Raw genomic sequence first — 915890 nt, forward strand, 5'->3', positions numbered from 1 at the left:
CATGCACTGGCTTTTAACACACTGTTGAGTTCTCAAGAAACGCACGCTCCTCCACTCACCGCACCCGGCCACCCGGACCGGCCCGCAGAGGGCGCCTCCCAATCTTACCGGTTCGTCCGCTTCCTGTCAACCTGGCCGGTTCGGACTCACCAGCAACCCCTTTCGGGGCAACCCCTCAAACTTACCTCTTCCTCCGCTTCGCACCAAATCAGGTGATTTGCGGCGTGAAGAGATGCCACCCTTCGGGTGACCGCAAGGTCATCCTCGGGGGGTGAGTCATCGGGGTTCCCCGGAGCTCGGCTGCCTTTCGGCCTCCCGCTCGCTCCCGGGGCGAAGAGAACATTAGGCGGCCTCCGCGCTCCCGTCAAACCACGGGATCGATCCACGTTTTCGCACGTCAAGCCCTAGATATCGGCCCATGTCCCGCACCGGTCGCCGCTGATGTTTCCGGAATGTGATCCAACAGGACGCGGCCCCCGGCGTACGAGACGCCGGGGGCCGGTCGGGGAACGCGTGAGGCGGTCAGGCCACCTCGACGCCGCCCACGGAACGCTTGCCGCGCCGGAGCACGAGGTAGCGCCCGTGCAGCAGGTCATCGGCCGACGGGACGAACGCCTCGTCGGTGATCTTCATGTTGTTGAGGTACGCCCCGCCCTCCTTGACGGCGCGGCGGGCCGCGGACTTGCTCTCGACCAGGCCGGAGGCGGCGAGGAGGTCCACGAACGCCGGCAGCTCGCCGGCCGGGACGGTCGCCCTGGGCACCTCGGCCAGCGCCGAGCCCAGCGTGCGCTCGTCCAGCTCCTCCAGGGAGCCCTGCCCGAACAGCGCCGCCGAGGCGGCCACCACCCGGTCGAGCTCCTCCTGCCCGTGCACGAGCGCGGTCAGCTCGGCCGCGAGCGCCCGCTGCGCGGCGCGGGCCGCCGGGCGCTCCGCCGTGAGCTTCTCCAGCTCGGCGATCTCCTCCTGCGACTTGAACGTGAACACCTTGAGGAAGCGCACCACGTCACGGTCGTCGGCGTTGAGCCAGTACTGGTAGAAGGCGTACGGCGAGGTGAGCGCCGGGTCGAGCCAGATCGCGCCGCCGGCGGTCTTGCCGAACTTGGTCCCGTCGGCCTTGGTGATCAGCGGGACGGTCATCGCGTGCGCGGAGGCGCCGGTCACCCGGCGGATGAGGTCCACGCCCGCGGTGATGTTGCCCCACTGGTCGCTGCCGCCGAGCTGGAGCACGCACCCGTGCCGCCGGTGCAGCTCCAGGTAGTCGTTGGCCTGGAGGATCTGGTAGCTGAACTCGGTGTAGCTGAGGCCCTCCCCCGACAGGCGGGCCGACACGGCCTCGCGCGCCAGCATGCGGTTGACCGGGAAGTGCTTGCCCACGTCGCGCAGGAAGCCGATCGCGGTCATCTCCGCCGTCCAGTCCAGGTTGGACACGAGCCGCGCCGACAGGTCGCCGGCGTCGAAGTCCAGGAACTTCTCGACCTGGACGCGGATCCGGCTCACCCACTCCTCGACCACCTCGGCGGCGTTCAGCGACCGCTCGGTGGAGCGTCCGCTCGGGTCGCCGATGAGCCCGGTGGCGCCGCCGACCAGCCCGATCGGCCGATGCCCCGCCCGCTGGAACCGCGTCAGGGTCAGCAGCGGCACCAGGTTGCCGACGTGGAGCGAGGGCGCGGTCGGGTCGAAGCCGCAATAGAGCGTGATCGGACCCTCGGCCAGCGCCGACCGCAGGGCGTCGACGTCGGTGGACTGCGCGATCAGGCCGCGCCAGGCAAGCTCATCGAGGATCTCGGTCACAGTTCTGTGCTCTCCGTCGTGATCGGACATGAACGATTGCACCCTATCGGCACCGGCGGCCCGGACCCCGGCCGCTCGGCCGCGGGCTCACCCGCCGGCCGGGCCGCGGCCACGGCCGGGACGCGGGCTCCCGCCAGCCGGGGCCGGCCCGAGGGCGCTCTGACCAGGAAACCGCACCCTCCCGGCGCCGTCCAAGCGCTTTTCCGGCCGTACGGCGGGCCGGCGCGGCCGGAACCCCGGCCGCGCCGCAGCCGTACGCCCCGCGAGATCGGGAACCGGGCGCGGGTCAGGAGCCGGCGGGCGAGGCGGGCGCACGCCTGCGGCGGGGCGCGTGGGACCGGTACGGGGACACCGTGGGGTCCCCGTCGATCCAGAACCGCCAGGGCGTGTCGGCCCCGGCGGACACGCCCGTGCGGGGGCCGCTGAGGATGGCGGAGGGGTCCGCCGGGTCCCCTTCCAGGACCTGGATCGGGGCCCCGGGGGCGCAGCAGTCGAGGCCGTCGTGCTCGCGGGACAGGCCCAGGGCCTTGCAGAGGCGGGCCGGGCCGCGGGCGAGGTCGCGGAAGGGGGCGATCTCGCCGCGGCGGGAGCGGGCCGCGGCCTCGCCCTCCACCACCTCGCCCGCTCTCAGCAGGACGGCCGAGGCCGTGCCGGGGCCGAGGCAGACGAGGTTGGCGCAGAAGTGCATGCCGTACGTGAAGTACACGTAGACGTGGCCGGGCGGGCCGAACATGACCGCGTTGCGGGCCGTCCTGCCCCGGTAGGCGTGCGAGGCCGGGTCGAGGGCGCCGTTGTAGGCCTCGACCTCGGTGAGGCGGATCGCCACGCCGCCGTGGGAGACGACGCGCCCGAGCAGGTCCGGCGCCACCTCGGGCGCCGGACGGTCGAAGAACGCCCGGTCTAGGAGCCGGTCGCCCACGCGGCGTGCCCGTCGACGAGGTCGCGGAGGGCGGCGAGCTGCTCGCGCACCCGGGAGGGCGCGGTGCCGCCGGGCGCGGACCGGGAGGCCAGCGCGCCGGGGACGGACAGGACGTCCCGCACGTCGGGGGTGAAGTGCGGGGAGACCTTGGCCAGCTCGTCGTCGGTGAGGTCCTCGAACTCCTTGTCGTTCACCTGGCACCACACCACCAGGTGGCCGACGGCCTCGTGGGCGTCCCGGAACGCCACGCCCTTGCGGACGAGCAGCTCGGCCAGGTCGGTGGCCAGCGCGAACCCGTCGGGGGCGGACGCCTCCAGGCGCGTGGTGTTGACCCGCATGGTGGCGACCAGCCCGGCCATCGCGGGCAGGACGAGCAGGAGGGTGTCCACCGCGTCGAAGACGGGCTCCTTGTCCTCCTGCAGGTCGCGGTTGTAGGTCAGGGGCAGGCCCTTGAGCGTGGTCAGCAGCGTCATCAGGTTGCCGATGAGGCGGCCGGACTTGCCGCGCGCGAGCTCGGCGACGTCGGGGTTCTTCTTCTGCGGCATGATCGACGAGCCGGTGGAGTAGGCGTCGTCCATCTCGATCCAGCGGAACTCCTGGGACGCCCAGAGCACGATCTCCTCGCCCAGGCGCGACAGGTGCACGCCGATCATGGCGGCGTCGAAGAGGAACTCGGCGGCGAAGTCGCGGTCGGCGACGGCGTCCATCGAGTTGGGCGCGGCCGAGTCGAAGCCCAGCTCGCGGGCCACGGTCTCGGGGTCCAGCGGCAGCGAGGACCCGGCCAGCGCGCCCGAGCCCAGGGGCGACACGGCGGCGCGGCGGTCCCAGTCGCGCAGGCGGTCCACGTCGCGGGCGAAGGCGTGCACGTGGGCCAGGAGCTGGTGCCCGAAGGACACCGGCTGGGCGTGCTGGAGGTGGGTCATGCCCGGCGCGGCCGTGTCGACGTGCTGCTCGGCCTGCGACATCAGCGCGGTCTCCAGCTCGGCGAGCCGGGACACGATGTGCCGCACGTGGTCGCGGAGGTACAGCCGCAGGTCGGTGGCGACCTGGTCGTTGCGGCTGCGCCCGGCGCGGAGCTTGCCGCCGAGCGAGCCGAGCCGCTCCAGCAGGCCGCGCTCCAGGGCGGTGTGCACGTCCTCGTCGGCGACCGTGGGCCGGAACTCGCCGGCCTTGCAGGCGTCCTCCAGGTCGTCGAGGGCGCCGAGCATGCGGGCCAGCTCGTCGTCGGTCAGCAGCCCGGCCCGCCCCAGCACGCGGGCGTGGGCGCGGGAGGCGAGCAGGTCGTAGGGCGCCAGGCGCCAGTCGAACTGCACGCTCACCGAGAGCCTGGTCAGCGCGTCGGCGGGGCCTCCCTCGAACCGGCCTCCCCACAGACGCAGCGACCGGCTCCCGCCGTCCGACGGTGTGTTGTCCGGCACCGTGTGCTCCTCCCCCTTCGTTCCGCTCATGTCGTCATGTTCCCTGTTCGGTGTGGCCCGCGTCCGCGTCGCGCCGTACGGCCGCGCGGGGCGGGCGTGACGCCGTACGCGCCGGCCCCGCCGCGCGCGGGGCGGGGACGGGGCCCGCGGGGACGTCGGGGTCCCCGCGGGCGGTGCTCGCGCCGCAAACGCTACCCGAGGCGGGCGTCCCGGGCAGCGGTGATCTTGGATGGAGGCTCGGCCGGGGTCAGGACCCGGCGCTTCGTCTCTCGGTGAGCTTGAGCAGCGCCGCGGCGACGTCCGCGCCCCCGGCGGGGTCGCGGCTGATCACCAGGATCGTGTCGTCGCCGGCGACCGTGCCCAGGATGGAGTGCCAGTCGGCGTGGTCGATGGCCGAGGCCAGGAACTGCGCCGCCCCGGGGGGCGTGCGCACGATCACCAGGTTGGCCGAGGCCTCGGCCGAGACCAGCAGTTCCTCGGCGACGCGCCGCAGCCGCGCGCCGGGGGTCTCGCCGGTGCCGGTGCGGGCGAGCGGGATGCGCCCCCCGCCCTCACCGGGCATCGCGTAGATGAGGCTGCCGTCGTCGGCGCGCAGCTTCATCGCGCCGAGCTCGTCCAGGTCGCGCGACAGGGTGGCCTGGGTGACCTCGACGCCGCTCTCGGACAGCAACCGCGCCAGGTCGGGCTGCGACCGCACGGCGTGCCGGCTCAGCAGCTCCTTGATCTTGGCGTGCCTGGCGGCCTTCGTCAGCGGAATCGTCATCGATCGTCCCCAGTGCCTTCCCGTGGTGCTACCCGGCCGCGCCCAGCAGGTGCGCGAGCAGCGCCTTCTGCGCGTGCAAGCGGTTCTCCGCCTGGTCCCAGGCCGCGCTGCGCGGCCCGTCGATCACCTCGGCGGTGATCTCCAGGCCACGATAGGCGGGCAGGCAGTGCAGCACGAACGCGGTGCCCGCCGCGCGGGCGAGCAGGTCGGCGTTCACCTGGTACGGCATGAGCGCCGCGACCCGGGCGTCCTTCTCCGCCGGGTCCTGGCCCATGGATACCCACGTGTCGGTGGCCAGCACGTCGGCGCCCTCGGCGGCCTTCTCCGCGCTGGTGGTGACCTGGACGGACCCGCCGGTCCCGGCGGCGGCGCGCTCGGCGGCGGCCACGATCGCCGGGTCGGGCAGGTATCCCTCGGGCGCGGCGACCCGCACGTGCAGGCCGGCGACCGCCCCGCCGAGCAGGTAGGAGTGCGCCATGTTGTTGGCGCCGTCCCCGACGTACGCCAGGGTCAGGCCCGCCAGGCGGCCCGTGCGCTCGCGGATCGTCTGCAGGTCGGCCAGGATCTGGCAGGGGTGGTACTCGTCGGTGAGGGCGTTGACCACCGGCACGCGGCTGGCCGCGGCCATCGCCTCGACCCGCTCCTGGCCGTGCGTGCGCCACACGATCGCGGCCACCTGGCGCGAGAGCACCCGCGCGGTGTCCTCGATCGGCTCGCCGCGGCCCATCTGGCTGCCGGCCGCGTCGATCACCAGCGGCTGGCCGCCCAGCTCGGCGACGCCGACGGCGAAGGAGATCCGGGTGCGGGTGGAGGGCTTGTCGAACAGCACGGCCACGGTCCTGGGCCCGGCCAGCGGGCGGTGGGCGAACCGGTCGGCCTTCATCTCGGCGGCCAGGTCCAGCACCGCGAGCTGGGCCTCGGGCGTCAGGTCGTCGTCCTTCAGGAAGTGCATGCCTTCTCCAGGATCGCGGGCAGGGCGCCGGTGAACGACGCGATCTGGGCGGGGGTGATGACCAGCGGCGGCGCGAGCCGTACCGCGTCGGGCTGGACCGCGTTGACCAGGAACCCGGCCTCGCGGGCGGCGGCCTCCACAGCGGCGGCGACGGGGCGGGTGAGCACGATCGCCCGCCACAGGCCGCGGCCGCGCAGGCCCTCGACCAGGTCGTGGCCGATCGCCGCGATCCCGGCTTCGAGCTGGTCGCCGACGGACCGGACGTGGGCGAGCAGGCCGTCGTTCTCGATGGTGCCGAGCACGGCCAGCGCGGCGGCGGCCGCGACCGGGTTGCCGCCGAAGGTGCTGCCGTGGTCGCCCCGGGCGAAGGCGTCGCCCAGGCCGCCCAGGCCGACGCACGCGCCGATCGGGATGCCGCCGCCCAGGCCCTTGGCCAGGGTGAGCACGTCGGGCAGGATCCCCTCGTGCTGGTGGGCGAACCAGGCCCCGGTACGGCCGATGGCCGACTGGATCTCGTCGAGCACCAGCAGCGCGCCGGTGGCGTCGCAGATCTCGCGGGCCTGCCGGAGGTACCCCGGCGGGGGCGGGACCACGCCGGCCTCGCCCTGCGTGGGCTCGAGGAACACCGCGCGGCAGTCCCCGGTCACCGCCTCGCGCAGCGCCGCGGCGTCGCCGTACGGGACGAACCGGACGTCCAGCGGGAACGGGCCGTACTGGTCGCGGATGGACCGCTTGCCGGTGAGGGACAGGGCGCCCAGGGTGCGGCCGTGGAAGCCGTTCTCGGTCGCCACGACGTGGCCCGCGGGCCGGGCGCGCATGACGAGCTTGAGGGCGCACTCGTTGGCCTCGGCGCCGCTGTTGGCCAGGAACACCTTGCCGGGGGCGCCGAGCAGGCCCAGCAGGCGCTCGGCGAGCAGGATCTCCGGCTCGTTCAGCAGCGTGTTGCTGGAGTGGGCGAGCGTGGCCACCTGGTCGGAGACGGCCTTGACCAGGGCCGGGTGGCCGTGGCCGAGGGAGCTGACCGCGATGCCGCCGAACATGTCGAGGTATTCGCGGCCGTCCACGTCCCAGACCGTCGCGCCCTCGCCGCGGGCCAGCACCACGGGCGGCACCCCGTAGTTGGGCATGAACGCCTTCTCGAAGCGTTCGCGCAGCTCCTGGTTGCGGCTCACGCGTCCTCGCTCTCCGGCAGCACCATCGTGCCGATCCCCTCGTCGGTGAACACCTCCAGCAGGACCGCGTGCGGGACGCGGCCGTCCAGCACGTGGGCCTGCGCCACTCCCCCGCGCACGGCGGTCAGGCAGGCGCCCATCTTGGGCACCATGCCCGCCGACAGGCCGGGCAGCAGCTCCTCCAGTTCCCCGGCGGTGAGCCGGGAGATCAGCCCGTCGCGGGCCGGGTAGTCGGCGTACAGGCCCTCGACGTCGGTGAGCACGATCAGCTTCGCCGCGTCCAGCGCCACCGCCAGCGCGGCGGCGGCGGTGTCGGCGTTGACGTTGTAGACCGTGCCGTCCTCGCCGCGGGCGATGCTCGACACGACCGGCACGCGCCCGTCGGCCAGCAGGGCCTCGACCGCGCCCGGCTCCACCTTCACGATCTCGCCGACCTGGCCGATGTCCACCGGCTCGCCGTCCACCTCGACGATCTTGCGCTCGGCGGTGAACAGGTGCGCGTCCTCGCCCGACAGGCCCACGGCGTACGGCCCGTGCCGGTTGATCAGGCCGACCACCTCGCGGTTGACCTGGCCGACCAGGACCATGCGGACGATCTCCATGGTCTCGGGCGTGGTCACCCGCAGCCCGTTGGTGAAGGTGCTCTCCACCCCGAGCCGGTCCAGGTGGGCGTTGATCTGCGGCCCGCCGCCGTGCACCACGACCGGCCTGATGCCCGCGTAGCGCAGGAACATGACGTCGTCGGCGAAGCTCCGGCGCAGGGCCTCGTCGGTCATCGCGTGCCCGCCGTACTTGATCACGACGGTCCTGCCGTGGAACCGCTCCAGGTACGGCAGCGCCTCGATCAGCGTGGCGGCCTTGGCGGCGGGGGCGGTGTCCGCGGTCATGAGGAGTACGCCGAGTTCTCGTGGACGTAGTCCGCGGTCAGGTCGGTGGTGTGGATGGTGGCGGCGTGGGTGCCCGCCGACAGGTCCACGGTGATCGTGACGTCGCGGGGGCGCAGGTCCACCTTGGACCGGTCGTCGCCCGCGGCCCCGGCGCGGCAGACCCACACGCCGTTGACGGCGACGTTGAGCCGGTCGGGCTCGAAGGCGGCGTCGGTGGTGCCGACGGCCGACAGCACCCGGCCCCAGTTGGGGTCCTCGCCGTGGATGGCGCACTTGAGCAGGTTGCTGCGGGCGACCGCGCGGCCGACCGTCAGCGCGTCGGCCTCGCTGGCCGCGCCGACGACCTCGACGGCGATGGCCTTGGTCGCGCCCTCGGCGTCCACGAGGAGCTGGCGCGCCAGGTCGGCGCAGACCTCGGTGACCAGGCGCTGGAACTCGGCCTCGTCCGGCGTGACCCCGGCGGCGCCGCTGGACAGCAGCAGGACGGTGTCGTTGGTGGACATGCAGCCGTCGGTGTCGAGCCGGTCGAAGGTCAGCCGGGTCGCCTCGCGGAGCACCGCGTCCAGCCGTTCGGCGGGCACGTCCGCGTCGGTGGTGATCACGCAGAGCATGGTGGCCAGGCCCGGCGCGAGCATGCCCGCGCCCTTGGCCATGCCGCCGACCATGTACCCGCCGGAGCCGCGCCGGAAGGCGATCTTGGAGACGGTGTCGGTGGTGCGGATGGCGTCGGCCGCGGCCAGCCCGCCGTCGCGCGACAGTTCCCCGGCGGCGGTGGTGACGCCGCCGAGCAGGGCGTCCATGGGCAGCCGCTCGCCGATCAGCCCGGTGGAGCAGACCGCGATCTCGGCGGCGGAGTCGCCCAGCGCCTCGGCGACGGCCTCGGCGGTGGCGTGGGTGTCCTGGAAGCCGGCCGGGCCGGTGCAGGCGTTGGCCCCGCCGGAGTTGAGCACGACGGCCCGGACCCGCCCGCCGGCCAGGACCTGCTGGGACCACAGCACCGGGGCGGCCTTGACGCGGTTTCCGGTGAACACCCCGGCGGCGGCGCGGGAGGGCCCGTCGTTGACGACGAGCGCCAGGTCGCGCGCTCCTCCCTGCTTGATGCCGGCGGCGACTCCGGCCGCGCGGAAGCCGAGTGGGGCGGTCACGCTCATGGGGCTACTCCTGTCAGGGGAAGGCCGAGGGTTTCTGGGAGGCCGAGGGCGAGGTTGGCGCTCTGGACCGCGCCGCCCGCGGTGCCCTTGGTGAGGTTGTCGATGGCGGCGACCACGACGACGCGGCCGGCGCGCTCGTCGAGGGCGACCTGGACGACCGCGGTGTTGGCGCCCAGGGTCATGGCGGTCGCGGGCCACACTCCCTCGGGCAGCAGGCGCACGAAGGGTTCCTCGGCGTAGGCCGCCGTGTAGGCCTCGCGCAGGGCGGCGGCGGTGACGCCGGGCCGCGGGGTGAGGACGGAGGTGGCCAGGATGCCCCGGCTCATCGGCGCCAGGGTGGGGGTGAAGGAGACGTTCACCCGCTCCCCGGCGACCGCCGACAGGCCCTGGGCCATCTCGGGGGTGTGCCGGTGGACGCCGCCCGCGCCGTACGCGCTCATCGAGCCCATGACCTCGCTGCCGAGGAGGTTCACCTTGGCGGCCCGGCCGGCGCCGGAGGTGCCGGAGGCGGCGACCACGGTCACGTCGGGCTCGGCCAGCCCGGCCTGGAACACCGGGAACAGCGACAGCAGCACGGTGGTCGGGTAGCAGCCGGGCACCGCGATCTTGCGCGCGCCGCGCAGCGCCTCCCGCCCGCCGGGCAGTTCCGGGAGCCCGTACGGCCAGGTGCCGGCGTGCTCCCCGCCGTAGTAGTGCGCCCAGTCGGCCGGGTCGGCGAGCCGGTGGTCGGCCCCGCAGTCCACGACGAGGGTGTCCTCGCCGAGCTGGGCGGCGATCGCGGCGGACATGCCGTGGGGCAGCGCCAGGAACACCACGTCGTGGCCGCGGAGCGCCTCGGCGGTGGTGTCCCGCAGCACGCGGTCGGCCAGCGCCGGAAGGTGCGGCTGCAACGGCCCCAGGGGCGCTCCGGCGTTCCCCCCGGCCGTCACGGCCCCGATCTCCATGCCCGGATGCCCGAGCAGCAGCCGGAGGATCTCGCCCCCGGCGTACCCGCTCGCGCCCGCGACCGCGGCCCGCATTCCCATGCACCCCTCCTCAAGTCCTTGCAAGCCACAATTATGCAGTCCACTGCATGGTCATGCAAGCGGGGGATCGATCATGCATCCCGGCGGCCTGCGGCTCAGCCGGCGGACCCAGGAGGCGGGCTCAGACGCGGGGCCGGGCGGCGGGCCCCGGCCGCCCGGGGTCAGGGGGCGAGGGCCTTGCGCAGGGTGCGTCGGCACAGTCCGAGGGCGTCGTGCTTGGAGGCGCCGTGCTCGCGGATGTGCTGCCAGGCGGAGTACAGCAGGCTCCACAGGACCGCCTGGGCCCAGCGCGGGTCGACCTCGGGGTCGAGCGTGCCCTCGGCCTGCCCGCGGCGGACGAGCGCGAGCAGCGCCCGGTCGGCGTCGGTCTCGGCCTCCCACTCCTGCCCGGACGCGACCTGCGGCTCGTCGAAGACGAGCTGGAGGCCGTCGCCGAGCTCGAAGTACTCCTGGCAGAGCCGGTCCAGCACCTCGTCGGCGGGCCCCTCCCCCGGACGGGCCCGCTCCGTGGCCGCCCCGATCTTGTCCAGCATGTCGGCCGCGATGGCGCTCAGCAGGTCCGAGCGCTCCGGGAAGTACCGGTGCACGGTGGTGCGGCCCATGCCCGCCGCCGCGGCCACGTCCCCCAGCGACGCGGCCGGGTTCCTGGAGAGGACCGAGATGGCGGCGTCGAGGATGGCCCGCCGGGTGCGCGCCCGCGCCCCGGTCTCCGCAGCAGTCTTGCCCATGCCGATACGGTAGCGGGTCCCCCTTCATGGAACTCAGTTGACCTGAATGGAACATCGCTGTTCTACTATGGACATGACTGTTCCGAATCCTCGTTTCCCCCGGCTCGCCGTGCTGTGGTCGTTCGCGCGACCGCACCGGGGCACGCTCGCCCTCGGCCTGGTCCTCGCGCTGTTCGGGTCGGCGATGGGCCTGGCCACGCCGATGGTGACCAAGTGGATCCTGGACGCGCTCGGCTCGGGCGGCTCCATGACCGGGCCCGTCGGGGCCCTGCTCGCGCTGCTCGTCCTGGGCGTCGCGGTCGCCTACTGGCAGTGGACCCTGCTCGGGTCGCTGGGCGAGCGCGTCGTGCTGGAGGCGCGCGAGTCGATGGTGCGGCGCTTCCTGCGGGCGACGGTGCCCGCGATCACCGGCCGGCCCGCGGGCGAGCTCGTCACCCGCGTCACCTCCGACACCGTCCTCCTGCGCGAGGCCGCCACCTCCAGCGTGGTCGGGCTGGTCAACGGCGCCGTCATGCTGGTGGGCACGCTGGCCCTGATGGCCGTGCTGGACCTGGCGCTCCTCGGGACCACGGTGGCCGCGGTGATCGTCGTCATCGTCCTGTTCGCCACGCTCATGCCCTCGATCGCCAAGGCCCAGGAGCGGGCGCAGGAGCACGTCGGCCGGCTCGGCGGCGTGCTGGAGGGCGCGCTGCGCGCGATCCGGACCGTGAAGGTCAGCCGCGCCGAGGACCGCCAGGCCGAGCGGATCCTCGCCGAGGCCCGCTCCTCCGCCGCGCACAGCGTCCGCGCCGTCCGCCGCGAGGCCATGGCCTGGAGCGTCGCCTGGACCGGCATCCAGCTCGCGATCATCGCGATCCTGGCGCTCGGGGCCTGGCGCGTGAGCACGGGATCGATGCAGGTCTCCACCCTGATCGCGTTCCTGCTGTACGCCTTCGGCCTGATGGAGCCCATCAACGAGCTCAGCCAGAACTTCACCGCGATGCAGGCGGGCGTCGCCGCCGCCGAGCGCATCCGCGAGGTGGGCGCCCTGGAGACCGAGCCCCCCGCCGCCCCCGGCCGGTCCGGCCCGCCCGCGCCCGGGGCGTACGACGGGCCGGTGCTGGAGCTGCGGAACGTCACCGCCGCCTACGGGCCCGGCGCCGAGCCCGCTGTGCGCGGGATCGACCTGGCCGTCCCCCGCACCGGCCACCTCGCGATCGTCGGCCCGTCCGGCGCGGGCAAGACCTCGCTGTTCTCGCTCATCCTGCGGTTCCTGGAGCCGCGCGAGGGCGAGCTGCTGCTCAACGGGCGGCCGTACCGGGAGTACGGCCACGCCGAGACGCGGGCACATCTGGCATACGTGGAGCAGGACACCCCGGTCGTGCCCGGGACGATCCGCGACAACCTGCTCTTCTCCCACCCGGAGGCGACCGAGGAGGAGGTGCGGCGGGTGCTCGCCGAGGTGCGCCTGGACAGCAAGATCGACGCGCTGGAGGACGGGCTGGACACCCCGCTGTCGTCGGCGTCGGTCTCCGGCGGCGAACGCCAGCGGATCGCGCTCGCCCGCGCCCTGCTGCGCACCCCGGACGTGCTGCTCCTGGACGAGGCCACCGCCCAGCTCGACGGGCTGACCGAGGCCGCGGTCCACGACTGCGTCCGGACCCGCTCGGCCGCCGGCGCGGTGGTCACGATCGCCCACCGCCTGTCCACGGTGATCGACGCCGACCTGATCCTGGTCATGGAGGACGGCCGGATCCGCGCCCGGGGCACGCACGAGGACCTGCTGTCCCGCGACGCCCTCTACCGCGAGCTCGTCGAGGCCCTCCGCATCGCCGAGGCCGCCCCGGCGCCGGCCGCCCGCTGACCCGCCGGCCGTACGGCGGACGCCCCCGGGCGCACGCCGTACGCCTGAGGGGGCGCGGGTGATCGGTCCGGGGCGGGGGCGGTCCGGCCGGGGGCGGGGGCGGTCAGCCCCCGGCGGGCGGCCGGTCGCGCAGCCAGCGCTCGAAGCCGGCGGGGGTGCGCACGCCGTGGTCGAGGACCGCGGTGTAGACGTCCACGCTCCGCACGGCCTGGCCGTACTCGGGCCGCCGCGCCCACTCGTCCTTGATCAGCAGGATGGCCGCGCGAGCCTCCGGGGTGAGCCTCGGGGGCAGCTCGCGCACGTGGGCGAGGTCGGGCTGGCGCTCCGGCTCGTCCACGAACCAGATGTCGAGCCGCCACTCCTCCCCCGCCGGCCCCCGGCAGCCCACGCCGAGATAGATCCCGTCGGGGTAGGCGGGGTCGGTGTTCCACTCCCCGGTGTCGTTGCGGAAGTCCACGCGCCGGGTCCACGGGTGCGCCGCGATCGCCGCCCCGGCCCGGGCGACGGCGGCGACGTCCAGCTCCGGGCAGACCACGGTCAGGTCCAGGTCGCGCCACACCATCAGGCCCAGCGCCGCGCTGCCGACCCGCACCACCTCGCCGAACGGCGCCAGCCGCTCCGCCAGCCCCAGCCCCTCGAAGACGGCCTCCGCCTCGGCCCGCAGCTCCTCCTGCCGTCGCAGCAGCTCCTCGATCCCCATGATCCGATCCTCCCGCATCCCGCCACCGCGCACGCCCGCGCGCCCGCCGTGGGGCGCGGCACGCCGGATCCCCGGGACCGCGCCGCCGCGCGGAGGAGCGGTCAGGCGAAGCCGAGGCGGGACAGCTCCTCGGCGAGGGCGGCCAGGAAGGCGTCCACCTCGGGCCCGGCGTAGGCCACCTCGAACGTGCCGCGCGGCAGGGCGGCGGCGGCCAGCCCGTCGCCGTTCACCGGGGCCGGGGACACGCCGCGCAGCGTCTCGATGACCCGGCGGCGCAGGTCGTCCACGGCGTCGGCGCGGTACCCCCGCCCGCCGTACACGACCGGGAACTGGGCGATCTCGACGCGGCGGATGAGCACGCGGACCAGCCGCGAGACGCCGGGGCTCTCGCGCGGGGCCGGCTCGGGGCGGGGCGGGCGGCCGCCCGCGCGCAGCAGCGCGTCGCGGAACCCGGCGGCGTCGCGCGGCCGGTCCTCCACGTCGCTCGCCAGGGCCCCGCGCAGCACCCGCATCAGCGGCTCGGGCACTCCGGGCAGATCGGGCACCGGCAGCCGGAACAGCCGCGTCATCTCGGTCACCCAGCCGTACGGCCCCTGGCCCCGGTCCCTGGGGACGCGCGGGGGCTCCCCCGACAGCAGCGCGTACAGCGAGGCGGCCAGCGAGTAGACGTCGCTGGCGGCGGTCGGCTCGCGGCCGAAGAACACCTCCGGCGCGGCGAACTCCGGGGTCATGACGTTGAGCGTCGCGGTGATCTCACGCCCCGGGCCGTACGGCGTGGCGATGCCGAAGTCGGCCAGGGCGACCCCGCCGTACTCGGTGCGCAGCAGGTTGTCGGGCTTGACGTCACGGTGCAGCACCCCGCGCTCGTGCGCGGCGGTCAGCGCCCCGGCGATCTGCACGCCGACGTCGCGCACCTCCCCGGCGCGCAGCGGACCGGCCGCGCGCAGCCGCTCCCCCAGCGACCCGCCCGGGCAGAGCTGCATCACGAGGTACGGCCGGCCGCCCTCGATCCAGCCCGCGTCGTAGACCCCGACCACGGCCGGGTGCCCGGCGAGCAGCCCGGCGGCGGCCACCTCGCGCTCGAACCGCCGCCGGTCGCGCTCGTCGCGCATGGGGAAATGCCCGACCTTGACCGCGACCTCGCGCCCCACCGACTGCTGCCAGGCCCGGTATACGACCGCGTTTCCGCCGCGCCCCAGCACTTCGAGGACGTCATATCCGGCCAGGGAGAAATCCGCCATCCCACCCCCGCCCCCAGGACTCCTGACGTGCAGTGATTTTTTGTACCACAGCGACCCGCCGCCTCGACCAAGGAAAGGGACATCTCCCGTTTCCGGCCCCGCCGCGGCCACCCGAAATCCCCGCCCGCGAAATCCGAAATCCCCGCCTTCCCAATTCCCCCACCGAAATACCCCCGCTCCCCCTCCACCCCGCCTCTCCCCCTCATCCTGATCATGCGGTTTCACTCACACCCGTGCGCAAAACCGCAAGATCACCCCGAGACCCGGACGCCCCCGCCCCCGCGCCACGGCCCACCACTCTCTCGCCCGGGGCCGCCTCCCTCGCCGTGATCATGCAGTTTCAAGCACACCCTGTGCGCGAAACCGCAAGATCACCGCGAGGTCCGGACCCGAGGGAGACTCGCGCCCGCCAGAGTGCGCCCGCCAGAGTGCGCCCGCCAGAGTGCGCCCGGCGGGGAGTGCACGCGCCGGGGGACGGCGACGGGCGGGAGTGCGCATGCCGAGGGACGGGCGCGAGGGCGATTCGGTCACTGATGCACGCCGCACGACCGCCGCTCACGTTCCAACCCGCCCCCGTCCCCGCACCCCACCACTCTCGCCCGGGCCCCCGCCCTCGCGGTGATCATGCAGTTTTAAGCACACCCTGTGCGCAAAACTGCAAGATCACGGCGGGGGTGGCGCCGTGCCGGGATCGCGCCCGCGAGGAATGCGCCCTGGGGACGCCCTCCCAGTAGGTGTCCTGGGGCTGTCCGAGGGGGATGTGCGCTGCCGGCCGTGTCCTGCGTGTGTGCCTTGCCGACGTTTCCTGCGTGTGTGCCTTGCCGACGTTTCCTGCGCGTGTGCCTTGCCGGCGTGTCCTGGACGTGTGCGCTGCTGGTGGTGTCCTGCTCGTGGGTACCACTGGTCGTCTTCTGGACGTGTGCGCTGGGGTTCGCTCACTCGGGTGCGCTGCGGGGGTGTGCGCGGGGTGTGTTCCGGCGTGAGGTGTTGGCGTGGGGTTGGCGATTGGATGCCGGGGTGGCGAGGTGTTGGCGGGTTATGTGGGGCGGTGCGGGCGGGAGGTCTGGGGAATGGGACGGCCCCTTCCCTGGGCCTGGTGGCTGGGGAAGGGGCCGGGTTGTGGGTGGGCCGGGGTCAGGTGCGCAGGTGGGCGCCTACGCGGCGGGTGGCCTCGGCCACGGCGGCGTCGCGGGATGCGGAGGCCTCCTCGGCGGTCAGGGTGCGGTCCGGGGCGCGGAAGCGCAGCGTGTAGGCCAGGGACTTGTTGCCCTCGCCGACCTGGGCGCCGGTGTAGACGTCGAACAGGCGGATGTCCTCCAGCAGGTCGCCCGCCCCCTCGCGCAGCGCGGCCTCGACCTCGGCGACCGGGGTGCCGGCCGGGACGATCAGGGCCACGTCCTGGGTGGCGATCGGGTACGGCGAGACCGCGGGGGTCTGCGCCGGGCCCGCCAGCAGGGCCTCCAGCCGCGTCAGCTCCAGCTCCAGCGCGCAGGTGCGCGGCGGCAGGCCGTACGCCTCGACGACGCGCGGGTGCAGCTCGCCGGCGTGGCCGAGCAGCACGTCGCCGGCGTACAGCGCGGCGCAGCGGCCCGGGTGCCAGGGGGCGTGCTCGTCGGCGCGCACCTCGGGCGTGACCCCGGCCTCGAACGCCACCAGGCGCGCGGCCTCGATCGCGTCGGCCCAGCCGGCCCGGCGGCCCTGGCCCCACCAGCCGGGGCGCTCGGCGTCCCCGGCGAGCACGGCGGCCACGCGCAGCGGCTGGTCGGGCAGGGCGGCCTCGATCGAGGCGACCTCCTCGGGCGTGGGCCCGCGGTCCACCCGCAGCACCGGCGCGGTGGCCGGGGCGTCCGGGCGGGGCCGGTAGACGGCGCCGGTCTCGAAGAGGGCGACGTCGGTGAAGCCGCGGCCGGTGTTGCGGACCAGGATCTTCAGCAGGCCCGGCAGCAGCGTGGTGCGCATCAGCGGCTCGTCCTCGCTGAGCGGGTTGGCCAGGCGTACGGCGCGGCGCCGGGCGTCGCCCTCGGGGAGCTGCAGGTCGTCCCAGTCGCGCGGGGACACGAACGGGTAGGCCAGCACCTCGGTGAACCCGGCGGAGGCGAGCGCGCGGCCGACGCGGCGGCGGTAGCGCTGGGCCTCGGTCAGCCCGGCCCCGGCGGGGGCGGCGGGCAGCACCGACTCGATCCGGTCGTAGCCTTCGAGGCGGATGACCTCCTCGGCCAGATCGTTCGGGTCGGTCAGGTCCGGCCGCCACGACGGCGCGGTGACCTTGAGCCACTCGCCCTCGGCGCCCTCGCCCGGCTCGACCACGCAGCCGACCTCGCGCAGGCGGCGCACGACGACCTCGGGCCCGTAGGTCAGGCCGGCCACCCGGTCGGGGTGTCCGGTGCGCATGGCGATGACCGTGGGCGCGGTCTCGACCGTCACGAAGGTCAGGCCCGGGTGGATCCGGCCGCCGCCCAGCTCGGCGAGCAGCGCCACGGCCCGCGCGGAGGCCTGGAGCTGGATCTCGGTGTCCACGCCGCGCTCGAACTTGCGCGAGGCGTCGCTGACGAGCTGGTGGCGGCGCGACATGCGCGCGACCCCGGAGGGGGTGAAGTGCGCGGCCTCGATCACCAGGTCGGTGGTGGTGCCGGAGACCTCGGTGCGCAGCCCGCCCATGGTGCCGGCCAGGCCGATGGGGCCCGAGTCGTCGGTGATGAGCACGTCCTCGGGGTGCAGGGCGCGCTCGACGTGGTCGAGCGTCTCCAGCTTCTCGCCCGGGCGCGCCCGCCGCACGACGATCTCGCCGGTGAGGGTGGCGCGGTCGAAGGCGTGCAGCGGCTGGCCCATCTCGTGCATGACGTAGTTGGTCACGTCCACCGCGAGCGAGACCGACCGGATGCCGACGCGCGCCAGCCGTACGCGCATCCACATCGGGGTGGGCGCGGCCGGGTCGAAGCCCTCGACCATGCGCAGCGCGAACCGGTCGCACGCGGTCGGGTCGCCGATCGAGGCCGGGTAGCCCGGGCCCTCGGCCGCGGGCAGCGGCACGTCGGCGGGGTCCCTGAACGGCACGCCGTACGCCAGGGCGGCCTCGCGGGCGACGCCGCGGATGGACAGGGCGTAGCCGCGGTCGGTGGTGACCTCCAGGTCGAGGACGTCGTCGCGGAGCCCGAGCAGCTCGACGACGTCGGCGCCGATCGGGGTGTCCCGCGGCAGGATGAGGATGCCGTCGTGGTCGTCGCCGACGCCCAGCTCGCGGGCCGAGCAGATCATGCCGTCGGAGATCTTGCCGTAGGTCTTGCGGCTGCCGACCTCGAAGCCGCCGGGCAGCACCGCCCCCGGCAGCGCGACCGGGACCACGTCGCCCGCGGCGAAGTTGGTCGCGCCGCAGATGATGCCGCGCGGCTCGGCCTCGCCGACCTCGACGGTGCACCAGCGGATGGGCTTCTTGAAGCCCTCCAGGGTCTCGAAGTCCAGCACCCGGCCGACGACGACGTTCTTGACGTCGTGGCCGACCGACTCGACGGCCTCCAGCTTCAGCCCGGCGGCGGTGAGCCGGTCGGCGACCTCCTGGGCCGTGACCGGCGGCAGCTCGGCGTACTCCCGCAGCCAGGAAAGGGGGACCTTCATCAGACCTCCATTCCGAAGGGCCGCGTGAAGCGCACGTCGCCCTCGATCATGTCGCGCATGTCCTCGGCGTTGTGGCGGAACATCAGCGTCCGCTCGATGCCCATCCCGAACGCGAAGCCGCTGTAGCGCTCGGGGTCGACGCCGCACGCCACCAGCACGCGCGGGTTGACCATGCCGCAGCCGCCCCACTCGATCCAGCCCTCGGACTTGCAGGTGCGGCAGGCCGGCGAGCCGGGGTTCGCCGAGGCGCCCCGGCACACGAAGCACAGGAGGTCCACCTCGGCGCTGGGCTCGGTGAACGGGAAGTAGTGCGGCCGGAACCGGGTGGTGATGCCCTCGCCGAACATGACCTCGGCGAACCGGTCGAGCGTGCCCTTCAGGTGGGCCATCGTCAGGCCCTCGTCCACCGCGAGCCCCTCGACCTGGTGGAACACCGGGGTGTGGGTGGCGTCCAGCTCGTCGGTGCGGAAGGTCTTGCCCGGGCCCACGACGTAGACGGGCAGGGGCCGCGACAGCAGCGCGCGGATCTGCACCGGCGAGGTCTGGGTGCGCAGCACCATCCCGGAGTCGGGGGACTCGACGTAGAAGGTGTCGTGCTCGCCGCGGGCCGGGTGGTCCGGGCCCATGTTGAGGGCGTCGAAGTTGAACCACTCGCCCTCCAGCTCCGGGCCCTCGGCGATCTCGTAGCCCATGGCCACGAAGGTGTCGCCGATGCGCTCCTGGAGGGTGGTCAGCGGGTGGCGGGCGCCGCGGGGGCGGCGGTCCCACGGCAGCGTGACGTCGACGGCCTCCTCGACGAGCACCCGCTCGTCGCGCTCGCGCTCCAGCTCGGCCTGGCGGGCGGCGAGCGCCTTGGAGATCTCGCCGCGGGCGCCGCCGACGCGCTTGCCGGCCTCGGCGCGGGCGGCCGGGGGCAGCGCGCCGATCTCGCGGTTGGCCAGCGCGAGCGGGGACCTGTCGCCCGCGTGCGCGAGCCGTACCTGCTTCAACGCGTCGAGGTCGGGCGCGGCGGCGATGGCCGCGAGCGCCTCGTCCCGCATTTTCGCCACCTCGTCGGCGTGCAGCGGGGTCACCTCGACCGGATCGTAATCATTGGACATGAGTGTGAAAGCTCCTGGGCAGCGTGATGTCGGCGAGTCTAGTGCTCTTGAGCGGAGTCGAATGCTGAGCGCCCGCCGGTCCCGGCGCCCCTCAGGCGTAGTCGGGAGCCCCGGCGGGCAGGCTAAATCGGAACTCCGCGCCGCCCTCGGGGCCGCGCTGCACCGCGATCGTGCCGCCGTGCGCCTCCACCAGGCCCTTGACGATGAACAGGCCCAGGCCGGTGCCGCCGCGCCGCTTGCCCCGCCAGAACCGGCTGAACACGCGCGGGGCCAGCTCGGGCGCGATGCCCTCGCCCTGGTCGCGCACGGTCACGACGGCTCCCCACGGTGTCGCTGCTGATTCGGCCACGTCGGCCGGGAGCCCGTCACGATAGGCGGGCTCCACGCCTATTGTCACGGTACCTCCCCCGTGGCGCACCGCGTTTTCCACGAGGTTCCCGAGCACCTGGTCGATCTTGTCGGGGTCGAGCCACATCTCCGGCAGGCCCGGGCGGACCTCCAGCCGGAACCGGTCCTCCGGCTCGCCCGCGGCGACCCGCCCCGCGATGATCTTACGGGCGCGCTCGGCCAGGTCCACCACCTGGCGGCGCATCTCCAGCCGCCCGGCCTCGATGCGCGACACGTCCAGCAGCTCGGTGATGAGCCGCGTCACGCGGTCGGCGTCGGCGTTGACGGTCTCCAGCATCACGCGCTTCTGGTCGTCGGTGAAGCGCTCCCACTTGGCCAGCAGCGTGGCGGTGAACCCTTTGACACTGGTCAGCGGGGACCGCAGCTCGTGGGCGACGGTGGAGACCAGGTCGGCCCGGTCGCGCTCGCCGCGCGTGCGGGCCGAGGCGTCGCGCAGGCTCACCACGAACCGCCGCACCGGGCCGCCGGAGCGCGGCTCGCGCACGAACCGCGCCGACACCAGCAGCTCCTGCCGGCCGGGCAGGTGCAGGGCCCGCTCGGGCACGCGGGTGCGGCTGCGCAGCCCCCCGATCGGGTCCAGGCACTTCCACCAGTCACGCCCCTCGGCGTCGCGCAGCGGCAGCGCGTCGCCGAACGGGCGGCCGAGCGCGCCGGCGGCCGGGACGCCGGTCAGGCGCTCGGCGGCGGCGTTGAAGACGACCACGCGCCCGGTGTGGTCGGCGATGACGAGCCCGTCGGGCAGGTCGTCCGGGTCGACGAGCGACCGCGGGGACGAACCGGGCGAAGGGGATGGGGCGGGCGCCTGGGCGGGCACGCGCGGGTCAGGAACCGTCACGGCGGCATCCGCCCCAATGCGGGCGCCGCCGCGGGGGTGCTCGCCGCCCACGACCGCCTCCTCGAACGTCGCGGCCGGGCGCGGTTTCCCGTTCGGCCGTGACAACCGTCACCGCCGACTGTAGCGGGTATTCGGTGCGGACGGGCAGCCTCACAAACCCCTATGGGAACGGGCAGAAGCGTACAGACAGACCGCTGCGGCCGTGGCGAGATTGAGGCTCTCGGCCTGTCCGTAAATCGGCACCCGCACGACGTCGTCGGCGAGTCGCAGAAGGTCCTCCGGCAGCCCCCACGCCTCGTTCCCGAAGATCCACGCGGTGGGCTCGGCGAGCGGCGCCTCGTCCAGGCTCGTCTTGCCGGTGCCGTCGGCCGCCAGGATCCGCAGCCCGGCGTCCTTGAGGGTCCGTACGGCGTCCGCCGCGGACAGCCCGGTGACGACGGGCAGGTGGAACAGGCTCCCGGCCGAGGCGCGCACGCACTTGCCGTTGTAGGCGTCCACGGAGGCGTCGGTGAACACGACCGCGTCGGCGCCTGCGGCGTCGGCGGTGCGCAGGACGGTGCCGGCGTTCCCGGGGTCGCGCACGTGGGCGAGGACGGCCACCAGGCGCGGGTCGCGGACCTCGTCCAGGCGGGAGGTCAGGAAGCGGCAGACGGCGAGCACGCCCTGCGGGGTGACCGTCTGGGCCAGCTCGGACATGACCTCGCCGCTGGCGCGCAGGACCGGCACGCCGGAGTCGCGGGCGGCGTCGAGCAGTTCGGCGTGCCGGACCTCGGCGTCGCCGGTCACGAACAGCTCGGTGACCACGTCGCCGCGGGCCAGCGCCTCGCGGACGGCCTGGGGGCCCTCGGCCAGGAACAGCCGGTCGCGCTCGCGGAAGGCGCGCTTGGTGAGCCGCCGCGCGGCCTTGACGCGCGGCGAGCGGAGGTTGGTCAGCTCGGAACCGGCCATCGGGTTGTCTTCTCCAGTGGGACGACGGGAACGGCGGGGATGCGGCCGAGAACGGCGGGATGCGGCCGAGAACGGCGGGGAACGGCCGGGACGCGGCGGGCCGCTCCGGGGGTCCGGGCCCGGCCGGGAAAAGCGCCGAGGCGCCCGAACTGGGGTGTTCGGACGCCTCGGGCGGTGGGAACTTCGGCCGTCAGGCGGCGGAGCCGGCGGCGTTGACGTCGGCCGGCAGCGCCTTCTTGGCGGCCTCGACCAGCGCCGTGAACGCGCCGGCGTCGTTGACCGCGAGGTCCGCGAGGATCTTGCGGTCCACCTCGATGCCGGCGGCCTTCAGGCCCTGGATGAAGCGGTTGTAGGTGATGCCGTTCGCGCGCGCCGCGGCGTTGATGCGCTGGATCCACAGACGACGGAAGGCGCCCTTGCGGTCCTTGCGGTCGCGGTAGGCGTACGTCATCGAGTGGAGCATCTGCTCCTTGGCCTTGCGGTACAGCCGCGAACGCTGGCCACGGTAGCCGCTCGCCCGCTCCAGGACGGTCCTGCGCTTCTTCTGGGCGTTGACGGCCCTCTTCACGCGTGCCATTTCTCAGATCTCCCCGGGGTGGTGGTGTTACTTGGCGAGCAGCTTCTTGATCTTCTTGGTGTCGGCGGCGGAGAGCACGGCCGTTCCGTCGAGCCGCCGGGTCCGCTTGGTCGGCTTGTGCTCGAACAGGTGCTGCCGGTTGGCGCGGAGGCGAATCACCTTGCCGGATCCGGAGATCCGGAACCGCTTCTTGGCACCGCTGTGCGTCTTGTTCTTCGGCATGGTCGCCGTGTCTCCCTCGTCCTGTCGTCCCCGGCGTCAGAAGTGACGCACGGAGGCATACTCACCTGCCGAGGCCGCTCGGGCGGCCCCGGCCTCCTCGTCGCGAGCCGCGCTCGGGCCCGTAGGCGGTCGCGCCCCGCGGCGCGACTGCGCTCAGCCCTGGTCGCCGGCCTCGGGCTCGGCCGCTTCGCGGGGACCCCGCGCCGCCGCCTTCTCGGCCTTGGCCTCGCTCTTCTTCTTGTGCGGCCCGATGACCATGATCATGTTACGGCCGTCCTGCTTGGGCGCCGATTCGACGAACCCGAGCTCCTTGACGTCCTCCGCGAGGCGCTGGAGCAGCCGGAAGCCCAGCTCGGGCCGGGACTGCTCGCGTCCGCGGAACATGATGGTCACCTTGACCTTGTCCCCGGCCTTGAGGAACCGGACGACGTGACCCTTCTTGGTCTCGTAGTCGTGCGGGTCGATCTTCGGCCGGAGCTTGATCTCCTTGATGACCGTGTGCGCCTGGTTGCGGCGCGCCTCGCGTGCCTTCATGGCCGACTCGTACTTGAACTTGCCGTAGTCCATGAGCTTGCACACCGGCGGCCGCGCAGTCGCGGCGACCTCCACCAGGTCGAGGTCGGCCTCCTGGGCCAACTTCAGAGCATCGCCGATGGGGACGATGCCGACCTGCTCGCCATTCGGGCCGACGAGGCGGACCTCGGGCACGCGAATGCGATCGTTGATGCGGGGCTCGGCGCTGATGGGACCTCCTAGGGGCCAAGCATTCGTCGCTGGGCTGATCGGGTTCGGGGTCCGGAACGCGAAAAGACCCCGCATACGCATGCGGGGCCACCTGGCCGCCGTGGCGGCCTCACGTGGAACGCGGCTGCCGATGCCGCGCGACCCCGGATGTCTTCACGCACCGGCCGGGCGGCCGATGCTTCGCATCCAGATGTCAACGCCCTGGCATCACGCCGTATTCCGGGTGATCCTTGACCCGTCGACCTCGCGGCCGATCAGGTGGGAGACGGACTCCGCTTGCGTATCGGCGGCACGCGAACGCACCGAACCGATCAGGCAGCAAGCCTACCACCACTCCGCGCCACCGCCGAACCCCCGCGCCCGCCCGTGTCCCCTCACCTCCCCGGGCCGTCCCGCCCGGCCGTCTCCCGGGCCCCCGGGGTCCCGCCCGCCCCTGCCGTACGTGCTCGCGCGGGCGGCCCCGGCGCACGGGCGGGCCGGGCTGCGCGGGCGGCTCGCGCGGGCGGACCGGGCGCGCGGGGCTCAGGCCGTACGGCGGGCGGGGGCGGGTCAGGTGGCGGCGAGGCGGGCCTGGCCGGCGCGGCGCATGGCCTCGACGGGGACGTCGGCGCGGCCGGTCATGAGCTCGACCTGGCGGACGGCCTGGTGCAGCAGCATGGGGAAGCCGCCGACGACGACGCCGCCGCGCTCGGCCACGGCCATGGCCAGGGGGGTGGGCCAGGGGGCGTAGACCACGTCGAACACGGCCTTGGCGGCGGCCGCGACCGGGACCGCGTGGGCGTCGGCGGCGCCGGCCGGGACCGTGGAGACGACCAGGTCGGCGTCGAAGGCGGTCTCGTCCAGGGTCCGGACCTCGATCCGGACCCCCAGGCGGTCGGCGGCGGCGCGGGCCTCGCCGGCGCGGGCGAGGTCGCGCACGGCGACGACGGCCCGGGACAGGCCCATCTCGCGCAGCGCGGCCAGGGCCGAGCAGGCGGTGGCGCCGCCGCCCAGGACCACCGCCGAGGAGGGCGCGGTCACGCCGGCCTCCTCCAGCGCGCGCACGATGCCGTGCACGTCGGTGTTCTCCCCGCGCCGCCGGCCGCCCTCGAAGATCACGGTGTTGGCCCCGCCGACCTGGACGGCCAGGTCGGACACGCTGTCGAGCAGCGGCAGGACCGCCCGTTTGAGGGGCATGGTCAGCGAGAGCCCGGCCCAGGACCCGTCGAGGGAGTCCAGCAGCGCGGGCAGCCGCTCCTCGTCGCACTCGATCGCCTCGTAGGACCACCCGTCCAGCCCCATCCCGGCATAGGCCGCCCGGTGGAGCACGGGCGACAGGGAGTGGGCGATGGGCGACCCGAGTACGGCGGCGCGGCGGGTGACGGTCATGCCCCCATCATCCCGCCCGCCCGGAGCCCCTCGCACATCCCCGTGGCCTCACCGCCACCCGCCCGGGGAGGCGCGGGAGCCGGGCCGGCCGGCGCGGGCCGGCGCGGGCCGTTCACTCGCGGGCGGCCGCGGGCTCGGGGTGGCGGGAGGGGACGGGCGGGCCTCGTAGGCGGACAGGCGGGGGCGGCGGGTGAGGCGGCGGTAGGCCAGGGTGGTGCGGGGCCAGTTGTTGGTGACCCTGCCCGCGGCCGTCTTGTACCAGCTCGTGCAGGGGCCCTCCCGGACGGTGCGGGCCAGGGCGGCGCGGAGCATGGCGTCGTAGCGGGCGGCCTCCCCGGGCCGCACGTCGATCCACGCCAGCCGCAGCCGAGCCAGGGCGCGCAGGCAGCGCAGGATGTGCCCGGCCTGGTGCTCCAGCATCAGCACGATCGAGTTGTGGCCGAGGTTGGTGTTGGGGCCGTACATCAGGAACAGGTTCGGGTAGCCGGGCACCATCATGCCCAGGTAGGCGTGCGCGCCGCAGGCCCAGTCCTCGGCCGGCTCGCGCCCGCCGCGGCCGGTGACGCGCAGGGGGGCCAGGAACTCGGTGGCGCGGAACCCGGTGGCGAGGATGAGGGTGTCCACGGCGCGGTGCCGCCCGTCCGCCGTCCGGATGCCGGTGGGGGTGACGCGCTCGATGGGGGCGGTGACGACCTCGACGTTGTCCCGGGTGAGCGCCGGGTAGTAGTCGCCGGCCATGACCACGCGCTTGCAGCCGATCGGGTAGTCCGGCGTCAGGGCCCGCCGCAGCGCGGGGTCGGGCACCTGCCTTCGCAGCAGGCGGCCGGCCCAGGCGCGCTCGGCGATCCGGCCGGGGAGGCCGCCGCGGATGGGCGCGAACAGCAGTTCCTGGCGCCAGAACAGCCAGGCGCGGTACGCCGCCCGCAGCGGGGGGCAGGGCGCGCAGCAGGCGGCGGGCCCAGGCCGGGTAGGGGAAGTCGGTCCTGGGCACGATCCAGGACGGTGTGCGCTGGAAGGTGTGCAGCGTCGCGGCCAGCGGCGCGACGCGCGGCACGAACTGGACGGCGGTGGACCCGTTGCCGATCACGGCGACGCGCCGCCCGGTCAGGTCGTGGTCGTGCCGCCAGCGCGCCGAGTGGAACCAGGTGCCGGCGAACGTCTCAAGGCCCGGCAGGTCGGGCGTCCTGGGCCGGTTGAGCTGCCCCTGCGCGCACACGACCACGTCGGCCTCGGTCTCGGCGAGGTCCCCGGCCGCGTCCCGCAGGGTCAGCCGCCACACGCCGCGGTCCTCCGCGAAGCGGGCCCGGGTGACCTCGGTGTTCAGCCGCAGGTGCGGGCGCAGGCCGTACGCCTGGGCGCAGCGCCGCAGGTAGGCCAGGATCTCCGGCTGCCCGGGGTAGCGGCGGGTCCAGCTCGTGGTGGGCGCGAAGGAGTAGGAGTACAGGTAGGACGGGACGTCGCAGCTCAGGCCGGGGTAGGTGGTGGCGAGCCAGGTGCCGCCGACGTCGGGGGCCTTCTCGTAGACCGTGAACGATCCGAGGCCGGCGGCCTTGAGCCGGATGGCCGTGCACAGGCCGCCGAACCCCGCCCCGATGATCGCCACGCGCGGGCCGGTCACGGCCACCGCGTGTCCAGGACGTCGAAGGCGTTGGGCAGCCCGAGCCGGTAGCGGAGGCGGTCGTCGCGCTTGGCCGCCTCGAACAGCGGCGAGCGGTGGAGCCGGTGGACCGGGCACCGCCCGGCGGTGGATCCGGCCGCGTCCAGCAGCGCGTTCACCGCCTGCCGCCCGCCCTGGCAGGCGCCCTCCATCGTGGTCACGTTGATGGGCGTGCGGACCCAGTCCCCGGCCAGGAACAGGTTCGGGATCGCGGTGCGGGACTCGGGGCGGTCCTTCCAGGAGCCGGGGTTCTGGATGAACAGCGGCTCGTCGTTGGCCACGCCGGGGGTGCCCGGGCCGGTGATGGCCGGGTCCAGGAACCACGAGTGCAGCATGGCGTCGGTGAGGACGGTCCGGCCGCCGTCGTTGAGGTGGGCCTTGATCTGCTCCCAGGCCTCCTCGGCGATCTCGGCGGGGGTGCAGTCGCGGGCCCTCTTGCGGTTGAAGTCCCCCGGCGTGAACCAGTCGGAGATGATCGTGGACAGGCAGTCGGCGACCGCGCCGTCGCCGTACGACCGAAGGTCCCGGGCCCAGAACTGGGCCTGGCTGATCGAGGTGATCGCCCAGCCGGAGTCCACGAAGTTGACGTGGCCGGGGGTGAGGGGGACCTCCTCGCGCAGGTAGAACATCAGGCCGTTCATCCAGTCCTGGCGCAGGCGGGCGATGCCGGCCAGCGCCGGGTCGGCTTCCAGGACGGCCGGGGTCATCAGCCTGGCGGCGCGCTCGCAGGGCAGGGCGGCGACGTACCAGTCGGCCTCGATCCGCTGGGCCGCCCCGCGCCCGTCGCGGGCGGTGGCGCCGGTGATCCCGCCGCCGCCGACGGTGAGGCCGTCCACGGTCCAGCCGACCTGGAAGCGGACGCCCTGCCGGCCCAGGTGGGCGATCCAGGGGTCGAGCCACATCTCGCCGGTGGAGCCGGACAGGACGCGGTCCACCGAGCCGCCGGGCTCGTTGCCGATGCCCAGGATGCTCCAGGCGGTGGCCTCGCCGACCAGGGCGATGGAGTGGGTGCTGGCGTCCTTGGACTTGGTGGCGGCCAGGTTGCGGATCTGCCCGTCGGCCAGCAGCCTGTCGTACTCGGCCGAGAACCGGTCCGAGCGGATGAAGTCGGCCCAGGTGAGGTTCTCCCACTGGCCCAGCCGCCGCTCGTCGCAGCTCGTGAAGTACACCAGGACCTTCTGGGCGAAGAACGCGGCCTCGTGGAGCGGCAGCCGCAGCAGCGTCTGCACCCCGCTGGTGATGGTGTTGACCAGCGTGCCCGGGGTGTAGATCGGCGGGTCCGGCGGCAGCGGGAACGGGAAGGGCGCCGTCAGGTCCGGGCGGCCCCGGCGGGACATCAGGTACGACGTGGCGCGGGTGAGGTTGCCCCAGCAGCCCTGCTCGTTCCCGGGGTACGGCGTGCGCCGCATCGTGTCGGTGAGGTCGAAGTAGAAGCCGGGGAAGAACCGGAACCCGTGCTCGCCCGGCAGTTCCGGGCGGCCGGCCCGGCCGCTGCCCGGGACCGGGACGCTGCGCGCCTTGCCGCCCAGCGCCTTGCGCTCGTACACCGTGACGTCGAACCCGCGCTCGGCCAGCTCGTGCGCCGCCGACAGGCCCGCGACGCCGCCGCCGAGCACGGCCACCCGCCGCCCGGCGGTCCTCGCCGCCGTCTTCCGGCCGGCCAGGGCCGGCGCCGTTCCCCCGAGGACGCCCGTGGACGCGGCCGCTCCGGCCGCCGCCATGCGCAGGACGTCCCTGCGCGTCCTCTCACCCATCTCGCCTCCCAGACGTGAGTGTCTGCCGAGATTCGTAACACGTTATTGGCGGCCCGCCAATAGCCGTTGGCGTACTGTCAGCAAGGGGTGCCCAGGCGGCGACGGGAGGAGAATCATGGGTGTGGAACGGATGGATCCCGGCGACCGCCGGCGGCAGATCCTCGCGCGGGCCCGGACGTTGTTCCGCGAGCGCCCCTACAGCGAGGTGTCCACCACCGAGATCGCCGCGGCGGCCGGGGTCAGCCGGGCCCTGCTCAACCACTATTTCGGCACCAAGCGCGATCTCTACCTCGCCGCCGTCACCGAGATGCTGGCCGTGCCCCCGGTGCCCGTGCCGGAGTACGTCCCGGGGGCGAGCGTGCGCGAGCGGGCCTGCCAGAGCATCGAGGGCTGGCTCGAACTGCTCGAACGCAACCGGGAGACGTGGCTGGCGGCGGTCGGGGCCGACGGCATGGGGCGCGACCCGGAGCTGGAGGAGGTCGTGGACGCCGCCCGCGACCGCGTGGTGGACCACATCGTGCAGGTCGTCGGCCTGGGGCCGTACGCCCGCGAGCACCCGGAGGTGCGCGCGCTGCTGCGGGGGTTCGGCGGGATGGCCGAGGCGGCCTCACGCGAATGGCTGGTCCGCGGCCGGCTCACCCGCCGCCAGGTCCACGTCTTCCTGGAGGAGACCCTGCTGCGCGTGCTGGCCGACATCCTCCCGCGCGTCATCGAGGACGACCACGAGATGGCCCCCTCCCCCGGCCTCCCCTGGCCCTCGCACACCTAGCCCCGGCCGCGCCTCCGTGGCCCCGCCCCGGCCGCCGCGCCCCCGTGGCCGCGGCCGGGGCCCCCGCGCGCCCCGGTCCCGCTCACAGGGCGGGCTGGGGCAGCTCGCCGGGGAGGGCGGGGGTGGCGTCGAGGAGGGCCCGGGTGGCCGGGTGGGCGGCCGCGGACAGGTCGGTCAGGTCCTCGGCGACCAGGCCGTCCTGGAGCACCACCACCCGGTCGGCCACGCGCCGGGCCACCCGCAGGTCGTGGGTGACGAACACCAGGCTCGCGCCCTCCTCGCGCCGCAGGTCCGCCAGCAGGCGCAGGATGCGCTCCTGCACCAGCACGTCCAGCCCGCTCGTGGGCTCGTCGGCGAGCAGCGCGCGGGGGCCGCCGGCCAGGGCCCGGGCGAGCGCGACCCGCTGGCGCTCGCCGCCGGACAGGGTCGCCGGCCTGCGCCCGGCCATCGCCGGGTCCAGCCCGACCCGGGCCAGCAGCGACGGGTCCCCGCCCGCCTCCCCGATCACGCGCCGCACGTCGTAGCGGGGGTCGAAGGAGGCCAGCGCGTCCTGGAACACCAGCCCCATCGCGCGCCGCGCCGCCCGCCGGTCCCGCTCGCGGCCGGCCCACACGTCGCGCCCGTCGAAGAGCACCCGCCCGGCCTCCGGCCGGTCCAGCGCCGCGAGCGCCCCGACCAGGGTGGACTTGCCGGACCCGCTGCGGCCCACGATCGCGACGGCCTCGCCGGGGGCCACCGCCAGGTCCACGCCGTCCAGCGCCACCGTGGTCCGGCCGCGCCCGCGCAGCACCCGCCGCACCCCCTCGGCCGCCAGCGGCGCCCCGCCGGTCCCAGCGCCCGCCGCCGTACGGCCCGGCCCCGCCGTACGGCCCGGCCCCGCCGTACGGCCCGGCTCCGCAGGAGCGGCGGGGGCTCCGAGGGCGGCGGCCTCGACGAGGGCGCGGGTCAGCGGGTCGGCGGGGGCGGCGAGGACCTCGGCCGCCGGCCCGTGCTCGGCGACGCGGCCGTCGCGCAGCACCGCCAGCTCGTCGGCCCAGCGCCCGGCCACCGCCAGGTCGTGGGTGATGAGCAGGACCGCCCGGCCGGACTCGGCGGCCTGGGCGCGCACCGCGTCCAGCACCTCGGCCTGGGTGACCGGGTCCAGCGCGGTGGTGATCTCGTCGGCCACCAGGACCCGCGGGTCGAGCACCGTGGCCAGCGCGAGCGCCACGCGCTGCGCCTGCCCGCCGGACAGCTCGAAGGGGTAGGCGTCCCACAGCCGCCCCGGGTCGGGCAGCCCGGCCCGCTCCAGCGCCGCCACCCCGAGCGCGCGCGCGTCGCCGCCCCCGTGGGCGGCCACGGTCTCGGCCAGGTGCCGCCCGATCGTCACGGTCGGGTTGAGGCTGGCGGCGGCCTCCTGGAACACGAACCCGATCTGGCGGCCGGGCCCGGGCCGGATCTCCCCCGACACGCGCACCCCGTCGCGCCGCAGCCCGGCGATCGCCCGCGCGGTCAGGCTCTTGCCGCTCCCGCTCGGGCCGGCCAGCGCCAGCACCCTCCCCGGCGCCAGCTCCAGGTCCAGCCCGTCGATCACGCGCCGCCCGCCGGCCTCGATCGCCAGCCCGCGCACCGACAGGCCGCCGCCCGCGGCCTCCCCCCTGCGGCTCATCGCCCGGCTCCCCTCGCTCCGCGCCGCCCCGCCCGCCTCACCAGGCCCGCCCGTCGGCGGGCGCCACGGCGTTGGCCAGGACGTTGACGGCGATGATGACGATCACGATCGCGGCGGCCGGGTAGGCGACGGTGTACCACTCGCCGGTGAGCAGGTGCGCCTTGGTCTCGGTGAGCAGGTTGCCCCAGCTCGGCCGGTTGGGCGGGATGCCCAGGCCCAGGAAGCTCAGCGTGGACTCGGTCAGTACGGCGTGCCCGACCTCGAACGCGGCGATCGAGGCCACCGGCGGCAGCGCCCCCGGCAGCAGATGGCGCCGGAACACCTGGGCGCCGCTGAGCCCCAGGCCGTACGCGGCGCGGATGTACAGGCGCTCGCGCTGGCTGCGCAGCTCGGCCCGGGCGATCAGGGCCACCGGCATCCAGCTCGTGACCGCCACGGCCACGATCACCGTGGCGAGCGATGGCCCGGCCACGGCGGCCAGCGCCAGCGTCACGATCAGCATCGGCAGCGACAGCAGCATGTCGGCGGCCCGCGCGATCAGCGAGTCCAGCCAGCGCGGCCCGGCGGCGGCCGCCGCGCCCAGCAGCGTGCCGAGCACCACGGTCATCGCGGCGGCGGCCAGCCCCACCAGCAGCGAGGTGCGCCCGCCGTACAGCAGCCCGGCCAGCAGGTCCCGCCCGAGCAGGTCGGTGCCCAGCGGGTGCCCGGGCGAGCCGGGCGGCAGCGCCGTGGCCGCCGTGTCGGTGGCGATCGGGTCGTACGGCGTGAGCAGCGGCGCCGCCACGGCCGCCAGCCCCATCACCGCGAGCACGAGCGCCGCGGCGGCGATGGCGGGACGGCGCGGCGCCAGCCGTACGGCCAGGAGGCCGCGCGGGCGGACGGCTTCAGCCACGGGGACTCCTGCGGATCCGGGGGTCGAGGCGGGCGACGGCCAGCTCGCCCAGGAGGTTGGCCAGCACAACGACCACGCCGGTCACGAGCACGACCGCGACCAGGACGGGGTAGTCGTGGGAGCGGGCGGCCTCGATGGCCTGCCGGCCGACGCCGGGCCAGGAGAAGATCACCTCGGTGGCGTAGGCGCCCGCGATGAGCCCGCCGACGCCCACGCCCAGGCGGGCGGTGAACGGCACCAGGCCGGGCCGCAGCAGGTGGCGCGTGGTCACGGTCCAGCGGGACAGGCCGCGCACGCGGGCGTTCTCCACGTGCGGGGCGTCCCGCAGCCGGCCCACGCCGGACTGGATCAGCCGGACGTACGTGCCGAAGTGGTGCCCGAAGGTCAGCGCCAGCGCCGGCAGCGCCAGGTACGTCAGGACGACGCCGGGCGTGAGCGGCTCGCCGGGGCGGCCCAGCCCGCCGGAGGGCAGGACCCGCCACACGGCGGCGAACAGGTAGAGCAGCAGCAGGGCGCTGACGAAGCCGGGCATGCCCCCGAGGACGAACATCGCCGTCTCGATGCCCCGCCGCAGCCAGGCCCGCCGCGTGAGCGCCGCCACCAGGCCCACCGCGACCGCCCCGAGCACGCTCAGCACGGTGGCCGCCCCGGTGAGCAGCAGCGTCCACGGCACCGTGTCGGCCAGCGTCTCGCTGACCGGGCGGCCGGTGAGGTAGGAGACGCCGAAGTCGCCGCGCAGCGCGTCCCCGGCCCAGCGGGCGTACCGCGCGGGCAGGGGGTCGTCCAGGCCCATCTCGGCGCGCAGCGCGGCGACCGCGGCGGCCGGGACCGGGCGGCCGCCGTTGCGGGCCTCCAGGATCTCGGCCGCCGGGTCGCCCGGCGCCAGGCTCACCAGGCCGAAGCACAGGACCGACAGGGCGGCGACGACCAGCAGCGACGTCGCCGCCCTGACCGCGAGGAACCTCACGACGGCCTCGCGGCGCTCAGCGGGCCGGTGGTCACGAGGCGTTCCGGCGCCACTTCTCGGCGTTCCAGAAGAAGCCGTACCCGTGGTGGCCGAGCGTGCGCCGCTGCGGGCCGGTCATGTCGGCCGGGACCACGTTGAGGGTCTGCAGGTAGGCGATCCACACGAACGGCGGGTCGTCGGCCAGCGCCTTCTGGAACCGCTCGTAGGCCGCGCGCCGCTTGCCCTCGTCCATGGTGGAGCGGGCCTCCTCCAGGGCCTTGTCCACCTCGGGGTTGGCGTACTCCCCGAAGTTGGACCCGCCCTTGCTCAGCGCCTCGGAGGAGTGGAACGGCCCGTAGACCGAGGAGTCCGGGTCGTACGGCGTGCCCCAGCCGACCACGAACGACTGCTGCCCGGCCCAGTTCTTGCGGACCTGGTCGCGCGGCCTGGGCATCGGCACCACGTCGAAGCCCTGCGCCTTGAGCTGGGTGGCGGCCACGTTGAGGATGGCCACGCGCAGCGACTCCTCGGCGAAGGTGCTCAGCTCGAACCGGACCGGCTTGCCGTCCTTGGCCCAGATCCCGTTCGCGTCCTTCGCGTAGCCGGCCTCGGTCATCAGCGAGGTCACCTTGGCCGGGTCGAAGGTGTACGGCGTGGCGGCGGCGTAGGGGCTCTCGTCGAGGGGGCCCGAGGCGGGCTTGCCGTACCCCAGGACGACGCTCTTGACGATGGCGTCGCGGTCCACGGCGTGGTTGAGCGCCTGGCGCAGCTTCTTGTCGCCGAAGACGGGGAACTTGAAGTTGAGCATGAGGGCCCGGTAGTCGGCGGTCGGGTAGACCTCGGTGCGCAGGTTCGCCAGGCCCTTGACCTTGGCGGCCTGCTGCGGGGCGATGTTGGCGCCGTCCACCTCGCCGCCGGTGAGCTGCACGAGCCGGGCGGTGTCGTCCGGGACGTACTTGATGACGATCTTGCCGAGGCCGGGCCGGCCCTCGTAGTAGCCGTCGAAGGCGGCCAGCTCGGCGTACTGCCCGTGCTTCCAGGTGACCAGCTTGAACGGGCCCGCGCCCACCGGGGCCCGGCCGTAGGCCGGGTCGGTGACCTTCTTGCCTTCCAGCAGGTGCCGGGGCAGCAGGCCGACCGACAGCGAGTGCAGCATCGGCGCGAACGGGCGGTCCAGCGTGAGCTTGACCGTCGTCTCGTCCGGGGTCTCCACGCCCGTGACGGTGCGGAAGTTGCGCGACAGCGGCGCGTCGGTGCCGGCGTCACGCACGGTCTCGATCGTGAACTTGGCGTCGGCCGAGGTCAGCGGCTTGCCGTCGTGCCAGGTCAGGCCCTTGCGCAGGGTGAAGGTGTAGGACTTGCCGTCCTCGGAGACCCGCCAGGACTCGGCCAGGCCCGGCACCACCTTGTTGTCGGCGTCGTGCCGGGTCAGGCCGCGGAAGACGAGCTCGGTCACCGGGTCGGTGTGCTCGTCCTGCAGGACCGGGTTGAGCGTCTCGGGCTCGTCCCCGATGGCGTAGGTGAACGACCCGGACGCGGCGCCTGCGCCGCCCGCCTGGGCGGGCCGCCCGCCCGGGGCCGCCTGGCCGCACCCGGCGGCCAGCAGGGCGGTGGCCACGGCGCCGATCACGAGCTTGGGTATCCGCATGCTGCTCCTTGTTGCAACTCTTTCGCAATAAGAGCGTACAGGCAGGTCCCGGACACATGTGATCGCCCCCGGCCCTGCGGGGCACGGGGGCGATCGGCGCTCCGGCGGTCAGCCGCCCGGGGTGCCCCGGGTGTTGCGGTTGAGCTCCTGGATGTTGCGCTGGTGCTGGTTCCAGTCGTGGGTGAACTTGGTGATCCCGCGCTGGGGGTCCGTCGTCACGAAGTACAGCCAGTTGCCCGCCGCCGGGTTCAGCGCCGCCTTCAGCGCGTCCTCCCCCGGATTCGTGATCGCGCCCGGCGGCAGCCCCTTGTACTTGTAGGTGTTGTACGGCGAGTCCACCTGGGTGTCGCTGTGCGACGCGCGGATGCCGTACTTGCCCGTGGCGTACATGACGGTGCTGTCCATCTCCAGCTTCTGCGGCGGCGTGGTCCGCGCGAGCCGGTTGTAGATCACCCGGGCGATCTTGCCCATGTCCTCCTTGCGGCCCGCCTCGGCCTGCACGATGCTCGCCACCACGACCACCTGCTCGGGCTTCAGCTTCACCCGCTTGGCCCCCTCGACCAGGTCGAGGTTCTCCGCCGCCTGGTCGAACCGCTTGACCATGTCCCGCAGGATGTCCTTGGGGGTCTCCTTGGGCTCGATCTCGTAGGTGTCGGGGAAGGCGTACCCCTCCAGCCGCCTGGCGTACGACGGCAGCCCCAGCCCCGCCCGCGACTGGGCGGCCCGCTTGAACTCCTCCTCGGGCTTGCCGGTCTGCTCGGCCAGGATCTTCACGACCTGGGCCAGGCGCTTGCCCTCGGGGATGGTCACCATGATGCGCTGGCGCAGCTTGGGATCGAGCGCCTTGACCGCCTCGGCCGCCGCCATGCGCTTGCGCAGCTTGTACTCACCCGGCTGCAGCGCCGAGCCCATGCTGGCCTGGTCCACCGCGCGCGTGAACGCCCGCACACTCGCCACCACGTCCTGCTTGACCAGGTTCTGCCCGATCTGGGTGGCGTTCTCCTTGGGCTTGATCGTGAACGCGACCTCACCCGTGCCCGCGCCCTCGTAGTCCGGCGGCACCACGTAGGTCGTCAGGAACTTGTACCCGCCGTACCCGGCGCCGCCGAGGATGGCCAGCAGCACCACGATCGCGATGAACGGCGCGATCCCGCCGCGTTTGCGCCGCCGCCGCCGGCCCCGCCGCCCGTTCCGGCCGCCGTTGCCGCCACCGCGGCCGTTCCCGCCGTTGCGGGGCGGGTCGTACGGCTCGCGCGCGTCGCCGCGCGGGCCGCGGCCGCGGGACCGGCCCGACCGCCCCCGCGATCTGCGCGCGGGCGGCTCGTCGTCCTCATCCCGCAGGAACCCGAGACCCATGTCGCTCATCGGGTCACCTGGACGATCTCCCCAAGCGGACGGCCGGTCGACCGTTCCGCGTCGAGTGCGGTCTGCAGCAGCACGACCGCCGCCGCTTGATCGACGACCTTACGCCGGTCCCTGCCCTTGACGCCACTGGCACGCAGTGACGCCTCGGCACTGACCGTGCTCAGGCGTTCGTCCACCAGCCGCACGGGCAGCGGGTCGAGCCGCGCCGCCACGGCGGCGGCGAACTCGCGCGCGGCCGCGGCGGCCGGGCCTTCCCTGCCCGACAGCGAGGCGGGCAAACCCACCAGCGCCTCGACCGCGTCGTACTCGGCCGCGATGGCCGCGATCCGGTCCACGTCGCCGCGCCCGCGCGGGACGGTCTCGACGGGCACCGCGAGCAACCCCGAAGGGTCGCTGCGGGCCACGCCGATCCGCACGCTGCCTACGTCGACGCCGAGCCTCGTGCCGTGTCTCACTCGCTCCTCGAGTCCTCGAACCGGTCCGGTCAGGCGCCCACGCGCTGACCGATGACCTCCTCGACGGCACGAAGCGCGTCTCCGATGGCCTCCGGGCGAGCGCCGCCGCCCTGGGCGACGTCGTCCTTGCCGCCGCCGCCGCCGCCGAGAGCCTTGGCCGCGACACCGACCAGCTCACCGGCCTTGAGCATACGGGACCTTCCGGACTCGTTCACCGCCGCGACGACCACCGGGCGGTCCTTGGGGACGCCCGCCACGACCACCACGGCCGGGCGGTCCGCCGGGAAGCGCCCACGCACGTCCAGCGCGAGCTTGCGCAGGTCGTCGGCGCCGATCCCGTCGCCGACCCGGTGCGTCACCACGGCCACGCCGTTCACGTCGGCGGCCTTGTCCGCCAGCTCGCCGGCCATCGCCAGCACCTGCGCCGAGCGCAGCCGCTCCAGCTCCTTCTCGGCCGCGCGCAGCCGGGAGACGATCCCCTCGACCCGCTCGGGCAGCTCCTCGCGCCGGACCTTCAGCGCGTCGCTGATCTGCGAGACCAGCACGCTCTCCCGCGCCAGGAAGCGGAACGCGTCCCCGCCGACCAGCGCCTCGACCCGCCGCACGCCCGCGCCGATCGAGGACTCGCCCAGCACCTTGACCAGGCCGAGCTGGCCCGACCGCGCCACGTGCGTGCCACCGCACAGCTCACGGGAGTAGTCGCCGATCTCGACGACCCGGACCTCCTCGCCGTACTTCTCGCCGAACATGGCCAGCGCGCCCATCGCCCGCGCCTCGGACTGGGACATCACCGACGCCCGCACCTCGTAGTCGCGGATCAGGACCTCGTTGACCTCCTGCTCCACGTCCCGCAGCACCGAGGCGGGCACCGCGCCCGGGGAGGTGAAGTCGAAGCGGAACCGGCCCGGGGAGTTCTCCGAGCCCGCCTGCGCGGCCGACTCGCCCAGCGCCCGCCGGAACCCCGCGTGGACCAGGTGGGTCGCCGAGTGCGAACGGGAGATCGCCCGCCGACGCTCCACGTCGATCTCGGCCAGGACCTGGTCGCCCACGTGGACCACGCCGTCGCGCACCTTGCCCCTGTGCACCACCAGCCCGGTGATCGGCGACTGGACGTCCACGACTTCGATCACCGCGCCCGAGTGCGTGCGGATCACGCCCTGGTCGGCGAGCTGGCCACCGCCCTCGGCGTAGAACGGGGTGCGGTCGAGCACGACCTCCACGTCGCCCTCGCCCACCGCCGGCTGCCCGAGACCGCCGGCCAGCAGGCCCACGATCGACGCCTCGGCCGAGACCATGTCATAGCCGAGGAACAGCGAGTTGCCGTGCGAGCCGAGGATGTCGGCGTAGGCGGTGATGTCGGCGTTGCCGCTCTTCTTCGCCGCCGCGTCGGCCTTGGCGCGCTGCCGCTGCTCGGCCATCAGCCGGCGGAAGCCCTCCTCGTCCACCGACAGGCCCTGCTCGGCCGCCATCTCCAGCGTGAGGTCGATGGGGAAGCCGTAGGTGTCGTGGAGCTGGAACGCCTGGTCGCCGCCCAGCGTCTTCGCGCCCTTGCGCTTGGTCTCCTCCGCCGCCGCGTCGAAGATCGCCGTGCCGGTGCGCAGCGTGGACAGGAACGACGCCTCCTCGGCGTCGATCACCGTGTGGATGCGGCCCGCGTCGGTCCGCAGCTCGGAGTACTGCTCGCCCAGCGCCGCGATCGCCGTGTCGGTCAGCTCGTGCATGTACCGGTCGTCGCCCGCGCCCAGCAGGCGCAGGTTGCGGATCGCCCGGCGCAGGATGCGGCGCAGCACGTAGCCGCGGCCCTCGTTGCCCGGCATCACGCCGTCGTTGACCAGCATCACGCCCGAGCGGACGTGGTCGGCCACCACCCGCAGCGACACGTCGGCGCGCGCGTCCCGGCCGTACCGGGTGTGGGTCAGCTCCGCCGCCCGGTCCAGGATCTTGTACGTCGTGTCGATCTCGTAGATGTTGTCGACGCCCTGCAGGACCGCCGCCAGGCGCTCCAGGCCCATGCCGGTGTCGATGTTCTTGGCCGGCAGCTCCCCGAGGATCGGGTAACCCTCCTTGCCCGGGCCCGGGCCCCGCTCGTACTGCATGAACACCAGGTTCCACAGCTCGATGTAGCGGTTCTCGTCGGCGTTGGGCCCGCCCTCGCGGCCGTACTCCGGACCGCGGTCGAAGTAGATCTCCGAGCACGGCCCGCACGGCCCCGGCACACCCATCGACCAGAAGTTGTCGACCATGCCGCGGCGCTGGATGCGGTCCAGCGGCACGCCCACCTTCTTGTGCCAGATGTCCCGCGCCTCGGTGTCGATGACCTTCTCGTCGTCGCCGTAGACGGTCACCCACAGCTTGCTCTCGGGGATGCCGAACCCGCCCTCGGACTCGGGCCTGGTGAGCAGCTCCCAGCCGTAGGGGATCGCCTGCTCCTTGAAGTAGTCCCCGAAGGAGAAGTTCCCCAGCATCTGGAAGAACGTCGCGTGCCGCGTGGTCTTGCCGACCTCGTCGATGTCGGGCGTGCGCACGCACTTCTGCGCGCTGGCGGCCTTGGTGTAGGGCGGCTTCTGCTGGCCGAGGAAGTAGGGCTTGAACGGCACCATGCCCGCCGGCACCAGAAGCAGGGTCGGGTCCTCGGCGATCAGGTTGGCCGAGGGCACGACCGTGTGCCCGCGCTCCTCGAAGAAGCGCAGGAAGCGGCGTACGATCTCTGCCGACTCCATCTCAGCGGCCATCCTTTACGTCAGTCTCGGTGTTTTCGGGATATCCGGAGGTTCCGGTGGGAGGCGAGGGTAGCGCCTCCCGGAGTTCGAGTTCGTGCTCGCGCATCGCGGCCCGCACGTCCCCGGCGAGCAGGCGGAGGTCTCTCGCCCGGCCCACCGCCTGGTCCGCGGCCCGCTGGGCCAGGCTCCCCGGCGTCAGGGCCTGCAGCTTGCGCATCGTCCACACGGCGATCGCCGCGCCCAGGGACATGTAGAACAGGCGCCGGATCATCGCCGGCCCCCCGATCCGCGGACCTCGCCCCGGGGGGCGCCGGTAGCTCGCCCGCCCCTGGGCCCGGCGGCGATGGCGCGCCGGCCGGCCGGGATCCTCGGCTCGGGCACCGCCCGCACGCGCACCCGCCGCACCTCCGGCACGCGGCGGCCGGCCAGGGCCTCCCGCACTCCGTGCACGAACGCGGCGAGCTTGACCAGCGGGCCGGTGGCCACCGCCGAGACCAGCCCGGTCAGCCCGGCCATCGTGGCCGTCACACCCTTGACGTTGTGCGCGATGGCGTCGACCTGCACGAGCTGCCGGTTGGTCTCGGCCACCGTCATCGTCATGTCGTCGAGCAGCGGGGCGGCGCGCTCGCCCAGGTCCGACACCATCTTGGTGGTCTCGGTCAGCAGCCGCGCGAGCTTGACCAGCACGTAGGCAAGGAAGCTGACCAGAATCGCCCAGAACACGGCGACGATCAGGCCGACTACCTCTCCAGCGGTAAGCATGCTCGGATCCGTCCCCTCATAGGTGATCCCGGATCGGGTGGGTGGATCCACCGACCCTATCGTGTCTCGCCACATTCGATCGCGGCATATAACCCGCCCCGGCCCACACCGCCGCTCCCCCGCCCGCCCTTTGCCCGCTCTTGGCCCCCGCCAGACCCGCCCCCCGGCCGCGCCGCACCGCGCCCGCCGGCTCCCGGCCCGCCCTTCCCGCCGTACGGCTCACGCGGTCACGCGCCGTACGGCTCACGCGGCCTGCCGCCCTCGCGGCGTACGGCCCTCGGGGTACGGCCTCCGCCCGGCGGCCCGCCCGCGCCCTGGACGACGCCCGCCGCCCCCGCTCACGCCGTACGGCGGGCCCGGCCACGACCGGCGCGGACGGGCGGCGGGGACAGGCGGCGCGGGCGGCGGCGGGGTCAGGAGGCCAGGGGCAGGGACGGGGCCGCGGCCTCGCGCATGAGGCGGCGCGCCTCGCGGATCTCCGGGGACGCCAGCCGGGCCGGGATGCGCAGCGTGGCCCGCCGCAGGGCGCGCAGCGCGGCGGTGGCGCCCACGTCGGTCGCGGCGCTGCCCGGCGTGCCGTACATGGCCCGCGCCCACGGCGGGAGCGTGGCGAACGCGAGCGCGCCCAGCGCCGGCAGCGGGCCCAGCTTGAGCGGCAGCAGGACGCGCGGCAGCGGCGGGTTGAACGAGCGGCGCAGCCCCTCCCTGGCCTCGGCGCAGGCGTGCAGCCGCGGCCGCATCCCGTCGAAGAACGCGGCCAGCTCGGCCACGCTCCCGGGCGCCAGCGCCGGGTCCAGGCCGACCACCTCCGCCGAGCGGCGCTGCTCGTCGACGTACGCGTCCGCCTCGGCGTCGGTCAGCGGCACCCCGGCGCGGCGGGCGACGTCCAGATAGGAGTCGATCTCACCGCAGTGCACCCACAGCAGGTTCTCCGGGTCGTCCAGGCGGTAGATCTCGCCCGTGTCCGGGTCGAGCCCCCGCAGCCGCGCGTGGATCATCCGCACGCGCCGGGCGGCCCGCTCGACCTGCGCCCGCGTGCCGAACGTCCGCACGCCCACGAACGCGACCGTGCGCTGGAACCGCGACCAGGCGTGCTCGGGATCCATGAGCAGGGAGTTCTGGGCCGTGCCGCGCATCGTGCGCGGATGCAGCGCCTGGAGGTAGAGCGCCCGCACGCCCGCCACCCACAGGATCGGCTCGGTGTGCACCCGCCAGGTGACGGAGGAGGGCCCGTAGAGCCCGTCGCGCGGCGTCACGGTCAGTTCCATCGTCGCCTCCCGCCCATAGACGTTCCCTCACCCCCCGCTCCCCACACGAACCAGAGCGATCACGGCGATCTCCTCCTCCTATGACATTTCAGACGTACGGCCGGGCGGAGCCATGACCGGATCGTGATACCTGTGGGGAATGCGCACGATCGACCTCCTCAACGGCCGCCTCAAACTCCGGCACCTGGTCCTGGTGGCCGCCATCGCCGACCACGGCAGCGTGGTCCGCGCCGCCGAACACCTCCACCTCGCCCAGCCCGCCGCCACCCGCAGCCTGCGCGAGGTCGAGCGCATCCTGGGCGTCGAACTGTTCACCCGCGGCCCCCGCGGCATGGCCCCCACGGTCTTCGGCGAGGCCTTCTCCGCCCACGCCCGCTCCGTGCTCGCCGAACTCCGCCGCGCCGGCGAACGCATCGAGGGCCTGGCCGACGCCCGCGTCGGCACCGTCACCGTCGGCACCCTGCTCGCCGGCTCGAACGTGCTCCTCCCCCGCGCCATCGCCGCCCTCAAACGCGACCGCCCCGGCGTCCGCGTGGTGATCCGCGAAGCCACCTTCGACGTCCAGGTCCCCCGCCTGCTCGAAGGCGAGATCGACCTGATCCTGGGCCGCCTCAACCCCATCGAGGACCTCCCCGGGCTGCGCCAGATCACCCTGTACGGCGAGCCCGTGCGCCTGGTCGCCCGGCGCGGTCACCCGGCGGAGACCGCGAGCACCCTCGCCGACCTCCTCGCCCACCCCTGGGTCCTCCCCCTGGAGCAGACCTCCCTGCGCCGCGAACTGGAACAGGTCTTCCACGCCGCCGGCCTGCCGCTGCCCGCCGACGTGGTCGAGTGCACCTCGATCCTCACCGTCCGCACCCTGCTCCGCGACACCGACATGATCGCCGCCCTGCCCGAGCTCGTCGCCCGCACCGACGAGAACCTGGCCCCGCTCCCCGTCCCCCTCGAACACGTGCGCCGCCAGGTCGGCGTCACACTCCCGGCCCAGCGCCCCCTCACCCCCTCCGCCCACCTCATGCTCGACCACCTCCGCCGCGCAGCCGCCGAGATCATCCCCCCGCCGGCAGCGACCGCACCAGCCCCAGCAACGCCCGCGTGATCGCCGCCTCCCCGTCCGCCAGGTCGAGCACCACGTCATAGTGATCACGCCCCGCGCACACCAGCGGCTCCGCCCCCGCCCAGCGGCGCGCGAACCACCGCGACTGCTCCAGGAACCCCGGCCCGTCGTGCTCGGCCACCGCGACCACGGCCGGGCACTCCCGCCGCGGCAGCAACCCCGGGCTGAGCGCCGCCGCCCGCTCCAGGTCCAGCCCGAGCCACTCGTTGACGTACACCCGGGTGAGCGGGCGCAGATCGAACAGGCCACTGACCGGCATCCCCGCCTTGACCACGTCCGACGGCACGCCGAACCCCGCCTGCCAGCCGTCCGCCATCGCCATGCCCGCCAGATGCCCGCCCGCGGAACTGCCGCCCACCACGATCCGCTCCGGATCCAGCCCGAACCGGCTTCCGCGCCGGTACACCCAGGCCACCGCCGCCCGCACCTGCCGCACGATCTCCTCCAGCGTCACCGCCGGCGCCAGCGTGTAGTCGGGGACGACCGTCGCCACCCCCTCCCGGTCCAGCGCCCGCGCCATGAACGCCGAGTCCTCGCGGGACAGCGCCCGCCAGTACCCCCCGTGCAGGAAGACGAACACCGGGCGCGCCTCGCCGCCCCGCGCCCCCCACACGTCCAGCCGCTCCCCGCTCACCTCGTCGTACACCACCCCGGGGAACCCGGGCAGCCCGGCCACCGCCGCCTCCGACTCCGACCGGTACCGGCGCATGTGACGCGCGAACGACTCGGCACCGGCGCGGCGCCGCACGTTGTAGGCGTCGTCCAGTTCCTCGTCCGTGCCCCCGGCGAACACCCCGTCCCACGAGGACACCCCGTCCCCGGCGAACACGCCGCCCCCGGCCACCGCGCTCACCGCTCGCCCGCCGCCACGAACGCCGTGACGCGCTCGGCCACGGCCTCCGGCGACTCCAGCGTCGGGAAGTGCGTCCGGCCGCCCAGCCGATGCGGCTCGAACCACGGATCGCGCGCGGCGAACTCCTCCTGCGCCCGCAGGTAGGACTCCTCCCCCGGCTGGGAGAACAGGTGCGCGATCGGCCGCGGCCCGATCTCCCGCATGCGCTCGAGCGGAGACCCGTGCGTGGCGTACGCGTCCGCGATCACCCGGCAGGACAGCCGCCACAACTCCGGGTCGAACCCGGCCATCTCCTCGTCCAGATGACGCTTCACCGGCGGGCAGTCGGCCATCGCGAGCCAGGTGTCGAACAGCCCCTGCCGCCCCTCCCGCCACCGCTCCGGATCGGCGCCCAGCCGCAGCCCCTCCGCGAACTCCGGGGCGGGCCGCGTCAGCAGCCAGTCGATCACCACCGCGCGCGGCACGCGGCCGGTCCCGAGCCGGCCGCAGATCTCCAGGTTGGCCCAGCCCCCGTGCGAGGTCGAGACCGGCACCACCCGCTCCACGCCCAGCTCGTCCAGCAGCGCGATGACGTCCGACGCCTGCTCGGCCACGCCGAAGTCCCCCTCCAGCGTCCGGTCCGACCCGTGCGAACGCCAGTCGGCCCGGATCACCCGGTGGTCCCGCGCCAGGAGCGGCAGCACCAGGTCGAACAGCCGGTGGTCCTGGCACCAGCCGCTGAGCAGGAGCAGGGCCGGCCCCTCGGGGGCGCCCGCGGCCGGCTCGGTGATGTCGTAGTCGATCGGGCGGCCGTCGATGACCGTGGTCTTCATGTCCACTCCTCCAGGATTCCGGCCCCCAGCCTCCCGCCACCCGGCGGCGCGCATCCAATACCGCTTGCCGCCGCCGCTATCACCGGGCCGCTATAGCCGCCCGCCCGGGCCCCGCCCTTGCCGCCTGAGGTGCCGATATACCCGCCCGGGTATCCACCGGCCGCGAAACGGTATTACCGCGCCCCCGGGCGGGGGGAGAGCATGTGCCCTACTCACCCCCTGGAGGCAACATGGGCGCCGCCCGCACCGTCGTGACCGGCGGACACGTCATCAGCATGGACAACGACCTCGGCGACCTGCCCGGCGGGGCCGTCCTGATCGAGGACGACCGCATCGCGGCCGTGGCGCGCGACGCCGCCGAGTTCGCCGGCGTGGACGCCGAGGTCGTCGACGCCACCGGCGCGTTCGTGCTCCCCGGCATGGTCGACAGCCACCGGCACACCTGGATGTCGCTCATGCGCGCGATCTCCGCCGACATGTCCCTGCCGGAGTTCCTGGCCTCAACCTTCTACGGCACCGGCTCCATCCTCCAGGCCGGCGACCTCGGCACGGCCGCCCTGGTCGGCGCCGTCGAGGCGCTCGACGCCGGGGTGACCACGATCATGGACTGCTGCGACTGCGTGAACACGCCCGACCACGCCGAGGCCGCCGTGGACGGCCTGACCGAGGCCGGGATCCGCGCCGTCTACGCGTACGGCATGCAGGCGTACGACTTCCAGCCTCCCGGCTTCGCCGGCCACGCCGACCGGCTCAAGGACGCCGAGCGGCTGCGCTCCGCCCGCCTGGCCTCCGACGACGCCCTGATCCGGATGGGCATGCTGCTCAGCGACTTCGGCACGGTGCCGTTCGCGCACACCGCCGCCGAGATCCGGCTGGCCGGCGACCTCGGCCTGGTCGTCTCCTCCCACACCGCCGCCGCCACGACGTCGATCCTGCTCAAGGGCCTGCGCGAGCTGAACGACCACGGCCTGCTGCGGCCCGGCCACGTCCACATCCACTGCCCCGCCCTCAACGACCAGGAGTGGCGTCTGCTGGCCGGCACCGGCGCGAAGGTCACCATCGCGCCCGAGACGGAGATGCAGATGGGCATGGGCTTCCCGCCGTTCCGCGCCGCCGCCGAGGCCGGGATCGCGCCCGCCGTCAGCACCGACATCGTCTGCGTGGGCTCCGGGGACCTGTTCTCGCAGATGCGGCTCGGGCTCCAGTTCCAGCGCGCCCTGGACAACGCCGAGGTGCACCGCACCGGCACCATGCCCTTCTCGATCGGCCTGACCACGCGCGACGCCCTGGCCTGGGGCACCGTCAACGGCGCCGACACCCTGGGGATGGGGTCCCTGGTCGGCTCTCTCACACCGGGCAAGAAGGCCGACCTCATCGTGGTCCGGCCGCGGCTCGGGCTGGTGCCCTCCAGCCACCCGGTCGGGTCCGTCGTGCTCCAGTCCACCGCCGCCGACGTGGACACCGTCCTGGTGGACGGCCGGTTCCGCAAGCGCGACGGGCGGCTCGTCGGCGTGGACCTGACCGCGCTGCGCGGCCGCGCCGAGGCGTCCCTGTCGCGCGTCAGGGAGGCCACCGCCCGCCTCCCGAGGCACGGCACGGCCGAGATCGCCGGCTGGTTCGCCCAGGCCGAGCGCGCCGCGACCGCCCACTTCGGGGCGGCCTACAAGGACGGCGTGCCCGCCTGACGCTGATGGGTCTCCGGGCCCGTGATTCGGGCCTGGAGAGATGTCACAACCCAGCGCCTTTACAAAGTAGATCAGGCGCGCTTCCCGCGGTTCAGGCGCGCTTCTCGCCGCGGAGGTAGGGGCGGATCTTGGACCAGCGCTCGCCGAAGTGGGACTCCGCGCCGTGGGTCGTGGGCTCGTAGTACGTGCGGGACTGGATCTCGTCCGGGGCGTACTGCTGGCGCACCAGGCCGTTCGGGGAGTCGTGGGGGTACTGGTAGCCCTCGCCGTGGCCCAGCTTCCGCGCCCCCGGGTAGTGGGCGTCGCGGAGGTGGTTCGGGACCTGCCCGATCAGGCCCCGCCGTACGTCGGAGACGGCCGCGCCGATCGCCTTCACGACCGCGTTGGACTTGGGGGCCAGCGCGCAGTGGATCACGGCCTGGGTCAGGTTGATCTGGCCCTCGGGCAGGCCGATGAACTCCACCGCCTGCGCCGCCGCGACCGCGACCTGCAGGCAGGTGGGGTCGGCCATGCCCACGTCCTCGCTCGCGAAGATCACGATGCGGCGGGCGATGAACCGGGGGTCCTCCCCCGCCTCGATCATGCGCGCCAGGTAGTGCACGGCGGCGTCCGCGTCCGAGCCGCGCATGCTCTTGATGAACGCGCTGATCACGTCGTAGTGCTGGTCGCCCTGCCGGTCGTAGCGCACGGCCGCCTTGTCCACGGCCTTCTCCAGCACCTCGACCGTGATGTCGGCGCTGAGCAGCGAGGCCGCCTCCAGGTACGTCAGGGAGCGCCGGGCGTCGCCCCCGGCCAGCCGTACGAGGTGGTCCAGGGCGTCCGGCGCGAGCCGCGCCCGCCCGGCCAGGCCGCGCTCGTCGGCCACGGCGCGCTCGACGACGGCGCGGACGTCGTCCTCGGTGAGGGAGTGGAGGGTCAGCAGCAGCGAGCGGGACAGCAGCGGCGAGATGACCGAGAAGAAGGGGTTCTCGGTGGTCGCGCCGATGAACGTGACCCAGCGGTTCTCCACGGCGGGCAGCAGGGCGTCCTGCTGGGCCTTGTTGAAACGGTGCACCTCGTCCACGAACAGCACCGTCTGGCGGCCGGTCATGCCCAGTTCGCGGCGGGCCTGGTCGATCGCCGCGCGCACGTCCTTCACGCCCGCGCTGACGGCCGAGATCTCGGTGAACCGGCGGCTGGTCTGCCGCGCGACGACGTAGGCGATCGTGGTCTTGCCGGTGCCCGGCGGCCCCCACAGGAACAGCGACATGGGCGCCTCGCCCTCGACCAGCTTGCGCAGCGGCGTCCCCGGCCCGAGCAGGTGCCCCTGCCCCACGATCTCGTCCAGGTTCCGCGGGCGCATCCGCACCGCGAGCGGCGCCTGGGCCTGCTCCGCCTCCTCGGCCGCCGTGTCGAACAGGCTGTCGGACTGTTCCGGTACTCCCTTTGCCACGCGCCGACCCTACCTCCCGCCACGAGGAGGACGATCAGGCCGCGTCCGCCCCGCGCCCGGGGCCGCCGGGTTCACCCTGGCCGCCGCGCCCGCCCTTGCCCCCGCGGTCGTCCTGGCCGCCGCGTCCGCCCCGGTCGCCGCCGTCACCGGGGCCGGAGTCCCCGTGACCGGCGTCGCCGCCGCGCCCGTCCTCGCGCCCGTCGCGGTCGTCCCAGCTCCGGCCCTTGCCGTCCTTCCAGTCCCGCGCACCCTTGTCGCCCTTGTCTCCCTTGTCCTTCCCGCCGGGCTGCCTGGGGAGGTCGGGCCCGCCGCGCCGGTCGCCGCCCGGCGGGCGGGGCTCGGCCCGGTCGCCGCGGTGGCCGCCGGAGCCGTGTTCCTTCCGGCTCTCCGTCGCCGGCCGCCCGGCGCCGCCGCGCCTGTCCGACTTCACCGGTACGGCCGCGGGCGGGGTGGCGGCGTCCGGCGGCGGGGTCCGCACGACCATCGGCAGCGGCGCGGGTCCCGGCCCCGCCACGGGTTCGGGCGCGGAGAGGAACCCCAGCGCCCCCGCCACCAGCGCGGTCGTCACCGAGGCGGCCAGCAGCCGCACCGCCCGGTCCACGGGGCTGCTCCCGCCGCGCACGACCGGCCGGTGCTCCTCCGCCGGATCCCCGCCGGTCCCCCAGGCCCCCGCGTACGCCGGGGGCTCCCCCGCCCGCCCGCGCCGGAACCACGCGCGCCGCCGGGGCTCCCCCGCCCCGCGCCGCCGTACGGCCGGGCGCCGGCCGCCCGCGCCCGCCGTTCCGCCGGAGACGGGGACCTCTCCCGCCGGGGGAACGGGCCCCGGACCGGGGACGCTCGGGTGGGCGGCGGTCGCGGCGACCGAGCCGGTGGACGGAAGGCCGCCGCCGGGTGCGGCGGAGCCGGTGACGCTCGCGTCCCGGACGGCCGCGGCGCCGGCGGTCCCGGCTCCGTCCGGGGACACGGGGTACCCCGAGAGCGGCCCGCCCTCGCGCGGCATCGCGGGACCGGACGGCCGCGGGCCCGGCGGGGCGGAGTCCGCGGCCGGGATCGGGGCCGCGGAGCCGGTGGACGGCGCATCCGGGCGGTGCCCGTCATCCGGCGGGAGGTCCACCGCGGACGTGGCGGGGCCGGTGGGCGGGAGGGCGTCCGCCGGCGCCGCGGAGCCGGTGGACGGCGGGCCCGCGGACGGGAGGGCGGGGCCGGGCGTGCGGGGCGACGGGACCGGGCCGGGGCGGCTCAGGAGGCCGGGGGCCGAGGCACGGCGGGGGCCCGCCGCCGTGGACGGGAGGACGGCGAGGAGGGCGCGGGCCCAGGCGGCGACCGTGTGCGCGTCGCCGGGACGGGCCCCCGGATGCTTGGCGGTGAGCGCGGCGACGAACCCGCGCACGGGCTCCGGGACGTCCGCGGGCAGCGGCGGCAGCGGCTGGTCGCGGTGGGCCAGGGCGACCGCCGCCGGGTTGCCGACGAAGGGCGGGGAGCCGCTGAGGCACTGGAAGGCGATGACGCCGAGGCTGTAGATGTCGCTGAGGGTGGTGGCCGCGCGCCCGGCGGCCTGTTCCGGCGACAGGTAGAGCGGCGTGCCGACGAGGGTCCCGGTGCGGGTGAGCGGGGTGGCGTCGGAGGCCCAGGCGATGCCGAAGTCGGTCACCTTGACCGTGCCGGAGCCGGTGATCAGCAGGTTCCCCGGCTTGACGTCGCGGTGCACGAGCCCGGCGGCGTGCGCGGCGGCCAGCGCCTCGGCGGTCTGCGCCACGATGTCCAGCGTGCGGTCCACCGCGAGGCGCCCCTCCCGCGCCAGGATCGCGGCCAGGGACTCCCCCCGGACGTACTCCATCACGAGCCACGGCCGGGGCGGCCCCTCCCCGTAGTCGTACACCTGGGCCACGCCGGGATGGGACAGCGCGGCCGCGTGCCGGGCCTCGCGCTGGAACCGTAAGCGGAACTCCACGTCGTCCGCGTGCTCGGGCCGGGGCACCTTCACGGCCACGGGGCGTTCCAGCAGCCCGTCCTCGGCCCGCCAGACCTCTCCCATGCCCCCGGCCGCGAGGCGCTCGACCAGCCTGTATCGGTCCTTGATCGTCGCTGCGGCACCCACGTCCCCCCGCTTACCCCGCAGAGCCCGAAGAATCCCCCCAAACCGCCACAGCTCCCGAATGTCCGGCCCGCGCGACGTGAACGCCGCAGGCCAGCGCCACCACGACGGCCCCCACGAGCACGATCCGCCGCGTCCCCGGCACCACCGATCCGGCCACCGCCACCGCCCCGCCGAGCGCCGCCACGGCGGGCCCGCCCCCGGCCCACCATCCCGTCGCCGCCACCGCGGCCGCCGCGAGCCCGGCCCCCGCGGCTCCCACCAGAACCCGCGCCACCAGCCCCCGCCGCCCGCCTCCCCGGCCCGCCCGCGGTGTTTCCGGGGCGGCCCGGGTCACCCGCTCACCTCCGGCCGCCGCCACGCTCGCCCGGCCGCCCGGCCCGGCCCCGGTCCCGGCGCTCCCGCCCGCCTCGCGCGGCGCCGCGCCGGCCCCCGCACCGGCCCCCGCACCGGCCCCCGCGCTGGCCCCCGGGCGTACCGGATCCGCGGCCGGGACGCCGGCACCGGCGAGGCGGGGGACGCCCGCGCCGCGCCCACGGCGTACGGCGGGGCGGGGCGGGGCCAGGAGCGCGAGGGACAGGAGGGCCAGGGCGAGGGCGGACCAGGCGGTGAGGGTGCCGTGGAGCTGGTGGGCGGCGATCTGGGCGGCCAGCGGCGGGGGCGCGGTGGCGAAGTCCGCCTTGAACTCCTCGCCGGTGAGCCTGGCGGCCCAGGCGGCGGCGGGGGCGGCCAGGGCCAGCGCGGCCAGCGGCCGGGCGAGGTGGGGGCGGAGGCGGGGCAGGACGGCGTACGCCAGGGCGGCCGCGGCCAGCAGGGGGACCAGGACGACGGCGGCGTGGACCACGAGGGGGTGGGCCGGCAGGCCCAGGATCTCGTCGGGCATCGGGGCTCCGTTTCCGCGGGTCTCGCCCTCCAGGGGGCTCGTCCCTCATCACGGGCCGCAGGCCCGACCGGTTCGGGGCTTGTCAGGCTAACGCTGTTAGCCTAGAGTCTGGCTAACAACGTTAGCCAACTCGCCGGGAGCCCCCGATGAAGATCACGATCAGCGTCCTCGCCGTCCTCGTCCTCGTGGTCGGCGGCCTGTACCTGTGGACCCGGCTCCGGCCGCACACGATCAGGACCGCCGTCGAGATCGACGCCTCCGCCGCCCGGGTCTGGGAGATCCTCACGGACCTTCCGGCCTATCCGGAGTGGAACCCGTTCATCGTCCGCTCCGAGGGCACCCCCGCCGAGGGCGAGCGGCTGCGCAACCGGCTGGTCAACCGCACCGGCTCGATGGACTTCAGCCCCGTCGTCCTCACCGCCGAGCCGGGCCGCGAGCTGCGCTGGATCGGCCGGTTCGGGATCCCGGGCATCGTGGACGGCGAGCACTACTTCCTCATCGAGCCCCTCGGCCCCGGCCGCGTGCGCCTGACGCAGGGCGAGACCTTCACCGGCGTCCTCGTCCCCTTCGCCGGGTCGCAGCTCGACGTCCGCGACGGCTTCACGGCGATGAACGAGGCGCTCAAGGCCCGTGCCGAGGCCCGCTGACCCGCCGCCGCCCGCCACAATTGAGCCCATGAGCCAAGGCCGGCACGCCCCCACCGCGCTCACGCCCCAGCCCGCCCGCACCCAGCTCACCCCCCGGGCCGCCGAGATCGTCCAGGCGGCCCGGGAGCTGCTGGAGGAGCAGGGCCCCGAGGCGCTGACCATGCGCGCCCTGGGCGAGCGCCTGGGCATGCGCGCCCCCTCGATCTACAAGCACCTGAAGGGCAAGGAGGCCGTGGAGGCCGCCCTGATCGAGCAGGGGCTGGCCGAGATGGGCGCCGCCCTGTACGCCGCGCTCGACGGGGCCGGCGATCCGGTCGAGGCGGTCCTGCGGGCGTACCGGCGGATGGCGCTCGCCCACCCGAACCTCTACCGCCTGTCCACCGGCGGCCCGCTGAACCGCGCGGCCCTGCCCGAGGGCCTGGAGGAGTGGGCCGGGACCCCCTTCTTCCTCGCCTGCGGGGAGCCCCAGCTCGCGCAGGCCCTCTGGTCGTTCGCCCACGGCATGGTCATCCTGGAGCTGGACGGCCGCTTCCCCGACTCCTCCGCCCTGGACCTCACCTGGCGCGAGGGGGCCCGCGCCTTCCTCGCCGCCCGCACGGCCCCCTGAGCCCCCCGAGCCCCCCCGAGCCCACCAAGCCCACCGAGCTCCCTGAGTCCCGCCGTACGCACAACGGACAGAGCGCTGCGAAGGGGTCAGGGCTGGCGAGATGGGTGGATAATCTCTATCCATGCCTCCCGTCTCGATCACCCCGGAAGAACTGCTGCGCATCACCGGCGACGACCCGTTCGTACGGCTCGGCGCCCGCCTCGGGCTGGACGGCGCCTGGCGCGGCGAGGACGCGGTGGCCTTCCTCAGCGTGGGCGGGGAGGAGTACACCGGGCGGCTGGCCGTGCTCGGTCCGCCGGAGGCGGCGGCCGCGCTGCTCGCGGCGATCGAGTTGCCGGACGGGACCGAGACGACGGTGCCGCGCGGGACGCCGCTCCCGGCCCCGCTGCGGTTCGAGCGCGCCGGTCACTGGGACTTCCGCTCCACGCTCACCCCTCCCCCGCTCCAGCCGCACGAGGAGCGCGGCGAGTGGCTGGGCGAGGAGAGTCACCCCGAGCTGATCGAGCTGCTCAAGGAGGCCAACCCCGGCACCTCGGTCTGGCCGGGCGAGGCGGCCGCGGCGCGCTGGGCGGGCGTCCGCGACGAGCACGGCCGGATCGTGGCCTGCCTGGCCGACACCAGCGGCCCCGCCGGGTCGCCCGCGCACCTGTCGGCCATCGGCGCGCACCCGGACGTGCGCGGCCTGGGATACGGCCCGTCCGTCACGGCGTGGGCGACGCGCGCGCTCCTCGCCGAGGGGCGGCCCGCCGTGACGCTCGGCCTGTGGGCGAGCAACGACGTCGCCCGCCGGATGTACGACCGGCTCGGCTTCGCCGACGACCGCCCCTTCACCAGCGGCCCCCTGGTGCGCGACGCCCGCTGACCGGGGTTTACCCGGGGGCGGCCCGGGGAGGCGGTGGAGATGGACGTTCGCGACGCGTACCGGCGGGCCATGGACGGCTTCGAGATCCGGGTGGGCCGGATCCGCGACGGCGACTGGTCCCGGCCCACGCCGGACACCGAGTGGGATGTGCGCGCCCTGGTCAACCACATGACCGCCGAGACCCTGTGGGTGCCGGAGATGTTCGCCGGGCGGACGATCTCCGAGGTCGGCGACAGGTACGACGGCGACGTGCTGGGCGACGACCCGGTCCGCCGGTTCCGGGAGGCCGCGCCCCGCGCGGTCGAGGCGGTGCGCGCTGAGGGGGCGCTCGGCCGCACGGTGCACCTGTCGGCCGGGGACACCCCCGGCACGGAGTACGCCTGGCAGCTCTTCGCCGACGCGCTCATCCACACATGGGACCTGGCGCGCGGAATCGGAGCCGACGACCGCCTGGACCCCGAGCTGGTCGAGGCGTGCGCCGAGTGGTTCGAGGGCGAGGAGGACTCCTACCGCCGCGCGGGGATCATCGCCGCCCGCGTCCCCGTCCCCGACGCCGCCGATCCCCAGACCCGCCTCCTGGCCGCCTTCGGCCGCCGCGCCTGACCCCTGACCCCGTACGGCGAGCCCCGCGCCCGTCCAGGCCGTACGGGAGGGGACGGTCCCCGGACATGGAAGAAGGGCGGCAGTGCCTGTCTCCTGCCGCCCTTCGGCTTCCGTGCGCCTCCGCTCGCCCGCGGGGCCGCCGGGTGCGCCCCGGCGTCCCGTCAGCAGACGACGAAGACGGCGTCCACCCGGTTGTTCACGCTCGCCGGGAGCGTGACGCGGGTGTTCGCGGCGACCTTGCCGACCTGGACGTACTTGGCGTCGCCGACGTAGTCGAACAGGTAGACCGGGGCCTTGGTCCGGTTGCGGACCGAGCCCAGCCGGTCGTTGCGGGCCGGCGTCATGCGGCCCAGCTCGAACAGGCCGCACGACGGCGCGACGTAGAAGCGGTTCTGCCCCTGCCGCCCGTCGTAGAAGCAGGAGTACCCGGACGCGCACGCCCAGGCGGCGGCCGCGCTCCCCGTGGTCGCGGGCACGGATCCGGGCACGGGCGCCGCCGAGGCGGGCGCCGCCGCGAGCACCCCGGCGGACAGCACCCCGGCGGCGATCAGCGCCGCGGAACGATGGATCTTCATGAATCCCCCTGTGGTCGATGGCTCATGAGGCAGCCACCAAACCACGCGGAAGGGGCATCCCACCGCGTTCCCGCCCCGTCCGGCATACCGCCCCCACGAGGAAGGTCAAGTACGGCATAATGCCTGGTCAGAGCCGTGTCAGCAGAGGCATGTGGGACGTGCCGGGTCCGTGGTTCCCCACCCGCCCCACCCCCGTGGCGTACGGCCCGGCGCGGGCCCCCGCCGCCGCCCGGCGCGCGGCCGCCCCGGACGGAGGAACGGCGGGACGCGGAGGAACGGCGAACATCGATCGCGCGAAACGCGTGAGGCCCGCGAGTCCGGGAGGGACTCGCGGGCCTCGCGGCTCCGGCCTGGCGGATCAGCCCTCGGCGGGCTTGGCCTGCTGCTTGGGGCGGGCGTCGACGCCGGCGTCCCTGCGCTGCTCGGCCGTGATCGGGGTCGGCGCGCCCGTGAGCGGGTCGAAGCCGGACGCCGTCTTCGGGAAGGCGATGACGTCGCGGATCGACTCGCCGCCGGCCAGGAGCATGCAGATGCGGTCCCAGCCGAAGGCGATGCCGCCGTGCGGCGGCGGGCCGTACTTGAACGCCTCCAGCAGGAAGCCGAACTTGTTCTCCGCGTCGTCCTTGGACAGGCCCAGCACGTCGAAGACGCGCTGCTGCATCTCGGCCTTGTGGATACGGATCGAGCCGCCGCCCAGCTCCATGCCGTTGCACACCAGGTCGTAGGCGTGCGCGAGCGCGTTCTCCGGGTCGTCCTGGAAGTTGTCGGCCCACTCGGGGGTGGGGCCGGTGAACGGGTGGTGGATCGCGGTCCAGCCGACCTCGTTCCCCTTCTCGTCCACGACCGGCTCGAACATCGGGAAGTCCACGACCCAGACGAACGCCCACGCCGACTCGTCGATCAGCCCGCAGCGCCTGCCGATCTCCAGCCGCGCCGCGCCGAGCAGGCCGCGCGCGTCCTCGGTGCGGCCGGCGGCGAAGAACACGCAGTCGCCGGGGCGGGCGCCGACCTTGGCGGCCAGCCCGGACACCTCGGCCTCGGACAGGTTCTTGGCCACCGGGCCGCCGAGCGTGCCGTCCTCCTGGACGAGCACGTAGGCCAGGCCCCGGGCGCCGCGCGCCTTGGCCCAGTCCTGCCAGCCGTCCAGCTCCTTGCGGGTCTGGGACGCGCCGCCCGGCATGACGACCGCGCCGACGTGCTCGGCCTGGAACACCCGGAAGGCGGTGTCCTTGAAGTACTCGGTCATGTCGGTCAGCTCGACGCCGAACCGCAGGTCGGGCCGATCAGTGCCGAAGCGCCGCATGGCCTCGTGGTAGCTCATGCGCGGGATGGGCCGCGGGATCTCGTAGCCGAGGATCTCGCGCCACAGCCGTACGACGGTGTCCTCGCCGACCGCCATGACGTCGTCCTGGTCGACGAACGACATCTCCAGGTCGATCTGGGTGAACTCCGGCTGCCGGTCGGCGCGCAGGTCCTCGTCGCGGAAACAGCGGGCGAGCTGGTAGTACCGCTCCATGCCGCCGACCATGAGGAGCTGCTTGAAGAGCTGCGGCGACTGCGGCAGGGCGTACCAGTTGCCGGGCTGCAGGCGCACCGGCACCAGGAAGTCCCGGGCGCCCTCGGGGGTGGACCTGGTCAGGTCCGGCGTCTCGACGTACACGAAGCCGTGCTCGCGCATGACGTCGTTGAGCAGGTAGGTCGCCTGCGAGCGCACCCGCATGGCGCGGCCCACCTCGGCCCGGCGCATGTCGAGGTAGCGGTACTTGAGGCGGACCTCCTCGCTGACCTCGACCGTGCCCTCCACGGGGAACGGCAGCGGCGCGGACTCCGAGAGCACCTCGATCTCGGAGGCGACGACCTCGATCGCGCCGGTGGGGATCTCGGGGTTCTCGTTGCCGGCGGGCCGCACCCGCACCTCGCCGGTCACCCGCACGCAGAACTCCGCGCGCAGCTCGTGGGCGTGCTCGTCCTCGCGGAACACCACCTGCGCCACGCCGGAGGCGTCCCGCAGATCGATGAACACCACCCCGCCGTGGTCGCGCCTGCGCGCCACCCAGCCGGCCAGGACCACGGTGGTCCCGGCGTGCTCGGCGCGGAGCGTACCCGCCTCATGGGTGCGCATCATCGGGACAGCCTTCCTTTCAACGTTTCCACGATCTCTTCCAGCGGCACCGCGGCCTGCTCGCCGCCCGCCATGTCCTTCACCTGGGCCGTACCCGCCTCCAGGTCCCGCTCCCCCAGGATCACCGCGTAGGCCGCCCCGGAGCGGTCCGCGCCCTTCATCGCGCCCTTGAGGCCCTTGCCGCCGTAAGCCATGTCGGCCGCGACCCCGGCCCGGCGCAGCTCGCCGACCAGCGAGAACATCCGCCGCGCGGCCACCTCGCCCAGCGGCACGCCGTACACCTCGCAGCGGGGAGGGACGGCGACCTCGGCGCCCTCGGCCTCGATGGCCAGCATGATGCGGTCCACGCCGACGGCGAAGCCGATGCCGGGCAGCGGCGGGCCGCCGATGTCCTCGCTCAGCCCGTCGTAGCGGCCGCCGCCGCCGATGCCGGACTGCGCGCCCAGCAGCGGGTGGTCGAACTCGTAGGTCGTGCGGGAGTAGTAGTCCAGGCCGCGGACCAGGCGCGGGGTGTCCTCCCACGGGATGCCCAGGTCGGCCAGCAGCTCGCGGACCCGGTCGTGGTGGGCCTTGCAGGAGGCGCACAGGTGGTCGGTGATCAGCGGGGCGTTCGCGACCCGCTCGCGGACCTCGGGGCGCTTGTCGTCGAGCACCCGCAGCGGGTTGATCTCGATGCGCTCGCGCGTGGCCTCGTCCAGGTCCAGGCCGCGCAGGAACTCCTGGAGCGCGGTGCGGTAGGCCGGGCGGCACTGGCGGCAGCCGAGGGTGTTGAGCAGCAGGCGCACCCGGGTCAGCCCGAGCGCCTGGTAGCCCTCCCACGCGATGGCGATGGTCTCGGCGTCCACCGCCGGGTCCTCGGTGCCGATCGCCTCGACGTCGAACTGCTGGAGCTGGCGGTAGCGGCCGGCCTGCGGGCGCTCGTAGCGGAACGCGGGCCCGGTGGTCCACAGCTTCACCGGGAGCTGCCCGGTGTGCAGGTTGTGCTCCAGGACCGAGCGCAGGACGCCCGCGGTGAACTCCGGCCGCAGCGTGACCGAGCGGCCGCCGCGGTCGGCGAAGGTGTACATCTCCTTGGTCACGACGTCGGTGGACTCCCCGACGCCGCGCGCGAACAGCTCGGTCTCCTCGAAGACCGGCGTCTCGATGTAGGCGTAGCCGGCCCGGCGGGCTGCCTCGGCGAAGGCCGCGCGGACGGCCAGGAAGGTGGCCGAGCGCGGCGGGTAGTACTCGGGAACCCCCTTGGGGGCCTGAAAGCTCATGTGTCTAGATTCCCCTGGTCGGCCCGCTGTCGCGGGTCGGCGCGCCCGCCGCCTTCGCGAGATACGGGTTGGCGGCGCGCTCGCGGCCGATCGTGGTCGAAGGTCCGTGGCCGGGCAGGACGGTCGTGTCGTCCGGCAGCGGCAGGCACACGCGGGCCAGGCTGCGCAGGATGGTGGCGTAGTCGCCGCCCGGGAGGTCTGTGCGGCCGATGGAGCCGGCGAAGAGCAGGTCCCCGGAGAACATCACGTTCGCGTCGGGGGCCGTGAACGTCACCGACCCCCTGGTATGGCCGGGGGCGTGGTCCACGCGCAGCCGCAGCCCGGCCAGGTCCAGCACGGCCCCGTCCGACAGCTCGCGCACGTCGTCGGGCTCGGTGAACGTCAGCCCGCCGAAGAGCTGCTGCCCGGCCTGCATCGACAGGCCCTTGGCGGGGTCGGCCAGCATCTCCCGGTCGTCCGGGTGGATCCAGGCCGGGATGTCCCGCGCCCCGCAGACCGGGGCCACCGACCAGGTGTGGTCGACGTGCCCGTGCGTCAGCAGCACGGCCACCGGCTTCAGGCGGTGCTCGCGCAGCACCTCGTCGAGCTCGGCGACGGCGTTCTGGCCGGGGTCGACGACCACGCACTCCTCGCCTGCGGCGGGAGCGACGACGTAGCAGTTGGTGGCGAAGGCGCCAGCGGGAAACCCGGCGACGAGCACGAAAGTCCTCTGCTGTGGGGCTGGAGACGAATGACGGTGTGACACCGAAGGCTACCGGTGACGGTCCCCACCTCGCGAACCGTTACATGCTCCTTATACGGCTGCCGCTACGGTTGCCCACCGTTCTGCGGATAAGCCGATATCTTTTGCGATCGGCAGAAATATCGTTTCAGGAGGGCTCAACGTGACGGACAACGACCGCCGGGACGAGCTGGCGCGCGAGCATCGCGAGAGGCAGGAGGCCAAGCGCTCGACCGCCGAGTCCGGGTCCAAGCGCGGAGTCATCGTGGCCGTGATCGTGGCCATCGCGGTGGTCGTCGGCGGTGTCGCCTGGGCCGCCACCCAGATGGGCGGCTCCGGCAAGCAGGAGACCGCGGCCCAGCCGACGAAGTCGGCCGCCGCGCCCGCGATCTCCACCCCGCCGACGGAGCCGCCGGCCCCGACGCCGACGCCGGTCGAGACGGACCCGGCCAAGATCCGCTGTGAGTACGTCGAGGACACGGCCGGCCAGGTCAAGAAGGCCGAGTTCCCCCCGGCCAAGCCGAACCTCAAGGCCAGGACGATGCGGCTGGAGACCACCCTCGGCCTGGTCGAGGTGGAGCTCTACACCAAGAAGGCGCCCTGCACCGTCAACTCGTTCGTCTCCCTGGCCAAGCAGAAGTTCTTCGACGGCAGCAAGTGCCACCGCCTGACCGAGGCCGCCGTGGTGGGCCTGGGCATCCTGCAGTGCGGCGACCCGCTGGCCAAGGCCGACGGCAGCAAGACCGACGGCGAGGGCGGCCCGGGCTACAAGTTCAAGGACGAGAACCTGGCGGGCGCGACGTACCCGGTCGGCACCCTGGCGATGGCCACGGTGGAACCGGACACCAACGGGAGCCAGTTCTTCATCGTCCACGCCGAGACGCCGCTGGACCCGCTCTTCACGCCCTTCGGAAAGATCGTCAAGGGCATGGAGATCATCCAGGAGGTGGCCGAGGCCGGGGCGGACACCAGTGTGAACAGCCCCACCGAGGCCACCCCGCCCAAGAAGCCCATCGGCATCAAGAAGGTGACCATCACGTACGAGGCCGGGGCGGACCGGGGCACGAAGTGACATCGGCACGGGCCGCGGACTGCGTGATCGGGGCCCGGTGCCGATACGATTCGCGCACCTCATGTGTATCGGCCGACGCCAGCGCCGCTGAGCGGGGCCGACCCCAGCAGTGACGCCAAGAGTGACGTACCAGCGCCGCCGCGAACGGCGGCGGCGCGATCCGAACGGCCCGGGAGGACGACCGTGAGCGGCAAGGACCGCCAAAAGAAGCTGGCACGCGAGCACTACGAGCGGCAGAAGGAGCGGCGGCTCGAGCGGGAGCGCCGGCAGAAGCGCAACACCGTCATCGGCTCCTTCGTCGCCGTCGCCGTCGTGGTCGGCGGGGTCGTCGCCGCGACCGTCGCCCTCCGCGACGACGGCAAGCCCTCGGCGCAGGCCACCGCCAGCGGCCGGCCGACCCCGGAGGCCCAGCCGACGACGTCGGCCCCGGCCGCCCCCGTGGACCCCACCAAGGTCACCTGCGACTACATCGCCGACAAGAACGGCGAGGTCAAGGACGTGGGCAAGCCCCCGGCCAAGCCCGACCTGTCGCCGAAGACGATGACGCTGAAGACCACCCAGGGCGACGTGGTGATCGAGCTGGCGACCGAGAAGGCGCCGTGCACGGTCAACTCCATGGCGTTCCTGGCGAAGAAGGACTACTTCGACGACACCAAGTGCCACCGGCTGGTCAACCAGCCCGGCCAGCTCGAGGTCCTGCAGTGCGGCGACCCGCTGGCCAAGGGCGACGGCTCGGACAAGGACGGCACCGGCGGCCCGGGCTACCGGTACGCCGAGGAGAACCTCCAGGGCGCGACGTACGGCAAGGGCACGGTCGCCATGGCCAAGACCCAGATGCCCAGCACCACCGGCAGCCAGTTCTTCATCGTCTACGCCGACTCCCAGCTCCCGCCGGAGTACACCCCCTTCGGCAAGGTCGTGAAGGGCCTGGACATCGTGGAGAAGGTCGGCAAGGCCGGCATCGCCCCGGGCAAGGAGAACAACCCCGCCACGCCCCCCAAGGTGCCGGTCGGCATCAAGGACGTGACAATCTCTGGCAAGAGCTGAAGTAATAGCATCTGAGGCGCGTTGAGCGGTCCGGGCCCGGCAGGCGGGTCCGGACCCAGTTGAGCAGGAGGGCGCGGTGACCACCGACCCGTGGGGCCGGGTAGACGACGACGGCACCGTCTACGTGCGAACGGCTGAGGGCGAAAGGGCCGTGGGGTCCTGGCAGGCGGGAGAGCCGGAGGAGGCGCTCGCCTACTTCCGGCGCAAGTACGACGTGCTGGTCACCGAGGTGGACCTCCTCGACCAGCGCATCCGTGCCACCGACCTGGCGCCCGGACAGGCCGAGGCGGCCATCGCCAAGCTGCGCGAGGCCGTGGCCGAGGCCCACGCCGTGGGCGACCTGGACGCGCTGACGGCGCGCCTGGGCAGCCTGAGCGAGTTCGTGGCCAAGCGCCGCGAGGAGGTCCGGGCGCAGCGTGAGCAGGCCCGCTCCGAGGCCCGCTCGGTCAAGGAGCGCATCGTCGCCGAGGCCGAGCGCATCGCCGAGAGCGCCACGCACTGGAAGACCGGCGGCGAGCGGCTGCGCCAGCTCGTCGAGGAGTGGCGCGCGGCCGAGCGCGTGGACCGCACGACCGAGGCGGCGCTGTGGAAGCGCCTGTCCGCGGCCCGTACGGCCTTCGCCAAGCGCCGCAAGGCCTACTTCGCCGGGCTGGACACCCAGCGCGAGGAGTCCCGCTCCCGCAAGGAGCAGATCGTGGCCGAGGCCGAGGCCCTGGCCGACTCCACCGACTGGGGCGGCACCGCCAGCGCCTACCGGGAGCTGATGCGCCAGTGGAAGGCCGCGGGGCGCGCGTCCCGCGAGGCCGAGGACGAGCTGTGGGGCCGCTTCAAGGCCGCCCAGGACCGCTTCTTCCAGGCCCGCTCGGCGGTCTTCGCCGAGCGCGACGCCGAGCTGCGCCACAACGAGGAGGCCAAGGAGCAGATCCTCGCCGAGGCCGAGCGCATCCTGCCGGTCACCGACGCCCGCGCGGCCCGCAACGCCCTGCGCGCGATCCACGAGCGCTGGGAGGCGGTGGGCCCGGTGCCCCGCGACTCCCGCGACCGCCTGGAGGGCGGCCTCCGCCGCGTCGACGAGGCGGTCCGCAAGGCCGAGGAGGCGGAGTGGAAGCGCTCCAACCCCGAGGCCCGCGCCCGCGCCGAGGCGACCGTCGCCCAGCTCCGCACCTCCATCACCCAGCTCGAGGCGCGCCTGGAGAAGGCCCGCGCCGCGGGCAAGGCCAAGGACGTCAGGGACACCGAGGAGGCCCTGACCGCCCGCCGCTCCTGGCTGGAGGAGGCCGAGCGCACCCTGGCCGAGTTCTCGTAACGAGCCCCACCCCGAGAGCGGCGCGCCCGGCGGGCACGCCGCTCTCGGCGTTTCCGGTACGGCCCCGCGCCCCCGGCCGCCCCGCGCCCCCGCCGTACGGCACGAGCGGGAAGGGCGGGCGGTCAGGCGGTGAGAAGGCGGTGGAGGGCCCGGGCGGCCTCGGCGGCCCGGGAGGATCCCCGGCGCGAGGCGAACGCGGCCAAGGCCGGAACCTCTCCGCGGGCGCCGGACAGGGCGGCCGCCGACGAGGCCAGCGCGAGGAGGTCGGCCAGCCCGGCGCGGGCCTTCTCCCCCTGGGCGGGGAGCAGGCCTGGCAGGGCGGCGGCGAGCATCGCCCACACCTGCGCGTGCGCGCCCGCGTGCACCGCGCCGCCGAGCGCGGCCGTCACCCGGTTGAGCTTGACCACGTCGGCGCGGACCAGTTCGGCGAGCGCCCACCCGGGGTCCTCTCCTGGCGCCTGGCCCCGGGCGGCCAGCGTCAGCAGGGCGTCCACGGCGTGCGCGCGCTGGGCCGGGATCCGGTGCCCGAGCCCGATGACGAGCGCGGCGCCGGTGGCGCGCCCCACGGGACCGTCACCGTGGGCGAGCGCGTGCAGCGCGGCGGTCTGGCCGTCGGTGTCCTCCATGCACGAGGGCAGGCATTCCAGCAGGTGGGCGGCGGCGACCTCCCGGTGCGAGGGCATGACGCCGGGCCACCAGGCCAGGTCGGGTGAGAAGCCAGGGTAGGGAGTCCCCTCCGGGGCCAGGGTGAAGAGGGCGGCCGGCGTCCCCGCGACCCCGCCGGGCGGGACCACGGTCGCGTGCATCTCCCGCACCTTGTGTCTCAGCAGGTGGTGGTAGCGGTCCGTCCGCTCCATCGTCTCGACGCGGCAGGTCACGACCGGGTCGGCCGGGCCGTGGCCCAGCCGGGCGGCCAGGGCCCGGCCGGCGGCCGAGGTCAGCGCCGCGGCTCGCCCGGCGGTCTCCGGGGCGACCTCGCGCGGCAGCCGCAGCAGGGCCTGCTCCAGGTCGGCGGGCAGGGGTTCGGCGTCCCCCAGGCGCTCCAGCCGGTCCACCAGCGTCTCCGCGTCCACATGGCCGGTGGGCTCGGTCGGCGCGGCCAGCAGGACGGGCCGGCTCCCGCCCTGTTCCAGCATCCGGATCACCTCGCGGTACCGCTCCTGGACGAACGCCTGGGGCCCCTCCTCTCGCCGCCGCCACGCGCCGGGCCGCTCGCCGAACCCGGCGCTGAGATCCCGGCTGTCCTCCGGCGACACGACGGCCAGCGCGCACCGCGCCAGCAGCGAGCGGATCTCCCTGTCATAGCCGCTGATGGAGTTGACGTACGTGCCCGCGTCGAACGGGTCGTTCCAGTTGCGCCGCCACCACGGCCGCAGGGCTTCCGCGAGGGCCGGCCGGTCCCGGTGCGCCAGTTCGACGAGCCCGGCGAGGATCCGCTCGAACCGCGCGGGCGGGTCGTCCCACCCCAGCGCGGTCAGCTCGGCGGCAAGCTCGGCGGGCGACGCGATGGGGGCGGGCAGGGCGGGCAGCGGCCTGACCGCGATCCCCGCCGCCGGGGCCGCGTCCTCACGCGCCCGTGCCCCGCCGTCCTCACGCGCCCGTGGCCCGCCGTCCTCACGCGCCCGTGGCCCGGCGTCCGAGCGCTGCCCGTCACCGGCGTCCTCGCGCGGCCCGCCCGTGCCGTACGCCGCCGCCAGGCGTTCCCTGGGCTCGCCGGTCAGCTCCTCCGCAGCCGCGCGGACGGCCTCCCTCGCCCGCTCGCCCGCGTGCGGCGCCAGCCTCAGCGCGAGCCGTACGGCGCGGTCGAGGTGCGCCGGGTCCGCCTGGGCGAGGACGGCGGCCACGGCGTCGAGGGCGGCGTCCACGCGGCCCCGGGCCGGGAGCGCGGCCTTGCGCGGCATCGTGTCCGAGATCCAGGTGAGAGCGGCCGCGACGAGCCTCTTCTCCAGCCTGAACACCAGGGCCCCGACCGCCTCGCCGAACAGGTCGTCGCCGAGCGCGCCGCCCGCGTCGGCCCGCCGCAACGTCTCCACGGCGAGCTGGGCGACGAAGCCGTCCGCGCGGGGCAGCAGGCGGACGAAGTCCGCCACGGGGATCTCCCCTGCCTCCGGCTCCGTCTCCCGCCAGAACCGCACGAACGGAACGAGCGACGCCTCGTCGCCCCCGGCCAGGAGCCGCCCGGCACAGTGGCCGATCAGCACCCGCCGCGCCTCCCCCGTCTCCCCGGCCTCCCGGAGCGACGCGGCCAACCGGCCCCGCTCGGCGTCCCCGACCGCCGAGAGCAGCGCGGCCAGGCCCCGCACCTCACTTCCCGTGAAGCGCGCCGCCACGTCCTCCCCATGTGTCACCCGGACCACCCGGACCACCCCTCCGACCGCAAGACCGATCACCACCGACCCCGGCGACCCTAGCCCCCGATCCCGACATCCACTCCCCGCCCGCCCCAGTACGGCTCCCGCCCCGGGCCCGGCCGGCGATGCCGGACCGTCGTGTGACGTACGCGGAGTCCGGTGCCCGGCCGCCGACGCCGAACCGCCCCGGAGCTCGGGGACCCCCACGTCCGGTACGGCGGGCGGGCCCGGCGGGCCTCGGTCTCGGGACTCCCCGATGCGCGGCGGCCTCCGCCCGGCGGCCCGCAGCGACCCCTGCCCCCGCTCGCGCGGCCCCCGTGGACCGTGCCTGACAAGATCTTCCGCGAACCCCGGCGAACATCGCCGGCACCCGTGACCTCGTCCTTCCTCCGGGGCCCGTCCTCCAACGCCCCACAGGTCGTTAGGGGGCGGATGAGGCGGGGAAGGGTCGGCGGGCTGGAGGTGCTCATGGGACTGGAATGGGAGCCCTTCCGGGTCGAGGTGGCCCAGGAGGAGCTGGACGGGCTGCGGGAACGGCTGGCGCGGACGCGGTGGCCGGAGGGCGCGACCGCGGAGGGCTGGGCGCAGGGGGCCCCGCTGGAGTGGGTGCGGGACCTGTGCCGGTACTGGGAACGCGAGTACAACTGGCGGAGGTGCGAGGCGGCGCTCAACGCGCTCCCGCAGTTCCGGGCGGTCGTCGACGGCCTGCCGATCCACGTCGTGCACGCGCGCTCGCCGTACGACGGGGCCATGCCGCTGGTGCTGACGAACGGGTGGCCGGGGTCGATCACGGAGTACCTGAAGGTGATCGGGCCGCTCACCGATCCCGTGGCGTACGGCGGGGACTTCCGCGACGCCTTCCACGTGATCTGCCCCGCGCTGCCGGGGTACGGCTTCAGCGGCAAGCCGGACCGCCCGGGCTGGGGGATCGAGCGGATCGCGGCCGCCTGGATCACGCTGGCGAGGGGGCTCGGGTACGAGCGGTTCGGGGCGGCGGGCAGCGACTGGGGCACCAGCGTGTCCACCCTGATGGCACGCCGGCGGCCCGACCTGGTCGCCGGGATCCACCTGATGCCGCCGATCGCCGCGCCCGGCCCGGACGGCCCCGGCGGCTTCACGCCCGCCGAGCGGAAGGCGCTGGAGGACCTGGCCGAACGGCAGGCCACGGGCGACGGGTACTCCGCGGTGCACGCGACGCGGCCGCAGACGGTGGGATACGCGCTGACCGACTCCCCCGCCGGGCTGTGCGCGTGGATCGCCGAGAAGTGGTGGACGTGGTCGGATCGCCGCGACGGGATCCCGTTCACGCCCGACGAGCTGCTCGACAACGTGATGATGTACTGGCTCCCCCGTGCCGCGGCCTCCTCGGCCCGCCTGTACTGGGAGAGCATCGGCCAGGTGAAGCGCTGGTTCACCGAGCCCGACGACGAGCCGGTCACCGTCCCGGCAGGCTGCACCGTCTTCCCGGCCGAGCTGCCCAGGCCCTCGCGCCGCTGGGCCGCGCGCCGCTTCGCCGACATCCGCCACTGGGGCGAACCGGAGCGCGGCGGTCACTTCCCCGCCGTGGAGCGGCCCGGGACGTTCGTGGCCGAGCTGCGCGCCTTCTTCCGCCACGTCCGCTGACCGCCCCACCGGCCCGGTCCTCGCCCGCGCCGGGGCACGGACCGCGCCCGCCCCGGCCGCGGGTACGCCTCCGCGCGGAGGGGGACGTACGCGCCGCCTCGTATCGGGGTTCCGCGCCGCGCCCGATGTGGAGACGGGGCGCGGGCCGGTTCACTGGGGTCCGTACGCGAGGTTCGGACGAGGTCAGGAGACATCCGATGAGACGAACCACCCTGGGCGCGGTCGTGGCCGCCCCGATCGCGCTGGCGCTCGCGGCCCCCGCGCAGGCCGCCCCCCTCCCCGCCAAGCCCGCCGCGGCGAGCGCCGTTCCCGTGGCCGCCGTTCCCGCGGCCGCCGCGCCCGCGGTCTCCGCGGCCTCGGCGGTGGCCGCGCGGAAGACCAACGGGTGGGACCTGTCGATCAACCCGACGGAGAACACCACCAAGAAGTACTACAAGGCCAACAGCAGCTTCATCTCCATCAGGTGGCAGAGCAGGCGCGGCCGGCCCTCGATGAAGTTCAAGATCGTGAAGTGCGGCGGCGGCAACCTCGGGCCCTGGGTCGACATCAAGCGGCGGGGCGTCAACTACGTGATGACGAACAACGTCGTCAGGAAGGGGACGTGCTTCAGGATCAAGTCGTCCCGGTCCTTCTACCTCGGCCACGTGTGGGGCCTGGTCAACCACTGACCCCGTGACGGCGCCCGTCCGCGGGGGCGCGCCGTCCCCCGGGCCCGGCCGCACCCGGGCCCCGGCCCGCGCGGGCCGTGAAGAGCGCGACAGGGCGTCCCCGGCAGGGCCGGGGGCGCCCTGTCGCCGTCCGCGCCTCCCCCGCCGCCGTGCGGTACGTCAGGACGGGCCGGGGCCGTACGGCCGTACGGCGGAACCGGCGGAGGGCAGGACCGGCAGGCCGCGCGCCGGGGACGCCAGGACGGCGGGCCGGGCGGGAGCCGTACGGTCAGGAGGCCGGCCCGCTGGTGACGCGGTAGACGTCGTAGACGCCCTGGACGTTGCGGACGGCGCGCAGGACGTGGCCCAGGTGCTTGGGGTCGCCCATCTCGAACGTGAACCGGCTGACGGCCACGCGGTCGCGGGTGGTGCTGACCGTGGCCGACAGGATGTTGACGTGCTGGTCGGACAGGGTGCGGGTGATGTCCGACAGCAGCCTCGGGCGGTCGAGGGCCTCGACCTGGATGGCCACGAGGAAGACGGACTCCTCGCTGGGGCTCCAGGTGACGTCGACCAGGCGGTCGGGCTGGGCGCGGAGCTGCTCGACGTTGGGGCAGTCCACGCGGTGCACCGAGACGCCGTGGCCGCGGGTGACGAAGCCCACGATCTCGTCGCCGGGGACCGGCGTGCAGCACTTGGACAGGCGGACCCAGACGTCCGGGTCGCCCGCGACGATCACGCCGGCGTTGGAGGGGCGGGACCGGCGGCGCATCTTGGTGGGGACCGCGGTCTCGGCGATGTCCTCCTCGGCGCTCTCGACGCCGCCCAGGGACTGCACGAGCTTCTGCACGACCGTCTGGGCGCTGACGTGCCCCTCCCCCACGGCCGCGTAGAGCGCGGACACGTCGGGGTAGCGCAGGTCGCGCGCCAGGGCGATCAGCGACTCGCCGGACATCAGCCGCTGGAGCGGGAGGTTCTGCTTGCGCATGGCGCGGCCGATGGCGTCCTTGCCCGCCTCGATCGCGGTCTCGCGGCGCTCCTTGGAGAACCACTGCCGGATCTTGTTGCGGGCCCGGCCGGACTTGACGAAGTTCAGCCAGTCGCGCGAGGGCCCGGCGTCGGCGGACTTGGAGGTGAAGATCTCCACGGTGTCGCCGTTGGACAGGGCGGACTCCAGCGGGACCAGCCGCCCGTTGACGCGCGCCCCGATGCACCGGTGCCCGACCTCGGTGTGCACGGCGTAGGCGAAGTCGACCGGGGTCGCCCCCTCGGGCAGGGCGATGACCTGTCCCTTCGGGGTGAAGACGAACACCTCGGAGACCGCCAGGTCGAACCTGAGCGACTCCAGGAACTCCCCGGGGTCGGAGGTCTCCTTCTGCCAGTCGAGGAGCTGCCGCAGCCAGGCGACCTCGCTGCCCGGCTTGCCCTTGAGGCCGCCGATGGTCTCCTCTTTGTACTTCCAGTGCGCCGCCACGCCGTACTCCGCCCGGTGGTGCATGGAGCGGGTGCGGATCTGCAGCTCGACCGGCTTGCCCTCGGGCCCGATGACCGTCGTGTGCAGCGACTGGTACATGTTGAACTTGGGCATCGCGATGTAGTCCTTGAACCGGCCCGGCACCGGCGACCACCGCGCGTGGATCGTGCCGAGCGCGGCGTAGCAGTCGCGGACCGTCTCCACGAGGACCCGGATGCCCACCAGGTCGAAGATGTCGTCGAAGCCCACGTCGCGGGCGATCATCTTCTGGTAGATCGAGTAGTAGTGCTTCGGGCGGCCCTTCACCGTCGCCTGGATCTTGGCGTCGCGCAGGTCGGCCGAGACGTTCTCGATGACCTCCTGCAGGAACAGCTCGCGGCGCGGCGTGCGCTCGGACACCATGCGGGCGATCTCGTTGTAGCGCCCGGGGTAGAGCGTCTGGAAGGCCAGGTCCTCCAGCTCCCACTTGATGGTGTTCATGCCGAGCCGGTGGGCCAGCGGCGCGAAGATCTCCAGCGTCTCGCGGGCCTTCTGCTCCTGCTTCATCCGCGGCAGGTAGCGCAGGGTGCGCATGTTGTGCAGCCGGTCGGCCAGCTTGATCACGAGCACGCGGATGTCGCGGGACATGGCCACGACCATCTTGCGCACGCTCTCGGCCTGCGCCGCCTCGCCGAACTTGACCTTGTCGAGCTTGGTCACGCCGTCCACGAGCTGGGCGATGTTGTCGCCGAAGTCGGCGCGCAGCTCCTCCAGGCTGTAGGCGGTGTCCTCGACCGTGTCGTGCAGCAGCGCCGCGCACAGGGTCTCGTCGTCGGTGCCCAGCTCGGCCAGGATCGTCGCCACGGCCAGGGGGTGCGTGATGTAGGGGTCGCCGCTCTTCCGCTTCTGGTCGCGGTGGTGGTAGGCCGCCACGTCGTAGGCGCGCTCGATGAGCCGCACGTCGGGCTTGGGATGCGTGACGCGGACCGTCTTGATCAGTTGTTCCAGGACCGGATTCATGTTGGTGCCCCACTGCCCCCCGAGCCGGCCGAGCCGGCGGCGCCGGACCGGCGTGTACGACGACGTCGCGCGCGCGGCGTCCGCGGAAGGCTCGGATCGAGTTTCGGTCGGGTTCCCTCTCGGTGCGTCCGCTCCGCGGGCGGGCGCCGGGCGGGCCCCGGCGCTCTTGTCCACGCCGTCCGGCGAGGTCACGTCGGGCGGCACCACCTCAGGGGGCACTCAGACTCCTATCGTCAACGCCTGAACCCCCAGTGTATCCGGGTGCCGGGTGCCCGGACGGCCGCCGAGGGCTCCCCGGCGGCGCGCCGCCGGTCAGACCGTCACGAGCGCCCGCGGCTCGACTCCGTCGAGCCGGTCGCGCCCGGACAGGAAGGACAGCTCCATCAGGACCGAGATCCCGGCGACCTCGGCGCCCGCCCGCCGGACGAGCTCCACGGCCGCCCGCGCCGTGCCGCCGGTGGCGAGCACGTCGTCCACGATCAGCACCCGGTCGCCCGGGGACAGGGCGTCACGGTGCATCTCGATCGTCGCGGAACCGTATTCCAGATCGTAGGTCTCCTCCAGCGTCTCCGCAGGGAGTTTGCCCTTCTTGCGCATCGGCACGAAGCCCGCGCCCGCCCGGTACGCCACGGGGGCCGCCAGGATGAAGCCGCGTGCCTCGATGCCGACGATCTTGTCAGCCCCGGCGGCGTGCACGAGCGCCAGCTCGTCCACCACCGCCTTGAACGCCTCGGCGTCCGCGAGCAGCGGCGTGATGTCCTTGAACAGGATCCCCGGCTGGGGGTAGTCGGGAATGTCACGGATCCTGCCCAGGATCAGCTCGCTCAGCTCACTCACGGTCAAACCCTCTCACCCTCGCCACTATTCCCTGAGAACTCTCACCGGAGCGGACCTCTCGCGCGAGGACCCCGCGGGCCGGTGTCGGCCGCGGGGTCCCCGGCGGAGTGGTCCGCCCGTCGCCGGCGCTCGTCGCGTCAGCGCTTCTTCTTGCCCGCGGAGCCGGGCTTCTTGCGCCCGGCGGGGCCGGGCGTGCCCTTGCGCCCCTGGCCCGGCAGGGGGCCGCCGGGACGCGTCCCGGCCGGGCCCGCGCCGACGCCCTCGGGGGTGTCCTGGATCTCCCCGGCCGGCTCGTCGGGCGTGTCCCGCGGCTCGCCCTTCCCGGTGGCACGGCCCGTGGCCCGCGTCCCGGCGCCGGGCTTGCCGGCGGCGGCGCGGCGGGCGGCGACCCGCTTGGCCAGGGCGACGTACTGCGGCTCCCGGTCCTTCATGACCACCAGCAGCGGGGTCGCGATGAAGATCGAGGAGACCGTGCCGGCGACCATGCCGACGAACAGCGCCAGCGACAGGTCCTTCAGCGTGCCGGCGCCCAGGAAGGTGGTGCCGATGAAGAGGATCGCCGCCACCGGCAGCAGCGCGATCACCGAGGTGTTGATCGAGCGCACCAGCGTCTGGTTCACCGCCAGGTTCGCGGCCTCGCTGTAGGTCATGCGGGCGCCGCCGAGCAGCGGGCGCGTGTTCTCGCGGACCTTGTCGAAGACGACGACCGTGTCGTACAGCGAGTAGCCCAGGATCGTCAGGAAGCCGATGACGCTCGCGGGCGTGACCTCGAACCCGACCCAGGCGTAGACGCCGACGGTGATGATCATGTCGTGGAGCAGCGCCACCAGGGCGGCCACCGCCATCTTCCACTCGAACGCGATCGAGAGGTAGATCACCACGAGCACGAGGAAGATGATCAGGCCCTGGAGCGCCTTGCCGGACACCTCGCCGCCCCAGCTCGGGCCGATGACCTGGGCGTCCACGTCGTTCTGGGCGAGCCCGAAGCGACTGGCGACCGACTTCTGCACGGCCGTGACCTGGTCCGGCGCGAGGCTCTGGGTCGTCACGCGCCACCGGTCGCCCGCGCGCTGCGCGATGGGCACCTGCAGGCCCGTGCCCTGGGCCTCGGCGACGGCGTCGCGGGCCTGGGTCTCGGTCACCGAGGCCGGGGCCCGGAAGGTGAACACCGACCCGCCCTGGAACTCCACGCCCAGGTGCAGCTTGGGCCCGATCAGGCCCGCGATGGACAGCAGCAGGATGATCGCGGCGATGACGAACCAGGTGCGGCGGCGGCCGACGAAGTCGTAGGACTTCTCACCGCGGTACAGGGCGCCGCCGAGTTCTCCGAGGCGGGACATCTCAGGCCTCCCTGGTGATCGCGCGGCCCAGGACCTGCTTCGGCGACTTCTGGATGCCGAGGCGGTCGGGATCGAGACCGGACAGCGGATGCCCGCCGTTGAAGAACTTCATCCTGGCCAGCAGCGTGACCACCGGCTTGGTGAACAGGAAGACCACCACCACGTCGATCAGGGTCGTCAGGCCGAGGGTGAAGGCGAAGCCCTTCACGCCGCCGACCGCGAGGAAGTACAGCACCGCGGCCGCGAGGAAGTTCACCGCGCCGGCGACGAGGATCGTGCGCTTGGCGCGTGTCCAGCCCCGCTCGACGGCGGCGCGCAGCGTCTTGCCCTCGCGCGCCTCGTCCCGCAGGCGTTCGAAGAACACCACGAAGGAGTCGGCGGTGATGCCGATCGCCACGATGAGCCCGGCGATGCCGGCGAGGGAGAGGCGGAAGTCCAGGAGCTTGCCGAGCAGCACGACCAGTTCCCAGGTCAGCACGGCGGCGACGGTCAGGGACAGGATCGAGACGATGCCCAGGCCGCGGTAGTAGAACATCGAGTAGAGGACGACCAGGCCGAGGCCGATCAGGCCGGCGATCAGGCCGCCGTGGAGCTGGTCCTGGCCGAGCGTCGCCGAGACCGTGGAGATCTCGCTCTTCTCGAACTTCAGCGGCAGCGCGCCGTACTTGAGCTGGTTGGCCAGCTCGTTGGCCGACTCGGGCGTGAACTGGCCGGAGATGCGCGCCTGGCCGCCGGGGATGGCCTCCTGGATGCGCGGCGCGGAGATGACGACACCGTCGAGCACCATGGCGACCTGGTTGCGCGGCTCGGGCAGGCTGACGACGCGGCCGGTCAGCTTGCCGAACTTGATGCCGCCCTCGCTCTTGAAGTCGACCGTCGTGACCCACTCGTTGGTCTGCTGGTCCACCCCGGCCTCGGCGCCGGACACGTCCGTGCCGAGCACCTCGGCCTTGTCCAGGACGTACTTGAACGCGCCGCCCTTGTCGCAGGCCGCGAGCTGCTTGTTCGGGTCGTCCACGGTGCCCTGGCCGCGGTCCTTCTTGGTGCAGTCGAGCTTGCGGAAGTCGGCGAGCACGGCCGGGTCGATGCCGCTGAGGTCCTGCCCGGCGAGCGGGTCCTGCGGCTGCGCCGGGGGCGGCGGGGTCGCCGCCCCGGTCGGGGTCGCCGCCGGCGTGGGGGTGGCCCCGGTGGCCCGCCCGCTGGGGGTGGGCGTGGGGGCCGCGAGCGCGGAGGAGACCGCGCGGCCGGCGGGCCTGGTGGCCGAGGGGGTGGCGGACGGCGTGGCGGAGCCGGGCCCGGCCGTCGCCGTCGGCGCGGGCACCGCGGTGGGCGTCGCGCCGGGCGTCGGGGCCGTGGTCGGCACCACCGGCGTCTGCTCGGCCGGGCCCATCGCGAGCACCTGGCGGAACCGGAGCTCCGCCGTGGTGCCCACGAGGTTCACGACCTCCGCCTGGCCCTTGCCCGGCACCGAGATGATGATGTTGTCACCGCTCCGGGCCACCTCGGCCTCGGAGATGCCGCTCCCGTTGACCCGGTCGCGGATGATCTCGACCGCGCGGTCGAGGCTCTCGTCCGGCGCTTTTCCACCCTGTGCGAGCACCGGGGACAGCGTCACCGTCGTGCCGCCCGCCAGGTCCAGCGCGTACTGAGGGCTGTACGCCTTCTGCCAGATCATGATGCCGCCGAACGCGAGCAGGATGACCAGGAGCGCGAAGAGCGATCGCCCCGGCCTGCTCGGGGTGCTGCTGGGTGGAGCCACGTGTCGTCTTTTCTCTCGTCAGGTCAACGGGTGGGGGGACGTCAGGAGGAGGACTTGCTCCCCTCGTCCTGCGGCGAGGCCGGCTTGGCCGCGGTGTCCGGCTCGGCGGCGGGCGCGTCGTCAGCCTTGGCCGGGGCGGTGTCCGAGACCTCGGGGGTCGTGTCGCCGCCGACCTCGGCGTCCTCCGGCTGGCCGGGGACCGGGGTCACGACGCGGGCGATGGCCCCCTTGACGTACCGGGACTCGACCCCGGGGGCGACCTCCAGGATGACGTCGTCGTCGTCCACCGCCACGACCGTGGCGTAGAGCCCGGCGGTCGTCATGACGCGCGTGCCCGGCGCGAGCGAGCTCTGCATGCGGAGCTGCTCCTGCTGCCGCTTGCGCTGCGGGCGGATCAGCAGGAAGTAGAACACGACGATGATGAGGATGAAGGGAAGAAGCTGTGCGAGGCCCTCCACGGGCTTTTCCTTCCGGTGAGATGAGACCGGCACAGGGACCGGCGTTATCGAGGCGCGGACGGCGGAACCCGCGTGTCACCCGGCGGTGAACACCGGATCACACAGGCAGCCAAGCCACGGAGTGTAGGCGAGCCGGTCTGAGACCGGCAACGAGCCGGCGCGCGAGCACGCCGGGAAGTTCCCGTTTCGCAACCCTACTCTTACTCAGACCGCCGATCATCCCGGCGCGGCGCGCCGGTCACTCCGGGTCGTCGAAGAGGGTGGGCGGGGACCCCGGCCTGCCCAGCGCGTCGAGCGGCACCTGCATGCCCATGTGGGCCCAGGCGGCGGCGGTGGCCACGCGGCCCCGGGGCGTGCGGGCGAGCAGCCCCTGGCGCACGAGGAACGGCTCGGCCACCACCTCGACGGTCTCGGGCTCCTCCCCCACCGCGATGGCCAGCGTGGACAGGCCCACCGGGCCGCCGCCGAACTTGCGCAGCAGCGCGTCGAGCACGGCGCGGTCGAGGCGGTCCAGGCCCTCGCCGTCCACCTCGTACAGCGACAGGGCGTCGGCGGCGGTCTCCCGGGTGATCACGCCGCCGGAGCGCACCTCGGCGTAGTCGCGGACGCGGCGCAGCAGCCGGTTGGCGATGCGGGGCGTGCCCCGGGAGCGGCGCGCGATCTCGTGCGCGCCCTCGTCCGGCAGCTCCACGCCGAGCAGCCGGGCCGAACGGCGCAGCACCTGCTCCAGCTCGGAGACGTCGTAGAACTCCATGTGGGCGACGAACCCGAAGCGGTCGCGCAGCGGCGCGGGCAGCAGGCCGGCCCGCGTGGTCGCCCCGACCAGGGTGAACGGCGCGATGTCGAGCGGGATCGCGGTCGCGCCCGGGCCCTTGCCCACGACGATGTCGACCCGGAAGTCCTCCATCGCCATGTAGAGCATCTCCTCGGCGGGGCGGGACATCCGGTGGATCTCGTCGATGAACAGCACCTCCCCCTCCGAGAGCGTGGACAGGATCGCGGCCAGGTCTCCCGCGCGCTCGATCGCGGGCCCGGCGGTGAGCCGCAGCGGCGCGCCCAGCTCCGCCGCGATGATCATGGCCAGGGTGGTCTTGCCGAGGCCCGGCGAACCGCTCATGAGCACGTGGTCGGGCGGGCGGTTGCGGCGCAGGGCGCTCTGGAGCACCAGCGAGAGCTGCTCGCGCACGCGCGCCTGCCCCACGAACTCGTCCAGGCGCTTGGGCCGCAGCGCCGCCTCGACGGCGCGCTCGTCCCCCTCGGCGTCGGGCGAGACGATCTCGTCGCGGCCGCTCATCGGACGCTGAGCTTCCGCAGGGCGGCCTTGAGCAGGCCGGACACGTCGGGAATGTCGCCCCCGGACTCCTTGAGGTCGGCGGCCACGGCGGCGATCGCCTCCTCGGCGTCCTTCGCGGACCAGCCGAGACCCACCAGGCCCGCGTGGACCTGCTCGCGCCAGGCGGGCGCGGCCGAGCCGGCGTCGAGCATGCCGGCCACGGCCGCGTCGGGAGCGCCGAGCCGGTCCTTGAGCTCCAGCACGATCTTCTGCGCGCCCTTCTTGCCGATGCCCGGCACCTGGGTCAGCGCGTTGACGTCGGCGCTCGCGACCGCCACGCGCAGCTCGTTGGGCGAGTGCACCGCCAGCATCGCCAGCGCCAGCCGCGGCCCGACCCCGTTCGCCGTCTGGAGCAGCTCGAAGACGGTGCGCTCGTCGTCCTCGGCGAAGCCGTACAGCGTCAGCGACTCCTCGCGCACGACCAGCGACGTCGCCAGCTTCGCGGGCTCGCCGACGCGCAGGCGCGCGAGCGTCGCGGGGGTGCAGATCACCGAGACGCCGACCCCGCCCATCTCGATCACGGCCGTGTCGGGGCCCACCGCGGCCACCGTCCCGGATACGAAGGCGATCACCGGCTCCTCCTGTCCCTCTGTCCGCCCGGGCGCGCTCTCCCGCGCCGTCTCGCCGCCCGCGGTCTCCCGGCGCCCGGGTCTCCGCTCCGGCGGAGTATCACCGTACGGCTCCCGCCGCCGTCCTCCGGCCGTTTCGGGGTGCGGCCCGCGGCGGCGCTCACCGGGGGCCCCCGCCCTGGCGGGGCACGCGGGCCGCGGCCCGGGCGGCGGCCTCGGCCCGGGCCCGCTCGATGCGGCCCAGCGTCTCGGCCTGCGCGCGCCGGGTGCGCTCCAGCGCCTCGGCCTGCGCCTTCTCCAGACGGGCCCGCGCCTCGCCGACGCGGCGCCCGGCCCCGCCCCGCCAGACGTGGCAGATCGCCAGCGCCAGCGCGTCGGTGGCGTCGGCGGGGCGCGGCCGCTCGTCCAGGCGGAGCACCCGCATCACCATCATGGCGATCTGGTCCTTGTCGGCGTTGCCGTGCCCGGTGATCGCGGCCTTGACCTCGCTGGGCGTGTGCAGGGCGACCGGCAGGCCGCGCCGGGCCGCGCAGGTGATCGCCACGGCCGAGGCCTGCGCGGTCCCCATGACGGTCCGCACGTTGTGCTGGCTGAACACCCGCTCCACGGCGACGGCGTCGGGGCGCACCTCGTCGAGCAGCCGCTCGATCCCCGCCTCGATCGCCACCAGCCGGGCCCCGATCTCGTCGTCGGCGGGCGTGCGCACCACCTCGACGGCGATCAGCGAGAGCGGCTTGCCGGGCACGCCGTCCACCGCCCCCACGCCGCAGCGGGTCAGTCCCGGATCGACGCCCAGCACGCGCACGCACAACTCCCAGGCCGCTAGAACACTTGTTCGCGTCAACCCTAGCGCCCCGGGCCGCCCGCGTCCCCCGACCCGCCCGGCGTTGCGCGCCGGCCGGCGCTCCCCCGCGTGGGAGGCGACCTCGCGATCGGGATCCGGGGTCCGGCGGCATCCCTGCGCGCCGGGGCGCCGGGGCGGGCTAGAAGTAGTCGATCATGTACGGCTTGGCGGCGAAGGCCGCGTCCAGGGCGTCGTCGGCGTCCCGGGGCCCGGCCAGGAGCCCGGAGCGGCGGAGCGTCGAGGTGGGCACCCCGGCGTACAGGGCGGACAGGCCGTTGACCGTCAGGGCCGGGGCCGAGGCGTCGCCGGGCAGCGGGGTGGCCAGGCCGGAGCCCCCGGCGATCTCCAGGCGCCACGTGCCGGCGTTGGCCGGGCGCTGGGGGTCGGTGACCGTGACGACGGCGTCCGCGGTCACGGCGGCGGGGAAGCCGCGGGCGGCGACGGCCGCGGGGAGGTCGATGACGCGGAGCATCCAGCTCTGCACCTTGCGGGTCTCCTCGGAGTCGCGCTCCCGCGTCAGCCACAGGGCCGGGTCGTCGGGCTCGACGCAGGCGTGCACGTGCTCGGCGACCGAGCTGGCGGAGCCGACGAGGGACCACAGGGCGCGGGCGGTGGCCTCCGAGCCCGCGACCAGGTTGTCCACGTCGATGTCCGAGCCCTTCCAGCGGTAGAGCACGAAGCCGTCCTCGGCCAGGTAGGCGTAGTCGTCCTCCTCGCCGAGCCAGACCCGCCACAGGTCCTCGCCCCAGGAGATCGGGCCGCTGGGACGGGTGGCGCGGTAGACGCGGGCGACGGTGGCGGCCACCTCGGCGGCGTCCCCGACGCCGGCGCGGCGCAGCTTGACCGGCTCGGCGGGCGCGATGGTCCGCAGGGTCTCGGCGCGCAGCCGGGCGGTGGTCAGCGTGCCTGCGTGCTCCCAGCCCAGGCTCCGGTAGATCCGGGTGGTCGCGGGGTACAGCGTGGAGAGCGCGTGCCCGAGCTCGGCGCAGCGCTCGATCGCGGCGGTCATGATCTGCCGCCCGGCGCCGCGCCCGCGGTCCTCGGGGGCGACGGTGACGCTGGCGACGCCGCCCATGGAGACCTCGCGGCCGTGCCACCACTGGTCGTACCCGTTGATCCGCGCGGTGGCCACCAGCCGGGACCCGTCGAACCCGCCCAGGTAGCGGCCCTCGTCCAGGGTGGTCTTGACCATGGCCCGCCACGTCTCGGCGTCGGACCCGGAGATCGGGCCGAACGCCCGCTTGCGGTTGTCGAGGGCGGCGTCGAGGTCGGCCTCGGTCAGTGCGCGGATTTCCACGATGGACAAACCTACGCGACCCCCCTCGGGCCCGGCGAACCATTTACCGCCCGGCGCGGCGACGCCCCCGGCCGCGCGGGGCGGGCGGAGGCGCCGGGCGGCCGGGCCGCCGGGGAGGCCGGCTAGCCGATCTTCTCCATGATCTCGTCGCTGACCTCGAAGTTGGCGTAGACGTTCTGGACGTCGTCGCTGTCCTCCAGGGCGTCGATGAGGCGGAACACCTTCTTGGCGCCCTCCTCGTCGAGCGGGACGCTCAGCGTCGGCAGGAAGCTGGCCTCGGCCGACTCGTAGTCGATCCCGGCCTCCTGGAGCGCGGTGCGGACGGCGACCAGGTCGCCGGCCTCGCAGACGACCTCGAAGTTCTCGCCCAGGTCGTTGACCTCCTCGGCGCCCGCCTCCAGGACGGCCGTGAGCACGTCGTCCTCGGTCAGCGAGCCCTTGGGCACGATCACGACGCCCTTGCGGTTGAACATGTACGACACCGAGCCCGCGTCGGCCATGGAGCCGCCGTTGCGGGTCATGGCGGTGCGGACCTCGGAGGCCGCCCGGTTGCGGTTGTCGGTGAGGCACTCGATGAGCACCGCGACGCCGCCGGGGGCGTACCCCTCGTACATGATCGTCTGCCAGTCGGCGCCGCCCGCCTCGAGACCGCCGCCCCGCTTGCGGGCGCGCTCGATGTTGTCGTTGGGGACGGAGTTCTTCTTCGCCTTCTGGATGGCGTCGAACAGCGTGGGGTTGCCCTCGGGGTCGGGACCACCGGTACGGGCGGCCACCTCGACGTTCTTGATCAGCTTGGCAAAGAGCTTGCCGCGCTTGGCGTCGATGACGGCCTTCTTGTGCTTGGTGGTAGCCCACTTGGAGTGGCCCGACATCTTTAGTGCTCCCTCACCATGTCGACGAAGTACTCATGTATGCGCGGATCCCCGGTCAGCTCGGGGTGGAAGGACGTCGCGAGCAGGTGCCCCTGCCGGACCGCCACGATCCTATCCGTGGATCCGGCCGTCTCCACCGCTCCGAGCACCTGGACGCCCTCGCCGACCGACTCGACCCAGGGCGCGCGGATGAAGACCGCCCGCATCGGGCCCCCCTCGACGCCGCGCAGCGTCACGTCGGCCTCGAAGGAGTCCACCTGCCGCCCGAAGGCGTTGCGGCGGACCAGCATGTCGATGCCGCCGATGGTCTCCTGGCCCGCGATCCCGTCGGTGATGCGGTCGGCCAGCATGATCATCCCGGCGCACGAGCCGTACGCCGGCAGGCCCTCCTTGATCCGCAGCCGCAGGGGTTCGAGCAGCTCGAACGCCGTGGCCAGCTTCCACATCGTGGTGGACTCGCCGCCGGGCACGACGATGCCGTCCACCCGCTCCAGTTCCTGGGGGCGGCGCACGGCCACGACCGACGCGCCGGCGTCGGCCAGCGCGCGCATGTGCTCGCGCACGTCGCCCTGGAGGGCGAAGACTCCGATCGTGGGGGCTGTGGTCACCTGTGGTCCTTCGTTCTCGTGCCGTCCCGGCCGGGTCCCACGCGGATCCGGGCGCCGGTCTGTCCCGGTCCCGCGCCGGGTCCGCCGCGCCGGTCCGGCGTGCGGTCCCGTGCTCGTCCCGGGCCGGGGCCCGTGCGGGCGCCCGGCGCGGAGGCCCCGGGCATGAGAACCCTAGGACCACTAGGGACAACGACTCAAACCGGCCTCCGCTTCCCGCCCGGGCCGATCCCGCCCGCGCGGGACGGGCGGGCGGCCGGGCCGGCGATCGGGCGGAGGCGGCCGCCCGGGCGCGCGCGGCGCCCGCCCGGGGCGTACGACGGGGTCAGGGGCGTCACGACGGGGTCAGGGGCGCACGGCCGGGTCAGGGGCGGTCCGTCTCGCGCGCGATGGTGTCGCGGATGACCGCGGCGTCCGAGCGCAGGGCCGGCCCGGTGTACGGGCGCAGGTACTCCAGGTGCAGGCGCGGATCGCGGTCGGCGATGACGAACCTGGCCTTGGTGTGCGCCGGGGCGCCCGGGCGGGTGACCGCCGGCACCACGCGGAACTCCGCCGAGATCGCCTCCTTGGTGATCCGGGTCAGGACGTAGCCGCGCTGGTTGTTGTGGAACCGCAGGTGCGGGTTGATCCACAGCATCGGCTGCTCCGCCGGGTCGGAGTCCGCGCCGTCGCCGCCGGAGGTGATCGAGGTCGTGACCAGCTCGGTCCCGATCGAGGGCGCGGACGGGTCGTCGTAGTCCAGCTTCAGCTCCCCGGCCCAGTGCGCGTGCACGTCGCCGGTGAGCACGACGGCGTTGCGCACCCCGCCCCGCATCCAGGAGCGGGCGACGCGGTCGCGGCACGCGGCGTACCCGTCCCAGGCGTCCATGTTCGTCACCTTGCGCACGGACTCGTCGGCGTCGCGCTGCCCGAAGAACGCCTGCTGCCCCAGCAGGTCCCAGCGCGCCTCCGAGCGGCGGAACCCCTCGGCCAGCCAGCGCTCCTGCTCCGGCCCGAGGATGGTCCGCCCGGGCAGGTACGCCTCCGGGCACTCCTTGAACCCGTCGCCGCAGGCCTGGTCGTGGCGGTACTGCCGGGTGTCGAGCATGTGGAAGGCCGCCAGCCGTCCCCACCTCACCCGCCGGTGGAGCCGCATGGCGGGGCCGCGCGGGATCGCCGAGCGGCGCAGCGGCATGTTCTCGTAGTACGCCCGGAAGGCCGCCGCGCGCCGGGCCCGCATGTCCGGCTGCGGCGCGGGCGGGTCGGGGATCTCCGGGACGTACCCGGCCCAGTTGTTGTCCAGCTCGTGGTCGTCCCACACCACGAGCCAGGGCGCGGCGGCGTGCGCGGCCCGCAGGTCCGGGTCGGTCTTGTACTGCGCGTGCCGCTGCCGGTAGTTCGCCAGCGTCACGGTCTCCGGCCCGGCGTGGTGGCGCACGTTCATGTCGCCGGCGACGTACACGTTCGGCGCGTACTCGTACAGGTAGTCGCCCAGGTGCAGCACCAGGTCCGGGTCGTCCTCGGCGAGCCTGCGGTAGGCGGTGAAGTAGCCGTGCTCGTACTGCGAGCACGACGCGAACGCCATGCGCAGCGGCCCGCCGTACGCCCCGGGGGACGGCGCGGTCCTCGTGCGCCCGGCCGGGGACACGTGCCCCTGCGCGCGGAACCGGTACCAGTACTCCCGGCCCGGGTCCAGCCCGCCCAGCTCGACGTGGACGCTGTGCGCGCTCGCCGCCCGCGCCACCACCGTGCCGCGCCGCTCGACCCGCCGGAACCGCTCGTCGCGCGCCAGCACCCACTCGACGGTGACGTCCCGGCGCGGCATGCCGCCCAGGCCGTCGTCGTTCAGCGGCCGGGGCGCCAGCCGGGTCCACAGCACGAAGCCGCGGTGCCCCGGGTCGCCCGACGCCACCCCCAGTGTGAACGGGTCGGCGGGCCGCGCGCCCGCCCCCGCGCGCGGCGCCGCCCCCAGCGCCGCCGCGCCGATCCCCGCGACGAGGAAGGACCTCCTCGTGACCTCGCGCCCCACGCCCAATCGAGCACACCCCCAGGCGGGCACGTGGCCGCCCGCTCAGCCCGGGGGGAGCCTGTCACCAGCATCACCCATGAACGCCCGCGCGTCGCGGATCTCGCCGCCCGCGACGCGCCGCGCCGCGCGGGAGCGCCGGCGCCGCCGGCCGGAAGGCCGCCGCGTCACCTGAGTGCGTGCCGTGGCCCGCGCGGCGGAGGCGTCACGCGCGCAGGCCGTACGGCGGGCACGGCGGGCACGGCGGGCACGGCGGGCACAGCGGGCGTACCGCGGGCACGGCGGGCACCGCCAGGGCGCGGCCGGGCACGCCGCGGAGGCCCCGGATCGCGGTGATCCGGGGCCGTGCGCGACGGAGCCGCGCCGGGCGCCCGGCCGGGGCGGACCCGGCGGGCGCGCGGCGGAGAGCCGTTACCAGCCGCGGGTGGCCAGGCGGTCGGCCTCGGGGAGGGTGGAGACGTTGATGCCGACCATGGCCTCGCCCAGGCCGCGGGAGACCTTGGCGATCACGTCGGGGTCGTCGTAGAAGGTGGTGGCCTTCACGATCGCCGCCGCGCGCTTGGCCGGGTCGCCGGACTTGAAGATGCCGGAGCCGACGAAGACGCCCTCGGCGCCGAGCTGCATCATCATGGCGGCGTCGGCCGGGGTGGCGATGCCGCCGGCGGTGAACAGCACGACGGGGAGCTTGCCGGTCTCGGCGATCTCCTTGACCAGTTCGTACGGCGCGCGCAGCTCCTTGGCGGCGGCGTACAGCTCGGCCTCGTCGAGCGTGCCCAGGCGCTTGACGTCGGAGCGGATCTGGCGCATGTGGCGGGTGGCCTCGACGACGTTGCCGGTGCCGGCCTCGCCCTTGGAGCGGATCATGGCCGCGCCCTCGGCGATGCGGCGCAGGGCCTCGCCCAGGTTGGTCGCGCCGCAGACGAAGGGGACGGTGAACGCCCACTTGTCGATGTGGTTCGCCTCGTCGGCCGGGGTGAGGACCTCGGACTCGTCGATGTAGTCCACGCCGATGGCCTGGAGGACCTGGGCCTCGACGAAGTGGCCGATGCGGGCCTTGGCCATCACCGGGATCGACACGGCGTCGATGATCCCGTCGATCATGTCCGGGTCGCTCATCCGGGACACGCCGCCCTCGGCGCGGATGTCGGCGGGCACACGCTCCAGCGCCATGACGGCGACGGCGCCCGCGTCCTCGGCGATCTTGGCCTGCTCGGGCGTGACGACGTCCATGATGACGCCGCCCTTGAGCATCTCCGCCATGCCGCGCTTGACGCGCGCGGTGCCGGTGCCGGTGGTCTCTTCGGGACTGCTGGACACGGGTATTACCTCACCAAGAAGGAAATGAAACGATCTTGCGAACGTCTTTTCTGACGGGTCCCTTCAATGGTATGGGCTGCCACCCGCCTCCCCGCCCGCGCCAATTGGTCCGCGCTTCCCCGCGCTTCCCCGCGCTTCCCCGCGCTTCCCCGCGCGGCCCGGCCGGCCCGTACGGCTCGCGCGGCTTCCCGCGCGGCCGGGGCGGGCGTCAGGGCTGGACGGGCTTGGGGCTGGCGAGCACGACCCAGACCTGGCCGGGGGCGAAGGGCAGAGGCCGCCCGTCGGGGGTGGTGAAGGTGGTGCCCTCGTTCTCCTTCAGGCGCTCCCACTTCGCCTGGTAGGCCATGCCGTCGCGGAGGACGGTCGCCTTGCCGGTCCCGGTCGTCTTGATCAGCGGCGTGTAGCTGCCGTTGACGTCGTGGAACTGCGAGCGGGTGGTCTTGGCCCACTGGATCACGACGGTCTGCCCGCCGAGCTGCCCGCCCTCGGCCGCCATGTCCTTCTTGCCGTCCTGGGTGACCAGCCAGCGCTTCTCCGAGTCCGACCAGGTGAAGGTGAAGCGCGCGGCGGGATACCGCACCTTGAACGACGTGGTGGGCTTGCCGCCCTCGGGCGCCTGCTCGGAGAAGGTCCAGCCGATGTCCTTGGCCACGGTGGCCTTCCTGGCCTTGGACAGCAGGACCTTGGGCCGCGCGAAGAGGTTGTACGGCGCGTGGCGGCCGGGCTGGCGGAAGTACGCCCCGGGGGCCGCGCTGTCGGAGACGTCGAACAGCGGGGCCTTGGCGACGAACGGCTTCATCCGGGTCTGGACGCCCGAGTAGGCGAACGCCGGCTTGCCGAACTGGCGCAGGATGTGCAGGTCGGAGATGCGGGCGCTGCGGACAGGGCCCACCTTCGCCGGGATCTTGGAGGAGAACATCGCCATGAGCCGGGTGAGGCCGCCCTCGACCTGCTCGATGTAGACGATGTCGGCGCTGCGCAGGCCGAGCTGCGGCTTGCCGGACGCGGTGTTCTCGATCTTCACCGCGAGGACCGGCTTGCTCTGGCCGCCCGGCTTACCCGTGAACGGGTGCGCCGCGGGCGGCGTGGGCGTGGGGGCCGGCGCGGAGCTCGCCGGCGACGGCGGGGACGCCGTGGCGGGCTTGGGCGGGTCGTCCGAGCACGCGGCGAGCGGCGCGGCGACCGCGGCCCCGGCCAGGAGAACGATGAACTTTCGCCGAGCGCGCAAGAGGGGCCCCCTCCGATACCAGTACCAAATGGGAGGAAGACTACCGCCCGTGCGGGCGCGCGACATCCCGTGAATTCTCATCCCCCGGTCGGGGGGATCTCCGGGGGGTCGTCGTCGATGTCGAAGAACGCCGGCAGCTCCGCGCTTCCGGCGAGACGCAGGGCCCGCACCAGCGGGCGGCGCCGGGCCGCGCGCGTCGTGGCCACGGCGTTGTTGTAGAAGCGGCGGGAGTAGACGACCTTGGCCAGGGACTCGTCCAGCTCGTTCAGCGTGTCGGCGCCGCCCGCGGTCTCCGCCAGCGACTCCCGGAACCTGGGCTGCTCCACGGCCGCCCGCATCGCCTTGGACAGGTCGCTCTCGGCCATCTCGCGCTCGTCCGGCCCGGCCGTGCGCGCCTCGTGGGCGGCCGCGGCCAGCAGCAGCGACGTGGCCGGGTCGAGGCGGCGCGAGGCCGCGAGCTCCAGGGCGATGGCGCTGCGCCGTACCAGCGCGGCGTCGAGGGCGGCGCGCGCGGTCTCCACGCGGGTGTGCAGCCGGTCGAGCCGCGAGGCCCGCCAGGACAGGTAGAAGGCGGCCAGGATGAGGAACGCGATCGCGACGAGGATCTCGGTCATCGGGTCCGGTCGTCCTCCACCACTCCGCCGGCCGTCACGGCGACGGTCTCGTACACGCGGACCACGTCCCGGGCGACCGTGGACCAGTCGTACCGGCGCACGGCCGTGCGCGCGGCGTCGGACAGCTTGGCGCGCCGCCTCGGGTCGTCGAGCAGGGCCCCGGCCTCGCGGGCCAGCGCGGCGGCGTCGCCCACGGGGAACAGCACCCCGGCCTCGCCCTCGCCCAGCACCCGGCTGAACGCCGGGATGTCGCTGGCGATGATCGGGGCGCCCGCCGACATCGCCTCGGTGAGCACGATGCCGAAGCTCTCGCCGCCCAGGTTGGGCGCGCAGAAGACGTCCACCGAGTGGTAGGCGCGGATCTTGTCCTCCTCGCTGACCATGCCCAGCACCACGACCCGGTCGCGGAACTCCGGCCGCACCCGGGCGTACACGTCGTCCTCGTCGCCGGGCCCGGCGATCAGCAGCCGCAGCCCGGGCCGCTCGGGGGCCAGCAGGTTGAACGCGTCCAGCAGCACCGGCAGGCCCTTGCGGGGCTCGTCCATGCGGCCGAGGAACCCGATCGAGCCGCCCTCGCCGGGCCAGCCGGGCAGCGGCTCGGCCTCGACGTAGCGGTCCACCGTCACGCCGTTGGGGATCAGCACCGCGTCGCCGCCCAGGTGCTCGACCAGGCTCTTGCGCGCGGCGTCCGACACCGCGATGCGGCCGGTGATCTTCTCCAGCGCGCTCTGCATGATCGGCGCGCCGACGGACAGCGCCCGGGAGCGTTCGTACTGGGCGTGGAAGGTGGCCACGATCGGCCCGCGCGCCGCCCAGCAGGCCAGCAGGCCCAGCGAGGGCGCCTCGGGGCAGTGCACGTGGAGCACGTCGAACCGGCCCTCGCGCACCCAGCGGCGCACGCGGGCCGCCGACAGGAACCCGAAGGACACGCGCGCGATCGACCCGTTCGCCGGCACCGGTATCGCCCGGCCCGAGGACACGACGTACGGCGGCAGCGGCGAGTCGTCGTTCGCCGGGGCGATCACCGAGACGTGGTGGCCCTGGGCGATCAGCGCCTCGGCCAGGTCGCGCACGTGCTGCTGCACTCCGCCGGGCACGTCCCAGTCGTAGGGACAGACGATCCCGATCCTCATGCCGTCCCTCACGCCGTCCGCTCGCGGGGCTCCAGGTCCGCCAGCCACAGCCGCTGGAGCATGTGCCAGTCCTCCGGGTGCTCGGCCACGCCCTTCTCGAAGACGCGCGCCAGCGCCTGCGTCATCGCGGCGGTCTTCTCCTGCCGCGTGCCCGCGCCGGGCACCGCGATCTCCTCGTGGACGTGCCCGCGCCAGCCGTTCCCCTCGAACCACAGCGTCGCGGGCAGCAGCGCGGCCCCCGTGTGCACGGCGAGCGCGGCGGGTCCCGCGGGCATGCGCGTGGTCTCCCCGAAGAACTCCACCTCGACGCCGGCGGCGGTCAGGTCCCGGTCGGCGGGCAGGCAGACCACGCCGCCGCGGCGCAGCCGCTGCGCGAGCGTGCCGAACACGTGGCCCTCCCCGCCGGTCAGCGGCAGGACCTCCATGCCCAGCGACTCGCGGAAGGACTTGTACCGCTCGTACAGGGACTCCGGGCGCAGCCGCTCGGCCACGGTCGTGAACGGCACGCCCCTGCGCACCAGCCAGGCCCCGGCGTGGTCCCAGTTGCCCATGTGGGGCAGCGCGAGCACGACCCCGCGCCCGCGCTCCAGGTTGGACGTGATCAGGTCCTCGCCGCCCAGGACCATGCCGGACATGATCCGCTCGCCGCTCATCGCGGGCAGCCGGAACATCTCGTGGAAGTACCGCATGTAGGACCGCAGGCCGCGGCGGCTCAGGGACCGGACGGCGGGGGACGCGGCGTCCGCGCCGACGACGCGGGCCAGGTTGGCCTCGAGCTGCCGCACGCTCTTGCCGCGGCGCAGCCACAGCTCGTCGGCCACCCGGTCGAACAGGGCCGCGCCGAGCCGTTCGGGCACCCGGGGAAGCACGGCCCAGCCGGCCGCGAAGCCGAGGGACACGGCGCGCTCTCGGACGCTCATCGCTCTTCCGCTCGATCGGAGATCTTGGGGGGCACGGCTTGACGGTACACAGCCGCGAACCGCTGGGCCACCGTGACGGCGCTGGCCGCCGACAGCAGCCACAGCCCCGCGGCCAGGATGTACGGCACGCCCAGCCCGGAGAAGCCGGCCGCCACCAGGATGACGACCAGCCGCTCGGCCCGCTCGGCCAGCCCCACGGTGCAGGTCATGCCCAGTCCCTCGGCCCTCGCACGCGCGTACGACACCAGCGCGCCGCCGACGAGGCAGAACAGCGACAGCCCCGCGAGCAGGTCCTCCTCGCGGGAGACGAAGTACAGCAGCAGCCCGGAGAAGATCGCGGCGTCGGCGAGCCGGTCCATCGTCGAGTCGAGGAACGCCCCGAACGGGCCGGTGCGGCCGGTCTGCCGGGCGAGCACCCCGTCGAGCAGGTCGAACAGCACGAACACGGTGATCAGCACCGAGCCCCACCAGAGCTGCCCGGCCGGGTAGAGGGCCAGCGCGGACGCGACCACGCCGAGCGTGCCCACGACGGTGATCATGTTCGGGGTGACCCCGGCACGGGCGAGCACCCGCCCCAGCGGGGTCAGGGCGCGGGTCATTGCGGGGCGCAGGACTTTGAGCATGGCGGTCCGATCGTAGGCCACCAGGCCCGTTTCTCCCGCACCCGGCACCGCGCGCCCCGGCGCGGCGGCCTCGCCGGCGGCCCCGGCAGGGCCCCGGGAGTGCCCGGCGAGGGCTCCGCGAGCGCTTCCCCGCGTCTTTCCCCGGGCCTGACGCAAAGCCGGGCGCGGTCCCCCCTTGTGATTTCGGCCACAGCGGTGAAGGGTGAAACGACCGGGGCGTCGTCCCCACGGCCGCCCCGGCGCACGCGGCGCCAGGCGGGCGCATGCGGGGCCTGCCTGAGCCGCCCGACACGGCGATTGGGAGGCGATGCTAGTGGCGGACAGGTCAGCGGGAGGCGGCTCGGGAGCCGCCGGCAGGGCACCGGCGGCCGACCGGCCCGACTCGGTGCGCAACGTGGTGCTGGTCGGCCACTCGGGCGCGGGAAAGACCACGCTGGTCGAGGCGCTCCTCGCGGAGACGGGAGTGATCCAGCGCACCGGCCGCGTGGAGGACGGCACGACCGTCAGCGACTACGACGAGGTGGAGGTGCGGCAGCAGCGGTCGGTGAACCTGACCGTCGCGCCGGTCGTCCACAACGGAATCAAGATCAACCTCCTCGACACCCCCGGCTACGCCGACTTCGTGGGCGACCTGCGCGCCGGGCTGCGCGCCGCGGACGCGGCGCTGTTCGTCGTCTCGGCGGCCGAGGGGATCGACGGCCTCACCCGGATGCTCTGGGAGGAGTGCGCGGCCGTGAGCATGCCGCGGGCCGTCGTGATCACCAAGATCGACCATCAGCGGGCCGACTTCGAGGAGGCCCTCACCGCCTGCCAGGACGCGTTCGGCGACGCGGTCGCGCCGCTGTACCTGCCGGTGGGCCGGTGCGAGGGGCTGCTGGGCCTGCTCTCCCAGCGGCTCTACGACTACTCCTCGGGCACGCGCCAGGAGCGCGAGCCCGGCCCCGACCTGCTGGCCTCGATGGAGGAGCAGCGCGGGGTGCTGATCGAGGGCATCATCCAGGAGAGCGAGGACGAGTCCCTCATGGACCGCTACCTCGCCGGGGAGGCGATCGACACCAAGGTCCTCATCGACGACCTGGAGAAGGCCGTGGCCCGCGGCGGGTTCCACCCCGTGCTCGCCGCATGCGCCGCGCCCGGCTCCGGCCCGGTCATGGGCATGGCCGAGCTGCTGGAGATCATGACCCAGGGCTTCCCCTCCCCGCTCGAGCACCCGATGCCCGAGATCACCACCCTGGACGGCAAGCCCGTCCCCGGGCTCGGGTGCGACCCCGCCGGGCCGCTGGTCGCCGAGGTGATCAAGACCACCAGCGACCCCTACGTGGGCCGGATCAGCCTCGTCCGCGTCTTCTCCGGCACGCTGCGCCCCGACATGGTCGTGCACGTGTCCGGGCACGGCCTGGCCGACCGGGGCCACGAGGACCACGACGTGGACGAGCGGGTCGGCGCCCTGTCCTCGCCGCTCGGCAAGCAGCAGCGCCCGATGGCCAAGTGCGCGGCGGGCGACATCTGCGCCATCGGCAAGCTCGCCCGCGCCGAGACCGGCGACACCCTCTCGGACAAGGACTCCCCGCTGCTCGTGACGGCCTGGACCATGCCCGAGCCGCTGCTGCCCGTGGCCGTCCGGGCCAGGTCCAAGGCCGACGAGGACAAGCTGTCGCAGGCGCTCAGCCGTACGGTCGCCGAGGACCCCACGCTCCGGCTGGACATGAACGCCGAGACCCGCCAGCTCGTGCTGTGGTGCATGGGCGAGGCGCACGCCGACGTCGTGCTGGACCGGCTGGCCAAGCGCCAGGGCGTCGAGGTCGAGAAGGTGCCGCTGCGGGTCGCCCTGCGCGAGACGTTCGGCGGCAAGGCGCGGGCCATGGGCCGCAACGTCAAGCAGACCGGCGGGCACGGCCAGTACGCCATCTGCCACATCGAGGTCGAGCCGCTGCCCTCAGGCTCCGGATTCGAGTTCGTGGACAAGATCGTCGGCGGCGTGGTGCCGCGCCAGTTCATCCCCTCGGTCGAGAAGGGCGTGCGCGCCCAGATGGAGCGGGGGGTGCTCGCCGGGTACCCCGTCGTGGACATCCGCGTCACCCTCTACGACGGCAAGGCCCACTCGGTGGACTCCTCCGACATGGCCTTCCAGATCGCCGGGCAGCTCGCGCTCAAGGAGGCCGCCGCCAAGGTGCCGCCGCTGCTGCTGGAGCCGGTGGACGAGGTGTCGGTGCTGGTGGACGACTCCTACGTCGGCGCGGTGATGTCCGACCTGTCCTCGCGCCGGGGCCGCGTGCTCGGCACCGAGCCGGTGGCCGGCGGCCGCACGCTGGTCAAGGCCGAGGTCCCCGAGCTGGAGATCACCCGCTACGCCATCGACCTGCGCTCGATGTCCCACGGCACGGGCACGTTCAGCCGGGCCTTCCTGCGCTACGAGCCCCTGCCCGCCCACCTGGCCGACAAGGTCAGGGAGAACGCCGAGGCCGAATAGCCCACGCCCCGCGCCGGTCCCCGCGCCCGGGACCGGCGTGGGCCCCCGGCGCGGCTCCCCGGCGTCCGGCCGCGGCGTGCCTCCGCGGCGGGACGCCCCGGCACGGTCCCGGGGGCCGCCCGCCGTGCCGTACGACCGGAGCGTCCCGCCGCGGGCCCGGGACACGGCCTCCGCCCGGCTCGCCCGGAGCCGGAGGCGGCCGGGCGGCGATACCCTGGGCGGGCCATGACTCCAGACGCCCCCGCGCCCGCCTCCCCCGCGCGCGCCCTGCCGGGCCGCGCGAAGGCCGTACGGCTCGCGCTGACCGCCGTGTGCGCCGGCGGGCTGGTCGCCGGCACCTTCTGGTGGGACGACCACATGTTCCCCTTCGGGCCGTTCCGGATGTACTCCACGAGCACGCCCGCCACCGGCAACATCCACATGGTCCAGCTCGACGCGCTCATGCCCGACGGCACGTGGCGGCGGGTCCCGCTGGACGCGCCGCTCGTCGGGGTGAACCGGGCCGAGGTCGAGGGCCAGATCCCCCGGTTCAAGGCGAACCCCGGGCTGGTGTCCCACCTGGTCCTGGCGCACGACCGGCTCCGGCCGCACGAGCCGCGCTGGGCCGGCGCGCGGCTGCGCATGCAGTACCTCAAGCTGCGCGACCGCCGCTTCGTCGGCACCGAGGAGCACCCGATCGCGGAGTGGAGGCGCCCGTGAGCGCGTCGAACCCGGCGAGCGCCGCCGCCCCCGGGGGGCGCGGCAACCCGGTGGTCCGCTGGTTCTTCTCCCCCGTGCCCGCCGCGCGCGTGGCGGTGTTCCGGATCGCCGCCTACCTGTTCATCCCGATCGACGTGCTGCTGCTGCACGCCCTCGGCTCCGACCACGCCAGCGCCACCGCGCTGTACAAGCCCCTGGTCGTCGCCGAGCTGCTGCACCTGCCGCGCCCGACGCCCGTGCTCATCGAGGCCGTCAAGTGGTCGCTGCTCGCGCTGGCCGTCGCGGCCGCCGCGCTGGCCGCCTCGGGCCGCTGGCAGCGCGTCCTCGGGACGGCGATCTTCGTCCTGTACTTCGAGTGGACGGTCATCGCCTTCTCGTTCGGCAAGGTGGACCACGACCGGATCGCCTTCCTCGTGGCCCTGGCCGTCCTGCCCACCGTCGCCGCGGCCCGCCTGCGCGACCGCACGCCGCTGGAGGCGGGCGGCTGGGCGCTGCGCTGCGTGCAGATCGCCGTCGTGGCGACGTATTTCCTCGCCGCCTTCGCCAAGATCAGGTTCGGCGGGATCGAGTGGGTCAACAGCGCCACCCTGGTCCGCGCCGTCATGCGCCGCCACACGATCTTCTCCGAGTGGACGCTGTCGGTCCCCTGGGTCCTCCACCTCTCGCAGTGGGGGATCATGATCATGGAGCTGGCGTCCCCGGTCGTGCTGTTCCTGCGCGGCCGCCGGCGGATCCAGGCCGTGCTGCTGCTCGCCGGCTTCCACGTCATGGTGTTCGCGACCATCACGATCATGTTCTGGCCGCACGTGCTGTGCCTGCTGCTGGCCTTCCTGCCCACCGAGCGCCTCGTCCGCCCGCGCCCCGGCGAGGACGCCGCGGACGCCGTACGGCTAGCGCCCGCGGGCCCCGGGGCGCTGGTCGGCGGGCAGGGCGCAGGCGGGGGTCCCGCCGGGTAGGCGGTGCCGGTTGTCGGCGACCAGCCGGTAGAGGCCGTGCGCGATCCACCGGAACGGCGGGATCCGCGCCACCCAGCCCAGCGGCGCCCACGGCAGGCCCGCGTCGATCAGCAGCCGCGCGACCGCCTGCGCGCCGCCGTGCACCCGGCCGCCGGGCTCGGCCCACAGCACCTCGTGCTCGGCGCGCTCGGCCGTCGTGCCCAGCGCCGCCAGGTCTGCGAACTGCCACGCCGTGATCTCGGCGCGCGTGCGCATCCGGCGCTCCACGAAGGCCACGCAGCGCGTGCAGATGCCGCAGTCGCCGTCATAGATCAGCACCGGCCTCGCGTGATCGCTCATATCCCCATCATGCCCGTTCGGCGGAGTGGAACGGGCAGGTGATCGGGTTGTGACGTCGCTCGCACTTTGCCGCCCCCTGGCATTTCGGGATGAATGGAATACCTTCCTTTGTTCCTCCTAAATCACAAGCGTGGAACCTTTTCGTTTCGGCTTGGTCACTCCTTGATTCCTGCCACACTGGGGAGCAATGCGTACTCACACACGGGTGGCCGTCCAGATCGCGATCGCCACCCTCATCGCGGTCCTGATCACCACGGTCGCGCTGTTCATCACGCGCGACGGCGACGGCGCGGGCCTGACGGCCGCGCGGATGGCCCCGCAGGGCGACACCGCCGGCCGGGCGGCCGCCCCGGAGGAGGGGTCCGAGGCGGTGCCCGAGCGCTGCAAGGCCGACCCGCGCCACGCCAAGCGGCAGTTGCGCGGCGTCTGGATCGCCAGTTACCAGAACATCGACTGGCCGTCCCGCGCGGGCCTGCCGGCCGAGCGGCAGCGCGCCGAATACGTCAAGATCCTGGACACCGCCCGCAAGCGCGGCCTCAACGCCGCCTTCGTGCACGTCCGCCCGACCGGCGACGCGCTCTACGACTCCCCCTACGAGCCGTGGTCGCAGTGGCTGACCGGCACCGCGGGCAAGAACCCCGGGTGGGACCCGCTGCCCTTCCTCATCGAGGAGGCGCACAAGCGGGGCATGGAGTTCCACGCCTGGTTCAACCCCTACCGCATCTCCGCGAAGCTGACCGACCCGGGCAAGCTGCCCGCCGGGCACCCCGCGCGCGAGCACCCGTCCTGGACGGTCAAGTACGCCGGGGGCCTGTACTACAACCCGGGCCTGCCCGAGGTCCGGGCCCACGTGACCAAGGTCATCAAGGACGTCGTGTCCCGCTACGACGTGGACGCGGTGCACTTCGACGACTACTTCTACCCCTACCCCGCCGAGGGCGTGAAGTTCGACGACGACGCCGCCTTCAAGAGGTACGGCAAGGGCATGAAGCTGGCCGACTGGCGGCGTGACAACGTCAACCGGCTGGTCGCCCAGGTGCACCGGACGATCCACGACACCAAGGAGCACGTGCGGTTCGGCATCAGCCCGTTCGGCATCTGGCGCAACAAGGGCGAGGACCGCAGCGGCTCCGACACCAAGGGTCTGTCCGGCTACGACGCCATCTACGGCGACGCCCGCACCTGGATCAAGAAGGGCACGGTCGACTACATCGTGCCGCAGCTCTACTGGCCGATCGGGCACAAGGCCGCCGACTACCGCACGCTGGTGAAGTGGTGGTCGAACGAGGTCAAGGGCTCCGGCGTGGACCTGTACATCGGGCAGGGCCTCTACCGGGTCGGCACCACCGACGACCCGAAGTGGCGCAACCCGGGTGAGCTGCCCGCCCACCTGGCGTACAACCGGAGGTTCCCGGCGGTGAAGGGCGACGTCTACTTCAGCGCCAAGCAGGTCATGAGCAACCCGTCCAAGGTCTTCGACCGGATCGGCGCGGCGCACTACGACCGTCCCGCGCTCGTCCCCGCCACCGCGGACGGCCGGGGCCCCGAGGCCGTGGGCGAGCTGTCCGCGACCGCCTCCGGCAAGGGCGCCAAGCTGACCTGGCAGGCCGCGGAGGAGGCCCGCGCCTACGCCGTCTACCGGCTGCCCGGCTCGGTCTCCGAGCCCGGTTGCAAGCTCGCGAGCGCCCGCGACCTGGTCGCGGTGGTGCCCGCGAACGGCGAGGGACGGCAGTCGTACACCGACGCGGGGCGCGACGGCAAGGCGGTGACCTACTTCGTCACCCCGGTGGACCGCCAGCACCGCGAGGGCAAGGCCCAGGCCGCCCGGGTCTCCTGACGGCCGGCGAACGCCTGAGCGCGAGGGCCGGGGTCCCGATCGGGACCCCGGCCCTCGCGTTCTCCCGTCTCCGGGTCCGCCCCCTCGCGGGGCGGCGGGTCAGCTCGCGGGCCAGGCTTCGGCGAGCATGTCCCGGGTGTCGCGCAGCAACTGCGGGAGCACGCGCGTCTGGCCCACCACCGGCATGAAGTTCGTGTCGCCGCCCCACCTCGGCACCACGTGCTGATGCAGGTGGGCGGCGATGCCCGCGCCGGCGACCGAGCCCAGGTTCATCCCCACGTTGAAGCCCTGCGCCCCGCTGGCCTTGCGCAGCGCCGTGAGCGCCCGTTTGGTGAACTCCGCCAGCCCCGCCGTCTCCGGCCCGTCCAGGTCGGCGTAGTCGGCGACGTGGCGGTAGGGCACGACCATGAGGTGCCCGGAGGTGTACGGGTAGAGGTTGAGCACCGCGTATACGGCCTCGCCCCGGGCCACGATCAGCCCGTCCTCGTCCTTCATCTTCGGGATCTGGCAGAACGGACACCCGTCGCCGGGCCCGGATCCCGAGGGCTTGTTCTCGCCCTTGATGTAGGCCATGCGGTGGGGCGTCCACAGCCGCCGGAAGTTGTCCGGCACGCCGGCGCCCGCCTGCTCCTCCAGGTCACCCGGTTCGGTCATGCCCAGCAGCATATTGTTTCCGGCCCCGCCGCCCGCGCACGGGCTCGCCCATCCCGCGCGCCCGCGCCGCGCCGCCCCCGCGCGCCTCATCCCGGACGACGGCGCCCCTCATCCCGTACAGCGGCGCGCCTCAACCCGGACGGCGGCGCGCCGTACGGCGATCTTCGCGAGGGAACGGGCAGCGCGGATGATCACGGATGAAAGCAGCAATCGCGGCTTTCGGGATAAATATCAATGTTCCCGGCGACACTTTCCCGAATTACCGGCAGAATGCGGAAGGCGGCCTTGATCCTGAACCTCAGGAAGGCGGTTCGCGCCGACAGTCCCGGCTCCAGGAGCTTCGAAGGAGGCCCAGTGACCGATGTCGCGGGCGTGTCCCTGCACCAGAACGACAACGGCGGCTCCTACTCCCCGCCCGCCGTGCCGGCACCCGCCCACGAACCCGGTCCCCCGCCCGACGGCCCGCGCCCCCACGGAGCGCACCGGGCGCCCGAGCCCGGCTCCGGCGGCCACCCCCTCGCCGCCCCCTGGATGCCCTCAGCGGCCCCCAAGACCGAGGCCCCCGGCGACCAGGACAGGTCGGCCGCGCAGTCCGCCACCGGGCCCTCCCCCGCCATGGCCCCCGACGCCGCCCGCCCCGTCACCGACGCCGACACCGCCCCGCGCTACCGTACGGCTCGCGCGGACCGCGCGTTCGACGGGCGCGAGCCGTACCCGGCCTATCCGGTGGAGGAGCCGACGCTGGTGGCGGCGGCCGACCCGCTGTCCCCGGCGGCCGAGCCCACGCCGTACATCGCCCCCTCGACCGCCGTCGTGAAGGGGAGGATCGAGGTGAAGGACGAGGTGGTCGAGAAGATCGCGGCCCTCGCGGCCCTGGAGGTCGAGGGCGTCGCGGGGCTCGGCGGCGAGCCCGAACGCCTCCCCGGACCGCCGCAGGACAAGATCGCCCCGCGCCGGGGCCTGCCCGGCGCCCGCGCCCGCATCGCCGACCGGCAGGTCTCGGTGAACGTCGTCATCGCCATCGAGTACGGCCACGTGGTCATGGACGTCGCCAAGGAGGTCAAGGCCAACGTCGCCCGCGCGGTCAACCGCATGCTCGCGCTCCGCGTGGTCGAGGTCAACGTCACGGTGGACGACGTGCGCATGCCCAAGTCGCGCGGCAGGCGCGCCGAGCCCTCCCCCGCCCCCGCCCGTTCCTGACGGACGCCGCCATCGCGCCGGGGCGGGTGTCCCGGCGCGATGGCGGCGTCCGTGGCGGGCGACGGCTCCTGCCGGGCCCGGATCGGGGCGGGCGGGCGCAGGGCCCGCCCGCACCGGCGGTTCAGGCTCCGGCCGGCACCTTGTCGAGGAAGCCGAGCACCTGGCCGATCCGCCCGTCCGCGCCGAGCACCGCGACGTCGAAGCCGATCACGACCGGCTCGCCGCCCTCGGGCCCCAGATGCCAGGTGAACCGGGCGATGTCGTGGTGGGCGTCGACCGCGCCGCCCAGGCTGAACACCAGGCCGCCGAACTGCCCCTGGACCGCCGCGATGGTGGCGTCGAGCGCGTCCAGGCCCTGGACGGAGGCCAGCGGGTCGGTGTACACCACGTCCTCGGCGAAGACCTCCGCCATGACGGCCCGCCGCGCGGTGGCGTCGGTCTCGTTCCACGCGGCCAGGTAGCGCTGGACCAGCTCGTTCATGTCGCTCATGTCGTTCTCCTCAAGGTCGTGCTCTCTTGTGACCACAACGCTACGGAGCCGGGGACGACGGGGAATCAGTCGCGCTTAGGTACTTTCCGCCCGGTCCGCAGGAGGCCGCCCGTCCCTCCGGGCGGGTCAGGCGGCGGGTCGCGGCGCGGGCGGGGAATCGGCGCGGCGGGCGTCGGCACAATGGTCGGCATGGACGAGAACGCCCGGAGCGAAGAGTGGTGGGAGCGGCAGGCCGCCCGGCAGGTGGAGTGGTGGACGAAACGGATGGAGGGGCAGGAGGAGGAGAATCTCCGGCAGTACAACCTGATGTACGGCGGGCTGATCGGCATCGGGGTCATCCTGGTCCAGCCGTTCCTGACGGTGGACGCCTCCACCCTCAGCCTGCCCGCCAAGATCTGCGTGATCGCGTTCTCACTGGCCATCCCGCTGCTGGCCGCTCTCATGGTGCTGAACCGGCAGGAAACCTACCGGCGGCGCCCCACGAGGTCGATCTTCGCGCGCGTGGCGAGGGAGTCCGGGCTCGGGCTCGGCTTCGTCGGGATGGTCGCCGGTTTCTGGCACATCATGCCGCTCGCCGGAGTGGCCGTCCTGGTCGGCGGGATCCTGGGCCTGACCGTCTACGTGGTGGGCTTCCAGCGCGTGGAGGAGGAGGACGCCCAGGCCGCCGCCGGTCCCGCCGGTCCCGCGGGCCCGCCCTCACCCTGACCCCGCCGGGCGAGGACGCCCGTACGGCCGCGCCCCGCCCTCGCCTCCCGGAGCCGGGAGAGAGGGACGGGGCGCGGCCGTACGCGGGTCAGATCTGGACGCGCTCCTCGACGGCCTTGACGATCTCGGCGACGGCCTCGTCGATCGGGACGCCGTTCTTCTGCTCGCCGCTGCGGTAGCGGAAGGAGACGGCGCCCTTGGAGACGTCCTCGTCGCCGGCGAGCAGCATGAACGGGACCTTGGCCTTCTGGGCGTTGCGGATCTTCTTCTGCATGCGGTCGTCCGCCGTGTCGATCTCGACCCGGACGCCGTGCCCGCGGAGCCTGGCCGCGACCTCCTCCAGGTGCGGGATGTGGGCGTCGCTGATCGGGATGCCCACGACCTGGACCGGGGCCAGCCACGGCGGCAGCGCGCCGGCGTAGTGCTCCAGCAGGATCGCGAAGAACCGCTCCACCGACCCGAACAGCGCCCGGTGGATCATGTACGGCCGGCGGCGGGAGCCGTCCGCGGCCTGGTACTCGATGTCGAAGCGCTGCGGGAGCTGGAGGTCCACCTGCAGCGTGGAGAGCTGCCAGCGGCGGCCGATGGCGTCCCGGATGTGCACGTCGATCTTGGGGGCGTAGAACGCGCCCTCGCCCTCGGCGACGACGTACGGGATGCCGACCTCGTCCAGCGCGTGCTTGAGCGCGGCCGTGGCCTCGTCCCACTGATCCGGCTCGCCGACGTACTTCTCCGGCCGGGTCGCCAGCTCGGCCTCGAACTCCGTCAGGCCGTAGTCGCGCAGCAGGCCGAGCACGAACGACAGGAGCGAGGTCAGCTCACCGGCGAGCTGCTCGGGCGCCACGAAGATGTGGGCGTCGTCCTGGGTGAAGCCGCGCGCCCGGGTCAGGCCGTGCAGCACGCCCGACTTCTCGAACCGGTAGACCGTGCCCAGCTCGAACATCCGCAGCGGCAGCTCGCGGTAGGACTTGCCGCGCGCCTTGAAGATCGTGATGTGGAACGGGCAGTTCATGGGCTTGGGGTAGTACGTCGCCCCCTCCATCTCCATGGGGGGGTACATGCCGTCGGCGTACCACTGCAGGTGCCCGGAGGTCTCGAACAGCGTGGACTTGGCCAGGTGCGGCGTGACCACGAACTCGTAGCCGGCCTGCTCGTGGCGCTGCCGGGAGTACTCCTCCATGACGCGGCGCACGAGCCCGCCCTTGGGGTGCCAGACCGCGAGGCCGCCGCCGATCTCGCTCGGGAAGCTGAACAGGTCCAGCTCCGCGCCGAGCTTGCGGTGGTCGCGCTTCTCGGCCTCCTCCAGCAGCTTGAGGTATTCGTCCTGCTTCTCGCGGGACTCCCACGCGGTGCCGTAGATGCGCTGGAGCTGCGGGTTCTTCTCGCTGCCGCGCCAGTAGGCGCCGCCGGAGCGCATCAGCTTGAACGCCGGGATGTCGCGGGTGGTCGGCAGGTGCGGGCCGCGGCACAGGTCCTTCCACCGCAGGTCGCCGCTCTTGGCGTCGACGTTGTCGTAGATCGTGAGCTGCCCCCCGCCGACCTCGACGCCGGCCTCGTCGTCCGCGCCGCCCTTGAGCGTGATCAGCTCCAGTTTGTACGGCTCGGCGGCCAGTTCCTCGCGCGCCTGCTCGTCGGTGACGGGGCGGCGCTCGAAGAGCTGCCCCTGCTTGACGATCTCGCGCATGCGCTTCTCGATGCGCTTGAGGTCCTCGGGCGTGAAGGGCGCGGGGACGTCGAAGTCGTAGTAGAAGCCGTTCTCCACGGGCGGGCCGATGCCCAGCTTGGCCTCGGGGAACAGCTCCTGCACGGCCTGGGCCATGACGTGGGCGGTCGAGTGGCGCAGGATGGCCCGGCCGTCGTCGCTGCCGATCTCGACCGGCTCGACGGCGTCGCCCTCGCTCAGCGGGGCGGCCAGGTCGCGCAGCTCGCCGTTGACGCGGGCGGCGATGACGGTCTTGCCGTCGGCGTCCAGCGCCTGGCCGGCCGTCGTGCCCGCCGCCACCACACGCTCGGCTCCGGCGAGGGTGATGCGCATTTCGGCAACGGCAGACACGAGCACTCCTTGGCGTAAAGGGTCGCGGGCGCGGCCGTACCACCGCGCGCGGGGGAACCGTCGGCGTTCCCCGCACGATGGTATCGAGCGTCGGCCGCGCCCGTCGCCACGTGCCTATCCGCCGGGCCCGGCGAGCTTCTCCAGATCCACCTCGACGCCGGTCTCGTCGCGGGCGAGGGCGGTGCTCAGGGCCACCTCGGCGGCGTCCGCCGCGGCCCTGGCCATGATCGTGTGCGTATGCGCGCGGTCGAACTCGCCCAGCCCGATGCAGTCGAACGCCACGCGGGCGTCGTGGACGGCGGACTGGAGCTGGCGCGCGGCTTCGTCAAGGCTCATGGGGGCCGGCCTCCTCGGGTATGGGGGACTTGTCACCGGGTCTGTACCCACCGGGAACACCCTTCTCACCGCCCCCACCCATCACTCCTGGCCGGGCGGGGGGATTTGGAGCGCTCCATACCCCTTCGCGGCGTGAACACGCGCGCGGGTCAGGTCGCCAGGCGGAACTGGCTCTCGGTGACGGTGACGGGGTAGTCGTTGGCGTTGGAGACGCGGAAGCGCACGCGGTGCCGGTCGTCGAGGTGGTCGAAGCAGTAGAGGGCGACGCTGATCGTGCCGCCGTCGCCGATCCGGTCCTCCCGGTGCACCTCGGTGCCGGCCTCGCCGGTCTCGCGGTGGTAGCGGGAGAAGTGGAGCGTGACGCGGTCCCCCTCCTTCAGCCCCTCGATCGTGGCCCGGGCCCACAGGTGGTAGTCGCGGGTGACCTTGGGGCTGATCGACGACCCTCCGTCGGCGTGGAGGTTGTCCAGGTCGATGAACTCCACGTTGTACTCGATGGCCTCGGCGCTCCCTCCGGCGACCGTCTGGCGTTCGCCGATGGACATGCCGAGGACGCACAGTCTCTTCATGATCTCCTCTTCCGCGGGGCCCCCGAGGCCGAGGCTGCGCAGCCGTACGGCGGGGCCCTTGAAGACGTTGTGGTCGACCGGGCTCGCCGCGTGCTGGTGCACCGCCCAGTCGTCCCAGGGCTGGGGTACGGCGGGCCGCCCGGGGGCGTCGCCGTGCGCGGCGAGCCAGAGCGGGTAGCCGCCCAGGCCGGCGCAGTGGCCCGCGCGGGCGAAGGCGACGTGGGTGAGCACGAGGGGGCGGACGCCGGCGTCGCCGGTGACGTGGGAGCACCACGCCCGGGCGTAGGCCGCCACCGCCTCGGGATCGCGGCCCCCGGCGTCCTGGAGTTGCAGGGCGAGCAGGTCGCCGGTCAGGAATCCCCGCGCGCGGACGGCGGCGAGGAAGTGCCCGGCCTCGGCGAGCGGGTCGCGCCCGGGCCGGGCGCGGTGGCAGGCGCCGCGCAGGAGCCCGTGGGAGCGGGTCTGCTCCCAGTTGCGGGCGAACTGGCGGTCGTGGCCGTCGTCGCCCTCGGTGGCGCGCACGAACGCGAACGAGACCCCGGCCTGGCGGTGGGCGGCCCAGTCGACCGCCCCCAGCCAGTCCGAGACGTCGATGCCGTGCAGCATGTGGGGGGCTCTCCGCGGCTGTCGGGGCGTCGCGGACAGCGGGCTCCGGCGGGTGCCGGCACGCCGGGGGCACCTCACGCCCGCCGGCGCGGCCGCCCGCGCACGGGCGGATCCGCGACGGCGACGATTTTACTCAGCCCGGCCCGCCCCCCGGGTCCGGACCGCGATAAAGCGGGCGATCAGCGCTTGAAGAGGGCGACCTTGGCGAGCGTGATCTTCTCCACGACCACGGCGTAGTCGTTGCCGTTGATGACCCGCAGCCGGCCCCGGACCTTCTCGTCGAGGTTGAACTGCCCGCCGATGCTCGCCTCGACGCGGCCGTTGGGCCCGGCGACCACGCTGAGCCGCCAGGGCTCGTCCACGACCTTGTCGGCGTCGCGCTGGAGGCGGGTCCAGGCGATGTCCACGCGGTCGCCCGGCTTGACGTCGCGGATCTTCACCAGGGCGTCGCAGATGGCCCAGCGCGACTCCCCCACGCTGATGGAGGAGCCGTCCTTGCCGTGGTCCTCGCCGGTGTCGTCGTATTCCACGTGCCACTCGACGGACTCGGTGGCCTTGGCCGCCACGGACTGGTCGCGGCCCGCGGTCAGGGACAGGATGTGCGGCATGTCGTCCTCCTCGCCGTCACCGTCGGCGGGCATCCCGGCCCGCACCCACTTGTAGAGAGCGCCGCCCGGGCACGACGTGGAGATGTGGTCCCGGTGCCCGTTGACCCGGTCCCGGGCCCCCTTGGACCAGAGGTACTCGACGGTGGACCTGATGCCCGCCAGCATCTCGGGCGTCACCTTGTCGCCGTCGCCCATGAGCGCGCACACGGCGTACCAGTCGTCGTTCCCGGCCGTCGTCCCGTTGGCGGCCGTGCGCCGTCCCAGCCACCGCCCCTCGAACGTGTAGCCGTGCCTGCACACCATCGCGGTGTTGCCGGTGAAGTAGACGGTGCCGCGCCGGCGGGCCAGCCACGTCTGGTTGGGGGTGCGGGGGCACCAGACCTCGCCGCGGTGGGCGACGCGCCGGACCGTGAACCCGGGCGCGGGGCGAGGAGCGAGGCGGCTCCGGTTCCGGACGCGGACCGTCCACTGCCCGTCCGCGTGCGCGCCGGTGGGGGCGCGCCTGGTCAGGCTCGCGTTCATGCCCGCCAGGATGGCCGCGAACTGGAAGGCCTCGGCGGCGGCCCTGCTCTCCCGCGCCAGGCGGCCGTGCCCGGCGTCGCAGGCGCGCAGCGAGGTGTCGATGAACAGCCGGAGCTGGGCGGGGGTGAGCCGCCGCAGGAAGTCGTGCCGGGGCACCAGGTCCGGGGCCTGCTCGGCGAGGACCGCGCCCGCGTCGGCGGAGAGGCGGAACACGAACTCGCGGCCGTCGATCGCCTCGCGCCAGGGGGGCTCGCCACCCGTGCCTTCGCCGCCCGCGCCCTCGCCGCCGGTCTCCTCGCGGGGCGAGCCGGGCGTCGGCGGGCCGAAGACGCCGTGCAGCGCCGCGCGGATCCGGTCGGCGTCCCCGGGGCGCCCGGCCGCCCGGCGGACGGTCACGTCCGCGCCCCGCCCGCCGCCGGGGACGAGCCGGCCCCGGGTCCAGAACCAGGCCACGAGCTCGACGAAGGAGTCCGACCACTTGGGCTCGGCGGGCAGGTCGGCGCACGGCGCGGCGATGGGGATCCGGTCCCGGTGACCGAGCGTCTCGGTCGTGGCCCACCGCCGGTCGAGCCCGCACGCCGCCTCCGGGGGCCCGCCGGCGGCGCCCGTCCCGCCCGCCGCGCGGCGCCCGGGGCGCTCGACCGGCCAGCGGTGGTCGGGGGTCGTGAGCGAGGAGTGGCCGGCGCCCTCCATCGAGATCATCTCGCGGTCGCGGGCCCCGAACACGCACACCTCAAGGACCGGCTGCCACTCCGCGAGGCCCGTCTCGTGGTTCAGGGTGAGGACCAGGTCGCCCTCGCGCAGGGCGGAGTGGGCGCGCCAGCCGTTCTCCGTGAGGATCTCGGTCTCGGCGTCGGCGCAGTAGGCGATGTCGGCCCAGCCCCGGCCCTTGATGTGGAACCGCTGGATGTTGCGGACGATCTCCGGGCAGCGGTCGTGCGAGTAGTCTCCGAGCTTCGATCCCTCGTAGTGGATGGTGACCCCGCCCTTGCCCGGGGATATGTTCCGGGAGGCGGGCGAGGTGACCGGGCGGGCTCCCCATTCCTTGCGGGTGACGAGCTTCAAGACCCCTCCTTGGCTACGCAACACGCTACGCCCGACTACTTAAAGTAGTCACCAAGCCGGCTCTGAGGCAACGGAAACGGAGACGTCTCCTTCCCCGATTCCCCCGCGGGCCCCGCCCGCTCACGCCGTACGGCGGGCGAACCGGACATCACTCGCCTCCCGGGCGGGGCGGCGCGCGGACGATCACGATCGGGCGGGGCGGGGCGGCCGGGGCCGGCCCGCACCGGGCGGGCCCGCGGGCAGGAGCGGCCCGCGGGCGGGGGCGGGGCGCGGCGGGTCAGTCCTCCTCGGCGAACCAGCTCTCGTAGGTGCGGTCCGGGCCCAGGTCGGGTTCGGAGCGGATCTCGACGGCCGGGCCGGCCGGGCCGGCGGGGTCGGCGTCGAGCTCCAGGACGACGATCTCGTTGGCGCCCTCGCGCAGCAGGGGGCCGGGGAGGTAGAGGGTGACCTGCGGGCCCTTGTCCCAGTAGCGGCCCAGGTGGAACCCGTTGACCCACACGTGCCCCTTGGTCCAGCCGGGGAGGGCGAGGAACGCGTCCAGCGGGCCCTCGGCGTGCAGGACGCCCCGGTGGAAGGCCGGTCCGGCCGCGCGGGTGGCGCGACCCCAGGGCAGCGCGGACACGTCCGAGAGAGGGAGGGGGTCGATCTCCCAGCCGAACAGGTACTGCCGCTCGTGGAGCACCCCGTCCAGGATGCCCTTGCGCTCGCCGACCAGCGGCCCGTAGTTGACTCGGCCCATCGCCTCGACGACGAGGGTCAGCCCGGCCCCGCCGGCGGGCACCTTCAGCGGGGCCTCGCAGCGGCCGTCCCGCTCCAGGATCGCCGCGGGCTCGCCGTCCACCAGCAGGTGGGCGCGGTCGTGCAGGCCCTTGACCCGCAGCGGCAGCGCCTCGTCGCGCGGCCCGGGCACGCGGGTGCGGTAGACCGCCAGGCCGTACGGCAGGCCGAGTTCCTCGAAGGTCATCGTCGCGGCGGAGCGCACGGTGCCGGTGGACAGCGCGTCCAGGCAGTCGAGCAGGGCCAGGCGCTCGGTGAGCTCGACCCGCCCGGCCGGCAGCCGGGGGGCGTCAGGCTCGGCGGGGGGCGGCGGTAGCTCGGCGCGGCGGCCGAGGACCTCCCGGTAGGCCCAGAACTTGGGGGTGAGCGCGCCGCTCTCGGAGATGGGCGCGTCGTAGTCGTAGCTGGTGACGGTGGGCTCGTAGGCGCCGTCGGCGTGCGGCCCGCCGGCGTTGGCCCCGGCCGTGAAGCCGAAGTTGGTGCCGCCGACGGCCATGTAGACGTTGACCGACCCGCCGAGGCCGAGGATCCGCTCCAGCTCCGCGGCGGCGTCGTCCGCGTCGCGGGTGGTGTGCAGGTCGCCCCAGTGGTCGAACCAGCCGTTCCAGAACTCCATGCAGAACGGCTCGTCGCCGGGCCGGTGGCGGGCCAGTTCGGCGAACTGCTCGTCGGCCCGGCGGCCGAAGTTCACCGTGGCGCGGACGCCGGGCAGGGTGCCGCCGGTGAGCATCAGGTCGCTCGCACCGTCCGAGGTGAACAGCGGCACGTCGATCCCCCGGGCGCGCAGCCCGTCCGCCAGGTGGGCGAGGTAGGCCGGGTCGTGCCCGTAGGAGCCGTACTCGTTCTCGACCTGGACCATGATCACGTTTCCGCCCCGGGTGACCTGGTGCCGGGCCAGGCGCGGGATCAGCTCGTCGAAGAACCGGTCCACGGGCTCCAGGAACCGCGGGTCGTGGCAGCGCAGGGGTCCGGGGAGCCACCAGGGCAGCCCCCCGTTCTCCCACTCCGCGCAGATGTACGGCCCGGGGCGGACGATCGCGCGGAGACCGGCGTCGGCGGCGGCGCGCAGGAACGCCTCCACGTCGGCGATGCCGTCGAAGACGAACTCGCCGGGGCGCGGCTCGTGCAGGTTCCACGGCACGTACGTCTCCACCGTGTCCAGGCCCATGGCCCGGAGCTTGGCGAGGCGGTCCGGCCACTGGGCCGGCAGCGTCCTGAAGTAGTGCATGCCGCCGCTGAGCACGGTCATCGGTGTGTGTTCCCCCGATCTGTCAGGTGGTGACGATCTCGTACAGAGCGAAGTTGCCCCATCGCAGGTGGGCGCCGCGCACCACGAGCCGCACCTTGCGGGTGGTCACGGGGCGCGGCAGCGTGATGGTGCGCTTCTCCACGGTCGCGGTGTTGCCCGACCAGGCCGGCTTCTGGCCGGCGGCCTGGGTCACCCAGGCGGAGCCGTCCCAGGTCTGCACGTCCAGCTCGGAGATCCCCTGGCCGGTCGCGAAGGCCGTGTGCAGAGTGATCGCGCCGACGCTCCGGTCCTGACCGTAGTCCACGTCGATCGTCCCGGGGAAGGTGATCCCGCTGTCGGCGCTGCTCCAGGAGGTGGCGGTGTCGCCGTCCACGAGGCGGAACGGGTGATGGCCGCCGAGCTGGGCGTAGGAGGTGGTGGCCGTGGTCACCGGCGGCGCGCCGGTGTACTGGTGGAAGCCCCGGTCGGGGGCGGTGGCCGGGACGGTCCCGCCGAAGTAGTCGGCGGCGCCGGGGGCGAGGCTGACGCCGCGGCCGCGCGCCGGGGAGTCGGCCTGGAGGCGGTGGCCCTCGGGGGTGGTGCCGGGGGCGGCGAGCCGGGGGTCCTTCTTCACGGCGTTCATGTCGCCCGCGGGCGCGACGGGGGTGGCGGTGCCCCAGTAGAGGTTGGCGTCGTAGACGGTGCCGTTGGCGGTGTCGTAGCCGGCGGTGGTCTTGTTGTAGAAGACGTTGTTGCGGACCTTGATGCCGGTCGCGTTGTTGTAGACGCGGACGATCCGGCCGAGCGGGTAGGTGCCGGCGCCGCTGAACGGGGGTTCCACCACGACGACGCGGCCCCCGGCGTACACGGTGTTGTTGTGGATGTCGGTGCCGACGGTGGCGGTGGACAGGCCGAAGACCTCGTAGCCGTCGTCCACGCTGAGGTTGTACCGGACGGTGGTGTCGCGGGTGGGGGCGGCGGCGAAGGAGACGGCGATGAAGAAGCCGCCGTCGTTGTGGTGGCTGTAGTTGTACTGGACGAGGCTGCGGTTGTTGTCGGCGTCGGCGTCGAACCCGTGGCCGTCGCTGCCGGGGCCGTTGAAGCCGGTGTGGGAGACCTCGTTGCGCTGGACCACGATGTCGTCGTTGCCCTGCCACCAGATGCCCACGTTGCCGCCGGTGGTCTTGGTACGGCCGCGCACGGCGCGCTCGACGCGGTTCCCCTCGACGACCGCGCCCGCGGTGTGCATCGGGGTGATCCCGCCGCCGGTCACGTCGTGGACGTGATTGCCGCGGATCCGCACGCCGGTGCTCGGCGTCCAGGTGACGACCTCGCTGTCGGGGACGCCGGTCTCCACGGGGTAGAGGCTGGTCATGCCGTTGCGGCGGGACCAGGTGGACCACATGATGATCCCGTACGACCCGATCTTGGAGATCTCGTTCTTCTCGATGAGGAGGTTGTGGAAGTACGTCGGGGTCGTGTTGCCCCGGATGGAGATGAGGAGCCCGGCCGCGCCGACGCTGTGGCCGCCCTGGCCGCTGACGTCGTGGATGTCGAGGTTGCGCAGGGTGACGTTCTCCAGCTTGCCCGCGTCCTTGGCGTACAGGTTGACGCCGCTGCGGTAGACCGAGGTGTCGGCGCCGAGGTTGGTCACCTCCAGGCCGTCCACCGTCAGGTCGTGGACGTTGCTGACGCGCACGGCGGCGTCCACCTGGCCCTGGCCGTCGATGACGGGCTTGGCGCCGGAGCCGTACGAGCCGACCAGGGCGGGGCTGCCCGGGGCTCCGGCGCCGGTGACCGTGAGCTGCCCGGTCCAGCGCTGCCCGGCCCGGAACAGCAGCTTGTCGCCGGGGCCCAGGGCCGTACGGCTCGCGCGGGCCAGGCTCTTCCAGGCCGCCGCCTCGCTCGTGCCGGCGGCGGCGTCGTCACCGGAGGCCGCGTCGACGTAGTAGGTGGTGCCCGCCGCGGCCGCCGTGCCCGCGTGGGCGGGTGTGGCGAGCGGGGCCGTGGCCGCGAGCAGCGCGAGGGCCGCCATCGTGATCCGTGTTCGCACCCTGCCGTCCTTTCGGGGGATCCCCCGGGGGTCTTCCGGGGGTGGGGAGAGGGGTGGGATGGGGAGAAGGATGGGATCGGGAGAGGGAAGGGGAAGGGGAAGGGGAAGGGGAAGGGTCACTTGCCGATGCCGGCGGTCATGCCCTCGACGATCCGGCGGCCGAGCCAGAGGTACAGCACGACCATGGGGTAGACGAGGATGACGATGCCGGCGAACAGCCCGCCCCAGTCGGAGCTGTACTGCATGGAGCTGTAGAGGCCGAGCAGCGCGGCGGGCAGGGTGCGCTGGTCCGGGGTGGGGGCGATCAGCAGCACCAGCAGCGTGGAGTTCCACAGGCCGATGACGTTGAGGACGAGCACGGTCACCAGGCCGGGCCGGGCCAGCGGGAGCACGACCCGCAGGAAGGTCCGCAGCGGGCCGCAGCCGTCGATCTCGGCGGCCTCCTCGACCTCGTGGGGCAGGGAGCGCATGTAGCCGGTGAGCACGAACACCGAGAACGGCAGGGAGAGCGCGACCTCGAAGATCAGCAGGGTGATCCGGTCGTCCCACCAGCCGGTGACCCAGTCCTCCATGAAGGTGTAGAGGGAGAGCTTGGCCACCACGATGGGCACGGCCAGGGTCTGCACCGGGATGCTCAGTCCCATGGCGAAGTAGCCGGTGAGCGGCCCGGCCAGGCGCCGCTCGGACCGGGACAGCGCGTAGGCGGCGGGCGCGGAGAACGCCACGATGAGGAACGCCCCGAGTCCGGTGATCACCAGGCTGTTGAGGGCGGCGCTGGAGAACTGGGCGGCCTGCCAGGCGGAGGAGTAGTTGTGCCAGGCGGGGTCGGCGGGCAGGCCGAACGGGTCGGTCCAGACCTGGCCCGAGTCCTTGAGGGACTGGAGCCCGACCCAGGCGACCAGCAGGAGGTTGAAGACGACCCAGGCCCACAGCGCGATCGCGGTCAGCCGGGGCACCAGGACGTCGCCCAGCAGCCGCGCGAGGGGCCGGGACGGGGCGGTCCCGCGGGGGCGGGCGGTGACGGCGGTCATGACAGCTCCACTCGATCGCGCCGGGTGACGCGGCGCACCAGGACGATGAGCACGGCGGTGACCAGGAGCACGACCATGCCCATGGCCGCGCCGGCCCCCAGCTCGGGCACGCCGTTCATCGAGACCGAGACGTACTGCTGCACGGCCGCGGTGCGCGCCTGGAGCGGCGGGGTGCCCGGGGTGCCGCCGGTGGTGAACGCGATCACGATCTCGAAGACCTTGAGGCTGTTGACCACCCACAGCACCGCGGCCACCGCGAACACGTCCCAGGTCAGCGGGAGCGTGATGTGGCGGAACTGCTCCCAGCGGGTGGCGCCGGCCAGCGTGGCGTCCTCGTACACGTGGGCGGGGATGGAGTCCACCGCCGACATCATCAGGGCGATGTAGAAGCCGGTGGTGGACCAGACCAGGCCGCCGATCACGCACTTGAACACCAGGTCGGGGCCGAGCCAGGGCTGGGCGTCGACGCCGAGCCAGCCGAGCGCGTCGTTGACGACGCCCTTGGGGTTGAGCAGGAACCCGACGGCGGCGCCGACCGCGATCGCCGAGACGATCATCGGCAGGAACACCACCGAGCGGATGAAGGCCCGCCCCTTGAGGTGGCGCAGCACGACCATCGACAGGAAGGTGGCGCCGAACACCAGCCCGCCGCCCGCGACGGCCAGCACGAAGGTGTTCACGAACGACCGCAGGAAGGCCTCGCTGCGCAGCAGGGCCAGGTAGTTGTCCAGCCCCCGCCAGGTCATCTCCGAGCCGGGGCCGGCCCAGGAGTGCAGGCTGACCCACAGCCCGTAGAACGAGGGCAGGACGAACAGCAGGGTGTAGACCAGGAGCGCGGGGAGCAGGAACGGCCAGAAGGCGCGTTCGCGTGCCGGCCGCAGCCGGGTGCCCCGGGCCTCGCGAGGCGGCGCCACCGGGGGCGCCTCCAGAAGGGTTCCCGCTCCCATCGGTCAGCTCTTCCTGGACGCGATGTGGTCGGCGGCCTTCTTCTTGCCCTGCGCGACGAACGCCGCGGCGTCGATCTTCCCGGAGATGAGCTGGTCGTGCAGCGGGAGGAAGACGTCGTTCCACCAGGACTTGTCGGCCGCCGCCTCGTCGTAGGTGCGGTGGGTGGCCGTGGCCGAGGCGACGTCCTTCTGCACGCCGGCCAGGTGGGCGGGCGCCGGCACGTCGGCGCGGGAGGGGATGTTGTCGGCCGCGGTGGCGATCTGGGAGACGTACTTGCTCTGCAGGAAGAAGGCCAGGAACTTCTTGGCCGTCTCCTTGTTCTTGCCCTTGGCGTTGACGCCCCAGCCGAGGGTGCCGACCTCGACCGAGTCCTTGCCGCCCACGGGGAGCTGGAAGGAGGCGACCTTGGCGCCGGAGCCGAGCTTGGGCTTGGTCTCGGAGGCGAGCCAGGTGCCGTTGAGGTTCAGGTCGTACTCGCCGGCCGCCCACGCGTCCTGGGCCGCGGGGAACTTGGTGGCCATGAAGTCCTTCTGGAAGTACCCGCCCTTGGCGAGCTGGGCGACCTTGCGGGCCGCCTCCAGCACCTCGGGCCGGTCCCAGGCGGCCGGGTCGGCGGACAGCGCCTTGAGGCTGCCGGCGCCGTTCGCGCGGACCAGGGCGCTGTAGAACCAGTAGACGTTGTAGAAGTTGACGGTGCCGTCCTGGCCGATCGGGACGCGCCCGGCCTTCTTGGCCTTGTCGAGGTAGGCGATGAACTCCTCCCAGGTCTTGGGCGGGGCGCTCGCGAGCTCGGGGTGGCGGGCGGCGTCGAACCACACGGCCGTCGAGATGATCGTGTGCGGGACCAGGCCGAGCCCCTTGTCGGTGGAGGACGCGGTCTTGACCGCCGCGGGCAGCACGTCGGCCACGGTCTTGCCCTCGCCCGGCACCTGCGCCGCGAGCACGTCGTCGAGCGGAGTGAGCAGGTTCTGCGCCTGCCAGGTGGCCAGGTTGTCCGTCGCGGCGTCGAACAGGTCGGGCCCGCGCCCCGCCGCCATCTCGGTGGGCATGCTCTCGCCGCCCTTGCGCCCGACGAAGGTGACCTCGACCTTGGCGCCCGTCCGGGCGGCGAAGTCGTCCAGCGCCGCCTTGAAGATCTTGGCCTGCGGTTCGGCCTCGCCCCACGTGGAGCGGTAGACCAGTGACTCCCGGGCCTTCTCGCCGGTCGCGGAGTCGCTGTTCTTCTTGCCGCAGCCGGTGACGCCGAGGGCGAGCGCGCCGATCGTCAGAACGGCGGCGGCCCGGGACTGCCACGTTCGCATGGTTTCGCCTTTCTCAAAGGATGCGTTGCGGGGGATGCGCAGCGGGATGTCGGGAGGTCAGGGGGCCAGGGACACCACGGAGCCGGTACGGCGGGCGTGCTCGGCGGCCCAGACCACGCGGTGGGTGGCCAGGCTCCCGGCGGCATCGGTCAGCACGTGCGCGGGGTCGCCGTACGCGACGGCCGAGACGAACGCGTCCATCAGGGACCGGTCGCCGCCGCCGTGGCCGGTGGCGGCCGAGGCGTCGGCCCCCGCCCCGGTGTCGATGACCTCGACCGTGTCGGTGACGAAGTCGTGCACGCGCAGCACCACCCCGTCGCCCTCGATGGAGCCGTGGGTGCCGAACACCCGCGTCTTGCGGTGCTCCAAAGCGGCGAACGCGGTGACGGTGCAGGTGGCCGAGGTCCCGTCGGCGAACTCCAGGGTGACCACCTGGGTGTCCACCACGTCGTTGTCGCAGGCGTAGACGCACCTGCCGTACGGCCCCTCGCGCAGCGCCGTCAGCACGCCGGCCTCGGTGTGGTCGGCGGTGACGGCCGACAGCGGCCAGAACTCCTTCTCGGGATCGCCGAGGCAGCCCAGGTACAGGCGGGTGGCCGAGTACGGGCAGGAGGGCTCGACCGGGCAGTCCAGGCACCGGTCGGCCGCGCCGGGCGGGCGGTGCTCGGGGCGGAAGTGCACCAGGTTCCCGAACGAGGAGACCCGCGCGGGCAGGCTCCCCTTGACGTGGACGATCCAGTCCAGGTCGTGGCACGCCTTCGCCAGTAGCATCGGTGCCGAATCGGCCTCGCTGCGCCAGTTGCCGCGGACGAAGGAGTGTGCCTGGTGCCACCAGCCGACCTGTTCGAGGTGCTGGATGTTCATGATCTCGCCGACGCGGCCCTTGCTCACCAGGTCCTTCAGGACCCGGGTGTACGGCGAGTAGCGCATGACGTGGCAGACCGCGAGGATCACGCCGTGGCGCTCGGCGGCCTCGGTGATCAGGGCCGCCTCCTCCTCCGCCGGCGCCATCGGCTTCTCCAGGAGGATGTGGTAGCCGAGCTCGGCCGCGCGCACGGCGGGGCCGACGTGCATGCGGTCCTGGGTGGCGATGATCACCGCGTCGGCGCGGCGTCCCCCCGCCAGGAGCTCGGTCCAGTCCGCGAAGACGTTCTCCGGCGCGACGCCGTGCTCGGCCGCCATGGCCTCCCGCCGCCCCGGGTCGGGCTCGGCGACGGCGACGACGCGAGCGCGCCCGCTCTCCAGCGCGTGCCTCGCGTACCCCTGGCCGCGCAGCCCCGCCCCCACCACGGCGAGTGTGATCATCGACGTCCTCTCGGGTTTGGTACTTTATTAATGAAAGCTGTTTTTATTTGTCGGACCGGATGCGTGTCAAGGGGGCCCAGGTGAGGATTCGCGGCGGAGACAGCTCGCGGCTGCGGCGGATCAACCTCGCCGAGACGCTCCGCGCCGTGCGCGGGCACGGGCCCATCGGGCTCACCGACCTGGCCCGGCGCGCCAGCCTGTCCCGCCCCACGGTCGAGAGCCTGGTCGAGGAACTGCTCCAGACGGGCTGGCTGCGTGAGCTGCCCCCGGAGTCGGGCCAGCTCGGCCGGCCCGCCCGGCTCGTCCGGTTCCGCGCCGACGCGGGCCACGTCCTGGGCGTGGACATCGGCTCCTACACCGTCCGGGCGACCGTGGCCGACCTGGACGGCGAGGTCGTCGCGACCCACGCCGAGCCCGCGGGCCCCTCCGCCGGGCGGGCGGAACGGCTCGCGGCGGTGCGCACGGCGGCCGGCGCGGCGCTGGCGGCGGCCGGGGTGGACCCGGGCCGCGTCAGCGCGGTGTGCCTGGGCACGACCGGGGTCGTCACGCCCGCCGGCGTGGTCAAGCTGTCCGTCGGCCTGCCCGAGTGGACGGGCCTGGACCTGGCCGGGGAGTTCGCCGCCGACTTCGGCTGCCCGGTCCTGGTGGAGAACGACTGCAACCTGGCCGCCCTGGCCGAGCGCTGGAACGGGGTGGCCAGGGGCGTGGACGACGTGGTGTTCGTGCTGTCGGGCGTCCGCACCGGGGCCGGCATCCTGATCCGCGGCGAGCTGCTGCGCGGCGGGCGCGGCGGGGCCGGCGAGATCGGCGCGCTTCCTCTCGTCGGGTGGCACCGCGCCCCCTCCCACCTGGCCGGATACCCCGGGCTGCCGGAGGAGGCCCCGCCGGAGGGGGTCGCCGCCTACGTCCTGGCCCAGGCGCGCCGGGGCGACCCGGCCGCCCGCTGGGCCGTCGAGCAGTACGCCCACGACCTGGCCGAGGGCATCGCCGCGCTGGTCCTGACCGTGGACCCCGACCTCGTCGTGCTGGGCGGCGGCGTCTCGCGCTCGGCCGACGTCCTGCTCGACCCCCTGCGCCGCCACCTCGACCCGCTCTGCCTGGAGCCGCCGGCCGTGGCCATCTCCACCCTCGGCGACCAGGCCGTCGTCCTGGGCGCGGTCCGCCACGCCCTCGACCACGTGGACGCCCGCCTCTACGACATCGACTCCCCCCTCCCCCAGCCCGCCCTCTCCCCCGCCACGACTAATCCTTAGACCTTGGATAAAGCCCCCGCCCGAGCCGGAGAGCGCGGAGCCGGCCGGTCAAGGCCGTACGGCAGCGGCGGGAGCCGGCGAAGGCCGTACGGCGAGGCGGGGGCGGCGGAGGCCGTACGGCATGGCCCGGCCACCCGGCCGGGGTCATGAGCCCGGAGACGCGGCGGAGCGCGGGCGCCGGCGGCCGGCGTGGGCCCGGGCGTCGGTGAAGACGCGGGCGGGCCGCCCTGTCGAGGCCGCCCTTGTCGCTCCTCCGGGAGCGCGCCGCGCCTCGTCCCGCCAGACGGCGCGCGCGATCCGGCGGCCAGGTCACCCGGGGGTGACCACCGGGGATCCGTAGCTGTGCGCAAGCGAAAGGGGCCAGTTCCGTGATTGGGACTGGCCCCTGACGTGGGGTGGGCGATACTGGGATCGAACCAGTGACCTCTTCGGTGTGAACGAAGCGCTCTCCCGCTGAGCTAATCGCCCCGGTGCGGTTTGTTCCGCAGGAAGAACAATACAGCACCGCCGGGGTTCTTGGCGCATCGACGAGATCGGGATGCCCGACTCCAGGGCGATCGGGGCCGCCGGGGCAGGCCGGCGGGCGGCGGGGCCCGGACCGGGGGTACACACGTGATGATCAATCCTGCGGCCGGGGCCGGTGGCGGTCCCGGGGTCCTTCGCGGCCCCGGGGACGCCCGCGGCCCGTGGCGCCGTCGCGTGGCGGGCAAGGCGGCCCCATTTTGTGCCCAGCCGCCGCGGGGCCGCGCCAAGCGGGGGCAACGGGTCACCAGGCCGGCCCGTGCTGATGCCGATGGCATGGCCAAAAACTCTGGGGGTACGCCCAAGTTAGGCCGATTTTGGCAGGTCATGCCCCGAATGTCGGGCTGTGATGTGTGTTACAGATGGGCCTCGCGGCGGAATTCTTCCTACAGGTTTTCTTGTTCCGCGTCATAGCTCACAGCGATGTCCGTTGGAGCAGCGACAGCCCCGTTGAGGGGACCCGACGACGAAAAGGTTTGGCTGACGATGAACAGCACCACCATCTCCGCCGAGCTGGGCCTTCGCCTTGTGGTCCCCGACCGAACCACCGTCCCCCTCCTGGCCGGGCTCACCTACTCCGCGGACGACCCCTACGCGATCCGCATGGCCTTCCACGTGGGCAACGATGAGCCGGTCGAGTGGATCTTCGCCCGCGAGCTGCTGACCGTCGGCATCGTCCGGCGCGTGGGCGACGGCGACGTCCAGGTCTGGCCCTCCCAGTCCGACGGCGAGCGCACGCTGCACATCTGCCTGACCTCCCCGTTCGGGCAGGCCCTGTTCGAGGTGCCGCTGCCGCCGCTGACCGAGTTCCTGCACCGCACCTACGACCTGGTGCCCGCGGGCCGCGAGTCGGAGTACATCAACCTGGACTCCGAGCTGGAGAACATGCTCTGGAGCTCCTGACCGCCCGCGGCGCCCGCGCGGCCGTACGGCCCGCGCGCCGCCGCCCCGGTCCCGCGCGCCCGCTCAGCGCAGCAGCGCCCGCATCCGGGAGATCTCGGCGGTCTGCCCCGAGAGCACGTCGCGCGCCAGCGCGCGGATCCGCCGGTCCCGCCCGTCCCTGAGCACCTCGCGCGCCATCGTGAGCGCGCCCTCGTGATGGGCGATCATCAGCCGCAGGAACGACCGGTCGAACTCCTCCCCCGACGCCCCGGCCAGCGCGTCGAGCTGCCCGGGCGTCGCCATGCCCGGCATCGGCTCCGCGCCGTGGCCGTGGCCGTCCGGCGGCCTGCGCCCCTGGTCCGCCAGCCAGGACCGCATGACGACGATCTCCGGCCCCTGCGCCGCCTCGATCCGCGCCGCCAGCGCCTTGACCGTACGGCTCGCGCCCCGGCTCGCCGCGAGCGCGGTCATGCGCAGCGCCTGGGCGTGGTGGGGGATCATGCGCTCGGCGAACAGGACGTCGGCCGCGTTGGCGGCGGGCCCGCCGAGCGGCACGCGCTCCCCCGGCGCCGCCGTGCGGGCGGCCTCTCCGGGGCCGGCGGGGGCGACGACGGGCGGGCCCGACGAGGGCACGACGCCGCCCTGGGGCGGGGCCGCCGAGCACGCGGCGGCGGACGCCAGGGCGACCCCCGCGAGAGCCCGTCTCGTTGCCAGTCGCCTCACAAAACTTCCATACTTGGGCAAATACGATCACGTCCAGCCTAAGTGAGAGGCCGTGTTGTGGCGAAAACCAGGCGCAGCGCCGTACTCGGCCTGATCGCCCTCCTCACCGCGGGCCTGACCGCCTGCACGAGCGTCCCCGCGGCGGCCCCGGAGAGCCCCTCGCCCTCCCCGCCGGCGTCCGCGCCGGCCGCGGGAGCCGCCACCCCGCCGCCGCAGCAGGCGAGCAACATCCGGCACGTCGCGCTCGGGGCGAAGCGGGCGCCGTTCGACCAGCGGGGCGCGTGGAACTCCGACCTGGCCTTCCAGGGCAACCACGCCTTCGTCGGCAACTACGGCGGCTTCACGGTCTACGACATCGCCGACCCCGCCCGCCCCCGCGTCGTGAGCCAGGTGGTCTGCCCGGCCTCGCAGAACGACATCTCCGTCAGCGGGAAACTGCTGTTCCTGTCGGTCGACGAGCCGCGCACCGGGGAGAGCTGCGAGAGCGCCGACGGCGGCCCCGGCCCGGGCGGCGCGTGGGAGGGCATCCGGATCTTCGACATCAGCGACGTCCGGCAGCCGCGCTTCGTGGCCGCCGTCCGGACCGACTGCGGCTCGCACACGCACACCCTGCTGCCCGACGGCGACGACGTCTACGTCTACGTCTCCTCGTACGGCCCGCAGGAGGGCTTCACCGGCTGCGAGCCGCCGCACGACAAGATCTCGATCATCCGGGTCCCGCGCGACGACCCGGCCGCCGCCAAGGTGGTGGCCACCCCCGTGCTGTTCAAGGACGGCGGCCAGAAGGGGAACCTGGGCCCCTTCGACGAGACCAGCGGCTGCCACGACATCACGGTCTACCCCGAGAAGCGGCTGGCCGCCGGGGCGTGCATGGGCGACGGGATCCTGCTGGACATCTCCAAGCCCGCCGCGCCGCGCGTCCTGGACCGGGTGCAGGACACCGAGAACTTCGCCTTCTGGCACTCGGCCACGTTCAACAACGAGGCGGACCGGGTCGTGTTCACCGACGAGCTCGGCGGCGGCACCTCGGCCGTGTGCACCCAGGCCATCGGCCCCAAGCGGGGCGCGGACGGGGTGTACGACATCGTCGGCGAGGGCGACGGGCGCAGGCTCAGGTTCCGCGGCTACTTCAAGATCCCGCGTCACCAGGAGCCCGGGGAGAACTGCGTCGCGCACAACGGCAACCTGGTGCCGGCCAAGGGCCGCGACATCATGGTCCAGGCGTGGTACCAGGGCGGCGTCTCGGTCTTCGACTTCACCGACCCGGAGAACGTCCAGGAGATCGGGTACTTCGACCGCGCCGCGTTCCGCGGGGACAGCCTCGCCGGGTCCTGGTCCGCGTACTACTACAACGGCCACGTCTACTCCAGCGACATCCAGCACGGCCTGGACGTCCTGAAGATCACCCACCCGTCGGCGGCCTCCGCCGAGTCGGTCCGGACGACCGAGCTCAACGCCCAGACCCAGACCTCCTACAAGGAGTGACCCGCTCCCCCCGAGCCGGTACGGCGCCGCGCCCGCCCCTCCGTGACGTACGGCGGGCGCGGCGTCTCCGGGGGCCTCAGGGGGTCACGGGTCGAGGTCGGCGGCCGAGCGCTCGGCGAAGACCTTCATGGCCTCGGCGGTGACCGGGCCGGGCGCGGCCGGGAGGAGGCGGCCGTCCACGGCGCGGATCGGCTGGACGTCCCGCGTGGTGGAGGTGAGGAAGGCCTCCTCGGCCTCGTACAACGCGGAGAGCGGGACGTCCTCCTCCACGCCGCCGGACCACTCCAGGACCAGGGCGCGGGTGACGCCGGCGAGGCAGCCGGACGACAGCGGCGGGGTGACCAGGCGGCCGTCGCGGACGAGGAAGACGTTGCTGCCCGTGCCCTCGCACAGGTTCCCGGCGAGGTTCTGGAAGATCGCCTCGCCGCCGCCGCGCTTCTTGGCGTAGGCCAGGGCGACGGCGTTGTCGCCGTACGACGTGCTCTTGACGCCCGACAGCGCGCCGCGCTCGTTGCGCGGCCACGGCACCACGACCACGTCGCCGGTGGCGGGGAACGGCTTCTGCTCGCCGGCGATGACGATCGCGTTCGCGCCCACGTCGCCGCGGTCGGAGCCGAGGGGGCCGGGGCCGCTGGTGTAGGTGACGCGGACGCGGGCGAGCGGCCAGGCCGGCGACTCGGCCAGGACCGCGTTCACGCCGTCGGCGATGGCGGCCAGGTCCGGCTCGGGCAGGCCCATGGCCTCGGCGGACCGGCGCAGGCGCTCCAGGTGGCGGGTCAGCGCGAAGGACCGCCCGGCGACGGCCTTGATCGTCTCGAACACGCCGTCGCCCACCATGAGCCCGTGGTCGAACACCGAGACCACGGCCTTCCCGGGTTCCAGCAGGATCCCGTTGACCCAGATGGGGGACTCCCTGCGGGGTTCGGCCGCGTCCGCTGTCATGTCGTCGTCTCCTCGATGGATGGTCCGCCGGTCCGGCTGGCCCGGGTGGTCTGCGTGCTCTGCGTGCTCTGCGTGGTGTGCGTGGTGTGCGTGGTGTGCGTGGTCTGCGTGGTCTGGATGGTCTGCGTGGTCTGGACGGTCAGGTTGACCGGGGTGGCCGGGAAGGCCGCGCCGGTGTCACCGTGGCCGCGCGGGCGGGGTCCCGCCGTCCGCCGCGCCCGGCCCGGAGGCCAGGGCGATCAGCCGGGACGCCTTGAGCTCGGTCTCCCGCCACTCCGCCCGCGGGTCGGAGGCCCAGGTGATCCCGGCCCCCGTGCCGAAGCGCAGCACGCCCTCCTCGATCCAGAACGTGCGGATGCCGACGGCGAGCGCGGCGCGGCGCCGGTCGGCGTCGACCCATCCCACAGCCCCACAGTATGGCCCCCTCGGGTGCCGTTCGAGGCGTTCGAGGACGCGCAGGGCGGACGATTTCGGCGCGCCGGTGACCGACCCTGGGGGAAACGTGGCCTCGAACAGCTCGGGCCAGCCCGCCCCGGCGCGCAGCCGCGCCCGGACGGTGGAGACCAGGTGCACCAGCCCGGGGTGCTCCTCCAGGGCGCACAGCGCGGGGACGCTCACCGAGCCGGTCTCGGCGACCCGCCCCAGGTCGTTGCGGACCAGATCGACGATCATGACGTTCTCGGCGTGGTCCTTCTCCAGCATCTCCCCGGCGGTGGGCGCGGTGCCCTTGATCGGCCGCGACTCGATCACGTCGCCGTCGCGCGAGAGGTACAGCTCCGGCGAGGCCGACACCACGGTCAGGCCGGGGACGTGCACGGTGGCGGCGTACGGCGCGGGGTTGCCGCGCGCCAGCCGTACGGCCAGGGCGGCGGGGTCGGCGCGGGAGGGGTCGGGCAGCGGCGCGGACAGGATCCGGCACAGGTTGGCCTGGTAGACCTCGCCGCGCTCGATGTGGCCGCGGATGCGCCCGACCCCCTCGGTGTACGCCTCGCGGTCCAGGGAGGACGTCCAGTCGCCGGGGGCGGGCCCGGCCCACTCGCCCGCGGCGGTCAGGGGCGCGCGCCTGACGTCGTCGAAGCGGGCGCAGGCGACCTTGCCCTCGTACGTCACGACGACGGCCCACCAGCCGCGTGATTCGAGCGCGCCGAGGTCCGTCGTGACGTCGCGGAGCCGGGTGGCGAGACGTCCGCCGATGTGGGCGAAAGCGGTCACGCGTCTATTCTCGGGCCATCCGCCCGGTGAAGTGCTCCTCCAGGCCCCTGCGCCCCTCGGGCGTGACGCGGAGGGCGCGCGGCTCGCGCGTGCGCTCGAACCAGCCGCGCTCGATCAGCGCGGCCGTCACCGCCGCGCCGAGCGCGCCGCCCAGGTGCGGGGTGCGCTCGGTCCAGTCGAGGCAGGGCGGCGCGAACCGGCGGCGCGCGCGCCGGGCCGCGGGCACGTCCACGCCCAGCGCCTCCAGGGTCTCCTCCCCCGCCGGGGTCAGCTCGTAGGCGTCCGCCCGCTCGTCCAGGTGGTCCCCGTCCAGGAGCGCGCCGAGCAGCCGCACCCCGGCCCGCCCGGCCAGGTGGTCGTAGCAGGTCCGCGCCTCCTCCAGCCGCCGCGCCTGCCGGGACTGCGTCAGGCCGCGCACGGCGGGGCGCGGGCTGATCCGGGCGAGCACCTCCAGCACCTCGGCGATGTCCGGCCCGGACAGCCGGTAGTACCGGTGGCGGCCCTGCCGGACGACGGTCACCAGGCCGCCGTCGAGCAGCCGGGACAGGTGCGCGCTGGCGGTCGCGGCCGAGACCCCGGCGAGCCTGGCCAGTTCCCCGGCGGCGAGCGCCCGCCCGTCCAGGAGCGCGGTCAGCATGGCGGCCCGGGTCGGGTCGGCGATCAGCGCGGCCACCGGGGCGATCTCGGCGTCGTTCGCGACGTGCTGCGGTGCGGGCATGTTTCGACGGTAGCCCAAACATCCTTCGGCCAGCATCGAAGCGTGAACGGAACGCCTGCTCAGCCCCCTGCTCAGCCCCCTGCTCAGCCCCCTGCTCAGCCCGCCGCCCCGGTCCCGGCCTGCGCCCCGGACCCCGCCGCCCGGGACCGGGCCGCCGGCCGCAACCCGGGCCTGCTCGTCGCCGCCGCCGTCGGCGAGTGCCTGTCGATCGCCGCCACCTGGCTCGCCTGGGACGGCCGGCCCGTCGTGACCGGCAGCGGGAACCTGTGGACCCCCGCGAAGGCCGCGCGCCGGATCCAGGACCACCTCATCGACCATCTGGCGGAGGCCGAGGCGCTGCTCGCGGGGGAGCCGACGATCCCCGACGAGTGGCACGGGCGCGCGGTCACCCTGGACGCGGACTGGGCGCGCTTCACCGAGCTCGACCTCGCCCGGGCGCGTTCCCGCTGGTCGCGCCTCGGACAGGCGTACGTCTGGCGCTACGCGGCGGCCGGGCCGGAGGCGTGGGACGCGCCGCGCGACCCCAACTGGACGCTGCGTGAGATCGCCGCTCACGTCGCCGGGATCACCTGGTACGCCGAGCAGGTCGGCAGGCTCGCCTGAGTTCCGGTTTTGGGCATCCCCCGGTATCCGCTAGAGTTCTTTACGCGACGCCGGAGCGGGAACGCCCCGGAGGTCACGCGGACGTGGCTCAGCTGGTAGAGCATCACCTTGCCAAGGTGAGGGTCGCGGGTTCGAATCCCGTCGTCCGCTCGGAGAGGTCTTGCGAGGCCTTCCTGGTGGAGTGGCCGAGAGGCGAGGCAACGGCCTGCAAAGCCGTGTACACGGGTTCAAATCCCGTCTCCACCTCGGAAACAAGCCCGGGCGATTAGCTCAGTGGGAGAGCGCTACCTTGACACGGTAGAGGTCACTGGTTCAATCCCAGTATCGCCCACGTGACGGGCCCCTGGAGTGACGATCGACGGTCGTCGCCCCAGGGGCCCGCTGTGTTTCCCGGCCCGCGATCCCCCGGCCCCCCTTCCCGGCCCGCGATCCCCCGGCCCCCCTTCCCGGCCCGCGTTCCCCGGCCCGCCTTTCCCGCTCGTGTTCCCAGGGGCGTCGCGCGGTGGTCACGCCCGCTTCCACTCCTCGTGCCGACCCACGCCCCCGATGCCCTTTTTGTGGTTTTCGGAGTGGAATTCGCCCTCCTGCGCCGTGAAGGATCTCCCAGGTACGTGATCTACGTCTGGCAACCCCACGACAGGAAGGATCACCGATGAGGAGACTGATCACGGGGGCGCTCGCCGCCGCCGCGACCGGGGCGGCACTGTTCACGGCCTCGGCCCCCGCCCTCGCCGCCACGGCCCCCGCCTCCGCCGCCGGGACCGTCGCGGGCGCCGCCGCCCCGTGGCGCCTGTACGCCGTCTACTCCACCGAGGCCGAGTGCGGCCGCATCGGCCACTACCTGGTCAACAGCGACCGCTACGACAACTACGAGTGCAGCCGCACCCTGCGCGGCTGGGAACTCTGGGTCCAGTGACCCCCTTGGCCCGCCCCCGCGGGAGGGCGGGCCGCGAGAGCGCGGCCTGAGGCCGTACGCGGGGCCGGAGAGGCCGCGCCGCCGTGCGCGGGCGGCCTCCCCGGCCCCGTCTCACCCGTCAGGCCCCGTCACCCCGTCAGGCCCCGTCACCCCGTCACGCCGCGGCGGCGAGGCGCGACCGCAGCACGGCCCGCTCGGCGGTCGTCCAGGCGGTGTTCAGCAGCAGGTAGAACGCCGCGGCCAGCGGCACGACGGCCGCGACCAGGAGCATGCCGTACGGCAGCAGCGGGGCCAGGCGGGCGGCGTACGCCTGCGGGGACCCCTCGGGCGCGGGGGCCGGGACGGCCGCGTGGGCGCGGGCCTGGCGGGAGCTCCACCAGGCCACCGCCGCGAGCAGGGCGAACAGGGCGGCGAACACCAGGATCGGGCCCGCGGACCCGGCGGCGACGACGGTGGTCACGTGCTGGCCCAGTGGGACGCCGAGGAACTGGTGGGCGAGCAGAGCGTTGGGGTGGCCGCCGATCACCGGGGCGATGAACAGCCGGTAGACGACCATGAACACGGGCGCCTGGACCAGGGCGGGCAGGCAGCCCGCGAACGGGGTGGCGTTCTCCTTCGCGTACAGCGCGGCCAGTTCGCGCCGCAGGCGGTCCTGGTCGGCGCGATGGCGGCGGCGGAGCCGTTCCGTCTCGGGCATGAGGCGGCGGCGCGCGGCCTCGCCCCGGGCCTGGGCGAAGCCGAGCGGCAGCAGGAGCAGCCGCAGGGCCGCGACGAACAGCACGATCGCGAGGGCCGCGGCGTGCTCCCCCGCGACGGGCGCGACGGCGCCGGTGAGCGCGGCGACGAGGTCGTGGACGAGGGTGACGGGCGCGTCGAGCAGGGCGGGGCCGGGCATGGCGAACACGAGGTACGGGCCTTCCGTGCGTCGGGGACGGCCCGGGCGCGTGCCGGGCCGGGTGACAGGACGGAGGCGGCCGCCGTACGGCCGGAAGGCGGCGTCAGGCGGCCGCGCGGCCCGCTCCCGGGGCACGGGGACGGGGGCGTCCCGGGGCGCCGGGGCGGCGCAGCCGCACGGAGACGGGCAGGTCGGCGTGGCCGGGGAGGGCGATGGGGCCGGGGGCGGGGGGCGCGGGGCGCACCAGCCCGGCGGCGCGGGCCCAGAACGCGAGCGCGACGGCCGCCACCAGGGCGAGGGCGAGCAGCGGCCCCGGCCCGGCGAGCAACTCCAGCGGCGTCACGCCCCGATCCTATGTCCCGGTCCGCCGGGGGCCGCGCAGCCCGTCGAAGAGGATGGCGGTCAGGGCGGCGGAGACGGCCGAGGCGGGCAGGGCGCCGCTGGGCCGGTACCACTCGGCCAGGGAGTTGACCGTGCCGAACAGGAGCCGGCTGATCAGGCCGGGGTCGATGTCGTCGCGGACGCCGCCCTCGGCCGCGGCCTCGGCCACCAGCGCGGCGACCCGGTGGTCGAAGTCGCGGCGGCGGTCCAGCGCGCGCTGCTCCACGTCGCTGTTGCCGCGCACGCGCAGGAGGAGCGTGACGTAGGGCAGTTCGGCGGCCAGGACGTCCACGCTCCGCCGTACGGTCCGCTCCAGGCGGGAGGTGGCGTCGCCGGGGCGGGCGCGCTCCTCGTCGAGCACGGCGAACAGGGCGTCCAGAGCGCGGTTGACGGCGAGTTCGAGGAGTTCGTCCTTGCCGGAGACGTGGTGGTAGATGGCGGACTTGCTGATGCCCAGCCGCCGGGCGAGCTCCTCCATGCCCGTGCCGTCGTAGCCGCGCTCGTTGAAGACCCCGACCGCGACCTCGAGCAGGGAGTCGCGGTCGTAGCCGGGCCTGCCGCGGCGGGCGCCGGGGCCCGGCGGGGACTTCGGCTCCGGCGCGCTCTTCGCCGGGGACGGGGACGCAGTGCTCATGGGGGCATTGTGGCAAAGCTGCGCATCGGTCCGGTTCACCGCCCGCGCAGGTCGTGGACCCGGCGCAGCTTGCCCTCGGACCGTTCGAGCGTCCCGGGGTCCGCGACCGCCGCCTCGGCGGTCAGGCCGAGCCGTTCCCTGATCTCGCGGGCGAGCATCGCGGCGGCCTCGTCGCGGGCGATCAGGCCGGGGCGGGCCTCGGCGCGGACGGTGAGGTGGTCCAGGCGGCCGCGGCGGGTGAGCTCGATCCGGAAGTGCGGGGACAGGCCGGGGACGCGGAGCACGATCTCCTCGATCTGGCCGGGGAACAGGTTCACCCCGCGCACGATGATCATGTCGTCGCTCCGGCCGGTGATCCTCTCGATGCGGCGGAACGCCGGGCGCGCGGTGCCGGGGAGGAGGCGGGTCAGGTCGCGGGTGCGGTAGCGCACGACCGGCATGGCCTCCTTGGTGAGGGAGGTGAGGACCAGCTCGCCGCGCTCCCCCTCGGGCAGGACGGCGCCGGTGAGCGGGTCCACGATCTCGGGGTAGAAGTGATCCTCCCAGACGTGCGGGCCGTCCTTGGTCTCCGCGCACTCCTGCGCGACCCCGGGCCCGATCACCTCGGTCAGGCCGTAGACGTCCACGGCGTCCAGCCCGGCGCGCTCCTCGATCTCGCGCCGCATCTCCTCGGTCCACGGCTCCGCGCCGAAGATCCCGATGCGCGGCGAGGACTCGCGCGGGTCCTCGCCCTGCCGCTCGAACTCGTCGAGCAGGGCCAGCATGTACGACGGGGTCATCATGACGACCTCGGGCCGCAGGTCGCGGATGAGCTGAACCTGCCGGGCGGTCATGCCCCCGGAGACGGGGATGACCGTGCAGCCGAGCCGCTCGGCCCCGTAGTGCGCGCCGAGGCCGCCGGTGAACAGGCCGTACCCGTAGGCGACGTGGACCTTGTGCCCGGGCCGGACGCCGGCCGCGCGCAGGGAGCGGGCCATGACGTCCGCCCACGTGGACAGGTCGCGCTCGGTGTACCCGGCGATGATCGGCGTGCCGGTGGTGCCGCTGGAGGCGTGGATCCGGCGCACCCGCTCCGGGGGGACGGCCAGCATCCCGAAGGGGTGGGCCTCGCGCAGGTCGTCCTTGGTCGTGAAGGGGAACCTGGCCAGGTCCGCCAGGTCGCGCAGGTCGCCGGGGCGGACTCCAGCCGCGTCGAACGCGCGCCGGCAGCGCTCCACGTTGCCGTAGGCGTGGGCGAGGGTGGCGCGCAGGCGGCGGAGCTGGAGGTCGCGCAGCTCGCCGGGGGTCAGGCGCTCGCCCTCGTCGAGCGCGGCGGCCCCGCCGGCGGTCCCGGTGGCGGTCATGCGGGCCCCTCCCCCTCCTCTCGCAGGGTGCGGCTGCGGCCGCGGAACTCGGCCACGGTCTCGCCGCCGCGCGTGACGGTCACGTCGTACAGCCCGCCGCGGCCGCGCCGGGCGCGCTCGCGGGCGTGGGCCAGCAGCTCGTCCCCGGCGCGCACGGGGGCCAGGAAGTCGATGGCGGCCCCGGCGGCGACGGTGACGGGGCCGCGGCTGTTGCAGGCGCAGGCGAAGGCGGTGTCGGCGAAGAGGAAGACGTAGCCGCCGTGGGCGATGCCGTGCCCGTTGACCATGGCGGGGGTGACGGTCATGCGCAGCAGGGCCTGCCCGTCGGCGGCGTCGAGCAGTTCGATGCCCAGCGCGCGGGAGGCCTCGTCGGCGGCGAACATGCGATGGGCGGGTCCCGCGTCGGCGGCCATGAGCACCTCGCGATCCTTGTTAACCGACCGAACATTCGGTTAGCTTGACGCGGGACCCAGTAATCCAGCCCGCGGAACCTTCTGTCAAGGGGTGGCAGCTCATGTCCGAACGACCCGACTTCTTCGCCCGGCACCGCGACCTCCTGGAGAGGGCCATCGAGGCGACCCGCAGCCGCGACTACTGGTCGCCGTACCCCGAGTCGCCCAGCACCTCGGTGTACGGCGAGGCCGCGCCCGCCCAGGGCGAGCAGGCGTTCCGCGCGCACCTCGGCCGGCCGTTCGACCTGCCCGGGCACCCCGGCCAGGGCCGCACCCCCGCGACCGAGGTGTCTCCGTACGGCTTCGCGCTGGAGGTCACCTATCCCAGGGTGGAGCCGGACGAGGCGGTCGCGGCGGCGCGGAAGGGCGTGCCGGCCTGGCGCGACGCGGGACCGGACACCCGGGCCGGGGTCGCGGCCGAGATCCTCGCCCGGATCAACGCGGCCTCCTTCGAGATCGCGCAAGCGGTGCAGCACACGACCGGGCAGGCGTTCGTGATGGCGTTCCAGGCGGGCGGGCCGCACGCGCAGGACCGCGGCCTGGAGGCCGTGGCCTACGCCTGGGACGCGCAGCGGCGGCACCCGGAGTCGGCGCGCTGGAGCAAGCCGCAGCGCAAGGGCGGGCCGCTGGAGCTGGACAAGAGCTTCACCCCGGTCGGGCGCGGGGTCGCCCTGGTGATCGCCTGCAACACGTTCCCGACCTGGAACGGCTACCCGGGGATCTTCGCGAGCCTGGTGACCGGCAACCCGGTGATCGTCAAGCCGCACCCGCGCGCCGTGCTGCCGCTGGCGATCACCGTGCGGATCGCGCGCGAGGCGCTGGCCGAGGCCGGGTTCGACCCGGACCTGGTGATCCTCGCGGCCGAGGGCCCGGAGGACCGGACGGCGGCGGCGCTGGCGACGCACCCGGACGTGCGGATCATCGACTTCACCGGCTCGACGGAGTTCGGCGACTGGCTGGAGCGCAACGCGCCGCAGGCCGTGGTGCACACCGAGAAGGCCGGGCTGAACACGGTCGTGCTGGACTCGACCGCCGACTACAAGGGGCTGCTGGGGAACCTGGCGTTCTCGCTGGCCCTCTACAGCGGGCAGATGTGCACGACCCCGCAGAACCTCCTGATCCCGCGCGACGGCCTGACCACGGACCAGGGGGTGCGCTCGCCCGAGGAGTTCGCCTCGGACCTGGGCGCGGCGCTGGACCGGATGCTGGGCGATCCGGCGCGGGCGGCCGGCACGCTGGGGGCGATCGTGAACGACGGCGTGCGGGCGCGGATCGCCGAGGCGGCGGGGGCCGGCCGGACGATCCGCCCGTCGGCCCGGGTCGAGCACCCCGAGCACCCGGACGCGGACGTGCGGACGCCACTGGTCGCGCTGCTGGACGCGGCCGACCGGGAGGTCTACACCCGCGAGTGGTTCGGGCCGGTGTCATTCGTGATCGCGACGGACTCCACCGACGAGAGCCTGCGGATCTTCCGGGAGACCGTGCGCCGGCACGGGGCGCTCACGGCCGCGGTGCACTCCACGCGTGAGGAGGTGCTGCGGGCGGCGGAGGAGGCCGCGCTGGACGCGGGGGTGCACCTGTCGGAGAACCTCACGGGCGGCGTCTTCGTGAACCAGTCGGCGGCGTTCAGCGACTTCCACGGCAGCGCCGCCAACCCGGCCGCCAGCGCGACGCTGTCCGATCCGGCGTTCGTGACCGGCCGCTTCACGGTGATCCAGGCGCGCCGCCCGGTCCCCGCCCCGGACAAGGACGCGGACGCGGAGCCCGCCCGTGCCTGACCCCGCCCGGCCGTACGGCGCGGGCGCGCGGCGCCGCACCGCCGCGCGGGCGCCGTACGGCGTGAGCGGGCGGGGCGCGGCGTGAGCTTCCGGACGCTGCTGGTGGAGGAGCGCGCCGACCGGGTGGCGGTGACGCTGCACCGGCCGGAGGCGCGCAACGCGATCAGCGGCGAGATGGTCGAGGAACTGCACGCCGTCTGCGCCCTGCTGGAGCGGGAGCCGAGGTTCCTGCTGCTCATGGGGCACGGCGGGGCGTTCGCGGGCGGCGCGGACATCGGCGAGCTGCTGCGGCGCGGCCGGGAGGAGGCGCTGCGGGGGATCAACAGCCGGCTGTTCGAGCGGGTGCACCGGCTGCCGATGCCGACGGTGGCGGCGGTGGACGGCTGGGCGCTCGGCGGCGGCGCGGAGCTGGCGTACGCCTGCGACCTGCGGATCGCCTCGCCGTCGGCGGTGTTCGGCAACCCCGAGCCGGGGCTGGGGATCATCGCCGGGGCGGGGGCGTGCTGGCGGCTGGCCGAACTGGTCGGGGCGTCGGTCGCCAAGCAGGTGCTGCTGGCCGGGCGCACCCTCGACGCCGCCGCGGCGCTCGCGGCCGGGCTGGTCCTGGACGTGGTCCCGGCGGAGTCGCTGGAGGCCGAGGCGCACGCGCTGATCGACCGCATGGCCCGCTCGTCGGCGGCGGCGCTGCGGCTGACCAAGCTCGTCGTGGACTCCCCCGGCGGGCATCCGGTGGCCGACGACCTGGCGCAGGCGGTGCTGTTCGAGGGGCCGGACAAGCGGGACCGGATGAGCCGGTTCCTGGAGAAGAGGAGGGCCGGGCCGTGACCGGGGTGCCCGATCAGGTCGGCGTGATCGGCGGGGGGCGCATGGGCTCCGGCATCGCGCAGAGCTTCGCCGCCGCCGGGTCGCGCGTGGTGGTCGTGGAGGCGGACGAGGAGCGGGCCGCGGGCGTGCGCGCCCGGGTCGGGGACGGGCTGCGCAAGGCCGCCGAGCGGAACGCGGCGGCCGAGCCGGCCGAGCGCGTCCTGGCGCGGCTCGTCACGACCTCGCGGGTGGAGGACCTGCCGCCGGGGGCCGCGCTGGTCGTGGAGGCGGTCCCCGAGGACGCCGCGCTCAAGGCGCGGGTGCTCGCCGCCGCCGAGCGCGCCGTGGGCGAGGACGCCGTGCTCGCCACCAACACCAGCTCGCTGCCGGTCACCGAGCTGGCGGCGGCGCTGGCCCGGCCCGGCCGGTTCCTCGGCATGCACTTCTTCAACCCGGTGCCGGCCTCGGAGCTGGTGGAGCTGGTCGTCCACCCGGGCACGTCCCGCGAGACCCTGGACGCCGCCCTCGGCTGGACCCACGCCCTGGGCAAGAAGGACGTGGTGGTCAAGGACTCCCCCGGCTTCGCCAGCAGCCGCCTGGGGCTCGCCCTGGGGCTGGAGGCGATCCGCATGGTGGAGGAGGGTGTGGCGGAGCCCGCCGCGATCGACGACGCGATGCGCCTGGGCTACCGCCACCCGATGGGCCCGCTGCGCCTGACCGACCTGGTGGGCCTGGACGTCCGGCTGGCCATCGCCGAGCACCTGCACGCCACGCTGGGCGAGCGCTTCGCCCCGCCGCGCCTGCTGCGCGACATGGTGGCCCGGGGCGACCTGGGCCGCAAGACCGGGCGGGGCTTCTACACCTGGCCCTGACCCCGGCGCCCGCCCGCTCCCTCCCCGGTACGGCGGGGCGCGGCGGGCGGGACGCCGTAGGGGGCGCGGGTGAGGCCGCGGAGAGGGACGGGCGGGACGCCGTACCGGGCCCGCGAGATCACCCGGGGGACGGGCGGGACGCCGTACGGCATATCGGGCACTTGCGGGCGGGGCGCGGCATGGGTGAGACTAATTACCGAATGAACGGTCGGTAGGGAAAGCGGCGGGGAGCGAACGGGGACGGGCGGGAGACGGAGTGCCATGACCGAGCGGGAGTTGCTGGAGCGCTTCGAGGAGACGGTCGGCAAGGACCGGCGGATCGAGCCGCGCGACTGGATGCCGGAGGGGTACCGCGCCACGCTGATCCGGCAGATCGCGCAGCACGCGCACTCGGAGATCATCGGCATGCAGCCGGAGGGCGAGTGGATCACCCGGGCGCCCTCGCTGCGGCGCAAGGCGATCCTGTTCGCCAAGGTGCAGGACGAGGCGGGCCACGGGCTGTACCTCTACTCGGCGGCCGAGACCCTGGGGGCCGACCGCGACGACCTGACCGAGCGGCTGATCAGCGGCCGGCAGAAGTACTCCTCGATCTTCAACTACCCGACGCTGAGCTTCGCCGACGTGGGCGTGATCGGGTGGCTCGTGGACGGGGCGGCCATCTGCAACCAGGTGCCGCTGTGCCGCACCTCCTACGGGCCGTACGGCCGGGCGATGGTGCGGATCTGCAAGGAGGAGTCGTTCCACCAGCGGCAGGGGTACGAACTGCTGATGACCATGATGGGCGGCACCCCCGCGCAGCGCGAGATGGTGCAGGACGCCGTGAACCGGTGGTGGTGGCCGTCGCTGATGATGTTCGGCCCGCCGGACGCCGACTCGCCGAACACCGCGCGCTCGATGGCCTGGAAGATCAAGCGGCACACCAACGACGAGCTGCGGCAGCGCTTCGTGGACATGACCGTGCCGCAGGCCGAGCGGCTGGGGGTGACCCTCCCGGACCCCGGGCTGCGGTGGAACGCCGGGCGCGGGCACTACGACTTCGGCGAGCCCGACTGGGCCGAGCTCAAGCGGGTGATCTCGGGGGACGGGCCGTGCAACGCCGAGCGGATCGCGCGGCGGCGGGCCGCCCACGAGGAGGGGGCCTGGGTGCGCGAGGCCGCCGCGGCGTACGCCGCCAAGCGCGCGGCCGGGGGGAGGGCGGCGTGAAGGCCGAGTGGCCGCTGTTCGAGATCTTCGTGCGCGGGCGGCGCGGGCTCAACCACGTGCACGTGGGCTCGCTGCGCGCCCCCGACGAGCGCATGGCGCTGCTGCACGCCCGCGACCTGTACACCCGGCGCAACGAGGGCGTGAGCATCTGGGCGGTGCGGTCGGACGCGATCGCCGCGTCGTCCCCGGACGAGAAGGACCCCTTCTTCGCGCCGAGCGGCGACAAGGTGTACCGCCACCCGACGTTCTACGACATCCCCGGCGACGTCCCCCACATCTAGCCGGCGGAGGGGAGACCGGGATGGACGACGAGAACGCCTACCAGTCGCTGGCGGCGGCCGGCGGGGACGCGAGGTGGGCCTTCGGCACCGGGTTCGAGGACCCGCTGCACGGGGTGGACGACGCGTTCCCGGCCGGGCTGGACGAGGCGGCCCGGGCGGACCTGGCGACGCGGTGCGTGACGCTGGGCGACGACGCGCTGGTCTCGGCGCAGCGCCTGGCCGAGTGGTGCACGCGCGCGCCGGAGCTGGAGGTGGAGACGGCGCTGGCCAACATCGGCCTGGACCTGCTCGGGCAGGCGCGGCTGCTGTACTCCCGCGCCGGGCGGGCCGACGGGACCGGGCGCGGCGAGGACGACTTCGCCTACCTGCGCGGGCCGGAGGAGTTCCGCAACGTCCGCCTCGCCGAGCTGCCGAACGGCGACTTCGCCTTCAGCGTCGCGCGGCTGCTGGTCCTGTCGTCGTGGCGGCTGGGCGAGCTGGCCGGGCTGACCTCCTCCCCCGACCCGGTGCTGGCCGCCGTCGCCGCCAAGGCCGTGCCGGAGCTGGCGTACCACCGGGAGTACGCCGCCGGCTGGGCCGTACGCCTCGGGGACGGCACCGAGGAGTCGCGCGCCCGCATGGGGCGGGCCCTGGGCGAGGTCGCGCCCTGGCTGCCCGAGCTGTACGCCGCCGCGCCCGCCGGGCGGGAGCCGGTGGAGGAGGCGCTGGCGCTGGTCGCGTCCGAGACCGGCCTCGCCGTGCCGGGCGCCGCCCCGGTCCCGGGGTCCGGCCGCGACGGCGACCACACCGGGCATCTGGCCCCGCTCCTCGCCGAGCTCCAGAGCGTGGCGCGCGCCCACCCGGGAGCGGTCTGGTGAGCGGGGCGGACGGGACGGCGGGCCGCACGGCCGCGGACGGGACGGCCGGGCGAACGCGCGCCGCGGAGGAGACGGCGGGCCTGGCGGGTGCGGCGGGCGCGGCCGGCGACGCCGCGGAGCGGGCCGCCGAGCGGGCGCGGGAGGTGGTCTCGCGCGTGGTGGACCCGGAGCTGCCGATGCTCACGCTGGCCGACCTCGGGGTGGTGCGGGGCGTCGAGGCGGACGCGGCCGGGGCGGTGACGGTGAGCCTCACGCCGACGTACTCCGGGTGCCCGGCCCTGGCCGAGATGCGGGCGACCGTGGACGCGCGGCTGCGCGAGGCGGGGTTCGCGGACGTGCGGGTGCGGACGGTGCTGGACCCGCCCTGGACGACGGACTGGATCACCCCGGCGGGCCGCCGCGCGCTGGCCGAGCACGGGATCGCCCCGCCGGGGCCGCGTCCCCCGGGCCGGGGCCCGGTGCCGCTGACCCTGGGACCGGTACGGCGGGCCGTGCCCTGTCCCCGGTGCGGGTCGCGGGCCACGGAGGAGGTGGCGCGGTTCTCCGGGACCGCCTGCCGGGCGCTGCGGCGGTGCGCGGAGTGCCGGGAGCCGTTCGAGCACCTCAAGGAGATCTGATGCGCGGCGGAGGGGACGGGGGTCCGATGGAGGCTGACGGGGCCGCGGTTCCGCGGGCGCGGCGCACCCGGCCCCGCTTCCACCCGCTGCGGGTGGCGGGGGTGGAGCGGCTGTGCGAGGACGCGGTGGCCGTCACCTTCGACGTGCCCGCCGAGCTCGCCCCGGCGTACTCCTTCGCGCCCGGCCAGACGCTCACGCTGCGCCGGGAGCTGGACGGGCGGGACGAGCGCCGCTCCTACTCGATCTGCGCGCCCGCCGGGGCCGCGCCGCGCATCGGCGTGCGCGAGGTGCCGGGCGGGCTGTTCTCGTCGTGGCTGGTCCGGCAGGTGCGCCCGGGCGACGAGGTGGAGGTGATGACGCCGGCCGGGTCGTTCACGCCGGAGCTGGGGACGCCGGAGCACCACGTGCTGGTCGCGGCCGGGTCCGGGGTCACGCCGATGATCTCCATCGCCGCGTCGGTCCTCGCCGCGCACGAGGCGGCGCGGGTGACGCTGTTCTACGGCAACCGCCGCACGGACACGGTCATGTTCGCCGACGAGCTGGCGGACCTGAAGGACCGGCACCCGGGGCGGTTCCAGCTCGCGCACGTGCTCTCGCGCGAGCCCCGCGACGCGGCGGTGCTGTCGGGGCGGCTGGACGGGGAGCGGTTCGCGCTGCTGGCGGGGGCCCTGCTCGACGTGGGCGGCGTGGATCACTGGTGGCTGTGCGGCCCGGAGGGCATGGTGCGCGGCGTCCGGGAGGTCCTGGACGGGCTGGGCGTCCCGCCGGAGCGGATCCACCGCGAGCTCTTCCACGCCGGCGAGGAGCCCCCCGCGCCGGTGCGCGGGCCCGAGCCGGGCGCGGAGGGCGCGTCCGCGCGGGCGACCGTCGTGCTGGACGGCCGCGCCACCGTCTGCGCCCTGCCGTACGACCGGAGCGTCCTGGAGGGGGCACAGGCCAGCCGTCCCGACCTGCCGTTCGCGTGCAAGGGCGGCGTGTGCGGCACCTGCCGGGCCCGCGTGACCTCCGGCGCCGTGGACCTGCGCCGCAACTTCGCCCTGGAGCAGCCGGAACTCGCCGCCGGCTACGTCCTCACCTGCCAGTCCTATCCCACCACCCCGGAACTCACCCTGGACTACGACGCCTGAGGGGCCTGCATGCCGGTCGCCGTGCCGCCCCCGGGATTCGAACCCGGATCCTCCGCGTCCTGAACGCGGCGCCTCTGCCTGTTGGGCCAGGGCGGCTCTGTGGTCGTGCGCCCGGCGGGATTCGAACCCGCAGCCTCCGGCTCCTCAAGCCGGCGCCTCTGCCGGTTGGGCCACGGACGCGCGGACGTCCGGCGAGGGCGGGCCGGGACGTGCCGGTATGGGGGTATTGCCGTGGGCCGGGGCGGCGTCGTCCCGTCCCACGGCGCGGTGAGCCCGGACGGCCGCGCGGGGGACGCCACCCCCGTCCGCGCAGCCACGGACTCGCGATCCGGTCGCCCTCTCCCCCGAGCGGCCTCCCGCGGGAGAGCCCGCGAGGCCTTCGCGAGAGCTCCTGCCGGTCCAACGAAAAGACCGCCCGGCGGGTTTCACCCGGGGCGGCCTCCGCGAACGGGCGGCCGCTATCCGGCGGGACCGAGCAGCGCCAGGCCGCCCGGGAGCGCCGCCCCCAGAATGCTCGCCTCGCACGTGCCCATGGTGTCCCTCCGATTCGCCGGTACGCCTCACACGCTAACCGCGCATGATCGGCGGGCGCCACCCATTTATCGGCCGCCCCTCCCGGGCCCGGGCTCGCCCGCCGACCCGCCTGGACGCGTCCCGGCCCCGCCCGCCGCGCCGCCGGCCGTCCGGCCCGTCCGCGTCGTGGTCGCGCCGCACCGCCATCCCCGGCCTGGCCCGCCCGCGCGGCGCTGCGCAGGGGCGGCTATCGTGTCGGTCCCGGGCCCCGGGGGCCCGGCTGAGGAACGGGGTGACGTGGGCGCGTTCGACGAGACGGTGATCACGACGGAGAGGCTGCTGCTGACGCCGCTCCGCGAGGAGGACGCCGCCGAGATGACGGCGGTGCTGGGCGCTGAGGAGCTGCACGAGTTCATCGGCGGCCGCCCGGCCACCGAGGAGGAACTGGTGTGGCGATACCGGCGGCTGGCGGCCGGATCGCCGGACCCGGACGTGCTGTGGCGCAACTGGATCGTGCGGCTGCGCGGGGACTCCCGCCCGGTGGGCACCGTCCAGGCGACCATCCACCGGCGCGGCGAGGGCTGGACCGCCGAGGCCGCCTGGGTGATCGGGCTCCCGCACCAGGGCCGGGGATACGCAGGAGAGGCCGCCACCGCCCTGGTCCGCTGGCTGTACGGCGAGGGCGCGGCCGAGGTCTCGGCGAACGTCCACCCGGGGAACACCGCCTCGGAGAGGGTGGCCGCGCGGGCGGGCCTCACCCTCACCGGGGAGGAGGTCGACGGGGAGCGCGTCTGGCGGGGCCGGCCGATTCCGTCGGTGGGGTGACGTAACGTCGGGGGCATGTGCCGCAGCATCAAGACCCTGCGTGAGCCGTACGCCACCGACGTCACCGACGACGACGTGCACGCGGCCGCGCTGCAGTACGTCCGCAAGATCTCGGGCTTCCGCGCCCCCGCCGCCCACAACGCCGAGGTGTTCGACCGGGCGGTCCGGGAGGTCGCCGAGGCCACCCGCCACCTGCTCGACCATCTCCAGGTGGGCGCCCCGCGCCGCACCGGCTGACCCGGCCGGCCCGGCCGGCCCGGTCACTCCACGGGCACCTCGACGTGGCCCGCCGCGCCGCGCCGGATCTCCGCGTGCCCCGCGGTGACCTCGGCCGCCCACGTCTCGAACCCGGCCAGGTCCGCCTCGGGCACGCGCACGTCGGTCTCGACCGCCCGGCCGTACCTCACCTCGCCCGGGACGTACGGCGAGGCGTGCAGGTCGTTGTGGAACCGGCCGGCCCGCGCGTGCTCCAGCGTCACGGTGACCGTCACGACGCGCCGCCGCTCGGCCACCCCGACCCGGTCGATCGCCGCCGACACGGCCTGGCCGTACGCCCGGACCAGGCCGCCCGCGCCGAGCTTGACGCCCCCGAAGTAGCGCGTGACCACGGCCGCCGTCCCGGTCAGCCCGCGCCGGGTGAGCACCTCCAGCATGGGGATCCCCGCCGTCCCCGCGGGCTCCCCGTCGTCGTTGCTCTTGGTGATCTCCCCGAACTCCCCCACGACGTACGCGGTGCAGTTGTGCGTGGCGTCCCGGTGCGCCCGCCGGTGCGCGGCGAGGAACTCCACCGCCTCCGCCTCGTCCCCGACCCGGGCGAGCGTGCAGACGAACCGGGACTTCCTGATCTCCAGCTCGGCGGAGCCGCCGCCCCTGATCACCCGCACCCCGCGCCCCTTCCCCGTTCCACGGCCCCCCAAGGTATCCCGGCCCTCGCCGCCCCGCGCGCCGGGGCTCGGCCGATTCCCGGGTGCGGGGCGGGGGGCGGTGGTTGAGTGGGCGGGGAAGGGGTCCGTTCTCCGGGAGGTGCCATGCGCTCTCTGCCTCGTGTCCTCGCCGCCCTGGCCGCCGCCGGGGCCCTGCTCGCCGGGCCCTGGGCGCCGGTCTCCGGGGAGCGGGCCGGGCCCGCGTCCCTGCGGCAGGACCTCGACCGGATCCTGGCCGACCCGCGCCTCGCGACCGCCCGGGCCGGGGTGGTCGTGCGGGCCGCGGGGAGCGGGGAGGTGCTCTACGAGCGCGACGCCTCGGCGCTGATGACGCCCGCGTCCAACGAGAAGCTGCTCACCGCGGCGGCGGCCTTCGCGATCCTGGGGCCCGGTCACCGGTTCCGCACGGCGGTGCTGGCCGCCGGGGAGCGCGACGGGAGCGCGCTGCGCGGCGACCTGGTCCTCAAGGGCACGGGCGACCCGACCGCGACCGCGCGGGCCTATGACGAGCTGGCGGCGAAGACGGCCGCGAGCGGGGTGCGCACGGTCCGGGGACGGCTCGTGGCCGACGACACCTGGTTCGACGACGTGCGCCTGGGACCGTTCTGGGCCTGGGACGACGAGCCGTACGCCTACTCGGCCCCGATCTCGGCGCTGACGGTGTCCCCCGACGAGGACTACGACGCCGGGGCGGTCATCGTGACCGTACGGCCGGGGGCGGCGGGGCGGCCGGCGCGGGTGACGCTGACGCCGGAGACGGGCGCCGTGCGGATCGTGAACCGGGCCACGACCGGCGGGACCGGCTCCTCGATCACGGTGGACCGGGCGCACGGGTCGGCCGCGATCACGGTGAGCGGGTCGATCGCGCCCGGGTCGCCCGAGGTCAAAAGGTACATGAGCGTCTGGGACCCGACGGCGTACGCCGCCGACGTGTTCCGGCGCGCGCTGGCCCGCCACGGGGTGCGGATCACCGGTCCCACGGTGCGGCGGGCCGCCCCCGCCGGCGCCTCCGAGCTGGCCGCGCGCGAGTCGGCCCCGCTGTCGGCGGTCGCCGTGCCGTACCTCAAGCTCTCCAACAACATGATCGCCGAGATCCTGGTGAAGAGCATGGGCCGGAAGGCGGAGGGCGCCGGGACCTGGGCCGCGGGGCTGCGCGCGATGGAGGGGTACCTGCGCGGGCGCGGCCTGACCGGGCTGCGCGCCACCGACGGCTCCGGCCTCTCCCGCGCCGACCTGGTCTCGCCCGCGCACCTGGCCCGGCTGCTGGAGGCGGCGCGGTCGGAGCCGTGGTTCCCCGCGTTCCTGGCCGCGCTGCCCGTGGCGGGGGACGAGGACCGGCTCACCGGCGGCACGCTGCGCTCGCGGATGCGGGGCACCCCGGCGGCGGGGAACGCGCGCGCCAAGACCGGCACGCTCACCTCGGTCAGCTCCCTGTCCGGGTACGTCCGCTCCGCCGGCGGCGAGGACCTGATCTTCTCGATCATGCTGAACCACCACCTCACCGCCGCGCCCAGGGACGTGGAGGACGCGATCGCCGTACGGCTGGCGCGCTTCCGCCGCGACGAGCCCGCCGGCGGCGCGCTCACGCCCCGCGCCCCGCTGCGGACGGCGCCCGGCACGGCCCACGTGGAGTGCGCCTGGGTGAAGTCCTGCTGACCTCGGGTGTACACCGGACTACACGCCCGGGCGCAGCCGCGGCCCTCACCGCGGCGTCCCGTCCCCCGCGCGGCGGACCCGCCGCCGCGCGCCCCGCGCCGGGGCCGGCCCCGGCGACCCGGGGCCCGCGCGCCCGCCGGGGAGATCGGAACCCCAGGTCACCGGCCCCGCCTGCGGGACGGCCCCGAGAAGGGGCCGCGGCGCCCCCCTCCACCCCCTAGGGGACGTCCCCTCCGCTGCCGGGCGTAGGGGGAGGCCGCGCCTTACCCCCGGGGAGGCAACGCGAGAGACCTCCGGCGGCGGACGACCGGGCGGGGGTCCGGCGGCGACGATCTGTGTGTCGCCGAGAGAGAGGGAAGCCCGATGACGATCACGATGAACCGCCCCGAGGCCCCGGCCGGTCCGGTCAAGCTCGACCGCCACGACCTCCGCGCCGCGCAGATCGAGACCCTGGAGACGCCGCGCATGAAGTACGGCCTGCTCTCCAGGATGATGTTCGCCCCCGTGGACCTGCTGTACGGCAAGCGCGGCTCGTTCACCAAGTTCGCGATGCTGGAGACGATCGCGCGGGTGCCGTACCAGGCGTGGGAGCGGGTGGGGTACTGGGCGGTGCACCGGTACCGCGGCCGGTCCGCCCTGGCCCGGCGGGTGTTCGAGCGCATCGTCGAGGCGCGCTCGGACCAGGACAACGAGCAGTGGCACCTGCTGATCATGCAGGACCTCGTCCAGCGGGACGGGCACCGCCAGAGCTGGCTGCTGCACCGGGCCGCGCCGTGGGCGATCTCGTTCTTCTACTACCACGTCTCGTGGATCCTGTTCCTGGTCAAGCCGGAGTGGAGCTACCGCCTCAACGCCGAGTTCGAGGACCACGCCGAGCACTCCTACATGGAGTTCGTGGCCGAGAACCCCGAGCTGGAGCACCGGCCCGACCCGGGCGCCTACGCCGCCGAGTACGGGCGCTACGACTCCGTGGCGGACCTGATGCGCCAGATCGGCCACGACGAGCGGGTGCACAAGCTCGACAGCATGGCCCACATGGCGGCGCCCCGCCTGACCGACTAGGCCCCCGGTGCAGCGGGCCCCGGCCGCCGTCCCCCTCGGGACGGCGGCCTGCCCGTGCCGCCACACTCGCGCGGGGGTAGCGCCGGAAGCCCGGATTCGTCAGACTATTTCGCGACAATGCACTCTGGCGTGTGCGTCCGCGCCAGACGTGGGCGATCCGGCGTGCCGCCGGGCGCGCACGGTCAGACGCGCCACAGCGGCCGGGGGGCACGTTCAGCACGGGGGTCACTGGTGAGCCACGCGGGTCCGCCCATGAGCCGGGAGGGAGTGGAACACGCGCTGGCCCGGCTGCGGACCGACCGGGAGCGCATCTCCACCCGGCTCCTGGAGCTCAACGACCACCTCGCCCACCGCCTGCTCAAGGGCGGCGCGCTCACCGGCGTCACCGAGCGCCGCTGGCGCGAGGCCGACGCCGCGATCACCACGCTGTGGCGGCTGTTCGACGCCTACCAGACCGTGCTCGACCGCGCCGAGGAGCTGTGCGCCGGCCGGCCCGGCCCGGAGGAGCTGGAGGAGCTGACCTTCCTGATCACCGGGCCCTCCGTGAAGACGCCCCGCGAGGACCTGCCGCTGGAGCGCGCCGGGCTGCTCGGCGACGCCGGCGAGCACGTGACGCTCGCCGGGGCGCTGACCCGCATGAGCGCCGCCTTCGACACCGCCACCGCCGTCGTCGCCGCGGCCGACGCCGCCTGGTCCGGGCTGCTCCCCCGGCTGGAGGCCGCCGAGAAGGCCTGGCAGGAGGCCCGCGCGCACCTCGCCGCCCTCGTCCCGCCCGGGGCGGGCGCCCCGCCGTACGGCGAGACGCCCGAGATCGGCCGGGCGCGGCGGCTGGAGCGCGAGCTGGACGCGGCGCGGGCGCTGGTGCGCGGGGACCCGCTGTCGCTGGTGCGGGACGGCCACGCCGACACCTCCGGCCTGGACCGGCTGACCGGCGAGATCGGCGCGCTGCGCGCGGTGCTGGCCGAGGCCGTACGGCTGCGCGAGGGCTACGGCGAGCGGCGGCGCGAGCTCGGCGGGCGCGTGGACGAGGTGGCCGTGGCCGAGGAGGAGGCGGCCGCGCTGCGCGCGCGGGTGGTCGGCCGCATCGCGAACGTGTCCCCGCCGGAGGTCCCCCGCCTGTCCGCCGCGCTGCGGGAACGGCTCGCGGCGCTCGACTCGTTGCGGGAGCGGGGGCGGTGGGCCGAGCTGGCGCGGCGCGCGGGCGAGCTCGAACGGTCCGCCGACGACGCGCTGCGGAGGGTGCGGGCCGTGCGGGACTCGGCGGGGGGACTGCTCGACCGGAGGGACGAGCTGCGCGGGCGGCTCGGGGCCTACCGGGCCAAGGCGGCGCGGCTGGGGTACGCCGAGGACCTGCGGGTCTCCGAGCTGCACCGGCGCGCCCACGACCTGCTGTGGACCGCGCCCTGCGACCTGCGGGCGGCCACGGCCGCGCTCGCGGAGTACCGGCGGGCGCTCGGCGGAGAGGGGGCCGCGCGATGACCAGGTGCACGCAACCCGGCTGCGGCGGCGCGGTCGAGGACGGATACTGCACCGTCTGCGGCCTGGCCCCCGCGCCCGCCGCCCCTTCCGCCCCCGCCGGGCAGGGCGCGCCCTCCGGGTCCGCCGGGGCTTCCGGGCCCGCCGGGGCTTCGGTCCCCTCCCCCGCGTCGGCCGGGCTCGTCGCCCAGGGCGCCGCGCGGCCCGGCACCCCGCCCGGCCCCGCCGCCGCCGGGTCCTCCGGCCCGGCGTTCTCCGGGGCCTCGTTCTCCGGGGCCTCGTTCTCGGGGGGCTCGTTCTCGGGGGGCTCGTTCTCCGGCGCCGCGGCGCCGGGCGCGAGCCGTACGGGCTCCACCGGGGGGACCCGCGGGACCGGGGCGGTGCGGCGCGGCACGCTCGGAGCCGGGCTCGTGGAGGTGCCGCCGGTCCCGTGGCGGGACCCGTCGCAGGCGGTGATGAAGGACGCCCGGGTCGCCGAGGACAAGCGCTTCTGCGGCAAGTGCGGCGGGCCGGTCGGGCGGAGCCACGGCGGGCGGCGGGGGCGGCCCGAGGGGTTCTGCCCCGCGTGCGGGGACCGGTTCTCGTTCACGCCGAAGCTGGGGCCCGGCGACCTGGTGGCGGGGCAGTACGAGGTGCTCGGCTGCCTGGCGCACGGCGGGCTGGGCTGGATCTACCTGGCCCGCGACCGCAACGTGAGCGACCGCTGGGTGGTGCTCAAGGGCCTGCTGGACAGCGGCGACGCCGACGCGCACGCCGCGGCGGCGGCCGAGCGCGCCACGCTGGCGGAGATCGAGCACCCCAACATCGTCAAGATCTACAACTTCGTGCGGCACCCGGACCCCGGCGGGGCCACCACCAGCGGGTACATCGTGATGGAGTACGTCGGCGGGCAGTCGCTCAAGGACGTGCTCAAGCGGCGGCGCGAGCAGGAGGGCCCGGACGCGGCGCTGCCGCTCGGCCAGGCCATCGCGTACGCCCTGGAGGTGCTGCGCGCCTTCGGCCACCTGCACGCTCGCGGCCTCGTGTACTGCGACCTCAAGCCGGACAACGTGATCCAGTCCGAGGAGCAGCTCAAGCTCATCGACATGGGCGCGGTGCTGCGGCTCAAGGACGTCACCCACGAGACCCCGATCTTCGGCACGGTCGGCTACCAGGCCCCGGAGATCGCCGCCGACGGCCCCTCGGTCTGCTCCGACCTCTACACCGTCGGCCGCACGCTCGCCGTGCTCAGCTTCCCGTTCAAGGGCTACAGCGGCACGTACGCCCACGACCTGCCGCCCCGCCACCAGGTGCCCGTGCTGTCGGCCCACGAGTCGTACGACCGGCTGCTGCGGCGCGCCACGCACCGGGACCCGCGGCGCCGGTTCCAGAGCGCGGGAGAGATGGCCGACCAGCTCACCGGGGTGCTGCGCGAGGTGCTGGCCGCCGAGGACGGGGCGCCCCGGCCGGCGCCGTCCACGCTGTTCGGGCCCGAGCAGCACGCGGGCGTGGCCGACGTCACCGCCGTCCTGACGCCGGTCGCGGCGGCCACCGCGCTGCCGGTCCCGCTGGTGGACCCCGGGGACCCGGTGGCGGGGTTCCTGGCCGGGGTGGCGAGCCTGCGGCACGGGGAGCTGGCGACCGCGCTCGCCGCCGCGCCCCTGCGGGCCCCGGAGATCTTCCTGTCGCTGGCGCGGGTCCGGGCCGAGCAGGGCGACGACAACCACGCGCTGGCCAACCTGCGCGAGATCACCGGCACGACGCGGGGCGACTGGCGCGACGACTGGTACCGCGCGGTGCTGGACCTGGCCGAGGGCCGCTTCGGCGACGCCCGCGCCGGGTTCGACCGGCTGTACGGCGAGCTGCCCGGCGAGGCCGCGCCCAAGCTCGCGCTCGGCTTCGCCGGGGAGTGCGAGGGGCTGAACGCGGAGGCGGCGCGGTTCTACGAGACGGTGTGGCGCACCGACCGGTCGTACGTCAGCGCGGCGTTCGGGCTGGCCCGGGTACGGCTTGGCCAGGGCGACCGCGCCGGGGCGATCGACGTGCTGGACTCGGTGCCGGCCATCTCCAGCCACCACGTGGCGGCGCAGGTCGCGGCGGTGACGGCCACCGTGCGCGAGCGGGACCCGGCGGACCTGACCGAGCGGGACCTGGGGCTGGCCGGGGACCGGGTGCAGGCGCTGAAACTCGAGCGGTCGCGGCTGGCGGCCGAGGTGCTGGAGAGCGCGCTGGCCTGGCTGCTCGCCGGAGGGACCCCCGCCCAGCCGGTGCGCCTGCTCGGCGCGCGGCTGGCCGAGCGGGACGTGCGCGCCCGCCTCGACGGGCTGTACCGCGAGCTGGCGCGCCACACCGTGGACCGCGCCGCGCGGCGGGCCCTGGTGGACCGCGCGAACGCCGTGCGCCCGAGGACCCTGCTGTGAGCCGCGCCGCGAACCACCCCGTGAGCCGCGCCGAGCACCGTGCCGCGGTCCGTGTCGCGGTCCGTGTCGCGGTCCGTGCCGCGGGCCGTGTCGCGGGCCGTGTGAACCGCGCCGCCCGAACCGTTGTCGGAACGAATGTGAGAGTTCCCGCCCGAATCCCCGCCAGAGCCGCATCCCCGAGAGCCGTTGTGACGCCGTTGTGACGAAGGAGACGATGAACACCTGCACCGACTGCGGCGGGGCCGTCGAGGACGGCTACTGCGCGGCCTGCGGCCTGCGCGCCCCCGCCGAGTCCGACCACGTCGAGATCGAGACCGACGCCGCGGCCGCCGTGAGCGACCGGGGCCACCGTCACAGCCGCAACGAGGACGCGATGGCCCTTTCGGTCCTGGATCCGGGGGTGGTGGCCGTGGTCTGCGACGGCGTGTCCTCCTCCCCGCGCCCCGAGGTCGCCTCCGGCACGGCGGCGCGCACGGGCGCCCGCGTCCTGGCCGGGGAGCTGCGGGCGGGCCGTACGCCCGAGGAGGCGACGCGGCTGGCGGCGCTGACGGCGGCCGAGGCGGTGAAGGAGCTGGCGCCGTCCGCGTCCAACGCCCCGGCCTGCACCTACGTGTCCGCCTTCGTCTCCCCCGCCGCCGTCACCGTGGGCTGGGTCGGCGACAGCCGCGCCTACTGGCTCGCGGTGCGCCAGGGGGCGGAGACCGCCGGCGAGAGCACGCTCCCCTTCCCCCCTGCCGTCAACGGCTCCGCGCCGCCGGGCTCCGATGGCCCGGCGGAGGCCGGCGATCCGCGCCCGGCGGGCTCCGCCACGGCCGAGATCCGCGTGCCGGCCCCCGAGCCGGCGGCCGGCGGCCCGGCGGACCCGGAACCGGTAGGCACGGAACCGGTGGGCACGGAACCGGTGGACACGGAACCGGTGGACAGCGGGCCCGCGGACGCCGGGGCTGACGTCCCCCTTCCGCGCCCTGCGCCCGGGGTGACCGTGCCGAGCCCCCGCTCCCCCGGCGACGACCCGGCCCGTCCCGCGGCCGCGCCTCCCGTCGGCGGCGGCCGTACGGGCGGCGACCCCGCGGAGTCCCAGCCCGCGACGCTGGAGACGGGACTGCCGGCGACGCTGGAGACGGGGCTCCCGTCGGCGCTGCTCACGGTGGACGACTCGTGGGGGACGCAGATGGCGGCGCTGGGGGTGCGGACGCGCAGCGCCAGCCGGAACGCGCACGTGCTGACCGCGTGGCTGGGCGCGGACGCCGGGGAGGTCCGGCCGCACGTCGAGACGTTCACGCCCGCCGGGCCCGGCGTGGTGCTGGTGTGCAGCGACGGGCTGTGGAACTACCTGCCCGAGCCGCACCGGCTGGCCGCCGCCGTGGCGGAGGCGCTGGGCGGGCGGGTGCCGCACGAGCGCGGCGCCGCGCTGGAGGTGGCGCGCGCGCTGGTGCGGTTCGCGCTCGACTCGGGCGGGCGGGACAACGTGACCGTGGCGGTCGTCCCGTTCCCGCCGCCGGGAGGCGGCCCGGACGCCGGGACGCGGACCGGGGACCAGGACGGACAGGACATCTCAGAGGGCGGCCCACAATGAGCGATCTCCCCGAGTTCCAGGTGCACGTGGACCAGAACCGATACCTGCCCGAGGGCGGGCAGGAGGTCCACGCGATCGTGACGGTGGAGTCCGCGGGCGTCGCCGGCGCGGCGCCCCGGGCGGCCGAAGTGATCATCATCGACACGTCCGGCTCGATGGCGATGCCGGACGTCAAGATCGTCGAGGCGCGGCGGGCGGCGATGGCGGCCGTGGACACGCTGCGCGACGGCGTGGACTTCGCGGTCGTCGCCGGGTCCCACGAGGCCCGGATGGTGTTCCCGCCCCAGCCGGGCATGGTCGCGGCCTCGGAGCGGTCCCGCGAGGACGCCAAGGCGCTGATCCGGCGGCTGACCCCGGACGGCGGCACCGCGATCGGGAGCTGGCTGTGGCTGGCCAACCACCTGTTCGAGCGGAACGGCGCCGCGCTGCGCCACGCGATCCTGCTCACCGACGGCAAGAACCAGCACGAGTCCCCCCAGCAGCTCGACACCATCCTCGGGGTGTGCGCGGGCCGCTTCGTCTGCGACTGCCGGGGCGTCGGCACCGACTGGGAGGTGGCCGAGCTGCGCAAGATCGCGACCGCGCTGCTCGGCGGCGTGGACATCGTGGCCGACCCGGCCGGGCTGGAGGCCGACTTCCGGGAGATGACCGAGGCGGCGATGGGCAAGGCCGTGGCCGACGTGATGCTGCGCGTGTGGATCCCGCAGGGGGCGCGGCTGCGGTTCGTCAAGCAGGTCGCGCCCACCGTGGTGGACCTGACGGGCAAGCGCGTGGACAGCGGCCCGCAGTCCGGGGACTATCCGACCGGGTCGTGGGGCCGGGAGAGCCGCGACTACCACATCTGCGTCGAGGTGCCCCCGGGCGAGATCGGCCGGGAGATGCGGGCCGCGTGGGTGAAGCTGGTCGTGCCCGGCGCCGAGGAGCGGGTGCTCGGCACCGGCAACGTGCTGGCCGAGTGGACCGCCGACGAGGCCAAGTCCACGCAGCTCAACCAGCGGGTGGCCCACTACACCGGGCAGGCCGAGCTGGCCTCGGCCATCCAGGAGGGGCTGCGGGCGCGGCGCGACGGCGACGAGGCGACCGCCACGGCCCGGCTGGGGCGCGCGGTGGCGCTGGCGCACGAGTCCGGCAACGAGGCGACCGCGCGGCTGCTGCGCAAGGTCGTGGACGTCATGGACCCGGCCACCGGCACCGTGCGGCTGCGCAAGGACGTCGACAAGGCCGACGAGATGTCGCTGGACACCCGGTCCACGAAGACCGTGCGGACCCGCAAGGAGGGCGCGTGACCCCGCGACCCGTCCCGCCGTCGGCCGGGCCGCGCTCCGGGCCGTCCGCCGCGCCGTCCGCCGGGCCGCGCTCCGGGCCGTCCGCCGGGCCGTCCGCCGCGCCGTCCGCCGGGCCGCCAGCCGGGTCCTCCGGCGGGGAGGGAGCGTGAGCCGTGGCGACCTGTCCTGACGGCCACGCCTCGGCCGACCCCGAGTACTGCGACGTCTGCGGCGCCCGGATCGCCCCGTCCCCAGCGCCGTCCTCCGCGCCGTCCCCCGCCGCCGGGTCCCCGGCGTTCCCGGCTCCCCCGGCGGCGGCCGGCTCCGGGGAGCCGTGCCCGGACTGCGGCGTCCCCCGCACGGGCCGGTTCTGCGAGGACTGCGGATACGACTTCGACCTGCGCACCCCGCCCGCGTCCCCCGCGCCCGCACCGCCGGGACCCGCGGGCGCGGGCGGGCCCGCCGGAGCGCCGCCCGCGCCCGGACCGGCCTCCGGTACGGCGGGCGGCCCCGCACCGGCCGCGCCCCCAGGCGCCGGGACCACCGGGACCACGGGCACCGGAACCACGGGCACCGGAACCACCGGCACCGGGACCACGGGCGGGCCCGCCGGGAGCGCCGGGAGCGCCGTCGCCCCGGGCGCGGGCGGCCCGGGCGCGGCGGGCGCCAGCCGTACGGCCGGGGGCGCGGCGGGCGGCGGGACCGGCCGGTGGGAGGCGGTGATCACGGCGGACCGGGAGTACTACGAGACGGTGATCGAGGAGGGGGAGATCGACCGGGCGGCGTTCCCCTTTCCGCCCTACTGCCCGGAGCGGCGGGTGACGCTGGCGGGGCCGTACGTCCGGATCGGGCGGCGCGGCTCGGGCCCGGGGGACGCGCCGGAGATCGACCTCGGGACGCCGCCCGCGGATCCGGGGGTCTCGCACGTGCACGCGGTCCTGATCGAGCAGCCGGACGGGTCGTGGCGGCTGGTCGACCCGGGGTCCACGAACGGGACGAAGGTGAACGGCGGCCCCGGGGTGATCGCGGTGAACACCGAGGTGCCGCTGGCCGACGGCGACCGGGTGCACCTGGGCGTGTGGACGACGATCACCCTCCGGCGGGGGTAGCGGCGTGACGACGACCGCCCCTCCCCCGGCTCACTCGCCGGCGTCCGCCCCGCCCTCACCCCCGGCCTCCGCGCCCCCGTCCTCCGCGCCCCCGGCGGCCCCGCCGGCCGGGGCGCTGCGGCGGTGGGCGCGCACGCGGGCGGGCGGCGTGAGCGTGCTCACGCTCGCGGCGCTGGCGGCGCTGCTGGCCTTCGGGGTCTCCGCGTCCGTCGGCGCGGGGGACGCGCGCGAGGCGCTGCGGGTGATCGGGCGGGACGCGGGGCCGCAGGCGGTGGCCACGGCGGACCTGTACTTCACGCTCGGCGACATGGACGCCCAGGTCGCGAACGTGCTGCTGATCGGCGGCGAGGAGGGCCTGTCACGCGAGCGGGAGGCGGCGCTGCGGACGTACGAGCGGCGGCGCGACGCGGCGAGCGCGGCGCTGCTCCAGGCGGCCGACCTGACCGGCGACGACCCGGCCGAGCAGCGCACGGTGCGCGACGTGCTGAGCGGGCTGAGCCGCTACGAACGGCTGGCGGCCGAGGCGCTCGTGCTCGACCGGCGGTCGGGGCATCGGGCCGGGCCGCCGCCGGCGGAGGTGACGGAGCTGTACCGGCGGGCGACCGACCTGATGCGGCTGGAGCTGCTGCCCAAGGCGTACAACCTGACGCTGGAGAGCGGGGCGCTGGTCCGGCGGACGTACGAGGACCGGCGGCGCGACGTGCTGGTGGCGCGGGCGGTGAGCCTGGTGGCCGGGCTCCTGCTGGCCGGCGCGCTCGTGGCGCTCCAGGTCTACCTGGCGGCGCGGTTCCGGCGGCTGCTCAACCCGGCGCTGGCGCTGGCGCTCGCGGGCGCGGCGGTGCTCACGGCGGCGGCGTCCGGGCTGCTGGGCGGGCAGGCCGAGCAGCTCCGGCGGGCCAGGGACGAAGGGTTCGACCACGTGCTGGCGCTGTCGCGGGCGCGGGCGAAGGGGATCGGCGTGCAGGCCGACCAGAGCCGGTTCCTGCTGGACCCGGCGCGGCGGGACACCTACGAGCAGGCGTACCTGGACCAGTCGCAGAGCATCGTGTACGTGCCCGCCGACAGCCTCGGCGACTACCACCGGGCGGTGGCGGGGGCGGACGGCTCGCGGCTGCTCGGGCTGGTCGGCGAGCGGGTGCGCGGCCGAACGGGCGAGCCGGCGGTGCGCGACGTCCTGACCGGCTTCCAGGGGTTCCAGCGGCGGGACCGGGAGCTGCGCCACCTGGTCCGCTCCGGCAGGACGCGCGAGGCGGTGGCGCTGCGGCTGGGCGCCTCCGGGCGCGCCTTCGACCGGTACGACGGGGCGCTGGTCTCCCTGGTCACGGCGCACCGGAACGCGTTCGAGGGGGCCGTGCGGACCGGCGAGGCGCGGATGGGCCCATGGCCGTACGCGCTGCCGGTGGGGGCCGTGCTGATCGGCCTGCTCGTGCTGGCCGGCGTGCGGCCCCGGCTCGCGGAGTACCGATGAGAGGATCGCCGATGCGGCGCGTGCTGATCGTCCCCCCGCCGGCGGCCGCCCTGGCCGTCCTGGCCGCCCTGGCCCTCCTGGCCGGGTGCGGCGGGGACCGGGAGTCCGCCGCCGGCCGGGACACCCTGGTGATCGGGGTGAACGCCGACGGGCCGGGCCTGGGCCTGCGGACCGGGAACCGGTTCGAGGGCTTCGACGTCGACGTCGCGCGGGAGATCGCCAGGCGGCTGGGCGCGCGCGACGTGCGGTTCCGGGCGCTGCGGTCGGCCGACCGCGAGAAGTTCCTCGAACGCGGCACGGTGGACCTGGTCGTGGCGACGTACTCGATCACCGCCGAGCGCAAGACCCGCGTCACCTTCGCGGGGCCGTACTACGTGGCCCACCAGGACACGCTGGTGCGGCGCGGGGAGGGCCGGATCCGGGACGTGCGCGACCTGGCCGGGCGGCGGCTGTGCCGGGTCGACGGCTCCAACTCCTGGCGGCGGGTGATCCAGCAGCGCGGGGTGCCCGCCGAGCCGGTGCCCGCCGGGAACTACGCCGAGTGCGTGCGGATGCTGAAGGCGGGACTGGTGGACGCCGTCTCCACCGACGACCTGATCCTGGCCGGGCTCGTCCGGGGCGACTCCTCGGCGCGCGTGGTCAACGCCCCCTTCAGCGACGAGCGGTACGGCGTGGGCCTGCGCAAGGGGGACGTGGCCGGATGCGAGGCGGTGAACAAGGCGATCACCGGGATGTACCAGGACGGGACGGCGGCCGGGCTGCTGCGCAGGTGGTTCGGGCCTTCGGGGCTGCGCCTGACGACGACGGTGCCCGAGTTCGAGGGCTGCGACTAGCCGCGGATGAATAGGTCGGCCGAAATCGGCTATTAGGCCAGGGCCATGACCAATGTCTTCCGGAGCGGGCCCGCCCGGCGTGTCTCGTCGGCCATCCGCGACGCGACACGCCCCATCCACAAGCCCCTGCAGCTCGTGACTAACAACGCGCAGCCCACCGCGCTGTACGTCATCCGTCTCACGCTGACCGCGATGGCGGCGTACACGATCGCGACCCTGCTGCCCGGGCAGGTCGCCAAGCCGCTGCTGGCCCCCCTGACCGCGCTGCTGGTCCTGCAGTTCTCGATGATCGAGACGATCCGGGCGGCCGGGCGGCGCATCGCCAGCGTCGTCGCCGGCGTGCTGATCGCGGTGCTGCTGTCGATGACGCTCGGCTTCAACGTCTGGACGCTGGGCGCCGCGATCGCCGCCGCCCTGGTCTTCGGGCACCTCATCCGGCTCGGCGACGCGATCCTGGAGGTGCCCATCAGCGCGATGCTGATCTTCGCGCTGGGCGCGCAGACCGAGGCCGGCGCCATCGACCGGGTCTTCGAGACGATCATCGGCGCCGCGACCGGGCTGATCTCCGGCCTGATCGCCTCCCCCATCCACGTGCGGCCGGCCGCAGCCGAGGTCGACGACCTGGCCCGGCGGATGGGCGGGCTGCTGGAACGGATGGCCAAGGGCCTGGAGGAGGGCGAGGAGGGCCGGCGCGCCGAGGCGTGGGTGAAGGAGAGCCGCGTGCTGAGCCGGGAGATCCAGGACGTGGACCAGTCGCTGGACCGGGCCGAGGAGAGCGTGCGGCTCAACCCGCGCGCGCAGGGCCAGGTGCAGAAGGCCGTGTCGCTGCGCAACGGGCTGGAGACGCTGGAGCACATCGTGCTCACCATGCGCGGACTGACGCGCTCCCTGGCCGACCGCGCGGTCCAGCCCCACCTGCAGGGCGCGGCGTACGAGCACGAGGAGCGGCAGCGGCTCGCCGCGACGCTGTGCGAGCTGAGCCAGGGCATCCAGTGCTACGGGCGGCTGGTCAGCGCCGACGTGTCCGGCGACGCCGACGAGTACGACGACTCCCTGGAGCGCCACCTGCGCCAGGGCCGGGCCCAGCGCGACCGCTTCGCCGAGGTGCTGCGGCCCGAGGTGGGGGTGCAGACCGCCGAGTGGCGGCTGCACGCGGAGATGCTCGTCCACCTGGACCGGATCATGGACCTGCTGCAGTCCGAGAGCCGCGTCCGGGCGCGGGAGCGGAACCAGCGCCGCCGCCGGACCCGCCGCCAGTTCGTCCCCACGCCGTCGCTGCGCACCCGCGCGTTCCGCCGCCGGGGCCGCGTCTCCTGACCCGTCCCGTCCCGCCCTGCCCCGTGGCGGCCGTACGGCCCCGGGCCCGCCGTACGGCCGCCACGGGGCCAGGCAGGGGGCAGGCGGGGTCAGGCGGGGGCAAGGCCGGTGACGGGGAGGCTGATCCAGCCTCGGGCGAAGGCCGAGCGCAGGCGCACGCCGTTCGCGGTGTCCACGCCGGCGTGCGGGTGGCGGCGCAGCAGTTCCTCGAAGGCGACGCGGGCCTGGAGGCGGGCCAGGTGGCTTCCGACGCAGAAGTGGGGCCCGGTGGCGAAGCCGAGGTGGCGCTTGATGTCGCGGGTGACGTCGAGTCGTTCCGCGTCCGGGCCGAACTCGCGCTCGTCGCGGTTGGCGGAGCCGTACAGCATCATGACCTTGGAGCCCGGGGGGATGGTGACGCCGTGCGCGGTGACCTCGCGGGTGGTGGTGCGGGCGAGGGCCTGCACCGGGCCCTCCAGGCGCAGGAACTCCAGGACGGCGTTCGGGATGAGGGCGGGGTCGCGGGCCAGGCGCTCGCGCTGGGCGTGGTCGCCGTCCAGCAGCATGACGCCGTTGGAGACGAGGTTGCCGGTGGTGTCGTTGCCCCCGGCGACCATGACGAAGCAGAAGCCGAGCACGTCCCAGTCGGTGAGCCGGTCGCCGTCGATCTCGGCCTGGGTCAGCGCGCTGATCAGGTCGTCGCCGGGGTCGGCGCGGCGGGCCCGGACCAGGTCGCCGAAGTAGGCGAACATCTCGGCCACCGCGTCCTTGGCGCTCGCCGCGGCGCCGAGCGCGAAGCCGTCGTTCCCGATCTCCACCAGCGCCCGCACCCAGGGGTCGAACCGGCCCCGGTCGGCCTCGGGCACGCCGAGCAGGTCGGCGAGGACGAACGTGGGCAGCGGCGAGGAGAAGTCCCGGTGCAGGTCGGGGGCCGCCCCGTCGGCGGCGGCGCGCTCCATGTCCCGGATCCGGGCGGCGGCGAACCCCCGGATCCGGTCCTCCAGCTCGCGGGTGCGGCGCGGGGTGAAGCCGTGGCCGACCAGGGCGCGCAGCCGGGTGTGCCGCGGCGGGTCCAGCATGACGATCGTGGGCGCCAGCCCCAGGCCGCCGATCTCGTCGGGGTGGAACGTCAGGCCGCTCGCCGAGGAGAAGGCGGCGGTGTCGCGCACCGCGTCCCACACGTCCTCGAACCGGGAGAACGCCCAGCAGTCCAGCCGCTCGTTCCGGGAGACGGGCGCGTGGTCCCGCATCCGGCGGTACGCGGGGAAGGGGTCGTCCAGGAACGCGTGATCCAGGGGGTCGTACACCCGGGCCTCCTTCATCACCAAGCGCTTGCTCCCATCTCACCACGGGCCCGGCCCCCGCGACATCCCGCCGGGCGGCCCGCGTGACCCCGCCGGGCGGCCCGCGGGCGCGGCGGGGCCCGCGCGGCCCCGCCGCGTCACCGGCTCAGGCCGCAGGGGTGCGGCGCAGGACGGCCGCGACCAGCAGGGCGACCCCGGCCATGAGGACGGCGCTGACCGCCGCGGTCACCTGGAAGCCCCGGACGTACGCCTCGCGGGCCACGGCGAGCAGGGCGGACGCGGCGTCCGGGGGCAGCGCCTCGGCGGCGGACACGGCCGCGGCCAGGGTGTCCCTGGCCGCCGGCGCGACGCCGGCGGGCATGCTCGCGCGGTAGACGGCGGTGATCACGCTGCCGAGGACGGCGACGCCGAGCGCTCCGCCGAGCTGGGGCGCGGTGGTGGAGACCGCCGAGGCGGCCCCGGCGCGGTCCGGCGGGGCGGCGCCGATCACGATGTCGGTGGCAAGCGTCATCATCGGGCCGAGCCCGGCGGAGACCACGACCGCGCCGGCGACCAGCGGGGCGAGGCCGCCGCCGGAGAACGCCAGCAGCGCGTACCCGGCCGCGGACACCGCCAGCCCCGCGGCGATCACCACGGCGGGGCGGATCCGGCGGGCCAGGCGCGGCGCGAGCGTGGACCCGGCGATGACCCCGGCGGCGCTCGGCGCGGTCCACAGCCCCGCCTCCAGCGGCGACAGGCCGTGGACGAGCTGGAGGCACTGCGCGATCGCGTAGTTCGACCCCCAGAGCACGAAGATCCCCAGGCCGAGCGTGACCACGCCCGCCGAGAACGCCCGGTCCCGGAACAACCCGAGGTCGAGGAAGGGGTCGGCCAGGCGCCGCTGCCGCCGCGCGAACAGCGCCCCCAGCGCCACGCTCGCGGCGACCGCGGCCAGCGGCACGGGGCCGGGGCCCTCGGCGGCGATCCGCTTGAGCCCGTACACGGCGGGCAGCACCGCGCCCAGCGACAGCAGCGCGCTGAGCGGGTCCAGCCGGGCGGTCCCGCCGCCCCGGTGCTCGGGGAGCAGCGGCGGGGCGGCGGCCAGCAGCAGCGCCATGACGGGGACGGCGATCAGGAACCCCGACCCCCACCAGAACCGGTCCAGCAGCCACCCGCCGGCCAGGGGCCCGATCGCGGTGCCCGCCGACACGCTGGCGACGAGCGCCCCGATCGCGACCGCGCGCTGGCGCGGCACGGGGAACATGGCCGCCGCCAGGGCCAGCGCGGACGGCATGAGCGTGGACCCGGCCACGCCCATCAGGGCCCGGGCCGCGATCAGCGTGCCGGGGTCGGGCGCGTACGCGGCCAGCGCGGACGCCGCGCCGTACCCGGCCGCGCCGATCAGCAGGAGCCGCCGGCGGCCGATCCGGTCGCCCCAGGCCCCCATCGTGATCAGCGATCCGGCCAGCAGGAACGCGTAGACGTCCACGATCCACAGCAGCTCGGTGCTGCTCGCGCCCAGGTCGCGCCCGATGGCGGGCAGCGCCAGGTGGGTCACGGTCAGCTCCAGCGACGCGAGCAGCGCGGGAAGCGCCAGCGCTGCCAGCCCCGCCCACTCCCGCCGGCCGGCGGGGCGCGGGGTCTCGGTGATGACGTGCGGAGATGTCGTCATGCCCCCGAGTATCAAACCTCAACAATCATTGAGGTCAATGCCTGGCGCGAACGGCTCCCGCGCCCGGCGGTGCCGGATGGGCCGGCTCCGGCGCGTGGGGGCGCGGGCGCGCGCGGCCCGGGCCGCCCGTGCCGCGCGGCCCGAGGAGGCCGGGGTCAGCGGGCGACGCCGACGGCGCCGAGGAAGCCGGGCGTGGCGGGGTCCACCTCGACGGGGGTGTCCGGGCGCCAGGCCTGGACGTGGACGAGGCCGGGCTCCTCCAGCGCCAGGTCCCCGAAGTAGCCGGCGATGGCCTGCCGGGAACGGGGCGTGAGCTGGCCCGCGGTCTGGGAGTAGGCCCGCTGGGCCTCCCCCATCTTGTCGTCGGCGAAGTCGCCCTTGAAGCCGTGGGAGATCACCAGGGCGCCGCCCGGCACGAGGCGGGAGCGGATGGCGGCGACGACGCGCTCGGCCTCGGCGTCGTCGGGCAGGAAGTGGAGGATGGCGCACAGGATCACCGCGACGGGCCGGTCGAGGTCCAGGTGATCGGCGGCGGCCTCGAAGACGGCCCCGGGGTCGCGCAGGTCGCCCTGGACGACGTGGGTGCCGGCGTTGTTCGCGAGCAGCGCGCGGGCGTGCACGAGGACGACGGGGTCGTGGTCGGCGTAGACGACGCGGGCGCCGGGGGCGTGCCGCTGGGCGACCTGGTGGACGTTCTCCTGGGTGGGCAGCCCGGCGCCGATGTCGAGGAACTGGCGGACGCCCAGGCCGGTGAGGTGCCGGACGGCGCGGCCCAGGAAGGCGCGGTTGGCGCGGGCGATCCCGGTGATCTGCGGCAGGAGGGCGATGACCTTCTCGGCGGCCTCGCGGTCGGCCGCGTAGTTGTCCTTGCCGCCCAGGTAGTAGTCGTACATACGGGCCACGTTGGGCGTCCGGGGATCGATCCCGACCGGTGCCCGCTCCGACTCCGACACGCCGCCTCCTTGATCGTCTGCCGGTGATCATAGGTGATGCGGGGAGCGCGGCCGCCCCGATTCGCGCCGGTGCCCGCGATCCCGGACAATTAGGTGCACTGTTACAACGACGTGACGGGGGAGACCATGGGCGTCCCTGGCCGTATTTCCGTGAGCGGCGAGCCGCTCGCGTTCGACGAGATCGTGGCGGTGGCGCGGGGCGGCGCCGGGGTGGAGCTCTCCCCCGCCGCGCTGGAGGCGGTCGCGGAGGGCCGTGCCCACGTGGACGCCCTCGCCGCCAGCCCCGTCCCCGCCTACGGGATCTCCACCGGGTTCGGCGCGCTCGCGACGAGGCACATCGCGCCCGCCCTGCGCGCCCAGCTCCAGCGCTCGCTGATCCGCTCGCACGCCGCGGGCTCCGGGCCGGAGGTCGAGCGCGAGGTCGTGCGCGCGATGATGCTGCTGCGGCTGCGCACCCTGGCCACCGGCCGCACCGGCGTGCGCCCGGAGACCACGCGGGCCTACGCCGCGATGCTCGACGCGGGCCTGACGCCGGTCGTGCACGAGTACGGCAGCCTGGGCTGCTCGGGCGACCTGGCGCCGCTGTCCCACGTCGCGCTGGCCCTCATGGGCGAGGGGTACGTCAGGGACGCCTCCGGGGAGCGCCTGGAGAGCGCGCACGCGCTCAAGCTCGCGGGCCTCGCGCCGGTGGAACTGGCCGAGAAGGAGGGCCTGGCGCTGATCAACGGCACCGACGGCATGCTCGGCATGCTGGTGCTGGCGATCCACGACCTGACCCGGCTGCTCCGCACCGCCGACCTGTCCGCCGCGATGAGCGTGGAGGCGCTGCTCGGCACCGACCGGGTGTTCGCCGACGACCTCCAGGCGCTGCGCCCGCACCCGGGCCAGGCCGCCGCCGCCGCGAACATGCGCGCCCTCCTGGCCGGCTCCCCGATCATGGAGTCGCACCGGGACGAGTCCTGCACCCGCGTCCAGGACGCCTACTCGCTGCGCTGCGCCCCGCAGGTCGCCGGCGCGGCCCGCGACACCGTCGCCCACGCCGCCCTCGTCGCCTCGCGCGAGCTGGCCAGCGCGGTGGACAACCCGGTGGTGCTGCCCGACGGCCGCGTGGAGTCCAACGGCAACTTCCACGGCGCCCCCGTGGCGTACGTCCTGGACTTCCTGGCGATCGCGGCCGCCGACGTGGCCTCGATCGCGGAGCGGCGCACCGACCGCATGCTCGACGTGGCCCGCTCGCACGGCCTGCCGGCGTTCCTGGCGCACGACCCGGGCGTGGACTCCGGGCACATGATCGCCCAGTACACCCAGGCCGGGATCGTCTCGGAGATGAAGCGCCTGGCCGTCCCGGCGAGCGCCGACTCCATCCCGAGCTCGGCGATGCAGGAGGACCACGTCTCCATGGGCTGGAGCGCCGCGCGCAAGCTGCGCCGCTCGGTCGAGGGCCTGCGCCAGGTCCTGGCCGTGGAGATCCTCACCGCCGCCCGCGCCCTGGACCTGCGCGCCCCCCACGCCCCGGCCCCCGCCACCGGCGCGGTCCTGGCCGAGGTGCGGCGGGCCGTCCCCGGGCCGGGCCCGGACCGCCACCTCGCCCCCGAGATCGAGGCCGTCGGCCGCCTCATCGCCGACGGCACCCTCCTGGCCGCCGCCGAGTCCGTCACCGGCCCCCTGGCCTGACCGCCCGGCGGGTACGGCCGCGCCGGCCGTACCCGCGCCCGGGACGTCTCCCGCTCCCGGCGGGACGCGAACCCCGCTCCGTCCCGCGCCGGTCACGCGCTTCGAGCACCCGGTGTGCCCGGAGCCGCGTGACCGGCGGGAGGGGGGCGGGTCCGCGCTCGGCGGGTCAGGCGAGGCCGACGTCTCCGGAGGGCGTGCGGCCGGGCCCGGGGTGATCCGGGCCGGGCGCGCGCGGGGCCGTACGGCGGCGCAGCCACGCGACGGCGGCGAGCAGCAGGGCCCAGGCCAGCGGCGGGATCACGAAGAGGATCAGCACGGCGAGCGGCAGGGGCGGCGGCCCGGCGTAGCCGAGCGGCCACGGCCACGTGGGCGGGAGGTAGCCGGGCACCACGTGGTACAGGGTCCACAGGATCGGCGCCGGCAGGGCCAGGGCGACCGCGAGGCGCAGGCCGCGCGGGGCCAGCGCGACCGCGGCGGCGGCCAGCCCCAGCAGGACCGCCGCCTCCGGCTCTTTGCGCACGGCGAGCTCGTCGCCCAGCACGAGACCGCCGTAGACGGGGAACGCGTGCGCCGCCGCGAAGAGGCAGAGCACCGTGAACCGGGCGGGCCCGAGCAGGCCGAAGGCTCGCGCCGGGCCGCCGGACACGGTGAGCGCCGCGGCGGCGGCGAACCCGTTCAGGCACATGACCGGGTCCAGTTCCGGGCCGCCCGGGAAGGGGATCCCCAGCGTCACGGGCAGCCCGGCGAGCACGGTGAGCCCCAGCGTCCCCCAGGCCACGGCGGCGGCGTGCCGCCAGCGCGCCACCACGGCGGCGACCACCGCCAGCCACACGAGCGACAGGCCGTCCCGCGCGATCACCTCGCGCAGCAGCGCCCCGGACCCCTCGGCGAGCAGGACGTCCGGGAGGAGCGCGAGCAGCCCCACCGCGTCCCCGGCCGTCATCAGCGCGGCGACCAGCCCGGCCACGGCCAGCGCGTCCCGCCACCGGGGCCCGGCGACCGCCTCGGCGCAGACCCGCCCGCGCACGGCCAGCCCGCCGCGCAGCAGGTCCGCGACGTCGCCCGGGCTCGGGCGGTCGCGCCGTACGGCTCCCGCGAGCAGGACGCCGAGCATCTCCTCCTCGTACTCCCGCCGGTGGGAGCGGGGGTAGACGCGCATGAGGCGGCGGTAACGGCGCTCCAGGTCCGGGTTCTCGCGGCCCTCCCGGCCCCGGCCCTCGCGGCCCCGGTTCGCGTGGTCCGGCCCGCCCTCGTGGCCCGGCCGGTTCGCGTGGTCCGGCCCGCCCTCGCGGCCCGGCCGGTTCACGTGGCGCCCCCGGCGAGCCCGAGGCGCGCGGCGGCCACCTCGACGTTGCGGCGCAGCCGTACGGTCTCGCCCTTGAGGCGGTCCTCGCCCTCGGGCGTGAGGCGGTAGTAGCGCCGCAGGCGGGTCTCCACGACCTCCTCGCGCTCCACCTCCACCAGGCCCTCGGTGCGGAGCCGGTCCAGGGCGGCGTACAGGGTGCCGGCGCGCAGCCGCACCGCCCCTCCGGAGATGCGCTCGACGTCCGCCATGATCCCGTAACCGTGCTGGGGGGCGGCGGCGAGCGCGGTCAGGATCAGGAACGTCGGCTCCTGCATGGTCCTCACGCTCATGCGATCAATATATATCGATCATCTGACTATCGCCAGCCCGGATTCGCGCCCCGAACCCAGCCGGAGCCGACCGACGCGGTCCGCCTGCTGCGCAGCACCTTCCACGGCTTCGCCGAACCGGAGGCCCGCCGGGGCGTTCCAGCACCCCCGCGACCTCCAGGCGTCCTGGGGCAAGATCATGGACGCCCTCGACGTCGCCCTGGGCAACCGGCCCGCAGCCGCCCCCGGAAAGAGACGGCGATGACTGACGTCCTGGACCGGGACCGGTCCGCTCCCCCGCTCCCCGCGGACGGCCGATGCTGCGGGCCGCGCTCGTGCTCTCCCTTGGCGGCTTCGCGGGCTGTTCCGCGACCGCGCCTTCGCCGCGTCCTGGGCGCCGGCCTTCCCGGCCACCGCCGTCCCGTTCGCCGCGGCGCTGCTCGTGCCGCTGTTCTTCCAGGTCACGGGCGGATCGGGAACACTCGGGGCCGGCCTGGTGTTGATGCCGAAGGACCCGGAACGCTCGCCGCGGTCCTCCTGGCCGGGCGCCTGGTCGGCACCGGCCGGAATCCGCGGCTCCTGGTCCTGGCCGGGCCGGCGCTCGCCGTCGCGGGGAGCCTCCCGTTCGGCCCGGCCGCCCGGGCGCGTCCACCCCGCTGCCGGCCGCCGCGCTGTTCGCGCGGGGCGCGGGACCCGCGTCCACCGGCGCGCCGCGCATGCTGACGCTCCACCACTCGCTGCCCGCGTCCGAGATGTCCGCCGCGACCACGGCGAACGCCCTCGGCCGGCAGACCGGCGGCGCCGCCGGGACCGCCTGCGCCGCCGCGCTCCTCCAGGTGCACGGCGGGACCGCCGGCGGCGTCATGGGCGACCACCGCGGCGCCCCGCGCGATCCCCGCGCCGCTGCTGCCCGGCGCCCGCCGTACCGAGAAACCAGACGATTGCCAGGTGCATGATGAGACCCCTCACCGAATCCGAGATCCGCTCGTCCTTCGTGAACTGTTCCAAGGGCGAGGCGCGGCGCCTGTTCGTGCCGCGTGACCTCCCCGGCCTGCCCTGGGCCGACCTGGACTTCCTGGGCTGGCGCGACCCGGGCGCCCCCGACCGCGCCTACCTCGTCGCCGAGCGCGGCGGCGAGCTCACCGGCGTGGTGCTGCGCGCGGTCCACGAGGTGCGCCGCAGCGCGGCCAAGAGCACGATGTGCTCGGTCTGCCTCACCCCCCACGCGGGGAGCGGCTCCACCCTGTTCACCGCGGCCCGCGTGGGCGCGGCGGGCCGTCAGGGCAACACCGTGGGCGTCCACATGTGCGCCGACCTGGCCTGCCCGCTCTACCTGCGCGGCCTGCGCAAGAGCGAGACGGGGCTGCGCTTCACCGAGTCCCTCTCCCTGGAGGAGCGCGTCGCCCGCGCCGGCGCCAACCTGGACGCCTTCCTCGCGAAGATCCTCCACGGCGAGGCCGCCGCCTCCTGACCACGGGAGCCTCCTCCCTGGCCGCGGGAGCCTGCCTGACCGCCGGGGCCGCGAGGGGTACCCCCTCGCGGCCCTCACGCGTCCCGTGGCCCGGCCTCGACGCCGGTCCCGACGCGACCACCCCCGGGCCACGTACCCGTCCCGCGCGCCACCGCCCGGCCGTCACCTCACGATCCCGGTTCCCTCCCCCCGCCGCGCCGCCGGGCCGTCCCGCCCTTCCCGGCGCTCGCCGTGCCGGCGCCCTCGCCGGCGGCGCGGGACTCAGCCGCGGCCTTCGGCGCGCGCTTGGCGGCCGTCCGGCGGGAGCGCCCGGACCCGCCGGTCTCCGCGCCCCCTTCTCCGGAGGCGGCGTCCTCCGCTCCGGTCTCGACGTCATCCGCGCCGACTCCGGCACCGGCCGCTCCGGCCTTGGCCCTCGCCGCGCCGGCCTTGCCCTTCGCCGCTCCGGCCTTGCCCTTCGCCGGACCTGCGCCGGGCTCCGCCGCGGCCTTCTCCGCCGTGGCCTTCTCCGCCGTGGCCTTCTCCGCCGTGGCCTTCTCCGCCGTGGCCTTCTCCGGCGCGGCCTTCTCCGGCGCGCGCTTGGTGGTCGCCCGGCGGGGGCGCGCGGCCTCGCCGGTCTCCCCGCCGGCTCCGCCTGACGGGGCCGCCTCCGGCTCACCCGCCGCGCCGCCGGCGGCCCGGGGACGGGCACCCGCCGCCTTCCTCGCGGGCTGGCCGCCTGCGTCCGCTCTCCCGGTCCCGGCCGCGTCGGACCCGCCGTCCTCCGCTCCGGTCGCGGCGTCCCGCGCGCCGGTCTCCTCGCCGCCCGCAGCGGCCTTGGCCTCCGCCCCGCCGGGCCGGGCGGTCGGCGCACCGGCCCTGGCGTCCGGCTCGCCGGGCTCGGCGCCGGGCGGTTCCGGCTCTGGGCCGGCCGGTTCCGGCCCGGCGTCCGCCGTGGCGGGGTCCTCGCCGGCGGCGCCCCCGGCCGGGTCCCTGCGGGCCCGCTCGGCGGTCGCCCGGCGGGGGCCCGCGGCCTCCTCGGACTCGGCGCCGGAGGCGGACGGCTCCGGGTCCCGCGGCCCGGTCTTCTCGGGGGAGTTCCCGGAGGGGTCGGAGGCTCGCGGGGCCGCCGGTTCGTCCCGGGGGCCTGTGGGGGGCTTCTCGGGGGTCGGCGTGCCCGTGTCCTCCTCCTGCTTCTTCTTCCCGCGGGTGGCCGTGGAGGCGGCCGTCCTCCTCGCGGAGGGCTTGCGTCCCTTCTCCCCGGCCTCGGCCGTGCGCCGGGTCGCGGGCTTCTTCGCGGCCGCCCGCTCCGGGGCCGGCGCGCGGGTCTTCGGGGTGGGCGGCTCCGGCGCCGGGGCCTGGGGCTCCCGGCCGGCCGCCCCGGCCGCGTCGCCTCCCCTCGGCTCGGGGATCTGGGGCTCCGGCGGGTCGGGCGCGGCGTCGCCGCCCTTCCGCGAAGGCTTGGCCGGTTTGGCCGGTTTGGATGGCTTGGCTGGCTCGGGCGCGGCCTGGGCGGTGGCCCTGGTGCGCGCGGCCGGGGACCTGGTGGCGGCCGCCTTGGCCCGGGAACGCCGGGGTTCCGCGTCCTCGGCGGGCTCCGCCTCCGGGGGGCCGGCGTGGTCCTTCTCGGCGGCCGCCCGGCCGCCGGACCGGGGCCCGGCGGGGGCGGACCCGCTCTTCGCGGACCGGCGGGGGGCGGGCGGGGTCGCCTTGACCTGGCGAGGCACGTTCTGCTCCTCCTTCGTCGAGGGCTTGCGGGGGGACGGTACGGCGGGGCCGGCCTCACCCGGGAGGCCGCCCAGGGCGCGCAGGGAGACCCGGTAGACGGGGTCCTCGAAATAGGACGAGTGGCCGTGGCACGGGGGCCGCCCGCCGCCGGGAAGGGGCTCGCGGGCCGGGTCCCACAGGTAGCGGTCCACGGGGTCCGTCACGGGAGTGGGGGCGAACGGGTCGCGGTCGTGCAGGACGGGGCCGCCGATCGGGTCGCTGAGCCGGTAGAGGTTGTGCCAGCGCCCGTCGACGGCGTCGCGGACGGCGGCCAGGGCGGACGGGCCGAAGTACGCCGGGAAGAACGCGGCGTACAGCCGCCGCAGCGGCGACCCGTGCGTGATCAGCGACACGCGCGAGCGCAGGGGCCGGTCGAGCTGGAGCACCAGCGAGGCCGTGATCACGCTGCCCTGGCTGTGCCCGGACAGGACCGTGCGCTCCAGCGTCTGCACCCGGTCGATCAGGCACGGGACCAGCCGCTCGTTGTAGCACGGCGGCGCCAGCGGGTGGGTCGCCCGCGGCCAGAACGTCGCCACGTCCCACAGGATGCCGACGGTGCGGCGCAGGCTCCGGTTGCGGTAGGCGAACCAGCCCAGCGCGAGCAGCCCCGCCGCGAACGCCGCCGTGATCGTCGCCCCGGTCATCGCGAGCCGGCCGAACCACCCGTCAGGCGGCGCGGACGGGTCGGAGTGGAACAGCGCCGTCACCGTCACCAGCGAGCCCACGCCCGCCAGCGCCGCGGTGAACAGCACCGGCCCGATGTGCTCGGTCAGCCCGGCCGCCGACCACACCCGCGCCACGCGCCCGGCCTGCCCGCCGTACGACGAGGTCAGGGCGGGGCGCAGGCGCCGGGCGTCCAGCCGCCAGCGCACCGCGAGCCACCCCGCGAGCAGCGCCACCAGCCCGGCCACCGCGGTCATGGCCACCACCGACCACCACTCGGGCCCGGACACCTCCAGGCCGTCCGGCCGCCGCTGCCCGGGGAAGACCGGCGTGCCCAGCGCGTCGGCGGTCCAGAAGGCCAGCCCGGTGGAGAACGCCGCGGCCAGCCCCCAGGCCAGGAACAGCGTGACCCACGTGCCCATGCCCAGCATCGCGCGCGGCCCGGACCCCCGGGAGCCCGCGGCCAGCGCCGCCGTCGTCAGCGCGATCACCCCGAGCAGCCCGGCGGCCGCCCAGAAGTCCACCCCGGCCAGCGCGGGCAGCCCCGGCAGCCGCGCCGGGCGCTCCGCCCCGGAGGCCGGCAGCCCCCATGCCGCCGCCCCGATCGCGGTCGCGCACGCGGCCACCCCGGCCCAGCGCAGCGCCCGGCAGGACGCCGTGAGCCGGCGCTCCCACCACCGCTCGTCCCCCGGCTCGGTGCGGCGGGCCGTGGCCGGCGCCAGCACCAGCGCGGCGGCGAGCGCCTGCACGGCCAGCGCCGAGATCACGGCCGCCCGGGCGGCGAGGACCGCCGGGGGCCGCGTGGCCATCTCCTCGGCCGAGAACGGCGCGGTCCCCGGCGGGACCACCGCGAACGGCGCCGCGACGGCCAGCGCGATCATCGCGAAGCCGTACGCCAGGTGCAGCGAGCGCAGGCGCCCCACCGGGGCCAGGCCGTTCCACAGCCTGCGGCGGGCGAGCAGCGGGCCGGGCTCGGGCGCGCGGTCGGCGGCCTCGGGTGTGTGCGCGGGGATCTCCGTGCCCTCCCCGGTGCGCCAGGTCCGCGCGGCCAGCGCCCACAGGGCCGCGATCACGGCGACCGGGACGAGCGCGGTGACGGCCACGCGCCGCGAGTCGGGGAGCTCGGAGAGCCAGCCGAGGAACTGGTTCGCGGCGCAGGGCCCGCCGGGGCGCGCGCACTGCCAGCCGACGAGGTCGACCGCGGCGGTGACCGCCGACGAGATCAGCATGCCCGTGACGATCAGCGCGAACAGCCGCTGCGCCGCCTCCCCCGCGCGGCGCACCCCGCGCAGCCGGCCGTCCGGGGGCCGCGGCGCCATGAAGTAGGCGAGGTTCACGAGCGTGAACGGCAGGAGCAGCAGCCACAGGGCGCGGCTCGCGCGGGCGGAGGTCAGCGCCCCCCAGGCGTACGCCTCGCGGTGCCACCGGCCGGGCCGGTCGGGGTCGTCGTCCCCGGCGGGCGGGTCCGACGGCCACCGCCTCCGGTAGAAGCCCGCGTGCCGGTCGCCGCTGACCCGGGCCGGCCGGGGGTGGCGCAGGATGTCCGCGGGGCCGGCGCCCGCCACGCCGTGGACGCGAAGCTCGGTCACCCCGTCGGGACTCGTGTCGACGAAACCGTCCATGAGTTCGGCCGGACCCCTTCCCCGTGATCCGCCGCCGCCGCGGCGGATGGAGGGCTCCCCGACCGACGACGATCCCTGGGGTCCCACGCGCCGTCGACGACGCTTTACGCCTCTTGGTATTCCCTTGACTACTCAGCGTAAACACTTGGTGCGCACCAGACCCCGCGTTTCCCCCCTCCTCAGCGGATATCCACGCCCGCGAAAGCCACACGGGTCACGAAATCCCCGGGAAACGCAGAAAGCCGCCATCCCCGGTGATCTCCGGAAATGACGGCTATCTCGCCATCAGCCCTGATGGGCCGTGGTGGGCGATACTGGGATTGAACCAGTGACCTCTACCGTGTCAAGGTAGCGCTCTCCCACTGAGCTAATCGCCCCTGCTTTCGCGAGGTGGAGACGGGATTTGAACCCGTGTACACGGCTTTGCAGGCCGTTGCCTCGCCTCTCGGCCACTCCACCAGCAAGGCCTCGCAGGACCTCTCCGAGCGGACGACGGGATTCGAACCCGCGACCCTCACCTTGGCAAGGTGATGCTCTACCAGCTGAGCCACGTCCGCGTGCTTTCCTCGGGGGCTTTCGCGTCCCTCGGTGCGACATGAACTCTAGCGGAAACTCGGAGCGGATCGTGAATCGGAGCGCTGACGCGCCGCCGCCGATCCCCCGGGCTCACGCCATACGGCCCCGGGCTCACGCCATACGGCTGCGGGGGCGCCCCCCGGACCGGCGCGGGACGCGCGCCGGTCCGGGGGCGGATCGGGGGCGGGCCGATCTCAGTGGCGGCGGGCCAGGAGATCGCGGACCTCCTTGAGCCGCGGCCAGGACTTCGGCTCGGCCATGCGCTCGGCGGTCGCCGCCACGGGGGCCGGGGCCGGCGGGGTCGCCGGGCGGCCGGCGGTGAACAGCCAGGTGGTGAACAGCGAGTCGAGCTGCTCGCCGGAGATCTTCTCCGCCAGCGAGACGAACTCGTCGGTGTCGGCGTTGCCGTGCCGCTTCGTCTGCGCCCACGTGCGCAGGATCTCGAAGAAGTCCTCGTCGCCGACCTCGCTGCGCAGCGCCTGCACCGTCATCCCGCCCCGGTCGTAGACGGCGGGGTGGAAGATGTTCGACGGACCCGGGTCACCGGGCTTGACCTGCCAGAAGGCGTCGCCCTCGGGGTAGGACGCGTAGACGAAGGCGGCCACCTCGGCGGCCGTGCCCTCGCCGATGCGCTCCGACCACATCCACTCGGCGTACGTCGCGAGGGCCTCGTTCAGCCAGATGTCCTGCCACTTCTTGAGCGCGACGCTGTCGCCGAACCACTGGTGGGCGTTCTCGTGCACCACCACGTAGGTGTTGGGGGCGTTCCTGAAGAACCTCGGGTCGTACACCGGCTGCGTCTGCGTCTCCAGCGCGAAGCCGGGGAAGACGCTGGTCACCGAGCCGCCCATGGACCTGAAGGGGTACTTCCCGACGATCCCCTCCAGCCACTCGACGATCTCCGCGGTGCGCTCCACGCTCGCCTTGGCGTTGGCCTCGTACTGGCCGAGGTCCTTGTTGTACGCCGTGATCACCGGGCGGCCCCTGGACGTGCCCTGGCGCATCTCCAGGTCCCCGACGAACAGCGTGGCCAGGTACGTCGCCATCGGCTTGTCCATGACCCAGTGGTAGCTGGTCCAGCCCCTGGACGTGCGCTGGGAGGCCAGCACGCCGTTGCTGACCGCCTCCATGCCCTCGGGGACGGAGACCTGGATGTCGTAGGTGGCCTTGTCGCGGGGGTGGTCGTTGCTCGGGAACCACCACCAGGCGATCTCCGGCTGGCCGAGCGCGAGCGCCCCGTCGGCCGTCTTCAGCCACGGCGTCGTGATCCCGGGCACGCTGACCGACGACGGCACGCCCGCGTAGGTCACCTCGATGACCATCGGCGTCCCCTTGCGGATCCCGTGCCGCGGGGTGATCTCCAGCTCGTGCGTCCCGGTGCGGGCGAACGACGCGTTCTGCAGGTTCACCCTGACCTTGCTGACGTCCAGCAGGAAGTCCAGGTTGAAGCGGCGAAGGTCCTGGGTGGCGGTGGCCAGGATGCGGGTGGTGCCCTCCAGCCTGTCGGCGCCCGGCTGGTACTTCAGGCGGAGGCTGTAGTGCCGGGTGTCGTAGCCGCCGTTGCCGTAGTCAGGGAAGTAGGCGTCCCCGATCCCCGGTGCTCCCGGACCCGTGTCGGCGGCCAGCGCCGGGCTTACGAGCAGCAGGCTCGCGATCCCCGCGCCCGCGACGGCCAGCCGCGCTCGGAATGCCCTCATAGGTGGTCCCTTCCGCTCGGATGCCCGCAACGTAAACCAAGATCTGACGAAAGGTCCACGCCCTGACGGGATCCGCTTGCGCCCGGCGCCCGTCCCGCACGCGCCCGTCGCCCGCCCCGCGCCACTCCGGTCCCCGCCCGCCGTACGGCCTGAGCCCGGCGGGCGAGGACGTGAGTGGTGGGCGAACCGGCCCCTTTACAAAGTAGATTCGCCGACGGGGGCGCGGGCCGGGACCGGGGCGGGCGGCGTGGTGTCGGCCACGGCCCCGGGGACGGCGAGCACGGCCAGGCTCGCGGCGGCGACCGCGACCGCCGAGATCGCCAGCGGCGCCGTGGCGCCCGCCCAGCCGGCGAGCGGGGCCGCGACCGCGAACCCCAGCGGGCGCGCCGCGAACGAGATCAGCGAGTCGAACGAGCGCACCCGGCCCAGCGCGGCCTCGGGGACGCGGGCCGCGATCAGCGTCTCCCACAGCGGCGTGAGCAGGCCCAGCCCGAACATGGCCGCGAAGTACGCCGCGGCCAGCGCCGGGGCGGGCACCGGGACCGCCAGCGCGGCCAGCGGCAGGCAGAACGCCGCCGCGCCGGCCGCGATCGGGACGAGCGGCCGCCGGACCGGCAGCCGCGGGGCCACGAGCACCCCGGCGAGCAGCCCCGCCGAGCCGCACTGCACGATCAGGACCCACGCCCCCTCGCCGCCGAGCCGCCGCACGGCGATGAGCGGCCCGAGGGTGAGGAACAGCCCGGCCGTGAAGTGCCACACCCCGTGGCCCAGCACGCTCGCCAGGAACCAGGGGCGCCGCCGCACCTCGCCCCACCCCTCCGCCAGCCCCCGGCCGAGCCCGGTACGGCCCGCGCCCGCCCTGGGCGCGGTGCGCACGCCGCCGAGGGTGGCGGCGGAGCAGGCGAAGACGGCCGCGGTGAGCAGGCACGCCCATCCGGGCCCGGCGGCGAGCACGACGCCGCCGGCGATCGCGGGGGCCATCACGGCGGACAGTCCCGTCGCGACGCCGATGCGGGCGTTGACGCGCAGCCGCCGCGGTCCCTCGACGGCGGCGGCGACCAGCGGGGCCACCGCCGGGGTGCCGAACGCCACCGCCAGCCCGGTGAGCGCGGCCAGCGCCGCGATCACGGGCAGGCGGGCGCCGCCGAGCAGCAGCTCCGCGCCCAGGGCGGCCTGGGCCGCGGCCCGTCCCAGGTCCGCGGCGAGGACGACGCGGGCGGGCCGGAACCGGTCGGCGACCACCCCGCCCACCGGCAGGAACACGAGCATGGGGACGAGCTCGCAGGCGAGCACCAGGCCCAGCTCGGCGTCACCGCCGGAGGAGCGCAGGACCGCCAGGGTCAGCGTGGTGGGGATGATCGCGGTGGCGAGCGCGGACAGGGAGCGCCCGGCCACCAGACGGGTGACGGGAGAGACCATGCCAGGGAAGGTACTTCGCTAGCGAATCTTTCGTCAACTAAATACTCGCTGGCGTATGATTCGCGGCATGGAGGACTCGGTGGACCGCCACCTCGCCCGCTGGCGCGGCAAGGGCCCCTACGACGAACGGGTCGAGGGCGTCGTGACGCGCATGCAACTGCTGGTCAAGCACCTGCGCCAGGCCAAGGAGGCGTCGATGGCCGAGGTGGGGCTGCAGGAGTTCGAGTTCCAGACGCTCCACCTGCTCGCCGCGCGCGACGACCGCCGCGCGACCCCGACCGAGCTGGCCTCGCAACTGCTGCTCTCCCCCGCCGGGATGACCGGCCGCCTCGACACGCTGGAGCGCGCGGGCCTGGTCCGCCGCATCCGGGGCTCGGGGGACCGCCGCCGGGTGGACGTCGAGATGACGGAGAGGGGGCACGACCTCTGGATGGAGGCCATGGTCATCCAGGCGCGCGTCGAGACGGGGCTCGTCGGGGTCCTGTCCCCCGCCGAGCGGGAGACCCTCGACGCCCTGCTCAAGCGCCTCCTCCTCAAGGCCGAGGCCGAGGCCGAAGCCGGCCGCTGACCCCCGCCGCGCACCCGGCCCCCGCCCCGGGCCGCCCCGCCGTACGGCACGCGCGGCCCCGCCACCGGCCCCGGGCCGCCCCGCCGTACGGCACGCGCGGCCTCGCGACTGGCCGCTTCGCCGTACGGCACGCGCCGCAGGCCCCGCGTCGGCGGCGGGGCCGGGTTCCGGTCGGGCCAGGGGATTCGGGGTGGTTGCGGGACTTCGGGGTGTCGGTCGCGCTTCCGCCGCTTCGGCCCGCTTACGATCCTGGTGACCCCCCGACGGCGTTCCGGCGATCTGGGGGGTTCGCGGTGCGGCACGCGAGGAGGGCGCGACGGCGGCGGCGGGCGCGGCTGCTCGCCTGCGGGATGCTGGCCGTCGCGGCCGCGGCCGGCAGTTGCCTCGGGCCCGGGCCCGGGCCGGAGACGCGCCCCGTGGCGCGGCAGGCCCTCCCAGAGCCCCCGCCCGAACCCCCGCCGGTCACGGGACCCGCCCCGGGGGACGGGTCGTTCTTCGCCCACGGCAGATGGCAGCCGCGCCCGGTGCGGGTGGCCGACGCGGCCGGCGGGCGGTACGTCACCGCGCGCGGGCGGGCCGCTCCCCCGCCGGGCGCCGGCGGGCCCCTGGTGCGGTACCTCGTGCAGGTCGAGGAGGGGCTGCCGATCACGCCCCGGCGGTTCGCGGCGGAGGTGCATCGCGTCCTCGGCGACCCGCGCGGCTGGGCGGCGCGGTTCCAGCGGGTCGACCGCCCGCCGTACGCCTTCCGGGTGGCGCTGTCCAGCCCGGACCTGACCGACCGGATGTGCCTGCCCTGGCGCACGGGGGGCCGCGCGTCCTGCTACAACCGCTTCCGGAGGCTGGCCGCGATCAACGCGCGGCTGTGGGGCCGGGGCTCCCCGACGTACCGGGGGGACATCGCGTCCTACCGGGAGTACGTGATCAACCACGAGGTCGGGCACGCGCTGGGGCACCACGGGCACGCGGCCTGCCCGCGGCCGGGGGAGCCCGCGCCGGTGATGGTCCAGCAGACCCTCACCCTCCAGGGCTGCCGCCCGAACCCGTGGCCGGCTCTCACCGGCGGTTGATCGTCCCGCTCCGGGAGGATATTTCGGGAATGCCGGTGGATCTCCGGCGTTGTCCAGGATGTGAACGAGACACTGCGGGCGACGAGGTTCTCGATCCTGGACCGCGCCCTGATCCCGCGCGGCGGCGACGCGGCCGGCACGCTGCGCGACACCGTGCGGTTCGCGCGGGAGGCCGAGGCCCTGGGCTACCACCGGTTCTGGGTGGCCGAGCACCACAGCGTGCCGGGCATCGCGGGCTCGGCCCCGACCGTGCTGGCGGCGGCCGTGGCCGGGGCGACGTCCCGGATCCGGGTGGGCACCGGCGGCGTGATGCTGCCCAACCACCGGCCGCTGGTCGTGGCCGAGCAGTTCGGCGTGCTGGAGTCGCTGCACCCGGGCCGGATCGACATGGGCCTGGGCCGCTCGGTGGGCTTCACCGGCGGCGTGCGGCGGGCCCTGGGGCACGACCGGCGCGACGCCGAGGAGTTCGGCGAGCGGATCCGGGAGCTGCTGGGGTACTTCTCCGGCGAGCAGGCGGTCCACCCCGGCGTGCACGCCGTGCCCGGCGAGGGCCTGCGCGTCCCGGCGTTCGTGCTGGCCACGGGGTCGGGCGCCGACATCGCCGCCGAGCACGGGCTGGCGCTGGTGATCGCCCTGTTCGGCGGCGAGGAGCGCACCCGCGCGGCGATCGCGCGTTACCGGGAGAACTTCCGCCCCTCCGCCCTGTGGCCCCGGCCGTACGTCGCCGTGGCGGCCAACGTGGCGGTGGCGGAGACCGCGGAGGAGGCCGAGCGGCTGCACCTGTCCGAGGCGTACTCGACGGCGTACTCCCGCACCCACGGCGACTTCCCGCCCCTGCTCCCGCCCGGGGACGTCCTCGCCCTCGACCTGTCCGAGCGCGAGCGCGCCCTCCTGGAGGAGAGCATGGCCGGCCGGATCGCCGGGACCGAGCGCGACGTGGAGAAGATCCTGACCGGGCTGGTCGAGCGCACCGCCGCCGACGAGGTGCTCGTCAACCTCAGCACCCACTCCCGCGCGGACCAGCTCGACTCCTATCGCCGCCTCGCCCGGGTCGCCGGGCTCGCGTCCTCCTGACGAATGCGAATCCCGCGATCGCCTCTCCGGCGATCGCGCCCTCCCACATTCAGCCGACTTTCAGGTAAGTGGCGGGATTCAGATATTCGGACCGCCCCAACGGACATCGGCCGCGCCCTCCCGCGCCCGCGCCGCCCGCCCCCGAAGGGGTGAGCAACCGGGCCAAATCCGTTGTCACCAGCATTTCCTACTAAGCCTGCATGTAATACATAATTTGCATTCCATCATTTACAGCAGGTCACAAATTCCATCACATTGCTATTTACACGCTTCAGTTCTCATTCTGGATACCATGCGCAAATCCGGGGTATCGACAGTTCGCTCACGCGCCGGAGAGGCGCGGCCCGGGAGTACGTATCGGCGAATGCCGCTCAGGGAGGCGAATCTTGAGATGGCCCGCACTTCGCGATGCCCCGAGTCCCGCTGAACCGCACATCGAGCGCCCCCGATTACGGGCGGTCTTCGATGAGGCCGTGACGAGGCGGATCTGCCTCGTGACCGCCGGTCCCGGCTGGGGCAAGACCACGGCGCTGGCCGCGTGGGCGCGCGCCCGTGAGCACTCCGGCAACCCCGTGATCTGGCTCGGCCGCCCGGCGGACACCCGCGAGCTGCTCGGCCCGCTGGCCGCGCGCCTGCCCGCGCCGCCGCGCCCGGGCCCCGACGCCGCCGCCGTGTGCGCGGCGCTGGACGCGGCCCTGCGCGAGGACCTGGTGGTCGTCCTGGACGACGCCGACGAGGTCCCCGGCCCCGTGGCCGACGTCCTCGCCGCGGTGTGCCGGCTGGCCCCGCCGCGCCTGCGCCTCGTGCTCGCCTGCCGCCGCGAGCCGCCGCTCCCCCTCGGCCGGCTGCGCGGGCAGGGCCGCGTCGCCGACGTGGACGCGCGGGAGCTGGCCTTCCGCCGCGGCGAGGAGACGGGCCTGATCGAGGCCCTGCTCGGGCCGGACGGGCTGGAGCTCGCCCCCGCCGTGCACTACGCCACCGGCGGGTGGCCCGCCGCCGTCCGCCTCATGGTGGACGGCCTGCGCCGGGTGCCGCGCGACCGGCTCCCGGCCGAGCTGGAGCGCCAGATCCTGCCCGGCGGGCGGCTGGCGGCGTACGTCGCGGACGAGGTGCTGGCCGCCGAGCCGCCGGGGAACGTGGAGCTGCTGCGCCACCTGACCGCGTTCCGGCAGGCCGACGACCACCTCTGCCGGGCCCTGGGGTTCTCCTCCGCCGCCGGCGCGCTGGCCGACCTGGCCCGGCGGGGCCTGGTGCGGCGGGCCGACGGCGGCGAGACGTGGGCCCCGGCCGCGCCGATCCGGGCCGTGCTGGAGCACCACGACCCGCTGCCGCCCGCCCAGCGCGTGATCCAGCACCGCCGCGCCGCCGCCTACTTCGGCTCCCGCGCCCAGCACGCCCGCGCCCTGGCCCACCTGCTGGCGGCCGACGACCACGCCGGGGTGGCCGCGCTGCTCATCGAGCACGGCACGCGCCTGGTGGACGCCGGGGAGATCGACGCCGTGCTGGCGACGGCGGCGCTGCCCCCGAGGTTCCTGGACGACCCCCGCATCCAGCAGGTGCTCGGCCACGCCCGGCAGATCCGGGGGCAGTGGGCGGACGCGCTCGACTGCTTCGCGCGGGCGGCGGGCGACCACGACGAGCTGGAGCCGGCGCTGGCCTGGCGGACGGCCCTGGTGCCGCAGTCGCGCGGGTACCTCGGCGAGGCGCTGAAGATCTACCAGCGCGCCCGCGTCCAGGAGGGCGAGCAGGACGCGGAGACGGCGCTGCTGTGGGCGTGGCGGGCGGCCGCCCACCGCGCCACCGGGGACCGGGCCGCCTGCCGGGAGCACGTCACGCAGGCCCTGGCCCTGGCCGACCGGTGCGGCGACGCGAGCGCCCGCTGCGCGGCCTACACCGCCCTGGCCTCCCTCGCCGCGGCGGAGGGCGACCGGGCCGCCGCCGACGCCTACGGGCTGGCGGCGCTGGAGGCGGGCGCGGCGGGCGGATCCGTGCTGCACCGGGCCTGGGCGCACACCGAGCGCGCCCTGAACCTGCTGGCGTACGGCATGACGCGCGCCGCCGCCGAGGAGGCCGACGTCGCGCTGGACCTGTGCGTGATGTCGGGCCACCGCGCCCTGCGGGCGTTCGCGCTGACCGTGCGCGGGTGCGCCCGCCGGGCGAGCGGCCGCCCGGACGAGGGGGTGACGGACCTGCGGGCGGCGTGCGCGATGTTCGAGGAGCTGGGGTCGCGGTACGTCGCCTGGCCGCTGTGCGGGCTCGCCGACGTGCACCGCGTCCGCGGGGAGCTGCTCGCCGCCCGGACGGCGTACGAGCACGCGCTCGCGCTGACCGAGGCGAGCGGGGAGGTGATCGGCCTGACCTGGGCCCTGGCCGGGCTGGCCCGGGTGCGGGCGGCCGACGACCACGTCGCGGCGCGCGGGCTGGCCGACCGGGCCGTGGCCGTCGGCGACGGGCTGCTGGCGGTGCAGGCGCTGCTGGCCCGCGGCTGGGTGTCGCTGGGGGGCGGGGACGTGCCGGAGGCCGTGGCGGACGCCGAGCGGGCCGCGGCCCTGGCCCGCGAGCGGCGGGATCTGCCGGGGCACGCCGAGGCGCTGCTGCTGCGGGCCATGTGCGAGCCCGCCGCCGGGACCGCCGAGCAGGCCGCCCTGCTGTGGGAGGGGATCGACGACCCGGTCGGCGCCGCCCACGCCGCGCTGGCCGCCGCGCGCGCCGCCGGGCCCCGGGGCCGCGGCCGGGCCAGGCTGGCCGAGGAGGCGCTGCGCCGGTACGGCGTCCGCCTCGACAACCGGGCCGCCGGGCCGCTGGCGTCGTCGGCCGCCCCCGTTCCCGAGCTGGCCGTCCAGGTGCTCGGCGCGTTCGCGGTGACCCTGCGCGGCCGGCCGGTGCCCACCTCCGCGTGGCGGTCGCGCAAGGCCCGCGACCTGCTCAAGATCCTCGTGGCGCGGCGGGGCCGCCCGGTGACGCGGGAGCGGCTGATGGAGCTGCTGTGGCCGTGCGAGGAGCCGGGGCGGGCCGCCCGCCGACTGTCGGTCCTGCTGTCCACGCTGCGGTCGGTGCTGGAGAGCGAGTCCGGCGCGGAGCCGGTCGCCGGGGACGGCTCGGCGGTCTGGCTCGACCTGACGCTGGCCCGCGTCGACCTGGAGGACTTCCTGTCGGCGGCGGCCGAGGCCGTGGCCGCCGACGACGCGGGGCGCGACGACGCGCTCGACGCGCTGCTGGCCGCCGCCGAGGCGTGCACCGGGCCCTTCCTGGAGGGGGACCCGGGGCAGGAGTGGGCCGACGCGATCGCCGAGGAGGTCCGCGCCGCCCACATGACCGTGCTGCGCCGGCTGGCCGTACGGCTGCGCGACCGGGGCGACGTGGACGGGTCGGTGCGGTACGCCCTGCGGCTGCTGGAGCACGACCCCTACGACGAGGAGACGCACCTGTGGCTGGTGGGCACGCTGCGTGAGGCGCTGCGCCGGGGCGAGGCCCGCCGCCGCTACGAGATCTACGCGCGCCTGATGGGCGAGATCGGGGTGGACCCGGCGCCCTGGCCGGGCCGCCGCCCGTAGGCGCGGGCCCGCCCGCCGGCGGCGGGCGGGCCTCCGGGGGCGGGGGCGGCGCCCTCAGCCGTAGGCGCGGGACTGGAGGCCGAACAGGTCGGCGTAGGCCCCGGCGGCGGAGACGAGCCGCTCGTGCGGGCCGCACTCGATGACCCGGCCCCGGTCCAGCACGACGATCAGGTCGGCGGCGCGGACGGTGGACAGGCGGTGGGAGGCGATCACCGTGATCGCGCCGGTCGCGGCGACCTCCCGCGCGCCGCGCACGACCTCGCCGAGCAGTTCCCGCTCGGCCTCGGGGTCCAGGCCCGACCCGGGCTCGTCCAGCAGGTACAGCGCGGGCCGCTCCCGCATCCGGGACCGGGCCAGGGCGATCCGCTGCCACTGGCCGTACGACGGCTCGATCCCGCCGAACGCCGGCCCGAGCCGCGTGCCGAACCCCTCGGGCAGCGCGTCGATCATCGGCTCCGCGCCGGCCGCGCGCGCGGCGCGCCGGACCCGCTCCGCGTCGTCCCCGGCGGCCGGGTCGCCGATCCCGACGGCCTCGCGCACGACGAGCTCCCAGCGGCAGAAGTCCTGGAACACCCCGGACGAGGCGGCCAGGCGGCGTTCCGCGGGGAGGTCCGCCAGGTCCCGCCCGTCCACCGTGATCCGCCCCCGGGTGGGGGCGTAGAAGCCGCACAGCAGCTTGATGAGCGTGCTCTTGCCCGCCCCGTTCTCCCCGACCAGCGCCACCACCGCGCCGGGCGGCAGCCACAGGTCCACCGGCCCCAGCACGTCGCGCGCCGTGCCCGGATACCGGAACACGACCCCCTCCAGCCGGATCCCCCGCTCCCCCTCCCCCGCGGCGTACGGCGGGGCCGGGGCGGGCGGCGGGGCCGGGGCGGGCGGCGGGGCCGGGGCGGGCGGCGGGCCGGCCGGGTACGGCGCGGGGCGGGAGCGGTCCGCCAGCCACAGGTAGTGGCCGGCGATCAGCAGGACGCCGCGCAGGGTGCGGGCGGTGCCCGCGGCCTTGACCACCTCTCCGCCGATCTGGGCGGCGAGCCGCAGGGTGAGGACCACGTCGCCGGGCGTGGCGGTCCCGGCGCGCGCCTGGGCCAGGACGAACGCGGCGGCCGTCACGTAGGCGGCGACGAACACCAGCGCCCCGGCGGACTCCCAGCCGGCCGCCGCGAGCCGGCCGCGCACCCGTCGCCGGGCCAGTTCCTCGCCCAGGTCCCGCGCGCGGCGGCGGATCTCGCCCGCCAGGCCGTACAGGCGGATCTCCTTGGCGGTGCCGGGGGCGGTGGCGAGCGCCGAGTAGTGCGCGAGCAGCCGGGCGTGGCGGGCGGTGGCGTGCTCCGCGCGGTCCGCGACGGCGGCGGAGCGGGCGCCGGCCAGCATGCGGGGCAGGCCCAGCAGCACCAGCAGGGACAGCACCGGGTGCACGGTCACGAGCAGGGCGAGCGTGACGGCGATCTGGACGGCGCCGGAGACCGCGAGCACCGCCGTGCCGATGCCCTGGCCGAGCAGGGGGCGCCCGGTCCGCAGGTGCTGGAGCCGGTCCAGGTAGTCGGGGCGCTCCAGGTGCTCGATGCCCGCCGGGGCGGTGGCCAGCTCCACCAGGCGCCGTTCCAGGAGCAGGCCCGTGCGCTCCTGGAGCCGGAACCGCAGCCGCGCCAGCGCCAGGGCGGCGGAGTTGAGCAGGGCGACGCTCGCGCCCAGGGCCCCGGCCGCCGCGGCGGCGGCCCCGGCCCTGCCGTCGGCCGCCGCGTCCACCAGGATCTTCAGCCACCAGCCCGACCCGGCGGCGGCCAGCCCGAGCAGCGGGGTCAGCGCGCAGGCGGCCAGCGCCCGGCGCGGGTCCGCCCGGAACGCGGCCCCGGCGATCAGCCCCAGCTCCCTACGCACGCCCGGCCTCCCTGAAGGGCGCGGCCTGGGCCTCGAACATCTCGGCGTAGCGGCCCCCGGCGGCGACCAGCTCGGCGTGCGAGCCCTGCTCGGACACCCGCCCGCCGGCCAGCACCACGATGTGGTCGGCGCGCCGCACGGTGGCGAAGCGGTGGGAGACGACGACGGTCGTCAGGCCCCGGGTCAGCTCCAGGAAGCGGTCGTAGAAGGCGGCCTCGGCGCGGACGTCCAGGCCGGAGGTCGGCTCGTCCAGCAGGAGCAGCCTCGCCCCGCCGTGCACGGCCAGCAGCGCCCGGGCGAGCGCGATGCGCTGCCACTGCCCGCCGGAGGGCTCGACGCCGCCCTCGAACTCCCGGGACAGCACGGCGTCCCACCCGCCGGGCAGGCCGTCCAGGACGTCCCGCAGCCCGGCCCGCTCGGCGGCGCGCGCGAGCGCCGCCTCGTCGGCGCGGTGGGCAGGCGAGCCGAAGGCGACGTTGTCGCGCAGCGGCAGCGCGTAGCGGCCGAAGTCCTGGAAGACGGCGCCGATGCCGCGCTGCCACGCCGCGGGGTCGAGGTCCCGCAGGTCCGTCCCGTCGGCGAGCACCGCGCCCTCGCCCGGGTCGTAGAAGCGGCACAGCAGCTTCAGCAGCGTGGTCTTGCCGCAGCCGTTCTCGCCGACCACGGCGAGCGAGCGCCCGGCGGGCACCCGCAGGTCCAGCCCCCGCAGGACGGGCCGGTCCGCGCCGGGGTAGCCGAAGGTCACCGCGCGCAGCTCCAGGCCGTGCCGGAGCCCGGGCGGCGGCCGGTCCGCGCCGGGCAGGGCGAACCTTCGGCCGCGCGCCGCCTCGGCCACGCGCAGGGTGTGCGGCACGGGCGCCACGCCGAGCCGTACGAGGTAGTGGGCGTCGGGGTCCCAGCCGAAGCCGGCCATGCCCATGACGGCCTGGAGGTACACCGTGACCTCGCCCAGGCCGATGTCGCCGCGCGCGGCGGCGAGCGCCACCAGCGCGCAGACGCCGACGTGCGCGGCGGCGAGGGCGGCGGCGGACACCGCGAACAGGGCCTGCTGGGCGGGGTTCCGCCGCCACGCCTGCTCGGTCCCGGCCCGCCAGTGGGCCGCGAGGCGCTCCGCGAGCCAGGGGCCCAGCCCGAACAGCCGCACCTCCTTGGCCGCCGCCCCGTCCAGCGCCATCTCGCCCAGGTAGCGGGCGCGGCGGAAGCCCGGGGTGGCGGCCTCCATCGAGGTGATCAGCCGCTCGACGCCCTGCCGGTAGGAGACGTTGGACAGCGTCCAGGCGGCGATCAGCGGCAGCGGCGCCCACCAGGCGAACACGGCCAGGGTGACGGCCGCGCCCACCGCGAGCAGCCGGGCGGCCGCGACCCCGGCCAGGGCGGCCAGCGCCCGCGGGGTCTGCACCTTCTCGGTGCCCACCGTGCCCGCCATGGCGAGTTCGTCGGCCAGCCCCGGGTCCTCCAGATGGGCGATCGTCGGCGGGGTCAGCACCGCGGTCAGCAGGCGGTCGCGCAGCAGCACGTCCACGCGGTGGGCGAGCCGCTCGACCCCCGCGTCCAGCAGCGGCACCGCCACCTGGAGGGCCAGCAGCAGGGCCCCGAGCGCGAGCAGGGCGCCGCCCGCCGCGCCGAGGAGTCCGGGGAGTCCGGGGAGGCCGCCCGGTCCGCCCGGTCCGCCCGTCCCGCCGTGGGCCGGGCCGGTCAGGTCGCGGATCACGCCGTCCACGAGCGCGCCGGTGGCCAGCATCACCCCGACGGGGAGCAGGCCGCCGGCCAGGCTCCGCGCCGCCAGCGCCGCCGTGCCCGCCGGGTCCGCGGCGGGGAGGAGCCGCGCGAAGGCGGCGACGGGCGGCAGGGCGGGCACGCTCACCTCCGGGCCACGGTTCCCCGGCGGGGGTTCCGGGAATGGTTCCGGTGTTCCGGCCGCACGGCCGGGCCGCCGCCCCCCGGTCTGGAGCGGGAGGCGGCGGCGGGGGCTGGACGCCGGGGCCGCCGCCGGAGGCCATCACGGCTCTCCGGTACGGCGCGGCCCCGGCGCACTGGGTGTGCCGGGGGCCTAGTAGGTCCCGACGCACACGGTGTTGGCGCAGCAGATCACGCTCAGGACGTGGCAGGTCGCACCACCCAGAGCGGCGTGGTCGTCACCCAGCGACGGGCCCGGGAGGGCCTGCAGCGCGAGGACGTCCACCTCGAAGTGCCGGTCGGACATGCGGTTCATGTGTTTCACCTCCTTCCCTCAAGGCGTGAGGCCGTCGTGACGGGTTCCGGCGGCGGCGCGCTCGCGGCGGCGAGCGTCCCGGCCAGGAACTCCGCGATCTCGGCGTAGAGCAGGCGGGCCGCCGCGCGGGTGCGCACGCGGTGCCCCTCCCCGGGCAGGAGGACCAGCCGGGGCGGGCGGCCCCGCGCGGCGAGCCGGCGGGCCAGTTCCTCCGACTGCGCCACGGGGATCACCGCGTCCGCCGTGCCGTGGGCGATCAGCACCGGGCAGCGGGGGCCGTCGCGGGTCTCCAGGGGGGACGGCGGGTCGCCGAGCAGGCGCAGGAGCCGCCGTACGGCGTCCGCGCCCTCCCTGCGCAGGTCGCGGGGTGAGGTGAAGGGGGCGACCGCCACCACGGCCCGGCACAGGTCGGGGCGGGCCGCCGCGGCGAGCAGCGCCAGGTACGCCCCGTAGCTGTGGCCGTAGAGGACGGCGGGCTCGCCGGCGTCGCCCAGCAGGCCGATCACCTCGGCCAGGTCCAGGGCCCCGGCGCGCCCTTCGAGGGCCCGCACGAAGGCCGCGCCGTACCCGAACGAGCCGTGCCCGTTGGGGGCGAGGACGCGCAGGCCGAGCCGGGCCAGGAGCTGGAGCTCGGGGGTGAACGCCAGGGACCACTGGCCCACGGGCCCGCCGTGCAGGGCGACCGCGACGCCGGTTTGCGGGCCCTGCGGCTCGTGCACGAGCACCTCGATCCCGCGCCGCCGCCCGGTCACCGGCGCGGCCATCCCCGGCAGGGCACGGGGCAGCTCGGGGGCGCCGCCGTCCAGCGGGTACGCCGCGGGGCCGGGGGGCGTGGCCGGGCCGCTGAACGGGAAGAGGAGGCGGTCCCGGCCGGTGACCACGGGCCCGCCGGGCACGCCCGGGGGCAGGTCCAGGGGCGGGGACACAGCGAGCGTGACGGGGTCGGCGAGCCGCAGCTCGCCGGTCGCCCCGGTCTGCCGCCGCAGCACGATCCGGCCGTCGGGGGCCAGCCCGCACACGTCCACCGGCAGGTCGCCGCCGTCCAGCGGGATGAACCGGACCCGCCCCTCCCGGCCCCGGGCCACGGCGGCCCGGCGGTAGCCGTGCGCGTCGGTCGTGAGCACCATCAGGTCGCGGGCGGGGTCGCAGGCGGCGACGCGCTCCTCGCTGGCCGGGCCGATGTGGAAGACGCGGCGGTACTCGTTCCTCGTCAGGTCCGCGATCCAGCCGCTGGGCCGTTCGCCCGCCTCGGCGAGGTCCACGGCCAGCACGCGGCCGGGGGTGACCCAGACCGCGCCGGACACCCGTCCGGGCAGCCGGGCGAGTTCCCTGAGCCCGCGCGGGCCGGGCGCCCACAGCCGGGACTCCTCGCCCCGCACGCCGACGACGAGGCCGGGCAGCAGCCGCACGAGGTCGTCCTCGCACTCGGCGTAGGTCCGCGCGCCCCTCCCGGGGGCGGCCTCGGTGATCCGGAACGCCCCGGGCTCGCCCGCGCACATGAGGACCCGCCCGTCCCCGGTCACGGCGAGCTGCGCCTCCTCGGCCGCGCCGGCGCGCAGTCCCGTGGGCGTCCCGTCGAGCTCCACGCCGAGCCCCGCGCCCCGGTCCGCGAGGCAGGCGGCCCGGCCGGCCCGGGAGAAGGCGAACGCCTCGGCGACGGGGATCTCCGCGAGCTCCGCCGCGGCCCGCGCGGCGGCCGCGGGCGTGAGGGGGCTCATCGGGACGCTCCCGCCGGGCCCCGGGCGTCCGCCGCCCGTGCCGCGACGTCCTCGCGCCCGGCCGCCGCGCCGTCCTCGTAACGGCCCTCGTGACGGCCCTCGGGCCGGCTCCCGTGACGGTCCTCGTGACGGTGCTCGCGCCCGTCCGGCGCGCCGTTCCCCGGCGCGTCGTTCCCCGGGGCGTCGTTCCTCTGGGCGCCCGCCGCCCGCGTCCCGTGCCCGGCGGGGCGGGCGGCGAGCAGGTCGTCGGCCATCAGGAGGGCCGGTCCTCCGCGCAGGGCGCGCAGGACGAACGCGGCGACCCCGGCCAGGCCCGTGTTGAGCCCCGCGGTCACCTCCAGCAGGCTCTCGTCAGGCACCACGCTCCGGCCGCCGTCGGGCACCCGCTGCTCGCAGGCGATGGCCGCCGACTCCAGCGCCCGGTCCCGGAACCGCCGCTCGCCCGTCGTCTCGAACAGGTCCAGCAGCAGGTCTCCTCCCCCGGCCAGCCCGTGGCAGCGCACCAGGCCCGATCGCCGGCGCAGGCTCACCACGGCCTCGGCCGCGCCGCGCGCCGCCCGCAGGTACCGGGGGTCGCCGGTCACGCGGTACCCCCGGTCCATGGCGATGCCCACCCCGGCCGACCCGTTGCACCAGTGGGGCATCCCGTACGGCCGCTCGGGCCCTGAGTCCCAGCTCAGCCCGGTCTCCCGGGGTACGGCGACGCGCAGCAGCGTCTCCAGTCCCTCACGCGCGGCGTGTTCGTACGCGGGCTCGCCCAGCGCGGCGGCGGCGCACAGCAGGAAGTAGGCGATGCCGGCGTTCCCGTGCGCGAAGCCGTAGAAGGCGCGGCCGGCGAACTGGGAGGGCGCGCCCCCGGCCGTCCGCCACAGCACCCCGCCGGGGCCGGGCTCGGCCGCGGCGGCCAGGGCGCGGGCGGCGAGGCCGGCGCGCTCGGCGAACCGCTGGTCCCCGGTGCGCCGCCACAGGCGGAGCTGGGTGAGGCCGATGCCCGCCGTCCCGTGCGTCAGGTCGGGGTTGAACGACACCGGCGGGACCGCGAGCGCCGTCTCCGCCGCGCGGGCGAGCAGCGCCGGGTCGCCGAGCAGGGCCGACGCCTCGGCGAGGAACCACGCCGCCCCGCAGGCGCCGAAGTACAGCCCGGGCGGCCGGGCCGTGATCGCCTCCGGCGGGCCGAGCACGGCCGAGACCCAGGACGCGGCGGCCGCGGCGGTCTCCCGCAGCCGGCTCTCCAGCGGCTCGGGCACCAGGTCCGGGCCCGCCTGGGCGAGCGCGCACACCGCGAGGCCGGTCCCGCTCGCGCCGGACTGGGCGTTGCACGGGTCCATGCTCAGGCCGTCACAGCTCACGGGCCACATCCGCGGGCGGTCCGGGCGAGCGTTCTCCACCAGCCACCACGCGGCGTCCCGGACGAGCGCGGCCGCCTCCCGCTCGCCGGCGGCGGGCGCCTCATGGGCGCAGCGGGGGCGCGGGACCGCGGCGGCGGCCTCCCGGACGCGGCGCGGCGACCAGCGCCGCGCGGGCCGGGGGTCCATGCAGCCGAGCACGATGTCGCAGACCGCGCCGCCGACCAGCCCGTCACGCTCGGCCCCCTCGATCCAGTCGCGCACCCGCGCGCCCAGGTCGCCGGACAGGATCGCGGGCGGGGACATGCCGGTGGCGGTGTAGGCGATCGTCGCCCCGAGGCCGTAGTAGTCGTCCGCGAGGACGGCGCTCCGCCCCGCCATCTGGCCGGGCGAGCCGAACCCGGGCGTCCCGTGCGGCAGGGGCCGCGCCCGCCCGGACGACCGCCGGTGCGCCAGCTCCAGGTCCACCAGCCGCAGGGAGAGGTCCGGCAGCACCATGACGTTGTTCGGGCTGAAGTCGCGCAGCAGCAGGCCCGCCCGGTGCATGGCGTCCATCAGGTCCGCCAGGCCCAGCACCAGCGCGCGCAGGTCCTCCCCGGCGGGGGCGCGGCCGGTGCGCTCGGCCACCCCGGCGACGTGCTCGCGCAGCACCTCCCCGGGGATGTGCTCGACCGTGAGGAAGAGGTGTCCCTGCTGCTCGAACAGCCCGAGCGGACGCGGGGTGAGCCCCAGGCCCGCCACCGCCTCCAGCAGGCGCGCCTCGTGCCGCAGGGTGTCGCGGACGTCGCCGCCACCCGGCCCCTCCACGTGCGGCCGGGCCTCCTTGATCACCACGGTGCGGCCGTCCGCGCGGTCCTCGGCGGCGTACACCCCGCCCTTGTTGGCGTGCTTGAGCACCCGCCGGACGAGGTACCGGCCGTCCAGCAGCACCTCCCGCGCCGCGCCCTCTCCCGTGCCCTCTCCCGCGCCCTCGCCCCGCCGTACGGCACGAGCGGCGGGGCGAGCGGCGGGAGCGGGGCGGAAGGGGTCGGGCGCCCAGGGGACGGGGGTGAACCAGGCGTTGCGGCGGTCGGGGACGGGCGCGCCCGACGGGTCGCGGACGACGGCGAGCAGTTCCCCGTCGGGGGTGAAGACGCTGTCGTCGCGGAACGCGCCGTAGCGGTAGTGCACGAGACCGCCGGGCCGCAGGGCGCGGTCGGAGAGGATGGCCGGTCCGGCGATCCCGGCGGTGGCGCGGTCGCAGGCCTCCCCCAGGCGGCGGGCCTGCTCGTCGTCCCGGGGGTAGATCGTGAGGAACTTGCCGGCGGAGCCGCGCGGGGTTCCGGGATTGTTCAGCCAGGACACCCAGTCCAGGGTGGCCGCGATCTTGAATCTGGCGCCCTCGCGGACGGCCAGGGGCAGGACCGCCGAGAGCACCGCGGGCGCGGACCGGCGGGTCGCGGAGACGTGGAGCTTCCAGCCCTGCGGCGGGCCGTCGCCGGGGTCCGGCGGGGCCAGGTGCAGCCACATGCCCGAGCGCCGTTCGGTCCAGCCGGGGGCGTGCCGGCGCAGCAGGTCGCGCGCGAGCCGGGTGAGGTCGTCCTCGGCGTCGTCGCCCCAGGTGGCGCTGGCGGCCCAGTGGCTCCCGCGCGGCGCGAAGCTCATCGTCGGCGTCCCTCCGTCCTTCCGCCCGGTGGGTGTCGCCGCAGCCTAGGAGGGACGGATTCGAAGAGGGTCAGCGTCGTGTTAGCCCCGTGTTCGGACGGTACGCCCGCACGGCTCCCGACCTGCCCGTCCGTGAGCACGCGGACGCCTCGCGATCGGCGGCGGGCGGCGGATCGCGGGGGTTCCCGGCGGCGCGGGTCAGGCGGCGGGCGGGGCGGGCGGGAGCCGTACGGCGATCTCGCCGCCCAGGGCGTAGCCCCCGGTCAGCTCCAGGTCGTCGCCGCTCCAGAACCGGCCCGGGTCGTAGGAGTGCGGGCGGCCCGGCGGCAGCAGGCCCATGTCCTGGTACGTCGCGGCGACCACCTCGGCGCAGTACGCCGTCTCCAGGGCGCGCGCCTCGGCCGACTCGCGCTCACCCCCGGCTCCGTCCCCACCCCCGGCCCCGTCCCCGGCGCTGGCCCCGGCCCCGGCGCTGGCGCGGCGGCGGCGGAGGGCGGGCAGGAGGCCGCGCGGCGCGGGCAGCCGGCCGCGCAGCCAGCGCCCGGCCAGGCGCGCGGTGGACGGGAAGGGGGTCCCGTCCAGGCGGGCGATCGCCCGCAGCAGCCGGTCCTCCATCTCCCGGGTGACGGGCCGGTCGAGCTGCCGCAGCCAGGCCCGCTGGCCGTAGCGGTTCCCCCAGACGAGCACGGCGTCGCGCATGTCGTGGAGCTGCACGCCGCGCTGGTGGGTCCCGGTCCACATGTCGGGCAGCGAGCGCCCCAGTTCCGCGTGCCACATGAGCGGGGGCAGGTCCTCGATCACCACGGCCATGCCCACGTGGTTCACCGGGCTGTTGGTGGTGACCTGGATCGCCCGGTCGGGGACGCTGCGCCCGCGGAACAGCCACAGGTCCCCGGTGCGGGTCAGGTCGAGGGCCTCGCCGAGGTCGATCGTCTTCTGCGCCACGCCTTGTAGCCTAGGCACATGCGACGACGGTGGTGGAAGATCCTCGGCCTCGCGGCCTTCGCCGGGGTCGCGGCGTCCGGCGCGCTGATCGCCCGCGCCGAGCGGCGCCGCCGCGCCTACACCCCGGAGGAGATCCGGTCCCGCCTGCACGAACGCCTCGCCGAGGCCTCGCGGGACCAGCCGGAATCTTGACCCGCGGCGCGATCGTCCGCCCCCGATGAGGGCATCACACCGAGATCATGTCCCGGCTTGATTGCCGGACGCGGTGCGTTCAGACTGAGGACGCGCCAAGATCGGGTGCTTTGTCCGCTTTGGAGGCGTCATGACCGACCGTCGTCCAGTCTCCGTCCTCCGGCTCCTCGCGCGGCGCGCGCTGACCGCCGCCGGGGCCGCCACCGCACTCTCCGTCGTCCTGGCCGGCGCGGCCTGGGCCTGCCCGCCCCACGAGGAGGGCGAGGGCGGGGAGCACGTCCACACGCAGACCGCGCGCACCGCCGCCGTGCCGGCCACCGAGGCCATCAAGGGGGTCGAGCGGGTGGGCGGCGCGCCGGACGCCAAGGGCGCGATCTCCCTGATGTTCATCGACTACGGCCACGGCCGGCACAAGCGCACGATCGTGTACGCCTCCGGGCAGTTCGGCCTGAAGGCGTACGACATCACCAAGGACCCCCGCAACCCCAAGCTGGTCGGGCAGTTCGACCTGCCGGGCATGTGGGAGACCGAGGACAGCGAGGCCGACCCCAAGCGCAAGATCGTCTACCTGGCCCGCGACCCGCGCGCGTTCGGCGGGAACACCGCCACCGGCGAGTCCGGGATCTACGTGATCGACGTGTCGGTGCCGGAGCGGCCCCGCCAGCTCGCGTACAAGAAGGTGCCGGCCGGGCACACGACGAGCTGCATCAACGACTGCCAGTACCTGTGGACGGGCGGACCGGCCAAGGCCGCGTCGATGCCCGCCGAGTGGGGCGGCCGCCCGGTCTGGGTGACCGACGTCCGCGACCCGCGCAACCCCGAGGTCTTCGAGCAGCCCATCGACCTGGGCCGCAACGACGGCAAGACCGACTACACCCACGACGTGCAGGTGGACGCGCACGGCATCGCCTGGGCGTCCGGCCGCGGCGGCGTCCGCGGCTACCACACGAGCGGCCTGCACTACGACCCGGTGCAGAAGAGGATCCGCAAGGCCACCGCCTGGGACCCCGTGCCGTACGCCGGGGGCGGGATCGCCGAGGAGGCCACCAACTCCAGCTTCATGCACAACAGCTTCCGCCCGGTCGGCCGCACCCACCGCGAGGCCGCGGACCCGCGCCGCTGGGGCAACGGGCGGCTGATCTACGTCACCGAGGAGACGTTCCACCAGACCAACTGCGAGGGCGACGGGCACCTGGTGATCGCCTCGCTCGACGGGTCGCACGGCGGGCAGGGCTGGCGGTCCACCCCGGAGCGGCCGTTCCGGCTGAAGACCGTCGGCAAGTGGCACGTCCACGGGCAGGAGGGGAGCTCGGACTCCACGGACTGCTCGGCGCACTACTTCGACGTGCGCGACGGCGTGCTCGTCCAGTCCTTCTACTCCCAGGGCACGCGCTTCCTCGACGTGCGCGACCCGTCCAGGATCAGGCAGCTCGCCTACTACCGCCCGGCCGACGCCGCGTCCTGGCAGCCGTACTGGCACGGGGACTACGTGTACGTCGCGGACAACACGCGCGGCATCGACGTGCTCAAGCCGACGTTCCGCTGACATCACCGGGCCCCGGCCGCGGTGACGCCGCCGGGCCCCGGCCGCGGTGACGCCGCCGGGGCCCGGCCGCCGCGCGCCCGGCTCCTCCGGTCCGGCGGGACCGCACGGGCCCGCCGGGTGCCCGGCCATCCCGGTCCGGTGGGTCCGGCGGGTCCGGCGGGCCCGGCGGGTCCGGCGGATTGTCGGTGGGGGTCGGCACAATGGGGCGGTGAGCGACTGGCGAGAGATCCGCGAGCGGGTGCGCGCGTTCGCCCTGGGCCTGCCCGAGGCCGGCGAGGAGTTCCCGTGGGAAGAAAGCGTGATCAAGGTCAACAAGAAGGTCTTCGTCTTCCTCGGCGTCGAGGAGCCCACGGAGAGGTGGCGGCCCGGCTTCACCGTCAAGCTCCCCGAGTCCGCCGGGCACGCGCTGGCGGTGCCCGGCGCCGAGAGGGCGGGCTACAACCTGGGCCGGGCCGGGTGGGTGTGGCTGCCGTTCACGGGCGACCTCCCCGACCCCGAGGTGCTCTTCGACTGGGTCGAGGAGAGCTACCGGGCCGTGGCCCCCAAACGCCTGGTCAAGGAGCTCGACGCCCGCGTGGGCGGGCCCGCGGCGGACTGACCGGCCGGGCCCGGCAGGCGGGTCAGGAGCCGTGCGCGGCGTGGTCGGCGAGGATCTCGTCGGCCTGGTCGAGGCGGTCGCGCCCGATGAACGCGACCCAGGGGCAGTCGCGGCAGCCGGCGATCCACTCCCCCGCCTCGAAGTCCAGGAACGCACGGTGACGGTGTACGGCGGTGCGGCGCATACCCGGACATTACGCTGGGACACCGGGCCGATCCCGTACCGCCGGAGGCAGCTCTCCGGAACGTCCGGACAGGTCCGGGCCCGCCCGGCCGGCGGGCGGCGGTGAGCGGAAGGGGTCCCCGATGATCGTCATGGCGCACTTCAGCGACGTCCACATCGACGGCGGCGAGCGCAGCGCCGAGCGTGCCCGGCGGGTGGTGGACCACATCGCCGCGCTCCCCCGCCCGGTGGACGCGGTCCTGCTGACCGGGGACATCGCCGACCACGGCACGCCGGAGGAGTACGCCGCCGCCGCCGAGATCCTGAGCGCGGTCCCCGCGCTGATGTGCCCCGGCAACCACGACGCGCGCGAGCCGTACCGCCGGGTGCTGCTGGGCGAGGAGGCGGCTCCCGGGCCGGTGAACCGGGCGCACGAGATCGGCGGCGCGACGTTCGCGATGTGCGACTCCTCGATCCCGGGCCGGGACGACGGATATCTGGACGACGAGACGCTGGCCTGGCTGGACGGCGTGCTCGCCGGCGGCGACGGGCCCGCGTTCGTGTGCTTCCACCACCCGCCCGCGTCCCTGCACGTCCCGTTCATCGACGAGATCATGCTCGGCGGGGCGGACCGGCTGGCCGCCGTGCTCGCCCGCCACCCCCGCGTCGCCGCCGTCCTGACCGGCCACGCCCACACCCCCGCCGCGACCACCTTCGCGGGCCTGCCGCTGCTCGTGGCCCCGGGCGTGGTCAGCACGCTGAAGACCCCCTGGGAGAGCGGCCCGTTCCTGAACCCGGACCTGCCCCCGATGCTCGCCTTCCACGTCCTCGACGACGACGGCCGCCTCACCACCCACTTCCGCGTCGTCCCCTGACGCGCCCCGCCCCGCCGTACGGCGTGAGCGCGGCCGGCCGCGTTCCGGGGCCCGGCGGCGGGCGGCCCGGTCAGGAGAGGGGGAAACGGGCGAGGTAGGCGCGGGCCAGGAGCTTGGTCTCGGCGATGACGCCGGGGTCGCCGTCCGGGTGCTCGCGGAAGGCGTGCCGCAGCACGGCGTCGCACGCCTCCACGGCGATCCGCAGCGCGCGCCGGAACTCCGGCCCCGCGAGGAGGGCGTCCGCGCCGAGCCGGTCGGCGAGCAGGGCGGCCAGGTGCTCGCTGAGCGCCCGGTTGCTCCCGAAGTCCACGACGGCGAACCCGGCGGAGGAGCGGCGCATCGCGACGTACTCGTCCACGACCACGTCGATGACCGGCCCCCACGCGGGCTCGGCGGCGGCCAGGCGGGCGGTGAGCCGCCCGACGTAGCGGTCCAGGTTGCGCTCGGCGAGGGCGGCGACCAGATCGCGCTTGTCCCGGAAGTACCGGTAGATCGACCCGATGGGCACCCCGGCCCGCAGCGCCACCGCGCGCGTGGTCAGGCCGTCGTACCCGACCTCCTCCAGCAGCCCCGCGCACGCGTCCACGATGCGGTCGAGCCGTTCGGCGCTGCGCCGCTGCACCGGGGCGCGCCGCAGCGGCGTCCCGGTCCCCCCGCCGCCGTGCCCGGCCGGCCCTCCCGTCATCCCGCCCCCTTCGCGCGAGCCGTACGGCGGGGCCGCCCGCCGGCGCCCGCCCAGGTCACGAGCCTATGCGGCGAGCAGCAGGGTCAGTCCTCCGAGTGTGTAGCAGACCATGAGCACGAACAGCGGGATCTGCCCGGCGACGGCCTTGGCCGCGGGGAACAGCCGCACGGACCGGTCGTGGGCGGCGACCACGCCCAGGACGTGCCCGGCCACGATCGCCACCACCTGCACGGTGGCGATCACACCGGGGCTCACCGCCGCCTCGTCCACGGTCAGGCCCGCCGTGCCGAACAGATCCAGCCCGGTGCCGAACGGGTCCGAGGCCAGGATGAACGCCCGCTGCCCCTCGATGACCAGCAGCGAGAAGTAGTGCGCGACGAGGTACCCGACCGCGATCGGCACCAGCGAGTGCGCGAACCCGGCCAGGTTGCCGCCGCGCCCGCCGATCAGCCCGGCGGCGCCGATGCACAGGCCGTACAGCAGGCTCACCCCGGCGACGGCGGCCAGCAGCCCCAGGGTGCCGGTGGCCACGGGCCCGATCGCGGCGGTCTGGAGCGTGTTCACCCAGGCGGGCGCGTCGGAGAACCCGTCGTAGGCGGTGGTGGCGAGCATCACGCAGACGGTCGCGACCAGCCCCGGCGCGGGCGCGACCGAGTCCAGCCCGTCGAAGGGGTTGCGCACCACGAGCCGCCCGTCCGACCGCCGCCCGAGCGGGGACAGCCGCCCGATCAGCGCGGAGTACACCTCGAAGGCGTCGCAGCGGTCGAACCAGCGCGGCCCGTACGCCAGGGCGCCCGCCAGGTGGAGCACGGCGTACCCGCCGAACCAGATCAGGATGGACGCCGACGCGGCGGGCTCCGGCGCGACCAGCTCCAGCCAGGTGAAGGCGAGCAGCCCGAGCGCGGCCGGCCAGTACCCCAGCCACCGGGGCGGCTCCCGGTCCGCCCGCCGCCCGGTGACACGCGCCAGGGCCAGGTGGATCGGCCGCAGCGGGTTCACCTGCCGCCACACCGGCCCGAACAGCAGCGACGCGGGCACCAGGCCGACCCAGAACAGCACGTACACGAACGTGGCGGCCGGGTTCCGGTCCGGGTCGTCGGGCCCGAACAGGGCGGCGGCCAGCGTGAACCCCCCGGCCAGGAGGCCGAGCGCGCGCAGCGTCAGCCGCGTCCCGCGCGCGTCGGCGGCCCGCTGCACGCCGTACGGCAGAGCCCGCCCGGCCTCGCGGCCGCGGAACCGGGACTCGGCCCACAGGACCGCGAGGCCCAGGAACGACACGAACAGCGCGGCGAAGGCGCCCGCGAACGCGTAGAAGGCGGGGATGGGCAGGTCGTGCCGCGCCCCGACGCCGTGCGCCAGCACCTCGCCGCCCGGGCCGTACGGCATGGCGATCACCTCACGACGAGCTGGGTCAGCACGAGGCGGGAGTCGTGGGTCTCCACCTCGAACAGGCCGGTGCGGTCGGCGGTGAACTCGACGACCGCCGGGGTCCCCGGGGTGAGGGCCCGCTCGATGTCGAAGCCGTGGACGTGCACCGTGTCCGGCTTGTCCCCGGTGACCTCGATGCGGACCCGCCGCCCCTTGGCGATCTCGACCCGGCCGGGCGGCGGGCTCACCCGGCCGCCCGCGATCCGCACGGTGATCGTCTCGTCCGCCTTCGCGGCGGCGGTGGCGCCGCCCCCGCCCTCGCCCTCGATCGGCGCGGACGCCTCCACGGGCTTGCCGCCGACCGACCAGATCGTGTGGTCGTCGGCGCTCAGCCGCACGGTCAGGGTGTGCGGGCCCGGCGGGACCGCCGCGGGGGCCAGGTGGTGCCACGGGGCGTACATCCGGGCGATCTTCTCGCCGTCCAGGTAGAGGTGGGCGTGGCCGGTGCCGGGCAGCGCCGCGCCGCCCACGCTCTCCGGCGTGAACGTGAACCGCTCGGCGATCACGTGCACGTTCCACCCGGACTCGCTGTCCCTGCGCACCTCCAGCCGCACGGCCGGGGCGCCGGCCGCGGGCACGTCGCGCGTGCGGTGGCCGCCGTGCTCGTGGGCGGGGCCCGGCGTGGAGACCGTGCCGCTGACCGGCCGGTGGTCGCTGCCGGGCCGGTGGTGCGTGGTGGGGCGCTCCCCGCAGCCGGCGACGGCCGCCAGCGCCGCGAGCGCGGCCGCGGCCACGGCTCCCCGCCGTGGGCGCGGGGTCATGCGGAGGCTCCGGCGGGGGCGGGGGACGCCGGCGCGCCGGCGGACGGGCGCGGGCGCGGCGCGAGCCGCACGACCGCCCACAGGACCCAGACGACGGCGAGCAGGCCGCGCGCCCAGGCGGGGCCGACCGGGATCCACGGGATCATGATCAGCGACTTGTCCACGGCGTCGGCCAGCGTGAGCACGCCCATGAGCACGGTCGCGCCGCCGAAGAAGCGGTACTCCCGGCGCAGGACCAGGCCCATGCCGGTCAGGCCCGCGCCGAGCAGGAGCAGGCCGATCGCCGGCAGGAGCGTGTGGTCGGCGGCGGCCCCGAACACGTCCACCACGAGCCCGGCGAGCGCGAGCAGGGCGGAGACGGCGCCCGCGCGGGAGCCGCGCAGCCGCCGCGCCCACAGCAGCAGGACCACGAGGCCCAGGAAGACCGACGTGCCCAGGGCGACCTGCACCTCGACGCGGGCCAGGCCGGTCGCGCCGAACCAGTCGCAGCCCGCGGGGATGCGGCGGTCGGCGATGCTGTACTCCGCGCAGACCAGGGAGTGCACCATCTTCGAGGGCTCCCCGATCAGCCGGTTCGTGGCCGGGCCGGCCAGGTCACCGGGCTTGGCGCCGCACTTGGGCACGACGTACGGGCTGGTCGGGCCGGCGCCGTCGAAGCAGTTGCGGCTGCCCTGGCCGTCCCAGAACACCTCGGTCGCGTTGGGCCGCGCGGAGCCGTCGGGGGCGACGCCGAGCTTGTTGCCGCCGTAGAAGTTGTCGTGGGAGGTGTCGGCCTGCTTGCCCAGGGCCTCCTCGCCGCGCAGGAACGCCGGGGCCCACAGCAGCATGAACGCGGCCCGTTCGTGCCCGTAGATCCAGTTGTCCCGGAAGATGTTGTGGTTGCCGCCGGCCGTCAGGATGCCCACGCCGCGCGCCGCGCCGATCTGCGGGCAGACCACGCCGCTCTCGTAGCCCCGCTGGCCCGGCGGCTTGGCGCAGGTGCCGTCGCGGACGTACTTGTAGTAGTCCTTGTTGTTGTCGTAGATCCGGTTGCGCTCGAACTTGGCGTGGTTCTGCGGCAGGCCGGGGTGCCCGGGGAACAGGCTGTCCATGGAGGCGCCGGCGATGTTGTCGAAGAAGTCGTTGTCGTGCGCCCAGACCGAGTCGCCCGCGGTGCCGGAGTAGCCGACCATGTTCTGGTAGCTCTTGCAGCGCCGGATCTCGATGGAGTACCGGGGCACGTCGTGGCCGCGGCCGTCGTTGATGTCGGAGGCGCTGCCCGGGTAGATGCCGCTGTCGCCGTTGCCGTGCGACTCGCAGTCGGTGTAGAGCCCGTGGTCGGAGGCGAACGTCAGGAAGCCGTACTCGTCGTTCCAGCGCGTCAGCATCCGGTCGATGACGAACCCGTCGGTGGCCAGGATGTACAGCGAGTTGAACGTGGTGCGCTGCGCGGTGAAGTTGCGGAAGTAGATCCCGTTGGCCATGTCGGCGCGGACGGCGTTCAGCTTCTTGTACTGCGCGTCGATGATCACGTCGCGGGGCGTGGCGCCGGTGCCCTCGACCTGGAGGTCCCTGATCCCGAGGATGGCGACCAGGTTCTGGTTGTGGGGGCACTGCCTCTGCTGCTCGAACGAGAGGATCTGGTAACCCCAGGAGGACCAGCGGGCGTTGAGCGAGGCGCAGGCCCCGGTGGGCGCGGGCAGGCTCGGCTCCTCCAGGTAGACCCCGGGCAGGATCTTGATCCGGTACCCCGGCCCCTTGACGGCGTTCACCGCCTCCTGGAGGTGGCGGAAGCCCTCCTTGCGGCACCGGTCGAACAGCCGCCGGTTCTCGGACCGGAGGTCCGGGGCGAACCCGGCGATCCGCCGTTCGAAGTCCGCCCGGTCGGTCTTGCAGACCAGCAGTTCGGGTCCCGTGGTCCGGTACACCGGCACGCTCCCCGACCCGTCGGGGAAATCGACCGGTCTCTCCTCATGGGCGAGCGCCGGGGCCGCCTGCGCCACGCACGCGAGCACGAGCGCGGCGGCGACGGTGAGCTTCCGCAGCAACGACATACCGCGAAAAGTAGAGCCTTGCTCACGTTCAAGTCCAGACGCGGACCGCCGCAGTCACCCAACCGTGACACCGCCCCCGCGGGCCTTACGCACGGCCCGCCCGCCTCGCGTACGGCGTCGCCTCGCGTACCGCCCTTCTCTACGGCCGCTCCTCCCGTACGGCGGCGCGCCCCATGCCGCGGGCGCCCCGCCGTACCGGGGTGGAGGGGCGGGGTTTCGCGGCGGCGCCGGGATTCAGCATGATGGGGCGATGCCCGGGGACACCGCCTACCACGACGCGCTCGGCGACCGGTTCGCGGCGCACGCCGAGACGAGCCCGTACAACGCCTTCACCGACCGGCCCGCGATGCTGGCGCTCGCCGGGGACGTCGCCGGGGCGCGGGTGCTCGACGTGGGCTGCGGGGCCGGGCACTACGCGGCCGAGCTGCTGGCACGCGGGGCGGAGGTGACCGGCGTGGACGGCAGCGCCGCGCTGCTGAGGCACGCGCGGGCCAGGGTGGGCGGCCGGGCCGCGCTGCGGCTGCACGACCTGGAGGAGCCGCTGGACTTCGCGGAGGACGCCGCGTTCGACGGCGCGGTGTGCGCGCTGGTGTACCACCACGTCACGCGGCGGGCGCGGTTGCTGGCGGAGCTGCGGCGGGTGCTGCGGCCCGGGGGCTGGCTGCTCGTCTCCACCAGCCACCCGGCCGCGGACTGGCGGCACTTCGGCGGCTCGTACTACTCCGAGGACTGGGTGGAGCTTCCGCTCGGCGGCGGGCCGCACGCGATCAGGCTGCGGCGCATGCCGCTGGAGACGTTCCTCGGCGAGTTGCTGGACGCCGGGTTCGTCCTGGAACGCCTCGTCGAGCCGCGCCCGGTGGCGGCCCTCCGCGAGGTCGACCCGGCCGCCTACGACAAGCTCACCCGCTTCCCCGCCTTCCTCGCCGTCCGCCTGCGCCGCCCGTGACCCCGGCGGCCGGGAGCGCGGCGGCCGGGAGCGCGGCCGTACGCCGGAGGTCAGGCGGGCCGGGCGGTGACGGGTCCCGGGAGCGCGGAGCGGAGGAGCGCGGCGTAGTCGCGGGCGCCCGCGCCGACGGCCGCGTGGACGGCGCGGGCGATCCGGGCGCCCCAGAGCGACCGGGGGCCGGCGAACGGCTCGGCGGGGCCGTACGGCATCGCGGCGACGCAGACGCAGTCGGTGGCGGTGCCGGTCCCCGCGAACCCGGTCTCCAGCAGCGCCTGGGTCTTGGCCTCGGTCGCGGTGGCGACGGCGTTGACCAGCGCGGCGTCACCCAGCGCCACGGGGACCGACACGAGGATGTTCACCGTCCCCGGGACGTAGGGGGGCGGGACGCGCGGCACCAGGGCCTCGTCGACCTGCGCGCCGCGGGCGAGTTCGGGGTCCGGGCGCCCCGGCGGGGCGGCGGCCCACGTCATGACCCGCAGCCCCACGGTCGCGAACACCTCCGCGCCCTCGTCCTCCGCGCGCGTGACACGGGCCACCGAGGCGGCGGTGAGCATCCCGACGCCGGGGCCGCGCAGCCCGTGCGCCCCGGCCAGCTCCCTCACGTGCCCGGCCGGGTCCATCCGGGAGTAGGCCGCCGCCACCTGCGCGTTGAGCACCCACCGGGCGTTCCCGATCCCCCCGCCCACCAGCGCCGAGGAGATGAAGCGCCGCTCCCCCGTCCGCCACACCAGCGCGCCGAGCCGCTCGCCGTCCTCCTCCCGCCACGCCAGCTCCGCCCGCACGCCGCCCCCTCCCGCCGAAAGACCGCCCGGCACCCTACCAGCCCCCACCCCCACCCAACCCCCCTCCCCCCGCCATGATCATGCGGTTTCAATCACAGAGTGTCCGCAAAACCGCATGATCACGACGAGGGGCCGGCCAGGGCACACACGCCGCTCCCCTCCCGCGCCGCTCTCCCCCGTGGGCCTCCTGCCTCGCGCCGCTTCCCTCGCGCCACCCAATCCCTCGCGGCCCCCTCGCCGTGATCATGCAGTTTTAATCACAGGGTGTGCGCGAAACTGCATGATCACGACGAGGGGCCGGCGGGGGCACACACGCCGCTTCCCCTCTCGCGCCGCTCTCCCCCTCACGCGGCGTTCTCTCCTTCGCGCCGTTTCATCCTTCGCGCCGATCCCCCTCGCGCTGCTCCCCCTCGCGACGTTCGCCTCGCGCCGCTCCCTCCCACACGCTGCTCCCTCCCGCAGCCGCTCCCCCGTGGGCCTCCTGCCTCGCGCCGCTTCCCTCGCGCCACCCAATCCCTCGCGGCCCCCCTCGCCGTGATCATGCAGTTTTAATCACAGGGTGTGCGCAAAACTGCATGATCACCGCGACGGGGTGAGCGCGGAGGGAATCCGCGCGGAGGATCGAGTGCCGGGGGGTGAGCGCTCGCGGGGGGGTGGCGGCCGGTGGGGGTGGTGCTGGTGGGGGTGGTGCTGGTGGGGCGCGGGGTGGGGTGGGATGGGGTTTGGGGTGAGTGTTGGGGCGGGGGAGGTGTGACGGGGGGTTGGCGTGGCATGAGAGGGGGGACGCGGTACGGCGGGCGGGGGGCCGGCGGCCGCGGCGGGGAGGGGGAACGATGCCGGTCACGATCGCGCTGGCGGGGAGCACGATCCTGGGACGGGGGGTGGCGGCGTACGTCGAGCGGGCGGCGGATCCGACGGGGCTGGTGGCCGGGGAACTGCTGGCGCGGCTGCTGGCGGCCGACTTCTTCGTGCTCAGCCTGGAGGGGTCCGTCGCGGACCGCGGGGAGCCGCACGGCGGGGAGTCCTCGGGGTTCCGGGCCGCGCCCCGGGCCGCCGAGCTGCTGGCCCGCATGGGCGTGGGCTGCGTCACGATGGCCAACGGCCACACGCTCGACTACGGGCCCGACGCCCTCGCCGACACGATCACCCACCTGACCGACGTGGGGATCGGCGTCGCCGGGGCCGGGCACGACGAGGCGTCGGCGCGGCAGCCCGCCCTGGCCAGCGTCGGCGGGCTGCGGGTGGGGGTGCTCGGCCTCGGCGACGACCCGCCGGAGTACGCCGCAGGGCCGGACCGGCCCGGCATCGCCTACGCCGACCTGCGCTCGGGCGCGGACGGCTGGGCCGTGGAGGCGATCCGGACCTACCGGGCGCACGTGGACACGCTCCTGGTCATGCCGCACTGGGGACCGCCGATGACGGAGAACCCCCCGGCGTACGTGCGGGCGGCGGCGCGGGACTTCGCCGGGGCCGGGGCGACGCTGGTGGCCGGGGACGGGGCGGGCGTGGTCCACGGCGTGGAGCCGCCGGTGCTGTACGACCTGGGCGGCTTCCTCAACGACACCACCGCGGAGGCGGGCACGTGCGGCGATCTGGGGCTGGTGTGGTTCGTGGACGTGTCCGAGGGCCGACCGGTACGGCTGCGCGCGCTGCCGATCGCGCTGGAGGCCGCGCACACGCGGCCGGCGGTCGGCGACGAGTGGACGGCGGTGCACCGCCGCTTCACCCAGGCCTGCCTGCGCATGGGCACCGACGTGAAGGCGGACGGCCACGAGCTCGTCGTGGACCTGGCCGCCCACCCCGCCGCCGGCTGCTGAGGAGCGCCGCGCCGGCGGCGGGCGCCGGGCCCGGCGGAGGGCGGCCGCGCGTCAGCGGAGGGCGGCCAGGGCCTCGCGGGCGAGCTGGAGCTCCTCGCGGGCCTGGACCACCAGGACGGGGACGGCCGCGCCGGGCTCGCTCACCGGGCCGTCGTCCTCGCGGTTCGCGCCGCGCGCCGGGGCCACCCCGAGGAGGCCCAGCCGCGCCGTGACCGCCTCGCGCACCTCGGGCTGGTCCCAGCCGATCTCCCCGGTGAACACGAGCGCGTCCAGCCGGTCCAGGGAGGTCGCCTCCGCGGCGATCTCCCGCGCCACCCGGTGGCAGAACACCTCCAGCGCGAGCGCGGCCCGCCGGTCGCCCCCGCGCTCGGCCTTCACCAGGTCCCGCGTGTCCAGCGACAGCCCGCCGGACAGGCCGAGCAGCCCGGAGCGGCGTTCGAGCCCGTCCTCCACCTCGTCCCGCGACAGGCGCCCGTCCAGCAGCCACAGCAGCATCCCCGGGTCCACGCTGCCGGACCGCTTGCTCATCGGCACGCCCTCCAGCGGCGTGAACCCCATCGAGGTGTCCACGCTCCGCCCGCCCCGCACGGCGCACACCGACCCGCCGCCGCCCAGGTGGGCCAGGACCAGCCGCAGGTCCTCCACCGGGCGGCCCAGCAGCGCGGCGGCCCGCCGTACGGCCCAGGCGTAGGAGATGCCGTGGAAGCCGTAGCGGCGCAGGCCGTACCGCTCCCGCCACTCGGCGGGCACGGGGTAGGTGGTCGCGTGCTCGGGCAGGCCCGCGTGGAATCCGGTGTCCGGGCAGACCACGTGCGGCACGTCCGGCAGGAGCCGCCGCGCGCTCTCGATCAGCGCGAGGGTCGGCGGGACGTGCAGCGGGGCGAGGTCGGCAACCCGCCGCACGGCCGCGAGCACCGCGTCGTCCACCACCGCGGGCCGCCGTACGGCGTCGCCACCGTGGACGAGCCGGTGCGCGGCGGCTGCGGGCGGCTCGGGCGACCCCGCCAGGAAGTCCCGGATGACCTGGTCGGAGCGGGCGGGCTCGGGCGGCCGCTCGGTGTGCACGGTGGCGATCACCCGGCCGCCGCCCGCGTCCTCCCCGGAGCGGCCGCCGGCGTCCCCGGGATCCGGGCCCGCGGGGTCCGGGTCCACGGGGTCCGGGTCCACGAGGTCCAGGCGCAGGCTCGACGAGCCGGCGTTGACGGTCAGCACGACTGCCACGGGTCATCCCTCCTCGTCGGCGACGCCGCCGGAGGTCTCGGCGGGCCAGTTCCAGCCGACGATGTCGGGGGCGTCCTCGCCGTGCTCACGGGTGTAGAGGCGTTTGCGGAGCCGTTCGTCGGCCATGCGCTGCCGCAGCGGGGCCGCGCGCACGCCCAGCGAGGGCACCCGGTCGATGACGTCCATGACCAGGTGGTAGCGGTCGATGTCGTTGAGCATGGCCATGTCGAAGGGCGTGGTGGTGGTGCCCTCCTCCTTGTAGCCCCGCACGTGGATGTTGGGGTGGCCGTGCCGCCGGTAGGTCAGCCGGTGGATCAGCCAGGGGTAGCCGTGGAAGTCGAAGATGATCGGCCGGTCGGTGGTGAAGAGCGCGTCGAACTCGGCGTCGGGCAGGCCGTGCGGGTGCTCCGAGGGCGGGCTGAGCCGCATGAGGTCCACCACGTTGACCACGCGCACGGACAGGTCCGGCAGGTGCCGGCGGAGCAGGTCGGCGGCGGCCAGGGTCTCCAGGGTGGGGACGTCCCCGGCGCAGGCGAGCACGACGTCGGGGCCGTCCGGGCCCTCGTTCCCGGCCCACGGCAGGATGCCCAGGCCACGGGCGCAGTGCGCGGCGGCCTCGTCCATCGGCATCAGGTCCAGCACCGGCTGCTTGCCCGCGACGATCACGTTGACGTAGTCGCGGGAGCGCAGGCAGTGGTCGGCCACCGACAGCAGCGTGTTCGCGTCCGGCGGCAGGTAGACCCGGACGATCTCCGGCTTCTTGTTGAGCACCACGTCCAGGAAGCCCGGGTCCTGGTGGGAGAACCCGTTGTGGTCCTGCCGCCAGACGTGCGAGGACAGCAGGTAGTTGAGCGAGGCGATCGGCCGCCGCCAGGGGATCCTCCGCGCGGACTCCAGCCACTTGGCGTGCTGGTTGAACATGCTGTCCACGATGTGGATGAACGCCTCGTAGCAGTTGAACAGCCCGTGCCGCCCGGTCAGCAGGTAGCCCTCCAGCCAGCCCTGGCACAGGTGCTCGCTCAGCACCTCCATCACCCGGCCGCCGCGCCCCATGTTCTCGTCGCCGGGCAGCAGCGCGGCGTTCCACTCCCGGTCGGTCGCCTCGAACACCGCCGACAGCCGGTTGGACGCGGTCTCGTCCGGGCCCATCAGGCGGAAGGTGGCGGGGTTGCGGGCGATCACGTCCCGCAGGTACTCCCCGAGCACCCCCGTCGGCGAGGTGGCGCCCGTGGCGGGCGACTTCACCTCCACCGCGTAATCGCGGAAGTCGGGCAGCACCAGCGGCGCGAGCAGGACGCCGCCGTTGGCGTGCGGGTTGGCGCTCATCCGGCGCGGCCCCTCGGGCACGTTCGCACGCACCGGCTCCGCCGGGCGGCCGTCCTCGAACAGCTCCTCGGGCCGGTAGGAGCGCATCCACTCCTCCAGCCGCGCCAGGTGCGCGGGGTCCTCGCGCACCCGGGACAGCGGCACCTGGTGCGAGCGCCACGTGCCCTCGACCGGCTCGCCGTCCACCTCCTCCGGGCCCGTCCAGCCCTTGGGGGTCCGCAGGATGATCATCGGCGGGCGGTCCGCGGAGTCCAGGCCGTCGAAGATCTCGTCGAGGGTCTCCGCCATCCGCTCGTGCGCCTCGGCCGGGTCGTCGCCCGCCACGACGTACGGCCGGTGGCCGTACCCCTCCATCAGCGAGATCAGCTCGCGCTCGGGGATCCGCGCGAGGACGGTCGGGTTGGCGATCTTGTAGCCGTTGAGGTGCAGGATCGGCAGGACGTGCCCGTCGCGCCCCGGCTCGCGGAACTTGTTGGCGTGCCAGCTCGCCGCCAGCGCGCCCGTCTCCGCCTCGCCGTCCCCGATCACGCAGGCCACGACCAGGCCCGGGTTGTCGAAGGCCGCGCCGTACGCGTGGGCCAGGGAGTACCCCAGCTCGCCGCCCTCGTGGATGGAGCCCGGCGTCTCCGGCGCGGCGTGGCTCGGGACGCCCCCGGGGAACGAGAACCGCCGGAACAGCCGCGCCATGCCCTCCGTGTCCTGGGAGACCTCCGGGTACAGCTCGCTGTAGGTGCCCTCCAGCCACGCGTGCGCCACGACCGCCGGCCCGCCGTGCCCCGGGCCCGCGATGTAGATCATGTCCTGGTCGCGCTCGCGGATCACCCGGTTGAGGTGCGCGAGGACGAAGTTCAGGCCGGGCGTGGTGCCCCAGTGCCCGAGCAGCCGCGGCTTGACGTGCTCGGGCCGCAGCGGCTCGCCCGGCAGCGGGTTCGCCAGGAGGTAGATCTGCCCGGCCGACAGGTAGTTGGCCGCGCGCCAGTACGCGTCCACGGCCGCGAGGTCCTTGCCCGACATGGCCACCCTTCCGGGGATCGCGGGGATTCCGGCGGATCCGTCGCCTCCGCCGCTCGTCCGGCTCTCCTCCTGCCCCGCCGCGCCCGGTGCTAACGGGCGGGACCGCCGCGGGGAGGAGGGGCGGACGGGCCCGGCGGGCCGGCGAGGCCCGTTCGAGGCCCGTTCCGGCCGGGACGGAGGGGGCCCGTCCCGGCCGGGACACGTAGGGGCGCCCGCATCTGGGTATCGGGGTGGGCATGCGGGACTGGTCGCTGACGTTCGAGGGGTTCGACCCGGGCGGCGAGCGCCTGCGCGAGGCGCTGTGCACCCTGGGCAACGGCTTCTTCGCCACGCGCGGCGCGGCCCCGGAGGCGGTGGCCGGGGAGTGCCACTATCCGGGCACGTACGTCGCCGGCGTGTACGACCGCCTCGCCTCGGAGGTGGCCGGGCACCGCGTGGTCAACGAGGACATCGTGAACGTGCCCAACTGGCTCCCGCTGACCTTCCGCGCCGCGGGCGGCCCCTGGTTCGACGCGGCCGAGCTGCCCGGGGAGGGCGTGACGGGCTACCGCCAGGAGCTGGACCTGCGCCACGGCGTGCTGGTCCGCGAGTTCACCCGGCGCGACGGCCAGGGCCGCGCGACCTCGGTGCGGCAGCGCCGCCTGGTCTCGATGGACGACCCCCACCTGGCCGCCCTGGAGACCGTGCTCACCCCCGTGAACTGGTCGGGCGTCCTGGAGGTCCGCTCCCTCCTGGACGCCTCGGTCCGCAACGAGGGCGTCGCCCGCTACCGGGACCTGCGCGGCGACCACCTCGCCCCGCTCGGCTCCGGCGTGGACGGGCCGGTCGCCTGGGTCCGGGTGGCCACCGCCGCCTCCGGCGTCCACGTCGCCGAGGCGGCCCGCACCGGCGTCCGCCTCCCAGGCTCCGGGGACGCGCCGCCCCCGGCGTACACCCCGATCGAGGACGCCGTCCGGCCGGGGGTGGCGGTCGCGGTCCCGGTGGAGCGGGGGACGGCGTGCGCGGTGGAGAAGGTGGTGGCGCTGGCGACCTCGCGGGACCACGGGATCGGGGAGTGCGCGGAACACACCAGGGAGGCGGTGCGGGCGGCGCCGGGGTTCGGGGACCTGCTGGCGCGGCACGCGGCGGCGTGGCGGCGCCTGTGGCGGCGGGCGCGGCTGGAGACCGGGACGCCGGACGACGAGACGATCCTGCGGCTGCACGCGTTCCACCTGCTCCAGACGCTCAGCCCGCACACGGCGGACCTGGACGCGGGGGTGCCCGCGCGGGGGCTGCACGGGGAGGCGTACCGCGGGCACGTGTTCTGGGACGAGCTGTTCGTGCTGCCGTGGCTGAACCTGCGGTTCCCGGAGATCGCGCGGGCGCTGATCCGGTACCGCCACCGGCGGCTGCCGAAGGCGCGGGCGGCGGCGCGCGAGGAGGGGCTGCCGGGGGCGATGTTCCCCTGGCAGAGCGGGAGCGACGGGCGCGAGGAGACCCAGCGGCTGCACCTGAACCCGCGCTCGGGGCGGTGGCTGCCGGACCACTCGCGGCTCCAGCGGCACGTCGGGCTGGCCGTGGCGTACAACGTCTGGCAGCACTACCAGGCGACGGGCGACGTGGACATGCTCGGCGAGACCGGGGCCGAGCTGATGGTGGAGGTGGCGCGGTTCTTCGCCGGGCTGGCCCGGTTCGACGAGGGCCTGGGGCGGTACGTCATCCGCGGGGTGATGGGGCCGGACGAGTACCACGACGCCTATCCCGGCGCCGACCGGCCGGGGCTGGACGAGAACGCGTACACCAACGTGATGACGGTGTGGGCGCTGGCGCGCGCGCTCGACGCGCTGGAGGCGCTGCCGCCGCCCCGCCGCGACGAGCTGGCCGAGCGGCTGGAGCTGGGCGCGGAGGAGCCCGAGCGGTGGGCGGACCTGACCCGGCGCATGCGGGTGGTGTGGCACGCCGACGGCGTGATCAGCCAGTTCGACGGCTACGAGTCGCTGGCCGAGCTGGACTGGGAGGGGTACCGGCGCAGGTACGGCGACATCCGCCGGCTGGACCGGATCCTGGAGGCCGAGGGGGACACCCCGAACCGGTACAAGCTGTCCAAGCAGGCCGACGTCCTCATGCTCTTCTACCTGCTCTCCGCCGAGGAGCTGGCCGAGATCTTCCACCGCCTGGGCTACCCGTTCGAGGGCGCCACGATCCCCCGGACGATCCGGTACTACCTGGCCCGGACCTCGCACGGCTCCACGCTCAGCGCGGTGGTGCACGCGTGGGTGCTGGCCCGCGGCGACCGCCGGGCGTCCTGGCGCTTCTTCACCGAGGCGCTGGCGGGCGACGTGCACGACGTCCAGGGCGGCACGGCCGCCGAGGGCGTCCACCTGGGCGCGATGGGCGGCACGCTGGACCTGGCCCAGCGCTGCTACCTGGGCCTGGAGACCCGGGGGAACGCGCTGCGGCTCAACCCCGCCCTGCCCGACGCCCTGCCGCGGCTGAGCCTGGACCTGCGGTACCGGGGGTGCGACCTGTCGATCGACGCCGACCACGCCGAGCTGCGCCTGCGGGTGTCGTACGGCAGGCAGCCGATCCGGGTGGTCGCCGGGGACCGGGAGGCCGCGCTCGTGCCGGGGAAGACCTATGTGTTCCCCCTGGACGGCCGCCCCTGAGAGGAGCACAATTGCCCTCTCCACCGGGAGCTGATGGTTCTTCCCTCCATGTCGTCATAAGTTGAACTATGTGGGCGTGCGGGCCCATCCGGGGCCCCCGGACCCCTCCGAGGAGACAGGCGTGGACTTCTCCGCGACGGTCGAGCATCGGGGCGGCAACATCGTCGTCGTGTCCGTGCGCGGCGAGCTGGACTTCCTGTCCAGTCCCGCGCTCAAGGACGCCTTCGCGGCCTTCGGCGAGAGCCCGGCGCGGTATCTCGTCGTGGACCTCACCGGCACGACGTTCTGCGACGTCAGCGGCGCGCACACGATCGTCGCCGCGCACGGCGCCGCCGTGCGCGGCGGGGGCCTGCTGGCCGTGTCCGGGGCGCTGCCGCTGACCCGGCGGCTGCTGGACCTGATCGGCGGCGGCCGCGTGCCGGTGTACCCGTCGCTGACGGCGGCGCTGCGGGCGCGCAGGACCCGGTCCGGGACGTCCTGCGAGGTGCTCGCCACCCGGACCCGGCATCCGGGTCCCGCGGTCTCGCGCGCCCGCCCGCCGGGCCCCCCGCGCGCCGACGTCCCGCCGCGGGCCCGCCCCCCGCTGGACGACACGATCAAGCAGTCCAAGCTGCTCCAGAACCAGACCTCGGCGAACCTGTCCCTCCTGCAGAACCGCACGCGCAAGACGTTCGAGATGCTGGCCCGCCTGCACGACAACCTCGCCGCCGCCCACCGCCAGGGCTTCACCTGCGCGCGCTACCCCTGCGACGGCACCGTCCGCTACCACCAGGACAAGGCCCTGGCCTACCGCCGCCGCTCCCTCGGCGACGGCCGCCCCGCGGCCTGACCCTCCCCCGCGCCGGCCGGCGCGCCCCGCCACGCCGTACGGCCATCGCCCCGCCGTACGGCGAGCGGGCGGGGACGGCCCGGCGGGACGCGCAGTGACGGGCCCGGCGGGACGCGCAGTGACGGGCGCGGTGGGACGCGGAGTGACGGGCGCGGCGCGGCGGCGGCGCGGCCTGGGGGGCATGCCGGGCGAACGGTGACCGAACGTCAAGAGATCGCGGCTCACCTGCCGAAAACGGTGGTGGCTCTCGTCACTCTGCGTAAGGCTTGGGTGGTGGACGAGTACATTCAGCGTGACCGGCTGCGCATGCGCCATATCGGCGTCGTGTGCGCGCTGGCGCTCGTCGGCTCGATCGCGATGACCACCACCGTCTTGGTCCTGACGCTGTGGGTGGCCGGCTTCCCCCACGTCGCCCTCCCGGGGAAGGAGGGGCTGCCGCTGGAACGCCTGATCGACATCATCAAGCTGTCCTTCGCCGCCGTGGCGGGCATCGGCGGCGTGATCGCCCTGGTCCTGGGGTACCGGCGGCAGAAGGTGTTCGAGGCGGCCGAGCGGCGGGCCGAGGGGGCGGAGCAGCGCGAGGCCACCAAGCTCTTCAACGAGCGCTTCACGATCGCCAGCGACAAGCTCGGGCACGAGTCCCCGGCCGTGGTGCTCGCGGGGGTGCACGCGCTCGCGCGGCTGGCCGACGACGCCCCTACCGGCGGGCTGCGGCAGACCGTGATCGACGTGCTCTGCGCCTACCTGCGCATGCCGTACACCCCGCCGCCCGGCAACGACGCGACCACCTACCAGCGCCTGGCCTACGCCGGGTACCGCGAGGTCAGGCACACGATCATCCGCCTGATCAGCGCGCGGCTCCGGGAGGGCGTGCCGATCTCCTGGCAGGGGCACGACTTCGACCTCACCGGGGTCGTGTTCGACGGCGGCGACTTCAGCGACGCGATCTTCTCCGGCGGCGAGGTCAGCTTCCGCGACGCGGTCTTCCGGTCCGGCCGGATCCACTTCGAGCGGTCGGCGTTCCTCGGCTGCACGGCCGACTTCAAGGGCGCCTCGTTCGAGGGGGCGCAGGTGGACTTCCGGGGGAGCCAGTTCCGCGACTGCCTGCTCGACCTGCACGGCGCGCGGTTCTCGGCCGGGGAGGTCTGCTTCGACCAGTGCGTGTTCCTGGGCGGCGAGATGCACGCCAACGAGTGCGTCTTCAGCGGCGCGGAGGTGGGCTTCAACCAGGCGATCTTCTCGGCCGACGCGATCAGCTTCTACGGCGCGGAGTTCTCCGCGGGCAAGGTCGGCTTCTGGGGCACGCTGTTCGCCGGGCGATCCGGGTTCCGCTACGCCCGCTTCACCGGGGCGCACGTGACCTTCTACAACGCGCAGTTCTCCAGCGGCGAGGTGGACTTCGAGGCGGCGCGGTTCCTGTCGGGGCTCGTCGGCTTCCGGGGGGCGGAGTTCACCGGGTCCAAGGTGGACTTCCGGTTCTCCCGGTTCCTCGGCGGGGCGCTCGACCTGGGCCAGGTCAGCGGCCACGTGCCGCCGCTGCTGCCGTCCGACACGCTCCCCGGCGTCACCATGCCCACCTCCCCCCGCGAGACGTCCGGCTGACCGGCCGACCGGCCCCCGCGCGCCGGGCGGCCCGTCCCGGGAGGGGGCGGCGCCGGGAGGGGGGTCAGCCCGCCGTACGGCGCTGCCAGGCCACGGCCAGGACGGTGCGGCTCGGGCACTCGGTCTTGGCCAGGATGTGCGTGAGGTGCTTCTTGACCGTCTCCAGCGTGATGCCGAGGCGGCGCGCGATCTGGCGGTTGGTGAGGCCGGCGGCGACGAGCTCGGCCACCTCGCGCTCCCGGGCGGTCAGCGGCCAGCGCGGCGGGGACTCCGCCTCCCCGCGCCGCAACTGCTCGCGGATCACCGGGGCGAGCACGCGCCGCAGCCGCGCCAGGATCGCGCGCTCGCGCGGGCCGACCTCGCTCTCGTCGGCGAACGCGACCCCGACGTACACCAGCCCGGCCTCGCAGGTGACCGCCAGGCCCGCCACCTCGGCCACCTGGTGGCGCCGCAGGAACCCCTCGGCGAACCCGCGCTCCCTGGGCGAGGCGCCGCACAGCAGGTCGGTCAGCACGACCTGGCCCGTGCCCGCGAGCGCGGCCAGCGCGGCCGGGGTGACGAGGGGCTCGTCGGGGAACCAGCGGTGGAGGTACTCGTCCACGAAGAGGCGGCCGAAGCTGTGCACGTCGCCGGGGCGGGCGGAGGCCGCCGCCTGCCAGTTCTCACCGTCGAGCACCATGGCGCGGCCCCAGCCCAGGTGCCGGCCGAGCGCCACGAGCAGGTCCTCGCGGAACCGGGTCAGGTCGGGGGCGTCGGCGACGTCCTCCACCACCCGGAACATGCGCCGGTAGTCGGCGGGCGCCAGCTCGGGGACGTGCGGCGCCGGCGGCCTGACGGCCGCGACCGCGAGCCCGGACGGCCCAGGACCGGGACGGGGACCGGAGCCGGGGCCGGATGGACCGGGACCGGACGAACCGGGGCCCGGCGCCGCCCGGCCGGCCGCGATGAGGCGGGCCGGCGCGGGGGCGGACGGGCCGGGGGCGGGCGTGCGGGGTCTCAGACCGCGGGGCGGGTACGCGTCCACATCGGCCAGCTTGAGCGCCGAACCCGGCTCAGGCAACGCGATATCCGCTTTAGTGCGCCCGCACTAACCGGCATTTCCCGCTATGTCGAAACCCCCGCGCCAGCGCGCCGCGCGACGCCGGCGCGGGCCGTCGGCGCGGGCCGCGCGGGCCGTCAGTGCAGGCGCTTGCGGTGCAGCCGTACGGCGAGGCCGACGTTGCCGCCGAGGGTGGCGCCCGCCAGCAGGAGCCCGGCGACCACGAGCAGGGACTCCGGGTCCGGGCCGAGGGGCCGGGGCGCGTCGGCCGAGGAGTTCGCCACCGGGCGCACCGGCACGGCCTTCTGGGCGGCCGGCAGGTTGACCTCGGGCTCGGGGGCGACCTGCGGGGCCTCCACCGAGGGGGCCGGGGCGGTGTTCTCGATCACGGGGAGCGAGACGTCGCCGGGCCGGGCCACGGTGCGGGTGTTGATCGAGGCCGGGGAGACGCCGTTGCCCGCGTATCCGCCGTAGCCGCCGTTCGAGCGCGCTGAAGAGCCGCCGGAGCCGTTCCTCGTCCCGCTCTTGGCGCCGCTCTTCGAGCCGGGCTTGGAACCGCTCTTCGAGCCGCTCTTGGGGGTGGTCTTCTTGCCGCTGATCTTCTGCTGGAGATCCTTGACGCCCTTCTCGACGTTCTTGCGCGTCTTCTCCAGGTCCTTGCAGATCTTGGTGGTCGCGTCGCCGAGGGGGGTTCCGTCGCTCTTGCAGTCGGCCGCCGCGCCCGCGCCCGCCGGGGCCGCGCCCGCGAGCAGCAGGACCAGCGCTCCGGAGGTGATGGCCGCGCCCGACAGCCCTACGTGCCGCATCGTCTTGCTTCGCGTCATGCCCGCTCCCAGGACCGGTGCAGAGATCTGTACTGTACGCCTAATCCAATAGGGGGGCGCAAGAGCCCGTCCGTGATACGCATGGGGAATTCCTCGTCAATCCAGTCGCCGGCCGTCCCATTCGTCTTCGAGCACGGAATGCACGATGGAGTCGCGCCAGCCGTCCGGCGTGCGGACGTGGTGGCGGATGCGCCCCTCCTCGACCATTCCCGCGGTGAGCATCACGAGCTGCGAGGCGATGTTGTCCGGGGACCGCGCGCCCCAGATCCGGTGCAGCCCGACCTCCTTGAACCCGAACCGCAGCAGCAGCCGCACCAGGTCCACCCCGAGCCCGCGCCCCCAGTGGTCCGGCCGCAGCCCGAAGCCGATCTCCGCGCTGTGCGGGTGATCGTGCTCGACGTGCAGCCGGGCGACGCCGATCACGTCCCCGTCCTCCGGGTCGATCACCGAGAGGACGTAGAGCCGGCGCGGGTCGGCCGCCGCCGAGGCCCGCGCCTCCTCGATGATCCGCACGACCTCCTCACGGGTCCGCGGCTCGAACGGGAGGTGGCGGGTGGCACGCGAGTCCCCGTAGAGGGCGTGGAGCGCGTCCGCGTGCGCGCACTCGACCTCCCGGAGCACCAGCCTCTCCCCGGCGTACTCCACTGGACCCATGCGGAGACGGTAGCCTGCCGCCTCCCCCGGAGACCAGTGATCAGCACCACGAGAAACAGCGCCACCTCATCCCTTTCCTTGAGCTTCCCGGACAAATCCACCCCTCTTTCCGCATCCGGAACGTCACCGCCCGCGATTCCCACCGCCCGGCCCGCCCCGCCCGGCGGGCGTTCCCGGCCCCCGGCGCCGCCCCGGCCGCGCCCCGCCGTACGGCTTTCGCGCCCCGCCGTACGGCTTTCGCGCGCCTCCCCGCCCGGCTCCGGGCGGGAGGGAAAGCGCAGGTCAGGACGGGCACGGAAGGTCAGGTGAGTACAGCGCGGAGGTTAGGTGCGAGGGCCGGGAAATGTCGGTCTTCGAACGTATGATCGAACCATGGCAAACGTCGAAACCCCACCGCTGACGGCCGCCACCATCCAGACCACCGCCTCCCGGCCCGCGCCCGAGCCGGCCGCCCTGACCGCCGCCGAGATCGCCGCGCTGGCGCTCTCCCTGGCCCACCTGGGCGCGGGGCCGCAGTCCGCCACCGCGCGGCGCGCGCTGCGGCACGCCTTCGACCACCTCGACCCCGGGGACGAGGTGGTCGCGACCACCCTGTCCACCCTGACCGCCCCGCTCGACCCCGACACCGCGCGGCGCGCCCGGACCGCCGCGATCGCGATCACCGGGCGGCTCGTGCTGCGGCTGCGCTACCGCGACGCGGCCGGCCGGCTCACCGTGCGCGAGGTCGAGCCCGTCACCTGCCTCGTCCACCGCGACCACTGGTATCTCGTGAGCTGGTGCCGGTCCGCCCGGGCCATCCGCGCGTTCCGGTTCGACCGGATGATCGCCCTGGAGCCCACCGACACCCCCGCGCGCGCCCACCTGGCCACCCGATACCTCCCCTTCCAGCGCCGCCGCCGCGTCGCGGCGTAGCGCCGCGGGCCGCCCCGCCGCGGCCCCCGCCTTCCCGGGGGCGGCGGCGGGGCCCTCCCGGCGCCGGTCCCCGCGGCGGGATTGCCCCGCCGTCACGCGGGGTAGACCCGCCCGCGGGGAGGACCACGATCTTTGGGGGGACCATGGCCGCCTGCGAGACCTGCGGCAACGACTACGACATGAGCTTCGAGGTGCACGCCCAGGGCGCGGTGCACACCTTCGACTCCTTCGAGTGCGCCATCCAGCGCATGGCGCCCATCTGCGAGCACTGCTCCTGCCGCATCATCGGGCACGGCGTCCAGGACGGCGGCCACTGGTACTGCTGCGCCCACTGCGCCCGCGAGAAGGGCGCGATGGCCCTGGTCGACCGCGCCTGACCGCCGCCCTGCCGCGCCGGGACTCCCGGCACGGCGTGACGCCCGCGTTCCCGCGGGCGTCACGCGCGGCGGCGGTCGGCGGGACGGCCCCAGACCGGCGGAGGGCCCTTCCGCGTCCGCGCCGTCAGCGGGGGGCCGGCGCGGACCGGCCCGCGGTCCCCGCGGTCGCCCCGCCCGACGAGGGGCCGGAGCCCTCCCCCGGCTTGGGCTTGGCGCTGTCCTCCGGCTTGGGTTCGGGCTTGGGCTTGGGCTTGTCCTCCGGCTTGGGGCTGTCCCCGGGCTTGGGCTTGGGGCCGTCGTCCGGCTTGGGCTTGGGACTGTCGTCGGGCTTGGGCTTGGGACTGTCGTCGGGCTTGGGCTTGTCGTCGGGCTTCGGCGCGCACTTGGGCAGCCTGACCTCGCGGGTGACCTCGCCCGTCGCGGCGGCCGGGGCCGTCGAGGCGGTCATCCGGAGCACGCCGCCGCACGGCCTGGGGAGCTGGACCGCCAGGCTCCCGCCGTACGCCGTGGAGCCCTTGAGCGGGACCGTCCGCGTCCGCCGGGCCACGACCTCGCCCGTGGGCCCGATCGCGGTGAAGCGGGCGTGCAGGGTCACCGGGCCGGGGCCGTCGGCGCTCACGCGGTAGGTCGCGCCCGCGCCGTTCCAGTGCCCGACGGCGAGCCCCAGCACCTTCGGCGGGCACGGCACGGCCTCGCGGACCACCGAGCGCGAGGGGCTGGTGCCCCCGGTCGGGGACGGGACCGTGGCCGCCATCACCGTCAGCCGGCGCGCCTGGCCGCACTCGCCCCGCCCGAAGTCGTACGACACGGTCCTGGTGTACTCCGTGCTCCCCTTCAGCGTGAGCGTGCGGCGGTGCGCCACGACGGGCCGCTCGCCCTCGGCGAAGGTGAGCGTCAGCGCGACCGGGCCCGGCGAGGACGTCCCGATCAGGACGCGGGCGTTCTCGCCGTCCCAGCGGGTGATCTTCAGCAGGTCCACCGACGGCGGGCACTCGGGGCCCTTCACCTCGGTCTCGCGGCGGGCGGTGCCGCCGTTCGACGTGGCCAGCTCGACGGTGCGGGTGACCACCTGCCCGCACGGCACGGGCGGGAACGCCTGGCGGAACGTGTGCGTGTAGGCGGTGGCCCCGCGCAGCCAGGTGGACTGCCGGACGGGCTCGGTGACCTGGCCCTCCCCGCCGCGTGCGGTGAAGGCCGCGCTGAGCCGCACCGGCGCGGCGTCGGCGGCGGTGACGCGCGCGGTGACCGCCGAGCCGTCCCAGGAGGCGATCTCCAGGCGGGCGCAGCCGGGGGCGGCCGGGGCCGGGACCTCCTTGAAGGCCGTGTCGCGGTCGTCCCCGTGGGTCACGGTGGCCTGGACGCCCAGCAGCACCCGCGCGCCGCACTTCTCGGGCGGGAACGCGTGCGTGTGCGAGCGGGTGTACCGGGTGGCGCCGGACAGCCGCTCGGTGGCGCTCTTGACCACGACCGGCTGCCCGCCCTCCTCGCGGCGGGTGAACTCCACCGACAGGCCCGCCTCGCCCTTGTCGGGGGCGGTGACGCCGATGCCCGCCGTACGGCCGTCCCAGGAGGCGACGGCGACGGAGGCGGGGTCGCCGGGGGCGGGGCGGCCGCAGCGGGGGTCCTTCTTGGCGGCGAAGACCGCGCCGCCGGGGGACGCGGGCTCGGTCCAGGCCCGGACGCCGACGTGGGTGGCGGTGCGGCAGTCGAGGCGGCCGAGGTCGTGGGTGAAGCGGCGGTCGTAGCTCTTCGCGCCGGACAGCCGCGCGCTCTCCTCGCGGGCCGTGCGGTGGGCGGCCTCCCCGGCCCCCTTGCCCGTGGTGAAGGCGATCTTGAGGGTGACGGGGCGCCCGGAGGTCCGGCGGACGAAGACGGTGACGTCCACCGGCGTGGACTTCTCCAGCCAGCCGACGGTCCCGGCGAAGTCGAGCGTCTGGGGGCCCGGCGGGTTCACCGGGGGCTTGCCGTGCGGGGCCGGGACGCCGCCGCCACCCGTGCCGCCCTTCTCGCCCGTCTCGCCCGGGTCCACGGTGGACGGGCCGACCGGGCCGGGGCCGGGCCGGAGCGGGTCCCGCGGGGGCGCCTGGCTCGCCGGGCGGGCCTGGGACATCGCGAGCGCCGGCTCGACGGGGGCGGGCGCGGGCTCCGGAGTGCGGCCGGAGGCCAGGACCGCGCCCGCGCCCAGGACGGTCGCGGCGACCACCGTGGTCACGATGAGAGGGCTCTGCGCCCCGCCCGCCTTGCCGAGGATGGTCTTGAACAGGCCGGTGCCGCCGGTCGCCTGCTGCGCGGCGGCGGGCAGCAGGACGGCGAGCACGGCGGCCAGCTCGGCGAGCCGCCGCCTCCCCCGGTCCTCCCACTCGCGGCCGTACGCGGTGACGGCGATCTCCTCCAGCTCGCGGACGAACTCGGCGGCCGAGCCGGGCCGGTCGGGCGGGTCCTTGGCGAGCCCGCGGGTGACCAGCGCCCGCAGCGGGCGCGGCACCTCGGCGACCGGGATCTCGGCCGTCTGGTGCTGGTACCGCAGCACGTCGCGGTGGGTCGCGGTGTACGGCCGGTGGCCCGTCACGCACTCGTAGAACACCGCCGTCGCGGCGTACACGTCGGTGGCCGGGGACTGGGGGGCGCCGTCCCACTGCTCGGGCGCCATGTAGGGCGGGGTCCCGGCGGGCACCCCGGGCAGGCCGGACCAGGTGGCGATGCCGAAGTCGACGAGCTTGCTGGAGCCGTCCACGCCGACCAGCACGTTCTCGGGCTTGTAGTCCCGGTGGACCACGCCGAAGGAGTGCGCGGCGGCCAGCCCGAGCAGCGACCCCTTGAGCACGACCAGGGCGGCCTCCGGCCCGGTCCGCCCCTCGCGGGCGATCAGCCGCCGGAGGGGCGCGCCGTGCACGAGCTCCATGACGATGGCCGCGCCCTGCGCCGACTCGACGTACTCGAACAGGCGGGCCACGTTGGGCTCCCCGCCCAGCTCGAACAGCAGCGCCGCCTCCTCGCGGAACCGGCGCAGGAAGACGGCGTCCCCGGTGAGCTCACGGGAGAGGTACTTGATCGCCACCTCCGCCCCGGTGGCGTCGTGGACGGCGAGCACGACCCGCCCGCCGCCGCCCATGCCCAGTTCCCGCAGCTCGGTGTACCCAGGCACCGACCACGCGTTCATGCCCGCCTCCCGTGGCCGGCTGCTCACGGGACCCCGCGCGGCCCCGTCCGGCCTCCCCCGAAGCCTCCGTCCCCGTCCTTACAACCCGCCTGCAACCGGCTTGCAGCCCCCACCCCCCTGAGTGAAACCCACCCCGGCCCGCCGTACAACCCTCCCGTCTCACCGGATACGGGGTACGGCGGGCCGTCCGCCCGTACCGCCCCGAAACAGTCCGAGCGGGGCGGCGTCCTCGGGTACGGCGGGGCGGGGCGGCGCGAGCCGTACGGGCGGGTGGACGCTCGCGGCGGCGGAGGCGGCTGCCCGGGTGCGGCGGCGCGGGCGCGGGATCAGGTGAGGGGCGGGAGCTGGGCTATCTCGGTGACGCGGGCCAGGCCCAGGTGGAACGGGTCGGGGGAGACGCGGACGGGCCCGGCGTAGGGGGTGGCGAGGTGGTGGACCAGGAGGAGGCCGGCGGCGACGGTGGCGGCCAGGGCGGCGGGGGCGGCGACGCGGACGACCAGGCGGTCGGCGGCGAACACGACCGCGGGGACGATCACGGCGGTCGCGGCGGCGGCGAGCGCGGCCCAGAGCAGCGGGGACTCTCCCCCGGCGGCGCGGGCCGCGCGGGCGCGGCGGGCGTCGAGGAGCTCGTGCATGCGGGACATGGCCTGGCCATACCTGGCGACCTCGCCGCGGGTGCGGGGCTGGACGGACTGGAGGCCCTCGCGCAGGCGGTCGGTGAGGGTCCAGCCCTCGGCGGAGACGGCGCGCGAGCGCTCCATCATCGCCCACTCCTTGTAGAGCACGACGGCGAGGTACTCCCGCAGGTGGCGCTGCATCAGGCCGCGCTGACCCGCGGGCAGGGTGCGGGAGTACCAGAAGATGTCGACGGCGCTGTCGGCCTCGGCGGCGACCTCCTCGCCGGCCCGGTCCAGGCGTTCCCAGGCGGAGACGACGGCGAGGCCGACGGTGATCGCGAACAGGGCGCCCGCCAGGCACGTGACCACGATGCCGGTCTCGCGGAAGCGCGCGCGGACGCCGGCGGGGACGTGGCGGTGGAGGAGCACGGCCGAGACCCCGGCCACCGCCGCGGCGGCGGCCACGATCAGGAGTGCCGGCATGCCACCCTCCCCGGCTCGTGACGTGACGAAAGGATTACCAAGGGTAGCGGCCGGACGGGCGCGGGGCGGTCGAATCGCGAGGCCGTCCGGATCCGGGGCGGGACGGCGACCGTCACACGGCCCGGGTCACCGTCCACCGGCCCGCCGCGACACCGGTCCCGCCGCCCCGGGCGGCGGTCACCGCATCGCCTCCAGCATCCCCGGCAGCGCCGCGCGCAGCTCGCGCTCCCAGTACCGGTGCGTGTGCCTGCCCGGGTAGAAGTGGGTCTTCACCGGGATGTCCAGCTCGTAGAGGCGTTTCACGAACTCCTGGGCGACGCCGTACGCCAGTTCCTCGACGGCGTCGCCGATGGGCAGCCCGCCGCGCTCGGGGCGGCCGGTCCCGGCGGCGACGTACAGCCTCACGTCGCGCAGCCCGGCCGCGACGTCGTAGGGGTTGTGCTCGGCCCAGATCCGGCGCTGCTCCGGGTCGCGCGGGTCGCCCCAGATCCGCTTCCAGTCGGTCCCGGGGCAGGCCAGCGAGGTGCCCCCGGCGATCACGACGGACGGGTCGAGGCCGCGCGGGTTGTCGTAGAGGATGTGCACCGCGCCGCTGAAGGAGGCCGCCGCGCGGAACATGCCGGGGCGGCGGGCGGCGTACAGCATGGCGCCCTGCCCGCCCATGGAGTACCCGGCGATGGCCCGGCCGGTGCCCGCCCGGTATCCGCGTTCGAGGATCTGGCGCACCTCGTCCAGGTGGAAGGTCTCCCAGCGGGGCGCGCCGCCCCGGCCGTGGTTCCACCAGTTCGAGTAGCTGCCGCAGCGGCCCCCGTCGGGCATGACGACGATCACGCCGGCCTTGGCCGTGATCGACTCGACGCTCGTCTTGGCGGTCCAGGAGGTGTGGTCGTCGAAGCCGCCGTGCAGCAGCCACAGCACCGGCCAGGTGCGCCGCGCGTCCTTGGCCCAGCCCCGGGGCAGCAGGAGCCGCACCTTCCCCGGGCCGCCGAGGGCCGGGGAGTCGATGGTGAGGTCCAGCGTGCGCCCGTCCACCCGGCGTTCGGCGGTGACGGCCGCCCCGTCGTCGGCGCCGGTCCGCGCCGGCGTGGGCTCCGGCTCCGGCAGGGCGCTCGCGGTGGGGGTGGCAGCCGGCTCGGGGGGCGGCGGGCGCTCCCCGGCGCACGCGGCGGCGAGCAGGGCGAGGACGACCAGGACGGCGGGCGCGGCGAGCGCCGGGACCGCGGTTCCGGCGCGGCCGGGGCCTCGGCCCCTCACGCGCCGTCGCGGGCGTCGGCGGCGGCGGCCTGAGCCTCGGTGGCGGCGGCCTGAGCCTGGGCGGCGACGGCCCGCGCCTCGGCCGGGACCTGCTCCTGAGACCGGGACCGGGACCGGGACCGCCGGGCCGGGGCCGTCCCGGCGTCGGCGAGGAACCGCTCGATGAGGCCGGTGACGGTCTCGGGGGCCTCCAGCATGGGGAGGTGCCCGGCGTCCCTGAGGTTGACGGCGGCCCGGGGCCTGAGCCGGGCGACGAGGCGTGCGCCCGCCCTGGCCGGCAGGATCCGGTTCCTCCCGCCCCAGATGACGTAGAGCGGGGGCAGGTCCTCCCCCGGGCCGATCCGGTCCAGCGCGCCGTAGCTGGACATGTCCTGGAGCGTGCCGGTGAGCGTCCGGATCTGGTGGGGGTTGGCCCAGCAGGCCAGCAGCTCGGGGTCGCGCGTGAGCTCGCCGTCCCCGCGCCCGAGCTGGAGCCGCAGCATCCGCCGCGCCGCCTTCTCGGGCACCCGCCACCGCGCCGCCGCGCGGGCGACCGGCCGCGCGATCCCGGGGGCGTACCGGCCGGCCAGGTGCAGGCCGCCGAGCACGCCGCGGGTGAACGTGGCCTCGGTCAGGGGGTTGACCAGCACGAGCGCGCTCACCGCCGCCGGCCGCCGCCTGGCGTACGTCAGGGAGATGGCGGCGCCCATGCAGTTGCCGGCCAGGGCGACCGGCCCGCGCGCCACGTGCCCGGCGAACGCGCCGAGCAGGTCCGCGTATCCGTGGAGCGTGAGCCCGCCGGGCGGGCCCGGGGAGCGGCCGTAGCCGGGCAGGTCGAGCGCGAACACCTCGCGGGAGCGCGCGAGCGCCTCGATCTGGTGCCGCCAGATGGCGTGGGACATGCCGCCGTTGTGGAGGAGGATCACGGGGTCGCCCGCGCCCCGCCGTACGTAGGCGACCGGATGACCGCCGTAGCCGAAGGTCTCCACGGATCCCTCCCGGGCAGGGGACAATCCCTCAATCGATTGCTATCGCAACCACTCCCCCGGCCACAACCCCCCGCGACGAGATCACACGGTGGGCGGGAACGCGCCGAACGGGAGATCGGGGTGCCCCTCGCCCACGAACGAGTAGTCGCGCGACTCGGTGACCAGGCCGTCCTCCCCGAAGACGACCACCGTGCAGCCGGAGATCGTCCGCGGGCCCTGCCCGTAGTCCGCCCGCGCCCAGTACTCCACGGCGGCGGTGTCCCCCGCGACGAGCGGCTCGCCGAACACGGCGCGGGTCGGGGCCTTCTCCTCGCCGAACGTCCAGGTCAGGTAGGCGCGCATCCCGTCCCGCCCGCGGTGCGGCGGGCCGAACGGGGAGGACCAGTGGACCCCGTCCTCGGCCTGGAGCGCGACCAGCGCCTCCACGTCCCGCGTCTCCCACGCCCGGCTCCAGGTCCGCGCCCAGCGGCGGGCTGCGTCGTGCACGTCCATCGCGACCTCCTCGGCTGTGCTGAACGCACCCTAAACGATCACATGAGCGAATATCGGGAATTCCGCAAATATGCCGATCTGGGGTATCGCGGCGGGGGATCTGGACCCGGCGGGGGCGGCTGTTGAACAATCGGTCGCCGGAAGGCCGTCACCCGCTGGAGGGGCCGATGTCCGTCTTCGTGCTCGCCGACCGTGTCCGCGACGTCGCCAGGGAGGCCCCCGGGCGGACCGCGGTGGTGGAGGCCGACGGCTCCCGCCGCACCTACGCCGAGCTGTCCCGCGCCGCCGAACGGCTCGCGCCGGGGCTGCGCGAGGCGGGGATCTCCGAGGGCACGCTGACGGTGTTCATGGTGCCGCCGGGCTTCGAGGGCTGCGTGATCGGGGTGGCGCTGTCGCGGGTCGGGGCGCCGGCCGTGGGCATCGAGCCGTCGCTCGGGCCGCGCGTGGTGGCCGGGTGCCTGCGCCGGGTGGAGCCCGAGGCGTTCGTCGGCATCCCGCTCGCCCACCTGGGCCGCGTGGCGTACGGCTGGGGCCGGGGCAGCGTGCGCGTCAAGCTCGTGACCGGGGGGACGTTCCCCGGGGCGCGGCGCGTGGGCACGCTCTTCCGCGGCGCCGGGCCGGCGGAGGACGAGGCGGGCGAGGCCCCGCCGCCGCCCGCCGTACGGCCGGACGACCCGGCGCTGATCGCGTTCACCACCGGCAGCACCGGGATGCCCAAGCCCGCGGTGTTCACGCACGCGGAGGCCGGCGCGATGCTGGAGGTGATGCGCGGCACCTGGGGCTGGGACGACGGCGACGTGCCCGTGGACATGCCCACGTTCCCGGCGTTCTGGCTGATCGGGCTGAGCGCGGGCGGCACGGTCGTGGTCCCGCCGATGGACTTCGCGCGCGGCGGCCCCGCCAAGGCCGACCCCGCCAGGCTGCTGGAGACGATCGACCGGCACGGCGTGAGGTCGATGTTCGCCTCCCCCGCGCTGCTGGAGAACCTGTCCCGGCACGCCGCCGCCCACGGCCGCACGGCGCCCAGCCTGGAGCGGGTGGTCTGCGGCGGCGCCCCGGTGCACGGCCCGCTCATGCGGCGGGTCCGCCGGATGCTCGGCCCGGGCGGGGAGGTGTACTCGGCGTACGGCACCACCGAGGCGCTGCCCTCCGCGCAGATCGCGGGCCGCGAGGTGCTGGAGACGACCTGGGAGCTGACCGAGCAGGGCGCGGGCGTGTGCCTGGGGCGTCCCCTGGCCGGCGTCTCGGCCGAGGTCGTGGGCTTCGTGGACGGCCCCATCGAGTCCTGGGCCGACGCCGTGCGGCTGCCGCCGGACGAGATCGGCGAGATCGTGGTGCGCGGGCCCAACATCAGCCAGACCTACTACCGGTCGGAGGAGCAGACGCGCGCCAACAAGATCCCCGACCCGGAGGGCCGCTCCTGGCACCGGACCGGCGACGCCGGCTACCGCGACGCGGAGGGCCGCCTCTGGCTGGTGGGCCGGGTGTCCCACCGCGTGGACACCAAGGACGGCACGATCTTCCCGCTGCAGGTCGAGCCCATCGTCAACACCCACCCGGCGGTGCGCCGCAGCGCCCTCGTCGGGGTGGACGGCGTCCCGATCGTCGTCATCGAGCCCGAACCGGACCTCCCCCGGCCCGACCCCGCCACGATCATGGCCGAGCTCCCCGTCCCCCTCGCCGGCATCACCACCGTCCTGGTCCACCCCGGCTTCCCGGTCGACACCCGCCACAACGCCAAGGTCGACCGGCCGGCCCTGGCCCGGTGGGCCGAGTCCCGCCTCCCCCGCTGAGCCCGCGCCTCACAGGGTGAGGAACAGGACGTGCGCCGCCGCGGCGGAGCCCGCCAGGGCGGCGCCGTAGCACAGGGGGGCGATCAGGCGGTCGAGGCGGCCCAGGCCGAGGCCGTGCTCGACGGCGAAGCGGAAGCGGTGCGCCCAGTGGAAGAACGCGAGCACGGCCAGCCCGAGCAGCGCCACCCGCGTGAGCGGGTGGGCGGCCACCGCCCGCAGATGGTCGTACGGCGGGCCGCCCGCGAGCGGGAAGACCACCCCGAACAGCAGCACCAGGACCGGGACCAGGACGGCCGCGGCCATCCCGCCCCCGCTGAACAGCAGCCACAGGAACGGCTCGACCGGCCGCCGCCGCGGCCCCGCCCGGCCCTCACGCGCCATGATCACCTCACCAGGAGCCAGACCACGAACGCCGACACCGCGATCCAGGCCGTGTAGAGCGGCCCCGCGACCATGAACGCGGGCAGCCGCACCCCGAGGACGCGGACCGCCACGGCCTTCGGGGTGACCACGAACCAGGTGATCGTGTGGAAGAGCGTGAGCGCGAGCGCGGCGACGTTGAGCGCCAGCATCCACCACGACGCGCTCAGCTCCATGAAGCCGCGGTACGCCGCCGGCCCCGCGGCCACGGCGCGCACGAGGAGCAGCAGGTAGACCACCGACCAGGCGACGAACACGCTGCTGAACTCGCGGATCATGAACAGCAGGTACGGCCGCCGCCCGGTCCACCACAGCACCGGGACGGGCCGCCGGTAGCGGGCGGCGGTGTCGTCGGGAGCGGTCACCGGGCCCCCTTCGGCAGCAGGAACCGCCTGACCGTCTCCATCGCGGCGGTCAGCTTGTACTGCTGGATCGCGCCCGCCGGGTCCACGCCCTTGGGGCACGCCGCCGAGCACTCCCCGACGTACGTGCAGTCCCAGACGCCGCCGGCCGCCGCCAGCACGTCGAACCGGGCCGCCGCGCCCATGTCGCGCGAGTCCAGGTTGTAGCGCTGGGCGAGCGCGATCGCCGCGGGCCCGAGGAAGTCCTCGTCCAGGGCGTACACCGGGCAGGCGGAGTAGCAGAGCATGCAGTTGATGCACATCGAGAACTGCTTGTAGGCGCCGAGCTGCTCGGGCGTCTGCGCGAACTCGGCGTCCGGCGGCGGCTCCGCGCCGTTCCTGACCAGCCAGGGCGTGACCGAGGCGAGCTTGCCGAGGAACGGCTCGATGTCCACCACGAGGTCGCGGATCACGGCGAACCCGCGCAGCGGCTCCACCACCACCGGCCCCGGCGCGAACTCCGACAGGAAGGTGCCGCAGGTCAGCCGGGGCTCCCCGTTGACGGTCATGCCGCAGCTCCCGCAGATCCCCATGCGGCAGGACCAGCGGTAGGCCAGGGAGCCGTCCAGGACGTCCTTGACGTGGTTCAGCCCGTCGAGCACGGACCACTCCTCGCGCAGCGGCACCTCGTAGTCGCGGGGGACCGGCTCGGCGTCGCGGCCGGGAAGGTACCGGGACACGCGCAGGACGATCGACTCGCCGGCGGTCTCCGCCGCCCTCATCGCGGGCTCGGCGCTCATGGGCTCACCTCCCGTAGACGCGTTCGGCCGGCGGCCAGCGGGTGATCCGCACCGGGAGGTACTCCACCCGGCCGGGCCCGTCGTCCTGCCGGTAGACCAGCGAGTTGGCCAGGAAGCGCCGGTCGTCCCGGCGCGGGAAGTCGGTCCGCTGGTGGGCGCCGCGCGACTCCTCGCGCAGCAGCGCGCACCGCACGATCGTCTCGGCCACGTCGAGCATGTTGCCCAGCTCCAGCAGCGCGATGAGCTCGGTGTTGAACGTGGTGCTGTGGTCCCGCACGCCGAGCCGGGCGTACCGCTCCTGGAGCTCGCGGAGCGTCTCCCCCGCCTTGAGCAGGGAGTCGGCGGAGCGGTAGATGCCCGCGCCGTCCTCCAGCGCCCGCTGCATCCCGGTGCGGACGGCCGCCAGGGAGTCGCGCCCGTTCTCGCGGCGGCGCAGGGTCTCGATCCGGCGGCGCTCGTCGGCGGCCAGCGCGGCGGGCTCGCCGGCGGGGGCCGCGCGCGCGCAGTGCTCGACGGCGGCCACGCCCGCGCGGGCGCCGAAGACCAGCAGCTCGGGCAGGGAGTTGGAGCCGAGGCGGTTGGCGCCGTTGATGCTGACGCAGGCCGTCTCCCCGGCGGCGAACAGGCCCTGGACCGGGGTCGCGCCGTCGATGTCGGTGTGGACGCCGCCCATCATGTAGTGCACGACGGGCCGCACGGGCACGAGGTCGGTGACCGGGTCGATGTTCTCGTAGTCGCGGCACAGCTCCCGCACGAACGGGATCTTCGCGTCGATCTTGCGCGCGCCCAGGTGGCGCAGGTCGAGGTGGACGACGGGCCCGTACGGCGAGTCGACCGCCCGGCCCTTCTCCACCTCGTGCACGAACGCCTGGGAGAGGCGGTCGCGCGGGCCCAGCTCCATGCTGCGCAGCACCGGCGTCGGGGACGGCGTGCCGAGGTCGTAGTCCTGCAGGTAGCGGTACCCGTCCTTGTTGAGCAGCCAGCCGCCCTCGGCGCGCGCCGCCTCGGTGATCAGGATCCCGGTGAACGGCAGGCCCGTCGGGTGGTACTGCACGAACTCCATGTCCTTCAGCGGCGCCCCCGCGCGGTACGCCAGGGCCATGCCGTCGCCGGTCTTGATCCCGGCGTTCGTGGTGAACGGGAAGACCTTGCCGCAGCCGCCGGTGGTGAGGATGACGGCGCGGGCGGTGATCGTCTCGACGCGGCCGGTCGTGATGTCGATCGCCACGACCCCGCGCACGCGCCCGTCGTCCACGAGCAGCCGCGTGACGAACCACTCGTCGTACCGCTCGACGCCCGGGTGGCTCAGCGAGGTCTGGAAGAGCGTGTGCAGCAGGTGGAACCCGGTCTTGTCGGCGGCGAACCAGGTGCGCAGCCTCTTCATGCCGCCGAACGGCCGTACGGCGACGCGCCCGTCCCCCTCCCGGCTCCACGGGCAGCCCCAGTGCTCCAGGCGCAGCAGCTCGCGCGGGGCCTCGCGGACGAACAGCTCCACGGCCTCCTGGTCGCACAGCCAGTCGCCGCCGGACACCGTGTCGTACGCGTGCTCGTCGAGGGTGTCGCCGATGCCGATCACCCCGGCCGCGCCGCCCTCGGCGGAGACGGTGTGGCTGCGCATGGGGTACACCTTCGAGACGATCGCCACCCGGAGCCGGGGGTCCGTCTCGGCGACCGCGATGGCGGCCCGCAGCCCCGCTCCGCCCCCGCCCACGATCAGCACGTCCGTGCTCGCGCTCAACACCGCCTCCTCGGGGCGACGCCCGTGTCCGTGGGTCGTGTGGGGCTCAGCAGCCGTGGTCGGGACCGTACTGGTCCTTGACGACCCTGCCGTCGTGCCGCACCGCCCTCTCGTGGCAGCTCCCGTCGTGGAACTCGTGCCGGATCACCCGGCAGCCGCACTCGAAGAAGCTGTCCCTGATGCGCAGGCCGTGCTCGTCGCCGTCGCGGTAATACTCGCCGGCGACCACCTTGCCGCACGGCGCGCGCTCGGCGCTGAAGGGGGTCTTGGTGCCGACCATCGTGCACTCCCAGGCGGGATGCGACCAACTGAACGCAGCGGATCCGCTGCCCCGGACGATGTTCGCCCGCCCACCAGCCAACCACCCCCCACCACCCCCGCAAAGCCACCCTTGCCTACCTCCCCCGCCACCCCGGTCCCCGGCACGGTCCCGGCCCGCACGCCGCGGCGCCCCCGGCACGACGGCTTGGCCGTACGGGCGCGGAGGCGCGGGGGGGTGGGTCAGAAGTCGGTGGGGAGGAGTTTGGCGATGTTGCGTTCGGCGAGGGCGGTGATGGTGACCAGGGGGTTGACGGTGGTGTTGCCGGGGATGAGGGAGCCGTCGATGACGTAGAGGCCGGGGTGGCCGGGGAGGCGGCCGAGGTTGTCGGTGGCGCGGTCGAGGACGGCGCCGCCGAGGGGGTGGTAGGTCAGGTGGTCGCCCCAGATCTTGTAGGCGCCGAAGAGGTCGGTGCGGTAGATCGTCCCCTCCGTCGAGTTGATCTTGTCGAAGATGCTCCTGGCCATGGTGATGGACGGCTGCTTCCAGGCGGTCTGCCAGTCGAGGTCGACGCGGCCGGCGGCGGCGTTCCAGGTGAAGCGCGCCCGGTGCGGGTTGGCCGTGATCGACAGGTAGAAGGAGGCGTACGTCTCGATCCCGGTGGGCAGGGGCGCGACCTCGGCGAACGCCCCCCCGGCCGCCCAGTTGTCGATGCCGGCGCACGGGATCGTGGACTGCCGGGTGCCCGTGGGGTCCCACATGTGGTTGGCGCGGCCGCACATGACGTTGCCGTTGTCGCCCCAGCCGCGCCCGACCTCGTCGTTCAGGCGGGGCAGCGCGCCGGTGGCCTTCAGCTTGACCAGGAGCTTGCTGGTGCCGACGCTGCCCGCGGCGAAGAAGACGCGGTCGGCCGTCAGGGCCTTGGTGGCCACGACGGCCCCGGTGGTGTCGAGCTGCTCCATGAGGACCGTGTAACCGCCGCCGGAGGCCGGGGCGACCGAGGTGACCTTGTGCAGCGGCGTGACGGCGACCCGGCCGGTGGCGGCGGCCCGGGCGAGGTAGGTGCGCTGCAGCGACCTCTTCCCGTGGTTGTTGCCGTAGAGGATCTCGCCCGCCAGCGCCGACTTCGGGACGGTGCCCGCCGCCTCGGCCTCCATGTAGTCCCAGTCGTACACGTCGGACACGAAGACGAACGGGAACCCCGAGCGCTGGGCGTGCTTGCGGCCCACCCGGGCGTACTGGTACCAGGGGGTGGACTCGAACCAGGCCGGGTCCACCGCGCCGACGCCCAGCCCGGCGTTGGCGCGCGGATAGTAGACGGAGTACATCTCCTCGGCGTTCACCGTCGGCAGGACCGAGGCGAAGTTCTCCCGGCGGGGCGTGACCGCCATGCCGCCGTTGACCAGCGAGCCGCCGCCGACCCCGCGCCCCTGGTAGACCGTGATGCCGGCGAACTCCTCGGCGTCCAGGACGCCGGTGTACCGGGGGATGTCGCGGTCGATCGGGAAGCCGATGAAGTAGTTGAGCGGCGCCTTGGTCCTGGTCCGCAGCCAGTAGGAGCGGTGGTCCGGCTGGAGCGTGCCGCAGAAGACCTTCCCGTCCGGCCCGGGGGTGTCCCAGGCCATGCCCATCTCCACCATGTGCACCGGGATCCCGGCCTCGGCCAGGCGCAGCGCCGCGACCGCGCCGCCGTACCCGGTGCCGATGACGAGGACGGGGACGCGGGCGCCGGAGGCGATGGGCGCGATCGCGGGGGCGACGCCGGAGCGCGCGGCGGGCGCGTCCGCCGCCGCGCGATCGCCCAGCGCCGCGACGCCGAGGACGGTTCCGGCCCCGGCGATGAAGCCGCGCCGGGTGAGGTCAGGGGTGGCTGCCGAGCGGTGGTCGCGCATGTGATCTCCTCACTCGCCCCGAAACGGTTGACCGGGTGATGCGTCGTGGCGGCCGGAACGGGGTCCCGCTGATCACACGCGGCCGGGATCAGGGGCCCGCCGTACGGCCCGGGGCGGGCGCGGGCCCGGCGGGCAGGCGGCACGCGGTGTCCAGGCCCAGGACCCGGTTGAGGCGGCCGAAGGCCAGCCAGGAGCCGACGCACATGCTCAGCTCGGCGATCTCCGCCTGGCTGTAGTGCGCGGTCATCCGGGCCCAGAACTCGTCGTCGATCCCGTGGTGGTCCAGGACGTAGCGCTCGGCGTACTCGGCGGCGAGCCGGGTGCGGTCGTCGAAGGCGGGGGTGGTGCGCCAGTTCGCGACGGCGTCGGCGAACTCCTCCTCGACCTTCTCGCCGTCCCGCTCGGTGCGCCAGTCGAGGCAGAAGACGCAGCCGTTGATCTGCGCGACGCGCAGCCGGGCGGCCTCGAACTCACGGAGGCCCAGGGTGGTGTGGGCGTAGACCGCCAGCGAGAAGTTCGCGGCGGCGGGGCCGATCCCGGGGACCAGCTCGCCCCAGGCGTACCCGATGGGGTCCTTGCCCTCGGGGATGTCGATCCGCAAGGCCGTCTCCTTCTCTCAGGCGGTCCCGAGCCGTCCGGTCGCGGGGCGCAGCGGCACGTCGAGGGCGTCGTAGAGCCCCGCGGGCCGCTCGGTGAGCCATTCGATCGCGTTGACCAGCCGGCCCGCCGCGGTCGCGTTCCCGCCCGCGGACCGGTTGCCGCCCTCGTCGGTGGCCTCGACGGTGACCTCGATGCGCGGCCGTCCCTCGATGATCACCCGGTGGGCCCCGGCCCCGCCGGGCGCGGCCGGCCAGTCGGGGGCGCAGGACGGGTGGATGCGGGTGACGTGCTCGATCACGATGCGGGGCTCGCCGCCGACGACGCCCTGCACCTCGAACCGCAGCGCGCCCTGGGTCCCGGCCGCGAACTCGCCCATCGTCTCGGTGCTGACGGTCCCGGCGAGGGGCCGCCGGTCCACGGTCTCGCGGATCTCGTCGAGTTCGGCGCCGAGCGCGCGGGCGATCAGCCGTACCTGCCCGCCCCACACCATGGTCGGCACGGTCGGGGCGATCATCGGGGGCTCGTAGTCCATCGGCTGCCCCATGCCGACGAGGTGACGGACGGAGTCGGGCTGGTCGTAGGTGGAGTAGTCGAAGATCTCCTGGCAGCGGATCCGCTCGACGGCCGAGGCGAGCCCGCTGACCAGCAGCGGCAGCACGTCGTTGCCCCAGCCGGGGTCGATGCCCGACACGAACAGCGACCCGCCGCCCTCGGCGATGGCCGCAAGGACCGGCTCGCGCACCTCGGGCGGGGCGCCGCGCGGGTCGTAGAGGGCGTAGATCGACGGGGTGACCACCACGGCCCCGGCCCGGATCGCCCGGGTGACGTCGGCCAGGGCCTCCCCGGGGCGGATGTCGCCGGAGGCGGCGTACACCACCGCGCGCGGGCGGGCGGCGAGGGCCGCGCCGACGTCGGTGGACGCCGCGACGCCCAGCTCGCGGCCGAGCCCGGCGAGGTCGCCGGCGTCGCGGCCCGCCTTGGCGGGGTCGTGGACGAGCACGCCCGTGAGCTTCAGCCCCGGATGCGCCTCCACGGCGCGGATCGCCGCGCGGCCGACGTTCCCGGTACCCCAGACGATCGTGGACACCATGCGCGGAGCGTAGCAAGCGCTTGGTTCGCTGCCTAGGGCCTGGCGCCGCCCGTCCCGCGCCCGGCCGCACGCCGTACGGCGGGACGCCCGGCACGGGCGGCGCGCACGTCCGGGACGGGGAGCCGTACGGCGCGGGCGGCGCGGCGAAGGGGCGCGCCCGGCCGTACGGCGTGCGGGGGCGCGGGGGCGCGGGCGGGGCGGCGGCTCGGGGGTGGGCGGGGTCAGGCGTGGGGGCGCTCGTCGATGACCTGGATCAGCTTGCCGGTGCGGGGGTGGGTGGCCAGTCCGGCGGGGCGGACCCACTCGATCGCGAGGGGGTGGACGAAGCCCTGCTCCACGCAGTCCGGGTACAGCGGCCGGGCCGCGTACACCGCCTCGACGAGGCGGTCGCCGAGGCCGGCCGGGGGCTCCCCGGCGCACGCGAGGCGGAGGATGAGGCCGTCCTTGCCGTCCCAGCGGCGCTCCACCATCTGCATGCCGGACATGACCCCGTCGCGGTCGGCGGCGGTGAGCGCCGCGTGGACCTCCTCGTAGGACATCGCGACGTTGGCCACCCGGGCGCCCTCGATCGTCCGGCCGACCAGGCGGAACCTCCGGCACTCGGCGTCCGTCCACTCGGCCAGGTCGCCGACGGGGTAGCGGATGATCGGCATGAGCGTCCGGAACAGGTTGGTGACGACCACCCGGCCGCGCACGCCGGGCTCGGTGATCGGCTCGCCGGTCACGTCGTCGATCAGCTCGACGACCGTGCGGTCGGGGAACGCCTCGTGGACGCGCACGTCGCCGCCCGGGACCGGCCCGCCGACCAGGCCGGCGTCCACGGTGGCGTACCCGAGGGAGGCGATCGCCGCCCCGGGGAACGCCTTGGCCAGGCGCGGGCGCAGGTCGTCGAAGAGCAGGTCGCCGGCGAACAGCAGCAGCTCGACCGAGCCGGTCTCCGTCCCCTTCGCGAGCGCCGCCTCCGCCACCCCGCCGAGCTTCATCGGGGTGCCGGCCAGCACGTTGACGCCGAAGTTCTCGATCAGGACGGCCACGTCCTCGTCCGGCGTGTGGCCGGCGACCGGCAGCCGCACGTTCTCCACCGGGGCGTTGTGCAGCGCCCCCTCGATGTAGAGGAAGCCGCCGTACAGGTGGCCGGCGAAGAACAGGTTGGCCACCCGGTGACCCGGGCGCAGCCCGGCCCGGACCATGCCGGCGCCGAACGCGCTCACCGAGTCGGCGTGCTCGCTCCGGGTCCACGGGGACACCTTCGGCGCGCCCGTGGTGCCGCCGGAGGTGTAGACGCCGGCGTCGGTCAGCGGGCCGGTCAGCAGCCGGTTGTCCGGCCAGACGTTCGCGGCCCAGAACTCCGCCTGGTCGATGATCGGGAGCTCGGTGAGGTCCCGGACGGTCTGGGGGACGTCCCGGTACAGCTCGGCGTAGAACGGCGAGTTCCGCCGGGCGAAGTCGACCAGGACCTGCAGCGGTTTGGCGGGCATCCGCCTCTCCTTCCGTTTCGTTCCGTCAGTGGTGCCGGACACGTCGGTGTCCGGGGTCAGGGGCCGCCCGGGATACGGGACGCGGGCGGGTCAGACGTGGGCTGGTCAGACGTGGGCCGGCCGGGCGCGGGCTGGTCAGACGCGGCTTCCCGCCAGGCTGGGGATGCGCCCGGCCAGCACCCGGCGGCGGTAGAACCACCAGTTCACGGCCAGGAACACGCCGTAGGCCGCGAGGAAGGCGTACAGCGCCGGCTCGGCCGAGCCGGTCGCCCCGAGGGAGACGGCGAAGCCGCGCGGGACGAGGAACCCGCCGGCCGCGCCGACCGCCGAGGCGATCCCGATCGCCGCCGCGGCCTCCCGCCGGGCGGCGAGCCGCGAGCCGCCCTCCGCCCGCGCCGTGAAGATCGCCGGGATCATCCGGTACGTCGAGCCGTTGCCCGCCCCCGAGGCGGCGAACAGGACCAGGAACGCGCCGAGGAACAGCGGGAAGTGGTGCGCCCGCAGCCCGGCGACCGCGCCCAGCACGCCCGCCGCCATGGCCGTCAGCGACCAGGCGGTGACGCGCGCCCCGCCGTACCGGTCGGCCAGCCAGCCGCCGGCGGGCCGGGCGAGCGACCCCACCAGCGCGCCCAGGAAGGCGAAGTGCGGCGCGGCGGCCCCGGCGAAGGCCGCGTCGATCACCAGGGGCAGCGCCGAGGAGTAGCCGATGAAGGAGCCGAACGTGCCGATGTAGAGGAAGGACATGACCCAGGTGTGGGTACGGCGGAACGCCCCGCGCTGCGCCGCGAAGCCCGCCCGGGCCACCGCCAGGTTGTCCATGAACAGGTACGCGCAGACCGCGGCGGCCACGATCGGGACGGCCCACAGCAGCCCGGCCACCGCGAGCCCGGCGGACACCGTCAGCGGCACCACGAGCTGGACCGACGCGACCCCGAGGTTCCCCCCGGCGGCGTTCACGCCCAGCGCGAACCCCTTGCGGCGCTCGGGGTAGAAGTAGGACACGTTGGCCATCGAGGAGGCGAAGTTCCCGCCGCCGAGCCCCGCCGTGGCCGCCGCCACCAGGAACATCCAGTACGGCGTGCCCGGGTGCGCGACCGCCCAGGACAGCAGCCCCACGGGCACGAGGAGCAGCAGCCCGCTGACCACCGTCCAGTTCCGCCCGCCGAAGGCCGACACCGCGAAGGTGTACGGCAGGCGCAGCGCGGCCCCGGCCAGGTTCGGCGCCGCCACCAGCCAGAAGAGCTGGTCCACGGTGAACGGGTGCCCGGCGCGGGGCAGGAACACCACGATCGCGCTCCACAGCAGCCACACGGAGAACCCGAGATGCTCCACCAGGATCGAGAAGACCAGGTTGCGGGCGGCCACCCGCCGCCCGGTCGCCGCCCAGAACACCGGGTCCTCCGGATCCCAGTGCGTGATCCAGCGCCCTCTCATCGCGTCCGCCCTTCCCATCCGATCCGCCCGCCCGGCCCGGTCCGCCCGGTCCACTCCGTCCGTCCGGTGCGCTCGTCGCGCCCGATCCGCCCGGTCCATCCGATGCGCCCGGTCCATCCGATGCGCCCGGTCCGTCCGGGCAGCCCGGGCCGTCGTCCGCTCATGCCGGCGTCCCTTCCGTCTCGTGCCGCCGCGCGGCGAGCCGCCGCACGGCCGGCAGGCAGTCCCCGCATCCGGTCGTGGCCCGGGTGGCCCTGGCCAGCGCCGCCACGTCCCCGCCGGTCTCGCGGACGGCGCGCAGGAGCGCCGCCTTGGTCACCGAGTTGCAGCGGCAGACCAGCGCCGTGCCCGGGAGCGAGTCGGGGCCGGGCCCGGCGGCCGGCGGGAGCGCCCGGCCGAGCAGCAGCCCGGGCCGGTCGGCGGGGGTGGGCGCGCCGTCGTCGTGGAGCTGGACGAGCGCGGCCGCCGCGTCGGGCAGCCCCAGCGCGATCGCCCCGATCACCCGGTCGCCGTCCAGCGCGACCTTGGCGTACATCCCCCTGGCCGGGTCGGCGTAGGAGATCACCTCGGCGTCGGCGCTGTCCGTCTCCAGGCGCGTCTCGCCGAACGCGGTCAGGTCCACGCCGCCCGCGCGGAGCCGGGTCACCGGGGCCCCGGCGTGGTAGCGGGCGTCCGGGGCGGTCCCGGTGAGCAGCCCGGCGAGCACGGCGGCCTGCTCCCAGGCCGGCCGGAGCAGCCCCTGCGGCGGCGTCCCGGCCCGGGCGCAGTCGCCGAGTGCGCGCACGCGCGGGTCCGCCGTGCGCAGCCGGTCGTCCACCGCGATCCCCCCGTCCGCGGCCAGCCCGGCGCGGGCGGCGAGCGCCGTCTCGGGGCGGGTCCCGGCGGTCACCACGGTCAGCGCCGCCGGGACGACGCTGCCGTCGTCGAGCTTGACCCCCTCGCCGGGGTCGTGCCGCACGGCGGCGGCGCCGATCGCCGTGCGCACCCCGGCGGCCCGGCACAGGCGGGCCAGGATCATCCCGGCCGTCCGGTCCAGGTGGCGTTCCATGAGATGGGCGGCCGGGTGGATCAGCGTGACCCGCGCGCCCGCGGCGGCCAGGCCGAGCGCGGTCTCCACGCCGAGCACTCCGCCGCCGAGCACGGCCACGGGCGCGCCCGGCCGGGCGAGCTCGCGGATCCGCAGGCAGTCCGCCAGGTCCCGCAGCGTGGCCACGCCCTCGGCCGGGCCTCCCCGCCCGTCGGACAGGCCCTCGACCGGCGGCAGCCACGGCCGCCCGCCGGTGGCCAGGACCAGGTCGTCGTAGCCGAGCGACGTGCCGTCGGCCAGGCGCACGCGGCGCCCCCGCCGGTCCAGCCCGGTCACCGGGACGCCCAGGCGCACGCCGACCCGGTTCCGCTCCGCCCAGCCCCGGTCGTGCAGGGCGATGTCGGCCGGGGTCAGCGTCCCGGCCAGCACGCCGGACAGCAGCACCCGGTTGTAGGCGGGCCGGGGCTCGGCTCCGACGACGGTCAGCGCGACCCGCTCGCCCGCCGGGTCGGCCGCCCTGACCAGTTCGGCCAGGCGGGCGGCGGCCATGCCGTATCCCGCGACGACCACGCGGCGCGGGCTCACGCCGGCTCCAGCCGTACGGCGCACGCCTTGAACTCCGGCATGCGGCTGACCGGGTCCAGCGCCGGGTTGGTGACCAGGTTGGCCCGCTCGGCGCCGGGGAAGTGGAACGGCAGGAACACGGTGTCCCGGCGGATGCCGGGCGTGCACCGCACCACGGCCTCGGCCGTCCCGCGCCGCGAGACGACGCGGGCGCGGTCGCCGTCGGCCAGCCCGGCCCGGCGCGCGGTGTCCGGGTGGACCTCGACGCGCGCGCCGGGCTCGGCGGCGGCCAGTTCCGGCACGCGGCGGGTCTGGGCGCCCGACTGGTAGTGCGCGAGGACCCGCCCGGTCGTGGCGATCAGCGGGAAGTCGCCGCCGGGCCGCTCGGCGGGGCCCCGGTGGTCGACGGGGACGAACCTCGCCCGCCCGTCCGGGTGCGCGAAGCGGTCCAGGAACGCCCGGGGCGTGCCCGGGTGGCCGGGGCCGGGGCACGGCCAGTGGATCTCCTCGCCCGCGCGCAGCCGGTCGTACCCGATCCCCGAGTAGTCGGCGAGCCCGCCGGCCGACGCCCTGGCCAGTTCGGCGAACACCTCCTCCGGATCGTCGGGGAACTCCGCGGCCGGGCGGCCGAGCCGTACGGCCAGGCCGCGCAGGACGGACAGGTCGCCGCGCGCGCCCGGCGGCGGGGCGACCGCGCGCCGCCGCAGCAGCACGCGCCCCTCCAGGTTGGTCAGCGTGCCCTCCTCCTCGGCCCACTGGGTCACCGGGAGCACGACGTCGGCCATGAGGGCGGTCTCCGACGGCACGATGTCGGCGACCACCAGCAGGTCGAGGGCGGCCAGCCGCCGGGACACGCGCCCGGCGCGCGGGGCCGACACCGCCGGGTTGCTGCCGAAGACCAGGAGCGCGCGCGGCCCCGTCTCCGTCCCGAGCGAGTCCAGCAGCTCGTACGCCGAGGGGCCCGGCGCGGGCAGGTCCTCCGGCGCGACGCCCCACACGGCGGCCACGTGCCGGCGCGCGGCCGGGTCGTCCAGCCGCCGGTACCCCGGGAGCTGGTCGGCCTTCTGCCCGTGCTCGCGGCCGCCCTGCCCGTTGCCCTGGCCGGTCAGGGACCCGTAGCCGGACCCCTCCCGGCCCGGCAGCCCGAGGGCCAGGGCCAGGTTGATCCAGGCGGACACGGTGTCGGAGCCGGTCGCGTGCTGCTCGGCGCCCCGGCCGGTGAGCAGGTACGCCCGCCGGGCCCCCGCCAGCAGCCCGACGGCCGCGCGCTGGTCGGCGGCGGCCACCCCGGTGACGCGCTCGGCCTCCTCCGGGCGCCAGCGGGCCGCGATCCGCCACGCGGCGGCGAACCCCTCGGTGCGCCGCTCCAGGTCGTCGCGGCGGACCAGGCCGCCGGCGACCGCCGCGTGCAGCATGCCCAGCGCGAGGGCCAGGTCGGTGCCCGGCCGGGGCGCCAGGTGGAGCGAGGCCAGCCCGGCCGTCGCCGTTCGGCGGGGGTCGGCGACGACCAGGCCGCCGCGGTCGCGCGCCCGGCGCAGGCGGCGGACCAGCGGGGGCATGGTCTCTGCGACGTTGGCCCCCACCAGCATGATCGCGTCCGCCTCGTCCAGGTCGGCCAGCGGGAACGGCAGGCCGCGGTCCAGGCCGAAGGCCCGCTGCGCGGCCGCGGCCGCCGAGGACATGCAGAACCGCCCGTTGTAGTCGATGTTCGGGGTGCCCAGCGCGACGCGGGCGAACTTGCCGAGCAGATAGGCCTTCTCGTTGGTCAGCCCGCCGCCGCCGAACACCGCCACGCCGCCGGGCCCGTGCCCGGCCAGGACGCGCCGCAGCCGCGCCGCCACCAGGTCCAGGGCCTCGTCCCAGGAGGCCGGCCGCAGCGGCCCCCCGCGCCGGTCGCGGACCAGCGGCTCGCGGAGCCGGTCGGGGGCGCCGAGCAGCGCCCCCGCCGTCCAGCCCTTCTGGCAGAGCTCGCCCGCGCTCACCCGAGGCCCGTCCATCGTCATCCGGCACTGGAGCGCGCAGTACGGGCAGTGGGTGGCGGTCACGTCGGCCTCCCCCCGGCCAGGGAGCCGGCGGAGACGGAGACGCTCTGGCCCCGGAACTCGGCCACGACCTCGCCGCCCCGGCCCCGCACGGTCACGTCGTAGACGCCGTGCCGGCCGTGCCGTACGCGCTCGACGGCCTCGGCGACCAGCTCGTCGCCCGCCTCGGCCGGGCGCACGAACGTCACCTGCGCGCTCTGCGCCAGCGCGGCCCGCCCGCGGGAGTTGCAGGCGTAGGCGAACGCGGCGTCGGCCAGCAGGAACAGGTAGCCGCCGTGGGCGATGCCGTGCCCGTTCAGCATCTCCCCGGTGACCCGCATGCGCAGGCGCGCCCGCCCGGCGGCCACCTCCTCCAGGGCGATCCCGAGCGACCGGCACGCGGGGTCCCCGGCGTACGCGCTCACTCGGGCCCCCCGATCCAGGTCCGCGCCATGGCCTGGACGACCGAGCCGTCGGGGTCGGCGAGCTTGCGCGCGAGGTATCCGGCCACCCAGTCGCTGGTCGGGATGCGGAACGGCGGCGACTCGTCGGTCAGCGCCCGCACCACGACCTCGGCCACCTCCCACCTGGACTGCCCGGCCTTCTCCCAGCCAGGGCCGCGCACCCAGTCGATGTAGTCGGCGAAGGCGCCTGCGTACGGCCCCGAGGCGGCCTGGATGGTCGCGCGGTTGATCGTGGGGAACCGGCCGAACCCGGTGTCGGTGACGAAGCCGGGCACGACCACGGACACCGTGACGCCGTGCGCGGCGGCGACCGGGGCCAGGCTCTCCAGGAAGCCCTCGACGGCGAACTTGGCCGCCGAGTACGCCTCGTTGAACGGCTGGCCGACGACGCCGTGCACGCTCCCGACGGTGACCAGGCGCCCCCGGGCGGCACGCAGCAGCGGCATCGCCAGCCGGCTCACCGCGATCACCCCGAAGAAGTTCACCTCCAGGTTGGCCCGCAGGTTCTCCAGGGTGGACATCTCCATCGTCGGGTCGAAGTTGGAGATCCCCGCGTTGTTCACGACCGCGTCCAGCCGGCCGTAGGCCCGCCGTACGGCCTCGACGCACTCGGCGGCTGAGGCGGGGTCGGTCACGTCGAGGCGGCGGACGTCCACGGTGACCCCGGCGCGGGCGGCCTCGTCGAGCAGGGGGCCCGCCCGGCCGGGGTCGCGCATGGTGGCGACCACGGTGAGCCCGGCCCTGGCGGCGGTGACGGCGGTCGCCAGGCCGATGCCCGACGACGTGCCGGTGATGAGCGCGATCACGGTGTCCTCCCCGCGAGAGCGGGCTCGGCGGCCCGGTCCATCAGCGGCTGGATCCGCAGCGCCGGCAGGAACGACAGCGCGGCCAGCAGGGTGCCGCCCGCCATGACCACGCGGGCCGCGTTCAGCACGCCGAGGTCGTCGGTGAGCAGGGTGACGGCCCACCCGCCGGCCAGCGCGGCCAGCGGGATGACCCCCCAGGTGGCGGTGCGGAACGCCGCGTGCATCACGCCCTGGTTCTCGGCCGTCATCCGGGACTGCCGGATGGGCGCGCTGCACACGTTGATGCACGACATGAAGAAGCCGTAGCAGCCGATGGTCACGCCGATCACGAGCGCGGGCGGCAGCGCCGGGGCGGCGAGGACGCCCAGCCCGGCGAGGTTGTGCAGGAGGAGCGCCCAGGCCATGGTCCGGCCCAGGCCGAGCCGGGCGCCGATCCGCGGGGCGGCGAGCGCGCCGAGGACCGCCCCGGCCGCCGCCGCCGACATCGCCGCGCCGAAGACCCCCACCTGCACGCCGAGCCCCTCGTACGCCAGGACGGGCAGGACGGTCACGAAGATCGGGCCGCCGGAGTTCAGGGTCACCGCGGCGGCGACCACCCGGCGCAGGACCGGGTCGGCCCAGTTGAGCCGGAACCCCAGCAGCAGCCGGGACCTGATCGACCCCTCCTGCGCCGTGCGCGCCCCCCACGGCCGCATGCGGCGGAAGCACGCGGCCGAGACGAGGTAGCTGGCCGCGTCCACGAGCAGCGACGCCGCCCCGAGCAGGTGGTACAGGCCGGCGGCGATCGACGGCCCGGTCACCTCGGCGACGGTCCGGCTGCCCTCCAGCCGGGAGTACGCCCGGACGAGCCGGTCCTCGGGGACGGTGGCGGGCACCGCGACGAGGTAGCCGACGTTGAAGAAGATCGTCGCCCCGCTGATCAGCGCCACGCAGGCGAACAGCAGCGGCGTCGAGAGCACGCCCAGCCAGTACGCCACGGGGATCGCCGCCACCGCCGCGAAGCGGACCAGGTCGCAGGCGAGCATGGTCCGCCGCTTGTCCCACCGGTCCACCAGCACGCCGGCGACCGGGCCGAGCAGGGGGATGCCGAGGTACTGGGCCATCGCCACGACGCCCACCTCGAACGCCGACGCGTCCAGGACGAAGATCATCAGGGTGGGCACGACGAAGACCGTGAGGCGGTCGCCGAGCAGGCTCACGCTCTGCCCGGTCCAGAACAGCCCGAACTCCCGCCCCAGCGACCAGCCCCGGCCGCCGCCGCTCCCGCCGTCCCCGCCGCTCCCGCCGTCCACGGGCTCCCCCTCGGCGGATTCCGCGCCCGGGGGCCCGGCGGGCCGGGAGCGCGCGCCGGGGGCCGTCACGGGGCTTCCCGCACGACGAAGGAGGACGTCTTCCCGGTGCGCTCGTTGGCGATGAGCGCGTCCACGACGCGGACCCGGAACGACTCGGGGTCGTGCTGGAACGCGGTGCTGATCGTGAACGTCGAGGCCATCAGGTCCCGGCGCAGCCGTTCGGCCAGCCCGGGCGGGGCGTCCCGCCCGGCCAGCAGCAGCACGTCCACCCCGGCGACGCGGCCCCGCCGCTCGGTGATCAGGATCTGCGCGCGGGCCACCCCCGGCTCCCGCTCGGCCCGCGCCACGACGTCGTCCACGTGCAGGCCCAGCCCGCGCACCTGCACCACCGAGTCGCGCCGGCCCAGGATCCGCAGCGCCCGCCCCTCCCGGCCGCAGCCGCACTCCACGAACCGGCCGGCGTCGCCGGTCCGGTAGCGCAGGACCGGGTTGAGCATGTCCGGGTCGAGCGTGGTGAAGTCCAGCAGTTCCTCCTCGCCCACGTGCACGAGCTGCTCCGGGAGCGGGTGGAACACGTCCGCCGGGCAGTCCGGCGTGTTGGTGCCGGCCACCCAGGTCTCCGTGCTGCCGAACATGCCCCAGCGGCGGGCGTGCGGGGCGACCTCGGCCATGTCCTCGTCGAGCTGCGGGTGCCAGGCCTCGCCCAGCCACAGCACCTTGCGCAGCGCCGGCAGGCGCACGCCCTCGGCCCGGGCGTGCGCGAACCACAGCCGCAGCACGCTGGGGGTCCCGCCGAACGCGGTCACGCCGCGCGCGGCGAAGAACCCCAGCCAGTCGCCGTACTCCTCGCGGGAGACTGAGCCGAGCGCGATGACCTGGCAGCCCGACAGGTCGGCGAAGGCCCCGGCCAGGAAGTGCGCGCCCCACATGCGGCCCGCGCCCCAGCCGTTGACGAAGACGTCGTCCCGCTCCAGCGGGCGCCACCGGGCGTGCACGCCCGCCATGTAGAAGCCGGTGGGCGCGTAGCCGACCTTGGGCGCGCCGGTGCTGCCGCCGCTCTGGAAGAGCCAGGTGGCCCCGTGCTCGGCGCGCGGCTCCAGGGCCGCGAGCGCGACGTTCAGGTCGTCCTTGACCAGCGGCGGGACCGCGGCGACGTCCTCCAGCGTGAGCAGCTTCTCGTGCCCGGCGTAGCGCGGCGCCAGCGCGGGCACGGTCCTGAGCCGCCGCAGCGAGCGGTCGGCCACGGCGAGGCGCGGCTCCGCCTCGGCGGGGGTCAGCGAGAACGCGTCGGACATCTCGTCACCGTCCTTCCTGGTTCAGCCATCGGGTGTGGGCGTCGCGGTAGGCGGTCCAGCGCGCCCGGGTGATGTCGCGCTGGAGCGTGCGGGCGGGGTCGCCGTGGTCGGGGGCGATCACGCCGTCGGGTTCGAGCTCGGAGAACCAGTACCGCTCCCCGTCGAACAGGAAGTCCGCGCAGAAGAACGGGATCGGCAGCCTGCGCGCGAAGTACTCGGTCGCCGCCGCCAGCTCCGGCGGCACGGGCGGGAACTCCATCGACCCGCCCCGGCTGGCGTTGGCCACCGGCGAGCCGGGCTCGGGGATCCGCTTCATCACGGCGTACGGCCGGCCGTCCACGACGTACACCCGGTAGTCGATCGTGCCCTCGCCCAGGTAGGGCTGGATCACGAGCGTGGTGTCGCCGCCCTGGGCCAGGCTGGCCAGGCCCCGGATCTCCTCGGCGTCGCGGGCCAGGTTCACGCCGCCCCCGCCGCACCAGCCGGCGGGCTTGACGATCGCCGGGTAGGTGAGGTTCTCCAGGGCCACCTCGTACAGGTGCTTGCCGACGTCGCGTCCCGTGCCGATGCGCAGCGTGGGGATCGGCGGGATCGGCGAGTCGCGCAGGTGCAGGACGGTCGCCAGCTTGTCGTTGGCGATCGGCGACAGGCCCGGCGGGAACGGCAGGTAGAACCCCGCCTGCTCCAGCACGGCGTACAGCGCGTACTGGTTGAACACGTCCATGGACTGGTACGGCAGCGAGTACAGCGCCGTGATGAAGAGCGTGTCCTCGGGGGTGACGAGCTCGTCGTCCACGTACACCCGCGGCTTGCCGGCGTCCAGGCCGTCCACCGTCACCGAGTCCGGGGCGTTCCTGGTCCACCGCAGGCCCAGCTCCCCGGCCACCTCGGCGTACAGGTCCCAGAAGAAGGGGTGCCACATGGCGGTCCCCCGGGTGGACTCCCGGTCGGGGAAGATCCAGCACATCCGTCTGAGCGTGCTCACAGTCGTCCCTCTCCTCCGTCCCCGCCCGCGGCCCAGAAGCGGCGCCCGGGCCCGGGCAGGGTGTCGATGGGGTCGTAGAAGGGGAAGCGCCGGCCCAGGTCGCGCGGCTCGGCGGCCCCGATGCCGTGGTTCCTGGTCCAGTACGAGATCCCGCGTTCCCGGTCGTACTCGGCGAACTGGTGCACCCAGCGCTTGCCGACGTACGGCACGTCGCACACGATCCGCGGGGTCGCGTAGCCGGGCAGGTAGCCCATGATCGCTTCCTGGAGCCGTATCGCCTGGTGGAGCGGGGTCCGCCAGTGCTCGGCGTTGGGGATCATGTCGCAGAGGTAGAAGTAGTACGGCAGGACGCCGGCCTCGTCCTGCAGGGCGAAGCAGAGGTCGAGCAGGTCCGCCGCGGTGTCGTTCACGCCGCGCATCAGCACGCCCTGGTTGCGCACGTCCCGCACGCCCGCGTCCAGCAGGGCCCGGGCCGCCTCGGCGACCAGCGGCGTCACCGAGCGGGCGTGGTTGGCGTGGGTGTGCACGGCGAGGTTCACGCCGCGCCCGCGGGCGGCGGCGGCCACCCGGGCGACCCCCTCCACCACCTGGGGCTGGAGCCAGTGCTGGGGCAGGCCGACCAGGGCCTTGGTGGCCAGCCGCACGTCCCGGACCGACTCCAGCTCCAGCAGCCGCAGCAGGAAGGACTCCAGCCGGGGCCAGGGCACGTTGGCCACGTCGCCGCCCGAGACCACCACGTCCCGCACGCCCGGCGTGCGCTTGAGGTAGTCCAGGATCAGCTCCTGCCGGTCCACCGGCCTGAGCGCGAGCCGGGCCTTGACCACCTGCGGGGTCGAGGTGCCGACCAGGTCCATCCGGGTGCAGTGCCCGCAGTACTGCGGGCACGTGGACAGCAGCTCGGCCAGCACCTTCGTCGGGTAGCGGTGGGTCAGCCCCTCGACGGCCCACATCTCGGCCTCGTGCAGGGAGTCGCGCTGGGCCCGGGGGTGGCTGGGCCAGACCGGGTGCCGGTCGGAGGCGACCGGCAGCATGTACCGCCGCACCGGGTCCGCCAGGAACGCCTCGGTGAAGGACGCCGGGTCCGTGGCGTGCGGCGCCATCGTGTTGAGCATCTGCGGCGGGATCAGCATGGGCATGGTCGCGAACCGCTCGGCGTCCGCGGCCAGGTCGGCGTGGAAGGACTCGGCGAGCAGCCCGCCCGTCACCGCGCGGAGCTGCGCGGGGTTCTTGACGCAGTGGGCGCGCTGCCAGCGGGCGTCGCGCCACTGCGCCTCCCCGACGTCGCGCCAGCCCGGCAGCCGCCGCCAGTCCGGCTCGGCCAGGGGCCGGCGCGCGTAGGAGTACGGCGGGGCGGCGGCCTCCGGGCCGGTCTGGGCGTTCACCTGGACGCTCATCCGGTCAGCAGGGCGGCGTGCCGGGTGCGCAGCTCGCGCTTGAGCACCTTGCCGGTCGGGCCGAGGGGGAGGTCGTCGTCCGCGCGGGCGATGACCACGGCGGCGAGCGGGGCCAGGCCGGCGGCGGCCAGGGCCTTGCCGGCCTTCTCCCGGACCTCCTCGGCGGTCGCCCCGGCGGCCTCGGCCTGGAGCCGGACGACCGCGATGGGCCGCTGCCCGCCGTCGGGGGCGGGCACGCCGACGACCGAGCAGTCCAGGACCAGGTCGGCGCAGTCGGCGATGAGGACCTCCTCGATGGGCAGGCTGTAGACGGGCCCGTCGAGGGTGTCGATCACGTCCACGGTGCGGTCGAGGTGGTAGAACCGGCCCTCGGAGTCGCGGCGGGCCACGTCGCCCGTGAGCCAGTAGCCGTTCAGCTCGAAGCTGCGGGTCAGCCGGTCGTCGTTCCAGTAGCCGGGCGTCCGCGACGGCGTGATGACGCCCAGCAGGCCCGCGGTGCCGTCGGGCACCTCCTCGCCGTTCTCGTCCAGGACGGCCGCCTTGATCACGGCCTCCTGCGCCCTGCCCACGCACCGGTCGTCGCGCGGGGTCTCGGGCGTGAACACCTGGCCGAACAGGGCCATCCCCATCTCGGAGGAGCCGAGCCCGTCGACGAACTGGGAGCCGGGGAGCGGCTGGTCCGCGGCCGCGCCGGCCGGCAGCAGCCACGGCTTGATCAGGCCCGCGGGCCGCTCGCCGAGCTGGACCAGCCGCCTGATGTGCCCGTAGTGGGCGCTGTCGCCGGTGTTGAACCAGGAGTGGACCTTCGCGGCCCCCTTGACCGGCAGCTCCCCGGTGGCCAGCTCGACGAAGGTGCGCGGGAAGGAGGCGACCATGGTGGGCTGGAACGCCTCCATGACCGGCTCCACGACGGCTCGCCGCCAGTCCGACATGATCACCGTGGGCAGGCCGAGGAGCACCGCCGTGAGGAAGTAGCTGAGCCCGCCGGCGTGCGTGTGCGGCATGAGCGACATGAGGCGGTCGTACGGCTCGGCCGGGAACCGCACCATGCGCGGCTGCTTGCCGTCCCAGAAGGAGCGGTGGCCGAGCGTGGTGGACTTGGGCACGCCGGTGGTGCCGGAGGAGTGGATCAGCGCCACGATGTCGTCCGGCGCGTGCCGGTGGGGGTACGCCCCGGGGAGCGCGGACCGCCCGGCGTCGTGGGCGCGGACCTCCGAGGCCAGGGCGATGAACCGGGGCCGGTTGCGCGGGTCGCCCCGGTAGGCGAGCTGGAGCCGGGTGGTGTCGTCGGCGACGATGCCGGCGACGCCGACGTGGTTCAGGTAGCGGACCATGATGTCGGGCCGCATCGCGTCGTTGACCATCGCCGGGATGGCCCCGAGCGCGGTGAGCGCCAGGAAGTGGATCAGCGGCTCCAGGCCCTCGGCCACCACGATCCCGACGGGCTCGCCGGGCCGTACGCCGTTGGCGTGGTACCAGGCGGCGTACCGGTCGCGCATCGCGGCCAGGTCCTCCAGGCTGTGGCCGCGCAGGACCACGCGGCCGCGGTGGTCGGCGCGGTGGTCGTAGACGAAGGGCACCGACCGATGCGGGTTGCTCTCCAGCGCGTGCTGGAGGAAGTTGCCGGCGCCGAGGTCCGGCTCGGTCATCAGCCGCCGGCGCACCGCCGGCGGGGCGATCGACGTGCCCGCCGGGGCCGGGGCCTCGGCGGCGGGCCCGCTCGCGGCCGCGGCCGCCGGGATCGGGGCCGGGGTCGGGGTCGGGGGGGTGTCAGACATGGGTGTCCCTCCACGTTGCGATGACTTCCGCGGCCGCCCGGTGTCCCGAGCGCACCGCGCCCTCCATCAGGCCGAAGAACTCGGTGCTGGTCTCCGTTCCGGCCCAGTGCACGCGCCCGTGCGGGGCGGTCAGGCGCGGCCCGAGCCGCGTCCAGTCGCCCGGCCCGAAGAGGGCCGCGTAACAGCCCCGGCTGTAGGTCTCGTGGACCCAGTCGGTGGCGTGGAACCCGATCGGCTCGGGAAGCCCGGGGAACAGCCGGGCGGCCTGGGCGACCGCCCTCTCCCGCTGCTCGCGCGGGTCCAGAGCCGCGAACCGGTGCGCCTCGCGCCCGGTGACGAAGCCCGTGAGCACGCCCGGCCCGCCGTCCTCCGGGGAGTCGTCCACGGTGGACAGGAGCGGGCCCTCGGCGCTGACCGACCAGCCGCTCAGGCCCTGCTCGCGCCAGGCCGGCGCCGGGTAGACCAGGTGCGTCTTGACCGCGCAGCCCGGGCCGCCGGCCGCGCGCGGCGCCAGGAGGCCCGGCCGGAGGTCGATGGCGGCGGTGAGCGCCGGGGGCACCGCGACCACGGCCGCGCGGCCCCGCACGGACCCGGCGGCGGTGGTGACCGTGACGCCGCCGGCGTCCTGGTGGATCGCGCGCACCGGCTCGCCGAGCCGTACCCGGTCGCCGAGGGCGGCGGCCAGCCGTACGCAGATCTGGTGGGCGCCGCCGGCGACCCGGTACTCCTGGGCGCCGCCCTCGAAGGCGTTCAGGTAGCTGACGCCGCCGCCCGAGCGCAGGTAGAAGGCCATGTGCAGGACCGACACGTCCGCCGGGTCGGCGGCCATCATCTCGCCGAGGAACAGCGGGAAGAACAGCCGCGCGTCGGGGTGGCGCAGGCGCTCGCGCGCCCAGTCGGCCGCCGTGCGGGCGTCCAGGGCGGCCGCGCCGGCCGACAGCCAGGGGGCGTCGGGGCGGACGGCGCGGGTCAGCTCGTCGAGCGCGTCGAACAGGTCGCCGAGCGCGACGGCCGACAGCGGCGGGAAGCGGCCCTCGCGGGTCCGGTCACCGCCGCCCAGGGCGAAGCGGCTGGCCCCGGTCATCGCCGTGGGCGTGGTCTTCAGGTCCAGCGCGGCCAGCAGCGAGGTCAGCTCGGTGTGCCGGTCGCCCAGGTAGGCGGCGCCCGCGTCGACCCAGCTCCCCGGCGCGACCTCCAGGCCGCGCGTGCGCCCGCCGACCCTGTCGCGGGCCTCCAGGACCGTGACCTCGACGCCGCGGGCCGCGAGTTCGGTGGCGGCGGTCAGCCCGGCCAGGCCCGCGCCCACCACGACGACGCTCATGCCAGGCTCGCGATCTTCTTGGCGAGCGCGCCGGGCGTCGGCGCGTCCAGGAAATCGTCGAATTCCAGTTCCACGCCCCACGTCCGGGCGATCGCGCTCAGCACGCGCGTCGCGAGCAGCGAGTCGCCGCCGATCACGAAGAAATCGGAATCCGCGCTGACTTCGGCGTTCTCCAGGACGCGCCGGAAAATGTCGGACACCGCGTCTACATTCATCGAATCGCCTCCTTTGACAGCCGACGCGTGACGCCGGTGCGTGCCGGCGCGGTCGACCTTTCCGCTGGACGTGTGCACGAGGTCGGGGACGACCGCGATCCGGCCGGGCACCAGGTGGGCCGGCACGCGGTCGCGCAGATACGCCAGGACGCCGGCGGCCGGCGCCGAGCCGGGGGCGCGCGGCACGACGTAGGCCACGAGGGTGGTGTGGTCGCCGCTGCTCACGCCGGTCACCGCCGCGGCGGCGACCCCGGGGTGGCCGCAGAGGTGCGCCTCGACCTCGCCGGGGTCGACCCGGATCCCGCGCACCTTGAGCTCGTGGTCGAGCCGTCCCTCGTGGACGAGCCCGCCGTCCGGGGCCCGGCTCACCCGGTCCCCGGTGCGGAACCACCGCTCGGGGCCGGCCCCCGCGTCCAGGACGGCGAACCGCGCGGCGGTCGCCTCCGGCAGGCCCGGGTAGCCCAGCGCCAGCGCCGGGCCGCCCACGAGCAGCTCGCCCTCGGCGGTGACGTGCTCGCGGACGTGCGGGAGGGCGTGCCCGATCGGCACCCGGTCCCCGGCCCGCCAGGGCGTCTCCCGGCGCGGGGCTCGTGGCCCGTGCAGGTCGGCGGCGTGGGTGATCAGCGTGGTCTCGGTGCAGCCGTAGGTGTTGAGGAGCCGGACCCCGCCGGTGCCGAGCTCGCGCCAGTCCGCCAGCCGGGCGGCGCTGACCGCCTCGCCGCCGATGACGACGAGCCGCACGCACGCCGGCAGGGCCGCCCGCTCCTCGGCCAGGTGCCGGACCAGCTCGTGCCAGTACGCCGAGGGCAGGTCGAGGACGGTGATCCCCTCGTCCTCGATCATCCGCAGCACGCGCCGGAACGAACCTGAGTGGGCGTGCCCGTGGAAGACCAGCGTGGCGCCCGCCGTGAGCGTGGGAATGATCTCTTCGAAGGAGGTGTCCCAGTTCAGCGACGCGAACTGCAGCACGCGGTCCGCGGGCGTCAGGCCGAACAGGTCCCGCAGGGCGGCGGCCACGGTGGCGATCGCCCTCCGGGGGGTCGCCACGGGCTTGGGCTCCCCCGTCGAGCCGGAGGTGAACAGGATGTACGCCGGTTCGCCGGGCTCGGGCGCGGCGAGCTCGGCCCACGCCGGGATCCCGCCTCCGTCCCCGGGCTCCGGGGGGAGCTCCACCGCGCGCACGCCCGCGGGCAGGGGGAGGCCGGCCTCGGGGACGAGGACCTGTCGGCATCCGCTCGCCCGGAGCAGCGCCCGCCGCCGCGGCTCCGGCCAGGCCGGGTCGATCGGGCAGTACGTCCCGCCGGCCGCCAGCACGCCGAGCAGGCCGGCGACGGTCGCCGCCGATCGGGAGGTGACCACGCCGACCACACCCGGCTCCGGGCCCAGCCGGTGAGCCGTCGCCCGCGCCCAGGCGTCCAGTAGGGCGTAACTGAGCGGCCGGCCGTCGTGCGCGATCGCCGGGTGGTCCGGCGATCGCCCGGCCACCTCCGCGAATGCGCTCACCACGTCGTGAGGAGAGGACACGTTTGCCCCTTTCCAGGACTCACAAATGGCCTGATCTAGGCCAAATGCGCGGCAATTCCGCTTCATGCTGGCGAGGGGCGCTGGACGAGCACTGGAACTGACCAGGAATCCGACTGGACTACGGCACGCACTTCTGACACGACGGCCTGTGGCCGCGACTCGGCATGACGGAGAGCGAAATGCGGGAAAGTTCCCCGGCGCACGCCCTGAAAATCAGGCTGCTTGGGGTGGTTCAGGCGTGGCAGGGAGGCCAGGAGGTGCCTCTCGGCCCGCCACGGCAGCGGGCCGTGCTCGCGTTGCTGGCGCTGGAGACCGGCCGGACGGTGCCGGTCGAACGGCTCATCCAGGCGCTGTGGGGAGAACGGGCTCCGGAGGGGGCGCGGGGCCTGGTCCAGGGCTACGTCTCACGGCTCCGGCGGCTCCTGTCCGGGACCGGCGCCAAGATCTCGTACAGCCCGCAGGGCTACCTGCTCGACCTGCCGGCGGAGCAGGTGGACGTGCACGAGTTCCGGGCGCTCGTCACCCGCGCGCGGGACATGGAGCCGGACGAGGCCAGGGCCGCCGGGCTCCGCCGCGCCGTGGCGCTGTGGCGGGGCGAGCCGCTGGCCGGGATCACCGGCGGGGAACTGCTGGACCGGCTGCGGGACACCCTCGGCGAGGAGCGCCTGGCCGTCACCGAGGAGTGCCTGAACGTCGAGACCCGGGCCGGGCGGGACGCCGTGCTGATCCCCGAGCTGATCGCGCTCGTCACCGAGCACCCCTTCCGGGAGGGGCTGGTGGGCCTGCTCATGACGGCGCTGTGGCGGGCCGGCCGCCGGGTGGACGCGCTGGACCGGTACGAGCGCACCCGCCGCCGCCTCGTCGACGAGCTGGGCCTGGACCCCGGGCCCGAGCTGCGGCAGCTCCACCAGCGGATCCTCACCGGGGCGGCGGGCGCGTCAGGCCCGCCCGCGTGGATCATGGCGGGCGCGGCCGCCTCGGCCCGTTCCGCCGCCGCGCGCGGCACGGCCGCCCCGGCCGGCCCGGCGGTGCCGGACGTCCCCTCGGCCGCCGTGCGGGCGGCGCCGGCGGCCGTGCCGGCGCAGCTCCCGTCGGAGCCCGGCCACTTCACCGGGCGCGAGGGCGAGCTGCGCGCCCTGGACGCGGTCGCGGCCGGGGAGACCGTGGCGATCGCCGTGGTGACCGGGCCGGGCGGCGCCGGGAAGACGGCGCTGGCGGTGCACTGGGGGCACCGGGCGCGCCCCCGCTTCCCGGACGGGCAGCTCTACGTCGACCTGCACGGCCACTCGCCGAGGCGGCCGCTGCGGCCGATCGAGGCGCTGGGCCGGTTCCTGCGCGCGCTCGGGGTCCCCGCCGACCGCGTCCCGGACTCGGTGGACGAGGCCGGCGCGGCGTACCGCAGCCTGCTCGCCGACCGCAGGCTCCTCGTGGTGCTGGACAACGCCGGCAGCGTGGAGCAGGTCCGCCCCCTCCTGCCCGGGGGCCGGCAGTGCGTGACGGTGATCACGAGCCGGCAGCAGCTCGCCGGGCTCGTCGCCAGGGACGGGGCGGTCCCGATCCCCCTCGGGATGCTGTCGCCGGACGAGGCGGTCGCCCTCGTCGGCGGCATACTGGGCGCCGAGCGGCTGGCCGCCGAGCCCGAGGCCGCCCGGGAGCTGGCCCGGACCTGCGGTTACCTGCCGCTGGCGCTGCGCATCGCGGCCGCCGACATCCTCGGCCGCCCCGGGCGCGACATCGCCGGGCAGGTGCACCGGCTGACCGTCGCCCGGCTGTCGATGCTGGCGGTCCACGGCGACCCGGAGGCGACGGTCCGCGGCGCGTTCGACCTGTCGTACCACCGGCTGGACCCGCCGTCGCGGCGGCTGTTCCGCCTGCTCGGCCTGATCCCCGGCCCCGTCTTCACGCCCGAGGCCGCCGCCTCCCTGGCCGGTACCTCCCCCGCCGAGACCGACCGGCTGCTGCGGAGGCTGGCCGCCGCGCACCTGGTGGAGGAGTGCGAGTCCGGGCGCTTCGCCTTCCACGACCTGCTCCGGGAGTACGCCCTGGAGTGCGCGGCCGAGGAGGAGAGCGAGGCGGAGCGGGCCCGCGCGCTGGACGCGCTCCTCACCTGGTACATGCGCGTCCTGCGCAGCGGCCCGGAGATCCCGCCCGCGTGCGGCCCGCTGGAACGCCCCGCGGCCCTCGTGGACGACGAGACCGCCCGGACGGCGTCGTGACATCCCCGGGCCCGCCCGGACGTCACTCGCCGATCTTCTTGGCCCAGAGGGTGACCGGCGTCTCCGGGGGGACCTCCTCCCCGGCGGGCGGCTCCTGCCGCGTCACGACCCAGTTGCGGTCGTTGACCTGGAACCGGTTCTTGCCCGTGGCGTCCTTGTCGTTCAGCACGAAGAACCCCGCCGCCTGCATGGTGTCCTGCGCCTCCTGCAGGTTCATGCCCACGACGTCGGGCAGCGCCTTCCTCCCGGCGGCGGGCGGCGCCCCGGTCGGGGTGGGGGCGGGCGGCGGGCTCTCCGGCGGCGGGCTCTCCCGCGCCGTCACGGTGACCGTGGCATCCGGCGCCGGCGCCCCTCCCCCGCACCCCGCGACGGCGGCGGCGACCAGCACGATCCCGAGCGCGATCCCCTTCATACGGCGACTCCCGGTACGGCGACCCCGACGTTCCGTAGACGCCCCGCCCCCGTCCCAGGTTGACAACCCCCCGTAAACCACCCCGCCACACTCCTGACACCTCCTCCCGGGAACGGCGTCGCGAGGCCTCTCACCGGGTCGTGCCGCCGCCGGCCGGCCACGCGGGCGCGCGAACCGCCCGGGCCCGTCGCGGCCGGGAGGCCGTACCGGCTGCCCGGGGCGTCCGGCGGCCCGGGGCGTGGGGCGGCTCGGGGCGTGGGGAAGGCGGGCCCCGGGGAGGGGCCCGCCTTCCAGGGTGGGGTCGGCGGGGCGCCGGGGCTAGGTGATCGGCTGCCCGTGGTGGATGCCGCCGGTGCATTTGAGGACCCAGCCCCACAGGCGGGGCTCACCGCCTCCGTCCCGGCATTCCTTGGCGGTGACGCCCGGGACCGCGAGGGCGTCCGCCGACGCGGCGGGGGCGGCGGCGAAGGCGGCCGTCGCGGCCAGGAGGCCGCCGGCCAGTGCTGCGGTGAGGCGCATCGAGATCTCCTATCGGAGCGAGGGGAACCCCCTTGACTACACTTTGTAGTCGCCGCTTACCTACCGCGACCACAAGGGCGTCAAACCTGGGCTTGACCAGCGCTTCCCGGAGTCTTGACGCCACGCCCCGCGGCCCGCCCCCCCCGCGGTGCCGGAGGCCCGGCGGAGCCCGCGGCGCCCCGCGCGGCCGCACGGCGGGCCGGGGGCACGGCCCGCCCGGCGGGTCAGCGGCTCAGGACGGCGAGGATCCGGTCGGCGGTGGCCCGCATGCCGGCGGCGTTGGGGTGGACGGGGTAGCCCTTGGCCTTGAAGACGCCCTCGACCCAGCGGACGGAGGCCGGGGCGCAGACGTCGTGGCCGGGGTCGTAGACGTCGACGAAGGTGACCCGGTTGGCGGCGGCCCTGGCCGCGAGCATCGCGTTCAGGCGACGCTCTATGCCGTCGAGGTAGGGCACGTCGCCGGCCGCGACGGGGACGTCGGGGTAGCAGCCGCGCGCCGGCGGGAGCACCCGCAGGTAGCCGACGAGCAGGATCCGGGCGTGCGGCGAGCGCACGCGGATCCCGTGGAGCACGCGGTCGATTCGGCGCGAGGTCACGGCGATGCGCCGGGCCAGCCGGTCCCCTCCTCCGGCGGGGGCGTAGTGGCGGCGGCACGGGTCGCCCTTGGGATCGGTGGGGCTGAGCAGGCCGCAGGTGAGCACGATCTCGGTGAAGCCGATGTCGTTGCCGCCGATGCCCACGGTCACGAGCGTGGTGTCGCGGGTGAGCGAGTCGAACTGCGGCTTGTTGGGGCCGGGGAAGATCTGCGCCTCGGTCATGTGCCGGGTCTGCGCGCCCGAGCAACTCGCGTCGGTGTACGGCATGCGCAGGGCGTGCGCGACCAGCACCGGGTAGCTGAGGCTGGACCGCAGGCAGCCGGGGTTCTCCCCGGGCGGCAGCGTGATGAGCGGACCGGCGGTGAACGAGTCCCCGAGCGCCACGTAACGGCCCGCGCGGACCCCCGCGACCGGCCGCGGGCCCGCCCCCGGCGCGCCCGCCGCGGCCCCCGCGCCTCCGGCGGGCGGCACGGGCGCGGTGCGCGCCGCTCCGGCGGTGACGGGGGGCGCGGCCGCGAGCAGCACGCAACCGGACAGGAGCGCCGCGATACGGGCGAGCGAGCGCACGGGACACCTCCGTGATTCTGGCCGGTGGGAGTCGTTGGACCTGTTGCGGACGCTATCAACGGGTTCGCCGACGACCTCGGGATTTGCCGGGAGCACGATGAATCACGACCGAAGCTTTCGGCTGCGCGCCCCGGCTCCGGAGCCCGCCCGGGACCTTTTCCGGACCGGCGCGGGGCGCGTCGCGGGGACGCCCGGGAAACATCGCGGGGACCTCCCGGGACCGCTTCCGAACCGCCCCCGGCGGATGCTGGCCGGGCCCGGCCCGGCCGTGTCACGATCGAACGGTGAAGAAGGTCATCAACGCGCCGGAGGACGTGGTCCCCGACGCCCTGCGCGGGCTGGCCGCCGCCCACCCCGGACTACGGGTGGACGCCGAGGGGCGCTTCGCCGTACGCGGGGACGCGCCCGTGCGGGGCAAGGTGGCGCTCGTGTCCGGGGGCGGGTCGGGGCACGAGCCGCTGCACACCGGGTTCGTCGGGCCGGGGATGCTCGACGCGGCCTGCCCCGGGGAGGTCTTCACCTCGCCGGTGCCCGACCAGATCCTGGCGGCCACGCTCGCCGTGAACGGCGGGACGGGCGTGCTCCACCTGGTCAAGAACTACACCGGCGACGTGCTCAACTTCCAGCTCGCCGCGGAGCTGGCGGCCGACGAGGGCGTGGCCGTCGAGTCCGTGCTGATCGACGACGACGTGGCGGTCGAGGACAGCACCCACACGGCCGGGCGGCGCGGCACGGGCGCCACGGTGTTCGCCGAGAAGATCGCCGGGGCGCTGGCCGAGGAGCGGGCGGGCCTTCCGGCGGTGGCGGCGGTCGCGCGGGAGGTGAACGAGCGGTCGCGCTCGTTCGGCGTGGCCCTGTCCGCCGCGACCGTGCCCGCGACCGGCCGCCCCGGCTTCGACCTGCCTGACGACCAGGTCGAGCTGGGCGTGGGCATCCACGGCGAGCCCGGCCGCGAACGCGCCCCGCTCGCCCCGGCGGCGGAGCTGGTCGACCGGGCGCTCACGGCGATCGAGGCCGACCTGCCGCTGTCCGGCGACCTGCTCGTCATGGTCAACGGCATGGGCGGGACCCCGCTGGCCGAGCTGTACGTCGCCTTCGGCGAGGTGGCCCGCCGCCTGCGGGGCCGCGCCACGATCGCCCGCTCCCTGGTGGGGAACTACGTGACCAGCCTGGACATGACCGGCTTCTCGATCACCGTCTGCCGCCTCACCCCCGAGCTGCTGCGCCTGTGGGACGCCCCCGTCGAGACCCCCGCCCTGCGCTGGGGCCGCTGACCGCGGGCCCCGCCCGGGCTCTGGCCGTACGGCGTGCGCCGCCGCGGGCCCTGGCCGTACGGCCGGGGGCGGGTGGGAGGGGCGGCGTGGCGGGTAGGGGGAGATCGCCCCGGTTGACGGGGCGGGCCGGAGGACCGGGGTTCGAGGGAGCGTGAGGGCGACGTGAGGGAATCGGTGCGGCCGGACGCGGAGGTGTGCCGGGCCTGGGTGCGGGAGGCGGCGGCGCGGGTGGCGGCCGACCGGGATCGGCTGACCCAGCTCGACTCGGCCATCGGCGACGGCGACCACGGGCACAACCTGGACCGGGGGATGCGGGCGGCGCTCCAGGCCGTGGAGGACCTCGGGGAGACGGCGACCGCGGGCGAGGTGCTGGCCGCCGCGGGCAAGGCGCTGATCGCCAAGACCGGCGGGGCGTCCGGGCCGCTGTACGGCGGGGCGCTGCGGGCCATGGGCAGGTCCCTGGACGAGTCCGGCGACCTGGCGGCGGCGCTGCGGGCCGGGTGCGACGCGGTGCGCAAGCTCGGCGGGGCGGCCGTGGGCGACAAGACGATGGTGGACGCGCTGGAGCCGGCGGTGAAGGCGTACGAGGAGACGTGCGACCTGGAGGTGACGGCGGACGCCGCGACGACCGGCGCGGAGAGCACGATGACCCTGCGCGCCCGCAAGGGGCGGGCCAGCTACCTGGGCGAGCGCAGCGTGGGCCACCTGGACCCGGGCGCGGCCTCGACGGCGCTGCTGATCCGCGCGCTGGTCACGGCGGCCAGGGACGTCCGCGCGTGACGGTCGGCGTGGTGATCGTCTCGCACAGCCGGGCGCTGGCGGAGGGGACCGCCGAGCTGGCCCGCACGCTGGGCCTGGACCGGGTGAGGGTGGAACCCGCGGGCGGCGACTCCGGGGGCGGGCTCGGCACGAGCGCGGAACTGGTCGCCGGGGCCGTGTCGCGCGCGGACTCCGGCGACGGGGTGGTCCTGCTCGCCGACCTGGGCAGCGCGGTCCTGACCGTGAAGACGTACCTCCTCGACGCCCCGGGCACGGCGCTGTTCGCCGACGCCCCGCTGGTGGAGGGGGCGGTCGCCGCCGCCTCGGCGGCCGCGTCCGGGGCGGGGGCGGAGGAGGTCGCGGCGGCGGCGCGCGAGGCGTACGCCCACCGCAAGGGGTAGGACCCCCGCGCACGCGGCATCCGGCGCGCCCCTAGAGTCGATCTCATGCGATATCGAGCACTGGGCGACTCCGGCCTCATGGTCTCCGTGGTGGGGCTGGGTTGCAACAACTTCGGCGGGCGGATCGGGATGGACGCCACGCGCGAGGTCGTCGACGCCGCGATCGACGCGGGGATCACCCTCTTCGACACGGCCGACATCTACGGCGACAACGGCGGCTCGGAGGAGGCCCTCGGCGAGGTCCTCGGCAAGCGCCGCGACCAGATAGTCCTGGCGAGCAAGTTCGGCTACCAGGCGGTGGACATGGGGTACGGCCCGGCCGCCGGGGCCAAGGGCGGCCGGATGTACGTCCGCCGCGCGGTGGAGGCCTCCCTGCGCCGCCTCCGCACGGACCACATCGACCTGTACCAGATCCACTCGCCGGACCCGGTGACGCCGATCGAGGAGACCCTGGCCGCGCTGGACGAGCTGGTCCGCGAGGGCAAGGTGCGCTACATCGGCCACTCCAACTTCGCCGGCTGGCAGATCGCCGAGGCCGCGCACGTGGCCGAGCGGCTCGGCACGACCCCGTTCATCTCCGCGCAGAACCACTGGTCGCTGCTGGAGCGCGGCGCCGAGGCCGAGGTCGTGCCCGCCGCGCGCCACTACGGCCTGGGCGTCCTGCCGTACTTCCCGCTGGCCAACGGCCTGCTCACGGGCAAGGTACGGCGGGGCCAGGAGCCTCCGGCGGGCAGCCGGCTGGCCACGCGCGAGGGGTACATCACCCCCGAGAAGATCGACAAGGTCGAGGCCCTGATCGGCTGGGCGGAGAAGCACGACCGCACGATCCTGGAGGTCGCGATCGGCGGCCTGGCGGCGATCCCCGGCTGCGCCTCGGTGATCGCCGGCGCCACCTCGGCGGAGCAGGTCAGGGCCAACGCCGCCGCCGGCGCGTGGGAGCCCACCGAGGACGACCTCGCCGAGATCTCCGAGATCGTCCCCCCGCCGGCCGCCTGACCTTCCCCCCGGCCCGAAAACGCCGGCCGCGACGCGAGCGACCGGGCGCCCGGCGCCCGGGCCCGCCGGACGCCCGGACATCGCGGGCATAACAGGCATAACGAGCATCACGAGCATCACGAACGCCCGGCCGTCCCCCGCGGACGCGCCGGGCGTTCGCCGTCTCACCGGCCCCGCCGGAGCGGCCTGGATTCGGGACCGCGGTCGCCCGGGCGCGGCCGGGGGCGCGAGTGAGGAGAAATACGCGTTCGCCGCGCGTTCCCGGACTGGAGGCGTCGGCGCAGGTCCGGCGGGAGTTCCCGGATTTCGGCCGCTCCTATGTGGCGGGAGGTGCGCATTTTGTTGCCCTCTGTACGTGGCGCGGCGGGGGCGGATGCCGATATGCAGAGGGATGGACCATCACGCTCTGATCATCACTGATCGCAGATCCGGAGGAGTGGTGACATGTCCTCGTTCATCATCCTGGTGGTCGCCGTCATCGTCGGGATAACGATCGGCCGCCTGTTCGAGCGCGCGAGCGAGGCGCGCTCGATGTTCACGTCCTACCGCGCCCGCGCCGCCTCCAACTTCCGCGACTGGATCAAGCAGAGCCTGCTGACCCTGCTGGTCGTGGTCGGATTCATCGTGTTCGCCTACGTCATCCTGCAGGGGTAGCCGCCGCGGCGAGCCCCTCGTCCGGCCCGCCGGCGAGCCCGTCCGCCACCCCGTCCGTGAGCCCCTCCGCCATCCGAGCCCGTCCACCACTCCCGCTCGTCCACCACCCCCGCCCGTCCACCACCCGAGGCCGTCAGCCGGCCCCGCCCGTCCACCACCCGAGGCCGTCAGCCGGCCCCGCCCGCGAGCGTGACCACGGTCCCCGCGGCGGCCGACTCGCGGGCCGCGTCCAGCACCTCCATCACGCGCACGGCGTCAGCCGCCGGGACCGGGCCGGGCCCGCCCTCGCGGAGCGCCCGGGCCACCCCGCGGTAGAACGCCGGGTAGTCGCCGGGCAGCGTCTCCACGGGCTTGACGTCGTCGCCCGCCCCGAGCAGCCCCCACCGATCCCGCGGCTCCGCGCCCCACCCGGGCCCGCCCGGCCGCCCGCCGGCCCGCAGCTCCGCCTCCTGCGGGTCCATCCTGTGCTTCACGTAGGCCGACTCCGAGCCCAGCACCCGGAACCGGGGCCCGAGCTGCCCGGCCACCGCGCTCGCCCACAAATGGGAGCGGGCGCCGTTCTCGTGGTGGAGCGCGATGAACACGTCGTCGTCGGTCTTGACCCCGGGCCGCCGGTGGTCCCGCTCGGCGTACACCGCCGCGGCCGGGCCCAGCAGCACCAGGGCCTGGTCCACCAGGTGGCTGCCCAGGTCGTACAGCACGCCGCCGGCCTGCGCGGGGTCGCCCTGCTCGCGCCAGCCGGGCTTCGGCGCGGGCCGCCAGCGCTCGAAGCGCGACTCGAACCGCCGCACCTCGCCCAGCTCCCCGGACCCGGCCAGGTCCCGCAGCGTGCGGAAGTCGCCGTCCCAGCGCCGGTTCTGGAACACGTTCAGGAGCAGCCCCCGCTCGCGGGCGAGGGCGTCCAGCTCCGCGGCCTCGGCGGCGGTCGGAGCGATCGGCTTGTCCACGACGACGGGCCGCCCGGCCTCCAGCGCGGCGCGGGCCAGCGGCACGTGCGCCCGGTTCGGCGCGGCCACCACCACCAGGTCCACGGGGCCGTCCGAATCCCACAGCCGCTCCGCCTCCGGCACCACCCTCGCCCCGGGATGGGCCGCGAGGATCCGCCGCCGCCGCTCCTCGTTCCCGGTCACGACCGTGTCCAGCACCATCCCGGGCGTGGTCGCGATCAGCGGCGCGTGGAAGAACTCGCCCGCCGTGCCGTACCCGATCAGTCCGACGCGCAGTGGTTCGCTCATGGGTCCACTCTCCCCCCTCGGCCCCGGCCCGCGCGCGTCACCACGCGGGGCACGGGCCGCGATGCCGTACGGCGGGCGCCCTCGGCCTCAGGAGACGCCGCGCCCGGCGTCCTTCCAGTACGGCTCGCGCAGCTCCCTCTTGAGGATCTTGCCGCTGGGGTTGCGCGGGATCGCCGCCGCGAAGTCCGCCGAGCGCGGGCGCTTGAAGCCGGCCAGCCGCGCCCTGGCGTACTCCAGCACGTCCGCCTCGGTCAGGGCGGAGCCGGGGACCGGCACGACGATCGCCTTGACCGCCTCCCCCCAGACCGGATCGGGCACGCCGATCACCGCGACGTCCGCGATCCCGGGGTGGCCGGCGAGCACCTCCTCGACCTCGATCGGGTACACGTTCTCGCCGCCGGTGACGATCATGTCCTTGATCCGGTCGGTGAGGAACAGGTAGCCCTCCTCGTCGAGGTACCCCGCGTCGCCGGTGCGCAGCCAGCCCTCCCCCGGCAGCGTCCGCGCGGTCTCCTCCGGGCGCCGCCAGTAGCCCGGCGTGTTCTGGATCGAGCGCGTCCAGACCTCGCCCACGCGGCCGGGCGGCAGCTCCTCCTCCCCCGCCGGGTCCACGATCCTCAGCTCCACCCAGTCGTACGGCCGGCCCGCCGCGCGCAGCAGGTGCGGCCGCCCGTGGTCCTCCGGGTCGAGCTGGACGATCGCGCCGGTCGTCTCGGTCATGCCGTAGAGCTGGAACAGCGGCGCGCGGAAGACCTCCATCACCTGGCGGAGCACGTCGGTGGTGATGGGCGAGGCGCCGTACAGGATCGCCCGCAGCGCCGAGTGGTCGCGCCGCGCGGCCCCGGGCACCGCGCACAGGAGCCGGAGCACCGCCGGGACCAGGAAGGCGTTGGTGACCCTCGCCGACTCCATCAGCTCCACGATCGCGGGCGGGTCCACGTCGCGGGCGAGCACGAGGTGGGCGCCCGCCCACAGGCCGACCAGGGCCCACCCGCTGCCGCCGATGTGGAACAGCGGCATCGCCACCAGGCTCACCGCGGTCCCGTCGAGCCGCCACCGCGCCGCGACCAGCTCGGCCATGGAGAGGTTGCGCTCGGTGAGCTGGACGCCCTTGGGCACCCCCGTGGTCCCGCTCGTGTAGAACTGCACGACGACGTCGTCCGGGCCGCCCGCGTGCCCGGGGTCCTCCGCCGGGTGCGCCGCCACCCAGGACTCGTACGGCCCGCCCAGCGTGATCGCGGAAGTGTCGGCCCCGGCCGCCCCGGCGAACTCCGGGTCCACGACGGTCAGGGCGGCCCCGGCGTCGGCGGTGATCGCGGCGATCTCGCCGGGGGTGAGGCGCCAGTTCAGCGGTACGGTCACCGCGCCGATCCTGGCGGCGCCGTACAGCAGCTCGAAGAACTCCGGGGCGTTGCGGCCCAGGTAGGCGACGCGGGAGCCGGGGCCGAGGCCGCGGGCGAGCAGGGCCCGGGCGACCCGGCCGGAACGGCGGTCCAGGTCCGCGTAGGTGAGCGTGCGCCCGCCGCCGGTGATCGCGGGGGCGTCCCCCCGGGTCCGGGCGTGGCGGCGGAGAGCGGAGACGACACGGAAGTCCATGGGCGGCCCCCTAGAACCGAACGCGGTTCTGGTCAATGTAACGATCTAGGGGGCGGTTGTGAACCGCGCGATGTCGGCGATCTCCGCGCTCGCGTCCGGGCCCGGCGGGTCGAAGGGGTCGATCTCCACGCGCCCCCCTGGCCGCCGCCAGGTGCCCGTGACCAGGCCGTCCTCGGTGACCGTGGCGCGCAGGATGCCGCCGCCGGGGTGCACCCGGGCCGCGTGCCGCGCGGGCAGGACCGGGCCGCGGTCGCGCCAGCCGAGCAGGTACTCGTCGAACGCCGGCAGCAGCCGCACCCCGGGCCGCCCCTCCGCGCCGCCCTCCGAACCGTCCGAGCCCTCCGGACCGTTCGAACCGTCCGAACCATCCGAACCATCCGCGCCGCCGGCCGCGCCGGTCGGGCCGGGGTCCCCGAGGTCCGCGAGCCGCCACGCGCGGCGGCACTCGCCGAGGGGCAGCCCGGACCAGGCGGCCAGGTCCTCCGGCCCGGCCGGGGCGTGCGAGCGCAGGTAGCGCCGGGCCAGCTCCGCGAGGGCGCGGTCCCGGTCGGGCTCGAAGGCGATCTCCCGCCCCAGCCAGTCGGCCGCGTGGACGTACGTCGGCCCGCCGCCGCGGTCGGGCCCGAGCAGCACCGCGCCCCGGCACGCGGCCAGCGTCGCCAGGTGCACGATCCCCTGCCCCGCGGCCACGACGCCGAGGACCCGCAGCCGCTCCCCCAGCTCCTCCCTGGTCAGCGGCCCCCGGCCCGCCAGCGCGGGCACGACCGCGTCGTACGGGCCGGTCACGCCCTCCTGCCGCAGGCGGCGCAGCGACCGGTTCTCGTACGGCGGGCCCACGAGCGGCAGCAGCCACGGAAGATCGTCGGCGGCGACGTAGTGGATCGTCCCGCGCGGGCCCCACGCGCGTACGATGGATCTGTCGTCCCGGGCGGCGTCCACCATCGCGGTGGTGATCCCCCGCGCCCGGGCCCGGAGGGCGAGCGCCGCCGCCGCGGTGTCCTGCGCCTGCACGGCCGGCATCCGCCGCACGAGATCGGCGATCTCCGGGCGGTCGTCCGGGCGGTGGAGGAGCTGGGCGCGCGCCCGCGAAAGCCGTACGACGTCATCCGCTCGCCCGACCATGGTCCCCTCCGCATGACAAGGTACTCATTCGTGAACTCCCCCGGCCCCGGCGGCAACCTCGGTGACGACCTCGGCGACGTCTGGGAGCGGGTGCTCGGCACCCAGCCGGACCCGCCCTGGCAGGTCGTGCTCGCGACCGCCGCCGCCGCGCTGGCGATCGTGGCCTACCGCCCCGCGTGGCGGGTGGCGCGCAACGTCGTCACCATCGCGCACGAGGGCGGGCACGCGCTGGTCGCCGTGCTCACCGGGCGCACGCTGACGGGCATCCGCCTGCACTCCGACACCTCCGGGGTCACCGTCTCCAAGGGGCGGCCCACGGGCCCGGGGATGGTGGCGACCGCGTTCTCCGGATACGTCACGCCCTCGGCGCTGGGGTTCCTCGGGGCGTGGCTGCTGGCGGCCGGGCACGTCACCGCGCTGCTCTGGATCATGATGGCGCTGCTGCTCGCCATGCTCGTCATGATCCGGAACGTCTTCGGCATCGTATCGCTGCTGGTCACCGGCGGAGCCGTGTTCCTCGTCTCGTGGTACGCCCCCGCGCAGGTGCAGGGGGCCTTCGCCTACCTGGGGGTGTGGTTCCTGCTGTTCGGCGGGGTGCGGCCGGTGTTCGAGCTGCGGTCCAAGCGGCGGCGCGGGCGGGCGCGCGACTCCGACGCCGACCAGCTCGCCCGCCTGACCCCGGTGCCCGCGGTCCTCTGGGTGGGGTCGTTCGCGATCCTCGCGCTCGCCGCGCTCATCGCGGGCGGGCGGTGGCTCGTGGCGGGATAGGCTCACCGGGACGCTTGTGACACAAGGGGGCATGACGCCCGCCGCGGGGGCTCGCGCGCGGGTGTTCCAGGGAGGTGCCGATGACGGCTGAGCAGCGGGAGGAGGCCCCGGGCTACCGCGTGCTCGACCAGGTCGGGCAGGGCGGTTTCGCCGTCGTGTACCGGGCCCACCAGGAACGCCTCGACCGGATCGTGGCGCTGAAGATCCTGTCGGTGGACCGGGTGGACCAGCGGGTCATGCGCAGGTTCCAGCGCGAGCTGAAGCTGACCAGCCGCCTGACCGGCCACCCGAACGTGGTCACCGTGCTCGACACGGGCATGACCAAGTCGGGCCGGCCGTACATCGCGATGGAGTACTTCGAGGGCGGCTCCCTGCGCGAGCGGATCACGCGGGAGGGCGCGCTGCCGGTCGCCGACGTGCTCCGGATCGGGGTCAAGGTCGCCGGGGCGCTGGCGGCGGTGCACGAGGCCGGGGTCTACCACGGCGACGTCAAACCGCAGAACATCCTGATCTCGCGGTACGGCGAGCCCGCGCTGGCCGACTTCGGCGTCGCGCGGATGGTGGACTCGGCCGAGGTGTCGCTGCACTCGCACGCGCTGACGCCGCTGCACGCCGCGCCGGAGGTCCTCAACGGCAAGAGCCACGACCCGTCCTCGGACCTGTACTCCCTCGGCTCCACGCTGTACCAGCTCCTCGCCGGCCGCCCCGCCTTCTACCGGGAGAACGACACCGGGATCGCGCCGCTCATGCTGCGCGTGATCGGCCAGGAGCCGCCGCCGATCACCCGCCCCGACGCTCCCCCGGCCCTGTGCGCCGCCATCCTGCGGGCGATGGCCAAGCACCCCGAGGCCCGCTTCCCCGACACCCGCGCCTTCGCCGCGCACCTCCAGCGCATCCAGGCCGAGCTGGGCCTGCCGGTCACCGACCTGGCCGGCGCCTCCTCCGTCCCCCTCCCGGCGTACGGCGGGGCCGACCCGGCCTTCCCGGCCACGCCGCCCGAGGGCGAGCCCTCGCCCGCGTCCCCGCCGGGCCCCGCCGCGCCGTACGGCTCGCGCCCGGAGGCCCCGCCCGGCGCGCCCCGGCCGGAGACGCCCGCCCCGCCGTACACGCCGGAGTTCCCGGCGCCCGGGCCCGCGCGGGGGTTCCCACCCGGCGGGGGCGCCCGGCCGGCCGCGGGGCCGGGGCACGCGCCGCGCCCGGGCGAGGCCGCGCCGCCCGCGTTCCCGGGCTCCGGGGGCCACGCCGCGCCCCGTCCCGGGCAGCACGGCGGGGCCGGACAGCACGGCGGGGCCGGGGGGCACACAGGGGGGCACGGCGGGCCGCACGCGGCCCCGGCGAACGCGGGCCGTCCCGCCTTCCCCGTCCCCGGCCCGGCGGTCCCGCCCGTCATCTCCCACCAGGAGGCGGCGGGCGCGGCGCCGTACGGCCCGGTGGCGGCCGAGACGCGCGGGGCGTACGACGGCGGGCGCCCGGGGGCCGTGACCGAGCCGGGTCACGGCGCGCGGCGGCGGGACGGCGGCCGGGGGGTGCGCCGCCAGATCGCCGGGGCGGTCCTGGTGGCGGCCCTCGCGGGGACCGCCGTCGGCGTCGTGGCGCTGGTGAACGCGCGCGGGGGCGAGCAGCCGCCGGCGCGGCCCGTCGGCAACGCCGCCGCGACGGTCTCCCCCACGCCCACGCCCTCCCCGTCCCGCCAGCCGGGCGTGCCCAAGGCCGTCGCCGACGCCGTGCGCCCGAGGTCGCTCCGCGCCGCCACCGACACCGGCACGTCCCTGGCCCTGTCCTGGCGGCTGCCCCCGAACGCCAAGGACCTGCCCGTGGTGCTCCAGCAGCGCCCCGGCGGGAAGCAGCTCACCGCCCTCGGCAACGGCACCCGCACCACCACCGTCAGCGGCCTCGACCCCGACCTCGGGTACTGCTTCCTCGTGGGCGTCGTCGTCGAGATCGGCAAGCGCCCGGTGTGGTCCAAGCCCTACTGCGTGCGCGGCGCCGTGGCCGAGTGACCCCGCCGCCCGCGCAGGACGGGCTTGAGGCGTCCCGCGCGCCGGGCCCTCCTCCGCCCACGGCGGGAGCGGGCGCGGGCCGCCCGGGACGGCCGGGACGCGCGATCCGGCCCGGCGCGCTCCCGGCCGGTGAGCGCGCGGGAGCGGATCAGGACGGCGGCGGCCCGGGGCCGGCGAGGTCGCCGGGGCTGGCGGGATCGCGGGGGTCACCGGGATCGCCGGGGTCGCCGGGGGGCGGGACGCGGCGGAGGGCGGCGGCGGTGAGGAGCGTGGCCAGGAGGCCCGCGGCCCCGGCGACGACCAGGGCCGCGCGGGGCCCCGTGGCGTCGAGGAGGAGGCCGCCGCCCACGTACGCCAGGGCCGCGGCGACCCCGATCGCGCCGTAGAGCGTGCCGAAGACGCGGGAGAGGTAGGCGGCCGGGACGGTGCGCTGCACGAGCGTGTTCGCGGCGACGTCCATCGCGGCGATGCCCAGCCCGCGGACCGCCTGGACCGTGAAGGCGGCGGCGACCGCCCAGGCCAGGCCGGTCAGCAGGTTCCCCGCGCTGCTCACGGCGAAGCCGGCGACGAGCAGGGGCGGCATGGGGAGAGGGCGCCGGGCGCGGCCCAGCAGGGCGTACCCCGCGAGCAGGCCCGCGCCCACCGCCGCGAGCAGGAGGCCCGCCGCCGAGCCGCCGCCGCGCAGGGTGTCGGTGGCGAGGAAGACCAGCGCGACGTCGTCGATGCCGTTGAACGCCACGATCGCGAAGTAGCCCAGGCCGACGGCGCGCAGCAGCGGGGCCCCGGCGATGTGGCGCAGCCCGTCCGCGGTGTCGCGCAGCAGGGACCCCCGCCCCGGGGCGGGCTCTCTCGGGGCGCGCGGCAGCCGGGCGATCAGGACCGCCGACAGCAGGAAGGTCGCGGCGTCCGTCAGGAGCACGCCGCGCACGCCCGCGAGCGGGAGCAGGAGCGCGGCGAGCAGGGGCCCGAGCGTCTCCCCGGCGTTGGTCCCGAAGCCGATGGCGGCGTTCGCGGGCTCCAGGTCCCGGTCCCGCACCAGGGCGGGCACGATCGCGCGCGAGACGGGCTGGAAGACCTGCCCGGCGACGGCCCGCAGCGCCACGAGGACGAGCAGCGCCGGCAGCGCGGGGGTCCACAGCGCCATCGCCGCGACCAGCGCCGCCTGGGCCAGCTCGCACGCGACCATCACGCGGCGCGGCTCGAACCGGTCCCCGACCGCGCCCGCCAGGGGCCCGAGCAGCGCGGGCGCGAAGTCCCCCACGAGGAGCAGCAGGGCGACCGCGAGCGCCTGGCCGGTGGTCTCCGCGACGTGCAGCATGAGGGCGACCAGGCTGAGCGAGTCCCCGAGGAACGACACGCTCCGCGCGGTCCACAGCAGCCGGAAGGCCCCGTGCGACCGGACCAGCCCGAGGGCCCCTCCCGCCTTCACGCCCGAGATCATCCAGGAGCCGCCCGCGCCCGTCCACCCGTTTTCCCGGCGACCGCGCGCCGCCGTCCCCGGCGGGGGTCAGAGCCGCAGGGACCGGGGCGACAGGCGGTGCCGGAGGCGGCGCAGCGGGCCCGCCGCGCGCCGGGAGAGCCGCCCGAGGGCGTCCGCGTGGGTCCAGGCGGTGGCGGCGGCCGCCGGGGTGGGCGGGGCGGGGGCGAAGCGGGCGTCGTTGACCAGGTCGGCGAGCGGCCGCAGGTGGGAGCCGGCCTCGGGCCCCAGCGCCTCGGACGCGAGCGCGGCCACCTCGGCCGCCGACAGCGCGGGCGAGGCCGCCACGTCCAGCCTGCGCAGTTCCTCCCGCGTCTGGGCCCAGGCCCCGGCGACGCGCCCGGCCGGGTCCGCGGCCCCCCGGCGGCGGCGCCGGCGGAGGTACGGCAGGAGCAGCGCGGCGCCGCCGTACGCCGCGAGCAGGGCCGCGACCGCGCCGGCGGCGACCTGCCACCAGGGGAAGGAGTCCTCCCGCGCGGACTCGGCGGACTCCTCCTCCGCGGACTTCTCCCGGGGCGGGGGCGCGTCGGAGGAGGCCGAGTCCTCGACCTTCTTCTCCAGGTCCTGCCGCTCCTTGGTGGCCCCCTGCGGGACCTCGTGGTCCTCCTTGGCGTTCGCCCGGCCCGGCGTGGGATAGAACGGCACCCAGCCGAGGCGCTCGAACTTGATCTCCGGCCAGACCAGCACGTCGCCCGCCCGGACCCGGTGCGCGCCGCCTTCGGCCGCCCCGGGCCGGAAGCCCACCGCGACCCGGCTGGGCAGCCCCAGCGTGCGCGCCATCAGGGCGAACGCGGTCGAGAACTGCTCGGCCGTGCCTCGCCGGGAGAACTCCAGGAAGTCCTCGACGATCCGGTAGGAGTGGCCGGGGGGCGCGGTGACGTCGTTCTTGGCGTGCTTGCGCAGGAAGTTCTGCAGCCGGATGGCCTGCTGCGTCGGGAACCGCGCCCCGTCCGTCGCCTTCTGGGCGAGCCTGCGGAACTTGTCCACCTGGGGCGCGGGCCGCCCGGCCAGGTCGCCGGGCAGCGCGAGCGCGGCGCGGGCCTCCTCGTCGCTCGCGGGCACGGCGGCGCGCAGCTCGGCGGCGCTGGGCCGGGGAACCGACGAGGTGACCCGGTAGGACGTCCCCTCGCGGGGGCGCTCGGCGGCCACGAGCATGCCGCTGCCCGCGTCGGCGGACACCGTGACGCCGCTCACCGCCACCGGCCGGTCGGCGGCGGGCAGCCAGCTCCCCGGCAGCCGCCGGATCGTGACCTCCTGCTCCACCGTGTCGTGCCGGGCGATCGTCTCCTCGCCCGGCGCGGCCGGGGGGACGCGCCCGCCGGTCACCTGGAACCTCGCCGAGGAGGACCACCCGAGCCCGTCGTACCGGTCGAGCACGGCGAGCCGCCAGTTCGCGGGCGCGCTCGCGCGGACGGTGAACAGCTCCTGCTCGGGGTTGAGCAGCCACGCCGACACCCGGTCCAGCGGGCTCACGCTGTCGAACTTGACCGGCGGCGGCGCCTCCACGTGCTCACGCGGGTCGTACGGCTCGGCGGCCACCGGCAGCCGCGGCCCGGCCAGGGAGGCGACCAGCCCCAGCGCCGCCGCCGCGGGCACGGCGGGGGCCAGCCACCACAGCGGCCGCCCCGCGCGCGCGAGCAGCAGCGGCACGGCGGCCGCGGCCAGGCCCGCCGCCGGGAGGACGTTGGACCCCGGCCCGCCCACGCCGTAGACCAGGGCGGCCGCGAACACCCCGAGCGCCGGGAGCACCGGCAGCGCGGCGGCCCGGCTCCGCAGGACCGCCTCGGCCCCGATCGCCGCCGCGATCCACACGAGCACGTGCACGAAGACCAGCAGCCGGGGTTCCGGCGGGGCCGGTAGGATCGTGGTCAGCAGCCCCTTCCAGGAGTCCCGGAGCCCCGCGCCCACCGCACCGAGGGTGGCGGGCGCGGGCGCGGCCCGGAACACCCCGAGGCAGGCGGCCAGGAGCCACGCCAGCGCGCTGACCGGCAGCGACGCCCACAGCGGCAGCCGCGCGCACGCGGCCGCCACGATCACCGGCGACACCGCGGCGATCCCCGCGACGGGGGCCAGCTCGCCGATCGCGAACACCCGGTGGAAGGCGAGCCCGGCGACCCCGGCCACCGCCGCCACCAGGGTGAGCTCGACGCCGCGCCGCGCGATCCCCGCCACGTCCGCGCCGGGCCCCCGGCCGCTCCTCCGCGCCCCCCTGCCGCGGCCGGGCACCGGGACGTGGCCGGCGTCGTGGGCGGCCGGGTCGTGGGCGGCCGGGTCGTGGGCGGCCGGGTCGTGGCCGGCGGGGTCGTGGGCGGCGGGGTCGTGGGCGGCGGCGTGGCGGGCCGCGGGCGCGCCGTGGCGGCCGGGGGCGGCGGGCTCGTCGAGGGCGGGGCGCGTCATCGGGTCTCGCGGGTCCAGGCGGCGGAGAGGGTCTCCAGGTCGGGGACGTCCAGGACGGTCACCCCGGGCAGGGCCGGGGAACGGTGGGCCGACCCGGCGCGGACGCAGACGACGCGGTCGAAGCGGCGGCGCGCCGGGAGCAGGTCGGCCGGGTCGGCGGCGGGCCCGCTCACCACGACGAGCGCGCCCCCGGCGGCCACCCGGCGGGCGACGTCCATCGCCGAGACGCCGGGGGCGGGGGCGACCAGGGCGAGCCGGTCGAGGATGGCCTCGGCGTCGGCCGGGCCGCCCTTGGTCTCCAGGAGCGTGTCGGCGGCGGCGAGCAGGCGGACCGGGAAGTTCTGGCGGGCGGCGGCGACCGCGACCGAGGCGGCCGCGTCCACCGCCAGCTCGAACGCCTCGTCCCCGTCGTACGCCACCGGCCGCAGGTCGAGCACGACGGCCGTGGTGGGCAGGGTGGCGTCCACGAGCTGGCGCACCATGAGCGTCCCGGTGCGGGCGCTGGACTTCCAGTGGACGTGCCGCAGGTCGTCGCCCAGGACGTACTCCCGCAGCGTGTGGAAGGTGACCGTGCCCGCCGGGGCGTTGTCGGCGGAGGTCCCGTCGAGGTGGTGGGCCCGCCCCGACGGCAGCAGCGGCAGCGGCACCGTGCGCGGCCGCACCACGAGCGTCTCCGCCGCGCCGTACGACGTGGTCCGGCGCGACAGGCCCAGCGGGTCCGACCGCTCCAGCGTGAGCGGGCCGACCGGGATCTCGCCGCGCCGGTCGGTGGGCAGCCGGTACGTCACGGACCGGGCGGCGCGGCGCGGCAGGCGGGGCACCTCCACGTCGATCACCCGGCTCCCGAAGCGGTCCCCGGCGCGCAGGCCCGAGCGGGCGCGGCCCTCGTTCGTGACGTGGAGCACGGCGACGGCCGCCTCGCCCCGGGCGACCCGGAGCGGGGCGACCTCGCGGCGGACCTCCAGTCTCGGCCTCGGCAGGGTCCAGAGCGCGGCGGCGGCGACCGCGAGCAGCCCGGCGACGGCGAGGACGCCCGGCTCGGGGTACCCCAGCGCCGCGCCCCCGGCGTACAGGACGGCGGAGGCGGCCAGGACGCCCCAGCCGAGCCGGGTGATCACGCCTGCGGCACCGGGGTCGCCGCCAGCACCTCGCCCACCACCTGGGCGGCGGTCTGCCCGCGCAGCTCCGCCTCGGAGGTGAGGAGCAGCCGGTGCGCCAGCACGGGCGCGGCGAGCGCCTTGACGTCCTCGGGCACGACGTAGTGCCGCCCGGCCGCGACCGCGCGGACCCGCGCCGCGCGCAGCAGCGCCACGCTGGCCCGGGGGCTGGCGCCCAGCCGCACGTCCGGGGAGCGGCGGGTGCCGGCGACGACGGCCACGACGTAGTCGTACATCGGGTCGGCGACGTGCACCCGGGTGGCGAACTCGATCATCCAGGAGACGTCCTGGGAACGTGCCACCACCGGGAGCGTCTCGATCCGGGGCCCGGTCGGCATGCCGCGCAGCACCGCGACCTCGGCGGCGTGGTCGGGGTAGCCCATGGAGATCCGCATGAGGAACCGGTCGAGCTGGGCCTCGGGCAGCGGGTAGGTCCCGTCCATGTCCACCGGGTTCTGGGTGGCCACGACCATGAACGGCCGGGGCACGAGGTGCGGCACCGCGTCCACGGTGACCTGCCGCTCCTCCATGACCTCCAGCAGCGCCGCCTGCGTCTTGGGGGACGCCCGGTTGATCTCGTCGGCGAGCACGATGTTGGCGAACACCGGCCCAGGGTGGAACTCGAACGAGTTCGCCCCCTGGTTGAAGATCGAGACGCCGGTGATGTCGGAGGGCAGCAGGTCGGGCGTGAACTGCACGCGCCGCCAGCTCGCCTCCACGCTCGCGGCCAGGCTGCGCGCGAGCGTGGTCTTGCCGGTGCCCGGGACGTCTTCCAGCAGCAGGTGGCCTTCGCTGAACAGGCAGATCAGCGCCAGCTCGACGCTGTCCCGCTTGCCCTGGATGACGCGCTCGACGTTGCCGGCGAGCGCGTGGAACCGCTGCGCGAAGTGCCCGGCCATCGCCGCCGGGTCGTTCGCGACGTAGGTGTCGGCCGTCATCAGTCGGTGCACTCGTAGAGCGGGCCGCCCGGGAACGACCCCTTGGGCGTGGTCATGAGCGTGTCGCTGAGGTAGCCGACGCGGCCGCCCCAGGCGACGCGGTTCCACACGTCGCTGGTCTGCTTGCTCTCCGGCTCGGTGTACGACTCGCCCTTGACCTGGCAGATCACGGTGAGCGAGAGGTACTTGCCCTTCTCGATCTTGCCGATCTCGCCGGAGGCGGAGGGGCCGGGCCGGATGAGCGTGTTGGTCTGGTTGTTGTTGGCGTTCTTGTACGCCCTGCGGGGATAGGCCAGGCTCACGGTGACCGACAGGCCGCCGACCTCGCCCGCGCCGTTCTTCATCGACAGGGAGAACGAGTACGACCGGTTGTTGGCCAGCTCCTTGACCTCGGCGCTGGTCCCCCTGACCGTGCGGACCGCGTGGTCGGGCAGCCCCAGGACGTACTCGGTGTCCGGCCCGGCCCCGGGCGGGGCGTCCCAGCTCAGCGCGATCGCGCGGTTCATCGGCCGGCCCCGGAAGTTGGTCGGGGCCTGCGGCGCGGCGCACGGGCGCACGGACGCGGTCGGCTCGGACTCGGCGGTGCCCGCCTTGGACCTGGCCACGACGCGGAAGGTGTACTCCTTCTGGCAGTCGCCGCCGGTCACCGTGAACTGGAACGGCCCCTCGGCGTCCACCTGGCGGGGCGAGACGCGCACGCCGGGCGGGGTGGAACGCAGCTCGTACGCCTGGACGGTGCCGGTCGAGGGGGTGAACGTCACGGTGACGCCGCTCGCCGAGGTGGAGGCGGTGACGTTGCCCGGCGGGGTCGGCTTGCCGTCCCCGGGCTCCTCCCGGGGGTCGGGGGTCGGCGAGGGGCCGCCCGGGTCGGGGTCCTGCGCGGTCGGCGACGGGTCCGGCTCCGGCTCCTCGCCCCGCTGGGACGGGCTCGGGTCCGGCCGGCCGCGGTCGTCGTCGCGGCGGTCATCGTCGTCGTCCCTGCCCTGGCCGCGGCGGTCGCCGTCGTCCTGGCGGGCGGTCGCCTGCGGGTCGGGCGCGGCGGTGGTCGGAGGGGCGGTCCGGGTGGGGCCGGGCGCGTCCTCGTCGTCCTTCTCCACGCCGCGCGAGCGGCCCTCGGAGTCCACGACGACGGCCTTCTCGCCCTTGGGGTCGTTGGCCCACAGCAGCCCGTCCTTGACGAACACGTCCATCGTGCCGCCCCGGCCGGACACCGGCAGCTCCTCGACCATCTTGCGGGCGGCGGTGTCGTACACGAGCAGCCGGCCGCTGGACTGGTCGGGGATGTAGACGCGGCGGCCGAGGGCCTGCGGCGCGCCCACCTTGCGCCCGGTCACGTCCACGTTGGCGTGCATGGAGGCGCCGGTGGCGGTGTCCACCATGACGAGCTTGCCGGCGGCGGGCGCGAGCACCGGCACGACCGGGCCCTCGGTGGTCACCGGGACCAGGACGCCCGCGCCGGGGGCCTCGCGGACCTCCGCCGGGAGGTTGATCTTGACCTGGCGGCCGTCCTTGGCGATCAGCGTGGAGAAGCTCTGGCTCGTGTTGGTCACGACCGGCTGGCCGGCCGCCATCGTGAGCGACAGCCGGTCGCGCGGCTCGCCCACGGTCACCGGCTGGGCCGGCCGCCCGGCCTGGATCGGGACGAGCTGGCCGGTCGCGGGGGCGGGCACCCACAGCCGCCCGGCGTCGTCCACGCCGCCCAGCCCCAGCGGGCCGGGCAGCGCTACGGGCGCGCCGACCTTCTCCAGGGACGCCGCGTCGATCTGCTGCACGCTGCCCTTGAGGTCGATCGCGTACGCCGCGCCGGAGCCGATGACCACCTGGATCTTCTCGGCCGGGAACCTGCGGGTCTGCACGACGCTGAGCTGCGTCGGGTCGATGCGGCTCACGGTCCCGGTGGACTCGTCCACGAGCAGGACGCTGGCGCCCTCCTGCACGACCTTCATCCCGGCGGAGCTCTTGGCCGAGACCAGCTCGATCCGCCCGTCCACCGCGCCGGACAGGCCGTTGACGTGGGACACGCCCTTGCCGTGGCTGAGCAGCCACGCGCCGATGTCCGACAGCCGCGGCGTGGCGTTGGAGATGCCCACGCCGAACGCCACGGCCGCCGCGGCCAGCGCGCAGGCGACCGCGGCGGCGATGATCCCCGTCCGCCGGTCCGTCCCGCGACCGTTCACGCTTCTCGCCACCGTTCTCACAACCCCGTAGAAGACCCGATGCACAAATATCGCGTTTTATCGCAGGAGGCACTCTAGTGGGGGAGATCTTCCTCTCGCAGCCCTACCGACCGGTACGGCCTCGCCCGGCCTGTCACGAGGAGGGCGGCGCCCGCCGTACGGAAGCGGCGATTGTTCCGCTACAGGGGGATTTGAGGGGCATTTCGATGGATGCCCGAGACATCCAGTATTAACGATCTTTACGATGTCCCGAGAGCGAGAGGTCCTCGACCTGTCACCCTTCCCCCGGGAGATCCGCATGATCGAGTTCGACGGCCTCGTCGTGGGCGGCGGCCATAACGGCCTGACCTGCGCCGCGTACCTCGCCAAGGCCGGGCTCAAGGTCGCCGTCGTCGAGCGCAACGCCGTCGCCGGCGGCGGGTGCTCCACGGAGGAGCTGACGCTGCCGGGCTTCCGGCACAACACGCACAGCAACTACCATTTCCTGGAGGAGGGGCCGGTCCCCGCGGACCTGGAGCTGGCGCGGCACGGGCTGCGGTACGTCTACCCGGAGGTGCAGCACGCGACGCTGTTCCGCGACGGGACGGCGATCACCGTGCACCGCGACGCCGAGCGCACCGCCGACTCGATCGCCCGCTTCTCCCCCGCCGACGCCCGGACCTGGCTGGAGATGTACGCCGAGTACGGCGAGCGGGCGCGGGACCTGATGACGAGCTTCCTGTACTCCCCGCCGCTGACGCCGGCCGAGCTGGCCCCCCGGCTGCGCGGGGAGCTGGGGCGCGACCTGCTGAGCTACGCGCCGCTGACCATCCACGAGGCCGTGGAGCGCGCCTTCGGGCACGAGCGCGTCCAGGTCATGTTCAAGGCGTTCCTGCACATCATGTCGCTGGAGAACGTGCCCGGCACCGGCGGCTTCCTCCCCCGCCTGCTCTCGCGCGCCGCCCGCCTGGGCCTCCCCGTCGGCGGCGCGGTCAGCGTCGCCCGCGCGCTGGAGAGCGTGATCGCCGAGAACGGCGGGACCGTGATCACCGGGCGCGCCGTCGAGCGCGTCCTGGTGGACGACGGGCGCGCCACCGGCGTCCTCCTCGACAACGGCGAGCGGATCGCGGCCCGCCGGTTCGTCGCCAGCGCCGTGGACGCCCCGCAGACCGTGCGGCTGGCCGGGCCGGAGAACTTCGGGGCGGACCTGGCCGCCAAGGTCGAGGCGTACGCGTGGGCGCGGCACAGCCTGGTCACGCTCCACCTGGCGCTGGGCGAGCCGCCCCGCTACTCCGCGGCCGAGTACGATCCGGACGTGGACCGCGCCTTCCTCGTCGTGCTCGGCGCCGACGACTCCGGGGAGATGGAACGCGGCTTCGACGCCATCCACCGGGGCGAGCTGCCCGAACGCCTCGCGGGAAACGGCGCGACGCCGACCCTGTTCGACCCGTCGTACGCCCCGCCCGGCAAGCACGTCTCCTTCTGGTGGCCCTGGGCGCCGTACGACCTGGGCGGGGATCCGGCCAACTGGGACGCCATGGGCGAGGAGATCGGCCGCCGGATGCTGGCCGAATGGGCTGAGTTCGCGCCCAATCTCCGGCAGGATGGCACCGTGCTCGGCTCGCGTCTCTTCAGTCCCCTCGACATCGAACGCCATTGCGTCAACATGGTCCGCGGCAGCCACCACGTCGGCGCCTACGAGCCGTCGCAGCTCGGCGCCAACCGGCCGGTCCCGGAGCTGGGCCGCTACGCCACCCCGGTCACGGGTCTGTTCCTGTGCGGCGCCAGCAGCCACCCGGGCGGGTCGGTCTCGGCGGCGCCCGGCTACAACGCCGCCGGGGTCATCGCCGAGGCCGTCGGCGTCGAGCCCTGGTGGACCCCGGTCCCCGCGCCCTCCTGGGACGCCGCTCTGTGAACCACCGTTTCGTTCTCAAGCAGTGGAACAGCGACGAGACGGACCGGGAGACCGTCGCCCTCACCCAGGAACGTCTCGCGCTGCTCAGCGACGCCGGCCGCAAGATCGGCAGCACCCTCGACATCGGTGAGACCGGCCGGGAGCTGATCGACGTCGTCGTGCCCCGGTTCGCCGACGCCGCCGGGATCCTCGTGCAGGACCGGCTCCTGGCCGAGGGCGAGTTCCCCGTGCGCCCGACCGACGGGTCCGCCGAGGTCCGCCGCGTCGCCGTCGGCGTGGCCGACGACAACCCCGAGGAGTGGCAGGAGGCCTTCCCGGTGGACGAGCTCGTCGTCTACCCGGCCTGGACCCCCTACGCCCGGTGCATGGCCACCGGCGCGCCCGTGCTGTTCACCACCATGGACACCGAGACCGCCGAGGACATCGCCCGCTCGTGGCGGCGCGAGGTGATCACCGGGCTGCTCGACCACGCCTCGATGCTGCTGGTGCCGCTCAAGGCGCGCGGCAACGTGCTCGGCTTCATCGTCTTCACCCGCAAGAAGGGCAGCCTGCCGTTCGACGAGCACGACGTGACGCTGGCCGAGGAGCTGGCGCTGCGCACCGCCGTCTGCATCGACAACGCCCGGCTCTACAACCGCGAGCGCCGTACGGCCCTCGCCCTGCAGCGCGGGCTGCTCCCGGCGGGGCTGCCGACGCCGCTCGGGCTCGACGTCGCCTCCCGGTACCTCCCGGCCAGCGACCTGACCGGGGTGGGCGGCGACTGGTTCGACGTGATCACCCTGCCCGGCTACCGCGTGGCGCTGGTCGTGGGCGACGTCATGGGCCACGGCACCCGCGCCGCCGCCACCATGGGCCAGCTCCGCACGGCGGTGCGCACGCTGGCCAGCCTCGACCTGACCCCGGCCGAGGTGCTGTACCGCCTCGACCTGCTGGCCCAGGACCTGGGCCCGGCGCAGATCGCCACCTGCGTCTACGCCGTGTACGACCCGGTGACGCAGGTCTGCTCGATCGCCCGCGCCGGGCACGTGCCGCCGATCCTGCTGCACGCCGACGGGGAGAGCGAGATCGTCGAGATGCCGTCGGGCGTGCCGCTCGGCATCGGCGGCGAGCCGTTCGAGATGATCGAGATCACCCTGCCGGACGCCGCCACGCTGGTGCTGTGCACCGACGGGCTGGTCGAGAGCCGCGAGAGCGACATCGACGCGGGCCTTGAGGCCTTGTGCGAGAGCCTGACCGGGCCGCCCCGCGACCTGGAGCGGCTGTGCGACATGACCCTGGGCGGGCTGCGCCGGGGCTACGGCCGCGACGACATCGCGCTGCTGGTCGCCCGGGTCCGGCCGCTGGGCGGCGACGAGTTCGCCTCCTGGACGCTGCCCGCCGACCCCCGCTCGGTCCGCGAGGCCCGCGCCCACGCCCGCGCCACCCTGGCCGCCTGGGACCTGTCCGCGCTGTCGGAGACCACGGAGCTGCTGGTCAGCGAGCTCGTCACGAACGCCGTCCAGCACGGCCGCGGCGAGGTCACCCTGCGCCTCCTGCGCGGCCGCACCCTCATGTGCGAGATCGCCGACCGGTCCGCCGCCGTCCCGTCCATGCGCAAGGCGGCCCCCGACGACGAGACGGGCCGCGGCCTCCAGCTCATCAACCTCCTCGCCCACCGCTGGGGCACCCGCCAGACCCCCGAAGGCAAGATCGTCTGGTGCGAGCAACGCCTCCCCGGCTGATCCCCTCCCGCCCGGGCGCGCGGGGACGGCGTGGATGTGTGAGGGTGTCGGCGGCTGGCCGTACGCTATTCCCTCGTGTCTGAAAGTCTCGGCTCGGGGGCTCCCGGGGAAGCGGAGGCGCTGAGCCTGGACTCCGCGCTCGCCGACGAGTCCGTGCTGGCCACCTATCGGCGGATGTTCGCGGCGCTGGCGCGGGACAGCGGGGCGGTGGTCGAGGACCCGATGCTGGTGGACATCGCCGAGACGCTGTTCGCGGCGTTCGCCGAGGCCGGGGAGGACTGGCTGACGCACGAGCGCATGCGGCACGTCTGCCGGCGGTTCCCGGCGGAGGCGTTCGAGAACCGGCTGCGCGTGCTCAAGGCGCTCGGCGCGATCCGCGAGGTGTTCCCCAAGCCCAACCAGCTCCGCTACCGCGCCTCGTTCACGAGCGTGGTCGGGCTGATGTTCGTGCGGCGCATGATGGCCGACGGCGGGCAGAGCGAGATGCACCGGCTGCTGGCGCTGGAGGACCTCAACGTCGCCGACCCCCGCACCACCGAGGAGGAGGCGCGCGCCAGCGCGGACGGGCTGGCGCTGGCGTTCCGGCTGTGGGCGCTGGAGCTGGTGACCCTCGCCGCCGGGACGATCGAGGAGCTGCGCGAGCAGGCGCCCAAGCTGTGGGGCACCGAGGAGATCACCGCGCGCGCCGAGAGCGTCCACGCCACGATCCTGAGCCGGTGGCCCTCGCTCGACCGGGTGTGCACCGAGCTGCGCGCCGCCGTGTACGCCTACAGCGACGCCTCCCGCCGCGCGGCGCGCCGGCTGGCCGACTCCGCGGGCACCACCCGGAACCTGACGCTGCTGCCGCCGGAGACCTGGCGGACGTTCGCCCAGACCGCCTCGCGGGAACGCCTGGCCGCCGTGCTCGACGGGTTCGTGTTCGACGCGCCCGCGCCCTGGCACGACCCGTCCGACATCGTGCGGGCCGTGGACGAGGCTCCCCGCCCGGCCCCCGCGCGGCCCTCCCCGCCGCGGTCCGACCTGCCCGACCCGGGCGCCGCCGCGGCCGACGCCCGCTCCGACACGAGCGTGCTGGACCGGCTGACCGCGATCGCCGAGGGCGCGCTGGGCGGGGCGGACTCGGTCCCGGTCGCCGACGCGCTGCGCGCCGCCGGGGACTGGCCCGCCGCCCGCCGCCTGCTGGCCGACCTGGCCACCGCCGACCTGCGCCCGGAGCTGCCGTACCGGCTGCGCTGGGCCGACGGCCTGGCCGCCGATCCCGGCTCCCCGCTGTCCTGGGCCTCCCACGGCGTCTTCGAAAGGTCCGCGGCGCATGGATGACACCGCTCTGGCCTGGGCCCGCGCCCGCGCGCTCGGCCCCCTGCCCCTCACCCCCGGCGTCCCGGGCGCCCCGGACGGGATGGTCCGGCTGGAGCGCGACGGGCGCGCGTGGGCGCTGCCGCTGCCCCCGGACGGCGCGACGCCGGGCCTGCTGGAGGAGTACCAGATCGCGGGCGTGCCCGTGGAACGTTCCGGCGAGACCCGCAGGGTCCTGGCCGCCTGCCTCAAGTGCTGCTGGCGCGACCTGCAGGCGGACCCGTGGCCCGGGGAGCCCGCGCCCGTCGAGGACGTCCTGTCGGTCTACCAGCACATGATCGGCCGGTCCGACGACATGCACCGGAACTGGGCCCTGGGCGCCCTGCGCCGCCTGTGCGACTCCGCCTGGCTGGAGCAGGCCGACGGGATGGTCCGCCTCGGCCCCCGCGTCGCGGCCTGGACCCCGGAGTCCCATCACCAGCTCCGCGACCTCTGCCGCCGCCTCCCCTCCCCCGCCCCGCCCGCCGCGGCCCCCCTGCCGGAGGGCGCGGGCCCCGCCGGCGAGGACGGCGACGCCGTACGGCCGGCGGGCGCGAGCGCCGGCCCCGGCGTGGACGCGATCGCCGGCCCCGGAGTGGGCGGCGCGCTGATGGACGCGGAGACCGGCGGCGGGGAGGCGCGGGCGTGAGCGGGCCGTTCGAGTCGTCCCTGAAGGCGTACGACGAGCGGCGGCGAGCCGAGCTGGTGGCGGCGTTCGCGGCCGTGGAGTCCGCGGCCGAGCCGGTGCCCGAGGTCCGGTTCGCGGCGCTGCGGGACCCGGCGCTGCGCCGTACGCTCGGCGAGATGCTGCACCGGGTGGGGCGGCAGCTCATCCGGGCGCGCTCCGGCTGGACCTCGGGGTACCGCGACGACGTGGCCGAGGCGCTGGCCGGGGAGGCCCGGCTGGGCGTGTCCGAGCGCGCGGTGCTGACGCTCGTGCTGATCCACTCGGTGGCGATCCCCCGGGCGGAGGGGCGGCTGGCCGAGGACACGTGGACGTCGCCGCATCCGACGCCGGTGGACGAGCTGCGCCGCCACACGCAGATGCCCGTGGGCGAGCTGGACGGCGCCCTGCGCGCGCTGCGCCACGCGGGGCTGGTCAGCCAGGTCAAGTCCACCGAGGACACGCTCGGCGGCTACGTGCCGGGCCCGCAGTTCCACCGCCTGTCCCCGGCCGCGCGCCGCCGCCTGCAGGAGGAGCTGATCCTCGCGGCGGGCCCGCGCACCCCGCTGGCGGCGGCCGTGCGGGCACGGAGAAGGGCGTCCCCCGCCCCCTGACACCCTCGCGCCGATCACGCGGGCACACCGGGTGCGGGAAGCGCGGGATCGGCGCGGGAGGGGGCGAGCGGAGCGCGAGGGATTCGAGGAAGGGGGACGTGTGCTGATCGACGTCGGGCGGACCGAGAACGTGGTGGGCGACCGGGTGCTGGTCGCCGTGCAGGCCGTGAACATCTCGCGGCTGTCCACGCACCCGGTGCCGACCGTGCCGGGGACGCTGATCGTGGTGGCGGGGGCCGGGCCGAAGGACTCCAACGGGGCCGGGAAGTCGTCGTTCATCGCGGCGATCACGGCGCTGCTCGGCGACGAGCAGTGGCGGTTCGCCTCCGGGGCCAAGGCGGTCGGCGAGCTGCTGTTCAACGCCGAGCTGGCCGCGCACGGGGCGACCCAGTGGGCCAGCGCCGCGCACGGGTACATCGCGGGCGTCTTCGCCTCCCCCGGGTCGATGGACGACGCGATGACCGTGTGGCTGCGGGTCAACCAGGACGCGCCCCACCTGGAGATCCGCTGGACCGACGGCGTGCGGCTGGCCGCCGCGCCCTCCGAGGCCGAGCGCGTCTCCCGCGCCGACGACGTGTGGGCCTCGCTGCCCCGGTCGGCGGGCCGGCGGGACGTGGTGGCCCGGGACCTGTCCCGGGTGCTGTACGGCGAGCGCGTGCGCTGCGTGTCGTTCCTGTCCACCTCGGTCCGCAGCAAGGTCGCCACGAACCTGCTCTCCCAGCCCCTCAACGAGATCGCGCCCGAGCGCATCTTCGAGGCGATCGCCGCGCTGACCGGCCTGGACGCCGAGCTGGAGCAGGAGCGGGAGGCGCGCCGCGACGAGCACGCCCGCAGGGTCGCCGCCGAGCAGGCGGCCGAGCGGCTGGCCGAGTTCGAGACCGAGGCGGGCAGCCTGCTCGCGTCCTTCGAGCGGCGAGACCGGGCCAGGGACCGGCTGGAGCAGGCGCGCCGGTGCTGGCGCAGCCGCCAGGCCAGGCTGCTGCTCGCCGCCGCCGAGCGCGACGAGGCCCTGGCCGCCGAGCTGGTACGGCTGCGCGAGGCGGCGGCCGAGGCGGCCGGCGCGATCGAGGCGGTGCGGGCGGAGATCGCCACGCTCCGCGACGACACGATGGACCGCGAGGTCGCCGCGGCCCGGCAGGCCCTCGCGGCTGCGCAGGCGCGGAGCAACCGGCTCGACGCCGAGCGGGCGGTCGCCGAGAACACCGCCGACGAGCTGCGCGGCCGGATCGCCGCCCTGGAGGACGCCGTCCGGTACGCCGACGGACGCGACCTCGACGCGGCCACGCGCGAGGTGGCCGCGGCCAAGGCGGCGCTGGGCGAGGCGCTGAAGGCGCAGGGCGTGGCCGACAAGGAGGCCGCCGACGCCGCGCGGGAGCGCGAGGCCGCCGAGAACGGCCCGCGCGCCGCGGCCCCGCAGCTCGACGCGCTCACCGCCGCCGGGGTGCCGGCCGCCGCCCTGCTGGACGCGCTGGACCTCGCCGAGGAGGCCCGCGAGCGGTTCGCCGCGCCGGACTGGCCCGCCGGGTCCGCCGTGGTCGTGTCCGCCGGTGACATGGCGCGGGCGTCCGCCGCGCTGGACGGGCTGCCGGGGTCGGTCCTGATCTCGCCCGCCGGGGTCACGGTGGTGGGCGAGTTCGAGGCCGCCGTCACCGGGCGCGAGGCCCGGGTCAAGGCCGCCGAGCAGCGGCTCAACCGGGCGCGCGACGCCGTGCAGCGGGCGGCCGAGGACGTGGCCGCCGCCGAGGAGGCCGTCGCCCTGGCCGAGCGGCGGCTGGAGGGCGCCCGGGCGGCGCGGGAGCTGGTCACCGTGCGCGAGCGGGTGGCCGAGGTGCGGGAACGGCTGACCGAGCTGGCCGAGACCGCCGAGACGCTGGCGCCCGCCGTGCTGGCGGCCGAGGAGCGGGTGGCCGCCCTGGACTTCCGGGCGCGCACCCGCAACGTGGAGATCGAGAAGCTGGAGGCGCGGCGCGCCCGGCACGAGCGCGACCGGGACGAGGCCCGCACCCGCGCGGGGGAGGTCGCGGCGGCCCGCGCCGACCTGGGCCTGGACCGGCTCGCCGAGGACTTCGGCGCGCCCGTGGAGGCGGCGCGCGAATGGGTCCTGGCGCTGACCGAGGCCGAGCGGCCGCTGACCGCCGACGAATGGTGGCGTACGGCGGAGCGCCACCTGGACGACGCGCTGCGCGGGGTGTTCCCGGCCGGGCCGGACGACGAGGACATGCCCGAGGAGCTGGCGTTCCTCGTGCGCGAGCGGAACACGCCCGGCGCGGGCCGCACGGCGCGCGAGCTGGCCTCCTTCGAGCGGGTCACGGCGGCGCTGGGCGCGTACCTGCGGCAGCAGGAGGAGTACGAGGCGCACCAGCGGCGGCAGATCGAGACCCAGCTCGCCTCGCGACGCGCCGACCTGAACGCCGCCTCGACGGGCGCTGCCGAGGCGGCCCGGTCCACGGCGGTGCACCGGGCCCAGCTCACCGACGCGATCCGGGCCCGGCTGACCCGGGTGGCCGAGGAGTTCGGCAAGCTGGACCTGGCCTACGGCGGGTACGGCGCGACGCTGGAGTTCCCCACGCCGCCCCCGCCCGCCGACCCCGAGCACCGCTGGTCCTGGAAGGTCGTGCCGAAGTGGCGGCGCTCGGAGGGCCAGGGCTTCGTGCCGTACAACCGGCGGGCCAACACGGCGCTGATGGACGAGAAGGCCGTCAAGCTGGTGTGCGCGGCGGCGATCGCGTCCTCCGGCGGCGGGCACCTGTGCCTGGTCCTCGACGAACTGGGCCGCAACCTGGGCAAGGAGCACCGGCGCGAGGCGGTCGCGCTGTTCCGCCGCATCGGCGAGACGTACGGGATCACGGTCATCGGGGCGCTCCAGGACGACATGGAGCCGTACGCGATCGACGCCTGCGGGCAGTACGTCAAGCTGCGCCGGTCGTCGGACGCCATGCCGTACAACGAGCCGCCGATCGTGGTCGGCTACGACGAGCACGCGGAGCGGGTGCGGGCGCTGTCCGCGTTCGTCACGGAGGGCCGTGAATAGTCCTCTCACCTTTATCGCTATTTGACGTCCTTTAGTACGGCGAAGCGCCCGTCACCTCGGCATTCCCGGTGGCGGGCGCTTCGCCGTGCGCGGCCGCCCATATCAGATGGCGCGAAAGTGTGGCACGGGACACTTGGGGCGGTTACCGTCGTGCGACAGATCCCTAAAGATTCGGATACTTCCGCACATTTATGAAAGGAGCGTGCGACCGGCTGGGTCAGCGATCGCCTTTCGGAGGACCACGTGAGGAAGAAGAACCTCGTTTGGATCGCGGGTGCGGCCGTCTGCGCCGGGCTCATCGCCTACCCGGTCAGCGGCTGGGCGGGGCTGGGGGCGGGCCGGGCCGGGCCGGGGGAGGCCAGGCACTTCACGATGAACCTCGGCAGCGCCGAGGAGCGCGCCCGGGCCGCCGAGCTCGGGTTCAACGTGTTCGACATGGACGCCGACGTGGCGGCCATCAACGCGCTGCCCGAGGGGCAGCAGGCCATGATCTGGGCCGGCAACACGATGTGCGGGGAGTTCGTCTCCGACGTCGGCTCCTTCCGCGCCGTGGTGGACCGGCTCGCGGGCAACCCGAAGGTCTTCGGCTACTACCTCGCCGACGAGCCGCCGCTGCGCGAGTGCCCGAGCGTGCTCGACGAGATCCGCGAGCGCGCCGAGTACGTCAGGTCCCGGGCGCCGGGCCAGAAGACGTACGCCGCCGCCAGCGACGTCGCCTACCGTGAGATCGCCCCGTCCAGCTCGCGCGTCGACCTCATCGGCATCGACCCGTATCCCTGCCGCACCGGCGCCGCCTGCGACTTCTCGATCATCTCCCGCGAGGTCGCCAAGGCCGAGGCGGCGGGCATCCCCAAGAGCGCCATGGTGCCGGTGTTCCAGACGTTCGGGCAGGAGTGCTCCGGCGGCGGCGAGCAGGCCTGGCGCCTGCCGCGCGAGGCCGAGTTCCGCACCCTGCTGTCCACCTGGGACAAGGTGCTGCCGGACCCGCCGATGACCGCGTCGTACTCCTGGGGGAACCAGGAGGGCACCTCCTGCCCGACGCTGGGCGACGCCGACGGCTCGTCGGGCCTGCCCGACCTGCAGGGGATCCTCAAGGACCACCTGGCCAGGTCCGGGGGTTCACGCCCCGCGCCGGCCCCCACCACGACCTGCGTCCCGGCCCCCGCCCCGACGGCGGAGCCGACCACGGAGCCGACCGGAGAGCCGACCGGAGAGCCGACGGGAGGCCCGGCGGGCACCTCCGCGCCGCGCCGGGACCCGGACGCGCCGGACGAGTCGCCGCCCCAGCCGTACGGCCGGGCCACGTTCGCGCCGCCACAGCCGGAGCCCACGATCGACGACCCGAGCGCCCCGCCGGGCGACGAGCCCCCCGCGCCCGCGCCGCGCCCCACCTCGACGGCGGGCGACCCGGACTGCGTCCCGCCGCCCCCGCCCCCGAGGTGTCTCCCGTCCCCCGTCCCGACGGGCGGCCCGACGGCCCGTCCCACCTCACCCCCGCGTGACCCCCGCCCGGTCCCCACGGTCACGGTGACGGTCACGGTCTCCCCGCCCCGTCCCCAGAACTGACCCGGCACCGTCCGGCCCCGCCGTCCTGGAGTACGGCGGGGCCGGACGCCTGCCGTACGGCGGAGCCCCCGGCCCGGCCGGGCGGCGCGGGCCGCGCCGAGGCGCGCTGAGGCCGTGTCGAGGCTGGCGCTGAACGGGGCGGGGCGTCTGGGGTGTTTGGGGGCGGTGGGATCGGTGAGGGGGACGGGGGCGGGGCGAGCCTCGCCGCTTGCCGCCGTGTACGCAGGTCAGAGAGCCGGATCAGCCATGTCGTTGACGTACCACTCGCTGGTGACACTGCCGCCGCGCGCCGTTCTGGGGGACGGGCGGCGGATCCGGCCCATCCCCGCCTGGTCGCCCGTGACGGCGACGCTGATCGCCGGGGAGCGGGACGCGGTGCTGGTGGACGCGCCGCCGTTCTCCGCGCGTGCGCAGGAGGTCGCGGACTGGATCGTGTGGACCGGGAAGAACCTGGTGGCCATGTACGCCACGCACGGGGGCGGCGACCGCTGGTTCGGGTTCACGGAGATCGCCCGGCGATTCCCCGGCGCCCGGCCGCTCGGGACGCCCGGAACGGTCCGGGTGGCCGAGCACGAGGCCGCCGCCGGCCGCCGTGACTTCTGGGATCCGCAGTTCCCCGGGCAGATCCCGCCCGGGCTGAGGCCCCTGGAACCGCTCGGCTCGCACGGGCTCGAACTCGAGGGCCACCGGATCGACGTCGTCGAGGCCGGGACCACCGGCGCCCGCGACACGACGTACGTCCACGTCCCCGACCTGCGCCTGGTCGTCGGCGGCGACGTCGTCTACAACGGCGTCCACCCGTCCCTGGCCGGGACCGACCGGGCCTCGCGCCGGAACTGGGCCGAGGCCCTGGACGCCATCGCCGCCCTCGGCCCGTCCGCCGTCGTGGCCGGCCACAAGAACCCCCGTGCCGCCGACCACCCGGGGGCGGTCGAGGAGACCAGGGCCTACCTGCGCGACGTGGAGGAGATCCTCGCCACCGCCCGCACCCCCGAGGACTTCGCCGACCAGATGACCCTCCGCCACCTGGACCGCGTCAACCCCGACACCCTCTGGCAGACCGCCCAGGCCCTCGTCCCCCGCCGCTGACCCCGTACGGCGCGGCGCGGCGTCCCCCGGCGGGGTGAGCCGCCTCTCAGGCGCCGATGACCCTGAGGGTGGATCCGGTCGGGGTCTTGCGGACGTGGAGCTGGGCGGGGATCCGGGTGCGGAGCTCGGTGACGTGGCTGACTATGCCGACGGCTCGGCCGCCGTCACGGAGGTTGTCGAGGATGTCGAGGACGGCGTCGAGGGTGTCCTCGTCGAGGGTGCCGAAGCCCTCGTCCACGAAGAGGGTGCCGATCTCGGCGCCGCCGGCCTCGGCGGTCACCACGTCGGCCAGGCCCAGGGCGAGGGCGAGGCTGGTGATGAAGCTCTCGCCGCCGGACAGGGTGGCCGGGTCGCGCTCGTTGCCGGTCCAGGCGTCGATCACGCGCAGGCCGAGACCCCCACGCCGGTCGGCGGCGCCCTTCTCGGCGGTGTGGCGCAGGAGGTAGCGCGAGCCGGACATGTGGCCGAGGCGGTCGTTCGCCGCCGCCACGACCTGCTCCAGCCGGGCCGCCAGGACGTACGCCGACAGGCGCATGCGCCAGCGGTTGTCGGTGGACGTGCCGACCGCGAGGGCGGCGACGCGCTCGGCGACGGCGTGCCGGTCGGCCGCCGGGCGCCACGCGGCCACCCGGTCGGCCAGGTCGCCGCGCAGGGCGCCGAGGCGTTCGCGCCGGCGCGCGGCGCGGTCGCGGGCGGCGGCGGCCTCGCCCGCGGCGTGCTCGGCCGCGCGCAGGGCCGACTCCAGGGCGGGCAGGTCGGGGTCGGGCACCGCCGACGCGGCGGCCAGGTCCGGGTCGGCGAGGAGCTCGCGCACGGCCGCCTCCTCGTCGTCGAGGTCGCGGGCGCGGTCGGCCAGGGCGCGGCGCTCCCCGTCGGGGAGGGCGGCCCGGCGCACGGCCGCCAGGTCGGCGTCGCCGCCGTCGGTGAACTCGTGCTGGACGGCGGCGTCCTCGGCGGCCCGGGTCGCGCCGTCGCGCTCCTCGGCGGCGGCGCGGGCGCGGCGGGTGGCCTCGGCGGCGTCGGCCAGGAGGGCGGCGGCGGCCGTCAGCCGGTCGATGCGGGCCTCCAGTGTCGGGTCGTCGCCGCGCGCCTCGTCGAGGCGGGCCGCCAGGCGCGCGGCCTCGGCGGTCAGCTCCGACCGGCGGCTCGCGCACGCGGCGACGGCCTCGCCCAGTTCCCGGGCGCGGTCGCGGGCCTCGGCGAGCTGGGCGTCCACGGCCAGGAGGCGTTCGGCCAGGGCGGCCTCGGCCTCGGCCGCGCCCAGCGCCGCGGCCAGGGCGGCCTCGGCGAGGCCCACCTCCGCCTCGGCCGCCTCCGCGGACAGCCCCTCGGAGGCGTCCTCGGCCGCCTCGTGCTGGGCGGTCAGCTCGGCCAGGCGCGCCTCGGCCTCGGTGCGCACGTCGTTGGCCTGGTCGTATCCCGACTGGGCCAGGTCCTCCTCGTCGGCCCCGGGCACGCCGCCGTCGCCGGGCAGCAGGTGGACCCCGGCGGGGGCCGGATGCTCCTCCGCGCCGCAGACCGGGCAGGGGCGGCCGTCCTCCAGGGTCCCGGCGAGCACGGCGGCCATCCCCGCGATGCGGGCGTCACGGATCTCCTGGAGCCGGTCGCGGGCGTCCTGCGCGGCCTCGACCGCGGCGATCCGCGCCTCGGCCGCCGCCGCCACCCGCTCCGCGAGCGCGTCGCGCCGCACTGCCGCGGCCAGCCGCGCCCGGGCCCTGTCGAGTGCGGCGCGGGCGCCGCCCTCGTGGGCCGCCTGGTCGCGGGCGGCCGACAGCTCCTCCTCCAGCTCCGCGCGGCGGCCGGGCAGCTCCTCCAGCACCGCCGCCGTGTCGCGCTCGCGGGCGGTGAGGCGGTCCAGCTCCAGGGCGGCCTCGCGCAGGTCCCGCTGGACCGCGCGCAGGCGCGCGGCGTCCTCGCGCAGCCGCTCCAGACCGGCGATCTCGTCGCGGTGGACCCGCTCGCGCGCGGCCAGCGTCTCGGGGCCCGGCTCGCCGTCCGGCACGGGCCCGATCAGCGGCAGCGCGCGGGCGACCGCCTTGGCGGCGCGCTGCTCGGCCTCGTCGGCGGCGGCGGCCCGCTGCTCCGCGGCGCGGACCAGCGGCATCACCCGGTCGGCGCGCGCGGCGGCGGCCAGCGCGGCGGCGATGTGCTCGCGCTCGGCGGAGTGCGCGGCCAGCGCGTCGCGCCGCCGCAGCGCCTCGGCGTGCCGCCGTTTGCGGTCGGCGAGCGCGCGCCCGGCCTCGGCGGCCTCCCGCGCCCGGTCCAGCCCCTCGCGCAGCCGTACGGCGTCCGCGAGCGCGTCGTCCAGCTCCGCCCCGGCGGCGGCGGCCAGCTCCCCCGCCCACACGATCAGCTCGTCCGGCTCGGCCGGGGCGGCGCGGCCCCACGCCTCCCAGACGCCGAGGACGCCGCGCGCCGCCTCCGCGGCCTTCTCGATCTCCGCGATCTCCGCGATCTCCGCGGCCTCCCCCGCCGCCGCGCCCGCCGTCCGGCCGGCCGGCTCGCCGGTGCGGGGCCGTACGGCGTCGGCGGGAGGGGCGGCGGCGGGCAGCCCCGCGGCCTCGACGACGCGATGGGTGACGGCGTCCACCTCGTCGCGCAGGGCGCGGGAGAGGCGGCCCGTCTCGCGGCGGTGGTCTTCGAGCCAGCGTTCGACGTCGTCGAAGATCTCGATGGAGAACAGCCGCTGGAGCAGCTTGCGGCGCTCCTCGGCGTCGGCGCGCAGGAAGCGGGCGAACTCGCCCTGGGGCAGCAGCGCGACCTGGAAGAACTGGTCGCTGGACATGCCGAGGAGGTCGCCGATGAAGTGCCCGGCCTCGTCGTGGCGGGTGCTGCGGGCGACCCACTCGCCGGCCACCAGTTCCTCGACCAGGACGCGGGCCTTGACCTCGGTCACGCCCTCGCCGCGCAGCTTGGGCCGGGTCCAGGCCGGGGAGCGGGTGATCCGCAGGCGGCGGCCCCGGATGGTGGTCTCCAGCGCCACCTCGGGGGCGCGGTCGCGGGGCGCGTGGTCGCTGTGCAGGCTGCGGGCGCGGTTGCGCAGCCCCGGCACGGCGCCGTAGAGCGCGAAGCAGACGGCGTCGAGCACGCTGGTCTTGCCCGCGCCGGTCGGGCCGTGGACGAGGAAGAGGCCGGCGCCCGAGAGCGCGTCGAAGTCGACCTCCTCGGTGCCGGCGAACGAGCCGAACGCGGTGACCCGCAGGGCGTGCAGGCGCATCAGCGCACCGCCTCCTTGACGCGGCAGGCCTCGAAGGCCGCGCGCAGAAGGTCTTCCTCAGCCTCGTCGGCGGGCTCGCCGCGCACCTCGCGCACGAAGTCCAGCGCCACGTCGGGGTCGGACCGGTCGCGCAGCCGCCGGGTCCAGGACCGGCCGGGGTCCCCGCCCGCGGGCTCGAAGGAGAGCGCGACCGTGCGCGGGAACCGCTCGCGCAGGCGGTCCATCGCGGCCTTGGGGCGCACCGGGTCGGTCAGGGTCACCTGGAGCCAGTGGTCCTCCACGGCCGCGTGGCGCTCGTCGGCGAGCAGGTCGGCCAGCTCGCCGCGCAGCCGGGCCAGCGGCCGGGGCACCGGGGCCTCGACGAACTCGGCCGAGGTCATGCCGCCCGGGCCGACCTCCACCAGCCAGGAACCCTTGACGTGGTCGGTCTCGGAGAAGGAGTAGGCCAGGGGGGAGCCGGAGTAGCGGACGGTCTCGGTCATGCGCTGCCGGCCGTGCAGGTGGCCGAGCGCGGTGTAGGAGACGCCGTCGAACACCGAGGCGGGCACGTGCGCGACGCCGCCCACGGTGATGTCGCGCTCGCTGTCGCTGGCCTCGCCCCCGGTGACGAAGGCGTGCGCGAGCACCACGGAGGGCCGCCCGGCCGCCGCCGCCCGCACCCGGTCCATGGCCCCGGTGAGCGCGGCCGTGTGGCTGCGCTCGGGCAGCTCCCAGGCGTGGCGCACGACCTCGGGTTCGAGGTACGGGATGCCGAAGACGGCCACCCCGCCGATCTCCACCGGCTCGCCGACGCGCGCGGGGTCGCTGCGCAGGTGCACCCCGGCCGCGTCGATCAGGTCGGCGCCGAAGCCGAGCCGGGCCGCCGAGTCGTGGTTGCCGCTGATGACCACCACGCGCACGCCCAGGGCGGCCAGCCGGCGCAGGGCCTCGTTGCACAGCTCCACGGCGTCGACCGGCGGCAGCGCGCGGTCGTAGACGTCGCCGCTGACCAGCACCGCGTCGACCCGCTCGGCGCGCGCGGTCCCGACCAGGTGGTCCACGAAGGCCGCCTGGGCGCCCAGCATGCTCTCCCGATGGAAGGAGCGGCCGAGGTGCCAGTCGGAGGTGTGCAGGAACCGCATGGCGCAGGAAGCTAACAGGCCCCGCCGACATTTTCCGGGAACACGCGGCGCGGAGGCCCCATCGTTATCGAACGCCTTCCGGCCGCCCCTCCGTGACCCGCGGATCCGCCCTCCCGCCGCGCCGCGCCCCGCCGTACGCCCGGGGGCGTGCCCCCGCCGTGCGGCCGGGCCGGGCGGGGCCGTACGGCGGGGCGGGCGGCGGCGGCGCGTCAAGGGGTGACGCTGTGAGCGGACGGCGGCAACGCCGGGAGGGCCCGGGGCGATAGTGGAAGCATGACGACACCGGCGATCTCGGTACGGGGCCTCGCGAAACGCTACGGCGCGGTGGAGGCCGTCAAGGGCGTCGACTTCGAGGTGCGGCAGGGCGAGGTGTTCGGCTTCCTCGGTCCCAACGGAGCGGGGAAGACCACCACGATCAGCATGCTGTGCACGCTCGCGAACCCCACGGGCGGCTCCGCGACGGTCGCGGGGTTCGACGTCGTGACGCGCCGCGACGACGTCCGCCGCAACATCGGGCTCGTGTTCCAGGACCCCACCGTGGACGGGTACCTCACCGCGGCCCAGAACCTGCGCTTCCACGCCGAGCTGTACAGCGTGCCCAAGGACGTCGTGGAGCCGCGCATGCGGCAGGTCCTGGAGATGGTCGGGCTCCAGGACCGGCGCGACGACCGCGTGGACACCTACTCCGGCGGCATGAAGCGGCGACTGGAGATCGCGCGCGGCCTGCTGCACTCGCCCCGGGTGCTGTTCCTGGACGAGCCCACCGTGGGCCTGGACCCGCAGACCCGCTCGGCGATCTGGGGCTACATCAACGAGCTGCGCCGCACCGAGGACATCACGATCTTCCTGACGACGCACTACATGGAGGAGGCCGAGCACGCCGACCGCATCGCCATCATCGACCACGGGGAGATCGTGGTGATCGACACCCCGCAGGCGCTCAAGGCCAGCGTCGGCGAGGACCGGGTGCGGATCCAGTCCGACGACGATGCCGCGGCGATCGCGGCGCTGAAGGAGCGGTTCGGGATCGAGGCGGCGGTGAGCGAGGGGCAGGTCAGCTTCTCGGTCCCGGCCGGGGAGGAGTTCGTGCCGCGGCTGTTCGCGGAGCTGGGGGTGCCGATCCGGGCGGTCCACGTGGCCAGGCCCAGCCTGGACGACGTCTTCATGTCCTACACCGGCTCGACGATCAGGGACGCGGAGGCGTCCTCGGGGATGGCCGAGTTCATGCGCGCGATGGCGAGGAGATGACGATGACGGCCGAGGTGGTCCGGGTCCGGGTGCCCGAGCGCACGATCAGGCACGACGTGCGCGCCGTCAAGATCGTGCTCCACCGGGAGCTGCTGCGGTTCGTCAGCGACCGCACGCGCATCCTGTCCTCCCTGGTGCAGCCGGTGCTCTGGCTGCTCGTGCTCGGGACGGGCCTGTCCGCGCTGGTCCCCTCGGGGCCCGGCGGCGTGGACCTGCGGACGTTCATGTTCCCCGGCATCCTGGCGATGACCGTGATGTTCACCGCGATGTTCTCGGCCGCCTCGATCGTGTGGGACCGCGAGTTCGGGTTCCTGCGCGAGATGCTGGTCGCGCCGGTCAGCCGGGCCTCCATCGTGGTCGGCAAGTGCCTGGGCGGGGCGCTCGTGGCCACCGCGCAGGGCGTGGTCATCCTGGCGATGGCCGGGCTCGTCGGCGTGCCGTACTCCCCCTCGCTCCTGCTCTCCCTGGTCGCGATGATGCTGCTCGGCTCCTTCGCGATCACCGCGTTCGGGGTGGCGCTGGCGGCGGGGATCAAGAACATGCAGTCGTTCTTCGGCCTCATGCAGATGGCCATGATGCCGATGCTGTTCCTGTCCGGGGCGCTGTTCCCGCTGTCGAGCCTGCCCGCCTGGCTGGGCCTGCTGACCCGGATCAACCCGCTGACGTACGCCGTGGACCCGATGCGCCAGCTCGTCTTCGCCCACCTGCGCGTGGACCCCAGGGTGGAGGCGGCGTTCAACCCGGGCGTGACCTGGGGCGACTGGCGGGTCCCGGTCGGGGTGGAGGTGGTCATGGTCGTGGTCATGGCGTTCGCGCTCCTCGGCCTGGCGATCCTCCGCTTCCGCCGCACCGAGTAGTCCCGCCCCTCCCGCCCGGCGCCGTACGGCGGGCGCGGGCGGTGCGGCCGGGGCGGGCCGTGCGGCGGGCGCGGGGCGCGGTCGTCAGACGACGAAGGTGAAGCGGGCCTCGTATCCGGCGGGGCCCCGCCTCAGGTCGCGCAGCACCAGGTCGGGGCGGAAGAGGGCGTCGCGCCCGTTGCGCTCCTCCTCGGGGAAGAAGAGCTGCGTGGTCAGCTCGTCCTTGCCGGGCGCGGTCACCTTGACGTGGATGTGGCGGGTGCGGTTGCCGTACTCCGCCGGCATGATCGTCTCCAGCCGGAACGCGCCGGCCGCGTCGGTCTTCTGACGGCCGCGCAGCCGGAAGCCGGAGTTGTCGTACTCTCCCTGGTCGTCGGCGTGCCAGAAGTCCAGGAGCGCGCCCGGCACGGGCCGGCAGGCCGGCGTCCACACGACGCCGGAGAGCACCAGCCGCTCTCCCTCCAGCCCGGACTCCAGCAGGCTCGTCCTCATCGGCGCGCCGGGCGTGTAGTACGGGCCGGTCTCGGCGGCCGCCGTCGCCGCCGCGTCCTTCCCGTTCCCGCAGGAGGGCGTGGGCGGCAGCCGTACCGGCGCGGCGGGGGTCCTCTCCCGGGGCCACAGCGCGATCGCCGCGGGCACCAGCGCCGCCACGGGGATCCCGACGAGCGCGGCGAGCACGGCCCTGCGCCTGAATCGAGAGCTCATCCCCACATCCTCCGGCGCTCCCGGCGCCCCCGCCATAACGCCCCCTTCACGGAACCGTCACGTTCCGCGGGAAGCCCCGGGATGACCCCGCGGCGACCGGCGGGGCTCAGACCGTACGGCGGAGCGGGCCGTGCGGCGGGAGCGGGCCACGGGCGGGGTGGGGGCGTCAGAGGAGGGCGCGGCTGGCCTGGCGGAGGGTGGTGACGGCGGCGGCGACCTCGGGGCGGGGGTCGGAGCGGCGGGTGAGGAGTTCCAGGGTGACGGTGGCGCCGGGGGCGCGGGGCGGGAGGAAGACGACGCCGGGGACGGCCAGGTGGGCGGCGCCGCCGGGCAGGAGGGCGAACGCGGTGCCGGAGGCCAGGACGTACGCCCGGGTGAGGGCGCGGCGGGGCCCGGTGCGCAGGGCGGGGTCGAGGCCGGCGGCCCGGCAGATCTCCAGCAGCCGGTCGAAGTAGGCGGGGGCGACCTCGCGCGGCCAGATGAGCAGGTCCAGGCCGGACAGCTCGCGCAGGTCCACCGCGTCCTCGCGGGCGAGGGGGTGGGCCGCGCCGAGGGCGACCACCAGGGGGACGTCGGCCAGGACGTGCCGGGACAGCCGCGGGCTGGGGTCGGGGCAGTGGGCGAGGCCGAGGTCGAACCGGCCGGACTCCACGGCGGGGCCGACCTCGCCGGTGTCGAGCTCGCGCTCCTCCACGCGCAGGCCGGGGCGGGCGCGTTCGAGCTCGGGCAGGAGCAGCGGCATCAGGCGGTTGCCGATGCTGGGGGTGTACGCCAGGGTCAGCGTGGGCGGCTCGGCCCGGGCGGCGGCGACCGCGCGGTCGAGGATCTCCAGCGCCCTCCGCACCTCGGCCGCGAACTCCTCCCCCGCCGGGGTCGGCGTCATGCCCGCGCGGCTCCGGGTGAACAGCGTGACGCCCAGCTCGCGTTCCAGGCGGCGGACGTCCTGGGACAGCGCGGGCTGGGAGATGAACAGCCGCTGCGCGGCGCGCCCGACGTGCCTCTCCTCGGCCACCGCGAGGAAGGCGCGCAACAGCCGCAGCGAGACATCCATAACCGCAAGCTTATGATGCCGGGTGAATCCGGACTTGGACGGGTACGAGCCCGTCGGCCTACCGTGAATCATCCATCGATCGGAACCGGAGTGAGAAACCGCTGATGAGTGCCACCGCCGTACGCCTGTCCGCCGAGGTCGCCGACGCCCTCGCCCACCGCAAGCCCGTGGTGGCCCTGGAGTCGACGATCATCTCCCACGGCCTGCCGCAGCCCCGCAACCTGGAGGTCGCGGCCGAGCTGGAGGACCTGGTGCGCGAGGCGGGCGGGGTGCCCGCGACGATCGCGGTCCTGGACGGCGTGCCGTACGCCGGTCTGGACGCCGGGCAGCTCAAGCGCATCGCGAGCGAGTCCGGCCTGCGCAAGCTGGGCGCCCGCGACCTGCCGCTGGCGGTGGCCACCGGGGCGAGCGGCGCGACCACCGTCTCGGCGACGTCGTTCATCGCGGCGCGGGCCGGCATCCGGGTCTTCGCCACCGGCGGGCTCGGGGGCGTCCACCGGGGCTGGGTCGAGAGCTGGGACGAGTCCGCCGACCTGAACACCCTCAGCCGGACCCGGATCACCGTGGTGTGCGCGGGCGTGAAGTCCATCCTCGACGTGCCCGCGACGCTCCAGCGGCTGGAGACCCTCAACATCACCGTGGCCGGGTACCGCACCGAGACCTTCCCCGGCTTCTACCTGCACAGCTCCGGCCAGCCGGTGGACTGGACGGTCCAGGAGGCCGCGGAGATCGCCGGCGCGATGCGGGCGCAGGACGCCCTCGGCGGGCCGGAGACCGCGCTGATCGTCGCCAACCCGGTGCCGGAGTCCGAGCAGCTCGACCCGGCCCTGCACGACCGCGTGCTCGCCGAGGCGCTGGCCGCGGCCGACCGCGACGGCGTCACCGGCCAGGCGATCACGCCGTACCTGCTGGACTACCTCGTCCGGCACACCGACGGCGCCTCCCTGGAGGCCAACCTGGCGGCGGTCCGCGGCAACGTGCGCCTCGCCTCCGAGATCGCGGCGAGCTGGGCGGCATGAGCGGACCGGGGGCGGCTCGGCCGTACGGCGAGAACGGCGAGAACGGCGGGGGCCGGCTGCTGGTGATCGGGGACGTGGTCACCGACGTGCTCGCGCTGCACGGCACGCCGCTGGCCCCCGGCACCGACACCGCCGCGGACATCGTCGTGCGGCCGGGCGGCTCGGCGGCGAACACGGCGGCGTGGGCGTCCTCCCTCGGGGCGGACGTCCGGCTGCTGGCCAGGGTCGGCGCGGACACCGCCGAGTGGCACCGGGACGCGCTGGCCCGCGCCGGGGTCGCGCCGGTGTTCCACGTGGACGAGGAGCGGCCGAACGCCGTCGTGATCGCGATGGTGGACGGCACGGGCGAGCGCACCATGCTCACCAACCGGGGCGCCGGGGGGCGCCTCGGCCCCGGCGACTGGGACGACGCCCTGCTCGACGGCGTGACGCACCTGCACGTGTCCGGGTACCTCCTGTTCACCGAGCTCGGCCGCGAGCTGGGGACGCTCGCCTTCGGCCGGGCGCGGGAGCGGGGCGTGCGGGTGAGCCTGGACCCGGCCTCGACCGGGCCGCTGGCCGAGTTCGGGGTGGCGCGGTTCCTGGAGCTGACGGGCGGGGCCGACCTGGTCATCCCCAACCGCGACGAGGCCGCGCTGCTCACCGGCGTGGCCGACCCGGTGGAGGCCGCGCGCGCCCTGAGCGGGACGTACGGCACGGCCGTGGTCAAGCTGGGCTCCGAGGGAGCGGTCGTGGCGCGCGGCGGGAGCCTCCTGGGGCGGGCTCCGGCGGCGCCCGCCGAACTCGTGGACACCACCGGGGCGGGCGACGCCTTCGCGGGCGGCTTCCTGGCCGCCCTGCTGCACGGCGTCCCCGCCGAGACCGCGATCGAGTACGGCTGCCGCGCGGGCGCCACCGCGGTGTCCCACGTGGGCGGCCGTCCTCCGGCGGCCGACCTGGCCGACCTCCGCTGGGACACCCTCGCCGGCCTCGCCTGACCCCTCCGCGAAGCACGCGGTCCCGGGACCGGGACCGCGTGCTTCGCGTGCTGCCGGGCGCGGGTTCGGCCCGGGGCAGGGCCCGGCGCGGCGGCCCGCCGCATGGGCGGGTGCTCGGTGGGTACGGCGGGCGCATGAGGGTTGAGGAAGGACATGAGCCGGAGAACGATCCGCGCGACGAGGACTTCGCGCCGGTGCTGCGACCGCCGGACGAGTCGCGGGGGCGCGCGGAGAGCCGGACCGGGGTCGTGAGCGACACGGGCGTGCCGGACGTGGCGCCGGAGGATCCCGACGCGCCGATCGAGGACCGGGACCACCCCGAGGAGTTCCCGCACGCGCACGTCCACCCCCCGAAGGACCGCTGACCGGCGCTGCTCACGCCGGGACGGCTCCCCGCCGGACACGCCGCGGCGTTTCCGGCGGCGAGCCGTCCCGGCGTCAGCGGGCCCCGGCCGAGGACGCGCCGCCGCACGGGCGGGACGCCGCACGGGCGGGACGCCGCACGGGCCCCGGCGTGACGGCGGTCAGCGGCCGTGGAGGTAGGCCAGGAGACGGTCGGCCGGCCAGGTGTTGACCACGTCGTCGGGGGTGAGCCAGCCGCGCTGGGCGGTGCCGACGCCGTAGCGGAGGTTGGCCAGGTGCGGGACGGCGTGCGAGTCGCTGTCGATGGAGAACTTCACGCCCAGGCCGCGGGCTCGGCGCACGAGGTCGGCGGGCAGGTCGTTGCGGTCGGGGTAGGCGTCGATCTCCAGGACGGTGCCGGTGCGGGCGCAGACCCGGAAGATCTCGTCCCAGTCGGCGTCCACCGGCTGCCGCTTGCCGATCTTGCGGGTGGTCGGGTGGCCGATGACGTGCACGTGGGGGTTCTCGCAGGCGGCGATGAACCTCCTGGTCATCTCCTCGCGTGACTGCGTGAAGTGCGAGTGCACCGAGGCCACCGTGACGTCGAAGCCCGCCAGGACCTCGGCCGGCCAGTCCACGGAGCCGTCAGGGGCGATGTTCAGCTCGGTGCCGTGGAGGAGCCGCAGGCCGTGGCGCTTCTCCAGGCCCGGCAGCAGCTCGCGCTGGGCGAGGGCCTTCTCCAGGGTCATGCGCTGCATGGCCAGGTCGGGCGCGTGGTCGGTGATCGCGTAGTACTCGTAGCCGCGCGCCGCGGCCGCCGCGACCATCTCCTCGATGGAGGCGACGCCGTCGGTGAGGTCGGTGTGGGTGTGCAGGTCGCCGCGGATGTCGGCCTCGGTCACCAGGACCGGCAGCTCCCCGCGCAGCGCCGCCTCGATCTCGCCGGTGTCCTCCCGCAGCGGCGGCGGGACCCACGGCAGGCCGAGCGCCTCGTAGACGTCCTCCTCGGTCCGCGACGCGATCACCGCCGAGCCCTCGAACAGGCCGTATTCGGACAGCTTGCGGCCCTGCTTGACCGCGATCTCCCGGAGCCGGATGTTGTGCGCCTGGGAGCCGGTGAAGTACTGCATCGCGGCGCCGAACGACTCCTCCGGCACGACCCGCAGGTCGATCTGGAGCCCGGCGTCCGTCCGGACCGAGGTCTTGGCGGCGCCCGAGGCGATCACCTCCGTGACGTACGGCAGGGCGGTGAACGCCCCCATCAGCGTCGCGGAGTCGCCGGTGGCCAGGATGTCGATGTCGCCGATGGTCTCCTTCATGCGGCGGAGCGAGCCGGCGTAGGCGATGCGGCCGGCGGCGGGCAGGTCGGCCATGACGCGCTCGGCGAGGGCCATCGCGACGCCGATGTGCACCCGGCCCCCGGCGGTGGCGAGCTGCTCGATGCCGCGCAGGAGGTTCGCCTCGGTCTTGGCGCCGAAGCCGCGCAGACCCTTGAGCCGCCCGGCCCTGATCGCCTCGGCGAGCGCCTCCGGGGAGTCGATGCCCAGGTCCTCGAAGAGCGCCATCGCCTTCTTCGGCCCCAGCGAGGGGATGCGCGTCATGGCCCGCACGCCCTCGGGGACCTGGGCGCGCAGCCGTTCGAGCTGGTGGAACGTGCCGACGCGGAGGAACTCCTCGACCTTGCCGGTGATCGCCGACCCCACGTTGGGGATCTTGCGGATGTCGGTCTCGCGCAGGTCGTCGGGGTGCCCGGCGATCGACCGCGCCGCCTTCTGGTAGCTCCTCACCCGGAACGCGTCGCCGCCGGTCATCGCGAACAGCGCCGCGTATTCCTCAAGCAGCGCCGCCATCTCGTCGTTCGCCCTCGCCATGAGGCCAGCTTAGGCCCCGCCGCCGACACTTCCCGGGCTCGTCCCGGACCACTGGAATAAGGTTCGGTCCATGGACTTCACGGAGATCGAGTACGGCGTGGCCGACCGGGTCGCCACGATCACGCTGAACCGGCCGCACAAGCTCAACGCGTTCACCTACCGCATGCGCGCGGAGCTGATCGCCGCGTTCGACCTGGCCGACGCCGACGACGACGTGCGCGCGGTGGTCGTCACCGGGAAGGGCCGGGCGTTCTGCGCGGGCGCCGACCTGGGCGGGGGCGGCGACACGTTCAACCACAAGCGCTCGGCGGAGATGTTCGGCGGCGAGGACCTGGTGGACGGCAGGCCCCGCGACGGCGGCGGGACCGTCGTGCTCCGGATCGCCCGCTCCCTCAAACCGGTGATCGCCGCGATCAACGGCCCGGCCGTGGGAGTCGGGATCACCATGACCCTGCCCATGGACGTGCGGCTGGCCTCCGACACCGCGCGCATGGGGTTCGTGTTCGCCCGCCGCGGCATTGTGACCGAGGCCGCGTCGAGCTGGTTCCTCCCCCGGATCGTCGGCATCTCGCAGGCCATGGAGTGGGCCGCGACCGGCCGCGTCTTCGACGCCGCCGAGGCCCTGTCCGGCCGCCTCGTCTCCCGCGTCGTCCCCGCGGGCGAGCTGCTGCCCGCGGCGTACGGCATCGCCCGCGAGATCGCCGGGAACACCTCCCCGGTCGCGGTCGCCGCCATCCGCCGCCTCATGTGGTCGGGCCTGTCCGCGGCGTCCCCCTGGGAGGCCCACCGCCACGACTCGCATCTGATGTACGACCTGGGCCGCGCCGCCGACGCCGCCGAGGGCGTGACCGCCTTCCTGGAGAAGCGCCCGGCCGACTTCCCCCTCAAGGTCACCACCGATCTCCCGGAGGCCGTCCCCGCCTGGCCCGACAACCCCTACGCCTGACCCCGGTCCCCGAGGGCGGCGTCCGCCGCCCCGGGTCCCGCGAGCCGGCCTCGGGTCAGCGGGGGGTGGCCACCCGGGTCAGGAGGGACTCCTCGGCTATGGCGGGGTGGGCGGCGTGCCAGGTGGCGGCGGGGACCAGGGCCTGGGGGCGGTGGCCGGCGGCGATGTCGGGGCCGAGGACCACGGTCTCCGGGGCGTCGGCGGGACCCTCGGCGCGGCCGCCGAGGAGGAGCGCGACCGGGGCGCCCCGGTGCCACAGCCACAGTTCCTCGGCGGGGGAACGCCGCCAGGCGGCCTCCTCGCCCGGTTCGAGCAGGAAGTACGACGCGGCGGCGGCCGGGCGGCCCGCCGGGGCGTCGGCGGGCGCGGTCCAGGTCTCCCGGTGCCAGCCGCCGTCCGGGTGCGGCAGCAGGTCCAGCGCCTCGGCGGTCGCGCCCCGCTCGTGGAGCGCGAGCACCCGTCCCGCGCCGTCGCGCCGGACGTACCGCACGCGGGTGACGGCCTCGCTCAGCGGCAGCCGTACCTCCTCGTCCACGGTCAGCACCACGACCGGCCCGTCGGCCCCGGCGGCGAGCACCATCGCAGCGTCGTCGTCGTCGGCGCGCACGGCCTCCGCGTGCGGGTCGCGGTCGAGCCAGCTCTGGAGCGGCATGAGCAGCAGCACGTCTCCGAGCCTACGACCTGCCCCTTTCCCGTTCACGCACCAGGTCCGCCCCGGGGATCCCGTAAGGCGTGGGCCCCACGCCCCGGGGCGATCTCGCCGTACGCCCCGGGCCCCGCCACGCCGTACGCCCCGGGCGCCGTCTCGCCGTACGCCACAGGCGCCGCCGCGCCGTACGCCACAGGCGCCGCCGCGCCGTAGGGCGCGAAGACCCCCGCCCGCTCCCAAGGCCGCGCCACGCGCCGATCCGCCCTGCGACCCCGGTCCCTCGATCCGCGGCCCGGTCCCCTCGCCTTGGGGCCGGGCGGCCTGGCGGTACCGCAGGGGCCACGCCGGCCCCGGTCGCCGCGCGACACCCCGGCCGCCGCGACACCCGGGCAGCCGGCGCCGCCGCCGGGGGCGGTTCGCGCTTCGGCGTGGGGGCGTTGACACGTTCCGTCCCGTGGAACCCGGGAGCGAGCACGTTCCCCGCGAATGGCATCATGCGTACGAAATCACGCGGATGAAGGGGGACACCGGTCGTGGCCATGTCTCGTGAGGAGTGCGCGGAGCTCGACGCGGCGGATCCGCTGGCGGCGCTGCGGGCGGAGTTCGAGCTGCCGGGCGGCGTCGTCTACCTGGCCGGGAACTCGCTCGGGGCGCTGCCGAAGGCGGCGGCCGAGCGGGTCGGGGAGATGGTGCGCGAGGAGTGGGGCCGCGGGCTGGTCGGGAGCTGGAACGCGGCCGGGTGGTTCGACCTGCCGCGCGCCGCGGGCGACCGGATCGCGCCGCTGATCGGGGCCGCGCCGGGCGAGGTCGTCGTCGGCGACTCCACCTCGGTCAACGTGTTCAAGGTCGTCGCGGCGGCGCTCGGGTTGCGGCCGGGGCGGCGGGTGATCCTGTCGGACCTGGACAACTTCCCGACCGACCGGTACATGATCGAGGGCGCGGCCGGGGCCCTGGGGCCGTACGAGATCCGCGACGTGACGGCGGCGACGCTGGCCGGGGCGCTGGACGCGGACGTGGCGGCGGTCGTGCTGTCGGAGGTGGACTACCGGACCGGGGCGCGTTACGACATGGCCGAGACCACCCGGCTGGTCCAGGACGCGGGCGCGATCATGATCTGGGACCTGTGCCACAGCGCGGGGGCGCTCCCGGTCGAGCTGAACGCGTGCGGCGTGGACTTCGCGGTGGGCTGCACGTACAAGTACCTGAACGGCGGGCCGGGCTCGCCCGCGTTCGTCTTCGCGGCCTCGCGGCACCTGGCCGAGGCGCGGCAGCCGCTCTCCGGCTGGCACGGGCACGCGGCCCCGTTCGCGTTCGAGCCGTCGTACCGGCCCGCCGAGGGCGCGACGCGGTTCCTCGTCGGCACGCCGCCGGTGCTGTCGTACGGCGGGCTGATGGCGAGCCTGGACCTGTGGGAGAAGGCGGACATCGCGGACGTGCGCGCGAAGAGCGTGTCGCTGACCTCGCTGTTCATCAGGCTGGTGGAGGAGCGCTGCCCGGAGCTGGAGCTGGTCTCCCCGCGTGATCCGGAGCGGCGCGGGAGCCAGGTCGCGTTCCGGCACGCCGAGGGGTACGCGATCGTGCGCGCGGCGATCGACCGGGGCGTCGTGGGCGACTTCCGCGCGCCCGACATCCTGCGCTTCGGCTTCGCCCCCCTCTACGTGAGCCACACCGACGTGTGGGACGCCGCCGACGTCCTCGCGGACGTCTTCGAGACCGGCGCCTGGCGCGACCCGGCCTACGCCCGCCGCCTCGCCGTCACCTGATCCCCGCCGCGGCGCCGCCCGGCCCCCGCCTCGCGCCGCCCGGCCCCGCCGCGGCGCCGTACGGCTGCGCGGGCCGCGCGGCGGGGCAGGGCGCGGCGCGGGGCGGGGCGGGGCGCGTGCGGCCGGTGCCGGGTCAGACCGGGAGGCGGAGGGTCTGACGGGACATGCGGCGGATGACGTCCTCGTCCACGCGGTGGCCGATGCCGGGCTGGGTGAGCGGCACGGCGACGACGCCGCCGAACATGCCCAGCTCGGGGGCCAGGCTCTGGTTGCCGCGGCCGGGCTTGGGCGGCGGGTCGGTCACGTCGCTGGGCAGCGTGACGCCGGGCAGGCTGGCCAGGGCCACGGCCGCCGCGCGCGCCACGCCGACGCCGCGCTCGCCCGCGCAGCCGATCTCCCAGCCCGCGTCGAACGCCCGGGCGTGCGCCTCGCGCGCGGCGTCCAGCCCGCCCGCGCGGGACACGCGCAGGATCACCGCGCGCCCGGCCTTGGTCTCGATCGCGGCGTCCAGCCCGGCCAGCCCGGTCACGTCGGGCGCCACGGGCGCGTCCATCCGGATCTGGAGGTCGGCGGTGGCGGGCAGGTCGTCGCGGAACGGGCGCTCCAGCACCGAGATCCCGTAGGCGTCCAGCGCCTCGAGCGCCGCCATCCCCGACTCGTCGTACGCCGCGCCTGCGTCCACGCTGATCGCCAGGGCCGGGTAGGCCTGCCGTACGGCGCGGACGGGCTCGACGTCCCAGCCGGGCACCACGCGCAGGGTCACGCCGCTGTACCCCGCGCAGACGAACCGGTTGACGCGGGTGAGCAGGCTGCCGGTCTCGCGTTCGGCGGCCAGGCGCGCGCCGGCCACGACGGAGGTGCGGCTGCCGCCCATCGCGTGGGCCAGCGGCACGCCGTTGAGCCGACACCACAGGTCCCAGCACGCCATGTCGCCCGCGGACCCGCCGGGCCCGGCGTTGATCAGGCCGGAGACGTCCTCCGGCCGGTCCCAGTCCAGCCCCAGCAGCGCCGGGGCGACCCGCTCCTCGACGTCGGCCCAGACCAGGTCGCCCCAGTCCCCGGTCCCGGCGGCCGCGCCCTCGGGCAGATCGGCCCCCTCGGGCTCGGCGACCTCTCCCCAGGCGACCATGCCGCCGTGGTCGGTCAGCCGCAGGAGCACGCTCTCCGGCCGCCGCCCCTTGGACAAAACGACCCGGAACGCCTCGACTTCCCTGACGCGCGGCACGCTTCCCCCTCCATCCGCTCCTCTCCCATAGTCGCAGCCCCCGGCGGATGCCCACGCCACCCGCCCGGCCCGCCCGGACCCTCCCGGCCGCCCGGCCCCCTCCCCCACCTGCCGGAACGCGGCCGGGCCTCCGTCCACGACCGGTCCCGCCCCCGGACCGGGTGTACGGCGAGCGGGGCGGGACGCGCCCGCGCGGGCGGAGGCCGGTCACCTGGAACGGCGTGGCCAGGGGCGCACGAGGTGAGGCCGGGCGGCGGGACGGGGTCAGGCGGGGTGGGTCCAGGGGGTCAGGTCGCGGCCCTCCAGGGCGGCGGCCATGAGGTCGGGGAAGGCGCCGGGGGTGCAGGCGAACGCGGGGACGCCGAGGGCGGCCAGGGCGGCGGCATGGTCGCGGTCGTAGGAGGGGGCGCCGTCGTCGGACAGGGCGAGCAGGACGATCACCTGGACGCCCGCGGCGGTCAGGGCGGCCACGTGGCGCGGCGTCTCGTCGCGGGGGCCGCCGTCGTGGAGGTCGCTGATCAGGATGAGCACGGTCCCGGACGGGCGGGTGATCAGGCGGCGGCAGTAGGCGAGGGCGCGGCCGATGTCGGTGCCGCCGCCGAGCTGCGTGCCGAACAGCGTCTCCACCGGGTCGCCCAGGCGGCCGGTGAGGTCGGCCACCGCGGTGTCGAACACCACCAGCGAGGTCCGCAGCGCCCGCATCGTCGCCAGGACCGACGCGAACAGCCCGGCGTAGACGACGGACGTCGCCATCGACCCGCTCTGGTCCACGCACAGCACGACGTCGCGCTCGACGGCCCGCCGCCGCCTGCCGTACCCCACCAGGCGCGCGGGCACGACGGTCCCCCGCTCCGGCACGTAGTTGCGGAGGTTCGCCCGGATCGTCCGGTCCCAGTCGATGTCCGCGGCGCGCCGGGGCCGCCGGCCCCGGGCCGCCCGGTCCAGTGCTCCGCCGACCACCGACCGCGTGCGCCGCCCGAGCCGCCGCTCCAGGTCCTCCACGACCCGGCGCACGACGGCCCGGGCCGACTCCCGCGCGCGCTCCGGCATAACCCTGGCGAGTTCCAGCAGCGTCGCGGCCAGCCGTACGTCCGGCTCGACCGCCTCCAGCGTCTCGGGCTCCAGCAGCATCCGGGCCAGGCCCAGCCGCTCGATCGCGTCCCGCTGCATCACCCGCACGACCTCGGCGGGGAAGCACTCCCGGATGTCCCCCAGCCACCGCGCCACCCGCGGCGCCGACGCCCCCAGCCCCGCCGTGTGCCCTTCCTCCCGCTCGTAGAGCGCCGCCAGCGCCGCGTCCACCCGCGCGTCCCCCTCCCCCAGGCCCGCCCCGATCCCCGCGCCGCCGGCGTCCCCGAGCACCAGCCGCCACCGCCGCGCCCGTTCCTCGCCCCGGCCCGCGTCTCCCACCTCGCCCACCTCGCCCACCTCGCCCATGTCCCCCGTGCCGTCCGTGCCGCCCGTGCCGGCCATCGGCCCGCCCGTCCCGCCGCGCGTCCGAACCACCTCTGACTCCACCTCTGACTCCACCTCCGGTTGCACCTCCCGCCGTCGCCCTCCGACGCCGGCCGGGTCCCCGTGCCGCCGGCGTCGCGGCGGAACATCCGTGAATCCCCTACGTCCCGCGTTCGCCGTCACGCCGTCACGCCGTCCGCGAGGCGGCCTGATCCGGTGTCCCTCACCACCGCGCGCCCTCCGATCCCGGCCCCGCCCGCGCGGGCCCGTCCCGGCCGCACCGGGCGGCGGCCGGGTTCGCGCGCCGCCGGGCGCCGCGAGAACGGCGCCGCGCCGGGTGACGCGGAGGTCCCGGTACGGCGGGGGCGGGCTCAGCCATCGCGCGCTCCGAGGATGAGGGCGACGGTGCGTTCGGCGGGCGCCGCGCGGGCGCGGTCGTACGGGTCGGGGGCGGGCGGGGCGGACGGCCCGGCCAGGGCGGCCAGGCGGGTGGCCAGCGCCCGGCGCTCGGGGACGGGGAAGGTCGCGAACGTACGGCGGAGCAGGGGCAGGACCGCCGTGAACCGGTCGGCGGGCAGGGCGGTGAGCCAGGAGTCCACGAGGCGGAGGAGGGCCGGGTCGTGGACGAGCAGGAGGGCGCCGCCGGACAGGAAGCCCTCGATCCAGGAGGCCGCGTGGCCGGCGGGGGCGCCGGGCGACACGGCGCGGGACATGCGGGCGCCGGCCTCGGCGGGGCCGAGCGCGGCGGCGTCCAGGAGGAGGCGGGTGACCCTGCCCTCGATCAGGCCGTGCGGGGCCGGGCGCGCGGCGAGGGAGGCCAGGGCGGCGTGCCAGCGGCGGAGGTGGGCGGGGTCGTCCAGCAGGCCCAGCGCGGCGTGGACGGCATCGATCCGGCCGAGCAGCTCGCGGGCGGCGTCGTCGCCCAGGCCCGACGCGGCCGGGGGCAGGCCCACGCAGACGCGGACCGCCAGCTCGTCCACGACCGTGCGCAGGGCCGCGGTGTCCGTGGCCCGCACGTCGCCGTAGCGCAGCGCCCCCACGAGGGCGGGCAGCGCCGCCATCAGGTGCGACACGTCGTCGTCGAGCGCGGCCCGCTCCCCCACCGCGCGCATGACGGCGGGCAGGGCGCCGGGCAGGTCCGCGGGCAGGCACCGCTCGGCCAGCGCGGTCAGCTCGGCCAGGGACCGCGCGCGCCCGGCCAGGTCCACGGCGCGGGCGGTCGCCGCCGCCGCCACGGTCGTGCCGAAGGCCCCCGCCTCGATCAGGTCCACGTCGAACTCCGGCCGCCAGGCCAGCGCCCACCGCTCCCTGAACGTGCCCCGCCCGCGCGACGCGAGCGGCGTGCCCCAGTCCACACCCAGCAGCCGCAGCCGGTGCAGGAGCCCGCTGCGCTCCAGGTCGTACGGCTTGCGCAGGTCGAGGTCGTACTCCCGCGCGGACGCCTCGCGCGGCAGCCGCAGCCGCCGCGCGAGGGCCCGCAGGTCCCGCTGGAGCGGCACCATCGGGGTCGCCTCGGGCACGCCGCCCAGCGTCTCCCCGACGACGAGCCGCCCGCGCACCAGCTCCACGGCCGCCTCGGACCCGTCGCACAGCACCGCCCGCGCCGCCTCGGTCACCTCGTCCAGCCCCGCCAGGGGCCGTTCGCGCAGGGCGGCGAGCGCGTGCGCGAGCCGTACGGACTCGATCACCTGCGCGGGCGAGACGGGCAGACCCTCCTCGCGCAGCACCCCGGCCACCCGCGTCATCCAGCGCTCCACCGGCCGGTCGGCGCTGGTGAACAGGTGGTGATACCACCCCGGCGAGGCGACGCCCGCGCCGTAGCCGCTCCACGCCCCCAGCCGCCCGTGCGTCCACGGCACCCATGTCACGGCGGTCCTGACCCTGGGCGCCCCGGCCAGCGCCCGGTCGTCCGCGGCCGCCGGGGTCCGCGCGCGCAGCGCGGGCACGTGCCAGGCCCCGCAGACCACCGCGATCCGCTCGAACCCCTCGCGCACGGCGGCCCGCAGCGTTTTGCGCATGGCCGCCTCGCGCCGCGCCTCCCGCCCGGAGGGAGGCGGCGCCCCCTCGCGCAACACGGTCATGGCCTCCTCGACGGCCAGGAACACCTCGACCGCGGCCTCCCCGGGGTCGCGGGGCTCGCCGCCGGGGGACGGGCCGGGGACGCCGCGATGCTCGATCACGTCGTCCCACCAGCGCTCGGGGTCGGCGTAGCCCGCCGTGCGCGCCAGCACCGCGATGGGGTCCACGCGGACCTCCGCCCGCCCGGGCCCCGGGCCCGCCCCTCCCCGATCCGGCGAGACGTCCGGCGAGACGTCCGGCAAGGCGTCCGCGCCCGGCCCCGCGGGATCCGTGCCCGGCCCGTCCGGGCCCGCCTCCCCGGCCGCCGCCGCGAGGGTGACCGCCGCGGGCAGGTCGCAGAAGCGGGCGGGGATCCCCGCCCCCACGGCGTACCGCAGGGCCTGCCACTCGGGCGAGAACGCCGCGAAGGGCCAGAACGACGCGCGGGACGGCTCGCCCTCGACGTAGGCCAGGAGGGCGACCGGCGGCTCCATCCCGGGGGCCGCGACCAGCGGGATCAGCGGGCCGGCCTCGGGCGGGCCCTCGACGAGGACGACGCCGGGGCGGAGGTGCTCCAGCGCGGCGCGGACGGCGCGGGCGCTCCCGGGGCCGTGGTGGCGCACGCCGAGCAGGTGGATCTCCGGCTTCTCAGGCATCACGGCACGCCCGGTAGAAGTCCCGCCACCCGTCGCGGTCGCGCACCACGGTCTCCAGGTACTCCTGCCAGACCACCCGGTCCGACACCGGGTCGCGCACGACCGCGCCCACGATCCCGGCGGCCACGTCGGCGGCCCGCAGCGCGCCGTCGCCGAAGTGGGCCGCCAGCGCGAGGCCGCCGGTCAGGACCGAGATCGCCTCGGCGGTGCTCAGGGTGCCGCTGGGGGACTTCACGCGGGTGCGGCCGTCGGCGGTGACCCCCTCGCGCAGCTCGCGGAACACGGTCACGACGCGGCGGATCTCGTCGATCGCGGCGGGCGGGGCGGGCAGTTCCAGGGACGCGCCGATCTCCGCGACGCGGCGGGAGACGATCTCGACCTCCTCCTCGGCGGTGGCGGGCAGCGGCAGGACCACGGTGTTGAAGCGCCGCCGCAGGGCGCTGGACGGCTCGTTGACGCCGCGATCGCGGTCGTTCGCGGTCGCGATCACGTTGAAGCCGCGCACCGCCTGGACCTCCTCGCCCAGCTCGGGGACGGGCAGCGTCTTCTCGGACAGCACCGTGATCAGCGCGTCCTGCACGTCCGGCGGGATGCGCGTCAGCTCCTCCACGCGCGCCAGCCGGCCCTCGGCCATCGCCCGCATGACCGGGCTCGGGACCAGCGCGGCCCGCGAGGGGCCCTCCGTGAGCAGGCGGGCGTAGTTCCAGCCGTACCGGATCGCCTCCTCGGCCGTGCCCGCCGTGCCCTGCACCAGCAGCGTCGAGTCGCCGCAGATCGCGGCGGCCAGGTGCTCGGAGAGCCAGGTCTTGGCCGTGCCCGGCACCCCGAGCAGGAGCAGGGCGCGGTCGGTGGCGAGCGTGGCCACGGCGACCTCGACGACGCGGCGCGGCCCGACGTACTTCGGGGAGATCACGGCGCCGCCGGGCAGCGTCCCGCCCAGCACGTAGGTCGCCACCGCCCGGGGGGACAGCCGCCAGCCGGGCGGCCGGGGGCGGTCGTCCGCCGCCGCGATCGCGGCCAGCTCGTCGGCGTGGCGCCGCTCGGCGTGGGGCCGCAGCACGTCGGGGGAGGTCATGCGAGCTCCTTCAGCATCTCGTGGCGGAAGCGCAGCGTCTCCGCGAGCGCGCGCAGATCGTCGATGGGCCGCCCGGCGTGCTCGCCCAGGCCGGTCGCCGGGTCGAACCGCTCGGCGGCCAGGCCGCACAGCTCGGACAGGTTCCACGGCTGGTGCCGGGACGTCGTGACGATCTTGTCGAGCACGGCCGCGGGCAGCGGCCCCGTCCAAGGGCCGGGGAGGGCGCCGAGCAGCATGATGAGTTCGCCGTCGAGGGGCCGGCCGCCGACGAGCCGGGCGGCGCGTTCCATGGCCTCGCCGTGCGGGAGCAGCGCGAGGAGGTCGCCCGAGGGTTCCCGGCCGAGCAGCGCGCGGGCCCAGGCGGCGTCGCGCCGCAGGATCGCCGCGCGCACCCAGCCCGCGCGGACGAACCCGCCCCAAACGTCCGCGGGCAGCCCGGCGATCTCCTCCGGCGTCGCGCCCAGGCGGCCGGCCCACACGTCCAGCGGCGTGCGCGCGATCGTCTGCTCCAGCCACCAGCCGCGCTCTCCCACTCCGGGCGGCGGCCTGCGGCGGACCCCGTCGCGTTCCATCGCCTGGTCGCACTCGCGGGGCGGCTCGGCCACCAGCCGCCCGTCCTCGACCCGCAGGCAGCGCAGGGCGCGCTCCGCCATCCGGCGGCCGAGATCCGCCCCGGGCAGCCGCGTCAGCAGGTCGGCCGCCGCCTGCCGCACCTCCCTGCGCCGATCGTCCAGCGCGTGTTCGAGCAGCGCCTCGTCGCCGGGGCCGGGTGATTCCGCCAGCACCGCCAGGAACGCCGCCCGGTCCTCGGCCGTCTCCCGGTCCCAGGTCGAGGCCAGCGTCTCCCGCGCCCTGGCCGGGTCGCTCGCGCGCAGCCGGCGCAGCAGGGCCCGCCGGTCGCCGCGGCCGCCCGTCTCCCAGCTCCCGGTCCCCTCCCCCTCCTCGTCCAGCAGCCAGGCCCACGCGGGGTTCAGCCCGGCCAGCCATCGCCCGCGGCGTCCCGCCACCACGGCGACGTGCCGGCGCAGGGACCGGTCGGCCGCCCCGAGGTCCAGCATCTCCGGCAGCGCCCACCCGGGCACGACCAGCTCCCGCGACGCCGCCGCGCGCACCCACTCCTCCAGGATCCGCCGGCCGCCCAGCGGCGCGCCGTCCAGCAGCGCCCGGAGCCGGCGGGCCGCCGCAGCGCCGGCGGGCCGTCCCCGCTCGGCCGGAGCGGCCTCGCCCGGCGCGCGCACCCGCCGGGCGAGACGCCCCGCGCGCCGCCGCACCGCCAGCACGGCCGCCCGCTCCAGCACCTCCCGGGCGCCGGCCGCACCCCGCCGGTCCGCGCCGACCAGCGCCGCCGCCACCAGCTCGTCCCATTCGTCCCCGTGGCCCACGCCGCCCCTCCGCTCCTCCGCCGGCACGTCCCGCCCGCCCTCCGGACGGGGCCGCTCGCGCGGGCCGGCCTCGCCCCGCCGTACGGCCGCGGGGGCGCTCACAGGGGCACCGCCTCTCCGGGAGTCCAGGCGGACAGGGGATGGAACCCGTCGGGGGTCCACTCCCCGGCGACGGTCAGCGGGTGACCGCCGGACACCGCGACCAGCCGCCAGGGCGGCGGGCCGTGGACGGGGAGGGCGTCGCCGCGCGGGTCCGCCAGGTGCCAGCCGCCGTCGTCCACCGGGGTCACCCCGGACAGGACCGCGGGCCAGGCCTCCAGCCACGGATCGCCGGCCATCGCCCGCGCGTGCTCGTCCAGCAGCTCGGCCACCCAGGTCCCCGCCGGCGCCCCGCCCGCCGCCCCCTCGTCCAGCCCGCCGTCCCCGTCCCGCGCGGCCCCGTCGCCGGCGGGACCGGTGTCGGCGGGACCGGTGTCGGCGGGACCGGTGTCGGCGGGACCGCGGGCCGCGCCGTCCGGCCCCCGGCCGGGCCCCGTGGCGACCAGGGCGCGCAGGGGCGGGGCGGCGGGGTGGAAGACCAGGGCGGCGTGGACGTCCTCGCACGTGCGGAGGGAGTCGTCGAGGGGGTGGCCGGGCGGGGCGTGGGAGAGGACGAGCGCCTTGCGCCCGGTCGCGCGGCCGAGGAGCCAGGCCCGGCGGGTGACCAGGCCGGCGGACTCGACGTCGCGGAGGCCGAGGACGGTCCAGACGTCGCGGACCGGCTCGCCCGCCAGCACCTCCCCCCGGGGAACCGGGACGCCGAGGTGGGCGTCCAGGGTGCGCGGCAGGGCGCCGGGCAGGTGGGCGCGGCGCTCGCAGGCGACGCTCATGAGGTGGAGCAGGGCGTATTCCTCCAGCAGTCGCGACGGCCAGTCCTCGCGGTGGACCACGGAGGCCAGCCCGGACAGCCTGCGGGCCACGGCCGGCGCCTGCGCGTCCACCATGCGGCGGGCGATGGCCTCCCAGTGGGAGCGGGGCTCTCGGGGCGCGCCCGCGATCCCCTGCCGGATCTGGTCGCGCAGCCAGCGCCCCAGCTCGGCCAGGCCCTCGCCGACGCGCTCCTCGCGCCGCCCCGCCCGCGCTCCCCGCCCGGGCTCGCGATCACGGCTCCGTTCGATCACCCCGGCAATCTATCGCCCGCCCCCGACAGAATCCGCACACTCGTTCGATCGTCCCGAGCTCCCGGAACCGGGGCCGCCCGGCGTAGGGTCGTCGTGTGAGCAGAGTCCACGACATGGGCGGGCAGACCGGGTTCGGGCCGGTCCCCGCGGGCGACGAGCGGGCGTTCCACGCCGACTGGGAGGCGCGGGTCGTGGCGGTCGACGCCGTGCTCCGCAGGCGCGGCGTCTACGTCGCCGACGAGTTCCGCGACGCGATCGAGCGGATCCCGCCGGGCGAGTACCTGTCGGCCGGCTACTACGAACGCCGGCTGATCGCGATCGAGACGCTGCTCGACGAGAAGGGGATCGCGTGAGCTTCGCGCCGGGCGCCCGCGTCCGCGTCCGCGCGGTGGACCCCGATCACCACACCCGCGTCCCCCGCTACGCCCGGGGGCACGTCGGCGAGGTGGTCGAGCGCGAGGGCGAGTTCCCGCTGGCCGACGACCGGGCGCGCGGCCTGCCCGAGCCGCGGGTCCAGGCCGCCTACGCCGTGCGGTTCCCCGCCGCGGAGCTGTGGGGCGAGGGCGATCACACGGTGACCCTCACGATGTGGGAGTCCTACCTGGAGGAGGCGGAGTGAGCGGCGACCACGCCGAGCCGCCGATCGCCGCGCGCGTGCGCCGCCTGGAGGAGCGGGTGATCGCCGCGGGGCTGGCCTCCGACGACGAGCTCGACGGGGTCCTGGATCGGCTCTACGCCACGGCCTCGCCGGTCAACGGCGCGCGCATGGTGGCCCGGGCCTGGACCGACCCCGCCTACCGCGAGCTCCTCCTGGCCGACGGCAACGCCGCGGCGGCGGAGCTGGGCCTGGCCGCCCCGGCCTACCGCCTGCGCGTCGCCGCCAACACCGCCGAGGTCCACAACCTGGTGGTCTGCACGCTCTGCTCCTGCTACCCGATCTCCCTCCTCGGCCCCTCCCCCGGCTGGTACAAGAGCTTCGCCTACCGGTCACGGGCCGTCCGCGAGCCGCGCGCCGTGCTCGCGGAGTTCGGCCTCACCCTCCCGCCCGGGACCCGGATCGACGTCTGGGACGCCAACGCCGAGACCCGGTACCTGGTGCTCCCGCGCCGCCCCGAGGGCACCGGTCACCTCTCCGAGGACGAGCTGGCCGCCCTCGTCACCCGCCGCGGCCTCATCGGCACCGCCGCCGTCTGACCCGCTGACCCCCCCGGGCCCGGTCCCGCACCGCTCCCGTACGGCTCCCGCCCCGCCCGCCCGATCCGTACGGCTCCCGTACGGCTCCCGCCCGCGCCCTCCCCCGGCGTACGGCGGCGCCGGGCACGGGACGCCCCCGCGCCCTGTGACCGGGGGCGCGGGGGCGGTTCCCCGAGAACTACGGTGTGGTGATCTTGACGTCGTCCACGCCGGCCTCGACGAGGCTGGCGGTGCCGGCGTCCGCGGCCTCGATCACGACGCGGACGGTCTGGCCCGCGAACGAGGAGAGGTTCGCGGTGGCGGTCGCCCAGGAGGCGTCCCTGTCGGTGGCCGAGCCGAGCTGCTGGAACACCTGCGTCGTGGTGGAACCGACCACGCGCACCCGCAGGTAGTCGGTGGACGAGGAGTTCGAGCCGTGCGCGAGATACCACGAGAAGGAGAGCGTCAGCGGTCCCGACGCCGGCAGGGTGATCGCCGGGGACTGGATGCTGGTGGAGCCGCCGTCGATGTCGTGGTCACCGGCCGCGGCGCCCGCGAGGCGGCCGGTCACCAGGTCGTTCGCGCCGCTGACGGTGGTGCCGAGCTGCTTGGGCCCGCTGGAGTCGGTCGCCTCGGGGTCGCCGCGCTCCCAGCGGCCGGTGGTGGCCGTGTCCGCGCCGCCGGCGTTGACCGTCCAGCCCTTGTTCGTCTCGAAGTCGTCCGACCAGACGGGGGTCCCGGGCGACGGCGGGGAGACCGCGATGTCCCACACCGCGTCCGCGATCGCGTCGGCGTTGCGGTCGAGCGCGGTGTCGTTGATGTTCGTGGTCGTGTCGCAGGAGCGGTGGTAGCAGCGGTCGAAGGCCACGCCCGCCGAGCCGCCCCACTTGGCGGCCTGCGCGCTGGACTTGATGCCCTCGGCGCCGGTGAACGTGCCGCCCGCCGGGATGCCGACCGCGATGAACGGCCCGTAGTCGGACCGGCCGTCGAAGTCCGTGCCCTCGGTGGGCACGCCGATCGAGGAGAAGTACCCCTGGAGCACCCTCTCCAGCTCGGCCGACCCGGCCGGGCCGGGGCCGGAGCCCGTGCCGTCGGAGTTGTCGCCGTCGTAGATGAAGTAGCCCGCGTTGGGCGACCCGACCATGTCGAAGTTCAGGTAGCCCTTGATCTTGGACCGCTCGGTGACGGGGAGGTTGTTCACGTAGTAGCGGGAGCCGATCAGGCCCAGCTCCTCGGCCCCCCACCAGGCGAACCGCAGGTGCTTGGCCGGGTTCACGCCCTGCCGCGCCACCTCCAGCGCGGTCTCCAGCACCGCGGCCGAGCCCGAGCCGTTGTCGTTGATCCCGGGACCCGCGGTGACGCTGTCGAGGTGCGCGCCCACCATGAGCACCTGGTTGGGGTCGCCGCCCGGCCAGTCGGCGATCAGGTTGTACCCGGTCGCGCCGTTGTAGGTGAAGGACTGGAGCGTCGTGGTGTACCCGGCCGCGTCCAGCCTGCCCTTGACATAGTTGGCCGACGCCAGATAGCCGGGCCGCCCGTGGGCCCTGTTCCCCCCGTTGGCGCTGGCGATGGACTGGAACTGGCTCAGGTGCGCCTTGACGTTGGCCAGCGGGATGTCGGGACTGGCCGCGCTGGCGGCGGGAGCCGTACCGACGAGGAAACCGGCGGCGAGCAGGACAGCTCCCACCGCCGACACGAGCCGTGACGTTCTCAACCGGGCCTCCTTGTAGCGGCGATCTCCCCGGAGAGTGACGTCAGCCACCTCAGCCGTCAATAGTGCGGAATATCGTGAAATTTCAAGGCCGGAATTCTGTGAACGCCTCCCGCGGCGCCCCCGTCGCCCCGCATCCCGCGCCCCGCGCATGCCGCACCCGCCGCCCCGCGCCCGCGCGCCCGGGACCCCACGGCCCCGCGCCCGGAAGCGGGATCGGGGCCGCGTGAGCCGTACGGCTATCGCCCGCCGGGCTCGCCCGGTCCCCCGCCGCCCTCGCCGTTCCCGGCGGCCGGGGGCAGGTCCGGGGAAGCGACCGCCTCCAGCACCGGGCGCGACCCCGGGAGCGGCGGCAGGATCATCTCGGCGCCCGCCTCGCCCCGGTGCACCGCGACGGCCGCGTGGTGGTAGGCCTCGAGCAGGGCGGCGAAGGCCGGGTAGGAGTACGCCGTCCCGTCCACCAGCGGGCCGCGCCGTCCCTCGATCACCGCCGCCACGTCGTCGCCGGTCAGCGTCTTGTGGGTCTCCAGGGCGTGCGCCAGCGCCAGCACCTCGCGGCGGTTCTCCCGCAGGATCTGCTCGGCCCGCTCCAGCAGCCGCCCGAGGTTGGACTCGATGCGCTCGCCGAGGTGGCCGGCCGCCGTCTCGGGGCGCGCCGGGGGCGTCGGCGCGGTGAAGCCGATCCCGCCAGGCCGCCGCGGCTCGGGCACCCCGGCCGCGATCCCGAGCCGCTGGAGCGCGCGCAGCGAGGACACCCCGCCGCCCATGCCCCAGTGCGACTCCATGAGCCCGGCCACGGTCGTCGCCGAGTCCAGGTCCCCCGAGACGCCGGAGGAGTTGTCCTCGGCGAAGAACAGCCGCTCCCCCGCGAGCGAGGCCAGCGACACCAGGATGTCCGCCTCGTACTCCGACCGCCACCGGGTGAACTGGTCCTCCACCGGGATGCTCGACACCATGCCCAGGTAGTCGGCGCCCTTCTCGATCGTGGCGATGTCGATCTCCAGGTGCCGGCGCACCCGGAACGCCATCACCGCGTGGCAGGCCTCGTGCACCGCCGTCGCGTGCCGCTCGCGCTCGACGTACTCCACGCCCTCGGGCGGGCCCAGGCTCTTGAGGTGCTTGGCCCGGACGACGTCCTCCCAGCCGATCACCTCGCGGCCGTCCCGGATGGCGATGATCAGCGCCTCGTTCACCAGGTCCTTGATGGTCGCCCCCGTGGCGTACGGGGTGATCGTGGCGAGCTTGTCGATCTGCGCCGGCGTGAGCTCGTGCCGCACCTTGCCGAAGTAGCCCTCGTACGTGCGCACGCGGCCGGCCTTGGACGGGTAGCCGACCTTGTAGATGCGGTCGATGCGGCCCGGCCGCAGCAGCGCCTCGTCGAGCGCCTGCGGCATGTTGGTCGCCATCATCACCAGGATCCGGTACTTGGGCGGCGGCTTGGGGCGCATGCCCAGGATCCGCCGCACGTGCCGGTTGATGATCCCGCGCGGCTTCTTCAGGCCCGACAGCTCGGTCAGCAGCGCCTGGAGCGTTCCCATGTCGCCGCCGCCGTTCATGCCGCCGCCCATGAAGAAGCGGTTCCGCCGCGCCCCGGCCTCGCCGGGCACGGCCGTCGCCAGCGCCTGGCGCGCCATGAGCCACCGGGCGTCCTCCGACAGGTACGAGAAGCCGTGGCACCCGGCCGCGGAGAAGGCGGCCATCCCGCCCCCGGCGCCCGGGGGCTGCTGCGCGAGCGCGCCGCGGCGGCCCAGCGAGTCGGCCTCGTCGAAGAAGACGATCACGCCGCCGTACCGCAGGGCGAGCTTGCGCAGCTTGCGGAACAGCGACTTGACCTTCAGGATGCCGACGCCCATGAACATGTTGATGAACGCGCCGGGGTCCACGAAGACGTACGGCTTGCCCGTCTCGCCCGCCACGGCCTCGGCCATGAGCGTCTTGCCGGTGCCGGGCGGCCCCCACAGCAGCAGGCCGCCGGGCACGTAGCCGCCCCTGGCCTCGATCTCGCCCGGCCGCTCCAGGAAGACGATGTTCTCCTTGACCCGCTCGACCACGTGGTCCTGGCCCCACACGTCGGTGAAGCGGGTCCTGATGTCGTCGGGGAAGTAGGTGTCCACCCCGCCCCGCGACAGGAACCAGAACAGCCCGACGAACTGGATGATGATCACGAAGAACAGGAAGACGATCTGGAGCACGAACGGCAGCGCCTGCCACAGCAGCGCCGGGAGCGCGAACAGCGCCAGCACCGGCGACTCGCCGCGGATCTCGCCGACCACCACGGCGACCAGCGCCACGAACAGCGCCCACTTGATCGCCCGGCTGATCCGGAACCGGTTCCAGTCGCTGAGCCGCCGGTGGGTCACCCGGTCGAAGCGCCCGAACACGTGGTGCGTCCAGAACCGGTGGTACCCCGGCCAGTGCTCGCTGACCAGGAAGTGGATCTGCCGGAGGAGCTCCAGGCCCATCAGGTGGAGCAGCCAGCGCGACTCGCCGAGCTGGACGCGCAGGGCCTCGGGGAAGGTGATGACGCCCTCGAAGGACGCCATGGTGTTCCAGACCAGCACGCCCCAGGCCGCGCCGAGGACCAGCAGGATCTTGACCCGGTCCCACAGCGCCAGCCTCTTGCGGGTCGGGCGGTCGCCGTCGCGCGGTCCCTCGCCGGGCGGGCGCAGGCCCTCGGGCGCCAGGGGGTCGTTCATCGGGGACTCCTCACCCCGACGCCTGCTTCACCCGGAAGGACCGGGCGATGGCGTCGAACTCGTCCGCCCGGGCCCGGTAGCACCCGGCCGAGCAGCGGATCAGCATGACGTGGACCCGCGAGAGGTCGGCCGACATGTAGGCGGTCTGATCGAAGGTGTGCAGGGGCCCGCCGGCGAGGCGGTAGTTGAAGACCACGCGGACGCCGCGCAGCCCCTCGCCCGGGTGGAGCACCTCGTCCCGGAGCGGTTCGTAGCCGGACAGCGGGAACCCGGCCCGGGCCGCCTTCTCGCGCGTGCCCTCGGTCACCGGGAGGATGAAGTCGCGCATCGCGTCCAGCGACAGCGCGTCGCGCTGCTCCTCGGTGAGCCTGTGCACGCTCGCGTAGACGAACGGCTCGTCGCCCAGGCCCATGAACAGGTGCGCCGGGCTCGGGTCGCGGTGCGCGTCGAAGGCGACGTCCCACACGAGCCGCTTCCGGGCCTCGGCCGAGGCCGAGGCGGGGTCCTCGCCCGACATCAGCAGGTCGAGCTGGTCCCCGTCCACCTGGTGCCAGGAGGCCGGGACCTTGAAGTAGGTGTCGGCGTTGCGGACGTAGGTGTACTCGGGTGAGCCGCATCCGGTCAGGGCCAGCGCCGCGGCGGCCGGGCCGAGCAGGAGGAGCTTCACGACGACCGCGCGGCGTCGGGGCAGGGTTATCGCCACGGGCGACCTCCACCGAATCGTTACACGTTCTTTGTGCCCGCTTTACACCTGTCTCTCCCGCTCCGAGCCGAACGCAGGGGAATCCTCATCGGAGCGCGTCGATGCGCTCGCCCACGGCGCGGAACGCGCGCCCGATCGCCTCCAGGTCCTCCGGCGCGACCACGTCCACGAACAGCTCGCGCACGGTCTCCACGTGGCCCGGGGCCGCCTCGCGCAGCAGCCCGAACCCCCGCTCGGTGAGCACGCACTCCACTCCGCGCCGGTCGGTCCCGCACGCCTCCCGGGCGACCAGCCCCGCCGCCTCCAGCCGCCGGACGGTGTGGGACAGGCGGCTGCGCGACTGGCTGACCGAGGCCGCCAGGGACGCCATCCGCAACCGCCGCCCCGGCGCCTCCGCCAGGCGCACGAGGATCTCGTACTCGGCCATGGACAGCCCGTGCCGCGCCTTGAGGTCCCGTTCCAGCATCTCCGCCAGCCGCATGCTGCCGTCGATGTAGGACCGCCAGGCCCGCTGCTGCACCGCGTCAAGCCAGCGCGTCTCACCCATGCCCCCATCCTAGGCCGATGGTTTATTTTTCAACCACCGACCTGTCCGGCACCGCCGCCTCCCCCACGCACGCGCCCTGCCACGCGCCGGCTCACCCCCGTACGGCCGCGGGCCCGGAACCCGCGGCCGGAGGCGCGAGCCGTACCAGCGGCGGCCGCAGGAGGGGCGGCAGCCGTACGGGAGGGGGCGCGGGCCGCACGGGAGGGGGCGCGGGCCGCGCGGGAGGGGACGGGAGCCGCGCGGGGAGCGGGGCCGTGTAGATCGCTGGGCGGGGGTAGATCAGGCGTATGGGCGCACATCGGGATCTCGACCAGCTCACCACCCGGCAGCTTCACGACAAGGCGGTCGGGCGGGCCGTGGCGTCGCTGGACGTGGCCTTCCTGTGGCGGCTGCTGAAGGCGATCCCCCCGGCGCAGGCGGCGACCGGCCACCCGGACGAGGCGGCCAACGACGTGACCCGGCTGGCCGCGATGCTCAGCGACGCCATGGCCGCGGGAGACGGCGCGGCCGGCGAGGCGCTGCGGCCGCTGTACCTGGACTATCTGAGCCGGCACCCGGACGCCTGAACCGCCCCCGGGCGGCCAGCTCGATCGTCACCAGCACGGCGGCGGCCTCGGCGGCGAGCAGCGCGATCAGCACGAGGAGCTGCACGGCCCCGGCCTGCACCGGGTCCGCGCCGCCGAGCAGCATGCCGACGAACGCGCCGGGCAGCGTGACGAGCCCGACGGTGCGGGTCTGGTCGAGCGCGGGGACCAGGGCGCGGGCGGCGGCGGGGCGGCAGATCTCCAGCGCCGCCTCCCGGTCGGTGAACCCGATCGACAGCGCGGCCTCCACCTCGCCGCGCCGCTGCTCCAGCTCGTCCAGGGCCCGCCGCCCGGCCAGCGCCGTCGCGGTCATGCAGCCGCCGAGCAGGATGCCCGCGACCGGGATCACGGTGATCCCCCCGGCCGGCACCACGCCCGTGCCCACCAGGAGTCCCAGCACCGGCCCGGCCCCCGCGGCGAGCGGCAGCGCCGCCCACGCCGCGCCGCGGCCGGCCGTCACGCGCCGCCCCGCGGTGCCGGCCGCCACGCCGTACATCACCAGCAGGAACAGCGCGACCCAGGACCAGGAGCGGACGACCCAGACGATGACCAGCGAGACGGCCGCGAGCTGCACGGCGGCGCGGGCGCAGGCCACCAGCACGTCGCGGCCGAAGCCGAGCCGCCCGGTCCAGGCGACGGCGGCCCCGGCGAGGGCCAGCACGACCATGATCGCGCCGAGCGCGGGGGTGAGCGGGAGGTTCACGAGCGGGCCGTGACGCCCGCGATGACGGTCTCGATCGCGGCGGGGAGCGCCGTCAGCCGCGCCTCGCCCACGATGCTCCCCTGCACGACGAACCCCTGGACCACGGCGAGCAGGGTCTCGGCGGCCGCCTCGCAGTCGACGCCCTCGGGCAGCGTCCCGGCGGCGACGTCGTGGGCGATCAGCCCGGCCAGGGCGGCGGCGATCCTGGCGTACGCCTCGCGGGCGAACTCGCGCAGGTCCTGGTCGCGGACGGCCTCGGCCCACACCTGGAGCATCATCGGGCGCAGCCCGCCCAGGTCGCCGCCGGCGAACCTGCGGCGCACGGCCTCGCCCAGCACCTCGGCCGCGCGCCGGTCGCCCCGGTCCGCGGCGGCCCGGTCCAGCTCGGCCGTGAGCTCGTCGAGCACCTCGCCGGCGATCGTCCGGACGAGCGCGGTCTTGCTCGGGAAGTAGCGGTAGACGGCCCCGGCCGACAGCCCCGACTCGCGGAAGACGTCCTGCATGGAGGTGGCGTGGAAGCCCTGGGCGGCGAAGCAGCGCTGGGCCGCCGTGATGATCTGGCGGCGGCGGGCGTCGAGGTGGTCCTGGCTCACGCGGGGCACGCCACACCCTAACAGAACGAACGTTCGCCTTGCTTATTTCAACGCATGATGAGATTCTTCGGGCGAGAAGAAGAACGAACATTCCTTTTCGCTTGAGGAGACCTCCCATGGCAATCGACGCGACGCGGGGCGAGAGCCGTACCGCGTCCGGCGCGGCCCCGCCGCGTGACGCCCTCCGCGCCCCGCTCGCCGTCCTCGGGATCGTGGCGGCCGGGCTGGTCGCCGTGCTCTGCTTCGCCTACCCGCCGCTGAAGTCCGAGCCGCGGGACCTGCCGATAGGGCTGGCCGGGCCGGCGGCCGCCACCGCCCCGATCGCCCAGCGCCTCGGCCAGGGCGGCGCCTTCGAGGTCCGCCCCTACCCCGACGCCGCGGCCGCGCGGGCCGCCGTCCTGGACCGGGAGGTGTACGGCGCGATCGCCGCCGGGCCCGGCGGCCCCCGGCTGCTGGTCGCGAGCGCCGCGAGCCCGGCGGTCGCGCAGGCGCTCCAGGCGGCCGCCGCGCGGCAGGGCGGCGCGCCGATGCCGGTGGAGGACGTGGTCCCCGGCGCGCCGGGCGACCCTCGCGGCGCCGGTCTCGCGGCGGCGATGCTGCCGCTGGTGCTGCTGGGCGTGGGGTCCGCGGCGGCGCTGGGCCGGCTGGAGCGCGGGCGGGCGATGCGCGCGGTGTGGATCTCGGTGCTCGCGGCGCTCGCCGGGCTCGGCGTGGTCGCGGTCATGCAGGGGTGGCTGGACGCGCTCGCCGGGGACGCGATGACGAACGCGGCGGCCCTCGCCCTGGTCGTGGGGGCGGTCGGGCTGACGGGGGCGGGGCTGGCGCGGTGGCTGGGCCTGCCCGGCCTGGGGCTGGTGGCCCTGACGCTCGTCCTCGTCGGCAACCCGGGGTCCGGGGCCCAGGCCGCCCCCGAGACGCTGCCCGAGCCGTGGCGGGCCCTCGGGCCGTTCCTCCCGCCGGGCGCGGGGACGGACCTGCTGCGCGGGGTCGCGTACTTCGACGGGGCGGGCGTCGCGGGGTCTCTCGCGGTGCTGGCCGCCTGGGTCGCGGCGGGCGCGCTGCTCCTGCTGGTCCCCGGCCCGGACCGCGGCGGCCCCGCCCCGGCCGGTCGCCCCTGACGTCCCGTCCCGACGGGCGGACCTGACGGGCCGTACGGCGGGGCCGGACCGGCGCGGCCCGCCGTACGGCGGACGCAAGAAGGCCCCGCACCACGTGGTGCGGGGCCGCCGGGGGTTCGCGGCTCAGGCCGGGAGGACTCCGGCCTGCTCGGCCAGATCGTCGAACTCGCCGTCCTTGACGCCGAGGACGAAGGCCTCCCACTCCGCGGGAGTGAAGGTCAGTACGGGACTGTCGGGGTTCTTCGAGTCACGCATGAGATAGAGGGTCTCGTGGCCCGCCTTGAGGCCGGCGGCCACGGACTCCCCGTCCACCGCCGTCACCTCGACGCAGTTCCCACCGTTGCCCCCACTCCTGCGACCTTTGCGCCATACGACGCGGGACACTTCCGACATTGGACACCCCGCTTTTCTTCTCGTGGGCCTATTCTGACAACTCCTTCAGCACGTCCGTAATGAAGGAGCGTGACTCATCCGGCGTTAACGCGCGCGAGCCGAGATGGTCGAACATCAGCGTATAGGTGTCGAGGTCGCTCTGCTTCTCTAAATAAAGACTTCCTGTTCGGTACTCTACGTAGACAATGTCCGGATCGGCCGCGTCGGGGAACAGCAATATGTGAAATCCCCCGTGAACCGCGGACGGCGCGCCCGCCGCGAAGGGCAGCACCGAAAGCGACACGTTTTCGCGATACGACAGATCGATGAGCCGCCGCAGTTGTTCGCGCATCGTGGCCGGGCCCCCGGCGGGGCGGCGCAGCGCGGCCTCGCCGAGCACGACGCGCAGGCGCAGGGCGTCCTCGCGGTCGAGCAGGGCCTGGCGGCCGAGGCGCACCGCGACCCGCCGCTCGATCTCCCCCTCGGTCGCGCCGGCCGGGTCGGCCCGCATGAGCGCGCGGGCGTAGTCCTCAGTCTGGAGCAGGCCCGGCACCACCTCGGGTTCGTACGACGAGATGGCCCAGGCCTCCGCCTCCAGGCCCACGTAGACCTGGAACCAGTCGGGCACCGCGCGGCCGTACTGGTGCCACCAGCCGCGCTTGCGGGCGTCGCGCGCCATCGACAGCAGCGCCTCGCGCTGGTCGGCGGGCACGCCGTACAGGTCCAGCATCAGCGCGACCTCGCCGGGGCGGGCCCCGCTCTGCGCGCTCTCGATGCGGCTGATGGTGACGGGGGCGCAGCCCACGTGGCGCGCCACCTGTTCCCGGGTGTATCCAGCGCCCTTGCGCAACCGCCGGAGCTCGGCGGCCAGGCGGCGGCGGCGCGCGGTCGGGCTGGTGCGAGCACTCACCACGCCTCCCTGGTCTGCGAACGATCTGCGCTAGTTCACTCTGAACCGCTTGCAGCGGGCATCCGTGCGAGTCACACTCACAGCGTAGCGAGTTGCTGACGGCCCGTGTTCCCTTTCGTACGGTCGCACGCATGCGCGGGCGCCGTCGCGGACGGGGGACGGGAGACGAACGCGGGGAGCGTGGCGCCACCATGACACAGTCCCGGGGTGAAGGCCCACAGGACGACCAGCACAGGCAGCCCGCGGGGGGGCCGCCGTCGCCCGTCGTGCTCGTCGTGGCGCTCCCCGGCGAGGTGCGCACCGCGCGGCGGCACGTGCGGCGCGTCCTGGGCCAGGGGCACCCGGCGGTGCGCGACGTGGAGCTGCTGGTCAGCGAGCTCGTCACCAACTCCGTGCAGCACTCGGACTCCGCCGGCGACGGGCTCGTGCGCGTCGAGGTGACGAACGCCGACGGGGTCGTGCGCGTCGAGGTGGAGGACGACGGCTCCCCCGACAGCGTGCCGTGCATGTCGGCCGACCACTACTCCGCCGACAACGGCCGCGGGATGCTGCTCGTGGACGCCCTGGCCACCACGTGGGGCGTGCTCCGCGAGAAGGGCCGCACCACGACCTGGTTCACGCTCAAATACTGACGCGGCCCGCGGGCCACCGCGCCCGGTGATCTTCTGGCCGGGTTAATTCCTTTTCCACCGCATCGCATTAGGCGCCGCCCGGGACGGATTAACCGTCACCGTGACGGCGCCTAATACGTGAATACGGGGCGTGCGCGGGGGGCGTGGATTCGGGGGTCGCCCGGAATTGTTTCGGGGAGCGCGGGAAAACGGGGCCCGAACGGCCGGGCGGCATCTTACCGCCGACGTCCGGCCGCCATTGCGCGGGCCCGCGCGCACGCGAGAAGGGGGTTCACCGCGGGTGGAAGGGATTACCCCGGCGATGAAACCCGGCAGCCCCGGGGGACCCACCGGGTCAGGACCCGGGGAGGACCGGGAGCGCGTGTCCCCGCCCCCGCGGCGTCGCCGCCCGGCAGCGGCGGGCCCGCTGGCGTCGGCGGGCCGCGACGGGCCCCGGCGGGTCAGCGGGCGTCAGCGCGCCGCGACGGTCCTCGGCGGGTCAGCGGGCCCCGGCGGGTCAGCGGGCGTCAGCGCGCCGCGACGGTCCTCGGCGGGTCAGCGGGCCTCAGCGGGTCAGCGCCTCAGCGGGCCTCCAGCCGGTAGACGGGGCCGCCCAGGCTGAGCACGTAGACGTTGCCCTCCGCGTCGGTGCCGAACGAGGACAGCTCCTCGACCTTCCCGATCTCCCGCGACGGCCCCACGCCGTCCGCCGTGACCGGGGCGGCCTTGATCCAGCCCGCGCAGAAGTCGCCGTAGAGGAAGTGCCCGTCCAGCCCGGGCACGCTCGGCCCCCGGTACACCGGCCCGGCGATCACCGAGCAGGCGCCGTCCTCGCGCAGGGGGTACTCGATCACGGGGTCCACCGCGCCCTCCGGCTTCTCTCCCCCGTTGAAGGGGTGCCGGCCCTCGCGCAGGTTCCAGCCGTAGTTCTGCCCGCCCTGCGACCTGCCCGGCTGCCGGTTGACCTCCTCCCACGCGTTCTGCCCGACGTCGCCGATCCACAGGTCGCCGGTCTGGGAGTCGAAGGTGAACCGCCACGGGTTGCGCAGGCCGTACGCCCAGATCTCGGGCCTGGCCCCGGCGCGGCCGACGAAGGGGTTGTCGCGCGGCACGCCGTACGGCTTCGAGCCGTCGGGGCGCGGCGAGATGCGCAGGATCTTGCCCAGCCAGGTGCCGAGCTTCTGCCCGTTGCCCTGCGGGTCGCCGCCCGAGCCGCCGTCGCCGAGCCCGATGTAGAGGTGCCCGTCGGGGCCGAAGGCGAGCTGCCCGCCGTTGTGGTTCTCGAACGGCTGGCGCTGGGTGAGCACCTCGCGCCAGGTCCCCGCGCGGCCGTCCTCGGACATGGCGTACTCGCGGATGTGCGTGTGGCCGCCCTGGTCGGTGAAGTTCAGGTACAGGTAGCGGCCGTCCGGGGAGAACGCGATGCCCAGCAGCCCCTGCTCGGAGCCGGTGCTGACGTCGCCGCTCAGGTCCACCAGGGGCTCGTCCGCGACCTTCCCGTCGCGGATCACCCGCACCCGGCCGGTCTGCTCGGTGACGTACAGCGCGGGGTCGTCCTTGCGGACCGTCAGCGAGGTGGGGTTCTGCACCTCGGCGATCTGCCGGAGCTCGACGCGCCCGGGCCGCGGCGCGGGGTTCTCCCCGGTGGCCGGGGCGCCCCCGGTGGCGGGCGGCGGGTCCCCCGTGCCCGTCCCGGGGTCCTGCCGGGAGCAGGCTCCCAGCGCGAGCACCAGCACCACGACACCCAGCAGGGGCTTCAGTGATCGCTCCACACGGTCAATCCTGACACCTCCGCCCTTTCCGCGCGCCCCACTCGGCCCACCGATTCCGATCACGTCCCCTTTCCCGCCGGCGTACGGCTCCCGCCTCCGGCGCGGCCCCGCCCGCGCGCCGCCGTGTCCCGCCCGGTGCCACGGGCGTTCGCGCGCGGGGGTTCGGGAGGATCACCGGCGAACGCACCCGTTAGGGTTCGGGGCATGCCGAGCGCACTCATCACCGGAGCAACCGCGGGGATCGGGGCGGCCTACGCCCGACGCCTGGCCGCGGACGGATTCGACCTCGTCCTGGTGGCCCGGGACGAGAAACGGCTGGCCGAGGCCGCCGGGCGGCTGCGGTCCAAGCGGGTGAGCGTCGAGGTGCTGCCCGCCGACCTGGCGACGGACGAGGGCATCTCGGCGGTCGAGGCGCGGGCCGGCGCGGGGGTGGACCTCGTGGTGAACAACGCCGGGTTCGGCCACCCGGGCGCGTTCCTCCAGGTCCCCGTGGCCGACGAGCTGGCGATGCTCAAGGTGCACGTCGAGGCGGTGCTGCGGATCACGCGGGCCGCGCTGCCGCCGATGGTCGAGCACGGCCGGGGGGCGATCATCAACGTGGCGTCGGTGGCGGCGTTCTTCCCGCGCGGCACCTACAGCGCCACCAAGGCGTGGGTGGTCAACTTCAGCGAGTCGGTCGCCCAGGACGTGAACGCCGAGGGCGTGCGCGTCATGGCGCTGTGCCCCGGCTTCACCCACACCGAGTTCCACCGGCGGGCCGGCATGAACACCTCGAACATCCCCGGCTTCCTGTGGCTCTCCGCCGACCGCGTGGTCAACGAGAGCCTGCGCGACCTCGCCCGGGGCCTGCGCGTGAGCGTCCCCGGCACCCGCTACAAGGTGCTGGTGGGCGCGGGCAGGCTCATCCCCCGCAACCTCGCCGGCCGCCTCTCCTCCCGCGCCGGCCGCCGCTTCGACAAGTGACCTGACGGCCGCGCCGCGGCACGGCGGGCGCGCGGCCGTACGGGAAGAGGGACGGCCCCCGCCCGGGCGGGCGGGGGCCGGTGCGGGTGGCGGGTCAGCGGTTGGCCGGGTGGCCGATGGCCAGGCCCGACTCCTTGTCGAAGAAGTGCAGGTTGTTGGTGTCCACGGCGAGCTCGACGCTGTCGCCGGGGCGGACGTGGCTGCGGGCGTTGACGCGGGCGGTCCACATGGACTTGTCGCCGGCCAGCGGCAGGGCGGTGACGTCCTCCTCCTCGCCGGCGTCCTGCGCCAGGGCGGCGGTGTCCTTGTGCTCGACCGGCGGCGAGTCGATCATGAAGATGACGTTGATCTCGCTGCCCAGCTCCTCGGTGACCTCGGCCTTGACGCTCATGCGGGCCCAGTCGCCGTTGCCGTTGGAGGCCTCGTCGAAGTCGGACGGGCGGACGCCCAGGATGAGCGGCTTGCCGAAGTAGCCGTCCAGGCCCGGCTTGTCGGCGAAGATCTTCTCCGGGACGGGCAGCTTGTAGCCCGCGAAGGCGACCGAGGCGCCGCCGTCGCCGCGGACCAGCTCGGCGTTGGCGAAGTTCATGGCCGGGGAGCCCATGAAGCCGGCGACGAAGAGGTTGACCGGGCTGTCGAACAGGTTCTGCGGGGTGTCCACCTGCTGGAGGAGGCCGTCGCGCAGGACGCAGACGCGGTCGCCGAGGGTCATGGCCTCGATCTGGTCGTGGGTGACGTAGACCGTGGTGACGCCCAGGCGCTCGTGGAGCTGGTTGAGGGAGGCGCGCATGGAGACGCGGAGCTTGGCGTCCAGGTTGGACAGCGGCTCGTCCATGAGGAACGCCTGGGGCTCGCGGACGATGGCGCGGCCCATGGCGACACGCTGGCGCTGACCACCGGACAGGGCGGCCGGCTTGCGCTTGAGGTACTGCTCCAGGCCCAGCATGCGGGCGGCCTCGAGGACGCGCTTCTGGATCTCGGCCTTGGGCATCTTGCGCAGCTTGAGGCCGAACGCGAGGTTCTCCTCCACCGTCATGTGCGGGTAGAGGGCGTAGTTCTGGAACACCATCGCGATGTCGCGGTCCTTCGGCGGCAGGTCGTTGACCACGCGGTCGCCGATGGAGATCGTGCCGCCGCTGATGTCCTCAAGACCCGCGATCATCCGCAGCGCGGTGGACTTGCCACAGCCCGACGGGCCGACGAGCACCATGAACTCGCCGTCGCGGATGTCGAGGTTGAGCCCGTTGACCGCCTTCGTGCCACCGGCGTAGATCTTGTCAACGTTCTCAAGCTTGATGCCAGCCATGAACGATCCTTCGGGGAGCAGGTTGGATACGTTTTCACCGCAGCTCACCAGAACCGGACATCCGTGTCAAGAGCGCAGCACCAGAAGCCCGCATATCGACAATCCCGCACCTCCCATGATGGAATCGTTTCCACATCCAGAAGGGGGCCGAGGCCATGCCGCCGAGAAGGGCCACGATCAAGGACGTCGCCGCCGCGGCCGGGGTCGGTGTGGCGACGGTCTCCCGGGTGCTGTCCGGCACCGGCTCGGCCAGCCCCGAGACGCGTGAGCGGGTGCTGGCCGCCGCGGCCCGGCTGGACTACCGGCCGAGCGCGCTGGGCCGCAGCCTCAAGCTGGGGCGCAGCGGCGGCCTCGGGCTGCTCGTGCCCGGCCTGGCGAACACCTTCTACGGCCAGCTCGCCGACGGCGTGCTCGCGTGCGCCCGGTCGATGGGCGAGCACGTGGTGGTGGGCGCGACCGGGGACGACCCGGAGCGCGAGGCGAGCCTGCTCGGGAGCCTGGTCGAGCAGGGGGTCGAGCGGGTCGTCGCGGTGCCGTCCGGCGACGGCCTCGGCGAGAACTGGGAGCCGGCCCTGCGCGCCGGGCTGCGCGTGGTGTTCGCCGGGCGGCCCGGCCCCGGGAGCGCGCCCTCCGTGCTCACCGACGACCGCGCCGGGGTGCAGGCCGCCGTGGACTACCTCGGCGGCCTCGGCCACCGCTCGATCGGCTTCCTGGGCGGCCCGGCGACGGCGCGGGAGCGGCTGTTCCGCGACGCCCTGGCCGCGATCCGCATGCCGGCCGACGAGGAGCTCATCGTCGCCGCCCGCGCCACCCGCGACTCGGCGTACGCCGCGGCGGCCAGCCTCTTCCAGCGCCGCCCCGACGTGACGGCCGTCCTCGCGGCCGACAACACGCTGGGCGAGGCGGCCGTGCTCGCCGCCCGCGAGCTGGACCTGCGCATCCCCAGGGACGTCTCGGTGATCATGTTCGACGACGTCCCCTGGGCCGAGCTCTGCGGCCCGCCCCTCACCGTCGTCGCCCAGCCCGCCCACGACCTCGGCTACCGCGCCGCCGAGCTCGCTCTCCGCGACCGGCCGGGCCCCGACCGCACGCTCCTGCCGACCGAGCTCATCGTCCGCAACAGCTGCGCCCCCCGGACCCCCCGCTGACCCTCCTCATCCCGGGCCCGTGCCTCGCTATGGCCGGGGGCGGAGTTCCAGGAGGGCGATCTCCGGCGGGGCGCCCAGGCGGAGGGGCAGGTCGGAGAAGCCCGCGCCGTTGGTGACGAAGACCTGGGTGCCGCCGACCTCGGCCAGGCCGCTGAGTACCGGCTGCTGGAGGGCCTCCAGGTAGCCGAAGGGGAGGATCTGCCCCCCGTGCGTGTGGCCGGAGAGCTGGAGGTCCACGCCGTGGGCGGCGGCCTCCCGGGCCAGGACGGGCTGGTGCGACAGGAGGATGACCGGGCGGCCGGGGTCGCGGCCGCCCAGGGCCCGGCCGAGGTCGGCGCCGGGGACGCCCATCTCGCGCCCGGACACGTCGTCCACGCCCGCCAGGTCGATCGCCGCGCCGGCCCGCTCCAGCACGACGCGCTCGTTGCGGAGGGGCCGTACGCCCAGGGAGGCGACCTCCTGGGCCCACTCCTCGGGGCCGAAGTACGTCTCGTGGTTGCCGAGCACGTAGAACACGCCGTGCGGGGCCTCGAGGTCGCGCAGCGGGGCGGCGTCGGGGCCCAGCTCGCCCGGGGTCCCGGTGGCCAGGTCCCCCACGATCGCGATCATGTCGGGGCGGAGGGCGTTGATCCGGCGCACGATCCGCTCGGTGTGCCGCCGCCCCAGGAACGCTCCAACGTGGATGTCGCTGACCGCCGCGACCCGGAACCCCTCGAACGCGCCGGGCAGCCGGGCCAGCGTGATCGGCACGGAGCGGATCCTCGGCGCCCCGGTCGCGGACCGCACGCCCTGCGCCGTCGTCGCGGCGGCGGCCATCCCGGCGACCAGCACGGCCGACCGGCCCAGGAACAGCCGGCGGTCCAGTTCCGGCCCCGGCACGGCGCTCCCCGCGGCCGGCGGAGGGGGCTCGTCCGCCGCCCCGGCCGGGAGCTCCCCCAGCGGCGCCGACATCGCCGACCACACCTGGCCCCCGGCCTCCCGCCGCGCCCCGGCCGCGCCACGGGCCGCCCCGACCGTCGCGGCCTCGCCCTCCCCGGGCTCGCCGCGCCCGGCCGTGCCCCGGCGCGCGGCCGTACCCGGGCCGGGTACGGCGGGGCGCACCGCCGTACCCGGGCCGGAGGCGGCGCGCGCGGCCGTGCGGGACCGGGCGCGGCGGCGCAGGATCAGCGCGGCGAGCAGGCGGGCGGGCTCCAGCAGCAGGAGCCAGCAGGCGAAGAAGATGAGGAAGCCCTGCGCCAGCGAGACGGGCCAGACGATCGCGCGCGCCTCCAGCGGCGGGAGGGAGCGGGCGTGGGCCGTGAGGGCGATCAGGGCGGCGGCCGCGATCAGGCCCAGGACCACCAGGGTCCGGCGCTGGCGGCCGGGGCGCGTCGTGCCGCGCACCAGCCGCCACCACAGGAACACCGGCATCCCCAGGACGGCCGCGAAGACGGCGAGCAGTCCGAGGAACGCCATTCAGGGCAGGTGTTTCTCGACGGCGGCCACGACCTCGGGGGACTCGGGCTCGGTCCGCGGGCGGAACCGCGCGACGACGTTCCCCTCGGGGTCGAGGAGGAACTTCTCGAAGTTCCACTGGACGTCGCCGGCCTCACCGTCCGCGTCCGGGGTGCGGGTGAGCTCGGCGTAGAGGGGGTGCCGGGAGTCGCCGTTGACGTCGGTCTTCTCCAGGAGGGGGAAGTCCACGCCGTAGGTCGTGGAGCAGAACTCCTGGATCTCGCCGGCGCTGCCGGGCTCCTGGCCCATGAACTGGTTGCACGGCACGCCGACCACGGTCAGGCCGGGGTACCGCCGGTTCAGCGCGACGAGGCCGGAGTACTGCGGGGTGAGGCCGCAGCGGGAGGCGACGTTGACCACGAGCACGGCGTTCCCGGCGGCCAGCTCGCCCAGCGTGGTCGCCTCTCCGGACAGCGTGCGCAGGGGAATCGACTGGATGTTCATGATTGCCCAGCCTACTCACCGGCCGTTCGGAATCCCCGGCGGCGATGTGGAGATTCCGTGCAGCCGGGTACGGCGGGCGGGCGCACGGCAAGGGGTTCGCCTCCACCCCGCCAAGGACCCGTAAAAACCCCGATCCGGGAGGACTGGACGAGAGCGGCCGCGATCACAACACGTCATAGGAAAGGTCCCCGACGGAAGGATGAACGATCTTGTGTGGTAAACGCAGCCTGCTCCGGATGGGCGCGACCACGGTCGCGGCCGCGATGCTGACGGGCGCCGCCGCGACGGCCGCCACCGCCGACACCCGGCCGGTCGTGCGCAAGGGCGTCTGGACGACGTCGGCCAAGAAGCTCCGTCTTCCCGCCGCCAAGTCCGGGAACAAGCTGATCGCGCTGCGCCTGGTGCTGCGGCGCGACTGGTCGATGCGCCAGTTCCGCTGCCTGGAGAAGCTCTGGAGCCGCGAGAGCGGCTGGAACCACCGCGCGGTCAACCGCTCCTCGGGCGCGTACGGCATCCCGCAGGCGCTGCCCGCGTCCAAGATGAGCCGCGCCGGCTCCGACTGGCGCACGAACCCCGCGACGCAGATCCGCTGGGGACTGTCCTACGTGACGAAGCGGTACGGCACGCCCTGCCGCGCCTGGGCGTTCTTCACCGCCCACAACTGGTACTGAGCCGGTCACGCCGCCCGCGCCGGGCGCCCGCCGGGCCGCGCCCGCCGGTGACCCGCGCCCGCCGGAACCCGCACTCTCACGAACCCGGGCCCCGCCGCCCCGCCGTACACGAGCGCGCCGCCGTACGGCGAGGGGCCCGCGGGGCCGTACGGGAGAGGCGCCCGCGAAGCGCCGGGGTCAGACCTGGGCCGCGTCGCGGGGCAGGGCCTCGATGGCGCGGACCAGGAGCTCCAGCCCGAACTCGAACTCGGCCGCGTGGTCGCAGCGGCCGAGGACGGGCGCGAGCGCGGCGATGTGGGGGAAGCCGGCGGCCACGGCGTCCTCCAGCGCGGCGGGGTCGCGCGGGGCGGGGGCGAGGGCCGGGGTGACCCCGACCTCGCGCAGCAGCGAGCCGGTCAGGTAGGCGATCACGGCGCGGAACACGTGCACGGCGGTCTCGCCGGCGAACCCGGCCTCGCGGAGGGTGGCCAGGGCGCGCTCGACGGGGCGCAGGCCGCTGGGCGCCCGGAGCTGGCGCGTCATCACGACGAGCGTGGAGCGCGGGTAGTGCAGGGCGATCTGGCGGAAGGCCCGGCACTGGCCGCGCACCTGGTCGGTCCAGTGCTCGCCGGGCGCGGCCTCGAACTCGACGCCGCCGAGGATGCGCTCGGCCACCCCGTCGAGCAGCGCGGACTTGCTGGGGACGTGGTTGTAGAGGGACATGACGCCGACGCCCAGCTCGGCGGCGATCGCGCGCATGGAGACGGCCTCGGCCCCCCGGCGCTCGATCAGGCCGATCGCCGCGGAGACGATCCGGTCGCGGGTGAGTGCCGGGCGGGGGACGTCCATGGGCGACATTCTCACCCCTCGCGCGGACGATCTCCATGGACCATTGACCCTCCCGGGGCCGCGTGCGAGGCTTCGTACGTACGGTGTACGTCCCCCTCGGGAGGTTCCGTGTCCACCCACGAGCTGTACGCCATGCCGGTCGAGCACGCCGCCTGGGACGTGGAGATGGCCGGGTCGGCCAGGTTCACGTGGGAGTACGACGACGGGCGCGACCGGCTCCTGGCCCTGTACCAGAAGGGCAAGGACAAGCAGTGGGACGCCCAGAAGCGCATCGACTGGGACCTGGAGGTGGACCCGTACGACGTGCTCGGCGTCCCCGACCAGTCGCTGGCGATCTACGAGACGCCGATCTGGCGGCGCATGAGCGACGCGGAGCGCAAGGAGGTGCGGCGGCACCAGGCCTCCTGGCAGTTCTCCCAGTTCCTGCACGGCGAGCAGGGCGCGATGATCTGCTCGGCGCGGATCGTGGAGTCGGTGCCGGACCTGGACTCCAAGTTCTACGCGGCCACCCAGACCATGGACGAGGCGCGGCACGCCGAGCTGTACGCCCGCTTCCTCCAGGAGAAGATCGGGCTCGTCTACCCGATCAACGCCCAGCTCAAGGCCCTCCTCGACGACACGCTCTCCGACTCGCGCTGGGACATGCCCTACCTGGGCATGCAGGTGCTCATCGAGGGGCTGGCGCTGGCGGCCTTCGGCGTCATCCGCGACATCACGACCAAGCCGCTGCCCAAGCAGATCCTCGCGTACGTCATGCAGGACGAGGCGCGGCACGTGGCCTTCGGCCGGATGGCGCTGCGGGACTACTACAAGCAGCTCTCCGACGCCGAGCTGCGTGAGCGCGAGCAGTTCGTCATCGAGGGCTGCTACCTCATGCGCGACCGCATCCGGGGCCGCGACGTGTGGGAGAACCTCGGCCTGAGCAGGGCGGAGGTCGACGAGACGATGCGGGTCACGGACGAGTCGGCCTACCTGAAGACCTTCCGCCACCTGCTCTTCAGCCGGATCGTCCCCTGCGTGAAGGACATCGGCCTGTGGAGCGACCGGCTCCAGCGGGCGTACGTCGACATGGGCGTCTTCGAGATGGCCGGGCAGGACCTCGACGCCCTCATGAGGCAGGACGAGGAGATCGCCGAGAAGATCGACGAACGGCGCTTCGCCGCCGAGGAGTCCGAGCGCAAGGCCGAGGTCGCCGAGACCATCGCCCAGGCCGACTGAGGCCGCCGAGGCCATCAGCCAGGCCGACTGGGGCCGCCGGGAACGGCCGGGCCGGGCCGGGAACGGCGGACGCCCGCCCCGGCCGGGCCGGAACGGGCGTCCTGGGGCGTGGCGGGCGATCAGGTGCAGGCCTGGGCCAGCTTCTCGCCCTTCTGGCTGAACTCGCCCGCCCAGGCGGTGATCGCCTCGGGGCTGTCGGACTTCGGCGGCTTGCCCAGCTCCTCGATCGCCTTCTTGAGCTCGGCGTCGTCGGTCTTCTTGGCGATGTCGGCGAGCTTGGCCTCGGTGTCCTTGAGGATCTTCTCCAGTTCCTTGACGTCCGCGCCGGCGCTGGACATCGCGGTGCCCATGTCGTTCATGACCTTGGTCACCTCGACGCAGGCGGACGCCTTCTCGGCCGCGCCGCAGCCGGCGAGCGGGATGGCGAGCGCCGCGCCGGCGACGAGCAGGCGGGAGCGGGTCAGGAGAGCACGCATGTTGAATTCCATCCGGTGACGACAGTGGGGACAGCCTAGCGGTCCCGATCAGCCGCAGGCGGCCTCGAACTTCTCGGTCATCTTCACGAAGTCGCCGCCGAGCCAGCCGGCCATGGCCTCGGCCTCGTAGGACTTGGGCGGCGTCACCAGGTCCTCCAGCGTCTTGCGGAGCGCGGGGTCCTCCGCCTTCTTGGCCGCCTCCCCGAACGCGGCGTCCAGGTCCGTGACGAACTTCTCGAACCCGGCCGGGTCCTCGCCCAGCTTGTCCAGCCGGCCTCCGGCGTCCGAGACCACCTTGGTGGCCTGCAGGCAGGCCGCGAGATCGCCGTCGGGCTTCCCCTCACCTCCGCAGGCGGCGAGGGGGAGCATCAGGGCGGCCCCCGCGAGGAGCAGGCCGGGCCGTACCAGGATCTTGCGCATCTCTTCTTCCATCCGCTGGGCGACAGGGCCGCAGCCTACCGCTCGGCGGATGGAGAATTGACCATGTTTTATGACCTATGTCCGCTTAAGGCTCACGTGCACTGCTCGCTGAGCCGCCGGATGTGGTCCTGGGCCTTGTCCACCGCGTCCTGGACCTTCGCCGGGTCCGAGGCGCCGGCGGCGAAGTCGTTCCAGGTGGCGGCCATGTCGTCGAGGAGCTGCTTGAGGCTCTTGTCCGCCGTGCGGTCGGCCGCCGCGGCCAGGTCCGAGCTGAGGTCCTTGGCGGCCTGATCGAACTTCTCCGGGTTCTGGATGTACTCGTTGGCCTTGCCGGCGAACTCGCCGAGGGTCCTGCCCACGTCGGCGCACACCGTGACCTTGCCGCCGTTCGCCTCGACCCCGCAGGCCGTCGCGGTCATGGCCAGCGCCGCCGCGGCGAGGGCCGCCGCCAGGCGTCGGTTCATCGTTCTCACTGTTCGCCCCTCACCCCGGCCCCCGGTTCCCGGGGGCCGGATCGACGATCTCGTACCGTTCAACGAACCCCGCCCCTCCGGCGACTCCCGGCGTACGGCTCCCGCCGCGCCCTCCCCCGGCGTACGGCCCGCGTGGCGCCCGCCCCGCCGTACCGGCTCCGCGCGGGCGCGTCACGGGACCGGCCAGGTGTGGACGGGGCGGTGGGTGGCGGAGTGGGCGCGGTAGCGCGCCATGAGCTCCCGCGCGCCCTCCTCGCGGCCGAGGCCGGGTTCGAGGGCGGCCAGCGCCTGGAGCTGCCAGAGGGCGCCGGTCCGCCCGGCGGCCAGCCGGTCGCGGACGAGTTCGAGGTGGTCCAGGGCGTCGCCGGCCCCGGCCTTCTCCAGGCTCTCCAGGGCGGCGGGCAGCAGGGCGGGCACCAGCTCGCGGACGGGGAACTCGCGCGTCTCGCCCGCCGTGGGCCAGGCCAGGACGGCGTCCAGGCCGTCGCGGGCAGCGCGGTAGAAGTTGGCGTGGGCCTGCTGGAAGCCCAGGACGCGGGTCCACTCGGGGGCGGTCTCCCGCAGGTGGAGCGTGAGGCCGAGGAGGAACGCGGCGTTGGCCACCATGTCCGGCACGGTGGGGCCGGCGGGCAGGGCGCGCATCTCCACCCGCAGGTGGCCTCCGTCCGCGGGGTCGTAGACGGCGCGGTTCCAGCGCCACACGGTGCCCTGGTGCAGCCGCAGCTCCTCCAGCTCCGGCACGCCGCCCGCCCGCACCACGGCCCGCGGGTCCTCGCCTGTCACCACCGGCAGGACCGGCTCGTGCACGCGCACGGCCTCCTCGAACAGCTCGTACGCGCCCTCCCGCACCCATCCGCTGCCGAAGGCCACCCGGGCGACGCGCCGCCGCCGGGCGATCTGGTCGCGCTCGTCGGAGGACTGCTCGAACAGCGCGATCCGCGTCTCGTGCCACAGCCGCCGCCCCAGCAGCAGCGGCGAGTTCCCGGACACGGCGAGCACGGGCGCGATCGCGAGCTGCGCGGCGTTGTAGCAGTCGGCGAACTCCTCCGGCGGCACCCGCAGGTGGACCTGCCAGGAGGTGTTCGCCCCCTCGGGCGCGGAGTCGTCGGCGCGGTAGGCCAGCTCGTCCTGGCCCTCGATGCGGATCTCGAACGGCTCGGCCCGCAGCCGCCGCAGCCCGTTCGACAGCGCCCGGTAGCGGGGCGCGTCGCTGATGAAGGGGGCCGCCAGGTGGTCGGGCCGCAGCGTGGGCAGCACGCCCACCGGCACGACGTGCCCGCCGCACTGCCGCGCGGCCTGGTCCGCCAGGTGCATCGTCTCGGTCATCTCCGCGGCCAGCGCCTCGAACGGGCGGCCGGACAGCTCGCGGGGGGTGAGGTTGAGTTCGATGTTGAAGCGGCTGAGCTCGGGCACCACCCGGTCGTCGCGGGCGATGTCCAGGACGACGTCGTTGCGGGGCAGCGGCCGCTCCTCGCCGTCCACGAGGAACAGCTCGAGCTCCGCGCCCAGGCTCGCCGGCCCGGCGCCGAACCCGGGCCGGCCGAGCAGCTCGCGCAGGGCGGCCAGGCTATGGTCCAGACGTTCCCCGAACGCGGTGTACTCCGCGTCGGTGAACTCCTCCTTGTCGATCGTGAGACCCATGCCCTGGCTTTGCCCGGCAAAGCGGGGTTAAAGCCTCCTCACAGTTTGTTGAAGCAGGGTCCGTCGAGCCGGTAGGCCCTGGCGGTGGGGCCGGTGAAGAAGTCCCGGGCCACCGAGACGCCCGTCGGGGCCTTCTCGTCCACCTTGTTGATCAGCGTCTGGCGGAACACGGCGGTGTTCGGGTCGGCGGCGAAGTTCCCGGCCTCCGGGGGCAGCATGCCCTCGTAGTCCACGGTGGTCAGCGACTTGACCGCCGCCAGCAGGCCCGCCCTGCCGACGTTCCCGCCCGCGACCATCTTCTCCAGCGCGGCCTTCATGGGGTACGCCCAGGCCCAGCCGGAGGTGTAGCCGTCGTTGGGGGTCACGTTCCCGAGCGCCTGCCGCATCGCCCGGTGGCCGGGCGTGTCCGCGCCGTACGGCAGGCCGGGCGCCGACTGCTCGTACAGCGCCTTGATCGCGGGAGCGGCCGGGCTCTTGAGCAGGGCGGGGTTCCAGGTGGGGCCGGTGCCGATGAACCGTCCCCGGAATCCGCGCGCGGCGCTCTGGCCGATCACGGCGGCGGCGTCGGCGGGCCCGGTGGTGAGGATCACGACGTCGGGCTTCCCCTTGACGATCTCGTCGATCGCGCGGCCCTGCTCGGTCGCCCCGGAGGGCGTCTCGACGGCGGAGAACTCCAGCTTTCCCGCCTCGGCCGCGGCCTTGGCCCCGGCGGCGGCGTCCGCGCCGTAGTCGCCGGCGTAGTGGACGGCCATGACCTTCCTGGCCTTGTGCGCCTCGGCGGCGTAGTCCACCGAGTTCATCGCCTCGACGCAGTAGTTCGAGCCGGTCTCGATGATCACGTCCTCGAACTCCCAGGCGGAGGTCCAGGACGCGGGGGCGGAGACGATGCGCTGCGCCCGCAGGTCGGCGATGATCGCGGCGGTGGTGGGCGAGCCGAGCGTCTGGGCCAGGCCGAGCACCTTGCCCTTGATCTCCTGGTAGACCTGGTTGTGCACCTCGGGGTTGTACTTGTTGTCGCGGACGTAGGTCTGCACGTCCACCTCGTACTTCCCGCCGATGCCGCCGGCGGCGTTGACCCGCTTCCAGAAGGCCTTCTGCGCGTCGGTGATCGGCACCGCCAGCGCGGCGAACGGGCCGGAGGTCAGGTCGGAGATCGTGCCGAGGTAGATGCAGCCCTTGGCCTTGTCCACGGCCTGCGGGCAGGGCTCCTTCGTCACCCCCGGCGCGGCGGGCGCGCCGCCCTTCCCCTCGCCCTCCCCGCCCCCGCCGCGGAAGACGCCGCAGGCCGAGATCGGCAGCAGGACCAGCGCGGCGACCGTCGCCGCGAGGTGGCGTCTGTTCATTTCTCCCTCTCTTCCGGGATGCACGCGCCCCTGCGGGACCGCGTGGGAGATCAGTAGGAGAAGGGCCAGGACTTCCAGTAGTTCCGGATCCGGACCCAGATGCCGAACAACCCCCGGGGCTCGAAGACGAGGAACACGATGATCAGCAGGCCGTAGAGCACGGTCTCGACCTGGAAGACGTTGGGGGTCCGCGTGATGTCGCCGCTGATGAACGGCGCCAGCGCGGGCAGCTCCCGGGTCAGGCGCGGCAGCAGCGTGATGAACAGCGCCCCGGCGATCGCCCCGGACACCGTCGCCACGCCCCCGATCAGCACCATCGCGATGAACTGCACCGACAGCAGCAGGTTGAACGAGCCCGGGTCGAAGAACCCGGCGACCGTGTAGAGCAGCGCGCCCGCGCATCCGGCGTAGAACGAGGAGATCGCGAAGGCCAGCGCCTTGTACCGCGCCAGGTCCACCCCCATCACCGCCGCCGCGATGTCGCGGTCGCGCACCGCCGCGAACGCCCGCCCGACCCGCGACCGCGCCAGGTTCCGCGCCCCGAGCGCGAAGACCGCCAGCAGCACGAGCATGAGCAGGTAGAGCTGCTGCTCCCGGCTGCCGAGCGGCCCGGCCTGGTCGAACCGCACCCCGAACAGCTCGGGCACCGCCGCGGGCCGCCCCACCCCGGGCCCTCCGGTCAGGTGGTCCCACTCCTTGAACACGTGCTCGCCGAGGAACACCAGACCGAGCGTGACGACGGCCAGGTAGAGCCCGCGCAGCCGTACGGCCAGCGGGGCCACGAGCAGCCCGGCGAGGGCGGCCGCGAGCCCCGCGGCGGGCAGCCACACGAGCATGCTGGTCACGCCCAGGCCGATCACCCGCCCGTCCGGGTCGCCGGAGATCGCCGCCGCGGTGTACGCGCCGATGGCCAGGAAGAACGCGTGCCCGAGCGACACCTGCCCGGCGTATCCGGTCACGATGTTGAGCCCGACGGCCCCGATCGCCGCGACGTACGCGGTGGCCAGCAGCGAGAGCATCTCGTCCACCAGCACGTACGGCAGGAGCAGCGCGACGGCCAGCAGCGCCAGCGTCCACCGCCGCTTGGCGGGCGTGTCGAGCAGCGCCATGTCCTGCCCGTAGGAGGTGTGGAGCAGCGGCCGGCGCCGCACCCGCTTTCCCCGCCGCGCCGGGACGCCGGGGGCGGGCCGCGGGCCCTGGCTCCCGGTGGCGGCCTCGGCCGTCCTGGGTCCGGTCATACGCGCTCGACCTCCCGGGTGCCGAACAGGCCGTACGGCCGCACGAGAAGCACGACCAGCATCACCACGTACGGCGAGACGACCGCGAAGTTCTGCCCCAGCCAGGGCGCGAGCTGCTGCTGGTAGGCCTGCACCAGGGACTCGGCGACGCCCACCGCCAGGCCCCCGGCGACCGCGCCGCCGAGCGAGTCGAGCCCGCCCAGGATGATCGCCGGGAGGGCCTTGAGCGCGATGATCCAGGTGAGCTGGTCCACGCCCTGCCCGGTCCCCACGAAGGTCCCGGCGATCGCGGCCAGCCCCCCGGCCAGCGCCCAGGACAGCGCGAACACCATGCCCACCGAGACGCCCTGGGCCAGCGCCGCCTCCTGGTCGTAGGCGGCGGCGCGCATGGCCAGGCCGTACCGCGTGTGGCGGAAGAAGGCGAAGACGGCCAGCAGCACGACGACGGCCGCGGCCAGCATCGCCAGGTGCCGCTGCTGCACCCCGATCCCGGCCAGGTGCACCGTCCGGAACCCCCACGGGTCCCCCACCTGCCGCACGTCGCGCCCGATGAAGCCGTTGACGATCACCCGGAGCACGACGTCCACGCCGAGCGTGATGATCGCGACGACGAACACCGGCCGCCCCACCATCGGCCGGATGGCGGCGCGCTCGACGGCGAGCGCGAGCGCCGCGACGCCGGCCACGGAGATCAGCACGGCCGCGTAGAACCCGGTCACGCCCGCGAGGTGGCTGACGGCGACCGCCCCGCAGATCATGAACGCGGGCTGCGCGAAGCTGATCACCCGCGTCGCCTTGTAGATGATCACGAAGCCCAGCGCCAGCAGCGCGTACACCGATCCGTTGCCCAGCCCGCGGACCAGGCTCTCCAGCAGGCCCTTCAGCGTGTCCACGGCCGCCTCCCCGCCGCCGGGCGGGGCGGTCGCCCGCTCACCGCCCGCTCCGGTACATCTCCTCGACCTGGCCCTCGAAGAGCCTGGCGATCGCCGACCGCTTGACCTTCTGGGTGGCGGTCAGCTCGCCGTCCTCGTGGTCGAGCTCCTTGGGCAGGAAGCTGAACCGCTTGACCTGCTCGACCCGGGCGAACCGCGCGTTCACCTCGGTCACCACCCCCTGGATCAGCTCCCTGACCTCGGGCTTGCCCGACAGGTCGCGGTAGGTGGTGTACGCCAGGCCGCGCCGCCTGGCCCACTCGCCCACCGTGTCCGCCTCGATCCCGATCAGCGCCGTCAGGTAGGGCCGCCGGTCCCCGATGACCACGGCCTCCTTGACGTACGGCGAGGCCTTGAGGGCGTTCTCGATCTCGGAGGGGGCGATGTTCTTGCCGCCCGCGGTGATCAGGATGTCCTTCATCCGGTCGGTGACCTTCAGGTGCGTGCCGTCCACCCACTCGCCCACGTCGCCGGTGCGCAGCCAGCCGTCGGGGTCGAGCACGTCCGCGGTGGCGTCGGGCCGGCGCCAGTACCCCGCGAACACCCCGGGGTGGCGCGTCTGGATCTCGCCGGTCAGCGGGTCGATCCGGATCTCGACCCCGGGATGGGGCTCGCCGACCGTGCCCAGCCTCACCCGCCCCGGCCGGTTCGCCGTGGCCACGGCGGTGTTCTCGGTCATGCCGTAGACCTCGTGCATCGCGATCCCGATGCCCATGTAGAACTTGAGCACGTCCGGCGCGATCGGGGCCGCCCCGCTCGCGGCGTACCGCACCCGGCGCATCCCGAGGCGCTCCCGCAGCGCCCGGTAGCAGAAGAGCCAGCCGGCGGCGTACAGGATCCGGGTCGCCGGGGTGTGCCGGCCGCCGGTGCGCACCAGGACGTCCCCGACACGGTCGGCGACGCGCAGCCAGAAGCGGGTGGTGACGCGCTTGAGCGGGGAGGCGGACTCCAGCCGGACGTTGACGCCCGCCAGCACCTTCTCCCAGATGCGGGGCACGCCGAACAGGATCGTCGGCTGCACCTCGCGCAGGTTCGCCTGCACGGTCTCGATCGACTCGGCGAAGTTGGCCTGCACCCCGGCGGCGGCGTTGAACCAGGTCGTGAACGCCCGCTCGGCGACGTGGCACAGCGCCAGGTAGGACAGGATCAGGTCGCGCTCGGACGGCGGGGGCGAGGTGAAGCCGCCGCCGTCGATCAGCGTCCGGATCGCGAACTCGACGTTGGCCACGGTCAGCATCGCGCCCTTGGGCGGCCCGGTGGTGCCGGAGGTGTAGATGAGCGTCATCACGTCGTCCGGCCGCGCCTCCGCCATGCGCCGCTCCACCGCCCCCGGATGCGCCGCGCGGTGGGCCGCGCCGGCGGCCAGGAACTCGTCCCAGCCCATGAGCTTGGGGTGGTGGTAGCGGCCCCGGATCCCGCGCGGCTCGACGTAGACCACGCGCTCCAGGTCCGGGCACCGGTCGAGCACGGCCAGCGCCTTGTCCACCTGCTCCTGGTCCTCGGCGACGAGGATCCTCGCGCCGGACTGGGCGAGCAGGTAGGCCACCTCGGCGGCCGGGCTCGTCGGGTACATCCCGGTCGTGATCGCGCGGATCGCGACGGCGCCCAGGTCGGCGTAGAGCCATTCGCGGCGGTTCTCCGAGTGCACCGCGACCCGGTCCCCCGGCTCGACGCCGAGGGCGAGCAGGGCGTGGGCGGTGAGCAGGACGTGGTCCCAGTACTCCGCCCAGGTCACCTCCCGCCAGACGCCGAACTCCTTCTCCCGCAGCGCCACCCGGTCCGGCGTGGCCCGCGCCCGGTCCCGCACGCGGGTGACGACCGTGGTGACGGCGGTGCGGCCGGTGGTGACGGTCATGACCGGTCCTCCTCTCCGCCGAGGTACGCGCGGATCACCTCGGGGTCGCCCTGGACGCGCTCGGGCGTCCCGCAGGCCACCGGGCGGCCGAAGTCCAGGGCGAGGACCCGGTCGGCCAGATCCATCACCAGGCCCATGTCGTGGTCCACGAGCACCATCGGCACGCCCAGCTCGTCGCGCACGTCGAGCACGAACCGGGCCATGTCCTCGGTCTCCTCCAGGTTCATCCCGGCCACCGGCTCGTCGAGCAGCAGCAGCCGGGGCTCCATCGCCAGCGCGCGCCCCAGCTCCACCCGCTTCTGGATCCCGTACGGCAGCAGCCGCACCGGGTGGCGCCGCCACGCCTCCAGCTCCAGGAAGTCCACGATGTCCTCGGCGCGGGCGCGGGCGGCGAGCTCCTCGCGGCGGGCGCGGCCGAGCCAGGCCAGGGCGGCGAGCGCGCCGTACCGGAAGTGGCAGTGGCGGCCCAGCATGAGGTTGTCGAGCACGGTCAGGTTGTGGAACAGCTCGACGTTCTGGAACGTGCGCGCCAGGCCCATCGCGGCGATCCGGTGGGGGCGGCGGCCGGCGATGTCCTCGCCCAGGAAGCGCACGCGGCCGCGCTGGGGGCGGTAGACGCCGGAGATCACGTTGAACACCGAGGTCTTCCCTGCGCCGTTCGGGCCGATCACGGCGAACAGCTCGGCCGGGCCGACCTCGAAGGACACGCCGTCGATCGCGGTCACGCCGTCGAAGCGCAGGTGCACGTCCTCGACGGCGAGCACGGGCCCGGGTCCCGGGGGCTCAGGTCCTCCCGGGGGCTCAGGTCCTCCCGGGGGCTCGGGCCCTCCCGGGGGCGGGGCGTCGGGGGGCGGGGCGTCGGATTTCAGGACAACCACCTCTTCCGGCGCTTGTAGTGCTTGACGTCGCGGAAGGACCGGTCGGCGCCCTCGGCTCCCAGGCCCAGGTAGAACTCGCGGATGTCCTCGTCCCGCAGCAGTTCCCCGGCGGGCTTGTCCATGACGACCCGGCCGGTCTCCAGGACGTACCCGTGGCTCGCGATCGACAGGGCCATGCGCGCGTTCTGCTCGACGAGCAGGACGGTCACGCCCTGGCGGTTGATCTCGGCGATGAGGTCGCGGATGCGGCGGACGAGGGCGGGGGCCAGCCCGAGGCTGGGCTCGTCGAGCAGGAGGTACCGGGGGCTCGCCATCAGCGCCCGGCCGAGCGCGAGCATCTGCTGCTCCCCGCCCGACAGGTAGCCAGCGACGCCGTGCCTGCGCTCGGCCAGCACGGGGAACAGGGCGAACACCCGCTCCAGGTTCGCGGCGATCTCGCGCGGGCGCGTGTGGCCGCCCACGCGGAGGTTCTCCTCCACGGTGAGCTCGGCCAGCACGCGGCGCCCCTCCATCACCTGGCTGACGCCCCGGCGCACGATCGCGGCCGGGCGCAGCGCGTGGACGGGCTCCCCGTCGATGGTCACCTCGCCCTTGGTGACCTCCCCGTCGTGGACGCCGAGGAGCCCGGAGATCGCGCGCAGCAGCGTGGTCTTGCCCGCGCCGTTCGCGCCGAGCAGGGCCACCACGGAGCCCGCGGGGACGTCGAGGCTGACGCCGCGGAGCACCAGCATGACGTCGTCGTACACGACCTCAAGGTTCCGCACCGCCAGCATGGGCGCTCCCGGGTGGACGTCGGACCGGCGCACGCATCCCCGTTCCCAACAGAGTCCCCTCGGGGGATCAGCGCAGCAAGGCCCAGTCTCCGGAAATCTGAACGACGTTCTAGATCAAAACGGGATCAAGTCCGGAGGAAGGGCCCCGCGAAGCCCGGCAGGTCAGGGGAATGTGGCGTCGCCGCACGTCACGGGCACGCCGAAACGGCCCGGGGGGGCGGGCGCCGCCCGGGCGTGACGGCGGGACCGGTTCGCCGCGGCGGGGCCATGTCGCCGCGGCCTGCCGAGGCCGGGCCGGGTCGCCGCGGCCTGCCGAGGCCGGGCCGGGTCGCCGCGGCGGCGGGGTCAGTCGTCGCGGCGGCGGCGCCCCCGGCGGCCGGGGCGCAGGCGCTCCCCGGTGGAGTACAGGTCCGGGTCCACCTGGAAGATCGCGGTCCCCGCGGGGCCGGTGTCGTCGTCCTCCTCGTCCGGGCGGGCCGGCGCGGCGGGCTGCTGCGCGGGGGCCTGGCCCACGAGGTTGGCGACGAGCCGGTCGTGCTCGCCGAGCGCGGGCGCCACCGCCGGGGCCGGCGGCGGGGTCGGGGCGCCGGCGACCAGCTTGTCCCAGGTGCCCTCCGGCGCGGCCGCGATCTGGGGGCCCGGAGGCTGCGGCGCCGCCTCGGGAGCCGGGTCGTACCCCGGGCCGTGGCGCGGCCCGTCCCCGGCCTGCGGCGGCTCGCCGTACTGCTGCGGCTCGCCGTACTGCTGCTCGCCGTACTGCTGCGGCTCGCCGTACGGCGTCCCGCCCGCGTACTGCGGGCCGCCGTACTGCGGTGTGTCGGGGTACTGCGGGGAGTCGGGGTAGCCCGGGGTGTCTGCGTACTGCGGGCCGCCGTACTGCGGGGCCTCGGCCCGCGGGGCGTCCCCGTAGTGGGCGCCGCCGTACTGGGACGCCTCGTCGTACGGCGCGGCGGGGCCGGGCGGCGCGGGCGGGGCGCCGAAGTGGGCGGAGACGGGCGGGCCGTCGTACTGGGCCGGGCCGCCGGCGTAGGGCGCGGCGGGGACCGGCGTGTCGGGCAGGGTGGCCCCGTGCGGCGCGTCGTAGGCGGGGGCGGCCCCCGCGCCCCCGTCGTACGGCGCGGCCGGGAAGGCGGGCGCGGGAGACGGCGCGTCGTACGCGGGCTCGTAGGAGCCCGGGGACGGCGCGTCGTACTCCAGGCCCGGGATCAGCGGGTCGGGTGGAGGGGAGAGCGGAGGGGAGTACGGCGGGGCGGCGAGGCCCTGGCCGGTGACCGGCAGGACCGGGTCGTATCCCGGCTCGGGGGACTGCCGCGCCGCGAACGGGACCAGGTCCGGCTCGGACTCGCGCAGGTCGCGCTCCACGTCGAAGAACGCCGTGTCGTCCGGCGACGGCCCGGCGGCGGCCGGGGCCGCCCCTCGGGCGACCGGCAGGTCGGCGTACCGTCCCTCGCCGGTGTGCGGCGAGGCCGGGTGGGCGAGTTCGGTGGTCTCCTGGGGTTCCGGCAGGGCGCCCTCGTGCTGGGCGACCTCGGCCAGGCCCGCCTCCAGGGTGTCCAGGAGCCGGTCCACGTCGGACAGCGGCATGCGGAAACTGCCCGCGCAGACCTCCCCGCGCCAGAGGCTCAGCACGAGCGTTCCGGCGTGCCAGGTGACCCGTAGCGCACGCTCCTGACCCCGTGAATCAAAGAAGACTTCACCGAACGGCGGCAGTGGGACAACGTCTGACATGGGGAACATGGTGCTTTAACTGCCCTTTATCCGTCCAGTCGGCGCCTGAATGGCCCCCATTTCTGAGGGTCTGGTCAATGTTGGCTGACCAGAAGCTGAGTGCTGGCCAGGGTTCTGTACAGCGCGTCGAGCTCCACAAGCTCATCATGCGTCCCCGCGGCCCTCAGCCGCCCGGCTTCCAGCACAACGATCTGATCCGCGCTGGTCACGGTCGACAGCCGGTGCGCGATGACCATGACCGTCGTCTCCCCCGCGACCCCCTCCACGACGTCCCGCATCGCCAGCTCGTTGACCGCGTCGAGCTGCGAGGTCGCCTCGTCGAGCAGCAGCAGCCGCGGCCTGCGCAGCAGCGCGCGGGCGATCGCGACGCGCTGCCGCTCGCCGCCCGACAGCGCGGTGCCCCGGTGCCCGACCTGCGAGTCCAGCCCGTCCGGCAGGCGCTCGACCAGCGGCTCCAGCCGCGTCAGGCGGACGACCTCGCGCACCTCGTCCTCGGTGGCGCCGGGCGCGGCGAGCACCAGGTTGTCGCGCAGCGTCCCGGCCAGGATCGGCGTGTCCTGCTCGACGTACCCCATCGAGCCGCGCAGCTCGGCCAGGGGCCAGTCCCGCGCGTCGCGGCCGTCCACGAGGACCGCGCCCTCCTCGGGCTCGTAGAACCGCTCAAGCAGCGCGAACACCGTGCTCTTGCCCGCCCCCGACGGGCCCACCAGCGCCGTCACGCTCCCGGCGGGCACCTCGAAGGACAGCCCGTCGTGCACCCGGGGCCGGTCCTCCCGGTACCGGAACGCCACCCCCTCGAACCGGACCGACGCCGGCCCGCCCGCTGGACCGGCGGGCACCGCGGGTACGGCGGGGCGGTCCCCGGCCGTGGCTCGCGGCCCCGGGCCCTCCCCCCGCGCCCCGGCCGGGGCGGCGGGCCCGGGCCGTACCGCACCGGCGGGCGCGGAGGCGACGGAGGCGGGGGCGGCGGGAGCGGGGCCGACGGGGGCGACGGGCTCGGCGGGCAGGTCCTCGATCTCGCGCATGCGGGCGACCGCGGCAAGGCCCGCCTGGAGCTGGGTGGCGGCCTGGACGAGCTGGGCGATCGGCTCGGTCAGGTAGAACAGGTAGAGCAGGAAGGCGACGAGGGTGGAGACCTCCATCGCGCCCGAGGCCACGCGGGCGCCGCCGACGCCGAGCACGGCCAGGAACGCCACCTGGATCGCCAGCCCGCCGGCGATGCCGGTGAGGGCGGTCCATCCGGCGACCTGCACGCCGCGCCGCCAGGCCTCCTCGGCGGCCTTCCCGACGACCTCGGTCTCGGCCGCCTCGATGCCGCTCGCCTTGACCGTGCGGAACGCCCCGAGCGCGCGTTCGAGGGTGGCGCCCATCTCGCCCACGGCGGCCTGGGCGCGCTCGGTGGCCCGCGAGATCTTCGGCATGATCACCATCACGCCGCCGCCGATCACGACCAGCACGCCCAGCGACACGGCGAGCAGCACCGGGTCCATGATCCCCATGAGGATGATCGCGCCGAGGCCGATGAACAGCCCGTTGACCGTGTCCACGAGGCTGTTGGTGGTGACGGTCTGCAGGAGGGTCGTGTCCGAGCTGACGCGCGAGAGCAGGTCGCCCGGCTTGAGCCGGTCCACCTCCGGGACCGGCAGCCGCAGCATCCGCCCGATGAGCTGCCGCCGCGCGGCCAGGACGATCGACTGGCCGGTGCGCTCCAGGACGTACATGCCGGCGGCCGAGATCACGGCTCCGACGACGACCAGCACGCCCAGGGTGATCAGGGGGCCGGCGAGGCCCTGCCCGCCGCCGAACGCGTCGATCACCGTCTTGGCCACCAGGGGCTGCGCGAGCCCGGCGACGCCGCCCGCGAACCCGAGCAGGCCGCCGCCGAGCAGCCGCCACCGGTGGGGCCGGGCGTACGAGAGCAGGATCCGCCAGCGCGGACGAGTTCCTTCCACGGCCGGGCAACGCCCGGTGCGCCGCCGCTCGTTCCGATGTGGGCGGAAGATACGACTTGAGGAGGAGTCACCCCCTACCCCGGGAGTAGCGCCTGGCAGGATGGCCCCCCATGAGCCTGATCCTGGCCCCCGGCGAGGGGGAGCGGCTGCGGGCCCCCTCCGGCCACTACGTGGTCAAGCAGAGCGGGGGCGCGCTGTCCGTCGTGGAGTACCACATGCCGCCCGGCGCGCTGGGCGCGGCGCCGCACGTGCACCACGGCCACGAGGAGGGCTTCTGGGTCCTCTCCGGCGAGATCACCTTCGACCTCGCCGACGGGCCCCGCACCCTGGCCCGGGGCGGCATGGTCCACGTGCCGCGCGGGGTGGCCCACGGCTTCCGCAACGCCGGGGACACTCCCGCCTCCTGCCTGTTCCTCCTCTCCCCCGCCGGATACGAGAACTACTTCCGCGACGTCCACCGCGCGCTGGAGAACGGCGAGGACCTCACGCCCGACCGCCTGGCCGAGCTCCGCGCCCGCTACGACACCGTCTCCGCCTGACCCTCGCCGTACGGCCGGACGCCCGGCCGCCCTCGAAGGGTGGCCGGGCGGGCGGGCCGCGCCGCCGTACGGCCGGACGCGGCCCTGGACGCGGCGGTCAGGCGGGGACCGGGGTCTCGCCGGCGGGCGGGCGCGCGTCGTAGGCGCGGCGGGCCGCCAGGATCTCCTCCGCGTGCTCGGCGCCCCAGGTGGTGATCACCGCGAGCATGCCCGCCGCGCTCTCGCCCAGGTCCGTCAGGGCGTACTCCACGCGCATGGGCACCGTCGGGTAGACGGTGCGCGTGAGGAGGCCGTCGCGCTCCAGCGAGCGCAGGGTCCGGGTCAGCATCTTCGGGGTGATCCCGTCGAGCATCCGGCGCAGCTCGCCGAACCGCCGCGGGCCGAACAGGAGCGCGCCCAGCACCAGCATCGACCACTTGTCGGACAGCAGCTCGATGGCCACCCTCGGCTTGCACGCGCGCAGGAAGGCGTCCGCGCCGCCGAATTTCCGCAGGTCAGGAAAGGTACCCATGAGGTACCTAGATACCATTCCGGTGCCTTCTTCACAATGGGTACCAGCCGTCGGAAGCATGGGACCACCGAGAGAGGAGATCCCATGCGCGCGATCCTGCATGACTCGTTCGGCGGCCCCGAGGTGCTCCGGCTCGCCGAGGTGGACCGGCCGGAGCCGGCCTTCCACCAGGTGCTGATCCGGGTGCTGGCCGCCGGGGTGAACCCCGCCGACTGGAAGGCGCGGCGCGAGCCGTTCGACCTGATCGGCGGGCCGCCCCTCATCCCGGGCTGGGACGTGTCCGGCGTCGTCGAGGCCGCCGGGCGCGGCGTGACGCGGTTCCGGCCGGGCGACGAGGTGCACGGGCTGGTCGCCTTCCCCTACCGGGCCTCCGCCTATGCCGAGTACACCCTCGCCCGCCCCCGCGACCTGGCGCGCAAGCCCCGGGCCCTGTCCCACGCCGAGGCCGCCGCGCTGCCCATGGCCGCCCTCACCGCCTGGCAGGCCCTGGTGGAGTTCGCGGAGGTACGGCGGGGCGACCGCGTCCTCGTCCACGCGGCGGGCGGGGGCGTGGGCCACCTGGCCGTGCAGATCGCCAAGGCGCGCGGCGCGCACGTGATCGGCACGGCGCGGGCGGGGAAGCACGCGCTGCTGCGGGGGCTGGGCGCGGACGAGCTGATCGACTACACCGCGACGGACTTCACCACGGCCGTGGAGGGCGCGGACGTGGTGTTCGACCTCGTCGGCGGGGACTACAGCCTCCGCTCGCTGCGCGTCCTGCGCCGCGGCGGGCTGCTCGTCGCCGGCGCGCCGCCCGCGCCGGGGACCGCGGCCGAGGCGGAGGCGCGGGGCGTGCGGTACGGCGCGCTCCAGGTCGAGCCGGACCGCGCGGCGCTGGAGAGGATCGGCGCTCTGGCCGGGGAGGGGCGCCTGCGGGTCCACGTGGAGCGGGAGTTCCCCCTCGCCGAGGCCGCCGCGGCCCACGAACTCGGCGAGAAGGGCCGCGTCACGGGCAAGCTCGTCCTCACGATGTAGCCACGCCCCGATCCGTGCGGCGCCTGGCGCGCGGCGGGCCAGGCCGTACGGCGAGCCAGGCCGGACGGCGGGCCAGGCCGGACGGCGGGCCCGGTCAGGTGGCGGGCGGCGGGCCGAGGATGGCGGCGAGCCGGTCCGGGCCGAGGGGCTCGACGGGGAGGGGGCGGGCGGCGCCGGGGCGCAGGCCGTCGAGGAAGAACGCCAGGAACCGGCGCCAGGCGTCCGGGGCGGCGGACATGGACTCCCGGATCACCTGGGACACGGCCCAGACCAGGGTGATCAGGTCCGCCGTCTCGAAGTCGGGCCGGAGCCGCCCGGCCTCCCGGGCCCGCGCGATGATCTGATCCACGTGCCGGAACCCCCGGTGGCACGCGGCCGCCGCCTCGGGGCTGAACGACCCGGCCCGGGCGATCGCGTCGTTCAGCCCGTGGTTCTCGGCCTGGAGCGCGAACAGCCCCTCGACGAAGCCGGCGAAGCCGTCCCACGGGTCGGGCGCGGCCAGCGCCTCGGACCCCAGCCGGTCCAGGGACGCCAGCCGCCCCACCAGCACCGCGTCGAGGAGCGCCTCCCGCGTCGGGAAGTGGTTGTAGAGCGTGCCGATGCTCACGCCCGCCTGGCGGGCGATCTCCTCCAGCGGCGCGTCCACGCCGCGCTCGGCGACGATCCGCGACGCGGCGTCCAGCAGCCGTTCGCGGTTGCGCGCGGCGTCCGCCCGCAACCGCCTGCCTCCAGTGGTCATGGCTCCATCATCCGATATCGAGGGCAGCCTCAGGTTATGCTACGGTCGGAATCAAGTTGAGATCCCCCTCAATTTATTGCCGCCGAGCGAAAGGCACAGCCATGCCCGACTCCTCCCGCAAGACCGCCGTCGTGATCGGGGCCGGCCCCGGCCTCGGCATGTCCGTCGCCCACCGCTTCGGCCGCGAGGGGTACGACGTCGCCCTCGTGTCGCGCACCGGCGCGCGCCACGGCGCCTACCTCGCCTCCCTGGCGGAGGCCGGCGTCGGGGGCGCGTCGTTCCCGGCCGACGTGCGCGACCCCGGCGCCCTCACGGCCGCCCTGGACGCGATCCTCGACCGCCACGGCCGGATCGACCTGGTCTACTACGGCCCGGGCTCGACCGACCCCGACGCCCACCCGGTCCCGATCGCGAGCGCGGACGCGGAGAGCGCGCGGCGGGCGATGAGCTGGGTCTACCCCGCCCTGGACGTGACCGGCCGGGTGCTGCCGGGCATGCTGGAGCGCGGGGAGGGCGGGCTGCTGTTCGCCACCGGGATCAGCGCGGTCATGCCGCTGCCCGCGCTGGGCAACCTCGCGATCTCCTCGGCGGCGCTGCGCAACTACGCCCTGACGCTCCACGCCGACCTGGCCGGGAAGGGGGTGTACGCCGGGGTCCTCACCATCGGCGGCGTCATCGAGCGCGGCGACGTCCACCGGCTGGTCATGTCCGACCCCGGCAGGTTCGGCGGCGTCCCGCCCCGGACCCTCGACCCCGACGACATCGCCGACGCGGCGTGGAAGCTCTGCACGGAGCGCTCCGCGCCCGAGGCCACCTTCAGCGTCTTCTCCTGATCACCGCCCGGGCCCGCCGTACGGCGGGCCCGGCCCGGCCGTACGGCCCCGCCCGGGCGCGGTACCCGGGCGGGGTATCGTCGGGTTGTCCACAGGGGCGTGCCGGACGGCTCGGGGAGTCGGGGGGACGGGGTAGCGTTTGGTGTCGTGCCCGCCGAGAAGACGCCCCCGATGCTCGACCTGCTGGCCACCGCGGTCTCCGCCCTGGGAGGCGCGGAGCGGCCCGGTCAGGTGAAGATGGCCGAGGCCGTGGCCCGGGCCATCGAGGCGGAGGAGCATCTGGCCGTACAGGCCGGCACCGGCACCGGCAAGTCGCTGGCCTACCTGGTCCCGGCGATCCGGCACGCGGTGAGCGAGCGCAAGGCCGTCGTCGTGTCCACGGCGACGATCGCGCTGCAGCGGCAGCTCGTGGACCGGGACCTGCCCCGGCTGTCCGAGGCGCTGGCGCCGATGCTGGGGCGGGCGCCGGAGTTCGCGATCCTCAAGGGCCGCCGCAACTACCTGTGCATGCACCGGCTCCAGACCGGCGCGCCCGACGACGACCCGGACGAGCTGTTCGACCCGCGCACGCTGTCGGCGACCGGCCGGCACGTGCAGCGGCTGCACGAATGGGCCGACGAGACCGAGACCGGCGACCGCGACGAGCTGGTGCCGGGCGTCAACGAGCAGGCCTGGCGGCAGGTCTCGGTGACCGCCAAGGAGTGCCTGGGGGCCACCCGCTGCCCCTACGGCACCGAGTGCTTCGCGGAGCTGGCCCGGGCGCGCGCGGGCGAGGCCGACGTGGTGGTCACCAACCACGCCCTGCTGGCCATCGACGCGCTGGAGGAGTTCCAGGTCCTGCCCGAGCACGACGTCGTCGTCATCGACGAGGCCCACGAGCTGGTGGACCGGGTCACGTCCGTGGCCACCGACGTGCTCACCGCGCCCGGGATCGCCACCGCCGCCCGCCGCTGCGGCCGGCTGGTCGAGGACGCGATCTCCGACCGGCTCGCCGAGGCCGGGGAGAACCTCGGCGCCCTGCTCTCGGCCGCGCCGCCCGGCCGCATCGACACGCTCCCGGAGTCGCTGGGCCTGGCCCTGGCCGGGGTCCGCGACGCCGCCCACGCCTGCGTGACCGCGCTGGGCCCGCGCGGGAAGGACTCCGACGACCCCGACGGCGCGGGCGCGCGCCGGGCCGCCTTCGCCGCGCTGGACGACGTGCACGACACGTGCGTGCGCCTGCTGGAGGCCTTCGACGGCGAGCACGACGTGGTGTGGCTGGAGGGCGCGGGCGACCGCCGCCCGGCCGCCCTGCGGGTGGCGCCGCTCAGCGTGGGCGGGCTGCTGCGCGAGAAGCTCTTCGGCGACCGCACCGCGGTGCTGACCTCGGCGACCCTCGCCCTCGGCGGGGACTTCTCCAACCTCGCGCGCCAGTGGGGCCTGTCCGCCGACGGCAAGGACTGGTCCGGGCTGGACGTCGGCTCGCCGTTCGACCACCCGCGCAGCGGCATCCTCTACGTCGCCCGCCACCTGCCGACGCCGGGCCGCGACGGGCTCCCCGAGGCCTACCTCCACGAGATCGCCGGCCTGATCGAGGCCGCCGGGGGCCGCACGCTCGGGCTGTTCTCCTCGATGCGGGCGGCGCGGGCGGCCAGCGAGGCGCTGCGGGAGCGCCTCGGCGTCCCCATCCTGTGCCAGGGCGACGACGCCACCGGCCTGCTGATCAAGCAGTTCGCCGAGGACGAGGAGACCTGCCTGTTCGGCACGCTCTCGCTCTGGCAGGGCGTGGACGTCCCCGGCCCGTCGCTGCGGCTCGTGGTCATCGACCGCATCCCGTTCCCGCGTCCCGACGACCCGCTGCTGTCGGCGCGGCAGCGGGCGGTCACCGCCCACGGCGGCAACGGCTTCATGTCGGTCGCCGCCACCCACGCCGCGCTCCTGCTCGCCCAGGGCGCGGGCCGCCTCCTGCGCTCGATGGACGACAAGGGCGTGGTCGCCGTGCTCGACCCCCGCCTCGTGACCGCGCGCTACGGCTCGTTCCTGCGGGCGTCGCTGCCGCCGTTCTGGGACACCACGGACCCCGAGGTCGTCAAGGGCGCCCTCAAGCGCCTGTCCGCCGTCCCGGCCTGACCCGGGCACGGCGAAGCGCCCGCCGCGCGGGGCGGCGGGCGCTCTCCGCCGTACGCCCCGGCCGGGCGCCATGCGGACGCCGTACGGCGCGGGCCGGGCGCGGGGAGGCGGCCGGACCGGACGGAACCGGCAGGGCCGCACCCGCGAGGCGGGGTGCCGTCAGGCGAACGGGGTGAGGTCGGGGCGCTTGGGCGGCAGGCCGTCGCCGGAGGAGCGGCCCCGGATGCGGCGGCCCAGCCACGGCAGCAGGTGCTCGCGGGCCCACTGGGCGTCCTCGCGGCGCTTGACGCGCGGGTCCACGGCCTCGCGCGGCGGCCAGCCCTCGCGCCAGTCGTCCTCGCAGTCCACGCCCAGGATCTCGCACAGGCGGGCGGCCACGCGGCGGTGCCCCTCGGAGGACAGGTGCAGGCGGTCGTCGCTCCAGGCGCGCCAGTCGCGCAGGGACGCCATCGACCACTGGTCCACGACGCGGCAGCCGTAGATGTCGGCGATCGAGCGGATGTGCAGGCAGTAGATCGCCATCTTGGCCCGCGCCATCCGCAGCAGCCCCGCGTCGCGCACGTCCACGGAGGTGAACAGCACGACCTCCGCGCCGGTCGCGCGCAGCCGGCGCACGGCCTCCGCGAACTCCTTGGCCAGCGCGTCGGGGTCGGCCCCGGGGCGCAGCAGGTCGTTGCCCCCCGCGCAGAAGGTGATCAGGTCGGGCTTCATCTCGATCGCCCGGGGCACCTGCTCCTCGATCACCTGGCTCAGCAGCTTCCCGCGGATGGCCAGGTTGGCGTAGCGGAACCCGGGCTCGCGCGCCGCGAGCACCTCGGCCACCCGGTCGGCCCAGCCCCGGTAGCGGCCGTCGGGACCGAGATCCGACATGCCCTCGGTGAAACTGTCGCCGACGGCGACGAATGACGTGATGTGCATGGTGCACATATCGTACCGAACGCTCCAGAATTCCATTCGGCGCCCTCCACCCTCACCCTCGGCGGTCGCGCGATCCCCGCGCGGCCGGGGTGCGCGAGCCGTACGGCCCGCCGCGAGCCGCACCGGCCGGCCGGGTCACTTGGCGTCGGCGTAGGAGTCCACGGGGACCGCCTCGATCGGGAAGCGGACGGGGGTGTCGCCGAACAGCAGGGCGCGGGACTCCTCGGCCGCGTCGTGGACGGCGGCCGCGACCTCGGCCGACAGCCCGGCCGGGCAGTGCACGACGACCTCGTCGTGCTGGAAGAAGACCAGGCGGGCGGGGTCGGGCAGGCGGCGGCGCAGGGCGGCCAGGAGCGCCAGCGCCCACTCGGCGGCCGTCGCCTGGACGACGAAGTTGCGGGTGAAGCGGCCCCGGTCGCGCGCGGCGCGGGAGCCCTCGGGGCCGGAGACCAGTTCGCGCCAGCGGGCCGAGGGCGGCGGGCAGGTCCGGCCGAGCCGCGAGCGGACCAGGCGGCCGTCCTCCCCCGCCCGCGCGGCGTCCTCGACGTAGGCGTAGGCCGCGGGGAAGCGCTTGCGCATGACCGCGAGCAGTTGCAGCGCCTCTCCGGAGCCCCCGCCGTACATCGCCGACAGCAGGGCGATCTTGGCCCGGTCGCGGTGGCCGCCGAACGCGTCGGCCAGCGCGGCGTACAGGTCGGTGGTCCCGGCGGCGTCGGCCAGGCCGCGGTCGCCGGAGAGCGCGGCGAGCACGCGGGGTTCGAGCTGGGCCGCGTCGGCGACCACGAGCTTCCAGCCGGGGTCGGCGATCACCGCCCGCCGGATGATCTTGGGGATCTGGAGCGCGCCGCCGCCCCGTGTGGCCCAGCGGCCCGAGACGACTCCGCCCACGACGTACTCCGGCCGGAAGCGCCCGCCGCTCACCCACTGGTCGGCCCACGCCCAGCCGTGCGCGGTGTGCAGCCGGGACAGCTCCTTGTAGCGCAGCAGCAGCGGCACGACGGGGTGGTCCACCTGCTTGAGCACGTGGGACCGGGTGGACGGCACGGGATGGCCGATCGCGGCGAACGCCTTGACGATCTGGGCGGGCGAGTCGGGGTTGACGGCGCGGCCGAAGGCGGCGGCGATCCGGTCCGCGAGCTCCTGCAGCCCCTTGGGCCGCATGCCGTGCGCGGGGCGGGGGCCGATCAGGGAGGTCAGCAGCTCGTCGTGGACGTCCACCCGGAACGGCAGGCCGTCGGCGGTCATCTCCGCGGCGACCAGCCCGCCCGCGGACTCGGCGGCGGCCAGCAGCGGCAGCGGCCCCGGCAGGCGGCGGAGCTGCGCGGCGTGCACGGCGACGGCGGCCTCCAGCTCGTCGAACGCCGGCGGCTCCGGCTCGAACAGGCTGGCCTGCGGCTCGGGCGTCTCCGCCCGCTCCTCGGGGACCGGCAGGCCGTTGAGCCGCGCCCACGCGGCGCCCGGGGACGACGGCTCGCCGTACCGGCCCTCGTGGGCGAGCGCGATCGCCTCGACGAGCGCGACGTCGTGGCAGCGCGCCAGCCGTACGCCGGAGGCCAGGAGGCCGGGGTAGACGCGGGTGGTGTCGGCCCAGACCCAGCGGGGGCGCTCGGCGGCCTCGATCGCGCGGACGGTGGCGGCCAGGTCGGCGGCCTCCTCGGGCGGGCCGAGGGGCGTGCCGTCCTCGGCGAGCCGCTGGATCCGCCCAGCGCCGCCCTCCCCGGCCGATATCGCCACCCGCATGCGCCCATTCTCGCGCACTCGAACACACTTCCGAGCCGCCACTCGTTATGGTGATCATTCACTTGAATACGGGAGGAAGCGTGGCGCACCGGGAGAATGAGCCACTCGGCAGCCGCTACCTGTTACTGGACCGGATCGGGGCCGGGGGGATGGGCTCGGTCTGGCGCGTCCGCGCGCGCGACACCGGTGAGATCCTGGCCGCCAAGCTGCTGCGCGAGGATCTGACCGGCGACCCCGACATGGTGATGCGCCTCGTGCGCGAGCGCGCCGTCCTCACCCGGCTCCGGCATCCGCACATCGTCGCCGTCCGCGACTTCGTGCTGGAGGGCGACCGCGTCGCGCTGATCATGGACCTGGTCACGGGCAGCGACCTGCGGCGGCGCCTGGCCTTTCGCGGGCCCCTCCCCCCGGCCGCGGCCGCGCGCCTGATGGCCCAGATCGCCGGTGGGCTGGCGGCCGTGCACGCCGAGGGGATCGTGCACCGCGACCTCAAGCCCGCCAACGTCCTGCTCGACGAGGACGCCCGCACCGCCCGCCTCACCGACTTCGGCATCGCCCGGCTGCTGGACGGCGGACGCCTGACCGCCACCTCCGTCGTGCTCGGCACCCCCGACTACATGGCCCCCGAGGTGGTCGAGGGGGCCGACCCGACTCCCGCCGCCGACGTCTACGCCGCCGGGCTCGTCCTCTACGAGCTCCTGACGGGCCGCTCCCCGTACGCCGGCGGCCATCCCCTCGCCGTGCTGCGCCGCCACCTCACCTCCTCGCCCGAACCCCACCCCGCCATCCCCGACGCCCTCTGGCCGGTGATCACCGCCTGCTGCGGCAAGGACCCCGCCCGCCGCCCGGCCGCCGCCGCGCTCGGCGACTCGCTCCGCGCGGTCCTCGCAGCCCTCCCCGGGGACCCCTCCGCCGAGCCCCCCGGGGCCGCGGCGTCCCCGGGAGACACGCCGCCTTCCCCGGGAGACACGCCGCCCCCCGGGAACGCGCCGTCCCCCGGGGGCCCGCTCCCCCCGCCGCCCGGCACCGGCCCGATGGCGGCGCTGTACGGCGGGCGGGCGGCGGCCGGCGCCACCGGGCCCGACGACGCGGAACCGGTCCCGGCGTCCCCCGGCGCGCCTGGCCCTGCGGGGGCGCCGCCGGCCCCCTCCCCGTGGGCGCCCGTGCCGCCGGGCTCCGCCCTCTCCCCCGCCGCCCCGCGCCCGCTGCCGTACGGCGCCGCGGGGACGGACCCGGGGGCCGCCGGGCGGGGCCGCTCCGAGGGCGCGGGATGGGCCCTTCCCGGCCAGGACCCCGGGGCCCCCGGGCCCGGCGGCTTCCCGTCCGGCGGCTCCCCCTCCGGCGGCTCCCCCTCCGGCGCGCCGGGCCCGGGAACGCCCGGATCCCCGCCGCGCGGCGGCCCCCCGGAGCACGGCGGGACGGGGGGCGAGCCGCAGTACGGCGGGCCGGCGACCGCGGGCGCGCGGCGGCCGCGGCGGGTGGTGGGGGCCGCGGCCGCGCTGTCGGCCGCGGTGGCGTGCACCGCGGTGATCGCGGTGGTGGCGCTGAACGGGCCCGGCGGGAAGCCCCGCCCAAGCGCGGCTGCGCCGGTGGCGGTGACCGCGCCGACGCAGCCGGCCACGACCACGCGCTCGGATCCGGCGCCGTCGGCGGAGGGCGCGGCGACCGGGATCGGCGAGCCCGATCCGGAGTCCGGCTCCCCCACGCGGACGGCGCGGGCGACGCGCACGCCCTCCGCCGGCAAGAGCCCGTCGCCCGGGCCGTCCCCGACGCGCGGCGAGGAGCCGAAGCCGACCCCGGCGCCGACCCCGAAGCCGACGCCGAAGGCGAGCCGGTCGCCGCGGCCGGAGCCCATCGGGTGGCGGTGCCGGGACTGGGCCGCCTCGAACGGGGGCTTCTCGATGTCGCCGTGCATCGCCACGAACGGGCGGCAGGTCATGATCCAGGGCCGGACCAGATCCGCGGTCGGTTTCAAGGTCGAGGTGTTCGTGGACCTGCACGACGCGAGCACCGGGCGCGCGATCGCGTCCCGCTCGTGCTCGGCGACCCTGGAGCAGTCGAACGTCGTCCACACCTGCGGCGTCTTCGAGGTGTCCGCCCCCGGCGGCCGCTACGTCACGCGGCAGCGGTACAAGCTGCAGTTCATGGCCGAGCCGTCGGGGGCGGTGGACTCGCCCGCGATCTCGTGGTGAGCGCCGCGGTCAGAGCCTGACCGTCCGGGCGTGACCGCCCTGGCGTGACCGTCCGGGCCTGATCATCCGGGTCTGATCGTCAGAGTTCGATCTCGAACTCGTCCTCCAGCGGCGGGTCCAGTTCGTGCTCCCGGCACCCGGTCGCGGCGTAGCAGCTCACGACCACCTTCTCCGGCGTCACCGACACCCGCAGAAAGCTCTTGAAGAAGGGCGGCTCGTCCCAGTCGGACAGCTCCGAGACGTACCGCTGGAAGACGGTGCCGACCGGCAGGCGGAACGGCCACGGCCAGGCCCCGAGCAGCCGGGCCGCCCACCGCGCCTTCCGCGTGATCGTCACGCCGGGCGGGATCGGGCGCACCGGCTTGTTCCCGATCTGCCTGGCGGTGATCAGCGCGGCCTGGTCCGGGGGGATGTAGAGCCACCCCATCCGCAGCCGCCGGGCGTAGAGCTGGCTGTAGAACGACAGGGAGTCACCGCGCAGCGGGTAGCAGCGGAAGGAGTCCTCGGCGACCCCGCCCACGTCCACCCGCCGGATCGTGTGGGTGGCGTGCATGAACGCGCCGCCGCCCCCGGCGACCACGTAGTGGATCGTGCGGCCGTCCACGTTCACCGGATAGTGCTGGTAGTTGTGGATGTCGCCGCCGATGACCGCGACGTACCCGTTCGCCGGGTCGCGCACGATCTCGTCCACGGTCCCGCCGCCCTCGATCGGGCACGGCTTGTAGGCGTTCCTGTCGTAGATCGGCTTCCCGGTGATCAGCAGCTTGGGCCCGGCCACCCGCGACACGCGCCGCAGCCAGTCCCCCTGCTCGGCGTCCAGGGTGCCGGTGATGCCGGTGTCGATCCCGACGACGCGCAGCGGCCCGGTGTCCAGCACCCAGTACGGCCCGGGCTGCTCGGCCCGCTGCGACGGGTCGCCCCGCATCGCGCGCGCCGTGGCCAGCTTCGCCTCGTCGATCTTCGCGGGGTGGCGCCACAGCGGCGGCAGCCCGTCCCCCTTCGCCGGCGGCAGTCCCGGGGCGTCGCAGAACACCCGCATGAACCCGCCGAGCCCGTCGTACCAGTCGTGGTTCCCGGGCACCGCGTAGATCGGCGCGCGGTACCCGGAGAACGGCCGGAAGAACTTGTCGCAGTAGTCGTCGCCCTCCCCGGTCGGGTAGACCACGTCGCTGGCGATCACCGCGAACGCCGTCCCCTCCCCGATCTTGAGCATCCCCGGGACCACGGCGTACTGCGACGCGTCGCCTTCGCCGGGGTCGCCCAGGACCAGGAAGGAGTACGACGAGGCGTCCTCGTGCGCCCCGATGCGGAAGTCGGGGTCCGCCCCGCGCGCCCGCTGCGCCGCCACCCACCGCCGCCGCACCCGCCCCGACGGGTCGCCGAACCGGTGCGCCAGCACGTCGTTGCGCGACCGCCACAGCACCGAAGGCCGCAGCCAGGAGAACTTCGCCTTCGTCGGCCGCAGGGCCCGGAACTCCCCCGGCGTGCCGCACACCCACCCGGCGCCCGCCTTGGACCGCCGGGACGAGGGCTCGGGCCGTGCCGCGGAGGCGGGGTCCGGCCCGGGGACTCCCCGGGGATCACCCACGCCGCCGCCCGGGAGATCGCCGTCCCGCGCGGCGCCACCCGCCTCGGAACGTTCCCGGCCTGGAGTGGCTTCGCGCCGCGCCGCCTCCACGAGGTCCTCCGCATCTCCGTCGTCGAACGACACGGTCGTCGAACAACACCGTCTTCGGGCCGCCGCAGCGCCGCCGCCCGGGCCGCGCTCAGGCGTACTCCTCCGCCTCGATCGCCCGCAGCCGCCCGAACCACTCGCGGACCTCGGCCCTGCGGCCGCGGTCCATCGCCAGGTTCACCAGCTCGTGCGGGTCCTCCCACGTGTCGTACAGCTCGTGGTCGCAGTCCTCGGCCGCGGCGTCCGCGCCGAACAGCTTCGGGCCCTTGGACGGGCGGCCGAACTGATCGGTTCCGCCGCCCACGCCGTAGTACCGGGCGTACTTGTGCCGCCCGTCGAAGATCCCCCGCACGGCGTACCGCAGGGTCAGGCACGACCCGTAGTACGCCATGTCGTGCGCGAACAGGACGTGCTCGCGCACCCGCGCCGACGGGTCCCGCAGCACCGGCGTGAGGTCCACGCCGGCGCACGAGTCCTGCGCCGCCCCCGCCAGCGCGCAGATCGTCCGCGCCACGTCCACGCTCGACGACAGGGCGTCCGTACGGCTCCCGCCGGCGGTCACCCCGGGCACGCGGACGTACAGCGGGATCCGCATGATCTCGTCGTAGACGAACGGCCCCTTGGACCGCAGCCCGTGCGAGCCGCACATGTCCCCGTGGTCCGAGGTGAAGATCACCACGGTGTCGGCGGCCCGGCCGGAGGCCTCCAGCGCGTCCAGGACGAGGCCGAGGTTCACGTCCCCGTCCTGGTGCAGCCGCCAGTAGTAGTCGAGCTGCCGCAGCCAGCCCCGCTCGTCCGCCGGGTCGATGCGGCCGAACCAGAAGGAGTTCTGCTCCCTGATCCACTGCCGCTGCACGGCGGGCTTGGTCCACAGGTCGTCGTCGAAGTTCGCCGGGAGCGCGTCGAAGACCTCGTCGTACTCCCTGACGTACGGCGGGACCGGGTCGCCGCCCTCGTGCCAGACCGGCAGGATCCCGCGCACCGTGGCCAGTTCCTCGGCGTTGGCCTCCTGGTAGTCCGGCTGGTCGATGGGATACCAGTGGATGTCGTGCGGGTTCACCAGCGCCACCGCCAGGAACCAGGGCCGCGTCTCGCCCGCGCCCTCGTCGCGCAGCCAGCACGCGGCGCGCTCGGCCACGATCGGGTCGAAGTACGCCCCGGTCCCGGCGAATCCCATGTAGTGCCGGTCGTTGCCGGACCAGTCGCCGAAGCCGTACGCCTCCATGTCCGGCCGCTCGGCGTGGGACAGGTGCCACTTGCCCAGGTACGCCGTGCGGTACCCCGCGTCGCGCAGCAGGTGCCCCAGGGTCGGGACGTCCGGGGACAGCTCGCGGTGCGAGGGGAACAGCACGTTCTCGTTGACCCCGTGCTGCGGGACGTACCGCCCGGTGAACAGGCTCGCCCGCGACGGCGAGCAGGGCGAGGAGACCGTGTGGTGGCGGGTGAACTCCAGCCCCGAGTCGATCAGCCGCTGCCGGTTCGGGAGCGTCAGCCCGCCCGGGATCCAGCCGCGCTGACGCTCCTGGTCCGAGACGATCAGCAGGATGTTCGGACGGCCCATGCGCCACTCCTCGACCAAACCTTTGCTTGGCTGAGATGATGGCACACCGGGCTAGTACCTGCCGAGGTGGAAGTCGTCCAGGGAGACGCGGGTGTACGGCTCGGCGCCGCCGTTCTGCCGGATGAAGATCCCCGGGCGCGGGTAGTAGTTGTCCACGCGGCGCGGCGCGTGCGGCAGGTCGTCGCTCGCCTCGACCGCGAGCCGCCCGTTCACCCAGAGCCGGACCGTCCGGGTCTTCCCGGACAGCTCGCAGGCCACCTGGAGCCGGTTCGCCCGCTTCGGGTCGAACCCCTCGGCCCTGGTGGCCGGGGTCAGCTCGTTGTCGGCCTGATCGGCGGCCACCCGGCGGACGATCGCGTTGCCGTCGTAGCGCAGGATCACCTCGTGCCAGAGCCACTTGACCTTGGCCCGGTCGGCGGGGTCGCGCCCGATGTCCGAGGCCGGGCAGTACACCCCGACCTGGGCGTCGGGCCTGGCGGTCTCGAACTTGACGCTCACGCTGAGCAGGGTCCGGTCGGGGAGCCTGATCCCGAGCCCGGGCGAGGCCTCGCGGTACGTCTCGCTGCTGTTCGTCGCCATGGTGTACCTGCCGTCGCCGGTGAAGCCCCGGTAGGCGTCCTTGGACACGGCGTCCGACGGCCAGACGCTGCCCTCGGCCACCTTGAAGTCGTCGGTCATGAGCTCCTCGGCGACGGCCGGCGGGCCGCCGTTCAGCAGCGCCGCCAGCCCGGCCGCCGCCGCGGCCACCAGCGCCACCGCGCCCACGCCGCCGCCGATCAGCAGCCCCCACCGGTTCGCCTTCCCGCCCCGCGGCGCGCTCCCGCCGCCGGGGCCGTGCGGCTCGCGCGGGCCCTCCCCCGCCTCGCCCTCGGGCATGCGGGCGGTCCGCGGCGCGCCCGGCACCTGGGCGGTGGGCGCCGCGGGGGGCGCGACGGCGGTCGGCTCCGCGCCCGCCGCGGCCGCCCCTCCGGGCGCGACGGCGGCGGGGGCGGGGAGGGTCACGCGCACGGTCCCGGCGATGCGCTCGGCGTCCGCGTCCTGGCCGACCAGGAGGTTCAGCAGCTCGCGGGTGCCGGGCCGGGCGGCCGGGTCCTTGCTCAGCGCCGCCTCGACCACCCCGCGCAGACGCGCGTCCACCCGGCTCAGGTCGGGGGTCTCGTGCACGACGCGGTACAGCACCTCGGGGATCGTGCGCCCGCCGAACAGCGAGTGCCCGGTCGCGGCGTAGGCGACCACGCACCCCCAGGCGAAGATGTCGGAGGCCGGGGCGACGTCGCCGCCGGTCAGCAGCTCGGGCGCCATGTACTCCGGCGTGCCCAGGATCTTCCCGGTGGCGGTCTTCTCGGCCATGGTGTCCAGCGCCCGCGCGATGCCGAAGTCGATCACGCGCGGCCCCAGCGGCGACAGCACCACGTTCGCGGGCTTGAGGTCCCGGTGGATCACCCCCGCGCCGTGGATCGCGGTCAGCGCGGTCGCGATACCGACGGCCAGCGCCTCCAGGTTCGAGCCGGTCAGCGGTCCGTTCTGCCGTACGGCCGCCGCCAGGTCGGGCCCGGGGACGTACTCGGTCACGACGTACAGGCGCGGCCCGGCCAGGTCGGCGTCGAGCACCGGCGCGGTGCAGAACCGGTGCACCTTGCGCGCCGCCTCCACCTCGCGGCGGAACCTGGCGACGAAGTCGGGGTCGGCGGTCAGCTCGGCGTTGATCACCTTCACGGCGACACGGGCCCCCGCCGGGCTCTCGGCCAGGTAGACCGTCCCCATGCCGCCCCGGCCCAGGCGGGCCAGCGTCCGGTACGGCCCCAGCGAGGCGGGGTCGCCGGTCTGGAGGGTGCCACCCTGCGGCTGGTCGTATCGATTCACGCTCACGTTCCCCGTACGGCACGATGATCTCGGGCGGGCATCATCGCATGCCCCGCGCCTCCCCCGGATACGAGTTACCAAGCAAAGCGCAATACGTCACCTTTTGTCAGCGCTTCGCCGTAAATAACCGGAAACATACCGGCAACATCTCGGGCCTACGCTGCGCCGCATGGAGATCACGCTGACCGCCGAGCCCCCGGGCTCGCCCGTCATCCTCGGCCTGTGCGCGGCCCAGCAGGCCGAGCTGGCCGGCCGGTACGCCGAGGAGCACACGCCCCTCGCCGTCCACCCCGGGATCCGCTTCGTGGTGGCCTGGGCCGGCCGCGACCCGGCCGGATGCGCGGGCCTGCAGCTCCTGGAACCCGGCGTCGGCGAGCTCAAGCGCATGTACGTCGTCCCCGGGCACCGCGGCAGAGGCCTGTCCCGGCTCCTGCTGGCCGAGGTCGAGCGGCTCGCGCGCGAGGACGGCCTCCGCGAGATCCGCCTGGAGACGGGCGACCGGCAGCCCGAGGCCATCGCCCTCTACACCTCCAGCGGCTACCGCGAGATCCCCCGCTTCGGCCCCTACGAGGACTGGCCCCTCAGTCACTGCTTCGCCAAGGCCCTCTGACGCCCGCGCGCCTCGCGCCGGTCTCGCGGTCTCCGCCCCCGACGGCGCGGGCGGGGATCACGTGACCGGCGCGCGGCCTGCCCGGGCTCGCCGGGCGGCGGTCAGGGACGGGCGGTCGGGGACGGGCGGTCGGGGACGGGCGGTCAGGGGACGAGGGCGCCGGGGTTGAGGACGCCGGCCGGGTCGAGGGCGGCCTTGACCGCGCGCAGGACGTCCACGCCCAGCTCGCCGATCTCGGCGGCGTACCAGGGCCGGTGGTCGCGGCCGACGCCGTGGTGGTGGCTGATCGTGCCGCCCGCCTCGATGATCGCCTGGTTCGCCGCGTGCTTGGCGGCCGCCCACTCGCCCAGCGGGTCGCCGCCCTGCGCGGTGACCACGGTGAAGTACAGCGACGCGCCGGTGGCGTACACGTGCGAGATGTGGCACATGACCAGCGGGGTCACGCCGTGCGCCGAGAGCGCCGAGGTGATCGCCAGGCGCACGGCCTCGTACAGGCGCGGCACGCCCGACCAGAACGCCGCGGTCTCCAGGGTCTCGACCGTCGCCCCGGCGCCGAGCAGCGAGTCCCGCAGGTACGGCGCCGAGTAGCGCCCGTGCGCCCACGCCTCGCCGGGCTCGGGGCCCAGCGGCTCCCCGCCGTGGCGCCGCAGCACGCCCGAGGCCGCGGCCTGGCGGGCGGCCGCCTCCTCGGCGGCGCCCTCGTATCCGGCGACGACCAGGCAGCCCGCGGCGGTGTCCAGCGCGCCCAGGTCGCCCGGCCGGGCCAGCCCGATCATGGTCTCGGTCTCGTCGGACAGCCGCAGCACCGTCGGCAGCGGCCCCTCCTGCGCCAGCGCGCGCAGCGCCGCGGCCCCCTCGGCGAAGCCCGCGAAGCGCCACCCCTCGTACAGCCGCACGGCGGGCGCCCGCCGTACGCGGACGGTCAGGGAGGTGATCACGCCGAACGCGCCCTCGGAGCCCAGCACGAGCTGGCGCAGGTCCGGCCCGGCGGCCGACTTGGGGGCGCGGCCGGCGTCGAGCGTGCCGCGCGGGGTGGCCACGCGCAGGGCCACCACGAGGTCGTCGAAGCGGCCGTACCCGGCCGAGGCCTGGCCGCTGGAGCGCGCGGCGGCGAACCCGCCGAGGGTGGCGTACTCGAAGGACTGCGGGAAGTGCCCGATCGTGAGCCCGTGCGCGGCCAGCAGCGCCTCGGCCTGCGGCGCGCGCACGCCCGGCTCGAACGTCGCCGTCATCGACTCCGGGTCCACCGCGAGCAGGCGATTCATCCGGCCCACGTCGAGCGCGACGACGCCGGCGAACCCCTGGGGCGAGGCGGTCAGGCCGCCCACCACGGAGGTGCCGCCGCCGAACGGCACGACGGCCAGCCGGTGCGCCGTGCACACCGACAGGACCGCGAGCACCTCTTCGTGCGTGGCGGGCAGCACGACCGCGCCGGGGGCGTCGGATCCGTCCCCCGCGCGCATCCGCAGCAGGTCCGGGGTGGACTTGCCGCGCGTGTGGCGGATGCGGGCGTCGTCGTCGGTGCGCACGTGGCCGGGGCCGACGACGGCCTCCAGCGCCGTGAGCGCGGCCGGGGGCAGCGCGGCGGCGGGCAGCCGCACCTCCCCGAAGGTGGCCTCCGGCGCCGCGGGGGGCTTGACCCCCAGCATGTCCCGCAGCAGCGCGCGGACCCCTTCGGGCAGTTCGGCGGCCTTGGCCGGGTCTCCCCACCCGGACCAGAGCATCGGTTCGGCGCTCACGCTCGCGATCCCCTCCTCACTTCGGCTCCCCCGGGGACGGGCCCCCGCGTCCCGGCCGCGCGGCGGCGGCCTTCCCCGCGGAACGGGCTTACACTGTGACATATGGCGTCGATTCGTCACAAGAACCGGGCCGACGACGACGTGGTCCTGGACGCCGCCCGGGACTGCGTGCTCGCGGTGGGAGTGCGGCGGACCACGCTGACCGAGGTGGCGCGGCGCGCGGGGATGTCCCGCATGACCATCTACCGGCGCTGGCCGGACGTCCGCTCGCTCGTTGGGGACCTCATGACCCGCGAATGGGTGAACCTGGCCAGGGAGGCCGAGGACGCGGCGGCCGGGGAGAGCGCCCGCGAGCGGGGCGTGGCCGCGATCGCCGCCGCGGTCTCGGCGCTGACCGCCCACCCGCTCTGGCGCAAGATCGTGGACGTGGACCCCGAGCTGCTGCTGCCGTACCTGCTGCACCGCCTGGGCTCCAGCCAGCACACGATGATCGGGATGACCGCGCGGATCGTCCGCGAGGGCCAGGCCGACGGCAGCGTGCGCGCCGGGGACCCGGCCGTCCTGGCCCGCGCGGTGTTCCTGACCGCGCAGTCCTTCGCGCTGTCGGCCGGGGTCGCCGGGGCGCCGCCGGAGGAGCTGGCCGCCCTCCTGGACCGGTACCTCCGCCCGTGACGGCGCACGCTCCGGCCCCGCCCGCCCCGGCCCCGCGCCGCCCGGCCGCCTCCGGCCTGCCGTACGTCCCGGCGGCGTACGCCCTGGCGACGCGCGACGCGGCGGCGCGCGGCCCCGGCGGGCGCGAGCTGACGCCGCACGACCTGACGCCGCACGACCTGACGACGCACGACCTGACGACGTACGAGGGGTGACCGTGAACTCGTCGCTGAACGCCGCCCGCCGGGCCAGGGAACTGGGCCTGGTCGCCGAGGAGACCGTGGACCTGCTGGTCGTGGGCCTGGGCGCCACCGGCGCGGGCGTCGCGCTGGACGCCGCGTCGCGCGGCCTGTCCGTCGCCGCGATCGACGCGCACGACCTGGCCTTCGGGACCTCGCGGTGGAGCTCCAAGCTGATCCACGGCGGCCTGCGGTACCTCGCCTCCGGGCAGGTCGGGCTGGCCCGTGAGAGCGCCGTCGAGCGCGGGATCCTGATGCGCCGCACCGCGCCCCACCTGGTGGCCGCGCAGCCGTTCGCGATGCCGCTCACCGCCTCGGTGGGCCGAGCCCAGGAGAGCCTGGTCCGGGCCGGGCTGCGCGCCGGCGACCTGCTGCGGATCTCCGCCGGGACGCCCCGCCGCGTCCTCCCCGGGCCCAGCTCCCTCCCGGCCCGCGAGACCCTGCGCCTGGTCCCCGGCCTGCGGGCGGACGGCCTGCGCGGCGCCCTGCTCTCCTGGGACGGCCGGCTGACCGATGACGCCCGCCTCGTCGTGGCGATCGCCCGCACCGCCGCCGCGCACGGGGCCCGCGTCCTCACCCGCTGCCGCGCGCTCTCCCTCACCGGCGCGGGCGCGGTCGTCCGCGACGAGCTGACCGGCGAGGAGTTCACCGTGCGCGCCCGCGCCGTGGTCAACGCCGCCGGGGTCTGGGCCGGGGGCCTCGACGGGTCCGTACGGCTGCGCCCCTCGCGCGGCACGCACCTGGTGCTGCGCGCCGAGACCCTCGGCTCGCCGCGGGCCGGGCTGCACGTGCCGATCCCCGGCGAGCTGAACCGCTTCGTGCTCGTGCTGCCGCAGCACGACGGCCGGGTGTACGTCGGGCTGACCGACGAGCCGGTGGAGGGCCCGGTCCCGGACGTGCCGGAGGTCCCGGAGTCCGACGTGGACTTCCTGCTGGGCGTCCTCGGGAGCGTGCTGGAGCGGCCGGTGCCCCGCGAGGCCGTCGCGGGCGCGTTCGCCGGCCTGCGCCCGCTGCTGGACGCCGGGGGCCGCACCTCCGACCTCTCACGCCACCACGCGGTCCTCACCTCACCCGAGGGCGTGATCACGGTCGTCGGCGGCAAGCTCACGACGTACCGCCGCATGGCCGAGGACGCCGTGGACGCCGCCGTCGCCGCCCGCGGCCTGCGCGCCGGGCGGTCCGTCACCGCCGGGCTGCCGCTCGTGGGCGCGGCCGACCCCGCCGCCGTCCCCGCCCCGGCGCGGCTCGCCCGCCGATACGGCGCCGAGGCCCCGGCCGTCCTGTCGCTGGCCTCCCTCGACCCGTCCCTGGCCGCGCCCGTCGCGCCCGGCTCGCCGGTCACCGGGGCCGAGCTGGCGTTCGCCGTACGCCACGAGGGGGCGCTGGACGTGGCGGACCTGCTGGACCGGCGCACCCGGGTCGGGCTGATCCCCGAGGACCGGGAGGCCGCCGTCCCCGCCGCCCGCGAGGCGCTCGCCCGCTGAGCCCGCCGGGACAGATCCCGCCGGGCCCGCCGCGAGATCCTGTCCGCACATCGGCCGAAAGCGAGGGACGTCACCGAAAGTGAGAGGTGTCACTGCCCCGGAACGGGGGATTAGGTTAGTCTTACCTAATCGAACGAGTGAGAGGCGGTAGGCGAGCGTGACCGACGGGGGCCAGGGGACGCCGGGGGCGAGGGCGCGCGGCTGCGCGCACGCCTACGGATGCCACACGCCCGCCGTGCCGGCGTTCGCCAGCGCCACCGTGGGGGCCCGGGCCTGGCTGCTCGTGGAACACGAGGGACCCTGGGCCGCCTACCTCGACGAGTGCGCCTCACTGCCCCCCGAGGTCGCCGGGCTGGTCGCCCGCGCGACCGAGGCCGGGGTGCGGCCCCAGCTCATCCGCAGGCCCGGCGCCCGGCGGCGCGACGCGTCCGCCCGGCGGGTCTATGTCGGCTGGTCCGCGGGCGACTCTCCGTGGCTGGAGGAGCGGGTCGTCACCGATCTCGCCGATCTCGCCCGGCTCGATCTGGACGCCGTCGCCCGGGGCGAGCGGCCGCACTTCGGCCCTCTCGTCACCGAACCGGTGGCGCTCGTCTGCACCCACGCCAAGCGCAACGCCTGCTGCGCCCGGCTGGGCCTCCCACTCGCACGCGAGCTGCACGACAAATGGCCGCGAAACGTATGGGAAACGACACATGTCGGCGGCGATCGATACGCCGCTAACCTGGTGTGCTTGCCACACGGGCTCTACTACGGCAGCATGTCCCAGGCTGCGGCGATCGCCGCAGTCGAAGCTTACCGGCGCGGCGAGGTCATCCTCGACCGTCTCCGGGGGCGCTCAGGCATCCCAGAGCCACTGCAAGCCGCTGAGCATTTCGTGCGTGCCCATACGGGAGAGCTCGCGCTCGGCGGAGTGGCCGTGGAGTCCAGTGTGACGGACGGCGACGCCACCGAGGCCATCGTGCTCGGGGGTGGCGCCCGGTATCGGGTAGTGGTCGAACGATCGGCCTTCAGGCCGTGCCCCCCTGCGGGCGCGCCGGAGTGCACCGATACGATCGCAACCTACCGGTTGGCCCTGCTGCTCGAAATGAGCCGGCAGCCGGCCACGTCCGCCCGGGCATAGGGACCGCACAAGCGGGAACACCACGGCCGGATCCGGCGTTGGACTCAGGGATGCCTCAGAGCGTCCAATGCGGCACAAAACCCGAAATAACTCCTCTACCTACGTCACGAAGGTGGTTCACTCATGTCTCAGGTGCGTCGGCAGCTCAACCGCCCGCGTCCCAGCTGGGGATGGCAGGATGATGCCGCGTGCCGCGGAGAGGACCTGGTGCTGTTCTTCGGCCCGGACGGTGAGCGCCAGCCCGAGCGTGAGATCCGCGAGCGCAAGGCCAAGTCGATCTGCGCTCAGTGCCCGGTTCGCGCCGAGTGCCTGGACTACGCCCTGTCCCGGCCCGAGAAGTACGGCACCTGGGGCGGCCTGAACGAGGACGAGCGCGCCTCCGAGCGTCGCCGCCGCATGCGCCGCGCCGCGAGCGCCGGCATCAGCGCCGCCTGACGAAATCCTCCGAACCACGCCCTGACCGCGGCGGCATTCCCCGGTTTCACCGCCGGGAGGCCGCCGCGAACTCATGGCCGGTTCCCCCGTTCTCCGCGCACCCGGGCGCGCCGCCCGCCGCCTCCCCGTGGACCGGCGACCGCGCCCGGGCTTTTCGCTGCCCGGCCCGGGGCCGCTCACGCGCCCCTGACCCGGTCGAGGAGCGCGAGCACGTCGGCGTCGGTGAGCTGGTCGAACCGGCGGTACCACTGGCCGACGGCCCGGAACGCCCACGGGGTGGCCAGCACGATCACGTCGTCGGCCTCGCGGCGCATGGCCTCCACCGTCTCCGCCGCCCCGACCGGGACGGCCAGCACGAGGCGGCGCGGGCTCCCGGCCCGCACGGCGCGCAGGGCCGCCCGCGCGGTCACGCCGGTGGCCAGCCCGTCGTCCACCACCACGACGTCGCGCCCGGCGAACGCGGGAAGCTCCCGCCCGGGGCGGTAGGCGGCCACGCGCCGCGCCAGCTCGCGCCGCTCGGCGGCCAGCGTCCCGGCCATCTCCGCGGGCTCGATCCCCAGGCGGGCCATCAGGTCCTCGTCGTAGACGGGATCGCCGCCCTCGGCCACCGCCCCGACGCCCAGCTCCGGCTGCCGCGGATAACCGATCTTGCGGGTGACCAGGACGTCCATCTCCGCGTCCAGCCGCCGGGCGACGGCCCCGGCCACGGCGACCCCGCCGCGCGGAAGCGCCAGCACCAGCGGCCGGTCCAGCCCGAGCGCCGCGACCCGGCCGGCCAGCAGCCGCCCGGCGTCGGCCCGGTCGGACAGCGGGAGGCGCACCTCCGGCTCCGCGTGCCGCCCCGCCACGGTCGTCACCCCCTCGCGCACACCAGTGATCTACCCAGCCTCCATCAAGATCACCCATCCAAGATCGCGCGGCGGGGCGGTCCCGCCCGCCGGGCGGGCGGGACCGCGGAGACGCCTACGGCCGGTTGCGGCCGCTGCGGCGCATCTCCTTGTGGATCACCTTCCACTGCCGCGTCTTCTCCTGGCGCAGGCGGGCGTCGGTGCGGCTGGCCATCCACTGCGCCTCGCGCTGGAGCTTGCGCCAGCTCGCGAGCCGCCGGTACGGCAGTTCGCCGGACTCGACCGCGGCGAGCACCGCGCACCCCGGCTCGGCGTCGTGGCCGCAGTCGGCGAACCGGCAGTCCGCGGCGAGCCCCTCGATGTCGGAGAACACCAGGTCGACGCCCTCGCTCATCTCGTAGAGGCCGACCCGCCGGATGCCCGGGGTGTCGATGATCAGCCCGCCGCCGGCCAGCGTGATCAGCTCGCGGTGGGTGGTGGTGTGCCGCCCGCGCCCGTCGCTCGCCCGGATCTGCTGGGTGACCATGACCTCCTCCCCCGCCAGCGCGTTGGTCAGCGTGGACTTGCCCGCGCCGGACGGCCCGAGCAGCACCGCCGTACGGCTGCCGCCCAGGTGCGCGCGGACGAGGTCCACGCCCTCGCCGGTGACCGAGGAGATGGCGTGGACGTCCACGCCGGGGGCGACGGCGGCGACGTCGTCCATGAGCGAGTCGAGCGCGTCGCCGAGCAGGTCGGCCTTGCTGATCACCACGACCGGGGTGGCGCCGCTCTCCCAGGCCAGGGCGAGCAGCCGCTCGATGCGGCTCAGGTCGGCGGTGTCGGTGGCGTGCATGGCGGGCTCCACCACGAACGCCAGGTCCACGTTGGCGGCCAGCACCTGGCCCTGCGAGTCGTCGGAGAGCCCGCCGCGCGAGGTCCGCCCCACGCCCGCGCGCACGAGCGCCGTGCGGCGGGGCAGGACGGCGGCCACCTCGTGCCGCCCGTCGGGCAGCTCGCGCAGCCCGGCCCAGTCGCCCACGCAGGGCAGCGAGATCGGGTCGGCGGCTCCGGCGCGGCGCACGGCGGCGGACTGGGCCGCCCTGACGTGGCCGTCCGCGGTGAGGACCTCGGCGGTGCCGCGGTCGACGCGCGAGACCCGGCCGGGCACGAGGCCGGCGGGGAGCTCAGCGGCGAGAGCGTCGTTCCAGCCGAGAAGAGAGAGATCGAAACCCACTTCGGGGACACCCTTCGGAACGGCGGGCGCCCGAGCGGAATCGGGTCAGGCGGGCACCCGCGAGGAGATGGACTGAAGGCATGCCTGGACCACGGCCATAGTCCTCACCTCCTCGTTCCGGCGCCGCGCACCTTCCGTGCGGCGATCATCGCCAGCATACATCCGCCGCGGCCCCCTCGCACCTCGATAGGGCGGCGGCCGGGGCCGGGCCTCACGCTTCCCGGCCCGCTCCGGCCATCACCTTGGCGACCAGGCCGTACGCCTCGGCCCAGTCGGCTTCGAGCGCGTCGGACCAGCCGGGGCCGGAGAAGTGCGCGAGCGTGGCGAGCAGGCTGGCGCCGACCTCCGGGTAGTGGTCGGCGAGCACGCCGAAGCCCTGGTGCGCCCGGCCCAGCTCCCGCAGGTACGGCACGAGCTCGCCGGGCCGGTCCACGAGCCCGACGATCCGGGAGAGCGCGCCGAGCAGGACCTCGTGCTGGCGCGTCATCGAGGCCGGGAACAGGGGGCGCAGGTCGGGGCGGCGGCGGAAGAGGTCGGCGTAGAAGAACGCGGCCACCTCCGCCCCGTTCGCGGCGACGAGTGCGAAGTTGTCCTTCAGGCGCTGACCGTCCACGGAAACCTCCGGTAAACCCTCGCGTGGCTGCGACCCTAGGCGCGCCCCCGACCACGGGCAACCCCTCCCCCGGCCCGGCCCGCACCCCGCTTCCGGCCCGGCCGGCGCCCCCGGGCCAGGCCGCCGCGGGAAGGTCAACGCGGGTTGACGAACCCGGCGGAGTCAACCTAGATTGACCGCCCAGAAGGGGTCAACCAAAGTTGACCAGAGGGAGGACCGCATGACGAGTGAGACCGCCGTGGCGGTGCGCGGGCTGCGCATGCGCTACGGCACGCGCGACGTGCTCGACGGCGTGGAGTTCGAGGTCCGGCGGGGCGAGGTCGTGTGCCTGCTCGGGCCCAACGGCGCGGGCAAGACCACGACCATCGAGATCCTGGAGGGGTTCCGCGCGCGCTCGGCCGGCGAGGTCGAGGTGCTGGGGACCGACCCGGCCACCGGCGGCGAGGACTGGCGGGCCAGGACCGGCGTGGTGCTCCAGTCCTGGCGCGACCACGCCCGGTGGACCGCCCGCCACCTGCTGCGCCACCTGGGCGCCTACTACACGCCGTACTCCACGCCCGCCAGGCCCAGGCCGTACGACGTGGACGAGCTGATCGAGATGGTGGGGCTGGGCGAGCACGCCGACCAGAAGGTCAGGCTGCTGTCCGGCGGGCAGCGGCGGCGGCTGGACGTGGCGATCGGCATCGTGGGACGGCCGGAGCTGCTGTTCCTCGACGAGCCGACCGCGGGGTTCGACCCGCACGCGCGGCGCGAGTTCCACGAGCTCGTGCTGCGGCTGGCCGGAGCCGAGGAGACGACGGTCCTGCTGACCACGCACGACCTGGACGAGGCGGAGAAGCTGGCCGACCGGATCCTGATCCTCGCGGACGGGCGGATCGTGGCCGACGGCACCACCGCCGGGCTGGCGGAGCGGTTCGCGGGCGCGGCCCGGGTGAGCTGGCGGCTCGACGGCGAGCGGCGCTCGGTCACGACCCCCGACGCGACCCGGTTCCTGCGCGGCCTGCTGGCCGAGCACGGCGAGGCGGTCGCCGACCTGGAGGTGCGACGGCCCAGTCTGGAGGACACCTACCTCGCGCTGGTGCGCCGGCACGAGGCGGGCGCCTCCCGCGGCGAGTCCGCGCGGGAGTTCGGGGCGGAGACAGGCGGCCGGGCCCCCGGGCCCGGGAGGATCGAGAGCGGGGAGGCCGCGCGATGAACCGGACGGCGCACGCCGTGCGCGTGGGACTGGCCCGGGGGTGGCACGAGTTCGGGCTCAGCGTCCGCAGCCCGCAGGACCAGGGCTTCTATGTGTTCATGGCGGTCGCCACCCTGGCCTACCTGTTCTGGAACCGGGACGACAGGGTCGAGGGGACCTCGCTGCTCATGCCGTCGGTGGCGCTGCCCAGCATGCTCGGGATGGTGATGGTCTTCGGGACCGTGGCCGGGCCGGCGTTCTCGCTGGCCCTGGAGCGCGAGGACGGGACGCTGCTGCGCGCCAGGGCCGTGCCCCGGGGCGTCACCGGGTACGTCACCGGCCAGGTCCTCTTCCAGAGCCTGCAGGTCGTCCCGGTGTTCGCGCTCATCCTGCTGCCCGGCCTGCTGCTGTTCGACGGCCTGGCGCACCGGGGCGCGGCCGGGTGGCTCACGGTGGCCTGGGTGATCCCGCTCGGCCTGCTCGCGGTGATGCCGATCGGGATCGTCCTCGGCGCGCTCGCGCCGAACGCCCAGAAGGTCGGCACGTGGGGGATGCTCCCGGTGTTCGGGCTCGCGGCCATCTCGGGGATCTTCACGCCGATCACCGCGCTGTGGGGCTGGGTCCAGGTGGTCGCCCAGGTCTTCCCGATGTACTGGATCGGCCTCGGCATGCGCTCGGCGTTCCTGCCGGACGCGGCGGCGGCGCTGGAGGTGGGCGGGTCCTGGCGGACCTGGCAGACGGTGGCGGTGCTGGCCGCCTGGGCCGTCGCCGGGGCGCTCGCCGCGCCCCCCGTGCTGCGGCGCGCGGCCCGCCGCACCTCCGGGTCCCAGGTGGAGGCCGCCAGGGAGGCCGCCGCCCAGCTCGTCCGCTGAGCCCGGGAACGGCGGAACCCCCGCGACCGGTTCTCGCGGGGGCTCCTGCCGTACGGCCGGCGCCGGGGTTACAGGCCGGGGGCGGGGAACCGGGCGGTCAGCTCGCTCACCTCGCCGTGGACGCGGGCGATCGTCTCCTCGACGTCGGACTCCTTGGCCAGGGCGGTGACGACCTCGTCGATCCAGGCGCCGATCTGGCGCATCTCGGCCTCGCCCATGCCGCGGCTGGTCACCGAGGGGGTGCCGATGCGGATGCCGGAGGGGTCGAACGGCTTGCGCGTGTCGTACGGCACGGCGTTGTAGTTCGTCTCCAGGCCCGCGCGGTCCAGCGCCTGGGCGGCGGGCTTGCCGCCGACGCCCTTGGGCGTGAGGTCCATCAGGATCAGGTGGTTGTCGGTGCCGCCGGAGACCAGGTCGAAGCCGCGGCTCGCCAGCTCCTCGGCCAGCGCCTTGGCGTTGGCGACGACCTGGTGGGCGTAGGCCTTGAACTCGTCGGTGGAGGCCTCCTTGAGGGCCACCGCGATCGCGGCCGTGGTGTGGTTGTGCGGGCCGCCCTGCAGGCCGGGGAAGACGGCCTTGTTGATGGCGGCGGCGTGCTCGGCGGTGGACATGAGCATCGCGCCGCGCGGGCCGCGGAGGGTCTTGTGCGTGGTCGTGGAGATCACGTCCGCGTGGCCCACGGGCGACGGGTGCGCGCCGCCGGCGATCAGGCCGGCGATGTGCGCGATGTCGGCGGCCAGGACCGCGCCGACCTCGCGGGCGATCTCGGCGAACGCCGGGAAGTCGATGGTGCGCGGGATCGCGGTGCCGCCGCAGAAGATGACCTTGGGCCGGTGCTCGCGGGCGAGGTCGCGGACCTCGTCCATGTCCACGCGGCCGGTGTCCTTGCGGACGCCGTACCGGACCGGGGTGAACCACTTGCCGGTGGCCGAGACGGACCAGCCGTGGGTGAGGTGGCCGCCGAACGGCAGGCCCATGCCCATCACGGTGTCGCCGGGCTGGAGGAAGGCCAGGTAGATGGCGAGGTTGGCGGGCGAGCCCGAGTAGGGCTGGACGTTGGCGTGCTCGACGCCGAACAGGGCCTTGGCGCGCTCGACGGCCACGGTCTCGATCTGGTCGATGACCTGCTGGCCCTCGTAGTAGCGCTTGCCGGCGTAGCCCTCGGAGTACTTGTTGGTCAGAACCGTGCCGGTGGCCTCCAGCACCGCCTTGGAGACGTAGTTCTCCGAGGCGATCAGCTTGACGGTGTCGGCCTGGCGGCGCTCCTCGGCGGCGACGAGCTCGGCGATCTGGGGATCGGCTGCGGCGAGGGCATCGTGGGTCATGGCACACCCCATCTTCATCGACGGAGCGCAGGCCCAGGCGCGCGGCCTGCGCGAACTTCGCTTCCCGGCGGTTGTCCGCCTCATGACGCCCCGGCGGAGGACGGGGGGTCAGCGCCAGTCGCGACCCCCTAAACCCTAGCGGACCCCCGCCGTACGGCTCACGCCGCGCGCCGCGTCCGCCGTACGCCCGCCGGGCCCGGGGCCGTACGGCGGGCGTACGGCGGCGCGGCGCGGCGCGGGACGGGGGGGACGGGGCCGGGTCAGGCGTCGTGGGCGGCGCGGGCGCGGGCGGTGGTGCCCTCGGGCCAGAGCTTGTCGGCCTCGGCGTTGAGCGTGGCGCCGATGAGCACGCCGAGGGCCGTGACGTACAGCCACAGCAGGACGGCGATGGGGGCGGCCAGCGAGCCGTAGATCGAGACGGGGGTGAACGAGGCGCCGAGCACGATCCGCAGCACGAACCCGCACAGGGCCCAGATGATCAGCGCGAGGACGGCCCCGGGCAGCTCCCGCCGCCAGCGCGTGCGGACGGGCACGCTCACGTGGTACAGCGTGGTCAGCAGCCCGATCGACACGAGCACGGCCAGCGGCCAGTACAGCACCTCGACGAGCCCGTCGTAGTGCGGGATGAGGCTGGTCACGATCGTGGGCCCGGCGACGAACAGCGGGATCACCACGAGCCCCACGCCCAGCGCGGCGATGTACAGCCCGAACGACATGATCCGGGTCCGGACGATGCCGCGCACCTCGCCCAGGCCGTACGCCACGGAGATCACGTCCACGTAGACGAAGAGCGCGCGCGAGCCCGACCACAGCGACAGCAGGAAGCCCAGCGAGACCAGGTCGGCGCGGCCTCCCGCGAGCACGTCGTCCACGAGCGGCACGACCACGCCGTTCACGGTGTCGCCGGTGAACAGCAGCCCGGACTTCTCGATGACCCAGGAGCGGACGTCGGCGACGGCGGCGGGGCCGAGCGCGGGCCGGAAGTACCCCAGGGTGCCGATCAGCCCCAGCACCAGCGGCGGCAGCGACAGCAGCGCGAAGAAGGCGGCCTCGGCGGCCAGCCCGGTGACCCGGTAGTTGAACGACGTGATGGAGGTGTTCTTGACCAGCGGCCACCACAGCCCGACGCGCAGCGCCGCGTGGAGACGGTCCCGGGTGCGCGGAGGCGGCGTCCGGGTCTTGCGGGGCGCGTCGCTCACAGAGGTCACGGCAGATTTCTGGTTCAGCCCGGTTTGTCGGATCTTGGTTGGTTACAGCAGACAACGGTACGGTTCACTGTCCCGTTCCCCGGGGCGCGCCACGGTAACGGACTGGATACGAACGTACCCGTTCCCCGCCCCCGCAACGTCCCGATCCCCCTCCAGGCCCGGCGCACCCCGCCTGAACTGCCCCGACGCCGGGAAAAACCGGACGACGGCGGGCCTGGCCCGCTGTTACCTTGCTCCGTTGTGAATCCGCTGGAGGAGAAGGAGATCCGAGACTCCTTCGTCAACTGTTCCAAGGGGGAGGCCCGGCGCCTCGGCATGCCGCGCGGCCTGGCCGACCTCCCCTGGCCCGATCTGGACTTCCTGGGCTGGCGCGATCCGGGCGCCCCCGACCGCGGCTACATCGTCGCCGAGCACCGGGGCGAGCTGGTCGGCCTGACCCTGCGCACCGCCAAGGAGGTCAAGCGCGCCTTCGTGAAGTCCACGATCTGCTCCGTCTGCCTGACCCCCCACCCCGGCACGGGCGTCGCCCTCTTCACCGCGCCCCGCGTCGGCGCGGCCGGCCGCCAGGGCAACACGATCGGCACCTACATCTGCGCCGACCTCGCCTGCCCCCTCTACGCCCGGGGCAAGCGCGAGACCGGCCTCGGCGTACGGCTGCGCGACGGCGTCGAGTCGCTGACGCTGGAGGAGCGCGCGGACCGCGCCGTGCGCAACCTCGCCGCCTTCCTCGACCGGGTCCTCGACCCCGCCCTCACCTGACGCCGTACGGCGGACGCCGCGCCCCCGGGACCGTCTCCCGGCGGACGCGGCGTAAGCCGTACGGGCGCTCAGGGGAGCAGGAGGCCCCAGTAGGCGGCCCAGGGGATGAAGACGAGACCGGCGACGGCCACCAGCCCGGCGCGGACGCGCTCGCCGCGGGGGAGGGCCGCGCGGCGGCGGCGCAGGGCCAGCACGGTCAGCACGGCCGCCACGCCCACCGCCACCGCCAGGGCCTGCAGGGCTAGCCAGATCACCGGGCGGCCGGCCAGCAGGGGGCCGGGGGCCGCGAGCTTCCCGCCGGTCATGACCACGTACATGAGGTAGCCGAACCCGGCCGTGACCACGGTCAGCCCGCCCGCGCTGACCAGGCGGGCGGCCCTGGTCGCCGGGGCGCCCGCGCGGCCCCGCAGACGCCGGGCCGCGGCGGCCAGGGGGTAGCCGGCGAAGGCCGCCGCGAACAGCGCCAGCGCGGCGACCTGCATCGGCGCCGACTCCCACCAGGCGGACGGGGGCGTCGGCCTGGTGTGGGACGCCTGGACGGGAGCCGGTCCCTCGACGCGCGCCACGGGCGGGCGGCCCGCCACGACGTCGCGGACCCAGGAGCCGACCAGGTCGGCGTAGCCGGGGGCCAGCTCGGGCGCCCGGGTGACACCCCCGTCGGGGGTGACGTGCGCGGCGTGCTCGGCGTCCGGGAAGAAGTGCAGGGCGTAGTGCCGGTTCCCGCCCCGCTCCAGCGCCCGGGCGAAGATCGGCGGGCTCTCCTCGGGCGGGGTGAGCAGGTCGGCGTTCCCCCAGATGCCCAGGAGCGGCTGCCGCAGCGCGGCCAGGGTCGGCACGGGGTCGTGGTGGGGCTCGGGGAACAGGCCGCCGTCCGCGATGGCCCGGTAGAGCGCGGGCTCGGCGCGGTCCACCAGCGATCCCGAGACGCCGACGCGGCGGAGTCCCGCGGCCACGGCCCAGGCCTGCTGGCGCAGCGGCGGCAGCCCGTTCGCGCCCACCACCACGACGAACGCGATGTCCGCCGACCGCGCGGCCGCCATCGGGGCGACCCAGCCGCCCTCGCTCAGGCCCCAGATCCCGACCTTCGCCGGGTTCACGCCGGGCTGGGCGCGCAGCGCGGCCACCGCGCCCAGGGCGTCCCCGGCGAGCTGGGCGTAGGACCGCCGGAAGAGCGAGTAGCCCGCGGACCGCTTGTCGTAGACGAGGACGGCGATGCCCCGGCGGGCGAACTCCACGGCCTCGGTCATGAGCTTCTCGCGCGGGGTGCCCGTGCCCGCGCCGTGCACCAGGACCATGCCGGGGCGGCCGGGGGCGGGCGCGGCGGGCAGGACGACGGTGCCGCGCATCGGCAGCGCCCCGCTCCCCCGGAACGCGACCTCCCGCGAGGTCAGGCCGGCGGGCACGAGCGGGTGGGGATCCCCCTCGGCGGGGCGCCGGGCGGAAGGAGCCTGGGCCGCCAGGACCGGAGGGACGTGGGCGGGCCGGGCCGGAGAGGCGTGGGCCGCCCGGGCCGGGGACGCGGGAGTGGCGGCCCGCGCGGGCGGGGCCGCGGCCTGGGCGGGCGCCGCCGTCAGGGCGCACAGGACGGCGGCGGCGGCCGCCGGGAGGAGTCGTCGCATACCGCCGAACATACTCTGCAGAGAGTTCTCTGCAAAGAGTGTTCTGCAGACAGAGATCTGTATCCTCGACCCATGGAGGACGACGAGCGGCTGCTGCTTCACGACCCCGCGCGGCTGAAGGCCCTGGCCCACCCGATGCGCCGGCGCATGCTCAACCACCTCGCCGTGCACGGGGAGGCCACCTCGACCACGCTCGGCGAGCTGCTCGGCGCCAAGACCGGCACGACCAGCTACCACCTGCGCCAGCTCGAGAAGTACGGCTTCATCGAGGAGATCCCCGAGCGCTCCGGAGGCCGGGAACGCTGGTGGCGGAGGAACGAGAGGCTGCGGGACCTGCGCGTCCCCACCCACGACCAGATCGCCCCCGAGGACCACCCGGCCCTGGACGAGTTCCTGCGCCAGGGGCTGGAGGAGGACCGCCGGATCTTCGACGCCTTCCCCGCCGCCTGGCTGCGCGACCCGGACTGGGCCAAGGCGTCGCGGGGCCTGGGGCGGATGACCCGGGACGAGCTCGGCGAGTTCTTCGAGGAGTACATCGCGCTGCTCCAGCGCTACAGCCACCCCCAGTCCGAGGCGCCGCCGGGCGCGCGGCCCGTCTACATCCGGCTCTTCACGGTGCCCGCCGACGAGGTGGACCCCGCCGGGCCGCCCGACGGCGGGGCCGGGACCCAGGAGGCCGGGACCCAGGAGGCCGGGACCCAGGAGGCCGGGGCCGAGGGGGCCGGGGCTTAGGCTGCCCGGGAGAAGATCGTCGCGAGAGGGATGCCCGTGCTCCTCCAAGCCTGCCTGAACGGTGCCCGGCTCCCGGCCGAGCACCCCGCCCTCCCCGTCACGCCGGCGCAGATCGCCGCCGCCGCCGCCGAGGCCGTGGCGGCGGGCGCGCGGGAGCTGCACGTGCACCCCAAGGACCCCGGGGGCCGGGACAGCCTGCGCCCGGAGCACGTGGACCCCGTCGTCGCCGCGCTGCGCGAGGCGGTCCCCGGCGTCCCGGTCGGCGTCACGACCGGCGCGTGGGCCGCGGGCGATCCCGCCGTACGGCTGGCGCAGGTCGCCGGGTGGCGGTCGCGGCCGGACCACGCCTCGGTCAACTGGCACGAGGAGGGCGCGGCCGAGCTCGCGGCCGCCCTGACCGGCCTGGGCGTCGGAATCGAGGCGGGGATCTGGCACGCCGGGGCGGCCGCCGCCTTCGCCGCCTCCGGCGTGGAGTGCCTGCGCGTCCTGGTCGAGGTGGTGGACCAGGAGGACCCGCTGTCCACCGCCCGGGACCTGCTCGCCCGGCTGCGCGGCGTCCCCGCCCCGCTCCTGCTCCACGGCGAGGACGCGAACGCCTGGCCGGTGTTCCGGCTGGCCGCCGAGCTGGGCCTCGACTCCCGCGTCGGACTGGAGGACACCCTCGTCCTGCCCGACGGCTCCCCCGCCCCCTCCAACGCCGCCCTCGTCCGCGCCGCCCTCGCGCTGGCCGGGGACTGACTCCGCCGCCGCGCGCGGGCGCTACCGCGTTCCGGCGAGGCGGACGACGGCGGCGATCAGCTCGGGGCCGTCGAGGAGGGCGCGGTCGTTGTGCCCGGCGTCCCGCACCTCGACCAGGTCCACCGGGCCCGCGGCGGCGGACGCGACGGCGCGGCTCATCGCCGGGGGCACGATCGTGTCGCGCGAGCCGTACACCACGGCGGTGGGGACGCAGACCGAGGCCAGGTGCTCCGCCACCGGGAAGCGGTCCCGCAGCAGCGGCCCGACCGGCAGGAACGGGTAGTTGTGGCGGCCGGCGTCGGCCAGGGAGGTGAACGGCGAGCGCAGCAGCAGCGCCAGGGGCGGCCGGGACCTCGCCAGCGCGGTCACGGGCCCGGCGCCGAGGCTCTCGCCGAAGTACACCACGGGGCCGGAGAGGGACTCCCGGGCGGCCAGGACGTCGCGGGCCAGCCCCTCCTCGTCCGGGGAGCCCGGGTTCCCGCCGTACCCCCGGTAGTCCATGAGCAGGACCGCGAACCCCTCCCTGGCCAGGGCGGCCGCCAGCGGCGCCCGGTGCAGCCGGTTGCCCGCGTTGCCGCCGGCGACCAGCACCGTGATCCCCCGGCTCCCGCCGGGCAGGTGCCAGGCCCCGAGCCGGAGCCCGTCCGAGGTCACGAGCGTCACGTCCCGCGCGCCGGGCAGCACCGACGCGGCGGGCGGCACCGGCCGGGCGTCGGGCAGGTAGATCAGCCGCCGCTGCGCCGCCCACAGCAGGCCGAGCAGGACCACCACCGCGACCACCCCGATCACGAGGACCCTCAGCACACCCCGATGCTCTCACCCGGCCGCGCCGCCCGCCCCGTCCCACCGCGTCCCGCCCCGTCCCGCCGCGTCCCGCTCAGTCCCGCCGCGCCCTCGTCCGTCCCGCTCCGCCCGGGCCGTCCCGGCGGTACGGCCCGCGCGGGCGGCCCGGAGACGCGCGGCCGTACCGCCGCGAGGACCGGCAGGCGCGAGGACCGGCAGGCGGGGGGCGGCCGGGGAGAGGCCGGCCGAGGGAGGAGGGACGCCTGCCGGGCTAGCGGAGCGGGGCGCGGCCCGGGCCGGGCGGGCCCGCGAAGGCCTGCGCGATCCCCATCCAGGCGCGGGCCGTCTCCCCCGTGATCTCCAGTCCGAGATCGTCCAGGTGCCGCCGCTGGGCGACCGCCAGGCAGAAGTCCAGGACCTCGCCGCGCACCACGTCGCCCGCGTCCTCCGGGCCCCACTCCCACGGCTCGCCCCCGGGCAGGCGCAGCTCGACCCGGACCGGCGCCTCCGGGACCGGCAGGCCGTTGGCGGCGAAGCTGTACGGCAGGGCGCGGCACCCGATCAGCGCGACGTGCCGGAGCCGCGCGGTGGGGACGCGTGCCGCCCCCAGCGCGTCCGCCACGTCCTGCCCGTGGGCCCACGTCTCCATCAACCGCGCGGTCGCGAACGAGGTCGCGCTCATGTCCGGGCCGTACCAGGGCAGCCTGGCCCGCGCGTCCAGGCCCTCGAACACGCCGAGCATGCGGGCGCGGGCCGCGCGGAACCAGGCGAGCAGGTCCGCGGGCGGGCGCGCGGCGTGCTCGTGGGCGAGGTCGTCCACGAACCCCGGCCCCTTCTCCAGCAGGGCGGGCAGGCCGGCCCGGAAGGCGTCCGGATCGGCCGCGGCCCGCGTCGCCGCCTCGTCGAACCAGGCCAGGTGGCTCACCTGGTCCCGCACCGCCCACCCCTCGGCCGGCGTCGGGGTGTCCCACCCCGCGGGGTCCAGCGGCTCCACCAGCCGCAGGAGGTCCGACGTCTCGTCCCGCAGATCCGCGACCAGCCCGGCCATCGTCACGCCCATGCCCGGACCCTAACCGAACCTTGTTCTGAATCCCAGGGTGTGATCAAGCCCCTCGCGCGCACAATGACGGTGTGATCTGCCACTGGTGCAAGGAACGCCGCCACGACCGCTGCCGGGGCGGCACCTGGTGCGACTGCCAGCACCTGGCCGCGTCCCGCCGCGCGCCCGGCGACCCGCCGGAGCCGGCCGGGCCCGCGCCCGGCCCGCCCGGCACCGAGCCGCCCCCCGAGCCGCCATCCGGGCCGCCATCCACGCCGCCATCCGAGCCGCCCTCCGAGCCGCCCTCCGAACCCCCCGTGAACTGGGTCCGCCAGGGCTGATGCCCCGCGCCGGGCCGGGCCCGTGGGCGGCCGGACGCGCCGCGCGTGCCGTACCGGGACGGGCTCCGGAGAGGGGCCGCCGTGACCCGCGGCGCGTCCCAGATGGCGGACGGGGATTGGACAAGGGTGAGGGCGTGTGTCACCGTGGGTCTCATGCCAGCGGACCCGATGCTCGTCGTGCGACGCCACGTCGATCTTCAGCGTGTCCGCAGCGCCATCTGTAGCTGACGCCCGTCAACCCGCCCGTTTCCCCGGGCGCGTGGCCTCTTCAGGCGCAGCTCTCCTCTGAAGCACTCGCGACGACGCGACGGCCCCTCCCGGCCGGGCGCGCCTTCTCGCCACGCGTCCGTCCCCAAGACGACCGTCCCGGAGGACGCGCCCCATGCCGCCCAGCAGCACGAACGCACGCGCCCGTCGCCACCGCGGCGAGGGCCAGTGGGCCCTCGGCTACCGCGAACCGCTCAACAAGAACGAGGAGCTGAAGAAGAACGACGACGGGCTCAACGTCCGCCAGCGGATCATCGACATCTACTCCAAGACCGGCTTCGACTCCATCGACCCGGCCGACCTGCGGGGACGCTTCCGCTGGTTCGGGCTCTACACCCAGCGCAAGCCCGGGATCGACGGCGGCAAGACCGCCATCCTGGAGCCGGAGGAGCTCGACGACAGGTACTTCATGCTCCGCGTCCGCATCGACGGCGGGCAGCTCACCCTGGAGCAGCTCCGCACGATCGCCGACATCTCGACCAGGTACGCCCGGGGCACGGCCGACGTCACCGACCGGCAGAACATCCAGCTCCACTGGGTGGAGATCGAGTCGGTCCCGGCGATCTGGGAGGCGCTGGAGGCCGTCGGCCTGTCCACGACCGAGGCCTGCGGCGACACCCCCCGCGTGATCATCGGCTGCCCCCTGGCCGGGATCGACGAGGACGAGGTGCTCGACGCGACGCCGCAGATCCAGCAGGTGTACGACAAGTACATCGGCAGCCAGGAGTTCTCGAACCTGCCGCGCAAGTTCAAGTCCGCCTTCAGCGGATGCGCCTCCCACTGCACGGTCCACGAGATCAACGACGTGGCGTTCGTCGGCGTGGTCGGCGAGAACGGGGAGCGCGGCTACGACGTGTGGGCCGGCGGGGGCCTGTCCACGAACCCGATGCTCGGCAAGCGGCTCGGCGTCTTCGTCTCGCCGGACAGGGCCGCCGACGTCTGGGCCGGAATCATCGGGATATTTCGTGATTACGGCTATCGCAGGCTCCGCCACCGCGCCCGGATCAAGTTCCTCATGAACGACTGGGGCCCCGAGAGGTTCCGCGAGGTCCTGGAGCAGGAGTACCTCGGCTACCGCCTCCCCGACGGCCCCGCGCCCGCCGCGCCCCGGAACAACCGCCGCGACCACGTCGGCGTGCACCGCCAGCGGGACGGCCTCTACTACGTCGGCTTCGCGCCCAAGGTCGGCCGGCTCGACGGGGCCACCCTCGCGCTGATCGCCGACATCGCCGAGCGCCACGGCAGCTCCCGCGTCCGCACGACCGTCGAGCAGAAGATGGTCATCCTCGACATCGCCGAGGACCGCGTCGAGAGCCTCGTGCGCGAGCTGGAGAGCCACGACCTGCGGGTCAACCCCTCCACGTTCCGCCGCCAGACCATGGCCTGCACCGGCATCGAGTACTGCAAGCTCGCGATCGTCGAGACCAAGGGCACCGCGATGACCCTCATCGACGAGCTGGAGAAGCGGCTCCCGGACTTCGCCGACCCGCTGACGATCAACGTCAACGGCTGCCCGAACTCCTGCGCCCGCATCCAGACGGCCGACATCGGGCTCAAGGGCCAGCTCGTCACCGACGAGCGGGGCGAGCAGGTCGAGGGCTTCCAGATCCACCTGGGCGGCTCCCTCGGCGTCCGGCCCGGCTTCGGCCGCAAGGTGCGCGGGCTCAAGGCCACCGCCGCCGAGCTGCCCGACTACGTCGAGCGGGTGCTGACCCGGTTCCAGGCGCAGAAGACCGGCGGCGAGACCTTCTCCGAGTGGGTCGAGCGCGCCGCCGAGGAGGACCTGAAGTGAGTGAGAGAGCGGTCCCCTTCCACTGCCCGTACTGCGGCGAGGAGGACCTGGAGCCGTACGAGCGCGACGGCGGGTGGTACTGCCGGTCGTGCGCCCGAGCGTTCACGTTGAAGTTCTTAGGAGTGGGGACCCGGATATGACGGTGCTGGACGCCGAAGTCAAGATCAGCCTCGACCTTCAGGACATCGTCGACTCCGCCGCGGCCGCGCTGGAGGACGCGCCCGCCGTGGAGATCATCCGCTGGGCGGCCGCCACGTTCGGCGACCGCATCTGCCTGACCTCCTCCATGAGCGACGCCCTGCTCATCCACCTGGTCTCCAAGGTCAAGCCGGGCATCGACGTGCTGTTCATCGACACCGGATACCACTTCGCCGAGACCATCGGCACCCGCGACGCGGTCCAGGCGGTGTACCCGGTCAACCTGATCAACGTCACGCCCAGCCGTACCGTCGCCGAGCAGGACCGGGACCTGGGCCCGCGGCTGCACGGCCGCAACCCCGACCTGTGCTGCCACCTGCGCAAGGTGGAGCCGCTCAACCGGGCGCTCCAGGGGTACGTCGCCTGGTTCAGCGGCATCCGCCGCGACGAGGCGCTGACCCGCAAGGACACCCGCATCGTCGAGTGGGACGCCAAGCGCCAGATGGTCAAGGTGAACCCCATCGCGCGCTGGACCCAGGAGGACGTGGACAACTACATCGCCGACAACGGGGTGCTCATCAACCCGCTGCACTACGACGGCTACCCGTCGATCGGCTGCGCCCCCTGCACCCGGCGGGTCGCCCCGGGCGAGGATCCGCGCAGCGGCCGCTGGGCCGGTCTGGGGAAGATCGAATGCGGCATCCACGCCTAGTCGCCGTCGCCCACGGGTCCCGCGACCCACGGGCGGCGGCCGTCGTCTCGGAGCTGATGGCCGGGGTACGGCGGGCGCGCCCGGAGCTGGACGCGCGCACCGCCTACCTCGACCACGCCCCGCCGTCCCTGGGCCAGGTCCTCGGCGGCCTGGAGGGGTCGGCGGTGGTGCTGCCGCTGCTGCTGACCGAGGCGTACCACAGCCGGGTGGACATCCCGGCGGCCCTGCGCGCCCGCCCGCCGCACCTGGCCGTGCGGTACGGCGCGACGCTGGGCCCGCACCCCCTGCTGGCGCGCGTCCTGGAGCGGCGGCTCGCCGAGGCGGGCGTGCCGCCGGGCGACCCGGGCATGGCCGTCGTGCTGGTGTCGGCCGGCTCCAGCGACGCCCGCGCCAACCAGGTGATCGGCGAGATGGCCCGCGCCTGGTCGGCCCGGGGCTGGTGGGCGGTCCGCGCCGCCTACGCCTCGGCCGCCGCCCCCGCGCCCGAGCGGGCGGTCGCGGCGCTGCGCGCGGCCGGCGCCCCCCGCGTCGCCGTCGCCCCCTACCTGCTGGCCCCCGGGCACTTCGCCGACAAGGTGCGGCGCGACGCCCTGGCCGCGGGCGCGGACGTGGTCGCCGACGTCCTCGGCCCCGCCCCGGAGCTCGCCGAGATCCTCCTGGAGCGGTACGAGGAGGCCCGCACCGCCGCCCTCCCCCGCGAGTTCGCGACGGCCTGAGCGCCACGCCGTACGGCCCCCGCCGGGCCGTACGGCGGGCGGCGGGGGTCAGTGGTGCCAGGAGTGGCCGGAGCCCTTCCGCTCGGCGTAGGCGTGGCCGTAGACCTTGACGTCGCCGAGCAGGGCGGTCGCCCGGACGCGGACGACGGGGGCGCGGCGGCCGGCCGGCGCCTCCTCCACGCGGATCTTCTTGTCGCCCAGGACCGCGACCCCAGAGACGTCCACGTCCACGCCGTCGGGGACGATCACCTTCACGTCGCCCAGCACGGCGGTCGCCACGATGTCCACGCTGTCGGTGAGGACCTGGGCCTGGCGCAGGTCGAGGACGACGTCGCCCAGCACGGCCAGCGCGGCCAGCTCCTTGTCCACCTTCCAGTGCCCGCGTCGCCTGGTGTCGCCGAGGATCGCGACGAACCAGCGGCGGGCCCGGCCCGGGGCCCGCACGGGCTCGGCGGCGGCCCCGGGCGCGTCCGGCAGGTCGGCGGTGACGCGGACCAGGTCCGCGCGCGTCACCGCGCCGTACGCGGCCTCGGTGCGGTCGCTCAGCTCCGCGAAGGACAACCGGCCCTCGACCGAGGCGACCCGCAGCCGCTCCACCGTCTCCTCGCGCTCGGCGTCGGACACGCGAAGTTCGTCGTGTTGGCTCACGCTCCGACGCTATCGCCGACCGCACCCCGGGCCAATCCTCCGCCGGGAGGAGAGGGGGGCGACGAAGTGATTACGCGGCACCTACGGTCCCGACAGCGCCGGGGCGGCGGCGAGGACCTCCCTGGCCAGCTCCGTGTCGCCGGACAGGACCGCCTCGAAGGAGGCGGGGTCGCGCCGGCCGGACACCAGGAAGCAGAACTCGGCCACGTCCGTGACGATCACCGCGTCCGGGACGCGCCCCGGCGGGGGCGCCCCGCGCGACAGCGGCACGTCCCAGACGCCGCCCCCGGGCCCGGTGAGCTCCAGGCGGAGCAGGCGGCCGGGGCGGGGCGCGACGAGCCGCAGGCCGCGCGCGACGAGCCCGGCCATGGGGTTCAGGTGCTCGGGTACCGGCAGCGGGACCGGCAGCCCCATGACCCGGCCGATGTCGTCGGTGTGGATCCAGGTCTCGAACGCCCGCTGGGTGAGGTGGTCGCCGAGGCGCATCCGCAGCCCGCCCGCCGAGACCCGGCGGCCCGCGGCCTCCTCCCCCGCCTCGCACAGGTGGGCGCAGAGCGCGCGCGCCTGCTCCCGCCAGCGGGACCGGGTCTCGCCCGGCGGGCGGCCGCGCTCGGCGCGGATCAGCTCGACCGTGCGGGCCACCGCGTCCTCGGTGCCCGAGGGCGGGTCGGCGGCCGGGGCCCCGACGGCCCGGGCGAGCAGGCCGTCGGTCGCCAGCAGGTGCACGACCAGCTCCTGGACCGTCCAGCCCTCGACGGCCACGCGGCGGTGGTCGTCCTCGCCGAGCGCGCCCAGCAGCGCGTCGAGGGCGGAGACGCGGGCGGCGTACGGCGCGGCGTATCGGGGGACGCGGGCGGCGGCGGGGCGCCGCGCCAGCGCCGCCGCGAGCACGTCCGCGCGCCGTCTGGGCCGGGGCATCTCGCCCCCCTCCGTCATCGCGTCGAGGTACAGGTCCCAGTCGGGGTTCACGCCGTCCTCCTACGTCGGCTCCTCGGCCAGCATGGCGGCGATGCGGCGCAGTCCGAGCCGGATCCGCGACTTCGCCGTGCCCTCGGGCAAGCCCAGGTCCCGCGCCACCTGACGGTATGTCAACCCCCGGTAATAGGCCAGCTCGATCACCTCGCGCAGGCCGCCGGGCAGCGCGGCCACCGCGTTGCGCACCCGCCCCGCCTCGTCGGCGGCGAGCACCTCGTCCTCCACGCCCGGCGCCTCCTCCGGCCCCGCCCGGCGGGCCGAGCGCGCCCTGCGGCGCTCCTCCGCCCGCACCCAGTCCACCGCGCGCCGGTGGGCCAGCGTGCCCAGCCACGTGCGCAGCGTGCCCCGGTCGGGGTCGTACGCGAAGGGCCGCTCCCACAGGGAGACGAACACCTCCTGCGCGACGTCCTCGGCCGCGGCCCGGTCCCGCGTCACCCCCGACGCGAGCCCGAGCACCAGAGACGAGAACAGGTCGTAGACCTCGGCGAGCGCGGTCTCGTCACCGCCGACGAGGCGGCGGTGCAGGGACCGGTCGCGCTCGGCGTCATGCACAGGTGCCCGCACTGGCACCACACTCCCCGGTTCCGGCTCCGGCTCGGATCCCCGTGGGCCCCCCGAGCCCGCACCGAGCATCGCACTATTCGCCGCGGCCGACGAGCCGGATGAAGACCGGTCCCCGCCGTGCCGGGTGATCCGGCTCCGCTAGCGTTGGCGGGGCAGGCATGAACCCACCACACAGGGAGATCGATATGGCGACCACGCGCACGGCGACCACGCAGTGGAAGGGCGCGCTGATGGACGGCTCGGGCCAGGTCACGCTGGACAGCTCGGGCGTCGGCACCTTCGACGTGAACTGGCCGTCCCGCGCCGAGCAGGCGGGCGGCAAGACGAGCCCGGAGGAGCTCATCGCGGCCGCGCACTCCTCCTGCTTCTCGATGGCCCTCTCGCACGGCCTGGCGCAGGCGGGCACCCCGCCGCAGTCCGTCGAGACCCGCGCCGACGTGACCTTCCAGCCCGGCCAGGGCATCACCGGCATCGTGCTCACGGTCAAGGCCCAGGTCCCCGGCATCTCCGCCGAGGACTTCCAGGCCGCCGCGAACACGGCCAAGGAGAACTGCCCGGTCAGCAAGGCCCTCGCGGGCACCGAGATCAGCCTCGTCGCCGAGCTGCTCTGACCTTCCGGGGCGCGGGGCCTCTCCGGGCCCCGCGCCCCGCCCCGCCGCTCCCCCGCTCCCGCCCCGTCCTCCCCATCCGCCCCGCCCCGCCGCGCCGTACGACGTGAGACACGCCCGCGCCGCCGTACGACGTGAGGAGCGCGCGCGTGGCGCCGTACGACGTGAGGAGCGCGCGCGTGACGTCGTACGACGTGAGAGGCGCGCGCGTGGCGTCGTACGCCGGCGGGTGCCCGGGCGCGGGACGCGCCAAGGCGAAGGGGGCTGAACATTCTCCGAAAGTTCACGGGGGACTTCCGGAACGAATGGGGCGGAGGGTTCGTCTAGCGGTTCAGCGAGCCGGGTGACCCCCACGACGCCGGCCGCGGACGACGGAGAGTGATGCGGCATGGAGCACCCGGGCGCGGCGGGCGGCAGGGGACGGCGGAGACGGTCCGCGACGGTGACGGTCGGCCTGGCCGCGGCGGTGGCGATGGCCGTCGGGGCCTGCGCGGGCACCGGCTCCGCCGACGGGCCGGCGCAGCCGACCCCGCAGGTCGAGGCGGCCGAGGGCGACGTGCCCGCTGGCGTGGCCACCGCGCTCGCCGAGGACGGCGAGGACGGCGGGGACGGCGAGGACGGCGGGGACGACGCGCCCGCCGAGACGGGGGACGACACCGGGGACGACACCGGCGAGGAGGCCCCGGACGAGGACGACGTCGAGTACATCGACGAGGAGGCCGCCGGCGAGTACGACTTCGCGCGGGTGTGCGTGGACGAGGACACGCGGGAGCGCGTCGAGGACGAGGAGTGCGAGGACGGCGGCTCGGGCGGGTCCGGCGGGAGCGGCCTGGCCTGGTACTACCTGCGCGCGTCCGCGACGCCGCCCGCGATCGGGGCCCGGGCCGGCAAGGGCGGCACGTTCACGCGGCCGAAGGGCGCCACCATCGGGAGCGTGACCGACCGCGGCGGATTCGGCAACCGGACGGGCCGGAACGGCGGCTAGGATGCCCCGCTGACGGCAGCGCCGCCAGAAGCCTCAGGAACACCCAGAAAGCGCACCCATGCGTCGTTACCCCCTCGAACCCCGGGATGACTGGGAGAAGCTGGTCAAGGCCGACGGGCTGTCCTACGCCGTGCAGAAGGACGGCACGCCCTACTGGGACGAGTCCGCCTACTACGTCTTCGCCCCCGAGGAGATCGACTACCTGGAGGCGGTGACCGCCGAGCTGCACGACATGTCGGTCCAGGCCGCGCGGTACGCCCTCGACGAGGCGCCCATGTCGGCGTTCGGGCTGCCGGAGTCGGCGCGGGAGACGATGGCCGCGAGCCTGGACTCCCCGTCCCTGTACGGCCGCTTCGACCTGGTGTGGGACGGCGAGGGCGACGCCAAGCTGCTGGAGTACAACGCCGACACGCCCACCGCGCTCATCGAGGCGTCGGTGACCCAGTGGATGTGGCTGGAGGACCGCTTCCCCGCCGCCGACCAGTGGAACGCGCTGCACGAGCGGCTGGTCGCCACGTGGGCGGGCATGCCGCTGCCGGGCGGCCGGGTGCACTTCGCGCACGCGGAGGACGGCGTGGACGGCGAGGAGTGGGTCACCGTCGCCTACCTGCGCGACACCGCCGCCCAGGCGGGGCTGCTCACGGCGGGCCTGCGCGTCAGCGAGATCGGCTGGGACGGCGTGGCGCGGCGGTTCATCGACCCGGCCGGGGACCCCATCGAGGCGTGCTTCAAGCTGTACCCCTGGGAGGACATGTTCGCCGAGCCGTACGGCGAGCTCGCGGGCGTGGGCGGCACGATGTGGCTGGAGCCGCCGTGGAAGGCGCTGCTGTCGAACAAGGCGCTGCTCGCGGTGCTGTGGGGGCTGTTCCCCGGCCACCCCAACCTGCTCCCGGCGTACCTGGACGGGCCGCGCGACATGACCGAGTACGCCCGCAAGGCGCTGCACGGGCGCGAGGGCGACGGCGTGACGGTGGTGACGGCCGGGGGCACCGAGGCGCACGCGGGCGAGTACGGCGCGGAGGGGTACTGCTGGCAGCGGTACGTCGAGGTGCCCTCGCTCCTGCCCGGGCGGCGGTTCATCCTCGGCGCCTGGATGGCCGGGGACCGCCCGGCCGGGCTCGGCGTGCGGGAGTACGCCGGACTGGTCACCACCGACCGCGCCTGGTTCGTGCCGCACGTCATCGGCTGACCCGCGGGCCGGGATCACCCGCTCTTCGTTGATCGGCGGCGGTTTCGAGTCCGAGCCCTTACTCTGGGTGGACATGCGCGAACTGTGGCCGGGCGCCTCGTACCCCCTCGGCGCCACCTGGGACGGCGCGGGAACCAACTTCTCGCTCTTCTCCGAGGTGGCCGAGCGGGTCGAGCTGTGCCTGTTCGACGACGACGGCCGGGAAGAACGCGTCGAGCTCACCGAGGTCGACGGCTTCGTCTGGCACGGGTACCTCCCCGGCGTCTCCCCCGGTCAGCGGTACGGCTACCGCGTGCACGGGCCCTACCGGCCCGCGGAGGGGCACCGGTGCAACCCCGCCAAGCTCCTGCTCGACCCCTACGCCAAGGCCGTCGAGGGCGAGATCCGCTGGAACGAGGCGCTGTTCTCCTACCGGTTCGCCGAGCCCCGCCGGGCGAACACCGCCGACAGCGCCCCGTACATGCCGAAGAACGTCGTGGTGAACCCGTTCTTCGACTGGGGGAACGACCGCGCGCCGCGCACGCCGTACCACGAGACCCTGATCTACGAGGCGCACGTGCGCGGACTGACGATGCGCCACCCGAAGGTGCCGCCGGCGCAGCGCGGGACCTACGCGGGGCTGGCGCACCCGGCGATCATCGAGCACCTGCTGTCGCTCGGGGTGACGGCGGTCGAGCTGATGCCGGTGCACCAGTTCGTCCCCGAGCACGCGCTGGTGGCGCGGGGGCTGACCAACTACTGGGGCTACAACACGATCGCCTACCTGGCGCCGCACAACGCCTACGCCGCCTCCGGGCAGCGGGGCGAGCAGGTGCTGGAGTTCAAGGCGATGGTGCGGGCGCTGCACGAGGCCGGGATCGAGGTGATCCTGGACGTCGTCTACAACCACACCGCCGAGGGCGACCACATGGGGCCCACGCTGGGCTTCCGGGGCATCGACAACAGCGCCTACTACCGGCTGCTGGACGAGGACAGGCGCTACTACCTCGACTACACCGGCTGCGGGAACTCCCTCAACGTGCGCTCGCCCCACGCGCTGCAGCTCATCATGGACTCGCTGCGGTACTGGGTGCTGGAGATGCACGTGGACGGGTTCCGCTTCGACCTGGCCTCGGCGCTGGCGCGCGAGCTGCACGACGTGGACCGGCTGTCGGCCTTCTTCGACCTGGTGCAGCAGGACCCGGTGGTCTCCCAGGTCAAGCTCATCGCCGAGCCGTGGGACGTCGGGGAGGGCGGCTACCAGGTGGGCAACTTCCCGCCGCTGTGGACCGAGTGGAACGGCCAGTACCGCGACAGCGTGCGCGACTTCTGGCGCGGGGCCCCCTCGACCCTGCCCGACTTCGCCTCCCGGCTGACCGGCTCCTCGGACCTGTACGCCACCTCCGGCCGCCGCCCGGTCGCCTCCATCAACTTCGCCACCTGCCATGACGGCTTCACCCTGGCCGACCTCGTGTCGTACGACCACAAGCACAACGAGGCCAACGGGGAGGACAACCGCGACGGCACCGACGACAACCGGTCCTGGAACTGCGGGGTCGAGGGCCCCACCGACGACGCGGCCGTGCTGGAGCTGCGCGCCCGGCAGCGCCGCAACTTCCTGGCCACGCTCTTCCTGTCCCAGGGGGTGCCCATGCTGCTGGCCGGGGACGAGCTCGGCCGCACCCAGCACGGCAACAACAACGCCTACTGCCAGGACAACGAGATCTCCTGGATCGACTGGCCCGGCGCCAAGACCGAGGACCTGGAGTTCGTGCGGGCCCTGGCCCGGCTGCGCCGCGAGCACCCCGTCTTCCGCCGCCGCCGGTTCTTCCTCGGCGGCGACCCGGGCGGCCCCCGCGACATCGTCTGGCTCACGCCCTCCGGGGCCGAGATGGACTCGCACGACTGGCACACGCCGTACGCCAAGTCCATCACCGTCTACGTCAACGGCGACGCGATCAGCGAGCCGGGGCCGCGCGGCGAGCGGATCAGGGACGACTCCTTCCTGATCCTGATCAACGCCCACCACGAGGACCTGGTCTTCACCCTGCCCGGGCCGGAGTACGGCCTGTCCTGGGAGACCGTCATCGACACCGCCGCCGAGCCCACCCGGCGCGGCCCCGGGGAGCCCTGCCGCCCGCGCGGCGAGACGACGCTGCGCGCCCGCTCGCTGAAGCTGCTGCGCCGCCGCACCCCCTGACCCCCGCCCCGCCGGGGTTCCGGACGCGGCCCCGGTACCGGGCGCGGGGCGGCCGGGCGGGTGTCAGGCCAGGGTGGTCGCGGTGAGGAGGGTCAGCACGAACGTGGAGACGCCCGTCAGCCCGTGGAGGACGACGGCGACCACCGGGAAGTGCTGCTCGGCCCCGCGCGCGTGCCTGCCGCCGCCCATGAGCCAGCGGGTGAGCATGGTGAAGCCGAGCATCGCGGTGACCACGAGCGCGGCGAACGCCGCCCACGCGTAGGCGCGCCCGCCCCCCGCCAGGAAGGCCACCCACAGGGCCAGCCCCGCCACCGCCAGGGCCGGGTGGGTGAAGATGAGGACCTTGGGGAAGCGGGTGACCTTGGTCTGGCGCAGGCCGCCGTTCCGCAGCCAGACGCTCAGCAGGTAGAGGCCGGCGCAGGCGGTGAGAATCCACAGGACCAGCGTCACCGTCTTCACCCAGGCCTCCCGGTCACACCCCGTCAGCGGATCTCTCCACCCCGTTATCTCGCAAAGACGCGGGGAAAGCCACACCCGGGCGGTCCCCGCGGCCGCTCTGTCGGGGGGATGTGCCAGGGTGGACGCATGACGTGCGAGCCGATCACGACCGGGCGCGGGTGAGCATGCGCCGCATCCATCCAGACCTCGCCGAGGACGTCGATCTCGCCGAGGCCTACGCCTATCCCGGGCCGGGGCCCTGGCTGCGGGCGAACATGGTGGCCAGCGCCGACGGGGCGGCGTGGGTCAAGGGGCTGTCCGGCGGCCTGTCCAGCGAGGGCGACAGGCGCGCCTTCTCGGTGCTGCGCGGGCTGGCCGACGTGATCGTGGCGGGGGCCGCGACCGTGCGCATCGAGGGGTACGGCCCGGCCCGGCCGCGGGAGTCCTGGGCGCGGCTGCGGGAGGGGCGGCCGCCCGCGCCGCCGATCGCCGTGGTCACCCGCCGCCTCGACCTGGACCTGAGCGGGCCGCTGTTCACCGAGGCCGAGCCGGAGTCCCGCACGATCGTGGTGACCACCGAGTCCGCCCCCGCCGACCGCCGCGCCGAGGCCGCCCGCACGGCCGACGTGATCGTCGCCGGCGGGGAGCGGGTGGATCTGGCGCTGGCGATGAAGGCGCTGCGCGACCGGGGCCTGGCCCACGTGCTGACCGAGGGCGGCCCGCGCCTGCTCGGGCAGATCGCCGCGGCCGGCCTGCTCGACGAGCTGTGCCTGTCCGTCAGCCCGCTGCTCGTCGGCGGGGAGGCGGCGCGCGTGCTCAACGGGCCCGCGGCGCACACGCGGCTGCGCCTCACACAGGTCCTCGAAGAGGAAGGCGTGCTCTTCTGCCGGTACGCCAGGGAGGCCGAGACATGAGCGAACCAGACAAGAGCGAACCGGGCGAGCGCGAACCCGACGGCGGCGCGCCGGAGGCGGGCGGGCCCGGCGGGACGGCGCCCGGCGACGATGCGCCGCCGCCGGTCCCCGGCCTGCCCGTGCGGCCCCCGGTGGGGCCCATGCTGGCCAAGGCCGTCAAGCAGATGCCGCGCGGCGACCTGCTCTACGAGCCCAAGTGGGACGGGTTCCGCTGCGTCGTGTTCCGCGACGGCGACGAGGTCTACCTCGGCAGCCGCAAGGAACGCCCCTTCACCCGCTACTTCCCCGAGCTGGTCGAGGCGGTGCGGGCCGAGCTGCCCGAACGCTGCGTGGTCGACGGCGAGATCGTCGTCCGCAAGGGCCAGGCCCTCGACTGGGACCAGCTCCAGCAGCGCATCCACCCCGCCAGGTCCCGGGTGAACCTGCTCGCCGAGCAGACCCCCGCCACCTTCATCGCGTTCGACCTGCTCGCGCTGGGCGACGAGGACCTCATGGGCGAGCCGTTCGCCCGCCGCCGCGAGCGCCTCGAAGCCCTCTTCACCGCGCCCGCGGCCACGCCCCGCACCGGGGGGAGCGTCCGGCTCACCCCCGTGACCAGGTCGTACGACGAGGCGACGCGGTGGTTCGAGCGGTTCGAGGGCGCCGGTCTCGACGGGGTGGTGGCCAAGCCCCTGGACGCGGTCTACGAGCCGGACAAGCGCGTCATGTTCAAGGTGAAGCACGAGCGCACCGCCGACGTGGTGGTCGCCGGCTACCGGGAGCACAAGTCCGGGCCGGTCGTCGGGTCGCTGCTGCTCGGCCTCAACGACGACCAGGGCCGGCTCCAGTTCGTCGGGGTGGCCGCGTCGTTCCCGATGAAGCGCCGCGCCGAGCTGGTCGGGGAGCTGGCGCCCTACCGCCTCGACGACGTGGACCACCACCCGTGGGCGTCCTGGGCGGCCCAGGACGAGACCACCGGCCGCATGCCCGGCGCGGTCTCCCGCTGGACCGGCAAGAAGGACCTGTCCTGGATCCCGCTCCGCCCCGAGCTGGTGATCGAGGTCGCCTACGACCACATGGAGGGCACCCGCTTCCGCCACACCGCCCAGTTCCGCCGCTGGCGGCCCGACCGCACCCCCGAGTCCTGCACCTACGAGCAGCTCGAGGTGCCCGTCGCCTACGACCTGGACAAGATCCTGTCCTGACGCCGGGCCCGTGCCGTACGGCCGCGCGGGCGGGCGCACGGCACGGGGCCGCGGAGGTCGGGCGGCCGATCAGGCCGCGGGCCGGGCAGGGGGTGCGACGGCGGGCCGCGCGGCGGGCGAGGCCGCGGGTCAGGCGGCCGCCTCCAGCGGCCGGGCGGCGGCGATGGCGCGCTTGAGGCGGATCAGCTCCCTGGGCGCGTTGACCGCGACCGCTCCGACCGGGACGCCCTCGCGGAGGAAGGCCACGGCGAAGGAGTCCTCGCCCGGGTCGCCGGCCACGGTCCGGGACTCGTCGGCCAGGTGGGGCAGGCCCGCGGTCTGGATGCGCGCGCCGTGCATGTGGGTGGCGAAGCTCGGCACCGCGGCGTACGGCGTGGCGGCGGCGGGCCCGGCCAGGAGGTTGCGCGCGGCCAGCGCGCCCTGCTCGTTGGCGTTGCCCCAGTGCTCGACGCGGACCAGCGCCCCGCCGTACAGCTCGTGCGGCCAGCGGGCCACGTCGCCCGCGGCCACGATCCCGTCCGCGCCGACGGCGTGCAGGCCGGGCGTGGTGACCACGCCGTCGTCGAGGGTCAGCCCGCTGCCCTCCAGCCACTCGGTGTTGGGCTCGACGCCCAGGCCCGCGACGACCAGCGAGGCGGGGATCTCGCGGCCGTCGTCCAGGCGCAGCGCGCGGACCTCCTCCGCGCCCTCGACGCCGGTGACGCGCACCCCGCTGAGGAGTTCCACGCCGTGGCGCTCGTGGTGGGCGGCCAGCCAGCGCGCGGCCTCCTCGCCGATCACGTCCAGCATCGGGTACGGCCCGGCGTCGATCAGCGTGACGTCCAGGCCCAGCCCGCGCGCGGTGGTGGCGACCTCGCCGCCGATGAACCCCCCGCCCACGACCACCACGCGGCCCGCGCCGGACCGGAGGGCGGCGCGCAGGGCCAGCGAGTCCTCGACGGTCCGCAGCGTGCGCACCCCGGCGGGCCGCCCGGGCAGGTGCCGGGGGCGGGCCCCGGTCGCGATCACCAGCCCGTCGTACGGCAGCTCGGTCCCGTCGTCGAGGGCGACCACCCTGCCCCCGGCGTCCAGCCGTACGGCCTGACGGCCCCGCAGCCACTCCTCGCCCAGCTCGCCCGCTCCCGGCAGGGCGATGTCCTCGTCCCCGCGCAGCATGGCCTTGGACAGCGGGGGCCGGTTGTACGGCGCGTGCGACTCGGCCCCGACCAGGCGGATCTCCCCGGTGTACCCCTCCTCGCGCAGGGTCTGCACGGCCCGGAGCCCGGCCAGCGAGGCGCCCGCGACGACGATTCTCCTCAGTTCGCTCATGACCGCGGACTATACCCACCAGGGGTATGTGCCGCACTATGACGTGGATCACAGATACCCTTAGGGGGTATGGGTTGCGAACCGGCGAGGACGCGGGTAGGTTTCGTGACGCCCGATACCTGTCGGGGGTATACACAGAGAGAGGATGGGCCGATGAGCGCCAGCACATACGTCGTGACCGGGATGACCTGCAACGGCTGCGCGGGCAAGGTCAAGCGCGAGATCAGCGGCCTGCCCGGCGTCGAGTCCGTGGAGGTCGAGCTGGCGGGCGGCCGGGTCACGGTGAACGGCGACGTCCCCGACGCGGCCGTCATCGACGCGGTCGAGGAGGTCGGCTACGAGATCGTCCGCGCCTGAGCCGTCCCCGGCCGGCCCTCCGCCCCCGCCGGGGACGGGGGGCCGGCCTCGTCACGTCCCGGGGCGCACCGCGCGCAGGGCGGGCGGGATGTCGCGGCGGCGGACCACCAGCAGCGCCACCCCGAGCACCAGGTAGAGCCAGGACAGGATCATCCGGATCCGCTCGTCGGGGAACGCGAACTGCGCGGCGAACAGCACCAGCAGCATGATCGCCTCCCGCCACCGGAACCGCAGGTCCAGCAGCACGCCCAGGGCCAGCACCGTCTGCGCCGCGGTGAGGAACACCTCCTCGACCTGCCGGTGGTCCAGCGGCAGCGCCCAGCCTCCCCCGCCCGCGGCGTACGCCACCGGCATCGTGCCGATGAGCAGCGTCCACTGGTTGACCTTGCTGGACAGCAGCGCCCCGAGCGCGTCGTCCCCGCGCAGCCGCCAGGCGTACACGCAGGCCACGATCAGCTCGGGCGCCTCCGAGGCGAGCGGGGCGAGCCACTGCACGAGCAGGAACCGGTCGATGCCCAGCTCGCCGCCGGCCTCGACGAGCCCCTCGGCGAACGGCTCGGCCGAGGCGAACACCACGATCGCCCCGCCCAGGAACAGCAGGACGGTGGTGAGGCGGCGGGGCGCGCGGCGCAGGCGGGCGAGCCGCGCGGGCACGCCCACCAGCTCCTCCGCGTGGGCCTGCCCGCGTGAGACCCGCCACAGATAGGCCAGGTAGACGGCGATCAGGACGATCGAGGCGTACCAGGCGATCTCCCGGGCGAGCGGGAGGACGAACACGAACAGCGCGGCGATCATCAGGAAGCCCAGCTCGACCCGCCGGTGCGGCGCGAGCGTCACGTCCCGCTCCGGCCCCCTGGGGCGTCCCCGCCGGCGCGCGGCCAGGGCGAACACGAGCGCCACGAGGGGCCAGCCGATGCCGATGAGCAGCCGGTTCGCGCCGGTCATGTTCGCGGCGGCGTAGGCGGCGAACTCGGGCCTGCTCCCGGCCTGATAGGCGAAGTAGAGGTCCACGGCGTACTCGGGCAGCACCGCGATCAGCGCCAGCAGCGCCAGCGCCAGCGCGCCGGAGATGTCCTCCCGCGCCACCTCCGCCGCCCACATGAGCAGGACCGCGGCGGCGACCACCCCGATCCCGAAGACCAGCATCGCGGCGACGGGCGTCAGGTGGACGCCCCCCGCGCGGAACGCCACGGCGGGCACGGCGAACAGCGCCACCAGCACGATCCGCGTGATCGCGACCCGCCTGCTCGGCTCGGCTACGGCTCCCCCGCCCATGCGCATCCCCCCGTCCGATGATGCCACAGCGTGCCCGATCGACTCCTTTGGGTCACATTCCAGGCCCGGCTTCCGCCGCAAACTGAGCAAGCGTACGCTTGGGTCGCACGACGGCAGCGCGGGAGGGACGGCGATGGGCGAGACCATCAGCGAGTACCGGAATCTGATCGGCGGCGAGCTGCTGGCCGCGGCCTCGGGCCGCACGCTCGACTCGGTGAACCCGGCGACCGGCCGGGTCTGGGCGCGGATCCCGGCGAGCGGGCCGGCCGACGCCGAGGCGGCGGTCGCGGCGGCGCGCGCGGCGTTCCCCGCCTGGTCCGCGATGCCCGCGCTGGGCCGCGCCGGCCACCTGCGCAAGGTGGCCCGGATCTTCACCGAGCACGCGGAGGAGCTGGCGCGCGTCGAGACCCGCGACAACGGCCGCATCCTGCGCGACACGCTCAAGAAGGACCTCCCGGGCATGACGTACCTCTGGGAGCTGGCCGCGGGCCAGGTCCTGGACGCGGTCAAGGGCGACAGCGTCATCCTGGGCCCGTCCAGCATGGGCTTCACCCGGCGCGAGCCGTACGGCGTGGTGGTGTGCGTGATCCCGTGGAACTCGCCGATCTCGACGTTCTCCGGCAAGGCCGCGCACGCGCTGGCGGCGGGGAACACGGTGATCCTCAAGCCGGCCGAGCAGGCCTCGGTCTCGATGCTGCGGCTGGCCGAACTGCTGGCCGACGTGCTGCCGCCGGGGGTGCTCAACATCGTCAGCGGGCTCGGCGAGGAGGTCGGCGACGCGCTCGTGCGCCACCCCGGCGTGGACAAGGTGTCCCTCACCGGCTCCACCGAGACCGCGCGGGTGATCACGCGGGCCGGCGCCGACGCGCTGAAGCCGATGACGTTCGAGCTGGGCGGCAAGTCCCCCAACATCGTCTTCGCCGACGCCGACCTGGACGCCGCGGCGCAGGGCCTGACCGTGAACTCGATCTTCACGGGGAACGCCGGGCAGGTCTGCGTGGCCGGGTCCCGCATCCTGATCCAGCGCCCGGTCTGGGACGAGACGCTGGAGCGCGTCCGGGCGATCGCCGGGCACATCCGCCTGGGCGACCCGCTGGACCTGGCGACGACCATGGGCCCGATCGTCTCGCCGGGGCAGTACGACCGGGTCACGGGCTACCTGGAGATCGCCGAGAAGGAGGGCGCCGAGCGGGTCTTCGGCGGCAGGCACGGCGCGGACGCCCTCGGCGGGGGGCCCGGCGCGGCCGAGTTCGCGGGCGGCTACTGGGTCGAGCCCACGCTCTACACGACCACCGACAACTCGCTGCGGATCTGCCAGGAGGAGATCTTCGGCCCGGTCGCGGTCGCGATCCCCTTCGACACCGACGACGAGGCCCTGGCGATCGCCAACGACTCGCGGTACGGCCTGGCCGCCGGCGTGTGGACCCGCGACCTCGCCCGCGCGCACCGCTTCGTCCGCGACCTGCACACGGGCAACGTGTGGGTCAACACCTTCCGCCAGATGCCCCCGGGCCTGCCCTTCGGCGGCGTCAAGGACAGCGGCTACGGCAACGACTCCCTCCTCTCCTACACCCGGGAGAAGACCGCGATCATCCAGCTCTGACCCGCCGGCCCCCTCCGGCCCATCCCGCGGGTCCCCCGGAACGCCCGGCGTACGGCGCGGCCGGGGGCTGGCGGGCAAACCGAATGGCGTTCTAGGGTGCGGCCATGGGCATCGGACTGACTGAGGAGCACGAGGCGCTGGCCGCCTCCGTGCGGGGGTTCGCCGAGCGGCACGGGACGGCCGGGGCGGCGCGCGCGCTCGCCGCGCGGCTGCTGGAGGATCCGGGGGCCGCCCCCGGCGCGCGGCCCGCCGGGCGGGCGGTGGAGGGCGACCGGCCGGGGTTCTGGGACGCGCTCGCCGCCCAGGGGCTGCTGGGCCTGCACCTGGGCGAGGAGCACGGCGGGCAGGGGTACGGGCTGCTGGAGGCGGCCGTCGCGCTGGAGGCGCTGGGGCTGGCGCCGGGGCCGTACCTGCCGACCCTGCTGGCTTCGGCGGTGATCGCCCGCTCCGGCGCCAGCCTGGACCTGCTGCCCGGGCTCGCGGACGGTTCGCTGACCGGGGCCGTGGCCCTGTCCGGCGGGCTCGCGGCCGGGGACGGGAGGGTCACCGGGCGGCTGGACGCGGTGCTCGGGGCGAGCGGGGCGGACGTCCTCGTGGTCCCGCTGGACACCGGCGGGTGGGCGGTGCTCGACGCCGCCGCCGTGACCGTGGAGCCGCTCCCGGCGATCGACCTGACCCGGGGCCTGGCCGCCGTGTCCGCCGACGGCGCGCCCGTGCGCGCCGCGCTCGGCGCTCCCCCGGTCCGCGAGCTGGCCGCCGTCCTGTTCGGGGCCGAGGCGTGCGGGATCGCCGCGTGGGGAGTGGACACCGCCGCGGCCTACGCCAGGACGCGCGAGCAGTTCGGCCGCCCCATCGGCCAGTTCCAGGGGGTCAAGCACAAGTGCGCCGCCGCGCTGGTGGCCCTCGAACACGCCCGGGCCGCCGTCTGGGACGCCGCCCGCGCGCTCGACGCCGCCGCCCCGCCCGCCCGGCCCCGCGACGGCGCGCCGGCCGGACCAGGGGACCCGGCCGGGGACGGGGCCCTGCCGCCGGGGACCGCGCTCGCGGCCTCGGTCGCCGGGCTGCTCGCGCCGGACGCGGCGGTGCGGTGCACGGCGGACGCGCACCAGGTGCTGGGCGGGATCGGGTACACCTTCGAGCACGACGCGCACCTGCACTACCGGCGCGCGCTGGCGCTGCGGGCGCTGCTCGGCGGGGAGCACGCCGGGGACGTCATCGGGCGGGCGCTGGAGGGCGACCTGCGGGCGCTGGAGCTGGACCTGCCCGCCGGGGCCGCGGCGCGGCGCGAGGAGATCCGGGCCGAGGTGGCGGCGATCGCGGCCCTGGACCCCCTCACGCGCGTGGCGCGGCTGGCCGACGGCGGCTGGGTGATGCCGCACCTGCCCGAGCCGTGGGGGCGCGGGGCCTCGCCGCTGGACCAGGTGCTCATCCACCAGGAGCTGCGCGCGGCCGGGGTCCGCCCGCCGTTCCTGGCGATCGGCGCGTGGGTGGTGCCGTCCCTCGTGGCGCACGGCTCGCGCGAGCAGCAGGAGCGGTTCCTGCCGAAGACGTTCCGCGGCGAGATCCTGTGGTGCCAACTCTTCAGCGAGCCCGGGGCGGGCTCGGACCTGGCCTCGCTCACGACGAAGGCGGTGCGGGCCGAGGGCGGCTGGCGGCTGACCGGCCAGAAGGTCTGGAACTCCCTCGCCCGCGAGGCGCAGTGGGCGATCTGCCTGGCCCGCACGGACCCGGACGCGCCCAAGCACGACGGGATCACGTACTTCCTCGTGGACATGTCCTCACCGGGCCTGGACGTCCGCCCGCTGCGCGAGATCACCGGCGAGGCGATCTTCAACGAGGTGTTCCTCGACGACGTCTTCGTGCCCGACGACTGCGTGGTCGGCGCGGTGAACGGCGGCTGGCGGGTCGCCCGCGACACCCTGTCCAGCGAGCGCGTCGCCCTCGGCGACTCCTGGGGCCCCGGCACCCGGTACACCGACATGCTCGACCTCCTGCGGAAGCTCGGCGGGGCCCGCCCCGCCCGGCTCGAGGAGGCCGGCCGCCTCTACGCCGAGGGCCAGGCCATCGACGCCCTCGGGCTACGCGTGACCCTCAGGCAGCTCGCCGGCACCGACCCCGGCACGTCGGCCAGCGTCCGCAAGCTCCTCGGCATGCGCCACTCCCAGGCCATCGCCGAGTTCTGCTGGTCCCTGTGCGGCGAGTCGGGCGCGTCCACGGCCGACGGCCCCGCGGCGTACTGGGCCAGGATGATCCTGGCGACCCGCGCCTTCACCATCGGCGGCGGCACCACGGAGATCCAGCTCAACATCATCGCCGAACGCCTCCTCGGCCTCCCCCGCGACCCCTGACCCCGATCCGCCCGGAGACCGGGCGGGCGGCTTCGCACCGCCTCGCCCGATCCGGCCGGACTCAGAGATCGCTATGACCATCCATCGCTTTCAGCGCCCATGCCCATGCCCAGGCCGACCTCGAGGCCCCACCAGTAGCCGCCCTTCTTGGTCTTGCCGTTCACGAAGCAGCCGCCGCCTATGAAGAAGTAGCAGACGCCGGTTGTCGCTTCGATGTCATCCTTGCTACTGACCCCAACGTGCAAGCCGGTTGTGTAGGCGGCGTAAGCGGTCGATTTGAGCTTGGCCTTGATCGACTCCGGCTTCTTCTCCTCGTAGATCTTCGGCTCGTCCCACTTCCGCCCTATGCCCCCCTCGCCATCCCCGTCGAACTCCCCGTCGTTCGTTACGTTGAAGCACAAGTAGATGCAGGCCTTTGTCCTGCTGAACAGGCGCGTGGGAGGCGGGTCCACGCACCCGCCCGGGGGACAGTAGCGCACGCCCTTGCGCGAGCAGACCTTGAAGCAGAACATCGGGTGGTCCTCGTCGTACTTCTGCTTGCGCGCCCGATCCGCCTCGCCGCGGCCGACTTCGGACTTGTTCTTCTTCTGCTGTTCCTCGCGAAGGTCCCGCGTGTACTTCTTCTTGGCCTTCTTGGCCTCGTCCCTGCCGACGTTGGACTTGTTCCTCTTCTGCTGCGCCTCGCGGCGCTCCTGATCCCTTATCCGATTCTTCTTCGCCGCCTCGGCCTTCTTCGCCCGCTCCTTCATCTTCTTGGCGGCCCTGGCGATATCGGCGTTGCTGCCCTCGCATTCACGGTGGTTGGAGCACTTCTTGGCCTTGAGGCCGTCGGGGTCAGCCTTGGTGATCGGGCTGTTCTCGGAGTACGCGTAGCCGTTCATCGTCTGCGGGTCGTTCACGTCGATGAGCGGGTCCACCGAGATGAACCGCCCGTTCTCGGGGTCGTACTCGCGGGCGCCCAGGTGGGTGAGCCCGGTCGGATCCTTCGTTCCGCCGACGAAGCCGCGCTCGCCCGGCCAGTCGGGCGGCTCCGCGCCGCGCGGCCCGCCGAACGGCAGGCTGCGCCGTACCGTGGCCTTCAGTCCCTCGGCCTCGATCGCCGCCTGCGCGGTGCCCTGGTGATCTGAGGCCAGCCAGGTCAGCGTGCTCCCGCCGGGCCGCCCGGTGCGCACGGCCACCGTCACGCCGCTGTGCCCGTAGTAGCGGGTGCCGGTGACGGCCCCGTCCTTGAGCTGGAGTTCGGTGTCGCCGAGGAACAGGGTGGTGCCGGTGGGGTTCCGCCGGATGAGGCGGTTGCCGTCGGCGTCGTAGACGTAGGACTCGGTCTGGCCCTCCTTGGTCACGCTCGACAGGTGGCCCTCGGAGTCCCACGTCATGGCCTGCTCGACGCCCTTGACCACGCGCTTGACGGTGTTGCCGTCGCTGTCGTACCCGAAGGTGTCGGTATGGCCGCCGCCGGGCCCGGTGGTGACCACCGAGCGCAGGGTGTGCGGCTGGGCCTGCCCGGCGGCGGGGTAGGCGTAGGTGCGGATGGTGTCGCCGGCGGCCGCGTGCTGGACCTCCTTGGTGCGGTTGCCGGTCTTGTCGTACTCGTAGCTGTGCCAGTACGGCGCCGGGCCGCCCAGGGTGTCCGCGGACCGCGGGTCCTCGCACTGCCCGGCGGGGGTCCAGGCCTCGGTCAGCCGCCGCAGGTGGTCGTAGGCGTAGCACTGGACGTCCGCCGCCGCGTCGTCCGCGACCCGCACCACGTTCCCGGCGGGGTCGTAGTCGAGACGCACGTCCGCGACCGTCATCGGGACACTGTCCTTCTCGGTCAGCAGCCGCGTGAGCCGCGCGGTCGCCTCGTCGTACTCGAACTGCCGCAGGACGCCGCGGCCCTGCTCGCCGAGGTACAGGCGGCCCAGCTCTCCCACGTTGGTGTACTCGGTTTCCGACACGTACCGCCCGAGCTGGGAGCCGAGCGTCATGGGCAGGCCGTTCTCCGGGTCGTACGCCGTCTGCAGCGTCTCGGCGGGCAGTCCGCCCACCGCCGGCAGCTTCCGCTTGACGACCTGGCCGATCGCGTCGTACTCGAAGGTCGTCTCGTACGTCCCCTGGAGCGCGCCCTCCGCAGCGGGAATGACCACGCGGTTGCCGGTGGGACGGCCCGCCGCGTCCACGCCCATGATCTCGGAGCGGTAGGCGTGGCCGCCGGCGTACCTCGTGGAGGAGGTGAGGCCGCCCTTGCTGACCGTGTCGTAGACGCGCTCGGTCAGCTTGGGCCCCGTCGCCGAGCCCTCGTGGGTCGCCGTCTCCCGGCCCAGGGCGTCGTAGGCGTGGAAGATGGTCTTGCCCCGGGAGTCGGTCGCGGACACCACCCGGCCGAGGTCGTCGAAGACGCTCGTGCTGGTCCCGGTGTCCGGGTCCTCGACGCGGATCCGGCGCCCGCGCAGGTCGTAGCCGTAGCGCCAGACGTTGCCCGCCGGGTCGGTGACACTCGCCAGATCGCCGGCCTTGGTGTAGGCGTACTTCGTCGCGTCGTGGTCCCCGCTCGGCGCGTTCCCGTGGAACTGCCGCCGCTCGACCGTCCGCCCGTGCGCGTCGAAGATCTCCATCTCGGGCGTGTCCCCGTCCGGCGGGTCCACGGCCGTCCAGTCGCCGCCGTACGACGTCGTGGTCCGCCACTTCTCGGTTCCGCGTGACCGCAGGATCTCGGCCGTCTCCCGGCCCTCCGCGTCGTACTCATAGACGGTCTGCGAGGGGACCATGTCGTCGTCCGCCAGCCACAGGCTCGCCGACGGCGCGGAGGACTCCTCGTAGTACCCGGCGTTCGTCCTCGCCAGGCGGCCGTGGGAGTCGTAGAAGGTGTCGGTGACGATCCGGCGGCCGTCGGGTGAGGGTGTCTGGGTCTGCCGCTGCCGCAGGAAGCCGTCCATCAGCGAGTACGACGACACGTACGAGGAGCCGGTGCCCAGCAGGGACTTGGTCCGCACGGCCGACGGCGCCGTGTTCTTGACGGCGTACTCGTATTCCAGGTTCGGGGTCGCGGGATGCGCGGCCTTCGACCGGCCGGGCAGCCAGACGCGGGTGAGCCGGCCCAGCGCGTCGTACTCCTGCTCGGTGACCAGCGAGTTGGCGTCGGTGGTCTTGACCGGGACCCCGCGCAGCGGATCCGCGACCGTGGTCGCGCTGTGCCCGAGCGCGTTGGTGACGGTCCGCGAGATCACCGGGCCGCCGGTCTCCGGGACGTACGACGTCGTCGCCTTGTGGTCCTCGGCGTCGTACGACTCGATCGCCCGGCCGTGCTCGTCGAGGACGGCGCGGCCGAGGGTGACGTACCGGGGGCCGTTCGCGTCCCAGGAGGCGACCTGCTCGGTCTTGGTGACGTCGCCGCGGGTGGGCGCCGCGCCCCACGCCTGGCCGTCGTAGTGGTAGCGCCGTCCCGACAGCAGGTCCTTCGGATACGACGGAGTGGTCCCGCAGGGCACCGAGACCTCGGTGACCTCGGACTCGGCGTCGACGATCCACCGGGCCTCGTTGCGGGTGTAGGCGATCGTGGTGCAGGTGTCGTCCTCCGGCGTGGAGGTGTCGCCCAGATCGTGCACCTGGTCGAGCAGGCCGTAGGAGTCGAATCGGTTGCGCGTCTCGGTCACGCGGACCCTGCCGTCGCCGAGCGCGGTGTACGTCGTCTCGACCTTCTCCTCGGACAGCCACGCCTGCAGTTCGGGCCCGCCGTCGGGCCGGGGGCGGCGCGCCGTCATCTTGAGCAGCACGGGCTCGGAGATGGTCTTGCTGGTCCAGTTCAGCCCGTTGTACTCGATCGTCTCCCGGGCGAAGCCGCGCAGAACCGGGCTGTCGGCCAGCTCCCGGCCCTCCGAGTCGCGGACGCGCACGGTCTTGGCGCCGCCACCGGACTTGAGGTCGCCGTCCATGCCCCGGAAGAACACCTGCTCGGTCACGGTCTGCGGGCCCTTGGCGGGATCGCCGGTCTTGACCCTGACCTTGGCGAAGCCGCGCCACTGCCCCCAGGTCTTGTACCGCTCGGGGACGAGCTCGGCATCGTCCCTGTGCCAGGCGGCGCCCGGGATGTCCTGGTCGCCGAAGTACTCGTACTGGGTGATCCGCCGGCCGTTGCCGCCCACCAGGTCGTCCTCGGTCACCTGGGTGACCACGGGCTTCTGCCACCAGCCCAGCTCGGGCGCGGGCGCGCCCTCGGGGGTCCAGTACGCCGGGTAGCACCGCTTGGTGTTGGCGTCCGGGGCGGGCCTGGGCGTCCCGGCCTCGCATTCGAGCGAGTAGGTGACGTGGGTGCGGCCTCCGGCCTCGTTGTAGATGGCGGACAGACGTCGTTTGTTCAGCGCGACGCGGTACTGGTCCCCGCCGCCGACGCGGTTGGCGATCGTCGTGCCGTCGAAGCGGACCGGCGGAAGCGACATCGGAGAGCCGCCGCTGTGGCCTGTCTTCGCGATGGAGTCGAGCCACAGCCCGGCCCCGCTGGCGTCACCGGGATCCGGGAAGGAGTGGGTGAGGGTCCAGGAGTCCACGTCGCGGTACTCGCCGCCGGAGCGCACCTGAGTGGTGATCCTCGCCAGCCGTTTCTCGGTCCAGAAGGTGGGTGAATTGATCGCACACGACGCGGACCCGCAGTGCTGGTCCCACGGCGTGTCGGGCCAGTCCTGCGGTATCGCCTGGGTGCAGGCGCTGTTCTTGACGCAACGGCCCTCGGTGGTGAAGAGGACACGGGCCGGCGCGGCGCCGCCGTACACCTGCTCGTGGCGCTGGCCGTACTCGATGCGGGCCACCTGGCCGCCCCGGATGTACGGCGTGACCGCGGTGCCGCCGCGCGCGTAGTGGTTGGTCTGCCTGTCGTAGTAGACCGACATGACGTCGCCGTGCGGGTCCAGCACGTAGTCGAGGGACCAGCGGTACGCCTGCTGGCACCATCCGGGGCTGTGGCACGGCTCGCCGGGGTTGTTGCCGTAGACGGGGACGGTCCAGGCCGAGTTCGTCTCCGGCTTGCCGGTCGTCCAGCCGGGCAGCCGGTTGAGGCCGAAGTGGTACTGGGTGCCATCGGGCGAGGTCAGCTTCCAGTGCTCGCCCTTGTCCCCCGTGCCGCCGTCGTCGCCATTGGCCGCGCCGGTCAGCAGCTCGACGCGCCAGCCGTCGTCCTCCTCCACCCGCCACTTCGACGGGTCGGCGGCGTCGCGGACCAGCTCACCGGCCATGCCGGGCAGGACGATGTGGGCGTTCCAGGTCGCCCAGCATTGGTCGCCGGAGTTCGGGACTCCGTCCTCCTTGCACGGCTTGTACGAGCGCTCGATGAACCCGGGCTGGTAGTCGAAACCCTCGCCGACCCAGGACGGCTGGTTGTTTGTCGCCGCGACCCGTCCGTCCACGGAGCCGGAGGAGTAGGAGAGGTCGATCCCGGGCCCGATCCCGGGCAGGTCGGGGGTGCCGATCGGGTAGCTCCAGGTGAAGTCGCCCGACTGGGTGCCCACCTGCCAGGTGGCGGACGGCGACAGCGAGGTCGGCTGGTAGCTCCCCGCGGAGCCGCTCGACGCCGCGGTGACCGCGAACAGGCCGCCGGTGGACACGTTCGCGGTGAGCCTGCCCGCCTTGACGTCGTTCGCGCTCAGCACGGTGGTGCGCCGCGCGCACCCCGCCGCGCCGGGGTTGGTCAGCGCGCACTCGGGGAGCTGGGTGACGGTGAGCCTGGTCGCCCAGTCACCGCCGTAGGCGTGCCGGTAGCCGGAATAGTCGATCTCGACGGGCACCTTCTGGACTGAAGGGGCGCGGCTCGGGGCGACGGAATCGGCCCCGCCGACGCGGAACAGCACCCCTCGCACGCCGGCCCGCTCGGTGGCCGCGCGGTCGAGGACGTCGACAGCGGTCGCGCGGGCGGGGTTCGCGCCGCGCACGGCCGTCTGCGCCGCGCCCGGTCCGGGCCAGTTGACCGCGGGCCGTGCCCGTACGGCCACGGCCGCCTCGGGATCGGCGGGCAGGACGGCCGGAGGCACAGCCCGGCCGGGTACCGGCCTCTCGTCGTTGCTGAGTGTGCTGAGCCGCGGGGGTTTTCGCGGATCAGCGGCCGTGGGCGGCGCCGTGAGGAGGGAGCCCGCGAGCGCCGCCGTCAGCGCCGCCGCGAGCCACGCGAGCCGTTTCATGACTGCCTCCAGAGCAGGGGAACATCGGCGTCCGGCGCGCAGTGGAGAAGGGACACCGGATTCGGGTGTGGGTGAGAGCACGCGGGTTCGTGATCGTCAGCGGGAGTCGAAGGCGAAGACCTGGCCCGGGGCGGCCGGGTCGCAGGTCGCGAGGGTGGTGTCGGCGCCGGTCGCGGTGGAGTCCCCCACCACGGCCAGGCACTGGTTCGTGTCGCGGAAGACGATTTGGTGGCCCTTCAGCGGGGCCATGACGGGCCGGAGGAGGAGGGTGGAGTTCGTGACCTCCGAGCAGAAGCCGTTCGCCGGTCGGGTCGTGCTCCAGTCGGTGTCCAGGCCCATGCAGCCGGGGCCGTGCTCGGGTGCATGGTGGTGACGCGGTAGGTGTCGCCGCTCTTCTCCAGGGACTGGGGTGGGCTGACCGAGGCGCAGTTCCCCTGGTAGAGGAAGCCGGTCGAGCCGCCCTGCTCGGTCAGGCAGAGCCCGGAGTGCACCGAGCGGATCTTGATCGGACCGGTGGGGGGCGGGTCGGGCATGCCGTACATGTCCTTCACCTGGGCGTCCGAGGCGGCGTACTCGCCCACCCGGACCTCGTCCACGTCGCCGGCCCAGTGATCCAGCCACCAGCCGTCCCACTGGCCGTGCCCGACGATGAACGAGCCGCCGGCGGTCCAGGTGCGGTAGAGGGTGGCGCTGCCCTGGAGCACGGCGTCCACGTAGAAGCGCAGGACGCCGTTGGAGGCCGTGTAGACGGCGGCCAGGTGGGTCCAGCGGTCGGGGACGGCGGCCTTCCGGGACGTCACCCGGATCATCACGCTGCCGGGCGAGTCGGCCTTGGGGGTCACGACCTCCCACCGGTCGGTGTCCGCGGCGTATCCGAGGGCGAAGCCACTGTAGTGCCGGGAGTCCTGGCTGACGGCGACGGCGCGTGTCTTCGGGGTCCTGGGCCGGTGCCTGACCCACGCGGCGACGGTGAAGCTCCCGTCCGTGCGGACCAGCGGGCCGCCGGAGTACACACGCTGGCTTCCGGATCCGTCGAACGCGATCGCCGAGCCGCGCACCCCGGGCGTCCAGGCGGCGCTCTCGGCCACCTGCAGGCGGTGGCCGTTGCCGCTGGTGTCCGTCGTGACGTCCCCCGCGCCCTCGTCGAATCCGAAGGTTCCGCCGGGCGGGGCGGGCCGGCCCTTCATGATCGCCGCGATGTCGCCGGGGGTGAGCACCCGGTCCACGGCGTGGACCGCGTCGACGGCTCCTTTCCAGTGCCACAGCCGCAGGCCCAGGGCCTTGCCGCCGCCGATCACGAACGCGCCCGTGCCCGCCCACGGGGCCTCCCTGGCGGCGGTGGCCGTCAGCTTGCCGTCCACGTACAGCCGCAGTTGCCGCATGTCCGCGTCGTACACCCCGGCCAGGTGGGTCCAGCGGCCGGTGACCGGCAGCGCGGAGGCGAAGGCGGCCTGGCCCTGACCGGAGCCGTCCCCCGCGCGCGCGGCGAACGCCCACCGCCCCCAGGTCTTGTCGAAGCCGAGGGTGAAGGCGCTGTCCTGCTCGCCGTCCTGGCTCACGGCGACGGCGGTCCCGGCCTTGGAGTCCAGGCGGACCCAGGCGGCGGCGCTGAAGCTCTGGTCGGTCGGCACGACGGGACCGGCCGAGAAGGCGAACCCGTTCTGACCGTCCAGATGCAGCGCGCCGCCGTCGCGTCCCGGGCCCCAGGAGGCACCCGGGGACGTGGTCGCGAGCGTGTGCCGGTTGCCCGTGTCGTCGGCGGCGACCCTGCCCTCGGTCTCGTCCAGCCGCCACTCCGCGGAGGCGGGGGATCTCGGCACGCCCATCACGGTTCTCAGCTCGTCGGCGGAGACGACGCGCGCGTACGCCCGGAGATCGTCCAGCTCGCCCGGCAGCAGCCAGACATGTCCGTCCGCCCTGCTCATCTTGCCGACGCGCAGCGGGCCGTCCGCGTTGACCGATCCCGTGTGGGGAGTCGTCCCTGCGTGCCTGCCGTTGACGTAGACGCGCAGCTCGCGCCGTTCGGCGTCGTGTACTCCCGCGACGTGGGTCCACACCCCCGTCTGCGCCCCCGTGTTGGACAGCGCGCAGGTCTCCCCGTCCTGCGGGCGGAAGCAGAGCGCCCAGCGGTGCATCCACCATCGGTAGTTGAGCGAGACGGCGCTGGCCCCGGACCCGTCCTGCGTGATGATCGGCCAGTCGCTGTCCTGGTTGTCGATCTTGACCCAGCCCATCACCGTGAAGCTCTTGGTCGTGTCCAGGACCGGGTGCCCGGCCGTCGCCTCCCCGGCGGCCCCGTCGAAGCGCAGGCCGCCGTCGCCCGCCCGGCCCTGGCCCCAAGCCGCGCCGGAGGTCAGGGTCAGCGGATGCCGGTTGGCCGTACCGCCGGTCGAGGCGCTGTCCACCGCCGTCTCACCCGAACCGTCGTTGAGCGTCCACCAGGCGATGGGACCGCTCACCGCGACGAGAGTGAAGTAGTGACGGCGAATGGGCCCGAGGTTGCCCGCCCTGTCGATGAACCGCGCCGAGACGTAGTTGCTGCCCGCCCGCCGAGAGGCCAGGGTGACCGACGCCCGGCCGCCCGGGGCGTCCGCCGCTATCTTCGTCTTGGGATCCTCGTTGATGCCGTGCATGAAGCCGGCGACGTCGGTGTTGCCACCCGCGTCGAAGGTGAAGACCCCGTACTGGTACTGCAGGCCCGTACGGCTGTTCGCCGGGAAGTCCGGCGAGGTGATGACGGGTGTGCCGGTCGGCGGCTGGGTGTCGACGCTGAACTGGCACCAGGGCGACCACGCCGTGGTGGCCTCGCCGTCGTCGGCGCGCACGCGCCAGCGGTACCGGCCGCCCGAAGTCAGTACGCCATCGGGGATCGTGACCGCGTGGCCGACGTCGCCCCCGCCGTACTCGGTGCTGATCGTCCCCAGCGGCGTGCCGTCCTCGGCCTGCCACTCGTACGTCGCGCGGACGCGCTGCTCGGCGTCGTACAGGACGGCGTCGAGCTCGGGGACGGTCGTCTTGATGTGGACGCTCCAGTCCTGGGCGCACGGCATGCCGGTCGCCTTCGGCCGGGGAACCTCGGGGATCGTGTTGTACTCCACCGCGAAGATCAGGTCCCTGATGCGGAACTCCTTGCCGCCGGTGCGCGCCGTCTCCGCGCCGCGCAGGCCGATGGTGAGGGTCTCGGCCCCGGCGGCGACCTGCTCGGACAGGAAGTCCTTCAGGTCGTGGCCCACCGTGCTCGGATGGCACTTGACCGGATCGCCGCCGTGGGAGTCGGTCCTGGAGCCGATCTTCCGCAGCCAGGCGGGCTGGTTCTGCCAGGTCGTCTCGACGCTGATCGTGCCGGTCTGCCAGAGCTGCCACTCGGCGGGCGTGCAGTCGTAGGCCCGCTCGATGTACGCCTGGAACTTGGCGGACTTGATCGTCTTGCCGAGGAGCGGGGCGGTGAAGAGCTGGAAGAACGACCGGTAGAAGGGGGCCGACACGCCGTTGATCAGCTCGTCGGGGTTCGCTCCCGTGCGGGCGTTGTACGTCGTATCCACCCACGATCCGGTCGGATACGCCTGGCTGACCAGCACCCAGTGCTGCCAGACCACCGAAGGCACCGCGTCCATGAAGAGCGGATAGCTGGTGTCCGCCCCGGTGAGCAGCGCCGGGTCCGGCACCAGCTCGATGGCGTCGCGGCCCGTGTCGACCCGTACGGCGCGGCGCCGGTCGCCCTCGCGCGGCCCCAGGGAGCGCCCCGCGCGGCCCCCGCCCGAGTCCCACATCCGCGGCTGCTGGCTCGTGACCAGCGCCCGCCCCCTGGAATCGACCGCCGTCAGGCTCCCCGACTTCCCGGCCCGCGGCGTCAGGCCCGCGGCCTCCAGGCCGACCCGCAGGCGGCGCAGCCCAGGGTCGCGCGCCGCCTTGGCGTTCTTGACCACCAGGACCTCGGAGAACCCGGCCTCCGTCACCCGCGCCACCAGGTCCACTCCCGGGAAGACCTCGCGGTACGTCGCGGAGGGACCGTCCAGCTCGGGGGCGGGCAGCGGCCGCGGCCAGCGGTAGGACAAGCGCCGCCCGTCGCGGCCGACCGTGGCGAGCGGCCCGGAGCCGCCACCGGACAGCGAGACCTCGCCGGCGGCGGCCTTCGGCGCGACCCGCCCGTCGGGCCGCCGCGTCAGTGTGAGGTCGATCGCGGTCCAGCGGCCGCCGGTCCGGGCCTGGACGGGACGCGGGTGGAACTCGGCGGTGAACGTGCCGTCCGCGTTGGCGAAGATCTTGGTCGAAGGCGTGCCCTGGCCCTGGACCTGGACCCGCCGGCCCAGTCTGCGCGCCTCCCGCACCTCGGGAGTCCCGCCGTCCCGTCCCGCCGCGCGGTCCGGCTCCGCCGTCCCCGCCCTGCCCGCCGCGCCGTCCCCGGCCCCTGACCCCCCTCCCGGGGACGGCGGGCGGCCCGCCGCCCCGGCCCCCGAGCCGGGTGGGAAGGTCCCGGGGGTCGACGGGGCGGCGGGACCGGCCGCGGCGCGCGCGGCCGGTGTTCCCGTGGTGATCGGAAGCAGCGCGAGCACCGCCGCGACCGCGACCAGTGGCCGGATGGTGAGCCGTCCCCCGCGCCTCCGGCGCATCACGTGCCCGAGCCGGACGGCGAACCGAGGTACACCTGCAGGCCGGTGAGCCCGCTGGGCCCGGGCACCGGGGGCCGGGACGGAGGAACGGCCTTCAGGGCGGAGACCTGCCGGTGGAAGGCGTCGGGCGAGCCCGCGCGCGCCCCGGTCAGGAACGGCGGCGCCTGGTCGTTGTTGGGGGCCGGCAGGCACGAGCTCCAGCTCCCGCAGGGCGAGGTCGACGGGGCGTCGGGCGCGTCGTAGGTGTCGAAGGCGGAACCGTCCTGGAAGTCGCCGCCGCCGGCGTCCGCCTCGCCGTACCCGCCGTACCAGTGGGCGTCGTACGAGGCGTGGTTCATGTAGTCCCCGTCCAGCACCCAGCCCTGGTCCCAGCCGGAGTAGGAGTAGGAGGGGTAGGAGTAGACGGAGCCGCCTCGGCCGGAGCCGCCGGAACCCGTGCGCGTGACCGCCCCCCACGCCGACCTCCCGGGCGGGCCGCCGTAGTCGTACCTCTGCCCGAAGCCGGGCATCGAGCGCTTGACGTTGTCCGACACCCGCTTCGACGACGACCTCGCCGATCCGGTGTACGCCGACGCCGTGGACCTCCCCGATCCGGTGGACGCCGACGCCGTGGACCTCCCCGATCCGGTGGACGCCGACGCCGTGGACCTCCCCGATTTCGGCGACCTCGACTTCACGGGGATCGAGGACTTCGGCGACTTCGCCGTCTTCTTCGCCCTCAGGCCGTCGGCGTCGATGAAGCTGACGGGGCTGTTGTTGGCGTACGCGTAGCCGTTCACCTGCTGCGGGTCGGCGTGGTCGGTGACCGGGTCCACGGAGGCGAATGCCCCCGTCACCGGGTCGTACGCGCGGGCGCCGAGCTGGGTCAGCCCCGTCGGGTCCGCGATGCCGCCGACGAATCCGCGCTGCCCGGGCCAGCTCGCCGGGGCCGGGCCGCGCAGTTCGCCGGAGGGCAGGTGGCGGCGCCTCGACACCGCGAGCGTGTCGGCGTCGACCGCCGCGACCGCGGTGCCGTTCAGGTCGGAGACCAGCCAGGACACTCCGCTGCCCGTCCGCGCCGCGATCACCTGGTCGCCGTGCCGGTAGTGGCGCGTCGCGGTGACCTTCCCGCCGGACACGGTGACCTCGGTGTCGCCCGCGTACAGCGTGGTGCCGGAGGCGTCCCGGCGGATCAGCCGGGCCCCGTCGGCGTCGTGGACGTACGACACCGTCGTCGCGCCGTCCGCCACGGAGGCGAGCAGTCCCTCACCGTCCCAGGTCAGCGTCTGGGTCTTCCCGGCGACCACGCGGCTCGTCAGGTTCCCGGCGGCGTCGTGGGCGAAGGTGTCGGTGCGGTCCACGCCCGGGCCCGAGCGGCGCACGGACGTGACGGCGTGCGGCCGGGCGGAGCCGGGGGCCGGATGGGCGGAGGTCGCGGTGAGGTCTCCCGCGCTCTCGTGCCGGACCTCCGTACGGCGGTTGCCGGTGACGTCGTAGCCGAAGCCGTGCCAGTACGGCGCGGGCCCGCCGAGCCCGGCCCGCGCGGGCTCGGCGGCGCAGTCGCCGTCCGCCGGGGTCCACGCCTCGGCCAGCCGCCGCAGGTGGTCGTTGCGCAGGCACTGCACGTCGGGCTCGCCCGTCTCGTCGGCGAGCCGGGTGACGTTGCCTGCCGGGTCGTAGGCGTACGTCAGGTTCGTCACGTCCTCCCGGGCGTGGGAGGTGGCGGCGCCGGTGAGGCGGCGGGTGGCCTCGTCGTAGGAGTAGGACGACGTCACCGCCCGCTCCGGGTCCCCGTGCGTGCGGGCCGCCAGTTCCCCCAGCTCGTTGTACTCGGCCGTGCCGTACTCGGCGGTGCCGCCGCCGGCCAGGTCCCCGGTGAGCGTGAGGGGCAGGCCCTGCTCGGTGTAGCGGTGGGTGAGCGTCTCGGCGGGCAGGCCCCCGACGGCGGGCAGCGTGACCTGGGCGGGCTTGTCGCCCTCGGTGTGGGTGAGCGCGGTGGTGAGCGAGGTGAAGCCGAACCCGTCCGAGGCGGGCACGGTCACGCGCTGCCCGGTGAGGCGGTCCCGGCCGTCGTACCCGGTGACCGCCACGGTGTACTCGCCCGTCCCGGTGTACCGGGTGGAGGAGGTGAGCAGCCCCTTGGACAGGGTGTCGTACGTCCATTCGGCCAGCTTGGCCGTGCCCTCGTGCGCGGCGGTCTTGCGGCCGAGCGCGTCGTAGGCGTAGGTGATCGTCTTGCCCCTGGCGTCCGTGCGCGAGGTGAGGTTGCCCACCGCGTCGTAGGTCTGGGTGGTGGCGCCGCGGTCGGGCTGCTCGGCCCGGATCATGCGGCCGCGCAGGTCGTAGCCGTACCGCCAGACGTTCCCGGCCGGATCGGTGACCTTGGCCGCGCGCCCGGCCTCGTCGTACTCGTATCGGGTGGCGTCGAAGGAGCCGGCGGGCGCGCCGCCGTGGAACTGGCGCAGCTCGGTGACACGGCCGCGGGCGTCGGTGAACGTCTGGGTGGCCGTCTCGCCCTCGGGCGGGTCCACCGCGGTCCAGTTCCCCCCGTACGAGGTGGTGGTGCGCCGCACCTCTGCGCCCCGGGAGAGCAGGATCTCCGCGATGCGCCGCCCGGCACGGTCGTACTGGTAGACGGTCTGGGAGGGGATGTCCGAAACGGGAGTGCCCAGTACCTTCCCTGCGGAGGTGTCGGGGTCGTAGTAGGGCGCGTTGCGCGAGGCCACGTTGCCGTGCGAGTCGTAGAGCGTGTCCGTCAGGACGCGGCCGGTGGTGCCCGAGGCCGCGCTGACCTGCGTCTGCCGCTCCCTGCCGAAGCCGTCGTACAGCGTGAACGCGGTGCTGGTGGCCCCCTCGCCGACGAGGATGCGGCTCGTCACCGAGGACGCGGCGTCCGCGCGGACGTCGTAGGCGAACTCGCGGCTCGGCGCCGTGGTGAGGGCGCGGCCGGGCAGCCAGACCTTCTCCAGCCGGCCGAGGCCGTCGTACCGCAGCTCGGTGCGCCGGTCGTCGCCCGCCGTCCCCGGGTCGTTGGCGTCCACCTCCGCGATGGGCAGGCCCCACGCGGGATGGAGTTCGCGCCGCTGGGCGTGGCCCAGCGGGTTCGTGGTCATCACCGCGGAAACCGGCCCGCCCGTCGCCGGCGTGTACGCGGTGACGGTCTTGGCGTCCCGCGCGTCCAGCTCCTCCACCACGCGCCCGTGCGCGTCGTGGGAGGCGCGGGACACCGGCGTGTAGACGGGCCCGGCGTCCCAGCCCGACAGCTCCTCGGTCCTGGTCACGTCGCCCTTGGCGGGGGCGGCGCCGTGCGTCGTCGCACCGTCGTGGAAGTAGCGGGTGTCGGAGATCGCGTCGGCCGGGTACGACGGCGTCGTCGCGCACGCCGCGCCGTACTTCTCGACCCGGGAGACGGTCGAGAGGATCCAGGCCCCGTGTTCCTGGCGTATGACACCTTGGTGCACGTGTCGTCGGCGGGCGTCGAGACGTCGCCCAGGTCGTCGCTCTGCCGGTGGAACCCGCGGTCGTCGTACCCGATCCGCAGATCGGTGTCGCGGAAGCCCCCGCCGGCCAGCGCGGTCCTGGTCTGCACGCGGCCCACCCCGGTCAGGTACGCCGCCAGCGTCCCCGATGAACGGGCGCGCCGCGCGGTCGGGGCGGACGACTCCCAGGGCTCGCTGAGCGTCATGGAGACCAGCGGCCCGCCGTCACCCTCGTAGGTGATCGTCTCCCGGGTGAAGCCGCGCCGGACCGGCAGGTCGGGCAGGCTGCCGCCGCGCGAGTCGGTGACGGTGACCTGCTTGCGGGTCTTGTCGGCGTTCAGGTCGCCGTCCATGCCCTGCAGGAACAGGTGCTCGGTCAGGGTCTGCGGCACGCCGAGGGCGCCGTTGCCCGTGCGCACCTTCACCCGCAGGAACCCGCGCCACTGCCCCCAGCTCTTGCGGGCGTCCGGCACCATCTCCAGGTCGTCGTGCGCCCAGGCGCCGCCGATGTACTGGTAGGACGTGACCTTGGGCGCGTTGCGGCCGGGCAGGTCCCGGTCGATCACCTGGCTCACGACGTACTTGTGGAAGAAGCCCAGTTCCGGAGCCGGTGCCCCTTCGGGGACCCAGTACTCGGGGAAGCACCGCTGGGTGTTGCGGTCGGGCGCCGGCAACGTCGCCGCGGTGCACTCGGGCTTGGCGTAGGTGACCTCGGTCACCCCGCCCAGCTCGTTGTGGATCTTCGTGATGCGGCGCTTCTTCAGCGTGCGCTCGTTGAGCGGGTTCGCGACGACCCGGTTGGGCAGGCTCTCGCCGTCGAACCGCACCGTCGGCAGGGACGTCGTCCCGCCGCCCGCGTGGCCGGCGTGCGTGATCGAGTTCAGCCACAACATCGGGCTGCCGGCGTCACCGGTGGCCGGGTATTCGTGGGACAGCGCCCAGGAGTCCACGTCGCGCAGCTCCGTGCCCTCCCGGACCTGCGTCGTGATCTTGGCCAGGCGACGGGAGGTCCAGAACGTCGGCGAGGCGGTCGCGCAGGACGTGCCCTCGCACGCCTGGTCCCACGGCGTGTCCGGCCAGTCCTGCGGCGTCTGCCGCGTGCACTGCGATTTCTCCACACAGCGGCCCGCGGCGGTGAAGACGACCCGGGCCCCGGGGGTGGACGAATAGACCTCGCCGTCGCGCTGGCCGTAGTCGATGCGCTCCAGGTGCCCGCCGCGCACGTACTCGGCGGGCGCGCCGCCGTTCTTCGCGTAGCGGTTGGTCTCCTTCTGGTAGAAGTACGACGCCGCGTCGCCGTGCGGGGTCACCACGTAGTCGAGGTTCCAGCGGTAGGCCTGCGCGCAGGACGACGCGGCGAAGGTCCCCGCGTGACAGGGCTCCCCCGCGTTGTTGCCGAACACCGGGACGGACCAGGCCGAGTTCGTCTCCGCCTTGCCCTCCGCCCATCCGGGCAGCCGGTTGCGTCCGAAGTGGTACTGAACGCCGTCGGGGCCCGTCAGCCGCCAGTGCTCCCCGTTGTCGTCGCCGTTGCCCGCCGCGCCGGCCAGCAGCTCCACCCGGAACCCGCCGTCGCGCTCGGCCTTCCACACGCCCGACTGCTCGTCCAGCACGAGCTCGCTGGTCAGCCCGGGCAGCACCACGGTCGCGCTCTGGACGACGCGCCCGTCGTGGGAGGCCCAGCACAGGTCGCCGGACCCCGCCTGCCCATCCTCCTTGCACGGCTTGTACGACCGCTCGATGAAACCGCCCGCCTGGAGCGTGAAGCCCTCCCCCGCCCAGGTGGGCTGGTTGTTCGTCGCGGCGGCGTGCCCGTCGATGGCACCCGAGGCGTACGACAGGGTCAGCTCCGGCTCGGCGCCGGGCATCGGCGGCACCCGCATCGGGTACGACCACTCGAAGTCCCCGGCCTGGAGTCCCACCTGCCACGTCGCGGCCGGGGCGAGCGAGGTCGGCGTGTAGGAGCCCATCGGACCGCTCGGCGCCGCCGTGACGGCGTACAGGCCACCGGAGTCTGCGACCTGCGCCGTCATCGTCTTGCGCGCCACGTCGTTCGCGGCGGGAACCGGTGTCCGCCGCCCCGCGGCGTCCAGCCGCACGACCCTCAGCCGGGTCGCCCAGTCGCCCCCGTACGCGCCCGCGAAGGCCGAATAATCGATCTTCACCCGGGAGGTGCCCGCCCCCGCGCCGGGCTCGCCGGAGTCGGCGGAGCCGCGCACCGGGCCGGACGCGGCCGGGGTGACGCGGAAGAGCAGGCCGGCGACTCCAGCCCGGGCCGCCGCCGCCCGGTCGAGCACCTCCACGCCCGCGCCGCCCCGCTCCACCTTGATCGCGCCGGCCGCCGGCCAGATCACCCTGGGTGGCTCACGCCGCACGGAACTGGCCTCGGCGTCGGCGGGTAAGGGCCGTGCCGCGACGGGCTCGACCTCGACGGGCCGGGCCTCGGAGGCGGCCCTCGACCCGCCCCGGGTTCCGCCGGGCCACACCACCACGAGGACCGAGAGCACTAACAACAGGGCGATGCCCAGGGGCAGCAGCCGATCGCACCGATGCGTCATGCCCGCGACCCTGCGACCTGGCCGGGCCCGCTGACAAGATCCGTGGCCGGTCCGCCTTGCACGGGTCTGTCCATGCAGGTCAGCGGCCTCAGCGGACCAGAACGAACCAGGGGGCGGCGGATCCCGCGGTCAGCGGATGACGCTGTCCGGATCCGCCTCGAACGCGAAGACCTGGCCGCGTGCGCCGGGGTCGCAGGGCAGCAGGGCCAGCGGCGTCCCCTCGCGGCCCGGCGGGTGCGGGAGCCCGACGCACAACGAGCTGTGGGCGACGCGGATCAAGTATCCGGACCCGCCGGTCGCGGCGGGCTCCAGCCAGAAGCGTTCCGACTCGTTCCCGCCCCGCCCGCCGCACCAGTCGTCGTGGACCTGACCGTTGCGGATCCCCATGCACCCCGACCCGAACTCCGGGTGGAGGGTGGCGATCTGGTAGGTGCCGTCGCCCACCGGACGCACGGATCTCAGCGGGAAGCGCTGCTCACAGGTGGTCTGCTTGACCTGGCTGTCCTTGCCCCGGCCCGTGGAGAGGCAACGGCCCGAGGCCACCAGGCGAATGCGGTGGAAGCCCGTGGCCGACGCGGGGAGATGGGCGGCCGGCCGGAGCGAGGGCTGCGCCGCCGTCCGCGACGGGCGGGGCGACGGCGGCGGATCCTCCGCCGAGGCCCCGGTGCCCAGGACGATCGCCCACCAGATGCCGGCCGCCATCAGCGCGGCGGCGAGCACGAGCGCGGGCAGGCGGTACGACCTGCCGCCCGGCGTGGACCGCGCGGCCGCGGCGGGATCCGCATCCGGTGAGTCGTCGTCTCGTACGGCTTCCGCCGCCGCGTCGTCCGGCGGCGGCCGATGGCCGTGGTCCATGGCCAGCCGCCTCCGTCTGTCGACCCACTGGGCGACGCCCTCCTCGGGGCACCCGCAGGCCGCCGCGAAGGCCGCGACGAGTTCCTCCCTGGGAAGGGTGTCGCGGCGCAGGGCGGCCACGAGCGTGCTGTGCGGCAGGGGCCGCCCGGCGGCGACGGCGCGCGCCTCGAGCTGCCGGAACGTGAGCCCGGACCAGGCCTTCAGCCGTCGCATCTGGAGCATGAACTCGGCGGGGGTCTCGGCGTCTCGCGGATCGGGACGGTCCGCGGCCATCGATTGATCGTGCACGGAGCTGACTCCTGTCGACCCCGGATTGGTGACCGCTCACGACCCGAACAACGCCCCCCGGCCGTGACCAAGATGCGGGATGGGAGCTTACCGGAGTCAAAATCCCGTGTCGATCTTCCCGGCTGTGCCGATAGGGAGAGCCGGCAGCCGCTCGCGAGGAACGCCGGTCCCTCCCCGCTGTGCGGCGGGGAGGGACCGGCGGCGGACGACCGGATCGGCGGGCGCGCGTGGCCGCCCGCCCACGGCCGGGGTCAGCGGGTGACGCGGGCGAGCTTGGCGGCCGACCTGGTCAGCGCCGTCTTGGTGAGGGCGGGGTTGTGCCTGCCGCCCAGCGTGAGGTTGTTGACGACGCCGAAGCCGTTCTTCACCTGCACGATGGCGAGGTCCAGCGTGAACGTGCCCTCGTCGGTGGTCTCGGTGACGCGCAGCCCGTAGGTGCCGTTGCCGGCCTTGGGCAGCGCGAGGCGGGTCACCCTCCCGGTGTCCGCCGTCACGCCGTGGCAGTGCTTCGTGAGGGCGCGCAGCGTCGCCGTCATCCGCTTGACCCTGGCCGCGTCGCCGGTCGTGGTCTGGTTCGCCACCATGGTGGCGCCCTTGCCGAGGAAGGCGGCCTGCCAGCCGGAGCGGAACAGGCTCTCGTACTGCTTGATGGCCGTGTTGCAGGCGGCCCTGTCGGTCTTCATCTTGGCCAGCACGGTGTTCTTCACCGGCTGCACCTTGCTCGCGGTGAAGCCCTTGCCGAAGTCCTTGGCCGTGAGGAGGGCGGCCTTGAGCTGGGTGGTGGTGAGGGGCTTGGCGGGGGCGGCCGCGGCGTGGGCCGCCGGCGCGGCCGTGAGGGCCAGGGCGCCCGCCGCGATCGCGGCGCCGAACAGGCGGGGGGACGGTCTCATGTGATCTCCGGAGATCTAGGGAAGCCCCTGACGGAGTCAGGACATCGGGTCAAGGGCCCCGCCACGATACGGGCTCGAAGATCGTTGATCAATGGCCGGGGCCGTCAGCGCCGGTCGCCCGCCGGTTCCGGTTCCGGGCCCGGGTCCGGGTCCGGGTCCGGGTCCGGGTCCGGCTCGGCCGCCCGGCCCTGATCGCCGGGGCCCGGGGGCCGCACCGGGGGCGCGGGCGGCGCCGGGGGCGCGGGCGGCGCCGGGGGCGGGCCCGCCGGGGGACGCGGCCGCGCCGCGCGCCTGCGCCGTACGGCCGCCAGCAGTGCCGCGCCGAGCACGCCCAGCACGACCAGGAACGGCAGCAGGGCGCCCAGGACCGTCAGCGTCACCTCGACGGTGGCCATCAGCGCGGACCAGCCCGCGGACAGGCCGGCGAGGAAGCCCTTGGGCGGCTCCCTGGGAGCAGGCGGCCTGGCGGCCGGGCCGGTCAGGTTCAGGGTGATCGTGGCCATGCCGGTCCGCGCGGCCAGGGCCTTCTGGCGGGCCTGGAGGGCCTCCAGTTCCTCCTGGCGCGAGGAGATCTCGCGTTCGACGCTGAGCACCTCGCCGATGGTCTTGGCGCGGCTCAGCATCGAGCGGAGCTGCTCGACCGAGCTCTTCGCCGACCTCAGGCGGCTGTCCACGTCGGCGACCTGCTCGGTGACGTCCTCGGTGCTCTGCTGCAGCTCCTCGCGCCTGCCCAGCTCGGCGCCGAGCCGCTGGAGCACGGGGGCGTACCGGTCGGGGGGCACCTTGAAGACGAGGTTCGCGCTGCTGTGCCCGCCCTCCCCCGCGCCGCCGGCGAAGCTCTTCTCGTCGGCGACGTACCCGCCCGCCCCGGCGACGATCTGCTTGGCCTTCTCGGCGGCGGCGGGCACGTCGCCGGCCTGGACGCGCAGGTTCGCCGTGTACACCAGCTTCTGGTCCGCGATCCTGACCTGCCGGCCCTCCTGGCCCTCCTGGCCCGGCCGGCCCGCCGGGGCCTCGCCGGGCGCGTTCCCGGCGGTCACCTCGTCCCGGGCGCCGGAGGCGGGGGGCTTCGCGGCCGATTCGGCGCCGCCCGCGCCGCTCCCGCCGGAGCCCCCGCATCCGGCCGTGAGCGCGATGAGACCTGTCGCGGCGATGACGATCGCTTGTTTGGTCCTCATACGGGTGAGACGGCGGCGGAAGGCCCGCCGTTGCGTGATCCGCAGTCACGATGGCGTCACGGATCGCGTGCGGCGCGGTCACGCCGCACCGCCGGTCACTCCCGTCCCCGCCGCCCCGGGCCGGAGGCTGCCCCGGGCCGGGCCGGAGGCCGTACGGTGACCCGGGGCCGGTACCGTCGGATGCCATGGGGCCGGGACAGGGAGAACGGGACGTGTCGGCGCCGCCGTACCACGTGGTGGTGGTCGGCGGCGGGATCGCGGGGCTGGCCGCGGCGTGGTACCTCGGACGGGACGGCGGCGGCCGGGTCCGCGTCAGCGTGCTGGACGGCGCGCCGCGCGTCGGCGGCAAGCTGAGCGTGTCCGAGGTGGCCGGGGTGCCGGTGGACGAGGGCGCGGAGTCGATGCTGGCGCGGCGGCCCGAGGGCCGGGACCTGGCGCGCGCGGCCGGGCTGGGCGACCGGCTCCGGGACCCCGGCACGCTCGCGGCGGGCGTGTGGTCCCGCGGCGAGCTGCGGCCGATGCCGGAGGGGTCGGTGATGGGCGTCCCGGCCGACCTGGCCGCGCTCGCCCGTTCGGGGGTGCTCTCCCCCGCCGGGCTCGCCCGCGTTCCGCTCGACCGCGTGCTGCCCGCGACGCCGGTCACCAGCGACGTGCCGGTGGCCGCCTACATCCGCGCCCGCCTGGGCCCGGAGGTCGTGGAACGGCTGGTCGAGCCCATGCTGGGCGGCGTCTACGCGGGCCGGGCCGAGGACCTGTCGCTGGACGCCACCATGCCGCGCCTGGCCGCCGCCGCCCGCACGCACCGGTCGCTGCTGGAGGCGGCGCAGGAGATCCGCGACGAGACCCCGCGCGACGCCGGCCCGGTGTTCACCGCGCTGGACGGCGGGATGGGCACGCTGCCGCCCGCGGTCGCCGCCCTGTCGGGGGCCGACGTCCGCACGGGCGCCATGGTCCGCGAGCTCCGCCGCACGCCCACCGGCTGGCGGCTCACGGTCGGGCCCACCCGGTCCCCCGAGGTGGTCGAGGCCGACGCGGTGATCCTGGCGGTGCCCGCCGCGCCCGCCTCCCGCCTGCTGGCTGAGGACGTCCCGGGCGCGGCGGCCGAGCTGGCGCGGATCGAGTACTCCAGCATGGCCATCGTCACCCTCGCCTACCCCCGCGCGGCCTTCCCGGGGACGCTGGACCGCAGCGGGTACCTCGTGCCGCCGGTGGAGAGGCGGACCGTCAAGGCCGTGACGTTCACCACGGCCAAGTGGCCCCACCTGCGGGAGTACGACCGGGACCTGGTGGTCGTCCGCTGCTCGATCGGCCGTCTCGGCGAGGAGCGCGCGCTCCAGCGCGACGACGCCGAGCTGGTCGCCGCCGCCATGGCCGAGCTGGCCGAGACCAGCGGCGTGCGCGGCCTGCCCCGCGGGACCCGCGTCACCCGCTGGGGCGGGGCGCTGCCGCAGTACGCCGTGGGCCACCTCGACCGGGTCGCGCGCATCAGGGCGGCGGTCGCCGCGCAGCCCGGGCTGGCCGTCTGCGGGGCGGCGTACGACGGGGTGGGCATCCCGGCCTGCGTCGCCACGGCGCGCACAGCGGCGGGCCGGGTGCTGGACCACCTGGATCCGGGGGGAGAATGGCGGCATGACGGAAGACAGCCCCAAGCTCAAGGCGCGTGAACTCAACCAGGTCATCCGCTACACCATGTGGTCGGTCTTCAAGGTCCGGGAGTGCGTCTCGGACCGATCGGAGGGCCTGGCCGAGGAGGTCGGGGACCTGTTCGCCCAGGCGGCGGAGAAGGACGTCGCCACCCGGGGCTGCTACGACGTGGCGGGTTTCCGGGCCGACGCGGACTTCATGTTCTGGTGGCACGCCCCCGCGGCGGAGGACCTCCAGGAGGTCTACCACCGGTTCCGCCGCACCGACCTGGGCCGGGCCTGCGAGCCGGTGTGGTCGGCCATGGCGCTGCACCGGCCGGCCGAGTTCAACAAGAGCCACATCCCGGCGTTCCTGGCCGACGAGGAGCCGCGCGGATTCGTGTGCGTCTACCCCTTCGTGCGCTCCCTGGAGTGGTACCTCCTGGACGACGCCGAGCGCCGGGCGATGCTCGCCGAGCACGGCATGATGGCGCGGGAGTACCCCGACGTGCGGTCGAACACCGTGGCCTCCTTCGCCCTGGGCGACTACGAGTGGATGCTGGCGTTCGAGGCCGACGAGCTGCACCGCATCGTGGACCTCATGCGGCACCTGCGCGCGGCCGAGGCGCGCCGGCACACCCGCCTGGAGGTGCCCTTCTACACCGGCGTGCGCAAGGCCCTGCCCGAGCTCGTCGGCGCGCTCCCGTAGCCGCGCGGCTTCGCCGTTTTGCCGGGCCCTGACCCGGACTTGGCGGTAACGTCGGGTTACGCGTTTCCGCCGACCCCGGTGATACCATTTCGTGACCTTGATCACGGATCAATGGCCTGACCTGCGCGTCCTCAGGACGCGGCGCCGCCCGGCAGTGCGCCTGGCGCGTGCCGCGCGGACGCCGGGCGGGCCGGGTCCACCGCGCACCAGGGGCGCCGCCGCGCGTGCGGCGCCCGGCCCGGCCGCACGGCCGGGAAGACGTCAACGGGAGGGAGCACGTCGTGCCTGGGGGAGGGCATCGGGCGGGCGGCCGCAGGGGCCGCGACCGCGACGAGCACGGCACGGGCCCGCGTACGGCCCCGGGCCCCGGCGAGGCGGCGCCCGCGACCGGGCCCGCGACCGGCTCGGCGACCGGCCCGGCCGGGCCCGCGACCGGCGCGGCCGGCGGCGAGGACGAAGCGGCCGCGCGCACCGGGCGCGGGCGCCGTCGCCGCGATGGGAAGCGCCCGGGCCCGCTGGTCAAGGCCGTCGCCGGACTGGTCGGGATCGTGGTCGCGGCGTTCGTCGTCGGGGCCGTCTACGTGCTGGTGAAGTCGCAGCGCCCCGCGCGGGCGGGCGACGCGGCGGGAGGCCGGCCCGCCGTCACCGCCACGCCCGAGATCAGGCCGCAGGCCGCCCGGAACGACGTGCCCGAGGCCGCCGCGCCGCCGCCGGGCGCGAAGGACCCGGCGGCGGACAAGTCGGACACGGCGGCCCTGCAGTACTTCTGGGACCGCTGGGGGCGGGACGACAAGGCGGTCAAGCGGGTCAAGGACATCCGCAACGTGGGCGGGTACTTCCGCGTCTACACCGACCTGCCCGAGTCGGCCGACAACTCCAAGGAGGCGATCACGCTGTGCGAGCGCGCCCGGGAGTACCTCCGGGACGAGCGCGGCGTGACCAGGCCGGTCATCTTCGTGCAGGCCCGGTTCGGCGAGAACGGCAACCCCGTGCTGGCGAACATCCTCGGCCCCAAGGACAAGACCTGCAAGGTCACCTACCCCGAGCCCAAGGGCTGACGGCTACTCCCCCGCCGGCTCCAGCGTCACGCTGATCGAGTTGATGCAGTACCGGTCGTCGGTCGGCGTGGGGTAGCCCTCCCCGTGGAAGACGTGGCCGAGGTGGGAGTCGCAGCGGGCGCAGCGCACCTCGGTCCGCGTCATCCCGAGCGAGGTGTCCTCGTGCAGCGTCACCGCGTCCGAGTCGGCGGGCGCGAAGAACGATGGCCAGCCGCAGTGGGAGTCGAACTTCGTCTCCGACCGGAACAGCTCGTTGCCGCAGGCCCGGCACCGGTACACCCCCACGGTCTTCGTGTCGACGTACTCCCCCGTCCACGGCGCCTCCGTGCCCGCCTGCCGGAGCACCCGATATTCCTCCGGAGTCAGCTCTTTGCGCCACTCCGCTTCACTCTTCACAACCTTGTCCATACTCCGACGCTACAGCCCATGCATCCTTTCGGTCCGTTTCGGCGTCTTTATAGGCGTGGGGGTGATCTCATCATCCTCGCGGTATGAGGCAGACCGCCCGTTTCCGCCGGTGGCACTTACCCGTGCTGGGCGTCACCGGGCGATCGCGCCGGCGCGCCGGGGAGGGCGCGGCAGGGCGCGGCGGGCGGTCGGAGGTCCGTCCCGCGCGGGCGCCTGGTCCCGCCGCCGGGCAGCCCCGGGACGGACCCCCTCATGCCCGCCGCGCCCGCCGCCCGCTCCCTGGCGATTCGCGGTGTTCGTACGGCCGCCGCCGCGGGTAGCGTGGGGATCATGGCATCGCCGTACATCGAGATCGAGGTCGGGGGGCGCTCGGTCCGGGTGAGCAACCCCGACAAGCCCTACTTCCCCGACTTCCCCGGCCGCGCGCTGACGAAGCTCGACGTCGTGCGGTACTTCCTGGCCGTCGGGGACGGGATCCTCGGCGCGCTGCGGGAGCGGCCGACCACGCTCGAACGGTGGCCCGGCGGGGTGTTCGAGGGGGCGAAGCTCTCCACGCGCCAGGACAACCGGGGCGACGCCTTCTACCAGAAGCGGATCCCCAAGGGCGCGCCCGAGTACGTCGAGACGGCGCGGATCGCGTTCCCCAGCGGGCGCCACGCCGACGAGGTGGCCCCGACCGAGCTGGCGGTGGTCGCGTGGGCGGCGAACCTGGGCACGCTGACCTTCCACCCGTGGCCGGTGAGCCGCCCCGACGTGGACCACCCCGACCAGCTCCGCATCGACCTGGACCCGCAGCCGGGGACCGGCTTCGCCGACGCCGTCCGGGTGGCGCACGTGCTGCGCGGGCTGCTGGACGAGCTGGGCTTCCAGGGGTACCCCAAGACCTCGGGCGGGCGCGGGCTCCACGTCTACGTGCCGATCGAGCCCCGCTGGGACTTCACCCAGGCCCGCCGCGCGCTGATCGCCCTGGGCCGGGAGATGGAGCGGCGCATGCCGGACCAGGTGACGATCAAGTGGTGGAAGGAGGAGCGCGGCGAGAAGATCTTCATCGACTACAACCAGATGGCCAGGGACCGCACCATCGCCTCCGCCTACTCCGTGCGCCCGCGCCCGAACGCCCCCGTCTCCACGCCCCTGCGCTGGGACGAGATCGACGACGTCAGCCCCGAGGACTTCACCGTGGCCACGGTCCCCGCGCGCTTCGCCGAGCTGGGCGACCTGCACGCGGGCGTGGCCGAGGGCCCCCGCCACTCGATCGAGCTCCTGCTGGAGTGGGCCGAGCGCGACGAGCGCGACGAGCGCCTGGGCGACCTCCCCTATCCCCCGGACTACCCCAAGATGCCCGGCGAGCCCAAGCGCGTCCAGCCCAGCAAGGCCCGCGACGACACCTAGAGCCCCCGCACGGCCGCCCCACCGCCCCGCATGGCCCGCGCACCGCCCGGACGGCCTCGCACCGCCCCCGCACCGTCCCGGACGGCCTCGCACCGCCCCCGGGAACGCCCCCGCCCGCCGTACGGCGTCGCGGGGAGGCCGTGCGGCGGGCGGGAGAGGCGAGCCCGGCGTCAGCGGGCGGAGTGCTCGTGGACGAACTCGGTCAGGCGGGTGAGCTGGTCCGGGTCGGTGTTGGGGAGCACGCCGTGGCCGAGGTTGAAGACGTGGCCCTCGGCGGTGCGGCCCCGGGCGAGCACGTCGCGGGCGCGGCGCTCGACGACCTCCCAGGGGGCGAACAGCACGGCCGGGTCGAGGTTGCCCTGCAGGGCCTTGCCCGGGTCCACGCGCCGGGCGGCCTCGTCGAGGGACACGCGCCAGTCCACGCCCACCACGTCGGCGCCCGCCTCGCCCATGAGGCGCAGCAGCTCGCCGGTGCCCACGCCGAAGTGGATGCGCGGCACGTCCAGGTCGGCCAGGCCCTCGAAGACGCGGCGGCTGTGCGGCAGGACGTATGTCCGGTAGTCCTCGGGCGCGACGGCGCCGACCCAGGAGTCGAAGAGCTGGATCGCCGACGCGCCCGCCCCGACCTGGATGCGCAGCCACTCCAGGGTGATGTCGGTGAGCCGGTCCATGAGCGAGTTCCACAGCTCGGGCTCGCCGTACATCATGGCCTTGGTGCGCTCGTGGTTCTTCGACGGCCCGCCCTCGATCAGGTAGGACGCGAGCGTGAACGGCCCGCCCGCGAAACCGATCAGCGGCGTCGCCCCCAGCTCCTTGACCAGCGCGCCGATGGCCTCGGTGATGTACGGCACGTCGCCGGGCTCGATCGGGCGCAGCCGGCGCACGTCGGCGGCGTCGCGGATCGGGGCGGCCACCACCGGGCCCACCCCGGGCTTGATGTCCAGGTCCACGCCGATCGCGCGCAGCGGCACCACGATGTCGCTGAAGAAGATCGCGGCGTCCACGGAGTAGCGCCGCACCGGCTGCATCGTGATCTCCACGACCATGTCCGGCCGCGTGCAGGCCGTGAGCATCGGCACGCCCTCGCGGACGGCGCGGTATTCGGGCAGCGAGCGGCCCGCCTGGCGCATGTACCAGACGGGGGTGTACGGCACGGCCTGGCGCTGGCAGGCGCGCAGGAACGGAGAGTCGGCGAGCTCAGATGTCACACCCTCGATCGTCCCACAAGGTCCCCTCGCCCCGGTCGCCGGTCCGGGGTGCCCGCGGCCGCCCGGCGTCGCGCCCGAATTGAGACAAACAACTTTCGGACACGCCGCGCGGGCTCCCCCCAAATGCCGCCCTGACGTGTCAACGTCGGATCACGAACACGACGAAAGGCAAGCCCGAGATGAACCTCTCTCCCCCGCGTCGAAGCCGGCCCCGCGCCGCCGCCGGCGAGGATCGCGTGTTCGGGCGGACTGGGCGCCCCTCCGGGCGCCACGAGCCGGCGGTCGCCTGATCGGCCTCCATGACCCCCTCTCCTGGTTCTCCCGCCATCACGGGATCCCGGCCCTCCGGCGAGCCCGAACGTCCCTCATCCGCTCCGACGACCTACCCTTCGCACATGACCCTCGGTGACACACCCCGCCCGCCCGCCGTATTCGAGCGCGCGGTCGCGAGCCTGCGCGAGGCGCGGATCCGCCCCGAGGTCGAGCTGGAGGACATCCCCGCCCCCCAGCGCCTGGCCCCCTATGCGGCGGCGCTCGCCGCCACCGTCTACCGTGATGACGTGGACTTGGCGGTGGGACGGTTGATCGTGCTCTACGACCCGGACGGGCAGCGCGGCTGGGACGGCGCGTTCCGCCTGGTCGCGTACGTCCGCGCCGACATGGAGCCGGAGATCACCGAGGACCCGCTGCTCGGCCCCGTCGTGTGGAGCTGGCTCACCGAGTCGCTCGACGGCAACGGCGCCGCGTTCAGCGCGGCCGGCGGCACGGTGACGCGTGCCGTCTCCGAGGGCTTCGGCGACAAGAGCGGCGATCCCCCCACGACCGAGCTGGAGCTGCGCGCCTCCTGGTCCCCCGCGGACGAGGAGCTGGCCGCGCACGTCTCCGCCTGGTGCGACCTGATGTGCATGGCCGCCGGCATGCCGCCGGTGCCCGACGGCGTCACCCCCCTGGGCGGGGGGCCCGACCGCGGGGGGCGTCACGGACGCTGAGCACACCGTGCGGCCCGAGGCCATCCCCCTCCTCGAACCGCGCGAAGGGATTCCGCCGGTCACCGCCACGCAGCGGGGCCTGGACGCCGTCGTGCGCGCCTTCGCGGCGGGCCACGGCCCGGTCGCCGTGGACGCCGAGCGCGCCTCCGGCTACCGCTACAGCGGGCGCGCCTACCTGGTGCAGCTCCGCCGGGCGGGCTCGGGCACGGCGCTGATCGACCCGATCGCCTGCCCGGACCTGTCCGACCTGGACGCGGCGCTGGCCGACGCGGAGGTCGTGCTGCACGCCGCCAACCAGGACCTGCCGTGCCTGGCCGAGGTCGGGTTCCGGCCGCGGCTGCTGTTCGACACCGAGCTGGCCGGCCGGCTGCTCGGCTACGAGCGCGTGGGGCTGGGCACGATGGTCGAGAACCTGCTCGGGCTGCGGCTGGAGAAGGGCCACTCGGCCGCCGACTGGTCCACGCGCCCGCTGCCCGAGGACTGGCTGCGCTACGCCGCCCTCGACGTCGAGGTGCTGATCGAGCTGCGCGACCTGCTGGCCGAGCAGCTCGCCGAGGAGGGCAAGCTGGAGTGGGCGGTCGAGGAGTTCGCCGCCGTGCTCAACGCCGTCCCCGCCCCGCCGCGCAGCGACCCGTGGCGGCGCACCTCCGGCATCCACCGGGTGCGCAACCGCCGGGCGCTGGCCGTGGTGCGGGAGCTGTGGACGCTGCGCGACCAGATCGCCCGTGAGGTGGACCTGGCCCCGGGCCGGGTGCTGCCGGACTCGGCGATCGTGACGGCCGCGATGGAGATGCCGCGCGGGGCCAAGTCGCTGACCGCGATCACGCCGTTCACCGGGCGGGTGGCCCGGCGCCACCTCCAGTCCTGGCTCTCGGCGATCAACCGGGCCCGGACGCTGCCGGAGTCGGTGCTGCCCCAGTCGGCCGGTCCGGGCGAGGGCCCGCCCCCGGCCAACCGCTGGGCCGACCGCGACCCGGCCGCCGCGCGCCGCCTGTCGGCCGCCCGCACGGCCGTCGCCGCGCTCGCCGACGAGCACCGCATGCCCACGGAGAACCTGCTCCAGCCCGACGCGGTCCGCCGCCTCACCTGGGAGCCCCCGGACCCGGTGACCGACCTGTCGGTCGCGGACCGCCTCCGCTCCCTCGGCGCCCGCGAGTGGCAGATCGCCCTGACCGCCCACCCGATCGCCAAGGCCCTGTCCAGGCTGGAGGCCAAGGGCGAGGCCTGACTCCCGCACGCCGCCCGCCCGGCGGCTCCCGGCGCCGATCGGGAACCTCCCGGGCGGGGGCGGTGTAGGCAGGGCGGGAGGTCGTCATGAACCGATTCACGCGCGTCGTGCTCGTGGCCGGGGTCCTGCTGGTCTCGGCTCTCGCGGGCGCGCCCGCCCGGGCGGGGGCGGGCAACTGGGCGGTCACGTATCTGGACCCGCTGCCCGCCCGGTTCCAGCCGGACCGGGGGTACACCATCGGGTACTGGGTGCTCCAGCACGGCGACCACCCCTACTCCGGGCCGGAGGCCGACATGCGGACCGCGTTGCGGCTGACCGGGCCGCAGGGGCGGCGGCTGGAGTTCGCGGGCCTCGCGCTGCGGGAGAAGGCGCACTACGCGGCCGCGATCGCGGTGCCCCGCGGCGTCTGGCGGGTCGAGGGGATCCAGGGCCCGTTCGAGCCGTTCGAGGTCGGCACGCTGACCGTGCCCGGCGCGATGCGGTTCAACGACCCCGGGCGGATCCCGAGGAGCGACTTCTGGCGCGACGAGTGGGACGTCATCCGCCCGCCGCTCGACCGCGAGGGCCGCTTCGTCGGGTACGGCGTGCCGCCCGCGGGCGCCCCCGCCGCCGCCCCGGGCCCGGCCAGGGCGTCCGCCGGAGGGGCGGGCCTCACGCCGTACGCCGTCGCCGGGATCGCCGCCCTGGCGCTCCTGGTCCTCGCCGGCGCGGCCGTACGCCTCCGCCCGCGCCTCGCCCGCCGTCGCTGAGGCCGGTCTGAGGGCCGGGTCCGAGGGGCCGGGCCCGAGGGCCGGGCCTGAGAGGGGCCGGGTCCGAGAGGGGCCGGCTCCGGCTCTGACACGGGCGCCGAGGCCGACGCGGGCGCCGGCCGGGAAGGGAGCGGGGCCGGTCCCGCCTGGTGGCGGGGCCGGCCCCGGGTCACGGCGCGGGCGCGCTACGGGAGGGAGGCGACGCCCTTGGGCAGGAAGCGGGCGCCGGTGGCCTGCTCGGCGACGCCGGTGCGGTCGAGGTACGGGGTGATGCCGCCCAGGTGGAACGGCCAGCCCGCGCCGAGGATCATGCACAGGTCGATGTCCTGCGCCTCGGCGACGACGCCCTCGTCGAGCATGCGGCGGATCTCGTCGGCCAGGGCCGCGAGGACCCGGCCGCGCACCTCGTCGGCCGTGGACGGGTTCGTCCCGCCGGAGAAGATCTCGCGGACCTCCGGGTCGATCTGGAAGTCCGGGCCGTAGAAGCCGGACTTGCCCGCCGCGACGAGCTTGCCGAGGTTCTCCGAGACGTAGAAGCGCTCGGGGAAGGCGGCGTGCAGGGTCTCGGCGACGTGCAGCGCGACGGCCGGGCCGACGAGCTGGAGCAGCACGAAGGGCGACATGGGCAGGCCCAGCTCGTCCATCGCGTGGTCGGCGACCTCGATCGGGGTGCCCTCGTCCACGGCCTTGGCGACCTCGCCCATGAAGCGGGTGAGGATCCGGTTGACCACGAACGCGGGGGCGTCGGCGACCAGGACGGAGGACTTCTTCAGCGACTTGCCGACGGCGAACGCCGTGGCCAGCGTCTCGTCCGAGGTCTTCTCGCCCCGGATGACCTCCAGGAGCGGCAGGACCGCGACCGGGTTGAAGAAGTGGAAGCCCACGACCCGCTCGGGGTGCCGCAGCTTGGCCGCCATCTCGGTGATGGACAGCGAGGAGGTGTTGGTGGCGAGCACGCACTCGGCCGAGACGACCTCCTCGACCTCGGCGAACACCTGCTGCTTGACCGACATCTCCTCGAAGACCGCCTCGATGACGAAGTCGGCGTCGGCGAAGGCGTCCTTGGTCAGCGAGCCGGTCACCAGGGCCTTGAGCCGGTTGGCCTCGTCGGCCGAGATCCGGCCCTTGGCCAGCAGCTTGTCCACCTCGGCGGCGACGTACGCCACGCCCTTGTCCAGCCGGGACTGGTCCAGGTCGGTCATGACGACGGGCACCTGGAGGCGGCGCGCGAAGAGCAGGGCGAGCTGGGAGGCCATCAGGCCCGCGCCCACGACGCCGACCTTGGTGACCTTGCGCGCGAGGGACTTGTCCGGCGCGCCGACCGGCCGCTTGGCCCGGCGCTGCACCAGGTCGAAGGAGTACACCCCGGCCCGGAGCGGGTCCGACATGATCAGGTCGGCGAGCGCCCGGTCCTCGGCGGCGAAGCCCTCGTCCAGCGACGCGGTCTTCGCGAGCGCGATCAGGTCCAGGGCCTTGTACGGCGCGGGCGAGGCGCCCCGCAGCTTCAGGTCCACCAGGCCGCGCGCGGCGGCCACGGCCGCGTCCCAGTCCCCGGCGTACGGCTCGCGCTCGACGGTGACGTCACCGGTGAGCACGCGGGCGGCCCAGCGCAGCGACTCCTCCAGGAAGTCGGCGGGCTCGAACATCGCGTCGGCGACGCCCAGCTCGAACGCCTGCGGGCCCTTGATCATGCGGTTCTGGTTGAGCGGGTTCTCGACGATCAGCTTGATCGCCTTCTCCGGCCCGACCAGCTTCGGCAGGAGCTGCGTGCCGCCCCAGCCCGGGACCAGGCCGAGGAAGCACTCCGGCAGCGACAGCGCGGGCACCCCGGAGGAGATCGTCCGGTAGTCGCAGTGCAGCGCGATCTCCAGGCCGCCGCCCATCGCCGCGCCGTTGACGAACGCGAACGAGGGCACGCCCAGCTCGCGGAACCGCTTGAACACCGCGTGGCCGAAGGCGGCGATCGCCTCGGCCTCCTCGCGGGAGGTCACGGTCCCGATCTGCTTGAGGTCGGCGCCCACCGCGAAGATGAACGGCTTGCCGACGAGGCCGACGGCCGCGAGGTCCGACCGGGCCGCGATCGCGTCGAGCGCCTCGTTCAGCGAGAGCAGGCCCTTGGGCCCGAAGGTGTTGGGCTTGGTGTGGTCGAAGCCGTTGTCGAGCGTGATGAGGGCCATCGTGCCCGCGCCGTGCGGCAGCTCCACGTCGCGTACGAGGGCGCTGGTCACGACCTCGTCGCTCTCCCGCTCCAGCAGCAGGGAGCGCCAGGTGTCCATGTTGCTCACTTGCCCTCCCAGTGGGGGTTCTCCCAGATGACCGTGCCGCCCATGCCCATGCCGACGCACATCGTGGTCAGGCCGTAGCGGACCTCGGGGTGCTCCTCGAAGTGGCGGGCGAGCTGGGTCATCAGGCGCACGCCGGAGGAGGCCAGCGGGTGCCCGAAGGCGATGGCGCCGCCGTACGGGTTGACCCGGGGGTCGTCGTCGGCCAGGCCGAAGTGGTCGAGGAAGGCGAGCACCTGGACGGCGAAGGCCTCGTTGATCTCGAAGAGGCCGATGTCGGAGATCGACAGCCCGGCCTGGCGCAGCGCGCGCTCGGTGGAGGGGATCGGGCCGACGCCCATCACCTCGGGGTCCACGCCCGCGAAGGCGTACGACACCAGGCGCATCCGGACCGGCAGGCCCAGCTCCCCGGCGACGTCGGCGGCGGCCACGATGCAGCCGGTCGCGCCGTCGTTGATGCCCGAGGCGTTGCCGGCGGTGACGCGGCCGTGCGGGCGGAACGGGGTCTTCAGGCCGGCCAGGCCCTCCAGCGTGGTGCCGGGGCGCGGGGCCTCGTCCACGGTGGCCAGGCCCCAGCCCTCGGCGGCCTTGCGGGCGGCCATCGGGACCAGGTCCGGCTGGATCTTGCCGTCGGCGTACGCCTTGGCGACCTTCTCCTGGGAGGCGACGGCGTAGGCGTCGGCGCGCTCCTTGGTGATCGCCGGGTACCGGTCGTGCAGGTTCTCGGCGGTCATGCCCATGACCAGGGCGCTCGTGTCCACCAGCTTCTCGGCCAGGAACCGGGGGTTGGGGTCCACGCCCTCGCCCATCGGGTGGCGGCCCATGTGCTCCACGCCCCCGGCGATCGCCACGTCGTAGGCGCCGAAGGAGATGCCGCCGGCCACCGAGGTGACGGCGGTCATCGCGCCCGCGCACATGCGGTCGATGGCGAAGCCCGGCACCGACTTGGGCAGCCCGGCCAGCACGGCGGCGCTGCGGCCGATCGTCAGGCCCTGGTCGCCGATCTGGGTGGTGGCCGCGATGGCCACCTCGTCCACCCGCTCGGGCGGCAGGTTGGGGTTCCGCCGCATCAGTTCCCTGATGACCCGGATGACCAGGTCGTCGGCGCGCGTCTCGGCGTACAGGCCCTTGGGGCCCGACTTGCCGAACGGCGTGCGCACACCGTCGACGAATACGACGTCACGTGCTTGTCGTGGCACGGTCTGCTCCTCGTTGGTGGGTAGCCTCCACCAACGAATGCTACTGGTCGGTAACTACTGGCGTGCGCACCCTCGGCGCTCGCGCGGGCCGCGCCCGGCGCCGTGCCCGCCGGACTCGGGAACGACACGAGCACCACGACCAGGCAGGCGAGCCTGTCATCACGCGTGTCAGGCCGCCCGGCCCGGGTTCCGGGGCCGGTCACAGGCGATGGAGTCCTCTCTTGCCGGGAACGCCGCGCCGGTCCCTAATGTGTCTATGGCCGCCGCGGGGCCCTATGAGCTTCCGGTCGCCGCCGCCATGGCGGTGGTGACCGTGACCAGCGCCCTCGTCACGTTCCTGTCCGTCATGGCCGCCGCGGAGGCCGTGGAGACCGACCGGCTGGCGGTCGTGCAGACCGTCCAGGTGGAGGCCGAGCGCACCAAGACCGACGCCCAGGTGCGCGGCGAGGGCCGCCGCCTGGGCCGGTACCGCTCCCTGGCGGCCGAGGCCGACGCGGAGGCCGCCGAAGACCCCGGCCGGGCCGCCGGGCTGCGCCGCCTGGCCCTGGAGTACGCCGCCGAGTCCCGCGTCGGCTATCTGGGCCCCTACGTCGCCTGGGACGGCGCGGAGTCCCGGCTCCGGTACGGCGAGCTGGCCGAGGCGCTGCGCCAGTCGGCCGACGCCTACTCCCCCGCCGCCGACCAGCCCGCGCGGACCGCCGCCCGCGCCGACGCCGAGCACGCCCGCTCCACCCGCCTGGCCATGGCCGCGGTCGCCCTGCTGGTGGTGCTGGTCGTGCTCACCGTGACCCGGATGGCCCACGTACGGCTGCGCGGGCCGCTACTGGTCGTCGCGGCGGCCTCGTACGCGCTGATCGCGGCCACCGTGGTGTGGCAGGCGTTCCTGTGGCAGGGGGCGTGACGTGCCCGGGCCGGAGCTGGCCGTGCCCGAGGTGGACGAGGTCGAGTCGCCGCACAAACGCCGGGTCGCGCTGGCCGTCAGCCTGATCGCGCTGTTCGGCGGCCTGCTGGGGTACGCCGCCGCGGCGTCCTCGGCAAACGAGGAGATCGGCGCGCGCGAGGCCCAGCGGGCGGCGATCACGGCGATGGCGCGGCAGAACGCCGCGTCGGTGACGTTCCAGGAGAACCTGGACAACCACGCCGAGGCGTTCACGGTGGGCCGCCGCCGCGACCAGGCCGCCACGCGGGAGCTGCTGCTCGGCGTGGCCGAGGACCGGGAGCGGGCCAAAGCCTGGGACCGGGCCTACCGGCGGCTGGCCGACGTGTCCCCGCTGACGCGGGCGGATCGGAACGGCCGGGCGGCCGGGCCGGCCGGGCCGGTCGAGACGCTGTCGGCCGACCTGTTCGCCGGCCCGCACGCCGGCACGCTCCGGCAGCAGGCGGCGCAGGAGACCGCCGCGGCCTGGGGCGACAAGAGCGACCTGTACATCGCCGGGATCACGCTGCTGGCCGTCGCGCTCGCGCTGCTGGGCCTGTCGCTGACCGTCGCCCCCGGGGTCCGCCGCCACCTCGTCCGGCCGGCCGCCGCGATCACCGGGCTCTGCCTGCTGGGGACCTTCGCCGTGCTCGCCATGCCCGTCCCCCGCACCCCCGAGCGCGCCATCTCGGCGCTGGCCCGCGGCGACCGGGCCTACTCGCTGCGCGACTTCGAGACGGCGCTGCGGGAGTACGACGCCGCGCTGCGGGCCCGCGCCGACTACGCGGCGGCCTACCAGCGACGGGCGCAGGCGCGCATCCTGGTGGACAGCCCCGACCGCGCCCAGTCCTCCTTCGTGTTCAGCACCGCCCGGCCCGCGAGCCGCCGCGCCGCGATCGCGGACCTGGAGCGGGCCATCGAGCTGGGCGGCGGCGACTACCTGACGCTGACCAACCAGAGCGGGAACTACTTCCACCTGGAGGACTACGCGCGGGCCGAGGACCACGCCCGGCGGGCGATCGAGCTCAACCCCGCGCCGCCGATCCCGTGGATCAACCTGCTGCTCGCGGTCGCCGGGCAGGGCCGGGAGGCCGAGGCGGCCAGGGTGTTCGACCGGCTGACCCGGCTGATCGCCGGGCGCCACCGCGCCGAGGAGCGGCTGGAGCTGTACGCCTCGGCCCGCACCACGCTCGACACGCTCGCCAGGCAGTCCCCCGAGCGGATCGCGCTGGTCCGCCGCCTGCAGGGCCGCCTGGTCCGGGCCGAGGCCGACAGCCGCGCGCCCGCCGGGACGCCGCCGGGGAACCCGTCCGTGACCGGCTTCCAGGTGACGGCGTACGGCTCCAGCGTCGAGGCGCGCATGACCGCGGCCGGGCTGCCGCGGAACGCGCGGCTGGCCTGGCTGGTCTACCACCGGGCCGACGAGGGGGCCGACTGGCTGGAGCTGCACCAGGTCAGCGCGTTCGAGGCGTGGGACGGCCGGGCCGGCAAGCACTTCTTCGACTGGAACTGCCCCGTGCGCGGCCAGTACCGGGTCGACCTGTACGCCGGGGAACGCCGCGTCGCCTCCGACACGACCACGCGGCCGGAGGGGCCCGCGCTCACGCCGTACCACGACCCGATCGGCGGGTTCCGGACCTGCCGCCCGCCCGCGTGGAAGCTCGCCGCCGCCGCGCCGGGCGAGGTCCGCATCCGCTCGGCCGACGGCCGGGAGGAGCTCGCCGTGCGCGTGACCGTGCTGGCCACGCCGCCGACGCCCGCGCGGGTCGGGTACGCGCTCCGCCGCGTCCTGGACCGCTCCGCCGAGGGTCTGTCCCCGTCGGCGGCGCTCGTCGAGGAGGGCACGGCGCGGATCGGGAACCTGCCGGCCGGCCGCTACCGCCGGGTGCGGCTGCCCGGCGGCGACGAGGGCCGGGTGTACGCCCACGTGGACACGCTGGGCGTCCTGCGGACCGTGGTCCTGCGCTTCCCCCCGGCCCGGTCGGCCGCGCTGTCCGACATGACCCTGCGCCTCCGCTTCGAGTGACCCCCGGCCCTCGCGGGCGGGGTCAGCCGGTGGGGAGCGGCGGCTCGGTCTGGGGGGTGGGGCGGTTCATGCGGCTGTGCCGGTGGCCGTACAGGAAGTAGACGGCCATGCCCAGGACCATCCAGGCCAGGAAGCGCAGCCAGGTCTCCACGGGCAGGTTCAGCATCAGGTAGAGGCAGGCCAGGATGGACAGGACCGGCACGAGCGGCACCAGCGGGGTGCGGAAGGCGCGCGGCAGGTCCGGGCGGGTGCGGCGCAGGATGAGCACCCCCGCCGAGACGACCACGAACGCGAACAGCGTGCCGATGTTGACCAGCTCGGCCAGCGCGGACAGCGGGATGAGCCCGGCCAGGAGCGCCACCACCACCCCGATGATCACCGTGGCGCGGGCCGGGGTGCCGAAGCGGGGGCTGACGCGCGCCAGGGACTCGGGCAGGAGGTTGTCGCGGCTCATCGCGAAGAACACCCGGCTCTGCCCGAGGATGAGGATCATCGTCACGGTGATCAGCCCGAAGATCGCGCCCAGGCTGATCACCGAGGCCAGCCAGGGCTGTCCCACGGCGCGGAAGGCCTCGGCCAGCGGCGCGTCCGGGTTGAGCGTGTCGTACGGCATCATGCCCACGACCACGAGGGACACCGCGACGTACAGCAGCGTGCAGACGACCAGGGAGCCGATGATGCCCACCGGCAGGTCGCGCTGGGGGTCGCGCGTCTCCTCGGCGGCGGTGGCCACGATGTCGAAGCCGATGTAGGCGAAGAAGACGATCGCGGCCGCGCTGAAGATCCCGAACACCCCGAAGGCGACGGGCGTGACGCCGAAGAGCACCTGGATCAGCGGCGCCTGCAGGCCCGAGCCCGGCGGGAGCTGCCGGGGCTCGGGGATGAACGGCGTGTAGTTCTGGGCCTTGACGAAGAACAGCCCGGCCACGATCACCAGCAGCACCACGGCGACCTTGATGATCACGATGACCAGGTTGAACCGCGACGACAGCTTGATCCCGGCCACCAGGATCGCGGTGAGCAGCAGCACGAGGACGACGGCGGGGATGTTGAACGCGGCGTCCTCCCCGGCCAGCTCGGGCGGCAGCGGCGCCCCCAGGGACGCCATCAGGGAGGCGAAGTACCCCGACCAGCCCACGGCGACCACGGCCGAGGCCAGGGCCATCTCCAGCATCAGGTCCCAGCCGATGATCCAGGCCGGGAGCTCGCCGAGCGTGGCGAAGGAGAAGGTGTAGGCCGATCCGGCCACCGGCACCGTCGAGGCGAACTCGGCGTAACAGAGGGCGGCCAGCCCGCAGACGATCGCGGCGACGACGAAGGAGACGCCGACGGCGGGCCCGGCGTAGTCGCGGGCCACCCGGCCGGTCAGCACGAAGATGCCGGTCCCGATGATGACGCCGATCCCGAACACCGTCAGGTCGAGGCCGCTCAGGTCCTTGCGGAGGCGGTGCTCGGGTTCCTCGGTGTCGCGGATCGACTGCTCGACCGGCTTCGTGCGGAACAGGCTCATGCAGTAGCCGTTACCCACCGGGGCCGGGTGATCACACCCGATCACCCGGCCTCGTCGGCGAGCGCGCGCCCGGCGGTCACTCGGCGGGCGTGGGCTCCAGGGCCGGGGTGCGCTTGGTCACGGCCTCGGTGATCGCCCGAGCGAGGTCCTGGCCGGTCAGGCCGATCTCGGCGAGGATCTTCGGCCGCTTGGCGTGGTCGAGGAACCGCTGCGGGATGCCGAACGTGCGCACCGGCACGTCCAGGTCGGCGTCGCGCAGCAGCCGGGCCACCGCGTCGCCGACGCCCCCGGCGCGGCCGTTGTCCTCGGCCACGGCCACCAGGCGGTGCTCGCCGGCGGCGGCGACCAGGGCCGGGTCCAGCGGCTTGACCCAGCGCGGGTCCACGACGGTGACGCCGATGCCGTGCGCGGTGAGCAGGTCGGCGGCCTCCAGCGCGATGTGCGCCATCGGCCCCGCGGCGACCAGCAGCACGTCCTTGTCGCCCTCGCGGCGCAGGACGTCCATCCGCCCGAGCCTGCCGGTGGCCTCGATCTCCGGCGGGAGCGCGCCCTTGGGGAACCGCACCACCGTGGGCCCGTCGTCCACCGCGACGGCCTCGCGCAGCAGCTCGCGCAGCCGTACGGCGTCGCGCGGGGCGGCCAGGCGCAGGCCGGGCACGACCTGCAGGATGGACATGTCCCACATGCCGTTGTGGCTGGCGCCGTCGTCGCCGGTGACGCCGGCGCGGTCGAGCACGACGGTCACCGGCAACTTGTGCAGCGCCACGTCCATGAGGAGCTGGTCGAAGGCGCGGTTGAGGAAGGTGGCGTAGACGGCGACCACCGGGTGCAGCCCGCCCAGTGCGAGCCCGGCGGCGGAGGTGAGCGCGTGCTGCTCGGCGATGCCGACGTCGTAGCAGCGGTCGGGGAAGGCCGCGGCGAACGGCGCGAGCCCCGTGGGGTGCAGCATCGCGGCGGTGATCGCCACGACGTCCTCGCGCTCGCGGCCCACCTTCACCAGCTCGTCGCTGAAGACGCCGGTCCAGCCGTGCGGCTTGGGCCGCTCCTCGCCCGTCAGCGGGTCGAAGGCGCCGGGGCTGTGGAAGCAGTCCTCGTCGTGGTTCTCGGCGGGGGCGTAGCCCTGGCCCTTGCGGGTGAGCACGTGCACGATCGCGGGGCCGCCGAAGTCGCGGGCCTTGCGCAGGGCCTTCTCCACGGCCTGCTCGTCGTGGCCGTCGATCGGGCCGACGTACTTCAGGCCGAGGTCCTCGAACATGGCCTGCGGCGCGAGGATGTCCTTGATGCCCTTCTTGAGCCCGTGCAGCGTCTCGTAGAGCGGCACGCCCACGACCGGGGTGTTGGACAGCTTGCGCTTGACGTACTCCAGGGCCTGCTCGTAGTTCTGCGTCATGCGCAGCGAGGCCAGGTGGGTCGCCAGGCCGCCGATCGTCGGCGAGTAGGAGCGGCCGTTGTCGTTGACGACGATGGTGAGCCGCAGGTCCTTGTGCGCGGCGATGTTGTTCAGCGCCTCCCAGGCCATGCCGCCGGTCAGCGCGCCGTCGCCGATCACCGCGACCACGTGCCGGTCGGTGTCCCCGCGCAGGTGGTACGCCTTGGCCAGGCCGTCGGCGTAGGACAGGGCGGTGGAGGCGTGGGAGTTCTCGATGATGTCGTGCTCGGACTCGGCCTGGCTCGGGTAGCCGGACAGGCCGCCCTCCTGGCGCAGGCCGTCGAAGCGGTCGGCGCGGCCGGTCAGCATCTTGTGGACGTACGCCTGGTGGCCGGTGTCCCACAGGAGGCGGTCGCGCGGCGAGTCGAAGACGCGGTGCATGGCGATCGTCAGCTCGACGACGCCGAGGTTGGGGCCGAGGTGGCCGCCGGTGCGGGCCACGGAGGCGACCAGCAGGTCGCGGATCTCGGCGGCGAGTTGGGGAAGCTGCGCGGGGTCGAGGCGCTTGAGGTCCCCGGGGCCCCGCAAGGACGCGAGCAACGCTCCCGGACTCCGGCCGTCCCGCCCGCCCGTTCGCTCGCTGCGCTCAGTCACTGCTGATCTCCTTGCCCCGCTGACAATCGGACTGCCTGAGTTTAGTTTGCCGCGCTCTTGCTCGGCCCAACCGCCCTTCTTCCACAACGGGTGGCCACCCCACTAAAGTTGCGCAGCATTATGTCGATCTCGTGGAGAAACCGTGGTTTCCTTGCGCTTTTGTGCGCGTTAGGGCTGTCCACACCTCTTGTCATGACCTCGCCGGCCGCTGCCGGCACGACCGCCACGGTGCGCGCCAAGGCCCCCGCGAGCCAGGCGCTGTCGAGCCCCCTCTACCGCACCGGCAAGCTGCCCGCCCTCGGCTGCAAGGCCGAGCCGATCAGCGGCGCCGAGTCCGCCAAGCGCGCGCTGAAGGCCCTGGGGGGCTGCCTGGACCGCGCCTGGGCCAAGCAGTTCAAGGTCGCGGGCCTGCGCTTCAAGCCGCCGCGCCAGAAGATCATCACGAAGCCGGTCAAGACCACCTGCGGCTCGTGGGGCGAGGCGCAGGGCATCTACTGCTCGAACAGCCGGACGCTGTACGTCCTCGTGGACTCCGGGGCCCTGGACTCCTCCCGCCTCTTCCTGCCCTCGGTGCTGGCCCACGAGTACGGCCACCACGTGCAGGAGGTCGCGCGGCTGTGGGACACCTACCGCGAGAAGCCCAAGTCGGCCGAGCTGGCCTGGTCCCGCCGCTACGAGCTCCAGGCCGAGTGCCTGGCCGGGGCCTTCCTCTCCAGCGTGCGCACGTCCCTGCCGTTCTCCGCGGGCGACTGGTCCGCCCTGCTCGCCGACCAGCGGCACACCGGTGACGAGAACGGCGACGTCCGCGACCACGGCAAGGGCGCCAACATCGCGCGCTGGATGGACCGCGGCTACCGCGCCGGCTCCCCCTCGGCCTGCAACACCTTCAAGGCCCCCGCGGCCCACGTGGCGAACACCCCCGCCGCCTGACCCCTCCCGGCTCCCCTGGTCGTCGTACGGCCCGCGCCGCCCGCCCGGCGCGGGCGGTACACGTGCCGGGGGCCCGGCGCGGCGTCCAGGGGCCTGGTGAGGCGCGGCAAGGCGGGCGAGGCGCGCGGGCGCCGGGGCCGTGCGGGCGTCAGACCAGGCTGCGGACGATGAGGAAGAGCGCCGAGACGGCGGCGACGACGAGCACGGCGGCGCGGATGCGGCCGCCGTCGAGGAACCGGCGCACCGGGTCCGCGACGATGAAGCCCGCCACGACGCAGGGGATCAGGACCAGGCCCGCGAAGACGGCGCGGCCGGGCAGGCTCCCGGCGGCGGCCAGGGACGCCAGCGAGAACAGGCCGCCCGCGAGGAAGAACGCGCCCAGGGTCGCGCGGATCTGCGGTCCCCTGGCCCGCTGGTAGACCAGCGCGATGGGCGGGCCGCCGATGGCCGCGGCGGTGGCGGTGACGCCGGAGACCAGGCCCGCCAGCGTGAGGGTGACCCGGTTGCGGGGCACGGAGACCGTCCGGGCGGTGAGCGCGGTGGCCGCCAGCACCATGACGCCCACGATCGCGCCCAGGGCCCGCTGGGACACCACGGTGACGATCCAGACCCCGGCGGCCGTGCCCGGCACCCGGCCGAGCAGGGCCCAGCCGAGTCCGCGCAGGTCCACGTGACGCCACTCCCTGGCCACCGAGAACACCGGCATGGCCGCGGCGACGATCAGCATCGCGCCGGGCATGAGCCCGGGATCGAGCAGCGCCGCCACGGGCGTGCCGACCAGCCCGATCCCGAAGCCCACGGCGCCCTGCACGACCGCGCCGAGGAACACGGCGACCCCGATGACGACGAGCAGCGCGGTGGGAGACATGTCCGGAGTCGCAACCTTCCTCGGCGGCTCACCGGGATCACGGGGATCGGGCGGTCAGCTTCCGGAGGTCGAGGCGGCGGTGGTGAAGAACGCCAGGAACGCGAAGCCGTAGATCGCGAAGATCAGGGCGTAGATGCCGATCACGACGTAGGAGCAGACGAGGCCGGCGATCGCCATGCCGCGGCCCTCCTCGCCGGAGCGCTTGATCTGCGACATCGCCACGTGCCCGAGGATGACGCCGACCACGCTGGTCAGGCCGCAGGTGAAGATCCCGACGATGCCCAGCACGAGCGAGGCGATGGACATGCCGTTGGTCTTGTTCTGCTGCGGGTACCCCGGCGCCGCGTACGCCTGGCCGTACCCGGCCTGGCCGTAGCCCTGCTGCTCGTAGCCCTGCTGGCCGTACCCCTGCTGGCCGTAGGCGCCGTACGCCGGGTCGGTGCCGTAGCCCTGCTGGCCGTACCCCGCCTGTCCGGGGTCGGTGCCGTAGCCCTGGCCGTAGCCGGCCTGGCCCGGGTTCGTGCCGTAGCCCTGCTGGCCGTAGCCCCCCTGTCCGGGGTCGGTCCCGTAGCCCTGGCCGTAGCCGGCCTGGCCCGGGTTCGTGCCGTAGCCCTGCTGGCCGTACGGCTGGAGCTCCTGACCGTAGCCGGGCTGGTCCTGGGGGACGGGTTGCCCAGGCTGACCGGGTTGCCCGTACCCGTACCCGCCGGAGTGCTGCGGGCCCGGCTGAGGCTGCCAGTTCGGGTCGGTCACGGGGGTCCTCCTGGGGGAAAGTTCGATCTGTCGCGGGCCACATCGTACAGAGAACGGCCCTCCCGGGGAGATGAACCGCCCTTCCCCCCAGATATCGGACAGGCCACGAATCCCCGCCCTGGCCCCGGTGCCGCCGCGTCCTCGGCGGGGCGCCCCGGAGGCGCCGGAGCCCGGCCCCCGCGGACGGGGGCCGGGCTCGGGTCCGCGGCTCGCCTACTTGCGCAGGAGCGAGCGCAGGACGTACTGCATGATGCCGCCGTGGCGGTAGTAGTCCGCCTCGCCGGGGGTGTCGATGCGGACGACCGCGTCGAACTCGACGTCGCCGGCCTTGACCTTGACGGTGGACGGGATGCCCGTGCCGTCGTTCAGGGCCTCGATGCCGGTGATGTCGAAGGTCTCCTCGCCGGTCAGGCCGAGGGACCCGGCGCTCTGGCCCTCCGGGAACTGGAGCGGGAGCACGCCCATGCCGATGAGGTTGGAGCGGTGGATGCGCTCGTAGGACTCGGCGATGACGGCGCGCACGCCCAGGAGCGCGGTGCCCTTGGCCGCCCAGTCACGGGAGGAGCCGGAGCCGTACTCCTTGCCCGCGAGCACCACCAGCGGGGTGCCGGCCGCCGCGTAGTTCACCGACGCGTCGTAGATCGTGGTGACCGGGGCGCCGTCCTGGGTGAAGTCCCGGGTGAAGCCGCCCTCGGTGCCCGGCGCGATCTGGTTGCGCAGGCGGATGTTGGCGAAGGTGCCCCGGATCATCACCTCGTGGTTGCCGCGGCGCGAGCCGTACGAGTTGAAGTCCTTGACCTCGACGCCGTTCTCCCGGAGGTACTTGCCCGCCGGGGAGTCGGCCTTGATCGAGCCGGCCGGGGAGATGTGGTCGGTGGTGACCGAGTCGCCCAGCTTGGCCAGGACGCGCGCGCCGTGGATGTCGGTGACCGGGGAGGGCTCGGTGCCCATGCCGTCGAAGTACGGCGCCTTGCGGACGTACGTCGAGGACGGGTCCCACTCGAAGGTGTCGCCGGTCGGGATCGGCAGCGACTGCCAGCGCTCGTCGCCCTTGAAGACGTCGGCGTAGTCGCGCAGGAACATCTCCTGGCCGATCGAGCCGTTGACGACCTCCGAGACCTCCTCCGGCGACGGCCAGATGTCGCGCAGGTAGACCGGCTCGCCCTGGGCGTCGGTGCCGAGCGGCTCGTTGTTCAGGTCGACGTCCATCGAGCCCGCGAGCGCGTAGGCGACCACCAGCGGCGGCGAGGCCAGGTAGTTCATCTTCACGTCTGGGTTGATGCGGCCCTCGAAGTTGCGGTTGCCGGAGAGCACCGCGGTGACGGCCAGGTCGTTGTCGTTGATCGCCTGCGAGATCTCCGCCGGGAGCGGGCCGGAGTTGCCGATGCAGGTGGTGCAGCCGTAGCCGACCAGGTTGAAGCCCAGCTTCTCGAGGTACGGCGTGAGCCCGGCGCGGTCGTAGTAGCCGGTGACGACCTGGCTGCCCGGCGCGAGGGAGGTCTTGACCCACGGCTTGCGGGAGAGGCCGCGCTCGACGGCCTTCTTCGCGAGCAGGGCCGCGCCGATCATGACGTACGGGTTGGACGTGTTGGTGCAGGAGGTGATCGCGGCGATCACGACCGCGCCGTGGTCCAGCTCGAAGGTGGTGCCGTCCTCCAGCGTGACGGGGACGCGCTTGTGCGGGCGGCCGGACGCCGGGGCCGCGGACTTCTCGTGCGGCTCGTCGGCGCTGGTGGAGTGCGGGACCGCGGGCGAGTCCGAGGCGGGGAAGGACTCGGCGGAGGCCTCGTCGGCCATGCCCAGGTCCTCGTCGCCGGAGACGTAGTCGCGGACGGCGGTGCGCCAGCACTCCTTGGCCGAGGCCAGCTCGATGCGGTCCTGCGGGCGCTTCGGCCCGGCGATCGACGGGACGACCGTGGACAGGTCCAGCTCGATGTACTCGGAGTAGTCGGGCTCGGCGGCCGGGTCGTGCCACAGGCCCTGCGCCTTGGCGTACGCCTCGGTGAGGGCGAGCTGCTCCTCGGTGCGGCCGGTGAGGCGCAGGTAGGCGATGGTCTCCTCGTCGATCGGGAAGATCGCGCAGGTGGAGCCGAACTCGGGGCTCATGTTGCCGATGGTGGCGCGGTTGGCCAGCGGCACCGAGCTGACGCCGGAGCCGTAGAACTCCACGAACTTGCCGACGACGCCGTGCTTGCGCAGCATCTCGGTGATGACCAGCACCAGGTCGGTCGCGGTCGCGCCGGCCGGGAGCTCGCCGGTCAGCTTGAAGCCGACGACGCGCGGGATCAGCATGGAGATCGGCTGGCCGAGCATGGCGGCCTCGGCCTCGATGCCGCCGACGCCCCAGCCCAGCACGCCCAGGCCGTTCTCCATCGTGGTGTGGGAGTCGGTGCCGACGCAGGTGTCGGGGTAGGCCTTGCCGTCACGGGTCATGACGACGCGGGCCAGGTGCTCGATGTTGACCTGGTGCACGATGCCGGTGCCCGGCGGGACGACCTTGAACTCGTCGAACGCGGTCTGGCCCCAGCGCAGGAACTGGTAGCGCTCGCGGTTGCGTTCGTACTCCCGCTCGACGTTGCGCACGAACGAGTCGCGGCCGCCGAAGAAGTCGACGATGACCGAGTGGTCGATGACCAGCTCGGCCGGGGCGAGCGGGTTGATGCGGGACGGGTCGCCGCCCAGGTCTCGCACGGCCTCGCGCATGGTGGCGAGGTCGACGACGCAGGGCACGCCGGTGAAGTCCTGCATGATCACCCGCGCCGGGGTGAACTGGATCTCCACGCTCGGGGTCGCCTTGGGGTCCCAGCCGCCCAGCGCCCGGATGTGGTCGGCGGTGATGTTCGCGCCGTCCTCGGTGCGGAGCAGGTTCTCCAGGAGGATCTTCAGGCTGTAGGGAAGGCGGGCCGCGCCCTCGACGCGGTCGAGCCGGTAGATCTCATATGACGCGTCGCCGACGCGCAGCGTGTCACGGCTGCCGAAGCTGTTCGCGGACACGGGTGGTTCGCCTCCCTGCGGACGTTGTGGGCCTTTGACAAGCATCCTGCCGCACCGGCGGACAAGGCGAACCAGTAAGGCAAACCTAACCGCGCCCCCGGGGCAGGTATCTTGACGTCAAGATAACTCGGAAGTATCTCGACATCAAGTTACCCGCCGGTAGAAGCAGGACGGGACCCGGGCCCGCCACCGCCGCGCTCAGCCGGGGTGCGGGCGCAGGCAGCCGGAGGCCGTCACGCCGGGGAAGTCGCCCGGGGGCTCGCCCGGCGGGATCATCTCGCCGAGCAGGCCGGCCGGCTCCGGGGGCCCCTGGGGTTCCCGCCGGGTCGGGGGGACGGGACGCGCCGCGCCGCTGCGCGCGTCCACCGCGAACGCCCGCGCGGTGCCGCCCACCTCGCCCACGACGAGCAGCCGCCCCCCGCCCAGCCACTCGTCCCCGCTCAGCCGGAACCCGCGCGGCAGGCGCGGCCGCACGTCCCGCACGGCCCGGCCGGTGCCCTGGTCGTAGGTGACCACGCGCGGGGCCTTCGGTAGCGTCCCGCACGCCGGGACGCCGTCGCGGGTCAGCCCCACGCCGCGCCCGCCCCACAGGCGCGCGCCGTGGCGTGGGCCGCCGGGTTCCGGGCGCCGTCCCCGCCGGGCGCCGTGATCGCCGCCCCCGCCGCGAGCGCCGCCGCTCCCCCGCCCGCCAGGATCAGTGTTCTCCGCCGTGCCATCGCTCCTCCTCCGGTCCCCTCGCCCCGTTGGACCGGGCCCGGCGGGGGGCGGTTCGCGCGCGAGACGTGATCCTTTCCCCCGGTCTCACCTCATCCGTCCCGCCGGCCTCCCGCGCGGGGAACGGCCCCGCCCGCACCGGTCCGCCCCCCCGCCTGGGCCCCCGGCGTACGCCGCCCGGGCCCCCCGGCGTACGCCGCCCGCGTTGCCGGGGGGCTGCGGGGCGGGGGATGTTACTGAGCGGTAGACCCAGCGGGCGCTTGGTGGGAAAGTGATCCGCATGCGGCTTCCACGTCCGGACATTTCGCAATTGCGGGCCGTCGTCGAGCGGCTCGCCTCGCTGGAGCGGCTGCCCACCTCGGCCGGGGAGCGGGAGGCGGCGCAGTGGATCGCGCTGCGGCTGCGTGAGCTGGGCGCGCGGGCCGCGGTCGAGGAGGAGGCCGCCTACGCCTCGTACGCCCGGCCGATCGGCCTGCTCACCGCGCTGGCGGCGTTCTGCGGGACGCGCGGGCGCCTGGCCGCCGCGATCGGCGGGACGATCGCCGCCGCCGGGATCGTGGACGAGATCTCATACGGCCGGCGCTGGACGCGGCGGATCACCGCGCGGGCCCGGTCGGCGTACAACGTCGTGGGCGAGGCCGGCGACCCGGCGGCGGAGCGGACGCTGGTGGTGATGGCGCACCACGACGCCGCGCCGACCGGGGTGGTGTTCGACCACACGGCCGAGCGCTGGTTCGCGAGCCGGTACCCCGGCGTGGTGGAGCGGATCACGCAGAACCCCCCGATGTGGTGGCCGGTGGTGGCGGGCCCGGCCCTGGTCGCCGCGGGCGGCGCGCTCGGCCTGCGGCGTCCCCGGCTCGCGGGCGTGATGGTGAGCGCGCTGGCCACGGCCGCGTTCGCCGACATCGCGGCGCGGCGGGCGGTGCCGGGGGCCAACGACAACCTGTCGGCGGTGGCCGTCCTGGTGGCGCTGGCGGCGGCGCTGCGCGAGCGGCCCGTGCCGGGGCTCCGGGTGATCCTGTTCTCGGCGGGGGCGGAGGAGGCGCTCCAGGAGGGCGTGCGCGGGTTCGCGGCGCGGCACTTCCCGGAGCTGGACCGGAAGAGCACGTTCTTCCTGAACCTGGACACGGTCGGGTCGGGCCGCCTCGTGCTGCTGGAGGCCGAGGGCCCGATCCGGCTCGAGCCGTACGACCGGGACCTGAACGAGCTGGTGGCGCGCTGCGCGGCCGAGCAGGGGATCGCGGTCATGCGCGGGCTGAGCTCGCGGAACTCCACCGACGGGGTGGTGCCGAACCGGCACGGGTACCCCACGTCCACGCTCGTGTCGGTGGACGGCCTGAAGCTGCTCCCCCACTACCACCGGCACTCGGACCGGCCCGAGCACGTGGACTACGAGTGCGTCGCCGACGCGGCCGTGCTGGCCGAGGCCGTCGCCAGGGCCCTGGCCGCCGCGCCCCGCTGACCTGCCCGGGCGCGCCCGCGCGAGCCGGACCGGCGGCTACGTGAGTGGGACCGGCGGCTACGTGAGCGGGACCAGCCGGAAGACCAGCAGCCCGGCGGCGGCGACCGTGAAGAGGGGCGTGAGCAGCCGCATCTCGATCTTGCCCCCGGTGTCGATGCCCAGGCCGAACGGCAGCGCGAAGCGCGTCTTGACCGGCCAGAAGATCGGGCAGCCCTTCTCGGTGAAGCAGTCCCCCGCGATGTGCGCCAGGCAGCCGAGGGCGATGGCCGCGCCGAGCCAGTCGTAGCGGAGGTCGAACGTGGCCAGCGCCGCCATCGTGCCCAGGGTGAGCCCGGCGTTGACGAAGGCCGAGGCGATGCGCTTGCGCGGGATGCCGACCCCCAGCCCCCGCAGGGCCAGGCCGATCATGAGGAAGATCAGGATGTTCCGCCCGAGCTCGGTGCGGTCGGCGAGCGCCTGCGCCCCGATCCCGGCGGCGGCCGCGAACAGCAGCGAGTGGGTGGCCTTGCGGTGCCCGCCGCTGGCCCAGTTCACCACGCGGCTGAGCACCCAGGTGACCGGTCCGTACGTCTGCGCGATCGTGGCGCTCGGGTGGTCGAGGTCGGGCAGCATGGCCGCGCCCGCGCAGATCAGCCCGCCCGCGACCACCTCGGCCGGGCCGAGCGGGAAGCCGGCGGCGGCCAGGAGCGGGGTCGCGCCCAGCCAGGCGACGGCCCCGGTGAGGGTGTGCGTGTGCCCCATCATCGGCGGGCACCCCCGCTACTCAAGATCACAAAAGGGACTCTAAGGCATCCCGGTCTCCCGCAGGGCCTCCCGCGTGACGGACCGCAGGAAAGGCGCCACCATCAGCACCACGGCCCCCGCGAACACCGCGAACGCCGCCCGCTCCCCCGCCAGTTGCGCCACGCCGCCCGCGACGGCGGCGCCCACCGGCAGCGTCCCCCACCCGAGCAGCCGCGACGCCGCGCTGTACCGGCCGTACAGCTCCCCGGGCACGATCGAGGCGGAGATCGTCCGCGCGTTCACCGTCCACAGGGTGCCGCCCATCCCGCCCAGGAACGCCGCCGCGCCGACCGCCCACGCGTTCCCGGTCACGGCGGGCAGCGCCATCATCAGGAACGTCCCCGCGAGGTCGGCGAAGAGCGCCCAGCGGCGGCCGAGCAGCCGGTTGACCGGCCCGGCCAGCACCGCCCCGGCGAGCCCGCCCAGCCCGATGGCCCCGATCAGGAGCCCGTACCCGCTCTCGTCCAGCCGCAGGTCATGGGTGGCGTACGTGGGGAGGAGGGCGAGCCAGGCGCTCCAGCAGGCCGCGAGGACCGAGATGGTCAGCGTCATGGTGCGCAGGAGCCGGTGCGACCACAGGTGGCGCAGCCCCTCGCGGATCTCGGCGCGGACCGGCGCCCGGGGCCGGGGCTCGGGCCGGAACCGCCCGCGCAGGAACAGCAGCAGCACGACCCCGACGGCGAAGGCGGCCCCGGTCGCGCCGAGCGCCGTCAGCGCGCCCAGCCCCAGGAGGAGCCCGCCGACCGCGGGCCCGGCGAACTCCAGCGCGACCGTCTCGGCCCCGGCCACCCACGCGTTCACGCGCTCCAGCCGCCGCCGGGGCACGGCGGCCGGCACCAGCGCCGACAGCGCGGTCAGCGTGACCACCTCGCCCACCCCGATCGCCAGCCCGGCGGCGTACACCAGCGGCAGCGAGAGGACCCCGCCCGCCGCCGCGCCGAGGAGCGCCCCGACCGCGGCGAGCCGCACGACGTCCCCGGCCATCGCCAGCCGCCGCCGGTCGAGGCGGTCCACCAGGACCCCGACGTGCAGCGCGGTCAGCAGCCACGGCAGCGTCAGCGTGAGCCCCACCCCGGCCACGAGCGCCGGGGACCGGGTGAGGTCCACGGCGAGCAGCGGCAGCACCACCTTCGCCGCCCCGTCGGCGAGGTTGGCCACCGCCGTGAAGCCCACGAGCACGGCGGTGTTGTCCCGCCCGGTCCCGCTCTCCGTCCCCGTCGATGTCGTCGCCATGCACCGATCATGCCACCATCTATCCGGTTTTGATGGTTACGGTACGGCGACAGCTCGCGCGCCGGCCCCCGCCCGGCGAGAGCCGTACCGGAACCGGGGCCGCGGCGGGGACGTTCCCCCTGCAGGCGCGGCGAGACGGGGGCCCGGGACGGGTGAGGCCCCGGGGCGGGAGCCGCGAAGGATCACCGAGGAGACTGTTCCGGGGGTTGTTCTAACGACTATCGCGATATATCTTTGAAGCATCGAGAACAGTCGAAGATCGTTCGACGAGCGATCGACGGAAGGGGGAGCGGATGAGTTCGCACGCCGCTTACGGGCCGTGGGGATTCGATCCCGAGGAGATGCGGCGGTTCGCCCGGGAGATCAAGATGGCGGTCAAGGCGAGCGCGGGGGCGCGCGCGCACCACCAGCGCGCGCACCGGCCCGACGACCGCGAGGAATGGCGCGGGCGCGGCCGGGGACGCGGGCACAACCCCTGGGACATGGGGTTCGGCTTCGGCGGGCCGTTCGGCGGGGGCTTCGGCGGCCCGTTCGGGCCCAAGGGGTACGGCCGGGGGCGCAAGGCCAAGCGCGGCGACGTGCGGGCCGCGATCCTGGCGCTGCTCGCCGAGCAGCCGCGCAACGGCTACCAGATCATCCAGGAGATCGCCGAGCGCAGCGAGGGGATGTGGCGGCCCAGCCCGGGCGCGGTCTACCCGGCGCTGCAGCAGCTCGCCGACGAGGGTCTCGTGACCGCCGAGGAGAGCGAGGGACGGCGCACGTTCCAGCTCAGCGAGGCCGGCCGCCGCTACGTCGAGGAGCACCCCGACGAGGTGCGCGAGCCGTGGGAGGCCATGCGCCCGCAGGGCGACTTCGGGCCGATGCCCGAGCTGTTCCGCCTGATGGCCCAGGCCGGGTCGGCGGCGGTGCAGGTCGCGCACAGCGGCACCGAGTCCCAGGTGACGCAGGCCAAGCAGGTGCTCGACGAGACCCGGCGCAAGCTCTACCAGATCCTCGCCGAGGGCGACTCCGGCGCGGACGACGACGAGTCATGAACAGCGACCCCCGTTACTGGCACGGGCTCCGCGACCAGGCCATGGAGCTGCTCCTGGCCGGGCCGCGGGCCCGCGACGAGGCCGCGGACCGCCTCCGGATCGGGGACGCCGAACGCGACCGGACGACCGAGGCGCTGCACGAGCACTTCGCCGCCGGCCGCCTTACGCGCGAGGAGCTCGACGAGCGCCTCGACGCCGCGCTGAACGCCAAGACCGCCGGCGACCTGCGCGCGGTCACCGCCGACCTGCCCGGCACCGGTGACCCCGGGCCGGAGCACCTGCCCGGGACGTGGGGCTGGGACGCGCACGCCCGCAAGCTGGCGGCGAGCCAGGTCGCCTGGGCCCGGCACGAGGCCCACCGCCAGGCCAGGATCGCCCGCCACCAGGCCCGGATGGCCCGCCGGCGGCGCCGAGGATCTCCGCCTCCCCCGGCGGCTATCCTCGGGGTCCTGTTCTTCATCGGCCTGGTCGCGGGCGGCATCGTCACCGGCCTGAAGATCGTGATCTTCGCCGCGATCATCCTCGCCGTCGCCGGCCTGTTCCGCCACGCCCACCGCCGGCACCACGGGCACCAGGGGCACCACCACGGACATCACCACGGCTGACCCGCGCCCGGCCGCTCCGCCGGGGCCTCCCCCTGGAGACCCCGGCGGGGCGCCGGTCACTCGCTCCGCCCGCGCCCGGTGGTCAGGTTCTCCATGTCCTCCAGCTCGCGGCCCTTGGTCTCGGGCACGGCCTTGAGCACGAAGACGAACGCCAGCGCCGAGAACGCGGTGTACAGGCCGTAGGCGACGCCGAGGCCGATGTCGGCCAGCTCCGGGAAGGTGGTGCTGACCAGCCAGTTCGCGATCCACTGGGCGGCGGCCGCGACGGCCAGCGCGGAGGCGCGGATGCGGTTGGAGAACATCTCGCCGAGCAGCACCCACACGACCGGACCCCAGCTCGCGCCGAAGGCGAAGACGAAGACGTTGGCGGCGATGAGCGCGATCGGGCCCTGGACGTCCCCGAGCACCGGCTCGGGCGGATTGCCCTGGAGCGGCGCCGTCGCGAAGACGTACGCGAGCACCCCCAGCGAGATCACCATGCCCGCCGCGCCGGCCAGCAGCAGCGGCTTGCGCCCGATGCGGTCCACGAGGGCGATGGCCACGAGCGTCGTCACGATGTTGGTGACCGATGTGATCACCGTGATGACCAGCGAGTCCTTCTCGGTGAACCCGACGGCCTGCCACAGGGTGGACGAGTAGTAGAAGATGACGTTGATCCCGACGAACTGCTGGAAGACGCTCAAGAGGATGCCGACCCAGACGATCGGCCGCAGCCCGAGGCGGGGGCCGCGCAGGTCGCTCAGCCGCACCGGGCGCTCGCTGCGCAGGGAGCGGGCGATCTCGCGCACCCGCAGGTCCACGTCGCCGCCGACGAAGCGGCGCAGCACCTGGCGGGCCTTGTTCTCCTCGTGCCGGGCCACGAGGTAGCGCGGCGACTCGGGGATCTGGAGCGCGATGAACCCCCACAGCGCCGCCGGGATCGCCGCGCTGGCGAACATCCATCGCCAGGCCGTGCCTCCCCAGGGCGCGGGCTCGGCCGCGCCGCCCGAGGCCGCGGCGATCAGGTAGTCCACCAGCAGGGCCACGAAGATGCCGATCACGATGGCGAGCTGCTGGAGCGACCCCAGCCGGCCGCGCAGCTCCGCCGGGGCGATCTCGGCGATGTACGCCGGGGCGATCACCGAGGCCGCGCCCACCGCGAGACCGCCCAGCACGCGCCAGACGGTCAGGTCGATCGCGCTGAAGGCCAGCGCCGACCCGATCGCGCTGACCACGAACAGGGCCGCGGCGATGAGCATCACCCGCACGCGCCCGAACTTGTCGGCCAGCGGCCCGGCGAACCAGGCCCCGACCGCGCAGCCGAGCAGCGCCGAGGAGACCACGAAGCCCAGCGCGACCGAGCTGATGCGGAACTCCGAGCCGAGCGCGCCGACCGTCCCGTTGATGACGGCGGTGTCGTAGCCGAACATGAACCCGCCGAGCGCCGCCGCGCTCGCGACGAGGATCGCGGCCGTGTGGCCGTGCGCGGGCTGCGCGGTGTTCGCGGGTGTCGCCACAACGTCCCCCTTCTGCGTCCGTGCTGGCCCGTCTACCCGGTCACGCGCGCGTCATTCCCGATCACGGCGTGCACGCAGGCCATGCCGTACGGCGGGGCGCGGGCGGCCGCGATCAGGCGGGACGTGCCCAGGCGGGACAGGGGGCTCGGGCGGGACCGGGGCTCAGAGGGGGCGGGGCTCAGAGGGGGCGGGGCTCAGGCGGGCCGAGAGCGCGGGGCGGAACCCGGGCCCGGGCCGTGCGGCCGGTCAGGCGGAGAGGGGCGGGGCGGGGAAGAGGGCGGCGCGCATGCGGCGGATCTCGGCGGCGATGCGGCCGACGGGCCAGGAGGCGTTCAGGCCGCTGGGGTTCGGCAGGACCCAGATCAGGGAGTCGGCGACGCGCTCCTCCTGCGGGCCGATCATGGCCTTGCGGCGGTCGAACGCGGTGCGGTAGGCCGTGACGCCCACGACGGCGACGACCTTGGGCCGGTATTCGGCGGCCAGCCGGGTCAGGCGCTCGCCTCCGGCGCGCAGTTCCTCCCGGGTCAGCTCGTCGGCCCGGGCGGTGGCGCGGGGCACGAGGTTGGTGACGCCGCAGCCGTATTCGAGGAGTTCGTCCTGCTCGGCGGGGGCGAGCTGGCGCGGGGTGATGCCGGCCTGGTGCAGGGCGGGCCAGAACCGGTTGCCCGGCCGGGCGAAGTGGTGCCCGGTCAGGGCGGAGACGAGTCCGGGATTGATACCGCAGAACAGGATGTCCAGCCCCGGCCTGATCACATCCAGCAATACGCGGTCACGTGCGGCTTCGAGCTGTTCGCGCTTCACACACCGAAGAATACGAATCAATAACTACTGCTTGGAACGTACCCTGCGCCCGATATGGTCCGCGCGTCCATCTCGTGATTTGTTTTACGGATTGGAGTCATACATGCGCGTTACCCGGATTCTCGTCGCCGCCGGACTGCTGGCGGCGCCGATGCTCGCCGCCCAGCCTGCGCTGGCCGCCCCGTCGCCCGTGCAGTTCACGCGCATCCAGTACGACTCGCCGGGCAAGGACAGCTCGAAGAACACCGCCGGCGAGTACGTCACCGTCAAGAACGTCAGCAAGAAGCCGGTGACCCTCACGAACTGGACCCTGCGCGACGAGACCGGTTTCACCTACAAGTTCGGGAAGATCACCCTCAAGCCCGGCAAGTCCCTCGTCGTCTCCAGCGGCGTCGGCCGGAACTCCGCCACGAAGGTCTACTGGGGCCGCAAGCAGCACGTCTGGAACAACGACGGCGACACGGCCACGCTGCGCACGAACAAGGGCAAGACCGCCGACACCTGCGGCTGGAAGCGGCTCAAGCCGGGCTACGTCAACTGCCGGTGAGCCCGCCCAGGCGGGTCCGCACGACCAGGTCGTGCAGCGCGTCCTCGGCGCTCGCCCGCTCGGGCAGCGCCGAGGCGTCCCGCTCGCGTTCGAGCCGGGCGGTGAGCGCGGCGACGTCCCCGCTCACCGCCTCGGCCCCGACCGGCGCGGCCCCGTGCTCGGCCGCCCGCTTGGCCTCGATCAGCTCCGCGAGGTACGGCGGGCCGTACGGCAGCAGCTCGCGCAGGTCGGCCACCACCTCGCCGGTGCGCATCAGGTGGACGCCGGTCAGCAGCACCCGGAACGTGTAGAGCAGCGGCTTCAGCTCCCCGCTCCGCTCGAAGAGGCGCCACTGGGTGCGCGCGAAGCCCAGGTAGTGGTGGGCGTGGTGCCGGGTCAGGCAGGCGGGCGCGAGCGCGGCCAGCTCCGCGTGCGCCGGCGAGGTGGCCACCACCAGCGGCGAGAGAAGCTGCTCCAGGACGTATCCGTTGCGGCGCAGCAGCAGCCCGCAGAACTTCGCCAGGTCGTGGGTGACGAGGTCGACCTCGACCCCCTCCCGGTCCCACACGCGGCTCAGCGTCCCGGGCCCCTGGCGCAGCCCGGCGACCTCCTCCGGCGGCAGCACGTGCACGCCGCGCAGGTCCACGTCGGAGTCCTCCGACGGGAACCCGTACAGGTGCGCGCCGCTCACCGTGGCGAACACCAGCGGGTACGGCTGCGCGGCCGCGGCCTCGGGGAGCCAGCCGGGCAGCCCGCCGAGCGGGCCCGCGCCCCCGCCGGGGCGCGGCTCGGGGCGCTCAGAGTTCAACGTCCACCCTCCTCCTGCGCAGGGCGATCAGGAAACGCTCGACCCGGTCGCGGTCGGGCTCCTCGGGCAGCGGCGAGCCGGCCAGGCGCCGGTCGAGGCCGGCGGTCAGCTCCGCGCGCCAGGCCAGGACCTCCTCCCAGGGCGTCTCGCCGTGCCGCACGGCGTTCAGCCGGTCGCGGTGCTCCCCCACGCGCACCAGCGGCTCGCCGTGCTCCAGCAGGTGCGTGCCGCTGAGCAGCAGCCGCAGCAGGTGCATCGCGTGCTTGCGGTCGCGCGCGGAGGTGAAGCCGCGCAGCCGCCGGAACTGGGCCTCGGCGTAGGCCAGGAAGGTGCGGTGGGCGTGCCGCGAGACGAAGGCGTCCCGGATCGCCAGCAGTTCCTCGCCGTCCGGCGTGATCTTCTCCACGATCGGCGACCACAGGCACTCCAGCACCGTCGGGTTCGCGCCCAGCGCCAGCTCGCAGAACCGCTCGACCTCCCAGGAGAACTCCTCCTCCCGGGGCCCGTCCGCGTGCGTGGGCGGCTTGTCGAAGCGCCAGTACAACGCGGTCGGTGCCGCGAACACCCCCCGCCGGTCGGTGTCGCTGCCGGCCACGTCCAGCCCGTAGGCCCGCGACCCCGACACGACGGACAGGATCGTGTGCCGCCGCACCAGCGTCTCCCCGAGTCCTTCCACCCCCCAACCCTGCCCAATCCGCCCCCGGCCCCCAACCCGTTTTCCCCGCGCGAGCCGTACGCCCGGCGCCCGGCCTCCCCGTGATCACGCGTTTCCGGCGGAGGGTGTGCGTGAAATCACATGATCATGACCGGGGGGACGGTCAGGGCGCGGGGTCGCGGAAGGTGGTGGTGATCTGGCGGAGGGGGTCGGCGTGGCGGGGGGCGCGGTCGGCGAGCGTCCAGGTGATGATCTGGTGCCAGCGGGACCGGGTGGCGACGGTGGTGTGCCAGTAGGTCAGGGCGAGGCCGTTGACGGTGCCGCGGATCTCCTGGCGCACGGCGGGGTGTCCGCCGATCGTGAGCGACTCGGGCTGGAGGGCGCGGGAGCCCGCCGCCCGGGCGCGCACGGCGGCCACGGCGCGGGCCGCGACGGCCTCCACCGGTTCGGCCGGGTCGCGGCGGGGTTCGGTGATGACCGTGAGGTAGACCTGCGCCTCCGCGTCGCCGACCTGGATCCCGGCGGCGTCGTTGAGACGCATCGGGGCCCAGTGGGCGGGCACGGTGACGCGCGCCGTCCCGTCGGGCGAGGTGACGGTACGCCGGGCCGCCGCGTCCGGGGCCGCCGGCGCGCGCAGGGCGGAGGCGGCCACGGCCGCGCCGGCCAGCGTGACGATGAGCGCGGCCAGCCCTCCGGCCAGCCAGAACGCGCGGCCGCGGCGGCTCTCCACCGGCGGCGGGGCCGGGGGCGGCTCCGGGACGTCGCTCTGCGGATCGGAGGGAGGCCACATGGGGATGCTCCGGACCTTCGGGGCAGACGGGTCAGGAGATCATAGTCGCGGATCGACCGGCTCGGATTCCAGCGCCAGCACCGCGAACACCGGCTCGTGCACGCGCCAGGCCGGCTCCCCGTCCGCGAGCCGGGCCAGCGCCTCCAGCCCCAGCGCGTACTCCCGCAGCGCCAGCGAACGCTTGCGCCCCAGGAACCGCTGCCGCAGCCGGTCGAGCCGCTCCGGCTCGGTGTAGTCGGGCCCGTAGATGATCCGCAGGTACTCCCGTCCCCGCACCTTGATCCCCGGCTGCACCAGCCGCCCCGGGGACCGCCCGTCCCCGGCCCGGGCGGCGGGCACGGCCCCCTCCTCGCCCGCGCCGCCGTCCGTGCCCTCCGCGGGCCGTACGGCCTGCGCGGCGGGCGCGGGGGGCCGGAAGGTCAGGCCGGCGACCGGCTTGACCACCATGCCCTCGCCGCCCTCGGCGGTGAGCGAGGTCCACCAGTCGATCGCGGCCCGGGCCGAGGCGTCGTCGGTCAGGTCGGCGAAGACACGGCGGGTGGGCGCGACCAGGCCCTCGCCCGCGGCGACGAGGCGGTCCAGCAGGTCCAGGTGCCAGGTGTGCGGCTCGGTCGCGGCGGGGGTCCGGCCCTCGCAGGCCAGGATCTGGAACGGCGCCAGCCGTACCCCGTCCAGGCCCGACACCGGCCAGCAGTACCGGCCGTACGCCTCCCGGAACCGGGCCGCGTTGGCGGCGCGCCGCGTGGTCCTCTCCAGGAGCGCGGACACGTCCAGCCCGCGCGCGGCGGCGGCGCGCAGGGCGGCCTCGGCGGCGGGCAGCGCCGCCCCCGCCGCGGCCCCGACCGAGGCGTACTGGTCCTGGATGAGCCGGGTGGCCTTGGCGGACCAGGGCAGCAGCTCGGCGTCCAGCACCAGCCAGTCGGTGCCCAGCTCCTCCCACAGCCCCGCGGCCGTGACCGCCCGCCGCAGCCGCGCCACCAGCTCCTCGCCGAGCGCGGGGTCGGCGAAGAAGGGGCGGCCGGTGCGGGTGTGGACGAGGCCGGTCGTGCCGTCCTCCACGCCGAAGCGGCGCGCGGCGGCCTCCGGCGTGCGGCACAGCACCGCCACCGCCCGCGAGCCCATGTGCTTCTCCTCGCACACGACCTCGGTCACGCCCTCGGCGGCGTACGCCGCGAACGCCTCGGCCGGGTGCTCCAGCAGCCCGTCGAGCGCGGACGTCTCCGGCGGGGACATGGTCGGCGGCAGGTAGACCAGCCAGCGCGGGTCGGCCGCGAACCGGCTCATGATCTCCAGCGCGGCGGCCGCGTTGTCCTCGTGCACCTTGATCCGCCCGCCGAAGCGGGTGTCCACGTAGCGGGTGCCCTGGACGTCGCCGATGTCGAGCAGGCCCGGGTCGCGGCCCCCGGACACCGCCGTGCCCAGCGGGCGCGCCGGGGCGTACCACTCGCGCTCGGCCGGGACCGAGACGATCTCGCGCGACGGGTAGCGCAGCGCGGTCAGCTTCCCGCCGAAGACCACGCCGGTGTCCAGGCAGATCGTGTTGTTGACCCACTCGGCCTCGGGCACGGGCGTGTGGCCGTAGACGACCATGGCCCGGCCCCGGTACTCCCGCGCCCACGGGTAGCGCACGGGCAGGCCGTACTCGTCGGTCTCGCCGGTCGTGTCGCCGTACAGCGCGAACGAGCGCACCCGGCCGGACGCGCGGCCGTGGTAGGCCTCCTTGAGCCCGGCGTGCGCGACGACGAGCCGGCCGCCGTCGAGGCGGTAGTGGCTGATCAGCCCGTCCATGAACCGCAGCGCCTCGGCCCGGAACTCCTCGGGCTCGGCGGCGAGCTGCTCCAGCGACTCGGCCAGGCCGTGGGCCACGCGCACCTTGCGGCCCTGGAGGGCCCGGGCGAGCTTGCTCTCGTGGTTCCCGGACACGCACAGCGCGGTCCCCGCGGCGACCATGCCCATGACCAGCCGCAGCACGCCCGGGGTGTCCGGGCCCCGGTCCACCAGGTCGCCGACGAAGACCGCGGTGCGCCCCTCAGGGTGGCTCGCGCCGACGGCGCGCCCCCGGGCGTCGCGGGCGATCTCCCAGCCCAGCTCGCCGAGCAGGGTCTCCAGCTCGGCGCGGCAGCCGTGCACGTCCCCGATGACGTCGAACGGGCCGGTCAGGTCCGTCCGGTCCGACCAGGCCTTCTCGTACGCCATGACGGCGGCCTCGACCTGCTCCACGCCGCGCAGGTGGTGGACCCTGCGGAACCCCTCGCGGGTGATGCCGCGCAGCGACCTGCGCAGGTCCTTGGCCTGCCGGGGGATCACGTGCGGGCCGAAGTCGCGGTCGGTCCTGGACGCGTTGCGCTCGGCGGCGACCCGCTCCGGCACGTCGATCACGATCGCGTCGGCGAGCACGTGGTGCTCCTTGGCCAGCGCGATGAGCTGCTTGCGCGCGTGCGGCTGCACGTTGGTGGCGTCCACGACGGTGAGCAGGCCGCGCCGCAGCCGCACCCCCACGATGTGGTGGAGCAGCGCGAACGCGTCCGGCGTCGCCGCCTGGTCGTTCTCGTCGTCGGAGACGAGGGCGCGGCAGAAGTCGGAGGAGATGACCTGGCTCGGCCGGAAGTGCCGGGCGGCGAACGTGGACTTGCCCGAGCCGGACACGCCGACCAGCACGACCAGGCTCAGCTCCGGGACCGAGACCACGACCCCCTCCCCGGCGTTCCCGCGGGCGCCCTCGCGGGCGTCCTCACCCCCGGCCCGGCCCCCGGCCCGGCCTACGGCCTGGCTGACGGTCTGGCTGACGGTCTGGCTGACGGTCTGGCTGACGGGCGGGCCGGCGACCTCGCCGCCGGTCCCGCTGACGATCTCAGTCACGCCTGAACACCCCCATCTGGGTCGGCGCGCCCACCTCGGGGTCCTCGTCGCCGACCGGTCTGTACTCCAGCCGGTAGCCGTGCTCGGCCGCGACCCGCTCCGCCCAGGCGGCGAACTCGGCGCGGGTCCACTCGAAGCGGTGGTCGGGGTGGCGCATGCCCGTGAGCCACTCGTAGCGCACGTTGTACTCCGCGTTCGGCGTCGTCACGATCACCGCGCCGGGACGGGCGGTCCCGAACACGACCCGCTCCAGCGCGCCCAGGCGCGGCGGGTCCACGTGCTCCACGACCTCCATGAGCACCGCCGCGTCGTAGCCGGCGAACCGGTCGTCGGTGTAGGTCAGCGCGCCCTGGAAGAGGGTGATCCGCTCCCGCTGCCGCTCCCCCATCCGGTCGAGCCGCAGCCGCCGCGCCGCCATCGCCAGCGACCGCGCGGACACGTCCGTCCCGGCGATCCTGGTCAGCGCCGGCCGTTCCAGCAGCTCCCGGAGCAGTTGGCCCGAGCCGCACCCGAGGTCGATCACGCTGGCGGCCTCCAGCTCGTCCAGCGCGTCCAGCACCGCCGCGTGCCGCCGCGCGTTCAGCGGCCCGCCCGGCGCGGGCGCCTCCGGGCCCGCGGCGCGGTCCTCGCCGGAGGGCGCGCCCGCCGCGTCGCCCGTCTCCTCCGCGCTCCCGGCGTCCGGGCCGCCCCGCCGTACGGCGTCGGCGGCGACGTCCTCCTCGACCGGGGGCTCCAGGGTCTCCTCGGTCTCGTCGCCGAGCTCGGCCAGGCGGGCGAACGCGGCGCGGGTCAGGGAGCCGCGCCGGCCGAGGTAGCGGCGGGTGATCAGGGAGCGCTCGGGGTGGGCGGCGAGCCAGCCCTCCCCGGCGCGCACGAGCTTGTCCACCTCGTCGGCGGCCACCCAGTAGTGCTTGGCGTCGTCGAGGACGGGGAGCAGCACGTACAGGTGGTTGAGCGCGTCGGACAGGCGCCGGACGCCCGTGAGGGTGAGCCGGACGTAGCGCGACTCGCCCCAGCCGGGGAAGCGCTCGTCCAGCGGCACGGCCTCGGCCTCGACGGACCAGCCCAGCGGCTCGAACAGCCGCCGCGCCAGCTCCGGCCCGCCCCGGCAGGGCAGCGCCGGGATGCGCAGCTCCAGCGGGATCTCGGCGGCGGCCAGCTCGGGCCGGGCGGCGCACCGCCCGGCGCGGGCCGTCCGGAAGACGTCCCCCAGGGTGACCGCGAACAGCGAGGACGCGGCGTAGGGGCGGTCGTTGACGTACTGCCCCAGGGAGAAGTCCGGCGAGGACCGCCCGCGCGTGCGCGCCAGCCGTACCGGGTCCACGTCGAGGAGGAGCGCCGCCGTGCAGCGCTCGGCAGACGCCTCCGGGTAGAACACGTGCGCCGTGCCGAACGCCTGGCCGAACTCCTGCGCCTTCTCAGGATGCTTGTGCAGGAGGTAGCCCAGGTCGGTCGCCGGGACGGCCGTCGTGGTGATGGTCAGAAGCACGCCGCCCAGTGTCCCGTATGCCCGCTCTGGGCGGCGACCGCATTTCCCCGCCCGGCGTCAGCGGACCTGGGGCATGACCTCAGAGGCGATGAGCTCCAGGTGGTCCAGGTCGGACAGGTCGAGCACCTGGAGGTAGAGCCGGGTGGCGCCCAGCTCGGCGAACCGGCCGATCTTGTCCACGACCTCGGCCGGCGTGCCCGCCAGGCCGTTCTCGCGCAGCTCGGGGACCTGCCGGCCGATCGCCCCGGCGCGCCGGGCGACCTCGGCCTCGTCCTTGCCCACGCACACGACCTGCGCGGCCGAGTAGATCATGGAGTCGGCGGGGCGGCCCGCGGCCTCCACCGCCTCGCGCACCCGGCCGTACGCCTCACCGGTCTCGGCCGCCTGGTGGAACGGCACGTTGTACTCGTCGGCGAACCGCGCCGCCAGCCGGGGCGTGCGGCGGACGCCCGCTCCGCCGATGATGACGGGCGGCTTGGGCTGCGCGGGCTTGGGCAGCGCCGGGGAGTCGGCCAGCCGGTAGTGGCGGCTCTCGTAGGAGAAGCGCTCGCCCTCGGGCGTCGCCCACAGCCCCGTGATGATCTCCAGTTGCTCTTCCAGCCGCTCGAACCGCTCGCCCAGCGACGGGAACGGGATCCCGTAGGCGGTGTGCTCCGCGTCGAACCAGCCGGTGCCGAGCCCCAGCTCGACCCGCCCGCCGCTCATCCGGTCGACCTGCGCCACGCTGATCGCCAGCGGGCCGGGCAGCCGGAACGTCGCGGCGGTGACCAGGGTGCCCAGGCGGATCGTCTCCGTCTCGCGGGCGAGCCCGGCCAGCGTGATCCACGCGTCGGTCGGGCCGGGCGCGCCGGTCACGTCCCCCATGTGCAGGTAGTGGTCGGACCGGAAGAACGCGTCGAAACCGAGTCTCTCGGCGGCCCTGGCGACGGCGAGGAGCGTGTCGTAGGTGGCGCCCTGCTGCGGCTCGGTGAAGATCCTCAGCTCCATGGGGATCATCCTAGAGCGATCCCGCGGCCCCGCCTCCCGGCAGGTGTCCCCTCCCGTGTCCCCTCCCGGCCGGCCGCGATCGCCCGGTTTCCCCCTCACGGGGGGTAGGCGCTTGGTAGCTTTGCGCGGTGGCCCGGCGCGCGCCGGGCCTTCGGGGTGCCTCCGCGCGGGGCCGGATGACGTGCCAGGGGCGAAGGAGTCGACGCCGATGCCGGAAGAGCGGCCTGACGAGACGGGCGAGGGGCCTCCCCGCCCGCTCATCCTCGCCGCCGCGGTCGCGCTCGCGGCGGCCACCGGGCTGGCCCTGTGGGTCCTGCCCGGGGCGCCGCCGTCGCTGCGCCAGGCCGCCTCCGCGCGCGCCGTGACGCCGCCGCCCGCCTCGCCGGCCGCGGGCCCCGCCGCCGGTCCGGCGGCCGGGCCGCCTCCTGAGGCGCCGCAGTTCCTGCGCAACGCCCGTCCCACCGGCTACGTCGCGTTCGTGGACTCGCGGCGCTCCCCCCGGTACGACCTGGTGGCGGCGGCCCGCCGTACCGGCGCCAGGTGGTTCGCGATCGGGTACGTCACGGCGGCGCGGGAGGCGTGCGCGCCGCGCTGGAACGGCACGGTCCAGCCGGGGCGGAACGCGGTCGCCAACCGGATCGGGGCGCTGCGGGCGATGGGCGGCGACGTCGCGCTGGTGTTCGGCGGGCCGAAGGGGCGGGAGCTGGCCGAGAGCTGCCCGGACGCCGAGTCGCTGGCCGCCGCCTACCGCCGGGTGATCTCGGGGTTCGGCGTCCGGCACGTCATGATCGAGGCGCGCGACTCCGGGCCCGCGGTGGCGCGCCGGCGCGGGCGGGCGCTGGCGCTGCTCCAGCGGGAGGGCGAGGCGGCGCGCAAGCCCCTGGGAGTCGCCTTCACGCTGCGCGCCCGGCCCGGCGGCCCGGCCGAGGGCGATCTGGCCGTGCTCCGCGAGGCCAGGAACGCGGGGGTGCGGGCGACGGCGAACCTGCTGGTGCCCTCCCCCGGCGATCTCGCGGGGACCGCCAGGACCGCCGGGCCGAGGATCGCGCCGGCGCTCGGCGAGGCCGAGCCGTGGCGCCACACGGCGCTCACGCTCGTGTCGGCCACGCCCCTCACCCCGGCCCAGGCGCGGCGGCTGACGGCCTTCGCGAGTTCGCACGGCCTGCCCTGGATCTCCCTGCGCGGGCCGCGCCCGCCCGCCCGCGCCCTCGCCGTGCTCACCGGCAAGGCCCCCTGACGCTCACAAGGCCCCCTGACCCGCGCGAGGCCCGGGAGCCCTCCGGGGGTGGTGTACGGCGGCGCGTCAGGCCCGGGTCAGGAGGGCGACGCACTCCACGTGCTGGGTCATGGGGAAGGCGTCGAAGGCGCGCAGGGCGTCCAGGCGGTACCCGTGGCCGGCGAGCCAGGCGACGTCGCGGGCCAGGGTGGCCGGGTCGCAGGAGACGTAGACGATCCGCGACGGGGTGAGCTCGGCGATCCGGGCGACCACCGCGCGGCCGAGGCCGGCCCGGGGCGGGTCCACCACCACCAGGTCGGCGTGGTCCATGGCCTGCCGCTGCTCCACCCTGCCGCGCTCGATCCGGGCCTGGGGGAGGTCGCGCAGGTTGCGGCGGGCGTCCCGGGCCGACGTGGGGTCGGACTCGATGCCGACGACCAGGCCCGAGGGGCCCACCGCCTGGGCCAGCCCCGCGGTGAACAGGCCCGCCCCGCAGTACAGGTCGAGGACGGTCTCGCCGGGCCCGGGCCGGCCCAGGGCCAGGACCGTGTCCAGGAAGACGCCCGCCGCCGAGGGGTGGACCTGCCAGAAGCCGCTGCCCGTCACCTCGAACACCCGGCCGCCGGCCCGCTCGCGCAGGGTCTCGGAGCCCTTGGCGGCCGTGACCCGGCCCCGGCCCTCGTCCACGAGGATCGAGGCGTCCGCGTCCAGCGGCGGCACCTCGACGGAGCGGCGGCCCTTCGGGGTCACCACCACGGCCAGGTCGTCGGCGGCGGCGATGGCCTCGACGCGCTCCGCGCCCGGCCAGCGCTCCCGCTCCACGCCCAGCGCCTCCACGCCCTCGTGGGCGATGAGGCAGAACTCGACGGGCTCGATCTCGTGGGAGCGGTGGCGGCGCAGCCCGAGCACGCCGTCCGGCCGTACGGCGAACTGCACGCGGGTCCGCCAGCCGAGGCCGTCCGGCGAGCCGGGCAGCTCCTCGACCGTGACCTCCGGGGTGATCCCCGCCAGGCGGGTGAACTGCTCGCGGATGACGTCGGCCTTGAGGCGGCGCTGCGCCGGGAGCGAGGCGTGCTGCCAGTCGCAGCCGCCGCACCGGCCCGGCCCGGCGTACGGGCAGGGCGGCACGACGCGGTCCGGGGAGCGTTCCAGGATCTCCACGGCGTCGGCGCGGAGGAACCGCTGCCCCTCGTCGGTGATCTCGGCCATGACGCGCTCGCCGGGCAGGGCGTGCCGCACGAAGACGACCTGGCCCTCGTGGCGGGCGACGCACACGCCTCCGTGCGCGACCGGGCCCACTGTCAGTTCGATCATTTCCTCACCTCGTCGACGCGGCTCTCGGGATAGGGACGGCGCACGGACCCGCGCTCCCACGGTCCGGGACGGCCCTTGAGGCGGTCGGAGGACTGGAGCTGCCACGGCACGCTGGTGACCATCACGCCGGGCACGAACAGCAGGCGGCCCTTGAGCCGCAGCGCGCTCTGGTTGTGCAGCAGATGCTCCCACCAGTGTCCCACCACGTACTCGGGGATGAACACGGTGACCACGTCACGGGGGGAACGGCGGCGCAGCGACTTCACGTAGTCGAGCACCGGCTTGGTGATCTCCCGGTAGGGGGAGTCGAGGATCTTCAGGGGGACGGGGATGCCCCGGCGGTCCCACTCGGCCTGCAGCTCGGCGGCCTCGTCCTTGTCCACGCCGACGGTGATGGCCTCCAGCGTGGAGGGCCGGGTCGCGCGGGCGTACGCCAGGGCGCGCAGCGTGGGCTTGTGCACCTTGGACACCAGGACGACCGTGTGGTTGCGGGCGGGCAGCATGGTCTCGTCCACCGCGCCCTCGTCGGCGGCCAGCTCGTCGGCGACGGACGAGTAGTGCCGGTGGATGGCCTTCATCATCAGGAACAGCACCGGCATCGCGATGCAGACGATCCACGCGCCCGGCAGGAACTTGGTGACCAGCACGACCACGAGCACGATGCCGGTCATCAGGCCGCCGAAGGCGTTGATGACGCGCGAGCGCTGCATCTGGAACCGGGCCGCCGGGTCGGTCTCGGTCCTCAGGTGGCGGGTCCAGTGCCGGACCATGCCGATCTGGCTGAGCGTGAACGACACGAACACGCCCACGATGTACAGGTTGAGGAGCTTGCTCACGTCCGCCTGGAAGACCCAGATCAGCACGCAGGCGAAGGTGGCCAGCAGCACGATGCCGTTGGAGAACGCCAGCCGGTCGCCGCGGGTGTGGAGCTGGCGCGGCAGGTAGCGGTCCTGCGCCAGGATCGACCCGAGCACGGGGAAGCCGTTGAAGGCGGTGTTGGCGGCCAGGAAGAGGATGAGCGCGGTCACCGCCGCGATCACGAAGAACCAGAACGAGCCGGCGCCGAAGACCGCCGTGGCGACCTGCGCGATGATCGGGTCCTGGTGGTACCCGGGCCCGATGGGCTGCCCGTCCTTCAGGATGTCCTCGGGCGCGTGGGTCGGCTCGACCACCTTCACGCCGGAGGCCAGGCCCAGGCCGATGATCCCGGAGAACATCAGGACCGCGATCAGGCCCATCATCAGCAGCGTCGTCGCGGCGTTCTTGCTCTTGGGCTTGCGGAACGCCGGCACGCCGTTGCTGATGGCCTCCACGCCGGTCAGCGCGGCGCAGCCGGAGGAGAAGGCGCGCAGCACCAGGAAGGCCACCGCGAACCCGGCCAGGTCCGTCTGCTCGGCGCGGATCTCGTAGTCGGCGGTGGGCGCGCGCAGCTCGTCGCCCAGCACGAGCAGCTTGAACACGCCCCACACGACCATCCCGATGACCGCGACCATGAAGGCGTACGTCGGGATCGCGAAGGCCGCGCCCGACTCCCGCAGGCCGCGCAGGTTCATCACGGTCAGCACGACCACGATGACGATGGCCACGAGCGGCTTGTTGGCCGCCACGAACGGCACGGCCGAGCCGACGTAGTCCACGCCGTTGGCGACCGACACCGCGACGGTGAGGACGTAGTCCACCAGCAGGGCGCTGGCGACGGTCAGCCCGGCGTTCTTGCCCAGGTTGGTGTTGGCGACCTCGTAGTCGCCGCCCCCGCTCGGGTAGGCGTGCACGTTCTGCCGGTACGACGCCACGACGGTGAGCATGATGACCACGACGCCGAGCGCGATCCACGGGCTGTAGTGGTAGAACGAGGCGCCCGCCAGGGACAGGATGACGAGGATCTCCTGCGGGGCGTAGGCGACCGAGGAGAGGGCGTCGCTGGCGAAGACCGGGAGCGCGATGCGTTTGGGCAGCAGTTGCTCATGGAGCTGCGTGCTGCGCAGCGCGCGGCCGATGAAAAGCCGCTTCACCAGATCCGGGACCTTCGACACGTCTGACGATGCTAGCCGTGCCGGTCCCCCGCCCGGGCCCCGGCACTCGCATCCCGGCGGAATACTGGGCATGTACAGGTGTAGCCTCTGGAAGGTTGCGTCCAGGCTGGTGCACCGCGGGAAGGACGACCGTGCATATCGTGATCATGGGATGCGGCCGCGTCGGCTCGACGCTGGCGCAGATCCTGGAGGACAGCGGGCACTCCGTGGCCGTCATCGACCGGGACCCCGCCGCGTTCCGGCGGCTGCGTTCCGGATTCCGGGGCCGCCGGGTGACGGGCATCGGCTTCGACCGCGACGTCCTGTCCGACGCCGGGATCGAGGGGGCATCCGCGTTCGTGGCGGTGTCCAGCGGCGACAACTCCAACATCATCTCGGCGCGTGTCGCCCGGGAGACGTTCGGGGTGGAGAACGTCGTGGCCCGCATCTACGACCAGCGCCGGGCCGAGGTCTACCAGCGCCTCGGCATCCCGACCGTGGCGACCGTGCGCTGGACCGCCGACCAGATCCTGCGCCGGGTGCTGCCCGAGGGGGCCGAGCCGCTGTGGCGCGACCCCACCGGGTCGGTCGTGCTGGCCGAGGTCCCGGTGGACCCGGGCTGGATCGGCACCAAGATCTGCAAGCTGGAGCGGGCCGCCCGCACCCGGATCGCGTTCGTGAACCGGCTCGGCGAGGCGCTGGTGCCCGAGCCCGACACCGTCGTGCAAGAGGGCGACATCGTGCACGTCATGGCCCGGGAGGCCGACATGCGGCGGGTCAACGAGGTGCTGTCCCACAAGCCCGAGGAGGAGGACTGATGCGCGTCGCGATCGCCGGCGCCGGGGCCGTGGGCCGTTCCATCGCCGCCGAGCTGCTGGAGAACGGCCACGAGGTCCTGCTGATCGACAAGGACCCGCGCGCCATCAAGATCGACACGGTGCCCCGGGCGGAGTGGCTGCTCGCCGACGCGTGCGAGATCTCCTCCCTGGACGAGGCGGGCCTGGCCAACTGCCACGTGGTCGTGGCCGCCTCCGGGGACGACAAGGTCAACCTGGTCGTGTCGCTGCTGGCCAAGACCGAGTACGGCGTGCCGCGCGTGGTCGCCCGCACGAACCACCCCAAGAACGAGTGGCTCTTCAACGAGTCCTGGGGCGTGGACGTGGCGGTCTCCACCCCGCGCCTGCTGTCGGCCCTGGTCGAGGAGGCCGTCTCGGTCGGCGACCTGGTCCGGCTGATGACGTTCCGCCAGGGCGAGGCCAACCTCGTCGAGCTGACCCTCCCCGAGGACGCCCCGGTGGTGGGCAAGCGCTCCGGCTCGGTCCCGTGGCCCGCCGACACCGCCCTGGTGGCCATCCTGCGCGAGGGCCGGGTCCTGGTCCCCTCCGCCGACGACCCGCTGGAGGCCGGCGACGAGCTCCTCTTCGTCGCCAACCAGGAGGTCGAGGACGAGCTGGCCCGCCTGCTCTCCCCCCACTAGCCGCGTCCCCGTCAGAGCGCCGGCCACGTTCCCGCGTGGCCGGCGCTCCGCGTTCCGCCCGGGTACGCCCCCCTTCGCCTCGCCCACGTACGGCGGGCCGCCCGCGCCTTCGCGTCGCCCGGTACGGCGGGGCCCGCCCGGCGCCGCCGTTCTCAGCGGGGGCGGCGGGCGGCGCCCGCGGCGAGGAGGGGCGGGCGGGACACGACGACCCCGAGCGCGGCGGCGAGCAGGCCGGGGGTGGGCCGGGCGTGCCAGATGACGCCGTGCCGGGTCAGGGCGGGCCCCTGCCGTTCGATGATCGCCAGGAGCTGGTCCACCACGGGGAGGAACGGGTGGAAGATCGCCCGGGCCTCGGGGCCGGCCCGGGCGTGGTCGGCACGGGCGGCGGCCAGGGAGGCGCGGGCCTTGCGGCAGGCGTGGGCGAGCAGGGCCCGGACGCCGGGGGTGTCGCGGCCCGACTCCAGGTCCGCCCGGGCGACGCCGTAGTGCAGGCGGTCGGACTGGGGGATGGTCATCTTGCCGTGGCGCAGATCGGCGGACAGGTCGGCGAGGTCGTCCAGGCGCTGGATCGCGTCGGTGAACGACCGGACCAGCGGCTCGTCCCGGGTCCCGGCGGAGGCCCCGAGGCCGGCCAGCCAGAGCCGGATGGTGGGCACCGCGACGCGTTCGACGTAGTCGTGGTGGTCCTGGTCGGTGACGTACTCGGCGACCCACGCCTGCCCGGCCTGCCCCGCGAGGTAGAGGTGCACGTCCAGGTGAGGAACCCGGCGGACGGCCAGGGTGTGCAGGAACGCGCGCAGCAGGGGGTCCCCGGCGCGGCCGGTGAGCAGCCCCCGGCGCACCTCGGCGGCCCAGGCGGGGAACCGCGCCCCGGGGCAGGGCCGGTCCAGGTCGTCCACCAGGCCGTCCCCGAACAGGGTGGCCGTGACGGCGGCCAGCAGGTGCGGCTGCGACGCCGGCGGCACCAGCAGGCGCCCGCACACGTGGAGCGCGGGGTAGTGGCGGGCCATCCACCAGGCCGCCGCGGCGTAGTCGGAGCGCAGCCCGGGATCGGCGATCCCGGCCAGGTCCAGCGCGCGGTTCCAGCCCGCGATCATCGGCCCTGCGCGGCGTGGCACGCGCACGGCCCCCCGGCGGACGCGCCCGGGCAGGCGGGGGCGCCGCTCGCGAGCAGCCGGGTGTGCGCGTACCGCGCCGTGTCCAGGAGGCCGCTGACGAGGCTGGCCCCCAGATGGGTCGCGATCGCCGCGGGCAGCCTGCCCAGGTCGAGCAGGGAGAGCGCGCCCACGCCGGGGGAGGCGCCGTGACCGGCGAGGAGATCCGGGTAGACGTCGTGGCCCGCTCCGGCCGCGGCCCCCGCCGCCGGCGCGCCGCCGTTCACGGCCGCCGCCGGGGCCGTGAACGCCGCCGGGGCCGTGCCCGCCGGCGTCGCCCCCTCCGCCTGGGTGGCGCCCGCCCGGGGGGCGGGACCGGGCGTGATGGCGCCGAAGCGGCGGTGGCGCCGCCGGAAGAGGTCGAGCGCGTGCCGGAAGTGCTCGGCGCGGAAGTCCGGCCACAGCACGTCGAGGAAGACGAGCTCGGCGTAGGCGCAGTGCCACAGCAGGAAGTTCGACAGGCGGTGCTCGCCGCCGGAGCGGATGAGCAGGTCGACGTCCGGCAGCCCGGGCAGCCGCATGTGGCGGGGGAACGTCTCGGCGGTGATGTCGTCGCCGATGGCCTCGCTCCCGGCCAGCGCCCGGACGCCGTGGACGATGTCGTCCCGGCCGCCGTAGTTGAACGCGACGACGAGCTGCAGCCTGTCGTTGTCGCTGGTCAGGTCCTCCGCCCTGCGGACGTTCCGGATGACCTGCTCGGGGATGCGCGGATCGTCGCCGCCCAGCACCCGGACGCGCACCCCGTCCCGGTGCAGCCGCTGGAGGTTGCTGTCGACCATCTGCTGGCTGAGGAAGCGCAGCAGGAACGACACCTCGTCGTCCGGGCGGGACCAGTTCTCGGTGGAGAAGGCGAAGAGCGTCAGCCACTCGACGCCCTCGGCGAGCGCGGTCTCCAGGGCCGCCCGGACCGCGGTCTCGCTGGCCAGGTGGCCGTGGCTCCGGGCCAGCCCCCGGTGCTCCGCCCACCGCCCGTTGCCGTCCATGATGCAGGCGACGTGCCGAGGAACTGCCTGCGATGCCATTGACACCCCCGCGTTCTGACCGACTCTCTGACTCCTGACTACCAAACCCCGGTGCGGGCCGCCCGCCGCTTTGCCCAGTCCACGTCGTCGGGGGATCACGGCATTACCGCACGTCAGGGGAACGGATGCCGCGGCGCCGGGGCCCTGGGATGAGACCGGCATCCACCGATCGGTTGACCCGGGCGGGACCGGCGGGGCGATGTGGCGGGCACGCCCCCGGCGGGATGCTCGATCCATGGCGATCATCGAGGTCACGGACCTGACCAAGAAGTACGGCGGCCGCCCGGTCGTGGACGGGGTGTCCTTCCACGTCGACGAGGGCGAGATCTTCGGCATCCTCGGCCCGAACGGCGCCGGCAAGACCACCACCGTGGAGTGCGTGGAAGGGCTGCGCCGCCCCGACGCGGGGCACGTCCGGGTGCTCGGCGCGGACCCGCACGGCCCGGGCGCCGCCGAGCTGCGGCAGGGCATCGGGGTGCAGCTCCAGCGGGCCGAGCTGCCCGACCACATCACGGTCCGCGAGGCGCTGGGCCTGTACGCCTCCTTCTACCGCGGGCCCGCCGACCCCGACGAGCTGGTGACCCGCTGGGGGCTGGCCGAGAAGCGGGACTCCCGCTACTCCACCCTGTCCGGCGGGCAGAAGCAGCGGCTGTTCATCGCGCTCGCCCTGGTCGGCAACCCGAGGGTGGCCTTCCTCGACGAGCTGACCACCGGGCTCGACCCGCAGGCCCGCCGCGCCACCTGGCGGCTCGTCAAGGACGTCCGCGACGCGGGCGTCACGGTCGTGCTCGTCAGCCACTTCATGGACGAGGTCGAGGAGCTGTGCGACCGGGTGGCCATCCTCGAACGGGGCCGGATCACCGCCCTGGACACCCCCTCGGGCCTCATCGAACGCGCCGGCGGCGCGCAGCGGCTCCGCTTCCGCCCCCTCGCCCCGCTGGACGACTCCCTGATCTCCGGCCTGCCCGGCGTGACGGGCGTCAGCCGTACCGGGGGGCAGGTGGAGGTCACCGGCAACGGCGACTTCGCCTCGGAGGTCACCACCGCGCTCGCCCGCAACCACATCCTCGTCAGCGACCTGCGCCTGGAGCGCGCCGGGCTCGACGAGGCGTACGTCACCCTGACCGGCTCGACCCTCGACACGGAGGACGCCAAGTGATCGCGCTCACGCTGATGGAGACCAGGCTCATGATCCGCGAGAAGGCGGCACTGCTGATCGTGATCCTGCTGCCGGCCGCGCTGCTCGTCGGATTCGGGCTGTCGAGTGACGGGACGGTCGATCCGAAGCTGGGCCAGACGATGGCGGGGTTCATCGCCGCGATCGGCCTCGGGATCGCCCTGGCCGTGATCGGGTTCACGATCGTGCCGGCCACGCTGGCGACCTACCGGGAGCGCGGCATGCTCCGCCGCCTCGCCGTCACCCCGGCCCGGCCGCACTGGCTGCTGGTCGCCCAGCTCGTGGTCAACACCGCGCTCGCCCTGGTCGCGACGGCGGTCCTGCTGATCCTCGGCCGGGTCGGGTTCGGGGTCCCGCTGCCGGTCAGCCCGGGCTGGTTCGCGCTGGCCTTCGTGCTCACCCTGGCCGCGCTGTTCGCGATCGGCCTGCTCATCGCGGCCGTCGCCCGTACGGGCAAGACCGGGCAGGGCATCGGGATGGCGGTGTTCTTCCCGAGCATGTTCTTCGCGGGGGTGTACGTGCCGGTGGAGTTCCTGCCGCGCCCGCTCCAGGTGGCCGGCGACTTCACCCCGCTCGGGGCCGGGCTGCACGCGCTGCGCGACTCCTGGACGGGCGAGACCCCCACCCTCCTGCACCTGCTCGTGCTGTCGGCCTGGGCGGTCGTCGCGGGTACCCTGGCGGCACGCTTCTTCAGGTGGGAGTAGGCATGACCGAGGCGAGGGCCGGCGGCGAGACCGACGTCTGGGAACGGCGCGAGACGCTCGTGACGATCCGGATCATCCCCTACGTCTCGCTCGCCGGTTCCGTCGTGTTCGCCCTGGCGGAGGGCAGGGCGGAGCGGTGGCAGATCCTGGTCTTCGCCGCGGTCTCGGCCGCCTGGATGTACGCCGGGGTGAGCTTCCGGCCCCGGTGGGAGCGGCCCCCCGCGGTGCGGGTCGCCTACCACATCGGGCTGGTGGCCCTCATCGGCGTCCAGGTGGCCGCCCTGTCGCCGGTCTACGGCTTCTTCGCCTTCGCCGGGGTGCTGCACTCGACGCTGCTCCCCGGCCACGCGCGGTTCGCCGGGGTCTTCGCCACCTCGCTGTTCACGTCGCTGTCCCAGATCGGCGGGGAGCTCTCGCCCGCCATGATCCTCCCCTACCTGGCGATCCTGGCCGTCAACACGGGCATCGCGTCCACCCTGCTGTTCATCGCCGGGCGGGCCGCCGAGCAGAGCGCCTCCCGCAAGGCGATGATCGCCAAGCTGGCCGAGGCGAACGAGCGGCTGGAGACGCTCATGGCGGAGAACACCGGCCTGCAGGCCCAGTTGCTCACCCAGGCCAGGGAGGCCGGGGTCGCCGCCGAGCGGCAGCGGATGGCGCGCGAGATCCACGACACCCTGGCCCAGGGCCTGACCGGCGTCGTCACCCAGCTCCAGGCCGCCGTGCAGGCGCGCCACGACGAGGCGGGGTGGCGGCGGCACGTGGACAACGCGACCGCGCTGGCGCGTGAGAGCCTGGCCGAGGCCCGCCGGTCCGTGCGGGCCGTACGGCCGGAGGCGCTGGAGCGGGCGCGGCTGCCCGAGGCGGTCGCCGGGGAGGCGCGCACCTGGTCGGAGCGCACGGGCGTGCCCGTCGAGGTCGTCACCACCGGCGACGCCCGCCCCCTGCATCCGGAGGTCGAGATCACCCTGCTGCGGGCCGCCCAGGAGGCCCTGGCCAACGTCGCCAAGCACGCCGCGGCCTCGCGGGTGGGGCTGACGCTCTCGTACATGGAGGACATCGTGACGCTCGACGTCCGCGACGACGGCGTCGGCTTCGACCCGCGCGAGACCCGGGAGGAGGCCGCCGGGGTCGCCGGGGGCTACGGCCTGCTCGCCATGCGGCAGCGGGTCGCCCGCCTGGCCGGGCGGCTGGAGGTCGAGTCCGAGCCGGGCGGGGGGACGGCCGTGTCGGCCAGCGTGCCCGCCATCCCGTCCACGCCCGCCGAGCCCGCGGGAATCTCCGGGCCGCCGGCCGGGGATCCCGGGCCCGCGCCCGGGGCGGGGGCGGAACCGGCGACGGAACCGGTGGCGGAGCCGGTGACGGATCCGGAGGCCGGGTCGGACTCGGCGCCCGCCGTGCGCGCCGGGGCGTCCGGGGCGGCGTCGTGATCCGCCTGCTGATCGCCGACGACCACCCCGTCGTCCGGGACGGGCTGCGCGGCATGTTCGCCGGGGAGCCGGGGTTCGAGGTGGTCGGGGAGGCCGCCGACGGGGCCCAGGCGCTCGCCCTGGCCGCGGAGCTGCGTCCCGACGTGATCCTGATGGACCTGCGCATGCCGGTGATGGACGGCGTCACCGCCATCACCCGCCTCGCGGAGTCCGGCGACCCGGCCCGGGTCCTCGTGCTGACCACCTACGACACCGACAGCGACGTGCTGCCCGCGATCGAGGCGGGCGCCACCGGCTACCTTCTCAAGGACGCCCAGCCGGCCGAGCTGTTCCACGCGGTGCGGGCCGCCGCGCGGGGCGAGTCCGTGCTCGCCCCCGCCGTCGCCACCCTGCTCATGGGCCGGCTGCGCGCCCCCGCCCCCGATCCGCGCGAACGGCTCAGCGAGCGCGAGCTGGAGGTGCTGCGCCTGATCGCGCGGGGCGCCACCAACCGGGAGGCCGCCCGCCGCCTGTTCATCAGCGAGGCCACGGTCAAGACGCACCTGCTGCACGTCTACGCCAAGCTCGGGGTCGGCGACCGGGCCGCCGCGGTGGCCGCCGCCTACGACCGCGGCCTCCTGGGCTCCTGACCGGTCGCGGCCCGGCCTGACCCGCCGGGCTCAGGCCGTACTCAGGCCGTACTCAGGCCGTGCGGTGCGGGCCGCCGGGCTCAGGCCGTACGGCGGGCGCAGGCCGCGCGGGCGGGGAGGGTCACTTGGCGGCCGCCTGGGCGGGGGTGCGGCCGCGGGCGAGGACCCAGACCATGGCGGCGAACGCGGCCACCTGGAGCGGCCAGCCGAGGGCGATCTTGGCGATGCCCAGGGCGGTGACCTCCTTGGCGAGGTACAGCGGGAGCTGGACGACCACGCGCAGGACGCAGGGCAGGACGAGCAGCCAGGTCAGCCGGCTGCACAGCTTGACCACGCCTGGATCGGACCGCCAGCCCGTCGGGTCGCCGGTGACCGAGCCGATCAGGAAGCCGACGATCGGCCAGCGCACGGCGATCGACAAGATCATGCCCGCGGCGTAGGCGCTGTTGTAGTAGATGCCCGGCAGGAACGCGTCGGCGGCGTTGCCCGAGCGCAGCGCGAAGAACGCGGCGATGCCGATGCCGATGAGGCTGTTGAAGACGAACTGGATCGTGGAGCGCTGCACGAGGCGGACGACCAGCAGCACGAGGGCCGATCCGACGCCGAGGACCAGGGAGAGCCTGAGGTTCTCCGTCGCCAGCCACGAGCCGGTGAACGCGATCGTGGGCACGGCGCCCTCCAGCGCGCCGCGCTTGCCGCCGAACGCCTTGGAGAGCTGGGCGCGGACGGCGGCCTCGACCGTGTCGTAGGCCGTCGGGGGCGGGGCCGTGGACTCGGCCGGGGTCACGCGCCACCCGCCGGGCGCAGCTCATAGCGGGGGTTGAACATCACCTTGCGGCCGTCCTGCACGCTCACGAGCCCCTCCGCGGTCAGCATGCGGCCGGGCTCGATGCCGGCGATCTTGCGGCGGCCGAGCCAGACCAGCTCGACCACGTCGGAACCGTCGTACAACTCGGCCTCCAGTGCGGGAGCGCCCCCGCGAGGGCGAAGCGTGACCGTTCGTAGCGTACCGGCTACACACGCCCGGCGGCGCCCACCGCACGCCGCGATCGGCGTGGCGCCCGCGCGGTCGGTGTCTTCCTGGAGTTCCTCGGCTTCCAGGTCGTCCTGACTGGTCGTCAGCCGCCGGAAGAAATCTCGCAAGCCGCCGCGTTTGGCGGGCTCTGCCGACTGAGCACTCATGATGCCCCCAGCCTAGGCCATCCGTGGGTAAATGCCGCCTAAGGGACATTACCCGCTGCGATCACGCCGGTGGAGCGGCGCGCCCGGCCTTTCTCGACTTCCCCGGCCCGGCCGTACGGCGTTCCGCCCCCTTACCGGAACCCTTACCCGGCCGCGTTCGTGGCATTCGGCCCGGGCGCTCCCCTGACCGCGCACCCCTGACCGCGCCGCCGACAACGCCGCACAACGCCGCGACCGCGCCGCGAGCGCGGCCGGGCGGCCCGGTCACCGGGTCCCCGGCCGCCCCGCCATCCGGCCGCCCGTTCGCCGCCCGCGCGCCGCCGGGGTCAGCGGATCTCGGTGATCTCCGGGCCGCGCTCGAAGGGGTTGAGGTCCTCGAACTTGGCCTGCTCCTGCTCGGCGGCGGCCTGGGCCTGCTCCATCGCCTTGCGCGCGTCCGGCGGCAGCCGCAGCTCGATCAGCTCCTTGGGCGGCATCGGCGTGTCCCCGCGCACCACGACCACGTCGCGGAACACGTCCTCCACGCCCTCGGCCGCCTCCGGGGAGGCCGCGCCCTGGCCGCTGATGGCCCCGCGCAGGAACCAGCGGGGCCCGTCCACGCCGATGAACCGCACCGGCTGCTCGGCCACCTGGCCCTCGCCCGCGTCCACCGGCACCCGGGCCACGACCTCGCGCCCGAACGGCCCCTCGACCTCCTCGAAGGCCGCGCCCGCCGACCGCAGCTCCTCGGACAGCTCCCGGCGCACCTCGTCCCAGATGCCGCTGCGCTTGGGCGCGGCGAACGCCTGCACCTGCAGGGCCGTCTGGTCCTGGATCACCGTCACCCCGACGACCTGGTCCTCGGCCATGTTGACCTGGACCTCATGGCCCTCCCCGATGGGCACCCGGAGCCCGCCGAGGTCCACCCGGTCGCGCTCGGGGTAGTCGTCCCCCTCGTCCCAGGGGCCGCTCCCCCGGCCGGCCCCCTCGCCGGCCGGCCCCGCGGCCGCCTCCGGGGACCGCTCGTCCGTCCGCTCCTCGGTCGCGGCGGGAACCTCCGCCGCGCTCGCCTCGTCCCGCCGGCGCCGTCGGAACACCGCGTCACGCTCCTAATATCCCGTTCATCGTCCTGCCCCGCCGTGCGGCCGGGCCTGGTCCCTCATCCCGCCCGCGGCCCGGCGTCACCGCCCGCCGCGCGCGGGTACGGCCGCGCGCCCGCCCCCGGCTCGGGGCCGGGCCGCCCGCCGTACCCCCATCATCCCCCGAGAGCGGCCCCGGCCCGGGGCACCCCGCCGCCGCCTCGCCGGGCGGGCCGCGGCGGGCCGCCGGGACGGCCGGGGCTAGGAGCCGGTGAAGCCGCCGGTGGAGCCGTGGCCGCCCGCGCCGCGCGCCGAGCCGGGGAGGCGCCCGGCCTCGTGGAAGACCGCCTTCTCCACCTTCTGGATCACGAGCTGGGCGATGCGGTCGCCGCGGCTGAGCCGCACGGTCTCCTTGGCGTCGGTGTTCAGCAGGATGACCTTGATCTCCCCACGGTATCCGGCGTCCACGGTCCCGGGCGCGTTCACCACGGTGAGGCCGAAGCGCGCGGCCAGGCCGGAGCGGGGGTGCACGAAGGCGGCGTACCCGTCGGGCAGCGCGATCGCGATCCCGGTGCCCACCAGCGCGCGCTCGCCGGGCGCCAGCTCGACGTCCTCGGCGGTGACGATGTCCGCGCCCGCGTCGCCGGGGTGGGCGTACGACGGGAGCGGCAGCTCCGGGTCGAGCCGCTGGATGAGCACGTCGACGGGGGGCATCAGGGGTTCACCTCGAACTCGTGGCCGGAGACGTCCCCGTGCTCGACGAAGTGGTCGATCGTCACCTCGATGAACAGCGCCGCGGCGCGCACGGCGACGGGGCCGTCGGGCGCGCCCATCCGCGCCTCCCCCTCAAGGTATGCCTTCCGCCCCGAGATCCCCGTGCACCACGCCTTGACGAACAGCCGCGTCCCCACGGGGACGGGCCTCAGGAAGTCGGTCTCCAGCCGTCCCGTGACGTACGGCTTGCGCAGCAGCCAGATCGAGGAGCCCAGCGCCTCGTCCATCGCGGCCGCGAGCACGCCGCCGTGGGCCAGGCCGGGCGCGCCCTGGTGGTTCTCCCCCACGGTGAACTGCGCGGTGACGGTCAGGCCGTCGGGCGAGCTGGCCTCGAAGTGCAGGCCGGTGGGGTGGTCGGGCCCGCACCCGAAGCAGCGAGAGTAGTGGGGGCCGAGCGGCTGGCCGGGGCCGGGCGCGTCGGGATGCGTCTCCGGCGGGACCGCTCCGGGGGGCGGGGTGGTAACTGTCGAACGTGTCACGACGGCAGACCTTACCCGCCGGTACACACGTGCCCGCCGGTGCCCCTTCCGGGCGGGGCGGGTCGGGGGGCCGCGGGAGGGTCCTGCGGGCGGAGGGGGCGTCGTCGGCCCCTCCGCCGGCCGTTGGCGGACCCGGGTGGACCGGGGCGGCTCAGATGAGGCCGAGGGCGAGCATGGCGTCCGCGACGCGGCGGAAGCCGTCGATGTTGGCGCCGGCGACGTAGTCACCCGGCATGCCGTACTCGTCGGCGGTCTCCAGGCAGCGGCGGTGGATGTCGCCCATGATCTCCTGGAGGCGGCGCTCGGACGCCTCGAACGTCCAGGCGTCCCTGGCGGCGTTCTGCTGCATCTCCAGGGCGCTGGTCGCGACGCCGCCCGCGTTGGCGGCCTTGCCCGGCGCGTAGGCGACGCCGGCCTCCTGGAAGACGCGGACGCCCTCGGGGGTGGTCGGCATGTTGGCGCCCTCGCCCACCGCGACGCAGCCGCCCCGCACCAGCCGGGCCGCGGTCTCGCCGTCGATCTCGTTCTGGGTCGCGGAGGGCATGGCCACCTCGCAGGGGACCTCCCACACGCCGCGGCCCGGCACGAAGACGGCGTCGCCGCCCCGCCGCTCGGCGTAGGCGGCCAGGCGCAGCCGCTCGACCTGCTTGACCCGCTTGAGCAGGTCGAGGTCGATGCCCTTCTCGTCCAGGACGTATCCGGAGGAGTCGGAGCAGGCGACGACGCGGCCGCCGAGCTGGTGGACCTTCTCGATCGTGTAGATCGCGACGTTGCCGGACCCGGACACCACCACGCGCCGGCCCTCGAAGGACGTGCCGCGCGCCCGGAGCATCTCGTCCACGAAGAAGGCGCAGCCGTACCCGGTGGCCTCGGTGCGGACCTGCGCGCCGCCGTAGATGAGCCCCTTGCCGGTGATCACGCCGGACTCGTACCGGTTGGTGATGCGCTTGTACTGCCCGAACAGGTAGCCGATCTCGCGCCCGCCGACGCCGATGTCCCCGGCGGGCACGTCGGTGTACTCGCCGATGTGACGGTAGAGCTCGGTCATGAAGCTCTGGCAGAACCGCATGACCTCGCCGTCGGAGCGGCCCTTGGGATCGAAGTCCGAGCCGCCCTTGCCGCCGCCGATCGGCAGGCCGGTCAGGCCGTTCTTGAAGATCTGCTCGAAGCCGAGGAACTTCACGATGCCGAGGTAGACGGAGGGGTGGAAGCGCAGCCCGCCCTTGTACGGCCCGAGCGCGCTGTTGAACTCGACCCGGAAACCGCGGTTGACCTGGACCTCGCCCCGGTCGTCCACCCAGGGCACCCGGAAGATGATCTGCCGCTCGGGCTCGCAGATCCGCTCGATGATCTTGTTCTCGGCGTACTCCGGGTGCCTGTCGAGCGCCGGGCCGATGCTCTCCAGGACCTCGCGCACGGCCTGGTGGAACTCGTGCTCCCCGGGGTTCCGGCTCAGCACGTTCTGGTAAACCGGCTGGAGTTTGGTGTGCAGTGTCACATTTCCCCTTGCGATCAGAGATCTGTACCGTCCCTGACCTTATGGGGTGAGAGATGGCGGCTCGTCCGCGAGGTCCCGGCCGTTCCCGCCGGTCCCCGCCCCGGCGGGCGCGCGGGGCGGGCGGGGCGGCCGGCGGGCCGTACGGCGTCAGCGGGCGGAGTCGGCCGGGGCCGCGCCGGAGGCCGGGGCCGCGCCCGCCGCCGGGGCACCGTCCGTCCCCGCGCCGCCCGATCCCGGGTCGCCCGGCCCCTGGTCGCCGGTCCCGGGGCCGCCGGGGGCGGGGCCGGAACCGGGCGGGCCGGGCTCCGGCGGGTCCGCGGCCCTCTCCCAGGGGGGCGGCTCGGGGACCGGGGGCAGCTCGGGCCGGTCGGCCTTGAGCTCGGGGATGGCGCGGTAGACGACGGCGGCGATGGGGACGGCCACGGCGGCGCCCGCGACCCCCGCGAGGATGCCGCCGACCGCCAGCACCAGGATGATCGCCAGCGGGTGGAACTTGACGGCGCGGCCGACGACCAGCGGCTGCAGGACGTGGTTCTCGAGCTGCTGCTCGACGATCAGGATGCCCAGGAACACCACCGCGAGCAGCCAGCCCTTGGCGCCGAAGGTGACGAGCGTGGCCAGGCCGCCGGCGAACAGGATGCCGACCACCGGGATGAAGCTGGCCAGGAAGATCAGCACGGCGAGCGGCGCCCACAGCGGCACGCCCATGATCGCCAGGACGAGGCCGATGATGAACCCGTGGATCGCGGCGACGATCACGGTCCCCTGGACGTACTGCGACAGGGTGTGCCAGGCGGCACGCCCGGCCCGGTCCACGCGCGGCGCGGTCCCGCCGAACGCGCCCAGGAACCAGGACCAGATCCGGTCGCCGTCCTTGAGCAGGAAGAAGGCCACGAACAGGATCAGCACGATCGCGGCCAGCACCTCGATCGCGACGGTGGCGCCGGTGACGACCGTGCCGGTGATGGCGCTGCGCTGCTGGTTGATCTGGTCGGTGAGCTCGGAGACCATCTGCGCGAGCTGGGACTCCTTGAGCCCGATCGGCCCGGTCACCAGCCAGGTCTGGATCTCCTCGGCCGTGCGCTTCACCTGGTCGGCGAGCTTGGGGAACTCCTCGTTGGCCCGCACGCCCACCATGACGCCGGTGCCCACGAGGATCGCGAACGCGGCCAGCATCGTCAGCCACGTCGCCGACATGGAGTTGAGCCCGAGCGCGGACAGCCGCGCCTTCATGGGGTACAGCAGCGCGGTGAGCAGCAGCGCGACCGCGCAGGGCAGGGCCACGAACTGCAGCCGCGCCACGATCTGGACGAGGAAGTAGAGCACGGCCCCGATCAGGATCAGCCGCCACGACCACGCGGCCACGGTCGCCAGGGCCGGGGGCACCGGGGGTGAACCTCTGCCACCTCGTGTATTACTCACCTTTCCAGCCTGTCACGCGGTTCCGCCCGGCGCGCGCCCATTTCCCGCGATCTCGCCCACACCCGGGCCCCGCCTCCTCCCCGCGCCTCCTCACCCCGCCTCCTCCCGGCGCCGGTCACGCGGCGGCGGGTCACACCCGGTGACCGTGAGCGGCGTGACCGGCGCGGGAGGCGTCACCCGGCGAGGGCGACCTCGACCATGAGCCCGGGGGCGTCCGCCCCGGCGACGACGAGGTCGGCGACGTTGCCCGCCGCGCGCAGGTCGTCCCCGGCCCGCCGTACGGCGTCGGCCCCGGAGCCCGTCACCTCGGCGCGGGCGACGGGGGCGCGCATGGAGACCTTGGCCTCGGACTTGGCCCGGCGGATCCGGCGCAGCGCCTCGGCGGTTGCGGCCAGCACCTCCGGGTCGCCGTCCCCCTCACGCCCGGGCTCCGGCCAGCGGGACAGGTGGACCGACCCGTCCCGCCACCAGGACCAGACCTCCTCGGTGACGAACGGCAGGACCGGCGCGAACAGCCTGAGCTGCACCGACAGCGCCTCGCGCAGCGCCCCGCGCGCCGACAGCGCCCCGGGGCCCTCGCCGTACGCCCGGGCCTTGACCAGTTCGAGGTAGTCGTCGCAGAACCGCCAGAAGAACCGCTCGGCGGCCTCCAGCGCCCGCGCGTAGTCGCCGCCGTCCAGGGCCTCGGTGGCCTCGCGGACCACCTCCGACAGCGCCGCCAGCATCGAGCGGTCCAGCGGCTCGGTCACCTCGCCGCCCTCCCCCAGCCCGAGCACGAACCTCGACGCGTTGAGGATCTTGATGCCGAGCCGCCGCCCGATCCGGATCTGCCCCAGGTCGAACGCGGTGTCCGCGCCCGGCCTGCCGCTCGCCGCCCAGTAGCGCACCGCGTCGGAGCCGTGCTCCTCCAGCAGCCCCATCGGGGTCACCACGTTGCCCTTGGACTTGGACATCTTCTTGCGGTCGGGGTCCAGGATCCAGCCCGACAGCGCCGCCGCGCGCCAGGGCGGCGAGCCGTTCTCCAGGTGCGCGCGCAGCAGGGTGGAGAACAGCCAGGTGCGGATGATGTCGTGCCCCTGCGGCCGCAGGTCCATCGGGAACACCCGCGCGAACAGGTCCGGGTCTCGCTCCCACCCGGCCGCGATCTGGGGCGTGAGCGAGGACGTCGCCCAGGTGTCCATGATGTCGGCCTCGCCGGCGAAGCCGCCCGGCCTGCCGCGCTGCTCCTCGGTGTACCCGGGGGGCGTGTGCGAGGTGGGGTCCACCGGCAGCATGTCCTCCGGCGGCAGGATCGGCGCGTCGTGGACCGGCTCCCCCGCCGCGTCGAGGGGATACCAGACGGGGATCGGCACGCCGAAGAACCGCTGGCGGGAGATCAGCCAGTCGGAGTTCAGCCCCTCGACCCAGTTCTCGAACCGGGCCCGCATGTACGGCGGGAGCCACGTCATCTCGCGCCCGCGCGCCAGCAGTTCCGCGCGCAGCCCCGGGTCGCGGGCGCCGTTGCGGATGTACCACTGCCGCGTGGTCACGATCTCCAGCGGCCGGTCGCCCTTCTCGTAGAACTTCACCGGCCGCGTGACCGGGCGCGGCTCCCCGTCCAGGTCGCCGGAGTCGCGCAGCATCCCGGTGATGCGCTCCCGGGCCGAGTGCACGGTCAGCCCCGCGAGCGCGGTGTACGGCTCGCGCGGGACCCCGGCCGGCGGGTCGGGCAGCAGCCGCCCGTCCCAGCCGATCACCGGCCGGGTCTCCAGGCCCAGCTCGCGCCACCAGGTGACGTCGGTCTGGTCGCCGAAGGTGCAGATCATCGCCAGGCCGGTGCCCTTGCCCGGCTCGGCCAGCCGGTGCGCCACCACCGGCACCTCCACCTCGAACAGGGGCGTGCGGGCGGTGGTTCCGACGAGGTGCCGGTAACGGTCGTCGTCGGGGTGCGCCACCAGGGCCACGCAGGCCGGCAGCAGCTCGGGCCGCGTCGTCTCGACGTGCGCCGGGTCTCCCCCGGCGGTCGTGAACCGCACCCGGTGGAAGGCGCCGGGCCAGTCGCGGTCCTCCTGCTCGGCCTGAGCGACCGCGGTGCGGAAGGACACGTCCCACATCGTCGGCGCGGACGCGAGGTAGGCCTGCCCCCTGGCGTACTCCCGCACGAAGGCCCGCTGCGACGCGGCCTGGGCGGCGGGCCCGATCGTGGTGTAGAGCAGCGACCAGTCCACCGACAGGCCGACCCGCCGCCACACCTCCTCGAACGCCTTCTCGTCGATCGCGGTGAGCCGGTGGCACAGCTCCACGAAGTTCCGCCGCGACACCGGGACCGGCCGCTTCGGGTCCGGCTCGGCCGGCGGCGCGAAGTCCGGGACGTACGGCAGCGCGGGGTCGCACCGCACGCCGAAGTGGTTCTGCACCCGGCGCTCGGTGGGCAGGCCGTTGTCGTCCCAGCCGATCGGGTAGAACACGGCGCGGCCGCGCATGCGCTGGTAGCGGGCGATCGCGTCGGTGTGGGTATAGGAGAAGACGTGGCCGATGTGCAGCTCGCCGGAGACCGTGGGCGGGGGGTGTCGATCGAGTAGACCTCGTCGCGGGTCCTCGTGCGGTCGAAGCGGTAGGTCCCCTCCTCGGACCAGCGAGCCACCCATACCGCCTCAAGGCCATCGAGAGAGGGCTTCTCGGGCATGGTTCGTCGCTGATTCGTCATGCCGCGCCATGCTAACGAAGGCCGCTCCGGAGCCGCCAGTGAGAGAGACTAGAGGCGATCAATGAGTTCAGAGGGGATACGGAGTCTCACATGGCGGACAAGCCAGAGAAGAACGAGCTGGCCTGGCGGCTCGTCGGCGGGGTGGTCGCGATGGGGGCCGGGTTCGCCGCGCGCAAGGTCATCGAGTTCGGCTGGACGAAGGCCACCGGCAAGCGGCCCCCGGCGAACGTGGACGACCCCGAGCTGCGCCTGGCCGAGGCGCTCGGCTTCGCCGTGGTCATGGGCGTGGGCATGGAGGTCGCCCGCATCCTGGCCATGCGCACCGCCCACCGCCGCCTCTACCACCGCGTGGTGCGCAAGGTCACCGCCTGAGCCCGCCCGGCCCGGGGCCCGCGCGCGGCGCGGGCCCCGGGCTTGCTCAGCGCCCTTCGCGGGAGGTCTCGTCGTGGCTCTCCAGGGCGTCCATGAAGTCGGCCGCCCACCGGTCCACGTCGTAGGTCGCCACCCGGCGGCGCATCGCCCGCATGCGCTTGGCCAGCTCCGCCGGGTTCGCCCGCATCGCCTCCAGCATGATCTTCTTCAGGCCGTCGATGTCGTAGGGGTTCACCAGGAACGCCTGCCGCAGCTCGTCGGCCGCCCCGGCGAACTCGCTCAGCACCAGCGCGCCCTGCTGGTCGCCCCGGCAGGAGACGTACTCCTTGGCCACCAGGTTCATGCCGTCCCGCAGCGGCGTCACCACCATCACGTCGGCGGCGCAGTAGAGCGCGGCCAGCTCCGCCCGGGAGTACGACGTGTGCAGGTAGTGCACCGGCGGGGCCCCGAGCCTGGCGTGCTCGCCGTTGATCCGCCCCACCTGCAGCTCGATCTCGTCGCGCAGCAGGCGGTACTGCTCCACGCGCTCGCGGCTGGGCGTGGCGATCTGCACGAACACCGCCTCGCCGGGCGCGATGTCCCCGGAGCCGAGCAGCTCCCCGAACGCGCTGAGCCGCTGCCCGATGCCCTTGGTGTAGTCGAGACGGTCCACGCCGAGCAGGATCTTCTGCGGGTTCCCCAGCTCCTCGCGGATCTGCGCCGCGCGCCGCCACGTCTGCGGGCGCCGTACGACCTCGTCCAGCTCGTTGAAGTCCACCGAGATCGGGAACGCCTGGGCGCGCACCACGCGGTCGTCCACGAAGACCTGGTTGCCCTGGTACTTCAGGTTGAGCAGGCGGCGGCAGAGCCGGATGAAGTTGGACGCCGCGCCGGGGCGCTGGAAGCCGACCAGGTCCGCGCCGAGCAGCCCCTCGACGATCTGCCTGCGCCACGGCAGCCGGTAGAACAGCTCCATCGGCGGGAACGGGATGTGCAGGAAGAACCCGATGCGCAGGTCGGGCCGGAGCTCGCGCAGCATCGCCGGGACGAGCTGGAGCTGGTAGTCCTGCACCCACACCACGGCCCCGGGCGCGGCGACCTCGGCGGCCATCTCCGCGAAGCGCCGGTTGACCCGCTGGTAGGCCTCCCAGAAGCTGCGCTCGTAGACGGGCTCCCCCACCACGTCGTGGTACAGCGGCCACAACGTCGCGTTCGAGAACCCCTCGTAGTAGTCCTGCACCTCCTCGGCCGACAACGGCACGGGGATGAGATGCATGCCGTCGTCCTCGAACGGCTTGAGATCCTCGTCCGCGGCCCCGGCCCACCCGAGCCAGGCCCCGTGCCGGCGCTGGAGCACCGGCGCGATCGCGGTCACGAGCCCTCCGGGACTCCGGCGCCAGGCCGCTTTCCCCGTCGCGTCCGTCACCCGGTCCACCGGCAGCCGATTCGCGACGATCAGGAACGTGCAGCCGCCCGCCACATAGCCTCCCTCTGTAGATCCTCTTGGGGACCACTCTAGATACCGCCGCCATCCTCCCCGCGAACCGCCTGATCAAACGGGTGAACCCGGGGGTCAACCCCCCATTCCCCACCATTCCCGCAGTTCCCGTTCATCCCAAGGTGTCGGAAAGGCGAGGTTTTCGGGGTTTTGTACGACTAAAGCCTGCGTCGGCCGTTCTGTCTGCGGGCCGTCAGCCACTCGGGCCGGGCGGCGGCAGGCCGGGCTGTCAAGGGGGCTGTCAAGCCGTCAGGCGGGCCGCTCGGCACGCTGCTTGGCGGGCTGCTTGGCGGGCTGCTTGGCGGGCGGGAACTGCGCGCGGCAGGCACAACCGCCGTGCGAGAGCCGAGCGGCGCTCTCGGAGGGGAAGTGGCCCGCCCCGGCCAGGGTCCGGACCACCACCGGATCCCCCTCCGCCGCCAGGCTCACCACGAGCGGCCCGGGGAGGCGCGGCCTGGCCGCCAGTGCCCTGCGCACCTCGGCGTCCCCATGGTCGGCGAGCCAGACGAGCACGTCGGCGGGCGCGTCCGGGTCGGCCGCCATCTCCAGGAGCGAACGCGTGACCATTCCCCCAGCGTGCCACCCTCAACTGATTGCACCGTCAATCACTTTCCCCGCCGCGTTCCCCCTCGCGGGTGAGGCGGACCGCGCTCCGGGGGGAGGCCGCGGCCACCGCGCCCGGCGAGGCTGGCGGGGTCGTCCCGGCCGAGATCCCGGAGGAATGCGCGTGCCACCTCGCCCCGAGAGCCCCCCGCCCGCCCCGCGCCCCGCGTGGCGCGGCCGATGGCCGTCCTGGGCGCCCGTCGCGGCGGCCTGGTGGAGCGCCGTGTACGCCGCGGCGCAGGCCGGCTGGGCCGCGGCGGGCGTCCCCCCGGCCCCGATCCCCACGGTGCCGCTCCCGGCGTCCGCCCGGCTCGCCCTGGCCGTGATCGCCGCCGCCGCGGGCGCGGCCGCGCTGGCGTCCCGCCGTACGGCCCCCGGCCGGGGGAACCCGTGGGCGGGCCCGCCGCTGCTCCTCGGGTTCGTCATGTGCGCGGCGGGCACGACGGGCGCCCCGATGCAGTTCGTGACGCTCGTGTCCGGCGCGGGGGCGGAGGGCGTGGCCGCCCCGCTCGACGTGGCGCTGCACGCCACCGGGGCGGCGCTGCTGCTCGGCGCCTGGCTCGCCCACCGCCGGCGCGGGCGCGGGCGCTGCCCCCGCTGCGGTGGGGCGCACCCCGGGGCCGTGACGGGACGGCTCGCCCGCCCGGCCCCCTCGCGCGCGCCCGCGCGCGTGCGCGTCGCGGCCTGGCTCCTGCTGGGCGGCCTGCTGCCCTGGGCGGGCGTCAAGACCGTGTGGACCCTGGGCGGCGGCGCCCTGGGCGTCTCCGCCCGTGACTGGCGGACGGGCGCGGGCGACGCCGCGGTGGCGGACGCGACAGCCGCGGCCGGGGTGGACTTCACGGTGCTGGTCGCCGCCGCCGGGGCGTTCCTCGCCCTCGGCCTGCTGTACCCCTGGGGCCAGGTCTTCCCCCGCTGGACCCCGTTCCTCGCGGGCCGCCGCGTCCCGCGGGCCCTCCCCCTGGTCCCCGCCTGGCTCACCGCGCTGACCCTGGCCCCGTACGGCTGCGCCCTGCTCGCCTACGCCGCGCTCGCCGCCGCGGGGGTCCTCCCCCCGCCGGCGCCCGTGCCGCCGTTCACCGGGCCCGCCGGCCTCACCTGGATGATCGCCTTCGGCGGCCTGGCCTTCGCCGGGCTCGGGCTGGCTCTTCTGGCGGGCGCGATCTCCTACACCGCGCGCACCCGTCCCGCCTGTGAGGGGGTGGAGGCACCGGCCTGATCGTCACGCCGGGCCCGGGGCCGTCGCCCAGGGGGCCCGGGCGCCGCCGTACGGCGGGAGCGAGACGCCGTACGGCGGGCGCCGGATGAGGCGGGCCGGGCAGACGACCCGGGCGGATGGCCCGGGCGGATGGCCCGGGCCGGAGGGGTGAGGGGTCAGCCGGATGGCAGGGCGCGCTGGCGGGAGAGGTCGGCCCGCACCGACTCGGCCAGCTTGCGGGTGGCGGCCCGGTTGAGGGCGCCGCCGGCCACGGCGCCGGTCAGGAACGGGCCGAGGGTGGTCAGGTGGCGGCCCAGGGTGCGCATCAGGCGCTTGCGCAGGGCGCTCCTGGCGGCGGTCCCCAGGGCCACTGTCAGGGAACCCGGGGCCAGGGGATTGACACCCCGCTGGCGGGCCCAGGCGACGGCGAAGGTCTGCGCCCGCTGGACGCCGGTGCCCGGGACCTGGACGCCGTAGACCTCGTGGAGCTCGGCGATGAGCTTCAGCTCGATCGCGGCCACCACGAGGGTCTCGGCGGCGATCTGGGCGGGGGCCGACAGCAGGAGGGGCGGGGCGGCGTATTCGGCGGCGGCCACCGCGCCGCCGACCGCGCCCACGGCCGCCGTGGCGCGGCTGGCCGTGCGCACCAGGGAGTCGGCCAGGGCGTCGCCGGCCAGGCCGTGGTGGTGACGCTGGAGGGTCTCCAGGTCGCGGATGCGGATGTGGGGGACGACCGACTCGAAGAGGTCCGTCAGCCAGCGGCCGGTGGCGGCGCCGCGCACCCCGGCGCGGCGGGCGCTGGACCCCAGGGCGGCGGTGAGGCGGCCCAGGAGCCGGCGGCGCTCGGCGCGGTCCATGTCCTCGTCGGCGGACAACCGCCCGACGAGCTCGCCCACGTCGGCGCGCTCCGGCGGTTGTGCCGCGCTCTTGCTGTTCGCAGCCATCTCGCGGGACTCCTTACCCGGATTCCGCGCGGGCACCGCCTCGGCGGGGGAACCCGCGGCGCGCCCCTCGCCCGGGGCGGCCGCCTCGCCGGGCTCGTGGCCCGGATTCCCCGTGGCGGCCGCCTCGTTCCTCTCCGTGCCGGGCCCCTGCGCGGGCCGGGGGGTGTCAGACGTCACGTGTGACTCCCCTCAGGCCGCGCACTCCCGGCAGATCATCTGGCCGTTGCGCTCGGTGGCGAGCTGGCTCCGGTGGTGCACCAGGAAGCACCGGGAGCAGGTGAACTCGTCCGCCTGCCGCGGGAGCACCCGGACCGAGAGCTCCTCGTTGGACAGGTCCGCCCCCGGGAGCTCCAGCGACTCGGCCAGGTCTGTCTCGTCGATGTCGATCGTGCCGGACGACTTGTCCGCCCGGCGCGCCTGGAGTTCCTGCAGGCTGTCTTCACCGAGGTCGTCGTCGGTCTTGCGTGGGCTGTCGTAGTCGGTGGCCATTTACTCCATCCCCCTCATCATCTATGTTCGCTCCGCCTACTGCTTCGGCCGTGCTGCTCGCTTGGGCCTCGTCGCGCGCTTGTAACGCTCGGAAGGCTCAAGTTGTGCCCGATCCGAGCGGGAAATTCTGTCATGAGTACCCCGCCCGGACACGCGCTGAACCTCGCGACACGTCCGCTGGCCCGATCCGGTCAGTACGGTGACGCAAGTGTGGCCAAAGCCGCACTAACGTGATCGGTTCACGCGTGCCGCGGGCAACCGTACCGTGACGATGAGACCGCCGCCGTCACGAGGTGCCGCGGTGACGGTACCACCATGAGCGCGTACAACCGCACGCACGATCGACAACCCGAGCCCCGCGCCCCGCGCGGACTCCACCCGATCCGCGTGCAAACGCCTGAACGGCTCGAACAGGTCATCGACATCGTATGGGGGCACATGCGGCCCGGTGTTGGCGACCTGAATGAGGATTCCGCCCTCGGACGTCCCGGTACGCACCCAGACCTCGCCGTCCGGGACGTTGTACTTGATGGCGTTCTCCACGAGGTTGGCCGCACATCGTTCGAGCAGCACCGGATCACCCTCGGTCGTCCCCGAGTAGAGCTCGGCGCTCACCCTGACTCCCTGCTCGGCGGCGAACGGCGCGAGCTGGTCCACGGCGGTCTCGGCCACCTCGCGCACCTCGACGGCCTTGCGCACGGTCAGCTCGCGTTCGCTGCGGGCGAGCAGGAGCAGCCCCTCGATGAGCTTCTCGTTGCGCGCGTTGGTGCCCAGGAGGGTACGGCCGAGGGCCTTCAGGTCGCCCGACGCCTCGGGGTCGGCCAGGGCCACCTCCAGCACCGTGCGGTTGATCGCCAGCGGCGTCCGCAGCTCGTGCGAGGCGTTGGCGACGAACCGCCGCTGGGTGTCGAACGCCACATTCAGCCGGGCGAGCATCGCGTCGAACGTGTCGGCCAGCTCCTTGATCTCGTCGTCGGGCCCCTCCAGCGCGATCCGCTCGTGCGCGAGCGTGCTCTCCGACAGCCGGCGCGCGGTCGCCGTCATCCGCTGGAGCGGCCGCAGCGCCCGGTCGGCCACGACGTACCCGAGGATCAGCGCCAGGATCCCCACGCCGACGAGCGCCAGCGCCGACCGCGTCAGGAGCGAGTTCAGCACCCCGGAGACCACCGCCGAACGCCGCGCCTCGTACAGCGACTGGGCGTTCTCGACCACCTCCGGCGGCAGGCCCTCGGACAGCCGGTACATCTGCTCGAAGGTCGGGTAGGAGCTCTCCACGACCGGCACCATGATCGCGTAGACCACGAGGATCAGCGCCGCGCCGGCGACGAAGAACAGGCCGCCGTACGTCAGGGTGAGCCGCGCCCGCACGCTCAGCCGGCCGGGCAGGCCGCCGAGCCGCCGCAGCGGGCTCTCCCCGGGAGCCGTCCCGGCCCCCGGCGCGGCCCCGCCCGGTCCCCCCGCGCCCGCTCCCGGAGGAGCCGCGAAGCCCGGCGGCGTCACCGCCTGCGGGGGCGCCGCCGCCTGGCCGGGCGGTACGGCGCGCGCCCCGTCCCCGCCGGGCGGTACGGCGTGCGCCCCGTCGCCGCCCGGCCGTACGGCCCGGGGCGGCGGCTGGGCGGGTCCCGCGGGAGTGGGCCGGGACGGGGGCTGGGGCGTCGTCACAGGCGGTACCCCACTCCGGGCACGGTCTCGATGACCGCGGGCTCGCCGAGCTTCTTGCGCAGGGTCATCATCGTCACCCGGACCACGTTGGTGAACGGGTCGATGTGCTCGTCCCACGCCTTGTCCAGCAGGTCCTCCTGGCTGACGACGGCGCCCTCGGCGCGCAGCAGCTCTTCCAGGACCGCGAACTCCTTCTTGGTCAGCGAGATCTCCCGCCCCTCCCTCGTGACCGAGCGGCGGCCGGGGTCGAGGCGGACGCCCGCGCGTTCGAGCACGGGCGGCAGGGCGGGCGCCGAACGGCGGGCCAGGGCCCGGACGCGGGCGATCAGCTCCAGGAACACGAACGGCTTGGCCATGTAGTCGTCGGCGCCCAGGTCCAGGCCCTCGACCTTGTCGTCCACGTCGCCGGCCGCGGTGAGCATGAGGATGCGGCTGGCGCTGCGCCGTTCGACCAGCGCCCGGCACACCTCGTCGCCGTGCACCTTGGGCAGGTCCCGGTCCAGCACGATCACGTCGTAGTCGATGTAGCCCGTGCGCTCCAGCGCCGCGGCCCCGTCGTAGGCCACGTCCACGGCCATCGCCTCGCGCCTCAGCCCGGTCGCGATCGCGTCCGCGAGCACCCGCTCGTCCTCCACCACAAGCACCCGCACGGCTCGCGGCACCCCCCTCATCACGGTTGTCGTCGCATTCGTTATGCCACACCCAACGTAAGGGAGCGATAAGCCGCCATCCGCGCGCGAACCGCTAACGGCGCTCTTATGGGCGCGCTCGTACAACTTCTCTCGAACGGGAGCGCCCCCGGCTCCCCGATCTGGAAGCGGCAGACATGAGAACACTTCTCAAACCGCTCTTCATCCCCCTCCTGCTGGCCGGCGTCTCGCTGTCCGGCACGGCGGCGTGCGCGAGCTCGCCGAAGGCCGACGGGGTGGCGAGCGCGGGCGGCGGCACGGCGGCGGCCTCCGCCTCCCCCAGCGCGCAGGCGTCCTCGGACCCGCGCGACGACCAGCTCAAGTTCGCGCAGTGCATGCGCGAGAACGGCGTCAACATGCCCGACCCGGACCCGGACGACGGCAAGGTCCGCATCCACGGGAATCCGGGCAACCGGGACGCGGTCCAGAAGGCCCTGAAGAAGTGCGAGAAGCACATGCAGGGCGGCGGCCGGCGGCTCGACCCGAGCGACCCCGCGGTCCGGGACCAGATGGTCAAGTTCGCCCGGTGCATGCGGCAGCACGGGATCAACATGCCCGACCCGGAGCCGGGCTCCCGCGGGCACCGCATCGAGATCAAGAAGGGCGAGGAGGCCAAGTTCGAGCAGGCGTCCAAGGCGTGCGAGAAGTACGCCCCCGGCAAGCTCGGCAAGAGCAGCGAGAAGGCGGGCGGGTCATGAGGGGCCGGGGATACCTCGCGGCCGGCGCCGCGGTCCTGGTCGTCGCGGGCGGGGGCACGGCGGCGTACCTGATGACGGGCGAGGACGGGCGGACGCCGCCGAAGAAGGCGCCCACGTCCGCCACCGCCGAGGTGACGCGCGGGGACCTGGTGGACACCGCGAGCGTGGGCGGCACGCTGACGTACGCCGACGAGCGCAAGGTCCCGGGCGGCCCGTCCGGCACCGTGACCTGGGTCCCGGAGGAGGGCCGGGTCATCAAGCGCGGCCAGGCCCTTTACAAAGTAGATCGAAAGCCGATGACCCTCATGTACGGCAGGCTGCCCATGTACCGCACGCTCCGCCAGGGCGTCTCAGACGGGCCCGACGTGGAGCAGCTCGAGAAGAACCTGCGCGCGCTCGGCTACGGCGACGACATGACCGTGGACGACCACTTCTCCTACGCCACCCACCTCGCGGTGCTGGAGTGGCAGGACGACCGCGGCCTGCCGGAGACCGGCGCCGTGGACGCGAAGCAGATCGTGTTCCTGCCCGGCGAGGTGCGGGTGGCCGACGCGAAGATCGCCGTGGGGGACCGCGCCGCACAGGGGCAGGCGCTGACCGTCACGAGCACGCGGCGCCTCGTCCACGTCGACCTGGACGCCACCAAGCAGAACCTCGCCAAGAAGGGCGCCGAGGTCGGGATCGAGCTTCCCGACGGCTCCCGCACGGCCGGCCGGATCGCCGAGGTGGGCAGGGTCGCCGAGACCACCCAGAACGCCCAGGGCGAGGAGGCCGACCCCACGATCGACGTGGAGATCACGCTCACCGACCCGAAGAAGGCCGGCCGCCTCGACCAGGCCCCGGTCACCGTCGAGATGGAGAGCGAGCGCAGGAAGAACGTCCTCAGCGTCCCCGTCGAGGCCCTGCTCGCCCTGCGCGAGGGCGGCTTCGGCCTGGAGATCGTCGAGGGCGCCTCCCGCCGCGTCGTCGCCGTCGAGACCGGCGTGTACGGCGGGGGCCGCGTCGAGGTCTCCGGCGCCGGGCTGGCCGAGGGCATGCGGGTGGGGGTGCCGGAGCAGTGACCGTCATCGAGCTGATCGGAGTCACCAAGACCTACGACGGGCACGTGACCGCGCTGCGCGGCGTCGACCTGAGGGTGGACCCGGGCGAGCAGCTCGCGATCGTCGGCCCCTCGGGGTCCGGCAAGTCCACCATGCTCCACCTCATCGGCACCCTGGACCGGCCGACCACCGGGACCGTCCGCATCGCCGGGCACGACGTGTCCGCGCTGACCGACCGGGAGCTGTCGGCGCTGCGCGCCCGGCACATCGGGTTCGTGTTCCAGCAGTTCCACCTCTCCCCCGGCGTGTCCGCGCTCGGCAACGTGGCCGACGGCCTCATCTACACCGGCCGGCCGGTCACCGAGCGCCGCGAGCGCGCCCGCGCGGCCCTGGAGCGGGTCGGCCTCGGCCACCGGGTGGACCACCGGCCCGACCAGCTCTCGGGCGGGGAGCAGCAGCGCGTCGCGATCGCCCGCGCGGTCGTCGGCGACCCGCCGCTGCTGCTGGCCGACGAGCCCACCGGCAACCTGGACACCGCCGCGGGCCGCGAGGTGCTGGACGTCCTGCGCGGCCTCAACGCCGCGGGCACCACCGTGGCGATCATCACGCACGACATGGAGGTCGCCGCCCAGTGCCGCCGCCAGGTGCGGGTCCGCGACGGGCGCATCGTGGAGGACACCCGCGCCCCGGTCCCCCCGGTCCCCCTGGAGTCCCGGTGACCCGGCGGGCGCGGGGAGGCGGCGACCGCCTGGTCCCCGCGCGGCTGAGCCCGTCCGACGTGGCCCGGCTCGGCGCCGCCGGGCTGCGGGCCCGGCCCACGCGCGTGGTGCTGTCGGCGCTGGGCATCGCGATCGGCATCGCCACGATGGTCGCGGTGATCGGCATCTCCTCCTCCAGCCGTGAGCAGCTCCTGCGCCAGCTCGACGCCCTGGGCACCAACCTGCTGCGGGTCCAGCCCGGGCAGACCATGTTCGGCGAGGACTCCCGGCTGCCGAAGGAGGCCGTGGACATGGTGTCGCGGATCGGCCCGGTCTACACCGCCTCGGCGACCGGCAAGGTGGACGCCACGATCCGCCGCACCGACCGCGTCCCCAAGGAGGTCACCGGCGGCATCGCCGTCCAGGCGGCCACGCCCGCCCTGCTGACCACCCTGGAGGGCCGGGTACGGCAGGGCACCTGGCTGAACGCCGCCACCGAGCGGCAGCCGGCGGTCGTGCTCGGCTCCGTCGCGGCGTCGCGGCTGGGCGTCAGCCGTACGGGCGTGCAGGTGTGGGTGGGGAACCGGTGGTTCACGGTGGTCGGCATCCTGGACCCGATGCCGCTCGCGCCGGAGGTCGAGCGGTCGGCCCTGATCGGCTTCCCCGCCGCCGAGCGGTACCTGGGCTTCGACGGGCACCCGACCACCGTCTACGAGCGTTCGGCGAACGAGTCGGTGACGGCGGTGGCCGACGTGCTGCCGCGCACGGTCAACCCCGAGAACCCCGACGAGGTCGAGGTCAGCCGCCCCTCGGACGCGCTGGCGGCCCGCGCGGCGGCGGCCGGGGCGTTCACCAACCTGCTGCTCGGCCTCGGCGCCGTCGCCCTGCTCGTCGGCGGGGTGGGCGTGGCCAACACGATGGTGATCTCGGTGCTGGAACGCCGCAGGGAGATCGGCCTGCGCCGCTCCCTGGGCGCCACCCGGGGCCAGGTGCGGATCCAGTTCCTCACCGAGTCGCTGCTGCTGTCGGTCCTCGGCGGCGTGGTGGGCTCGGTGCTGGGGGCCGCCGTGACGGTCGGCTACGCCGTCTCACGCGGCTGGCCCCCGGTCGTGCCGCCCTGGGCCCTGGGCGCGGCCCTCGGCGCGACCGTGGCGATCGGGGTGATCGCCGGGATCTACCCGGCGGTTCGGGCGGCACGCCTGGCGCCCACTGTGGCGCTCAACACACCCTGAATCTCCCGAATCCCAGGTTTGACAGGCCGAGCGGGATGGGTAAGGGGAGCCTTAATCACTCCCGAGAGAGAAGGTGAGATGGGCGAGTTCACGGCGACGATCCAGGAGCGCCTCGAGCAGGCGTACGCCGAACTGCGGTCGGCCAGGGCCAGCGGCGACGACTTCCTGGCGGACGCTCAGGCGGCGGAGATCGAGGACCTGCGCAGGGTCGCGGCGGAGCACGGCGTCGAGCTCACCCGCTGCGCCTAGAGCGCCCGCGCGCCCCCCGCGGGCCCGCGACCATGACACGGCGGCCGCCGCCCGGACCCGGTCCGGGCGGCGGCCCCTGTCGTGCGCGCCTGGACACCTCTCCGGCCGCCCGCTCCCGCGCCTCGCCGTCAGGCGTCGCGCTCGGGGTCCAGGGGGACCAGGAGGTCGTGCAGCTCGGCGAACAGCTCCGGGGCGGCGCAGACGGTCATGTCGGGGTTGGCGGGCCGCCCGCGCAGGCCGCCGACGCGGGCCCCGGCCTCCTCGGCGATCAGGCCGCCGGCCGCGACGTCCCAGCGCTGCGGGCCGCGCTCGAAGTAGCCGTCCACCCGGCCGGAGGCCACCGAGCACAGGTCCACGGCGGCCGAGCCCCCGCGCCGGATGTCCCGCACCCGGGGCAGCACCTCGCGCAGCACCTCGGACTGGATCTCGCGGCGGCCCGCGCCGTACCCGAAGCCGGTCGCGATCAGGGCCCGGGCCAGCGGGACGCCGGTGTTGCAGCGCAGCCGCTCGCCGCCCAGCCACGCGCCGCGCCCGCGCACGGCGGTGAACACCTCCCCGCGGGGGGCCACGTCCACCACGCCCACCACGGCCTCGCCGTCCACCTCGGCGGCGACGCTCACGGCCCATTCGGGCAGGCCGTACAGGAAGTTCACCGTGCCGTCGATCGGGTCGACCACCCAGCGCACCCCCGTGCGGCCGGGCGAGGAGCCGCCCTCCTCGCCCAGGATCGAGTCGTGCGGCCGGGCGGCGGCGATGCGCGCCCGGATCAGCTCCTCGGCCTCCCGGTCGAGCGCGGTGACCACGTCGGTCGGGCTGGACTTGGTGTCCACCACCTCGGGCCGGGGCGGGCGCTTGGCCACCAGCATCGCGCCCGCCTCCCGCGCGGCCGCGGCGGCGATGCCGAGGAGTTCGTCAAGATCGTGATCAGTGCCGGTCATGTCCCGATCCTCCCGCATCGCCGCCGCCCGGGATCCGCCGGGTCACAGCAGGTCGGGGCGGGTCCACTCCTCGCCGAGCACGTGCCGCGCGAGGAAGGCGAGCACCGTCTCGTACCACGCGACGATGTTGCCGGGCTTCTGGATCCAGTGCCCCTCGTCGGGGAAGTACAGGAACTTGGCGTCCACCTCGTGCCTGACCAGGTCCCACCAGAGCCGCAGCGCCTCGCCGATCGGCACCCGGTAGTCCTTGTCGCCGTGGATCACGAGCATCGGGGTGCGGATCCGCTCGACGTGGGCGTGCGGGGACATGAGGCGGTTCCGCTCGCTGCCGGGCGGGCCGAACTCGCGCTGCCAGTACCCCGCGACGTCCGTGGTCGCCCCGAAGCCCGCCAGCTCCCACAGCGAGGCGTGGGTGACGATCGCCCTGAACCGCTCGGTGTGCCCGGCGAGCCAGTTCGCCATGTAGCCGCCGAACGAGCCGCCCATCGCGGCCACCCGCGCGGAGTCCACGTCCGGCCGCTCCAGGCACGCGTCGGTGATCGCCTCCAGGTCGCCCTGGACGACCTCGCCCCAGCGGCCCCACCCACGCTCGATGTGGCGCGGGCCGTACCCGGTGGACAGGGCGGGGTCGGGCAGCAGGACGGCGTACCCGTGGGCGGCCATGATCCACGGGTTCCAGCGCCACTGCCAGTCGTTCCAGCTCCCCAGCGGGCCGCCGTGGATCCACAGCAGCAGCGGCGCGGGCGAGCCCGCCGAGGCCCCGGAGGGCAGCACGAGCCAGGCGCGCAGCGGCGTGCCGTCGGGGGCCTCGGCGCGCACCTCGGCGACCGTGCCGGGCGTCTCCAGCGGCGCGGCCGGGGACGGCAGGGCGACGTGCTCGCCGGTGGCGACGTCGATCCGGACCGGCGCCGGGGCCTGGCCGACCGCCCCGCGCAGCGCGTAGACGTGACGGCCGTCCGGGGAGGGGCACGGCTCGGAGTACGCCGCGTCGTCGGCCGTCAGCCGCGTGGTCTCGCCCGTGGACAGGTCGTGGCGGTACAGGGGGCGGCGGCCGTCGGCGTCGGCGCAGACGTACAGGGCGTCGGGGCCGAAGGCGAGCGCCGCCGACGGCCACAGCGCGACCGTGGTGGTCTCGCCGGTCTCCAGGTCGAGCACGCGCACCTCGCTGTCCACGGGCGACTCGGTGGTGGCGTGGCGCTCGCGGTTGTAGGCGACGCGGCGGCCGTCGGGCGAGATCGCCAGCGGGCCCCAGTGGTCGTACCCGTCCTCGGAGGCGAGCACCGTGCGCTCCCCGGTCGCGACGTCGATGGCGACCAGGTCCTCGCGCATCTCGCCGCGCGGCAGCGGCACGGTCCAGCCGGTGATCACGCGGGAGCCGTCCGGCGTCACCGCGAAAGCCTGCTCGTCCAGCGCGCGGCCGGGCTCGGGCGTCAGGTCCCGCGCCTCCTCCGCCCCGTCCGGGCGCACGGCGGAGGCGAACAGCCGCGGCTGGGCGGGCCCGAGGTCGTGGTCCCAGAACCGCACGGGGTAGGACTCGTGCAGGATGGCGGTCACCCCGGCGTCCTCGCGCGCCTTGCGGCGTTCGGCGTCCCCCTCGGCGGGGCCGGGAAGCACCGGCGAGGCGAACACGATCCGGTCGCTCGCGGCGGCGGCGCGCACGCGGCTGACCCCGTGGGGCCGGGACAGCAGGCGGCGGGCCTCGCCCCCGGCGCGCGGCAGCAGCCACAGCGCGGGCACGTCGGCGTCGTCCCCGCCCTCCTTGGCCTCAGGGTCCGGTCTGCGCGCGGTGAACAGCAGGTCCCCCGAGGACGTGAACTCCGCCCCCGCCTCGCCCTTGGCCGAGCGCGTGAGCCGTGCGGCGGGACGCTCGCCCGCGGGGTCGATCTCCCAGACGGCCGTGCCGTACGACTTGCCGTCGGGGTTCAGCGACTGGACGACGGAGACGAGCCGGGCGCCGTCCGGGGACAACCGCAGCGACGTTACGCGGCGGATGGCGACATATTCCCTGATGTCCTTAAAGACGCTCACTTGATCGACGCTATCGCGTGAGGCTCCCCGGCGCGCCCCGTTCGGCCCCGCGTCAGGGTAAACGCGCGGATCCCCGGGGCGCGCGCGACGCGCCCCGGGCCCCGCGGCTACTCGGCGGGGGCCGCGTGCGGGGCGGGCTCGGGCTCGGCCGCCAGGTCGCGGACCATCCGGACGAAGGCCGGGTGGGTCCCGGCGGTGCCGGCGCGGGCGAAGGCCATGCCCAGCTTCGCGGCCAGGGCGGCGGCCTCCTCGTCCAGGTCGTAGACGACCTCCATGTGGTCGGAGACGAACCCGATGGGGGCCACCACGACCGCGCGGGTCCCGGCGGCGTGCAGCGCCTCCAGGTGGTCGAGCACGTCGGGCTCCAGCCAGGGGATGTGCGGCGGGCCGCTGCGGCTCTGCCACACCAGGTCGTACGGCCGGTCCCCGCCCACGGCGGCGGCGACGAGCGCGGCCGTCTCGCGGAGCTGGGCCTCGTAGGGGCTCTTGCCCGCCATCGACACCGGGATGCTGTGCGCGGTGAAGACCAGGCGCGCCTCGCCGCGCGCGTCCTCCGGCAGGGAGGCGAGCGCGTCGCGCACCCGGTCGGCGTTGGCCTCGACGAAGCCGGGGTGGTCGTGGTAGTGCCGCAGCGGCACGATCTCCGGGGCGCCGGGGCCCACGGCCGCGCGGGCGGCCTCGATCGCGTCGAGGTACTGCCGGCAGCTCGACCACGAGCAGTACGCGGCGGTGATGAAGGCGGCGGCCCGCCGTACGCCGTCGGCGGCCATCTGGCGGAGGGTGTCCTCAAGGAGGGGGTGCCAGTTGCGGTTGCCCCAGTAGATCGGGAGGCCGAACCCCTCCCCGACCGCGGCGATCAGCTCGCGGTTCTGCGCGTTGATGGGGCTGACCCCGCCGAACCGGTGGTAGTGCTCGGCGACCTCCAGCAGCCGCTCGCGCGGGACGTTCCGGCCGCGGGTCACGTTCTCCAGGAAGGGCAGCACGTCGTCGGGCTTCTCCGGCCCCCCGAAGGACACGACGAGCAGGGCGTCATAGCTGGTCATAGTGCTCCCAGCCTAGACGGCCTACGGATAGCTCCGGGCGTAGGCGTCGGCCAGGGCGAGCACCTTGCGGACGTACGCGTCGGAGTGGTTGTAGTGCCACACCGCCTTGGCCAGGCCCTCCCGCCCCCGGGTCGCCCCGTGTTTGCACAGGTAGATCGCGGCCGCCGGGACCGCGTCGTAGGCGTTGTGGACGTCCTTCCTCCCGTCGCCGTCGCCGTCCACGCCGTACGACCTCCACGTCGAGGGCAGGAACTGCATGGGGCCGAGCGCCCCGGCGCTGGACGGGCCGGAGTTGCGCCCGTGGTCGCTCTCCACCTGGCCGATCGCCGCGAGCACCGACCAGTGCAGGCCGGGGCAGGTGTGCGCGGAGCTCTTGTAGAGCTCCAGGTAGGTGAGCGGCCTGGGCCGCTCGGGCTCCGGCGGCGGCGTGGGGGACGGCGCCGGGGGCGCCGGCTCCGCCGTCTCTCCGCCGAGGGCGACCACCTGGGCGTTCCGCCCCAGGACGCCGCGGACGCCCCGGCCCACCTTGGCGCTGTCGGCCTTCTGGGCGCCCACGAGCACCGCGACGCCCGGCAGGAGGCCGAGCCGGGTCCCGAGGGCGGGGTTGACGATGCCGTCCACGCCGGGCAGGCCCAGCGGGGCCGAGCCGCCGACGCGCACCCGCCGCCCGGCCACCGTGTGGTCGGCCCCGAGCCGCAGCCCCAGGTCCCGCTGCGCGGCCGAGGACACGATCAGCTCGCCGCGCTCCAGCGCCCGCCACAGCCCGTCCTCGGCGGCGGTGCCCGGCGGGGTGAGCGGCCGGAACCGGGCCGGGTCCACGGCGAGCAGGCTCAGGGGGCGCGGGCCCGCCGCGACCGCGCCGCCGTCCAGCACCACCACGCCGTCCACCCCGTCGAGCCCGGCGATGCGCCCGGCCAGCGCGCGGTCCACCGGGGTCTGGGAGATCGCGAACACCTGCGGCGGGGACTTCAGCGCCCACTCCCCGCCCGCGCCGTCCGCGCCGCCCGCACCGTCCGTACCGTCCGCGCCGCCCGCGCCGTCCGCGGAGCCGGCGCCGCCCGTGCCGTCGCCCCCGTCCGCCGGCGCCTCCGCCCCGGCCATCCGCGGGCCCGGGCCCACGGGGGCGGCGCTCCCGTCCAGGACGAGGTAGACGCCGGTCGCGCCGACGCCGGCGACCAGGAACGCGAGCGCGGAGAACGCCAGGAACGCCCGGGGAAGAGAGGGAAAGCGTTTCACGTTGGACCCCATGCGACGGTTAGATCCTTTACGCCGGGACGATACGGTCTTGGGCGCACCATTCCACGGGGGACGGGAGAGACGTGGCCAACCCATACCGCGGGCTGTTCAGCCTGCCCGGCGCACGCGGCTTCGTGATCGCTGGCTTCATCGGGCGCATGTCCATGTCGATGCTGGGAATCGGCGTGCTGCTGCTCGTTCAGGTCGCATCCGAATCGTACGCCACGGCGGGCGCCCTCTCCGCGGTCGTGGGACTGGCGTACGCCGTGGGCGCGCCGTACTTCAGCCGCCTGGTGGACCGGTTCGGCCAGTCACGCGTGCTCGCCCCGCTGGTGGCGGTGCACGGCGTCACGCTCGCCGGGTTCCTGGCCGCCGTGGAGGCGGGCGCGCCGCAGTGGACGTGGTTCCTGCTGGCGCTGGTCGCCGGGGCCACCGCGCCGTCGATCGGGTCCATGGTCCGGGCGCGCTGGGCGCACCTGCTGAACGGCTCATCCCGGCTCCAGACGGCGTTCTCCTTCGAGTCGGTCGTGGACGAGGTCATCTTCGTCACCGGGCCCGCGCTCGTGACGTTCCTGGCCACCGGGGTGCACCGCGCGGCCGGGGTCGTGCTCGCGCTGCTCGTCACCGTCGCCGGCACCGCCGGGCTGATCCTGCAGAAGGACACCGAGCCGCCGGTCAGGAAGCGTGAGGAGGGCGTCCGCTCGGGCAGCCCCATGTCGAACCCCGGCATGGTGCTCGTCTCCGTCGCGCTGCTGGCGATGGGCGGCGTCTTCGGCTCCATCGACGTGCTCGCCGTGGCGTTCGCCGACCACCAGGGCGTGAAGAACCTGGCCGGGCTGCTCATCTCCGCGTTCGCGGGCGGCAGCATGATCTCCGGCCTGTGGTTCGGGTCGCGCGAGTGGCGCGTCTCCCTGCGCGACCGGTACGTCCGCGCGCTGGCCGTCTTCGCGGTGATGCTGCTCCCGCTGGTCTTCGTGCACAACATGGTCTTCATGGCGCTCGTGCTGTTCTTCGCCGGCCTCGCGATCTCCCCCACGATCATCACCGCGTACGCGCTGACCGAGCGCCTGGTCCCGCCGCACCTCCTCACCGAGGGCATGTCCTGGCTCTCCACCGCCGTGGGCGTCGGCGTGGCCGCGGGGGCCGCCGCCGCGGGGCGCCTCGCCGAGTCCTACGGCGCCCAGAACGCGCTGGCCTTCCCCATGATCTGCGGCCTCCTGGCGGTGGCCCTCGGCCTCTCCGGCTCCCCCCTCCTGCGGGCCACCACCGACCGGCAGCCCTAGCCGGCCCCTCTCCGCGGCCGGCCGCGCCCGCGCCCGCGCCATCGCCCTGATCACGGCGGGTCCGGCGGCGGGCCGCGGAGCCCGTCCGGCACCGGCTCCACGGCGCGGCCGGGCGCCCATGGGACAGGCCCCGGGGACGGGGAAAAGGGATCTGTTGCGGCGAGCGAATCGTGAGTACTCTTCACGTTTATGACGCGGACAGGCACGGAGTGGCGGAACTGGGCCGGCAACCAGCGTGCCGTGGCGGCCGAGGTGCGGACGCCGCGGTCCACCGAGGAGGTGGCGCGGGCCGTGCTCGACGCCGCGGAGCGCGGGCTGCGCGTGCGCATGGTGGGGACCGGGCACTCGTTCACCGACATCGCGGCGACGGACGGGATGATGCTGCGGCCGCACGGGCTGACCGCGATCCGCTCGTGCGGGCCGGACCGCGTCACGGTCGAGGCGGGGCTGCCGCTCAAGGAGCTGAACCGCTACCTGGACGGGCGCGGCCTCGCGCTGGCCAACATGGGCGACATCACCGAGCAGACGGTCTCGGGGGCGATCCAGACCGGCACGCACGGGACCGGGCGCGAGATCGGCGGGCTCGCCGACCAGGTCCTGGAACTGGAGCTCGTGCTGGCCGACGGGTCTGTGGTGACGTGCGGGCCCGGTGAGGACCTGTTCGACGCCGCGCGGGTCGGGCTCGGCGCGCTCGGGGTCGTGACGGCCGTGACGTTCCGGGCCGAGCCGGCGTTCCTGCTGCGCGCCGTCGAGGAGCCGATGCGGTTCTCCGAGATGCTGGGGCGGCTCGACGAGCTGACCGAGCGGAACGAGCACCTGGACTTCTACTGGTTCCCGCACACCGACGGGTGCGCGACCAAGCGCAACAACCGCTGCGCCGGACCGGCCCGCCCGCCGAGCGCGTTCAAGACGTGGCTGGACAAGAGCTTCCTGCAGAACACGGTCTTCGGCGCCGCGTGCGCGCTGGGGGCGCGGTTCCCCGCCGTGATCAAGCCGGTGAACCGGGTGTCGGCGAGGCTGATGGCCGGCAGCGTCTACAGCGACGTGTCGCACAAGGTGTTCACGTCGCGGCGTGACGTGCGCTTCCTGGAGCAGGAGTACGCCATCCCGCGCGAACGGCTCGGCGAGGCCCTGCGAGCCGTACGCGACGTGGTGGAGAGCGGGCCCTGGCGGATCGGGTTCCCCGTCGAGGTGCGCGTGACGCCGCCGAGCGACGCCTGGCTGTCCACGGCGTACGGCCGCGCGAGCGCCTACATCGCCTGCCACGTCTACCGGGAGACCCCGAACGAGGCGTACTTCCGCGCGGTCGAGGAGATCATGGTCTCCATGGACGGCCGCCCGCACTGGGGCAAGCTGCACACGCGCGACGCGTCCTACCTCGGCAAGGTATATCCGCGTTTCACCGACTTCGTGGCCATGCGGAACCGCCTCGACCCGGAACGCCGGTTCACCAACGCCTATCTGGACCGGATTCTGGGGAGCTGAGCACGTCCTCGGCCGTCGATCACGCCCTCGGATGTACAGTCCGGTAGACGAGTTCCTCGCCGCCGCCTGGCCCGCCAGACGCAGCGAATCCCGCTAATTCGGACCTATGCCGCGAAACTCCTAACCGACTCTTGCAGTATGTTCGGACATGCCGGGCGTGAAGCTGGCGGCGCGACCGGACGCGCGAGAGACTCGATGATCCGGGGGAAGAGTGAGCACGACGACGAAGGGACTCGCATGCAGGAGCTCCGTCTCGTCGCGGTGAGCGAGGACGGCACCTACCTCGTGCTGGCGACGGCCGGCCGGGGTACGCGGTTCACGCTCCCCGTGGACGACCGGCTCCGAGCCGCGGTCCGAGGCAACTTCTCCCGTCTCGGCCAGTACGAGATCGAAGTGGAGAGTCCGTTGCGCCCCAAGGAGATCCAGGCTCGTATCCGTGCGGGTGAGACCGCCGAGGAGATCGCGGCCACCGCCGGCATCCCCGTCGAGCGGGTCCGCTGGTTCGAGGGTCCCGTGCTCCAGGAGCGGGAGTACATGGCCCAGCAGGCGCAACGCGTCCCCATCCGCTTCCCCGGCGCGTCCACGCCCGGCCCCGCGCTCGGCGAGCTCGTCGCCGAGCGGCTCGGCCGCACCGGCGTGCCCGCCGAGGAGATCGACTGGGACTCCCGCAAGCTGGACGACGGCACCTGGCGCGTGAAGCTGGGCTTCATCGCCGAGGGCCAGACCCGGCACGCCGAGTGGGTCTTCGACCCGCGCCGCCGCCACCTGGCGCCCGCCGACGACACCGCGGGCAAGCTCACGGCCGAGGAGTTCGACGGGTCGTTCCTGGAGGACGAGACCGTCACCCGGTTCGCGCCGCGCCTGGCCGCCAAGCTCCAGCCCGTGCCGCCGCTCCAGCCGGTGCCCGCGGCCCCGCTCCGCGAGGAGCCGCCCGCCACCGAGCCGCCGCGCGTCTCCGACCCGATCGCCGACGCCATGCAGGTGGTGGCCGAGCCCGCCCCCGAGCCGGTCCCCGACCCGGTGCCGCATCCCGCTCCCCCGGCGGACGAGCCCGCGCGCCCCGCGATGGTCATCGAGGACCCGGTCCCCCTGTCGCGCCCGCGTCCCCACATGCCGCCCCCGGCCCTCCACGAGGAGCCCGCCCCGGCGCCCAAGATCACCCCGGCTCCGGCTCCCGCGGCGCAGCCCAAGCCCGCCCAGCCCAAGCCCGCGGCGCCCGCGGCGAGCGCCAAGCCGGTGACCCCGGTGGCGTCCCCGCCCCCGGCCGACAAGCCCGCGCCCAAGCCGGCCGCCAAGCCCGCGAAGCCGCAGGCGGCCCCCGCCGCGTCGGCCAAGCCCGCGCCCGCCAAGCCCAAGCCGGCCCCGGAGGAGCCCGCCGAGGAGGCGCAGGCCGCGGAGACGGACCAGAAGGACCAGAAGGACCAGCCCCAGCAGCCGCAGCAGGCCCGTCCCGCCCGCAAGGCCGCCGGCGGCCGGGGCCGCCGCGCCTCCGTCCCCACCTGGGACGAGATCATGTTCGGCGCCCGCCGCCAGGACTGACCCCCCGGCCCCGCGCGGCTCCGAGCACGACCCTGCCGGGCCGTACGACCGCGGCGCGAGAAGGGCGGGTCACGTGGTGCGGAGAGCGGCAGGGCGGCACCGCCGCGCCGGCCCCGGGCGTAACCTCTCGCGCCCGGCGGGAGAACGGCCGAGCGGAGGCGGACCGTCCACCGAACCCCAAGCGGAGACCGGTATCTCCCTGGGACACCGCGCCGGCCACACGACCCCGCGTCCGCACGAGTGACCCCTCACACCGATCACTCGATCTCGATCCCGCAGTTCCCCCCATACGTTGATCGGCGCGGCGAAGGGCCGGTCACCCGGACGTACGCCAGAGGCGCCGCCGGAAGTCGCCGCCGGGAAGTCCCCCGCACCCGCGTGCCCCCTCGCGCCCAACCCGAGATGGTCGGCCCGCCCCCGAAACCCCCGATGTCGCCTCGCCCCCCGGGCCCCGGCTCCCAGCTCCCGGCCCCCGGCTCCCGGCTCCCGGCCCCAGGCTCCCGGCTCCCGGCACCGGCATCGGCACCGGCACCGGCCACTGGCGAGCGAACACAGGTCCCGGCGGCCCCGCACCGCGCTAGATCCCTCCCGCCCGGCACCACCTGAGGCTCCGGCGCGAACCACGAACCGCCGCGACGCGAGGACCGGGGACGACCGACGCGCCGACCCCAACTCTCGCCGTGATCATGCAGTTTTAATCACACAGTGTGCGCAAAACTGCATGATCACGGCGAGAGAAGGCCACGGGGCGAGGAAAAGCGGCGCACGCGAGGCGGAGCGCGGAAGAGCCGCACACACGGAGATGGAGCACCGAAGAGCCGCGCACACGAAGGCGAGACGCGGAAAGGCCGCGCACACGAAGACGAAGCGCGGAAGAACCGCGCACACGGAGACGGGACACGGGAGAGCCGCACACACGGAGACGGAGCACCGAAGAGCCGCGCACACGAAGGCGAGGCACGGAAAGGTCGCGCACACGAAGACGGGACACGGGAGAGCCGCGCACACGGAGACGGAGCACCGAAGAGCCGGGCACGCGAAGGCGAGGCGCGGAAAGGGCCGCGCGCACGGAGGCGAAGCGCGCCAGAGCCGCGTGCGGGGAGGCGGCCGTGGGAGGAGCGGGGCGTGAGGGAGAGCGGCATAGAGGGGGGAGGAGGATGTTCCCGGCTCTCCTTCGCGGTGATCATGCAGTTTTGAGCACAACGTGTGATTAAAACTGCATGATCACCGCGAAGGGGGAGGGACGGGAGGGGAGGGCCTGGCGGGCGGGTGCCGCCCTGGGCTCGCCTCCGCCGCACGGCCGCCGGCGGGGCCGGGCCGTGGCCGGAGGCGGGACGCGTCTTCGCGGCGATCGCGCGGTTCCCGGGCCTCGGAGGCCTGAACCGGAGCGGCCGGCGCCGGTGTGAGGGCTTCCGGGGCCGGGGGCGGGTCGCTCAGGGGCGGGTCGCTCAGGGGCGGGACGGGGGGTCGGGGGCGAGGAAGGGGGTGATCCAGGCGGGGGTCACGGCGGCGGCGAAGGCGACGGCCTGGTCGGTGTCCACGTCGAGGGCGGTGTAGCCGCCGGAGCCCGCACCCACGCCGGCGATGACCGAGACCACGCCCGACTGACGCTGGAACCACGTCTGGCGGAGGGTCCACCCGACGACGGCGCGGCGTTCCACCACGGCCTGGGCGCGGCGGAGGGAGCCGGAGCGGACCGAGAGGCGGGTGCCGTCGAAGCCGTGGCCGAGCTGGCGGTAGCGGTCCAGGCCCAGCGGGACGCCCAGGAGAGCGAGGACGACGCCGGCCGCCAGGAGCGGGGTGAAGCGGAGGAGGAGCCCGGCCAGGGCGGCGGCGAGCCAGGGGGCCACGGCGCGGAAGAGGCGGCGGCGCAGCGCGGCGGGCGGGTGGGGCAGGAGCTCGCCGGTGAACGGGCCGGCCACGAGCTCGGCCACCGCCAGGGCGGCGCGGCGCGGGGCCACCGGCAGGAGCTGGCCCCGGGTCTCGGAGTCGCCGAGGCCCGCCACGATGGCCCACAGGCGCACCACCTTGGCCTTGCGCTCCAGGACGCCGTCCACGATCTCGTATCCCCGGACGCGGCGGTGCTCCAGGGACACGCTGCGGCGGGTGACCAGCCCGCGCTCGGCCACCAGCGACGCCCCGCGTGAGCGGAGGGTGAAGTCCCAGTTGAAGACGGCGTACATGATCGTGCCCGCGACCGGCATGAGCAGGACCAGCAGGACCGCGGCGCAGACCAGCAGCACGGGGTTGTCCCGCACCCATTCGTACGCCCGGAACGCCTGCTCGCGGTCCACGCCCAGCTCGTCGGTGAGCTGGTACAGCACGCCGATGGCGCTGCCCAGCACGGCGAACGGCGTCAGCAGGTACGCCCCGGACAGCGGGCCGTAGCGCAGCCACGCGCGGGGGGCGCGGGCCAGGACGGGCTCCTCGCCGCCCTCCTCGGGGCGGGCCACGTGGGCGCCGGACGGCACGGGCGCGAGCCGCAGCAGCAGGCCGCGCAGCCGTTCGGCCTCGTCCGGGGTGACGCCGTTGAGCTCGCCCTCCTGAGCCTCCTCGCCGCTCGCGCCGGTGTCGATGCGCACGACGACGAGGCCGAGCAGGCGGTGCAGCGGGGTCGCGCTCACGTCCACGCCGCGCACCCGCTCCAGCGGGATCGTGCGGACCGAGCGCGAGATGAACTGGCGGGTGAGCTCCAGCCGGTCCCCGGCGACCTGGTAGGTGAACGTCGCCCAGCGGATGACCGCGTAGACGACCGTGCCGAACACGCCCAGCGCCGCGAACCCGAACGAGACCGGCGAGAACCCGCCGAAGAACAGCACGCCCACGAGCGGCAGGAAGATCGACGGCAGCATGCGCACCGGGTCGATGAGCAGCACCCGCGGGCTCAGCCGGTGGGTCGGGTAGGCGAAGACCGGGGGCGTGTCGCCGTACGGCGAGGACACCCGCTCCGGCGGCGCGTAGGGCGGCGGCTCCAAGCCGAGCAGGTACGGCGCGCCCTCCGCCCCCGGCCGCACCGGGGGCGGAACCTGCCCGGGCCGCCCCGGGCCCGGACCGGGCGGGGCCGTACCGGGCGGAACCGCCGCACCCGGCGGAACCGGGACACCGGGCGGAACCGGGACACCGGGCGGAACCGGGACACCAGCCGGAACGGACGGGACCGGCGAAGCAGACGGTCCCGGCGCGCCAGAGGGCATCGGCGCCCCCGGGGGCGCGGGCGTGACCGGGGGTTCCTCGTCTCCGGCCGCGGCGGGCGCGTCGGCGGCCTCCGCCCCCCGGCCGGCCTCCGCCCCCTGGCCGGTCCCGTTGCTCTGGGCGTCGCCGTACGGCCGCGCGCTCCCGGGGGCCTCGCCGGAGCCGGAGCCGGGCCCGGACTCGGGGCCGGGCTCGGGGCCGGGCTCGGGCGGCGCGGCGGAGGCGGAGGCGTCCGGGGGGAGGGGTTCGCGGCGGGGCGGCGGGCCCGGGGCGTCGGTCACGTGGCGTCGTCCCTGAGCTCGTGGGCGCGGACGGCGAGGTCCTCGGCCAGCCGGGCGGCGACGTCGTAGTCGAGGCCCTTGATCGAGGAGGACCCGGCGTGGGAGGCGGTGCGGATCTCCAGGGTGGACAGGCCGAGGGCGCGCTCCAGCCACCCCTGCGTCTTGTCCACCGTCTGGATGCGGCTGACCGGCACGAACACCCACTCGCGGCTGAACCAGCCGGACCGGGCGTAGACGACGTCCTCGGTCAGCTCCCAGCGGTGCACGGCGTAGCGCCACACCGGCTCGATCACGACGAACGGCAGCAGCACGGCCCCGACGGCGATCGGCACCCACCAGACGTGCTCGACCAGCCAGTCCGGCAGCCAGGAGAACCGGCTGGAGTCGATCCAGGAGGCGGCGATCGCGGTGCCGCCCACGACGAGCACGAACCCGATGACGCTCTCGACGGCCCACTGCGCGACCGCCCGTTTCGACAGGCGATGCGCGGGTTCACGGAGTCGTACGGCTGTCACGCCTCAAGCCTAGAGCTTCTCAGCCGCGTGTCAGCGGATCACGGCGCGTATCAGCCCGCTGTCAGCGTCTCCCGGCAACCTGGGCGCGTAATCCCCAAAGCGGCGAGAACGCGGAGGAATCCACTCACATGAGCTACGCGATCCAGGCCGAGGGCCTGGTCAAACGCTTCAAGGAGACGACGGCGCTGGGGGGCGTGGACCTGTCCGCGCGGCCCGGGACGGTGCTGGGCCTGCTCGGCCCGAACGGCGCGGGCAAGACCACGGCGGTGCGGATCCTGGTCACCCTGCTGCGCCCGGACGCGGGCCGCGCCGAGGTGGGCGGGTACGACGTCGTCCGGCAGGCGCACCAGGCCCGGGCGATGATCGGCCTCACCGGGCAGTACGCCGCCGTGGACGAGACCCTGACCGGGGCGGAGAACCTGGTCATGATCGGCCGGCTGCTGGGCCTGTCCCGGCCGGACGCCCGGGCTCGGGCGCGGGAGCTGCTGGCGCGCTTCGGCCTGGCGGACGCGGCGGAGCGGGCCGCCAAGACGTACTCGGGCGGCATGCGGCGGCGTCTCGACCTGGCCGCCAGCCTGGTGGGGCGGCCGCGGGTGCTGTTCCTGGACGAGCCGACGACGGGCCTGGACCCGCACAGCCGCAACGCGCTGTGGGACATCGTGCGGGAGCTGGTGGCCGAGGACGTGACGGTGCTGCTGACCACGCAGTACCTCGACGAGGCCGACCGGCTCGCCGACGACATCGCGGTGGTGGACCACGGCCGGGTGATCGCGACCGGCACGCCGGCCGAGCTGAAGACGCGCACCGGCGGGCTGGTGCTGGAGGTGCGGCCGGCCGAGCCGGAGCGCCTGGACCTGGTGCTGGACGTCATGCGCGAGGTCATCGGCGCGCGGCCCGAGCTCGACGGCGGGCTCGCCGTCGCGGGAGTGAACGACCCGGCGGTGGTGCCGGCGATCGTGCGCCGCCTGGACGACCTGGGCGTGGTCGCGGCCGAGCTGTCGCTGCGCAGGTCGAGCCTGGACGAGGTGTTCCTGGCCCTGACCGGCCGGCGGGCGGCGGGCGCGGAGACGGAGCCGGAGGAGCCGGAGGAGACGGAGCTGGAAGGGGCGGGGGTATGAGCGCGGTCACGGCCTCCCGGCGGGTCGGCCCGCTGGACACGGCGCGGCACACGATGACGCTGGCCTGGCGGGGGCTCGTGCAGATCAAGCACAACCCGATGGAGCTGCTCGACCTGAGCGTGCAGCCGATCATGTTCGTGCTGCTGTTCACGTACGTCTTCGGCGGCGCCATCGCCGGTTCCCCCGGCGAGTTCCTGCAGTGGGCGCTGCCCGGGATCATCGTGCAGAACGCGCTGTTCGCCACGCTCGCCACCGCCGTCGGGCTCAACGTGGACGTCGAGAAGGGCGTGTTCGACCGGCTGCGCAGCCTGCCGATCGCCCGGACCGCGCCGCTCACCGGCCGCGTCCTCGCCGACCTGGCCAAGCAGGTGTGGTCGCTGGCGCTGGTGCTCGCGATCGGCCTGGCCCTGGGCTTCCGGATCCAGACCGGGATCGGCGGCGTGCTCGCCTCCGCCGCGCTGCTGATCGTGGTCGCGCTCGCGATGTCGTGGATGTCGGTCCTGATCGGGCTCGCGGCGTCGAGCGTGGAGAAGGTGCAGATCTTCGCGTTCTCGCTGATGCTCCCGCTGACCTTCACCAGCAGCGCGTTCGTGGACATCCGCACCATGCCCGGCCCGCTGGCCACCTGGGCCGAGGTCAACCCGGTGACGTACCTGTCGGACGCCATCCGCGGCCTGCTCCTGGGCGGTCCCGTCGCCGCCCCGGCCACCCGCGCCCTCCTGTGGTCCGCCGCGATCGCCGTGGTCTGCGCCCCGCTGGCGGTCCGCGCCTTCCGCCGCCGCGCCTGACCCCGCCCCGCCGTACGGCCGGCGCCCCGTCCCCGTGCCGTACGGCGGCGCGGGCGCATGATGCCCCGTGCCGTACGGCGGGCACCGGGCGCATGGCCCGTGCCGTACGGCGGGCGTCAGGGGGCGCGGGCGGCGAGCTCCTCGACGGCGGCGGGGCCGAGGCGGCGGCCCCGGGCGAAAGCGGCGGCGTATTCGGCGGGACCGAGCTCCGCCTCGCAGCGGGCGGCGACGCGGAGCAGGTCGTGGTGGGAGGCGTCGTGCATGCCGCGCACGCGCTCGGCGGCGCCGAGGAGCACGGCGGCGTCGCCCGGGCGGCCCTCCAGGACGGCGGCCCCGGCCAGGCCGACGAGGGTCTGCGCGGCGATGAAGGCGTCGGCCCAGCCCTCCCTGGTCATGGCCCGGGCCTCGGTGTGCAGGGCCCGGGCGCGCGCCGCGTCGCCGCGCTGCTCGGCGAGGAAACCGGCGCAGGACACCAGCAGCGGCCGGAGCTGGGGGATCATCAGGGACGAGCGGTCCAGGACGGCCGTCGCCAGGTCCAGCTCGCGGGCGGCCTCGTCCAGGTCGCCGTCGACGCGGGCCAGTTCACTGCGCACGTGGTGGAGGAAGACCAGCGAGGACTCGTCGGGGCCGTCCCGCAGGGCCGCTTCCGCGGCGGCGAGCACGTCCCGGGCGCGTTCCCGGTGGCCGAGCAGCCCGAGCAGGTGCGCGAGGCGCAGGCGCAGGTGCACGAGGTCGCCGTCCGCCCCGACCTCGGCGGTCAGCCGGATGGCCTCCTCCAGCGCGGCGACCGCGCCCGGGCCGTCGCCGCGCATCGCCTGGATCTCGCACCGCACCGACTGGGTGAACGCGACGCCCCACCGCTCGCCCAGCGCGTGGAAGCCCTCGGCCGCCGCGTCCAGCTCCCGCGCGCCCGTCTCGCCATGACCCCGGTTGAGCAGCAGGATGCCGCGGAACATGCGCGCGGCGGCGGCCACCCAGGGGTCGGGGTCGGCCACGAGGAGGCCGAAGCGGCGCAGCGCCTCGGACTCCTCCCCCGTGAAGACCGTCGCGACGGGTTCGAGCAGGGCGTCCACCGGGTGCCGGTCCGCGCCGTCGCGGGGGTCGCGGTGGGCCATGGCGTCGGCGAGGAGCCGCCCGGGGTCGCCCGTGAGCTGGACCGCGTCGAGGTTGTTCAGCAGGCACAGGGCGTAGAGGCGGCCGGCGCGCGGCACCGGGCGGCCGTGCGCCTCGTACAGGTCGAGCACCTCCCGGGACCTGCGCGCGCCCTCTCCCCGGCTGCCGCGCAGGTACCAGTACCAGCCGAGGGCGGCGGCCAGCCGTACGGCGCGGGGGACGTCGCGGATGTCGATGAGGAAGCGCAGGGCGGCCAGGAGGTCGTCGTGGTCCGCGCCCAGGCGTTCCAGCCACCGGAGCTGGTCGCGGGTGCGCAGCAGCGGCTCGGCGCGCTCGGCCAGGTCCAGGAAGCGCAGCGCGTGGGCGAGCCGCACGCGCTCCTCCTCTCCCGACTCCGCCAGCCGCTCGGCGCAGTACGCCGCGACGGTCTGCAGCATCCGGAACCGCCCGCCCGAGGCCACGACGAACGACTTGTCCACCAGCCGACCCAGCACGTCCAGCACGTCCTCGGGGCCGGGATCCCCGCTCCCCGGGGCCGCGGGGCCGGGATCCCGGGAACCGGGACCGGGGTTCCCGGGGGCGGGGTTCCCGGGGGCGGGGCCTTGAGGGGCGGGCGGGGAGGCGCAGACGATCTCGGCGCTCTCCAGGTCGGCGCCGCCCGCGAAGACGGACAGGCGGCGGGCGACCGCGCGCTCGGCGTCGTCCAGCAGGTCCCAGCTCCACTCCACCACCGCGCGCAGCGTCCTGTGCCGGGGCAGCGCGGTGCGGCTCCCGCCCGTGAGCAGCCGGAACCGGTCGCCCAGCCGTTCGGCGAGCAGCCGCACCGGCAGGGCGCGCGCCCGCGCGGCGGCCAGCTCGATCGCCAGCGGCAGGCCGTCCAGCGCCCGGCAGATCGCCGCCACCGCCTCCTCGTCGGACAGGTCGACGTCGGGCCGTACGGCTCGCGCCCGGTCCGCGAACAGGCGCGCGGCCGGGTAGTCCAGCACCGGCCGCCCCGGCCCGGCGTGATCCGGCCCGGGGCCGCCCCGCCCCGTGCGGTCCGGCGTCGCTCCGGCGCGCTCCGGCGGCACCGGCAGCGGCTCCACCGGGTGGCAGTGCTCCCCGGCGATCCCCAGCCGCTCCCGGCTCGTCGCCAGCACCCGGACGCCGGGGCACTCGGTCAGCAGGCGCTCCGCCAGCCGCGCGACCTCCTCGACCAGGTGCTCGCAGTTGTCGAGCACCAGGAGCACGCGGCGGCCGGCCAGCGCGGCGGCCAGCCGTTCCACGGGCCCGCCCTCGCCGGCCCCGAACCGCGGCGGGCGCAGCAGCGACTTCTCCCGCAGCCCGAGCGCCCCCGCCACCGCCTCGGCCACCGGCTCGGGCGGCCCGTCGCCCCGCCGCAGCGGGGCCAGCTCCACCACCCGCACCGCCTCCGCGGCCCCCTCCAGCGCCGCCCCCTCCAGCGCGGCCACCTCCAGCGCGAGCCGCGTCTTGCCCGCCCCGCCCGGCCCGAGCAGCGTGACCAGCCGCGCCTCGCGCAGCAGCGCGGACACGCGCGCCAGGTCCTCCTCCCGCCCCACGAAGCTGCTCAGCCGCCCCGGCGCCCCCGCGCCGCCGCCCACGCCGTACGGCCCGGTGGCCCGCGCCCACGCGGCGCTCTCCGCGACTCCGTCCCGGCCCGGCCCGCCCCCACCGGGCCCCGCGTCACGGGGCCCCGCGCCGCCCGGCCCCGCGTCGGCGGGCCCTCCATCGACGGGGACGACGGGCACGGTTCCCGGGCCGGTCACGCGCGCGCCGCCGCCCGGCGCGCCCGGCCGGTCCGCGATCGGCGGCCGGTCCACGCCGTGCTCCGCCCCTGCCGCCGCGGGGCGCCCATCCGAGGTCCCGGCTCCTCCGGGGGCCGCGCTAGCAGCGGCCGCCCCCGCCGCCGGTTCCGGCCGGCGCGAGCCGTACGGCCCGGCGGCGCGGGCGGCGGGAGGCCCGGCGCGCCCGGCGGGCTCGGGGGACGCGAGGGGTTCGAGGGGTTCGAGGAGTTCGGGGGGCTCCGGGGGCTCGCGGAGGAGGCGGAGGTGGAGTCGGGTGAGGGCGGGGCCGGGGTCGGCGCCCAGGGCGTCGGCGAAGGCGCGGCGGGCCTCCTCGTAGGCGGCCAGGGCCTCCACCCGGCGGCCCTCGGCGTGCAGGGCCCGGATGAGGAGGGCGCGGGGCCGCTCGCGGAGGGGGTGCGCGGCGATGAGGGCGGCCAGCTCCCGGTGGAGGCCCTCGGTGCGGCCCAGGAGGAGTTCGGCCTCGGCGAGGTCCTCCTCGGCCTCCAGCCGGGCCGACTCCAGCCGGGCGACGGCGGCGGCCCCGGCGGAGCCGGGCACGTCGGCCAGGGCCGGGCCGCGCCACAGGGACAGGGCCTCGCGCAGGACGGCGGCGGCCTCGGCCGGGTGCCCGCCCGCCCGGCCGCCAAGGGGCCCGCCCGGCACCCCGCCCGGCCCGCCGCCCCGCCCCCGGCCCGGAGCCCCGCCCGGCCCGCCTCCCCGCCCCCGGCCCGGCAGCCCGCCCGCGACCCCATGCGCGAACCCGTGCGTGAACCCGTCCGTGAACCCGTCTGTGAACCCGTCTGTGAACCCGTCCGCGGTCCCGCCGGGCAGGAGGAGGCGGCCGCGGGCGGCGAGGACCTCGAAGCGGCGGGCGTCCACCGCCCCGGGGTCGGCGGCCAGGCGGTAGCCGTACGGGAACCCCTCGACCAGCGCGGGGTCGCCCAGGGCGGCGCGCAGGCGGGAGACCAGGGACTGGAGCGCGTTCGTCACCCCGGCGGGCGGCCCGGCGTCCCACACGCCCGCGACCAGCTCCGCCGCGGGCACGACGCGCCCGGCGCGCAGGGCCAGCAGGGACAGCAGTGCGCGCAGTCTCGGCCCCCCGATCTCCACCGGCGTGTCCCCGGCGCGGACCACGAGGGGGCCGAGGACGTGGAACGTCAGCGCCCGGTTCTCCTCCACGCCCCGATTGTCGTGGAATTCCCCACGTTCGCGCCCCGGCGCGGCCCGCATGTCACGCGAACACCCCGCGAAGCGCGTACGATCGGCAGGCGATGGTGAGGAAAGAGAGATCGGTTGTGCGCCGGGTCACTGGTGTGACCGGAGCGCTGGCGCTGCTGCTGAGCGGCTGCGGTGTGATCGGCAGCGGCTCGGGCGCCACTCCCGCGGACCTCACCGTCACCAGCCCCGCCTTCCGCGACGGCGCGCGCCTGCCCAAGCAGTTCACCTGTCACGGCGAGAAGCTCAGCCCGCCCCTGCGCTGGTCGGGCGTGCCCGCCGGCGCCAAGGCGCTCGCGCTCGTCGTGGACGAGGTCGGCACGACCTCCGGCGCCACGGTGCGCTGGGTGATCTACGACATCGACTCCAGGAAGATCGAGATCACCGAGAACGCCGTTCCGCGGGAAGCGCGGCAGGCTCGCACTTACGATGGCAAGGAGGGCTACCAGCCGCCCTGCGAGCGCGAGAACAACTACCGGTTCACGGTCTACGCGCTCCGCGAGCGGCTCAACCTGCCCGACGGGACCGACGTCGCGACGGCGCTCTCCGAGATCGCCGCCCAGACCGTCGCCCGCGGGCGGATCACCGCTGCGCACCTTGAGTGACGCGGTTCTCGTCGCTTCATGACGAAGCCCGCGGATCTTCACGTAGGGTGTGACAACGGTCATAGTGGTCGAGCACAATCGGATCCAATCCTCTGGCGCTGGTTATCAACAGGGGAAGATCGCGTCGATGGCCGCGCGGTCCCACCGGCGTCGCCGACAGGCCATGGCTTGAGGGTGGTGCAATGCTTCCGGTGATCCTGGGACTCGTCGCCGTAGTGCTGGTGGTACTCGTCGTCGTGGCACTGGGCATCCGGTCCAAGGCCCGGGCCGAGGACGCCGGGCAGCCCGCGGCCCGGCGGCGTCCCGACGCCGGCGGCGAGCCGCAGCGGCGTGGTCCGGGCGACCCCGGACGGGAGGCCCCGCGCGGCGGCCGGCAGCCGGCGCGCCCGTCGGGCAAGGCGAAGCAGGGCCCGCGCGGCCGCCGCGGCGTCGACGAGTGGGGCGACACCGACGACTACGACGCCGACTACTGGGAGCGCCTGGCCGCCGACGAGGGCGGCTTCGGCGGCGCCCTGGCGACCAAGCGCGGCGCCAGCCGCCCGGCCGCCCCCGAGGGCGAGTCCGATTCCCCCCGCGCCGATTCCCCCCGCGCCGACTCCCCCGCGCCGCGTTCCACCGGCTCCCGCTCCTCGCGGCGCCGCCGGGCCGAGAACGCCGACGCCGACGCCACCGCGACCATGGCCGCGCAGCCCGCCGCCAAGCCGGTCACCGACCCGGTGCACTCGGTGCGCTCCTCGTCGTTCGACGCCCCCTCGGCCTTCGACGCGCCCCCGGCCGGCGCGGGCGCCGGATCCCGCGGCAAGCCCGCCGACAAGAGCCCGGCCTACGACGCCGCCGACTCCAAGACCGTCAGCTTCGCGCTGCCCGGCCGCGACACCGTTCCCGCCGCCCCGGCCCCGTCCGCCGCCCCGGCCGACCCGCTCGCCTCGCCCTCCCTGGGCGCCGGCAACCGCGTCGCCGGGCGTGACGGCGCCGCCCGCGCCGACCTGCTGACCGACCCGTTCGCGGCGCAGTCGAACGACCCGCTCGCCACCCGCCCGTCCGGCGACTCGTACGGCTCGCGCACCGGCACCGACCCGTTCGCGCGGCCCTCCGCCGGCTCCACCGGCTCCACCGGCTCCACCGGCGACTCGTGGGGCCGCGGCTCGTCCGACGGCCTCTCCGGCCCGCTGCCCGGCGGCCGGTACGGCGACGACCCGCTGCTCGGCGGCTCGCGCCGCGACTACGCCGACCCGCTCGGCGCGCCGGCCGGCTCCGCCTCCACCTCGTCCTCCGCTTCGGGCGACTCCGCGTCCGGCTCCGGCTCGTGGCCCGCCTGGTCCCCGGACCCCGGTACGCCGGCGCCCGGCTCGTCCGGTTCAAGCGGCTCGTCCGGCTCGCCGGGCTCCTCCGGCTCGTCGTGGCCGGGCGAGGGCGGCGCGCCGTACACCTCCTGGCCGGACTCCTCCCCGTCGGCGTGGCCCGACAGCGGCGGCCCCTCCTACGAGATGCCGTCGTCGTACGAGACCCCCTCGCCGTTCGGCGGCTACCCCGAGTACCCCGCCTCGGGGGGCTCCTCGTCCTACGAGGTCGGGTCGGGCTGGGCCGCCATGGACGACGCCCCCTCCTCCCCCGGGTACGACCGGGGCGGCTACTCCGGCTCCTACGAGCTCCCGGTCCCCGGATCCGGCGGCTCCTCCGCGCCGGACTACGGGACGCCGTCGTACGACCCGCCGGGCTCCCCCTGGTCCGAGGGGCGCGAGAGCTCCCCGGGCACCGACCCCTGGGCGTCCTCGTCCTATCCCGAGGAGTACGACCCGGCGGCGCCCACGGGCAAGCACGGCGGGCGCGGCCGCCACGGCCAGACCGACCAGGACTATCCCGACTATTACCGCTGAGGCGCCGACAGCCCGCGAATCTCCGGACACTCCGCAGACCACTCGAACACTCCGCGTAATGCGTTCGTCACAGAATGCCATTAGAGTCGGAGTGTGAACTCTGCTGCGCCCACCGGCCTGCGGGCCGGCGCCGGCCGCGTGCTCCGGCACGACCTGTCGGCGTCCCTCGTGGTGTTCCTCGTGGCGGTGCCGCTGTCCCTGGGCATCGCCGTCGCCTCCGGCGCCCCGCTGCTCGCCGGCCTGATCGCCGCCGTGGTCGGCGGGGTGGTCGCCGGCGCGCTCGGCGGCTCCGCCGTCCAGGTCAGCGGGCCCGCCGCCGGCCTCACCCTGGTCGTCGCCGAGCTCGTCGCGACGTACGGCTGGCGCGCCACCTGCATGATCACGGTGCTGGCGGGGCTGGCGCAGTTCCTGCTGGGCATGTTCCGCGTGGCGCGGGGCGCGCTCGCGGTGTCGCCCGCGGTCGTGCACGGCATGCTCGCCGGGGTCGGCGTGGTCATCGCGCTCGCCCAGCTCCACATCGTGCTCGGCGGCAAGCCGCAGAGCTCGGCGCTGGAGAACGTCCGCGAGCTGCCCGGGCAGCTCATCGACAACCACACCCCCGCGGTCGCGGCGGGCCTGCTCACGATCGCCGTGCTGCTGGCCTGGACCCGCGTGCCCGCGCGGCTGCGGATCGTGCCCGCCCCGCTGGCGGCCCTGGTCGTGGCGACCACGGCGGCCTGGGCGGGCGGCTGGGACATCGCCCGCGTCCACCTGCCCGACTCGTTCGCCGCCTGGAACGGCCCGCTCCTGCCGGAGGGGTCCTGGCAGGGCGTCGCGGGCGGGGTCGCGGCGCTCGCGCTGCTGGCCGGGGTGGAGTCGCTGCTGTGCGCCATCGCGGCCGACCGCATGCACGACGGCCCCCGCGTGGACCTGGACCGGGAGCTGGCCGGGCAGGGCGTCGCCAACATGGTGTCCGGCTCCCTGGGCGGGCTGCCCGTCGCGGGCGTGATCGTCCGCACGACGGTCAACGCCCGGGCGGGGGCGCGCAGCCGCTGGTCCACGATCATGCACGGCTGCTGGGTGCTGCTGTTCTCGGTGGCGTTCGCGTCGGTGATCGAGCTGATCCCGATGGCGGCGCTGGCCGCGCTGCTGGTGTTCATCGGCGTCCAGATGGTCAACCTGGGCCACGTGCGGAACCTGCGCGGGCACCGGGAGCTGCCGGTCTACCTCGTCACGATGGGCGGGGTGGTCGTGCTGGGCCTGGCCGAGGGCGTGCTGATCGGCCTGGGGCTGGCCGCCGTGATCGCGCTGCGCCGCCTCACCCGCGTGTCCGTCGAGGTGGAGCGGGCCGGGGACCGCTGGCACGCGGTGGTGGCCGGGTCGCTGACGTTCCTGAGCGTGCCCCGCCTGACCGAGCGGCTGCGGGCGATCCCGTCCGGCGCCGACGTGGACCTGAGCCTGAACGTCGACTTCATGGACCACGGCGCGTTCGAGGCCATCCACGCCTGGCGGCTCGACCACGAGCGCGGCGGGGGCACGGTGGACATCGACGAGATCCACGAGAAGTGGTACACCGGCGCCGCCACGGGCACTCCCCCGCGTCCCCGCAAGGCCCTGCCCGGGATCCCGGTGCGCTGGTGGCTCCCCTGGCCCGACCGCGGTCCCCGGCCGCGCCCGGCCCGGGACCGGCACCCGGCCCCGCCGGTCACGCCGCGCCCGGCCCCGGCCGACCTGCTGGCGGGCACCCGGGAGTACCACGCGACCACCGCGCCGCTCATCCGCCCGGTGCTGACCCGCATGGTCCGCCGCCAGACCCCCAACCACCTGTTCATCACCTGCGCCGACGCCCGCGTCGTGCCCAACCTGATCACCTCCAGCGGCCCCGGGGACCTGTTCACGGTCCGCAACATCGGCAACCTCGTCCCCCGGCACGGCGCCCCCGTCCACGACGACTCGGTCGCGGCCGCCCTGGAGTACGCCACCGAGGTCCTCAAGGTCCGCACGATCACGATCTGCGGCCACTCCGGCTGCGGCGCGATGGGGGCCCTGCTCAGCGGCGGGGCCAAGACGCCCGACCTGCCCGGGCTCGACTCCTGGCTCCAGCACGGCCACCACACGCTGGCCCGCTTCCTCACCGCCGGGGACCCCGCGGGCCCGGACGCCCCCGCCGCGTCCGGCGAGCGCGGCGACCTGGACCGCCTCTGCCGCCTCAACGTCATCCAGCAGCTCGACAACGTCCTCACCCATCCCCGCGTCCGCCGCCTCGTCGAGGCCGGGGACCTCGAACTCGTCGGCCTCTACTTCGACATCGCCTCGGCCCGCGTCCACCTCCTGGACCAGGACACCTTCCGCCCCATCCGCCACACCCCCTCCCCCTGACCGCGCCGTACGCCCGGGAGGGCGCGCGCGTCGCCGTACGCCCTGGACGGGCCGGGGGGAGCCGGGAGGGCGTCAGGTGAGGTCGGCGACGACGCGGCGGGTGGCCTGGGCGATCAGGGCGTCGCGGGGCTCGGCCGCCGGGGCGGGGCGGTCGGTCATGACGGCGATCACGAGCGGGGGCGCGCCGGGGGGCCAGACCACGGCGACGTCGTTGGCCCTGCCGTACCTTCCGGTGCCGGTCTTGTCGGCGACCGTCCAGCCGCGGGGCACCCCGGCGCGGACGCGGAGGCGGCCGACCGGGGTGGCGTTGCGCTTGAGCCAGCCGGTGAGCAGGGCGCGCTCGGCCTCCGGGAGCGCGTCGCCGAGGATCAGCCGCCGGTAGGCGCCGGCGATCGCCTCCGGGGTGGTGGTGTCGCGCGGGTCGCCGGGGCGCATGGCGTTCAGCTCGGGTTCGTAGTGGTCCAGGCGGGTCACCGTGTCGCCGAGCCCGCGCAGGTAGGCGTTGAACCGCGCGGGGCCGCCGAGATCGCGCACCAGCAGGTCGGCGGCGGTGCCGTCGCTGTGGCGGACGGCGGCCTCGCACAGTTCCCGCAGGGTCAGGCCGGCCCCGACGTGGTTCCGGGTGACCGGGGAGATCGAGTCGATGTCATCGGCGGCGATCCTGATCCGCTTCCGCAGGCCGCCGGCGGAGTACCGGTCCAGGACGGCCGCGGCGGCCAGGGTCTTGAAGGTGGAGCAGAACGCGAACCGCTCCCCGGCCCGGTGGGCCACCACCGCGCCGGTCGCCGTGTTCAGCGCGTACACCCCGAGGCGGGCGCCGTGCCGCCGTTCGAGCGCCCTGTAGCGGGCCGGGTCCGGCGTCGCGGACGGGCCCGGGGTAGGGCTCGGGCTCGGGGCGGGCGGCGCGGTGCCCGGCGGGGTCCGGCGGGGCGCGGGCGGCGAGCCCTGCGCGGCGGGGCCCCCGGCGGCCGTGCATCCGGCGGCGGGCAGGAGCGCGGCGGCCAGGAGCAGGGCGCGGCGGGACGGCCAGGACCGGTCGGCGGGCATTCGGCGGCTCCCTCTGTCTCTCGGGCGGCTCGCGCGGATCGGCTCCCGCGCGGGCCCCGGCCCCTACCAGACCAGAGCGCGCCCGCCGCCGTCCAATAGGCCCGGCCCCGTCCGATCGATCGCCGAACCAATATCGTCCCAGCTCACCGGGCTCGCGTACGCCTCCGCGGCCGCCCGCGCCCGCCGTACGCCCCGGGGACGCACGCGCGTGAGGCCCGCCGTACGCCCAGGGGACGCACGCGCATGAGGCCCCGCCGTACGCCCAGGGGGCGCACGCGCGTGAGGCCCGCCGTACGCCGCCGGAGGCGCCGGGGGCTCAGGGGCGGGCGGTGACGGGGGCGTGGCCGGGCGGGGCGTGCGGGAGGCTGAGCGTGAAGGTGGCGCCCGCGCCGGGGACGCTGGTGACGGACGCGCGGCCGCCGTGCAGCTCGGCGAGGTGGCGGACGATGGCCAGGCCCAGCCCGCTGCCGCCGGTGCGGCGGCTGCGGGACTTGTCGGCGCGCCAGAAGCGGTCGAAGACGTGCGGCAGGTGCTCGGGGGCGATGCCCGTCCCGGTGTCCGCGACCTCGATGTCCACCCCGGAGGGGGTGGCGCGGGCGCGCAGGGTGACGCGGCCGCCGGGGCCGGTGTGACGCAGGGCGTTGACGACGAGGTTGCCGACGGCCTGGCGCAGGCGCACCGGGTCGGCGAGGAGCACCGGGTCGCCCGGGGCCTCGGTGAGCAGGGTGAGCCCGGCGGCGGCGGCGCGCCCCCGGTGCACGGTGGCGACCTGGTCGAGCAGGTCGGCGACCGCGACCGGCTCGGGGTGCAGGCGGAGTTTGCCGGCGTCGGCCAGGGCGAGCTCCTGGAGGTCGTCCACGATGTGCTGGAGCAGCAGCGTCTCCTCGACCAGCGACGCCACCAGCTCGCGGTCCAGCTCGGCCACGCCGTCCTGGGCCGCCTCCAGCCAGCCGCGCACGTTGCTGATCGGCGTGCGCAGCTCGTGGGAGACGTCGCTCACCATCTCCCTGCGCTGCCGCTCCATGCGGTCCAGGTGCTCGGCCATCTCGTTGAACGCCGCCGCGAGCTGCCCGATCTCGCCCCGGTCGCGCACGTCCACGCGAGCGGTGGCGTCGCCCTCGCGCATCCGCCGCACCGCCCCCGTGAGCGCGTGCACGGGCCGGGTCAGCCGGGTGGCGATCAGCGCGCTCACGCCGACCGCGAGCACGAGCACGAGGGCGGCGGCCCCGGTGATGCGGAGCGTGCCGCCCGGGCCGAGTTCGAGGCCCGCCGCCTGCTCGGGCGTGCCGATGAAGAGCACCGCCGGCGGCGCGACGTACGGCCTGAGCTGGGCGCGGCGCTCCTCCGCCAGGCACGCGGCGACCTGCCGCTCGGTGGCCGGCGTGCGGGAGGGCCGGGCGGTCCAGGTGAGGTCCGGCCGCAGGATGACCGGGGACAGGCCCGAGCGGCGCAGGCACGCCGTCACCCGCGTCTGCAGCTCGCGCAGCGCCCTGCGCTCCGTCGCCACGGGTTCGCGCAGCTCGTCCGCCCCGCAGGCCTCCTCCACGCCCAGGGGGAGCTCGCCGGGCGTCCCCGGCGGCGCGGGCATGGGGGTGGGGGCCGCCCGGGGGTCGCCGGCGGGCGCGGACGGCGTGGCCGCCGGGACCGGCGAGAGGACGGCGGAGGCGCGCCCGCCCGGGGCGACGGTGACCCGGCCGGCCACGCCGTACCGCTCGCGGGCGCAGGCCACGACCCGGCCGGCGGCCGCGCGGGAGCGGGCTCGCTCGGCGGCGGTGAGGGTGAACGGCCCGGTGGCGCGGCGGTCGATGCGGTCGGCGGCGGCCGAGGGCACGAGGGTCACGTCCACGGCGAGGGGGTCCACCACGGCCGAGGGGCGCGCGGGGAGCGGCGAGCCGGGCTCGGCGGAGTCGGCGATGACGCGGCGCGGCTCGGTGGTGAGGGCGATCCTGCGGCCGGTGCCGCGGGCCAGCTCGCGGACGAGCGGGGCCACGCCGTCCCAGGTTCGGTGGGTCGCGGCGTATCCCAGCAGCTCGTCGTTGATCCGGGCGTCGCTCGCCAGCGTCTCGCCCTGCTCCTGCCGGATCGTGCCGGACGTGCTCGTCGCGGCGAGCCAGGCCGTCGCCGTGATCGAGCAGATCGCGACCAGGACCGAGCCCGCGAGCAGGCGGACGAGCAGGCCGTGCCCGCGGTTACGCGCCATGCCCGGCCAGCTTGTAGCCGACGCCGTACACGGTCAGCAGGTGCGCGGGCCTGCGCGGGTCCGGCTCGATCTTGCGGCGCAGGTTCATGACGTGCACGTCCACGGTGCGGGCGGTGATGTACCGGTCGAACCCGTTGACGGCCTCCAGGAGCTGTTCCCTGGTGAACACGCGGTCGGGCTCGGCGGCGAGCGTCCGCAGGATCTGGAACTCGGCGGGGGTGCAGGACACCTCCGCGCCCGCCATGGTCACCGTGTGCCGGAGGGGGTCCACGGTGAGGGGGCCCGCGACGTACGTCTCGCGGCCGGAGTCCCGCGCGCGGCGGGCCCGGCGCAGCAGCGTGCGCACCCGGGCCATCAGCTCCCGGGGGCTGTAGGGCTTGGTCATGTAGTCGTCCGCGCCCAGGTCCAGGCCGAGCAGCAGGTCGTCCTCGGTGGACCTGGCGGTCAGCATCAGCACGGCGACGTCGGACTCGGCGCGCAGCACGCGGCACACGTCGAGCCCGTCCACGCGGGGCATCATCACGTCGAGCACGATCAGGTCCGGCGGGCGGCGGCGGGCCTCGTCGATCGCGGCGCGGCCGTCGTGCACCACCTGGACCGTGTGCCCCTCACGCTGGAGATAGCGGCGGACCAGCTCGGCCTGCTTCAGGTCGTCCTCCGCCACCAGCACGTGGGCGCACATCCGCTACCTCCACTTTTGCGTGTTTCGCGGCTTTTGATACGCCGCCGAGACTAAGCGCTATCACGGGCGGCTCGCGCCTCACGGGATCCTCACGGCGGCCTGACAGGTTCTTCACATTCCCCCGGCAGCATCTCCGGCATGCGCCTGTCCATGATCGACCGAAGCGCCCGGGGACCCGCCCGCGCCGTCGCGGCCGCGCTCCTGGCCGCCGCCGTCGCGGCCTGCGCGACCGCCTGCGGGGCCCCGGGGAACGCGGATCCCGTACGGCGGGGCGCCGGCCCAGCCATACCGGAGACGGGGGCCGGCGGCCCCGCCGTACGGGATCCCGGGGGCGGCGCGGCGAACGGCTCCGGGGAGGGCTCCGCGGCGGGCTCCGGGGACGGCCCGGCGGGGACGGCGGGGGCTCGCGGCGGCGACGCGCTGATCGCGACGGCGCGGGGCGCGTCGGTGCCGGTCTTCGCCGAAAAGGGGGCGGCCGCCCCGCGCCGGTCGCTGGCCAGCCCGAACGAGGCGGGCGCGCCGCGTGTCCTGCTGGTGCGGGAGACGGCGGGCGCGTGGCTGAGGGTGCTGCTGCCGGTACGGCCCAACGGCAGCACGGGCTGGGTCCGCGCGGCCGACGTCACCCTGTCCCGGACGGCGTACCGGGTCGAGATCGACGCGAAGGGGTTCCGGTTCACGGTCCGCCACGGGGGCCGGGCCGTGCGCTCGGGGAAGGTCGCGACGGGCGAGGGCGGCACCCCGACCCCGGGCGGCCTCTTCTACCTCACCGAACTGGTCAGGCCGGCCGACCGGGACGGCGTCTACGGGGCGTACGCCTTCGGCCTGAGCGGCTTCTCTCCCGTCCTGAAGTCCTTCGCGGGCGGGCCCGGCCAGCTCGCGATCCACGGGACGAACCGCTCCGGGGCGCTCGGGAGCCGCGCCAGCCACGGCTGCGTGCGGGTCTCGAACACCGACATCACCTGGATGGCGGAGCGGCTCCCCCTCGGCACCCCGGTCCTCATCACGACCTGAGCGCCACCCCGCTTCCCGGCGCCACCCCGCTTCCCGGCGTCTCCCCATGTCGGCACCTCCCCCATATCGGCACCTCCCCCTTATCGGCATCCGCCTGTTCCGAGAGAAGGAAAGTCATGCGCACTCGAACCGCGATCACCGTCCTGGCCCTGGGCTTCGGGCTGCTCGCCGGGGCCGCCGGCACCGCCGCCGCGGCCGCCTCCGCCCCGGCCCCCGCACCGGCCCCGGCCTCCACCCCCGCCCCGGCGGAGACCCCCACCTCCCGGCCGGGCGAGGGCACCCCCGCCCCGGTCCCGCCGCCGGACTCCCCCGGGTCCGCCCCCACCGAGGCCCCCCGCCCGCGCCCGATCGACGCGAACCCCCGCTACACGGGCTGACCCGCCCTCCCGGCCCCGTTCCCGCCCCGGCGGGGGCGGGGCCTTCGCCTTCCGCTCGCCCGCCCGCTCCGGCCCGAGCCCGCGGCCCGGCCGCACGGCGTCCGCACCCGGCCGTACGGCGTCCCCGCCCGGCCGTACGGCGTCCGCACCCGGTCGTACGGCGTCCCCGCCCGGCGGGCCGGACCGCGATCCCGACCGCGTGGATCATGGTGTTCCCGTCGAGGCCGGTCGGCGCGCGCAGGGCCCAGTCGGTCCGGCGCAGGCCGTTCGGCCAGGTGCGGGCGGGTGGGGGCCCGGCCGGAGGCGGGGGAACCGCGGGTCACAGGAAGGTGAGGGGGGCGAGGGCGAGGGAGCGGTGATGGGCCAGGCGGGTGGTCTCGGCTTCCAGTGCGGAGTGGTCGGCGGGGCGGAGGGGCGCTGCGGGCTCGACGGGCTCGACGGTGACGGCCAGGCGGCGGCCGGTCTTCTTCGGGCGCCAGAGGGCGCGCACCTCGCCGGCGACGAGGACCACGCCGGGATTGCCGCTCGCGCGCCAGATCCGCTTCCTGAGGCCGGCGTCGGGGACGAGCAGGGCGCGGTCGCGGACCTGGAGGTAGGGGTCGTGCGGGGCCAGCATGCGCACGCGGGGGGCGCGCGGCGGTGATTCGAGGTCCGGCAGGCACTCGCGCAGGACCCAGGCCGGGACGTCGCCGGCCCGCACCTCCGCCAGGTCGTCCCGCACGGTCTCCCACATCCGCCGGGCCTGCGCCTCGCCCACGCCGGCCCACCCGGCCAGGTCCTCCGGGGTGGACGGGCCCAGGGCCCGCAGGTACCTGCGGACCAGTTCCGCCCGCGCGCCCTCCCCGTCCCCGGCGGGCGACGCCCCCCGCAGCAGCGGGGACCTCCCCCGGGTGCCGCCGTGGCGCAGAAGCCCGCGCAGCGACAGCACCGGCAGCGCGAACCGCACCAGCGACTCCCCCAGGAACTGGCCCCCGGCGTACGGCGACCGCCCCCGCCAGCCCGCGCGCGTCCCGGCGGGCAGCCGATCGGTGATCCGCCGGGCCGCGGCGCGCCCCAGGTCGTCCTTGGTCAGCTCGGTCCCGTCGAGGGCCTCCGCCACCGCCTCGGCGCTCAGCCGTACCAGCTCCCGGGCGGGGAGGTCCAGCCCGTCCAGCGCGGGGACCGCCCCGCGCAGGAACTCACGCAGCTCCTCCTCGCCCTCGGGCAGGAGGCCGCGCGTGAACACCGCCGCGTCGCGCGCGGGGTACACGTGCGGGGCGCCGCGCGGGCCGAACGCCTGCACCAGCGTCCCGCCCTCCAGCTCCGCCGCCACGGCCGCCCCGGTCAGGTCCCGCACCCGCGCCGACAGCGCCAGCCCCGCCGCGCCCGGGGGCGAGTTCTGCGGGCAGCACCGCCCCGCGACCGTGACCAGCTCACCGGCCGCGGCGGGCTTCCCGAGCCCCTGCCGCGCCAGCCGGAACCGCAGCACCTGTTCCCGCCCGACCCTGAGCACGCCCCTCCCATACCCGCGGGGGACGCCACGGATCACCCCGGCGGCCCACCGGCACGGCGCCGGCGGGACACCCCCGGGCCGTCAGGGCGCCGGTGAGCCGGTGAGCCGGTGAGCCGGTGAGCCGGTGAGCCGGTGAGCCGCCCCGGCGCCGCCGTACGGGGTGCGTCACACGCGGGAACGCCACCACGCGACCGTCTCGGTGAGCATCTCGCCGAGGGGCGCGGGCTCCTGGCCGAAGGTGCCGGTGAAGGCGGAGGAGTCGGCCACGAACGGCCGGTCCACCTGGTAGCTCACCGCCAGGACCTCGCGGACCAGGGGCGAGGCGAGGGCGGCGAGCCGCAGGGCGGGGCGCGGGATGCGGCTCACGCGCGGCTCGGGGGCGCCGGCCTCGCGGGCGAGGAGCCGGGCCATCTCGCGGATGGAGCGGGGCGGCGGCGACGGCACGTGCCAGGCCCGCCCCCACGCCCGGGGGTCCGTCGCCAGGGTGATCATCGCCCGGGCGGCGTCCGGCAGATAGGTCCAGGTGTGCGGCGCGTCGGGGTCACCCGTGACGCGGATCGGGCGGCCGGCCAGCAGGGGCGGCATGAAGCGGGCGTTCAGCAGGGACGGGTCGGTCGCGCCCGGGCCGAAGTAGTCGGAGGAGCGCGCCTCGGTCACCCGGGCCCGGCCCGCCTCGTGCGCGGCCAGCGCCTCGGCCCAGATCCGCGCCCGGACCCGCCCCTTGGTCTCGGTCGCGGCGAGCGGCAGCGACTCGGTCATCGGCCCGTCCACCGGGCCGTAGGCGTACAGGTTCCCGGCGTTCACGAGCACGGCCCCGGTCTTCTCGGCCGCGCGCAGCGCCGCCGCGGCGAGCGGCGGCCACTCCTGGGGCCAGCGGTGGTACGGCGGGTTCGCGCAGTTGTAGAGCGCGTCGGCCCCCTCCGCGGCCCGCGTGAGCCCGTCCGCGGAGGCGGCGTCGAGGGCGACCCGCCGCGTGCCCTCCGGGCCGGTCCCTGAGCGGGTGACCACCACGACGTCGTGCCCGTCGGCGGCGAGCAGCCGCGCCACGTGGCCTCCGATCTGGCCCGTCCCGATCACGACGTGCGTGCCCATCTCGACCTCCGCTCCCCCGGCAACCGGAGGGCCCATGCTCGGCGACGAAGATCGTCCGCGTCAAGCGCGGGTGTCCGGCCGCCGCGGCCCTCAGGTCCGGAAGCTGTACGCCCTGGGGTTCGGGGCGGCCGTGAGGCGGCGGTAGAGGGTGGTGCGGGCGGGCCAGTTGTTGGTGACCCGGCCCGAGCGGGTCTTGTACCAGCTCTGGCAGCCGGACTCCCAGACCGTGCGGGCGAGCGCGGCCGACAGGGCCCCGCTCCAGGCCGCCATGGCCTCCGGGCGTACCTCCATCGACCGCGCGCCGCGGGCGGCGAGCTCGCGGACGCAGCCCAGCACGTAGCGGGTCTGGCACTCCAGCATGAAGACGATGGAGTTGTGCCCGAGGTTGGTGTTGGGGCCGTACAGGAAGAAGAGGTTGGGGAAGCCGGGGGCGGCCATGCCGAGGTACGCCTCGGCGCCCCGGCTCCACTGGGCGTGCAGGTCGCGCCCGTCGCGGCCGGTCACCTCGATCGGCATGAGGAAGCCGGTGGTGTCGAACCCGGTGGCGTACACGATGACGTCGGCCTCGTGGAGGCGTCCGTCCACCGTCTCGACGCCGGCCGGGGTGACGCGCCCGATCTTCTCGGTGATCAGGTCCACGTCGGGGCGGGAGAGCGCCGGGTAGATCGTGCTGTCGATGACGATGCGCTTGCAGCCGGGCGGGTAGCCGGGGGTGAGCCTGCGCCGCAGCTCCGGGTCGGGGACCTGCTCCTCCAGGTGCTTGAGCGCCATCCGGCGGACGAGCCGGGCGCTCCAGCCGTTCACCAGGACGGGGAAGAGCACGTTCTCCGAGCGGCGGTAGATGTAGGACCGGTAGGCCCGCTGCAGCGGCGGCAGGTAGTGGAACGCGAGCCGCAGCGGCCACCCGAACGCGGCGTCCGGCTTGGGGATCACCCAGTTGGGGGTGCGCTGGAAGACGAGCACGCGCTCGGCGACCCCGGCGATCTCCGGGATGAACTGCGCGGCCGAGGACCCGGTGCCGATCACCGCGACGCGGCGGCACGTCAGGTCCGCCCCGTGGTCCCAGCGGGCGGAGTGGAACCACGGCCCGCGGAAGGACTCCACGCCCGGGATGTCGGGCAGGCGCGGCCGGTTGAGTTGCCCCACCCCCGAGACCACCACGTCGGCGACGTGCTCCTCGCCCGAGGCGGTCGTCAGCCGCCACACGCCCCCGGCGTACCGCATGGCGGTGATCTCGGTGTTCAGCCGCAGGTGCGGGCGCAGGCCGTACTTGTCGGCGCACCTCTCCAGGTAGGCCAGGATCTCGGGCTGGCGGGGGTACCTCCGGGTCCAGCTGCTGTACTTCTCGAAGGAGAAGGAGTACAGGTGCGAGGGGATGTCGCAGCCCGCCCCGGGATAGGTGTTGTCGCGCCAGGTGCCGCCCACGCCCCCGGCCTTCTCGAAGATCGTGAAGGAGCCGATCCCGGCCCGCCTGAGCCGGATCCCCATGCACAGCCCGCCGAACCCGGCGCCCAGGATCGCCACCCTCGGATGCGTCATGCGCGGCCCTCCACGAGGTCCCGTGAGTCAGGACCCACTTACACTATGAGATTGTGCGCCCCGCGTGAACAGCCCGCGGGCCGAGCGGCGGTAGTCTTCCGTGCGTGCCCAGCCTGGCTGACGTCATCACCGTGCTCGAATCGTCCTACGACCCGTCCTGGGCCGAACCCTGGGACGCCGTCGGACTGGTCGCCGGAGACCCCGCGCAGCCCGTCCGCCGCGTGCTGCTCGCCGTGGACCCGGTGGCGGCGGTGGCCGAGGAGGCCGTCGCCTGGAACGCCGACCTGCTGATCACGCACCATCCGCTGTACCTCCGGGGCACGACCAGCGTCGCCGCCACCACCCCCAAGGGCCGCGTCGTCCACGGCCTCATCCGCGCCGGCGTCGCGCTCTACACCGCGCACACCAACGCCGACGTCGCCGACCCCGGCGTGTCCGACGCGCTGGCCCGCGCCGTCGGCCTGGCCGGGCCGCTGCGCCCGCTCCAGCCCTCTCCTGAGGACCCCCGGCGGGGCCTGGGCCGGATCGGCGAGCTGCCCGTCGCGCTGACCCTGGCCGAGTTCGTACGGCAGGCCGCCTCCGGGCTGCCCCCCACCGCCGCGGGCGTGCGCGTCGGCGGCGACCCGAACCGCGTCGTCCGCACCGTGGCGGTGTGCGGCGGGGCCGGCGACTCCCTGCTGGGCACGGCCCGCGCCGCCGGGGTGGACGTCTATCTCACCGCCGACCTGCGCCATCACCCCGCCAGCGAGTTCCTGGAGGAGGAGGGCCCGGCCCTGGTGGACGCGGCGCACTGGGCGACGGAGTGGCCGTGGCTCGCCGACGCGGCCGTGCGGCTGGAGAGCGCCCTGGGCACTACCGTGGAGACGCGCGTGTCCACCACCGTCACCGACGCCTGGACGGCGGCCCACTCCCCGATTTCCGACAACCAGATCGAGACTGGAGTCAAGGTCAACCCGTGAAAGCAGCCCCGGAAGCACAGAAGCGCCTGCTCGACCTCGCCGAGCTCGACGCCGCCCTCGCCCGCCTCGCCCACCGCCGCTCCTCCCTGCCCGAGATCGCCGAGCTCGACGAGCTGGGCGGCCGCATGGCCGGGCTGGGCTCCCAGATCGTCGCCGCCGAGACGGCCGTGAGCGACCTGGCCCGGGAGCAGACCAAGGCCGAGACCGACGTGGACCAGGTCCGCGCCCGCGCCGACCGCGACCAGAAGCGGCTCGACTCCGGCCAGGTGTCCTCGCCGCGCGACCTGGAGAACCTCCAGCACGAGATCGCCTCCCTCCAGCGCCGCCAGGGCGACCTGGAGGAGGTCGTCCTGGAGATCATGGAGCGGCGGGAGGCCGCCGAGGCCAAGGTCGCCGAGCTGACCGCGCAGCGCGCGGAGCTGGAGACCCGCCGCGACGAGCTGACCGCCGCCCGCGACGCCGCGTTCTCCGAGATCGACAAGGAGGCGTTCGCCACCGGTGAGCGCCGCAAGCTAGTCGCCGGGCAGATCCCCGACGACCTGCTCGCCCTCTACGAGAAGCTGCGCGGGCAGTACGGCGTCGGCGCGGCCCTGCTGCAGGGCGGGCGCTGCGGGGGCTGCAAGCTGTCGCTGAACGTGTCCGACCTCAACCGCATCCGGTCCGCGCCGCACGACGAGGTCGTCCGCTGCGAGGAGTGCCGCCGGATCCTGGTGCGCACGGCCGAGTCCGGGCTGTGAGGCGGCTGCTGGTCGAGGCCGACGGGGGTTCCCGGGGCAACCCGGGCCCGGCCGGCTTCGGCGCGGCCGTCCGCGACGCCGACACCGGGGAGGTGCTCGCGGAGGTCGCCGAGGCCATCGGCGTCGCGACCAACAACGTCGCCGAGTACCGCGGGCTGATCGCGGGCCTGACGGCGGCGCTCGCGCTGGGCGGCGGCTCGGTCGCCGTGCGCATGGACTCCAAGCTGGTCGTCGAGCAGATGGCGGGCCGCTGGAAGATCAAGAACGAGGGGCTGCGCCCGCTGGCGCTGGAGGCCGCCGCGCTGGCGCGCCGCTTCGACGAGATCACCTACAACTGGATCCCGCGCGCCCAGAACGCCCACGCCGACCGGCTGGCCAACGAGGCCATGGACGCAGCCGCCGAGGGCCGCGAGTGGACGGTCTCCTCCGCCCCCGCCCTGGACACGCCCCCCGAGCAGGCGAACCCGTCCGACCGGCCGCACCCGCCAGGGACCGTCCCGGCCGCCGCCCCGGGGACGCCGGCCGGGACGCGCGCCGCGGCGGAGACGGCCGCGGAGACGCGCGCCGGGACGGAGACTCAGGCCGGGACGCAGACTCGCGCCGGGACGCAGACTCAGGCCGGGACGGAGACGGAGACGCGGGCCGGGACGGAGACGCGCGCGGGCGCGGAGCCGGCCGGGGAGACCGCCACGGGATGGGCCGCCAGGACCGCCGTGACCTCGCTCTTCCTGCTCCGCCACGGCGAGACCCCGCTCTCGGTCGAGCGCCGCTTCTCCGGCCTGGGCGAGGCCGCGCTCACCCCCAAGGGCGTCGCGCAGGCCGAGGCGTCGGCCGTACGGCTCGCGCGGGCCCGGCTGGACGCGATCGTGTGCTCCCCGCTGAAGCGCGCCCGCGAGACCGCCGAGATCGTGGCGGCGGCGTGCGACCTGCCGGTGACGGTCGAGGAGGGCTTCCGCGAGACCGACTTCGGCGCGTGGGAGGGCCACACCTTCGCCGAGATCCAGCGGCGCTGGCCGGACGAGCTGGCCGCCTGGCTCGCCGACCCCGCCACCGCCCCGCCGGGGGGCGAGAGCTTCGAGGTCACGGACGAGCGGGTACGGCGGGCGCGCGACGCCGTGCTGGAACGGCACGCCGGGCGGCGCGTCCTCGTGGTCTCCCACGTCACGCCGATCAAGATGCTGCTGCGGCACGCGCTGCTGGCCCCGCCCCAGGCGCTGTACCGCATGCACCTGGACGTCGCCTGCCTGTCGCGGATCGACTTCTACGCCGACGGGCCCGAGGTGGTCAGCTCCTTCAACGACACCTCCCACCTCCGGGCCTGATCGTGGAATGCCCCGGCCGTGCCGTACGCTGTCTTCCACGGCGGACGAGCCGGCCGGGCGGCCGCGTCGGGACCCTCCGGGGTCCCGCCGAGGAAGGTCCGGGCTCCACAGGGCAGGGTGGTCGGTAACACCGACCCGGGGCGACCCGCGGGACAGTGCCACAGAAAGCAAACCGCCTTCGCGGAAGCGGAGGTAAGGGTGAAACGGTGGTGTAAGAGACCACCAGCGCCCGAGGTGACTCGGGCGGCTAGGTAAACCCCACCCGGAGCAAGGTCAAGAAGGGAACGCGCGGCGCGTGTTCCCGCGCGAGACGCTGAGGGCTGCCCGCCCGATGTCTCGCGGGTAGACCGCTAGAGGACGCGAGCAATCGCGCCCCCAGATGGATGGCCGCCGGGCCCGCGCAAGCGGACCCACAGAACCCGGCCTACAGGCCGACTCGTCCGCCCCACCCGCCCCTGACCTGCGGCGCAACCCTCACTCAAGAGGATCGAACCCCGGTGAGGGCACGCCGGGGCGCATCACGCGGCCCCGAGGACCGAGGCGAAGGCACGGTCCAGCGCCGCCCGCGCCCGCCCGGCGGTCTCGCGCCGGCGCCCGCCCGCCTGGGCGGCACTTTCCCGGATCACGGCGGGCGTTGTAAACCGATGCGCCGAGGCGGCTGTCCTCCTATGGCATGTGTTGTGCGGGGCAGACGGCCAAGGAGGACGCTCACGATGGAGTACCGCTTCAACTCGCCTCCCGGATGGCCGGTCCCGCCAGCGGGATGGAGGCCTCCTGAAGGGTGGCAGCCGGATCCGTCGTGGCCGCCCGCGCCGCCCGGCTGGCAGTTCTGGACGCCCGTACAGGCACCTCCTGCTTCTTCACAGCAGGCGCCGCCGCGTCCCGATCCCGCTCCGGCACCCGTGCTGTCGGAGCGCAGCGGAGGGGGGCTGTTCGGCAGGAAGAAGAAGCTGGAGGCGGAGAACGCCGAGCTGCGCGCGTGGATCGAGCGGCTGGGCGGGATGGACGCCATGCGCGTCTCCGCGCTGACCGAGGAACTACGGGCCGAGCAGGGGCGGTTGGAGGCGGCCGTCACGGACGCCACACGGCGGCTGCACGAGGTCGAGCAGCGGGTCGTGCAGACCGAGGAGACCGTGCTCTTGCAGGAGGCCGGGATCTACGACTACCAGCACCCGCTGAGCGACGCGGTGGCGTACAAGGAGCGGCTGGCGGAGGTCAAGACGCGGATCAAGGCGATGGCCAGGGACGGCAAGGCGGTGCTGGGTTCCACGAGCTGGCAGGTCAACGGGTCGGCGGCCGAGGGGCGCCGGATGGTGCGCGACTTCTCCAAGCTGATGCTGCGCGCCTACAACGCCGAGGCCGACAACTGCGTGCGCACGATGCGCCCGTACAAGCTGCAGTCGGCCGTCGATCGGCTGGAGAAGGCCGTGGAGATGATCGTCAAGCTCGGCAAGACGATGAACATCCACGTCAGCGGCGACTACCACCGGCTGAGGGTCTATGAGCTGGAGCTGACCGCCGACTACCTGGCCAAGCAGGAGGAGGAGAAGGAGCGTAACCGCGCCCAGCGGGAGCAGCAGCGCGAGGAGGAGGCCGCGCGCCGGGAGTTCGAACGCGAGAAGGCCCGGCTCCGCAAGGAGGAGGCCCACTACAGGTCGGCGCTGGCCAAACTGATCGCCAAGGGCGACGAGGCAGGGGCGGAGGAGCTCAAGGCGAAGCTGGAGGAGATCGGCGCGGCGGTCAGCGACGTCGAGGCGCGCGAGGCCAACGTCCGGGCCGGCTACGTGTACGTGATCTCCAACCTCGGCGCGTTCGGCGAGGACGTCGTCAAGATCGGCATGACCCGGCGCCTGGAACCCGAGGACCGGGTGCGGGAGCTGGGCGACGCCTCCGTGCCGTTCAAGTTCGACACGCACGCGCTGATCTTCAGTGAGGACGCGGTCGGCCTGGAGGGACGGCTGCACGCCGCGCTGAGCGACCGGCGGGTCAACAAGGTCAATCCGCGCCGGGAGTTCTTCCGCGCCACGCCCGCGGAGGTCAGGGACCTGCTGGAGCAGATCGCCGGCCAGCATCTGCTGGAGTACCGGGACGTTCCCGAGGCTTTGGAGTGGCGGCAGTCGGCTCGCGCGGCGGCGGCGATGGGGAAGGGAGAGGCGCCCGTCTGACGGCCTGGGGACGGGCGCGACGACGCAAAGGCGGTGGCGGCGGACAGGCGCGGTCCTCGCGGCCCCGCCAGGAGATCGCCGAGCGAGCCGCAGGCCAGGGGTGAGCAGGGCCAGAGCCCGCCTGCGGACCGGCTCGTCCGCCCCTCCACGAGCCCGCCCCGCGGCCGGTCGAGGCGCGACACTCATGGGCCTGGCCCGGCGCCTTCCTCCCGTCCGCGGCGGAGGCGGTCGGCGCGGGCGCGGGCGGTCATCGCGCGCAGGATCGCGCGCGCCTTGTCGATCGTCTCCGTCATCGGGATCGACGGCGCCGCGTACGGCGGGGGCGGGAGCGACGCACCGCGCCGCTCAGACGGGACGGGCGAGGGCGGCATCGAAATCCTCCTTCTCCAGAGCGGGCGCGAGCGGGTGGGTCCGCCGCAACCACGCGCGACGCCGCGCGATCCGCCGGGCCGCGGCCGGGACCTCACGGACATGAGCGAACGCCCACACCGGCCGGCCCCCCTGCGAAAGCCGCCCGGCCCACCAGCGGAACACCCGCCCGTCGCAGTACACGACCAGGTCGGCGTACACGCGCAGCAGCACGCACCCGCACCACTCCACGGACAGGTCGCAGCTCACGCCGTGCCGTCCGGACAGCTCACCGCGCAACGCCTCGGCCGCCTCGACGGCCGGAACCACCGAACCCCTCCGGGATCGCTCGCGCTTGCACATGGTCACGACAGTAAGGACGCTGGAGCGCCCGGCGTTCACAGGTGTGAACCCAGGTTGCCGGGAGCCTAGGAGAGGCCGAAACGGTACGCCAGCCCGCGGAGGTCGCGCCCTCCCACGGCGTTCCGGGCGCGGTTGAGAAGATGGCTCACGGTCTCCCGGACGAGCGGGCTGTTGCGTACTTGCTCGGGTGCGAGCCGCTCCGCCCGGCGGAGCTTCTCGATCGCTTCCCGGTCACGCCCCGGCAGGTGGGCGAGCGCACGCCCCCAGTCGGCGAAGAACGTCGCCTGACGCCCCCGCGAGCCGATCAGCTCGGGTACGACCGATCTGGCGACCTCGTCGGCCTTTCCGCTGTCGCCCATCTCCACGAGGAGCGCGACGCGCCACAGCGCCACGTTGGTCGGGCCGAAGTGCAGCCCGAAGGCGTTCCCCTCGCCGGTGCGCTCGGCGGTCTCGCCGGCCTCACGCAGGTGGGTGTCCGCATCGCCGGACTCGCCCATGGTCACGCATGCGAGGGCGGCCGAGAGGTTGAGCATGCCGTACAGCTCAAGGGCCGCGGGATCGTCGGTGGCGGCCTGGAGGTACTCGGCCGCCTGCCGGGCGTTGCGCAACGCGGCGAGGTAGACCCCCGCGGGTAGTAGCGCGTGAGTCCGCACGAAGGCCGCAAGCGCGCTGAGCGTCGCGTCTTCGGACTTGACGGCCGCGGCGCGCGCCTGCTGTACGGCGATCTGCGCGAGATCAAGGTAACCAAGATCCTTCAGCAGATAGAACGTGGCGTGTGCGGCCCGGACGAGAGCGCGCAACGCCGCCCGGCGCTGCCGCTCGTCGCCCGTTACGGCGCTGACGTGCAGCTCGGGGAGGAGTCCGGGCAGCATGCGGCCGAACCGTCCGTAGTCGGAGGCTTCGCAAAGCCGTTCGACCTCCGCGGTCTCGCCGAGAAGCTCCGAGAACGGCCGGGGACGCACGTCGGCCGGCTCGTCGAGGGATGAACCGAGGAGTGCCACCCTGACGCGCGGAACTGTCCCGTGCCCACCAGCGCCGTTGGGGCGCGGCGGTGGGTTGTACGGCTGGCCGGTGAGGTCCGCGACGGAGACCTCCAGAGCGTCCGCCAGCGCCGTGATGTGGCTACGCCGTTCCAGTGAGCGCTTGCCGTTCTCCACCATGGAGAGGAACCCTTTGGACAACCCCGATCGATCCGCGAGGAGCTGAAGGCTCATGCCGCGGTAGCGCCGAGCGCTCCGCAGCCGTTCACCGATCGTCTTGGTCTCGTGCATGGGGTCATGCACCTCCTGGACTCGCAACTTCAGGCTAGTCATGCAGGGCTTGCCCGTGCGGGTCTTCCTCCCTGAGACCGGAGGCCCGGTGCGGGAGCGTCCAGCCCGAGCGTGTCGGGCACCCCCCGCACACCGCGCCGCGGGGTCCCGGCGCGGGCCTCGCGGCGCGGGGTCTCACGATGCTGAGCGGGTCCCGGGTTCCTCCTCTCGTTCGCGTCGGAGGCGGTCGGCGCGGGCGCGGGCGGTCATCGCGCGCAGGATGGCGCGCGCCTTGTCGATCGTCTCCGTCATCGGGATCGACGGCGCCGCGTACGGCGGGGGCGGGTACGGCGGGCCGGCCTCGGGTGGCACGGGCGTCATCGCGCTCCTCCTCTCCGGGAACCGGGTGCGGGATCGGGCGGGAGTGGCCGCCGTTCCTCGCCGGCGATCAGCCCGCCCAGGCCGGCCAGGCTTTCGGAGGCCAGCCGCGCCCCGCCCTCCGCGTGGCCCGGCCCAGGGCGGCGCTCGGCGGTCCACGTCGCGTCGCCGTCGCGAGCGACCTCCCAGCCCGGGTGCGGCGCCGCCACCGCCTCCAGCCGCCGCAGGTCCTCCGGGGCGAGAGTGACCCCCGGATCGTTCCACCAGCGCGTCACGGCACCCTCCTCACGCGCGGTGCGGGCCGCCGGGCCCGCGCGGCGGCCGCCTGCCGCCGCTCCTGCTCCCGCAGCCGCTCGGCGAGCCCGCCGGGATCGTCGGCGTCCACCATCCGGTCGCAGCACTCCGCCATCTCGTACCCGGTCAGCCCCCGCCTGAGCGACGCCCACCACCTCCCCGCGTCACTCCGAAAGATCATCCAGTCCGGGAACTCCTCACACAGAGCCGAGGGCGCAGGGGAATCGGATTCGGGCATGGATCAGTCGCGCCTTCCTCTTCAGGGGGCCGCCGGGCATCACCGGCGACTCGATGGCAACGGGGTTCTCCGGCTCCGGCCGGGCCGGGCTTCCTGGAATTCATGAGATACCTGCGCGCGAGGTTCGCACGAGAGGACACTGGAGGGCAGGAGAGGACATCGGTCCGACTGGCGGAGAGGGTGCGCGCGATGGTGGCGGATCGCGGCCTGCCCGGGTGGGCCGTGCGCCTTCGGGCGGAGCGGCGTGAACGGATGTGGTCCCAGAAACGCATGGCCGCGGAGTTGCGGAACGCGGCGGACGCCGACCTCCAGGGCAGCCTGCCGGAGATCGCGAGCCTGGTACGCGGTATCCGCAGGTACGAGGCGGGCGAGCATCGGCCCGAGGACCCGTATCGGACGCTCTACTGCAGGGTCTTCCGGATGTCTGAGGAGGAGTTGTTCGGAGCTCGGCCGGAGGTCCCCGAGCGGGACGACGAGACCGACGCCCTCGAACTGGCCCAGCGAATCTCGGCCACCGATGTCGGGGAGGAGACGCTCTCGCGGCTGGAGGGCGCCGTGGACGACCTCGCGGTGGCCTATCCCCGCACGCCGCCCGCCGAGTTGCTCATAAGGACGCGGCGGCACCTGGCCTACGTCGCGCGCCTGCTCGACGGGAAGAAGACCCTCGCGGAGCACCGGAGGCTGCTGGTGACCGCCGGGTGGCTGTCGCTCCTGGCCTCGACGTGCCACATCGACCTGCGCCAGTTCCCGGCGGGCGCGGCCCGCCTGCGTACGGCGGCGCAGCTCGCGCGGCACACCGAGCACGCCGAGATCGCGGCGTGGTGCCTGGAGACCGAGGCGTGGCAGGCGCTCACCAGCGGCGACCACCGCCGTGCCCTCGACCTCTCCCAGGGCGCGCAGGCCGTCGCGCCCAAGGGCGGCTCTCCCTACATCCAGGCGACGGCGCAGGAGGGCCGGGTCTGGGCCCGCCTGGGCGGGCGCCGGGAGACCCGCGCCGTGCTGCGGCGCGTGGAGGGCCTCGTCTCATCCCTGCCGACGCCCGACCGTCCCGAGCATCACTACCGGTACGACCCGGCGAAGAGCATCGCCTACACGGCGACGACGCTGGCGTGGATCGGTGATCCCGCCGCGGAGCCGTACGCCAGGCAGGTGCTCGCCCGTCTGGAATCGGCGGACGGCCCCGCCCGGCCCCGGCGCGCCGTGTCGGCACGCCTCGACCTGTCGCTCGCGCTCCTCGCCGCGGACCAGCCCGAGGAGGCCGCACACGTGACCCTCTCGGCGCTGACCAGCGGCCGCCTCGTCCCGTCCAACTTCTGGAGGGCCGCCGAGATCATCGAGCGGATCGAGGCCCGGAGACTCCCCGAGGCCACGGAACTCCACGAGGCGTACGCGCACCTGCGACAAGCCTCTGCGTGAACCCACGGCCCCGATGTCTTGATCAGGAGATTTACAAGTTGTCCGAGTAGTAGTCAATGGGTGCCGCGCGGGTGAGAGGATTGTGGATTCACCGGGCCTGCAGAGAGGTGGTTTCGTCGGGGCGATGTCGTCCTACCGTCCGGGAGGCGGGCATGGCCCACGTATCGACCTGCGCGGAGGCGAGGAAGCACAAGTGCGTGTGCCAGGGCTGTGGGGGTTCTCTGCACGGGTGGCCGTCGCGGCTGGACTACGCGGGTGACACGTCGGCGCGGGAACGTCTTCGCGCGGAGGCGGAGGCTGCCTGGGAGCGGTGCCGGCGCGAAGGCACGAAACCGGTGACCTACAAGCATCAGGAGCCCGGGGTCGATCTGGCCGTGGCGGACATCGTGGACTGGCTCGCGCAGCGCCCGCAGGTCGTCAAGGACGTCCACGCGGTCGGCGACGTGATCGTCAAGGAGGTCATCGGGGCGCTCGATCCGCCGAAGGGGTCGGAGGACTGGAAGGCCCATCGGCGGAGGCTGCTCGACCACTTCTGGTGCGATCTGCTGGCCGCGCTCGCCGCCACACTCTCGAAGGTGAAGCGCTGGTACGACGACGTGCCGGATCTGGTGGCGCGCGCGATCCTGGAATGCCGTGAGAGGGAGCGCCGCGGCCCCATCTCCGAAGCCCTGGTCCGGCTCGCCGTGAAGATGGTCTGGAGATCCCTTGGCGAGATGGCGTTCGCCGGGCAGATCGACGCGTGCGTACGCGTCCTGCGCATCCTGGCCGTCCTCATCTGCCCCGAGCCCGAGCGCCACCCCGCGGTGCTGCGCGCGTGCCTGGAGCCGCTGGCGAAGGAGACGGCCTCGGAGGTGACCAAGGAGCGCCTCAAGCAGGTCTTCCCCGAATTCGCCGTGTAGCCGAGCCCGCGCCCCTGCCGTCGAACCCGTGACGGTGCCCGGACCTCAAGGCCGCCTTCGCCCGCTATCGGCGCGTCATCCCGGGCCGCGCCTCCTGACGACCGGCCCGGGACGCTCACGGGTGGCAGGTCAGTCGAGCCAGGTGACTCTCAGGATCTCCACGCGGCGCTGGTCTTCGAGGATCAGGTAGACGACGAGGCCCTGGCCTTCCTGGCCGAAAGTGCGCACCCGAATGGAGGCGTCCGGGTTCCGGCGATGGAGGGGAGGACCGCCCCAGGGGTTGAGTTCCAGGACCACCCGCACCTCCGCCAGTGACGCGAGGGCGTCCTTGGGGAGGGCTTCGATCTGGGCGATCGCGTCCTCGACCACCCCGAGTTCGTACACCTAGAAACCCAGGTCGGCGAGCACGTCACGGGCGGGGCGGGACGGGACCTCCTCGCCGCGCTTCAGGCGGGCGGCGGTGTCGAGCATGGCCCGGTGCGCTCCGGCGTCCTGGGACAGCCGCGCGATCAGCGACCAGTGGTCCAGGCACTCGAAGACGGGGGACAGGTCCAGCGTCTGGGCGGCCTCGGCCATGACGGCCCGGTAGTCCCGCTCGAACCCCTCCACGTCCTCGGGCAGGAGCGCGGCGCGGATCGACCGCGGAGTCCTGGCGATGTCCGAGACGGACGACGTGGGAACCGTCCCGCTCTCGTGCGCGTCGGCCGTCACCATCGCCTCCATTCCTCGTCCATGGCGTTCTCATGCTACTCGCGCGCCACACGTCTGGCGGCTCGTCCGGGCCGACTTGCGCCTGTCCTGGACGCCCGTCACCGGGGACGGTCGTCGCGGTCCGGCCTGGGTGAGGCCCCGCGGCGTACGGCATGAGCCCCGCCGCCCGAAGGTGGGCGGCGGGGGCGGGGGCGGGTCCAGGGGGCGGGGGCGGGGTTCAGGGGGTGGGGATGCCCGCCTCCTTGAGGTATTGGGTTCGGACGGTGGTGCGGCTGAGTTTGCCGGTGGGGGTTCTCGGGAGTTCTTCGCGGTAGACGATGTGCTTGGGGTGCTTGAAGTGGGCCAGCCGGGGTTCGCAGTGGGCCAGGAGGTCCTTGGTCAGGGACTCGCCGGGGACGACGCCGGGGGCCGGCTGGACGAGGGCGACCACGTTGTGGCCCCACTCGGGGTCGGGGACGCCGATGACGGCGATGTCGGCCACGGCGGGGTGCTCCAGGAAGGCGGCCTCGATCTCGGCGGGGTAGATGTTGACGCCGCCGGAGATGATGAGGTCGGTGCGGCGGTCGCAGATGAACAGGTAGCCGTCCTCGTCGAGGTAGCCGATGTCGCCGGGGGTGTACCACTCCCCGCGCATGGTCCCGGCGGTCTTCTCCGGGTCCTTGCGGTACTCGAACCGGCCCAGCGCCATCTTGACGTACACCAGCCCGGGCTCGCCCGGGGGCAGCTCCTCGCCGTCCTCGGACAGGACGCGGGCCTCGAAGGTGGGGGCGGGGCGGCCGACGGTCCCGGGCCGCGCCAGCCACTCGTGGGGCTTGACGGCGAAGGCGACGGCGCTCTCGGTGGAGCCGTAGTACTCGTACAGGACCGGGCCCCACCAGTCCATCATGGCCTGCTTCACCGCGACCGGGCACGCGGCGGCGGTGTGGATGACCTGCTTGAGGGACGAGACGTCGTACCGGGCCCGGATGTCGGGGGGCAGCGCCAGCAGGCGGTGGAACATGGTCGGCACCATCATGGTGTTGTCCACCTTGTAGCGGCCGATCAGGTCCAGGACCAGCGTGGGCTCGAAGCGCGGGGCGATCAGGACCGTGTGGCCGAAGTGCAGGGCGAACAGCGCGTGCGCGCTCGGCGCGGAGTGGTACATCGGCGAGGTCACCAGGTGCACCGCGTCGCCGGGCGCCAGGTCGCACACCTCGCCGAAGAACCACAGGTAGAGCGGGACGATCTCCTCGGGAGGGTTCGGCGGCAGCGGGCGCTGGACGCCCTTGGGGCGGCCGGTGGTGCCCGAGGTGTACCACATGACCGTTCCCGCGCGGCGGTCCGGCGGGGCCGAGGCGGGCATCCCGGCCTCCAGGTCGGCGAGGGGCCGGAACCCGGGGGCCGACGGCGCGGCGAAGCGGCGGTCCGCCGCTATCCCCGCCTCGTCGCACGCGTCGGAGACCGCGCTCGCGTACGCCGTGCCGGCCACGACCGCGGCGGCCTCGCAGTCCGCCACGATGTAGGCGATCTCCGAGGCGGTCAGGTGCCAGTTGACCGGCGTGTAGTACATCCCGCTCTGGCCGGTGGCGAGCATGAGCGCGAGCGCGTCCACGTCGTTGGGGAGCACCCCCGCGACGACCGACCCGGGACCGGCACCGAGCGCGGCCAGGCCGTGGGAGATCCGGTTGACACGCGCGAGCAGGTCGCCGTACGTCGTGACCGACCCGTCCGGGCCGATCACCGCGCGGCGGCCGGGGTCGGCGGCCGCGATCTCGTAGAACCCCCGAAGCGTGCTGATGTCGGTCATGTGCGGCCTTTCACGACTCAGGGCCCGGGGCGGGCCGGTGTCAGAGCACGAGGTCGGCGAGGCGGGCGCGGTGCGCCCGGGGCGGCCCGAGCAGCACCTCCAGGCTCTTGGCCCGCTTGTAGTACAGGTGGGCGTCGTGCTCCCAGGTGAACCCGATGCCGCCATACAGCAGCAGGTGGTCCTTGGCGACCTGGAAGCACGCCCGCCCGGTGTACGCCTGGGCGAGCGCGGCGGCGGCCGGCAGCTCCCCCGGGGCCTCCCCGGCGGCCCACGCGGCGTGCCGTACGACGGACTCGGCCTGCTCCAGGGCGCAGTGCATGTCGGCGAGCCGATGCTTCACACCCTGATAAGAGCCGATGTACCGGCCGAACGCCACCCTGATCCCGGCGTACTCGGTGATCGCGGCCAGGCTCGCCCGCAGCACGCCGAGCTGCTCGGCCGCGACGGCCACGGACGCCAGGTCCAGCGCACGCGCGAGCCCGTCCCCCTCGACCAGCCGCGCCGGGGCCGCCGCGAACTCCACGCGCGCCTGCCGCCGCGTCAGGTCGAGCGTCGTCAGCGGCGCGCGCTCTCCGCCGGTGGTGACGAAGAGCCGGGTCCGGCCGCCGAGCCGGGCCGGGACGACGAGCAGGTCGGCGTCCGCGCCGTTCAGGACGTACGGCGCGACGCCGTCGAGGACGTGCCCGCCGCCGGCCTCCGCGGCGGTGACCGACGGGGCGCCCCACCACGAGCCGTCGGCCGAGGAGGGGGCGAAGGAGGCGCGGACCCGGCCCTCGGCGATGCCGGGCAGGTGGTCCTTGGCGGCGCCCGCGTCGCCCGACTCCAGCAGGACGAGCGTGGCCAGGGTGGTCGCCAGGAACGGCCCCGGGAGGAGGGCCGCGCCCAGTTCCTCCAGCACCACGGCCAGCTCCGCGTGCCCCGCGCCGGCGCCGCCGTACTCCTCGGGGACGACGAGCCCGGACAGGCCGAGCTCGCCGTTCATCCGGTCGTAGGCGGCGCGGTCGTAGCCGTCGCCGGCCTCCATGACCTCGCGCACGCGCCCGGGCGGGAGCGTGGCGGACAGGAAGGACCGCACCGCCTGGCGCAGGTCGTTCTGCTCACTGGTCAGCACGAGCTTCACCGCCGAGTGCCTCCGCCCTGGGAGTTGACCTTGAGTTCGGAGAAGGGCACGTTCTTGTCCACGCGCGGCTCCGGGGGCAGCCCGAGCACCCGGTCGCCGATGATGTTGCGCATGATCTCGTTGGTGCCGCCGCCGAGCGCCATCGCCGGGGCCAGGGAGAGCGCGTGCGCGATCCGCCCGGCGTCCCCGCCGTCCCCGGCGCTGTCGCCGCCGTCGCCGGTCTCGCCGTCCTCCCGGTAGGCGACCGAGCCGGGCCCGGCCAGCGACGCCGCCAGGTCCGCCTGGAACAGCGTCAGCTCCGCGAGCAGCAGCTTGGCGGCCGAGCCCCGGGCGCCGGGGAAGATCCCCGCCTTGGTCTCCTGCGACAGCCGCGTGTTGAACAGGCTGAGCGCGCGCGAGCGGATGTACAGCTCCACGAGCTGATCGCGCACGATCGGGTCGCCGAGGTCGGCGCGGGAGCGCAGCGCCTCGAACGACACGGGGTTCTCGCTCTGGCCGCTCATGCCGACGCCGCCGGCGATCGACAGGCGCTCGTGCAGGAGCGTGGTGACGGCGACCTGCCAGCCCCCGTTCACCTCGCCCACCCGGTCCGCGTCCGGGATGCGCACGCCGTCGAAGAAGATCTCGTTGAAGTGGGCGCGCCCGGTCATGTCCCTCAGCGGCCGCACCGTGACGCCGGGGGCGCGCATGTCCACGACGAGCATGGTCAGGCCCTTGTGCTTGGGCACGCCCGGGTCGGTGCGGGTGAGCAGCAGCCCCCGGTCGGCGTGCTGGGCCACGCTCGTCCAGACCTTCTGCCCGTGCACGACCCACTCGCCGCCGTCGCGCTCGGCGCGCGTCTGCAGCCCGGCCACGTCCGACCCGGCGCCGGGTTCGGAGAAGAGCTGGCACCAGATCTCCTCGCCGCGCAGGAGCGGGCGGATCCACCTGGCCTTCTGCTCCTCGGTGCCCATGTCCAGCACGGTCGGGCCGCACATGCCGAGCCCGATCGAGAACACGTAGATCGGCAGCGTGAAGTCCCGCGCCTCGGCGGCGAACGCCCGGTCCTCGGCCTGGGTGAGCCCCTGCCCGCCGTACTCGCGCGGCCAGGTGATCCCGGAGTACCCGGCGTCGTGCATCCTGGCCATGAACGCCTTGGCGCGGGCCACCCCGTCCTCGTCGGGCGTGGCCTCGGCGCGGTGGCCCGGCGCGTTCGCGGCCAGCCACTCCCGCGCCCGCCGGCGGTACTCCTCCAGGTCGCTCATCGGCGCCTCCAACCGCGAGTCAGTAGCCACTTACGCTACTAGACCGCCCGCGCCTGATCCATGCCCCGCGGGCCGCGATCAGAATCCGATTCGGTGCCGTCCCGCACCCCGCCGTCCCGTCTCCTCCCTGTCCGTGCGGCGTCTGTCCGCACGGCGTCCCGCGGAGCCGTCCCCGGCCGGAGTCCTCCCGCCCTCTCCCCGCCGGTACGGCGTGAGCCCGCCCCGGCCCGGGGGCACCGGGCGGGACGGGCTCAGGCCGTACGGGGCCCCCGGGGGCGCGCGGCCCGGCCGGGGCGGTGCGGTCACCTGCGGAGGGCCGCCACGAAGTCGATCTCCACGAGGATGTTCATCAGGTCGCTGCCGACCGTGGTGCGGACCGGGTACGGGGCCGTGAAGTGCTCGCGGTACGCCTCGTCGTACGCCTTGAAGTCGCGGTGCAGGTCCTGCAGGTGGACCGTGGACTTCACCACGTCGTCGAAGGTCAGGCCGTGCACGGCGAGGATCGCGGCGAGGTTCTTCATGGTCTGGCGCGTCTGGGTGGCCACGTCGTCGCCGACGACCTGCCCGGTCCCGGGGTCGATCGGGCCCATGCCGGCCGTGTAGAGGAAGTCGCCGATCACCACGCCCTGGGAGTAGCCGCCCACGGGGGTGGGGGCCTGGTCCGTGCGGATCTCCTGCTTCGCCACTGTCGTTCTCCTGCTCTCGTTCGCCGACGCCGGAGGTCGGCTCATCGGATCTCGGTTCGGTCTGGTCTCGGTCGGTCTGGTCTCGGTCGGTCTGGTCTCGGCCGGTCTGGTCTCGGCCGGTCTGGTGCCGGTCGGTCTGGTGCCGGTCGGTCTGGTGCCGGTGGGCCGGGGCGGCGGACGGCTGGGCGCCGGTCCGCCGGGGCGCCGGCGGGGGTCACCGGCGGACGTCGCCGCCGGCGATGAGGTCGAGGTCGTCCCGGGTGGGCAGGCCCTCCCAGTCGCCGGGCACGGTCACCGCGAGCGCCCCGGCGAGCGCGGCCGTGCGCAGCCGCTCGGGCACGGGACGGCCGCGGACCAGCTCGGCCAGGTACGCCGCGCCGAAGGCGTCCCCCGCGCCGACCGGGTCCACCACGTCCACCGGGTACGGCGGCACCTCGTGGACCGTTCCCTGGGCGTACGCGACGGCGCCCCGGCCGCCGCGCTTGATCAGGACCTCGGCGGGGCCCAGCGCCGACAGCGCCCCGGCGAGCCCCTCGGCGCCGGGGGCGTCCACGACCAGGCGGGCCTCGTCCTCGGTCGCGAACAGCACGTCGGCGGCCTCGGCGAGGCGGCGTAGCTCCTTGGCGGCGGCGTCGGCGGGCCAGAGCCTGGCGCGGTAGTTGAAGTCCACCGACACCGCCACGCCCGCCGCCCGCGCGGCCTCCACCGCCAGCCGCACGGCGTCGCGGGCGCTCTCGCTGAGCGCGGGCGTGATGCCGGTGACGTGCAGCACCCGCGCCGAGGCGATCAGCTCGGGGTCGATGTCGGCGGGTTCCAGCCGGGAGCCCGCCGAGCCGGCGCGGTAGTAGGTCACCCGGGTCACGCCCGCGGCCCGCCGTTCCTTGAGCATGAGGCCGGTCGGCGCGGCGGGGTCGGTGACCGCGTGCGACACGTCCACGCCCTCCCCGGCGAGCGTGGACCGGACCAGCCGCCCCAGCTCGTCGTCGCCGACCCGGCCGATCCAGGCGGCGCGCACGCCGAGCCGGGCCGCGCCGATCGCGAGGTTGGACTCCGCGCCGCCGACGCGCAGGTCGAGCGAGCGGGCGTGCCGGAGCGGGCCGGGCTCGGGCGGCGACAGCAGCGCCATCGTCTCCCCGGCCGTGACCAGCTCGGGGGTGTCGCGCGTCATGGGGGTCCTCGTCGTCTCGGTGGGCGGGGTTCTCTCGGTGATCGGGGTTCTCTCGGTGATCGGATCGCTCTTTCTGGGGCGGCCGGCGCCGGTACGGCTCGTGCGGCGGCTCTCTCGGGACGTGTCCACCGGCGGGTCCTTCCGCGCTCCCTAGAAGAAGGTGCGCAGGACGTCCACCACGCGGTGGTCCTCGTCCACGACCGGGATCGCACGGCGCTTGTCGAAGGCCGTGCACGGGTGGGAGACGCCGAAGCACACGAGGTCGCCCGGGACGAGCGCGGTGCCCGGCATCAGCGCGAGGTAGGCGTGATGGTCGTTCATCCGGGTCAGCGCGATGCCCTCGGCCGTCCACTCCACCCCGTCGCGGCGCACCCGGCGCGGCACCGGCAGGCCCTCGTCGTACGGCGCGTCGCGCTTGCCGAGCCCGGCGATGGCCAGCCCGGGCTCGGGAACGGAGAGCACCTGCGCCCAGACCTCCAGCGCCGGCTCCAGGCGGCCCTCGCCGGGGATCCGGTTGAAGGGGGTGCGGACCCGGTAGAAGCCGTCGTCGTGGCTGACGTACGCGCCGCTGCGCAGCAGGGGCAGGGCCTCGCGCCCGTCGAACCCGATCCCGCCCAGCTCCCGCGCCACGATGTCGAACCAGGCGCTCCCGCCCGCGCTCACCACGATCGGCCCGCCCCCGGCGCACACCCCCGCCGCGTGGAACTCGGCGGCGAGCCCGCGCAGGTCGCGGAGGTAGGCGGTCACCTCGTCGGCCCCCGGCAGCCCGCCCTCGTACCCGGCGACCCCGGCGACCTCGACGCCGGGCGCCGCCGCGGCGGCCCGCGCCAGCCGTACGGCCTCGGCGGCGGTCCGGCAGCCGGTGCGGCCGCCGGCGTGGCCCAGCTCCACCAGGACCCGGAACGGCCGGCCGCCCGCGGCGCGCGAGGCCGCCTCGACCCCGGCGGCCGAGTCCACGTAGAACAGGAACGCAAAGGCCGGGTCCCGGTCCAGCTCCCGGGCGAGGCCGCGCAGCGCCGTGCCGTCCAGCAGCTCGTTGGCCAGCAGCACGCGGCGCACGCCCGCCTTCCGGCAGACCAGCGCCTGGTTGGCGGTGGCGACGGTGATGCCCCACGCCCCGGCGTCGAGCTGCCGCCGCCACAGCGCGGGCGCCATCGAGGCCTTCCCGTGCGGCGCGAGCGCCAGCCCGTGCCGCCGGGCGAAGGCCGCCATCGTGGCGATGTTGTGCTCCAGCGCGTCCCGCCGGGCCACCAGCACCGGCCAGGTGAAGGGCCCGTCGAAGAGGGAGTGCTCGGCGGCGGCGAACTCCTCGTCGCCGACGCCCTCCCCCGGCTCCCAGAACCCGGTGTCCCGCCAGTCCACCACGCCGCCCGTCACGCCGCCGCTCACATCGCCCGCCACGCCGCTCGTCACGCCGCCTTCCGTCATGCCCGCCTCACTCCGCCCGCTCCGTACCGCCGCGCCCCGTCCGCCCGCCTCCGGGGCCCCCTACCCGCTCGCCCCGCGCCTGCTTCACGCCCGCACCGCCGTACGGCCGCGGAACCGGGCTGGGTCACGGGCGGGGTCACGGCCGGGACCCGGACGGGGTCAGGGCCTCGCCCGGCAGCGCGGCGGCCAGGGCCCCGCCGGTGAGCACGACCTCGCCGTTGACCAGCACGTGGTCCACGCCGATCGCGGGCTCCCTGGGGTTCTCGTAGGTCGCCGCGTCGGCGATCGCGGCGGGGTCCAGGACGACGAGGTCGGCCGCCGCGCCGCGCCGCACCCGGCCCCGGTCGCTCAGGCCGAACCGGTCGGCGGTGCGCGAGGCCAGGTGGACGGCCGCCCGCTCCCAGGTCCAGTCGCCCAGCTCGACGACGTGGCGGCGCAGGTAGCGGGCGAAGGCGCCCCAGCCGCGCGGGTGGGGGTGGCCCCCGGCGTAGATGCCGTCCGAGCCGCCGACGTGGGCCTCGTGGCGCATGAGCGCGCGCACGGACTCCTCGCTGTTGGTCGGGGGCTGGCCGAACACGCAGCCGGCCTCCAGCTCGGTGGCCACCAGCAGCTCGCAGCAGAACCGGCCCGGCGGCATGCCCGCGCGCTCGGCCGCCTCCGGGAACGCCAGTCCCTCGGCCCAGGCGTACTCCTCCGACGGCACGTGCGAGAGGGTGACGCGCGGCCACACCTCGGGGCGAGCGGCGAACCACTCGCGGTCCAGCCGGTCGCGCACCGCCGGGTCGGCCAGCGCCGCCACGGCGGCGTCCACGTCCGCGACGGGGATCCACGGCGGCAGCGTCACCATCGACAGGATGCTGCATCCGCGCAGGTAGGGATAGCTGTCGTAGGTGAGGTCCACACCCTCGCCGCGCAGCCGGTCCACGTCGGCGATCAGGTCGTCGGCGGGCCCGTGGTAGTGCGACACGTGCGCCGCGGCCCCCGACGCGAGCGCGATCTCGCGCACCTCGGCCATCGCCGCCGGCGCCGCCGTCTCGTACCCGCGCATGTGCGTGACGTACGGCAGGCCGCGCGCGGCGGCCCGGCGCGCGAGGGCGGCCAGCTCCGGGACCTGGGCGTACCGGCCGGGGGCGTACTCCAGGCCGGTGGACACCCCGGCGGCGCCCTCCTCCAGGCCCCGGTCGAGCAGGCGCTCCATCGCGGCCAGCTCGGCGGCGTCCGGGGCGCGCTCGGCGGGGCCCATGACCTCGTACCGCAGGGTGCCGTGGGGCACCAGGTAGGCCGTGTTGAGCCGGGTGCGGCGGTGGTAGGACGCGAGCAGCCCCGCGACCGTGACCGGGGCGTCGCCGGGGTGGCGGCCGTTGACGGCGGCGAAGTAGCGGTTGACGTAGCGCAGCGTCGCGGGCCCCGCCGGGGCGAAGGACAGCCCGTCCTGGCCCAGCACGAACGTGGTGACGCCCTGCCGCAGCGCGGCGAGCTGCACGGCCGGGTCGTGCACGGCGGTCTCCCCGTGCACGTGGGCGTCGACGAACCCGGGCAGGACGTGCCGCCCCGCCGCGTCGATCTCCCGCTCCGCGCGGGCCGCCGACAGGTCCCCGACCTCGGCGATCCGGCCGCCCGTGACGCCCACGTCGGCGCGCGCGGCGGGGCCGCCGGACCCGTCGTAGACGATCCCGCCCCTGATCAGCACGTCGAACACGGCGTCATCCTCCCGCCCGCGCCCGCCGGCCGGGCAGGCCGCGCCGTGCCGTCATCGCGTCCCCTCTCGCCGGCTCGGCGTTGCGATATCTGCAACGCAGGTGCACTATGTGATGACGAAATGTCTAGCAGCGGCCCGGAAACGCTGTCAACCACGGTGAACGGGCCCGTCCCCGCGCAGGGAGGTCGGCGGTGTCCCAGACGGTGGAACGCGCGGTCGCGATCATCGAGCGGATCTCCGAGCGCCCCTCGACGCTCGGCGAGGTCGCCGGCCTGCTCGGCGTCCACAAGTCCACCGCGCTGCGCCTGCTCCAGACGCTCGAGCAGTCCGGCTTCGCCCGCCGCGAGCCCGGCGGCCGCTACACCGTGGGCACCCGCCTGATCGGCATCGCCTTCCGCGCGCTGGAGTCCCTGGACGTGCGCGAGGTCGCCCGCCCGCACCTGGCCCGCCTCAACCAGGCCCACGGGCACACGGTCCACCTCGCGAGCCTCGTCGACGGCGAGATCACCTACGTGGACAAGTACGAGGGGACGGCCCCGATCCGGATGTACTCCCGGATCGGCAAGACCGCCCCGCTGCACGCCTCGGCGGTGGGCAAGACGATCCTGGCCCACCTGGCGCCCGACCACCTGGACGCCATGATCCGCCGCATCGACTGGACGCGGTACACCCGCCGCACGCTGACCGACGAGGCCGCGCTGCGCGCCTCCCTCGCCGAGATCCGCGCGCAGGGCCACGCCCTGGACCAGGGCGAGTTCGAGGAGATCATCAACTGCGTCGCGGCGCCGGTCCGCGACCCCGACGGGGCCGTCCGCTCCGCCGTCTCCATCTCCGTCCCCGCGATGGTCATGCCCCTGGACGGCCTGCGGACCCTGGTCCCCGACCTGACGGCCACCGCCGCCTCCATCTCCCGCGACCTCGGCTGGACCCCGCCCGCCTGACCCCCGCCCCCGCCCCCGCCGGGAGACAGCGTCCCGGCCAGGCGGGCCCCCGGGTATGCACCTCGGCGCCCCCGACCTCGGCCGGCCACGGCCGCGACCGCCCTCCGACCTGGCTCCCCCGCCGCCGGCCGTCCGCGCCCTCACGCCCCGCCCGCGGACCGTCCGCGCCCTCGCGCCCTCACGCCCCGCCCGCGGACCGTCCGCGCCCTCGCGCCCTCACGCCCCGCCCGCGGGCGCCTCCGCCGCCGACGGTCCGCGTCCTCGCGCCCCGCCGGGCGGACCGCGCGCCCGGCGGCGCGGCGAGGGGTTCCCGGGGGCCTGGCGCCGCTATTGGATGCGGAATACAATTGTGGTGCAGGCCACATACAAGCAGGCTTGATTGCATGTTGGTGGGGTTCTAGCGTGGCGAACGTGGCTACTACCACGGCGCCGGGGGTGGCCCGTCCCCGGCGCACGCAGGAGGAACGCCGGGCGGCGACGCAGGCGCGGCTGCTCTCGGCGACGGCCGAGTGCCTGGCCGAGCTGGGGTGGGCGGGCACGTCCACCACCGAGGTGGCCAGGCGGGCCGGGCTGTCCAGGGGCGCGCAGCAGCACCACTTCCCGACCAAGGCCGAGCTCGTCGGGGCCGCGGTCGAGCACATGCTCGACCGGCACCGGGTGGAGTTCGAGGAGGCGTTCGCGCGGCTGCCGCCCGAGCGCCGCGGGGCCGAGGGCGCGCTCGACCTGCTGTGGGACATCTTCCGCACGCCGAACGCGGCGGCGCTGCTGGAGCTGAGCGTCGCGGCTCGCACCGACGGCGAGCTCAAGGCGCTGTGCGCCGACATCCACGACCGCGTCGCGGACATCACGATCCAGACCTTCGAGCGGCTCTTCCCCCGGACCCTGCCGCCCGAGGTCGCGGGCGTGCTGCTGCGCGGCGTGCTGGCCCTGATGGCCGGCCTCGCGCTCCAGCACGGCGCCGACGGCGACCGCCACGGCCACCAGGCCGCGGTGCTGGCCCAGATCAAGGCGATCGGCGCGCAGCTGATCCCGAATCCCCCCGCGGGGCGCCCGCCCGCCGGGGACCACATGGCTCTCCCTGACTGACGCACGCGCACCGAGGAGTCCAGACCGATGACACCGCCCCCCAACGCAGTCACGGACCACGAACGCGACAAGGAGGTCGCGGAGAAGAAGGCGTACGTCTCCGTCGTCGAACGCCTGTCGAAGGCGTCGGTCGAGAAGAACTGGGACCCCTACGTCGACATCCCCTGGGACGACCCGGACTACCAGGTCCGCCAGGACGACCCGCGCTGGAAGATGCCCCCGCTGGACCGGCTGGCCGAGCACCCGTGGTTCCTGGCGCAGGACCAGGCCACGCGGTCGCGCATCGCGCTGTGGCGGGTCGCGACCGCGATGAAGATCGGCCTGCAGTTCGAGAACCTGCTCAAGCGCGGCCTGCTCAACTACGCGTACCGGCTGCCGAACGGCCGGCCGGAGTTCCGGTACGTCTACCACGAAACCATCGAAGAGGGACATCACGGGATGATGTTCCAGGAGTTCGTGAACCGTACGAAGCTCCCCATCCGCGGCATGCCCGGCCCGCTGAGCCTGATCGCGCAGGTCAGCCCGTGGATCCCGCTGATCTCCACCGAGCTGTTCTTCATCTTCGTGCTCGGCGGCGAGGACCCGATCGACCACGTCCAGCGCAAGCTGCTCAAGAGCGGCCACATCGAGCACCCGCTGGAAAAGACGATCATGCAGATCCACATCGCCGAGGAGGCGCGGCACATCTCCTTCGCCCGCCACTACCTGCGCCGCCGCGTGCCCCGCATGCCGCGCCACCGGCGCTTCCTGCTCGGCGTGATCGCCCCGATCGTGCTCGGCGTCATGGCCCGGATCATGCTGGCCCCGCCCGGCTCGATGATCCGCTACTTCAAGATCCCCAAGTCCGTCGTCGACGAGGTCTACCGGAACAACCCGCAGGCGTACCAGGAGATCCGCGACTCCGTCGGCAAGACCCGCGAGCTGTGCGTCGAGCTCGGCCTGGTCGGCGTGGTCAGCAAGCGGGTCTGGAAGGCCATGGGCATCTGGGACGAGCCCGTGAGGGCCGGGCGGGCCGCGAAGGCCGCCGCGTGAGCCGCAGCGCGATCGTCACCGGAGGGGCCTCGGGCATCGGCCTGGCCCTCGCCCACGAGCTGGTACGGCGGGGCGCCAGCGTCACCGTCGCCGACATCGACGGGGACGGCGCCGAGCGGGCGGCCAAGCGGCTGTCCGCCGAGGGCGCCGTGTCCGCCGCGCGGCTCGACGTGACCGACGCCGGCGCCGTGGCCGAGCTGTACCACCGGGTCGCGGCCGAGAACGGCGGCCTGGACCTGGTCTTCAACAACGCCGGCATCGCGGTCGGCGGGACGACCGACGAGCTGACGCTCGACCACTGGAACCGCGCGATCGACGTCAACCTGCGCGGCGTGGTCCACGGCGTGCACGCGGCGTATCCGATCATGGTCGCGCAGGGCCGCGGCCGGATCGTCAACACCGCGTCCCTGGCCGGGCTGGTGCCCGCGCCGCTGATGGCGCCCTACACGGCGACCAAGCACGCGGTGGTCGGGCTCAGCCTGGCGCTGCGGGCCGAGGCCGCGCTCAGGGGCGTGAAGGTGCACGTGGTCTGCCCGGGGTTCGTGGACACGCCGCTGCTGCGCAACGCCAACCCGGACCTGCCGAAGACCGAGATCGGCGAGCACGCGCGCGAGGCGGCGATCGAGGTCCAGCGCCGGCTGTACGACGCGGACGCCCTCGCCCGCGACGTCATGCGCGGCCTCGCCCGCGACCGGGCGCTGATCGTGGCCCCGGCGTCCGGCCGCGCGGCCTGGCGCGGGGTACGGCTGTCGCCCTCGGCCGCGGCCCGCGTCGCCTCCCTGGCCGCCCGCCGCATGCTGCGCCCCCGCTGAGGCGCCGCCGCTGAGGCGCCACCGCTGAGGCACCGCCGCGGACACGCCGCCGCCGGCGCGCCGCCGTACGACGGGAGCCGCCGCGATCGTCTCGCGGCGGCTCCCGCGCGTGCACCCGGCCCTGGTTTGCATGCGCATACAGAGGTTGATCGCGAATAGACTGGAGGGCCGGATTTCGAGGAGGCACCGTGGAGACCAACGTCTGGGACCACGTCGTCGCGCTGCACGCCAGGGTCGAGCACGACCTGGCCAAGGCGCTCCAGCGACAGCACGGCATCGGCCTGTCGGAGTTCCGCGCCCTGTGCCGGCTCTCCGCGGCCGAGGACGGCGAGCTGCGCATGCAGGAGCTGGCCGACTCCATCGGCCTCAACCAGAGCTCGGTCACCCGCCTGGTGGCGCGGCTGGAGTCCGCCGGACTCACCCGGCGCGACCTGTGCCCCCTGGACCGGCGCGGCGTCTACACCGTCCTGACCCCCGAGGGCCGCGCCCGCCAGGCCGCCGCCGCCCCCACCTACGCCGAGACCCTGGAGGCCGCCCTCGGCGATGCCGCCCGGGACCCGCGCCTGGCCCCCGTCGTCGCCGCCCTCACCGCGCTCACCCCCGTCCCCGCCTGACGGCCCCGGCCCCGCCCCGGCACCGCCGCCCCGGCCCGGCGGCCCCGGCACCGGCCCCGCCCTCATCGCGCCCCGGCCCCACCCCACCCCGACCTGACCCGTCCTCGTCCCGGCCATCCCCGACGTCCCGGCCACCCCGCCCGCCGGTCCGTTCCGGGCCGGCGGCCGGCACGGCTCCCGCGCTTTCCGGCCCGAACCCCTGGCGCGCGGGGGCCCGCCGGGCATATCTTTGACTTTGTCAACGAAATGGAGGCCGTCATGCGGGACGTGGCGACGGTGACCGCCGTGCGGGAGTTCACCCGCTTCTACACCCAGATCATCGGCGTGCTGCAGGCCGGGCTGCTGCGCACGCCGTACTCCGTCGCGGAGGCGCGGGTGCTGTTCGAGCTGGGGCAGCGGCCGGAGACCGAGGTGGTCGCGCTGCGCGCCGGGCTCGGGCTGGACGCGGGGTACCTCAGCCGGATGCTCGCGCGGTTCGAGGCCGACGGGCTGGTGGCGCGGCAGCGGTCGGAGGGCGACGCGCGGCGGCAGGTCATCCGCCTCACCCGGACCGGCCGCGAGGTCTACCGCACCCTCGACGAGCGCAGCGCCGCGGAGGTGGGACGCCTGATCGAACCGCTCCCCGAGGAGGACCGGCGGCGGCTGACCGGCGCCATGGCCACGATCAGGGACGTCCTGCGGGGCCGCCGCCCGCCCGCCCCCGACGTCAAGCTGCGCGCCCCCGGGCCCGGCGAGCTCGGCTGGGTCGTGCAGCGCCACGGGGCGCTCTACGCCGAGGAGTACGGCTGGGACGCCACGTTCGAGGCCCTGGTCGCCCGCATCGTCGCCGACTTCGCCGCGGGCGCCAGGCCCGGGCGCGACGCGGCCTGGATCGCCGAGGTGGACGGCGAGCCCGCGGGCTGCGTGTTCTGCGTCGAGAAGGACGAGAGCACCGCGCAGCTCCGGCTGCTGCTCGTGGAGCCCGCGCGCCGGGGACTCGGCCTGGGAGGCGCCCTCGTGGACGAGTGCGTCGCCTTCGCCCGGGGCGCGGGCTACGAGCGGATGGTGCTCTGGACGAACGACTGCCTCACCGACGCCCGCCGGATCTACGAGCGGGCGGGCTTCGAGCTGACCAGGGCGGAACCGCACCGCAGCTTCGGCGCGGACCTCGTCGGCCAGTACTGGACGCTCGCCCTGTGACCTCCCGCTAGGACGCCTTCCCCGCGGGCACGCCCACGCAGAAGGGGCGGCCCGTCCACCACCAGGACTTCAGCGCGTGCTTCAGCGGCTCGGGCCGCAGGCGCGCCTCGGCCAGCTCCTCCATCGGGATCCAGGCGAACTCCAGGTGCGCCTCCCGCGAGACCAGCTCCTCGTCCGCCCCGGCCAGGGTCACGTCGAACACGTGGTTGACCTCCAGGTGCGAGCCCGAGTCCGCGTCGGAGTAGGCGTACTCCACCGTCCCGATCTGCTCGGACTCGGTCACCACCGCCCCGAGCTCCTCGGCCAGCTCCCGCCGCAGGGCGCTGGCGAGGGGTTCCCCCGGGCGGGCGTGCCCGCCGGGGAGGAAGGACCATTCGTCGCCCACCTGACGTGCCACCAGCAGCCTGCCGCCCCGGACGACGACCGCCCGAGCGATGATCTCCGTGGATTCCGCGGATTCCGCGCGCGCATCAGTCACGATGGCAATCCTCCTCATCCCGGCGCAGGAATCAAGGAGCGACGGAAAAAAGGGGTAAAACTTCGTGAGACAATGCGCGGCCCCGCCGTACCGGCGCGGCGGCGGAGGGGCGAGCCCGCGGGGGCGGGCGTGGCAGACTGGCGAGGGTTTCCCGTGTTCCGCACGTGACTCCCGCCTGCCCGAGAACCTTCCGAGAACCCCTGACGCCTTCTGTAACCCCTGAGACCTTCGCAACCCCTGAGACCTTCCGCGACCCCTGAGATCCTCTGAGAGAGCCCCGTGAGCGCCCCCGTCATCGAGAACGCCGCCCCGCCCGAGACCCCCGCGCCGCCGCCGCGAGGCCGCCGACTGCTCGTCGGCGGGCTGGTGGCCGCGGCCGTGGCCGGCGCCCTGGCCGGGACCGCGCTGACCGCCCCCGCGCCGGTGCCCGGCCTGCCCGAGCCGGGACCCGTCGTACGGCACGGCCTGCCGGTCGTGCGGGTGCTGCTGGACCTGGCGGCGATGATGGTCGTGGGCCTGAGCCTGCTGTCCAAGATGCTCGGCTTCGACCGGCCCGACCGGACCGAGCCGGTCATGCGGATCGCCCGCCCCTGGGCCGTGCGGCTGTCGCTGGTGTGGGCGGCGTGCGCGCTGATCGCGGTGGTGCTCCAGAGCGCCGAGGTCTCGGGGGTCTCCCCCGCGGCGATCTGGACCTACGTCGACCAGGTGAGCGCCGGCAAGGGGCTGCTGTTCAGCGCCTTCTTCGCGCTCGTGTGCGCGGGGGTGGGCCGGCTCGCCGTGCGGTTCGGCGAGCACGTCCCGGCCGAGCTGCGGATCGTCACGGCGCTGTTCGGGCTGCTCCCGCTGCCGGTGACCGGCCACGCGGCCGACTGGTACTGGCACGACTACAGCATGATCTCGATGGAGCTGCACGTCATGACGGCCGCCGCGTGGACCGGCGGGCTCGTGGCGATCGCGGTCCTGGTCGCCCCCCGCAAGAGCCTGCTGGCCCTCGCGCTCCCCCGGTACTCCAAGGTGGCGACCGTCTGCCTGGGCGTCGCCACGGTGACCGGGCTGGTCAACGGGCTCGTCCAGATCTGGCTCACCGAGGGCGCCGAGCTGCCCGGCTCGCTGTTCACCAGCGGCTACGGGCAGCTCGTCATCGCCAAGACCCTCTGCCTGGTCGGCGTGGCCCTGCTCGGGGCGCGGATCAGGTTCCGGCTGATCCCGCTGATCGTCCAGGAGCGCACGACCGCCCTGGTCGCCTGGGCCGCGGCCGAGGCGACCGTGATGGGACTGGCCTACGGGCTCGCGGTCGTGCTGACCCGCGCGCCCATCACCGGCTGAAGCCCCGCCGACAGGCGCGAGCCGTACCAGAGGGTCAGCGCCCACGCCGCCGCGAGCAGCACGGCCGTGGCGGCGATCGACGCCACCGAGATCGGCGGGGCGTCGGCGAGCCGGTCCTGGAGCAGGATGCCGCCGTAGACGGCCCCGCTGGTCAGCAGCGAGCCCGCCACGACCCGCGCCGCCCCGGGGACGGGCAGCCGGAACGCCAGGTCCACCGCCAGGCCCGCGAGCAGCAGGTAGAACGGCACGGCCGACTCAGGGAAGTCGATCCCGAGCAGGATGGGCCAGATCAGCGCGCGGTAGGCCACGTAGACGCCCGCGACGGTGGTCGCGGCCCACGGGCGGGCGATCATCCGGCGCGCGACCACGAGCACGATGACGCCCGCGACGCCCGCCCACACCGGGTAGACCCAGGTCGGCACGGGCAGCGAGAACGCCACCAGCATGTCCCGGTCCACCGGCCGGCCGAGCTGGTCGGCGGCGAAGTCCAGGAGCTGCGGCTCGGCGTACGGCGCGCCGCGGTCCCACGAGGCGATCTCGCGCACGCCGTACTCCTGGTGCTGGTTGGGGAACAGCGTGTTCTCCAGGAAGAAGATGAACAGCGCCGTCATCACCAGGGTGCGCACGCGCCCGGGCTCGCTCGTGAGGAACCAGCCGCGGATCAGGCCCGCGATCATGAGCGCGGTGCCGAGGTAGAGCAGGATGTGCGACGGGCTCCACGAGGTGATGTCCAGGCCGTTGACCGCGTGGTTGACCAGGTCGAGCGGCACCGCGACGAGGAACACGCCGGTCCCCCACTGGATGAGCCGGATCGCGGCCTTGTCGCCGCCGTAGCCGGTGTAACCGTGGATGACCGTCAGGACCACCGCGATGACGGTCCCCACGGTGTTCAGCAGATGCGGGGGCGCGAGGTCGTCCCGGAGCCACTTGAAGTGCCACGACACGTCCCAGGACGAGCCGAGCACCTTGAACGCCAGCGCCACCAGCCACACCGTGTAGGCGAACCGGAGCATGTCGGCCGGCAGGGACCGGCCGGGCTCCCCCCGGGACCAGTGGTCCCGGAAGAATCGGAGGACTTGCGCTTTCACCGCGGTTATCACCGTCGAATGATGCCTGTCCAGGCCCTGGGCACGCAATCCGGGATCTCCCTGAGAAGGTTCTCAGGAGCGTGTCGGGTCCGCCGCGTAGGGTCACCCCTATGAAGGGGCCGCTGCTTTGGATCTTCCGCACCCGCCGCCGCGCCGTCGCCGCCGCGCTGGCGCTGGCCGTCGTGGCCGTGGCGGGGTGGGTGGCGCTCGCGCGGGAGACGCCGGTGCGCTCGGCCGCCCAGCGGATCGAGGTGCCCGCCGGGCCGCGCGGCGGCGGGCCGGTGTCGCTCGACACCACGTTCTACGCCCCGGACGCGTCCGGGCGGCGCCCCGCGGTGCTGCTCGCGCACGGGTTCGGCGGGAGCAAGGAGAGCGTGCGGGCGCAGGCCGTACGGCTGGCGCGGGCGGGATACGCCGTGCTCACGTGGTCGGCGCGCGGGTTCGGGCGGTCCACCGGGCAGATCGCGCTCAACTCGCCCGACCACGAGGTCAGGGACGTGCGGCGGCTCATCGACTGGCTGGCGGGGCGGCCCGAGGTGCGCCTGGACGGGCCCGGGGACCCGCGCGTGGGCATGGCCGGCGCGTCGTACGGCGGCGCGATCTCGCTGCTCACCGCCGCGCACGACCGGCGCGTGGACGCGCTCGTGCCCTCGATCACATGGAACGACCTGGCGGACGCGCTCTTCCCGAACGCCGCGGGGCCGGCCGACGCGGGCGTGTTCAAAAAGATGTGGGCCGGGGTGTTCTTCGGGGCCGGCGGCGTGACCCCCGACACCGCGCTGCTGACCGGCGGGCGCGCGGGCGAGGGCTCCGGCGGCGCGACCGAGTCCGACCGGATGCGGTCCGGCTCCGAGGGCTCGGGACCGGTGGCGGGCACGACCCCCTCGGCCTCGCCCGCGCCGCCCGGGCCGTCCCGGGGCCCCGGCGGCGCGAGGCCGGGCGGCGCGGCCACCGACGAGCGGGTCCGCTGCGGGCGCTTCCTGCCGGAGATCTGCGCGATCTACCAGAAGGTCGCCGAGACCGGCCGGCCCACGCCGGAGGCCGTGGCGATGCTGCGCAGGTCCAGCCCGTCCGCCTACCCGGGCCGGATCAAGGTGCCGACGCTGCTGCTCCAGGGGCTCAACGACTCGCTGTTCCCGCTGGATCACGCCGACCGCAACGCCGCGCTCGTGGACGGGCCGGCGAAGGTGGTCTGGTTCGACGGCGGCCACGACGGCGGCGACGGGGAGGCCGACCGGCTGCACGAGCTGACCGTGGGCTGGTTCGACCGCTGGCTCCTGCCGGCCCGCTCCCCGCACGGCCTGGCCGGGGGGCCCGGCGCGGGCACGCCCGGGTTCGAGGTGACGCGGCAGGGCGGGCGCGACCCCGGCACCCGCCGCCGCGTCCTGACGGTGGCCGAGGCCGCCCGCTACCCGGGCCTGTCCGGCACGGCGGCGCGGAAGGTGCGGCTGGCCGGGCCCGAGCAGGCGATCGCGAACCCGCCCGGCGGCGCGCCCGCCTCGATCACCTCACTGCCCGGCCTGGGCTCGGCGCTGTCCGGCGGCGGCGACCTGGGCCTGTCGCTGGACATGCCCGGGCAGGCCGCGGTGTTCGAGTCCGCGCCGCTGCCGGAGTCCGTCGACGTGACCGGCTCGCCCTCGGTGCGCGTGCGCGTCTCCGGGCCGCCCGGCGCCGTCCTGTTCGCGAAGGTCTACGACGTCGGGCCGATGGGCCCCCGCCTGCCGTACGGCCTGGCGGCGCCGATGCGGATCACCGGGGCGGGCGGCGAGGCCGAGGTGCGGCTGCCCGCCATCGACCACCGGTTCGAGGCGGGGCACCGGGTGCGACTGGTGGTCGCCGCCTCCGACATGGGCTACGCGACCCCGGCCGCCTCCAGCGTGCACCGCGTGGCGCTGGCCGCGCCCGACATCACGCTGCCGCTGGCGCCCGCGCTGCGCGGCCCCGGCACCGGCCCGCCCTGGTGGGTGTGGGCGCTTCCCCCGGCCGCCCTCCTGCTCGCCGCGCTCATCCTGGCCGGCGTACGGCGGCGCACCCGGCCGCCGGCCGCACCCGACCCGGCGCTGGCGGGCGTGCCGCTGGAGATCTCCGGCCTGACCAAGCGCTACTCCGGGGGCCGGCTCGCGGTGGACGACCTGTCGTTCCGGGTGGAGCGCGGGCAGGTCCTCGGCCTGCTCGGGCCCAACGGCGCGGGCAAGACGACCAGCCTGCGCATGCTGATGGGGCTGATCCACCCCGACGCCGGGCAGATCCGGATCTTCGGTCACGCGGTCGCGCCCGGGGTGCCCGTGCTGTCGCGGCTCGGCTCGTTCGTCGAGGGGCCGGGGTTCCTGCCCCACCTGTCCGGGCGCGACAACCTGGAGCTGTACTGGCGCGCGACCGGCCGCCCGGCGGAGGACGCGCACCTCGCGGAGGCGCTGGAGATCGCCGGCCTGGGCGACGCGCTCGGCCGCGCCGTGCGCACCTACTCCCAGGGCATGCGGCAGCGGCTCGCGATCGCCCAGGCCATGCTGGGCCTGCCCGACCTGCTGGTCCTCGACGAGCCCACGAACGGGCTGGACCCGCCGCAGATCCGCGGGATGCGCGACGTGCTGCTGCGGTACGCCGCCGGGGGCCGCACCGTCATCGTCTCCAGCCACCTGCTCGCCGAGGTCGAGCAGACCTGCTCCCACGTCGTGGTGATGCACCGCGGGCGGCTCGTCACCGCCGGGCCGGTCGCGGAGATCGTCGGGAGCGGCGCGGGCGTCCTCGTCGGCACGCCCGACCCCGAGCGCGCCCGCGAGGTGGCCAAGGGCGTGGACGGCGTGGACGGGGCCGAGCTCGCCGACGGCGGCGTCCTGGTGCGGCTCGGGTCGGCGCCCGCCTCGCTCCTGGTGGCCGAGCTGGTCGGCGCCGGGGTGCCGGTGGACCGGGTGACGCCGAACCGCCGCCTGGAGGACGCCTTCCTGACCCTGATCGGAGAACGCGATGAGTGAGCGGACCGCGGCCCCCGGCTACAGCGCGCGGCGGACGCTGCCGCTGCGGGTGGAGATCGTGCGGCAGTTCCGGCGGCGGCGCACGCTGGCGATGTTCGGGCTGCTGCTGGGGCTGCCGTGGGTGCTCGCGGTCGCGTTCATGGTCGGCGGCGAGCAGGAGCGGGACAACACGCCGAGCCTGGCCGACATGGCCACGCAGGGCGGGCTGAACTTCGCCGCGTTCACGCTCTTCGTGTCGGTGGGGTTCCTGCTGGTGGTGGCGGTGGCGCTGTTCTGCGGCGACACGGTGGCCAGCGAGGCGAGCTGGTCCTCGCTGCGGTACCTCCTGGCCGCGCCGGTGCCCCGCGCCCGGCTGCTGCGGCAGAAGCTGATCGTCGCGCTGGGCTACTCGGCGGTGGCCGTGCTCGTGCTGCCGCTGATGGCGCTGCTCGCGGGCACGCTGGCGTTCGGGTGGAACGACATCCGGCTGCCGGGCACCGGCCAGCTCGTGCCCGCGGCCGACGCGCTGCCCCGGCTGGCGATCGTGGTCGGCTACGCGCTGGTCAGCCAGCTCGTGGTGGCCGGTCTGGCGTTCCTGCTGTCGGTGGGCACCGACTCCCCGCTCGGCGCGGTGGGCGGCGCGGTCGGCCTGGTGATCATCTGCAACATCCTGGAGGCGGTCGAGGCGCTCGGCTCCTGGCGCGAGGTCCTGCCCACCTACTGGAACCTCGCCTGGATGGACGCCCTCGCCCCGGAGATCACCTGGGACGGCATGATCAAGGGCGTCGCCGTGTCCCTGACCTACTCCGTCGTCCTGATCGCGCTCGCCTTCCGCCGCTTCCAGCGCCGCGACATCGTGTCGTGACCCGCCGGGCCCGGAGCGCGCCGCCGAAGTGGACGCGGGCGGGCGGAATGCGGGGCGGGGATATGGTGTTGCCGTTGGTAAAGGCCTGTCCAGGGGAGGGTTTGGATCAGCGTGCGTGAACCGGGCGATCTCTACGAGTTCGAGGCGGACGTGCCGGAGCTGGACGCTCCGGTGATGCTGGTCCAGCTCGACGGCTTCGTCGACGCGGGTGCGGCCGGGCGGCTGGCGACCGAGCACCTGCTCGCGACGCTGGACCACCGCGTCGTGGCGCGCTTCGACGTCGACGGCCTGCTCGACTACCGCTCCCGCCGGCCGATGATGATCTTCGACGAGGACCACTGGTCCGAGTACTCCGCGCCCGAGCTGGTCGTACGGCTGGCGCACGACTCCGCGGGCACGCCGTTCCTCATGCTCACCGGGCCCGAGCCCGACCGCGCGTGGGAGCGGTTCGCCGCGGCCGTGCAGGACGTCGTCGAACGGCTCGGCGTCGGCCTCGTGGTGACGTTCCACGGCATCCCGATGGCCGTGCCGCACACCCGCCCGCTCGGCGTGACCGCGCACGGCACCCGCAAGGACCTGGTGTCGGAGTACCGCCCGTGGGGCGGCAAGGTGCAGGTCCCCGGGAGCGCCCCGGCGCTGCTGGAGTTCCGCCTCGCCGAGGCCGGGCACGACGCGATCGGCTTCGCCGTCCACGTGCCGCACTACCTGGCCCAGGCGGAGTACCCCCAGTCGTCGCTGACGGCGCTGGAGTCGATCAGCCTCGCCACCGGCCTGGTCCTGCCGACCGACGCGCTGCGGCAGGCGGCCGAGCGCACCCAGAGCGAGATCGAGCAGCAGATCGCGGCCTCGCCCGAGATCGCCTCCGCGGTCGAGGGGCTGGAGCAGCAGTACGACGCCTACAACCGGGCGGACGTGCGCGGCAGCCTCCTGGCCGACGAGGCCACCCCGGTCCCCACGGCCGACGAGCTGGCCGCCCAGTTCGAGCGTTTCCTCGCCGAGCAGGACGAGCGCGACCCCGAGGCCTGACCCGCGGCCCGGGACCGGCACGCGCCGGCCATGCGACGCCCCGTCACGATGTGAGGGGACGCCGCATGGCCGGCGCGTTCGTTCCCACCCCCGGGCCGCGGCACGCTCCGGGCCCGGGCACGCCCGGGTCTACCAGTGCGGCGGCCGGTCCTCGAGGAGGCGTTCGAGGTTGTCCTGGGCGTGCTCGCCCCAGCCCGCGTCGGTGTCGTCGAGGGTCTGGTCGGGCAGGACCGGGAGGCCGTCGTCGTGCAGGTCCACTACCCGGTCGTCGTCGGGGCCGTTGATGTGAATCACGTCAGATGATTGTAGTTTCGGCTCCGGACGGGGAACAACGCGGCAGGCGGACGGGTACGATGCCAATGCGCGGCGGCCGTCCCACACGGCGGGCCGGGCGGATCCGGGCCGGATGCGACCCCCTGAGGCGGTCATGGAAGCCCCTGCTGGATGGCGTAGACAGGGCAACCTGCCCGCGGAGCTGACGAGCTTCGTGGGGCGGGCCCCAGTGCTGTCCTCCCTCACCAGGCTCATCCGCGAGCACCGCATGGTCACCGTGACCGGCATCGGCGGCGTCGGCAAGACGCGCGTGGCGCTGCGGGCCGCGGCCTCGATGGGCGAGGAGTTCCCCGACGGCGTCTGGCTCGTCAACCTGTCCAGGCTCCAGGACCCCGCCCTCGTCGCCCACGCGATGATCGAGGAGCTGGGCCTGGTGGACAGCTCCCCGCGCACCGAGGCCGAGTTCCTCGTGGAGTCCCTGGCCGGCAAGCGCATGCTGCTCGTGCTCGACACCTGCGAGCACCTCGTGGCCGCCTGCGCCTCCATCGTGGACCGGCTGCTGCGGTCCGCGCCCGGCGTGAGCGTGCTGGCCACGAGCCGGCAGCACCTCAACGTCCCGGGCGAGCACGCCTTCGTCGTGTCCCCGTGGGACGTCCCCCCGCCCGGGGCCCCGCTGGAGGAGCTGATCGGCTCCGACCCCCTGCGCCTGTTCGCCGAGCGCGCCGCGTCCGTCTCCCCCGGCTTCACCGTGGACGCCTCCAACGCCGAGACCGTGGCCGACATCTGCCGCCGCGTGGACGGCATCCCGCTGGCGATCGAGCTGGCCGCCGTGCGCCTGCGCGTGCTGTCCGTCGAGCAGATCCGCACCCTGCTCGGCGACCGGTTCGCGGTCCTGTCCGGCGGCAGCCGCACCTCCCTGCCCCGGCACCAGACGCTGCGCGGCGCGGTCGGGTGGAGCCACGAGCAGTGCGAGCCGACCGAGCGGCTGCTGTGGGCGCGGCTCGCGGTGTTCGCGGGCGACTTCGACCTGGAGGCCGCCGCGCAGGTCTGCTGCGACCACCAGGTGCCCCCGGGAGAGCTCCTCGACCTGCTCACCGGCCTGGTCGAGAAGTCCGTGCTGCTGAGCGAGGAACGCGCCGGGGAGCGGCGCTACCGCCTGCTGGACACGCTGCGCGACTACGGCGCCGAATGGCTCGGGCAGCTCGGCGAGACCGACGCGATGCACCGCCGCCACCGCGACCACTACATGCGGCTGGCCAAGCAGGCCGAGGAGGCCTGGTCGGGGCCCGACCAGATCATCTGGTTCGCCCGCATGCGCCGCGAGCACGCCAACCTGCGCGCCTCCCTCGACTTCTCCCTCAACACCCCGGGCGAGGAGAAGCACGCCCTCGACATGCTGGCCGCCCTCTGGTTCCTGTGGATGGCCTGCGGGCTGCCCAAGGAGGGCCGCCACTACCTCGACCGCGCGCTCAACGCCTGCCGGCAGCCCAGCCCCGAGCGCTGCAAGGCGCTGTGGGTCAGCTCCTACCTCGCCAGCGCCCAGGGCGACTTCGAGGCCGCGATCGACGCCGCCGACGAGTGCACCGCCGACGGGGTGCAGATCGGCGACGCCTCGGCCGTGGTCTTCGCCACGAAGATGCGCGGCACCGTCGCGTTCCTCCAGAACGACCTGCCCCGCGCCAGCGCCTACCTCGGCGCGGCCATCGAGTTCCACGGCACCTCCCCCGGCACCGAGCGCAAGCTCAACCCCGGCCTGCTGCCCGCCATCGTCGAGCTCGCCCTCGTCCTCACCGCGCGGGACGAGCCGCAGGAGGCCGTCCCCCTGCTGCGCGACTGCCTGTCCCTGTGCGAGGACCGCGGCGAGCTGTGGCTGCGCTCCTACGCCCGCTACGCGCTCGCGCTGGCCCAGCGGGCCCTCGGCGACGTCGAGGGCGCCGCGCACAACGCCCGCGAGTCGCTGCGGATCAAGCGGCGGTTCCACGACGTGGTCGGCAGCGTGCTCGGCATCGAGGCGCTGGCCTGGCTGTCGCTGGAGGAGGGCGACGCCGACCGCGCCTCCCGGCTGCTGGGCGCCGCCCAGGCCAACTGGCAGACGTTCGGGCTGCCGCTGTTCGGCTCCCCCTTCTTCACCCAGGAGCACGGCACCGTCGAGAACAAGTGCCGCGACTCCCTCGGCGACCAGGGCTACGAGCACGCCTTCTCCGAGGGCTCCAAGCTCGCCCTCGACGACGCCATCACCTACGCCACCGGCGAGCCCCAGCCCGCCGGCTGACCCCTCCCCGCGCCCGGACCCGCCCGCCCGAGCCGCCTGAGCCGCCGTACGCCGTGGGCCGTCCGTACGCCGTGGGCCGCCCGTACGGCCTGAGCCCGCGCCCCTCCTGCCGCACGCCCGGGTGCCGGCGCACGCCCTCCCGGCACGGCCCGGTCCCCGCCCGCCCGCCCGCGGCCCGCCGTACCGGTGGAGCGGCGGGAGCCGTGCGGGGCGGGCCGTTAGGCCGGGGCGTTCACGGGCAGGAAGGGGCGTGTCCATGACCTGAACCACAGAGGGGGACATCATGGCGGACACGCCTCTGACCGGGAAGACGATCGCGTTCCTCGTGGCGCCCGAGGGCGCGGAGCAGGTCGAGCTCACCGAGCCCTGGAAGGCCGTCAGGGACGCCGGCGCCACGCCGCGGCTCATCTCCACCCGGAGCGGCCGCGTCCAGGCGTTCCAGCACCTGGACAAGGGCGACACGTTCGAGGTGGACGCGACCGTCGGCGACGTGGACCCGGCGTCCTTCGACGGGCTCGTGCTGCCCGGCGGCGTCGCGAACCCGGACTTCCTGCGCACCGACCCGGAGGCGGTCGCGTTCACGCGCGCGTTCGTCGACGCCGGCAAGCCGGTCGCCGTGATCTGCCACGGCCCCTGGACGCTCATCGAGGCGGACGTGGTGCGCGGGCGCACGATGACGTCCTGGCCGAGCCTGCGGACCGACCTGCGCAACGCCGGCGCGACCTGGGTGGACCAGGAGGTCGTCGTGGACGACTCCGGCCCGGCGACCCTGGTGTCCAGCCGCAAGCCCGGCGACCTCAAGGCGTTCTGCCAGGCCGCCGTGGACGCCTTCGCCAAGTGACGCGGCGCGCCCGGACGCCCGCGCCGCCTGCCGTACGGCGCGGGCGTCCGCCGTGTCCGGGGCGCGCCTGCGGGGTCAGTTCCCGGGGGACGCGGTCGGGGCGGGGGTCGGGGTGCCCGGGACGACCGTGCCGTCGGGCTTGACCACCTGCTCGTTGCCCGCCGAGATGTGGCTCGACTCCCCGACCAGCCAGCGGTTCTTCTCGCGGACCAGCTTGACCTCCAGGTACAGGTCGTCCACGCGCCGGGTGCCGGTCTTGGGGCTGGTCACCGCGTAGTCCACGGTCACGATCGCCGTCGCCCGGTTGTCGTCCACGCCGCCGATCATGACGTCGGTGACGTCGTTCCTCGCGCTGGCCTGGAGCCCGGTGACCACGGCCTCCAGGTCCGACAGCATGGTCTTGAGCGGCTTGGCGTAGTCCCGTGACGCGATGGCCAGCGCGCGGTCCCTCGTGGCCTGGAAGTTCTTGTAGTCGTACGACGTGAGCACGTCCGCCCACTGGCTCGCCACGGTCGCCACGGCGGCGCGGGCGTCCTTCTCGTCCGTCAGGCGGGTCTTCTCCCGCCACAGGATCACGGCCGTGGTGATCGTCGCGGCGAGCGCGAGCACCACCGCGACGCCGAGGACGCGCATCGCCCAGGGCCCCCGGCCCGGGGACTCGTCGGCGGTCACTCGGCCGTCCCCGCCGCCCGGCCCGCCCGGGGCGCGCGCCGCGGTCTCCTCCTCCGGCGCGGCGGCGTCGGTCTTCCCGTCCGCCTCGTCCCGTGGCGCGTCCTCGGCCGCCGCCCCGGTCTCCTCCCCCGCTCCGGTCTCCTCCCGTTCCCGGACGGGCGTGGCCCGCGCCGTGCCCTCGCCGGCGTCCCCGGCCGTTTCGCGCGCCCCCTCCGAGGGCTCGGTCACCGCCGGGGTGGCCGCCGCGGCGTCCGCCGTACCCGGGTCCGGGGCGGCGGGCCCGCGGGCGGCGGAGGACGTCTTCTTCGCGCCGGTCGCCGTCTTGGGGCCGATCGTCTTCTTCTTGGTGGTGTCTGCGGGCATCAGGTGATTCGGACCTCTCCGGCGGGGGGCGTCAGTCGGTGGGCGGGGCGGTGGGCCGGGCGGCGCGGCGGCGGCGCGGGCGGACGCCGACGACGGCGACCAGGACCCACAGCAGCACGACGAGGCCGAGCAGCGGGGGCAGCAGCGGCAGCAGGCGGGTGATCTGGGACTCCCCGGAGGCCGGGGGCGCGGCGGGCGCGGCGGCGGGCGGGGCCTGCGGGACCGGGCTCGACGTCACCTGCTGCGGCCGGGGGGCGACCGGGCGCTCGGTCTCGCTCACGGCGCGCGGGGCCGCGTCGTCCACCGGGCGCGGCACGCCGCCGCGGGCCGCCACGGCCCGGGCCGGGCCGGACCCCGGGTCCCCGCCGCGCAGGACCGGCCTGCGCTCGGCCCCGCCCGTGCGGCACTCGCCGATCTTGGGTACGGCGGGGGCCGCGCGCGGGGCGGGGCGCTCGGGGGCGGCCATCGGGCCGCCGGGGACGCTGAAGATGAACGCCGACCGGGCGTACGGCCCGTCGGGCAGTTCCTCGGTGATGTCCCTGACCAGGCCCTGGAGCGTCGGGATCGAGCGCAGCGCCCGGTTGAGGTTGCGCTGCGTCGCGGGGGTGAAGACGCTCGTGGTCTTGGTGCCGGCCGCGGCGAGCACGCAGCTCAGGCCGGGGCGGGAGCGGTCGAGGAGGTTGTTGACCTTGGCGAGCAGGCTGGGGCTGTTGTCGAGGAAGGAGCTGAGGTCCCGGCGGGAGTCCTTGACCGCGCCGGTGAAGACGGCGTTGTTGTCGAGGATCTGCCCGATGTCGACGCGGTTGCGGGCGAGGACGTCCGCGAAGCCGGTCAGCTCCACCGACAGCTCGTCCAGCAGCGGCGCCTCGCGGGCGAGCGTGTCCGTCAGGTCGTGGGCGTCGCCGATGATGTCGCGCACCGACTGCTCGCGCCCCTCCAGACCCACCGACAGCTCGTGCACGACCGTGCGCACGTCCTCCGGCTCGACGGCGGACAGGACCTTGCTGATCCCCTGGAAGAGCCGCTGGTAGTCGAGCGGCACGGTGGTGCGCTCCAGCGGGATCAGGTCGCCCGCGGCGAGCACGCCCGAGGCGGCCTCCTTCGCGGGCGGCGACAGCTCGATGTACGGCTCGCCGATGGCGGACTTGCGGCGCACCTCGGCGGTGAGGTTCCTGGGCAGGCGGACGCCGCGGTCGATGTCCAGGCCGACGACGACCTTGCCGGTGGCCAGGCGGACCTCGCCGATCTTGCCGACGCGCACGCCCAGGTAGTCCACCTCGCCGTCCTTGAACAGGCCGGGCGAGGAGACGAACTCGGCCTGCACGCGGAACGGCTGCCGCAGCGCGTCGATCTTGACGATGCTGGTGACCGCCCAGATCGCCATGACGACGCCGAGGATGGCGAAGAAGATGAGGTTGACCAGGATGCGAGGTCTCATCGCGGCGGCCCCAGCAGCATCGTGAAGTCCTTCTTCGGAGCCTCCTTGAGCACCTTCCCGCCCAGCTCGTCCAGCGGCGACTTGGGCTTGCCGCCAGGTTCGCGCCCCCCGGCGGGCGGCAGCAGCCCCTTGATCCAGGCGAAGAACATGGCCTGCCCCTCGTGCACGATCGGCGGGGCCTTGATGAAGGCCAGCAGGTCGCGGGCCGTCTTCTTCAGGTCCTCGCGGCCCCGGTACACCGCCACGGTGATCCCGTCGAACCGGTTGAGCATCGTGCGGAGCCGTTCGGCGTGCCGTACGTAGATGGTGTCGTTGGCGGTGCGGGCCAGCTTGAGCAGCTCGTTGACCGCCTTCTTGAGCCGCTTGCGCTCCGACAGGAGCCGCTCGCCCGCCCGCGCGATGCTCTCGGGCACGTCGGCCAGGTCCTCGCGGTCCTTGGACAGGGCGCGGCCGAGCCGGGCCAGGTCGTCCACGGCCCGGACCAGGTCGTGCCGGGCGGCGGCGTAGGTGTCGGTGACGAGCTTGCCGCGCTCGACGAGGCGGTGGAGCTGCTCGCCCTTGCCGTTGAAGCCGGTGTAGACCGCGTCGGCCACGGCCTCGATGTTCTGGCTGCCCAGGGCGTCGATGACCGGGGCGGCCTTCTCGGTGACCAGCTCCAGGTCGGGCTGGAGGGAGGTGTTCTCGATGCGGGCGCCGGAGGCCAGGAACGGTCCGGTGGCCAGGTCCTTGCCGGGCGGGAGGATGAGCTTGACGTAGTTCTCGCCGAGCAGGGAGGTGCGGGCGATCGCGGCGGAGGTGCCCGCGGGTATCCGCCGACCCTCCCCGATCTCCATGGTCACCTTGGCCTTGTAGCCCTCCAGGCGCACGTCGGTGACGGTGCCGACGATCACGTCGTTGACCTGGACGCTGTGCCCGGCGACCAGGGTCTGCACGTCGTCGAAGGTGCCGTGGAGCACGGGGCCGCCGGTGGGGGCTCCCGCGGTCTGGATGGAGCACGCGCCGGCCGAGAGCGCGGCGGCCAGCGCCGCCGCGATCAGGCGCGGGATCCGCGGGCGGCGCGCGCCGGCGGGCCGGTCCCGCGCGGTCGGCGGGCCGCTCATCGGCCGCCCCCCTTCTTCTTGCCGCCGGGGCAGTTGCCGAGCGGCGCCGGAGGACAGGGCACCTCGCCGAGCCCGAGCGCGTCGAACAGCGGCTGAAGCCAGATCTTCAGGGTCGGGCTCAGCGCCAGGCGGATCTTGAGCACGTGGTGCTCCTTGTCCCAGGCGTCGAGCACGACGTCGCCCAGCTTGGCCAGCTCGGCCACGGTCTGGGCGACCGAGGCGCTGTTGGCGCGGAGCGTGAGGATCAGCTCGGAGAGCGAGGCGAGCTGCTGGGGCAGCTTCTCGGAGTACTTCTCGACGATCACGTGGCCCTTGCGCACGAACGAGGCCAGGCTCGTGGCGAAGCGCTGCACCTCCCGGCGCTCCTCGACGAGCTGGCCGGTGGCGCCGGCGAAGGAGTCGAGCATGCTGCCGAGCTTCCGCTCGCGGGCGTTGGTGCGCTTGGCCAGCTTGTTGAGGCCCTCGGCCAGCTTGATCAGGCGCTGGTCCTGGCTGGCGAGGTTGTGCGTGAGCTGGGCGGTGCCCTGCAGCGCGCGGTTGAACTCGTCGCCGCGGCCGTCCACGCGCTTGGCGACGCCCTCGATGAAGCCGCTGACCTGCTTGGGGTCCAGGGAGTCCGACAGCTTGGTGAACGCCTTGAGCGCGTCGTCGATCTCGACCGGCAGCTCGGTGCGCTCCTGGGGGATCACGGCCCCCGGCCGGATGCGCTCCATGCCGGGCTTCCAGGCCGGGTGCAGGATGATGTTGCGCTCGCCCAGGGTGTTGAGCGAGACGATCGAGGCGCGCACGTCGGCGGGGACGGGCACGCCGCCGTCCACGCTCATCTCGACCCTGACCCGGTTCCCCTCGACGCGGATGCGCTCGATGGTCCCCACGTCGATGCCCATGATCTTGACCCGGGACTGCTCGTAGAGGGCCGTCGCCTTGGCGAAGTAGGCGGTCAGCCGGAACCCCCCGGTCTCGCCGCCACCGCCGCAGCCGGTCAGGACCACGGTCGCGGCCGCCAGCGCCGCGATCAGCCGTCTCATCGGCCGCCTCCCTTGCGCGAGTTGAGCAGGGTCCTCAGCACCTCGGGGCTGATCGGGCCGGCGCCGCTGACCGCCGCCTCCAGCCACGGCCCGTGGCCGCCGATGCCCGCGACCCCCTGGAACGTGGGCCCCGCCCAGGCCAGCGCCGTGTTGAGCTGGTCCCGGTGGGCGCCCAGGTCCCCCACGGTCGCGTTGACGTCGTCGATGATCTTCACCAGGTCGCGCTCGTGCCGGTCGATGATCCCGGTCAGCTCCTTGACCAGCGCGTTGCCCCGGCCGAAGAGCCGCGACAGCTCGTCGCGGCGCTGCCGCAGCGCGTCGAACACGATCTCGAACTGGTCCACGAGGCGGGTGAGCTGCTGCTCCTTGCGGGTGACCGTGTCGAGGATGCGCTCGCCGGCCTCCAGCAGGCGGCGGATCTCCGGGTCGGCCTCGTTGAGGGTGTCGGCCAGCTTGCTCACGTTGCTGAGCACGTGGGTCTCCTCGCCGCGCGCCCGCAGCCGGGTGATCTCGGTGAGCTGGCCCAGGACCTTGTCCACCGTCTTGGTGTCCAGGTTGGTCAGGGTGTCGCTGGTGTTCTTGAGCACCTCGCCCACCAGCGCCGGGGTGGCCGTCCGCTCCAGCGGCACGCGCCGCTGGGCCTCGGGCAGGTCGTCCATGTACGGCGCGCCCACGGGACCGGAGAGCTTGAGGTAGCGGCCGCCGAGCAGGGTGTTCAGGCGGACCTCGGCCCGGGTGTTGCGGCCGAGCCGGACCCCGTCGTCCACGGTCCAGGTGATGATCACGTGGCCCCGCCGGAAGTCGGGCTCGACCCCGGTCACCTGGCCCACGCGCACCCCGGCGACGCGGACGTCGTTGCCGCTGCGGATCCCGCCGGAGTCGGCGAAGACCCCGGTCATGGTGTAGTCGCTGACGAACAGCCGCAGCGACCCGACCATGAAGACGAACACGATGAGGCCGCCCGCCACCAGCAGGGAGACGATGCCGACGGCGAACCGGTTGCGGTCCTTGAACGACTTGAGAGCCATCAGTCCCCCACCATCACCGAGCGCATGGCCTTGGCCGAGGTGAGCCGCCCGGCGCCCGGCAGCTTGCCCGGCAGGTTCATGCCGTACGGGCAGGGGCTCGGGCCCAGGGTCAGGCAGCCGACGTAGGCGACGACGAAGTCGCCGCGGTTGGTGCTCGCGTAGGCCCGGCGGAGCAGCGGCCCGATCGTCTCCAGCGTGTTCTCCAGCGTCCCGGTGTTGCGCCGGATGCCGCCGGTGAGCGCGGACAGGTGGCCGAGCAGCCGCCCGAACTCGTCGGCGTTCTGCCCGAGCACCTTCTCCTGCGTGTTGATGACCGCGCTGAGCTGGACGATCGTGTCGTCGAGCACCTTGCGGTTGTCGGCGTACGCCCCGGTGACGTCGACCAGGGCGTCGACCATGCGGGAGATCTGCTGGTCCCTGCGGGCCAGGAGGGTGGTGACCTTCTCGTAGTCCCCGACGAGCTGGCGGATCGTCTGGCGGCGTTCGGCCAGCGAGCCGGTGATCTTGTCGAGGTTGCGGATCAGCAGGTCGACGTTCTCCTCGTTGCCGTCGAGGGACTGGGCCACCACCCGCAGCAGCTCGTTGACCTCCTGCGGGTCGATGCTGCGGGTGAGCGGCGCCAGGTCGTTGATGACCTCGCCGATGTCCACCACCGAGCGCGTCCTGGTGATGCGGGCGCCGTCGCGCATCATGGTCGCCGCCTTGCCGGGCAGGACGTAGATCACGCGCTGGCCGATGGCGTTCCGCCAGCGTACGGCGGCCTCGCTGTCGGAGGGGACCTTGATCGGGTCGCGCAGCGTGAACGTCACCTCGGCCCGGCCGTTCACGACCTCGATCTCGTCCACCTGGCCTGCGGGCGCCCCGGCGATCTTCACCTCGTCGCCGGCGCGCAGCCCGCTCACGTCGTCGAACACCGCCGTGACGGTCGTGCCCCCGCCCAGCTCGATGGCGGCGAGCTGGGCGGCGATGAGCGCGATCAGCCCGGCGGTCGCCGCGGTGAACAGCGCGAGGCGGACCAGCGTGCGCCGCCGCCGCACCCTGTCGCTCACTGCCACGTCGTCCTCCGCTCCCAGTGCCTGGTCATCGCGCCGCCCTCAGTGCTTCAGCCCGGTGCCCGGCCCGCAGATGCCCACGATGAGCTCGCAGGGGTCCAGCGGCAGGTAGAGGGCGGTGCCGAGCTGGTTCTTGCCGCCGGGGCCGGGGATGCGGGTCAGCGCGGTCAGCCGCAGGACGAGGTCGTCCACGCCGCGCACGCCGTCCCCGGCGATGCCGAGCTGGGAGTGGATCACCGCCGCGCCCCGCTCCCCGGAGTTGAACGCGTCCTTGATGTCGCCCCGGTGCTTGGCCAGGCCGTGCGCGGCCACATCGGCGACCTCGGCGCCCTCGTCGAGCAGCGGCCCGCCCCGGCCCCGCCCGCTGAAGATCGCCGGCACGATGGCGTTGACGTTCTCGGCGAAGACGGCGATCTCGTCGCCGCGGGTCGAGAGCACGTCGGTGACCCGCGCGGTGTCGGCCAGGAAGAGCCGGGCGTTGCGCCGGTGCTTGTGGGCGACGCCGAAGAGGACGTCGCTGTTGCCGATCGTCCGGTTGATCTCCTGGCCCTTGCCCTCCAGGCCCCGCGCGACCGTCCGCATGATCACCGACAACTCCCGGCCGTCGATGGCCGCCACGGTCTCGTAGGCGTCGCCGAGCGAGTCGTTGAGGTCCAGGGGGTCGCGCGTGCGCTCGATGCGCTCGCCCTCGGCCAGGAACGGGCCCTGCCCCTCCCGGTCGCCCAGGATCAGGTTGATGAACTTGGGGCCGAAGATGGAGGTGGGCTCGATGGCGGCGACCGCCGTGCGCGGGACCCGCATCTCCTCGTCGACGTGGATGGTGACGACGGCCTTGCCCCGCCGGTCGAGCGTGACGGAGGTGACGCCGCCCACCGTGACGCCCCGCACCTTCACCGGCGACTGCGAGCTCAGGCCCTGCCCGGAGTGGTTGAAGACCGCGGTGAACCGCCGCCCGCCGGTCATCTGCGCGCTCACCACGACGTAGACGACCACGAGGGCCAGCGCCAGCAGCACCGCCAGCGAGATCAGCAGGCGGGTCCGGGTGGAGAACTCGAAGCGCATCATGCCCCAGTCAGCCTCACTGTTCCGCCCGTGCCCCAGAAGATGTACGACAGCAGCAGGTTGAGCAGGACCACCGTGATGATCGTCTGGCGGATCGCGCGGCCGGCCGCCACCCCGACGCCGACGGGGCCGCCGGTGGCGTAGTAGCCGTTGTAGCTGTGGATCACGATCACCACGAAGGCGAAGATGGCCACCTTGATCACGCTGTAGACCAGGTCGATCAGCGGCAGGTACAGCTCGAAGTAGTAGTCGTAGACGCCGGGCGCCAGCCCGAAGAACCAGGTGCAGATGAACCTGGTGGCGAAGAAGCTGGCGAACAGCGCGATCAGGTAGAGCGGGACCAGGGCGATCAGCGCGGCCACGACCCGGGTGCAGATCAGGTACGTGAACGAGCTGATGCCCATGACCTCCAGCGCGTCGATCTCCTCGGAGATCCGCATCGCGCCGAGCTCGGCGGTGAACGCCGAGCCGACCTGGGCCGCCAGGGCGGTGGCCGCGATGATCGGGGTGATCTCGCGGACGTTGGCGAAGCTGCCGACGATGCCCATGAACGACTCGGCGCCGATGGCCTGGAGGCCGGAGTACCCCTGCAGGCCGACGGCCGCGCCGGTGAAGAACGCCATCGAGAACGTCACGAAGATCATGCCGCCGCCGACGACGGTGGCGCCGACCCCGACGACGATGTCGCTGACGTGCTTGAGCACGACCTTGAAGTACTTCCCGCGCAGGATCACGTCGCGGACCGAGTAGAAGAGCACGCGCATGATGAAGATCGGCCAGCCGGAGATGCCGGCCAGGCGCTCCGTGCCCTCCTTGGCGGCCCGGCGGGCCGCGGAGCCGATCGCGCTGGAGTTCGGGAATGCGACCATCAGATCTTCGGGGGGTAGGCGACGAAGTAGACCGTCGAGATGATGTAGTTGACGGCGAAGACGAGCATGAACGTGACCACGGTCGACTTGTTGACCGCGCGCCCCACCCCCACGGGGCTGGTCTCGCAGGTCATGCCCATGTAGCAGGCCACCATCGCGGCGATCATGCCGAAGATCCACGCCTTGATGAGGGTGACCACGAGGTCGCTCAGCAGCAGCAGGGACAGGGCGCCGTCGAAGTAGGCGCCGGGGGTGACGCCCTGCACGATGACGTTGAAGAAGAACCCGCCGCCGGCCCCGGCCAGGATCACCAGGGGGACCAGCAGCACGGCCAGGGTGCTCGCCGCCCAGAGCCGGGGCGTGACGAGGCGGTGGATGGGGTTGACGGCCATGACCTCCATGGCCGACAGCTCGTCGCGGATGTTGCGGGCGCCCATGTCGGACGTCATGGCCGAGCCCCCGGCCCCCGCGATGAGCAGCGCGGACGCCAGGGGCGCCACCTCGCGCACGAGGCCGACGACGACGGCGCTGCCGGTGGCGGACTGGGCGCCGAGCTGCCAGGCCAGGTCACCGACCTGGAGCGCGACGGTCGCGCCGAGCGGGATCGAGACCAGGATGACCGGGATCGCGGTGACGCGGGCCAGGAACCAGCACTGCTCGACGAACTCCCACCACCAGCTCCGGATGTCCCAGGTGCGCCGGAAGCCCTCCAGCGAGATCACGAAGAGGTCGCCGACCTGGCCCAGGACGTTCATGGCCCGCTGCTGGATCACCGGCCGCCCCGTCCCGGCACGGTCGCGGGCCCCCGGCCGCGTCGGCGCGTCCCCGCGCCGGCCACGACAATGACCACCTCGCCTCCCCAAGTACGTCTGACGACCATGGATCGCGAGGGGCGGTGGGAGGGCTTCGCCGCCGTCCGTGCCGCCCTGTTAGGTGCGTCACTGTAGTGAGGAATCCGCTGGTAAGTCGACACTTGCGCGGAGACTTTTTCCGACTGTTACCGACGGGTACACGCCGGGCGCGGGTGTCCGCTATACGGATGTGAATGAAGCGTGTGTCCGCTTTGCTCACATCAGAGTGAAATCAGCCGGATGCGAGCCGTACTGCGAAACGAACGCGCACTTTCCCACAAATTCGGACGCCCGAGAGAGCCTCCGCCGGGGCGCCCGCCCCGGCGGTCAGTCGCGCAGGCGCGCGCGCAGCGCGGCGGAGTCGGCGGCGGTCCAGCCGTGCGCCTCCAGCCAGCCCACGGGCCCGCCCCAGCCCTCGTCCAGGGCCGAAAGGAACCGCTCCATCATCCGCCCGTGCGGCAGGTGGCTGTCGTCCGGCCGGCCGTCCAGGTCCTGCGTGTACGTCGGGGACGCCCGCAGCCGGGCCAGGATCTCGGACATGCGGTCGCCGGTGCGGACGTAGTCGTCCACCACGGCCTCGCGGGTCACCCCGGCCACGGTCAGGGCCAGGGCCACGACGACGCCGGTCCGGTCCTTGCCCGCGGCGCAGTGCACCAGCGCGGCCCCCTCGCCCTCGTGCCCGCCCAGCACGCGCAGCGCCCTGACGACCGAGTCCGGCCGGTCGCGCAGGTAGGTCATGTAGAAGCCGCCCGCGTGCTCGAAGTCCTCGGGGGCGCGGTTCTGCCAGGGCAGCACGAGGTCGCCGTCCACCCCGGCGGCCCCCGCGGCCCCGGCCTCCGTGACCTCAGTCTCAGCGGCCTCCACGTCGGTGAACGTCCCCGCCTCGGCGAACAGGGTCAGATGGTGGATCGTGACCTCCGGCACCGACACCAGCGGGCCCGGCCCCTCCAGGGACACCTCAGCGCCGGACCGCAGATCGACGACGTGGCGGAGCTTGAGTTCCCCCACCAGGCGACGCACGTCGGCGGCCGTCAGCCCCTGCAGATTGTCCGAGCGCAATACGCGGCCGAACCTGGTCTCACCGCCGTCATCCGTGGGCAGGCCGCCGAGGTCACGGACGTTCACGGCACCCTCAAGATTCACCCATCGGTTCTTATTCACCTATGGAAGCCTATATGTCGCTATATGAAGTGGCGGGTCATGAAGCGAGCCGTCCGGGAACGGTCCGGCGAAGCCGTACGGGCCGATCGCGCGAGTGACGGGCGCGCCGCGCCGCGGCGTGCGAAAGTGGAAGGGGAGGGACGGGCGCGGCGGCGAGCGGCGACCGGCCCCCTACCGTACGTCACATCCGGCGGGTAGCATCGCGCGTGCGGCCCGTAACCCCCGAGTAGCTGAGGCGAGGCGGCCATGGGATCCCCCGCAACATGGCGGCGTGACGGCAACGTCCCCGACGACCACCCGCCCTTCGTCGGGCGGGCCCAACTGCTGACGACCGTCGAGGCCGCCGTCCGCGGCCACCGGCTGGTCACGCTCCACGGCATGGGCGGGATCGGCAAGACCCGGCTGGCCATCGAGGTCGCGCGCCGGATGCGCGACGGCTTCCACGACGGCACCTGGCTCGTGGACCTGAGCCACGTGCGCGACCCGGAGCTGATCGTCCCGACGATCAGCGAGGCGCTCCACCTCGACGACCGCACCGCCGCGGCCCCGCTCGACACGCTCGTGGGCTACCTCGGCGACAAGGAGCTGCTGCTCATCCTGGACACCTGCGACCGGCTGATCGTCCCCTGCCGGGCGGTCGTGGAGCGGATCATCGCCGAGACCGCCTACACCCGGCTGCTCGCCACGAGCCGCCAGGAGCTCGACGTCACCGGGGAGTACACCCTGAGCGTGCAGCCCCTCCAGGTCCCCGCGCCCTCGCCGCAGATCACCGACCTGCGGGCCAACGAGTCGGTCGCGCTGTTCACCGAGCGCGCCCGGGTCCTCAGCCCGGACTTCGAGGTCAACCTGGGCAACATGGAGCAGGTCGGCGAGTTGTGCCGCCGCCTGGAGGGCGTGCCGCTGGCGATCACGCTGGCCGCCGCCCGGCTCTCCGACCTCACGCTCGACGACCTGCTCGACCGCTCCCCGACGCCGCTGGCCGTGCTGGAGAACCCCGCCGGGTCCGGCGGCGAGCCGCGCCAGGACACCATGATGGGCAGCATCGGCTGGAGCCACGAGCTGCTGGAGCCGCACGAGAAGCACCTCTGGGCGCGGTTGTCGGTGTTCCCCGCGGACTTCGACCTCGACGCCGCCCAGGAGATCTGCGCCGCCGACGGCCCGCTCGCCCGCGACAAGATGCTCGGCGCGCTCACCTCGCTCGCCGAGAAGGCCGTGCTCATGCGGCGCGAGAGCCCGCCGATGGGCGCGCGCTACCGCCTGATCGAGACCATCCGCCAGTACGGCGAGCACTGGCTGCGCGAGCTGGGCGACGGGCTCCAGCAGCGCCTGGCCGAGCGCCACCGCGACTACTACGCGGGCCTGGCCCGGATGGGCGAGGACGCCTGGTCCGGCCCCGACCAGGTCGAGTGGTACCAGCGCATGCGCATGGAGCGGCCCAACCTGCACGCCGCGATGGACTACTGCGCCACCACGCCGGGCGAGGCCGCGCGCGGCCAGGAGCTCGCCGCGTCGCTGTGGTTCCTGTGGGTCGGGTGCGGCCTGGCCAAGGAGGGCCACCACTACCTGAGCCGGCTGCTGGAGGCGGGGGCCGAGCCCAGCCGGGCGCGCTGCCGCGCCCTGTGGGTGCACTCCTACGTCGCGACCGCCCTCGGCGACCCGACGACGGCGCTCCAACGGGCGGTGGAGTGCCGCCAGCAGGCCCTGGCGATCGGCGACGCCGAGGCGCTGGTCTTCGCCGACAAGATGTTCGGCACCGCCTGCTACCTGCAGGAGGACTACCCGGCGGCGCAGGCGTGCCTCCAGTCGATGATCGAGTTCCACGGTCAGGAGCGCGACCTCAACCCCGGGCTGCTGCCCGCGATCGTGGAGCTGGCGCTGGTCCACAACGACCAGGGCGCGCCCGACGCGGCGGCCTCGCTCCTGGCCGACTGCGTGCAGTTCTGCGAGGAGCGGGGCGAGTCCTGGCTCCGCTCCTACGCCTACTTCGCCCAGGCCCGGACGTTCCGCAACCTCAAGCGGCACTCCGAGGCGCAGCACAGCGCCCGCGAGTCGCTGCGGATCAAGCTGCGGTTCCGCGACACGCTCGGCATCCTGCTGTGCATCGAGGAGCTGGCCCAGATCAGCGCCGAGGACGGCCAGGCCGAGCGGGCGACCCGGCTGCTGGGCGCGGCGCAGGCCAACTGGGGCCAGTTCGGCTCCCCGCTGCTGCACTCCTCGCGGTTCAGGGACGAGCACGAGCAGTGCAAGGACATGTGCCGGGCGATGCTCGGCGGCCAGCCCGAGTTCGACGAGCAGTTCGTGCGCGGCGCCCGTCTCGACCTGGACATGGCGATCCGGTACGCCCTCGACACCACCCGCTGACCGCCTCCTCCGCCGCGCCCCGCCGGGCCCGGACGGAGGGCTAGCGTGGCGGCATGAGGATTTTCATCACGGGTGCGACGTCGGGGCTCGGGAGAGAGGTGGCCGCCCGGCTGGCGCGGTCCGGGGCCGAGGTGCTGGTGCACGGGCGCGACCCGGCGCGGATCAAGGAGCTGGCCGGAGAGCTGGACGCCGCGCCGTACGTCGCGGACCTGGCCTCGCTGGACGAGGTGCGCCGGCTGGCCGCGGAGGTGCGGGCCGGGGGCGGGCCGATCGACGTGCTCGTCAACAACGCCGGGGTCGGCTTCGGGGCGCCGGGCGCGGGGCGCGAGCTGAGCGCCGACGGGCACGAGTTGCGGTTCGCGGTGAACTACCTGGCACCGGTGCTGCTGACGCGGCTGCTGCTGCCGGTGGTGCGGGAGGCGGTCGTGAACGTGGGGTCGCTGGGCCAGGAGGAGCTGGACTTCGCCGACCTCGAGTCGGCGCGCGACTACACCGGCGCGCGGGCGTACCGGCGGAGCAAGCTGGCGCTGGCGATGTTCACGTTCGACCTGGCCGACGAGCGGGGCCAGGACGGGGTGGTGGCGAACTGCCTGCACCCGGCGACGTTCATGGACACCCGCATGGTCACCGAGTCGGGCACCCGCCCGATCTCGACGGTGGACCAGGGGGCGCGGGCCACGCTCCGGCTGATCGAGAAGGAGCGCCGGACCGGCCTGTTCTTCGACGGCGACCACGCCACGCGGGCCCACCCCCAGGCGTACGACCTGGCGGCGCGGGCCCGTCTCCGCGAGGCCACCCACGCCGTCCTGGGCGTCTGAGCGGCACGGCTCCCGCCCGCGTCCCGCCGTACGGCGGGCGGGGCGCGGGCGGGAGCCGTACGGCGTCGCGGGCCGGGGCGGTCAGCGGGCGGCGGGGCGCCAGGTCCACACGAGCAGGGCGACGGCCAGGCCGAACACGGTCATGCCGAGCGGGACGTGCACGGCGAGGTTGCCCATGCCGCCGGTGGCGGACTGCATGAACCCGGCCACCATGACCACCAGGCTCGCGAGCGCCGGCCAGCCGGGGCCCCCGCCCGGCCGCCACAGCAGCACGGCGGCGATGAGCTGGACCAGGGCCACGACGTGGAGCGCCGTCGCGCCGGTCTGGTGCACGCCCGCCGCGGCGCCGGTCAGGATCTGCCCGGCGGTCACGGCCTGGACCAGGACGAGGGCGGCCTGGAGCGTGATCGCGCTCCGGAGGGTGAGCTGGACCGCGCGGGAGCCTCCGCGCGCGGTGCGGACGTCACTCGTCATGACAGGAACTCTCCTGGGGTAGAGAAACTTTCGCCCCAGGATCGCGCCGCCGCCCGGTCCCGCCATCGGCCCGGAAGCGTCGTTCCGGCTACATCCCCTGGTGTAGTTCCGGCCGCCGCGGCTCCACCCCGGGGCGAGAGGATCGGCCAAGATCCCCGCCGGCGTCCGCGTGTCGCGGCCCACGTCCCGGGCGGAACGTGAATCGTCGGTTACTGTCCATTTGTGTCCGTGTAAGGCGGAGGGAGGGACCGGTGGCCAACACGATGCGCAAGATGGCGACGTATTTGGGCCTGGCCGAGGAGAGCGGCCCGGAGTACGACGACTACCACGACCCCGACGCAGACGCCTACCCGGACCACTACGACGACGACGGCGACGGGGAGGCTCCCGCCCTCACCCAGATCGTCACGATCCAGCCCCGGACCTACAACGACGCCCTGTCGGTGGGCCGGCACTTCCGCAACGGCGTCCCGGTCATCATGGACCTCACCGGCATCCCCGACGAGGACGCCAAGCGCCTCGTCGACTTCGCCGCGGGCCTCATCTTCGGCTGCCGGGGCGGCATAGAGCGCGTGGCCAGCAAGGTCTTCCTCCTCTCCCCACCCGGCGTGGAGGTCCGCAACACCTGACCTCCGGCGCGGGGCCGGCCCTCTCCGGCCGGGCCCCGCTGCCTCGGCACGGCGTCCGCCGGGCCCCCGCGCGGGTCCCGCCGTGATCCCCGCGCGGGTCCCGCCGTGATCCCCGCGCGGGTCCCGCCATGGCCGCCGCCCGTCTCGGTACGGCTCCCGCCCGGTTTCCCCGCCCGCGGGGGTGAAGGCGGGAGTCCCCGGGCCGGCGGGCCCGGGGTGGGGTCAGGGGCGGGGGCGGAGGAGGGTCAGGGAGGCGGAGGTGAAGCCCAGGGCCAGGACGAGCCAGGCCAGGGCCACCGCGAGGTTGCTGCCGATCACGAGCCAGCTCACGGGGACGAGGACCGTGCCCGCGATGAGGGCGACGCCGCCCCACAGGGGGACGGTGCGGCCGAGGATGAGGGCCGTGCCGAGCGCGATCAGGCCGGCGAGGAAGCCGAAGAAGATGAGGCCGCCGAACACCGAGACGGCGGGGATCCCCTCCACCGCGGCGACCGCGCGGTGGGCGGCGCCGGCGTCGAGGCCGGCCTTGACCGCGCCGTAGGCGACGGCGTCGGAGGACGGGGTGGGGTCGGCGCCGAACGGGAACGCCAGGACGAGGCCGACCAGCCCGAGCAGGGGCCGGCCGCGCATCGCCACGAGGCCGACCGCGATGATCCCGGCGGTCATGGTCCAGGTCACGGCGTACGCCCCCCACATCGTGGCGGCGACGGGCCCGGGGTTCTCCGCGATCGCGCGTGTGTAGGCCGCGCCCTCGGTCCCCGCGGGGTAGGGCGTGATCAGCATGAGGATCGCGATGAGCAGCGGTCCGAGCGGGGTGAGCACGGCCAGGCCGTACCTGGCGAAGGTGCTCACACCGGATGTTCTAGGACTTTCCAGCGTCGTCATGGGGCAGCGTGCGGCGCTGGCGGCGCGCCCGGCATGAGTAGGGCCTACTCAACTTCGGCGGGTGACACGAGCAGGAGTTCGGCCAGCTCGGACCGGTCGTGCACGCCGAGCCGCTCGTAGATCGCGACCAGGTGGTTGCCGACCGTCCGGGCCGAGAGCACGAGCCGGTCGGCGATCTCGCGGTTGCTCAGCCCCGAGGCGGCGAGCTGCGCGATCTCCCGCTGGCGGGCGGTCAGGTTTGGCGCGGCCAGGTCCCGCAGGGCCGGGGTGCGCGCGTCCTCGCAGCGGCGCACCAGCGCCCACGCCCGTGTCCCCGCGGCCTGGGCGAGCCGTCCCCGGCCTGCGTCGCGATGGACGACGGCGGCCTGCGCGGCGGCCTCGGCGGCGAAGAGCGTCATCCCGCCCGCCGCGAAGGCGTCGGCCGCCGCGAGCAGCCCCGGCGCGTCCGCCGCGAGCGCCGCGCGGGCGTGGGCGAGGCAGAGCCGCACCCGCCGCCCGTCGTGGATCTCGGCCAGCTCCTCCAGCCGCGCCACCACGGCGGGGGTGACCCGGCCGAGCCGTACGACGTCGTGGAGGGCGGTGTACTCGAACCCGGGCAGCCCGTCCCCCCGGCACTCCTCCGCGACCTCCCGCGCCAGGTCCGCCGCGCGCCCCGCGTCGCCGTACGCCGCGGTGATCCACACGCGCGTCAGCCGTACCCAGCGGGTGAAGCCGGTCCAGGTGGCGCGGTTGCGGTGCACCGCCTCGTCCAGCGCCGCCCGCGCCGCGGGCCCGTCGCCGCGCAGGGCCAGCGCCAGGGCGTACGCCCCCATGCACCCGCCCACGGTCAGCGCGGTCCGGTGGTGGGCGGCCGAGTGCAGCACGCGGAGCGCGGTCGCGAGCCGCCCGCGCAGGATCGCCAGGTGCCCCTTGGCCAGCGCCAGGCTCCCCTCGCCCCGCGACCAGCCGCGCTGCCCGGCCGCCGCGGACTCCATCGAGGCGATCGCGGCCTCCATCACCGAAAGGTCCCCGGCGAACATCCCGCACATCGCCCAGGTCGAGTGCAGCGGCGACACGACGACGGGAGCGGCCTCCCGCCAGCGGGCCGCGTCCCCCAGCGCCTCGGCCACCCGCTCCCCCGCCTCCCGGGTCCGCCCGGCGTAGCACAGCGCGAGCGCGTACGCGCTGGTCATCTGGGCCCGCACCCCGGGGTCCCGGGGCGGGTCGGCCAGCAGCTCCGCACCCAGGCGCAGCGCCGTGCCCGGCCGCGCCGCCGAGGCCGCGAGGCCCAGCCGCCGCACCGCCACCTCCCGCCGCGCCTCGGCGTCCGCGACCTCCCGCTCGGCCCGGTCCAGCGACTCCATCGCCTGGTCGTACCGGTCCATCCCCCAGGCCAGGTTGTTCGCCCGCGCCAGCGCCAGGTCCAGCCGGACCCGCGCGAGCTCCCCCTCCCCGCCCGCGCCGCGCGCGGCCCGGAGCGCCCGCTCCTCCAGCCCGCCGTCCTCCCCCGAGCCGGTCTCCTCCCCCGAGCCCGTCCGCCCCTCTCCGCCGGGCCGCCTTCCCGCGCCCGGCCGCTCCCCGGTTCCCGGCCGCTCCCCGGTTCCCGCGCCGCGCCCGGGGCCGTGCCGTACGGCTCCCGCCCCCGCGGGGCCCGGCTCCCCGCCGCGCCCGGTAAGGCCCGGTACGGCTGCCGCCCCGGCCTCCTCCGCGCCGTGTCCCCGGCTCTCCGCCGCGCCGCCGGGACGCGCCCCCGCGCCGGTTCCGCCCGCCCCGGCGGCCTCCGCCCCGGCCGCGCCGGAGGCGTCGGAGGCGTCGTCCCCCGGGTCGCGCTCCCCCGGTCCCCGTACGGCGGCGCCCTCGGCGTCCCCCGCCCCCAGGAGGGTGCGGGCCTCGTCGGGGAGCTGGGCGTTGTCGAGGACGGTGGCGAGCAGGGCGGTGGCCTCGGGACCCCCGCCGGAGTCCACCGCCGCGCGGCCGAGGCGGATCGCGAGCGGGTAGTCGTGGGCCGCCCAGGCGAGACGGCAGGCGGTCAGGAGGGGCGCGGGGGCCGAGGGGAGGCCGCTCTCCAGCCGCCACACGACCAGGCGGAGGGCGTCGTCGCGGCGGCGGGCGCCGGTGGCCTGGAGCGCGGCGGCGAGGGCGGCGTACCGGCGGCGTCGCCGCAGGCCGGCGCAGCGGGACCGGGCGATCTCGCCGTACAGCGGATGGCCCAGGCAGACGAGCTCGCGGTGACCGTCGCGGACGACGCGGATCAGGCCGCGGTGCTCGGCCTGCTCGACGGCGGCGGGCGGGCAGAGGGCGGTGAGCTCGGCCAGGCCCAGGGGCTCGGCGAGCGCGGTGTACTCCAGGACGGCGGCCTCCTCCGGGGGCACGCCGCCGACGCGGTCCTCGACCAGCTCGACGAGCCGGGGGGTGAGGGGCGGGTCGCGGGTCAGCCGCCACATCCCGTCCTCGTCGCCGAGGGTGCCCGCGTCGAGGGCGGCGGTGACGATCTCGTGGAGGAGCAGGGCGTTGCCCTCGGTGGCCCGCCACAGCCGGTGCGCGGTGGCGTCGTCCACGAGCCCGCCGAGCGCGGCGGTCAGCACGGCCACGGTGTCCTCGCGGGTGAGCGGGCCCAGCTCGGACCGGACGAGCGGCCCGTCCTTCCACAGCCCCCGCACGCCCGGCGGCGCGGGCTCCCCCGTGCGCAGCGTGGCCACCGCGCGCGCCCGGCCCGGGTCCAGCAGGTAGCCGACGGCGGCGGCGGACCCGGCGTCGAGCAGGTGGGCGTCGTCGATCGCGAGCAGCAGGCGGCGGCCCCCGGAGCGGGAGGCGACGGCCTCGGCGGCCCAGCGCAGCGGGTTGGCCAGCCCGCGCGGCGTCCCGGCGGGCAGCAGGTGGGCGAGCGCGCCGTACGGGATCTCGCGGGTCGCGGCGGTGGCGCGGATGTGCGCGACGTACCAGCCGGAGGGGGCGAAGGTGGCCACCAGTTCGGCGGCGAGGCGGCTCTTGCCCACCCCCGCGGGGCCGGCGACCAGCACGCCGCGGGTCGCCGGGTCGTGCGCCAGGCGGGCGAGACGCTCGACCTCGCGCCGCCGTCCCGCGAACGGCCACCGTGCCATCGGCGCCTCCCCGCTTGTCGGGCGAAATCGCACCGATTATCGTCCCGGTGTGGAACGGTGGGGCGAACGATTCGCCGTGGAGTGCCCGCGTTGTGAGCGTAATACCGTAGCGCGCGCCGCGGACGGCCCGCACCGTGATTTCCTCCCGCCGGAACTCTCGCCGTATTCCGTGGCGGCCTGCCAGGGCTGCGGCCAGATCCTGCTGCTGCGGATCGGCGGCGTTCCCGGGCGCGCGGAGGGGCCCGGGAGAGCGGAGGGGCCCGAGGGGTCCGAGGGGGGTTCCGCCGAGGTGCTGTGGCCCGACCCCGGGGGCGCCACGCCCCCGGAGATCCCCGCCAGGCTCCGCCGTGAGCTGCGGGAGGCGCGCACCTGCCTGCGGGCCGGGGCGTACGCCCCGGCGGTGGTGATGGTGCGCCGCCTGATGGAGGGCGTGTGCCACGACCAGGGCGTCTCCGGCCGGGGACTGCACGCCTCCCTCGCCGAGCTGCGCCGCCGGGGCCTGATCGAGGGGCGGCTGCTGGCCTGGGCGCAGGGCCTGCGCATCGTCGGCAACGAGGGGGCGCACATCGCCGCCCCGCCGGTGACCCGGGCGGACGCCGAGGACGCCATCGCCCTCGCCGAGGCGCTGCTGGGTTATCTCTACGTTTTCTCCGCGCGATATCAGGAGTTCCGGCGGAGGCGCGGCGGAGAGCTCGCCCGCTTCGACATTCTCGATGATCCGGTACGGCGGGGCGCCCGCGCCAGGGAAACGCCGGCGATGCGAATCCTGCGGCGTTCCCGCGCGACGTTCAGAACGCATTCCTATTCCCACGATCCGTCCCGGCCGAAATCCCGGAAGGCGATCGCCGAGGAGCTCGGCGTCCCGCCGGAGAGGATGCTCAAGGCCGTGATCGTCTACGTGGACGGGAACGTCGCGGTGGCCGTCGTGCCGGTGGCCAGCGAGGTGGACGTGGACGCCCTCGCCCGCGCCCTCGGCGGCCGCCGCGCCCGCGTGGCCGGGCTGTCGGACCTGCGCCTGCTGGGCCAGGACGCCGTCAGCCCGCTCGGCCTGCCGCTGCGCGTGCCCACGGTCGTGGACGCCGCGGGCCCGCCCGGGGCCACGGTGTACGTCGCCAGCGGCCGCTCCGGCCTGGAGCTGGAGGTCTCCTGGTCCGACCTGGTACGGCTGACGCGCGCCGTCGCCGCCCCCATCGCCCGAGCACCGAGCTGACCGGAGGTACGCGCATGCGGGTCACGATCGGCGTCCACGCCGGCGAGGACGGCCGGGGCGCCGGGGACGCCGCCTGGGAGGAGCTGGTCTCCCTCGGCGACTGGCTGCGCGACGAGCCGGAGCTGCGCGGCCGGGTGGACCTGGCGCACGTCCCGCCCCCGCCGGACCGGATGGGCGCCGGGCCGCACGCGCTGGCCGTGGTGCTGGAGGACGAGCGGCAGCGGGCTGGGCTGGCGCGGTCGCTGGAGATCTGGCTGCGGCAGCGCGGGCCGGACGTGAAGATCATGGTGCGGGTCGGCGATCGGGTGGCCGAGATCGCCGGGCACGGGGACGTGGACGTGGCCGCCCTCCTGCGGGAGGCGCTGCGGGCCGCGGGAGAGCGAAGGTAGCCGTGCGCATGTTCGATCCGCGCGCCTCCCGCGCGGTGCTCATCGGGACCAGCCGGTACACCGGGGACCCCGGGCTGCACGCGCTGCCCGCCGTGCGCAACGGCCTGGCGGCGCTGGAGGCGATCCTGCTCGACACGGAGCTGTGCGGGCTGCCCCGCGACCGCTGCGTGGTGATCACCGACCCGTCCGACCCGCGCGAGATCGGGCTGGCGCTGCACGAGGCCGGGGCGGCGGCGGAGGACCTGCTGCTGGTGTACTACGCCGGGCACGGGCTGCTCGACCACCGGGGAGACCTGTACCTGGGGCTGACCGGGACGAGCGCCCGTCCCGCGGTCCTGCCGTACACCGCGGTGCCGTACGGGCTGGTGCGGGAGTCGGTCCGGGCGAGCCGGGCGGCGGCGCGGGTGGTGGTCCTGGACTGCTGCTTCAGCGGGCGGGCGATCGAGGCCGCGGCGGGGCCGGAGGCGGTGGTCGCGGGGCAGGTGGAGATCGAGGGGGCGTACACCCTGACGTCGAGCTCCCGCACGTCCACGTCGGTGGCGCGGGAGGGCTCGCCGTACACCGCCTTCACCGGCGAGCTGGTGCGGGTGCTGGGCGAGGGGGTGCCGGGCGGGCCGGAGCTGCTGACGCTGGACGTGGTCTACGAGGAGCTGCGGCGGGGGCTGGCGCGCGCCGGGCTGCCCGAGCCGCACGCGGGCTCGGTGCGCTCGGCCCACCGCCTGGCGATCGCGCGCAACGCGGCGGTCGCGCGGCCGGAGGAGGAGCCGGAGCCGGCCGCGGACGGGCGGCGGGGGTACGTCCCGGCGCTGGCGCTGCTGGCGGTGGCGGCGGCCCTGGCGGCCGCGGTCGTGATCACGCTGCTGCGCCCCGGCGGCCCGTCGCCCGCCGGTTGGGAGGCGGGCGGCGCCCCGCCCGGGGCGTCCCCGGGGCGGGCCCTCCCCTCGGTCCCGGCCGGCGCGGAGCCCGCCGGGACGGCCGGATCGGAGCCGGGCACGGCGCCCGGCACGGCGGGCGCGGGCAGCCCGGGGCCGCGCGGCGACCCGGCGGGCGCGTCGGCCTCGCCGGGGAGCGCCCCCTCCCCCCAGGGGAACCGCCCGACGGGAGCGCTCGCCGCGCAGCGGGTCCAGGTCCCCGACATCCGCGGGCAGCGGCTCCAGCCCGCGCGCAACCTGCTCGCCCGGATGAGCCTGGCCGAGGGCGAGCGCACCGAGGAGTCGTCGCGGAAGCCGCACGGGGTGGTGCTGCGGACCACGCCCCCGGCCGGGACGCGCGTGGAGCCGGGCACCCCGGTGGACCTGGTGCTGTCCCGGCACTACGACGACGTGCGGGACCTGCGCTGCCACACGGTGGAAGAGGTCAGGGCGTACGCCGCCTACCACGGCTTCGAGGCGGACCTGCGGGGCCTCGACACCGGCAACGAGCAGACCGACGTGGCCGGGAGCCAGGACCCGCCCGCCGGTCAGCGGCTCCACTCCGGCGAGACCCTGACGGTGACCTTCGAGCCCAGCCGGCAGGTGACCTGCCAGGGGCCGCGAGAGGCCCCGGCGGGGGAGGGCTGACCGGCTGACCGGGCGCGGCCGCCCGCGCCCGCTCACTCCTCGGGCGTGTACGCCTCGCGGAGCAGGCTCTCCGCGTGGTCCAGGTAGTCCGCGAGCCGGCGCTCGGCCTCGGCGACCTCCCCCGCCTCGATCAGGTCCAGCAGCTCCTGGTTGCGCGCCACGAACGGCTCGTGGAAGGCGCGCGGGTTCTCCATGACGTGGAACACCAGCCGCAGCTCGGCGAAGAGCTGCCGCATCACATCGTCCAGCCGGGGGCTGTCGTGCATGGCCGTGAGCGCCTGGTGGAACCGGATGTTGGCGGTGCCCACCTCGCGCCAGTCCCCCGCCGCCGCCGCGCGCCGGCCGTCCTCGATGGCCGCCCGCAGCGCCGCCACCGCGCCGGGCGGGGCCGCGGCGGCCCGCCGTACGGCCGCGCCCTCCACGACGCGGCGGACGCGGTAGACGTCGGCCACGTCGGCGGCGGTGAGCTTGCGCACGAAGACGCCGCGGTTGAGCTCGTGGACGAGCAGACGCTCGTGGGAGAGCAGCCGGAACGCCTCGCGCAGCGTGTTGCGGGACACGTTGAGCGCCTTGGCGATGGGCACCTCGTCCAGGCGGTCGCCCGGCTCGAACAGCCCGGCGGTGATCCGGGCGCGCAGGAGGTCGGCGACCTGCTCGGTGATGCTGGTGCGGCCGAGGAGGGAGCGGTCCTGGCGGAGTTGTGCGACGCCGTTCTCCGGGTCCATGCTCGGATTCTTCCACAAAGGTCTTGTCGGATTGTTGAACGATCCCTACCTTGAGGCAAAGGGGACCTCCATCGCAGAGGAGACCGGGGTCATGGGCAACTCCCCCAACCAGGCGCGGCGGGTCATCGTCGCCAGCCTCATCGGCACGTCGCTGGAGTGGTACGACTTCTTCCTGTACGGCACCGCGGCGGCCCTGGTGTTCAACAAGCTCTTCTTCCCGACGTTCGAGCCGCTCACCGGGACCCTGCTGGCGTTCACGACATACGCCGTGGGGTTCGTGGCGCGGCCCCTCGGCGGCATCGTGTTCGGGCACTTCGGCGACCGGGTCGGGCGCAAGAGCGTCCTGGTCGTCACGCTCCTGCTCATGGGGATCGCCACGTTCCTCATCGGCCTGCTGCCCGGGTACGGCGCGATCGGCGTCGCCGCGCCCATCCTGCTCGTGTCGCTGCGCTTCCTGCAGGGCCTCGGCCTCGGCGGCGAGTGGGGCGGCGCGGTGCTCATGTCGATCGAGCACGGCGACCGCGCCCGGCGCGGCCTCAACGCGAGCTGGCCCCAGGTCGGCGTGCCGATGGGCAACCTGCTCGCGGCGGCCGTGCTCGGCCTGATGTCGGCGGTGCTCCCCGAGGACGCCTTCCTGTCGTACGGCTGGCGCATCCCGTTCCTGCTCTCGGGCGTGCTGGTCCTCGTCGGGCTGTGGATCCGGCTCAGGGTCGAGGAGTCGCCGCTGTTCGCGGAGGTCGCGGCCGGGGAGAGGAAGGCGCGCATGCCGCTCGTGGACGTCGTCAGGGCCCACCCGCGCTCGCTCTTCTCGGCGATCGCCGCCCGCGTCGGGGTGGACGTGGCGTTCTACACCTTCACCCTGTTCATCCTGACGTACGTCACCGACACGGTCGGGCTGAGCCGGAGCGTGGGGCTCAACGCGGTGCTGATCGGCTCGGCGCTCCAGCTCGTGCTGATCCCGCTGTTCGGGGCGCTGTCGGACCGGTACGGCCGCCGGCCCGTCTACCTCGCCGGGGTCGTGGGCGCGGGGGTCTGGGTGTTCGCGTTCTTCCCGCTGCTGGACACCGGGTCGTACCCGGTGATCGTGCTGGCCGCCGTGGTCGCGCTGGTCACGCACGCGGCGATGTACGGCCCGCAGGCGGCGTTCATCGCCGAGCTGTTCAGCACGCGCCTGCGCTACAGCGGCGCGTCGATGGGCTACCAGCTCGCCGGGGTGCTCGGCGGGGCGCTGGCCCCGATCATCGCGCTCCGGCTCCTCGACGTGTTCGGGACGACGACCGCGATCTCGCTGTACGTGGTGGCGGCGCTCGCGATCACCGCCGCCGGGCTGGCGATCGCGCCCGAGACGCGCGACGTGGACCTCGCCGAGGGGCCCGGCGAGCGCCCGGCCGCCCCGGTGACCTGAGGCCCCGTGAGGCCCGGATGACGTGAGGAGGCCGCCGTGAGCCCCCGTGAACTGTTCGCCTCGCTGGCCGTGCTGGCGCGGCTCTACTCCCTGGCCGCCGGGATCCCGGTCGAGGCCGAGGCCCTGCTGCTGGCCTTCTCCCTGCTGACCTTCGGCTCCCGCCCGGGCGCGCTCCCGCCCGCCCTGCTCGCCCGGGCGGCCCCGGCGCTCGCGCGGGCGTCCGCCGCGCTCGCGCCGGGCCCCCGCCGGCGCCCGGCGGGGGCGGGCTCACCCGCGCAGGTCGTCGAGGACCCGGTAGATGCGCTTGTCGGAGACCGGGCGCGGGGTGCCGAGGGTCTGCGCGAAGTAGCTGACGCGCAGCTCCTCGATCATCCACCGCACCTCGCGCAGCGCGTCGGGCACCGGGCGGCCGGGCCGGATCCGGTCCAGCTCCTCCTGGTATGCCTCGCGCACGTGGGCCACCTGCTCGGTCAGCTCCCGGTCGCGGGCCGGGTTCTCCGGCAGCTTCTCCAGCCGGCGCTCGATCGCCCGCAGGTAACGCAGCAGGTCGGGCAGCCGGTCGAACCCGGTCGCGGTCACGAACCCGGGGTAGACCAGCCCGGCGAGCTGCTCGCGAACGTCCGCCAGGGAACGCTCCAGCACCGGCCCGCGCAGGCCGGACAGCCGCACCTCGGCCTCGTGCGCGACCGCCAGCACCCGCTCCACCCGGGCCACGACCTCGATCACCGTGTCGGTCAGGTCGGCCCGGACCTTGTCGCGCAGCGCGGCGAAGCCCGCCTCGTCCCGGGGCGGCCCGCCGTACCGCGCCATCAGGGTGTCCACGGCGCAGGCCACGCAGTCGTCGAACAGGGCGGCGGCGTTGCGGTGGGGGCCGCGGCTGAGCGCGAGCTTGGCCGTGTTGGACAGCCGGCCGAGCACGAACTTGGCCGGTGAGGGGATCGTGAGCAGGAGCAGCCTGCGGGTGCCCGCCCAGGTCGCCCGCCGCTGCTCCTCCTCGGTCTCCAGCAGCTTGACCGCGACGCTGTCGCCCTCGTCCACCAGGGCCGGGTAGGCCTTGAGGCGCTTGCGCTCGAACCTCTCGGGAAGCGTGCCGAAGTCCCAGGTCTTGAGGCCGCGGCGCTCCAGCTCCTCGCCCGCGCCGGAGAGCGTCTCGCGCATCTTGGGCTTGAGCCGCTGCTTGAGCGCGAGCAGGTCCTTGCCCTCGGCGATCTTGCGTTTGCGCTCGTCGATCACCCGGAACGTGATGCGCAGGTGGTCGGGGACCTTCTCCCAGTCCCAGTCGTCCTCGGAGATCGCCGGGCCGCCCATGCGCCGCAGCTCCCGCGCCAGCCCGTCGGTCAGCGTGCCCTCGCCGGGCGTCAGCCGGGCCAGGGCCGCGCGGGCGAAGTCGGGGGCGGGGACGTAGCTGCGGCGGATCTGCTTGGGCAGGGCCCGGATCAGGGCGGTGGCCAGGTCCTCGCGCAGGCCCGGGATCTGCCAGTCGAACCCGTCGGGCGAGACCTGGTTGAGCACCGGCAGCGGGATGTGCACGGTGACCCCGTCGGCCTCGCCGCCCGGCTCGAACTGGTAGGTGAGCCTCAGCCGCAGCCCGCCCTGCCGCCAGGTGTCGGGGTAGTCGTCGCGGCTGACCTCCTCGCCGCGCATGAGCATGGCCTTCTCGAAGTTGAGGAGGTCGGGGTTCTCCTGCCGCTCGCGCTTCCACCAGGCGTCGAAGTGCCGCGCGGACACCACGTCGGCCGGGACGCGCTCGTCGTAGAACTCGAACAGTGTCTCGTCGTCCACGAGGATGTCGCGGCGGCGGGCCCGGTGCTCCAGCTCCTCCACCTCGTCCAGGAGCCTGCGGTTCTCGGCGAAGAACTTGTGGTGGGTCTGCCAGTCGCCCTCGACCAGTGCGTGCCGGATGAACAGCTCGCGCGAGGTCTCCGGATCGATCCGGCCGTAGTTGACCTTGCGCTGCGCCACGATGGGCACGCCGTACAGCGTGACCCGCTCGTGGGCCATGACCGCGCCCTGGGTCTTCTCCCAGTGCGGCTCGCTGTAGGTGCGCTTGACCAGGTGCTGGGCCAGCGGCTCGATCCAGTCCGGCTCGACGCGGGCGGCGATGCGGGCCCACAGCCGGGTCGTCTCGACCAGCTCGGCGGCCATCACCCAGCGCGGCGGCTTCTTGAACAGCGCCGATCCGGGGAAGACGGCGAACCTGGCGCCGCGCGCGCCGAGGTACTCCTGCTTCTCGGCGTCCTTGAGCCCGATGTGGGACAGCAGCCCCGACAGCAGCGACACGTGGATCTGGTACGGCGACGCCGGCGTGTCGTTGAAGGTCACGCCGAGGGTCCTGGCGACCTGGCGGAGCTGCCCGTGGACGTCCTGCCACTCGCGGACGCGCAGGTAGTTGAGGAACTCCTGCTTGCACAACCGGCGGAACTGGCTCGACGAGAGCGCCCTCTGGCGTTCCTGGAGGTAGTTCCAGAGGTTGAGGTACGTCAGGAAGTCAGAGGCCTCCTGATCGGACTTATCGGATTTCTCCGGCTTGTCGGGGGCGATGAAGCGGCGGTGCTTCTCGTCGGCGGCCTGCTGCTTGTCGGCGGGGCGCTCGCGCGGGTCCTGGATGGACAGGGCGGCCGCGATCACCATGACCTCGTTGACCGCGCCGTTCTTGTCCGCCTCGATCACCATGCGGGCCAGGCGCGGGTCCACAGGGAGCTGGGCGAGCTTGCGGCCGAGCGGGGTGAGCGCGTTGTCCCCGTCGAAGGCGTTCAGCTCGTGCAGCAGCGCGACGCCGTCCTTGACCTGGCGGCGGTCCGGCGGGTCCACGAACGGGAACTTCTCGATGTCGCCCAGCTTCAGCGCCGACATCTGCAGGATGACCGAGGCCAGGTTGGTGCGCAGGATCTCCGGGTCGGTGAACTCCGGCCGGCCCAGGAAGTCCTCCTCGGAGTACAGCCGGATGCAGATGCCGTCGGAGGTGCGGCCGCAGCGGCCCTTGCGCTGGTTGGCCGACGCCTGCGAGATCGGCTCGATCGGCAGCCGCTGCACCTTGAGCCGGTGGCTGTAGCGGGAGATGCGCGCGGTGCCCGGGTCGATGACGTACTTGATGCCGGGCACCGTCAGCGACGTCTCGGCGACGTTGGTGGCCAGCACGATCCGCCGCCCGGAGTGCGGCTGGAAGACGCGGTGCTGCTCCCCCGCCGACAGGCGGGCGTACAGCGGCAGGATCTCGGCGTCCTTGCGCTTGGCCAGCGCGTCGGCCGTGTCGCGGATCTCCCGCTCGCCGGACAGGAAGACCAGGATGTCGCCCGGGCCCTCGGCGCACAGCTCGTCCACGGCGTCGCTGATGGCCTGGATCTGGTCCTCCTGCTCCTCCTCGATCGGCCGGTAGCGGGTCTCGACCGGGTAGGTGCGGCCGGACACCTCGATGATCGGGGCGTCGCCGAAGTGCCGGGAGAACCGCTCGGGGTCGATCGTCGCGGAGGTGATCACGATCTTCAGGTCGGGCCGCCTGGGCAGGAGCTGCTTGACGTATCCGAGGATGAAGTCGATGTTGAGGCTGCGCTCGTGCGCCTCGTCGATGATCAGCGTGTCGTACTGCCTGAGCTGCCGGTCCGTCTGCATCTCCGCGAGCAGGATGCCGTCGGTCATCAGCTTGATCATCGTGCCGTCGCTCACCTGGTCGGTGAACCGCACCTTGTAGCCGACCTTCTCCCCCAGCGGCGTGCGCAGCTCCTCGGCGATGCGGTCGGCCACGGTGCGCGCCGCGATCCGCCGCGGCTGCGTGTGCCCGATCAGCCCGCGCACGCCCCGGCCCGCCTCCAGGCAGATCTTCGGGAGCTGCGTCGTCTTCCCCGACCCCGTCTCGCCCGCGACGATCACCACCTGGTGCTCCCTGATCGCCGCGAGGATCTCGTCCTTGCGCCGGCTGACCGGCAGTTCCTCGGGGTACGTCGGGGACGGCGCGGAGGCCCGCCGCGCCTCGACCCGCGCCTCGGCGGCCTCGACCTCGGCGGCGAGCTCTCCCAGGATGGTGTCCCTGGCCTTGGGGTTGCGCACCTTGCGTACGCCGTCCACGCGCCTGCGCAACCGGTGTTCGTCACGCAAGGTGAGACCGGGCAGGCGGGACTGGAGGTCGGAAAGCGGAGATCTCATACGGAGTCCAGGATATGCAGACCCCCCGCCCCCGCCGCCAACGGATTACCGCCCGCCCCGGCCCGCCGGGCGGTCAGGCCGGGCGGCCGAGGGAGATGTGCAGGGCCTCGCCCGTCTTCCGGTAGCCGACGCGGGCGTAGACGCGGGCGGCGGCGTCGTCGGCGGGGGTGAGGAAGGCCGTGCTCACGCCCGTCCCGCCGCCGGCGCGGGTCAGGAAGGCGGTGAGGGCGGCCGCGATGCCGCGCCGCCGGTGGGAGGCGCGCACGGCGATGCCCGCGACCTCGGCCACGCCCTCGCAGGGCGCGCCGATCTGCCCGGCGCCGACGACCTCGCCGGTGGCGGTCTCGACGGCGGCGGCGACGAGCCCGCCCCGGTCCAGGAGGCGCCGGAACCGGGCGACGTCGTGCTCGGTGGCCTCGGGCGCGTCGAAGGCCGCGTTCATCACCCGCGCCACCTCCCACAGGTCGGGGCCGGCGCTGACCAGGCCGAGCCCGATCGCCGGATCGGCGGGCACGTCCGTCACCCCGCCGGGCCGGCACACCAGCAGCGGGAACCGCCCCTCCGCCCGGAACCCGGCCGCCAGCAGCGCGCCCTCGACCAGCGGCGCCGCCTGCGGCACGTACTCCAGCCGCGGGACGCGCTCCCGCTCCCGGAACGCCTCCACGAGCGCGGCCACCTCCGCGTCCCCCGGCGCGGCCCCGTCGTCCGGGACGGCGTAGTTGAACGGCGGGGCGTCGTCGTGCTCATCGATCCGCATCACGAACGGCCCGCACCGCGCCGCCCCCTCGCCCGCCGCCGCCCGCAGATAGGCGTGCACCGCCGCGTTGAACATCCGGCTCCTTCCCCCAGACGATCGCCCCGCACAACCTAGACCGCGCCCCCGCCCCCCGCCCAACCGTTTTCCCGCCTCCCGCTCTCCCGGTCCCGCGCGCCCCGCCCTCGCGACCGGCGGCGGCCGGGCCCCGCGCTCGCCGTACGGACTGCGCTCGCCGTACGGCCCGCGCTCGCCGTACGGCCAGCGCGTGACGGGCGGCCAGCTCGTGACGTGCGGCGGGCGGGCGGCGGGTCAGAAGGTGATGGCGTTGAGGGTGCGGCCGTCGGTGGTGCGGACCCGGAGGGCGGCCAGGTCGGGGCGGGACAGGGCGGCGCCGCCGTGGACGTACAGGGGCTCGGGGCCGCCGGGGACGCCGTAGCCCTTCTCGGGGACGCGCCAGTTGGTGATGGTCTGTTCCCGGCCGGCGCGGTCCACGGCGATCAGCGAGCAGGTGAGGGGGCCGCGGACGCCGGTGAGCCGGAGTCCTATGTGGGTGCCCCAGGCCTTGTCCTCCAGGGCCACCGTCATGCCCACCCCGGCCGGTGACGCGGGCGCTGTGAAGCGGTCGCCGCGACCGAGGAGGTCGCGCGCGGGGCTCGCCGTGCCGTGGTGGGACGCCGGATCGGGGGTGCTCAGGGCGCTGCCGACGACGCCGCCGCCGACCGGGAGCAGGACGGCCATCGCGGCGGCGACCAGCCAGCGGTGGCGGGAGCGGCGGCGCTCGGCCTCGTTCCTGGCCCGCAGGAAGCCGATCACGTTCCCCGGCCCGGCGGCCCCGGGCTCGGCGGGGACCTCGCCGGGGTCGCCGCCGGCGTCGTCCCTGGCGGCGCGGAGGAGGCCGGCCATGCCGCCGAGGCCGGCGAGCTCGGCCGCGCAGGAGTCGCACCCGGCCAGGTGGGCCTCGAACGCGCGGGCGTCCTCGGCGGTCAGCAGGCCCAGCGCGTAGGCGGCCACGTCGGTGTGGGCGACGGACTCGTTCATGCCGTGACCCCCCTCTCCTCCAGGATGACGCGCAGCGCGCGCAGGGCGTAGTAGACGCGGGACTTGACCGTGCCGACCGGGATGCCGAGCGCCTCGGCCGCCTGGTTGACGGTGCGGTCCCGGAAGAACGTCTCCCGCAGGATCTCGCGGTGGCTCTCCGACAGCTCCTTCAGGGCCTCGCCCATCACGATGGACTGCAAGAGCGGCTCCCATCCGTCCCGCGCGGCGACGTTCCGCAGCGGCTCCTCGCCGACCTCCGGCGGCCGGGCCGTACGGCGGCGCCAGTCGTCGATCACCAGCCGCCGGGCGACCGTGGACAGCCAGGCCATCAGGGAGCGTTCCTCGCCGGCGAGCGCGCCGGCGCTGCGCCAGGCCCGCAGCAGGGTCTCCTGCACCACGTCCTCGGCCCACTGCCGGTCGCCGCCGTTGAGCCGGAGCACCACGCGCAGCAGCGGATCGTGGTACTCCCGGTAGAGCGCCTCGGCGAACGCCTCGTCGGCGTCCCCGGCCGCGCCCTGTGAAGCGGGCCGCCGGCGGCCGCGCCCGAAGCGCAGCAGCCTGCCCATCCCGGCCGGTCCCCCGGCCTTCGCCGGGTCCTCATCCGCCATGGTCCGGGTTCCCGTCGCCGATGAGCCGATGTCGTCACCGCACAGTTCCCCGCGGTCAGGATAGGCCCCCGCCGTCAGCGTCGTCAGCGCCATCTCCGTCACAGCCCGTCTCAGCCCGCGCTCCGTCGAGACGGTGTACGGCCCGGGGCCGCGAAAGGGTTCACCCCTCCCGCGGACTTCCCGGGAAACGGCCGGAACGGACCTTTTCGGAAGGCGAGCGGACCTCCCGTGAGGCGATCGCACGAGACCTCCCGGGCGTCCGAGCGGACTTCCTGGGAGGCGGCCGCGCCGAGCCCCCGGCAGAGGCCGCGCGGAGCCCCCAGGAGAGGCCCCCGGGAGAGGCCGCGCGGGGCCGGTCAGCGCAGCGCGGCGGACTCGGGCGCGAGCACCTCGCGCGGCAGGCGCCCCGCGAGCGTGGCCCAGTCCCGGATCGCGCCGGGCAGCTCGGACAGCTCCCGCTCGCCGAGGGCCTGCGGCCCGTCGCACAGCGCGTCCGCCGGGCTCGGGTGCACGTCGATCATCACGCCGTCGGCCCCGGCCGCGACGGCGGCGCGGGCCAGCGGCACGACCAGGTCGCGGCGGCCCGCCGCGTGCGAGGGGTCCACCACCACCGGCAGGTGGGACAGCCCCTGGGCCACGAGCACGGCCGACAGGTCCAGCGTGTTGCGGGTGGCGGGCTCGAAGGTGCGGATCCCGCGCTCGCACAGCACGATCGCCTCGTTGCCGCGCGAGGCGATGTACTCGGCGGCGAGCAGCCACTCCTCGATCGTCGCGCTCATCCCGCGCTTGAGCAGCACCGGCCGGCCGCTGTCGCCCACCGCCTCCAGCAGCCCGAAGTTCTGCATGTTGCGGGTGCCCACCTGGAGCATGTCGGCCCAGTCCGCGACCAGGTCCACGTCGCGGCTGTCGACCACCTCGGTGACCACGGGGAGCCCGGTCTCCGCGCGCACCTCGGCCAGGATGCGCAGCGCCTCGGCGCGCAGCCCGCGGAAGCCGTACGGCGAGCTGCGGGGTTTGAAGGCGCCGCCGCGCAGGAGCGAGGCGCCGGCCGCGCGGGCCAGGCGGGCGGCCGCCAGCGTCTGCTCGGGCGTCTCCACGGCGCACGGCCCGGCGATCAGGGTGAACGTGTCGGGGCCGATGCTCACCCCGCCGACCTCGACCACCGAGCGGTCGTCCCGCGCCGCCCTGCTGACCAGCGGGTACGGCGAGGCCGGCTCGCGGCGGACGCGGAACTCGACGAGGGCGGCGGCCCGGTCGAGGGTCGCGGCGAGCTCGGCGCGGGTCGGGGCGGTGGCGATCACGTGCCCGGCGCGGCCGTAGGCGTCCGTGGGCGGGGCGACGCGGTCGCCGGGCTCGACGGTGACCGTGACGCTCCGCACGCCGGGGAGCGCGGCGGCCAGGTCGGCGCCCGTCACCTCGGCGAGCACCCCCGCCTCGGCGGGCAGGAGGAACTGGATCCCGGCGTACCCGTCGAAGGACTCCGGCAGGCCGGGCTCCCGCCCGGCGGCGAACCGGACCTGCGCCTCCAGCAGGTCGGCGCCGGTGACGAGCCGGAACAGCTCGGGGATCATGCCCCCGGCCAGGCGCGGGTTGATCTCCACGATGGAGGCGCCGTCCGGGCCGAGCTTGACCTCGGTGTGGCTGGGCCCGGACTCCAGCGACACGGCCGCCAGCGCGTCCCGGACCGTCGCGGTCATCTCGGCGGCGGCCTCGGCGGGCAGGTCGGCGGGCAGGATGTGGCGGGTCTCCACGAAGTGCGGGCCGGGCGTGACGGTCTTCTCCACGATGCCCAGCAGACGCTGCTCCCCGCCCGCGCCGAACATCTCCACGCTGTACTCCGGCTGGTCGAGCAGCCGCTCGACGAGCACGGCCCTGCGGGTGGCCTGGCCCCGGACGTTCCTGGTGACGGCCAGGATCCGCTCCGCCTGCGCGGCGGCGTCCCCGGCGGACTCGCAGCGCAGCACGTTGGTCGAGCCCGAGTCGTCCACCGGCTTGACCACGCAGGGCAGGCCGACGGCCGCGGCGGCCTCGCGCGCGGCGTCCGGGCCGGTGACGACGCGGTGCTCCGGCTGGCGGACCCCGGCGGCGGCCAGCGTCTCCCGGAGCAGGCTCTTGTCCCGGCACCGCCCGACGGCCCCGGCGTCGGCGGCGGGCAGGCCCAGTTCCGCGGCGAGCCGGGCGGCGGCGATCAGGTAGAACTCGCTCGTGGTGGAGACGGCCGCGACCACGTCCCGGCCGGCCGCCGCGGTCACCGCCTCGCGCAGGGCCCGGTGGTCGTTGGTGTCGCAGGTGACGACGGCCGCCCCGGTGGCGTCGAGGCCCCGGTAGCGCTCCGGCCGCCCGGTGGCCAGCACCGCGCGGTAGCCGAGGTCGCGCGCGGCCGTGAGCGCCCGCATGCCGCTGCCGGTGGTGTTGGACTCGACGAAGACGAACAGCGGGGGCCGCCCGGACTCCTCCACGCGGTAGGACCAGCTCGACACGGCCGTCCCCGGGGTGACCCGCTTGGGCGCGCGGGCGAGGGGGAGGTCGCCGAGCCCGCGCTCCGCCCAGTACTCCTCGCTGTGCGCCGTCTCGGCGTAGCGGTCGCCCCGGTCGGGGAAGATCCCGACGATCCGGGTGCCGGGCTCTGCCCTGCCGGCGAGCCAGGTCAGCACGCGGTACACCGAGCCCGAGGTGTTGCCCGCGAACAGCTTCTCCTCGCGGGCCAGCGCGCGGGTCGCCTCGAAGGCCTCCCGGTCGTTGAGCCAGTGCACCTCGTCGATCAGCGAGTGGTCCAGGTTCGGCGGGACCAGGCTGTTGCCGAGCCCGCTCTGCAGCCGCCGCGGCCGGTCCGGCTGCCCGAACAGCACGCTGCCGACGCAGTCCACGCCGACCACGGTGACGCCGGGCAGCCGTTCCCGCAGCGCCCGCGCGGTGCCGCACAGCGATCCGCCGCTGCCCACCGAGCCGACGATCGTGTCGATGTCCTCCAGGTCCGCGGCCAGTTCCCCGGCCAGGGCCCGGTAGGCGGCCGGGTTCTCCGGGTTGGCGTACTGCCGCGGCCAGAACGCCCCGGGCAGCTCGTTCATCAGCTCGTCCAGCCTGGTCAGCCGCGCGCCCTGCCAGCCGTGCTCGTCCATGCGGGGCACGACGTGGACCTCGCAGCCCAGGCCGGTGAGCTTGGCCAGGGTGATCCGGTCGATCCTGGGGTCGGTGACGATGTGGACCGGGTGGCCGAGCAGCGTGCCCACGAGCGCGACGCCGAGCGCCATCGTGCCCGACGAGCTCTCCACGATCGGGGCACCCTCGGCGAGCGCCCCGGTCTCGCGCGCCCGGGTGATGATCTGCTTGGCGACCCGGTCCTTCATCGCGAAGGGGTTCTGCATCTCCAGCTTGGCGTAGACCTCCACCCCGCGGGCCGCGCCGGCGCGCAGCCGTACCAGCGGGGTGCCCCCGATGACCTCGATCAGGCTGTTGCTCAGCATCCGCGCCGCCCCATTCCGTCGAAGCTCAAACACTGGTGCACCGTGACGTCTCCCGCGATGGCCGAGCAGGCCGCGACCGCCGCGGCGGTCCGGTCCGCGTGGCCCGGCCGCGCGGGGTCGAGCAGTATTCCGAGGCTGGTGCCGCTGTGCGCGGCGACGACGCCGAGGCCGCCCACGTCCCGGCACACGCCGAGCACGCGGTCCAGCGTCGCCTTGGGCCGCAGCGCCTGGTTCATCAGCGCGCTGCGGGTGGCCACCTCGCCGACGCCGGCCAGGTCCCGCCGCCGGACCGCGCCCGTGATCCGTTCCAGCAGCCGGGCGTACTCCCGCTGGTCGCTGCCGGTGAACGGCTTGGGGATGCGGTTGAACTCGACGGTGTCGACCTCCCCGCCCTCGTCCACCCCGACCACCGTCATCGGCGGGAGCGTGCCCAGCACCGCGCGCAGCGCGACCCTGCGGTGGTGGTAGGCCACGATCGCCGGATAGAGCACCCCGTCGGTGGGCTCGATGCGGCGGAGGTAGGACTCGATCCGCGAGGGGGGCAGCGGGATCCCCAGCGCGCTGCCGACCGCCCGCGCGGTCGCCACCAGGTCCGCCGAGGAGCTGGCCATGCCCTTGCCCTCGGGCAGCCCGCTCTCGATGGTGATCTCGCCGCCCATCGGGTGGCCCGCGTCGGCCAGGATCATCCCGGCCAGCCTGAGCGTCTTGGTCTTGTGGCGGGGCCGCACGGTGATCCGCCCGGGGGCGGCGCCCCGGAACGTCGCCACCGACCAGCGGGCGATCGGCAGGGTCACCAGGAAGTCGCCGTCCGGCTCGGGCAGCACGCCCTGCAGCAGCTCGCCGAACACCCCGAACGCCGACCCCACGCCGGTCACGCCGGGGTGGGACGGCCGTGGCTCGGCCACGCTGCCCGTGCCACCGCTCACCGCCGCGCTCCGGCGGGCCCGGGCAGGGCGGCCAGCGCGGCGGCGAGGCCGGCGTCGGCCCGCGCGAGCCGTTCGCGGCGCGCCGCCCACGCCGCCGCCTCGGCGTCGAACTCGGCGGCCTGGGCGGCCAGCATCTCCCGCGTCGGCCCGGGGCCGGTGGACCCGGCGGTGCGTTTGGCCCGCAGCGCGGCGGTGACGTCCATCGCCTCCCGCAGCAGTTCCGCCGCGCCCGCCGCCTCGTGGCCGTCCTCCGCGAGCAGCCGCTCGAACAGCGCCCCGTCCGGCTCGGCCGGCGTCAGCCCCGTCCCGATCGCGGCGGCGATGTAGCGGCCCGCGACGACCTGCGCGGCGCGCCAGGGCACGCCCGCCCGCAGCGTCAGCAGGTTGGCCAGCGTGAACCCGCCGAAGTACTCCGCCTCGCACGCGCGGGCGAGGCGGTCCTCGTCGAACCGCAGGCGGTCCAGCACGCCGCCGAGCAGCCGGGCCACGGAGGCGAGGGCGTCGAAGGCCGCGGGCACCTGCGCGCCCGCCTCCTTGGACACCTCGACCGAGTTGCTGTACGGCGTGGCGCGCTGCGCCGTCGCGATCGCGTGGTAGGCCGCGCTCAGGTGCGCCGTGCGCCCGCGGATGCGTTCCAGCACGGGGAAGTTCTTCTTCTGCGGCATCGCCGAGGAGACGCCGGACCAGTCGTCCGGCAGGTCGAGGAAGCCGTGCCCCGCGCCGCCCCAGGTCATCAGGTCGGTCACGAACCGGCTCAGCGCCACGCCCAGCATGGAGAACTCGGCGCACGCCTCCAGCGCCCAGTCCCGCTGCGCCACGGCGCGCAGGGCGTGCCGCTGCACCCCGTCGCAGCCGAGCAGCGCGGCCATCGCGGCCCGGTCCCACTCCAGCTCCTGGCCCGCCATCGCGCCCGCGCCCAGCGGGCAGGTGTTCGCCGTCGCGTAGACCGGCCCGAGCCTGGACAGGGTGTGGAGGAGCTGCTCGCCGAGCGCGGCGAACCAGAAGGCCGGGCTGACGAGCTGCGCGGCCTGCATGTGCGTGTGGCCGGGCATCATCAGGTGGGCGGTGCGCCCGGCGGCGCGGAGGGCCGAGCGGCCGAGCGAGATCAGCAGCTCGGCCGTGTCCAGCACCCGGGACCGGCCGAACAGGAGCTGCGCGCACGCCTGGACGTCGTTGCGGCTGCGGTCGACGTGCCAGGCGGGCGGGACCTCGGGCAGCCCCTCGGCGACGTATCGCTCCAGCGCGAAGCACAGGTCGCTCATCGCCCCCTCCGCCGTCCGCGCCACGGCGCCGGGGGTGGCGCCGTCGAGCACCCGGGCGATGAGGACCGCCTGCTCGCCGGTGACCAGCCCCATCCGGGCGTACTCCACGAGCAGCGCCTTCTCCACCCGGACGTACTGGGGCAGCAGGTGGGCCAGCTCGAACTCGAGCTGCGGCCGGAGCACCTCCTCGCGCAGCGGTTCGTCCGGCCCCGCGGCGATGCGTCCGGTCAGGGCGGTGTGGTCGGTGCTCAAGCCGGGCTCCTCCGTCGCGACTGGTGGCGGCGGGCGTCGGGCGCGAGGCCGGCGCGCGCACCCCGGCCGCCGGCGCCGGGCCGGGCGGATTCGTCCGCTTCGTCCGCGTGCGGCTCCGGGCCGGTCCTCTGCCGGCGGCGGATGACCCTGACAGCGCCGGAAAACCCGATCATCCTCGCTTTCTCCGCTCAACCCTAGGCAACGCGCATCCCGCGCCGGACCGGCTTTGTTGCTCGTCAACACGGTGATTCTTGCGGGCAGGCCGCATTTGTTGCGGACCCGGCGGCCCGCCCCCGGCGTTTCGCGGGGAAACGGCGAGGGCCGCCGCGCGGTCGCGGCGGCCCCCGTCGCCGCTCTGTTAGCCTGCGTCCAGGACAACGCACCTCTCCTTTCTTCTCATCGGGATTCGGAGCTGCCGCCCGCGATGCGACCCGTGGAAACCGAACGCCTCCTGCTGCGCCCGTTCACCGAGTCCGACCTCGACGACCTGCACGACATCCAGCGCCGCCCCGACGTCGCGCGCTACCTCCTGTCGCACCCCCGCAGCCGCGAGGAGACCCAGGAGGCGCTGGCCGCCCGCGTCCGGCAGACCGACCTGCGGAACGAGGGCGACAACCTCGCCATCGCCGTCGAGCTGCGGGAGACGGGCCGGCTCATCGGGGACTTCAACCTGGAGTACCTCAGCGCCGAGCTGGGACGCGCGGAGATCGGTTTCGTGATGCACCCCGACCACTCGGGCCGGGGGTACGCCACGGAGGCCGGGCGCGAGGTGCTGCGGATGGCGTTCGGGACCTACGGGTTCCACCGGGTGATCGGCGTCTGCAACGGGCACAACCACGCCTCGCAGCGCCTCATGGAACGCCTCGGCATGCGCAGGGAGGCGTACTTCGTGCAGGGCGAGATGCTGAAGGGCCGCCGCGCCGACGTGGCGGTCTACGCGATGCTCGCCACCGAGTGGGCCGAGCGGGACTCCGCCGAGCGGGACTCCCCCGCCGGCGGCGCCTGAGCCCGGGCGTCAGGCCGGGAGGGCGTCCCGTTCCAGCAGCCGCCCGGCCCAGCGGAAGAACGCGTCGGCCAGCTCCGAGCGCGCAGGCTCGGGGAACTGCGAGAAGTTGGCCATCACCGTGCACCACTCGCCGAAGACCGGCCCGTCGTCGGTGATCAGGAAGTCCACGCACAGGTAACTCGCCCGCAGCTCGCGGACCACGCGCAGGCAGTCGTCCAGCACGGGCGAGAAGTCCGCGCCCGCGCGGGCCTCGCCGCCCTGCGCGATGTTGGACAGGTAGCGCCCGGCGCTCTGCTCGCGCACCATGCTCGTGACGACCTCGCCCTCCACCAGGGCCACGCGGATGTCGCCGGAGTTGGGCAGGAACTCCTGCACCAGGTAGCCCTTGCCGGTCTGCGCGGCGATGTCCACCCCCGCGCGGAGCTGCTCGAACGTGTCGGCCTTGAGCACGCCGAACCCGGTCCCGGACTCGCGGGCCTTGAGTATGTAGGGCCCGTCGCCGATCTCGCGCCGCACGATCTCCAGGCCCTCCCGGGCGTGCCGGCGGAACGGCAGCGCGACGGTCCTCGGCACCTTCAGGCCGAGCTGCGCCGCCCGGCCGACCATCGCGAGCTTGTCGCGCTCCAGCCACTCCGGCGCGACCATCGCGTGGTTGAGCACGATGGAGTCGCTCGCGTCGATGACCCGCGAGATGGCGTGCAGATAGGACACGGCCTGCGGGTCGTTGCCGATGTCGTCGACGATGTAGCACTGCCGCGTCTCCAGCAGGTCCACCCCGTCGCGCCACAGCCGCGGCCGGTCCGAGCAGGCCGGGGTCAGGTCCCCGGCCTCGACGAACCGGAAGCCGAACCCGTGCCGGGCGGCCTGCGCCGTCCACCGGTCGGTGATGTCGGCGATGATCTTGTCCAGGTGGGACGGGTTGAAGTCGCCGGGGTTGTAGACCCAGTTCACCATCCGCTCGTACGGCTTGGCGGACGGCGTCCCGGCCTCGCGTACCGCTGAGTACATCGTCACGGCTCCCGCAGCTCGATCGTGGTGGCGACCGCGGCGCTGTCGCGTCCCGCCAGGTACTCGTGGAGCGCGGCGTACCTGCCGCGCAGCAGGCGCTTGAGGACCTTGCCGGTCACCCCCTGCGGGATGTCGGCCGCCGAGGGGACCACCTCCAGCACGGCGATCTCCGGCAGGCCCGCCGCGCGCAGCGCCTTGTTGGCCGCGGCCAGCAGCTCCCCCGCGCCCACGCCCGGGTCCACCGCGGCGCACACGGCGACCGGCACCGTCTCGGCGTGGTGGCGGCCCGCGACGACGGCGCAGTCGGCGATCGCCGGGAGCTCGCTGAGCAGGAACTCCTCCATGCGCACCGAGTGGGCGGTGCCGGCGCTGGTCTCGATGGCGTCCACCGCCCGGTCCACCTGGTAGAAGTCGCCGTCCGCGTCCTGGTAAGCCAGGTCGCCCGACAGCCAGTAGCCGGCCAGCCGGCTTCGGTAGGTCGTGTCCGAGTCGTTCCAGTAACCGGCCGTGATGGTGGGGCCCCGGGCGGCGAACAGGCCGACCTCGCCGGGCCCGGCCCGCGTGCCGTCCTCGCGCAGCACCGCGACCTCGGCGACCCCGTCGGGCCTGCCCACGCACCGGTCGTCGCGGGGCGACGCCAGCGACCGGGGATGCACCATGATCCCCCAGCCCAGCTCGGTCGAGCCGAACCGGTCGTAGAACACCGCCGGGGGCAGCCCGGGGTCCCGCTTGGCCAGGATGGACCGCAGGTGGGCCTCGTGGATCGCGTCGCCCATGGTCACCCATCCGTCCACCGAGTCCAGCGCGCCGGGGGCGACCTCCGTCTCGGCCAGTTCGGCGTACGCGTGCGCGAAGGCCATCACCGTGGTCGGCCGGTGCTCCGCGATCGCCGCGGCCAGCTCGGCGCCCGTCGGGTCGTACAGCGGCACCAGCGGGGTCCCGGCCAGGATCGCGTAGCAGGCGTACATGACCGAGCCGAGGTGGGACTGCGGCTGCGCGGCCATCATGACGGCCTCGGGCGGGTCGATGAAGCCCGTGAGGCGGAACCTCGGGCCCGCGATGCTGGAGTGGTGGGTCTGCACGGCCGGCTTGGGGATCCCCGTGGTGCCGGAGGAGTGCAGGATCGACACCGGGTCCTCCGGCGCGTGCCGGAACCGGGCCTCCTCCGGCAGCGCGGCCTCGGGCGGCGCGGGCAGGTCCTCCGCGGTGACGGTCCACCGGGGGCCGTCCGGCCCGGACAGCTCGGGTTCGAGCGAGGCGGCCCGGGACTCGGTGGTGTACAGCCCGACCGGGCCGGTGCGGCGGCACAGCTCCAGCGCCGTCGCGGGCGGCGCCTTGCTGTTGATCAGCACCCCGATGGCGCCGATCTGGGCGAGCGCGTGGAAGTGCACGGAGTAGGCGAACGAGTCCTCGATGTAGACGGCGACCCGGTCGCGCGGGCGCACGCCGCGGCCCAGGTAGTACGCCGACCAGCTCTGGACCAGCCGGTCGAGCTCCCGCAGGCTGAACTCCGCGCGCGCCCCGCCCCCGCAGGCGGCCAGCGGCCTGCCCGACCTGATGAACGGCAGGTCGGGGTGCGCGGCGACGGACAGGGCCGACCGCAGCACGTTCCCGCCGCCGAGGCCCGGGTCCGCCGCGAGCCTGGCGCGGCCCTCGGGGGACAGCAGGGTGCGGCCCGGCGGCGTCCCCGGCGGCCCCGGCGGCGGCCCTGACGACGGCTCTGGCTGGAGCCCTGGCTGGGGCCCTGACTGCGGCATCGCATCGCCTTCCGCGTGGGGGGTGTTCCGGGTGGTGGGGTCGTCCCCGACCGATCGTGCTCGGCGGGGCGGCGCGCGGCGAGTGATTTGTTGCGGTCGTGCACGTCCCTTGTTGCGCCATGCCGCGTTTGTTGCCGGTTGTCCTCCAGCGGGGTCCCAGCGCATTTCCCGGCAGGTATATCTGGGCAGTCCCAGCCCCGTCGTCCCCCGGACAGGAGCGGCCCATGAAGGCGGTCGGCAGCTCACCTCCCCCCGCGTCGTCGAGGATCACCCTGGCCGGCGACCTGGACGCGCTCGACCGCGCGGAGCTGGAGCGGCTGCGGGAGCGCAACTTCGCCGCGATGCTCGACGCCGCGCTGCGCACCCCGGCCGTGCGCCGCCGCTGGCCGGACCTCAAGCCGGGCATGACCACCGCCGACCTGGCCGGCCTCCCCCTGCTGGGCAGCGACGACCTGGCCGACGGCAGCCCGCCGCACTCCGACGAGTTCCTGCTCGGCGGGGACGGGCCCGGGATGGTGCTCCGGTCGAGCGGGACCTCCAGCAAGCCGAAGATGATGTACCACTCCTGGGAGTTCAACCTGCAGGTGAGCACCCTGGGCGCGCGCGGGCTGCGGGCGGCGTCCCGGTCGGCCCCGCCCCGGCGGATCGCCAACTGCTTCTACCCCGCCGAGCTGAGCGGCGGCGCCTTCCTGTTCACCCAGGAGGTGATCCGGCTGGCGGGCGCCCGGGCGTACCCCCTGGCCAGCCAGACCAGCCCGGCCGACACCGCCGAGGTCATCGCGGAGCACGCGGTGGACGCCCTGGCGTCCAACCCGGGGTACGGCGTCGAGGTGCTGACCGGGGCCGAACCCGGGCGGACGGCCTCGCTGCGCCACTTCTTCTACATCGGCGAGCTGCTGGGCCGGGCCCGCATGCGGATGATCGCCGAGGCCGCGCCGCACGTGAAGGTGCGCTCCCTGGCGTACTCGACCTCCGAGACGGGCCCGATCGGCTACCAGTGCGAGCGGACCGGCGACGCGACCCACCACGTGCACGAGGACGCGGTGGTCGTCGAGGTCGTCGACGAGCGCACGGGGGAGCCGCTGCCGGACGGCGAGACCGGCGAGGTGATCGTGACCGCGCTCAGCGACACCGGGATGGCACTGTTCCGCTACCGCATCGGCGACGTCGGCGTGTTCGGCGGCACACCGTGCCCCTGCGGCAGCCCCGCGCGGCTGCTGACCCTGCACGGCCGTACGGCGACCTCGCTGAACATCGACACCGAGGTGGTGTCCTCGGACCTGCTGCTGGGCCGGCTCGGGCGGCTCGGGGTCACCGAGCCGGCCGACTGCCAGCTCCAGGTGCTGCCCGAGGAGCACGGGTACCGGCTGCGGCTGCTGCTGTCGAACCGGACCCCCGAGTGGATCACCCGGGAGGCGGTCGTCGACTGCCTCAGCGGCGCGCAGCAGTTGCGGGCCGTCCTGTCCAGCGCGCAGTGCCGCGGGTTCACCGTCGAGCGGGTCTCCCCCGAGCTGTTCGCGCGCACCGAGCGCGGCAAGGTCCCCGTCCTCTACGCCCACCCGATGCCCGGCTGACCCGGGGCCCGCGCGGAGCGGGACCCGGCCGGCGCAGGACCCGAACGAAGCAGGAGGAGAACCCGATGAGCACGCCGGAAGCCCGGCTGGAGGCGCTCCGCGCCGAACTGGACGCCATCGACCTGCGGCTGCTCGACGTGCTGCGGGAGCGCATCGAGCTGTGCGTGCGCATCGCCGAGCACAAGCGGGAGCACGGCGTGCCGATGATGCAGCCGCACCGCATCGGCGTCGTGCAGGACCGGGCCGCCCGCTACGGCGCGGAGCACAACATCGACCAGCGCTTCCTGCGCTCGCTGTACGACCTGGTCATCGCCGAGACCTGCCGGGTCGAGGACCTGGTCATCGGGTCCCCGGCGACGGCCGCGGACACCTGAAGGCCCCGGAGAGACGAACCGCTGGAGAACGAACCGCCCATGCGGACACTGCTGATCGACAACTACGACTCGTTCACCTACAACCTGTACCAGCTCCTCGGCGAGGTCACCGGGCGGGCGCCGACGGTGCTGCGCAACGACGAGGAGCTGCCCGCCCGGCCGGCCGCGGAGTTCGACGCCGTGGTGATCTCCCCGGGCCCCGGGCGGCCCGACCGCGGGCGCGACATGGGCGGCAGCGCGCGGGCCATCCGCGCCTCCGGCCTCCCGGTGCTCGGGGTGTGCCTCGGGCACCAGGGCATCGCGCACCTGCTCGGCGGCACGGTGGACCTGGCGCCGGAGCCCATGCACGGCCGCAGCTCGCTGGTCTACCACACCGGCGGCGGCCTCTTCGCCGGGCTGCCCTCGCCGTTCTCGGTGGTGCGCTACCACTCGCTCACCGTCACCCGGCTCTCCGGCGCGCTCGAACCCGTGGCCTGGACCGAGGACGGCGTGCTCATGGCGCTGCGGCACCGCACGGCGCCGCTGTGGGGCGTGCAGTTCCACCCCGAGTCGATCAGCAGCGAGTACGGCAGGCAGCTCCTGGCCAACTTCCGCGACCTCGTGCTCGGCGGCGGCCCGTCCCCCGGCGGACCGCCCGCGGCCGACGCGGGCGACGCCGGGCCGCGCCGTGGCGGCGTGTACGGCGAGCGTGGCGCTGCGGACCCGGCGGGGACGCCGTCCGCGGCGCCCTCCCCGGCGGCCGCGCGGCTCTCCCCGCCCATGCCGCCCGTGCCCTCGGCGCCCTCGGCGCGGGGTCCGGTGGGCCACGGCCCGGCGGGCCTGCGGGTGCACGTCCGCGAGATCCAGCACGAGCCGGACGCCGCCGCCGCGCACCGCGAGCTGTTCGCCGGGTCGCCGCGCAGCTTCTGGCTCGACACGAGCGAGGTCCGCGAGGGGCAGTCGCGGTTCTCCTTCCTCGGCGACGACCGGGGGCCGCTGGCCGAGTACCTCACCTACCGCGTCGCCGAGCGCGTCGTGCGGGTGCGCCGCTCCGACGGCACCGAGGAACGCGTCCCCCGGGACTTCTTCGGCTACCTGGACGACCGGCTGCGCCACCGGGCCGTCCCGGTGCCGCCCGGCCTGCCGTTCGACTTCAACCTCGGCTACGTGGGCTACCTCGGGTACGAGCTGAAGGCGGAGACCTCCGGGTCGGCCGCCCACGAGGCGGAGACCCCCGACGCCGCGCTCATCTTCGCCGACCGGATGCTCGCGATCGACCACGTGGAGCACCGCTCGTACCTGCTGGCGCTGAGCGCGGGCGGCGACGACGCGGCGGCCGTCGCGTGGCTGGACGAGACGGCGCTGCGACTCCTCGCCCTGCCCGGGCCCGGCCCGGAGCCCGGGGGCGCGGGCACGCTCACCGCCGAGGACTCCACCGACATGGACCGGCTGGGCACCGCGCGGCCCCGGCACGGCAGGGCGGAGTACCTCAAGCGGGTCGGCGCCTGCCTGGCGGAGATCCGGCTCGGCGAGTCCTACGAGATCTGCCTGACCAACATGGTCACCGTCGACGAGACGATCGACCCGGCGCACACCTACTCCCGGCTGCGGCGGATCAGCCCGGTGCCCTACGGCGCGTTCCTGGACTTCGCCGGGGTGGCGGTGCTCAGCGCCTCCCCGGAGCGGTTCCTGTCCGTCGGCGCCGACGGCGTCGTGGAGTCCAAGCCGATCAAGGGCACCCGGCCGCGCGGCCGTACCCCCGAGGAGGACGAGCTGCTCCGGCTCGACCTGTCCGTGCGGGAGAAGGACCGCGCGGAGAACCTGATGATCGTCGATCTTCTGCGCAACGACCTCAACCGGGTGTGCGAGATCGGCTCGGTGCACGTGCCGGTGCTCTTCGACGTGGAGACCTACGCGCCGGTCCACCAGCTCGTCTCCACCATCAGGGGCACGCTGCGGCCGGAGGAGTCGGCGGTGAGCTGCGTGCGGGCGGCGTTCCCCGGCGGCTCGATGACCGGGGCGCCCAAGGTCCGGACCATGGAGATCATCGACCGGCTCGAAGAGGGGCCGCGCGGCGTCTACTCGGGCTCCGTCGGCTGGTTCTCCCTCGCGGGGGCCGCCGACCTCAGCATCGTCATCCGCACCCTGGTCGCCGCCGGCGAGCGGCTGACCTTCGGCGTGGGCGGCGCGATCGTGGCGCTGTCCGACCCGGTGGAGGAGTTCGAGGAGACCGTGGTCAAGTCGCGGGCGGTGCTCACCGCGGTCGCGCGGACGGCGCTGCGGCCCGCCGTCGGGGGCGCCTCGTGACGGGGGTGCGGCTGCTCCGCAGGAGCGTGGTGATCGGCGGCGCGGGGGCGGTGGGCGGCCTGTTCGCCGAGGCCCTGAAGGCGTCCGGGGCCGCCGTGACCGTGGCCGACCCCGCCGTCCCGGCCGACCCCGCCGACCCGGGGGCGGGCGGCGACGCCACCGATCCGGGCCCGGCCCTGATCGCCGAGCTGCGCGCGGCGGACCTGGTGCTGCTGGCCGTGCCCGAGCGCACGGCGCTGGCCGCGCTGCCGGTCCTCGCCCCGCACCTGCGGCCCGGCGCGCTGCTCGCCGACACGCTGTCGGTGAAGCGGTCGGTGGTCCCGGCGCTGCGCGCCGTCTCCGGCGTGGAGGCGGTCAGCCTCAACCCGATGTTCGCCCCGTCCCTCGGGTTCCCCGGCAGGCCCGTCGCCGCCGTCGTCGTCCGGGACGGCCCGGCCGCGGCCGAGCTGCTGCGGCTGCTGGCCGAGTGGGGCGCCCGCCCGGTGCCGGTGGGCGCCGGGGACCACGACCGGCTCGCCGCCGCGTCGCAGGCGCTCACCCACGCGGCCGTGCTGGGCTTCGGGGTCGCGCTGACCCGGCTCGGCGTCGGGGCCTGCGACCTGGCGCCGATCGCGCCGCCGCCGCACCGCGCGCTGCTCGCGCTGCTCGCCCGCGTGGCGTCGGGGACGCCGGAGGTGTACTGGGACGTGCAGGCGGCCAACCCGAACGCCCCGGACGCCCGCAAGGCCCTCGCCGAGGGGATCCGGCACGTCGCCGACCTCGTCGACGACGGCGACGAGGCGGGGTTCGAGGCGGTGTTCGGCGAGCTGCGGGCCTTCTTCGGCGGCGCGCTCCCCACGCACGCGGACCTCTGCGCCCGCATGTTCGACGGTCTACCCCCAAGCGAGGAGACATGACCCAGCCGCAGAGCACCCGGTCCCCCAACTGGGTCGAATCCCGGATCAGCCGCACCTCCGACGCGCTCGACCGGGCCTTCGACGAGGGCCTGACGGGGCACACCATCACCGCCAGGAAGGGCAAGAGAGTGGTGCTCGCCGGCGGCGGCGAGGCGCTGGAGTTCGTCTCGTGCTCCTACCTGGGGCTGGAGGAGCACCCGGCGCTGATCGCCGCGGCGGAGGAGGCGCTGCGCCGCTTCGGGGTGCACTTCTCCTCCTCCCGCAACCGGATGCGCCCGCACTACCTCCACGAGCTGGAGGACCTGCTGTCCCAGATGTACGGCGGCAGCCGCGCGGTCGCCTTCACCTCGGTCGGCACCGTCCACCTCGGGCTGCTGCCGCTGCTCGGCACCGGGGCGCTGCCCGGCTACCCGATCGCGCCGGCCGGGTCGGCGTTCCTGATCGAGAAGACGGCGCATTCCTCGATGCAGATCCTGCGCGGCCTGCTCGGCCAGATCGGCCCCGCCCACCGGTTCGACCTGGCGGACCCCGGCTCGCTGGACCGGGCGCTGCGGGAGGTCGGCGAGACCGGCAGGACTCCGGTGGTGCTCGTGGACGGCGTCGGGTCGATGGGCGGCCTGATCGACGTCGCGGGCATCCTCGCGGCCCTGCGGCCGTACGGCGGGCATCTCTACGTCGACGACGCCCACGGCATCTCCATCACCGGGGCCCGCGGCGCGGGATACGCCTACGAGGCCCTCGGCGGGCGGCTGCCGGAGAACGTCGTGATCGCGGGCTCGCTGTCCAAGGCCTTCGGCGGCTCCGGCGGGTTCGCCCTGGTCCCGTCCGAGGCCGACGTCCGGGTGCTGCGGAAGTTCGCCAACCCGCTGGTGTTCGGGCACTCGATCATGCTGCCGCTGCTCGCCGCGAACGTGGCCGCCGCCGAGCTGCACGTCAACGGCGAGGTCGCCCGGCTGCAGGAGCGGCTGTGGCGCAACGCCGAGACGTTCGACGCGCTCACCGGCGGGCGGCTGGTCAACGCGGGGCTGCGCTCGCCGGTGCGCGGCGCGCTCTTCCCCACCGAGGAGGAGGCGTTCCGGGCCGCCGCCGCGCTGAAGGAGGCCGGGATCCTGATCCTGCCGGCCTTCTTCCCCACCGTGGCCAAGGGCACCGGGCTGGCCCGGTTCGCCCTGTCCGCCCTGCACGAGCGCGCCGACCTGGAGTGCGCCGCGAAGGTCCTGGAAGGAACGCGATGACAGGCCCCCGGACGCTGGGCGAGGCGCTGGACGACGCCGAGAAGACGCTGGCCGGAGCGGGGGCCTGGGACCCGCGCCGCGACGCCGAGACCCTGGCCGCCCACGTCCTCGGCCGCCCGGCCGCGGACCTCCCTCCGGGCACCGCCCTCGACCCGGACGCCCGCGACCGCTTCCAGGCGCTCGTCCGCCGCCGCGCGGCCCGGACCCCGCTGGAGTACCTCACCGGCCGCGCCTTCCTCGGCGGCATCGAGATCGAGGTCGGCCCCGGCGTCTTCGTGCCCCGCAAGCACACCGAGCCCCTGCTGGCCTGGGGCCTGGACGTGCTGGAGGGCGTACGGGACCCGGTGGTGGCCGACCTGTGCGCCGGCTCGGCCGCGATCGCGCTGGCCGTCGCCCACGCCCGCCCGGACGCCGTCGTGCACGCGGTGGAACTCGACCCGGAGGCGCTGCGGTGGGCCCGCCGGAACATGGCGCGCCGCGCGGCGGCCGGGGACACCCCGATCCGCCTCCACGAGGGCGACGTCACCGCGCCCGGGCTGCTCTCCGGGCTCGACGGCCGCCTCGACCTGCTGCTGGCGAACCCGCCCTTCGTCGTGGAGGGGCGCGTGCTCCCCCCGGAGTGGGAGGAGCACCAGCCGCGCCCGGCGCTGTTCTCCGGGCACGACGGCCTCGTGGTCATCCGCGCCATCACCGCGGCCGCCGCCCGGCTGCTGCGCCCCGGCGGCGGGGTCGCCATCGAGCACGACGACGAGCAGGCCCCGGCGGTGATGGCGCTGCTGGCCGAGCAGGAGGTCTTCACCGGCATCGCCTTCCACACCGACCACAACGACCTGCCCCGCTACACCACCGCCCGAAGGATCTAGGAACCCGATGGACATCTCACGGCGCCGGACGCTGCGGCTCGGCGGCGCGCTCACCGCCGGCACCGGGCTCACCTGGCTGGCCCAGGGAGCCGGGACCGCCTCGGCCGCGCCCTCCGCGGCCGGGACCGCCCCGCGCACCCTGACCGTGCGGGAGAGCGCGAACCTCTCGGTCGCCGCCTCCCCCGACGGCCGCACGCTGGCCATCGACGTCGCCGGCGGCATCTGGACGCTGCCCGTCTCGGGCGGCCGGGCCCGGCTGATCACCCCGCTCGACCACGACGCGTCCCGGCCGCGGTTCTCCCCCGACGGGGCGCGCGTCCTGTTCCAGAGCTTCCGCGACGGGGTGTACGACGTGTGGACGGTCGCGCCGGACGGCGGGCGGGCCGAGCGGCTCACCTCCGGCCCCTCCTACGACACCGAGCCGTGCTTCTCCCCGGACGGCAGGCGGATCGCGTTCGCCTCGGACCGGGGCAACCGCAGCCGGATCTGGCTGATGGACCTCGACGGCGGCGGGCCGGTCCCGGTCACCGAGGCCGACGGGGCGTACGCCGCCCCGGCCTGGTCGCCGGACGGGCGGCGGCTCGCCTACCTCGTGGACGACACCGCCATCGAGGTCCTGGACCTGGCGAGCGGGCGGCGCGAGCGCCCGGTCACCGGGAGCGCGACCCTGGCCGCGCCCGGGTTCGCCCCCGACGGCCGCCTCACCTACATCAGGCCGGACGGCCCGGCGGCCGACCTGGTGGTCGGCGGCCAGGCGGTGGTCACCGGGGAGGACCTGCCGCCGCTGCCGGTGGCCTGGCTCTCCGCCCAGGAGTTCCTGTACACCGCCGGCGGCCGCGTCCGCCGCCGCCGGCTCACCGGCCCGGCCCGCGAGATCGCGTTCACCGCCGCCCTGCCCCTGGCCGCCCGCCGCTACCGCCGCGCGCCCCGCGACCTGGGCGCCACCGCCGTACGGCAGGCCAAGGGCATCGCGAGCCCGGTGCTGTCCAGGGACGGCCGGCAGGTGGCCTTCCGGGCGCTCAACGCGCTGTGGGTGCTGCCGGTCGGCGGCGTCCCCCGCAAGGTCGTCGATGACGGCTACTTCGCCTCCGATCCCGACTTCACCCCGGACGGCCGCTCCCTCGTCTACGTCAGCGACCGGGCCGGGACCGCCAACCTGTGGCGGCTGGACCTGGCCACGGGCGAGTCCGAGCGGCTGACCGACGCGCCGGACGCGCAGCTCACGCCCCGGGTCTCGCCGGACGGCACGAAGATCGCCTACCAGGACGAGGCGGGGGCCGTGTGGGTCCTGGACACCGCCTCCCGCACCACCGCCCAGGTGCTGCCCGCGCTCTACCAGCCGGGCCGGCCGAGCTGGTCCCCCGACGGGCGCCGCCTCGCGCTGGCGGCCCTGCGGCCGTACTCCCGGCGGACCGGGGCCGGGCACAACCAGATCCTCACCGTGGACCTGGCCGGCGGGGAGCCGCGCTACCAGGCGGTGGCGCCCGAGCGCTCGCTGTCCACGCGCGGCGACGACGGCCCGCTGTGGACGCGGGAGGGGTTCGTGTTCGGCGCCGAGAGCCTGGCCTGGCGGGTCCCCGCGGGCCCGGACGGGGTGATCACCGGCCCGCCGGTGCGGCTCACCGGCGAGGTGACCGACTCGCTGTCCGTGGGCGGCGACCGGCTGTTGTACCTGTCCAACGGGCGGCTGCGGCTCACCGGCCTCGGCGGCGGCCCTCCGCGCACGGTGGCCGCCGCCCTGCCGTACCGGCCCGCCCGCGCGACCGAGCACGTGGTGCTCCGCGCGGGCGCGGTGTGGGACGGCCGGGCGGGCGGGCTCCGGCACGAGGTCGACATCGTGCTCAAGGGGGACCGGATCGCGGCGGTCGTGCCCACGGCCTCCCGCGCGGCCGGCGGGGCCCGCGTCGTGGACCTGTCCGGCCTCACCGTGCTGCCGGGCCTGATCGACACCCACAACCACTGGCACATGCGGGGGCGGCAGTGGGGCGACCGGCAGGGCCGCTTATGGCTGGCCTACGGCGTCACGACCAGCCGCTCCCCCGGCGACCCCGCCTACCAGATGGTCGAGAACCGCGAGGCGCTGGAGGCCGGGACCCGGGTCGGCCCCCGCTACCTCGGCTCCGGCGAGGCGATCGACGGCACCCGGGCCTCCTACAACTGCATGCGCACCACGATGTCGGCCGCGCAACTGGAGCGCGAGCTCGACCGGGCCGTCGGCCTCGACTACGACCTGGTCAAGCTGTACATGCGGCTGCCGGTGCCGCTGGAGCGCCGGGCCGTGGAGCGCGCGCACGCCGCGGGGATCCCGGTCACCTCGCACTACCTGTACCCGGCGGCGCACAGCGGGCTGGACGGGATGGAGCACCCGGGCGGCGGGCACCGGCTCGGCTACTCCCGCACGCTCAGCCACAACCGCTACCGGATGTCCGCCGACGCCGTCGAGCTGCTGGCCGCGACGGGGATGTGGGTGTCCTCGACGACGATCTTCGCGACCGGGCTGCTGGCCGAGGACCGCTCGCTGGTGGAGGACGAGCGCACGAGGGTCCTGTTCCCGGACTGGGAGTACGAGCGGCTGGTGGCCAAGGCCGACGGCGCGGGCGGCCCGCACGCGGAGCTCTACCACCGGATCACCGCCGGGATGGTGGACGCGCTGCTGCGGGTGCACCGCGCGGGCGGGCTGGTGGTCGCGGGGACCGACGCCCCGCTCGACGACGTCGGGATCAGCATCCACCAGAACCTCCGCGCGCTGGTCAAGCACGGTTTCACCCCCAGGGAGGCGCTGCTCACGGCGACCGGCGACGCCGCGCGGGCGCTGGGGTACGGCGGCGTGCTGGGCGTGGTCGCCCCCGGCGCGTTCGCGGACCTGGTCGCCGTCGAGGGCGACCCGCTGTCCGACATCCGCAGCGCCGCGGCCGTGCGGACGGTGTTCGTCCGGGGGGTGCCGCACACGGTGGCGGACCTGCTCGCCCCGTTCCGGTCACCGGCCAGGGCCGCCGCGGCGGCGGTGACGGCCGGGCCGCCGCGGGCGTCGGCGAGGGTCCGGGCGGAGCACTACTGGCACCGCCCGGGGTGGGCTCCGGAGAGCTGCTGCCACTGAACGGCGGGCGGAACGGGATTTCCGTGGAAATCACCGGAAACGCGACCGTTGTTCGCGTTTCCGGTGTCGCAGGGCGTCACACCGGGGACAGGCCACGTCCCCGGGAGCGCGCGTCGAGTTCGCGGCGCTGCGCCTCCGCCCGGTAGCCGGATGCGGACATTCCAAATCGTTTCTTGAAAGTCCGCTGGAAATGGCTGAGTTCCCGATATCCGACGGCGCGGGCGATGTCGGTGATGGAGGTGTCGGTCTCCCTGAGCAGGAACCGGGCCTCGTTCATCCGCAGCATGGTCACGAAGTCGATGAAGCGCTGCCCGGTCTGGTCGCGGAAGCTGCGGGACAGGTGGTAGCGGCTGACGTAGACCGCGTGCGCGACCTGGTTCAGGGTCAGGTCCGGGTCGGCGAAGCGGGCGCGCAGGTAGTCCACGGCGTAGCGGACGCTGGGCGAGAGGGCGGCGGTCTCCGGCCGCTCCGGCCCCCCGGCGTCCTCGCCTGCGGCCCGGGCCCCGGACGCCGCGCCCAGGTGCACCCGCTGCCCGGCGTGCCGGTAGCCCGGGAGCGCCCGGAGCATCCGGTGCGGCGGCCGGATCTCGATGTCGTCGGGGCGCACCACGACCTCGCAGTCGCGCAGGAACGGCTGCAGCCGCAGCCAGACGAACTGCGTCTCGTTCCCGCAGAGCAGGCCGGTCAGGAGCTCGGCGGCGCGGCCCGCCACGCGCGCCCACTCCGGGGGTTCGATCACCTTCACGCCGCGGCGTCCGGGGTCGGGCCGGCCGAGCAGCGCGCGCAGTTCCCCGTACGCCTGGGGCTGCAGGCGCCGGTCCACCCGCACCATGAACAGGCTCCCGACCAGCCCCTCGGGCATCCGCCCGGCGTCGAGGACCACCAGGTCGGCGGGGTCGATGCGGGGGGTGGCGCCGAAGTAGGAGGAGAAGCCGAGCACGCCCAGGGCCTGCGCGTTGTGATAGGCCACCAGGTCGCGCAGGGGGTTCCGCGCGCCGTGGAGCCGCACCGCGCGGACCCCGGGCATCGCGTCGAATCGCGTCAGCGCCGGGTCGACCAGCTCGTCGCCGGTGACGTAGACGGTGTTGCGGCCCCGCGCCATCGCGTCCTCCGCGATCAGCGACGCCGCCACCGCCGGGTCCTGCCAGTCGGGCACCTCCAGCTCGACGTCCGTCTCGTCGATCCGCGAGAGGTACAGCTCCAGCAGTCTCTCCTCGGGCAGGCCCCTCCCGGCCCTGCGCGGCGCACGGACCTCGGCGGCCGGCCTGGCCGCGCCTTGCAGTACGAACACCAAACCCCCTGAAGCGGAGCGCCTCCCGGCCCATCACGGCCGTACCGAATCAAGCGCCCATTTCCGCCTCTGACGGATATCGCGGCATCGCGGAGGACAGATCCGCGGTCGCGAAGTCACAAACCCCGATAATCGGTATGAGTGAATCGAGGAGCCATCCGCAGGAAATGGTTTTCGGCCGGTAGGCGTTCCTCAGCGTCTCACTGTCACCTCATTTACGCACCATAGGGATACTAAGAGGCCCCCACCGAGGAGTCAAGATTACTGTCATGTAATCGCACATTTACGCTGGTGGTCCCGGGAAAATCCGCTCGAACCCGGCACGGATTAATCCGGTCGCGCCGTTTCCCGGGAAACGAGGCCGGCGAAAACGAAGGGCGCGGCCGGCGCCCGGGAAACCGGAGGGCCCGGGCCACGGCGATGCCGTGGCCCGGGCCCCCGTGGAACCGCGGCCCGCCCCGGCTCCCCGCCGGGCCGCGCCCGCCGCCGTACGGGCGCGGCCGGAGGACCCTGCGGGACGCCCTCGGGACGCTCTCGGGACGCCCGCGAGACGGCTAGAAGAACGGCACCCGCGGCACCGGGAGCGGGATGAAGCCCGGCCCCCGCCACTCCGTCTTCGCCTTCAGGTCCGACTGGCCGAGCGGGCGGCTGAGCACCAGCGGCACCAGGACCTTGCTCCCGGCCAGGTCCACGGTCACCTGCGCCCCGGTGGCCGCCTCCTGGCTGAAGTTCGCGTCGGTGCCCGCGAGCACCAGGCCGAGGCGGTGACCCTTCTTGAACACGTAGTCGTGGGGCAGGGTCTGCCACCGCACCCGGCCGTACTCCCCGGGCGGCAGCGGCTCGGACGTGGTCAGGGAGTTCCGGTTCTGCACGTCGATCCAGCCGCGGGCGACGATCTCCAGGGGCTGCTCGGCGACGTTGGTGACGGTCTTCTTGTAGCAGGCGTCGTCGGCGGCGGTGGACTCGCCGTGGCAGTCCTCCTCGGCGATCGTGGTGATGCCCTGGCCGCGCCGCCAGTCCACGCGCGTGTCCGTGCCGAAGTCCACGAGCAGCGCGGTCAGGTTCGCCGTCGGCCGGTCGAGCTTGAGCCGCAGGTCCACGACGGGGGTGCCGGACAGGCGCAGGTCGATCGGCAGCTCGCCGGTGACGAACGCGGCCCGGCCCGGCTTGGGCGTGCCCACGTCGGCGACCATGGCGTCCTCGGGCTGGCGGACGTCGGTGTACGTCGCGGACGCGCCGCCGCCCGCGGGCAGCAGGCCGAGGGAGCCGTCGGCGCGCGGGTGCAGCGGCACCTTCACGGCGAGCGGCGCCGGCCAGTCGCGCTGGGTGATCCACCGGTCCGGGGCGACCTGCACGTCGGCGCGGGGCTCGCGCATGATCCCGTTCTGGACGCCGTGCAGCCAGTGGTCGAACCAGCGGTGCAGCGTGTCCACCCACACGTCACGGCGGAAGTCGAACGGGTCCACGTGGTGGTACTGGCCCACCCACACCTTGCGCGGGACGCCCCTGGCCGCCAGGGCCTTCCACCACTCGGAGAAGTGGTCGGGCTTGACGTTGAGGTCGTTGGTGGTGTGGATCGCGAAGACGCTCGCCTTCACCTTGGACACGTCGGCCAGCGACCCGGCGATGTAGTCGCGCTCGCGCCAGAACTCGTTGTGGTTGCCGGTGTCGTCGGCGTCCTCGGCGTCCATCCTCGCCCGTACGGCGGCGCACTTGGCCTCGGGGTCGGTGTCCACGTAGTTGGCCAGCCAGGACATGTAGTCGTAGTTGTAGATCACGCCGTTGGACCGCTGGTAGCGGTACCACGTGCTGATCGCGGAGATCGGCACGATCGTGCGCAGCCCCTCGACGCCGGTCGCGGCGACCGCGTTGGCCAGCGTGCCGTCGTACGACTTGCCGATCATCGCGGCCTGGCCGGTGGTCCAGTCGGCGGCGACGGGCGTGCCGTCGGCACGGTAGGCCGGGGCGCGGCCGTTCAGCCAGTCGATCACGGCCTTGCCGCCCAGCACGTCGGCCCGCCCGCCGGTGTCCGGGCACCCGTCGGACCGCGTCGTGCCGACCATGTCCACGTTCAGCACCGCGTAGCCGCGCGGCACGAAGTAGTTGTCGTAGAACAGCGGGAACCTCGCCAGGTTCCCGGCGGCGTCGTAGACCTTGCGCTCGGCCTCGTTGCCGCGCCCGGAGTTGTCGTAGTACGGACTCTCGTCGATGATCACCGGCACCTTGAGGCGCGGCCCGGACTCCTTCGGCCGGATGACGTCCACCCGGACCCGGTCCTTCTTCCCGTCGCCGTCGCTGTCCACGTCCGCCTCGACGTACACGTGCTCGCGCACGGCGTCGGCGTACGAGAACACCGGCTGCGTCCGGCCCTGCTCGATCTTGATGCTCGGTTCCGCGGCCGCGTGCGCGGGCGGGATCCCCGCCACCACGATCGCGAGCGCCGTCGGCACCACGGCCACCAGGCCGCGCCCTGCTGTCTTAGGCACGCCGTTCCTCCCGGTCGAACCGGACGAAGTGAAGAGCGAGCGCAACATCTCGCCAAGATCGTGACCTGACAAGACGCCTTGACGCTTTCGAGACCCGCCCGCAATCCGCCCGTGACCGCCGCCGTCAGGGCAGGATCGGCCGCCACTCCCTGATCAGGGTGATCTCATAGGCGTCCGCCCCGGTGTAGGGATCTCGCGCGAGGATCTCCCGCAGCTCCTCCTCACCCGCCACCTCGTACACGTGCAGGGCCCCGCTGTCGTCGCCCCAGGGCCCCGCCGTTACCAGCTTCCCGGCGCCGAGCAGCCCCCGCAGGTGCTCGCGGTGGGCCGGCCGCGCCGCCAGCCGCCGGCCGGAGTCGCCCTTGAACGTCATCTGAAGCACGAATCTCGCCATGCCCGGCAACCTACGGCCGCCCGCGGCGGGCCCGCAGTCACGTCGGCGACGCCGCTGCTGTATCACGGGATACATGACCTCCTCGCTCGCCGGGCTGCCGATGCTGCGCGGCCTGCCCCCCGAGCGGCTGCGCGAGCTGGAGTCCGCCGCGCGCCGCCGCCGCTACCCGGCCGGGCAGATCCTGTGCACGGCCGGCGACCCCGTGGATCACCTGCTGGTCCTGCTCGGCGGCCGGGTCAAGGCGTCCAGGACCGGCCCGGACGGGCGCGAGCTGGTCTCCGCCGTCTCCGCCGCGCCGCGTGCCTTCGACAAGGCCGCCCTGATCGCGGGCCGCCCGCACCTGGCCACGCTGACCGCGCTCACGCCGGTCGAGGTCGCCTACCTCCCGCGCGCCGCCGTACTGGCCCTCGTGGAGTCCGAGCCCGCCGTGGCCGCCCGCCTGCTGCGCACGCTCGCCGAGACCGTCTGCGACCTCGGCGACCGCCTCGCCGACATCGCCCTGCTCCCCGTCCCCGCCCGCGTCGCCTCCTGGCTGGTACGGCGGGCCGCCGGCGGGCAGGTCCCGCTGCACGGGGGCCAGTCCGGCCTGGCGGCGGAGGTCGGCGCGACCCGCGTCAGCGTCAACCGGGCGCTGAAGTCCCTGGAGCGGGACGGCCTGATCACGCTCCTCCCCGGCGCGGTCCGAGTCCTGGACCGGCAGGCGCTGGACCGGCTGGCGGAGCGACCGTGAGGCCACGGCCGGCCGTGGCAGCCTCGGATGGGCCCGTGCGGCCACGGCCGGTGAGCGCGCCGGGAGCGGGGCGGGGAACGGGGAGCAGGGAGCAGCGGGAAAATCCGTTGCCGTGCGGGGGCGGCGGCCGGGACCCTGGGACCGTGATCGTCACGGCGGGTGAGAGTGCTGGGTGCTCGGCGGTTTCATAAGCCGCATCGGGCCGGTTCGATTCCGGCACCCGCCACCGTGCGCGCGCCGGGGCGCGCGAAGACGCGGGAGAGCGCGGGGCGCGCCCGGGGGCGCGGCTCGCCGCGCGGGGCGGGAGCGCCGGGGCCGTGGAGGGGGCGGGACTAGGATCATGCGGGTGGAGGAGATGGAGGTCCGCGTCGCGGCGTTCTCCGAGCTCGGCGTCGACACCCTGTACGCGCTGCTGAAGCTGCGGATGGACGTGTTCGTCGTGGAGCAGGGCTGCGCCTACCCGGAGATCGACGGGCGGGACGACGAGCCGGGGGCGCGGCACGTGTGGGTGTGCGAGGACGGCGGCGGGCCCGTGGCGTACCTGCGCATCCTGGAGGAGCCCGACGGGAGCGCGCGGATCGGGCGGGTCGCCACCGCCAAGCACGCGCGCGGGCGCGGACTGGCCGGGCGGCTCGTCCAGACGGCGCTCGACGTGATCGGCGAGCGGGTGTCCCGGCTGGACGCGCAGGCGGGCCTGCGGGGCTTCTACGAGCGGTACGGCTTCGCGGTCACCGGCCCGGCGTTCGACGAGGACGGGATCGCGCACATCCCGATGACCCGCACGCCCGCGTAGCCGCCGATCCCCGCGGTCTCAGGCCCTGACCGGGCCGCGCAGGTCGTTGCCGGACAGGTCGCCCGGGTCGCACTCGTCGATGACGTACAGGGCGTGGGTCTGGCCGCCCTTGGCGTCCCACACGCGGTTGCCGCGCAGGGTGAGGTCGGCCAGCGTGGACTTCAGGACCACGCCGCCGCGCACGGGCGGGGCCGCGGACAGGGTGTACTGCTCGCCGGCGGGCGGGGTGCCGTGGCGCCAGGCGGTGGTCGCGCCCGGGCGGTAGGGCGCGAGGGCCAGCTCGTCGGCGCTGTTCCCGGTGACGATCGCGTCCTGCGCGCCCACGGTCACGGTCTTGCCGCGATGCCCGTCGGTGCGCCAGTTCGCCGCCGGGTCGCGCAGGGACGTCTCGGTGCAGCGGCCCACGGTCCCCGAGGCGGCGGGCTCGCCGCGGCCGCCGTTGTCGCGCACCCGGTTGCCGGTGATGAAGCCGTCGTTCATCCGGGCCGCCACGTGGATGCCGTCCAGCGCGTTCCCGAAGACGTCGTTGTCCTCCACCACGATCGCCTCGGCGGGGCTCCCCCGGTGCACGAAGTCGTAGTGGCGGTACCCGTGGCCGCCGTTGTCGCTGATCCGGTTGCCGCGGATCGCGTACGGCCCCGGCGTGTCGCCGATCACGACGCCCTCGCGGACGTTCCCGTCGATCAGGCAGCCGGTCACCAGCCCGCCGCGCCCGGCCACCTGCGACGTGCCGTGCCCGGACACGTCGAACCCGGCGATGTGGTTCCCGGTCATCGTGCACCCGGTCACCACCAGCCCCTCCGCGCCCCAGTCGGAGATGCCCAGGCGGTTGTCGGAGGCGTGGCAGCCGGTGATCGTGATGCCGCGCGGGCGGACCCAGTCGGCCTGCTGGAGCTCCAGGAAGATCCCGTTCGTGCCGTTGCCCACCGCGGCGCACGCGCTGATGACCAGGCGCTCGCTCGCGCCCCAGCCGCCGATGCCGATGCCGATCCCGGCCCCGCCCATCTGCTGCCCGGTGTCCAGCCGCCCGCAGCCCTCGGCCAGGACCCCCGACACGATCGTGTCCTGCAGGAAGTCGCAGCCCAGGCCCGTCGCCGCCGTGTGGTGGACGTACAGGTCCCGGAACCGCCCGCGCAGGACGTACTGGAGCCCGAGGCCCTTGGCCAGCGGGTCGTACCGGTCCAGCTCCACGCGCGACCCGTCGATCTCGAAGCCGGCGAACGTGCAGTCGGCGACGTGGTGCTCCCGGCTCGCCCCGTGCTGGAGCGCGGTGAAGTACGCCAGCGGCACCGGCACGCCCGGGCTGCCCTCGTTGGACAGCACGAACCGTGTCAGGCCCGGCCCGTCCCCCAGCAGCGAGACCCCGCTGCGCCACACGGTCCCCGCGCCCCTGATCAGGTACACCCCGGCCGGGCACCGGATGGCGCGCCGCAGCCCGTCGCGCGCGCAGGCCCGCCCCAGCTCGTTCACCAGCGCGGCCAGCGCCGGCTGATCGTTCGTCACCCCGTCCCCGGCCAGCCCGCGCTCCCGCGCGTCGACCACCAGCCCCCCGACGTCCGGCACGGCCTCCCCCTCCTCGCCATCCCAGGCCCGCCCCTCCTACCCCGCCCGCCCCGCCTCTACCGTCCTCCTCCCCCGGTACGGCACGCGCCCGGCCGCGAGCCGTACGCGCCCCACCGCCGCGAGCCGCACGGGCCGGAGAGGGCCTTCGCGCGCGGGGGCGGCCATCGCGGCCAGGGGCGGCGGCGCGGCGGCGGGCGATAAGGTCGGGCCCATGCGGCTTCATGTGGGATGCGCGATGTGGACTCACGCGCCGTGGCGCGGGCGCTTCCTCCCCCATCCGCTCGCGCCGGCCGAGCGCCTGCGGGCGTACGCCACCTGGTGCAACGCGGTGGAGGGCAACACCACCTTCTACGCGACCCCGGCGAGGAGCACGGTGGAGACCTGGGCGGCGCAGACGGACGAGGACTTCCGCTTCGTCCTCAAGCTGCCCAGGACGATCACCCACGAACGCCGCCTCGCGGACACCGGCGAGGACCTGACCGCCTTCCTGGACGCGATCGAACCCCTCGGCCCCCGGGCGCACGCCCTGTGGATCCAGCTCCCGGCCGCGTTCGGCCCCACCGACCTGGGCTCTCTGGCGTCCTTCCTCCACCGCCTCCCCCGGGCCCACCGCTACGCCGTGGAGGTGCGGCACCCCGCGTTCTTCACCGACCCCCGCGCCGAGCGCCGCCTGGAACAGGTCCTCACCCGCGCGGGCGCCGAATGGATCCCCTTCGACACCGAGACCCTTTTCCGCGCCCCGCCCGCCACCGACGCCGAGCGCGAATCCTGGACCAAGAAACCACGCCTCCCCAGCCGCCGCGAAGCGCTCACGGCCCATCCCATAATCCGCTACATAGGCCGCGACTCCGCCGAGGAGACGGAGAACGGCTGGGCCCCCTGGACGGAGAAGGTCACCGCCTGGCTCGCCGAGGGCCGCTCCCCCACCGTCTTCATCCACACCCCCGACAACGCCGAGGCCCTCCCCCTGGCCCGCCGCTTCCACGCCCAGATCCGCACCCGTCTCCCCACCCTCCCCGCCCTCCCCACCCCCACGGAAACCGAACCCCTGACCCTTTTCTAGACGGGGCGGGAGGAGAGGGTCCGGCTCAATCGTCGTAGGGATTCCGCGCGCTGACCGCCAGGTGAACGATTCGCTTGACCTCGTCGCCACCGAAGGCCGGGTCGAGATCCAGGCCGAGCCGGGCGAAAAGCCCGGGAACCTCGTCGGGAGCCGGGGAGAGGGCCAGCGGCACGCCGGCCGCATCCTTGATCGGAAGGGTTCGCGCCTGCCTGAAGGCGACCGCGAGGGCCGTCCGGTAATCGGCGTGGAGACGGCCCTCGGCCGGAAGCCGGTAGGCGGGCCAGCCGTTGCCGCAGACGGTGGTGAGCATGCAGGTGGCGCTGACGTCGAAGCGCTGTGATGACCAGGTCGAGGACAACCCGAGCTCGACCTCCAGGGGCGAGTGCCGCCAATACCAGCAGGCGGCCAGGACGGTCGCGTAACAGTTCAGGCGCACGAGCCGGACATCCCATGGCTCGCCGCCTGGCGACGACAGCTCGTGCGCGGCATTGAATGCCGCGTAACCCGAGCACACCCCGATGTCGGACGGATCCAGTATGTCCACGCGCACCTTGATTGGCTGGTTCCTGCGCCTGGCGCGCATCGCCAGCTCAGGCAGCGTCCTGGCGCGCAGATAGGTGCCGGTGCCGCCTTTGAATTCCCAGAAATCGGTGTGCTCGCGCGCGGCCTCGAAAGCGGCCGCGATGGCCCGCTCGCCGGTCACCACTTCCAGCTCGGCCACTCCCGCCAGCGCGCCGCGCACATCGTCGAACCTGGTGACCGCCTCCTCCAGACGGCGCAGGGTCACCAGGCCCTTCCCGAGGCGATCCGCGGTCTCCCGGAGCGCCGCCCCCTCGGCTTCGCGCTCTTCGTTGCGCCGGGCGCGGTCGCGGATCATGGAGAAGGCCAGGACGGCCAGGGTGGCGAGCATGGCGTTTCCCATGACCTCGGCGTCGCTGAGGTTGAGGAGGCCGAGGACGCTGAAGACGACGGCGAGGGTGAGCGCGAGGTAGTTATCGACCTGGTCCCGAATCCTGGAAAACCATTTGCGCATGCCACCGCCCGAGGGATCCGGGACCGCCGCCATGGAACAGTCGACCTCTCCACAGAACCCATACCCGCTCCGGGATTTGGCGAGACATCAGATTTCCGCCACTCCGGACACAGCGGTCACGAAATGCGCGCGGCGATCTCAGGGCGTGGGCCGGCCTTTTTGCGGCAATGGGATAACGGGCGGTGTCACGCGCCGAAAAGGCGGGCGGCCAATTCTGACGACTCGAACTCCTCGACCATCGGGGCGGGGGCGGTGAGGCACCAGGCCTCGACGGTCAGCTCGAAGAGCTCGTCGGGGTCGATCTTGTCGAGGTGGACGACGACCCAGCCGAAGCGGCCGGCGTCGAACTGCCTCTCGAAGACATCGGGCCGCTCGGCGACCAGGGCGCGCTGCTCCTCCAGGGTGGCCTTGAGGCCGACGGTGCGGGTCTTCTCCCACAGGTAGCCGAAGCCCTTGTCGCGCACCTTGAAGGAGATCCAGTCGCCCCCCGCGCCCTGCTTCACCGCCGGCAGCCGCTCCAGCATCTCCAGGAACTCGTCAACAGTGACACCCATGCCCCATGGTCTACCAGCACCCGCCGACATTCTCCGCATCGGCGCCCGGGCCGGGGCGTACGGCCCGCCGTACGCCAGGGGGTACGGCGGGGGCGGTCAGGGGCGGGCGACGCGGGCGCCGGCCAGGAGGTGGGTGATGGCCTGGCGGTATTCGGCGCGGACCCGGGCCTTGTCGGGCTCCGGGGCCTCGGCGAGGGCCATGCCGGCGGCCCCGAGGATGTGGAAGGTGATGCGGGTCATGGGTTCCAGGGGCAGGGCGGGCAGGTGGCCGGCCGCCTGGAGGGTGAGCAGGAGCTGCTCGACCAGGCCGTAGGCGTACTTGAGCTCGAGCTCGTGCCAGCACTTCCAGCCGAGGGCGATCGGCCCCTCCTGCCACACGACGCGGCCGTAGACCGGGTCGCAGCAGCGGTCGAGGAACACGTCGAGGGCGGCCAGCGCGCCGTCCCACGGGTCGGCCTCGGTGGCGGCCGCCTCCAGGATGCGGGCCATCACGTCGGCCTCCAGGGCCTCCACCACCGCCTGGAAGAGGGCGGTCTTGCCGGCGAAGTGGTGGTAGACCGCGCCGCGGGTCGCCTGGATGTCGGACGCGACGTCCTCCAGGGCCGTGCCCGCGTAGCCGTACCGGGCGAACCGGCGCGTCGCCGCGTCGAGCAGCGCCGCCCTGGTCGCCTCCGAGTACTGCTCCCTGCGGCTCTTGACGGGTGGCATGCACGAAGAATACAACATACACAGTGTATGTAACCGACATTGAGTAGGTGTTTCACGATGGCGTGGAACGACGTACATCGCCGTCACCGCCTGGTCAGGCGGGTCCTGGACGGCGTCGCGGCGGCCGGGCGGCCCGAGGTGCCCCGTGATCTCGCGGCGGAGGTCGAGGCGGAGTTCGGGGGGCTCGGCGGGCTGCTCAGGGAGGTCCAGGCGCGGTGGTACCGGGCCTTCGACGCCCGGCTCGACGCGGTGCTGGAGGAGCGGCCGGCGGACCTGGCCCCCGCGCTGGCCCGGCTCCGGGGCGAGCTGGCCGCCGCGATGCCCGCGGCCCGGCTGCTGCTCGACGCGCACCACGACCACCCGGACCTGGCCGCCCTGCACGCGCGCCACCGCCGCACCCTCGCCGCGGCGGGCGCGGCGGGCGCGGCGGGCGCGGCGGATCCGGCGGACGCGGCGACGCTTCCCCCCGCCGACGCCCCCGCCCCGCAAGCCCCCGGGAACGCGCGGAACGCGGAATCCGCGCGGAACCTCCACCCGGTCCCGCCCCGGCGGGCCGTCCCCGCGGCCTCACCCGCCGCCTCGCCGCCCGCGCGAGCCGTACGGCTGTGCGGGCGGCTGCCGTTCCCGCGCCGTTCGTGCGCATGACCATCGGAGGACACCGATGACCGCGACCCCCGAGACGATGTTCAACCCGTTCGAGCCCGGCTTCACCGACGACCCGTACCCCGCCTACAGCCGCCTCCGCGAGGCCGACCCGGTGCAGGAGCACCCGCTCGGGTTCTGGATCCTGTCGCGCTACGAGGACGCCGCGGAGGCCCTGCGCGCCGGCCTCTCGGTGGACGAGGGGCGGATCCGGACCGGCCCCCTGGCCGAGGTCCGGGACCGGCTGCGGAGCCAGGACCAGGGCACCCTCACGCTGTCCATGCTCGACCGGGACCCGCCCGACCACACCCGGCTGCGTTCCCTGGTGTCCCGCGTGTTCACGCCGCGCCGGATCGCCGCCCTCGAACCGGAGATCGCCCGCCTCGTGGACGGCTACCTGGACGAGATCGAGGAGGCCGGCCGGGCGGACCTGGTGACCTCGCTGGCGTTCCCGCTCCCGTTCGCCGTGATCTCCCGGATGCTCGGCACGGACCCGGCGGAGCACGCGGCGATCCGGGACATGAGCGGCACCCTCGTGCGCGCCCTCGAACCCGTCTTCGAGGAGGAGGTCCTCGACGCCATCGACCGGGCCAGGGCCGGCCTCGACGCGGTCGCCCGCGAGCTCATCGCCCGCAAGCGCGCCGAGCCCGCGGACGACCTGCTGAGCGCGCTCATCGCCGCCGAGGAGGACGGGGACGTCCTCAGCGACGACGAGCTCGCCGCCCAGGTGGTCCTGCTGTACGTGGCCGGGCACGAGACGACGGTCAACCTGATCGCCGGCGGGACCGTCGCGCTGCTGCGCAACCCCGGCCAGCTCGCGCTGCTGCGCGCCCATCCGGAGCTGGGCGCCAACGCCGTCGAGGAGCTCCTCCGCTACGACAGCCCGGTCCAGCAGACCCGGCGCGTCACCGTCGAGCCGTACGCCGTGGGCGGCCGCGTCATCCCGCCGGACTCGTTCGTGTCCGTGGTGCTCGCCTCGGCCAACCGCGACGAGTCCTTCTGGGGCCCGGACGCGGACCGGCTCCGCCTGGACCGCCCCGACGCCCGCCGCCACCTCTCCTTCGGCGGCGGCCCGCACTTCTGCCTGGGGGCCCATCTGGCCCGGCTGGAGGGCCGCGTCGCCCTGACCCGGCTGACCTCCCGCTTCCCCGGCCTCGCCCTCGACGGGGAGGTCACCTGGAACGGCCGCATCAACCTCCGCGGCCCCGCCACCGTCCCCATCACGACCGGCTGAGCCCGGCCCCGGCGCAGCTCCCCCGAGCGGCTACGACAGGTCCGGCGCGCCCTCGAGGGCGTGGGCGCGGAGACGGTCGGCGAGTTCGAGCTGCTGCAGAGGGGTGAGCCGGACCGGCCAGACGGCGGGCAGCATCATGACGTCGCCGCCGGGAAGGCGCACGAGGTCCACGGGAAAGGGAGGGGATTCGACCACGCCCCCGATCATCCCAGCCGGCCCCGACAATCCCGCCACGGCCCCCGCCCCCGGCGATCACCGGGCACCCCGGCCCGCCCCGCCCCGCTCCGCCCGGCGGCCGGATCCACCGGCGCCCCGGCCGGAGAGGCGAGGGGTCATCGAACGCCGCACGTCCCCGCCGCGACGACGATGAGCCCCCTGACCTCGCGGGTCAGGGGGCCTCGGTGGGCGATACTGGGTTCGAACCAGTGACCCCTCGCTTGTAAGGCGAGTGCTCTACCGCTGAGCTAATCGCCCGCGCCGACAGGCCGCCGGATCTCGTCGCGACGGCCTGAGCACTATGGGAGTACACCTTACGGCAATCGGGACCCCTCCGAGACCAGCCCCGGTCCCGCCTCACGCCGGGGAGCGGCGCCGGGCCGCGCCTGCCGTACGCCGGGGCGGGGTCAGGTGAGAAGGGGCCAGAAGTCGCGGGAGGCGGTGGCGCTCCAGACGGGGTCGCCGTGGCCGTAGCCGGGGACGAGCTTGAAGACGGAGCGGGGGATCAGGGCGGCGCCCTCGGGGTGGTCGCCGCGGCCCAGCCCGGCGTTGACCCAGACGACCTCGGCCTCGATCGCGGCCCAGTCGATGGAGTACGACGGGTCGGCCGCCCAGACGGCGAAGAGGTCGCACAGGAGGGCGGTGACGACGATGCCGCTCCCGGCGCGGCGGAACGCCTCGTCGAACACCGTGAGCGGGGTGTGCGCCAGCGCGAAGCGGTCGCGTGCGGGGACGTCGCCGAAGGCGTACGAGCCCGCGCCGATCCCCTGCTTGTAGATCCAGTTGAACAGGCCCGGCGTCTTCGCGGTGTGGACGAGCGCGTAGTGCGCCGCCCCCGCGTTGGTCAGGGGCTCGCCGGTGGGATGGCGCACGGGGAACGCCGCGGCCGGGCCCGCCGGGTCCGTCAGGGCCGCCCGGATCAGCGCGCCCGTCGAGTTGCCCGCGCCGTGCACCCCGCGCTCGGCGAGCCCCCGGCAGGCGGCCAGGCTCGCGCGCGCCCGGTCGCGCAGGTCGCCCGGAGGGTACGGCCCCGTCGTGTCGATCACCAGGACCCGTCCCAGGCGCCCGGGCGCGGTCGCGGCGAAGTCCAGGGCCAGGGCGCCGCCCGCGGAGTGCCCGAGCACGTCGTACGGCATCCGCAGCGCCCGGTCCACGGCGGAGACCACCTTCGCCACGTCGCGGCGGTGCTCGGCCAGCCCCCATCCCGCCAGTTCGGCCCCGTTGTGCCCGGCGGGCAGCGACGCCTCCCTCGGCGTGATCCCGATGACGAGGTACCCCCGCTCCCGCATGAAGTGGGCCAGGTTCCGCTCGCGCGGCGTGAAGTAGTTCGCCTCGAAGTTCAGCCCGCCCCCGGGCAGCATGTACAGAATCCGGCGAGGGGCCCGCCGCGTGCTCACGAGCACGTCCACGACCAGCGGCCACGTCTCGTCGCGCACCTCGACCCGGGTCCGCGCCCACCCGTCGCCCCGCTCGGCGGGCGGCGCCTTCCCCGGCCCTTCCCCCAGCGCCGCGACGGCCCGGTCACCGGGCCCGGTCTCCGCCGAGGCCGCCGGCGGCGCCCCGGCCACCCCGGCGAGCGCGCCCAGGAGCGCCACGATCCACAGGACCCGCACAGCCACCTCCCGGCCGACGTCCGCCCGATGTCACCCCCACCCTGAAGAACGATCGCGGCCCGGGCAAGGCCCATCTCGGTCCTCCTGGCCGCGGAGCGGCGCCGGGGCCGCCGGTCCGGGCGGCCGGGTCCCCTACGGCCGCTGTGACACCGTCTCGACCAGGTGGCGGACGACGCCGGCCATGGCGGCGCGGGCGGGGGCGAGGTACTTGCGGGGGTCCACCAGGGAGGCGGACCCGGCCAGGGTCTCGCGGACGGCCCCGGTGAAGGCGATGTTGAGGGCCGTGCCAATGTTGATCTTGGTCATCCCCGCCGCGACGGCGGCGGCCAGGGCCTCGTCGGGCACGCCGGAGGAGCCGTGCAGGACCAGCGGGACCGGGAGGGCGTCCCGCAGGGCCGTGATCAGCGAGAGGTCCAGGGACGCCGTGCGGGACGTCATGGCGTGGGAGCTGCCGACCGCGACCGCGAGGGCGTCCACGCCGGTCTCGGCCACGAACGCCGCCGCCTCCGCCGGGTCCGTGCGCACGCCGGGCGCGTGGGCCCCGTCCTTGCCGCCGACCTCGCCCAGCTCGGCCTCCAGCCAGAGCCCGCGCGCGTGCGCCCAGTCCGCCGCCTCCCGCGTGGCCTTGACGTTCTCGTCGTACGGCAGGGCGGAGGCGTCGAACATCGCCGAGCTGAAGCCGCAGTCCGGCGCCCGGCGCAGGAGGTCCGCGTCGGTCACGTGGTCCAGGTGCAGCGAAGCCGCGACCGGGGAGTCCTCGGCCAGCGCGGCGACCCCCGCCGCCAGCGGGCGCAGCCGGCCGTCGTGGAACCGCACGGCGTTCTCGCTGATCTGCAGGATCACCGGCGCGCCCGCCCCCGCCAGGATCGCTTCGGCGTGCTCCAGGGTGATCACGTTGAACGCGCACACCCCCCGCCCCGAGCCCCGGGCCTCCGCCACGATCGAACCCGTGGAGACAAGCGGCATGACTACTCCAATCCCTAGATATCGGTAAATCGTCCTCCGGCGCCCGCGCCCCGCCCTCCCGTACGGCGGCGCGCCCCGCCCGCCGTACCGTGACGGGCCCGCGCGCTCGTGCCGTACGGCGGCGGCTCAGCCGGACGAGGGGGCCATGAGCTGGGTGACCTTCACGTGGGGGCGGAGGCGGGTGTACGCGGGCAGGTCCACCGAGCCCGCCACCGGGGTGAGGACGGCGGAGGCGGACAGGGCCACGGCGTCGGCGAGCGTCTCGGGCCACGGGGTCCCGGTGGCCAGCGCCCGGGCCAGGGCGGCGGCCGCGGCGTCCCCGGCGCCGGTGGGGTTCCCGCGCAGGGTCTCCGAGGGGACCGCGCGCCAGGCGCCCCCGGGGGTGAAGGCCACCAGGCCGCGCGGGCCGTCGGAGACGACCACGGCCTCCGGCCCCGAGGCGAGCAGGGCGGCGCCGTCCTCGGCGGCGGCCTCGGGGCGGCCGAGCATCCGGGCCAGCTCGTGCACGTTGGGCTTGACCACGTCGGGCCCGGCGGCCAGCGACTCGCGCAGCGCGGCCCCGTCGGCGTCCACGATGACCCGCGCGCCGGCGGCCCGGGCGGTGGCGCACAGCACGGCGTACGCCGACTCGGGGACCCCCGGCGGGAGGCTTCCCGACAGCACGACGACGCGGTAGTCCCCGATGAACCGCTCGAAGTGGGTGACGAACAGCGCCCACTCCGCCCGCGACACCACCGGGCCCGGCTCGTTGAACACCGTCGCGTCCCCGTCGTCAGCGGACATGATCGTCACCGAGCGCCGGGTCTCCCCGCCGATCGCGACGAAGTCCGTGCGCACGCCTCCGGCCTCCAGGTCGTTGGCCACCCGGGCCCCGACGGCGCCGCCGATGAACCCGGTGGCGGTCACCGGCTCGCCGAGCGCGGCCAGCACCCGGGCCACGTTCGCGCCCTTGCCGCCGCCGCGGCCCGAGACGACCGAGACGCGATGGGAGGACCCGGCCACGAGTGACGGCACGGAGTAGGTGACGTCGAGCGCGGCGTTGAGCGTCACGGTGAGGATCACGCGATCACCTTCCGGGGGGACGAGGGGGTTCTCTCCACGATCACGCCAGGACCTCCACCACGTCGAGCCCGTCGTCCAGGACGGCGAACTCCGCGGCGAGACCCGGCTCGATCCGGCCGCACGGCAGCCCCAGCAGCCGCGCGGGCACGTCCGAGGCGTACGCGCTCGCCTCGGTGATCGGCAGCCCGGCCCCGAGCACGGCCCGCTTGACCGCGTCGCCCATGGTCAGCGTGCTGCCCGCGAGGGAGTCCCCGTCCGCGAGCACGGCCCGGCCGCCGGTGACCCTGACCCGCTGGGGGCCGAGGGTGTACTCTCCGTCGCCCATCCCCGCCGCCGCCATCGCGTCGGTGATCAGCGCGATCCGGCCCGGGGCGAGCCGCGTCAGCGCGCGCACGACGGGGAAGTCCAGGTGGAGCCCGTCGCAGATGACCTCCAGCACGGCGTCCGGCGCGTCCGCGCCCGCGATCACCGGTCCCGGCTCGCGGTGGTGCAGCCCGCGCATGCCGTTGAAGGCGTGCGTCAGCACCCGCCCGCCGGCCGCGAACCCGGCGCTCATCGCCGCGTAGTCCGCGTCCGAGTGCCCGAGCGCCGGGATCACCCCGCGCGCCCGCAGCTCGCCGATCAGCTCGCCCGCCCCGGGCAGCTCCGGCGCGACGGTCATCATCCGGATCGTCCCGCGCCCGGCGTCGAGCAGCCGGCGCAGCACGCCGGGGTCCGGCGCGAGCAGGTAGCGCGGGTCCTGCGCCCCGCACCGGGCGGCCGCCAGGAACGGCCCCTCCAGGTAGCCGCCCACGACGTGCCCGTCCGGGGTCGCGCCCGCGGCGGTCAGGTCGGCGATCCACCCGGCCGCCTCGGCGAGCCGTTCGACGGGGCCGGTGACCAGCCCGACCAGGGTCCGCGTCGTCCCGTGCCGCCGGTGGAACGCCACCGCCGCGGCCATGTCCTCCCGCGAGTCCCCCATCGAGAACCCGCCGCCGCCGTGGGTGTGCAGATCGACGAACCCGGGGACCAGCCACGCGCCTCCCAGGTCCCGGTCGGCGGGCCGGGGCGGCCGCCCCTCCCCCACCGCCTCGATCAGCCCGCCCGACACGCTCACCCAGCCCGGCTCCAGCACCCCGCCCGGGGTCACGACCCGGGCCCCGGCGATGATCACGCAGCCCATCCCCTTCCAGCCATTCCACGGTCCCCTTCGCATCCGGTACGGCTCCCGCCCGCGGTCCCGGGACGCCCGGGCCCGCCCCGCGCCGCCGTGCCCGGCACTCCGGCACGGCACGCGCCCGGCTCACGAGGCGCGGCGGCGCGGCCGGGCCCCCCACGGGGCCCGGTGCGGCCCGCCCTCCCGGCGGCCGGGGCGGGGCGGAGGGCGGGCCGCGGGGTCATGACCAGTCCGAGCCGGCGTCGGGGTGGCCGGCGGCGCGCCAGGCGAGGATGGCGGCGCCCATCATGCCCGCGTGCGGGCCGATGGCGGTGGCCCGGACGGGCGGGGCCTCGCGGAAGGCCAGGCGGCTCGCCAGCGCCGCGCGGACCGGCGCCAGCAGGCGCTCGCCCGCCCCCGCCAGCCCGCCGCCGATGACGATCAGGGCCGGGTCCAGGAGGAGGGTGTAGGTCGCCAGGCCGATGCCCAGCGCCTCGACCGCCTCGTCCAGGACGCGCTTGGCCACCGGGTCCTCGTCCGCCGCCGCGACGACCTGCTCGGCGGTGAGTCCCCCGCCGTGCCGCCGGGCGATGGCCGAGGCGCTGGCGTAGTTCTCCAGGCAGCCTCGCTGGCCGCAGGCGCAGGGCTCGCCGTCGGGCCAGACGGGGGTGTGGCCGATCTCGCCGCCCCAGCCGCGCGAGCCCGCGTAGGCGGACCCGCCGAGCACCATCGCGGCGGCCATCCCGGTGCCGATCGGCAGGCAGAGGAAGTCGGTGACGCCGCGGCCCGCGCCGTACACGCCCTCGGCCACTCCTCCCGCCCGCACGTCGTGGGCGAGCGCCACGGGGACGCCGTCCGGCACGAAGTCGGCGGCGGGCACGTCCCGCCAGCCCAGGTTGGCGGAGTACAGGGCGACGTTCGCCACGGAGTCCACCAGGCCGGGCACGGCGATGCCGACGGCCGCGGCGTCCCCGTGCGCGATCAGGTCGCCGGCGAACCGGCGGATGTCCTCCACGACGGTCGCCGAGCGGCCCGTCGGGCGGCGTTCCAGCGCGCTCACCCGCCCGAGACGGTCCACCAGCGCGCCCTTCATCGACGTTCCGCCTACGTCGATGGCGACGACGTGTTCACCCACCGATACTCCTCTGTTCCCGGTCGATCCGGGCAAGACCCGGACGACATGTCGCTCAGGTAAGGATGACCGACCGGGTGAGGTTGCGCGGCTGGTCGGGGTCCAGCCCCTGGGCCTCGGCGAGGGCGACCGCGAGCCGCTGGGCGCGGATCAGGTCGGCCAGCGGGTCGCCGGCGGACTCGACGGCGGTGGCCCCGGTGGCGCGCACGTCGTCGAGCAGGCCCTCGGGGGCGCGGCCGAAGGACCAGATCAGGCTGCGCTCGTCGGCGACGCTGATCGGCCCGTGGCGGTACTCCATGCCGGGGTACGCCTCGGCCCAGGCGCCCGCGGCCTCGCGCAGCTTGAGCCCGGCCTCCTGGGCCAGGCCGTTGGTCCAGCCGGCGCCGAGGAAGGTGTACTGCCGGCGGTCCAGCGCGTTCTCGGGCAGGTCGGCGGCGAGCGCGTTCTCGGCCTGGGCGACCAGGTCGTCGGGGGCCTGCCCGAGGTGGGCGCGCAGCAGCACCAGGCCGGTGGTGGCGAAGCGGGTCTGCACGACGGACTTCTCGTCGGCGAAGTCGAGCACGACCACCTGGCCGGCCACGTCCATGATCGGCGTGTTCGGGTCGCCGGTGATCGCGGTCGTGGGCGAGGAGGTGGCCTCCAGCGCGGCGAGGACCTCGGTCGTCGTGCCGGAGCGCGTGATCGCCAGGACCCGGTCGTACGGCCTGCGGGGGAACTCCGACGCGGCGAAGGCGTCCGTCTCGCCCTGGCCCGCGCGCTCGCGGAGCACGGCGTAGGCCTGGGCCATGTAGAGCGAGGTGCCGCACCCGATCACGGCGACCCGCTCACCGGGCAGGGGCAGGCCGGCCGCGGAGGGGGCGATGTCGATGGCCCGGCGCCAGCAGTCCGGCTGGCTGGCGATCTCCGCTGCGACGTGGGACATGCGCGTTCCTCTCTTCGGCGTCACTCGGGGTCTGGGCAAGCCTGGGCGCACGCCCGGGCGGAGCCCCGGCCGGCCGCCGGTCGGCTGATCGGCTGATCGGCCGCTGATCGGCTACTGATCGAGGCTGCGCAGGCGTGCGCGAATCTGCTCATTTTCTATCGTTATTCATCATAAAAGCGCAAGCCCGCGCACTGCTGTACGCTGCGTGGTCAGAGGAGGAGACCATGGGACCCCGCGAACGGTGGAACGCCCTGCTGGACCTGCTGGCTCAGCGCGGGAACGTCGAGGTGGACGAGGCCGCGGCCGAGCTCGGCGTGTCGGCGGCGACCATCCGGCGCGACCTGGACCAGCTCGCCCGGCAGCAGATGCTCACCCGCACGCGGGGCGGCGCGGTGGCCGGGGCGGTCTCCTACGACCTGCCGCTGCGGTACAAGGCCGCGCGCCACGCGCCCGAGAAGGAGCGGATCGGCCGGGCCGCCGCCGCGCTGGTCGGCCCGGGGTCGATCGTGGGCATCAACGGGGGCACCACGACCAGCGAGGTCGCGCGGGCCCTGGCGCTGCGGGCCGACGTGCGCGAGGCCGGCGAGGAGCCCGCGTTCACCGTGGTCACCAACGCCGTGAACATCGCCAACGAGCTCGTCGTGCGCCGCCGGGTGAAGATCGTGGTCACGGGAGGGGTCGCGCGGCCCGCCTCCTACGAGCTGATCGGCCCGCTGGCCACCAAGCTGCTGGAGGAGATCGCGCTCGACGACGCGGTGATCGGCGTGAACGGGTTCGACCTGGAGCACGGCGCGACCGCGCACGACGAGGGCGAGGCGAGCATCAACCACGTCATGGCCGCCCGGGCCCGCCGGGTGATCGTCGTCGCGGACTCCTCCAAGCTGGGCCGCCGCGCGTTCTGCCGCATCTGCCCGGCGAGCGCCGTCGACGTCCTGATCACCGACGACGCGGCCCCCAAGGAGCTGACCGACGCGATCGCCGAGACGGGCGTCGAGGTCGTCCGCGTCTGACGGCGGCCCGGACCGGCGCGCCGCCGGAGCCACGCGCGCCACGCACCGCCGGCCCCCGCTGACGCCGTACGCCGGAACCACGCCGGCTCCGCTGACGCCGTACGGCGGAATCACGCTCACGCCGTACGGCGGGGCGGGGCCGTACGGCGGGGCGGGCGGAGGGGGGACGTCAGGGGCGCGGGGCGAGCCGGCCGAGGACGCGGCTGAGAGCGGCCTCAACCTCCTCGGCCAGGCCCGGCGCGACGCCGGCGGTCTCCTGGTCCCGGCGGACCGGGCGGACGTGCCCGCAGTCGCGGCACTCGATCTCGCCCAGCCGGCAGACCAGCGTGGCGGAGTCGCACGCCTCGCAGCGGTCGAGGTCGGCGGTCCAGTCGTGAACCCGCTGGCAGTCCGGGCAGACGAGCACCTGGCTCTCCGCGCGCACGCCCCGCTTCCAGGGGCTCGCGCCCCGGGCCGGGTCGGTCTGCCGGGCCCCGCATCGATAGCAGGGCATGGTGGCCTCCGTCGTGTTCCTCGCCATGCCGGCGGCCCGGTGCCGCCGGCCCACTACGACAGCTCCGCGAGCACCGTGAGGTACTCCCCGGCGTCGCGCGCGGACGGGATCGGGTTCACGACCGCCCAGCGCACCACGCCGTCGCAGGCGATGACGAAGGTGCCGCGCAGGGCGACCCCCTTCTCGTCATCGAACACACCGTACGATGCCGCGACCTCACCGTGTGGCCAGAAGTCCGAGAGCATCGGGAATTCGTAGCCCTCGCGATCCGCCCACGCCCGGTGGGCGAAGACGGAGTCCACGGACACGGTGAGCAGGCGCGCGCCCGCGGCGGTGAAGCGGGGCAGGGCGTCGCGGAGTTCGGACAGCTCCGCCGCGCACACCCCGGAGAACGCCAGGGGGTAGAAGACGAGCACGACCGGCGTGCCCCCGGCCAGCACCGACGACAGCCGGACCGGTGCGCCGTGCTGGTCGGGGAGCTCGAAGTCGGGGGCGACGTCGCCCGCGCCGACCGCCATGCCGCGCTCCCTTCCCCGCTCCCGCCCGCTGCCCCGGCGCCGCGGCCCCCTGCCGGGCCCGCGCGCGAGCGAGAGCCTATCGCGGGCCGCCGCCCCCCGGGCCGGCGGCCCGCCGTGTCGGGGGGAAGGGCTCACCTCGCGCGGGAGCGCGTGGCTCGCGGCGGCCTAGCGGCGGCCCGCCTTGGGCGCGACGAGACGGGTGCCCGACCAGTCGCGGGCCGCACTGATGCTCGTTGTCTGGGAAAGCCCGGCGGTGGCGGCGTCCTCTCCGATGTCGCTCGGCTCGACGTGGCCGTCGCGGCCCGCCTTCGGAGTCAGCAGCCAGATGCTCCCGCCTCCGGCGATCGAGCTGAGCGCGCCGATGAGCGCGTCCACGAGGTCGCCGTCCTCGTCGCGCCACCACAGCAGCACGACGTCGGCGACGTCGTCGTAGTCCTCATCGACGAGTTCGTTGCCGGTCAGCGTTTCGATGGACTCGCGCAGTTCGTCGTCGACGTCCTCGTCCCAGCCGATCTCCTGCACCACCTGACCCGGCTTGAGGCCGAGCCTCTCGGCCAGGCCGCGCTCGCCCTGCGCCTGACCCGCGGTCGCGCTCACGTAGATCCCTCCTGCTCGACTGCCCCGATGCGGTCGCCCCGCCATGGGGCTTTGGTCGGACAGTCCACACGCTGATACCCGTGGTCGTCAACGGTCGCCACGGACTCTGACAGTCACATCACTGTCGCGGTTTCCCGTTATTCCGACAAAAACGACAAACGCACACGACGTTCAGGGTTGTCGACATTGAGGTCGACGAGGGCCACCGACTGCCACGTGCCCAGCGCGAGACGCCCTCCGAGCACGGGGACCGTGGCGTAGGGCGGGATCAGCGCGGGCATGACGTGGGACCGCCCGTGCCCGCGCGAACCGTGCCGGTGCGCCCAGCGGTCGTCGGCCGGGAGCAGGTCGCCCAGCGCGCTGAGGAGGTCCTCGTCGCTGCCCGCCCCGAGTTCCAGGATCGCGATGCCGGCGGTGGCGTGCGGCACGAACACGTGCAGCAGGCCATCACCTCCGCACTCGGCCGCGAACCGCTCGCACTCCCCGGTGAGGTCCAGGACCCGCTCGCGCGAGCCGGTCGTCACCTCGATCTCCTTTGATCGCACACCGTCATCCTACGGACACGCGAAAGCGCCCTCGCCCGCCCCCGCCCGCCGTACGCCCGCCGCGGGGGCGTCCTCGCCCGGGGGTACGGCGGGCACGGGCATGACCGGTCCGTACGGGCCATGCCCGGCGGTCCCGCCGCACGCCCCTCCCCCGGCGAGCCGCAGGCGGGGAGGGGCGGGCGGCGGGCGCTCAACGGCGGGCGCTCAGCGGCGCTCGCGCTGGGACGGGACGACGACGGCGTCGGGGCCCGGGAACACCAGGCCGGTGTGCCCGTCCTCGAAGCGGACCACGTAGGGCGGGGCGCCCGCCGGACCTCGGACCTCGATGATCTCGCCGTGACGATCCCTCTCGCCCACGGTCGCGCCGTGGACCAGGAGCCGGTCTCCCACTGCCGCGCGCATGATCAGCCCCTTCCGCGGTCTTCTCTCGGCCTGTTCTCCGCTCTCCGCTTTGCGGATGTTTTCCACACTGATACGGCTTAGGTCCGAGGAGAAGCGGTTACCCATGAGTAGAGTCGCGGTTTCGGCGTGGACGAGCCACGATGGGAGATGACCCCATACTTAAGGACTAGACCACATAGTCAGACTCGGAAGGCGAAACCCTGTGGCTTCCGGACGCCAGCGTTTTTCGATCATCAGCGACGGGCTACCCAGCCAACTGCCTGATGTCGACCCCAGCGAGACCCAAGAGTGGCTGGAGTCGCTCGACACCGTCGTGAAGACGGAGGGCCGCACCCGCGCCCGCTACCTCATGCTCCGCCTGCTGGAGAGGGCGCGCGAGCACCAGGTCGGCGTTCCCGGCCTCCGCAGCACCGACTACATCAACACGATCCCGCCGGAGCGGGAGCCCTGGTTCCCGGGCGACGAGTACGTCGAGCGGAGGATCCGCGCCTACATCCGCTGGAACGCCGCGGTCATGGTGACCCGCGCCAACGCCCGGACCAACGTCGGCGGCCACATCGCCACCTACGCCTCCGCCGCGTCGCTCTACGAGGTGGGCTTCAACCACTTCTTCCGGGGCAAGGACCACGGCGAGTCGGGCGACCAGGTGTTCATCCAGGGGCACGCCGCCCCGGGCGTCTACGCCCGCGCCTTCCTCGAGGGCCGCCTGCCCGAGTCGGCGCTCGACGGGTTCCGCCAGGAGCTGTCGCATCCCGGCGGCGGCCTGCCCTCCTACCCGCACCCGCGGCTCATGCCCGACTTCTGGGAGTTCCCGACCGTGTCGATGGGCCTCGGCCCGATCGGCGCGATCTACCAGGCGCGGTTCAACCGCTACCTGCTCAACCGGAAGATCAAGGACACCTCGCGCTCGCACGTGTGGTGCTTCCTGGGCGACGGCGAGATGGACGAGCCCGAGTCCCTCGGCGCGATCGGCATCGCCGCGCGCGAGGAGCTCGACAACCTCACCTTCGTCATCAACTGCAACCTGCAGCGGCTCGACGGCCCGGTGCGCGGCAACGGCAAGATCATCCAGGAGCTGGAGTCGTTCTTCCGCGGCGCCGGCTGGAACGTCATCAAGGTCGTCTGGGGCCGCGACTGGGACCCGCTCCTGGCCGCCGACGTGGACGGCGTGCTCGTCAACAAGATGAACACCACGCCCGACGGGCAGTTCCAGACCTACTCGGTCGAGTCGGGCTCCTACATCCGCGAGCACTTCTTCGGCGACGACCCGCGCCTGCGCAAGATGGTCGAGCACCTGTCCGACGACGACATCCGCAAGCTGTCGCGCGGCGGTCACGACTACCGCAAGGTCTACGCCGCGTTCAAGGCGGCGCGTGAGCACGTCGGGCAGCCGACGGTCATCCTCGCCCACACCATCAAGGGCTGGACCCTGGGCAAGGACTTCGAGGCGCGCAACGCGACGCACCAGATGAAGAAGATGACCAAGGCCGAGCTGAAGGAGTTCCGCGACCGGCTCTACCTGCCGATCCCGGACTCCGCGCTCGACGCCGAGCTCCCGCCGTACTTCCACCCGGGCGAGGACCACGAGGAGATCCACTACATGAAGGAGCGCCGGGCGGCGCTCGGCGGCTACCTGCCCAAGCGGGTGGAGCGCGCCAAGCCGCTCAAGCTCCCCGGCGACAAGGTCTACGCCGAGCTGAAGAAGGGCTCGGGCAAGCAGAACGTCGCGACCACGATGGCGTTCGTGCGCCTGCTCAAGGACCTCATGAAGGACAAGGAGATCGGCGCCCGGTTCGTGCCGATCATCCCCGACGAGGCCCGCACCTTCGGCATGGACGCCATGTTCCCGACGGCGAAGATCTACTCGCCGCACGGGCAGACGTACGAGGCCGTGGACCGCAACCTGCTGCTGTCGTACAAGGAGGCCGCCGAGGGGCAGATGCTCCACGAGGGCATCAGCGAGGCCGGCTCGATGGCCTCCACGATCGCCGCGGGCTCGGCCTACGCCACGCACGGCGAGCACATGATCCCGGTCTACGTGTTCTACTCGATGTTCGGGTTCCAGCGCACGGCCGACCAGATGTGGCAGATGGGCGACCAGATGTCGCGCGGCTTCCTGCTGGGCGCCACCGCCGGCCGCACCACGCTCAACGGCGAGGGCCTGCAGCACGAGGACGGCCACACGCCGCTGATCGCCTCGACCAACCCGGCCTGCGTGTCGTACGACCCGGCGTGGGCGTTCGAGATCAGCCACATCGTGCAGGACGGCCTGCGGAGGATGTACGGCGAGCAGCCGGAGAACGTCTTCTACTACCTGACCGTCTACAACGAGCCGTATCCCCAGCCGGCCGAGCCCGAGGGCCTGGACCCGCGGGGCGTCCTCAAGGGCCTGTACAAGTTCGCCCCGGCCCCGGCCGTCGAGGGCGCGAACGAGCGGCCCAGGGCGCAGATCCTGGCCTCGGGCGTGGCCGGGCGCTGGGCGCTGGAGGCGCAGCGCCTGCTGGCCGAGGACTGGGGCGTGGACGCCGACGTGTGGTCGGCCACCTCCTGGACCGAGCTGCGCCGCGACGCGCTCGACTGCGAGGAGTGGAACCTGCTCCACCCCGAGGAGGAGCGCCGGGTGCCCTACGTCACCCAGGTCCTCGAGGGCCAGCCGGGCCCGGTCGTGGGCGTGAGCGACTACATGCGGGCCGTGCCCGACCAGATCGCGCGGTGGGTGCCGGGCGACTGGTCCTCGCTGGGCACCGACGGGTTCGGCCTGTCGGACACCCGCTCGGCGCTGCGCCGCCACTTCCACGTGGACGCCGCCTCGATCACCCTGGCCGTGCTGACCGAGCTGGCCCGCCGGGGCGAGATCAAGCACGAGGTGCTGCAGAAGGCGATCGAGCGCTACCACCTGCGCAACGGCGTCACCGAGGTGGTCACCCAGACCACCCCGGAGAGCAACGAGACCCAGTCGATGGGCTTCTGACCCGTCCCCGCGTCTGGCCCGACGGCCGGCCCCTCCCCCGGGGCCGGCCGTCCGCCGTTCCCGCCCGTGCCCGGTACGCCCCGCCTCCGGCACGGCCACCGCCCGCGCCGCGGCAGGGCGGGGCTAAGGCCGTACGGCGGGGCTCAGGCCGTACGGCGGGGGCTCAGGGGCTCGGGCCGTACTGCGGGGGCGGACCGGCGTGGGACGGTCCGCGGGGAGGGGCCGCGCGGGGTCAGGGCCTGGGGGCGTAGACGCCGAAGAGGTTGTCGGAGGGGTCGGTGAGGTAGGCGAAGTCGGGGCCGGAGGGGCCGCCGACCGCCTTCTTGAGCACCTTGCCGCCGAGCCGTTCGACCTGGGCGCAGGTCTCCTCCACGTCGCGGACGACGATGGAGAACACGCCGTGGTTGGGCAGCTGGCCGCCGGTGCCGAACACGCCGCCCCGGGGCTCGCCGCTGCCGGGGTAGGTGATGATCCGGTAGTCCATGGGCAGCTCGGGGTCCTTCTCGAACGACCAGCCGAACAGCTCGCCGAAGAACTTCTGCGCCCCGTCCGGGTCGTCGCTGGCGATCTCGAACCAGGCGACGGTGTTGAAGGCGGGCGTGGTCATGTTCCCTCCGGGGATGGTCAAAGGTGTCGGGTGCGGGCCGCCGGACGACCCGTGCCCTCACCCTCTCGCCCCCTCGCGACAACCCCCTGTCGGTGTTTTCCCGGCGATCTCAGATTCCCCGCCGGCCCCCGGGCCCCCGGCGGTACCGCGCTCCCCGGACGCTCCGGGCTCCCCGGGCGGCCGGATCTCCCCGGACGCCCGGGCCGCCGGTCACGGCGCGCTCACTCCCCCGCGAACCGCAGGCCCTTCTCCGCCAGGGCCTCCCGGAGCCGCCGCAGCGCCTTGGGCCCGACCCCGTGGATCCGCAGCAGTTCCCGGGGGTCGGCCCCCGCCAGCTCCTCGAAGCGCGTGTACCCGGCGGCGATCAGCGCGCCCCGCGCGGGCGCCCCCATCCCGTCCGGCCACGCGCCCTCCTCCGCCACGTCGTTCCCGCCCATGTCCTCCTCCTTCGAGTCGAGGCCCATCCTCCGACACATGTACGGCGCGACGCCCCCGAACTCATCGCCCCGCGCGCCGGGACGGCTCCGCGTCCCGGCCCGTTGTCACGGGGCGCGGGGCGGGCCATCATCGGGGGATCTGCCGTTCCCTGGGGCGGAGACGGGTCTCCGCCGCGTGTCCGGTGAGGAGGGGCGATGGGCGACCCGGCCGGGCTCACGGCGCTCCCGCACGCTCCCTGGTGGGCCGTGCTCGCGTCCGCCCTCCTGGCGCTGGCGGCGTTCGTCAACCACGTCCGCTTCCGGCGCTCCGGGCCGGACGGCCCCTCGTCCCGTCGCCCCTGCACAGCGGGGATCCCCGCCCCGCGTCGCGATCTGCACTCCGCGCAACTGCCCGGGGGCGTCATGTTCGCGATCTGGGCCGTCTTCCTGGCCTACACCCACGTCTCGGGGCACGTCCTGCTCGACGCGCTCATGCTGCTCGCCGCGCTCGCCTCCCTCTGGCCGGGCGCGCTCGCGGCCAAGCGCCTCCACCACCCCCCGGACCCGCCCGGGCCCGCACGCCCCGGTGAGAAGGCCCGCCACCCCACGGACGGCTGAGGACGCCGGGGCCCGCACGGGCCCCCGCCCCGACGGCGACGAACCCCACCCCGCCCACCAGGCGCGCCTCCCCTCTCAACCAGGCGGGAAACGCCCACCCGGACCGGCGGTAGGCGACGCCCGACCACCCACCCCAGGACACGAACGAGCACCAGCCGCCTGGCGTTCGAGCGTGACCTGACCGGCGGGCGGGAACGGCCCGGCCAGCAACGGACGACCGCTTGGAACGGTCCCGGCACAGGAGGCGGACGGGCACCGGACCGCCCGGGCGGGCAGCGGGCGTGGGCGGGCGGCGCGTGGCTCCCGCGCGTGAGGTCGCCGCTCATCCCCGGCTCCTCGCCGGAGCGTCCGGCTGCTCCGATCACGGGGTCCGGCGGCCCGGCGGACAGGTCGGCGGCGCACCGGCCGGGCGAGAGGCGGCGGGCGGGGCGGTCAGTCGAACGCGTTGGCGCCCACGACGCTGGGCGGGAGGTCGGAGCGGAAGCCGCGGGCCGGGTGGTCGGGGGCGGTCTCGCCCGTGGGGTGGGCGGAGATGACGCGGTCGAGCCGGAACGCGCGGCTGTCGCGGCGCAGGCGGCACCAGGCCACGAGGTACCAGCGGCCGGCGGCTCCGCCGAGGAGGACCACCGGCTCCACCACGCGGCGCGTCAGGGCGCCGGCCGCGTCGCCGTACTCGATCCGCAGGACGCGGCGGTGGATGACGGCGTCCTCGACCACGCGGAGCACCGGGTTGGGGGCCCGCTCCTCCGGGGGCTTCACGACGGCCACGCGCCCGGCCATGTCACGGGCCATGTCGCGGCCGGACCGGGGCATGGCGGCGAGCAGTTTGCGCAGCGCGCTGCGGGCCTCGGCGACGAACGGCGTGCGCTCGGCGCTCAGGGCCACGGCGACCGCCACGGCCTCCTCGGGCGTGAAGTTGACCGGCGGCAGGGCCATCGAGCGGTCGAGGGCGTATCCCCCGCGCCGGCCCGGGCTGGCGTAGATGGGCACGCCGGCCTGCTGCAGCGCGGACAGGTCGCGCTCGATCGTGCGCACGCTCACCTCGTGGCGCGCGGCGAGCTCCCGCGCCGTGCGCGCCCGCGGCGCGATGGCGCGCAGCTCCTCCACGATCGCGTAGAGCCGGTCCGTGCGGTTCACCCCGTCACGCTAACCCCCGCCACCGACATTTCCCGCGCCCCCGCCGGTGACCGTTCCGTACGGCGTGACGCCCGCGCGAGCCGTACGGCCGCGGGGCCGCACGCCGGCGCGGGCGCGGGAGGGGCGGGAGGTCCGGGGCGGGAGGTCCGGGGCGGGAGGTCCGGGGCGGGAGGTCCGGGGCGGGAGGTCCGGGGCGGGAGGTTCGGGGCGCGGTCAGTGGTGGGAGAGGTACTCATGGCGGCGGCGGAGCATCACGGCGAGCATGAGCGGGAACATCGCGACGTGGGAGATCATCATCAGGCCGTGCGGGTCGATCACGCCCAGCCACAGCAGGGGGAACAGCGGCACGGCGGGCGCGAACATCGCCGCGCACATCTCCAGCGTGCTCGCCCAGCCGTGGCGGCGGAAGCGCATCCAGGCGGCCATGCCGACCGACATGTCGAAGGCCATGACCAGGTAGGCCGGCTCGGGGTCGCGCGTGTAGGAGGGGCTCAGCCCGGCCAGGTCCAGCAGGAGGCCGAGCAGGAGCATGCCCGCGAACATCGCGATGATCATCTCGACGTAGTGGAGGGCGAAGCGGAACCAGCCGCTCTTCGTGGGGATCGCGTTCATGGGACGAGCGTGCCGTCCGGCGCGGGCCCGGGCGAGGGGCGGCGCCCGTCCTGTCCGGAACCTTGGGATGGCGGTCCTTCGCACGTACGATCGGCGCATGGGCGAGCGGCGCGTGGTTGTGGTCGGGTACGAGGCGGCGGAGCTGCTGGAGATCGCCTCCGTCACCTCGACGCTGATCGCCGCCAACTTCCACTCCCGGCGGCCGGAGTACGCCGTGAGCCTGGCCACGCCGGGCGGGCGGCCGATCACCACCGCCAGCGGGCTCGTGCTCCAGGCGCAGGAGACCCTCGAACAGGTCGTCGGCCCGCTGGACACCCTCGTCGTGGCCGGCGGGATCGGGCACCTGGACGCGGTGTCCAACCGGCTGCTGATCGCGCACGTGCGGCGGCTGGCCCGGGAGAGCCGCCGGGTCGCGTCGGTGTGCACCGGGGCGGAGATCCTGGCCACGGCCGGGCTGCTGGACGGGCGGCGGGCCACGACCCACTGGCAGTGGGCCTCCACCCTGGCCTTCAACCACCCGCGCGTGGCCGTGGACCCGGCGCCGATCTTCATCCGCGACGGGAACGTCTCCACCTCGGCCGGGGTGACGAGCGCGCTGGACCTCACGCTGGCGTTCGTCGAGGAGGACCTGGGCCCCGAGCTGGCCCGGGCGGTCGCCCGCGTGCTGGTGACCTACCTGCAGCGGCCGGGCAACCAGGCGCAGATGAGCATGTTCACCGACGCTCCGCCGCCCGCCGACACGCTGGTCCGGCGGATCGTGGACCACGTCGCGGCCAACCTGCGCGAGGACCTGTCGGCGGCCGCGCTGGCCGCCTCCGCCGGGGTGAGCGAGCGGCACCTGACCCGGCTGTTCCTCAAGCACCTCGGGGAGTCCCCGGGCCGTTACGTGCGGCGGGCGCGGGTCGAGGCGGCCGCCAACCTGCTGGCGACGACCTCGCTGCCGATGTCGGCCATCGCGGCCCGCTGCGGACTGGGCACGGCCGAGACCCTGCGCCAGGCCTTCACCGACCGGTACGGCGTCGCCCCCTCGCACTACCGCCGCACCCAGTCCGCCCAGGCCAGCGCCTGAGCCTCAGTCGCGCGGGACCGGCGGGCGCAGGGACCGCCGCCAGGCCGCCGCCTCGCCCGCCGTGCGCAGGCGCACGACGGTCAGGTGCGGGTGCCGCCGGACGCGCTCGGCGACGGAGAGGCGCTTGCGCGCATGGCCGGACCAGGCCCAGCGGATCGGGTGCTCGGGGCCGAGCCAGTCCCGCCAGCGCTCGCGGTTGCCGTTCCACAGCTCGCGCCGGGTCAGCGCGCGCCACAGCGAGCGGCGCACCACCCTGGCCATGACCGTGCGGCGGGGCAGGTCGAGCCAGATCACGGTGTCCGCGCGGGACCAGAGGAGGTCGCCGAGCGAGGAGTACTGCGCCTCGGTCACCCAGCGCGGGCCCCGGCTGAACTCCTCGACCTCGGCCTCGAACTCCGGCCGCTTCACCCAGCCGGGCCCGTGGTGCAGGGCGTCCAGCTCGTACCGGGGCAGGCCGCACCGTTCCGCCACCGCCCGCGCCATCGTCGTCTTCCCCGATCCGGAGATGCCCGCGACCAGCACCCGTTCCACCCGGGCCTCCCTCCCCTAGCCATGATCGTACGGCTCCCGCCCGCCGCGCCGCCTATTTCGTCACTTTGACGACAAATTTCCGTCACTCTGACGAAAAGCGGCTCCGGGGGCGCATGATGGAAGCATGCGGCGCACACTCCGGCGGATCGGCCGCGACATCCGCGACCGCCGCAACATCGACGCTTACGTGATCACGCTGGCCGCGCTCGTCTTCGCCGTCCTGTCGGTCGTCGGGGGCCTCCTGACCGACGAACTGCGCTGGGGGATCGCGCTCTCCGCGCTGAGCCTGCTCGTCTACCGGATCACGATCCCGGACCACGCGGTGGTCACCGGGCTGGACCACGTCCTCGCCGACCGCTCGGCGTTCGTGGACCGGCCCCTCAACGAACGCCTCGCCCGCTGCCGGGAGCTGTGGCTCTTCGCGCCGTCGGGCATCAACTTCCTCTCCCCCGAGAACTGCGAGGCGCTGCGCACGGCCGCGCTGTCGCGTCCCGACGGGGCGGTGCGCGTCGTGATCCTGGACCCGCACGCCAAGCCGGCGGTGGACATCGCCGCCCGGCAGCTCGACGACTCCCTCGACTTCCCCCTCCAGCGCCTGAGGCCGGCGATCCACGCGGTCGTCCAGCAACTGGAGCTGATGCGGGACTGGGACCTGCCGGGCTCCTTCCAGTACCGCTTCATGCAGTACAACCCGGGCTTCAGCCTCGTGGCGATCGACCCGGCGGAGAAGCACGGCGTGGTGATCGTGGAGTTCCACGGCTACCACAACGAGTCCAACTCCTCCCGCATGCACCTGGAGATCACCCGCGAGGACAGCGCCCGCTGGTACGCCTACTGGACCGACCAGTTCGACCGCATCTGGCGCGCCGCCCGCCCCCAGACCCCCGCCCGCGCCTCCTGACCCGCCGCTCCCCGGCCCGCCGGAGCCGCCGTCCGGCCGCCGGGGCGGCGGACCACGTGGCCGGTCCCCTCCCGGCCGCGATCGGCGGTGGCCCTCTCGTCAGGGCCGGGACCCCGTCCGCGCGGGGCGGGATGCGCGCGGGCGCGGGGCGTCAGGGGCGGGGCGGCGTCGCTGGGGCGCAGGGGGACGTAGCGTTGCGGGAGTGAGTGGTCCTTCCGCCGGGCGGGCGCCGCTGGGGGCGTTCGTGGTGACGCTGGCGCCGTACGACCTCGGGGCGGCGGGCGCGGGCGTGCACCGCGGGCTGCCCTCGTCCACGTTGTCGATCATGATCCCGGAGGAGGACCCGGTCCAGGTCGCGTGGGCGGGGCGGAGCGGGCCGGCCGGGCGGATGCGGGCCGTGGTGGCGGGGCTCCATCTGGGGGCGGCGGAGCTGCGGCAGGAGGGGCCGGCGCGGGGCGTGTGGGTGCGGCTGACCCCGCTCGGCGCCCGGGCGCTGCTGGGGGTCCCCGCGTCGGAGCCGGCCGGGCGGGCCGCCGAGCTCGCCGACGTCGTGCCGGAGCTCGCGGATCTGCCGGAACGGCTGGCCGCCCGCCCCCACGGGGCGCGCCGGGAGGTCCTGGAGGACGCCCTGCTCGCCGGACTGGCCAGGCACGGGGAGCGGGCCGCGCGGTCTCCGGTGGGGGCCGCGCTGGCGGCGCTGCGCCGGGCCGGGCGGGTGGAGGAGGCGGCGCGGCTCCTCGGGTGCTCCCGGCGGCACCTGGGCGCCGTCGTGCGGAGCGAGCTCGGGGTGACGCCGAAGGAGTACCAGCGGCTCGTCCGCTTCGAGGCCGCCCGGGGCCGGCTCGTGGCCGCCGCCCGCGCCGGGGAGGCCGGCCTGGCGGCGGTGGCCGCCGCGTCCGGGTTCGCCGACCAGGCGCATCTGTCGCGGGAGTGGCGGGCCATGGCGGGGTGCACGCCGACCGAGTGGCTGCGCGCCGAGGGCCCGGCGGTGCTGGGCGGCCGACCGGCAGTGCTGGGCCGCCGACCGGCAGTGCTGGGCCGCTGACCGGCAGGCGGGCGCGGGTCCCGGCCCGCCGCCGCGCACCCGTCCCCCGGCCTGGGCCGTTCCCAGATGTTCAAGACCCCGGCCCCGCGCGGCTCCCACGATGGTGCGCATGAACGAACCATCCGCACCGGCCGCGGGCGTGCCCGAGAGCCCCGGCACGCCGGTGACCGTCTCCCCTCGTCTCGTCGTGCCCGACCCCGGCCGCGCCTCGGCGTTCTACCGGGACGCCCTCGGGACCGAGGAGGCATTCCGCTCGCCTCCGGGGGACGATGGGCGGCCCAGCGTCGTCGTCCATCTGCTCGGGGGCTCGTCCTTCCGGGTCTCGCCGGCCGTCCCGTCGTGGGGGTGGCTCTCCCCGGACGACCTCGGCGGCTCCGCGGTCCTCCTCGAGATCGAGACCGGCGACCCGGACGCCGTCGGCGAGCGCATGACCGCCCACGGCGCCGAGGTGGTCGTGCCGATCGAGAACCGGCCCTACGGCCTGCGGTCGGGCCGCCTCCGCGACCCGTTCGGCCACCTGTGGATCATCACCGGCCCGCCGCGCTGACCCGGGCCCCCGCCGTACCACTGCCGCGCGCCCGCCCCGCCCGCCCCGCCCGCCGGGGCCGGGCGGGGCGGGCGGGGCGTTCAGGGGGACAGGTCGTGGCGGAGGTGGCGGGCCGTGTGGGAGGTGGGATGGGAGAGGAGGCCGGCCGGGGTGCCCTGGAAGAGGATCTCGCCTCCCTTCGCGCCGCCCTCCGGGCCGAGGTCGATGATCCAGTCGGCGTGGCGGACGACGTCGAGGTCGTGCTCGACGACGACCACCGTGTTGCCCTCGTCCACGAGGCGGTCGAGGGTGGTGAGGAGGCGGGTCACGTCGGACATGTGCAGGCCCGTCGTGGGTTCGTCCAGGAGGTAGACCCGGGCGGACCTGTGGAGCTCGGTGGCGAGCTTGACCCGCTGGCACTCGCCGCCGGACAGGGTGCTGAGCGGCTGGCCGAGGGTGATGTAGTCCAGGCCGACCTCGGTCAGGGCGCGCAGGACCGGGTGCAGCCGCTTCTCGGGGAAGAAGTCCGCCGCCTCGGCCGCGGTCATCTCCAGCACGTCGGCGATCGTGCGGCCGCGCAGGGTGTGGGCGAGGACGTCCGGCTTGAAGCGGCGGCCCGCGCACACCTCGCACACGGTCTTGAGGCCGTCCATGAACGCGAGGTCGGTGTAGATCACCCCGAGGCCCTGGCACTCCGGGCACGCCCCCGTGGAGTTGGTGCTGAACAGGGAGGGGCTGACGCCGTTGGCGCGGGCGAAGAGCCTGCGGATCTCGTCGAGCAGGCCGGTGTAGGTGGCGATGTTGGAGCGGCGGGACGTGCTCACGGCGGACTGGTCGATGACGATCGTGTCCGGGTGCCGGCCGAGGAAGACCCCGGTCAGGGTGCTCTTGCCGGCCCCCGCCACGCCGGTGATCACGGTGAGCACGCCGGTGGGGACGTCCACGGTGAGGTGCTTGAGGTTGTGCGCCGACGCGTCCTCGACGCGCAGGGCGCCCGTGGGCCGCCGCACCGCGGTCTTGAGGGGGCGGCGCAGGCGCAGGCAGCGGCCGGTGAGGGTGTCCGCCCGCCGCAGGCCCTCGACCGCGCCCTGGAAGACGACGTGCCCGCCGCCGGAGCCGGCCTGCGGGCCCAGGTCCACCACGTGGTCGGCGCAGGCGATCACGTCGGGATCGTGCTCCACCACCAGGACCGTGTTGCCCTTGTCGCGCAGCTTGACCAGCAGCTCGGTCATCCGGTGCACGTCCCGGGGGTGCAGCCCGACGCTGGGCTCGTCGAAGACGTACATCATGTCCGTCAGCGAGCTGCTGAGGTGGCGCACCATCTTGACCCGCTGCGACTCGCCGCCGGAGAGGGTGGTCGTCTCGCGGTCGAGGCTGAGATAGCCCAGCCCGATCGCCACCAGGTCCGACAGCCGGTCCCGCAGGCTCGCGACGACCGGGGCGACGGACGGCTCGGTGACCCCGCCCAGCACCGCGACCAGGCGCTCGGCCTCCATCGCGGCCATCTCGGCGATGTTGAGGCCGTTCACGCGGGACTCCAGCGCGGCCGGGTTCAGCCGGGCGCCGCCGCACGCCTCGCAGGTGACGGACTTGGTGAAGCGGCGCACGACCTCCTGGTTGCGCTCGGACATCTCGCTGACGTCGCGCTTGATGTAGAGCCGGGTGAACTTCTCCACGACCCCTTCGTACTTGGCGTTGATCGTGCCGCCCTGCCAGGTCAGGGGGACCTTGGCGTCCGCGCCGTACAGCAGCGCGCGCCACTCCTCGGGGCTGTAGTCGGCGAGCCTCTTGTCCAGGTCGAAGAACCCGGACAGGGCGTAGACGCCCCAGTGCATGCCGCCGACGGCGAAGCCGGGGTGCAGCAGGGCGCCCTCGTTGAGCGACCTGGACCGGTCGAGGAACCGGTCCAGGTCCACGGTGACCACGCGCCCGAGGCCCTCGCACTCCGGGCACATGCCCTGCGGGTCGTTGAAGGAGAACGCGTTGGAGTAGCCGGCGTGCGGCCGCCCCGCGCGGGAGAAGAGCAGCCGCAGCAGGGCGTAGAGGTCGGTGATCGTGCCCACCGTGGACCGGGAGTTGCCGCCGAGGCGCCGCTGGTCCACGATGATCGCCGCCGACAGGTTCTCGATCAGGTCCACGTCGGGCCTGCCGTATCGCGGGAGGTAGTTCCGGGCGAAGGCGGTGAACGTCTCGTTGAGCTGCCGCTGCGCCTCCGCCGCGATCGTGTCGAAGACCAGCGAGGACTTCCCGGAGCCGGAGACGCCGGTGAACACGGTGATCTGGCGCTTGGGGACGCGCAGGGAGACGTTCTTGAGGTTGTTCTCCCGCGCCCCCGCCACCTCGATCCACTCCGTCACGGCGGGCTCCCCGAGGGCGGGTTCCGCGAAGCTGGGACGCACTCCGTCTCCTCTAGCGGCTCAGGCGGCGGTAGCGCCGCACGGACAGGGGGAAGAACAGGGCGACCATCAGGACCGGCCAGACCACCGCCATGAGCAGGGAGTGCTGCGCCATCCACGAGTCGCCGCCCCAGCCCGGGTTGCCGAACAGCTCCCGGATCGCGGTGACGGTCGCCGACATGGGGTTCCACTCCACGACGGTGCCCAGCCAGCCGGGCATGGTCTCGGGCGGGGCGAACACGTTGGACAGGAAGCCCACCGGCCAGACGAGGATCTGCAGCGCCATCACCGACTCGGGGCTGCGCAGCACCAGGCCGAGGTGGATGCCCACCCACAGCATGGCCAGGCGCAGCAGCAGGAGCAGCCCGAACGCCGCGAACGCCGGCCCGATGCCGCGGTGCCAGCCCCAGCCCATGGCGAGCCCGGCCAGGACGAGCGCGGCCAGCGTGAGCGCCGCGTTGATCATGTCGGCCACGCACCGCCCGACCACGACCGCCGAGCCGGCCATCGGCATCGAGCGGAACCGGTCGGTGACCCCGCGCGAGACGTCCGTGCTGACCGCGGTGAACGTGGCCTCGATGCCGAACATCATCGACAGCGCCAGCACGCCGGGCACCAGGAACTCCCGGTAGTCGCCCCCGCCGGGCACCTTCATCGCCCCGCCGAAGAGGTATCCGAACATGAGCAGGATCATGATCGGGAACAGCAGTCCCACGATGAGCTGCACCGGGTGGTTGGCCCAGTGGACCAGATCGCGGCGGGTGATGGTCCACCCGTCCGCCACCGCCCACTTCAGCCGGGATCCCGGCAGCGCTTCAAGCCGCGTGGTCATACCCTGGCCTCCTTCTCGTCGCTTCCCCCGGGCGCGCCCCGCCCGGCCGTACGGCCGCCGCCCGCCGGCGCCGCGCCCGCCACGCCGGTCGCGCCGCCCCTGGCGGCCTTGCCGGCGGCGTGGCCGGTCAGCGCCAGGAACACCTCGTCGAGCGTCGGGCGGCGCAGCTCGACGTCCTCCACCTCGACGCCCTCGGCGTCCAGGGTCCGCAGCAGCTCCGACAGCGCCGTGATCCGGTCCCGCACCGGGGCCCCGGCCGTCCGGGTCTCCGGATCGACGTCGGGCCCGGCCCCGGCGACCCGGGCGAGCGCCGCCGCCGCGGCGGGCAGGTCGGCGGCCCGCCGCACGACCACGTCGACCCGGTCGGCGCCGACGCGGGACTTGAGCTCCGCCGGGGTGCCCCGGGCGACGACCTTCCCGTCGTCGATCACCGACACGTCGTCGGCCAGCCGGTCGGCCTCCTCGAGGTACTGAGTGGTCAGCAGCACGGTCGCGCCGCCCTGCCGCAGCTCGGTGACCGCCTCCCACACCTCGTTGCGGCTGCGCGGGTCGAGGCCGGTGGTCGGCTCGTCCAGGAACAGCACGCGCGGGGCCAGGATCAGCCCGGCGGCCAGGTCGAGGCGGCGGCGCATGCCGCCGGAGTACTGCGAGACGGGCTTGCGGCCGGTGTCGGCCAGCCGGAACCGCTCCAGCAGCTCGCCCGCCCGCGCCCGCGCCGCCCGCGCGCCCAGGTGGTAGAGCCGGCCGAACATCTCGAGGTTCTGCCGGCCGCTGAGCTGCTCGTCCACGGCCGCGTGCTGGCCGACCAGGCCGATGACGCGGCGGACCTCGGCGGCCTGCCGTACGACGTCGAGCCCGGCGACCCGGGCGGTGCCGCCGTCGGGGCGCAGCAGCGTGGACAGGACGCGGACGGCCGTGGTCTTGCCCGCGCCGTTGGGGCCGAGGACGCCGTGCACCGTGCCCGCGCGCACGGCCAGGTCGCACCCGTCCAGAGCGGTCTTGTCGCCGTAGCGCTTGCGCAGGCCCTCGGTGAGGACCGCCAAGTCGGTCGAGGCCATCACTTCCACCCCTACTCTCTACACCGTATTGTCTACACCGTATGGAGAAGACTTGAGAGAGAATAGCCTACGCTGTAGAGAGTTCAAGACCTGGAGCTGAAATCGTGACCAACGAGCAGAGGGCGAGCGGCGACCCCCGCCGCCTCATGGAGTTGCTGTGGGGGCTGGAGAGCCGGCCCCGGCGGGGCCCGAAGCCCCGTTTCACCTTGGAGGACGTGATCGGCGCGGCGATCGGGATCGCCGACGGCGAGGGGCTGGAGGCGCTGTCGATGCGGCGCGTGGCCGAGCGGCTGGGGGTGACGGCGATGTCGCTCTACGGCTACGTCCCGGGCAAGGCCGAGCTGATCGACCTCATGGTGGACCGGGCGATAGGCGAGGCCGAGATGCCCGACGACGTGCCCGGGGGCTGGCGCGCCCGCCTGGAGCAGGTCGCCCGCGCCAGCCGGGCCGTCTACGTGCGGCACCCGTGGCTGCTCCAGGCCGTCACCGCCCGGTCGGTGCTCGGGCCCAACATCATCGGCAAGTACGACCACGAGCTGCGGGCCATCGCCGACACCGGCCTCGGCCCGATCGAGATGGACCTCGTGGTCACGATGATCTCCGACTACGTGCACGGGTCGGCGCGCTCCGCGGTCGAGGCGGCGCAGGCGGCGCAGCGCACCGGCAAGACCGACGAGGAGTGGTGGGAGGAGTACGAACCCCTCCTGAAGGTCGTCTTCGACGCCGAGCGCTTCCCGCACGCCGCCGTCGTCGGGCAGGCCGCGGGTCAGGAGTACGGCTCGGGCGACCCCGACCGCTCCTTCGAGTTCGGCCTGCGGCTCATCCTCGACGGGATCGAGGCGCTCGTCGAGCGCGCGACCTGAGCCGGGCCCCGCTCACTCCCGGGTCCAGGCCAGCAGGTCGTCCCGGGAGAGGGTGTTGACGACGCGGCCCGCGGGCACCCCGCAGCGGGCGGCCCGCTCGCAGCCGTGGACCTGCCAGTCGAGCTGGCCCGGGGCGTGGGCGTCGGAGTCGATGGAGAAGAGGCAGCCCATCTCGTGGGCCAGGCGGAGCAGGCGCTTGGGCGGGTCCAGCCGGTCGGGGCGGGAGTTGATCTCGACGGCGACGCCGAACCGGCGGCACGCCTCGAACACCAGCTCGTGCTCGAAGTCGGACTCCGGGCGGATCTCGCCGCGCTTCCCGCCGCTCTTGACCACGCGGCCGGTGCAGTGCCCCAGCACGTCCGTGTGGGGGTTCGCGATCGCGGTGACCATGCGCCGGGTCATGTCCTCACGGCCCATCCGCAGCTTGGAGTGCACGCTCGCGACCACCACGTCGAGCCGTTCCAGCAGCTCGGGCTCCTGGTCGAGCGACCCGTCCTCGCGGATGTCCACCTCGATCCCGGTCAGGATCCGGAACGGCGCCAGCTCGGCGTTCAGCCCCGCGACCACGTCGAGCTGCTCGCGCAGCCGTTCCGGCGACAGGCCGCGGGCGATCTTGAGCCGGGGCGAGTGGTCGGTCAGCGCCAGGTACTCATGCCCCAGCGCGATCGCCGCCTCGGCCATCTCCCGGATCGGCGACCCCCCGTCCGACCAGTCCGAATGCGCGTGCAGGTCGCCCCGCAGCGCCGCCCGCAGCTCCGCCGTGGCCTCGTCCAGCGGCACGCCCTCGGTCGCCTCCAGCCGCCGCAGGTACACCGGCGTCTCCCCGGCCAGCGCCTCCGCCACCACGAGCGCCGTGACCTTCCCGATCCCCGGCAGCTCGGTCAGCGTCCCCTCCCGGGCCCGCCGCGCCACCTCGTCCTCACCCAGCTCGCCGACGGTCCGCGCCGCCCCCCGGAACGCCCGCACCCGGTAGGTGGGCTCCCCCGCCCGCTCCAGCAGGAACGCGATCCTCCGCAACGCCTCAACCGGCTCCATGCCCCCTGTCTACCCCCGCATCCCCGCCTGCCCCCTCCCGCACGGCCCGCGCCCCTCCCCGCACGGCCCGCGCCCCGGTGTTCCGGAGGACCTCGCCCAGATGGCGGGAGTCTCCCCCGGAGGGCCGGCCGTCCCCGCCCCGCCGTGCGGCCTCCGCGCGGCGTTCGCCGTACGGCGGGCGAGCGGGGCGTTCGCCGTACGGCGCGGGGTGCGCGCGGGACGGCGGGCCCCTATGATCACGCGGACAAACCTGGACGAAGGCTAGGGAATTCATGAAGACCAGGCGTATGGCGGGCCGGCTCCTGCTCGCCCTGGGGGTGCTCGCCGCGGGCGCGCTCGTCTCCGCCGACCTGCCGGGGGACGGCGTGAGCGGCGCGCTCCGGCCGTTCTACAGCCAGCGCCTGACCTGGACGGACTGCACGGACGTCTATCCCATGGAACAGGAGGACGTCAATCCGCGCGTCCGGTGCGCGTGGGTGAAGGTCCCCGTGGACTACGGGAACCCCGGCGGCGCGACGGCCGACATCTACGTCCAGCGGTACGCCGCCGGCACCGGGGACCGCCTCGGCTCGCTGTTCCTCAACTTCGGCGGGCCCGGCGTCTCCGGCACGGAGGTCTACCTGGACCGCGACAGCTCCCACGCCCGCCTCGCGAACCGGTACGACCTCGTCTCCTTCGACCCGCGCGGCACGGGGGCGAACAAGACCCCCGAGTGCCCGGGCGGCGAGGAACTGGACCGGTTCGTCAGCGACGACCTCGACGGGGCCGGGTGGGCGCGGCGCACCCGGTCGTTCGCCCAGAAGTGCCGGCTGGACAGCGACCTGGCCCTGCCGTACCTCGGCAGCGTCAACGCGGCCCGGGACCTGGACGTCATCCGGGCCGTGCTCGGCGAGCGGAAGACGAACTACCTCGGATACTCGTACGGCGGGGCCCTCGGGGCGGTCTACGCCTCGCTCTTCCCCCAGCGGGTGGGCCGCATGGTGCTCGACGGCGGATACGATCCGACGATCCCGGTCGCGGAGCAGGCCCGGACGCTGAACGCGGCCGTGAGGCGGGCCTACGCGCAATACATCGACGACTGCGTCAGCCGCTCCTGCCCGCTGGGCGCCACCCCCGCCGCGGTCCGGCGCAACATCGACGGGCTTCTCGCCCGGCTCGAACGCGAACCGCTGGACGTGAAGGGCCGGCGGGTGACGAGGAAGCGGGCGGAGGACGCCATCTTCGCCGCCTTCTACTCCCCGGAGGACCGGTGGCCGCTCAGCCGGGCGCTCGCCGACGCGCGCGCCGGCCGGGGCGAGGGGCTGCTGAAGCTCGCCGACGGCCTCTACGGCTACGTGGACGGGGAGTTCACCACCGAGCTCGCGAGCCGCATCGCGATCACCTGCGCGGACACGACCGCCCGCCCCACGGCGCGGGAGGTGGAGGAGGCGGTGGACCAGGCGGCGCCCCTGGAGTTCTTCCCGATCGAGGCCGACTGCCTGGACTGGCCCGAGCCCGCCACCCCTCCGCTCACCCGCGTCGGCGCGCCCGGGCTGCCGCCGATCCTGGTGGTGGCCACCACCGGGGACCCCGTGACCCCGTGGGCCTGGGGCAAGGACCTCGCCGCCAAGCTGGGGCCGGCCTCCCTCCTGACCTACCAGGGCGAGGGCCACACGGCGTACGGCGCGAACCCCTGCGTGAACCGCGCGGTGGACGGCTTCCTGCTGGAGGGCGGGCTCCCCGCGGCGGCGACCTGCGCGGCCGGCGCGCGCTCCTGACCCCCCGAACCCCGCGCGGCCCCCTCGCGGATCCGGCGGCCCGCCGCCCACGGATCCCGCCGCCCGCCGCCCCGCGCTTCCCGCCGCCCGCCGCCCCGCGGATCCGGCGGCCCGCCGCCCGGTCACGCAGGGTGACGCGTCCTCCCTGGCGGTGGCCGAATCGTGACTGGCCGGGGGTGACCTGCGGGTATAGGCTTCCGCCCAATTCGGGGATCTTTCCGGCATTCCGCACGTTTCTTCGGGCGAGCCTCAGCAGGAGATCCCGATCCGGCGATACCGGCACCGGTGCCCGGCCCGGGCGATCCTCACCGAACAGCTCGACTCACGACACGACGACCTCCGGCCACCCACCCGCCCCCGGCTCCCGGCGTCCCCGGCGGCGGCCGGGCGCGGGACCCGGAGGCGTACCAGGGGGAGGGGACGGGGATGCCGGACGCGAAGGGGACGGGCCGCTCCGCGGCGCAGGAGGGGTCCAAGCGGTCCAAGGCGGTGGCGCTGGGGGCGGTCGGGGCCGTCTCGGTGCTGGTGATCGCGTTCTTCGCGAGCCAGGACGACGACGAGACCACCGCCGACTGCGTGGACGTGGAGACCCGGCTGCCCGACGGCACGTACCAGGTCGTCGACGAGAGGTACTGCGAGGACGACGACGAGGGCGGCGGGAGCTCGGCCGGCGGCGGGGGGCACGGGTCGTACATCTGGTACTACGGCGGGAACCGCGCCGGGGTGCGGGTCGGCGGGGGGACCACGATCCGGCCCGCGGACACGACGATCGTGACGCGCGGCGGGACGACGATCCAGCGCGGCGGCTTCGGCGGCCGCGGGACCGGAGGTGGGTGAGGCATGCGGCGGGAGTTCTCCGATCCCCGGCCGGGGTGGGAGCGGATCGTCGAGGAGCAGGGGCTGGCGTTCCACCGGACGTCCCACCCCGAGCACCTGACCCGTCCGTACTGGGACGAGAGCGTGCACTACGTCTTCGAGATGGACGAGGTGCTCGCGCTGGAGGAGACCGCCGAGGAGCTGCACCGCATGTGCCTGGCGGCGGCCGAGCACATCGTCGCGGAGGGGCGGTACGCCGACCTGGCGATCCCGGACTGGTGCGCCCCGGCGATCGAGGCGTCCTGGCGGCGGCGCGACCCGCACGTGTTCGGCCGGTTCGACCTGCGCTACGACGGGACGGGCCCGGCCAAGATGCTGGAGTACAACGCCGACACCCCGACCAGCCTCGTCGAGACCTCGATCGTGCAGTGGTACTGGCTGCAGGACCGGTACCCCGGCGACGACCAGTGGAACTCCCTGCACGAACGCCTCGTGGACCGGTGGAAGGAGATCACGCCGGACCTGCCCACGGGGCCGGTGCACTTCGCCTGGACCGACATGGACGAGACCGGCGAGGAGGTCATGACGGTCGCCTACCTCCAGGAGACCGCCGCGCAGGCCGGGCTGCGGACCGAGGCGATCACGATGGAGGACGTCGGCTGGGACCCGGTGAACCGCCGCTTCGTGGACCTGTCCGGCCGGATCGTGCGCACGCTCTGCAAGCTCTACCCGTGGGAGTGGGCGGTCGCCGACGAGTTCGGGCCGCAGGCGGTCGCGCAGCAGCCCGCGATGACCTGGATCGAGCCGATGTGGAAGATGCTCCTGTCGAACAAGGCCCTGCTCGCCGTGCTCTGGGAGCTGTACCCCGGCCACCCCAACCTCCTGCCCGCCTACCTCGACGGCCCGCGCGACCTGCGCTCCCACATCCGCAAGCCGCTGCTCGGCCGCGAGGGGGCGAGCATGCGGATCGTCGCCGGCGGCGAGGTCGCCGAGACGGGCGGGTCGTACGGCGCGGAGGGCCACGTCTACCAGGAGTTCGCCGCGCTGCCGGAGTTCGGCGGGCAGCGGCCGGTGCTCGGCGTGTGGATCGTCCACGACGAGGCGGCGGGCCTGGGCATCCGCGAGACGACCGGCCTGATCACCGACGACACCTCCTCGTTCGTCCCGCACCGCATCGCCCTGTAGACCCTCCGACCGGCGGCGGGCCCGCGAGCCGGGCGGGCCCGGAGCCGCGGACGCGCAGCGTCCGAACCACCCCTGATCCCCCCTGATCCCCCCTGATCCCTCTGATCCCCCTGATCCCCTCTGATCCCTCTGATCCCCTCTGATCCCTCTGATCCCCTCTGATTCCCTCTGATCCCTCTGATCCCTCTGATCCCCCCTGTGACTGGAGACCCCGAATGACCGAAGCGCTCGGTGAAGCCCTGGGCCGAGGCGCCCTCGCGATCATCGCCTACGCCGTGCTCGGCCTGATCCTGCTCATCGCCGGCTTCTACGCCCTCGACCTGGCCACGCCGGGCCGCCTGAGCCGGATCATCCGCACCGATCGCAACCCCAACGCCACGCTGGTCGCCGCCTCCGGCGTCGCCGCCGTCGGCCTGATCGTGACCGCCTCCATCTGGGCCTCCGGCGGCGCCCTGCTGGAGGGGCTGCTGTCCACCCTGATCTTCGGCCTGACCGGCATCGTCGCCCAGACGCTCGGCTCGCTCGCCTTCGACCGCGTCATCGGCCTGGACGTCCGCGCCCTGATCAGCGAACCCCGCCTGCACCCGGCCGCCGTCCTCATGGCCGTCACCCACCTGGCCATCGGCCTGATCATGGCCGTCTCCGTCATCTGACCCCGCCTCCCGTACGGCTCCCGCACGCGCGCCCGCCCGGGCGTACGGCGGGAGCCCGCGCGCGCCCGCCCGGGACACGGCCCACGGGCGTGTCCGCCGCCGCGACGGCTCCGGCACACGCGGTGAGCGGGCGGGAGCCGTACCTCGGCCCATGCGTGGAGAGCCAAGATCCAGGCACGCGCGGCCAAGGCCGAATCCGGTTCGCCGTGGTCACCTGGAGGTCGATCGACGGCACAGGAACGGAGGAGGAATGAGACGAGTCGTCACCAGGCTGGCCGACCGGATGCTGGCCGTGTTCGCCCCGCGCGCGGAGGTGTCCGCCGCCTGCCAGTACTGCGGGGTGGGCGAGTACAAGAACTGCGTCCGCGTCCGCGACTGCAGCACCGGCGTGTGCAAGTGGGTCACCTACTGCGACCTCTGCGGCACGTGCTGAGGTCCCGCCCCACCGGCCGCGGCCCCGGCCCGCGCTGACGGCCGCGGCGGAATCCCGGCGGGCCTGGCGGGTCCGGCGGGTCCGGCGGCGGCGACGGAACCGAGGTGAGGGATGACGCTCCAGGTGCTCCAGGTCCTCCCGGCCGCCCTGGTGGTCGCGGCCGTCCCGGCGGTCGCGGCCCTGGCATGGCTCCGCGCACGCGTGGTCGTGGCCACCGTCCACGGGATGAGCATGGAACCGGCCCTGTCCGACGGGGACCTGATCCTCGTGCGGCGCGTGCCCTTCTCACGGGTCCGGCGGGACGACGTCGTCGTGGTGGAGCAGGACGTCCCCCGCGCCGCGCGGGACGAGGAGTCCCGCCCGCCGGCCCCCGGGGCCAGGGCGTACGTCGTCAAGCGCGTCGCCGCCCTCCCCGGCGACACCGTGCCCGCGGACTTCCCGGGCGCGGGCCCCGTCCGGCCCGGCGAGATCGTCCCCGCGGGGAGGCTGCTGCTCCTCGCCGACAACCCCGCCACCAGGGCGGACTCCCGCGGGCACGGCTACTACCTCGCCGGGGACGTCACCGGCGTGATGGTCCGCCGGATCGCCGCCGGCGCGGCCCGGCGCCGCTGACCCCGCCGGCCCCCTCCCCTCCCCTCCCTCTTCCCGCGCCCCGCCGAGGGGGCGGTACGGCTCCCGCCCGCGTGGCGGGAGCCGTACCGGCGCGGAGCCGCGGGAAGATCCACGGGGACGGGCACCGAGTGCGACCTGGCAGGCTAGAGGCGTGACAACGCGCGAGGACACCGCGCGGCGGCTGGAGCGGGCCACGGGCGCGCTCGGCACGGCCGCGATGGCGAGGATGGAAGAGCGGCTGCCCTGGTTCCGCAAGATGTCGGCGGAGGACCGGTCCTGGATCGGGCTGGTGGCGCAGGCGGGCATGGCGGCCTTCGTGGACTGGTTCCACCACCCCGAGCGGGGGGCGGCGCCCAGCATCGAGATCTTCGGCACCGCGCCCCGCGAGCTGACCCGCAGCGTCTCGCTCCAGCAGACCGTGGAATTCACCCGCGTGGTGGTCGAGGTCGTCGAGGAGCGGGTGGAGGAGCTGGCCGCGCCGGGCGGGGCCGAGGAGCTCCGGCACGCCATAGCGCTCTACAGCCGCGACGTGGCGTTCGCGGCGGCGCGGGTCTACGCCGAGGTGGCCGAGGCCCGGGGCGCGTGGGACGCCCGGCTGGAGGCCCTGATCGTGGACGCGCTGGTGCGCGGCGAGGTGGACGACGGGCTGCACTCGTGGGCGGCGGCGCTGGGCTGGACGTCGAGCCCGGTCGTGGTGATCGCCGGGCACACGCCGGACGAGGACCCCAAGACGGTGATCGACGGCATCCGCGACCTGGGCCGCCGGGTCGGGCTGGACATGCTGGCCGGGATCCAGGCGGGCCGCCTCGTGGTGATCATCGGCGGGGCGGAGGACAGCGTCGCCGCCTCCCGGCACGTGGTCTCCCGGTTCGGGCCGGGCCCGGTCGTGCTCGGCCCCGAGGTGACCGAGCTGCACGCCGCCACCCGCTCGGCCGCCGCCGCGATCGCGGGCCTGCGCGCGGCCCCGGCCTGGCCGGACGCCCCCCGCCCGGTGCTGGCCGAGGACCTGCTGGCCGAGCGGGCGCTGGACGGCGACGCCGAGGCTCGGGCGCAGCTCGTGGAGCAGGTGTACCTCCCGCTGGCCGGAACGCCGCTGCTGGAGACCCTGGCCACCTACCTGGAGCAGGGCACCTCCCTGGAGGCGACGGCGCGGCTGCTGTTCGTCCACCCCAACACCGTCCGCTACCGGCTGCGCAAGGTCACCGAGCTGACCGGTTACCAGCCCGCCGACGGCCGTTCGGCGCTGACCTTGCAAGTCGGGATCATCCTCGGCAGGCTGAGCGAGGCGGCCTCGCCGGGGTGAGCCGAGCCGCCGCGCGCCCGTGAGCGCACGATCACGGACGGCGAGCGGTGACGCGCGCGGAACCCTAGCGCATCGGACCGAAACACGCGCGCAACCGGACCTGTGGGACTTCTACAAAATCGGGCCGACAAACTTCGTTGGGATCGCCATCGTTGTGGCGAAGTCCTACAGGGCATGGTGGACCTTGTGCTCGTCATCCTCGCTCCGGGCCAAGGCGCCCAGACCCCAGGCTTCCTCACTCCCTGGCTCGACGTTCCCGGCGTACGGGAGCGCCTGACCGAGTGGTCGGAGGTGGCCGGGCTCGACCTCGTCAGGTACGGCACGACCGCGGACGCCGACGAGATCCGTGACACGGCGGTGGCGCAGCCGCTGCTGGTCGCGGCCGGGCTGGTCGCCGCCGACGCGTTGTTCGGCCACGTCGAGGACACGCCGTTGGTGGTGTCGGGCGCGGCCGGGCACAGCGTGGGCGAGCTCACCGCCGCGGCCCTGGCCGGCGTGCTGACCCCCGAGGAGGCGCTGCGGCTCGTGCGCGAGCGCGGCTCGGCCATGGCCAAGGCCGCCTCCGTCACCGAGACCGGCATGACCGCGATCCTCGGCGGCGCCGAGGCGGACGTGCTCGCCGCGCTCGACCGGCACGGCCTGACGCCCGCGAACATGAACGGCGCGGGCCAGATCGTGGCCGGCGGGACCACCGAGCAGCTCGCCGCCTTCGCCGCCGACCCGCCCCCCCGCGCCCGCCTGCGCCCGCTGTCGGTCGCGGGGGCGTTCCACACCTCCCACATGGCCCCCGCCGTGGACCACCTGCGCGAGGCCGCCGCGGGCGTGCGCCCGTCGGACCCGCGCACCCGCCTGCTGTCGAACTACGACGGCGCGGTGGTCGAGAGCGGGCAGGAGTTCCTGGAGCGCCTGATCGCCCAGGTGAGCAACCCGGTGCGCTGGGACGCCTGCATGGCCACGATGTCGGAGCTGGGCGTCACCGCCGTCATCGAGCTGCCCCCGGCGGGCACGCTCGTGGGCCTGGCCAAGCGCGCCCTGCCCGGCGTCGAGACGCTCGCCGTCAAGACCCCCGCCGACCTGGCCGCCGCGCGCGCCCTGGTCGCCGCGCACCACACCGCCGTGCCCGAGCCGGAGTGGCGGCTGCTGGTCGCCCCGATGGGCGGCACGTTCGTGCGGCCCGAGGCGGCCGAGAACCTCGCCGAGGGCGAGGCGGCCGGGGCCATCCGCGTGCGCCGGGACGACAACCCGGTCACCGTGCCCTTCGCCGCCCGCGTCATCGAGTGGCTCGCCGAGGACGGCGACCCGGTGAGCCCCGGCCAGCCCCTCGTCCGTCTGGAGGTCGCGAAGTGATCAGCTCTCCCCCCGGCTCCCCGGGCGCACGCGTCCTGGCCTTCGGCGGCTACCAGCCGAGCCGGGTCGTCACCAACGACGACCTCGCCAAGACCATGGACACCAACGACGAGTGGATCCGGTCCCGGGTGGGCATCGCCTCGCGCCGCATCGCCGAGGCCGACGAGTCCCCCGTGGACATGGCCGTCCACGCCGGCGGGAAGGCGCTGGCCGCCAGCGGCCTGGCCGCCGCCGACATCGACCTGGTGATCGTGGCCACCTGCTCCATGGAGACCGCGATCCCCAACGCCGCCGGCCGCGTCGCGCACCGGCTCGGCATCCAGGCCCCCGGGGCGTACGACGTCAACGCCGCCTGCGCGGGCTTCTGCTACGCGCTCTCGGCCGCCAGCGACGCGATCCGCGCCGGGTCGGCCCGGCACGTGCTCGTCGTGGGCACCGAGAAGATGTCCCAGTGGGTGGACCCGGGCGACCGCTCCACCGCCGTGATCTTCGCGGACGGCGCGGGCGCCGCCGTCGTGGGCCCCTCCGAGACCCCGGGCATCGGCCCGGTGGCCTGGGGCAGCGCGGGCGACAAGGCCGACGTGATCAGCGTCGCCGACCGCCGCTCGCACCTGTTCCAGGAGGGCCAGGCGGTCTTCCGCTGGGCCACCACCTCGCTCCACCCGGTCGCCAGGGCGGCCTGCGAGCGCGCGGGCGTGGACCCCGCCTCCCTGGCGGCGTTCGTGCCGCACCAGGCCAACCTGCGCATCGTCGAGGCGATCGCGCGGCGGCTCGGCGCGGACGGCGCCGTGATCGCCAGGGACATCGTCGACGCGGGCAACACCTCGGCCGCGTCGATCCCGCTGGCGCTCTCCCGCATGATCGAGCGCGGCGAGGTGCGGTCCGGCGGCCTGGCGCTGCTGCTGGGCTTCGGCGCCGGCCTGACCTACGCCGGGCAGGTCATCGAGCTTCCCTGACCCGTACGGACGACGTCGTCCGCACACCGCAAGACCGCCGGAGGGCCTCCGCGAGGAGCGCTCCGGCGGAGAACACCAACCGAAGTACCGCTAAGGAGCGAACGAGTAATGACCATGACCGAGCAGGACATCCTCGCCGGCCTCGGCAAGATCGTGAACGAGATCACCGGCATCCCCGCGGGCGAGGTGACCCCGGAGAAGAGCTTCGTCGACGACCTCGACATCGACTCGCTCTCCATGGTCGAGATCGCCGTCGCGGCGCAGGACGAGTTCGGCGTCGAGATCCCCGACGACCAGCTCAAGAACCTCAAGACCGTCAAGGACGTCATCGGCTACATCCAGGGCTGACCTGGGCGAGGAGATAACCATCATGAGCACGGACCGGGTACGCGTCGTCGTCACCGGAGTCGGGGCGACCACGCCCGTGGGTGGAGACGCTGAGTCGACCTGGTCGGCGCTGCTCGCGGGGCGTTCCGGCGTGCGGGCGCTGACCGAGGAGTGGGTCGACGCGCTGCCGGTGAAGTTCGCCGGCGTGGCCGCGGTGGACCCCGCCGGGGTGCTGCCCCGGCCGGAGGCCCGGCGCCTGGACAGGAGCGAGCAGTTCGCGCTGATCGCCGCCCGCGAGGCGTGGCAGAACGCCGGCGCCCCGACGGTGGACCCCGAGCGCCTCGGGGTCTCCGTGTCGAGCGGCATCGGCGGGATCAACACGACCCTGTCGGCCTACGACACCTTCAAGGAGAAGGGCTGGCAGCGGCTCTCGCCGTTCACCGTTCCGATGCTCATGCCCAACGGCCCCGCGGCGTGGGTGGGCCTTGACCTCGGCGCCATGGCCGGCGTTCACGGCACCGTGAGCGCGTGTGCCTCCGGCGCCGAGGCGATCGGGTACGCCATCGACATGATCCGCACCGGCCGCGCCGACGTCGTCGTGGCCGGCGGCACGGAGGCGGCGATCCACCCGCTCAACCTGGCCTCCTTCGCCGCGGCGCGGGCCATGTCCATGCGCAACGACGAGCCGGAGAAGGCGTCGCGGCCGTTCGACCGGTCCCGCGACGGCTTCGTGCTCGGCGAGGGCGCTGGAGTCCTCGTGCTGGAGTCGCTGGAACACGCGACCGCGCGCGGGGCGGACATCCTGGCCGAGGCGCTGGGCGTGGGCTACTCCGCCGACTCGTACCACATCACCGGGCCGGAGCCGGACGGCCGCGGCGTCATCTTGGCGCTCACCCGCCTGCTGGAGCACTCCCAGCTCGATCCGGCCGAGATCGCGCACGTCAACGCGCACGCCACCTCGACCCCCGCGGGCGACGTGATCGAGACCCGGGCCATCGCCAAGGCGCTCGGCAGCCGCCCGATCGTCACCTCGACCAAGTCCATGACCGGCCACCTGCTGGGCGGCGCGGGCGGGATCGAGTCCGTGGCGACCGTCCTGGCCTTGCGCGATCGCGTGTCTCCGCCGACGATCAACCTCGACGACCTCGACGACGGCATCGAGGTGCCCATCGCCGCCAACGCGGCGCGGGAGCTGCCCGCCACGGGCCGGATCGCCGCGGTCAACAACTCGTTCGGGTTCGGCGGCCACAACGTCGCCGTCGCCTTCGCCACGGTCTGAGTTCGAAGGAGCTGGTAGTGACCGTTCTCGACAACATCTCGGCGCCCGCCGGGCCGGAGGAGGCGCCGCGCGATCCGCGGGACCCCCTGGGCCGCCTGGAGACCTTCTTCGACAGCGGGTCCGTGCGGCTGATCACCCCCGAGGACCGCAGCGGCGTGCTGGCCGCCATGGGCCGGGTCGAGGGCCTGCCCGTCGTGGCCTTCGCCAGCGACCCCCGCGTGCAGGGCGGCGCGATGGGCGCCGAGGGCTGCGACCACATCGTGGCCGCCTACGACGCCGCCGTGCGCGAGCGCGTGCCGGTCGTCGGCCTGTGGCACTCGGGCGGGGCGCGGCTCGCCGAGGGCGCGGAGAGCCTGCACAGCGTGGGCCGCGTCTTCGCCGCCATGACCCACGCCTCCGGCGTCGTGCCGCAGATCTCCGTCGTCCTCGGCCCCGCGGCCGGCGGCGCGGCGTACGGCCCGGCGCTGACCGACATCGTGATCCTGTCCGAGCAGGGCCGCATCTTCGTCACCGGGCCCGACGTGGTCCGCAGCGTCACCGGCGAGGACGTGGACATGGCCCGCCTGGGCGGCCCCGAGCCGCACAGCCGGCGCAGCGGCGTGGTCCACGTGGTCACGCCGACCGACGCCGAGGCCTATCTCACCGCCCGCCGGCTGACCCTCCTGCTCGGCCACCAGGGCCGGATGCGCCAGGCCGAGATCGACGACATCGACTTCTCCGAGCTGCTGCCGGAGTCGGCCCGCCGCGCCTACGACGTGCACCCGCTCATCGGCGGGCTGCTCGACGAGGAGGGCGTGGAGCTGCACCCGCGCTGGGCGCCGAACATCGTCACGACGCTGGGCCGCTTCGGCGGGCGCACCATCGGCGTGATCGCCAACAACCCGATGCGGCTCGGCGGTTGCCTCGACGCCACCTCGGCCGAGAAGGCCGCGCGGTTCGTGCGCATGTGCGACGCGTTCGGCGTGCCGCTCGTGGTCCTGGTGGACGTGCCGGGGTACCTCCCCGGCGTCGGCCAGGAGTGGGACGGCGTCGTGCGCCGCGGCGCCAAGCTGCTGCACGCGTTCGCCGAGGCCACCGTGCCCCGGGTCACGCTCGTCACCCGCAAGGCGTACGGCGGCGCGTACATCGCCATGAACTCCCGCTCGCTCGGCGCGACCCGCGTGTTCGCGTGGCCGACCGCCGAGATCGGGGTCACCGGCGCCGTCGCCGCGGTGCGCGTGCTGCACCGGCGCAGGCTCGCCGAGTGCGCCACCGACGAGGAGCGCGCGGCGCTGGAGACCGAGCTCGCGGCCGAGCACGAGCGGGTGTCGGGCGGCATCGCCAAGGCCGTCGAGATGGGCGTGGTGGACGAGGTGGTGGAGCCGGCCAAGACGCGCGGCGCGATCGCCCGGGCCATCGCCCAGCACCCCCCGACCCGCGGCGCCCACGGGAACATCCCCCTGTAGCCCCGCGCGAGAGCACGCGAACGGCGCCCCGTCCCGGTGGACGGGGCGCCGTTCGCGTGCCCGGCCCTCCCCGCCGCGGCCCCGCCCCGGGCGCACGCGCCGGCCGTACCGCGCCGGGCCGACCCGGGCGACCCCTCCCGGGGCCCGGCAGACCCGGGCGAGCCGTACCGCGGCCGGGCCGATCCGGGCGAGCCGTTCCCGGGCATAACGAAGGGCGCCCCGTCCTCGCGGACGGGGCGCCGTCTCGTCGTCTCAGGTCACGGGCCGCCCGGGCGCCGCCGGAGGGGGCGCGGGGGGCCGGGGTGGCGTCAGACGGCGGCGTGGAGCCAGCGGACCGGTGCGCCCTCCCCGGCGTACCGGAACGGTTCCAGCTCCTCGTCCCAGGCCCGGCCGAGCAACCGGTCGAGCTCCTCCTCCAGGATCGCGCGGCCCTGGGCGGCGCGCAGCATCGCCTCCCGCACCCGGTCCTCGGAGATCATGATGTCCCCGTTGGCCCCCACCGTGGCGGAGAACACGCCGAGCTCCGGGGTGTAGGCGTGGCGGACGCCGTCGTACCCCGGGGTCGCGTCCTCCGTCACCTCGAAACGCAGCCGCTGGCAGCCCACGAGTGCCGACGTGAGGGCACCCCCCGTGCCCGGCCGGCCCTCCCATTCCGCCTGCGCGCGCAGGCAGCCGGGCGCGGCCGGCTGCGGAGTCCACGCCAGGTTCACAGGCACGCCGAGGACACCCGCGACCGCCCACTCGATGTGCGGGCACAGCGCAGGCTGAGCGGAGTGGACGAACAGGACGCCACGTGCAGTCACCGAACCTCCCGAGATCTACGAGGTGCGCCTTCCCCAACGTCCTCGCGAACCGGGTGATCAATGAGTAACCGCAGGCGTTATTGTGCCGCATCGATCTTCACGGCACCACCCCGGGGCCGACCCATGTACAGCCTGTCACCGCAGATCACGTTGCGCACATAAACTTGACGGGTGCACGCTTTCAGCCGGACCTTCCTGCTCAGCGCCCTGATCGCGCTCCCCGCCTGCGGCTCGCAGACCGCGGCGCCGGCCCCCCGCGTCACCCCGTCGGCTCCGCCGGGCGACGTCACGATCACCCGCTGCGGCGTCGCGTCCGACCTCCGCACGGGCGAGGCCGAGGGCACGATCGTCAACCACGGGACCGAGCCCGCGGACTACATCGTCCGGGTCGAGTTCCTCGACGCCTCCGGCAAGGCGGTGGACGAGGGCCAGAACTCCACCGAGGACCTCGCGCCGGGGCGGCGGGTCAGGTTCACCGCCTCCGGGGTGCGGGCGGCCCCCTCGGGCGTGCGCTGCCGCGTCGCCGACGTGGGACGTTTCCCCCGTTCGGCGACCGATTGACTTTCCGTTTGACTTTCCGGCCGACTTTTCAAAGAGTCAGCACGGGGCGCTCCTGAAGTGTCACTCTAGGTGACAATCAACCCCTCTGGAGGCCTCATGACCCTCTTCCCCCGGCATCCGGACATCGTCCGGATCGAGTCCTCTCCCGGACGGCCCGCCCTCGTGCGCCGGGACCAGCTCCTGATCGCCCCCGGCGCGCCGTCCGAGGCCGCGGACCGCTGGACCGAGTCACGCCACGACCTGCCCGGGGTCACCCTCCTCCGGCTCCGGCCGGCCGCCGGGGTGGACGTCTGCGAGCTGGCGGTGTCGCTGCGGCCCGCGGTCCCCGGCGCGAGCCCCAACCACGTGATGACCGGCCAGCCCGGGTACTGGGGCGGCCCCGCGCACCCGCCCGCCCCCGCCGGCCCGGTGCCCGGCCCCGTCCCCGCCGCGGCCCGCCGGGAGGTGACCGTCGGGCTGCTGGACACGGGCCTGAGCCCCCACCCGTGGTACGGCACGGCCGCCTGGTTCACCGAGCAGCGCGAGGGCATCCGCGAGGTCCTCGACGCCGACCGGGACCACAAGCTCGACGCCCAGGCCGGGCACGGCACCTTCGCGGCGGGCCTGCTGCTGCGCCGGCACGCCGGGGCCCACCTGCGGGTGCGGCGGGTGCTGGGCAGCGACGGCGTGGGCGACGAACTGGGCGTGCTGCGCGGCATCGGCGAGCTGCGGGCCTGGTCGCGGGCCACCGGGCGGCCGGTGGACCTGGTCAACCTCTCGCTGGGCGGGCACACCTTCGACGACCAGCCCCCTCCCCTGCTCGCCCGGGCGCTCGACGGAGTCGTGGCGGTCGCCGCCGCGGGCAACGGCGGCGCCTCGCGCCCCTTCTGGCCGGCGGCGCTGCCCGGGGTGATCGGGGTCGGCGCGCTCGACGCCACCGGGCTGCGGCGCGCCGCGTTCTCCAACCACGGGCCCTGGGTGGCGGCGTGCGCCCGGGGGGAGGACCTCACCAGCAGCTTCGTCTGGTACGACGGGGGCTTCGCCGGATACGCCCGCTGGAGCGGCACCTCCTTCGCCGCCGCGACCGTCTCGGGCGTCATCGCCGCGCACGCGGCCGTGCACGGGATCGACGCCCGCGCCGCCGCGGCCGACCTGCTGTCCGGCGGGGAGAAGGTGCCCGGCCTCGGCGTGCGACTGGGACGATGAGCGAGCTCCGGACCCTGATCGCCGCCGCGCGCGAGGGGGACGCGCGGGCCTGGGGACTCCTGGTCGGCCGCTTCGACAAATGGGTGTGGGCCAACGTGCGCTCGTACGGCCTGGCGCCGTACGACGCGGCCGACGCGGTGCAGACGACGTGGTTGCGGCTGGTCGAACGGCTGGACTCGATCCGCGACCCCGACCGCCTGCCGGGCTGGCTGGCCACCACCGCCGGGAACGAGGCCGCCGCCCTGCGCCGCCGCCGCAGGGGCGAGCACCTGTGCGCCGCCCCGCCCGAGTGCGACTCCGGCGAGGACGTCGTCACCACCGTCCTCACCGCCGACACCGTGAGGAAGCTGCGCCAGGCCGTCGGGGAGCTGTCCGAGCCCTGCCGCAGCCTGCTGCGCCTGCTGCTGGACGCCCAGCAGCCCACCTACGCCGAGCTGGCCGAGCGCCTGGGCATGCCGGTCGGCAGCGTCGGCCCCACCCGCGCGCGCTGCCTGGCCCGGCTGCGCGCGATCGTCTCAGGAGCGAACCCATGACCCCCGAAGAAGGCCTCCTCGCCGCCCTGCGGATCGCCGTGGGCACCGACCCCGTGCCCGAGCACGTCCGGGAGTCGGCCGAGGCGGCGTTCGCGTTCCACATCCCCGGCGCCGTCCTCGCCGAGCCCCTCCCGCGCTGTCGTACGGCCGGGGCGTCGCGCGGCGATCCCGGCTCCCAGCTCATGCGCTTCGAGGCCGCGGGCTCGGTCATCGAGGTCGAGCTCACCCCGCACGGCGACCGCGTGGACCTGGCCGGCCGCCTCACCCCCGCCGGGCCCGCCGAGGCCGAGATCCGCACCACGGAGACCACGCTCCGCCGCACCCTCACCCCCACCGGCCAGTTCGCCGCCACCGGCCTGTCCCCCGGCTGGCTGAGCGTCGTCTGCCACCCGCCCACCGGCACCCCCATCACCACCCCCTGGATCCGGACCCGCCGCTGACCCCGCCCCCTCGCGAAGGGACCCGGCTCCGCGACGCCCCCGCGGACCTGGGGCGCGTACGGCCATGCCCCGGCGCGAGGGGCCGCGGATACGGACGGCCCGCCGGGGCGGGCGCGGATCGACGCGGTACGGCCGGGCGGCCCGCCATGAGGTGGCCGTGGGAACGGCCGCCGCGCACGGGCCGCGCATCCCGGAGCGATGAGGCGAGCCCGCCGCCCATGAACCGATCGCGCCCGGCATGGGCCGGCCCCACGTCATGAGCCGTACGGCGGCGCGTGGGCCTCCGACTACGAGAAGGCCGGCCCTGGGGCCCTCAGGGACGCTCGGGAACGGCCCGGACGGCTTGCGGACGGCTTGCGGGCGGTTTGGGACGGCTCTGGGGACCGCACGGGGCGGTGACGGCGCGCGGGCGATGAGGCGGGCCGGTGGGGGGCGGTGGAGTAGGTCGCGGTGTGGAGCGAGGTGGCGGATGAGTGGTGGCGAGCGGTGGAGCGGGGCCGGGCGCGGGGCCGGCGGGGATTCCGGGGGCGAGGCCGGGCAGGCGCTGGCCTGGGCCGAGCGGATCGTGGAGCTGGGAAGTGTGGATCCCCGCGCGGCCTGGCGGGCGGCGGAGGAGGTCGTCGCCCGCTGCCTGGCGGCCGAGCCGGGACTGGCCGCCTGGTGCGCTCCCCCGTTCGCCGACCTCCTGGAACACGGCCTCCTGCCCCACGGCCCCCTGGACCACGGGCCGACGGAACACGGGCCGACGGACCCCGAACACGGCCCGGAGCGCGGCACGGAGCACGGCGCGGGCGCGGAGCCGTACCCGGCCGGCGGCACTCCCGGGAGACCCGGGACCCGGGCCGGCGGGGGGAACGCCGGCGCCGCCGGGCCGGGCGGCGGTGTGCGGGCGGGCCGTGGGTGGGGGGAGGTGCTGGCGGTGGCCCTGCGGGCGGCGGGGGTGGCGGCGCGGGGCGCGGGGGCGGCCCGGGTGGCGGAGTCGCGGCTGCGGGAGGCGGTCCGGGTCGGCGAGGAGGGCGGCTGGCCGGTGCGGGCGGCGCAGGGGCGGCTCTCGCTGGTGCCGGTGCTGGCGGACCTGGGCGAGCTGGACGCGGCGCTGGCGGAGGCGGCGACGGCCGGGGCGCGCCTCACCGGGGTGGACTCGGCCCGGCTGGAGGTGCACCGGGCCGGGGTGCTGGTGCGGGCCGGGCGGCACCGGGAGGCGGTCGCGCGCTTCGGGGCGGCGATGGGGCCGCTGGAGGCGGCGGGCGATCACCGGTTCCTGGCGGGGGCGCTGCTGAACCGGGCCACGGCCCACGCCTACCTGGGACGGTACGCCCGGGCGGAGGACGACCTGCGGCGGTGCCTGGCGCTGGCGGAGCGGGCGGGGCTGGACTACATCGCGCTCCTGGTCCGGATGAACCTGCCGTTCGTGGTGGCGCGCGGCGGGGACGTCCCGGCGGCGCTGCGGCACCACGAGACCGCCGAGCGCGTCCTCCGCGAGCACCCGGAGCGGCTGGCGACCGCGCGGATGGACCTGGCCGAGGCGCTGCTCGCCCTCCGCATGCCCGCCGACGCCCGCACGCTGCTGCGGTCCGCCCTGGCCGGGCCGCTGACCGCCGCCGACTCCGCCGAGGCCCGCCTCCTCCTGGCCCGCGCCGAGCTCCTGTCCGGCGAGACGCTCCGGGCCCGCGCCACCGCCGAGCGCGCCGCCGGGGAGTTCCGCGCCCAGCGCCGCCTCGCCTGGGCCCCGCTGGCCGACGAGGTGGCCTGCCGCGCGCGTCACGAGTCCGGCGAGCTCACGGCCGCGCTCCTGGCCGGCGTACGGCGATGCGCCCGCGCTCTCACCGCCGCCGGGCACCCCGGCCCCGCCGCCCACGCCCGGATCATCGCCGCCCGCGTGGCCCTGGGCCTGGGCCTGCCCGCCGAGGCGCGCGCGGAGCTGGAGGCCGTCCCGCCCTCGGCGGGCCCGGCGTACTGGCACGCCCGCGCCCTCCTCCGCCTCCTCGCGGGCGACCGCCCGGCCGCGCTCGGCGCCCTCCGCGCCGGTCTGCGGGCCCTGGCCGCCCGCGCCGCCCGCCTCGGCGCCGCCGACCTCCGCGCCCACGCCCTCACCGAAGGCGCGGACCTGGCCGACCTCGGCCTCTCCCTGGCCCTGTCCACCGCCGACCCCGCCCTCGTCCTCTCCTGGTCCGAGCACTGGCGCGCCCTCACCTCCCCGCTCCCGCCCACCTCCCGCGAGGAGGACGGCCCCGCGCGCTCGGCAGGCGAGCCGGGACGCGGGACCCCGGCCCGGCCCGGAGGGACGGCTCCCGGCGTCCCGGGCGTTCCCGCCCGCCCCGGGACGGGCGGGGGCGAGCACGCGGGAGGGGACGCCGGTCATGGGGACGCCCCCGCCGGGTCGCTCGGGGAGGGGCGGGTGCGGTGGAGGTACTGGGCCCGGGCCACTGGGGGCGCGGTGGTGGACGAGGTGGGCGTGGAGGCGGTCCTGCCCGGGCTGGGCGGGGCGGTGCTGGTGGAGCTGGTGCGGGAGGGCGACCGGCTCGCGGCCGTCGTGGCGGGGCGGGAGGGGTGGGCGCTGCGGGACCTGGGGTCGTACACGGAGGCGGCGGAGGCGGGGGCGCGGCTGCGGTTCGGGTTGCGGCGGCTGGCCTACCGGGACTCCGAGGACGTCGCGGCGGCGGGGCGGGGGGTCGTGGACGAGGCGTTCGCGCTGGACGAGCGCGTCTTCGGGCCGCTCCGCGACCTGACGGCGGGGCGGGACACGGTGATCGCCCCGGTGGGCGCCCTGTACTCGGCGCCGTGGGGGATGCTGCCCTCGCTGGCCGGGACCGCCGTCACCGTGGTCGCCTCGGTCACCCGCTGGCTGGGCGGGCGCGAGCGGCCCGGACCCGGCGGCGGGGTGGTCGCCGTCGCCGGGCCGGGGCTGCGCCTGGCCGGGCCGGAGGCGGAGGCGGTGGCCGCGCTGCGCGCCGGCCGCGTGCTGGCGGGTCCCGCGGCCACCCGCGACGCGGTGCTGCGGGCCGTGGACGGCGCCGGCGTGGCGCACTTCGCGGCGCACGGGAGCTTCCGGGGCGACAGTCCCCTGTTCTCCCGTCTCGAGCTGGCGGACGGCGGCCTGATGGCGTACGAGCTGATGGGGGTACGGCGGGCGCCCCGCCTCGTGGTGCTGTCCTCCTGCGACGGAGGGCTCGCCGGGGTGCCGGCCGACGGGGCCCCGCTGGGCACGGCGGGCATGTGGCTGGGCCTGGGCACGGCGAACGTGGTCGCGAGCGTGGTGCCGGTGCGCGACGAGGACGCCATGGATCTCATGACCCTCTTCCACGGGCTCCTCGCCGACGGCCTCCCCCCGGCGGCGGCGCTCGCGCGGGCCGAGGCCAAGACCGGCGTCCACGGCTTCGTGTGCTTCGGCGGCCGGAGGACCGGCTGACCGCCCCGCGCTCCGGGCAGGCGGCCGGGAAAGCGGCCGGGAAGGCGTGCCGCGGGGCGTGGAGGTCCGGGGCCGCGGTGGATCGGGGCGGGCGTCCGGCAAGGAGGATTACCGGAATGGCGGGGAGGCGGGCGACGGGGCGGGGGCGGGATCGGTAGCGTGCGGGTATGGACAGCGAACGGACGTTCACCGTCGACGAGGCGCGCTCACTCCTCCCGGCCGTTCGCGCCCGGGTCGCCGAGCTCGTGACGATCCGCGCCGACCTCGCCCAGCTCGTCTACGACCTCCAGCAGGCGGGCACGTCGCCGCTGGGCGGCGTGGCCGAGGCCAAGGCCGCCGAGGCGCGCCTGGACGACATCGTGACCTGGTTCGCGGACGAGGGGATCGAGGTCAAGGGCATCTCTCCGGTCCTCGTCGACTTCCCCTCCACCCTGGCCGGCCAGTCGGTGCGGCTCTGCTGGGTCGAGGGCGAGCCCGACCTGGCCTGGTACCACCCGACCGTGCTCGGCTTCCCCGGCCGCCGCCCCCTCCCCGACGGCCTCTGACCCGCCGCCGCCCCGCCGCGTTCCCGCCGTGCCGCCCGCCACACCGCGCCGGCGCCGGACGCCGTACGGCTCGCGCCGCGCCGGGCCGTGCGCGAGCCGTACGACGTGAGACGGCGAAGCGGTTCTCGCCGTGCGGCGGGGTCAGGGGGTGGGGCCGGTGGCGACGGGGCGGGCGGGGTCGGCGACCCAGTTGGACCAGGAGCCGGGGTAGAGGACCGCGCCCGGGAACCCGGCGACCTCCAGCGCGAGGATCTCGTGCGCGGCGGTCACGCCCGAGCCGCAGTACGCCCCGACCGGCGCGCCGGGGCGGACGCCGGCCGCCTCGAAGCGGCCGCGCAGGCGCGCCGGGTCGAGGAAGCGGCCGTCGGGGCCGACGTTCTCGGTGGTGGGGGCGCTCACCGCGCCGGGGATGTGCCCGGCGACCGGGTCGATGGGCTCGGTCTCGCCGCGGTACCGCTCGGCGGCGCGCGCGTCCAGCAGCACGCCCGCGAAGCTCCCGGCCCCGGCCGCGTCCACGGTGGGCAGGTGGCCGGGCACGGCGGTGAAGTCGCCGGGCTCCACCTCGGGGTCGTCCGTCTCCAGCGGGCTCCCCCACGCCCGGACGCCGCCGTTCAGGACGCGGACGTCGGGATGGCCGAAGTACCGCAGGGCCCACCAGGCGCGGGCCGCCGCCATCGAGGTCTCGCCGTCGTAGACCACCACGGGCACGTCGTTCCGCACGCCGAGCCGGCGCATCGCCGCCTGGAACCGCTCGGGGGAGGGCAGCGGGTGCCGTCCCTCGGCCGAGGCCGGATCGGAGAGGTCGGCCTGCAGGTCGCAGAAGACCGCCCCGGGGATGTGCCCCTTGCGGTAGTCCTCGATCCCGGGCGGGCCGCCGAGCTGCCAGCGCACGTCCAGCAGCCGGACCGTGCCGAGCACGTCCCGAAGTTCGCCCGCCTCGATCAGCGGGCCCCGCCCGGCCGAACCCGGCACCTCACCCACGCCGTCACGCTCCTTCGCGCCGATCCGCGGCCCGCGTCGCCCGGGCCCGTCCCCCAGCACCCTAGGCCCCCGGCCCGCCGTACGGCGCGGCGGGGGCGGGCCGTGTCGCACGCGCCCCCGCCCCGTGGCACTCCGCCGGTCCCGGAGCGCGCGGCCCGTCCCGCCGGGGGCGGACGGGTCAGCGGGTGGAGTGCTCCAGGAGCGGGATGTGCTGCTCCTCGGCGGTGAGCGAGCCGTGCATGCCCACGAGCGAGGACTCCAGCGGCTCCGCGCGCGAGGCGATCACGCCGCAGTCGCCGTACGCCGCGACCACCACGTCGCCGACGCGCGGGGCCATGTCCGGGGAGAGCGGCCCGAACCAGCCCGACTCGACCGCCTCCTCCCGGGAGCGCACCCACGCGCGCCCGGCCAGGAGCTCGCTCCAGGTCTGGAGCACGGCCTCCGCCACGCCCGGCTCGCAGTACACGTGCCGCGAGCGCGGGTCGCCGCCGAGCAGGCGCACGCCGTCGCGGAGCGCGGGCGTCTCGTCCACGTCCACCCGGTCGGCGACGTCCACCATCCCGTGGTCGGCCGTGACGTAGAGGGCCGAGCCCGGCGGCAGCGTCTCCGCGATGCGCATGGCCAGCGTGTCAGCGGTGGCCAGGGCCTCCAGCCACTCGGGTGACCCGGTCCCGGTGAGGTGGCCGACGGTGTCCACGTCGCCGAAGTACACCAGCGCGAACGCCGGGCCGTCCGACAGCGCGCTCCGCGCCGCCGCGACCCGCTGGTCCACGTCGGCGGCGGGGAGGTACCTCGCGCCCCGGTAGACCGCCCGGGTCAGCCCGGAGCCAGCGAACTCGCCGGGCCCGACGTAGCTGGCGGCGATCCCGGCGGCCTCCGCGCGCTCGAACACCGTGGGCGCGGGCTGCCAGGTCAGCGGGTCCACGGCCGAGGACCAGCGCAGGCAGTTGAGCAGCCGCGCCTCCCCCGGGACCGCGACCTGGTAGCCGAGCATGCCGTGACCCCCGGGCGGCAGCCCGGTGCCGAGGGAGCCCAGGCTGGTGGCGGTCGTGGCCGGGAAGCCGGCGGTCAGGGTGCGGCCGGGCAGCGAGGAGAGGTACGGCGCGGCCTCCGGGTGCCGGCGCAGCAGCTCCGCGCCGACCCCGTCCAGCAGCAGCACGCACGCCCGCCGGACCGGGGCGAGCCCGAGCACCCCGGTCTCGCCGGGCACCCCGAGCGCGGCCAGCACGGACGGCGTCAGGTCGGGCAGGGCGCCCTCGCCGTACCGGGGCGGCGGCGGGGCGGTCATGCCCGGGCGGTGGCTTCGGACAGGGCCTTGGCGAACGTGAGGACCTGCTGGACCGCGTCGGGCCCGTCGGCCGCCTCGCTGAGCCGCAGCGACAGGTCGTCGGCGGTGACCGAGCCGGTGTAGCCGTGGTCGGCCTCGCAGGCCTCGTCGCCGCAGGTGGCGGGTTCGAGGTCGATGTGGGAGATGGCGCCCCAGCCGATCGCCAGGACCACCTCGCTCGGGGCGGTGCCGGGGACGTAGGCCGCGGGGTCGGGCACGACGCGGGTGACGGCGACCGAGGCGATGCTGCTCAGGCGGATGGCCTCGGTGGTGGTGGAGGCGTGGGCGTGCGCGGCGCCCTCACCCGGCGGGTGCTCGTCGGTGTGGCAGACGAGCAGCCGGGTCGGGGAGAGCACCAGCACGGTGACGTGCCTGCGGACCTCCATCGCCGGGTCGAAGGTGGCCTCGTGGTGGACGACGTACGCGGTCACCGGCTCTTCGCCGAGCGCCGACTCCACGGCGTCGGCGACGAGGTCGGGATAGTAGCCGCTGCGCTCGATCGCGGTCCGCAGGCCCGCGGCCGAGACTCGGGTTTCCCTCATGCGCCCCATCCTCTCACCGCGGGCGGGTGTTGTAGGTGCCGAGACGCCGGGGCCCGAGGTCCGGCGGCGGGACCGCGGGCTCGGCCAGTTCCAGCGACGCCGACCGCACGGTCACGCCCTCCCGCCCGGCGAGGACCTCCTCCAGCGCCAGCCGGTGCACGCCGGGCAGGTCGTCGGCCAGGACGGCGACCCGCACCAGCAGTTCCTCCAGCGCGGCGACGTCCACGTCGTCGCGGAACAGCAGCGGCGCGGCGCGGATCGCCCGCACCATCTCGGCGGCCTCCACCTCGGTCAGCGGGGCCAGCCGGTACACCCGGTCCCCCAGCAGCCGCGCGGTCGCGTCCGCCAGCCCGAACGAGACCACCGGCCCGAACGCCGGGTCGGCCTCCACGGTGACCGAGACCTGCGCCCCGGCCCCGCCGTCCCTCGCCAGCGCGATCCCGTAGCAGGCCAGCAGCTCCGCCGCGTCCGCGTTCCCGGCCTCGACCAGCGCCCGCGCCCGCTCCGCGTCCACCCCGGCAGGCGCGGGGACCTCGCCCCGGGACCGCCTCCGCCAGGCCGCGTACCGCTCGGCGTACGCCAGCGCCCGCACCGCCTCCTCCGGCGCGGGGTACGACGGCACCGATCCCCGGGCGGGCGCCCCGGCCCCGTCCCTGCGCAGCTCCGGCGGCATCCCCCGGCGGCCCAGGTAGGACGCCACGATCGGCTTCCCGGCCCGGGCCCGGCCCGCGGCCGGCCGCTCCGGGCCGGCCGCCCCCGGCGCGGGGTCGGGGCCCGTCAGGCGCTCCGTGGCGCCTTCCTCCGCCGAGGCCGGCGCGGACGCCGTACGGCCCGCGCCCGCCGCCGCGGCCGACTCCTCCGCGGGCTCCCCGCCGGTGACCGCGCGGTCCGCGAGGGGACCGGCGGGGTGGGACGGGGCCGGGTGGGACGAGGCCGGGCCGGACGGGGCCGAATGGGACGGGGCCGAATGGGACGGGGCCGGGCGGGAGGGATCGGCGGCGGCGTAGGCGGCGGCGCGGCGCAGGCCCTCGGCGACCTCCTCGGCCCCGCGGAAGACGGCGGGCATGTAGACGGCGACCACGGAGTCGATCCCCGGGTCGTCCACGAGGCGGACGACGGCGGCCTCGTAGTCCGCGCCGGTCGCGTCCGGTCCCAGGTCCACCGGGTCCGCCGGGTCCAGGCCCGCCGCGACGCAGGAGTCGAGGGCGAGCAGGGCCAGCGCGTCGGAGTTGCTGACGATGCCGACGCGGGGGCCGCCCGGCAGGGGCTGGTGGGCCAGGAGCTGGGCGACGTCGAAGAGCTGGGTGAGGTCGTCCACCCGGATCACCCCGGCCTGCTCGAACAGGGCGCTGACCGCCTCGTCGGGCAGCCGCAGCGCGGGGGCCGCGTGCCCGATCGGGACGCCCTGGGTGACCCCGCCGCTCTTGACGGCGACGATCGGCTTGCGGCGGGAGATGCGGCGCGCGAGCCGGGTGAACTTGCGGGAGTTCCCCAGGGACTCCAGGTAGAGCAGGATCACCTCCGTCGCCGGGTCCTCCTCCCAGTACTGCAGGAGGTCGTTGCCGGACACGTCGGCGCGGTTCCCGGCGGAGACGAACGTGGAGATGCCCAGGCCGCGCTCGCTGACGCGCTGGAGGAGGGCGGTGCCGAGCGCGCCCGACTGGCTGAAGAACCCGGCCCGGCCGCGCGGGGGCAGCTCGGGGGCGAGGGTGGCGTTCAGGCGCATGGAGGCGGCGGTGTTGGCGATGCCCAGGCAGTTGGGGCCGACCACGCGCATGCCGTGGGCGCGGGCGATGCGGACCAGTTCCTCCTGGCGCGCGCGGCCCTCACGGCCCGTCTCGCCGAACCCCGAGGAGACCACGACGAGCCCGTGCACGCCCTTGCGCGCGCACTGCCGTACGACGTCGAGCACCCCGTCGGCGGGGACCGCGAGCACGGCGAGGTCGACCTCGCCGTCGATCTCCTCGACCGAGCGGTGGGCCCGCACGCCCGCGACCGCGCGCGCCTCCCGGTGCACGGGATAGACGGGGCCGGTGAAGTCGCCGCGCAGCAGGTTGCGCAGGACGGTCTGGCCGATGCTCTCCACCTCGCGGCTCGCGCCCACGACGGCGACCGAGGACGGCGTGAGCAGCCGTTCGATCGACCGGGACTCGGCGCGGTGCTCGCGGGCGCGCATGACCGACAGCGAGGTCTCGGTCGGGGTGAGGTCGAGCGTCAGCCGTACGACGCCGTCGGCGAAGCGGCTCTCGGCGGTGTACCCGGCCTGGCGGAAGACGCCGATCATGCGGCGGTTGGCGGGCAGCACCTCGGCGGCGAAGCCCTTGACGCCGCGCTCGCGGGCGGCGGCGGCGATGTGCTCCAGGAGCACGGAGGCCAGGCCCCGGCCCTGGTGCGCGTCCTCGACCAGGAACGCGACCTCGGCCTCCTCAGGGCCGAGGCGGTCGTAGCGGACGACGGCCACCATCTCCTCCCCGATCGTGGCGATCAGGGCGACCCGGTCGGTGTAGTCCACGTTCGTGAACCGCTCCACCTCGCGGTCCGAGAGCCGGGGGCGCGGGCCGAAGAAGCGGAAATAGATGGACTCGTCCGAGAGCCGGGAGTAGAACGCCCGCAGCCGGTCGGCGTCGCCGGGCGTGATCGGACGCAGATGGGCGGTGCCGCCGTCGGCGAGGACGACGTCCGCCTCCCAGTGCGCCGGATATGGTGCCTGCACACCCGAAAGACTACGGCGTGTCTCATATGCCGAGAGCGGCAGGCGGCTCCGGCAACGCTTCCGCATCGACTGAGCTTCGGTATCCGTCTCACGGCACACGGGGACGCGGGAAGCTGTTAGGTTCTCTGCCTGTAGGTCCTCGCGCTGTAGGTCCTCCTGTCTCCTGGCCTATCGGCAGCATGCCTCAAGGTGGTGACATCATGACGCGGGTCGTCGTGGTGGGCGATCTCATGACCGACGCGGTCGCGCGCGCCCGCTATGCCCTCGCCAAGGCCAGCGACACGCCGGCCGTCGTGACCATGCACGGCGGGGGGTCGGGCGCGAACATCGCGTCCTGGCTCGCCGTCGAGGGCGCCGACGTGGCGTTCGTCGGCCGCCGCGGCGCGGACATCACCGGCCGCAACCGTGACATGGAGCTGATGGGGTACGGCGTGGACGCCCGCCTCGTCATGGACCCCGAGCGGCCCACCGGCACCTGCGTCGTGCTCGTCACGCACAAGGGCGACCGCACCATGCTCTCCGACCCCGGCGCCAACGCCGCCCTGTCGCCCGAGGACCTGCCCCGCGACCTGTTCAGCCAGGGCGGCCACCTGCACATGTCCGGCTACACCCTGATCAACGAGGGCTCGCGGGAGGCCGGCATGACCGCGCTCGACGCCGCCAAGCAGGTGGGCATGTCGATCTCCGTGGACTGCGCCTCGTCGGCGCCGTTGGAGCGTGCCGGAGCCGAGCCGTTCCTGGAGTGGACCGACGGGGCCAAGCTGCTGTTCGCCAACGCCGACCAGGCCCGGGTGCTCACCGGCCGCGACGACCCCGAGGCCGCCGCCAAGGTGCTCACCGCGTTCTTCCCGCAGGTCGTGATCAAGCTCGGGGCCGACGGCGCGCTCTGGTACACCAACAACCGCGCGGAGCCCGTCCGCGTGCCCGCCGTGCCGGTCGAGCGCATCGTGGACGGCACCGGCGCGGGCGACGCCTTCACCGCCGGCTTCCTGCCCCCGTGGCTCGACGGCAAGCCCGCCGCCGAGGCGCTGGCCGCCGGCTGCGCCCTCGCCTCCAAGGCCATCACCCACCTCGGCGCCCGCCCCCGCCTCTAGCCTCCGCGGGATTCACCCCCGGCCGCGGCACGGCTCCCGCCGCCTTCAGTCGTCCCCCGGCGAGCCGTACGCCCTCGCGGCGCCGTACGCCTTCGGGGCGCCGTACGCCTTAGCCACGCCGTACGCCTTCGGGGCGCTCCGCATCCTCGCGGTGCCGTACGGCCTGCGGGCGGGCGCGGTGCGGGCGCGGTCCGATGGCGATGGGAGGATGGGCGATCCGTCCGCCCCGGCGGCTTCGCCGCGAACCAGAGGAGTGTGCCCCATGTCCGCCGAACCGTCGTCGCCCGTCCGCCAGCTCCGTCTCGTCGTCGAGGCCGAGGACTACGAGGCGGCGGTCGCCTTCTTCCGGGACGCGCTGGGGCTCCCCGAGCAGGCCGCGTACTCCGGGGACGGCGACGCCCGGGTCGTCATCCTGGACGCCGGCCGCGCCACCCTGGAGATCGCCAACCCGGCCCAGAAGCGCATGATCGACGATGTGGAGGTGGGCCGCCAGGTGGCCCCCCGGTTCCGCGTCGCGTTCGAGGTGGACGACGCCCGCGAGGTCACCGCCCGCCTGGTGGCCGCGGGCGCGGACGAGGTCGCCCCGCCCACCCTCACCCCCTGGCGGTCCCTCAACGCCCGCCTCGACACCCCCGGCGACCTCCACATCACCGTCTTCCAGGAACTCCTCCCCCCAGAGACCCGCGCCTCCCACCCCGACTTCGGCACCGGCGTCTAGCCGGCCGGCGTGACCTCGCCGCCCCGCCGCGGCGGGTGCCGTACGGGGTCAGCGGGACTCGCGGCGGGACGCCGACCAGCGGGCGTAGCGGGCGGGGAGGCAGATGGCGCAGGGGCGGTAGCCGGCGGCGATGGCGGTCTCCTCGTCGGCGAAGAAGACCCGGTCGCGCGCGTAGCCGCCCCGGGCGAGGGCACGCAGCGCGGAGGGGCAGTCCAGGCGCCCGTAGAGGCGTCCGCGCCGGTGCCCGCCCAGGGTGCCGGGGACCGGGCTGTCGTACGGCAGGCCGCCGGGCCCGATCAGCCGGTACACCGTCAGGCGAACAGCGGGTGCAGCGCGCCCTCATGGGTGAGCAGGAGGCGCTTGCGCTCCACTCCCCCGGCGTACCCGGTCAGCGAGCCGCCCGCCCCGATCACCCGGTGGCAGGCTCGCAGGATCAGCAGCGGATTGGCGCCGATGGCCGCCCCGACAGCCCGGACCCGGTCACGCGGCGCCCCGATCCGCTCCGCGACCGCCCCGTAGGTGGCGGTCTCGCCGTACGGGATCTCGTCCAGCGCCGCCCAGACCCGCTCCTGGAACTCCGTCCCCCGGGTCAGGAAGTCCAGCTCGAACTCCCGCCGCACGCCGTCGAAGTACTCCCGCACCTGCCGCTCGGCCTCGGCGAACGCCTCCGGCTCCCGCCGCCCCCACGTGCGGCCGTCCATGTCCCCGGCCACCCCGAGGAAGGACACCGACGTCAGCGCCACGCCCCCGCGCGCCGCCGCCGACTCCTCCCCGACCAGCAGCAGCTCCCCCAGCGGGCTCCCCACGGTCGTGTACACGCTCATCCCCGTGCTCCTTTCCCCGTGAAACGATCTCACTTACTCGAACCCCGAACGATGAAGATCCGTTGCATCTTCCGGGCCGAGCCCCGTCCTCCCCCGCGAAGGCGGCGATCATGCCTCCCGCACGCCCCTCCGCCCCGGGCCGCCCCGGGCCGCCCGGGCGTCGCGGCGGCTCTCCGCGCCCCCGTACGGCGACGCGCGGGCAGCCAGGCCGTACGGCCGCGCCCGGCGGCGTGAGGGGGTCAGGTGGTGGTGGCGAGGGTCAGCGGGAGGACCTCGGGAGCGCCCGCCTTCCTGAGGAGGGCGGCGGCGACGGTGAGGGTCCAGCCGGTGTCGACGCGGTCGTCCACGAGGAGGACGGGCCCGGGGACCTGGGCGTCGAAGGGCACGGTGAGGGTGTGATGCAGGGCCCGCACGCGCTGGGCGCTGTTGTGCTGGCGGCCCGGGGGCCCGGCGGTGTACGCGAGCTCGCCCAGGTGGGTGAGGCGGCCCACCTCGGACAGCCGGGCGGCCAGGGAGCGGATGAGCTCGGGGCGGGTCGCGGAGGGCAGGGAGGCGACCGCGACGGGGCGGTCGTCCCAGTCCCAGGCGGACAGGACCTTGACGACGGCCTCGAACAGGTCGCCGGGGATCGGGCCGTCGGGGGTCCCGGGGGCGAGGAGCTGCCGCAGCCGGTTGCCCCAGCCGATGTCGGTGAGGCGGCCGAGGGCGCGGCCCGGGGCGGCGGCCTGGACGCGGCCGGACAGCCCCAGCTCCTTCAGCCCCGCCGGCCACTGCCTGCGGGGGTCGATGTCCACGCCCGGGCGGCGCAGGCGCAGCTCGGCGGCGCGCACCGAGTCGGCGGACGCCTCGGCGGCGCGGTGGTCGCCCTTGCAGTTGTCGCAGCGGCCGCAGGGGACGGCCCCGGGGTCGTCGAGGTGGCGGCGGAGGAACTCCTCGCGGCAGTCGCGGGTGGCGATGTAGTCGAGCATCGCGCGCTGCTCGGCGGAGCGCTCGGCGGCGACGCGGGCGTAGCGCTCGGCGTCGTAGTGCCAGGGGCGGCCGGTGGACTCCCAGCCGCCGCGGACCCGGCGGACCGCGCCGTCCACGTCGAGGACCTTGAGCATCATCTCCAGCCGACCCCGGCTCAGGTCCACCCGGGTCTCCAGGGCGGCGGTCGAGAGCGGCCCGGCGGCGAGGGCGTCGAGCGCCTGCCGTACGACGGGCTCGGGCGGGAACGCCAGGGAGGCGAAATAGGCCCAGATGTCGCGGTCCTCGGGGCCGGGGAGCAGGATCACCTCGGCGCGCTCGACGCCGCGGCCGGCCCGGCCGACCTGCTGGTAGTAGGCGACGGGCGACTGGGGCGCGCCGACGTGCACGACGAAGCCGAGGTCGGGCTTGTCGAAGCCCATGCCCAGCGCCGAGGTCGCCACCAGCGCCTTGATCTTGTTGTCGAGGAGGGCCTGCTCGGCGGCCAGGCGCTCGGCCGGGTCGGTCTGGCCGGAGTAGGCCGCGACCTCGTGACCCCGGTCGCGCAGGAACGCGGCGACCTCGTGGGCGGCGGCGACGGTGAGGGTGTAGACGATGCCGGAGCCGCGCAGGTCGTGGAGCGTGTCGGCGAGCCAGGCCAGCCGGCGTTCGGGCGAGTCGTGGCGGACGACCGACAGGTGCAGGCTCTCGCGTTCGAGCGGGCCGCGCAGCACCAGCGCGTCGCCGCCGAGCTGCTCGGCCACGTCGCGGGTGACGCGCGCGTTGGCCGTCGCGGTCGTGGCCAGCACGGGGACGCCCTCGGGCAGCTCGCCCAGCAGCGTGCGCAGCCGCCGGTAGTCGGGCCGGAAGTCGTGGCCCCAGTCGGAGATGCAGTGCGCCTCGTCCACCACGACCAGCCCCGCCGACCCGGCCAGCCGGGGCAGCACGTGGTCGCGGAAGTCGGGGTTGTTCAGCCGCTCCGGGCTCACGAGCAGCACGTCGATCTCGCCCCGCCCGACCGCCTCGTGGACCGAGTCCCACTCCTCGACGTTCGCGGAGTTGATCGTGGCGGCGTGCACCCCGGCGCGCGCGGCGGCGGCGATCTGGTTGCGCATCAGCGCCAGCAGCGGCGACACGATCACCGTCGGCCCGGCCCCGCGCGCCCGCAGCAGGGCCGTCGCGATGAAGTAGACCGCCGACTTGCCCCATCCCGTGCGCTGCACGACGAGGGCCCGGCGCCGCTCCACGACCAGCGCGGAGATCGCGGACCACTGGTCGTCCCGCAGCCGCGCCCCCTCCCCCGCCAGCGCTCGCAGATGCCGCTCGGCTTCCTCACGCAACTCGTGTTCGCCCATGCCGTCCTTGTTACCAGACCCCCGCCCGTCACCGGGCCGCCCGGCGCTTGACCCGCCCCGCGTCCCGTCCTACAACAGACTCAGAGACACCGACGTCTCTGACCTTCGCCGCTCCCGCCCCCGGCGAGCGGCCCACTCGGGGACCACGGGCCCGGCACGCCCCGCTCCCCGCCCCACCCGCGTCCCGTGCCCGTCACACCGGCACGCGGACACGCGGAGGACACATGAGACCCGGAAGAATCGCCTGCGCCGTCGTGGCGGTCGCGGCGGTCCTCGCGCAGGCCGCCCCGGCGGCGGCCGACGCCCCCACGACCATCAGAAGGGACGGCCCCCACGGGACCGCCTACTCCGGTAGCTGGCAGGGCCTGAACAGCGGCACCGTCAGGGTCGCGAGTGCCGGCCCGGGCATCGCGATCACCGCGCTGTGCTCGTCCTTCACCCTCGGCGGCGATGTCGGCTCGGACGGCACCGGCGGCACCCTCGACACCGTGACCGCGTCGGGCTGCCGCAACAACATGGGCGGCACCACGACGATCACCGCGGAGAACCTCCCGTACGCGAACCCCGGCCAGACCATCACCTACGTCGGGCCGAATCCCGGGGTGAACGCCCGGCTGACCATCTCCGCGCCGGGCCTCCGGCTCAAGGCCGTCATGCCGATGGCGACCTTCCCCACGCAGACCTGCCACTACGGCTTCGGAGCCACCGCCGACCGGCTCGAACTCGACGTCTACAACCGCGACAACCCCTCAAGGCCCCAGCTCATCGACGAGACACAGGCGGTGCTCCAGGACGAGCCCCTCGACCGGCTCTCCGGCAGCACGTCCCTCTGCCCGTCCAAGATCCGGCTCACCGGCGTCCTGGTCCTCAGGGGTGAGTCCTTCGCCGGATCGGGTGCGCACGACCAGCGGCTCTATGTGACGCCGTGACCACGCCTTCGGAGGAGACATGAGACTCGGCGGAATTCTGGTGGCCCTGGGCGTCCTCGCCTCGCTGGTGCTCGCCTCGGGCCCGGCGACGGCCCTGGCGGGGGCGGAGTTCGTGCGGTGGCCCGGGGGCCAGTACTACTGGGGGCCGTTCCAGGGGAAGAACGCCGGCCCGCTCACCGTGGCGGGGTCCGGCCCGTCGGGGACGATCATCACGAACTGCGCGAACGTCACGCTGTCGGCGCACGCCGACTGGGCCCCGAGCGGGACGCCGGTCACGTTCACCGGGCTCGCCGTGCCCGCCTGCCCGAACAACGTGGGAGGCACCACGACGATCACGGCGGAGAACCTGCCGTACCTCGGCTCCCTCGGATCGCCGGTGCCTGGCGGAGGGTCGCTCGTGCTCCCCGACCCCGACGTGCGGATCAAGATGGTCCTGACGATGAGCGTCGCCCCGGTGCAGACCTGCTACTACGGCTTCGGCTCCACCGTCACGCAGCTCCACCTGGACCTGTTCAACCCGGACAACCCCGCGCGGCCGGTCCCCTCGGCCGGGGACCTGCAGGCGGCGCTGAGCGGCGACGCCCTCACCCGGCTCGCCGGGAGCACCTTCCTCTGCCCCGCCACCGTGACCCTGAACGGCGTGCTGATCCTGCGCGGGGAGATCGCTCCCGGCGTCTTCGAGCAGAAGCTGGCGGTCCTCCCCTAGCCGGCGTACGGCTCGCGCGGGCGAAGTACGGCGCGCCGGGCGCGCGCGGCTCACGACGACAGGCGTACGGCTCCCGCCGGGGCGGGCGCGAGCCGTGCGCCTGCGGCCGGTCAGTCCGGGGCGTTGATGGTGACGCGGTGCATCTTGCGGCGCTGGGTGTAGTCGGCGACCGCGTAGTGCTGGGTGCTGCGGTTGTCCCAGAAGGCCAGGGTGCCGACGCGCCAGGTCAGCCGGCACTGGAACTCCGGCGAGCGGATGTGGTCGAGCAGCAGCGGCAGCAGCGCCTCGTTCTCGCGGTCGGACAGGCCGACGAGGCGGGTCGTGGAGCTGCGGTTGACGAACAGCGCCTTGCGGCCGGTCTCGGGGTGCACGCGCACGACCGGGCGCTCCAGCGGCGGCCACTTGCGCTGCATCTCGGCCAGGTCGAACTTGTGGCCCTTGGCGATCGCCTTCTTGATCGACATGGTGAGGTCGTGGACGGCGGTGAGCTCGTCGCACAGCCGCCGGATGGGCGGCGAGAGGGTCTCGTAGGCGAGGTAGGCGTTGGCCCACAGCGTGTCCCCGCCCACGTCGGGGAGCTGCACGGCGCGCAGCAGCGAGCCCATCGGCGGGTTGGGCTGGAAGGTGTTGTCACTGTGCCACTCGTCCCCGCCCTCGCCCTTCGGGTCGGTCTGGTCCAGCACGTGGACCGGCGATCCGGTGTGCTCGTTCATGGCGGGCATGTTGATCGAGCCGAACCGCAGCGCGAACTGCACGTGCTCCTCGTCCGTGATGTGCTGGTCCCGGAAGAACAGCACCAGGTGGTCCAGCAGCCCCTGCCGGATCGTCGCCACCTCGTCCTCGGACAGCGGCTTGCGCAGGTCCACCCCGGTCACCTCAGCCCCGATGTGCCGGGTCACGGGCCTGAATTCGATCATGTCCAGCCTCTCCGGATTAGGTACCCCTTACCTCGGGATGCTAGGCCAGGAAGACCATAGCAAGCAACCGCTTGGTCAAAGCACCGGGAGAATCCCCAGGTCACCCCCCTGCAAGCCGTACGGCTCCCGCCGGCGGGACGGACAGCGGGCGCGACGGACGGCAGGACGGGACGGGACGGGCAGCGGAGCGGGAGGGATAGCGGGGCGGGACGGGCGGACGGGTGGCCTGGCGGCCGGGCGAGTTCGCGGGACGGGATCCGGTGGCGGATACTTCAGGCATGACCGGGACGCTCCTTCTCCTCGTCGTCGTGCTGCTCGTCGTGCTGGGGAACCTGCCGAGACCGGGGAGGGCGACGACGCACGCGGCCGCCGACCGGACGGGGACGGTCCTCTACTGGCGGCCCGGGTGCGTCTACTGCATGCGGCTGCGGACGCGGCTGCTGTTCAGCCGGCTGGCGTACGCCGAGGTCAACATCTGGCGTGACCCCGAGGCGGCGGCGTTCGTGCGCTCGGTGGCGGACGGGAACGAGACCGTGCCCACCGTGACCGTCGACGGGCGGGCGATGGTGAACCCCTCCCTGCGGCGGCTGCGCGAGGCCGTGGCCGCCCGCGACGCGGCCTAGGTTCGGGACCGCGCCCTCGGGGTAGTCCACGAGATCGCGACCGCGGCCCGTGCGGCCGGGATCGCCGATGGGACCTTGGACGCGTTGACCGCCCTGTGGCCGTTCTCTCCCCTGGAGGTGCGATGACGAAGATCGCCAGCCTGTACTCCGTCGTGCTGGACACGCCCGAGCCGAAGGCCCTCGCCGAGTTCTACGCGGCGGTGCTGGACTGGAAGATCACGCGTGCCGAGGACGACTGGGTGACCATCACCGACGGGGGCGACCGCCGCATCGCCTTCCAGCTCGCCCCCGACCACCGGCCGCCGCGCTGGCCCGACCCCGAGCACCCCCAGCAGTTCCACCTGGACCTGCTGGTGGACGACGTGGACCGGGCCGAGGAGCAGGTGCTCGCGCTGGGGGCCACCAAGGCGGAGTACCAGCCGCCGGACGCCACCGACTTCCGGGTCTACCTGGACCCCTCCGGCCACCCCTTCTGCCTGGTCTGGGAGGACTAGCGGGTACGGCGGGCGGTGACCGCCCGCCGTACCCCGGTCAACCCCGCTGAGACGCGGTCTGGGAGATCAGTCGCCGTCCCCGGCGGGCTCCCCGGACGGCACGGGCGTGACCTTGGGGTAGTCGCCGGTGAGGGCGCCGCCGAGGGCCGCGACCGGCTGGGGCAGCGGGACGCCCGAGCCGTCGCGGCGGCCCATCTCCGCGGGCAGCGGGACCGGCTTGCCCTCGGGCGAGATGGCGCGGGCAGGGAGCGGACCGGCCCAGGCGGACAGCAGGACGTCCTCGCCCTTGAGGAACCTGTGGGCGCGCACGCCGCCGGTGGCGCGGCCCTTGGGCGGGAACTCGTCGTAGGCGGCGACCTTGACGGCGCCGGTCTGGGTGCCGGGCAGGGCCGAGGCCGCGCCGGCGATCGTGATCACCGCCGAGGGGCGGGAGGGGGAGACCGCGCCGAACCAGATCACCCGGGCCCCGGCGCCGAGGCGGATGCCGGCCATGCCCCCGGCGGGACGGCCCTGGGGCCGCACCGAGGACGCGGGGAAGCGCAGGAGCTGCGCGTCGGAGGTGATGAACACCAGGTCGTCGTCGTCGCAGGCGATCGTGGCGCTCACGACCGAGTCGCCGTCCTTGAGGCCGATCACCTCGAACTCGTCGCGGTTGGGCGGGTATTCGGGCACGACCCGCTTGACCACGCCCTGGGCGGTGCCGATGGCCAGCCCGGGGGCGGTCGGCGACAGCGAGCCGAGGCCCACCACGGTCTCGCCCTCCGCGAGCGTGGCGAACTCCCCGATCGGCGCCCCGCCCGCCACCGACGGCGCGGTGGACGAGGCGGTCAGCAGCGGCAGGTCGATCACCGAGACGCGCAGCATGCGCCCGGCCGAGGTGACCACGCCCACCTCGCCCCGCGCGGTCGCCGGCACGACCGCCACCAGCAGGTCGTGGGGGGCGCGTGCCTCGCCCGGCGCGAGCGGCTCGTCGGTCGGGGTGCGGCCCAGCAGCCCGGAGGACGACAGCAGCACCAGGCAGGGGTCGTCGCTGACCTCCAGCGGCACGGCGGCGGAGGGCTTGTCGGCGGCCTCCATCAGGACCGTGCGGCGGGGGGTGGCGTACTTCGAGGCGACCTCGGCCAGCTCCTTGGACACCACCGAGCGCAGCCGCTGGTCGGAGCCCAGGATCTCGGCCAGCTCGGCGATCTCCTTCTCGAGCTGGGCCTTCTCGCGGTCGAGCTCCAGCTTGTCGTAGCGCGTGAGGCGGCGCAGCGGCGTGTCGAGGATGTAGACCGCCTGGGTCTCGGACAGGTCGAACACCGACATCAGCCGCGAGCGCGCCTGCCCGGAGTCGTCGGAGGAGCGGATGACCGCGATGACCTCGTCGATGTTGAGCAGCGCGACGATGAGGCCGTCGACCAGGTGCAGGCGCTCCTCGCGCTTGCGCTTGCGGTAGGCCGAGCGGCGGCGCACGACGTCGAGGCGGTGCTCGACGTAGACCGACAGCAGCTCGCGCAGGCCCAGGGTGCGCGGCTGGCCGTCCACGAGCGCGACGTTGTTGATGCCGAAGGTCTCCTCCATCGGCGTGAGCCGGTAGAGCTCCTCCAGCACCGCCTCGGGGTGGAAGCCGTTCTTGACCTCGATGACCAGCCGCAGGCCCTTGTGGCGGTCGGTGAGGTCCTTCAGGTCGGAGATGCCGGCGAGCTTCTTGGCCTGCACCAGCTCCTTGATCTTGGCGACGACCCGCTCGGGACCCACGTTGAACGGCAGCTCGGTCACCACGATGCCCTTGCGGCGCGGCGTGATGTTCTCCACCGTGGCCGTGGCGCGCATGCGGAAGGTGCCGCGCCCGCTCTCGTAGGCGTCGCGGATGCCGGCCAGGCCGATGATCTGGCCGCCGGTGGGCAGGTCGGGGCCGGGCACGAAGCGCATCAGCTCGTCGAGCGTCGCGTCGGGCTTCTTGATCAGGTGGCGGGCCGCCGCGACGACCTCGCCCAGGTTGTGGGGGGCCATGTTGGTGGCCATGCCCACGGCGATGCCGGTGGCGCCGTTGACCAGGAGGTTGGGGAACGCCGAGGGCAGCACCTCGGGCTCGGTCTCCTGGCCGTCGTAGTTAGGCTTGAAGCCGACGGTGTCCTCGTCGATCGACTGCACCATCAGCATCGCGGCCGGGTCGAGCCTGGCCTCGGTGTAACGCATGGCGGCCGGGTCGTCGTCGGGCGAGCCGAAGTTGCCGTGCCCGTCCACCAGCGGCAGCCGCATGGAGAACGGCTGCGCGAGCCGTACGAGCGCGTCGTAGATCGCGGTGTCGCCGTGGGGGTGCAGCTTGCCCATGACCTCGCCGACGACGCGGGAGGACTTGACGTGCCCCCGGTCGGGCCGCAGCCCCATCTCCGACATGGAGTAGAGGATGCGCCGCTGCACCGGCTTGAGTCCGTCGCGCGCGTCGGGCAGGGCGCGCTGGTAGATCACGGAGTAGGCGTACTCCAGGAAGCTGGTGCGCATCTCCGCGGAGACGTCGATGTCGACGATGCGCTCTTCCACCGGAGGCGGCGGGGGTGTCGTGCGTCGGGCCATGTCGAACATTCTGCCGAATGAACGACCCTGCCGGGTCCAGGACACCGCGTCCTGTGGACAAGTGCCGGGACAAATGTACGGCACGAGCGGCCCCGCGCCCCCGTTCCCCGCCCCGGCCCGCCCCTCCGCACCCCCCGCGCCCCACCCGCGCCCCGCGCCCCGTGCCGCACCGCGCCCCGCGCACCGCGCCCCGCCCGCGCCCCGCGCACCGCGCACCGCCGTATTCGCGCCGCGGCCCCGCCGTACCCGCGCGGGCGGGGCGCCCGTACCCGGCGGATCTGACAAATGTCATGGTCCGCCCCCGCGAACCTCCCGGGCGTCCGCTGAGATCGCGCACTGCCGGGCGGCCGCCGTCCCCGGCAGAGTGAGGGACGTGAACGAGACGGCGATCGAGGTGCGGAACCTGCACCAGAGCTACGGAGACTTCGAGGCGGTCCGCGGGATCGGCTTCGAGGTGGCCCGCGGGGAGTTGTACGCCCTGCTCGGCACCAACGGGGCGGGCAAGACGACGACCCTGGACGTCCTGGAGGGCTACCACCCGCCCACGAAGGGCGAGGTGCGGATCCTCGGGCACGACCCGGTGGCCGAACGCGACGCGGTGCGCCACCGGATGGGGATCGTCCTGCAGGAGGCCGGCTTCTACAAGGACCTCACGGTGGGCGAGACCGTCGCGGCCTGGCGGCGCTGGACGCGCGACGCCCTGGAGACGCGCGAGGCGCTGGGCAAGGTCGGGCTGGAGCACCGCGAGAAGGTGCGCGTCGGCCAGCTCTCCGGCGGCGAGCGGCGGCGCCTGGACCTGGCGCTGGCCGTGCTGGGCCGCCCCGAGGTGCTGTTCCTGGACGAGCCCACCACGGGCCTCGACCCCGAGGCGCGGCGCAACGTCTGGGAGCTGATCCGCGGCATGCTCGCCGACGGCGTGACCGTGCTGCTGACCACGCACTACCTGGACGAGGCCGAGCAGCTCGCGCAGCGGCTGGCGATCATGCACCAGGGCCGGATCGTGACCGAGGGCGTCCTCGCCGACGTGCTGGCCTCCCGCGGCACCCGGATCACGTTCCGCCTGCCCGGATTCGCCGGCTCGGACCTGCCGTACGCCCCGGGCCTGGCCAGGCGGTCGGTCGTCGTGAACGGCGACGCGTTCACGGTCGAGACCGACGAGCCGCAGGAGGACCTGCGGCTGCTGCTGGACTGGGCGCACGGGCGCCGGCTGGAGCTCGGCGGCCTGGAGGTGCGCAGGCCGACCCTCGAGGAGGTCTTCCTCGATGTCGCGCAGACGGAAGGAGTGGCGGCGTGAGCTGGTTGTCGATGGTGTGGGCCCAGACGAGGCTCAACCAGACGGTGCTGTTGCGGATGCGCGGGATGGCCTTCAGCGTGCTGCTCCTCCCGCTGTTCCTGGCGTTCTCCTTCACCAGCGGCCCGCAGGCGGAGATCGCGATCGACGGGGTGCCCGGCTCGGTGTTCGCGGCGGTGGGGGCGATCGCGGTGGTCTTCCCCTTCTCCTACATGACGATCGCGACGAGCATCGTGGTCCGCCGCGAGGAGCGCATCTACAAGCGCCTGCGCGGCACCGCGCTGCCCACCAGCGCCATCTTCGCCGGTGACGTCCTGCACGCCACGCTCATCGGCGCGGCCCAGGCGCTCGTCATCCTGGCGTACACCATGGTCGCCGCGGACGTCCCGCTCCCGGCCAACATCCCGCTCCTGCTGGTCGCGTTCGTCCTCGGGGCGGCCGTCTTCGCCGCGCTGGCGATCGGCACCGCCGGGTTCATCCCCAACTACGAGGTCGCGCAGATCGTGGCGCTGCCGGTGCTCCTGCTGAGCATGTTCGGCTCGGGGATGGTCATCCCGCTGCACGTGCTGCCCGAGGAGCTCCAGCGTCCCGCGGAGCTGCTGCCGCTCACCCCGATCGTGTCCATGCTGCGGACCGCGTTCCTCGGCCGCGACTTCTCCCAGGACGCCGCCCCGCAGGTCGGCCTGTTCGAGGCCTTCCAGGTCTCGGCCGCGAGCCTGGGCATCGCCCTGGTCTGGATCGGGCTCAGCATGTGGTCCACGCGGAAGTACTTCCGCTGGGACCCGCGCCGGGCCTGAGCGGGTCCGGAACGCCGTAGTCTACGAGCAAATGAGCACAGCCGTCGTGAGCACCAGGGTCATCGCCGGAGTCGCGGTGGCCCTGTTCGCCGGATCCATGGTCCTGGCCCTGTCCCTGCCGCTGGTCGGCACCGCCCTGGAGCGGAGGTCCCCTCTCTTGGTGCTCGCGGGCGCCGGCGTGGGGCTCGTCCTCACGATCTGCTACTCCCGGGTGCTGTGGGCCGCCTTCATGCGCCGCCTCACCTGGCGCCACTACCTCGACGCCGCCGCGGTCGGCCTGATCTCCTACGGCGTCCCGGCCTTCGGCGGCCCCGCCTGGATGGCCATGCCCATGGCGTTCATCTCGGTCGCCCCGATCATCGTGCGCCGCCGGGCCTACGCCCTGGCCCTCACCCTGGCCTCGGTCGCCGTCACCGCGGTGGTGCTGCTGCTCATCGACCTGCCCACTGCCATGGCCCTGCTGTACGGCCTGGCGCTCCTGCCCACGATCGCCCCGATGACGTACGGCATGGCCTGGCTCTGCCGGATCGTGGACGAGCTGCGGCAGGCCCGGGCGGAGCTGGCGCGGCGGGCCGTGGACGAGGAGCGGGTGCGCTTCGCCCGCGACCTGCACGACACGCTCGGCCACACCCTCCAGGCGATCGCGCTCCGGGCCGAGCTGGGCGAACGCCTGGTGGCGGACGCGCCTGACCGGGCCTTGCGGGAGCTGGCGGAGATCCAGCGCATCGCCCGCACGGCCGTGCACGACGTGCGCGAGGTGGTGCGCGGCTACCGGGCCACCTCCCTGGCGGGCGAGCTGGACGGCCTGGCGGCGGTGCTCGGCGCCGCCGGGATCAGCTGCGAGCGGCCCGAGCCGCCGGCGGACCTGCCCGCCCACGTGCACGAGCCGCTCGGCTGGGTGGCACGCGAGGCGGTGACCAACGTGCTGCGGCACAGCGCGGCGACCTGGTGCGAGGTGACGGTGCACGTCGAGGACGGCCACGTGGTCCTGGAGATCGTCAACGACGGCGGTCCCGGGGCGACCCGGGTGGTCCGGGGCAACGGCCTGACCGGCCTGGCCGAGCGGATGAAGGCGGCCGGCGGCCGGCTGGAGACCACGAGCGGCGACGGCACCTTCCGCGTGAGCGCCGCCGTGCCCCTCGTCCCGCCCCCGGGACCGGCCGAGCCGGCCCCCGCGCGCCTCCCCGGGGAGGTGGCCCCGTGATCCGGCTGCTGCTGGCCGAGGACCACCACCTGGTCCGCGGCGCGTTCGTGGCCCTGCTCGGGGCGGAGCCCGGCATCGAGGTCGTCGGCGAGACCGGCCGGGGCGACGAGGCGGTGCGGCTCGCGCGCGAGCTGCGGCCCGACGTGGCGATCCTGGACATCGACATGCCCGGCTTGGACGGGCTGGAGGCGGCCGAGCGCATCTCCCGCGAGGCCCCCGGCTGCCGGGTCGTGATCGTGACCGGCCACGGCCGCCCCGGCTACCTGCGCCGGGCGATGGCGGCGGGGGCACGCGGCTTCGTCGGCAAGGACAACCCCGCGTCGGTCCTGGCCACCGTGATCCGGCAGGTCCACGACGGCGGCCGGTACATCGACCCGGACCTGGCCGCCGACGCCCTCACCATGCGCGAGTGCCCTCTCACGCCGCGCGAGCTGGACACCCTGCGCGCGGCCGCGGGCGGGGCGCCGGTGTCGCGCATCGCCCGCGAGCTCCACCTGTCCGAGGGCACCGTGCGCAACTACCTGTCCTCCGCGGTCACCAAGCTGGAGGCCGAGAACCGGCACGCCGCCGTCCGCCGCGCCCGTGACATGGGCTGGCTCTGACCGGGACGTACTAGGTCAGGGGTGGCTACATTCACGAAAAGGGGATCGGGCATGATCGGGGTATGAGCTATGAGGGACCGTTCGGGGATCTGCTGGACGCCAACGAGCGTTACGCCCGGGACTTCGCGGACGCGGGGCTGACCGGGCAGGCCGCCAAGGGGCTTGCCGTCGTGACGTGCATGGACTCGCGGATCGACCCGCTCCGGCTGCTGGGGCTGGAGGCCGGGGACGCCAAGATCCTGCGCAACGCGGGCGCGCGGGTCACCGACGACGTGCTGCGGACGCTGGTGCTGGCGGTCTACCTGCTGGGGGTGGACCGGGTGCTCGTGATGCCGCACACCGACTGCCGGATGTCCAAGTCCACCGACGAGGACGTGCACCGCCTGGTGGCCGAGAAGTACGGCGTGGACACGCGCAGCCTGGACTTCCACACCGTCCCGGACCAGCGAGAGGCGCTCCTCCACGACATCACCCGCATCCGCGCCTACCCCTACCTGCCGCGTGAGCTGCACGTCGGCGGCGGCGTCTACGACGTCCACTCCGGCAGGCTGATGCCCGTCGAGATGTGACCGGGCGTACGGCGAAGGCCCCGGGGAACCCGGGGCCTTCCTCGCGCCTTCCCCGCCCGGGGGCGCCGCGCCCGGTCAGGCGTCGATCTGGTCGCGGTCGATCTCGGCGGCGCTGTTGACGATGAACTCGCGGCGCGGGGCCACCTCGTTGCCCATGAGCAGGTTGAACACGCGCTCGGCCGCCTCGGCGTCCTCCACGCGGATGCGGCGCAGCAGGCGGCGCGAGGGGTCCATGGTGGTCTCCGCGAGCTGGTCGGCGTCCATCTCGCCCAGACCCTTGTAGCGCTGGATGGGCTCCTTCCAGCGCTTGCCGCGCTTCTCCAGGTCGCGCAGGGTCTTGTGCAGCTCGGCGTCGGAGTAGGTGTAGAGGTACTTCTCCTGGCCGCGGCCGGGGTTGGTCAGCTCGATGCGGTGCAGCGGCGGCACGGCGGCGAAGACGCGGCCGGCCTCCAGCAGCGGGCGCATGTAGCGGTGGACCAGCGTGAGCAGCAGGCAGCGGATGTGGGCGCCGTCCACGTCGGCGTCGGCCATGAGGATGACCTTGCCGTAGCGGGCCGCCTCCAGCTCGAACGTGCGGCCCGAGCCCGCGCCGACCACCTGGATGATCGCGGCGCACTCGGCGTTCTTGAGCATGTCGGCCACGGAGGCCTTCTGCACGTTGAGGATCTTGCCGCGGATCGGCAGCAGCGCCTGGAACTCCGAGTCGCGCGCGAGCTTGGCCGTGCCGAGCGCGGAGTCGCCCTCGACGATGAACAGCTCGCTGCGGTCGACGCCGTCGCTGCGGCAGTCCACCAGCTTGGCCGGGAGCGCGGAGTTCTCCAGGGCCGACTTGCGGCGCTGGTTCTCCCGGTGGGTGCGGGCGGCCACACGCGCCTTGGCGGCGGCGACGATCTTCTCCAGGACCGCGCGCATCTGCTGCTTCTGGGCGCGCTTCTGCGTGGTCAGCGCGGCGCGCAGCTCCTTGCGCACGACCTGGGCGACGATGCGGGACGCGGCCGAGGTGCCCAGGATCTCCTTGGTCTGGCCCTCGAACTGCGGCTCCGGCAGGCGCACGGTCACCACGGCGGTCAGCCCTTCCAGGGCGTCCTCCTTGGTCACCGGGTCGTCGCCGTTCTTGAGCAGGCGGGTCTCGCGGAGCTGCTCGTTGAGCGTCTGCACGAGGGCGCGCTCGAACCCGGCGACGTGGGTGCCGCCCTTGGGCGTGGCGATGACGTTGACGAACGAGCGCAGGGTGGTGTCGTAGCCGCGGCCCCAGCGCATCGCGATGTCCACGCTCAGCTCGCGCTGGACCTCGGCGGAGGTCATGTGGCCCTGGTCGTCGAGCACCGGCACGGTCTCGGTGAAGTGGCCGACGCCCTCGAACCGGAGCATGTCGCACACGGCCTCGTCGCGGGCGAGGAACTCGGTGAACTCGGCGATGCCGCCGTCGAACCGGAACTCCTCCTCGGCCGGCTCCTCCCCCCGCTCGTCGCGCACCGCGACCGTCAGGCCGGGCACGAGGAACGCGGTCTGGCGGGCGCGGGCGTGCAGCTCCTCGACGGAGATCTCCGCGTCGGGCAGGAAGATCTGCCGGTCCGCCCACCAGCGGACGCGGGTGCCGGTCACGCGCTTGGCGACCCGCCCGGCCTCGACCAGGCCGGACTTCTTCTTGAACTTGGCCTTGGGGCCCTCGCCGTCGAACACCCCGGGCACGCCCCGCCGGAAGCTGAGCGCGTGGGTGCGCCCGTCGCGGTCCACGGCCACGTCGAGCCGCGCCGACAGGGCGTTGACCACCGAGGCGCCCACGCCGTGCAGGCCGCCGGAGGCGGCGTAGGAGCCGCCGCCGAACTTGCCGCCCGCGTGCAGCTTGGTCATGACCAGCTCCACGCCGGACAGGCCGCTCTTGGGCTCGATGTCCACCGGGATGCCGCGGCCGTTGTCGCGCACCTCGACGGAGCCGTCGGCGAACAGGGTCACGTCGATGCGGGTGCAGTGGCCGCCGAGCGCCTCGTCGACGGCGTTGTCGACGATCTCCCAGAGGCAGTGCATGAGACCGCGGCTGTCGGTGGACCCGATGTACATGCCGGGCCGCTTGCGCACGGCCTCCAGCCCCTCGAGCACCGACAGGTGGCGCGCGGTGTATGACTGCTCCTCTTCGAGGAGGGGGGTCGTCGCAGCGGTCACACCAGCTCCCGATCACCTATCGAACACGTGTGCGTAAGCCTACCGGTGATCACACCGTAGCGCGTCCAGGCTCGCCGGGAGCGAGGTTACAGCGCTTGTGATCGCATCCGCCTCCGCGTTCCGTCCCGCGAGAGGGATCCCCCGCTCCTTCGCGTCCACTCGTCCCCCGAACCGCGTCCCCCCAACCCCACCCCCGCGTCCCCCCAACCCCGCCCCCGGGCCGCCCGCCCACCTCCCGGGCGGGTCCCGCCCCCTGCCGGCACCGGGCCCTCCGGGCGTCACCAGGGGCCTCAGAGACCTCATTCCGCTCTCGGCGTACTCAGGATGCGGTTGGGAACGTCTGCGTCCGGTTAGATGTTGTCCAAAGTGACTGACGCCAGCACAAGAAAGGCGACACGTGACTGGAGCTCTCGCCCCCACCAAGCCGCTGATGGCCGCGGACAGATGCGACCGCTGCGGCGCCCAGGCATATATTCGTGCGACCCTGCCGGTAGGCGGGGAGCTGCTGTTCTGCGCCCACCACGGGCGTCAGCACGTGGCCGCGTTGCGCGACAAGGGCGCCGAGATCCAGGACGAATCTGCACGTCTCAGCGAAACCCCCGCGACCGCCGCCAACGGCGACCGCTGACAACTCCCTATAGATGACCATCGGGCGGAGGTCCCACCCAGGGGCCTCCGCCTGAGCTTTCCCGCCCCGCCGCGCTCCGCCGCCCGACGCGGACCGCGCCGGGCCGCGGGGCTCCTGCCGTACGGCTCCCGCCAGGGCTCAGGCCGCGCGGCGGTGACGGCGCGGCTGAACCGGGCGCGGGTCAGGGCTTGACGCGGTAGTGGTAGCCGCCGCGGACGGTGAAGCCCTCGCTCTCGTACAGCGCGCGGGCGCCGGCGTTCGCCTCGGTGACCGCGAGGTACGCCTCACGCGCGCCGTCCCCGCACGCCATGAGGGCGCGCAGCACGCGCCGGGCCAGGCCCTTGCGCCGCGCCTCCGGCCGGGTCGCCATGCAGTAGACGCCGAGGCTGTCGCCCTGCCGTACGGCGCGGCCGACGGCGCCGGGGCCGTCCCCCGGGCTCTCCGGGTCCCTCGCCGACGCGTAGACGGCCGGCACCCCGGTCAGGATGCGCTCGCCCACCCGCCGCGCGTCCTCGCCGGCGTGCCGTCCCCCGTCCACCGCCCACCAGGTGCCGACCCACGCCGCGTCCGGCGCGTCCGCGAGCTCCACGCCCGGAACGCCGGATCCGCCCGGCTCGTCACGCCCTCCGCCCGTCCCGGGGCGGCTCGCGGGCAGCGGCGCGGTCATGAGGAGCGTCGGGTCCGCCACGCGATAGCCGCGCCCGGCCAGTTCCCTGTCGAGGTCCTCGTCCGTCACCGTGAACACGCAGGGCAGCCCGCGCGCGGCGTAGAAGTCCTCGGCGGCGTCCACGGCGGCGTCCACGTCGTCCGGGACGCCCGGCGCGAGCACGCTGTTCGCCCGCTTCGTCACCCCCCGGGCGTACCGGAACGTCCACGGCCCCCGGGCCGCCTCCTCCAGAGCAGGCCAGGCAGAAGCGACAAGCATGGCATAACCCGTACTCATGGGAGCAGATGCTAACCGTTCGGTTATGGCCGGAGTTTGAAGCCCTGCTCAGGGGAAGGCACGGGTCACGACCGTGGGAGGTGCCATGCCCCTGACTTCGCCGTCCCTGAATCCGCCGCGTCCCGCCCGCCGTCTCACCGCCGCGGCCGCCGCGCTCGCCCTCGCCCTCACCGGCTGCGGCGGCGTCGGCTCCAAGGGAGGCGGGGCCGGCACCCTCACCACCATGGGGTTCGGCTTCCCCGACGAGATCGCCACGACCCGGGTGGACCTGTTCAAGAAGGCCAACCCCGACGTGAACGTGCGGGTGAACCAGGGCCAGTTCGACGAGCAGGCGTTCCTGTCCGCCGTGGCCGGCGGCAACCCGCCGGACGTGGCCTACATGTCCCGCGACCGCCTGGGCACGTACGCCGCGCGCGGGGCGATCCAGCCGCTGGACGACTGCATCGCGCAGGAGCGGATCGCCACCGACGACTTCCGCCCGGCCGCCGCGCAGCAGGTGCTGTACGGCGGGCGGTGGTACGGCATCCCCGAGTTCTACAACTCGATCGTGCTCGTGGTGAACGACAAGGCGGCCCGGGAGGCCGGCGTCGACCCCGCGAAGATCAGCACGGCGGACTGGGAGGGGCTGCGCCGCCTGGCCAAGCGCATGCACAAGGCCTCCGGCTCCAAGATCGAGCGGTTCGGGTTCTACCCCAAGCTGCCGGAGTTCCTGCCGCTGTGGGCCAAGGCCAACGGCGCGGAGCTGCTCTCCGGGGACGGGCGCACCTCGCTGCTGGACAACCCCAAGGTCACCGAGGCCCTGGAGTTCGCCACCGGCCTGCTGGACGAGCAGGGCGGGTGGAAGGCCCTGAAGTCCATGACCGACACCTTCGACTACTTCGGCGCGGAGAACCCCTTCGTCAAGGACCGGATCGGGGCGATGCTGACCGAGCAGTTCCTCGTCACGTCCATGGCCAACACCTCCCCGGACGCGGCGATCACCGTGCTGCCGTTCACCGACCGGCGGGGCGTCCCGATCAACTACGTGGGCGGGAACGCCTGGGTGATCCCCAAGGGCGCGCGCAACCCGGACGCCGCCTGCAAGTGGATCAAGACGATGACCGCCGCCGAGAGCTGGATCACCGCGGCCCGCGCCCGCGCCGACAAGCGCGCCAAGGAGGGCAAGATCTACACCGGCACCTACACCGCCAACGCCAGGGCCGACCAGACGATCTTCACGCAGATCGTGAGGCCGAGCGGGCGCAAGCCGTACGACGACGCGGTGAAGACGATCCTGAAGGTGCAGGACGCCGGGTTCGTGGTGCCGCCGTCGGGCGCGGCGGCCGAGTTCCGCAAGGCGTGGGAGGACGCCGCGATCCGGGTGATCTTCGGGCGGCAGAAGGCGGGACCGTCGCTGAGACAGGCGCACGGGGAGGCGCAGAAGGCGCTGGACGACGTGGGCGGCTGAGGTGGGCGTCTCCACGCGGTGGGCCTATGTGTTCATGCTGCCCTGGCTGCTGGGCCTGGTGATATTCCAGGCCGGGCCCATGATCGCCAGCCTGGTCCTGTCGTTCACCGAGTACGACCTGATCGGGAGCCCGGCGTTCGTCGGGTTCGACAACTACCGGCGGATGATGGAGGACCCGCAGGTCGCGCGGAGTGTCTACAACACCGCGTACTACACCGTCCTGCACGTGCCGCTGGCGATCGGGCTGGCGCTGGTCCTGGCGCTCATGCTCAACCGGATCACCGGGCGCGCCGCCGGGGTCTTCCGGACGATCTTCTACCTGCCGTCGATGACGCCCTACGTCGCGGTGGGCGTGCTGTTCCTGTTCCTGCTGAACGGGCAGGCGGGCGTGGTCAACCAGTTCCTGGCGCTGTTCGGGATCGACGGGCCGCAGTGGACGACCGACCCGGCCTGGATCAAGCCGGGCATCGTCCTGATGAGCCTGTGGAACCTCGGCAGCACCACGATCATCCTCTTCGCCGCCCTGCGCAACGTCCCGGGCGAGCTGTACGAGGCGGCGCTGATCGACGGCGCGGGGCCCTGGCAGCGGTTCCGGGGCGTCACGCTCCCGATGATCAGCGGGGCGCTGTTCTTCGTGGTGATCATCAACACGATCGCCTCGCTCCAGCTCTTCGACCAGGTCTACACGATGTTCTTCGGCAACCAGATCGCCCAGCAGTCGTACGGCGACAGCGCGCTGTTCTTCGTGGTGTACCTGTTCCAGCAGGGCTTCCAGTTCCTGGACATGGGGTACGCCTCGGCGCTGGCCTGGCTGCTGTTCGCGGTGATCGCCGTGATCACGTTCGTGCAGGTCAAGGTGGGCAACCGGTTCGTCTACTACGAGGCCGAGGAACGCTGATGCCGCGCCGGATCTTCTTCCTGGTGATGCTCGGGGCGGCCTCGGCGCTCTTCCTGTACCCGTTCGTGTGGCTGGTGGTGGCGGCGCTCAAGCCGCGCACGCACACGTTCTCGAACGTGTTCCTGCCGTGGCCGTCGCCGTTCGCCCCGGAGAACCTGGTCGCCGTCTGGGAGGCCGCTCCCATGCTGGCGTGGCTGGGCAACACGCTCCTGATCGGCCTCATGGCGGCGGCGACCGTGACGATCTCCAGCGCCTTCGTGGCGTTCGGGTTCGCCTACTTCCGGTTCCCCGGCCGGAACCTGCTGTTCGCCTCGGTGCTGGGCACGATGATGCTCCCGGCGGTGGTGACGCTCGTCCCGACGTACCTGATCTGGAACACCCTCGGGCTGACCGGGACCCAGGTCCCGCTGTGGGCGGCGAACGTGTTCGGGTCGGCGTTCTACGTCTTCCTGCTGCGCCAGTTCTTCCTGGGCCTGCCGAGGTACGTCTTCGAGGCGGCCCGGGTGGACGGGGCGTCGTACCTGGACCTGTTCTGGCGCATCGCGGTGCCGCTGGCCCGCCCCGCGATGATCATCGCGTTCGTGTTCGAGCTCAAGGCGAGCTGGTTCGACCTGATGAAACCGCTGATCTACGTGCAGGATCCGGCCCTGTTCACGCTGCCGCGCGGGCTGAAGGCGATCGTGGACCAGTTCTACCAGGGCGGCGACCCCAAGTGGGAGATCGTGCTCGCCGCGAGCGTGATCACCACGCTGCCGCTGATCGTGGTGTTCTTCCTGGGCCAGCGGTACTTCGTCCAGGGCATCGCCACCACCGGGCGGCGCGGCTGACCCCGGGTAAGCTCGCCTTCCGTGCTTGTACTGCTGCCGCCGTCCGAGGGCAAGGCCGACGCCGGGGACGGCCCGCCCCTCGACCCGTCCGCCCTGAGCTTCCCCGCGCTCGCCGGGCCCCGCGAGCGCGTCCTCGACGCGCTCACCCGGGTCTGCTCGGGCCCGGACGCGGCCGCCGTGCTCGGCCTCTCCCCCGGCCTGGCCGGCGAGGCCGCGAAGAACCTGGCGATCCGCGAGGCCCCCACGCTGACCGCCGCCGAGCTCTACACCGGCGTCCTCTACGACAACCTGGGCCTGGCCACGCTGGGCGCCGCCGCGGACTCGGTGATCATCTTCTCCGGCCTGTGGGGCGCGCTCCGCGTGACCGACCGCGTCCCGCCGTACCGCCTGTCCATGTCCGTACGGCTCCCGCCGCTGGGCGGGCTGGCCGCGTTCTGGCGCCCGGCGCTGACCGCCGCGCTCCCGTCCGACCGGCTGATCGTGGACATGCGGTCCGCCCCCTACGCCGCGGCCTGGCGCGCCCCGGGCGCGGTGGCCGTGCGCGTCCTGCGGGAGACGATCGTGAACGGCGCGCCGAGGCGCACGGTGGTGAGCCACATGGCCAAGGCCACCCGGGGAGCGGTCGCCCGGGCCCTCCTGCTCAGCGGCGCCGGCCCGGAGACCCCCGAGGACCTGGCCAAGCTCCTCCACGACCTCGGCCACACCGCCGAGCTCGACGGCCGCCGCCTGGACATCGTGATCCCGGGCTGAGCGCCCCCGGCCGCGCGCGACGCGCTCCACGGCCGGCGAACGGCGGAAGGCGCCGCCTCCGGGAGGGAGGCGGCGCCTTCGCGCGTGTCAGGTCTCGTCCCCGGTCGCCGTCGTCCGAGGAGCCCGGTCAGTCCAGGTAGTCGCGCAGGACCTGGGAGCGGGACGGGTGGCGGAGCTTGGACATCGTCTTGGACTCGATCTGGCGGATGCGCTCACGCGTCACGCCGTAGACCTTGCCGATCTCGTCCAGGGTCTTCGGCTGGCCGTCGGTCAGGCCGAACCGCATCGAGACCACACCCGCCTCGCGCTCGGACAGGGTGTCGAGCACGGAGTGGAGCTGCTCCTGGAGCAGGGTGAACGACACGGCGTCGGCCGGGACGATCGCCTCGGAGTCCTCGATGAGGTCGCCGAACTCGCTGTCGCCCTCCTCGCCCAGCGGGGTGTGCAGGGAGATGGGCTCGCGGCCGTACTTCTGGACCTCGATGACCTTCTCGGGGGTCATGTCGAGCTCGCGGGCCAGCTCCTCCGGGGTCGGCTCGCGGCCGAGGTCCTGGAGCATCTGGCGCTGCACCCGGGCCAGCTTGTTGATCACTTCGACCATGTGGACCGGGATGCGGATGGTCCGCGCCTGGTCGGCCATGGCCCGGGTGATCGCCTGGCGGATCCACCACGTGGCGTACGTGGAGAACTTGTAGCCCTTGGTGTAGTCGAACTTCTCGACCGCGCGGATCAGGCCCAGGTTGCCCTCCTGGATCAGGTCCAGGAAGAGCATGCCGCGGCCGGTGTAGCGCTTGGCCAGCGAGACCACGAGCCGGAGGTTGGCCTCCAGCAGGTGGTTCTTGGCCCGGCGGCCGTCCTCGGCGATCCACTCCAGCTCGAAGCGCACGTCGTTCGGGAGCTGGTCGGCGTCGTTGGCGAGCTGCTCCTCGGCGAACAGCCCGGCCTCGATGCGCTTGGCCAGCTCGACCTCCTGCTCGGCGTTGAGCAGCGGGACCTTGCCGATCTGCTTGAGGTAGTCCTTGACCGGGTCGGCGGTCGCACCGGCCACCGCGACCTGCGCGGCCGGAGCGTCCTCGTCGTCGTCGACGAGGACGATGATCTCCTCTTCGGTCTCGGGGCCGCCCTCGGCGCCCGGCTTGGCCGGGACCTCGTCGTCGCCCTCGGAGTCGGCCTCGACGGCCGTCTCCTCCTCGACGACCTCGTCGGTCTCGAGGTCGTCGAAGTCGATCAGCTCTTCCTCGACGTCGGCGAGGTCGAGGTCCTCGTCCTCGACCGCGTCGGCGGCCTTGGCCTTGACGGCCGGCCCGGCGACCTTGCCGGCGGCCTTCGCGGGGGCGGCCGGATCGGCCTTGGGCTTGGCCTTGGCCGCCGGCTTCGCGGCGGGCTCGGCCTTCTTCCTGGCGGGGGCCGCCTTCTTGGCCGGAGCCTGCGGCTTGGCCTCGGCGGGGGCGCCGACCACCGCGGTGACGGTCTCCGGCTGCTGCTCCTTCGCAGCCGCGGCGGCCGTCTTGGGCTTGCGCGGGGTCTGGCGCTTGGCGGGGCGCTTGGCGGCGGAGTCGGCGGCCGACAGGCGCACCGTCACGCCTTCCCGGCTGAGACTGCGGAGGACGCTCGCAGCCCTCTCGACGGGGATGCTAGCTTCCTCGAAAGCGTTGCGGACATCCTCGGGTTCGAGGAAACCCTGCGAGCGCCCACGCTCGATCAGCCGCTGAATCACGGGCTCGTTCAGCTCGGATGGCTTGGAGCGAGTCGAACTTGCAGGCGACACGAACACCTCTCGAACGAACGTGTGGCGAGAACGGACCTGGTGCCCTGAGCGGGCGCTGCCTGTCGGGCGGTCAGGTCGCGCGGACCGCGGCGTACCTGCCCTGTGCATTCTGGCATGGCGCTGCGATCCATACGGCCCCCTCCCGGCGGGTTGGTCTCCACCCTAGGCCGCTGAAAGCAGTACTGCGTACGTTCAGAGGCCACCGAGACCCGAAAGCAACGCATATGTTCGCTCTTGTCAATCCCCCTTTGCGGGAAAAGGCACGTGCACAGCGAGAACCGTGACGTCGTCATCCTGCTCGTAACCGGACAACATGCGGTCCACGAGGAAGTCCAGAAGCATGTGCGGACTGCTCACCACCTCCGGCGGCGCGTCGGTCGCGACGGACACGAGTTCGTCCAGGCCGGCGTGGAGCCCGCGCTTGCGGTTCTCGACCAGGCCGTCGGAGTAGAGCACGGCCGTGCTGCCGGGCGGGACGCAGAACCGGAACTGCCTGCGGGTCGTCGGCCACCCCAGCGGCGTGCCGGGCTCCCCGTCGCACAGCGTGGCCTCGCCGGTCGCCGACACCAGCAGCGGCGGCGGGTGCCCGGCCAGCGCCAGCATCCCCTCGCCGGTGCCGGGCTCCACCACCATGTACGCCAGGGACGTGACCTGCTCCTCGTCCTCGGTGGCGTCGAAGACCCGATCGAGGCCGGTGAGCACGGCGGCGGGCGGCGGGTTGGTCAGCGCGAGCGCCCGCATGGCGTTGCGGATGCGGCCCATGCCCGCCGCGGCCTTCACGCCCTTGCCCATGACGTCGCCCACCACCGCGGCGACCCGCTGGTCCTGCAGGACGAACGCGTCGTACCAGTCGCCGCCGACCTGGACGTGGCGGCTGCCGGAGCGGAACCGCTGGGCCAGCACCAGGCCCGGGACCACGGGCATGCGGTCGGGCAGCAGACTGCGCTGGAGCGTCTCGGCGGTGCGGTGCTCGCGCTCGAACAGCGTGGCGCGCTCCACCGCGAGGGCGCACTGCCCGGCCAGCGCCTCCAGGAAGACGCCGTCCTCCTGGGAGATCTTGCGGGGCCGCGTGAAGGAGAACCGGAGCGCGCCCAGCGCCCGCCCGGCGGCCAGCAGCGGCAGCCCCACCCAGGCCTGCTCGTCGGTGAGCCGCAGGAAGTTGTCCACCTCCTCGGTCTCGGCGCCCGCCTCCACGAGCTGGCTGCGCAGGATCTGGGGCGTCTCCGCGAACACCGGCCTGCGGCTGTTGACCGCCATCGTCATGACGCTGGAGTGGGTGAGCGGTATCTCCTCGCGCGGCATGCCGGGCACGTCCGGCATGCCCGCGTTGTTGATCACCCGCAGGGTGCCCAGGTCGGGGTCGAGCAGGGCCACGGCGCTGCGGTCGGCGGCGAGCGCCGACCGGCCGACGTCGATGATCACCTGGACGACCTGCTCGACGGTGAGCGCCTCGGCGAGCATCGAGGTCGCCCCCTGCAACCGCGCCGTGCGCAGCGCCGCGGCGGAGAGCTGGTCGGTCAGGCGGGCCCGCATCTCCTCGGCCTCGCGCTGGGCCGTGACGTCGGTGTTGGCGCCCACCCACTCGGTGATCTCGTCGTTCTCGGTGATGGGGACGGCGCGGACGTCGAAGTGGCGGTATCCGCTGGCGCGCGTGCGCACCCGGTAGCCGGCGTCGAAGACCGTGCTGCCCTCCAGGGCGGCGCGCCAGGCCTGCTCGGTGCGCTCCCGGTCGTCGGGGTGCACGGCGTCGAGCCAGCCGCCGGAGAAGTACTCCTCCTCGCTCTGGCCGGTGATCGCCCGCCACTGCGGCGAGTCCACGATCACCCGGCCCCGCGCGTCGGTGATCCACACCACCTGGGCGTTGGACTCGACCAGCGAGCGGTAACGGCCCTCGTTGCGGCGGAGCTCCTCGGCGGCGCGCTGCCGGTCGGTGATGTCCACGCCGGTCATCGCCACGGCGGCCACCTCGCCGCCGGCGCCGCGGAGCGGGAACCAGGTCGCGGCCCACTGGCGCTCCTCGCCCGAGGACGAGCGGAACCGCAGGCAGGCGTGCGTCTCGGTGTCCCGCTCCAGCACCTCGCGGACGGGGGCGTCGAACTGGCCGGCGAGGTCGGCGCCGAGCGCCTCGGCGGGGGCGCGGCCCCGCAGCTCCTCGGCCGGCGCTCCGAGGAGACCGGCCAGCGCGGAGTTCACCCGGGCGAAGCGCCCGTCGGCGCCGAAGACGGCGAACACGTGCGGCGCCTCCGACAGCAGGCCCCGGACCAGGGCGGAGTCCGAGAGGTCCACATCCGGCTCCCTTGGACGTGGCACGGAAGTGTCGGTGCTCACCGGGGGCACCTCCGTCGCGTGCCAGGGTCTCCCACGAGGCACATCTCCATCGCAGCGGGTGAACACGAGCAGGTTAGCGGTTGGGGACCCGGCCGCGATAGCGGCGGGTCAGGTCTACATCATCCGTGATCCCCGGGGGCGGGCGGAAGCCCCGCGGCGAGGCCCGCGCCCGGAAACCGCCGCGCGGCTCCCCGTCCAGGCCCGGGACCCGGTCCCCCGGCGGAGTACGGGAATCCTGTCGGGCCGGGCCGGCCCGGTCACGCGTTCAGCTTGCCACGGAGGGTTGACACCGCGCTCCAGGGCGATGGAATTAGGCGGGAAGACCCTGGTTTGCGAGGAACCCGTTCACGTCTGCTTTGCGAGGATAGCCGTCCATGACCGCTCTCGCCCCTCGTTTCCCCGGTGACATGCCCGCCGCCCGGGCCCGGGTCCGCGCCCGGCTGGCGGCCGAGTTCCTGACCGTCCCCGTGGACACCGTGGACCGCTACGTCTGCGACGTGTGGATATGCGCCGAGCATCTGGGGGTGGAGGCCACTCCCCCGGTCGTCGAGCGGATCGCCAGGGAGCGCCTCCTCGGCCTGATCCACTCCGAGCCGCCCTCCAGCCGCCCCCACTGAGCCCACTGAGCCCACTGAGCCCACTGAGCCCACTGAGCCTCCCGCGCGAAGGCCGCCACTCCGGGCCGCCCGGCCGGACCCGCCGGGCCCGCCTCAGGCGCTCCGGGCAGCCCCCTTTCGTCCCGGTACGGCGCCGCCGCGGGCTCCCCCGGCGTACGGTGGGGGCGGGGCGCGGGTGGGGCGGGGTGACCCGGCATGGGTGGTTCTCGGAAGGACTGGGGCGGGCGTTTTGGGTAGAAGATCCGGATTTGGGGGGAGGCGGCACGCCGGAAGAAGCTCTACAGCGGGGCGTTCGGTGAACGGCGATGTTCTAATGGTGACTGTGCCTCGTCCCCCCTCTCCGCTGAGGTATTCCGCGTGAGCCGCCGACGCCGCCGTCAGGACTTCGATCCGCCGCCGCCCGACGGCGTCTTCGACGAGATGCTCAAGGCCGCCAGGGAGCTGCTGGCCGTGCGCAGCCCGCTCGACGCCGAGCTGATGGTCTCCGACATGCTCGGGGCCTGGTGGGGCAAGCGGCTGCGCCGCGGCGACGTGGAGCAGATCCTCGGCGAGGGCCTCGTCGACTACGCCGCCAAGGCCGGTTCGCCCGCGGCGCTGTCGCTGCTGGTCGCGGTCGCCTACCTGGGCACCTCCCGGCAGGCGGCCAAGGCCGAGGGCGCGGCCCTGGCGCTCATGGAGTCCGGCGTGGCCCGGCCCCGGTGGGCCGACTGGGTGGGCGCGGTCAAGCCGTCGGCCTGCTACGTCTCGCGCGACGCCTACGGCGACCAGGACCAGGTCGTGTGCACCTTCTCCTACAACCCCGAGGCCGACCCCGAGGGCGAGCAGCACGCCCTGGTCGTGCTCGTGGACTACAACAAGCACGGCACGGCGCGCGACGTGTGGGTGTCCTCGCACGTGGACAAGCTGCTGGAGCAGGCCCGCCAGGAGGCCGAGGGCAACCCGCTGCTGCGGTTCGAGGAGATCGAGCCCAAGCAGGCGCGGGCGCTGCTGGAGTCCGCCATGAAGGCCACCGCGGAGCACCGGTCCCCGCAGGTCACCGAGAGCTACAGCGCCTACCACGCCTTCGCGCGGGCGCGGATCAAGGCGCTGCCGCCCGGCCGCAAGCGCCCCGCGCCGCTGTTCACCGAAGGCCCCTACAGCCGGGACCGGCGGGCGATGCTGGCGGCGGAGTTCCTGGCCTCGCCCGAGGCGGAGAGCCTGTCGGACCCGTCGGCCGCCTCCCGGTGCGCCGACCACATCATCGACTACGGCTGCGACGAGGACTTCAACCGGCCGTTGCGGATCAGCCCGCTCAAGAGCGAGACGTTCCTGCTGGACTGGCTGCCGCGCAAGGTCATGCTGAGCCCGGCCGAGCAGGAGGCGATCCCGCACGTCCTGGCCGCCTGGGTGCGGTGGGCGCAGCGGCGGATCAAGCTGCCCGAGGAGGGCCTGAAGGCCACGCTCGACGCGGTCTGGGAGGCCACCGGCAAGTTCGCCGAGGCCTACCGCGACCCGACCACGTTCGGCCTGGAGCGCTCCCTGGTCGAGCGGCTCCTGCCCGACGGGGACCTGTCCGCGCTGGCCCGGCGGGCGTTCGCGTTCCCCCTCCTGCAGGGGCGGCACGGCACGGTGGACCTGGACGGCCTCGACCCGGCCAAGGACGCCGACCGGCGCATCCTGCTGGAGCTCGACCACGTCCACGAGCGCCACCGCGAGGACCTGGACGAGCACCTCGCCTGGCACGAGGAGATCGCGGCCCGCCTCTGGGAGGGCGACCCGCCCGAGCTCTGGGAGGCCGCCCAGCGCCTCCTGGACCTCGGCCACGACCGCCACGAGGTCCTCCACATCCTCATCGAAATCGTCGAGCGCATAGGGGACGACCCCGAGGAGCTCGCCTCCGCCCTCGACGACCTCGCCGAGCTCCCCGACGAGTGGCCCCCCGCCTTCGGCCGCTGACCCCGCCGCCCGCCCGGGGCGAACGGCCCCGGCCGCCCCTCCATCCCGATCGTCCCGTCCGGCCGCGCCCCGGGTCCTCGCCGCGTACGGCCGGGCGGCGACCGGGCCCGTGACCGCCGGCGCCCGCGCCGAGCCCTGACGCGCACCCCGGCGGGGAAGGGCCCGCCCCGCCGTTCCCGGCCCGGGGAGCGAGACCCCGGCCCGGAGCCGCGGACGGCGCGCGGGGCGGGGACGACGCGGGGGGACGGCGCGGGAACCCCGAGACGACGCCGCGGCCGCCCGCCACGCGGCGCGACCGCCCGCCACGCGGCGCGACCGCGGGACCCGGGGGCCGCCGCCGCCCGGCCACGAGGGGTGGCGTCCCGTTGAGGACCACTGGCGACGCGGGGACCCGGGGGACGCGCGGGCGGGGACGTCGGGGAGGCTGGGGACGCCGGTGTGACGGACGGAGGGTGACGATGGCGTGGTTGCTGCTGGCGGGGGCGATCGTGGCGGAGGTCCTGGCGACCTCGGCGCTGAAGCTGAGCGACGGGTTCGCGCACAAGGGGTGGACCGTCGTCGTGGCCGTGGGCTACATCGCGTCGTTCTCGATGCTGGCGCAGGCCCTGAAGCTGCAGCTCCAGGTCAGCGTGGCGTACGCGATCTGGTCCGGGGCCGGGACGGCGGCGATCGCGCTGATCGGGATGATGTTCCTCAAGGAGCCGATCACCCCGCTGAAGGCCCTGGGGCTCGTCCTGATCATCGCGGGGGCCGTGGTGCTCAACCTGGCCCAGCCGCACTGAACCCCCGGCCGCGCTGAACCCCGGCCGCGCCGAACCCCGGCCGCCCGGCGCGCCACGCCCCGGCGGGCGCTCCGCCGTACCGGCCCCGACCGAACATGATTCCAGTCGCTGGTGCATCATGTGATCAAGGATTTGGCGCGCGCGGAGGGGTCGTGATGGCAGAGGCGTTCTATGTGCCGCTCGCTGAGGGGCGGTTCCGGTCCACGGAGAGCACCCAGGGGCCGTGGCATCCGGAGCAGCAGCACATGGGGCCGGTGACGGCGCTGCTCGCCCGCGAGCTGGAGCTGACCGCGCCGCGGCCGGAGATGTCGATCGCGCAGCTCACCGTGGACGTGCTCGCGCCGGTGCCGCTGGCCGAGCTGACGGTCAGGACGGAGGTCGTGCGCGACGGCAAGCGCGTGCAGTGCCTGGCCGCCGAGGTGTCGGGCCAGGGCCGCACCCTCGTCCGGGCCCGGGCCTGGCGGATCCGGGAGAGCGGCACGGAGGAGGCGGCGACCCCGCGCCGCCCGGTCCCCGCGCCGGTGGAGGACGGGCTCCCGCCGGGGCCCTCGTCGATGTTCCGGGGGTTCGGGTACGCCGAGGCGCTCGAATGGCGGTTCCTGCACGGGGTGGACTCGCTCGGGCCCGCGGTCGCGTGGGGGCGCCTGCGCGGGGCGGTGGTCGAGGGCGAGGAGCCGTCCCCGCTGCAGCGGGTCGCGGTGTTCGCCGACAGCGGGAACGGCATCAGCCACACCATCGACTTCACGGCGTACCTCTTCGTGAACGTGGACCTGTCGATCAGCCTCTACCGGCGGCCCGAGGGCCCCTGGATCTGCCTGGACGCCGCGACCGAGATCGGCCCGCAGGGGCGCGGCCTGACCCGGACCGGCCTGTTCGACGAGTCCGGCGAGGTCGGCGTGTCCACGCAGACACTCTTCGTCGGCCTCCGCCCCTGACCCGTCCCCGCCCCCTCCACGGCGTGCCGTACGGCTTGGGCGCCTTTCCGGGGGATGATCCGGATTCGTCCCCGGCCGCACTAGAGTCGTTCGCCGTACGGTCGGGCTCGGGCGGGCGGGGGAATCGGTGGACTTCATGGTGTTCGTCCTCCTGGCGGGCGGCGTGTTCACCCTTGTGCTGGCGTTCGCGTCGGTGGCCGGGCGGCTGCTCGGGCTGCCGTTCGGGCGGGTGCGAACGCTGCTGGCCGGGCTGCTGGCGTTCCTGGTCGCCGGGCCGCTGTTCCGGGCGATGGCCGGGTCGGTGGACCCGGACGACGACAGGCTGGCCCCGCTGTGGTTCCTGCTGCTCGGCGCGGCCGTCGCCGTGCTCGCGGGCATGGTCTTCCTGGCGCTCGCCGAGGTCCTGGTGCCCACGGGCTCGGTGCCGGGGCCGCTGGAGCTCGTCCGCGGCCTGCGCTCCCGTACGGCGCGCGCCCGCCGCTACTCCCAGATCGTCCGCATCGCGATCCGCCACGGCCTCGGGCCGTACCTGCGGGGCCGGGGACGGCCGGGCGGCGCGGGCGGCGCGGGCGGGCGGGCGCGGCTGGCGCGGTCGCTGCGGGAGGCGCTGGACGACGGCGGCGTGACGTTCGTCAAGCTCGGGCAGGTGCTGTCCACCCGGCGCGACCTGCTGCCCGCCGAGTTCGCCGACGAGCTGCGCGGACTCCAGGACCGGGTCGCTCCGGCGGAGTGGGCCCAGGTGGAGGCGGTGCTGACGCGCGAGCTGGGCGCCCCGGTGGACGAGGTGTTCGCCGAGTTCGACCGGACGCCCCTGGCCGCCGCGTCGATCGCGCAGGTCCACGCGGCGCGGCTGCGGACCGGCGAGCGGGTCGTGGTCAAGGTGCGGCGGCCGGGCATCGCCTCGGTGGTCGAGCGCGACCTGGACATCGTGGCGCGGCTGGCGCGCACGCTGGAGCAGCGCACCCGCTGGGGCCGCTCGCTGGGCGCGCGGGAGCTGGCGGCCGGGTTCGCGCAGGCCGTGCGCGAGGAGCTGGACTTCCGGGTCGAGGCGGCCAACATGGCGGCGGTGCGGCAGGGCGGCTCGGGCGGGGACGCGGTGGTGTTCCCCGCGCCGCACGAGCCGCTGTGCACCTCGGCGGTGCTGGTGATGGAGCGGCTGGACGGCACGCCGCTGGCGGACGTGCCGGCGGGCGAGCGGCCGGAGCTGGCGCGGACGCTGTTCGACTGCCTGCTGCGGCAGATCCTCGTGGAGGGCGTGTTCCACGCCGACCCGCACCCGGGCAACGTGCTGGTGCTGGGCGACGGGCGGCTCGGGCTGCTGGACTTCGGCTCGGTGGGGCGCCTGGACGGGGCGCTGCGCGACTCGCTCCGGCGGCTGCTGCTGGCGCTGGACCGGGGCGACCCGCTCGGCGTCGGCGACGCGCTGCTGGAGGTGGCGCCGGGGCCGGAGGGGCCCGGGGAGCAGGCGCTCGAACGCGCCCTCGGCCGGTTCATGGCCCGGCACCTGGCCCCCGGCAGCGTTCCGGGGGTGCGCATGTTCACCGACCTGTTCCGCGTGGTGGCCGAGCACCGGCTGGCGATCCCGCCGGAGGTGGCCGCCGTGTTCCGGGCGCTGGCCACGGTCGAGGGGACGCTCGCGCGCCTGTCCCCCGGCTTCGACATCGTCGCCGAGGCGCGGCGCTTCGGGGCGGCGTACGTCACCGAGGGGCTGGACGTGCGCGACGCGGTGCAGAAGGAGCTGGGGGCGCTGCTGCCGATGCTGCGGCGGCTCCCGCGCCGGGTGGAGCGGATCGCCGGGGCGGTGGAGAGCGGGCGGCTGAGCGTGAACGTGCGGCTGTTCGCCGACGAGCGGGACCGGCGGCACGTCACCGGCCTGCTGCACCAGGTGCTGCTGACGGTCCTGGGCGCGACGGCCGGGATCATGGCGGTGCTCCTGCTCGGGACGGCGGGCGGGCCGCCGCTGACCGGCACGACCAGCCTGTACCAGTTCCTGGGGTACTGCCTGCTGGTGATCTCGTCGGTCCTCGTGCTCCGGGTCCTGGTGATCATCTTCCGGCGCGTGGAGTGAGGCTCCCGACATTTCCCGGTATTTCCGGACCTACCAGTGGCGAATACCCGGCGTAATCGGATCCCCGGCAGGGAACCCTCTGGGACATGGACGGCCTCTTCCGGTCCCAGAACCCCGCCGGACTGGTCCCCGCCGCGGCCCGGGCGCTGTTCCGCGCGGGCACGCGGCCCGGGACCACCAGCGGCTGGTGCCACGGTCACGTGCAGGCCAACATGCTGGCCGTGCCGCGCGACCTCGCCTTCGACGCGCTGCTGTTCGCCTGGCGCAACCCGCGGGCCTGCCCGCTGATCGACGTCACCGATCCCGGCGACCCGTGCCCGCGGACCGCCGCCCCGCACGCCGACCTGCGCACCGACCTGCCCGCCTACGTCGTCTACCGTGACGGGGAGCCCGTCGCCACCCTCGAGGACGCCGTCCCCGCCTGGCGCGAGGACATGGTGGGGCTGCTCACCGGGTGCAGCTTCACCGCCGAGGACGCGCTACTCGCCGCCGGGATCCCGCTGCGGCACCTGGAGCAGGACCGCAACGTGCCGATGTACGTCACCAACCGGCGCTGCGCCCCCACCCGCCGGCTGTCCGGGCCGCTCGTCGTCTCCATGCGCTTCGTCCCCCGGGACCTCGTCGGGGCGGCGGCGGAGGTGACCGGCGCGCTCCCGCTGGCGCACGGCGGGCCCGTCCACGCCGGCGACCCCGCCGCGCTCGGCATCGCGGACCTGGACAAGCCCGACTTCGGCGACGCCGTACGGCCGCGCGACGGCGACGTGCCGGTGTTCTGGGCGTGCGGGGTGACGCTGCAGGCTGTCATCATGTCCTCCCGTCCGGAGTACGCGGTGACGCACGCGCCGGGCAGGATGTTCATCACGGACCTGGCGAGCTGACCGCCGCGTGCCGATCGCGGCGGCCGGCCGGGACGAGCCGACCGAGACGAGGAGTCCTCCCTGAGCGCGACGACCGGGACCGGGGACACGCCCGGCACGCCGATCATCGACCTGAACGCCGACCTCGGCGAGAGCTTCGGGGTCTGGCGGCTCGGCGACGACGAAGCCCTGCTCGGCGTGGTGACCAGCGCCAACGTGGCGTGCGGCTTCCACGCGGGCGATCCGCTCATCATGCGGCGCACGTGCGAGGCCGCGGTGGAGCGCGGCGTGGCGATCGGGGCGCAGGTCTCCTACCGGGACCTGGCCGGGTTCGGCCGCCGCGAGATGGACGTCGCCCCCGAGGAGCTGACCGCCGACGTCCTCTACCAGCTCGCCGCGCTCGACGGCGTCGCGCGCGCGGCGGGCGGCCGGGTCTCCTACGTCAAGCCGCACGGGGCGCTCTACAACCGGGCCGCCCGCGACCCCGCGCAGGCGGCCGCGGTCCTGGCGGCCGTCGCAGCGTACGACCGGTCGCTGCCCGTCCTCACCCTGCCCGGCTCCGCGGTCGAGCGGGCCGCGCCGCCGTACGGGATCACGGTCGTGGGCGAGTGCTTCGCCGACCGGGCCTACACGCCGGAGGGCGGGCTCGTCTCGCGGCGGCTGCCCGGGGCGGTGATCGAGGACGCCGGGCAGGTCGCCGCGCGCTCGGTGCGCATGGCGGCCGAGGGCCTGGTCACCGCGGCCGACGGCTCGGAGGTGCCCGTGGCCGCCCGGTCGATCTGCGTGCACGGCGACACCCCGGGCGCCGTACGGCTGGCGCGGGCCGTGCGGGACGCGCTGGAGGCGGCCGGGGTGCGCGTGGAGGCGTTCGCGACGTGATCCGCAGGGTGGGCGAGCACGCCCTGCTCGTCGAGACCGCGGACCTGGCCGAGGCGCACCGGATCGACGCCCGGCTGCGCGCGGACCGGCCGGCGGGGGTGACCGAGATCGTCCCGGGGCCGCGCACGGTGCTCGTCGTCGCGCCCGGCGCCGACCTCGCGCGGCTGCGCGCCCGCCTCGGCGAGCTGGAGCGCGGGGGGAACGGCGACCCCGCCGCCGGGATCGGCGAGGTCGTGGAGATCCCCGTGGTGTACGACGGGGCCGACCTGGCCGAGACCGCGCGGCTGGCCGGGCTGGACGTGGACGAGGTGATCGCGCGGCACACCGGGACGGAGCTGACCGTGGGATGGCTGGGGTTCGCCCCGGGGTTCGCCTACCTCACCGGGCTCGACCCGGCGCTGCGCGTGCCCCGGCTGGACACGCCCCGCACCGCCGTGCCCGCCGGGTCGGTCGCGATCGCCGGGGAGCACTCGGCGGTGTACCCCTCGGCGTCGCCGGGCGGGTGGCGGCTGCTGGGGCGGACCGGCACGCGGGTGTGGGACCTGGCCGCCGATCCCCCGGCGCTGCTGCGGCCCGGGATGCGGGTGAGGTTCCGGCGTGCCGGCGGGTGAGGGCGGGGCCGCCCGGACGGTCGAGGTGGTGCGCCCGGGGCCGTACGCGACCGTGCAGGACCTGGGCCGGCCCGGGTACGCCCACCTCGGCGTGCCCCGGTCGGGGGCCGCGGACGCGGAGGCGCTGCGGCTGGCGAACCGGCTGCTCGGGAACGCCGAGGACGCGGCGGGGATCGAGCTGACCTTCGGCGGGGCGTGCCTGCGCTTCCCCTCCGGCGGGTGGGCGGCCGTGACCGGGGCGCCGTGCGGGCCGCCGGCAGGGACGCCGCTGTGGGTGCGCCCCGGGGAGAGCCTGGCGTTCGGCGCGCCGCGCGCGGGGGCCCGGACGTACGTCGCGGTGCGCGGCGGGATCGCGGTCGAGCCGGTGCTCGGCAGCCGGTCCACGGACTCGCTGTCCGGCCTCGGGCCGCCCCCGCTCGCGCCGGGCGACGTGCTGCCGGTGGGGCGGGCGGCGGGCGAGATCACCGTGGACGTGGCCCCGGTGCGGCCCATCCCGGAGCGGCCCGTGCTGCGGCTGGTGCCCGGGCCGCGCGAGGACTGGTTCGCGGCGGACGCGCTGGAGGTCCTGTGCGCCTCGCCGTACACCGTCCAGCCGGCGAGCAACCGGGTGGGGGTGCGGCTGTCGGGGCCGGAGGTGAAGCGGGCGCGCGGCGGGGAGCTGCCCAGCGAGGGGATGGTCCTCGGCGCGGTGCAGGTGCCGCCGAGCGGGCAGCCGATCGTCTTCCTGGCCGACCACCCGACCACCGGGGGCTACCCGGTGATCGGCGTGGTCACGGCCGCGGCCGCCGGGCTCGCCGCCCAGCTCCGCCCCGGCCAGGAGGTCCGCTTCGCCCTGGCCTGACCGGGTCGTACGGCGGGCCGCCCGCCGGCGCGCCCGCCGTCAGCGGGTGAAGCCGATGTCGGCGTAGCGCAGCGAGTAGAAGCCGCGGGCGCCGACGTTGGCCAGGGTGTTCTTGACCGCGTAGTTCTGCGGGCGCTGGTAGAGCGTGAGGACTCCCATCTCGTTCCAGAGCAGCTTGTCGGCCTCGTTGGTGAGCGTGCGGGCCTTGGCGGGGTCGAGCTCGCTGATCGCCCTGTCCATCGCGGCGTCCACCTGGGGGCTGCCGACGCGGGAGAGGTTGGCCCCCCACTGCCTGCCGGAGGCGCCGGTCACGGCGTTGGCGTAGTTGCCGCGGGCGCCGGAGGCCGGGAACGGGTTGCCGATGTACGCGAAGGCCGTCATGTCGTAGTTGCCGGGGATGATGTACTTCGTGAAGTAGTCGTCGCTCGGCACGGTCTCGATGCTCAGCTTCACCCCGATCTGCTGGAGCATCGACATGGCGATCTCCGCCTCCGAGCGGGTGAGCTGGACGCCCGAGGGCACCACGAACCGCACGGTCAGCGGCTTGCCGTTCTTCACGCGCTGGTTCCCCTGCATGCGCCACCCGGCCTGGTCGAGCAGCCGGCCCGCCTGCGCGGCGTCGTACTTGGCGGGCTGGGCGCCGTTGGCCTGGTAGCCCTCCTGGGTGTTCATGAAGAAGTGGTTGTCCAGCAGCGTGATCGGCCAGTTCAGGCCCTGCAGGTCGGACTGGGCGATGGCCTGCCGGTTGATCGCCATCGCCAGCGCCCGCCGGACGTTCACGTCCGACAGCGTGGGGCTCTCGCCGTTGAGGTGGAAGTGCCGGTAGTCGGGCCCGGCGGCCTGCCGTACGACGGCTCCCTGGGCGCCCCGGGCGCGCTGGTAGTCGGCGGCCGAGGGGCCCACGTCGAAGAGGTCCACCTCGCCGTTGGTGAACGCGCCCACCTGCGCGTCCGACTCCATGCTGCGGAAGACGATGGAGTCGAGCTTGGGCTTGTCGCCCCACCACGCGGGATCGCGCACGAGCGTGGTGGTCTTGGCGGTCTTGTCGAAGGACTGGAACTTGAAGGGGCCCGCCGTCACCGGGATCTTGCCGACGTAGCCCTTGTTGAACTGCTCGGGGGTCTCGTTCGCCGACGCCGGGTAGAGCGGGGTGATGTAGAAGAGGGACTGCCACTCACCGAACGGGCGGCTGAAGGTGACCACGGCCTGCCGGTCGTCCTTGCCCCGCTCGACGCTCTCGATGTCGCGGTAGCCGGTGGTGTCGGCGGGCTGGTAGGCGCCGTTCTTGCCGTTGAGCGCCTTCCACTGCGCCGCGAGGTCCCGCCAGGTGATCGGCTTGCCGTCGCTCCACTTGGACTTGGGGTTGAGGGTGTAGGTGACGACCTGCTTGGGCTTGGTGGCGGTGATCTTGGCGTCGGTGAGGTAGTCGGGGTTGGGCGTCACCTTGCCCTTCTCGTCCGACCGGAACAGGCTCGGCATCAGCGCGTTGATCACCAGGAGGGCGTTGGCCAGGTTGCCGTCCACGTGGTTGGCGTTCCACTGCGTGGGGAACTCGTTGATCGCCCAGCGCAGCACGCCGCCGTCCTTGACCTTGTCGCGCGGCTGCGGGTTGATGTCGAACGCCTTGGCCTTCGCCCCGCCCCTGGGCGCGGACGTCGGCGACTGGCCCGACTCCTTCTGGTTCCCGCACGCGGACAGCCCGGTCGCCGCCAGCACGAGCGCCAGGACCGCCCCGGCGGCCCTCCCCCGACGAGTCTTCACAGGTCCTCCCTGGTCTTTCGGCTAGCCGCTCGAACGGCTAGACGACTTCGAGCCTTTCGGCGTAGTGACAGGCGGCCGCCTGGTCGCCGCCGAGCGGCCGCAGCTCCGGCTCCTGGTCCACGCACAGGGCGCGCTGGGCCTCGGGGAGAGACTTGAACTTCGGGCACCGGGTGTGGAAGCGGCATCCGCGCGGGGGGTCCGCCGGGCTGGGCAGGTCTCCTTCGAGCAGGATGCGCCGCCGTTCCCGCTCCTTGCGCGGGTCGGGCAGCGGGATCGCCGACAGCAGGGACTGCGTGTAGGGGTGGGCGGGCGTGTCGTAGACGTCCCTGACGGCGCCGATCTCGGCGATCCAGCCGAGGTACATCACCGCGACCCGTTCGGCGATGTGCCGTACGACGGCCAGGTCGTGCGCCACGAACAGGTAGGACAGCCCCAGCCGGATCTTGAGCGACTCGAGCAGGTTGATGACGCCGGCCTGGATGGACACGTCGAGCGCCGACACCGGCTCGTCGAGCACGATCAGGCGGGGCTCCAGGGCGAGCGCGCGGGCGATGCCGATGCGCTGCCGCTGCCCTCCGGAGAACTCCTGGGGGTAGCGCGAGGCGAAGGAGGCGTCCAGGCCGACCAGGCCCAGCAGCTCCCGCACCCGGCTCCCCACCTCCAGGCCGTGGGTGGTCAGCGGCTCGGCGAGGATGTCCTGCACGGTCAGCCGGGGGTCCAGTGAGGCCAGCGGGTCCTGGAACACGACCTGCATGTCGCGCCGGATCGCCATGCGGTCGTTGCGGCCCAGCTTGGCGGTGTCACGCCCGAGCACCACCACCCTGCCGCTCTGCGGCGGGGCCAGCCGCAGGATCTCCATGAGCGTGGTGGTCTTGCCGCTGCCGGACTCGCCGACCAGGCCCAGCGTCTCGCCCTCGCGGATGTCGAAGCTGACGCCGTCCACCGCGTGGACGGTGCCGACCCGGCGCTTGAACACCGCGCCCTTCATCAGCGGATAGTGCTTGACCAGCCGGTCCACCATGAGCACGGTGGGCCGCCCGGCCCGGTCGCCGCGCGCCACCGCGCCCGCGGGCCCGGCCTTGAACACATCGCGCGGGGTCAGCCCGCGGTTCTCGATCGTCTGGGTGCGGATGCAGGCGGCGGAATGCCCCTCCCCCGGCACCGGGATCAGCGGCGGCTCCCCCGCCTCGCACTCGGGGATGGACAGCGGGCAGCGCGGCTCGAACGGGCAGCCGGGCGGCAGCGCCGACATCGACGGCGGGTTGCCCTCGATCGGCACCAGCGGCTCCCGGTCCCCGGTGTCCAGGCGCGGGATCGAGCCGAGCAGCCCCATGGTGTACGGCATGCGCGGGCGGTAGTAGACGTCGTCCACCAGGCCCTTCTCGACCGGCCGCCCGGCGTACATGACCAGGACACGGTCCACGAAGCCGGCGACGACGCCCAGGTCGTGGGTGATCATGACGATGCCCGCGCCGGTCTCGGTCTGGGCGGTCTTGAGCACCTCCAGCACCTGGGCCTGGATGGTCACGTCGAGCGCGGTGGTGGGCTCGTCGCAGATGATCACGTCGGGGTCGTTGGCGATCGCCATCGCGATCATGGCGCGCTGCCGCATGCCGCCGGAGAACTCGTGCGGGAACGCCCTGGCCCGCTGCTCCGGGCTGGGGATGCCGACCAGGTCGAGCAGCTCCACCGCGCGCCGGGCCGCCTTGTCCCTGGAGACGTCCTGGTGGATCCGCACCGCCTCGGCGATCTGGTCGCCCACGGTGTAGACCGGGGTGAGCGCGGACAGCGGGTCCTGGAAGACCATGGAGATCGCCTTGCCGCGCAGCCTGGTCATCTCCTTGTCGCGGCGGCCGATCAGCTCCTGCCCGTGCAGCCGGACCGAGCCGCTGACCCGCGCGTCGTCCGGCAGCAGGCCCATGACCGCCAGGGACGTCACGGACTTGCCCGAGCCGGACTCGCCGACGATGCCGAGCACCTCGCCGGGCGCGATGGAGTAGTCCACGCCGCGCACGGCCCGCACGGCGTCGGTGCCGGAGCCGAACGTGACGTTCAGGTCGCTGACCTCCAGCACCGGCGCGCGGCCGGCGGCGATGCTCATGATCGTGCCTTTCCCGGCCGTCGGGCCGTGGGGTCGAACGCGTCGCGCAGCCCGTCGCCGACGAGGTTGACCGCCAGCACCGTGATGATCAGCAGGCCGGTGGCGAAGAAGAACGTCCACGGGGCCGTGGTGGCCGACCGGGTGCCGTCGGCGATCAGGGTGCCCAGCGAGACGTCGGGCGGCTGCACGCCGAAGCCGAAGTACGACAGGCTGGTCTCGGTGAGGATCGCGGCGCTGACGTTGATCGTGGCGTCCACGATCAGCAGCGACGCGAGGTTGGGGATGACGTGCCGGAAGATGATCTTCGGCGCGGACACCCCCATGAACCGGGCGGCGGCGATGAACTCCCGCTCCTTGATCGAGATCGTCATGCTGCGCATGATCCGCGAGGTGACCATCCACATGAACGCGGCCAGCATCAGCACGAACAACGGCCAGTTCCCGCCCCGGAACAGCGGCGACATGATCGCGATGATCAGGAAGGACGGCAGCACCAGCAGCAGGTCCACGACCCACATCAGCATGCGGTCGGTCCAGCCCAGGAAGTACCCGGCGAAGGAGCCGACGATCGCCGCGACCGCCGTGGAGATGATCGCCACGAGCAGGCCGATGATCAGCGACTTCTGCATGCCGCGCAGCGTGACGGCGTAGATGTCCTGGCCGGTCTGGCTGGTGCCGAACCAGTGCCGCGCCGAGGGCGGCTGGAGGAAGGACATGAAGTCCTTGTCGGTGTAGCTCCAGTCGGTCAGCGCGGGCCCGGCGAACGCCAGGACGAACAGCAGCGCCAGCACGATGAGCCCGGTGACGCCCTGCTTGGTGCGCAGGAACCGCCTGGCGACGAGTCTCCCCCGGGAGGACGCCCGCGGCGCGGACTCCTCCTTGATCAGCTCTTCCCCGAGCTGCTCCTCGGGCATGCCCACGGCGGCCTCACCCCACCCGGACGCGAGGGTCGAGCGCGGCGTGCAGCACGTCCGACAGCAGGGCCGCGATCAGCACGGCCACCGCGGCGAAGCAGCTCACGGCCGCGACGGAGTTGACGTCGTTGCTGTAGATCGAGTTGACCAGCAGCTCGCCCATGCCGTGCCAGCCGTAGATCTTCTCGGTGAAGGTGGTGCCGACCAGCAGCGCGCCGAACGTGAACGCGAAGTAGGTCACGGCCGGGATGAGCGCGGTGCGCAGCGCGTGCCTGACCAGCGCCGCCCGCCGCGTCAGGCCCTTGGCCCTGGCCGTGCGGACGAAGTCGGCGTTCATGACGTCGAGCATCATGTTGCGCTGGTAGCGGCTGTAGACGGCGATCTGCGACAGGGCCAGCGTGAGCGTGGGCAGCACCAGGTGCTGGAGCCGGTCGCCCAGATGGGTGAGGAGGCCGCCCTGGAGACCGGGGGTGTACTCGCCGGTGTACTGGAAGAAGCGGGTGCCCGTGGCCTCGTTGAAGGCGACCGCGGCGATCTGGAGCAGCACCGCGATCACCACGGTCGGGATGGACAGGATCAGGAACGACACGAGCGTGGCGCCGTGGTCGAACCAGCCGTACTGCTTCACGGCGGCGTAGGCCCCGGCGAAGACGCCGAGGACGCTGCCGAGCAGCACGCCCAGGACCAGCAGGCGCAGCGTCACGCCCACCCGCCGGGTGATCTCCTGGTTGACGGAGTTGCCCTCCCACGTCCGCCCGAAGTCCCCGGTCACCACGTCGCCGGCCCACGTGCCGAACCGCTGGATCAGCGGCACCTTGTCGTTGAGGTTGAGCTCGCTCAGCCGGGCGTCCACCACGGCCTCGGGGGGCCGGGGGCTGCGTCCCTCGTAGTTGGCCCGCGGGTCCAGCGTGGAGGCGGCCAGCAGGTAGGCGAGGCTGGTGGCGATGACCACGAGCAGCACGTAGTTCGCCAGCCTGCGGAGCAGGAACTTGAGCACGCGCCTCCCCTACCCTGAGCGATACGGCACCCGATCATATTAGTCACACTCCGCTCTCTTGCGATTACAAGGGGTGCTCTTCGCCGGTGGCCGCGCCGGATCCCCTCCGCGCCGGGCGATCCGGCCCCGCCCGCGCGCCGCCGCGCCGGGCCTGCTCAGAGGCGCGAGCCGTACGGCATGAGCCCGCGAGGCCCGCGCCGGCCGTACGGCGTGAACGGGATCGGGCGGGGGCCGTACGGCATGGGCCGGGCGGGAGCAGTACGACATGGCGAGGCCGGGCGCGGGCCGTACCGCGCGGGCGGGGCGGGGGTCGTGCGGCGGGGGCGCGGGCGGTCAGCCGGGCGGGGCCGTCACGGCGGGGTCAGAGCTCGTCGAGGCAGCGGGCGAGGCGGTCGAGGTCGCGCATGAGGCGCTCGGTGTCCTCGGCGCCGTAGGCGGCGGCGACCAGGCGGTGGTGCTCGGCGATGCCGCCCTGGAGGCGGGCGAGCAGGTCGCGGCCGCGGTCGGAGAGGTAGGCGGCGACGCGGCGGCGGTCGGCGGGGTCGTGGCCCCGGTAGACGAGGGCGGCGTCCACGAGCCGGTCCACGGCCTTGGTGACGGTGGGGTGGGGCATCAGGACGGCGGCGGCCAGGTCGCCCATGGAATGGCCGCACCCGTCGGAGAGGGCCTGCAGGATGCGCCACTGCTCGACGGTGACGCCCTCGGCGGCGAGCACGGCGGCGAGACCGCGGTTGACCCCGCGTTCGGCCCGGCTGAGCAGATAGGCCAGGGAGTCGCCGAGTGCGATCGTCACAAAGGGAGGATACTCGTTCTCGTGCCGGGCGACACGCGCATGATCACCGACAGTCTGGAGGCCCTGCTCCTGCCGCCCGAGGGCGTGCGGATCGGCCTGGTCGCGCCGCTGTCGGGGGTGCTGGGGCTCGTCGGGCCCTCCGCGCTGAACTGCGCCGTCCTGGCCGCGGGCGAGGTGAACGCCGCCGGCGGCCTGGCCGGGCGCCCGGTGGAGCTGGTCGCCGTGGACGGCGGGCGCCCGCCGCGCGAGGTGGCCGCCGAGGTGTCCGCCCTGGTGGCGGCGGGCGCGGTGGACGCGGTGGTGGGCACGCACGCGAGCGACGTGCGGCTGGCGGTCACGCGGGCGCTGGCCGGCGCGGCGCCGTACGTCTTCACGCCGCCGTTCGAGGGCGGGCCGCGCGCGCCGGGGCAGTTCCTGCTCGGGGAGACGCCCGCGCGCCAGCTCCTTCCCGCGCTGGACTGGCTCATCGCGCACCGGCGGGCGCGGCGGTGGTACCTGCTGGGCAACGACTACGTCTGGCCGCGGCTCGTGCACGCGGCGGCGGCCCGGCACCTGCGGGCGCGGGGGGCCGTCGTCGCGGGCGAGCGGTTCGTGCCGTACGGCTTCCGCGACCACGAGCCGCTGCTGGACGCGATCTCGGCGGCGCGGGCGGACGCCGTGCTGCTGAGCCTGGTGGGGAGCGACCTCGTGGCGTTCAACCGGGCGTGCGCGGAGAGCGGGCGGACCTTCGCGCGGTTGTGCGGGGCGCTGGAGGAGCACGGGCTGCTGGGCGCGGGCGGGGACGCCAGCGGGGAGCTGTACGCCGCGATGGGGTACTTCGGCGGGGTCACGACGGACGCCGGCCTCGGCCTGGCGGAGCGGTACGCCCGCCGGTTCGGGCCGGGCGCGCCGCTGCTCAACGCCCACGCGCAGGGCTGTTACGAGGGCGTGCTGATGACCGCCGAGCTGATCCGGCGGGCGGGCTCGGCCTCGGTCGCGGCGGTGGAGGCGGTGGCGGACGGGACGGCGGTGACCGGCGGGCGGGGCCGGCTGACCCTGGCGGACGGCCGGGTGGACCGCGGCGTGCACCTGGCCCGGGCGGACGGCCTGGACTTCGACGTGATCGCCGCGCTGTGACCGGCGATCACAGGTCTCTCTTAGATGTTGAACCTTTTCATTTTCAAGCTCTGGCTCTATCCTTCGGGCTACCCTCCGCACCCAAGGAGCCCCCATGGCCTCACCTCCAGAAGCCGAGCCCACCCTGGAGCGGTTCGGCTACCGGCAGGAGCTGCGGCGTTCGCTGACGTTCCGCGACCTGCTCATCTACGGCCTCATCTTCATGGTGCCGATCGCCCCGTTCGGGATCTTCGGATCGGTGTTCCGCGCCTCCGGCGGCATGGTCGCCCTGGCGTACCTGGTCGGCATGGTGGCGATGGTCTTCACCGCCCTGTCGTACGCGCAGATGGCCAAGGCCTTCCCGATGGCCGGCTCGGTCTACACCTACGCCGGGCGCGGGATCGCGCCGCCGGTGGGGTTCCTGGCCGGCTGGGTGATCCTGCTCGACTACGTGCTCGTGCCCTCGCTGCTGTACCTGATCGCGGGGCTGGCGATGAACTCGCTGGTCCCGGCGGTGCCGGTGTGGGCGTGGCTGGTCTTCTTCGTCGTGCTCAACACCGCGGTCAACTACCTGGGCATCGAGATGACCGCCCGCGCGAACCGGATCATGCTCGTCGCCGAGCTGGCCGTGCTGGCGGTCTTCATCGTGATCGGCCTCGTCGCGCTCGCGAACGGCAAGGGCTCGGGATCGCCCACCTCGCCGATCTTCGATCCCGGCACGTTCAGCTGGCCGCTGATCTTCGGGGCCGTGTCGGTCGCGGTGCTGTCGTTCCTCGGCTTCGACGGGATCTCCACGCTCGCCGAGGAGAGCCGCGAGGAGGCCGGCCGCCTGGGCCGGTCCATGGTCGCCGCGCTCGGGCTGGCCGGCGCGCTCTTCATCGTCCAGACCTGGGTCGCGTCCATGCTGGTCACCGACCGCGCCGCGCTGCTCGCCCCGGACGCGAACGTGGACGACGCCTTCTACGACGTCGCGGCGTACGCCGGGGGCTCCTGGCTCGCCGTGCTCACCGCCGCCGCGACGGCCGTCGCGTGGGGCTTCGCCAACTCGCTGGTCGCCCAGGCCGCCACCTCGCGCCTGCTGTACGCCATGGCCAGGGACCGGCAGCTCCCGGCGTTCCTCGCCAAGGTGGACGAGCGGCGGCGGGTCCCGGTCAACGCGACGTTCCTGGTCGCGCTCGTGTCGCTCGCCGTGGGCCTCGGCGCCGCCTTCTACGGCGACGGCGTGAGCCTGCTGGGGTCGCTGGTGAACTTCGGCGCGATGACCGCGTTCCTGGCCCTGCACGTGTCGGTGTTCTGGCACCACGTCGTGCGCGGCGGCAGCCGGGACTGGCTGCGCCACCTGGTCCTGCCGGGCGCGGGCTTCCTCGTCCTGCTCTTCGTCGTGATCAACGCCAGCGTCCACGCGCAGCTCCTCGGCTTCGCCTGGCTCGGCGCGGGCGTGATCCTGCTCGCCGTCATGTACCTGCGGGGCCGCAGGCCCTCTCTCCCGTGGATGGACCGCCCATGAACGTCGTCAGCTACCGGCCGGAGCCGGCCGAACTCTCCTACACCTTCGGCGGTCGGCCGCCGGTGCGGCGGGTCGCGCCGGGGACCGTCCTCGAGCTCTACACCGAGGACTGCTTCGGCGGGCGCGTGCGCGGGGTGGACGACCTGCCCTCCGCCGTGTGCGAGTTCCCGTACCTGAACCCGGTGACCGGGCCGTTCTTCGTGGAGGGGGCCGAGCCGGGCGACACGCTCGCGCTGCACTTCGTCTCGATCGAGCCCGCCCGCGACTGGGCGGTCTCCACGACGTTCCCCCACTTCGGGGCGCTCACCTCCACGCACACCACCGCCACGCTCCAGCCGCCGCTGGAGGAGCGCGTGTGGATGTACGACGTGGACGCCGGGAAGGGCGTCGTCCGCTACCACGCCCGCCGCGGGGACTACGTCGCCGAGATGCCGCTGGACCCGATGCACGGCACGGTCGGCGTCGCCCCGGGGGCCTCCGAGGCGCGGATGACGATCACGCCGGACGCGCACGGCGGCAACATGGACAGCCCCGAGCTGCGCGCGGGCGTGACGGCGTACTTCGGCGTCAACGTCGAGGGGGCGCTGTTCGCGATCGGCGACGGGCACTGCCGCCAGGGGCACGGCGAGGTGTGCGGGACCGCCGTCGAGGCCGCCATGAACACCGTGGTCGCGGTGGACCTGATCAAGGGCGCGGGGACGCCGTGGCCCCGGTTCGAGGACGACGGGCACATCATGTCCACGGGCTCGGCGCGGCCGCTGGAGGACGCGTACCGGATCAGCCAGCACGACCTGGTCACCTGGACGTCCGCGCTGACCGGGCTGGAGCTGCTGGACGCCTACCAGCTCGTGAGCCAGGCCGGGCAGGCCCCGGTGGGGAACGTGTGCGACACCAACTACACGATGCTCGCCAAGCTCCCCAAGGACTACCTGGGCGCGGCCGTGCCGTACGACGGGGTCCACGCCCGCCTGCGCGCCCTGGGCGAGCGCTACCTGAACGAGCGCTGAGCCGTACGGCTGCCGCCGCCCCGCCGTGACGCGCGCCGCCCCGCCGTACGGCGGCGCGGGGCCGTACGGCGGGGCGCGCGGCCGGGGGCCCGGGGGGCGGGATCCACGGGTCAGGACCTGAGCTGGACGGGGCGGTGCTCGATGCGGCTGATGTCCTTGGCCGCCGCCTCCAGGAGCTTGTGGGCGAGCCGGGTCATCGCCCGCGCGCACGCCACCTCGTCGCCGATCGAGGGCACGTCCGGGTCGCGCGGATTCCGCCGCGCCACCCCGCGCGCCCTGATCACGGTGCCCGAGTCGGTCGTGAGGAGCACGTCGGCGGCGGTCTCGCTGCCCTGCTCGACCAGGTGAACCCGCAGGTCCCAGGTCTTCGTCTCGTTCATGGCCACCTCCCGTCCGGGACTCCACCCCACCTTGCGCCCGTTTCCGCGTCTTGAAAAGCGTGTGAACCGGGGCGAACCGGTTATCCACAGGTCCGGCGTGGGGCCCGCCGCGCCCGGCCGGGGTGCGCTAAGAATGGGGACGCCGACCGGGTGGCGCGCGGCGCGACCGCAGCGGATGCGCCGGCGATCGGGTGGGTTGACAATGGGAGCAGGCGGCGTGGAAGGGCGACCCCATGCATGACTCCGACCGGGCCCGGCCCGCGGGGCGCGATGCCGCGCGGGAGATGTTCGACCGCGTGCGCGAGCGCTATTACCGCACCGCCCCGGGCCTTCGCAGGCTGGGCTACGCCGCGGTGGTCCTGGCCGCGCTGGGCGGCGTGCTGGCGTTCGGCTGGCCGCTGGTCACCACGGTGTTCTACGTGGCGCTGGGGCTGGCCTTCTTCGCGCTCACGATGCGGTTCCCGCGCGCGGCGGCCACCGTGCTCGTGCTGCTGGCCTGGGGGGCGGCCGCGGCGCTCATCGCCGGGCTCCACCCCGACCCGGCGGGGGCGCTGACCGCGCTGGCCCTGCTCGGCCTGCTCGTGGCCGGGGCCGCCCACCTCATCCGCCACGTGCCCCCGTGGCAGACCGTCGCGCTGGCGCTGGCCGCCGCCGCGTTCCTGGCCGTGGTCCTGGCCGGCCGCGCCCCCGTCTGGGTCGCCTACGCCGGCGCCGCGGCGGTGCTGGTCTGGCGTCTCGTCCAGGCCAGGTCCGTCGTGCGGCGGGCGGCGGCCGGGCCCCCCAGGGAGCGGGAGCGCGAGCGCGCCGGGGCCGCGCAGCAGCAGGCGGCGCGGGAGCCGGGGCCGCCCGAGCCGATCTCGGTGGAGGACGCGCTCGCCGAGCTGGAGGACATGATCGGCCTGGAGCCGGTCAAGGAGCAGGTGCGCTCGATCGCGGCGTCCATCGAGGCGGCGCGGCTGCGCGCCGAGGCGGGCTACTCCACGGAGCGGCCGATGCGCCACTTCGTGTTCGTCGGGCCGCCGGGCACCGGCAAGACGTCCGTGGCCCGCACCATCGCCAAGATCTTCTACGCCTTCGGCCTGCTGGAGACGCCCTACGTCGTGGAGGCCCAGCGCGCCGACCTGGTCGGGGAGTTCCTGGGCGCGACCGCGATCAAGACCAACGAGCTCATCGACCGGGCGCTGGGCGGCGTGCTGTTCGTGGACGAGGCCTACTCCCTGATCAACTCCGGCGACGGGCAGCCGGACCGGTTCGGCGCCGAGGCGGTGCAGGCCCTGCTCAAGCGCGCCGAGGACGACCGCGACCGGCTGGTCATCATCCTGGCCGGCTACGAGCAGCAGATGACCGAGTTCCTGTCCTCCAACCCCGGCCTGTCCTCGCGGTTCGCCACCCGGATCCGCTTCCCCGGCTACTCCCCCGAGGAACTGCTGCGGATCGCCCGGCGGCTGTGCGAGACGCGCGGGGAGCACCTGGCTCCCGAGGCCGCGCCGGTGCTGCGCGGGCTGTTCGACGACGTGCACCGCCGGGGCCTGGTCGACGAGCTGGGCAACGCGCGCTTCGTCCGCTCGCTGGTGGAGTCCGCCGCCCAGGCCCGGGACGTGCGGGTGGTCTCGGCTGGCGGCACCCCCTCCGCCGAGGACCTGGTCACGACCCGTCCCGAGGACGTACGGCGGGCCTTCGACGACCTGACGGCGCGGTTCCGGGGCTACGAGAGCCCGCCCACGATCGAGGAGGCGCTCGCCGACCTGGACCGGATGGTCGGCCTGGAGCCGGTCAAGCGCCAGGTCCACGGGATCGCCGCCCAGCTCAGGGTGGCCGGGATGCGGCAGGCGCAGGGGCTGGCCTCGGCCGCGCCCATGCGCCACTTCGTCTTCGTCGGGCCGCCCGGCACCGGCAAGACCACCGTGGCCCGCATCCTCGGGCGCATCTTCGCCGCGCTCGGCCTGCTCGCCCGCACCGAGGTGGTCGAGGCGAGCCGCGTGGACCTGGTGGCCCAGCACCTCGGCGCGACCGCGATCAAGACCAACCGGCTGGTGGACCAGGCGCTCGGCGGCGTGCTGTTCGTGGACGAGGCCTACTCCCTGGTCAACCCGGGCTATTCGGGCGGCGACGCCTTCGGGGCCGAGGCGGTGCAGACGCTGCTCAAGCGCGCCGAGGACGACCGCGACCGGCTCGTGATCATCCTGGCGGGATACGAACGCGAGATGGCCTCCTTCCTGGCCACCAACCCGGGCCTGGCCAGCCGGTTCAACCAGCGGGTGGCGTTCCCCTCCTACGGCCCCGCCGAGCTGCGCGAGATCGCCGAGCTGTTCGCCGCCCGCTCCGGCGACCGGTTCGACCCGCGGGCGCGGGCCGACCTCGAGGACTTCTTCGCCTGGGTCTGCGGGCAGGGCCTCATCGACGAGCTGGGCAACGGCCGCTTCGCCCGCTCCATCTTCGAGAAGTCCGCCATGCGCCGCGACATCCGGCTGGCCGCCCGGGGCACCGACGCCACGGCCGAGGAGCTCACCACGATCACCCCGGAGGACCTGCGGGAGGCGGTGGAGGAGATCTCCGGCCGCTGACCGCCCGGGGCGGCGCCCAGGGGACGGCCCGCGGCTCCGCGCTCGGGGAGCGGCGCTCGTGGGCGGCGCCGCGCTCGGGGAGCGGCGCTCAGGGGACGGCGCGGCCCTGGTGGCGGCCGGGGAGCTCGCCGGTGAAGACGCGCTTGGGGGTGATGCGCAGGACCTCGCCGCGGTCGTCGGGCAGGGCGATGCCGCGCAGCTCGATCCAGCTCCGCCGGTCGAAGGGGTCGGCGACGTACACCGCGACGCGGGGGTCGCGCCGGGCGGACTCCCACGCCTCCTCGCCCGCGATGAGGCTCAGCTCCCCGGTCTCGGCCACGGTGGTGACGGCGCTGACGGCCATGGCCCTCGGCTCGCCGGTCTCGTCGGAGACCGTCAGGACGATGCTGCGGGCGTAGGTGAAGGCGCGGCGGGCGTGCGCGCTCAGGTCCGCCGGGGGCACGGCGTCGCCGGGCAGCCGGGGACCGGGGGCCTCGCACAGGATCAGCGAGGCCTTCCAGGGGCCGGGCACGCCGCGCCACCAGGCACGCGCGGCCCGCAGGGCGAAGAAGACCGCGGCCAGCGCGGGACCGGCCGCCGCGACGAACCACACCCGGGGGAACGCCGCCGCCACCGCCATCGCGGGCGCGGTGACCGCGAGCGAGGCCAGCGCGGCGGCCAGCCAGCGGTCGCGGTGCAGCAGCCGGGTCAGGTACGGCGCGAGCCCGGTGCGGCGGCGGACCCACGCCATCAGCGCGGGCACGGCGACCGCCCCGGCGGCGAGCGTGATCCGGCCGCCGGGCAGCAGCCAGGCCGCCGCCAGGAACGCCGCGACCACGCAGAACAGCCGCTCGGCCATCAGCCACAGCGCCACGTCCAGGTTCCGGCGCGCGGCCCGGTCGCGCGCGTCGGTCCGCAGCGCGGTGGTCAGCTCCGTGAGAGCGGCGATCGCGCTCCCCCGCCACGCCTCGGTCAGCATCCGCGACACGGCCACGGCCAGCGGATTCAGCAGCACGATCCCCAGCAGCCCGGCCGCCGCCGAGGTGAAGTGCGGCGCGAGCACCACCAGGCCCGCGGCGAACGCCCCCGCCACCACGAGCGTGATCAGCACGGACAGGCCCAGCCAGGGGTCCCTGACCAGCATCGGCGCGAGGTACGGCCGGGCGTCCCGCGGCAGCCGCGCCGCGCAGACGGCCGTGATCGCCAGGGCCGCCGCGAGCGCCGCCGCGCCCGCGATCCGGCCCAGGTCCGGCCGGGCGAAGCCGTACGCCGCGATCATCACGGGGGCGAGCGCCACCGCGAGCAGCAGCCTGACCAGGCGGGACCAGCGTTCCAGGAGGCGGCGGGCGGCGCCGGTCAGCGCGGGGTCCACGGGCCAGGCGGGGTCGTGGTGGCCGCGCGGGCGCTCCCAGCGGAGCAGCCGCAGCGCGTCGTTCACGCGGGCGGCCAGGTGCCCCTCGGCGCGGCGCATCGCCACCGCGTACGCCCGGCGCGCCTGGTCGTGGTCCCCGCGCAGCATCGCCAGGTCGCCGAGCAGGACGTGCGGGTCGGGCTCCTCGGGCGCGAACCGGGCGGCGGTCAGCGCCTCGGCCCACGCCTCGGTCCACCGGCCGGGCTGCCGGCGCAGCGCCGCCGCCAGCCGCAGCCGCGCCGACCAGGAGCCGGGCGCCAGCCGTACGGCCTGGCGGGCGGAGGCGACCGCGTCCTCGTCGCGGCCCAGGCGGGCGAGGGCGAGGCTGGCCAGGCGGTGGCCCCATTCGCCGCGGGGGTCGCGCGCGACGGCCTCGCGCGCCGCGAGCAGGGCCTCCTCCGGGGCGTCGCGGGCGAGGCGGGCGACCGCGGCCACGCACCACGCCCGGGGATCGTCGCCGGGCGGGGCCACTCCCTCCACGCCGTCGCTCCCCATGATCCCGATGGTCGGGGGCCGGGGCCTTGTTGACCAGATGTCAGATACAGCCATATCTCTAGAGAGACAGGTCTCCCGTCTTGTCGGAGATCGGGCTCCCCGTCCGGCGCGTGCGCCACTAAGCTGCCACGCATGTCCGACCGGCCTGATCCCACCTGACCCACGATGCTCACGATCACCACGGGTACCGGGGTCGACCGGCGGGACGCGCGCGACGCCGGCGTCAACCGCTGGGCCGTGCTGGCCCTGCTCTGCTTCAGCCTGCTGCTCATCGCGGTCGACGCGACCGTGCTGCACGTCGCCGTTCCCGCGCTGGCCAAGGCGCTGGCGCCGACCTCGGTCGAGCAGCTCTGGATCATCGACGTGTACTCCCTCGTCGTCGCGCCGCTGCTGCTCACCTTCGGCACGCTGGGCGACCGGTACGGCAGGAAGCGCCTGATCCTGCTGGGGTACGCCGTGTTCGGGCTGGCCTCGCTGTCGGCCGCGTTCGCCGCGACCCCGCTGGCGCTGATCCTGTCGCGGGCGGCGCTCGGCGTGGGCGGGGCGATGATCATGCCGAGCACGCTGTCGCTGATCCGGCAGGTCTTCACCGACCGGCAGGAGAGGGCGCTGGCGCTGGGCGTGTGGAGCGCGGTGGCGGCGGCGGGCGCGGCGGTCGGGCCGCTGATCGGCGGGGTGCTGGTCGAGCACTTCCGGTGGGGCGTGGTCTTCCTGATCAACCTGCCGCTGCTGGTCCCGGCGTTCTTCGCGGCGCTGCGGCTGCTGCCCGAGTCCCGCGATCCCGACCCGCACCGCTGGGACTGGCAGAGCGCGGTCCTGTCCACGCTGGGCGTCCTCGGGCTCGCGTTCGGGGTCAAGGTCACCGGCTCGGGCGACCCGCGCGCCCTGCTCGCGCTCGCGGCGGGCGTGGCCCTGCTGTGGGTGTTCGTACGGCGGCAGCGGCGGCTCGCCCATCCCCTGCTCGACGTGGGCCTGTTCGCCGACCGGGGGTTCAGCGTGGGCGTGGCCTGCGTGATGCTGGCGATCTTCGCGCTGGTCGGGCTCCAGCTCATGCTGGCGCAGTACCTCCAGCTCGTCCTGGGCGACAGCCCACTTGAGGCGGGGGCCCGCATGCTGCCGCTGATGCTGGCGGCGATGGCGGGCGGCCTCGTCGGGGCGCGCCTGCTGCACCGGGTCGGCGTGCGCGCGGCGATGGGCGGCGGGCTCGCGCTGACCGCGCTGTCGCTGCTGCCCACGCTGTGGTTCGGCCAGACCCTGGACGCGATCCCGCTGGCGCTGTGCTTCACCGGCATCGGCTTCGGGGTCGAGGTCGCCCTGCTGGCCGCCTCCGACACGATCCTGGCCGCCGCCCCCGAGGAACGCGCGGGCGGCGCCGCCGGCATCGAGGAGACCGCGTACGAGCTGGGCGCGGGCCTCGGCGTCGCCGTTCTCGGCACCGTCACCACCGCGGTCTACGCTCCCGGCCTGCGCGCGCTGCCCGGAGTCCCGGCCGAGGACATGTCCGAGGCGCGCGAGTCCCTGTCCGTGGCCGCCCACGTCGCCGCCCGCCTCCCCGCCGAGCCCGGCCACCGCCTGCTCGACGCCGCCCGCGAGGCGTTCGTCTCCGCCCTCCACTCCACCGTCCTGGTCAGCCTCGCCCTCCTCTCCCTCACGGCGCTCCTGGCGGTCCTGGCCATCCCCCGCCGCACGCCCGCCCGCCCGGCGCAGGCCCCCCGCGTCCCCCGCCCCCGCCCGGCCGCCCCGCCCGCCTGGCTGGCCCGCCGCGTCCCTCGCCGCCTGCGCGACCGCCTGCCCCTCCCGCTCGGCGAGTCCCTCCGGGCCCCGTCCCGCCGCCGCGCCCCCCACCGCCCCCACACCCCGCCCCGCCACCCGCGCTGACCGCCCCGCCTCCCCCGCGCCGCCAACCCCTGCCGCGATCACCGCTCCCGCCCCCGGCGCGCCCGCTCCACCCCGGCACGCCCCGCCATGACCACGCGTCTCGCGTACGACACGCGGCCCGCCCCGGCTCCTTCCCCCGCGCCTGGCGGCCCCGCGGCGCGCGTCTCCCGGCAGTGGCCTGCGGCCCCCCTCGCCACCGCGGCCCATCCGCCGCCGCGAACGCCGGGCTCCCTCGCCGTGATCTTGCGATTCCTCGTCTCCGCAGGCCCTCCCGGCGCCTGCGGTGATGTCGGCCCTGGCGCGGAATCGCAGGATCACGGCCACGGCCGGGGCCTCGCAGGAGAGGAGCGGGCACGCCTCGCGTCGAGGGGACGCGAACGGCTCGGCGGGGTGCGGGGCACGGCGTGCGTACGGCGCGGCGCTCTCGGCGCCCCCGCACGCAGCGCGGGGGGCACGGCGCGGCGCAACAGGGCGGCGCGAACAGGGCGGACACGGCCCGGCCGCGCATGCGGCCGCATGCGAGACGGGCGGCGCGCGAGCCACGCCCCAGGCCGGGGCGCGGCCGTACGGGCGGCGGAGACCGCGCCGCGCGGAGGCGGGAACCGCGCCGTGCGGACGCGGGAACCGCGCGCGGACGGCGGAGATGCGGCCTTGGCGGCGAGACCTCGGCCGCCGGACCGGGTGGGGCGCCTGGCGGAGCGGCGTCGCGGATCAGGGGGGAGCCGAGGGCGGGCGGGCCGGGGGCGTCGCTCGCGCCGAAGGCTGTGGAGGCGGCAGGGAACGCCGGGGGGACGGCCGGGCGAGCCGTGGGCCGGGCAGGCGGCCCGGGCGCGGGGCGGAGGTGCTCCGGGAGGTGGGGCGGGTGGGCGGCACGGCCTGGGGTGGGGGGCGTGCCGCCCGATAAGGGGGCGGAAGGTCAGAGGAGCCAGTCGAGGAGGCCGTGGTCGTCATCGTGGTCGCAGTGGCACCAGTCGCGGTCCCAGTCCCACGGGTCGGCGGGGGTCGCGGGCGAGGCGGGGGCGGCGGAGGCGGCCGGGGCGGTGGCCGCGGTCAGGGTGACGGCGGCGGCGAGGGACGCGAGGAGGGCGGTCAGCCGTGCCAGGGATTTGGTGGGCATGAGAACTCCTTTCGAGGGTCGGCCGCGATCGCGGCGCACTCCCATGGTCCACGCTTGAACGCGCTTTGTAATCGCGTTCTCACAGACTGTAACCATACGGTGACAGCGAGGGGCTTCGGCAACCCGCTCGCGATGTCGTTCACAAAGACGAATAATGGGCACGTACCCGTCGTAAACCGCACGGGAAAGGGTCGGCCGTGAGACGGTGGGTCTACGACATGGCGGCGCTCGCCGCCCGGCTCGGCGTCGGCGGGATCTTCATCAGCAACGGCTGGGAGAAGCTGGAGGCCGGGCTCGCCGCGACGTCGGAGCAGTTCGGCACGCTCGGGGCCCCGGCGCCGGATCTGTGGGCGGCCGGCACGATGCTCATCGAGGTCGTGGGCGGGCTGCTGCTGTTCGCGGGCTTCATGCTCCCGCTGACCGGGATGGTGCTGTTCGCCGAGGCGCTGGCCGTGTTCTTCGTCGGCGCGGGGCGTTACGGCCTGCCGCTGACCGGAGGGGACATCAAGCTGATCGTCGCGCTGGGCGCGGCGGCGGTGCTGCTGGCCGTGGGGGGCGCGGGCCGCGTCTCCTTCGACCACCTAGTGTTGATCAGGCGACGAGAGGCCGCCGAGGCCGCCGCGGAGGAGGCCGCGGACGAGGCGATCGCACGCCTCCGCGGCGAGCAACCCGACGGCGAGCCCACCCGCGAGTCCCCGCGCGAGGCCCCGACCTCGCCGGGCCGCCGCGTGCGCGACACGGCCGGCCCCGGCGGCGACGCGGCCGGCGAAACCCCTCCGGCACGCCCGGGTGGCGCCGCCTCGGGCGACGGGGCGGCGGGGACGGGCGCGGCGGGGACGGACTCCGCCGGAGGCACGCGGGCCGCCGGCGATCCGGGGAGCGCGTCCGGCGGCCGGGTGCCGCCGCCCACGCTCCCCGAGACGCCGAAGCGCGGCGGGGCCCCGCGCCGCGACGCCGGTGACGAGCCCACCTCCACCGAACTCCGGAGCGAGTCGCACGCCTGACCCGCCCGGCGCCCGGAGCGCCCGCGTGGGGAACACCGCCGGCGCCCGGAGCGCGCGGGCGGGAGCCGTACCGGCCGGCAGTGGACCGAGCGGATCCCGAGATGCCGGAGAATATCGGGATGCGCCTCCCCCGATGGTTCGCGGAGCGTTCCGCCCCCGCCGCGCCCGAGGAGGAACTCCGCGTCTCCACGGTGGAGCTCTTCCTCGACCTCGTCTTCGTCTTCACCGTCACCCAGCTCACCGCGCTCCTGGCCAGGGATTTCAGCCCGGCCGACGCGCTGCGGGCGGTCCTGGCGTTCGTGCTCATATGGTGGATCTACGGTGGCTACTGCTGGGTGACCAACCACGTCCCGCCGGTCCGGACCACCCGCCGCGTGCTGCTGTTCACCGGCATGGGCGGCTTCCTCGTCATCGCGCTCGCGCTCCCCAAGGCGTTCGGGGACGGGCCGGACGGGGTCTGGTTCGCCGTGGGCTACCTGGTCGTGGTGCTGGTCCACACCTTCCTCTACCTCCAGGCCAGTTCGAGGGCCTTGCGGCTGCTGCCCGGCAACCTGGGCGCGACCGCGCTGGTGTTCGCCGCCGCGTACGTGGACGAGCCGTGGCGCACCGGGCTCTGGGTGCTCGCGGTGGCCGTGCTGATCGTCAGCCCGTACTTCATCAAGCAGGAGGGGTTCCCCCTGCATCCGGGACACATCGTGGAACGGCACGGCCTGCTGGTGATCATCGTCCTGGGCGAGTCGATCGTGGCGATCGGCATCGGGGCCGGGGACCTGCCGCTGACCGCCGACCTGGTCGCGGCGGCCGTGCTCGGGCTGGCGCTCGCCGCCACGTTCTGGTGGATGTACTTCAGCGACGAGGCCGAGCGCGCCGAGCACGCGCTGCTGCGGATCGCCGACCCGGTACGGCGCACGCGCCTGGTGCTGGCGGGGTACTTCTACGCGCACATCCCCATGCTGCTGGGCGTCGTCGGGGTCGCGGCGGGGCTGAAGAAGCTGGTGGCGCACCCCTTCGACCCGCTCTACCCCGGGCCCGCGATCGCGCTCGGAGCGGGGGTGTCGCTGTTCCTCGTGGGCGAGCTGCTGTTCGGGCGGGCGCTCGCGCTCGGGGGCTCCCCGCTGCGATCGGCGGCCGCGGTGCTGGCGCTCGCGTCCGCGGGGCTGGGCCTGGTCTCGGGGATGGCGCAGCTCGCCGTGCTCGTGCTGATCGCGGGCGGCGTCGCCGCGCTCCAGCGGTCACACGCCGCGCGCCTGTAGGCCTTACACCCCCTTTATCCCCTCTCCGATAGAAATCTGAGACGAGGGGATGCCAACGCCCGGCGTCGGTGAAGAGGATGCGGGAGGCCGTGGACGGCCCACCGCGGCGAAGGCGGTTCGGCTCCCGAGACCGCCCGAGGGCGGGACGTGGCGCCATGGTGCCCGCGGGGAACGGACAGGCCCCGTGGGCGCCATGGCGCCACGCCGCGTCATCCCGCCTCGATGACCATCCCGTCGTACGCGGCCTCCACCGCCCGGCCGTACGCCTCGGACGCGCGCCCGGCCGCGTCGCCCACGGTGTGCCCCACGTGGGTCACGACCAGCCGCCCCGCCCCCGCGCGCCGCGCGCTCTCCCCCGCGTCCTCCGGGGAGCAGTGGTACGGCGGGCCGCCGTCGGCCTCGCACACGAAGACGTCCGCGCCCGCCGCCAGCTCGTCCAGCGCCGGGCAGGCCCGCGTGTCGCCGGAGTAGGCCAGCACCGCTCCGCCGTGCTCCGCGCGCAGGCCGAACGCGGGGAGGCCGTGCTCGACGGCCCGGCTCGTGAGGCGCAGCCCGGCGACGTCGGCGCGGTGGCCGTCGGCCAGCTCGTGCGCCTCGAAGACCCGGCTCATCGGCTGCGGCGACCCGTTGGTCAGAAAGTGCTCCACGCGCGCGGCCCAGCCCGGCGGGCCGTACACCGGGATCGGCCGCGCCGGGGTGAGGTCGGCGTACGCCAGGGCGTAGAAGGCCGGCAGCAGGTCGGCGGTGTGGTCGGCGTGCAGGTGGGAGATCCAGATCGCCGAGAGCTCGTCCACGGCGGCGTGGCGCTGGAGGTTGGCCAGGGTGCCGGGGCCCGCGTCCACCCAGACGCGCGCCTCGCCGGCCTCCAGCAGATACCCCGAGCAGGCGTGGTCCGGCCGGGGGTACGGGGTGGCGGTGCCCAGCGCGGTCAGTCTCATCAGGGTCGTCCTGTCAGTAGCATGCCTGACATGATGCGGCATTTCGGGATCAGTGAGCGCCAGGCCCGTACGGCGGTGCGCCATCGGCTGGCGGTCCCCGGGGCGGCGACCCCCGGCGAGGTGGCGGAGAGCGTGCTCGTCCTGCACGCCACGGACCCGGCGACGGTGTTCCTGGCGGTCCAGGCCCGCTCGGGGCTCTCCCCCGCCGCCGTGGAGGACGCGCTCTACGAGGAGCGGTCCCTGCTGCGCATGCTGGCGATGCGCCGGACGATGTTCGCGGTGCCCGCCGGGTTCGCCCCCGTGGTGGAGGCGGGCGCGACGCGCGCGATCGCGGCCAAGGAGCGGGCGTCGCTGCTGAAGCTGCTCGCCGAGGCGGAGGTCGCCCCCGATCCGGAGGCGTGGCTGGCCGAGGTGGAGGACTCCGTCGTCGCGGCGCTGACCGCGCGCGGCGAGGCGACGGCGGCCGAGCTGGGCCGGGACGAGCCGAGGCTGCGGCAGGAGGTGGAGTACGCGCCGGGGAAGAGCTACGGCAGACCCCAGGCGATCACCACCCGGGTGCTCACCGTGCTCGCCGCCGCCGGGCGCATCGCGCGGGGGCGGCCGCTGGGCGGCTGGACCAGCACGCAGTACCGGTGGTACCCCACCGGGCTCGCCGGGGAGGCGGAGGCCTGGACCACGGCGGACGCGCAGGCGGAGCTGGCCCGGCGCTGGCTGGAGGTCTTCGGCCCGGCCCCGGTCGCGGACCTGAAGTGGTGGACCGGGTGGACGGCGGCCGAGGTCAAGAAGGCGCTGGCGCGGATCTCCCCGGCCGAGGTGGACCTGGGCGGGGTGACCGGGATCGCGCTGCCCGGCGACCTGGAGCCCGAGCCCGCCCCCGAGCCGTGGGCGGCGCTCCTGCCCGCCCTCGACCCGACCGTGATGGGCTGGCAGGACCGGTCGTGGTTCCTGGGCGAGCACGCGCCGGCCCTGTTCGACCGCTCGGGCAACGCGGGCCCGACCGTGTGGTGGGACGGCCGGGTCGTCGGCGGCTGGGCGCAGCGCGCGGACGGCGAGATCGTCTACCGCCTGCTGGAGGACGTCGGCGACGACGCGGCCAAGGCGATCGAGGCGCGGGCCGCCGACCTGGCCGCCTGGCTCGGGCCGATGCGCGTCACGCCCCGCTTCCGCACTCCCCTGGAACGCGAGCTGGTCGCCTGAGCCCGGGTCAGGCGAGAGCCGAGACGCCCCGGGCGGGCGCGGGGGCGCTCCGGACGGGGGCCAGGAGCGCCCTGAGCTCGCGCACGGCGGCGCGGCCGGCCCGGTTGGCGCCGATGGTGCTGGCGCTCGGGCCGTAGCCCACGAGGTGGACGCGCGGGTCGTCCACGACGCGGGTGCCCTCGACGCGGATCCCGCCGCCGGGCGCGCGCAGCCCCAGCGGTGCCAGGTGGTCCAGCGCCGGGCGGAAGCCGGTCGCCCACAGGATCGCGTCGGCCGCGATCTCGCGGCCGTCCGCCCAGGCCACGCCGTACGGCGTCACGCGGTCGAACATGGGCAGGCGGCGCAGGATCCCCGCCTCGATCCCGGCCCGGACCTCGGGGGTCAGGGCGAGGCCGGTCACGCTGACGACGCTGGCCGGGGGCAGGCCCCGCCGTACCCGGTCCTCGACGAGGGCGACCGAGGCGCGCCCGGCGGACTCGTCGAAGGGGCCCTCGCGGAAGACGGGCTCGCGGCGGGTGACCCAGGTCGTGGTGGCCACCTCGGCGATCTCCAGGAGGAGCTGCACGGCCGACGCGCCGCCCCCGACGACCACGACGTGCTCGCCGGCGAACTCCTCCTTGCTCCGGTAGCCGGCGGTGTGGAGCTGGCGGCCCCGGAACGTCTCGCGGCCCGGGTAGTAGGGCCAGAAGGGGCGGTCCCAGGTGCCGGTGGCGTTGATCAGGCCCCGGGCCTCCCAGGTCCCCGCGTCGCTCTCCACGCGGAGCCGCCCGCCGCCGCCCTCGGCGACGCGGTGGACGTGCACGGGGCGGCGCACGTCGAGGCCGAACTCGCGCTCGTACGCGCCGAAGTACTCCGCCACGACCTCCGCCGAGGGGCGGGTGGTGTCGGGCTCGCCCAGGGGCATCCCGGGCAGGTCGTGGACGCGGTGGGCGCGGCCCAGGGTGAGCGAGGGCCAGCGGTGCCGCCACGCGCCCCCGGGGCCCTCGTTGTGGTCCAGCACGACGAAGCCGAGCCCGGACCTGCGCAGGAAGTACGCGCTGGACAGCCCCGCCTGCCCGGCGCCGATCACCACCACGTCGATCACGTCCACGCCTTTGCCAACCTCCGGGCGGGCCGGCGAATTCCTTGACGGAGTGAGCGCTCACTCCGCATAGTGGAGCCCATGTCCACACCACCGCCCCGGCGGCGAGCGCCGGGCATGAGTCCCGCGGAGCGGCGGGAGATGATCGTGCGGGTCGCCCTCCCCCTGGTCACCGAGTACGGCACGGCCGTGACCACCAGCCAGATCGCGCGCGCGGCCGGGATCGGCGAGGCGACGATCTTCCGGGTCTTCGCCGACAAGGACGAGCTGATCGACGCGTGCGTGCACGAGGCGCTGCGCGGCGACCACGTGATCAACGAGGTCCGGGCGATCCCGCTGGACCAGCCGCTGGAGGCGCGGCTGCGCGAGGCCGCGGCGGCGATGGAGGCCTATCTGGCCCGCATGGGCGCGGTGCTCGGCGCGCTGCGCGCCGGCGGCCGCCGCGGCCGGCGCGGCTGGCCCGGCCCGGCGAACGAGGAGGCCGGAGCGCGCGGGAGCGGCGGGAACGGCGGGAAGGGCGGGAAGGGCGCGGACGCGCCGGCGGAGGAGGCCGGCGGGCGGCCTGGGCCGGGCCGCCCGCGGCCGGAGGATGGGCTCGGCCACCGGCCCGGCGGGCGCGAGGAGGCGCTGGCGCGGACCGTCGAGGCCGTGGCCGAGCTGTTCGAGCCCGACCGGGACCGCCTCCGCCTGCCTCCGGAGAAGCTAGCCGCGATCTTCATGCACCTGGGCTTCGACCGCGCGCGGCGCTCCGGCGAGGGGCTCGCGGCGGGCCCCTCCCTCGACGACGCCATCACCGTGTTCCTGCACGGCGCCCTCGTCCCCGGCGACGCCCCCCACGGCGCCACCGACGCCACCGGCACCACCGACGGCACCGACGGCACCGACGGCACCGAGGACTGAACCATGCCGGTCACGCTGAACCACACCATCGTCCCCGCCTACGACAACGACGAGGCCGCGGGCTTCTTCGCCGGGATCATGGGCCTGGAGCGCCTGCCCCCGGCCGGGGCCCGCCGCCACTTCGCCCCCGTGCGCGTCAACGAGACCCTCACCCTCGACTTCATGACCGTCGAGGACCCCCACGGCCTCCACCTGGCCTTCGACGTGGACCCCGCCACCTTCGACGCCGTCCTCGCCCGCCCGCGCCGCGCGGCCGTGCCGTACGGCAACAGCCCCGCGGACCGGGCCAACGCGCGGGTGGACAGCCCCTGGGGCGGCCGGGTCGCCTACTTCGAGGACCGCGCGGGCGACCTCTACGAGGTCATCTCCCCGCGGTAGCCCGACCCGGCAGACCCGGCCCGGGGAGAACGCGAAAGGGGGATCCGGACGGGTCCGGATCCCCCTTTCGTTCAGCGGGTGGGCTAGCTGCAGCCGCTGGTGCTGCCGCAGCCCTCGCAGACGTAGCAGCTCCCGGCGGGGCGCATCTTGGTGCCGCAGGTCATGCAGAGCGGGGCGTCGTCTGCGGTGCGGGCCTGGTGGCTCTCCAGGGTCGTGCCGGGACGGGACGCGGGCTCGATCGTGACCGGCTTGGGCGCGGCGGCCGGCCTGGGCTGCTCGACCGGGGCCGACTGGGCCAGGGACTCGGGGTCCACGACCTCCTGGAGCGTGGCCGGGTCCACGACCTCCTGGAGGGAGGCGGGGTCCTCGCCGCGCTGCTGGGCGGCGCGCTCGGCCGCGGACAGGATGCCGAGGGCGACGCGCTCGTCGTACGGCAGGTAGTCCAGGGCCAGGCGGCGGAAGATGTAGTCCATCACCGAGGCGGCCAGGCGGATGTCCGGGTCGTCGGTCATGCCGGCCGGGTCGAACCGCATGTTCACGAACTTGGAGACGTAGGTCTCCAGCGGGACGCCGTGCTGGAGGCCGATGGAGATGGCCACCGAGAACGCGTCCATGACGCCCGCCAGGGTCGAGCCCTGCTTGGACATCTTGAGGAAGACCTCGCCCAGCCCGTCGTCGGGGTAGCTGGAGGCCGTCATGTAGCCCTCGGCGCCGCCGACGGAGAAGGACGTGGTGATGCTCGGGCGCTGCTTGGGCAGGCGCTTGCGGGTCGGGCGCGGGGCCTCGGCGACGGCGGCCGGGGCGGGGGCCTCGGCGGCGGTCTCCTTGGCGTCCTTCTTGGCGATGGACAGCGGCTGGCCGACCTTGCAGTTGTCGCGGTAGACGGCCAGCGCCTTGAGGCCGAGCTTCCAGCCCTCCATGTAGACCTGCTCGATGTCCTCGACGGTCGCGGACTCGGGCAGGTTGACGGTCTTGCTGATCGCGCCGGACAGGAACGGCTGCACCGCGGCCATCATGCGGACGTGGCCCATGGGCGCGATCGCCCGCTCGCCCATCGCGCAGTCGAAGACCTCGTAGTGCTCCTGCTTGAGGCCCGGGGCGTCCACGACGTGGCCGTGCTCGGCGATGTAGGCGACGATCGCCTCGACCTGCTCCTCCTGGTAGCCCAGCTTGCGCAGGGCCCGGGGGACGGTCTGGTTGACGATCTGCATGGAGCCGCCGCCGACCAGCTTCTTGAACTTGACCAGCGCCAGGTCCGGCTCGATGCCGGTGGTGTCGCAGTCCATCATCAGGCCGATGGTGCCGGTCGGGGCCAGCAGCGACGCCTGCGCGTTGCGGTAGCCGTTCTTCTCACCGAGCTTGAGGCACTGCGCCCACTGCTTGGTGGCCTCGGTGTGGATCGTGCGGTCCATGATGCCGACGGTCCGCAGGTCGTCGTTGGCGGCGGCGTGCTTGCGCATGACCCGCTTGTGCGGCTCGGCGTTGCGGGCGTAGCCGTCGTACGGCCCGACGACGCCGGCCAGCTCCGCGCTGCGCCGGTAGGAGACGCCGGTCATGAGGCTGGTGATCGCCGCGGCGACGGCCTGGCCGCCCGGGGAGTCGTACGCGTGGCCGGTGGCCATCAGCAGCGCGCCGAGGTTGGCGTAGCCGATGCCGAGCTGGCGGTAGGCGCGGGTGGTCTCGGCGATCTTCTCGGTCGGGAAGTCGGCGAAGGTGATCGAGATGTCCATCGCCGTGATGATCAGCTCGGTGATCTTCACGAAGCGCCGGACGTCGAAGGAGCCGTCGTCCTGGAGGAACTTCAGCAGGTTGATCGAGGCCAGGTTGCAGGAGGAGTTGTCCAGGTGGACGTACTCGCTGCAGGGGTTGCTGGCGGTGATCCGGCCGGTCTCGGGCGTGGTGTGCCAGTCGTTGATCGTGTCGTCGTACTGGATGCCCGGGTCGGCGCACTCCCAGGCGGCCTTGGCCATCTTGTGGAAGAGGTCCTTGGCGTCCACCTCGGAGATGACCTCGCCGGTGGTACGGCTGCGCAGCCCGAACTTGCCGCCCGCCTCGACGGCGCGCATGTACTCGTCGGAGACGCGGACGGAGTTGTTGGCGTTCTGGTACTGGACGGAGGTGATGTCCTTGCCGCCCAGGTCCATGTCGTAGCCGGCGTCGCGCAGGGCCCGGATCTTGTCCTCTTCGCGGGCCTTGGTCTCGATGAACTCCTCGACGTCGGGGTGGTCCACGTCGAGGACGACCATCTTGGCCGCCCGGCGGGTCGCGCCGCCGGACTTGATGGTCCCGGCGGAGGCGTCGGCGCCGCGCATGAACGACACCGGGCCGCTGGCCGTGCCGCCGCTGGAGAGCAGCTCCTTGCTGGAGCGGATGCGGGAGAGGTTGACGCCGGAGCCGGAGCCGCCCTTGAAGATCAGGCCCTCCTCCTTGTACCACTCCAGGATCGACTCCATCGTGTCGTCCACGGCGAGGATGAAACAGGCGCTGACCTGCTGCGGGGAGGAGGTGCCGACGTTGAACCAGACCGGGGAGTTGAAGCTGAAGATCTGGTGGATCAGGGCGTACTTGAGCTCGTGGTCGAAGATCTCGGCGTCCTCGTCGGTGGCGAAGTAGCCGTTCTCGCGACCGGTCCGGGTGTACACGCCGACGACGCGGTCCACGAGCTGCTTGAGGCTCTGCTCACGCTGCGGCGTGCCCACGGCGCCGCGGAAGTACTTGGTGGTGACGATGTTGGCCGCGTTCACCGACCAGAAGTCGGGGAACTCCACGCCGCGCTGCTCGAAGTTGACCGAGCCGTCCCGCCAGTTCGTCATGACGACGTCGCGGCGTTCCCAGCGGACCTCGTCGTACGGATGCACGCCCGCGGTGGTGTGGACACGCTCCATGCGCAGTCCCTTGCGGGCGCCCTTCCCACGGGTCGCCGAGCCGCTGACCGTCTCCGTCATGACCTCCCCCTCCCCAGGGCCCGTCCTCCGGGCCCACATAGTGAAAACCTGTGCAGCGCGCCGCTCAGTCCCCCGGCGCGGGGGCGCGTTCCTTGCGCAGCCGTTCGATCTCGGCCTCGAAGTCCGCGAGCGTCTCGAAGCTCCGGTAGACCGACGCGAACCGCAGATAGGCCACCTCGTCCAGCTCCCGCAGCGGCCCCAGGATCGCCAGCCCGACCTCGTGCGCGGGGATCTCGGCGGCACCGGTCGCCCGGATGCTCTCCTCGACCCGCTGCCCGAGCTTGGCCAGCGCGTCCTCGGTCACCGGCCGGCCCTGGCAGGCGCGCCGCACCCCGGCGATGACCTTCTCCCGGGAGAACGGCTCGGTGACCCCGCTGCGCTTGCCCACCATCAGCAGCACCGTCTCCTGCGTCGTGAACCGGCGTCCGCACGCGGGACAGGTGCGACGGCGGCGGATGGCCGCGCCGTCCTCGGTGGACCTGCTGTCGATGACCCTGCTGTCCGCGTGGCGGCAGAACGGGCAGTGCATTCCGACGCCTCCCTGGAACACAAGGTCTGGTGAACTACACCGATGTAACTACTACATCTTGTGGTCCAACCGTAGAAGCGTGGCAGCCCTTACGCAAGTCGGCGCGGGCCCGCGGGTCGATACCCCCTGCTCAGCAGGCACACCCGTCACGCGTTCGGCGTGTCGCCCGCTCCGGGAGCCGTCCCGGGGGCCCGGGAGCACCGCCCGGGCGCCCTCCGGAACAAGGGCCGCGGAGGAGTCTCGCACGCCCCGGCCCCCTTGCGCATCTCGGGGTCCGGCCGCCCTCCGCGAATCCCTACGTGCCCACCCTTGTCGCCGCCCACACCCCCTCCCACCAGGTATTACGCTTCCTCCCTCCATGCCCCGAACGACCCGGAGCGCCCCCGTGGACCGCCTCCGCCCGGCCGCCCCGCGGCGCTCCTCGCCGCGCCCGGCGGCGGCCGTACGCCGGGGGCCCGGGGCCGGATCCGCACGCGCCGGCGGGTCCCCGTCCCGGGGGCCGGGGAGAGGCGGGCGGCGCGGGCGGGCGGGCGCGCCCCGCCGGGCCGTACGGCACGCGCGCGGGGCGGGAAGCCCTGTCCCGCAGGGGCGGGCGGCCGCCCTCCACCGGGAGGGCGGAGATCTCCCGGCCCGAGGTCACAACTTCATCACTGATTCACCCGCGCCGGGCCGCCCGGTCGGGAGGCGAGGGGCCGGGGCGGCGTGAGGGCGGGCACCGGAGCGGCGCGGCGGGAGGTGAGCCCCCGCGGGGTGAGGGCGATCCTCGCGCGGCGACGCCGTGGTCCTGGGGCGTTCGAACCCGCATGGTGCCGCCCCGGGGCGGCGCGGGGCCGTCCGGGGCGATCGGGGATCGGGATCGGGCGGGGCCAGGGCGGGGCCAGGGCGGGGCTAGGGCGTGGAGGGGGCCGGGATGTAGAGGCGGGCGCCGGGCTGGATCACCGAGGTGTCCAGGGCGTTGAGGCGCATGATGGCGTGGACGGTGCGGGCGGGGTCCTCGGCCGGGGCGACCTGGTGGGCGATCTCCCAGAGGGTGTCGCCGGACTGGACGGTGACCCAGGGCAGGCCCTGGTGGGACGGCGGCACGGCGGGGGCGGAGCGGGCGGGGGCGCGCGTGCCGAGCCAGACGGCGGCCAGCAGCACCGGGAGCGCGGCGGCCACGAGGACGGCGCGCCCGCGGCGGGTCAGGCGCAGGGGCGGGAGCGGGCGCAGCGGATCCCGCCCGGGGCGGGGGCCCGGCGCGGGGCGGCGGGGCCCGCGGGCCGCCGGGGAGGGACGGCGGGCGCGGGGCCTGGCGGGGGCGCTCAGCGCCGGGCGGGGGCGTGGCGGAAGCGTCGCATGCATGTGGACCTCTCTCGTTCGGGCCTCGCGCGCGGAGAAATCCCAGAACACACGCGCGAAACTTCACGAAATCGAACGCCACAGCGATCGAACTTACGTACGATGTTCTACACCACGGCGACGGCGAAATCGATGACATTCGAACCGATGTTTGATATTGATCTTCGAGGCCGATAGCGTCGTTGGTGGCGGGATCGGGTGTGTCCAGATTTCAACGCAGCAGGTGGTCAGATGAGCGAGCAGAGTGAACGCAAGACGCCCCGGAGCCCGGGGCGACCTACGACCGTTTACGAGATGCCGGCGGCCCAGTTGGACGACAGCGGCCTGACCGTGCGGCAACGCCGCGTGCTCGAAGTGATCCGCGACTCGGTCGAGCGCAGGGGCTACCCCCCCTCGATGCGCGAGATCGGCGAGGCGGTCGGCCTGACCAGCACGTCCAGCGTGTCCCACCAGCTCAGCGCGTTGCAGCGCAAGGGCTTCCTGCGCCGTGACCCGCACCGCCCGCGCGCAGTCGAGGTGCGCCTGCCCGGCGAGCCCGCGCTCGCGGGCAACGCCGAGGCCGAGGACGGCGCCGTCGGCCGTCCCGCGGCGGCCTACGTGCCGGTCGTGGGCCGCATCGCCGCCGGTGGCCCGATCCTCGCCGAGGAGGCGATCGAGGACGTGTTCGCGCTTCCCAAGCAGCTCGTCGGCGAGGGCACGCTCTTCCTGCTCAAGGTCCAGGGCGACTCGATGATCGACGCCGCGATCGCCGACGGCGACTGGGTGGTGGTCCGCCAGCAGCCGGTGGCCGACAACGGCGACATCGTGGCCGCGCTGATCGACGGCGAGGCGACGGTCAAGACGTTCAAGCGCAAGGACGACGGGCACGTGTGGCTGCTCCCCCACAACCCCGCCTACGACCCCATCCCCGGTGACGAGGCCTCCATCCTCGGCCGGGTCGTCGCCGTCCTGCGCCGCGTCTGACACGCCCCTCCGGCGCCCGCCGCGCCGGCCGCACCCGAGGGCGACGCTTCCCGCGCGCTCTCGGGTCCGGCGCCGCGCGGCCACGCCGCGACCCCGCCGTGCCGTACGGCCCCGCCGTACACCTCGGCCGGCCCCTTGCCGTACGGCCCCGCCGCACACCGCGCACGGATTCCAGGCCGTACGGCCCTGCCGGGACTCCATGCCGCACGGCCTCGCCCCCCGCACCCGGCGCGCGCCCTTGCCGGGGATCGCCCTCCAGATCGTGATCGCTTCGTGCCGTCATGGGCGGTTGGTGCGGATTCGGGCGGGTATTCAGGTGCGGGCGAGGACCACGACGACGGAGGTGGCGCGGTGAGCGTGCGCGGAGGTCCGCCCGGGGACGCGCTGAACCCGGCGGGGAGGCGGGACCCGCGGGCCTGGGACCACCGGGGCATGGGCGACTCGCCGTTCGAGGACCTCGACGTTCAGTCGCTCGCCGCGCGCGACGGCATGAAGTGGTCCAAGGCCGAGCCGGGCACGATCGCCTGCTGGGTCGCCGACATGGACTTCCCCGTCCCGCCGCCGGTCCGCGAGGCGCTGATCCGGCGCGTCGACACCGACCTCGGCTATCCCGCGTGGGCCATCGGCGAGGCCCAGAACCCCCTGGCGCCCGCGTTCGCCGAGCGGATGGAGCGGCGGTACGGCTGGCGCCCCGACCCCGCCCACGTGCGCTGCTACAACGACATCAACCAGGCGCTCCAGGTCGTCCTGGTCACGTGCACGCGCCCGGGCGACGCCGTGGCCATGCACACGCCCGCGTACACCCCGTTCCTGCAGACCCTCGGCGAGATGGAGCGGCCGCTGCTGCCGATCCCGATGGAGGAGACCTCCGAGGGCTGGGAGTTCGACCTCGACCGGCTGGACCGCGACCTGCGCGGCCGGGGATGCCGCGCGCTCGTGCTCGTCAACCCGCAGAACCCCACCGGGCGCGCGTTCCGCCGGCCCGAACTGGAGGGCCTGGCCGAGCTCGCCGAGCGCCACGACCTGCTGGTCATCGCCGACGAGATCCACGCGGACCTGACCTACGCCCCGCGCCGCCACATCCCCTTCGCGTCGGTCTCCCCGGACGCGGCGGCGCGCACGATCACCCTCACCTCGGCGACCAAGGCCTTCAACCTCGCCGGCATCCGCTGCTGCGTCGCCCACGTCGCCCCCGCCGCCGTCCGCGAGGCCCTGGCCGCCCAGCCCCAGCACCTCTTCGGCGAGGTGAGCGTCTTCGGCGTGGACGCGACCCTGGCGGCGTGGCGGGAGGGGGACGCCTGGCTCGACGGGGCCCTGCGCGTCCTGGACCGCAACCGCCGCCTCATCGCCGAGCGGCTGCCCGTCGGGGCCCGTTACCACGTCCCCGAGGCCACCTACCTCGCCTGGCTCGACCTGCGCGCCTTCGGCCTGGGCCCCGACCCGGCGGCCCACCTGCTCGCCGAGGCCCGCGTCATGACCGTCCCCGGTCCCTCGTTCGGGCCCGGCGGCGACGGCTTCGCCCGGCTCAACTTCGCCACCTCCACCGGCGTCCTGCAGGAGATCCTGGCCCGCGTGGCCAAGGCCCTCCCCGCCCGCTGAGCCCCGCCCCGAGGGCACGGCCGGCCGCACGGCGCCGCCGCGTGGCCGTACGCGCGCGGGAGGGCGGCCGGAGAACGCCGACGGCCCGGCGGAGGGGTCCGCCGGGCCGTCCGAGCCGTCCGGTGTCAGGGGACGATGTTGACCAGCTTCGGAGCGCGGACGATGACCTTGCGGGGGTCGCCGGACAGGTGGGCGCGGACCTTGTCCGAGGCCAGGGCCAGGGCGCGCAGGTCGTCCTCGGTGATGTCCGGGGACACCTCCAGGCGGTCGCGGACCTTGCCGGCGACCTGGACGACGCACGTGACCGTCTCCTGGACCAGCAGGGACGGGTCCGCCTCGGGCCAGGTCGCCCGGGCGATGCTCGGGCCGTGCCCCAGCCGCTCCCAGCCCTCCTCGGCGGCGTAGGGCGCGACCAGCGACAGCATGATCGCCAGGGTCTCGGCGGCCTCGCGGACGGCCGGGTCGGCCGCGCCGGGGCCGGAGTCGATGGCGCGGCGAGCGGCCGTGGTCAGCTCCATCATGCGGGCCACCGCGACGTTGAAGCGGTAGGACTCGATCAGGCGCGTGACCTCGTCGATCGTCCGGTGGGTGACCTTGCGCAGCTCGATGTCGCCGGCCGCGAAGTCGGCGCCGGGGGCGCCGGCCGCGCCGGCCTCGGCCATGACGCGGAAGGCCCGGGCCAGGAACTTCTGGGACGCCGCCGGGGAGACGTCGGCCCAGTCGATGTCGTCCTCGGGCGGACCGGCGAAGATCATGGTCAGCCGGACGGCGTCCACGCCGAACTCGTCGATCTGCTTGCCCAGGTCCACGCCGTTGCCCAGCGACTTGGACATGGCCTTGCCGCCGTTGATGACCTGGCCCTGGTTCAGCATGCGCACGAACGGCTCGGTGAAGTTCACCATGCCCATGTCGTGCAGCACCTTGGTGAAGAACCGGGAGTACAGCAGGTGCAGCACGGCGTGCTCGATGCCGCCGACGTACTGGTCGATCGGGCCCCACCTGCGGACCTGCTCGGGGTCGAACGGGCCCTCGCTGTAGCCGGGCGAGGTGTAGCGCAGGAAGTACCAGGAGGAGTCGACGAAGGTGTCCATCGTGTCGGTGTCGCGCTTGGCGGCGCCGCCGCACTTGGGGCACGCGACGTTGACCCAGTCCTCGGCCGCCGCCAGCGGGGACACGCCCTTGGGGGCCAGCGCCTCGCCGCGCATGTCGGGCAGCGTGACCGGCAGGTCCTCGTCGGGGACGGGCACCTCGCCGCAGTCGGGGCAGTGGATGATCGGGATCGGGGTGCCCCAGAACCGCTGGCGGGACAGCAGCCAGTCGCGCAGCCGGAAGTTGACCGTCGCCCGGCCCCGGCCCTCGGCCGCCAGGATCTCCACGATCTTGGCGATGGCCTCGGCCTTGCCCAGGCCGTCCAGCGGGCCGGAGTTGACCAGCGTGCCCTCGCCGGGGGTCGCCTGGCCCGTCTCGGCCGGGTCGGCCAGGCCGGTGTGCACGACGACCTTCACCGGCAGCCCGAACTTCAGCGCGAAGTCCAGGTCGCGCTGGTCGTGCGCGGGCACCGCCATGATCGCGCCGTGGCCGTAGTCGGACAGCACGTAGTCGGCCGCCCAGACCGGGATGCGCTCGCCGTTGACCGGGTTGATCGCGTGGCGGCCCAGGAAGACGCCCGTCTTCTCCTTGTCGGTGGCCAGCCGCTCGATGTCGCTCAGCTTGGCGACCTCGGCGCGGTAGGCCTCGAACGCCGGGCGCTGCTCGTCGGTCACGATCTCGTCGGCCAGCGCGGCGTCGGCGGCGACCACGAAGAAGGTCGCGCCGTACAGCGTGTCCGGGCGGGTCGTGTAGACCGTCACCGGCTCGTCGCGGCCCTCGATCTCGAACAGGACGTCGGCGCCCTCGGAGCGGCCGATCCAGTTGCGCTGCATGGTCAGCAGCCGCTCGGGCCAGTGGGTGAGCTGGTCCATGTCGTCCAGCAGCCGCTGCGCGTAGTCAGTGATCTTGAAGTACCACTGGGTCAGCTCCCGGCGCACCACCTCGGCGCCGCAGCGCTCGCAGCGGCCGTTCACGACCTGCTCGTTGGCCAGCACGGTCTGGTCGTTGGGGCACCAGTTGACCAGGCCGCCCTTGCGGTAGGCCAGGCCGCGCTCGAAGAACCGGGTGAACAGCCACTGGTTCCAGCGGTAGTAGTCGGGGTCGCTGGTGTGCAGGCGGCGCGACCAGTCGAAGGAGATCCCGTAGCGCCTGAAGGAGTTCGCCTGGGTCTCGATGTTGGCGTAGGTCCAGGTGGCGGGGTGCTCGTTGCGCTTGATCGCGGCGTTCTCCGCGGGCAGGCCGAAGGAGTCCCAGCCGATCGGGTGCAGCACGTTGTAGCCGCGCAGGAACCAGTAGCGGGCCACCACGTCGCCGATGGCGAACACCTCGCCGTGCCCCATGTGCAGGTCGCCGGAGGGGTAGGGGAACATGTCGAGCATGTAGCGCCGGGGACGCTCGTCGGCGGGGTCCTCGCCGGCGCGGTAGGGCTCCAGCCGCTCCCACCGCTGCTGCCACTTGGCCTGCAGCGCCTGCGGATCGTACTGCTCGTCGCTCACTTCGGTTCCCTCGTCTATCGCGATCCTCTGCGGTCCCAGAGGCCGGCCGCCGTCATAACAGCAAAGCGCCCCCCGTGGGCACGAGGGGCTGGCCGCGCCGACCGGCCGTCTTTTCCTGATCAGAGTCTCAGTACGGCGTCAGCGCGGCCGACCGAGAAGCTGCCGGACGGCTCGCATAGCCCAAGGGTAGCGCAAAGGGCAATGCGCCGAGGGGCCGAATTCGGGCGCACATCGCGCATCGGTAACCACCCCTTTATCTTCGGTCCTCTACCATCTCTCCCGGAGGAGGTCCCGGCGGGCTCTCCGCCGCGGATCCGGGGCGATCCGCCCGGCGATACCGGTCGCCACCCCAACCAGCCAGTCATCGGCGCCGCACGACGACCCGCCCCACGGCGTCATCAGGGCGAGAGCACGGGAGCGACACAGCGATGAGCGACCAGAGAGCCGGAGATCGCGTCGCGGAGGTCGAGGAGGAGCGCTTCGTCACGGCCGCGCAGATCAGCGGCCCCAAGACGCCGCCCGCCGATCGCCAGCGGGAGTTGTGGAAGACCGTCTGGGGCGAGGGCTCCGGCGACGGGTCGGAGGAGGGGTTCGAGAACCGCTTCGCCGACATCGAGGCGGGCATCGGCGACGATGACGGCCCCGGACGCGGGCGGCGCGTGTGGCCGTGGGCGGTGGCGGGATCGGCCGCGGTGGCCCTGGTCGCGGTGGTCGTCACGGCGTTCGCGACGGGCACGCTCGGCGGCTCGGAGGAGCCCCCGAAGCCCCCGCAGACGCGCCAGAGCGCCCCGGTCGGCGCGGGCAAGAGCACCCAGCCGGCCAAGGAGGCGCTGCCGCCGCTCCCCCGCTACAAGGGCACCCGGTCGCCGGTGACGGGACAGGTCAAGGACCGCCAGTCCGGGCTGCACTACGCCGCGCTGGGCGGCCGCTGGCAGCTCGACCAGCGCACCCCGACCGAGCTGCGCGCTAAATACGGCTTCTCCACCCGCCAGTACGTCCCGCTGGGCCAGGACTCCCAGGGCAGGCAGGTCTTCGCCCACGTCATGTCCGGCCCGCTGCCGACCCGCCTGGCCCCGCAGTACACCGGCGCCGCGGACATGAACAAGGTGCTGCGCGCCACGGCCTACGAGGTCAAGAAGCGCTTCTACGGCGCGGCGGCGCTGGCGACGAAGACCGCCGAGCAGCGCTTCAAGGTCGGCGGCCGCCCGGCCGAGCTGATGGCGTTCGAGATCAGGAACCGCCGCGCGGGCACCAAGATCACCAAGGACACGGTCGTCTTCGCCGCCGTGGACACCGGCCGCGCGCTGCCGGCGATCCTCTACATCGCCATCCCCGACACCCAGAAGTCCCTGCTCCCGGACATCAACACCATCATCAAGTCCATCAAGCCCTGACCCGGGCGCACGGCTCACGGGCGCACGACGCGGGCGCGTCCGCTCCCGCACGGCGGCGCCCGCTCCGCCCTGCTCGCCTCGCCCGCCCGGGCGTCCCGTGCCGTACGGCTCGCCTCGCCTGCCCGGGCGTCCCGTGCCGTACGGCTCGCCTCGCCTGCCCGGGCGTCCCGGGCCGTACGGCTCGCGCGAGCCGTACGGCCGGGGGCGTCAGAACTCGCAGGGCATGCGCTTGATGCCGTTGATGAAGCTGGAGTAGAGGCGGTCGGGCTTGCCCGCCTCCAGCCGGGGGACGCGCTTCAGGAGCTCGCGGAACATCACGGTGATCTCGCGGCGGGCGAGGTGGGCGCCGAGGCAGAAGTGCGGGCCCGGGCCGCCGAAGCCGACGTGGGGGTTGGGGTCGCGGGTGATGTCGAACCGCTGCGGGTCGGCGAAGACGCTCTCGTCGCGGTTCGCGGACCAGTAGAAGAGGACGGCCTTCTCGCCCTTGCGGTAGAGGTTGCCGTTCATCTCGAAGTCGCGGGTGACCTTGCGCCGCATGAAGTTGACGGGCGAGGCCAGCCGTACGATCTCCTCGACCGCGCGGGGGGCGTGACCGTCGATGTCGGAGAGCCAGCGGGCGCGCTGGTCCGGGTTGGTGGTCAGCAGGCGCATGCCGTACGAGATGGCGTTGCGGGTGGTCTCGTTGCCCGCGACGACGAGCAGGATGAAGAACGAGCCGAGCTCCTGGTCGGTGAGGTGCTCGCCGTCGATGTTGGCGTGGACCAGGGTCGAGATCAGGTCGTCGGTGGGCTTCTCCTTGCGGAACGCCGCCAGGTCCATGACGAGCCGCTGGAGCTCCATGCCCGCGGTGAGCAGCTTGGCGGCGGCCTGGTCGAAGTCCTCGACGTACTCGGGGTCGAAGCCGCCCAGGATCACGTTCGACCGGTCGAACACGAACTGGTAGTGCTCCTCGGAGATCCCCATCATGTCGCAGATGATCTTCAGCGGCAGCCGCGCCGCGACCTGCGTCACGAAGTCCCCCGGCCCGTCGGCCAGCAGGTCGTCCACGATCCGGCCGGCGGCGACCTCGACGTCGTCCTCGAACTTCTTGATCATGCGCGGGGTGAAGGCCCGCGAGACGATCCGCCGCAGGCGCGCGTGGCGCGGGTCGTCCATGTTGATCATCGATCCGAAGTACTCGGCCAGGTCCGGCGGCATGTCGGGGATGTTGGTCGCCCCTCCGTCGCCGGAGGAGAACACCTCGGGGTTGCGGCTCGCCTCCAGCACGTCGGCGTGCCGCACGAGCGCGTGGTATCCGGGCCCCGGCGGCGCGAACGAGACCTCGAACTCCTGATAGAAGGCGGGCCGCTCCTCCCGCCGCAGCAGCTCGAACGCGTGCTCCCGCTCCGCCATCGGGCGGGCCCAGAAGTCGAAATCGGACAGGTCGAAGTCGGCCACAGAAGTGATGGGCCGCCGTTCCGTCGGCTCTGCAGTCACGCCCCCATGCTTTACAAAGCCCCCACTTACGTCAAGGACATCGTTCAATCCCGTACGGCGGGCATCCGCCCTCCATTCCCGACGGAAACGCTCGACGAACGGTGGGACGCGCGGGACGAACGGCGTACCGGCAGGGGGAGCGCCAGTGTCCGGAACCCCGCTCCCGAGGACGTCGCGGCGGGCACGCGGAAGATCCGGCAGGCCGGTCGGCGAGGCCGCACGGGCACCCGGCCCCGTCGCCCGGCCGCTGACCGGCGGCCCGGCGATCAGCGAAATCGGGCGGGGGTGGGGGTTAGGGGAGTTTCAGGTGGACGGTGGCTATCTGCCAGGGGCGGAGGGGGAGGGTCGCGCGGCCGTCGGCGACCTTGAGGGGGGTGGTGGGGGCGCCCAGGAGGTCGCAGTGGCGGGCTTCGGTGAAGGGGCCGGTCAGGTGGGCCCGGGTCGGCTCGGGGGTCTGGGAGATCAGGCGGACCTCGGTCCATTCGTCCCGGCGGCGGAGGGCGCCCAGGACCACGCCGTCGCCGGTGACGGAGAGGCCGGCCTCCGGCCGGGGCAGGGCGGCGGTGCCGCGGGCCCAGCCGGGGAGGGGGAGCAGGTCGTGACGGAACTCCTCGGCCGCCCGGAGGATGCCCGACTCGTGCCATTCGCCGTCGTACGGCAGCAGGGCCAGATCCACGGCCTGGTCGCCCCGGCACTGGGCCTCGGGGGCGGGGATCTGGGGCCCGGCGGGCTCGTCGCGGTATCGGTGGCGGTTGCGCGACAGCAGGCCCACCGAGCGCAGGAGGGTGACGGCCAGTTCCGCGCCGTCCGCCGTCAGCTCGTACTCGGTCGGATGGGTGAGGAGCACGGCGGCGCCGCCCGCGGCCACGAAACCCGAGGCCGGGAACGTGGGGAGGGGGTGCTCCCCGCAGCCGCCCTCGGCGCTCGTCCCGCGCTCGGTGACGGCGTACTGCCCCTCGGCGTACGACGTGGTGGCGTGGCGCGGCAGGGGGACGTGGAGGCGGAGCCGGTGGTCGGCGGCGCGGTTGTCGAAGGTGATCCGCAGGCGGGCGAAGGGCTCCCCGGCGCGGAGGGACACGGCGGTGGTGACCGTGACCCGTTCCCGGGAGCGGGACCGCGCGTCGTGGGCGAAGTCGCCGGCGGCGGGCCAGTCGTACGTCCGCAGGACGGCGATCTCCCCGAGCAGGGGGCCGTCGTGGACCGCCCGGACCGTGACCGTGAGGGGATCGGTGACCAGGAGGTCGGCGGCGGGGGGCGCGTAGTTGTAGGTGTCGCCCAGGTCGCCGCCGTCGGCGAGGCGGGCCGCGCCCGTGATCCTGACTCCCCCGGCGGAGGTGAGCGTGAGGGTGCCGTCGGCCTCGACGTCCACCCGCAGCAGCCCGTTGTCCAGGGAACGGCCCGCGCGGCGCACGGGATCGGGCGGGGGCGGCGCGGAGCCGGGCGCGGCGGGGCGGACGGAGGCGTGCCCGAGCGGGGGGACCTCGACGAGGGCGGCCACGACGGTCCGGGGCGCGGCGACGACGCGGACGCGCCACGGCCCCGGCTCGTCCGGGAGGATCGCGTCGAGGGCGTGGCGGACGTCGTCCACGTCGAAGGGGCGGCCGGCGCGGCGGGCGACGTGGAAGGTGAGCTCCCGGTCGCCGATGTCCCAGTCGGTGATCTCCTGGCCGTACAGCTCCACGCCGTGAACGCGCTTGAGGACCGCCGGCAGGCCGGACGCGTCGTACACGTCGTCCGCGAGCAGGGTCGGGTGGGCGCTCAGCGGCTGCGCCGGGACGGGGACGCCGCCGGGGCCCTCCAGGGCCGTGCCCTCCACGTCCAGCGTGACCAGGGCGCGGCGGGGGAAGGGGCTGGGGTTGAAGATCAGGTACCCGTCGTGCGGGACCCACCCGCCCAGCGCGAGGCCGGCCATGTCGATCACGGCGCGGCCGAGCTGCTCGGCCTCGGCGAGGCGCGCCGCGACCTGCTGGGCGGTCTCGTCGCAGCCGCAGCCGGTCACCGAGTCGTGGCAGCTCGCGTCGATCAGCCGGTGCCAGGCCATGTCGAGGAAGCGGTCGGCGGCGGGCCCGGTCCACAGGGCGGCGAGCGGCTCGGCGTAGCGCTCCACGACGCGTTCGGCCGCGCCCATGGCCCGCTTGAGGTGGACGCGGGCGGAGAGCACGCCGGGGAGGATGTTGGCGCGGGCGTGGGAGCGCAGTTCGCCGCGCACCTCGGGCAGCCCCTCCACCGTCTCCGGCTCGCCGGCGAAGAACTCCGCCAGCGTGGCGAGCCGCAGCGGGACGCCGGTGGCCCGGGCGGCCTCCTCCAGGAGATCGGGCAGGCCGGCCGCCGGGGCGGTGTGGTCGGCGCCGTACATGCCGAGGACGGGGCCGCCGTCCGCGCGCCAGGGCTCCATGGCGTCCGCCAGGGCCTGGACGCGCTTGGCGGTCAGGGCGGGCTCCCCGGGGTCCTCGAAGACGCCCGCGGCGTTGCCGTACCCGCCCTCGGGGAGGTACCGCGTCCGGATCGAGGTGCCGTCGGGCGAGGTCCAGGCGAAGACGTCCCGGTCCACGCTCGCGGGCACGCCGCGCCACACGCACGCGTGCCGGATCCCCGCCCCGGCGAGGATCTGCGGCATCTGGGCGGCGTGCCCGAACATGTCCGGCAGGTAGCCGACGCGCATCGCCCCGCCCAGCTCCCCGGCGCGGCGCAGGCCGAGCTCCAGGTTGCGGATGATGTTCTCGCCCGAGCACAGGAACTCGTCGAGCAGGATCCGCCAGGGCCCGACGGCGAGCCGTCCCTCGCGCACGAGCGCGGCGACGGTCTCGCGGCGCTCGGGCCGCACCTCCAGGTAGTCGTCCACGGCGGCGAGCTGGCCGTCGAGGGTGAACCGGTGCCGGGGGTCGCGCTCCATGCGGTCGAGCACGTCGTCCAGCAGCCCGGCCAGCCGCAGCCGGAACCGCTGGAACGGCAGGTACCACTCCCGGTCCCAGTGCGTGTGCGGCACGATCACGATCTCCCGCCGCCCGCGTCCGTCCACGCCCGCACCGCCTCTCCGCGCCGATTCCCGCCGCCCGGCCTTCACACGCCCTCCCCGCCCGGCGACCCCTGTCCTCCCGGTGACCCCTGTCCTCCCGGTGACCCCGCGCCCCCGGTCCCCTCCCCGCCCATCGTCCCCGCGGCCCCGGTCCCCGCCCCGCCCGGCGTCCCCGCGGCGCCGGCCCCGGTGCTGCCGTCTCCGGTCCCCGGAGCCGCTCCCGTCCCGTACGGCGGCGCCTCCGCCCTCCCCCGCGGGCCGTCCGCCTTCTCGTGCGGCTCCGCCCCGGTGGACGCGCCACCGTCGCGGGGCGCCGGGACCGCGTCGTACGGCGGGAGCTCGGCCGCCTCCCCGCCGCAGGGCAGCCCGGTCAGCTCGGCGAGGCGCCGTACGGCGAGCTGGGCGGTCACGATGTCGGCGGCGCCGCCCGCGAGGCCGGTGAGCGGGGGCGTCCCCGCCGTGGCCAGCGCGTGGAAGGCGGCGAGCTGCTCCTCGAACGCCTCGGTGACGCTGCGGAACTCCGCCCGCCGCTCGGCGTCCCCGTCGCCCCCGGACACCGTGAGCGCGGTGGGCGCGTTGAGCAGGTACGGCGCGGGGAAGACCAGCTCCAGCGAGCCGCCCTCGCAGTGCACCGCGACGGTCTCGCGGTAGGCCGGGTGCCCGGGCAGGAAGTGCCAGTGGATGGAGTACCTCGCGCCGGTCGCGAGCCGTCCCGACAGCTCGACCGACCCCGGCCCGGCGCCGTCCCCCGCCCACCAGGCCGCGTGGTCCACGGTCGCCGGGGGCCCGCCCGCGAACGTCCTGATCAGCGACAGGTCGTGGCAGACGCTCGTCAGCACCACCTCGTACACCCGGCGCAGGGGCCCCTCGGCCGTCCCCACGGCGCGCCGCAGCAGGTCGTCCTCGATCTGGCGCAGCCGCCGCGCGGCCTCGGGCGGGACGTCCCCGGGGGGCGGCCCGAGGCGGGCGAACGCGAGCTGCGCGTCGGGCTCGGGGTGCAGCACGGTCACCTGGATCGCCCGCACCGCCGCCGGTCCGCCCATCTCCCCCAGCAGCCGCGCGGCCCGCCGGACCGCCGGGTCGTACTGCTTCATGTAGGCCACCATGAGCCGCGCGTCCCAGCCCCGCAGCGCCTCCGCCTCGGCCCGCGTGTAGGCGAGGGGCTTCTCGCAGAGCACCGCGTATCCCCGCTCCAGGGCCGCGCGCGCCGCCTCGCCGTGCGACCCCGAGGTGAGCAGCAGCACCCCCTCGAACCCCCCGGCGTCCAGCATGGCCGCGAGGCCGGTGTACGGCGCCGCCCCGAACCGCCGTCCCACCGCTCCGGCGGTCCCCGCCGACAGGTCGCACACGGCCACGACGTCGAACAGGTCCGCCCGCCGTTCCAGCAGCGGCAGGTGCACCGCCCTGGCCACGACGCCCAGCCCGGCCACCGCCACCCGGATCACGCGCGTCCTCCCCGCTCCGCCGGTCGTCCTCCGGCGCGGCCTCGCCGCCGGTCCGCGGTCATCGGTCCTCCCCTGTCGCGAGATCGGCCGGCGCGGGCCGTACGGCTGACGCGGCGGCCAGGGCCGCGCCGAGGCGGGCGAGGTTGTGGCGCTGGTCGGCCAGGGCGGCGGACGGGTCGGGGGCCACGGCGTCCTGTTCGACGACGAGCCAGCCGGTGTAGCCGGAGCCCCGGAGGGCGGCGGCGAAGGCGGCCAGGTCGAGGTCGCCCTCGCCGAGGCGGGGGAAGACGGGGGCGCGGATCGCGGCCCACAGGTCGCCGCCCGAGGCGCGGACGCGAGCGCAGGCGTCGCGGGAGGCGTCCTTGACGTGGATCTGGCGGACGCGGCCGGCGTACTTCCGCAGGGCGGCGACGGGGTCGCCGCCGGCCAGGAGGAGGTGGCCGGTGTCCAGGCAGAGCGAGACGTCCGTCTCCTCCAGGGCCCGGTCGATCTCGGCCTCCGTCTCGATCCCGGTGCCGAGGTGGTGGTGGAGCACCGGCTCCAGGCCCCGGGCCCGGCAGCGGGCGGCGGCCCGGCGGACGCGCTCCCGCAGGCGGGGCCAGTCCCCCGCCGGGGGCACGGCGGGAGTGCCGGGGCGGGCGAAGCGGGGCGGGTCGGGCGGCGGGCCCAGCGTGGGGCGTGGCGCGAAGCGGGGGTCGTCCGCCGGGAGGGCCGCGAAGGCGTCGAGAGCGGCGTCGAGAGCGCTCCGGCCGTGGTCGTCCCGGTCGAGGTCGGCGTCGAGGTCGATCCATCCCCCGGCCAGGAGGAGGCCGTGCCGCTTCAGGAGGGCGGGCGGGAAGAGGCCCGGGGGCCCGGCGTCCAGCCCGGCGTATCCGGCCCCGGCCAGGCCCGCGAGCAGGTCGCCCGCGTCGGCGCGGAGGTCGGCGGGCCGGTAGACGCCGAAGTTGACGGGGGCGTTCGCGATGCGGAGGGGGGTCAGGAGCACAGCGCCACAACCTCGTTCTCATAGGTCTCCAACCGGTGCATACCCACCCCGGCCGGGAAGACGACCTTGTTCCCGCGCACGAACCGGCGGCGGCCCTCGTCGTCGGCGAGGACGGTGCCGTCGGCGTCGAGGGCGAGGAGCTCGTCCCCGTGACGGAGCAGCAGCGGCCCGCGGATCCCGGCGGAGACGGCGGCTCGGCCCGCCGCCAGCGCGCCGAGCACGTCGCCGTCCTCGGCGAGGACCCAGGTGGCGGGCTCGCCGGGCGGGGCGTCCGCGCCGTGGTGGTGGAAGTCGCTGCCGCCGACCGCGACCGTGTCGGGCCGCCACGCCTGGGCCCAGGCGACCGGGGCTCCCCAGCGGCGGTCCCACCAGCCCGAGTGCCACACCTCGGCCAGCCGCGGGCGCTCGGTCAGCGGGTGCAGCCAGGCGCACTCCCCGGCGAGGGGGTGGTTGATCGAGATCAGCGCGCCGTTCTCACCGGCCTGGCGCACCCACTCGCCGGCCGGGAGGCGGAAGTCGATCCGGCCGCCGGGCCCGAGCACGTTGGCGTGGCCGAAGTCGGTGGTCAGCTCCTGGCCCGGGATGAGCGCGACGCCGTACCGCGAGGCCGCCGCGGGCAGGTGCGGGTGGTGGCTGACCGTGTTGTGGTCGGTGACCGCGAGGTAGTCCAGGCCCCGGGAGGCGGCCAGGCGGGCCAGCTCGGGCACCGTGAGCCTGCCGTCGCTGTGCACGGTGTGGGTGTGCAGGTCCCCGGCGAGCCAGCGCAGGCCGCCGGGCGCGGGCAGGTCGCGGCGCGGGGGCCGCTCGGCCGGGTCCGGCCAGGCGGTCTCCGGCGCGGCCGGGGCCCGGTCCGACACCACCGCGGTCAGCTCGTACTCCAGCCCGCCCGGCGGGACCCGGTGCAGGCTCAGCAGGACGTGCCAGACGCCCGGTTCGAGCTCGCCCGGCAGGTACCCGGGGGTGGCCCACCCCGCCGCCACCGTGAACGTCTCGCGCGCGCCGCCGGACCAGCCGCGGAAGCCGTACGGCCCCTGGCAGCCCAGGTCGAGGACGCCGGCGGCGCGCGGGTAGGCCAGCCGGACGGTGAGGGCCGCGGTCCCCGGCGGCACCTCGACGGGCAGTTCGCGCAGCATGCGCTCGGCGCGGTCGGCGAGCGTCCAGCGGCCGTGGTGCCGCCGCTCTCTGGAGGTCATATGTCAGGACAATACGTTGACATGCGGATTCCGGCGCTGTTACGAATCAGCCATGGACGTCATCCCGTGAGCGACTACGCGGAGCTGACCCGGCTGCGCGCGGAGCGGCCCGGGGCGGTCGCGGAGGCCGCGGCCCGCAGGGTGCGCCGGGAGACCCCGGCGGGCGGGCGGCCGCTGCTGATCCTGGCGGCGGACCATCCGGCGCGGGGCGCGTTCGGCGTGCGCGACCGGCCGATGGCGATGGCCAGCCGCGTGGCGCTGCTGGACCGGCTGCGCCTGGCGCTGTCGCGGCCGGGCGTGGACGGGGTGGTGGCGACGCCGGACGTGCTGGAGGACCTCCTCCTCCTGGGCGAGCTGGACGGGCGGGTCGTGCTCGGCTCGATGAACCGGGGCGGGCTGCGGGGCGCGAGCTTCGAGCTGGACGACCGGTTCACCGCCTGTGACGCGGCCACGATCGCGGCGATGCGCTACGACGGCGGCAAGATGCTCTGCCGCATCGACCTGGACGACCCGGGCACGGCGCGGACCCTGGAGGCGTGCGGGCGCGCGGTGGGCGAGCTGGCGGAGCGGCGGCTGACGGCGCTGGTCGAGCCGCTGTGGGCGTCGCGGGTGCGCGGGTGGCTGAACGTGGACCTGTCGGCCGAGGCGGTGACGCGCGCCGTGGCGGTGGCGCAGGCGCTCGGCCCCACCTCGGCGTACACCTGGCTGAAGATCCCGGCGGTGGACGAGATGGCGCGGGTGATGGAGGCGACGACGCTGCCCGCCCTGCTGCTCGGCGGCGACCCGGTGGAGGACCCCGACGTCATGTACGGCCGGTGGGCCAAGGCGCTGCGCCTGCCGGGGGTGCGCGGCCTGGTCGTGGGCCGCGCGCTGCTCTACCCGCCGGACGACGACGTGGCCGCCGCCGTGGACGTGGCGGCCTCTCTCATCGCGGACGCCGCGGCCTGACCCCGCGGCCTGACCCCGCGCCCTGGCCCGCCGGTCGCCGCCCGGTCCCCTAACCGGCGAGCCAGTCGAGGACCAGGCGGTTGACCTCGTCCGGCCGCTCCAGGTGGAGGAAGTGGCCGGCCGACTCGACGTACTCCATCCGGGAGCCGGGCGGCAGGTGGGCGCCGGCCTCCTTGACCGCGTCCGCCCCCAGGCAGCCGTCGGCGGTGCCGTGGAGGTACAGCGTCGGGCGGGCGGGCGGCAGGCCCGCCGCGCGCTGCTCGGCGGCGTAGCGGTCGCCCGGGGGGACCGCGCCGAGCATGGCGCGGTAGTAGCCGAGGGCGGCCCCGAGGTTGGCCGGGTCCCCCAGCGCCGCCTTGACCCGGGCGACGTCCCCGGCGGCGTCGTACCCCGGGGACCAGTCTCGCCACAGCCCGTCGAGGAAGGCCATGCCGCCGGCCGTCACGGCGGCCTCGGCCAGCGGCGTCTGGAACAGGAAGACGTAGAACGAGCGCTTGAGCTGGGCGTAGTCGAGGAACGCGCCGGGCATCGCGCCCACCGGGGGCACCGCCATGGCCACCGCCCGCCGCCACCGCTTCGGCGCGAAGGCGGTCGCGCCGTACGCCGGGAACGCGCCCCAGTCGTGCCCGATGATCACCGCCCGGTCGTCGCCGCCGAACGCCTCGTGCAGCGCGACCGCGTCGGCGATCAGCGCGCCCCCGCCGTACTCGCCGTCGTCGGGCACCGCCGTCGGGGCGTAGCCGCGCATGAAGGGCGCGACCGCGTGGTACCCGGCCTCCGCGAGCCGGGGCAGCAGGTGCCGAAAGGTCCAGGCGGTGTCGGGGAAGCCGTGCAGGCACAGCGCCAGCGGTCCCGATCCCGCCTCCAGATAACCGAACTCCAGGCCGCCCGCCTCGATCCGCCTGACCTCCACGAGACCTCCTCAGAACGTGTACGGCTGGCGCTTGACGCCGTTGATGAAGTTGGAGAACAGCCGGTCGGGCTCGCCGGTCGTCCGGATGCCCGGGAGCCGGGTGAACAGCTCGCGGAACATGACGGTGATCTCGCGGCGGGCGAGGTTCGCGCCCAGGCAGTAGTGCGGGCCGGGGCCGCCGAAGCCCACGTGCGGGTTGGGGCTGCGCGTGATGTCGAACTCGTCCGGGTTCTCGAACACGTCCTCGTCCCGGTTGGCCGAGTTGTAGAAGAGCACGACCTTGTCGCCCTTGCGGTAATGCCCGTGGTCCCGGGTGAGCGTGCGCCGGAAGTGGATCACCGGGGTGGAGTAGCGGACGATCTCCTCGATCGCGCCGCCGATGTGCCTGTCGTAGTCGCTCATCAGCAGCTCGCGCTGGTCCGGGTGGTCGGTGAACAGCTTGAGCCCGTGCGCGATGGCGTTGCGCGTGGTCTCGTTCCCGGCGGCCACGAGCAGGATGAAGAAGGAGCCGAGCTGCTGGTCGGTCAGCCGCTCGCCGTCCACGTTCGCGTTGACCAGCGCGGACGTCAGGTCGTCGGCGGGCTCGCGGCGGCGCCTCGCCCCCAGCCGCATCGCCAGCCGGTGCAGGTCGTTGCCCGCGAGCATGAGCTTGAGCAGGCCCCGGGCCACGTTGAGCCGGCCGAAGTCGGCACGGGTGCCGGTGTACTCGATCCCGGTGTACTCCGAGTCGGTGTTGCCCAGGATGACGTTGGTGCGGTGCAGCACCATCTCGTGGTGCCTCTCCGGGATGCCCATCATGTCGCAGATCACCTGGACGGGCAGCCGCGCGGCGACCTGGGCCACGAAGTCGCGCGGCCCCTCGCGCACGACGTCGTCCACGATCCGCGCCGCCGCCCCGGCCAGGTCCGACTCCATCTTGGCGAGCACCTTCGGGGTGAACGCCCGCGAGACCACCCGCCGGATCTTGGCGTGCTTCGGGTCGTCCATGTTGATCATCGAGCCGAAGTACACCGACAGCCAGCGGGGCATGTCCAGGATGCTGTTGGCCGCGGGCTCGCTGCTGAAGATCTCCGGGTTGCGGCTCGCCTCGACCACGTCGGCGTGCCTGACCAGCGCGTGGTACCCGGGCCCGTGCTTGATGAACGGCACCTTCAGCTCCGGCACGAAGACCGGCTTGTCGAGCCGCCGGAGCGCGGCGAAACCCGCCATCCGCTCCTCCGGGGGAAGCCGCCAGAAACCGAGGTCGGAGATGTCGGGGATGGTTCGCGTCGCCATGACCGGTGCCCTTCCTGACGCCCGTGGGTGACGGTGAAAAGTATTCACTTACCCCGATCCCACCCCACCACCGGGGTCTCGTGAAGCCCCCTCGCCCCCGCGTACCGTGTCCCCGCCGCTCCCCGTGATCGAGGTACGGCGTCCGCCCCGGCGCGCCCCCGCCGGCGGCGCGGGCGGGACGCCGTACGGCATGGGCCGCGCGCGCCGGGGCGGTCCGGGCGCCGCGAGCCGGGCAGCGGCGCGGGTCAGGAACCGGCGCGCGTCAGGGGCCGGAGGGCGTCAGGAGCCGGAGCGGATCAGGTCGGACGCCTTCTCGCCGATCATGACGGCGGGGGCGTGGGTGTGGCCCCGGTTGAGGGCCGGCATGATCGAGACGTCGGCGACGCGCAGGCCCGCGATCCCGCGCACCCGCAGGGACGGGTCCACGACCGATCCGGCGTCCACGCCCATCCGGCACGTGCCCGCCGGGTGGTAGAGGGTCTGGCCGTGCTCACGGACGTTCCCGGCCAGTTCCTCGTCGGACTCCCCGCCGTGCCACGGGGCCATCGGCTCCCCGCACAGCCCGCTCATCGCCTCGGTCGCGAGCAGCCGCCGGGCCGCCTTCAGCCCGGTCACCAGGCGGGCCAGGTCCCCCTCCGCCGTCAGGTAGGCGGGGTCGATCACCGGGGGCTCGGCCGGGTCGGGGCCCGCCGGCCGGATCCGCCCCCGGCTCTCCGGCCGCAGCAGCACGACCCCGAGCGTGAGGCCGTGCCCCGGCGAGGGCGTGAGGCCGTGGTCGATGAACGCCGCCGGCACGAACACGATCTCCAGGTCCGGGGCGAGCTCGGCGTTGGAGCTGCGGAGGAACGCCGCGGCCTCGCCCACGTTGGAGCTGAGCGGGCCGCGCCGGAACAGGGCGTACCGGGCGCGCTGCCACGGTGACTCCGCCCGGAACAGCGTGATCGGCCTGGAGCAGTGGGCGAAGAGGCAGACGACCAGGTGGTCCTGGAGGTTCGCGCCCACGGCCGGCAGTTCGCGGACCGGCTCGATCCCGGCCGCCCGCAGGTCGTCGGGGTCGCCGACGCCGGACGCCATGAGGAGCTGCGGCGAGCCGATCGCCCCGGCCGACAGGATCACCTCGCGCGCGGCGTGCTCCACCGTGCGCGTCCCGCCGGGGCCCGAGTACTCCACGCCGGTCGCGCGGCCGTCCTCGATCACCACGCGCCGGGCCAGGCCGCCGGTGACGACCGTGAGGTTGGGGCGGCGCATGGCCGGGCGGAGGTACCCGTCGGCGACGCTCCAGCGGCGGCCCCTCCGCTGGGTGACCGGCGCCGGTCCGTAGCCCTCGTTGTCGGGGTCGTTCAGCTCGCCCAGCCGGTCCATGCCGACCTCGGCGCACGCCTCCAGGAACGCCGCCGTCGCCGGGTTCGGGTCCCGCAGTTCCTGGATCCACAGCGGGCCGGCCGTGCCGTACACGTCCCCGGTGTTGGTGCCCCGGCGGCGCTCGGCGCGGCGGAAGCACGGCAGGACCTCGTCGTACGACCAGCCGGGGATCCCCCAGTCGTCGTAGTCGCGCCGGTGGCCGCGCACCCACATCTGGCCGTTCAGGGAGGAGGAGCCGCCCAGGGTCCTGCCGCGCGGCCAGTACATCTCGCGGTCGTTCATGGCCGCCTGCTTGGCCGTGGTGTAGTTCCAGTCGTACTCGGTGCGGAAGAGCCTGGAGTACGCCAGCGGGACGCGGAACTCGCGGCGGCGGTCGGGGCCGCCCGCCTCCAGCAGCAGCACCCTGACGGCGGGGTCCTCCGACAGCCTGGCGGCCAGCACGCATCCGGCCGACCCCGCCCCCACGATCACGTAGTCGTAAGCGGGCATGTCCGCCTCCCGGATCGTCCCTCGCCCCCCTGCGCTCCGCTCTACTCCGAAAAGGGGGATTCGTCCATTGCTCTCATGGTCTTCATCCGGGAGCTACCGACTGGTAGCGTCACGCCAAACAGGCCCGGCAGGGGGTGCCGGGCGCTCCGCGAAACCTTGCCCCTGACGAGGAGAACCGCATGCTCAACCTGTCGATTCTGCTGGAGGACACCGCCAGGGAGCACCCCGACCGCGATGCCCTCGTCTTCGGCGACCTGCGCGTGCCGTACAGCCTGCTGAACACCTTCGCCAACCAGGTCGCCAACCTCCTCGTCCAGCGGGGCATCAGGCCGGGCGACCGCGTCGCGATCTCCTGCCCGAACCTGCCGTACTTCCCCTTCGTCTACTACGGCATCCTCAAGGCCGGCGCGGTCGTCGTGCCGCTGAACGTGCTGCTCCAGAGCCGCGAGATCGCCTACCACCTGGAGGACTCCGACGCGAAGGCGCTGTTCTGCTTCGAGGGCACGCCGGAGCTGCCGATGGGCGAGCGCGGCTGGGAGGGCTTCCAGCGGACGGAGGCGACCGAGCACTTCTTCGTGCTCCCGGCCACGCCGCTGGCCACCGAGTCCTCGATCGAGGGCGCGGAGACGATCTGGGCGGCACTGGGCGGGCTGCCCGGCGAGTTCGAGTCGGTGCAGACCAGGCCGGACGACACGGCCGTCATCCTCTACACCAGCGGCACCACCGGCCAGCCCAAGGGCGCCGAGCTGACGCACATGAACATGCTGCTCAACGCGATCGTCTCCGACGAGATGTTCGAGCGCAGCCCGCACGACAAGACGCTGGCCGTGCTGCCGCTGTTCCACTCCTTCGGGCAGACCGCGGTCATGAACATGGCCTTCCGGCGCGGCGCGACGCTCCTCCTGCTCCCCCGGTTCGAGGCCGTGCCGGCGCTGGAGCTGATGGCCAAGGAGGGCGCCACCCTGTTCGCGGGCGTGCCCACGATGTACTGGGGCATGGTCAGCGCGATCAAGGCCGAGGGCGCGCCCGTGCCCGAGAGCCTCAAGGTGCTCGTGTCCGGCGGCGCCTCGCTGCCCATGGAGCTGCTCAAGGACGTCGAGGCGGTCTTCGGGGTCAAGGTCCTCGAGGGGTACGGCCTGTCCGAGACCTCGCCCGTCGCCTCGTTCAACCGCCCGGACCGGCCGACCAAGCAGGGCTCCATCGGCGTGCCGATCTGGGGCGTGGAGATGCGGCTGATCGACGGCGACTGGAACACCGTGCCCGACGGCGAGCTGGGCGAGATCGCGATCCGCGGCCACAACGTCATGAAGGGCTACCTGGGCCGGCCCGAGGCGACCGCCGAGGTCATGAACAACGGCTGGTTCCGCACCGGCGACCTGGGCCGCAAGGACGAGGACGGCTACTACTACATCGTCGACCGGGTCAAGGACATGATCATCCGGGGTGGGTTCAACGTCTACCCGCGCGAGATCGAGGAGGTCCTGATGACCCACCCGGAGGTCAGCCTGGCCGCGGTCGTGGGCGTGCCCCACGAGACCCACGGCGAGGAGATCAAGGCGTACGTCATCCGGCAGCCGGACGCGAAGCTCACCGAGGACGAGCTGATCGCCTGGTGCAAGGAGCAGTTCGCCGCCTACAAGTACCCGCGCGTGATCGAGTTCCGCGACCAGTTCCCCATGACCGCCAGCGGCAAGATCCTCAAGCGCGAGCTCTGACGCCGTACGGCGGGCGCGCGCCCCACCGGCCGCCGCGCCCCGGCACACGTACGGCGGCCCGCCCTGCCCGGTGAGGGAGGGCGGGCCGCCGTACGCGATCAGGAGATCACGGCCGGATCGGGGATCACGGCCAGTCGAGGGACGGGCGCAGGGGCATGCCCGCCTCGCCGCCCTGGTGCAGCTTGACGCCGAGCACCTGGTGGAGCTGGATCTTGTTGACCTCGAAGCCGAGGCGCGAGCCGGCCATGTAGAGGCGCCAGACGCGGGCGGTGCCGCGGCCGACCTCCTTGACCGCCTCGTCCCAGTGGGCGTCGAGGTTCTCGCACCAGTGCGTGAGCGTCTTGGCGTAGTGCTCGCGCAGGTTCTCCTCGTGGCGGATCTCGAACCCGGCGTCGTTCATCCGCTCGATCAGGTAGCCGGGGGACTCCAGCTCGCCGTCGGGGAAGACGTAGCGGTTGATGAAGCCGCTGGCCCGGATGTTCGGCTCGAAGCCGTTGGGCCGGGTGATGCAGTGGTTGAGCAGCCGGCCGCCGGGCTTGAGCTTGTCGTACAGGAAGCTGAAGTACGACGGCAGGTTGTCCTTGCCGATGTGCTCGGTCAGGCCGATGGAGCTGACCGCGTCGAACCGGCTCTCGGTCACGTCGCGGTAGTCCATGAACCGCACCTCGGCCAGCTCCGACAGCCCGGCCTCGGCGATCGCCTTCTGCGCCCACTCGGCCTGCTGGCGCGACAGCGTCACGCCCAGCGCCTTGACGCCGTAGTGCTTGGCGGCGTGCATGACCATGCCGCCCCAGCCGCAGCCGACGTCCAGCAGGCGCATGCCCGGCTTGAGGTCGAGCTTCCTGGCCACCAGGTCGAACTTGGTGTACTGCGCCTCCTCGAGGGTGGCGTCCTCCTTGGGGAACACCGCGCAGGTGTACGCCATGGAGGGGCCGAGGACCCACTCGTAGAAGCGGTTCGACACGTCGTAGTGGTGGTGGATGGCCTCCGCGTCGCGGCCCTTGGCGTGCCGGCGCCCGAGCTGGGACAGCCGGGAGCGCTTGACCTCCTGCGGCGGCAGCGGCACCCGCATGGTGAGCGGCTTGAGGCCGATCTGCCGCAGTATGTCGATCTTGCGCGACAGCGGCACGTCGTCGATGGCGATCGAGGCCATGCGCGACAGCAGCGTGTACATGTCGCCGTTCACGTTGATGTGACCGGAGACGTACGCGCGCGCCAGCCCGACCTCGCCCGGCGACTGGGCGACGTACGCCAGTGCGATCGGGGATCTGACCACGATCTCCACGTCGGCGTCCGGACTGCCGGCCGTGCTGCCGTCATACGCGGAGAACCTCACCCCGGCGTCGGGGCCCACGATGCGTTCGAATATCTCGGCGAGTTTCACGCCGGTTGCCTCCCGTCTTCAGCGACCCCGCACGCACTTGTCGTAGAGGTCGAGCAGCCGACCGGACGGGTCATAGGCGCGCTTGACCCGCCAGTAGGCGTCTCCGTTGTACAGGCGCCAGAAGTCGTCCTCGTTGTAGTACGAGGTCGAGTACAGCGACTTGTGCCCGTCGAGGGACGTGACCGAATCCTCGATGAGCCGGTTGTAATACCCGTCGAAGCGGCCCCGCGGCAGCGGGACCAGCCCCCAGAACCCGAAGTTGACGTACAGCCGCCCCTCCTGAAGGGGGTAGAGCGGCCACTTGGCCCCGGCCTTGAGGGGGCACATCCACACGGGGGTCATGCCGACCTCCTTGTGGAAGAACTCCAGGAACTCCGCGCCTCGTTCCACGGGCGTCTCCACGTCCTGGATGACCGACTCGTGCACGGGGTTGTCCCGCCACCGGTCCACGCGGGCGCTCAGGCCGTACCGCCGGTCCAGGCCGACGAGCTTGCGGTAGAAGTCCGAGCGCATGAGCCGGCGCGGCATGAGCGCGCGCACGAGCGGCTTCTGCACGCCGAAGGCGCGCGAGCACCAGAACCAGTCGGTGTCCCACCGCCACAGGTAGTCGCGGATGGTCAGCCAGTCCCGGTTGCGGGTGCGCATCGACTGGTAGTAGATGCGCATGCCCGTGTAGTCCGAGACGTACGGGGCCTCGTCGGCGTAGGTGGCGAGCGTGAGGTAGAGCTCGTCGGGCCCGAAGAAGGTGCCGTCCACGAAGTCCACGCGCTCACCCTCGTAGGCGCCCGCCTCGCAGATCTCGGCCATCGCCAGCATGCACTTGGCGGCGTCGGTGAACCGCACGTGCGTGAGCTTGACGTACGGCTTGACCTTCTCCAGCCGGATCCGCAGCCGGAGGGCGTAGCCGAGGGTGCCGTAGGAGTTGGGGAACGCGTGGAACAGGTCCGCGTGCTCGTTGTCCGGCCGCGCGACGACGATCTTCCCGTCGCCGGTGAGGATCTCCATCTCCTCGACCGCCTCGTGCGGCAGCCCGTTGCGGAACGAGGAGGACTCGATCCCCAGGCCGGTCACCGCGCCGCCCAGGGTGATGGTCTTGAGCTGCGGGACCACGGTCGGGATGTAGCCGTGGGGGAGCGTGGCGTCCACGAGGTGCTCGTAGGTCGTCATGCCCTGCACCTCGGCGGTGCCCGTCTCCGGGTCCACCTCGATCACGCGGTCGAGGCTGCTCGCGTCCAGCTTCGCCCCCTTGGACGGGTCGCGGAAGCGGAACAGGTTCGTCGTCGGCTTCGACAGGCGCGGCGCGGCGCCCTCGGGGAGCTCGGCCATGGTCCGCCGGATCTCCTCGACGGCCCGCTTGTGCGCCTCCATCTCGGTCGTTGCGACTGTGCTCATGGGCATGCCCACCACCCCAACCGAAGACAAAGAAATACCCCTCATGACGCTATAACCGGAAAAAACCGCAGACCAGGCGGAGCGGTTAAACCCACGAAAACTCTACGCCTGCCGAAGAACCCGACCTCGGTCAGGTCTCCGGTCCCCCCACCGCCGTGATCTGCTGCCCCGCCATCCTACGCATCGGTTCCCGCTCGCGGACGGCGGGTCCTCAGCGCGTCCCCGCCCTTTCTCGCGCGGCGCCGCCTAGGCTTCCCGGGCCGCGCCGGCGCACCCTTGCCAGCACCGGCCGAACAACGTTCTACTGACCCCGACGGGCGCGCCGAAAAGCTGTAACCAAGCGCTTGCTTGCGATAGTCGCCCGCGTCTAGAGTCGAACCGACGTTTGGAGACGGACACGATGACCGAGGTGACCCGGTCCGGCCCGCTGGCCGGAATCCGCGTGCTGGAGCTGGCGGGGCTCGCCCCCGGGCCGTTCGCCGGCATGATGCTCGCCGACCACGGGGCCGAGGTGCTCCGGATCGACCGCGTCGCGGCCGTGGACCGGGACAAGCCCAGCCGCAACGCCATGGACCGGGGCAAGCGGACCATCGGCCTGGACATCAAGTCGCCCGACGGCCGGGCCGCGCTGCTCACGATGGCCGCGACGGCCGACGTGCTGATCGAGCCGTTCCGCCCCGGCGTGGCCGAGCGCCTCGGCATCGGCCCCGCCGACCTGCGCGCGGTCAACCCCGGGCTGATCTACGGGCGGATGACCGGCTGGGGTCAGGACGGGCCGCTCGCCCCCACCGCCGGGCACGACATCGACTACATCGCGATCTCCGGCGTGCTCTCCCAGCTCGGCCGGGCCGGGGAGAAGCCCACTCCCCCGATCAACATCCTCGGCGACTTCGCCGGCGGCGGCCTCATGCTGGCGTACGGCGTCACGCTCGCGCTCGTCGAGCGCGCCAGGACCGGCCGGGGCCAGGTCGTGGACGCCGCCATGGTGGACGGCGCGGCCGTGCTGTTCAGCATGTTCTTCTCCGGCGCGATCGGCGGGGGCTGGGGGCCCCGGGGCACCAACCTGCTCGACACCGGCTCCCCCGTCTACGACACCTACGAGACCGCCGACGGCAGGTACGTCGCGGTGGGGGCGCTGGAGCCGCAGTTCTGGGCCGAGCTGGTCGCCCGGCTCGGGCTGACGGACCTGCCCGACAGGAACGACCGGGAGCAGTGGCCCGCGCTGCGCAAGCGCCTGGAGGAGACGTTCCGCACGAAGACCCGCGACGAGTGGGCCGAGATCTTCGACGGCTCGGACGCGTGCGTCTCCCCCGTGCTGGAGATGGCCGAGGCCCCCGCCCACCCGCACAACGCCGCCCGCCGCACCTTCCTCACGGTCGGCGGCGACGTGCAGCCGGGCCCCGCGCCGCGGCTGAGCGACGCCCCCGAGCCGGCCCCGGAGCCCGCGACCTGGCTGGAGGACCTCTCCCCGTGGGGGCTGTCCCGTGAGGAGGCCGCGCGGCTGCGCGAGGCGGGGGTGCTGGCGTGAACGTCTGGGAGGCCCTCTACACGACCCGGGCGATGCGGCGGGTCAGGCCCGACCCGATCCCGCTGGAGGTCCAGCGGCGGATCATGGACGCCGCCGTGCGCGCGCCCAGCGGCGGCAACGCCCAGAACTGGCGGTTCCTCCTGCTCGACGACCCGGACGTCAAGGCGGAGCTGGGGCCGCTGTACCGGGACGCGCTGCGGCGACTGTGGGAGGGCCACTACAGGTCCCTGGTCGAGCGGGCCGAGCGCGAGGGGGACGAGCAGACGATCAAGGTGATGCGGTCGGCGCAGCACCTGGCGGACAACTTCGAGGGGTACCCCCTGATGCTGTTCGCGTTCGCGCGGCACGACCCGAGCGGCGGATCGATCTTCCCGGCCGTGTGGAACGCCCAGCTCGCCGCCCGCGCCCAGGGCGTCGGCAGCGCGCTGACCAGCGTGATGGGCGTCTTCCACGGCGAGGAGGTCATGCGGATCCTGGGCGTGCCCGGGGACAAGGGGTGGATCCTCGCCTGCACGGTCACCTTCGGCTACCCGACCGGCCGCTGGGGCGTGGCCCCGCGCCGCCCCCCGCACGAGGTGACCTACCGCAACCGCTGGGGCGGCGATCCCGGCTTCGAGGTCCCCGAGCCCCTCTGGCGCCCTGGCGGGGACGGCTGAGATCGTGACGACCACGACCCCGACGAACCCACAGGGAGGCCCCGGAGTGAACGCGCAGGACACCTCGATGAAGGGCTACGGAGTACTCGTCACCGGCGGCGGCAGCGGCATCGGGCTGGGCGTCGCCCGCCGCCTGGCCGCGGCCGGGGCCGTGGTCACGATCTGCGGCCGCACGGAGGACCGGCTCAAGGCGGCCGTCGCGGAGATCGGCGACGGCGCGGGGTACGCCGTCGCCGACGTCGCCGACGAGGAGGCCGTGGCGGCGGCCGTACGGCTGGCACAGGAGCGCGCCGGGCGGCTGGACGGCGTGGTGGCCTGCGCGGGCGGGTCGAGCTGGCTCGGGCCGGTCACGCGGATGCCCGCGGACCACTGGCACTCGGTGATCGAGACGAACCTCACCGGCACCATGCACACGCTCAAGCACGCGGCGGCGATCATGGCGCGGCAGGGCTCCGGCTCGTTCGTCGGCATCTCCTCCATCGCCGGCGACATCACGCACCGCTGGTTCGGCCCGTACGGCGTGGCCAAGGCGGGCATCGACCACCTGTGCCGGCTGGCCGCCGACGAACTCGGCGCCAGCAACGTGCGGGTCAACTGCATCCGGCCCGGGCTGATCCGCACCGAGGCGGTGGCGATGGTGACCGAGGAGGACAACCCGGTCCGGCGGGACTACGCGGAGTGCACCCCGCTGCCCCGCCGCGGCGAGGTCGAGGACGTGGCGAACCTGGCGGCGTTCCTGATCGGCCCCGAGTCGACCTGGATCACCGGCCAGGTCATCAACGTGGACGGCGGGCAGTCGCTGCGGCGCGGCCCCGACATGTCCCCCTGGCTGGAGCCCGCGTACGGCGCGGACGGGCTCCGCGGAGCCGCCATGTAGAACCCATCCCTGGAGGTCACCCCCCATGCACGACCTCACCATCCGCAACGCGCGCGTCGTGGACGGCACCGGCGCCGCGCCGTACACCGCCGACGTCACCGTGGACGACGGCGTGATCACCTCCGTGGCCGCGAAGGGCGGCGGGCCGGCCCGCCGCACGGTGGACGCCGGCGGCCTGGTCCTCACGCCGGGGTTCGTGGACCTGCACACGCACTACGACGGGCAGGCCACCTGGGACCCGCTGCTGTCGCCGTCCTGCTGGCACGGCGTCACCACCGTGATCATGGGCAACTGCGGGGTCGGCTTCGCGCCCGCCCGCCCCGACCGGCGCGAGTGGCTGATCGGGCTCATGGAGGGCGTCGAGGACATCCCGGGCACCGCGCTCAGCGAGGGGATCCGGTGGGAGTGGGAGACCTTCCCGGAGTTCCTGGACGCCCTCGGCCGCCGTCCCCGCGCCCTGGACGTCGGCGCGCAGGTGCCGCACGGCGCGGTCCGCGCGTACGTCATGGGGGAGCGCGGGGCGCGCAACGAGCCGGCGGCGCCCGAGGACATCGCGGCGATGAAGAGGCTGGTCAAGGAGGGGCTGAGCGCGGGGGCGCTCGGCTTCTCCACCTCGCGCACGCTCGCCCACAGGGCCATCGACGGCGAGCCGGTGCCGGGCACGTTCGCGGCCGAGGACGAGTTGTTCGGCATCGGCGAGGCGCTGGCGGAGCTGGGCCGCGGCGTCTACGAGATCGCCCCGGCGGGCGCGGCCGGCGAGGACGTGAACGCGCCGGTGGCCGAGGTCGCCTGGATGCGGCGGCTGTCGGCGGCCATCGGCCGGCCGGTCTCGTTCGCGCTGCTCCAGGTGGACGCGGCGCCCGACCTGTGGCGGGGGCTGCTGGCCGAGTCCGCGGCGGCGGCCGCCGACGGCGCGGACCTGCACCCGCAGGTGGCCGGGCGGCCGTTCGGCATGCTGATCTCGCTGGAGTCGCTGCACGCCTTCGGCGACCACCCCGCCTACGCGGCGCTGTCCCTCCTGCCCCGCGAGGAGCGGGTGCGGCGCATGCGCGACCCCGCCGTGAAGGCGCGGATCCTGGCCGAGCGGCCGGAGGAGGAGGACCCGCTGGCGGCGATGTGCCGGGGCTTCACCGACCGGCTGTACGTCCTGGACGCCGAGCGCCCCGACTACGAGCCGCCCCCGGACGCCTCGGTGGCCGCGCGGGCCGCCAGGGAGGGGCGTGAGCCGCTGGACCTGCTGTACGACCTGCTCCTGGAGGACGACGGCCGGGCCGTGCTGCTGCTGCCGATCCTCAACTACGCGGCGGGGAACCTGGACGCGGTCCGCGAGATGCTGCTGCACCCCCGGGCGGTGCTGGGCCTGGGCGACGGCGGGGCGCACTGCGGGTTCATCTGCGACGCCTCGCTGCCGACCACGATGCTCTCCCACTGGGCCCGCGACCGCTCCCGCGGCGAGAGGCTGCCGCTGGAGCACGTCGTCAGGCTCATGACCCGGGACACCGCCCGGCTGTACGGCCTGCGCGACCGGGGCGTGATCGCGCCGGGGATGAAGGCCGACCTCAACCTCATCGACTTCGACGCCGTGGGCAACCGCAGGCCGGAGATGGTCCACGACCTTCCGGCGGGAGGGAGACGACTGGTGCAACGGGCCGAAGGATACGTCTCGACGTTCGTGAACGGCCGCGAGGTCTTCGCGCGCGGCGAGCACACCGGGGAACTGCCGGGCGGGCTCGTGCGGGGCGGCCGGTGAGCCCCGCGCGGACCGTCGACCTGCTCGACGGGGAGATGTACGCCGGCGACCCCGCCCCGGTCTACGCGTGGCTGCGCTCCGAGGCCCCCGTCTACCACGACGAGGCGAACAACCTGTGGGGGATCTCGCGGCACGCGGACATCTGCGCCATCGAGAAGAAGCCGCGGCTGTGGACCTCCACCCAGGGCTACCGCCCCCAGCTCCCCTCTGACCCGTCCATGATCGGCATGGACGACCCCGAGCACACGCGCCGCCGCCGCCTCGTCTACAAGCGCTTCACGCCACGGGCCGCCGCGCAGTACGAGCGGCGCATCCGCGCGATCGTGACCGAGGAGATCGACGCGGCGCTGGAGGCGGGCACGGTGGACGCCATCCCCGCGCTCGCCGCCCAGGTCCCCGCGCGGATGATCGGCTGGCTGCTGGGCTTCCCCGACGACCTGTGGCCCGAGCTCGTGCGCTGGTCGGAGACCACGATCGCGGCCGGGGGCGGCCTGCGGTACGTCACGCACGAGGCGACCGTGGCCGCCGGGGAGTACGCGATGAGCGTGCTGGAGCTCGCCAAGGAGCGGCGGCGCTGCCCCAAGGACGACCTGCTGTCGGTCTGGACCTCGACCGGGCCGGGCGAGCCGGTCTACGACGAGGAGCACCTGGCGCACGAGGCGCTGCTGCTGCTCGACGGCGGCGCCGAGACCACGCGGACGGTCATCGCGACCACGATCGACGCGCTGATCCGCCACCCGGACCAGTGGGCGCTCCTGCGCGAGGACCCCGGCCTCATCGGCGAGGCGGTCGAGGAGTTCGTGCGGTGGACCACGCCCATCCTCAACATGTGCCGCGCCGCCACCCAGGACACCGTGCTGCACGGCGTCCCCATCCCGGCCGGGGGCCAGGTCCTGCTGATGTACGGCTCAGCCAACCGCGACGAGACCGTCATCCCCGACCCGGACCGGTTCGACGTGCGCCGGCCCGCGGGCGGGCACATCGCCTTCGGCCTCGGCACGCACTTCTGCCTGGGCGCGTCCCTGGCCCGGCTGGAGCTGAAGGTCTTCTTCGAGGAGTTCGTCGCCCGCGTCGCCTCGGCGGAGTGGGCCGACGACCTGGGCCCGCGCATCATGCCCAACGCCTTCGTCCGGGGCGTCTCCTCCTTCCCGATCACCCTCACCCCCCGCTGAACCCCGACCCCCCGCCCCTCCCCCAGCGTCCCGCCGAACCCCGGGAGCCGCCATGGCCCGCTGCTTCAACCTCGCCGACGTGTTCGAGACCGTGGCCGACGCCGTACCGGATCGCCTGGCCCTCGTGGCCGGGGACGTCCGGCTGACCTACGCGGAGCTGGACGCGCGGGCGAACCGGGTGGCGCGCCACCTGCGGGACGCCGGGGTGGGGCCGGGAGCGCACGTGGGCGTGCTCGCGTGGAACCGGGCCGAGTGGCTGGAGACGATGATCGGCTGCCTCAAGGCGCGGGCGGCGCCGGTCAACGTCAACTACCGGTACGTCGCGGACGAGCTGGCGCAACTGCTCGGGGACTCGGACTGCGCGGCGCTGGTCGGCGAGCGCTCGCTGGTCGCGCGGGTGGAGCCGGTGCGGGAGAGGCTGCCCCTGCTCCGGCACGTCGTCGTCATCGAGGACGGCGGTCCCGGCCCGGACGGCGACGCCGCCTACGAGGACGCCCTCGCCGCCGCCTCCCCGGAGCGGATCCCGGGAGAACGCTCGCCCGACGATCCGTACATCCTCTACACCGGCGGCACGACCGGGCTGCCCAAGGGGGTGCTCTGGCGGGCGGAGGACATCTTCAGGTCCACGCTGTCCATGGTGTGCGGGCCGGTGGGCTCGGTGGAGGAGCTGGCCGCGGCGCGCGACCGGGAGCCGCTGCGGTTCCAGGTGCAGGCGCCGCTCATGCACGGGAACGGCCAGTGGGTCACCTGGAACGCGATGGCCGGCGGGAACACGGTGATCCTGTGGACCGGGCGGCGGTTCGACCCCGCGGGCGTGCTGGAGCTGGCCGCGCGGGAGCGCACGCAGATCCTGTCGCTCGTCGGCGACGGGATGGCGCACCCGCTGGCCGGCCACCTGGCCGAGAACCCGGGGGCGTACGACCTGTCGTCGCTGTTCTCGATCGGGTCCGGGGGCGCGCCGCTGTCGCCGTCCGTCCGGGACAAGCTGCGCGCCGTGCTGCCGGACCTGATCTTCGCGGACACGTTCGGCGGGTCGGAGACGGGGGCCGCGGGGCCGTCGGTGGAGGGCGCGGAGGGGCCGCCGCGGTTCCGGATGGGGCCGGAGTTCGCCGTGCTCGGGGACGACCTGCGGCCGGTCGCGCCGGGGTCGGGCGAGCGCGGGGTGCTCGCCAGGACCGGGCACATCCCGCTCCGCTACTACAAGGACGAGAAGAAGACCGCCGAGACGTTCGTCACCGGGCCGGACGGCAGGCGCTGGGCGCTGCAGGGCGACTGCGCCGAGGTGGACGCCGAGGGCCTGGTCGTGCTCCTCGGGCGGGGCTCCCTGGTGATCAACACCGGCGGGGAGAAGGTCTTCCCCGAGGAGGTCGAGTCGGTGATCAGGGCCCACCCCGCGGTGTACGACGCGATCGTGGTCGGCGTCCCCGACCCCCGCTTCGGCCAGCGCGTCACGGCCGTCGCCGTCCCCGAGCCCGGCGCCACGCTCACCCTGGACGACCTGACCGCCTTCTGCCGCGGCCGCCTCGCCGGCTACAAGATCCCCCGAGCCCTCGAACTCGCCCCCGAGATCCCCCGCACCCCCGTGGGCAAACCCGACTACCCCTGGGCCCGTTCCCTCTTCCCCTCCTGACCTCCCCTCCTGACTTCGCCTTCTGCGGTCGTCGCGGGTGGGGCGCGCGGTGGGGCGGGGTGGGTGGCGGTGTCACGGGGGTGGGGCGGTTGCACGTAGGCTGGTCCAACGTGCGATTTCTCAATGACATGCGGCCCGATCACGACCTGACCTACAGCGACGTGTTCATGGTGCCGTCGCGGTCCTCCGTGGGCTCGCGGCTCGATGTGGACCTGTCCACGGTGGACGGCAGCGGGACGACGATTCCGCTGGTGGTGGCCAACATGACGGCGGTGGCCGGGCGGCGGATGGCCGAGACCATCGCGCGGCGCGGCGGGATCGCGGTGATCCCCCAGGACATCCCGATCGACGTGGTGGCCGACGTGATCGGCTGGGTGAAGCGCCGGGACCTGGTGCACGACACGCCGCTCACGCTGACCGCGCACGACACGGTCGGCGACGCGCTGGCGCTGCTGCCCAAGCGCGCCCACGGCGCCGTGATCGTGGTGGACGAGGCCCAGCGGCCGGTCGGCGTGGTGACCGAGGCGGACTGCTCGGGGGTCGACCGGTTCACCCAGCTCGGCCAGGTCATGTCGAGCGAGCTGCTGACCCTGCCCGCGGGGGTCGACCCGCAGCGGGCGTTCGAGCGGCTGCACGACGGCCGGCACCGCCTCGCCCCCGTCGTGGACGAGGCCGGGGCGCTCGTCGGCATCCTCACGCGCACCGGCGCGCTGCGCGCCACCCTCTACACCCCGGCCGTGGACGCGGCGGGCAAGCTGCGCGTCGCCGCCGCCGTGGGCGTGAACGGCGACGTCGCCGCCAAGGCCGAGGCGCTGCTCGACGCGGGCGCCGACCTGCTGGTCGTGGACACCGCCCACGGCCACCAGGAGAAGATGATCTCCGCGCTGAAGGCCGTGCGCGCCCTCGACCCGGCCGTGCCGGTCGTGGCGGGCAACGTCGTCACCGCCGGCGGCACCCGGGACCTGATCGAGGCCGGGGCCGACATCGTCAAGGTCGGCGTGGGCCCGGGCGCGATGTGCACCACCCGCATGATGACCGGCGTGGGCCGGCCGCAGTTCTCGGCCGTGCTGGAGTGCGCCGCCGAGGCCCGCCGCCTCGGCCGCCACGTCTGGGCCGACGGCGGCGTGCGCCACCCGCGCGACGTCGCCCTCGCGCTGGCCGCCGGGGCCGGCAACGTCATGATCGGATCCTGGTTCGCCGGCACCTACGAGTCCCCCGGCGACATCCACACCGCCGCCGACGGCCGCCTCTACAAGGAGAACTACGGCATGGCCTCCGCGCGGGCCGTACGGCTGCGCACGGCGGAGGACTCGCCGTTCGACCGGGCCCGCAAGGCGCTGTTCGAGGAGGGCATCTCCACCTCGCGGATGTACCTCGACCCGCAGCGGCCGAGCGTGGAGGACCAGGTGGACGCGATCGTCGCCGGTCTGCGCTCGTCGTGCACGTACGTCGGCGCGCGGTCGCTGGAGGAGTTCCACGAACGCGCCGTCGTCGGCCTCCAGAGCACCTCGGGCTACGCCGAGGGCATGCCCCTGGCCACGAGCTGGTAGTGGACCTGCGGAAGGCCCAGGAGCTCTGGGACGCCGAGCCGGGCTGGCTCAACACGGCGAGTTACGGCCTCCCCCCGCGCCCGGCGTGGGAGGCCCTGCTGCGGGCCCAGTCGCAGTGGCGCCACGGCTCCACCGACTGGGCCCCGTGGGACGAGTCCACCGGGCGGAGCCGGGCGGCGTTCGCCCGGCTCACCGGGGCCGCGCCCGGGGACGTCGCGGTCGCCTCCACCACGTCGTACTTCATGGGCCTCGTGGCGGCGTCGCTGCCGCCCGGGGCCCGGGTGGTCGCGCCGGAGGTGGAGTTCACCTCGAACCTGTTCCCGTGGATGGCGTCCGCCGAGGTCTCCTGCGTGCCCCTGGACCGGCTCGCGGACTCGGTGGACGCCCGCACGTCCCTCGTGGCGTTCAGCCTGGTCCAGTCGGCCACCGGGGAGATCGCGCCGGTGGAGGACATCCTGGCGGCGGCGCGGGCGCACGGCGCGCTCGTCGCCGTGGACGCCACCCAGGCCGTCGGCTGGCTGCCGCTGGACGCCACCCGCTTCGACGTGGTCGCCTGCTCGGCGTACAAGTGGCTGATGGCCCCGCGCGGGGCGGCGTTCGCGGCGTTCTCGCCGAGGGCGCGCGAGCTGGTCCGGCCGCTGGCCGCCAACTGGTACGCCGGGGGCGGGGCCTACTACGGGCCGCCGCTGCGGCTGAACGGCGACGCGTCCGCGTTCGACCTCTCCCCCGCGTGGTTCAGCTTCGTCGGCGCCGCCCCGGCGATGGAACTGCTGCTGGAGATCGGGGTGGAGCGGATCCGCGACCACAACGTGGCCCTGGCGAACCGGTTCCTGGCCGGGCTCGGCCTGCCGCCGGGCGGCAGCGCGATCGTCTCGGTGGACGTGCCGGGCGCGGCGGACCGGCTCCGCGCGGCCGGGGTGCGCGCCGCCGTGCGGGCGGGGCGGGTGCGCGCCTCGTTCCACGTCTACTCCACCGAGGCGGACGTGGACCTCGCCCTCGCCGCCCTGACCGGCCCGGCCTGACGGGCAAGGGCCTGACGGGCAAGGGCCTGACGGGCAACGGCCCGACGGGCACCGTCAACCGGGGGCACGCGAGACGTTCCGGGGGTCTTCGGACGGATGGGGCCGATCCCCGCGAAGACCCCCGGGAACGGCGCGAAGGTGAGGAGTGGTGACTGGCGGGTAGGGCTCTGCCACCGAAAGCGACCCTTGTGGAGGCGGAGAATGACTGATCCGCGTGCCGCCGCCGCGCCCGTTGCGGCGGACCGGCGGCTTCTCGTCAGCTACGGAGACTACATATCGGCCCAGCGCGCGGTGGACGCCCTGTCCGACGCCCGCTTCCCGGTCGAGCACGTCACCATCGTCGGCTGCGACCTGCGCCTGGAGGAGCGCGTCACCGGGCGGGTGACCACGTTGCGGGCCACGCTCGCGGGCCTGGTCGGCGGTGTGATCGTCGGCATCTTCATCGGCCTGTTCCTGGGCCTGTTCACCACCTCGACGTACGGCGTGCTCGCCCTCGTCTTCTGGGGCCTGCTGTGGGGCGCGATCATCGGCGCGCTGTTCGGCTTCAGCGGCCACGCGTTCCTCGGCGGCAGCCGCGACTTCGACTCGCGCAGCGCCCTGGTCGCGGGCCGGTACGACGTGCTGGTCGCCGCCTCCCACCTGGAGCAGGCCCGGGCGCTCCTCCAGCGCGGCGGCGGTGGCGGGGTCCCGCCCACCCCGCCGGGAGCCCCCAGCGCCGCCGAGTCCGCCGGCCGGGCCGCCGCCGCGAACCCGCCCCGGACGCCCGAGGAGGCCCCCGGCCGCCCGGCCGAGGACTCCGCGCTCGGCGCCCGGAGCGCCCAGGCCCCCTCGGCGGACCCGAGGCGCCCCGAGTCCTGACCACGTCCCGGCCGGGTCCCGCCCGCCCGGGCTCACGCCGTACGGCTCACGCGGACCGCCCGCGTGGGCCGTACGGCGCGCGGGGCCGGGGAGACGAGTCGGATATACCTCGGGGAAGGTGTGGATCTCCGCGCATCCATGCGTTGTGATGGATGCATGCGGCGTCTGTTGCTCCCCGGATGGCTCTGCGCGCTCGCCGTCGCGATCTCCGCCTGCCAGCTCGCCTCGCAGACCGAACCCGACCGCGTCCCGCGCAACGAGGGCGCCAACGCCTCGGTCGGCGCGATGGCGGTGCAGAACATGTTCGTCCTGCTGTCCGCGGAGGACTCGACGGGGGCGGCCACCACGATCCCCAGCCCCGGCCCGCCGGTGGCCACCACGCCCGGGCCGACGACCGGGCCCGAGACCACGGTGACGCCGGCGCACACCCCCGGGCCGACCCCGGCGGGCAGCCCCACGTCGGCCCCGTCCCGGGTCCCCGGGGCGACCCCGCCCCCGGCCGAGGACCCCCGGGCCACCCCGTCCCCGGACGTGAGCCCGCTCCGGTCGCCGCTCCTGGTCCACTTCGCGCTGATCAACTCCGGGGACCGGCCGGACCGGCTGGTCGAGCTGACCGCGCCCGGCGGCGAGGCCACGCTCCACCTGCCCGGCTCCGCCGTGGACGTCCCGCCCAGGTCCCACGTCGGCGGGCCGGTCCCGCTCGCCGTCCTGACGCCCAGGGGAGAGCTGGAGTCCGGCGACTCGATCCGGATGCGGCTGCGCTTCCGCGACGCGGGCGTCGTCGAGCTGAACGTCCCCGTCAAGGCGCGCGGCGGCTGGTACGCCACGCTCCCCCAGAGCCCGCCCGCCTCCCCCTCGGGCCCGGTCACCCACCCGCCCTCGGCCCCCACGCCCACCCCCTCCTGACCCCTCCCCGGCAGGCCCGGCCCGGCTTCTGCGACCCTTTCCGGCCTTTCCGGCCTTCCATCTCGATTCCCGCGTCCCGGTGCGAACGGAACCGCGCCGGGGCGCGTCTGATCATCCGTACGCGTGATTCGGTTGAGGGAGGCGATGACCGGTGGACGGGACCCGGACGAACGGCGGGACCGCCGAGGAGCGGCATCTGGACTGGGAAGGCTGCTTCAACGTCCGCGACCTGGGCGGGATCCCCGCCGCGGGCGGGCGGCGGATCCGGCGCGGCGCCCTGGTGCGGTCGGACAACCCCGACCTGCTGACGCCCGCCGGCTGGGACGCGCTGCTGGCGCACGGCGTCCGCACCATCGTGGACCTGCGCAACGACGACGAGCGCGCCCGCGACGCCTCCCCCCGGCCGCCCGGCGTGACGACGGTGCACGTTCCGCTCGACGACGTCGAGGACACCGAGCTGTGGAAGCGCTTCTGGGACGAGGAGCTCGACGGGACTCCGCTGTACTACCGGCCCTTCCTCGACCACAAGGCCGAGCGCTGCGTGTGGGCCGTCTCCGCCGTGGCCGGGGCCCGCCCCGGCGGCGTCCTCGTCCACTGCGGGATCGGCCGGGACCGCACCGGCCTGGTCACCATGCTCCTGCTGGCCCTGTGCGGCGTGGCCCCGGCGGACATCGCCGCCGACTACGAGCTCAGCGCCACCCGCCTCCCCCCGCTCTTCGCCGCCCTGGGCCGCCCCGACGACGCCCCGCTCATCCGCGACATCCTCACCCGCAAGCGGACCAGCACCGCCGAGGCCCTCCTGTCCACCCTCGCGGAGGTGGACGTCCCCGCCCGGCTGCGCGACGCCGGCCTGCCCGACGCGGACGTGGCGGCCCTCCGGGCCCGGCTGCTCACGCCCTGACGCCTCGTCCCGGCCCCGGCACGCCGCCGTACGGCGGTGGCGCTCCGGGGCCTGACGGCGCACGATGGAGACCACCGGCTGCGGAAGGAGCGCGAGATGCCCAGACGGCGCGGGCTCGGCGACGAGCTGCTCCGGGACCTCCTCGGCGTCCTGCTGCCCAAGGAGGGCGAACCCGGCCCCCTGCTCCTGGCCCGGGAGCGCGAGGACCGGGCCCCGGACTGCCTGCCGCTCGGGAGGGCCCGGCGCAGGGCCGTGCTCGACGACGCGCGGGACCGTCCCTTCGACTGCCTCGGCCGGTGGTGACCGCGGCCGTCAGGTCCGGACGCGCCGCCAGCCCCCGGCCGCGTGCGCCCCGCCGTCCACGTGGATCGTCGTGCCGGTGACGAACCTGGACAGGTCGCTCGCCAGGTACGCGATGGCGGCGGCCGCGTCCTCCGGCACGCCCAGGCGGCCCAGCGGCGGGACGCGCGCCGGGTCGTAGGCGGGGGACGCCGCGAGCATCGCCTCGCGGACGGACTCCTCCCCCTCGGTCGGGATGGCGTCGGGGGCCACCGCGTTGACGCGGACGCCGCGCGGCGCGAGTTCGAGGGCGAGGGTGCGGGTCAGGTTCTCCAGCGCGGCCTTCATCGCGGCGTAGATCGCGAAGCCGGGGGCCGCCTGGTGCGCCTCGATCGAGGTGACGTTCACGATCGAGGCGCCCTGGGGCATCCTCGGGAGCAGGAGCCTGGTCATCGCCGTGACCTGCGTGAAGTTCTCGGCGATCAGAGCGGCCTCGGCGCGCGGGGACAGGGCGGCGAAGTCCGCGGGGAAGGTCCCGCCCGCGTTGTTCACCAGGACGTCCACCCGGCCGAGGCGGGCGGCGAAGGCCCGTGCCGCGTCGTCGTCGCGCACGTCGAGGACGGCGGTGATCGCCCCCTCCGGGGCCCCGCCCAGGGGGTCCCGGTCGCAGAGCGCGAGGCGGGCCCCCAGCCGGGCGCACAGCGCGGCGGTCGCGGCGCCGATGCCCCGCGCCGCGCCGGTGACCACGACGAGCCGGTCCGCCAGCGACAGCGACCCCGGCCCCAGCGGTTCACGCTCCGCGACGGCCACGCGATCACCTCCAGGGGCGCCCCACCCGCCGGCCGGGCGCGTCCCAACGGAGGATAGATCATCCGGGGCCGTCTCCCCCCGGCCGATTCCGCGGACCGCCACGCGCCACCCCGCCGGAGGCGCGATCACCGGCCGGAACCGGTAACGGTTTCGCCGGTAGTGCTCCCCTGGCGTCATTCCGCGCCGCCGCACCCCGTAGAGTCAGGCGAGCGGCAGCATCCCGCTGCCGCCTGCGATGAGGAGTTTGCACGTGGCGCTGGAGAAGCCGGAGATCGACTTCCCGGAGGGGGCACCGCCCGCCGACCTGGAGATCGTTGACATCACCGTGGGGTCGGGCGAGGAGGCCACACCGGGGCACCCGGTCACGGTTCACTACGTCGGGGTCGCCTTCTCCACGGGCGAGGAGTTCGACGCCTCCTGGAACCGTGGCGAGCCTTTCACGTTCCCGCTGGGCGCGGGTCGCGTGATCCAGGGCTGGGACCTCGGCGTGGCGGGCATGAAGGTCGGCGGCCGCCGCCGGCTCACGATCCCGCCGCACCTGGGCTACGGCAACCGCGGTGCCGGCCGGGCCATCAAGCCGGGCGAGACGCTGATCTTCGTGGTGGACCTCCTCGGGGTCGGCTGATCCCTGGAGGCCCCGCCGCACGGCGGGCCGTCCCACTCCCGCGCGGGGCCCCGCCCCGCCAGGAGGACGATCGAGTGCTGAGAGACGCTCGCGAGAACGCCCTTTCCGGGCGTGCCCTCGCGCGCGCCTCGCAGCACTCGATCTTTTTTGCGCGGCCTGCGCCCCCTCCTCTGTGTACGGCCGTCGCCCGACGCCCGTACGGCTCCGCCGCCCGTACGGCCCGGGCGGCGGAGACGGCCCGGGCGGCGCGGACGGACCGGGCGGCGCGGACGGACCGGGCGGCGCGGACGGACCGGGCGGCGGGTACCGCCCGGCCTGCGCGCGTACGGCGGGCGTCCGGCTCGCGCCGCGTCCGGTGAGGCACCGCCCTCCGGAGACCGGCTCGGGCGGCGCCGGCGGGGCCGTCGCCGCCGGCCCGCGGACGGACCGGGCGCGTGAGCCGTACCGGGTGATCCGGCCCCGGTGGAACGCGGGGGCCGGGCCGGGGGATATGTCGGGGGCGGGGGGTACGTTGGTCGCGTGTTGCTGGTTGAGGTGGCGCGGACCTCGGAGGCGGTGGCCGGGGACTCCGGGCGGTTGAGCAAGGTCGCGCACCTGGCGGAGGCGCTGGGGCGGGCGGAGCCCGGCGAGGTGGCGGTCGCGATCGCCTACCTCTCGGGAGAGCTGCCGCAGCGGCAGATCGGCGTGGGCTGGCGCGGTCTGCGCGAGCTGCCGCCGCCCGCCGCCGTGCCGAGTCTCACGCTCGCCCACGTGGACGAGGTGTTCGACCGGATCAAGGCGCAGAGCGGCACCGGGTCCCAGGCCGCGCGCCGGGGGCTGGTGAACGGCCTGTTCGCCGCCGCGACCGAGCCCGAGCAGCGGTTCCTCGTGCGGCTGCTGACCGGGGAGCTGCGGCAGGGCGCGCTCGACGGCGTGATGACCGACGCGATCGCCAGGGCCGCCGGGGTTCCCGCGGCCGAGGTGCGCCGCGCGCTGATGCTGCGCGGGTCGCTGCCCGCCGTCGGCGCGACCGCGCTCGCCGAGGGGGCCGAGGGGCTGCGCGGGTTCCGCCTGGAGGTGGGGCGCCCGCTCCAGCCGATGCTGGCGCAGAGCGCGGACACGGTGGCCGCCGCGCTGGAGAAGACCGGCGTCCCCGCGGCCGTGGAGTGGAAGCTCGACGGGGTCCGCGTCCAGGTGCACCGCGCCGGGAGCGAGGTCACCGTCTTCACGCGCACCCTCGACGAGATCACCTCCCGGGTTCCCGAGCTGGTCGAGGCCGTGCTCGCGCTCCCCGTCACCACGGCGGTGCTCGACGGCGAGGTGATCGCGCTGCGCCCCGACGGGCGGCCCGAGCCGTTCCAGGTCACCGCGAGCCGCGTGGGCAGCCGCACCGACGTCGCCCGGCTGCGGGAGGCGACCCCGCTGAGCGTGTTCTTCTTCGACGCGCTGCACCTCGACGGCCAGGACCTCCTCGACCTGCCCTACACCGCCCGCCAGGACGCCCTGGCCAAGGCCGTGCCGTCCGGCCTGCTCACGCCGCGCGTGACCACGTCCGACGCCGGGGAGGTGGAGGAGTTCTTCGCCGCGGCGGTCGCCAGGGGCCACGAGGGCGTGCTGGTCAAGTCCCCTGACGCCGTCTACGCCGCCGGCCGCAGGGGCGCGGGCTGGGTCAAGGTGAAGCCGCGGCACACCCTCGACCTGGTCGTGCTCGCGGCCGAGTGGGGCAACGGCCGCCGCCGCGGCTGGCTGTCCAACCTCCACCTGGGCGCGCTCGACCCCGAGACCGGCGGCTACGTCATGCTCGGCAAGACCTTCAAGGGCATGACGGACAAGCTGCTGGCCTGGCAGACCGAGCGGCTGCTGGAGCTGGCCACCGGCCCCGCGGACCAGTACGTCGTCCCGGTCCGGCCCGAGCTGGTCGTGGAGATCGCCTTCGACGGGGTCCAGCGGAGCCCCCGCTACCCCGGCGGCATGGCGCTCCGCTTCGCCCGCGTCGTCCGCTACCGGCCCGACAAACGCCCCCAGGACGCCGACACCGTCCAGACCGTCCGCGACATCGCCGGCTTCTGACCCCGTCCCGGGCGCCGGCCGCCGTCCGCGCCCCGGGCGTACGGCGGGGCGGGCCGGCCACGCCGCGCGACGCCGGGGGGCCGGCCACGCCCCGCGACGCCGGGGCGGGCGCGAGGCCGTACACCCTCTGCCCCTGTGCGGCCCTGCCGCCGAGGTGTGCGGCGTGCGCGCCGCGCGGCCGTACGGGACGGGTCAGCGGGCCAGGCGGAACTGGCTCTCCCGGACGGTGACCTCGTAGGGGTTGGGGTTGACGATCTGGAAGCGGATCATGCGGTCGGCGGGGATCCGGTCGATGGTGTGCAGGCCCGTGTGGAGGGTGGCGCCGTGGCCGACGCGCTCCTCGCCGTGGAGCTCCTCGATGAAGCCGCCGGCGGTGTCGTGGCGGCTGAAGCGGAGCCGGACGCGGTCGCCGCGCCGCAGGCCGTCGAGGGTGACGCGGGCCCAGATGCTGTAGTCGCCGGGGGTCTTGGGGCGGATCGAGGAGCCGTTCGCGGAGTGCATGCCGTCGGGGTCGAGGTGCTCGACGCGGTACTCGACGGACTCGGTGGCGCCGGCGGCGACCGGCTGGAGCTCGGACGAGGGGGTGCCCAGCACGCACAGGCGCCTGACCGGGTCCGGGTCGGGCGGCGAGACCGGCGCGACCGGCATCCCGCGGCGGACCCAGGAGTACAGGGCGTCGCCGGGGCAGTCGGTGCTGAAGTGGTCGCGGTGCCCGTTGACGCGGCGGCGCGCGCCGCGCTCCCAGAAGTACTCGACGGTGGCGCGGATGCCGTGCAGCAGCTCGTCGGTCAGGGTGTCGCCGGGGCCGACGAGCGCGCAGACGGCGTACCAGGAGTCGTTCGCCGGGGTGGTGCCGTTGGCGGCGGTCCGGTGGTTCAGCCACCGGCCCTCGTAGGTGTGGCCGTGCCGGCAGACGCAGGCGCTGTAGGCGATGTCCGCCCAGCCCCGGCCGTCGATGTGGAAGCGCTGGATGCCGCGCACGAGGTCGTCGCAGCGGGAATGCGGATAGTCGCCGAGCCGGGTGCCCTCGTAGTGGACGGTCACGCCGCCGCGGGACGGGTCGATGTCGCGGGAGGCGGGGGTCTGCGTCGGGTTCGCACCCCATTGAACTCTCTTGACCAGCCGGATGTCCGCCATGCGTAACCTCCTCTCCGGTATCACAGGTGGTCGAGGCTAGAGCACTTTCCCCAAGTTTTCGGCAAATCACAAAGATCAGCGGCGTAGTCTCGGTCGGGACCGGTGATCAAATCCATCACTCAGAGTGATAAATCACACAGAACACCGCTTGGAGTTGCCTTTACCAGCGGTTGATGTCCTAGTTTCTAGGACGTTCCGCGCACTTGCCGGATTTGTCCGGTATTGATCGCGCGAGCCGGACGTTCGACAGGTCCGGCGGTCCCTGTCCCCGATCCAAAGGAAGACCCTTGGGCCGGCATGAAACGAAAACGTCCTCCACTCGTCTCCGGAAGCGCGCCCTCTCGGCACGCGCCCTGATCGCCATCGGCGCCGCCGGCGTCGTGGCCGCGGGCACCGCGACCGGAATCGCCCTCGCCTCACCCGGCGAGAACCCGCCGCCCTCCGCGCACGCGGACGCCGGCGCCACGAGTGCCCCGACTCCCGCCGCCTCCCCCTCCGCGAGCCCCGCCGCGACCCCCTCGGCGACTCCCGCCGCGACCGCGGGCCCGGCCGCCGCCCCGAGCGCCACGCCCACCGCGGCGCCCTCGCCCTCGGCCACCGCCGAGCCGAAGACCGAGCCCAAGGCCGCTCCGAAGCCCAAGGCCGTCGTCAAGCCCAAGAAGAAGAAGACCACGCGCGTGCTGTCCAGCGGCTCGTGCCAGGCGTCCTTCTACTGGGAGGGCCAGATGACGGCGAACGGCGAGCGGTTCAATCCGAGCGCGCTCACCGCCGCGCACAAGACGCTGCCGTTCAACTCCCGCGTCCGGGTCACCAACCCGAGCAACGGCAAGTCCGTCGTGGTCCGCATCAACGACCGGGGTCCCTTCATCTCCGGCCGCTGCCTCGACCTCTCCCGCGCCGCCTTCACCAAGATCGGCGACCCGGGGGCCGGCGTGATGCCCGTCAAGTACGAGGTCCTCGCCCGCTCCTGACCCGCCGAGCCCGCCCGTCGCGCCCATCCGGTACGGCGGGCCGCCCGCGGCGCGCCCGCCCCGCCGGATCCCGTTCCCAGGGACCCGGCGGGGCGGCGTCACGCGGGAGGGGGCGGGGTGTGGCGGCTGCGCGCCACCGCCGGCGGGATTCCGAGGGCGGCCCCGATCTCGGCCCAGCTCCGGGCGTCCCGGCGGGCCCGGTTCACGTAATGCGCCAGCAGCCCGCCGCCCCAGGGCCGCACGCGCGACTCGATCTCGCGGGCGACCGTCAGGCGCTCGGCCCAGTCGCGCCCGGCGCAGTGCCTCTCCACCTCGGCGATCAGGTCGTCCAGCGCGCCCATGCGATCAAGCCTCCGGCGGGGTCCCGCCCCCGTCAACCGGCACGGGCGACCCCCGGTCGCGCTCCGCCGGCATCCCCTTCACCGCACGGGTGACCGGCGGCCGCGCCTCCGCCGGCCTCCCCGGCCCCTCGTCCCGGGGCCGCCCCGCGCGGGACGTTCAGGCGGCCTGCGCGGCCCGGCGGGTCACTTCACCATGCGGAACGTGAGCGGGTAGCGGAAGTTGCCCTCGCCCAGGGCGGCCAGGCCACCCACCACCGTGAGGACGAACCAGGCGGCCCAGATCAGGGGCACGAGCAGCGCGCCGACCACGGTGAGCAGCAGCACGATCGAGCTCAGCAGGACGGTGAGCTGGAAGTTGAGGGCCTCGATCGCGTGGTGGCGGACGTAGAGGGACTGCCTGCCCATGGTCGCCAGCATGATGAGCGGGCCCACGGGGAGCAGGAACAGGCCGAGGCCGTGGGCCGCCGCCGCGCCGAGCCGGTCGGCGCCGTCGCGGGGCAGCGGGCGCGGCCCGGACGGGTGCGGCCGGAAACGCGGCTGCTGCGGCACCGCCGGGAGCAGGTCGTGCAGGAGCGGCGCGAGGTCGGCGTGCGTCTTGGCGTTCATGGCCAGGTCCACGCGCTCGTCGAACTCGTCCTTGTCCAGGCGGCCCTGGGCGAACGCCGCCTGCAGGTGATCGACCACCTGATCACGATGGGCGTGCGTCACCCGCAGGTGAGCCTGCTCCGGCGGCACCGGCCCGTGCCAGGGGCGGGGCTCGTTGCCCGAGGGCTGGTGGGGGTTCGCTGTCGTCACCATAACCACCATATTTGTCGGACGGGGGAAACGCGGCCATCCGGATTTCCCCTGAGCCGACCCTGAACTCCGGCCCGCACCCCTGATCTTCTCACTCGCGGGGAACCAACCCCGCTCAAACGGTGCGTCAAGGATGTATACAGGGAGCATGGGATGGCGGGATAGGTACGGCCTCAGGCGATGGCGCGGCCAGAAGATCGCGAAATTCGACCGCGAGGCCAACAACGCCGACATCGAGGCGCTGATCGAGTTCGCGCGCTCGCGCCGGGGCGTCGAGTTCTACGTGGAACCCGAGACATTCGCCACCGACACGACCGCGGTGGCCGTGGCGCACGACGGCGAGTGGACGCGCCGCCGCGTGGGGGCTCCCGCCGTGATCCACAAGGTGGCCCGCGACCTGGCCCTCCCCGTCTACGACGTCCAGCTCACCGGCTACCCCGCCCGCATGCGCGCCTACAACGAACGCCGCCGCGCCCAGGGCCAGGGCCAGAGCCTGTAACCCCACACTCCTCCCCGGCCCCGAAACCACCCGCGCACACCCGCGCCCCGGCCCGCCCCGCCGGCGCCGGCCTTCGCCGCGCGCCCACTCGACCAGGGCACGCGGGGCGGGACTGACGGCCGGACCGGCAGGCGTCATCCCGTGCCTCCGGAATGGACGCGCGGCCATGCCCGGATGAGCCCCCTGTTCTTCCCTCCCTTCACGATCATTCGCACGAGGAGCACGTGCCTCCCTCGCCGGCGGCACGGGGCCCGGCGGAGTCCCACAGCCAGGCCGGATCCCATCCGCGCACGGTCGCCAGGGGCCGACGCGCAGGGGCGGGGCGGAGCCGGCAGGTCAGGGCGGCGCCAGAGGGCCAGGGCCACAGGCCGCCTGACGCACGCCGGAACGCGGCCGCCTCCAGTCGCCGACGCGCACGGCACCCGAGCGCGCCTGCGACGCCCTCGCTCCGCCTCCCCGGGGAGTCCCGGGCGCGTCTCAGAGCCCTTCTGAACACCCCCGGAGGCCGCCCGCGCACGCCCTCGACTCGTGGCACCGACCGCCCAGGCCCATCGGCCCCTGCGCATGCCCATCTCACGGCACCCGCGAACACCCGAACACCCTCGGGTCGCGGCCCGGCCGCTCAGCGGCGCCCCCTGCGGATATCCACCTCCTCGCGTCCCGGGGACGTCTTGGCGGCTCTTCTGGACACCCCAGGGGCCGCCTCACGAACATCCGCGACTCGTGGCACCGACCGCCCAGGCCGTCCGCCCCTGTGAAGGTGCGTCTCCTCGCGTCCCGGCGGTGTTCCGGAAGCCCTCAGAACGCCGGGAGCCACCCCCGGACATCAGCGGGTCGCCGCCCCACCCCCAGGTTCGTCCGCGCCTGCGGATACCCCTCCCCGGCGTTCCCGGACGCGTCCCCGGGAGCTCCCTGCACGCCCGGAGGACGCCCGCGGACACCAGCGGGTCGCCGCTCTGGCCGCTCCGGGCCGTCCGGCCTTCGGGTGCGCGTCTTTCGGCGTTCGGGCGTGCGGGGTCGGGCGGCGGTGGGGGTGGGCGGCGTGGGCCGTGCCGGGGCCGGGGGCCGCCTCGCCGGGTCAGCCGGCGAGGCGGGGGGCTTCGGGGGGTGGCAGGAGGGAGAGGAGGGGGGTCAGCCACGTGGGGTGGGGAGAGCCCATGGTGGCGTTGAGGGCGGTCGTGGTCATGGGGGCGGTCACCACGGCCGGGGGAAGGCAGGCCTGGAGGCCGTGCATGAGGAGGCGGGCCAGCATGTAGCGGGGGTTGATGCTCAGGGCCCGGTCCACCGCCGTGGCGGCCAGGGTGCAGGCTCCCCGTTGCCAGGAGGCGATGGCCAGGAGGGACGCGGCCGGGGGCACGAAGGGGGCCTCCAGGCGGTGGGTGAGGTCGGACCAGAGGGTGGCGTGGGTGGCGTGCTCGGCCGCGTCGGTCAGGAGCCAGGCCTCGTCGCGGACGCGCATGACCGCCAGGTGCAGGCCCAGGCGGGCGGCCTCGTCGTCGGCGAGCCTGTCCCCGGCCTCGGCCCTGGCGATCGCGTCGCGCACGGCCGCCAGCCCCTCCGCCACGAACGCCGCCGTGAAGTCCGCCGGATCGGCCGCCTCCGCCAGCGCGGTCCGGAACGCGGCGATCTCGCGGGCGGTGGCCTCGCGCATGGACGCGCGGGTCAGCCCCTCGGCGGGGGCCACCGTGCGGGCCAGCGCCGCGCGGTCCGGGAGGGCGACCAGGCCCGCGACCGTGGCCTGCGCGGCGACGCGGCTGGACGCGACGTCGTAGGCGCTGCCCTCGGGCGGGCAGCAGGAGGCCGACCGGCACATGTAGGACCAGTAGCGGCCGTCCTGCGCGCGCAGCGCCTCCCTGACGCCGACCCCGGCCTCGCCGAGGCGGCGGATGACCGTGTGCGTCGCGGGGGTGACCAGCGCCTCCGGGCCGTATCCGGCGAGGATGACGTGCTCGACGCCCTCGCGCTCCAGCACCGGGAGCAGGCGGCGGTCCCACCCGTCCTGGAGCGGCAGGTCGGTCCGCACGGTCAGGACCAGCCGCCGCCCGGGGCCGCAGCCGTCCATCGCGACGAGCACCAGGCTCTCCTCCGGGTGGAACCCCACCAGGTAGGGGATCGCCGCCAGCACGTCGGCCGGCGACCCCAGCACCATCCGCTCCCCGAACACCGGCTCCCCGCCCTCGCCCGGATCCGCGTCCGAGACCTCGGCACCGGGAACGCCCGCGGAACCACGAACCGCCCCAGGACCACGAACCGCCCCAGGACCACGAACCGCCCCAGGACCACGAACCGCGGCAGGACCGGAACCGGCCCCCGGACCGGAATCGGCGCCAGGCGCGGGAGGCGGAGGCGGAGGCGGCTCGGGACCCCCGACCGGCCCCGGAGGCTTCGGATCCCCGGCCGCGCCGGGGCCGAGCGGGAGCGCGGGAGGCGGCGTGACTCCCGGGCCCCCGATCGGGCCGGGAGGCCGCGGATCCCCGGCCGCGCCGGGGCCGGGCGGAGGAGCGGGAGCCTCCATGGGCTCATGGACGGCGTCGCCGGGCTCCCGCGGAGCGGCGGGCGCGGACGGCGTGGCGAGGGGGTCGGGAAGGCCGGGCGCACCGGCGGTCTCGTGACTCATGCCACGAGAGCCTGCCCCACCGAGACGGTCCCCCGAGGCGGTTGCCGCCCGCCTGTGGACGGAGCGTTTCGCCCCGCTTCGTCCTGTGGAAAACCCGCCCTCAGGACCGTCTACGCCGTCGGGGCCGCAAGGTCCGTCGTCCGGGCCCGGGTCAGCATGGCCGCGCCCGCGACCGCCCCCGGCATGGCGATCACGGCCGCCAGCGGGATCAGGAACACCAGGAACACCAGCGTGCCGAAGCCGAGCGTGGCGGACAGGTTCCGGCGCAGGAGCGCGAACCGCTCACGCCGCCGCAGGCCCCGCCGTACCAGCGGGAGCGAGGTCAGCTCCACCGCCAGGAAGAACCCGGACACCAGCGCGCCCAGCACGGGCGTGACGGTCTGCCCGACGACCGGCACGAACCCCAGCACGAACAGCGGGATCGTGAACAGCACCACGTAGACCAGGGTGACCAGGCTGTCCCGCGCCGACCGCGCGATCTCCCGCCAGAGCGGCACGTCGGGAGCCCGCGGCGCTCCGCCGAGCGAGTCCTCCACCCGCTCGGACAGCTTCTCGTAGAACGGGTCCCCGATGAGCAGCGTCACGGCCGTGAACGTGAAGACCGACAGCACCAGCCCCGCCGCGAACACCAGCACCCCGACGACGGCGCGGAACCCGTCCCTGACCCCCGCGCTCCACCCGTCGGCGAACGGCGTGACCAGCTCGGCCAGGTCCCCCGCGTAGATCCCCAGGAGCACCAGCGCCGCGCCGTACAGCACGAAGGCGATCAACGCCGGGATCAGCCCGAACAGCCACTGGCGCGGCCGCGCCGCGACCCATCCGAGCCCGCGCAGGAAACAGCCCGCGCCCTCCACGAACCCGCCGAGGCCCCGCTTCCGGCCCACCGCCTTCACCATGCGCGAAAGCCTAGACGCCCGGCCCCGCCCGTGCCGTCCGGCGGCACCCCGTTTCACCCTGATCCGTCCCTGATCTTCCGCGGGTGATCGCGCTCGGGAACACGCTTGATCGCGCTCGGGAACACGCTGTGCCCGTTGACGCCCCCATGGGCTACCGTCTTCCGCGGGAGGTTCGATGCGAAGCAAGGCCGAGCTGGGCGAGGCCATCAGCAAGGACGGCAGGGCCGTCCTGATCGTCAACGCCCGGTCGCGGCGCGGCGGGCGCAACTACGAGGCCGCGCGGGCGCTGCTGCTCGACCGCGGATTCACCCTGCTCGGGGCCTTCCCCGTGACCAAGCCCAAGCATCTGCCGCGCGCGATCGGCCAGGCGCTCGACCTCGCCCCCGACCTCGTCGTGGTGGGCGGCGGCGACGGCACGCTGGCGACGGCGGTGGGCCGGCTGGCCCACCTCGACATCGCGATGGGCGTGCTGCCGCTGGGCACCACCAACAACTTCGCCCGCAGCCTGGGCGTGCCGATGTCCCTGGCCGGCGCGATCCGGGTGCTCCGCGAGGGCAAGGTCGCCGACGTGGACCTCGGCCAGGCGGAGGACGAGATCTTCGCCAACATGGCCAGCTTCGGCCTCTCGGTGGAGGTGGCGTCGCGGGTGCCGCCGCTGCTCAAGCGCGTGATCGGCCGCCCGGCCTACATGCTCACGGCGGCGCGGTCGCTGCCCGGCCACCACCCGTTCCACGTGCGGATGACCGTGGACGGCGTGCTCCACGAGTTCGACACCCACCAGCTCAACATCGCCAACGGGGCGTTCCACCACGGTCTCAAGATCGCCAGTGACGCGACCCCGGACAACCGCAGGCTGTCGATCTACCGCCTGGGCGACTCCCACCGCCTCCAGCTCACCTACGCGACCCTGCGGCATGTGATCTTCGGTCCCCGGCGCACCCTCGCCGAGCACGCCTTCCTGAGCGGCAGCGAGATCACCGTGGAGACCGACCCCCCGCTCCCCCTCAGCGTGGACGGCGAGGTGCGGCTGCGCACCCCCGTCCGCGTGTCCCTGGCACCGAACGCCCTGCGCGTCATGGTCCCGATGGAGTTCGACGACACGTGATCCCGGTAATCCTGGCCTCCGCCAGCCCCGCCCGCCTCGCCCTGCTCCAGAGCGCGGGGCTCGATCCCAAGGTCATCGTCAGCGGCGTCGACGAGGAGGCGGTCACCGCCGAGACGCCCGAGGCGCTGTGCCTGACGCTGGCCGCCGCCAAGGCCGACGTCGTGGCCGGCGCGCTGCCGTCCGGCCTGGTCATCGGGTGCGACTCGGTGCTGGAGCTCGACGGCGTCGCGTACGGCAAGCCCGGCACGCCCGAGCGCGCCGCCGAGCGGTGGCGCGCGATGCGCGGCCGCCAGGGCCGCCTGCTCACCGGCCACTGCGTGATCGACGCCGCCACCGGCTCGCGCGCCGAGGCCGTCGGCGCGACCGTGGTGCGCTTCGGCACGCCCACCGACGAGGAGATCGACGCCTACGTCGCCCGCGGCGAACCCCTCTGGGTGGCCGGCGCGTTCACGCTCGACGGCATGGGCGGCTGGTTCGTGGACGGCATCGAGGGCGACCACGGCAACGTCCTGGGCATCTCGCTCCCGCTGCTCCGCCGCCTGTTCGCCGACGTCGGCGTGAACGTCACCGACCTCTGGCGGTCCTGACCGGCCGGTACGGCGGCCCGCCCGCCTCCCCGCCCCCGCCCCCCGCGTCGCGGGCGGGACCGGCGCGCTCCTCCGGCGTACGGGGTCTCAGGCGCGGTGGAAGGCCTTGCGGTACGCCGACGGGGACGTGCGGACGGCGCGGGTGAAGTGGTGGCGGAACGTCGCGGGGCTCTCGAAGCCGACCGCCGCGCCCACCTCCTCGACCGGGGCCGTGGACGACTCCAGCAGCGGCAGGCTGGCGTTGATCCGCTGGGTGATGATCCAGCGGATCGGGCTGGTGCCGGTGCGCCGGGTGAAGTGGCGGATGTAGGTGCGCGGCGCCATGCGCGCCTCCCTCGCCAGCGCGGCGACGGTGATCGGCTCGGCCAGGTTCGCCAGCGCCCACGCCATGCTGCGCGCGATCGCGTCGTCCTCCTCGCCCATGTCGCGGACCTGGGCCTCGATGAACTGGGCCTGGCCGCCCTCGCGGTGCGGCGGGATCACCAGCCGCCGCGCCACCGCGTTCGCGATCTTCGCGCCGTGGTCCTTGCGCACGAGGTGCAGGCACAGGTCGAGCCCGGCCGCGCTCCCCGCGCTGGTCAGCACGTCGCCGTGGTCCACGTACAGCACGTCGGGGTTGACGCGCACCCGCGGGTGGAGCGTCCGCAGCAGTCCGGCGTACTTCCAGTGCGTGGTCGCCTCGCGCCCGTCCAGCAGCCCGGCCGCCGCCAGCGCGAACGCGCCCGAGCAGATCGACACCACCCGGGCCCCGCGCGCGTGGGCGGTCCGCAGCGCCGCGACCACCGCCGGGGAGACCTCCGCGCGCACGTCGGCGACGCCGGGGACGATCACGGTGTCCGCGGCGGCGAACACGTCGAGGCCGTGCCGGGCGCTCATCGTGAAGCCGCCGACGATCCGCAGCGGCTCCGTGGTCTCGGCGCAGACCCGCAGGTCGTACCAGGGGACGTCCAGCTCGGGCCGGGGCAGCCCGAACACCTCCACCACCGCGCCGAGCTCGAAGGGGGCCATCCCGTCGAACGCGAGGACGGACACGGTGGCGCCCGACAGCAGATCCCTGCGCATGGCGAGATCTTAGCGGTACGCGGCGTTCACGCCACTGTCGCGGGCGGGCGGCCGCGCGGGAACATCGACGTGCCACCGGGGAGCCGAGCCCGCGAACCCCCGGCAGAAGCACGAAGGAGCACTCACATGTCCGCCACCATGCCCACCGCCACCACCATGCCCGCCGCCACCGCCCTGCCCGTAGCCGCCGTCACGCCCGTACCCACCGTCGCCTCCGCCGTCCTGAGCGTCCCCGCCGCCGCCAACGCCGACGCGATCGCGCACTTCACCGGCCGGCTGGCGTACGAGGCGGACGTCAGCGACGTGCGGGCCGACCTGGTCTCCGGCGTCCCCGGCGTGGTCGTGGTGGACTCCCGCGCCCAGGCGGGCTGGGACCAGGGCCACCTGCCCGGCGCGATCCACCTGCCCACCGCCCAGATCGCCGAGCGCGCCCGGGACCTGATCGACCCGGACGCGACGGTCGTGACCTACTGCTGGGGCCCCGGCTGCAACGGCGCCACCCGCGCCGCGCTGGAGTTCGCCCGCCTCGGCTACCGGGTCAAGGAGATGATCGGCGGCTACGAGTACTGGGTCCGCGAGGGCTTCCCCACCGAGACCTCCTCCGGCCTCCGGACCAACCCCGTCGACCCCCTCACCGCTCCGGCCGACGGCATCTCCTGCGCCTGCTGACCGCCGGGCGTGCCCCCGTACGGCGGCGCCCGCCCGGGGACGCGCCCCGCGCGGGGGCCGGGGGCACCGGATCAGCCGGTCGCGCGCCTCGTCGCCCTCGCGTAGGAGCGGGACATCTCCAGGGTCAGCCCGATCGCGGCCAGCCCGAGCAGGCCGTGGTACCACCGCCAGCCCACGCCGAGGCCGGCGAACGCGTCCACGGCCATGACGCCCCCGCCGCCGAGCACCGCCAGCAGGACCACGCCCAGCGCGGCCAGCATCGGCCGCCGCGGCGCCCTGCGCCCGCGCGGCGTGACCGTGGCGACGGCGACGCCCGCCCCCAGCACCCCGGACGCGCTCGCGAGCCACTGCGCGACGGAGGCGTCCAGGAAGTAGGCGGCCTCCTCCCCGGCGGACACGGGCGGGCCGCCGGGGAAGCCGAGCAGCCCGCGCGCGGCGTAGACGGCCTTCCCCGCGGCGTACGCCAGGAACAGCGCCGCCACCGCGTACGCCGGCCACCGCCGGAACCCTCCCGAATCAGCCATGGCCGCGACGATAACCAGCGGCCCGCGCGCCGCACTCCCGACAGCGGGTGACGCCCCTCCCCCGCCCGGGGGTCCGCCCGAGGAAAGCGCCTCCGGCCCCCCGTACGGCTGCCGCCGACCCCGCACGGCGAGCGCCCCGCCACACCGCGCGACGGGCCCCGCCACGCCGTACGGCATGCGCCGCGAGACGCCCCCGGGACGGGCGCGGCGCGGACGCCGGGCCAGGCGGGCCAGGCGGGGTAGGCGGGGTAGGCGGGTCAGGCGGGGTAGGCGGTGGTCTCGGTGGCCTTGACGGCGGCCCAGACGTGCTGCCCGGGGGCGAGGGCCAGGTCGGCGAGGGCGGCCTGGGTGATGTCGGCGGAGACGGGGAAGGGGTCGTCGAGCCGGACGCGGACGTTGTCGCCGTGCCGTTCGACCCCGGCGATCCGGGCCCGCCACAGGTTGCGGGGGGTGCCGTCGGGGCGGGAGCGGTAGAGCGCGACCGCGGCCGGGGAGAACGCCACGAAGACCGGGCCGCGGTGGGCCGCGCCCACGTGCAGGCGGACGCCGTTCAGGCGCACCTCGTGCCCGTCCGCCTCGCCCCGGTACAGGTTCAGCCCGACCAGCCTCGCCACGTAGTCGGTCCGCGGATGCCGCGCCACCTCGGCGGGCGGGCCCTCCTGCGCCACGCGCCCGCGCTCGATGACGACGAGCCGGTCGGCCAGCGTCATGGCGTCCAGCGGGTCGTGGGTGACCAGCACGGTCGCGCCGTCGAACGCGGACAGCCGGTGCCGCAGCCCGGACCGGACCTCCAGCCGCGTGTGCGCGTCGAGCGCGGCCAGCGGCTCGTCCAGCAGCAGCAGCCGGGGCTCGACCGCGAGCGCCCGGGCCAGCGCCACCCGCTGCGCCTGCCCGCCGGACAGGGCCCGGGGCCGGGCCCCCGCGTGGCCGGCGAGCCCGACGCGCTCCAGCCACTCCATCGCCAGCGCCCGCGCCCGCGCCTTGGGGACGCCCTGGCAGCGGGGCCCGAAGGCGACGTTCTCCAGCGCCGTCAGGTGCGGGAACAGCAGGTAGTCCTGGAACACCACGCCGATCCGCCGCTTCTCAGCCGGGAGGTGGTGCACGGGGGCGCCGTCGATCCGGATGTGCCCGGCGGCGAGCGGCCCGAGCCCGGCCAGGGTGCGCAGCGTGGTGGTCTTCCCCGCGCCGTTGGGCCCGAGCAGCGCCACGACCTCGCCGGGGGCGGCCGACAGCGCCAGGTCGAGCCGGAACCCCGGCAGCTCGGCGGTGATCCGCGCGTCCAGGCTCACGACGTGCCCACCCATCGGTCGCGCAGTCCCGCGAGCACCACCACGGACACGGCGAGCAGGACCAGGCTGAGCACGATCGCCGCCTCCGGGTCGGTCTCCAGCGCCTCGTACACCGCCAGCGGCATGGTCTGCGTCGTCCCGGGGAAGTTCCCGGCGAAGGTGATCGTGGCGCCGAACTCGCCGAGCGCGCGCGCCCAGCACAGCACCGCCCCGGCGGCGATCCCCGGCGCGACCAGCGGCAGCGTGATCCGCCGGAACACCGTCCAGCGCGAGGCCCCCAGCGTGGCGGCGGCGTCCTCGAACCGCGTGTCCGCCCCGCGCAGCGCCCCCTCCACGCTGATCACCAGGAACGGCATCGCCACGAACGCCTCCGCCAGCACGACCCCGGCCGTGGTGAACGGCAGCGTGACGCCCGGCCCGCTCTCCAGCCACTGCCCGAGCAGCCCGCGCCGCCCGAACACCAGCAGCAGCGCCACCCCGCCCACGACCGGCGGCAGCACCAGCGGCACGGTGACCAGCGCGCGGGCGACGCGCTTGCCCCGGAAGTCCACGCGCGCCAGCAGCCAGGCCAGCGGCACCCCGAACACCAGGCAGATCACGGTCGCGGCGGTCGCGCTCACGAGCGAGAGCCGCAGCGCCTCCAGCACCGCGGGGCGGGCCAGCCGCTCCCCCAGCGTCGCCCACGGCGCGCGCACCAGCAGCCCGGCGAGCGGCAGCACGAGGAACGCCAGCCCGATCACCGCCGGGACCGCGAGCGCCCACGGCACGCGCCCGCGCACGACCGCCCCCCGGCCCGGCCCCGTCCGCCCGGGCCGGCCCGGGTCCCGCCGTACGGCGTCGCGGGGCGCGGACGGGGAGGTCATGGGGCGTCGAAGCCCGCGGCGGCCAGGATCTCGCGGCCCTTGGCCGAGGTGACCAGGTCCACGAAGGCGGCCGCGTCGGGGGTGCCGCGGAGAGCGCGGACGGGGTACTCGTTGATCGCGGCGGCCGCCTCGGGGAAGGCGATCCCGGTGACCGCGCCCTTGGCGGCGCGGACGTCGGTGCGGTAGACGAGCGCGGCGTCGACCTCGCCCAGGCGGACCTTGGTCAGCGCGCCCTTGACGTCCTGTTCGAGCGTCACCGGCGTGACCTCGACGCCCGCCGCGTCCAGGGCCTTGGCCGCGGCGGCCCCGCAGGGCACCTTGCGCGCGCACAGGGCGACCTTGACGTCCCGCCCGGCCAGGTCCTTCAGCGCCCGCACCCGGCCGGGGTTCCCCGGCGGCACCGCGATCTCCAGCCGGTTGCGCGCGAACACCCGGCCCCCGGCGCCGGTCCCGGCCATCGTGGCGCGGTCGGCGGTGGCGAGCACGTCGGCGGCGGCCCCCTGCTCGATCTGCCGGACGAGGGTCGAGCTGCCGGCGAAGTTGAAGCGCACCTTCACCCCCGGGTTCCGGGTCTCGAACTCCCGGCCCAGCTCGGTGAACGTCTCCGTGAGCGACGCCGCCGCGAACACCGTGAGCGTCCGCGGCCCCTGCGTCTTCCCCGCGCCCGCGGGCGTCCCGTCGCCCTTCGCCCCGCCGCACGCCGCCGTCGCCACCAGCGCCGCCAGCAGGAGACCGAGGGCGGCCGTACGGCCCGGCCGCCGCGCGGGGCCGCCGGGCCGTACGGCGTGAGCGGCCGCGTCCCGCCCGGCGGCGCGGCGGGCGGGCGGCCGCACCCGGTCCAGGAGGGCGCGGGCGCGGCGCCGTACGGACGATCGGGGAGGGTTCACCGGGCGCTCCTCGGCTAGTCGGCGAGCTCGACGACGACGTTGGTGGACTTGATCACCGCGGTGGCGACCACGCCGGGTTCGAGGCCGAGCTCGTCGGCGGACTCGCGGCTCATGAGGGACACCACGCGGAACGGCCCGGCGGCGATCTCCACGCGGGCCATGACCGCGTCGCGGCGCACGTCCGTGACGATGCCGCGGAAGCGGTTCCTGGCCGAGGACGGGACCGCGCCCTCCTCCCGCGCGGCCTGGGACCGGGCGAAGGCGGCCAGGTCGGGCCCCGAGACGAGGCGGTGGCCGTGCGCGTCGCGGGAGGCGGCGAGCCGCCCGCCGTCCACCCAGCGGCGCACGGTGTCGGCGCTCACGCCGAGCAGCGCGGCGGCCTCACTGATCCGGAACGTCGTCACGGAGGACGAGCCTAGCCCTCCGATCCGCGAGCCACAAGACGCCGGATGACCGGCGGATGCGAGGTGTGATCGCCCGAAGCCCTCGCAGGAGCGGGGGTCATTTGTGGGCCGTGAGCGGTTCGGCGATGCTCTCCAGGCTCTTCTGCTCGGCCTTCACCCCGAGGAACAACTCCACGATCCCGGCCAGGACCATGAGGGTCGCCCCGATGCAGAAGGCCAGGACGGTGTCGGAGACCTTGGCGCTCTCCACGAGGTTGGCGAAGATCAGCGGACCGGCGATGCCGCCCGCCGCGGTGCCGATGGCGTAGAAGAACGCGATCGCCATCGCCCGCGTCTCCATCGGGAAGATCTCGCTGACCGTGAGGTAGGCCGAGCTCGCGCCCGCCGAGGCGAAGAACAGCACCACCGCCCAGCACGCCGTCAGCGTGACCGCCGAGAGCACGTGCTGGCTGAACAGCCACGCCGTGCCGAAGAGCAGCAGGCCGGACCCGATGTACGTCCCGGAGATCATCGGCTTGCGCCCGACCGTGTCGAACAGGTGCCCCAGGGTCAGCGGCCCGAGGAAGTTGCCGATCGCGATCACCGCGAAGTAGTACCCGGTGTCCGTGTCGATCTTGTAGAAGGTGCTCAGGATCTGCGCGAAGCCGAAGGTGATGGCGTTGTACAGGAACGCCTGCCCCACGAACAGGGAGAACCCCAGGACCGTGCGCTTGGGGTACTTCGCGAACATCGTGTGGGCGATGCGCCCGAAGCCGATGGTCTTGCGCTGGTGGATCGTGATCGTCTGCCGCGGCTGGTCGAGGCGCCGCCCGGTCTCGCGCTCGACCTCGTCCTCGATGCCCTTGACCAGGTCCTCGGCCTGCTGCCCGCGCCCGTGGATGAACATCCAGCGCGGGCTCTCCGGGACGTGCCGCCGGACCAGCAGGATGCCCAGGCCGAGCACCACGCCCAGCCCGAACGCCAGGCGCCAGCCCAGGTAAACCGAGAAGTCGTTCAGCAGCGGGACGGTGAGCAGCGCGCCGCCGGCCGCGCCCAGCCAGTAGCTGCCGTTGATGATGACGTCGATACGGCCCCGGTGCCGGGCGGGGATCAGCTCGTCGATCGCGGAGTTGATCGCGGCGTACTCCCCGCCGATGCCGAAGCCGGTGAAGAACCGGAAGAGGAAGAACCACCACGGCGCGAACGAGAAGGCGGTCAGCGCGGTCGCCAGCAGGTAGACGCCCAGCGTGATCATGAAGAGTTTCCGCCGGCCGAACCGGTCGGTCAGCCAGCCGAAGAACAGCGCTCCCGTGCACGCCCCGAGGATGTAGATCGCGCCGCCGAACCCGGCGATCTGCGCCTGGGTGATGTCCAGGCCGCTGCCCGGCTTGGCGATCTGGGGCGCGAGGTTGCCGATGATGGTGACCTCGATGCCGTCCAGGATCCAGACGGTCCCGAGCCCGATGACGATCATCCAGTGCCAGCGCGACCAGGGGAGCCGGTCGAGCCGCGCGGGCACGTTCGTCTTCACGACGCCGGTCTCGGCATACGTCACCCGGATCACCTCTCCGTCACGGCCCGCCGCGCCGCCGCGCACGACGTTGAAGTGCCGCTGCGCACGACGTTGGACTGTCCGCGACGTACCCTCGCCCGAAGTGACCATTCCCGGGCGTCCGATGCCCCGACCGTTCCTTTACCCGCAGGAGGCGGTCTCCTCGATCATCAGGTCCACGACGTCGGACAGCGCGCCGCGGCGGGTGTAGGCCATGCGCTGGCGGGCCGCGGCGCTGCCCCGGCCCAGGGCCTCCGCCGCCAGGGCGTTGACGCGCTCCCAGTCGCCGTTGGCCTCCAGCGCGGGCCGTATCTCGGCGATCAGCTTGCGGAGCATGTCGGGGGCCTTGGCGCGGGTGCCGTCCCGGGGATGGAAGAGCTCGCCCTCCATGCCCGACCGGGCCGCCCGCCAGGTGGCCGCCCGCAGCAGTTCCCCGCGCACCGGCTCGGGCCGCGGACCGCCCGCCTCGGCCTCCCAGCCCGCGGCGGTGACCAGGCCCCGGAACAGGCCGGCCACGAGCAGCACGTCCTCGACCTGGGGGCAGGCGTCGCAGACGCGCAGCTCCAGCGTGGGCACGTGCGCGGACGGGCGCACGTCGAAGTAGATCATCCCCCGGTCGCTGATCACGCCCGAGGCCACCAGGTCGTCCACCAGCCGGTCGTAGTGGGCGGCCGACTCGAAGGGACCGCTCGGCCCCGCCGTCGGCCACCGCTGCCAGACGAGGGTGCGCCAGCTCGCGTACCCGCTGTCGGCCCCCAGCCAGTACGGCGAGCTGGCGCTGATCGCGAGCAGCACCGGGAGCCAGGGGGCGACGCGCGGCACGACGGCGACGGCCAGGTCCCGGTCGGGGACGCTGACGTGGACCTGCATGCCGCAGATGAGCTGCTCGCGCACGACCTGCTGGTAGTCCTCGTGCATGCGCGCGAAGCGCTCGTCGGGGGTGAGCGCCAGCGAACCGGCGTTCGCCAGCGGGACCGTGCCGACCGCGACCGGGGCGAGATCCGCCTCGGCCGCCGCCGCGCACAGCTCGCGCCGGAGCTCACGGAGCTCGTGGCCGAGTTCGTCCAGGCCCTGCCACGGGCTGCTGTTGGTCTCCACCGTCGAGCGCTGCATCTCGCCGACGAACCTGCCGTCGCCGAGCCTGCCGAGCAGGGCCTCCGCCTCCGGCGCCAGCAGGCGCGTGCGGGGGTCCACGAGGTGGAATTCTTCCTCCACGCCAAGAGAGGGCATCTGACTACCCATGTAAGGAACGCTACGGCACAAAGCGCGGCGCGCCAGAGGTTGCATTACCAAGCAAGCGCTTGTATTTATGGGAGCATGACACTCCCCGCACAGGTCGTCAGCCATGTGAACACCGGCGAACTGCCCCTGGTCTACGCGGGCAAGGTGGGCGTCCAGGTGCTCAGGGTCTCACCCGAAACCGGGGCCTGGGTCGTCCGCAACCGGTTCAAGCCCGGCTTCGAGCTCCCCAGGCACATGCACACCGGCGCCGTGCACGCCTACACGATCTCGGGCCGCTGGCGCTACAAGGAGCAGGAGGCCGTCCACGTCGCGGGCAGCTTCGTCTTCGAGCCCGCCGGGTCCTTCCACACGCTCCAGGTGCCGGAGGACAACACGGAGGAGACCGAGATCATCTTCGTGCTCGAAGGCGCGTACATCGAGTACGGCGAGGACGGCGCGATCACCGGCGTGGTCAACGGGGAGACCGCCCTGCGCGGCTACCACGCGCTGTGCGACGCCGAGGGGATCCCCCGGCCCGACGTCCTCACCTAGCCGCGGCCGCCGCCTCCCGGTCCCGCCGCACGCGGGCGGGGAGACGGCGGCCGCCGCGCGTCACCCGAGGCGGGCGATCGACTTGTACTCCACGTACGCGTGGATCCCCTCGGGCCCGAACTCCCGCCCGATGCCGCTGGCCTTGAACCCGCCGAACGGCGCGCACAGCTCGCTGTTGTAGTAGTTCACGCCGATCGTGCCGGTGCGGATCCGCCGGGCGACCTCCACGCCGTGGTCCACGTCGGCCGTCCAGACGCTCCCGGCCAGGCCGTACTCACTGTCGTTGGCGATGCGCACGGCCTCCTCCTCGTCGTCGAAGGGGATGACGCCGACGACCGGACCGAAGATCTCCTCGCGGGCGATGCGCATGTCGTTGCTCACGTTGACGAAGACCGTCGGCTCGACGTACCAGCCCCGGTCGTACGGCCGGCCGCCGCCCGCCGCGATCTTGGCGCCCTCCTGGACGCCGAGCCGGACGTACCCCTCGACGCGGTCGCGCTGGCGGCTGCTGACCAGGGGGCCGATCCAGGTCTCGGGGTCGGACGGGTCGCCCACCTTCATCGTGCGGGCGAGCTGCACGAGCCGGTCCACCATCTCGTCGTGGCGGCGGCGGGAGACCAGGATGCGGCTCTGCAGGGTGCACGCCTGACCGCTGATCATGAACGAGGCGGGCGGGATCCAGCCCATCGCCGCGTCGAGGTCGGCGTCGTCCAGGAAGATCGCCGCGGACTTGCCGCCCAGCTCCAGGGTGCACCGCTTGAGGTGCTCGCCGCAGATGGAGGCGATGCGGCGCCCGGCGGCGGTGGAGCCGGTGAAGGCCACCTTGTCCACGTCCGGGTGGCGCACCAGGTGCTCGCCGACCTCGCGCCCGGCGGGCACGACGTTGAGGACGCCGGCGGGGATGCCCGCCTCGTGGGCCATCTCGGCGAGCAGGAAGGCGTCGAGCGGCGCCTCGGGGGCGGGCTTGAGCACGACCGAGCACCCGGCGAGCAGGGCCGGGGCCACCTTGGAGATCGTGACGACCTGCGGGGCGTTCCAGGGGACGATCGCCGCGACGACGCCGACAGGCTCGCGGCGCACGATCGCCGGGCCGTAGTCGCCCCGGCGCTCCTCCTCCCAGGGGTACTCCCGGGCGTACGCGACGGTCTTGCGCAGCAGCTCCAGCGGCACGGCGGCCTGCATCACCCGGGAGAAGCTGATGGCGCAGCCCATCTCCGCGGTGATCGTCTGGGCCATCTCCTCCTGCCGCGCCTCGTACAGCCCGGTCAGGCGCGCGAGCGCGTCGGCCCGCTCCTCCGGCGACAGGCGCGGCCAGGGGCCCTCGTCGAACGCCTTCCGCGCGGCCGCCACCGCCCTGTCGATGTCGGCGGCGCCGCCCTCGGGGACCTTGGCGATCACCTCTTCGGTGTGCGGCGAGACCACCTCGATGATCCCCGGCCCCGCCGGCGCGACCCACTCTCCTGCGATGTAGAACCCGTCGTGCTGAGCCATCGGCGTCTCCCGCAACGTTACCTAACGCTTGCTTGGTAGCATAGGAGTGGAACACCCCCCTGTCACCCCCGCCGGATGTGCGACGCGTCACCCGCGCACGCCGTACGGCGGGGAGCCGCCGCGCCCGGGCCGTACGGCCGCGCGGCGGGGGGACGCCCGCGCCCCGGAACGGGTCCGGGGACGCGGGCGGCGGAGGCGGCGGCACGGCCGCCAGCCGTGATCAGAGGGCGTCGGACGACGGCGGGCGCGTGCGCAGGCGGGCAGCCGCGGGCAGCGCGGCAGGCGGGCTCAGGCGCGGGCCCGGGGCAGGGCGAACACGGCGGCGGCCGCCGCCAGCAGGACGCCCGCGCAGACCAGGAAGGCCAGCGCGTAGCCCGCCGTGAGCGCGGCCGGGGCGGGCGTGCCCGCGGCCAGGGAGGCGGTGTGGGTGGTGGAGACGGTCGCGAGGGCGGCCAGCCCCAGCGAGCCGCCCACCTGGCGGGAGGAGTTGAGCACGCCGGAGACGAGCCCGGCCTCGTCGTGGCTCACCCCGGAGGTCGCGGCCATCGCGATCGGGGCGAAGGTCAGGCCCATGCCGCCGGTGATGAGCATGCCGGGCAGCAGCACGCCGGTCACCAGGCCGCTGCCGGGGGTGATCTGGGCCTGCCAGAGGAAGCCCGAGGCGGAGATCAGCGCGCCGACCACGAGCAGCGGGCGGAACCCGAACCGGGCCACCAGCCGGGGCGTGGACTTCGACGCGATGATGATCATCGTGGTGTGCGGGATGAACGCCAGCCCGGCCTGGATCGCGGTGTAGCCGAGGACGTTCTGCATGTAGAGCGACAGGAAGTACCACACGGCGAACCCGGCGACCCCGAGCAGGAACTGCACGAGGTTGGCCCCGGTGACCGACCGGGACCGGAAGATCCGCAGCGGCATCAGCGGCGCGGCGGCGAAGCGGGCCTGCCACAGGACGAACGCCGCGAGCGCGAGCGCGCCCACGATCATCGGCACGAGCGCCCGCGCCGACCCCCACCCGTGGTCGTGGGTGCCGACGAGTCCGTACTCCAGCGCGGTGAGCCCCAGCGTCACCAGCACCGCCCCGGTCACGTCCAGCCTGCGCGCGCGGGTGGCGTCCCGGCTCTCGGCGAGCGCCAGGAGGGCCACCGCGACGGCGACCGCGCCGATCGGCACGTTGATCAGCAGGATCCACCGCCAGGACACGAGGTCGGTGAGCACGCCGCCCACCACGGACCCGGCCGCGCCCCCGGCCGCGCCGACCGCGCCCCAGGTCGCGATGGCCCTGGCGCGCATCGGGCCGTCCGCGAACGTGGTGGTCAGGATCGTCAGGGTGGCCGGGGACAGGACGGCCGCGCCCAGGCCCTGGACGGCACGCGCCGCGATCAGCACGCCGGGGGTGTCGGCGAAGCCGCCGACCAGGCTCGACACCGAGAACAGCACGAGGCCCAGGATGAAGACCAGCTTCCGCCCGAACAGGTCCGCGGCCCGCCCGCCGAGCAGGAGGAACCCGGCGGAGGTCAGCACGTAGGCGTTCACGATCCACTGGAGCCCCTCGGCCTCCACCTTCAGATCGGCGGCGATGGCGGGCAGCGCGACGTTCACCACGGACACGTCGAGGACGACCATGAACTGCGCCATGCACACCAGGGCGAGGACGACCCAGGGAGGCACGTTCCGCTTCACGCGCTCTTCTTCGGCAGGCAGATCCGTTGTGTTGCTCATTCATCCACGATCCCACTCATCGCGGACATTCGACGCCCGTCAGCCCTCCGGCATTAGTCCTAGGACCCGCGGCCCCCCCCGGTCCCGCCTCCCGGTCCCGCTCTCGCGTGAGGGCGGCTCAGCGGGCGGGGACGCGCAGGTGGGCGCGGGCGGCGGCCAGGACCATGGCGGGCGTGGTCGCCAGGAGCTCGGGCCCGGGGCGGTCGGCGTCGGGGTCGCTCGTGGTGCCGGGCCACAGGACGGTGTGCCGCGGGCCGGGCGGCGGGCCCCAGCGGGTGGGCGGGATGGGCCCGAAGACGATGACGGACGGGGTGCCGTACGCCGTGGCGAGGTGGGCGGCCCCGGTGTCACCGGTGATCACCAGGCGGGCGCCCGCGATGAGGGCGCACAGCTCGGCGAGGGAGGTGCGGCCGGCGAGGCTGCGGCAGCCGACCGCCTCCGCCAGGGACTCCTCGGCGGCGTTCCCGGTCACCACGATCTCGTGCCCGTCCGCGGCCAGGGCGCGGGCCACCTCGGCGAAGCGGCCCGCGGGCCAGCGGCGGGCCGGGGACTTGCCGCCCGGGTGCACGACGATCGCGCCGGGGGCCGGGCTGGGCGCGTCCGGGACCGCCAGCGACAGGTCGCGGGGGTCCGGGCGCAGGCCGTACCACTCGACGAGGCGGCACCAGCGGGCCACCTCGTGCTCGTCCTCCCGCCAGCGCGGGCCGTCGGCGAAGCCCGCGACGGGGTTCGCGTAGGCCCACAGGCGGCCCGGCCCGGTGGCCTTGAGGAGGCAGTGGCTGCGGGGGCCGCAGCCGTGCATGTTCACCGCGAGGTCCTCGCCCCGCGCGCGGATCGGCTCCAGCTCTCCCGCCGGGAGCAGCTCGTCGACGGCCCCGATGAGCGGGACCAGGTCGGCGAGCCACGCGGGGGCGGCCAGCGTGATGTGGTCGCCGGGACGTCCCCGGCGGATCGCGCGGAGCGCGGGGACGGCGGTCAGGAGGTCGCCGACGCCCAGCGCGCGCAGGACGAGGACCCGGCTCACGGCCAGGAGGTCTCCCTGGACGGGCAGACCACGAGTTCGCGGACCTCGCACCCGGGGGGCTGGCGCAGCGCGAACAGGATCGTCTCGGCCACGTTGGCCGGGTCGTTGAGCGCGGCGTCGGCCGGCGGCTTGTACTTCTCGTCGCGCCCGTCGAAGAACGCCGTCTGCATGCCGCCCGGGATCAGCAGGGTCACCCCCACCTCCCCGGCCAGCTCGGCGGCCAGCGCCCGGGTGAAGCCGACGACGCCGAACTTGGAGGCGCAGTACGCGGTGGCGTCGCTCAGCGCCCGGACCCCCAGCGTGGACGCCACGGTGACGACCTTGCCGTGGCTGGCGCAGAGGTACGGCAGGGCGGCCCGCACGACCGAGACCGTGCCGAGCAGGTTCACCGACAGCACGTGCTCCCAGGTGTCGGCGGGCACGTCGCGCAGCGTCCCGCAGGCGTCGGTGCCCGCGGCGGTGACGATCGCGTCGAGCCCGTCGGCGCGCCGGGCCAGGCAGTGCACGGCGCGTTCGGCGGCGGCGCGGTCGGACAGGTCGGCCTGCACGTGCTCGAAGTCGGACCCGGGGGGCACCCGGTCGATGATCAGCGGCGTGCCGCCGTCCTTGGCCACCGCCGCCGCGACGGCGGCGCCGAGGCCCGAGGCGCCTCCGGTGATCAGCACTCTTCCGGGACGGTCCATGTGACCTTCTCCTTCCGTGGGTCGTCGAGCGCGGTCAGGGCGTCCCAGATCCGGGGCCGGGACTGCCGGCGCCCTCGCTGCGGGGTGTCCCCCTCGAACAGCGTGGTCACGCCTCCGCCCGCCACGTATTCACTCGACGCCTGTACGGCTCGCGCGGTCGCCTCGCCCGTCGGCAGCCCGTCGGCCAGCGCCCAGGCGGCGGCGACGGCGAAGCTGTCCCCCGCGCCGCAGGTGTCGGCGGCCGGCCCGGCGGGCGAGGCGGGCACGGTCAGCGGCGTGCCCGAGCCGGTGGACAGCAGGGCGCCCTTCGCGCCCAGGGTGACCGCGACGGCCTCGGCCCCCCACTGGCGGGCCAGGTGGGCGGCGTGCTCCTGGGGCGTGCGCAGGTGGCCGGGCGAGAGCGCGGCCGCCTCGGACTCGTTCGGGGTCGCCAGCGCGGCCCCGGCCACGGGCGGGGCGCCGCGCGGGTGCGGGTCCCACACGGTCGGCGCGGACGCCGCCACGCGGGCCAGGTACGACCGCAGGACCGGATGCGCGGTGACTCCCCTCCCGTAGTCGCTGACCAGCACGGCCGAGGCGGAGCGGAGGGCGTCGAGCACGGCCGAGCCGACGGGCCCGCTGCCCGCGACCCCCTCGCCGACGTCCAGCCGCAGCAGGGTCTGGGACCGCGCGCGGATACGGATCTTGCTGGGTGTGCGGCCGCGCAGCGGGAGCCGCACGACACGGACGCGGCGGGACAGCAGCCGCCACAGGGTCTGCCCGGCGTCGTCGTCCCCGAGGGCGGTGACGATCACGACCTCGCGCCCCTCCCGCGCGGCCAGCAGCGCGGCGAGTCCGGCGCCGCCGGGGCGGGCGTGCTCGCCGGTGCAGTTGACGACGGGCACGGGGGCGTCGGGCGCGACGCGGTCGCTGGTGCCGTCCAGGTCGATGTCCAGCAGCGCGTCACCGACCACGACGAGGGGTCCGGTCATGGCGTGGTCCCCCGGAGAGCGCCGCGTCCTCGCGGCGTGGCCGCCCCCGGCGCCCCGGCGCCGCGCCCGCCTGAGGTGGCCCGGCGCGGTGACGGCGGCGAGGCGGCCGGCGTCGCGGGCCCGGGCGCGGCGGAGGCCGCCGCGGCGGCGCCGGCGGAGGCGGCCGCGGTGGCGGGCGCGGTGGCGGGCGCGGTGGTGGTCCCGGCCGGGGTGGTGAGGCCGGGCACGACGCCGGCGGCGGGCGGCTGGGCGAGCACGATCTCGTCCAGCGCCTCGCACAGCATGTGCACGGCCGCGAGCTGCACCTCCTGGACGGTGCAGGCCTCCCGCGCCTCCACGGGGATCACGTCGTCGCACAGCGAGGCCAGCGGGTTCGGCACCGGCCCGGTGAAGCCCCAGACCGTGACCCCGCACTCGCGGGCGGCGACGGCCGCGGACAGCAGGTTGCGGCTCGCCCCGCTGGTGGACAGGCAGATGAGCACGTCGCCGGGGCGCCCGTGTGCCCGCACCTGCCGGGCGAACACCTCCTCGTGGCCGTAGTCGTTGCAGATCGCCGTGGTGCTGGAGGTGTCGGCGTGCAGCGCGATCGCGGGCAGCGGTTTGCGTTCGTCCCGGTAGCGGCCGACGAGCTCGGCGGTGAGGTGCTGCGCCTCGGCCGCGCTGCCGCCGTTCCCGCACGCCAGCAGTTTCCCCCCGGCCGCGAACACCCCGGCGAGGTGGCGGGCCCACGCCTCCAGGTGCCCGGCGCTGGGCCGGAAGGCCGCCAGGGCCTCCGTCAGGTCGTCCAGATGGGTGAGCGTGGTCATCTCCGTCCTCTCCTCCTGGTCTCGCGGCCGGTCTGCCGGTCGCGCGTCGCCTCCGCCGGGTCACCGGGGCGGAGCCTCGCCGCCCGGGCGCGGCCTCTTCACGAGGGCGTCCCGCCCGCCGCCGCCGCGGCCGAGCCGGCTCCCACGAGGCGCGTGTAGACGCCGAGGGTCTCGGTGGCGACCCGGTCCCAGGCGAAGCGGGCGCGGGCCCGGTCCGCCCCGGCGATGCCGTACGCGCCGCGCTTGGTCTGGTCGTCGAGCAGGTCGCGCAGGACCTTGGCGAGCGTCAGCGGGTCGCGCGGGGGCACGTGCACCCCGGTCACGCCGTCGATCACGCTGTCGATGTGGCCGCCGACGGCCGAGGCCACGACGGGCACCCCGCAGGCCATCGCCTCCAGCGGGACCATGCCGAACGGCTCGTACCAGGGCATGGTCACGACGAGGTCGGCCGAGCGGATGAGCGCGGGCACCTCGGAGCGGTCGATCCGGCCGAGCATGCGCAGCCGCTCGCCGACGCCGGCGCGGGCCGCCACGGCCCGGAGCCGGGACGCCTCGGGGTCCAGGTCCAGCTCCTCGGCGGGCGGGCCGCCGGCGACGAGCAGCTCGGCGTGCGGCACCCGGGACAGCGCCTCGATGACGGTGTCCAGGCCCTTGCGCGGGACCAGGCGGCCCAGGCAGACGATCCGGGGGCGGCCGTTCCGCTCCCACGCGGGGCCGTCGGGGGTGAAGGTCTCGACGTCCACGCCGCACGGGATGATGTGGGCGCGGCGGCGCGGGATGCCCATGCGGGCCAGCTCGAACACCTCGTCGCCGCAGGTGGCGATCACCGCGTCGGCGCGCTTGCCGATCGCGGCCTCGGCCTCGATGCGGCCGTCCGGGCTGGTGTCGGCGTCCTTCTGGTAGCGCTTCTTGACCACGCCGAGCGCGTGGAACGTCTGCACGACCGGGATCCCGGTCTCCCGCGCCCCGGCGATGGAGGCCAGGCCGCTCATCCAGAAGTGCGCGTGGACCAGGTCGGGCGGGTTCTCGGCCCAGCGCTCGCCCAGCCAGGCGCCCATGTCGGGGATGTAGGGCAGCAGGTCGTCCTTCGGCAGCTCCTTGGCCGGGCCCGCGGGGACGTGCACGACCTCCACGCCGGGCGCCATGGTGACGCTCTCGGGCAGGTCGGGGTCGTCGCGCCGGGTGTAGACGGCCACCTGGTGCCCCTGTTTCGCCACCGCCTGGGCCAGCGCCGCCACGTGGACGTTCTGTCCGCCCGCGTCGATGCCGCCGATCGTCGCCAGCGGGCTGGCGTGCTCGGAAACCATCGCGATCTTCATCGTGTTACCTCTTCCATGAAGGGCGACGCCACCGGCCGCGCGATGCGGCGGACGGCGTCGACGACGTCGGCGGGGGACACCGAGGACAGGCACGGGTGTCCGGGGACCGGGCAGGTCAGGGCCCGGGTGCCCGCGCAGGGAGCCGTCTGGTCGCCCAGCACGACGCGTGGCACGCCGTACGGGGCCCAGCGCTCGGCCGGCACGGTCGGGGCGAACAGCGACACCACGGGCGCCCCGACGGCGGCGGCCAGGTGGGCGGGGCCGGTGTTGGCCACGACCACGGCCGCCGCGCCGTCGAGGACCGCCGCGAGTTCGGGGAGGTCGAGCTTGCCGCCCAGGTCCACGGCGTCGCGGCCGGCGACGTAGGCGGTCAGCTCGCGTTCGTCGGCGCCTCCGGTGACGACCACCTCCCGGCCCTCGGCCGCGAGCAGCCGTACGGCCCGCGCGAAGTGCTCGCGGGGCCAGGCGCGGGCGGGCGCGGAGGTGCCGGGGTGGACGACGACGTACCCCGGCCCGGCCAGCCCGGACACGTCCGGCAAAGGCCGCCGCACGGCCAGGCCGCGGCCCGCGGCGGGGAACCCGGCGGCCATGGCCAGGGAGAGCATGCGCTCGGACTCGGGCGGGTCGCCGTCCACGCGGTGGCGCAGGTCCAGCAGGGATCCGGGGTAGTCCTCGGAGATCGCGCCGATCCAGGGGACCCCGGCCAGGCGCAGCAGCAGCGCCATCGGCAGCGGCGACTGGTGGAACGAGGTGAGGATGAGGGCGGCGTCGGGTTCCTCGGACCTGACCCGCTCGACGAGCCGGTCCACGTGCGCCGGGTCCACCGGGTCGGGGTCGGCGTCCACCCACGGGGCCGCCCACTCGATCACCCGGTCCGCGCCGGGCAGCAGCTCGGCGGCGGCGCGACCGCGCGGCCCGGCCAGGAGCGTCACGTCGGCCACGGTGGCGACGGCGCGCACGGCGGGCCCGGCCAGCAGCACGTCGCCCAGGCTGTCGGAGCGGGCGACGAGCACCCGCGGCCTGCGGCCGGGCGCGGGCGGGGCGAGCGCGGCCTCGACCGCGGCGGCGATGTCGCCGGCGCGTTCGGGCGCGGCGAGCACCTCGGCGATCAGCGTCACCTTCGTGGGGACGAGGATGCCGCGGGCCCCCGCCGCCTGCGCCGCGCCCATGTCACGGCCGATGTCACCGATGACGACGCAGTCGGCGGGGCGCACGCCCAGGGCGGCGGCGGCCCGCAGGATCAGGCCGGGCATGGGCTTGCGGCAGTCGCAGCCGTCGTCCTCGCCGTGCTCGCAGATCGCCCAGACGTCGAACGGGCCGAGGAGCTCCTCGACCCGGGCGTTGACCGCGCGCAGCTCGTCCCGGCCTATCAGGCCTCTGGCGACCCCCGACTGGTTGGTGACGACCCCGACGGGGACGCCGGCGGCGCGCAGCCGGTCCAGCGCCTCGCGGGCGCCGGGCATGGGCTCGACGCGGCGGGGGTCGGCGTTGTAGGGGACGTCCCGGATCAGCGTGCCGTCGCGGTCGAAGAGCACGGCGGCGGGGTAAGGGTCGGAACGGAAACGGCAGCGCACGCACACCTCCATGGGCCGGTGGGTCCGGCGGGGTGTGCCTGCGGCTTAGGCACCGAGAAGAAGCTTCTCTAGCGCTTTCCCGAGAAGTGCCTCTCAAACGTGATCGATCGCACTCAATCGGCAGAAGCAGCTTCTATCAGTCGAGGCCATCCAGCATGTCGCTGAGATACTCCGACGCCTCGCGGACCGCGCCCTGGGCGTCGCGGGCCCGGATCGCGGCGATCAGCCGGGAGTGGTCGACGTACTTGTCCTCGCACAGCCCCTCCCCCACGCTCCGGCGCAGGGTGGTGCGGATGGCGTCCCCGAGGTCGGCGTAGAGGTCGGCGAGCAGCCGGTTGTGCGCCGCCCGCACGATCAGCTCGTGCAGGCGCACGTCCGCCTCGACGAACCGCTCCACGTCGCCGCCGCTCCAGGCCTGCTCGCGCCGGGCCAGCGCCGCCTCCAGACCGGCCATGTCCGCCTCGGTGCGGCGGCTCGCCGCCCCCCGCGCGGCCTCGACCTCCAGGGCCCGCCGCACCTCCAGGGCCTCGCGCCACTCGGAGTCGGCCACCCGGCGGCGTACGGCGCCCGCCAGCTCGCTCGCGGCGCGCACGAAGGTGCCCGCGCCCTGGCGGATCTCCAGGAGGCCGGCGTGGGCGAGAGCGCGGACGCCCTCGCGGACGGTGTTGCGGCCGACGCCGAGCATGGCCGACAGCTCGGGCTCGGTGGGGATGCGCGAGCCCACGGGCCAGGAACCGGCGGCGATCTCGGCTCTGAGCTGCGCGATCACCTGATCGACCAGTGCGGACCGCTGCGCTGACTGAAGAGCCACGGCCAACCTCCCGATGGGAGCGGGGCGGGACCCGGAATAGGGCCGCCTGCGGATGCGGTTAGTGTAGTCGTTGGTCGAATCATCCCATGATTCGATGATCCCCACCTTGTCAGGAAGTGCCGATGTCTTTGCTTGCCCCCGAGAAGCCAGGTGTCGCGCTGCGCGCCTCCCGCAACGGATCGATGGCCTGGCTGCTGGTCCTGGGAATCGTGCTGGCCGCGCTGAACCTGCGGACCGGGGTGACGAGCGTGGGGCCGCTCCTGGGCGAGATCCGTGACTCACTCGGCCTGTCCGGCGCCTCCACCGGCCTGCTGACCACGCTGCCCGTGCTGATGTTCGCGTCGGTCGGCGCGCTGACGCCCACGCTCGCGCGGCGGTTCGGGGACAGCCGGCTGCTGTTCGCCGCCCTCGGCACCCTCGGCGCGGGCCTGGCGGTGCGCTCGGTCGTGGGCCACGCGGGCGTGTTCCTGCTCGCCAGCGCCGTGGCCCTGGCCGGCGGCGCGGTCGGCAACGTGCTGATCCCGACCCTGATCAAGAAGCACTTCCCGACCCGCGTCGGGCTGATGACCACGGTCTACACGACCGCGCTGGCCGTGGGCACCATGCTCGCCGCCGCCGCGACCGTGCCGATCGAGAAGGCCGCCGGGAGCTGGCACGTCGCCCTCGGCGTGTGGGCCGCGTTCGCCGCGGTCGCCGTCCTGCCCTGGCTCGCGCTGGTCCGCGGCTCCTCGGCCGGGACCGCCGGGCGCTCGCCGTACGGCCTGCGCTTCCTGGTCCGCAGCAAGCTGGCGTGGGCGGTCGCCGGGTACTTCGGCACCCAGTCCCTCGTGGCGTACGTCATGTTCGGCTGGCTCGCCCAGATCCTGCGCGACAACGGCTACTCCGCGGGCGAGGCCGGGGCGCTGCTGTCGCTGTTCACCGGGCTGAGCATCCCGATCTCGCTGGTGCTGCCCGCGCTCACCGCGCGCATGCGGGACCAGCGTCCCGTGGTCGCCGCGCTGGTCGCGCTCTACGTCATCGGCTTCGCGGGCCTGCAGTTCGCGCCCGCCTCGACCATGGCGGTCTGGGTGGTCGTGGTCGCGCTCGGCATGGGCTCGTTCCCGCTGGCGCTGATGATGTTCGCGCTGCGGACCCGCACGGCTCCCGCCACCGCCGCCCTGTCGGCGTTCGGGCAGAGCGTCGGCTACCTCATCGCCGGCGTCGGCCCGCTGCTGGTCGGCGTGCTGTACGAGTCCACCGGCGGCTGGACCGCGCCGTTCGTCCTGCTCTACGCCACGGTCGCCGCGCAGTTGCTGTTCGGGCTGTACGCGGCCCGCGGCCGCTACCTCGAAGACGCCTGACCGGCCCCGATCCCGGAGAATGGTGCTGTGAACGACCCGGACAAGCGCGTGCTCCCACTCGTCGTGCGCATCGAGCGCGCCGCCCCGCCCCAGCGCACCGACGCGCTGGAGGCGGCGGCGCGAGCCGTACTGGCCCTGCTGGACGACCCGCGGGCCCTGTCCGGCGAGTGGGCCGCCGACGTCAAGCTGTGGGAGACCACCGGCATCCGCAAGGTGGTGCGGCGGGCCCGCGGGGCCGAGTGGCGCCGCGTCCTGGACCTGCCCGGCCTCACGGTCACGGTCCGCACCGCCGAGGTCCGGGTCCACCCGCCGGTGCCGCTCGACGCCTGGCCGCGCGACCTGTCGCGCCTGCAGGTCTCCGGCACCGACCTCGCCGACACCGAGGAGCCCGGCCCCTTCGAGCCCCCGGTGATCTGGTTCAACCCCGGGCTCGGCATGACCGCGGGCAAGGCCATGGCCCAGGTCGGCCACGCCGCCCAGCTCGCCTGGTGGGCCACCCCCGAGGAGGCGCGCACGGCGTGGCGCGAGAGCGGCTTCGCGTTGGCCGTGCGCGAGGCCGACCCGGAGCACTGGGCGGCCCTGGAGGACAGCGGCCTGCCGGTGGTGCGCGACGCCGGCTTCACCGAGATCGCCCCCGGCTCCTGCACCGCCGTCGCGGACGCCCCCTGGCTCCCCCGCGGCGCCGACACCGCCTGGGGGCCGCTCCGCCGCTCCTGACGGTCACGAGGACTCCGGAAAGTCGCTAGGATTCTTCTTGCGGCACGGGGCTATGGCGCAGTTGGTAGCGCGCCTCCATGGCATGGAGGAGGTCTGGGGTTCGAATCCCCATAGCTCCACCCCTCGCGGATCCCGCCCGGTCACCGACCGGGCGGGATCTCGCGTTTCCGGGCCCTCCGCGCGTTCAGCGCAGGAGGTCCAGGGCGTGGTGCCGCACGGCCTCGGTGGGGACGTCCGTGACGAAGGAGCAGGTGTGGGAGCACTCGGTCTCCCCGTGGACGCAGTCGGTGCCGCACTCGGGGCAGGCGATGGTCCAGGAGATGAGCGGGCGGTGCCTGGCCCGGTTCTGGGGGCCGGCGAGGATGACGTTGCCGCACCAGTAGACGCCCACGGTGGGGGTGCCGATGGCCTGCGCCACGTGCCGGGGGCCGGTGTCGTTGCTGATCAGCAGGCGCGAGCGCTCGTAGAGGGCGGCCAGGCCGCCGATCGTCAGCTCGTTCACCACCAGGCGGGCCGGGTGGCTCATCTCGGCGGCGACCTTCTCGGCCGTCTCGCGCTCGGGCTCGGTCGCGGTGATGACCACCTCGTGGCCCTCCTCGGCCACCGCGTCCGCCACCGCCGCGAAGCGCTCGGGGGGCCAGCGGCGGCGGGTGTCGCCCGCCCCCGGGTGCACGGCCACCAGCCGGTCGGGGACCTCGCCGAACACCTCGGCCAGCTCCGCGCGGTCGGCGTCGGTCACCGTCAGGCGCGGCTCCACCCGGTCGTGGGGGGACGCGCCCACCAGGGAGACGACCTCCAGGCAGCGCATCGCCTCGTGCTGGTAGGTGAAGTACGGCACCCACAGGTCCAGCATCTCGGCGTCGGGCGTGCGGGCGCCGGCCGTGTGGCGGGCCCCCAGGCCGTTGACGAACGGGTTCGAGGTGCGGCCGCCGCCGTGGAGCTGGATCGCCAGGTCGAACTCCCGCTCCCGCATCGACGCCAGGAACTCGCGGCCCACGGCCGGGTCGCAGTCGTCCGGCCCGGTCAGGCCGGGGATCGGCGGGACCGCGATCACCTCGTCCACCGGGCTCGGCCGGCCCGCCAGGAACCTCGTGTGCCAGTCCAGCCCGAAGAGCGTCACGCGCGCCCGGGGGTAGGCCCGCTTCAGCGCCTCCAGCGCCGGCAGGGTAAGGATGAAGTCGCCGAGGGCGTTGGCGCGCAGGACCGCGATGCTCTCGATCCCCCGCAGCGTGGCGTCGGCCGTGGCGTCCATGTCAGCCCCCCTCGATCACGTAGTCGTAGCACTCGGCGTCGCGCACCGGCACGGTCGTCGGCAGCTCCAGGTGGTACGCCCGGCTCGGGAGCAGCCCCGCCGCGCCGTACCGCTCCATGACCCGCAGCTCGGCCACCACGTCCTCGCCGGAGTGCACGGGCGGGACCTCGGTCCAGAAGTCGAAGCCCCCGCACTCGGCGAGCTTCTCCCGGTCGTAGAACACGCATCCCCCGATCCATGCGATCTTGTACGGTTGCCACGCCCGGCCGTCCCCCACGCGTTCGGCCAGGTGGGTGAGGTTGGCGGCGTTGTGCAGCCGGTGCCGGTCCCACGCGGGGGTCCCCCGGCGCACCCGCTCCGGCCGCACCTCGCCGGTCCACTCCTCGTAGATCTGCTCGTGCGGGCGGCGGTCCCCCAGGTACGACAGGCCCTGGACGGCGAAGCCGACGAAGCCGCAGTCCAGCGTGGCGAGCGCGTCGGTCAGCACGCCCAGCGCGGACGGCTCCAGCCACACGTCGTCGTCGAGGAACAGCGCCCGCTTGCGCTCGGCCCGCGACAGCAGGAACGCTCGCTGCTGCGCCAGCCCCCGCCGGGGCAGGTTGCGCTCCAGCGACACCGGGCGGCCCGAGTGCTCCACGAGCCGGATCGCGGTCGCCACCAGCGGATCGGCGGCGACGGGCGTGTCCGACTGGTCGGCGATCACGACACGGAAGTCCGGCAGCGACTGCGCGGCCAGGCCGCTCAGGGTCATGGCGAGCGCGTGCGGCCGGTCCCTGGTGGGGACGAGGACGTCGATCACTTGGCCATCACCGGGTGCGGATCCGCTCGATGATGGAGGTCGTGGACCGGTCCTGGACGTACTCCACGATGCGCACCTCGCCGCCGAGCCGTTCGACGACCGGCGTCTCCGGCAGCATCTGCGGGGTGTAGTCGCCGCCCTTGACGTACACGTCGGGCCGGACCATCTCCAGCACCCGCACCGGGCTGTCGTCCTCGAACACCGTCACGTAGTCCACGCACCCGAGCGCGGCGAGCACGGCGGCCCGGTCCTCGACCGGGTTGATGGGCCGCTCGGGGCCCTTCAGCCGCGCCACGCTGGCGTCGCTGTTGACGGCCACGACCAGGACGTCGCCCAGCCGCCGGGCCTCCTCCAGGTAGCTGACGTGCCCGGCGTGCAGCACGTCGAAGCAGCCGTTGGTGAACACCACGCGCGCCCCGCCCGCGCGGTGGGCGTCCACGCGGCGCGCCAGCTCCTCGGGCGGCACGACCGGCCCCTCGGCGGCGCGCAGCTCGCGCAGCAGGTCCCGCCGCGAGCAGACCGCCGTCCCCGCGCGCAGCACCACCACGGCGGCGGCGCACTGGGCGATGTCGGCGGCGGCCTCCGGCGGCCCCCCGCACGCCAGCCCGAGCGCGAACGCGGCCGTGAACGTGTCCCCCGCGCCCACCGCCGACAGCTCCGGCGCGGGCGTGCAGTAGGTCCGGTGCGGGTCGGCGCCGCGCCGCAGCAGCAGCGACCCCTCGGCGTCCAGCGTGACCACGGCCATGTCGGCCCCGCAGGCGTCCAGCACGGCGTCGGCGTTCTCGCTCACGTAGGCGATCCGGTCGCGCCGCGTCCCGCCCGCCCCCCGGTGTCCCGGCCGGCCGTACGCCGGGGGCTCGGGCCTCTTGAAGGCCGAGGGGTCGGTGTTCCGGAACGGCGTGGCGTCCTCGGGGCGTACGGCGGGCCCGCCCGCGAGCAGGCGCTGCGCCTCGGCGAAGCTGGGGACGACGGCCGTGGCGCGGTGTCCCCGCCAGGCGGACACGTCGTGCGCGTCCACGATCAGCGGCACGCCGTCGACGCGGGCGACCGCGGCCGCCACCGCCTTGTCGGCCGTGCCGAGGCCGTAGTCGCAGACGACGACGGCGGCGCAGCCGTCACCGGCGGCCTCGATGCGCCCGGCCAGCGCGGCCCCGGCGCTCCCGGGCAGCGGCCCGTCCTGCTCCTGGTCGTAGCGGGCCACCACCTGGCCGCCGGTGAGCAGGCGGTTCTTGGCGGGCGTGGTGCGGCCCGGGATCTCGACGAGGTACTCGTCGGAGACGCCGCGCGCACGCAGCGCGCGGCGCAGCGCGTGGCCGACGGGATCGTCGCCGACCGCGGCGACGAGGCGCACGTCGGCGCCCAGCGCGGCCAGGTTCGCGGCCGTGTTGCCCGCGCCGCCGGGGGTCTCCTCGGCGTGGTCCACGCTGACGACGGGGACGGGGGCCTCCCGGCCCAGGCGCTTGGCGGGGCCGCTCAGCCAGCGGTCCAGCACCACGTCGCCGACCACGAGTACCGGGGATCCGGCGAACTGGGAGACCAGGTGCCTGTGAGTACTGAGATCTGGCGTAACCACGGGGCACGCTTACCCGGAGTAGGAGAAGTGAAACAGCGGGGAACGTGGCTGAAAGGAAGGGTAGATCAGGATTTTCCCGGGTAGCGGGCGACCATCCGACGCGCCGGGAAGGGCAACGCCGTGGGTCAGGATCAGCACGCCGGGAACGACGACTACCTCCGTGCCACGGAGATCGCCGAGCTCGCGGAGAAACACGTGCGGCGGGCCCGGGACAACACGCGGCGGGTGCAGGAGGTCATCGCCGAGCAGCGCGCGGAGCTGGCCGCGGCCCACGACGAGCTGGCGGCCCTGCACGAGACCCTGGCCAAGGCCCCGGGCGCCGACGCGCCCGTCCACCTGGCCCGCGTCGAGTTCCACCGCGCCCGCGCCGCCGCGCTCCGCCAGGACGCCTCCCCGTACCCGTGACCGCCGCCGGCCGGCGGGCCTGCGCTCAGCGGCGTTTGAGCTGGTCCTCCACCAGGCGGCGGGCCACGTCGGCCACCCGGACCTGGTGGCGCTGGGAGACCTTGCGCAGCTCCTCGAAGGCCGTGTCCGCGTCGCAGCCCTTGGCGCCCATGAGGATGCCCTTGGCCTGGTCGATCTCGGCCCGCGAGGTGAGCGCCTCGCGGAGCTGGAGGGTCTCCGAGCGCAGGAAGTCGTAGTCCAGGCTGTTGGCCAGCGCCACCGCCATGTGCGCGGCGACCATCTCGGCCAGGCGCTCGTCGAACTCCTGCGGCCGCGCGCCGTACACCCCGAGCGCGGCGGAGGACTCCCCCACCCGCATCGGCAGGATCAGCGCCGAGCGGACGCCGTGCCGTACGGCCGAGCGGGCGTAGGCGGGCCAGCGGTCGTCCCGCATCAGGTCGGGGGCGGTCACCCGGCGCGCGCGGCGGACGGCCTCGCGGGAGGGGCCCTCGCCGAGGGCGCGCTCGCGGGCCAGCAGGCGGGCCAGGCCGCTGTGCGAGGCCGCCGAGCGGATCACCCGCCCGTCGTCCCAGATCTGGATGGTCCCCCCGGAGCATCCGGCGATGCCGGTCACGGCCAGCGCGGTGACGCGGTGCAGGACCGTCTCGATGGACGCCGTCCCGACCCGGGTCAGGGCCGCGAGATCGTGCGCGAGTCGTTCGGTAAACATTTCCCCCGACGCATGTCCGATGGGTTCGGCCCTAAACCGGTTCGGGCGTAACTTGCCAGGAAGCGGAGAAGAAGCAGAGCGTGTGGTGTCGATGCCGATTGGGGGTGCGGTGGAGATCTCGGACCTGGAGGCGGAACTGAGCGCGCTGGGCGGACGGATGTCCGCGCTGCGGCAGACATACGGGAGCCCGGCCGACGAGATCCAGGGGGCGCTCGACGCGATCCTGCTCGAACTGGACGCGGCCGAGGAGCTGATCCGGGCCTGCATCGCCGAGATCCGCGACAAGGACCGGTCGGGCCGGCGGCGGGGCGGGACGGCCGAGCGCGAGCACCGCCTCCTGCGGCAGGCCTTCCGGGACCTGCCGATACCGCTGTTCCTGCTGGACGGCAAGGGCGCCGTGCGCCGGGTCAACAACGAGGGGGCCGCGCTGCTGGGCTTCCTCGTCGGCTACCTGACCGGCAAGTCGTTCCCGCTGTTCGTGGATCTCTCCCACCGGGCCGTCTTCCGATCGCACCTGTCGGCGGTGCTGCGCACGGGGACGCGCGCGGCGTTCGACACCCGCGTCATCCGGGGCTCCCGCACCCAGGAGGTACGGCTGGCGCTGGCCCCGCTCACCGTCTCCACCGAGCCGGAACCGCTGGTCACGGTCATCGCGATGCCTCCGGGGGGCGAGGCCGCGGCCGTGCCGGGGACCGCGCGCCCGGCCGCCGGGGAGGAGGCCGGGGAGGACGAGGCCCCGGCGGTGGCGGCGGCCCGCAGGCTCGACGTCATGACCCGGATGTCGCGGCTGCTGCTGTCCTCGCCGCGCGAGCCGCGGACGCTGGCCCCGGCCGCCGAGCTCCTCGCCGAGGACTTCGCGGACTGGGTGGTGGCCGACCTGACCGGCGAGGGCCGCGAGGTGGCCGGACCCGACTCCGACCTGCGCAAGGTCCTCGGCCAGCTCGACCCGGCCGCCGCGCCCGCGGTGCGCGAGGCGCTGGAGACCGGCACGTCCCGGCTGCACGAGCTGATCGGCGACGAGGGGCTGCTCGGCACCCTCCCGGAGGGCCGCCCGGTGCTGCCCGCCCTGGACGCCCGCAGCGTGCTGACGGTGCCCATCGCCGGCCGCGAGGCCGCCTCCCCGGCCCTCCGCGGCGGCGGCGCGGGCCCGCTGGGCGCGCTCACGCTGGTCCGGGTCGCCGGGCACGAGCCGTTCGGCCTCGCCGACCTGGGCCTGGCCGAGGACCTGGGCGAGCACCTGGCGCTCTTCCTGTCCCGACCGGCCCCCTGACCCCCGTCCCGCCCGGCCCCCTGACCCGGCCGTGCCCCGGGAAGAGGGCACGGGCACGGCGGGGCGCTCCCGTCCGCGTGGGACGGGGGCGCCCCGCCGTACGGGCGGTCAGGGCGTGCCGAGGAGCTCGGCCCGGAGCTGGTGGAGCGTGCGGGCCAGCAGGCGGCAGACGTGCATCTGGGACATCCCGATGTCGTCGGCGATCTCCTGCTGGGTCTTGTTGCCGTAGAAGCGCAGCAGCAGGATGCGGCGCTCGCGCGGCGGCAGGTGCTCCAGGGCCGGTTTGAGCGCCTCGCGGAACTCCACCAGGTCCAGCTCCCGGTCCGGCGAGCCGAGCAGGTCCAGCATGGACGGCTCGTCGTCGCCCTCGTCCACCGGCCGGTCCAGCGAATACGTGGAGTAGCCGGCGTCGGCCATGATCGTCTCGTGCACCTCCTCCTCGGTGCAGCCCATCTCCGCGCACAGCTCCGACGGCGTCGGACTGCGCCCGAGGACCTGGGTCAGCAGGTTGCGGGCGTGCCGCAGCTCCCCGCGCCGCTCCTGGAGCCGGCGCGGCGGCCGGACCGCCCAGGTCAGGTCGCGGAAGTGCTTCTTCAGCTCCCCGATGATCGTCGGGATGGCGTAGGTCTTGAACGTGTTGCCGCGGGACGGGTCGAACCTGTCCACGGCCTTGATCAGCGCGACGTTGCCGACCTGCACCAGCTCTTCGAGGCTCTCACCGCGGCCGGTGAACCGGACCGCGATCTGCCGCACCATGGGCATGTAGGACTCGATCAGCTCGGCCCGCGCGCGCTGGTACGCCGGAGTGCCCTCCGGGTGCCGGGTCAGCTCGCGGAACCGCTCGTCGCCGTCGGCCTCGCGCTGCTGCGGGCCTGTGTCCGGCGTGCCTGGGTCCGGCGTGCCTGTGTCCAGTGTTCCTGGGTCAAGCGTTTCTGTGTCCACCGGGGACTCACCTCGCCGGTGACGCCTTGGTGACGAGTTTTAGGCCACCGCTTCTCGGGCCTGTCCATGTCGTCCTGTACCCATGCTAAGCCGACAGGATCGCGAGCGATGAGGGGGGCATGCTCAGGACGCCCCCGGCCGCCCGCACGCCCTCCGCCGAGGCGAGCAGGACCTCGCCCGCGCCGGCGTCCAGCCGTACCGGATCGGCGCCCAGGTTGGCGGCCACGCGCAGGTTCCCCCGGCGCAGCACGATCCAGCGGGCGTCCTCGTCGTACTCGGCGTGGACCCGGTCGAGCCGCGCGTCGGTCAGCTCCGGCCGGGCGCGCCGCAGCGCGATCAGGGCGCGGTACCACTCCAGGACGTCGCGGTGCCCGGGCCGCTCCGGCTCGCTCCAGTCCAGCTTGGAGCGCACGAACGTCAGCTCGTCCCCGGGGTCGGGGGCCTTCTCCGCCCAGTCGTCGTAGCCGAACCCCTCGAACTCGCGCCGCCGCCGCTCGCCCTCGCCCTCGCGCAGCTCCGGCTCGACGTGGTCGGTGAAGAACAGCCACGGCGTGCGCGCCCCCCACTCCTCGCCCATGAACAGCATCGGCGTGTACGGCGAGGCCAGCAGCAGACCGGCGGCGACCTTGAGCCGGTCGGGGGTGGTGAGCACGGCCAGCCGGTCCCCGGTGGCGCGGTTGCCGATCTGGTCGTGGTTCTGCACGCAGCACACGAACCGGTGGCCCGGCGTGCCCGCCCGGTCCACCGGCCGCCCGTGGCCGCGCCGGCGGAACGTGGAGTAGCCGCCGTCGTGCACGAACGCCGAGGTCAGCGCCTTGGCCAGCACAGACATGGGGCCGAAGTCCACGTAGTAGCCGTGCCGCTCCCCGGTCACCGCCGCGTGGATCGCGTGGTGCACGTCGTCGTCCCACTGCGCCGCCAGGCCGTACCCGCCGGCCTCGCGCGGCGTGATCAGCCGGGGGTCGTTCAGGTCGGACTCGGCGATCAGCGTGAGCGGCCGCCCCAGGTGCGCGGACAGCGCGTCCACCTCGACGGCGAGCTCCTCCAGCAGGTGCACGGCCCGGGAGTCCACGAGGGCGTGGACGGCGTCCAGCCGCAGCCCGTCGAGGTGGTAGTCGCGCAGCCAGGACAGGGCGTTCTCGACGAAGTACCGGCGCACCTCGTCCGAGCCCGGCCCGTCCAGGTTGACCGCCTGGCCCCAGAAGCTCGCCGCGGCCGGGTTGAAGTACGGCCCGAAGGGCGCCAGGAAGTTCCCCGACGGCCCCAGGTGGTTGTAGACGACGTCCAGCAGCACGCCGAGCCCGGCCCGGTGGCAGGCGTCCACGAACCGCTTCAGCCCGTCGGGCCCGCCGTACGGCTCGTGCACGGCGTACAGGTCCACGCCGTCGTACCCCCAGTTGTGGTGCCCGGGGGTGGGCGCCACGGGCAGGATCTCCACGAGGTCCACGCCCAGGTCCACCAGGTGCGGCAGCCTGGCGGCGGCCGAGTCGAACGTGCCCTCCGCCGTGAACGTGCCGATGTGCAGCTCGTAGATCACCGCCCCCGGCAGGGCCCGCCCCCGCCACCCGCCGTCCGTCCAGGCGAACCGCCCGTGCTCGTAGACGCGGCTCACCCCGTGCACGCCGTACGGCTGCCGCCGGCTCCTCGGGTCGGGCAGCGGGTCTCCGCCGTCCAGCCGGAACGCGTAGTCGTCCCCGTGCCCGGCCTCCGGCACCTCCGCCGCCCACCACCCCGGCCGCCCGGCCCGCGCCATCGCGTGCCGCCGCCCGCCGGTCTCCACCTCGACCAGCCCCGCCTCAGGGGCCCACACCTCGAACCTCATCCCGCCCTCCGCTCGCCGTCCCTGGCCCGTCCCTGGCCCGTTCCTCTTCCCGCCTCCGGCCCCGCCCATCCCCGCTCCCCGGCCCGCCCGCCCGCTCCTGGGCCCGCCCGCTCCGGGGCCGGCCGTTCCGCTTCCCGGCCCCCTCCGGCGGCCGGCGGCCCGCGCGCCGGCTCCGCGCGCCGCCGCGTGCTCACGCCCGCCCGTGCCCCTCGGTCACGGTCAGCGGGGCCCGCCGCCGGCGCGGACGAGCAGGGCGACCGGGAGGGCGGACAGGAGGTCGCGGAGGAGCGGGGCGCCCTCGTGCTCGCGGCCGGTGAGGACGTCGCGCCAGCGGCCCCCGGGCAGGGGCAGCCGGGTGTCCCCCCAGCCGCCGCGGCGCTCCAGCCGCACCGGGAACCGCGTGACCACCGCGCACGCCGTGCCCCGGGAGAAGGCCAGCGCGTGGCCCGCCGCCTCGCCCTCGGCGCGCAGGGGTGTGTACGGCGCGGCGGGGGCCAGCTCACGCCGTACGCGCAGGGCCCGGGAGGTGACGAGGAGCTTGGCGGCGTCCCAGGACGGCGGCACGCCCGGCGACGGCGCGGCCAAGCCGTCGAGGAGGACGCGGCGGCGCACGAAGTCCACCGGGCGGCGGTTGTCCGGGTCCACCAGGGAGAAGTCCGTGGTCTCGGTGCCCTGGTAGACGTCGGGCACGCCGGGGATCATGAGCTGCACGAGCTTCTGGCCCAGCGAGTTGACCCGGGCGTACGGGTCGATCCGCGCGGTGAACTCCCCGACCGGCAGCAGCACGGCCCGGGCCGCGAAGTCGCGCAGCCCCTCCTCGTAGTCGGGGTCGGGCCTGATCCAGGAGATCGCGGTCTTGGCCTCCCGCGCCGCCTTGAGCAGGTAGTCGGTGAGCCGCTCGCGGCCGATGGGCCAGGCGGCGGCGAGGTTCTGCCAGGCCAGGTAGTCCAGCGCGGGGTCGAAGGAGAGCTTGTCCGACCACTCCCCCACCGCCCCGCCCCACTCCTCCGGCAGCTCGGCCAGCACGGCGAGCCGCGCGCGCACGTCCTCCGAGCGCTTGGTGTCATGGGTGGACAGCGTGGTCATCGTGTGCGGCCACGCGTCCGCCAGCCGCGCGCAGAACGCGTGGAAGTCCGCGGGGGACACGGCGAACAGGTTGGGCTCGCCGCCGACCTCGTTGAGGCAGGCCAGCGGGTACCACCGGTAGAGGGCGGTGTCCTCCACGCCCTTGGCCATGACGGGGCCGCAGGTCTGCTGGAAGCGCACCACGGTCTCGGGGTCGCCGCGCAGCACGGCGTCCGCCAGCTCCGGCGTCCCGGCGCGGTCGGCGGCCCGCCGTACGATCTCCTCGGCCTCGGGCGGGACAGGCTCGCCGGGGACGACGTAGGCGCGGTAGACGGGCATGGCGGCGAGCAGCTCCGCGGCCGCGCGCGGGTCGAGGCCCAGCCGCTCGATCTCGCGGCGGAAGAACAGGTCGATGACCTCGCGCTTGGACTCCAGGGCGACCTGCTCGTAGTCGGGGGCCGCGCCGGTCCGCCGGACGAACAGGTCGAGCAGCGGGGCCTCCCCCTCCGGGTCCACGAAGATCCGGGTGATCATGTTGAGGACGTCGTAGCCGGTGGTGCCGTCGCAGGGCCAGTCGGCGGGCAGGCGCTCGCCGCCGACCAGGATCTTCTCCACCACCGTCCACACCGGGGCGCGCTCGCGCAGCCCGCGCAGGTAGCCGCGCGGGTCGGCGAGGCCGTCGGGGTGGTCCACGCGCAGGCCGTCCACCAGCCCCTCGGAGAGCGCGTTGAAGATCACCTCGTGGGTGGCGGCGAACACCGACGGGTCCTCCACGCGCAGCCCGATCAGGCCGGAGACGTCGAAGAAGCGCCGGTAGCCGGGGCCCTCGCGCCAGTCGGCGAGGCGGTAGTGGCCGGGGCGGGGGAACACGTGGTCGTGGTAGCGCAGCAGGTCGCCGTCGGGCTCGGGCTCGTCGGCCGGGTCGCCCAGGACGGGGAGCGTGAAGCGGCCCTCCTCGTCCCAGTCGATGTCGAACCAGGGGGCGTACGGCGAGGTGCGGCCGTCCTTCAGCACCGACCACAGGGCCGGGTTGAGGGATTCGGGGACCGGCACGGCCATGTGGTTGGGCACGATGTCCACGACCACGCCGATGCCCAGCGCGCGCAGGCGGCGGGCCATGTCCCGGAACGCCTCCTCGCCGCCGAACTCCGCGCGGATCCGGCCGTGGTCCACCACGTCGTACCCGTGCCGGGACGCGGGGACGGCCTGGAGCACCGGCGACAGGTAGACGTGCGTGACGCCGAGCGCGGCCAGGTAGCCGCCCAGCGCGGCCACGTCGGCGAAGCCGAAGTCCGGGGTGAGCTGGAAGCGGTACGTGGACCGGGGCGGCGCGGGCGGGCCGCCGCCCTCGGAAGGCGTGGCGCCGCTCCCGGAAGGCGCGCTCCCGCCCGCGTGAGGCGTGCCGCGGCCGTGCGAAGGCGTGCCGCGGCCGTGCGGAGGCGTGCCGCCGTCCTCGGGAGGCGTGCCGCGGCCCTCAGACGACACGCCGCAGCACCTTGATCGAGCGGCCGGGGACGGGCAGGTCGTCGCCCGCCTTGTACGGGCGCGACTCCACGGGGATCGGGTTCGCGGTGTCGATCTCGGGCGCCCACATCTCGCCGAACACCTCCGGAATCGTGAACTCGACCACGTCGTGATAGGCGTTGAACAGCAGCAGGAACGAGTCGTCGGTGATCCGCCGGCCCCACCGGTCCGGCTCGGTGATCGCGTCGCCGTTCAGGAAGACCCCCAGCGACCGGGCGTTCCCGTCGCTCCAGTCGGCGTCGGTCATCTCCTGCCCGGACGGCGTCAGCCACGCGATGTCGCTCAGCGGCTCGGCCCCCGGGTCGCTCAGCCCCTTGGGCGGCCGCCCCTGGAAGAACCGCCGCCGCCGGAACACCGGGTGCTCGTGCCGCAGCCGGGCCAGCCTGCGCGTGAACTCCAGCAGCAGCCAGTTCTCCCGCGCGGCCTCCCAGTCGATCCAGGCGATCTCGTTGTCCTGGCAGTAGGCGTTGTTGTTGCCGTGCTGGGTGCGGCCCAGCTCGTCGCCGTGGCAGATCATCGGGACGCCCTGGGACACGAACAGCGTCGTCAGCATGTTGCGCTTCTGCTGCTCGCGCAGCGCCACGACGTCCAGGCTCTCGGTCGGGCCCTCCACCCCGCAGTTCCAGGAGCGGTTGTCGTCGCTCCCGTCGCGGTTGTTCTCCCCGTTGGCCTCGTTGTGCTTGTGGTCGTACGACACCAGGTCGTGCAGTGTGAACCCGTCGTGGCAGGTCACGAAGTTGATCGAGGCGCTGGGACGGCGGCCGTCGAGCTGGTAGAGGTCGCTGGAGCCGGTCAGCCGCGAGGCGAACTCCGGCAGCGTCCCCGGCCGCCCGCGCCACAGGTCGCGCACGTTGTCGCGGTAGCGGCCGTTCCACTCGGTCCAGCGGGGCGGGAAGTTGCCCACCTGGTACCCGCCCGGGCCGACGTCCCAGGGCTCGGCGATGAGCTTGACCTGGGAGATCACCGGGTCCTGCTGGACCAGGTCGAAGAACGCCGACAGCCGGTCCACCTCGTGGAACTGCCGGGCCAGCGTCGCGGCCAGGTCGAACCGGAACCCGTCCACGTGCATCTCGGTCACCCAGTACCGCAGCGAGTCCATGATCATCTGGAGCGTGTGCGGGTGGCGCATGAGGAGGCTGTGGCCGGTGCCCGTGGTGTCCATGTAGTACCGCTTGTCGTGGTCCACGAGCCGGTAGTACGCCGCGTTGTCGATGCCCCGGAAGCTCAGCGTCGGCCCCAGGTGGTTGCCCTCGGCGGTGTGGTTGTAGACCACGTCGAGGATGACCTCGATGCCCGCCTCGTGGAGGGCCTTGACCATGCCCTTGAACTCGGCGACCTGCTCCCCCAGCTCCCCGGAGGAGGAGTACCGGTTGTGCGGGGCGAAGAACCCGATCGTGTTGTAGCCCCAGTAGTTGCGCAGCCCCCGGTCCTCCAGCGCGTGGTCGGACACGAACTGGTGCACCGGCATCAGCTCCAGCGCCGTCACCCCCAGCGACCGCAGGTGCTCGATGACCTCCGGGTGCCCGAGCGCGGCGTACGTGCCCCGCATGTCCTCGGGCACGCGCGGATGCCGGATCGTCATCCCGCGCACGTGCGCCTCGTAGATCACCGTGTCGTTGTACGGCGTGCGCGGCGGCCTGTCGTGCCCCCAGTCGAAGTACGGGTTGATCACCACCGAGCGCATCGTGTACGGCGCGGAGTCGGCGTCGTTGCGCAGCCTCGGCTGGCCGAAGTGGTAGCCGTACAACGCCTCGTGCCAGTCGATCTCGCCCTCGATCGCCTTGGCGTACGGGTCCAGCAGCAGCTTGTTCGGGTTGCACCGGTGCCCCTCGGCCGGTTGGTACGGCCCGTGCACGCGGTAGCCGTACCGCTGGCCGGGGCCGACGCCGGGGAGGAAGCAGTGCCAGATGGACCCCTCCACCTCGGTGACGCGGACCCGCTCCTCCCTGCCCCGCTCGTCGAACAGGCACAACTCGACCCGCTCGGCCACCTCCGAGAACAACGCGAAGTTCGTCCCCGTCCCGTCATAGGTCGCACCGAGCGGATATGCGTCTCCCGGCCAGACTTCGATCACTCCACGCCCTCCCGAGTCGAGGAGGACATGCCCGGAAAACCCGTGGATTACCCGGTTCCCGGGGCGAGAAGGGTGTGGCGCCCGCCCCGCGCGACGTCAGATGGCCTTTCCGGGGTTGAGGATGCCGTTGGGGTCCAGCGCCGCCTTGATCGCGTGCTGTACGGCGAGGCGGTCGTCGCCGAGTTCGAGCCCGAGCCAGCGGCGCTTGAGCACGCCCACGCCGTGCTCGCCGGTGAGGGTGCCGCCGAGATCGAGCGCGCCCTGGAAGATCTCGTCGGCGGCGGCCCAGACGGGCGCCGGCACCTCGCTCTCGCCCCGGTCGAAGACGAACAGCGGGTGCAGGTTGCCGTCGCCGGCGTGGGCGACGGTCAGGACGGTCACGTCGTGCCCGCTCGCGGCCTTCTCGATACGGGCGATCATCTCCGGCACCTTGGAGCGGGGCACGCACACGTCCTCGACCAGGCAGTGCCCGAGGCGCTCGCTCGCGTGGTAGGCCATCCGGCGGATGCCGAGGAGCTCGTCGGACTCGGCGCGGTCCTCCGACACCGCCACCGCCGTCGCCCCCGCGGCCTCGAACAGCGCCGCCATCCGCGCGGCGGGCTCGCGCGGCTCGGCCACGTCCACCTGCCCGATCAGCATGGCCGCGGTGTCGTCCTCGACGCCGATGTTCTTCCAGTCGTCGATGGCCAGCAGCGTCGCCCGGTCCACGAGCTCCAGCAGACTGGGCTCGATCCCGGCCGCGACCACCGCCGCCACGGCCTCCCCGGCGGCGACCATGCTCGGGAACGTCCCGGCCACGGTCACCGGCTCGGCCGAGGGCGCGGGCCGCAGCCTCAGCGTCGCCCCGGTGATCACCCCGAGCGTCCCCTCGGACCCCACGAACAGGCCGGTCAGGTCGTATCCGGTCACCCCCTTGACCGTCCGCCCGCCGGTGTTGATCACCTTCCCCCCGGCGAGCACGACCTCCAGCCCGAGCACCGACTCGCGCGTCACGCCGTACTTCACGCACCGCAGCCCGCCGGCGTTCGTGGCCAGGTTCCCCCCGAGCGTGGAGATCTCATGGCTCGACGGGTCCGGGGCGTACATCAGCCCGTGCGCCCGCGCCGCCCGGTCCAGGTCGGCGTTGATCACCCCCGGCTCCACCACGGCGTACTGGTCGGCGGTGTTCAGCTCGCGGATCGCGTTCATCCGGGCCAGCGAGAGCACCACGGACCCGTCGGTGGCGGTCGCCCCGCCCGCCAGCCCCGTCCCGGCCCCGCGCGGCACCACCGGCACCCGGTTCTCATCGGCCCAGGCCAGCGTCACGGCCACGTCCTCGGTGGACCGTGCCAGCACCACCCCCAGCGCCTCCCCCGGCACCACGAACGTCTGGTCCCGGCTGTACGAGGCCACCACCCCGGGATCGCCGACGACGACCCCCTCGGCCAACCGCTCCGCCAGCCCCTCGATCCCCATCAACCCCACACCCTTCCTCCAGCCTGGCCCCGATTCTTACATCCCCGCCACCCCCTCACCGCCAGGCCGCGAGGAGGTCCGCCGGGCCGTACGCCGCCGGTGGCCCCTGGCACGAGAACCCGCCGCGGGACACCGCGACGAGCGGGAGGGTGTCATCGGTGAGGGCGGCGCGGTGGGTGATGAGTTTCTGGAGGTCGTGGTGGTCGAAGGGGCTCTCCAGCCATTTGATGGAGCCGGCGAAGCGGAGTTCGCGGGCGATCGGGGCGCGGTCCGCGCCGACGATGTCGATCTCGACCGCGTTGCCCCGGGTCCAGTAGGAGCCGATGACCTCGGCGTCGGGGAGGCCGGAGCCCGGGGTCAGCCGCGCCAGCGCCTCACGCACCAGGGGTTCGATCGCGCGGCCCCGCCAGGTGCTCCAGCGTGACGCGATCCTGCGCAGGGTCAGGTCGCCGCGCCGCCGCTCGATCTCCGGGATGTGGGGGCGCAGGAAGTACAGCCAGAACCGGAGGTAGGGGTCGGCGACGCGGTAGCGGCGGTCCTTGGACGAGCGGGTCGACAGCGGGAGTTCGGACGAGACCAAGCCCTTGGCCTCCAGGAGGGCCGTCGCCCGGGTGAGAGTCGTGTGCGCGATGCCCCCGGCCGCCCGCGCGATGTTGACGAAGGTCCGCTCGCCGCTCCCGATCGCCCCGAGGACGTCCCGCGCCATGGCCTCGGTGGGGAACTCCGCCGCCAGCGATCTCTCGCCGGAGACCAGCAGGGCGGACACGGGGTTCGAAAGCGCTTCGTGCAGGAACCGCCAGAGGTCGGCTCCCGGTTCCCACTCCGCGCAGACCAGGGGCAGGCCCCCGGTGACCAGGGCGGCGTCGAAGGCGGCGGCGTCGTCCAGGCCGAGCATGTCCTGGATCTCGGCGGGGTTGAGCGGCCCCACCACCAGCTCGGTCCCCCGCTGGTGGAACGGGCGCTCGTAGCTGTTCAGCGCCTCCATCATCGACAGGTCGGACCCGATGAGGATCAGCAGGACCGGCCGGCGGCTGAGGTAGCGGCCCCAGGCGCGCTGCAGGATGCCCTCGAACGCGTCCACCCGCTCCATCAGGTAGGGGACCTCGTCGATCACCAGCACCGACGGCGCGTCCTCGGGCACGGCCTCGGCCAGCAGTTGCAACGCGCTGTTCCAGTTCCCGGGCGTCGTCTCGGCGAACACCCCGCGCCCGGGGAGGGTCGACTCGGCCACGTCGGCGAGCAGTTGCTCCAGCTCCAGCTCCGCGCTGCCGCGGGCGGAGGTGAAGTACAAGTGCGGCACGCCGCGCCGCAGGATGAACTCCTCGGCGAGCGCGGACTTCCCGATCCGCCTGCGGCCCCGCATCAGGACGCAGCGCCCCGGCCGCGCGGTCCCGATCTCGGCGACCACCCGGTCGAGCAGGCCTCCCAGCACCCCCAGCTCCCGCTCACGCCCGATGAAGTCCACGCGCCCCCCACCCACTAGCGCCAGGAATACTAGCGCGAGGAATACTATCGCCAGCGATACTATCGCCAGCGCTAGTGGGTTGCCCTGCGGAAATCACACCCGAAGTCCGCTCACGCCACTCGGCAAGAGCCGAGCACTTCCGGATCAGAATTCGTCGGCGCCGGCGACCTGGCCTATGGGGAAGATGTGGCGGGATGCGGCGCAGATGGTCTCCAGGGTGTGGATGGGGGTGTCGTCGGCGGAGTAACTGGCCCGCAGGACCTGGACGACCCATTCGCCCGGGGCCAGGGCCAGCGTCTCGGCCTCGGCCTCGGTGGGCGGGCGAGCCGTCAGGTGCTCCTCGGCGTGCCCGAACCGGTGGCCCAGCGCCTCGATGCCCGCCTGAAGCGAGGGACGGACGAAGTCCGGGGCGGCGATCGCGGTGCCGCCGAACAGTTCGAGACGGAAGTAGCTGGTCGCGATGCGGACCGGCACGTCGTCGGCGAGCATGAGCTTGCGGCGCGCGAGCACCTCGGTGTCCGGGTCCACCCGCAGCGCGGACGCGACATGGTCCGCCGCCCGCTCGGGACCGACGTAGAGCATGCGCCGATCGGGCCGGATCCCCTGCCGCTCCGCCTCGGTGAGGAACAGCGAGGCCGACCCGCGCACGGACGGTTCCGTCGGCAGGGCACGCTGGACCACGACCGCCGGCCGGTCCCCGCCTCCCCCGCCGGTCTCGGAAGCCGCCTTCCCTGACGCCGATTTCATCTGGGAGACCCGCCCGGGCGAGACGCCGAGGCGGCGGGCGATCTCGTCCTGCCGCAATCCCGAGGCTCCCGCCTCGGCTATCGCCTCCCGGCGCAGCCGCGCGAGCTCGGTCACCAAACCTTGCTGTTCGGTCAGCATCCGGCTGATCACCCGCGCCCGTTCAACCGGGTCCCTGATCGCGACGATGTCCTGCAGCGCCCTGAGATTCACGCGCTCCACACTCCCACCGGTCGGCCTTCAGACCAACTTTAGCCCCCCTATTGCACGTCACGGAGAGTGGACTTATGCTCGCCGCACAGTGACTTTAGCCCCCATAAAGCCGATCACCGGGAGGCGTCGATGCCCATCTCTCCGCCCAAGGAACACCTCGCTAGTTTTCCCGGCGACCCAGACCAGATCAGGGCGGTACGGCGGTTCGTCGCCGACGCGCTCGGGCCCGGCCACCCCCGAGCGGCCGACGCGATTCTGCTGGTCAGCGAGATCGCCACCAACGCCGTACGCCACACGTCCTCGGCCGGAGCCGCCTTCGACGTCGCCGTCGCTCCCACCCGGGACTCGGCGCGGATCACCGTCCGGGACGCCGGCGGCTCCACCATCCCCTGCGGCTGCAGGATCCGCCGGAACGCCACAGGCGGCAGGGGGCTCGCGCTGGTGGAGACGATCGCGAACAGTTGGGGCTTCACGCGGGCCGGGACCGCCACCGCGGTCTGGTTCGAACTCGCACCGGAGGATGAACGATTCGAGGCTTACTAGCGCCGGCGATAGTAGCGCTGGGAATAGCATCTCCAGCGCTAGTGGGTTTACCTGCAGAAACAAGAGCCCTAGGAACACGCACCTCCGCCGGGCCACGTTCAGCAAGGTAAGGGGGCGAGTGAGGGTGGTGGTTGTGAGGGCTTGGTGGAGGGGGCGGTCTGCTAGCGAGGCCGCCTCGTCTCAGCGGGGTTTGAGGGCGGTGGCGTAGGCGCGGGCGAAGGCCTGCTGGGTGAGGGTGAGGAGGGGGCCGGCCGCGCGGGAGTACCAGCGGGCGGGGCGGGTGAAGGATTTGACCTCGAACCAGAGGTCGCCGCCGCGCACCGTCAGGAGGAAGGACTCCTCGCCCGTCTCCGGGTGGCCGGGGAGGGTTCCGTAGGCGAAGCCGGCGCGCGCCGGTTCCTCGATCGTCCAGACGACCCGGCAGGGGGCCCGGACGGGGCCCAGGTGGGAGATCACCAGGACGCCGGGGGCCGCCCTGGGAGCCGAGAACTCGGGGCACAGCAGGAGGCGGCGGTGCATGCCCCAGGTCAGGAGGCGGCGGGCCGCCTCGCCGAAGCGGGCCGCCGGGCCGAGGCGGGCCCGGTGGCGCAGGTGGCCGTAGCCCGCCGGCAGCGGTCCGGACGCGGTCGCCCCGACCTCGTCGTAGGTGAACGGGGCCTCGCGGTAGCGGTTCAGGACGTCCATCGCCCGGTCGCCTACCCCGTATCTCCGCTTTGTCGCGTCCGCCCCGTACGGCACGCCGCCCCGCGCCGGCCGTACCACGCCCGCGCGCCGTACGCTCGCGCGAGCCGTACACGCTCACGGGGGCCGTGGGCGATCGCGGAGGCCGTGCCGGGGAAGGGGACGGCCCCCGGGGGATGAGGCCGGGGGCCGTGTCTGAGGCGGCTGTCAGAGGCCGAGCATCTGGCAGGTCGCGGTGGAGGTCTTGGTCTTGTCGCTCTCGCTGGTCGCGGTGAGGCGGAGCTTGGCCGTACGGCTGCCGCCGTCGCCCCGGTGCGCGTGGACCGGGACGGTGACGTGCTTGCCGAAGGCCGCGGTGGCCAGCTCGTTCGGGAGCCAGACCTCCCAGCCCCGGCCCTCGATCGAGGCCGACAGGCGGTAGACGTCCTTGCCGACGTAGGCGCTCACGTCCTCGGGGTGGGAACCCCCGGGGGCGGCGGCGCGGCCGGTGTTGAGGAGCGGGAAGCGGCAGGTGGCCCAGCGCTTCGGGGTGGAGACGCCCGCCGCCGGGAGCAGCCGGACGCCGCGCGCCTGGGGACCCGCGCCGTCGAGGGAGCGGATCGCGACGGTGTAGGAGAGGACGCCCTGCTTGTCGCGCTTGAGGTCCAGGACGTAGAAGTGCAGGCGGTTGGCCTGGTCGACGTACTCGTACTCGCTGCCGGAGTTCGCGCCCGCGTGGAAGAGCGCGTCCGAGAGCTGCCGGTAGTCACCGAGGGTGATCTTGACCTCGGTGCCGTCCGGCCGGACGAAGTCGGTCATGCCGATGTCCTGCGGGTTCGCGTCGATCACCCACTCGAACGGCTCCGGCGGCGCCTCCACGTTCTTGGTCTTGGCCAGGAGCACGCCGGAGTCCGCGGTGAACGAGTCGGCGCCCATCCGGTCCACGACCTCGACCGTGTAGTTGTCGTACTTGCCGCCGTCGCAGTACGGGTCCGTCGCCGGCACGCACGCCGGGCTCTTGTCGCCGGTGGTCATCGCCACGTTGACGCCGGACAGGCCGTTCTCGCCGGGCCGCACCGCGCGCGCGGTGACGTCGGCGACCACCAGCCCGGACTCGGCCAGCGCCTCGCGGGACAGCCGCAGCACGTTCTGCTCGTCCACCATCTTGAGCTGGAGCTTGTTGCGCAGCATGTGGTGCGCGCCCATGGACGAGCCCGCGGTGGGCGGGATGAGCCAGCGGCTGTGCGGGCCGCCGGGGCCGTTGAAGGTGCCGCGGCTCAGCATCTCCCACATGCCCGTGTAGTCGCGCCGGGGCGGCACCCCGAACGGGTTGTTGTAGTTGTCGCCGATGCCCAGGATGTGGCTCAGCTCGTGCGCGTACACGCTCTGCCCGGAGCTCTCGGCCTGGATCGACGACTCGCGCGTGGCGTTCGGCCAGATCGAGGAGCCCGACGCCCACGAGGTCCACTCGACGTACCGCGTGCGCACCCAGTTCGGCAGGGCGGGGTCCGGCGGGCCCCAGGGGTCGGTCACGTCCTCCTTCTTCTCGAACTTGATCGGCCCGAACTCCTGCCAGGTGGACGACTCGTCCTGCCCGGCGCTGAGGAAGAAGATGAAGTCGAACTGCCTGGCGGTCTCCTCGCCGACCGCGGCCACCCAGGCGGCGCGGGCGTCGGCGCGGAAGTTCCTGGTGCACGTGTCGCCCGCCGGGCAGCCGGTCCCGGACTGGAACTCCATCGCGTACTCGTGGGACTTGCCGGGCATCTTGTACGGCCCGAAGCCCGTCAGGTCCACGCCGTACCGGCCGCCGGAGTCCTCCATCCACCACTCGTGGATCGTGTGGCCCCGGTTCAGCGGCTGGGGCTTGTTCAGGAAGTCCTGGTAGAACTGCGCGACCTGCTCACGCGGGATGTCGTGCGCCTCGACGCTCGGGTTGCCGAACACCGTGGACCCGGCGGGCTGCGTCACCACGAACGACTGGTTCGGGTAGTCCACCAGCACCAGCGCGCCCTTGAAGTCGCGCACCGATCCGTTCCTGGCGGGGTCGGCCCAGTTCGTGCCCGGCACCTTCTTGTAGTCGGCCCAGGTCATGTGGTCGGGGTTCTTCCAGTTCTGCGGGTCGATCGGCGGCGGGGCCTCCGGCCGGGACAGCACCCCCGCCCGCGCCTCCGCACGCGCCGCGACCTGCTCACGCCCCGGCCCGTCGGTCTGCCAGGGCTGGGTCTTGGGCCAGTGGTCCGCGCGCCAGGGCGGCGGCGGCTCGGGTTCGGCCGACGCGGGCGCCGCGGCCAGCCCGGCGGGCACCAGCGCCACCATCAGCGCGACCATCAATCTCCGGCGCAACCCGGACCTCACCTGGGACATGGCATCACCTCTCGCATCGGCCGCGGCGGCGGCCCCTGGCGCGGACGATAGGTAGCGCGGCGGCGGAGATCTTCGGTCACCTGCGGGAACCCGGACGCGGCCAATTCCTATAAATGTTGAAATCGGCAGGTCCTGGCCCCGAGCCGGGCCCGGGTGTGAAGATTGGTGACCATGGCGGCCGGGTTACAGCGCATCGTGGACGATCTGGCGGTACGGCTGGGCCGCCCGGTCCTGGTCGAGGACCACCGCCAGCGGGTCGTGGCCTACAGCGAGCAGACCGGCCCGATGGACGAGATCCGGCGGAACTCCATCCTGCGCCGCACCACCACGCCCGAGGTGCGCGAGCGGATGCGGGCGGCGGGCATCTTCGGCTCGGCCGACCCCGTGCGCGTGCCCCCCGCGCCGGAGCTGGGCCTGCTGCCGCGCGTCTGCGTGCCTGTGCACCACGGCGGGTCGCTGCTGGGCTTCCTGTGGTTCATCGACGCCGGGCCCGCCATGACCGACGAGAGCGTGGCCTGCGCGGCGGGCTCGGTGCGGCGCCTGGCGCTGGCGCTGCACCACGAGAGCCTGGCCGCCGGGCTGGCCTCCCAGCACGAGCTGGAGGCCGTGCGCGACCTGCTGCTCGCCGACGCCGGACGGGCCGCCGCCGCGTCCCGCGCCCTCATCGAGGCGGGCGGGTTCCCCCAGGCCGGGCCGGTGACGGCCGTCGTGGTCCGCCCGGTGATCCCGCCCGGCGGCGAACCCGACGAGGAGCTGCGCACCGGGGTCGAGGAGGCGCTGCTCGCCGCCCGGCGCGGCGTCGGCGGGGCCCTGCACCTGGTCCGGTACGACCACGGCGTGCTGCTGGTGTCGGACCGCGCCGACCGCGCCCGCGACCTCCTGGCCGCGGCGGGCTCAGGCCGTACCGTGATCGGGGCCGGGGAGCCCCGGGCCGCGCTGGCCTCGGCGGCCGCGTCGTACGCCGAGGCGCTCCAGGCGGCCGAGATCGCCGCGCGCGTGCCCGCGCTGGGGCCGGCCGCCGAGTGGGCCCGCCTCGGCGTCTACCGCCTGCTGGCCGCCCTTCCCGCCACGTCCCCCGGCGACGGCCGCCTCCACCCGGGCCTGGCCCGACTGCTCGCCGACGAGTCCTCCGCCCCGCTCCTGGAGACCCTGGAGGTCTACCTCGACCTGGCCGGCAACGCCCACGCGACCGCCCGCCGCCTGGCCCTGCACCGCACGTCCCTCTACTACCGGCTGCGCCGCGTCGAGGAACTCGCCGACACCGACCTGAAGAACGGCGACGAGCGCCTCGCCCTCCACCTCGGCCTCAAGCTCGCCCGTCTCTCCGGCGCGTACCCGGCCCTCCGCTGACCCGGCGGGCCGTGGGACTCGTGACCCGCCGCGCCCGCCTTCCGCCCGGTACGGCCTGAGCCCGCCTCCGGGCAGGCGCGTACGGCACGGCGGCGCGGGCCCGCCGTGCCGGGGGAACGGGCCTGTCTCAGGCCCGCTCGTCCGGCCGGGTCTCCGTCATCTCGCGGGCGGACGGCCTCATCCGGTCCCGCGCGACCACCGGGGGCTCCGGCTCCGGCAGCCGCTGGGCGCTCCCCGGCGGCGCCGGCTTCGGCCGCCGCGGCTCCCGCACCCCGCCGGGCGGCGGCCCGTCGTCGTCCCGGGGATCCCAGTCCCGGCCCCCGGCGGGCACCGGCTCGCGCCGCCGTACCAACCGTTTCAGCCACTCGATCAGGCTCATACTCCGAGTCTGCGTCCCGCCGATGTCATCCGCGCCCCCGGAGTGGGCTAATATTCATGAGCAAGTTCGCGGGGCTATGGCGCAGTTGGTAGCGCGCCTCCATGGCATGGAGGAGGTCTGGGGTTCGAATCCCCATAGCTCCACAACCCCGAAGACGCCCCTCCGGCCGGAGGGGCGTTTCGCGTTCCCCCACTTCCCGTTCCCGTCTCAGGGCTCGTCCCGCCGCCCGGCGGTGCCGTGTTCGTGCAGGTGGAGCAGGGTGTAGGCGGCCAGGGTCCCGGCGTCGGTGATCTCGGCGGCGCGGATCATGCGCTCGAACTCGCGCCGGGGGACGAACGCCTGCCGCATGTCGCGCTCGGTGTCCTCCCGGTCCGGCTCACCGTGTTCCAGGCCCATCGCGAGGAAGACGTGGAAGCCCTGGCCGGTGACGCCGTGGGCCCCGTGCAGGTAGCCGATCCGGGTCAGCGACGCCGCGCGCAGTCCCGTCTCCTCGGCCAGCTCCGCCCGGGCCAGGTCCTCGGGCGTCCCGGTCCGCCCGGCGGGGAAGCTCCCCTGGGGGAAGCTCCAGGTCCGGCGGCCGATCGGGTACCGGTACTCCTCCACCAGGTGGAACCCGCCGTCCTCGGCCGGGATCACCAGGGCGAAGTCGGGCTTGTCCACCACCCCGTACAGGCCGCGCGACCCGTCGGGGCGTTCGAACCGGTCCTCCCGGACCGTCATCCAGGGGTTCTCGTAGACGGTCCGGGAGGACACTCTCCTGATGTTCAACGTGGCCCTCCTCTCCGTCCGGTGATCGTACGGGGCCGTACGGCGGGCGCGGGAGGCGGGCCGCGTCAGGCGGACGTGGCCGGGGAGGTGGCCGCGGTGAGGCGGTCAGGGTGGGGTGGTCAGGGTGAGGCGGTCAGGAGGTGGTCAGGGTGAGGCCGTAGCGGGAGAGGATGGAGCCGATCGGGATGTAGTAGGAGACTCCGCCGGTGGCGCAGTTCCCGGTCCAGTGGATGAGGACGCCCTGGGCCTGGCCGCCGGAGACGAGCGGGGCGCCGAGTTCGCCGGGCTCGGCGCAGATGGTCGTGCGGATCAGGTTCCGCAGGGTGGTCCCGTCGGGGAACGTGACGACCGCGCCGCGGCTCTGGATGGTGCCGCAGTGCCAGCCCGTGGTGGAGCCGGACTTGCAGGCGGACGCGCCGACCGGGGCGGGGGCGGCCCCGCGGACGGCGGCCAGGGAGCCGTCGTGCCGGTTCACGACGCCGCGCGGGACCCAGGAGGAGTTGACGGCCACGTGGGCGCCGCCGTCGCCGGGCCAGGACGACGCGCGGAAGACGCCCTGGGCGACGCGGTTGTACCCGGAGGTCGCGTCCCCCGCCCTGCCGCAGGGGCTCGCGGTGACGTATCCGCCGCTCACCGCGAACCCGACGACGCAGCGGGCGGAGGAGCCGATGTAGTAGGTGTCGCCGCCCCGGACGTCGTAGACGGCGGCGGCCCCGGGCGCGGGCGGGCCGCCGGGGGCGGAGGGCGCCGCGGCGGCGGGCGCGTGAGGGGCCGCCACGGCGGCGGGCGCGAGGAGGATGGCCGCCCCGAGCAGGGCGGCGATCGCGAGGATTCCGCGGATCATGCGCACTCCTGGTGGTCGGTACGGCTCAGCGGGAGGTGATCAGGCCGACGCCGTGGCGGGCGAGGATCTCGGGGATCGGCAGGTAGAAGGAGGTGCCCCCGGAGGAGCAGTTGCCGCTGGCGGCGATGAGGATGCCCTGGGCCTGGTCGCCGGCGATGAGCGGCGAGCCGATCTCGCCGGGCTCGGCGCAGATGTTGGTGCGGATCAGGCCGTACAGGGTGCCCTGGGGGAAGGTGACGGTGACGTTGCGGGCCTGGATGACGCCGCAGTGCCAGCCGGTGACCGGGCCGGACCGGCAGGCGGCCGAGCCGACGGGCGCGGGGGTGCCGCCGCGGACCGGCGCGGTGGTGCCGTCGTGCCGGTTGACGACGCCGCGCGGGATCCAGGAGGAGTTGACGGCGACGTACGCGCTGCCGGGGTTCGGCCAGGACGAGGAGCGGAAGACGCCCTGCGCGACGCGGTTGTGCCCCTGGGTCACGTCGCCCGCGCGGCCGCACGCCCCGGCGGTGACGTACCCGCCGGTCACCGAGAACCCGATGACGCAGCGGCCGGTGGTGTTGACGAAGAACTGGTCGCCGCCCCGGACGTCGTAGACGGCGGAGGGCGCCGCCGCGCCGGACGGGTGCGGGGCCGCCGCGCCGGAGGTGTGGAGGGTCGTCGCGCCGGCGCCGGGGGACATGAGGGTGGCCGCCCCCAGCAGGACGGCGATCACAAGGAGCCTGCGGATCATTCGCACTCCCGGAGATCAGGGGATTTCCCCCTATCTAAGCCCCGGAACGGCGGGCCGCCTATGGCCCGGGACCGGGTTCAGGGGAGGAGGCGGGACAGGTGGTGCCGCAGGATCTCCCGCTGGCGCGCCGGGGGGAAGCGGCCGGGGTCGGCGGCGGCGAGGGTGGCCACGCCGTCGGTGAGGCTGACCAGGGTCTGGGCCTCCAGGGACGCGTCCAGGGCGGGGTTCAGCTCGGCGATGAGGGACGCGATCCGGTCCTGCCAGGCCCGGTTGCGGTCCACGTGGTCGGGGGCGAGGTCCGGGTCGTGGAGGGCCGCGACCAGGAAGTTGAGCCACACGCGCGTCTCGGCCCGGCGTTCCGCGTCCAGGGGAAGACTCTCCTCCAGCACGTCCGCGAGGCCGTCGCGGGCGCGCACCCGGGCGTCCATGCGCTCGTGCATCCGGGCGCGGGCGAAGGCCAGCATCTCCCGCTTGCCGGCGAAGTAGTGGGTGACCATCCCGGTCGTGCACCCGGCCGCCTCGGCGACCGCGCGCATGGTCAGACCGGCGAAGCCCGCCCGGTCCATCACCTCCCACACCGCCTGGCTCACCCGGCGCCGCCGTTCCTCCGTGTCCACGATCCGCACGAAACACCGCCTTAACATAACAACTGTTACCGTAACGCCTGTTATGGAAATACTACTCTCCTCGGCGGTCTTCGGGATCGCGTACTGTCTTCCCCCCGGTCCGGTGAACACCGAGGCGCTGCGCCTGGGTGTCCAGCACGGTCCCCGGCACGCCTGGAACCTCCTGGTCGGCTCCCTCGCCGGCGACGCCCTGTGGGCCGCGGTGGCGCTCACCGCGGGCTCCCTGCTCGCGTCCTCGGTCCCGCTGCGGATCGTCCTGGGCGTGACCGGCGTGGCGTTCCTGGCCGTCATGGCCTTCTCCGCGGGCCGCGCCGCCCTGCGCCCGGCCCCCGCCGCCGCGCTCGGCGTCCCGCCCTCCCGGGCACTGCGCACGGGCGCGGTCCTGTCCGTTGCGACCCCGCTGGCGCTCCCGTTCTGGCTGGGCGTGTCCGCGCAGCTCCCGGCCGCCGACCCCGTCCGCTCCGCCGTCTTCTTCGCCGGCTTCCTGGCCGGCGCCGTGGCGTACAGCGCGCTCTGGACCCTGCTCACCACCGCCGGCGCGCGCCTGCGATCCCCCGGCCTGCTGCGCGCGATCAACGTGACCGCCTCCGCCGCGCTGTCCTACTTCGCCGTCCGCCTCACCCTCGACACGTGGTCCCTGGTCGCCTGACCCGCGCCCGGCGCCGCCCGCCCCGCCGTACGGCGGGGCGGGCGGCGCGGGTCGGGGGCGCACGGCGGCGGTCCCGGGGCGCGGGGGGATGGTGTGGCTCTAGGCGTGTTCGGGGGGTCCGCGTAAGAATGCGGGGGTATCGCCGGGACGGCCCGATCCTGGAGGGAGACGACCGTGACGCCGGACGGGGACGGGCGCGCGCGGATGGTGTCGGCGCCGGATCTCGTGGGAAGGGATCGCGAGCTGGCCGCGCTGCGCGCCGCCCTCGGGTCCCCGCCCGCGCTGGTGCTGGTCGAGGGCGAGGCGGGGGTGGGCAAGTCCCGGCTGCTGCGCGAGTTCCTCGGCGGGTCCCCCGCGGCCGGGACGGTCGTGGCCACCTGCCCGCCGTTCCGCGTGCCCCACACCCTCGGCCCGGTCGTGGAGGCGGTGCGGGAGGTCGCCGAGGACGTGTCGGAACTGGGGCTGAGCCGCCTGGCCGGGGCGCTGCGGCCGCTGTTCCCCGAGTGGGCCGACGCGCTGCCCGAGCCGCTCGAACCCGCCGAGGACGTCCTCGCCGCGCGCCACCGCCTGTTCCGCGCGCTGGCCGAGCTCCTCGGCCGCCTCCGCGTCACCGTGCTCGCGGTGGAGGACGTCCACTGGGCCGACGAGGCGACCCTGGAGTTCCTGCTGTTCCTCGCCTCGCGGCGGCCCCAGCCGGTCAGCCTGGTCCTGACGTACCGCGCCGAGGACGTGCCCGAAGGATCGCTCCTGCTGCGCCTGTCCTCGCGCGCCGCCGACGACGTGACCCGGCTGCGGCTGGGCCTGGGCCCGCTCGACGCCGGGGACACCGCCCGGCTGATGTCCTCCATGCTCAACCGGGAACCCGTCTCGGAGGCGTTCGCCCGGTTCGTGCACTCCCGGACCGAGGGCCTGCCGCTGGCCGTGGAGGAGTCGGTACGGCTGATGAGCGACCGCGCCGACCTCGCCCGCCGCGGCGGCGAATGGGTGCGCCGCAGGCTCGGCGACATCCACGTGCCGCCGACCGTGCGCGACGCCGTGCTGGAACGGGTGGCCCGGCTGCGGGAGGAGACCCGGGCGGTGGTGCGCGCGGCCGCGGTGCTGATGGGCCCGGCCGGCGAGGAGGTCCTGGCGGAGGTGGCGGACCTGCCCGCCGGACGGGCGCGGGCGGGCCTGGCCGAGGCGCTCGGCTCCGGGCTCCTGGAGGAGCGCGCGGGCGGGCAGGTCGCCTTCCGGCACGCGCTGGCCGGCCGGGCCGTCTACGACGCCACCGCGCTGCCCGAGCGGCAGGCGCTGCACCGGCGGGCGGGCGCGGCGCTGGAGGCCCTGCCCCGTCCCCCGGCCGCCCGGCTGGCCCGGCACTTCCGCGAGGCGGGCGACATCGCCCGCTGGCGCGCCCACGCCGAACGCGCCGCCGACGCCGCCCGCGCCGAGGGCGACCCCCTCGCCGCCGCCGGCCTCCTCTACGAGCTGCTCACCGGCCCCGGCCTGCCGCCCGCCGACGCCGTACGGCTCGCCGCCAAGATCCCCCCGGGCTCGATCACGGGCGTCGCCCAGGTCCGCGAGATCGAGGCCGCCCTCCGCGCGGTCCTGGCCTCGGGCGCCCTCGGCCCCGAGGCGACCGCCCTGGTCCGGTTCCAGCTCGCGAGCGTCCTGGACTTCATCGACGACTTCGAGGGCAGCCGCGCGGAGATGGAGCTGGCCGTCACCGGCCTGCCGCCGGGCTCGCCCGAGCTGCGGCACGCGATGGTGCTGCTCGGCTGGCCGCGCGGGACCCGGTGCCCCGGCCACGTCCACCGCGAGTGGCTGCGCCGCGCGGCCCCCGCCCCCGGCGCGGGTCCCGCCCCGAACGACCACGAGATCGCCGAGGAACGCGCGATCGCCCTGCTGCTGCTCGACGACCCGCGAGGCTGGGCCGTCGCGGCGACCGTGCCCGACGACGTCTCGACGCCCGCCCAGCGCCGCAACGTGACCCGGCGGGACTTCAACCTCGGGGACCTGGCGACGCGCTGGGGGCGGTACGGCGAGGCGCGCGCCCGGCTGGACCGCGCCCTGGAGCTGGCCGAGCGGTTCGGCTACCCCAGGTACCGGGAGATGGCCGACGTCTACCGGCTGCGCCTGGACTGGCTGACCGGCCGCTGGGACGGCCTGCGCGAGCGGGCGCGCGAGGTCGCCGAGGCCGGTGAGACGCTCCCGATGAACCGGATCGTCGCCTCGGTGGTCCATGTCCTGCTGCGGATCGCCTCCGGCGACCCCGGCGACGCCGAGGAGGCCCTGTCCCGGCTGCTGGCCGGGATGCGCGACCTGGGGGCCGTCGAGTACCTGCCCGAACCGGCGGCGGCCCTGGCCCGGCTCCACCTGGCGGCGGGGCGGGCCGGGGAGGCGCTGCGGGTGACGGAGGAGCCGGTCGCCGTCATCGAGCTCAAGGAGACCTGGCTCTGGGGCACCGAGCTGATCCCCGCCCGCGCCGACGCGCTGGTCGCGGCGGGGCGCGCGGACGACGCGGCCACGCTGGTGGCGGCGTTCGGGCGGGGCGTGCGCGGCAAGGACGCCCCCGCGCCGCGCGCCGCGCTCTCCCTGGCCCGCGGCGTGGTCGCCGAGTCCCGGGGGCGGCCCGACCGCGCGGCGGCGCTGTTCGGGCGGGCCGCCGCGGCCTGGGAGGCGCTGCCCCGGCCGTACGACGCGCTGCTGGCCGGGGAACGGCGGGCGCGGTGCCTGCTGGCCGGGGGGCGGGCGGCGGAGGGCGCCGACCTGCTGGCCGGGGTGTTCCGCGGGCTCGACGAACTCGGCGCGCGCGGGGACGCGGGCCGCGTGATGCGCGTGCTCCGCGGGCACGGCGTCGAGGTCGCGCGGCGGTGGCGCGGCGGCCGCAACGGCTACGGGGACACCCTCTCGCCGCGTGAGCTCGACGTCGCCCGCCTGCTGGTCGGGGGCCGGACCAACCGGGAGATCGCGCGGGAGCTGGTGCTGTCCCCGAAGACCGTCGCCAACCACCTCGACTCCGCGATGCGCAAGCTCGGGGTCACCTCCCGCACGGCGCTCGCCGTGAAGGTCACCGAGATGGGGGTCGTGGGCCGGGACGCCCCGCCGGCGCCCCGGCGCGCCGGCCGCCCGGGCCCCGTGCCCTAGTGCGGGACGCCGCCCGGCGCGGCCTCATTGGGTCATCCGCCCGATTGCCCGGTGATCGGCGCCGGACGGATGCTGCACCTCGTGCACGAAGCGAACGACCGCGAGGACGGACCGCGGCGCCCCGAGGAGGCGACGCCGTCCCCCCTCCCCCAGACCCCCGGACCGCACGGCTCCCCCGGCGTCCCCGACGGCGGGCCCGACGACGAGTACGACCAGTACGAGCCGCTGTAGCCCGGCGCGCTCGCGGCCCACCGCCCCCTCCATCCCCCACGAGCAGGGAGCACACGATGAGACCGAGGTCAGGCCGGCTCCGCTGGAGAGCCGTCGCGGTGGTGGCGGCGGCGTCCGCCGCCGCCGCCGTGATGCCGCCCGCCCACGCGGCGGCGCCGCCCCCTTCCCCCGCCCCGGGTCCCGCCCCGCGACCCGGCGGCACCGCGCGGCCCGCCCCGGCCCCCGAGCCCGCGAAGGCGGGGGGCGCCGGTCCGTCCGCAGAGGCGCCCCGGACCGTCACCCTGGTGACCGGCGACCGCGTGCGGCTGGGCCGTACCGAGACCGGGCAGTACACCGCGGAGGTGGAGACGGCGCCGCGCGCCGGGGGCCGCCGCCCGGTCATCGCCACCCAGGCCGGGCCGGACGGCCTGTACGTGATCCCCGACGACGCCCAGGCCGCCATCCTGGCCGGGCGGGTGGACCGGGAGCTGTTCAACGCCGCCTACCTGGCCGAGAACGGCTACGCCGACGACCGGGTCACGACCGTGCCGGTGATCGTGCAGTACCCCCGGGGCCGCGGCGCCGCCGCGCTGAAGGCCGCCGACGAGCTGCCCGCCAGCACCCCCGGCCGCCCGCTGGAGAGCATCGACGGCGCCGCCGTGAAGGTCGCCAAGGACCAGGCCGCGTCCTTCTGGTCGGCCCTGGTGGACGGCGGCCGGGCCCGGGCCCTGCGCTCGGGCGTGGACCGGCTGTGGCTCGACCGCAAGGTGCGGCCCACCCTGGAGCGCAGCGTCCCGCTGATCGGCGCGCCCGAGGCGTGGAAGGCCGGGCACGACGGGGCGGGCGTCAAGGTCGCCGTGCTCGACACCGGCGTCGACGCGACCCACCCCGACCTGGCCGGGAAGGTGACCGCGTCCAGGTCCTTCATCGACGGCGAGGAGGTCACCGACCGCCACGGGCACGGCACCCACGTGGCCTCGACGGTCGCCGGCACGGGCGCGGCCTCCGGCGGCAGGCGCAAGGGCGTCGCCCCGGGCGCGAGCCTGCTGGTCGGCAAGGTGCTCAGCGACGCGGGCGAGGGGTCGTGGTCGCAGGTCATCGACGGCATGGAATGGGCGGTCGCGTCCGGCGCCAAGGTCGTGAGCATGAGCCTGGGCGGCGGCCTCTCGGACGGCACCGACCCGGCGAGCCAGGCGGTGGACCGGCTGACCGAGTCCGGCGGGGCCCTGTTCGTGATCGCGGCGGGCAACCAGGGGCCCACCTCGGGCGGCGTGGACGCCCCCGGGGCCGCGACCTCGGCGCTGACGGTGGCCGCCACCGACAAGAGCGACGGGATGGCCGAGTTCTCCAGCGCGGGCCCCCGCGCGGTGGACGGCGCGCTCAAGCCCGACATCGCGGCCCCCGGCAAGCACATCGTCGCCGCCCGCGCGGCGGGCAGCGAGATGTGCCGGGACTCCTGCTCGCAGCCGGGCGACGGGCCGGTGGACGAGCGGCACACCTCGGCCTCCGGCACCTCCATGGCCACCCCGCACGTGGCGGGAGCGGCCGCCGTCCTGGCCCAGCACCACCCGGACTGGCCGCCCGCACGGCTCAAGGCGGCGCTGATGAGCAGCGCCAAGGACGCCGGGCACCGCGTCTACGCGCAGGGCGCGGGACGCCTGGACCTCGCCCGCGCCGACACCCAGCCCGTCCTCGCGGTCACCCCGAACGCCGACTTCGGCCGCACCGAGATCGTGCCGGAGCCGAAGCCCGCCGCGCGCGAGATCACCTACGCCAACCACGGCGACCGGCCCGTCACCCTGAGGCTCGCCGCGGAGCTGACGGACCCCGCGGGCAAGCCCGTCCAGGGCCGGCTCACCGCGGACGAGAGCGTGACGGTCCCCGCGGGCGGCACCGCCACGGCGAAGGTGACCCTGGACGTCTCCGGCCTGCCCAAGGGCGCCTACAGCGGGCGCGTCACGGCCACCGACCAGGCGGGAGCCGTACGGCTCGCGACGCCGGTCGGGCTGGTGCTGGCGCCGCCGACGGCCAGGCTGACCGTGCGCACTCTCGGCCGGGACGGCGAGCCCGCCCAGCCCGTGCTCCAGGACGTGATCGACGTCAAGGACGACCTCGGCCGGGTCACCGAGGCCGGTGTGGCGGGCGAGGGGGTCACCGTCTTCCAGGTGCCCCTGGGGGTCTACAGCGTGACCCAGTGGGCCGGCTGGTCCGACGGCGACTCCCGGTTCAACCTGGCCACGCTGATCGACCCGGAGGTGACGGTCACCGGTGACACGGAGATCACCCTGGACGCCCGCGAGGCGCGGCGGATCAGTTTCACCACCCCCCGCCCGGCGGGCCCGATCGACGTCGACGGCCACGTGCAGACGCTGCGGACCACCGCGGGCGGCGAGCGGTACGACCTGAGCAGCTGGGACTTCAACGGCTGGGTCCGCTGGTGGGCGACCCCGACGGAGACCGTGCGCACGGGCGGGTTCCACTTCGGCTCGCAGTGGACGCTCGGCCGCCCCAAGGTCACCATGAGCGTGGTGTCCCCGGCCCGGGAGCCGCTGGACGCGATCGCGCCGCCCAGCGCGGGCGGCGAGCAGGGCGGCCACCCCGGCCACGTGCCCGTGACCGGCGTCCAGGACCTCCAGGTCGCCGACGCCGGCCGGGGGCGGCCGGAGGACCTGGCCGGACGGGACCTGCGCGGCAGGCTGGTCCTGATGGAGGCCGACCACACCGGGGGCGAGTGCGGGATCTGGATCGAGCGGATCCAGGCCGTGCGCGAGGCGGGCGCCGCCGCCCTGGCCGCCTTCCCGCCCGCGGGCAGCGGCTGCCCCATCCCGCTGCCGATCCTCCAGGAGCGGCTGACCGGCCCGCCCAAGCCGATCGGCATCCGCAACGTGGCCCTGGCCGCGGGCGACGCGGCCGCCCTCCGCGAACGGCTGGCGCGGGGCGCGGTCACGGTCCGGCTCTCGGGCGAGCAGCGGACGCCGTACTTCTACTCGCTCACCCCGTTCAGCGAGGGGCGGGTCCCGGCCGACCTCCACCACACCTTCACCGAGCGCTCCCTCGCCCAGGTGGACAACGTCCTGCACACGGCGGCGAAGCCCGGCGAGTCCGTCTACGTCCACCTCGCGGGCCTGCGCGACAGCGTCTACGCCCCGGTGGTGCAGGCGCTGGGCGCGCCCGAGGACATCGGGGAGGCCACGCGGGAGTACATCGGCCCGCTCTCTCCGAAGATCCTCCACCAGCGCACGATCGCGCACCGGCCGGCCGCGCCGGGGGCCGGGACGGACCAGAGCCTGGCCCTGGAGGTGTTCGACCGGCCCGGCCGGGTCACGCGGCGCTGGCACGCAGTGCCGGCCACCCCGGGCTCGCACCGGGTCTCCGCCGCCGTCGCCGCCCAGCTCGCGGGCACCGAGAAGTGGATCCCCTTCCGGAGGTACAGCGTCGGCTGCCAGATGTGCCGGGCGGGCGACAACCTCTTCGCCCCCTTCGCCACGGTGATCAACGGGTTCCCGTACGTCGGGGCGATCGGCCATCCGGGCTACGAGGCGCGCCTGTTCAAGGACGGGAAGGAGATCCCGGGGGACGGCCAGCACGGCGGGTTCCCCAGCTTCACGCTCTCGCCGGAGCCGGGCACCTACCGCTACTCCGTCAGGAACGGCCAGAACACCACCGACTGGACCTTCACCTCGTCCCGGCCGGTCAGGGACGGCCTGCTCCCCGGCACCTACTGCCGCCCCCGGGACCTGCTGAAGAAGGGGCCGTGCGCGCCGCAGCCCCTGGTGTACGTCGGCTACGACCTGGGGGACAGCCTGGCGACCGACAACACGGTCAGGGCGCCGGGGGCGCACCGGTTCCGGGTCGAGGCCTACCACGCCCAGTCCGCCGAGGCGATGCCGCGGATCGCCGGGCTGAGGCTGTGGGCCAGCACCGACGACGGCCGGACCTGGAGGCCGCTGCCCCTCGTGCCCCGGGGGAACGGCGTCTACGACGCCCTCGCCGTCCATCCGAAGGCGTCGGCCACCAGCGGCGCCGTCAGCCTCAAGGCCGAAGCGTGGGACGCCGCGGGCAACCGGGTCGAGCAGACCACCCTGCGCGCCTTCGGCCTGCGCGACGCGGGGACCGCCACGCCGCGGGCCGCCAAGCCCTAGCCCCCGGACCGGGCCGCCTGGGACGGCCCGCTGAGACGAGAGAACCCTCGGCCGGGTGGCCGAGGGTTCTTCGTGAGGTGGGGTGGAGCTATGGGGATTCGAACCCCAGACCTCCTCCATGCCATGGAGGCGCGCTACCAACTGCGCCATAGCCCCGGGTCCCGCCTGGGCTCTCACCCGGCGGCACTCTCATAATCCTAGCCCAAATCGGAAGTCCTCGGCGCCGCCGCGGCGCCGAGGACCCGGGTGCGGCCGCGTCAGCGGCAGGGGGTGTAGGGGCGGTCCTTGAGGGCGTACGTCTCGGCCTTCTTGATGGAGCTGAAGCGGCGGGAGACGGCGTCACCGCAGAAGGACTTGGGCGCGGTCTCGTACTCCACGTGGAAGACGGGCTTGCCCGCCGCGATGAACGGCTTGAGCTCGTCGCACTCGTCCCAGGCGAAGCACTCCTCGTTGACCGCGTAGTCGAAGTGGGAGACCAGCTCGCGGACCTGGCTGAGGTCGTTCTTGAGGGCGACGGACAGGCCGTGGCGGTGGGCCATGGCGGCCAGCGCCTTGTTGAACGTGAGCTGGGTGGCGGCGCTGATGTTCCAGCCGGTGGTCTTCTTGCCGACCTCGTGGGCGTGGACGACGTCGAACTCGATCCCGTCGAACCCGGCCTGGGCGCACTTGGCGACGCGCGGCTCCATCATCTTCAGGATGAAGTCCCGCTGGCCCTTGTCGTTGTTGATGTTGGCCCAGCGCTCGTTGGGGAACTCGGGGCTGAACGGCTTGCCCAGCAGGGACTTGCCGTGGGCGTTGTGCCAGTCCACGAACTGCTTGTAGTCGGGCCGGAACTCCTCGATGGAGCCGGCGTTGACGTAGCAGATCGCCTTGGCGCCGCGGGCGTGGATGGCCTTGACCGCGGCGGTGTTGACGGTGTGGTTGTTCCCGGCGACCTCGGCGTCCACGTAGAGGTCGATGTCGAACACGTCAGGCCGGACGCAGGCCCCGCCCTTCTGCGGGGTGACGCACACGTTCACGTCGATGCCGCCGGTGGAGGCGAACTTGCGGTTGCCTTCGAGCTGGTACTGCCAGCGGGCCTGGACCGGCGGCCGCCAGAGGTCCGCCGTGGCCGGGCTCGGGGCCGGGCTCGGGGCCGCGGCGCGGGCGTCCGCCGTGGCCGAGGGGGTGGCGGCCTGCGCGGCCCCGGCCGTGACGAACACCAGGGCGGCGGCCGCGACCGCGCCCCGGAGCAGACGGCCGGGCATCGAGGGGAGGCGCAAGAAAGGTACCTTCTTCCGGAACATGATCTTTCCCGTTATGGCGGGAAAGATCATAGGCCGCCCCCTCCGCACGCCGCCGGGAAACTGAGCAGATTCCGAACGCGAGCCCAACTCCGCCCGAATCGAGCGGCCCGGAAAACGGTGCGGCCGGGCGCCGGGACGTTCCCGGCGCCCGGCCTCACGCGGACGTCACCTGCCGTACTTGGCCGCCGCCTCCGCGGCCAGCTCCGGCTTGAGGGAGCGGAGCACGGCCACGGCGATCGACTCGGGGTCGACGCCGAAGTGCCGCCGGGCGGCCTCGCGGGTGTCGGACAGCCCGAACCCGTCGGTGCCGAGCGAGGTCCACGGCCGGTCGATCCACGGGCGGATCTGGTCGGGCACCGCCCGCATCCAGTCGCTGACCGCGATCACCGGCCCGTCGCTCCCGGACAGGGCCCGGGTGACGTACGGCACGCCGTCGCCCTCGGCGGCCATCGCCTCGCGGCGCAGCTCGCTCCAGGAGGTCACCGAGTAGACGTCCACGTCGACGCCCCAGTCCCGCGCCAGCAGCCGCCGCGCCTCCAGCGCCCAGTGCATCGCCGTACCACTGGCCAGCAAGGACGCCTGCCCGCCGCCCTCGGTGTACCGGTAGATGCCGCGCACGATGCCCTCCTCGACGCCCTCGGGCATCGCCGGCTGCGGCAGCGGCTCGTTGTACACCGTGAGGTAGTAGAAGACGTCCTCGGGCGCCTCGCCGTACATCCGGCGCAGCCCCTCCTTGACGATCACGGCGATCTCGTAGGCGAACGCCGGGTCGTAGGACAGGCAGGCCGGGTTGGCCGAGGCGAGCAGGTGCGAGTGCCCGTCGGCGTGCTGGAGGCCCTCGCCGGTCATGGTGGTGCGACCCGCCGTGGCCCCCATCAGGAAGCCCCGGCCGAGCTGGTCGGCCAGCGCCCAGAGCTGGTCGCCGATCCGCTGCCAGCCGAACATCGAGTAGAAGATGTAGAACGGCACCATCGGCTCGCCGTGGGTGGCGTAGCTCGTGGCGGCGGCGGTGAAGCTGGCGATCGCCCCGGCCTCGGTGATCCCCTCGTTGAGGATCTGCCCGTCCTCGGCCTCCTTGTAGGACAGCAGCAGGTCGCGGTCCACCGCGTCGTACCGCTGGCCGAGCGGGGAGTAGATCTTGGCGGTGGGGAACAGCGACTCCATGCCGAAGGTCCGCGCCTCGTCGGGCACGATCGGCACCCAGCGGCGGCCGGTCTCCGGGTCCTTCATCAGGTCCTTGACCAGGCGCACGAACGCCATCGTCGTCGCGACCGTCGCCCCGCCCCTGGCGAGCGCCGCGAACGGCTTGTCCTGCGTGAACGCCAGCGGCGCGGCCTTCACCGTGCGGCGGGGCATCGGGCCGCCGAGGGCGGCGCGGCGCTCGGCGAGGTACTCCCGCGCCTCGGCGTCGGGCCGGAGGTACGGCGGGAGTTCGCCGGCCAGGTCCGCGTCGGGAACGCGCAGGCCCAGGCGCTCGGCCATGGCGCGGAACCCGTCCTGGCTCAGCTTCTTCATCTGGTGGTTGGCGTTGCGCGCCTCGAAGCCCTCGCCGAGGGTCCAGCCCTTCACGGTCTGCGCGAGGACCACCGTCGGCGCGCCCCGGTGCTCCACGGCCGCGCGGTAGGCGGCGTGCACCTTGCGCGGCTCGTGGCCGGCCCGCGAGCCGCCGACGATCCGCTCCAGGTCGGCGTCGGTGTACGGCTCCGCGAGCGACTCCAGGCCCGCGAACAGGCGCTCGCGGATGTACGCCCCGGGGGAGGCGGAGAAGGTCTGGAACTGCCCGTCGGGGGTCTCGCCGAGACGCGCCGCGAGGACGCCGCCGGTGTCGCGGGCGAGGAGCCCGTCCCACTCCGAGCCCCACAGCGCCTTGACGACGTTCCACCCGGCCCCGCGGAACACGCCCTCCAGCTCGCGGACCACGCGGGTGTTGCCGCGCACGGGCCCGTCGAGCCGCTGGAGATTACAGTTGATCACGAAGACCAGGTTGTCCAGCCCCTCGCGGGCGGCGAGGGTGAGCGCGGCGGTCGCCTCGGGCTCGTCCATCTCGCCGTCGCCGAGGAAGGCCCACACCCGGCTGCGGGAGGTGTCCTTGATCCCCCGGGCGTGCAGGTAGCGGTTGAACCGGGCCTGGTAGACGGCGTTCATCGGGCCGAGGCCCATCGACACCGTGGGGAACTGCCAGAAGCCGGGCATGGCGCGCGGGTGCGGGTACGACGGGAGCCCGCCCGCGGTCTCGCGGCGGAACGCGTCGAGCTGCTCCTCCGTCAGCCGGCCCTCGGCGAAAGCGCGGGCGTAGACGCCGGGCGAGGCGTGGCCCTGGAAGTACACCTGGTCGTGCTCGGCGTGGAAGAAGTGGTTGAACCCGACCTCGTACAGCCAGGCGGCCGAGGCGTAGGTCGCCATGTGGCCGCCCAGGCCGAGCTTGCTCGCGCGGGTCACCATCGCCGCGGCGTTCCACCTGTCATAGGCGGCGATCCGCTCCTCGATCGCCAGGTCGCCGGGGTACTCCGGCTCTCGGGCGGTCGGCACGCTGTTCACGTAAGGGCTCGGTAGAGCCCCGCCGACGCCGTCGAGCAGCCGGCCGAGCACCTGTCGTGCCCGCTCCGGCCCGGCCTCGCGAACGAGCGCGTCCAGCGACTCGCGCCACTCGGCCGTCTCCTCAGGATCGGCGTCCGGGATCTGGTCCCACAGAGACATCGCAACCTCCTCCGAGCAGAAAATACGCAATGATCGATCATTGAGCAAGTCTGCTAAAATTTCTCCATGGGAGCTCTAGTGCGCGCTCCGCTCCGGGAGCAGATCCGCCAGATGCTGCTCGACGGCCTGATCAGCGGCCGCTGGCAGCCGGGCGACCGCATCGTGGAGCGGCGGGTCGCGGCGGAGCTGGAGGTCAGCCAGGCGCCCGTCCGGGAGGCGCTGCGCGACCTGGAGGCGCTGCGCATCGTGGAGTCCTCCCCCAACAAGGGCGCGCGCGTGCGCGAGATCACCGAGGCCGACCTGCGCGAGGTCTACGAGGTCCGGGCGGGCCTCGAGGAGACCGCCGCCCGCCTGGCCCTGGGCCGGGTCCCGATCGACGCGCTGGAGCGCCACGTCGCCCGGCTGCACGAGGCGGCCCGCCACGGCGACGCCTTCGCCCAGGTCCCGCACCTGATCGCGTTCCACCGCGAGATCGTCAGGGCGTCGGGCAACGAGATCCTGCTGTCGGTCTGGGAGTCACTGGGCTTCGAGGTCTGGACCCACCTGTCCATCCGCCTCTTCCGCGCCACCCCCCACGAGAACGCCGACGACCACGAGCCCATCGTCGAGGCCTTCCGCCGCCAGGACCCCGGCATCGGCCTGCTGATCCGCGACCACGTGCTCTCCTACACCCGCTGACCCACGCCCGGGCGGCCGCCCGCGCGGCGGGCTCACGCCGTACGGCCCGCGAGCCGTACGGCGGTCGCCGAGGGCGCCGGGGATCAGTCGAAGAGGTCGGGGTCGGACTTGGTGATCTGGTCGTAGAGCGGCTGGAAGTTGATCCAGGCGACCACGTCGTTGCCGATCTGCTCGCGGGTGAGCAGGGCGTTCTCGTGGGTGATGGGGACGACCTCGCCCGCGGCCTGGGCCAGGAGCTGCACCTGGCAGGAACGCTCCATCGTGATGAACCACCAGGCCGCGGCGTCCACGCTCTCGCCCACGGTGAGCAGGCCGTGGTTGCGCAGGATGACGGCCTTGTTGCCGCCCAGCGCCGCCGCGATGCGCTTGCCCTCCTCCAGGTCGGTCACGACGCCCGTGTAGTCGTCGAACAGCGCGTGGTCCTGGTAGAACGCGCACACGTCCTGGGTGATCGGCTCCAGGAGCCGCCCCAGGCTGGACAGCGCCTTGCCGTACACGCTGTGGCTGTGCGCGGCGGCGACCACGTCCGGGCGGGCCTGGTGGACCTGGGAGTGGATCGCGAACGCGGCCTCGTTCACGTGGTAGCGGCCCTCGACGACCTGGCCGTCGTGGTTGACCAGGATCAGGTCGCTGACCTTGACGTGCTTGAAGCTCATCCCGAACGGGTTCACCCAGAAGTGGTCGGGGTGCTCGGGGTCGCGGGCCGTGATGTGCCCGGCGACGCCCTCCTCGAAGCCGAAGCGCCCGAACAGCCGCAGGGCCGCGACCAGCCGCTCCTGGCGGTGGCGGCGCTCTTCCGCGACGTCCTCGAACTTCCGGGGCAGCCGGAAGGTGAGCTGGTCGGCGGGGACGGGTCGCAGATCGGACAGGCTCATCGGACCTCCAGGCAGTCGGGGGCGAGCCCGGCCACCGCGCGGTGGCCGGCCAGTCCCATCGATATGTCGAGTTCGGCGAGCAGGCAGCGCAGGACGTGCCGCACGCCGTCGGCCCCGCCGCAGGCCAGCCCCCACAGGTAGGGGCGGCCGAGCAGCACGGCCCGGGCTCCGAGCGCGAGCGCCTTCAGCACGTCCGCCCCGGTCCGGACGCCCGAGTCGAAGAGCACGGTGAGGCGGTCCCCCACCGCCTCGGCGACCGGCTCCAGCGCGTCCAGGGAGGCGATCGCGCCGTCCACCTGGCGCCCGCCGTGGTTGGACACGACCACGCCGTCCATGCCGTGGTCGGCCGCGCGGCGGGCGTCGTCCGCGCTCTGGATCCCCTTGAGCACGATCGGCCCGTCCCAGTTGTCCCGGAGCAGGGCGAGCCGGTCCCAGGTGTGCGCCCGGCCGTTGAACATCGGCGCCCACCGCAGCACGGCGGCGCCCAGGTCCTCCTGCGGGGACTTCTCCAGACCCGCGAGGAACGCCGGGTCCGAGAACGGGATCGCCAGCCCCTCCCCGCGCAGGAACGGCAGGTAGGCCAGGTCCAGGTCGTGCGGCCGCCAGCCCAGCGTCCAGGTGTCCAGCGTGACCACCAGCGCGGTGAAGCCCGCCTTGCGCGCCCGCGACAGCAGGCTCACGGTCACCTCGTCGTCGTGCGGCCAGTAGAGCTGGAACCAGCGCGGCCCCTCCCCCGCCGCCGCGGCGACCTCCTCGATCGTGTGCGAGGCCATCGTGCTCAGGATCGACGGCACGCCCAGCGAGGCGGCCGCCCGCGCGGTGGCCAGCTCGCCCTCGGGGTGCACGATCGACTGCACGCCGACCGGGGCGAGCAGCACGGGGGCCGGCAGCCGCTCCCCGAACAGCTCCACGCCCAGGTCCCGCTCGGTGGCGTCCACGAGCATGCGCGGCACGATCCGCCGCCGCCCGAACGCCTCCCGGTTGGCCCGCTCGGTCGCGCCGGTGCCGGCGGACCCCGCGACGTACCAGTACGGGCCCTCGCCCAGCCGCCGCCGCGCGACCTCCTCCAGCACCGCGGGGTCCACCGAGTGCGGCGGGAGCGCCCCGGTGAGGAGGCCGTTCACGTAGATCTCTTGCTGGAAGTCCGCGAATGACACGGGACCAAGCGTGCCGTCCGGCGATCCCCCTTGTCCACGCCTGACCGCAGGTTCCCCGGCGCGTCTCTAGGCCAGCGAGGCGCGGCGGCGGACCAGGAACTCGCGCTCCACCAGGTTCCCGGCGCGGGCGATCGCCTCGTCGTACGCCCGGGCGGCCTCGGCGGGGCGGTCCAGGCGGCGCAGCAGGTCGGCGCGGATCGCGTGGTACAGGTGGTAGCGGTCCAGGTCCAGCGCCTCGACCAGGGACAGCGCCTCGGCGGGCCCGGCGACCTCGGCCACCGCGACCGCCCGGTTGAGCGCCGCCACCGGCGTCGGCGCGACCGCCATGAGCTGGTCGTACAGCACGACGATCTGGGCCCAGTCGGTGTCCTCGGCCCGCGCCGCGTAGGTGTGCACCGCGTTGATCGCCGCCTGGATCTGGTACGGCCCCGGGCGCCCGCGCCGCAGGCACCGCCGCACGAGGTCGTGACCCTCGGCGATCAGGTCGCGGTCCCAGAGAGACCTGTCCTGCTCGGCCAGCCGCAGGAACTCCCCGCCGGGGCCGGTGCGGGCGGCCCGGCGGGCGTCCACGAGCAGCATGAGCGCCAGCAGGCCCAGCGCCTCGGGCTCGTCGGGCATCAGCTCCACCAGGAGGCGGCCCAGGCGGACGGCCTCCGCGCACAGGTCCTCGCGGACGAGCCGGTCGCCCGAGCCCGCCGTGTGGCCCTCGGTGAAGATCAGGTAGACGACCGCGAGCACGGAGCGGAGCCGCTCGGGCAGGTCGGCCTCGCGCGGCACCCGGTACGGGATGCCGGCGTCGCGGATCTTGGCCTTGGCCCGGACGAGCCGCTGCGCCATCGTCGGCTCGGGCACCAGGAACGCGCGGGCGATCTCGCCGGTGGTCAGGCCGCCGAGCAGCCGCAGGGTCAGCGCCACCCGGGCGGCCGGGGCCAGCGCCGGGTGGCAGCAGGTGAAGATCAGGCGCAGCCGGTCGTCGCGCACGGGCCCCTCCTCCTCCGCCGGGTCCGGCCGGTCCGCGGGGTCGGCGAGGTCGGCCCGGGCCGCCCGCTCGACCCGGTCCTCCAGCACGGCGGCCTCGGCGTGCTTGCCCCGCCCCGCGGCCTCGCGCCGGAGCCGGTCCACCGCCCGGTTGCGGGCGGTGGTGATGATCCATCCGGCCGGGGCGGGCGGGATGCCGGACTCCGGCCAGCGCCGCACCGCCTCGGCGAACGCGTCCTGCACCGCGTCCTCGGCCGCCTCGACGTCGCCGAGGACGCGGATCAGGACGGCCACGGCCCTGCCGTACTCCCGGCGGAAGACGGCCTCGACCTCGGCCCGGCCCTCCATCAGCCGGCTGTCCGGTCCCGCGTCGCTCAGGACCGCCCCTCCGCTCCGGGGAACTCGTCCTGGAACGGCCAGACCTCGATCGGCAGGCCGGTGATCTCGGCCGTGCGCCGCCCCCACGCGAGCGCGGCGTCCAGGTCCGGCGCGCGCACGATCGTGAACCCGCCGATGTACTCCTTGCCCTCGGTGTACGGGCCGTCGGTGGTGAGGACCTCGTCGCCCTCGCGCCGCAGGACGGTGGCCGCCGAGGGCCGGTGCAGGGCGCCGGAGAACACGAAGCAGCCCGCGTCCCGGATCTCCCGCTCCAGAGCGTGGAGCTGTTCCATGATCGGGTCCAGGAACTCCTGCGGCGGCGGGGGCGCGTCGGGCTGGTGCATGGCGATCATGTACTGCTTCATGGCCGTCCTCCTCGTTCCGGGCCGCGCGGCGCGGGCCCTCTCACCCTCTACACGAACGGCCCCCGCCGGTTTCGACACGGCGCGCCGATTCCGTCCCGGAATTCCCTGCCCGCCGTACGGCGGAGCGCACGCCCGAGCCGCCGCGACGCCGTACGGCCGGCGCGACGCCGTACGGCCGGCGCGACGCCGTACGGCCAGCGCGGCCGGACGGGGCGGGCGCGGCCGGACGGGACGGTGCGGCGGTGCCCGGCGGCGGGGGCGGGGCGGTCAGGCGGGGTCGCAGATGACGACCGGGATCTCGCGGTCGGTCCGGGACTGGTAGTCGTCGTAGTCGGCGTACATCTCGACCAGGCGCGGCCACAGGGCGGCGCGCTCCTCGGGGGAGGCGGTGCGGGCGGTCATGAGGCGGATGTCGTCGCCGGTCTGGACCGTGACCCGCGGCGTCCGCCGCAGGTTTAGGTACCACTGGGGGTGCGTGGGCAGGCCGCCCTGGGACGCCACCACGACCACGCGTCCGCCGTCGCGCAGGTAGAGCAGCGGGACGGTGCGCAGGCGGCCGGTCTTGCGGCCGCGCGTGGTGAGCAGGCAGACGGGGGCGGGCCTGCGGCGCGCCGAGCCCATGCGCCACCTGCCGCCGACGCGGCCGCCCGTGGCGCGGTAGATCCAGACGTTGGCGACCGACATCGCCCGCATGATCCTGACGGCCGAGGGCGAGTCGAGCCCGTGCGGACGGGTCTCGGTCACGGGAAAACCTCCTGCGCTCGGAATCGTCCCCCGAGCGCAGGATAGATCGGCTCCCGGCCCCCGCGCGAGGGCCCGCGGTCAGGAGGCGGTGGCGGCGGGCGAGTCGTCGCTGCTCACGGGCTCGGGCAGGGTGCCGGCGTTGTGCTCCAGCAGCCGCCAGCCCGAGCGGCCCTCGTGCAGGACCGACCAGGAGCAGTTGCCCAGGCCGCCGATCGCCGACCACAGGTCCTGCGGCAGGCCCAGCAGCCGGCAGATGCCCAGGCGCAGCGCCGCGCCGTGCGAGGCGACCACGAGCGTGCCGTCCTCGTCGGTCTTGGCGGCCCAGCCCTCGATCGCGGCGGCCACCCGGTCGGCGACGTCGCTCACGGGCTCACCGAACGGCGGGCTCCAGGAGGCGTACTCCTCCGGCCAGCGCGCCTTGATCTCGGTGGAGGTCAGGCCCTCCCACTCGCCGCCGCCGCGCTCGCGCAGCGCCTCGTCCAGCTCCACGCGCAGCCCGGTCAGCGAACCGAGCGCCCGGGCGGTGTCCGCCGCGCGCCGCAGGTCCGAGGAGACGATCAGCGACGGCCGCAGCGCGGCGAGCATGGCCGCGGCCCGCGCCGCCTGCGCCACCCCGGTCTCGTTCAGCGGGATGTCGCTGTGGCCCTGGAAGCGGTGCTCCACGTTCCACCGGGTCTGGCCGTGCCGCCAGCAGACGACCCGCCTGCTCACTCGGCCGTCCCGGCGCCCCGCGCGCGCTGCGCCGCGACCGCGGTCACGCTCTCGGGCAGCTCGATGCCGGGGCAGTCCTTCCAGAGCCGCTCCAGGGCGTAGAAGGTGCGGTCCTCCTCGTGCTGGACGTGGACGACGATGTCCACGTAGTCCAGCAGCACCCAGCGGCCCTCGCGCTCGCCCTCGCGGCGCACTGGCTTGGCCCCGATGTCGCGCAGCCGGTCCTCGATCTCGTCGACGATCGCGCGGACCTGCCGGTCGTTGCTCGCCGAGCAGAGAACGAACGCGTCCGTGATGACGAGCTGGTCGCTGACGTCGTAGGCGATGATGTCGTCGGCGAGCTTGTCGGCCGCCGCCTCAGCCGCGACGGTGACCATCTCGACGGCCCTCTCAGATGCACTCACTTTGGTGCGCTGACCTCCTAGGTCGGGGACTCCACCTCTCTACCCGATCCCGGGCGAGACCCCCACATGTTCAGTGAAGTGTCTTCGAGCGTACTGTGCCCCGGCCATCTGTTTTCCCCGCCATGACATGATCTCGCTCCCCCCTTTCACCGAAGGGCCCCGTTCCCACCGAAGGACCCCCGTTGCCCGGCTCTCCCCCGCCACCGCCCGGCTCGCCGCGGCGCTTCCCGGCCGTCCGGCTCGCCGCCCTGGCCGCGGCCGCCCTCCCAACGCTCAACCAGCACTGGCTCCACTGGTGGCCGCCCGGCCTTCGATACGACTCCGGGGGGCCGGGCGCGGACGGCGCGGAGGTGGTGTACGAGGAGCGGTACTACGTGCGGGCGCCGGACGGCCGGGCGCTCACGGAGGACGAGGAAGACCTCGGCGGTCTCCTCGACGGCCGTGGCCTGCCCGGCGGTCCCGGTGAGGTCCGCGGCGGGACGCCGGGGGACGACGCGAGCGTGTCGCACTGGCTCGGGCTCGACGACCCCGGCGGGCGCGAGCCCGGGTTCCTCGACCTTCTCGTCGGCGGCGACCACGACTACTTCCGCTGGAGCCCCGGCCCGCCCGCGCCGGTCCCCACGAGGACCGGGGTGATGACGCCCCGGCCGGGCCTCGCCGAGTTCGTGGCGAATGAGGTGATCGAGATCGCGGCCGCCGCCGTCGACTGGGGGCTCCCGGCCCTCCTCGTGCTCGCCGCCTTTCTGGCCCGGTCCCGTTCCGGGAGCGCCGCGCCGGTCCGGCCCCTGGCCGTCGCGCTGCTCCTCCCCGCCGTCGTCACGCTCGCCCAGCCCTGCCTCGCCGGGGAGGACGGCGAGCTCCTGCCGCCGGGGAGCGCCGCCTGGCTCGGCGCGGCCCTCTCCTTCGCCGGGCCCACCCAGCTCGCCTACGCGGCGGCCGCGATCCTCGCCGGGCTCACCCCCTCCGCGGGCGTCGCGCCCGGCGCGGCTCCGCCGTACCGGCGCAGGCTCCTGGCGATCGGCGTGGACTGGGCGGTCGTCTGCGTGCTGTCGGAGACGCTCACGGAGGCGCTCGACGTCGCCGGGTTCGGCGGCCTCACCGGCGTCCCGTCCGTGGGCGGCGCCGGCGAGCTCGCGCCCTGGAACTCACCGCTCGTCCTGGTGCTGTTCCTCTACGGCTGGGGGTTCCGGGGCTGGACCCCCGGCAAGGTCCTCGCGGGCCTGAGCGCGCAGCGCCGGGGCGCGCCCCTCCCGGCCGGGCGGGCGGCCGTGCGCGCGCTCGTGTGCCCGGTGCTCCTGCTGACGCCCGGATACGGCGTGGCGCTCCTGCTGGTGGATCTGGGGTGGATGCTGGTGGATCCGGCGCGGCGGTGCCTGCACGACGTGGTCGCGGGCGGCGTCGTGCGCGCGTCTCAGACCATCGCCTCGTCGCGGTAGAGGTTGCGCTTGTTGATGTACTGGACGATGCCGTCGGGGACGAGGTACCAGATGGGCTCGCCCGCCGCCACGCGCTCGCGGCACTCGGAGGAGGAGATCGCCAGCGCGGGGACCTCGATGAGGCTGACCTTGCCCTCGGGGAGGCCGGGGTCGTGGAGGTGGTGGCCGGGGCGGGTGCAGCCGATGAAGTGCGCCAGCTCGAACAGCTCCTCGGCGTCCTGCCAGGTCAGTATCTGGGCGAGGGCGTCCGCGCCGGTGATGAAGTAGATGTCCACGTCGTCGCCGTACTCGGCGCGGACGTCGCGGAGGGTGTCCTTGGTGTAGGTCTCGCCGGGACGGTCCACGTCCACCCGGCTCACCGAGAACCGGGGGTTCGACGCGGTCGCTATCACCGTCATGAGGTACCGGTCCTCGGCCCGGGAGACCTCGCGGTCGTTCTTCTGGTACGGCCGGCCGGTCGGCACGAACACCACCTCGTCGAGGTCGAAGTGATGCGCCACCTCGCTGGCCGCCACCAGGTGACCGTGGTGAATCGGGTCGAACGTCCCGCCCATGACGCCCAGGCGCTTGATGCCGTTAGAGGCCCCACTCCTCATGTTCTGGGACACTAGCGCCTCGTCCGCGGAGAACGCCTACCGCCCCCCGCCGGAACCGCCTCTGCGGTCTCCGCCGCCCCTGGAGCCGCGCCCGCCCCGCCCGCGAGGCCCGGGGGGCGGACTTCACCCGTCCTTGTAAACCCCATCGCCTCGTCTTGTCAGGATCTTACGGCCAGGCGGGAGCGGGTACGGCTCGCGCCATGCCGGGTGACGGGAACTCTGGGAAGCGCCGGAGCGTCGACATAGCATGCCCGATATGACCTCCACGCCGGATCGCAACCGGGTGCGCTTCCCCGGAATCAGCTCCCGAGCATACGAACACCCCGCCGACCGCTCGGCGCTCGTGGCGATGCGCAGCCTCTCCGGGTTCGACTCGGTGCTCAAGCGCATGGCCGGGCTGTTCAGCGAGCGCCGCCTTCGCCTGATGTTCCTCGCGTCGGCCGTGCGCACCTCCGAGACCCAGTTCCGCGGCCTGCACGACATGGGCCGCGACGCCGCCTACATCCTCGACCTGCACCGCATCCCGGAGCTCTACGTCCAGCAGGACCCCAAGGCGTACGCCATGGCGATCGGCTTCGACGAGCCGTTCATCGTGGTCTCCTCCGGCATGCTCGACCTGTACGACGAGGAGGAGCTGCGGTTCATCGTCGGGCACGAGACCGGGCACATCCTGTCGGGCCACGCCGTCTACGGCACCATGCTCGCCATCCTCACCCGGCTCGCGACCCGCGTGGCGTGGATCCCGCTCGGCTACATCGGCCTGCGGATCATCGTCACCGCGCTGGAGGAGTGGCAGCGCAAGGCCGAGCTGTCCTCCGACCGCGCGGGCCTGCTCGCCGGGCAGGACCCCGACGCCGCGCTGCGCGCGCTGATGAAGATGGCCGGCGGGTCGCGGCTGCACGAGATGAACACCGAGGCGTTCATGGACCAGGCCCGCGAGTACGACACCGCGGGTGACGTGCGCGACGGCCTCCTCAAGGTCCTCAACCTGATCGGGACCACCCACCCGTTCGCGGTCTCCCGCTTCGCCGAGCTGGACCGCTGGCGCCGCGGCGGGGAGTACGACCGCATCCTCGCCGGCGACTACCCCCGCCGCGCCGACGACGCGCAGGCCAAGATCTCCGAAGAGGTCAAGAACGCCGCCAAGTCCTACCGCGAGTCCTGGGCCCAGTCGCAGGACCCCTTCGTGGGCCTGGTCCGCGACGTCGCCGAGGGCGTGGTCAGCGCGGGCGAGCGCATCTTCACCCGCATGACCGGCCGCGGCGGCTCCGGCTCCTGAGCCCCGCCCCGCCCGCTCCCGAGAAGGGCTCCCTCCCCCCGAGGCGAGCCCTTCTCCCGTCTCACCCGGCCACCTTTACGTTGTAGATCACGAATTTGCCGCCGTACCCGGACACGGCGGCGGCCCGCTCCGCCGGGGGCGGGGCGGGCCGGAGGGCGCGTCAGGCGCGGATGTGGCCGTCGCCGGTCACGACGTACTTGGTGCTGGTCAGCTCGGGGAGGCCCATGGGGCCGCGGGCGTGCAGCTTCTGGGTGCTGATGCCGATCTCCGCGCCGAAGCCGAACTCGCCGCCGTCGGTGAAACGGGTGCTGGCGTTGACGACGACCGCGGCGGAGTCCACCAGGGAGACGAAGCGGCGGGCGGCGGGCTGGGAGCGGGTGATGATCGCGTCGGTGTGGCCGGAGCCGTAGCGGCGGATGTGGGCCACCGCGTCCTCCAGGCCGTCCACCACCGCTGCCGCGATGTCGAGGGAGAGGTACTCGGTGGCCCAGTCCTCCTCCGTGGCCGGGACCACGTCGGCGCTGTACTCGGCCACGCGCTTGTCGCCGTGGACCGTCACCCCCGCCTCGGCCAGCGCGGCCAGCGCCCGGGGGAGGAAGCCGGGGGCCGCGTCCCGGTGGACGAGCAGGGTCTCGGCGGCGTTGCACACCGAGCAGCGCTGGGTCTTGGAGTTGAGCAGGATCGACAGGGCCATGTCGAGGTCGGCCTCGGCGTCCACGTAGACGTGGCAGACGCCGACGCCGGTCTCGATCACGGGCACGACCGAGTTCTCCACGACCGAGTTGATCAGGGACGCGCCGCCGCGCGGGATCAGCACGTCGACGAGACCGCGGGCCTTCATGAGGTGCTGGACGGACTCGCGCGAGGTGCCGGGGACGAGCTGGACCGCCTCGGCGGGCACGCCGGTGCCGCGCAGGGCGTCCCGCATGATCTCGACGAGCGCGGTGTTGGAGGAGTAGGCCGAGGAGGAGCCGCGCAGCAGCGCGACGTTGCCGCTCTTCAGGCAGAGGGCGGCGGCGTCCACGGTGACGTTGGGGCGGCCCTCGTAGATGATGCCGACCACGCCCAGCGGCACCCGGATCTGGCGCAGCTCCAGGCCGTTGGGCAGCACCGAGCCGCGCACCACCTCGCCCACGGGGTCGGGCAGCCCGGCCACGTGGCGCACGGCGTCGGCGATCGCGGCGATCCGGTCCTCGTCGAGACGCAGCCGGTCGATCATCGCGGCGCTCGTGCCGTTCTCGCGGGCGCGGGCGACGTCCTCGGCGTTCGCGGCCACGATCTCGGCGGAGCGCTCCACCAGCGCGTCGGCCAGGACGCGCAGCGCGGCGTCCTTGACCGAGCGCGGCAGCGGCGCCAGCTCGGCGGCGGCGTCCTTGGCGCGTCGCGCCACGTCGAGAAACTGCTCTGCCTCGGTCATCACGGCCTCCACGGGCTGATGGAGCTCAGGGGACTGTCTCGGGATCGGATCGCGAGCCGGGCGCGCCGCCGCGCGGCGCCCCCGGTCCCGGCGGGCGCCGTCGGCCGCCGTCACGGTGTGAGCACAACGATATCGTCGCGGTGAATGAGTTCGCGTTCGTACTCGGGCCCCAGCTCGGCGGCCAGGTCGCGGGTGGAGCGGCCCAGCAGCCCCGGGATCTCGCCGGCGTCGAAGTTCACCAGGCCCCGGGCGACCACCTCCCCCGCCGGGCCGCACAGGTCCACCGGGTCCCCGGCCGCGAAGTCGCCGTCCACCCCGGTCACCCCGGCGGGCAGCAGCGACTTGCGCCGCTCCACCACCGCCTCCACGGCCCCGGCGTCGAGCGAGAGCCTCCCGCGGCCGGTCGCGGCGTGGGCCAGCCAGAGCAGGCGGGTGCCCGGGTGCTGGCCCGCCGGGTGGAAGAACGTGCCCACGTCGTCGCGCCCGTCGAGCGCGGCGGCGGCGTGCGCCGCGGCGGTGAGCACGACCGGCACGCCCGCGCCGGTGGCGATGCGCGCCGCCTGCACCTTGGTGATCATGCCGCCGGTGCCGACGCGGCCGGACCTGCCCAGCTCGACGCCCTCCAGGTCGGCGGGCCCGCGCACCTCGCTCAGCCGCCGGGCGCCGGGCCGCCGCGGATCCCCGTCGTACAGCGCGTCCACGTCGGACAGCAGCACGAGCCCCTCGGCGTGCACCAGGTGCGACACCAGCGCCGCGAGCCGGTCGTTGTCGCCGAAGCGGATCTCGTCGGTGGCCACCGTGTCGTTCTCGTTGACCACCGGCACGATGCCCAGCTCCAGCAGCCGCACCAGCGTCCGCTGGGCGTTGCGGTGGTGCGACCGGCGGATCATGTCGTCGGCGGTGAGCAGCACCTGGCCCACGCGCAGGCCGTACCGGGCGAAGGAGGAGGTGTAGCGCGCGACCAGCACGCCCTGCCCGACCGAGGCCGCGGCCTGCTGGGTGGCCAGGTCGCGCGGCCGGGCGGTGAGCCCGAGTGGGCCGAGCCCGGCGGCGATGGCCCCGGAGGACACGAGGACGACCTGGGCGCCGGCGAGCCTGCGCCGCGCGAGCACGTCCACGAGGGCGTCCACCCGGTCCCCGTCGATCGTGCCCTGCGGGGTGGTCAGGGAGGACGATCCCACCTTGACCACGACGCGGCCCGCCTTCGCCAGCGACTCGCGCGACGCCCCGGGGTCGATCACCGTGCGCTCCTGTCTCATGGGGAGGTTCAGTTGATGCGGTTGTCGGTGCCCCGCGGCCCGAGGTGGGCGGCGGAGGCGTCCAGGGACGGCTCCCAGTCGAAGACGTAGCCGTCCTCCTCCGAGCCGATGACGACCTCGGCGCCGGCCTCGGCCCCGGCCTCGCGCAGGGCCTCCTCGATGCCCAGGCGGTTGAGCCGGTCGGCCAGGTAGCCCACGGCCTCGTCGTTGGCGAAGTCGGTCTGCCGGATCCACCGCCTCGGCTTGGCGCCGGTGACCAGGAAGGAGTTCTCGCCGGTGCGCCGCACCTCGAACTCCTGCCCGCCGAGCTGGCGGGGCCGGATGACCAGCCGCGTCGGCTCCTCCACGGGCGCGGCGGCGCGGGCGGCGGCGACCATCTCGCCCATGGCGTACGACAGCTCGCGCAGCCCCTCGCGGGACGCGGCGGAGATGACGAAGACGCGCAGCCCCCGCTCCTCCAGCATCGGCTTGACCAGCTCGGCCAGCTCGCGCGCCTCGGGCACGTCGGCCTTGTTCAGTACGGCGAGGCGGGGGCGGTCCGCGAGCTCGCCGTACGCCGCGAGCTCGGCCTCGATCACCTCGAAGTCGCTGACCGGGTCGCGGCCCGGCTCCTGGGTGGCGCAGTCGAGCACGTGCACCAGCGTGGAGGAACGCTCCACGTGGCGCAGGAACTCAAGGCCCAGGCCCTTGCCCTCGGACGCGCCGGGGATCAGCCCGGGCACGTCGGCGACGGTGAAGACGGTCTCGCCCGCGGTGACGACGCCCAGATTGGGCACGAGCGTCGTGAACGGGTAGTCGGCGATCTTGGGCCGGGCCGCGGAGAGCGCGGCGACCAGCGAGGACTTGCCGGCGTTGGGGAAGCCGACGAGCGCGACGTCCGCGAGCGTCTTCAGCTCCAGCGTGACGTCGAGCGCCTCGCCCTCCTCGCCGAGCAGGGCGAAACCGGGGGCCTTGCGCTTGGCGGTGGCGAGCGCGGCGTTGCCCAGCCCGCCGTGGCCGCCCTGGGCGACGACGTAGCGGGTGCCGGCGCCGACCAGGTCCACGAGCACCTCGCCGGTCCTGGCGTCCTTGACCACGGTGCCGTTCGGGACGGGCAGCACGACGTCCTCGCCGTTGGCGCCGTCCCGGTTGCCGCCGGCGCCCTGCTTGCCGTTGCCGGCCTTGCGGTGCGGGCGGCGGTGGTAGTCGAGGAGGGTCGCGGTGTTGGGGTCGACCTCCAGGATCACGTCCCCGCCGCGCCCGCCGTTGCCCCCGTCGGGGCCGCCGAGCGGCTTGAACTTCTCCCGGTGCACGGAGGCGCAGCCGTTCCCCCCGTCGCCCGCCTTGACGTGCAGGACGACCTGGTCCACGAACTGCCTGCTGTGATCGGCCACTGCTTCCCCTCCTGGTTCCGGGTCCCGGTGCGTCCGCGCCCCGGAGTCCGGGGCGTCCGGTGACGGAGACCCCGGTTGCGAATCGCCGCGCCGTCCCGGGCCCCCGCGCGGGGGCCGCCGGTGAACGGCGTCTTCAGCGAAACAACAAGGGCGGATCGGTTATTCGATCCGCCCTTGCTCTACGTCGTTTCCGTATCGCGGATCTACTCCGCGACCGGGACGATGCTCACGGCGCGCCGGCCACGCTTGTTGCCGAACTCGACGTGGCCCGCGACCAGCGCGAACAGCGTGTCGTCACCGCCACGGCCGACGTTGTCGCCGGGGTGGAAGTGGGTGCCACGCTGACGGATGATGATCTCACCCGCGTTCACGAGCTGGCCGCCGAAGCGCTTCACGCCCAGGCGCTGGGCGTTGGAGTCCCGGCCGTTCCGAGTGGAGGAGGCGCCCTTCTTGTGTGCCATCTGGCTCTCTACCTACTTCCCGGAGTTGATGCCGGTGACCTTCACCTGGGTGTACCGCTGGCGGTGACCCTGGCGCTTCTTGTAACCGGTCTTGTTCTTGTACTTCAAAATGTTGATCTTCGGGCCCTTGGTCTCGCCGAGGATCTCGGCGGTGACCTGGTAGGCACCGAGAGCTGCCCGGTCGCTGGTGACATCGCCGCCGTCGACGACGAGAACCGCCGGCAGCGTCACCGTGGAACCGACCTCGCCGGAGACCTTGTCGACCTCGACGACGTCACCGACGGACACCTTCTGCTGCCTGCCGCCGCAACGAACGATCGCGTACACCGCGGAACCCTTCTACTGGCCTTAGTTTCGATCAGTCGCGCATCCAGCGTCCCAGGGTCGAAGAGGACCACCTACGGGGTAAGGCCGGGAGGCGCGAAAGCAAGGCACGCCATAGACGCACTGCTGACTAAGAGTACCGGATGGATCGGGTCAAGGTCGAACCGACCGGGACTCCCGCCCGCCCAGCGCCTCCTTGAACGATACCGTGCCGCCCATCCGCAGCACTCCCCCCTCGTAGATGCGCCCGGCCAGCACCATCAGGCCCGCGACCGCCGCGGCCGCGAGCGCCAGCGCGACCGGCGCCTCCCACGGGTCGGCGTATCCGGCGACCTGCCGCACCGGCTGGATCATCGCGGAGAACGGCGGGATGATCCCGAGCACCCGCGCGATCATGTTGTCCGGGGCGTTCATCGCCCACAGCGCCCCGAAGAACGACACCATGACCAGCATCATCATCGGCCCGGTGACGCTCTGGAGCTCCTCCTGCCGTGACACCCGCGCCGCGCCGGTGGCGAACAGGCAGGCGTACAGCAGGTAGCCGAGCAGGAACCAGCCGACCAGCGTGAACGCCGAGCCGCCCAGCACCCCCAGGGGCAGGTCCACCGACCCGGTCAGCCGCACGGCCACCAGCCCCACCGCGATCACCAGGACGAGCTGGATCAGCCCGAGCAGCCCGATGCCGAGCACCTTGCCCGCGAGCAGGACCCGCGCCCGCATGGTGGCCAGCAGCAGCTCCACGACGCGGCTGGACTTCTCCTCCACCACGCCCATGGCCACCCACATGCCGTATCCGATGATCTGCCCGTACAGCAGGATGACCGCGAAGAACGCGACCCCCTTGCGGGCGTCCGCGCCGGGGTCGGGCGGGTCGAGCGCGGTCACCTGGAGCGGCGGCGGGGACAGCGCCTCCCGCGCCTTGTCCGGGGCCACGCCCAGGGACTCCACGCGCTGCTCGGCGGCCGTCCGCGCGTGCGCGCCCTGGAGCAGCGCGCCCAGCACCGGGTCCAGCTCGCTCCGCACGATCACGCGCCCGTTCACCACGGCGGCGTCCAGATCGCCGCCGGAGACCTCCGCCCGCGCCGCCGCCTCGCTCGGCACCGACCGCGCCCGCACGTCCTCCCGCTGCTGCCCGGCCGCGCCCGTCACCGCCTCGGCCAGCCGCGACTCCCCGGGCCCGAAGCCCACCCGATGGGTGCCGTCGCCGCCGATCACCGCGGGCAGCACGGCCACGCCGACCAGGATCAGCAGCGTGACCAGCGTCGAGACCATGAACGACCGCTGCCGCAGCCGTTCCACCAGCTCCCGGCGCGCGACCAGCCGGATCCCCGTCCAGGCCGGCAGCCTCCCGTTCGCCGTCATCGCTCCCCCTCCGCGCCCCGCGCCGCCGTACGGCATGGGCCCGCCGTACGGCAGGAGCCCGCGGCGCCGTTCGCGCCCATCGTGATCATTCGGCCACCACCTCGCGGAACAGGTCGGTGAGGGAGGGCTTGACCGGGGTGAACTCGCGCACGGGGCCGGCGGCGCGGGCGGCGTCGAGCAGGAGCTGCTCGTCCACGCCGTGGGCCAGCTCGGCCACCACGACGTCGCCGCGGCGCTCGATCACCGTCACGCCCGCCAGGTCCGCGGCCCAGCCCCCCGTCGCCTCGACGCGGTACCGCCGGGGGCGGCCGTCGCCGCGCAGGTCCTCGATCGTGCCGGCGGCGACCATGCGCCCGTCCCGCACGATGCCCACGGCGTCGCACATGCGCTCGACCAGGTCGAGCTGGTGGCTGGAGAAGACGACCGGCTTGCCGGCCGCGGCCTGGCCCTTGAGCGCCTCGGCGAGCACGTCCACCCCGACCGGGTCGAGGCCGGAGAACGGCTCGTCGAGGACGAGCACCTCGGGGTCGTGCACGAGGGCCGCGGCGAGCTGGACCCGCTGCTGGTTGCCCAGCGACAGCTCCTCCACCCGGTCGCCGGCCCGCGCGGACACGCCCAGCTCCTCCAGCCACCGCGCGGCGGCGGCGCGGGCGTCGCGGCGGCTCGCCCCGTGCAGCTCGGCCAGGTAGCCCACCTGGTCCAGGACCCGCATCTTGGGGTAGAGCCCGCGCTCCTCCGGCATGTACCCGAAACGGCGCACGGTGTCCCGGTCCACCCGGGAGCCGCGCCAGCGCACCTCGCCGGAGTCGGGCGCGAGCACGCCGAGGACGATGCGCATGGTCGTGGTCTTGCCCGCGCCGTTGCGGCCCACGAAGCCGTACATCCGGCCCGGCTCGACGGAGAACGACAGGCCGTCCAGCGCGACGACGTCGCCGTACCGTTTGCGCAGAGAGTCTATTTCGAGCACGAGAACACCCTATGACCCGCGATCAGGGCTGACCACGGGCCATAGGGCGCACGGTTTCCGGGGGCCTCCGGGTCAGGCCCCCGTCTCCTAGGCCTCGGTGCCTCCGCGCGAGCGGCGGGAACGGCGGCGCTTGGGCTGGGTGTCCACCACTTCCTCGGAGACCGTGTCGCGCACGGGCTCGTCGGCGGCGGCCACGACCCCGGCCGGGGCCACGTCCTCGGCGTCCTCGCCCTTGCGGCGGCGGCGCGAGGAGGACTTCGTCTTCTCGGCGACGGCCTTCTCGATGGCCATCTTGCCCTGCGTGCCGCGCGGCTCCGGCGTGCCGGCCACCGGCTCGGTGGAGACGTGCACGCCCCGGCCGTTGCAGCACTCGCACGGCGTGGAGAAGGCCTCCAGCAGGCCCTGGCCCACCCGCTTGCGGGTCATCTGGACCAGTCCCAGCGAGGTGACCTCGGCCACCTGGTGCTTCGTGCGGTCGCGGGCCAGGCCCTCGACCAGCCGGCGCAGCACCAGGTCGCGGTTGCTCTCCAGCACCATGTCGATGAAGTCGATCACGATGATGCCGCCGACGTCGCGCAGCCGGAGCTGGCGCACGATCTCCTCGGCCGCCTCCAGGTTGTTGCGGGTGACCGTCTCCTCCAGGTTCCCGCCCTGGCCGGTGAACTTGCCGGTGTTGACGTCGATGACCGTCATGGCCTCGGTGCGGTCGATCACCAGGGAGCCGCCGGAGGGCAGCCACACCTTGCGGTCGAGCGCCTTGGCGATCTGCTCGTCGACGCGGTAGGCGGCGAAGACGTCCTCGTCGCCGTCCCACTTCTGGAGCCGGTCCACCAGGTTCTCGGAGACGTGCTCGACGTACGGCTTGATCGTCTCCCAGACGTCCTCGCCCTGGACCACCAGCGAGCTGAAGTCCTCGTTGAAGATGTCGCGGACGACGCGGATCGTCAGGTCGGGCTCGCCGTACAGCATCTCCGGCGGGCTGGCCGTCTTGGCCTTGCGCTGGATGTCCTCCCACTGCGCGGCCAGGCGGCGGACGTCGCTCTCCAGCTCCTTCTCGCTCGCGCCCTCGGCGGCGGTGCGGACGATCACGCCGGCGTTCTCCGGCATGACCTTCTTGAGGATCTGCTTGAGGCGCGTGCGCTCCTTGTCCGGCAGCTTGCGGCTGATCCCGGTCATGGAGCCGTCGGGGACGTACACCAGGAAGCGGCCGGGCAGGCTGACCTGGCTGGTCAGGCGGGCGCCCTTGTGCCCGATCGGGTCCTTGGTGACCTGCACGAGCACGGACTGGCCGGACTTGAGCGCCGACTCGATGCGCTTGGGCTGGCCCTCCAGCCCGGCGGTGTCGAAGTTGACCTCGCCGGCGTAGAGCACCGCGTTGCGGCCCTTGCCGATGTCGACGAACGCCGCCTCCATGCTGGGCAGCACGTTCTGCACCTTGCCGAGGTACACGTTGCCGACGTACGACTGGCTGGACTCGCGGTCGACGTAGTGCTCGACCAGCACGCCGTCCTCCAGCACCGCGATCTGGGTGCGCCCGCCGTGGCGGCGCACCACCATCACGCGCTCGACGGACTCGCGGCGGGCCAGGAACTCCGACTCGGTGATGATCGGCGGACGGCGGCGGCCGTGCTCGCGGCCCTCGCGGCGGCGCTGCTTCTTGGCCTCCAGCCGCGTGGAGCCGCGCAGCCCCTGCACCTCGTCCACGACGCGCTCGGCGGCGCGCGGCTCGCGGATGCGGACCACGGTGTTCACCGGCTCGTCGGGGGCGGGCTCGATCTCCTCGCCGTTGCGGCGGCGACGCCGGCGGCGGCGGCGCGAGCCGGCCTCGGACTGCTCCTGCTCGGTCTCCTCGCGCTCGGCCTGGGCCTGCTCGGCCTCGTGGTCGGCGTCCTCGGCGTCCTCGCCGCCCTCGTCCTGGGCGTCCTTGGAACGGCCCCGGCCGCGACCGCCGCGGCGGCGACGGCGGCGGCGCGAGCCGGACTCGTCGTGCTCCTCGTCGTCCTCCTCGGCGCGGTCGGCCTCGAGGTCCTCCTCGGGCTCGACCGGCTCGGGGACGGCGGGCTTGGCGGGGGCGGGCGCGGGGGCCACCGGCGGCTGGAACAGCACCATCGGCGCCTGGAAGGTGGCGGCGGGGACGCGCGGGGCCTCCTCGACCTCGACCTCGTCCACGCCGAACGCGGCGAGCAGGTCCTCGACGACGTTGCCCTCGTCGTCGACCTCGGCCACGGCCGCGGCCTCCTCGACGTCCTCGGGCCCGGCCTCGTCGTCATCGTCGTCGTCGGCGGCGGCGGGCAGCTCGGCCGCGGGCGCGGCCTCGGCGGCCTCGGCCTTGCGGACGCGGCGGCGGCGCGGCCTCTCGTCCTCCTCGGCGGCGGGCGCGGCCGGCTCGGCCGTCCCCGCGGCCTCGGCCGCCTCGGCCGCCTCGGTCTCGGCGGCGGCCTTGGCCCTGGTCCTGGTGGTACGGCGGCGCGCCGGGCGCTCCTCCGCGACCTCGGCCTCCGGAACCTCGGGCGCGGTCTCCTCGGGCGCGGTCTCCGCGGAGGCGGTCTCCCCGGGGGCGCCGGCCTTGCGGGCGGCGCGGCGGGTGGTACGGCGGGCCGGGCGGGCCTGCTCCAGCTCGCTCTCGACCACCGCGATCTCGGCCTCGGGCTCGGCGGCGGCGGACGGGACGGCGGCGGGCTCGGCGGCCGGCGGCGTCTCGTGCTCCTCGGGCGGCGGGCCGGCCTTGCGGGCGGCGCGGGACCTGGTGCGCGCGGGGGCGGCCTCGCCCGTCTCGGCCGCGGTGACCGTCGCGGCGGCCTCGGCCTCCCCGGCGGGGGCGGCCTTGCGGGCGCGGGTGGTCCTGCGGGCCGGGGCGGCGGTCTCGGGGACGGCCGTCTCCTCGGGCTCGGGCGGCGGGCCGGCCTGGCGCGTGGCGCGGGCGGCGGGGGCCAGCGGCGCGGCCTCGCGCACCTCGCCCGCGGGCACGACGACGGGCGCCGCGTCCTCGGCCGTCTCCTCGGGGGCGGCGGCCTTGCGGCGGGTCCGGGTGGCCGCCGTCGTGGTGGCCGCTGTCGTGGTGGCGGCGGTCGTGGTGGGGGCCTTGCGCGTGCGGGTCGTCTTGCGGGCCGGGGCGGGCTCGGGCTCCTCCAGGTCGGCGGGGGGCGGCCCGGCCTGCCTCGTGGCGCGGGCGGCGGGCGCGGGCGGCGCCGCCTCGCGCACCTCGCCCGCGGGCACGACGGGAGCCGAGGGGGCTGGCGCCACCTCGGCGATCTCCTCCCCGGCGTCCGGGGGCGGTCCCGCCGGGCGGCTGGCGGTGCGCCTGCGCCTCGGGGTCTTCGCCTCCGTGCTCACGTCCGCGGTCGTCTCTGTCGTCGTCTCGGCGGGACCCTCGGTCTCGCCTGTGGGCTCGTTGTCGAGCATCCGGGCAGTCTCCCGTCAGCTCCCGGGCGCGTCGCCGCGCCGCGCGGGAGCTCTCGTCTCTCGCTCATCGCCGGCGCCGCCTCGGGGCGGGCTCCGGCGCGAAGTCCTATCGGCCGACGACGGCGTCCGCCGCATTCGCGGGCGCGGGCACGGCCTCTTCGCCTGCGCCGCCTGCCGGTCCCTGCTCACGAGCTCCCCGGTCGGGGGCGAGCGGGTCGGCGAGCCCGCCGGACGCGTCCAGAGGCCCCTGCGCCAGCCTGGTCACCGAAGGCGGTGCCGGCGGCGCGAGGTCGGCCACCTGACGCAGTCCGGAGAGGACGTCGTCGGGTCGTACGGCGGGTGTCATGTGCCGAACAACCATTCGAAGTATCGCACAAGGGACAGCCTGATATTCCCCGGCGCGCCGCTCGGCGTCGTGACCGGCGGTTTCGTCCACCGCCAGGGACACCACAGCGGTACGTGCGTCGAAGCGCCGCACTCCCTTCTTGGTCAGGCGCTCGACCTCGACCACGGGCTCGGCGAGGAACCGCTCCACGGCCTCGCGCGCCCGTCCGGGGCTTACCCCGTCCAGGCGCACTTCCCACGACGACCCTTCCAGCCGGTCGGCGAGGGCGCCTCCCGACGCCTCGACGACGTCGAGCACGTCGAGCCCGGGGGGCAGCGAGGAGTCCAGGTCGGCGCGGAGCCGCTGGGGGTCGCAGGGTGTCGTCACGCCGATCTCAAGGTATTCGGCCTCGCTGGCGACCCCGGTGGGAGCGGCGCCCGCGTAGGAGATCTTGGGGTGCGGGGAGAAGCCGGCGCTGAACGCCACCGGAATCCCCGCCCGCCGGACGGCGCGTTCGACTGCACGCGAGATGTCGCGGTGGCTGGTGAATCGCAGCCGCCCTCGTTTGGCGTAACGAACCCGCAACCGCTGCGCCACGGGCGCGGGCGGGGGGCCGTCGGGAACAGGCTTCAGAGCGGTGTCGTCCTTCCCGTGTCAAATCCAGTTGCACCAAGGATAAGCCTCCTGACAAGAGCACTGTTCACCCTTGACGGCCCGTCCCTCACAGAGAGGCACCGGTAAATCGGTGCAAACCCCTCCATTTCCGGCGGATCCGGCCGGGGAGACAGGCCGATCCGACCTCCGGGACAGGGTCCGGAGACACCCTCCCCCGGCGTGGTGGCGGCCCGCCGGGACGGGTCGCGCCCGCCGGGATGGGGGACGGGGCGCGGCCTACCTGGATATGGGGCGGCGGCGCCAGCGGCGGCCGAACAGGGCGATCACCGGGAGGGTGCACAGCAGCGGGGCGACGATCGCCAGCGGGCGGGTGAGCCACCACTGCAGGTCGGGGGGCACGTGGTCGTTCAGATCCTCGCCGAACACCCACCAGCCCAGGCCGCGGGCGATCGCCATCCCGGTGGTGTGGAAGAGGAAGAGCGGGAGGGCGAAGCGGTTGATGGTCTCGTTGACCCGGTGCCACAGGGGCCGCTGGAGCCGGTGCTCCATGACGGGGCGGAACACCTCCACCACGCCCATCTGGAAGACCAGCAGCGCCACGATGACGAACGTGGGCGGGGCCATGTTGGACAGCTCGCCGGGCACGCCGACCATGGAGCCGGGGTAGAGGCCGGAGAAGACCAGGCCGAGCAGCGCGAACAGGCCCGTCGTGAGGATCGCGACGTCGAAGCGGCGCGGCAGCCGCACGATGCGCTCGTAGAAGAACCCGGCCTGGTGGGCCAGGCCCCAGACGAGGACCATGTTGAGCCAGCTCACCCAGTCGATCCCGTAGCGGAAGCGCAGGACGTCCACCGCCAGGGCCGCCCCGCCGAGCCAGATGAGCACGAGGACGTCGTACTTGCGGTGCAGGTAGAGCGAGATCGGCAGCAGCGCGATCAGCACCAGGTAGACCGCGAGGAACCACAGGGGGCTGATGATCAGGATCACGACCTGGCCCATCCAGGACAGGTCGAACGCGCGCCCGACGATCGCGCCGAGCACCGCCCAGGTCAGCGCGAGCGACAGCCCCGGGATCGCGAGGGCGCGCAGCCGCTTCCAGACGAACGCCCCGATGCCGACGCCGCGCGCGCACGCCCGCTCCCACGACAGCAGGTGCACGTGCCCGCCGACGTAGAAGAACAGCGGCAGCACCTGGAGCAGCCAGGTGAACACCCACAGCCCCGAGGTGAACCCCAGCGGGCTCGTCGGCTGCGGCCCGCCGGGACTCCACTGCAGGATCGTGAAGCACCAGTGCCAGAGCACCACCACGATCAGGCTGAGCGCGCGCAGCCAGTCCACGTAGCGGTCCCGCGTGACCGGTCCGGGGTCGGCCCGCGTCGCCCCGCCTCCCGGCGCGGCCGCGGTTCCCGCCACGGGCTCGGCTCCGGCCCCCTGCCCGCCCGGCCGTACGGCGGCCGCCGCCTCCGGCGCGGCTCGCAGGGCCTCCGGCGCCGCTCTCACGGCCTCCGGCGCCGCTCTCACGGCCTCCGGCGCGGCGGTCGCGGCGTCCGCCCCGGGCTCCGCGGCCGCCGGTTCCGGTGGACGTGTGGCGCGCTGACCTGGGACGGGACCGGCGGAGGGCCGGTCCTGCGGCGCGGCGGGCGAGGGGGCGGGCGTGGCGGGCCCGGCCTCGTGATCTCGGTCGTCGTCCCGCACGGGGTACCCCCTCGTAAGCCTGTCGCCCTGGCCGGGCCGCCAGGCCCCGTCAGACCACCGTCAGGGGGAGGAGCTTTCTACCGGTCGGGCCGATCTGGATCTCTGTCCCCATTGTCGGGCATACGCCGCAGTCGTAGCAGGGGGTCCAGCGGCAATCCTCGACCTCGCCCTCGCCGAGCGCGTCCTGCCAGTCCTGCCAGAGCCATTCGCGGTCGAGGCCGGCGTCGAGGTGGTCCCAGGGCAGGACCTCGTTCTCGTCGCGCTCGCGCAGGGTGTACCAGTCGAGGTCCACCGGCTCGTCGGCCAGGGCCTTCTCGGCGCACGACATCCAGCGCTCGAACGAGAAGTGCTCGCTCCAGCCGTCGAAGCGGCCGCCGTCCTCCCACACGGCCCGGATGACCTTGGCCACCCGGCGGTCGCCGCGCGAGAGCAGGCCCTCGATCACCGACGGCTTCCCGTCGTGGTAGCGCATGCCGATGGCCCGGCCGTACTCCCGGTCCTTGCGCAGCGTGTCGCGCAGGGCCTTGAGGCGGCGGTCCACGGTCTCGTGGTCGGTCTGCGCCGCCCACTGGAACGGCGTGTGCGGCTTGGGCACGAACCCGCCGATGGAGACCGTGCAGCGGATGTCGCGCGAGCCGCTGACCTCACGCCCGGCCTGGATCACGCGGCGGGCGAGGTCGGCGATGGCGAGCACGTCCTCGTCCTCCTCGGTCGGCAGGCCGCACATGAAGTACAGCTTGACCTGCCGCCAGCCCTGGCCGTACGCCGTGGAGACCGTGCGGATCAGGTCCTCCTCGGAGACCATCTTGTTGATGACCTTGCGCATGCGCTCGGACCCGCCCTCGGGGGCGAACGTCAGGCCGGAGCGGCGGCCGTTGCGGGAGAACTCGTTGGCGAGGGTGATGTTGAAGGCGTCGACGCGGGTGGACGGCAGCGACAGCGAGGTGTTGGTGCCCTCGTAGCGGTCGGCCAGGCCCTTGGCGATGTCGCCGATCTCGGAGTGGTCGGCCGACGAGAGCGACAGAAGGCCGACCTCGTTGAAGCCGGACTCGCGGACGCCCGCCTCGACCATGTCGCCGATCGTGGTGATCGAGCGCTCGCGCACCGGGCGGGTGATCATGCCCGCCTGGCAGAACCGGCAGCCGCGCGTGCAGCCGCGGAAGATCTCCACGCTGAACCGCTCGTGGACGGTCTCGGCCAGCGGGACCAGCGGCTTCTTGGGGTAGGGCCACTCGTCGAGGTCCATGACCGTGTGCTTGTGGACGCGCCAGGGCACGCCCTCGCGGTTGGGCACGACCCGCTTGATCCGCCCGTCGGGGTGGTATTCGACGTCGTAGAACCTGGGCACGTAGACGCCGCCGGACTCCGCGAGCCGCATGAGCAGCTCGTCGCGCCCGCCGGGGCGGCCCTCGTCCTTCCACTCCCGGATGACCTCGGTGATCGCGATGGCGATCTGCTCGCCGTCGCCCAGCACCGCCGCGTCGAGGAACTCGGCGATGGGCTCGGGGTTGAACGCCGCGTGCCCGCCCGCGAGCACGATCGGGTCGTCCTCGCCCCGGTCGGCGGCCCGCAGCGGGATGCCCGAGAGGTCCAGCGCGGTCAGCAGGTTCGTGTAGCCCAGCTCCGTCGAGAAGGACACGCCCAGCACGTCGAACGCCCGCACCGGCCGGTGCGCGTCCACCGTGAACTGCGGGACCCCGTGCTCGCGCATCAGGGCCTCCAGGTCGGGCCACACGGCGTAGGTGCGCTCGGCGAGCGTGCGGTCCAGCTCGTTGAGGATCTCGTAGAGGATCTGCACGCCCTGGTTGGGCAGGCCGACCTCGTAGGCGTCGGGGTACATCAGCGCCCAGCGGACGTCGGCGTCGTCCCACTCCTTGACGGTCGAGTTCAGCTCGCCGCCGACGTACTGAATCGGCTTCTGCACCTTGGGCAGCAGCGCTTCCAGGCGGGGGAACAACGACTCGACAGACATACGCCAAGCCTAGCCGCCGCCGTCCCCTGCCCCGCACGCCCCGCGCCGCCCTCCCGCCCCGCGCGGTGCGCCCACCGCCCCCGTCCGCGCCTCCCGCGCCGTACGGCCGCCGCGTCCCGTACGGCTCGCGCCGCGCCCCGTACGGCGCGCACCGCCCCGGATTCCGGCACGGCCCGGGCGGCGCGGGGTCCCGGACGCGTCAGCCGTACGAGCGTTCGCGGATGTGGATGGCCTGGAGGAGGCCGATGGCGATGAAGTTGGCGAAGGTGGCGGTGCCGCCGTACGACACGAACGGCAGCGGCAGGCCGGTGATCGGCATGATGCCGATGGTCATGCCCACGTTGATGAACATCTGGAACGCCAGCCAGCACACGATGCCCGAGGCGACCAGCGCGCCGAAGCGGTCCTCGCACTCCCGCGCGATCTTCAGGCCGCGCAGCAGGACCACGCCCAGCAGGCCGACGATCGCGGCGGCCCCGACGAAGCCCAGCTCCTCCCCCGCCACCGTGAAGACGAAGTCGGTGTGCTGCTCGGGCACGAACTTGCCGGTGGTCTGGCCGCCGTTGAACAGGCCCTTGCCGAAGACCTCCCCCGACCCGATCGTGATCAGCGCCTGGCGGCTGTTGTAGCCGGCGCCGCGCGGGTCGAGCGAGGGGTCGATGAAGGCCATGAAGCGGTTGACCTGGTAGGCCTCCAGGAGCTGAAACTGCCAGACGATCACGGCCGCCACCACCGCGACGCCGGCGAGCCCGGCGATCCAGCGCATCCGCACGCCCGACAGGATCAGGACGCCCGCGGTGATCGCCACCAGGACCAGGGTGGTGCCCAGGTCGGGCTGGAGCATCACCAGCCCCATGGGGATCGCCGCGATGCCCAGCGCCAGCCACACGTCGAAGTCGCGGGGGCGCACGTCGTCCTCGCGCACCTCGGCCAGCAGCAGCGCCAGGCCCAGGACCAGCGCGGGCTTGGCGAACTCCGAGGGCTGGAACTGGAACGCCCCGCCGATCACGATCCAGGAGTGCGACCCGTTGATCGTCTCGCCGGCCGGGGTGAGCACGAGCAGCAGCCCGAGCATGGCCAGGGCGTACAGCAGCGGCGCGTAGGCGCGCAGCCAGCGGTGGTCCACCATGGCGATGGCGCCGCCGAGGCCGAGCCCGATGCACAGGTTGAGCAGGTGCCGCTGGAGCAGCCCGGACGGGGCGCCGGCCAGCGACGCGCGGGTGGACGACCAGACCAGCAGCGTGCCGATCACCGTGAGCGCGGCGACGGCGGCGAGCAGCCAGCCGTCCATGCGCCAGACCGGCGAGGCGACCCCGGCGACCCTGCGCGCGAGCGAGGGTGAGCGCGTCAGCGACGTCATGGGCTACTCCCCCTGGTCACGTGGCCTCCGCGGGCCGTCGTCGGCGTCCGGCTCGCGCGCCCGGGGGCCGTCCTCGCCGGCGTTCCCGGGCGTGCCCTCGCCGGGTCCCTCTCCCGTGCCCTCGCCGGGTCCCTCGCCCGTCCCGTCGCCCGTGCCCTCGCCCGGCGCGTCATCGGGGCCGCGGCGGGGCGGGGTGGCCTCCTCCTGGTCGCCCGGGCGCCCGGGCCGGCCGGGGCGCTCGGAGTCCCGCGGCGTCTTGACCGGGATCGCCTCGTGCCGCGGGTCCGGCGGCACCCGCACGGTCCCGTCGGCCTGGAACGCCGGCAGCCCGCTCGGCGGCACCCCGCCGGGCATCGCCGCGGGCCGGCCCACGCCGTAGATGCTCTCCCAGATCTCCCGGGCGATGGGCGCGGCCACGCCGCCGCCCATGCCGCCCTGGCTGACCATGACGACCACGACGAAGCGCGGGTCCTGGGCGGGCGCGAACGAGGCGAACCAGGCGGTGTCGCGCTTGCCGTACACCTCGGCGGTCCCGGTCTTGCCGGCCACGTGGACGCGGTCCAGCGGGAACGTGCTGAACGGCCCGGCCGCCGTGCCCTTGCCCCGCGTCACGTCGGCCAGCGCGCGGCGCATGTAGTCGCGCACCTCGTCGCTGACCGGCAGCCGGCCGACCACCGGCGGCGTGATCTCCTTGACGACCCTGCCGTCCGGCCGCACCAGCGCGCGGGCGATCCGGGGCGAGCGGATCCTGCCGTCGCCCACCAGCGCGGCGTACGCCACGGCGAGCTGGAGCGGCGTGACGAGCACGTCGCCCTGGCCGATGGAGAAGTTGGCCGCGTCACCGGGCCGCCAGACGTAGCCCTCCTTGCAGTTCTCCGCGGCCAGCCGCTTGAGGAACACCGCCCGCGTGGGGTCCTTGCGGTGGACCTCCGGATAGCCGGTCCTGGCGCGCCTGCAGTTCTCCTCGCGCGTGACCTCCCACAGGTCCCGCTTCCACTCGCGGGACGGGATGCGGCCGTCGGCCTCGTTGGGCAGGTCGATGCCGGTGCGGCGGCCGAAGCCGAACGCGCGGGACATGGCCTCCAGCGGGTCGCGGGGCTTGGCGCGCGGGCGGATCCCGCCGTCGCGCTGCCACTGCTCGTAGGCGAAGCGGTAGAAGATCGTGTCGCAGGAGACGACGAGCGCCTGGTGCAGGTTCATGCGGCCGTGCGCGACGCCCTCGAAGTTGCGGAACTCGCGGTTCCCCACGCGGAAGGTGCCGGGGCAGTCGTAGGTGCCGTGCAGCGGGTATCCGTCCTTCACGGCCCCGGCCACCGAGACGACCTTGAACGTGGAGCCCGGCGCCAGCTCGCCGTTGGTGGCGCGCGAGGTCAGCGGCTTGCCGTTCTTCTCCGACAGCAGCCGCTGGTAGGCCGGGTCGGAGATGCCGCCGATCCAGATCTTGGGGTTGTAGGTGGGCAGGCTCGACAGGGCGATCACCCGGCCGGTCTTGACGTCGAGCACGACCCCGGCCGCGCCGTCCGGGCGGTCCTTCGCGCGCCGCATGACCTTGTCCAGCGCCGCGTCCACGGACGCCTGCACCCGCGCGTCGATGCTGGTCACGAGCGTGTCGCCGGTGGTCGGGGCCATGTGGCTCTCGGTTCCGATGATCTTGCCCATGCGGTCCACGTTGTAGGCGCGCACGCCGGGCTTGCCGCGGAGGTACTCGTCGTACTGCGCCTCCAGGCCCGACCGGCCCACCAGGTCCACCCCGGAGAAGCTGGCCTTCAGCCCGACCCGCCGCTCCAGCTCCTGCTGGGTGACCGGCTGGAGGTAGCCGAGCATCTGCGCCCCGTCGTCGCCCAGCGGGTAGTCGCGCACCGCCTGCACGCGCGCGCTGACCCCGGGGAACTCCTCCTGCCGCTCCAGCAGTTGCAGCGCCATCGGCGTGGACACGTGGTCGTCCACCGGCACCGGCTGGTACGGCGAGCCGGGCCAGCACGGGCGCGACACCTTGGGCCCGCACAGCCGTACCCGCTTCTGGATGTCCACCGCGGGGCGGCCGAGGAGCTCGGCCAGCCGCCCGATGACGGCCTTGCCCTTGTCCGGCATGCGGCTCAGCTCCATCGTGTCCACCGAGACCACGAGGGACGTGCGGTTGCGCACCAGCGGGCGGCCGACCGCGTCGAGGATCTGGCCGCGCACGGCGGGCACGACGACGGCGCGGGTCTGCGTCTTGTTGGCGACGGTGACGAAGTGCTGGCCGCGCATGACCTGGACCTGCCAGAGGCGGCCGGCCAGCACGACGAGCATGACGACCACGAACACGTGCAGGGCGATCATCCGGCTCTGCATGAGGCTCACGCGGGACCTCCGGGGACGTTCACGGCCGCCTCCCGAGCACCCGGCCCAGCAGCCACACCAGGAGCGGGCAGACCAGCAGGTTGTAGAGCAGCGCGAGCGGCAGCATGCGCCCGACCAGGCCCCAGGCGATGCGCTCGTCGCCGAGCATCAGGCCCACGATCGGGAACAGCATCGTGCCCACGGCCACGCAGAACATCGCGAGCGCGACCGACGTCTCGCCGGAGCGCTCCAGGGACCGCCCGGCCAGGAACCCGGTGACGCAGAACACCAGCGCGTAGTAACCCAGCGGGTGGTCCGCAGGCGGCGCGGCGTCCGAGACCAGGCCGATGACGAAGCCGCTCACCGTGCCGGTGAACGCCCCCCGGCACAGCCCGATCGCGACCACCTCCACCAGCAGCAGGTCGGCGGCGATGCCGCCGGGCAGCGGCAGCCGGTTGAGCACGCTCACCTGGACGACCAGCGACACCAGGACGAGCAGCCCGGTGCTGATTCCCCGTGCCACCGCTCATCTCCCCCTCTGCTCGGCCGTGGGCCTCACGGGGGGCCTGCCGGGGGATACGGCGGTGCGGGCCTCGCGCGGCGGCGCCTGCACGACGACCCCCACCACGTCGATGGAGCTGAACCGGACGTACGGCCGGGCGTACGCGGTGCGGGTCAGCTCGCCGGGGGTCTGCTCGACGCGCTCGATCACGCCGACGGGCAGCCCGGGGACGTAGGGGCGGTTGCTCTCGGAGCCGAAGCTGACGATGCGGGTGCCGGGGGCCAGGTGCGCGTTGGAGTCCAGGAGCTGGAAGCGCATCACCGCGCGGCCCTTGCCCAGGCCGTGGACGACCCCGATCTCGCGGCTGGTCTCCAGGCGGACCCCGGCCGCCGAGCCCGGGTCGGTGATCAGCACGACCGTGGAGGTGGCCGGGGACACGCGGACGACCCGGCCGACGAGGCCGTCGCCGTTCATGACCGTCATGTCGCGCTTGATCCCGTCCCTGGCGCCGGCGTCGATCTCCACCGTGTCCTCGAAGCCCGGCTGCCCTCTGCGCGCGATCACCTGGCCCGGCACGATCTTGTACTCGCCGAGGGCGGCGGTGCGCAGCAGCTTCTCCATGCTCCCGTAGCGGACGAGGGCCTGCCGGTTGGCGGCGAGCATCCGGCGCAGCGCGACGTTCTCCTCCTCCAGGTCCCGGATGCGCCGCTTGGCGACCGGGGCCTCCCGCGCGACGTCGACCGCCGCGCCCACGGGGGCGACGACGGCCGCGACGGCGTACTCCATCGACCCGAAGAACGAGGCGGCGGCGGCGCGGACCGGCCCGAGGGGCGAGTCCGGCCCGCCGCGGTGATCGACGGTCAGCAGCAGCAGCGAGAAGCCGAGCAGGACGCCCAGGGCCACCCGGGACCTGCGGGTGTCGCGCATGACACTCCTTCCTGGTCGATTACCCCGCCGGTCAGTGGCGCGGCTCGGGCACCAGCACCTGCTGGAGGGCGTCGAAGTCCTCCACGCAGCGGCCGGATCCGAGCGCCACCGAGTCGAGCGGGTTGTCCACCAGGTGGATCGGCATGGCGGTCTCCTCGCGGAGCCGTTCGTCCAGGCCCTTGAGCAGCGCCCCGCCGCCCGTGAGCGCGATGCCGCGGTCCATCAGGTCGCCGGACAGCTCCGGCGGGCACTTGTCCAGGGTGGTCTTGACGGAGTCCACGATCGCGTTGACCGGCTCCTCGATCGCCCGGCGGATCTCCCCCGCCGACACGATCACGGTCTTGGGCAGGCCGCTGACCAGGTCCCGCCCGCGGATCTCCGCGTGCTGGTCGTCGTCGCCCGGATAGGCGGAGCCGATGGCGATCTTGATCTCCTCGGCGGTGCGCTCCCCGAGCATCAGGGAGTACTCCTTCTTGGCGAACGTGATGATCGACTGGTCCAGCTCGTCGCCGCCGACGCGGATCGACTGGGACGTCACGATGCCGCCCATCGAGATGATGGCGACCTCGGTGGTCCCGCCGCCGATGTCCACGACCATGTTCCCCGTGGGCTCGTGCACGGGCAGCCCGGCGCCGATCGCCGCCGCCATGGGCTCCTCGATGATGTAGACCCGGCGCGCGCCCGCCTGGTAACCGGCCTCCTTCACGGCCCGCTGCTCCACCCCGGTGATGCCGCTGGGCACGGCCACGATGATGCGCGGCTTGGCGAAGTGGCGGCGCTTGTGCACTTTCTGTATGAAGTAGCGCAGCATCCGCTCGGTCACGTCGAAGTCGGCGATGACCCCGTCCTTGAGCGGCCGGACGGCCACGATGTTGCCCGGGGTGCGCCCGATCATCCGCTTGGCCTCGATGCCGACCGCGACCGCCTTGCCGTTGGCGGTGTTCAGCGCCACGACCGACGGCTCGTTCAGGACGATGCCGCGTCCGCGCACGTAGACCAGGGTGTTGGCCGTGCCGAGGTCGACTGCCATCTCACGGCCCAGGAAAGAGAAGTTGTTGGCCATGTTGAAGGAGACCCTTCGACGGTCGACGGCAGAGGATGACGGGGCGCGTTCAGATCGTAACGCGGCGTGCCTGCCCGTGGGCGCAATGGACTCTGCCTCGCTTCGCCCCATAACGAATCCCCCGCTTGCCCCTGTCACGACCGGAGCCCGACGTCACCGATCATGCCCCGAAAACTCCGCTTCGACCTGGAGAAACGCCGAAGCACGTCTAGCCTGCCCAGACGCGAAGATCACTAACCGGCCAGCACCGGCGAATACGGGAAACCCGTCAAGAGCCCCCCGCACCCCCCTCATACCCCCACGCAGCCCGCTCGCACCCCGGAATCCCCACCTTTTCCAAGGGACCCTGCGGCCCCATGGGTCCCACTCGTCCCGGAACGCGGTGCGGGCGGGGCGGGTCAGGCCTGGCCGGGGGTGGCCTCCAGGTAGGCGAGGACGGCCATGACGCGGCGGTTGTGGTCGTCGGAGGGGGCCAGGGCGAGCTTGGCGAAGATGTTGTTGGTGTGCTTGCCCACGGCCTTCTCGGTGACGCCGAGCCGGGCGGCGATGGCGGCGTTCGACATGCCCTCGGCCATCCTCGACAGGACCTCGCGCTCCCGCGGGGTCAGCGCGGCCAGCGGCCCGTCGGCGGTGCGGGCGGTGAGGAGCTGGGCGATGACCTCGGGGTCCATGGCGGTGCCCCCGGCGGCGACGCGGCGCACGGCCTCGACGAACTGCTCCACGTCGCCGACGCGGTCCTTGAGCAGGTAGCCGATCCCGCCGGAGCGGTCGGACAGCAGCTCGCGGGCGTAGAGCTGCTCGACGTACTGGGACAGGATCAGCACGGGCAGGCCGGGCACCTCGGCGCGTGCCGCGAGCGCGACGCGCACCCCCTCGTCGGTGCACGTCGGCGGCAGCCGTACGTCGACGACGGCCACGTCCGGCCGGTGCCCGGTCAGGGCGCGCAGCAGCATGGGGGCGTTGTCCACGGCCTCGACCACGTCGAATCCGTGCGCCGCGAGCAGGCGGGTGAGGCCGTCCCTCAGGAGGGCGTGATCTTCACCGATGACGACGCGCACGGTATCTCCATCGAGAGCAGGGTCGGGCCGCCGGGCGGGCTGTGCACGGAGAGTCTCCCATCGAAGGCGGACAGGCGGCGGCCGATCCCCGCCAGCCCGGTCCCCCGTGACGGGTCGGCCCCGCCGCGCCCGTCGTCGGCCACCGTGAGGCGCAGCGTCCCGTGCTCGCCGCGCAGCCGCACCCAGGCCCGGGTGGCCCCGCTGTGCTTGGTCACGTTGGCCAGCGCCTCGGCGGCGGCGAAGTAGAGGGCGGACTCGACCGGGGATTCGGGGCGTTCGGGCAGCTCGATGTCGGTCTCGACGGGGATCGGGCACAACAGCGCCGCGGCCTCGATGCCGCCGCCGAGCCCCCGGTCGGCGAGCACGGGCGGGTGGATGCCGCGCACGAGGTCGCGCAGGTCCACCAGGGCCTGCCCGGCCGACTCCCACGCCTCCTCGACCAGCGCGCGGACCTGCTCGGGGTCGGTGGACCCGCGCGCCATCCCGAGCTGCATGCGCAGCGCGACCAGCCTGGCCTGGGCCCCGTCGTGCAGGTCGCGCTCGATCCTGCGCAGCTCGGCCGCGTGCGCGTCCACGATCACCGCCCGGGACTCCGCCAGCTCCCTGATCCGGGAGTCCAGGGACGGGCTCGGCGAGCGCAGCAGGAGCGCGGCCAGCCGGGCGTGGATCGCGTTGGCGAGCAGGACGGCCCCCGCCATCAGCCCCAGGAAGACGATGACCGCCAGCGTCAGCGTGATGGTGGTCGACCTGCTGGTGCGCGCGGGGCTGAGCACCATGAGCACCCGCACGCCGTACAGCGGCGCGAGCACCAGGGGCAGCAGCGCCGGCGCGACCACGGCGTGGACGGCCAGCCAGGCGACGGCGCGGGGACCGGTCACGTCCTCGGTCCCGAGGTCCCGCCCGAGGGTCCGCCCGGCCCACCGCCGCTGCCGCCGCGCCAGCCGGCGCGCGCCCCGCAGCGCGCCCCCGGCCACCGCCGCGCCCCTGGGCCCGGCCGGGGCGAGCGGCGCCGTGATCGCGACCAGCCCCAGCAGCACGACGCCGGCCGCCCACGCGGCCAGGTTCCACGCCAGGCCGGCCACGCCGCGTCCCAGTGCCCTCATCCCGCCTCCGATCACCCCGTCGTCCGTCCCCGCCCGCGAGCCGCCCGCCCGGCCGGTCCGGCGGGCCCGGCCGGGCGAGGGGCTTCCCTTCGCAGTCTGCCCGGGCCGCGCGGCCCGCGCGGTAGGCCCAGGCCCACCATCGCGGGGGGAGAATCCGACCCCCCGCGGTGGTTTCGCGCCCATGGTCCCGGGCCGCGGCGGGCCGGAGCCTGGAGTCACGAAACGGACGACGACGGGGATCCCCATGATCGAAGTGATCGGACTGACCATGCGGTACGGCGAGGCTCGCGCCGTCGACGACCTCAGCTTCACGGTCCGGCCGGGGCTGGTGACCGGCTTCCTCGGGCCGAACGGCGCGGGCAAGTCCACGACGATGCGCGCCGTGCTCGGCCTGGAGGCCCCGGACGCGGGCGAGGCCCTGGTGGACGGCGTGCCGTACGCCCGGCTCGACCGGCCGATGCGGCGGCTGGGCGCGCTGCTCGACGCGGGCGACGTGCACGGCGGGCGGACGGCGGAGGCGCATCTGCGGTGGCTCGCGCGCAGCAACGGGATCAGCGCGCTCCGGGTGGCCGAGGTGCTGGACCGCGTGGGGCTGACCCCGGCGGCCCAGCGCCGGATCGCCGGGTTCTCCCTGGGCATGCGGCAGCGGCTCGGGATCGCGGCGGCGCTGCTGGGCGACCCGCCGGTGCTGATGTTCGACGAGCCGGTCAACGGGCTCGACCCCGAGGGGGTCCGCTGGATCCGGGAGCTGATGCGCTCGCTCGCCGCCGAGGGCCGCACGGTGCTGGTGTCCAGCCATCTCATGGCCGAGATGGCGCTGACCGCCGACCACGTCGTGGTCATCGGGCGCGGCCGGCTCATCGCCGACACGTCGATGGCCGGCCTGGTCGCGGGGTTCCGCTCCGACGTCCTGGTCCGCGCGGCCGATCCGGCGAGGCTCGCCGCCGCCCTCCGCGCCCACGGCGCGACGGTCACCCCCGTCCAGGAGGACGACGCGGCCCCCGGCCCGGGCACGGCCGGGCCCGCCGCGCCCGGCGACGGATCCGGTACGGCGCGGCCGGCCGCGCCCGCGACGCCGTACGGCTCGGACGGGGGCGCCGCGCTGGCGGTGCGGGACATGGACGCGCGACGGATCGGCGAGGTCGCGCTGGCCGCGGGGGTGGCGCTGCGGGAGCTGCGCCCGCGCGCGGTCTCGCTGGAGGAGGCGTTCATGGAGCTGACCGGGGAGAGCGTGGAGTTCGGGGCCGCCGGGAGCGCGGCATGACGCCCGGTATGACGCCCGGCACGGCACCCGGGGCGACGACGGGGACGACGACTGGGACCACGGCTGGGACCACGGCTGGGACCACGGCCGGGACCACGGCCAGGACCACGGCCGGGACGACGGGCCGGAGGGCGCGCGGCGGGGCCGCGCGTGCCGAGAGGATCGGAGTGAGAACGGTGTCGAGGGTGTTCGACGTGATCGCGGCCGAGTGGGAGAAGTTCCGCTCGCTGCGTTCCAACGGGTGGCTGCTCCTGGCCTCGCTGCTGGCAGTGGGCCTGAGCGCGGGGGTGACCGCGATGGTCGTCCGCGGTTACGACAACCAGACGCCGGACGAGCGGCTGAGTTTCAGCAGCGTCGGCGACGGGCTGAGCACAGGGCTGCCGGTGGCCTACTTCGTGCTGGCGGCGCTCGGGGCGCTCTCCGTCTCGTCCGAGCACGCCACGGGCATGATCCGCACGAGCCTGGTGGCGGTCCCGAGACGCGGGCTGCTGCTGTTCGCCAAGGCGCCGGTGGTGGCCGGGATCGGGCTCGCCGCCGGGCTGGCCCTCGCGTTCGGCATGCACGCCGCCGCGATGGCCGTCCTGGGCGGGCGGGCCGATGACCGGCTGCTCGACGGGACCACGCTCGGCACGACGCTGTCCCAGCCGGGCGTGCTCCCCGGGCTGCTGGTCGCGGGGGCCGCCGGCGCGGCGGCCGCCCTGGTCGGGCTGGGCGTGGGCGCGCTGGTCAGGTCCACCGCCGGGGCGCTGGTCACGCTGATCGTGATCCTGTTCGTGCTGCCGGGGGCGGCCCAGGTGCTGCCCCGGCCGCTGGGCCCGCGCGTCGGCTCCTTCATGTTCGAGAACCTGCCCGAGCAGATCGCCCACCCCCATCCGGAGGGCGTGCTCGGCCCGATCGCCGCGCTGGCGCTGCTCATCGCGTACCCGGTCGTGGCGCTCACCGGCGGGGCCGCGGCGATCGCCCTGCGCGGGCGCCGGTTCCGGCCGCTCGCCGTCGGCCTGGCCGCGACCGTCCTGCTGGCGCTGGTGCCCGCGCTCCCGTCCAGCGCTTCGACGTCGGCGCTCACCTGGTCCAAGTGCCGGGGCGAGGTGGAGTGCGCCACGCTCGCGGTGCCGGTGGACTGGGCGAGGCCGCAGGGGCGCAAGATCACGATCAGGCTGGGCCGGCTGCCGGCCACCGGCACGCACCGCAGGCTCGGCGTCGTGTTCTCCATCCCGGGCGGCCCCGGCGGCTCGGGGATCGGGGACCTGGAGAAGCACGGCGCGAGCTTCGCCGAGCTGCGCCGCCACTTCGACGTGGTGAGCTTCGCGCCGCGCAACGTCACCGACGACGGCCCCGACCGGCCCCGGGCGTTCTCGCTCGACTGCCTCAAGACCGGGCCCTGGATCGAGCTGCCCGACGACCGGGCCGAGTTCGCCGCGCTGGGCGAGCGCAACCGCGCCGCCGCCGAGCAGTGCCGGCGCGCCGACCCGGAGTACTTCGACAACCTCGACTCGGCGTCGGTCGCCCGCGACATCGAGGCGGTGCGCGCCGCCCTCGGCGAGGCCAGGCTCAGCTTCGTCGCCACCTCGTACGGCACGGTGCCCGCCGCGGCGTACGCCCGGCTGTTCCCCGGGCGGGTGCGGGCCATGTACGTGGACGGCGGCGACGGCGGGCGGCCCGAGGGCGAGGCCGAGCAGCGCGTGAGGTACGCGTCGATCGAGCGGCAGTTCGCCCGCTTCGCCGCCTGGTGCCGGGCCACGACGACCTGCGCCCTGCACGGCCGCGACGTGGTGCGGGTGTGGCAAGACCTGGTGGCCTCCGCCGACCGCTCTCCCGTGCCGGTCCGGGGCCGCGGCGTCGCCTACAGCGGTTTCGACTTCAAGGTCGCCGCCGCGCCGAGCGTCGTCAGCCCCGGTCCCATGCCCCAGGCGCCGCGCTGGCACGAGCTGGCCGCCGCGATCGCCAAGGCCGCCGCGGGGGACGCCGCGGGCTTCGCCTCCTACGTGGAGGCGGTGACGGGGAGCCCCAAGCCGATGTCGTTCCGCGGCATGAACATGACCCACTGCCAGGACGGCCTGAGCGTGGGCGGCTACGAGGGGTACCGGCGGCTGCGCGCCCTGGGTGAGAAGGTCTCCCCCAACTTCGCCGGCAACGAGCTGTGGCACCCGCTGGCCTGTGTGGGCTGGCCGGCCCCGGTCAAGAACCCGCCGGCCGCGCCGCCGTCTCGCGGGCTCCCCCCGATGGTCGCGGCCGGGAGCTGGACCGACCACGACGACACGGCGTACCTGGTCCGCAACGTGCCGGGCTCGTCCACGATCAGGTACGACGGCTCCGGCCACGGCCTGTACCTCTCGGGCGAGCGCTGCACGATCGCCCACGCCAACCGCTACCTCCTCACCCTGACCCCACCCGCCCCCGGCACCACTTGCGCCCCGCCCGCGCCCAAGCCCTGACCGCCCCGGCCCCGGTCCGCCCGCCCGCGCCCGCGCCTTCCCGCAGCGGGCGGACCGGCGCGGGCGGCCGGCGCGGGCGGGCCGGGTTCCGCACGCCGGCCGAAGGCGACATCGGGCGCGGTTGGCGGTAGCGTCGCGGCGCATGACGCTTTCTCATGATGTCGGCGGGAACGGTCCCGCGGTGCTCCTGCTGCACTCCTCGGCGTGCGACCGGCGGATGTGGGACCCGCAGTGGGACGCCCTGGTCGCGGCCGGGTACCGGGTGATCCGGTGTGACTTCCGGGGGTTCGGGGAGACGCCGCCGCCGGACCGGCCGTGGGACACCGCCGGCGACGTCGCGGAACTCCTCGATGAGCTCGGGGTGGAGCGCGCGGCGGTCGTGGCCTCCTCCTACGGCGGGCTCGTGGCGCTCCGGCTCGCGGCGCGGCGGCCGGAGACGGTGGCCTCCCTCGCCCTGCTCTGCCCGCTCTCCCCCGACCACACGCCCGGGGAGTCCCTGCACGACTTCTGGCGGCGCGAGGAGGAACTGATCGAGGCCGGCGACATCGACGGCGCGGTCGAGCTGAACGTCCGGACCCTCCTGGGCCCCGAGGCGGACGAGGCGACCCGCGACCTGGTACGGCGGATGCAGCGGCACGCCTTCGACGTCCAGCTCGCCGCCGAGGAGCACCCCGAGCTGGAGACCGACGACGACCTCACCCGGATCGAGGCCCCGTGCCTGGTCGTCTCCGGCGCCCTGGACCTGGCGGACTTCCGCGAGATCGCCGCGCGCCTCCCGGCCCGGCTCCGCGACGCCCGCCACGTCGAACTCCCCTGGGCCGGCCACCTCCCCAGCCTCGAACGCCCCGCCGAGCTGACCCCCCTCCTCCTGGCCCACCTCCAGAAGACCCACCCCACTCCCTGACCCACGGGGGTGAGCGGTCCGGCCGGGAGACGACGCTCGCACCGGGAACCCCCGCGGCGATGGACGGCGGGGGTCCTACCGGCCGCACCGGTCCCGAGGATCGGCACCTGGCGCGGGTGGCGGGGAGCCAGGCACGCCGAGGCCGCTCCATGCCGGCGCGGACTGCCCGCCAGGGGTCCGCGCGGACACCAGAGACTCATGAGTCCGGCCCGGCGCCAGCCGTACGGCGAACGCCCCCGGCCCCGGTCAGAGGCGCGCAAGGCCCTCGGCGAGAAGATCCCTGACGCCCCTCCCGGCGACGGCCTCCACGGTCCCCGCCGCGCATCCCAGGCCGTGGGTCTTCCCGCCGCGGGCGCTCTTTCCCGTGGCGGCCGGGTCCGGGCGGGGACGCGGCGGCCCCAGGCGCGGCGCTCGGGGCGCGGCGGCTGGGGCCGGGATTCCCTGGGGCTAGAAGCGGTCGGGGAAGAAGATCTTGATCTCGCGCTCCGCGGACTCGGGGCCGTCCGAGCCGTGGACGATGTTGTTCTGGACCTCGAGGGCGTGGTCGGCCCGGATGGAGCCGGTGGCCGCCTCGACCGGGTTGGTGGCGCCGGCGAGCTGGCGGAACGCCTTGATCGCGTTGGGGCCCTCGACCACCGCGGCCACGAGCGGGCCGGAGGTGATGAAGTCGACGAGGTCGCCGAAGAACGGCTTGTCCTTGTGCTCGGCGTAGTGCGTCTCCGCCGTCTCGCGGTCGAGCGTGCGCAGCTCCAGCGCCGCGAGCTTGAGGCCCTTGCGCTCGATGCGCGCGATAACGTCGCCGATCAGCCCCCGGGCCACGCCGTCGGGCTTGACCAGGACCAGAGTGCGCTCGGACACGTCAGAACTCTCCTTAGTTGCAATTCAGGGGAACGGCCCGCAGCTTACCGCCCCGGGTCCCGTCCGCCGCCTTCCCGGCCACTTCCCGCTTTCGCCCGCTCGACTCCCGGCCCCGCCGCGCCTCCTCGGCGGCGCCCGCGTTCCCGTACGGCCGGCGCCACGTCCGGCCTTGATCCCACCGCCAGGACCACGCCCCCGTCCGCCGGTCCCCCCACCGCCACCGGCTCGGGGGCTCCACCCCCACATCGGAGCGCGCGCACGCGAGCGCCCTCCGCTCGGGAACGGGGCGAGGCGATCCCGGGAGGGCGGCGGCGTGAGGGCATCCCTCCGGAACCGGCGTGAGCGGATCCCGTCGGCACCGGCGCGGTGAAAGCCCCGGGGGGCACCCGGTGCGAGGAGGAAGAGCGGCGTTCGGTTTACTACCCGTGCGGCCGATGACCGCGGCTTTTCACGGCCGTTCGCCGGGCCGGCCGCGGGGCCGGCGAGGAGAGCGGGGGTTCGGTGAAGGTCGTCGTCGCCGGAGGCAGCGGGGCGCTGGGGAGGCGGATCGTCCGCGATCTGCTCTCCCGGGGGGATGACGTCGTGGTGCTCACCCGGAGCCCGCGGAGCGGGTCGCCCGGGCGGCAGGTCGTGTGGGACGGCGTCAACGTCGGCGAATGGGCCGCCGAGCTGGACGGGGCGGCGGTGGTCAACCTCGCGGGGGAGATCGTCGACCGGCGGCCGACGCCGGCGAACATCGCCCTGCTGCGACGGTCGCGCGTCGAGCCCACGCGCGCGCTCGCCGGAGCGGCCGCCCGCGTGGAGAACGCGCCGCCCGTGTGGGTGCAGATGAGCACGCTGGCGATCTACGGGGACGGCGGCGAGGAGGTCATCGCCGAAGGACACCCCGTCGCGGACGGGCCGCCGCAGATGGCGGGCGTGGCGCGGCCGTGGGAGGAGGCGGCGGCGGGCGCCCGCGCCGGCCGGCAGGTGGTGCTGCGGACGGCGGTGGTGTTCGACCCCGGCACGCCCGCGCTGAACCGGCTGGTCTCCCTGACCCGGTGGGGCCTCGGCGGGCGGGTGGGCTCGGGCCGCCAGTGGGTGAGCTGGCTGCACATCGACGACCTGCTGGCGATCGTCCGGCTGGCGCTGGACGACCCCGCGCTGTCCGGCGTCGTCCACGCGACCAGTCCCCGCCCGGTGCGCAACGCCGAGCTGATGGCCACCCTGCGCCAGGTCCTGCGCCGTCCCCCGGCCCCGCCCACGCCCGCCCCGCTCGTCCGCGCGGGAAGCGTCCTGCTCAGGACCGACCCCGCCCTGGGCCTGACCGGCCGCCGCTGCGTCCCCCGGCGACTCCTCGAAGCCGGCTTCGCCTTCAAGTACCCCGACCTCCCCCAAGCCCTGCGAGCCTCCCTCCCCCCACCCCACCGCTAACCCGCCCCACCGCTAACCCGCCCCACCGCTAACCCACCCCACCGCTAACCCACCCGACCGCCCCACCCCGGCGACGGCTCCACCGGCGCCATGACCGGTCCGCGCGGCCCCTCCGCGAGCGGCCGATCGTCACGCGCCGGCGGAGCGGGACCGGAGGGCCCGTTCTATGAGGTGGCGGAGGGTGGCGGGGGGTTGGACGCCGCCGGTCGGGGGGGCGTCGCCGATGACGAGGGTGGGCACTCCCTGGACGCCGAGGGCGCGGGCGCGGGACTCGTCGGCGCGTACGGCGTCGCCGTACGCCTCGCCGGCGAGCATGGCGCGGGCGTCCGCGGCGGGGAGGCCGGCCTCGGCGGCGAGGGCGGTGAGGACGCCGTGGTCGGCGATGTCGAGGCCTTCGGAGTGGTAGGCGCGGTAGAGGACCTCCAGGGTCTCGTCCGCGCGGCCGGCGTCCGCGCCGAGCTTGATCAGGCGGTGGGCGTCGAAGGTGTTCACCGGGCGCGACTTGCGCAGGTCGATCTCCAGGCCCTCGGCGGCGCCGGTCTCGTGGATGAGCGCGACGCGGGCCGGGGCGGCGGCGCCGCGCCACCGCACCATCGCCTCGGCGGCCGTCGGGCCGGGGGTCCGGTCCGAGTCCGGGGCCAGCTCCAGGGAGCGCCACACCACCTCGACCCGCTCCCGGCCGGGCAGCTCCGCCAGGGCCGTCTCCAGCCGGCGCTTGCCGATATAGCACCAGGGGCACATCACGTCGATGTACGCCTCGATTCGCATGATTCCTCCTCGTCCGGGGGCGTGCATCACGAAGTGTGCAACCTCAACCGCGCTTGACCTCAAACCGGCGGGCGCGGCGGGGCGACCGGGGCAGGTCAGCGGGTTTTCCGGGGCGGGGCAAACCGGACTCGGAGTTGCGAAGATCAACTTGGATCGGAAATCATCTGGACTACACGCCGGAGCGGCCGGACGGTCAACCCGGCGTCATCGGGCGCCTCAAGGGTTGGAGGCGACGTCTCCTACCCCGAGAGGTGAGAATGTTCGGACGAGCCGGAGCCGCGATGGCCGCCGCCCTCGTGGCCGCGTCGCTGATCTCCCCCGCCGCCGAGGCCTCCGCCCGTTCCGGGGCCGCCGCCAAGCGCCAGCCGGTGGCCAACGTCGCGCACCGCGGCGCGAGCGCGTACGCCCCGGAGAACACGATCCCCGCGTTCCGCCTGGCCAAGGACATGGGCGCGGACCTCTACGAGCTGGACGTGCAGGAGACCAGGGACCACGCCCTCGTCCTGATGCACGACACCACCCTGGCCAGGACCACCGACGCCGAGGAGGTCTTCCCCGACCGGGCGCCGTGGCGGGTGAAGGACTTCACCCTCGCCGAGATCCGCAGGCTGGACGCCGGCTCGTGGTTCGGCCCCGAGTACGCGGGCGTGCCCGTGCCCACCCTCGGCGAGGCGCTGCGGGCGATGCGCGGGAGCGGCCTCGGCCTGCTCCTGGAGATCAAGGCGCCGCACCTCTACCCGGGCATCGAGCGCCGCGTCGCCGCCGAGCTGAGGCGCCACCCTTCGGTGACCCGCCCCGACCCGCGGGGCCGCCGCCTCATCGTGCAGTCCTTCGACTGGGCGTCCATGGAGCGGTTCCACCGCGAGATCCCGCGGGTCCCGATCGGTCTCCTGGGCTCCCCGCCGGCCGGCGACCTGCCCCGGCTGGCCGCCTTCGCCGACCAGATCAACCCGCGTCACACGGAGCTGACCGGGGAGTACGTCCGCCAGGTCCACGCCTACGGCATGGAGGTGTTCACCTGGACGGTGGACGACCCCGCCGCGATGCGCCGCGCCCTCGCCCACCGCGTCGACGGCGTGATCACCAACAAGCCCGACGTCCTGGGCGACGTCCTCGGCGAGCGGGCCGCCGCCGGGTCCTCCCGGACCGCCCCCCACTCCGTCCCGGCCCCCGTCCCGCCCACGCGGCCCGTCCCCGCGCCCGAGCCCGAGCGCATCCCCCAGCGCGAGCCCGCCGGCGACCCCGGGGACACCGCCGACCTCATCTACGTCCGCTGACCGCCGGCGTACGGCGGGCGCGGGCCGCCGGCCCGGGAGAGGAACGCCATGGCGACCCTGATCGACGCCCTCACCACGGACTTCGAGACCCGCTGGGGCTTCAGGGTCGCCGGCCTCTCCGGCGGATGGTTCACGGACACCGAGTGCGACGGTGAGGCCGCGCCGGGTTCCTCCGTCGAAGCGGACCGGGACGGCCTGACGTTCCACGTGCGGTCGGCGCCCGGCGCCCCGGTCCACGTGCGGATCGAGCGGTGGGACGCCGAGCCCGGACCTGAGCACGGTGACGGCTGGAAGCCGCTGTGGCGCGGCCGGATGAGCCTGCCCACGGGCCGGCTCGGCGCGGGCGACGACGACCTCACGGACGGCGGCGAGGCACTCGGCACGTGGCTGGCCTTCGAGCCGCTGGACGGGCCGTGGAACGTGGAGGCGCTCGGCAAGCGCCTCACCGCCGTGGCCGACGAGCCCGGCTTCCCCGTGCAGATCCTCGCCGTGAGCCTCTACAAGGTCCGGATCTGGCCCTGATCCCGGGGCCGGGCGCCCCGGCGGGCGAAGAGCAGGGCCGCCGCCACGCAGGCCAGGGGCGGGACCGGCAGGACGTACCGGTGGTCGAAGTCCAGGACCGCCACCGGCGCCACGAGGAGCGCGACCGCCGTGGCCCAGGGCAGCAGGGCCCCGCGCCGCCGTACGGCGAGCAGGCCCAGCAGCAGGATCGCCGCCAGGAACGGCCCGCGCAGGTAGGCGGGGTACTGGTAGGCGCGCAGGAGGCCGGCGTACGGCTCGGCCGCCCGGTACCCCTCCGGCGTGCCCGGGGCGTACGCCCGCAGCGCCCGCCAGGCCCCCGCGTCCGCCGGGCGCTGCGCGATCACCCCCTCGTGGAACCCGAACGCCGGGGTCACCCGCTCGGGATGCCGCGCCGGGGTCCAGTGGAACGCCAGCGACACGTCCCGCGCGACCGCCGCCGCGTAGTCGTACGGCTGCGCGAGGATCGCCCGGACCGCGAACGCGCGCGCCCGGTCCTCGTTCGCCCCGGGCCCGCCGGGCAGCCGGTTGAGCGGCGAGGCGGGGTCCCAGACGTACTCGGAGGCGGCGTCGAGCACGGTCCCGTTGGGGCAGAGCGCGGCCAGGTCCGCGGGCGGCCGGATCACGGCGCAGTCGGCGAAGGTCATCGTGCGCGCCCACAGGGCGACCCCGTCGCCGCCCGCCAGCCGGAACGTCCCGTGCGCCGCGCGGTACCACCCGGCGTACGCCGCCAGCGGGACCAGCCCGGCGAGCGCGGCGGCGACGAGAGCGCGGGGGCTCCGCCGCGCCGCCAGATAGGCCAGGAACAGCAGGAGCAGCGGCAGCCCGATCGTCCGGGTGAGCGCGGCGGCGGCCAGGAGCGGCCCGGCCGCCAGCCCGGCGCGCCCGGACGGGCGCGGGGACCACATGAGCGCCACGACGGCCGCCACCACCAGGAAGATGAACAGCGTGTCCGAGAGCAGCGCGTTCTCCAGTTGCAGCATCTGCGCGTCGAACAGCACGGGCACCGTCGCGAGCGACGCGCCCCACCAGGGCAGGCCCCGGCGGCGCAGGATCGCGTAGACCAGCACGCCGGTGGCGAGCCCGAGCGCGTGCTGCGCCCCGGCCACGACCTCCACGCTCCCGAAGGGCCGCAGCGCCCGGAGGAAGAACGCGTACCCGCTCGGCTGGAACCCCCACATCGGCTCCAGGTCCAGCGCGGTCCGCAGGTAGGCGAAGGTGTCGCCGTAATAGATCCGGGCCGGCCGGAACCCGAGCATGGTCAGCGCCCGCAGCGCGGCGGCGACGGCGAGCACGGCCGCGAACGGCCCGTGCCCGCCCAGGGACCCGGCGAGGGTACGGCGGGCGGCCACCGGCGCGGCCACCGTGAGGCGGGGCAGGTCGTCGATCAGTGACATGCCCCGAGGCTCGCGGCGCTCCGCGACGGCCTCTCGACGGGAATGTCCGGAAATCATGACAGTGCGGAAGGCCCGGAACCGCAGACCGGCGCCCGCCAGACGACGATCCCCCACTGCCGCCCCTGGTCCCGGCCGCCCGCGACGCGCCAGCCGGGCGGCGCGGCGGGCCAGGTGGCCCCGGCCGGGGCGGCGCCCGGCCAGGGGACGACGACGGCGCAGGCGCCCGGCGGCGGCGCGGCGGTCCGCGGGTCGAACCGCCGGACGCGGGTCCAGGACACCTGCTGGATCAGCCGGATCCGGGTCGCCCAGAACACCCCGGTGGAGACGGCGACGCCGCCGCGTTCGGGCAGGCCGCGCAGGATGGGCGTCTCCGCCCACCCCTTCTGCCTGGTCAGCGTGACCGCCGCGGCCCCGTTCACGGCCAGCACCGCCAGGGCGACGGCGGCGGCCCCGAGGCGCGGCGCGAGCCCGGCCGGGACCCGCAGGCCCGCCCGGGCCCCCGCCTCCGGCCCCCGGCGCGACGGGGAACCCGGCCGGGGACGCGCCGGGGAGCCCCGCCGGGAGCCCCCCAGCAGGAGCCGCGCGCACGTGAGGACGGTCAGGACCGCGAACGCGCGCGCCGACGCCCCCGGCATGTCCAGCGCGCTCCAGTCGCCGGTCAGGAACGAGGTCTCCGGGAAGTCGAACGCGATGAACTGGTGGTCCCGCAGCCGGTCCCCCGCGTGCCAGGCCGCCGCGCCGCCCGCCGCCGCCAGCACTCCCCCGGCCCCGGCGGTGATCGCGACGGCCGTACGGCGCGGCGCCCGGACGAGCGCGGCGGCCCCGGCCGCCGCGAGCGCCACCGCCGCGAAGGCGGTGTACCGCCCGTAGGCGAAGTTCCCCACGCGGTGCTCGTCGGGCAGCGCGGCGGACGAGGCGTACGCCACGCCCGCGGTGACGAGCAGCAGGGCCGCCGCGCAGATCCGCAGGGCGCGCGGGGAGCCGCGCCGGACCGCCACGGCGACGGCCGCCACCATCCCCGCGCCCGCCAGCCCCCACGTGCTGACGACCAGGTACCAGAGCTGCCCGGCCGCCCCGCCCAGCGCCCACGCCTGCCCCGCGAGGCCGGTCAGCCGGGTCACCAGCAGCCGGCCGAGGTCCAGCGACCCGGACGGGTACAGCGCCGCGAGGACGACCGCGTTGAGGACCTTGGCCGCCGCCCCGCCCGCGACCGCCGCGCCCAGCGCCGCGAGCGCGGCCCTTCGCGGCGCCCACCGGCGGGCGAGCACGGCCAGCAGCACCACGACGTGCACGGCCAGCAGGACCAGCCCCCGCGCGTGCGCCGCCGCGGCGTACGCGGCCAGCAGGGACGAGCCCGCCCCCGCCCCCGCCCCCGCGCCGCCGAGCGGCCCGTGAGCGCCGGGGCGGGCGCCTGCCGTACGGCGGGCGGGCCCGGCCAGGAAGGCGTGCAGCGAGAGCAGCCAGCCCAGGGCCACCACCGGGAACACCGCGTCCACCAGCGCGTACTGCGAGAAGTAGAGCGCGGCGGGGAAGGTGGCGACCGCGCACGCCAGCACGCACGCGCGCGCGGGATCGAGGCGCAGCACCCGCAGCGCGCGGTAGGCGAGGGGGAAGGCCGCCGACCCCACGACGGCGTTGGTGATCAGCGTGAGCTGGTAGGCGGCCTCCGGGTCCTTGGTGATCCAGAACGCCGGGACCAGCAGCAGGGGGTACCCGCCCTGGTAGAAGGTGGTGCCGGAGAGGTCGGCCCCCACGCCCCCGGCCAGCAGCCGCGCCGCCGCCAGGTACCCGGCCTCGTCCGGGTACGCCGCGGGGGACGCCTGCCCCCAGACCAGCCAGAGCCGCAGGGCCAGGTGCGCCAGCCAGCCCGCCGCGAGGAAACGGCCGGCGTCACCCCGCCCCGCCCGCCGGGGCGTCGCGGGCGCCCGGGTCCCCGGTGACACGTCGGTATAGGTCATGATCCGCAGGCTCGCGGTGGATCTTCACCGTCTCTCTCGCTCGATGTCCGGAAACCGCAACAAATGCGCGTGCGCCGAGACGCCTCGTACAGAATGTCCAGGTGCGTCGCATTCCTGCTCTCTCGTTCCGCCGCCCACAGGCCGAGGACGCCGCGGGGCGCGCGGACACGGCAGGCGGCGCGAACGGGGTGGACCGGGCCGGCGGGACGGACACGACGGCCCGGACGAACGCGATGGACGGGATGAACACGAAAGACGGGGCGGACCCAACGAACGGGACAAACGGGACGGGCAGAGCGCGGGCGGGCGGGGCACGGGCGGGCGGGTGGAAAGGTCTCCGCGGGCGGGCGGGGCTGCGGTGGCGGCTGGCCGGCGGCTTCGCGGCGGTGACCCTGCTGTCGGCCGTCGCGGCGTCGGCGGTCGCGTACCACCTCAACCGCGAGGCCATCCTGCGGCGCACCACCGACGGGGTGGTCGCGGAGTTCCAGGGCACGCTGGGCCGCCTCGTCCCGAACTACCCCTCGGGAGCCCCCGAGACCTACCGCTTCGGCCCGGAGAACGCGACGGACCTGTCCCGGATGATCCGCGACGAACTGCGGAAGCCGGGCCGGGCAGCGGTGGCGATCGAGCGGCCCCCCGGGCGGGTCCCGCCGGAGGAGGTCGCCTGGCTCGGCGTGCCGGTGCCCGCCGACTTCCTCAGGGAGGCGGACACCTACCTCGTGCACCGGCGGATCGAGCACCGCGGCACGCCGTACCTGCTGGTCGGGGCGCGCGCCTGGGACCTGTCGGGGCGGGGGCCGATCCTGGCGATCGTGGCGCAGGACCTGCGGCCCGAGGCGCGGACGCTGGAGTCGCTCGCGAGCAGCATCCTCGCGGTGGACGGGGTCGTCCTCGCGCTCGCGCTGGCGCTGGCCCTGCTCACCGCGCGCGGGGTGCTCGTGCCCGTGCGCAGGCTGGCGAAGGCCGCCGACGCGCTCGGGGAGGGCGCGCTGGACACCCGCGTGGAGGTGCGCGGCGCCGACGAGCTGGCCTCGCTCGCCACCACGTTCAACCGGACCGCCGAGCGCCTGGAGTCGAACATCGGCGAGCTGCGCGCGATGGAGGAGGCCTCGCGGCGGTTCGTGGCGGACGTGTCCCACGAGCTGCGCACCCCGCTCACCGCGATGACCGCCCTCACCGACGTGCTGCGGCGGGAGGACACCTCCGAGCCGGACCTGCGGCGCGCGGGGCTCATCGTCGCCGACGGCGTGGGCCGCCTGCGGACGCTCGTGGACCACCTGATCGAGATCAGCCGGTACGACGCGAACACGGCCACGCTCGTCCTGGACGACGTGATCCTGGCCGAGGCGCTCCGGGCCACGCTCTCGGTCCGGGCCTGGGAGGACGACGTTCTCCTGGAGGTCCCGGAGGACCTCATGGCCCGCCTGGACCCGCGCCGCTTCGACGTCATCGTGGCCAACCTGGTCGGCAACGCCCTCCGCCACGGCGCACCCCCCATCGTCGTCCGGGTACGGCCCGAGGCCCGCGGCGGACGCCCCGGGTTCACCCTCACCGTGCTCGACCACGGCCCCGGCATCCCCGACGACCTCCTCCCCCTGGTGTTCGACCGGTTCGTCAAACGCGACCCCGCCCGCGCCGAGACCGAGGGCAGCGGCCTGGGCCTGTCCCTCACCCGCGCCTACGCCGAACTCCACGGCGGCGACGTCACCGCCCGCAACGCGCCCCCCGCCGGGGCGATGTTCACGCTGTGGCTGCCGGTGGAGGGGGCCGCGTGAGCCCGCGCGGAGGCCGTACGCTCGCCGCCCTGGCCGCGTGCGCCGCGGTCCTGACCGCCCTCGCGGGCTGCGGCATCCGGCCGACGGGCACGGTGCGGGCGGACGAGGCGCCCCGGGCCAGGGGGCCTGTCGCGACCAACACCCTGTACTTCCTGCGGCACGGCGAGCTGGCGGAGACGACCCGCCGCGGCCTCCCCGGGCTCGGGATGCAGGAGCACGCCATCGCCCAGCTCCTCGTCGGCCCGACGCAGGCCGAGCGCAGGTCCGGGATGACGACCGAGGTGCCGCCGCTGGGGCGGCACATGATGGTCCAGGCCGCGATGCGGATCGTGGTGCCGGCCGGGACCCGGCTGACCCCCATGGCCCGGGCGCAGATCGTCTGCACCGCGTTCGCGCAGAAGGTGCCGCGCGTCGAGTTCGTGCACCCGGAGGAGGGCGCGGCCATCGGGGAGTACGGCCTGCCCGTGGGGAAGACGCGCGCCTACACCTGCGAGTCGCGCCGCGCGGTGCCCGTCAGGCTGAACCCCAAGGCGGGATGAAATATCCGGGAACAGTGACATTCGGTCATCACTGATGGCCGATCGCCGAGAATGTCCCTTGTGGCACACATTCTTTTCGTCGAGGATGATCCGCTCGCCCGCGCCGCCGTGGAGATGGCGCTGTCGCGGCAGGGGCACCGGATCACCGCGGTCGGGTCCGGCGAGGAGGGGCTGGAGCACTTCCGGTCGCGCCGGCCCGAGATCGCCGTCCTCGACGTCATGCTCCCCGGCATCGACGGCATCGAGGTGTGCCGCCGCATCCGCAAGGAGGACACCCTCCCGGTCATCCTGCTCACCGCGCGCGGCGACGACCTGGACGTGGTGCTCGGCCTGGAGGCGGGCGCGGACGACTACGTGGTCAAGCCGATCGAGCCGCGCGTGCTCGACGCCCGCATCCGGGCCGTGCTCCGCCGCGCCGACAACAGCTACGGCAGCGTCAGCACGTACGGCGACCTGGTCGTGGACCGCGACGCCCTCAAGGTGACCCGCGCGGGCAGGGACGTCCGCCTCACCCCGACCGAGCTGCGCCTCCTGCTCGCCCTGACCCGCCGCCCCGGCCACGCCCTCACCCGCCAGCAGCTCCTGGCCGAGGTCTGGGAGCAGACCTACCCCGGCGACGGCCGCGTGGTGGACGCCTGCGTCCAGCGGGTCCGCGCCAAGCTCGGCGACGACCCGGCCGACCCCGGGTACATCGAGACGGTGCGCGGCTTCGGTTACCGCTTCCGCTCGTCATGACCGCCCGGGAGCGCGAGACGCGCGAGGGGGTCTCCCCCGGGCCCCGGCACGGCCCGGCCCCCTCCGGCGGAGGACCCGCCCACGACCACGGCGTACGGCCCGGGGCCGCGGCCCCCGAGGCCGCGGCTCCCAGGGACGGGACTGCCGGGGACGGGACTGCCGGGGACGGGACTGCCGGGGACGGGACTGCCGGGGACGGGACTGCCGGGGACGGGGCCCCGCCCCCCGGCGGGGAAGGGGCGCGCGCCCGTCGTGCGCGCCGGATCCGGGCGCTGCCGCTCAGGGCCGGCGGGCTGCGGGTGCGGCTGGTGGCGGGCTTCGTGATCGTGGCCCTGCTGTCGTCGATGGCGGCCTCGCTCATCGCCTACAACATCATCCGCGACGCCATCTTGAAACGGACCCAGGACGCCGTGATCGCGGACTTCCGGAGCCGGGCCGCCCGGCACATCCCGGGCAGCGCGCCCGTGCCCGCCGACTGGTGGGGCAGGCCGGTCGCGCCCGGGGCCTCCGAGCTCACGCGCAGGCTCGCCGCGGCCTTCGGCGGACCCGGGCGCGCCGCGGTGGCGACGGAGCTGACGCGGGGCCAGAAGCCGCTGCCCCCGCACTACGCCAGGCTCGGCGTGCCGGTGCCGGACGGCCTGCTGAAGGCGATGGAGAGCAAGACCGCCGCGCAGCGGATCGTGTACCGGGGGAAGCCGTACCTGCTCGTGGGGACCATGGTCCCCATGATGAACCAGGTGTCCGTCGAGCCCGTCCCCGGCGTCATCACCTTCCGGCTGCAGGGGGACGCCAACGAGGTGCCCGAGGCGCTCAGCGTGGTCGTCGCCGTGGACCTGCGCTCGGACGCCCGCGAGCTGGCCGGGCTCGAACGCGCCCTGCTGATCGCCAACGGCGCGACCCTGGCCATCGCCCTCGGCCTGGCCCTCGTCGCGGCCCGGGGCGTGCTCGTGCCCGTCCGCCGGCTGGGACGGGCCGCGCGCGAGCTGGGCGAGGGCGCGCTGGACACGCGCGTGGAGGTGCGAGGCCGTGACGAGCTGGCCCAGCTCGCCACCACGTTCAACCGCACGGCGGCGACGCTGGAGGCGAACATCGGCGAGCTGCGCGCGATGGAGGCGGCGTCGCGGCGGTTCGTGGCGGACGTGTCCCACGAGCTGCGCACCCCGCTCACCGCGATGACCGCGCTCACCGACGTGCTCTCCGGCGACGACCCGGGGCCCGAGGCCGACCGGGACAAGGCCGCGCGGATGGTGGCCGACGGGATCAGGCGGCTCCAGTCGCTGGTCGGCCACCTGATCGAGATCAGCCGGTACGACGCGAACACGGCCACGCTCGTCCTGGACGACGTGAACGTGGCCGGGGCGCTGCGGACGAGCCTGTCCGTGCGCGGCTGGGAGGACGGGGTGCGCCTGGAGGTCCCGGAGGACCTCATGGCCCGCCTGGACCCGCGCCGCTTCGACGTCATCGTGGCCAACCTGGTCGGCAACGCCCTCCGCCACGGCGCACCCCCCATCGTCGTCCGGGTACGGCCCGAGGCCCGCGGCGGACGCCCCGGGTTCACCCTCACCGTGCTCGACCACGGCCCCGGCATCCCCGACGACCTCCTCCCCCTGGTGTTCGACCGATTCGTCAAACGCGACCCCGCCCGCGCCGAGACCGAGGGCAGCGGCCTGGGGCTCTCGCTCACCCGCGCCCACGCCGAACTCCACGGCGGCCATGTCACCGCCGAGAACAGCGGGCTGTGCGGGGCGATGTTCACTCTCTGGTTGCCGAGGGAGCAGCCCGGATGCGACGACTGAGGACACTTCCCGCCGTGCTCGCGCTCGCCGCGGCGGCGGCCTGCGGCATCTCGCCCACCGGCCCCTGGACGGCGGGCGAACAGCTCGTGGGCAGCGGCCGCCAGGCCGTGAACCAGATCTACTTCCTCAAGGACGGGGAGCTGCACCCGGTGCTGCGCGCGGGGCTGGACCCCGGGCGCGTGATGGTGATCGGGCAGCTCCTCCAGGGCCCGTCGGAGGACGAGCTCCGGGACGGGGTGACGACGCAGGTGAGCCTGCCGCACTACGGGCCCGTGACGTGGGACCACGCGGGCGAGGTGATGACCCTGCGGATCTGGGACGACCGGCTCCTCCGGCTCTCCCGGCCCGCCCTGGCCCAGCTCGCCTGCACCGCCACCGCCGTGCCCGGGGTGAGCAGGCTGGAGATCCAGGGATCGACGGGCAAGCCCACGGCGTACACCTGCGAGGACTTCAAGGACCTGGCGCCGCGCGGGAAGCGCGCCGGCTCCGGCGCCACGCCCCGGCCCGAGGGCGCGCGCCTGCCCGGCGCGGGCACGGCCCCGGAGCAGGGGACGGCCCCCGGCGACGGCCTCCCGTGACCCGTCGCCGCTCCCGGGGCCTCAGCCCCGGGAGCGGGCGCGGCGCCGGGCCCGGACGGCGGCCGCCGCCAGGGCGGCCACCACGGCGAACCCGGCGATCAGGCACCACAGGTGCAGGGCCGAGGTGAGCGCGCGGGCCAGGTCCTCCGGCTCGGTCAGGCCCCGCGCCAGGACCGCGCGCTGGACGCCGCCGCCCAGCAGGAACCCGGCGAGCACTCCCGGCAGGCAGCAGGCCAGCGCCGACAGCGCCGCCCGCTCCGGGAGCGGCCGCAGCGCCGCCGCCAGGGCCCCCGCGCCGCCCGCCGTCAGCAGCGTGAACGTCAGCGCGTACGGCGCGACGCCCTCCCCCGGGACCAGCAGGCGCACCGCGCACAGCCCCGCCACCACCGTCACCAGCGCGGCGGCGGCGACGCGGCCGGGCGCGGGGCGCTCCAGCCCGGCGGCGGCCACCCCGGCGCCCATCGCCCCCAGCGCGGACACCGCCAGCGGCAGCCAGAGCGCGTCCAGGCCGGGCCCGCCCAGAGGCTCCAGCGTGAGCGAGGCGATCTGCGCCACCGACGGCAGCACGACCAGCCCCGCCGCGACCGCCGACACGCCGCCCATGCGCCCCTCGGCCACGGCGACCACGAGCAGCCCGAGGACGGCCACCGCCGCCGCGCCGATCTGGAGCGGCGCCGCCCAGCCGGTGGACGTGCCCAGGGCCAGCGCCGACACCACGGCCGCCGGCGCGACCGTCCGCGCGGCCTCGCGCCACCCGCCGCCCGGCTCGGCCGCCCCGCCGCCGAAGCCACCGCCGGAACCGCCGCCGGAACCGCCGCCGGGACCTGCGACGCGGGGGCGGAGCACCAGATAGGCGGCGGCCAGCGTGAGCGCCAGGCCGGTGAGCAGCGGGTACGGCTGGAGCGAGGCGCGCCAGGAGGTGGCGTTCTCGACGGACAGCAGGGCCAGGGGCTGCGCGGCCGCCAGGGACGTGGTCAGCGCGGCGGCCCAGACGGCCAGCAGCACCCTGCGGGCGAGGACGGGCCGCTCGCAGACGGCGGCCAGCGTCGCGGGCAGGAGCAGCCCGGCCCCGGCGCCGCCGAGCACGCGGACGAACGCCACCGCGCCGGGGGCGGCGGCCCAGCCCGCCAGCACCTCGGCCGCCGCGACCAGCAGCAGGCCGCCGACGAGCGGGGAGGCCGGGCGCACGCGCCGGACGAGGAGGGCGCCGGCGGAGGCGGCCAGGACGGTCGCGGGCAGGCCCAGGCCATGCGCCCGCATGTACGCCTCGGCGTCGGCGCCGGGCGGCAGCAGGTGGGCGACCGAGGAGATCGTGTTGGGGATCGCCACGACCGCGACGGGGAGCGCCGCGATCGCCAGCAGCGCGATCACGACGTCGAGGGCGGCGGCCAGGCGCGCGGTGCCCTCGGAGACGCCGAGGGCAGGGCGGGGCGGCACCGGGCCGGGCGGCGCGGCGGGGGGAGGTACGGCCATGCCCGGGACTTTAGCCCGGCGTGGCCCCTTCGACACGGCGAGCGACGAATATCGCCAGAATCCACAGGGCCGTGAACAGCGCCCCGAGGAAGAACATCGTGGTCACGAGGAAGCCCGTGGCGATCACGGCGGCCTGGAGCACGCTGCCCGCGACGTATCCGGCGGGCTTGCGGAGCAGGCCGATGACGAGCACGCACACCACCGCGAGGCCGCCGCCGACCGCCGCCGCCAGCCCCGGCTCCACGCCGCCGGTGCGGATGGCGACCGGGATCGTCAGGCCCAGCACGATCGCCTCCATGCCGAGCACGCTGGACGTCAGCCGGCGCATGCCCGGGGTGACCCAGGCAGGGGCTCCCGTCATCGTCCCTCGGCTTCCGTCATCGTTCCTCCGTCTCCCGGCCCGGCGCTCACGCCTCGTCGGCCTTCAGCAGCACGCGGGCGTCGCCCGCCGTCGTCACCGAACCGGTGATCAGCACGCCGTTCCCGGCGAACTCCCCGGTCTCCTCGGCCAGCGTGATCGCGGTGTCGATCGCGTCGTCGAGCAGCGGGGCCTCGTGGACGCGCTCGGCCCCGAAGACGCCGCGGGCCAGCTCGGCCAGCGCGTCGGCGGGCATCGAGCGCGGCGAGGAGTTGCGGGTGACGACCACCTCGGCGAGCACGGGTTCGAGCTGCTCCAGCATGCCGGCGACGTCCTTGTCGGCCATCGCCGCGACGACGCCGACCAGCCGGGAGAAGCCGAAGGACTCCTCGATCGCGCGGACGCTGGCCGCCATGCCGCCCGGGTTGTGCGCCGCGTCCACGATCACGGTCGGCCCGCGCCGCACGACCTCCAGCCGGCCGGGCGAGGTGACCTGGGCGAAGGCGTTGCGCACCAGCTCCTCGTCGATCGGGTCGTCGCCGCCGATCAGCGCCTCGACCGCCGCCAGCGCGCACGCGGCGTTGCCCGCCTGGTGCTCGCCGTACAACGGGAGGAAGACCTCCTCGTAGACGCCGCGCAGGCCCTGCAGCCGCAGGAGCTGGCCGCCCATGGCCAGCTCGCTGTGGAGTACGCCGAACTCCAGGCCCTCCCTGGCGACGGTCGCGCCGGCCTCGGCGGCCCGGCGCACGAGCACCTCGGCGGCGGCGAGCTGCTGCTGGGCGAGCACGAGGATCGAGCCGGGCTTGATGATCCCGGCCTTCTCCTCGGCGATCGTCTCGACGTCCGGGCCCAGGTGGTCGGTGTGGTCGAGGGAGATCGGGGTGATCACGGCGACGTTCCCGTCGGCGACGTTGGTGGCGTCCCACGTGCCGCCCATGCCCACCTCGACGACGGCCACGTCCACGGGCGCGTCGGCGAAGGCGGCGAACGCCATCCCGGTCAGGATCTCGAAGAACGACAGGCGGACGCCCTGGGCGTCCACCATCTCGGCGTACGGCGCGACGTCGGCGTAGACCTCGGTGAAGCGCTCCGGGCTGAGCGGCTGCCCGTCCACGACGATGCGCTCGCGCAGGCTGTGCAGCTCGGGGCTGGTGTAGCGGCCGGTGCGCAGGTTGCGCTCGCGCAGCAGCGTCTCGATCATCCGGGCCGTGCTGGACTTGCCGTTGGTCCCGGTGATGTGCACCACCTGGTAGTTCCGCTGGGGGTCGCCCAGCAGATCGGTCAGCGACCGGATCCGCTCCAGGCTCGGGTCGATGTCCCACTCGACGCCACGCTCACGGATGGCCTTCTCGACCGCTCGGTAATCCACCCGACCAGGGTACTGACCTCCCGCACCGCCTCCGTCCCCGAGCCTCCCCGCCGTCACGGCACGTGACCGCGTGTGCCTATGCTGCGGCCGTGGACGAGGTGTTCTTTCGTGAGTGGGAGGCCCGGGCCCCCGGGTGGCGGCGCGACCTGGGAAGGGCGCGGGCGCTGACGCGGCTGCTGGACCTGCCGGACGTGCCCGTGCTGACCGTGGTCGGCTCCAAGGGGAAGGGCACGGCCGCCGCGCACGCCACGGCCGCGCTCGTGGCGGCCGGCCTGACCGTGGTCACCGTGACCAGCCCGGGGCTGCGGTCCGACCGGGAGCGGATCCGGGTGAACGGCACGGCGATCGCCGGGCTGGCCGGGCTGGGCGAGACCCTCGCCGCGGCGATCGCGAGGCTGGGCCCGCCCCGGGACGGATACCTGTCCCCCTCCGGGCTGTTCACCGTCGCCGGGATGCTGCACGCCCGCGAGGTGGGCGCGGACGCGGTCGTGCTGGAGGCGGGCATGGGCGGGGCGTCGGACGAGGTCTCGCTCTTCCCCGCGACCGTGGTGGGCGTCACCGAGATCTTCGCCGAGCACCTGGGCGTCCTCGGGGACACCGTGCCCGAGATCGCCCGGGAGAAGATCGGCGTGGTGGCCCCGTCCACCCGCGCCGTCGTCTCGCTCCCCCAGTCCCCGCACGTCCGCGCCGCCTTCGCCGCGGCCGGCACGCCTCCCGCCGGCTCCTCCGGTCCCGGCACGGCGGGCGCGGGGCCGTCCGTGACGTACACCGCCTGCGCGGGGACGTTCTCCGAGCGGAACTCCTGCCTGGGACGGGCGGCGGGGCTGCGCCTCCTGGCGGAGCTGGGCCTGCCCGAGCCGGGCCCGCTCCCCGAGGTCCGCCTCCCCGGCCGCATGTCCGTCCACCCGCTGGGCGGGGACGCCGAGGTCGTCGCCGACTGCGCGATCACCCGGGCGGGGGTCGCGGCGGCGCTGGAGGCCGCCGGGGACGTGGACCACGTGCTCCTGTGCCTGCCGGACCACAAGGACGTGGCCGGGGCCGTCGCCGAACTGGACGGCCGCGTCCCCGTCACCTTCGTCCGCCTGCCGTACCCCCATCTCCGCTTCACCCATCCCCTCCCGGAGTCCTGGCCGGTCGTGGACGCCGCCGCCCTGACCGCCGCCGGGGTCCGCGGGCTGGGCCGCCGCGTGCTGGCCCTCGGCACCGTCTACTTCATCGGCCGCGTCCTCGACCTCGCCGGCGCCGACACCGACCACCTCTTCCCCCCGCCCTCCGCCGGGGGCTCCTGACCTGGCGGCTCGCGGTCCCGCGCCGGCCCGAGGAGCGGGGGTCGCGCGGGGGCGGGGCGGCGGGATCGGCGCGAGGGGGTGGGCGGCGGGGCCGCGCGGGGAGAGAATGGGCGAGCTGGATAAGGTTAGGCTTACCTTGCCGCGCTCGCGGCGTCCCGAGGATGAGGTCCCCCTTGCCAAGCGTCATCACCGTCCGCCCGGCCGCGCCCGCCCGGCCGCGCGGGCGCCGCGCCGTACGGCGTGCCGGGCTGATCGCGCTGGTCGCGGTGCTGGCGGTCGTCATGTGCCTGAGCGTCGCCGTCGGCTCCCAGCACGTGCCGGTCCCGACGGTGCTGCGGATCGTGTTCGCGCCCGACGGGTCGGCCGAGTCCGCGCTCATCCACGACCTGCGGGTGCCGCGCACGCTGCTGGGGCTCGTGGTCGGGGCCGCGCTCGGCGCCTCGGGGGCGCTGATGCAGGTGCTCACGCGCAACCCGCTGGCCGACCCGGGGCTGCTGGGGGTCAACTACGGGGCGTCGTTCGCCGTCGTGTGCTCGATCGCCTTCCTCGGCGTGACCTCCGTCGGCGGGTACATCTGGTTCGCCTTCGCCGGGGCCGCGATCGCCGCCTGCGCGGTCTACGCCCTGGGGGCCGCGGGAGGCGGGTCGCCGGCGCGGCTGGCGCTGGCCGGGGTCGCGGTCAGCGCCTCGCTCGGGGCCGCCACCAACGGGTTCCTGTCGCTGAACGGGACCGTGTTCGACCAGATGCGGTTCTGGGACGTGGGCGCGCTCGCCGGCCGGGAGTTCGAGGTGTTCTGGCCCGTCCTGCCGTTCCTGCTCGCCGGCGCCGTGATCGCGGTCGCGCTCGGGCCCTCCCTCAACGCGCTCGCCCTGGGCGACGACGCCGGGACCGGGCTCGGGACGCGCGTGAACCTGGTCCGGCTGCTCGGGGCGGTCTCGATCGTGCTGCTGTGCGGCGCGGCCACGGCCGCCATCGGGCCGGTGACGTTCGTGGGCCTGACGGTCGCGCACATCGCGCGGGCGATCACCGGGCCCGACAACCGCTGGGTGATCGCCTACTCCATGGTGCTCGGCCCCGTGCTCCTGCTCGCCTCCGACGTGCTCGGCCGGGTGCTCGTCCGGCCCGCCGAGCTCCAGGTGGGCATCGTGACGGCGTTCCTCGGGGCGCCGGTCTTCATCGCCCTCATCCGCCGAGACAAGATCGCGAAGCTATGACGACGCTGCCCGTCCGCCACCTGCGCCGGGGGCGCCTCTCCCTGCGGATCAGGCCCCGCGCGGTCGCCGTGGGCCTGCTGCTCCTGGCCGCCGCGCTCGCCGTGGGCGCCGTCGCGATCGGCACCGGCACCGCGATCACCGTCCAGGACGTCCTGCTCACGCTCGCCGGGAAGGGCACGCCGCAGAGCGCGTACGTCGTCTACGAGCTGCGGGCCCCGCGCGTGCTGGTGGCCCTCCTGGTCGGCGCCGCGCTGGGCACGAGCGGCGCGATCTTCCAGGGCCTGTCGCGGAACCCGCTCGGCAGCCCGGACGTGATCGGGTTCAACCAGGGCGCGGCCACGGGGGCCGTGGTGGTCCTGCTGGTGCTGCGGAGCGGCAGCGACACCGTGTCGGTCGGGGCGATGGTGTTCGGCATGGCCACCGCCCTCGTGGTCTACCTGCTGGCGTACAAGGGCGGCGTCCAGGGGTACCGGCTGGTGCTCGTCGGCATCGGCGTGAGCGCGATGCTGGAGGCCGTCACCGCGTACCTGCTGGTCCGCGCCGACCTCTACGAGTCGCAGGCCGCCAAGACCTGGCTGATCGGGAGCCTTTCGGGCAGCGAGTGGGGGCACGTCGGCCCGCTGGCGCTGGCGGTCGCGGTGCTGCTGCCGGCCGCGTTCCTGCTCGCGCGCCCGCTGGGCCTGCTGGAACTGGGCGACGACACCGCCAACGGCCTGGGCCTGCCGGTGGAGCGGACCCGGCTGGCGCTGGTCGCGGTGGCGGTCGCCCTGTCCGGCGTCTCGGTCGCGTCGGCGGGCCCGATCCTGTTCGTCGCCCTGGCCGCGCCCCAGCTCGCCAAGCGGCTCACCCGCGCCCCCGGCCCGGGCGTCGTCCCGGCCGCGTTCATGGGCGCGCTGCTCCTGGTGACCGCCGACTTCGCCGCCCAGCGGCTGCCCACCCCCGGCCAGCTCCCCGTCGGCGTCCTGACCGGTTCCCTGGGCGGCCTCTACCTGGGCTGGCTGATGGCCCGCGAGTGGCGGGCCCGCGCCCGCGCCTGAGCCGGGCCGCCCCGCGCCTGACCGCCCCGGCCCGGACCGGCCCGTGCCCGGCTCAGGCCGTACGGCGGGAGCCGGGCGCGGCCGGTCACCAGGAGGCGGTGAGATCCCCGAGGAGGGCGACGAGGCAGGCGCGCCAGCAGTAGTAGTCGTGGCCGCCGTTGTACTCGCGCAGGGCGACGTCGTGGCCGCTCGCGGCGAGGGCGTCCCGCATGCGGAAGGTGGCGTCGCGCAGCGCCCACTCCTGGGCGCCGAGGCCGAGGCGGAACCGCGCCGGGACGGGCGGGAGCGCGGAGACCGCGCCGGTCAGCCATTCGGGCTCGGGGCCGTTCGGCCACCAGAAGGAGCCCGACAGGGAGATCGCGTTGCCGAAGCGGGCGGGGTCGCGCAGGGCGCAGTAGGCGGCGGTGAGGCCGCCCAGGCTGGAGCCCGCGACCACGACGCGCCCGGGCGGGAACCCCTCGGGGAGCAGGTCCGCGGCGAAGTCGGCGAAGCCCGGGTCGCAGGCCAGCTCCCGCACCCGCGTCGGGAGGTCCACGGCGGACGGCATGACGAACCGCAGCGGCGGCAGCGCGCCGTCCGCGATCAGGTCGTCCAGCGCCGGGCGGAGCAGCGGCGCGTACGCCTCCCCGTCGAACAGCAGCACGACGCCGGCGGGCTCCTCCTCCGGCTCGTACGTCCAGACCGGCCGCTCGTTCCCGAGCCGCGCGCTCCACACCCGGCGCTCGGTGACGCGCCCGCGCCCGGTCCCCCGGTTCCCGTGCCAGTCCCGCGCGGGGGCGTCCGGGAGCGCCGCGACCGACCCGGCGCCCGGCCAGGGCCGCCGGTTGAGCGGGTCGGGCGCCGCGCGCTCCACCGCCTCGCACCAGCGCTCCAGGTCGGCGCGGGGCACGCGCGACCCGGCGGCGGTCATCCGCGCGAGCATGCGCTCGGCCGCCGGGCCCATCCCGCCCGGGGAGCGCGGCGCGATCCGGTAGGTCCCGTGCCAGTCGGCCCGCAGCCGGTAGGAGCGGTGCCACACGTCGGTGCCCGGCACGTGCTCCATCCGCGCGGCGTCCAGCGCGCCCGCGTCGGTGATCTTGTTCACGACCAGCACGACGTCGGCCGCGGGGTCCGGGTCCCGCCACAGGAACGTGACGATCCGGTGCGCCGGGTCGCCCGGGATCTCCTCGATCAGCGGCGTCCCGGCCCCGGCGGCCTCCCGCCACAGCTCCGCGGGCGATCCCAGCGCCGCGATCCGGGGGCTCACCGCGACCTCGGGCGGCGCGGGCCGCTCCACCTGCGGCGGGATGCTCCCCCGGGGCCCCGGCCGGGGCGGCGTCAGCCGTACGGCTCGCGCGGCGGCGGCGGCGCCGGACTCCCGGACGGGGCCGGGCCGAACGCCGGAGTCCGGCGCGGCGAGGGCCGGGCCGGGCTCCGGGTGGGGCGCGGGGATCAAGCGAACAGCTTCTCGACGCGGTCGAGCATGCTCATGGCGCTGAAGTAGTCCATGCGGAAGGAGTCCACGCCCAGGTCGTAGACGCGCTTGTCCTTGACGGCGGGCAGGTCCTTCCAGACCGGCTTGGCCTGGCTCTTGGCGATGTCGGCGGGGTTGTGGCCGACGAAGAACAGGGAGGCGTCGCCGACGGACTTGGCCAGCGTCTCCTGGGACAGGATCGCCAGGTCGTCGCGCTTGGCGCCCTCGCCCTTGACGGTGGAGGAGCCCTCGACGGTGCGGACCTTGAAGCCGACCGCGCCGAGCACGCCGCCCTGGGCGCTGTTCGCGGTGAAGACCGGGATCTCGGTGTTGGAGTCGCGGAGGAGGACGGCCTCCTGCTCCGGCACCTTGATCTTGGACTTGACCTGCTCGATGCGCTGGTTGTACCCGTCCACGACCTCCTTGGCCCTGGCCTCCAGGCCGATCGCGGCGCCGAGCTTGGCGGTCAGCTCCGGCCAGCTCACGTTGTCGTGGCGGAACAGGACCGTGGGGGCGATGCCCTTGAGCTTGTCGTAGACCTTCAGGGTGCTGTCGTGGCCGGTCGCCGCGCCGATGATCAGGTCCGGCTTCTGCGCCAGGATCTTCTCCAGGTCGGCCTCGAAGCCCTGGTAGGCGAGCTTGACGCCCTTCTCCTGGGCCTTGCCGGCCCACTGCTTGAAGAAGCCGTTCTGGTCGGTGAAGGGGCTCGGCGGGGTGCCCTGGGAGGCCACGACGGGCGCGTCGAGGGCGAGGAGGTGGCCGGTCATGGTGACGCTGACGGAGACGATGCGCTTGGGCGCGACGGGGACCTGCGTGGTTCCGGCCTCGTGCCGCACCGCGCGGGTCTGCCCGCCCTTCTCACCGGCGCCCGCGGCGTCCGCGCCGCCGCCGTTGGATCCGCAGGCCGTCAGCCCGACGGCGACCGCCGCGATCACGGCCGCGGCGCGCAGACGGGACCAGCTTGTACGCACATCTACTCCTGGGGGAACGAAGGTTAGGCTTACCTCAGTAAGGGAGAGCTTAGGCTAGGCTAACCTTCAACTCCAGAGGGGGCCTCGACCGAACGCGAAGGCCCAGCTCAGGACCCGCTCAGGATCAGCTCAGGAGCGCCTCAGCGCCTCGACGGCCAGCCGGGCGGCGACGCCGATCACCGCGTCGGCGCGCGGCTGCGTCTGCGCCGTGCTCGACGAGCGGGTGAAGACCGCGACGGCGTACGTCCCCCCGTCGGGGTACTCCACGACCCCGATCTCGTTGCGGATCGTCGGCAGGGTGCCGGTCTTCCCGCTCACCATGACGTCGTCGTACGGGAAGCCCGAGGCGAGCCGGTGCGGCCAGACCTGCAGGCCCATGCAGCGCCGGATCATGGCGCAGGACTCGGGGGAGGCCGCCTCGTCGCGCCAGACCAGTTCCAGGAGCCGGGTCATCTCGCGCGGGGTCCCCCGGTTGGTCACGGCCGGGTCCAGCACCCGCATGCGGGCGATCGCCGCCGGGTCCGCGAAGAACTCCGCCGGGTCCAGGCCGCCGACGTCCTCGGTCATCAGGGCGTACATGTCCTGGCCGGTGTGCTCCACGTGGGTGCGGCGCAGCCCCAGCTCGCGCATCGCCGCGTTCACCGCGTCCAGCCCCACCCTCCCGACCAGCGTGTCGGCGGCCGTGTTGTCGCTCACCGTGATCATGAGGAACGCCAGGTCGCGCAGGGACATGTCCACCGGGTCCAGCATCGCCGAGATCCCCGTGGGACCCGGCGACCTGCCCTCCGCCGGCACGTGGACCCGCTCGCGCGGATCGAGCGCGCCGGCGTCCGCCAGCCGGGCGAACGCCACGAGCAGCGGCACCTTGAACACCGAGGCCAGCACGGCGTCCTCGTCGGCCCCGACGCCCAGGTCCCGCCCGCCGAGCACGTCCACCGCGTGCACCTGGCCGGTCACCCCCGCCTCCCGGAACGCCGCGAGGATCTCCTCCGCTCCCCCGGGGACGCCCCCGCGCGGCCGTACGGCGGGATCGCGCGGGCTCACGCGAGGAACCCGGAGGACGGGCGCGGGGCCACGCGGCGGGCGGGGAGGGCGTCCACGGGGCGCATGCCGGCCTCGCGGGCGAGGATCGCGGTGATCCGCGCGGCGAACTCCCCGGTCTGGGCGAGCGCGGTGTCGCGGGGCCAGGCCGTCGACGCGCGCCAGTGGAGCGGTTCGCCGGTCAGCGGCCGCCAGACCGCGCCCGGGGAGGGGGCCTCGGGGGTGAGGGAGACGGCGGTCCCGGCGAGCACCAGGCCCAGGGCGAACTGGGGGTTGGGGGTCTCGTGGACGGCCGGCGGGTCGAAGCCGTGGCGGCGGCAGCCGGCGATCATCTCGTCGTAGAGCCCGGGGGCCGTGGCGCGCGGGAAGAGCACCAGGTCACGGCCGGAGAGGTCGGCCAGGTGCACCGACGCCGAGGCGGCCAGCGGGTCCCCCTCCTCCAGCAGCACCCCGACGGGCTGGGCGAGCATGGGGCCGAACGCCAGCCCCGGGGCGGTCACCGGGTGGTGCAGCACGCCCACGTCCAGCTCGCCCGCCGTGAGCGCGGCCACCTGCTCCACCGTCCCGATCTGGCTCAGCGCCAGCCGTACGCCCGGCGGGGCGGCGGCGATCAGGGCGGCGACGACGGGCGCGGCCAGGTCGGGCGTCACGGCGGCGCGCAGGGTGCCCACCTCGCCCCGGCGGGCCCGCTCCATCACCGCGTGCAGATGATCCACCCGGCCGAGGATCTCACGGGCCTCGGCCAGGAGCGCACGCCCGGCGTCGGTGAGCCGCACCTGCCGGCTCGTGCGGTCGAAGAGGCGGACCCCCAGCTCGCGTTCCAGCCGCTGGATGCGCTGGCTGAGCGGCGGCTGCGCCATGCCGAGCCGGATCGCGGCGTTGCCGAAGTGAAGTTCTTCGGCGACCGCCTCGAAGTAGCGCAGATGCCGGACCAGGTCCACGACCAGCGACTATATCGGAAATCTAATCAATCGACGATAGATATCGACATTGGACATGACCCGCGATGACCTGGTGTCCTCCCCGTCATGGGGAGAAGAGCAGTCAGGATCACGGCCGGTGTCGCGGCGCTCGCGCTCGTCGCCGGTGGCGTGTGGTACCTGAACGGGGACGCCCCGGAGCGGCGGCTGGTCGAGGACTACCTCGCCGCCTGGGAGCGCAACGACGTGAAGGCGATGAAGGCCCTGGTCGCCGCCCCGCCGGCCGGCTTCGACCGGTGGCATCGCGACTCGGCGATCGGGCGGGCCGACTACGAGGCGGGGGACCTCCGGGAGAAGGACGGCGGTTACGAGGCGCGCTTCACGGCGCGGGTCGCGCTCGCCGAGGGCGCCGACTGGACGTACGAGGGCAGGCTGCGGCTGGTCGAGTCGGACGGGTCGTGGAAGGTCCGGTGGTCGCCCGCCGCGATCCACCCCGACCTGCGCGAGGGGCGGGCGCTGCGCCTGCGGCGGTCCTGGCCCGAGCGGGCCGCGGTCACCGCCGCCGACGGCACCCGGATCGACACCGAGGACACCTACGGGTCGGTCAAGCAGCTCGTCGGCGCGGTCGCCCCCGCCACCGCCGAGGACGTCAAGCGCCTCGGCGCGCCGTACCGCGCGGGGGACCCGGTCGGCACGGACGGGCTCCAGCGCACGTTCGAGCGGCGTCTCGCGGGGCGGCCCGGCCTGCGGGTCGAGCTGACCGAGGGCGGGCGGACGCTGAGCACGCTCGCCCGCGTCGGCGGGGCCCCGGGCAAGGCTCTGCGCACGAGCGTCGACCTGGCCGCGCAGAAGGCCGGGGCGGACGCGCTCAGGGACGAGAAGCGCAACGCCTCCCTCGTCGCCGTCAAGGCCTCGACCGGGGAGATCAAGGCGGTCGTCAACAAGCCGGGCGGGTTCAACCGGGCGCTCATGGGCCACTACCCGCCGGGCTCGACGTTCAAGGTGGTCACGGCGTCGGCGCTGGTCGCGGACGGCCTGAGCCCGGCCACGCGGGTCGCGTGCCCGGCGCGGCAGACGATCGGCGGCTTCGAGTTCCACAACGCCGGCTACAAGGACTACGGCACGCTGCCGCTGCGGGACGCGTTCGCGCACTCGTGCAACACCACCTTCGGCGACCTCGGGGTGGAGCGCCTGGGCGAGAAGCGGCTGCGCGAGGTCGCGGAGAGCTTCGGCTTCGGCAGCCCCCTCAACCCCGGCGTGCCCGCCGTGCGCGCCCGGTTTCCCTCGACCGGGAGCGAGACCGAGCTGGCCTCGGCCGCGTTCGGCCAGGGCAAGGTGCTGGCCAGCCCGCTCAACATGGCGACCGTCGCCGCCGCGATCGCGGGCGGGGCCTGGCGCCCGCCGCGCCTGGTGGACGCCGCCCTGCTGCCGGGGGGCGAGGTCAGGAAGCTGGAGCCGGGGATCGTGCGCGCGCTGCGGCAGCTCATGCCCGCCGTCGTCTCCGACGGGACGGCGAACGCGGTGGACTTCCCGGCCGGGGTCGGCGGCAAGACCGGCACGGCCGAGTTCGGCGAGGGCGAGGAGCCTCCGGCGCACTCCTGGTTCATCGGGTACAAGGGCGACCTGGCGTTCGCCGTGATCGTCGAGGGCGCGGGCGAGGGCGCGGCCGCCGCGGCCCCCATCGCCGCCGAGTTCCTCCGGGGCCTGTCGTGACCGCCCGTCCCGGGCCTCTCGTGACCGCCCGCCGTCCGGCCCGGACGCCACGCGGCGTGACGGCCGTACGGCAGGCGCCGTTCCCGGCGTATCCGGCGGAAGCCGTACGGGCCGCGCGGGGCCCCGCAGAACGCCCGGCGGCAGCCGTACAGAACACAAGGCCACTTTTCCGCGACCAACCGAGGGGCGGGGTGTGATGCGGGACCGACGGAAGGATCGTATGAGCGCGGAGCGGTCGCGGTTGGGGGCCGGGGTGCGGCTGCTGGGCGCGGCGGCGCTGGCCGGCGTGCTGGTCGCGGGGCTGGGTCTGCCCGCGATCGGCGGCGCGGGGCTGGCGGCGCAGGGGGCGGCCGAGGGCTTCCAGGGCATGCCGGCGGACCTCGTGGAGAAGCCGCTCGCGCAGGTCACGAAGCTGTACGACGTGAACGGCCGGCCGTTCGCGCAGTTCTACGCCGCGAACCGGGAGTCGGTGCCGCTGTCGAAGGTGGCGCCGGTGCTGCGGCGGGCGGTCGTGGACATCGAGGACTCGCGCTTCTACGAGCACGGGGCGATGGACCTCAAGGGCGTCCTCCGGGCCGCCACCGAGAACCTGCGGGCCGGGGACGTGCGGCAGGGCGCGTCGTCGCTGACCCAGCAGTACGTCAAGAACGTGCTGATGGAGAACGCGGAGGACGAGAAGGAGTACCGCGCGGCGACCGCCCCGACGTACGCCCGGAAGCTGAGCGAGCTGCGCGCGGCCATCGCGGTGGAGCAGAAGTACACCAAGGACCAGATCCTGGAGAAGTACCTCAACATCTCCTATTTCGGCGCCGGCGCGTACGGCGTGCAGGCCGCCGCGCGGCGGTTCTTCGGCAAGCCGGCGAGCGCGCTGACGCTGACCGAGGCCGCGACGCTGGCGGGGGTGATCCACTGGCCCAGCAGGTACGAGGCGTGGGCGAACCCCCGGCTGAGCCGCGCCGAGCGGAAGGCGTCCGAGCGCGAGACGCGCGAGCGGCGGAACGTGGTGCTGGACCGGATGGCCGAGCTGGGGCACCTGACGTCCCATGAGCTCGCCCGGGCGAAGGCCGCGCCGCTGGGCCTGCGGCCGAAGCCGGCCAGCGGCGGGTGCGAGGAGAGCCGCTACGCCTACTTCTGCGTCTACGTGCAGCACGAGATCCTGAACGACCCGGCGTACGGCAAGACCCGGGCGGACCGGGAGAGGCTGCTCTACCGGGGCGGGCTGCGGATCAGGACCACGCTGGACCCGGAGGCGCAGCGGGCGGCGCAGAAGGCGATCGACCGCCGGGTGAACCCCTCCGACGGGCCGGTCGCCGCCCAGGCCCTGGTCGAGCCGGGCACCGGGAACGTGCGGGCGATGGCCGCCAGCCGGCCGTACGGCACGGGCAAGGGCCGGATCCACTACAACGTGGTCGCCGACGCGGCGCACGGCGGCGGGGCCGGGTTCCAGGCGGGCTCGACGTTCAAGCCGTTCACGCTGGCGGCGGCGCTGGAGAAGGGGAAGCGCTTCGAGGACGGGTACCTCGGCGGCGACTTCTACGTGGCCGAGTCGGGCTTCCGCGACTGCCGGGGCCGCCCGGTGAACGACCCGGTCTCCCGCGTCTACAACGACGCCGGTGAGGGCTCGGCCGGGGTCTACACCCTGGAGACCGGCACGTGGAACTCGGTGAACGTGTTCTACATGATGCTGGAGCGCGAGGTCGGCCTGTGCGACGTGGTCAAGGTCGCCAAGCGCCTGGGGATCAAGCGGGCCGACGGCAGGCCGCTGCGCGAGGTGCCCACCTTCACGCTGGGCGTCAACGAGACCGACCCGGTGACGGTGGCCTCCGCCTACGCCGCCTTCGCCGCCCGGGGCCGGTACTGCGCCCCGCGCGCGATCACCGAGGTCGGGTACGCCACGGGGCGGGTCAGGCGGGTCGCGCCCGAGTGCCGGCAGGCGCTGCCGGAGGAGGTCGCCGACGCGGCCGCGCACGTGATGACCGGGGTCTTCACGCGGGGCACGATGAGCGGCGTGGGCGGGATCGGCCGCCCGGCGGCGGGCAAGACCGGCACCACGGACGGCTACTCGGCCGCCTGGTTCGCCGGCTTCACGCCGGACCTGGCCGCCGCCGTCAGCGTGGGGGACCCCCGCGGCGCCTACGCCCACAAGCTCGTGAACGTCCGGATCGGCGACCGCGTCCACGGTTACGTGGACGGCTCCGCCCTCCCGGGCCCCATCTGGGTGGACACGATGCGCGAGGCCCTCCGCGGGACCCCCTCGCACGCCTTTCCGCCCCCGGCCTCCCGTTTCCTCGGCGGCGACCACCCCGAACCCCCCGCCCGGGAAGAGCCCGCCACGCCCGACTCCACCGACAACCCCGGCTCCCCCGCCAACCCCGAAGCGCCGGACGCCCAGAAGGACTCCCGCTCCCCCACCCCGGACCCCAGGTAGGAACCATCCCCACGGCCCCGGCCCCCGGCCGGGGCTTTCCACTGTCCTCCACCCCGCGAGCACCCTCGGTTCACAGACGCACGACCTCGCCGTGATCATGCGGTTTCGCGCACAGGGTGTGCATGAAACCGCATGATCACGGCGAGAAGGGGACGCGGGGCGGGAAGACGATCACGGCGGATGGCCCCGGCCGAGGGCGTGTGAGCCGTACGGCCTGGCGGAGGACGTGCGGCGGGCGGCGCGGGTCGGCGGAGGCCGGGGACCCGGACGGGGAGTTCGCAGGTGGGGGTCAGGGTGCCCCGGATGACGCTCGCGGCGGCGCGCGAAGCCCAGGCCGCGCGGGCGAGCCCAGGGGGGCGGGCTGGGGGGTGGGGTCGGGAGGGCCGGGCGTGGCCTGGGGGTGGAATGGGGTGGCCCCGCGCGTGAGCCTTTCGGTCACGGCGGGGCCGGGTCGGGTGCCCTCGGCGGGCGAGGGGGTCAGGTGGCGGGGAGGGCGGCGAGCTGGGCCTCGATGCGCTCGATGTCGGCCCTGGCCTGGGACTCGCGGGCGCGGGTCTTGACGACCACGTCCTCGGGGGCCTTGGACATGAACTGGGCGTTGGCCAGCTTGCCGGTGGCCTGGGCGAGTTCCTTGCGGGCGGCCGCGAGGTCCTTCTCCAGGCGCTTGCGCTCGGCGGCGACGTCGATCGCGCCCGCGGTGTCGATCTCCACGGTCACGCCCTGGACGGTCAGGGTCGCCGTCGGGCTGAACGCGCCGGAGGGCGCGTCGAGGCGGAGCAGGCTGCGGGCCGCCTCCTCGTGGGCCGACACCGGGCTCGACTCCATCCCCACCAGCCGGGCCGCCACCCGCTGGCCGGGCTTGAGGCCCTGGTCGGAGCGGAAGCGGCGGACCTCGGTGATGAGGTCCTGGAGCGCGAGGATCTCGGCCGTGGCGGCCGGGTCGGCGTAGGCCGGGTCGGCCCCGGGCCAGGCGGCGACGGTGATCGAGTCCTCGCCGGTGAGCGCCCGCCACAGCTCCTCGGTGACGAACGGCGTGAGCGGGTGGAGCAGCCGCAGCAGCGCGTCGAAGACGTGGCCGAGCACCAGACGCGTGCGGTCGGCCTCCTCACCGCCCCGCGCGATCTGGACCTTGGCCAGCTCGACGTACCAGTCGCAGACCTCGTCCCAGGCGAAGTGGTAGAGCGCGTCCGACACCTTCGCGAACTCGAAGTCCTCGAAGTAGCCGTCGACCTCGGTGATCACCTCGTTGAGGCGGGCCAGGATCCAGCGGTCCGTCGCGGTCAGCTCGGCCGGCGGGGGCAGCGGGGCCGCCACGGTGGCGCCGTTGAGCAGCGCGAACCGGGTGGCGTTCCAGATCTTGTTGCAGAAGTTGCGCGAGCCGGCCGCCCACTCCTCGCTGATCGCCACGTCGGAGCCGGGGTTGGCCCCGCGCAGCAGCGTGAACCGGGTGGCGTCGGCGCCGAAGCGCTCGATCCAGTCGAGCGGGTCCACGACGTTGCCGAACGACTTGGACATCTTCTTGCCGAACTGGTCGCGAACCATGCCGTGCAGCGCGACCGTGCGGAACGGCGGCTGCCCGTCCATGGCGTACAGCCCGAACATCATCATCCGGACGACCCAGAAGAACAGGATGTCGTAGCCGGTGACGAGCACGGTGGTCGGGTAGAACTTGCGCAGCGCCTCGGTGTCCTCGGGCCAGCCCAGGGTGGAGATCGGCCACAGGCCGCTGGAGAACCACGTGTCGAGCACGTCGGGGTCCTGCGTGTAGCCGGCGGGCGGCTCCTCGTCGGGGCCGACGCACACGACCTCGCCCGCCGGGCCGTACCACACCGGGATGCGGTGGCCCCACCAGAGCTGGCGCGAGATGCACCAGTCGTGCATGTCGTCCACCCAGTCGAAGTAGCGCTTGGCCAGCTCCGGCGGGTGGATCACGGTGCGGCCGTCGCGCACGGCGTCACCCGCGGCCTTGGCCAGCGGCCCGACCGAGACGAACCACTGCAGCGACAGGCGCGGCTCGACGACGGTCTTGCAGCGCGAGCAGTGGCCCACCGAGTGGAGGTAGGGCCGCTTCTCGGCGACGATGCGGCCCTGTTCGCGCAGCGCGGCGACGACCGCGGGGCGCGCCTCGAACCGGTCCAGCCCCTCGAACGGGCCGTGGGCGGTGACCACGCCGCGCTCGTCCATGACCGTCAGCGACGGCAGGTCGTGGCGGCGGCCGATCTCGAAGTCGTTGGGGTCGTGGGCCGGGGTGACCTTGACCGCGCCGGTGCCGAACTCCGGGTCGACGTGCTCGTCGGCCACGACCGGGATGCGGCGGCCGGTCAGCGGCAGCTCGACCTCGGTGCCGACCAGGTGGGCGTAGCGCTCGTCACCGGGGTGGACGGCCACGGCCGTGTCGCCCAGCATGGTCTCGGCGCGGGTGGTCGCGACCACGATGCTCGCGTCGCCGTCGCCGTAGCGGATGGAGACGAGCTCGCCCTCGTCCTCGCTGTGCTCGACCTCGATGTCGGACAGGGCGGTCAGGCAGCGGGGGCACCAGTTGATGATGCGCTCGGCGCGGTAGATCAGCCCGTCGTCGAAGAGCCGCTTGAAGATCGTCTGGACGGCGCGGGACAGGCCCTCGTCCATGGTGAAGCGCTCGCGGTCCCAGTCGACACCGTCGCCGAGCCGCTTCATCTGGCCCAGGATCTTGCCGCCGGACTCGGCCTTCCACTGCCAGACGCGCTCGACGAACCGCTCGCGGCCCAGGTCGTGGCGGGACAGGCCCTCCTTGGCCAGCTCGCGCTCCACGACGTTCTGGGTGGCGATGCCGGCGTGGTCCATGCCCGGAAGCCACAGCGTCTCGAACCCGCGCATGCGGGCGCGCCGGGTCAGGGCGTCCTGGATCGAGTGGTCGAGGGCGTGCCCGACGTGGAGCGAGCCGGTGACGTTGGGGGGCGGCAATACGATGGTGTACGGCGCCTTGTCGCTGCCAGAGTCCGCGTGGAACCGTCCGTCGGCCACCCACTGCTCGTAGCTTCGGGTCTCGACGTCCGCGGGGGTGTACTGGGTAGGCAGTTCAGGCTTCGTCACAAAGGTCAAGTGTAGGGACTCCGCGCCCCCGCCCGCGCCGTCCGCCACCCCTTGTGGACAACCCTTTCATACCCCGCTCCCGTACGCCCGCGCCGCCCGCCGCCCGCGCGGGCCGCGCCGCGCCCGCCCCCGGGTCCCGGAACGGCACGCCGTCCGCCACGGGTCCGGCACGCCGGCCGCCCCGGACCCGGAACGGCGTACGCCCCGGGTCCGGAACGGCGTACGGCCCGCGCCGGGCGGGCGCGGGCCGTACGGGGGTCGAAGGGGCCTGTCAGGCGCTCTTCTCGCGCGGGGTGCGCTTGGCGGTGATCTGGTCGCGCGGGATCAGCGTCGGGTAGACGTGCTCCAGCACGGCCTCGCGGGTGATGACGACGCGGGCGACGTCCTCGCGGCTGGGCACCTCGTACATGACCGAGAGGAGCACCTCCTCCAGGATCGCGCGCAGGCCGCGGGCGCCGGTGCCGCGCAGGATCGCCTGGTCGGCGATGGCCTCCAGCGCGTCGTCGGTGAACTCCAGCTCCACGCCGTCGAGCTCGAACAGCCGGCGGTACTGCTTCACCAGGGCGTTGCGCGGCTCGGTGAGGATGGCGATCAGGGCCTCGCGGTCGAGGTTGTGCACGCTGGTGATGACCGGGAGACGGCCCACGAACTCGGGGATCATCCCGAACTTCAGCAGGTCCTCCGGCATGACGTCGGCGAAGCTGTCGGCGGCCTCGACCTCGTCCTTGGAGTGGATGACCGCGTTGAAGCCGATGCCCTTCTTGCCGATGCGCGACTCGATGATCTTGTCGAGCCCGGCGAACGCCCCGCCGCAGATGAACAGCACGTTGGTGGTGTCGATCTGGATGAACTCCTGGTGGGGGTGCTTGCGCCCGCCCTGCGGCGGCACGCTCGCGGTGGTGCCCTCCAGTATCTTCAGCAGCGCCTGCTGGACGCCCTCGCCCGACACGTCCCTGGTGATCGACGGGTTCTCGCTCTTGCGAGCGATCTTGTCCACCTCGTCGATGTAGATGATCCCGGTCTCGGCCTTCTTGACGTCGTAGTCGGCCGCCTGGATGAGCTTGAGGAGGATGTTCTCGACGTCCTCGCCGACGTAGCCCGCCTCGGTCAGCGCGGTGGCGTCCGCGATCGCGAAGGGCACGTTGAGCATCTTGGCCAGGGTCTGGGCGAGCAGGGTCTTGCCGGAGCCTGTGGGGCCGAGGAGGAGGATGTTGGACTTGGCGAGCTCGACGCCGTCCTCGCGGCCTCGCTCGTTGCTGCCGGACTGGACCCGCTTGTAGTGGTTGTAGACCGCGACGCTGAGGGCCTTCTTGGCCTTCTCCTGGCCGATGACGTAGGCGTCGAGGAACTCGTAGATCTCCCGGGGCTTCGGCAGGTTGTCCCACTTCAGCTCGGAGGACTCGCTCAGCTCCTCTTCGATGATCTCGTTGCAGAGATCGATGCACTCATCGCAGATGTACACGCCGGGACCGGCGATGAGCTTCTTGACCTGCTTCTGGCTCTTGCCGCAGAACGAGCATTTGAGCAGGTCTCCCCCGTCGCCGATGCGTGCCACCCAGCTACTCCTTTGCGTGGAACCGCGCCCTGATGATGTCCGGACCCGGGCAGAAATGTCGTCCACTCAGGTTTCGACGTTACCGTCTCTCGGGGCATCAGTGAGCCCCCTGTCAGCGAGTCGCACCGGAACATGCCCCTTGGGGCACCGGCCCGGCGCCCCGCGCGGCACTCCGTCACCCCGTGGTTCGCGGGGGCGCAGGAGGCCGCGCGGGAGGCGAGCCTAGGAGGCGACCGCTTGGGTCTTCTTCTTGCGCGTCGTGAAGATCTCGTCGATCAGGCCGTAGGCCTTGGCTTCCTCCGCGGTGAGGATCTTGTCGCGCTCGATGTCGCGGCGGACCTCGTCCGGGGACTTGCCGCTGTGCTTGGCGATGATCTCCTCGAGCAGCGACCGCATGCGCAGGATCTCGCGCGCCTGGATCTCGATGTCGCTGCCCTGGCCGCCGCCCTCGCTGGACGGCTGGTGGATCAGCACCCGCGTGTTGGGCAGGGCGAACCGCTTGCCGGGGGTGCCGCCCGCGAGCAGCACGGCCGCGGCGGACGCGGCCTGGCCCAGGCACACGGTCTGGATGTCCGGCCGGATGAACTGCATCGTGTCATAGATCGCCATGAGGGACGTGAACGACCCGCCCGGCGAGTTGATGTAGATGCTGATGTCCCGGTCGGGGTCGATCGACTCCAGCGTGAGGAGCTGCGCCATCACGTCGTTGGCGGAGGCGTCGTCGATCTGCACTCCGAGGAAGATGATGCGCTCCTCGAAGAGCTTGTTGTAGGGATTCATCTCCTTCACGCCGTATGTCGTGCGCTCGACATACGACGGAAGCACGTAGCGGCCCGTGATCTCGGGCCTGATCAGCTCACTCAACTGTGGCTCCTCAGGAAACGGCGCCGTCGGAGGGCACCTGGCGGGCGCTCCGCACCACCTGGTCGATGAAGCCGTAGTCCTTGGCCTCATCGGCGGTGAACCAGCGGTCGCGGTCGGAGTCGCGCTCGATGACCTCGAGCGGCTGACCGGTGTGCTGGGCGATGCGCTCGGCGAGGGTCTTCTTGACGTAGAGCATCTGCTCGGCCTGGATCGCGATGTCGGCGGCGGTGCCTCCGATCCCGCCGGACGGCTGGTGCATCATGACCCGGGCGTGCGGCAGGGCGTAACGCTTGCCCGGCGCGCCGGCGCACAGCAGGAACTGCCCCATCGACGCCGCCAGGCCCATGGCCACGGTGGCGACGTCGTTCGGAACGTATTCCATCATGTCGTAGATGGCCATGCCCGCCGTGACGGAGCCGCCCGGCGAGTTGATGTAAAGGTAGATGTCGCGGTCTGGGTCGTCGGCCGCCAGCAGCAGCAATTCGGCGCAGATCCGGTTGGCGACCTCGTCGTCGACCTGGGTGCCGAGGAACACGATGCGCTCGCGCAGCAGCCGGTGGAAGAGCTGGTCCTCAAGAAGCCGAAGGGAACCGTTGTCACGCTGACGCGAGACGGGCCCCAGCACAGGCTGGTTGAAGGTCGGCGGGCTGGTCACAGCTTCACCTACTCCGGAGTCGTTGGCGTTTTGGCTTGTGATTGCGACCCTAACGCGCCCCGAGGGCAGGGCGAGACGCCATGCCCGCCTGTTCGCTGAAGGCGCAGGCCCCCGGTGTTGACCGGCCCGCCACGGTGCGCGTACGCCCTGTCGCGCACCCCGCGGCCCCGGCCTCGCACCGGTGGCGTCCCCCCAGGTCACCCGTGCTTTCAGGTCGTACGGCACGGCCTACCCGATCTCCGCCGCGGGGAACGCGGGCGCGGGCCGTACCGCATCCCCCGGCCGGTGCGCGCGGGCGGGAACGCGAGAAGCCCCCGCCGGAGGGGCGGGGGCTTCTCGCGTAACTCGGACGGCGCCGGACCGCTCGGCACGGACCGGCACAGGCCGGCGCGAACCGGTTCCGATCGGCCTCGATCGGCTCCGGTCGGCACCTATCGGCTCGGCCCGGCGCCGATCAGGCGGGCGCGGGGCGCGCCGGCTCAGGCCGATCCGGGCCGGGCCACCGCATCGGGCGGTCCGGCTCGATCCCGGGCGCGGCCGGGCGTCAGGCCTTCTCGGCCTCGTTCTCGGCGGCATCCTCGGTGTCGCCGGCCTCGACGGTCTCGCCGACCTGGGCGTTGATCTCGGCGTAGATCGCCTTGAGGTCCACCTCGTTGCCGTCGGTGTCGACGACCCTGGCCTCGTCGGCGACGGCGGCGGCGGCCTTGTTGCGGACGACCTCCATCATCGCCAGCGTGAGCTGGCCGCTGTCGGCCAGGTGCTGGGCGAGCTGGTTGGGGGCCACGCCCATGCGCATCGCCTGGTTGACGACGAACTCGGTGAGCTCGTCCTGCGAGACGCCGATCTCACGCTGCTTGACGACCTTGTCGAGGACGAAGCCGGTCTTGAGCGCCTTGCGGGAGCTCTCCTCGAAGTCCTTGCGCAGCTCCTCCTCGGAGGTGCCGCGGGCCTTGAGGTAGATCTCGCGGCTGAGGCCGGTGTTCTCGATCTCGTGGCCGAGCTGGTGCTCGCGCTCCTTGATCTCGGCCTCGATCGCGCTCTCGGGCAGCGGGATGTCGATCTTGTCCAGGAGGGCCTGGACGGCCTTCTCGCGGGCCTGGGTGACCTGGCGCAGCTTCTTGTTCTGCTCGACGCGCTTGGCGATGTCGGCGCGCAGCTCCTCAAGGGTGTCGAACTCGCTCGCGGTCTGGGCGAACTCGTCGTCGGCCTCGGGGAGGACCTTCTCCTTGACGCTGTTGACCGTGACGGTGATCTCGGCCTCCTCGCCGGCGTTCGCGCCGCCGACCAGGACCGAGGTGAAGGTCTTGGACTCGCCGGCGGACATGCCCACCAGGTTGTCGTCCAGGCCCTCCAGCACCGAGCCGCCGCCGACCTGGTAGGAGATCCCACCGGCCTGCTGGTCCTCGAGGTTCTCGCCGTTGATCGAGGCGGCGAGGTCGATGGAGACGAAGTCGCCGT

The 915890-nt window shown here is 74.8% G+C and carries 769 protein-coding genes, 14 tRNA genes, 1 other RNA gene, 7 pseudogenes and 1 riboswitch (1 of these 792 running past the window's edge); of the genes and pseudogenes, 324 read left to right on the forward strand and 467 right to left on the reverse strand.

What is annotated here, in order from left to right; all coding sequences use genetic code 11:
• Window positions 1-522: 522 nt before the first annotated feature.
• The 10 genes from tyrS to D5H75_RS05295 form a co-directional block, all read right to left on the reverse strand.
• On the reverse strand, window positions 523-1791 hold the full coding sequence (tyrS, locus tag D5H75_RS05250) for a tyrosine--tRNA ligase (RefSeq protein WP_119925241.1): 1269 nt from the start codon (window positions 1789-1791) through the stop codon (window positions 523-525).
• A 286-nt stretch (window positions 1792-2077) separates the two neighbouring features.
• Complete coding sequence (locus tag D5H75_RS05255) at window positions 2078-2710, reverse strand: DNA-3-methyladenine glycosylase (protein WP_119925242.1); 633 nt, start codon at window positions 2708-2710, stop codon at window positions 2078-2080.
• Entirely contained in the window at window positions 2692-4158 is a 1467-nt protein-coding gene (argH, locus tag D5H75_RS05260) for an argininosuccinate lyase (protein ID WP_119925243.1), read from the reverse strand. Before argH ends, D5H75_RS05255 begins: the two co-directional genes overlap by 19 nt.
• Window positions 4159-4375: 217 nt before the next feature.
• Entirely contained in the window at window positions 4376-4891 is a 516-nt protein-coding gene (locus D5H75_RS05265) for an arginine repressor (protein WP_119925244.1), read from the reverse strand.
• A 28-nt stretch (window positions 4892-4919) separates the two neighbouring features.
• Window positions 4920-5843, reverse strand: a complete 924-nt coding sequence (gene argF, locus D5H75_RS05270; protein WP_119925245.1) for an ornithine carbamoyltransferase — start codon at window positions 5841-5843, stop codon at window positions 4920-4922.
• The gene (locus tag D5H75_RS05275; RefSeq protein ID WP_422673489.1) at window positions 5831-6970 is read right to left on the reverse strand and encodes an acetylornithine transaminase; all 1140 of its coding nucleotides are present in this window, start codon (window positions 6968-6970) and stop codon (window positions 5831-5833) included. The genes argF and D5H75_RS05275 overlap by 13 nt, the downstream gene beginning before the upstream one ends.
• 41 nt (window positions 6971-7011) lie before the next feature.
• The gene (gene argB, locus D5H75_RS05280; RefSeq protein WP_119925247.1) at window positions 7012-7902 is read right to left on the reverse strand and encodes an acetylglutamate kinase; all 891 of its coding nucleotides are present in this window, start codon (window positions 7900-7902) and stop codon (window positions 7012-7014) included.
• On the reverse strand, window positions 7899-9053 hold the full coding sequence (gene argJ / locus D5H75_RS05285; protein WP_119925248.1) for a bifunctional glutamate N-acetyltransferase/amino-acid acetyltransferase ArgJ: 1155 nt from the start codon (window positions 9051-9053) through the stop codon (window positions 7899-7901). The genes argB and argJ overlap by 4 nt, the downstream gene beginning before the upstream one ends.
• Window positions 9050-10078 (reverse strand): N-acetyl-gamma-glutamyl-phosphate reductase, encoded by a 1029-nt coding sequence (argC, locus tag D5H75_RS05290; RefSeq protein ID WP_119925249.1) that lies wholly within the window; start codon window positions 10076-10078, stop codon window positions 9050-9052. Before argC ends, argJ begins: the two co-directional genes overlap by 4 nt.
• A gap of 161 nt (window positions 10079-10239) precedes the next feature.
• Complete coding sequence (locus D5H75_RS05295; protein WP_119925250.1) at window positions 10240-10806, reverse strand: TetR/AcrR family transcriptional regulator; 567 nt, start codon at window positions 10804-10806, stop codon at window positions 10240-10242.
• A 73-nt stretch (window positions 10807-10879) separates the two neighbouring features.
• On the opposite strand from D5H75_RS05295, the gene D5H75_RS05300 reads away from it, so the two are divergent.
• Window positions 10880-12649, forward strand: a complete 1770-nt coding sequence (locus D5H75_RS05300) for an ABC transporter ATP-binding protein (protein WP_119925877.1) — start codon at window positions 10880-10882, stop codon at window positions 12647-12649.
• A gap of 103 nt (window positions 12650-12752) precedes the next feature.
• Here D5H75_RS05300 and D5H75_RS05305 read toward each other — a convergent pair whose 3' ends face one another.
• The 13 genes and pseudogenes from D5H75_RS05305 to D5H75_RS05360 all read right to left on the reverse strand — a co-directional run bounded on the left by D5H75_RS05305 (window position 12753) and on the right by D5H75_RS05360 (window position 27815).
• Window positions 12753-13349: a hypothetical protein gene (locus D5H75_RS05305; protein ID WP_119925251.1), complete on the reverse strand. Its 597-nt coding sequence runs from the start codon at window positions 13347-13349 to the stop codon at window positions 12753-12755.
• Window positions 13350-13450: 101 nt separating this feature from the next.
• On the reverse strand, window positions 13451-14590 hold the full coding sequence (locus D5H75_RS05310; protein WP_119925252.1) for a serine/threonine-protein kinase: 1140 nt from the start codon (window positions 14588-14590) through the stop codon (window positions 13451-13453).
• A gap of 1134 nt (window positions 14591-15724) precedes the next feature.
• Window positions 15725-18202: a phenylalanine--tRNA ligase subunit beta gene (pheT, locus tag D5H75_RS05315; protein WP_119925253.1), complete on the reverse strand. Its 2478-nt coding sequence runs from the start codon at window positions 18200-18202 to the stop codon at window positions 15725-15727.
• Window positions 18202-19302, reverse strand: a complete 1101-nt coding sequence (gene pheS, locus D5H75_RS05320; protein WP_119925254.1) for a phenylalanine--tRNA ligase subunit alpha — start codon at window positions 19300-19302, stop codon at window positions 18202-18204. The genes pheT and pheS overlap by 1 nt, the downstream gene beginning before the upstream one ends.
• A gap of 91 nt (window positions 19303-19393) precedes the next feature.
• A complete protein-coding gene (locus D5H75_RS05325) occupies window positions 19394-20524 on the reverse strand; it encodes a sensor histidine kinase (protein ID WP_119925878.1) in 1131 nt (376 codons plus the stop codon).
• Between the two features lie 171 nt (window positions 20525-20695).
• Entirely contained in the window at window positions 20696-21493 is a 798-nt protein-coding gene (locus tag D5H75_RS05330) for a TrmH family RNA methyltransferase (RefSeq protein WP_119925255.1), read from the reverse strand.
• A 190-nt stretch (window positions 21494-21683) separates the two neighbouring features.
• Entirely contained in the window at window positions 21684-22070 is a 387-nt protein-coding gene (rplT, locus tag D5H75_RS05335; protein WP_119925256.1) for a 50S ribosomal protein L20, read from the reverse strand.
• Between the two features lie 27 nt (window positions 22071-22097).
• A complete protein-coding gene (gene rpmI, locus D5H75_RS05340) occupies window positions 22098-22292 on the reverse strand; it encodes a 50S ribosomal protein L35 (RefSeq protein ID WP_119925257.1) in 195 nt (64 codons plus the stop codon).
• A 153-nt stretch (window positions 22293-22445) separates the two neighbouring features.
• Window positions 22446-23075: a translation initiation factor IF-3 gene (infC, locus tag D5H75_RS05345; protein WP_119925879.1), complete on the reverse strand. Its 630-nt coding sequence runs from the start codon at window positions 23073-23075 to the stop codon at window positions 22446-22448.
• A 510-nt stretch (window positions 23076-23585) separates the two neighbouring features.
• Entirely contained in the window at window positions 23586-24404 is an 819-nt protein-coding gene (locus tag D5H75_RS05350) for a shikimate dehydrogenase (protein WP_119925258.1), read from the reverse strand.
• A 48-nt stretch (window positions 24405-24452) separates the two neighbouring features.
• Complete coding sequence (locus tag D5H75_RS42700; RefSeq protein ID WP_242453999.1) at window positions 24453-25208, reverse strand: flavin-containing monooxygenase; 756 nt, start codon at window positions 25206-25208, stop codon at window positions 24453-24455.
• Window positions 25209-25431: 223 nt separating this feature from the next.
• Window positions 25432-26028, reverse strand: a pseudogene (locus tag D5H75_RS42705) (flavin-containing monooxygenase); the annotation flags it as partial.
• Entirely contained in the window at window positions 26019-27815 is a 1797-nt protein-coding gene (locus D5H75_RS05360) for a hydroxysqualene dehydroxylase (RefSeq protein WP_202637858.1), read from the reverse strand. The pseudogene D5H75_RS42705 and the gene D5H75_RS05360, both read right to left, overlap by 10 nt.
• A 115-nt stretch (window positions 27816-27930) precedes the next feature.
• Here D5H75_RS05360 and D5H75_RS05365 point away from each other — a divergent pair, with 115 nt between their 5' ends.
• Window positions 27931-28584, forward strand: a complete 654-nt coding sequence (locus D5H75_RS05365) for a TetR/AcrR family transcriptional regulator (RefSeq protein ID WP_119925259.1) — start codon at window positions 27931-27933, stop codon at window positions 28582-28584.
• An 82-nt stretch (window positions 28585-28666) separates the two neighbouring features.
• Here D5H75_RS05365 and D5H75_RS05370 read toward each other — a convergent pair whose 3' ends face one another.
• From D5H75_RS05370 to D5H75_RS05415, 10 genes are all read right to left on the reverse strand, one after another.
• Window positions 28667-30232, reverse strand: coding sequence for an ABC transporter ATP-binding protein (locus tag D5H75_RS05370; RefSeq protein WP_119925260.1), 1566 nt, complete (start codon window positions 30230-30232; stop codon window positions 28667-28669).
• A 37-nt stretch (window positions 30233-30269) separates the two neighbouring features.
• A complete protein-coding gene (locus D5H75_RS05375; protein ID WP_340137749.1) occupies window positions 30270-31124 on the reverse strand; it encodes an ABC transporter permease in 855 nt (284 codons plus the stop codon).
• Window positions 31117-32091: an ABC transporter permease gene (locus D5H75_RS05380; protein WP_242454000.1), complete on the reverse strand. Its 975-nt coding sequence runs from the start codon at window positions 32089-32091 to the stop codon at window positions 31117-31119. Before D5H75_RS05380 ends, D5H75_RS05375 begins: the two co-directional genes overlap by 8 nt.
• A 31-nt stretch (window positions 32092-32122) precedes the next feature.
• Window positions 32123-33718 carry an ABC transporter substrate-binding protein gene (locus tag D5H75_RS05385; protein ID WP_119925261.1) on the reverse strand — a complete coding sequence of 532 codons (1596 nt, stop codon included), beginning with the start codon at window positions 33716-33718 and terminating at the stop codon, window positions 32123-32125.
• Window positions 33719-33826: 108 nt separating this feature from the next.
• Entirely contained in the window at window positions 33827-35083 is a 1257-nt protein-coding gene (gene mltG / locus D5H75_RS05390) for an endolytic transglycosylase MltG (RefSeq protein ID WP_147425068.1), read from the reverse strand.
• On the reverse strand, window positions 35080-35538 hold the full coding sequence (ruvX, locus tag D5H75_RS05395; RefSeq protein WP_119925263.1) for a Holliday junction resolvase RuvX: 459 nt from the start codon (window positions 35536-35538) through the stop codon (window positions 35080-35082). The genes mltG and ruvX overlap by 4 nt, the downstream gene beginning before the upstream one ends.
• A 29-nt stretch (window positions 35539-35567) precedes the next feature.
• Window positions 35568-38258: an alanine--tRNA ligase gene (alaS, locus tag D5H75_RS05400; RefSeq protein ID WP_119925264.1), complete on the reverse strand. Its 2691-nt coding sequence runs from the start codon at window positions 38256-38258 to the stop codon at window positions 35568-35570.
• Between the two features lies 1 nt (window position 38259).
• Window positions 38260-38529, reverse strand: a complete 270-nt coding sequence (locus tag D5H75_RS05405; RefSeq protein ID WP_119925265.1) for a hypothetical protein — start codon at window positions 38527-38529, stop codon at window positions 38260-38262.
• Entirely contained in the window at window positions 38526-39020 is a 495-nt protein-coding gene (locus tag D5H75_RS05410; protein WP_119925266.1) for a DUF948 domain-containing protein, read from the reverse strand. The genes D5H75_RS05405 and D5H75_RS05410 overlap by 4 nt, the downstream gene beginning before the upstream one ends.
• Window positions 39021-39433: 413 nt before the next feature.
• Entirely contained in the window at window positions 39434-40288 is an 855-nt protein-coding gene (locus D5H75_RS05415; RefSeq protein ID WP_119925267.1) for an oxygenase MpaB family protein, read from the reverse strand.
• A 139-nt stretch (window positions 40289-40427) separates the two neighbouring features.
• Here D5H75_RS05415 and D5H75_RS05420 point away from each other — a divergent pair, with 139 nt between their 5' ends.
• Window positions 40428-41387, forward strand: a complete 960-nt coding sequence (locus D5H75_RS05420) for a LysR substrate-binding domain-containing protein (RefSeq protein WP_119925268.1) — start codon at window positions 40428-40430, stop codon at window positions 41385-41387.
• Here the strand turns inward: D5H75_RS05420 and D5H75_RS05425 are convergent.
• Both D5H75_RS05425 and D5H75_RS05430 read right to left on the reverse strand, forming a co-directional pair.
• Window positions 41338-42258 carry an alpha/beta hydrolase gene (locus D5H75_RS05425; protein ID WP_242454001.1) on the reverse strand — a complete coding sequence of 307 codons (921 nt, stop codon included), beginning with the start codon at window positions 42256-42258 and terminating at the stop codon, window positions 41338-41340. The two genes, D5H75_RS05420 and D5H75_RS05425, sit on opposite strands and share 50 nt — an antisense overlap.
• On the reverse strand, window positions 42255-43070 hold the full coding sequence (locus D5H75_RS05430; RefSeq protein ID WP_119925269.1) for an alpha/beta fold hydrolase: 816 nt from the start codon (window positions 43068-43070) through the stop codon (window positions 42255-42257). Before D5H75_RS05430 ends, D5H75_RS05425 begins: the two co-directional genes overlap by 4 nt.
• Before the next feature lie 230 nt (window positions 43071-43300).
• On the opposite strand from D5H75_RS05430, the gene D5H75_RS05435 reads away from it, so the two are divergent.
• Window positions 43301-44755: an amidohydrolase family protein gene (locus tag D5H75_RS05435; RefSeq protein WP_119925270.1), complete on the forward strand. Its 1455-nt coding sequence runs from the start codon at window positions 43301-43303 to the stop codon at window positions 44753-44755.
• A gap of 91 nt (window positions 44756-44846) precedes the next feature.
• Here D5H75_RS05435 and D5H75_RS05440 read toward each other — a convergent pair whose 3' ends face one another.
• The 3 genes from D5H75_RS05440 to D5H75_RS05450 all read right to left on the reverse strand — a co-directional run bounded on the left by D5H75_RS05440 (window position 44847) and on the right by D5H75_RS05450 (window position 49165).
• Entirely contained in the window at window positions 44847-46154 is a 1308-nt protein-coding gene (locus D5H75_RS05440) for a replication-associated recombination protein A (protein WP_202637957.1), read from the reverse strand.
• Window positions 46155-46221: 67 nt separating this feature from the next.
• Window positions 46222-48285 (reverse strand): serine/threonine-protein kinase, encoded by a 2064-nt coding sequence (locus tag D5H75_RS05445; protein ID WP_202637860.1) that lies wholly within the window; start codon window positions 48283-48285, stop codon window positions 46222-46224.
• Between the two features lie 10 nt (window positions 48286-48295).
• Window positions 48296-49165: a hypothetical protein gene (locus D5H75_RS05450; RefSeq protein ID WP_119925272.1), complete on the reverse strand. Its 870-nt coding sequence runs from the start codon at window positions 49163-49165 to the stop codon at window positions 48296-48298.
• Window positions 49166-49311: 146 nt separating this feature from the next.
• Here D5H75_RS05450 and D5H75_RS05455 point away from each other — a divergent pair, with 146 nt between their 5' ends.
• From D5H75_RS05455 to D5H75_RS05470, 4 genes are all read left to right on the forward strand, one after another.
• Entirely contained in the window at window positions 49312-49812 is a 501-nt protein-coding gene (locus D5H75_RS05455) for an SRPBCC domain-containing protein (protein ID WP_119925273.1), read from the forward strand.
• Between the two features lie 28 nt (window positions 49813-49840).
• Complete coding sequence (locus D5H75_RS05460; protein WP_119925274.1) at window positions 49841-50419, forward strand: TetR/AcrR family transcriptional regulator; 579 nt, start codon at window positions 49841-49843, stop codon at window positions 50417-50419.
• A gap of 121 nt (window positions 50420-50540) precedes the next feature.
• Window positions 50541-51281, forward strand: coding sequence for a GNAT family N-acetyltransferase (locus tag D5H75_RS05465; RefSeq protein WP_119925275.1), 741 nt, complete (start codon window positions 50541-50543; stop codon window positions 51279-51281).
• 39 nt (window positions 51282-51320) lie between these two features.
• Window positions 51321-51884, forward strand: coding sequence for a TIGR03086 family metal-binding protein (locus D5H75_RS05470; protein WP_119925885.1), 564 nt, complete (start codon window positions 51321-51323; stop codon window positions 51882-51884).
• Between the two features lie 161 nt (window positions 51885-52045).
• Here the strand turns inward: D5H75_RS05470 and D5H75_RS05475 are convergent, their stop codons facing one another.
• From D5H75_RS05475 to D5H75_RS05490, 4 genes are all read right to left on the reverse strand, one after another.
• Window positions 52046-52459, reverse strand: coding sequence for a peptidase inhibitor family I36 protein (locus tag D5H75_RS05475; RefSeq protein WP_119925276.1), 414 nt, complete (start codon window positions 52457-52459; stop codon window positions 52046-52048).
• A gap of 358 nt (window positions 52460-52817) precedes the next feature.
• Window positions 52818-54584, reverse strand: coding sequence for an aspartate--tRNA ligase (gene aspS, locus D5H75_RS05480; RefSeq protein ID WP_119925277.1), 1767 nt, complete (start codon window positions 54582-54584; stop codon window positions 52818-52820).
• Window positions 54581-55840 (reverse strand): histidine--tRNA ligase, encoded by a 1260-nt coding sequence (hisS, locus tag D5H75_RS05485; protein ID WP_119925278.1) that lies wholly within the window; start codon window positions 55838-55840, stop codon window positions 54581-54583. The genes aspS and hisS overlap by 4 nt, the downstream gene beginning before the upstream one ends.
• Before the next feature lie 4 nt (window positions 55841-55844).
• Window positions 55845-56540, reverse strand: a complete 696-nt coding sequence (locus D5H75_RS05490; protein WP_119925279.1) for an MBL fold metallo-hydrolase — start codon at window positions 56538-56540, stop codon at window positions 55845-55847.
• Window positions 56541-56724: 184 nt separating this feature from the next.
• On the opposite strand from D5H75_RS05490, the gene D5H75_RS05495 reads away from it, so the two are divergent.
• The 3 genes from D5H75_RS05495 (at window position 56725) to D5H75_RS05505 (ending at window position 59986) form a co-directional block, all read left to right on the forward strand.
• Window positions 56725-57633 carry a peptidylprolyl isomerase gene (locus tag D5H75_RS05495; RefSeq protein ID WP_119925280.1) on the forward strand — a complete coding sequence of 303 codons (909 nt, stop codon included), beginning with the start codon at window positions 56725-56727 and terminating at the stop codon, window positions 57631-57633.
• Between the two features lie 183 nt (window positions 57634-57816).
• Window positions 57817-58680, forward strand: a complete 864-nt coding sequence (locus tag D5H75_RS05500) for a peptidylprolyl isomerase (RefSeq protein WP_119925281.1) — start codon at window positions 57817-57819, stop codon at window positions 58678-58680.
• Window positions 58681-58756: 76 nt separating this feature from the next.
• Window positions 58757-59986, forward strand: coding sequence for a DUF349 domain-containing protein (locus D5H75_RS05505; protein WP_119925282.1), 1230 nt, complete (start codon window positions 58757-58759; stop codon window positions 59984-59986).
• Between the two features lie 122 nt (window positions 59987-60108).
• Here the strand turns inward: D5H75_RS05505 and D5H75_RS05510 are convergent, their stop codons facing one another.
• Window positions 60109-62334 (reverse strand): hypothetical protein, encoded by a 2226-nt coding sequence (locus D5H75_RS05510; RefSeq protein WP_147425069.1) that lies wholly within the window; start codon window positions 62332-62334, stop codon window positions 60109-60111.
• A gap of 435 nt (window positions 62335-62769) precedes the next feature.
• Here D5H75_RS05510 and D5H75_RS05515 point away from each other — a divergent pair, with 435 nt between their 5' ends.
• Together D5H75_RS05515 and D5H75_RS05520 are read left to right on the forward strand one after the other, a co-directional pair.
• On the forward strand, window positions 62770-63960 hold the full coding sequence (locus D5H75_RS05515) for an epoxide hydrolase family protein (protein ID WP_242454002.1): 1191 nt from the start codon (window positions 62770-62772) through the stop codon (window positions 63958-63960).
• 197 nt (window positions 63961-64157) lie between these two features.
• Window positions 64158-64628 carry a hypothetical protein gene (locus D5H75_RS05520; protein WP_119925284.1) on the forward strand — a complete coding sequence of 157 codons (471 nt, stop codon included), beginning with the start codon at window positions 64158-64160 and terminating at the stop codon, window positions 64626-64628.
• Between the two features lie 268 nt (window positions 64629-64896).
• Here D5H75_RS05520 and D5H75_RS05525 read toward each other — a convergent pair whose 3' ends face one another.
• The 18 genes and pseudogenes from D5H75_RS05525 to pgsA all read right to left on the reverse strand — a co-directional run bounded on the left by D5H75_RS05525 (window position 64897) and on the right by pgsA (window position 84834).
• Window positions 64897-67284: a RelA/SpoT family protein gene (locus D5H75_RS05525; protein WP_119925887.1), complete on the reverse strand. Its 2388-nt coding sequence runs from the start codon at window positions 67282-67284 to the stop codon at window positions 64897-64899.
• 108 nt (window positions 67285-67392) lie between these two features.
• A complete protein-coding gene (locus D5H75_RS05530) occupies window positions 67393-67917 on the reverse strand; it encodes an adenine phosphoribosyltransferase (RefSeq protein ID WP_202637862.1) in 525 nt (174 codons plus the stop codon).
• A 137-nt stretch (window positions 67918-68054) separates the two neighbouring features.
• Window positions 68055-69257 carry a protein translocase subunit SecF gene (secF, locus tag D5H75_RS05535; RefSeq protein ID WP_119925286.1) on the reverse strand — a complete coding sequence of 401 codons (1203 nt, stop codon included), beginning with the start codon at window positions 69255-69257 and terminating at the stop codon, window positions 68055-68057.
• Between the two features lies 1 nt (window position 69258).
• On the reverse strand, window positions 69259-71016 hold the full coding sequence (secD, locus tag D5H75_RS05540; protein ID WP_242454003.1) for a protein translocase subunit SecD: 1758 nt from the start codon (window positions 71014-71016) through the stop codon (window positions 69259-69261).
• 41 nt (window positions 71017-71057) lie between these two features.
• On the reverse strand, window positions 71058-71474 hold the full coding sequence (yajC, locus tag D5H75_RS05545; protein ID WP_202637863.1) for a preprotein translocase subunit YajC: 417 nt from the start codon (window positions 71472-71474) through the stop codon (window positions 71058-71060).
• 238 nt (window positions 71475-71712) lie between these two features.
• Window positions 71713-72768, reverse strand: coding sequence for a Holliday junction branch migration DNA helicase RuvB (ruvB, locus tag D5H75_RS05550; RefSeq protein ID WP_119925288.1), 1056 nt, complete (start codon window positions 72766-72768; stop codon window positions 71713-71715).
• Window positions 72765-73379, reverse strand: coding sequence for a Holliday junction branch migration protein RuvA (gene ruvA, locus D5H75_RS05555; protein ID WP_119925289.1), 615 nt, complete (start codon window positions 73377-73379; stop codon window positions 72765-72767). The genes ruvB and ruvA overlap by 4 nt, the downstream gene beginning before the upstream one ends.
• Before the next feature lie 259 nt (window positions 73380-73638).
• Window positions 73639-74181: pseudogene (ruvC, locus tag D5H75_RS05560) on the reverse strand (crossover junction endodeoxyribonuclease RuvC); the annotation flags it as partial.
• 178 nt (window positions 74182-74359) lie between these two features.
• Entirely contained in the window at window positions 74360-75517 is a 1158-nt protein-coding gene (locus tag D5H75_RS05565; protein WP_242454004.1) for a GNAT family N-acetyltransferase, read from the reverse strand.
• 122 nt (window positions 75518-75639) lie between these two features.
• Entirely contained in the window at window positions 75640-76389 is a 750-nt protein-coding gene (locus D5H75_RS05570; protein WP_119925291.1) for a YebC/PmpR family DNA-binding transcriptional regulator, read from the reverse strand.
• 2 nt (window positions 76390-76391) lie between these two features.
• Window positions 76392-76997 (reverse strand): pyridoxal 5'-phosphate synthase glutaminase subunit PdxT, encoded by a 606-nt coding sequence (gene pdxT, locus D5H75_RS05575; RefSeq protein WP_119925292.1) that lies wholly within the window; start codon window positions 76995-76997, stop codon window positions 76392-76394.
• Between the two features lie 361 nt (window positions 76998-77358).
• Window positions 77359-79002 (reverse strand): alkaline phosphatase D family protein, encoded by a 1644-nt coding sequence (locus tag D5H75_RS05580; RefSeq protein ID WP_242454005.1) that lies wholly within the window; start codon window positions 79000-79002, stop codon window positions 77359-77361.
• A 408-nt stretch (window positions 79003-79410) separates the two neighbouring features.
• Window positions 79411-80322, reverse strand: coding sequence for a pyridoxal 5'-phosphate synthase lyase subunit PdxS (gene pdxS, locus D5H75_RS05585; protein ID WP_119925294.1), 912 nt, complete (start codon window positions 80320-80322; stop codon window positions 79411-79413).
• Between the two features lie 202 nt (window positions 80323-80524).
• A complete protein-coding gene (locus D5H75_RS05590; RefSeq protein WP_242454006.1) occupies window positions 80525-81544 on the reverse strand; it encodes a DUF3048 domain-containing protein in 1020 nt (339 codons plus the stop codon).
• 77 nt (window positions 81545-81621) lie between these two features.
• On the reverse strand, window positions 81622-82158 hold the full coding sequence (locus tag D5H75_RS05595) for a hypothetical protein (RefSeq protein WP_119925296.1): 537 nt from the start codon (window positions 82156-82158) through the stop codon (window positions 81622-81624).
• Window positions 82155-83291, reverse strand: a complete 1137-nt coding sequence (locus D5H75_RS05600) for a glycosyltransferase family 4 protein (RefSeq protein WP_119925297.1) — start codon at window positions 83289-83291, stop codon at window positions 82155-82157. The genes D5H75_RS05595 and D5H75_RS05600 overlap by 4 nt, the downstream gene beginning before the upstream one ends.
• Window positions 83292-83299: 8 nt before the next feature.
• On the reverse strand, window positions 83300-84211 hold the full coding sequence (locus tag D5H75_RS05605; RefSeq protein ID WP_119925298.1) for a phosphatidylinositol mannoside acyltransferase: 912 nt from the start codon (window positions 84209-84211) through the stop codon (window positions 83300-83302).
• Complete coding sequence (gene pgsA / locus D5H75_RS05610) at window positions 84208-84834, reverse strand: phosphatidylinositol phosphate synthase (protein ID WP_119925890.1); 627 nt, start codon at window positions 84832-84834, stop codon at window positions 84208-84210. The genes D5H75_RS05605 and pgsA overlap by 4 nt, the downstream gene beginning before the upstream one ends.
• A 313-nt stretch (window positions 84835-85147) precedes the next feature.
• On the opposite strand from pgsA, the gene D5H75_RS05615 reads away from it, so the two are divergent.
• The 3 genes from D5H75_RS05615 to D5H75_RS05620 all read left to right on the forward strand — a co-directional run bounded on the left by D5H75_RS05615 (window position 85148) and on the right by D5H75_RS05620 (window position 88959).
• Window positions 85148-87304 (forward strand): elongation factor G-like protein EF-G2, encoded by a 2157-nt coding sequence (locus D5H75_RS05615; RefSeq protein WP_202637864.1) that lies wholly within the window; start codon window positions 85148-85150, stop codon window positions 87302-87304.
• Between the two features lie 225 nt (window positions 87305-87529).
• Window positions 87530-88003, forward strand: a complete 474-nt coding sequence (locus D5H75_RS41260) for a hypothetical protein (protein ID WP_202637865.1) — start codon at window positions 87530-87532, stop codon at window positions 88001-88003.
• Entirely contained in the window at window positions 88000-88959 is a 960-nt protein-coding gene (locus tag D5H75_RS05620; RefSeq protein ID WP_202637866.1) for an HTTM domain-containing protein, read from the forward strand. Before D5H75_RS41260 ends, D5H75_RS05620 begins: the two co-directional genes overlap by 4 nt.
• On the opposite strand, the gene D5H75_RS05625 is transcribed toward D5H75_RS05620, so the two are convergent.
• Window positions 88894-89298, reverse strand: coding sequence for a thiol-disulfide oxidoreductase DCC family protein (locus D5H75_RS05625; protein WP_119925301.1), 405 nt, complete (start codon window positions 89296-89298; stop codon window positions 88894-88896). The two genes, D5H75_RS05620 and D5H75_RS05625, sit on opposite strands and share 66 nt — an antisense overlap.
• Window positions 89299-89485: 187 nt before the next feature.
• Between D5H75_RS05625 and D5H75_RS05630 the strand changes: the two genes are divergently transcribed.
• Complete coding sequence (locus tag D5H75_RS05630) at window positions 89486-91135, forward strand: glycoside hydrolase family 10-like protein (RefSeq protein WP_242454007.1); 1650 nt, start codon at window positions 89486-89488, stop codon at window positions 91133-91135.
• A gap of 99 nt (window positions 91136-91234) precedes the next feature.
• Here D5H75_RS05630 and D5H75_RS05635 read toward each other — a convergent pair whose 3' ends face one another.
• Window positions 91235-91789 carry an HIT family protein gene (locus D5H75_RS05635; RefSeq protein ID WP_242454008.1) on the reverse strand — a complete coding sequence of 185 codons (555 nt, stop codon included), beginning with the start codon at window positions 91787-91789 and terminating at the stop codon, window positions 91235-91237.
• A 354-nt stretch (window positions 91790-92143) separates the two neighbouring features.
• Here D5H75_RS05635 and D5H75_RS05640 point away from each other — a divergent pair, with 354 nt between their 5' ends.
• On the forward strand, window positions 92144-92989 hold the full coding sequence (locus D5H75_RS05640; RefSeq protein WP_119925303.1) for an Asp23/Gls24 family envelope stress response protein: 846 nt from the start codon (window positions 92144-92146) through the stop codon (window positions 92987-92989).
• Between the two features lie 121 nt (window positions 92990-93110).
• On the opposite strand, the gene D5H75_RS05645 is transcribed toward D5H75_RS05640, so the two are convergent.
• Window positions 93111-93479, reverse strand: coding sequence for a nuclear transport factor 2 family protein (locus tag D5H75_RS05645; protein ID WP_119925304.1), 369 nt, complete (start codon window positions 93477-93479; stop codon window positions 93111-93113).
• A 189-nt stretch (window positions 93480-93668) separates the two neighbouring features.
• Between D5H75_RS05645 and D5H75_RS05650 the strand changes: the two genes are divergently transcribed.
• Complete coding sequence (locus D5H75_RS05650) at window positions 93669-94184, forward strand: hypothetical protein (protein ID WP_147425070.1); 516 nt, start codon at window positions 93669-93671, stop codon at window positions 94182-94184.
• A gap of 88 nt (window positions 94185-94272) precedes the next feature.
• Here D5H75_RS05650 and thrS read toward each other — a convergent pair whose 3' ends face one another.
• From thrS to D5H75_RS05700, 10 genes are all read right to left on the reverse strand, one after another.
• A complete protein-coding gene (gene thrS / locus D5H75_RS05655) occupies window positions 94273-96237 on the reverse strand; it encodes a threonine--tRNA ligase (protein WP_119925306.1) in 1965 nt (654 codons plus the stop codon).
• A 114-nt stretch (window positions 96238-96351) separates the two neighbouring features.
• A complete protein-coding gene (locus D5H75_RS05660; protein WP_119925307.1) occupies window positions 96352-96573 on the reverse strand; it encodes a hypothetical protein in 222 nt (73 codons plus the stop codon).
• 149 nt (window positions 96574-96722) lie between these two features.
• A complete protein-coding gene (locus D5H75_RS05665) occupies window positions 96723-97748 on the reverse strand; it encodes a glycoside hydrolase family 25 protein (protein ID WP_119925308.1) in 1026 nt (341 codons plus the stop codon).
• 179 nt (window positions 97749-97927) lie between these two features.
• A complete protein-coding gene (locus D5H75_RS05670; protein ID WP_119925309.1) occupies window positions 97928-99943 on the reverse strand; it encodes a hypothetical protein in 2016 nt (671 codons plus the stop codon).
• 277 nt (window positions 99944-100220) lie between these two features.
• On the reverse strand, window positions 100221-101969 hold the full coding sequence (locus D5H75_RS05675; RefSeq protein WP_119925310.1) for a glycoside hydrolase family 35 protein: 1749 nt from the start codon (window positions 101967-101969) through the stop codon (window positions 100221-100223).
• A 22-nt stretch (window positions 101970-101991) separates the two neighbouring features.
• Complete coding sequence (locus D5H75_RS05680; protein WP_147425071.1) at window positions 101992-104001, reverse strand: discoidin domain-containing protein; 2010 nt, start codon at window positions 103999-104001, stop codon at window positions 101992-101994.
• Window positions 104002-104117: 116 nt separating this feature from the next.
• Entirely contained in the window at window positions 104118-105032 is a 915-nt protein-coding gene (locus tag D5H75_RS43960) for a carbohydrate ABC transporter permease (RefSeq protein WP_202637867.1), read from the reverse strand.
• Window positions 105029-105979 carry a carbohydrate ABC transporter permease gene (locus tag D5H75_RS05690; protein WP_119925312.1) on the reverse strand — a complete coding sequence of 317 codons (951 nt, stop codon included), beginning with the start codon at window positions 105977-105979 and terminating at the stop codon, window positions 105029-105031. The genes D5H75_RS43960 and D5H75_RS05690 overlap by 4 nt, the downstream gene beginning before the upstream one ends.
• A gap of 3 nt (window positions 105980-105982) precedes the next feature.
• On the reverse strand, window positions 105983-107281 hold the full coding sequence (locus tag D5H75_RS05695) for an ABC transporter substrate-binding protein (protein ID WP_119925313.1): 1299 nt from the start codon (window positions 107279-107281) through the stop codon (window positions 105983-105985).
• Between the two features lie 57 nt (window positions 107282-107338).
• The gene (locus D5H75_RS05700; protein ID WP_119925314.1) at window positions 107339-108586 is read right to left on the reverse strand and encodes a Gfo/Idh/MocA family protein; all 1248 of its coding nucleotides are present in this window, start codon (window positions 108584-108586) and stop codon (window positions 107339-107341) included.
• An 80-nt stretch (window positions 108587-108666) separates the two neighbouring features.
• Here D5H75_RS05700 and D5H75_RS05705 point away from each other — a divergent pair, with 80 nt between their 5' ends.
• A complete protein-coding gene (locus D5H75_RS05705; RefSeq protein ID WP_119925893.1) occupies window positions 108667-109839 on the forward strand; it encodes an ROK family transcriptional regulator in 1173 nt (390 codons plus the stop codon).
• A 396-nt stretch (window positions 109840-110235) separates the two neighbouring features.
• Here D5H75_RS05705 and D5H75_RS05710 read toward each other — a convergent pair.
• Window positions 110236-110307, reverse strand: a tRNA-Val gene (locus D5H75_RS05710).
• A gap of 540 nt (window positions 110308-110847) precedes the next feature.
• On the opposite strand from D5H75_RS05710, the gene D5H75_RS05715 reads away from it, so the two are divergent.
• The gene (locus tag D5H75_RS05715) at window positions 110848-111264 is read left to right on the forward strand and encodes an SsgA family sporulation/cell division regulator (RefSeq protein ID WP_119925315.1); all 417 of its coding nucleotides are present in this window, start codon (window positions 110848-110850) and stop codon (window positions 111262-111264) included.
• A gap of 63 nt (window positions 111265-111327) precedes the next feature.
• On the opposite strand, the gene D5H75_RS05720 is transcribed toward D5H75_RS05715, so the two are convergent.
• Complete coding sequence (locus D5H75_RS05720; RefSeq protein ID WP_119925316.1) at window positions 111328-111966, reverse strand: DUF305 domain-containing protein; 639 nt, start codon at window positions 111964-111966, stop codon at window positions 111328-111330.
• Between the two features lie 57 nt (window positions 111967-112023).
• On the opposite strand from D5H75_RS05720, the gene D5H75_RS05725 reads away from it, so the two are divergent.
• Window positions 112024-113451, forward strand: a complete 1428-nt coding sequence (locus tag D5H75_RS05725) for an LVIVD repeat-containing protein (protein ID WP_242454009.1) — start codon at window positions 112024-112026, stop codon at window positions 113449-113451.
• 84 nt (window positions 113452-113535) lie between these two features.
• Here D5H75_RS05725 and D5H75_RS05730 read toward each other — a convergent pair whose 3' ends face one another.
• The 3 genes from D5H75_RS05730 to D5H75_RS05740 all read right to left on the reverse strand — a co-directional run bounded on the left by D5H75_RS05730 (window position 113536) and on the right by D5H75_RS05740 (window position 116323).
• Entirely contained in the window at window positions 113536-114393 is an 858-nt protein-coding gene (locus D5H75_RS05730) for an aminotransferase class IV (RefSeq protein WP_119925318.1), read from the reverse strand.
• Between the two features lie 177 nt (window positions 114394-114570).
• Complete coding sequence (locus tag D5H75_RS05735; protein WP_119925319.1) at window positions 114571-115605, reverse strand: chorismate-binding protein; 1035 nt, start codon at window positions 115603-115605, stop codon at window positions 114571-114573.
• Window positions 115606-115609: 4 nt separating this feature from the next.
• A complete protein-coding gene (locus D5H75_RS05740) occupies window positions 115610-116323 on the reverse strand; it encodes an ArsR/SmtB family transcription factor (protein WP_119925320.1) in 714 nt (237 codons plus the stop codon).
• A gap of 42 nt (window positions 116324-116365) precedes the next feature.
• Between D5H75_RS05740 and D5H75_RS05745 the strand changes: the two genes are divergently transcribed.
• The 5 genes from D5H75_RS05745 to D5H75_RS05765 all read left to right on the forward strand — a co-directional run bounded on the left by D5H75_RS05745 (window position 116366) and on the right by D5H75_RS05765 (window position 117842).
• Window positions 116366-116926: a hypothetical protein gene (locus D5H75_RS05745; protein ID WP_202637869.1), complete on the forward strand. Its 561-nt coding sequence runs from the start codon at window positions 116366-116368 to the stop codon at window positions 116924-116926.
• Window positions 116927-117003: 77 nt separating this feature from the next.
• Window positions 117004-117076, forward strand: a tRNA-Gly gene (locus D5H75_RS05750).
• A gap of 25 nt (window positions 117077-117101) precedes the next feature.
• Window positions 117102-117172: transfer RNA gene (locus D5H75_RS05755), tRNA-Cys, on the forward strand.
• 13 nt (window positions 117173-117185) lie between these two features.
• Window positions 117186-117257: transfer RNA gene (locus D5H75_RS05760), tRNA-Val, on the forward strand.
• Window positions 117258-117578: 321 nt separating this feature from the next.
• The gene (locus D5H75_RS05765) at window positions 117579-117842 is read left to right on the forward strand and encodes a hypothetical protein (RefSeq protein ID WP_119925321.1); all 264 of its coding nucleotides are present in this window, start codon (window positions 117579-117581) and stop codon (window positions 117840-117842) included.
• Window positions 117843-117996: 154 nt separating this feature from the next.
• Here D5H75_RS05765 and yidC read toward each other — a convergent pair whose 3' ends face one another.
• The 5 genes from yidC to paaI (D5H75_RS05790) form a co-directional block, all read right to left on the reverse strand.
• Entirely contained in the window at window positions 117997-118737 is a 741-nt protein-coding gene (gene yidC / locus D5H75_RS05770; RefSeq protein WP_119925895.1) for a membrane protein insertase YidC, read from the reverse strand.
• A 103-nt stretch (window positions 118738-118840) separates the two neighbouring features.
• A complete protein-coding gene (locus D5H75_RS05775; RefSeq protein WP_119925322.1) occupies window positions 118841-119080 on the reverse strand; it encodes a hypothetical protein in 240 nt (79 codons plus the stop codon).
• A gap of 9 nt (window positions 119081-119089) precedes the next feature.
• A complete protein-coding gene (locus tag D5H75_RS05780; RefSeq protein ID WP_119925323.1) occupies window positions 119090-119752 on the reverse strand; it encodes a TetR/AcrR family transcriptional regulator in 663 nt (220 codons plus the stop codon).
• Window positions 119753-119787: 35 nt separating this feature from the next.
• Window positions 119788-121095, reverse strand: coding sequence for an AMP-binding protein (locus D5H75_RS05785; protein ID WP_119925324.1), 1308 nt, complete (start codon window positions 121093-121095; stop codon window positions 119788-119790).
• Window positions 121092-121508 carry a hydroxyphenylacetyl-CoA thioesterase PaaI gene (gene paaI / locus D5H75_RS05790; RefSeq protein ID WP_119925896.1) on the reverse strand — a complete coding sequence of 139 codons (417 nt, stop codon included), beginning with the start codon at window positions 121506-121508 and terminating at the stop codon, window positions 121092-121094. The genes D5H75_RS05785 and paaI (D5H75_RS05790) overlap by 4 nt, the downstream gene beginning before the upstream one ends.
• Window positions 121509-121609: 101 nt before the next feature.
• On the opposite strand from paaI (D5H75_RS05790), the gene paaN reads away from it, so the two are divergent.
• The 8 genes from paaN (at window position 121610) to paaE (ending at window position 129086) form a co-directional block, all read left to right on the forward strand.
• Entirely contained in the window at window positions 121610-123325 is a 1716-nt protein-coding gene (paaN, locus tag D5H75_RS05795; protein ID WP_119925325.1) for a phenylacetic acid degradation protein PaaN, read from the forward strand.
• A gap of 81 nt (window positions 123326-123406) precedes the next feature.
• Window positions 123407-124150, forward strand: coding sequence for an enoyl-CoA hydratase/isomerase family protein (locus D5H75_RS05800; RefSeq protein ID WP_119925326.1), 744 nt, complete (start codon window positions 123407-123409; stop codon window positions 124148-124150).
• Window positions 124147-125001: a 3-hydroxyacyl-CoA dehydrogenase family protein gene (locus tag D5H75_RS05805; protein WP_119925327.1), complete on the forward strand. Its 855-nt coding sequence runs from the start codon at window positions 124147-124149 to the stop codon at window positions 124999-125001. Before D5H75_RS05800 ends, D5H75_RS05805 begins: the two co-directional genes overlap by 4 nt.
• Window positions 125002-125262: 261 nt before the next feature.
• Window positions 125263-126204, forward strand: a complete 942-nt coding sequence (gene paaA / locus D5H75_RS05810) for a 1,2-phenylacetyl-CoA epoxidase subunit PaaA (protein ID WP_119925328.1) — start codon at window positions 125263-125265, stop codon at window positions 126202-126204.
• A complete protein-coding gene (gene paaB, locus D5H75_RS05815; RefSeq protein WP_119925329.1) occupies window positions 126201-126485 on the forward strand; it encodes a 1,2-phenylacetyl-CoA epoxidase subunit PaaB in 285 nt (94 codons plus the stop codon). Before paaA ends, paaB begins: the two co-directional genes overlap by 4 nt.
• A 20-nt stretch (window positions 126486-126505) precedes the next feature.
• Window positions 126506-127342 carry a 1,2-phenylacetyl-CoA epoxidase subunit PaaC gene (gene paaC, locus D5H75_RS05820; protein WP_119925330.1) on the forward strand — a complete coding sequence of 279 codons (837 nt, stop codon included), beginning with the start codon at window positions 126506-126508 and terminating at the stop codon, window positions 127340-127342.
• A gap of 143 nt (window positions 127343-127485) precedes the next feature.
• Window positions 127486-127959 carry a 1,2-phenylacetyl-CoA epoxidase subunit PaaD gene (paaD, locus tag D5H75_RS05825; protein ID WP_242454086.1) on the forward strand — a complete coding sequence of 158 codons (474 nt, stop codon included), beginning with the start codon at window positions 127486-127488 and terminating at the stop codon, window positions 127957-127959.
• A 26-nt stretch (window positions 127960-127985) separates the two neighbouring features.
• On the forward strand, window positions 127986-129086 hold the full coding sequence (gene paaE / locus D5H75_RS05830) for a 1,2-phenylacetyl-CoA epoxidase subunit PaaE (RefSeq protein ID WP_119925331.1): 1101 nt from the start codon (window positions 127986-127988) through the stop codon (window positions 129084-129086).
• A gap of 22 nt (window positions 129087-129108) precedes the next feature.
• Here the strand turns inward: paaE and D5H75_RS05835 are convergent.
• Window positions 129109-129182, reverse strand: a tRNA-Leu gene (locus D5H75_RS05835).
• A gap of 10 nt (window positions 129183-129192) precedes the next feature.
• Window positions 129193-129266 (reverse strand) — tRNA-Leu (locus D5H75_RS05840).
• Window positions 129267-129896: 630 nt separating this feature from the next.
• On the opposite strand from D5H75_RS05840, the gene D5H75_RS05845 reads away from it, so the two are divergent.
• Window positions 129897-130424: a GNAT family N-acetyltransferase gene (locus D5H75_RS05845; RefSeq protein WP_242454010.1), complete on the forward strand. Its 528-nt coding sequence runs from the start codon at window positions 129897-129899 to the stop codon at window positions 130422-130424.
• Between the two features lie 15 nt (window positions 130425-130439).
• Window positions 130440-130661, forward strand: coding sequence for a DUF2277 domain-containing protein (locus D5H75_RS05850; RefSeq protein ID WP_119925332.1), 222 nt, complete (start codon window positions 130440-130442; stop codon window positions 130659-130661).
• A 23-nt stretch (window positions 130662-130684) separates the two neighbouring features.
• On the opposite strand, the gene D5H75_RS05855 is transcribed toward D5H75_RS05850, so the two are convergent.
• On the reverse strand, window positions 130685-131308 hold the full coding sequence (locus D5H75_RS05855; protein WP_119925333.1) for a YigZ family protein: 624 nt from the start codon (window positions 131306-131308) through the stop codon (window positions 130685-130687).
• A gap of 144 nt (window positions 131309-131452) precedes the next feature.
• Here D5H75_RS05855 and dacB point away from each other — a divergent pair, with 144 nt between their 5' ends.
• From dacB to D5H75_RS42725, 7 genes are all read left to right on the forward strand, one after another.
• The gene (gene dacB / locus D5H75_RS05860; protein ID WP_119925334.1) at window positions 131453-133003 is read left to right on the forward strand and encodes a D-alanyl-D-alanine carboxypeptidase/D-alanyl-D-alanine endopeptidase; all 1551 of its coding nucleotides are present in this window, start codon (window positions 131453-131455) and stop codon (window positions 133001-133003) included.
• 363 nt (window positions 133004-133366) lie between these two features.
• The gene (locus D5H75_RS05865) at window positions 133367-134065 is read left to right on the forward strand and encodes an alternative oxidase (RefSeq protein ID WP_119925335.1); all 699 of its coding nucleotides are present in this window, start codon (window positions 133367-133369) and stop codon (window positions 134063-134065) included.
• Between the two features lie 252 nt (window positions 134066-134317).
• The gene (locus tag D5H75_RS05870) at window positions 134318-135544 is read left to right on the forward strand and encodes a hypothetical protein (protein ID WP_242454011.1); all 1227 of its coding nucleotides are present in this window, start codon (window positions 134318-134320) and stop codon (window positions 135542-135544) included.
• Window positions 135541-137940, forward strand: a complete 2400-nt coding sequence (locus D5H75_RS05875; protein ID WP_119925336.1) for a serine/threonine-protein kinase — start codon at window positions 135541-135543, stop codon at window positions 137938-137940. Before D5H75_RS05870 ends, D5H75_RS05875 begins: the two co-directional genes overlap by 4 nt.
• Window positions 137941-138154: 214 nt before the next feature.
• Window positions 138155-139516, forward strand: coding sequence for a protein phosphatase 2C domain-containing protein (locus D5H75_RS42720; protein ID WP_242454012.1), 1362 nt, complete (start codon window positions 138155-138157; stop codon window positions 139514-139516).
• Window positions 139513-140802, forward strand: coding sequence for a vWA domain-containing protein (locus tag D5H75_RS05890; RefSeq protein WP_119925900.1), 1290 nt, complete (start codon window positions 139513-139515; stop codon window positions 140800-140802). The genes D5H75_RS42720 and D5H75_RS05890 overlap by 4 nt, the downstream gene beginning before the upstream one ends.
• Window positions 140803-140954: 152 nt before the next feature.
• A complete protein-coding gene (locus D5H75_RS42725; RefSeq protein WP_119925337.1) occupies window positions 140955-141890 on the forward strand; it encodes an FHA domain-containing protein in 936 nt (311 codons plus the stop codon).
• A 30-nt stretch (window positions 141891-141920) separates the two neighbouring features.
• Here D5H75_RS42725 and D5H75_RS43965 read toward each other — a convergent pair whose 3' ends face one another.
• Window positions 141921-142052: a hypothetical protein gene (locus D5H75_RS43965; RefSeq protein ID WP_277949920.1), complete on the reverse strand. Its 132-nt coding sequence runs from the start codon at window positions 142050-142052 to the stop codon at window positions 141921-141923.
• Between D5H75_RS43965 and D5H75_RS05905 the strand changes: the two genes are divergently transcribed.
• From D5H75_RS05905 to D5H75_RS05915, 3 genes are read left to right on the forward strand one after another with little or no spacing between them, the layout of a single operon-like run.
• Window positions 142039-143358 (forward strand): hypothetical protein, encoded by a 1320-nt coding sequence (locus D5H75_RS05905; RefSeq protein WP_147425072.1) that lies wholly within the window; start codon window positions 142039-142041, stop codon window positions 143356-143358. The two genes, D5H75_RS43965 and D5H75_RS05905, sit on opposite strands and share 14 nt — an antisense overlap.
• Window positions 143359-143369: 11 nt before the next feature.
• A complete protein-coding gene (locus D5H75_RS05910; protein ID WP_242454013.1) occupies window positions 143370-144191 on the forward strand; it encodes a glutamate ABC transporter substrate-binding protein in 822 nt (273 codons plus the stop codon).
• Window positions 144192-144236: 45 nt separating this feature from the next.
• Window positions 144237-145508, forward strand: coding sequence for an FUSC family protein (locus D5H75_RS05915; protein ID WP_119925340.1), 1272 nt, complete (start codon window positions 144237-144239; stop codon window positions 145506-145508).
• An 89-nt stretch (window positions 145509-145597) separates the two neighbouring features.
• Here the strand turns inward: D5H75_RS05915 and D5H75_RS05920 are convergent, their stop codons facing one another.
• The 3 genes from D5H75_RS05920 to D5H75_RS05930 all read right to left on the reverse strand — a co-directional run bounded on the left by D5H75_RS05920 (window position 145598) and on the right by D5H75_RS05930 (window position 149395).
• Complete coding sequence (locus tag D5H75_RS05920; protein WP_242454014.1) at window positions 145598-146794, reverse strand: cytochrome P450; 1197 nt, start codon at window positions 146792-146794, stop codon at window positions 145598-145600.
• Window positions 146795-146936: 142 nt separating this feature from the next.
• Window positions 146937-148442, reverse strand: a complete 1506-nt coding sequence (locus D5H75_RS05925) for an MFS transporter (RefSeq protein WP_119925342.1) — start codon at window positions 148440-148442, stop codon at window positions 146937-146939.
• A gap of 155 nt (window positions 148443-148597) precedes the next feature.
• Window positions 148598-149395, reverse strand: a complete 798-nt coding sequence (locus tag D5H75_RS05930) for an SAM-dependent methyltransferase (RefSeq protein WP_119925343.1) — start codon at window positions 149393-149395, stop codon at window positions 148598-148600.
• Between the two features lie 126 nt (window positions 149396-149521).
• Between D5H75_RS05930 and hutH the strand changes: the two genes are divergently transcribed.
• Window positions 149522-151069: a histidine ammonia-lyase gene (gene hutH, locus D5H75_RS05935; RefSeq protein ID WP_119925344.1), complete on the forward strand. Its 1548-nt coding sequence runs from the start codon at window positions 149522-149524 to the stop codon at window positions 151067-151069.
• Between the two features lie 166 nt (window positions 151070-151235).
• Here hutH and D5H75_RS05940 read toward each other — a convergent pair whose 3' ends face one another.
• Window positions 151236-152375 carry a hypothetical protein gene (locus tag D5H75_RS05940; protein ID WP_119925345.1) on the reverse strand — a complete coding sequence of 380 codons (1140 nt, stop codon included), beginning with the start codon at window positions 152373-152375 and terminating at the stop codon, window positions 151236-151238.
• Entirely contained in the window at window positions 152372-152704 is a 333-nt protein-coding gene (locus D5H75_RS05945) for a PadR family transcriptional regulator (RefSeq protein ID WP_119925346.1), read from the reverse strand. The genes D5H75_RS05940 and D5H75_RS05945 overlap by 4 nt, the downstream gene beginning before the upstream one ends.
• Window positions 152705-153399: 695 nt before the next feature.
• On the opposite strand from D5H75_RS05945, the gene D5H75_RS05950 reads away from it, so the two are divergent.
• Together D5H75_RS05950 and D5H75_RS05955 are read left to right on the forward strand one after the other, a co-directional pair.
• Window positions 153400-153639: a hypothetical protein gene (locus tag D5H75_RS05950; RefSeq protein ID WP_119925347.1), complete on the forward strand. Its 240-nt coding sequence runs from the start codon at window positions 153400-153402 to the stop codon at window positions 153637-153639.
• Window positions 153636-154154, forward strand: a complete 519-nt coding sequence (locus tag D5H75_RS05955; protein ID WP_340137750.1) for an FBP domain-containing protein — start codon at window positions 153636-153638, stop codon at window positions 154152-154154. The genes D5H75_RS05950 and D5H75_RS05955 overlap by 4 nt, the downstream gene beginning before the upstream one ends.
• 167 nt (window positions 154155-154321) lie before the next feature.
• Here the strand turns inward: D5H75_RS05955 and D5H75_RS05960 are convergent, their stop codons facing one another.
• From D5H75_RS05960 to D5H75_RS05985, 6 genes are all read right to left on the reverse strand, one after another.
• A complete protein-coding gene (locus D5H75_RS05960; RefSeq protein ID WP_119925348.1) occupies window positions 154322-158185 on the reverse strand; it encodes a hypothetical protein in 3864 nt (1287 codons plus the stop codon).
• Window positions 158186-158487: 302 nt separating this feature from the next.
• Window positions 158488-158562, reverse strand: a tRNA-Val gene (locus D5H75_RS05965).
• A gap of 11 nt (window positions 158563-158573) precedes the next feature.
• Window positions 158574-158644, reverse strand: a tRNA-Cys gene (locus D5H75_RS05970).
• Window positions 158645-158669: 25 nt separating this feature from the next.
• A tRNA-Gly gene (locus tag D5H75_RS05975) sits at window positions 158670-158742 on the reverse strand.
• Window positions 158743-158955: 213 nt separating this feature from the next.
• A complete protein-coding gene (locus tag D5H75_RS05980) occupies window positions 158956-160458 on the reverse strand; it encodes a M1 family metallopeptidase (RefSeq protein ID WP_119925349.1) in 1503 nt (500 codons plus the stop codon).
• 195 nt (window positions 160459-160653) lie between these two features.
• A complete protein-coding gene (locus D5H75_RS05985) occupies window positions 160654-161877 on the reverse strand; it encodes an MFS transporter (RefSeq protein WP_119925350.1) in 1224 nt (407 codons plus the stop codon).
• 67 nt (window positions 161878-161944) lie between these two features.
• Between D5H75_RS05985 and D5H75_RS05990 the strand changes: the two genes are divergently transcribed.
• From D5H75_RS05990 to D5H75_RS06005, 4 genes are all read left to right on the forward strand, one after another.
• Window positions 161945-162445: a MarR family winged helix-turn-helix transcriptional regulator gene (locus D5H75_RS05990; RefSeq protein WP_119925351.1), complete on the forward strand. Its 501-nt coding sequence runs from the start codon at window positions 161945-161947 to the stop codon at window positions 162443-162445.
• A gap of 293 nt (window positions 162446-162738) precedes the next feature.
• On the forward strand, window positions 162739-163512 hold the full coding sequence (locus D5H75_RS05995) for a DUF3152 domain-containing protein (RefSeq protein WP_242454015.1): 774 nt from the start codon (window positions 162739-162741) through the stop codon (window positions 163510-163512).
• Between the two features lie 60 nt (window positions 163513-163572).
• Entirely contained in the window at window positions 163573-164586 is a 1014-nt protein-coding gene (locus D5H75_RS06000) for an LLM class flavin-dependent oxidoreductase (RefSeq protein WP_119925352.1), read from the forward strand.
• A gap of 473 nt (window positions 164587-165059) precedes the next feature.
• Window positions 165060-168140, forward strand: a complete 3081-nt coding sequence (locus D5H75_RS06005) for an AfsR/SARP family transcriptional regulator (protein ID WP_119925353.1) — start codon at window positions 165060-165062, stop codon at window positions 168138-168140.
• Between the two features lie 54 nt (window positions 168141-168194).
• Here D5H75_RS06005 and D5H75_RS06010 read toward each other — a convergent pair whose 3' ends face one another.
• From D5H75_RS06010 to D5H75_RS06030, 6 genes are all read right to left on the reverse strand, one after another.
• Entirely contained in the window at window positions 168195-170018 is a 1824-nt protein-coding gene (locus tag D5H75_RS06010; RefSeq protein ID WP_119925354.1) for an ATP-binding cassette domain-containing protein, read from the reverse strand.
• Window positions 170011-171882 (reverse strand): ABC transporter ATP-binding protein, encoded by a 1872-nt coding sequence (locus D5H75_RS43970; RefSeq protein WP_147425073.1) that lies wholly within the window; start codon window positions 171880-171882, stop codon window positions 170011-170013. Before D5H75_RS43970 ends, D5H75_RS06010 begins: the two co-directional genes overlap by 8 nt.
• Window positions 171883-172068: 186 nt before the next feature.
• A complete protein-coding gene (locus D5H75_RS41270) occupies window positions 172069-172230 on the reverse strand; it encodes a hypothetical protein (protein WP_202637870.1) in 162 nt (53 codons plus the stop codon).
• 5 nt (window positions 172231-172235) lie between these two features.
• Complete coding sequence (locus D5H75_RS06020; protein WP_119925356.1) at window positions 172236-173948, reverse strand: alpha/beta hydrolase family protein; 1713 nt, start codon at window positions 173946-173948, stop codon at window positions 172236-172238.
• Entirely contained in the window at window positions 173945-176938 is a 2994-nt protein-coding gene (lanL, locus tag D5H75_RS06025) for a class IV lanthionine synthetase LanL (protein WP_119925357.1), read from the reverse strand. The genes D5H75_RS06020 and lanL overlap by 4 nt, the downstream gene beginning before the upstream one ends.
• Window positions 176939-177136: 198 nt before the next feature.
• Window positions 177137-177883: a hypothetical protein gene (locus D5H75_RS06030; protein WP_119925358.1), complete on the reverse strand. Its 747-nt coding sequence runs from the start codon at window positions 177881-177883 to the stop codon at window positions 177137-177139.
• 18 nt (window positions 177884-177901) lie between these two features.
• Between D5H75_RS06030 and D5H75_RS41275 the strand changes: the two genes are divergently transcribed.
• The 3 genes from D5H75_RS41275 (at window position 177902) to D5H75_RS06040 (ending at window position 180219) form a co-directional block, all read left to right on the forward strand.
• A complete protein-coding gene (locus D5H75_RS41275) occupies window positions 177902-178075 on the forward strand; it encodes a hypothetical protein (RefSeq protein ID WP_202637871.1) in 174 nt (57 codons plus the stop codon).
• A gap of 130 nt (window positions 178076-178205) precedes the next feature.
• Window positions 178206-179621: an LVIVD repeat-containing protein gene (locus tag D5H75_RS06035; RefSeq protein ID WP_119925359.1), complete on the forward strand. Its 1416-nt coding sequence runs from the start codon at window positions 178206-178208 to the stop codon at window positions 179619-179621.
• 208 nt (window positions 179622-179829) lie between these two features.
• A complete protein-coding gene (locus tag D5H75_RS06040) occupies window positions 179830-180219 on the forward strand; it encodes an MmcQ/YjbR family DNA-binding protein (protein ID WP_202637872.1) in 390 nt (129 codons plus the stop codon).
• A gap of 22 nt (window positions 180220-180241) precedes the next feature.
• Here the strand turns inward: D5H75_RS06040 and D5H75_RS41280 are convergent, their stop codons facing one another.
• Window positions 180242-180403, reverse strand: a complete 162-nt coding sequence (locus tag D5H75_RS41280) for a hypothetical protein (protein ID WP_202637873.1) — start codon at window positions 180401-180403, stop codon at window positions 180242-180244.
• 121 nt (window positions 180404-180524) lie between these two features.
• Between D5H75_RS41280 and D5H75_RS06045 the strand changes: the two genes are divergently transcribed.
• Window positions 180525-181256, forward strand: coding sequence for a metallophosphoesterase (locus tag D5H75_RS06045; protein ID WP_119925360.1), 732 nt, complete (start codon window positions 180525-180527; stop codon window positions 181254-181256).
• A 70-nt stretch (window positions 181257-181326) separates the two neighbouring features.
• Here D5H75_RS06045 and D5H75_RS06050 read toward each other — a convergent pair whose 3' ends face one another.
• The 4 genes from D5H75_RS06050 to D5H75_RS06065 form a co-directional block, all read right to left on the reverse strand.
• A complete protein-coding gene (locus D5H75_RS06050) occupies window positions 181327-181941 on the reverse strand; it encodes a TetR/AcrR family transcriptional regulator (RefSeq protein ID WP_119925361.1) in 615 nt (204 codons plus the stop codon).
• 63 nt (window positions 181942-182004) lie between these two features.
• Window positions 182005-183327, reverse strand: a complete 1323-nt coding sequence (locus D5H75_RS06055; RefSeq protein WP_119925362.1) for a hypothetical protein — start codon at window positions 183325-183327, stop codon at window positions 182005-182007.
• Window positions 183328-183332: 5 nt separating this feature from the next.
• On the reverse strand, window positions 183333-184130 hold the full coding sequence (locus D5H75_RS06060) for a cupredoxin domain-containing protein (protein WP_119925904.1): 798 nt from the start codon (window positions 184128-184130) through the stop codon (window positions 183333-183335).
• Complete coding sequence (locus D5H75_RS06065) at window positions 184127-186163, reverse strand: hypothetical protein (protein ID WP_119925363.1); 2037 nt, start codon at window positions 186161-186163, stop codon at window positions 184127-184129. Before D5H75_RS06065 ends, D5H75_RS06060 begins: the two co-directional genes overlap by 4 nt.
• Window positions 186164-186413: 250 nt before the next feature.
• Between D5H75_RS06065 and D5H75_RS06070 the strand changes: the two genes are divergently transcribed.
• Window positions 186414-187109: a class I SAM-dependent methyltransferase gene (locus D5H75_RS06070; protein WP_119925364.1), complete on the forward strand. Its 696-nt coding sequence runs from the start codon at window positions 186414-186416 to the stop codon at window positions 187107-187109.
• A gap of 50 nt (window positions 187110-187159) precedes the next feature.
• On the opposite strand, the gene D5H75_RS06075 is transcribed toward D5H75_RS06070, so the two are convergent.
• Window positions 187160-187891 (reverse strand): adenosylcobinamide amidohydrolase, encoded by a 732-nt coding sequence (locus tag D5H75_RS06075; protein WP_119925365.1) that lies wholly within the window; start codon window positions 187889-187891, stop codon window positions 187160-187162.
• Between the two features lie 833 nt (window positions 187892-188724).
• Between D5H75_RS06075 and D5H75_RS06085 the strand changes: the two genes are divergently transcribed.
• Window positions 188725-189708 (forward strand): CapA family protein, encoded by a 984-nt coding sequence (locus tag D5H75_RS06085; RefSeq protein ID WP_119925366.1) that lies wholly within the window; start codon window positions 188725-188727, stop codon window positions 189706-189708.
• 51 nt (window positions 189709-189759) lie between these two features.
• Here D5H75_RS06085 and D5H75_RS06090 read toward each other — a convergent pair whose 3' ends face one another.
• Both D5H75_RS06090 and D5H75_RS06095 read right to left on the reverse strand, forming a co-directional pair.
• Window positions 189760-190929: an acetate/propionate family kinase gene (locus D5H75_RS06090; protein ID WP_119925367.1), complete on the reverse strand. Its 1170-nt coding sequence runs from the start codon at window positions 190927-190929 to the stop codon at window positions 189760-189762.
• 3 nt (window positions 190930-190932) lie between these two features.
• Window positions 190933-193269, reverse strand: coding sequence for a phosphoketolase family protein (locus D5H75_RS06095; protein ID WP_202637874.1), 2337 nt, complete (start codon window positions 193267-193269; stop codon window positions 190933-190935).
• A 236-nt stretch (window positions 193270-193505) separates the two neighbouring features.
• On the opposite strand from D5H75_RS06095, the gene D5H75_RS06100 reads away from it, so the two are divergent.
• The 3 genes from D5H75_RS06100 to D5H75_RS06110 all read left to right on the forward strand — a co-directional run bounded on the left by D5H75_RS06100 (window position 193506) and on the right by D5H75_RS06110 (window position 198345).
• The gene (locus D5H75_RS06100) at window positions 193506-195914 is read left to right on the forward strand and encodes a glycoside hydrolase family 65 protein (protein WP_119925905.1); all 2409 of its coding nucleotides are present in this window, start codon (window positions 193506-193508) and stop codon (window positions 195912-195914) included.
• 121 nt (window positions 195915-196035) lie between these two features.
• Entirely contained in the window at window positions 196036-196743 is a 708-nt protein-coding gene (locus D5H75_RS06105; protein ID WP_202637875.1) for an STAS domain-containing protein, read from the forward strand.
• Window positions 196744-197016: 273 nt separating this feature from the next.
• The gene (locus tag D5H75_RS06110) at window positions 197017-198345 is read left to right on the forward strand and encodes a pentapeptide repeat-containing protein (protein ID WP_202637876.1); all 1329 of its coding nucleotides are present in this window, start codon (window positions 197017-197019) and stop codon (window positions 198343-198345) included.
• Window positions 198346-198409: 64 nt separating this feature from the next.
• Here the strand turns inward: D5H75_RS06110 and D5H75_RS41285 are convergent, their stop codons facing one another.
• The 3 genes from D5H75_RS41285 to D5H75_RS06135 all read right to left on the reverse strand — a co-directional run bounded on the left by D5H75_RS41285 (window position 198410) and on the right by D5H75_RS06135 (window position 200862).
• On the reverse strand, window positions 198410-199126 hold the full coding sequence (locus D5H75_RS41285; protein WP_242454016.1) for a helix-turn-helix transcriptional regulator: 717 nt from the start codon (window positions 199124-199126) through the stop codon (window positions 198410-198412).
• Between the two features lie 395 nt (window positions 199127-199521).
• Window positions 199522-200208 carry a hypothetical protein gene (locus tag D5H75_RS06130; RefSeq protein ID WP_119925370.1) on the reverse strand — a complete coding sequence of 229 codons (687 nt, stop codon included), beginning with the start codon at window positions 200206-200208 and terminating at the stop codon, window positions 199522-199524.
• Between the two features lie 96 nt (window positions 200209-200304).
• Window positions 200305-200862: a GNAT family N-acetyltransferase gene (locus tag D5H75_RS06135; protein ID WP_119925371.1), complete on the reverse strand. Its 558-nt coding sequence runs from the start codon at window positions 200860-200862 to the stop codon at window positions 200305-200307.
• A 372-nt stretch (window positions 200863-201234) separates the two neighbouring features.
• On the opposite strand from D5H75_RS06135, the gene D5H75_RS06140 reads away from it, so the two are divergent.
• Window positions 201235-201774 carry a WYL domain-containing protein gene (locus D5H75_RS06140; RefSeq protein WP_119925372.1) on the forward strand — a complete coding sequence of 180 codons (540 nt, stop codon included), beginning with the start codon at window positions 201235-201237 and terminating at the stop codon, window positions 201772-201774.
• A gap of 143 nt (window positions 201775-201917) precedes the next feature.
• The gene (locus tag D5H75_RS06145; RefSeq protein ID WP_119925373.1) at window positions 201918-202151 is read left to right on the forward strand and encodes a hypothetical protein; all 234 of its coding nucleotides are present in this window, start codon (window positions 201918-201920) and stop codon (window positions 202149-202151) included.
• A gap of 124 nt (window positions 202152-202275) precedes the next feature.
• Here D5H75_RS06145 and D5H75_RS41290 read toward each other — a convergent pair whose 3' ends face one another.
• From D5H75_RS41290 to D5H75_RS06175, 5 genes are all read right to left on the reverse strand, one after another.
• On the reverse strand, window positions 202276-205311 hold the full coding sequence (locus D5H75_RS41290; RefSeq protein WP_202637877.1) for a serine/threonine-protein kinase: 3036 nt from the start codon (window positions 205309-205311) through the stop codon (window positions 202276-202278).
• Window positions 205312-205637: 326 nt separating this feature from the next.
• Entirely contained in the window at window positions 205638-206411 is a 774-nt protein-coding gene (locus D5H75_RS06160) for a bestrophin-like domain (protein ID WP_119925374.1), read from the reverse strand.
• 177 nt (window positions 206412-206588) lie between these two features.
• Window positions 206589-207665 (reverse strand): alpha/beta hydrolase, encoded by a 1077-nt coding sequence (locus D5H75_RS06165; RefSeq protein WP_242454017.1) that lies wholly within the window; start codon window positions 207663-207665, stop codon window positions 206589-206591.
• Window positions 207662-208633: an alpha/beta fold hydrolase gene (locus D5H75_RS06170; RefSeq protein WP_119925375.1), complete on the reverse strand. Its 972-nt coding sequence runs from the start codon at window positions 208631-208633 to the stop codon at window positions 207662-207664. Before D5H75_RS06170 ends, D5H75_RS06165 begins: the two co-directional genes overlap by 4 nt.
• An 81-nt stretch (window positions 208634-208714) precedes the next feature.
• A complete protein-coding gene (locus tag D5H75_RS06175; protein ID WP_119925376.1) occupies window positions 208715-209125 on the reverse strand; it encodes a nuclear transport factor 2 family protein in 411 nt (136 codons plus the stop codon).
• A gap of 167 nt (window positions 209126-209292) precedes the next feature.
• Between D5H75_RS06175 and D5H75_RS06180 the strand changes: the two genes are divergently transcribed.
• Entirely contained in the window at window positions 209293-210918 is a 1626-nt protein-coding gene (locus D5H75_RS06180) for a fatty acid CoA ligase family protein (RefSeq protein ID WP_119925377.1), read from the forward strand.
• Window positions 210919-210927: 9 nt separating this feature from the next.
• Here the strand turns inward: D5H75_RS06180 and D5H75_RS06185 are convergent, their stop codons facing one another.
• The 21 genes from D5H75_RS06185 to D5H75_RS06285 all read right to left on the reverse strand — a co-directional run bounded on the left by D5H75_RS06185 (window position 210928) and on the right by D5H75_RS06285 (window position 235638).
• Window positions 210928-211299 (reverse strand): succinate dehydrogenase/fumarate reductase transmembrane subunit, encoded by a 372-nt coding sequence (locus tag D5H75_RS06185; RefSeq protein WP_119925378.1) that lies wholly within the window; start codon window positions 211297-211299, stop codon window positions 210928-210930.
• A gap of 2 nt (window positions 211300-211301) precedes the next feature.
• A complete protein-coding gene (locus D5H75_RS06190; RefSeq protein ID WP_202637878.1) occupies window positions 211302-211703 on the reverse strand; it encodes a succinate dehydrogenase/fumarate reductase transmembrane subunit in 402 nt (133 codons plus the stop codon).
• The gene (sdhB, locus tag D5H75_RS06195; protein ID WP_202637879.1) at window positions 211700-212479 is read right to left on the reverse strand and encodes a succinate dehydrogenase iron-sulfur subunit; all 780 of its coding nucleotides are present in this window, start codon (window positions 212477-212479) and stop codon (window positions 211700-211702) included. The genes D5H75_RS06190 and sdhB overlap by 4 nt, the downstream gene beginning before the upstream one ends.
• A gap of 4 nt (window positions 212480-212483) precedes the next feature.
• Window positions 212484-214217, reverse strand: a complete 1734-nt coding sequence (frdA, locus tag D5H75_RS06200; protein WP_119925380.1) for a fumarate reductase (quinol) flavoprotein subunit — start codon at window positions 214215-214217, stop codon at window positions 212484-212486.
• Window positions 214218-214263: 46 nt separating this feature from the next.
• Window positions 214264-214497: a hypothetical protein gene (locus D5H75_RS06205; RefSeq protein WP_202637880.1), complete on the reverse strand. Its 234-nt coding sequence runs from the start codon at window positions 214495-214497 to the stop codon at window positions 214264-214266.
• 221 nt (window positions 214498-214718) lie between these two features.
• Window positions 214719-216368, reverse strand: a complete 1650-nt coding sequence (locus tag D5H75_RS06210; protein WP_119925381.1) for a GMC oxidoreductase — start codon at window positions 216366-216368, stop codon at window positions 214719-214721.
• A gap of 88 nt (window positions 216369-216456) precedes the next feature.
• Window positions 216457-216969: a carboxymuconolactone decarboxylase family protein gene (locus D5H75_RS06215; RefSeq protein ID WP_119925382.1), complete on the reverse strand. Its 513-nt coding sequence runs from the start codon at window positions 216967-216969 to the stop codon at window positions 216457-216459.
• 15 nt (window positions 216970-216984) lie between these two features.
• Window positions 216985-218058, reverse strand: a complete 1074-nt coding sequence (locus D5H75_RS06220) for an NAD(P)H-dependent amine dehydrogenase family protein (protein WP_119925383.1) — start codon at window positions 218056-218058, stop codon at window positions 216985-216987.
• A 221-nt stretch (window positions 218059-218279) separates the two neighbouring features.
• Window positions 218280-219536 (reverse strand): phenylacetate--CoA ligase family protein, encoded by a 1257-nt coding sequence (locus D5H75_RS06225; RefSeq protein ID WP_119925384.1) that lies wholly within the window; start codon window positions 219534-219536, stop codon window positions 218280-218282.
• A 135-nt stretch (window positions 219537-219671) separates the two neighbouring features.
• Entirely contained in the window at window positions 219672-220970 is a 1299-nt protein-coding gene (locus tag D5H75_RS06230; protein ID WP_242454018.1) for an MFS transporter, read from the reverse strand.
• 160 nt (window positions 220971-221130) lie between these two features.
• Entirely contained in the window at window positions 221131-222582 is a 1452-nt protein-coding gene (locus tag D5H75_RS06235; protein WP_119925385.1) for an FAD-dependent oxidoreductase, read from the reverse strand.
• On the reverse strand, window positions 222579-224606 hold the full coding sequence (locus D5H75_RS06240) for a molybdopterin oxidoreductase family protein (protein WP_202637881.1): 2028 nt from the start codon (window positions 224604-224606) through the stop codon (window positions 222579-222581). The genes D5H75_RS06235 and D5H75_RS06240 overlap by 4 nt, the downstream gene beginning before the upstream one ends.
• Window positions 224603-225007: a hydroxyphenylacetyl-CoA thioesterase PaaI gene (paaI, locus tag D5H75_RS06245; RefSeq protein ID WP_242454019.1), complete on the reverse strand. Its 405-nt coding sequence runs from the start codon at window positions 225005-225007 to the stop codon at window positions 224603-224605. Before paaI (D5H75_RS06245) ends, D5H75_RS06240 begins: the two co-directional genes overlap by 4 nt.
• A complete protein-coding gene (locus D5H75_RS06250) occupies window positions 225004-225852 on the reverse strand; it encodes an SDR family NAD(P)-dependent oxidoreductase (RefSeq protein WP_119925386.1) in 849 nt (282 codons plus the stop codon). Before D5H75_RS06250 ends, paaI (D5H75_RS06245) begins: the two co-directional genes overlap by 4 nt.
• Window positions 225849-227144: an MFS transporter gene (locus D5H75_RS06255; RefSeq protein ID WP_202637882.1), complete on the reverse strand. Its 1296-nt coding sequence runs from the start codon at window positions 227142-227144 to the stop codon at window positions 225849-225851. The genes D5H75_RS06250 and D5H75_RS06255 overlap by 4 nt, the downstream gene beginning before the upstream one ends.
• Window positions 227145-227209: 65 nt before the next feature.
• Window positions 227210-228439: an AMP-binding protein gene (locus D5H75_RS06260; RefSeq protein WP_119925388.1), complete on the reverse strand. Its 1230-nt coding sequence runs from the start codon at window positions 228437-228439 to the stop codon at window positions 227210-227212.
• A 4-nt stretch (window positions 228440-228443) separates the two neighbouring features.
• Window positions 228444-229424, reverse strand: a complete 981-nt coding sequence (locus D5H75_RS06265) for an ATP-grasp domain-containing protein (RefSeq protein WP_147425074.1) — start codon at window positions 229422-229424, stop codon at window positions 228444-228446.
• Window positions 229421-230818 (reverse strand): KamA family radical SAM protein, encoded by a 1398-nt coding sequence (locus D5H75_RS06270; protein ID WP_119925390.1) that lies wholly within the window; start codon window positions 230816-230818, stop codon window positions 229421-229423. The genes D5H75_RS06265 and D5H75_RS06270 overlap by 4 nt, the downstream gene beginning before the upstream one ends.
• Window positions 230815-232596, reverse strand: coding sequence for a class I adenylate-forming enzyme family protein (locus D5H75_RS06275; protein WP_119925391.1), 1782 nt, complete (start codon window positions 232594-232596; stop codon window positions 230815-230817). Before D5H75_RS06275 ends, D5H75_RS06270 begins: the two co-directional genes overlap by 4 nt.
• Window positions 232589-233917, reverse strand: coding sequence for a flavin monoamine oxidase family protein (locus D5H75_RS06280; protein WP_119925392.1), 1329 nt, complete (start codon window positions 233915-233917; stop codon window positions 232589-232591). The genes D5H75_RS06275 and D5H75_RS06280 overlap by 8 nt, the downstream gene beginning before the upstream one ends.
• Window positions 233914-235638 carry a non-ribosomal peptide synthetase gene (locus tag D5H75_RS06285; RefSeq protein WP_202637883.1) on the reverse strand — a complete coding sequence of 575 codons (1725 nt, stop codon included), beginning with the start codon at window positions 235636-235638 and terminating at the stop codon, window positions 233914-233916. The genes D5H75_RS06280 and D5H75_RS06285 overlap by 4 nt, the downstream gene beginning before the upstream one ends.
• Window positions 235639-235913: 275 nt before the next feature.
• Here D5H75_RS06285 and D5H75_RS06290 point away from each other — a divergent pair, with 275 nt between their 5' ends.
• The gene (locus D5H75_RS06290; protein ID WP_202637884.1) at window positions 235914-237872 is read left to right on the forward strand and encodes an AfsR/SARP family transcriptional regulator; all 1959 of its coding nucleotides are present in this window, start codon (window positions 235914-235916) and stop codon (window positions 237870-237872) included.
• Window positions 237873-237894: 22 nt separating this feature from the next.
• On the opposite strand, the gene D5H75_RS06295 is transcribed toward D5H75_RS06290, so the two are convergent.
• From D5H75_RS06295 to D5H75_RS06305, 3 genes are all read right to left on the reverse strand, one after another.
• Window positions 237895-238284: a PASTA domain-containing protein gene (locus D5H75_RS06295; RefSeq protein WP_119925395.1), complete on the reverse strand. Its 390-nt coding sequence runs from the start codon at window positions 238282-238284 to the stop codon at window positions 237895-237897.
• A 318-nt stretch (window positions 238285-238602) separates the two neighbouring features.
• Window positions 238603-238803, reverse strand: a complete 201-nt coding sequence (locus D5H75_RS06300) for a hypothetical protein (RefSeq protein WP_119925396.1) — start codon at window positions 238801-238803, stop codon at window positions 238603-238605.
• Between the two features lie 224 nt (window positions 238804-239027).
• On the reverse strand, window positions 239028-239966 hold the full coding sequence (locus D5H75_RS06305; RefSeq protein ID WP_119925397.1) for an SGNH/GDSL hydrolase family protein: 939 nt from the start codon (window positions 239964-239966) through the stop codon (window positions 239028-239030).
• A 284-nt stretch (window positions 239967-240250) separates the two neighbouring features.
• Between D5H75_RS06305 and dhaK the strand changes: the two genes are divergently transcribed.
• The 5 genes from dhaK (at window position 240251) to D5H75_RS06330 (ending at window position 244050) form a co-directional block, all read left to right on the forward strand.
• A complete protein-coding gene (gene dhaK / locus D5H75_RS06310; protein ID WP_119925398.1) occupies window positions 240251-241240 on the forward strand; it encodes a dihydroxyacetone kinase subunit DhaK in 990 nt (329 codons plus the stop codon).
• A gap of 162 nt (window positions 241241-241402) precedes the next feature.
• Window positions 241403-242020, forward strand: coding sequence for a dihydroxyacetone kinase subunit DhaL (gene dhaL / locus D5H75_RS06315; RefSeq protein WP_242454020.1), 618 nt, complete (start codon window positions 241403-241405; stop codon window positions 242018-242020).
• Window positions 242017-242400: a PTS-dependent dihydroxyacetone kinase phosphotransferase subunit DhaM gene (locus tag D5H75_RS06320; RefSeq protein ID WP_119925400.1), complete on the forward strand. Its 384-nt coding sequence runs from the start codon at window positions 242017-242019 to the stop codon at window positions 242398-242400. The genes dhaL and D5H75_RS06320 overlap by 4 nt, the downstream gene beginning before the upstream one ends.
• Before the next feature lie 45 nt (window positions 242401-242445).
• Window positions 242446-243396: an aldo/keto reductase gene (locus D5H75_RS06325; protein WP_119925401.1), complete on the forward strand. Its 951-nt coding sequence runs from the start codon at window positions 242446-242448 to the stop codon at window positions 243394-243396.
• A gap of 444 nt (window positions 243397-243840) precedes the next feature.
• Window positions 243841-244050, forward strand: a complete 210-nt coding sequence (locus tag D5H75_RS06330) for a hypothetical protein (protein WP_119925402.1) — start codon at window positions 243841-243843, stop codon at window positions 244048-244050.
• 167 nt (window positions 244051-244217) lie between these two features.
• Here D5H75_RS06330 and D5H75_RS06335 read toward each other — a convergent pair whose 3' ends face one another.
• The 3 genes from D5H75_RS06335 to D5H75_RS06345 form a co-directional block, all read right to left on the reverse strand.
• Window positions 244218-245285 (reverse strand): Gfo/Idh/MocA family oxidoreductase, encoded by a 1068-nt coding sequence (locus D5H75_RS06335; RefSeq protein ID WP_119925403.1) that lies wholly within the window; start codon window positions 245283-245285, stop codon window positions 244218-244220.
• 87 nt (window positions 245286-245372) lie between these two features.
• A complete protein-coding gene (locus D5H75_RS06340; RefSeq protein WP_119925404.1) occupies window positions 245373-246881 on the reverse strand; it encodes a long-chain-fatty-acid--CoA ligase in 1509 nt (502 codons plus the stop codon).
• 45 nt (window positions 246882-246926) lie between these two features.
• A complete protein-coding gene (locus tag D5H75_RS06345; protein WP_119925405.1) occupies window positions 246927-248003 on the reverse strand; it encodes a winged helix DNA-binding domain-containing protein in 1077 nt (358 codons plus the stop codon).
• Between the two features lie 12 nt (window positions 248004-248015).
• Between D5H75_RS06345 and D5H75_RS06350 the strand changes: the two genes are divergently transcribed.
• Window positions 248016-248771 carry a M50 family metallopeptidase gene (locus D5H75_RS06350; RefSeq protein ID WP_119925406.1) on the forward strand — a complete coding sequence of 252 codons (756 nt, stop codon included), beginning with the start codon at window positions 248016-248018 and terminating at the stop codon, window positions 248769-248771.
• A gap of 80 nt (window positions 248772-248851) precedes the next feature.
• Window positions 248852-250771: a serine/threonine-protein kinase gene (locus D5H75_RS43975; protein ID WP_119925407.1), complete on the forward strand. Its 1920-nt coding sequence runs from the start codon at window positions 248852-248854 to the stop codon at window positions 250769-250771.
• Between the two features lie 148 nt (window positions 250772-250919).
• On the opposite strand, the gene D5H75_RS06360 is transcribed toward D5H75_RS43975, so the two are convergent.
• The 5 genes from D5H75_RS06360 to D5H75_RS06380 form a co-directional block, all read right to left on the reverse strand.
• Complete coding sequence (locus D5H75_RS06360) at window positions 250920-252200, reverse strand: MFS transporter (RefSeq protein ID WP_202637885.1); 1281 nt, start codon at window positions 252198-252200, stop codon at window positions 250920-250922.
• A gap of 78 nt (window positions 252201-252278) precedes the next feature.
• The gene (locus tag D5H75_RS06365) at window positions 252279-254645 is read right to left on the reverse strand and encodes a transglutaminase TgpA family protein (RefSeq protein WP_119925409.1); all 2367 of its coding nucleotides are present in this window, start codon (window positions 254643-254645) and stop codon (window positions 252279-252281) included.
• Window positions 254642-255763, reverse strand: a complete 1122-nt coding sequence (locus tag D5H75_RS06370; RefSeq protein ID WP_119925410.1) for a DUF58 domain-containing protein — start codon at window positions 255761-255763, stop codon at window positions 254642-254644. Before D5H75_RS06370 ends, D5H75_RS06365 begins: the two co-directional genes overlap by 4 nt.
• On the reverse strand, window positions 255760-256752 hold the full coding sequence (locus tag D5H75_RS06375) for an AAA family ATPase (protein WP_340137751.1): 993 nt from the start codon (window positions 256750-256752) through the stop codon (window positions 255760-255762). Before D5H75_RS06375 ends, D5H75_RS06370 begins: the two co-directional genes overlap by 4 nt.
• Window positions 256740-258917: a fibronectin type III domain-containing protein gene (locus tag D5H75_RS06380; protein ID WP_119925411.1), complete on the reverse strand. Its 2178-nt coding sequence runs from the start codon at window positions 258915-258917 to the stop codon at window positions 256740-256742. Before D5H75_RS06380 ends, D5H75_RS06375 begins: the two co-directional genes overlap by 13 nt.
• A gap of 244 nt (window positions 258918-259161) precedes the next feature.
• Here D5H75_RS06380 and D5H75_RS06385 point away from each other — a divergent pair, with 244 nt between their 5' ends.
• From D5H75_RS06385 to D5H75_RS06420, 8 genes are all read left to right on the forward strand, one after another.
• Window positions 259162-260811, forward strand: coding sequence for a phytoene desaturase family protein (locus tag D5H75_RS06385; protein ID WP_119925412.1), 1650 nt, complete (start codon window positions 259162-259164; stop codon window positions 260809-260811).
• Entirely contained in the window at window positions 260808-262532 is a 1725-nt protein-coding gene (locus D5H75_RS06390) for an ATP-binding SpoIIE family protein phosphatase (protein ID WP_119925915.1), read from the forward strand. Before D5H75_RS06385 ends, D5H75_RS06390 begins: the two co-directional genes overlap by 4 nt.
• A 75-nt stretch (window positions 262533-262607) precedes the next feature.
• Window positions 262608-263852 (forward strand): hypothetical protein, encoded by a 1245-nt coding sequence (locus D5H75_RS06395; RefSeq protein WP_242454021.1) that lies wholly within the window; start codon window positions 262608-262610, stop codon window positions 263850-263852.
• Window positions 263845-264516 (forward strand): hypothetical protein, encoded by a 672-nt coding sequence (locus tag D5H75_RS06400; protein WP_202637886.1) that lies wholly within the window; start codon window positions 263845-263847, stop codon window positions 264514-264516. The genes D5H75_RS06395 and D5H75_RS06400 overlap by 8 nt, the downstream gene beginning before the upstream one ends.
• Window positions 264513-265145: a hypothetical protein gene (locus tag D5H75_RS06405; protein ID WP_119925413.1), complete on the forward strand. Its 633-nt coding sequence runs from the start codon at window positions 264513-264515 to the stop codon at window positions 265143-265145. Before D5H75_RS06400 ends, D5H75_RS06405 begins: the two co-directional genes overlap by 4 nt.
• Before the next feature lie 100 nt (window positions 265146-265245).
• Window positions 265246-268176 (forward strand): coiled-coil domain-containing protein, encoded by a 2931-nt coding sequence (locus tag D5H75_RS06410; protein ID WP_119925414.1) that lies wholly within the window; start codon window positions 265246-265248, stop codon window positions 268174-268176.
• Between the two features lie 243 nt (window positions 268177-268419).
• A complete protein-coding gene (locus D5H75_RS06415) occupies window positions 268420-269742 on the forward strand; it encodes a hypothetical protein (RefSeq protein ID WP_119925415.1) in 1323 nt (440 codons plus the stop codon).
• Window positions 269743-269988: 246 nt separating this feature from the next.
• Entirely contained in the window at window positions 269989-270831 is an 843-nt protein-coding gene (locus D5H75_RS06420; RefSeq protein WP_119925416.1) for an MBL fold metallo-hydrolase, read from the forward strand.
• A 46-nt stretch (window positions 270832-270877) separates the two neighbouring features.
• Here D5H75_RS06420 and D5H75_RS06425 read toward each other — a convergent pair whose 3' ends face one another.
• Window positions 270878-274048 (reverse strand): AAA family ATPase, encoded by a 3171-nt coding sequence (locus tag D5H75_RS06425; protein ID WP_119925417.1) that lies wholly within the window; start codon window positions 274046-274048, stop codon window positions 270878-270880.
• Window positions 274048-275169, reverse strand: coding sequence for an exonuclease SbcCD subunit D (locus D5H75_RS06430; protein WP_119925418.1), 1122 nt, complete (start codon window positions 275167-275169; stop codon window positions 274048-274050). The genes D5H75_RS06425 and D5H75_RS06430 overlap by 1 nt, the downstream gene beginning before the upstream one ends.
• Before the next feature lie 273 nt (window positions 275170-275442).
• Here D5H75_RS06430 and D5H75_RS06435 point away from each other — a divergent pair, with 273 nt between their 5' ends.
• Together D5H75_RS06435 and D5H75_RS06440 are read left to right on the forward strand one after the other, a co-directional pair.
• Window positions 275443-276417, forward strand: a complete 975-nt coding sequence (locus D5H75_RS06435) for an ATP-binding cassette domain-containing protein (protein ID WP_119925419.1) — start codon at window positions 275443-275445, stop codon at window positions 276415-276417.
• A gap of 2 nt (window positions 276418-276419) precedes the next feature.
• Entirely contained in the window at window positions 276420-277274 is an 855-nt protein-coding gene (locus D5H75_RS06440; RefSeq protein WP_242454022.1) for an ABC transporter permease, read from the forward strand.
• A gap of 84 nt (window positions 277275-277358) precedes the next feature.
• Here D5H75_RS06440 and D5H75_RS06445 read toward each other — a convergent pair whose 3' ends face one another.
• Window positions 277359-277979 carry a dioxygenase family protein gene (locus D5H75_RS06445; RefSeq protein ID WP_202637887.1) on the reverse strand — a complete coding sequence of 207 codons (621 nt, stop codon included), beginning with the start codon at window positions 277977-277979 and terminating at the stop codon, window positions 277359-277361.
• Between the two features lie 166 nt (window positions 277980-278145).
• The gene (locus D5H75_RS06450; RefSeq protein ID WP_202637888.1) at window positions 278146-279030 is read right to left on the reverse strand and encodes a LysR family transcriptional regulator; all 885 of its coding nucleotides are present in this window, start codon (window positions 279028-279030) and stop codon (window positions 278146-278148) included.
• Window positions 279031-279134: 104 nt separating this feature from the next.
• Here D5H75_RS06450 and D5H75_RS06455 point away from each other — a divergent pair, with 104 nt between their 5' ends.
• From D5H75_RS06455 to D5H75_RS40810, 3 genes are all read left to right on the forward strand, one after another.
• A complete protein-coding gene (locus D5H75_RS06455; RefSeq protein WP_119925423.1) occupies window positions 279135-280049 on the forward strand; it encodes a pseudouridine-5'-phosphate glycosidase in 915 nt (304 codons plus the stop codon).
• Complete coding sequence (locus D5H75_RS06460; RefSeq protein ID WP_119925424.1) at window positions 280046-281026, forward strand: carbohydrate kinase family protein; 981 nt, start codon at window positions 280046-280048, stop codon at window positions 281024-281026. The genes D5H75_RS06455 and D5H75_RS06460 overlap by 4 nt, the downstream gene beginning before the upstream one ends.
• A 134-nt stretch (window positions 281027-281160) precedes the next feature.
• On the forward strand, window positions 281161-281391 hold the full coding sequence (locus D5H75_RS40810) for a hypothetical protein (protein ID WP_147425075.1): 231 nt from the start codon (window positions 281161-281163) through the stop codon (window positions 281389-281391).
• Between the two features lie 159 nt (window positions 281392-281550).
• Here the strand turns inward: D5H75_RS40810 and polX are convergent, their stop codons facing one another.
• Window positions 281551-283239, reverse strand: a complete 1689-nt coding sequence (gene polX / locus D5H75_RS06465; RefSeq protein WP_119925425.1) for a DNA polymerase/3'-5' exonuclease PolX — start codon at window positions 283237-283239, stop codon at window positions 281551-281553.
• A 70-nt stretch (window positions 283240-283309) separates the two neighbouring features.
• Here polX and D5H75_RS06470 point away from each other — a divergent pair, with 70 nt between their 5' ends.
• A complete protein-coding gene (locus tag D5H75_RS06470) occupies window positions 283310-284185 on the forward strand; it encodes an enoyl-CoA hydratase-related protein (RefSeq protein ID WP_119925426.1) in 876 nt (291 codons plus the stop codon).
• 55 nt (window positions 284186-284240) lie between these two features.
• Here D5H75_RS06470 and D5H75_RS06475 read toward each other — a convergent pair whose 3' ends face one another.
• Window positions 284241-284849, reverse strand: a complete 609-nt coding sequence (locus D5H75_RS06475) for a cupin domain-containing protein (protein WP_242454023.1) — start codon at window positions 284847-284849, stop codon at window positions 284241-284243.
• Window positions 284850-285373: 524 nt separating this feature from the next.
• Here D5H75_RS06475 and kynU point away from each other — a divergent pair.
• Entirely contained in the window at window positions 285374-286597 is a 1224-nt protein-coding gene (gene kynU / locus D5H75_RS06480) for a kynureninase (RefSeq protein WP_119925427.1), read from the forward strand.
• 133 nt (window positions 286598-286730) lie between these two features.
• Here the strand turns inward: kynU and D5H75_RS06485 are convergent, their stop codons facing one another.
• From D5H75_RS06485 to D5H75_RS06510, 6 genes are all read right to left on the reverse strand, one after another.
• Window positions 286731-287822, reverse strand: a complete 1092-nt coding sequence (locus tag D5H75_RS06485; RefSeq protein ID WP_119925428.1) for an enolase C-terminal domain-like protein — start codon at window positions 287820-287822, stop codon at window positions 286731-286733.
• A 264-nt stretch (window positions 287823-288086) separates the two neighbouring features.
• Window positions 288087-289259: a VWA domain-containing protein gene (locus tag D5H75_RS06490; RefSeq protein ID WP_119925918.1), complete on the reverse strand. Its 1173-nt coding sequence runs from the start codon at window positions 289257-289259 to the stop codon at window positions 288087-288089.
• Window positions 289260-289648: 389 nt separating this feature from the next.
• Window positions 289649-291991, reverse strand: a complete 2343-nt coding sequence (locus D5H75_RS06495; RefSeq protein ID WP_119925429.1) for a DUF5682 family protein — start codon at window positions 291989-291991, stop codon at window positions 289649-289651.
• Complete coding sequence (locus D5H75_RS06500) at window positions 291984-293066, reverse strand: ATP-binding protein (RefSeq protein WP_119925430.1); 1083 nt, start codon at window positions 293064-293066, stop codon at window positions 291984-291986. The genes D5H75_RS06495 and D5H75_RS06500 overlap by 8 nt, the downstream gene beginning before the upstream one ends.
• Complete coding sequence (locus D5H75_RS06505; protein WP_242454024.1) at window positions 293063-294550, reverse strand: DUF5691 domain-containing protein; 1488 nt, start codon at window positions 294548-294550, stop codon at window positions 293063-293065. Before D5H75_RS06505 ends, D5H75_RS06500 begins: the two co-directional genes overlap by 4 nt.
• Window positions 294547-295608: an SWIM zinc finger family protein gene (locus D5H75_RS06510; protein ID WP_119925431.1), complete on the reverse strand. Its 1062-nt coding sequence runs from the start codon at window positions 295606-295608 to the stop codon at window positions 294547-294549. The genes D5H75_RS06505 and D5H75_RS06510 overlap by 4 nt, the downstream gene beginning before the upstream one ends.
• A gap of 95 nt (window positions 295609-295703) precedes the next feature.
• Between D5H75_RS06510 and D5H75_RS44495 the strand changes: the two genes are divergently transcribed.
• Genes D5H75_RS44495 through D5H75_RS06520 form a run of 3 tightly spaced genes read left to right on the forward strand, consistent with a single transcriptional unit; the run spans window position 295704 to window position 296802 of the window.
• The gene (locus D5H75_RS44495) at window positions 295704-295961 is read left to right on the forward strand and encodes an SH3-like domain-containing protein (protein ID WP_202637889.1); all 258 of its coding nucleotides are present in this window, start codon (window positions 295704-295706) and stop codon (window positions 295959-295961) included.
• A complete protein-coding gene (locus D5H75_RS44500) occupies window positions 295958-296227 on the forward strand; it encodes an SH3-like domain-containing protein (protein ID WP_202637890.1) in 270 nt (89 codons plus the stop codon). Before D5H75_RS44495 ends, D5H75_RS44500 begins: the two co-directional genes overlap by 4 nt.
• Window positions 296224-296802 (forward strand): nitrile hydratase subunit alpha, encoded by a 579-nt coding sequence (locus tag D5H75_RS06520; RefSeq protein WP_119925432.1) that lies wholly within the window; start codon window positions 296224-296226, stop codon window positions 296800-296802. Before D5H75_RS44500 ends, D5H75_RS06520 begins: the two co-directional genes overlap by 4 nt.
• A 178-nt stretch (window positions 296803-296980) precedes the next feature.
• On the opposite strand, the gene D5H75_RS06525 is transcribed toward D5H75_RS06520, so the two are convergent.
• From D5H75_RS06525 to D5H75_RS06540, 4 genes are all read right to left on the reverse strand, one after another.
• A complete protein-coding gene (locus D5H75_RS06525; RefSeq protein ID WP_119925433.1) occupies window positions 296981-298495 on the reverse strand; it encodes a M20/M25/M40 family metallo-hydrolase in 1515 nt (504 codons plus the stop codon).
• Between the two features lie 236 nt (window positions 298496-298731).
• On the reverse strand, window positions 298732-301188 hold the full coding sequence (locus D5H75_RS06530; RefSeq protein ID WP_119925434.1) for an AAA family ATPase: 2457 nt from the start codon (window positions 301186-301188) through the stop codon (window positions 298732-298734).
• Window positions 301189-301198: 10 nt separating this feature from the next.
• A complete protein-coding gene (locus tag D5H75_RS06535; RefSeq protein ID WP_202637891.1) occupies window positions 301199-301891 on the reverse strand; it encodes a hypothetical protein in 693 nt (230 codons plus the stop codon).
• Between the two features lie 85 nt (window positions 301892-301976).
• On the reverse strand, window positions 301977-302438 hold the full coding sequence (locus D5H75_RS06540; RefSeq protein WP_119925435.1) for a MarR family winged helix-turn-helix transcriptional regulator: 462 nt from the start codon (window positions 302436-302438) through the stop codon (window positions 301977-301979).
• A gap of 287 nt (window positions 302439-302725) precedes the next feature.
• Here D5H75_RS06540 and D5H75_RS06545 point away from each other — a divergent pair, with 287 nt between their 5' ends.
• On the forward strand, window positions 302726-303004 hold the full coding sequence (locus D5H75_RS06545) for a hypothetical protein (RefSeq protein ID WP_119925436.1): 279 nt from the start codon (window positions 302726-302728) through the stop codon (window positions 303002-303004).
• On the opposite strand, the gene D5H75_RS06550 is transcribed toward D5H75_RS06545, so the two are convergent.
• Both D5H75_RS06550 and D5H75_RS06555 read right to left on the reverse strand, forming a co-directional pair.
• Window positions 302913-303725, reverse strand: a complete 813-nt coding sequence (locus D5H75_RS06550; protein WP_119925437.1) for an ABC transporter permease — start codon at window positions 303723-303725, stop codon at window positions 302913-302915. The genes D5H75_RS06545 and D5H75_RS06550 overlap by 92 nt on opposite strands.
• Window positions 303722-304318: a TetR/AcrR family transcriptional regulator gene (locus D5H75_RS06555; RefSeq protein WP_147425076.1), complete on the reverse strand. Its 597-nt coding sequence runs from the start codon at window positions 304316-304318 to the stop codon at window positions 303722-303724. Before D5H75_RS06555 ends, D5H75_RS06550 begins: the two co-directional genes overlap by 4 nt.
• Window positions 304319-304434: 116 nt before the next feature.
• Here D5H75_RS06555 and D5H75_RS06560 point away from each other — a divergent pair, with 116 nt between their 5' ends.
• Window positions 304435-305436: a hypothetical protein gene (locus D5H75_RS06560; RefSeq protein WP_202637892.1), complete on the forward strand. Its 1002-nt coding sequence runs from the start codon at window positions 304435-304437 to the stop codon at window positions 305434-305436.
• Between the two features lie 123 nt (window positions 305437-305559).
• Here D5H75_RS06560 and D5H75_RS06565 read toward each other — a convergent pair whose 3' ends face one another.
• On the reverse strand, window positions 305560-305829 hold the full coding sequence (locus D5H75_RS06565) for a DUF397 domain-containing protein (protein WP_119925439.1): 270 nt from the start codon (window positions 305827-305829) through the stop codon (window positions 305560-305562).
• A 28-nt stretch (window positions 305830-305857) separates the two neighbouring features.
• On the reverse strand, window positions 305858-306718 hold the full coding sequence (locus tag D5H75_RS06570; protein ID WP_119925440.1) for a helix-turn-helix domain-containing protein: 861 nt from the start codon (window positions 306716-306718) through the stop codon (window positions 305858-305860).
• A gap of 191 nt (window positions 306719-306909) precedes the next feature.
• Between D5H75_RS06570 and D5H75_RS06575 the strand changes: the two genes are divergently transcribed.
• Window positions 306910-307350 carry an ATP-binding protein gene (locus D5H75_RS06575; RefSeq protein WP_202637893.1) on the forward strand — a complete coding sequence of 147 codons (441 nt, stop codon included), beginning with the start codon at window positions 306910-306912 and terminating at the stop codon, window positions 307348-307350.
• 560 nt (window positions 307351-307910) lie between these two features.
• On the opposite strand, the gene D5H75_RS06580 is transcribed toward D5H75_RS06575, so the two are convergent.
• Window positions 307911-309101: a PQQ-dependent sugar dehydrogenase gene (locus D5H75_RS06580; protein WP_119925442.1), complete on the reverse strand. Its 1191-nt coding sequence runs from the start codon at window positions 309099-309101 to the stop codon at window positions 307911-307913.
• A gap of 204 nt (window positions 309102-309305) precedes the next feature.
• Between D5H75_RS06580 and D5H75_RS06585 the strand changes: the two genes are divergently transcribed.
• Window positions 309306-310064: an SDR family NAD(P)-dependent oxidoreductase gene (locus D5H75_RS06585; protein WP_119925443.1), complete on the forward strand. Its 759-nt coding sequence runs from the start codon at window positions 309306-309308 to the stop codon at window positions 310062-310064.
• A gap of 94 nt (window positions 310065-310158) precedes the next feature.
• Here D5H75_RS06585 and D5H75_RS06590 read toward each other — a convergent pair whose 3' ends face one another.
• The gene (locus tag D5H75_RS06590; protein WP_119925444.1) at window positions 310159-311370 is read right to left on the reverse strand and encodes an ABC transporter ATP-binding protein; all 1212 of its coding nucleotides are present in this window, start codon (window positions 311368-311370) and stop codon (window positions 310159-310161) included.
• A 155-nt stretch (window positions 311371-311525) separates the two neighbouring features.
• Here D5H75_RS06590 and D5H75_RS06595 point away from each other — a divergent pair, with 155 nt between their 5' ends.
• Window positions 311526-312518 (forward strand): LacI family DNA-binding transcriptional regulator, encoded by a 993-nt coding sequence (locus D5H75_RS06595; protein ID WP_119925445.1) that lies wholly within the window; start codon window positions 311526-311528, stop codon window positions 312516-312518.
• Window positions 312519-312545: 27 nt separating this feature from the next.
• Here D5H75_RS06595 and D5H75_RS06600 read toward each other — a convergent pair whose 3' ends face one another.
• Entirely contained in the window at window positions 312546-313973 is a 1428-nt protein-coding gene (locus D5H75_RS06600; protein ID WP_119925446.1) for a metallophosphoesterase, read from the reverse strand.
• The gene (locus tag D5H75_RS06605) at window positions 313974-314456 is read right to left on the reverse strand and encodes a glutathione peroxidase (RefSeq protein ID WP_119925447.1); all 483 of its coding nucleotides are present in this window, start codon (window positions 314454-314456) and stop codon (window positions 313974-313976) included.
• 236 nt (window positions 314457-314692) lie between these two features.
• Between D5H75_RS06605 and D5H75_RS06610 the strand changes: the two genes are divergently transcribed.
• The gene (locus D5H75_RS06610; RefSeq protein WP_119925448.1) at window positions 314693-315127 is read left to right on the forward strand and encodes an aggregation-promoting factor C-terminal-like domain-containing protein; all 435 of its coding nucleotides are present in this window, start codon (window positions 314693-314695) and stop codon (window positions 315125-315127) included.
• 177 nt (window positions 315128-315304) lie between these two features.
• Here the strand turns inward: D5H75_RS06610 and D5H75_RS06615 are convergent, their stop codons facing one another.
• On the reverse strand, window positions 315305-315955 hold the full coding sequence (locus D5H75_RS06615) for a TetR/AcrR family transcriptional regulator C-terminal domain-containing protein (protein ID WP_119925449.1): 651 nt from the start codon (window positions 315953-315955) through the stop codon (window positions 315305-315307).
• 108 nt (window positions 315956-316063) lie between these two features.
• Here D5H75_RS06615 and D5H75_RS06620 point away from each other — a divergent pair, with 108 nt between their 5' ends.
• A complete protein-coding gene (locus tag D5H75_RS06620) occupies window positions 316064-317173 on the forward strand; it encodes a ferritin-like domain-containing protein (RefSeq protein WP_242454025.1) in 1110 nt (369 codons plus the stop codon).
• Window positions 317174-317292: 119 nt separating this feature from the next.
• Here D5H75_RS06620 and D5H75_RS06625 read toward each other — a convergent pair whose 3' ends face one another.
• From D5H75_RS06625 to D5H75_RS06680, 12 genes are all read right to left on the reverse strand, one after another.
• A complete protein-coding gene (locus tag D5H75_RS06625; RefSeq protein WP_147425077.1) occupies window positions 317293-317649 on the reverse strand; it encodes a hypothetical protein in 357 nt (118 codons plus the stop codon).
• Between the two features lie 48 nt (window positions 317650-317697).
• Window positions 317698-318069, reverse strand: a complete 372-nt coding sequence (locus D5H75_RS06630) for a hypothetical protein (RefSeq protein WP_119925451.1) — start codon at window positions 318067-318069, stop codon at window positions 317698-317700.
• Window positions 318070-318161: 92 nt separating this feature from the next.
• Window positions 318162-318533, reverse strand: a complete 372-nt coding sequence (locus D5H75_RS06635) for a hypothetical protein (protein WP_119925452.1) — start codon at window positions 318531-318533, stop codon at window positions 318162-318164.
• A gap of 180 nt (window positions 318534-318713) precedes the next feature.
• The gene (locus tag D5H75_RS06640; protein WP_119925453.1) at window positions 318714-320183 is read right to left on the reverse strand and encodes a glutamate-cysteine ligase family protein; all 1470 of its coding nucleotides are present in this window, start codon (window positions 320181-320183) and stop codon (window positions 318714-318716) included.
• Window positions 320184-320221: 38 nt separating this feature from the next.
• A complete protein-coding gene (locus D5H75_RS06645; RefSeq protein WP_119925454.1) occupies window positions 320222-321526 on the reverse strand; it encodes an ABC transporter substrate-binding protein in 1305 nt (434 codons plus the stop codon).
• A 50-nt stretch (window positions 321527-321576) separates the two neighbouring features.
• Complete coding sequence (locus tag D5H75_RS06650) at window positions 321577-322764, reverse strand: branched-chain amino acid ABC transporter permease (protein ID WP_202637894.1); 1188 nt, start codon at window positions 322762-322764, stop codon at window positions 321577-321579.
• A complete protein-coding gene (locus D5H75_RS06655) occupies window positions 322761-323657 on the reverse strand; it encodes a branched-chain amino acid ABC transporter permease (protein WP_202637895.1) in 897 nt (298 codons plus the stop codon). The genes D5H75_RS06650 and D5H75_RS06655 overlap by 4 nt, the downstream gene beginning before the upstream one ends.
• Window positions 323658-323694: 37 nt before the next feature.
• Entirely contained in the window at window positions 323695-325551 is a 1857-nt protein-coding gene (locus D5H75_RS06660; protein ID WP_119925455.1) for an AMP-dependent synthetase/ligase, read from the reverse strand.
• Complete coding sequence (locus D5H75_RS06665; protein ID WP_119925456.1) at window positions 325548-326315, reverse strand: ABC transporter ATP-binding protein; 768 nt, start codon at window positions 326313-326315, stop codon at window positions 325548-325550. Before D5H75_RS06665 ends, D5H75_RS06660 begins: the two co-directional genes overlap by 4 nt.
• 101 nt (window positions 326316-326416) lie before the next feature.
• Window positions 326417-327202, reverse strand: a complete 786-nt coding sequence (locus D5H75_RS06670) for an ABC transporter ATP-binding protein (RefSeq protein ID WP_119925457.1) — start codon at window positions 327200-327202, stop codon at window positions 326417-326419.
• Between the two features lie 345 nt (window positions 327203-327547).
• Entirely contained in the window at window positions 327548-328831 is a 1284-nt protein-coding gene (locus tag D5H75_RS06675; RefSeq protein WP_119925458.1) for a hypothetical protein, read from the reverse strand.
• A gap of 173 nt (window positions 328832-329004) precedes the next feature.
• Window positions 329005-330882: an ABC transporter ATP-binding protein gene (locus D5H75_RS06680; protein ID WP_119925459.1), complete on the reverse strand. Its 1878-nt coding sequence runs from the start codon at window positions 330880-330882 to the stop codon at window positions 329005-329007.
• Between the two features lie 110 nt (window positions 330883-330992).
• On the opposite strand from D5H75_RS06680, the gene D5H75_RS06685 reads away from it, so the two are divergent.
• A complete protein-coding gene (locus tag D5H75_RS06685; protein WP_119925460.1) occupies window positions 330993-331421 on the forward strand; it encodes a cupin domain-containing protein in 429 nt (142 codons plus the stop codon).
• Window positions 331422-331518: 97 nt separating this feature from the next.
• Here D5H75_RS06685 and D5H75_RS06690 read toward each other — a convergent pair whose 3' ends face one another.
• Complete coding sequence (locus D5H75_RS06690) at window positions 331519-331932, reverse strand: winged helix-turn-helix transcriptional regulator (RefSeq protein ID WP_119925461.1); 414 nt, start codon at window positions 331930-331932, stop codon at window positions 331519-331521.
• Between the two features lie 84 nt (window positions 331933-332016).
• Here D5H75_RS06690 and D5H75_RS06695 point away from each other — a divergent pair, with 84 nt between their 5' ends.
• On the forward strand, window positions 332017-332946 hold the full coding sequence (locus D5H75_RS06695) for an NADP-dependent oxidoreductase (protein ID WP_119925462.1): 930 nt from the start codon (window positions 332017-332019) through the stop codon (window positions 332944-332946).
• 94 nt (window positions 332947-333040) lie between these two features.
• Here the strand turns inward: D5H75_RS06695 and D5H75_RS06700 are convergent, their stop codons facing one another.
• On the reverse strand, window positions 333041-333685 hold the full coding sequence (locus D5H75_RS06700) for a TetR/AcrR family transcriptional regulator (RefSeq protein ID WP_119925463.1): 645 nt from the start codon (window positions 333683-333685) through the stop codon (window positions 333041-333043).
• A gap of 101 nt (window positions 333686-333786) precedes the next feature.
• On the opposite strand from D5H75_RS06700, the gene D5H75_RS06705 reads away from it, so the two are divergent.
• Together D5H75_RS06705 and D5H75_RS06710 are read left to right on the forward strand one after the other, a co-directional pair.
• On the forward strand, window positions 333787-334518 hold the full coding sequence (locus tag D5H75_RS06705; protein WP_119925464.1) for an SDR family NAD(P)-dependent oxidoreductase: 732 nt from the start codon (window positions 333787-333789) through the stop codon (window positions 334516-334518).
• A gap of 171 nt (window positions 334519-334689) precedes the next feature.
• Complete coding sequence (locus D5H75_RS06710) at window positions 334690-336627, forward strand: ATP-dependent DNA helicase (RefSeq protein WP_119925925.1); 1938 nt, start codon at window positions 334690-334692, stop codon at window positions 336625-336627.
• Window positions 336628-336786: 159 nt separating this feature from the next.
• Here D5H75_RS06710 and D5H75_RS06715 read toward each other — a convergent pair whose 3' ends face one another.
• Both D5H75_RS06715 and D5H75_RS06720 read right to left on the reverse strand, forming a co-directional pair.
• A complete protein-coding gene (locus D5H75_RS06715; protein ID WP_119925465.1) occupies window positions 336787-337545 on the reverse strand; it encodes an SGNH/GDSL hydrolase family protein in 759 nt (252 codons plus the stop codon).
• A 135-nt stretch (window positions 337546-337680) separates the two neighbouring features.
• Entirely contained in the window at window positions 337681-339285 is a 1605-nt protein-coding gene (locus D5H75_RS06720) for a bifunctional 3'-5' exonuclease/DNA polymerase (RefSeq protein WP_119925466.1), read from the reverse strand.
• 80 nt (window positions 339286-339365) lie between these two features.
• Between D5H75_RS06720 and D5H75_RS06725 the strand changes: the two genes are divergently transcribed.
• Window positions 339366-341477, forward strand: coding sequence for a serine/threonine-protein kinase (locus D5H75_RS06725; protein WP_202637896.1), 2112 nt, complete (start codon window positions 339366-339368; stop codon window positions 341475-341477).
• A 79-nt stretch (window positions 341478-341556) separates the two neighbouring features.
• Here the strand turns inward: D5H75_RS06725 and D5H75_RS06730 are convergent, their stop codons facing one another.
• The 3 genes from D5H75_RS06730 to D5H75_RS06740 all read right to left on the reverse strand — a co-directional run bounded on the left by D5H75_RS06730 (window position 341557) and on the right by D5H75_RS06740 (window position 346576).
• Window positions 341557-343065 carry a metallophosphoesterase family protein gene (locus tag D5H75_RS06730; protein WP_119925926.1) on the reverse strand — a complete coding sequence of 503 codons (1509 nt, stop codon included), beginning with the start codon at window positions 343063-343065 and terminating at the stop codon, window positions 341557-341559.
• A 178-nt stretch (window positions 343066-343243) separates the two neighbouring features.
• Window positions 343244-344713: a sulfatase family protein gene (locus D5H75_RS06735; RefSeq protein WP_119925468.1), complete on the reverse strand. Its 1470-nt coding sequence runs from the start codon at window positions 344711-344713 to the stop codon at window positions 343244-343246.
• A gap of 51 nt (window positions 344714-344764) precedes the next feature.
• A complete protein-coding gene (locus D5H75_RS06740) occupies window positions 344765-346576 on the reverse strand; it encodes a serine/threonine-protein kinase (RefSeq protein WP_206781948.1) in 1812 nt (603 codons plus the stop codon).
• A gap of 169 nt (window positions 346577-346745) precedes the next feature.
• Between D5H75_RS06740 and D5H75_RS06745 the strand changes: the two genes are divergently transcribed.
• Window positions 346746-347186, forward strand: coding sequence for a GNAT family N-acetyltransferase (locus tag D5H75_RS06745; protein ID WP_119925470.1), 441 nt, complete (start codon window positions 346746-346748; stop codon window positions 347184-347186).
• 143 nt (window positions 347187-347329) lie between these two features.
• Here D5H75_RS06745 and D5H75_RS06750 read toward each other — a convergent pair whose 3' ends face one another.
• On the reverse strand, window positions 347330-348910 hold the full coding sequence (locus D5H75_RS06750; RefSeq protein ID WP_119925927.1) for an FAD-binding oxidoreductase: 1581 nt from the start codon (window positions 348908-348910) through the stop codon (window positions 347330-347332).
• Between the two features lie 117 nt (window positions 348911-349027).
• Here D5H75_RS06750 and D5H75_RS06755 point away from each other — a divergent pair, with 117 nt between their 5' ends.
• The 5 genes from D5H75_RS06755 (at window position 349028) to D5H75_RS06775 (ending at window position 352854) form a co-directional block, all read left to right on the forward strand.
• Entirely contained in the window at window positions 349028-349597 is a 570-nt protein-coding gene (locus D5H75_RS06755; RefSeq protein ID WP_119925471.1) for a TetR/AcrR family transcriptional regulator, read from the forward strand.
• Window positions 349594-349791 (forward strand): hypothetical protein, encoded by a 198-nt coding sequence (locus tag D5H75_RS06760; RefSeq protein ID WP_119925472.1) that lies wholly within the window; start codon window positions 349594-349596, stop codon window positions 349789-349791. The genes D5H75_RS06755 and D5H75_RS06760 overlap by 4 nt, the downstream gene beginning before the upstream one ends.
• A complete protein-coding gene (locus D5H75_RS06765) occupies window positions 349788-351299 on the forward strand; it encodes a glycerol-3-phosphate dehydrogenase/oxidase (RefSeq protein WP_119925473.1) in 1512 nt (503 codons plus the stop codon). The genes D5H75_RS06760 and D5H75_RS06765 overlap by 4 nt, the downstream gene beginning before the upstream one ends.
• A 235-nt stretch (window positions 351300-351534) precedes the next feature.
• Complete coding sequence (locus D5H75_RS06770; protein ID WP_242454026.1) at window positions 351535-352419, forward strand: sucrase ferredoxin; 885 nt, start codon at window positions 351535-351537, stop codon at window positions 352417-352419.
• A gap of 123 nt (window positions 352420-352542) precedes the next feature.
• Window positions 352543-352854 (forward strand): WhiB family transcriptional regulator, encoded by a 312-nt coding sequence (locus D5H75_RS06775; protein ID WP_119925475.1) that lies wholly within the window; start codon window positions 352543-352545, stop codon window positions 352852-352854.
• Between the two features lie 176 nt (window positions 352855-353030).
• Here D5H75_RS06775 and D5H75_RS06780 read toward each other — a convergent pair whose 3' ends face one another.
• From D5H75_RS06780 to D5H75_RS06790, 3 genes are all read right to left on the reverse strand, one after another.
• Window positions 353031-353723 carry a phosphoribosyltransferase gene (locus D5H75_RS06780; protein ID WP_242454027.1) on the reverse strand — a complete coding sequence of 231 codons (693 nt, stop codon included), beginning with the start codon at window positions 353721-353723 and terminating at the stop codon, window positions 353031-353033.
• A gap of 94 nt (window positions 353724-353817) precedes the next feature.
• On the reverse strand, window positions 353818-354915 hold the full coding sequence (gene rsgA / locus D5H75_RS06785) for a ribosome small subunit-dependent GTPase A (protein WP_119925476.1): 1098 nt from the start codon (window positions 354913-354915) through the stop codon (window positions 353818-353820).
• Window positions 354916-355126: 211 nt separating this feature from the next.
• Window positions 355127-355528: a globin domain-containing protein gene (locus tag D5H75_RS06790; RefSeq protein ID WP_119925477.1), complete on the reverse strand. Its 402-nt coding sequence runs from the start codon at window positions 355526-355528 to the stop codon at window positions 355127-355129.
• Window positions 355529-355748: 220 nt separating this feature from the next.
• Between D5H75_RS06790 and D5H75_RS06795 the strand changes: the two genes are divergently transcribed.
• Window positions 355749-356723: an ABC transporter ATP-binding protein gene (locus D5H75_RS06795; protein WP_202637897.1), complete on the forward strand. Its 975-nt coding sequence runs from the start codon at window positions 355749-355751 to the stop codon at window positions 356721-356723.
• A complete protein-coding gene (locus D5H75_RS06800) occupies window positions 356720-357574 on the forward strand; it encodes an ABC transporter permease (protein ID WP_119925478.1) in 855 nt (284 codons plus the stop codon). Before D5H75_RS06795 ends, D5H75_RS06800 begins: the two co-directional genes overlap by 4 nt.
• Before the next feature lie 68 nt (window positions 357575-357642).
• Here the strand turns inward: D5H75_RS06800 and D5H75_RS06805 are convergent, their stop codons facing one another.
• Together D5H75_RS06805 and D5H75_RS06810 are read right to left on the reverse strand one after the other, a co-directional pair.
• Entirely contained in the window at window positions 357643-358899 is a 1257-nt protein-coding gene (locus D5H75_RS06805) for a serine hydroxymethyltransferase (RefSeq protein ID WP_119925479.1), read from the reverse strand.
• A 24-nt stretch (window positions 358900-358923) separates the two neighbouring features.
• A riboswitch (ZMP/ZTP riboswitch) is annotated at window positions 358924-359031 on the reverse strand.
• A 128-nt stretch (window positions 359032-359159) separates the two neighbouring features.
• Complete coding sequence (locus tag D5H75_RS06810) at window positions 359160-360107, reverse strand: YihY/virulence factor BrkB family protein (protein ID WP_242454028.1); 948 nt, start codon at window positions 360105-360107, stop codon at window positions 359160-359162.
• 240 nt (window positions 360108-360347) lie between these two features.
• Between D5H75_RS06810 and D5H75_RS06815 the strand changes: the two genes are divergently transcribed.
• Complete coding sequence (locus D5H75_RS06815; RefSeq protein ID WP_119925480.1) at window positions 360348-360866, forward strand: FBP domain-containing protein; 519 nt, start codon at window positions 360348-360350, stop codon at window positions 360864-360866.
• A gap of 68 nt (window positions 360867-360934) precedes the next feature.
• Here D5H75_RS06815 and D5H75_RS06820 read toward each other — a convergent pair whose 3' ends face one another.
• Complete coding sequence (locus D5H75_RS06820) at window positions 360935-362485, reverse strand: alpha/beta hydrolase family protein (RefSeq protein ID WP_202637898.1); 1551 nt, start codon at window positions 362483-362485, stop codon at window positions 360935-360937.
• Between the two features lie 72 nt (window positions 362486-362557).
• Between D5H75_RS06820 and D5H75_RS41305 the strand changes: the two genes are divergently transcribed.
• A complete protein-coding gene (locus tag D5H75_RS41305) occupies window positions 362558-363217 on the forward strand; it encodes a winged helix-turn-helix domain-containing protein (RefSeq protein WP_202637899.1) in 660 nt (219 codons plus the stop codon).
• A gap of 30 nt (window positions 363218-363247) precedes the next feature.
• Entirely contained in the window at window positions 363248-363955 is a 708-nt protein-coding gene (locus D5H75_RS06835; protein ID WP_119925481.1) for a 3-keto-5-aminohexanoate cleavage protein, read from the forward strand.
• 21 nt (window positions 363956-363976) lie between these two features.
• On the opposite strand, the gene D5H75_RS06840 is transcribed toward D5H75_RS06835, so the two are convergent.
• Both D5H75_RS06840 and D5H75_RS06845 read right to left on the reverse strand, forming a co-directional pair.
• Window positions 363977-364759: an alpha/beta hydrolase gene (locus D5H75_RS06840; protein ID WP_119925482.1), complete on the reverse strand. Its 783-nt coding sequence runs from the start codon at window positions 364757-364759 to the stop codon at window positions 363977-363979.
• 250 nt (window positions 364760-365009) lie between these two features.
• Window positions 365010-365798, reverse strand: coding sequence for a TIGR03084 family metal-binding protein (locus D5H75_RS06845; RefSeq protein WP_119925483.1), 789 nt, complete (start codon window positions 365796-365798; stop codon window positions 365010-365012).
• 71 nt (window positions 365799-365869) lie between these two features.
• Here D5H75_RS06845 and D5H75_RS41310 point away from each other — a divergent pair, with 71 nt between their 5' ends.
• From D5H75_RS41310 to D5H75_RS06875, 5 genes are all read left to right on the forward strand, one after another.
• Complete coding sequence (locus D5H75_RS41310) at window positions 365870-366118, forward strand: hypothetical protein (RefSeq protein ID WP_202637900.1); 249 nt, start codon at window positions 365870-365872, stop codon at window positions 366116-366118.
• A 153-nt stretch (window positions 366119-366271) separates the two neighbouring features.
• Window positions 366272-366346, forward strand: a complete 75-nt coding sequence (locus D5H75_RS44565; protein ID WP_422673496.1) for a putative leader peptide — start codon at window positions 366272-366274, stop codon at window positions 366344-366346.
• A 154-nt stretch (window positions 366347-366500) separates the two neighbouring features.
• On the forward strand, window positions 366501-368177 hold the full coding sequence (locus tag D5H75_RS06860; protein ID WP_119925486.1) for a nitrite/sulfite reductase: 1677 nt from the start codon (window positions 366501-366503) through the stop codon (window positions 368175-368177).
• Window positions 368178-368313: 136 nt separating this feature from the next.
• Complete coding sequence (locus D5H75_RS06870; RefSeq protein ID WP_119925488.1) at window positions 368314-369027, forward strand: phosphoadenylyl-sulfate reductase; 714 nt, start codon at window positions 368314-368316, stop codon at window positions 369025-369027.
• The gene (locus tag D5H75_RS06875; RefSeq protein ID WP_119925489.1) at window positions 369009-369743 is read left to right on the forward strand and encodes a sirohydrochlorin chelatase; all 735 of its coding nucleotides are present in this window, start codon (window positions 369009-369011) and stop codon (window positions 369741-369743) included. Before D5H75_RS06870 ends, D5H75_RS06875 begins: the two co-directional genes overlap by 19 nt.
• Window positions 369744-369791: 48 nt before the next feature.
• Here D5H75_RS06875 and D5H75_RS06880 read toward each other — a convergent pair whose 3' ends face one another.
• From D5H75_RS06880 to D5H75_RS06890, 3 genes are all read right to left on the reverse strand, one after another.
• Window positions 369792-370391 carry a DUF1707 SHOCT-like domain-containing protein gene (locus D5H75_RS06880; RefSeq protein WP_119925490.1) on the reverse strand — a complete coding sequence of 200 codons (600 nt, stop codon included), beginning with the start codon at window positions 370389-370391 and terminating at the stop codon, window positions 369792-369794.
• An 81-nt stretch (window positions 370392-370472) separates the two neighbouring features.
• Complete coding sequence (locus D5H75_RS06885) at window positions 370473-371360, reverse strand: maleylpyruvate isomerase family mycothiol-dependent enzyme (RefSeq protein WP_119925491.1); 888 nt, start codon at window positions 371358-371360, stop codon at window positions 370473-370475.
• Window positions 371361-371369: 9 nt separating this feature from the next.
• Complete coding sequence (locus D5H75_RS06890) at window positions 371370-371930, reverse strand: sigma-70 family RNA polymerase sigma factor (protein WP_202637901.1); 561 nt, start codon at window positions 371928-371930, stop codon at window positions 371370-371372.
• 185 nt (window positions 371931-372115) lie between these two features.
• On the opposite strand from D5H75_RS06890, the gene D5H75_RS06895 reads away from it, so the two are divergent.
• From D5H75_RS06895 to glgX (D5H75_RS06910), 4 genes are all read left to right on the forward strand, one after another.
• Window positions 372116-372541 carry an OsmC family protein gene (locus D5H75_RS06895; RefSeq protein WP_119925493.1) on the forward strand — a complete coding sequence of 142 codons (426 nt, stop codon included), beginning with the start codon at window positions 372116-372118 and terminating at the stop codon, window positions 372539-372541.
• 385 nt (window positions 372542-372926) lie between these two features.
• Window positions 372927-373523 carry a hypothetical protein gene (locus D5H75_RS06900; protein ID WP_119925494.1) on the forward strand — a complete coding sequence of 199 codons (597 nt, stop codon included), beginning with the start codon at window positions 372927-372929 and terminating at the stop codon, window positions 373521-373523.
• Between the two features lie 58 nt (window positions 373524-373581).
• Window positions 373582-374712 carry a glutathionylspermidine synthase family protein gene (locus D5H75_RS06905; RefSeq protein ID WP_119925495.1) on the forward strand — a complete coding sequence of 377 codons (1131 nt, stop codon included), beginning with the start codon at window positions 373582-373584 and terminating at the stop codon, window positions 374710-374712.
• A gap of 73 nt (window positions 374713-374785) precedes the next feature.
• Window positions 374786-376891, forward strand: coding sequence for a glycogen debranching protein GlgX (gene glgX / locus D5H75_RS06910; protein WP_119925932.1), 2106 nt, complete (start codon window positions 374786-374788; stop codon window positions 376889-376891).
• 63 nt (window positions 376892-376954) lie between these two features.
• On the opposite strand, the gene D5H75_RS06915 is transcribed toward glgX (D5H75_RS06910), so the two are convergent.
• Window positions 376955-377350 carry a hypothetical protein gene (locus tag D5H75_RS06915; RefSeq protein ID WP_119925496.1) on the reverse strand — a complete coding sequence of 132 codons (396 nt, stop codon included), beginning with the start codon at window positions 377348-377350 and terminating at the stop codon, window positions 376955-376957.
• 164 nt (window positions 377351-377514) lie between these two features.
• Between D5H75_RS06915 and D5H75_RS06920 the strand changes: the two genes are divergently transcribed.
• Both D5H75_RS06920 and D5H75_RS06925 read left to right on the forward strand, forming a co-directional pair.
• Window positions 377515-378243 (forward strand): pyrimidine reductase family protein, encoded by a 729-nt coding sequence (locus D5H75_RS06920; RefSeq protein ID WP_119925933.1) that lies wholly within the window; start codon window positions 377515-377517, stop codon window positions 378241-378243.
• Window positions 378240-379427, forward strand: a complete 1188-nt coding sequence (locus tag D5H75_RS06925) for an ATP-dependent DNA ligase (RefSeq protein ID WP_119925497.1) — start codon at window positions 378240-378242, stop codon at window positions 379425-379427. The genes D5H75_RS06920 and D5H75_RS06925 overlap by 4 nt, the downstream gene beginning before the upstream one ends.
• A 129-nt stretch (window positions 379428-379556) precedes the next feature.
• On the opposite strand, the gene D5H75_RS06930 is transcribed toward D5H75_RS06925, so the two are convergent.
• Window positions 379557-380735, reverse strand: coding sequence for an NAD(P)/FAD-dependent oxidoreductase (locus tag D5H75_RS06930; protein WP_119925498.1), 1179 nt, complete (start codon window positions 380733-380735; stop codon window positions 379557-379559).
• Between the two features lie 153 nt (window positions 380736-380888).
• Here D5H75_RS06930 and D5H75_RS06935 point away from each other — a divergent pair, with 153 nt between their 5' ends.
• Complete coding sequence (locus tag D5H75_RS06935) at window positions 380889-381092, forward strand: heavy-metal-associated domain-containing protein (protein ID WP_119925499.1); 204 nt, start codon at window positions 380889-380891, stop codon at window positions 381090-381092.
• Window positions 381093-381143: 51 nt separating this feature from the next.
• Here D5H75_RS06935 and D5H75_RS06940 read toward each other — a convergent pair whose 3' ends face one another.
• The gene (locus D5H75_RS06940; protein ID WP_119925500.1) at window positions 381144-382367 is read right to left on the reverse strand and encodes a sodium:proton exchanger; all 1224 of its coding nucleotides are present in this window, start codon (window positions 382365-382367) and stop codon (window positions 381144-381146) included.
• 133 nt (window positions 382368-382500) lie between these two features.
• On the opposite strand from D5H75_RS06940, the gene D5H75_RS06945 reads away from it, so the two are divergent.
• Together D5H75_RS06945 and D5H75_RS06950 are read left to right on the forward strand one after the other, a co-directional pair.
• Window positions 382501-383970 (forward strand): aldehyde dehydrogenase family protein, encoded by a 1470-nt coding sequence (locus D5H75_RS06945; protein WP_242454029.1) that lies wholly within the window; start codon window positions 382501-382503, stop codon window positions 383968-383970.
• Window positions 383971-384074: 104 nt separating this feature from the next.
• A complete protein-coding gene (locus D5H75_RS06950) occupies window positions 384075-386318 on the forward strand; it encodes an acyl-CoA dehydrogenase family protein (RefSeq protein ID WP_119925501.1) in 2244 nt (747 codons plus the stop codon).
• Window positions 386319-386389: 71 nt separating this feature from the next.
• On the opposite strand, the gene D5H75_RS06955 is transcribed toward D5H75_RS06950, so the two are convergent.
• The 8 genes from D5H75_RS06955 to D5H75_RS06980 form a co-directional block, all read right to left on the reverse strand.
• Window positions 386390-392461 carry an RHS repeat-associated core domain-containing protein gene (locus D5H75_RS06955; RefSeq protein ID WP_119925502.1) on the reverse strand — a complete coding sequence of 2024 codons (6072 nt, stop codon included), beginning with the start codon at window positions 392459-392461 and terminating at the stop codon, window positions 386390-386392.
• A gap of 96 nt (window positions 392462-392557) precedes the next feature.
• Window positions 392558-392710, reverse strand: a complete 153-nt coding sequence (locus D5H75_RS40815; protein ID WP_147425078.1) for a ricin-type beta-trefoil lectin domain protein — start codon at window positions 392708-392710, stop codon at window positions 392558-392560.
• On the reverse strand, window positions 392698-397071 hold the full coding sequence (locus tag D5H75_RS06960; RefSeq protein ID WP_242454088.1) for a LamG-like jellyroll fold domain-containing protein: 4374 nt from the start codon (window positions 397069-397071) through the stop codon (window positions 392698-392700). The genes D5H75_RS40815 and D5H75_RS06960 overlap by 13 nt, the downstream gene beginning before the upstream one ends.
• Window positions 397071-400163: an RHS repeat-associated core domain-containing protein gene (locus tag D5H75_RS06965; protein ID WP_277949923.1), complete on the reverse strand. Its 3093-nt coding sequence runs from the start codon at window positions 400161-400163 to the stop codon at window positions 397071-397073. Before D5H75_RS06965 ends, D5H75_RS06960 begins: the two co-directional genes overlap by 1 nt.
• A gap of 164 nt (window positions 400164-400327) precedes the next feature.
• Window positions 400328-403087 (reverse strand): hypothetical protein, encoded by a 2760-nt coding sequence (locus D5H75_RS42760; protein ID WP_242454030.1) that lies wholly within the window; start codon window positions 403085-403087, stop codon window positions 400328-400330.
• Window positions 403088-403216: 129 nt separating this feature from the next.
• Entirely contained in the window at window positions 403217-404230 is a 1014-nt protein-coding gene (locus D5H75_RS06970; RefSeq protein WP_147425080.1) for an RICIN domain-containing protein, read from the reverse strand.
• 251 nt (window positions 404231-404481) lie between these two features.
• The gene (locus D5H75_RS06975; protein ID WP_119925506.1) at window positions 404482-405120 is read right to left on the reverse strand and encodes a hypothetical protein; all 639 of its coding nucleotides are present in this window, start codon (window positions 405118-405120) and stop codon (window positions 404482-404484) included.
• 104 nt (window positions 405121-405224) lie between these two features.
• The gene (locus D5H75_RS06980; protein ID WP_119925507.1) at window positions 405225-406298 is read right to left on the reverse strand and encodes a DUF4349 domain-containing protein; all 1074 of its coding nucleotides are present in this window, start codon (window positions 406296-406298) and stop codon (window positions 405225-405227) included.
• A gap of 185 nt (window positions 406299-406483) precedes the next feature.
• Between D5H75_RS06980 and hemG the strand changes: the two genes are divergently transcribed.
• From hemG to D5H75_RS06995, 3 genes are all read left to right on the forward strand, one after another.
• Window positions 406484-407962, forward strand: a complete 1479-nt coding sequence (hemG, locus tag D5H75_RS06985) for a protoporphyrinogen oxidase (protein ID WP_119925508.1) — start codon at window positions 406484-406486, stop codon at window positions 407960-407962.
• Entirely contained in the window at window positions 407928-408629 is a 702-nt protein-coding gene (gene hemQ / locus D5H75_RS06990) for a hydrogen peroxide-dependent heme synthase (RefSeq protein WP_119925509.1), read from the forward strand. Before hemG ends, hemQ begins: the two co-directional genes overlap by 35 nt.
• A gap of 281 nt (window positions 408630-408910) precedes the next feature.
• Complete coding sequence (locus tag D5H75_RS06995; RefSeq protein ID WP_119925510.1) at window positions 408911-409687, forward strand: hypothetical protein; 777 nt, start codon at window positions 408911-408913, stop codon at window positions 409685-409687.
• Window positions 409688-409690: 3 nt separating this feature from the next.
• Here D5H75_RS06995 and msrB read toward each other — a convergent pair whose 3' ends face one another.
• The gene (gene msrB, locus D5H75_RS07000; protein WP_119925511.1) at window positions 409691-410095 is read right to left on the reverse strand and encodes a peptide-methionine (R)-S-oxide reductase MsrB; all 405 of its coding nucleotides are present in this window, start codon (window positions 410093-410095) and stop codon (window positions 409691-409693) included.
• Window positions 410096-410425: 330 nt separating this feature from the next.
• Here msrB and ligD point away from each other — a divergent pair, with 330 nt between their 5' ends.
• Window positions 410426-411487, forward strand: coding sequence for a non-homologous end-joining DNA ligase (gene ligD, locus D5H75_RS07005; RefSeq protein ID WP_119925935.1), 1062 nt, complete (start codon window positions 410426-410428; stop codon window positions 411485-411487).
• A gap of 170 nt (window positions 411488-411657) precedes the next feature.
• Here ligD and hemE read toward each other — a convergent pair whose 3' ends face one another.
• Window positions 411658-412665 (reverse strand): uroporphyrinogen decarboxylase, encoded by a 1008-nt coding sequence (hemE, locus tag D5H75_RS07010; RefSeq protein WP_277949924.1) that lies wholly within the window; start codon window positions 412663-412665, stop codon window positions 411658-411660.
• Between the two features lie 425 nt (window positions 412666-413090).
• On the opposite strand from hemE, the gene D5H75_RS07015 reads away from it, so the two are divergent.
• The 3 genes from D5H75_RS07015 to D5H75_RS07025 all read left to right on the forward strand — a co-directional run bounded on the left by D5H75_RS07015 (window position 413091) and on the right by D5H75_RS07025 (window position 415661).
• Window positions 413091-413684, forward strand: a complete 594-nt coding sequence (locus D5H75_RS07015; protein WP_119925513.1) for a DUF3000 domain-containing protein — start codon at window positions 413091-413093, stop codon at window positions 413682-413684.
• 7 nt (window positions 413685-413691) lie between these two features.
• Complete coding sequence (locus tag D5H75_RS07020; protein ID WP_242454031.1) at window positions 413692-414912, forward strand: ribonuclease D; 1221 nt, start codon at window positions 413692-413694, stop codon at window positions 414910-414912.
• An 86-nt stretch (window positions 414913-414998) separates the two neighbouring features.
• Window positions 414999-415661, forward strand: a complete 663-nt coding sequence (locus D5H75_RS07025) for a hypothetical protein (RefSeq protein WP_119925514.1) — start codon at window positions 414999-415001, stop codon at window positions 415659-415661.
• 185 nt (window positions 415662-415846) lie between these two features.
• Here D5H75_RS07025 and D5H75_RS07030 read toward each other — a convergent pair whose 3' ends face one another.
• Window positions 415847-417937 carry a 3-hydroxyacyl-CoA dehydrogenase NAD-binding domain-containing protein gene (locus tag D5H75_RS07030; protein ID WP_119925937.1) on the reverse strand — a complete coding sequence of 697 codons (2091 nt, stop codon included), beginning with the start codon at window positions 417935-417937 and terminating at the stop codon, window positions 415847-415849.
• Between the two features lie 5 nt (window positions 417938-417942).
• Window positions 417943-419142, reverse strand: coding sequence for a thiolase family protein (locus D5H75_RS07035; RefSeq protein ID WP_119925515.1), 1200 nt, complete (start codon window positions 419140-419142; stop codon window positions 417943-417945).
• Window positions 419143-419398: 256 nt separating this feature from the next.
• On the opposite strand from D5H75_RS07035, the gene D5H75_RS41315 reads away from it, so the two are divergent.
• Together D5H75_RS41315 and D5H75_RS07045 are read left to right on the forward strand one after the other, a co-directional pair.
• Window positions 419399-420043, forward strand: a complete 645-nt coding sequence (locus D5H75_RS41315) for a hypothetical protein (protein ID WP_202637902.1) — start codon at window positions 419399-419401, stop codon at window positions 420041-420043.
• A 1-nt stretch (window position 420044) separates the two neighbouring features.
• On the forward strand, window positions 420045-422084 hold the full coding sequence (locus tag D5H75_RS07045; RefSeq protein ID WP_119925516.1) for a CHAT domain-containing protein: 2040 nt from the start codon (window positions 420045-420047) through the stop codon (window positions 422082-422084).
• 22 nt (window positions 422085-422106) lie between these two features.
• On the opposite strand, the gene D5H75_RS07050 is transcribed toward D5H75_RS07045, so the two are convergent.
• Together D5H75_RS07050 and dxs are read right to left on the reverse strand one after the other, a co-directional pair.
• Window positions 422107-423594: an amino acid permease gene (locus D5H75_RS07050; RefSeq protein ID WP_119925517.1), complete on the reverse strand. Its 1488-nt coding sequence runs from the start codon at window positions 423592-423594 to the stop codon at window positions 422107-422109.
• 76 nt (window positions 423595-423670) lie between these two features.
• Window positions 423671-425563: a 1-deoxy-D-xylulose-5-phosphate synthase gene (gene dxs / locus D5H75_RS07055; protein ID WP_119925518.1), complete on the reverse strand. Its 1893-nt coding sequence runs from the start codon at window positions 425561-425563 to the stop codon at window positions 423671-423673.
• Window positions 425564-425809: 246 nt separating this feature from the next.
• Here dxs and D5H75_RS07060 point away from each other — a divergent pair, with 246 nt between their 5' ends.
• Window positions 425810-426547 carry a neutral zinc metallopeptidase gene (locus tag D5H75_RS07060; protein ID WP_202637903.1) on the forward strand — a complete coding sequence of 246 codons (738 nt, stop codon included), beginning with the start codon at window positions 425810-425812 and terminating at the stop codon, window positions 426545-426547.
• A 148-nt stretch (window positions 426548-426695) separates the two neighbouring features.
• Here D5H75_RS07060 and D5H75_RS07065 read toward each other — a convergent pair whose 3' ends face one another.
• The 5 genes from D5H75_RS07065 to D5H75_RS41320 all read right to left on the reverse strand — a co-directional run bounded on the left by D5H75_RS07065 (window position 426696) and on the right by D5H75_RS41320 (window position 431878).
• Complete coding sequence (locus D5H75_RS07065) at window positions 426696-427415, reverse strand: sulfite exporter TauE/SafE family protein (protein ID WP_119925520.1); 720 nt, start codon at window positions 427413-427415, stop codon at window positions 426696-426698.
• Window positions 427416-427469: 54 nt separating this feature from the next.
• Window positions 427470-428168: a DUF4190 domain-containing protein gene (locus D5H75_RS43980; RefSeq protein WP_119925521.1), complete on the reverse strand. Its 699-nt coding sequence runs from the start codon at window positions 428166-428168 to the stop codon at window positions 427470-427472.
• A 213-nt stretch (window positions 428169-428381) separates the two neighbouring features.
• The gene (acnA, locus tag D5H75_RS07075) at window positions 428382-431207 is read right to left on the reverse strand and encodes an aconitate hydratase AcnA (protein WP_202637904.1); all 2826 of its coding nucleotides are present in this window, start codon (window positions 431205-431207) and stop codon (window positions 428382-428384) included.
• 153 nt (window positions 431208-431360) lie between these two features.
• Entirely contained in the window at window positions 431361-431735 is a 375-nt protein-coding gene (locus tag D5H75_RS07080) for a hypothetical protein (protein ID WP_119925523.1), read from the reverse strand.
• The gene (locus D5H75_RS41320) at window positions 431726-431878 is read right to left on the reverse strand and encodes a hypothetical protein (RefSeq protein ID WP_202637905.1); all 153 of its coding nucleotides are present in this window, start codon (window positions 431876-431878) and stop codon (window positions 431726-431728) included. The genes D5H75_RS07080 and D5H75_RS41320 overlap by 10 nt, the downstream gene beginning before the upstream one ends.
• A gap of 278 nt (window positions 431879-432156) precedes the next feature.
• Here D5H75_RS41320 and D5H75_RS07085 point away from each other — a divergent pair, with 278 nt between their 5' ends.
• Entirely contained in the window at window positions 432157-433338 is a 1182-nt protein-coding gene (locus D5H75_RS07085; protein WP_119925524.1) for a M28 family peptidase, read from the forward strand.
• Window positions 433339-433395: 57 nt separating this feature from the next.
• Here D5H75_RS07085 and D5H75_RS07090 read toward each other — a convergent pair whose 3' ends face one another.
• Together D5H75_RS07090 and D5H75_RS07095 are read right to left on the reverse strand one after the other, a co-directional pair.
• Window positions 433396-434082 carry a metal-dependent hydrolase gene (locus tag D5H75_RS07090; RefSeq protein ID WP_119925525.1) on the reverse strand — a complete coding sequence of 229 codons (687 nt, stop codon included), beginning with the start codon at window positions 434080-434082 and terminating at the stop codon, window positions 433396-433398.
• 39 nt (window positions 434083-434121) lie between these two features.
• Complete coding sequence (locus tag D5H75_RS07095; protein ID WP_119925526.1) at window positions 434122-435354, reverse strand: MFS transporter; 1233 nt, start codon at window positions 435352-435354, stop codon at window positions 434122-434124.
• 293 nt (window positions 435355-435647) lie between these two features.
• Here D5H75_RS07095 and D5H75_RS07100 point away from each other — a divergent pair, with 293 nt between their 5' ends.
• Together D5H75_RS07100 and D5H75_RS41325 are read left to right on the forward strand one after the other, a co-directional pair.
• Window positions 435648-436388 (forward strand): PadR family transcriptional regulator, encoded by a 741-nt coding sequence (locus D5H75_RS07100; RefSeq protein WP_242454032.1) that lies wholly within the window; start codon window positions 435648-435650, stop codon window positions 436386-436388.
• A complete protein-coding gene (locus D5H75_RS41325) occupies window positions 436385-436993 on the forward strand; it encodes a DUF1707 SHOCT-like domain-containing protein (RefSeq protein ID WP_242454033.1) in 609 nt (202 codons plus the stop codon). The genes D5H75_RS07100 and D5H75_RS41325 overlap by 4 nt, the downstream gene beginning before the upstream one ends.
• 56 nt (window positions 436994-437049) lie before the next feature.
• Here the strand turns inward: D5H75_RS41325 and D5H75_RS07110 are convergent, their stop codons facing one another.
• Together D5H75_RS07110 and mug are read right to left on the reverse strand one after the other, a co-directional pair.
• Window positions 437050-438489: a sugar porter family MFS transporter gene (locus tag D5H75_RS07110; RefSeq protein WP_119925528.1), complete on the reverse strand. Its 1440-nt coding sequence runs from the start codon at window positions 438487-438489 to the stop codon at window positions 437050-437052.
• 246 nt (window positions 438490-438735) lie between these two features.
• Window positions 438736-439290 (reverse strand): G/U mismatch-specific DNA glycosylase, encoded by a 555-nt coding sequence (gene mug / locus D5H75_RS07115; protein ID WP_119925529.1) that lies wholly within the window; start codon window positions 439288-439290, stop codon window positions 438736-438738.
• A gap of 103 nt (window positions 439291-439393) precedes the next feature.
• Between mug and D5H75_RS07120 the strand changes: the two genes are divergently transcribed.
• On the forward strand, window positions 439394-439837 hold the full coding sequence (locus D5H75_RS07120; RefSeq protein ID WP_202637906.1) for a lamin tail domain-containing protein: 444 nt from the start codon (window positions 439394-439396) through the stop codon (window positions 439835-439837).
• On the opposite strand, the gene D5H75_RS07125 is transcribed toward D5H75_RS07120, so the two are convergent.
• From D5H75_RS07125 to D5H75_RS07150, 6 genes are all read right to left on the reverse strand, one after another.
• Window positions 439824-440624, reverse strand: a complete 801-nt coding sequence (locus tag D5H75_RS07125; protein WP_242454034.1) for a nucleotidyltransferase domain-containing protein — start codon at window positions 440622-440624, stop codon at window positions 439824-439826. The two genes, D5H75_RS07120 and D5H75_RS07125, sit on opposite strands and share 14 nt — an antisense overlap.
• Entirely contained in the window at window positions 440614-441300 is a 687-nt protein-coding gene (locus D5H75_RS07130) for a nucleotidyltransferase domain-containing protein (RefSeq protein ID WP_242454035.1), read from the reverse strand. Before D5H75_RS07130 ends, D5H75_RS07125 begins: the two co-directional genes overlap by 11 nt.
• Before the next feature lie 142 nt (window positions 441301-441442).
• On the reverse strand, window positions 441443-442069 hold the full coding sequence (locus D5H75_RS07135) for a hypothetical protein (protein ID WP_119925532.1): 627 nt from the start codon (window positions 442067-442069) through the stop codon (window positions 441443-441445).
• Window positions 442070-442108: 39 nt separating this feature from the next.
• Complete coding sequence (locus D5H75_RS07140) at window positions 442109-444757, reverse strand: polynucleotide kinase-phosphatase (protein WP_119925939.1); 2649 nt, start codon at window positions 444755-444757, stop codon at window positions 442109-442111.
• 163 nt (window positions 444758-444920) lie between these two features.
• Window positions 444921-446417 (reverse strand): 3' terminal RNA ribose 2'-O-methyltransferase Hen1, encoded by a 1497-nt coding sequence (locus tag D5H75_RS07145; RefSeq protein ID WP_119925533.1) that lies wholly within the window; start codon window positions 446415-446417, stop codon window positions 444921-444923.
• Between the two features lie 57 nt (window positions 446418-446474).
• Window positions 446475-447404, reverse strand: a complete 930-nt coding sequence (locus D5H75_RS07150) for an LLM class F420-dependent oxidoreductase (protein ID WP_119925534.1) — start codon at window positions 447402-447404, stop codon at window positions 446475-446477.
• Window positions 447405-447612: 208 nt separating this feature from the next.
• Here D5H75_RS07150 and D5H75_RS07155 point away from each other — a divergent pair, with 208 nt between their 5' ends.
• Complete coding sequence (locus D5H75_RS07155) at window positions 447613-448641, forward strand: glycoside hydrolase family 18 protein (RefSeq protein WP_119925535.1); 1029 nt, start codon at window positions 447613-447615, stop codon at window positions 448639-448641.
• Window positions 448642-448707: 66 nt separating this feature from the next.
• Here D5H75_RS07155 and D5H75_RS07160 read toward each other — a convergent pair whose 3' ends face one another.
• Entirely contained in the window at window positions 448708-449934 is a 1227-nt protein-coding gene (locus D5H75_RS07160; RefSeq protein WP_119925536.1) for a class I SAM-dependent RNA methyltransferase, read from the reverse strand.
• Window positions 449931-451967 (reverse strand): APC family permease, encoded by a 2037-nt coding sequence (locus D5H75_RS07165; RefSeq protein WP_119925537.1) that lies wholly within the window; start codon window positions 451965-451967, stop codon window positions 449931-449933. The genes D5H75_RS07160 and D5H75_RS07165 overlap by 4 nt, the downstream gene beginning before the upstream one ends.
• Before the next feature lie 131 nt (window positions 451968-452098).
• Here D5H75_RS07165 and D5H75_RS07170 point away from each other — a divergent pair, with 131 nt between their 5' ends.
• Both D5H75_RS07170 and D5H75_RS07175 read left to right on the forward strand, forming a co-directional pair.
• Window positions 452099-452764 (forward strand): potassium channel family protein, encoded by a 666-nt coding sequence (locus tag D5H75_RS07170; RefSeq protein WP_119925538.1) that lies wholly within the window; start codon window positions 452099-452101, stop codon window positions 452762-452764.
• Window positions 452764-453423 carry a potassium channel family protein gene (locus D5H75_RS07175; protein ID WP_119925539.1) on the forward strand — a complete coding sequence of 220 codons (660 nt, stop codon included), beginning with the start codon at window positions 452764-452766 and terminating at the stop codon, window positions 453421-453423. The genes D5H75_RS07170 and D5H75_RS07175 overlap by 1 nt, the downstream gene beginning before the upstream one ends.
• A 152-nt stretch (window positions 453424-453575) precedes the next feature.
• On the opposite strand, the gene D5H75_RS07180 is transcribed toward D5H75_RS07175, so the two are convergent.
• Both D5H75_RS07180 and uppS read right to left on the reverse strand, forming a co-directional pair.
• The gene (locus D5H75_RS07180) at window positions 453576-454520 is read right to left on the reverse strand and encodes a squalene/phytoene synthase family protein (protein ID WP_119925540.1); all 945 of its coding nucleotides are present in this window, start codon (window positions 454518-454520) and stop codon (window positions 453576-453578) included.
• Window positions 454517-455599, reverse strand: a complete 1083-nt coding sequence (gene uppS, locus D5H75_RS07185) for a polyprenyl diphosphate synthase (RefSeq protein WP_119925541.1) — start codon at window positions 455597-455599, stop codon at window positions 454517-454519. Before uppS ends, D5H75_RS07180 begins: the two co-directional genes overlap by 4 nt.
• Before the next feature lie 235 nt (window positions 455600-455834).
• Here uppS and D5H75_RS07190 point away from each other — a divergent pair, with 235 nt between their 5' ends.
• Genes D5H75_RS07190 through D5H75_RS07205 form a run of 4 tightly spaced genes read left to right on the forward strand, consistent with a single transcriptional unit; the run spans window position 455835 to window position 459536 of the window.
• Entirely contained in the window at window positions 455835-456758 is a 924-nt protein-coding gene (locus D5H75_RS07190) for an ABC transporter ATP-binding protein (protein ID WP_119925542.1), read from the forward strand.
• Window positions 456755-457480: an ABC transporter permease gene (locus D5H75_RS07195; protein ID WP_119925543.1), complete on the forward strand. Its 726-nt coding sequence runs from the start codon at window positions 456755-456757 to the stop codon at window positions 457478-457480. Before D5H75_RS07190 ends, D5H75_RS07195 begins: the two co-directional genes overlap by 4 nt.
• A 2-nt stretch (window positions 457481-457482) precedes the next feature.
• Window positions 457483-458907, forward strand: coding sequence for a sensor histidine kinase (locus tag D5H75_RS07200; RefSeq protein WP_119925544.1), 1425 nt, complete (start codon window positions 457483-457485; stop codon window positions 458905-458907).
• Window positions 458904-459536 (forward strand): response regulator, encoded by a 633-nt coding sequence (locus D5H75_RS07205; protein WP_119925545.1) that lies wholly within the window; start codon window positions 458904-458906, stop codon window positions 459534-459536. The genes D5H75_RS07200 and D5H75_RS07205 overlap by 4 nt, the downstream gene beginning before the upstream one ends.
• A gap of 121 nt (window positions 459537-459657) precedes the next feature.
• On the opposite strand, the gene D5H75_RS07210 is transcribed toward D5H75_RS07205, so the two are convergent.
• The 8 genes and pseudogenes from D5H75_RS07210 to valS all read right to left on the reverse strand — a co-directional run bounded on the left by D5H75_RS07210 (window position 459658) and on the right by valS (window position 468635).
• On the reverse strand, window positions 459658-460323 hold the full coding sequence (locus D5H75_RS07210) for a DUF3159 domain-containing protein (protein WP_119925546.1): 666 nt from the start codon (window positions 460321-460323) through the stop codon (window positions 459658-459660).
• Window positions 460320-460718, reverse strand: a complete 399-nt coding sequence (locus D5H75_RS07215; protein ID WP_119925547.1) for an OB-fold nucleic acid binding domain-containing protein — start codon at window positions 460716-460718, stop codon at window positions 460320-460322. The genes D5H75_RS07210 and D5H75_RS07215 overlap by 4 nt, the downstream gene beginning before the upstream one ends.
• A 326-nt stretch (window positions 460719-461044) precedes the next feature.
• The gene (locus D5H75_RS07220; protein WP_119925548.1) at window positions 461045-461794 is read right to left on the reverse strand and encodes a DUF3710 domain-containing protein; all 750 of its coding nucleotides are present in this window, start codon (window positions 461792-461794) and stop codon (window positions 461045-461047) included.
• 243 nt (window positions 461795-462037) lie between these two features.
• Window positions 462038-462490 carry a dUTP diphosphatase gene (dut, locus tag D5H75_RS07225; protein ID WP_119925549.1) on the reverse strand — a complete coding sequence of 151 codons (453 nt, stop codon included), beginning with the start codon at window positions 462488-462490 and terminating at the stop codon, window positions 462038-462040.
• On the reverse strand, window positions 462490-463029 hold the full coding sequence (locus tag D5H75_RS07230; RefSeq protein WP_119925550.1) for a PaaI family thioesterase: 540 nt from the start codon (window positions 463027-463029) through the stop codon (window positions 462490-462492). Before D5H75_RS07230 ends, dut begins: the two co-directional genes overlap by 1 nt.
• 151 nt (window positions 463030-463180) lie before the next feature.
• Window positions 463181-464527 carry an NADP-specific glutamate dehydrogenase gene (gene gdhA / locus D5H75_RS07235; RefSeq protein WP_119925551.1) on the reverse strand — a complete coding sequence of 449 codons (1347 nt, stop codon included), beginning with the start codon at window positions 464525-464527 and terminating at the stop codon, window positions 463181-463183.
• Between the two features lie 147 nt (window positions 464528-464674).
• Window positions 464675-465913 carry an AI-2E family transporter gene (locus D5H75_RS07240; RefSeq protein ID WP_202637907.1) on the reverse strand — a complete coding sequence of 413 codons (1239 nt, stop codon included), beginning with the start codon at window positions 465911-465913 and terminating at the stop codon, window positions 464675-464677.
• A 209-nt stretch (window positions 465914-466122) separates the two neighbouring features.
• Window positions 466123-468635 (reverse strand): annotated as a pseudogene (valS, locus tag D5H75_RS07245) (valine--tRNA ligase).
• Between the two features lie 90 nt (window positions 468636-468725).
• On the opposite strand from valS, the gene D5H75_RS07250 reads away from it, so the two are divergent.
• Window positions 468726-469007, forward strand: coding sequence for a DUF4235 domain-containing protein (locus D5H75_RS07250; RefSeq protein ID WP_119925552.1), 282 nt, complete (start codon window positions 468726-468728; stop codon window positions 469005-469007).
• Window positions 469008-469053: 46 nt separating this feature from the next.
• Here the strand turns inward: D5H75_RS07250 and D5H75_RS07255 are convergent, their stop codons facing one another.
• Window positions 469054-470466, reverse strand: coding sequence for an alpha,alpha-trehalose-phosphate synthase (UDP-forming) (locus D5H75_RS07255; protein WP_119925553.1), 1413 nt, complete (start codon window positions 470464-470466; stop codon window positions 469054-469056).
• A gap of 267 nt (window positions 470467-470733) precedes the next feature.
• The gene (locus D5H75_RS07260) at window positions 470734-471051 is read right to left on the reverse strand and encodes a hypothetical protein (RefSeq protein WP_119925554.1); all 318 of its coding nucleotides are present in this window, start codon (window positions 471049-471051) and stop codon (window positions 470734-470736) included.
• Window positions 471052-471211: 160 nt separating this feature from the next.
• Between D5H75_RS07260 and D5H75_RS07265 the strand changes: the two genes are divergently transcribed.
• Entirely contained in the window at window positions 471212-472303 is a 1092-nt protein-coding gene (locus D5H75_RS07265; protein ID WP_147425083.1) for a hypothetical protein, read from the forward strand.
• A gap of 155 nt (window positions 472304-472458) precedes the next feature.
• Here the strand turns inward: D5H75_RS07265 and D5H75_RS07270 are convergent, their stop codons facing one another.
• The 4 genes from D5H75_RS07270 to D5H75_RS07285 form a co-directional block, all read right to left on the reverse strand.
• Window positions 472459-473403: a hypothetical protein gene (locus D5H75_RS07270; protein WP_340137753.1), complete on the reverse strand. Its 945-nt coding sequence runs from the start codon at window positions 473401-473403 to the stop codon at window positions 472459-472461.
• 12 nt (window positions 473404-473415) lie between these two features.
• Window positions 473416-473715 carry a DUF4193 domain-containing protein gene (locus D5H75_RS07275; RefSeq protein ID WP_119925556.1) on the reverse strand — a complete coding sequence of 100 codons (300 nt, stop codon included), beginning with the start codon at window positions 473713-473715 and terminating at the stop codon, window positions 473416-473418.
• A gap of 225 nt (window positions 473716-473940) precedes the next feature.
• Entirely contained in the window at window positions 473941-475215 is a 1275-nt protein-coding gene (locus D5H75_RS07280) for a sensor histidine kinase (protein WP_422673501.1), read from the reverse strand.
• 158 nt (window positions 475216-475373) lie between these two features.
• On the reverse strand, window positions 475374-476027 hold the full coding sequence (locus D5H75_RS07285) for a response regulator transcription factor (protein ID WP_119925557.1): 654 nt from the start codon (window positions 476025-476027) through the stop codon (window positions 475374-475376).
• 176 nt (window positions 476028-476203) lie between these two features.
• Between D5H75_RS07285 and D5H75_RS07290 the strand changes: the two genes are divergently transcribed.
• The 5 genes from D5H75_RS07290 (at window position 476204) to D5H75_RS41330 (ending at window position 479983) form a co-directional block, all read left to right on the forward strand.
• The gene (locus tag D5H75_RS07290; protein WP_119925558.1) at window positions 476204-476764 is read left to right on the forward strand and encodes a hypothetical protein; all 561 of its coding nucleotides are present in this window, start codon (window positions 476204-476206) and stop codon (window positions 476762-476764) included.
• Entirely contained in the window at window positions 476761-477825 is a 1065-nt protein-coding gene (locus D5H75_RS07295; protein WP_242454037.1) for a peptidoglycan-binding protein, read from the forward strand. Before D5H75_RS07290 ends, D5H75_RS07295 begins: the two co-directional genes overlap by 4 nt.
• A complete protein-coding gene (locus tag D5H75_RS07300) occupies window positions 477822-478523 on the forward strand; it encodes an ABC transporter ATP-binding protein (RefSeq protein WP_119925559.1) in 702 nt (233 codons plus the stop codon). The genes D5H75_RS07295 and D5H75_RS07300 overlap by 4 nt, the downstream gene beginning before the upstream one ends.
• A complete protein-coding gene (locus D5H75_RS07305) occupies window positions 478520-479734 on the forward strand; it encodes an ABC transporter permease (RefSeq protein WP_119925560.1) in 1215 nt (404 codons plus the stop codon). The genes D5H75_RS07300 and D5H75_RS07305 overlap by 4 nt, the downstream gene beginning before the upstream one ends.
• A 78-nt stretch (window positions 479735-479812) precedes the next feature.
• A complete protein-coding gene (locus D5H75_RS41330) occupies window positions 479813-479983 on the forward strand; it encodes a hypothetical protein (protein ID WP_202637908.1) in 171 nt (56 codons plus the stop codon).
• Window positions 479984-480111: 128 nt separating this feature from the next.
• Here the strand turns inward: D5H75_RS41330 and D5H75_RS07310 are convergent, their stop codons facing one another.
• The 4 genes from D5H75_RS07310 to D5H75_RS07325 all read right to left on the reverse strand — a co-directional run bounded on the left by D5H75_RS07310 (window position 480112) and on the right by D5H75_RS07325 (window position 485240).
• Complete coding sequence (locus D5H75_RS07310; RefSeq protein ID WP_119925561.1) at window positions 480112-480921, reverse strand: inositol monophosphatase family protein; 810 nt, start codon at window positions 480919-480921, stop codon at window positions 480112-480114.
• A 42-nt stretch (window positions 480922-480963) separates the two neighbouring features.
• Window positions 480964-482949: a S9 family peptidase gene (locus D5H75_RS07315; RefSeq protein ID WP_119925562.1), complete on the reverse strand. Its 1986-nt coding sequence runs from the start codon at window positions 482947-482949 to the stop codon at window positions 480964-480966.
• A gap of 107 nt (window positions 482950-483056) precedes the next feature.
• Window positions 483057-483992: a ferrochelatase gene (locus D5H75_RS07320; RefSeq protein WP_119925563.1), complete on the reverse strand. Its 936-nt coding sequence runs from the start codon at window positions 483990-483992 to the stop codon at window positions 483057-483059.
• Window positions 483993-484013: 21 nt separating this feature from the next.
• Entirely contained in the window at window positions 484014-485240 is a 1227-nt protein-coding gene (locus tag D5H75_RS07325) for a lytic transglycosylase domain-containing protein (RefSeq protein WP_242454038.1), read from the reverse strand.
• 71 nt (window positions 485241-485311) lie between these two features.
• Between D5H75_RS07325 and D5H75_RS07330 the strand changes: the two genes are divergently transcribed.
• The 3 genes from D5H75_RS07330 (at window position 485312) to sepH (ending at window position 489535) form a co-directional block, all read left to right on the forward strand.
• On the forward strand, window positions 485312-486511 hold the full coding sequence (locus D5H75_RS07330) for an MFS transporter (protein WP_119925564.1): 1200 nt from the start codon (window positions 485312-485314) through the stop codon (window positions 486509-486511).
• 189 nt (window positions 486512-486700) lie between these two features.
• Window positions 486701-487996, forward strand: coding sequence for a D-arabinono-1,4-lactone oxidase (locus D5H75_RS07335; protein ID WP_119925565.1), 1296 nt, complete (start codon window positions 486701-486703; stop codon window positions 487994-487996).
• A 237-nt stretch (window positions 487997-488233) separates the two neighbouring features.
• Window positions 488234-489535 carry a septation protein SepH gene (gene sepH, locus D5H75_RS07340; RefSeq protein ID WP_119925566.1) on the forward strand — a complete coding sequence of 434 codons (1302 nt, stop codon included), beginning with the start codon at window positions 488234-488236 and terminating at the stop codon, window positions 489533-489535.
• A gap of 1448 nt (window positions 489536-490983) precedes the next feature.
• Here the strand turns inward: sepH and D5H75_RS43985 are convergent.
• Entirely contained in the window at window positions 490984-492549 is a 1566-nt protein-coding gene (locus tag D5H75_RS43985) for a PH domain-containing protein (protein ID WP_277949921.1), read from the reverse strand.
• Between the two features lie 455 nt (window positions 492550-493004).
• Window positions 493005-493523, reverse strand: a complete 519-nt coding sequence (locus D5H75_RS07355; protein ID WP_119925568.1) for a PH domain-containing protein — start codon at window positions 493521-493523, stop codon at window positions 493005-493007.
• Between the two features lie 128 nt (window positions 493524-493651).
• Here D5H75_RS07355 and D5H75_RS07360 point away from each other — a divergent pair, with 128 nt between their 5' ends.
• Together D5H75_RS07360 and D5H75_RS07365 are read left to right on the forward strand one after the other, a co-directional pair.
• The gene (locus D5H75_RS07360) at window positions 493652-494641 is read left to right on the forward strand and encodes an ATP-binding cassette domain-containing protein (protein WP_119925569.1); all 990 of its coding nucleotides are present in this window, start codon (window positions 493652-493654) and stop codon (window positions 494639-494641) included.
• Entirely contained in the window at window positions 494638-495429 is a 792-nt protein-coding gene (locus tag D5H75_RS07365) for an ABC transporter permease (protein ID WP_119925570.1), read from the forward strand. Before D5H75_RS07360 ends, D5H75_RS07365 begins: the two co-directional genes overlap by 4 nt.
• 116 nt (window positions 495430-495545) lie before the next feature.
• Here D5H75_RS07365 and D5H75_RS42775 read toward each other — a convergent pair whose 3' ends face one another.
• Window positions 495546-499505 (reverse strand): AfsR/SARP family transcriptional regulator, encoded by a 3960-nt coding sequence (locus D5H75_RS42775; protein WP_242454039.1) that lies wholly within the window; start codon window positions 499503-499505, stop codon window positions 495546-495548.
• 134 nt (window positions 499506-499639) lie between these two features.
• Here D5H75_RS42775 and D5H75_RS07375 point away from each other — a divergent pair, with 134 nt between their 5' ends.
• The 3 genes from D5H75_RS07375 to D5H75_RS07385 all read left to right on the forward strand — a co-directional run bounded on the left by D5H75_RS07375 (window position 499640) and on the right by D5H75_RS07385 (window position 504381).
• A complete protein-coding gene (locus D5H75_RS07375) occupies window positions 499640-500146 on the forward strand; it encodes a YbhB/YbcL family Raf kinase inhibitor-like protein (RefSeq protein WP_202637911.1) in 507 nt (168 codons plus the stop codon).
• A gap of 182 nt (window positions 500147-500328) precedes the next feature.
• The gene (locus D5H75_RS07380; RefSeq protein WP_119925572.1) at window positions 500329-502023 is read left to right on the forward strand and encodes a hypothetical protein; all 1695 of its coding nucleotides are present in this window, start codon (window positions 500329-500331) and stop codon (window positions 502021-502023) included.
• 93 nt (window positions 502024-502116) lie between these two features.
• Window positions 502117-504381 carry a SulP family inorganic anion transporter gene (locus D5H75_RS07385; protein WP_119925573.1) on the forward strand — a complete coding sequence of 755 codons (2265 nt, stop codon included), beginning with the start codon at window positions 502117-502119 and terminating at the stop codon, window positions 504379-504381.
• Window positions 504382-504453: 72 nt separating this feature from the next.
• Here the strand turns inward: D5H75_RS07385 and bla are convergent, their stop codons facing one another.
• The 3 genes from bla to D5H75_RS07400 form a co-directional block, all read right to left on the reverse strand.
• Complete coding sequence (bla, locus tag D5H75_RS07390) at window positions 504454-505428, reverse strand: class A beta-lactamase (protein WP_119925574.1); 975 nt, start codon at window positions 505426-505428, stop codon at window positions 504454-504456.
• 316 nt (window positions 505429-505744) lie between these two features.
• Complete coding sequence (locus D5H75_RS07395) at window positions 505745-507628, reverse strand: sensor histidine kinase (RefSeq protein ID WP_119925575.1); 1884 nt, start codon at window positions 507626-507628, stop codon at window positions 505745-505747.
• On the reverse strand, window positions 507618-508310 hold the full coding sequence (locus tag D5H75_RS07400) for a response regulator transcription factor (protein ID WP_119925576.1): 693 nt from the start codon (window positions 508308-508310) through the stop codon (window positions 507618-507620). The genes D5H75_RS07395 and D5H75_RS07400 overlap by 11 nt, the downstream gene beginning before the upstream one ends.
• A 138-nt stretch (window positions 508311-508448) precedes the next feature.
• Here D5H75_RS07400 and D5H75_RS07405 point away from each other — a divergent pair, with 138 nt between their 5' ends.
• Window positions 508449-509321, forward strand: a complete 873-nt coding sequence (locus tag D5H75_RS07405; RefSeq protein ID WP_242454040.1) for a L,D-transpeptidase — start codon at window positions 508449-508451, stop codon at window positions 509319-509321.
• Window positions 509322-509437: 116 nt separating this feature from the next.
• Window positions 509438-509698: a hypothetical protein gene (locus D5H75_RS41335; protein ID WP_202637912.1), complete on the forward strand. Its 261-nt coding sequence runs from the start codon at window positions 509438-509440 to the stop codon at window positions 509696-509698.
• A 319-nt stretch (window positions 509699-510017) separates the two neighbouring features.
• On the opposite strand, the gene D5H75_RS07415 is transcribed toward D5H75_RS41335, so the two are convergent.
• The 3 genes from D5H75_RS07415 to D5H75_RS07425 form a co-directional block, all read right to left on the reverse strand.
• A complete protein-coding gene (locus tag D5H75_RS07415; RefSeq protein WP_202637913.1) occupies window positions 510018-511190 on the reverse strand; it encodes a winged helix DNA-binding domain-containing protein in 1173 nt (390 codons plus the stop codon).
• A 165-nt stretch (window positions 511191-511355) separates the two neighbouring features.
• Complete coding sequence (locus D5H75_RS07420) at window positions 511356-512282, reverse strand: NAD-dependent epimerase/dehydratase family protein (RefSeq protein ID WP_119925579.1); 927 nt, start codon at window positions 512280-512282, stop codon at window positions 511356-511358.
• 90 nt (window positions 512283-512372) lie between these two features.
• Window positions 512373-513821: a flavin-containing monooxygenase gene (locus D5H75_RS07425; RefSeq protein WP_119925580.1), complete on the reverse strand. Its 1449-nt coding sequence runs from the start codon at window positions 513819-513821 to the stop codon at window positions 512373-512375.
• A 104-nt stretch (window positions 513822-513925) separates the two neighbouring features.
• Here D5H75_RS07425 and D5H75_RS07430 point away from each other — a divergent pair, with 104 nt between their 5' ends.
• From D5H75_RS07430 to D5H75_RS07450, 5 genes are all read left to right on the forward strand, one after another.
• Complete coding sequence (locus D5H75_RS07430; RefSeq protein ID WP_119925581.1) at window positions 513926-514780, forward strand: Nif3-like dinuclear metal center hexameric protein; 855 nt, start codon at window positions 513926-513928, stop codon at window positions 514778-514780.
• The gene (locus D5H75_RS07435; RefSeq protein ID WP_119925582.1) at window positions 514777-515517 is read left to right on the forward strand and encodes a zinc ribbon domain-containing protein; all 741 of its coding nucleotides are present in this window, start codon (window positions 514777-514779) and stop codon (window positions 515515-515517) included. The genes D5H75_RS07430 and D5H75_RS07435 overlap by 4 nt, the downstream gene beginning before the upstream one ends.
• Window positions 515514-516839: a bifunctional RNase H/acid phosphatase gene (locus tag D5H75_RS07440; protein ID WP_119925583.1), complete on the forward strand. Its 1326-nt coding sequence runs from the start codon at window positions 515514-515516 to the stop codon at window positions 516837-516839. Before D5H75_RS07435 ends, D5H75_RS07440 begins: the two co-directional genes overlap by 4 nt.
• 45 nt (window positions 516840-516884) lie before the next feature.
• Window positions 516885-517282, forward strand: an RNA gene (gene rnpB, locus D5H75_RS07445) — RNase P RNA component class A.
• Window positions 517283-517741: 459 nt separating this feature from the next.
• Complete coding sequence (locus D5H75_RS07450) at window positions 517742-519004, forward strand: SNIPE associated domain-containing protein (protein WP_242454041.1); 1263 nt, start codon at window positions 517742-517744, stop codon at window positions 519002-519004.
• Window positions 519005-519349: 345 nt separating this feature from the next.
• Here the strand turns inward: D5H75_RS07450 and D5H75_RS07460 are convergent, their stop codons facing one another.
• The 5 genes from D5H75_RS07460 to D5H75_RS07480 form a co-directional block, all read right to left on the reverse strand.
• Window positions 519350-519682, reverse strand: a complete 333-nt coding sequence (locus D5H75_RS07460) for a hypothetical protein (protein ID WP_119925586.1) — start codon at window positions 519680-519682, stop codon at window positions 519350-519352.
• Between the two features lie 98 nt (window positions 519683-519780).
• Entirely contained in the window at window positions 519781-520986 is a 1206-nt protein-coding gene (locus D5H75_RS07465; protein ID WP_202637915.1) for a helix-turn-helix domain-containing protein, read from the reverse strand.
• Window positions 520987-521160: 174 nt separating this feature from the next.
• Entirely contained in the window at window positions 521161-521346 is a 186-nt protein-coding gene (locus D5H75_RS07470) for a hypothetical protein (protein ID WP_119925588.1), read from the reverse strand.
• The gene (locus D5H75_RS07475) at window positions 521343-521618 is read right to left on the reverse strand and encodes a hypothetical protein (RefSeq protein ID WP_119925589.1); all 276 of its coding nucleotides are present in this window, start codon (window positions 521616-521618) and stop codon (window positions 521343-521345) included. Before D5H75_RS07475 ends, D5H75_RS07470 begins: the two co-directional genes overlap by 4 nt.
• On the reverse strand, window positions 521615-521818 hold the full coding sequence (locus tag D5H75_RS07480) for a hypothetical protein (protein WP_242454042.1): 204 nt from the start codon (window positions 521816-521818) through the stop codon (window positions 521615-521617). The genes D5H75_RS07475 and D5H75_RS07480 overlap by 4 nt, the downstream gene beginning before the upstream one ends.
• 246 nt (window positions 521819-522064) lie before the next feature.
• Here D5H75_RS07480 and D5H75_RS07485 point away from each other — a divergent pair, with 246 nt between their 5' ends.
• Window positions 522065-523291, forward strand: coding sequence for an NsdA family TPR-like regulatory protein (locus D5H75_RS07485; RefSeq protein ID WP_202637916.1), 1227 nt, complete (start codon window positions 522065-522067; stop codon window positions 523289-523291).
• Between the two features lie 335 nt (window positions 523292-523626).
• Window positions 523627-524190: a hypothetical protein gene (locus D5H75_RS07490; RefSeq protein ID WP_119925591.1), complete on the forward strand. Its 564-nt coding sequence runs from the start codon at window positions 523627-523629 to the stop codon at window positions 524188-524190.
• A 129-nt stretch (window positions 524191-524319) separates the two neighbouring features.
• Here the strand turns inward: D5H75_RS07490 and D5H75_RS07495 are convergent, their stop codons facing one another.
• The 9 genes from D5H75_RS07495 to D5H75_RS07540 all read right to left on the reverse strand — a co-directional run bounded on the left by D5H75_RS07495 (window position 524320) and on the right by D5H75_RS07540 (window position 534032).
• On the reverse strand, window positions 524320-524574 hold the full coding sequence (locus D5H75_RS07495) for a hypothetical protein (RefSeq protein WP_202637917.1): 255 nt from the start codon (window positions 524572-524574) through the stop codon (window positions 524320-524322).
• Complete coding sequence (locus tag D5H75_RS07500; protein WP_242454043.1) at window positions 524575-524913, reverse strand: DUF6247 family protein; 339 nt, start codon at window positions 524911-524913, stop codon at window positions 524575-524577. It abuts the gene before it with no gap.
• 205 nt (window positions 524914-525118) lie between these two features.
• Window positions 525119-526687: an AMP-binding protein gene (locus tag D5H75_RS07505; protein WP_119925592.1), complete on the reverse strand. Its 1569-nt coding sequence runs from the start codon at window positions 526685-526687 to the stop codon at window positions 525119-525121.
• Between the two features lie 40 nt (window positions 526688-526727).
• Complete coding sequence (locus D5H75_RS07510; protein WP_119925593.1) at window positions 526728-527807, reverse strand: acyl-CoA dehydrogenase family protein; 1080 nt, start codon at window positions 527805-527807, stop codon at window positions 526728-526730.
• A complete protein-coding gene (locus tag D5H75_RS07515) occupies window positions 527804-529051 on the reverse strand; it encodes an acyl-CoA dehydrogenase family protein (RefSeq protein WP_119925594.1) in 1248 nt (415 codons plus the stop codon). Before D5H75_RS07515 ends, D5H75_RS07510 begins: the two co-directional genes overlap by 4 nt.
• Before the next feature lie 302 nt (window positions 529052-529353).
• On the reverse strand, window positions 529354-529737 hold the full coding sequence (locus tag D5H75_RS07520) for a RidA family protein (RefSeq protein ID WP_119925595.1): 384 nt from the start codon (window positions 529735-529737) through the stop codon (window positions 529354-529356).
• Between the two features lie 214 nt (window positions 529738-529951).
• The gene (locus D5H75_RS07530; protein WP_119925596.1) at window positions 529952-530905 is read right to left on the reverse strand and encodes a sugar kinase; all 954 of its coding nucleotides are present in this window, start codon (window positions 530903-530905) and stop codon (window positions 529952-529954) included.
• Window positions 530906-531055: 150 nt separating this feature from the next.
• Window positions 531056-532333 (reverse strand): alanine racemase, encoded by a 1278-nt coding sequence (locus D5H75_RS07535; protein ID WP_119925597.1) that lies wholly within the window; start codon window positions 532331-532333, stop codon window positions 531056-531058.
• Window positions 532334-532469: 136 nt separating this feature from the next.
• Complete coding sequence (locus tag D5H75_RS07540; protein WP_242454044.1) at window positions 532470-534032, reverse strand: N-acyl-D-amino-acid deacylase family protein; 1563 nt, start codon at window positions 534030-534032, stop codon at window positions 532470-532472.
• 191 nt (window positions 534033-534223) lie between these two features.
• Between D5H75_RS07540 and D5H75_RS07545 the strand changes: the two genes are divergently transcribed.
• From D5H75_RS07545 to D5H75_RS07570, 6 genes are all read left to right on the forward strand, one after another.
• Entirely contained in the window at window positions 534224-534973 is a 750-nt protein-coding gene (locus tag D5H75_RS07545; RefSeq protein WP_119925598.1) for an IclR family transcriptional regulator, read from the forward strand.
• 411 nt (window positions 534974-535384) lie between these two features.
• Window positions 535385-536059, forward strand: a complete 675-nt coding sequence (locus tag D5H75_RS07550; RefSeq protein WP_242454045.1) for a TetR/AcrR family transcriptional regulator — start codon at window positions 535385-535387, stop codon at window positions 536057-536059.
• Between the two features lie 27 nt (window positions 536060-536086).
• Entirely contained in the window at window positions 536087-537091 is a 1005-nt protein-coding gene (locus tag D5H75_RS07555) for an AurF N-oxygenase family protein (protein WP_119925600.1), read from the forward strand.
• Window positions 537088-537903 (forward strand): SDR family NAD(P)-dependent oxidoreductase, encoded by an 816-nt coding sequence (locus D5H75_RS07560; protein WP_119925601.1) that lies wholly within the window; start codon window positions 537088-537090, stop codon window positions 537901-537903. The genes D5H75_RS07555 and D5H75_RS07560 overlap by 4 nt, the downstream gene beginning before the upstream one ends.
• 188 nt (window positions 537904-538091) lie before the next feature.
• Window positions 538092-538517: a MarR family winged helix-turn-helix transcriptional regulator gene (locus tag D5H75_RS07565; RefSeq protein WP_119925602.1), complete on the forward strand. Its 426-nt coding sequence runs from the start codon at window positions 538092-538094 to the stop codon at window positions 538515-538517.
• A gap of 258 nt (window positions 538518-538775) precedes the next feature.
• Window positions 538776-539696: a bifunctional helix-turn-helix transcriptional regulator/GNAT family N-acetyltransferase gene (locus D5H75_RS07570; RefSeq protein WP_119925951.1), complete on the forward strand. Its 921-nt coding sequence runs from the start codon at window positions 538776-538778 to the stop codon at window positions 539694-539696.
• A 7-nt stretch (window positions 539697-539703) separates the two neighbouring features.
• On the opposite strand, the gene D5H75_RS07575 is transcribed toward D5H75_RS07570, so the two are convergent.
• Window positions 539704-540174: an NUDIX domain-containing protein gene (locus D5H75_RS07575; protein ID WP_202637918.1), complete on the reverse strand. Its 471-nt coding sequence runs from the start codon at window positions 540172-540174 to the stop codon at window positions 539704-539706.
• Between the two features lie 279 nt (window positions 540175-540453).
• Here D5H75_RS07575 and D5H75_RS07580 point away from each other — a divergent pair, with 279 nt between their 5' ends.
• Window positions 540454-541500 carry a copper resistance D family protein gene (locus D5H75_RS07580; RefSeq protein ID WP_242454046.1) on the forward strand — a complete coding sequence of 349 codons (1047 nt, stop codon included), beginning with the start codon at window positions 540454-540456 and terminating at the stop codon, window positions 541498-541500.
• Here the strand turns inward: D5H75_RS07580 and D5H75_RS07585 are convergent.
• Entirely contained in the window at window positions 541455-542588 is a 1134-nt protein-coding gene (locus tag D5H75_RS07585; RefSeq protein WP_202637919.1) for a hypothetical protein, read from the reverse strand. The genes D5H75_RS07580 and D5H75_RS07585 overlap by 46 nt on opposite strands.
• A 110-nt stretch (window positions 542589-542698) precedes the next feature.
• Between D5H75_RS07585 and D5H75_RS07590 the strand changes: the two genes are divergently transcribed.
• From D5H75_RS07590 to D5H75_RS07600, 3 genes are all read left to right on the forward strand, one after another.
• A complete protein-coding gene (locus D5H75_RS07590) occupies window positions 542699-545560 on the forward strand; it encodes an alpha/beta fold hydrolase (protein ID WP_119925605.1) in 2862 nt (953 codons plus the stop codon).
• Window positions 545553-546404 (forward strand): ABC transporter permease, encoded by an 852-nt coding sequence (locus tag D5H75_RS07595; protein WP_119925606.1) that lies wholly within the window; start codon window positions 545553-545555, stop codon window positions 546402-546404. Before D5H75_RS07590 ends, D5H75_RS07595 begins: the two co-directional genes overlap by 8 nt.
• A gap of 111 nt (window positions 546405-546515) precedes the next feature.
• Window positions 546516-547430 (forward strand): proteasome assembly chaperone family protein, encoded by a 915-nt coding sequence (locus tag D5H75_RS07600; RefSeq protein WP_202637920.1) that lies wholly within the window; start codon window positions 546516-546518, stop codon window positions 547428-547430.
• A 129-nt stretch (window positions 547431-547559) separates the two neighbouring features.
• On the opposite strand, the gene D5H75_RS41340 is transcribed toward D5H75_RS07600, so the two are convergent.
• Window positions 547560-547724 carry a hypothetical protein gene (locus D5H75_RS41340; protein WP_202637998.1) on the reverse strand — a complete coding sequence of 55 codons (165 nt, stop codon included), beginning with the start codon at window positions 547722-547724 and terminating at the stop codon, window positions 547560-547562.
• Between the two features lie 133 nt (window positions 547725-547857).
• On the opposite strand from D5H75_RS41340, the gene D5H75_RS07605 reads away from it, so the two are divergent.
• Both D5H75_RS07605 and D5H75_RS07610 read left to right on the forward strand, forming a co-directional pair.
• Window positions 547858-549975, forward strand: a complete 2118-nt coding sequence (locus tag D5H75_RS07605; protein ID WP_119925607.1) for an ATP-binding protein — start codon at window positions 547858-547860, stop codon at window positions 549973-549975.
• Window positions 549976-550258: 283 nt separating this feature from the next.
• Entirely contained in the window at window positions 550259-550816 is a 558-nt protein-coding gene (locus tag D5H75_RS07610) for a type 1 glutamine amidotransferase domain-containing protein (RefSeq protein WP_119925608.1), read from the forward strand.
• Window positions 550817-550891: 75 nt separating this feature from the next.
• Here the strand turns inward: D5H75_RS07610 and D5H75_RS07615 are convergent, their stop codons facing one another.
• The 10 genes from D5H75_RS07615 to D5H75_RS07660 all read right to left on the reverse strand — a co-directional run bounded on the left by D5H75_RS07615 (window position 550892) and on the right by D5H75_RS07660 (window position 561422).
• Window positions 550892-551851 carry a hypothetical protein gene (locus tag D5H75_RS07615; protein WP_119925609.1) on the reverse strand — a complete coding sequence of 320 codons (960 nt, stop codon included), beginning with the start codon at window positions 551849-551851 and terminating at the stop codon, window positions 550892-550894.
• A gap of 31 nt (window positions 551852-551882) precedes the next feature.
• Window positions 551883-553289, reverse strand: a complete 1407-nt coding sequence (locus D5H75_RS07620) for an MCE family protein (protein ID WP_119925610.1) — start codon at window positions 553287-553289, stop codon at window positions 551883-551885.
• Window positions 553286-554389 carry an MCE family protein gene (locus D5H75_RS07625; RefSeq protein ID WP_119925611.1) on the reverse strand — a complete coding sequence of 368 codons (1104 nt, stop codon included), beginning with the start codon at window positions 554387-554389 and terminating at the stop codon, window positions 553286-553288. Before D5H75_RS07625 ends, D5H75_RS07620 begins: the two co-directional genes overlap by 4 nt.
• Window positions 554386-555417, reverse strand: coding sequence for an MCE family protein (locus D5H75_RS07630; RefSeq protein WP_119925612.1), 1032 nt, complete (start codon window positions 555415-555417; stop codon window positions 554386-554388). Before D5H75_RS07630 ends, D5H75_RS07625 begins: the two co-directional genes overlap by 4 nt.
• Window positions 555414-556445, reverse strand: a complete 1032-nt coding sequence (locus D5H75_RS07635; RefSeq protein WP_119925613.1) for an MlaD family protein — start codon at window positions 556443-556445, stop codon at window positions 555414-555416. The genes D5H75_RS07630 and D5H75_RS07635 overlap by 4 nt, the downstream gene beginning before the upstream one ends.
• The gene (locus D5H75_RS07640; protein ID WP_119925614.1) at window positions 556445-557500 is read right to left on the reverse strand and encodes an MCE family protein; all 1056 of its coding nucleotides are present in this window, start codon (window positions 557498-557500) and stop codon (window positions 556445-556447) included. The genes D5H75_RS07635 and D5H75_RS07640 overlap by 1 nt, the downstream gene beginning before the upstream one ends.
• A 39-nt stretch (window positions 557501-557539) precedes the next feature.
• Window positions 557540-558562 (reverse strand): MlaD family protein, encoded by a 1023-nt coding sequence (locus D5H75_RS07645; RefSeq protein ID WP_119925615.1) that lies wholly within the window; start codon window positions 558560-558562, stop codon window positions 557540-557542.
• The gene (locus D5H75_RS07650) at window positions 558559-559428 is read right to left on the reverse strand and encodes an ABC transporter permease (RefSeq protein ID WP_119925616.1); all 870 of its coding nucleotides are present in this window, start codon (window positions 559426-559428) and stop codon (window positions 558559-558561) included. Before D5H75_RS07650 ends, D5H75_RS07645 begins: the two co-directional genes overlap by 4 nt.
• Window positions 559428-560201: an MlaE family ABC transporter permease gene (locus D5H75_RS07655; protein WP_479688588.1), complete on the reverse strand. Its 774-nt coding sequence runs from the start codon at window positions 560199-560201 to the stop codon at window positions 559428-559430. Before D5H75_RS07655 ends, D5H75_RS07650 begins: the two co-directional genes overlap by 1 nt.
• A gap of 405 nt (window positions 560202-560606) precedes the next feature.
• Window positions 560607-561422, reverse strand: coding sequence for a tyrosine-protein phosphatase (locus D5H75_RS07660; RefSeq protein ID WP_242454047.1), 816 nt, complete (start codon window positions 561420-561422; stop codon window positions 560607-560609).
• 264 nt (window positions 561423-561686) lie between these two features.
• Between D5H75_RS07660 and D5H75_RS07665 the strand changes: the two genes are divergently transcribed.
• The gene (locus D5H75_RS07665) at window positions 561687-563801 is read left to right on the forward strand and encodes an ATP-binding protein (RefSeq protein WP_119925618.1); all 2115 of its coding nucleotides are present in this window, start codon (window positions 561687-561689) and stop codon (window positions 563799-563801) included.
• Between the two features lie 53 nt (window positions 563802-563854).
• Entirely contained in the window at window positions 563855-564619 is a 765-nt protein-coding gene (locus D5H75_RS07670; protein ID WP_119925619.1) for an SDR family NAD(P)-dependent oxidoreductase, read from the forward strand.
• A gap of 81 nt (window positions 564620-564700) precedes the next feature.
• Here D5H75_RS07670 and D5H75_RS07675 read toward each other — a convergent pair whose 3' ends face one another.
• Window positions 564701-565093 (reverse strand): hypothetical protein, encoded by a 393-nt coding sequence (locus D5H75_RS07675; protein WP_119925620.1) that lies wholly within the window; start codon window positions 565091-565093, stop codon window positions 564701-564703.
• 251 nt (window positions 565094-565344) lie between these two features.
• On the opposite strand from D5H75_RS07675, the gene D5H75_RS07680 reads away from it, so the two are divergent.
• Window positions 565345-565722 carry a cell division protein SepF gene (locus D5H75_RS07680; RefSeq protein ID WP_119925621.1) on the forward strand — a complete coding sequence of 126 codons (378 nt, stop codon included), beginning with the start codon at window positions 565345-565347 and terminating at the stop codon, window positions 565720-565722.
• Window positions 565723-565944: 222 nt separating this feature from the next.
• On the opposite strand, the gene D5H75_RS07685 is transcribed toward D5H75_RS07680, so the two are convergent.
• Complete coding sequence (locus D5H75_RS07685; protein WP_119925622.1) at window positions 565945-566574, reverse strand: hypothetical protein; 630 nt, start codon at window positions 566572-566574, stop codon at window positions 565945-565947.
• Window positions 566575-566651: 77 nt separating this feature from the next.
• Window positions 566652-569687 carry a helix-turn-helix transcriptional regulator gene (locus D5H75_RS43990; RefSeq protein ID WP_119925623.1) on the reverse strand — a complete coding sequence of 1012 codons (3036 nt, stop codon included), beginning with the start codon at window positions 569685-569687 and terminating at the stop codon, window positions 566652-566654.
• Between the two features lie 169 nt (window positions 569688-569856).
• Here D5H75_RS43990 and D5H75_RS40820 point away from each other — a divergent pair, with 169 nt between their 5' ends.
• Genes D5H75_RS40820 through D5H75_RS07710 form a run of 3 tightly spaced genes read left to right on the forward strand, consistent with a single transcriptional unit; the run spans window position 569857 to window position 572845 of the window.
• On the forward strand, window positions 569857-570897 hold the full coding sequence (locus tag D5H75_RS40820; RefSeq protein WP_202637921.1) for a DUF4145 domain-containing protein: 1041 nt from the start codon (window positions 569857-569859) through the stop codon (window positions 570895-570897).
• Between the two features lie 14 nt (window positions 570898-570911).
• Complete coding sequence (locus D5H75_RS07705; protein ID WP_119925624.1) at window positions 570912-571286, forward strand: effector-associated constant component EACC1; 375 nt, start codon at window positions 570912-570914, stop codon at window positions 571284-571286.
• A gap of 8 nt (window positions 571287-571294) precedes the next feature.
• A complete protein-coding gene (locus D5H75_RS07710; RefSeq protein ID WP_147425085.1) occupies window positions 571295-572845 on the forward strand; it encodes a caspase, EACC1-associated type in 1551 nt (516 codons plus the stop codon).
• A gap of 32 nt (window positions 572846-572877) precedes the next feature.
• Here the strand turns inward: D5H75_RS07710 and D5H75_RS07715 are convergent, their stop codons facing one another.
• A complete protein-coding gene (locus tag D5H75_RS07715) occupies window positions 572878-573570 on the reverse strand; it encodes a GntR family transcriptional regulator (protein WP_119925626.1) in 693 nt (230 codons plus the stop codon).
• 91 nt (window positions 573571-573661) lie between these two features.
• On the opposite strand from D5H75_RS07715, the gene D5H75_RS07720 reads away from it, so the two are divergent.
• Complete coding sequence (locus D5H75_RS07720) at window positions 573662-574975, forward strand: MFS transporter (protein ID WP_119925627.1); 1314 nt, start codon at window positions 573662-573664, stop codon at window positions 574973-574975.
• Between the two features lie 267 nt (window positions 574976-575242).
• Here D5H75_RS07720 and hrpA read toward each other — a convergent pair whose 3' ends face one another.
• From hrpA to D5H75_RS07755, 8 genes and pseudogenes are all read right to left on the reverse strand, one after another.
• The gene (gene hrpA, locus D5H75_RS07725) at window positions 575243-579115 is read right to left on the reverse strand and encodes an ATP-dependent RNA helicase HrpA (RefSeq protein WP_119925628.1); all 3873 of its coding nucleotides are present in this window, start codon (window positions 579113-579115) and stop codon (window positions 575243-575245) included.
• 73 nt (window positions 579116-579188) lie between these two features.
• Window positions 579189-579947, reverse strand: a complete 759-nt coding sequence (locus D5H75_RS41345; protein ID WP_202637922.1) for a GNAT family N-acetyltransferase — start codon at window positions 579945-579947, stop codon at window positions 579189-579191.
• Between the two features lie 234 nt (window positions 579948-580181).
• Complete coding sequence (locus tag D5H75_RS07735; RefSeq protein WP_119925629.1) at window positions 580182-580910, reverse strand: anti-sigma factor family protein; 729 nt, start codon at window positions 580908-580910, stop codon at window positions 580182-580184.
• Window positions 580907-581518: a sigma-70 family RNA polymerase sigma factor gene (locus D5H75_RS07740; RefSeq protein WP_242454048.1), complete on the reverse strand. Its 612-nt coding sequence runs from the start codon at window positions 581516-581518 to the stop codon at window positions 580907-580909. Before D5H75_RS07740 ends, D5H75_RS07735 begins: the two co-directional genes overlap by 4 nt.
• A 356-nt stretch (window positions 581519-581874) precedes the next feature.
• Window positions 581875-582729, reverse strand: a pseudogene (gene aroF, locus D5H75_RS42790) (3-deoxy-7-phosphoheptulonate synthase); the annotation flags it as partial.
• A 21-nt stretch (window positions 582730-582750) separates the two neighbouring features.
• Window positions 582751-584982 (reverse strand): annotated as a pseudogene (locus tag D5H75_RS07745) (pyridoxal-phosphate dependent enzyme); the annotation flags it as partial.
• The gene (locus D5H75_RS07750) at window positions 584976-585908 is read right to left on the reverse strand and encodes a GHMP family kinase ATP-binding protein (RefSeq protein ID WP_119925631.1); all 933 of its coding nucleotides are present in this window, start codon (window positions 585906-585908) and stop codon (window positions 584976-584978) included. The pseudogene D5H75_RS07745 and the gene D5H75_RS07750, both read right to left, overlap by 7 nt.
• Entirely contained in the window at window positions 585905-587422 is a 1518-nt protein-coding gene (locus D5H75_RS07755) for an argininosuccinate lyase (RefSeq protein ID WP_119925632.1), read from the reverse strand. Before D5H75_RS07755 ends, D5H75_RS07750 begins: the two co-directional genes overlap by 4 nt.
• A gap of 424 nt (window positions 587423-587846) precedes the next feature.
• On the opposite strand from D5H75_RS07755, the gene D5H75_RS07760 reads away from it, so the two are divergent.
• Window positions 587847-588428: a GNAT family N-acetyltransferase gene (locus D5H75_RS07760; RefSeq protein WP_119925633.1), complete on the forward strand. Its 582-nt coding sequence runs from the start codon at window positions 587847-587849 to the stop codon at window positions 588426-588428.
• Between the two features lie 9 nt (window positions 588429-588437).
• Here the strand turns inward: D5H75_RS07760 and D5H75_RS07765 are convergent, their stop codons facing one another.
• Window positions 588438-589436 carry an ATP-grasp domain-containing protein gene (locus D5H75_RS07765; RefSeq protein WP_119925634.1) on the reverse strand — a complete coding sequence of 333 codons (999 nt, stop codon included), beginning with the start codon at window positions 589434-589436 and terminating at the stop codon, window positions 588438-588440.
• A gap of 2 nt (window positions 589437-589438) precedes the next feature.
• Window positions 589439-591193: a class I adenylate-forming enzyme family protein gene (locus tag D5H75_RS07770; protein ID WP_119925635.1), complete on the reverse strand. Its 1755-nt coding sequence runs from the start codon at window positions 591191-591193 to the stop codon at window positions 589439-589441.
• A 224-nt stretch (window positions 591194-591417) separates the two neighbouring features.
• Here D5H75_RS07770 and D5H75_RS07775 point away from each other — a divergent pair, with 224 nt between their 5' ends.
• From D5H75_RS07775 to D5H75_RS07810, 7 genes are all read left to right on the forward strand, one after another.
• On the forward strand, window positions 591418-592767 hold the full coding sequence (locus D5H75_RS07775; RefSeq protein WP_202637923.1) for a phenylacetate--CoA ligase family protein: 1350 nt from the start codon (window positions 591418-591420) through the stop codon (window positions 592765-592767).
• A gap of 65 nt (window positions 592768-592832) precedes the next feature.
• Complete coding sequence (locus tag D5H75_RS07780) at window positions 592833-593141, forward strand: chorismate mutase family protein (RefSeq protein ID WP_119925637.1); 309 nt, start codon at window positions 592833-592835, stop codon at window positions 593139-593141.
• A 39-nt stretch (window positions 593142-593180) separates the two neighbouring features.
• Window positions 593181-595427, forward strand: coding sequence for an aminodeoxychorismate synthase component I (gene pabB / locus D5H75_RS07790; RefSeq protein WP_202637924.1), 2247 nt, complete (start codon window positions 593181-593183; stop codon window positions 595425-595427).
• Window positions 595424-596323: a prephenate dehydrogenase/arogenate dehydrogenase family protein gene (locus D5H75_RS07795; protein ID WP_119925638.1), complete on the forward strand. Its 900-nt coding sequence runs from the start codon at window positions 595424-595426 to the stop codon at window positions 596321-596323. Before pabB ends, D5H75_RS07795 begins: the two co-directional genes overlap by 4 nt.
• Window positions 596320-597558, forward strand: coding sequence for an aminotransferase class I/II-fold pyridoxal phosphate-dependent enzyme (locus tag D5H75_RS07800; protein ID WP_119925639.1), 1239 nt, complete (start codon window positions 596320-596322; stop codon window positions 597556-597558). Before D5H75_RS07795 ends, D5H75_RS07800 begins: the two co-directional genes overlap by 4 nt.
• Window positions 597555-598421, forward strand: a complete 867-nt coding sequence (locus tag D5H75_RS07805) for a N5-glutamine methyltransferase family protein (protein WP_119925640.1) — start codon at window positions 597555-597557, stop codon at window positions 598419-598421. Before D5H75_RS07800 ends, D5H75_RS07805 begins: the two co-directional genes overlap by 4 nt.
• Before the next feature lie 7 nt (window positions 598422-598428).
• Complete coding sequence (locus D5H75_RS07810) at window positions 598429-601518, forward strand: amidohydrolase family protein (RefSeq protein ID WP_119925641.1); 3090 nt, start codon at window positions 598429-598431, stop codon at window positions 601516-601518.
• Between the two features lie 76 nt (window positions 601519-601594).
• Here the strand turns inward: D5H75_RS07810 and D5H75_RS07815 are convergent, their stop codons facing one another.
• From D5H75_RS07815 to D5H75_RS07825, 3 genes are all read right to left on the reverse strand, one after another.
• Complete coding sequence (locus tag D5H75_RS07815) at window positions 601595-602809, reverse strand: helix-turn-helix transcriptional regulator (protein ID WP_119925642.1); 1215 nt, start codon at window positions 602807-602809, stop codon at window positions 601595-601597.
• A 554-nt stretch (window positions 602810-603363) separates the two neighbouring features.
• Complete coding sequence (locus D5H75_RS07820; RefSeq protein WP_242454049.1) at window positions 603364-605295, reverse strand: Xaa-Pro dipeptidyl-peptidase; 1932 nt, start codon at window positions 605293-605295, stop codon at window positions 603364-603366.
• A 124-nt stretch (window positions 605296-605419) separates the two neighbouring features.
• Window positions 605420-605689 carry a YciI family protein gene (locus tag D5H75_RS07825; protein ID WP_119925644.1) on the reverse strand — a complete coding sequence of 90 codons (270 nt, stop codon included), beginning with the start codon at window positions 605687-605689 and terminating at the stop codon, window positions 605420-605422.
• A 73-nt stretch (window positions 605690-605762) separates the two neighbouring features.
• On the opposite strand from D5H75_RS07825, the gene D5H75_RS07830 reads away from it, so the two are divergent.
• From D5H75_RS07830 to D5H75_RS07840, 3 genes are all read left to right on the forward strand, one after another.
• Window positions 605763-606419 carry a Crp/Fnr family transcriptional regulator gene (locus D5H75_RS07830; protein ID WP_202637925.1) on the forward strand — a complete coding sequence of 219 codons (657 nt, stop codon included), beginning with the start codon at window positions 605763-605765 and terminating at the stop codon, window positions 606417-606419.
• 154 nt (window positions 606420-606573) lie between these two features.
• A tRNA-Met gene (locus tag D5H75_RS07835) sits at window positions 606574-606645 on the forward strand.
• 114 nt (window positions 606646-606759) lie between these two features.
• Window positions 606760-607212, forward strand: coding sequence for a GNAT family N-acetyltransferase (locus D5H75_RS07840; RefSeq protein WP_422673403.1), 453 nt, complete (start codon window positions 606760-606762; stop codon window positions 607210-607212).
• An 18-nt stretch (window positions 607213-607230) separates the two neighbouring features.
• Here D5H75_RS07840 and D5H75_RS07845 read toward each other — a convergent pair whose 3' ends face one another.
• Window positions 607231-608775 carry a right-handed parallel beta-helix repeat-containing protein gene (locus D5H75_RS07845; RefSeq protein WP_119925646.1) on the reverse strand — a complete coding sequence of 515 codons (1545 nt, stop codon included), beginning with the start codon at window positions 608773-608775 and terminating at the stop codon, window positions 607231-607233.
• 211 nt (window positions 608776-608986) lie between these two features.
• Between D5H75_RS07845 and D5H75_RS07850 the strand changes: the two genes are divergently transcribed.
• Window positions 608987-609838: a DUF72 domain-containing protein gene (locus D5H75_RS07850; protein ID WP_119925647.1), complete on the forward strand. Its 852-nt coding sequence runs from the start codon at window positions 608987-608989 to the stop codon at window positions 609836-609838.
• A gap of 25 nt (window positions 609839-609863) precedes the next feature.
• Here the strand turns inward: D5H75_RS07850 and D5H75_RS07855 are convergent, their stop codons facing one another.
• The 3 genes from D5H75_RS07855 to D5H75_RS07865 form a co-directional block, all read right to left on the reverse strand.
• On the reverse strand, window positions 609864-610904 hold the full coding sequence (locus D5H75_RS07855; RefSeq protein ID WP_119925648.1) for a hypothetical protein: 1041 nt from the start codon (window positions 610902-610904) through the stop codon (window positions 609864-609866).
• Window positions 610905-611056: 152 nt separating this feature from the next.
• Complete coding sequence (locus tag D5H75_RS07860; protein WP_422673504.1) at window positions 611057-611395, reverse strand: MmcQ/YjbR family DNA-binding protein; 339 nt, start codon at window positions 611393-611395, stop codon at window positions 611057-611059.
• Between the two features lie 126 nt (window positions 611396-611521).
• Window positions 611522-612133: a TetR/AcrR family transcriptional regulator gene (locus D5H75_RS07865; protein ID WP_119925650.1), complete on the reverse strand. Its 612-nt coding sequence runs from the start codon at window positions 612131-612133 to the stop codon at window positions 611522-611524.
• 57 nt (window positions 612134-612190) lie between these two features.
• On the opposite strand from D5H75_RS07865, the gene D5H75_RS07870 reads away from it, so the two are divergent.
• Together D5H75_RS07870 and D5H75_RS43995 are read left to right on the forward strand one after the other, a co-directional pair.
• Window positions 612191-612778 carry a hypothetical protein gene (locus D5H75_RS07870; RefSeq protein ID WP_119925651.1) on the forward strand — a complete coding sequence of 196 codons (588 nt, stop codon included), beginning with the start codon at window positions 612191-612193 and terminating at the stop codon, window positions 612776-612778.
• Window positions 612779-612794: 16 nt separating this feature from the next.
• Entirely contained in the window at window positions 612795-614009 is a 1215-nt protein-coding gene (locus D5H75_RS43995; RefSeq protein WP_119925652.1) for a cytochrome P450, read from the forward strand.
• Between the two features lie 30 nt (window positions 614010-614039).
• Here D5H75_RS43995 and D5H75_RS41350 read toward each other — a convergent pair whose 3' ends face one another.
• The 8 genes from D5H75_RS41350 to D5H75_RS07910 form a co-directional block, all read right to left on the reverse strand.
• Window positions 614040-614204: a hypothetical protein gene (locus D5H75_RS41350; protein WP_202637926.1), complete on the reverse strand. Its 165-nt coding sequence runs from the start codon at window positions 614202-614204 to the stop codon at window positions 614040-614042.
• Window positions 614205-614411: 207 nt separating this feature from the next.
• Window positions 614412-614483 (reverse strand) — tRNA-Val (locus D5H75_RS07880).
• A gap of 149 nt (window positions 614484-614632) precedes the next feature.
• Window positions 614633-615838, reverse strand: coding sequence for an alpha/beta fold hydrolase (locus D5H75_RS07885; protein ID WP_119925653.1), 1206 nt, complete (start codon window positions 615836-615838; stop codon window positions 614633-614635).
• Between the two features lie 132 nt (window positions 615839-615970).
• Complete coding sequence (locus D5H75_RS07890) at window positions 615971-616804, reverse strand: class II fructose-bisphosphate aldolase (RefSeq protein WP_119925654.1); 834 nt, start codon at window positions 616802-616804, stop codon at window positions 615971-615973.
• A 126-nt stretch (window positions 616805-616930) separates the two neighbouring features.
• Window positions 616931-617866 carry a 1-phosphofructokinase family hexose kinase gene (locus D5H75_RS07895; protein WP_119925655.1) on the reverse strand — a complete coding sequence of 312 codons (936 nt, stop codon included), beginning with the start codon at window positions 617864-617866 and terminating at the stop codon, window positions 616931-616933.
• 40 nt (window positions 617867-617906) lie between these two features.
• Window positions 617907-619019, reverse strand: coding sequence for an N-acetylglucosamine-6-phosphate deacetylase (locus D5H75_RS07900; protein WP_242454050.1), 1113 nt, complete (start codon window positions 619017-619019; stop codon window positions 617907-617909).
• 223 nt (window positions 619020-619242) lie between these two features.
• Window positions 619243-620136: an ROK family protein gene (locus tag D5H75_RS07905; protein WP_119925657.1), complete on the reverse strand. Its 894-nt coding sequence runs from the start codon at window positions 620134-620136 to the stop codon at window positions 619243-619245.
• A gap of 52 nt (window positions 620137-620188) precedes the next feature.
• On the reverse strand, window positions 620189-621055 hold the full coding sequence (locus D5H75_RS07910; protein WP_119925658.1) for an SIS domain-containing protein: 867 nt from the start codon (window positions 621053-621055) through the stop codon (window positions 620189-620191).
• A 224-nt stretch (window positions 621056-621279) separates the two neighbouring features.
• On the opposite strand from D5H75_RS07910, the gene D5H75_RS07915 reads away from it, so the two are divergent.
• Window positions 621280-622065 (forward strand): DeoR/GlpR family DNA-binding transcription regulator, encoded by a 786-nt coding sequence (locus D5H75_RS07915; protein WP_119925659.1) that lies wholly within the window; start codon window positions 621280-621282, stop codon window positions 622063-622065.
• Between the two features lie 169 nt (window positions 622066-622234).
• On the opposite strand, the gene D5H75_RS07920 is transcribed toward D5H75_RS07915, so the two are convergent.
• From D5H75_RS07920 to D5H75_RS07940, 5 genes are all read right to left on the reverse strand, one after another.
• Entirely contained in the window at window positions 622235-622558 is a 324-nt protein-coding gene (locus tag D5H75_RS07920; protein WP_119925959.1) for a hypothetical protein, read from the reverse strand.
• A 53-nt stretch (window positions 622559-622611) separates the two neighbouring features.
• Entirely contained in the window at window positions 622612-623076 is a 465-nt protein-coding gene (locus tag D5H75_RS07925; protein ID WP_119925660.1) for a peroxiredoxin, read from the reverse strand.
• Between the two features lie 165 nt (window positions 623077-623241).
• A complete protein-coding gene (locus tag D5H75_RS07930; protein WP_119925661.1) occupies window positions 623242-623673 on the reverse strand; it encodes a DUF3052 domain-containing protein in 432 nt (143 codons plus the stop codon).
• Between the two features lie 137 nt (window positions 623674-623810).
• Window positions 623811-624218, reverse strand: coding sequence for a secondary thiamine-phosphate synthase enzyme YjbQ (locus D5H75_RS07935; RefSeq protein ID WP_119925662.1), 408 nt, complete (start codon window positions 624216-624218; stop codon window positions 623811-623813).
• A gap of 204 nt (window positions 624219-624422) precedes the next feature.
• The gene (locus D5H75_RS07940; RefSeq protein ID WP_119925663.1) at window positions 624423-624620 is read right to left on the reverse strand and encodes a DUF1918 domain-containing protein; all 198 of its coding nucleotides are present in this window, start codon (window positions 624618-624620) and stop codon (window positions 624423-624425) included.
• A 202-nt stretch (window positions 624621-624822) separates the two neighbouring features.
• On the opposite strand from D5H75_RS07940, the gene aceE (D5H75_RS07945) reads away from it, so the two are divergent.
• Window positions 624823-627591, forward strand: coding sequence for a pyruvate dehydrogenase (acetyl-transferring), homodimeric type (gene aceE, locus D5H75_RS07945; RefSeq protein WP_119925664.1), 2769 nt, complete (start codon window positions 624823-624825; stop codon window positions 627589-627591).
• 232 nt (window positions 627592-627823) lie between these two features.
• On the opposite strand, the gene D5H75_RS07950 is transcribed toward aceE (D5H75_RS07945), so the two are convergent.
• Window positions 627824-628198: a VOC family protein gene (locus D5H75_RS07950; protein ID WP_119925665.1), complete on the reverse strand. Its 375-nt coding sequence runs from the start codon at window positions 628196-628198 to the stop codon at window positions 627824-627826.
• Between the two features lie 221 nt (window positions 628199-628419).
• Entirely contained in the window at window positions 628420-628635 is a 216-nt protein-coding gene (locus D5H75_RS07955) for a helix-hairpin-helix domain-containing protein (RefSeq protein ID WP_119925960.1), read from the reverse strand.
• Between the two features lie 195 nt (window positions 628636-628830).
• Here D5H75_RS07955 and D5H75_RS07960 point away from each other — a divergent pair, with 195 nt between their 5' ends.
• Window positions 628831-629232 (forward strand): hypothetical protein, encoded by a 402-nt coding sequence (locus tag D5H75_RS07960; protein WP_119925666.1) that lies wholly within the window; start codon window positions 628831-628833, stop codon window positions 629230-629232.
• A gap of 432 nt (window positions 629233-629664) precedes the next feature.
• On the opposite strand, the gene D5H75_RS07965 is transcribed toward D5H75_RS07960, so the two are convergent.
• Together D5H75_RS07965 and D5H75_RS07970 are read right to left on the reverse strand one after the other, a co-directional pair.
• Window positions 629665-630369, reverse strand: a complete 705-nt coding sequence (locus tag D5H75_RS07965; RefSeq protein ID WP_119925667.1) for a helix-turn-helix transcriptional regulator — start codon at window positions 630367-630369, stop codon at window positions 629665-629667.
• 213 nt (window positions 630370-630582) lie between these two features.
• Window positions 630583-630981 (reverse strand): hypothetical protein, encoded by a 399-nt coding sequence (locus D5H75_RS07970; RefSeq protein ID WP_119925668.1) that lies wholly within the window; start codon window positions 630979-630981, stop codon window positions 630583-630585.
• A 97-nt stretch (window positions 630982-631078) separates the two neighbouring features.
• Between D5H75_RS07970 and D5H75_RS07975 the strand changes: the two genes are divergently transcribed.
• Window positions 631079-632050, forward strand: a complete 972-nt coding sequence (locus tag D5H75_RS07975) for a GlxA family transcriptional regulator (RefSeq protein WP_119925669.1) — start codon at window positions 631079-631081, stop codon at window positions 632048-632050.
• A gap of 3 nt (window positions 632051-632053) precedes the next feature.
• Here D5H75_RS07975 and D5H75_RS07980 read toward each other — a convergent pair whose 3' ends face one another.
• Complete coding sequence (locus D5H75_RS07980) at window positions 632054-632581, reverse strand: AAA family ATPase (protein ID WP_119925670.1); 528 nt, start codon at window positions 632579-632581, stop codon at window positions 632054-632056.
• Between the two features lie 124 nt (window positions 632582-632705).
• Here D5H75_RS07980 and D5H75_RS07985 point away from each other — a divergent pair, with 124 nt between their 5' ends.
• The 3 genes from D5H75_RS07985 to D5H75_RS07995 all read left to right on the forward strand — a co-directional run bounded on the left by D5H75_RS07985 (window position 632706) and on the right by D5H75_RS07995 (window position 635074).
• Window positions 632706-633482, forward strand: a complete 777-nt coding sequence (locus tag D5H75_RS07985) for a hypothetical protein (protein WP_119925671.1) — start codon at window positions 632706-632708, stop codon at window positions 633480-633482.
• Between the two features lie 202 nt (window positions 633483-633684).
• Window positions 633685-634527 carry a helix-turn-helix domain-containing protein gene (locus D5H75_RS07990; RefSeq protein WP_242454051.1) on the forward strand — a complete coding sequence of 281 codons (843 nt, stop codon included), beginning with the start codon at window positions 633685-633687 and terminating at the stop codon, window positions 634525-634527.
• A 109-nt stretch (window positions 634528-634636) separates the two neighbouring features.
• Window positions 634637-635074, forward strand: coding sequence for a VOC family protein (locus tag D5H75_RS07995; RefSeq protein ID WP_119925672.1), 438 nt, complete (start codon window positions 634637-634639; stop codon window positions 635072-635074).
• Between the two features lie 80 nt (window positions 635075-635154).
• Here the strand turns inward: D5H75_RS07995 and D5H75_RS08000 are convergent, their stop codons facing one another.
• From D5H75_RS08000 to D5H75_RS08010, 3 genes are read right to left on the reverse strand one after another with little or no spacing between them, the layout of a single operon-like run.
• Entirely contained in the window at window positions 635155-637452 is a 2298-nt protein-coding gene (locus tag D5H75_RS08000) for an ATP-binding cassette domain-containing protein (protein WP_242454052.1), read from the reverse strand.
• 10 nt (window positions 637453-637462) lie between these two features.
• Window positions 637463-638281: an ABC transporter permease gene (locus D5H75_RS08005; RefSeq protein ID WP_119925673.1), complete on the reverse strand. Its 819-nt coding sequence runs from the start codon at window positions 638279-638281 to the stop codon at window positions 637463-637465.
• Entirely contained in the window at window positions 638278-639339 is a 1062-nt protein-coding gene (locus tag D5H75_RS08010) for an ATP-binding cassette domain-containing protein (RefSeq protein WP_119925674.1), read from the reverse strand. Before D5H75_RS08010 ends, D5H75_RS08005 begins: the two co-directional genes overlap by 4 nt.
• A gap of 104 nt (window positions 639340-639443) precedes the next feature.
• Here D5H75_RS08010 and D5H75_RS08015 point away from each other — a divergent pair, with 104 nt between their 5' ends.
• Window positions 639444-640202: a TetR/AcrR family transcriptional regulator gene (locus D5H75_RS08015; protein ID WP_242454053.1), complete on the forward strand. Its 759-nt coding sequence runs from the start codon at window positions 639444-639446 to the stop codon at window positions 640200-640202.
• Window positions 640203-640214: 12 nt separating this feature from the next.
• On the opposite strand, the gene D5H75_RS08020 is transcribed toward D5H75_RS08015, so the two are convergent.
• Window positions 640215-641237: a PHP domain-containing protein gene (locus D5H75_RS08020; protein WP_119925675.1), complete on the reverse strand. Its 1023-nt coding sequence runs from the start codon at window positions 641235-641237 to the stop codon at window positions 640215-640217.
• Window positions 641238-641509: 272 nt separating this feature from the next.
• Here D5H75_RS08020 and D5H75_RS08025 point away from each other — a divergent pair, with 272 nt between their 5' ends.
• The 12 genes and pseudogenes from D5H75_RS08025 (at window position 641510) to D5H75_RS08080 (ending at window position 653350) form a co-directional block, all read left to right on the forward strand.
• On the forward strand, window positions 641510-642994 hold the full coding sequence (locus tag D5H75_RS08025; protein WP_147425086.1) for an alpha/beta hydrolase: 1485 nt from the start codon (window positions 641510-641512) through the stop codon (window positions 642992-642994).
• A gap of 426 nt (window positions 642995-643420) precedes the next feature.
• Window positions 643421-643831, forward strand: coding sequence for a hypothetical protein (locus tag D5H75_RS08030; RefSeq protein ID WP_119925677.1), 411 nt, complete (start codon window positions 643421-643423; stop codon window positions 643829-643831).
• A 3-nt stretch (window positions 643832-643834) separates the two neighbouring features.
• Window positions 643835-644995 carry a glutathionylspermidine synthase family protein gene (locus D5H75_RS08035; protein WP_119925678.1) on the forward strand — a complete coding sequence of 387 codons (1161 nt, stop codon included), beginning with the start codon at window positions 643835-643837 and terminating at the stop codon, window positions 644993-644995.
• A 215-nt stretch (window positions 644996-645210) separates the two neighbouring features.
• Window positions 645211-645648 (forward strand): DUF350 domain-containing protein, encoded by a 438-nt coding sequence (locus tag D5H75_RS08040; protein WP_119925679.1) that lies wholly within the window; start codon window positions 645211-645213, stop codon window positions 645646-645648.
• Window positions 645649-645898: 250 nt separating this feature from the next.
• Window positions 645899-646081 (forward strand): hypothetical protein, encoded by a 183-nt coding sequence (locus D5H75_RS08045; RefSeq protein WP_119925680.1) that lies wholly within the window; start codon window positions 645899-645901, stop codon window positions 646079-646081.
• Between the two features lie 111 nt (window positions 646082-646192).
• Entirely contained in the window at window positions 646193-646693 is a 501-nt protein-coding gene (locus D5H75_RS08050; RefSeq protein WP_119925681.1) for a S26 family signal peptidase, read from the forward strand.
• Window positions 646694-646910: 217 nt separating this feature from the next.
• On the forward strand, window positions 646911-647996 hold the full coding sequence (locus tag D5H75_RS08055; protein ID WP_119925964.1) for a PucR family transcriptional regulator: 1086 nt from the start codon (window positions 646911-646913) through the stop codon (window positions 647994-647996).
• Between the two features lie 186 nt (window positions 647997-648182).
• Window positions 648183-649103: pseudogene (locus D5H75_RS08060) on the forward strand (ACP S-malonyltransferase); the annotation flags it as partial.
• A gap of 239 nt (window positions 649104-649342) precedes the next feature.
• Window positions 649343-650299, forward strand: a complete 957-nt coding sequence (locus D5H75_RS08065; RefSeq protein ID WP_422673506.1) for a beta-ketoacyl-ACP synthase III — start codon at window positions 649343-649345, stop codon at window positions 650297-650299.
• A 108-nt stretch (window positions 650300-650407) separates the two neighbouring features.
• Window positions 650408-650647 carry an acyl carrier protein gene (locus tag D5H75_RS08070; RefSeq protein WP_119925683.1) on the forward strand — a complete coding sequence of 80 codons (240 nt, stop codon included), beginning with the start codon at window positions 650408-650410 and terminating at the stop codon, window positions 650645-650647.
• Between the two features lie 22 nt (window positions 650648-650669).
• Window positions 650670-651905 (forward strand): beta-ketoacyl-[acyl-carrier-protein] synthase family protein, encoded by a 1236-nt coding sequence (locus D5H75_RS08075; protein ID WP_119925684.1) that lies wholly within the window; start codon window positions 650670-650672, stop codon window positions 651903-651905.
• A 17-nt stretch (window positions 651906-651922) separates the two neighbouring features.
• Window positions 651923-653350, forward strand: a complete 1428-nt coding sequence (locus D5H75_RS08080) for an acyl-CoA carboxylase subunit beta (RefSeq protein ID WP_119925685.1) — start codon at window positions 651923-651925, stop codon at window positions 653348-653350.
• 308 nt (window positions 653351-653658) lie between these two features.
• On the opposite strand, the gene D5H75_RS08085 is transcribed toward D5H75_RS08080, so the two are convergent.
• Window positions 653659-654153 carry a DUF3145 domain-containing protein gene (locus D5H75_RS08085; RefSeq protein WP_202637927.1) on the reverse strand — a complete coding sequence of 165 codons (495 nt, stop codon included), beginning with the start codon at window positions 654151-654153 and terminating at the stop codon, window positions 653659-653661.
• Between the two features lie 171 nt (window positions 654154-654324).
• On the opposite strand from D5H75_RS08085, the gene D5H75_RS08090 reads away from it, so the two are divergent.
• From D5H75_RS08090 to D5H75_RS08115, 6 genes are all read left to right on the forward strand, one after another.
• Window positions 654325-654714: an FxLYD domain-containing protein gene (locus D5H75_RS08090; protein ID WP_119925686.1), complete on the forward strand. Its 390-nt coding sequence runs from the start codon at window positions 654325-654327 to the stop codon at window positions 654712-654714.
• Between the two features lie 96 nt (window positions 654715-654810).
• Window positions 654811-655899 carry a S8 family peptidase gene (locus D5H75_RS08095; RefSeq protein ID WP_119925687.1) on the forward strand — a complete coding sequence of 363 codons (1089 nt, stop codon included), beginning with the start codon at window positions 654811-654813 and terminating at the stop codon, window positions 655897-655899.
• A complete protein-coding gene (locus tag D5H75_RS08100) occupies window positions 655896-656432 on the forward strand; it encodes an RNA polymerase sigma factor (protein ID WP_119925688.1) in 537 nt (178 codons plus the stop codon). Before D5H75_RS08095 ends, D5H75_RS08100 begins: the two co-directional genes overlap by 4 nt.
• Complete coding sequence (locus D5H75_RS08105; protein ID WP_119925689.1) at window positions 656429-656872, forward strand: hypothetical protein; 444 nt, start codon at window positions 656429-656431, stop codon at window positions 656870-656872. The genes D5H75_RS08100 and D5H75_RS08105 overlap by 4 nt, the downstream gene beginning before the upstream one ends.
• 469 nt (window positions 656873-657341) lie before the next feature.
• Window positions 657342-660281, forward strand: a complete 2940-nt coding sequence (locus D5H75_RS44000; protein ID WP_119925690.1) for a CHAT domain-containing protein — start codon at window positions 657342-657344, stop codon at window positions 660279-660281.
• A 167-nt stretch (window positions 660282-660448) separates the two neighbouring features.
• On the forward strand, window positions 660449-660826 hold the full coding sequence (locus D5H75_RS08115; RefSeq protein WP_119925691.1) for a DUF2203 domain-containing protein: 378 nt from the start codon (window positions 660449-660451) through the stop codon (window positions 660824-660826).
• Between the two features lie 141 nt (window positions 660827-660967).
• Here the strand turns inward: D5H75_RS08115 and D5H75_RS08120 are convergent, their stop codons facing one another.
• The 4 genes from D5H75_RS08120 to D5H75_RS08135 form a co-directional block, all read right to left on the reverse strand.
• The gene (locus D5H75_RS08120; RefSeq protein WP_422673422.1) at window positions 660968-661807 is read right to left on the reverse strand and encodes a sulfurtransferase; all 840 of its coding nucleotides are present in this window, start codon (window positions 661805-661807) and stop codon (window positions 660968-660970) included.
• A 178-nt stretch (window positions 661808-661985) separates the two neighbouring features.
• Window positions 661986-663095 (reverse strand): alkaline phosphatase family protein, encoded by a 1110-nt coding sequence (locus D5H75_RS08125; protein ID WP_119925692.1) that lies wholly within the window; start codon window positions 663093-663095, stop codon window positions 661986-661988.
• Window positions 663092-663676 carry a DUF5998 family protein gene (locus D5H75_RS08130; protein WP_119925693.1) on the reverse strand — a complete coding sequence of 195 codons (585 nt, stop codon included), beginning with the start codon at window positions 663674-663676 and terminating at the stop codon, window positions 663092-663094. Before D5H75_RS08130 ends, D5H75_RS08125 begins: the two co-directional genes overlap by 4 nt.
• Window positions 663677-663689: 13 nt before the next feature.
• Window positions 663690-666389: a bifunctional acetate--CoA ligase family protein/GNAT family N-acetyltransferase gene (locus D5H75_RS08135; protein WP_242454054.1), complete on the reverse strand. Its 2700-nt coding sequence runs from the start codon at window positions 666387-666389 to the stop codon at window positions 663690-663692.
• A 200-nt stretch (window positions 666390-666589) separates the two neighbouring features.
• Here D5H75_RS08135 and D5H75_RS08140 point away from each other — a divergent pair, with 200 nt between their 5' ends.
• Together D5H75_RS08140 and D5H75_RS08150 are read left to right on the forward strand one after the other, a co-directional pair.
• Window positions 666590-667483: a carbohydrate kinase family protein gene (locus D5H75_RS08140; RefSeq protein ID WP_119925695.1), complete on the forward strand. Its 894-nt coding sequence runs from the start codon at window positions 666590-666592 to the stop codon at window positions 667481-667483.
• A gap of 262 nt (window positions 667484-667745) precedes the next feature.
• The gene (locus D5H75_RS08150) at window positions 667746-668201 is read left to right on the forward strand and encodes a VOC family protein (RefSeq protein ID WP_119925697.1); all 456 of its coding nucleotides are present in this window, start codon (window positions 667746-667748) and stop codon (window positions 668199-668201) included.
• A 48-nt stretch (window positions 668202-668249) separates the two neighbouring features.
• Here D5H75_RS08150 and D5H75_RS08155 read toward each other — a convergent pair whose 3' ends face one another.
• From D5H75_RS08155 to D5H75_RS08165, 3 genes are all read right to left on the reverse strand, one after another.
• Window positions 668250-668510, reverse strand: coding sequence for an Ada metal-binding domain-containing protein (locus tag D5H75_RS08155; RefSeq protein WP_242454055.1), 261 nt, complete (start codon window positions 668508-668510; stop codon window positions 668250-668252).
• A gap of 2 nt (window positions 668511-668512) precedes the next feature.
• Window positions 668513-669025 (reverse strand): methylated-DNA--[protein]-cysteine S-methyltransferase, encoded by a 513-nt coding sequence (locus tag D5H75_RS08160; RefSeq protein ID WP_119925699.1) that lies wholly within the window; start codon window positions 669023-669025, stop codon window positions 668513-668515.
• Window positions 669026-669264: 239 nt separating this feature from the next.
• Window positions 669265-671325, reverse strand: coding sequence for a RecQ family ATP-dependent DNA helicase (locus D5H75_RS08165; RefSeq protein ID WP_119925700.1), 2061 nt, complete (start codon window positions 671323-671325; stop codon window positions 669265-669267).
• Window positions 671326-671549: 224 nt separating this feature from the next.
• Here D5H75_RS08165 and D5H75_RS08170 point away from each other — a divergent pair, with 224 nt between their 5' ends.
• Both D5H75_RS08170 and D5H75_RS08175 read left to right on the forward strand, forming a co-directional pair.
• Entirely contained in the window at window positions 671550-672254 is a 705-nt protein-coding gene (locus tag D5H75_RS08170; RefSeq protein WP_147425087.1) for a hypothetical protein, read from the forward strand.
• A 19-nt stretch (window positions 672255-672273) separates the two neighbouring features.
• A complete protein-coding gene (locus D5H75_RS08175; RefSeq protein WP_147425088.1) occupies window positions 672274-672960 on the forward strand; it encodes a hypothetical protein in 687 nt (228 codons plus the stop codon).
• Between the two features lie 110 nt (window positions 672961-673070).
• Here D5H75_RS08175 and D5H75_RS08180 read toward each other — a convergent pair whose 3' ends face one another.
• Entirely contained in the window at window positions 673071-673877 is an 807-nt protein-coding gene (locus tag D5H75_RS08180) for a TauD/TfdA dioxygenase family protein (protein ID WP_119925703.1), read from the reverse strand.
• A 278-nt stretch (window positions 673878-674155) separates the two neighbouring features.
• On the opposite strand from D5H75_RS08180, the gene D5H75_RS08185 reads away from it, so the two are divergent.
• On the forward strand, window positions 674156-674500 hold the full coding sequence (locus tag D5H75_RS08185; RefSeq protein WP_119925704.1) for a glutaredoxin domain-containing protein: 345 nt from the start codon (window positions 674156-674158) through the stop codon (window positions 674498-674500).
• A 122-nt stretch (window positions 674501-674622) separates the two neighbouring features.
• Window positions 674623-674994, forward strand: coding sequence for a VOC family protein (locus D5H75_RS08190; protein WP_119925705.1), 372 nt, complete (start codon window positions 674623-674625; stop codon window positions 674992-674994).
• A 66-nt stretch (window positions 674995-675060) separates the two neighbouring features.
• On the opposite strand, the gene D5H75_RS08195 is transcribed toward D5H75_RS08190, so the two are convergent.
• Complete coding sequence (locus D5H75_RS08195) at window positions 675061-677553, reverse strand: DNA gyrase/topoisomerase IV subunit A (RefSeq protein ID WP_119925968.1); 2493 nt, start codon at window positions 677551-677553, stop codon at window positions 675061-675063.
• A 373-nt stretch (window positions 677554-677926) separates the two neighbouring features.
• Here D5H75_RS08195 and D5H75_RS08200 point away from each other — a divergent pair, with 373 nt between their 5' ends.
• The 5 genes from D5H75_RS08200 (at window position 677927) to D5H75_RS08220 (ending at window position 682016) form a co-directional block, all read left to right on the forward strand.
• Window positions 677927-678847 carry an ABC transporter ATP-binding protein gene (locus D5H75_RS08200; protein WP_119925706.1) on the forward strand — a complete coding sequence of 307 codons (921 nt, stop codon included), beginning with the start codon at window positions 677927-677929 and terminating at the stop codon, window positions 678845-678847.
• On the forward strand, window positions 678844-679641 hold the full coding sequence (locus D5H75_RS08205) for an ABC transporter permease (protein ID WP_147425089.1): 798 nt from the start codon (window positions 678844-678846) through the stop codon (window positions 679639-679641). The genes D5H75_RS08200 and D5H75_RS08205 overlap by 4 nt, the downstream gene beginning before the upstream one ends.
• Before the next feature lie 31 nt (window positions 679642-679672).
• The gene (locus tag D5H75_RS08210) at window positions 679673-680845 is read left to right on the forward strand and encodes a sensor histidine kinase (RefSeq protein ID WP_147425090.1); all 1173 of its coding nucleotides are present in this window, start codon (window positions 679673-679675) and stop codon (window positions 680843-680845) included.
• Window positions 680842-681447 carry a response regulator transcription factor gene (locus tag D5H75_RS08215; RefSeq protein ID WP_119925709.1) on the forward strand — a complete coding sequence of 202 codons (606 nt, stop codon included), beginning with the start codon at window positions 680842-680844 and terminating at the stop codon, window positions 681445-681447. The genes D5H75_RS08210 and D5H75_RS08215 overlap by 4 nt, the downstream gene beginning before the upstream one ends.
• A 62-nt stretch (window positions 681448-681509) precedes the next feature.
• On the forward strand, window positions 681510-682016 hold the full coding sequence (locus D5H75_RS08220; RefSeq protein WP_119925710.1) for a beta-class carbonic anhydrase: 507 nt from the start codon (window positions 681510-681512) through the stop codon (window positions 682014-682016).
• A gap of 75 nt (window positions 682017-682091) precedes the next feature.
• Here D5H75_RS08220 and D5H75_RS08225 read toward each other — a convergent pair whose 3' ends face one another.
• Entirely contained in the window at window positions 682092-684179 is a 2088-nt protein-coding gene (locus tag D5H75_RS08225) for a DNA gyrase/topoisomerase IV subunit B (RefSeq protein ID WP_119925711.1), read from the reverse strand.
• Between the two features lie 397 nt (window positions 684180-684576).
• Here D5H75_RS08225 and D5H75_RS08235 point away from each other — a divergent pair, with 397 nt between their 5' ends.
• A complete protein-coding gene (locus D5H75_RS08235) occupies window positions 684577-684807 on the forward strand; it encodes a DUF7455 domain-containing protein (protein WP_119925713.1) in 231 nt (76 codons plus the stop codon).
• A gap of 181 nt (window positions 684808-684988) precedes the next feature.
• On the opposite strand, the gene D5H75_RS08240 is transcribed toward D5H75_RS08235, so the two are convergent.
• The gene (locus D5H75_RS08240) at window positions 684989-685732 is read right to left on the reverse strand and encodes a GNAT family N-acetyltransferase (RefSeq protein ID WP_242454056.1); all 744 of its coding nucleotides are present in this window, start codon (window positions 685730-685732) and stop codon (window positions 684989-684991) included.
• Between the two features lie 103 nt (window positions 685733-685835).
• Here D5H75_RS08240 and D5H75_RS08245 point away from each other — a divergent pair, with 103 nt between their 5' ends.
• From D5H75_RS08245 to D5H75_RS08260, 4 genes are read left to right on the forward strand one after another with little or no spacing between them, the layout of a single operon-like run.
• On the forward strand, window positions 685836-687197 hold the full coding sequence (locus D5H75_RS08245) for an ABC transporter substrate-binding protein (RefSeq protein ID WP_119925715.1): 1362 nt from the start codon (window positions 685836-685838) through the stop codon (window positions 687195-687197).
• 1 nt (window position 687198) lies between these two features.
• Window positions 687199-688095, forward strand: a complete 897-nt coding sequence (locus D5H75_RS08250) for a carbohydrate ABC transporter permease (protein WP_202637928.1) — start codon at window positions 687199-687201, stop codon at window positions 688093-688095.
• Window positions 688095-688922, forward strand: coding sequence for a carbohydrate ABC transporter permease (locus tag D5H75_RS08255; RefSeq protein ID WP_119925716.1), 828 nt, complete (start codon window positions 688095-688097; stop codon window positions 688920-688922). Before D5H75_RS08250 ends, D5H75_RS08255 begins: the two co-directional genes overlap by 1 nt.
• A 21-nt stretch (window positions 688923-688943) precedes the next feature.
• Window positions 688944-689672, forward strand: coding sequence for a YaaA family protein (locus tag D5H75_RS08260; protein ID WP_119925717.1), 729 nt, complete (start codon window positions 688944-688946; stop codon window positions 689670-689672).
• A gap of 127 nt (window positions 689673-689799) precedes the next feature.
• On the opposite strand, the gene D5H75_RS08265 is transcribed toward D5H75_RS08260, so the two are convergent.
• Entirely contained in the window at window positions 689800-691440 is a 1641-nt protein-coding gene (locus tag D5H75_RS08265) for an RNA polymerase sigma factor (protein ID WP_119925970.1), read from the reverse strand.
• Between the two features lie 237 nt (window positions 691441-691677).
• Window positions 691678-693726 (reverse strand): SpoIIE family protein phosphatase, encoded by a 2049-nt coding sequence (locus tag D5H75_RS08270; RefSeq protein WP_242454057.1) that lies wholly within the window; start codon window positions 693724-693726, stop codon window positions 691678-691680.
• Window positions 693727-694142: 416 nt separating this feature from the next.
• On the opposite strand from D5H75_RS08270, the gene D5H75_RS08275 reads away from it, so the two are divergent.
• The 9 genes from D5H75_RS08275 to D5H75_RS08315 all read left to right on the forward strand — a co-directional run bounded on the left by D5H75_RS08275 (window position 694143) and on the right by D5H75_RS08315 (window position 703293).
• The gene (locus tag D5H75_RS08275) at window positions 694143-694385 is read left to right on the forward strand and encodes a hypothetical protein (RefSeq protein ID WP_242454058.1); all 243 of its coding nucleotides are present in this window, start codon (window positions 694143-694145) and stop codon (window positions 694383-694385) included.
• A 420-nt stretch (window positions 694386-694805) separates the two neighbouring features.
• Window positions 694806-696320, forward strand: coding sequence for a hypothetical protein (locus D5H75_RS08280; protein ID WP_119925971.1), 1515 nt, complete (start codon window positions 694806-694808; stop codon window positions 696318-696320).
• 458 nt (window positions 696321-696778) lie between these two features.
• Window positions 696779-697102 (forward strand): DMT family transporter, encoded by a 324-nt coding sequence (locus tag D5H75_RS08285; protein WP_119925720.1) that lies wholly within the window; start codon window positions 696779-696781, stop codon window positions 697100-697102.
• A gap of 155 nt (window positions 697103-697257) precedes the next feature.
• Entirely contained in the window at window positions 697258-698037 is a 780-nt protein-coding gene (locus D5H75_RS08290; protein ID WP_202637930.1) for a thioesterase family protein, read from the forward strand.
• A gap of 136 nt (window positions 698038-698173) precedes the next feature.
• A complete protein-coding gene (locus D5H75_RS08295; protein ID WP_119925972.1) occupies window positions 698174-700105 on the forward strand; it encodes an ABC1 kinase family protein in 1932 nt (643 codons plus the stop codon).
• A gap of 86 nt (window positions 700106-700191) precedes the next feature.
• The gene (locus tag D5H75_RS08300) at window positions 700192-700983 is read left to right on the forward strand and encodes a putative hydro-lyase (RefSeq protein ID WP_119925722.1); all 792 of its coding nucleotides are present in this window, start codon (window positions 700192-700194) and stop codon (window positions 700981-700983) included.
• 102 nt (window positions 700984-701085) lie between these two features.
• Window positions 701086-701841 (forward strand): LamB/YcsF family protein, encoded by a 756-nt coding sequence (locus tag D5H75_RS08305; protein ID WP_242454097.1) that lies wholly within the window; start codon window positions 701086-701088, stop codon window positions 701839-701841.
• A complete protein-coding gene (locus D5H75_RS08310) occupies window positions 701838-702452 on the forward strand; it encodes a 5-oxoprolinase subunit B family protein (RefSeq protein ID WP_119925724.1) in 615 nt (204 codons plus the stop codon). Before D5H75_RS08305 ends, D5H75_RS08310 begins: the two co-directional genes overlap by 4 nt.
• Window positions 702439-703293, forward strand: a complete 855-nt coding sequence (locus D5H75_RS08315) for a 5-oxoprolinase subunit C family protein (protein ID WP_119925725.1) — start codon at window positions 702439-702441, stop codon at window positions 703291-703293. The genes D5H75_RS08310 and D5H75_RS08315 overlap by 14 nt, the downstream gene beginning before the upstream one ends.
• A gap of 39 nt (window positions 703294-703332) precedes the next feature.
• On the opposite strand, the gene D5H75_RS08320 is transcribed toward D5H75_RS08315, so the two are convergent.
• The 5 genes from D5H75_RS08320 to D5H75_RS41355 form a co-directional block, all read right to left on the reverse strand.
• Complete coding sequence (locus tag D5H75_RS08320) at window positions 703333-705054, reverse strand: ABC transporter family substrate-binding protein (RefSeq protein WP_242454059.1); 1722 nt, start codon at window positions 705052-705054, stop codon at window positions 703333-703335.
• Window positions 705055-705091: 37 nt separating this feature from the next.
• Window positions 705092-707155, reverse strand: coding sequence for a dipeptide ABC transporter ATP-binding protein (locus D5H75_RS08325; protein WP_119925727.1), 2064 nt, complete (start codon window positions 707153-707155; stop codon window positions 705092-705094).
• Window positions 707152-708069, reverse strand: a complete 918-nt coding sequence (locus tag D5H75_RS08330) for an ABC transporter permease (RefSeq protein ID WP_119925973.1) — start codon at window positions 708067-708069, stop codon at window positions 707152-707154. Before D5H75_RS08330 ends, D5H75_RS08325 begins: the two co-directional genes overlap by 4 nt.
• 13 nt (window positions 708070-708082) lie before the next feature.
• Window positions 708083-709066 carry an ABC transporter permease gene (locus tag D5H75_RS08335; protein ID WP_119925728.1) on the reverse strand — a complete coding sequence of 328 codons (984 nt, stop codon included), beginning with the start codon at window positions 709064-709066 and terminating at the stop codon, window positions 708083-708085.
• A gap of 361 nt (window positions 709067-709427) precedes the next feature.
• Window positions 709428-709859, reverse strand: a complete 432-nt coding sequence (locus D5H75_RS41355; RefSeq protein WP_202637931.1) for a MarR family winged helix-turn-helix transcriptional regulator — start codon at window positions 709857-709859, stop codon at window positions 709428-709430.
• A 21-nt stretch (window positions 709860-709880) separates the two neighbouring features.
• Here D5H75_RS41355 and D5H75_RS41360 point away from each other — a divergent pair, with 21 nt between their 5' ends.
• The 3 genes from D5H75_RS41360 (at window position 709881) to D5H75_RS08350 (ending at window position 713468) form a co-directional block, all read left to right on the forward strand.
• Entirely contained in the window at window positions 709881-710975 is a 1095-nt protein-coding gene (locus D5H75_RS41360; protein ID WP_242454060.1) for a substrate-binding domain-containing protein, read from the forward strand.
• A gap of 94 nt (window positions 710976-711069) precedes the next feature.
• Complete coding sequence (locus D5H75_RS08345) at window positions 711070-712461, forward strand: APC family permease (RefSeq protein ID WP_119925729.1); 1392 nt, start codon at window positions 711070-711072, stop codon at window positions 712459-712461.
• Window positions 712458-713468 carry an acetamidase/formamidase family protein gene (locus tag D5H75_RS08350; RefSeq protein WP_119925730.1) on the forward strand — a complete coding sequence of 337 codons (1011 nt, stop codon included), beginning with the start codon at window positions 712458-712460 and terminating at the stop codon, window positions 713466-713468. The genes D5H75_RS08345 and D5H75_RS08350 overlap by 4 nt, the downstream gene beginning before the upstream one ends.
• Window positions 713469-713578: 110 nt before the next feature.
• On the opposite strand, the gene D5H75_RS08355 is transcribed toward D5H75_RS08350, so the two are convergent.
• Entirely contained in the window at window positions 713579-713848 is a 270-nt protein-coding gene (locus D5H75_RS08355) for a DUF1876 domain-containing protein (RefSeq protein WP_119925731.1), read from the reverse strand.
• A gap of 233 nt (window positions 713849-714081) precedes the next feature.
• On the opposite strand from D5H75_RS08355, the gene D5H75_RS08360 reads away from it, so the two are divergent.
• Window positions 714082-716412: an AAA family ATPase gene (locus tag D5H75_RS08360; protein WP_119925732.1), complete on the forward strand. Its 2331-nt coding sequence runs from the start codon at window positions 714082-714084 to the stop codon at window positions 716410-716412.
• Window positions 716413-716500: 88 nt separating this feature from the next.
• Here D5H75_RS08360 and D5H75_RS08365 read toward each other — a convergent pair whose 3' ends face one another.
• Window positions 716501-718297, reverse strand: coding sequence for a tetratricopeptide repeat protein (locus tag D5H75_RS08365; RefSeq protein ID WP_119925733.1), 1797 nt, complete (start codon window positions 718295-718297; stop codon window positions 716501-716503).
• Between the two features lie 165 nt (window positions 718298-718462).
• Here D5H75_RS08365 and D5H75_RS08370 point away from each other — a divergent pair, with 165 nt between their 5' ends.
• Entirely contained in the window at window positions 718463-720175 is a 1713-nt protein-coding gene (locus D5H75_RS08370) for an MFS transporter (protein WP_119925734.1), read from the forward strand.
• 916 nt (window positions 720176-721091) lie between these two features.
• Here D5H75_RS08370 and D5H75_RS41365 read toward each other — a convergent pair.
• Entirely contained in the window at window positions 721092-721292 is a 201-nt protein-coding gene (locus D5H75_RS41365) for a hypothetical protein (protein WP_202637999.1), read from the reverse strand.
• 197 nt (window positions 721293-721489) lie between these two features.
• On the opposite strand from D5H75_RS41365, the gene D5H75_RS08380 reads away from it, so the two are divergent.
• Window positions 721490-722296 (forward strand): DoxX family protein, encoded by an 807-nt coding sequence (locus tag D5H75_RS08380; protein WP_119925736.1) that lies wholly within the window; start codon window positions 721490-721492, stop codon window positions 722294-722296.
• A gap of 119 nt (window positions 722297-722415) precedes the next feature.
• Entirely contained in the window at window positions 722416-723549 is a 1134-nt protein-coding gene (locus D5H75_RS08385) for a low temperature requirement protein A (protein WP_202637932.1), read from the forward strand.
• A 209-nt stretch (window positions 723550-723758) separates the two neighbouring features.
• Here D5H75_RS08385 and D5H75_RS08390 read toward each other — a convergent pair whose 3' ends face one another.
• Window positions 723759-724487 (reverse strand): MBL fold metallo-hydrolase, encoded by a 729-nt coding sequence (locus tag D5H75_RS08390; RefSeq protein ID WP_119925738.1) that lies wholly within the window; start codon window positions 724485-724487, stop codon window positions 723759-723761.
• 30 nt (window positions 724488-724517) lie between these two features.
• On the opposite strand from D5H75_RS08390, the gene D5H75_RS08395 reads away from it, so the two are divergent.
• Window positions 724518-725684 (forward strand): winged helix DNA-binding domain-containing protein, encoded by a 1167-nt coding sequence (locus D5H75_RS08395; RefSeq protein ID WP_242454061.1) that lies wholly within the window; start codon window positions 724518-724520, stop codon window positions 725682-725684.
• Between the two features lie 7 nt (window positions 725685-725691).
• Here D5H75_RS08395 and D5H75_RS08400 read toward each other — a convergent pair whose 3' ends face one another.
• The gene (locus D5H75_RS08400) at window positions 725692-726765 is read right to left on the reverse strand and encodes an NAD(P)-binding domain-containing protein (RefSeq protein ID WP_202637988.1); all 1074 of its coding nucleotides are present in this window, start codon (window positions 726763-726765) and stop codon (window positions 725692-725694) included.
• An 81-nt stretch (window positions 726766-726846) separates the two neighbouring features.
• Between D5H75_RS08400 and D5H75_RS08405 the strand changes: the two genes are divergently transcribed.
• Both D5H75_RS08405 and D5H75_RS08410 read left to right on the forward strand, forming a co-directional pair.
• Window positions 726847-727665 carry a TetR/AcrR family transcriptional regulator gene (locus D5H75_RS08405; RefSeq protein WP_242454062.1) on the forward strand — a complete coding sequence of 273 codons (819 nt, stop codon included), beginning with the start codon at window positions 726847-726849 and terminating at the stop codon, window positions 727663-727665.
• A gap of 3 nt (window positions 727666-727668) precedes the next feature.
• Complete coding sequence (locus tag D5H75_RS08410) at window positions 727669-728043, forward strand: VOC family protein (protein ID WP_119925742.1); 375 nt, start codon at window positions 727669-727671, stop codon at window positions 728041-728043.
• Between the two features lie 83 nt (window positions 728044-728126).
• Here the strand turns inward: D5H75_RS08410 and D5H75_RS08415 are convergent, their stop codons facing one another.
• The 3 genes from D5H75_RS08415 to D5H75_RS08425 all read right to left on the reverse strand — a co-directional run bounded on the left by D5H75_RS08415 (window position 728127) and on the right by D5H75_RS08425 (window position 732858).
• On the reverse strand, window positions 728127-730988 hold the full coding sequence (locus D5H75_RS08415; protein WP_119925743.1) for a vitamin B12-dependent ribonucleotide reductase: 2862 nt from the start codon (window positions 730986-730988) through the stop codon (window positions 728127-728129).
• A 64-nt stretch (window positions 730989-731052) separates the two neighbouring features.
• Window positions 731053-731517 carry a transcriptional regulator NrdR gene (gene nrdR, locus D5H75_RS08420; RefSeq protein WP_119925744.1) on the reverse strand — a complete coding sequence of 155 codons (465 nt, stop codon included), beginning with the start codon at window positions 731515-731517 and terminating at the stop codon, window positions 731053-731055.
• Window positions 731518-732405: 888 nt separating this feature from the next.
• Entirely contained in the window at window positions 732406-732858 is a 453-nt protein-coding gene (locus D5H75_RS08425) for a LysM peptidoglycan-binding domain-containing protein (RefSeq protein ID WP_119925745.1), read from the reverse strand.
• A 291-nt stretch (window positions 732859-733149) separates the two neighbouring features.
• Between D5H75_RS08425 and lexA the strand changes: the two genes are divergently transcribed.
• Together lexA and D5H75_RS08435 are read left to right on the forward strand one after the other, a co-directional pair.
• Entirely contained in the window at window positions 733150-733818 is a 669-nt protein-coding gene (gene lexA / locus D5H75_RS08430) for a transcriptional repressor LexA (protein ID WP_242454098.1), read from the forward strand.
• Window positions 733819-734169: 351 nt separating this feature from the next.
• Window positions 734170-735417, forward strand: a complete 1248-nt coding sequence (locus tag D5H75_RS08435) for a MalY/PatB family protein (protein ID WP_242454063.1) — start codon at window positions 734170-734172, stop codon at window positions 735415-735417.
• A 125-nt stretch (window positions 735418-735542) separates the two neighbouring features.
• Here the strand turns inward: D5H75_RS08435 and leuS are convergent, their stop codons facing one another.
• The gene (leuS, locus tag D5H75_RS08440; RefSeq protein ID WP_422673442.1) at window positions 735543-738002 is read right to left on the reverse strand and encodes a leucine--tRNA ligase; all 2460 of its coding nucleotides are present in this window, start codon (window positions 738000-738002) and stop codon (window positions 735543-735545) included.
• 428 nt (window positions 738003-738430) lie between these two features.
• Here leuS and D5H75_RS08445 point away from each other — a divergent pair, with 428 nt between their 5' ends.
• Window positions 738431-739396 carry a hypothetical protein gene (locus D5H75_RS08445; protein WP_119925748.1) on the forward strand — a complete coding sequence of 322 codons (966 nt, stop codon included), beginning with the start codon at window positions 738431-738433 and terminating at the stop codon, window positions 739394-739396.
• 207 nt (window positions 739397-739603) lie between these two features.
• Here D5H75_RS08445 and D5H75_RS08450 read toward each other — a convergent pair whose 3' ends face one another.
• The 5 genes from D5H75_RS08450 to D5H75_RS08470 all read right to left on the reverse strand — a co-directional run bounded on the left by D5H75_RS08450 (window position 739604) and on the right by D5H75_RS08470 (window position 747511).
• A complete protein-coding gene (locus tag D5H75_RS08450; protein WP_119925976.1) occupies window positions 739604-740788 on the reverse strand; it encodes a cytochrome P450 in 1185 nt (394 codons plus the stop codon).
• 376 nt (window positions 740789-741164) lie between these two features.
• The gene (locus D5H75_RS08455; RefSeq protein WP_119925749.1) at window positions 741165-743891 is read right to left on the reverse strand and encodes a glycoside hydrolase family 38 N-terminal domain-containing protein; all 2727 of its coding nucleotides are present in this window, start codon (window positions 743889-743891) and stop codon (window positions 741165-741167) included.
• A gap of 41 nt (window positions 743892-743932) precedes the next feature.
• Entirely contained in the window at window positions 743933-745333 is a 1401-nt protein-coding gene (locus D5H75_RS08460) for a Gfo/Idh/MocA family protein (RefSeq protein ID WP_242454064.1), read from the reverse strand.
• A gap of 58 nt (window positions 745334-745391) precedes the next feature.
• A complete protein-coding gene (locus D5H75_RS08465) occupies window positions 745392-746318 on the reverse strand; it encodes a sugar phosphate isomerase/epimerase family protein (RefSeq protein WP_242454065.1) in 927 nt (308 codons plus the stop codon).
• A complete protein-coding gene (locus D5H75_RS08470) occupies window positions 746309-747511 on the reverse strand; it encodes a PHP domain-containing protein (RefSeq protein ID WP_119925750.1) in 1203 nt (400 codons plus the stop codon). Before D5H75_RS08470 ends, D5H75_RS08465 begins: the two co-directional genes overlap by 10 nt.
• 21 nt (window positions 747512-747532) lie before the next feature.
• Between D5H75_RS08470 and D5H75_RS08475 the strand changes: the two genes are divergently transcribed.
• Complete coding sequence (locus tag D5H75_RS08475; protein ID WP_119925751.1) at window positions 747533-748459, forward strand: Cgl0159 family (beta/alpha)8-fold protein; 927 nt, start codon at window positions 747533-747535, stop codon at window positions 748457-748459.
• Between the two features lie 49 nt (window positions 748460-748508).
• On the opposite strand, the gene D5H75_RS08480 is transcribed toward D5H75_RS08475, so the two are convergent.
• From D5H75_RS08480 to D5H75_RS08490, 3 genes are all read right to left on the reverse strand, one after another.
• Window positions 748509-749372, reverse strand: a complete 864-nt coding sequence (locus D5H75_RS08480; protein WP_119925752.1) for an alpha/beta fold hydrolase — start codon at window positions 749370-749372, stop codon at window positions 748509-748511.
• 9 nt (window positions 749373-749381) lie between these two features.
• Window positions 749382-750647: a cytochrome P450 gene (locus D5H75_RS08485; RefSeq protein WP_119925753.1), complete on the reverse strand. Its 1266-nt coding sequence runs from the start codon at window positions 750645-750647 to the stop codon at window positions 749382-749384.
• A gap of 279 nt (window positions 750648-750926) precedes the next feature.
• On the reverse strand, window positions 750927-752498 hold the full coding sequence (locus D5H75_RS08490; protein WP_119925754.1) for a GMC family oxidoreductase: 1572 nt from the start codon (window positions 752496-752498) through the stop codon (window positions 750927-750929).
• Between the two features lie 179 nt (window positions 752499-752677).
• On the opposite strand from D5H75_RS08490, the gene D5H75_RS08495 reads away from it, so the two are divergent.
• Complete coding sequence (locus D5H75_RS08495; RefSeq protein WP_119925755.1) at window positions 752678-754213, forward strand: long-chain-fatty-acid--CoA ligase; 1536 nt, start codon at window positions 752678-752680, stop codon at window positions 754211-754213.
• A gap of 124 nt (window positions 754214-754337) precedes the next feature.
• On the opposite strand, the gene D5H75_RS08500 is transcribed toward D5H75_RS08495, so the two are convergent.
• The gene (locus D5H75_RS08500) at window positions 754338-755597 is read right to left on the reverse strand and encodes an SAM-dependent methyltransferase (RefSeq protein ID WP_119925756.1); all 1260 of its coding nucleotides are present in this window, start codon (window positions 755595-755597) and stop codon (window positions 754338-754340) included.
• A gap of 18 nt (window positions 755598-755615) precedes the next feature.
• A complete protein-coding gene (locus D5H75_RS08505) occupies window positions 755616-756989 on the reverse strand; it encodes an FAD-binding oxidoreductase (RefSeq protein WP_422673448.1) in 1374 nt (457 codons plus the stop codon).
• Between the two features lie 400 nt (window positions 756990-757389).
• Here D5H75_RS08505 and D5H75_RS08510 point away from each other — a divergent pair, with 400 nt between their 5' ends.
• The 12 genes from D5H75_RS08510 (at window position 757390) to D5H75_RS08565 (ending at window position 770142) form a co-directional block, all read left to right on the forward strand.
• Window positions 757390-758517, forward strand: a complete 1128-nt coding sequence (locus D5H75_RS08510) for a CaiB/BaiF CoA transferase family protein (RefSeq protein ID WP_119925758.1) — start codon at window positions 757390-757392, stop codon at window positions 758515-758517.
• A complete protein-coding gene (locus D5H75_RS08515) occupies window positions 758514-759173 on the forward strand; it encodes a nitroreductase family protein (RefSeq protein WP_119925759.1) in 660 nt (219 codons plus the stop codon). The genes D5H75_RS08510 and D5H75_RS08515 overlap by 4 nt, the downstream gene beginning before the upstream one ends.
• Before the next feature lie 46 nt (window positions 759174-759219).
• Window positions 759220-760050 (forward strand): SDR family oxidoreductase, encoded by an 831-nt coding sequence (locus D5H75_RS08520; RefSeq protein ID WP_242454067.1) that lies wholly within the window; start codon window positions 759220-759222, stop codon window positions 760048-760050.
• A gap of 25 nt (window positions 760051-760075) precedes the next feature.
• Entirely contained in the window at window positions 760076-761800 is a 1725-nt protein-coding gene (locus D5H75_RS08525; protein WP_119925760.1) for an N-acyl-D-amino-acid deacylase family protein, read from the forward strand.
• Window positions 761797-762972, forward strand: a complete 1176-nt coding sequence (locus tag D5H75_RS08530) for a cytochrome P450 (protein WP_119925761.1) — start codon at window positions 761797-761799, stop codon at window positions 762970-762972. The genes D5H75_RS08525 and D5H75_RS08530 overlap by 4 nt, the downstream gene beginning before the upstream one ends.
• Window positions 762973-763024: 52 nt before the next feature.
• Window positions 763025-764602, forward strand: coding sequence for an acyl-CoA synthetase (locus tag D5H75_RS08535; protein WP_119925762.1), 1578 nt, complete (start codon window positions 763025-763027; stop codon window positions 764600-764602).
• Between the two features lie 110 nt (window positions 764603-764712).
• Window positions 764713-766152, forward strand: a complete 1440-nt coding sequence (locus D5H75_RS08540) for a GuaB1 family IMP dehydrogenase-related protein (RefSeq protein ID WP_119925763.1) — start codon at window positions 764713-764715, stop codon at window positions 766150-766152.
• Complete coding sequence (locus D5H75_RS08545) at window positions 766152-767174, forward strand: aminotransferase class V-fold PLP-dependent enzyme (protein ID WP_119925764.1); 1023 nt, start codon at window positions 766152-766154, stop codon at window positions 767172-767174. Before D5H75_RS08540 ends, D5H75_RS08545 begins: the two co-directional genes overlap by 1 nt.
• Before the next feature lie 201 nt (window positions 767175-767375).
• Window positions 767376-768032, forward strand: a complete 657-nt coding sequence (locus D5H75_RS08550) for a YflT domain-containing protein (protein ID WP_147425091.1) — start codon at window positions 767376-767378, stop codon at window positions 768030-768032.
• A gap of 156 nt (window positions 768033-768188) precedes the next feature.
• On the forward strand, window positions 768189-768938 hold the full coding sequence (locus D5H75_RS08555) for a hypothetical protein (RefSeq protein ID WP_119925766.1): 750 nt from the start codon (window positions 768189-768191) through the stop codon (window positions 768936-768938).
• Window positions 768939-769089: 151 nt separating this feature from the next.
• Window positions 769090-769839 (forward strand): tyrosine-protein phosphatase, encoded by a 750-nt coding sequence (locus tag D5H75_RS08560; RefSeq protein ID WP_119925767.1) that lies wholly within the window; start codon window positions 769090-769092, stop codon window positions 769837-769839.
• Between the two features lie 96 nt (window positions 769840-769935).
• Complete coding sequence (locus D5H75_RS08565; protein ID WP_147425092.1) at window positions 769936-770142, forward strand: hypothetical protein; 207 nt, start codon at window positions 769936-769938, stop codon at window positions 770140-770142.
• A gap of 9 nt (window positions 770143-770151) precedes the next feature.
• Here D5H75_RS08565 and D5H75_RS08570 read toward each other — a convergent pair whose 3' ends face one another.
• Window positions 770152-770928, reverse strand: coding sequence for an SDR family NAD(P)-dependent oxidoreductase (locus D5H75_RS08570; protein WP_242454068.1), 777 nt, complete (start codon window positions 770926-770928; stop codon window positions 770152-770154).
• A gap of 250 nt (window positions 770929-771178) precedes the next feature.
• On the opposite strand from D5H75_RS08570, the gene D5H75_RS08575 reads away from it, so the two are divergent.
• A complete protein-coding gene (locus tag D5H75_RS08575) occupies window positions 771179-771553 on the forward strand; it encodes an FKBP-type peptidyl-prolyl cis-trans isomerase (RefSeq protein ID WP_119925769.1) in 375 nt (124 codons plus the stop codon).
• Window positions 771554-772072: 519 nt separating this feature from the next.
• Entirely contained in the window at window positions 772073-773602 is a 1530-nt protein-coding gene (locus D5H75_RS08585; protein ID WP_119925771.1) for an ATP-dependent DNA ligase, read from the forward strand.
• Between the two features lie 192 nt (window positions 773603-773794).
• Here the strand turns inward: D5H75_RS08585 and D5H75_RS08590 are convergent, their stop codons facing one another.
• Window positions 773795-774739, reverse strand: a complete 945-nt coding sequence (locus tag D5H75_RS08590; protein ID WP_119925772.1) for a peptidoglycan recognition protein family protein — start codon at window positions 774737-774739, stop codon at window positions 773795-773797.
• A 287-nt stretch (window positions 774740-775026) separates the two neighbouring features.
• On the opposite strand from D5H75_RS08590, the gene D5H75_RS44005 reads away from it, so the two are divergent.
• Window positions 775027-775710, forward strand: coding sequence for a septal ring lytic transglycosylase RlpA family protein (locus D5H75_RS44005; RefSeq protein ID WP_277949922.1), 684 nt, complete (start codon window positions 775027-775029; stop codon window positions 775708-775710).
• 98 nt (window positions 775711-775808) lie between these two features.
• Here the strand turns inward: D5H75_RS44005 and D5H75_RS08600 are convergent, their stop codons facing one another.
• Together D5H75_RS08600 and D5H75_RS08605 are read right to left on the reverse strand one after the other, a co-directional pair.
• Entirely contained in the window at window positions 775809-776051 is a 243-nt protein-coding gene (locus D5H75_RS08600; RefSeq protein ID WP_119925773.1) for a hypothetical protein, read from the reverse strand.
• Between the two features lie 183 nt (window positions 776052-776234).
• Complete coding sequence (locus D5H75_RS08605; protein ID WP_242454069.1) at window positions 776235-776846, reverse strand: DUF1707 and DUF4870 domain-containing protein; 612 nt, start codon at window positions 776844-776846, stop codon at window positions 776235-776237.
• Between the two features lie 148 nt (window positions 776847-776994).
• On the opposite strand from D5H75_RS08605, the gene D5H75_RS08610 reads away from it, so the two are divergent.
• The gene (locus D5H75_RS08610; RefSeq protein ID WP_119925775.1) at window positions 776995-777345 is read left to right on the forward strand and encodes a hypothetical protein; all 351 of its coding nucleotides are present in this window, start codon (window positions 776995-776997) and stop codon (window positions 777343-777345) included.
• A gap of 1078 nt (window positions 777346-778423) precedes the next feature.
• Here the strand turns inward: D5H75_RS08610 and D5H75_RS08615 are convergent.
• On the reverse strand, window positions 778424-779509 hold the full coding sequence (locus D5H75_RS08615; RefSeq protein WP_202637933.1) for a DUF4192 domain-containing protein: 1086 nt from the start codon (window positions 779507-779509) through the stop codon (window positions 778424-778426).
• Between the two features lie 563 nt (window positions 779510-780072).
• Window positions 780073-780858: an EI24 domain-containing protein gene (locus D5H75_RS08625; RefSeq protein WP_119925776.1), complete on the reverse strand. Its 786-nt coding sequence runs from the start codon at window positions 780856-780858 to the stop codon at window positions 780073-780075.
• A gap of 175 nt (window positions 780859-781033) precedes the next feature.
• On the opposite strand from D5H75_RS08625, the gene D5H75_RS08630 reads away from it, so the two are divergent.
• Window positions 781034-781963 carry a diacylglycerol/lipid kinase family protein gene (locus D5H75_RS08630; RefSeq protein WP_119925777.1) on the forward strand — a complete coding sequence of 310 codons (930 nt, stop codon included), beginning with the start codon at window positions 781034-781036 and terminating at the stop codon, window positions 781961-781963.
• Window positions 781960-782550, forward strand: coding sequence for a Maf family protein (locus D5H75_RS08635; protein ID WP_119925778.1), 591 nt, complete (start codon window positions 781960-781962; stop codon window positions 782548-782550). The genes D5H75_RS08630 and D5H75_RS08635 overlap by 4 nt, the downstream gene beginning before the upstream one ends.
• Before the next feature lie 87 nt (window positions 782551-782637).
• Here D5H75_RS08635 and D5H75_RS08640 read toward each other — a convergent pair whose 3' ends face one another.
• Window positions 782638-783612: a helix-turn-helix domain-containing protein gene (locus tag D5H75_RS08640; RefSeq protein ID WP_202637934.1), complete on the reverse strand. Its 975-nt coding sequence runs from the start codon at window positions 783610-783612 to the stop codon at window positions 782638-782640.
• Window positions 783613-783738: 126 nt separating this feature from the next.
• Here D5H75_RS08640 and D5H75_RS08645 point away from each other — a divergent pair, with 126 nt between their 5' ends.
• Window positions 783739-784281: a rhodanese-like domain-containing protein gene (locus D5H75_RS08645; protein ID WP_340137754.1), complete on the forward strand. Its 543-nt coding sequence runs from the start codon at window positions 783739-783741 to the stop codon at window positions 784279-784281.
• A gap of 71 nt (window positions 784282-784352) precedes the next feature.
• Here the strand turns inward: D5H75_RS08645 and D5H75_RS08650 are convergent, their stop codons facing one another.
• The 7 genes from D5H75_RS08650 to D5H75_RS08685 all read right to left on the reverse strand — a co-directional run bounded on the left by D5H75_RS08650 (window position 784353) and on the right by D5H75_RS08685 (window position 791021).
• Window positions 784353-784805 carry a hypothetical protein gene (locus D5H75_RS08650; protein ID WP_119925779.1) on the reverse strand — a complete coding sequence of 151 codons (453 nt, stop codon included), beginning with the start codon at window positions 784803-784805 and terminating at the stop codon, window positions 784353-784355.
• Window positions 784806-785062: 257 nt separating this feature from the next.
• Window positions 785063-786109, reverse strand: coding sequence for an ABC transporter ATP-binding protein (locus D5H75_RS08660; RefSeq protein WP_119925780.1), 1047 nt, complete (start codon window positions 786107-786109; stop codon window positions 785063-785065).
• The gene (locus D5H75_RS08665; protein WP_119925781.1) at window positions 786091-786957 is read right to left on the reverse strand and encodes an ABC transporter permease; all 867 of its coding nucleotides are present in this window, start codon (window positions 786955-786957) and stop codon (window positions 786091-786093) included. Before D5H75_RS08665 ends, D5H75_RS08660 begins: the two co-directional genes overlap by 19 nt.
• Entirely contained in the window at window positions 786954-787844 is an 891-nt protein-coding gene (modA, locus tag D5H75_RS08670) for a molybdate ABC transporter substrate-binding protein (RefSeq protein ID WP_242454070.1), read from the reverse strand. Before modA ends, D5H75_RS08665 begins: the two co-directional genes overlap by 4 nt.
• 14 nt (window positions 787845-787858) lie before the next feature.
• Window positions 787859-788248 carry a TOBE domain-containing protein gene (locus D5H75_RS08675; protein ID WP_119925782.1) on the reverse strand — a complete coding sequence of 130 codons (390 nt, stop codon included), beginning with the start codon at window positions 788246-788248 and terminating at the stop codon, window positions 787859-787861.
• Window positions 788249-788345: 97 nt separating this feature from the next.
• Window positions 788346-789782: an MFS transporter gene (locus D5H75_RS08680; RefSeq protein WP_202637935.1), complete on the reverse strand. Its 1437-nt coding sequence runs from the start codon at window positions 789780-789782 to the stop codon at window positions 788346-788348.
• A gap of 138 nt (window positions 789783-789920) precedes the next feature.
• Window positions 789921-791021 carry a carboxylate-amine ligase gene (locus tag D5H75_RS08685; protein WP_119925784.1) on the reverse strand — a complete coding sequence of 367 codons (1101 nt, stop codon included), beginning with the start codon at window positions 791019-791021 and terminating at the stop codon, window positions 789921-789923.
• 75 nt (window positions 791022-791096) lie between these two features.
• Between D5H75_RS08685 and D5H75_RS08690 the strand changes: the two genes are divergently transcribed.
• Window positions 791097-791552 (forward strand): 2,4'-dihydroxyacetophenone dioxygenase family protein, encoded by a 456-nt coding sequence (locus D5H75_RS08690; RefSeq protein WP_119925785.1) that lies wholly within the window; start codon window positions 791097-791099, stop codon window positions 791550-791552.
• 60 nt (window positions 791553-791612) lie between these two features.
• Here the strand turns inward: D5H75_RS08690 and D5H75_RS08695 are convergent, their stop codons facing one another.
• The 10 genes and pseudogenes from D5H75_RS08695 to D5H75_RS08735 all read right to left on the reverse strand — a co-directional run bounded on the left by D5H75_RS08695 (window position 791613) and on the right by D5H75_RS08735 (window position 801953).
• Window positions 791613-793043, reverse strand: a complete 1431-nt coding sequence (locus D5H75_RS08695) for an aldehyde dehydrogenase (protein ID WP_119925786.1) — start codon at window positions 793041-793043, stop codon at window positions 791613-791615.
• Window positions 793044-793331: 288 nt separating this feature from the next.
• The gene (locus D5H75_RS08700) at window positions 793332-794726 is read right to left on the reverse strand and encodes an MFS transporter (RefSeq protein WP_242454071.1); all 1395 of its coding nucleotides are present in this window, start codon (window positions 794724-794726) and stop codon (window positions 793332-793334) included.
• Window positions 794727-794883: 157 nt separating this feature from the next.
• Complete coding sequence (locus tag D5H75_RS08705; RefSeq protein WP_242454072.1) at window positions 794884-795789, reverse strand: glycosyltransferase family 9 protein; 906 nt, start codon at window positions 795787-795789, stop codon at window positions 794884-794886.
• Window positions 795786-796472 (reverse strand): SDR family oxidoreductase, encoded by a 687-nt coding sequence (locus tag D5H75_RS08710; RefSeq protein WP_119925788.1) that lies wholly within the window; start codon window positions 796470-796472, stop codon window positions 795786-795788. The genes D5H75_RS08705 and D5H75_RS08710 overlap by 4 nt, the downstream gene beginning before the upstream one ends.
• The gene (locus tag D5H75_RS08715) at window positions 796448-797443 is read right to left on the reverse strand and encodes a bifunctional heptose 7-phosphate kinase/heptose 1-phosphate adenyltransferase (RefSeq protein ID WP_119925789.1); all 996 of its coding nucleotides are present in this window, start codon (window positions 797441-797443) and stop codon (window positions 796448-796450) included. Before D5H75_RS08715 ends, D5H75_RS08710 begins: the two co-directional genes overlap by 25 nt.
• Window positions 797440-798249 carry a D-sedoheptulose-7-phosphate isomerase gene (locus tag D5H75_RS08720; protein ID WP_119925790.1) on the reverse strand — a complete coding sequence of 270 codons (810 nt, stop codon included), beginning with the start codon at window positions 798247-798249 and terminating at the stop codon, window positions 797440-797442. The genes D5H75_RS08715 and D5H75_RS08720 overlap by 4 nt, the downstream gene beginning before the upstream one ends.
• A 98-nt stretch (window positions 798250-798347) precedes the next feature.
• Window positions 798348-799568: a glycosyltransferase gene (locus D5H75_RS08725; RefSeq protein ID WP_119925791.1), complete on the reverse strand. Its 1221-nt coding sequence runs from the start codon at window positions 799566-799568 to the stop codon at window positions 798348-798350.
• A complete protein-coding gene (locus D5H75_RS08730; RefSeq protein WP_206781952.1) occupies window positions 799565-800581 on the reverse strand; it encodes a glycosyltransferase family 9 protein in 1017 nt (338 codons plus the stop codon). The genes D5H75_RS08725 and D5H75_RS08730 overlap by 4 nt, the downstream gene beginning before the upstream one ends.
• Window positions 800582-800683: 102 nt before the next feature.
• A pseudogene (locus tag D5H75_RS42585) lies at window positions 800684-801154 on the reverse strand (D-glycero-alpha-D-manno-heptose-1,7-bisphosphate 7-phosphatase); the annotation flags it as partial.
• A gap of 124 nt (window positions 801155-801278) precedes the next feature.
• Window positions 801279-801953: a FadR/GntR family transcriptional regulator gene (locus tag D5H75_RS08735; protein WP_119925793.1), complete on the reverse strand. Its 675-nt coding sequence runs from the start codon at window positions 801951-801953 to the stop codon at window positions 801279-801281.
• A gap of 122 nt (window positions 801954-802075) precedes the next feature.
• Between D5H75_RS08735 and D5H75_RS08740 the strand changes: the two genes are divergently transcribed.
• The 3 genes from D5H75_RS08740 to D5H75_RS08750 all read left to right on the forward strand — a co-directional run bounded on the left by D5H75_RS08740 (window position 802076) and on the right by D5H75_RS08750 (window position 804129).
• Entirely contained in the window at window positions 802076-803293 is a 1218-nt protein-coding gene (locus D5H75_RS08740; protein WP_119925794.1) for a CynX/NimT family MFS transporter, read from the forward strand.
• A 27-nt stretch (window positions 803294-803320) separates the two neighbouring features.
• A complete protein-coding gene (locus D5H75_RS08745; RefSeq protein WP_202637936.1) occupies window positions 803321-804010 on the forward strand; it encodes an aminoacyl-tRNA hydrolase in 690 nt (229 codons plus the stop codon).
• Window positions 804011-804056: 46 nt separating this feature from the next.
• A tRNA-Ala gene (locus tag D5H75_RS08750) sits at window positions 804057-804129 on the forward strand.
• A gap of 65 nt (window positions 804130-804194) precedes the next feature.
• Here the strand turns inward: D5H75_RS08750 and D5H75_RS08755 are convergent.
• From D5H75_RS08755 to rfaE2, 3 genes are read right to left on the reverse strand one after another with little or no spacing between them, the layout of a single operon-like run.
• Entirely contained in the window at window positions 804195-805262 is a 1068-nt protein-coding gene (locus tag D5H75_RS08755) for a glycosyltransferase family 9 protein (protein WP_119925796.1), read from the reverse strand.
• 1 nt (window position 805263) lies between these two features.
• Window positions 805264-806061 carry a glycosyltransferase family 2 protein gene (locus D5H75_RS08760; RefSeq protein ID WP_202637937.1) on the reverse strand — a complete coding sequence of 266 codons (798 nt, stop codon included), beginning with the start codon at window positions 806059-806061 and terminating at the stop codon, window positions 805264-805266.
• 7 nt (window positions 806062-806068) lie between these two features.
• Entirely contained in the window at window positions 806069-807634 is a 1566-nt protein-coding gene (gene rfaE2, locus D5H75_RS08765) for a D-glycero-beta-D-manno-heptose 1-phosphate adenylyltransferase (RefSeq protein WP_119925797.1), read from the reverse strand.
• A gap of 120 nt (window positions 807635-807754) precedes the next feature.
• Here rfaE2 and D5H75_RS08770 point away from each other — a divergent pair, with 120 nt between their 5' ends.
• Window positions 807755-808039, forward strand: a complete 285-nt coding sequence (locus tag D5H75_RS08770; protein ID WP_119925798.1) for a hypothetical protein — start codon at window positions 807755-807757, stop codon at window positions 808037-808039.
• Between the two features lie 25 nt (window positions 808040-808064).
• Here the strand turns inward: D5H75_RS08770 and D5H75_RS08775 are convergent, their stop codons facing one another.
• Window positions 808065-808748, reverse strand: coding sequence for a GAF and ANTAR domain-containing protein (locus D5H75_RS08775; RefSeq protein ID WP_119925799.1), 684 nt, complete (start codon window positions 808746-808748; stop codon window positions 808065-808067).
• A 91-nt stretch (window positions 808749-808839) separates the two neighbouring features.
• Here D5H75_RS08775 and D5H75_RS08780 point away from each other — a divergent pair, with 91 nt between their 5' ends.
• Window positions 808840-810018, forward strand: coding sequence for a PAS domain-containing protein (locus D5H75_RS08780; RefSeq protein WP_242454100.1), 1179 nt, complete (start codon window positions 808840-808842; stop codon window positions 810016-810018).
• A gap of 108 nt (window positions 810019-810126) precedes the next feature.
• Here D5H75_RS08780 and D5H75_RS08785 read toward each other — a convergent pair whose 3' ends face one another.
• From D5H75_RS08785 to D5H75_RS08815, 7 genes are all read right to left on the reverse strand, one after another.
• Entirely contained in the window at window positions 810127-810846 is a 720-nt protein-coding gene (locus D5H75_RS08785) for a SigB/SigF/SigG family RNA polymerase sigma factor (protein ID WP_422673510.1), read from the reverse strand.
• A 199-nt stretch (window positions 810847-811045) separates the two neighbouring features.
• Window positions 811046-812782 (reverse strand): malto-oligosyltrehalose trehalohydrolase, encoded by a 1737-nt coding sequence (gene treZ / locus D5H75_RS08790; RefSeq protein ID WP_119925802.1) that lies wholly within the window; start codon window positions 812780-812782, stop codon window positions 811046-811048.
• Window positions 812783-813001: 219 nt separating this feature from the next.
• Window positions 813002-815332, reverse strand: a complete 2331-nt coding sequence (treY, locus tag D5H75_RS08795) for a malto-oligosyltrehalose synthase (RefSeq protein ID WP_202637939.1) — start codon at window positions 815330-815332, stop codon at window positions 813002-813004.
• Complete coding sequence (gene glgX / locus D5H75_RS08800) at window positions 815322-817445, reverse strand: glycogen debranching protein GlgX (RefSeq protein ID WP_119925803.1); 2124 nt, start codon at window positions 817443-817445, stop codon at window positions 815322-815324. The genes treY and glgX (D5H75_RS08800) overlap by 11 nt, the downstream gene beginning before the upstream one ends.
• 96 nt (window positions 817446-817541) lie before the next feature.
• A complete protein-coding gene (locus D5H75_RS08805; protein ID WP_119925804.1) occupies window positions 817542-818900 on the reverse strand; it encodes an FAD-binding oxidoreductase in 1359 nt (452 codons plus the stop codon).
• Window positions 818901-818955: 55 nt separating this feature from the next.
• The gene (locus D5H75_RS08810; protein WP_119925805.1) at window positions 818956-820365 is read right to left on the reverse strand and encodes an ATP-binding protein; all 1410 of its coding nucleotides are present in this window, start codon (window positions 820363-820365) and stop codon (window positions 818956-818958) included.
• Window positions 820366-820509: 144 nt separating this feature from the next.
• On the reverse strand, window positions 820510-821322 hold the full coding sequence (locus tag D5H75_RS08815) for a GntR family transcriptional regulator (protein ID WP_202637940.1): 813 nt from the start codon (window positions 821320-821322) through the stop codon (window positions 820510-820512).
• A 129-nt stretch (window positions 821323-821451) separates the two neighbouring features.
• Between D5H75_RS08815 and D5H75_RS08820 the strand changes: the two genes are divergently transcribed.
• On the forward strand, window positions 821452-821865 hold the full coding sequence (locus D5H75_RS08820; RefSeq protein WP_119925806.1) for an ATP-binding protein: 414 nt from the start codon (window positions 821452-821454) through the stop codon (window positions 821863-821865).
• 180 nt (window positions 821866-822045) lie between these two features.
• On the opposite strand, the gene D5H75_RS08825 is transcribed toward D5H75_RS08820, so the two are convergent.
• Together D5H75_RS08825 and D5H75_RS08830 are read right to left on the reverse strand one after the other, a co-directional pair.
• A complete protein-coding gene (locus tag D5H75_RS08825; RefSeq protein WP_119925807.1) occupies window positions 822046-822549 on the reverse strand; it encodes a DUF1990 family protein in 504 nt (167 codons plus the stop codon).
• A 204-nt stretch (window positions 822550-822753) separates the two neighbouring features.
• The gene (locus tag D5H75_RS08830; RefSeq protein WP_119925808.1) at window positions 822754-824889 is read right to left on the reverse strand and encodes a M6 family metalloprotease domain-containing protein; all 2136 of its coding nucleotides are present in this window, start codon (window positions 824887-824889) and stop codon (window positions 822754-822756) included.
• 171 nt (window positions 824890-825060) lie between these two features.
• Between D5H75_RS08830 and D5H75_RS08835 the strand changes: the two genes are divergently transcribed.
• Window positions 825061-826239 (forward strand): PucR family transcriptional regulator, encoded by a 1179-nt coding sequence (locus D5H75_RS08835; protein WP_147425093.1) that lies wholly within the window; start codon window positions 825061-825063, stop codon window positions 826237-826239.
• 127 nt (window positions 826240-826366) lie between these two features.
• Here D5H75_RS08835 and D5H75_RS08840 read toward each other — a convergent pair whose 3' ends face one another.
• The gene (locus tag D5H75_RS08840) at window positions 826367-826618 is read right to left on the reverse strand and encodes a hypothetical protein (RefSeq protein WP_119925810.1); all 252 of its coding nucleotides are present in this window, start codon (window positions 826616-826618) and stop codon (window positions 826367-826369) included.
• Window positions 826619-826688: 70 nt separating this feature from the next.
• Between D5H75_RS08840 and D5H75_RS08845 the strand changes: the two genes are divergently transcribed.
• A tRNA-Ala gene (locus D5H75_RS08845) sits at window positions 826689-826761 on the forward strand.
• Between the two features lie 64 nt (window positions 826762-826825).
• On the opposite strand, the gene D5H75_RS08850 is transcribed toward D5H75_RS08845, so the two are convergent.
• The 4 genes from D5H75_RS08850 to D5H75_RS40830 all read right to left on the reverse strand — a co-directional run bounded on the left by D5H75_RS08850 (window position 826826) and on the right by D5H75_RS40830 (window position 829586).
• Entirely contained in the window at window positions 826826-827386 is a 561-nt protein-coding gene (locus D5H75_RS08850; protein ID WP_242454073.1) for an NUDIX domain-containing protein, read from the reverse strand.
• 133 nt (window positions 827387-827519) lie between these two features.
• Window positions 827520-828230, reverse strand: coding sequence for a S1 family peptidase (locus tag D5H75_RS08855; RefSeq protein WP_119925811.1), 711 nt, complete (start codon window positions 828228-828230; stop codon window positions 827520-827522).
• A 25-nt stretch (window positions 828231-828255) separates the two neighbouring features.
• Window positions 828256-828960 (reverse strand): S1 family peptidase, encoded by a 705-nt coding sequence (locus D5H75_RS08860; RefSeq protein WP_147425094.1) that lies wholly within the window; start codon window positions 828958-828960, stop codon window positions 828256-828258.
• 77 nt (window positions 828961-829037) lie between these two features.
• Window positions 829038-829586 carry a TetR/AcrR family transcriptional regulator gene (locus D5H75_RS40830; protein ID WP_242454074.1) on the reverse strand — a complete coding sequence of 183 codons (549 nt, stop codon included), beginning with the start codon at window positions 829584-829586 and terminating at the stop codon, window positions 829038-829040.
• A 43-nt stretch (window positions 829587-829629) separates the two neighbouring features.
• Here D5H75_RS40830 and D5H75_RS40835 point away from each other — a divergent pair, with 43 nt between their 5' ends.
• From D5H75_RS40835 to D5H75_RS08880, 4 genes are all read left to right on the forward strand, one after another.
• Window positions 829630-830235: a LysE family translocator gene (locus tag D5H75_RS40835; RefSeq protein WP_202637941.1), complete on the forward strand. Its 606-nt coding sequence runs from the start codon at window positions 829630-829632 to the stop codon at window positions 830233-830235.
• Between the two features lie 174 nt (window positions 830236-830409).
• On the forward strand, window positions 830410-833361 hold the full coding sequence (locus D5H75_RS08870; RefSeq protein ID WP_119925814.1) for an ATP-binding protein: 2952 nt from the start codon (window positions 830410-830412) through the stop codon (window positions 833359-833361).
• 81 nt (window positions 833362-833442) lie between these two features.
• Complete coding sequence (locus D5H75_RS41370; RefSeq protein ID WP_202637942.1) at window positions 833443-833592, forward strand: hypothetical protein; 150 nt, start codon at window positions 833443-833445, stop codon at window positions 833590-833592.
• A 56-nt stretch (window positions 833593-833648) separates the two neighbouring features.
• On the forward strand, window positions 833649-837713 hold the full coding sequence (locus tag D5H75_RS08880; RefSeq protein ID WP_119925816.1) for a S8 family peptidase: 4065 nt from the start codon (window positions 833649-833651) through the stop codon (window positions 837711-837713).
• Between the two features lie 83 nt (window positions 837714-837796).
• Here the strand turns inward: D5H75_RS08880 and D5H75_RS08885 are convergent.
• From D5H75_RS08885 to aceE (D5H75_RS08895), 3 genes are all read right to left on the reverse strand, one after another.
• A tRNA-Ala gene (locus D5H75_RS08885) sits at window positions 837797-837869 on the reverse strand.
• 101 nt (window positions 837870-837970) lie between these two features.
• Window positions 837971-838975, reverse strand: a complete 1005-nt coding sequence (locus D5H75_RS08890; protein ID WP_202637943.1) for an endo alpha-1,4 polygalactosaminidase — start codon at window positions 838973-838975, stop codon at window positions 837971-837973.
• Between the two features lie 189 nt (window positions 838976-839164).
• Window positions 839165-841696 (reverse strand): pyruvate dehydrogenase (acetyl-transferring), homodimeric type, encoded by a 2532-nt coding sequence (gene aceE / locus D5H75_RS08895; protein ID WP_119925818.1) that lies wholly within the window; start codon window positions 841694-841696, stop codon window positions 839165-839167.
• A 66-nt stretch (window positions 841697-841762) separates the two neighbouring features.
• On the opposite strand from aceE (D5H75_RS08895), the gene D5H75_RS08900 reads away from it, so the two are divergent.
• Complete coding sequence (locus tag D5H75_RS08900; protein ID WP_119925819.1) at window positions 841763-842374, forward strand: GntR family transcriptional regulator; 612 nt, start codon at window positions 841763-841765, stop codon at window positions 842372-842374.
• 83 nt (window positions 842375-842457) lie between these two features.
• On the opposite strand, the gene D5H75_RS08905 is transcribed toward D5H75_RS08900, so the two are convergent.
• From D5H75_RS08905 to rsfS, 7 genes are all read right to left on the reverse strand, one after another.
• Entirely contained in the window at window positions 842458-843249 is a 792-nt protein-coding gene (locus D5H75_RS08905; protein ID WP_119925820.1) for a class II aldolase/adducin family protein, read from the reverse strand.
• Window positions 843246-844406: a lactate 2-monooxygenase gene (locus D5H75_RS08910; protein WP_119925821.1), complete on the reverse strand. Its 1161-nt coding sequence runs from the start codon at window positions 844404-844406 to the stop codon at window positions 843246-843248. The genes D5H75_RS08905 and D5H75_RS08910 overlap by 4 nt, the downstream gene beginning before the upstream one ends.
• A gap of 66 nt (window positions 844407-844472) precedes the next feature.
• Window positions 844473-845732: an RNA polymerase sigma factor gene (locus D5H75_RS08915; protein ID WP_119925822.1), complete on the reverse strand. Its 1260-nt coding sequence runs from the start codon at window positions 845730-845732 to the stop codon at window positions 844473-844475.
• Window positions 845733-845758: 26 nt separating this feature from the next.
• Window positions 845759-846127 (reverse strand): YciI family protein, encoded by a 369-nt coding sequence (locus D5H75_RS08920; protein WP_119925823.1) that lies wholly within the window; start codon window positions 846125-846127, stop codon window positions 845759-845761.
• Between the two features lie 267 nt (window positions 846128-846394).
• Window positions 846395-846871, reverse strand: coding sequence for a nitroreductase family deazaflavin-dependent oxidoreductase (locus tag D5H75_RS08925; protein ID WP_202637944.1), 477 nt, complete (start codon window positions 846869-846871; stop codon window positions 846395-846397).
• Between the two features lie 78 nt (window positions 846872-846949).
• Window positions 846950-847582, reverse strand: coding sequence for a histidine phosphatase family protein (locus D5H75_RS08930; RefSeq protein WP_119925824.1), 633 nt, complete (start codon window positions 847580-847582; stop codon window positions 846950-846952).
• On the reverse strand, window positions 847579-847986 hold the full coding sequence (gene rsfS / locus D5H75_RS08935; RefSeq protein ID WP_119925825.1) for a ribosome silencing factor: 408 nt from the start codon (window positions 847984-847986) through the stop codon (window positions 847579-847581). Before rsfS ends, D5H75_RS08930 begins: the two co-directional genes overlap by 4 nt.
• Before the next feature lie 182 nt (window positions 847987-848168).
• Here rsfS and D5H75_RS08940 point away from each other — a divergent pair, with 182 nt between their 5' ends.
• Complete coding sequence (locus D5H75_RS08940; protein WP_119925826.1) at window positions 848169-849422, forward strand: RDD family protein; 1254 nt, start codon at window positions 848169-848171, stop codon at window positions 849420-849422.
• Here D5H75_RS08940 and nadD read toward each other — a convergent pair.
• Window positions 849398-850018, reverse strand: a complete 621-nt coding sequence (nadD, locus tag D5H75_RS08945) for a nicotinate-nucleotide adenylyltransferase (RefSeq protein WP_119925991.1) — start codon at window positions 850016-850018, stop codon at window positions 849398-849400. The genes D5H75_RS08940 and nadD overlap by 25 nt on opposite strands.
• 247 nt (window positions 850019-850265) lie before the next feature.
• Between nadD and D5H75_RS08950 the strand changes: the two genes are divergently transcribed.
• Entirely contained in the window at window positions 850266-851297 is a 1032-nt protein-coding gene (locus D5H75_RS08950; RefSeq protein WP_202637945.1) for a M48 family metallopeptidase, read from the forward strand.
• 160 nt (window positions 851298-851457) lie between these two features.
• On the opposite strand, the gene D5H75_RS08955 is transcribed toward D5H75_RS08950, so the two are convergent.
• The 18 genes from D5H75_RS08955 to D5H75_RS09040 all read right to left on the reverse strand — a co-directional run bounded on the left by D5H75_RS08955 (window position 851458) and on the right by D5H75_RS09040 (window position 874804).
• Window positions 851458-852714, reverse strand: a complete 1257-nt coding sequence (locus D5H75_RS08955; RefSeq protein ID WP_119925992.1) for a glutamate-5-semialdehyde dehydrogenase — start codon at window positions 852712-852714, stop codon at window positions 851458-851460.
• 110 nt (window positions 852715-852824) lie between these two features.
• Window positions 852825-853973: a glutamate 5-kinase gene (proB, locus tag D5H75_RS08960; RefSeq protein WP_202637946.1), complete on the reverse strand. Its 1149-nt coding sequence runs from the start codon at window positions 853971-853973 to the stop codon at window positions 852825-852827.
• An 8-nt stretch (window positions 853974-853981) separates the two neighbouring features.
• A complete protein-coding gene (obgE, locus tag D5H75_RS08965; protein ID WP_119925828.1) occupies window positions 853982-855346 on the reverse strand; it encodes a GTPase ObgE in 1365 nt (454 codons plus the stop codon).
• Window positions 855347-855549: 203 nt separating this feature from the next.
• Window positions 855550-855807 carry a 50S ribosomal protein L27 gene (rpmA, locus tag D5H75_RS08970; protein WP_119925829.1) on the reverse strand — a complete coding sequence of 86 codons (258 nt, stop codon included), beginning with the start codon at window positions 855805-855807 and terminating at the stop codon, window positions 855550-855552.
• A gap of 12 nt (window positions 855808-855819) precedes the next feature.
• The gene (gene rplU / locus D5H75_RS08975) at window positions 855820-856134 is read right to left on the reverse strand and encodes a 50S ribosomal protein L21 (RefSeq protein WP_119925830.1); all 315 of its coding nucleotides are present in this window, start codon (window positions 856132-856134) and stop codon (window positions 855820-855822) included.
• A gap of 150 nt (window positions 856135-856284) precedes the next feature.
• Window positions 856285-857493, reverse strand: a complete 1209-nt coding sequence (locus D5H75_RS08980; RefSeq protein WP_202637947.1) for an ABC transporter permease — start codon at window positions 857491-857493, stop codon at window positions 856285-856287.
• An 85-nt stretch (window positions 857494-857578) separates the two neighbouring features.
• The gene (locus tag D5H75_RS08985; protein ID WP_119925832.1) at window positions 857579-858460 is read right to left on the reverse strand and encodes an ABC transporter ATP-binding protein; all 882 of its coding nucleotides are present in this window, start codon (window positions 858458-858460) and stop codon (window positions 857579-857581) included.
• Window positions 858461-858547: 87 nt separating this feature from the next.
• On the reverse strand, window positions 858548-861862 hold the full coding sequence (locus D5H75_RS08990; protein WP_119925833.1) for an Rne/Rng family ribonuclease: 3315 nt from the start codon (window positions 861860-861862) through the stop codon (window positions 858548-858550).
• A 106-nt stretch (window positions 861863-861968) separates the two neighbouring features.
• On the reverse strand, window positions 861969-862784 hold the full coding sequence (locus D5H75_RS08995) for a TIGR03936 family radical SAM-associated protein (protein ID WP_119925834.1): 816 nt from the start codon (window positions 862782-862784) through the stop codon (window positions 861969-861971).
• Window positions 862785-863078: 294 nt separating this feature from the next.
• A complete protein-coding gene (locus D5H75_RS09000) occupies window positions 863079-864302 on the reverse strand; it encodes an acyltransferase family protein (protein WP_202637948.1) in 1224 nt (407 codons plus the stop codon).
• A gap of 244 nt (window positions 864303-864546) precedes the next feature.
• Window positions 864547-866469, reverse strand: coding sequence for a TIGR03960 family B12-binding radical SAM protein (locus D5H75_RS09005; protein WP_119925835.1), 1923 nt, complete (start codon window positions 866467-866469; stop codon window positions 864547-864549).
• Between the two features lie 199 nt (window positions 866470-866668).
• Window positions 866669-867829 (reverse strand): rod shape-determining protein RodA, encoded by a 1161-nt coding sequence (rodA, locus tag D5H75_RS09010; RefSeq protein ID WP_119925836.1) that lies wholly within the window; start codon window positions 867827-867829, stop codon window positions 866669-866671.
• Window positions 867830-867832: 3 nt separating this feature from the next.
• Window positions 867833-870163 (reverse strand): penicillin-binding protein 2, encoded by a 2331-nt coding sequence (gene mrdA, locus D5H75_RS09015; RefSeq protein WP_119925995.1) that lies wholly within the window; start codon window positions 870161-870163, stop codon window positions 867833-867835.
• A gap of 28 nt (window positions 870164-870191) precedes the next feature.
• Window positions 870192-870674, reverse strand: a complete 483-nt coding sequence (gene mreD, locus D5H75_RS09020; protein ID WP_119925837.1) for a rod shape-determining protein MreD — start codon at window positions 870672-870674, stop codon at window positions 870192-870194.
• Window positions 870675-870677: 3 nt separating this feature from the next.
• The gene (gene mreC / locus D5H75_RS09025; protein WP_119925838.1) at window positions 870678-871580 is read right to left on the reverse strand and encodes a rod shape-determining protein MreC; all 903 of its coding nucleotides are present in this window, start codon (window positions 871578-871580) and stop codon (window positions 870678-870680) included.
• A gap of 31 nt (window positions 871581-871611) precedes the next feature.
• Entirely contained in the window at window positions 871612-872643 is a 1032-nt protein-coding gene (locus D5H75_RS09030; RefSeq protein ID WP_119925839.1) for a rod shape-determining protein, read from the reverse strand.
• 398 nt (window positions 872644-873041) lie between these two features.
• Window positions 873042-873701 (reverse strand): LuxR C-terminal-related transcriptional regulator, encoded by a 660-nt coding sequence (locus D5H75_RS09035; protein ID WP_119925840.1) that lies wholly within the window; start codon window positions 873699-873701, stop codon window positions 873042-873044.
• A complete protein-coding gene (locus D5H75_RS09040; RefSeq protein WP_119925841.1) occupies window positions 873665-874804 on the reverse strand; it encodes a sensor histidine kinase in 1140 nt (379 codons plus the stop codon). The genes D5H75_RS09035 and D5H75_RS09040 overlap by 37 nt, the downstream gene beginning before the upstream one ends.
• 244 nt (window positions 874805-875048) lie before the next feature.
• Here D5H75_RS09040 and D5H75_RS09045 point away from each other — a divergent pair, with 244 nt between their 5' ends.
• From D5H75_RS09045 to D5H75_RS09055, 3 genes are all read left to right on the forward strand, one after another.
• Window positions 875049-876068, forward strand: a complete 1020-nt coding sequence (locus tag D5H75_RS09045; RefSeq protein WP_119925842.1) for an ABC transporter ATP-binding protein — start codon at window positions 875049-875051, stop codon at window positions 876066-876068.
• A gap of 167 nt (window positions 876069-876235) precedes the next feature.
• Window positions 876236-878503, forward strand: coding sequence for an alpha/beta fold hydrolase (locus tag D5H75_RS09050; RefSeq protein WP_242454075.1), 2268 nt, complete (start codon window positions 876236-876238; stop codon window positions 878501-878503).
• A 142-nt stretch (window positions 878504-878645) separates the two neighbouring features.
• Complete coding sequence (locus D5H75_RS09055) at window positions 878646-879407, forward strand: alpha/beta fold hydrolase (RefSeq protein WP_119925844.1); 762 nt, start codon at window positions 878646-878648, stop codon at window positions 879405-879407.
• Window positions 879408-879854: 447 nt separating this feature from the next.
• Here D5H75_RS09055 and ndk read toward each other — a convergent pair whose 3' ends face one another.
• Window positions 879855-880265, reverse strand: coding sequence for a nucleoside-diphosphate kinase (ndk, locus tag D5H75_RS09060; protein ID WP_119925845.1), 411 nt, complete (start codon window positions 880263-880265; stop codon window positions 879855-879857).
• A gap of 501 nt (window positions 880266-880766) precedes the next feature.
• On the opposite strand from ndk, the gene D5H75_RS09070 reads away from it, so the two are divergent.
• The gene (locus D5H75_RS09070; protein ID WP_119925847.1) at window positions 880767-881678 is read left to right on the forward strand and encodes a TIGR01777 family oxidoreductase; all 912 of its coding nucleotides are present in this window, start codon (window positions 880767-880769) and stop codon (window positions 881676-881678) included.
• Window positions 881679-881807: 129 nt separating this feature from the next.
• Here the strand turns inward: D5H75_RS09070 and D5H75_RS09075 are convergent, their stop codons facing one another.
• A complete protein-coding gene (locus D5H75_RS09075; RefSeq protein WP_119925848.1) occupies window positions 881808-882446 on the reverse strand; it encodes a DsbA family oxidoreductase in 639 nt (212 codons plus the stop codon).
• A 257-nt stretch (window positions 882447-882703) separates the two neighbouring features.
• Here D5H75_RS09075 and D5H75_RS09080 point away from each other — a divergent pair, with 257 nt between their 5' ends.
• Entirely contained in the window at window positions 882704-883723 is a 1020-nt protein-coding gene (locus D5H75_RS09080) for a glycerophosphodiester phosphodiesterase (protein ID WP_119925849.1), read from the forward strand.
• Window positions 883724-883771: 48 nt separating this feature from the next.
• Window positions 883772-884245 (forward strand): hypothetical protein, encoded by a 474-nt coding sequence (locus D5H75_RS09085; protein ID WP_119925850.1) that lies wholly within the window; start codon window positions 883772-883774, stop codon window positions 884243-884245.
• Here D5H75_RS09085 and D5H75_RS09090 read toward each other — a convergent pair.
• Window positions 884221-885639 (reverse strand): hypothetical protein, encoded by a 1419-nt coding sequence (locus D5H75_RS09090; protein WP_242454076.1) that lies wholly within the window; start codon window positions 885637-885639, stop codon window positions 884221-884223. The two genes, D5H75_RS09085 and D5H75_RS09090, sit on opposite strands and share 25 nt — an antisense overlap.
• Before the next feature lie 53 nt (window positions 885640-885692).
• A complete protein-coding gene (locus D5H75_RS09095; RefSeq protein WP_119925851.1) occupies window positions 885693-887597 on the reverse strand; it encodes a hypothetical protein in 1905 nt (634 codons plus the stop codon).
• A 386-nt stretch (window positions 887598-887983) separates the two neighbouring features.
• Between D5H75_RS09095 and D5H75_RS09100 the strand changes: the two genes are divergently transcribed.
• The 5 genes from D5H75_RS09100 (at window position 887984) to D5H75_RS09120 (ending at window position 893020) form a co-directional block, all read left to right on the forward strand.
• The gene (locus tag D5H75_RS09100; RefSeq protein ID WP_202637949.1) at window positions 887984-889372 is read left to right on the forward strand and encodes a sensor histidine kinase; all 1389 of its coding nucleotides are present in this window, start codon (window positions 887984-887986) and stop codon (window positions 889370-889372) included.
• Window positions 889369-889911, forward strand: a complete 543-nt coding sequence (locus D5H75_RS09105) for a hypothetical protein (RefSeq protein ID WP_119925853.1) — start codon at window positions 889369-889371, stop codon at window positions 889909-889911. The genes D5H75_RS09100 and D5H75_RS09105 overlap by 4 nt, the downstream gene beginning before the upstream one ends.
• A gap of 60 nt (window positions 889912-889971) precedes the next feature.
• Window positions 889972-890646, forward strand: a complete 675-nt coding sequence (locus D5H75_RS09110) for a response regulator transcription factor (RefSeq protein ID WP_119925854.1) — start codon at window positions 889972-889974, stop codon at window positions 890644-890646.
• A 308-nt stretch (window positions 890647-890954) separates the two neighbouring features.
• Window positions 890955-892442: a sensor histidine kinase gene (locus D5H75_RS09115; protein WP_202637951.1), complete on the forward strand. Its 1488-nt coding sequence runs from the start codon at window positions 890955-890957 to the stop codon at window positions 892440-892442.
• Window positions 892430-893020 carry a hypothetical protein gene (locus D5H75_RS09120; protein ID WP_147425098.1) on the forward strand — a complete coding sequence of 197 codons (591 nt, stop codon included), beginning with the start codon at window positions 892430-892432 and terminating at the stop codon, window positions 893018-893020. Before D5H75_RS09115 ends, D5H75_RS09120 begins: the two co-directional genes overlap by 13 nt.
• Before the next feature lie 21 nt (window positions 893021-893041).
• On the opposite strand, the gene D5H75_RS09125 is transcribed toward D5H75_RS09120, so the two are convergent.
• The 3 genes from D5H75_RS09125 to D5H75_RS09135 are packed head-to-tail and all read right to left on the reverse strand — an operon-like array spanning window position 893042 to window position 896220.
• A complete protein-coding gene (locus D5H75_RS09125; RefSeq protein WP_119925856.1) occupies window positions 893042-894493 on the reverse strand; it encodes a hypothetical protein in 1452 nt (483 codons plus the stop codon).
• A 10-nt stretch (window positions 894494-894503) separates the two neighbouring features.
• Window positions 894504-894854, reverse strand: coding sequence for a DUF4233 domain-containing protein (locus D5H75_RS09130; protein ID WP_119925857.1), 351 nt, complete (start codon window positions 894852-894854; stop codon window positions 894504-894506).
• Window positions 894855-894900: 46 nt separating this feature from the next.
• Complete coding sequence (locus D5H75_RS09135; protein ID WP_119925858.1) at window positions 894901-896220, reverse strand: bifunctional folylpolyglutamate synthase/dihydrofolate synthase; 1320 nt, start codon at window positions 896218-896220, stop codon at window positions 894901-894903.
• Window positions 896221-896309: 89 nt separating this feature from the next.
• Between D5H75_RS09135 and D5H75_RS09140 the strand changes: the two genes are divergently transcribed.
• From D5H75_RS09140 to D5H75_RS09150, 3 genes are all read left to right on the forward strand, one after another.
• Window positions 896310-897509 (forward strand): folylpolyglutamate synthase/dihydrofolate synthase family protein, encoded by a 1200-nt coding sequence (locus D5H75_RS09140; protein ID WP_119925859.1) that lies wholly within the window; start codon window positions 896310-896312, stop codon window positions 897507-897509.
• 173 nt (window positions 897510-897682) lie between these two features.
• Complete coding sequence (locus D5H75_RS09145; protein ID WP_242454077.1) at window positions 897683-898723, forward strand: FecCD family ABC transporter permease; 1041 nt, start codon at window positions 897683-897685, stop codon at window positions 898721-898723.
• Window positions 898720-899760 carry a FecCD family ABC transporter permease gene (locus tag D5H75_RS09150; RefSeq protein ID WP_119925861.1) on the forward strand — a complete coding sequence of 347 codons (1041 nt, stop codon included), beginning with the start codon at window positions 898720-898722 and terminating at the stop codon, window positions 899758-899760. The genes D5H75_RS09145 and D5H75_RS09150 overlap by 4 nt, the downstream gene beginning before the upstream one ends.
• A gap of 85 nt (window positions 899761-899845) precedes the next feature.
• Here the strand turns inward: D5H75_RS09150 and fes are convergent, their stop codons facing one another.
• The 4 genes from fes to D5H75_RS09170 all read right to left on the reverse strand — a co-directional run bounded on the left by fes (window position 899846) and on the right by D5H75_RS09170 (window position 904166).
• Window positions 899846-901195 (reverse strand): enterochelin esterase, encoded by a 1350-nt coding sequence (gene fes, locus D5H75_RS09155; RefSeq protein ID WP_202637953.1) that lies wholly within the window; start codon window positions 901193-901195, stop codon window positions 899846-899848.
• Complete coding sequence (gene fepB / locus D5H75_RS09160; RefSeq protein ID WP_119925862.1) at window positions 901192-902184, reverse strand: Fe2+-enterobactin ABC transporter substrate-binding protein; 993 nt, start codon at window positions 902182-902184, stop codon at window positions 901192-901194. The genes fes and fepB overlap by 4 nt, the downstream gene beginning before the upstream one ends.
• A 129-nt stretch (window positions 902185-902313) precedes the next feature.
• Window positions 902314-903228, reverse strand: coding sequence for a serine hydrolase (locus D5H75_RS09165; protein ID WP_242454078.1), 915 nt, complete (start codon window positions 903226-903228; stop codon window positions 902314-902316).
• Entirely contained in the window at window positions 903225-904166 is a 942-nt protein-coding gene (locus D5H75_RS09170; protein ID WP_119925863.1) for a LysR substrate-binding domain-containing protein, read from the reverse strand. The genes D5H75_RS09165 and D5H75_RS09170 overlap by 4 nt, the downstream gene beginning before the upstream one ends.
• Window positions 904167-904253: 87 nt before the next feature.
• Between D5H75_RS09170 and D5H75_RS09175 the strand changes: the two genes are divergently transcribed.
• Together D5H75_RS09175 and D5H75_RS09180 are read left to right on the forward strand one after the other, a co-directional pair.
• A complete protein-coding gene (locus D5H75_RS09175; protein WP_119925864.1) occupies window positions 904254-905858 on the forward strand; it encodes a penicillin-binding transpeptidase domain-containing protein in 1605 nt (534 codons plus the stop codon).
• 220 nt (window positions 905859-906078) lie between these two features.
• Window positions 906079-908286 carry a transglycosylase domain-containing protein gene (locus D5H75_RS09180; RefSeq protein WP_119925865.1) on the forward strand — a complete coding sequence of 736 codons (2208 nt, stop codon included), beginning with the start codon at window positions 906079-906081 and terminating at the stop codon, window positions 908284-908286.
• Between the two features lie 477 nt (window positions 908287-908763).
• Here the strand turns inward: D5H75_RS09180 and D5H75_RS09185 are convergent, their stop codons facing one another.
• From D5H75_RS09185 to tig, 5 genes are all read right to left on the reverse strand, one after another.
• Window positions 908764-911358: a valine--tRNA ligase gene (locus D5H75_RS09185; protein ID WP_340137755.1), complete on the reverse strand. Its 2595-nt coding sequence runs from the start codon at window positions 911356-911358 to the stop codon at window positions 908764-908766.
• 271 nt (window positions 911359-911629) lie between these two features.
• Window positions 911630-912913 (reverse strand): ATP-dependent Clp protease ATP-binding subunit ClpX, encoded by a 1284-nt coding sequence (gene clpX / locus D5H75_RS09190; protein WP_119925866.1) that lies wholly within the window; start codon window positions 912911-912913, stop codon window positions 911630-911632.
• 222 nt (window positions 912914-913135) lie between these two features.
• Window positions 913136-913777 carry an ATP-dependent Clp protease proteolytic subunit gene (locus tag D5H75_RS09195; RefSeq protein ID WP_242454079.1) on the reverse strand — a complete coding sequence of 214 codons (642 nt, stop codon included), beginning with the start codon at window positions 913775-913777 and terminating at the stop codon, window positions 913136-913138.
• A gap of 10 nt (window positions 913778-913787) precedes the next feature.
• Window positions 913788-914432 carry a ClpP family protease gene (locus D5H75_RS09200; RefSeq protein WP_202637954.1) on the reverse strand — a complete coding sequence of 215 codons (645 nt, stop codon included), beginning with the start codon at window positions 914430-914432 and terminating at the stop codon, window positions 913788-913790.
• Window positions 914433-914976: 544 nt separating this feature from the next.
• On the reverse strand, window positions 914977-915890 hold the 3' portion of the coding sequence (tig, locus tag D5H75_RS09205; RefSeq protein WP_119925868.1) for a trigger factor. 481 nt of this gene lie beyond the right edge of the window; 914 of the gene's 1395 nt are visible here — the last part of the coding sequence; its start codon lies beyond the right edge, outside the window; it ends in the stop codon at window positions 914977-914979.

The organism is Bailinhaonella thermotolerans, assembly GCF_003594875.1.
Lineage (GTDB): Bacteria > Actinomycetota > Actinomycetes > Streptosporangiales > Streptosporangiaceae > Bailinhaonella > Bailinhaonella thermotolerans.

Excerpts from the sequence above, each read along its gene's own strand:
- argH (WP_119925243.1), bottom strand. The coding sequence starts at position 4,158 with ATGAGCGGAACGAAGGGGGAGGAGCACACGGTGCCGGACAACACACCG.
- D5H75_RS05265 (WP_119925244.1), bottom strand. The coding sequence starts at position 4,891 with ATGACGATTCCGCTGACGAAGGCCGCCAGGCACGCCAAGATCAAGGAG.
- argF (WP_119925245.1), bottom strand. The coding sequence starts at position 5,843 with ATGCACTTCCTGAAGGACGACGACCTGACGCCCGAGGCCCAGCTCGCG.
- D5H75_RS05275 (WP_422673489.1), bottom strand. The coding sequence starts at position 6,970 with ATGCCCAACTACGGGGTGCCGCCCGTGGTGCTGGCCCGCGGCGAGGGC.
- argB (WP_119925247.1), bottom strand. The coding sequence starts at position 7,902 with ATGACCGCGGACACCGCCCCCGCCGCCAAGGCCGCCACGCTGATCGAG.
- argJ (WP_119925248.1), bottom strand. The coding sequence starts at position 9,053 with ATGAGCGTGACCGCCCCACTCGGCTTCCGCGCGGCCGGAGTCGCCGCC.
- argC (WP_119925249.1), bottom strand. The coding sequence starts at position 10,078 with ATGGGAATGCGGGCCGCGGTCGCGGGCGCGAGCGGGTACGCCGGGGGC.
- D5H75_RS05295 (WP_119925250.1), bottom strand. The coding sequence starts at position 10,806 with ATGGGCAAGACTGCTGCGGAGACCGGGGCGCGGGCGCGCACCCGGCGG.
- D5H75_RS05300 (WP_119925877.1), top strand. The coding sequence starts at position 10,880 with ATGACTGTTCCGAATCCTCGTTTCCCCCGGCTCGCCGTGCTGTGGTCG.
- D5H75_RS05305 (WP_119925251.1), bottom strand. The coding sequence starts at position 13,349 with ATGGGGATCGAGGAGCTGCTGCGACGGCAGGAGGAGCTGCGGGCCGAG.
- D5H75_RS05310 (WP_119925252.1), bottom strand. The coding sequence starts at position 14,590 with ATGGCGGATTTCTCCCTGGCCGGATATGACGTCCTCGAAGTGCTGGGG.
- pheT (WP_119925253.1), bottom strand. The coding sequence starts at position 18,202 with ATGAAGGTCCCCCTTTCCTGGCTGCGGGAGTACGCCGAGCTGCCGCCG.
- pheS (WP_119925254.1), bottom strand. The coding sequence starts at position 19,302 with ATGTCCAATGATTACGATCCGGTCGAGGTGACCCCGCTGCACGCCGAC.
- D5H75_RS05330 (WP_119925255.1), bottom strand. The coding sequence starts at position 21,493 with ATGGCCGGTTCCGAGCTGACCAACCTCCGCTCGCCGCGCGTCAAGGCC.
- rplT (WP_119925256.1), bottom strand. The coding sequence starts at position 22,070 with ATGGCACGCGTGAAGAGGGCCGTCAACGCCCAGAAGAAGCGCAGGACC.
- rpmI (WP_119925257.1), bottom strand. The coding sequence starts at position 22,292 with ATGCCGAAGAACAAGACGCACAGCGGTGCCAAGAAGCGGTTCCGGATC.
- D5H75_RS05350 (WP_119925258.1), bottom strand. The coding sequence starts at position 24,404 with ATGACCGTCACCCGCCGCGCCGCCGTACTCGGGTCGCCCATCGCCCAC.
- D5H75_RS05360 (WP_202637858.1), bottom strand. The coding sequence starts at position 27,815 with ATGGGTGAGAGGACGCGCAGGGACGTCCTGCGCATGGCGGCGGCCGGA.
- D5H75_RS05365 (WP_119925259.1), top strand. The coding sequence starts at position 27,931 with ATGGGTGTGGAACGGATGGATCCCGGCGACCGCCGGCGGCAGATCCTC.
- D5H75_RS05370 (WP_119925260.1), bottom strand. The coding sequence starts at position 30,232 with ATGAGCCGCAGGGGGGAGGCCGCGGGCGGCGGCCTGTCGGTGCGCGGG.
- D5H75_RS05385 (WP_119925261.1), bottom strand. The coding sequence starts at position 33,718 with ATGCGGATACCCAAGCTCGTGATCGGCGCCGTGGCCACCGCCCTGCTG.
- mltG (WP_147425068.1), bottom strand. The coding sequence starts at position 35,083 with ATGAGCGACATGGGTCTCGGGTTCCTGCGGGATGAGGACGACGAGCCG.
- alaS (WP_119925264.1), bottom strand. The coding sequence starts at position 38,258 with ATGGAGTCGGCAGAGATCGTACGCCGCTTCCTGCGCTTCTTCGAGGAG.
- D5H75_RS05405 (WP_119925265.1), bottom strand. The coding sequence starts at position 38,529 with ATGATCCGGCGCCTGTTCTACATGTCCCTGGGCGCGGCGATCGCCGTG.
- D5H75_RS05410 (WP_119925266.1), bottom strand. The coding sequence starts at position 39,020 with ATGCTTACCGCTGGAGAGGTAGTCGGCCTGATCGTCGCCGTGTTCTGG.
- D5H75_RS05415 (WP_119925267.1), bottom strand. The coding sequence starts at position 40,288 with ATGGAACTGACCGTGACGCCGCGCGACGGGCTCTACGGGCCCTCCTCC.
- D5H75_RS05420 (WP_119925268.1), top strand. The coding sequence starts at position 40,428 with ATGCGCACGATCGACCTCCTCAACGGCCGCCTCAAACTCCGGCACCTG.
- D5H75_RS05430 (WP_119925269.1), bottom strand. The coding sequence starts at position 43,070 with ATGAAGACCACGGTCATCGACGGCCGCCCGATCGACTACGACATCACC.
- D5H75_RS05435 (WP_119925270.1), top strand. The coding sequence starts at position 43,301 with ATGGGCGCCGCCCGCACCGTCGTGACCGGCGGACACGTCATCAGCATG.
- D5H75_RS05450 (WP_119925272.1), bottom strand. The coding sequence starts at position 49,165 with ATGCCCGACGAGATCCTGGGCCTGCCGGCCCACCCCCTCGTGGTCCAC.
- D5H75_RS05455 (WP_119925273.1), top strand. The coding sequence starts at position 49,312 with ATGAAGATCACGATCAGCGTCCTCGCCGTCCTCGTCCTCGTGGTCGGC.
- D5H75_RS05460 (WP_119925274.1), top strand. The coding sequence starts at position 49,841 with ATGAGCCAAGGCCGGCACGCCCCCACCGCGCTCACGCCCCAGCCCGCC.
- D5H75_RS05465 (WP_119925275.1), top strand. The coding sequence starts at position 50,541 with ATGCCTCCCGTCTCGATCACCCCGGAAGAACTGCTGCGCATCACCGGC.
- D5H75_RS05470 (WP_119925885.1), top strand. The coding sequence starts at position 51,321 with ATGGACGTTCGCGACGCGTACCGGCGGGCCATGGACGGCTTCGAGATC.
- D5H75_RS05475 (WP_119925276.1), bottom strand. The coding sequence starts at position 52,459 with ATGAAGATCCATCGTTCCGCGGCGCTGATCGCCGCCGGGGTGCTGTCC.
- aspS (WP_119925277.1), bottom strand. The coding sequence starts at position 54,584 with ATGATGCGCACCCATGAGGCGGGTACGCTCCGCGCCGAGCACGCCGGG.
- hisS (WP_119925278.1), bottom strand. The coding sequence starts at position 55,840 with ATGAGCTTTCAGGCCCCCAAGGGGGTTCCCGAGTACTACCCGCCGCGC.
- D5H75_RS05515 (WP_242454002.1), top strand. The coding sequence starts at position 62,770 with ATGAGGCGGGGAAGGGTCGGCGGGCTGGAGGTGCTCATGGGACTGGAA.
- D5H75_RS05520 (WP_119925284.1), top strand. The coding sequence starts at position 64,158 with ATGAGACGAACCACCCTGGGCGCGGTCGTGGCCGCCCCGATCGCGCTG.
- secF (WP_119925286.1), bottom strand. The coding sequence starts at position 69,257 with ATGTCCCGCCTCGGAGAACTCGGCGGCGCCCTGTACCGCGGTGAGAAG.
- ruvB (WP_119925288.1), bottom strand. The coding sequence starts at position 72,768 with ATGAGCGGCCGCGACGAGATCGTCTCGCCCGACGCCGAGGGGGACGAG.
- D5H75_RS05570 (WP_119925291.1), bottom strand. The coding sequence starts at position 76,389 with ATGTCGGGCCACTCCAAGTGGGCTACCACCAAGCACAAGAAGGCCGTC.
- D5H75_RS05595 (WP_119925296.1), bottom strand. The coding sequence starts at position 82,158 with ATGACCGAGATCCTCGTCGCGATCGCGTTCCTCATCCTGGCCGCCTTC.
- D5H75_RS05600 (WP_119925297.1), bottom strand. The coding sequence starts at position 83,291 with ATGAGGATCGGGATCGTCTGTCCCTACGACTGGGACGTGCCCGGCGGA.
- D5H75_RS05605 (WP_119925298.1), bottom strand. The coding sequence starts at position 84,211 with ATGAGCGTCCGAGAGCGCGCCGTGTCCCTCGGCTTCGCGGCCGGCTGG.
- pgsA (WP_119925890.1), bottom strand. The coding sequence starts at position 84,834 with ATGCTCAAAGTCCTGCGCCCCGCAATGACCCGCGCCCTGACCCCGCTG.
- D5H75_RS41260 (WP_202637865.1), top strand. The coding sequence starts at position 87,530 with ATGACTCCAGACGCCCCCGCGCCCGCCTCCCCCGCGCGCGCCCTGCCG.
- D5H75_RS05625 (WP_119925301.1), bottom strand. The coding sequence starts at position 89,298 with ATGAGCGATCACGCGAGGCCGGTGCTGATCTATGACGGCGACTGCGGC.
- D5H75_RS05630 (WP_242454007.1), top strand. The coding sequence starts at position 89,486 with ATGCGTACTCACACACGGGTGGCCGTCCAGATCGCGATCGCCACCCTC.
- D5H75_RS05635 (WP_242454008.1), bottom strand. The coding sequence starts at position 91,789 with ATGACCGAACCGGGTGACCTGGAGGAGCAGGCGGGCGCCGGCGTGCCG.
- D5H75_RS05645 (WP_119925304.1), bottom strand. The coding sequence starts at position 93,479 with ATGAGCGACATGAACGAGCTGGTCCAGCGCTACCTGGCCGCGTGGAAC.
- D5H75_RS05650 (WP_147425070.1), top strand. The coding sequence starts at position 93,669 with ATGGACGAGAACGCCCGGAGCGAAGAGTGGTGGGAGCGGCAGGCCGCC.
- D5H75_RS05660 (WP_119925307.1), bottom strand. The coding sequence starts at position 96,573 with ATGAGCCTTGACGAAGCCGCGCGCCAGCTCCAGTCCGCCGTCCACGAC.
- D5H75_RS05665 (WP_119925308.1), bottom strand. The coding sequence starts at position 97,748 with ATGCTGCACGGCATCGACGTCTCGGACTGGCTGGGGGCGGTCGACTGG.
- D5H75_RS05675 (WP_119925310.1), bottom strand. The coding sequence starts at position 101,969 with ATGACCGTGCTCAGCGGCGGCATGCACTACTTCAGGACGCTGCCGGCC.
- D5H75_RS43960 (WP_202637867.1), bottom strand. The coding sequence starts at position 105,032 with ATGACCGCCGTCACCGCCCGCCCCCGCGGGACCGCCCCGTCCCGGCCC.
- D5H75_RS05690 (WP_119925312.1), bottom strand. The coding sequence starts at position 105,979 with ATGGGAGCGGGAACCCTTCTGGAGGCGCCCCCGGTGGCGCCGCCTCGC.
- D5H75_RS05695 (WP_119925313.1), bottom strand. The coding sequence starts at position 107,281 with ATGCGAACGTGGCAGTCCCGGGCCGCCGCCGTTCTGACGATCGGCGCG.
- D5H75_RS05700 (WP_119925314.1), bottom strand. The coding sequence starts at position 108,586 with ATGATCACACTCGCCGTGGTGGGGGCGGGGCTGCGCGGCCAGGGGTAC.
- D5H75_RS05715 (WP_119925315.1), top strand. The coding sequence starts at position 110,848 with ATGAACAGCACCACCATCTCCGCCGAGCTGGGCCTTCGCCTTGTGGTC.
- D5H75_RS05730 (WP_119925318.1), bottom strand. The coding sequence starts at position 114,393 with ATGACAGCGGACGCGGCCGAACCCCGCAGGGAGTCCCCCATCTGGGTC.
- D5H75_RS05740 (WP_119925320.1), bottom strand. The coding sequence starts at position 116,323 with ATGCCCGCACCGCAGCACGTCGCGAACGACGCCGAGATCGCCCCGGTG.
- D5H75_RS05765 (WP_119925321.1), top strand. The coding sequence starts at position 117,579 with ATGAGGAGACTGATCACGGGGGCGCTCGCCGCCGCCGCGACCGGGGCG.
- yidC (WP_119925895.1), bottom strand. The coding sequence starts at position 118,737 with ATGCCCGGCCCCGCCCTGCTCGACGCGCCCGTCACCCTCGTCCACGAC.
- D5H75_RS05780 (WP_119925323.1), bottom strand. The coding sequence starts at position 119,752 with ATGAGCACTGCGTCCCCGTCCCCGGCGAAGAGCGCGCCGGAGCCGAAG.
- D5H75_RS05785 (WP_119925324.1), bottom strand. The coding sequence starts at position 121,095 with ATGACCGCCACCGGGACCGCCGGCGGGGCCGCCGCGCTCGACGAGGGC.
- paaI (WP_119925896.1), bottom strand. The coding sequence starts at position 121,508 with ATGGCCGCCGACGCGGGACCCGCCCATCGCATGTTCGCCGCCGACGAG.
- paaN (WP_119925325.1), top strand. The coding sequence starts at position 121,610 with ATGTCCGAACGACCCGACTTCTTCGCCCGGCACCGCGACCTCCTGGAG.
- paaA (WP_119925328.1), top strand. The coding sequence starts at position 125,263 with ATGACCGAGCGGGAGTTGCTGGAGCGCTTCGAGGAGACGGTCGGCAAG.
- paaC (WP_119925330.1), top strand. The coding sequence starts at position 126,506 with ATGGACGACGAGAACGCCTACCAGTCGCTGGCGGCGGCCGGCGGGGAC.
- paaE (WP_119925331.1), top strand. The coding sequence starts at position 127,986 with ATGGAGGCTGACGGGGCCGCGGTTCCGCGGGCGCGGCGCACCCGGCCC.
- D5H75_RS05850 (WP_119925332.1), top strand. The coding sequence starts at position 130,440 with ATGTGCCGCAGCATCAAGACCCTGCGTGAGCCGTACGCCACCGACGTC.
- dacB (WP_119925334.1), top strand. The coding sequence starts at position 131,453 with ATGCGCTCTCTGCCTCGTGTCCTCGCCGCCCTGGCCGCCGCCGGGGCC.
- D5H75_RS05865 (WP_119925335.1), top strand. The coding sequence starts at position 133,367 with ATGACGATCACGATGAACCGCCCCGAGGCCCCGGCCGGTCCGGTCAAG.
- D5H75_RS05870 (WP_242454011.1), top strand. The coding sequence starts at position 134,318 with ATGAGCCGGGAGGGAGTGGAACACGCGCTGGCCCGGCTGCGGACCGAC.
- D5H75_RS05875 (WP_119925336.1), top strand. The coding sequence starts at position 135,541 with ATGACCAGGTGCACGCAACCCGGCTGCGGCGGCGCGGTCGAGGACGGA.
- D5H75_RS42720 (WP_242454012.1), top strand. The coding sequence starts at position 138,155 with ATGAACACCTGCACCGACTGCGGCGGGGCCGTCGAGGACGGCTACTGC.
- D5H75_RS05890 (WP_119925900.1), top strand. The coding sequence starts at position 139,513 with ATGAGCGATCTCCCCGAGTTCCAGGTGCACGTGGACCAGAACCGATAC.
- D5H75_RS05910 (WP_242454013.1), top strand. The coding sequence starts at position 143,370 with ATGCGGCGCGTGCTGATCGTCCCCCCGCCGGCGGCCGCCCTGGCCGTC.
- D5H75_RS05915 (WP_119925340.1), top strand. The coding sequence starts at position 144,237 with ATGACCAATGTCTTCCGGAGCGGGCCCGCCCGGCGTGTCTCGTCGGCC.
- D5H75_RS05925 (WP_119925342.1), bottom strand. The coding sequence starts at position 148,442 with ATGACGACATCTCCGCACGTCATCACCGAGACCCCGCGCCCCGCCGGC.
- hutH (WP_119925344.1), top strand. The coding sequence starts at position 149,522 with ATGGGCGTCCCTGGCCGTATTTCCGTGAGCGGCGAGCCGCTCGCGTTC.
- D5H75_RS05945 (WP_119925346.1), bottom strand. The coding sequence starts at position 152,704 with ATGAGCGTGAGGACCATGCAGGAGCCGACGTTCCTGATCCTGACCGCG.
- D5H75_RS05950 (WP_119925347.1), top strand. The coding sequence starts at position 153,400 with ATGCTGACGCTCCACCACTCGCTGCCCGCGTCCGAGATGTCCGCCGCG.
- D5H75_RS05955 (WP_340137750.1), top strand. The coding sequence starts at position 153,636 with ATGATGAGACCCCTCACCGAATCCGAGATCCGCTCGTCCTTCGTGAAC.
- D5H75_RS05960 (WP_119925348.1), bottom strand. The coding sequence starts at position 158,185 with ATGGACGGTTTCGTCGACACGAGTCCCGACGGGGTGACCGAGCTTCGC.
- D5H75_RS05980 (WP_119925349.1), bottom strand. The coding sequence starts at position 160,458 with ATGAGGGCATTCCGAGCGCGGCTGGCCGTCGCGGGCGCGGGGATCGCG.
- D5H75_RS05985 (WP_119925350.1), bottom strand. The coding sequence starts at position 161,877 with ATGGTCTCTCCCGTCACCCGTCTGGTGGCCGGGCGCTCCCTGTCCGCG.
- D5H75_RS05990 (WP_119925351.1), top strand. The coding sequence starts at position 161,945 with ATGGAGGACTCGGTGGACCGCCACCTCGCCCGCTGGCGCGGCAAGGGC.
- D5H75_RS41270 (WP_202637870.1), bottom strand. The coding sequence starts at position 172,230 with ATGAACCGCATGTCCGACCGGCACTTCGAGGTGGACGTCCTCGCGCTG.
- D5H75_RS06020 (WP_119925356.1), bottom strand. The coding sequence starts at position 173,948 with ATGAGCCCCCTCACGCCCGCGGCCGCCGCGCGGGCCGCGGCGGAGCTC.
- lanL (WP_119925357.1), bottom strand. The coding sequence starts at position 176,938 with ATGAGCTTCGCGCCGCGCGGGAGCCACTGGGCCGCCAGCGCCACCTGG.
- D5H75_RS41275 (WP_202637871.1), top strand. The coding sequence starts at position 177,902 with ATGCGACGACGGTGGTGGAAGATCCTCGGCCTCGCGGCCTTCGCCGGG.
- D5H75_RS06035 (WP_119925359.1), top strand. The coding sequence starts at position 178,206 with ATGACCGACCGTCGTCCAGTCTCCGTCCTCCGGCTCCTCGCGCGGCGC.
- D5H75_RS41280 (WP_202637873.1), bottom strand. The coding sequence starts at position 180,403 with ATGCGCCGCACCGCCGTACACCGTCACCGTGCGTTCCTGGACTTCGAG.
- D5H75_RS06045 (WP_119925360.1), top strand. The coding sequence starts at position 180,525 with ATGATCGTCATGGCGCACTTCAGCGACGTCCACATCGACGGCGGCGAG.
- D5H75_RS06050 (WP_119925361.1), bottom strand. The coding sequence starts at position 181,941 with ATGACGGGAGGGCCGGCCGGGCACGGCGGCGGGGGGACCGGGACGCCG.
- D5H75_RS06055 (WP_119925362.1), bottom strand. The coding sequence starts at position 183,327 with ATGCCGTACGGCCCGGGCGGCGAGGTGCTGGCGCACGGCGTCGGGGCG.
- D5H75_RS06060 (WP_119925904.1), bottom strand. The coding sequence starts at position 184,130 with ATGACCCCGCGCCCACGGCGGGGAGCCGTGGCCGCGGCCGCGCTCGCG.
- D5H75_RS06065 (WP_119925363.1), bottom strand. The coding sequence starts at position 186,163 with ATGTCGTTGCTGCGGAAGCTCACCGTCGCCGCCGCGCTCGTGCTCGCG.
- D5H75_RS06070 (WP_119925364.1), top strand. The coding sequence starts at position 186,414 with ATGCCCGGGGACACCGCCTACCACGACGCGCTCGGCGACCGGTTCGCG.
- D5H75_RS06085 (WP_119925366.1), top strand. The coding sequence starts at position 188,725 with ATGCCGGTCACGATCGCGCTGGCGGGGAGCACGATCCTGGGACGGGGG.
- D5H75_RS06095 (WP_202637874.1), bottom strand. The coding sequence starts at position 193,269 with ATGTCGGGCAAGGACCTCGCGGCCGTGGACGCGTACTGGCGCGCGGCC.
- D5H75_RS06100 (WP_119925905.1), top strand. The coding sequence starts at position 193,506 with ATGCGGGACTGGTCGCTGACGTTCGAGGGGTTCGACCCGGGCGGCGAG.
- D5H75_RS41285 (WP_242454016.1), bottom strand. The coding sequence starts at position 199,126 with ATGTTCCGGGTGGTGGAGGACGTCGCCGACGCCCCCGACCTGACCCGG.
- D5H75_RS06130 (WP_119925370.1), bottom strand. The coding sequence starts at position 200,208 with ATGACGCGAAGCAAGACGATGCGGCACGTAGGGCTGTCGGGCGCGGCC.
- D5H75_RS06135 (WP_119925371.1), bottom strand. The coding sequence starts at position 200,862 with ATGGGTCCAGTGGAGTACGCCGGGGAGAGGCTGGTGCTCCGGGAGGTC.
- D5H75_RS06140 (WP_119925372.1), top strand. The coding sequence starts at position 201,235 with ATGGCAAACGTCGAAACCCCACCGCTGACGGCCGCCACCATCCAGACC.
- D5H75_RS06145 (WP_119925373.1), top strand. The coding sequence starts at position 201,918 with ATGGCCGCCTGCGAGACCTGCGGCAACGACTACGACATGAGCTTCGAG.
- D5H75_RS41290 (WP_202637877.1), bottom strand. The coding sequence starts at position 205,311 with ATGAACGCGTGGTCGGTGCCTGGGTACACCGAGCTGCGGGAACTGGGC.
- D5H75_RS06160 (WP_119925374.1), bottom strand. The coding sequence starts at position 206,411 with ATGCCGGCACTCCTGATCGTGGCCGCCGCCGCGGCGGTGGCCGGGGTC.
- D5H75_RS06175 (WP_119925376.1), bottom strand. The coding sequence starts at position 209,125 with ATGGACGTGCACGACGCAGCCCGCCGCTGGGCGCGGACCTGGAGCCGG.
- D5H75_RS06180 (WP_119925377.1), top strand. The coding sequence starts at position 209,293 with ATGTCCGTCTTCGTGCTCGCCGACCGTGTCCGCGACGTCGCCAGGGAG.
- D5H75_RS06185 (WP_119925378.1), bottom strand. The coding sequence starts at position 211,299 with ATGGCGCGTGAGGGCCGGGCGGGGCCGCGGCGGCGGCCGGTCGAGCCG.
- sdhB (WP_202637879.1), bottom strand. The coding sequence starts at position 212,479 with ATGAGCGCCGAGCCCGCGATGAGGGCGGCGGAGACCGCCGGCGAGTCG.
- D5H75_RS06205 (WP_202637880.1), bottom strand. The coding sequence starts at position 214,497 with ATGGTCGGCACCAAGACCCCCTTCAGCGCCGAGCGCGCGCCGTGCGGC.
- D5H75_RS06210 (WP_119925381.1), bottom strand. The coding sequence starts at position 216,368 with ATGCGCGACCACCGCTCGGCAGCCACCCCTGACCTCACCCGGCGCGGC.
- D5H75_RS06220 (WP_119925383.1), bottom strand. The coding sequence starts at position 218,058 with ATGGTGTCCACGATCGTCTGGGGTACCGGGAACGTCGGCCGCGCGGCG.
- D5H75_RS06225 (WP_119925384.1), bottom strand. The coding sequence starts at position 219,536 with ATGCCCGCCAAACCGCTGCAGGTCCTGGTCGACTTCGCCCGGCGGAAC.
- D5H75_RS06230 (WP_242454018.1), bottom strand. The coding sequence starts at position 220,970 with ATGAGAGGGCGCTGGATCACGCACTGGGATCCGGAGGACCCGGTGTTC.
- D5H75_RS06260 (WP_119925388.1), bottom strand. The coding sequence starts at position 228,439 with ATGTCCGACGCGTTCTCGCTGACCCCCGCCGAGGCGGAGCCGCGCCTC.
- D5H75_RS06270 (WP_119925390.1), bottom strand. The coding sequence starts at position 230,818 with ATGAGCGTCCAGGTGAACGCCCAGACCGGCCCGGAGGCCGCCGCCCCG.
- D5H75_RS06275 (WP_119925391.1), bottom strand. The coding sequence starts at position 232,596 with ATGTCTGACACCCCCCCGACCCCGACCCCGGCCCCGATCCCGGCGGCC.
- D5H75_RS06280 (WP_119925392.1), bottom strand. The coding sequence starts at position 233,917 with ATGAGCGTCGTCGTGGTGGGCGCGGGCCTGGCCGGGCTGACCGCCGCC.
- D5H75_RS06295 (WP_119925395.1), bottom strand. The coding sequence starts at position 238,284 with ATGAAGGGGATCGCGCTCGGGATCGTGCTGGTCGCCGCCGCCGTCGCG.
- D5H75_RS06300 (WP_119925396.1), bottom strand. The coding sequence starts at position 238,803 with ATGCGCCTCACCGCAGCACTGGCCGGCGGCCTCCTGGCCGCGACGGCC.
- D5H75_RS06325 (WP_119925401.1), top strand. The coding sequence starts at position 242,446 with ATGCGATATCGAGCACTGGGCGACTCCGGCCTCATGGTCTCCGTGGTG.
- D5H75_RS06330 (WP_119925402.1), top strand. The coding sequence starts at position 243,841 with ATGTCCTCGTTCATCATCCTGGTGGTCGCCGTCATCGTCGGGATAACG.
- D5H75_RS06335 (WP_119925403.1), bottom strand. The coding sequence starts at position 245,285 with ATGAGCGAACCACTGCGCGTCGGACTGATCGGGTACGGCACGGCGGGC.
- D5H75_RS06340 (WP_119925404.1), bottom strand. The coding sequence starts at position 246,881 with ATGGACTTCCGTGTCGTCTCCGCTCTCCGCCGCCACGCCCGGACCCGG.
- D5H75_RS06345 (WP_119925405.1), bottom strand. The coding sequence starts at position 248,003 with ATGGTCGGGCGAGCGGATGACGTCGTACGGCTTTCGCGGGCGCGCGCC.
- D5H75_RS06350 (WP_119925406.1), top strand. The coding sequence starts at position 248,016 with ATGACAAGGTACTCATTCGTGAACTCCCCCGGCCCCGGCGGCAACCTC.
- D5H75_RS43975 (WP_119925407.1), top strand. The coding sequence starts at position 248,852 with ATGACGGCTGAGCAGCGGGAGGAGGCCCCGGGCTACCGCGTGCTCGAC.
- D5H75_RS06365 (WP_119925409.1), bottom strand. The coding sequence starts at position 254,645 with ATGACGCGCCCCGCCCTCGACGAGCCCGCCGCCCCCGGCCGCCACGGC.
- D5H75_RS06385 (WP_119925412.1), top strand. The coding sequence starts at position 259,162 with ATGTCCCGAGAGCGAGAGGTCCTCGACCTGTCACCCTTCCCCCGGGAG.
- D5H75_RS06400 (WP_202637886.1), top strand. The coding sequence starts at position 263,845 with ATGGATGACACCGCTCTGGCCTGGGCCCGCGCCCGCGCGCTCGGCCCC.
- D5H75_RS06420 (WP_119925416.1), top strand. The coding sequence starts at position 269,989 with ATGTCGTTGACGTACCACTCGCTGGTGACACTGCCGCCGCGCGCCGTT.
- D5H75_RS06425 (WP_119925417.1), bottom strand. The coding sequence starts at position 274,048 with ATGCGCCTGCACGCCCTGCGGGTCACCGCGTTCGGCTCGTTCGCCGGC.
- D5H75_RS06430 (WP_119925418.1), bottom strand. The coding sequence starts at position 275,169 with ATGCGGTTCCTGCACACCTCCGACTGGCACCTCGGCCGCTCCTTCCAT.
- D5H75_RS06435 (WP_119925419.1), top strand. The coding sequence starts at position 275,443 with ATGACGACACCGGCGATCTCGGTACGGGGCCTCGCGAAACGCTACGGC.
- D5H75_RS06440 (WP_242454022.1), top strand. The coding sequence starts at position 276,420 with ATGACGGCCGAGGTGGTCCGGGTCCGGGTGCCCGAGCGCACGATCAGG.
- D5H75_RS06445 (WP_202637887.1), bottom strand. The coding sequence starts at position 277,979 with ATGAGCTCTCGATTCAGGCGCAGGGCCGTGCTCGCCGCGCTCGTCGGG.
- D5H75_RS06450 (WP_202637888.1), bottom strand. The coding sequence starts at position 279,030 with ATGGATGTCTCGCTGCGGCTGTTGCGCGCCTTCCTCGCGGTGGCCGAG.
- D5H75_RS06455 (WP_119925423.1), top strand. The coding sequence starts at position 279,135 with ATGAGTGCCACCGCCGTACGCCTGTCCGCCGAGGTCGCCGACGCCCTC.
- D5H75_RS06460 (WP_119925424.1), top strand. The coding sequence starts at position 280,046 with ATGAGCGGACCGGGGGCGGCTCGGCCGTACGGCGAGAACGGCGAGAAC.
- D5H75_RS40810 (WP_147425075.1), top strand. The coding sequence starts at position 281,161 with ATGAGGGTTGAGGAAGGACATGAGCCGGAGAACGATCCGCGCGACGAG.
- polX (WP_119925425.1), bottom strand. The coding sequence starts at position 283,239 with ATGGCGAGGGCGAACGACGAGATGGCGGCGCTGCTTGAGGAATACGCG.
- D5H75_RS06470 (WP_119925426.1), top strand. The coding sequence starts at position 283,310 with ATGGACTTCACGGAGATCGAGTACGGCGTGGCCGACCGGGTCGCCACG.
- kynU (WP_119925427.1), top strand. The coding sequence starts at position 285,374 with ATGTCTCGTGAGGAGTGCGCGGAGCTCGACGCGGCGGATCCGCTGGCG.
- D5H75_RS06490 (WP_119925918.1), bottom strand. The coding sequence starts at position 289,259 with ATGGGCGAGGTGGGCGAGGTGGGCGAGGTGGGAGACGCGGGCCGGGGC.
- D5H75_RS06495 (WP_119925429.1), bottom strand. The coding sequence starts at position 291,991 with ATGCCTGAGAAGCCGGAGATCCACCTGCTCGGCGTGCGCCACCACGGC.
- D5H75_RS06500 (WP_119925430.1), bottom strand. The coding sequence starts at position 293,066 with ATGACCTCCCCCGACGTGCTGCGGCCCCACGCCGAGCGGCGCCACGCC.
- D5H75_RS06530 (WP_119925434.1), bottom strand. The coding sequence starts at position 301,188 with ATGAACGACCCCCTGGCGCCCGAGGGCCTGCGCCCGCCCGGCGAGGGA.
- D5H75_RS06540 (WP_119925435.1), bottom strand. The coding sequence starts at position 302,438 with ATGGGTGAGACGCGCTGGCTTGACGCGGTGCAGCAGCGGGCCTGGCGG.
- D5H75_RS06545 (WP_119925436.1), top strand. The coding sequence starts at position 302,726 with ATGGGCGCACATCGGGATCTCGACCAGCTCACCACCCGGCAGCTTCAC.
- D5H75_RS06560 (WP_202637892.1), top strand. The coding sequence starts at position 304,435 with ATGGCAATCGACGCGACGCGGGGCGAGAGCCGTACCGCGTCCGGCGCG.
- D5H75_RS06565 (WP_119925439.1), bottom strand. The coding sequence starts at position 305,829 with ATGTCGGAAGTGTCCCGCGTCGTATGGCGCAAAGGTCGCAGGAGTGGG.
- D5H75_RS06575 (WP_202637893.1), top strand. The coding sequence starts at position 306,910 with ATGACACAGTCCCGGGGTGAAGGCCCACAGGACGACCAGCACAGGCAG.
- D5H75_RS06585 (WP_119925443.1), top strand. The coding sequence starts at position 309,306 with ATGCCGAGCGCACTCATCACCGGAGCAACCGCGGGGATCGGGGCGGCC.
- D5H75_RS06590 (WP_119925444.1), bottom strand. The coding sequence starts at position 311,370 with ATGGCTGGCATCAAGCTTGAGAACGTTGACAAGATCTACGCCGGTGGC.
- D5H75_RS06595 (WP_119925445.1), top strand. The coding sequence starts at position 311,526 with ATGCCGCCGAGAAGGGCCACGATCAAGGACGTCGCCGCCGCGGCCGGG.
- D5H75_RS06600 (WP_119925446.1), bottom strand. The coding sequence starts at position 313,973 with ATGGCGTTCCTCGGACTGCTCGCCGTCTTCGCGGCCGTCCTGGGGATG.
- D5H75_RS06605 (WP_119925447.1), bottom strand. The coding sequence starts at position 314,456 with ATGAACATCCAGTCGATTCCCCTGCGCACGCTGTCCGGAGAGGCGACC.
- D5H75_RS06610 (WP_119925448.1), top strand. The coding sequence starts at position 314,693 with ATGGGCGCGACCACGGTCGCGGCCGCGATGCTGACGGGCGCCGCCGCG.
- D5H75_RS06615 (WP_119925449.1), bottom strand. The coding sequence starts at position 315,955 with ATGGACGTCCCCCGCCCGGCACTCACCCGCGACCGGATCGTCTCCGCG.
- D5H75_RS06625 (WP_147425077.1), bottom strand. The coding sequence starts at position 317,649 with ATGCGTGCTCTCCTGACCCGCTCCCGCCTGCTCGTCGCCGGCGCGGCG.
- D5H75_RS06630 (WP_119925451.1), bottom strand. The coding sequence starts at position 318,069 with ATGCGCAAGATCCTGGTACGGCCCGGCCTGCTCCTCGCGGGGGCCGCC.
- D5H75_RS06635 (WP_119925452.1), bottom strand. The coding sequence starts at position 318,533 with ATGAACCGACGCCTGGCGGCGGCCCTCGCCGCGGCGGCGCTGGCCATG.
- D5H75_RS06640 (WP_119925453.1), bottom strand. The coding sequence starts at position 320,183 with ATGGGTCTCACGATCGACAAGGAGGAGTTCACCGACGCGGAGTACACC.
- D5H75_RS06645 (WP_119925454.1), bottom strand. The coding sequence starts at position 321,526 with ATGAACAGACGCCACCTCGCGGCGACGGTCGCCGCGCTGGTCCTGCTG.
- D5H75_RS06650 (WP_202637894.1), bottom strand. The coding sequence starts at position 322,764 with ATGACCGGACCCAGGACGGCCGAGGCCGCCACCGGGAGCCAGGGCCCG.
- D5H75_RS06660 (WP_119925455.1), bottom strand. The coding sequence starts at position 325,551 with ATGACCGTCACCACCGGCCGCACCGCCGTCACCACGGTCGTCACCCGC.
- D5H75_RS06670 (WP_119925457.1), bottom strand. The coding sequence starts at position 327,202 with ATGCTGGCGGTGCGGAACCTTGAGGTCGTGTACGACGACGTCATGCTG.
- D5H75_RS06685 (WP_119925460.1), top strand. The coding sequence starts at position 330,993 with ATGAGCCTGATCCTGGCCCCCGGCGAGGGGGAGCGGCTGCGGGCCCCC.
- D5H75_RS06690 (WP_119925461.1), bottom strand. The coding sequence starts at position 331,932 with ATGGGTACCTTTCCTGACCTGCGGAAATTCGGCGGCGCGGACGCCTTC.
- D5H75_RS06695 (WP_119925462.1), top strand. The coding sequence starts at position 332,017 with ATGCGCGCGATCCTGCATGACTCGTTCGGCGGCCCCGAGGTGCTCCGG.
- D5H75_RS06700 (WP_119925463.1), bottom strand. The coding sequence starts at position 333,685 with ATGACCACTGGAGGCAGGCGGTTGCGGGCGGACGCCGCGCGCAACCGC.
- D5H75_RS06705 (WP_119925464.1), top strand. The coding sequence starts at position 333,787 with ATGCCCGACTCCTCCCGCAAGACCGCCGTCGTGATCGGGGCCGGCCCC.
- D5H75_RS06710 (WP_119925925.1), top strand. The coding sequence starts at position 334,690 with ATGCTCGACCTGCTGGCCACCGCGGTCTCCGCCCTGGGAGGCGCGGAG.
- D5H75_RS06715 (WP_119925465.1), bottom strand. The coding sequence starts at position 337,545 with ATGCACATCACGTCATTCGTCGCCGTCGGCGACAGTTTCACCGAGGGC.
- D5H75_RS06720 (WP_119925466.1), bottom strand. The coding sequence starts at position 339,285 with ATGCGGGTGGCGATATCGGCCGGGGAGGGCGGCGCTGGGCGGATCCAG.
- D5H75_RS06735 (WP_119925468.1), bottom strand. The coding sequence starts at position 344,713 with ATGGGCCGTCCGAACATCCTGCTGATCGTCTCGGACCAGGAGCGTCAG.
- D5H75_RS06745 (WP_119925470.1), top strand. The coding sequence starts at position 346,746 with ATGGAGATCACGCTGACCGCCGAGCCCCCGGGCTCGCCCGTCATCCTC.
- D5H75_RS06750 (WP_119925927.1), bottom strand. The coding sequence starts at position 348,910 with ATGCTCTGGTCCGGGTGGGGAGACCCGGCCAAGGCCGCCGAACTGCCC.
- D5H75_RS06755 (WP_119925471.1), top strand. The coding sequence starts at position 349,028 with ATGGCGTCGATTCGTCACAAGAACCGGGCCGACGACGACGTGGTCCTG.
- D5H75_RS06775 (WP_119925475.1), top strand. The coding sequence starts at position 352,543 with ATGTCTCAGGTGCGTCGGCAGCTCAACCGCCCGCGTCCCAGCTGGGGA.
- D5H75_RS06795 (WP_202637897.1), top strand. The coding sequence starts at position 355,749 with ATGACGAGTGAGACCGCCGTGGCGGTGCGCGGGCTGCGCATGCGCTAC.
- D5H75_RS06800 (WP_119925478.1), top strand. The coding sequence starts at position 356,720 with ATGAACCGGACGGCGCACGCCGTGCGCGTGGGACTGGCCCGGGGGTGG.
- D5H75_RS06805 (WP_119925479.1), bottom strand. The coding sequence starts at position 358,899 with ATGACCCACGATGCCCTCGCCGCAGCCGATCCCCAGATCGCCGAGCTC.
- D5H75_RS06820 (WP_202637898.1), bottom strand. The coding sequence starts at position 362,485 with ATGCGACGACTCCTCCCGGCGGCCGCCGCCGCCGTCCTGTGCGCCCTG.
- D5H75_RS41305 (WP_202637899.1), top strand. The coding sequence starts at position 362,558 with ATGGAGGACGACGAGCGGCTGCTGCTTCACGACCCCGCGCGGCTGAAG.
- D5H75_RS06835 (WP_119925481.1), top strand. The coding sequence starts at position 363,248 with ATGCCCGTGCTCCTCCAAGCCTGCCTGAACGGTGCCCGGCTCCCGGCC.
- D5H75_RS06845 (WP_119925483.1), bottom strand. The coding sequence starts at position 365,798 with ATGGGCGTGACGATGGCCGGGCTGGTCGCGGATCTGCGGGACGAGACG.
- D5H75_RS06860 (WP_119925486.1), top strand. The coding sequence starts at position 366,501 with ATGCCGCCCAGCAGCACGAACGCACGCGCCCGTCGCCACCGCGGCGAG.
- D5H75_RS06870 (WP_119925488.1), top strand. The coding sequence starts at position 368,314 with ATGACGGTGCTGGACGCCGAAGTCAAGATCAGCCTCGACCTTCAGGAC.
- D5H75_RS06875 (WP_119925489.1), top strand. The coding sequence starts at position 369,009 with ATGCGGCATCCACGCCTAGTCGCCGTCGCCCACGGGTCCCGCGACCCA.
- D5H75_RS06895 (WP_119925493.1), top strand. The coding sequence starts at position 372,116 with ATGGCGACCACGCGCACGGCGACCACGCAGTGGAAGGGCGCGCTGATG.
- D5H75_RS06900 (WP_119925494.1), top strand. The coding sequence starts at position 372,927 with ATGGAGCACCCGGGCGCGGCGGGCGGCAGGGGACGGCGGAGACGGTCC.
- D5H75_RS06905 (WP_119925495.1), top strand. The coding sequence starts at position 373,582 with ATGCGTCGTTACCCCCTCGAACCCCGGGATGACTGGGAGAAGCTGGTC.
- glgX (WP_119925932.1), top strand. The coding sequence starts at position 374,786 with ATGCGCGAACTGTGGCCGGGCGCCTCGTACCCCCTCGGCGCCACCTGG.
- D5H75_RS06920 (WP_119925933.1), top strand. The coding sequence starts at position 377,515 with ATGCGCCGCATCCATCCAGACCTCGCCGAGGACGTCGATCTCGCCGAG.
- D5H75_RS06925 (WP_119925497.1), top strand. The coding sequence starts at position 378,240 with ATGAGCGAACCAGACAAGAGCGAACCGGGCGAGCGCGAACCCGACGGC.
- D5H75_RS06930 (WP_119925498.1), bottom strand. The coding sequence starts at position 380,735 with ATGAGCGAACTGAGGAGAATCGTCGTCGCGGGCGCCTCGCTGGCCGGG.
- D5H75_RS06935 (WP_119925499.1), top strand. The coding sequence starts at position 380,889 with ATGAGCGCCAGCACATACGTCGTGACCGGGATGACCTGCAACGGCTGC.
- D5H75_RS06940 (WP_119925500.1), bottom strand. The coding sequence starts at position 382,367 with ATGGGCGGGGGAGCCGTAGCCGAGCCGAGCAGGCGGGTCGCGATCACG.
- D5H75_RS06945 (WP_242454029.1), top strand. The coding sequence starts at position 382,501 with ATGGGCGAGACCATCAGCGAGTACCGGAATCTGATCGGCGGCGAGCTG.
- D5H75_RS06950 (WP_119925501.1), top strand. The coding sequence starts at position 384,075 with ATGGGCATCGGACTGACTGAGGAGCACGAGGCGCTGGCCGCCTCCGTG.
- D5H75_RS06955 (WP_119925502.1), bottom strand. The coding sequence starts at position 392,461 with ATGAAACGGCTCGCGTGGCTCGCGGCGGCGCTGACGGCGGCGCTCGCG.
- D5H75_RS40815 (WP_147425078.1), bottom strand. The coding sequence starts at position 392,710 with ATGGCCCCGCTGAAGGGCCACCAAATCGTCTTCCGCGACACGAACCAG.
- D5H75_RS06960 (WP_242454088.1), bottom strand. The coding sequence starts at position 397,071 with ATGCGCCGGAGGCGCGGGGGACGGCTCACCATCCGGCCACTGGTCGCG.
- D5H75_RS06965 (WP_277949923.1), bottom strand. The coding sequence starts at position 400,163 with ATGACCACGAACCCGCTGGGCCACGCCCAGCGGCGCGAACTCCATCCC.
- D5H75_RS42760 (WP_242454030.1), bottom strand. The coding sequence starts at position 403,087 with ATGACGCATCGGTGCGATCGGCTGCTGCCCCTGGGCATCGCCCTGTTG.
- D5H75_RS06975 (WP_119925506.1), bottom strand. The coding sequence starts at position 405,120 with ATGAGACCGTCCCCCCGCCTGTTCGGCGCCGCGATCGCGGCGGGCGCC.
- D5H75_RS06980 (WP_119925507.1), bottom strand. The coding sequence starts at position 406,298 with ATGAGGACCAAACAAGCGATCGTCATCGCCGCGACAGGTCTCATCGCG.
- hemG (WP_119925508.1), top strand. The coding sequence starts at position 406,484 with ATGGGGCCGGGACAGGGAGAACGGGACGTGTCGGCGCCGCCGTACCAC.
- hemQ (WP_119925509.1), top strand. The coding sequence starts at position 407,928 with ATGACGGAAGACAGCCCCAAGCTCAAGGCGCGTGAACTCAACCAGGTC.
- msrB (WP_119925511.1), bottom strand. The coding sequence starts at position 410,095 with ATGGACAAGGTTGTGAAGAGTGAAGCGGAGTGGCGCAAAGAGCTGACT.
- ligD (WP_119925935.1), top strand. The coding sequence starts at position 410,426 with ATGGCATCGCCGTACATCGAGATCGAGGTCGGGGGGCGCTCGGTCCGG.
- D5H75_RS07015 (WP_119925513.1), top strand. The coding sequence starts at position 413,091 with ATGACCCTCGGTGACACACCCCGCCCGCCCGCCGTATTCGAGCGCGCG.
- D5H75_RS07025 (WP_119925514.1), top strand. The coding sequence starts at position 414,999 with ATGAACCGATTCACGCGCGTCGTGCTCGTGGCCGGGGTCCTGCTGGTC.
- D5H75_RS07030 (WP_119925937.1), bottom strand. The coding sequence starts at position 417,937 with ATGGACACCTGGCGCTCCCTGCTGCTGGAGCGGGAGAGCGACGAGGTC.
- D5H75_RS41315 (WP_202637902.1), top strand. The coding sequence starts at position 419,399 with ATGGCCGCCGCGGGGCCCTATGAGCTTCCGGTCGCCGCCGCCATGGCG.
- D5H75_RS07050 (WP_119925517.1), bottom strand. The coding sequence starts at position 423,594 with ATGAGCCTGTTCCGCACGAAGCCGGTCGAGCAGTCGATCCGCGACACC.
- D5H75_RS07060 (WP_202637903.1), top strand. The coding sequence starts at position 425,810 with ATGACCTCGCCGGCCGCTGCCGGCACGACCGCCACGGTGCGCGCCAAG.
- D5H75_RS07065 (WP_119925520.1), bottom strand. The coding sequence starts at position 427,415 with ATGTCTCCCACCGCGCTGCTCGTCGTCATCGGGGTCGCCGTGTTCCTC.
- acnA (WP_202637904.1), bottom strand. The coding sequence starts at position 431,207 with ATGCTTGTCAAAGGCCCACAACGTCCGCAGGGAGGCGAACCACCCGTG.
- D5H75_RS41320 (WP_202637905.1), bottom strand. The coding sequence starts at position 431,878 with ATGGCACGGCGGAGAACACTGATCCTGGCGGGCGGGGGAGCGGCGGCG.
- D5H75_RS07085 (WP_119925524.1), top strand. The coding sequence starts at position 432,157 with ATGCGGCTTCCACGTCCGGACATTTCGCAATTGCGGGCCGTCGTCGAG.
- D5H75_RS07090 (WP_119925525.1), bottom strand. The coding sequence starts at position 434,082 with ATGATGGGGCACACGCACACCCTCACCGGGGCCGTCGCCTGGCTGGGC.
- D5H75_RS07095 (WP_119925526.1), bottom strand. The coding sequence starts at position 435,354 with ATGGCGACGACATCGACGGGGACGGAGAGCGGGACCGGGCGGGACAAC.
- D5H75_RS07100 (WP_242454032.1), top strand. The coding sequence starts at position 435,648 with ATGAGTTCGCACGCCGCTTACGGGCCGTGGGGATTCGATCCCGAGGAG.
- D5H75_RS41325 (WP_242454033.1), top strand. The coding sequence starts at position 436,385 with ATGAACAGCGACCCCCGTTACTGGCACGGGCTCCGCGACCAGGCCATG.
- D5H75_RS07120 (WP_202637906.1), top strand. The coding sequence starts at position 439,394 with ATGCGCGTTACCCGGATTCTCGTCGCCGCCGGACTGCTGGCGGCGCCG.
- D5H75_RS07135 (WP_119925532.1), bottom strand. The coding sequence starts at position 442,069 with ATGTGGCCTCCCTCCGATCCGCAGAGCGACGTCCCGGAGCCGCCCCCG.
- D5H75_RS07150 (WP_119925534.1), bottom strand. The coding sequence starts at position 447,404 with ATGGAGCTGAGGATCTTCACCGAGCCGCAGCAGGGCGCCACCTACGAC.
- D5H75_RS07155 (WP_119925535.1), top strand. The coding sequence starts at position 447,613 with ATGCCGGAAGAGCGGCCTGACGAGACGGGCGAGGGGCCTCCCCGCCCG.
- D5H75_RS07160 (WP_119925536.1), bottom strand. The coding sequence starts at position 449,934 with ATGATCGAACTGACAGTGGGCCCGGTCGCGCACGGAGGCGTGTGCGTC.
- D5H75_RS07175 (WP_119925539.1), top strand. The coding sequence starts at position 452,764 with ATGCGCGTCGCGATCGCCGGCGCCGGGGCCGTGGGCCGTTCCATCGCC.
- D5H75_RS07180 (WP_119925540.1), bottom strand. The coding sequence starts at position 454,520 with ATGATCGCGGGCTGGAACCGCGCGCTGGACCTGGCCGGGATCGCCGAT.
- uppS (WP_119925541.1), bottom strand. The coding sequence starts at position 455,599 with ATGGCATCGCAGGCAGTTCCTCGGCACGTCGCCTGCATCATGGACGGC.
- D5H75_RS07190 (WP_119925542.1), top strand. The coding sequence starts at position 455,835 with ATGGCGATCATCGAGGTCACGGACCTGACCAAGAAGTACGGCGGCCGC.
- D5H75_RS07200 (WP_119925544.1), top strand. The coding sequence starts at position 457,483 with ATGACCGAGGCGAGGGCCGGCGGCGAGACCGACGTCTGGGAACGGCGC.
- D5H75_RS07215 (WP_119925547.1), bottom strand. The coding sequence starts at position 460,718 with ATGAGTGCTCAGTCGGCAGAGCCCGCCAAACGCGGCGGCTTGCGAGAT.
- dut (WP_119925549.1), bottom strand. The coding sequence starts at position 462,490 with ATGCCCCCCGTCGACGTGCTCATCCAGCGGCTCGACCCGGAGCTGCCG.
- D5H75_RS07250 (WP_119925552.1), top strand. The coding sequence starts at position 468,726 with ATGGCGGACAAGCCAGAGAAGAACGAGCTGGCCTGGCGGCTCGTCGGC.
- D5H75_RS07260 (WP_119925554.1), bottom strand. The coding sequence starts at position 471,051 with ATGGTCACGCGTTCGCTCCTGGAGATGGCGGCCGACCCGGACGCGCCC.
- D5H75_RS07275 (WP_119925556.1), bottom strand. The coding sequence starts at position 473,715 with ATGGCCACCGACTACGACAGCCCACGCAAGACCGACGACGACCTCGGT.
- D5H75_RS07290 (WP_119925558.1), top strand. The coding sequence starts at position 476,204 with ATGAGAACACTTCTCAAACCGCTCTTCATCCCCCTCCTGCTGGCCGGC.
- D5H75_RS07295 (WP_242454037.1), top strand. The coding sequence starts at position 476,761 with ATGAGGGGCCGGGGATACCTCGCGGCCGGCGCCGCGGTCCTGGTCGTC.
- D5H75_RS41330 (WP_202637908.1), top strand. The coding sequence starts at position 479,813 with ATGGGCGAGTTCACGGCGACGATCCAGGAGCGCCTCGAGCAGGCGTAC.
- D5H75_RS07310 (WP_119925561.1), bottom strand. The coding sequence starts at position 480,921 with ATGACCGGCACTGATCACGATCTTGACGAACTCCTCGGCATCGCCGCC.
- D5H75_RS07320 (WP_119925563.1), bottom strand. The coding sequence starts at position 483,992 with ATGACCAGCTATGACGCCCTGCTCGTCGTGTCCTTCGGGGGGCCGGAG.
- D5H75_RS07325 (WP_242454038.1), bottom strand. The coding sequence starts at position 485,240 with ATGGGGTCCAACGTGAAACGCTTTCCCTCTCTTCCCCGGGCGTTCCTG.
- D5H75_RS07335 (WP_119925565.1), top strand. The coding sequence starts at position 486,701 with ATGACGCGGACAGGCACGGAGTGGCGGAACTGGGCCGGCAACCAGCGT.
- sepH (WP_119925566.1), top strand. The coding sequence starts at position 488,234 with ATGCAGGAGCTCCGTCTCGTCGCGGTGAGCGAGGACGGCACCTACCTC.
- D5H75_RS07360 (WP_119925569.1), top strand. The coding sequence starts at position 493,652 with ATGAGCTACGCGATCCAGGCCGAGGGCCTGGTCAAACGCTTCAAGGAG.
- D5H75_RS07365 (WP_119925570.1), top strand. The coding sequence starts at position 494,638 with ATGAGCGCGGTCACGGCCTCCCGGCGGGTCGGCCCGCTGGACACGGCG.
- D5H75_RS07380 (WP_119925572.1), top strand. The coding sequence starts at position 500,329 with ATGCTTCCGGTGATCCTGGGACTCGTCGCCGTAGTGCTGGTGGTACTC.
- bla (WP_119925574.1), bottom strand. The coding sequence starts at position 505,428 with ATGCCCGCCGACCGGTCCTGGCCGTCCCGCCGCGCCCTGCTCCTGGCC.
- D5H75_RS07395 (WP_119925575.1), bottom strand. The coding sequence starts at position 507,628 with ATGGCGCGTAACCGCGGGCACGGCCTGCTCGTCCGCCTGCTCGCGGGC.
- D5H75_RS07400 (WP_119925576.1), bottom strand. The coding sequence starts at position 508,310 with ATGTGCGCCCACGTGCTGGTGGCGGAGGACGACCTGAAGCAGGCCGAG.
- D5H75_RS07405 (WP_242454040.1), top strand. The coding sequence starts at position 508,449 with ATGCGCCTGTCCATGATCGACCGAAGCGCCCGGGGACCCGCCCGCGCC.
- D5H75_RS41335 (WP_202637912.1), top strand. The coding sequence starts at position 509,438 with ATGCGCACTCGAACCGCGATCACCGTCCTGGCCCTGGGCTTCGGGCTG.
- D5H75_RS07420 (WP_119925579.1), bottom strand. The coding sequence starts at position 512,282 with ATGGGCACGCACGTCGTGATCGGGACGGGCCAGATCGGAGGCCACGTG.
- D5H75_RS07425 (WP_119925580.1), bottom strand. The coding sequence starts at position 513,821 with ATGACGCATCCGAGGGTGGCGATCCTGGGCGCCGGGTTCGGCGGGCTG.
- D5H75_RS07465 (WP_202637915.1), bottom strand. The coding sequence starts at position 520,986 with ATGCACGAGACCAAGACGATCGGTGAACGGCTGCGGAGCGCTCGGCGC.
- D5H75_RS07470 (WP_119925588.1), bottom strand. The coding sequence starts at position 521,346 with ATGACGCCCGTGCCACCCGAGGCCGGCCCGCCGTACCCGCCCCCGCCG.
- D5H75_RS07480 (WP_242454042.1), bottom strand. The coding sequence starts at position 521,818 with ATGATCTTTCGGAGTGACGCGGGGAGGTGGTGGGCGTCGCTCAGGCGG.
- D5H75_RS07485 (WP_202637916.1), top strand. The coding sequence starts at position 522,065 with ATGGTGGCGGATCGCGGCCTGCCCGGGTGGGCCGTGCGCCTTCGGGCG.
- D5H75_RS07500 (WP_242454043.1), bottom strand. The coding sequence starts at position 524,913 with ATGGAGGCGATGGTGACGGCCGACGCGCACGAGAGCGGGACGGTTCCC.
- D5H75_RS07505 (WP_119925592.1), bottom strand. The coding sequence starts at position 526,687 with ATGACCGACATCAGCACGCTTCGGGGGTTCTACGAGATCGCGGCCGCC.
- D5H75_RS07515 (WP_119925594.1), bottom strand. The coding sequence starts at position 529,051 with ATGAGCGACCTGGAGGAGTACCGCCGGCGGGCGCGGGAGTGGCTGGCC.
- D5H75_RS07530 (WP_119925596.1), bottom strand. The coding sequence starts at position 530,905 with ATGACGCGCGACACCCCCGAGCTGGTCACGGCCGGGGAGACGATGGCG.
- D5H75_RS07535 (WP_119925597.1), bottom strand. The coding sequence starts at position 532,333 with ATGACGGAAGGCGGCGTGACGAGCGGCGTGGCGGGCGATGTGAGCGGC.
- D5H75_RS07555 (WP_119925600.1), top strand. The coding sequence starts at position 536,087 with ATGACACCGCCCCCCAACGCAGTCACGGACCACGAACGCGACAAGGAG.
- D5H75_RS07570 (WP_119925951.1), top strand. The coding sequence starts at position 538,776 with ATGCGGGACGTGGCGACGGTGACCGCCGTGCGGGAGTTCACCCGCTTC.
- D5H75_RS07590 (WP_119925605.1), top strand. The coding sequence starts at position 542,699 with ATGAAGGGGCCGCTGCTTTGGATCTTCCGCACCCGCCGCCGCGCCGTC.
- D5H75_RS07595 (WP_119925606.1), top strand. The coding sequence starts at position 545,553 with ATGAGTGAGCGGACCGCGGCCCCCGGCTACAGCGCGCGGCGGACGCTG.
- D5H75_RS07605 (WP_119925607.1), top strand. The coding sequence starts at position 547,858 with ATGGAAGCCCCTGCTGGATGGCGTAGACAGGGCAACCTGCCCGCGGAG.
- D5H75_RS07610 (WP_119925608.1), top strand. The coding sequence starts at position 550,259 with ATGGCGGACACGCCTCTGACCGGGAAGACGATCGCGTTCCTCGTGGCG.
- D5H75_RS07615 (WP_119925609.1), bottom strand. The coding sequence starts at position 551,851 with ATGCCCGCAGACACCACCAAGAAGAAGACGATCGGCCCCAAGACGGCG.
- D5H75_RS07620 (WP_119925610.1), bottom strand. The coding sequence starts at position 553,289 with ATGAGACCTCGCATCCTGGTCAACCTCATCTTCTTCGCCATCCTCGGC.
- D5H75_RS07625 (WP_119925611.1), bottom strand. The coding sequence starts at position 554,389 with ATGAGCGGCCCGCCGACCGCGCGGGACCGGCCCGCCGGCGCGCGCCGC.
- D5H75_RS07630 (WP_119925612.1), bottom strand. The coding sequence starts at position 555,417 with ATGAGACGGCTGATCGCGGCGCTGGCGGCCGCGACCGTGGTCCTGACC.
- D5H75_RS07635 (WP_119925613.1), bottom strand. The coding sequence starts at position 556,445 with ATGGCTCTCAAGTCGTTCAAGGACCGCAACCGGTTCGCCGTCGGCATC.
- D5H75_RS07645 (WP_119925615.1), bottom strand. The coding sequence starts at position 558,562 with ATGATGCGCTTCGAGTTCTCCACCCGGACCCGCCTGCTGATCTCGCTG.
- D5H75_RS07650 (WP_119925616.1), bottom strand. The coding sequence starts at position 559,428 with ATGGTCGCATTCCCGAACTCCAGCGCGATCGGCTCCGCGGCCCGCCGG.
- D5H75_RS07665 (WP_119925618.1), top strand. The coding sequence starts at position 561,687 with ATGGGATCCCCCGCAACATGGCGGCGTGACGGCAACGTCCCCGACGAC.
- D5H75_RS07670 (WP_119925619.1), top strand. The coding sequence starts at position 563,855 with ATGAGGATTTTCATCACGGGTGCGACGTCGGGGCTCGGGAGAGAGGTG.
- D5H75_RS07675 (WP_119925620.1), bottom strand. The coding sequence starts at position 565,093 with ATGACGAGTGACGTCCGCACCGCGCGCGGAGGCTCCCGCGCGGTCCAG.
- D5H75_RS43990 (WP_119925623.1), bottom strand. The coding sequence starts at position 569,687 with ATGGCACGGTGGCCGTTCGCGGGACGGCGGCGCGAGGTCGAGCGTCTC.
- D5H75_RS07705 (WP_119925624.1), top strand. The coding sequence starts at position 570,912 with ATGCGGGTCACGATCGGCGTCCACGCCGGCGAGGACGGCCGGGGCGCC.
- D5H75_RS07710 (WP_147425085.1), top strand. The coding sequence starts at position 571,295 with ATGTTCGATCCGCGCGCCTCCCGCGCGGTGCTCATCGGGACCAGCCGG.
- D5H75_RS07715 (WP_119925626.1), bottom strand. The coding sequence starts at position 573,570 with ATGGACCCGGAGAACGGCGTCGCACAACTCCGCCAGGACCGCTCCCTC.
- D5H75_RS07720 (WP_119925627.1), top strand. The coding sequence starts at position 573,662 with ATGGGCAACTCCCCCAACCAGGCGCGGCGGGTCATCGTCGCCAGCCTC.
- hrpA (WP_119925628.1), bottom strand. The coding sequence starts at position 579,115 with ATGAGATCTCCGCTTTCCGACCTCCAGTCCCGCCTGCCCGGTCTCACC.
- D5H75_RS41345 (WP_202637922.1), bottom strand. The coding sequence starts at position 579,947 with ATGTTCAACGCGGCGGTGCACGCCTATCTGCGGGCGGCGGCGGGCGAG.
- D5H75_RS07735 (WP_119925629.1), bottom strand. The coding sequence starts at position 580,910 with ATGAACGAGTCCGTCGCCCACACCGACGTGGCCGCCTACGCGCTGGGC.
- D5H75_RS07740 (WP_242454048.1), bottom strand. The coding sequence starts at position 581,518 with ATGGCGGATGAGGACCCGGCGAAGGCCGGGGGACCGGCCGGGATGGGC.
- D5H75_RS07760 (WP_119925633.1), top strand. The coding sequence starts at position 587,847 with ATGCGACCCGTGGAAACCGAACGCCTCCTGCTGCGCCCGTTCACCGAG.
- D5H75_RS07765 (WP_119925634.1), bottom strand. The coding sequence starts at position 589,436 with ATGTACTCAGCGGTACGCGAGGCCGGGACGCCGTCCGCCAAGCCGTAC.
- D5H75_RS07770 (WP_119925635.1), bottom strand. The coding sequence starts at position 591,193 with ATGCCGCAGTCAGGGCCCCAGCCAGGGCTCCAGCCAGAGCCGTCGTCA.
- D5H75_RS07775 (WP_202637923.1), top strand. The coding sequence starts at position 591,418 with ATGAAGGCGGTCGGCAGCTCACCTCCCCCCGCGTCGTCGAGGATCACC.
- D5H75_RS07780 (WP_119925637.1), top strand. The coding sequence starts at position 592,833 with ATGAGCACGCCGGAAGCCCGGCTGGAGGCGCTCCGCGCCGAACTGGAC.
- pabB (WP_202637924.1), top strand. The coding sequence starts at position 593,181 with ATGCGGACACTGCTGATCGACAACTACGACTCGTTCACCTACAACCTG.
- D5H75_RS07800 (WP_119925639.1), top strand. The coding sequence starts at position 596,320 with ATGACCCAGCCGCAGAGCACCCGGTCCCCCAACTGGGTCGAATCCCGG.
- D5H75_RS07805 (WP_119925640.1), top strand. The coding sequence starts at position 597,555 with ATGACAGGCCCCCGGACGCTGGGCGAGGCGCTGGACGACGCCGAGAAG.
- D5H75_RS07810 (WP_119925641.1), top strand. The coding sequence starts at position 598,429 with ATGGACATCTCACGGCGCCGGACGCTGCGGCTCGGCGGCGCGCTCACC.
- D5H75_RS07825 (WP_119925644.1), bottom strand. The coding sequence starts at position 605,689 with ATGGCGAGATTCGTGCTTCAGATGACGTTCAAGGGCGACTCCGGCCGG.
- D5H75_RS07830 (WP_202637925.1), top strand. The coding sequence starts at position 605,763 with ATGACCTCCTCGCTCGCCGGGCTGCCGATGCTGCGCGGCCTGCCCCCC.
- D5H75_RS07840 (WP_422673403.1), top strand. The coding sequence starts at position 606,760 with ATGCGGGTGGAGGAGATGGAGGTCCGCGTCGCGGCGTTCTCCGAGCTC.
- D5H75_RS07850 (WP_119925647.1), top strand. The coding sequence starts at position 608,987 with ATGCGGCTTCATGTGGGATGCGCGATGTGGACTCACGCGCCGTGGCGC.
- D5H75_RS07855 (WP_119925648.1), bottom strand. The coding sequence starts at position 610,904 with ATGGCGGCGGTCCCGGATCCCTCGGGCGGTGGCATGCGCAAATGGTTT.
- D5H75_RS07860 (WP_422673504.1), bottom strand. The coding sequence starts at position 611,395 with ATGCTGGAGCGGCTGCCGGCGGTGAAGCAGGGCGCGGGGGGCGACTGG.
- D5H75_RS07865 (WP_119925650.1), bottom strand. The coding sequence starts at position 612,133 with ATGCCACCCGTCAAGAGCCGCAGGGAGCAGTACTCGGAGGCGACCAGG.
- D5H75_RS07870 (WP_119925651.1), top strand. The coding sequence starts at position 612,191 with ATGGCGTGGAACGACGTACATCGCCGTCACCGCCTGGTCAGGCGGGTC.
- D5H75_RS43995 (WP_119925652.1), top strand. The coding sequence starts at position 612,795 with ATGACCGCGACCCCCGAGACGATGTTCAACCCGTTCGAGCCCGGCTTC.
- D5H75_RS07890 (WP_119925654.1), bottom strand. The coding sequence starts at position 616,804 with ATGCCGCTTGTCTCCACGGGTTCGATCGTGGCGGAGGCCCGGGGCTCG.
- D5H75_RS07910 (WP_119925658.1), bottom strand. The coding sequence starts at position 621,055 with ATGTCCCACGTCGCAGCGGAGATCGCCAGCCAGCCGGACTGCTGGCGC.
- D5H75_RS07915 (WP_119925659.1), top strand. The coding sequence starts at position 621,280 with ATGGGACCCCGCGAACGGTGGAACGCCCTGCTGGACCTGCTGGCTCAG.
- D5H75_RS07920 (WP_119925959.1), bottom strand. The coding sequence starts at position 622,558 with ATGCCCTGCTATCGATGCGGGGCCCGGCAGACCGACCCGGCCCGGGGC.
- D5H75_RS07925 (WP_119925660.1), bottom strand. The coding sequence starts at position 623,076 with ATGGCGGTCGGCGCGGGCGACGTCGCCCCCGACTTCGAGCTCCCCGAC.
- D5H75_RS07940 (WP_119925663.1), bottom strand. The coding sequence starts at position 624,620 with ATGCGCGCGGCAGTGGGAGACCGGCTCCTGGTCCACGGCGCGACCGTG.
- D5H75_RS07950 (WP_119925665.1), bottom strand. The coding sequence starts at position 628,198 with ATGACCACGCCCGCCTTCAACACCGTCGCCTGGTTCGAGATCGCCAGC.
- D5H75_RS07955 (WP_119925960.1), bottom strand. The coding sequence starts at position 628,635 with ATGGGCGGGAACGACGTGGCGGAGGAGGGCGCGTGGCCGGACGGGATG.
- D5H75_RS07960 (WP_119925666.1), top strand. The coding sequence starts at position 628,831 with ATGGGCGACCCGGCCGGGCTCACGGCGCTCCCGCACGCTCCCTGGTGG.
- D5H75_RS07970 (WP_119925668.1), bottom strand. The coding sequence starts at position 630,981 with ATGAACGCGATCCCCACGAAGAGCGGCTGGTTCCGCTTCGCCCTCCAC.
- D5H75_RS07975 (WP_119925669.1), top strand. The coding sequence starts at position 631,079 with ATGGGCGAGCGGCGCGTGGTTGTGGTCGGGTACGAGGCGGCGGAGCTG.
- D5H75_RS07985 (WP_119925671.1), top strand. The coding sequence starts at position 632,706 with ATGCGGCGCACACTCCGGCGGATCGGCCGCGACATCCGCGACCGCCGC.
- D5H75_RS07995 (WP_119925672.1), top strand. The coding sequence starts at position 634,637 with ATGAACGAACCATCCGCACCGGCCGCGGGCGTGCCCGAGAGCCCCGGC.
- D5H75_RS08005 (WP_119925673.1), bottom strand. The coding sequence starts at position 638,281 with ATGACCACGCGGCTTGAAGCGCTGCCGGGATCCCGGCTGAAGTGGGCG.
- D5H75_RS08010 (WP_119925674.1), bottom strand. The coding sequence starts at position 639,339 with ATGGCCTCGACCGACTTGGCGGTCCTCACCGAGGGCCTGCGCAAGCGC.
- D5H75_RS08020 (WP_119925675.1), bottom strand. The coding sequence starts at position 641,237 with ATGGAGCCGGTTGAGGCGTTGCGGAGGATCGCGTTCCTGCTGGAGCGG.
- D5H75_RS08025 (WP_147425086.1), top strand. The coding sequence starts at position 641,510 with ATGAAGACCAGGCGTATGGCGGGCCGGCTCCTGCTCGCCCTGGGGGTG.
- D5H75_RS08030 (WP_119925677.1), top strand. The coding sequence starts at position 643,421 with ATGCCGGACGCGAAGGGGACGGGCCGCTCCGCGGCGCAGGAGGGGTCC.
- D5H75_RS08035 (WP_119925678.1), top strand. The coding sequence starts at position 643,835 with ATGCGGCGGGAGTTCTCCGATCCCCGGCCGGGGTGGGAGCGGATCGTC.
- D5H75_RS08040 (WP_119925679.1), top strand. The coding sequence starts at position 645,211 with ATGACCGAAGCGCTCGGTGAAGCCCTGGGCCGAGGCGCCCTCGCGATC.
- D5H75_RS08045 (WP_119925680.1), top strand. The coding sequence starts at position 645,899 with ATGAGACGAGTCGTCACCAGGCTGGCCGACCGGATGCTGGCCGTGTTC.
- D5H75_RS08050 (WP_119925681.1), top strand. The coding sequence starts at position 646,193 with ATGACGCTCCAGGTGCTCCAGGTCCTCCCGGCCGCCCTGGTGGTCGCG.
- D5H75_RS08055 (WP_119925964.1), top strand. The coding sequence starts at position 646,911 with ATGGCGAGGATGGAAGAGCGGCTGCCCTGGTTCCGCAAGATGTCGGCG.
- D5H75_RS08070 (WP_119925683.1), top strand. The coding sequence starts at position 650,408 with ATGACCATGACCGAGCAGGACATCCTCGCCGGCCTCGGCAAGATCGTG.
- D5H75_RS08075 (WP_119925684.1), top strand. The coding sequence starts at position 650,670 with ATGAGCACGGACCGGGTACGCGTCGTCGTCACCGGAGTCGGGGCGACC.
- D5H75_RS08095 (WP_119925687.1), top strand. The coding sequence starts at position 654,811 with ATGACCCTCTTCCCCCGGCATCCGGACATCGTCCGGATCGAGTCCTCT.
- D5H75_RS08100 (WP_119925688.1), top strand. The coding sequence starts at position 655,896 with ATGAGCGAGCTCCGGACCCTGATCGCCGCCGCGCGCGAGGGGGACGCG.
- D5H75_RS08105 (WP_119925689.1), top strand. The coding sequence starts at position 656,429 with ATGACCCCCGAAGAAGGCCTCCTCGCCGCCCTGCGGATCGCCGTGGGC.
- D5H75_RS44000 (WP_119925690.1), top strand. The coding sequence starts at position 657,342 with ATGAGTGGTGGCGAGCGGTGGAGCGGGGCCGGGCGCGGGGCCGGCGGG.
- D5H75_RS08115 (WP_119925691.1), top strand. The coding sequence starts at position 660,449 with ATGGACAGCGAACGGACGTTCACCGTCGACGAGGCGCGCTCACTCCTC.
- D5H75_RS08125 (WP_119925692.1), bottom strand. The coding sequence starts at position 663,095 with ATGACCGCCCCGCCGCCGCCCCGGTACGGCGAGGGCGCCCTGCCCGAC.
- D5H75_RS08130 (WP_119925693.1), bottom strand. The coding sequence starts at position 663,676 with ATGAGGGAAACCCGAGTCTCGGCCGCGGGCCTGCGGACCGCGATCGAG.
- D5H75_RS08140 (WP_119925695.1), top strand. The coding sequence starts at position 666,590 with ATGACGCGGGTCGTCGTGGTGGGCGATCTCATGACCGACGCGGTCGCG.
- D5H75_RS08150 (WP_119925697.1), top strand. The coding sequence starts at position 667,746 with ATGTCCGCCGAACCGTCGTCGCCCGTCCGCCAGCTCCGTCTCGTCGTC.
- D5H75_RS08160 (WP_119925699.1), bottom strand. The coding sequence starts at position 669,025 with ATGAGCGTGTACACGACCGTGGGGAGCCCGCTGGGGGAGCTGCTGCTG.
- D5H75_RS08165 (WP_119925700.1), bottom strand. The coding sequence starts at position 671,325 with ATGGGCGAACACGAGTTGCGTGAGGAAGCCGAGCGGCATCTGCGAGCG.
- D5H75_RS08170 (WP_147425087.1), top strand. The coding sequence starts at position 671,550 with ATGAGACCCGGAAGAATCGCCTGCGCCGTCGTGGCGGTCGCGGCGGTC.
- D5H75_RS08175 (WP_147425088.1), top strand. The coding sequence starts at position 672,274 with ATGAGACTCGGCGGAATTCTGGTGGCCCTGGGCGTCCTCGCCTCGCTG.
- D5H75_RS08180 (WP_119925703.1), bottom strand. The coding sequence starts at position 673,877 with ATGATCGAATTCAGGCCCGTGACCCGGCACATCGGGGCTGAGGTGACC.
- D5H75_RS08185 (WP_119925704.1), top strand. The coding sequence starts at position 674,156 with ATGACCGGGACGCTCCTTCTCCTCGTCGTCGTGCTGCTCGTCGTGCTG.
- D5H75_RS08190 (WP_119925705.1), top strand. The coding sequence starts at position 674,623 with ATGACGAAGATCGCCAGCCTGTACTCCGTCGTGCTGGACACGCCCGAG.
- D5H75_RS08195 (WP_119925968.1), bottom strand. The coding sequence starts at position 677,553 with ATGGCCCGACGCACGACACCCCCGCCGCCTCCGGTGGAAGAGCGCATC.
- D5H75_RS08210 (WP_147425090.1), top strand. The coding sequence starts at position 679,673 with ATGAGCACAGCCGTCGTGAGCACCAGGGTCATCGCCGGAGTCGCGGTG.
- D5H75_RS08220 (WP_119925710.1), top strand. The coding sequence starts at position 681,510 with ATGAGCTATGAGGGACCGTTCGGGGATCTGCTGGACGCCAACGAGCGT.
- D5H75_RS08240 (WP_242454056.1), bottom strand. The coding sequence starts at position 685,732 with ATGCTTGTCGCTTCTGCCTGGCCTGCTCTGGAGGAGGCGGCCCGGGGG.
- D5H75_RS08245 (WP_119925715.1), top strand. The coding sequence starts at position 685,836 with ATGCCCCTGACTTCGCCGTCCCTGAATCCGCCGCGTCCCGCCCGCCGT.
- D5H75_RS08255 (WP_119925716.1), top strand. The coding sequence starts at position 688,095 with ATGCCGCGCCGGATCTTCTTCCTGGTGATGCTCGGGGCGGCCTCGGCG.
- D5H75_RS08275 (WP_242454058.1), top strand. The coding sequence starts at position 694,143 with ATGACCGCTCTCGCCCCTCGTTTCCCCGGTGACATGCCCGCCGCCCGG.
- D5H75_RS08280 (WP_119925971.1), top strand. The coding sequence starts at position 694,806 with ATGCTCAAGGCCGCCAGGGAGCTGCTGGCCGTGCGCAGCCCGCTCGAC.
- D5H75_RS08285 (WP_119925720.1), top strand. The coding sequence starts at position 696,779 with ATGGCGTGGTTGCTGCTGGCGGGGGCGATCGTGGCGGAGGTCCTGGCG.
- D5H75_RS08290 (WP_202637930.1), top strand. The coding sequence starts at position 697,258 with ATGGCAGAGGCGTTCTATGTGCCGCTCGCTGAGGGGCGGTTCCGGTCC.
- D5H75_RS08295 (WP_119925972.1), top strand. The coding sequence starts at position 698,174 with ATGGTGTTCGTCCTCCTGGCGGGCGGCGTGTTCACCCTTGTGCTGGCG.
- D5H75_RS08300 (WP_119925722.1), top strand. The coding sequence starts at position 700,192 with ATGGACGGCCTCTTCCGGTCCCAGAACCCCGCCGGACTGGTCCCCGCC.
- D5H75_RS08325 (WP_119925727.1), bottom strand. The coding sequence starts at position 707,155 with ATGAGCATCGCCGCCGGCCGCGCGCCGGTGCTGGAGGTCAGCGACCTG.
- D5H75_RS08330 (WP_119925973.1), bottom strand. The coding sequence starts at position 708,069 with ATGCCCGAGGAGCAGCTCGGGGAAGAGCTGATCAAGGAGGAGTCCGCG.
- D5H75_RS08345 (WP_119925729.1), top strand. The coding sequence starts at position 711,070 with ATGGCCTCACCTCCAGAAGCCGAGCCCACCCTGGAGCGGTTCGGCTAC.
- D5H75_RS08350 (WP_119925730.1), top strand. The coding sequence starts at position 712,458 with ATGAACGTCGTCAGCTACCGGCCGGAGCCGGCCGAACTCTCCTACACC.
- D5H75_RS08355 (WP_119925731.1), bottom strand. The coding sequence starts at position 713,848 with ATGAACGAGACGAAGACCTGGGACCTGCGGGTTCACCTGGTCGAGCAG.
- D5H75_RS08360 (WP_119925732.1), top strand. The coding sequence starts at position 714,082 with ATGCATGACTCCGACCGGGCCCGGCCCGCGGGGCGCGATGCCGCGCGG.
- D5H75_RS08365 (WP_119925733.1), bottom strand. The coding sequence starts at position 718,297 with ATGGGGAGCGACGGCGTGGAGGGAGTGGCCCCGCCCGGCGACGATCCC.
- D5H75_RS08370 (WP_119925734.1), top strand. The coding sequence starts at position 718,463 with ATGCTCACGATCACCACGGGTACCGGGGTCGACCGGCGGGACGCGCGC.
- D5H75_RS41365 (WP_202637999.1), bottom strand. The coding sequence starts at position 721,292 with ATGCCCACCAAATCCCTGGCACGGCTGACCGCCCTCCTCGCGTCCCTC.
- D5H75_RS08385 (WP_202637932.1), top strand. The coding sequence starts at position 722,416 with ATGCGCCTCCCCCGATGGTTCGCGGAGCGTTCCGCCCCCGCCGCGCCC.
- D5H75_RS08390 (WP_119925738.1), bottom strand. The coding sequence starts at position 724,487 with ATGAGACTGACCGCGCTGGGCACCGCCACCCCGTACCCCCGGCCGGAC.
- D5H75_RS08395 (WP_242454061.1), top strand. The coding sequence starts at position 724,518 with ATGATGCGGCATTTCGGGATCAGTGAGCGCCAGGCCCGTACGGCGGTG.
- D5H75_RS08405 (WP_242454062.1), top strand. The coding sequence starts at position 726,847 with ATGTCCACACCACCGCCCCGGCGGCGAGCGCCGGGCATGAGTCCCGCG.
- D5H75_RS08410 (WP_119925742.1), top strand. The coding sequence starts at position 727,669 with ATGCCGGTCACGCTGAACCACACCATCGTCCCCGCCTACGACAACGAC.
- D5H75_RS08415 (WP_119925743.1), bottom strand. The coding sequence starts at position 730,988 with ATGACGGAGACGGTCAGCGGCTCGGCGACCCGTGGGAAGGGCGCCCGC.
- nrdR (WP_119925744.1), bottom strand. The coding sequence starts at position 731,517 with ATGCACTGCCCGTTCTGCCGCCACGCGGACAGCAGGGTCATCGACAGC.
- D5H75_RS08425 (WP_119925745.1), bottom strand. The coding sequence starts at position 732,858 with ATGCATGCGACGCTTCCGCCACGCCCCCGCCCGGCGCTGAGCGCCCCC.
- lexA (WP_242454098.1), top strand. The coding sequence starts at position 733,150 with ATGCCGGCGGCCCAGTTGGACGACAGCGGCCTGACCGTGCGGCAACGC.
- D5H75_RS08445 (WP_119925748.1), top strand. The coding sequence starts at position 738,431 with ATGAGCGACCAGAGAGCCGGAGATCGCGTCGCGGAGGTCGAGGAGGAG.
- D5H75_RS08450 (WP_119925976.1), bottom strand. The coding sequence starts at position 740,788 with ATGGCGGAGCGGGAGCACGCGTTCGAGCTGCTGCGGCGGGAGGAGCGG.
- D5H75_RS08470 (WP_119925750.1), bottom strand. The coding sequence starts at position 747,511 with ATGACCTCCAGAGAGCGGCGGCACCACGGCCGCTGGACGCTCGCCGAC.
- D5H75_RS08475 (WP_119925751.1), top strand. The coding sequence starts at position 747,533 with ATGCGGATTCCGGCGCTGTTACGAATCAGCCATGGACGTCATCCCGTG.
- D5H75_RS08485 (WP_119925753.1), bottom strand. The coding sequence starts at position 750,647 with ATGGCGACGCGAACCATCCCCGACATCTCCGACCTCGGTTTCTGGCGG.
- D5H75_RS08490 (WP_119925754.1), bottom strand. The coding sequence starts at position 752,498 with ATGCCCGCTTACGACTACGTGATCGTGGGGGCGGGGTCGGCCGGATGC.
- D5H75_RS08495 (WP_119925755.1), top strand. The coding sequence starts at position 752,678 with ATGCTCAACCTGTCGATTCTGCTGGAGGACACCGCCAGGGAGCACCCC.
- D5H75_RS08505 (WP_422673448.1), bottom strand. The coding sequence starts at position 756,989 with ATGAGCACAGTCGCAACGACCGAGATGGAGGCGCACAAGCGGGCCGTC.
- D5H75_RS08510 (WP_119925758.1), top strand. The coding sequence starts at position 757,390 with ATGACCGAGGTGACCCGGTCCGGCCCGCTGGCCGGAATCCGCGTGCTG.
- D5H75_RS08525 (WP_119925760.1), top strand. The coding sequence starts at position 760,076 with ATGCACGACCTCACCATCCGCAACGCGCGCGTCGTGGACGGCACCGGC.
- D5H75_RS08535 (WP_119925762.1), top strand. The coding sequence starts at position 763,025 with ATGGCCCGCTGCTTCAACCTCGCCGACGTGTTCGAGACCGTGGCCGAC.
- D5H75_RS08550 (WP_147425091.1), top strand. The coding sequence starts at position 767,376 with ATGACTGATCCGCGTGCCGCCGCCGCGCCCGTTGCGGCGGACCGGCGG.
- D5H75_RS08555 (WP_119925766.1), top strand. The coding sequence starts at position 768,189 with ATGCGGCGTCTGTTGCTCCCCGGATGGCTCTGCGCGCTCGCCGTCGCG.
- D5H75_RS08565 (WP_147425092.1), top strand. The coding sequence starts at position 769,936 with ATGCCCAGACGGCGCGGGCTCGGCGACGAGCTGCTCCGGGACCTCCTC.
- D5H75_RS08590 (WP_119925772.1), bottom strand. The coding sequence starts at position 774,739 with ATGGCGGACATCCGGCTGGTCAAGAGAGTTCAATGGGGTGCGAACCCG.
- D5H75_RS08600 (WP_119925773.1), bottom strand. The coding sequence starts at position 776,051 with ATGGGCGCGCTGGACGACCTGATCGCCGAGGTGGAGAGGCACTGCGCC.
- D5H75_RS08610 (WP_119925775.1), top strand. The coding sequence starts at position 776,995 with ATGGGATGGCGGGATAGGTACGGCCTCAGGCGATGGCGCGGCCAGAAG.
- D5H75_RS08625 (WP_119925776.1), bottom strand. The coding sequence starts at position 780,858 with ATGGTGAAGGCGGTGGGCCGGAAGCGGGGCCTCGGCGGGTTCGTGGAG.
- D5H75_RS08630 (WP_119925777.1), top strand. The coding sequence starts at position 781,034 with ATGCGAAGCAAGGCCGAGCTGGGCGAGGCCATCAGCAAGGACGGCAGG.
- D5H75_RS08640 (WP_202637934.1), bottom strand. The coding sequence starts at position 783,612 with ATGCGCAGGGATCTGCTGTCGGGCGCCACCGTGTCCGTCCTCGCGTTC.
- D5H75_RS08645 (WP_340137754.1), top strand. The coding sequence starts at position 783,739 with ATGTCCGCCACCATGCCCACCGCCACCACCATGCCCGCCGCCACCGCC.
- D5H75_RS08650 (WP_119925779.1), bottom strand. The coding sequence starts at position 784,805 with ATGGCTGATTCGGGAGGGTTCCGGCGGTGGCCGGCGTACGCGGTGGCG.
- D5H75_RS08660 (WP_119925780.1), bottom strand. The coding sequence starts at position 786,109 with ATGGGTGGGCACGTCGTGAGCCTGGACGCGCGGATCACCGCCGAGCTG.
- D5H75_RS08665 (WP_119925781.1), bottom strand. The coding sequence starts at position 786,957 with ATGACCTCCCCGTCCGCGCCCCGCGACGCCGTACGGCGGGACCCGGGC.
- D5H75_RS08685 (WP_119925784.1), bottom strand. The coding sequence starts at position 791,021 with ATGGGTAGTCAGATGCCCTCTCTTGGCGTGGAGGAAGAATTCCACCTC.
- D5H75_RS08690 (WP_119925785.1), top strand. The coding sequence starts at position 791,097 with ATGACACTCCCCGCACAGGTCGTCAGCCATGTGAACACCGGCGAACTG.
- D5H75_RS08695 (WP_119925786.1), bottom strand. The coding sequence starts at position 793,043 with ATGGCTCAGCACGACGGGTTCTACATCGCAGGAGAGTGGGTCGCGCCG.
- D5H75_RS08710 (WP_119925788.1), bottom strand. The coding sequence starts at position 796,472 with ATGGACCGTCCCGGAAGAGTGCTGATCACCGGAGGCGCCTCGGGCCTC.
- D5H75_RS08715 (WP_119925789.1), bottom strand. The coding sequence starts at position 797,443 with ATGACCGGACCCCTCGTCGTGGTCGGTGACGCGCTGCTGGACATCGAC.
- D5H75_RS08720 (WP_119925790.1), bottom strand. The coding sequence starts at position 798,249 with ATGACCACGCTCACCCATCTGGACGACCTGACGGAGGCCCTGGCGGCC.
- D5H75_RS08725 (WP_119925791.1), bottom strand. The coding sequence starts at position 799,568 with ATGAAGATCGCGATGGTTTCCGAGCACGCCAGCCCGCTGGCGACGATC.
- D5H75_RS08740 (WP_119925794.1), top strand. The coding sequence starts at position 802,076 with ATGTCTTTGCTTGCCCCCGAGAAGCCAGGTGTCGCGCTGCGCGCCTCC.
- D5H75_RS08755 (WP_119925796.1), bottom strand. The coding sequence starts at position 805,262 with ATGGACGCCACGGCCGACGCCACGCTGCGGGGGATCGAGAGCATCGCG.
- D5H75_RS08775 (WP_119925799.1), bottom strand. The coding sequence starts at position 808,748 with ATGTTTACCGAACGACTCGCGCACGATCTCGCGGCCCTGACCCGGGTC.
- D5H75_RS08780 (WP_242454100.1), top strand. The coding sequence starts at position 808,840 with ATGCCGATTGGGGGTGCGGTGGAGATCTCGGACCTGGAGGCGGAACTG.
- treZ (WP_119925802.1), bottom strand. The coding sequence starts at position 812,782 with ATGAGGTTCGAGGTGTGGGCCCCTGAGGCGGGGCTGGTCGAGGTGGAG.
- D5H75_RS08805 (WP_119925804.1), bottom strand. The coding sequence starts at position 818,900 with ATGGGGATCGAGGGGCTGGCGGAGCGGTTGGCCGAGGGGGTCGTCGTC.
- D5H75_RS08820 (WP_119925806.1), top strand. The coding sequence starts at position 821,452 with ATGCCCATCTCTCCGCCCAAGGAACACCTCGCTAGTTTTCCCGGCGAC.
- D5H75_RS08825 (WP_119925807.1), bottom strand. The coding sequence starts at position 822,549 with ATGGACGTCCTGAACCGCTACCGCGAGGCCCCGTTCACCTACGACGAG.
- D5H75_RS08830 (WP_119925808.1), bottom strand. The coding sequence starts at position 824,889 with ATGTCCCAGGTGAGGTCCGGGTTGCGCCGGAGATTGATGGTCGCGCTG.
- D5H75_RS08835 (WP_147425093.1), top strand. The coding sequence starts at position 825,061 with ATGGCGGCCGGGTTACAGCGCATCGTGGACGATCTGGCGGTACGGCTG.
- D5H75_RS08840 (WP_119925810.1), bottom strand. The coding sequence starts at position 826,618 with ATGAGCCTGATCGAGTGGCTGAAACGGTTGGTACGGCGGCGCGAGCCG.
- D5H75_RS08855 (WP_119925811.1), bottom strand. The coding sequence starts at position 828,230 with ATGATCCGCGGAATCCTCGCGATCGCCGCCCTGCTCGGGGCGGCCATC.
- D5H75_RS08860 (WP_147425094.1), bottom strand. The coding sequence starts at position 828,960 with ATGATCCGCAGGCTCCTTGTGATCGCCGTCCTGCTGGGGGCGGCCACC.
- D5H75_RS40835 (WP_202637941.1), top strand. The coding sequence starts at position 829,630 with ATGGAAATACTACTCTCCTCGGCGGTCTTCGGGATCGCGTACTGTCTT.
- D5H75_RS08880 (WP_119925816.1), top strand. The coding sequence starts at position 833,649 with ATGAGACCGAGGTCAGGCCGGCTCCGCTGGAGAGCCGTCGCGGTGGTG.
- aceE (WP_119925818.1), bottom strand. The coding sequence starts at position 841,696 with ATGTCTCTGTGGGACCAGATCCCGGACGCCGATCCTGAGGAGACGGCC.
- D5H75_RS08900 (WP_119925819.1), top strand. The coding sequence starts at position 841,763 with ATGGGAGCTCTAGTGCGCGCTCCGCTCCGGGAGCAGATCCGCCAGATG.
- D5H75_RS08905 (WP_119925820.1), bottom strand. The coding sequence starts at position 843,249 with ATGAGCCTGTCCGATCTGCGACCCGTCCCCGCCGACCAGCTCACCTTC.
- D5H75_RS08915 (WP_119925822.1), bottom strand. The coding sequence starts at position 845,732 with ATGGAGGGCCGGGCCGAGGTCGAGGCCGTCTTCCGCCGGGAGTACGGC.
- D5H75_RS08920 (WP_119925823.1), bottom strand. The coding sequence starts at position 846,127 with ATGAAGCAGTACATGATCGCCATGCACCAGCCCGACGCGCCCCCGCCG.
- nadD (WP_119925991.1), bottom strand. The coding sequence starts at position 850,018 with ATGAGGAGTGGGGCCTCTAACGGCATCAAGCGCCTGGGCGTCATGGGC.
- D5H75_RS08950 (WP_202637945.1), top strand. The coding sequence starts at position 850,266 with ATGCCCGATATGACCTCCACGCCGGATCGCAACCGGGTGCGCTTCCCC.
- D5H75_RS08955 (WP_119925992.1), bottom strand. The coding sequence starts at position 852,714 with ATGACCGAGGCAGAGCAGTTTCTCGACGTGGCGCGACGCGCCAAGGAC.
- proB (WP_202637946.1), bottom strand. The coding sequence starts at position 853,973 with ATGAGACAGGAGCGCACGGTGATCGACCCCGGGGCGTCGCGCGAGTCG.
- rpmA (WP_119925829.1), bottom strand. The coding sequence starts at position 855,807 with ATGGCACACAAGAAGGGCGCCTCCTCCACTCGGAACGGCCGGGACTCC.
- D5H75_RS08980 (WP_202637947.1), bottom strand. The coding sequence starts at position 857,493 with ATGACGGCGAACGGGAGGCTGCCGGCCTGGACGGGGATCCGGCTGGTC.
- D5H75_RS08990 (WP_119925833.1), bottom strand. The coding sequence starts at position 861,862 with ATGCTCGACAACGAGCCCACAGGCGAGACCGAGGGTCCCGCCGAGACG.
- D5H75_RS09005 (WP_119925835.1), bottom strand. The coding sequence starts at position 866,469 with ATGTCTGTCGAGTCGTTGTTCCCCCGCCTGGAAGCGCTGCTGCCCAAG.
- rodA (WP_119925836.1), bottom strand. The coding sequence starts at position 867,829 with ATGACGTCGCTGACGCGCTCACCCTCGCTCGCGCGCAGGGTCGCCGGG.
- mrdA (WP_119925995.1), bottom strand. The coding sequence starts at position 870,163 with ATGCAGAGCCGGATGATCGCCCTGCACGTGTTCGTGGTCGTCATGCTC.
- mreC (WP_119925838.1), bottom strand. The coding sequence starts at position 871,580 with ATGCGCGACACCCGCAGGTCCCGGGTGGCCCTGGGCGTCCTGCTCGGC.
- D5H75_RS09030 (WP_119925839.1), bottom strand. The coding sequence starts at position 872,643 with ATGGCCAACAACTTCTCTTTCCTGGGCCGTGAGATGGCAGTCGACCTC.
- D5H75_RS09040 (WP_119925841.1), bottom strand. The coding sequence starts at position 874,804 with ATGAGGGCACTGGGACGCGGCGTGGCCGGCCTGGCGTGGAACCTGGCC.
- D5H75_RS09045 (WP_119925842.1), top strand. The coding sequence starts at position 875,049 with ATGATCGAAGTGATCGGACTGACCATGCGGTACGGCGAGGCTCGCGCC.
- D5H75_RS09055 (WP_119925844.1), top strand. The coding sequence starts at position 878,646 with ATGACGCTTTCTCATGATGTCGGCGGGAACGGTCCCGCGGTGCTCCTG.
- D5H75_RS09075 (WP_119925848.1), bottom strand. The coding sequence starts at position 882,446 with ATGCGAATCGAGGCGTACATCGACGTGATGTGCCCCTGGTGCTATATC.
- D5H75_RS09080 (WP_119925849.1), top strand. The coding sequence starts at position 882,704 with ATGTTCGGACGAGCCGGAGCCGCGATGGCCGCCGCCCTCGTGGCCGCG.
- D5H75_RS09085 (WP_119925850.1), top strand. The coding sequence starts at position 883,772 with ATGGCGACCCTGATCGACGCCCTCACCACGGACTTCGAGACCCGCTGG.
- D5H75_RS09090 (WP_242454076.1), bottom strand. The coding sequence starts at position 885,639 with ATGTCACTGATCGACGACCTGCCCCGCCTCACGGTGGCCGCGCCGGTG.
- D5H75_RS09095 (WP_119925851.1), bottom strand. The coding sequence starts at position 887,597 with ATGACCTATACCGACGTGTCACCGGGGACCCGGGCGCCCGCGACGCCC.
- D5H75_RS09120 (WP_147425098.1), top strand. The coding sequence starts at position 892,430 with ATGCGACGACTGAGGACACTTCCCGCCGTGCTCGCGCTCGCCGCGGCG.
- D5H75_RS09125 (WP_119925856.1), bottom strand. The coding sequence starts at position 894,493 with ATGGCCGTACCTCCCCCCGCCGCGCCGCCCGGCCCGGTGCCGCCCCGC.
- D5H75_RS09130 (WP_119925857.1), bottom strand. The coding sequence starts at position 894,854 with ATGACGGGAGCCCCTGCCTGGGTCACCCCGGGCATGCGCCGGCTGACG.
- D5H75_RS09150 (WP_119925861.1), top strand. The coding sequence starts at position 898,720 with ATGACGACGCTGCCCGTCCGCCACCTGCGCCGGGGGCGCCTCTCCCTG.
- D5H75_RS09175 (WP_119925864.1), top strand. The coding sequence starts at position 904,254 with ATGGGGAGAAGAGCAGTCAGGATCACGGCCGGTGTCGCGGCGCTCGCG.
- D5H75_RS09180 (WP_119925865.1), top strand. The coding sequence starts at position 906,079 with ATGAGCGCGGAGCGGTCGCGGTTGGGGGCCGGGGTGCGGCTGCTGGGC.